The sequence below is a fragment of the Halostella limicola genome (genome assembly GCF_003675875.1).
GTDB lineage: Archaea > Halobacteriota > Halobacteria > Halobacteriales > Natronoarchaeaceae > Halostella > Halostella limicola.
Genome location: NZ_RCDI01000001.1, coordinates 563,913 through 1,376,473, shown reverse-complemented (window position 1 = coordinate 1,376,473; position 812,561 = coordinate 563,913). Strand labels below are relative to the sequence as shown.

Below are 812,561 nucleotides of genomic sequence, written 5' to 3'. Positions count from 1 at the left end.
GCCAAGGCAACGAGGCGTTCAGCCCGCGAGCACTAACAGACCAACGCCACACACTCATCGCACTGTACCCACAGAACGGGTCCAGGCGTCAACTGGATTGCACGTACACCACGGCTTCATGCCACCGGCAGTGGTCTGATCGTGGTTCGATTCCGCGAGTCGGCGTTAAGGCGGCCATCGCGGTAGGGAAACACCCGTACCCATCCCGAACACGGACGTTAAGCCTGCCAGCGTTCCGGCGAGTACTGGAGTGGGCGACCCTCTGGGAAATCCGGTTCGCCGCCTGCCATTCATACTTGTACCCTCAGTAGCCACGCGTAGCTGCTGGGGGTGTCACTATTTACGCACAGCACCAGCGAGAGCGACGAGTGCCAACAGCGTCCCGGACTCAGAACCCGATCGGGGCGGTAGGCCGCTACTGGAGAGACTTCCGAGGTCTCCCACTTTCTCCTCAATCGTCTTGCTGCAGACTGGAACCGGGGTCGTCGACCACGTCGAGGTGCTCTCGGATCCAGTCGACGGCGTCGTCCACATCGTCGGGGTCGGTGCCCGAGACTTTCAGGCGCCCTGGCGTCTCCCCTTTCCCTGGATAGCTGCCGACGGCGACGTCGAACCGTTCGTCGACGCCGTCGATGACGTCGCCGAGCGCGCCCTCCGGCGTCGGCGTCCACACCACCTCGGAGACGGCGTCGCCGACGAACTCCTCGGCGACCAGACCGAACATGGCTCGCATCTCGTCCGGGAACCCCGGAAAGACGTAGACGTTCTCGACGACGCAGCCGGGAACCCACCCGGCGTTCGTCGAGAGCGAGCGGGCGTCCGCCGGGAGCGACGCCGCGGCGTCGACGTCGAGGTCGAGATCGTACTCATCGGTCATCTCGGGGTTCTCTTCTCGGAATCGGCGGGCCTTCTCGACGAGTCGCTCGCGTTCGTCCTCGTAGACGACCATCTCGCGGCCGACGGCGTCGGCGACGGCCTCCATCGTCACGTCGTCCGGTGTGCCGCCGAGTCCGCCCGTGACGAGGACGGCGTCGAACGCCGACCGCCAGTCCGCGACGTACTCCGCGATGAGCGCGCGGTCGTCCGGCACGGTGAGAATTCGCCGAACTCGGCTTCCGCGGTCAGCGATCTCCGCGGCCAGCCACGAGGCGTTGGTGTTCGTCGTGTCGCCCGCGAGGATCTCGTCGCCGACGGTGAGGATCGCGACGTCCATGCACCCCGATCGGTCCAGCGCGGTCGTACCTCTTTCGGCGTCCGATGAGCGGCGCACATCGGGACCTTGCACTCGGGAGTCGTCCATCTACTGCGTCCGTGCTCCGCAGCCTCGTGGCCCGAAGTCCTCGTTGGAGCCTGGCGGATGCACCGTCGATCGGTGACGTTGTCGGCTGCGACGAGCGCGACGAAACGCCGTCCGCAACCACTAAACGCCGCTCACACCAATGACGCGATAATGGTTGACTGGACGGAGAAGTACCGCCCCTCGACGCTCTCCGAGGTCCGCGGGAACGACAAGGCCCGCGACAAGCTGAAACAGTGGGCCGAGACGTGGGACGAGCACCGCGAGGCGGCTATCGTCCACGGGAGCCCGGGCGTCGGCAAGACCTCCGCCGCGCACGCCCTCGCGAACGACATGGGCTGGCCGGTGATGGAACTCAACGCAAGCGACTCGCGCACCGGCGACGTCGTGAACCGGATCGCCGGAGAAGCTGCGAAGTCGGGGACGCTGACTGCGGGCGAGGCCGGTCGGCGGCTCCTGATCCTCGACGAGGCCGACAACTTCCACGGCAACGCCGACTACGGCGGGTCCCGCGCCGTGACGAGCGTGGTCAAGGAGGCCGACCAGCCGATAGTGCTCGTCGCGAACGAGTTCTACGACATGAGCGACGGTCTCCGGAACGCCTGCAGGGAGATCGAGTTCCGCGACGTCTCCTCGCGCTCCATCGTCCCAGTCCTCCGGGACATCTGCCGGCAGGAGGGCGTCGAGTACGAGGACGCGGCGCTCGAGGCCATCGCCGACGACACCAGCGGCGACCTCCGGTCGGCGATCAACGACCTGCAGGCGCTCGCCGAGGAGACCGAGCGCCTCACCGAGGACGACGTGATAACCGGCACGCGCGACGAGACCGAGGGCATCTTCGACTATCTCGACGACGTGATCAAGAACCTCGACGCGGAAGAGGCGCTGTACGCGTCCTACGACGTCGACGAGACGCCGGACGACATGATCAACTGGATCGAGGACAACATGCCGAAGGACTACCACGGCGAGGAACTCGCCGACGCCTACGGCTTCCTCGCGAACGCGGACCGCTGGCTCGGCCGCGTCCGCGCCACGCAGAACTACTCCTACTGGCGCTACGCCGGGGACAACATGACCGCCGGGGTCGCCGCCGCGCGCAAGGAGCCGAAAGGCGGGTGGACCCGCTACGGGCCGCCGAGCTACTGGTCGAAGCTCGGCCGCACCAGCGGCACGCGGAAGCAGCGCGACCGGATCGCCCGCGAGATCGCCGAGCGGTCGGGGACGAGCATCGGCACGGCGCGCCGGGAGATCCTCCCGTTCCTCTCGACGATGACCCACCACTGCAAGAACCGAGAGCTGACTGTCGCGATGGCCGCCGCCTACGACTTGGACGAGAGCGACGTCTCCTTCATCACGGGCAGCGGCGAGACGACGAACAAGGTGCAGGGGGTCGTCGAGGACGCCCAGGAACGCCGCGACGAGGCTATCGAGGACAACGCTGGCGGCGCGTTCGAAGGGGCCGTTCGCGACGCCGACGACGACGCCGCGACGCCCGAGGCCGAAGGGACGGACGAAAGCGTCGAGTCAGACGTCGAATCGGCGGACGCCGACGACGCCGCGGACGACGACGGCCAGTCGGGCCTCGACGACTTCATGTGACCGGCGGCGCGAGCGGTTTCTCGTCACGACCGCGCGTGACCGGCGAAGGTTTATCCCGGAAAGGGCGGCCAGTGTCGCCGTGATCTGAGTTTCGCCGCGAAGCGATCAGCGATAGCGCGGCCGCCCGCTTCGCGCCGACGTTCGGGCCGCCAGTTCGCCACTTCGACCCGCCTTAATCGCCGAGGGAACCCGCTGGGAGTATCGTGGACGGCAGGTGCGTTCGGAGCCCCGCGACGGCGTCCTTCGGCTCGTCAAGCTCTAGCGGCGGCACCGTGTGTACGGGAACGCCGGTCATTCGCTCCAGTTCGTCGGGGTTCGTCCGCTCGGCGACGCTCGCTCCTTCGTACTGGTTCAGAACGATAGCGCGAACGTCGACGCCGCGGCGCTCTAGCGCGCTCGTGGATAGCGCCGTGTGGTTGAGCGTTCCCAGCCCGGAACGCGCGACGAGGATCGCCGCGCAGTCGAGATCGGCGACGAGGTCGATCACCTCGCGCTCGCCGGCTAGCGGCACGCGAAGCCCGCCGATCCCCTCGACGATCCCGACTTCGGTTCCGTCCAGCGCACGCTCGCACCCGTCGCGGATCGACTCGTACGGGAGGTCGACGCCCTCGCGCTCGGCGGCCACCCGCGGCGCGAGCGGCGGTTCGAGCCGTTCGAGACAGGTCGCCGCCCCGTCGTCGCCGCAGGCCGCGGCGACGTAGGCGGCGTCGTCGTCCGGTGGATAGCCGGTCTGGGCGGGTTTGACCGCGCGGGCGCCGCACTCCACGTCACGGAGCCAGCCCGTCAGTCCCGCGGTCACGACGGTCTTCCCGACTCCCGTGTCGGTGCCGACGACGGCGAGTCTCACAGCAGACCGACCTCCCGTCCCGCCTCGCGGAACGCGTCGAGACACGCCTCGACGTCCGCCCCGGAGTGGGTCGCCATCGGGGCGACGCGGATCCGGCTCGTTCCCTCGGGGACGGTCGGCGGTCGGATTGCCGGCGCGACGATCCCCCGTTCCCTGACCGCGTCGGCGAGATCGAGCGCGTCGGCCCGGTCGCCGACCATCACGGGAAGGACCTGCGTCTCGCCCCACACGTCGTAGCCGGCGTCCTCCAGGCCGTCGCGGAGGCGCTCCACGGTCGCCCAGAGGGCGTCGCGGCGGTCGCTCTCGCGGGCAATTCGGAGCGCCTCGCGGGCGGCCGCCGCGGCTGGCGGTGCGAGGCCCGTCGAGAAGACGAACGAGCGGGCTGCGTTCGAGAGGTACTCGACGAGCGCCTCGTCGCCGGCGACGTACCCTCCTTGACTGGCGAGGGCTTTCGACAGCGTCCCTATCTGGACGTGGACGCGGTCGTCCAGTCCCTCACGCTGGACGATCCCGCCGCCGTCGTACAGGCCGGTCGCGTGGGCCTCGTCGACCATGATCCACGCGCCGTGCTCGTGGGCGACGTCGCAGAGGTCGCCCAGCGGTGCGACCGTGCCGTCCATGCTGAACACGGTGTCGGTGACGACCAGCCAAGACTCGTCGGCGGTGGCGGACTCCTCGGTTCGCCGCATCATCTCGCGCCCGAGCGCGTCCGCGTCGCAGTGGTCGTACACCGCCACGTCGGCGTCGGCGAGGCGACAGGCGTCGACGATGCTCGCGTGGTTGAGTTCGTCGGAGAACACCACGTCCGGGTCCAGCGCCGCGATCGTCCCGACGTTTGCGGCGTATCCGGAGGAGAACGCGAGCGCGCGCTCCGTCCCCTTGGCGTCGGCGAGCGCGCGCTCCAGTTCGCGGTGCACGCCGGTGTCGCCGGTGACGAGCCTGCTCGCGCCGGCCCCCGTCCCGACCTCGCGAGCGGCCCGCGCCGCGGCGTCCTGAACGCGCTCGTCGGTCGTCAGCCCGAGGTAGTTGTTCGCTGCGAACACCCGCAGGTCGTCGCCGTCGAACGCCGGTGGCTCGGCTTTCGGATCGGCTGCCATTCGCGAGCGCTCGGCGACGCGGTCGACGGGCTGGAGGTCCCTGCGAAGGCCGCGCCGCTCGCGCTCCGCGAGGCGGCCGGCGAGGTCGAACCCGCGCTCGTCGCGGAGGTCGGCGTCGGACATCAGAACCCGGGCATCAGGTCGGCCGGGCCGAACACGCCGTACTCGCCGGCGCGGTTCCGCCGGACGCCGGCCTTCAGGTAGCCCAGGGCGGGGCCGTTGACGTTCGCGGCCATGCTGGTGTCGTCGTCCAGCTGGAACGTGTTCGTCCCGCGCTCGCCGTCGAAGGTGCGGCCAGTGACGCGGACAGTCGTCGTCGTCGGCTTCTCGTCGGAGCGAACGTCGAGGATCCCGCCGACGGTGACGTCCTCGGCGTCGCAGATCCCGGCGCGTTCGAGCAGGACGTCGTCGGCGTGTTCCATGTCCTCGAACTCGATGACGCCGTCGTGCTCGTCGACGATCGCCTCGATCTCCTCGTCGGAGAGGTTCCGGGCGGTCTCGACGTCGTAGCCGTCGAGGTGGGCGATGTCCTCGCGGACGGTGCCGCGGTTGTCCTCGTAGCCGGACTTGAGGCCGACGCCCCACCATATCTCTACCTCCTCGACCTCGACGAACGACTGGGAAGCGAGCGCCGCCGCACCTGTGAGGAAGCCCGGCGTCGCGCCGGCGCCGCAGACGAAGGTGATACCGCTGTCCTCGAACGCGTCGGCCCGTTCGTCGAGCATCCCGATGACGCGGGAGCGCTTGAGCACGTCCACGAGGACGCCCTCGTAGCCCGCGTCCGCGAAGCGGTCGGCGACCCGCGGGATGAAGTCGTGTTCGAGGTTCGGAAGGGCGATCAGGACGGCGTCGATGGCGTCGCTCTCCGCGATCACGTCGTCGATGGGCGTCTCCGTGGGTTCGCCCTGCGCCGAGGCGACGACGCCGGCGTTCTCGCCGGTCTGCTTGACGCCGGCGGACGCGTCCGTCGCGGTCGCACCGCCGTCCGTCGCCACGTCGTCTTCCGGGCCGCTCGCGATGTTACCCTCCGTCGCGTCGAGCAGTTCGCCGACGTCCAGGCCGTCGTGGTCGACCGCGATGCCGTTGCGGTCGCAGGCCGCGACGGGGACGAGCGCGTCCTTGTCCGCCGAGACTTCGAGCGTTCGTCTGCCGATGCCACCGGTGCCGAGTACCGCGAAGTTGATGTCGTCCATAGCTAATCCTGCGTCGCGTTGCTGGTCGCCGACCCGGCGGCCGTCTCGGTCGCCGCGTCGTCGTCGGTCGCTCGCTCCTTGACCCGCTCGGGGTCGAAGTCGTTCGCGTCGGTGTTCGGTTCCATGCCGGCGCGCTCCATCACCTCGATGTCGTCGGCGGGCGACTGACCCGCCGTCGTGAGGTAGTCTCCGGTGAGGATGCCGTCGGCGCCGGCCTCGAACGGCAGGTGCTGCTCGTCCGGCGCGAGGTTGACCTCGCGGCCGCCCGTCAGGCGCACGCGCGCCTCCGGGTGGAGCAGGCGGTACACCGCGACCGTCTCGATTATCTCCTCGGTGGTGATGTCCGCGGCCGGGGAGCCGTCGGGCACCGCGGCGCTCTCGCCGTCCCTGTCGTCTCCCATCGGCGTCCCCGCGACCGGATTGAGGACGTTCACGGGGAGCGAGGAGACGCCGATGTCCTGGAGCGCTATCGCCGCGTCCACGCGGTCGGTCGGCGTCTCGCCCATCCCGAGGATGACGCCGGCACAGAGGTCCATCCCCGCCTCCTTGGCGACTTCGAGCGTCTCCACGCGGTCCTCGAAGTCGTGAGTGCCCACGACCTCGGGGAAGTACCGCGGCGACGTCTCGATGTTGTGATTGTAGTGGTTGATCCCCTCGTCGGCGAGAATTTCGGCCTCCTCTTCGGTGAGGATGCCGAGGCTCGCGTCGACCTCGACGGCGGTCTCGTCGCGGACGAGGCGGATAGCCTCCAGTACCTCCTGCCACTCGTCGGGGCGGTGCTCCTTCGAGACGCCCTTCTCGGCGACGACGATGCCGAACCGCTGGGCCCCGTCGCGCTCGGCGCGTTTCGCGGCTTCCAGAACCTTCTCCGGGCCGAGGAAGCCGTAGGTGTCGATGCTCGTGTCGAAGTGGACCGACTGCGCGCAGAACCCGCAGTCCTCCGCGCAGTCGCCCGCCTTCGCGTTCACGATCGAACAGGCGTCGACGGTGTCGTCCCCGAACTGCGACCGCACGTAGTCGGCCGCCGGCGCGAGGTCCTCGACCGGTTGGGCGATCAGCGCCAGCCCGTCCCGCCGGTCGAGCCGTTCGCCCGCGAGGACGCGCTCGACCGCGTCGTCGACCGTCCGATTACCCGTTTCGTAAACCACGCTCTAGCGGTCGGTTGACGACAACAAAATAGTTGGGGTGCTCTCGGGGCTCGGCGATCGCAGTCGAGAAAACCGCCCTAGAAACGCCTCACGGCGGGTGGTACGTGAGAAACGTCGAGACGGAAACAGCGAAAGCTACTGCTGTCGCCCTTCGACGCCGCCGACGCCGGGGATGGAGACGCGCCGCTCGACGGCGCCCATCACCTTCGCGGCCGAGACGACCAGCGCGAGGTAGAGCAGGCCGGCGAGCGTGAACACGGCGGTGTACTTGAAGTTGTTCGACGCTATCGCCTGAGCCTCGTTGAACAGTTCGGGCACCGTGATGAACGCGGCCAGCGACGAGTACTTGATGAGGTAGACGAGTTCGTTCGTCCAGCCCGGGATCGCGTAGCGGAGCCCCTGCGGCAGCACGACGTGGCGGATGCCTTCGACCTTCGACATGCCGACCGAGCGGGCCGCGGTCAGCTGGCGCTCGTCGACGCTGATCAGCGCCGACCGGATGTACTCGGCCTGGTAGGCCGCGCTGTTGATCGTGAAGCCGACGATCGCCACCCAGACCGCCTCCTGCGGGACGATCCCCTCGCCGACGCCGGGCAGGTCGCCGATGAACCCTGTGAGGCCGATGCCGTAGTAGAGGACGAACAGCTGGACGAGCAGCGGCGTCCCGCGGATGAGCTCGGTGAACGCGAGCGAGGCGTACGCCGACGCCCGCCCGTACACCCGGGCGACGCTGAGCGGCACGGCGATGAAGAAGCCGAGGACGATGCTCACGACCGTCAGCACGACCGTGAGGTAGACGCCGCCGGCCATCTGCGGGAGGAATTCGACCGCGAGCGCGACCGATTCGGGGAGCCCCGCGGGGTCGACGAACGGCTCGCCCTCCGTGGCGCCGGCGTCGATCCAGCCCCAGTCGTTCAGCCAGCGGACGACGAGCCAGCCCCAGAACAGGACGCCCGCCGCGACGGTGAGCGCCCGTCCGGGCGACAGCGAGCGGAGCCGCGACCGCCGCGACCGGGACACCGTCTCGGTCTCGCTCATTGGTGGGGACCGCCGCGGATGCGGCGGAGGAACTCCTTCGTCCGCGCCTGCTCCGGCCGGTCGAACAGCTGTTCGGGCGGCCCGCGCTCAGCGATGGTCCCGTCGTCGAGGAACGTCATCGTCGTCGCCGCCTCGCGGGCGAAGCCCATCTCGTGGGTGACGACGAGCATCGTCATGCCGCCCTCGGCCAGGTCGCGCATCACCTCGGTCACCTCGCCGATGAGCTCCGGGTCGAGCGCGCTCGTCGGCTCGTCGAACAGCATCAGCTTGGGGTCCATGGCGAGCGCGCGGGCGATGCCGACGCGCTGTTTCTGGCCGCCCGACAGTTCGGCGGGGTAGGAGTCGGCCTGGTCCGCGAGGCCGACCTGGTCGAGGTGGCCCATCGCCTTCTCGCGGGCCTCCTCCTTGCCCATGCCGCGGACGCGGCGGAGGCCGAGCGTGACGTTGCCGAGCGCCGTCTTGTGCGCGAAGAGGTTGAAGTCCTGGAACACCATCCCGACCTCGCGCCGGAGCGCGTCGACGTCGGTGTCGGCGTCGGTGATCCGGTCGCCGTCGAGGTAGATCGCGCCGTCGTCGATCTCGGTGAGGCGGTTCACGCAGCGCAGCAGCGTCGACTTCCCGCTCCCGCTCGGGCCGACGATCACCTCGACGTCGCCGGCGTCCATCTCGAAGGAGACACCCTTCAGCACCTCCTCGTGACCGTAGCTCTTGTACACCGAATCGAAGCGAAGCAGTGGTTGCGTCATGTTGATTCCTCCGTGGGGATGCCGTAGTACGTCCCGAGGTAGTCGAGCCCGCGATTCGTCGCGAACGTCAGCGCGAAGTAGATAGCGCTGGCGAACAGGAACACCTCCATCACGGCGGTCGTCTCCTGGATGAACAGCTCGCGACTCAGCGTCAGCAGCTCCGCGACGCCGATGGCGTAGGCGATGGAGGTGTCCTTGAGGACGATCGTCATCTCGTTCTGGAAGCCGGGGATCGAACGGCGCAGCGCCTGCGGGACGATGACCGACCGGATGGCCTCGACCTTGGACATGCCGATCGAGCGGGCCGCCTCCATCTGGCCCTCGCTCACGCTCTGGATCGCGCCGCGGAAGATCTGTGACTGGTACGCCGCGCTGCGGAGGCCGAGGCCGACGACGGCCGTCTCGAAGGCCCCGCCGAAGCGGAACACGAAGAAGCCGAAGAAGAAGATGACCAGGATCGGCGTCCCGCGGAGCACGACGCCGACTTTCTCGACGACCGTGCGCGAAACCCGCCCGCCGTACGCCTCGATGGCGCCGGCCGGGAACCCGACGAGGAAGCCGAGCAGGACGCTCGCGACCGTCAGAAAGATCGTCGTGACGGTCCCTTCCAGCAGGTAGTCGGCGTTCTCGAGGACGTACCCCCAGTCGCCGCTCTGGAGCACCGCGAGCCCGGCCGACGGGTCGGCGGAAGCCGGGATCATCGAGTTACTCGGAGGCGAACCACTTGTTCGTCAGTTCCTCGTAGGTGCCGTCGTCGCGAACGGTCTGCAGTCCCTCGTTGAGGGCGCTCTGCACGTCGCTCGCGCCGTCCTGCACGCCGAAGCCGTACTCCTCGTCCGTCTCGTGGACGAACGAGACCTCCACGTCGCGGTTCGAGGCGAACGTGTTGGCCACGGGGTCGTCGAGGACGACGGCGTCGATGTTGCCGTTCTCCAGGTCCTCGACGGCGAAGACGTAGTTGTCGTAGGCGTTGTAGTCCGACTCCTCGTAGGTGCCGTCCTCGATGCGGCTCTGCACGACGCCCTCGCCGGTCGTCCCCTTCTGCGCGCCGATCGGGCGGCCCGCGAGGTCCTCCAGCGACGACGGCTGGAAGTCGCTGCCGGCCTGGACGAGGACGGCCTGGTTCGCGCTGTAGTAGGGGTCGCTGAAGTCGATGTTCTCGTCGCGGTCCTCGGTGATCGTCATCGCGGCGGCGACGACGTCGACGCGGTCGTTGACGAGCGCGGGGATCAGCGAGTCGAACTCGAACTCCTCCCACTCGCCCAGCTCGTAGTCGGTCTCCGCGACGACGGCCTCGAGCAGGTCGACGTCGAAGCCGACGAGTTCGCCGTCCTCCTTCATCTCGAACGGCGCGAACCCGGGCGCGGTCGCGGGGGTGATCGTGTTGTCGTCGCCCTCCTCGTCGCCGCCACCGCCGGTGATCGAGTCGAGGCAGCCGGCGAGGCTCAGTCCTGCAACGGTCCCTGCGGACGTCTTGAGATACGTGCGACGGTCCATACCACCTGTCAAGCCGCGACGCGTATATAAAATCAGCTTTCTCTCGCTCTCGGACGCCCCGACCGGGGCGCTCACAGGACGGACGCCCCCTCGATCTGGGCAAGTGGAGTATTATTCTCGGTCGATCGGCGAAAATTCAATTCGTCGGACTCAGTCGCCGCCTGCGGCGCGGCCGCCCGGCGGGTCCGCGCGGTCGAGCCGCGAGTTCAACCGGAACGCGACTGCGGCCGCGCCGAGGACGAACAGATCGAGCACCAGCACGACCGCGTCCGTATCGGGGATCGGCCAGACGCGACTGAGCAGCAACTGGACGGCGAGCGCGAGGGCGGCGCCGGCGACGACGGCGCGGACGCGACGGAGCGGTCCCGCGATGTCGCTCTCGGTGAACCAGAGCGCCGCGGCGACCAGCGCGGCCAGTGCGGCGAGACTCGCCGCGTAGTATGCGATCGTCGCCGGGAGAGAGGCGACGACGACGCCGGGAGTGAGGACGCCGGCGAGCAGGAGCAGGGGGATTGCCCCGCCGAGCGCGGTTCGGGCGCGGGAGCGGTTCGACCCGTCGGCGAGAGCGTGGACTGCGAGCCCGGTCGCCAGCGCAAACGCGGCGAGGGGGACGGCAGTGCGGGCGACCGACTCGCCGTCGAGCGCCCCCGCCGCGGCGGCGACGACGAGCGCGAGGGCGACCGGCGGGACGGCGGCGACGACCGCCAACCGACCGGCGTCCGCGGCGTCGCTCCCGTCGAGCGACCAGACCGCGACCGCCGTCACCGGCAGGAAGATCAGCAAGGCGGTGGTGAAATGCGCCGCGAGGATCAGCAGTTCGTACCGCGTGACGGTGAGCGCGCCGAGGACGATCTGGCTGGGGAGGATGAGCGTCGCCGCCGCCGTCGCATAGCGCACCCGCCGCGACCGGCCGCCGCGCCAGGCCGAGACCGCCAGGCCGAGGATGGCGAATCCGGAGATCATCGCCACGAGGCGGTGGAACCACTCGACGAAGCTGCCCCAGTTCGCGGGGAACAGGCCGAACACGGCGCCGTCACAGACCGGCCACCGTGCCTCGCAGGTGAGGCCGAACCCGGCGGTCGCCGTGTAGATCCCGATCAGGATCAGCAGGTACGTCAGGACGGCCGTGGTGACGGCGAGCCACCGGAACCGCTTCTCGCCGTCGGGGAGTGCGGAAGGCATGCTCTCCTCGGAACTCGGGCGTTCGAAAACTTAGGTCGCCCGGTTTCGGCGGGGCGGGCGACCGCCGAGGTCGGCCCCGTCCGGTGCCTTCAAGAGCGGGTGCGGACTGGTTCCGAGCATGCGAGAGGACCGACTCGACGCCTATCTGGCGGAGAACGACCTCGAATCCGTCTGGTTCGCCCGGCCGAACAGCTTCGCGTGGCTCACCGGGGGCGACAACGTCGTCGACCGGTCGGGCGACGTCGGCGTCGCCGCGGCGGGGTACGACGGCGACGGCGTCACGGTCGTCACGAACAACATCGAGGGACAGCGCCTCGCCGACGAGGAACTCGACGGCAGCGTTGACGTCGTCGAGACGGACTGGTACGCCGACTCGCTCGCGGACGGCGTGAAGGCGCACGCGCCGGAACCGGCCGCCGCGGACTTCGACGTGCCCGGTTTCGAGACGGTCGACGCCTCGCCGCTCCGTCACCCGCTCACCGACGAGGACGTGAAGAACTACCGCAGACTCGGCCAGAAGGCGGCCGCCGCAGTAGAGGCGGTGTGCAAGGAGATCGAACCGGGCGACACCGAGCACGAGGTCGCCTCGGCCCTTCGGGTCGCGCTGTCGGCGCGCGACATCGAAGCGCCGGTGATCCTCGTCGGCGGCGCGGAGCGCGCCCAGCGGTACCGCCACTACACGCCGAAGAAGGAGGAACTGGGCGACTACGCGCTGGTGTCGGTCACCGCGGAGAGCGGCGGCTTGTACGCCAGCCTCACCCGGACGGTCGCCTTCGACCCGCCGGAGTGGCTGGCGGATCGCCACGAGGCGGCGATGCGGGTCGAGGCGACGGCGCTGGCCGCGACGCGGGAGGCGGCCGCGAACGGCGACGACGCCGGGACGGTGTTCGAGGCGGTCCAGGACGCCTACGCCGCGGTCGGCCACGAGGGCGAGTGGGAGCACCACCACCAGGGCGGCGCCGCGGGGTTCGCCGGACGCGAGTGGATCGCGACGCCGGACCACGACGGGACGGTCTCGACGCCGATGGGCTACGCCTGGAACCCGACCGTGCAGGGCGCGAAGAGCGAGGACACGGTGCTCGTCACGGACGACGGGTTCGAGGTGCTCACTCGGTCCGGGCGGTGGCCCACCGAGACGGTCGACGCCGTCGACCACGACGCCGAGATCGATCGCCACCTGTTCCTCGACCGGTCGAGCGCGGACGACTGACCGGCGTTCGGTACACAATGCAGTACGCCGCGACGGTGCGGCCGGTTACGACGGGTCGCCCGCCGCTTTTCTCCGCCCGAAAGCATATGCAAGGAGGGGACGAACGCCTCCCGTGAACCGACGCGCGTTCGCCGGTGCGCTCGCGACGGGGCTGACCGCCGGCTGTCTCGATCGCCGTGACCCCTCGTCCGGGGGCGACGCTCCTGACGACGCGACCACCGCCACGTCCGGGGATCTGTGGATCCGCGGTGTCTACCCGCGGGAAGTCGAACGCACGTTCTTCGACTACGAGTACGTCGAACTCGAGAACGCCGGTGACGAACCCCTCGACGTTTCGGGATACGTCGTGGAGTACGACGATCGCCGCACGTACGCCGTCGACGACCTCACGCTCGAACCGGGCGCGCTGTTGGTGGTGTCCAGTCGGAGCGGCGACGGAACGGTGCTGGAACAGTCGCCGCCCGTCTACCACCGCTTCGCGGGGTTCGGGTCCGGCGCCGAGACGTCCGCGCTCGGCGAGCGCGGGACCCTCGTCGTCAGGAACTCGCTGGGCGAGGCCGCCGCCGAGCGGCGGTACGAGGACTACGGGGAGGACGACCCGCCCGACGGGGACGCCGCGTGATGATCGTCTTTCGACGTCCGTCGAACAGTCGTTTCGTCAAAGTTTATAACGCCCGATGGTGACGTTCTCCACCTATGGGACTGGATGAGGACTCACTGGAGTACCATCGAGAGGAGCCGCCGGGGAAGATAGAGATATCGACGACGAAGCCGACGAACACGCAGCGGGACCTGAGTCTCGCGTACTCGCCGGGAGTGGCCGCCCCCTGCCGTGCGATCCGCGACGACCCGACCGAGGCGTACTCCTACACCGCGAAGGGGAACCTCGTCGGCGTCATCTCGAACGGGTCCGCGGTGCTGGGACTGGGCGACATCGGCGCGCAGGCGTCGAAACCCGTCATGGAGGGGAAGGGCGTGCTGTTCAAGCGCTTCGCCGACATCGACGTCTTCGACATCGAACTCGACGAGGACGACCCGGAGGCCATCATCGAGTCCGTGAACGCGATGGAGCCGACGTTCGGGGGGATCAACCTCGAGGACATCAAGGCGCCGGAGTGTTTCACCATCGAGGAGCGCCTCCGCGAGGTGCTCGACATCCCGGTGTTCCACGACGACCAGCACGGCACCGCGATCATCAGCGGGGCCGCCCTCCTGAACGCCGCCGAGATCGCCGGTAAGGACGTCTCTGATCTCGATATCGTCTTCTCCGGCGCCGGCGCGAGCGCCATCGCCACCGCCCGCTTCTACGTCTCGCTGGGCGCTCGGAAGGAGAACATCACCATGTGCGACTCCTCGGGGATCATCACCGAGGACCGCGCGCGTCACGGCGACGTCAACGAGTACAAGCAGCAGTTCGCCCGCGACGTGCCGGAGGGGGATCTGGCGGACGCGATGGAGGGCGCGGACGTGTTCGTCGGGCTCTCGATCGGCGACATCGTCTCTCAGGAGATGGTGCAGTCGATGGCCGACGACCCGATCATCTTCGCGATGGCGAATCCCGACCCCGAGATCGGCTACGTGGAGGCCAAGGACGCCCGCGACGACACGGTGATCATGGCGACCGGCCGCTCGGACTACCCGAACCAGGTCAACAACGTCCTCGGGTTCCCCTTCATCTTCCGCGGCGCGCTCGACGTGCGCGCCACCGAGATCAACGAGGACATGAAGGTCGCCGCCGCCGAGGCCCTCGCCGACCTCGCCAAGCAAGACGTCCCCGACGCCGTCGTGAAGGCCTACGGCGACCAGCCGCTGCAGTTCGGCCCCGACTACATCATCCCCAAGCCGCTCGACCCCCGCGTCCTCTTCGAGGTCGCGCCGGCCGTCGCGCAGGCCGCGATGGACTCCGGCGCGGCCCGCGCCGAGCTCGACACCGAGGAGTACGTCGAGACGCTGGAGGCCCGCCTCGGGAAGTCCCGCGAGATGATGCGCGTCGTCCTGAACAAGGCCCGGGCGGACCCCAAGCGCGTCGCGCTCGCCGAGGGTGACGACGAGAAGATGATCCGCGCCGCCTACCAGATCGAGGAGCAGGGGATCGCCCAGCCGATCCTCATCGGCAACGAGGACAGCATCCGGACCACTACCCGCCGCCTCGGACTGGACTTCGACCCGACCGTCGCCGACCCGCGCGAGGGCGACTACGGGCACTACTCCGACCGGCTCTACGAGATCCGCCAGCGCAAGGGCATCACCGAGAACGAGGCCCGCGAGCTCATCCGCGGCGACACCAACTACTTCGGGAGCGTGATGGTCGAGCAGGGCGACGCGGACGCCCTCCTGACCGGCCTCACCCACCACTATCCCTCGGCGCTCCGCCCGCCACTGCAGGTCATCGGCACCGCAGAGGACGCCGACTACGCGGCCGGCGTCTACATGCTCACGTTCAAGAACCGCGTCGTCTTCTGCGCGGACGCCACCGTCAACCAGAACCCCGACGAGGACGTGCTGGAGGAGGTGACCCGCCACACGGCGGAGCTCGCCCGTCGGTTCAACGTCGAACCGCGCGCGGCCATGCTGTCGTACTCCAACTTCGGGAGCGTCGACAACGAGGGCACGCGCAAACCCCGCGAGGCCGCCCGCCGGCTCCGCGAGAACCCCGCGGTCGACTTCCCCGTCGACGGCGAGATGCAGGCCGACACCGCCGTCGTCGAGGACATCCTCCAGGGGACCTACGAGTTCTCCGACCTCGACGACCCCGCGAACGTCCTCGTCTTCCCGAACCTCGAAGCGGGCAACATCGGCTACAAGCTCCTCCAGCGCCTCGGCGGCGCGGAGGCCATCGGCCCGATGCTGGTCGGCATGGACGAACCGGTCCACGTCCTCCAGCGCGGCGACGAGGTGAAAGACATCGTCAACCTCGCGGGCGTGGCGGTCGTGGACGCGCAGCAGGAGGAGTAATTCGAGCGGGTGAACGAGTAGTGACCTCGCGAACTACTCCGACTGAGGAGTGACCCGCTCGCGGCGGGAAGGAGCGGGTATGGGCCCCGGTTCGCGGTTGTCGTGGGCGGGCGCGACGGAGTCGTGAGCGTGACCGATCGACGTCCCTTCCCAGCCGTTTAGATCCCCTGTACCGTCTCGATGATGCCCACCGATTCGAGCGTCATCCAGACCAGGAAGACGCCGTACAGCCCGAGGAAGCCGTAGGCTTCCGGGTCGGTGAGTTCGAGGCTCGTGCGGGTGAAGACGATGAACACGAGCGTCGCGAACGCGAGAAAGCCCATCGTCGGGATGGCGGCGAGGAAGTTGATCGTCGCCGTCCCCGAGAGGAGGACGCCGATGGGAATGGCGACGAGGAGGTTGAACGTGTTGCTCCCGAGGACGTTCGTGAGGCTGGTAACGCTCTCGCCGGTTTTGGCGGCGCGGACGCTGACGAACGCGTCTGGCAGGCTCGTCGCGGCGGCGATGACGGTCAGTCCCCAGAGGAAACTCGGCGTGCCGAACGCCTCGCCGAACGTCAGGGCGGCGCGGACGATGCCCTCGACGCCGACGGCGATGAGGACGAGCGCCCCCGCGAGCGTCCCCCACTCCCGAAGGAGGTTCACGTCCACGTCCTCGGCGACGTGCTCGCTGGCGTCCTGCTGGTGGAGGAAGACGTAGACGCCGTACGTGGCGAGGGGAATGAACGCGAGCGTCGGCGTCAGGATCGCGGCCCGGTTCGTCCCGCCGGGGACGTACGTCGCGCCGAGCGCGAACATGATGAACAGGACGAGGACGCTGATGACGTAGAACTGCGCGTCCTTGAGGACGACGTCGCGGGTCGTCTCCAGCTGTTCGCTGGCGAGCGCGGACGCCGCCGGGATGACGAGGAGGTTGAAGATGGCGCTCCCGACGATGGCCCCGACGCCGAGGGAGAACTCGCCGTGGACGAGCGTACTGATGACGACGGAGCTGAGTTCGGGGAAGCTCGACCCGACCGCGACCACGATGGCGCCGTGGACGGCGACGGGGAGCCCGTAGTGCTTGCTGAGCCGTTCGGCGGACCGTTCGAGGAACTCGCTGCCCTTCCAGATGACGCCGGTCGCGACGACCGCCAGTCCGAGCGCGACGAGGAGACCGTTCATCGGGTAGCGTTTGACGGCACCCGGTAAAAGGCGTGTTCCTCCGGTGTTTTGGCTGCCCACTCTACTGCACCGCCAAGCGGGGACGGATACTCGCGTCCTCGGCGTCGGCCACCTCGAAGACGCAGTTCTCGCACTTCGCGCATCCGCCCTCGGCGAGGGGGTCGACGCTCCGGCCTCGCTTCGTTCCCGGTTGCACGTGCCCGCAGTCGACGCACCGGCCCAGTTCGATCATACCCGTCCTACGCGAGACCCCAAATAAAGGGTAACGTGAGCGCTACCGGGGTCATCGGCCGTTCACTACGATCGGGAAAACACGGGACGAGCGCCCGTCCTATCTGGTAACAACGCGGGTGATTCCCCGTCGCAACCCGGCCAGTCAACATACCCCTCTGGGGCAGTTAGACGGGGTACTTCATGCCTACGGAGGAACAAGCGGTGAAACTACTGGAGGAGTTGGGGATCACGGAGTACGAAGCTCGCTGTTTCGTCGCGCTGTCGAGGGTCCCCAAGGCGACCGCGAAGGAGGTCAGCGAGCTCTCCGACGTGCCACGGTCGCGGGTGTACGACGCCGTCGACCGCCTTCACCGGCGGGGACTGGTCGACGTACAGCAGTCCGAGCCCCGCGAGTACCGGTCGATATCGAAGGAGAGCGCCATCGAGATCCTCCGTGACGACTACGAATCGACGCTCGACGCGGTCGACGAAGCGCTGAGCGACCTCCGCAAATCGGAGGAGCTAGAGGACACCGGCGCGTGGGCCATCGCGGACCAGGACCACGTGTCGAACCGCATCGCGACGCTGGTCGAAGACGCGGAGTCCGAGATCTACGTGCTCGTCGCCGACGACCGGATGATCGACGGAAAACTCTGCGAGCTCCTCTCCGTCGCCGCCGACCACGACCTGACCGTCCTGGTGGAGGTTTCGTCGGAAGACGCGAGGGCGGCCATCGCGGACGAGGCCCCCGCGGCGACCGTGGCGGTGACGGACCTGGCGAAGGACCCCGCGAAGACGGAGGAGAAGTGGTTGGGGCGGATGCTGATGGTCGACCGGCGGTCAGTGTTACTGAGCGCCGTCACCGAAAGCGCGCTCCCCGGCCAACTGGAGGAGACCGCGATCTGGGCGAGCGGCCACGACCACGGGCTGGTCGTCGGGATCAACCACCTCCTGGGCGCGCGCATCGACGACCCGGACGTCTTCGATAGCGGGCAGTAACGGGCCGGAACGTGGTCGGCGGACGGAAAGTTTCTCGGTGTCCTACGTGTTATCGGTCGAACGGATCAGAGATGGGGGACGAACCCGGGGTGGGTGGGCTACCCGAAACGTTCGGCAAGTGCACCGAGTGCGGGACGATCTATCCCGTCCAGAAGAGCGAGAACGGCGAACTGCGGCCCGTCGGGACCGACGGAACCTGCAGCTGCGGGAACGACGAGTTCGTATCTCCCGACTGAGCGGCGCTCGACCGTTTCCGGTCCCAGTGTCGCGCTTCGCGGGCGCGGCAGCCGAGGGCTCTCCGGGACTGTGTGACGATCTGAGAGAAAGCAGTCCTTATCAGCGGCGGCGTCGTCTCTCGAATAACACGAGAGAGTTGCACAGTGCGTCTCTCGCTTCGGAGGAGCCCACCCATGACGGTCGACCGCCTGCTGGCGATCGCGGGCGCATCACAGACTCCACGCTCGTGTCGCTCCCATGCCTAATCATAACCGACACCGACGGACGGACGAACCGATCGACGTGCTCCTCGTCGAAGACAACCCCGGTGACGTCCGGCTCACGCGCGAGGCGTTCGCGGCGACGGACGCCGAGACGACGATCCGCGCGGTCGACGACGGGGACGACGCCGTCGAGCGCCTGGCGCGGCGAAGCGCGAGCGAGTCGGCGTCGCTCCCCGACCTCGCGCTCGTGGACCTGAACCTCCCCGGGAGGGACGGGTGCGGGGTGCTCGAAGCGATCAGGGACGACCCCGACCTCAGACGCCTCCCCGTGGTGATGCTGACGAGCTCCGAGGACAGGGAGGACATCGCCCAGTGCTACGACGCCAACGCGAACGCCTACCTGTCGAAACCGACGGACCCGGCCGAGTTCGTCGCCCTCGCCGAGGCGGTCGAGGACTTCTGGTTCGACCGGGTGCACTTCCCGCCGGTGTCGAGGTAGCGACCGCGGCGCCGCTGGAGCCCTCTCGGCGTGGTCCTGAAAAAGCGACCGCGGAGCGGCGCCGTTCAGTCGGACGCGCCGTTCGCGTGACGGTCGGCCCGCGACGGCGGCGGGAACCGCTGGTCCGCGGCGGCGGGCTGTGGCGCCTCCGGCAGGACGCAGCGCTCCGCGTCGCGGTTGACGTGCGCGTAGTGGTCGGGCGAGTTCGCGAGCGGATGCGCCGGGTTCTGCTCGCTCCGGATGCGGGCGGCCCGCGCCTCGTCGAAGCCCGAGAGCCGGGCACGGATGCCGCGCCAGTGGCTCGTGCTCGCGTCCGGGACGGTGTACGGTCGCGGCGGCTCGTTGTTCGGGTGGCGGGCGGCGAGCACCGCGGCGTTGACGTTCTCGGCGAGGTCGTCGTGGTCCAGCAGCAGGCCCACGCGGGCGTCCGGCGGCGCGCGGGCCGCCAGAACGTCGAGGCCGAGGTGGAGCGCGCGGTACTCGGCGACGTTGTTGTCCGGTGAGCTGTCCGGAACGGAGAGCCGCGTCACTTTCGTCCCGTCGCGAGTCTCGATGACGACGCCGAGTCCGCCCGGACCAGAGGCTCGGAAGGAGCCGTCGGTCGCGACGTAGAAGTCCCGATGGTGGGTCTCGGGCGGATGGGCGATGTGCGGCGTCGGTGACTCGTCGAAGAGATCCCGCAACGCGGGCCGGCCATGAACGGCCATACTCCAGTTCCGAGGCTCACGGACTTAAAGACACTGGTGGATTGTTACCGTTTCTCACAATAGCGGTCGACACCGCGGCCGCGTCCGGCGAATCCACCATCATTTATATAAAACAGAGGCGCAATGTGTTTCCCATGTCACGTGATACCAGATCATCGGTCGGGCGGCGGGATTTCCTGAAGGCCGCGGGCGGCGCGGCCGCGACGGCGTCGGTCGCCGGGTGTCTCGGCGGCGACGACGGCAGCGAGGGCGAAGAGCAGCCCGACGAGTTCGAGGTGTCGATCACGCAGGGACAGATGCCGTCCGGCCTCGACCCGCACGACCACCGGGAGACCCCGACCGACGTGGTGATGCTGCACGCCTACGAGGGCGTGTTGAGTCGGAACGCCGACGGTCAGGTCATCGAGAAGCTCGCTACGGAGTACGAGCGCGTCGAGGATGGCCAGGTCCGCTTTTCCATCCGCGAGGACGTCCAGTTCCACAACGGCGACGACCTCACGCCGGAAGACGTCGCGTACAGTATCAACCGCATCGTTCAGGAGGACGTCGGCTTCGCGAGCCCGCAGCGCGACCAGCTCGCGGGCGTCACGGGCGCGGAGGCGGCCGACGGCGAGCGCGCGGTCGTCGTGACGTCCGACGGCCTCAACCCGGTCGTCTTCCAGGAGTTCGCGACGTACTGCGACGTGATGCAGCAGTCGTGGGTCGAGGACCGCTCGAAGGACGAGATCGGCAAGCAGATGAACGGCACCGGCCCGTTCGTCCTCGACGACTACACCGAGGACGAGGAGGTCGTCATGAGCCGCAACGAGGACTACTGGCGAGACCCCGCCGAGGTCTCGCAGCTGACGTTCACGGCAGCTGAGGAGGCCAGCACCCGGGTGAACCAGCTCCTCAACGAGGAGACGGACATCGTCGTCAACGTGCCGCCGCAGGAGGTGAACCGGGTAGAGGACTCGGACGCGGCCCGGATCGCCGCCGCGCCGAGCACCCGCATCATCTACAACGCGATGCGCTACGACGTGGAGCCGTTCTCCAGCCAGCAGTTCCGGCAGGCGATGAACTACGCCATCGATCTCGAAAGCATCGTCAGCAACGTGCTCGGCGGCTTCGGCGAGCAGACCGGTCAGCCGACGCTCGAGGGGTTCGTCGGCCACAACCCGGACGTCGAACCGTACCCCTACGACCCCGAGGAGGCCGAGCGGCTCGTCGAGGAGAGCGGCCACGCGGGCGCGGAGATCGAGCTTCACACCCCGGTCGGACGCTACCTCAAGGACCTGGAGATCGCGCAGGCCGTCGCCGGCTACATCGACGAACTGAGCAACGTCTCGGCCTCGGTGAACCAGCGCGACTTCGGCGCGCTGGTCGACGAACTGCTGACCGGCAACATCGAGGACAAGCCGCCGTGGTACCTGATCGGCTGGGGCGAAGCGACGTTCGACGGCGGCCTCGTCATCACCGCCCTGCTCACCACCGACGGCGCGCTCTCCAGCTACAGCGACGAGGAGATAGACGAGATGATGGAACAGGCGGGGTCGCAGGCCGCCGAGGAGCGCGAGCAGACGATACAGGAGGTCAACGGCATGCTCCACGAGCGCGCCCCCTGGATCTACCTGAACCGCCAGTACAGCGTCTACGGGGCCAGCGAGCGGATCGACTGGAGCGCCCGCAGCGACGAACGCATTGACGCCTACGCGATCTCCCAGCAGTGACTGAATGTCCCTCTCACGGTTCCTCCTGAAGCGCGCCCTGCAGGGGCTGTTCGTCATCTGGGGCGTCGTGACGGTGGTCTTCGGTCTGCGGTTCATCTCGCCCGGCGACCCCGCGAACGTGCTGTTGCCCCCCGACGTTAGCGAGAGTACTCGCCAGCAGGTGGTCGCCGAACTCGGCCTCGACCAGCCGCTGTACGTGCAGTACCTCGACTACATCGCCGGCCTGCTCGTCGGCGACATGGGGACGTCGCTGGTGACGAAGACGGAGGCGAGCGGGCGTATCATCGGGAAGCTCCCGGCGACGCTCGAACTCGCGGTGGCCGCGACGATCGTCGCCGTCGTCATCGCCATCCCGCTCGGCGTCCTCAGCGCGACGCGGCGGCACGAACCCGCCGACTACGGCGCGACGGTGTTCTCGCTGGCGGGGATCAGCACGCCGAACTTCTGGCTCGGCATCATGCTGATCATCGTCTTTGCGGTCCAGCTGAACCTCTTCCCGACGAGCCGACGGCCCGTCGGGATCGACGACGGGGTCGCGCACCTCGTCGCCTTCCAGTTCGGGCTGGCGTGGAACGATCTCTCGACGTGGCTCTGGCACGTCACGCTCCCCGCCATCACGCTCGGGACGTACTTCACCGCGCTCATCACGCGGCTCACCCGCAGCGGAATGCTCGAAGAGCTGGGACAGGGGTACGTCCGCGCCGCGCGGGCGAAGGGTCTGCCGGAGACGCTGGTCCGGTACAAACACGCCCTCCGGAACACCCTGATCCCGATCATCACCGTCGTCGGCCTCCAGCTCGGCACGCTCATCGGCGGCGCCGTCATCACCGAGGCGGTGTTCAACTGGCCCGGCCTGGGGACGCTCATCATCAACAGCATCCAGGCACGGGACTGGCCGGTGGTACAGGGCTCCATCATCGTCATCGGCGTCGGTTTCGTGGTCCTCAACATCCTCGTCGACGCCCTCTACGCCTACGTGAACCCGCAGGTGACCTATGATTGACCGCATACGTCGACTCCTCGGAAGCGTGCTCGAACGGGTGGTCTCGCCGCGAACCCTCAGGAACCTCAGGCGCGAACTTCGCCAGTCCGCGCTGGCGAAGGTCGGCATCGCGGTCGTGCTGTTCATGATCGTGATGGCGACGTTCGCGCCGCTTTTCGCGCCCCACGACCCGACCCAACAGAACCTCGACGAGTCGCAGAACCCGCCGCTCGGGTTCAGCACGGAGAAGACAGAGGAGGTGACGGTCAAGGAGAACGGCAGCGTCGTCATCGAGAACGGGACGCCCAAGACCGAGGAGCGGACGGTGTACGAGAACGCCTCGCTCGCCCACCCGCTCGGCACCGACGCGAACGGCCGGGACATCCTCTCGCGGGTGATCTACGGGGCTCGCACGTCGATGCTCGTCGGCGTCCTCGGAACGCTGCTCGCGGCCGTGGTCGGCGTCACGGTCGGCCTGACGGCCGGCTACTACGGCGGGCGGGTGGACGACGCCCTGATGCGCGGGGCCGACATCATGCTCGCGTTCCCGTCGCTCGTCCTCGCCATCGCCCTCGTCGGCGTGTGGGGCACCGCCGCGAAGCGGATCCCCGACCCGATCGTCAGTTCCGGGCTCTCCGAGGCGGTACGACCGCTCGTTGGCTGGGAGACGGGGATGCCCGAGAACGTCGTGATACCGGGGACGGTCGTCATCGTCGTCGCGCTGGTGAACTGGGTGTGGTTCGCCCGGGTCGCCCGCGGCGAGGCGCTGTCGCTCAGACAGGAGGAGTACGTCAAGGCGGCGCGCGCGCTGGGCGCGAGCGACCGCTACATCATCGGCAGGCACGTCCTGCCGAACGCCATCACCCCGATCATCGTCCTCGGGACGATCCAGGTGGCGGCGATCATCCTGCTCGAGAGCGCGCTTTCGTTCCTCGGGTTCTCCGGCACGTCGCTGTCCTGGGGCTTCGACATCGCGCTGGGGCGGCAGTACCAGTCCACGTCGTGGTGGATCGCGGCGATGCCCGGCCTCGCCATCGTCTTCACCGTCGTCGGCCTGAACCTGCTCGGCGACTGGCTGCGCGACGCATTAGACCCCGACATCGGCGGGGAGGGAGGTGTCTGACGTGGCGGAGCCGATACTCAAGGTCCGCGACCTCTCGACGCGGTTCTTCACGGAGTCGGGGCAGGTCAACGCCGTCGAGTCCGTCAGCTTCGACGTCGGCGAGAGCGAGGTGTTCGGCGTCGTCGGGGAGAGCGGCTCCGGCAAGAGCGTCACCGCGCTCTCCGTCGTCGACCTCGTGGAGTCGCCGGGCGAGGTGACCAGCGGCGAGATCTGGTACCGCAACGCGGACCTCGCGGCGAGCGTCGCCGACGACCACCCGGCGGCCGTCGACGGCGACTACGTCGACGTCCGCCGGCTGCCCGCGCGGGTGCGTCGGTCCCTCCGGGGGCCGTCGTTCAGCATGATCTTCCAGGACCCGATGAGCAGCCTCAACCCCTCGCTCACGGTCGGTGAACAGATCGCCGAGGCCGTCGAGGTCCAGCGCCGGGCGTCGGCCGACCCCCGTTCGACCCGGTCGCGCAGCCAGGGCTTCGGCCTCGGCGACCTGCTGGTCGGGACGATCTTCGACTCCCGGGATTTCGTCACCGGCGAGAGCCGCGAGCGCGCGGTCGAACTGCTCGACCAGGTCGGCATCCCCGACCCGGAGGAGCGCGCCGACGAGTACCCCCACCAGTTCTCCGGCGGGATGCTCCAGCGCGCGATGGTCGCGCAGGCGCTGGCCGGCGAGCCCGACGTGCTCATCGCGGACGAGCCGACGACGGCGTTGGACGTGACGATCCAGGCCCAGATCCTCGACCTCCTGCGCGACCTGCAGGACGAGGTCGGGATGAGCGTGCTGATGATCACCCACAACCTCGGCGTCATCGCGCGGATGTGCGACCGCGTCGGCGTGATGTACGCCGGCGAGATCGTCGAGCGCGGCACCCTGAAGGACGTGTTCGACCGGTCCGTCCACCCGTACACGGAGGGGCTGCTCGGGAGCGTCCCCGACCTGGACGACCCCGCCCCGCGGCTGAACCCGATCGAGGGCAACGTCCCCGACCTGTACGCCTCGGAGATGGGCGACCGGTGCTACTTCGCCGACCGCTGTCCGAAGGCGATGGAGTCGTGTCTCGACCACCCGCCGGAGCTGCCCGCGGACGGCGAGGACGGCCACCTCGCGCGGTGCGTGCTCGCCGAGCGGCCGTACGACCCGAGCGAAGCGTTAGCCGACGACTACTTCGCGGAGGTAACCGATGACTGAGCGACTCGTCTCCGTCGACGGCCTGGAGAAGTACTACTACGAGCAGGACACGCTGGTCGACCGCCTGCTCGGCAACGACCCGGTGAGCGTCAAGGCCGTCGACGGCGTCTCCTTCGACATCGAGCGCGGGGAGACGCTCGGCCTCGTCGGCGAGTCCGGCTGCGGCAAGTCGACGACCGGCGAGACGCTGCTGCGCCTGCGGGAGGCGACCGGCGGGAGCGTCACCTTCGACGGCGAGGCGGTGTTCGAGATGGACGACGAGGCGCTGACGGAGTTCCGCAAGCGCGCCCAGATCGTCTTCCAGGACCCGTTCTCGTCGCTCGACCCGCGGATGACCGCCGGCGACATCGTCACGGAGCCGCTCCGGATCCACGACGTCGGGACGAAGGCGGAGCGCGCGGAACGGGCGGGCGAGCTGCTCGAACGCGTCGGGCTCTCCGCCGGGCAGCGCGACCGCTACCCGAGCGAGTTCTCCGGCGGGCAGCGCCAGCGGATCGGGATCGCGCGGGCGCTGGCGCTGGAGCCGGAGTTCGTCGTGCTCGACGAGCCGGTCTCGGCGCTCGACGTCTCCGTGCAGGCCCAGATCCTCAACCTGCTCGAGGAGCTTCAGGAGGAACTGGACCTGACCTACCTGTTCATCGCGCACGACCTCTCCGTCGTCCGGCACATCTGCGACCGCGTCGCCGTCATGTACCTCGGTAGAGTCGCCGAGGTGGGGCCGACCGACGAGATATTCGAGGCCCCCGAACACCCCTACACGCGGGCGCTCCTGGAGAGCGTCCCGCGGGCGTCGACCGACGAACAGGGCCGGACCGTCGAGACGCTGAAGGGCGACGTCCCCTCGCCGCGGGATCCGCCGAGCGGCTGTCGGTTCCGGACGCGCTGTTCCGAGGTCATCCCGCCGGCGGACCTCGATATCGCGCAGGAGGACTACCGCGCGATCATGACCGTCCGCGAACGGATCCAGGCCGACGAGGTGCCGGTCGAGAGCGTCCGAGAGGACCTCGGCGAGGCGGCGGACCCGAGCGCGGTCGCCGAGGCCGTCAGCGACCGCGAACTCGACCGCTCGCTCCCCGCGCCGCACGACGAGCAGGTTCGGGAGGCGTTCGAACTGCTCGCGGCGGGGAACCGCGAGGACGCCGCCGGACTGCTGCGCTCACACTACGAGAGCGTCTGCGAGCGGGTCGTGCCGGTGCTGCAGGAGCGCCCGCACGCGACGGCCTGCCACCTCTACGACCAACCGAGCGAACCGCGGGAGGAACTGGTCGAGCGCTCCGGCGAAAAGCGGGCTCGATCCGGCGACGACTGACGCGGGGCCGCCGACCACCGCGCCGTTTCGGCCGGACTGAACTCGCCCGCCGGCCGCCGGCAATCGTGTTGCGAATCGAAACATTGAGCCCGGTGGGAGCGAATGGAGCACTGTGAGCCGCTACCGGAACCTGTCGCTGTTCGTCCTGCTCGCCGCGATGTGGGGGACGGCGTTCATGGCGATCAAGGCCGGGCTGGAGTACTTCCCGCCCGTCCTGTTCGCCGCCGTCCGCTACGACGTCGCCGGCGTGTTGATGCTCGGCTACGCCGCGTACGTCGTCGACGACCCGTTCCCGCGGGGGCGCGGCCAGTGGGCGCTCGTCGCCGTCGGGTCGGCGCTGCTCATCGCCGCCTACCACGCGTTCCTCTTCGTCGGCGAACTGAACACCACGAGCGCCGCCGCGGCCGTCATCGTCTCGCTCTCGCCCGTGCTGACGACCGGGTTCGCGCGGCTGCTCCTGCCGAGCGAGCGGATGACGGCGGCGGGCATCGCCGGCCTCTTTCTCGGGCTGCTCGGCGTCGCCGTCCTCGCGCAGCCGGACCCGTCGGACCTGCTCGCCGACGACGTGGTAGCGAAGCTCCTCGTGTTCGCCGCGGCGGCCTCGTTCGCGCTGGGGAGCGTCCTCACCCGGCGCATCGACGCCGAGATGCCGATAGAGACGATGGAGGCGTGGTCGATGATCGGCGGCGCGCTCCTGATGCACGGCGTGAGCGCGCTACTGCCGAACGAGTCGATCGCGGACGTGGCGTGGACTCCGGAGGCGATCGCGGCGCTCGCGTACCTCTCCGTCGTGGCGAGCGCGCTGGGTTTCCTGATCTACTTCGACCTGCTGGAGCGGCTCGGCCCGATCGAGATCAACCTGGTGTCGTACGTCGCGCCGGTGTTCGCTGCGGTGTCGGGGTGGGTATTCCTCGACGAAGTCATCGGCGCGCCGACGGTCGTCGGCTTCCTCGTCATCTTCGCCGGGTTCGTCCTCATCAAGCGCCGAGCGCTGCTGGAGGAGTTCGACTGGCTCCGGCGCTCGACGGCGGAGTGAGTGTCGCGCTCGGGGTGCGTCCGCCGGTGAGGATCCGGCGGGACCCCTGTGGGGGTGATTGTCGGACGTTACTCGCTGTTGTGCGGATGACCGACGAGCAGCGCCACGAGGTTCAGCGCGAGGAGGCCGAGGAAGGTGAGCGTCTCGGTCGGGCCGGTCAGCCCCCTGAACAGGAGGGGGACGTGGAGGAACGGGAGGGCGACCGCCATCCAGAAGCTCACCATCCGGACCGGCGGCGCGAGGGCGTCGACGCCGACCCGGCGGTCGCTCTCCCCGGCCTCGGTGGCGGCTTGCTCGTTGTGCAGCGGTGAGGGACCTGACATTGTGGGCGCCTAGTCACGCGTACGTCAGACACCCACATATAACCGCGCGAGTGTTCAATTTATTTCACTACTTTTTACGGTAATTACCAGGTTCCTACTACGTTTCATCACCGGACTAGAGGACCGTAGACGGTTCAGAACCGCACATGAGCTAGCAATTAGCGATCGGCGTCACGCCGACGTCTCGTTCCCGTTGGTAACTGTTATCGGTTCGTCGAGAGTACCGTCCGCGGTGACTGTCGCCTGCCGGTAGTCGCCGGGCTCCGCGTCCGCCGGGATGGCCGCCTCGAACGTCACCGTCGTCGACTCGTCCGGGTCCAGCGCGACGCGTCGCTCGTCGAGGACGGTCCCGTCGAAGCGGTACTCGACGGTCCCGTCGCCGGGTTCGTTCCCGTCGTTGGTGACCGTGACGGTCGCGGTGACGTTCTCGCCGGCCTCGGCCGCCGTCGGGGCCTCGAACGACGAGAGCGAGTACGCCGGGCCGCGGACCGTGACGATCTCGCTCGCTGTGCCGAACGTCTCCGTCGCCGAGTCCTCGCGGGCTCCGCGGACGATGACGCGGCCGGGCTCCGTGAACGTCGCGGCGACCGTCCCGTTCGCGTCGGTCCGGTACTCGGTGCCGTTCACGGTCACCGTCCCGTCGACGCTCGCTCCCGTGTCCGTCCGCGTCAGGACGAACTGAACCGCCTCGCCTTCCGGCACCGTGGTGCGGTTCGCCGACAGCGAAAGCGAGACCGGCCGACGCGAGACCGACAGCGTGCGCTCCGCGGGCCGGAACGTGACTGCCGGCGTGTCGGCCGCAGTGGCCGTTAGCGGGAGGTCGCCGACCGCGTCCGCGGTCACGTTGACCCGACCGTCCTCGTCGGTCCGGTACTGCTCGCCGTCGACGGTGACGGTCGCGTCGGCCGGGCCGCCGGTATCGTCCCGCGTGACGCGCACGGGGACGGGTTCGTGCGCGACCGGGTCGGACGATTCGACGGCGACCGAGAGCGTCGCGGTCCGGCGCGTCACCGACACCGTGACGCTGCTGCCGTTGAACCGCCGCGACGGGGTGTCCGCCTTGTGTGCGGCGGCGGTGAACTCGCCCGCCCGGTCGAGGGTGACGACGGCGACGCCGCTCTCGTTCGTGGCGTGGCGACTCCCGGCGACCGACACCGTGGCGGGGACGCCCTCCTCGCCGTCGGTCACGGCGAAGCGGACCGCGTCGCCGGCCGTGACGTTCGTCGCGTTCGCCCGCAGGGTCAGATCCGTCACGTACCGCTCGACGACGACGGTTCGACGCGCGTCGACGAACTGGGTGCCGTTCGCCGAGGCGGTCGCCGAGACGACGTGCTCGCCGCCGTCGAACCTGACGACGACCGTCCCGTTCTCGTCGGTGACGTGGGTCCGCCCGCCGACGCGGACGGACGCGTTCGGTACCGGGGTGCCGTCGACCCGCGTGACGGTCATCGCGACCGCGTCGCCGGGCCGGACGGACGACTGATTGACGGCGACGCGGAGCTCGACCACGTCGGTCGACGGGCCCTCGTCGCCGAGGTCGAGGATGGGGAACGTCGGCTCGTTGCTCTCGTTGCCCGCGAGCGCCCCCGTACCGCCGAACCCGGCCACCATGGCGACGAGCGTCGCGAGGACGATGGCGAACAGGAGGAGCACGGTCGGGTCGCGGAGCGCGCTGTAGGCGTCCTCCCCGCCCGCGAGCACGTCCTCCTCCGGATCGTCGGGTGGTGGTCCGTTCACGGCGGTAGTTACGGTCCGCGTATGTGTCAGGAGGTTAAAACGGTTGTCCTCGGCGCGGACGAAAACGGCGGGAGAACGGAGTCGCGGCGGGGGCTACTGGAAGCCGATGCGGCCGCCCGTGCGGTCGCGGTCCGGCTTCGCGGTGCCGCCCTTGAACTCGTCTTCCATGCGCTCGTAGTAGTCGAGGATGTCCTCGGTGATCGTCGGCCGGACGTTCTCGATTGCCTTGCGGAAGTGGCGCATCTCGACGTCCTCGGCCTCGTCGTCCTCGCGGAGCGCCTCGATGGCGGCCTCGCGGGCGATACTCTCCAGGTCGCTCCCGACGTAGCCGTCGGTGATCTCGGCGATCTCCCGGAGCGACACGTCGGCGGCGAGCGGCGTGTCCTGGGTGTGGATGTCCAGGATCCGCTCGCGGCCCTCGGTGTCGGGCTGGCCGATCATCACCATGCGGTCGAACCGCCCGGAACGGATCAGCGCGGGGTCGATCATGTCCGGCCGGTTGGTCGCGCCGATGACCATGACGTCCTCCATGTCCTCCAGCCCGTCGAGTTCGGTCAGGAGCTGGTTGACGACGCGCTCGCTGACGTTGCTGCCCATGTCGCCGCCGCGGCTGGGGGCGAGGCTGTCGAGCTCGTCGAAGAAGATCACCGTCGGCGACACCTGCCGGGCCTTCCGGAAGGTCTGGCGGATCGCCTTCTCGGACTCGCCGACCCACTTCGACAGCAGCTGCGGGCCGCGGACGCTGATGAAGTTGGCGTTGGTCTCGTTGGCGACGGCTTTCGCCATCAGCGTCTTCCCGGTGCCGGGCGGGCCGTACAGCAGGACGCCGCTCGGCGGGTCGATGCCGAGGCGGTCGAACTTCTCGGGCGAGGAGAGCGGCCACTCGACGCTCTCCTGGACCTGCTCTTTCGCGGTTTCGAGGCCCCCGACGTCGTCCCACGAGATCTTCGGGAGCTCGACGAGCACCTCCCGCATCGCCGACGGTTCGACCTCGTTGAGCGCCCCGCGGAAGTCCTGGCGTTTGACGATCATCCGGTCGATGAGGCTCGGCGGGATGTCCTCCTCGTCCAAGTCGATCTCGGGGAGGTACCGCCGCAGCGCCTTCATCGCGGCCTCCTTCGTCAGTGACTCGATGTCCGCGCCGACGAAGCCGTGGGTCTCGTCGGCGAGGTGGCCGAGGTTGACGTCGTCCGACAGCGGCATGCCGCGGGTGTGGATCTGGAGGATCTCCTCGCGGCCCATCTCGTCGGGGACGCCGATCTCGATCTCGCGGTCGAAGCGGCCGGGACGGCGGAGCGCGGGGTCGACGGAGTCGACCCGGTTCGTCGCGGCGATGACGATGACCTGACCCCGGGATTCGAGGCCGTCCATCATCGTCAGCAGCTGCGCGACGACGCGTCGTTCCACCTCGCCGGTCACGTCCTCGCGCTTGGGCGCGATGGAGTCGAGCTCGTCGATGAAGATGATGGAGGGCGCCTCCTCGGTCGCGTCCTCGAAGATCTCCCGGAGCTGCTGTTCGGACTCCCCGTAGTACTTGGAGATGATCTCGGGGCCGGCGATGGAGAAGAAACTCGCAGAGGTCTCGTTGGCCACGGCCTTGGCGAGCAGGGTCTTCCCCGTGCCGGGCGGGCCGTGCAGGAGCACGCCTTGCGGCGGCTCGATCCCCAGTTTCTTGAAGATCTGCGGGTGTTTCATCGGGAGCTCGACCATCTCCCGGACCCGCTGGATCTCCGACTGTAGTCCCCCGATGTCCTCGTAGGTGATCCCGCCGCCGGTCTTCTCGAAGCCCGAGATGGGCTCCTCGCGGAGCTCGACGTCCGTGTCCTCGGTGATGAGGACGACGCCCTCGGGCTCGGTCTCGACGGCGATAAGCGGGATCGCCTGCCCCGGCGAGCGCATGAACGGGTGGTTCGTGCTCGACATGACGGGCACGATGTCGCGCTCGACGACCGGGCGCTTCAGGATCTGCCGTTTCACCATGCCGGCGGCGTCGCTGCCGAACTGGACGCTCGCCTCCTCGGGCGGCGCGAGCACCAGCGAGTCGGCCTTCGTCGCCTCCGCCTTCCGGATGGTGACGCGCTCGCCGATACCGACGTCGGCGTTCTGACGCGTGAACCCGTCGATTCGGACGGTGTCGGTGTTCCAGTCCTGCCGGTCGGCGCGCCACACCTTCGCGGCGGTGGTGTCTGCCCCCTCTATCTCGATGATGTCACCCGGGCTCAACTTCAGATGGAGGAGCGTGTCCGGGTCGAGGCGTGCGATACCGCGCCCCGAATCGTTCGGGTACGCCTTTGCGACCTCAAGTTGGACTTCATTCATGATTTCACACTAGCTGGGATGGTTGGAAGTCGAACGCCGGTGCCGATATGTCTTTTGTTATGGGGGGTCATCCCCCGATCGCGCTCGCGTCTAGTGTCACGTGTTACCATTCGTTGGTCAGCGCGGCAGGCACATAGGCGTAACGCCCGCGGACCCGAACCTTAACCCCGCGCCGCTGCCGAGTTGGGAACATGCGAACACTCGCGTTCGACGGACGGACGGGTGCGAGCGGCGACATGGTGCTCGGCGCGCTCGTCGCCGCCGGGGCCGACCCCGCCGTCCTCGCTCCCGTCGAGGACGCCCTCGGCGTCGAATACGCCGTCGACGAGGCGACGAAGAGCGGTATCGCGGCGACGAACGTTCGGGTGCTGGCGTCCGGCGCGGACGACTCCGATCAGGCAACGGGCGACCATCACTCCCACGATTCGGATCGCGGCGACGACGGGTCGGCCGACCGCGGCGACGGCGGTCACGAGCACTCGCACAGCCACGACCACGATCACGACCACACCCACGACGCTGCTCATTCGCACGGCCACACCCACGATGACCACTCGCACGACCACGCCCCGATCGCCGAGGGGCGAGGCCCCCTCCGGACGTACCCGGAGGTCGTCGAGATAGTCGAGGGGATGGGTCTGCCCGAGGACGTCGTCGCGGACGCGACCGCCGTCTTCGAGGTCCTCGGCGAGGCGGAGGCGGCGGTCCACGGCACCGACCTCTCGGAGACGCACTTCCACGAGGTGGGCGCGGACGACGCGATCGCGGACGTGGTCGGCGCGGCGCTGCTGCTCGACGACCTCGGCGTCGACCGGGTCGTCACGACGCCCGTGCGGACCGGCGGCGGGACCGTCGAGATGAGTCACGGGGTCTACCCGGTGCCCGCGCCGGCGGTCGTCGAGATCGTCGAGCGCGCCGACTGGGCGGTGCGCGGCGGCCCCGTCGAACGGGAACTGCTCACGCCGACCGGCGCGGCGATCCTCGCGCACTTCGCGGAGGGCGGGGCGGAGCTCCCGGCCCTCGACGTGACTGCGTCGGGGTACGGCGCGGGCGGCTACGACCTCGACGACCGCCCGAACGTCCTGCGGGCGATGGTCGGCGAAGAGCACGAGAGCGGCGACGCGGCGAGCGCCGAGACCGCCGACGGCGGCCGGCTCGTCCGCGACGACGTGGCCGTGCTTGAGACGAACGTCGACGACGTGGCCCCCGAGGTGCTCGGGAGCCTGCAGGAGACGCTCTCCGAGGCAGGCGCGCGGGACGTGACGATCGTCCCGACGACGATGAAGAAGTCCCGGCCGGGCCACCTCGTGAAGGTGATCGCGAAGCCCGAGGACGCCGAGGCCGTCGCGCGCCGCCTCGCCGAGGAGACGGGGACCCTCGGGGTCCGCGAGGGCGGCGCGACCCACCGCTGGATCGCCGAGCGCGCCTTCGAGACGGCGACGCTCTCGGTGGACGGGCGCGAGTACGAGGTCGCCGTGAAAGTCGCCAGCAACGACGAGGGCGAGGTGTACGACGTGAGCGCGGAGTACGACGACGCCCTCGCGGTAGCCGGCGAGACGGAGCTCCCGGTCCGCGAGGTGCTGCGGCGGGCGGAGAGCGCCGTGAAAGAATAGCGGCGGGTCGGTCGAGCGGCCGGGGGGACGTCGTTACTCGGGCTCCGGTTCGTTGTTCGTCGTCGGGTCAGCCCGGCCGACGCCCGGCGGGCCGCCGCCGGGCTGTTCGGCGAGGAACGAGAACTGGCCGGTCCCGTCGGGCGCCTCGCCCTGCGTCCACGGCTTCTCGGGGTCCTCGTGCGGGTCCCGCGCCGTCGACATGAAGGAGTAGTTGAACTCCTGGTTCTCCTTCTCCTGCGGGAAGCTCGCCGGGATCGGCAGGTGGTCGTCGAACGTGTTCAGTACCTCCAGCCACTGGTTCTGGTGCATCGTGTCGCGGGCGATGAGGTACGCGAGCATGTCCTTCATCCCCTCGTCGTTCGTGTACTCGTACAGCCGGGTGGCCAGCAGGCGGCCCGTCGACTCGGCCATCACGTTGGCGTACATGTCGGCCGCGAGGTTGCCCGACGCGACGACCCAGCTACCGCTAAACGGGACGCCGTTGCTGTCGACGGGCATCGCGGACAGCCCCGAGGACAGGAACTGGCGCGGGTTCTGCCCCGTCATCGCCGCGGCGACGGCGGCGTCCTCCTTCGCCTCCTCGCGGAGTTCCTGGGGCGCGCCGCGCAGGTTCTTCGTCACCGCCGTCGCCAGCATCTCGATGTGACCTAGCTCCTCCGCGGCCGTCTCCATCAGCATGTGGCGGTAGTCGCTGTGCTCCTCCGGCAGCGCCCACGCCTGGAACATGTACTGCATCGCGACGCGCATCTCCCCCTCGACGCCGCCGATGGCCTGCTGGAGCAGTTTCGCGAAGTGCGGGTCCGGTTCCTCGACCTCTACCTCGAATTGCAGTTCGTCGTCTTGAAAGAACACCGTATGACCTCCGAACGCTATGGCCACGAGCAGGCAGATAAATTCCACGAGAAGAAAATGGAATGTTACGGGCCGGTGTCGGGATATTTCCCGGTGAAAGCCGAAAACAACCCGCTAAGTACTTCCAACAAAGCGGTCCGTAGCTTTATCGCGACGACGGTGGGGAGACGCCCGCGGAGGGGGAAATACGCCATCGGAAGGCGGGATGGAGAACCGTCCCCGGGACGCTGGCACCCGTCGTCGTGGACCCCGTCGGTTGATCACCCGCTCCGGTGCTCGTCCAGCGCCTCGTCGATCGTCAACTCGCCGCTGGCGACGCGCCGGGCGAGGTCCTCGTCGATGGCGCGGTTCTCGCCCGACTGCTCGCGCGAGCGGTCCTTGATCACCTTCAGCTCGCCCTCGGTCGGCTCGATCTCGCGCTCGTCGACAACGTCGCCCTCGATGCGGGCGATGTTGACCGCCGCCAGCACGTCGCCCATCCCGCGCGCGCCGGTGCCGAGGTACGGCGTCGTCCCGGTCTCGTCGACGAGCTCGACCCGCACCTCGTCCAGTTCGTTGACGATCGTGGCTCCCTGCAGGCGCGCGCCGTCGCCGACCCGGACGACCGGATCGGGCGCGTCGGCCACCTCCTCGCGGATCACGTCGACCGCGTCGTCCAGCGGCACGTGGAACGCGGCGATGACGGTCTCGCCGGCCATGACGGCGATCCCGGGGCGGGTTCCGGGGTCGACGCCGACGACGGTGCGCCCGCCCTCGCCGCGGACGGCGGCCAGCGCCGACTCGACGGCGCGCCGGGGGCTGTCCGGCTCCGCACGGACGACGACCACGTCCTCGGGGAGCGAGTCGTCGGCGGCGTTCCCGCCGGCCTCGGTGATGAGCACCGTCGTCTCCTCCGGTATCGGGTCCTCGGGTTCGACCGTCGTGAACGTCACGCCGCGGTCGCGGAGCTCGTTCACCACGCCGTGGTACAGTTCGAAGTCGGACGTCGCGACGACTATCACTAACCCGGACGTTCGCCGGCGGCGGAGTTAAACCCTTCCGCGGACCGGGGGCTTTTTGCCCGGAACGCGTCTACCTCGCGGCGTGAACCACGACTCGCCGATACCGACCGGCTGCGGGCCCGTCGACGACCTGCTGGACGGCGGGTTCGAACGCGGCACCGTCACGCAGGTGTACGGCCAGCCGGCGGCCGGCAAGACGAACCTCGCGCTCTCGGCCGCGGTGGAGGCGGCCGCAGACGGCGGCCTCGCGGTGTTCATCGACACCGAGGGGCTGTCGCTCGACCGGTTCGAACAGCTCGCGCAGGCGCGCGCCGACGGCGGGGCCGTCGAGGACGTCACGTCGAACATCGTCGTCGAGTCCGCGTACGACTTCGACGAACAGGCCGAGGCGGTGCGGGACGCCGGCGAGTTCGCCGAGGAGGCGGACCTGATCGTCCTCGACAGCGCGACAGGATTCTACCGACTGGAGCGGACCGGCGAGGGCGACGCCGGCGAGGCGCTGCGGGACGTCGCCAGACAGGTGACGCACCTGCTGTCGCTGGCCCGGCGCCACGACCTCGCCGTCGTCGTGACGAACCAGGTGTTCACCGACCCCGACAGCGACCGCACGCGCCCGCTCGGCGGCCACACACTGGAGCACTGGACCGGGACGGTCCTGCGCGTCGACCGCTTCCGGGGCGGGAACCGCCGGGCGACGCTGGAGAAACACCGGTCGAAGGGCGCCGGCGAGACTGCGACGTTCCGCATCACCGACACCGGACTCGAAGCGGCCGACGAGCCGTAGCCCTCACAGCGGCTCGCGGTCGAGCTATGCCTCGCAGCGAGAAAGCGATCCGATAACGGAGGAGTCCGGGCGCCGAGCCTCTACAGTTCGCCCAGCTTCCGGAGCAGCTGCCCGCGGTACTCCTCGTCGCTCTGCATCCCCTTCTGTTCGAGGACGTTCCGTTCGAGCTTGTCGAGCGCGACGTGGAACGCCTGCTTCGAGCCGTACCCCTCGCCGCTGCCCATCATCTGGCCGCGGTTCGTCCGCATCCGGATCTGACAGAGGATGAGCGGCGTGCCCCGCAGCTTCTCCTGGTGCTCCTGGAAGCGGACGTGGGCGTGGCGCACGTGCATCTTGCTGTACTTGCCGGACACCTGCTCGATGCTCTCGCGGATGTCCTGCCGGGAGATGGTGTCGAGGAGCTCGATGTTGGTGATCTGGACGTCCATGTGCTCCTCCTCGGTGTAGGTCAGCGCCCGGAGCACGTCGGTCCGGGTGAGGACGCCGCCCACGACGCGGTCGTCGTTCTCGGGGGTGACCACCAGCCCGGAGTAGTCGTTGTCGAGCATCTCCTCGACGGCGTCGCGGACGCTCTCGTCGACGGAGGTCGTCGCGACGGGGCTGGACATCACGTCGTAGGCGGGGATGTCGAGCATCCGGTCCAAGTCGCCGGCGCGGTCGCCCTTGCCCGTGATGCGCTGTTCGTTCCGGGTGACGAAGTCGATGATGTCGTGGGTGGTGACGACCCCGGAGAGCATCCCGTCGTCGTCGACCACCGGGAGCCGGGAGATGGCGTTCTCGCGCATGAGGTTGATCGCCTTCCCGACGCCGTCGTTCTCGGTGATCGTGATGACGTTCTCGGTGTAGATCTGCCCCACGTCGAGCGCGTCGAGGTTCTCGAGGACGGCCTGCAGGATGGCGTCCTCCGTGATGATGCCCCACAGCTCGCCGCCCTCGAAGACGGGTGCGACCTTGGTGCCGCCCTCGACGAGCACCCGGGCGGTCTCCCGGATGTCCTCGGTCCGGTCGACCTTCGGCGCGGGCGCGTTCCGGCTCGGTTTCACCAGGGCGGCGACTTTCGTGTCGTCCTCGACGTGGGACTGGAGGAGCTGCCGTTCGCCGACGACCCCTTCGTACTCGCCCTCGCGAGTGACGATGATCCCTTTGGGGTTTTCCTCCTCGAACAGCGACCGAACCTTCCCGAGTCTGGTATCGGCGTCGACTTCGACGTACTCGCGGGTCGCGATGTCAGCAATATCCATCGTACTCACACGGTAATCTTCGCCGGCGACGGCCTTCAAACTTCGTCCCTTGCGATTTGGTGGCACACCGAGGTTTAGGGGGTGGCGGCCCTACCGACGACCGTGGTCCCCGACATCGGCGTCTTCGGGCCGTACACGTACCTCGTGACGGAGGTCGTCTTCGGGAGCGTCGCGCTCGCGCTGCTGGTGCGCGCGAACGCCCTCCGCCGCGCCGGCAAAACGATCGCGGCGCTGTACCCCATCGCGTACGTCTGGGACTGGTACACTCTCCACGTCGGGGTCTTCGCCATCGAACTCCGGACAGGCGTCGACTTCCTCGGGATCCCGATCGAGGAACACGTCTTCATGGTCGTCGTACCGGCGCTGATAATCGGGATGCACGAGACCATCCACGGGTCGGACTTCGCCGAAAACTGACGGATGATTCCCGTCACAACGACCACGTGACAGCGGTCGGACGTACGAGAAAGATTTAAGACGCAGGCACGTAGGGAGCCGTATGGCTCTACACTTCAGCTGCCGGGCGTCGGGGGGACGGGGTGAGTCCGGCGATGGGTGAACGGGGCAGCGACGTGGAACTCACGCCGGAGCTGACGTTCGAGTTGCTCTCCGATCGCCGCCGCAGATACGCGCTCGCGTATCTGAGCAGGCGGAACCAGCCGGTATCGATGGAGGAACTGGCGAGACACATCGCCGCCTGGGAGGGGAACGTCTCGGTCAGCGAGGTCGACGACCGGACGGTCGAGCGCATCAAGATGACGCTGTATCACAACCACATCCCGAAACTCAGCGCCGCCGGCCTCCTCGAACGCGGGGAGCGAAACGGCGGGCAGGTCCTCGAACCCACGGACAAGGTGAACCAGGTCGAGGCGGAGTTACAGATGGGGCTCGAAGACGGGCCGAAGAAACACTACACCACGTAATCTCTGACGTAGCGGCGCGAACGCGACCGCAAGGGGAAGGGGGCGGCGAGGCATTACTCCCACTCTTCGAGGCACTCCTCCGAGCAGAACGCGTAGAGGCGGAACTCGCCGTCCTCGCCGTGCGTCGCCCTGACCGGGTGCCACTCGCTGCCGTCTATCTCTGCCCCGCAGTTCGCGCAGGCGTCCGCCGAACTGTCAGGTATCACGCTGAACGCCTCCGTCTCACGTTCGGGTCTCCGTCGCGGACGCCGACCCGTCCTCGTGGACGGTGACCGAGCAGTGCCCCAACGTGAACGCGAGCTCGGGGGTAGTCGACGCGCGCAGGCGGTCGTCGCTGAACAGTCTATCGAGCGCGTCGGGATCGACGACGTCGGCGAGGCGACAGTCGAGGTCGATGGGGTCGACGCCCCGCGCCTCCGCGACCGCCATGACCACGGCCGTGCTCGGCGCGTCCGACGTCTTCCGAACGGGGCTCCCGGTGTCTCGTTCCATACCTTTCCTTGGCCCCCCGCGCCGATAGGGAGTATAGCTAGCCTCGTACCCATCGCGGACAGGGATGGCTATGAATCTAGGCCTCCCCTTCGAACAGCAGGGTAAAGAGCTTCCGCTGGGCGGCGCGGAGGTGGTTGTTGAACGTCGGCTGGGAGACGCCGAGCGACTCCGCGATCTCGCCGCCGGTCCGGTCCCGCGGCGTCTCGAAGAAGCCGCTCAGGTACGCCGTTCTGAGCACTTCTTCCTGCCGGGCCGTGAGCCGGTCGCTCACCTCGGCGAGGAAACTGTCCCGCGTCTGGACCGGGCGTTCACGCTCTCGACGACCGACGAGCTCGACGTCCTGATACCGGGACTGCATCATCTCGGCGAACCCGCGAACGTCCGCGTCCTCCGAGAGGTCGACCACGAGGCGGACCTCGTCGCCGTCCGCCGTGATCTCTCTCGGGACGGCCCCGTGGTCGATCAGGGTTCGCACGAGGCTCCGGTCCGTGAGCGCCATCTCGTAGAGGTAACGGTCCCCGCGCTCGGCGACGAGCCTGAGGTCATCGATCTCCGGTGTTGGGTCGACGTGCTCGGCCACCGCCTCGGGGTCCATACCGGAGACGGTGAAAAACAACCGTCCGTGCCCCTCGTCGGGGACGACCCCCTCGAACTCGAAGCGGCCGCCGCCCTCGGAGACGGCCCGCGCGAGCACCAGATCCGGGTCGCGGAGCCGGAACTCCAGTTCGACGACGGAGTCGCTGACCAGCGCCTTCTTGCTCTCGACGGCGTTGATGGCGTGAGCGATCGTATCCCCGAGTTCGGTCAGCACCGCTTGCTCCATCTCGTCGAAGACGCCCGTGTCGTCCGCGCACACGCTCAGGACGCCGTACAGCGACCCGGCGTACTCAAGCGGGATGCTGATCGCGGAGCGGAACTCGCGGGAGAGCGCCTCCTGTCGCCAGGGCTCGAACGGCGGATCGGTGAGCAGGCTTGGCTCCGCCTGCGTCTCCCGCGTTCGCATCGCACGCACTGCCGGTGACTGTTCGGCGTCCGGGCCCGCCGCCACGTGGTCGACCCCGTCGAGGTACCCCTGGTCCGCGCCGGCCCACTGGCGCGGCCGCACCTCGTTCGTCGCCCCCGAGGTGGCGCCGATCCAGGCGAAACAGTACGGGCTCGCGTCGGCGAGTTCCGCGCAGACCGCCTCCTCGATCTCGGCCCGCGTCGTCGCGCCGACGAGCGCCCGGTCGATGCTGCGGATGACCTCGTTGATGCGGTTGAGCCGTTCGAGGGCCTCGTTTTTCTCTTCGAGGGACTGCTCGTGTTCCCGCACCTCGCGCTCGCGCTCCGTGCGGTCGAGCGCGGCAGTCACCGTCGACGCGAGGACCTCCGCCACGTCGACGGTCGACTCGCCGAGGCCGTCCGCCGCGGTCGATCCCACCGCGAGCACGCCGTGGCGACCCAGCGGCACGACGCAGCCGTTCGACGGGGACCCCTCGAACGCCGCATCGTCCGGCTCGCCCCACCGCTTCGTCTCACTCTCGACGAACGCCTTCCACTCGATCCGGCGGCCGTTGTCGATCACTATCCCACCTTCGGTCGCGTCAGCCGCTTCGGGCGTCTGCGCGACCGGTTTCAGGTCTCCGGCGTCGGCGTCGTACAGCGCGACGCTGATCACGGGACAGTCGAGTATCGACCGGGCGGCCGTCACCGCGAGGTCGCTTATCTCGTCGGCCGTCTCCGCTTCGAGCAGGTCCCGGGAGAGGTCGTTGAGCTCGGTCAACTGCTCCTCGCGGCGCTTTCGCTCCGTCATGTCCCGCGTCACCTTCGTGAACCCCTGAAGGTCGCCGTCGTCGTACAGTGCCGTGATCGTGACGAACCCCCAGAACCGGGTTCCGTCCTTCCGGACGCGCCACCCCTCGTGAGTGGTCCGGCCCTCCCTCGCCGCCTCGGCGAGATTGTGCTCGGGAACGCCGTCGTCCACGGCTTCCTCGGTGTAAAACGTCGAGAAGTGCTCACCGACGATCTCCTCCTCCTCGTACCCCTTGATCTGCTCCGCCCCGGCGTTCCAGCTCCGCACGTTGCCCTCGGGGTCGAGCATGAAGATCGCGTAGTCCTGGACGTCCTCGACCATGCGCCGGAACCGCTCTTTTTCCATCTCGAGTTCCCGCCGCGTCCGAACGGCCTCGGTGACGTCCTCGAAGTACACCGACAGGCCGGTTTCGGAGGGGTAGGCGTGGATCCGGAACCAGGCGTCGAGCGGTTCGTAGAACGACTCGAACCGCACCGGCTCCTGACACTCCATCGCTTCCCGGTACTTCTCCCCGATCTCGGTGTCGCGGATATCGGGGAACTCGTCCCACACCGTCTCCCCGATGACCTCGTCGGCGTCGCGGTCGAGCAGCGCCTCCGCCCTGTCGTTCAGGTAGGTGAACTGCCATCCCCGGTCCAGGGAGTAGAACGCGTCCGTTATCCGGCCGAGCGCCTCATCGAGTTCCGACTGCAGGTGCTTCCGGTCAGTGACGTCCCGGACCATACAGACGAGGCCGCCGTCGGTCGTGTGGGCGAGGGTGTGGTCCTCGACGAACTCCTCGTCGTCGCTCCGGACGCCGACCGTCTCCCCGCGCCACCTCCCTGCCTCGTCCACCTGCGGCAGGATCTCCTCCTCGACTCGCTCGACGTCTTCCTCCCTGTACAGCATCGACCAGTGTTCTCCGACCATCTCCTCGCGGTCGTAGCCGTAGATATCCGCGTACGCCTCGTTGACGTAGACGAACTCGCCGTCGGCGTCGAGCAGACCGATCCCCTGGTCCGACGATTCGAGCGCCCGGTACACGTGCTCGGCGTTTCGGGGGAGGTTCTCGGGGACGGACGGCGCGACGTGTTTCGACACCTCCGCGCCGAGGGCGGCGTAGCCGCTGTCGCCGTCGCGTCGAACGAGCGTCGTCGCCCGCCGGTCGTACAGTTCGCGCACCGTCGACCCGGGGGGATCGTCCGCGAACAGCACGAACGGGAGCGTCGGCAGCGCCTCGCGGAGCCGGTCGAGCACCGCCATCGCGTCCACGTCGGGGGGATCGTGCGCGCTGACGACGCAGTCGACGTCTCCCTCGGCGACGCGTGCCTCGACGGCCGCACCGTCCGCGGCTGTCTCGATGGTGGCGTCGGGGAGTTCGTCGGCGAGAGCGTCGGCAGCGTCGTCTCCGGGCCCCAGACTCACGTAAAGAACACGGGGGGTATCACTCATGGTTTGAAATGGGGGAGCGGTTCTCCGAGGGTTAGTGCTACGGCGTTAAGAAGTTCAGTGACGGCGAGCCTGACCTTTGAAAAAACCGAAAGAAAGGTCGGCGGCTCGGACGCCGTATATATAGCTTTTGCAGGGTTGTAGCGGCTGTAACGGTCGGGGGCGCTTTATTACCCGCCGTCGAGAGGTTGGGATTACGATGACCGACTCCACAGCGACCGACGCTTCCGTGGCGCGGCGGACGCTTCTCGCCGCGGCCAGCGCCGCCCTCCTCGGCGGGCTCTCGGGCTGTATCGCGATCGCGACCGACAGGAACGCGGAAGAGACCGTCACGGAGACGGTCGACCCGGCGGGAGCAGACGGCCTGACCCTCGCGACTGAGGTGAGCGACGCGACCGTTCGCGGCGAGGACCGGTCGGACGTCCGGGTCGAGGCGGTCAAGCGGGCCGGCGGCGAGGACGGTCTCGACCAGCTCGAACTCGCCGTCGAGCGCAGCGGGGGGACCGTCGACGTGTCCGCGACGCGGTCGGACGACGACAACTGGATCCGGCTGGGGCCGGGGCCGACGATGGACGTCGAAGTCGTCGTTCCCGAGGGGCTTCCGGTCACGCGGGCGACGGCGAACACCGGCGACCTGCGGATCCGCGGCGTCGACGGACCGACGACCGTCGAGACGAACACCGGGGACGTCGACGCGGCCGACGTCCGCGGCGACCTGACCGCCGAAACCGACACCGGCGATCAGGAGATAGACGGGGTCGACGGGACGGTGTCGACCCGGGCCGACACCGGGGACGTCACTGTCCGTCAGTCGACCGCCGTCGACAGAGTGCGGACCGACACGGGCGACGTCGACGCGGAGATACCGTCGCTGTCCGGGGACGCCGAGGTCGAGACGGACACCGGGGACGTCTCGCTGGCGCTCTCGCGAGAACTCGACGCGGCCGTCACCGTGTCGACGAACACGGGCGATATCACGGCCGACGGGTTCGACGACCCCGACACGGAGACCGAGACCACGTTCGTCGCGGACCTCGGCGACGGCACGCACGCGCTCCGGGTCACCACCGACACCGGCGACGTGCGCCTCTCCGTGACGGAGTGACCGCCGGCCGACGGCCGCCGTCTGTCTCGGGAGCGTGTTCGACCGCGGGCCGTGCCCTACCTCTATGCCCGTTGCACCCGTAGTCGTAAGACATGGGAAGAAACGTCAAACTCAACGAGCTGGAAGCCGTCCTGAACGAACTCGACTACCCGGCGTCGCGGGAGGCCGTCGCCGAGGAGTGCGACGACGTGACGCTGGTCCTCGCGGACGGCGAGGAGAACCTCGGCGACCTCGTCGCAGGGTCCGGCGACGAGACGTTCGAGTCGATGGACGACCTGGAGACCGAGGTGATGAACCTCCTGCCCCGGCACGCGGTGGGCGAGCCGTACCAGTCCGAGGGCGACGGGTAACTGCGGTAGTCGATCGCTCCCCCCGTCAACGGGTCTGCCGCTCGACGCCCGCGACAGCCCGGCTACCCCGCCGAGAGAGCCTCGTCGAGTCGCTCTTCGAGGTCGGCGAGGTCGTCCCGTAGCTCCGCACCCTCGTCGAGTTCGTCGATGCGGTCGACCAGTCCGCGGAGCCGCGAGAACTTCTCGCTCTCGTCGACGCCCGTCTTCTGGACGTACACCTGCTCGTCGGTGTCGTACACCTCGTCCTCGGTCAGGTCCGTGACCGCCACCACGACGTCCAGCTTGTCGGGGTCGACGCCCATCACCCACTCGTGCGGGATGTCGTGCTCGTCGAGCGCGTCGAGCACCGTCTCGTCGTCCTTCGGCCGGCTCCGCTCGCGCGTCGTCCGCCGGACCGTCCCGAACCGACCGCGTAGCTCCTGGTCCGGGCCCAGGCGGTCGAGCAGTGGCTCGCCGACCGAACTCCTGACGCGGTCCGCGCCGCGCTGGACGTCCGACAGCACGACGTACAGATCGGTCAGCGCCTCGGTGTCCAGCGACGCCGGGTCCTCGGCGTCCAGCCGTTCCAGCAGGTCCGCGAGCAACACGGCGTCGTCGTGGACGCGCTCCGGTGGCGTCCGCGCCTCCTCCGGCGGCACGAGGTGCGGACTCTCCCCGTCGTCGCCCTCGTCGGGCGTCCGCGAGAGGGTCTCGCCGTCCGAGACGACCGCGGGGGCGAGACTCAGGACGGCGGCGTACGGTTCGACGCCGGCCGGCAGGTCCTCCAGCGGAATCGGTCCGTCGTCGAGGCGGTCCGCGAGCACCTCGAACTGCCGCCGGTTGAGCCGGCGCTCCTCGCCGCCGTCGTGAAACCGGACGACGACGCGGTCGTCGAACGTCGTCTCGATCCCGAACGGCCGCTCCGAGACGGGCGTCACCAGTTGCGCTTCCGGGTCGAGCCGCTCGCACTCGTCGCGCACGCTGTGCCAGATGTCGCTCATGGCTCACACTACGCCGCGCAACCGGAAAAGCGCCGGCCGGACCGTCAGAACGGCGCGTCGACGCCGGCGTCGTCGGCGTCCGACGCGTCGGCGTCGGTCTCCACCTCGTCCGGGTCGACGTTCAGCGTCTCCGCGAGCTCGCCGCGCTCGTCGAGCTCCGCGAGGATGTCGCTCCCGCCGACGAACTCGCCCTCGACGAAGGTCTGGGGCGTGGTCTCCCAGCCGCTGTGGGCCTCCAGCGCCTCGCGGAACGCCTCGAGGTTCTGGAGCGTGTCGACGACCTCGTAGTCGTCGCGGTACTTGTCGATCAGCCCGAGCGCGCGCTCGGAGTAACCGCACTGGGGCATCAGCTCCGTCCCCTTCATGAACAGGACGACCTCGTTCTCCTCGATGGCCGCGTCCACGCGGTCGCACACCTCGTCCGCGTCGATCTCCGGCTCGTTCGGGTCGAAAGGCATTACGGGTACGTTCTGCGCCTGTGGTGATAGGGCTTGTGACGGTATATCGGGTACGACTCCGACTACGGGGATAATTAATGAGTCGTCGGAGCGAACGGACCAGTATGACCGATCCGAATCAGGGGGAACCGGAGGGCCTGCACCGGTGGCGGCGAAGGCTCGTCTACGCCGGCAGATGGGCGTTCGACGTGTTCCGCGGCCACGCTCGGGGTCGGCATCTCGACGACCGGCGGGAGTGAGGGTAGAACGCAGGTCTGACGGAGGAACCTATTGGGCAGATCGAACCCCGTCGTTACGCTACGCTCCCTGATTCATCGTTCGACGTCTCGAATACACCTGGCGCTGGCAGAGCAGCGTCGGAAGAATGTAGTGGGTTTGGGCAGATTTGAACTGCCGGCCTCCTCCATGTCAAGGAGGTGTCATAACCAGACTAGACCACAAACCCCGTCTGGTGCTTGCCTGCACTAACCGGTAGCCGGGGGATATAATTGAAGGTTTCGAATTCCGACGCCGTATGGGAATCGGCGACGACCGCGCCGGCGACAGCCTTAAGTTGATGTACAGATTTGTACACTACAACACGAAGTAATCCATCGGTGCCCCATCATGCAGGAACACATCGAACGCGTCAGTGACGGCGCGGACCTGACCCAGTCGGAAGCGCGCGAGGCGGCGACGGCCGTCTTCGAGGAAGCGACGGAAGCGCAGATCGGCGCGCTCCTGGCGGCGCTGCGGGCCAAGGGCGAGACGGAGACGGAGATCGCGGGCTTCGCCGAAGGGATGCGCAACGCGGCGCGGACGATCGATCCGGACCGGACGCCGCTGGTCGACACCTGCGGCACGGGCGGCGACGACTACGACACGATCAACGTGTCGACGACGAGCGCCATCGTCGCCAGCGGCGCGGGCGTGCCGGTCGCCAAGCACGGTAACTACTCCGTGTCCTCGTCCTCCGGGAGCGCGGACGTGCTCGAAGAGGTCGGCGTGAACGTCGAGGCCGAACCGCCGGCCGTCGAGGAGGCCATCGAGGACGACGGCATCGGCTTCATGCTCGCGACCGTGTTCCACCCCGCGATGAAGGCCGTCATCGGCCCGCGGAAGGAGCTCGGGATGCGGACGATCTTCAACGTGCTCGGGCCGCTGACGAACCCGGCCGGCGCTGACGCGCAGATCGTCGGCGTGTACGACCCGGACCTCGTGCCGGTGCTCGCCCGCGCACTGGCGCGGATGGACGTCGAGCGCGCGCTGGTCGTCCACGGCTCCGGCATGGACGAGATCGGGATCCACGGCGAGACGACGGTCGCCGAGGTATTCGGCGACGAGGTCGAGGAGTACACTCTGACGCCGGCGGACCTCGGCCTCGAACAGTACGACGTCGAGGCGGTCGCGGGCGGTACCCCCGCCGAGAACGCCGAGGACATGAAGGGGATCGTCGAGGGCGACGTGACGGGCGCGAAGCGCGACATCATCCTCGCGAACGCCGGCGCGGCCATCTACGTCGCGGGCGAGGCCGAGAGCCTGGAAGCGGGCGTCGACGCCGCCCGCGAGGCGATCGACTCCGGCGAGGCCGCGAGGAAGCTCGCCGACCTCCAGTCGGCCGTGGCGAGATGACGCGGGCGAAGATCTGCGGGATCACCCGCGAGGCGGACCTCCGCGCGGCCGTCGACGCCGGCGCGGACGCCGTCGGGTTCATCTGCGACGTGCCGGTCGACACGCCCCGCGAGGTGTCGCCCGAGCGCGCGGCCGAACTGGCCGCCGCGGTCCCGCCGTTCGTGACGAGCGTGCTGGTGACGATGCCGGAGAGCGCCGCGGCCGGCGCGGACCTCGTCGAGCGCGTCGGCCCCGACGCGGTGCAGGAGCACGGCGACCTCTCCCCCGCCGCGGTTGGCGACCTCCGCGCGGCCGTCGACGCCGACGTGATCAAGTCTGTCGACGCCGCGGAACCGGAGCGCGCCGCCGAGTACGACGGCGTCGCGGACGCCCTGCTGGTCGACTCCGTCGACGCGGCGGGCGGCGGCGGCACCGGCGAGACCCACGACTGGGAGCGCACCCGCGAGGCGACGGCCGATCTGGAAGCGCCCTTGATCCTCGCCGGCGGCCTCACGCCCGACAACGTGACCGAGGCCGTCCGCACGGTCGACCCGTTCGCGGTCGACGTTGCGAGCGGGGTTGAGCGCTCGCCGAGCGAGCGCGATGCTCGTCGGGGAGCGGAGCGAACCGACGGCGTCGAAGCGGAGGGCGGCGTGAAGGACCACGAGGCCGTCCGCGCGTTCGTCCGGAACGCGACGATCGCGGGGGACGCGGACCGCGAGGGGGTCGAGGCGTGAACGTCGACCGCGAGACGTTCGTCGAGCGCGCGGACGCCGACGGGCCGGTCGTGATCCGCGCGGCCGCGGCCCTCGACGTCGACGTGTCGCCGCTCGCCGCCTACGCCGCGCTGACGGGCCGGACGACCGACGCCGACGCGTCGGACTACTCCTTCCTGCTCGAAAGCGCGGAGAAGACCGCCTCCAGCGACCCGGACGGCGCGTTCCGGCCGACTTCGGCCAACCCGGACCGGCACGCGCGCTACTCGTTCGTCGGGTACGACCCGGTCGCCGTCGCGACGGTCGGCCCCGACGAGACGACCGTCGACGTGCTGACCGAGGAGCGCTACGGCGACCTGATCGCGACGAACGGCGGCGACACCGTCGACGAGCTCCGGGCGGTGCTGCCCGACGCGGAACTGCGCGGCTTCCCGGAGCACGACCGCCAGCACCTGGAGGGCGGCCTCGTCGGCTTCCTCGGCTACGACGCCGTCTACGACATGTGGCTCGACGAGGTGGGGCTGGAGCGCCCGCCCTCCAGGTTCCCGGACGCGCAGTTCGTGCTGAACACCCGGACGCTCGTCTTCGACGACGTGGCGGGGACGCTCGAACTCGTCTGCACGCCGGTGCTCCGCCCGGAGGACGACGCCGGCGCCGTCTACGACGACCTCGTCGCCGAGGTCGAACGCGTCGAGGCGCTCCTCGCAGCGGCGGACGGCCCTGACCCCGGCGGTTTCCGCAAGGTCGCCGAGACCGCCGGCCCGCAGGAGGAGTACGAGGAGAGCGTCCGGAAGGCGAAAGAGCACGTCCTCGACGGCGACATCTACCAGGGCGTCATCTCTCGCAAGCGGGAGCTGTACGGCGATGTCGACCCGCTGGGACTGTACGAGGCGCTCCGGGAGGTGAACCCGTCGCCGTACATGTACCTGCTCGGCTACGACGACCTGCACGTCGTCGGCGCGAGCCCCGAGACGCTCGTCTCCGTCCGCGGTGAGGAGGTGATGGCGAACCCCATCGCGGGCACCTGCGACCGCGGTGCGAGCCCCGTTGAGGACCGCCGCCTCGCGGGCGAGATGCTCGCTGACGAGAAGGAACGCGCCGAGCACACGATGCTCGTCGACCTCGCGCGCAACGACGTGCGGCGGGTCAGTGAGTCCGGGAGCGTCCGCGTCGACGAGTTCATGAACGTGCTGAAGTACAGCCACGTCCAGCACATCGAGAGCACCGTTACGGGGACGCTCGCCGCGGACTGTGATGCCTTCGACGCGACGCGGGCGGCGTTCCCCGCCGGGACGCTCTCTGGCGCGCCAAAGATCCGCGCCATGGAGATCATCGACTACCTCGAACGCGAGCCCCGCGGCCTCTACGGCGGCGGCGTCGGCTACTACTCGTGGAACGGCGACATGGACTCGGCCATCGTCATCCGGACGGCGACCGTCGAGCGCGACGCGGCGCTGCCCGACGGCGACGGGAGCGCCGACCGCGTCACGGTGCAGGCGGGCGCGGGGATCGTCGCCGACAGCGACCCGACCGCCGAGTACGAGGAGACGGAGAAGAAGATGGACGGCGTCCTCGTCGCGCTGGACCGGATCGCGGCGGGCGACGGGGCGGTCGCGGCCGACGGCGAAGCCGGCGACGCGGAGACCCCGTCGGACGGCGGTGAGACGGCGACTGAACTGGGGGGCGAGCGATGAGCGACCCCACGGTACTTTTCGTCGACAACTTCGACTCGTTCACGTACAACCTCGTCGAGTACGTCAGCGAGCACGCCGACACCGAGGTGCTGCGAAACACCGCCTCCCTCGACGCGGTGCGCGCGGCCGACCCGGACGCGATCGTCGTCAGTCCGGGGCCGGGCCACCCGGCGAACGAGCGCGACGTGGGCGTCACGAACGACGTCCTCCGGGAGGTCAGCCCCGAGGTGCCGACGCTGGGCGTCTGCCTCGGGTTCGAGGCGGCCGTCCACGTCTACGGCGGCGCGGTCGGGCGCGCGCCGGAGCCGATCCACGGGAAGGCGTACCCGATCGAGCACGACGGCGAGGGCGTCTTCGCCGGGCTCGACCAAGGCTTTCGCGCCGGACGCTACCACTCGCTCATCGCCACGGACGTGCCGAACTGCTTCGAGGTGACGGCGGTGACCGACCACGACGGGACGGAGATCGCGATGGGGGTCCGCCACCGCGAGCACCCCATCGAGGGCGTGCTGTTCCACCCGGAGAGCGTGCTCACGGCCGTGGGACACGACGTCATCGAGAACTTCCTCACCGGGCTGTGAGCGCCCGCGGCCGAGCGCCCACTGGCGGTGGGTCTCCGCGGCTCGTCCTTCCGCCGCGGCGTTCAGAACGGGACCAGGCTGACCGCGTAGAGCGCGGCGACGACGACGCCCGCGATCAGCAGCAGCTTCCAGGCAATGCTCAGGACGATGCGCCCGACGAGCACGATGACGGCGAGGGCGACGATCGCGACGAGGAGCTTGCCGAGCGGCGAGTTCGCGACGCCGGGGAGCTGGAGCAGGGCGGCCGGTAACTGCGCGTACATGTCCGGATCACCTCACTGACTGACCATAAGTTTGCTGTCCGATCACCTCGCCCGCGGCCGCGGACTGACGGTTCCGTTCGGATCGTGTCAGCTGTCGAACGGGCCACGGTGATTAACACCCGCCGGCCCGTACGTGACCGCGGATGGGACGACTCGATCACCCGCGACGCGACGCCGCGAGCGCGACCACTCTCACCGGCCCGAGCCGCCGGAACTCCGTGACGGCGCGCCGATCCTGTTGTTTCACTTCCACTTCGATGACTAGCCATCTTTATTATACGTCCGCACACAGTAGTGGGCGTACCGAACGCCGACTTCGCGCGGGACGCGGAGACCGGCAACACCGACCGCGATCAACCACGCAGATACATCTGCGACCGAAACCTGTTGAAAAAACTGAAAGCCAAACTGTTAATTAGCAGGCTTCAGTACCCAATCTTCGCTACGAATGAACTGCCACACGACGCACGCCGACGACCGAACCGCCCGACGGCCGACAGGGGGTGCCGCGCATGAGTAACGCGGACCTCACGGCCGACGAGATCACCCTCCCGATCAAGCGCACCGAGGGCGACACCCTGCAGGAGCGCCTGACGGGTAACGCCTACCACAACATCCTCCCCGCGCGCTACCTCCGCAAGGACGCCGACGGCGAACTCATCGAGGAGCAGGAGGACCTCTTCGAGCGCGTCGGCAAGAACATCGCGCTCGCCGAGGCCGTCTACGAGGCCGAGAAGCGCGGCGAGGAGGTCACCGTGACGCCCGACCAGCTCAAGCCCGACCACCCCCGCCGCGACGAGCTCGCCGAGGAAGTGTTCGGGAAGGGCACCACCGTCGACGACGTTCGTGGGAGCGAAGCTCCCACGAGCCAATCAGAAGCTGACGCTTCTGATGACGACGCCGAGACGACCCTCTCGATCTACAACGTCAACAAGTTCTCCTACGAGACGGTCGTCCCCGAACTCCCCGACGGGGTCCGCGAGCACGTCGAGGAGACCGCCGAGGAGTTCCAGGACATGATGGAGAACCTGGACTTCATGCCGAACTCGCCCACCCTGATGAACGCGGGCGACGAGCTCCAGCAGCTCTCCGCCTGCTTCGTCGACTCCCCCGAGGACGACATCGACGACATCCACCAGACCGCCAAGGAGGCCGCCCAGGTGTTCCAGTCCGGCGGCGGCATGGGCTACGCGTTCTGGCGGCTGCGCCCCTACGGCGACGCCGTCGGTTCCACCGGCGGCATCGCGTCCGGCCCCATCACCTTCATGCGGACCTACGACCAGATGTGCGAGACCATCGCACAGGGCGGCGCCCGCCGCGGCGCCCAGATGGGCGTGATGCGGATCTCTCACCCGGACGTCATCCAGTTCATCCACGCCAAGAACAAGGACGTCTCGCTGGCCCACTCCCTCCGGCTCAACGACCCCGACGACTACACCCACAACTCCTTCAAGGAGGCCTTGGAGGAGGCCCGCGACCTCATCACCGAGGACGGCAAGGTCCCCAAGCACCTCCGCAACGCCGCCGAGGGCCACCTCTCGAACTTCAACATCTCCGTGGGCGTCACCGACGACTTCATGGAGGCGCTGGAGAACGGCGAGGAGTTCACCTTCACGAACCCCCGCACCGGCGAACCGCACGTCGCCACCGAGGAGACGAAGGAGCTGTACGAGATGTTCGACCTCGGCGAGTACGTCGAGGTCGGCGAGGAGCTGTCCGTCCCCGCGGAGGTCGTCTGGGAGGACATCGTCGAGGGCGCCCACGAGAACGGCGAGCCCGGCGTCATCTACCTCGAACGCGTCAACAAGGAGCACTCCTTCGACGTCGAGGAACACCCCGACCACCGCATCCTCGCGACGAACCCCTGCGGCGAGCAGCCGCTGGAGGAGTACGAGGCGTGTAACCTCGGCCACATCAACCTCTCGACGCTCGCGGACCTCGACGCGCCGGACTGGCGCGTCTGGTACGACGAGCACGCCGACGAGTACGACTCGCTGGAGGCGTCCGTCGACGACTTCCTCGACGAGGCGCTCGACGTCGAAGAGCTCGACCGCCGTATCGAGAAGGGGACGCGCTTCCTCGAGAACGTCGTCACGATGTCCGACTTCCCGGTCGACAAGATCGAGCAGAAGGTCCGGGAGATGCGCAAGATCGGCCTCGGCGTGATGGGGCTCGCGCAGCTGTACATCCAGCTCGGCATCGAGTACGGCAGCGAGGAGGGCAACGAGGTCGCCCGGCAGGTCATGCGCCACATCAACCACGGTTCGAAGCGGGCCTCCCACGAGCTCGCGGAGGAGCGCGGCTCCTTCGACGAGTGGGACAAATCGAAGTACGCGAACCCCACGGAGTACCGCGAGTGGTTCGAGAAGCAGACCGGTCTCGACGCGGACGACTGGGAGGACGGCTACCCAATCCGCAACCACAACACGACGACCATCGCCCCGACCGGCACCACGTCGATGGTCGGCAACACCACCGGCGGCTGCGAGCCCATCTACAACGTCGCCTACTACAAGAACGTCTCCGACGACGTGCAGGGCGACGAGATGCTCGTCGAGTTCGACGACTACTTCCTCCGCGTGCTGGAGGAGAACGACCTCGACGTCGAGGCCGTCAAGCGGGAGGCCCAGGAGCAGATGGCGAACAACGAGTTCGACGGCGTCGAGGGGCTAGACACTGTCCCGGACCCGATCGGCGAGCTGTTCGTCGTCACCGGCGACCTCTCCGGCAAGGACCACGCCGCCGTGCAGTGCGCCTGTCAGGAGGGCGTCGACTCCGCCATCTCGAAGACGTGCAACTTCCCGAACGACGCCACGCACGAGGAGATGGACGAGGTGTACCGCTACATCTACGAGAACGGCGGGAAGGGCGTCACGGTCTACCGCGACGGCACCCGCTCGAAGCAGGTCCTGACCACGCGGGCCGAGAACAAGGACTTCGCCGACGAGGGCGAGGCCGCGGAGGCGCTCGTCGAGCAGATCAACGAGGTCTTCGGCGGCGTCGAGGCGTTCCTCGACAACGAGGACGTCCGCGCCGCGCTGGACGAGGAGGTCGACGAGATCCTCTCCGGCGCGGACGGCACCGGCGACGCCTACGCCAAGGAGCGCCCGCGCCCCGATGTGCTCCACGGCGTCACCCAGCGCATCGACACGGGCTACGGCAAGCTGTACGTCAACATCAACGAGGACGAGAACGGCGAGCCGTTCGAGCTGTTCGCCAACATCGGCAACTCCGGCGGCTTCACCGCCTCCTTCACCGAGGCGCTCGCGAAGATCATCAGCTTCGCCCTGCGCTCGGGCGTCGACCCGTACGAGATCGCGGACGACCTGCAGGGCATCCGCAGCCCGAAGGTCGCCTGGGACAAGGGCGAGCAGATCCAGTCCATCCCGGACGCGATCGGCACCGGTCTGCGGCGCTACCTCGACGGCGAGATCGAGAAGGCCTACCCGCAGCAGAAGAACCTCACGGAGATCGACGAGACCGAGGGTACCGCCGAACCCGAGACCGACGGCGGCGCACAGGTCGAGTCCAGTGCGGAGACCGACGCCGGCCCGCAGGCGGACGCGGGCAGCACCGACCAGCAGGACATCATCGACGCCGGCGAGAGCCCCGAGTGTCCGGACTGCGGGTCGATGAGTCTCTACTACTCCGAAGGCTGCAAGACCTGCGAATCCTGCGGCTGGAGCGAGTGCTGAGGTAACGCGGTTCGGTCGCGGTTTCGTCTTTCTCTCTTTCTGCGTCGTCGACAGCCGCCGGTAGCGCCCGTCGGACCGGTCTCGGGGCCCGTCGGTCAGAACGCTTAGCAGGGAGCGCTCCGAACCCGAACGTGATGGACGAGGACGACGCGGCTACGGGCGACGGGGGCAAGGACAGCGCCGGTGGCGACGGCGGTCGGCCGTGCCCGATGTGCGAGGCGCCGATGTATCGCCGGCACTGCAAGTACGTCTGCCCGCAACACGGCGTGGTGATGGACTGCAGCGACAATTTCTGGGTCTGAGGCGTTCGATACGGGGTACTCGTGCGGTACCGCGCGGCCGGGACACGAGCACGCAAGGTTGGTACGTCCGCCCCGCCACCACCCGCTATGAGTGACGCCTGTACCTACTGCGGAAGTGACGTGTCCGACCACGATCCGGTGTTCGTCGAGGAGGAGGTCGACGGCGATCGAGAGGAGGCCGGGCGGTTCTGCAACTACGCCTGCCTGTCGGCGCACATCGAGGAGGCGGGCCTGACAACCGGTGCGTGCTGTCGGATCGACCTCGCCGAGTGAATCACGCGGCCGCGGTCGAGCTGCCGAAGTACTGATAGGCGGGACCGGCGAGCAGCAGCGCCGCCGCGGCGACGCAGGCGATCACCAGCGGGAGGCCGACCTCGCCAAGCCCCTCCGCGGCGACGCGCTCCGCGGAACTCCCGACGACGACGGCGGCGATAGTCCACGGGAGTTCGCCGAGCACCGTGCCGAGCGCGAACGCCGGCAGCGAGACGCCGCTCGCGGCCGCCGTGCAGGTGACGGCGTCCGCCGGGATCGGCAGCAGGCGGGCCGCCGTGACGCCGCGGACGTGGCCGGTCGACCCGAAGAAGCGGTCGCCGGCGTCGCCGAGGTGGCCCCAGAAGCGGCCGTCCCCCGCGAGCCAGCGCACGCCGAGAAACGGCGGCATGGAGGTCACCACCGCGCCGGTGAGCGCGACGGGGACGCCGGCGGCGACGCCGTAGCCGTAGCCAGCGAGGATGGCGACCGCGGTCGTCGGCCACGCGAGGAACGGCCGGACGAGATAGATCGCGAGGAGGGCGACGCCGAACAGGAGCGGGTCCGCGGCCGCCGACGCCGCGGCGGACAGGGCGGCCTCCGGCGATGCGAGGAGGCTCGCAGCGGCGACGGCGCCGAGCGCGGCGCCGCCGGCGGCAGTTCGGCGGTCGATCTGCATCGAACGCAGGTCGTCGGGTGCGCCTTGAAACCTTTGTGGTCGCCGGGCGCGCCGCCGCGCAACGTTTAATCCGGTCGGCGAGCGACTGTCGGGCGATGGACGAGACGGTCGAGCTCGGCGTCGAACTCCTGCGGAACCTGGAGCACGAGGAGCTGTCGGTCGCCGACGCGGTCGACCGCATCGAGACGATCACGACGAACCCGACGCTCACCAGGACGATCCTCGACGAGGCCGAGAAGCGGGGCGTCGTCGAGCGCGAGGACGGCATCATCCGCCCCTCCGGGGGCGCGTTCGTCCGGTTCGAGAGCCAGGTCGTCCAGAAGGAGGGCGAGTTCACCTGCGAGCGCTGCGGCGCGGGCCTCTCGACGGGTCACTTCATCAAGTTCGAGTCCGGCGAGGTCGGCCCGTTCGGCAGCTCCTGCATCCGGAAGGTGACCGGGAGAGAGTGAGACGACCCGCGGTCAGCGACCGCGGCTGAGTTCGTCGATCAGCTGCTCGATGGTCTGGCGCTGCTGCTCCAGGAGTTCGTTCTGCTCCTCGACGACCTCGCGGAGCTCGGCCAGTTCGTCGGCGACGTCGTCGGACGCGCCCGCGTCGCTCGACGTGGCCGGTTCGAAGCCCGCCTCGTCGAACCCGTCTTCGGAGTCGTCCCCCTCTTCGCCGCCCGACTCGACGGTGCCGACGCGGGCCCCCTCCGCCGCGTCTTCGGGGTCGTCCGCGGCGGCGTCGCTGTCGTCCGCCGCGGCCTCCGCCTCCTCGGTCGACGGCGGGTCGGCGTCGAGCGGGTCCACGCCCTCGCCGAAGCCCATCTCGGCGTCCTCCTCGGCGTCCTCCTCCGGCTCGTCGCCTCTGAGGGCGTCCGCCAGTTCTGCCTCGCTGGCGACGTCGTAGTACGAGCACAGCGCCTGCGTGAGCCGCTGGCGGAGTTCGCCGATCTGCTCGTTCGGCGCCTTGATCCGCTGAGGTCGCCCGTTCACTTCGAGGACGATCTGCGTCGCGACGCTGCCCTCCTCGAAGTCGAGTCCGGTCACGTCCGCGAAGCGGTACTCCTCGTACTCCTCGTCCCACACCGCCTCGCCGACGTGCTTGACCAGCCGGTCGCTCGTGATCACGATGGTGAGCTCGCTGAACCGGTAGGTCTGGTTCACCGACTCGCCGGGCTCGGTGACGCCGCTGGCGTTCAACACGCCGGCAAGCACCGGGTGCAGCGCCGTGTCCGCCTGCTTCGAGGGGAGGGTGAACTCGCGTTCCCCATCAATCGCGTAGTCGAGCGTGATCTTCGTCTTTCGCCGCCCTTCGGAGACGGTGAGTCGCTCCGCGTCGTGGGGGTACTCTTCGACCGTTTCGTCGCTGAGGAGCCCGTCCGCTCGGTAGATAAGCGTCCGCGTCGGGGTGACGAACAGCTCGTCCTCGCCGCCTATCGAGACCCGGGCGGCGACGTTCTCGTCGCCGAGGGAAGACTCCACGATACCGGGAACGTCCATGCTCACACTGAGCGCCGGACGTGTCTTAAATCCGAGGGCCGTATCCCCGGCTCCCGTCGGTCGATATGAGAAGTTTAAAGACTATCAGCCGACTACCGGAGAGTGAGCCCGGGTGGCTTAGCTGGACATAGCGCCGCACTCATAGGGTTCTGAGATTCGGTGCGGTATCGCCTTGGAAGCTCTCCGTGTCCCTGAGGCCCGCCGAGCCTCGAACCTGGGACATGCGGAGATCGAGGGTTCGGAGCCCTCCCCGGGCACTTTTCGAACTGCCGCGAATCACGTCTGAGCGGCGGCGTCGCGGCTACGTGAGGCGGAATCGCTCACTCCACTTCCACTTCCCACTCCCCGTTCGTGACGACGCGGATCCAGCCGGTCCCGTCGATCTCGACCGACTCCTCGCCCTCGAACGACCGCATCTCGCTGAACACGCTCGTGCTGTTGCCATCCGGGTCCAGCACCGCGACGTTGAACACGCCGTTGCTGGCGTAGCTCCCGGCGAACGTCGTCTCCCCGGAGAACTCGACGGGGCCCTCGTAGTCGGGCGACTCCCCGGAGAAGGACAGCGGCGGTTGGTCGGCGTCGCTGCCCGACTGCCGGGGCTGGCTGATCTCGACGCTCCAGTCGCCGACGGCGGTGACCGCCAGCGCGTACGTCCCCTGGTCGACGCCGTACGGGATCCGGCCCCGCCACTGGCCCATCTCGTTCGCGACGAACTCGACCGTGTTGCCGCTCGACTGGTCGACGAGTTCGACCTGAAACCCGCCGTCGCCGGCGTGTTCCATGTCGAAGGCGGCGATGCCGCCCTCCAGTTCGAAGGTGTCGGTCGTGGTCTCCCCGCTCCCGTCGAACAGGATCGGGTCCGACCCGCCCTCGCTCGTCGTCGATCCCGCGTTCCCGTCTGTTCCCGTCGTCGCGTCGCCCGGTCCGGCGTTGTCGCCGTCGCTGGAGCAGCCGGCGAGCGCCAGCGCCACGACCCCGAGATACGTTCGGCGTTTCACGTCCCGCCATTCAACGATACCCGTGGTAAGTAACGGGGGTCGCGTCAGACAGCCGTCTGGCGTTCTTTTCACTTCCCGCTCCCCGGTAGCGTAGGCGGCTCCCCGGCGTCGCTCCGGCGGGACTGTGGAGACCGACGAGAGGACTAGCGTGTGCGCGGCAGTACCACAACGAGGGCCCGCCGGGCGACACCGACCGCGCAGGGAGCGAGCGTCGACGGCCCCGTCGGGGCGCCCGGTCGAGGGTTTTTGCCCTCCGGACAGTTATCTAAACTATCCGATTGATTTATCCGGCGTGGCGTTGCCGGGGTGTGCATGTTTAACGTGTTACTCGCGGTGCTCGGCGCGGCGACGCTGACGGCGCTGTACCTCTGCGTGGCGTACGGAGTCGTCGCCGCGGTCTGGATCGTCGGCTCGCACGTCGGGGCGACCGCGGACCCGGCGGCGATGACCGAGATCGCGCTGGTCGGGGCCGCGGCCCTGTTCCCGGTCTCCGCAGGGCTCTGTCTCTACTGGTTCTCGCCCGGGACGGTACGCGACGAGACTGTGGCGGTGCTCCGGGAGCGCTACTCGCGACGGGCGGAACGCAGAAGCGACGAAGCACCGACGGCGAAGACGGAGCGGCGAGACGCTGACTCGCCCGCGACGGAGACTGGACCCGACGGTACGAGCCCGACGGGGACGGCGTCGGAAGCGACCGACAGTGACGACCGACCGGTCCCGGCGTCCGGGTCGCCGGCGGACGAGCGGGACGACGGCGATGGCGAAGCCGAAACGGACGGCCGGACGCTCGTCGAGAACGCGTCCCGGTGACTGCCCCGGCGGCCACCGTTACGCGACGCTCGGGCCGGCAGCGGGCCGACGCATGCGGTCGCCGCCGATGCGGGTAGCGCCGGCGAGGAGTCGTCGCGGTCCACTCACCCGGTAACGTAGACGCGGTCGTCCGGCCACACGTCGACCCACCAGCTGGCGTTGCACTCCGCGCAGGTGTAGTGCTCGCGCTTGACGACGGTCTGTCCGTTCTCGAACGTCTCCCGCTCCTCGCCCCGCCGGGAGGCGTTCTCGTTCCCGCACTCGGGACACTCCTGTTCGGCCTCGGCGTCACGCGTCGGTCGTCCGAGCTCCATGCACGTGAATGCGACGTTGAGCAAGTTAATCTCCACTGTCAGTCGCTCGGAATGCGTCGCGACGGCCCCCTCGGCGTCGCGTTGTCCGGGTCTCGCTTCGCTTTTGTCCCGCGGCCGACTACCGCCGCCCATGTCCGGAGTTCGCGACTGCGAGGCGCACGGCTTCTTCGCCGGCGGCGAGTGCCCGGTCTGCGGCGACGGCGGGCGCCGAGTGCTCTCGGACCGCCGCCGCACTCGGCTCTCGAAGTTCCTCTCCGGCGCGCTGCGGCACTTCCCGTCGGACGCCGGACTGTCCCTCGACGACGCCGGGTGGACCCCGTACGCGGATCTGGTCGACGCGGTGACCGGGAAGTACGACTGGGCGGACGAGAAGTCGGTCGCGGGCGTCGTCGCGACGGACCCGAAGGGCCGCTTCGAGCGCGACGGGGACCGCGTCAGGGCGGCCTACGGGCACTCGGTCGACGTCTCGCTGGAGCCGACGGACGCGCCGGTCCCGGACGAACTCTACCACGGTACCGCCCCGGAGAACGTCGAGAGCATCCTCGCCGAGGGTCTCAAACCGATGAGGTGGCAGAAGGTGCACCTCTCCGCGTCGACGGCGGGCGCACGGTCGGTCGGCGAGCGCCACGCCCCGGATCCGGTCGTCCTGCGGGTCGACGCGGCGGCGATGCTGGCCGACGGGCGGCGTGTCACGAAGCGGGGGCGGGACACGTACACGACCGACTGCGTTCCCGCCGAGTACCTGACGGCGACCGACGGGTGATCAGAACTCGCCGAGTTCCTCGGCGGTGTCGAGGTACGACGACACCGACTCGACGCCCTCCGCGTCGACCACGCGGTTGTCGCCGGCGTCGTACTCGATCAGGCCGGTCGCGTCGAGTTTCGGGAGGTGCTTGTGGTGGAGCGCGATGCGCAACTCCCGCCGCGGGGGAGCGCCGGCTCGGTCGCCCACTGCGTCGGCGATGGACTCGAGCCCCTCCGGGGGATCGGCCTCGTGCAGATATCTGAGTATCTGCCGCCGCCGCCGGTCCGCGAGTACGGAGAAGACGTCGTCGCTCGGCGCGCGTGCGGAATCGGCGGAGGAGTCCTGCGGGGACCGCGTGTTGCTCTTGACCATGTGACTCGCTTCGAGAGACAGGGGAAAAAGCGTCGAGCCAAATCATTTAGGCAGTCGACCGGGTTCGCCGGCGGTCCGTCGCACCTAAAGAACCAAACCCCGGGAGCCACTATCCGGACGCGATGAGCGGAGACGAGGAGCGTCAGTGGGCGTACGCCGAGGGGCTGGACGACGACCGGATCCTCGACGTGTTCGAGGGGGCCGCGCCGCTGCCGACCGCGGCGATCGCCGAGCGCGCCGGCGTGACCGAGCAGACAGCGGCGGCGAAACTGGTCGAACTCGCTGACGAGTGGCGCGTCCGCCGGAAGCGTCCCGGCGAGGGCCCGTCCGTCTGGTACCGTCCGACGTCCGCGTTCGGTGACGAACCGGAGCCGACAGAACGCTCCGTCGACGACGCTATCGACGCGCTCGACGTGCCGGGGACCAGCGGCATGATGCGGGACTGGCGACGCGACGCCGTCCGCGCCGCGTTCGACTTCTTGGCCGAGGAAGGGACGGTCGAGGAGCCCGCGTTCCGCGAGGAGGTGTACCCGGCGCAGACGGCCAGCTACGACGACCCCGACGCGTGGTGGGCGATGGTCAGGCCTCGCCTGCGGACGCTGCCCGGGGTCGACGCGCCGACCTGGCGGTCCGAGACGACCTGGCAATTCGACGAGGACGCGGTGAGCGCGGTAGACGAGACGTGAGAGAGATCGCGGAGAAGCGAGCGGCTCAGTAGATCAGTTCGTCGTCGTTCTCGACCATGTACAGCGTCCGCGCGCAGATGTTGACGGCGTGGTCGCCGACGCGTTCGAGGTCGCGGATCGTGAGCAGGAGCCGCGAGACGTCCTGGAGCAGTTCCTCGACGTCCTCCTCGTCGGTCGTCTCCAGTTCCCGCTCGATCAGGTCGCGGACGACGGTCTCGCTCGCGCGTTCACAGAGCGCGTCGAGGTCGTCGTCGCTCGCGGCGATCTCGCGGCACTGCTCGGTGTCCTCGCGGGCGTAGGCGTCCATCGCCTCCTCGATCATGTCGAGGGTGACGGTGCCGATCTCCTGTACGTCGACCTCGGGGAACACGTCCTGATTGGCCTGCAGGGTGTACTCGCCGATGTTGGTCGCGAGGTCGCCGACGCGCTCGAGGTCAGTGATGATCTTGAACGTCGCCGCGATGAACCGCAGGTCGCTGGCGACGGGCTGCTGGAGCGCGAGGAGGTCGATGCAGTCCTGTTCGAGGCCGAGGTACATCCGGTTTATCTCGTCGTCGCCGTCGATGACCTCCCACGCCATGTCCTCGTCTTTCCGTTCCAGGGAGTCAAGCGCCATCCGGAGGCGCTCGAGGACGACCTCGCTCATGTAGAGCACGTCCTCCTCGAGCTCCGTCAGCTTGTCCTGGTAGTTCTGTCGCGCCATACGATCTATCCGAACTTCCCGGTGATGTAATCTTCGACGCGCTCGTGCTCCGGGTTCTCGAAGATCTTGTTCGTGTCGTCGAACTCGACGAGCTCGCCGCCGGTGAGGAAGACGGCCGTCTTGTCGGAGATGCGGGCCGCCTGCTGCATGTTGTGGGTGACGATGACGACCGTGTAGTCCTCGGCGAGCTCCTCGATGAGGTCCTCGATCTGCGAGGTGGCGACGGGGTCGAGCGCCGACGCGGGCTCGTCCATCAGCAGGACCTCCGGGTCGGGAGCGATGGCGCGGGCGATACAGAGCCGCTGCTGCTGCCCGCCCGAGAGGTCGAGCGCCGACTCGTCGAGGCGGTCTTTCACCTCGTCCCACAGCGCCGCCCGCTTGAGCGCGCGCTCGACGCGCTCGTCGAGGTTCTCCGTGTCGTCCTGGATGCGGAGGCCGTAGGCGACGTTGTCGTAGATGCTCTTCGGGAACGGGTTCGGGGCCTGAAACACCATCCCGATTCGACGCCGCAGGACGACCGGATCGACGTCGTCGTCGTAGACGTTCTTGCCCTCGAAAAGCAGGTCGCCCTCGATCCGAGCCGCGTCGACGAGGTCGTTCATCCGGTTGATACACCGCAGGAACGTCGATTTACCACAGCCCGACGGGCCGATGATCGCGGTGACTTTCTTCGCCGGGATCCCGATGTCGATGCTCTGGAGCGCCTGCTCGTCGCCGTAGAAGACGTCGAGATCGCGCGCCTCGATGACCGTTCGTGTCTCGTGCTGTACGCCCGTCGCCTCGTCGTGACCGGCCGCCTCGGACCCGGGACTCGGTGCGATGAGAGACTCGTCGTCCGTATCTGGGTCGGGGTCGGCACTGGTCATTTCTTCTCGTGACATGGTTATTGCCGCCGCTGATATTTGTTCCGAATGAGTATCGCGCTCGCGTTCATCGCGAGGAGTACTACCAGCAGGGTGACGACGCCGGCCGCCATCACGCCGTACTGGAACGCCTCGGACGGGTACTCGACCCACGAGTAGATCTGCATCGGCATGGCGCTAAACTTGTCGAAGAACCCGTTCGGCGGACTGAACACAGTCGTCGCGACGCCGACCATGATGAGAGGCGCGGTCTCACCGATCGCCCTGCCGAGCGCCAGGATCGTGCCGGTGAGAATGCCGGGGAGCGCCTCCGGGAGAACGACGCGCCTGACGGTCTGCCAACGCGTCGCACCCATCCCGTAGGACGCCTGACGCATGGAGTCCGGCACGCCGCGGATCGCCTCCTGCGCCGAGATGATGACGATCGGGAGGATGAGCAACCCGACGGTGAACCCGCCGACCACGACCGTCCCGCTCCCCATCCCGATATACCGTACGAACACTGCGAGCCCGAGTAGCCCGTATACGACGGACGGAACGCCGGCGAGATTCCCGATGTTCACCTCGATGAGCTTGGTGAACCTGTTGTCCGGGGCGTACTCCTCAAGGTAGATCGCCGCACCGACCCCGACGGGGAACGCCGACAGGGCGATCACGACGAGCATCATGATCGACCCGATCAACGCGGGGTAGATTCCCGCCCGTTCGGGGAAGCGCGAGTGAGCGCTAGTGAGGAAGTCGAGGTCGATCCAGGGTGCCTCCGGTTCGAAGAGGGCGAGGGCGTCGGACACCACATACGCCAGCAGCGCCATCACCATGAGGATGCCGAACAGGGTCGCCCCGAGACAGGCGTACTCGAACGCTTTACCCTTCACTTCGCCCGTCGTCGTCCCGGTGCCGAACCAGTCGCGGTCGTCGGTACCCGTCGCCATCAGGCGGTCACCTCCGTTCGACCGCGTCGTTCGATCATCGGTACTCCTCCCGGTAGCGCGCGGCCACCCAGTTGCTTATCAGGTTCATGACGAAGGTTATCGCGAACAGCGTCAGTCCGATCGCGAACAGTGCCTGGTACGACGTCGATCCGCTGGGGACGTCGCTCAGGCCGAGCTGGATCATCGCCGCAGTCATCGTCTGGATCGATTCGAACATCACGGTGTCGACGTTCCCGGGCGTCACCAGACGGGGCGTCATCCCAGCGGCGACCGTGACGATCATGGTCTCGCCGATCGCCCGCGAGATGGCGAGGATGAACGACGAGAAGATGCCCGAGATCGCCGCCGGGACCACGATGCCGGTCGACACCTCGAACTTAGTCGCGCCCATGCCGTAACCGGCCTGTCGAAGCGAATCGGGAACGGAACTCATCGCGTCCTCGCTGATGGAGGAGACCATCGGCACGATCATGATCCCGACGACGATAGAGGCGCTCAGCGCGTTAAACGTCGACAGGGGCAGGAACGCGTCGAGCGCGGGCGTGATGTACACCAGCGCGAAGTAGCCGTAAACCACCGTCGGGATACCGGCCAAGACCTCGAGGGCGGGTTTGATTATCGACCGAACGCGGGTCGTGGCGTACTCGCTCAGGTATATCGCCGCCGCCACGCCGATCGGGAGGGCAACGGCCGCCGAGAGGACCGTCACGAGCAGGGTGTCCGTGATCAGCGGGAGGACGCCGTAGCTGTACGGTCTGATCTCCGGGCTCCAGTTCGTCCCGGTGTAGAACGCCACCGGAGACACGTCCGCGAAGAACTCGAGCGCGTCGAACAGCAACGTGGCGACGATCCCGAACGTGACGATGACGGACAGCGCCGCGCAGGCGAAAAACAGGACCCGGACGGCCGTCTCCTTGGCCGTCCGGACCTGCTCACCGCCCGTGAGATCGACGTTACTTGGATCTCCACTCATTGAAGGGTTCCTCTGGTCGTAGGCAGATAAATAATCCTTTCTCGCTCTACGAGGAGACGTCCTCGATGTTCGACTCTAGCTTGTCGAGGCTCTCGTCCCGCTGTTCCTCGCTGGACGGCACGTAGCCGATGTCGCTCACCAGCTCGCTGGACGACTGTTCGAGGTAGAACCGTAGGAACTCGCTGACGGGCTCCCGTTCGAGTGCGTTCTTGGCGGCGTAGATGAACAGCGGCCGAGCCATCGGGTAGGTGCCGTCCTTGGCGTTCTCCAGGCTCGGCTCTGCGCAGCCGGAGCCGTCGTCGATCTGCAGTGCCTTGACGCGGTCCTGGTTCTCGGCGTAGTAGGAGAAGCCGAAGTAACCCATCGCGTACTCGTCGCCCTCGACCCCCTGAACGATGCGATTGTCGTTTTCGGTAGCCTCGTAGTCGCTCCGGTGACGCCCGGACTCGCCGTTGACGTACTCGCTGAACCAGTCGAACGTCCCGGAAGTGGAGGCGGCACCGTACAGCTGAATCTCCTCGTCGGGCCAGTCGTCGCGCACGTCGCTCCACCGCTGTGCGCCGTCGGGTTGCCAGATCTGGTTGAGCTCGTCGACCGTGATGCAATCGACCCAGTCGGCCTGCGGGTTCACGACGACGGTCACCGCGTCCTTGGCGATCTGAAACTCCAGCGGCTCCACGCCGTTCTCGGAACACGTCTGTTGTTCGTCCTCCGTAATCGGCCGCGAAGCACCGTTGATGACGCTGTCGCCCGGACAGAACTGCTTGCTGAAACCGCCGCCCGTGCCGGTCTTGTTCAGCGAGATGTCGACGCCCGAGTGCTCACGCTGGAACTCCTCGGCCATCGCCGCTGACACGGGGTGAACCGTACTCGACCCGGAAATCGTGAGCGACCCGGAAAGGCCGTCGCCTCCGCCGCCACCGCCACAGCCAGCGAGAGCGGTAGCGGTCGCTGCGCCAGAAGCGGCCATAAACTTCCGTCGCGATATGCTCGACGACTCCCCAGTAGTGTCTGACATCGATCGAAACGAGGGGCCAGACGTAATAAGTAGCCTGCTATGATAGCTATATAGATGTATATACTCAGATTTTGACGGCGATACGATCTCGATCGGACTCCGATCACAGCGGAGCGATAGCCGGAAAATCTGCCCTGGAGCCTGCAACAGAGCGATAGCGAGGATAGACTGTTGAGGGAGAGAACCGTTATCCGGTCAGTTGTCGCGCGCAATCCCTGTCGATCCGCTCCGACCTCCGGCAGAGTATATAGATATAGGTGGATTTATTTTCCAACAGTCGGAACTGACCATATGGAGACCCGCAAGGTCCAGGTCACCGGCGGATCGACGTACACCGTTTCTCTCCCGAAGTCGTGGGCGACCGACAACGGCGTCAGCGCCGGGAGCGAGGTCGAGTTCTACCCCGAGGACGACTCCCTGCTGTTGACCCCCCGAAGCGACAGCGAGCGCACCGAGGGCACGCTCGACGTCGCCGACCTGAAGGGCGAACAGCTGACCCGCGCGGTGATGACGATGTACGTCAGCGGGTTCGACATCATCGCGCTCGAGGCCGGGCGCATCTCGACGGACCAGCGCCGCGCCATCCGCGAGGCAGTGCAGGGCCTCGTCGGCGTCGAGGTGCTCGAGGAGACGAGCGAGCGTGTCGTCCTGCAGGACCTGCTCGACTCCTCGGAGCTGTCGATCGAGAACGCCGTGACGCGCATGCGGCTCATCTCGCGGTCGATGCTCGAGGACGCCGTCGCGGCGCTGGTCCAGAACGACGACGACCTCGCGCGCGACGTGATCGAGCGCGACGACGACGTGGACCGGCTCTGGTTCGTCGTCTCGCGGATCTTCCGTGCGACGCTTCGCTCGCCCCGCGCCGCCAAGGAGCTCGGACTCCCCCGCGAGGTGTGTTTCGACTACCACTCGAGCGCCCGGCAGCTGGAGCGGATCGCCGACCACGCCGCGAAGATCGCCCACCTCAGCCTCGACCTGGACGAGGTCCCGGACGACGTGGCCGACGCCCTCCGGTCCGCCCACGACGACTCCTCGGCCGTGATCGACAAGGCGATGGACGCGCTGTTCATGGACGATCCCGACGGGGCGACCGAACTCGCGAACGAGGCCCGCGAGTCGATCCTCGCCATCGACGAGCACACCGGCGACCTCCGGGAACTCCTGCGCGACCTCAACCCCGCGGAGGCGCAACTGCTCGGCCTCGTCGTCGACTCGCTGTCCCGGAGCGCCGACTACGGCGGCAACATCGCGGAGACCGCGCTTCAGAAAGCCGCGCCACGTCCCTGAAAGCCCTCGAAATCGCTTGGCAGCGATTTCGTCGCCCTTTCAATGTCCGCCGCCAGAATCGCTTCGCGATTCTCGCTAAGGTCCGCTAGTCTGCGCGAGTCGCCGTGAGGCCTTCGGCCTCACGAGCCTTCACTCGCTTCGCTCGTGAAGACGCCGGCGGTCGCCGGCGCACGCTTTGAGTGCCTGCCCTTCCCCGTCCGCTGGCGACGCTCGCTTCGCTCGCGTACGCCAGCGCGGCCGGGTGGTCGGGGGAACACACTCAGTAACCGACCCGTGACCGACAGCTACCGCTCGAAACCGCTGTGACCGAAAGGAGAAAGCGCGATTACTCGTCGTCGACGAGGACGGCGTTGACCTGTCCGGTCTGGCCGGGGCGGGAGGTGACGCGGGCGCGCCCCTCGGAGGTCTCGATGATGGCGCCCTTCGTGACGATGTTCCGGCGCACGTAGTTCGGGTTGCTCGGGTTCTCGACGACGTCCTCGATCTCGGCCTCGACGGTCTCGCCGTCGGCGGCGACCTGCGCGACGTTCGTCGCGAGCGCGCGGGTCTTGGTCGTGTTGCCGCGGGCCTTGGTCGTCTTCAGGTTCGGTTCGCCGACCTGGGTCTCGGTCGGGTGGCGACCGAGCTGGTGCTTCTTGCGGTCGGAGTTGGGTCGGAGTCGGCCGCCCGTACGCTTGCGAGTGGAGCGTCCCTGGTCTGTCATACCCGATACGAGACTCAGCAGCTACTTGAATCGCACGACTTCCCCGTCGGCGAACCGGTAGTTTTACCCCGGCCGTGGCGGGTGCTGATAGCGATGAGCCTTCGGACGGCAGTCGCCGCGCCCTTCCGCCAGCGGGGAACGGACCGGATCGGCGAGAACGAGTTCGTGGTCGCGCTGTCGCTGGACCGTGACTGGTTCTCCCCCGACCAGGCGAAGCGACTGATCGACGTAGCGACGGGACAGGGGCTGCTCGAACGGGACGACGGGGACATCGTCGCGACGTTCGACGCCGACGGCGTGGACGTCCCCGAGGAGTTCGTCCCCGACGAGTCCATCCTCCGGGAGCGCTCGACGTTCGAGCGAGTGCTCGACCGGGTCGTCGCCGACGGCGCGGAGAAACAGGAGGCCGTCGCGGACATCAACCGCCTCCAGGGCGAACTGGGCGTGACGGTCGAGGCGGCGGCTGTCGTGTACGCCCGCCGCCGCGGCCTCGACGTGGACGGGGCGGCGGAGTCCGCGCGAGAGGGGCTTGGCGATTAACGGTCGAACGGGTCGTCGAGGTACTCCTTCGGGATCGCGTTGCGGACGGTCACGAGCGGGTCGACCACTTGGCTGATCTCCAGCCCGCCGACGAGACTGGAGAAGAGGTGCGCGTCGGTGGGATCGAACCCGTGTTCGGCTTCGAGAAGCGCCATCGCGTCCAGGTTGGCCGTCTCGCAGGCTTCCTCCAGCGTCTCGGCGCTGGCGAGCACCGTCCACACCTCCGGCGTCTCGACGACCGGCCGGTCGATCGACGCCGCCGGGTCGTCTATCACGTCGACGGTCACGTCGATCTCGGTGGCGATCTCGGCGCCCGTCCCGCACATCTCGCCGTCAGCCATCGCGGCCTTGCAGTCGCCCATGGCGAGCATGCCGCCATCCTGAAACACCGGGAAGTACGCGACGTTGCCGTCCGTGATCGCCGTGGTGTCGAGGTTCCCGCCGTGGTCGTGCGGGACGAGCGTCGAGTACGACTCCGCGGCCGGCGCGACGCCGATGGTGCCGATCACCGGCTCGATCGGCACCTCGATCCCGTCGAACGTCACCGCGCCGTCCTCGACCGGGGTGATGCGGGTCCGCGGCGTCTCGATCTCCTCGCGGTCGTGCAGGAGGCCGAAGCCCTCGATGGTGATCACCCGGCCGCGGTCCTCGGCGACGCGGACGTCCCCGATCTCGACCCGGAGCACGTCGCCCGGTTCGGCCCCGTCGACGGCGATCGGTCCGGTCGCCGCGTTGACCTCGTCGGGCACCGCCTCGACCACGTCGTCCTCAGTCTGGACTGCGCCTTCGAGGCTGTCCCTCGTCTCGACGGTCAGCCGTTCCCCCGGCGTGGCCTCGTACACGGCGTCGAGGTCGGGCGCGAACTCGTAGACGACGCCGTCCTCGTGCGAAACTGCCGTGCGCGTCATCCCGCGCCGATGTTCGGGGAGAGGGATAATAAAGCCCGGAGCGGCGGCGAAACCGTCGGCACCGCGGTCGCGGTCCGCCGGTATCCGATCGACTGATGTGGCGCGACCGTCGAGAGACGACCATGGTCGAAGACAGCGTCGCTGACGGCCGCCGTATCGCCGAACTGCTCGCCTCGGAGGTGGACGGCCGCGTCGACGGCGTCCTCGACCGGCTGGCCGTCGTCAACCCGGACCGGTCGGTCGAGGGGACGCCAGACGGCGAGCGCGCGTACGACGTCGAGCGGGCGATCGAGGGCACCTGGGAGGACGCCCGCACCCGCCACGCGCCCGACGAGACGCGGGGCGAACTGCTCGCGGAGGTGTACGTCCACGAGGACCGCGCGCGGATCGAGTTCCGCGAGGAGCAGGACGCGGCCGCGGCGGCGGCCGGCGAGCGCGACCTGCGCGTGCGGCCGAAAGCGGTCGATCCGCCGAAGACGCTGGTGTTCGTCGAGAGCGGGGCCGAGGTGAAACGCGCCGTAGACGTGGTCGAAGCCGTCGTCGAGGCCCTCGACTAGTCCAGATCCGCGATCACGAGCGGCAGGCAGGTGACGAGTTCGGCGCGGTCGACGTGGGCGTCCGCGGTCGGGTCCGGGTCGGGCCCATCCGGGGAGACAACCTGCACGACCCGCAGGCCGGCCGCGTCGGCTCCGCGGACGTCGGCCTCCACCTCGTCGCCGACGTACACCGCCTCGTCAGCCTCGACGTCGAGCGCGTCGAGGGCTGCCTCAAAGGCGCGGCCGTCGGGCTTGCCCGCGTCGAGGTCGCCGGTGACGACCACGGCGTCGAACAGGTCCTCCCACCCCAGGGTGCGGAGCTTGTCCCGCTGGGCGCGGACCGGCCCGTTGGTCAGCAGCCCCACGCGGTATCGCTTCCGTAGCTCCCGAACGAGATCGGCCGCGCCGTCGATCGGCCGGATCGCGTCGGCGATCGCGCGCCGGTACGCGCCGGCGAGTTCAGTCGGGTCGGCGTCCGCCTCGCGCTCTGCGAGAAGGTCCGCGAAGATCGGTTCGCGGGTCTCGCCCGTCAGGTTCTCCCTGTGCGCGCCGAGGTACGCCTCGCGATCGATGTCGACTGCGCCGACCGACGCCGTCGCCTCGTTCAGCAGCGTCTGGCGGTCCCGGTCGGGCACCGCCAGCGTGTAGTCGAGATCGAAAACGACGGCCGTGAGTCCCATGTGTCGGTCCGTACGGTCGCCGGCGGTTTCAGTGTACCCTCCCGAAGCGGCTATTATTACCGGTATATGAGCTCTCCGGTAGTTCTCACAGACTGAGAAGAATCGAGCGATTAACACGGGATAACCCGCTCGCGAGGGCACGAAACGGTTGCGAGGAGGGCTTCCGTAGAATACTGTTCTGATGATAGTAATTTCACCCGCATAATCAATACGCCCGGAAAAAACTAAGTACTACTTCGCTGTAATCCCCAGTAGGGAACGGGGGATCCATGAACGGAACTGAGAGCGCCGAGCTACTGATGCGCGAACCGGTGTACGGCACGCACAACAGACAGCAGTCCGTGGTGGCGCGACTGCAGGAACTGGACGAGAGCGGCCACATCGCCGACTTCGACGTGGAGATCTGGGGGAAGCGGCTGAACCTCGAAACGGACGACTGGAGCCATCAGGCGACCGCTACGGCGCGGGAGAAGTACCGGGAGTTCACGGAGTGGGCCGACGAGCACGGCTACAGCCTCGAACCGGCGTTCACCAAGCGGACCATGCGGATCGAGCCCGGCGCGGAGCCGAAGGAGGTCGTCGACCTCCCCATCATGTGTCTCGCCGTGTACGACGACGACCTCCGGACGGTCCTCCCCTGCGCCGACGGGGACGAGATCTACACGGTGGGGGACGGGCTGGACGCGCTCGAAGACCCCGACGCGACGGTCCCGGGATTTGAGAAGCGGAAGATAGGAACCTTGTAGTGCGGCGCCGCGGAAGCGGCGATATGCGCTTTTTCGACCGGCTGGCCGACCGCATCGACGCCGTCGACAGCGTCGTGAGCGTCGGCCTCGACCCGGACCCGGACCGCATCCCCGACCACCTGCGGGACCGCGACCTGCCGCGGTGGGCGTTCAACCGCCGGATCATCGACGCCACGCACGAGCACGCCGCCGCCTTCAAGCCCAACGCGGCGTTCTACGAGGACCCCGACGGCTGGGCCGCCCTGGAGGAGACCATCGCGTACGCCCACGGGAAGGACGTCCCGGTCCTGCTCGACGCCAAGCGCGCCGACATCGGCAACACGGCGCGCCAGTACGCGAAGCTACTGAATCCGGACGCCGACGGGCCGACGGCCGACGCCATCACGGCCAACCCGTACATGGGCCGGGACTCGCTGGAGCCGTTCCTCTCGAAGGCCGACCGCGGCGTCTTCGTCCTCTGTCGCACCTCGAACTCGGGCGGCGGGGACCTGCAGGACCTCGAACTCGCCTCGGGCGAGGCCGTCTACGAGCGCGTCGCCGCGCTCGCCGACCTCTGGAACGAGAACGGCAACGTCGGCCTCGTCGTCGGCGCGACGACGACCGACGAACTCGAGAGCGTCCGCGAGCAGGTGCCCGACCTGCCCTTCCTCGTCCCCGGCGTCGGCGCGCAGGGCGGCGACGCGGAGGCCGCCGTCGAGTACGGCCTCGCCGACGGGGTCGGCCTCGTCAACTCCTCGCGGGGGATCATCTTCGCGGGAGAAGAGAGCGAGGCGCGACACGCCTCGGGCAGTCGAGCGGGGAACCCGCGAGACGCGGGCGAGGGGTTCGACCGCGCTGCCGGGCAGGCGGCGAAGCGACTGAAGAAGCGGCTGAACCGGCACCGCTGAGCGGCGGCGGTCCGCGCAACGCCTGTTTCAAACCCTCCACGCGGTGAAGGTTTTTGTCGCGTGGTAGCGAACCCCACTCCCATGCCCGAGGACTACGGCTACAACCGGCAGGTCGAGGTGTACACCAGACGGCACGCGGCGGGCGAGACGCCGGAGTACCCGGTCGCGTACGAAGACCTGAAGGCGGCCGCGGAGGCGGAGCTGACCGACGAGGCGTACGCGTACGTCGCCGGCGGCGCGGGCGGCGAGGAGACCAAGCGGGAGAACCGCCGCGCCATCGAGCGGTGGCGGATCCGGCCGCGGATGCTGCGGGACCTGACCGAGCGGTCGCTGGAGACCGAGGTCCTCGGCACCGAGTTCCCCGCGCCGGTGATGCTCGCGCCCGTCGGCGTGCAGTCGATCGTCCACGACGAGGGCGAACTCGCCACGGCGGCGGCCGCCCGCGAGACGGGCGTCCCGTTCGCGCACAGCACGGCCGCCTCCGAGCCGATGGAGCGCGTCGCCGACGAACTCGGCGGGACGCCCGGCTGGTTCCAGCTGTACTGGAGCGCGGACGAGGACCTGACCGCCAGCCTCCTCGAACGGGCCGAGGCCGCGGGCTACGAGGCGGTGGTCGTGACGCTCGACACGCCGCTTCTGGGCTGGCGCGAGCGCGACGTCGACCTGGGCTACCTCCCGTTCATGGAGGGCGAGGGGATCGCGAACTACCTCGAAGACCCCGTCTTCTGGGAGATGCTCGACGCGGACCCCGAGGAGAACCCCGACGCCGCGGTGACGCAGTTCCTCGACCTGTTCTCCGACGCGAGCCACACGTGGGCGGACCTCGAAGACCTCACGGCGTCGACGGACCTGCCGGTGGTCGTGAAGGGCGTCCTCCACCCCGACGACGCCGCCCTCGCGCTGGAGCACGGCGCGGACGGGGTCGTCGTCTCGAACCACGGCGGCCGGCAGGTCGACGGGTCGGTCGCCGCGGCGGACGCCCTCCCGGAGGTAGTCGACAGGGTGGGCGAGAACGTTCCGGTGCTGTTCGACAGCGGGATCCGCCGCGGCGGCGACGCCGTCCGCGCACTGGCGCTGGGCGCCGACGCGGTGCTGCTCGGCCGCCCCTACGTCTACGGTCTCGCCCTCGGCGGGCAAGAGGGGGTGAAGGCAGTCGTCGAGAACTTCCTCGCCGATCTGGACCTGACGGTCGCGCTCGCAGGCGCGACCGACGTGACCGAGATCGACCGGTCCGTACTGCAGGAGCGCCCCGGTCGCTAGAAGGTCCGCCCGCCGCCGGTCTCCTCCACTTCCGACGCGCAGTCGGCGCAGACTGCCGCCGACTCCTCGAAGTGCTGGCGACAGACCATGTTCCCGCAGCGGTCACACTGCACCTGTGCCTCCCGCGACTGGCAGATCTGGCAGAGCCCGCTGATGCTCATACCGCTCGTACCACGGGGAAACACTTGTACCTATAGTAGAAACCGAAACCATTCGCACCCTAGACGGCCCCGGCCGTTCGAGCGTGTCATCGCGTTTAATTTCTGCTACGTGGCGGGACGCTTACCTGATTCCGGTCCGAACGTGTACACGTGCCACGGGCGACGCTCCTCGTCGGACTGTCGGCGGTGTTCGCCGGGTTAGCCGCCGTGCTCGGTATCCTGACGCTGGTGCAGCGGAACCCCTTCGTCCTGATACTCGCCGCGCCCTTCGCCTTCCTCGCGTACGTGTTCTGGTACCAGGGAACCGGCAAACTCGCCGAGCAGGCGCGACGGCGGACCGGTCCCGAGTACGCCAGGTCCCGGGACGCGGGGTTCGGCGCTGGCGCTCGGCGCGCGGCCGAGGAGAGTCGCCGCCGCCGCGAGGCCCGCCAGCGCTACGAGGCCCGCGAGAGCCGCCGGCGCGCCCGCCGCGGTCGGCGGCGGGGCGGCGCCGCCCCGCAACCGAACTCGGGACCGAGCGAGCGCGAGGCCTACGAGATACTCGGCGTCGACCCCGGCGCGAGCGAGGAGCGCGTGCGCCGGGCCTACCGCGAGAAGGTGAAAGAGACCCACCCGGACGCGGAGGGCGGCGACGAGGAGCGGTTCAAGCGCGTCGCGGCCGCCTACGATCGGCTGACGGACGCGGACGAGTCCCGGACCGCACAGAACCGGTGACCGCGGCGACGCCGCGGGGACGGGACCGGGATGCAGTGTGTTAGTACGTGACGCGAAGGTTTTTGTCTACCGTCCCCCAACCCGGGCGTATGAGCCCTGACCGGGCCGTTCTGGAGCGGGCCCTGGACCGCGGCGAGCGGGAAGGCGGCAGCGTGGAGTTCAAGGAGCGTCTCACCAAGGACCTGCACCTCTCCGAGGGGCGCCGCGAGAGCCTCGCGGCCCAGCTTCGCCACCGCGTGCTCTCCGGCGACGGCGAGGCGACGTACGTCGTCGGCGTCACCGACGACGGTGGCCTCGCCGGCGTCGCGCCCGACGACTTCTCCGAGTCGATGGACGTGCTAAGCCTCCTGGCCGAGGAGGCCGGCGCGCACATCGAGGACGTCCAGACGTGGGGCGTCGACGCCGTCGACGGCGCGGCCGACGAGGGCATCGTCGGCGTCGCCACGGTCCGCGAGGGCGCGATGCTCGACACGGACGACGAGCACGTCGTCGTCGGCACCGCGGGCCACGTCGACCACGGGAAGAGCACCCTGGTCGGCAGCCTCGTCACCGGCCAGGCCGACGACGGCGAGGGCGGCACACGCGGCTACCTCGACGTCCAGCCCCACGAGGTCGAGCGCGGGCTCTCCGCCGACCTCTCCTACGGCGTCTACGGCTTCGACGGCGACGGCCCGGTCCGCATGGACAACCCGCACCGGAAGTCCGACCGCGCGCGCGTGGTCGAGGAATCGGAGCGCCTCGTCTCGTTCGTCGACACCGTCGGCCACGAGCCGTGGCTCCGCACGACGATCCGCGGGCTCGTCGGGCAGAAGCTCGACTACGGCCTGCTCACCGTCGCGGCCGACGACGGCCCGACGAAGACGACCCGCGAGCACCTCGGCGTCTTACTCGCGACGGAGCTGCCGACCATCGTCGCCATCACGAAGGCCGACGTCGTCTCGGACGAGCGCCTCGCCGAGGTCGAGCGCGAGGTCGAGCGGATGCTCCGCGACGTCGACCGGGTGCCGCTGCGCGTGAACAGACACGGCGTCGACGCGGCCGTCGAGGAGATCGGCGACACCGTCGTCCCCGTCCTCGCCACGAGCGCCGTCACGAAGGAGGGGCTCGACCAGTTGGACGAACTGTTCGAGCGCCTCCCCAAGACCGCCGGCACGGACGGCGACTTCCGGATGTACATCGACCGCACGTACGCCGTCACCGGGGTCGGCGCGGTCGCCTCGGGGACCATCATGTCCGGCGAGGTCGAGGCGGGCGACGAACTCCTGCTCGGCCCGATGCCGGACGGCGCGTTCCGCGAGGTGGAGGTCCGCTCCATCGAGATGCACTACCACCGCGTGGACAAGGCGAAGGCCGGCCGCATCGTCGGCATCGCGCTGAAGGGCGTCCGCGAGGCCGACATCGAGCGCGGCATGGTGTTGCTCCCGCGCGAAGCCGACCCCGACCCCGTCCGCGAGTTCGAGGCCGAGGTGATGGTGCTCAACCATCCGACCCGCATCGGCGACGGCTACGAGCCCGTCGTCCACCTCGAGACGGTCAGCGAGGCCGCCGCGTTCTACCCCGAGGGCGGCCAGTTGCTCCCCGGCGACAGCGGCCACGCCACGGTCCGGTTCAAGTTCCGCCCGTACCTCGTCGAGGAGGGCCAGCGGTTCGTCTTCCGCGAGGGGCGCTCGAAGGGCGTCGGCACGGTGACGGACGTCGACCCCTAAGCGAACGCCGCCCGCACCAGCGCCGCCTCCGCTTTCTGCAGGTGCTCCGCCGCCGTCGAGGGCGCGCAGTCCAGGCGCTCGGCTACGTCGCGCTGGCTTCCGGTTCGGGGCACCTCGTAGTACCCCTCGTCTATCGCCGCCTCCACGGCCGCCCGCTGGCGCTCCGTCAGCCCGGTCGCGGCGACGCGGGGCATCGCGCCCAGTCCCGTTATCTCCTCGACCGTGACCGTCACGGGATCGGGGACGGAGTCGATGCCGGCCTGTAGCTCCTCGCTCGGCCCGACCATCGAGAACGTCACCGACCCGTCCGGGCGGTACTCGACCGGCGGCACCGAGACGACGCTCCGCCGGGCCGCCACGTCCCACAGCTTCCGAACGGCGGGAGTCGTGTCGTCCCTGACGTAGGCGTAGAACGACCGGTCGCCGGCGCACTCGATCTCGTGGGCCAGCACCTCGGGGATCGACCGCAGCGCCGCCTCGAACCGGTCGGGGTCGCCCTCGACGTAGTGCAGGATGCCCAGTTCCTCGTCGGTGAAGTTCCACTGTATCGCCGTCGCGTACTCGACGTACGGCGCGTTCGCCAGCACCCCGTACACCGGGTGGATCTCCCCTTCGCGGCCGCCGGCGCTGATCCGCACCCGGACGCGTTTCATGCGGAGGACCCGCACGCCCGCTGACTTAAACGCACCGAGCAGCTCCGGCAGCACGCCCTCGGTCAGGCGGGCCGTACCGGCGCGTATGGTGCGAACGCTACTGACCGGCGCGACCGGCAGGCTCGGCGCGGCACTGCGGCCGCGACTCGCGGACGCGGGCCACGACGTGCGCGCGGCGAGCCGGTCGCCGCCCGCCGAGGACGAGGCGGAGTGGGTGGAACTGGACCTGGCAGCGGGAACCGGGGTCGAGGCGGCCGTCGAAGGCGTCGACGTCGTGGTCCACGCGGCCACGGCCCCGCAGGGGGACAGCGAGGCGGTCGACGTGCGCGGGACCGAGCGGCTCCTCTCGGCCGCCGCGGACGCCGGCGTCGGGAACGTCCTGTACGTCTCGATCGTCGGCGTCGACGAGATCCCGTTCTCGTACTACGAGCACAAGCTGGCGGCCGAGCGGGCCGTCGAGTCGGCGGACGTGCCGACGACGATCCTGCGGGCGACGCAGTTTCACGGCTTCGTCGACGACCTGCTGGGGAGCCTGTCGCGACTGCCGGTCTGGCCGCTGCCGACCCGCTTCCGGGTGCAGCCGATCGACGTCGGCGAGGTCGCGGACGCAGTCGTCGAGCGCGCGACCCCGACAGCGGGCGGTCGGGCGTCGCTCGTCGGCGGTCCCGAGGTACTGACCCTCCGCGAGATCGCGGCGGCCTACCGGGACGCGAGGGGACTGCGGCGCCCGATCGTCCGCCTGCCGGTCCCCGGGCGGGTCGCGGGCGGGTTCCGCGCCGGCCACGCCACCTGCCCGGATCGGACCGTCGGGACCGTGACGTGGGAGCGGTGGCTCGCCGAACGGTACGGCGACGCCGACGCGACGAGTCGCCCGTCCGCGTCGCCGACGTAGAGATCCGTTTTTCTCGCCGCCGCCCGTACCGTCGCGCATGCGACGGATCGGGGCTCGGCTCCTGATGGTCCTCGTCGGCCTCGGCCTGCTGGGCATCCACCTGCTGGTCGGACTCGCCGCGGTTGAGGCGTTCGCCCTCCTGTTCGCGGGGCGGCCGGACCCCGCGGTGCTCGTCGCCGGGACGGTGGGGGCCGGGCTGGTCCTCGGCTACCTCAGCTACCGCGCCGGCGCGAAGCGGCTGGTGGCGGGGCTGGACGCGGTGGAGCTGCCGCGGTCGCGCGCGCCGTGGCTCTACCGCCGTCTCGACGGCCTCTGCGAGGAGATGCGCGTCGTCCGCCCGCGGATCTACGTCGCCGCGCTCCCGGCCCCGAACGCGCTCGCCGTCGGCGCGGGCGAGGGCATCGTGATCCTCGACCGCGAACTGTTCCGGATCCTCGACGGCGACGAGATGGAGGCGATCCTCGCGCACGAACTCGCCCACCTGGAGACGCGGGACGCGCTGATCCAGACGCTCGGCACCAGCCTCGTCCAGACGGTGAGCGGGCTGCTCTTCTTCCTCCTGTTCCCGGTCGGCCTGATCGCCGCCGGGGTCCGCCGCGCCGGCGCGTGGATCGCCGGCCGCCGCCCGGAACCGTTCAGCCACCACCTGCTGCGGGTGCACTACCGGGTCGGGCAGGTCGTCGTCGCGCTCCTGTTCGCGGTGACGCTGGCCCTGCGCGCCCACTCGCGACGCCGCGAGTTCGCGGCCGACGACCGCGCCGTCGAGGTGACGGGCGACCCCCTCGCGCTGGCCCGGGCGCTGGCGCGTATCCAGCGCGCCTCCCGACCGCGCCGCGGCCCGCTCTCCTCGCTGTACATCTACGGGCAGGAGGAGGACGACGCGCTGACCCGCCTGCTCGCCACGCACCCGCCGATGGAGGAGCGCATCGAGCGGATGGTCGAGCGCGCGGACGACGCGGCGACGCGGATCCCGATCCGGTGAGATCGTCCCGGCGGGAACGGGGCGGTCGACCGCCGCCGGACCTACGCACTCGGGAATGCGAGATATCACAAATCTATATACGAATAATTACTCGTCCGTACACTATATCTATCGATACCGGAATATTCATGTCGAGAGCAGAGGGATATCCGAACATGAACCCGGAGCCGGAGACGGTCGACGGCCGGCCGGTAGCAACGGGCGACGTGATGGCGGCGATAGACGAGATCGACGGCCGCCCGCACCTCGTCGTCGCCGACGTCGATCGGGACGGCGCCTGGGTCGCGATGGCGGAGACCGACGCCGCCGCGCTAGCTGACTGGCGATAGGAACGCTGACGTGCCCGGTTCCGGCGCGTCCGTCCCGAGGTGGACGCCGCCGGGGCTACTCCAGCCACGGCGGGGTGACAAGGTCGTGCAGCGAGTCGAGGCGGTAGTCGGGAACGGGATCCGGCTCCGAGCCGTCCGAGAGCCACGCCGAGCGGACGCCCGCGGCGTGGGCGCCCGGGACGTCGGTCGTCAGCGAGTTGCCGACGTGCACCGCCCGCTCCGGCGTCGCGTCCAGCAGGTCGAGCGCGTGGTGAAAGGGGTCGGGCTCCGGCTTCCGCGGCGTGTCGTAGCCCGCGTGAACGACCTCGTCGAACGCGTCCCGGAACGGCAGCTGCGACAACTTCTCCGACTGCATCTCCGGCGCACCGTTCGTGAGCACCGCGAGGCGGTGGTCCGCCGCGAGCGCCTCGACCGCCTCGCCCGCGCCCGGCAGCGGGCGGACGTTCGCGTGGTCGCGCTCGGCGGCGTAGGCGTCCGCCAGCGCGCGGCCAGCCTCGGGGTCGCGGCCGCGTTCCTCGGCGATGGCGGCGAAACACTCCCGCCGGAGGTCGACCATCGAGTCGGTCTGCTCCATGAACTCGTCGTAGCGGGCGTAGTACTCGCTCGCCTCGAAGAAGGGCTCCACGCCGACGTCGTCGAACGCGGCGTCGAGCAACTCCTCGACGCCCCGACGGTACTCACAGAGGGTGTCGTCCAGGTCGAACAGGACGGCGTCGACGGCGGTCATCGCGCGGAACGTGGGAGCGAGACGACAAAAAACGGCCGGACTCAGGCGGCGACGTACCCGGCGTCGGTCCGCTCGGCGAGGCCCAGCAGGACCGCCCACTCGAGGAGCCGTGCGACGCGCCCCTCCCACTCGTCCTCCCACGTCTCGGGGTTGCGGTGGCGCTCCCACTGCGGCACGTCGGGCCGGAACTGCTCGAACGCCTCGGCGGCGGTGAGCGGGTGGTCCGAGAGCAGCGACGCGACCTCCGCGGCGCCGAAGACGCCTTCGCGGAACGCCGCGGCGAGCCCCTCGCGGTCGATATCTCGGTCGGTCCGGGCGTACCCCGCGTCGGTCTCCTCGGCGAGCCCCAGCGCCCGGAGGAAGGTGAGCCACGTGCGGGCCGCCTCGCGGTCGGGGACGTCGGTCCGGCGCTGGAGGCGGGCGCAGCAGTCGTCCTCGGACCCCGGCACCAGCGGGACGGCGCGCTGCGCGTCCGCGACGAAGTCGAGCGAGTCGGGCGCCGGAGGGACCTCCTTGAATCTCACGAGCCGGTCACCCGATCACAGGTCGAAGCTGTCGGCCAGCAGTTCCTCGTTTCGCTCGCCGAGGACGTGCGTGTCGCCGCCGACGACATCGATGGTCACCTGCGCCGGCGCGAACACCGTCTCGGGGACGTCGTAGAACTCCCAGTCGTGGTCCTCGAAGATCTCGGCGAACGGCGTGCCGTACTCGTCGGTCGCGGTCGAAGGGACCTCGTCGAAGCGGTCGAACTCCTCCTCGACGACGAGGTGGACCTGCCCGCCGTAGGCCAGCGCGTCGTTCGTCCGGCCGATGGCGGCCTCCTCGCCGTCGGCGACCGGCGGCAGCGGCGCGCTCCCGCTGGCGGTGACGACGTCCATCGGGTCGTAGCCCAGTTCCGAGAGGCGGAAGACGGCGAGTTCGGCGGCGCGGGCGGCCATCGTGACGCTCCCGACGACGCTGGCCGTGGGGAAGGCCGCGAGGAAGACGCCGTTCGGCTCGACCTCGGCGAGGTCGGCGACGTGCTCGACGACGGCCTCGTCGGGGTACTCGTCGGTCTCGACGGCCAGCACCGCGAACTCGAAGGCGTCGTGGTAGCCGATCCGGCGGTACTCGTCCTCCTCGGCGACCAGCGCGCGGGCGGGGCCGCTCCCCAGTCCCTCGAAGTCGTCGACGCTGACCTCCCAGCCGGCCTTCTGGGAGCCGAGCAGGGCGAGACCCGGATGGTCGGTCGACAGTTCGACGTGGGGGAGCGGCGCGCCGGCCAGCTCGTCCATCCGCGTCTGGACCGTCGCCAGCCCCGCGGTCTGGATCTCGCCGAGCAGCAGCCCGGCCTCGATGCCGCCGGAGACGTCGATGCCGAAGTCGAGCACCGTCGCCTCGTTGTCCAGTTCGTACGCCCCGATGCCGAGCTCCTCGGCGAAGTCGATGGCCTCGTCGACGAGCTCGATGGCCATCCGGTTGAGACTCTCCATGTCCCCGAGAACGACCGCGCGCAACAAGGGCTTACTGTTACCGTTCCGAGAGAGCCGACGAACGCCGCGGGTTTATGCCGCACACACACCAAGCGCCACTCGATGGACGAGTACGACGGGGGACTGGCTGACCGGATCGGCGACTGGGACGAGACGCGCAGTCTCGCGGTCGTCTTCGGTCTCGCCTCCGTCCCCTGGACGTACGTCTTCGTTGCCGGCCTGGAGATCCCGCTGTGGCCGTCCTTCATCGCGTCGGCGACGTTCTACGCGGCCGGCGGCGGCGTCGACGGCCTCGTCCGCGGGTACGCGAGCAATCTCGCGGGGATCCTCTACGCCGTCGCGACGCTCGCGATAGTGGCCGCGGTCGGCGGCGGACCCCTCGCGCTGAGCCTCGCTGTCGGCGCGTTCATGTTCCTCGCCAGCCTGCACGAGTACGTGTCGGTGCTCTCGTTCACGCCGGGCGGCTTCTTCGGGTACGCGACGATGTTCAGCGTCAGCGCCGCCGGCGCGTCCGTCGGCGGCGTCGGCGGGCTCCCCGGCGAGGCCCTCGCCGCCGTCCTCTCGATGCTTCTCGGGGCGTTCATCGGTCTCGGGACGGAGCGCCTGAGCGGCGCGCTAGCGTAACGGACGCGAACGGGACCGCAGGCCCGGATTCTTGTCGCTGGAGGCGGTAAGCCTAGGTATGAAGCTAGCGTTCGTCTGTGTCGGCAACGCGGGGCGGAGTCAGATGGCGGCCGCGCTGGCCGAGCGCGAGCGGGACCGCCGCGGACTGAACGCGGCGGTCATCTCCGGCGGCGTCGACCCCGCCGACAGCGTCCACGACGAGGTCGTCGACGCGCTCAGGGAGGAAGGGATCGACATCGGCGACCGGGCCCCGCGACGGATCGCCCCGGACGATATCGCCGACGCCGACTACGTCGTGACGATGGGGTGTTCCGTCGACCAGTTCGCGCCGGACGGCTGGACCGGCGAGAGCCGGGTGTGGGACCTCGGCGCGGGCGGGACGGACGAGCAACTCGCGGAGATACGGGAACGCGTCGCGGCGCTGTTCGACGAGATAGAGGCCGAGCGGCGCTCGGAGGAGTGATCAGGTCCCGTCGCCGCGGGCCTCACGGCCAAGTTCGTCCTCGACGGCCTCGACCTTCTCGGCGGCGGAGCGCTCCTTCGACCGCTTGTCGTCGATCTTGAGGAACGTGCTGACGCGGTCGCCGTCGACCGCCTCATGGGCGGCCTGGGCGGCGGCGAACACCTCGCTCGCCTCCTCCGCCTCGATGACCGTGCCCATCGGGTTCGTCTCGTAGGACACGTCGAACCCCTCCAGCGCCTCGACGGCCTTCGCCACCTCGCTCGCCATGCTGTCCTCGATGACCGGTGCGACCGACAGCAGCGCGACAGTCGTCATGGGCGGACGGTCGGGCGCGAGCGGCAAATCCGTTGCCGTCGCGGCGCGCGGGGCCACGCCGCGGCGGTCGGCAGTCGAGCAGGCCCCGCCGTTAACCGTCCCGCCGTGGAACGTCGCCCATGCCGACCGTACTCATCACCGGGTGTTCCTCCGGCATCGGCCGCGCGACCGCCCGCGCGTTCGACGCGAACGGCTGGGACGTCTACGCGACCGCGCCGGACCCCGCGAACATGACGGAACTGGCCGACGAGGGGATCGAGATCGCCGCGCTGGACGTCACGGACGACCGGTCCGTCGAGACCGCCGTCGACGACGTTCTGGAGCAGGCGGGCCACGTCGACGTCCTCGTCAACAACGCCGGCTACGGTCAGATCGGCCCCGTCGAGGAGCTGCCGACCGACCAGCTGATCGAGCAGTTCCAGGTGAACACGTTCGGCCCTCACCGCGTCACGCGGGCCGTCCTCCCGTCGATGCGCGAGCGCGGCGACGGGACGATAATCAACCTCTCCAGCATCTACGGGCGGACGACGATGCTCGGACAGGGCGCGTACTGCGGGTCGAAGTTCGCGCTCGAAGCCCTCTCGGACACGCTCCGCGGCGAACTGGCGAATACGGGCGTCGACGTGGTGCTGGTCGAACCCGGCCCCGTCGAGACGAACTTCGGAAACGTCGCGCTGGCGCAGAAAGGGGAGCTTGAGCGCACGGGCGCGTACGAGTGGTTCTACAACATGTACGACAGCCGGAAGGCGATCGACAAGATGCCGGGGTACGTCCAGCCCGAGGACGTAGCCGAGGTCATCCTGCGCGCGGCGTCGGCCGCGGAGCCCGACGCGCGGTACCTCGTCGGTCCGCCGGCCAAGCCCGTTCCGCTGCTGAAACTGGTACCGGACAAACTGCGCGACCGGGCGCTGGGGTTCATCCAGCGGGTATTCTGACCGGCCGCGGGATCTCGGTCCGGCTCTCCCTGCTGCTGGCGTTCAACAGGAATGCGCTGGCGGGGATTTGAACTCGATGGCGAACGCTCACTGGCGCTCGCGTTCGCATAGTTCAAACCTCCGGACGATTGTGCTGCCCACGACTGACGAGCGACACGCACAGCGGTCGCTGGCTGAGTAGCGTTCGGCAGAAATGCGCTGGCGGGGATTTGAACCCCGGTTGTGACCATGGCAAGGTCACGTGATACCACTACACTACCAGCGCCCTTCACTCGAAATCACGAGACGGGGATATATAAATGTAGCCAACTCGACCGAGGATCACTGGACGACGGAGGTGTCGAGGTGCACCCCGCCCCGGAGGTAGTCGACGCCGATGGCGGCGAGCACGAGGCCCCCCGCGGCAGCGATGAGGCCGACGAACACCGTCGATTCGTCGCCTCGCACCATCGAGACGCCGTTGAGGAACATGCCGAGCGCGAGCAGCAGGTCGCCGACGCCGGCGAACCGGTACCACGGGGCCGCCGCGGAGGCCAGGGGGAGGTACTCGCGGACGCCGGCGACGACGAACGCCGCGCCGGCGAGGCCGAAACAGAGGAGGGCGGCGACGGTCCAGCCGACGTGCTGGGGGACCCCGACGAGCGAGAACAGGGCGACCTGTGACACGAGGATTGCCGCGCCGAAGACCGCGAGCCAGTAGCGACGCACGCCGGATATTTCGCGATGTATGGTTATTAAAATATCGGCAGTAGGTGAGAATGATCCGGTGTTCGAGGTCGACCGCCGCTCCGATCGCAACAGGGTTAGTCGGCCCGCGCCCTGACGCAGAGGATCTGGGGTCGCTCCGCGGGCGACCACCGCTCGGGCGCGTGATCGAGGTACTCCTCGCGCGGGCGCGGTTCGGCCACCTCGTCGAGGCGGAAGCCGGCGCCGACGAGCGCGTTCAGGATCTCGCCGACCGGCCGGTGGTGCGACGTGACCGTTGCGTCGTCCCACCCGACCTCCACCGCAGCGGCGTCGTAGTAGGTCTCGACCGCATCGTACTCCTCGTAGTACTGCATCGGGTGGACGACCGCGAACACGAGCGCGCCGCCGTCAGACAGCACTCGCCGGAACTCCTCGAACACGGGACGCAACTCCGCGACGTGGTCGAGCACGAGGTGACTGAGGACGACGTCGAAGGCGCCGCCGTCGAAGGCGAGCGGTTCCGTCAGGTCGGCCCGTCGGAACGCCGCCGCGGCCGCGTCGTCGAACCGGCTGCGAGCCCGGTCGACGGCGGCCTCGCTGGCGTCGACGCCGACGACTGTCGCGCCCCGGTCCAGGAGCCACTCGACGTGGTCGCCGACGCCGCACCCCGCGTCAAGCACCCGCCGGTCGGCCAGTTCGGGGAGCATCGCCTTCGTGGCCGGCCACGAGTAGTGGCGCTGGAGCGGGTTGTCGTGCCACGGGCTCTCCCACCCGTCGCCGTCGCGCTCGGCCAGCGCGTCGTACCCTCGCGCAGTCTCGCCGCGGGCGTCGTCGGGGTCGGTCATCTGACCAGCGGCGGTACGCGGAATCGGGTGATATAGTTTCTGCGCGCGGTCGTCCGGAGACGGGCAACGCGCACAGCGGTCGCTGGCTGAGTAGCGTTCGGCAGAAATGCGCTGGCGGGGATTTGAACGCGAAAAGTCGGTCGCCTCGCTGCGCTCGGCGTTGCGACTTTCCTGCTCAAATCAACGTTCCTGCTCAAATCAACGGGCGATTTTGCTGCTCACGGGAAGCGAGCACACGCTACGCGGTGCTCGCTAGAATTGTTCGGAGCAGAAATGCGCTGGCGGGGATTTGAACCCCGGTTGTGACCATGGCAAGGTCACGTGATACCACTACACTACCAGCGCCCGTTGCAATCACATCTAACCGCTGGATGTCGTATAAGGCTTCCGAAGTAGGACATCTTCGTGAGGGCGGGCCACGGTATCCGAACGCATACGAAAACCGTCGTGATTCCCCGCTGAGACGCGTGTGAAGACTACTCAGGCACGGGACTGATCCGCTATTCTTTTAAGACCCCGACGGATAACATCGGCACAGTCTAGTGGCGAGGCGTCGAAGCGTCACGGCATGACTGTCAGCGTACTCGTGCCGTCGTCCCTCGTCCGGGAAGCCGAAGACAAACGCGAGGCAACTCGCAAGGTCGGCTACGTCGCCCGCGCGGCGACGGTGTTCCGGGCGGACCGCCTGACCGTCTTCCGCGACCGGGAAGGCGAGCGCAGGTGGGGCGGCGGGTTCGTCGAAACCGTACTGCGGTACGCCGCAACGCCGCCGTACCTCCGAAAGGAGGCGTGGGGCAAGCGGGACGAACTGGAGTACGCGGGCGTGCTGCCGCCGCTCCGCGCCGCGTCACAGACCGGCTCCGAATCGAACGGTTCGGGGTCGTTAAGACAGGGAATCGTGACCGAGGTCGGACCTGAAGGGCGCGTTCGGGTCAATTGCGGCTTGCAACACCCGATCTCCCTCGTCGTCCCTCCGAAAATGGAGGTCGACGAGGGGGAGCGCGTGACCATCAGGATCTCTTCGCGAGAGCCGGTCCGTGCGAAGATCGTCGATCGCCCCCTCCCGGGGCTGACGGTCGACCGCGCGGACCTGTCGGCAGCGCTCGGCCGTGAGGACGCTGGCATCCGAATCGCAACGTCGCGCCACGGTGAACCGCTCACCGTGTCGAGGCTCGGACGGCTGGCCGGACGGATCGAGGGCGACGGAATGACCGTCGCCTTCGGTTCGCCCGAGAGAGGGCTGCCGGAGATGATCGAGGGCCTGACCGTCGAGGACGTCAGGGCCTCCCGGACTCCCGACGAGGGAGCCGTTGAGACCGAACCGGCGGACGAGGCGGACGCCTCGCCCGCAGTCGAACCAGGCGCACCCGGCCGGTTCGACCTCTGGCTCAACGCGATTCCGAATCAGGGCAGCGAGGTCGTGCGAACGGAAGAAGCCATGTTCGCCGCCCTCGGCTGCCTCACACTCACAGAGTGAGACAACAATGCCACAACCAAGCAGACCACGCAAAGGCTCGCTGGGGTTCGGTCCGCGGAAGCGCGCGGAGAGTGAAGTTCCGCGCTTCAATTCGTGGCCGGACGACGACGGACAGCCTGCGCTTCAGGGTTTCGCCGGCTACAAGGCAGGCATGACCCACGTGGTGATGATCAACGACGAGTCAGACTCCCCCCGCGAAGGGATGGAGGAGACCGTCCCCGTCACCATCGTGGAGACGCCGCCCATGCGCGCCGTCGCCCTGCGAGCGTACGAAGATACAGCTTACGGAAAGAAGCCCCTCACGGAGGTCTGGACCGACGAGTTCCACGGTGAACTCGACCGCGTCCTCGACGTCCCCGAGGAGCACGACGCCGACGCCGCCGAGGACGAGCTCCGCGAGGCGCTCGACGCCGGCGACGTCGCCGACGTCCGGGTCATCACGCACACCGTGCCGGACGGCGTGCCGAGCGTCCCGAAGAAGAAGCCCGACGTGATGGAGACGCGAGTCGGCGGCGGGTCCGTACAGGACCGCGTCGACTTCGCGCTCGATCTCGTCGCCGACGGCGGCGAACACGAGATGAACGACGTGTTCCGCGCCGGCGAGTACGCCGACGTCAGCGGCGTCACGAAGGGCAAGGGCACCCAGGGCCCGGTTAAGCGCTGGGGCGTCCAGAAGCGGAAGGGCAAGCACGCCCGGCAGGGATGGCGGCGCCGGATCGGGAACCTCGGTCCGTGGAACCCCTCCCGCGTGCGCTCGACGGTCCCCCAGCAGGGGCAGACCGGTTACCACCAGCGCACGGAACTGAACAAGCGCCTCGTCGACATCGGCGAGGGCGACGACGCGTCCGTCGACGGCGGCTTCGTCAACTACGGCGAGGTCGACGGCCCGTACGCGCTCGTGAAGGGATCGGTCCCCGGCCCGGAACAGCGCCTCGTGCGTTTCCGACCGGCCGTCCGACCGAACGACCAGCCGCGCCTCGACCCCGAGGTGCGCTACGTCTCCACCGCATCGAACCAGGGATAAACAATGCAAGCAACCATTCGCGACCTGGACGGCGAGGACGACGGCACGCTCGACCTCCCCGAGGTCTTCGAGTCGGCCTACCGACCGGACCTCATCAAGCGCGCCGTGCTCGCCGCCCAGGCAAACCGGAAACAGGACTACGGCGCCGATGAGTACGCCGGCATGCGAACGCCCGCGGAATCGTTCGGTAGCGGCCGCGGTATGGCCCACGTGCCGCGCGAGAACGGGCAGGCGCGACGCGTGCCCCAGGCCGTCAGCGGCCGCCCGGCGCACCCGCCGAAGTCCGAGAAGGACCGCTCGCTGAACATCAACGACAAGGAACGGAAGCAGGCCGTCCGCAGCGCCCTCGCGGCGACGGCGGACCCCGAACTCGTCGCCGAGCGCGGCCACGAGTTCGACGAGGACCTCGACCTGCCGCTCGTCGTGGGCGACGCCTTCGAGGACCTGGTCAAGACCCAGGCGGTCGTCGACACCCTCGAATCGCTCGGCGTCCACGAGGACGTCGTGCGGGCCGACGAGGGCCGCTCCGTCCGCGCCGGCCAGGGCAAGACCCGCGGCCGGAAGTACCAGCAGCCGAAGTCGATCCTCTTCGTCACGTCGAGCGAGGCCGGCCCGTCGAAGGCCGCGCGCAACCTCGCCGGCGCGGACGTCGCGACGGCGGCCGAGGTCAACGCGGAGGACCTCGCCCCCGGCGCCGAGGCCGGTCGGCTGACGGTCTTCACCGAGAGCGCTATCGAGGAGGTGGCCGAGCGATGAGCCGAGACGTCATCGTTCACCCGCTCGTCACCGAGAAGGCGATGAACCAGATGGACTTCGACAACAAGCTCCAGTTCATCGTCGACCTCGACGCCGCCAAGCCGGAGATCAAGGAGGCCATTCAGGACCAGTTCGACATCGAGGTCGAGAAGGTCAACACGCAGGTCACCATGAAGGGCACGAAGAAAGCGACCGTCCGCCTCGCCGAGGAGGACGACGCCCAGGAAGTCGCTTCGCGCATCGGGGTGTTCTAACCATGGGACGCAGAATTCAAGGACAGCGACGCGGTCGCGGCGGCCCGACGTTCCGGGCCCCCTCGCACCGCTACAAGGCGGACCTGACGCACAAGAAAGCCGAAGACGAAGACGTGGTCGCCGGGACGGTCGTCGACATCGAGCACGACCCCGCCCGGAGCGCCCCCGTCGCCGCGGTCGAGTTCGAGGACGGCGACCGCCGCCTCATCCTCGTGCCCGAGGGCGTCGGCGTCGGCGAGGAGATCCAGGTCGGCGTCTCGGCCGAGATCAAGCCGGGCAACACGCTCCCGCTCGCGGAGATCCCCGAAGGGGTCCCCGTGAGCAACGTCGAGCGCCAGCCCGGTGACGGCGGCAAGTTCGCCCGCGCCAGCGGGACGAGCGCGGACCTCATCACGCACGACGTCGACGCGGCGGTCGTGCAGCTGCCGAGCGGCGAGGTCAAGCGCCTCGACCCCGAGTGCCGGGCGACCATCGGCGTCGTGGCCGGGGGCGGCCGCACCGAGAAGCCCCACGTCAAGGCCGGGAACAAGTACCACAAGATGAAGGCCCGCGGCACGAAGTGGCCGAACGTTCGCGGCGTGGCCATGAACGCCGTCGACCACCCCTTCGGTGGCGGCGGTCGACAGCACCCGGGCAAACCGAAGAGCATCTCCCGCAACGCCCCGCCGGGCCGCAAGGTGGGCGACATCGCGTCCCGACGCACGGGGCGCGGAGGTGACAACTAATGAGCGACTCCGAGTACCGAACCGGCCGTGAAGGTGAGTTCACCTACCGCGGTCACACGCTAGACGAGCTGCAGGACATGAGCCTGGAGGACGTCGCGGAACTGCTGCCCGCTCGACAGCGGCGAACCATCGAACGCGGCCTCTCCGTCCAGCAGGAGAAGCTCCGAGAGGAGGCCCGCGACAAGGGCGAGGAGGAGACGGCCAACGACCCCATCCGCACGCACCTGCGCGACATGCCGGTGCTGCCGGAGTTCGTCGGCCTGACCTTCGCCGTCCACAACGGTCAGGGCTTCGAGCGCGTGCAGGTCGAGCCCGAGATGATCGGCCACTACCTCGGCGAGTTCCAGCTCACGCGGACCTCCGTCGAGCACGGACAGGCCGGTATCGGCGCGACGCGCTCCTCGAAGTTCGTGCCGCTGAAGTGATACAACCATGGGAATCAACTACAGCGTCGACGCGGACCCGGACGAGACGGCGAAAGCCATGCTCCGGGAGCGTCACATGAGCCACAAGCACAGCAAGGCGATCGCCCGAGAGATCAAGGGCAAGACCGCCGCGGAGGCCGAGGAGTACCTCCAGGCGGTCGTCGACGGCGACCGCTCGGTCCCGTTCAAGTCCCACAACTCCGGTGTCGGCCACCGATCGGACATCGACGGCTGGGACGCGGGTCGCTACCCCGAGAAGGCCAGCGAGGCCTTCATCGACCTGCTCACCAACGCCGTCAACAACGCCGACAGCCAGGGCTTCGACGGCGAGTCGATGGTCATCGACCACGTCGCCGCCCACAAGGTCGGCGAGTCCCAGGGCCGCAAGCCCCGGGCGATGGGTCGCGCCTCGGCGTGGAACACGCCGGAAGTAGACGTCGAACTGATCCTGAAAGAGGAGGACGAGGAATAATGGCTGACGAACACCAGTTCATCGAAGACGGCCTGCAGCGTTCCCAGATCGACGAGTTCTTCGAAGACGAGCTCGGTCGCGCCGGCTACGGCGGGATGGACGTCGCGAAGACGCCGATGGGAACCCAGATCGTCCTCAAGGCCGAGAAGCCCGGGATGGTCATCGGTAAGGGCGGCGAGAACATCCGGAAGATCACGACGGCGCTCGAGGAGCGGTTCGACCTCGACGACCCCCAGATCGACGTTCAGGAGGTCGACGAGCCCGACCTGAACGCCCGGATCGTCGCCGACCGTCTGGCGAACGCCCTCGAACGCGGCTGGTACTTCCGGAAGGCCGGTCACACCACCCTCGAACGCATCATGGACGCCGGCGCGCTGGGCGCCGAGATCGTCCTCTCGGGGAAGGTCACCGGCGCCCGCTCGCGCGTCGAGAAGTTCAACGACGGCTACATCAAGCACAACGGCGAGCCCGCCGAGGAGATCGTCGACCACGGCCAGGGCGTCGCCGTCATGAAGCTCGGAACCATCGGCGTGGACGTCAAGATCATCCCGCCGGAGGCCCAGCTCCCCGACGACTTCCGCATCGAGGAGGACGCCGACATCGAGGACCTCGTCCCCGAGGACGTCGACGCCGACGAGGGCGTCGAGGCGCTCCTCGACGAGCCCGATGAGGGCGACGTCGAGGCGGACGCCGCCGAACCCGCGGCCGACGCGGACGAGGACGTCGCCGAGCCCGGCGAGGACGTCGTCGAAGAGGAGGTCGTCGAGGAGGCGGCCGCCGACTTCGAGGAGGAAGACGTCGAGGTCCCCGGCGGCGAGGACGAAGACATCGCCGAGGAGCTCGAAGAGCTCGACGAGGAAGTCGAGCAGGAAGCGGACGAGCTGATGGACGAGATGGAAGGCGAAGACGAGGCCGACGACGGCGACGAAGACGAGGGAGGTGACGCCTGATGGCGATCCTCTACGCCGAGGAGATCCGCGACATGACCCCCGCCGAGCGCGAGTCCGAACTCGAGGAGCTCAAGACCGAGCTGCTCAACGCGAAGGCCGTGCAGGCGGCGGGCGGCGCGCCGGAAGACCCCGGCCGCATCAGCGAACTCCGAAAGACGATCGCGCGGATCAAGACGATCCAGCGCGAGGAAGGCGACCTGAACGAAGACGAGGAATAATGGCACTGACACCCGAGACGCTCCCGCGTCACGAACTCAACGGCCTCCGCGTGGAGGTCGTGGACGCCCCGAACCCCGACCTCGTCGGGATAGCGGGGCGCATCGTCGTCGAGACGATGCAGACGTTCCACGTGGAAGACCGCGTGGACGGGGAGTCTCGGGTGCGGCAGGTGCCGAAACGGGGCTCGACGTTCGAGTTCGTGCTCACAGATGAAGCCGCCGCGTCCGCAAGGACCGCGGGGACTGCGTCGGAACCGGAGGGTGCCAGCGGGCATCCCGATGGTGCCAGCGGGCACCCCGGCGACGACGTGGCCCACGTTACGGTGGATGGAGCACGACTGCTCTCACGACCCGCCCTGCGAACAGAAGACACTGGAGATTCAATATGGCGTTAGGACTGAACGTACCGGAACCGGAGGAATCCTGCTCCGACGAGAACTGTCCGTTCCACGGAACCCTTTCCGTGCGCGGGCAGGTTCTCGAAGGAGAGGTGGCCTCCACCGACATGGACAAGACCGTGATCGTCGAGCGAGAGTACGACGTCACAGTGCCGAAGTACGACCGTTACATGAAGCGACGGTCGCGCGTTCCCGCCCACGCACCCGAGTGCATGGGGCTGGAAGTCGGCGACACGGTCCGTATCGCAGAGACACGACCGCTCTCGAAGACGAAGAGCCACGTCGTCGTCGAACAGATAGACAGCGAAGTCGCGGCCGCCGGCGCCGCCTCCGAACAGGGAGGTGACGACTGATGGAAGCGCTGAAGGCTGACGTGACCCAGGGCCTGGAGAAGGGCTCGCTCCTGACGTGCGCCGACAACACCGGCGCGCGGCAGGTGAAGATCACGTCCGTCGCGGGCTACTCGGGGACGAAGAACCGTCACCCGAAAGCCGGCGTCGGCGACAAGGTCACGATCTCCGTCACCAAGGGGACGCCCGAGATGCGTCGCCAGGTGCTGGAGGCCGTGATCGTCCGCCAGCGACAGACCATCCGTCGCCCCGACGGCACGCGCGTGAAGTTCGAGGACAACGCGGCCGTCATCATCGACGAGAACGAGGAACCCCGCGGGACCGAGATCAAGGGTCCCGTCGCTCGGGAAGTCGCAGAGCGGTTCGGAAGCATCGCGAGCACCGCGACGATGATAGTATGACACGACAACCACGCAAACAGCGAAACCAGACCGCGGAAGCACCGCTCCACGAGCGGCACAAGCAGGTCCGCGCGACGCTGTCGCCGGACCTCCGCGACGAGTACGACACCCGTCGCGTTCGCGTCAACGAGGGCGACGTCGTCGAGGTCATGCGCGGCGACTTCGCCGGCGAGGAAGGCGACGTCGTCAACGTCGACCTCAAGGACGCCGTCGTTCACGTCGAGGACGTCACGACCGAGACCGCCGACGGCGAGGAAGTGCCGCGGCCGCTCGACGCGAGCAACCTCCGCGTGACGGACCTCAACCTCGAAGACGACCGCCGCGAGGCACGTCTGGAAGGTGATGACGAATGACGAAACACCAGAAACGACTCTCAGTACCCAAGTCCTGGCCCGTCGAGCGGAAGACGGACACGTTCACGACGGCGGCCGGCGCGGGTCCCCACGGCGAGGACGGCGTGCCGCTCGTCATCCTCCTGCGGGACGTGCTCGGCTACGTCGACTCGAAGAAGGAAGCGCGCTACGCCCTCAACCAGGACGCGGTCCTGGTCAACGGCGACGCCGTCTCCGACGAGAGCATCCCGATCGGGATGTTCGACATCCTGGCGTTCACCGAGCGCGAGGAGTACTACCGCGTCTTCCCCGACGAGGGCGGTCGGCTCTCGCTGACCCCCATCGACGAGGACGCCGCGAACAGCAAGCTGGGCAAGATCGAGGACAAGCGCCAGATCCCCGGCGGCGAGACGCAGCTGAACCTCCACAGCGGTCAGAACCTGACCGTCGAGGACGGGAGCGACTACAGCGGCGGCGACTCGGTCGTCGTCGCCAACGAGGGCGGCGAGGTCGTCGCCCACTTCCCGTACGAGGAGGGCGCGCTCGTCACGGCCGTTCGCGGCCAGCACGCCGGCGAGATCGGCGAGATCGAGGAGATCCAGGTCACGCCCGGCAGCGGGTCGAACAACGTCGTCGTCGACACCGACGACGGTTCCTTCGAGACGATCGAGGAGTACGTCGTGGTCATCGACGAGAACTTCACCGGAGGTGACGACGAATGAGCGAGGCAGACGACGCCGAGTTCCACGAGATGCGTCGCCCGACCATCGAGAAGGTCGTCGTCCACATGGGCGTCGGCGAGGGCGGTCGCGAACTCGCCCAGGCCGAGGAGATCCTGGAGGACGTCGCGGGCCAGGAGAGCGTTCGCACGCAGGCGAAGGCGACCAACCCGGACTTCGGCATCCGCCAGGGCGACCCGATCGGCGCGAAGGTCACCCTCCGCGGCGACGAGGCCGACGAGTTCCTGTCGACCGCGCTCCCGCTCGCCGACGTGTCGGCGTCGCAGTTCGACGACACGGGCAACTTCAGCTTCGGCGTCGAGGAACACACGGAGTTCCCGGGCCAGGAGTACGACCCGAACGTCGGGATCTACGGGCTGGACGTCACCGTCAACCTGGTGCGTCCGGGCTACCGCGTCTCCAAGCGGGACAAGGCCACCCGGTCCATCCCGTCGAGTCACCGTCTCGACGCCGACGACGCCGTCGCGTTCGTCGAGTCGGAGTACAACGTAGAGGTAAACAATGAGTGAAAGCGAGAACGGAGCCGAAGCCACGGGCGAGCAGGCCAGCAAGCGCACCGAGCAGATGGAGCAGTGCCAGCGCTGCGGGCGCAAGCAGGGCCTCGTCGGGAAGTACGACATCTGGCTGTGTCGACAGTGCTTCCGAGAGGTCGCCCGGAGCATGGGCTTCAAGAAGTACCGATAACAATGACAGGTAACGACCCATTCAGCAACGCGCTCGCGGGGCTTAACAACGCCGAGAGCGTCGGACACCTGGACTACACGGTAGAGCCCGCCTCGAACGAGATCGGCAGCGTACTCGAAGTCCTGTACGACCGAGGGTACATCGACGGCTTCGAGTTCGTCGACGACGGAAAAGCCGGGAAGTTCGAGGTCGAACTGAAAGGAGCGATCAACGACTGTGGACCGGTCAAGCCCCGATACTCCGCGGGCGCCGGTGAGTTCGAGAAGTGGGAGAAGCGATTCCTCCCCGCCCGCGACTACGGGGCGCTCATCGTCACGACCAGCCACGGCGTCATGAGCCACTACGAGGCCCGCGAACAGGGCATCGGTGGCCAGGTCATCGCATACGTGTACTAACAATGCCGCGAACAGAACTACAGATCCCGGACGAGGTAAGCGCCGAGGTCGACCACCTCGACCTGACCGTCGAGGGGCCCGAGGGGAGCGTCACGCGACGCCTCTGGTACCCTGACGTGTCGGTCTCGGTCGACGACGGCGTCGTCGTCGTCGAGAGCGAGGAGGAGGACGCGAAGACCATGTCGACGCTCGGCACCTTCGAGAGCCACGTCGAGAACATGTTCCACGGCGTCGCCGAGGGCTGGGAGTACAAGATGGAAGTCTTCTACTCCCACTTCCCGATGCAGGTGAGCGTCGAGGGCAACGAGGTCGTCATCGAGAACTTCCTCGGCGAGAAGGCCCCTCGGCGCACGCCGATCCACGGCGACACCGAGGTCGAGGTCGACGACGAGGAGCTCGTGCTTCGTGGCCCCGACAAGGAGGCCGTCGGCCAGACCGCCGCGGACATCGAACAGACCACGCGCGTCACGGACAAGGACACCCGCGTCTTCCAGGACGGCGTGTACATCACCGAGAAGCCGACAGGAGGTGCCTGATAGATGGCAGACGACGAACTAGAAGAACTCGAAGACATCAGCGGCGTCGGCGCGAGCAAGGCCGACGCGCTCCGCGAGGCCGGTTTCGAATCGGTCGAGGACGTCAAGGGCGCGAGCCAGGACGAACTCGCCCAGGCCGACGGCGTCGGCAACGCGCTGGCGGCCCGTATCAAGGCCGACGTCGGCGACCTCGAGGTCGCCGAGGAGACCGAAGCGGAGATCGAAGACGAGACCGTGGAAGAGGACGCCGAGGCGGAGGACGTGGAGACGGAGCTCCGCCCGCGCGGCCTCTCCGAGAAGACGCCCGAGCTCTCCGAGAAGGAGGAGCGCCTCCTCGACGAGCGCCGGCGCGTCGGCAAGCCGAAGTTCAATCGGCAGGACCACCACAAGAAAAAGCGCGTGTCGACCTCTTGGCGGCGCCCCCGCGGACAGCTGTCGAAGCAGCGCAAGGGCGTCAAGGGCAAGGGCGACACCGTGGAGGCCGGCTTCCGGACGCCGATCGAGGTGCGCGGCAAGCACCCGAGCGGCTTCGAGGAGGTCCGCGTCCACAACGTCGACGACCTCGAGGGCGTCGACGGCGACCGCGAGGCGGTCCGCATCGCCTCGAAGGTCGGCGCTCGCAAGCGCGAGCGCATCGAGGAACAGGCGGAAGACCAGGACATCCGCGTGCTCAACCCGACGTACGTGGAAGTCGAGGTGACCGACGATGAGTGACCTGTCCGCACAGAAGCGACTCGCGGCCGACGTACTGGACGTCGGGAAGAACCGCGTCTGGTTCGACCCCGAGGCCCAGGGCGACATCGCGGAGGCGATCACCCGCGAGGACATCCGCGAGCTCGTCGACGACGGCACGATTCAGGCGAAGGAAGCGCAGGGCAACTCCCGGGGTCGCGCCCGCGAGCGCCAGCAGAAGCGCTCGTACGGCCACCAGACCGGACCCGGCTCCCGCAAGGGGAAAGCCGGCGCCCGGCAGGACCCCAAGGACGACTGGCAGGAACGGATTCGAGCACAGCGCGCCAAGCTGAAGGAACTCCGCGCCGAGGGCGAGATCACGTCCTCGCAGTACCGGGACCTCTACAACAAGTCCCGCGGCGGCGAGTTCCGCGACGTTCAGCGCCTGTTGAACTACATCGACGAACACTACGGTGAGCAATAATGGCGACAGGACCACGATACAAGGTGCCGATGCGGCGCCGCCGCGAGGTCCGGACCGATTACCATCAGAGGTTGCGCCTGCTGAAATCCGGGAAACCCCGGCTTGTCGCTCGCAAGAGCAACAAGCACACTACGGCGCAGCTGGTGTCCCCCGGCCCCGACGGTGACGAAACGATCGCGAGCGCGCACTCCAGCGACCTGGAGGATCACGGCTGGGAAGCCCCCACGGGCAACCTCCCCGCCGCGTACCTGACCGGCTTCCTCGCCGGCAAGCGCGCGCTCGACGCCGGTCTCGAGGAGGCGGTCCTCGACATCGGTCTGAACACGGCGACACCCGGCAACAAGGTGTTCGCCGTCCAGGAAGGTGCGATAGACGCTGGCCTCGACATCCCCCACAACGAGGACGTGCTGGCCGAGTGGCCGCGCAACCGCGGCGAGCACATCGCCGAGTACGCGGAGCAGCTCGACGAGCCCCTCTACAGCGGGGACTTCGACGCCACCGAACTGCCCGAGCACTTCGACGAAGTGCGCGAAACCCTGCAAGAGCTATGAGCAGCAACGACTACAACGACGGGTGGGAGCCCGTCACCCGGCTCGGCAAGCAAGTACAGGAGGGCGAGATCACGACGATGGAAGAGGCCCTCAACTCCGGTCTCCCGCTGAAGGAGCCGGAGGTCACCGACCAGCTCCTCCCGGGGCTCGAAGACGAAGTGCTGGACATCAACATGGTCCAGCGGATGACCGACTCCGGGCGACGCGTGAAGTTCCGCTGCGTCGTCGCCATCGGCAACCGCGACGGCTTCGTCGGCTACGCCGAGGGGCGCGACGACCAGGTCGGCGCGGCCATTCAGAAGGCCATCGGCATCGCCAAGCTGAACATCATCAACGTCTCCCGCGGCTGCGGGTCCTGGGAGTGCGGCTGCGGCCGACCCCACACGGTCGCGCTGCGCTCCACGGGCAAGGCCGGCAGCGTCGAGGTCGAGCTCCGACCCGCCCCACGCGGTCTCGGCCTCGCGGGCGGCGAGACGGTCCGTAACGTGCTCGAGCTGGCCGGCATCGAGGACGCCTGGACGCGCAGCTCCGGGAACACTCGCACCACGGTCAACTTCGCGAAGGCGACGTTCAACGCGCTCCGCAACACGGCGGAGGCGCGCGTCCCCCAGCACGCGTTCGAACAGCGAGAGGTGATCGAATGATGAAGGCTATCGTGCAACTCCGCGGCGAAGTCGACATGAGCGGCGACACGCAGGACACGCTCGAGATGCTCAACATCCACTCGGTGAACCACTGCGCGCTGGTTCCCGAGACCCCCGCGTACGAGGGGATGATCACGAAGGTCAACGACTACGTCGCCCACGGCGAGCCGAGCCAGGAGGTCGTCGAGACGCTCCTGCGCAAGCGCGCCGAGCCGCTCGAGGGCGACGCCGACGTCGACGACGAGTGGGTCTCGGAGAACACCGAGTACGACGACATCGAGTCGCTGGCGACGGCCCTGATCGACGAGGAGACGAAGCTCCGCGACGAGGGCCTCGCGCCGGCGCTGCGCCTGCACGCCCCGCGGAAGGGCCACGAGGGTATCAAGCACCCGACGAAGGAAGGCGGCCAACTCGGGAAACACACGACCGAGGAGATCGACGATCTCCTCACCGCGATGCGATAACAATGACCAGCAAGAAACGACGTCAGCGCGGGTCTCGCACCCACAGCGGCGGTAGCCACAAGAACCGCCGCGGCGCCGGCCACCGCGGCGGGCGCGGGCGCGCGGGACGCGACAAACACGAGTTCCACAACTACGAACCGCTCGGCAAACACGGCTTCAAGCGCCCTCAGTCGGTCCAGGAGGAGATCCTGGAGATCGACGTCCAGAAGCTCGACGAGGACGCCGTCGTCTACGCCGCCGACGGTCTCGCCGAAGAGACCGGCGACGGCTACGAACTCGACGCGCGAGAGATCGTGGAGGACGGGTACGAGGCCGACGCCGTGAAGGTGCTCGGCAACGGACAGGTCCGGAACCAGCTCACCGTCGTCGCCGACGCGTTCTCCGCGAGCGCTCGCGCGCTCATCGAGGAGGCCGGCGGCGAGGCAGTGCTCAGCGACCGGGCGGAAGAAGCCGAACCAGAAGACGTATCCCAAGGCGACGAAGACGAGGAGTAAGACATGGGATGGAAGGAGGCTGCCGAACCGGTCCTGACGCGTATGCCCTCGGTCGAGCGACCGGAAGGGCACGTGCCGTTCAAGCGTAAACTCGGCTGGACTGCCGGCGTCCTGGTGCTGTACTTTTTCCTGACGAACGTGCAGCTCTGGGGCCTGGCCACCGGCGGCGGTGGCGACATCTACCAGCAGTTCCGCTCGATCCTCGCCGGATCGCAGGGGTCGGTCCTGCAGGTCGGTATCGGTCCGATCGTCACGGCGAGCATCGTCCTGCAGTTGCTCGGCGGCGCGAACTTGCTCGGGTTGGACACGAACGACCCGCGCGATCAGGTCCTCTATCAGGGCCTCCAAAAGCTGCTCGTCGTCGTGATGACGGTGCTGACGGCCGCGCCGATGGTGTTCGCCGGCAACTTCCTGCCCGCGGGCACGATCAACGTCGGCGGGAGCACGCTCGGACCGGGGGGGACCCAGTGGGTCATCTTCGGTCAGATCGTGGTCGGCGGCATCCTCATCCTGTTCATGGACGAGATCATCTCGAAGTGGGGCGTCGGGAGCGGTATCGGCCTGTTCATCATCGCCGGCGTGAGCCAGCGACTGATCGGCGGGCTGCTCGGCTCGGAGGGGCTGCTCATGCAGTGGTACAACATCGCGGTCGGCAACATCGGCATCGGGCCGATCGCCGGCCCCGGTCTGTACGCGCTGGTGCTCGGTCCCGGCCAGATCCTCGCGCTCATCACGACGCTGCTCATCTTCGGCATCGTCGTGTACGCCGAGAGCGTCCGGGTCGAGATCCCCCTCAGCCACGCCCGCGTGAAGGGCGCCCGGGGTCGCTTCCCCGTCAAGCTCATCTACGCGAGCGTCCTGCCGATGATCCTCGTCCGCGCGCTGCAGGCGAACCTGCAGTTCCTCGGGCGGATCCTGAACTCCACGATGAGCCTTCCGGGGTGGCTCGGCACCTACTCCGACGGACGGCCGGTCGGCGGCCTGTTCTACTACATGGCGCCGATCCAGCGGCCGGAAGACTGGATGTGGTGGTCGGGGACGGTCACCCAGGAGACGTGGCAGGTACTCATCCGCATCGGCGTCGACCTGACGTTCATGATCGTCGGCGGCGCGATCTTCGCCATCTTCTGGGTCGAGACGACCGACATGGGCCCGGAGTCCACGGCGAAGCAGATCCAGAACTCCGGGATGCAGATCCCCGGCTTCCGACAGAACGTCGGCGTCATCGAGAAGGTGATGGAGCGGTACATCCCGCAGGTCACCGTCATCGGCGGCGCCCTCGTCGGCCTGCTGGCGGTCATGGCGAACATGCTCGGCACCATCGGCGGCGTCTCCGGTACCGGGCTGCTGCTGACGGTCTCTATCACGTACAAGCTGTACGAGGAGATCGCCGAGGAGCAGCTCATGGAGATGCACCCGATGATGCGCCAGATGTTCGGCTAACGCGGCTTTCTCCCTTCTTTCGGACGCGTCGACCCGTGAGCGGCGGCGCTCGCCGTCCGGTAGTTCACTGCCGAAAGCGATCTGTGTCCCACGTCGCGACCGTACCGCACGAGCGCGGGAGCACCCCATCCCGGGGGACCGGACGAGACGACAGAGCCGTAACTCCGCGCGGCGACACCGCTTCAATCCGGGCGGCTCGGTGACGGTGTACTCGGCGGAGGAGGCGACGCCGGACGCGACGGACGTCTTCGGCCACGCCAAGGCCAGGAGTGAGCGGTACAGAGAGCAGTGAGCGATCAACCGCAGGCGCCGTGAGACCGCCCGCTCGAAACTTCGCCTCGGTCAGGAGTCGGCGACGCTCCGCTCGAACGCCTGTATCGCCTCGTCGCTCCCCGCGACGAATATCTCGTCGCCCGACTCGACGGTGACGCGTTCGTCGGTGTGGACGGTGCCACCGCGCGAGACGCCGACCACGGTCCATCCCCGGTCGGGGGCCCGCCGCAGGTCCCCTAGCGTCTCGCCGGCGAATGGCTCGGCGTCGGCCCTGACGAGCCGGATCTGGTTGGTGGGGTCCATGACCCGCTCGCCGTGGACCTCCCCGGCGACCAGCCGGGCGCTCACTCGCTGGACAGAGAGGACGTAGTCCGCGCCCGCCCGGAACGCCGCCGACGCCTTCTCCGCGTCGGTGACTCGCGCGAGGATCTCCAGGTCGTCGGAGAGGGAGCGGGCCATCGCCACGGTCATCAGCGCGGTCGCGTCGTCGTCGACGGTGACGACCAGTGCGGACGCCTCGTCGATACCAGCCTCGTAGAGCGTGTCCGGTTCGGTGACGTCGCCGACGATGTCGGGGCCGTTCTCATCCGACTGGTCCACGGTCGTCGCCGAAGCCGTCTCCGGTAGCGCGTCGAGGGCCGCGGCACCCCCCTCGCCGAAGCCGGCGACGACGATCCGCGAGTGCACCGCGGCCCTCGACAACCGCACGTTCGACAATTCGCCGGACAGCTCGTCCAGCTCGCCCTCGGGGCCGGCGACGACCAGCACTGCGTTGGGCGTGAGCCGGTCCTCGGGAGAGGGCGGCATCCGTAACTCGCCGTCGAACCATCCGGCGACGAGCGTCAGGTTCGGATGCTTCGCGATCGGAGACTCCCGGATGGTGACGCCGTGTAATGGGCTGTCCCGCCGGACGAGAACCTCGCGGATGCCGACCCCTCTTTCGGCATCTGAATCGGCGACCGTGATGGGCGTCGTCGCCTTCCCCGCCAGCCGCCGCCCGATGAGCGCGTGCGGGGCGACGCTCCGGTCGACGCCGACCTCCCTGAGCGCCGCCTTGCGCCGCCCCGAGGCCGTGAAGCTGATCACCCGGAGGTTCTCGTTGGCCTCGAGCGCCGTCAGCACGACACTCGCGGTGCTGTCGCCGGCGTCCGTGATCAGGGTCTCCGCTCGTCCGATGGTGGCGCGCTCGAGGTCCTCCCGATCCTCCGGATCGCCGTTAATCGCCTGGTAGCCATCGTCGGAGAGGCGCTTCGCCTCCTCCTCGTCGGACTCGATGAGAACGTAGTCGACATCCAACTCCTCGAGTTCGTCGAGCAACACGCCGGTGTCGCGCCGGTACTCGGCGACGACGACGTGGTCGTTCTTGGTCGTGAGCCGGTCGTCCAGGTTCAGCGGCGTCCGCTCGAACAGCGGGATGACGAGCACTCGCAACGTGACGAACCCGATGATGACGCCGGTCAATTGCATCGACACCATGAGCAGGTTCATCACGGGCCTGTCCCACGGCGAGTCCGCGCCGTACCCCGTCGTCGTCATCGTCTCGACGGTCGTCTGGAACGAGCGGAAGATGGACTGCGGACGACCCTCCAGTACGCGCATCCCCCAGTTGTAGACGAACGCGTACAGGAGGATCACCGAGACGACGCCGACCGCGTAGATGACCAACAGCCGCTGGCGTTGCGTGAGGTCGCTCGGGTGTAATCCCTCCAGGTCCCGAAGTTCGCGCATCGATGTTCTCTATATCCCTGCCAGCTGATTAAAAGGCGGGTCAGGGCTGAGTCGCGGAGTCGGAGTAGTCAGCGGTTTCTCCCCGCTACGGAGACGCCACCGCCTGCCCGGACAGCGAGAAGATGCCCGCGGCGATCATCGTCCCCAAGCCGAGCGCGAAGGCGACCCAGAACCCGAGTGTCCGGGTGTGTTCTACCATACGCCCCCTTCGACGCGGCCATGGTAAAGCGCCAGTGAGCGCTGCGTGACCTGTCTCAGGGGTAATTAGAGCCAGCTAACGTTCCCGACAGTGATGACCGGAACGCCCGTCCTCGGTTGCCGGCTCAGGAGCGGTCCGCGGGGAGCGTGAACGAGAACGTGGCCCCCTCGCCCGGTTCCGAGTCGACCCAGATGTCGCCGCCGTGGCGCTCGACGATGCGCTGACAGAGCGCGAGCCCGATCCCCGTCCCCTCGTACTCGTCGCGGCCGTGGAGGCGGTCGAAGACGTCGAATATCTGGCTCTGGTCGTCGGGGTCGATGCCGATGCCCTCGTCGCGAACCGAGATCACCCACTCCTGGCCCCGCCGGTCGGCGGCGACGTGGACTCGCGGCGGCGCGTCGCCGCTGTAGGTGAGCGCGTTCTCGAGCAGGTTCTGCAGGACCTGCCGGAGCTGGTTACCGTCGCCTTCCACGCGCGGCAGTTCGTCGGCCGCGATATCGGCGTCGCTCTCTTCGATCTGGATCTGGAGGTCGGTGAGCACGTCGTCGAGGACGGCGTCCAGGTCGACCGGTTCGAAGGGGTCGCCTTGCGTTTCGACCCGCGAGTACTCGAGCAGTCCGTCGATCATGTCGCGCATCCGGTCGGCGCCGTCGACCGCGAACTCCAGGAACTCCTCGCCGTCCTCGTCGAGGGCGTCGCCGAACCGGCGCTCGAGCAGCCGGAGGTAGCTCGTGACCATCCGCAGCGGCTCCTGCAGGTCGTGAGAGGCCGCGTAGGCGAACTGTTCGAGGCGCTCGTTCGACTCCTCGAGGGCCCGCTGTCGCTGCTTGCGCTCCAGTTCGTACTTGACCCACTCGCCCATGAGCTCGTGGAACGCCCGTTCGGCGTCCGAGAACCCCCGGTCGCGCGGCTCCGTCGACACGGAGAAGAAGGTCCGGTCGGCGTCGTTCTCCAACTCGATCCGCTTGCCCAGATACGTTTCGACGCCGAACTCCTCGTACGCGATGGAGTTTCCGTAGCCGTGGTCGAGGGGGTTCGTTACGTCGGCGGCCCCGCCGTCGTCGACGGCCAGCTGACAGTAGGTCTCCGAGAGCGGCACCTCCGCGCCGGGCACGAGGTGGTCGTGGTCGCCGCTCACGGCCTCGACCTCGAACGAGTCGGTCGCGGGGTCGATGCGAGCCAGCCCGCCGAGTTCGAGGTCGAGCCGCTCGCACCCGAGGTCGAACAGGTCCTGCAGCTTCTCGTCGAACGAGCGGTCCGGGTCGGCCATGACCTCACACAGCGTCCGCTGGAAGTACTCCCGCTGCTTGCGTTCGAGTTCGTAGCTGACCCACTGGCCCATCAGTTCGAGGAACGTCCGCTCGGTCTCCGAGAAATCCCGGTCGCACGGCTCCGTGCTTCCGAACCAGAGCGTGCCGTACGGCGCGGCGCCGTTGGTGATCCGCGTTCCGAAGTAGCTCGCCAGCTCGAACTCCTGGTATATCTGGTCCTCGACCCAGTCGGTGCCGCGGACGTCGGCCACGCAGACCGGGTCCTCCGCCTCGACGGTCCGCCGGCAGTACCGACCGTCGCCAGGGTCGGACCACAGTATCTCGTCGTCGTCGACGCCGAGCCCCACGCCCTGTTCCAGCCGGAACGGTCCGTCCCACGAGGGCAGGTGGTTCATCCCGCCCATCTCGAGGCCGAACCAGTCGCGACCGAGCTCCAGCAGCCGCTCGAGCTTCTCGTCGAACGAGCGGTCCGGGTCGGACGTGATCTGGTAGCTCTCCCGGAGGAACCGCTCGCGCCGCCGGTTCTCGAGTTCGTACTTCACCCACTGGCCCATCAGCCGCTCGAACGCGCGCTCGTCCTCGGAGAACGCCTCGTCGCGCGGTTGCTCGGAGACGAAGAAGAACGTCCGATCGGCGCCGCCCTCGACCTCGAGGTAGGTGCCGAGATACGCCGCGACGTCCAGTTCGTCGTACACGTAGATGTCGCCGTGCCCGGCCTCGACGGGATCGTTCACGCTCCCGACGCCGCCGCGGTCGACGGCCTCCCGGCAGTACGTCTCCGACAGCGGCAGTTCGAGCCCGGGTTCGAAGTGCTCGTGGTCCCCGCTGACGTACTCGACTTCCAACCGGTCCGCGTCGGGGTCGACCGTGGCCATCGCGCCCAGTTCGAGGCCGAACTGCTCGCAGCCGAGGTCGAACAGCGCCGCCAACTTCTCCTCGAATCCGAGCTCCGGGTCGGACGTGATCTGGTAGCTCTCCCGGAGCGCCGCCTCGCGGTGACGGCGTTCGAGCTCGTACTCCACCCACTGGCCCATCAGTTCGAGGAACGTCCGTTCTGCGTCGGTGTAAGGGACTTCGCGCGGCGTCTCGGACCCGAAACACAGCGTCCCGTACTCGTCGCCGACGTGGACGGTCGTCGCGAAGTAGGCGTCGAGACCGAACCGCTCGTAGGCGGAATCGTCCGTCCAGCCCGCTTCGGCCGCGTCCGTCACGAAGACGGAACCGGGCGACGCGAGCAGCTCCTCGCAGTGCGTGCCGGTGATCGAGTCCGCGACGCCCGCCGCGATCCGGTCGTGGTCGCCGACCGCCTCGACGATCTCGAACCGGTCGTCGTCGGTGCGCGCGAAGTACCCGACCTCCATGCCGAACCGCTCGCTCCCGAGTTCGAGGAGGCGTTCGACCTTCCGCTCGAACCCCGTCCCCGGGTCGGCGATCGCCTCGTACAGTTCCCGGTGGTAGCGCTCGTGCGTTTCGAGGGCCGTCGTCGCCGCGGTCCGGTCGACCAGCGTCTCGAGTTTGCGCTCGTTTTCGCGGGCCGGGCGGTCGGGACCGAAGTACTCCTCGGGCGGCGTGTAGTAGACGTTCGGGCAGACGATGCCGTCGTAGACGAGGTAGGGGTGAGTCTCGATGACGTCGTCGACGACCTCGGGCGGGAGTTCGGACCGGTCGTACTGACAGAGCGCCGTCGCCGCCTCGCCGTCGAGGAGGTCGTTGACGTGCGCTTCGCACGCCGCGAACGCTTCCTGCGCGTCGCGGTCGCCGACGAGCCACGTCTCCTCGGCGGTCACGCGGAACCCGTCGTACTCGGCGACCCCCTCCTCCACCGCGGAGCGGAGGAAGTCGCGGGCGTCGTCGAGGTCGAACTCGCCGCCCCGCAGGTACGACTCCTCGGCAGTGTACAGCAGGAGCTGGTCCGAGTCGATCGCCTGCTCGACGTCGACCCCGCCCTCCCGCAGGGCCGCGATCACGTCTTCCGGCGAGTTGTCGTCGACGATGTACAGGCACCGCTCGCCGCGCTCGATCCCCTCCCGGACGAACGGAACGACCGCCGCGAACTGCTCCGCCCGGTCCTCGTAGACGAGCCCCAGATGCTCGCCCGCGTCGGTCGGTCCGTGCGGATCGTGGACCCCGGAACTCCACGACAGGGAGTCGCCCGTACTCACGAGGCCGTGCAACGTGCGCTCGTCGGCGTGGTCGAGTATGTGATCGCTCATTGTGGCGCCCTTCGAACCCCGGAACTCGGAAGCCCTCTCTACCACCCGCATCCACAGGGGTGCTTGTCAATATCCGGGTTCTGATCGTCGGATGGGAGGCGGTCGTCGCGGAAAAGGGCGTCGTCCGCCGTCGCCGCGGAGGCCGCGTGTCGTCCGCCGCACCAAGTGTGATCCGCCCCGGAACCGGGCACGCCTAATCATTTAGGAACGTCAGCTACGGGGGCGTACCGCTAACGACCCAACGCCGTCAGCGGTCCCGAACGAGAGGCACCCCGAAAACGGAAGGGGAGGCGTGGCGACTGGCGGCGTACCGGGCATTTTCGTCGGTTTTCGGGACGAACGCTCCGCGCGGGTCACGCGACGGCGCGGGGCCGTCGTCCGCCGGCGGTCACTCCTCGTCCGACGAGCGCCGCCAGTCCGCGTCGTCGGCCTTCCCCGGCCAGGTGACCGACCCCATGAAGGGGACGCCGATCCGCTGGGCCGCCCGCGAGATCATGTGCGCCCCGGTCGGCACCGTCAGGAAGAGGAAGACGATGCCGACGAGCGACGGCAGTCCGGCGCCGCCGGGACCGAAAGAGAGGAAGCCGGCGAGGAAGATGGCCGCGGTGCCGAGCGTCGTCGGCTTGCTCGTCGCGTGCATCCGGTTGTACACGTTCGGCAGGCGGAGCAGGCCGATCGTTCCGACCGTCAGGAAGAATATCCCGACGGCGATCAGGGCGACGACGAGCGCGGAGCGTAGCGTAACCATGGTCATTCCCTCGGTTCGATGATGTCGCCTTCGGTGACGTACTTCGCGACGGTGACCGTCGAGAGGAACCCGATGATCGCGAGCACGAGGCTGACGGTCACGAACAGGCCGCGGCCGGTCCGGAGCGCGAACAGCACCGCGATGGCGACGACGTTCGTCGCGATGGCGTCGAGCGCGACGACGCGGTCGGGGACGGTCGGCCCGAAGATCACCCGGTAGCTACAGAGGACACACAGCGCGCTCACGAGGATCAGGCCGGCGTCCGCGGCGCGGACCACGAGTTCGGACTCAGCGGCCATCGGCGTCACCTCCGTCGGACCCGTCGCGCTGCTCGGTCGCTTCCGCGCGCTCCGCGCGCTCGCCCCGTTCCAGGGGGTCCGGAGGGTTCTGGTAGCCCGCCGGATAGACGGCGATGTCGGGGGCCGGGTCGTCCGGCGAGCGCTCCTCGTCGAAGATGACGAGGGCGTAGTCCTCCCACGCGCGGATCGGCTCCACGATCGCCTCGGGGTCCCGGCCGTCGATCACGTGGACGTAGAGGGCGTTCGCCTCGGGGTCGTGGTCCAGCGTGATCGTCCCCGGGGTGATCGTGATGCTGTTCGCGATGGTCGTCACGCCGACGTCCGTCTCGACGCGAAGGGGGACGAGGATCACCTCCGGGTCGATCTGTGTCCCCGGCGCGAGCACGCGGTAGGCGACGTCCACGTTCGCGACGACGATTTCGCGGAGGAAGACGGCACCGAACGCCGCCGCCGCCGGGATCGACCGCAGGCTGCCGCCGAGGTCGATCTCGGCGGCGTACAGGCGGCGAAAGACGAAGGCGACGGGCATCCCGACGACCAGCCCCAGCAGGAACTGGCCGAGCACCGCGTCCGGGGCGAACTCGACCCCGCGGACGAACACCCACAGCGCCGCGAACGCCGCCCCGACGACCGGCCAGCGCCGCGTCACTCCTCGACACCTCCGACCGGGTCGACGACCTCGACGTACCCTTCGCGGTCGATCGCGGCCCCGGCGGCGGCGTCCGCGAACTCGAACACCGGGTCGAAGCCGATACCGAGGACGACGATCGCCGTCGCGACGGCGACGAGGATCGCCACCTGCGCCGGGTCGACGACGGCGTCCTCGACCAGTGGCGTGCGGGCACCCCAGAAGCACCGCGTCCAGGTCCGCGACGTGTAGAGGATGGTGAGCACCGCGCCGAAAAGCAGCGCGACCACCACCCCGACGGCCCCGACCGACCCGCCCGCGGCGGCGCGGCGGACCGCGGCGTCGAACACGAGGAACTTGCCGAAGAAGCCGGTCAGCGGCGGGATGCCGACGAGCGACAGGCTCCCCACGAAGAACGTCGCGCCGAGCACCGGCGAGCGGCCGGCGAGGCCGCCCACGTCCGCGAGGCGGCCCGTCCCGGTGGCGCTGCGCACGGCGCCGGTGACGAGGAAGAGCAGCCCCTTCGCGAGCGCGTGGTGGAGCGCGTACACCAGCGCTGCGGCGACGGCGAACCGGCGGAGCGGTTCGGTGTCGGCCAGGGCGGCGACGCCGACGGGGACGACGATGAACCCCACCTGCCCGATGCTGGAGTAGGCGAACGTCTCCTCGAAGGTGTCGCGGACGACCGCGCCGAGGCCGCCGACGAGGATGCTCGCACAGCCCGTGACGAGCAGTATCGGGCCGAGCAGGGCGAGCGGGGAGTCGCCGGTGACGCCGAGCGCGTCGACCTCCACCGACAGCCCGCCGAAGACGGTGAAGTACAGGCGGACGACGGCGTACACGCCCACCTTCTTGGTCACGCCGGCGAGCATCGCGACGACGGGCAGGGGCGCGGCGCGGTACGCGCCGGGCACCCAGAACTGGAACGGCACCAGCCCCGCCTTCAGCGCGAACGCGGCGAACAGCAGCATCGACAGCCCGAGCACGGGTTCGACGTCGATGCCGTACGCCGCCGGGGTGGCCAGCCGCCGGGCCATGTCGGCCATGTTGAGGGTGCCGGTGACCGCGTAGAGGCCGCCGATGCCCAGCAGCAGGAGCGTACCTCCGACGACGTTCAACACGAGGTAGCGAAGCGCCGCCGCGGTGTGTTGCTCGCCGCCGTAGAACGCGACGAACACGTAACTCGCCATCAGCATCACCTCGAACCAGACGAAGAGGCTGAAGAGGTCGCCGGTGAGGAAGGAGCCGGCGACGCCGAGCAGCAGGCAGTGAAACAGCGGATGGTAGAACACGGCCTGGTTGTCGGGGTCGACGTAGACCGCCGAGAACGCGATCGACGGGAGACCGACGGCGGCCGCGAGGACGAGCATGAACGCCGAGAGCTCGTCCGCGACGAGCGTTATCCCGAACGGCGCCTCGACGCCGCCGACCTGGTAGGCCGCCGGTCCCGCCCCGAGGACGACCCGCCAGACGAGCGCGCCGACGGCGCCGGCGTACGCGACGCCGCCCGCGACGCTCACCGCGCGCTGGAGGCGTCGGAACCGCCGCGTCGAAAGCGTCAGGACGACGCTCGCCATCGCCGCGAGCATCGGGCCGATCACGATCTGTTCCGTCATCGCCATTGGTGGACGTCCATCGTCTCGTTCTCCTGATACGCGCGGTACGTCAGCGCGAGCGCGAGCGCCGTGGTGCCGAAGCTGATGACGATCGCCGTCAGGACGAGCGCCTGCACCAGCGGGTCGGCCGTCTCCGGAACGTGGTCGCCGTGGGTCGCGAGGACGGGGACGGTGTCGGAGGTCCCCTGCTCGATGCCGCCCATCGTGATGAGGTAGACGTTCGCCCCCTGAGTGAGCACGGCGACCCCGAGGACGACCTTCACGAGGTCCCGGCGGTGAAGCAGGAAGGTGCCGATCGCGAACAGCCCGCCGACGACGGCCGCAAGTAGGACGCTCACGCGCGGCCACCTCCGGCGGTCCCGTCGGTCGCTACGGCGGGCGCTCGCGGACCGGAGGCGGCCGGGCCGACCAGCGTACCCCGATGCGGGGTCGCCCCGCGGCGGACGCTCCGGGTCACTCCGCTCCCACCACCGTGAGGATCGTCAGTAGCCCGCCGACGACGACCAGATAGACGCCGACGTCGAAGACGAGCGCAGTCGCCAGCTCTATCTCGTGATAGACCGGCACGTCGTGGACGATGGCGTACGTCTGTGACAGGAACTGCTCGCCGAACGCCAGCGCGACGAACCCGCTCCCGACGGCGACCGCCAGACCGACCACGAACGCGCGCTCGTAGGCGGTCACCGTCCGGTGGTCGAAGACGCCCGTGCCCGGGTCGACGTCCTGCCCGAGGACGCCGACCTCCAGGTAGTCCAGCCCGTGGGCGACGTAGATCAGGGCGAACGCCGCCGTCGTGAGGACGCCGCCGATGAACCCGCCGCCCGGGAGGTTGTGGCCCTGCAACAGCAGCGAGATCGCCAGGACGAGCACGATCGGCACGACGATCCGCGCCGTCGTCTTCATGATCGTCGTCGTCACTGCGTCTCACCCCTGTTGCGCATGGTTATCAGGACGATCACGGAGATGGCCGCGACGGAGATCACGACGATCTCCCCGAGCGTGTCGAACCCGCGGAAGTCCACGAGGATGACGTTGACGACGTTCGTCCCGCCGCCCTGCGGCACCGCCTCGGTCGCGTAGTAGCGCGCGACGGCGGTCGGCTCGGCCGTCGCCTCGCGGCCGGCCAGAAGCACCGTCAGGAAGACGGTCGCGCCGACGAACAGCGAGACGGCGGCGTCGCGTGCGAGGACCCGACGCGGCGTGTCGCCGTAGAACGCCGGCAGCTGCTCGATGACGAGCAGGAAGATAAGCAACACGAGCGTCTCGACGACCAGCTGCGTCAGCGCCAGGTCGGGCGCGCTCGCGAGGATGTAGAAGATGGCGACCATGAAGCCCAGGATCGACACTGTGAGCACCTCCGCGACGTGCGAGGGGGCGATCATCACCGCGACGGCGGCGACGCCGGCGACGGCGAGGACGAGCGCCATCGCCGCCGGCACCGACCGCGTGGCCGGCGGGAGCGCCGTCACCGACGCGGCGTAGCCGACCAGCGCGAGCGCGGCGGCGGCCGTGATGCTCCCGGCGACGTACGTCCGGAGCGACCCGTCGTGGACCGCCGGGCCGGCCCGGGCGCTCGCCGCCTCCGCGCCGACCAGCAGCCGGTCGTACCACCAGTTCGCCCGCAGGGCGTCGCGGTCGGTCGCCGCGCCGACCCCGGCGCGCAAGCGGCCGCCGACGCCGTAGGCGGCGACCCCGCCCGCGATCGATATGGCCGACATGACGACCGGCGGCGTGACGTGGTCCGGCAGGCCGACGTGCATCTCGGGCTCGCCGACCGCGGTGGCGTCGACCGCCGCCTGAACGATGCCGTCGACGGCGACGCCGGGCGCGACGCTGACGACCGCCGTGACGACCGCGAGCGCGGCCGGCGGAGCGACGAGCAGCGACGGGGCGCGGTGGACCGGATCGGCGTCGGCCGCCCGGTCGCCGACGAACATCGAGAGGAACCGCAGCGAGTACACGACCGTGAACACGCTGGCGAGGACGGCCGCCGCGGGGTAGAGCCACGCCAGGCCGCCGGCGTGGTGGGCCCACTCGTAGGCCGACTCGAACAGCAGCTCCTTCGAGTAAAACCCCGAGAACGGCGGGATGCCCGCCATGCTCAGCGCGGTGACGCCGGCGATCGCCGCGGTGACCGGCAGGTCGCGCCACAGCCCGCCCAGGCTGTCGATGTGTCTGGTCCCCGCCTCGTGGGCGACGATGCCGGCGACGAGGAACAGCGCCGCCTTGAACGCCGCGTGGTTCAGGAGATGAAACGACCCGGCCTCCGCGCCGTAGGCGTTCTCGAACCCGAAGGCGGCGACCATCAGTCCGAGGTGGCTCGCCGTCGAGTACGCGAGCAGTTGCTTCGAGTCCGTCGCCGCGACGGCCAGCGCCGCGCCGACGGTCATCGTGAGCAGGCCCACCGTGGCGAACAGGTAGGTCCACTCGGGCGAGAGCAGCAGTGGCCGGAGCCGACCGACGAAGTAGACGCCGACCTTCACCATCGTCGCGGAGTGGAGGAAGGCGGAGACGGGCGTCGGCGCGACCATCGCGTTCGGCAGCCAGAAGTGCAGCGGCACCTGCGCGGACTTCGCGCCGGCGGCGACGCCGAGTAGCGCCAGCGCCGGCACGAACAGCCCCCGCTCCCGGAGCGCCGCCTCCATCGCGTCCGGGTTCGCGAGCATCGCCGACAGGTCGAACGTCCGCGCGCCGAGGGCCGGTTCGGCGGCGACCGCGAGCACGAGCAGGCCCGCGAGCAGGCAGAGGCCGCCGCCGACGGTGACGACCATCGCCATCCGCGCGGAGTACCGCGACGCCTCGGCGTCGGTGTGGTGGCCGATGAGGACGAAGGAGGCGACGCTCGTCAGCTCCCAGAACAGGAAGACGAGGATCAGGTCCGCGGCGAACGCGACGCCGAGGATCGACCCCATGAACGCCAGCAGCGTCGCGTAGTACCGCGCGAGGTGCTCGTCGCCGTGCATGTACTCGCGGGAGTACGCGAAGATGAGGACGCCGATGCCGCTGGCCAGCAGGCCGAACAGCAGCGCCCACCCGTCGACGTAGAACCGCGCCGCCACGTCGAGCGACGGCACCCACGGGAACGAGACGGCGCCGCGCTCGCCGACCTGCGTCAGCAGGAGGCTGAACGACGCCAGCGCGACGGCTGCCCCGGCGTACCCCGTCCGCTCACCGATCAGACGGTGCAGAAGCGGGGTCGCGGCCGCGGCGACGAAAGGTAGCGCTATAGCGACGGTGATCACCGATAGAGCCGGAGCCATCCAACAGGGCAACTATCTACCAGACGCGCCTTAGGCGTTGCCCAATTAGCCCGCAGTAACACCGCCTGAAACCGACATTTCGAGGGGCCGAGAAGCGGCTGACGCCACAGGCGGGCGGGAGCGATGGAGGCGATAGGGGCGCCGCCGGCTCGGTCCCTACGGGTCCGTCGACGGACTCCGGCCGCCGCGGCGGGGACGATGGATATTAGGCGCCGCGGGTCAGTCTCCCGATAGATGGTCGACCCAGTGCTGAAGTGGGCGGGCGGCAAGCGTCAACTGCTCTCCGAGATCACCGCCCGCTTCCCCACCGAGTACGACCGCTACCACGAGCCCTTCTTCGGCGGCGGGGCGGTGTACTTCCACCTGGAGCCGGACGGCGGGTCGATAAACGACCTCAACGAGCGCCTCGTCACCTTCTACGAGGTCGTCAGGGACGCGCCGGAGGCGCTCGTCGAGGAGAACCGGACCCACGAACACGACGACGATTACTACTACGACGCCCGCGACGAGTTCAACGAGCTCCGCCGAGTCGACGAGAAGACCGATGAGCAGGCGATACGGGAGGCGAGCCTCCTGCTGTACCTGAACCGGACGTGCTTCAACGGCCTCTACCGGGAGAACTCAAGCGGCGAGTTCAACGTCCCGGTCGGCCGGTACGCGAACCCGGACTGGATACAGGCCGAGCGGATCCGTGCGGCCAGCGACGCCCTCCGAGGCGCGACGATCCACAACGAGGACTTCGGCTACGTCGTCGACGAGGCCGCCGCCGGCGACCTCGTCTACTTCGACCCGCCGTACCAGCCGGTGTCCACGACAGCCAACTTCAACGACTACCACGCGGAGGGGTTCGACAGGGACGACCAGCGCCGCCTGCGGGACGTGGCGGCCGAACTCGACGAGATGGGCGTCTCGGTCGTGCTCTCGAACTCGCCGCCGGTGGCGGAGCTGTACGAGGGGCTGGAGTCGTTCTCCGTGGAGATCGTCGACGCGACGCGCGCGATCAACAGCGACGGCGACGGCCGCGGCGAGGTGGCGGAGGTGCTGATCACGAACGTTCCCGAGGGGGAGCGCCAGCGGACGACGCTCTCGGAGTTCTAGAAGTCGCTCAGGTCGCTGCGAACGTACTCGAAGGTCTGGGAGGGGCCGCTCCCGGCGGCCCGGATCTCGGGGAGTTCGGACAACCAGCGCCCGATCGAGAGCGCGCGACGGGCCGTCGTCGACTCGGCGAGTTCGGTCTCTCGGGCGAGCGTCGCCGTGATCTCCTCGCGCCGCAGCGTTCCCGCCTCGCGCAGTCGGTCGTAGACCCGCCTGACGATCTCCACGTCGCGAACGGCGTCGTGGAGCAACTGCCGCGCGGCGTCGTCGTCGCCGCGGTCGAGGTGGGTCAGGTAGGCCTCGCCGTTCCGGGTGAGCCCCCAGCGCCGGACCTCCCGACCGTCGACCTCGACGCGCTGCTCCTTGTGGGCGAACCCGAGGAGCCACGCCGCCATCCCGTAGTAGTCCGCCTGCCGCGGGTCGAAGGAGTCTCCGCGCTCGGCCTGGACGTACTCCGCGACGTCCGGCTTGCGGTCGCGCCCGGCGTCGATCGCCCGGAGTACCAGCCGGAGCGTGTCGAAGTCGTCCGCCTGCGGCACCTCCAGCGAGGGGACGGCGTCCGTCCGCTCCGGCCCGTCGAACACCGCCCAGAAGTCCTCGTCGGGCTCGTACGTCCCGTCGGCCGTCCGCTCTACGCCGACCTCGCCCTCGACCATGATCTCGGCGAGGCGCTCGCCGTCGATCAGGCGGATGTCGTCGCGTTGCGCGCTCTCTTTGGCGCCGCTCGTGAACGACGAGGTCGCGATGAACGTGCCGACGTGGTAGTTCTGGTCGGCGAGCGCCCCCTTGAAACTCCGCACGCTCCGAGCGCCGACGGTATTGCCGGGCGAGTACTGCTTGACCTGGATCCCGAGGCGGGCGTGAAACAGGTCGCGGTCGACGACCGCGTGGACGTCGATGCCGCCGTCGCCCCGAAACGGCGTCAGTTCCAGGTCCCGGGTCCGCTCCGCGCGCTCGACGAGCATCTTGCAGAGGATCTCGAACTGCTCGTGGTCCACGGCCAGCGCGCGATCGAGCACGTACTGTCGCGCGGTCGACGCGTTCATTCGCCCTGACGGAGGGGCCGACGGGAGAAATACCTCACGCTCGATATGTCTCCCGAGAGTAAGTCCCGCCGACACGTATCCCGGAGTAAGTACCGCCGAATCGGGGTGTGAGGCGGCGCGCCGACAGCCGATATCCGCCGCGGCGCTTCCGGTCGAGCGCTCCGAAAAAAGTAATCGTAATGGCCCACGCCCGCGGCGACGGGCGGCTACAGCAACAGCGTGACGATCGCCAGGATGATGAAGATCACGATGAAGATCCTCGCGATCTCCATGCTGACGCCGGCTACGCCCCGTGCGCCTACCACCGCGGCGATGATCGCCAGGACGAAAAACACGATCGCCCACTGCAAGAACTCGCCGGTGAACTGCAACGGGGCCAGCAACACGTCGCTCATCGGCCCTCCCCTCCCGTAGCGCCTGTATTCGTGAGCATACACCAGCGTTTCCACGCTTAGGGCCTTTGTAATAGCCGCCTTAGTCGAAGAAACGCCGAATTAGGTTGCTGCACTGTCTCTAACTATTAACCGTTCCCGATCTGCGGTGCCGACGCCGGCTGCCGGTGACCGCCGTCAGCCGAGCGGCCGCGACCGGAGCGACCGGCCGTACGCTTTCTCAGAAAGACTGAACAGGCGACGCCCCGGCATCGAGCACGAGCGACTCGTCAGTCAGGCGTCACACGTCGACGACCCAGGCGCGGTACTCCTCCGTGCGGTCGTACACCTCGACGAACGCTCGGTCGACGAACTGCGCGACGCGGTTGGCGTCGCCGCGGCCGACGACGCGGACGTTCGTCCCCTCGGCCTCGTCGGGGCGGGTCACCTCGTCGATGGTGAACGACGGGAACTCGCCGAGCAGGTCCTTCAGGCGGTCCATCTCCTCGTCCGTGCAGTCCATGTTGAGCGTGTCCTGACTGATCTGGATCCACGGCGCGAGCTCGTCGGTGTCGACGTCTGCCTCGATAGTGAGGAAGGCGCTGTCTCGCTCGCGGTGGGCGGTGATGGCGTCGACGAACAGCTTCCGCCGCTCGGTCGGCGTGTCGGCGTCGAAACGGGTCATGCGCGGAGGTACGCGGGCGGGGGAGGAAAAACGTCCCCTTGCGCGGCGCCGTCTCGGACGTCCGAGCCCACTCGACCGCCGGCCGGGCGCGCGCCGGATCCTTCAAGCATTTACCGCGCCGCGCTGAAGCGGACGGTATGAGCGCACCCAACGTTCTGATCCTGGGCGCACCGGGCGCCGGCAAGGGCACGCAGAGCAGCAACATCGCCGACGAGTTCGGCGTGGAGCACGTCACGACGGGCGACGCCCTGCGCGCGAACAAGGACATGGACATCGGGCACATGGACACCGAGTACGACACGCCGCGGGCGTACATGGACGCGGGCGAGCTCGTGCCCGACGAGGTCGTCAACGAGATCGTCAAGACCGCCCTGCAGGAGGCCGACGGCTACGTGCTGGACGGCTACCCGCGGAACCTCTCGCAGGCCGAGTACCTCGACGGGATCACGGATCTCGACGTCGTGCTATATCTCGACGTCGACAAGGACGAACTCGTCGACCGGCTCACGGGCCGGCGCGTCTGCGACGAGTGCGGCGCGAACTACCACGTCGAGTTCAACCCGCCGGAGGAGGAAGGCGTCTGCGACGAGTGCGGCGGCGAGCTGATCCAGCGCGACGACGACACCGAGGAGACCGTCCGCGAGCGCATCAACGTGTACGAGGAGAACACGGAGCCGGTCATCGAGCACTACGACGAGGAGGGCGAACTCGCCCGCATCGACGGCGAGCAGACGCCCGACGAGGTGTGGGACGACGTCCGCGAGACGATCGAGTCCGAGGCGTAACCGAACGGGCGGCCTTTCTCCGAGCGTTCCGCGCGGCGACACTGGCGAGGCCGAGCGCAGTGAGGGTACTCGGAGACGCTCGCCGGCGCGCCCGGTCAGGCGTCGGCGACGCCGCGGATCCACGCAGCGACGTCCGCGACGACGTAGCCCGCCACGTTCCCGCCGAAGTAGAGGCGGTCCATCGTCGCCGGCGTCGGGCCGTCCTGGAAGTAGTGGTCGACGCCCTCGTAGAACTCGGTCCGGCTGCCGTCCGGCAGGTCGGCCGCCCGCCACTCCTCGAACTGGCCGCGGAGGAACTCGTAGAGCCCCTCCTGAACCTCCTCGTCGACCCCGCCGGTCTTCGCGACGAACGTCGGCGCGTCGAGGTCGCTCGCGGTCCCCCGCGGATCGCAGTCGCGGTGACTCCGGTGCCACACGCCGGGCTGGCCCATGAGGGTCTCGTCGTCGTCGAAATCGCCCTCCGCGATGCGTCGAAACGTCTCGCGCGCGGCCTCGAGTTCCTCCCGCTGGTCGTCGCTGAGGTCGCCGTCGACCTCCATGCCGTACCGCATGAACGAGAGGTCGTCCGGGTCGACGACAGGTTCGGCGGGGCCGTCGAGTATCACGACGCCCGCGACGCCGCCGTACCGGTCGGCGATCCGGGGCGCGCACATCCCGCCCTGGCTGTGTCCCGCGACGAACACGCTACCGGCGTCCACGTCCGCGGCGTCGGCGAGTTCCGAGGTCGCGGCCACCGCGTCGTCCGTGACGACGGCGTCGAGCGTGTAGTTCTCGTCGGCCACCTCGTGGTCGTTGAGACGCTTCTCGTAACGGAGCGAGGCGATGCCCTCGCTGGCCAGCCCCCACGCCACGTCCTTGAGGATCTTCGACGCTCCCGCGCTGCCGTCCGGGTCGTGGATCCCGTGACCGTGAACCAGCGCGACGCCCGGGAACGGGCCGTCGCCGTCGGGCACCGCGAGCACCCCGTCGAGGGTCACGTCGCCGGCGTCTATCGTCACGTCGCGCTCGCCGAACGCGTCGCGGTCGACGTAGTCGGGGACCTCGTACGCGGGATCGAAGGCTAGGTCCGCGACGCCGTCGTCGTCGACCTCGACGGCGGCGACTTCGCTGCCGTCCGCGAAGACGAGTTCGACCGCCGCTTCACCGTTCTCGACGGCGACGTCCCCGACCGCCTCGAAGTCGCCGTACTGACCGTACAGCCCCCACCAGTACCGTTCGAGGGCGTCCGCCGTTTCGAGGGGGCCGTCGCGGAACTCGTCGGGGAAGGACTCGACGATGCGCTCGCGCCCGCTCTCGTCGGCGAGTTCGGCCGCGTCCGCGAACGCTCCGCCGCCGAACGCCGCGGCGAACTCGCATGCCGTCGCTTCGACCGCATCGTCGTCGGGAACCATGGATACGGCTCGTGGTACCGAACGCGCCGCCAAATAACTTGATGTGCGTGACAGATCGAACGGGTCGCTCCGACCGCCCCGACCGCGCCCCGAGCGGAGACGGGGGGCGTTCTGACGGACGCGAGGTAAAAGGTTGATTACAGGGCGTCTCCTACACGCGGACAATGGCACGGACAGCGGAGAAAGTAGAGTCCCTCATCGAGGAGGACGTGACGATGGCCGACGCCATCGCGGCGGTGCGCCGCGAGACGAAGGCCAACGGCGGCGAGGTAGAGTGGGGCGACGTCCGCGACGACCTGACCAGCGGGCAGTGGGGCCGCCTCATCGAGACGGGGATCCTCGTCAGCGGGGACGAGGGGTTCAAGCTCTCCGACCCGGCGGCCGTCGACGCGGTGCTCGACGAGGACGAGTCGGTGACGGCCACGACGACCGCCGCGTCGAGCGACGCCGACGCCGGCACCGACGACGACGATTCCAGCTGGTCGCAGTACGACAAGCTGGCCGGCGTCGCGGCGCTCGGCCTGATGGTCGGCTACTACTACACGCCGGTCCGGAACGCGGTCGGCGGCACCATCGACCTCCTGCTCTCGCCGCTCTCGACGACGATGCCGTTCTACACGGTGATCCTCTCGATCGCGATGATCACGGGCCTGTACTCGACGCTCCTCCAGTCGAACCTGATGGACATGGACAAGATGTCCGAGTACCAGGAGCAGATGCAGGCGATCCAGGAGAAACAGAAGCGCGCGAAGGAGCGCGGCGACGACGAGGCCCTGGAGAAGATCCGCGAGGAGCAGATGGAGGCGATGGGCGACCAGATGGGCATGTTCAAAGAGCAGTTCCGCCCGATGGTGTGGATCTTCCTGCTCACCATCCCCTTCTTCCTCTGGATGTACTGGAAGATCGGCACCGGCGACGTCGGCGGGGCGACGATCGTCATGCCGATGGTCGGCGAGGTCTCCTGGAGCGAGGGGGTCGTCGGCCCGATGCAGGCGTGGATCGTCTGGTACTTCCTCTGCTCGATGGGCTTCACCCAGCTCATCCGGAAGTCGCTGAACCTCCAGACCACGCCCTCGACGTAAGGCGAGTTCAAAATCCCTTTTACTACCCCGCGCGGAGGTAGGGTATGTTACTAACCGTCTCCGGCCCGCCCGGGAGCGGAAAGAGTACGAACGCGGCCCGTCTCGCCGACGAGTTCGGACTCGAGCACGTCTCCGGCGGCGACATCTTCCGGTCGCTGGCCGACGAGCGCGGCCTCTCGCTCGCGGAGTTCAACGAGCGCGCGGAGGAGGACGACCAGATAGACCGCGACCTCGACCGCCGCCTGCGCGAGATAGCGGTCGAACGCGACGGCGTGGTGCTCGAATCCCGACTCGCCGGGTGGCTGGCCGGCGACGAGGCCGACCTGCGGTTCTGGCTCGACGCGCCCGTCGACGTCCGCGCGGAGCGCATCGCCGACCGCGAGGACAAGCCCGTCGAGCAGGCCCGGGAGGAGACCGAGACGCGCGAGGCGAGCGAGGCCCAGCGCTACCGGGAGTACTACGACATCGACATCTCGGACCTCTCCATCTACGACGTCTCCCTGAACACGGCGCGCTGGGGCGAGGACCCCGCGTTCCGGATCCTCGCCGACGCCGTCGAGACGTACGACCCGAGCGACGACGAGGGCAAGTACCCCGTTACCGACGTTCGGTACGAGTTCTGATGTCCCTTCGCGCCCCGCCCGAGGAGCGGTCGGCCGCCGACCTCCTCTCGTTCGGCGTCGTCAACCTCGACAAGCCGGCGGGTCCCTCGGCGCACCAGGTGTCGGCGTGGGTCCGGGACATGGTCGCCGACCGCGTCGGCGAGGACGCCGTCGACAAGGCGGCCCACGCCGGGACGCTCGACCCGAAGGTGACCGGCTGTCTCCCGACGATGCTGGGGGACGCGACCCGCCTCGCGCAGGTGTTTCTCGAAGGGGCGAAGGAGTACGTCGCCGTCCTCGAACTCCACGACTCGGTGCCGAGCGATATCGAGGCCGTCGCGGGCGAGTTCGAGGGGCCGCTCTACCAGAAGCCGCCGCGAAAGAGCGCCGTCGCACGGAACCTCCGCGTGCGCGAGGTGTACGACCTCGACGTGCTGGAGGCGACCGAGCGACAGGCGCTGCTGCGCATCCGCTGCGAGAGCGGGACGTACGTCCGGAAGCTCTGTCACGACCTCGGCCTCGCGCTGGGGACGGGCGCGCACATGGGTCACCTCCGCCGGACGGCGACGGACCCGTTCGACGACCGGAACCTAGCGACGCTGCACGACCTAGAGGACGCGCTGGCGTTTCTCGAAGACGGCGACGAGGACCTCCTCCGCGAGGTCGTCGCCCCCGCCGAGCGGGCGCTCGACCACCTGCCGCGGGTCACCGTCGCGCCGAGCGCGGCCGAGCAGATAGCGAACGGCGCGCAGGTCTACGCGCCGGGCGTCGTCGAGGCGGACGACGCCGCCCGCGAGGAGGGGGGGCTGGTCGCCTGCTACGCGCCGAACGGGAGCGCGGTCTGTCTGGGGCGGACCGCGGGGCCGTTCGACGCCGACGCGGGAGTCGCCGTCGAGTTAGAGCGCGTGCTGGTGTAGGGGAGCGCCCGCAGAACGCGCCGACACGGTGCGCCGGTACCGCGCTAATCGCCGGCGCTCGCCTGCCCGTGGGGGAGCGACAGCACGGTCGCGGTGCCGGTGACGACAGGGCCGTCCTCCGTGGCTGCGGTCGTCTCGACGCGCAACTGGTCCTCCTCGTCCGTCTCGGCCACGGTGACGGTCGCCTCCACCGTCTGTCCGGGGCGGACCGGCCGCTCGAACGAGAGGTCCTGGTCGACGTAGACGATGTCGCCGGGGAGGTCCGCGAGCGCGCTGGAGATGGCGCCGGCGGACAGCATCCCGTGGGCGACCTGGCCGTCGAAGACCGAGTCGGCGGCGTAGCCCGGATCGAGGTGGAGCGGGTTGTCGTCGCCCGTGACCGACGCGAACGCGTCGATCCGTCGCTGGGTCACCGATAACTCTGCCGTCGCCGTGTCGCCGGGGTCCGCAACTGGCATGCACTGTGGTAGGCACAGTCGTCCGGTCAATCCCGGGGTTGATATGCAAACTCTCGTTTTGATTACCGCTCCCGCACACGCTCTAGTATGCCGATTGCTACCAATGGCGGCGTCGACCTGTACTACGAGGTCGACGGCCCGACGGACGCCGAGACCGTGGTGCTGGTGGAGGGCCTCGGCTACGGCCGGTGGATGTGGCAGTGGCAGCGAGAGGCGCTGTCAAAGTGCTACGAGACGGTCGTCTGGGACAACCGCGGGACGGGCGACTCCGACGCGCCCGCGGGGCCGTACACGATCGCCGAGATGGCGAGCGATCTAGAGGCCGTGCTCGACGACCACGGGGCGGAGCGCGCGCACGTCGTCGGCGCGAGCATGGGCGGGATGATCGCCCAGCGCTACGCGCTGGACTACGACCGCGCGGCGTCGCTCTCCCTGCTCTGTACGAGTCCCGGCGGCGAGGACGCCGTCGAGGCGTCGCCCGAGGTGCAACAGCGCATGGTCGCGGAGCCCGAGGGGTACGACGAGCGGGAGGTCATCCGCCACCGGATGGCGCCGGCGATGACCGACGAGTTCCGCGAGGCCAACGACGACCTGATCGAGCGCATCGTCGACTGGCGCATCGAGGGCGACGCGAGCGAGGCCGGCCGCGAGGCGCAACTGGCCGCCGTGGGCGCGTTCGACGTCTCCGACCGACTCGGCGATATCGACGTCCCGACGCTCGTCGCCCACGGGACGGCGGACCGGATACTCCCGGTCGAGAACGCGGAGTTGCTGGCTGAGGGGCTGCCGGACGCGCGAGTCGAACTGTTCGACGGCGCCCCGCACCTCTTTTTCATCGAGCGGGCCGACGCCGTCAACGGAACGCTGCTCGACTTCCTGGGGAGCCGATCATGATCCACGACCACGGCGAGCGCCCGTACGACTGGGTCGGCGACTGGAGCGGCCGCCGGGCGACGCTCTCCCCCGATGCGGTCGGCCTCCGGGACGCCACGACCGGCGAGGAGTACACCTACGAAACGCTCGACGCGCGCGCGAACCGGACCGCCCGGCTGCTCGACGACCGCGGGGTCGGCGAGGGCGACCGGGTCGCCGTCGTCTCGCGGAACCGCGTCGAACTCGTCGACCTCTTTTTCGCCGGCGGGAAGACCGGTGCGGTGCTCGCGCCGCTGTCGCACCGCCTCGCGCCGCCGGAGCTGGGGGAGCTGCTCGAAACGGTGGACCCGAGCCTGCTCGTCGTCGAGGAGCCGTTCGTCGGCGACGTGGCCGAGGCGCTGGGCGAGGAGGTGAGTTGTCCGCGGATCCTCCTGCCGGCGGACGACTGGAGCGACCGAGACGGCGAGGCCGACGCCGGAGACTCCCCCGACGGTCCGTTCGCCGACGCGCCGACCTACGCCGACGCGCTCCCGGAGGACGGCGCGCCGGTCGACGGCGCGGAACTGTCGCTCGACGACCCGGCGATGCTGCTTCACACCGGCGGGTCGACGGGGACGCCGAAGGAGACGGTCCTCACGCACGGGGCCCTCTGCTGGAACTCCTTCAACACGATCACCGCGTGGGGGCTGCGCCCCGAAGACGTGACCCCGATGGTGTTCCCCATGTTCCACACGGGCGGGTGGAACGTGCTGACGGTGCCGCTGTTTCACCTCGGCGCGACCGTCGTCATCGGCCGCGAGGTCGACCCGGGGCGCGTGCTCGACACGATCGAGTCCGAGGGCGCGACGGTGTTCGTCGGCGTCCCCGCGGTCCTGCGGTCGATGGCGACCCACGACGACTGGGACGACACGGACCTCTCGTCGCTCCGGTTCGTCAAGAGCGGCGGCGGTCCCTGTCGCGACGCGACGATCCGCGCGTGGCGGGAGCGCGGGGTGGACCTCTCGCAGGGGTACGGCCTCACCGAGTGCGGCCCGAACAACTTCGCGATGCCCGACGACTGGGACGAGGCGAAGACCGACAGCATCGGCAAGCCCGTGATGCACACCGACGTGCGGATCGTCGACGAGGGGGGAGATCCCGTCTCCGAGGGCGAGATCGGCGAACTCCAGTTGGCTGGGCCGCACGCGGCCGAGCGCTACTGGCGCGACGAGGGCGAGACGCGGGCGACGTTCGGCGAGGGCTGGGTCGCCACCGGCGACCTCGCGCGGGTCGACGGCGATGGGTACTACCGCATCGAAGGGCGGAAGAAGAACATGTTCACGAGCGGCGGGGAGAACGTCTACCCGCCGGAGGTCGAGGACGCCCTCGCGGACCATCCCGACATCGAGGAGGTGATCGTGGTCGGCGTCCCGGACGAGCGGTGGGGGACCGTGGGGAAAGCGGTCGTGCAGAGCGCGGCCTCCGAGGCCGCGGAAGGCGACAGCGGGGACGACGAGTCGCTGACGGTCGACGACCTCCGCGAGTTCCTCGACGGTCGCCTCGCGGGGTTCAAGCACCCGCGCCACGTCGCGTTCGTCGACGAGATGCCCACGAGCGGCCCGTCGAAGATCGACCGGTCCGCGATCGAGCGGCGCTTCGGCGAGTCGGACGGCGCCTGACCGGGGGCGCCGCGTTCAGATGTCAACCTCACCACTTTTGCACTCCTAGTTCCTCGTCTCTAGCATGCCAGACGCACACGTCGTCGGCGTCGGAATGACGCCGTTCGGCGTCCACGAAGCGACGCTCCCCGACCTGTTCGCCGACGCGGCGCTCCCGGCGATGGACGACGCCGGGGCGGGCCCGGACGAGATAGACGCCTTCTACTTCGGCAACGCGATGGGCGGCCAGATAGAGGGCGAGAGCCACCTCGCGCCGACGCTCGCCTCCCACGTCGGCGTCGCTGGAGTCCCCTGCCAGCGGTACGAGGACGCCTGCGCGACCTCCTCGAACGCGTTCAAACACGCCGTCCGCGCGGTGGAGGCGGGCCAGCACGACGTGGTGCTGGTCGGCGGCGTCGAGCGGTGCTCTCCCGAGACGGGCAAGGGGACCGGCGCGATGACCCGCATCTTCGCCAGCGCGGCCCACGGCGCGTACGAGCGCCCGACCGGCCTCACCTTCCCCGGCGTGTTCGCCCTGCTGACGAAGCGGCACATGCACGAGCACGGGACGACGTCGGAGCAACTGGCCGAGGTGGCCGTGAAGAACCACCACCACGGCAGCCTGAACCCGCGGGCGCACTTCGGCAAGGAGACGACCGTCGAGGAGGTGCTGGACGGCCCCCTCGTCGCGGACCCGTTCCGCCTGCACGACTGCTGTCCGTTCTCCGACGGGGCCGCCGCCGTCGTCGTCGCCAGCCCGGACGCCGCGGAGCGGTTGGGCGGCGACCCGGTCCGCGTCGCCGGCGTCGGCCACGCGACGGACGTGGTCCCCATCGCGGACAAGGCCCACCCCTCCGTGACGCAGGCCGCGCGGGACGCCGCGAGCGAGGCGTACGCGGCCGCCGATGTCACCGCGGACGACGTCGACTTCGCGGAGATCCACGATTGCTTCACCGGCGCGGAGGTGCTCGCGACGGAGGCGCTCGGCCTCGTCGAGGACGGCCAGGGCGGGACGGCCGCCGCCGAAGGGCGCACCGCTCTGGGCGGCGACGTCCCCGTCAACCCCAGCGGCGGGCTGAAGGCGAAGGGCCACCCCATCGGCGCGACGGGGGTCGCGCAGGTGGTCGAACTGACCGAGCAGCTCCGCGGCGAGGCCGGGGAGCGACAGGTCGAGGCCGCGGACGTCGGCGTCGCCCACAACCTCGGCGGCGACGCGGCGACGACGGTCGTCAGCGTGCTGGAGCGCCCCGAGTCGGACGGCACGCGCGGCGGCGCGCGAGGTGGTGAAGCGTGAGCGAGTTCGCCGACTACCTGACCGACGGCCGGCTCACGACCGCCGGCTGGCAGGACGCGCTCGGCGACGGCCGCCTGCTGGGACAGGAGTGCGCGGACTGCGGCCACGTCACGGCCGCGCCGAAGGCGGCCTGCGCGCGGTGCGGGTCGCGCGCGCTCGAAACGGTGGAACTGCCCGAGGAGGGAACGGTGTACTCGGCGACGCGCATCGAGGTCGCGCCCGAGGGGTTCGACGCGCCGTACCGCGTCGGGATCGTGACGCTCGGCGACGGCCGCGTGATGGCCCGCCTGGAGGGCGACGCCGACATCGGCGAGGCGGTGTCGTTCCGCGGCGCGTCGTCCACGCCCGAGGGGCCGGCGCCGCTGTTCGGCTGAGCGGGACGGCGGACGGGGGGCTATCGGCCGCGCCCCCGCTCGGCGCTCGCGAGATAGCGCGTAGCCCTCTACGGCCGTTACGGCCGTCGAGGGGCGGGGTTTGTATATTAACATTGGTGACTTTGCAGGAACGGCGCGACTGATTGATATACAATGACACACCCGACCCGACGGTCGTTACTCAAGAGCGCTGGTGCGATCGGTCTCGCCGGCGTCGCCGGCTGCCTCTCCGAGGAGGGGGGCGGCGGCGAGGGCGGCGCGCTCCGCATCGGCGTGATGCAGCCGCTGACCGGCGACGTGGAGTACTACGGGAAGCAGAGCCTCTGGGGGTTCCTCTCGGGGCTCGCCTACAAGCACGACGCCGACCCGCTCGACGCCGACTCCGCCGGCGAGGAGACGGTCGAGGGCGACCAGTACGACTACGAGCTCCTCATCGAGGACACGCAGTTCGACGCCGACCAGGCGCAGTCGATCGCTACCGACCTCGTGGAGGAGCGCGACGTCGACGTGCTGTTCGGCACGGCGAACTCCGGGGCCGCCCGCCGCGTGATCGAGTCCGTCGTCGCCAACACCGACACCCCCTTCGTCGCGGGACCGGCGGCCGCGTCCGACATCACCTCCGATAGCCAGTACTGCAGCGAACGCGTGTTCCGCGCGAACGAGCACACGGCGATGGACGCCCGCAGCGGCGGCCGGTACGTCGCGCAGGAGACCGACGTCGAGAGCGTGTACATCATGGCCGCCGACTACAGCTTCGGCCGCGCCGTGGCGGCGAACTACCGCTCCGTCCTCGAGAGCGAGGGCATCGAGATCGCGGGCGAGCAGTTCGTCCCGCGGGGCTACTCGGAGTTCGACGGCCTCTACGAGAACGCCGTCGAGGCGGGCGCAGACGCCGTCATCGGTGGGTTCACCGTCGTGACGCTCCCGGCGTTCCTCTCGACCGGGCTCTCCGGCGATTACGGCCTCCGGATGTTCGGCGGGTTCGCGACGATGATCTCGAACAACGCCATCGGCGGCGTCGCCCAGCGCGTCTTCGGCGAGGGCTACACGGCCGAGGACCTCCGAAACGCGAAGCTCGGCCCGTTCACGACGCGATACCACTGGAACCAGTACGACAACGAGATCAACGACGCCTTCGTCGACATGTACACCGAGGCGTACGGCACAGTCCCCGACCTCTTCACATCGGGGACGTTCACCGCAGGGTCGGCGCTGGTCCAGGCCGTCGAGGACGCCGGCTCGACCGACGCCGACGACGTCGTCGACGCGCTCACCGGGATGACCGTCGACGACACGCCGAAGGGCGAGGCCGGCTACACCTTCCAGGAGTACAACAACCAGGCCCGCTCCGAGATGACCATCGCGAACCCGGTGCCGACGACCGACGAGTGGGCCGACTCGTGGGACGCGGGCGTGATGCCGAGCGAGCCGGTCGCCCGAGTCGCCGGCAGCGACGCCACGATCCCGCAGGGCGCGAGCGGGATGAACTGCGACCTCTCAGGATGATCCGCACGACGGGACTCACGAAACGGTTCGGCGGCCTGACGGCGGTCGACGACGTGGACTTCGAGCTCGGCGAGAACCAGCTCTGCTCGCTCATCGGCCCGAACGGCGCCGGGAAGACGACGTTTTTCAACCTGCTCACCGGCACACTCGCGCCGAGCGAGGGGAGCGTCGAGTACCGCCCGCGCGAGGGCGACTGGGTCGACGTGACGGACGACGGCCCGCACGAGACGGCGCTCCGGGGGATCCACCGGTCCTACCAGATCACGAACGTCTTCCCGACGGCGACGGCGCTGGAGAACGTCCGCGTTGCCGCGCAGGCCCACGGCGGCGACGACGCCTGGAAGCTGTGGCGCAACGTCTCGGCGTTCCCGGAGTACGAGCGCGAGGCGCGCTCGATCCTCGACCGGGTCGGCCTCGGCGACGAGGCCGACACGCCGGCCGAGACGCTCTCGCACGGGCAGAAGCGACACCTCGAAGTCGCCATCGCGCTCGCGGGCGACCCGAACGTCCTCCTGCTCGACGAGCCGACGGCCGGCGTCTCCAGCGACGCCATCGACCGGCTCGTCGAACTCATCCGCGACGTGGCCGAGGACCACGCCGTGTTGCTCGTCGAGCACAACATGGACATCGTGATGGACGTCAGCGACCGGGTCGCCGTCCTCCACCAGGGTGAGCTCATCGCCGACGGGAAGCCCCAGGCGGTGCAGGAGAACCCGGACGTGCAGAAGGCGTACCTCGGCGGGTACGAGCCCGGCGAGGAGACGAACGCGGGCGGCGACGCCAGGGAGGGAGGTGAGGCCGCGTGAGCGGCGATCCCCCCGCGCTCGAGCTCGACGGCGTCCACAGCTACTACGGCGAGAGCCACGTCCTCCGCGGCGTCGACCTGACCGTCGAGAAGGGGGAGAACGTCGCGCTCGTGGGGCGAAACGGCGTCGGCAAGACGACGACGCTCCGCTCCATCCTCGGGCTGACGCCGCCCCGCGAGGGGACCGTCCGCCTCCACGGCGAGGACGTCACCGGCGTCGAGACCCACGAGATCGCCCGGCGAGGCGTCGGGTGGGTGCCCGAGGAGCGCCGGATGTTCAGCCACCTCTCCGTCGACGAGAACCTGCGCGTCGCCACGCCGCCGGGGTCCGACGTCTCGGCGAGGGTCGAGGAGGCGCTCGACGCCTTCCCGGCGCTGCGGGACCACCGCGACCGGGACGCCGGCGACCTCAGCGGCGGGCAACAGCAGATGGTCGCCATCGCCCGCGCGCTGGTCGGGGACAACGACCTGCTGCTGGTCGACGAGCCCAGCGAGGGGCTCGCGCCGCTCATCGTCGAGGAGGTGGTCGACGCGCTCGGGACGCTCGCCGACGACGTGACGCTGCTGCTCGTCGAGCAGAACTTCCCGATGGCGATGGACCTGACCGACCGCTTCTACCTGCTCGACCACGGCGAGGTCGTCGAGAGCGGCGACTCCGGAACCGTTTCCCAGGACGACGAGACGATACGGAGGTACCTCAGCGCATGACCGACCCCGTCGTCCTCTCCGCCGTCGACGTGCTCGTCGACCTGCTCCAGCCCGGGACGCTGGCGCGCATCCTCCTCGACGCGCTGTCGAAGTCCGCGCTGTACGTGGTCATCGCCAGCGGCCTCTCGCTCATCTTCGGCCTGATGGGCGTGCTGAACTTCGCGCACGGGTCGCTCACGATGATCGGCGCGTACCTCGGGGGCGCGGTGATGGTCGCGCTGGTGTCGTCCGGCACCAGCGGCCCGGTGCGGTTCCTGCTTTTCTTCCTCGCCATCGCCGCCGCATTCGGCCTCCTCACCCTGCTCGGCGGCGCGATCGAGGTGGCGCTGATCCGACCGATCTACGACCGCGAGCCGCTGTTCCAGATACTGCTGACCTTCGGCGTCGTGCTCGTGCTCGACGAGCTCGCCCGAATCGCCGTCGAACTGTACGGTCTCCAGCCCCAGAGCGAGTGGCAGGCGGCGATGGGGACCGCGCCCGGCTTCCTCTCGAACTGGTACTCCGTCGCAGGCGTCTCCACGCGCGGGCTGTACCTGTTCGAGGTGCTCGTCGGCGCGCTCGTCGTCGTCGCCATCTGGGCGTTCCTCACCAAGACGCGGTACGGCCTCTACATCCGGGCCGGGAGCGAGGACCCCGAGATGACCCGCGCGCTCGGCATCGACGTGCGGAAGGCGTTCACCGTCGTCTTCGGCGTCGGCGCGGGCCTCGCTGGACTGGCCGGCGTCGTGCTGATGTGGGATCCGCGCTTCGGCGCGAGCGTCCCGCTCGGCGTCGAGACGCTGCTCGTCGCGTTCGTCGTCGTGATCATCGGCGGTCTCGGCTCCTTCCGCGGGACGGTCGTCGCGGCCGGGGTCGTCGGCCTCACCGACGCGCTGATGACCTGGCTGTTCCAGAACCACGTCGACTTCCCCGGCCTGCCGGAGATGGCGATGTTCCTCGTGCTCGTCGGCGTCCTGATCGTCAGGCCGCAGGGCCTCTTCGGCGTCGCGGAGGTGGGTGGCCATTAGCGACCCTACCGAACCGGCCGACCGGTCGGACGCGTCGAACGCGCCGGACACGACGGAGGCGGCCGAAGCGACGGAGGAGCGAGACCCCGCAAACCCGACCGACGCCGCCGTGACCGACGCGGCGGACGAACCGGAAACCGAGTCGGGGGCCGGCTACGTCCGACGGCTGCTCGGCGAGCAGTCGGTCCACGTCGCGGTGATGCTCGCCTTCGCGCTCTACCCGATCGTCTACGCGATCCTGATCCGGACGCCGCTTGGCGCGGAGTTCGACGTGTTCCTGCCCCGGATCCACACGATGGTCGCGGTGCTGTACATCGGCCTGTTCGCTATGAGCTTCGACTTCATCAGCGGCTACACGGGCTATCTCTCCTTCGGCCACTCGCTGTTCTACGGGGTCGGCGCGTATCTCGTCGTCCTGACGGCGACGGGGAAGGTGCCGATGCTCGGGACGGAAACGCCGTTCATGGCCCTGCTGCTGATCGCGGGGGTGCTCGCGGTCGTCATCGCCGTCCTCGTCGGCCTCGTCTCCTTCCGGCTCACCGGCGTCTACTTCGCGATGATCACCCTCGGGTTCGCGGAGGTTGCCCACGTGTTCATCCGGAACTGGGACCGCGTCGGCAGCAACCCGCGCGACGGCGCGACGATCGCCGGCGGCGACGGGTTCGCTCTCGGCGTCCCCGGCGTCGACGCGCTTCAGGTCGAGATCGGCCGCATCGTCGGCACCAGCCTGGGCGAGGTGTTCGGCCTCGGCCTCGGGATCGAGGTCGACGAGGTGTGGGTGTCGTTCTACGCCATCGGCGCGGTCGTCGCCGTCTGTTACTTCCTGATGCAGCGGATCGTCCACTCGCCGTTCGGGCGCGTGATGATCGCCATCCGGGAGAACGAGGAGCGGGCCCGCGCGGTCGGCTACGACGTCTACCGGTTCAAGCTGGCCGCCTTCGCCGTCAGCGGCTTCTTCGCCGCGATCGCGGGCGGCCTGTTCGCCGGCTACAGCCGCTCGGTCGCGCCGGGGAACACGTTCGACCTGTTCCACACGGCCGAGGCGCTGCTGGCCGCGATCATCGGCGGGTTCGGCACGCTCGCCGGCCCGCTGTACGGCTACCTCTTCACGGCCTCGGTCGAGGGCGTCCTCTCGACGGAGCACCACGGCGTCGCCCGGTACCTGCGCCGCGGGCTGTCCGACGCGATGCTGTCGTCCGGCGCGGGCGGCGTCACCGTCGGCGACGTCATCGACGTCCTCGTCGACGGCCGGGCCGACCTGTATCTGGGCATCGTGTTCATCCTGTTCGTCCTCTACGTCCCGCGCGGGATCCTCGGCACGCTCCGCGACCGCCTCGGCGGCACCGTCGCCGACCGGCTCCCCGACCGTCTGCGGACGACGCTCAGGGGGCTGAAGCGGTGACGGTCTCGCTCACCGGCTACGGTCGGTACGTGCCGGACGAACGCCTCACCGGGCGGGAGATCGCCGCCCGCAGCGGCGTTCCGGAGGCGGTCGTCGTCGAGAAGATGGGCGTCCGCGAGAAGCGGGTGTGCCCGCCCGACGGCGACCTCCCCTCCGACATGTGCGTCGCGGCCGCGGAAGAGGCGATCGCCGACGCGGGGATCGATCCGGCCGACCTCGACCTCGTGCTGTACCACGGGAGCGAGTTCAAGGACTACGTGGTGTGGAGCCTCGCCGCCGACGTCGCCGAGCGGATCGGCGCGGACGGGGCCTACGCCACCGAGAGCTACACACTCTGTGCCGGCGCGCCGATAGCGATCCGGCAGGTCCGCGCCCAGCTGCTCGCCGGCGACGTCGACAGCGCCCTGCTGGTCGCCGCCAGCCGCGAGGAGGACCTCGTGGACTACGCGAACGAGGACTCCTCGTTCATGTTCAACTTCGGCAGCGGCGCGTCCGCGACGGTCCTCGAAAACGGCGGGGGTGACCGCGCCCGCGCGTCCGTCCGCGAGAGCGCAGCCATCACGGACGGCTCGTTCTCCCGCGACGTGGTGATGCCCGCCGGCGGCACGCGAAACCCGCCGAGCGAGGAGACCGTACGCGCCGGCGCGCACTCCCTCGACGTTCCCGACCCCGACGGGATGAAAGAGCGCCTCGCGCCCGTCTCCCTGCCCAACTTCCTCGACGTGACCGACCGCGCGCTGGAGCGGTCCGGGCTGGTCCGGGACGACGTCGACTTCGCCGCGCTCACGCACGTGAAACGGTCGTTCCACGACCGCTTCTTCGACGAGATGGGCCTCGACCCCCAGTCTGACGGCTACTACCTCGACGACTACGGCCACGTCCAGAGCGTCGACCAGGTGCTCGCGCTCGACGAGGGGCTCGCCCGCGGCCGCGTCGAGCCCGGCGACGTCGTCTGCTTCGTCGGCGCTGGCACCGGCTACACGTGGGCCGCGACCGTCCTCCAGTGGCGAGGTTGAAACGAAGCGCTTATTTATAGCACTGCCCTCTTCCCGAGTGCGGGACCGTGGGGTAGTGGTATCCTCTGCGCATGGGGTGCGTTGGACCCGTGTTCGAATCACGGCGGTCCCATCATTTTGGCGTCGCTACTCCGTTAGCGATAGTTATAGGTGGCAACTGAGGCAAGCAACCCCTGTCCAAAAATGGAAGCGGTAATCTCCTTCTGGATGCTTAAGGGAGGAAAAAGGCTTGGAGAAACTCCGATGTTACGGAAGTGCTCTGGAATAGATAGCTGTCGCTCTCTATCGCTCCTCTCACGAGTCACCCTTAGTACGTAGTGAGCGCTCTACAAAAAGAAAAAACGGAAAGAGCTGCGTTAGTTCGGGTTCTCGAAGGTGGCGAGCGTCGAGGACGTTTCGCCACTTTCCGACTGCCAGATGATGCGGACTTCGCCGCCAGTGTCTACAGTCGTTTCGATGTAACTGCCTGCCTGAGTCGTGCTATCCGGCGCATTCTGCCATGCAGTCGTGTTACCGTCAGTGATATCACCAGACAGGGAGAGACGATCCGTAGAGATGGAATCGCCGCTCTCCTGTGAGATCTTCACATCATACTCGGTACTGCCAGCAATTTGAGTGCCGTTCCAGTCTGCGTCGAACTTCGTCTGCGGTGTCTTCTCCTGCGACCCGCCAAGGTCCAGCACGAAGGCGCCGATGACTGCGGCCAGAATGAACGTAATGGCGACCATCAGGATGACCCCGATAACCGGCGACACCGCGTCGTCGTCCGTGAAGAGATTCTTCAGATCCATTCTGAATTAGTTCGGGTTCTCGAACTCGGCGATCGTCGAGGAAGTTTCGCCACTCTCAGACTCCCAGACAACGCGGACCGTACCACCAGACTCCACAGCAGTGCCTACGTACGAACCCGCCTGAGTCTGTCCGTCAGAAATCTGGTTCCATCCAGTCCCTTGATTGGATTTGTTACCGACGAAGTTGATCCGGTTGACTTCGATCGAGTCTCCACTTTCCTGCGTGATTGTGACGTTGTTGCCAGTAGAACTCTGATTCCAGTCAGCGTCGAAACTCGTCTGCGGCGTCTTTTCTTGTGAGCCGCCGAGGTCGAGGACGAACGCCCCGATGACGGCAGCCAGAATGACCGTAATCGCGACCATCAGGATAGCCCCGATAACCGGCGACACGGCGTCGTCGTCTGTGAATAGGTTTTTGATGTTCATGATTTTCGTTTTCCCGCTCCGACCGCGGACGGCTCCGGCCCGGGTAACGGACCGTGTTGTTGCGCGTGGGGGAACGAGGTCCGCCCCGGCGCGGTGCCGTCCTGTGGCGGCGCGTTAAGCGCTTCAAAACACCGAGTAAGTATAAATGTAGTCATTCTTTCAAATAGTCGAACACTTTCAGCACCGCGTTGAAGCCGTTCAAGCACCTATTGAAACCACTCATCGAGGCCTCTAAACCCATTATTACCAATAGTTATAGATATACTACCACCGGGTTGACTAATTCATGATAATTATATCAATCCGTTCACAAAGATGAAATTAGAAACTCGCTTCCGAACCATATCGTTAGCGTCACGATGGAGGACGAACCGATCCGGGATCGGCGGGTTCGAAATCGTACCCTACCGCGCGCTCTCGACCGCGTCGACCATCGCCTCGGCGTTCTCGGTGATGGTCTCGAAGTCGCCGCGTTCGACGGCGTCGTCGTCCACGAGCGAGCTGCCCGCGCCGACGCACTCCGCGCCGGCCTCAATGAAGTCGCCGGCGTTGTCGGGGCCGACGCCGCCGGTCGGCATGATCGGGATCTGGCCGAGGGGGCCCTTGATGCTGGAGAGGTAGCCCGGACCGAGGCTGGAGGCGGGGAACAGCTTGACCATGTCCGCGCCGGCCTGGTACGCCTCGACGGCCTCGGTCGGGGTGGCGACGCCGGGGGCGACCGGCACGCCGTAGCGGTTGCAGACCTCGACGACGTCCTCGTGGAACGAGGGCGAGACGACGAACTCCGCGCCGGCGAGGATGGCCGCGCGGGCCGTCTCGGCGTCGAGCACCGTGCCGACGCCAACGACCACGTCGTCGTTTTCGAGGGCGGCGACGACTTCCTCGACCAGGTTCATCACGCCCTGCGTGTCCGCGGTCAGCTCGATGGCGGTGACGCCGCCGTCCTGCAGCGCGCGGGCGATGTCGACGACCGCGTCCGCGTTCGCGCCGCGCATGACCGCGACGACGCCGCTGTCCACCAACTGCTCGATGGTCTCCTGTTTCTCCATGCGGGCAGGTCCCGTCGCCGCGGTCTTGTAACTACCCTTCTCGGCCGACGCGGCCGACAGGATTATGACGAATTACCGGGAGATACGCGCAACGGTGGCGCACGAACTCGACGACCTGTTCGCCGGCGAGCCGGCGCCGGACGCCGTGCTGGTGACGGCCCCGAGCCGGTCCGACCTCCGCGGGTTCCCCGAGCGGACGGTCTCGGCGCTCGCCGGGGCGGACGACGGCTGCGTCGTCCTCACGACGGACGGGCCGGCGACCGACGCCGCGTCGGGGCTCGTCCGGTCGACGGCGATGGACGCCGAGCGCGTCGGCGCGGTCGACTGCACGCGCGGCGGGGCGTCGAACGCGAGCCCGGAGCGGCTGGCGTGGCGCGTCTCCGGGCCGACGAACTTCTCGCGGGCGGGGACCGCGGTCGACGAGTGCCTCGACCTGCTGGCCGACCGCGGCGCGGTCAGGTCGCACCTGCTGTTCGACACGCTCTCGACACCGCTGCTACTGGTCGACTCAGACGCCGTCGCGCGCTTCGCTCACTACCTTGCCGGCCTCGCCGCGGAGCGCGGCGGGACGAGCGTCCTGCCGGCGTTCACGAACCGGACGAACGGCCGCGACCTGGAGCGGCTGAAACACGTCGCCGACGCGCACGTCCGGGTCCGCCGGCGCGACGGGCGGCAGGAGGTCCGCTGCGTCGGCCTGCCGGGCGTGCCCCGGGAGTGGGTCGCGCTCGCCGGCTCGGAGGCGTCAGAGGCGTTCGGGATCAGCGTTCGCTGATCGGCGAAAAGAGAAGAAACGCTTCCGGGGCCTAGTCCCGGCGGACGCCCGGGTTGCTCACCGCGCCGTTCGCGGCCGAGCCCATCGAGAGGCTGTACTTCGCGAGGACGCCGGTGTCGTACGGGAGGTCCGGCTCGTCGCGCTCGTCGAGGCGCGCCTCGATCTCCTCGTCGGAGAGGTCGACGGCGAGGGTCCGGTCGGGGATGTCGATCGTGACGTAGTCGCCGTCCTCCAGTGCGCCGATGGGGCCGCCCGAGAACGACTCGGGGGCGACGTGTCCGATGGAGCGGCCGCGGGTCGCGCCGGAGAAGCGTCCGTCGGTGATCAGCGCCACGTCGTCGGCGTGGTCCTGGCCGGCGACCGCGGCCGTGACGCCGAGCATCTCGCGCATGCCGGGACCGCCCTGCGGCCCCTCGTTGCGGATGACGATGACATCGCCCTCGTCGACGTGCCCCTCTTGGACGTACTTCATCGCCGCCTCCTCGTTTTCGAACACCTGTGCGGGCCCCTCGTGGTGGAAACCGTCGTCGGCGGTGATCTTCAGGACGCTCCCGTCCGGCGCGAGGTTGCCGGTGAGGATCTTGATCGCCCCCTCCTCGTGGATGGGGTCGTCGACGGGGTAGAGGAAGTCAGCGTCGATCTCGCCGCGCGGCGGGATCGCGCCCTCGTCCTCCAGGCGCTCGATCTCCTCGGCGAGGGTGTTGCCCGTCACGGTGAGGGCGTCACCGTGGATCAGGTCGGCGTCGAGCAGGCGGCGGAGGACGACGGGGATGCCGCCGACCTCGTGGAGGTCGTTCATCACGCGTTCGCCGCCGGGCTGGAGGTCGGCGATCTTCGGCGTGCGCCGGGATATCTCGTCGAACTCCTCGATGTCTAGGTCGATGCCGGCCTCCGCGGCGAGCGCGAGCAGGTGGAGCACGGCGTTCGTGGACCCACCGACGGCCACCTGGAGCGCGATGGCGTTCTCGAAGGACTCCTTGGTGAGGAAGTCGGAGGGCTTGCGGTCGTTCTCGATGGCGTCGAGCGCGAGTTCGCCGGCCTCGCGGGCGACCTCGTAGCGGTCCTCGGACTCGGCCGGCGGACTGGCGCTGCCCAGCGGCGCGAAGCCGAGCGTCTCGGAGATGCTGGCCATCGTGTTCGCGGTGAACATCCCGCCGCAGGCGCCCGCGCCGGGGCAGGCGTTGCGTTCGAGGTCGTCGAGTTCGTCCTCGGCCATGTCGCCCTCGGCGACCGCGCCGACGCCCTCGAAGACGTTCTGGATGGTGACTTCCCGCCCGTCGTGCTCGCCCGGCATGATCGACCCGCCGTAGAGGAACACGGAGGGCAGGTCCGTCCGGATGGCCGCCATCATCATCCCGGGCAGGTTCTTGTCGCAGCCCGCGACCGTCACGAGACCGTCCATCCGCTCGCCGAACGCGACGAGCTCGACGGAGTCGGCGATGACCTCCCGGGAGATGAGCGACGCCTTCATCCCCTCGGTCCCCATGGAGATGGCGTCCGAGATCGTGATCGTGCCGAACTCGATGGGCATGCCGCCCGTGTCGTCGATCCCGTCGTAGGCCGACTGCGCGACGTCGTCGAGGTGGACGTTACACGGCGTGATGTCGGCCGCGGGGTTGGCGACGCCGACCATCGGCGAGGTCAGGTCCTCGTCGTCGTAGCCCATCGCGCGGAACATGGCGCGGTGGGGGGCCCGCTCCGTCCCCTCCGTGACTTCGCTGCTGCGCAGGTTCTCGTCTTTCTCCCTGCGCCGCTCTTGCTGACTCATACCCGGTGATCGCGTTGGTACGTCTTAAGGTACCTGCTCCCGCACAAGTTTGCTGCCGTCCGAACGTGTGCGCCGGAACGTTTCTTGTCGCCCCACCGGGGGACACTAGAGACCCACAGGTCGGCCGCGATCGATAATTCACATCACATTTCCCTTCATACAACTGACAATATTTTTCAGCGGGGGACTCCTAGCGGCGTCGAACACTCGATCGCAGTTCCATGACGAACTCTCACCCACTCACGCGAGACGGTCGGAACGCCCGGCTCGGGCGCGCCATCGAGCGCCGACTCGTACGGTACTTCGGTACGTACGCCGGGCCGCTGCTGGTCGCCTATCTCCTCGTCTGTGTCCCGGTCGTCCCGGCGGTGACGCCGGTGACTGCGGCGTACCTCCGAACGGTCGAGGGCGCTTTCGCCGTCGGTCTCGTCCCTGTCGTCTGGAACCTCGCGGCGCTGTACCTCTTCGTGGTCGCCGACGCTCTCAAGCGCGGTTCGTCCTCGCTCCAGAGGGCGGAGTCGGTCCGGTAGACCCGTCGGGTTGCCAGTGTCGAAACCGAAAACCCCCTCGGCGCCGTAGCGTCGCCAATGGCGACGGTCGAGACGGCGGCGCGACTTCACTTCGGCTTCCAGAACCTCTCGCTCGCCCACGAGCGACTGTACGGGAGCCTCGGCGTCGCGCTGGCCGAGCCGCGACTAGCGGTCGAGGCGACGCCGGCGGCGGAGGTGACGGCCGACGACGAGGCCGCCCGCGAGTACGCCCGTCGGGCGTCGGAGGTGCTCGGCGTCCCCGGCGCGACGGTGTCGGTCCGGGAGCGACTCCCCCGCCACGTCGGCCTCGGGAGCGGCACGCAACTCGCGTTGGCGGTGTACGCCGCCGTCGCGCGCGCCCACGACGCCGACTTCGACGTCCGGGAGGCCGCGCCCGCGCTGGGTCGCGGCGGCCGGAGCGGCGTCGGCATCGCCGGGTTCGAGCGCGGCGGGTTCGTCGTCGACGCGGGGCACCCGACGGGGCGGTTCACGACCGACCGCCCGGCGGACGGCGAGTGGGACGTGCCGGCGGTGGTGTCGCGCCACGAACTCCCCGACGACTGGCGGTTCGTGCTGGCCATCCCCGACGCGGACCCGGGACGGAGCGGCGAGGAGGAGGAGTCGAGCATGCGGTCGGTGATAGAGCGCGCCGACCCCGGAATCGCCGACCAGATAAGCGGCGTCGTCTCGCGCCGCCTGCTCCCGGCCGCCGCCGAGGGGCGACGCTCCGCGTTCGGCGACGCCGTCGCGGAGATCGGACGCCTCAACGGGGCCTGGTACGCCGACGCCCAGGGCGGCGTGTTTCGACCGCCCGTCGGGACCATCGTCGAGGAACTGACCGACTGTTCCGCCGTCGCGGGCGCCGGGCAGTCCTCGTGGGGGCCGACGGTGTACGGCGTCACCGACGCAGACGGGGCCGGCGCCGCGCGCGAGGCGGCCCGCGACGCGCTGGGCGCCGCCGGCGTCGACGGCGACGTGTTCGTCTCGCGCGTCCGCAACGAGGGCGCGTCCGTCCGCGAGCGTCGGTGAGCGGGCCGCTCGACCGCGCTCCCCCGCGGCGATCCGCCGTAACACGTAAGCGAATCCGACACCACGTCGGGCTATGAAACGCATTCCGTTCGGGATCTCCCGACTGGACTCGATGATCGACGGCGGCGCGCCGCCGGGGAGCGTCGTCCTCCTCGCGGGCGACATCGGGGCGGGCGGGCGGGAGTTCATGTACACCAGCGCGGCGATGAACGGCCTCGTCGAGGCCGACCCGGAGCTGTTCGACCTCTACTACGGCTCGCTCCACGAGAACTCCGTCGTCCCCGAGGAGATCCACTACCTCTCTTTCACCAGCGACGAACCGGCGCTCGTCGACGAGATGGCGTTCACGATGGACGACGACATCGTCGAGGCGGCCGCGGCGCCCGTCGAGTTCGCGGACCTCTCGCCGGAGTACTTCCAGCTCTCGCCCGTGCCGACCGACTGGTACGCGAAGGAGCCCCAGGACATCACCTCGCTCGGCGAGCGCCACGAGCGGCGGAACGTCCTCGACGCGATGGGCGATTACCTCAGCGAGAATGCCTCCGGCAACCTCGTGCTCGTCGACTCCCTCACCGACCTCGTCAGCGCGGCCAGCGAGCAGATGGACTGGTCCGACATCACTCTCCTGATGAAGGGCCTCAAGAAAGCCTCCCAGGAATGGGGCGGCCTCATCCTGCTCCACGTTAACGTCGAGGCGCTGACAGCCACCCAGCTCGGCCGCCTCAGCGACGCGACCGACGGGACGATCCGCTTCAAGTGGGAGAGCGGGGGGAGCGAGCGCGACCGGGCGATGATCGTTCAGCAGTTTCGCGGCGTCCTCTCCCGACTAGAGGAGGAGAACATCGTCCAGTTCGAGACCGAGATCGAAGACGACGGGTTCAACATCAGCAACGTGAGGAAGATCCGGTGAGCGATTATCAGAATTGCAATAACCCTTAAGAGTGTCCCTCACGAAAGCCGGACGAATGGCGAGTGAAGAGTCGGGGGAGCTCTCGGTCACGGTACCCCCCGAGGTCCGCGAGTGGCTCGACAACCAGGCCGCCGGCGGGGGGGCCGACCGGGAGACTGTGCTCCGACGGCTCGTCGAGTCCCACTACGCCGTCGAACGGATGGAGAACGGCGACCGGGCCCACGTGGCGGAGCACGTCGACCCCGACGGCGTTCCCGCCGCCGTCGAGGAGCGCCTCGACGAGATAGACGACGAGTTCATGGACCTCATCGAAGACGTCCGCGAGCGGGTCATCCAGGTCAAGCGCGAGGCCGACGCGAAGGCTCCCGCCGACCACGGGCACCCGGACCTCGCCTCCCGAGTCGACGGCGCGGCCGCGACGGCCGACCGTCTGGCCGACGAGGTCGACAGGCTGAAGGACCGCGTCGACGAGGTCGACCGACGGGTCGAGGCGGGCTTCGAGAACTACGAGGACGTCCTGGAGTACCTCACCGACGCCACCGACGACCTGCAGGAGCGGACGGACCTGCTCGCGCGGGCCGTCGTCGACGTCCGCCGAGAGGTGCGTCGACTGGCCGGCGAGGCGGCGACGCGCTCGGAGGCGGACTCCCTGAAACGGGCCGCCAACCGCTCCGGCGTTCGGACGGCGAGCTGCGGGGACTGCGACGCCGAGGTCGACGTCGCGCTCCTGACCGCGCCGAAGTGTCCGCACTGCGCGAGCACGTTCAACGACGTGGAGCCGAAGCGGGGGATCTTCGGGTCCGCGACGCTCGCGACCGGCGACCCCCCGGCGCTGGAGGGGCGGGTCGAAACCGACCTGGACTCGTCGCTCGACGACCTCGTGACCGGCGGCGACGACCGCGGCGAGCCCGACGGCACGGGGAGCCACGGCGTGGACGGAGGTGACGGCCGGTGAGCGCCGCAACGCGCGACGAACAGGTCGACGACGGGGGCGAGCGATGACGAGCGACTCCGACGAGCCGCTGTCGGACCTGGCCGCCGCGGTCGGCGACGAGGGCGACGGCGCGGAGAGGGACACGGACGAGGCCGACGACTCGGACGATTACGCCGCGGACGATTCGGTCGGGAGCGACCCGGTCCCGGACGCGCTGGCTCGGGACCCGGACGCCCCGCTCGGCGACCTCGCGGCCCGCGTCGAGGACCGCCGACGCGAGCGCGACGCGGGCGGCGAGTACGACGACCTGTTTACCGAGCACCGGACCGACGAGCTCGACCGGGAGACGCTCTGGGAGCAGGTCACCGCGGACGAACCCACCGAGACCGCCGCCGAGGACGAGCGGGACGTCCGCGAGATATCGAAGCGGACGTACTGCCAGGGCTGCGAGTACTTCTCCGACCCGCCGGACGTCAGCTGCGGCCACGAGGGGACCGAGATCCTCGAAGCGACCGACCTCGAACACTTCCGGGTCGTCAACTGTCCCGTCGTCAAGGAGGACGAGCGGCTGGGCAAGGCCAGCCCCGGCCGCGCCGACGGGGAGTAGCCGCCGGCGACGCCCGAGCGGTCCGCTTTTGCCACCCGAGCGAGTACGCCGAGGCATGCAGTTCTGCGACGACTGCGGTTCCATGATGAAGTCCCGGGACGGCGAGATGGTCTGTTCCAGCTGCGGCGCGACCGTCGAGCGTGACGAGGACCGCGCCGCCCAGTTCGTCTCGACGGAGCGCCAGACCGAAGACGACGTGATCGAGACCGAGGAGGGGGCCAACTTCGAGGGGAAACCGACCGCGGACGACGTGGTCTGCGACGAGTGCGGCCACACGAAGGCCTGGTACACCATCAAGCAGACCGGGTCCGCGGACGAGCCGCCGACGCGGTTCTTCAAGTGTCAGGAGTGCGGGAACCGGTGGCGGGAATACAACTAATCGTCCCGCCCGTCGCCCCCGCCGGGGAGTCGACGAACGGCCTTCTCCCACCTGTCCCGGGCCGCCTGCCCGGGGTCAGCGAACGGGTCGTACGTGATGTCCTCAGTCGTACCGAGATGGTCTCCCCCGTCGCCGTCGGTCGTCGACCGCCACAGGCCGACCGCCGTCGCGGTCACGAGTACCGCGAACAGGGCGGCTAACAGGACGCTGGCGGGACTGTCGAGCGGACCCGCCACGAAGAGCAGAGCCAGCAGAAGCCCGGCCAGCTGGAACGCGTAGAGCAGGAGTCTGAGCCAACTGCCCGAGAGATCGACGTTCCGGCCCATCTTTCCACAGTATAACCGGACCGCAGACAAGTAACTTTCCCGAGCGTGATCGCCTAAATCGCCGCGGCAGGGTGATCGCGCCGTTCCAACGGTCCTGCTCCGGCGCTACCTGACTGACTCCGAACCCGCGAGTTCTCACTCTCTCCACGCGGTTGCGCGCCGGCATGTTTTGCTGGCCGCCCTCACAGACCCGTTGAGAGACGGTTCGCCAGCCGGTTCAGGGTGTTCCGGTGGCTCCGGCACCGCGGGGACGGCGGTTCGGAGGACTCGGGATCCGGTGATCCTGCTATCGACGAACTATCACTAATTTCGGTTCACGAGGGTAGTATTCGCCACTATTCGGTGCGTTTTAGCCCCCGGGAAGACATGACCGAGACATGCAATTGCACAACAGGGAGGTCAGGCAGGACGTCCGGGAGCTCGGGGCGCTCCTCGGCGACGTTCTGGCCGACCAGGCCTCTCACTCCGCGTTCGAGACGGTAGAGACGCTCCGCACGTCCGCTATCGACTACAGGGACGGCGAACTCGACTCCCGCGGCGCCCTGCACGACGAACTCGACACGCTCACGCCCGAACTGGAGAGCGTCGTCGCCCGCGCGTTCACCACCTACTTCGAGCTCATCAACCTCGCGGAGGAGCGCGAGCGGGTCCGGGCCATCCGCCAGGGCTCACAGGACGGCGACCTGGAGGACAGCCTGGAGACGGCCGCCGCCGAACTCGCCGACGAGGACGTCGACACCGTCGAGCGGGTGCTCGACGACGTCCTCATCGAGCCGACGTTCACCGCTCACCCGACGGAGGCCCGGCGGAAGACGGTGAAGTCGAAGCTCCGCCAGATCTCGAACCACCTCGAAACCCTCGACGAGCGCCTGCTCACCGACAAGGAGCGGGGGCAGGTCGAGCGCGACGTCGACGCCGAGGTGACGAGCCTCTGGCAGACCCCGCAGGTGCGCAAGCGCCGCCCGAACCCCGAGGACGAGGCGCGTAACGTCCAGTGGTACCTGGAGAACACCCTGTTCGACATCGTCGGCGAGGTGTACGACGAACTGGAGGACGCCTTCGACGACGAGTTCGACGGGGACGTCGACATCCCGAAGCTGTTCGAGTTCCGCTCGTGGGCCGGGAGCGACCGCGACGGGAACCCGTACGTCACGCCCGAGGTGACGGAGAACACGCTCGAGCGCCAGCGCGCGGTCGTCCTCGACCGCTACCGCGAGCAGCTGAAGGAGCTCTCGGGCGTCCTCAGCCAGGACGGGAGCCGCATCCAGGTCGGCGAGCGCTTCGAGAAGTCGCTCGCGGCCGACCGCGAGCGGCTCCCCGGCATCGCCGAGGAGGGCGAAGAGCGCTACCCCGGCGAGCCCTACCGCCAGAAGCTGAAGCTGATGCGCGAGCGCCTCGAACGCGTCGGCGACGTCCGTCCCGGCGGCTACGAGGACGTCTCCGAGCTGCAGGACGACCTCGCCGTGCTGGCCCAGAGCCTGCGCGAGAACGGCGCCGACAGCGTCGCCGAGGCCCACGTCGACCCGCTCCGGCGGCGCGTCGACACGTTCGGGTTCAACCTCGCGAGCCTCGACCTGCGCGACCACCAGGAGAACCACACCGAGACGGTCGCCGAGGCGCTCGCCCGCGAGGGGATCGACTACGCCGACATGGACGAGGACGAGCGCGTCGACGTGCTCACCGAGTGCATCTTGCAGGACGAGCGCGTCGTCGACGTGAGCGACACGCGCGACGTCTCCGACACCGCGGCGCGCGTCCTCGACCGGTTCGAGTCGCTCTCGGAGTGGCACGAGGAGTACGGCGTTCAGGCCATCGACACGTACGCCATCTCGATGACCGACGAGCCGAGCCACGTGCTCGAAGTGCTGTTCCTCGCGGACCAGGCCGACGTGATCGAGTTGCCGGGGCACTGCGGCCTCGACATCGTCCCGCTGCTTGAGACCGAGCGCGCGCTTTCCGGCGCGCGGCGCATCATGGGCACGCTGTTCGAGAACGAGGCGTACGCGCAGGCGCTGGAGGCCCGCGGCAACACTCAGGAGATCATGCTGGGCTACTCCGACTCGAACAAGGAGAACGGCTTCCTCGCCGCCAACTGGTCGCTGTACAAGAACCAGCGCCGCCTCGCGGAGATCTGCGACGACTTCGACGTGACGATGCGGCTGTTCCACGGCCGGGGTGGCTCCATCTCCCGCGGCGGCGGGCCGATGAACGACGCGCTGCTGGCGCTGCCGAACGAGACCGTCACCGGCCAGGTGAAGTTCACCGAGCAGGGCGAGGCGATCGCCGAGAAGTACGCCAACCCGCGCGTCGCCGAGCGCAACATGGAGCAGATGCTCAACGCTCAGATCCGGTCGCGCTACCGGTCGCTGAAAAACCCCGTCGAGGACGTCGAGGACGAGTGGATCGAGGCGATGGAGACGATGGCCGACGCCGCCCGCGACGAGTACCGCGACCTGCTTGAGACCGACGGGTTCGTCCAGTACTTCGAGCAGGCGACGCCGATCACCGTCATCGAGGACCTGAACCTCGGCTCCCGGCCCGCCTCGCGATCCGGCGAGCGCAACGTCGAGGACCTGCGGGCGATCCCGTGGGTGTTCTCGTGGACGCAGTCCCGCTGTATCCTGCCCGGCTGGTACGCGCTCGCGACCGGCATCCGGGCGTACCTCGACGACGGCGGCGACGTGGAGACGCTCCAGACGATGTACGAGGAGTGGCCGTTCTTCCGGACGCGGATCGACAACGCCGCGATGGCGCTGGGCCGCACGGACATGGAGATCGCCGCCGAGTACGCCGGTCTGGCGACGGCGGACCTCCGCGAGCAGTTCTTCCCGCGGGTCAGCGAGGAGTACGAGGAGGCGGTCGACCTCGTCACCGAGATCGCCGGCCGAGACCACGCCATCGACCGCGACTGGCTCCGGGAGAGCCTCAGCCGTCGCAACCCCTACGTCGACCCGCTGAACCTGCTCCAGACGCACCTGCTCGGCCAGACCCACCGGACCGAGGAGGAGGAGCGTACCCTCCGGCTGACTGTGAAAGGGATCGCCGCGGGGATGAAGAACACGGGATAAACGGGTTTTTGGCCGCCGTCGGCCCCCCGAACCGTCCCGCCGCCGCGGCGGTAACTCAAACGCCGGTTTGTGCCTTCTCAAGACCTTTACGCAGTACTGCCGTGAGTCCGCGTATGAGACGACGACGCCTGCTCGGGGCGCTCACCGCCGGGGTCGGCGCCTTCGGCGGCTGCCTCGACCGCGCCCGGTCTGACCCCGGAACGGCGACCGACGACGAGACGAGCACCGACGGGACGACCGACGACGACGGGGCGTACGCGGGGGTGACGGTCGAGCGCGCCGAGGCAACGCCGGAGTACGTCGCGTCGAACTCCCCGGACTCCATCGGCACCTACGGCGAGCGCGACGAGCAGTACGTGATAGCGTCCGTGACCGCTGACGGGACGCCCGCGCCGCCGCGGGCGGCGTTCAGGCTCCGGATCGGCGATCGATCGATCCCGCCGACGACGGAGGTCGGCGGGATGGGAGAACGACTCTGGGACTACGGCGACCCGTACGACAGCGAGAACGGCGAGGGCTGGGTCGCGTTCGAGGTAGCGAAACCGCTCGACGCAGAGGGCGCGAGGCTCACCTGGCCCGGCGGCGGGCACGAACTCGACGAGGGCGCCGTCGAGCGCCTGTCGCGGCCCCCGACGACTTTCGAGGTGCGCGGCTTCGACGCTCCCGAGTCGATGGCGCTCGACGAGACGGTGACCGCCGAGTTGACCGTGGCGAACGTCGGCGACGCCGACGGGACGTTCGTCGCCGCTGTCAACCGGACCGGGCCGTCCATCGCGTACACGCCCGAGGCGAGGATCTCGCTGGACGTTCCCGCCGGCGAGACGACGACGTGGGTGTACGAGAGCGGCCCCGACGACCGGTACGCCGACCCGAGCGACGGGAGCGAGGGCCTTCAGATGATCGTCCGCCTGCGGTGGCGGGACGGGTCGCTGTCGCGGGAGATCGCCGTCGAGACCGAGTAGCCTTTCCCCCCGCGGCCCCCACTGCGCCGTGTGAGCGCAGACGACCGGACCCCCGACGGCGGCGCGGACGAGCAGCGCCGCGTCGAGGTGTACCCCGGCAGGGAAGCCGTGGTCGACTTCGACCTCGATCTCACCTTCGAGTGCGTCGACGACTGCACGTGGTGCTGCCAGCACGGTGTCCTCCTGTACGACAAGGACTTCCTCGAACTCGCCGAGCGCGAGAGCGTCAATCAGGCGACCACGCAGTTCCGCGGCGAGGACTTCGTCCGCCGCGAGGAGAAAGACCGCGAGGAGCACGTCGCCGACGACGGCGCGGCCTGCTACTTCCTCCGCGACGACGGCCTCTGTGCCCTCCACGACGAGCACGACTGGAAGCCGGCGCGCTGCTCCGTCTTCCCGCTCGCCGTCACCGTCGAGGACGGCGAGATCCACGTCGACGTGCGCGACTCCGCGCACGAGCACTGCGAGGGCCTGAACGTGAGCGAGCGCCGCGTCGTCGACGAGCTCGACGCCTTCCTCCCGGAGTACCTCTGGGAGCTCGACGACCCCTCGTCCGACCGGGAGCTGTGATTTTTCCGCGTTCGAGGCGTAGCGATCCCGCTATGTCCGGACGCGACATTCCGCGAGCGCACGAGAAAGACAGCGCGTGGACCCTGGAGAACCGGCAGGTCAGCGGCGTCGAGTTCTTAGGGACCAAAGACGACGGGACGCCCGCGTACTACGACAGGAACGAGCACGCGACGTTCGAGGGCGAGGTGGACCACGACAACCAGCGGGTGCGGCCGACCAACGAGCGGCCGCTGGACGCCGAGCAGAAGCTCGGCGAGGCGCTGGAGGAGTTCGGCGACGCGACCGGGTGGGAGTCGCTCTCGGACTTCGCGCGGAAGCACCTCGAAGGCGACGAGGAGTAGCGGTTCTCAGCCCAGCGCCACCCACGCCGCGAAGACGACGGCGCCGCCGAGCGCCGTGCTACCGACAGCGTGCAGGCGGAGGCGGTCGAGCAGGTGGTGCGCGTCGTCGCTGACCTGTGCCACCTCGTACACCTCACCGCCGAGTTCGCACTCCGGCAGGAAGTCGAGCGCGACGTGGAGGAACACGCCGGCGGCGAAGCCGAAGACGGCGGCGTTGAGCGTCTGGTCTGCCGGTAGCTGCACGAGCGCGGACGGGATGGCGGTCAGACCGACGCCCGCCGCCGGGAGCAGGAGGACGGAGACGGGCCGGTCGTCACTCGCGAGGCGGCGCGCGGCGGCGTAGCCGGCCGGCCCCTTGTGCGAGACGATCGCGAGGCCGAGCAGCGGCCCGAGTTCCGGCATGTTTCCGTAGATGATGCCGATGATCGCGCCGGCGGACAGCGCGTGCGCCGACAGCTCCAGCGCCGTGTGGTCGAACCCGAGGTCGGCGTGGGTGAAGCGGTGGCCGACCGTGTGCGCGCCGAAGCCGGTGAGGACGCCGGCGGCGACGCCGAACCCGCCGATCTTCGGGTCGAGGCCGAACGCCTGCGGCAGGAGGAAGACGGCCGCGCTGGTCACCATCGCGCCGCTGGCGAGCCCGTAGCCCCAGACGAGCGTCAGCGCGCGCTCCCGGCCGGCGCTGCGCGCGCCGAGCGGAGCCGCGCCGGCCATGGCGGCGAACGCCACCCACGAGATACCGATCAGCTTCCACATCTCCGGGTTCCGCTCGGCCGTGACCGCCGCGAGCGCCGTCAGCGCGCACAGCACAGCGACCGCGGTGAGCCCGACGCCGGAGCTGTCGCGGAGAACGTTAATAATTCTCCCGTTCGAATTAATACCCATTCGACAGAAACGCGGCGCGCGTCAATAATAAATCCACGGTTATCGCGTCGCCGAGCGCCACGCGCGGAGGTCAAGTACCGAGCCGTCGAGCGTCTCGGGGTCCGCCTCCGTCGCGGCCCAGCGAAACATCGGCGCGACCTCCGCTGGGTCCCGGCCGCCGTCGCCCGAGAGGCGGGTCGCCACGACGCCGGGGTCGACGCAGCCGACCGGAACGTCGAGGTCGGCCGCGAACCCCCGCGCGACCGCCTCCGCGCCGGCCTTCGAGACGGCGTACGACCCCGTTCCGGGCTTCGCCTCGCGAGCGACCGACCCGGTGGGCACGAGCACTCGCGCGTCCTCGGCGAGGTGGGGGATCGCCTCGCGCACCGTCGCGAACACGCCGCGGGCGTTCGTGCGGAGGTGGTCGTCGAACGCCGCGTACGACTCGCCGGAGAGCGGCGTCTCTCCCGGTTCACCGTGGTAGACGCCCGCGTTCGCGACGACGAAGTCCACGCCGGCGTCGCCGAAGCGGGCAGCGGTCTCCAGCAGTCGCTCCACGTCGAACTCGTCGCGCACGTCGGTCCTGACCCCCGACGCTGAGCCGCCCGCCGCCTCGATCTCGTCGACCGTCTCGTCCACCTCGTCGGCGTCGCGCGCGCCGATCACCACGTCCGCGCCGGCGTCGGCGAACTCCCGCGCGACTGCGCGCCCGATGCCGCGGGTCGCTCCCGTCACCACGGCGGTGTCTCCGTCCATACCCCCGCTAGGAGCGATGCGAGCGTAAAGGTCCGGGACGCCAGCACTTAGTATCACTCCTCCATAGGGTCACCCATGCAACCGCTCGCGGGCGAGTCCGCGGTCGTGGTCGGAAGCGGGTTCGGTGGCCTGTCGACGGCCTGTTACCTGGCCGACGCCGGGGCCGACGTCACCGTCCTGGAGAAAAACGACCAGATCGGCGGCCGCGCCAGCCGCCTGGAGGTCGATGGGTTCACCTTCGACATGGGGCCGTCGTGGTACCTCATGCCCGACGTGTTCGAGCGCTTCTTCGGTCACTTCGACCGGTCTCCCGGCGACTACTACGACCTGGAGCGGCTCGACCCCCACTACCGGATCTTCTTCAAGGACGGCGACCGGGTGGATATCCCCGCGGACAAGGAGGAGTCGAAGCGCATCTTCGAGTCCTACGAGGAGGGCGCGGGCGAGGCGCTGGAGGCGTACCTGGACGAGGCGGAGTACACCTACGACGTGGGGATGGAGCACTTCGTCTACGAGGACCGGAGCCGCTTCCGGGATTTCGTCGACCCCTCGCTCGCGACGCACGCCGACGGCCTCTCGCTGCTGGGGACGATGCAGGACCACGTCGAGCGGTACTTCGACCACCCGAAGCTCCAACAGATCATGCAGTACACGCTCGTCTTCCTCGGCGGGTCGCCGACGAACACCCCGGCGCTGTACAACCTGATGAGCCACGTCGACTTCAACCTCGGCGTCTGGTATCCCGACGGCGGCATCGGGAGCGTCGTCGACGGCATCGTGGAGATGGGCGAGGAACTCGGCGTCGACTTCCGCACCGGTCGGCCGGTCACCGAGATCAAGGGGCGGCGCGGCGGCTTCCTCGTCGAGACCGAGTCCGAGAAGCACCTCGCCGACGTCGTCGTCAGCAACGCCGACTACGCTCACACCGAGCAGGAGCTCCTGCCGCCGGAGAAGCGCGGCTACGACGCCGACTACTGGGAGTCGCGGACGTACGCCCCCTCGGCGTTCCTCCTCTATCTCGGCGTCGAGGGCGACGTCCCCGAGCTGGCCCACCACACGCTCGTCCTGCCGACGGACTGGCACGGCCACTTCGACCAGGTGTTCGAGGACCCCGCGTGGCCCGACGACCCCGCGTACTACGTCTGCGTCCCGTCGAAGACCGACGACGGCGTCGCGCCGGAGGGCCACAGCGCGCTGTTCGTGCTCGTGCCGATCGCGCCGGGGCTGGAGGACACCCCCGAGATCCGCGAGGAGTACCGCGACGTGGTGTTGGACGACGTGGCCGAGCACACCGGCGCGGAGCTTCGGGACCGCATCGTCGTCGAGGAGCGGTTCTCCGTCGCGGACTTCGCCGAGCGCTACAACAGCGTCGAGGGGTCCGCGCTCGGGATGGCCCACACCCTCTCCCAGACGGCCGCGTTCCGGCCGTCGCACCGCTCGAAGGAGGTCGACGGCCTCTACTTCACGGGGTCGTACACGACGCCCGGCATCGGCGTCCCGATGTGCATCATCAGCGGTGACGTGACGGCAGAGATGGTCGTCGACGACGCCGAGTGATGAGCCGGGGCCGCCTCCGCTACCTGCTGAAGCTCTCGCGCCCGCGCTTCTGGCTGTACCTCGCCGGCCCGGTTCTGGTCGGGGTCGCCTTCGGCGCGCGCTACCCGGCGGACCTGCTCGCGCCGGCGGGGGTCGCTCTGTTCGCGTACTTCCTCGTGCCCGCGAACGTGTTCCTCTACGGGGTGAACGACGTGTTCGACGCCGACGTCGACGCTGAGAACCCGAAGAAGGAGGGGCGGGAGGTGCGCTACGGCGGCGAGGGGTTCGTCGTCGCCGCCGTCGTCGTCTCGGGGGCGCTCATCGCCGTCCCCGCCGCGGTCGCACCGTCGAAAGCGCTCCCGTGGCTCGCCGCGTTCCTCCTGCTCGCGACGGAGTACAGCGCACCGCCGCTGCGGTTCAAGACGACCCCGTTCCTCGACTCGCTGTCCAACGGCCTCTACGTCCTGCCGGGCGCGGCCGCCTACGCCGCCGTCGCGGGCGAACAGCCCGCCGCGCTCGCCGTGGCCGGCGGGTGGCTCTGGTCGATGGCGATGCACACCTTCTCCGCCATCCCCGACATCGAACCGGACCGTCGGGCCGGCATCCGGACCACGGCGACCGTTCTGGGCGAGCGCGGGGCGTACGCGTACTGCGCGGCCTGCTGGACGCTCGCCGCGCTCGCGTTCGCCGCGCTGGACTGGCGGGCTGGCGCGTTGCTCGGCGCGTATCCGGTCGTCTGCGCCGCCGTCGCGCTCTCTGAGGTGGCGGTCGACCGGGCGTACTGGTACTTCCCCGCGATAAACGCCGTCGTCGGCGCGGCCCTGACGATGGGCGGCCTGTGGAGGTTCGCCAATGGATAGGGACGCCCTCCAGCGCCGGCTCGACGACCTCGTTCGGGAGAACCGCTTCACCATCGCCGTCGTCTTCCCGGCCGTCGGCGCGGCCCTGCTGCTGGCGAGCGCCGAGAGGCTCGTCCCGCCGCCGCTCGCGTTCGAACCGACGCTGATCCTGTTCGGGACGCTCGTCATGCGCCTGCCGCTCATCGTCGGCGTCGGCCCCCTCCTCGACCGCCGCGCGGTCGCGGCCATCCTCGCGCTGGCCGCTTACTCCTACGGCATCGAGTTCGTCGGCGTCCGCACGGGGTGGCCCTACGGCGAGTTCGAGTACGGGATCGACCTCGGCCCGATGCTGTTCGGCGAGGTACCGGTCGGCCTGCCCGTCTTCTTCCTGCCGCTGGTGATGAACAGCTACCTGCTCGTCGCGCTCCTTTTCGGCCCCGCAGCGCGGCGACGCCTCGTCCGCCTGCCGGCGACGCTCGCGACGGTGCTCGCGGTCGACCTCGTGCTGGATCCGGGCGCGGTCGCGCTCGGCTTCTGGTCGTACGGCGCGGGCGGCGCGTACTACGGCGTCCCGGCGTCGAACTACGCGGGGTGGGTGCTCTCGGGTGCGGTGGCGGTCGTCGCGCTGGATCTCGCCTTCGACCGGACCGCGCTGCTCGCGCGTCTCCAGTCCTGCGAGTTCGCGCTCGACGACCTGGTGAGCTTCGTCGTCCTCTGGGGTGGCGTGAACGCCGTCTACGGGAACTGGGTGCCGGTGCTGATCGCGGTCGGCCTGTTCGGCGGCCTGCTCAGCACCGACGAGTTCGACTTCGACGTGGTCCGGGCGCCGGGCAGGTGGCCGGGACGGTGACCGCGTCGGTCACGGCACGGGCAGCGGGTCCGGCGGTTCCGTGTCGTAGCGTTCAACTGCGGCGTCCGGCAGCGCGCTGACGCGGCGGAACACGGTGACGGGGTCGCGGTTCCACTGCCAGTGCCACCGCGTGCGCGCTGCCAGCCACACCTTCCGGGCGGTGCCGAGGCTCGGCTCCGCGGAGAGCACGTCGTAGTCCAGTTTCCGGATGAGCCGGTGGTGGTCCGCGTACAGCACGGCCGCCAGGAGCACGGCGAACTGGCAGTCCTCGGGGAGGTACTGGATCCCGGCGACCCCCTGGCGGTAGAGCCGTTCCGTGCGGTCGAGCTCCGCCCGCATCGCGTCGGCGAACGCGGGCGAGAACTCCAAGTTCTCGACCTGCTCGACGGTCGCCCCGTGACGGTCGAGCGTCGATTTCGGCAGGTAGATACGGTCGCGGTCGACGACGTCCTCGCGCACGTCCCGGAGGAAGTTCGTCATCTGGAACGCCTCCCCGAGCGCGACGGCGTGGGGGTGTGCGACCTCGGCGTCTTCCGTGCCCATGATCGACGTCATCATCGCGCCGACGGCGGCCGCGGACCCGCGCATGTACCCGCGGAGCTCATCGAACGTCTCGTAGCGGCTCTTGTCGATGTCGGTCTTCATCGCCTCGATGAAGGCGTTGATCTCGCCGTCCTGCACGCCGCGTTCCTCCCGCACGTCCTGAAACGCCGCCATCACGTCGGAGTCGGTCTCGGCGCGGCCGAGCGCCTCCTCGCGGAGTTCCTCCAGCCGCGCGGCCTGCTCCTCGGGGGGCACGCCCTCGGCGTCGTCGACGACCTCGTCCGCGATGCGGAAGAAGGCGTACAGCACGTACGTCGGATGCCGCACACGCTCGGGGAGTACCCGCGTCGCGAAGTGGAAGGTCTTCCCGGTCCGGCGCTGTATCGCCTTGCTCTTCGCCACGCGGCGGTCCCTAGCCATGGGTCGATGGTCGAGTCGCGGCGCGTCTTGCGTGAGGACACTGTCGACCGTGCATGTAATCCTCCTTCGCTAGGGATTCATCTACCATAATAATACCCCCGACGGCCACCGGTGCCGGCAACGCTTTGCCGCTCCGGCGGTCACCCTCCCGCATGCAGTATCTCGTCGGGACCGATTCGGTCCACACGAGCGCAGCAGCGTGTGATTATTTGGAGCCGCGACTGGCCGACAGAGACGAGGTGGTCGCGGTCGCGGTCGTCGAGTCGGGCGACGACGCGGAGCGACGCGACCGGCAGGAGGCGCTGAACGTCTTCCGGGTGCGATTGCCCGCCGCGGCCCCCGAAACGGCGTTGCGAGACGGCGACGCGGCCGCGGAACTGCTCGCCGCGGCCGACGAGCGCGACGCCGACGAACTCGTGGTCGGCCCGCACCGGGGCGACCCGGACCTCGACGGCGCGCCCGGCGGAACGCTCGTCGACCTGCTCGCGGACGCGACGCGGCCCGTCGCCGTCGTGCCGCTCGCCTCAAGTAGTAACTGAACGCGACGACACACTCGACCGGCCCGGTACCGGTCGATGTGTGATCTAGTGGTTCTCGGTCTCGCGGTTGGACGGTCGCTCGCGCCGGCGGCTACCGTGGCCGTGACGGCTGCCGAACTGGTGGTCGCGGTCGCTCACGCCGCGCTCGCCGCCGTGGCGCTGCTCGCCGCTCCCTTCGGTTCGCTCGTTCGCCGAGTCGCTGCCGAAGTGGCCGCCGAGGACGCCGGCGAGGTCGCTCTCGTGTTCGCTCCCGCGCTGGCTCCCCCGGACGTTCTCGCTGCTGCGGCGGCTCTGCCGGCGGTTGCCGTGCTGGCGGTTCGACTGCATCCCCCCGCGCTCGGTCGCGCCGGTGTCGGTCGAGCGGTTCTCCGTCCCGCGGTCCGTCTGCGCGGTGTCGCGGCGCGCGTAGTGGCCGCTCCGGTCGGTGTCGTCCGACCCGTGGAGCGCGCCCGAACCGCCGCGGCGCTCGCCCTGCCGCGAGCCGCGTTGGGACGCCGAACCGCCCCGGTTCTCCGACTGCTGTGAGCCGTGCTGCTCGCCGTAGTCCTCCTGATGCGTGAACGGGGAGCCCTCGCTGACGAACGCGTCGCCCTGTTGGGCGCGGTCGCTACCGGACTCGTCGAACCGGTGCGAGTGGCTCGTCGTGCCGCGGTCGAGGGTGTCCTCGGTCACGTCCCCCTGTCGACCGGTCTCGGGGATGTCGCCGCTCCGGCGCGTCGCGTCGTACTCGTCCGGCGTCTCGCCGCCGTGACCCTGCTGTCGGGCCGTGCGGCGCGCGCCCTCGCCGCCCATCGGCCCGACGTCGCCGAAGTCCGGGCGATCGGTTCGCCCCTCCTCGTCCGTGCCGGAGTGCTGGCGGGTCGTCCGCTGGTCGCCCTCGTCGGATCCGAGGCCGGGCGTTCCGCTCGTTTCCGTATGCCGCGGCGTGTCGCGGCTCCGGCGGGCGTACTCGCCGACCTCGTTGCTGCCGGTGCGGGCGGTGTCGCCGATGTCTCCCGTGCGTTGGGGTTCTCCGCTTCGGGTCCCCGTGCCGCGGCTCTCGCCGCCGCTCCGGCCGCTCTGTCCGGGTGTCCGGTCCGAGAGTTCGCGCGACCGGCGGCCGTACCGCCTGCTTCGACCGCCCTGCTGGCCCGACCGGTCGCTCTGGTCGCGGCCGCCGGCCTGTCGGTGCTGACCGCCCTCCTGCCGGTTCATGTCGCTCTCCGTCCATCCCTCGTGCGTGCCTTCGCCGGGATGGTGGCGGGCCTGCCCGCCGTGCAGGAGGTTGCCCATGTTGCCGTGCTCCTCGGTGACGGCGTCGCCCTCGAACTGTTCGTCCGGTCCGTACGTGCGTCGCTCTAGGAACTCCTGTTCTCTCATAACTCCCCACCCGGGTGTGACTCCGCCCGCGAGCGTAATAGGCGTAGGGCAACGCCTCGGGAGGGATACTGGTCGGGCGAGTTATCCGCGGTGACTTACTGGTCGAGCGGCTTATCTGCGGCCGCTTACTCGTCCAGCAGGTTGTCCGCGAGCAGCGGGACGAACGTGCCGATGTCCGACACCATGCCGATGGCCTGCGCGCTGCCGCGGTCGAGCAGCTGGGTGACCGTCGAGGGGTTGATGTCGACGCAGACGACCCGTGTCGTCGAGGGGAGGCAGTTGCCGACCGCGACCGAGTGCAGCAGGGTCGCGAGCATCAGCACCATGTCGGCGTCGCGGGCCTGCTCGCGGATGGCGTTCTGCGCCTCGACGGCGTCGGTGATGGTGTCCGGAAGCGGCCCGTCGTCGCGGATAGACCCGGCGAGGACGTAGGGGGCGTCGTTCTCGACGCACTCGTACATGATCCCCTCCGTGATGACGCCGTCCTCGACGGCCGGTTCGATGCCGCCCGCACGGATCACCTCGCTGATGGTGTAGATGTGGTGCTTGTGGCCCTTCCGGGGGTGCTCCATCGTCTCCACGTCCATCCCGAGCGAGGTGCCGTAGAGGCCGCGCTCGATGTCGTGGACGGCGAAGCCGTTGCCGGCGCTGATGGCGTCGACGTAGCCCTCGCGGACCAGTCGGGCGAGGTCGTCGGCCGCGCCGGAGTGGATGACCGCCGGGCCGCAGACCGCGAGCACGTTCCCGCCCTCCTTCTTCGTCTCCTCGACGGCGTCGGCGACCTTCGCGATGAGCGACTCCGACGGGCGCTCGCTGGAGACGCCGCCCTGCATGAAGCCGAACGCGCCGCCCTCGTCGCCGCGCGGGCGCTCCGGCGGTTCCACGCGGATGCCCGCCTCGCCGGTGACGACCATGTCGCCCTCCTCGATGGCGTTGAGCACCTTGGTGTAGGCGCGCGGGCCCTCCTCGCCGCGCGCTCCCGGTTCCTCGTCGTCACCGCTCCCGTTCTCCGGGGCGCTTTGCGCCCCGCGTTCCACCACGACGGCGCAGTCCATCTCGATGTTGTCCACCTCGACCCACTCCCCGTCGATACGGACTTTCGTCGGGTGGTTGGTCGTCGAGTAGAAGCCGGTCGGCACGACCTGGTCCGCGGGGGCCGGTTCGAGGTCGGCGTCGGACGGGTCGAGCAGCGTCGCGCCGTTCTGGTGCAGTTCGTGCAGGATGCCCTGCAGCTCGTGTTCCGTCTCCGCCGAGACGGCGAGGCGCGCGTACGACTCGGCGTGCTTGTGCCGGCCGATGTCGAACTGCTCGACCTCGAAGGAGCCGCCCATGTCCATGATGAGGCCGAAACAGCGGCCCATCATCCCGGAGTCGATGATGTGGCCCTCGAGCTCGACCGTGCGGGTCGCAGTCATGGGGGAGCAATGGCGAGACGCCGACAAGAGCGTTGTGAAGGCGGCCCGTCTTGGCGAGCGGGGAGACGGCCGTCCCCGCGGCGCGGATCGCCGAGCTATGGGAGAGGTTTAAGTAAACAGCAAATAACACCGCGAATATGAATAGAACTGTAGCCGTCGTCGCGCTGCTCGTCGCGAGCGCCGTCGGCGCCGCGACCCCGGTCGCCGGCGCCGCGGGACCGGCGGCCCCCGCGTCGACCGCCGACGCGACGGCCGACCTCGTGACGCTGGAGATAGCGGTCACGGACGACGAGGGCGACCCCGTCGGGAACGCGCGAGTGAACGTCACCTACGACGCGGGCGAGAACCGGACCACGACCTTCTCGAACGGTCGCGCTCTGGTGGACGTGCCGCGGAACGCGTCCCCCACCGTGCGCGTGACCCACGACGACTACGTTCGGAACTTCCCCGTCCGAGTCGGCGAGATGACCGAGAGCGAGACGGTCGACGTGACCGTGTACCCCCGGGCGACCGCCGTCGTCGACGTGAGCGACGACACCGGCGCGGTCGAGGGCACGCGGGTCTCGCTGAAGAAAGAGGGCGACGCCCGCACCGTGGACCGCGGCCGGACGAACGCCGAGGGGACCTACGAGAGCGTCGCCGTCGAGGCCGGCGAGTACACCGCGACGGTCGAGCGCGAGGGGTACCTGGAGCGGACGATCGAGTTCGAGGCGGACGGTACGACCGTCAAGTCGGTCACGATCGAGAGCGCCCGGGCGAACGTCGACTTCGTCGTGCAGGACGCGTTCTTCGACGACCCGCGGCCGGTCGGCGACGCCCGGATCTCGGTGCGCAACGACGGCGAAGAGGTCGCGGCGGCCCGGACCGACGGGCGGAACGGCGAGGCGGCGACCCGCCTCGGCGTCAACACGGAGTACACCGTCGTCGTCGACCACCCCGATTACGAGAGCATCGAGCGCGAACTCTCTATCGACGAGCAGGACGCGGTCGCGGTCACGTACAACGTGACGCGGACGCCGACGCTCTCGGTCGACGCGGGTCAGGAGCGCGTCGTCGTCGGCGAGACGGTTCGCGTCGAGGTGACCGACGAGTACAACCAGACCGTCGAGGGCGCGACCGTCCTGCGCGACGGCGAGGAGGTCGGGCAGACCGACGCCAACGGCGTGCTGAACGTCCCCATCACCGAGGCCGGCGAGTTCGAGATCACCGCGGAGACGGACGACCTCGCCTCCGACCCGGTGGCCGTCCGCGGCGTGGAGGAGGGCGGCGACGAGACGCCGGCGACGACCGCGGCGACGAACGACACCGAGTCTGACGAGAGCGACGGCGGCGGCCTCCCCGGGTTCACCGCCGGCGCGGCCGTGGTCGCGCTGGCCGGGGCGCTCGTCGCGCTCCGCCGCCGAGGTTAATCGACGACGCGTTCTCCCGTTTTCAGCCCGCTCGACAGCGCCGCGTGCAGGCGGGCCTCGCCCGCGACCCAGTCGCCCGCGAGGTAGAGGTCGTGGTCCCGCGCGGCCGCGACGGCGTCCGCGGCGACGCCCGCGTCCGGGAGCGCGCGCCGCCACCGCGCGACGTCCGTCCAGTCCGGGGACCGTAGCCGGTCCTCGTCGAGGAGCGCGGCCGCGTGCCGCGCCGCGTCGGCGGCGATCGCGTCGTCGTCATCGCCGAACCGGTCGGCGGACCAGTCGGGCGCCATCTGGGCGATCAGGAGGGACTCGCCGTCGGGGACGTGTCCGGGCTTGCACTCCTCGCGGGCGAGCCACCCGACCGCGTGCTCGCGATCGGTGTTTACCAGCGCGTAGTACGGGCGCTCGACCGGGGCGGGGTAATGGAGCGCGACCGAGAGGATGGAGCGGTACGGCACCGCCGCGGCGGCCTCGCGGATCCGCTCGCGGTCGGGATGGTCCCACTCGGCGTCGGCGAGCAGGGCGGCCGTTTCGGGCGCTGGCGGCGTCAGCACGACGTCGTCGAACGCCGCTGAACCGTCGTCGCTCACCCCGGGAGCGCCGCGCATCGCCGTCTCGACGACCCACTCGTCGCTGGCCCGCCGGAGCCGTTCCACCGGCGTCCCCGTCTCGACGGCGGCGTCGGCGGCGTCCCGGAGACGAGTCGCGAGCGTCGCGATACCGCCCTCGTAGGTCCACTTGCGCTCGTCCTCGTCGCGGCCGGGCGACACCGCGCCGTCCGCGTCGAACGTCCAGACCGGGCCCTCGACCTCGACGAGTCCCGACGAGAGCGGGCCGGTGACCAGATCGGTCACGCGGTCGTCGCCGTCCTTCAGGTAGTTCGCGCCGGTGTCGTACGTGTACCCGTCGGTCCGGCGCGTGGCCGAGCGCCCGCCCACTCGGTCCGCGCGCTCGAACAGCGTGACGGTCGCGTCCCGGTCCCGAAGAGCGTAGGCGGCACCCAGTCCGGCGACGCCGGCCCCGACGATGGCGATCGACTGCATGGGTCTCACCTTAGGACCGCCGGCGGAAATGCCTGTAGGGAGATCCCCTAGCTCTCCTCGATGTGGACGACCAGAACGGGGCGCTCGGAGTTGTCGACGACCTTCTCGGTGACGCTGCCCATGTTGACGATCTGGTCGCGACTCGAACGGCCGTGGGTGCCGATCGCGATCAGGTCGATGTCGTGTTCCTCGGCGTAGTCGAGCAGTTCGCGGTGCGGGACGCCCTCCCGGAGTTCCGTCACCACGTCGAGCCCGTCACCGCCGAGCCGGTCGACCACGGTGTCGATGGCGTCCTCGCCGTCCGACTGGAGACCGTCGAGCACCTCGTCCTGCTCGTCCTTGCCCGCCGCGAGGTACACCCGCCGGTCGACGACGTGGACCACGTGGAGGGTCGCGTCGTGGTTGCCCGCGATCTCGCGGGCGTGCTCGAGCGCCGTCACCGTCCCCTCGCTCCCGTCCGTCGGCATCAGTACGTCGTCGTACATAGTGGGACGTTCTCGTCCCTCGCACTTGAAACGACACGCCGCGGTGGAACGGCGGCGTTCGACGATGAAAAGGAGGGAGCGATCGGCGCAACGGGAAATAAGGCGGTCTTACCGGAGGAGTGTTGACACCGTAGCCGCCCTACCCTCGGAAACGACACATTAAAGAGCGACAGCCACTCTGATGGGAACAGTAAGGCAGCATTTCGATGGACGTCCTCCAGCTACTCGGTGCCGCGCTCGCCCTCTTCGTGACGCTCGGCGTCGGCACTGTCGCCCACGAGTACGCCCACGCCGCCGTGCTCTCGCTCGCCGGCATCCCCTACGACACGGAGTGGCTACCGGACAGCGACGGGAGCGACTACCTCCGGGCCGGCGCGTTCGGCACCTGGGCCTCCGTGACGCCGCGGGACCTCCCCGCGGACACCTCCCCCTGGCTGCTCCGGGTCTCGGCGCTGATGCCGCTCACGCTCGCGACGCCGTTCGTCCTCGTCGCCGCCGGCGTCCTCCCGGACCCCGCCACTCTCGGGAACCCCTACCTCGTCACCGCGGCCGTCGCCTGGTTCGCGTGCGCGCTCCCCTCCCCGCAGGACTTCTCGCTGGTCTGGTACGCCGAGCGAGCGATCGCCGAGGCCTGATCGCCGCCGCGAGCCGCCGCTCTCCGCACCGCCCCAGCCGCCGCACTCGTTGGTCGATTCGGACATGGACGGGTCGACGACGCTAGGCCAGAGTGTATACGCCGGTCAGGAGCCGTCCGGCGTCATGCCGGCGTAGTCGTCGCGCGAGCGGTGGCGGCGCATCCGCGCCCGCAGGTCGTCGGCGACGGCGGGGGCGCTCAGGTCGCCCGGGTCGCGGTCCGCGCACTCCTCGGCCGACAGCGGGAACCGCCGGAGGTCGTGGTGCACGGCGATGCCCGCCCGCGCGCCGTCGCCGACGGCGACCGGCGTCTGGTTCTGCCCGTGGGTCACGTCGCCGACCGCGTAGACGCCGTCGACGCTGGTCTCGAAGTCCTCGTCCACCGCGACGGAGCCGTCGTCGTTGAGCTCGCAGCCCAGGTCCTCGGCGAGCGCAGCGTTGTACTCCCGGCCGTAGACGGCGAACCCGCCGACGTACTCGCGCTCGGTGCCGTCGGCGAACTCCAGCCCGCCGATCCACGCCTCCGTGCTCTCGCTCTCTGCGAACGCCGAGTTGACGGACCGTGAGAGCACCTCGACCGGGTGGGTCTCGACCTGCGTCGCCGTGTCGTCGCCCCACGTCGGTCGCTCCCCGTTCAGTATCAGGTCCACCTCCCCGGTGAAGTTGAGCAGCGTCATCGCCACGTGGGCTGCCTCCTCGTCGTGCCCGAGGACGAACACCGGGGCGTCCGCGAGCGTGTAGGCGTCGCAGTGCAGGCAGTAGTGCAGGCCGTGCCCGGTGAACCGCTGGAGGTCGGGGACCCGCGGGGCGTTGTCGGAGAAGCCGGTCGCCAGCACGACCCGCTCGGCGAGCAGGTCCGCGTGGGTCGCCTCGATCCGAAAGCGGTCGTCGTCCGCGCGCCCGAGGGCGGTGACCGAGTCCTCGTAGTAGTCCGTCCCGTACTCCTCCAGCTGGGCGGCGGCGACCGCGGCCAGTTCGGCGCCGGACGTCTCCTCCGAGACGCCGATAAGGTTGTGGACGGAGTCGACGAGCTCGTGGCGGCCGCCCTCCCTGGTGATGAGCGCCGTCCGGTGCCCCAGTCGGGTGGCGTACAGGGCGGCGGTCAGCCCGGCCGGTCCCCCGCCGATCACGGCTACCTCGTAGGCCGGCTGTCGGTCCATGGGCGGCGTACGATCCCGACGCAGTTGACTGGCGGGGTCCGGCGTTTAACTGCGTCGCCGTGGTAGTTCGCTCGGCACATGCTGTTCAAAGACATCATCGGAACGGCGACCGGAAACGAACGGGCGGGCGAAGGGGCGGCGAGCGGGTCGCAGGGGATGATCCCCGGCCGGATCGGCGAGCAGCTCCGGTCCGGGCGCCTCGCCATGAGCACGGGGGTGCTGTGGATCGTCCGCGGCCTCCGCTCGAAGCGGGGCCGCAAGCGCCGGCTCGCGATGGGCTCGCTCGCCCTCGTCGTCGGCCTCCTCCAGCGCCGGTCCCGACGCGGCGCGAGCGACATCGAGTTCCCCGCGGACGCGGGGAAAGAGACCGTCGACCCGTCGACGGACGTCTCGGAGAGCGTCAGCGAGACGGGCATGACCGAGGTCGAGTTCGGCGAGCAGGACACCGAGGAACCGCCCGAGGACATGCAGACAGACATGGAGGCGAGCGACGAACTGACCGACGAGGAGGCGACGGCCGGGGAGTCGGCGACCGACGCGGACGCCGACGAGCACGAGACGGACATCGGCGAGGCGCCCGAGGGCGAGGAGTCGGGCATCGACCTCGGCGGGGACGAGTCCGACGAGACGAGCGCGGACGAAGACGAGGAGGAGTAGCCCCGGGCGGGAGCGTCCGACCGGCGCGACGAACCGCCTCGCGCGGCCCGGCTGTCACCGACTGACAGGGCGCGCTCGTTTTGGTAACCCTTTCGTGCGGCGACCGACCAGAGGAGTCAATGACCTACAAGATCGGCCTGGTGGGGAAGCCATCGGTCGGCAAGTCGAGCTTCTTCAACGCGGCGACGATGAACGACGTACCGGAGGGCGCGTACCCGTTCACGACCATCGACCCGAGCGTCGGCGAGGCGTACGTCCGCGTCGACTGCGCGGCTCCGGAGTTCGGCGAGACCTGTACACCCGAGACTGGCTACTGCGAGGACGGCACGCGGTTCGTCCCGGTCAAGCTCGTCGACGTGGCCGGACTGATCCCCGGCGCACACGAGGGCAACGGGCTCGGCAACCAGTTCCTCACGGATCTGAACGAGGCGGACGTGCTGGTCCACGTCGTCGACTTCTCCGGGAAGACGGACCTCGAAGGCGAGCCGACGGAGGACCACGACCCGCGGGAGGACGTCGACTTCCTGGAGAACGAACTCGACATGTGGTACCTCGACGTGCTGGAGAAGGGCATCGAGCGCTACCGCTCGGGCTACGACGGCGAGGACTCGGACGTCGAGGTCGACCTCGCGGAGCAGATGAGCGCGTTCGGGACGAACAAAGACGAGATCAAGCGGACGATCCTCTGGCTAAACATGCCGCTTGACCCGGACGAGTGGGACGAGGACGACCGCGCGGCGCTGGCTCGCGAGATCCGCAAGCGCACGAAGCCGATGGTGATCGCCGCGAACAAGATGGACACGCCCGAGGCGCAGGCCAACTACGAGGAGATAGCGAACGACCCCGAGTACGACCACCTGACGTTCGTGCCGACGAGCGCCCACGCCGAGAAGGCGCTGAAGACGGCGTCGGAGCAGGGCGCCGTCGACTACCGGCCGGGCGACGACGAGTTCGAGGTCGTCGGCGACCTCGGCGACGAACAGGCGGCGGGACTGGAGCAGATCCGCGAGTACGTCGCCGCGTTTGGCGGCACGGGGGTCCAGCGGACCCTCGAAACCGCGCTGTTCGACGAGCTGGGCGGCGTCGCCGTGTTCCCCGGGTCGTCGAACGGCGTCGTCACCGACGACGGGACGGTGCTGCGCGACTGCTTCATCCTCCCGGAGGGGTCGACCGCGGAGGACTTCGCCTACCACCTGCACTCGGACATCGGGGACGGCTTCCTGCACGCCATCGACTGTCGGTCCGAGCGCCAGATCGGCGCGGACCAAGAACTAGAGAACCGCGACGTCGTCGAAATCGTGTCGACCAACCAGTGAAAACTCGACTTACTGCGCGGGGTTGTTGCCGCGCTCGTGCAGGTACACCATCTGCCACAGCGCCTGGTCCATGTCGCTGTCCTGGGCGGCCTCTTCGAGTTTCTCGTACAGGTGTTCGGACACCGTGATTTCGGGCATCAAGCGTTGATCCGACCGCGACGGGTAAAAGTGTACTGTAATTCGAAATCGAGTTAATACTGCTGTCGGGCGGTTTCCCGCCGTGGCCGAAACCACCTACCGGCGATCGGAGGCGAGACTGAACGTCGCCGCGGCCTCGGGGTCGTCCGCGACGAGTTCGCGCGCCCGGTGCGGCGGGACGAAGGCGTCCCGGCCTGCGTGTGGCATCGCGTAGATCGACTGGGCGCTGCCGCCCCGGAAGTCGGCGCGAGCGAGGGTCCGGCCGCCGTCGAGCAGCGACCGGGGGAGGCCGTACCAGACGGTCGCCCCGTCGCCCCGGGCGACGGCTTCGGCGGCGGCGCCCGCGTCGCGGTCGCCGAGCGCCGCGCCCTCGATCGACCCCGCCTCCGGCCCGACAGCCCAGAGGTCGAACCGGTCGAGCACGGCGTAATCCGCGTCGGTCGCCGAGGGGAGCGCGGCGCGGGCCTCGCGGTGTTCGAGGCCGCCGAGCGCGACGTCTGACAGCGCCGATCCGACGGCGACCGGGACGGTCACCGTCCGCTCCTCGCCGGGCGAGAGTTCCACGTCCGGCGCGGCGTCGGCGAGGCCGAAGCGGTCGAGCGGCGACGCGGCCGCGAGCGACGCCGCTTCCCGCTCCGTCACGTACGCGCCGGGGTCGAACGGGCGGACGGCGATGTTCCGGAGCGTCGTCTCGCCCTCCGACGCAATCCGGAGTTCGAGGTCGCCGTCGAGGAACCGCTCCCGGTCGAGCGCGTGGAAGATCGACGCGCTGGCGCCGCCGTCGTAGGGGTAGTCCCCGTCGAGGTAGCCGCCGAAGTCGCCGACGTACTCCCAGTCGCCCTCCGCGGTCTGGAGCCAGAGCCGGTGGTCGTGAAAGCCCACGTCGTCGGTGCGGAGCCAGAGGTCGAAGCGGTCCCCGGGCCCGTAGCCCGGTCGCGTCCCCAGTGTGCCGCGCCAGGCGAACAGGTAGCGGTCACGGGCGATTGTGTAGGTGGCGACCTCCCCGCGCTCGGCGAACTTGTCGGGATCGGCGACGTTCGGGACGAACGGGTCGAAGCCGACCTCGGTCTTCTTGTAATTGTTCCGGGAGTACCAGCCGATCCCCCTCGCGTCGGCGTCCATCGCGGTTCGGAGGTCCAGCCGCATCGCCGTCTTGCTCGGCGTGTGGTTCGGGTTGATCGTGTGGGCCTGGCCCATGTAGAACACGTCCCTCCCGTCCACCCCCTCGCGGGCGTTCCCGATCAGGCTCCGGACGGCGTCGTTCGCGGCCGTCGGTCCGACGTCTTTCTCGTACCACCCGCGGTAGAAGTCGACCATCGCGAAGTCGGGTGTCGCTCCGCGCTCGCGGAGAGCGGTCGTCAGTCGCTCGTAGGTCTCCGGGCTCTTCGAGTCAACGAGGTACGGGAAGTGGACGAAGATTCCCACGTCGATCCCATCGGAGACGTCCTTGATCACGCGACGCTGGGCCGCGAACACCGCCGGACCGTGCTCCAGCAGGTTGTCGACGGACTCGGCGGTCCACTTACCGCCCTCGGCCCAGCGGCCGGAGACGGGCGCCTCCTGCCAGAGGACGATCCGGCCGTCGCCGAAGCGGTCGTGGTACAGTTCGACGATCCGATCGAGTCGATTCAAATGTTGCTCTCTCTCCTCAGCGTCGTTCACGAACTCCTTCGACGTCACCGCTTTCATGATCCCGACGTTCAACCAGACATCCACCCCCCGCTCAGCGGCCGCGTCTGCGTCGTCGAGGAAGTCGTCAACGAGAGCCGGGTTGTCCAGGTTCGTCACGACCAGCACGACGGCGAGATCGTGGCGAGCGGCGAAGGCGAGGACGTTGTCGCGAAGGTTTCTCACGTTCCGTAGTGGCCCGCTGAGCCAGACGAAATCGGTCCGATCCGCTTCGGCGTCGCCCCGTCGTGATCTCCCTTCGTCGACGCCGAGACTGGTCGCCCCGGCCGCAGCAAACACCGTTCCGCCGACCACGCTGCTCCCGGCCCGGAGCCAGTCCCGCCGTGAGACGCCGCGGCGCGCGTCCTCAGGCATCGTCGCCGTCCGCCGTCGGTTCCGGGAACGCCTCGCGGTAGAACTGCTCGACGGACCTGGTGTACTCCGCGGGCCGGTGGAGGTTGGCGGTGTGGCCGGCGTCGGCGACGACCTCGACCCTGGTGTCCGGCGCGGCCGCCGCGTGCTCGTCCTCGCTGCGGCGGGAGAGGAGGTCCTTCTCCCCGTTGAGGACGAGCGCCGGGCCGGGGTAGGCGCTGAATTCCGCGCGGAAGTCCCGCCCGGCGAGGTCGCGGCCGGCCTCGCCGAACCGCTCGAAGTAGAACCCGTCGTCGATGATCGCGCGCTTCTCCTCGGGAGAGATGTGGAGCTGACGGATCAGCCGCTTCCACAGGCCCGCGTACGCCTTCCGGACGAGCTTGCTCTCGGCGGCCGCGCGGGAGACGGCGCTGACGACCCGCGTGACGACGCCGAGCAGTCCCGTCGGGTTCGCGCTGCTGCCCGAGATGATCAGCGCGTCGACCTTGTCCGGGTACCGGCCGGCGTAGCTCGTCGCGAGGTAACCGCCAAGCGACAGGCCGACGACGACCGCTTCGCCGTCCGCCTCGCGCTCGACGACCCGGTCGAGCAGGTCGACGGCGCGCTCGAACTGGAACGTCTCGTCCGCGCGCGCCCCGTGACCCGGTAGGTCGAAGCTGATCAGTCGCAGGTCGTCCGGGAGCCTGTTCACCTGCGGGAGCCACATCGACCCGGTCAGGGTCACCCCGTGAACGAACACGATCGGCCGGCCGTCCGGGTCACCCGACACCGTCACGCCGCGTAGCTCCTCGTGGGACGAGTCCATGGAACGTTCCTACGACGAACCCGCGCTTAGTAGTCGGGGGCGCTGCGAACGGGCGAACGCTTAATGTAGCGGGACGATGACGAGTAAGATGATAGTGTTATGGTAACACTCACCACGAGTACGGTGATCACGGGGCTGTTCCTCGTCGCCGTGATCGCCGCGACGGTCGTCAGTTCGCGGCGCGCGGCCTCGGACGGGGGACGCCGCTCTCGGGCGGAGACGGCGGCCGGGAGGAGCGAGCACTACGTCCCTGGCGAGCACCTCGTCGCCGCCCTCCGCGGCGAGCTGGCGGCGTGGATCGCCGGCTTCCTCCTGCTGGCTGTCGGGTTCGGCGGCGCGACGGTGCTGGCGCTGGGGGACCCGACCCTGCTCGGCGGCATGACGGCGCTGTTCGTCGCGCTGCTGGTGCTGTACCTGCTCGCCGGGGTGTACCTCCTCGGACGGCAGCGCGGCCACTCGACGGCGCTGGCCGTCGCGGAGAGCGCCACTGCCTTCGGCGTCGCGCTGATCGTCGGCGTCCTCTTCCGGCTCGTCACCGGCTGATGACGGGGCGCGCAGACGGCCGTCGGGCGCGACGGCCGCAGGGACGATGAGCGGGGCGACCGCGCCGCGCCTGGAGCGCGCGGTCGCCCGCCGGGACGTGCGCCTGCTCGCGCTCGCCGCGGTCGCGGAGGTCCTGCTCGTCGCCGTCCACTTCACTGTGCGACCGGGCGAGCCGACGACCCTGCGCTACGTGCTGTACCCGTTCGTCTGGATCAACGTCTCCGTCTGGGCAGTGGCGAAGACGACTCCCGACCCCGCTGGCCCCCGGCGCGAAGCGGTCGCCCTCGTCCTCGCCGTGGCGTACGCCGCGACGCTCGCGACTCTCGGCGGCCTCGTCGGCCTGACCGGCGGCGCGGAGGGGCCGCTCGGGCTCCGGTTCGCCCTGCGCTCGCCGGGGTGGGGCCCCGTCGTCGCCTACGTCTCGCCGGCGTTCTACGTCACGTTCGTCCCGTACCTGGTAGTGGGGTACCTGTCGCTGTCGTACCTGCTGTACGCAGCCGCGGTCGACGCGCTCGCCGCCACGCCGCTGGGGGCGCTCGGTCTCGTCGCCTGCGCCGGGTGCAGCGTCCCGATACTGACGACGCTTGCCGGGAGCCTCGCGGGCGCGGCCGGGGTCGCCGCGGCGTACGCGCACTCGCTCGACCTCGCGACGGCCGCGTTCGTCGCGACCGTCGCGCTGCTGTACTACCGGCCGTGGACGCGGCGGTGAGGTCGCGGGCGGCGGCCCCGCCGCCCCCTTCGCTCAGACGATCGAGTACGCCGAGGCCGAGGTGAGCACGACCGCGACGAACAGGGCGGCGAGCATCATGTACGTTATCGACCTCGGCTCGTCGACCAGGTGCTGGTAGTACCCGGCGACGAGGACGGCCTTCACGGCCGACAGCACCATGATCAGGCCGAAGCCCGTCCAGTACGTCAGCCCGGCGAACTCCACCAGCACCTGCACGGTCGCCAGGACGAACAGCGCCACGTAGATTATCGCGTACAGTTTGACCTTGCTCATTGTTGCTCACCTACAGGATGTAGAACAGCGGGAACAGGAACAGCCAGACGATGTCCACGAAGTGCCAGTACAGCCCGAAGTACTCCACGGGGCGGCTCCCCTCCTCGCCGAGGTACGCGCCCCTCGCGGCCCGCGCGATCATGAACAGCGCGATGAGCAGGCCGATGATCACGTGGGCGGCGTGCAGGCCGGTCGTGAGGAAGAACGTCGACGCCTCGACGCCGCTCCCGACGGTGACGCCCTCGTGGAACAGCGCCTGCCACTCGATGGCCTTGTTGTACAGGAAGCCGACCCCGAACAGCACGGTGATCCCGAGGCTGCCGACCAGTCCCCGCGTGCTCCCGCGCTCCGCGGCGACCAGCGCCAGGACCACGGTGAAGCTGCTCGTCAGGAGCAGGTAGGTGTTGATCAGTCCCGGGATGGGGTCGTGGGGGACGACGTGCCAGGAGGTCCAGCCGTAGGCGACGCGGATGAACGCGTACGACCCGATCAGCGCGCCGAAAAGCACCACGTCGGACGCGAGGAAGATCCACATCCCGAGCTTCCCGTTCTCCACGCCCTCGAACGGCCACCGCTCCGCGACCGCCATCTCCGGGACGTGGAACGACTCCAGCCCCATCGAGACGAACGAGACCGTCCCGAGACCGAGGCCGATCACCGTGAGCGCGGGGTAGGCCACCCCGCCGCCTCTCACCCCGGAGAGACCGAGGAACGTGACGAACGCCGCGAAGCCGATGGCGAGCGGCCACGGGCTCGCGTGGTCGGCGTGCTCCTCGTGCTCGTCGCTCTCCGGGAGTTCGGCGTCGGTCGCAGCTACGGTGTCGGGCGTCGCGGTCACGCCGCCGTCGGTGCGCTCGTCGCCGGTCAGCGCGTCGCCGGGGACCGACTCCTCGCCGGGCGCGGTGCCGCCGTCGGCCTTGCTGGCGCCGGGACCGAGCGCCGACTCCGGACCGCCCTCGACGAGGCCGCCCGACTCCCCCGCGTTCAGGAACTTCAGGCTGCCGTCGGCGTACGACGGGAGGCCGGGGAAGTTCTCGAACGGTGGGGGCGACGGGACGGTCCACTCGGCCGAGGAGGCGTACTCCCAGGGGTTGCCGTCGACCTCCTCGCCCCTGAACAGGCTGACGAAGAGGTTGTAGAACATGACGAGAAAGCCCGCGCCGAGGACGAAGCCGCCGATCGACGCGAGCTGGTGCCACGCGACGAAGCTCTGGCTGTACTCGAACACGCGCCGCGGCGTCTCCCAGGCGACGAACATCGGGAAGTACAGCAGGTTGAAGCCGACGAAGTACAGCGCGAAGTGGACCTTCCCGAGGAACTCGTCGTACATCTTCCCGGTCATCTTCGGGTACCAGTAGTAGAGGCCGCCGAACAGCGCCGTCGCGCCGCCGACCATCACGTAGTGGAAGTGCGCGACGACCCAGTAGGTGCCGCGGAACTCGTAGTCGAGCACGACCGCGCCGAGGAACACGCCGGTGATGCCGCCGATGATGAACAGCACGAGCGCGCCGAACGAGAACAGGAACGGCGTCGTGTACCGGATCTTCCCTTTCACCATCGTGTAGATCAGCGCGAACACCATCAGGTCGAACGGCAGCGAGATGCCGATCGTCGTCGCCATGAACAGCGTCTTGATGGGCAGGTTGATCGACGTGAGGAACATGTGGTGCATCCAGACGAAGAAGCTCTGGAGCGCCACCAGCACCATCGCCGCGATGAACCACTTCCGGCCGACGATCCGCCGGCCGCAGAACGTCTGGAAGCACTCGGCCATCACGCCCAGCGCCGGGAAGAAGACGATGTACACCTCGGGGTGGCCGAAGAACCAGAACAGGTGCGCCCACAGCAGGGACCCGCCCTCGGTCGCCTGGAAGTACACCGTGCCGACGATGCGGTCGGCCGAGAGGATGATGAGGGCGGCCAGAAGCGCCGCGAACGCGAACAGCATCATCCACACCGTCAGCAGGATCGTCCACGTGAAAAGCGGGAGCTTCAGCGTCTTCAGTCCCTCCGCCCGCATGCGGTGCATCGTCGTGAGGAAGTTCACCGACGACACGGTCACCGAGGCGACGAACAGCATCAGGGCGAGGACGGCGGTCGTCCCCCCGACCGTCGGCGTGTACGCCGGCATATTCAGCGGCGCGTACATCGTCCACCCGCCGGAGAACGTCCCGCCGAGGAAGAAGGAGGCCCCGAACAGCAGGCCCGAGAAGAGGTACAGCCAGTACGACAGCGCGTTCAGTCGGGGGAAAGCGAGGTCCTCCGCCCCGATCTGGAGCGGGACGACGTAGTTGGCGAAGCCGAACGCGAACGGCGAGATGAAGAAAAAGACCATGATGAGGCCGTGGGCCGTCACCGCCTCGTTGTACGCGCCGGGCGCGATGATGGTCTGCGTGGCCGAGAGCAGTTCGACCCGCATGAGCAGGGCGAGGGTGCCGCCGAACACGAGGAAGAACAGCGAGGTGACGATGTACAGGATGCCGACGTCCTTGTGGTTCGTCGTGATGAGCCATCGCTTCACCGAACTCTGGGGGGGCAGTCCGTCGTGGCCGTTGCCGGCGTGAGCGTCCTCCGTCATGCTTCGATGGGGAACGTCGTTAGCTCGAAGGGGGTCGGTCCAGGCGCGGCCACCGCCGCGCCGTCGTCGATCGCGGTCGACTCGTTCGTCGCCGAGTCGTCCGTCTCGTTCGAGGCGGACTCGTCCGACTCCTCGCCGTCGGCGCTCGCGTTCGCGTACCACCGGTCGAAGGAGGACTGGTCCATCACGACGCCGTCGGCGACCATGTAGGAGTGGCCCTCGCCGCAGAGCTCGTAGCAGCGGACCTCGAACTCGCCGGTCTCCTCGGCGACGAACCACGTCCGCGTCGTCTGGCCGGGGATGGCGTCGGTCTTGACCCGCTGGTCGGGTATGCCGAGGGTGTGGAACACGTCGTCGGAGGTCACTATCAACCGTATCGGACGGTCCGCCGGCACCCGGAGCGTGGAGTTAGTGTGGCCGTTCGGGTACTCGAACCGCCAGCCGAACTGGTAGCCCGTCACCTCCACCTCCAGCGGTTCCTGGGCCTCCGCCTCCGGCGGGCCGTCCTCGACGTACTGGAGCGTGCCGTACGTCCAGCCGATGAGCGAGACGACGATGAAGGCGCTGATGCCGAACGAGACGAACAGCTTCTTCCCGCTCCCCCCGCCCCCCGGGAGTTCACCCAGTCGCGGCCGGTCGACGTCGGCGGAGACGTCGCCGTTGCCGTCCCGATACCGGTAGGCGTTGTACACCATGTATCCCACGACGACGACGCCGACGACCGTCCCGAGGGCGAGAAAGACCAGAAAGATCTCCCGGAACACCTCCAGCGTCGTCCGGACGCCGCCGCCCGTGTGCATTATGTGGTCGGTGCTAACTTCCAACAAGGCTCCCCGCGGACGGGGGACTATCCCCATCGTTCGGGACATTCTTTATTTCTCTATAACACCTGTCCACTTATCTATTGCGGGCCGGGTACGGAGACGCCGGCCGACGCGATTGCCCGCATGTGGTGGGCGAACAGTTACCCCGCCGGCCGTGGTACGGCGGACGATGGACCGCCGCACGGACCTCAGGGAGCGCATCGCCGACCGCGACGGGATGGAGCCGGCGTCGCGAGCGGAGGTCGTCCGGTACTGGCTGGAGAACGAACTCGACCCGAACGAACCGGACCTCGACCCTGCCGCCGTGGACGACGAGGAGCGACTCGTCGCGGAGCTGGTCGACCGTAAGCCGATCGCGGCCCGGGCGTTTCGACCGCAGCGGCTGGAGTGGTTCGGCCTCGACCTGTCGGCGGCCGAACTCGCCGACCTGCGCGTCGTCGAGGGGCCGGAGGACGACGAGTGGCGGCGGGTCGTCAACGACGGCATGCTGGTCACCGCGGCGTACCGGCTGTTCGAGGACGACCCGGAGCGCGTCGACCGGGAGACGGCCCACGACCTAGCGGAGGTCGCCGACATCGCGGACGACATCGGCGACGACGGACCGCCGGAGGACCTGATACTCGTGCAGGACCGCCCCGGCGAACTCCCGTGGGTCGCCGACGGGAACCACACCGCCGCGGCGCAGCTGCTCGCCGCGCTCCGCGGCGAGGCGTACCCGGGACAGAGGGCGTATCTGGGCGTTCGCCCGGTGCGGACGGAGCCGTGACCCGCGTCGTCTGCTACGGCGGGAAAGGCGGCGTCGGCAAGACGACCTGCGCCGCGGCGACCGCACTCGTCCTCGCCGACCGGGGGGAGCGCGCCCTCGTCGTCTCGACGGACCCGGCGCACTCGCTGGGCGACTCGCTCGGCGTCGCGGTCGGCGACGAGGTGCGGGAACTCCGCGACGTGACGCCGGGCCTCCACGCCGTCGAGGTCGGCCCCGAGCGCGGGCAGGCCGCCTACCGCCGAGTGGTCGAGGCGCTGGCGGACGAGTTCCGCTCGGCGGGGCTGCGGATGGACGAGGAGGACATGGAGGCGCTGTTCGGCGCGGGCGTGCTCCCCGGCGGCGACGAGGCGGCCGCGCTCGACCTGCTCGCGGAGTACGCGGCGGAGGGGCCCGGCGACAGAGCCGAGGACGGAGAGGCGTCCGGCGACGCGCCCGCGTTCGACGCGGTCGTTCTGGACACCGCTCCCACGGGCCACACGCTCCGCCTGCTCGACTTGCCGGACGTGCTCGACGCCTCGCTCGCCGCCGCCGGAAAGCTCCGGGGGCAGGTGAGCCGGATGGTCGACTCCGCGCGGAGCGTGGTGTTCGGCCCCGCCGCGTTCTTCGGCGGCGACGACGGGGACGACATCGACGACGTGCGGGCGCGCTTCGAACGCGCCGGGACGGTGCTCAGAGACCCCGACCGGACCGAGTTCCGCCCGGTGCTGGTGCCGGAGGCGATGGCCATCGCGGAGACGGAGCGGCTGGTCGAGACGCTCCGCGAGGACGGCGTGCCGGTCGGCCGGCTCGTCGTCAACCGCGTGCTCCGGGACACCGGATGCGACTGCTCGCGGTGCCGGTCGCTGGAGGAGCGCCACACCGAGCGGCTCGCGGAGATCCGCGAGCGGTTCCCGGGCCGCGAGGTCGTCGAGCTGCCGGAACTGGAGGGGGAAGCGGGCGGGCCGGAGACGCTCCGACGCCTCGGCGATCGGCTGGCGTAGCCGCACGACCGGGCAGGTCGGCGGCTCTCCGCGGGGCCCTCGTGCGCGGCGGGGCGACGCTTTTCCCTCGCCGCGGGGTATCGCTCCCATGACGCCTGCACTGCCGGCCGTCGACCGGTCCCGCGCCGGGTGGTGGTTCCTCACGCTCGTGCTCGCGGCGGCGTTCGCGTTCGTCCTCCACGAGCTCGTCGGGACGTTCGTCCTCGGCCTGTTCGTCTACTACGGGATGCGGCCGCTGGACCGCCGGTTCAGGGGGCACCTGTCACGCGGGGCGTCCGCGGGCCTGACGCTCGTCGCGATCGCCGTTCCCGTGCTGGTGCTGGTCGGCTCGGTCATCGTCGTGGCGATCCAGGAACTCGGGCCGAGCGGGGTCGACGCGGTGGCGAGCGCGCTGGAGTCGTACGTCGGGATCGACCCCACGCGGAACCCCGTGGACGAACTGAAGACGCTGGCCGCGGACGCCGACACCGACTCGGCGATAGGGATCGCTACGACCGGCGCCGGAGCGCTGGCCTTTCTCGCGGACGGCCTCCTCCACGTCGTCATCGCGCTCGCCATCGCCTTCTACCTCCTCCGGGACGACGACAGCATCCGGTCGTGGTTCTGTGACAACGTCGCCGACGAGGGGGACGCGCTGTTCGCGTACCTCACCGCCGTCGACAGCGACCTCGCGACGATCTACTTCGGGAACGTCGTGCTTCTCGGCCTCGTCGCCGCGATGGCGACGGTCGTCTACCACGGGTACAACCTCGTCGCGCCGTCGGCGGTCGCGATCCCTGCGCCGACCGCGCTGGCGATGCTGACCGGCTTCGCCAGCCTGGTCCCCCTCGTGGTCGGGAAAGTCGTGTACGTGCCGCTGACGGCAGCTCTGGCGGCGATGGCGGTGCGGACGGACCCGGCGCTGCTCGTCTTCCCTGTCGTGCTGTTCGCGGTCTGTCTGGCCGTCCTCGACCTGCTGCCCATGACGTACCTGCTGCCCCGGATCGCCGGCCGCAAGACCCACGTCGGCCTCGTGCTCCTGGCGTACGTGCTCGGCCCGGTACTGTTCGGGTGGTACGGGCTCTTCTTCGGCCCGCTGGTGCTGGTTCTCGGCATCCAGCTCCTGCGTATCGGGTTCACCGAACTGATCCACGGCGACGCCGTCACGCCGCGGGTGAACGCCGGTGAGTCCATCGGCGCGGACCCCGAGACGGAGGAGTGACAGGCTCCCGGAGCGGCGAGCGCCGCCGGAGAGGCAGGCCTCGGGTACGGGTGTTCGGTAGCGAGTGCGGCGGAAACCCGGAGAACGAAGACCTCACCACCGACAGAACTTCACGGATGGCCGTCGTACTGTTCAGTATGGGATACACGTGGAAATACTACGATCTCGTCCTGATCGGCGTCGGGCTGAGCATGCTGCTCGGGGGAACCATCGGGCTCCTCACCTCGCTGTCGGTCCGCATCGCGGTCAGCGTCGCGGGGCTCGTCGCCATCCTCATCATGGCCCACGGGATGTTCGTCAACGGTCCCGTCGACGAGCCCGAGGACCTCACGGAGGAGGTCGAGTCGCTGAACTGACCCGGCTTCGACTACTCCGAGACGACTTCGTTCCGGAGCGTCCCGATCCCCTCGTACCGGATCTCGACCTCTTCTCCCGGTTCGACGAGGCCCGGATTCGCCGGGCTACCGAACGCGACCACGTCGCCCGGCCGGAACGTGTACCGCTCCGAGAGGAAGGCGATCGTCTCCCGCGGCGGGAACAGCATCAGTTCGGTGTTCGCCTCCTGTCGTAACTCGCCGCCCACGTGCGTCGTCACGTCGAGGTTCTCCGGGTCGACGTCGGTCTCGATCCACGGCCCGAGCGGTCCCGACCCGTCGAACGCCTTCCGGGCGGTGCGGCCGGGCTGGTCGAGCGCGTCGAGGTCGTTCATGATGGTGTACCCGCGGACGACGTCGTCTACCTCGTCGGGCGCGAGGTCCGCGCACGTCTCGTCGATGACCGCGGCCAGCTCGCCGGCGTAGGTCAGTTCGTCCGTCCACTCGGGGTACTCGACGGGCTCGCCCGGCGGGTGAACGGACGCGGGCGGCTTGATGAACCAGTCCGGCTGCTCGGGGCGCTCGTAGTCCATCTGGTCGAGCGTCTCGGCGTAGTTCCGGCCGACGCAGTACATCGCCGACGGGACGCAGGGCGGGAGCAGGTCGGCGCCGTCTGGTCCGCCGACGGCGTACTCCTCGCCGTCCGCGCGAACCACGCCGTCCTCGTACTCGCCGGTCACCGCGCCGTCGTCGGTTCGAACGCGTGCGAGTCGCATGACGCCGAGTTCGGGCGAGCGACGGCAATGGTTTTCGGTCGCGGAAGGCGACGCGGGACCCCGTCAGTTTTGGTCGGTCGGTCCTACGGTCAGACCATGAGCGAGATCGACGCCGACGAACTGCTCCCGAGCGAGCGGATGCGCACCGGCGCGGCCGAGGGCGACGTGACGCAGTACTGTCGGCTGTAACTACGCGAACGTCATCGCCGCTCGGAGCGGCGATATCGTTCAGGGGGTTACAGCCGACAGTAAGGTCCATCGCGGCCACCAGTACGCCGACGAGGGCGACGAGTTCACCGTCGACGGCGAGTCGTTCGAGGTGGTCGCGGTGACCGAGCGGACGCTCGGCGACCTGACCGACGCGGACGCGCGGAAGGAGGGCTTCGACGACCTGGAGGAGTACCGCCGGATGCTGAACCACGCCCACGAGCACTTCGAGTGGCACGACGACAGCGAGGTCGTGCTCCACCGGTTCGAGAAGCGGTAAACTCCCGCCGGCACGGGACGGGGGACGGCTCCCGTCTCCGCGGCGCTCGGTGCGTATTGCCCGCGAACCCACCTTTTTGGTCCTCGTTCACCACCGTACTGGCAGCATGCCACGCGACCTCTTCGACCGGGCTCCCGACGACACGGTGCGTGTTCTCGACGCCGGCGGGAACGTCGTCGCACCGGATCTGGTCCCGGACCTCGACGACGAGACGCTGGCGTCGATGCTCCGGGACATGCGCTTCTGCCGGCGCTTCGACGACCGCATGACCAGCCTCCAGCGGCAGGGACGGATGGGCACCTACTCCTCGCTAGCCGGGCAGGAGGGGTCGCAGATCGGCTCGACGTACGCGCTCGCCGACGAGGACACGATCTTCTACCAGTACCGCGAGCACGGGGCCGTCGCCGCCCGCGAGATGCCCTGGGAGTACCTGATCTACTGGATGGGCCACGAGCGCGGCAACTCGGCCATCGCCGAGGCGAACGTCTTCCCGCTCAACATCACCATCGGCGACCACGTCCCCCACGCCGTCGGCTGGTCCTGGGCGTCGAAGCTGAACGGCGACGAGCGCGCCAGCCTGGTCCACTTCGGCGACGGCGCGACCAGCGAGGGCGACTTCCACGAGGGCATGAACTTCGCCGGCGTGTTCGACACGCCGACGGTGTTTTTCTGCAACAACAACCAGTGGGCCATCTCGGTCCCGCGCGAGAAGCAGACCGCGAGCGAGACGCTGGCGCAGAAGGCCCACGCCTACGGCTTCGAGGGGGTTCAGGTCGACGGGATGGACCCGCTGGCGACGTTCGTCGCGACGAAGGCGGCCCGCGAGAAGGCCGTCGCCCCCGACGACGAGCCGCGGCCGACGATGATCGAGGCCGTTCAGTACCGCTTCGGCGCGCACACAACGGCGGACGACCCCTCCGTCTACCGCGAGGACGAGGAAGTCGAGCGCTGGAAACAGCGGGATCCGCTCGACCGCTTCGAGGCGTTTCTCCGGGACCGGGGGATCGTCGACGACGACCGCGTCGCCGCGATGGACGAGGCGATCGACGCGACGCTATCGGAACTGATCGAGGAAGCGGAGGCGTTCGAGGGGAACCCGGCGGAGATGTTCGAACACGTCTACGCGGAGCCGACCGACGGCCTGCGGGAGCAGCGGGCGTATCTGGCGGACCTCCGCGAGCGCCACGGCGACGACGCGCTGCTGGAAGACGAGTGAGCGACGACGCGCTGCTGGAAGACGAGTGAGCGACGACGCGCTGCTGGAAGACGAGTGAGCGACGACGCGCTGCTGGAAGACGAGTGAGCGACGACGCGGCGGCCGCGTCGTGGTAAACGATATCACATCTCTCCGATGACTTAAATGAGTGGAGGCCCTATACGTAGTAGTGACTGAAGAATCCCAGCGAAAGAACCTTCGCATGCCCGACGACGACGAGCTGTTCGCCGTCGTCACCGAACACAACGGCGGTAACCACGTCCGCGTCCGCTGCGAGGACGGCAAGAACCGGATGGGCCGGATCCCCGGCCGCATGAAGTACCGGACCTGGATCAACGAGGACGACGTCGTGCTCGTGGAGCCGTGGGACTGGCAGGACGAGAAGGCCAACATCGAGTGGCGCTACTCGGGCCAGGACGCCGACCAGCTTCGCCGCGAAGGCCACATCGACTAACTCGTAGCTTTTCCTCGACGCTTCGACGTGCAGCGGTCCGCACGGTCGTCTGACGGCACGCGTAGCCTGCGTCTTCAGCGGTCACTGACGGGCAAAGTTTTATATAGAACCACAAACAACGTCGAAATGGACACCGAGGTGAACAGCCATGGCTCTGCGTCGCAATCCCGCCAGCAACTGGCTGCGAAGCGCGAACGTACCGAGCCGACTGTTCGAGACGACCGAGAGCGACTACGAGCTGTACGAGGAGGACGACGAGTTCGTCCTCACCGTCGAGCTGCCGGGCTTCGACCCCGCCGACATCGACGTGTCGTGGAACGAGGGCGTGCTGAACGTCGCCGCCGAACACGAGGACGAGAAGCGCGACCGGCAACGGACCTACCACCGCCGGTTCCGGTTCCCGAAGGACGTCGACGACGAGGCCATCGCCGCCGAGTACACGAACGGCATCCTCGAGGTCCGCCTCCCGGTCGCGACCGGGATCACGCGCGGGAAGACGATCGAAGTCGAGGGGTGACCCGGCGGCGACGGTGCACCGGCTCCCGACCGCTCCGTTCCTGCATCAGAACCATGCGGCTCACGGTCAAACCGCTGAAGAACAGGGATCCGGGCAGCGGCATGGCGGTGATCGACCGCGAGGCGCTGAAGGACCTCGGCCTGTCGAGCGGCAGCTTCGTCACCCTGCAGGGTCGCGACGGGCGGAGCGCGGTCGCGCGCGTCTGGCCGAGCGACGCCGAGGACGCCGGCCGCGGCGTCGTCAGGATAGACGGCCAGCTCCGGCGGGCCGCGGACGCCGGCATCGACGAGCCGGTCGAGGTCGAACCGACCGAGGTCGAACCGGCCGACCGGCTCACGGTGGCGCTTCCCGGCAACCTCCGGATCTCCGGCGACCTCGGCTCGCACCTCCGCGAGGAGCTCCGCGACCAGGCCGTGACCGCGGGCCAGACCGTCGCGGTCCCGGTCGGCTTCGGCCTGTTCGCCGACCGGTCGGGGCGGCGCGTCCCCCTGCGGGTCGTCGACACCGACCCCCGCGGCACGGTCGTCGTCCGCGAGGACACCGAGATCGAGGTCGCCGACCGGAGCGCCGAGGAGGTCCCCGTCGGGGGCGGCGACGCGTCGCCCGACGCGGGCGAGGTCGCCTACGACCCGGCAGGCGTAACCTACGAGGACGTCGGCGGCCTCGACGACGAGCTCGACCAGGTCCGCGAGATGATCGAGCTGCCGATGCGCCACCCCGAGCTGTTCCAGCAGCTCGGCATCGAGCCGCCGAAGGGCGTCCTCCTGCACGGCCCGCCCGGCACCGGCAAGACGCTGATCGCGAAGGCCGTCGCCAACGAGATCGACGCCCACTTCCGGACGATCAGCGGGCCGGAGATCATGTCGAAGTACTACGGCGAGAGCGAGGAGCAGCTCCGCGAGGTGTTCGAGGAGGCCGAGGAGAACGCCCCCGCGATCGTGTTCATCGACGAGCTCGACTCCATCGCCGGCGAGCGCGGGGAGGCCGGCGGCGACGTTGAGCAGCGCGTCGTCGCCCAGCTGCTCAGCCTGATGGACGGGCTCGAGGAGCGCGGCGAGGTGACGGTGATCGCGGCGACGAACCGCGTCGACGCCGTCGACCCCGCGCTCCGCCGCCCCGGCCGCTTCGACCGCGAGATCGAGATCGGCGTCCCGGACCGCGACGGCCGCGAGGAGATCCTCCGGATCCACACGCGCGGCATGCCGCTCGAAGACGTCGATCTCGGTCAGTACGCCGAGAACACCCACGGCTTCGTCGGCGCGGACCTAGAGAACCTCGTGAAGGAGGCCGCGATGCGCGCTCTCCGGCGGGTACGGCCCGAACTCGACCTCGAAGCGGACCGGATCGACGCCGAGGTGCTCGACTCCATCGCCGTCTCGGACGAGGACTTCCGCGAGGCGCTGAAGGGGATCGAGCCCTCGGCGCTGCGCGAGGTGTTCGTCGAGGTGCCCGACGTCGCCTGGGACGACGTGGGCGGCCTGGAGGAGGCGAAAGAGCGCCTCCGCGAGACCGTCCAGTGGCCGCTGGAGCACGCGAGCGCCTACGAGCACGCGGGCCTCGAACCGGCGAAGGGCGTCCTGCTGTACGGCCCGCCGGGCACCGGCAAGACCCTGCTGGCGAAGGCCGTCGCCAGCCAGTCCGAGAGCAACTTCATCTCCGTCAAGGGGTCCGAGCTGTTCGACAAGTACGTCGGCGAGAGCGAGAAGGGCGTCCGCGAGGTGTTCAGCAAGGCCCGCGAGAACTCCCCGTCGGTCGTCTTCTTCGACGAGATCGACGCGGTCGCCGCCGAGCGCGGGAGCGGCGTCGGCGACAGCGACGTCGGCGAGCGCGTCGTCTCGCAGCTGCTGACCGAGCTCGACGGCCTCGAGGAGCTGGAGAACGTGGTCGTCATCGCGACGACCAACCGCCCGGACCTCATCGACGACGCCCTGCTCCGGCCCGGTCGCCTCGACCGCCACGTCGAGGTCGACCTCCCGGACGAGGACGCCCGCCGCGAGATCTTCGGGATCCACACCGAGGACAAGCCGCTGGCCGACGACGTCGACCTCGACGGCCTCGCCGCCCGGACCGAGGGCTACACGGGGGCCGACGTCGAGGCCGTCTGCCGCGAGGCGGCGACGATCGCCGTCCGGGAGTACGTCCGCGCGACCGCCGAGAAGGCGGACGCCGCGGTCGAGGACATCGAACTGACCGTCGAACACTTCGATCGGGCGCTCGACGAGGTCGAGCCCCGCTCGGCCGAGGACGGCGGCGCGCCCGGCGAGTTCGACGCCGGCGCCGTGGCCGACGCGGACTGACCCTCACCGCAGCCGGCCGAGCGTCCGCTCGACGAACGAGCGTCCGGTGTCTCGCTTCGCGATGACGATCGGCGGGGCGGCGCGCCCGCCGACGGTCTCCGCGACCGAGCCGACGACTCGGTCCCGGACGACCCCCTCGGGTGTCGCCCCGAGCGCGACCAGGTCGTGCTCCGCCGCCAGCGAGACGATCGCGTTCGCCGGGTCGGTCGTCTCGCGGACGCTCGCTTCGACCTCGTCGACCGACAGCCGATCGCTCGCGCGCTCGACGTGCTCCCGGGCGGTTCGGAAGTCGGCTTCCGGGGCGCCACTACCGGCGTAGGAGACGACGGTGACAGCCGCGTCGTTCGCGACTGCGACCGCGTCGACTACGTCCGCCGCGAGGTCGACGTGCGGGCCGCCGTCGGTCGGCAGGAGGACCCGGTCGATCCCGTCGGCGGTCGTCCCGACGCGCTCGACGAACACGTCGCAGGGCGCGCGCCGGATGACCGGGTCGACCGTCGTCCCGAGGACGATGTCGACCGGCCGCGGGCGGTCCTGCCACCCGATCAGCAGGGCGTCCGCGTCGGCCTCCTCGACCGTCAAGAGGATGGCGTCGGCCACGTCGCTGCCGACCACGACGCTCCGCCGGACCGGGACCGACGACTCGTCGGCGGCGGCCACCGCCCGATCGGCGACCGCCCCCTGCCCGTCGGCGTACTCCCGCTTGATGTCCTCCTCCGCGAACAGCAGGAACGGCGACGTGGCGGGCTTGTGGATCACGCTCACGACGCGGATCTCCCCGTCGTTGCTCCCGGCGACGTCGACCGCGGTACGCATCAACTGCTCGACGTTGTCGGGGTTAGACACCGCGACGACGAGCGTGTACCCCGCCGATCCGGCGTCGTCCCGGACGACGGTGCGAGCGTTCTCCATCGTGTGGTAGTCGATCACATAGAAAAATAAAGGTGGGCGCCGCGGTCGCCCGGAGCCTTACGTGCTCTCCTCGTCGTCGTCGATGATCTCGTCGACGACCTCCTCGTCGACGTTCATCTCGCCCGGCTCGGCGGGTTCCTCGTCGACCTCTTCTTCGGCTCGGCCCGCTATCACCTCGTCGGAGGGCCCCTCGCCCGAGAGGTAGTTGGCGATCGGTTCCGCGCCGGCCGTACCGTCTCCATCACCACCGTGCATCCGCTCGACGATCGCGGCCCCCGACTCGGGTTCGCCCGTCGACTCGCCCGTGTCCGTCGGCAGCGCGTCGCTCGCCTTCTCGCGCAGTTCGTCGGGCACGACCTCCCCGGAGCCGGCACGACGCGACGCGACGTACGCCAGGGCCAGAACGCCGAGTCCGAGCGCCGCCTTCCGCAACCCCTTCCGCGGCGACGGCGTCGGGTCTTCCCGCTCGACGGTCACGTCGAGCGTCGTTTCCGTTTCCTCGCTCTCCCCCCGTAACGACGATAGTAAACGAGCCACGGGTACCGTTCGCCGCGCGCGGGTAAGCGTCTTCGGGGAGCGTTCGGACGGGTGAGAGGACGGAAACCCGTCCCTGCAGGGGATCAGTCGGACGACGATTCGGGCTGGGAGTCGGGCAGGGTGAACGAGAACGTGGCCCCGTCACCGGGGTGGGAATCGACCCAGATGTCGCCGCCGTGGCGCTCGACGATCCGCTTGCAGAGCGCGAGCCCGATCCCCGTCCCCTCGTACTCGTCGCGGGCGTGCAGGCGCTGGAACACCTCGAAGATCCGGTCCGCGTCGTCGGGGTCGATACCGATCCCGTCGTCGCTGACCGAGATCACCCACCGCCCGCCGGTCCGCTCGGCCGAGACGCTCACCCGCGGCGGGCCGTCGCCGCTGTACTCGATCGCGTTCGAGAGCAGGTTCTGGAACAGCTGGTGCAGTTGGCTCTCGTCGCCCCGGACGCGCGGCAGTTCGTCGGCCTCGATCTCGGCGCCGCTCTCCGCGATCTGTAGCTGCAGGTCCGCCCGCACGTCCTCGAGGACGGCGTCGAGTTCGACCGGCTCGAACGGATTGCCGCGGGTCTCGATCCGCGAGTACTCGAGCAGGCCCTCGATCATGGCCTGCATCCGGTTCGCGCCGTCGACGGCGAAGTCGAGGAACTCCCGAGCGTCGTCGTCGAGGTCCTCCCCGTACCGGTTCTCGATAAGCTGCAGGTAACTGGACACCATCCGGAGGGGCTCCTGCAGGTCGTGGGAGGCGGCGTATGCGAACTGCTCCAGCCGTTCGTTCGACTGCTGAAGCCGCTCGACCGTCCCCTCCAGTTCGTCCTCGTACTGCTTCCGTTCGAGTTCGTAGCTGACCCACTGGCCCATCAGGCGGTGGAACGTCCGTTCCGCCTCCGAGAACGCCTCGTCTCGCGGCTCGTTCGAGACGAACCAGAACGTCCGGTCGACGTCGCCGTCGACTTCGAGGTACGTCCCGAGGTACGTGCGGACGCCGAACCGGTCGTAGCAGAGTTGCCCCTCGTACTCCTCCGGATCGGGGTCGGCGACGCCGGCCGTCTGGCCGTCCTCCGTCACCAGCCGACAGTAGGTTTCCGAGAACGGGTACCGGTCGCCGGGGACGAGGTACTCGTGGTCCCCGTTCGTCGCCTCCACCTCGAAGAGGTCGGTGTCCGGATCGACGCGGGCGATCCCGCCCAGGTCCGTCCCGAACCGCTCGCACCCCAGATCGAGCATCGCCTGCAGCTTCTCGTCGAACGACCGGTCGGGATCGGCCGCGACGTCGTACAACCGGCGCTGGAATCGCTCGTGCTCCTTTCGCTCGCTGATGTCCCGGACGATGGCGAGCATGGCCGACCGGTCGTCGTAGTCGAGCCGCGACGCCGACATATCGACCGGGATCCGCCGGCCGTCGCTGCGGAGGCAGGTCAGTTCGTCCGTCCATCCGGACCCCTCCTCGTAGACCTCTTCCACGAACTCCTGAAAGCGGTCCATCTCGTCGGGGTGGAAGTCCGAGGGTCCCTTCGACAGGACCTCTTCCCGCGAGTGGCCGAGCATCTCGCAGCCCGCCGGATTCGCGTCGATCATCTCGTCGGCGTAGGGGTCGTTGATGAAGATACCGTCGAGGCTGTTCTCGAAGATCCCCTCGAAGCGATCTTTCGACCGCTGGAGCGCCGCCTCGCGCTGCTCGCGTTCGAGTTCGTAGCTGACCCACTGGCCCATCAGGTCGAGGAAGGCGTACTCGGCGTCTGCGAACTCGACCTCGCGCGAGGTCCCGGCGGAGAAACACACCGACCCGAAGACGCCGTCGCCGTCCGTCACGCGCGAACCGAGGTAGCAGCCGAGGCCGTGCTCACGATAGAGCGGGTCGTCGTCCCAGCCGGCGGCCGCGACGTCCTCGACGCCGACCGGCTCTTCCACCGTGATCGTCTGCTTGCAGTACTGGCCGGGACACGCCGACAGCGTCGCGACGCCCTCCTCCAGGTCCGTCCCCCGCGTCCTGACCACCCGGAACTCGTCGCCCTCCAGCTTCAGGAAAAACCCCATGTCGAGGTCGAACCGGTCGCACCCCAGATCAAGCAGGCGGTCCATCTTCTCGTCGAACGAGAGGTCGCCGTCGGCAGTGATTTCGTACAGTTCGCGGAGATACTGCCGGTGTTCCCGGAGCCCCGTCTTCGCCTCGGTGTGCGCCTGCAGCGTCTGTACCATCCGTTCGACCTCGCGCTCCGGGTCCTCGGGGGCGAAGAACTCCTCGGGCGGCGTGTAGTAGAAGTTCCGCGAGACGGTGCCGCCGCTGACGACGTGGGGGTGGGTCTCGACGACGTCTCGGACGACCGACGCCGGGAACCGCTCGCGGTCGTACTGGCACATGACGACGTAGTCCTCGCCCTCGTAGAGGTCGTTGAGCACGGCTTCGTACTCAACCAGACACTCGAAGTCGGTGCCGTCGAGCGCCCACGTCATCTCGGCGGCCGCCCTGACCCCTTCGTAGCCCTCGTCGCTTTTCGCCTCGTCGAGGGCGTCTTCCCAGAACGTGAGCATCGCGTCCCGGTCGAACTCCCCGGTCCTGCGGTACGTCTCCGACGGCGTGAGGACGGTGAGCGCGCCGGACTCCACGGCGGCGTCGGCGTCGACACCGCGGTCCCGCATCGCCGCGAGCACCGCTTCCCGGGAGCGCTGGTCGGCAACGTAGAGACACCGCTCGCCCCGCTCTAACCCCTCTCGGAGGAACGGAACGACGGCGTCGAACTGCTCGTCGCGAGTCTCGTAGAGCAGGGCGAGATGGTCGTTGGAGTGGTCGTGGTCGTCGCCCGGTTCGATCGGGCCGCGGAACTCCGGACTCTCCCGCAGTGCCGAGAGTTCCCCCCCGGGAGCCGGCGCCCCCCGCCGGCCGTTCGGGTCGACTTGCTGGTTCATTAGGTCTGGGTACTTTCGGGAAACGTTTAACTCTGGCCGCTGGCGTGCGGAGGTCGGTACGGCGCCTCGAACTGCGGCCGACCGCTCGGCGCTCGATCCAGCCGTTCCGATACCCATCCGACGACTGCGAGCGGTTCCCACGCCGTGTACGTCCCGGAGAGGGCGGGACCAGTGAACACCACCCATCGAGCCGCCGGAGACGCGGACGCGGTACCCTCGGACATCCGCGGCGTATTCGGCAACCCCCCGTTGAGACGCGATGACGTGTCCGCGGTCGGGAAATACCCGACGACCGCCGATGAGGGCTAAGGGGGAGTCCGACGAGACTTTACGTGTACGCGGGAGTCCCTATACGTGAATTCTAACGAGGTTCGCCGACAGTGGGCGGAACGCTCCGGTGAGTACTCGCCGGAGTACTACGCCTACTACGGCCCGGACGAGCGGAGCGAGTCGGTTCGCAGCCTCCTCGATCGCTTCCTCGACCGGGACGCGCGCGTCCTGGAACTCGGCTGCAGTTCGGGCCGACACCTCTCGCACCTCTACGAGGGCGGCTTCGAAAACCTCGCGGGGATCGAGGTCAACGCCGACGCGTTCGACGTGATGGCGGACGCCTACCCCGACCTCTACGGGGACGGGACGTTCTACGTCGACGCGATCGAGGACGTCGTCCGCGACTTCGACGACGGGCAGTTCGACGCCGTCTACTCCGTGGAGACGCTCCAGCACCTCCACCCCGACGTCGAGTGGGTGTTCGAGGAACTGGTCCGGATCGCGGACGACCTCGTCGTCACCGTCGAGAACGAGGGCGACGGCGACCCGAACGCGACGGACCCCGAGGTGAACTACGTCAGGGAGGACGTCCCCCTCTACTACCGCGACTGGAACCGCGTCTTCACCGACCTCGGCCTCGTCGAGGTCGCCGCCGAGTCGGGGGACCGGGACACCGTCCGGGCGTTTCGTCCGGCGTAACACCGAGCCGAGTGCCCGGCCCGGAGCCACGGCGTTTCGCGCCCGGTGGAGCTTTTTCAGCGTGCCGCGCGAACTATCCCCCATGACCGACTTCCGCGGCGCGTGGACGGAAGGCGAGGTCGAGGCGTTCCTTCAGGAGGTGACGATCCCGATCCGGATCGCTGCCCACCGGCCGGACGAGTCGCTCTGGATGGTCGCGCTGTGGTACCGCTACCGCGACGGAGCGTTCGAGTGCGCGACGGGCGCGACCGCGGACGTCGTCCGGTACCTCCGCAACGATTCGGGAGTCGCCTTCGAGGTCTCCACGAACGACGTTCCCTACCGCGGGGTCAGGGGGAACGGCACCGCCGCGCTCTCGCCCGACGAGGGCAAGGCGGTCCTGCGGGACCTCGTCGAGCGCTACCTCGGCGGGACCGACTCCGAACTCGGCGAGTGGCTGCTCGGCGACGACCGGGAGGAGGTCCGCATCCGAATCGAGCCACGGGAAGTCTACAGCTGGGACTACTCCGAGCGGATGGGCGAGACCGGAGACGGATGAAGTAGCGCAACGGCGTCACGGGGACGATGCGTTACCCCCGCGTTTTCTCCGCTGCGAACGACGAGAACGCAAGTGCCGGCCACCGGCCGTTAAGTCCGTTCGCAGTGAACTGCCTTCGTAATGGGTACTTCCCCAGCTAGCCGAGGCGACGACCGCGAGATGGTGGCCGCCGAGCGGGAGGGATCGGCCGACCTCCGAGTGGACGTCGGCGTGCTCGTGGCGCACGCTCCAGGGAGCGATCCGGACGAACTCCGTTCGTTCGCTTCGAGGGCGGCCGAGGACGCGGTCGACGAACTGGCGTCCGCGACGGACGTCAGCTGGCGGTTCTACCTCGACGGCCCCGCGCGGCTCGCCGACCACGACCGTCGCCGCCCCTCGGAGTTCCTCGACCGCGCCACTCACCGGATGGTCGAGGGGCCGTACGACCTGGTTCTCGTCGTCACGGACGTCCCGCTCGTCACGAGCGGGGAGCGGTTCGTCCCCGGCCTCGCGTCGCCGCTCTCCCGCATCGCCGTCGTCTCGACCCGGGACCTCAGGAGCGCACCCCGCGGCGAGCCACGACGCGCGCTCGACCAGGAGGCCGTCCGGTGGAACGCGGCGACGCTGCTGATTCACCTCGTCGGCCACGTGCTGGGCGCTCGCCACCGCGACGCCGACGGCGGCGTCATGGAGCCGTTTCGGTTCGATCCGGAGCGGCGGTCAGTCCCCCCGGTCGACGCGGACGTCGAGCGCCACCTCCGCCGGATCGCCGGGGAGATCCCGGCGGACGAAGCCCGGCCGCAAGGCTCGCTGTCGCGGTTCGCCTTCCACCTCCGCAGTGCCGGGCGAAGCCCCGGGCAGGTTCTGCAGGCGCTCGCCAACAGCCGAGCGCCGCTGTTGCCGCTCTCCCTGCCGAAGCTGTCGACGGCGGCGCTGACCCCGACGCTCGTCATCGTCTTCAGCGCCGAGTCCTGGGACGTCGGGTTCCACATGGCGAACGTGACGGCGGCGCTGTTCGCGGTCGTCAGCGTCGTCGCGGCCGCGCTCTACCTTCTGTTCGTCCAGAACCTCTCTTTCCCCCGAAAGCGCCACCGTGTCGTCACCGAGCACACGGCGCTGGTCAACGTGACCGTCTTTCTCGTCCTCCTGCTGGCGATGGCCGGCCTGTTCGCGCTCGTCTGGGGGATCATCCTCGTCATCGAACTCGTCGTCTTCCCCGCGAACCTGATGTCGAACTGGCCGAGCCTGGAGGACCCGACGGTGGGGTTCGTCGACCTCGTCAGAACCGGCGCGTTCATCAGTACGATCGGCGTGCTCTCCGGCGCGCTGGCGGGGGGACTGGAGAGCCGGCTCATCGTCAGTCACCTCGCGCTGTTCCCCGATCAACCGTAGCCCCGGCTCGGAACGATCACTCGCGCTCGGCGTCCCGCTCTCTCCGGTTCGCCGCGGCTGGGAGCGCTCGTCGAGTGAGAAGGCAGGGAAGCCGGTCGCCGTCGCCCGCCTACTGCGGCGTGATCGTCACCTCGATCGCGTCGCTCGGATCGGGGTAGCTGTAGCCGTCGCCGACCTTGTCCGTCGGGCGGAGTTCGCGGACGACGCCGTCCTCGTCGGGTCCCTTGTCCGGATTTCCGAACTCCAGTCCCTGTCGTGGGGCCTGGTTGGGGCTATCGCTACTTGGGTCCTCGTTCGGTTCGGTCCCGGCGTCCCAGAGGATGACGTCGTCGGTGACGGAGCCGTCGACCGGGGCATCGCCGTCGAACAGCCCGATGCCGCCGGGGCCGGGAGCGAAGAACGCGTCGTTCGAGGGGACGAACATCGTCGCGAACGCCAGTTTCCGTCCGGGTTCGGCCTCGATATCGAGCTCGAAGGCTCCCCCCGGCGCGATCGGCGGCGCGCCGGGAACCTCTCCTAACGGGTCGTTCGGATCCGCCACGGTGTCCGCGGGCGTCCACGCCCCCGCGTGGGCGACGTTCGAACACTGTCCGAGTTCCGCGACGAGCGAGTCGTTCTCCGGCGTTCCGCCTGGCCTGCCGGCCTCGGCGATGGCTTCGAGTCCGGGGCTGGCGGCCTTGTTCCGTCCGAGAATCGGGTTCTGGCCCCTGTAGATGGCGTAGGCACCCGGCGTGATCCAGACCGCTCCGCCGGTCGAGAGCGGCGGGTCCGGCGCCGTGGGGTACTCGTCCAGCGACGCCACGTTCTCGACGCGGACGGTGAACCGGGTCGTCTCCCCGCCGCGTCCGGAGGTCGCCGCACCGATACCGGGAACGGCACTCAAAGCGCCGACCGTAGCTATTCCACTGAGCGCTCGCCGCCGCGAAATGTCGAGTCGAGAGCTGTCGTCTGACATTGTCGGTATGTCGGCCTCTCTGGCTCTCTCTGCGGAGGCCAGAGACGCCGCCTTTATCTGCGGACGAACCGGGGGAGAAAATTTTTCAAACTCCGTTCGGAGTCGCTTCGTCTCCGTTCAAATTTCCTCTCGAAACGGGCTACATTCGCTCCATGGCGGGTTCGCCCGCACGTGACCGGGACGGCCCAGTTCGTCGCGTCCGACCGACGCGCGAGAGTGGGGGCGTCTGCCCTTTCCCCGACGAGAGCAAGGCGTTCTTGCGCGACCTCGTCGAGCGCTCCTCGGCGGGACCGACCCGAACTCGCAGAGACGCTGCTCGCCGACGACCGAGAGGAGGTCCGTATCCGCACAGTCGCGGACGGTCCACGGCTGTGACTGCTCGGACCGGATCGGAAAGAAACAGAGTGATAATCGCGGCGAGCCCTCAGTCGCCGGCGACCTGCTGCTCGTCGAACTGCTCGCCGGCCTGCGACAGCTCGTCGAGCGCCGCCTCCTCCTCGCGGAGCGTCTCCTCCAGCACGTCGGCGGCCTCGTCGTAGCCGAGCTTGCCGGCGAGCGACGTGACGTTGCCGTACGCGGCGATCTCGTAGTGCTCGGTCTTCTGTCCGGCGGAGATGTTGTACCGGTCGAGGACCGTGCCGTCGTTCTCCCGCGCGAACTGCTCGTGTTCGTCGATCAGCGAGTCGACGACCTGTTCCTGCCGCTCCTGCGGCTCCTCGCCGATCTGGTCGAACACCTGCTCCAGCCGGTCGACGTGCTCTTCCGTCTCCTCGCGGTGCTCTGCGAAGCCCTCGCTTACCGTCTCGTCCTCCGTCTGCTCGGCGAGGGTGTCGAGCGCGTCGACCAGCTGCTGTTCGGTGTAGTACAGTTCTTGCAGGCCCTGAACGAGTAGCTCCTCGGTCGAGTCAGTAGTCATGGTGCGTCCTTCGGTAGCGCAGCCACTTGCATAAACGGCAGCGTGAGAGTACTTATGAAAAATGCCCGAGGGCGTTGCGATTTAACGCGTCAACAGCGGCGGAAACGGTTCTTAAAGGTCGTCGCTCGCGTCGGCGAGGACGCATCGCGAAAGTTCGGCCTCGGCACTCATAGGGCTCGTCGTCGCCGGGTGCCAGCCGGCTCGGGACGGTCCCCTCGTCATCGGCCGGGCGGACGTACGCCGGTGCGCGTAAAGACGGTTCCGTTCAGTTTCGGGAGCCCGGCATCGACTGGTTCTCGTCGTCGAACGCGTTCGGGAGCCGGGACTCGGAGAAGGGCGAGAACGTCGCCGGCGCGTCGGCGCTGGCGGCACGCTCGCGGGTCGTCCGCGAGGACTCGGACTGCGGCGTCGGTTCGGCGTCGATACTGGCGTCGGATCGGGGTCGGGTGGTCTGGGTGTGCATTGAGCGGAAGCGGCGGAGCGGGACGGTCGAGAGGCTGGTCGTCGGACGGGAGAATCAGGCGCGTACGGGTACGACCAGTTTCATCGTCTATCTCTCCGTTCGTGCCATTCCTTAATAATCGTTCGTGTTCGAACAGCGCTTGCCGAGCGGGGCGGTCGCGACCAGAGGAGGACGGCCGAAGCGCCTCGGCGCAAGACCTAACAGGGGTTCCGTGGGAGAACCGATCGATGGACGACGGGGACCCACAGGTGAGCTTCGTCGTGCCGGCGCGGGAGGAAGCGGCGTACCTGCCGTCGACGCTGTCGAGCATTCGCGATCAGGCGACCGACCGGGACTACGAGGCGGTCGTCGTGGTCGGCGGGCGGCGCGACGGGACGGCGGAGATCGCCCGGGACTACGGCGCGCGAGTGTACCGGCAGGCGGGGCGGGGCATCGGCGACGCGCGCCACATCGGGGCCGAGCACGCCCGCGGCGAGTGGCTAGCGTTCGTCGACGCCGACACCGCGCTCGACCCGTCCTACCTCGAAACGATGCTCGCTCACGTCGGGCACGAGGGGCTCGACGCCGCCTCGTCGCGCTGTCGGATGACCGGGCCGCGGCGGGCGAAGCTGGTGGAGTGGACGATAAACCACGTCTTCCCGCGGCTGGAGTGGCCGGTCCTGCCCGGCTTCAACTTCTTCGTCGACGCCGAGACGTACCGCGCGGCGGGCGGGTTCCCGAACGTGCCGAACGAGGACACCGCGTTCAGCCGTCGGCTCGGCCGGTCCGTCGAAACGGGCTACTGCCCCGCGGTGCTGGTCGAGAGCTCCGGCCGGCGGGTCGCGGCCGCGGGGCTGACCGGCACGCTGTATCACTACCTCCGGCTCGACTGGGGGCGGGTGCGAGCGAACTACTGAGAAGGGTCCGACCCGCTACACCGCGTCGAGGTGCTGCTCGACCAGTTTCACGTTCCGCTTGTTCGCCTTCCACCCCGCGTCGAACAGCGTCCCGATCACCGGAACGGAGCCGAAGACGGTGTCGACTGCGATGTTGAGGACCATCTTCGCGACGGTCGACATCGGCACGCCGAGGTTGGCCGCTTCGAGGACGATGTACATCGAGATCACCGACATCACGGAGTCGCCGGCGACCGGCAGGATGCCGACGATGGGGTCGATGCCCACCCGGAAGTCCGTTCCCGGGACGCGGATCGCGTCGTCGAGGAGCGTGCCCACCATCCGCATCCGCTTCAACGCCGACTCCTGGTCGCCGATGATCGCCTCGCCGGTCGAACCGTCGCCGAACGACGGCGGGTCCACGTCGAGTTCGTCCTGTGCCATACCCGCCGTACGCCGCCGAGCGGGATAGGTGCCCGCATGAGCGAGGCGAGGGGTTCCGGCGCGAAACAGGTCGCGCGGGGGACTACTCCGTCGTGCGGATCGTCTACTCGCCGATCCGCTCGCGGGCGGCGGCGACGACCAGCGGGAGCGTGATCGTCGCGTCGGCGTAGACGCTGGCGTTGCGGCCCGCCTTCTCGATCTTCCCCCACGAGCGCGCCTCGTCGAGAGTCGCGCCGGAGAGCCCGCCGGTGTTCGGCGGGTCCATCGTCAGCTGGACCGCGTAGTCGTACGCGCTCGGCGCGACGAGCATCGTCTGGAGGACGAAGTTCTTCGGGACGCCGCCGCCGACGACCATCGCGCCGGCCTTCTCGGCCTCGAACGCGAGGTCCGTCAGCGGCGTCATGTCCGCGAGCGCGTCGAGCGAGAAGTCGTTCGTCTGGGAGTACATCCACGCCTGCAGGCCGAGCACGGAGTCCTGTATCGCCGGGCAGTAGATCGGCACGTCGTGCTCGTACGCGGCGGCGGCGATGCCGGGACCCTCGCCGACGTCCTCGGCGTCGTTGACCGCGGCGTTGGCGCGGCCGAGTTCGGCGGTGAGTTCCTGAATACTCACGGTCCCCTCGCACTCGGGGAACACGCGCGAGCGCAGGTGGTCCTCGAACAGCGCGAAGTGCTCCTGCGGGAGGTAGACGTTGTAGATGCGGTCGACCCCCTCGTCGCGGAGCTGCTCGTCGTGGTCGCGCAGCGATGCGTCGGGGTCCGGGTCGTGTTCCTGCCCGTGGTGGTGCTTGCCGCCGATGGCCTCGATGGCGTCGTGGGTGAGGTTCGCGCCGGTCGTCACCAGCGCGTCGACGTGGCCGTCCCGGATCAGGTCGGCGACGATGCGGCGCATCCCCGTCGGCACCATCGCGCCGGCGAGGCCGAAGAAGTTGGTCACGTCGTCGTCGCCGATCATCTCGGCGTACACGTCGACGGCCTCGTGGAGGTCCGTCGCGCCGATACCGGCGTGGCCGTACTCCGCGACGAGTTCGTCGACGGTCATCCCCGCGCGGACCTCCGCGTGGGCCACCGGGTCGTGGGAGAACGTCTCTCGCTCCGGCTCGCCGTCCGCCGGACCGCTGTCGTCGGTCATGGTTCGGGCTGCGCGGGCCAGCGATTTGAACGCCGCGATCGCCGCTCGCGCTCGCCCGAAACGTCGCTGCCGGTTTACACTATAGCCCCGGCTGTTATGCCCGCTGCCGTCTAATCGATCGGTGGATGCCTGACGATCAGTACGACGACGACGGCGGGACGATCGTTAGCGACGAGTTCGATCCGGCGACCACCGACGCCAGCACGGCGGTGGTACTCGCGGTCGCGGCCGCGGCGAACGTCGAGCCGCAGGACCTGGATCCGCTCTACGAGGTCGTCGATCCCGACGCGCTCAACCACCTCTTCGACGACCCCGACTGCGTCCCGATGGCGCTCTCGTTCGAGTATCAGGGGTACGTCGTCTCCGTACGGGGGAGCTTCGAGGTCGTGGTCACCGACGAAGCGGGCGCTGACGGGCCGACCGCCTAAAGCCCAGTCGGGCGATCGACGTACGCGGTTTCCAATCCCCACTCCTCGGCGACGTCCCGGAGCGCCCGGACGCCGAACGTCTCCGTCGCGTAGTGGCCGGCGAGGGCGACCGTGATCCCGGCCTCCCGGGCCTGATGGTACGCCTTCTGCTTGCCCTCGCCGGTCACCAGCGCGTCGACGCCCTTCGACTCGGCCTCGTCGATCCAGTCGGTCCCGCTGCCCGTGACGACCGCCACGTCCTCGATCGTCTTCGGGCCGAAGTCGAGCACCTGCACGTCGCGCCCACCGGTGTCGAGCGCGTCGCCCAGCCGCTCGCGCAGCGTCTCTGCGGTGAAGCTCTCGGACGCCCGTCCGCGGAGGCCGATGTACTCCGGCCCGACGGCGCCGAAGCGCTCGCGGTCGGTCAGGTCGAGCAGGTCCGCGACGCCGGCCGCGTTGCCGAGTTCCACGTGGCCGTCAAGCGGCAGGTGGACGGCGTACAGCGCGAGGTCCTCCTCGATCAGCGGCGCGATCCGGTCGTACTTGCGGCCGGTGACGCGGTCGAACCCGCCCCAGGAGACGCCGTGATGCGTTACGAGCACGTCGCCGCCGGCGTCGATCGCTTCCTCGATCGTCTCGACGGCGGCGTCGACGGCGAAGACGGCGCGCTCGACGGTCGCTTCCTCGGGGCCGACCTGGAGGCCGTTCGCCGCGGCGTCCACGTCGGCGTAGTCGTCGACGCGCAGTCGCTCGTCGAACCGGTCGCGGAACTCGCTCAGGTCCATACCGTCCCTACCCGGAGCGCGGCCGTAGGCGTTGCGCTCTCCCGCGGCGGGCGCGCCGCACTCCCTGCGCGACAGCCTTACTCCGCGCGCTTCAGGTAGCCCCGCTCCTCTTCGAGCAGGCCGCGGTCGACGGCCGTCTCGATGACGGCGTCGAAGTCCTCGGGCGGGATCTCGTAGGCGTTCATCGCGACGGTCGCGATCTCGTCGCGCTCGACCGGGAACTCGCGGTTCTGGAGCAGTCGCACGACGCGGTTGTACGTGGCCTGTGGCGGGCCGTCCTCGCCGATCTCGCCGGTCGAATCGCTCGCCGATTCGTCGGACTCGCCCGCGTCCGTCGGCGAACCGGCGGCGCTCCCCTCGTCAGTCGGCGCGGATCCGTCCGCGCCGGCCGCCGAACCGGCATCGTCGCCGGCCGGGCCGCTCCCCCGGTCGGACGGGCCGGTGACGACGATGCCGTCGTCCCCGTCGCCGGACGCGTCGTCGGCCGAATCGGTCCGCGAAGTACCCATCTCCAGCAGGCTCTCGGCGGCGCTCTCGTCGATCGCCGGGCTGTCGTCGCCGGGGCCGTCTCGTCCGCCATCGGCGCTCTCGTCGCCGGCCGAGCCGTCTCCGGCTCCGCGGCCCCCGCCGGCGCTCGCCTCGTCCAGCGTCCGCTGGCGGTCGTCGACGGCCGCGACGATGTGGTCCGTGACGGTGGACAGTTTCCGGTGGCAGGCAGGACAGAGGACGACGGTCTGCTGGTCGCCCGGCGCGGGGCCGAGCGCGTCCGGGACGACCGGGTACTCCGAGAGCGGTTGCTCGATGGCGGTGCCGCAGAAGTAACACGACGACAGGGTCATGCTACGAAGCCTCTCCGCGACGGGGTAAAAATCCCTCCCTACGACCGCCCGTCGCGGCGCGAGCGGGCGTGCTCGAAGACGAACTCGCGGAGGAGCTTGCCGGCCAGCGCCGCGGCCTGCCCGTCGTCGCGGTCGTTGACCTCGACCGCGTCGAAGCCGTCCGCATGGGGCGCGACGGCGCGAACGATGTCGCGCATCTCGCGGGGGTGCAGGCCGAACGGCTCCATCGTCCCCGTGCCGGGCGCGTACCCGGGGTCGGCGGCGTCCACGTCGACGCTCAGGTAGACCGACTCCTCGTCGAAATCCGGCGACCAGTCGGCCGCGTCCTCCGGCGGGACGACGGTCACGTCGCCCTCGGCGGCGCGCTCCCACTCCGCCTCGCTCCCGGTGCGCGCGCCGACGACGACGGCCTCGTCCGCCACGTCGAGCGCGTGGCGAGTGGCGGTCGCGTGGCTCAGTTCGTTGCCGTCGTAGTCCTCGCGCAGGTCGAGGTGGGCGTCGAGGACGACGACCGCGTCCGGGTCGACGGCGCGGACACCGGCGACGGAGACGGTGTGCTCGCCGCCGACGAGGAGGGGGACGGCGTCGTCCCACACGACGTCGGTGACGACGCCTTCGAGGTACTCCAGGTACTCGGCGGCGTCGTCCCACGCGCGGACGTCGCCGTGGTCGTGTACCGAGAGTTCCGAGAAACGGAGGTCGGTTCGACGGTCGAAGTCGTCGTACGTTTCGGCGAAGCGACGCACGCGGTCCGGGCCGAACCGTGCGCCCGGCTGGAACGTCGTCGAGACGTCGAGCGGGGCGCCGACGACCACGTACGACGCCTCGTCGCGGTCGGCGGCGGCCCCGGGAAGCATTATATGATCTTCCGCTGCTCTTCCATCTCCAGGTACTCGATGTCGTCGTCGGGCGAGAGGTCGGCGTCCTCCGGCGTGGAGATCGTGATCGTCTCGTACGTTTCCAGGTCCATCACCTGCGCGACCGTCGGGGACTCGACGCTGACGACCTGGCCCTGCTTTCGCTCGATGATCGGGACCCACACCTTCGCGTCGACGGGCTGGGAGAGCGAGCGCTTCTTCCCGTCGAAGACGCCCTCGGCCTCGATGCGGGCCTTGGCGCTGCCGTGCTTGCCCGGCTTCGCCGTGCTGTAGGAGTTGATCTGGCACGGCGCGTCGTCGATCATCACGTAGTTGCCTTCCTGAAGGTCGCGGACTTCCTTCTGCTGTTTCGCCATAGGGCGGCTTAATCAACGTAAGAGTATAAACGATTTGGAAGCGCATAGCGCCGAGCTACGGGGGTTAGCGTCCTTTTGACGGGGGAACTCGCTCGTGAGGAGCCGATCCACGCTTCGGAATGCCGAACGCGCGCGGTCGGTCCCGTCTCGTCGCGATTACCGGAACGAGTCCCGGGTTTACGCCTCCGTAGCAAAGCCGCGGAAATTCTCGTATTATGAGAGTAATTGCCAATAGAACGATGTGTATCGTTGCCTCGCCAGCGTCCGTTTCCACGGTCAAAAGTAACGCTTCTCCGCCCGTGTGATCCACAGAGGGCGCCGCCTGTCGAACCGGAAACCATTTTTAATGCATACGTATCCTTTCGAATACGATGGTATTCGGACATTCGATATCTAATGCAAGCGACACGATAAAACGGTTCGTGGGTTTCGGCGACGACGACGGGGACGACGCGAACGACGTCGCCCTCCCGACCGTCGCTGACCGGACCGGGTTCGAGGGGAACCTCGATGGCTCCGAGGTGATCGGTCGGAGTCCGATGTCGTACGTCGCGGCGAGCGAGTCCATCACGGAGTTCATGGGGAAACAGACCAAACACAAGCTCGCGAACTACGGCATCGAGGAGCTAGAGCCGGACGAGTGGTACCCGCTCAAGGCCCCGCTCGCGATGCTGTTCGACATGCGGGACGACTACGGCGAGAGCAGCATGCAGAACATGGGGCGACACATCCCCGAACACGTCGAGTTCCCGCCGGGCATCGAGGGCGCCGAAGAGGCCCTGCAGTCGGTCGACCAGGCGTACCAGCACAACCACCGCGGCATGGACATCGGCTCCTACGAGTTCCGGAAGACGGGGGATTGCGAGGGGGAGATGGTCTGTGAGAACCCGTATCCGTGCGAGTTCGACCAGGGACTGCTCCGAGGCGTCGCCGAGAACTTCACGGACAGTTTCGTGAACGTGGAGGAAGTCGGCGATCAGTGCCGGGCGGAGGGCGGACGGCACTGCACGTTCCGCATCGAGTGGACCTGAGCCCGCCGGCTATCGGTCGTCCCGTTCGAACGCCGAACCGCGGTGCGTCCCTCCCGAATCAGTAGGGGTACTCTCGCGGTTCGCGCTGGACGGAGATCCACTTCAGCGTCGTCAGGGTGTCCAGGATCTGCTCGTCGTTGTACCGCCCGACCCCGGAGGCGCCGACCCCGCCGAACGGGACGTGCGGCTCGTCGTTCAGCGGCTGGTCGTTGATGTGGACCATGCCCGTCTCCAGAGCGTCGGCCACGTCCCGCGCTCGTCCGACGTCCGACGAGTGAACGGATCCGGAGAGGCCGTACTCCGTGTCGTTGGCGATCTCGACGGCCTCCTCGTCGCTCTCGAAGGGGATGACCGGCGCGACGGGACCGAAGTGTTCGTTACACGCCGTCGGCATGTCGTTGGTCACGCCGGACAGCACCGTCGGTTCGACGAACAGGCCGTCGTGGTCGCCGCCGGCCTCGACGGTCGCGCCCTGTTCGACCGACTCCTCGATGAAGCCGACGATCTTGTCGCGCTGAGACTCGTTTATGACCGGGCCGACGATCACGCCCTCCTCGCGCGGGTCCCCGATCGGGAGCTGCTCGGCGCGGTCGGCCAGCGCCGCGACGTAGTCGTCGTACAGCGACTCGTGGACGAGGTGGCGGTTGATGGAGATGCACTCCTGCCCCTGATGGGTGAACGACCCGAACGCGCCGGCGTCGACCGCCCGCTCTAAGTCGGCGTCGGAGAGGACGACGTGCGCGTTGTTCCCGCCGAGTTCGAGCGCCGGGTCCGTGTACTGGCCGATCGCGCGCTGCCCGACGCCGCGGCCGACCTCGGACGAGCCGGTGAACGACATCACCGACGGGACCGGGTGCCCCGAGAAGTGGTCGCCGATCTCGTGGCCGTAGCCCGGGACGACGTTCAGCACGCCGTCCGGGAGGCCGGCCTCCTCGAACAGCGCCGCGAGCGCGAGTCCGCCCGTTATCGGCGTGTTCTCGTCGGGCTTGAGCACCACGCTGTTGCCGAGCGCGATGGCGGGCGCGACGACCCGACTGGTGAGATACAGCGGGAAGTTCCACGGCGTGATGACGCCGACGACGCCGGCCGGCTCCCGGACGACGATGTGCTCCTTGCCCGGCGTCACGGACTCCTGGTGGCGACCGGTCCTGCGCATGGCCAGGCCGCCGCCGACCTCCGTCGTGTTCCGAGCGAGTTCGGTCTCGAACCCGGCCTTCAGCCCGACGCCGCCGCACTCGACGGCGAACAGCGTCGCGAGGTCGTCGGCGTACTCGTCCATCAGGTCCGCGACTCGCGTCACGACGGCGGCGCGCTCCTGCGGCGGGCGGTCGGCCCAGTCCTCCTGCGCCGCGGCCGCGACCGCGTAGGCGTCGTCGACGTCGTCCTCCGTGGCCGAGGGGACCGTCGTCAGCGTCGCACGCGTCGCGGGATTCTCGACCTCGATCGCGTCCCGGTCGCCCGCGGGTTCCCACTCGCCGTCGACGTACAGCGCGTTCCACCCGTCCTCGGGCGCGATGTCCAGGTCGTCCACGTCCGGCTCCTCGACGGAATCGTTGTCTACCTCTGTCATGTAACGTATATTTTGCGTTACCGTCGCTTCTTACGGTTTTCGTTTCACGGTCCGCCGCCAGAAAATGCCCCGACGGCGCTCTCCCGATCGTCAGCGGCGGACCCCGCTCGTCCGCCGCCGGCCCGCGACGCGTGGCGGCTTTCGCGCGCCGCTCGACGACTACGCGCGCCGCTCGACGACGCGGCCCACCCGTTCCAGCCCCTCGTCGAGTTCGTCGGCCGGGAGTCCGAAGCCGATCCGGAAGCGGTCCGGGTGGCCGAACAGGTCGCCGGGCGCGAGCACGACGCTCTCCTCCTCGACGACGGCGGTGCAGAACTCGCGGGCGTCGTCGAACCCGTCCGGCACCGTCACGAACCCGTTCACGCCGACCGGGTCGTACCAGTCGAGTTCGTGCTCGTGGAGGAACGCCCGCACCCGCTCGTGGTTGCGCCGGGCGTGCTCGCGGTTCTCCCGGAGAATTTCGTCCTCCTGGTCTCCCAGGGCCTGCTTCGCGACGTGCTGGCCGAAGATGGAGGGCGAGATAGTGGTGTAGTCCTTCCAGTTCCAGGCGGTCTCGACCAGTTCCTCGGGGAGGACGGCCCACCCGAAGCGCAGGCCCGCGAGGCCGTGGGACTTCGTCGCGCTCGCGGTGCTGATCCCCCGCCGCCCCATGCTTGCGACCGGCGAGAGCGGCTCCTCGGCGAGCAGCCGGTACACCTCGTCGCAGAGCAGGTAGGCGTCCGCGTCCTCGGCGAGGTCGTACAGCGCGCGGATCGTCTCCTCGGGGTGGTAGCGCCCCGTCGGGTTGTTCGGGTTGTTGACGACGACGACCTCCGTCTCGGGGCGGACCGCGTCGGCCACCGCGTCGACGTCGAGCTCCCAGTCCGGCGGCGACAGCGGGACCTCGGTCACGTCGGCGACGGCGTCGGGGACGGCGGTGAGCGCCTGGTACGTCGGCGTCACGACGACGGCGTGGTCGCCCTCGTCGAGCAGTGAGAGGAAGGTGAGGAAGTTCGCCTCCTGCGCGCCGCAGGTGAAAAGCACCTCGTCGGCCGACCGGTCGTACCGCCGTGCGATCCGCGCGCGGAACTCGGGGTCGCCGTTGGTGGGGATGACGTAGCCCAGTTCGCCGGGGTCGGTGTCGAACCGGTCGGCGTCGAGGCTCCGGATACCGCTCTCGGCGAGCATGATATCCGCCTCGTGCTCGTGCTTCGCGAACCAGCGCTCCAGACCGAACTCGGCGATGTCCATGGGACGGAGTACGACGGGCGCGACAAAACCGGCGGGGATCTCAGTCGCTCTCGCGGCGCCGACGCTCCTTCAGGTTCTGTCGGGTGAACTGCGGCTTCGCGCGGATCCCCTTGCGCTCGCGGAGCGACCGGTACAGCAGGACCGCGACGCCGAACGAGAACGCGGCGGCGACCGCGGTCGACCTGACCGTGGCGAACGAGTAAAGCACTGCCGTCGAGAGCACGCCGGCGGTCAGCAGGAGGCCGTAGACGATCCGCTTGGCCAGCGTGTCGAACACGTCGTTCGGGTCCTCGATCTCCGCCCGCATGTGGAAGTTCTCGCGCTCGATCCGGTCGAGCGCGCTCTCCAGCTTCGGCGGGGTGCGAACCGTCGCCAGCGCGGACTCCTGTATCTGGTCGCCCGCCTCATCGACGTACTGCCGGATGCTCTCCTCGCGGTAGCCCTGCTCGGTGAGGTAGTCCGTCGCGATGGCGATGAAGTCGAAGTCGGGGTCGAGCGTCACGCAGACGCCCTCGACCACCGTCGCGACGCGCAGCACCAGCGCGAGGTTCTTCGGCAGGCGGAACGGGAAGTCGTAGATCGAGTCCTCGATCTGGCCGACGATCTGCTGGACGCGGTACTGCTCGATGTCCTCGCCGCGGACGTCCTGAATGGCGAGTTCCATCACCTCGCCCATCACCTGCCGGTCGGCCTCCGGCGAGAGCGTCCCCATCTCGATGAGGGCGTCGAGGATGGCGTCGGTGTCCTGGTTGGCGACGGCGACGTAGAAGTCGACGATCTTGTCCTGGATGAAGTCGTCGACGCGGCCGCTCATCCCGAAGTCGTAGAAGATGATGCTGCCCTCGTCGGTGACCGCGAGGTTGCCCGGATGGGGGTCGGCGTGGAAGATCCCGTCCTCGATGATCATCTGGAGGTAGGCCCGCTGGAGGTTCTCCGCGATCCGCGTGCGGTCGAGGTCCTTCGACTTCAGCGCCTCCAGGTCGTTGATCTTCGTCCCGGGGATGTACCGCATCGTCAGCACCCGCGGGCCGGACCGGTCCTCGACGACCGGCGGGATGACCACGGCGTCGTCACCCTCGAAGTTCTCGCTGATCTCGCGGAGCATCTCGGCCTCGCGCTCGTAGTCCATCTCCTCGCGGATGGTCTTCGCGAACTCGTCGGCGAGGTTCTCCAGCGAGAACGCCCGGGACTCGTCGATGAACGTCAGCAGGATCGGCAGCGACCAGCGGATCACGCGCAGGTCGGACTCCACGAGCGGCTCGATGTTCGGGCGGCGGACCTTCACGGCGACCTCGTCGCCGTCGACCTTCGCGGTGTACACCTGTCCGAGGCTGGCCCCGCTGATGGGGTCGGGGTCGAAGTCGTCGAACACCTCGTCGACCGGTCCCAGTTCCGCCTCGATTACCTCCCGTGCGGCCGACCACTCCGCGGGCGGCACCTCGTCTTGCAGCTGCGAGAGCACGTCGATGTACTCCGGCGGCAGGATGTCCGGCCGGGTCGATAGCAGTTGGCCGAGCTTGATGAACGTCGGGCCGAGCGTCAGCAGCGAGTCGAGCAGGCGGTCCGCGCGCCGGCGACGCGTCTCCGCGTCGACCCGACGGCGGCCGCCGACGAGGACGAACCGGCGGCGGTCCCGCGCGTACGCCAGGAGCAACGGGAGGAACTGCCGCGCGACGACGAAAAACCGCCAGTATGCACGGAGGTTGACCAGCGTCACCACCCCGCGCTACGCGCCCTCGGTGACCTCGATAGTCGTCCCCGTAGCCCCCGTTCCGCGCTTGGGGAGGCGGAGTTCGAGCACGCCGCGGTCGACGGTGGCTTCCGCGCCGGCATCGGTCGCGTCCGGCGGGAGCGGGAGCTCCGCGTCGAGAAACAGGGACCGGTCCTCGGTGACGTAGCGGAACTCCGTCGGGAGGTCCTTCTCGCGCCGCGCCTCGATCCGAAGCTGGGTGCCTTCGACGGCGACGTCGACCGTGTCCGCCGTCACCCCCGGGAGGTCGACGACGAGCAGGTAGGCGTCGTCGCTCTCCAGGAGGTCAGCGAACACGGCGTCGGGCAGGTCGCGCAAGGCGTCACGCAGCGCTGACATACGTACGCGTTGGGAGTCCGGGGCGAAAAAGCCCGCGATCGGAGCGCGAGTCCGCGTCCCGCGGTCACAGCGCGATCCCGGCGTACGTGACGGCCACCGCGCAGACGGCCGCCGCGGCCAAGCGGTAGAGCGCCGGCGTCGCCAGCCGCCGCACCGCCTCGCGCTCGCTCCCGTCGGTGATCCGGAAGAAGGGCGCGCCCTCCCCTCTGACGACGGCGTTGACGGTGCCGCCCGCGTCCGACCAGCGCCGGAACTCGGTGACGCCGTAGACGTGGACGGTTTCACCGGGATCGAGCCGCCGCTCGACGTACTTGCGGTCGTTGCCGGTGGCGATCGAGAGCGGTCCGAGGTCCCACGACCCCTCTTCGGAGTCCACCTCCGGCGTCTCACCGATCCAGCGGCGGATCCGCTCCGGCGGTCGGTCGCCGGCGTCGACGCGGACCACGTCGTCCTCGTCCAGCGCCAGCGACGCGCCCGTTGGCTCGACCAGCAGGCGGCCGGTGTCGTCGGCGAGGACGAACGGCCGCCGCGCGCCGCCGGAGTAGATCGAGTCCCAGTGGCTCGACTTCCCGTACGAGGTGTACTCCTCCACCTCGTACCGGCAGGCGACGCACTCCGTGCCGGTAAACGGCGAGACGAGCGTCACCTCGTGGGGTTCGACGGTCCCTTCCACCTCGACGACGCCGCTCGCGTTGGCCGCCGACGCGACGTCGACGGGCTCGTTTCGGTACACTCGGTACGCGCGGCGGCCGTGCCGGACGCCGTCCGCGAGGAAGGCACTCCGACGAGCCCGACGAGAGCGGTCAGTACGACGGGAACAGAGAGACCGTAAGGCATGCCTTCCGCTCGTTCACGTCGCGAAATAAACGTTCCGTCGGAGCGCCGCGAGGAGTAACAACCACCTACCGCGCGGAAACGGAATTTGTCGTTGGATAACAAAGCCGCCCCGCTCCTATTGACGATCCGATGAACCGACGCTCGGCAGTCGCGCTCGCCGGGGCGCTCGCGGTCGCCGTCTGTGCGGTCGCCGCGACCGGAGCGCTCGTCGCGGCGGACGGGGCCCAGCACGAACCGACACCGGCGACCGACCGCGAGGTCGAACGCCAGGAGGAAAACGAGACGAGCGAGACGGACGACGGGAACGGAACTGACGGCCCGCCGCTCTCGCCGCACGCGACGGTCGGCGGCGGCCCCTCGACGGGCGAGTCGGTCGCCGGCGGCGACCTGAACGGCGACGGCACCGCCGACGTGGTCGTCGGCATCCCGTTCGACGACGACGCCGGCAACAACGCCGGGGCCGCCGCGGTGTTCTTCGGCCCGGTCGACCCAGGTGAGACCGACGTTTCGGCGGCGAACGTCACGGTCCGGGGGACTGCCGGCGGCGAGTGGACGGGGTACGACACGGCGGTCGCGGACGTGAACGGCGACGGCTACGGCGACCTGATCGTGAGCGCGCCGCTGCGCGACAACGGGTACGTGTACGTCTTCCACGGCGGCCCGTCGATGTCGGAGACGCTCCGTCCCTCCGACGCCGACGCGGTGATCGCCGGCGGCGACGACGACGAGCAGTTCGGCATCGCCGTCGCGCCGGTCCCGCAGGAGGGAGCGGACGGCCTGCTCGTCGGCGACCCGCGCGCCGACGGCGAGGGCGGCGAGGACGCCGGCGCGGCCTACTACTTCTCACCCGACTCGCTCTCCGGCGACGCGACCAGTGCCGACGCCGACCTCCGACTCGGCGGCGAGGCCGCGGGCGACCGCGCGGGCTGGGACGTCGCGGCCGGCGACCTCACCGGGAACGGAACGCCGGACCTGGTCGTCGGCGCGCGAGACGCCGGAGGGTCGGGAGCCGGCGCGGCCTACGTCGCTCCGGCGATCGCCGCGGGCGAGCGGTCGCTCGCCGACGCCGAAGCGGTGATCCGGGGCGCCGAGGGCGGCAACTCGGCGGGCCACACCGTCGGCGTCTACCGCGGGAACGACAGCGCCGGCGTGATTGTCGGCGCACCGACCGCGGACGAAAACGGCAGCAGTTCCGGCGCCGTGTACGTCGTCCCGCCCGAGAACGCGTCGCTCGCCGACGCTGAGCCGGTCTACGCCGGCACGGCCGGCGACCGCGCGGGCTGGGACGCGACCGCCGGCGACGTGACCTGCGACGGCCGGGCGGACCTGCTCGTCGGGAGCCCGTACGCCGACGACAAGGCCGGCACGGCAGTGATGGTACCCGCCGACGGGAGTGACCCGGTCGAGATCCTCGCCGGCGAGGACCCGGGCGACTACGCCGGCTACCGCGTCGCGCTGACCGTCGACGCGACCGGCGACGGGAACCGCGACGCGCTGGTCGGCGCGCCGGACGAGAACGTGACCAACACCACGGCGAGCGCGACCCTGCTGGAGAGCGGCTGCGCGGCGACGGCCGACGCGGTCGAGGAGAACGCGTCCGACGGCGGCACGGACACCGAGACCGAAAGCGACGGGACCGAGACGGACGCGACCGACGAGACCGCGGCGGCCGAAGCGCCGAGTGAGGGCGACCCGCTGAGCACCCTCGCCCCCGTCGGCGTCGTCGTCGGTGCTGCCGCGGTTGCGCTCGGCGTCGTCGCGCTGTGGCGGCGCGACTGAGCGTCGGGGGGTCGCTCTGATCGCCGCCTCCGACCGGTCTTCTCGACGCTCGAAACGCTCCCGCTACGACTCCGACCCTTCCTCGGACATCTCCGGATCCGCCTCCCGGCTCTTTCGCAACTGCTTCACGAGGTTCAGATGCATGAGGTGGAGGTGCATCCCGATGCCGTACAGCAACAGCCCCATCCCGACGAATATCATCGGAAGGAGGACGGCGTCGACCGCGCTCGAAACCGACCCGAGGTTGTCGGGCAATCGTCCGACGACCGCGAGGAGGAACGCCGCTACGATCACGCCCAGTCCCGCTTTGACGAACCGAGAGAAGCGGCCAACCTGCTGTATCCTGCTCTCGATATCGTCGGTGCTCGGGGAATCACCGTCGGCCATGGGCGAACAACGTCGTCCGGACACTTACGTAGTGGCTCCGCGGCGAGCGGAGAGCGGGTTTTCGCGAGAGGTGTCCCTGTTTTGCTCCGCCGCGCTCGGCGTCGTCGTGCCGTGACGGCGCGACTGAGTCGCTATCGGGGACGGCCGGTTCGATGCTCCACCCTCACGTCCGGTTCCCGACCGGACGGCCGCCGCTATCCCGTTCGCGGATCGCCTCGTCGCGAGAAGATCACTGACGGTCGTCGAATGGAGCGTCTTCGGAGGACTCGTCGACGGGACCGTCGTCGTCGGTCCTCAGTTCGTTGACCGATTCGCGGAGCGGTCGGTCCGACACCCACAGCGTCAGCCGATAGACGCCGTACCCGAACCCGACGAGCAGGATCAGGTCGATGATGTACAGCTCGAGGAACTCGAGCAGCGTGATCTCGTTGAGCGCGATCTCCCCGGTGAGGATGAAGAATTCGAGCGTGATGATGACGAACAGCGCGGGCGCGAAAAGCACCAGCAGCCCGACGAGCAACACGGTGATACGGTTCCACGAGTCAGACGAGACCATACTCGGTGTAACGCGCCGGAGGCAGATAGTATTGGGCAACGGCCTCCCGTTTCGACGGTCCCCGATCGCGTACACCCCGGCCGCACGAACCGACCGCTCGATCGGCGTCCACCCACGTCTCGGTCGATCCCCGACGCGGCCGCCGGTGCACCGGCGGAGTCAGAGTCGTCCCTTTTTGCTACGCCGGTCCGAAGGTGGGCCCATGAGCGACGAAACTCTCAGCGAGGCCGGGTTCAAGGACCGGACCCGCGTCGACGCGGCGCGCGAGACGCTCCGCGAGGCCGTCGCGGGCGTCGACCGCACCGAACGAGTCCCGCTGACGGCGGCCGACGGGCGCGTCGTCGCCGAGACCGTCACGGCGGAGCGGCCGGTGCCGCATTACCGCCGGGCGGCGATGGACGGCTACGCCGTCCGCGCGGCGGACACGTTCGGCGCGAGCGACCGGTCGCCCGAGATACTCCGCGAGGGAGACGAGCCCGGGCCGGAGCGGGCCGTCCGCGTCCACACCGGGAGCGAACTCCCGGAGGGCGCGGACGCCGTGGTGATGGTCGAAGACGTCGAGGCGGTCGGCGGCGACCTGGAGGTGTTCGACGCCGTCGCCGAGGGCGAGAACGTCGCCCCGGTCGGCGAGGACGTCGAGGCGGGGATGACGCTGTACGAGCCGGGGCACCGCCTGCGGCCGTCGGACCTGGGGATGCTGAAGTCCGTCGGCGTCGACGAGATCGAGGTGTACGACCGGCCGAGCGTCGGCGTGATCCCCACGGGCGAGGAACTCGTCCAGCGCGACCCCGCTCCCGGCGAGGTGATCGAGACGAACGGGCTGACCGTCTCCCGGTACGTCGAGCGCTGGGGTGGCCGCGCCGAGTACCGAAACGTCGTCACCGACGACCGCGAGGCGCTCCGGGCGGCGGTCCAGCGCGACCTGACGAAGGACCTCGTCGTCACGACCGGCGGCTCCTCCGTCGGCGAGCGCGACCTGATACCGGAGGTGATCGACGACATCGGGGAGGTGCTGGTTCACGGCGTGGCGTTGAAGCCGGGCCATCCCGTCGCGCTCGGCGTCGTCGAGGAGACGCCCGTCCTCATGCTCCCGGGCTACCCCGTCGCCTGCATCGTCAACGCCGTGCAGTTCCTCCGGCCCGCGATGAAGTGGACCGAGAACGCGCCGGTCCCGGCGCACCCGACGACCGAGGCCCGCCTCGACCGGAAGATCGCGAGCGAACCCGGCACACGCACGTTCGCCCGGGTGAAACTCGAAACCCGGGACGGCGAGCGCGTCGCCGTCCCGACGCGGGCGAGCGGGTCGGGTGTCCTGTCGAGCGTCGCGCAGGCCGACGGCTGGGTGGAGGTCCCCGACGACCGTGAGGGAATCGCCGAGGGCGAGACCGTCGCCGTGCAGGACTGGGAGTGGTCGGCGTGACTCCCGTCGGACGCTTCCACGGCGTGCCTGGGCCCGACGACGTCACGCTCACCCCGGAGGGGTTCGCGTGACCGACCGTAAGGAGTTCCGCGACCTCGCGCCGCCGGAGCGCGCCCGCGAGGCGCTCGACTCGCTGGACCTGACGCCCGACCCGGAGACGGTGCCGCTCGAAGACGCGAGCGGTCGCGTCCTCGCGGAACGGATCGACGCCGAACTCGACGTACCAGGCTTCGACCGCGCGTCGCTCGACGGCTACGCCCTGCGGGCGCGGGACACGTTCGGCGCGGACGAGGCCGACCCCGCCCGCCTCGACCTGGTCGGCGCGGTCCACGCCGGCGAGGAGCCCGACGTGGAAGTCGGCGAGGACGAGGCCGTCGAGATCTCGACCGGCGCGGTGATGCCTGCCGGCGCGGACGCAATGGTGATGGTGGAGAAAACCGACGAGGAGGACGGCGAGGTGCTGGTTCGCACCTCCGTCGCGCCGGGCGACAGCGTGATGCTCGCGGGCGCGGACGTGGCGGCAGGGGAGCGCGCGCTCGGTCCCGGAACCCGCCTCACGCCCCGCGAGATCGGACTGCTGTCGGCGCTGGGCGTCGACGAGGTGCCGGTGCGCGGGACGCCCCGCGTCGGCATCATCTCGACGGGCGACGAGCTCGTCCGGCCCGGGGGCGACCTGCACAGCGAGCGCGGCCAGATCTACGACGTGAACTCCTACACCGTCGCCAGCGCCGTGGAAGAGGCCGGCGGCGAGGCCGTCACCTACCCCCACGCCGGCGACGACTACGACGAGATGGAGCGGATCCTGACGACCGCCGCCGAGGAGTGCGACCTCGTTCTCTCCTCGGGGTCGACCAGCGCCAGCGCGGTCGACGTCATCTACCGCGTCATCGAGGAGCGCGGCGAACTCCTGCTCCACGGCGTCGCGGTCAAGCCCGGGAAGCCGATGCTGATCGGGCGGATGGGCGAGGGCGACGACGCGTCCGCCTACGTCGGCCTCCCCGGCTACCCCGTCTCCGCGCTCACCATCTTCCGGACGTTCGTCGCGCCGGCGATCAGGGAGGCCGCGGGGCTGCCCGAACCCCGTACCGCGACGGTGACGGGGCGGATGGCCCGGCGCGAGCGCTACTCGGAGGGCCGCTTGCGGTACATGCCGGTCGGACTCGTGACCGACGGAGACGGCGAGACGCTCGTCTACCCCGTGGACAAGGGCAGCGGCGCGACGACGAGCCTGGTCGAAGCCGACGGCGTCGTCGCGGTCGACCCAGACACGGACTACCTCGCGGAGGGCGAGTCCGTCACGGTCGAACTGTTCTCGCCGGAGGTCCGCCCGCCGTCGCTGTTCGGCGTCGGCGAGGACGACCCGCTGCTCTCGCCCCTGCTCGACCGCCTGCGCGACCCGCGGTACCTGGCGGTCGGGAGCCGGCAAGGGCTACGCCGCCTCCGCGACGGGACGCCGGACGTGGCCGTGACGGCGGGACCGGTCGAGCGCGACGTGGACGCCGAGCCGCTGGGCGAGTGGCGGCGCGAGTGGGGGCTGGTCGTCCCCGAGGGGAACCCCGACGAGGTCGCCGGCCTCGCAGACCTCGTCGACCGCGACCTGCGCTTCGTCAACCGGACGACGGACTCCGGCCTCCGGACGAGCCTGGGGAACGCGGCGGCCGCGCTGGCGGATGAGCGCGGCATCGACCGCCGCGAGGTCGTCGACGCGATCGACGGGTTCGACCTCGCGGTCCGCGCACACGAGAGCCCGGCGCGAAAAGTTCTGAGCGGGCAGGCCGACGCCGGCCTCGGCCTGCGTGCCACCGCGGCGAAGCTCGGTCTCGGGTTCGTCCCCCTCGGCGACCAGCGGGTGCGAGTGCACGCGAACCCCGACCGCGTCGGGAAAGACGGCGTCGCGGAGCTCGCCGCGGCGCTGGAGGACGTCGACGATCTGACGGCCGACTTACCGGGATACGACGCGTAGCGAGGAGAGACGACCGCAGGGTCAGAGGTCGACGAACGAGGCGATCCGGTAGTCGCCGATCGACCTCTGCGCGTTGACGTCCGGGTCGTGCCGGTCGACGTGAATGCCGTCGAGGCCGGCGTTCTCCGCGGCCCCGACGTCGCAGGCGCTGTCGCCGGCGAGCACGCCCTGGTGGCCGTTGTACGCGACGTCGATGTCGCGCATAGCGTGTTCGACCGGGGCGGGGTCGGGCTTCCAGCCCAGATCCTCCGAGCAGCAGACGATCGTCTCGAACCAGTCGCGGATGTCGAGCGTGTCGAACACGACCTCGGCGACCGGTTCGGGGCAGTGGGTGACGATGCCAGCCGGCGCGTCGATCTCGCCGACGCGGTCGGCGTCGTCGTACAGGTACGTCGCCTCCGCCCGCTCGATCGGGTCGTCGACCTCGTCGAACACCTCCCAGAAGTCACGAACCGTCATGTCGGCCGGGAGGAGGTCCCGGCGGATCTCGTCGGTCCCGTGCCAGAGCAGGTACCGCTGCTCGTCGGTGAACGAGAGGCCGAGCCGGTCTTCGACCCCCGTCACCACCTCGCGGCGGTACGCGGACTCGACGTCGACGAGCGTCCCGTCGAGGTCGAAGAGCCAGTAGTCGTACTGTGGGACCATAGGGCAGCTAGATACGGGGGGTGATCGGATAAGTATTCGGCCTCTATGCCCACCTTTCACACACTTCGTTACGTCCGGCGATTATGGACCTCCTACCCGTCGGTATCGCGTACCTCGACGCTGCTGCCGAGGTACTTCGAGACGACCTCCGAGACGCGGTCTGCCTTGAACAGGTCGAGCGAGTTACCGATCTCCGCTTTCAGCGCGTCGAAGTACGCCTCGTCGGTCCGGAGCGCGCTGAACGCCACCGAGTCGACCGGGACGCCGAGCGAGTCCTCGGCCAGGTCGCGGAGGTGTGCCTCGTCGTTGACCTCGCCGCGCCAGAGGTTGTCGCGGAAGAACAGCCATCCGTCCTCGCCGGGCGGGTCCGCCCGCCGGTACAGCGTCGTCTCGAACGTCGCGGGGTCGACGCGCACGCCCTCCTCGGACGGGTCGATCCTGACCCGCACCCGGAAGACGTACTCGGCGTGCATCTCAGGCGTTGGCTTCGGTCTCGACGAGCTCCGCCATCTCGACGTCCTTGTCCGTGATCCCGCCCTCGTCGTGCGTGGTGAAGCGCACCTCGACCTCCTTGTAGCCGATGACGATCTCGGGGTGGTGGAACTCGGCCTCGGCGATCTCGCCGATGAGCTGCGCGAAGTTGACGCCGTGGAGGTACTCGTCGAACTCGTAGGTGCGGACGATCTCGTCGCCCTCGCGGTGCCACTCGTCGGGGATCCGTTCCTCGATCTCGTCGTCCGAAAGCAGATCTGCCATGCGCGAAGCGTCGCAAGCCAGTTAAATAATCATTGTGCCCGATCAGTCGTCGTCGAACGACCCGATCGGGGCGTCGGTCGGCACGTCGTCGGCCAGTTCGCCGGGGAGGTCCCCGGGCGCGGCCTCGGTGACGAAGTCCGGCGGGCCCCCCTCGCCGCCGAACTGGGGGTCGAACAGGCGGAGCGCGGTCTGGATCGTCGTCCAGTCGTCCTCGGCGGCGGCGTCACGCAGGCTCTTGGTCGGCGCGGCGAGCAGCTGGCTGACCAGCGCGTCGGCGAGCGACTCGACGACCTCGCGCTGCTCGTCCGTGATCTCCCCTTCGGCCTCCAGCTTCGACATCGCGGTGGAGAGCTCGCGGGACTTGATCCCCTCGGCGCTCTCGTACATCGCCGCGATGACCTCGTCGGCGCGCTTGCGCTTGTACTGGTCGAGCAGGAGGTCGAACTCCTCGTCTATCATCCCCTCGACGCGCTCGGCCGCCGCCTGGCGCCGCTCGCGGGTCTCGTCGGTCACGGACTCCAGGGCGTCGAGGTCGTAGACCGCGGCGGTCGGCAGGTCCTCGGCGGCCGGTGCGACGTCTCTGGGCTGTGCGAGGTCGACGACGACCGTCGCGCCGGCGCCGTCGAGGTCGGCGGCGTCGAGGAGGTACTCCTCGCTGCCCGTCGCCGTGACGACGACGTCCGCCCGCTCGGCCGCGGACGGGACGGCCGGGAGCGCGACTGCCCGCGCCTCCGTGTCGACTTCCTTGGCGACGTGTTCGGCGTGGGGAACGGTCCGGTTGGCGACGATGAGTCGGTCCGCACCGTGGGCGGCGAGCGACCGGGCCGCGAGCGTCCCCATCTCGCCGGCGCCGACGACGAGCACCGTCGCGTCGGCGAGGTCGGTCTCCCGGTCGGCGAGGCGCGCGGCGGCGGTGCCGAGCGAGACCGCGCCCTCGTTGATGGACGTCTCGGTGCGGACCCGTTCGCCGACGTGGATGGCCTTCGTCACCGCGTCCTCGAGCATGGGGCCGATCCCGCCGACGCCACGGGCGTCCTCGTAGGCGGTCCGCACCTGGCCGAGGATCTGGTCCTCGCCGAGCACGAGCGATTCGAGGCCGGCGGCGACACGGAGGAGGTGCCGCAGGCTCTCCTCGTGGTCCATCTCGGCCGCGGCGTCGTCCGGAACGCCCGCGACGAACTCGTCGAGTGCGGCCCGGCCCGCCGCCGGGTCGTCGCTGACGACGTAGGCCTCGACGCGGTTGCACGTCTGGAGCGCGAACGCCTCTTCGATGCCCTCGCGGGCGAGCAGGCCCGACACGACCGTACGCTGGTCGGGGCCGCTGGCGTCGGCGAGGACGTCGACCGTCGCGGACTCGAACGAGACGCTCACCCCGGAGATAACGCCGGTGCTACCCATCATCGAGCATCACCGGTGTCGAGCGCGTTACTGATCACGTCGCGGGCCACTTGCCGGCCTTTCGAGTCCCCCCTACGTAAACCCTTCCAAACCCGCGGAGACCGTACGACGGCGCGGACGGCCTCGTGGCGGTCGGCGGGCGGAACGCCCTCCTCCTGCAGCTCCTCGCGGAGGTCCGCTGTCAGCAGCGCCATCTCGCCGGCCCCGTCGATCTCCGCCTCGATCGTCTGCCGGAGGTGCTTGCTCAGCGCCGGACTCGTCCCGCCGGTCGCCACGGCGGCGACGACGGGGGGGTCCCTGACCGTCGCGGGGACGACGACGCTGTCGGCGTCGCGGCTCCCGTGGCGGTCGGTGCGGTTGACCAGCGTGCCCGCGTCGCGGGCCGCCCGCTCGACCGCCTCGTTGACCGCCTCGTCGTCGGTCGCCGCGACGACCAGCGCGGGGTCGAACCGCTCGACCCACTCGTCCGCGTCCCCCGGCGCGGGGGCCGCCCGGACCCGCTCGCTGTCGCCGAAGTCGGCGTCGGCGAACTCGGGGCTGACGACGACGACCCGCGCCTCGCGGTCGAACCGCCGCGCCTTCCGCGCGCCGACGCGGCCGCCGCCGAACACGAGGACGGTCGCGCCCGTGAAGTCGTGGAGTAGCGGGATCATGCTGTCACTCCGCGGTGTTGGCGCTCGCTCGTTCCTCGATGCGGATGCCCGTCTTCTTCAGGATGCGCGACGAGAACAGCGTGTCCCAGTCGTCCTCGCCCACGTCCCAGAACTCCGTCATTCGCTCGCGCACCTGCTCGATGCGTCGCTCGCTCTCCGCCTCGCTCCGGCCGTGGGTCATCGCGAAGAAGTTGTACGGCCAGACGCCCTCGTGACGCGGTCGCCGGTAGCAGTGCGTGACGAACGGGAGGGCGGCGATCTCGGGGCCCACCTCGTCGACGACGTCGTCCGGCACGTTCCAGACGGTCATCCCGTTCTCCGTGTACCCCAGCGCGTAGTGGGTCGGGATGACGCCGATCCGCCGGATCTTCCCCTCCGCGTCGAACCGCTTCATGGTCTCCAGCACCCAGTCGACGTCCGCGTCCAGCGCGTCCGCTACGTCCCGGTACGGCGTCGCCGAGACCGGGAGGCCGTCCTGAATCTCGACCACGAGGTCCCGCTCGGCCGGCGTCAGCGTCTCCGACTCGGTGGGCGTCACGTCGGGGCCGAGGTCCGAGAGGTCGACGTCGCCCTCGGGGATCGGCCCGTCGACGTAGAACTTCGCCTCGACGCGGAACTCCCGCCGCTTCGGGAGGTTGTAGGTCTCCTGTCCGGTCTCGTCCTCGATCTCGGCGAGCACCTCCTCGACGCGGTCCTCGTCGGCCACGCTCACGACGAACCACATGTTCAGGTGCGGGTGCTCGCGCTCGTAGTTGTGGGCCACCTCGCGGTGGGCGTTGACGGTCTCCGCGACCTCGTCGAACCGGTCCTCGGGGGCGTGCATCGCGACCAGGGTCGCCGACCCGCCGATCTCCTGCGCGTTGATCAGCGGCCCGAACCGCGTCAGCACGCCGTCGTCGTCCAGTCGTCGGACCCGATCCAGCAGTTCGTCGGCGCCGACGTCGACCCCTCGCTCCCGCAGCGCCGCGGCCGCCGGTTCGAAGGGATCTCGGACGACCGGGAACCCGCCCTGGAACGCGTTGACGATGGCGCGGTCCCGCTCGTCGAGGTCGAGGTCCGTCTCGCTCATAGTCGGAACTGAGGACCGGGCGCGTATAAGCGATGCGAGGCGCGGCGGCCACGCGCATCGACCTCGACTGCGCGGAGCGTTCGGGCATCGAACCGGATCAGCCGTCTGGCGCGTGGATCACCCCGTAGTAGCCGCCGACCACCTCGACGGTCCGCTTGAAGATCCCGACGATGATCGGGCCGAGGAACAGCCCCATCGCCCCCAGAAGGTACGTCCCCCCGAGGACGCCGACGAAGACGGTCGCCGAGTGCATCTCCGACTCGCGGTCGATGAGCATCGCCCGCAGGTAGTCGTCCGTGATCGCGACGGACGTGAGGCCCCAGACCGTGACGAACGCGGCCGACAGCGGCTGGCCGCTCCAGACGAGGAAGACGACCGCACCGCCGAGCACCGGAGCGACGCCGACGACCGGAATCAGTGCGAGCACCATCATCGCCGCCGTGAGCAGCGTCGCCTCGGGGACGCCGGTGAGAAACAGGCTGACGCCGGCGACCGCCCCTTGAACGATCGCGACGAGGACGTGTCCCTTGAGCACGGCCCACGTCATCGACCGCACCGATTCGAACAGCTCGTCGCGTATCGGGGCCTCCAGCGGCGTCATCCGCCGCACCCAGGCGACGAGCACGTGGCCGTCCTTGAGCAGGTAGTACAGCACGAACGTCAGCAGCAGGAAGCCGAGGAACGCGTGGAGGCCGGCGCTCAGGACGTCCGTCGCCTGGTCGCTGGCGCGGCTCGTCAGCCGCTCTGACGCGCGCTCCCCGAGCGACCGGACGGGGAGGGTGATCCCGGTGGTTCGGCGGACGGTCCGCTGCAACTGGTCGGCGAGCTCGGACCGAGAGAGCCCTTCGAGCAGCACGCTCCCCCGCGTCACCGCGGCGGCCGCTCCGACCGTCAGGGGGACGACGACGAGGAGCGTGACGAGGAGCGCGAGCAGCCCGGCGGAGAGGCGCGGCCCGACCCGGACTTCGAGGCGACGGTGGACGGGGTAGAGGACGAACGCGAGCAGTCCCGTCGCGAGGAGCCACGAGAGGAACGGCCGGACGAGGAGCCAGAGGACCGCCGTCAGTGCGGCGACGAGTACCCACGCGAACGCCGTTCGAGCATCCATCGTCCGTACCGTCCACGGAGCGATGGAAGTCGTTTGGGGGCGCCGACGGCCGCTCCTTCAGCGGCGAACCGCGCCGTTCAGTCCCCGCGGACGCCCGTCACGTCGAAGCCCTCCTCGCGGATATCGTCGAGGATGGCCTCGTGGTCGGCGCTCGCCTCGTAGTAGAAGACGACGTCGTAGGTCCCCTCGCGGAGCAGCTGCTGGCACTCCCAGACGAACTCGTCGCCGTCGAGGGTGAGCCCCTGGTGCTGGTTCGACGCGAACTCGGGGTCGTCCGTCCCGGAGTAGACGTACGTGTCCTCGTCGGTCGCGTGCTCGGCGATGATCTCGCCGACGTCGATGGTCGCCTGCGTCATCGCGATGTCGTCCTGGGACTCGATGTCCGTGTGAACGACCGCGCCGTTGAGCTCTATCTCGCCGGGTTCGAGCAACTGCTTCGTCCGCTGGTAGAGGTCGTCGTCGAGGGTTTCGCTCATTGGCAGGACCAACGTGTCGCGTCCCTTTATTGTACTCGCTTCGTCGCCGGCCGCGACCCGCGGAGTCGTCGCTGGTCGGTGTGAAAAAACGGAGAAACGGTGCACGGGCGGACTGCAGAGGGGTTGCCCCCAGAGATGCGCGTCACCGCACAGCCTGACAGCGCCCGGATGCGAGTGGGCTTACATACACCGACTGAACTCCCATGTAGGGCGTTCAGCCGAGTATTCCCGGTTTACAGACGCTCGAGGTTCGTCGCGCGCGGGCCCTTGTCGGCCTGCTCGATGTCGAACTCGACTTCCTGACCTTCCTCCAGGTCAGGACCGCCGACGTCCTCCATGTGGAAGAACACGTCTTCCTCGGAGTCGTCGCTGTCAATGAAACCGTAACCGCCCGTGTCGTTGAAGAAGTCAACCGTACCTTTCGCCATTGCAACTCTCCAGAAACGCCCCACCCATATAAGAGATGCGACTCGCCCCCGTCAGAGCGACTGGTTCGGAGTGTGAATCCAACACACAAAAGACACATATCCGTTCCCGATGTTGCCATAGACGAGAATGCTGTCTAGCCTCCGCGAGCGTGCCCGGGCCGCGTACGAGCGACTCCTCGAACGCGAGATATCGGGGACCCCGAGTCACGTCGCCGTCATTCAGGACGGCAACCGCCGGTACGCCCGCGAGCGCGGCGCGGAGAAACACGACGGCCACCGCGAAGGCGCCCAGACGACCGAACAGGTACTCAACTGGTGTCGAGACCTGGAGATCGACGAACTGACGCTGTACGCCTTCTCCACGGAGAACTTCAACCGCCCGCCGGAGGAGCGCGAGAACCTGTTCGACCTCCTGGAGGAGAAACTGTACGAGTTCGCCGACGCGGACCGCGTCCACGACGGCGAGGTGTGCATCCGCGCGCTGGGCGACGTCGACCGCCTGCCCGAGCGCGTCCGGGAGGCCGTGGACTACGCCGAGGACCGCACCCGGGGCTACGACCAGTTCGTCCTGAACATCGCGCTGGCGTACGGCGGCCGCGCCGAACTGCTCTCGGCCGCCCGCAGCGTCGCCCGCGACGTGGACGACGGCGACCTGGATCCCGGGGACATCGACGTGGGGACCGTCGAGGAGCGCCTCTACGACCGTCCCGTGCGCGACGTGGACCTGATCATCCGGACCGGCGGCGACGAGCGCACGAGCAACTTCCTCCCGTGGCACGCCAACGGTAACGAGGCGGCCGTCTTCTTCTGTGCCCCCTACTGGCCGGAGTTCTCCCGCGTGGACTTCCTGCGGGGGATCCGTACGTACGAACACCGCGAGCGCTCGTGGCGGCGCACCCGCGCCCGCCGCGGCCTCGCGCTGCTGCGCGCGCTCGGCGGCGTCGAGCTCGACGAGGCGAAGGCGGTCGTCCGCCGGTTCCGCGACTCGCTGCCCAGCGGCGAGCGCTCGACCGTCGACGAGGTCGCCCCCGAAGACCTGCCACCTGCCGACGAGGAGCCGCAGCCGGCGGACTGAGTCCTCTCGGCGTCACTACGCTCCGCTCGTGACGAGATCTGGACTAGCGCCCAAATCGCCTGTTCCGCCGGCCGTACTCCCGGAGTGCCCGCAGGTAGTCGCGCTTCCGGAAGTCCCGCCAGTTCACGTCGGTGAAGTACAGTTCGGAGTAGACCGACTGCCAGATCATGAAGTCGGAGAGGCGTTCCGCGCCGGTCTTGATGACCAGATCCGGCTCCTCGGGGAAGACGAGTCGCTCCTCGATGTCGTCGGCGTCGATAGCGTCGGGGTCCAGGTCGCCGTCCCGGACCTCCGCGGCGAGGTTGCGGACGGCGGCGGTGAACTCGTGTTTGCCGCCGAGCCCGATGTTCACCCGGATCGGCGCGTCGGCCGGGAGGTCGTCGGCGGGGGTGCGGACGGCGACCGGCCGCGGCGCGTCGAGGTCGTCGAACTCCCGCTTCAGCGTCGGCACGGCCGCCTCGTCGAGGACGCTGACCGAGACCGTGACGCGCTCGGCCCCGTACTCGAACGCCCAGTCGAACGCGTCGCGGAGCGTGTCGTACGCGCCCTGCTCCAGCAGGTCCCGTTCGGTGATGACGACGGCGACGTGGTCCGGTCGCTGGTCGTCCTCGTATCGCAATCGAGCGGCGAGATACCGGTCGTAGAGGCCCACGCGAACCCGTTATCCGCGGCGTCGCCTAAAGGTCACGGGTTCTCGCCGCCGGCCGTTGGCTTCGGGAAGGTTAAGTGACCTACCTACAAACGGACGCGATAGCGTGACATCGACTGTGCGGCGGGCGGGGGCGTTCGCGGGCGTCGGCAGCCTCGCGCTGGCCGCCCCCCTCCTCGGGCGGGCGGCCGCCCTCCCGTTCGTCGTCGTCGCGGGCGTCGCCGCGTTCGTCGCCGACGACGGGCCGGTGTTCGAACTGTTCGCCCGGCCGGGCGACTGGGAAGAGGGGCGGCTGTACAGCCTTATCGGCTTCGCCCTCGCCGCCACCGGACTGGGACTGCTGACGGCCGTCGAGGCGGTGCCCACCCTCGCTTTCGTCGGCGGCGTGCTGGCGCTGGCCTACGGCAACTTCGGGGCGCAACTGGCCCGCCGTCGGTGGCCGGACCCCATCGTCGGCGCCGCGGGCTTCACCGTCGGCGGCACAGTCGGCGGGGCGGCCGGCATCCTCGGCGCCGCGGCGCTGGCCGGCGACGCGACGCCGCCGCTCCCGCTCGTCGTCTTCCTCTCGGTCAGCGGCGCACTCCTCGGCGCCTTGCTCCGGTCCGTGCTGTTCGAGCGCGACGACCCGCTGGTGCTGCTCTCGGTCGGCCTCCTGCTCTGGTTCCTCTGGGAGCTCACCGACCCGGTGACGGCGGCGGAGATCGGCGTCGCCCTCGCGGTGACGCTGGCGGTCGGCTACGCATCGTACGCCCTCGACACGGCCTCCGTGTCGGGGATGCTCTCGGGCGTGTTCCTCGGCCTGCTCACCATCGTGCTCGGCGGCATCGGCTGGTTCGCCGTGATCATCGCATTCTTCGGCATCGGCGGCCTCTCGACGAAGTTCCGCTACGAGGAGAAGGAGGACCGCGGCGTCGCGGAGGAGAACGAGGGGGCCCGCGGGAGCGCCAACGTCTTCAGCAACGCGGCGGTGGCGCTCGCCGCCGTCCTCGCCTACGCCGCCGCACCGATGGGGCTCCCCGCGGGCGACGGCGTCCGCGTCTCCGGGGCGCTGTTCCTGTACGCCTTCGCGGGGTCGATCTCGACGGCGATGAGCGACACCCTCTCCAGCGAGATCGGCGGCGTGTTCGACCGCCCGCGCCTCATCACGACGCTCCAGCCGGTCGAGCCCGGCACGGACGGCGGCGTCACCTGGCAGGGCGAGATCGCCGGCGTCACGGGCGCGGCGATCATCGCGCTCATCGCCGTCGCCCTGTTCGACACGGTCGGGTCGACGGGCGGCGGCGTCATCCTCGCCGCCGGCGTCGCCGGGATGACCGTCGACAGCCTGCTCGGCGCGACCGTCGAGGGCGGCCGCCTCGGCAACCAGAGCGTGAACTTCCTCGCGACGCTCTCCGGTGCCGTCGTCGGCGCGCTCCTCGCGCTCGCTGTCGGTCTCCCCGTCCTCGCGTGATCCGAGCCGCTACTCCCGCCGACCTGCCCGCACTCCGCGCCCTGCAGTCCCTCCTGCCCGAGACCGCCCCGGAGCTCCTGCTGGCGAGCATCGACGGGCCGGGGATCGTGCTGGTGTCTGTCGGCGACGAGTCCGTCGGCCCTCTGGACGACGCCCATGGCCTCCCGGTCGGGTACGTCCTCGCGACTGTCGGACCGGAGACGGCCCACATCGCCGAACTGGTCGTCGCGCCGGCGCGTCGGCGTGAGGGGCGCGGTCGCCGGCTGCTGGCAGCGGCGCTCGCGCGACTGCGGGCGACGGACGCGACGCGGGTCGAACTGGCCGTCAACCCGGACAACGACACGGCTCGGCGGCTGTACGAGTCGTTCGGCTTCGAGGAGATGCGGCGGGAGGCGGAGTACTACGAGAGCGGCCCGGCCGTGCTGCTGTCCCGGCCGCTCTGACCGGTCGGTGCGCCCTACTGGAGCGTGATGTCGTCCGCCGCGTGGACGCGCACGCTCGTGGGGCGCTTCGTGAACGCGCCGAGGTCGGCGGCGACGACGCGCTCGACGCCGTTGTCGGCCGCGACGTCCGCGAGGCGCTGCGCCGCGGTCCCGTCGAGGACGACGGCGGCCGGCGCGGGGTCGGCGTCGTCGACGGCGTCGACGGCCTCGTCGGCCGGCGCTTCGGACAGCACGTCCCCCTCGGCGTCGAGCAGGCGGGCGACGCCGCGTTCCCCGTCGATCACGTCCGAGACGTGCTCGCGGAGCGCCGACGGCACGGCCTCTGCGTCGTCTTCATCAGCGGAGGCGGGGTCCTCCTGGGTAGTTCCGGCGTCCGGCGACGAGGCGACCGCTTCGGCGGCCTCGGCCGCGCCGCGTCGGAGCGGTTCGGACCCGTCGGCTTCGACCGCCTCCGCGCCGGCAGCCCCGGGCGCGTCCGGCGACTCGGGCGTCGCGGGCGATGCGGGCTCTGTCTCCGCGTCGGCCGGCGGCGAGGGCGACTGGCTCCCGTCCGTGGCGACGGCTTCGCCCGCGTCCGACTCGTCGGCGTCCCCCGGGTCGGTCCGGTCGGCGACCGACTCGTACGGCGTCTTCTCGCGCAGCACCGCGAACACCTCCTCGCGGGAGAGGTCCTCGACGGACTTGCCGTCCGGCGCGAACGCGACGTAGTCGACCTGCCCGACCTGCGCGAGCTCGCGGAGGATGAGGTGGCCCCCGCGGTCGCCGTCGAGGAAGGCCGTCACCGTCCGGTCGCGGGTGAGGTCCGCGACGACGTCGGGGACGTTCGTCCCGTCGACGGCGACGGCGTTTTTCACGCCGTACTCCAGCAGCGTGAGCACGTCCGCCCGGCCCTCGACGACGACGACGGCGTCGCTGTCGGCGACGCGCGGCCCGGCTGGCTGGCCCCCGTACTCGGTGATGTCGGCGACGCGAACGCTCTGGCGCACCTCGTCGAGGATCTCCTCGCTGGTCATCGCGCCCTCGTCGAACGCGTCGTGCAGGAGCTCCTGCGCGCGCTCGACGACCTGGCGGCGCTTCGCCGCGCGGACGTCCTCGATGTCTCTGACCTCGAGCTGGGCCCGGCAGGGGCCGATGCGGTCGAGGGTCTCCAGAGCGGCCGCGAGGGTCGCCGTCGCCACCTTGTCGATGCTGGTGGCGATGGTGACCGACCCCACGGACTGGCCGCCGTTGCTCTCTATCTCGACTTCGATGCGCCCGACCTTCGAGGACTGCTGTAGGTCCCGCAGGTCGAGCTCGTCGCCGAGGAGTCCCTCCGTCTGGCCGTAGATAGCACCCACGACGTCACTCCGCTCTACCACCCCGTCGGCGGAGATGTCGGCGTGAATGAGGTATTTTGATGTATCCTCCATTGGTGATCTGCCCGGATATCGGGCTGGATTGTGATGCCATGAGCATCCATGGACTGTACATAAATCGCGGGCGATCCCTCAAATACCTGTCGTCGGTGAAATGAAGTCGAAAACCGGACGTCAGCGGGGTCGCGAGCGGGCGGCTCCGACCTGTCGCCGTCCGGGGCTATCCGGGGGATGGGACGGCCTCGACGGCTGGGGTCGTTCCGGGACGCCGGGCTACCTGAGCGCGTCGAGCGCGGCGGCGCCGTGGGGGAGCGAGGTCAGCGGGTTCGACGGCTCGTCGTGCTCGTAAATGATCCACTCCGCGCCCACCTCGCGCGCCGCGTCGGCACAGGCCGCTGCGTCGAGGTCGCCCTCGCCGAGTTCGACCGGCCGGGCCGCGTCGGCGTCTACGTCCTTCAGGTGGACGAGCGGCACGTCGCCGAGACGCCGGAGCAGCGCGGCGGGGTCCTCGCCCGCGGCGAGCGCCCAGCCCGTGTCGAGTTCGACGGAGACGGTGTCGCCGACCGACTCGACCAGGAGTTCGAACCCGGTCGTCCCGCCGAGGTCGGTGAACTCGTGGTCGTGGTTGTGGTACGCGAGCCGGAAGCCCCGGTCCGCAACCGCGTCGCCGACGGCCGTGAGGCGGTCGGCCGCCGCCTCGACGGCGGCCCGCGACTCGAAGTTCGACTCGTCGAGGACGGGGACCACGACGGTGTCGCAGTCCGCGTCTTCGCAGGCGTCGAGGACGCGCCCGCGCCGGTCCTCCAGTTCCTCGATCCCGACGTGGGCCGCCGCCGCGTCGAGGCCGGTCTCGTCCAGCGCGTCGACCGCCGCGGCGTCGGGCGCGCCGGCGAACTCGACGCCGTCGAACGTCGTCTCCGCGACCCGGGAGAGCAGGTCGCTCGGCGTCTCGTCGACGTCCCGGAGCGTGTACAGCTGGATGGCCGTGTCCATGGGCGGAGCGTCGACTCCGACGCGCAAATAACCACGCGCCCGGATCGGGCGGGCCGACGCCGGACGGACGCGACGGGGCGGGTGGGCGCTTCGCCCGTCACTCTCGGGACGCCGCCGTGGCGAGGTCCGCCGCGAGCGCCGCCGCCTCGGCGGCGGTCTCGCCGAGGACGTAGGTGATCGGCTCGACGCCGAACGCGCCGCGGTGGTAGATCACCGGCGGCACCGCGCCGCGCTCGGCGAAGTGCTCGCGGAGACGTTCCCCGCGGTCCTCGTAGTCGGCGTCGAACTCGAGGGGCTCGATCCCGGCCTCGCGGGCGGCCGAGAGCAGGGCGTCCGAGGTGGCGAGGTTCAGCGCCCCGCCGACCGCGGGATCGACTGCTCGCGCGGCGAGGATCGCCTCGGCGACGTGCTGGGAAGCCCCGAACTCGGGGTTCGCGGGGACGTTGAGCCCGCCCCGCATGGCGTGGATCCGGCCGGGGACCGCCGCGACGTCCGTCTCGTCGACGGCGTCGGGCAGCGCGGTGCCGACGTTCGTCCCGACGTTCGGCACGTGTTCGACGACGGCCGGTTCGGCCTGCAGCGTGCGGGTCGCCTCCCGGACGGTCGAGAGCACCTCTCGTTCGGCGAGCACGGCCTCGTCCGGGCCGCGGACGCAGAGGTCACAGCCCAGGCCGCGCAGCGCCGGCATCGCCTCCTCGTGGGCCTCGCAGATGGGGCCGCGGTCCTCGAACTCCCGGACCAGCTCCAGCAGTTCGGCGAGCGCCTCGTACTGGTCCATCTCCCCCGTCGCGAGGCCGTCGGCGATCGCGGCCGTCGTCTCGCGCATCCGCGGGTGGTCGGCGAAGCGGTCGTTCACCGGCGCCTCGCCGCCGACGTACTTGCTAACGGCGGCCTGGGTCACGCCGAGGTAGTCCGCGATCTCCTGCTGGGTGAGGTCGTGGTCGTCGAGTTCGGCCGCGAGCATCGCCCGCGCGGTCGGCAGGAACTGCTCGACGACGATCTCGCTCGGTAGCCGCAGCGACATGGCCGGGCCTTCGGACGGGCGCGGGATAAACCCGCCTGCCGGCCGCGGAGCGGTGGAGGACCGAAACCGCGGGGACCGAATCGCGTCGGAGGCGACGGCTCTCAGTCGTCGTCAGCGCTCGGATAGTCCCGCGAGAGGTCGACGCCCTCGATCTCGTCCGGGACGCCCCCGGCGTCGTGGTGCCCGACCGGCGGGCGGTTCACCTCGGCGGCCGGTGATTCGGCCACGTCGGTGTCGTCCTCGATCGTCTCCATCTCCCCGTCGGCGTCGCGCGCGTCTTGGTCGATCCGCATCGAGCAGAACTCGACGCCGCACATCGAGCAGAAGCGGGCCTCCTTGTAGTTGTCGCCGGGGAGCGTCTGGTCGTGGTACTCGCGGGCGCGTTCGGGGTCCAGCGACAGCTCGAACTGCTCGGTCCAGTCGAACTCGTAGCGAGCCTCCGAGAGCGCGTCGTCCCAGTCGCGAGCGCCCTCGCGGCCGTTCGCCACGTCCGCGGCGTGGGCCGCGATGCGGTAGGCGGCGAGGCCGTCGCGCACGTCCTCTTCCTCGGGGAGACCGAGGTGCTCCTTGGGCGTGACGTAGCAGAGCATGGCCGCGCCGGCGCGGGCCGCCTCGGTCGCGCCGATGGCGCTGGTGATGTGGTCGTACCCCGGTGCGACGTCGGTGACGAGCGGTCCGAGGACGTAAAACGGCGCGCCGTCGCAGACGTCCTGCTGCCGCTCGACGTTGTCCGCGACCTCGTCGAGCGGGACGTGGCCCGGCCCCTCGACCATCACCTGCACGTCGTGGTCCCACGCGGTCCGGGTGAGTTCGCCCAGCGTGTCGAGTTCGGCGAACTGCGCCTCGTCGCTCGCGTCGGCGAGACAGCCCGGGCGGAGGCCGTCGCCGAGGCTGAACGTCACGTCGTGCTCGGCGAATATCTCGCAGATCGCCTCGAACTTCGCGTACAGCGGGTTCTGCATCCCGTTTTCCTCCATCCACTGCGCGAGGATCGACCCGCCCCGGGAGACGATGCCGGTCTTCCGGCCGTCGGTCAGCGGCAGGTGCTCCATCAGCACGCCCGCGTGGACCGTCATGTAGTCGACGCCCTGCTCCGCCTGCTTCTCGATGACGTCGAGCAGGAGTTCGTGCGTGATGTCCGCGATGTCGTCGACCCGCTTGACGGCCTCGTAGATCGGCACCGTGCCGACCGGCACCGGCGACGCGGTGACGTTCGTCTCCCGGATCCGGTCGAGGTCGCCCCCGGTCGAGAGGTCCATCACCGTGTCCGCGCCGTGGTGGACGGCGGTGTGCAGCTTCCGCAGTTCGCCCTCGATATCGCTCGTCGTCTCGCTGTTGCCGATGTTCGCGTTGACCTTCGTCGCGAACTCGCGGCCGATGACCATCGGGTCGAGGCTCTCGTGATTGCGGTTCGCGGGGATCACCGCCTGCCCCTCCGCGACCTGCTCGCGGACGAACTCGGGGTCGACTCGCTCTCGCTCGGCGACGCGCTCCATCGCCGGCGTCACGTCTCCGGCTCGCGCTCTGCTGATCTGCGTCATCGATAACTAGGTTATACTACTTGGTTATAAAACCCGGGGCGCCAACCCCGGACGAGTTGAAGACGATTGTTCTTCATAACCCAGGTCCGAACAGTAACGATTTTCCGTCGCGGGTTCCGAACGAACGATAACCATGGTATCGAGAACCGAGTCGATCGCCTGGGCAATCGCGTTCGCGCTCCTCGCGGTGCTCGCCGTCCCCTGGTTCCTCTGGCGGGACGCGACCGTCTGGGCCGGCCTGCCGGTGTGGGTGTGGTGGCACGTCGGGTGGCTGGCGCTGTCGGCCGTCGTCTTCGCCGCCTTCGCCGACCGCGCGTGGGGCGTCTGGGTGGGTGAGAGCGCGTGAGCGCCGCGACGCAGCTCGCGATCATCGGCGCGTACCTCCTGCTGGCGCTCGGAGTCGGGCTGGTCGCCTACCGGCTGACTGACCGCTCGGCCGAGGACTACTACCTCGCGAGCCGGACGCTCGGCACGGTCGTCCTGCTTTTCACGACGTTCGCCACCCTGCTGTCGGCGTTCACCTTCTTCGCCGGGCCGAACATCGCCTTCGCGAACGGCCCCGAGTGGATTCTGGTGATGGGGCTGATGGACGGCGTCCTGTTCGGGATCCTCTGGTACGTGCTCGGGTACAAGCAGTGGCTGATCGGCCGCGAACAGGGCTACGTGACGCTGGGCGAGATGCTCGGCGACCGGTTCGGATCGACGGCGCTGCGCGGCCTCGTCGCGGGCGTCAGCCTGTTCTGGCTGTTCCCGTACGTGATGCTCCAGCAGGTCGGCGCGGGCACCGCGCTGGAGGCGCTGACCGACGGGACGGTGTCGTACGCGATGGGCGCGGGCCTCATCACCGCCTTCATGATCGCCTACGTCGTCCTCGCGGGGATGCGCGGCATCGCCTGGACCGACACGCTCCAGGGCGCGTTCATGCTCGTCATGGTGTGGGCCGCGACCCTGTGGGTGCTGTCCTCGGTCGGCGGCCTCGGCGCGGCGACGGGGGCGCTCGCCGAGAACCGCCCCGAGTTCCTCGCGCTCGGCGGCGGGGTCTACTCGCCGCAGTGGATGCTCTCGCAGGCTATCGGCATCGCCTTCGGGGTGACCATGTTCCCGCAGGTGAACCAGCGCTTCTTCGTCGCGCGCTCCGAGACCGTCCTCAAGCGCTCGTTCGCGCTGTGGCCCGTGCTGGTGATCCTGCTTTTCGTCCCCGCGTTCATGCTCGGCGCGTGGGCGGCCGGCCTCGGCGTCGCGATGCCCGAGAGCGGCAACATCCTCCCCGCGCTGCTCAACGAGTACACCCCCGGCTGGTTCGCCGCGCTGGTGATCGCTGGCGCCATGGCCGCCATGATGAGCTCCTCGGACTCGATGCTGCTGTCCGGCTCCTCCTACTTCACCCGCGACATCTACCGGCCGTACGTCGAGCAGGACGCCAGCGAGCGCAAGGAGGACCTGGTCGCCCGGGTCGGCGTCGTCGCCTTCGCCGTCGCGACGTTCCTCGTCAGCCTCACCCGGCCGGCGACGCTGTTCCAGATCGGCGACGCCGCGTTCGGCGGGTTCGCCCAGCTCGCGCTCCCGGTCGCCGTCGCGCTGTACTGGCGCCGGACCACCCGGACGGGGATCACGGTCGGCATCGTCGCGAGCCAGCTGTTCTACGCGGCGCACGTGTTCGTCGGGGCGTTCCCCGCGGACTACGGGGGGTGGACCCCGAGCGTCGTCGGGATGCTGGTCGGCCTGGTGCTGACCGTCGCAGCCTCGGCGGCCACCTCCGCGGCGGCCGAGGAGGACGCGAGCGTCTACTTCGACGGCCTGCGCGCGGACTGACGCGTCGGGGGCAGCCGACTCGAGCCGTCAGGGGCCGAGGTAGCCCCACGCCCCCAGGCGGTCGCCGTCGCCGTCTATCCACCGCTCGCCGATGTCGTCGCGGTAGTAGCAGTTCGGCAGGAGCACGTCGTCGACCCGGTCGTACGCCTGCTCCCGCGCCGCCCGCATGGTCTCGCCCTTCCCGGTGACGACCAGCGGCATCCCGGACTCGCCCGCGGCGCGCCACTGCCCGTCGGGAACCGTCCCGTCCGCTGCCGCGGTCGCGCCGTCGACGGGCACCCGCTTCGCGTCCTCGATGTGGACGCCCTCGGGCGGGTCGCCCGCGTCGCCCGGTCCGTCCACCGCGTCGAAGACGATGGCGGCGTTGCGCGAACTCTCGTCGTAGGTCTCCTCGTCGTCGAAGGGAAACGGCGGGAGCACGACGCGGACGGCGATCTGGTAGCCGTTGTGAACCGCTAGCTCCGGGTCGTTCCCGTGCGCCAGGTCGTAGAAGAACTGTCCGGTGTCGGACTCGAACGACTCCTCCTGCAGCGTGATGGTGGGGTAGCCGAACCGGGGCGTGAACTCCAGCGGATACACCCCCGACTCGTCGACGATGCAGTTGACGTCGATGCTCCCGACGTACCCCTCCGCGGCGAGCCAGCTCTCTAACTGGCCGAGCGTCCGCGAGAACAGCTCGTTGCGGCCCGCCCAGAACATCGAGGTTCCCATCTCGCCGGTCGACGGTCCCACGTTACCCGGGAAGAGCTTCTTGTGTTCGAAGTTGAAGTTGATCGGCTCGACGAACTCGTCGCCGTCGAAGAAGCCGCAGACCGCGATCTCGACGCCCTCGACGCGTCGCTGTAGCTGGAACCCCTTCATCCGGTGGCCCCAGGCCTTCTCATAGGCCCGGAGGACCTCGACCACGTCGCTCCCGTCGTCCTCGCGTCCCACGTACAGCAGGCGCTTGACGTTCTGGACCTCGCCAAGCGGCTTCACGACGTACGGCGCGGGGTTCGCCTCGACGAACGCGACCGCCTCGTCGAAGTCGGTGAACTCCCGGTGCGGGATCGTGGGCACGCCGTTCTCCTCCAGCACCTCCATCGCGTAGCCGCGGTCCTCCTCCAGACGGTCGGTGTTCGGGGTGCCGCCGACGACCGCGTGGCCCTCCTCGCGGAGCTCCTCGGCGATCGCGCCGGACCCGACGCCGTCCCCGACCCAGATGTCGTCGAAGATGACGACGTCGGCCCAGTCGACCTCCGCGCGCCAGTCGTCGGTCTTCGGGACGAACCCGTCGGCGATGTCCTGGTCCGTCTCGGACTCGACGTAGTACTTCACGTCGTGTCCCTCCCGGTGCAGCTGCCACGCGAGGTCGCCGGCGAGGGCGGCGTCGAGCGAGCAGACGAGAAATCTCATAACTCCAGTACGTTCCGCGGCAGCCGTGATAAGGATGCACCCCGCGAACCCCTGCGACCACCTTTACGTGCTCCCTCCACAAAGCGATCTCACAGCCGGAACGGGGGTGAGACAGGCATGACAGAGTACACCGTCGAGGTTCCCGACGGCCGGGAGCGGGGGATCCGCGTCGAGTGCGACGAGCACGGCGAATGGGAGGAGTTCCAGCCGGGGTACCGCACGGTCCCGTTCTACTGCGAGGGCTGCGGGATCGAGATCGAGGTCGACGTCTCGAACGCCGACGACTGGAAGGACAGATCGCGTATAAGTTGCTTCGGAACAGTCCCTCCATTCTCTCGGTTTTCCCGTATCCAAGACCCGTCAATTCCGGCGTCTCAAGCAAGGGGTGAACTCCGTTTGATCTGCACACCACTGATAGGCCAGTAGCTTCCGTCTCCTCGATGAAGCGAAACTCAGGATAGATAAGGATGAAAGACTGACACTCAGTATAGAACTATACCGTTTTAGCTAACGTCGATTGAATTTGATCGACGGGCGTGTCACAGGTCAAGCAAGTGTTTTTGTCTGTATCGATATAGACCGTTGTGCAATCCGGACAGTAGAACAACGATGATCGTGACTCATCTCGCGGTGGCGTCTCTGTGTCATTTCCCGTGTCCTCTTGGTCAGTAGTACTCCGGAACCTCCTCTCAACCGAGCCTATCCACTTGGCAATGAAGTTCATAGTCGCTATCAGTGGTTAGTCGCTTGCCATCGTCTGGAGGTGCGCTTTGACCTCATCAGTCCGGTCAGCAAGCATCACTGTCTGTTCAGTCTCGTCGTATCTAATGAGTCCCGCCTGGGCCATCTTTGGGAGATGGTTGTGTACCAGAGAAACCTCAATCGCAGTCCTGTCATCGCCGGAGCGGTTGGGAACAGGTTGTTGGGTCTCCCACACCACGAGTTCCGTCGTTAACTCCTCGATCTGAACCGGTGTTTCAGCGGTCTGCAAAGCGTGAAGTAGGAATCGCCGGCGTTGATGAGACAGCACGTCAAAGAGTTCGTCTTGTCGGTTGCCGCCCGTGTCAAACTCCGTCGGTTCCATTTCTGAGGGCTTGGTCATACCTATATGGAAGGCCGTGAGCGGGATAAGCATTGTTTTGCTAATATATTATACTTTATGTATTCCGCAGTCTCAGTCGCTCTACTTCAGGTTCCCACACAGGGCAGTGTTGATTATCTCAAAATACATCCGTGAAATTGTGTTTTCCACAATCGTCGAGCGGTCAAACGGTGTGCGTTCACTCGTTGTCGTCAGTATCGTCCTGGTTGTCGTACGGATCAGTAAAGAAGAAATGATTGAATGGTTGCACCCGGCGCTGGCGAAGGATTTCAGAACTCTCGATCAAGAGGCCAGAGTCGTGTAGAGCGTCGGTAATGCGGGAAGTATCGCCTGTGTCGGTCCCGACTGCCTCGACGTAGAGGTTCCGATTGCCAGTTAATGTTTCCCGAACGTCCACCACACCACGAATGTCAAGTATCTGTTCGACCATCTCTGACCGTTCCGACGGCGGTGCTGAGCAGACGAACAGGATCTGAAGCGGGAGGTGCGCCTTCTCATAGTCGATTTTCGGGTGATAGCCTTCGATAATCCCATTGGCTTCGAGTTCTTCAATTCGATTCCGAACAGTGCTGGCAGACGTATCAACCTTGTCAGCGATCTCTTTGGCGGTCCGATTCCGCGCATCGAGCTGGAGTTCGTGCAGGATACCCCGGTCCACGTTGTCCAGTTCAACCATATAAGTTCGACGGGAGCCAGACTAATAGATTCCAGTGTGAACCTGATTCTTCAGTAGCACCTTCCAGATGACGAACTTTTTGGGGTCTCCCTGCCCTCGATGAACTGGATTGTTCGAGGTTATCGCTTGTTTCTGAGAGCTTCCATCTACCCAGCACTCTGAGATTGTAGTACCCCGCGTGATGCGCTGAAAATGCTCTCGAAAATAGGGAATTTCGGAGAGCGGGTGACTAAATGTGCGCTCGCGGACGCTGTCGAGTGTTCCAACTACCAGTCCTCCGAACTGGATCAATTCATCGAGGCGGCAAACTAACCCGTTCCTTTGTCTTTGCGCCTCCTCGATGTGTTGTTCCGCTTCTTTCAGAAGACTGACTATCGTACCCATTAGAGAGGATTCCGAAACTCGGACTCACTTCGTATAGGAGAATTTCTCTTAATTCCTTCGTCATTTCCCGCAATCCTGAGGGGAACCACTAAGGCCCCTTCGGGCATCGATTCTTACGAAGCCCTATACGTAGCGGAGGGAGCACATTGGCGATGTGCAATTGAGTGGTCGGGATTGGCGATGTGCAATTGAGTGGTCGGGATTGGCGATGTGCAATTGAGTGGTCGGGATTGGCGATGTGCAATTGAGTGGTCGGGATGCTGGTGCTTTATATAAGCGCCAACCCCACGTCCCACGTATGCAGACGCACATCGTCCCGGTCGGGTTCGACTACGACCGGCTGATCGCGCCGCTCGTGCGCGACCAGTTGGACGTCGACCGCGTCATCCTGCTGGAGGGGGCCATCGGGAGCCAGGCGAACGTGGAGTACTCCCAGAACCTCTCGGAGAAGCTGGAGAAGGACTTCCGGAACCTGCTGGGCGCGAGCACGGAGCGCGTCGTCGTCGCGGACGTGTACGACTACGACAGCGCGTTCAAGCAGGCGTACGACCTGATCAACGCGGAGCTCGACGGCGGCAACGAGGTGTGGGTCAACATCAGCGCGATGCCCCGCACGGTGAGCTTCGCGTTCGCGACGGCCGCCCACTCGATCATGGTCGAGCGCGAGGGCGACCGCGACCAGATCCACACCTACTACACGGCGCCGGAGAAGTACCTGGAGACCGAACTCGCCGAGGAGCTCCGGGCGCAGATGGACCTGCTCGAGGACCTCCGCGAGGACGGGGTGGACGACGAGCGCGTGGACGACCGCCTCGACAGCGCCCGCGACCTGCTCGCGGAGTTCGACGAGCGCGGGACGACCATCGGTGCGAAGGAGATCGGGGGCGACCACATCGTCGAGCTCCCCGTTGCCTCGTTCTCGAACGTCAAGCCGTTCGAGGAGCTCATCCTCTACAAGCTCGGCGAGCGCGGCGAGTTCGAGTCCGTCTCGGAGCTGGCGGAGTCGCTGGCCGCGGAGCTCAACGAGGAGTACACCGACAGCTTCCGGTCGAAGGTCATCTACAACGTCGACCGGCTGGGGCCGGGCGGAAAGGGGTACATCGAGCAGGAGTCCCACGGGAAGTCCTACCGGACGCGGCTCTCGCGCATCGGCGAGCTGTGGGTGCGGGCGCACTCCGACGAGTCCGACGACCCGCAGTGACCGGACCGCCCGCGCCGGGGTCGAGCGAACCCGTCAGGCGAGGCGTTCGCTGACCCGCTCGCGGAGGACGAACAGGCACGGCAGTACGGTGACGCAGGCGACGAAGGCGTAGACGATGGAGATCCCCGTCACGGTGCCGAAGCGCCGGAGCGGCGGCGCGAGCGCGAGCGTCAGCACGCCGAACCCGGCGGCGGTCGTGGCCGCGCTCCCGAGCAGCGCGCCTCCCGTCCCCGTCGTCGCGGCCGTCAGCGCCGTCCGGAGGTCGTCCGACCGCTCTCGCTCGTCGACGAACCGCTCGCCGAGGTGGATGCTGTAGTCGACCCCGAGCCCGATGGCGAGGCTGGTGATGACGGCCGTCTCGCTGTTGAACGGGATCCCGACGACGGACATCGTCCCGAGGAGCCACGCGAGCGCGACCACGACCGGCGCGAGGGTGACGACCCCCAGTTCGGGAGCGCCGTGTCGCCGGGCATACAGGGCCGTCAGGAGGACCCCGATGACGACGAGCGTCACCGCGAACGCCTGCACGAGCGTCTCGAGGAGCGCGTCCTGCAGGACGGCGGTGATCACCGGCCCGCCGGTCGCCACGGCAGTCACCGGCGCGTCGGCCTCGACCCGGTCGGCCACCGCGCGCACGTCCCCGGCGACGGTCTGGGCCGAGGCGTCGGCGCGCACGCCGACCGTGAGCCGCGCCGAGGCGTACTCCCCGTCGCCGGTGCGAGCGAGGACCGCGGCAGCGCGGTCGGGCGCGGCGTCGTACGTCAGGTCGTAGACGGCGGCGACGTCCTCGTCGGGTAGCCCGTCGCCGTCCGCGTCCCGGGCGTCGACGGCGGCCGCGACCGTCTCGTTCTCCGCCGCCACCTCGCGGACGAGCGTGTGCGGCCCGTCGATCGCGGCGGTCCCGTCGCCCCGGACGACGACGGTCCCGCCGCGGTCGGGGTCCCGCGTCGCCGCGTCGAGCGCCCGGAGCGTCGCCGGGTCGGTCACGTTCCCCCTGAGCAGCACCTGCGCCTCCCCGTTCCCGCCGCGCTGGCGGAAGTTGTCGCCGAGGAACGCGGCGTTCTCCCGGACCGCGAAGTCGCCCGCCGCCAGCGGGCCGGGCAGGGACTTGGCCCAGTCGGGGGCGTCCTCCGGCAGGAAGTCCGCGCGGTTGAACTCCGTTTCGATGCCGGTCGCGCCGTAGGCCCCGGCGGACGCCAGCAGGAGGGCAACGACGACGACCGCGACCGGCGCCCGGTCGTCGCGAAGCGTCGCGTTCACCGAGTCGTTCGCGCGCATCGATCGCTGCAGGCGCAGGCTCTCCAGCAGCGACTCCCGGGAGAGGACGTTCCCGTCGCGGACGACCACCTGCGCCACGACGGCGTCGTCGGCGGGGTAGTCCCGCTCGATCTCGTCGAGCGCCGCCTGCTCCGCGGATTCGGTCTCGAACTGGCCGATGCCGCCGTCTTCCGACTCGCCCACGACCGCGCCGGCCGCGACCGCGCAGGTGAGCACGAGGACGGCGACGGCGACGAGGCGGTACCGGGCCGCGAGAAACCGCGCGTAGCGGTCCGCGAGTCCGTCCGGCACGCTCATCGCACCTCGCGGCGAGCGCCGGTGCATCTGCGGCCGTTCGCTGCCGTCGCCGAAGCGAGCGGCGATCCCGCAGCGGTGGGGGAGGCCCGAGTCGTCATGGTGGGGTGGTGCGGACCCGGGATTGATATAGGTTCGCCGGTAATGGAGTATCGTATAATCGAATCCCGATTATGAACACGGACACCGACCGGGAGCGCGGGCTGCTGACCGAGGCGGACCGCGAGTTCCTGCTGGGCGAAGTCGAGATGGAACACGAACAGTCGAAGCGAAACGCCGCGGCCCGGATCCGGCGCCGGATCGAGAACGGGATCCTTGATTTCGACCTGCTGGTCCACTACCTCGACGGACGGGACCGGCGGCAGGTGTTCGACGCCGTCGCGGAGGACGAGGCGTTCCTCGACGGTCTCGCCGCGATGGTGTCGTTCGCCTACATCGGCCTGAAAGAGCAGGGCGTCGACTTCGAGCGCGTCCTCGAACCCGCGGTTCGGGGGGCCGAGACGGCATACGCGGTCGAGCAGCTCTCGTCGAACGTCGAGGTCGACGTGACCTTCGAGGTCGAGACCGACGTGAACTCGTCGTTGTCCGGGATCGAGGAGCGCATCGCTGACGGGACGCCCGTCAGCCCGGGGGAGCTGTTCTCGCTCGTCATGGAGCGCGAGACGGACCTCGTCGATCGCGACAGGATCACGCTCCGGGTCGACGGCGGACCCGCGACGGAGAACGAACACGTCGACCGCCTCGCCGACTACCTCGACGCCGCGGTCCGGTACCCGAACGACTCGCTCGCCGTGCTTCACTGGGACGGCGAGTGACCGGCGCGGGCGCGTAGCCTTAACTCGCCTCGCGTGGAACCGGGTCGCATGGACACGCAACGGGTAGTGAGCGTCATCGCGGCCGGGGTGGTAGCGACCGGCGTCATCTCGGGGACGCTGATCATGCTGGAGGTCCAGATGCGCTACGCGATGCACCTCTTCGACGCCGTCGCGCGCTTCGTCGGCCTCCCCGGCCAGCGGTTCCTCGGGTTCGTCATCTACTCGTTCGCCGGCGTGGTCGTGTGGCCCCTCGCCTTCCTCGCGCTCCGGCCGTACCTGCCGCGCGGCCCGGACCCGGCCGCGCAGGGGGCCGTGTTCGCCACCGCGCTGTGGGTGGTGTTCGTGATCACCGGCAGCGGCGGCCTCGACGGGCCGATCCTCGTCGTGTATCTCGTCTTCACGCTGCTCGCCCACTGGGCGTACGGGTTCACGCTGGGGGCGGTCTACGGCTACCTCACGGGGGAGACGCCGACCGCGCGGGGCGAACCCGCGGCGTGGTAGCGGCCTGAGTCCGCGGGGCGGCCGCCGCTCCCGACTGAACCGTCCGACGCCGCGAGATGATCCGCCAGCCGACGGGTGCCCCGCCCGTATTTCCGGATGCGCGTGGATGGGACGGACGTCATTTGGGGGTGGTAGTCAATGGGCCGCATACCGGGGATCGTCCTGCTGGGGGGAGCACTGCTCGCGCTCGCAACCGTCGCGCTGTGGCGCGGCCGTCCGAAGCGACCGCGACGCGACGGCGGGTACGTCACCGGCCTCGACGTCGGGACGGAGAAACCGGCCAACTTCGTCGTCCGGTGGCTGACGACGGTCGACCACCGCGACATCGGCGTGCTCTACCTCCTGCTCGGCACCGTCGCCGCGCTGTGGGGCGGCGTCGACGGGATGATGATCCGGACGGAGCTGCTGACGCCGACGACGACCGTCTGGGACGTCGAGACGTACAACGCGCTGTTCACGACCCACGGCCTGACGATGCTGCTCTTCTTCGTCACCCCGGTCTTCACCGGGATCGCGAACTACTTCCTCCCGATCCTCATCGGGGCCGACGACATGGCGTTCCCCCGGATCAACGCCATCGCGTTCTGGCTGCTGCCCCCGTCGCTCGCGCTCGTCCGCGGCGGCCTCATCACGGAGGTGCTGGGGAAGGGCCTGGAGTTCGTCGGCGTCTCCGTCCCCATACTGCTGGACATGCGCCCGGTCGAGATGGGGTGGACGATGTACACGCCCATGACCGCGGAGATGGCGAACCCCCAGATCGACGTGACCCTGCTCGGCCTCCACCTCTCCGGCATCGCGACGACCATCGCGGCGATCAACGTCATCGTCACGGTGTTTTGCGAGCGCGACGAGGACGTCGGCTGGGCGAACCTCGACATCTTCTCGTGGGGGATGCTCACCACGAGCGCGATCGTCCTGTTCGCCTTCCCGGTGCTCGGGAGTGCGCTCGTCATGCTGCTGCTCGACCGCAACTTCGGGACGTCCTTCTTCGCGGTCGAGGGCGGCGGGCCGGAGCTGTGGCAGCACCTGTTCTGGTTCTTCGGCCACCCCGAGGTGTACATCCTCGTCCTGCCGGCGTTCAGCCTCATCAGCTACGTGCTGCCGAAGCTGGTGGGGCGGCACCTGTTCGGCTTCCGCTTCGTCGTCTACTCGACGCTGGCCATCGGCGTGCTGTCGTTCGGCGTCTGGGCCCACCACATGTTCGTGCTGGGGATGCACCCCCAGCTGCGCGCCGCGTTCATGGTCACGTCGCTCTCCATCGCCGTGCCCAGCGCCGTGAAGACGTTCAACTGGATCGCCACGATGTGGTACGGGCGGCTCCGCCTCTCCGCGCCGTTCCTGTTCTGCGCGGCGGGGGTGGGCATCTTCGCCATCGGCGGCGTCACCGGCGTCTTCACCGCCGTGATACCGTACGACATGCGCGTGCACGACACGCTGTACGTGGTCGGTCACTTCCACCTCATCATCATGGCGATCATCCCGTTCTCGATGTTCGCGGCGAGTTACTTCTGGTTCCCCCTGCTGACGGGCCGGCTGTACGACCGCCGCCTCGCGAGGGCCCAGGCGCTCACCATGATCCCCGGCGTCCTCCTCACGTTCCTGCCGATGCTGGTGATGGGCAACGACGGCATGCCGCGGCGCTACGCGGAGTACCCCGAGATCTACCACCCACACCAGATCGTCGCCTCGATAGGGGCCCTGCTCATCGGCGTCAGCGTCGTCCTCTGGCTGATCAACATGATACAGTCGTACCGGATCGGCATCCCGGTCCGCGACGCCGACGTGTGGGACCTAAAGGAGACGAACCAGTTCTCCCGCGAGTGGCGGTGGTTCGAGCGACGACTGGCGAAACAGGGCGGAGCGGCGGTCGGCGAGGCGCCGGAACCGGAGGCGGAAACGCGGCAGGCGGAAGCGATGGTCGAGGACTGGGACGAGGACGACGAGAGCGACCAGTCGGGGGGTGACGCGAGCGACGCTGGTGACGACCACGCGGACGACGATCACGACGCGGGCGACGACCACGCGGACGACCCCGCCAACCGCGGCGGGGCCGACGAAGGGCAGGGCGAGTGACTTTGCGGCCGGCCGACGGTCGAGGTTCTGACGGTGGGCCGACGGCGGACCGCCGCCCGCCGGTCCGCCCGCGTCGACAGGACAAAAAGGTTAAATCCGAACGAGGGGATTCATACGATAATGCGCCGGAGGAACCCGGACGGGCGGCCCGAGCGCGCCGTCGCCGTACCGGTACGTGTAGGGGCCCCCTAGCCCCACCATCTCCCATTCTCGTCCGGTCGCAACGGCCCCGAACCAACCAGACAATAGAACGTCGCAAACTGATAACATGAGCGCAGAAACGGAACAACGAGACGACGGCCCCGACGGCGAGTACGACGCCGAGACGGTCGAGGAAAAGTGGCAGCAGCACTGGGTGGAGAACAAGACGTACGCGTACGAAGGCGACCCCGGTGTTGACCCGAACACGGTGTACAGCATCGACACGCCCCCGCCGACCGTCTCCGGGAGCCTCCACATGGGCCACATGTACGCCCACACGCTGCAGGACTTCGCCGCCCGCTTCCACCGGATGGCCGACGAGGAGGTGCTGTTCCCGTTCGGCTACGACGACAACGGCATCGCGTCCGAGCGCCTCACCGAGCAGGAACTCGGTATCCGCCACCAGGACTTCTCCCGGCGGGAGTTCCAGGAGAAGTGCCGCGAGGTCTGTCGCGAGTACGAGGCCGAGTTCACGGAAAAGATGCAGGGGCTGGGGATGTCGATCGACTGGGACCGGACCTACAAGACCATCAGTCCCGAGGTCCAGCGGATCTCCCAGCTTTCGTTCCTCGATCTGTACGAGCAGGGCCGCGAGTACCGCAAGAAGGCGCCCGCGATCTGGTGTCCCGAGTGCGAGACGGCAATCTCGCAGGTCGAACAGGAGGACGCCGAGCGCCACACCCACTTCAACGACGTGCGGTTCGACCTGACTGAACCGACAGAGAGCGGTCGGGACTCCTTCGTCATCGGCACCACGCGTCCCGAACTGCTCCCGGCCTGCGTCGCCGTCTTCGTCCACCCCGAGGACGACGAGAACGAGGAGCTGATCGGGAAGGAGGCCGAGGTGCCGCTGTTCGGCCACACCGTCCCGATCATCGAGGACGACCGCGTCGACCTGGAGACGGGGACCGGCGTCGTCATGTGCTGTACCTTCGGCGACCAGAACGACATCGAGTGGTACCAGGCCCACGACCTGCCGCTGCGGGTCGCCATCGACGAGTCCGCGACGATGACCGACCTCGCCGGCGACTACGAGGGCATGAGCACGAAGGAGGCCCGCGAGGCCATCGCCGAGGACTTGGACGAGGCGGGCCACCTCGTCGACCGCGAGGAACACACCCACGCCGTCCAGGTCCACGAGCGCTGCGAGACCGACGTTGAGTTCCGCGTCTCCGAGCAGTGGTACATCGAGGTGCTCGACCACAAAGAGGAGTACCTCGAAGCCGGGCAGCAGATGGACTGGTTCCCCGAGAAGATGTTCACGCGGTACGAACACTGGATCGAGGGGCTGGAGTGGGACTGGCTCATCTCCCGCCAACGCGACTCCGGCATCCCGTTCCCGGTGTGGTACTGCGCGGACTGCGGTCAGGAGGTCATGGCCGACCGGGAGGACCTCCCGGTCGACCCGCTCGCCGACGACCCGCCGGCCGACGCCTGCCCCGAGTGCGGGCACGACGAGTTCGAACCGGAGGACGACGTCCTCGACACGTGGGCGACCTCGTCGCTGACGCCGCTCATCAACGCCGGCTGGGAGCCCGAGAACCTCGGCGACGGCGAACTCGCCGAGGGCGATCTCGACAACCCCGAACTCTACCCGTTCGACCTGCGCCCGCAGGGCCACGACATCATCAGCTTCTGGCTGTTCCACACCGTCGTCAAGTGCTACGAGCACACCGGCGAGGTACCGTTCGACGGCGTCCTCATCAACGGCCACGTGCTCGACGAGAACCGCGAGAAGATGTCCTCCTCGAAGGGCAACGTCGTCGACCCTGACGACGTCGTCGGCGAGTACCCCGTCGACGCCATCCGCTACTGGGCCGCCTCGTCGGCTGTCGGCGACGACTTCCCGTACCTGGAGAAGGACATCGTCGCCGGCGAGAAGCTGCTTCGCAAGCTCTGGAACGCCTCGAAGCTCGTCGACCAGCTGACGCCCGCCGAGGTCGAGGAGCCGGACGAACTCGACCCGATCGACGAGTGGCTGCTGGCCGAACTCGACGCCGTCGTCGCGGAGACGACCGAGCAGTTCCGCGAGCACGAGTACGCCAAGGCCCGGGACAACCTCCGGACGTTCTTCTGGAACACGTTCTGCGACGACTACCTGGAGATCGCGAAGAACCGCGACACCGACTCGACGGCGTTCGCGCTGCGGACGGCCCACCGGACGTTCTGCAAGCTGTTCGCGCCGCTTCTGCCCCACGTCACCGAGGAGCTGTGGCGGTCGATGCACGGCGACGACAGCGTCCACACGACTGACTGGCCCGAGCCGCGCGGCTACGAGGCCGACCTCGCGGCCGGCGAGACGGCGATGGAGGTCGTTTCGGCGCTCCGCAAGTACAAGACCGAGCACCAGCTCGCGCTCAACGCCGAACTCGACGCGGTCGAGGTGTACGGCGACGTCGCCGGCATGGCCGACGCCATCGCCGAGGTGATGCACGTCGACGCGCTGGAGGCGTACGACGAGGACCCCGAGACCACCACCGAGATCACGAGCGTCGACCTCGACTACTCGACGGTCGGCCCGCAGTACGGCGAGAAGGTCGGCGACATCGACGCCGCCATCGAGAGCGGCGACTTCGAGATCGAGGGCGGCACCCTGCACGTCGCGGGCGAGGAACTCGGCGAGGACCTGTTCGAGGTCGAACGCGAGCGCACCTACTCCGGCGAGGGCGAGATGATCGAGACGGAGTCGGCGATCGTCGTCGTACGGAACTAGTCGGCTCACCGGGCGTTCCCGGTGTGTCTGCGGTTCAGCAGTGACGTACTGTCGGCGGTGCCGACGCACTCAGTGAACTATCGGCGTGAACTCGATGGCGTCGGCCGTCAGATCGACGCGGAGTCCCCGGTTGTCGTCCGTCTCCCCGCCCCACTCGAACGACGCCTCGGTGCCCTCGGTCTCGACGAGTATCTCGTACGCCGTCCCGTCGTTCAGAACGTCCGCGTACGCCCGGTAGTCGCCGTCCTCGCCGTCCGGTTCGAGCGTCGCGCGGTCCTCGAACGCGAGGGCGTCGGTCCCGACGTCCCGAGCCGAGACGGAGAACGTCGTCCGCTCGGGTGTCTCGTTGGTCACCGTGATATCGTCGATACTCCGATCAGGTGTCGTCGTCCCGTCGTCCGCCGCCGTTCCGAGGCAACCGGGTGGGACGAGCGCCGCGGCGACGGAAGCGAGCGCCTCGCGTCGGTTCATCACGCGAAACCGTCGGCCGCCGGGAGCATAAGTCAGGGGTTGGCTGAAGCAGTCGTTTCACCCTCTTCGAGCCGCCGCTCCAGCTTCTTCACCCGCGTCGCGAGCGCCAGAAACGTCGCCAGCAGCGTCAGCACGACCGCGCCGGCGGCGGCGTACTCGTGGGCGGGGCTGGTGTGGACGACGCCGCTCGACGTTATCTCCTCGGCGGGGATGAGCGTGTGATGCGGCGTGCCGACGACGGGGACGAAGTAGTCGACCACGTCGTTGAGCGCGTACCAGCCGAGGGCGACGGCGACGGCCCGCACCGGGAAGTCGGCGAAGCGGTAGAGGACGAACGCCTGGACGACCATCGCGAGGTGACTCCAGAACAGGAAGTTGTACATCGCCCAGTGGAGGTATGAGAAGTCGGCCTTGAACACCAGCAGCGTGTACGGCGTCCAGAAGCCGAGCTTGAGGCAGCCGAAGAAGGCGAGCGCGGTGAGCCACTCCTGCGGGCGGCCGAGCTTCCAGGCGGCGAACGCGCCGGCGATGAACAGCGTCGCGACGGGGCTGTCGGGCACCAGCGGCCACAGGATGACGGGCTCGATGGCGAACTGGCCGGTGATCAGCGGGTCCGACGGCGGGAGGGGGTGAAAGCCGTAGTACCAGAAGCCGAAGGCGGTCCCGAGGAGGTTGATAGCGACGATGAGCCACGCGAACCGCAGGCCGACGTCCTCCAGTTTCCGGGGGAGCGGCGCGACGTACCACGGGAGCGACGGGCACTCGGGGAGCGAACGCATCGACTCCGACCACGGAGACGGGGCGCAAAACCCTAGCGGTTTCGTCCGGTCGCGGAAAGGACACCTGTAAGTGCCGGCGGTTCGAAGGGGCGAGCATGGCGGAAGAGACCGATCTGGAGGAGCTCAAACGCGGCACGGAACTCGTCAAGCGGGGGTTCGCCCGCATGCAGAAAGGCGGCGTCATCATGGACGTCGTGAACCGCGAGCAGGCCCGCATCGCCGAGGATGCCGGCGCGGTCGCCGTGATGGCGCTCGAGGCCGTCCCGGCCGACATCCGCAAGCGCGGCGGCGTCGCTCGGATGCCCGACCCCGTCGACGTGGAAGCGATCATCGACGAGGTGTCGATCCCGGTGATGGGCAAGTCCCGCATCGGCCACACGAAGGAGGCGCAGATCCTGGAGTCGATCGGTGTCGACATGATCGACGAGAGCGAGGTGCTGACGCCCGCGGACGACCGCTACCACATCGACAAGCGGGACTTCACCTCGCCGTTCGTCTGCGGCGCGCGCAACCTCGGCGAGGCGCTCCGGCGCATCTCCGAGGGCGCGGCGATGATCCGCACCAAAGGCGAGGCCGGGACCGGCGACGTGAACCAGGCCGTCCACCACCAGCGCAACATCAAGGGTTCCATCCGGAAGCTGCAGGGGATGACCCACGAGGAGCGCGAGAAGTGGGCCCGCGAGCACGAGGCCCCGGCCGAACTCGTCCACGAGACGGCGGAGCAGGGCCGCCTGCCGGTCGTCAACTTCGCCGCGGGCGGCATCGCGACCCCCGCGGACGCGGCGCTGATGATTCACCACGGCTGCGACGGCATCTTCGTCGGCAGCGGCATCTTCGGCGCGGAGGACCCCGAGGCGATGGGCGAGGCAATCGTGCAGGCGACGAACAACTGGGACGACCCCGACGCGCTCGCCGAGATCAGCAAGGACATCGGCAGCGGCATGCGCGGGGACGCCAACGCCGACCTCCCCGAGGAAGAGAAACTGCAGGACCGCGGCGTCTGAACCGGATTCCCGTTCTTCTCCCGTTTTTGACGGAGCGCGAGCGTCAGTACCGCCTCACCGCCACGAGCGCCAGCACCGCGAGGTACGCCCCGACGCCGCCGAGCGCCGCCCACAGCGTCCACCCCGGCCCGTAGAGACCGAGAGCGACGGCCAGGGCGACGCCGGCGACGGTCGCGCTCCGCCGGACGACGGGCCGCTCCCAGAGCGCCCTGACGCGCTCTCGGCGAGTGAGGAGCGCGCACTCGACCGCCAGCGCGCCGACTGCCCCGGCGGTCGCCGCGCCGGGCGAGAACGGAACGCCGCGCCAGCGGAGGAGGGCGGCCGCCGCCGCGCCGACGGCGAGGGCGCTCGCGGCGTCCGCGGCGCCCTCCCGGGTCACTCGAACAGCCCCTCGATCACGAGTCCGGCGCCGAGCAGCCACGCGCCGGCGAGCGTACACAGCGCGGCGGCGCGGAAGACGAGTTCGAGCCCCGAGAAGGCCCCCTCCGCGGAGAGCAGCGCCGCCGCTCGCGCCGGAGCCGCGGGACCGGCGCCGAACAGGGCGACGGCCGCCGCCAGCGCGACGGGGAGCGCGAGCGCGCAGACCGCCGCGCCGGCGACCGCTGCGCGGCGACCGACGAGGCGGAGCGAGTCGCCGCCGAGGGAGGTCTCGCCGTAGTCGGGTCTCCGACCGGCCATACCGTGGTAGTTATTCGCAAACACGGATAAAACCACGGAACCGAACGGGTTCGGTCGGGGGGCCAGCGGGAGCGCCGTCGAACGGCGTCAGTCGTACAGCTCGGCGCCGTCGGCGATGCGGGTCTGGTAGGCGCGGCTCTCGATCCCGGCGTCGTCGAAGGCGTCGAGCATCGCGCTCGCGACCTCGCGCCGGCGGCGCTCGTAGCAGGCGGCGATGACGCCGGGGCCCGCGCCGCTGACGGTGACGCCCGTGGCTCCGGCCTCCAGAGCCGCCTCGCGGACGGCGTCGTAGCCGTCGATGAGCTCCGCGCGGGCCGGCGTGACGACGTTGTCCTCCATTCCCACGCCGACCAGGTCCGGGTCGTCGCGGGTCATCCCGACGGTGAGCGAGGCGGCGCGGCCGACGGTGTCGACCACGTCTTCCACGGCGGCGGACTCGGGGACGACGCGGCGGGCGTCGCGGGTCGAGACGACGATGTCGGGGAGGCAGACGACGAGGGGGATGTCGGCGTCGACGTGGGTGACGCCGTCCCCGCGGGCGATCGTGAACCCGCCGAGCAGGGCGGGGGCGACGTTGTCCTCGTGGGCCTCGCCGGAGACGAGCGCCTCGCCCTCCGCCGCGACCGGGACGAGTTCCTCCCGGGAGAGGCCGCGGTCGTAGAGTTCGTTCAGCGCGAGCGCCGCGCCCGCGGCGCTGGCGGCGGAGGAGCCGAGGCCGGACGCCGGACGGACCCCTTTGTCGATCTTGATGCGGGCGGGGGCGTCGAGCGCCTCTGCGACGGCGCCGGCGGTGTTTTTCTCCGGGTCCTCCGGGATGTAGTGGCTGCCGGCGCCCGTGACTTCGATCGTCGTCTCCGCGGCGCGCTCGACGCGCACCACGTCGGCCGGGCGGTCGAGCGCCGCCCCGAACACGTCGAACCCGCTCCCGAGGTTCGCACTCGTCGCGGGAGCGCGGACTGTAAGCATGCAGGCCAGTTACCTTACTGAACGCAAAAAGGTAGCGGAGAGCACCGCTCGTTCGTGACCCGTTCAGCCGTCCCAGAGGTCGGAGGGGGTCACCGCGTTCACGTCGGCCGCGTCGAGGTGCTCGACGATCCGCTCGAACCCCTCGGTCGAGACGTACTTGTCGTCGTCGACGCCGACGGTGTGACACCGGACGACGGTGAGTAGGTTGTACCGCTCCGCGAGGTCGATCATCGCCGCCGTCCGCTCCGGGTCGTCGCCGGTGACGCGACCGACCACCAGCGGCTCGGTGACGCGGGCGCCGGCCGGACTGCCGCCGCCGGCGAAGCCGAGGTAGTGGTACCGCGCGGCCGCCGAGACGGCGTCCGCGTCGTACTTGCCGAACGGCCAGACGAGAAAGCGCGCGCCGTCCTCGAACCCCTCGTCGACGAGCCACCGCTTCGACTCGCGGAACGCCGTCCGCCCCTCCCCGGGCGATAGCTGGCGGAAGCTCCGGTCGAGCTGCGGGTGGCTCGCCATGTCCCACCCCGCGTCGCGAAGCTCCCGCATCTCGTCTACGGACATCGTCGCGTCGTAGTCGACGGCCCGGTGTATCACGCCGACGGTGCCGGGTATCCCGTATCGGTCCATGACCGGGAAGGCGGTCTCGTACTGCGTGCGGTGGTTGTCGTCGAACGTCAGCATCACCGCGCCGCGGTCCGGTTTCGGCGTCGTGCGGACGGCGTCGACCAGTAGCCGGCCCTCATCGCCCTCTCCGACCGGCAGCTGGATCCGGAGTTCGCGCACGTCGGACAGGTCGGGGTCGCCCCGCACCGCTGACGGCCCCAGGTCGACCCGCATCCAGCCCGCCCGCCAGACGCCCTTCGAGAGGACGATCTGGTTCTCCCGGTCCGGGGCGAGCAGCTGGACGACCACGCTCTCGGACTCCGGGGCCTCCAGCCGGACGGCGAGCGACAGGTCCCGGTCCGACAGGTCGAGCGGCGAGTCGAACTTCCGGTAGATCCAGGCCCGGCCGTCGTCGGGCGCGGCGGTCAGCCGCGCGGACTGCGACCCGGCGTATGCGCTCCCTTCGGCGGCGTCGAGACGGCCGGCGTACGTCTCCCAGACGGAGAGGTCCTCGAACCCGTCGAGGAGCTCGCCGCGGCAGCCGAACCGCCGCCGTGCGTCGAACTCGACCGCGAGGGGGTCGTCGCCGTCGAACGCCGCGTCACCGCAGCGGTCCGCCGGCGCCGATCCCGTCGCTGCGGTGCCTGTCGTCCCGGACGACTCCGCGTTCGACCTGAAACATCCCGCGACGCCGGCCATACTCGCGGCGCTCAACCCCAGGAACCTGCGGCGCGAACCGTTCACCATCGGCTGCTGCTTCGCCGATATCGGCCATAGTAATACGACGGCTAGTCCGGCGTTTCACCCGGTTGCGTCGGTTGTCGCCCATCAAAAGACCCATTCCACCCCCCGAACTACGAACGGGCATGATCGGTATCGTCGGCGGCGGGATCGCGGGGCTAGCGGCGGCTTACCGCCTCCAGCAGCGGGGCCGCGAGGTGCGGGTGTTCGAGGCGGGGGACGCCGTCGGCGGCCTCGCGGCGACCTACGAGACGGCAGGCGATCCCCTCGAAGTCTTCTACCACCACCTCTCGAAGTCCGAGGAGACTATCGTCGATCTGGCCGAGGAACTGGGGATCGGCGACCGCGTCGAGTGGCGCGTCGGCGAGAACGCCTACTACGTCGACGGGGTGGTCCACCCTCTCGACAAGCCCTGGGAGATCGCCGCGTTCCCCCACCTCTCGGTGTACGACACGTTCCGCCTCACGATGCTGACCATGGAGATCGACGTCCGCGGTGGCGTCCCCGAGTTCGACGCTTACGGCGACATCACCGACTACGAGGACGTGCCGATCCGGGACTTCCTGATCGACCACACCACCGAGAACGTGTACGAGACGTTCTGGGAGCCGCTTCTGGACGCAAAGTTCGGCTCCCGCAAGGAGGACGTCAGCGCCGCCTGGTTACTGGGCCGGATCAAGTTCCGCGGCGAGCGCGACCTGCTGCGCGGCGAGATACTGGGGTACGTCGACGGAGGGTTCGGCGTCTTCCTCGACGCCTTGGTCGACGCGGTCGGCCGCGAGAACGTCGTCACGAACGCCCGCGTGACCGACCTCGGGTTCGAAGGCGGGGCGGTCGACTCGCTCACCGTGGAGACCGCAGACGGCGTAGAGACCCACGCGGTCGACGGCGCGGTCGTCGCGGCGATGCCGAACGTGCTGGAGGAACTGGCGGGCTACGAGTGCGCCATCGACTTCCAGGGGACGGTCTGCTCGGTCGTCTCGATGGACGAACCGCTGACCGGTACCTACTGGCTCAACGTCGCCGACGACGCCCCCTTCGGCGCGCTCATCGAGCACACCAACTTCGTCCCGCCCGAGCGCTACGGCGGCGAACACCTGCTCTACGTCGCCCGGTACGTGCAGGACCCCGCGGAGGACGTCTGGCAGATGGACGACGACGCGGTCGAGGAGACGTGGCTCGACGGCATCGAGGACCTCTTCCCCGACTTCGACCGCGACTCGGTGAACTGGATCGAGACCGCCCGGAACCCCCGTACCGCGCCGGTGTACGAGCGGGGCTACCTGGAGAAGGTGATCCCCTACGACCTCGGCGACGAAGTCGCGGAGGGACTGTACTACGCGGGGATGGCCAGCAGGGCGCAGTACCCCGAGCGCAGCCTCAACGGCGGTATCGTCGCCGGGTTCGAGGTCGCGGACCGGATCGCTGAGACGGGGACGCGGGCGACGCCGACGCCCGAGCGCTGAACCGGGTCCCGCCGCTGGACGAGGGACCGCGTCGTTCCGCGACGCCGAGTATTTTCACGGAGTGCGTCGGAGGTACGGGTACGCAGGTGACCCCAGTGCCCGAAGACGACCACCGACGCGACCGGAACCCCGTCACCCCGCGGACGGCCGCCGAACGAGGAGCGTTCGCCGCCGCCGCGCACTACGCGCGCGTTCACGCCCTCGCGACGCCGCCCGAAGCGGCCTATCGCGACGCGCTGCCGGCCGCCCGCCGCGAGATATGTCACCGGCTCGTGCGCGGGCTGATACGGGGCTCGCCCGCGGGACTGTGCGAGGCGCGGATCGTCGCCGTGGACGCGCCGCGCGTCCCCGACGACCCCTCACCGCTGACGGCTCTCTCCGCCGAGGCGCTGCGGGACGCCGCTGAACCGCTCCCGGCGACAGTGGACCGCCTCGCGCTGCTCCCCTTCCCGGCCGGCGAGAGCGTCGTCGTCGCGGGCGTCGCCGCGGTCCACGGCTACGACCGGTATCGGTTCGCCGGGCCGGCGCGGCGGTGGTCGCCCGCGGACGGCGCGGAGACGGTCGCTCACCCGGTCGACCTCGTCCCGCTCGTCGAGCGGGCCGGCGCGTTCGCGGACGCCGCGCAGGCCGACCGGATCCGCGGCGAACTCGAAGAGAGCGTCGCGAACCTCGCGCTGGCGCGTCTCGCGCAGCGCGTCCACGCCGACGCGGTCGAGGACGCTGAAGGCTCGCCGCTCGACGCGGTGGCCGAAGGCGTCCCCGCCGCCGCGCCGGCCGTCGCGTTCGAGCGCGTCACGACGGGCGGGCACCCGTTCCACCCCGGCGGCAAGATCCGGCGGGGGATGACGGCGACCGACGCGCTGTCGTACGCGCCCGAGTTCGCGGACCGGATCTCGCTCCGCTTCGTCGCCGTCGACCGGGCGTGCGCGCTAGAGACCAGCGCCGCGGAGGCGGACCGGTTCACCGAGCGCGTCCTCGCCGCGTTCGACGGGCTTCGCGGCGCGGTCGAGCGCGCCGTACCGGCCGGCCGCGACGCCGACGAGTACGCCGTGGTGCCGGTTCACCCGTGGCAGTACCACCACGAGATCCCCGACCGGTACGCCGACCAGCGCCGCGACGGGCGGGTAGCGCTCGTCGACGACTACTCGCACCCGGCGTCGCCGCAGCTGAACCTCCGGACGGTCGTCCCGCACGACACCGACCGGCTGGCGGCCGACGCGCCGCCGCGGCTCAAGCTCGCTATCGGCGTCCAGACGACGAACGTCGAGCGGACGCTGTCGCCCCACGCGGTGACGAACGGGCCACAGGTGACCGACCTGTTGTCGGCCGTGACGGACCGGGAGTCGTTCGAGACCCTCGGCTTCCTCGCCGAACCCGCCGCGACCTGCTACTACCCGCCCGGCGGCACGCACGTCGAGGGGGAGCCGTTCGACGAGGCGCGGCACCTCTCGGGGCTGTACCGGCGGCCGCCGGAGGCCCATCCGCTGGTGCCCGACGGCGCGCTCCCCGTGGTCGCGTCGAGCCTGATCGCGGACGACCCGGCCACCGGCCACCCCGTGGTCGCGGACCTGATAGACGAGTACGCGGGCGCGACGGGAACGACGAGGGCGGGCGACGCCGCCGTCGACTTCGTCCGCGAGTACGCCGGCGTCGTCGTCCCCGAGCAACTGCGTCTGCTCTCGGCGTACGGCGTCGCGCTGGAGAGCCACCTCCAGAACAGCGTCGTGGCGTTCGACGGCGCGCGCCCCGTCGCGACGCTGGTGCGGGACTTCGGCGGCATCCGCGTCCACGGCGGCCGGCTGGCAGAGCGGGGCCTCTCGATGGACCCCTATCCGGAGTCGGATCTCGACGCCGACGGCGAGGGGGACATCCACCGGAAGCTGTACTACGCGCTGTTCCAGAACCACCTCGCAGAACTCGTGGCGGCGGTGGCGGCCGAGCGCTCGGTCGACGAGGCAGACTGCTGGGCGGCGGTCCGCTCGGCGTGCGACGCCGCGTTCGACCGGCTGCTGGCGGATCCAGTCGTCCCGGCCGAGCGGGTCCGGCGCGACCGGGCGGCGCTGTACGCGGACCCGGCGACGCACAAGGCGCTCACGGCGATGCGACTCCGGGGCAAGCGCCACGAGTACGTCACGAGCGACGTGTCGAACCCGCTCGCAGAGGAGTAGGGGTTAGGCTTCGCCCTCGCGCTCGCTGCCCTCGTCGACCCCGGGTGCGTCGGAGACATCGACGTCCGCGGGCTCGTCCTGCCCGCCGACGACGAGGTTGCCCTCCTCGTCCTCCACGTACACGTCGTCGGCGAATCCGCCCTCGGCGTGGGGGTGTTCGGGGTCGTCGAGTTTCTCGGGCGTCGACGGCGCGTCCGGGACGCCGCCCGGCGGGCGGAACTCGCCGAGGGGGTCGTCGATGGTGATCCCGTGCCGGTCGAAGAAGTCGGCGTAGCGCTCGTAGTGGGTCTCCAGTTCGTCGCCCGGGAACTCCATCATCTCGGTCCAGCCGCGGTTGTAGAAGTCGAAGTTGGCCTGGATGTGGGTGATCTCCCGGGCCTGCGCCTCCGTGAAGCCGGCCTCGAGCGCGGCGACGTAGGCGTCGAAGGTGGCGTCGAAGAAGGCGTCGAGGTGGTCCTTTCGCTCCGCCTTGCGGGCCTCGTCGGCCTTGTCGAGGAAGATGCTCGTGTGGAGGTCGACGAGCTTGCTCCGCACCACGTTCCCGACGACCGGCGTGGTGAGGGACTTCTTCGCGGCCCAGTGGCGAACGTTCTGGCGGATCTTCATGGAGCGACCTAGGGACGGGAACCTAATCAAGCCGACGACGTTCGAGATAGCAATCCACTTCAACCCCCGTTCCGAAGACACCGAACATGACCCAGTCGTACGTAATCATCGGTGACGGGATCGCGGGGAGTTCCGCGGCCGAGACGCTTCGGGAGGAGGACCCCGAGGCCGACATCACCGTCATCACCGATGAAGGAGAAGCCCTGTACAATCGCATTCTCATCAAGGAGTTCGCGAAGGGGAAACTGCCCGAAGCCCCCATCTCCATCCACGAGGAAGACTGGTACGCCGAGCGCGACATCGACCTCGCGCTGAACACGCACGTCACGGAGATCGACCCCGACGCCCACGAGATCCACACCCACGAGGGCGACATCCACGAGTACGACAAACTGCTCGTCGCCACGGGCGGCACGCCGACGCAGCTCCCGGTCGAGAACAGCGACGCCGAGGGGATCCACCACTTCTGGACGTTCCAGGACGCCCGCAAGATCGCCGAGCACGCGGAGGAGGCCGAGACGGGCGCCGTCGTCGGCGCGGGCCTGCTCGGCATCGACCTCGCGGCGATCTGCGGCGCGCAGGACGTCGACGCCAACTACTTCATGCGCGGCAACCGCTGGTGGCGCTACGCGCTCTCGGAGGAGGGCGCCGAGATCATCCACGAGGGCCTGCGCGAGAAGGGCGTCACGCCCGTCTTCGAGTCCGGCGTCGACCGCTTCGTCACGGACGACGACGGCCGCGTCACCGCGACGGTCACCCCCGACGGCGAGGAGCACGACAGCGACTTCGTCGGCGTCGCCATCGGTCTCGACTTCAACACGGAGGTGCTGCGGGGCACCGGCGTCGAGACCGACGACGGCGTCGTCGTCGACGAGTACATGCAGACGAACGTCGACGACATCTACGCGGCCGGCGACCTGACGCGGTTCTATGACACCATCCTCAACGAGCACGGCCAGAACGGCTCGTGGGGCAGCGCGAAGGAGCAAGGGCAGGTCGCAGCGCAGAACATGGTCGCCGACGGCGAGGAGGAAGCGTTCCGCTGGGTCTCCTCGTACTCGATCACCCACTTCGACTTCCCCTTCCTCTCGTTCGGCCACCCGACCCTCGGCGACGAACACGTCGAGCGCAAGTACAGCGACACGGAGTGGCGCCGCCTCGCGCTCAAGGACGGCAAGATCATCGGCGGCGTCCTCATCGGCGACCTCGCGCCCCAGAGCGCTTACAAGCAGCTCGTCCGCGAGGAGCGCGACGTCGGCGACCAGACTGACGTCCTCCTGGAGAAGGAAGTCGACCTCGACAAGCTCGACGCCCCCGCGAAGGAGCAGTAAGCGACCGTCACCGACGTAGCGACGCCGTTTTCTCCGTTCGACGGGTCCTCCGTTTCCGAAATTCTCCGCCACACGAAGACTTATGCCGTACTGTGCCAAGCGTTTGCACGGAACATGTCCGGAAGCACGACGAGCGACGCTCCAGCGGGGGCGCTGCGACTGCGGCGAACGGAATCTGTACCGGCGGACGCCCGCGTCCGCCACGTCGACGAGCTGTCCGAGCGAGCGCAGCAGCGGCTGTACGGCCTGCTGGACGACGGCGAGACCGGCGTCCCGCTGGACGACCGGACCGCGAACGAGTTCACTGACGGCGAGGTCGTCGTGTTCACCGGCTACTACGAGGTCGACCGCAACTAGTTCTCCGCCTCGAACAGTTCGTCGCACACCTTGCGCTGTGCGGCGCGGAGGTGGTTGTTGAACGTTGGCTGGGAGATGTCCATGGACGCCGCGACCTCGCTCCCCGTCCGGAGTCGAGGCTTCTCGAAGTACCCGCTACAGTACGCGGTCTGCAACGTCTCCAGTTGCCGATCCGTGAGGTCCTCGGTCAGTTCGGCGCGGAACCGGCCGAGCGTTCGCTGTGGCCGCTCCCGGGTGTGTTTGGCGACCAGTTCGGACGACGGGAACTTCGACGCGAACATCTCGACGAACTCGCGCGTTTCGGCGGCGGCGGCGAGGTCGACCCGGACGCTCGCGGCGTCGTCGTCCAGCCGAACGTCGCCGATCCTGCCGCCGTGGTCGAGCACGGTCGCGGTGACGCTCTCGTCGGACAGGGCGACCTCGAACCGGCAGACCGTCTCCCCGTCGACCTCACGTTCGGAGAGCAGCTCTAGCCCCGTGATCGGTAGCTCGGAGGCGAACGCCTCCACGTCGGCGGCCGCGGCACCCCGGGTGCAGAAGAACATGCGGAGGCCGCCGTCAGCACGCAGGACGACGTTCTCGTAGGTGAACTCGCAGTCGGTCTCCCGGACGACCCGGACGATGGGGAACTCCTCCTCGGCGATCTCGAACGTCAGCTCCGTCACCTCGTCGTTGACCAGCGCCTTCTTGCTCTCGACGGCGTTGACCGCGTACGCGACGGTGTCTGAAAGCTCCGACAGGACCGCGCGTTCGAGATCGTCGAAGACGCCCGACTCGGAGGCGTAGACCGTGAGGACGCCGAAGCGGCTGTCCTCGTGGCCGAGCGGCAGGGCGATGGCGGCGTGGTACCCGCGACTGAGCGCCGCCTGTCGCCAGGGGTCGAACGGCGGGTCGTCGAGCAGGCGGTTGACGACTACGGTCTCTCGGGACTCGACAGCGGCCGCGGTCGGGGACCGGTCGTCCCCGTCCCCGCCGGTCGTGACGTCGACCTCGTCCAGAAACCCCTTCTCGGTGCCCGCCCACTCGTTCGGGCGGACCTCGCCGCTCGCGCGGTCGTGGTCGCCGATCCAGGCGAGGTCGTACGGGCCGACGTCCGCGAGGTGCCGGCAGACGACCTCGGCTATCTCCGCCCGGCTCGACGCGCTGACGAGCGCCTGCTGGATGTCGCGGATGGTGTCGTTGATCCGGCGGAGCCGCTCCAGCGACTCCTTCTGCTCGGCGAGCGTCGATTCCCGGTCGTGCAGCTGCCGCTCGCGCTCGGCGCGACAGACCGCCGCGCTCGTGTTTGCGGCGACGGTCTGTGCGAACTCCAGTTCGGCCGATCGGAACCCGTTCGGCTCGGTCGTCCCGGTGACGACGACGCCCTGGCTCCCGATCGGATGGGCGACGACGTCCGTGATCGCGCCCCCTTCGCCTGTCGGGGCCGTCTCGCGGAGGGACTCGTTCTCGACGAAGGCGCGCCAGCCGATCCCGTCGCCCGCAGCGAAGGGCGCGACGCCGTCGAGCGCCTCGGCGGCGTCGGTGCGCCCCGCCGGTCGCAGGGAGCCGTCCTGCTCGTCCCAGAGGGCGGCCGCCGTGATCGGCATCTGCAGACCGTCAGCGGCATCGACGACGCAGTCGGTCACTTCGGTCGCCGACTCGGCCGCCATCAGGTCGCGGCTCGCGTCGTTGAGCGTCGCGAGGCGGCGCTCGCGCCGCTCGCGTTCGAGTTCGTACTTCACCCACTGGCCCAGTAGCCGCTGGTACGTGAGTTCCTCCTCCGTGAACGGCGCGTCGCGGCGCTCGGAGGAGACGAAGAAGAACGTCCGGTCGTCCCCGCCGTCGACCTCGACGTGCGTCCCGAGGTACGACTGCAGGCCGAACTCCCGGTAGACGGTGACGTCCTCGTACCCCTCCGGGTCCGCCACCCCGGTCGCCCGCCCGCTCTCTATCGGGGCAGTGCAGTACGTCTCGGAGAGCGGGAGTTCGAAGCCCGGTTCGAAGTGCTCGTGGTCGCCGCTGACGTGCTCTATCTCGAAGGCGTCCGCGTCGGGATCGACGCGCGCCATCCCGCCGAATTCGAGGCCGAACCGCTCGCAGCCGAGGTCGAAGAGCTGCTGCAACTTCTCCTCGAACCCCATGTCCGGGCTCGCGGTTATCTCGTTTTGCTCGCGGAGATAGCGCTCGCGCTCCTCGCGGTCGAGTTCGTAGCTCAACCACTGCCCCATCAGTTCGAGGAACGTGTACTCCGCGTCGGTGAACGGCTCGTTCCGGCGGGAGCGGTCCGCGAAGCAGAGCGTCCCGTACGTCTCCGCGCCGGCGGTGACGGTCGTGCCGACGTAGGAGTCGAGCCCGTAGATCCCGTACGCGGGGTCGTCCTCCCACCCCTCTGCGGGGGCGTCGGTGACGCCCATCGGCTCGGCCGAGTCGATCAACTGCCGACAGTACGTCTCCGAGAGCGGGGCTGTGTCGCCGGGCTGGATCCGCTCGTGGTCGCCGACCGCGTCGATCACCCGGAACGCGTCGCCGTCCACGTGCGCGAGGAAGCCGATGCCCAGGTCGAACCGCTCCCGGCCGAGTTCGAGGAGGCGTGCGAGCTTGCCCTCGAAGTCGAGGTCCGGATCCGACGTCGTCTCGTACAGTTCGCGGAAGTCCCGCTCCCGCTGTTGGAGCGCCGTTCGGGCCTCGGTTCGGTCGACCAGCGTCCCCATCATCCGGTCGATCTCGTTGTCCGGCGCGTCGGGGCCGAAGAACTCCTCGGGCGGCGTGTAGTAGAAGTTGTGGCAGGCGGTGCCGTCGTAGATGAGATGCGGGTGCGTCTCGATGACGTCCCGGAGGACGTCCGGCGGCGTCAGGTCGCGGTCGTACTGGCACAGCGCGATGCAGTCCTCGCCGCGGAAGAGGTCGTTCACCCGGGACTCGTACGCCATGAACTTCTCCGTGTCCGTCGTCTCGTCGAGGATCCAGCCCGTGTCGGCGACCACGCGGAGCGCGTTGTACCCCGCGGTGGCGTCGTCGATCGCCCCGTCGTAGAAGTCGATCATCTCGTCGGGGTCGAACTCGCCGTTCCGGAGGTAGGTTTCCCCGACGCCGTGAAACGACAGCGCGCCCGAATCGACCGCGTCGTCGACGTCGACGCCGGCGTCACGCAGCGCCGCTTTCACCACGGGCTCGGGGGTCTCGTCGACGACGAACAGACACCGCTCGCCGTCTTCGAGCCCCTGTCGAACGAACGGGACGACGGCCTCGAACTGCTCCTCGCGGCTCTCGTAGATCATCGCGAAGTGGTCGTTGCAGTGGTCGCCGTCGAGACACTCGACGGAGCCGTGGAACTCGTCGCTCGCGTCGAGCGCTTCGAGACCGCTGTCCAGGTTCAGTACGTCGGATCGGTCGGTGGGTATCGTACGTTGACTCATTTAGGGGGTAAGGGGAGTGTCGACGAGTGATCGCGGGAGCGGGGCGTCGCAGCGGGCGACCGCCCCTCCCTGCGAACGGGGACGCCCGGCGGCCGGCCTGCGCGGGGGAGTCGCGGACCGGACTTTCGATAGTCGCAACGTTCTGTAGGCGATACGGCATCCGACAGCGTAACGGCACGCTGTAGATCTCTGAGTGAGGGTACGAAGGCACTAATGGGTAATAAGCAGGAGGGCAGTTCTACGGTTCCGTTACCTGTATCGACGGTCAGGTCACGCAGGCGAGACGACGGCGGCCGGCCGGCCGGTCCGGTATCGGCCCGACGGGACGGCACTGCCGGAGACCGAAGCGGTTTTGCACGCCCCGCGACGACGCTCACGTATGGATGGCGGCGGAGACGGCGAGATGACCCTCGCGTTCGAACTCGCGGCACTGCAGGAACTGGCGAGTCCGTCGGCCGTGTTCGACGGCGCGCGCCGGTGGAGCAAATACGTCGGCGTCGTCTCGGACAAGCCGACCTACGTCGTGACGAACTTCACGCGGAAGGAACGGATCAGACAGGACTTCTTCTCCGGCCCGCGCGGCAAGGCCGAGAGCTTGGAGAGCGTGAAAGAGCAGTTCGACACCGACCGGCACGTGTTCATCGGCACGACCGACGAGGACGAGGAACTCGCCGCGGAGGTCGGCTGGGAGTTCCTCACGATAGCGGAGGCCGCGGAGGCCGCCGAGTGGGACCTCGGCGACGCGGAGGACGAGGACGAGGACGACGAGTACGAGCGCGACGACTGGCCCTGAGATGAACGTCGCCGAGGCGCTCCGGACCGGGTACGAACGGACGGCCTCGCGCACGGGCCTCGCGCTCGTCGGCGTCGCCTTTCTCGTGCAGGTCGCGAGCGCCGCCGCGTTGCAGAGCCAGCCCCCGGAGGCGCTGGCGCTGATCCGGGAGCAGTACCCCGAACTCGCGCCCGATCCGGGCGGGCCGCTCTCGCTCCCGCTGTCAGCCGCCGGCGCGACGGCCCTGTCGCTCGCCGCCACCGTGGCGACGGCCGCCGTGTTCGTCGTCGCGTTCCGGGCACTCTCGGACGACGGCGTCCCGTCGCCGGGTACGGTCACCCGGAACGTCGGCCGCGCGACCCTGCACGGCTTCGTCGGCTACCTCCTCCTGCTCGCGCTGGTGGGGGTCGGGCTGGCGCTGTTCGTCGTGCCGGGCGTGTTCGCCCTCGTGACGTTCGCCTTCTTCGTCGGGTTCGTCGCCTTGGAGGACGAGGGGGTCGTGGGCGCGTACCGCCGGTCATGGGCGCTCACGAGCGGCCGGCGGCTCGGCGTCGCGCTCCTGCTCGGGGCGTTGCTCCTGGTCGTCGTGCTCTTCACGGTCGTCGCCGGCCTGCCGCTCTCGCTCGTGTTCGAGGTGAGCGAGACGCTCGCGTACCTCGGCAACGTCGCCGTCAGCGCCCTGACATTCGTCTACGCGGCCGCCGTCCTCGCCGTCGGGTTCGAGCAGCTCCGGAACGGGGACGAGCGCGACGACGAGTTCGCCGACATCGACGACGAACTGCTTCCCTGACGCCTCCCCCTGTCCGTTTTTCACTCCGGGGGTCGTTCCATCGGTCATGGCACCGAAAACGGAGGTCGACGTCGAGGTAGAGGTGGAGGTCGACAGCGACGAACTGGAGATCGAAGTCGGCGAGACGACAGAGGCCGAGGCCGAACTGGAGGCCGACGGGCTGGAGATCGAGGTCGAAGTCGAAGTGGAACGCGGAGGCGAACCGGACGAGAGCGGGGCGGACGAGTCGGACGGTGAAGAGGAAGCGACGGAGGGATCCGACGGGGACGAGCCCGGAGGCGACGCAGACGAGGACTACGAGGACCCCGAGGCCGAGGGGTTCGGCGAGTGACCGAGTCGGGGCGCTTTTACCCCTGAACGCCCAACCGGCGGGCATGGCAGAACCGCGCGTGCCGGGCGAATCGGGGGGCGAGCTGACGCTTCCCTGCGAGGAGACGATCCGCGTCGCCGACCTCGACATGGGGTTGCGGGAGCTCGACTGCGCGTGCGGGGAGACCCACGCCGTCGTGATGGACATCCACCCCCCGTCGCGCTTCTTCCCCGAGTTCCTCGTGGACGTCCTCCGACAGACGATAGAGACCGAGGACGACCTCGGCGAGTTCGGGACGACCCACCTCATGGGCATCGTCATGGAGGAGTTCCCCGAGGCCGTCGTCAGCGAGGACGTCTCGGAGAACGGCAGCGTCGGCTACTCGCTAGTGTGGGTCACCGACTTCGACTCCCGCCGCCTGCACGAGGTCGCCGTCGAACTCGTCGTCGAGCTGATGGAACACGCGATCAGTCACGCCGAGAACGACGCGGCGATGACGGAGTTCGAGGAGCAGATGCTCGACTTCGACGTCGCGGAGTTCGTCGAACAGTACCGCGCGCGCCGGGATTTCGACGACGAACACGACACCCCGGCGTAGCCGCGTCCGGGTCCTGTCAGACGGCTGTCTGACCATCTTTTATTATAATTGCCGTGTTACTCTCTCCCATGCACTCGTACCGGGGGGAGCGAGAACACATCCGCGAGGTGCTCGCGGAGGTCGATCCGGAGGAACCGCTGACGGCGAGCGAGATCCGAGACGTCCTCGCCGAACACGGCGTCGACGTCGACAGTTCCCACCGCGTCGCGACCGTGCTCGGGCGCTGGGCCGAGGACGGCGGCGTCGACGTGATCCGCGAGCGGCCCTACCGGTACCGCTTCCGGGACGAGACCTGACGACGGCGCTCGGCACGACGGCGGCGAACGACCGGACGAGGCCCGATCCGGCCGCGACTGACACCGTGCTAACCTTTATTATGTGACTATGTCGACTTATTGGCATGCAATACTGTCCCGAGTGCGGAACCCGGGTGCAACCCGACGTGACGTACTGCCACGGGTGTGGGGAGGACCTCCGGGAGTACCGCGATTGGGCGGCGTCGGCGGCCGTCGATACTGACGACGCCGCGGACGCGGGAACGGACGCCGGAGCGAACGAACCGTCCGAGCGGCCCTCTGACGACGCCGACCCGGACGATGACAGCACAGCCGATCCGCGACCGACCGATCCGGCGAGTTCGCCGGGCGCGGCGTCGGATTCGACCCCGAGCGGCAGCCGGGAGTACGGCACCGGCCGCCGCGCCGGGGGGCGGAGCGGCGAGGCGTCCACCGCGTCGCAGCCGGCGTGGGGCGACGAGGACTCGCCGGCGCCCGACGAGCGCCCCCAGGGAGGACCCGAAGAGCGCAGCCCCGCGGCCTCCCACGAGCCCGCCCCGGCGGCACCGGACAGGCCGGTCGTCGACAGCGGGCCCTCGCTTTCCGACCGAGTGACTGCGCTCCCGCTGAAGCGAAGCGCCGCGGTCGGCGCGGGGCTGGCGGTCGTCTCCTACGTCGCGACCTACATCGCCTTCCTGGTCGACGCGCTGGTGGTCCACGGCGGCGACCACTCGCTCGGTCCGACGAACCTACTCCCGCTGACCGACGTGGCGCAGGGCAGCGCCCAGCAGATGTGGGAGCTCGTCGGCTGGCTGTTCTACGCCGGTCACAACGTCCCGATCGAGCGGCCCACGGCCGGGGGCGGCGAGGTCGTGGCGGTACTCGGTGAGGAGTACTGGACGCAGTTCACCGTCCCCCCGCTCGTGACCTCCGAACTGTACACGCTCGTCCCGTTCGCCGTCATCGTCGCCGGCGGCGCGCTGTACGCCCGTTCCCACGGGGACGCGACCCTCGACGGGGGCCGGAACGACTTCGCGCTGCTCGGCGCGAGCGTGCTCGTCGGCTACGCCGCCGTCGGCGCCGTCGGGACGAGCCTCTTCGCCGTCGCGGAGGGCGGCGCGTCGACCGGGCCGCCGCTCGTCGACGCCGTTCTCTGGACCAGCCTCTTCGCGGGCGTCGCCGGCGCGGTCGGCGGCGTCGTCGCCCGGCGGTTCGGCGAGGATGCGGCGCCGAGCGGTGCGGTAGCGGGCGACGAGGCGACAGGCGACCGGGCGGCAGGCGACGCCCCGACCGACGAAGCGGATGGCGTGGTCGACGATTCGCCCGCCGACGTGGAGGGTACCGACGTGGCGGCAGTCGGGACCGACGACGGCGCGGCCGGCGACGAAACCGAAGGCGAGCTCGCGAGCGCCGCCGGGACGCCGGACGCGTCGCCGGACGACCGACCGTAGCGTCGGCCGAACGGCGGCACCGGCCGACGACCGCGATTTCTCCCGAGCTGTCCGCGCTACGTCGAGGGCGGAGCCTATGTCGGGCCCGCTATACGAAATTCGAAATTCTGTTTCGCTACTCGTAATCTATCGTGGGGCTTATTACGATGTACGAACTTCGGTGTGATAGAATGAGCGACGGAGAGACAGAAGACAGAACTATCCTTCTCATCGGCAGCGGACCGATCCAGATCGGACAGGCCGCGGAGTTCGACTATTCCGGCGCGCAGGCGTGTCGCGCGCTCCAGGAGGAGGGCGCGCGAGTCGTCCTCGTGAACTCCAATCCGGCGACCATCATGACGGACCCCGAGATGGCCGACGAGGTGTACATCGAACCCATCACGACCGAGGCCATCGCCGAGATCATCCGGAAGGAGCAGCCGGACGGCGTCATCGCCGGCCTCGGCGGCCAGACCGGCCTGAACGTCACGGCCGAGCTCGCCGAGGAAGGCGTCCTCGACGAGCACGACGTCGAGATCATGGGGACGCCGCTCGACACCATCTACGCGACGGAGGACCGCGACCTCTTCCGCCAGCGGATGCACGAGCTCGGCGAGCCGGTCCCCAAGTCGACGTCCGTCTCGCTGGAGGACGGCGAGTCAGTCGCCGAGCTCTCGGCGGCAGACCTTCAGGAACGCGTCGACGAGGCGGTCGACGAGGTCGGCGGTCTCCCCGTCATCGCCCGCACCACGTACACGCTGGGCGGCTCCGGATCGGGCGTCGTCCACGACATCGACGAGCTCTACGAGCGCGTCCGTCACGGGCTCCGGCTCTCCCGGGACGACACGGTCCTCATCACCGAGTCCATCGAGGGCTGGGTCGAACTGGAGTACGAGGTGATGCGGGACGCCGACGACTCCTGTATCATCATCTGCAACATGGAGAACATCGATCCGATGGGCATCCACACCGGGGAGTCCACGGTCGTCACGCCCTCGCAGGTCATCCCCGACGAGGGCCATCAGGAGATGCGCGACGTCGCGCTGAAGGTCATCCGCGACCTCGAGATCCACGGCGGCTGTAACATCCAGTTCGCGTGGCGCGACGACGGCACCCCCGGCGGCGAGTACCGCGTCGTCGAAGTGAACCCGCGCGTCTCCCGCTCGTCCGCGCTCGCCTCGAAGGCGACGGGCTACCCCATCGCCCGCGTGACCGCGAAGGTCGCGCTCGGCAAGCGCCTCCACGAGATCGACAACGAGATCACCGGCGAGACGACCGCCGCCTTCGAGCCCGCGATCGACTACATCGTCACCAAGGTCCCGCGCTGGCCCATCGACAAGTTCGACGACGTCGACTTCGAGCTCACGACGGCGATGAAGTCGACGGGCGAGGCGATGGCCATCGGCCGCACCTTCGAGGAGTCGCTGCTCAAGGCGCTGCGCTCCTCCGAGTACGAGCCCGACGTCGACTGGGACGCGGTCGACGACGAGACGCTGGAGGCGCAGTACCTCGAACGGCCGTCACCGGACCGCCCGTACGCCGTCTTCGAGGCGTTCGAGCGCGGCTACTCCGTCGACGAGGTCGTCGACCTGACGGGCATCTACGAGTGGTACGTCGAGCGGTTCAAGAACGTCGCCGACGCCGCCGTCGCGGCGCAGGACGGCGAGTTCGGCGAGGCCACCGAGCTCGGCTTCACGAACGGGCAGGTCGCCGCCGGCATCGACTCCAGCGAGGCCTCCCAGCTGCCGAAGGCCGACGGCGGGCAGGTCGACGCCGTCGAGTCCGCCGCGCCCGACCGCTCGTTCAAGCAGGTCGACACCTGCGCCGGCGAGTTCGAGGCGTCGACGCCGTACTACTACTCCGCCCGCGAGCCCGCCGCAAGCGGCGTCTCGACCGGCTACGACGAGCTGCAGGTCGACACCGACGCCGAGAGCGTCGTCGTGGTCGGCGGCGGTCCCATCCGCATCGGGCAGGGCGTCGAGTTCGACTACTGCTCGGTCCACGCCGTCCGCGCGCTCCGTGAGCAGGGGATCGACGCCCACGTCGTCAACAACAACCCGGAGACCGTCTCCACGGACTACGACACCTCCGACGGCCTGTTCTTCGAGCCCATCACCGCCGAGGAGGTGGCGGACGTCGTCGAGGCGACCGGCGCCGACGGCGTGATGGTACAGTTCGGCGGGCAGACGTCCGTCGACATCGGCGAACCGCTCGCCGACGAGCTCGAGCGCCGCGACCTCGACTGCGAGGTCATGGGCACGAGCGTCGAGGCGATGGACCTCGCGGAGGACCGCGACCGGTTCAACCGCTTGATGGACGACCTCGGCATCGCCCAGCCCGAGGGCGGCTCCGCGACCAGCGAGGAAGAGGCGCTCGAACTCGCCCACGACATCGGCTACCCCGTGCTCGTCCGCCCGTCGTACGTCCTCGGCGGTCGGGCGATGCAGGTCGTCTACGACGACGAGGAACTGGAGGAGTACATCGAGGAGGCCGTCCGCGTCAGCCCGGACAAGCCCATCCTCGTCGACGACTTCCTCGCGGGCGCCATCGAACTCGACGTCGACGCCGTCGCGGACGGCGAGGACGTCGTCATCGGCGGCGTGATGGAGCACATCGAGAGCGCGGGCGTCCACTCGGGCGACTCCGCCTGCATGATCCCGCCGCGCTCGCTCGACGACGAGACGATGGCGCGCGTCCGCGAGGTCACCGAGGACATCGCGGCCGCGCTCGACACCGTCGGCCTGCTGAACGTCCAGCTCGCCGTGCGCGACGGTGAGGTGTACGTCCTCGAAGCCAACCCGCGCTCCTCGCGCACCGTCCCGTTCGTCTCGAAGGCGACCGGCGTCCCCATCGCCAAGCTCGCCGCGAAGGTGATGTCCGGGGCCACGCTCGACGAGCTCGACGCCGCCGAGCAGATCCCGGACAAGACCAGCGTGAAGGAGGTCGTCCTGCCGTTCGACCGCCTGCCGGGGAGCGACCCCCGTCTCGGCCCGGAGATGAAGTCCACGGGCGAGGTCATGGGGACTGCCGACTCCTTCGGCAAGGCCTACGACAAAGCCCAGGACTCCACCGGCAAGCCCATCCCGCGCGAGGGCACCGCCGTGGTCGACCTCTCGGCCGACGAGTTCCCCGACCCGGACACCGAGGCCGGCGAGGAACTGGTCGAGGGCTACACGGAGCACTTCGAACTCTCGGAGGCCGTCGACCTCGTCGAGGCCGCCAAGCGCGGCGAGATCGACGTCATCGTCTCGCGCAAGCGCGAACTGCTCGAGGTGGCCGTCGAGGAGGAGATAACCTACTTCTCGACGGAGGCGAGCGCCCGCGCCGCGCTGGAGGCGCTCGACGCCGCGGACGACCCGCTCGACGTCGCCTCGGTCGACTCGCGCCCGAAGCAGCGGCGCCAGTGGGGACAGTGAGGCGCTAGCTCCGGTTCTCCTACTCTCCGCTTCGCTCCACTTCTCGTCTCGGTTCTTCGCTTCCCGTCTCTCATCACGCTTTTTTACCCCCCGCGAGAGCCGTTCGTATGGACGGTCTGACACGCAGGCGGCTGGTCCGGGCCGTCGCCGACGGGACGGTGTACGCCGACGTGGGGCGGGTCAACGGCGGCGTCCTCTACGCCTTCGATCCGGCCTGGGCGACGTGGAGTGGGAGTGCGAAACGGACGCGTCGAACGCCGCCCTCGCGGTGGCCGACGGTACCGTCTACGCGTCGGTCGGGTACGGAACGCTCGCCGCGTTTCGGTGACGCGGCGAGCGCGGCGCGGCGATCGGGTCGCCGGCAAAACGAGAATCGCGGGCGGGAATTTACGCCTTCGAGCGCTCGACCGGCCCCCAGATGACGTACTCGTTGCACCCGGGGCAGCGAAGCGGCGGCATCTCGTGGACGACCCCGCCGAGTTGCTTGTTGTCGACGACGATCCCGCAGTTCCCACACTGTTTTGCCATACCAGAGGGGACGGGCGCGTCGGGCTTAATCCGCCCATATCGTTCCGTTTCGTTCCGACCGTTTCACGGTCGTACGGCCCGAAAACGGACCGTACGGTCGCGAACGGTTCCGGAAGCGCGGACGGCGCGGAAAGCGGTCGGTGTGGCGGCTGGAAGGGCCGAGTCGCCGACAGGAGCTGCCGGGGAGGCGGCTACGTCGCGGGGATCGGCCGGAGAAAACGGTCCGAAACGGTCGAAACGGCGGGTCGGCGCGTCAGTCGTCGGCGACCGCGGGTTCGACTCGCTGCTCGGTCATCCCGAGCACGTCGTCGAAGAAGTCGAGCGAGTCGTTCGGGCCGGGATTGGCCTCGGGGTGGTACTGGCGGGTGAGGACGTCGAGTTCGTCGCTGTCGAGGCCCTCGGGCGTGTCGTCGTTGACGTTCACCTGTGTCACTTCGAGGACGTCGCCGGGGTCGCCGACCGTGTAGCCGTGGTTCTGGGTCGTCATGACCACGCGGTTGGTCTCTAGGTCGCGGACCGGCTGGTTGACGCCGCGGTGGCCGAAGTCCATCTTCTCGGTGGTGCCGCCGAGCGAGCGGGCGACGACCTGCTGGCCGAGGCAGATGCCGGCGATGGGCACCTCGCCGACGTAGGTGTCGACCAGCTCCTCGGCCGCCTCGAAGTTCGCGGGGTCGCCGGGGCCGTTCGAGATGAACAGGAGGTCGGGGTCGACGGCCTCGACGTCGGCCTCGGTGGCGTCGTAGGGGAGCACGTGGACGTCCGCGCCGCGGGCGACCAGCGAGTCGACGATCGAACCCTTCGCGCCGCAGTCGACTAGCGCGACGTCCGCGTCGGCGTACGCGCCGCCGTCGTCGCCCTCGTGGACGACGGCCTCGTCGACGCTTACCTGCGCGCCGATGTCGGTGTGTTCGCTCATGCCCTTGCAGGCCTCCAGTTCGGCGAGCGCGTCCTCCTCGGTGACGTCCTCGCCGACGGCGATGCCGCACTGCATCGCGCCGCCCTCGCGGATGTCGGTCACGAGGTCGCGCGTGTCGATGTGGTCGACGGCCGGGACGCCCTCGTCGGTGAGCCACTCGGCGACGTCCTCGGTGAGCTCGCGGGCGACGACCGCACGGGGGTGGACGCGGTCGGACTCGAATCGCTCCTCGCGCACGCCGTAGTTCCCGATCAGGGGGTACGAGAAGGTGAGCACCTGCTCCTCGTAAGAGGGGTCGGTGAGGCTCTCCTCGTAGCCGGTGTACGCTGTCGTGAAAACCAGTTCGCCGTGTGTCGTCCCCGGAGAACGGCCGCGTGCTTCGACCACGCGTCCGCCCTCGAGCGCTACGTAGGCGTCCATCGTTACGAGATACGTATAGCATCCGCGTGCATAAACCTTGCTTTCGAAGCGATGTTACGAATTTCGTAATTATCAAGTACGGGGGAGGGGTAGGTACGGATCTCAATGGACAGTCTGGACCAGGAGATACTGAACATCCTCCGACGCGACGCGCGAACGCCGTACACGGAGATCGCGGAGCGGGTCGGCACGTCGGAGGGTACCGTGCGAAACCGCGTCGAGCGGATGACCGAGGACGGGATCATCGAGCGGTTCACGGTCTCGACCCGGAAGGGCAACGTCAAGGCGATGATCGAGATCAGCGTCGCCGTCGACGTGGACACGACCGCCGTCTCCGAGCGGATGGCCGAGTGGGAGGAGGTGGACTTCGCGTGGCAGGTGAGCGGGGAGGAGGACATCGTGCTCGTCGTCGACGCCGCCGACACGCAGGGGGTGAACGAACTGATCACGCAGGCCCGCGAGATCGACGAGGTCGTGGGCACGAAGACGCGGCTGATACTGAACGAGAAGCTGGGTTAGGGTTCGTTCTCCCGCTCCCCGGGCGGCGTCCCCACGCCGGGGGTGATCCAGTCGGGCTTGTCGAGGTAGCCCTTCCACTCGTGGATCCGCCGGTAGGCCGGGCGAAGGAGGCCGTTGGGGAAGCCGTACCCGACCTGCGCCTCGATCCGTCCGTCCCGGATGGCCTCGACGACGCTCTCCGGCGTGAGTTCGTCCGCGTCGACGGTCGTGAACGCCCGACCCACCTCGAAGGGGTAGTGCGCGTCGCTCCCGCCGGTCATCGGCAGGTCGTGACCCCGCGCGAGGTGCTCGACCCAGGGCCGGGTGCGCGGGTGCTTGCCGTTTATCTCGATGGCGTCGAAGGCGGCGTCGACGTCCCGGACGGTGCTGTTGCGGTACGGATGCGCGATGATCGCCGCGCAGTCGCGCGCGTGGGCCATCTCGACCGTCTCCTCGGGCGTGAGCGTCTCCGGTTTCGTCTCCGCCGGCGGGTCCGGGCCGACGACCAGCACGTGGCCCCGGGTCGTCGTCACCTCGATCCCGGGGATCACGACGAAGTCGTCCGGCGCGTCGAACGCCCGGTAGTAGTCGTGATTGGTCGTCGCGAGGCCGTGGAGCCCGCGCCGTTTCGCGGTCCACGCCAGCATCCTGAACCCGAGCGGGTCGAACGCTTCGCCGAGGCGCGGCCGCCCGTGGAAGAACCGCGTGTGGGAGTGAAGGTCGATCGCGAACACGATAGCCGTACCACGGCCCGATCCTTATAGGCGGGTCCCGGGGCACCCGTCAATCTTTCACGCTCCGACCCGTGGTTCGTTCAGGGGATCCCAGTGAGTGACACGCCAGCGGGCGACCGGGAGGACGAAGCGCGCGTTCTCGTGTTGAACCCGAACAGCGGGAGCGCCGACCACGGCCCGGAGGTCAGAAACAGGGCCGCCGACCACGGGTTCGACGTGCGGGTGTCGGAGGAGCCCGGCGACGCCGTCGACCTCGCCGCCGAGGCGGCCAAGGGGGGCGCGGACGTCGTCGCAGCGGCCGGCGGCGACGGCACGCTGAACGAGGTGGTCTGCGGCATCGACCGCGCCGACGCCTTCGAGGACGTGACGTTCTGCCCCGTCCCCTGCGGGACGGGGAACAACTTCGCGAGCAACGTCGGCGTCGGGAGTATCGCCGCGGCGTTCGACGCGGTCGAGACGGGCGAGGAGCGCGCGATAGACCTCGGGCGGGCGAACGACGAGCCGTTTATCAACTCCTGCGTGGGCGGGCTCACCGCCGACGCGAGCGCGAGTACGTCGGCGGACCTGAAAGAGCGTATCGGCGTCGCGGCTTACGCGGTGAGCACGCTCCGGACGATGGCGGAGTTCGACGGCGTCCCGATCCACGTCGAGACGAGCGACGACATCGCCGACCCCTGGAGCGGGGAGGCGCTGATCGTCATGATCGGTAACTGCCGCCGGCCTCCCGACGAGAGCGGCCGGACGCAGGCGAACGTGGAGGACGGGCTGTTCGAGGTGACGATCCTCGAGGAGGAGCCGGCGATCGACCTCGTGGAAGACGCCATCGAGCAGCGGCTGTTCGGGAGCGAGGCCGTCGACGTCGTGACGCGGCGGACGCCGGAACTGCGGATCACCACCGATGCCGACGACCCGGTCAACTACAGCCTCGACGGCGAGATGATCTCCGCGGAATCGCTCCACGCGGCGACTGAGCACCGCCGGCTGAAACTCAGGGTCGGCGACGCCTACGCGCCGGATCCGGACTGATCCGAAGACTGTTTGACCTCCCCGGACGATTCCCCAGTCATGAGTACCGACGAGGGGACTGCCGACGAGGGGGTCCACGAGAACGCGATGCAGGACGTCATCGCGGTCGACGCGGACGACGAGGAACAGGGGCTGGTCAACCGGCTGGACGCGCACACGGGCGACGGGATCCGCCACCGCGCGTTCACCGCGCTCATCTTCGACGAGGACGGCCGCATCCTCCTGGCCCAGCGCAGCCCCGACAAGCGTCTGTGGGACACCCACTGGGACGGCACCGTGGCTTCCCACCCGGTCGAGGGCCAGACCCAGAAGGAGGCGACCCGCCAGCGCCTCGAAGAGGAACTCGGCATCTCGCCGGACCAGTACGACGACCTGCGCCTCACCGACCGCTTCGAGTACAAGCGCTACTACGAGAACGCCGGCGTCGAACACGAGGTCTGCGCCGTGCTCCAGCTCACCCTCACCGACACTACCCTCGACCCGAACGAGGAGGAGGTCGCCGGCCTGATGTGGGTGCCCTACGAGCGGCTCCACCGCAACCCGCAGTGGTACCGGCAGCTTCGGCTCTGTCCCTGGTTCGAGATCGCGATGCGTCGCGACGTGGAGTGACGAACCGCGGCCGGTCGAGCCCCCTCTCCTACCGAGGCGGAGCCCGATCGCCTGCCGCAAACTGCTGTTAACGCGCGAACAGTCCGAAATCGGGCCGAAACGGAGCGGAACGACCCCCGATTAACGCTGGGGTTGATATCGGGGCAAGCCGTACCGACGGTCTGGCAATGAGCACCACGACGGCTTCGGACGCGGAAGCGCTCGAACTGACTCGGACGGAGCAGTGGGTCCTCCACGACGTCATGCTTCGGGAGCTCGAAGCGGCGGAGGAGAGCGACCGGTCCCCGCCGTGGTGGGCCCTCGCCGTCCTCGAACAGGTCGAAAGCGACGCGCTGTCGCTGACCTGCTTCGAGGCCTGGCGCGTCAAGCGCGCGGTCCAGTCCTACGTCGAGCGGGCGCCCGACCGGGACCGGTCGCCGGCACGGACCCTTCTCGGCCGGATCGAGGCGGCCTACCGGTCGCCGCCCGCGGCGGTACAGTAGTGAGATAGCGTATCGGGTCATTCACCCAGTATTACTGCCCCGGATCGGCCGATTCGCGATAGCCGAGTCGCGTTGCATCCCTTCTCGACAGGTCCGATAACGGAGACCCGGCGTCGCCGTGGCGCCGAGGATCGGTAACGGCGCATTACGGGGGTTTGAGGCGTGTATGTCGCCGTATCCGGGCCTTTCCGACGCCACGAGAACGACAGAAGTGCCGCGGAGCGGCGACCGGTCAGAACGCCGTCAGGGTTACGCGCGCGTTTCAATCAAAAACGTTCTTCGGCGTTTATCTGCCGCGTCGTGGTTCACAAGTCCGTATGAAACTGCAGACAACAAAGATCAGCGCCGTTTTAGTTGCGCTCCTGATGGTGACAGCCGGCGGCATCGCGACCGTCGCCGCGAGCGCCCAACAGGAGCAGGCCGAGCCGAGTGTATCGATCGACGACCAGAACACCAACGGAGAGCAGGTCCGCGTCTCCTCGGTGACGCCGCCCGAGAACGGCGGATTCATCGCTCTCCACGAGGGATCCGAGGAGGGCCCGGTGATTGGAACATCCGAGTACATCGCCGAACAGGACCGGAACGTCAGGATTCAGCTCGAACGGCAGATCAGTAGCGACACCACTGTCGTCGCCGTGCTCCACGAGGACACCGACGGCAACCAGGAACTCAACGCCAGCATCGACCGTCGCTACCAGACCGAGGACGGCGATATCGTCTCTGACGAGGCCGACCTGACCGTCCGCGGCGGCGCGGCCGAAGATGACGACGCCACCGCTGACAACGAGACCGAGGAAGTCGAGAACGAGACGGAAGAGGAACTCGAAGAGGTAGAGAACGAAACCGAAGAGATAGAGAACGAAACTGAAGAGGAGCCCGAGGAAGTCGAGAACGAGACGGAAGAACCCGAAGAGGTTGAGAACGAGACCGAGGAAGAAGGAGCCGAAGACGAGGACGAAGTCGAAGCCGAGGAGGGCTTCGATGTGAGTAACCTCCAGGCCGTCGACACCGCGCCCGTCAACGACACGGTCACGGTGACGGCCGACGTGGAAGCGCCCGACGACCGCGAGGCCGGGGCCGTCGAACTCCGCGTCGAGGGTGACGTGGTCGAGCGCCGGCACGTCTCCTTCGAGGACGACGACGAGCGGACGGTCGAGTTCAACGTCAACACGACCGGACTCGCGCCCGGCACCTACGTCCACGGGGTCTTCACCGAGGACGACGGCGAGGTCGCGCAGATAACGCTCACCGAACAGAACGCCTCGTTCAACGTGTCGAACCTCTCCGCGCCCGCGGACGCGCCGGTCGGGGAGAACGTGACCGTCAACGCGACGATCACGAACGACGGCGAGGCGAACGACACGCAGAACGTCACCGCGCGCCTGAACGGCTCCGTCGCCGCGCAGGAGAACGTCACGCTGGACGCGGGCGAGGAGACGACCGTCTCGCTCAACGTCAGCGCCGACGAGGAGGGGACGTACTACCTGGGCGTGCTCACCCGCGACTTCGGTGAGGTCCAGCAGCTCAACGTGAGCGAGGACGTCGAGGAGAACGTCACGGACAACGAGACGGCGGCACCGACCGCGAACGTCAGCTTCGAGAACCAGACGTCGAACGGGTCGACGGTCGTCGTCGACTCTGTGAACAGCAGTAACGGAACGTTCGTCGCTATTCACGACGCAACCCTGCTCGAAGGGAACGTCATCGGTAGCGTCATCGGTGTCTCCGAGTACCTCGAACAGGGCGAGCACGAGAACGTCAGCGTCGAGCTGTACAACGTCTCCGGTGCGAACTTCACCGAGTCGGAACTGACCGAGAACCAGACGCTGATCGCGATGCCGCACCTCGACACCAACGAGAACGGGACGTACGACTTCGTCGCCAGTGAAGGCGCCGAGGACGGCCCGTACGTCAACGAGACCGGCGCACCCGTCGTCGACGACGGCTTCGTGACGATCGAGGCGGCCGAGGAGAACGTCACGGACAACGAGACGGCGGCACCGACCGCGAACGTCAGCTTCGAGAACCAGACGTCGAACGGGTCGACCGTCGTCGTCGACTCCGTGAACAGCAGTAACGGAACGTTCGTCGCTATTCACGACGCAACCCTGCTCGAAGGGAACGTCATCGGTAGCGTCATCGGCGTCTCCGAGTACCTCGAACAGGGCGAACACGAGAACGTCAGCGTCGAACTGTTCAACGTCTCCGGTGCGGACTTCGCCGAGTCGGAACTGACCGAGAACCAGACGCTGATCGCGATGCCGCACCTCGACACCAACGAGAACGGGACGTACGACTTCGTCGCCACTGAGGGCGCGGAGGACGGCCCGTATGTCAACGAGACCGGCGCGCCCGTCCTCGACGACGGCTTCGTGACGATCGAGGCGGCCGAGGAGAACGTCACGAACGTGACGGAGAACGAGACCAACGTTACGGACAACGAAACGAACGTCACTGACAACGAGACCAACGTCACGGACGGCGTCACTGACAACGAAACGAACGTTACAGACAACGAGACCAACGTCACGGACGGCGTCACTGACAACGAGACCAACGTTACGGACAACGAAACGAACGTCACCGATAACGAGACGAACGTCACTGACAACGAGACCAACGTTACGGACAACGAAACGAACGTCACCGATAACGAGACGAACGTCACTGACAACGAGACCGCGGTAAACGCCACGGCGTCCGTCGAGTTCAACGACCAGACGACGAGCGGGGAGATCGTGGGCGTCGCGTCCGCGAACCTCTCCGAGGGCGGATTCGTGGTGATTCACGACGCGACGCTCCTCGACGGCGAGGTGCTCGGTAGCGTCATCGGCGTCTCCGAGTACCTCGAACCCGGCGAGCACGACAGCGTGTCGGTACCGCTGTACGACGTCCCCGGACTGGAGGCCAACCAGACGTCGCTAGAGGAGGACCAGACGCTCGTCGCGATGCCGCACTTCGACACGAACGACAACGAGACCTACGACTTCCTCACGACCGACGGTGAGGAGGACGGCGCGTACGTCATGAACGGCACGCCCGTCATCGACGACGCCAGCGTGACGGTCCAGTCGTTCGACGCCAACGACACGACCGAGACGACCGACTCGAACGAGACGAACGAGTCGGACGGGACGGTCCTCACCTAACGACCTTCCTCGTCGCTTTTTTCGCCGGCAACGGCCGCCCAGACAGCGGTGCCGCCGAGCAGGAACGCCGGCAGCAGCGGGAACACGAGCAGCGCCACGCGCCACGGCAACACCGGCGGGCGGACCAGGACGATCGCCGGGACGATCAGAAACGAGACGACGATGACCCCGACCAGCGTCCAGCCTCGCCAGTCGAACCCGTCGTCGGGCTCCGCGTCGTTCGCGGTGCCGGTCTCGACGCCGGCCTCGGGGTCGTGAACGTAGCCGCTCGCGTCGTCAGAGCTCACTGTCGGGCCTTACGACTACTTTGCCAAAGCCCTCACGGTTCTCCAGCATCTCGTGGGCGCGGGCGGTCCCGCTCATGGGGAGGACCTCGCGGATCCGCGGTTCGAAGGTGCCGTCCCAGACGAGTTCGAGCACGTCGTCGCACTCGCCGGGCGTCGCCATCGTCGACCCGATCACGTTCAGCTGGTTCCAGAAGATCCGGTTGATGTCGGTCTCGGGGTTCGGTCCCGTCGTCGCCCCGCAGGTGAGCAGGCGGCCGTCCTTCGCGAGCGAGGCCAGCGAATCGGACCACGTCGCCGCGCCGACGTGGTCGACCACCACGTCGACGCCGCGCTTGCCGGTCAGGTCCCGGATCTCGCTGGCGAAGTCCTTCGCCTCGTAGTCGATCACGTGGTCGGCTCCGCACTCGCGGGCGTACTCCAGTTTCTCGTCGCTGCTACCGGTGGCGTACACCGTCGCGCCGGCGTAGTCCGCGATCTGGACGGCGGCGTGGCCGACGCCGCCGCTCGCGCCGAGGACGAGCACGTCCTCGCCGGGCGAGACGTCGCCGCGGGAGATCAGCATCCGCCAGGCGGTCTGGAACACGAGCGGCGCGGCCGCGGCCGTCTCCCAGCCGACGCCCTCGGGAACGGAGACGAGGTTCTGCTCGGGGACGGCGGCGTACTCGCTGTGGACGCCGCGGGTGTGCTCGCCGATGATGCTGAACCGGACGCACAGCGCCACGTCACCGTCGCGGCAGTATTCGCACTCGCCGCAGTAGGTGCCGGCGAGGACGGCGACGCGGTCGCCCGGTTCGAAGCGGGAGACGTCGTCGCCCACCTCCTCGACCACGCCCGCGGCGTCGCTGCCCGGAACGTGGGGCATCTCCACGTCGATGGTGGGGAGGCCGCGGCGCGTCCACACGTCAAGGTGGTTCAGCGCCCCCGCCTTCACGTCGACCAGCACCTCGTCCGCGGCCGGGTCGGGGTCCGGGAAGTCGCCGTACTCGATGACGTCGGTGTCGCCGTGGTCGGTGAACTTGACCGCTTGCATGCGCGTTCCCTGTACGACGGCGGGCAAAAAGTCGACGAAAGACCACACGGAATTCCGGGAGACACTTTTGTGGCCGCCCCCTGAACTGACGGGTATGGTCGATTTCCAGTCACGCGACACGCGGCGGGGGTTGGAGGACGACGACGAGGACGACGGCGAGACGGAATCGACGGACGACGCGGCGTCCGCGGCCGAAAGCGAGGAGGACGACCGGTCGGCGCGGCCCGCCGACGAGAACGCGGGAGAGCCGACCGGGGACTCGGGCGAACACGCTGGCGATTCGGGGGGCAGCGAACGCGCGGGGAGCGACCACCAGAGCGCCGGTAGCGGTCACGGCGGCCACGACCACGACGAGCACGGCGGCCACTCTCACGAGCACGACCGCCACCACGCCCACGACCTCGACGCCCTCGGCGTGGCCGTCGTCACCGTCTCGTCGTCGCGGACGCTCTCGGACGACCCCGCCGGCGACACCATCACGGCGGTGATGGAGGAGGGCGACGACGAGGTGGTGACGCGGGAGCTGATCCCCGACGAGTACGACCGGATCGAGGGGACGATCGACAACCTCGTCAAACGCGACGACGTGGATCTGGTGATCACGACTGGCGGGACGGGCGTCACGCCGGACGACGTGACCATCGAGGCGGCGAAGCGCCTGTTCGACAAGGAGCTCCCCGGGTTCGGCGAGCTGTTCCGCCTGCTCTCCTACGACGAGATCGGGACGAAGGTCGTCGCGACGCGCGCGACCGCCGGCGTCATCGGGGGCGTGCCGGTGTTCTGTCTCCCCGGGAGCGAGAACGCCGCCCGCCTCGGCACCGAAGCGATCGTCTCCGAGCAGGCGGCACACATCGCGGGCTTGGCCCAGCGGGACGAGTAACGCGACTACCCCGGCATGGGGCACAGACTCGCCGTCAGGACGGCGACCTCGTCACCGTCGTTGCGCGCGCCGTGGGCGACGCCGCGCTCGTGGAGGACGACGCCCGGCGCGCTGATCCGCTCTTCCTCGCCGTTCTGCAGGACGGTCACCGTCCCTTCGACGACGTGAAAGACGTTCGTCGAGTCGCCGTGTTCGTGCGGTTCCAGTTCCGCGCCGGGGCCGAGCGCGAAGGCTTTCACCAGAACGTCGTCGCTCACGACGACCTCCGCGTCGACCACCTCCCCGTCGTCGGGGTCTAACTCGGGGTACCTATCGAGTGCCATGCGACGACGTACCGTCGCCGCGGAGATATATCTGGTCGTCGCTGCGGCAAGTGGCTATCGGGCAACACACGGTACCATGCGACAACCAACATACAGAAAATTATATGCGGACGGAACCGTTTCGGCCGCGAAACTGTCGGGTATAAACTATCTCGAACGGAGACCGAGATAGATAGGATGAATAACATAACTGGGCGGATGGATGGTGAAACGGCGTAAAACGACTTAATTCGCGCTAGCGGCTTCCCGGCTTTACTATCCCCTGTCGATATGTCCCGAGTGCAGCATGTTCGACACGACACCTACCCGACGCACGATGCTGAAGGCGATCGGAGGAACCGCCGCGGCCACGGCAGTGCCGGCGGCCGCGCAGGCGAGCGACGAGGGCTGGACGGTCGTCGAGACGCCGACCGCGAACACGCTCCACGGCGTGAACGCGACGGCGACCGTCCACCACGCCGTCGGCGAGGGCGGGATCGTCCTCGAACGCGGGAGCGAGGGCTGGCGGAAGGTCCTCGACGGCGGTCCGACCGGCAACGGCAACGACCTGTACGGGTCCGACGCCACGGACGACGAGAAGCGCCTCTGGTTCGTCGGCGCCAGCGGCGCGATCGGCGAGTACGACGTGGAGACGGGGAACCTGGAGGACCACTCTGCGCCGAACGACAACACGAACAACTACAACGACGTAGCCGCAGAGGGACCCGCGGGCGACGCGAACGTCTACGTCGCCGGCGACTCCGGGAAGATCTACTACAGCTTCGAGAACGGCGCGACCGGCACGTGGAACTACGTGACGCCCGGGAGCGGTGCCGCCATCCAAGCAATCGACTTCCGCGACGTCCGGACGGGCCACGCGGTCGACACGAACGGCCGCGTGTTCGAAACGACCGACGGCGAGACGTGGGAGCCGATCGGCCTGCAGGACGCCAACGTCAACTTCTACGGCGTTGTCTCGCGAAGCGTGACAGCCCATCAGACGGAGTCTGATGACGTCGACTCCGACACCCGCGACGACGTCTGGGTGTCGGGCGGCGGCGGCATGGTCTTCCACTACGACGGCTCGCAGTGGACCTCGTCGGACACGGGCGACGCCACGCTGCAGGACGTCGAGGTCGACGGCGACGGCGGCTTCACCGTCGGCGGCGGCGGCAAGCTCTACGAGTACGACGGCGAGCGCTGGACGGCGGTCGACACGCCGACCGGCGCCAACCTGAAGGCGGTGCTTCAGGCCTCGCCCGACGTCGCGGTCGGCGCCGACGGGACGGTCCTGGAGCACTGACGCCCGCCGTCTCCCCGCACCGCGTCCTGCGGTGCTCGCGATAGCTCCCGGCCCTCCGCCCGCGGTCCCCGCGTCGCTCCCGCACCTCCGCCGGCTCCCGGCAACGCTTCCGGTCGTCAGAGGCACCCGTCGCCGGGGGCCGTCACGTTCGACGTTCTTTTTCGGAGACGCAATGCGGCGCGCTCGCACGGATATACGTCGCGGCAGTAAAAAACGTGGACGGTGCGGCGTCGTCAGCGGCGCCGTCAGCAGCGAGGTTCGACTCGGATTACTCGCCGCAGGGTTCGCTCGATATCGTCACCGGTTCGGAGAGGTTCAACTGCGTCCGTTCGAGGTCGCTCCCGGTCCCCGACAGCGCGGTCCAGTTCTCGACCGTGCCGTTGTAGTACTCGCCGTACAGGCTCGCTTCCTCGTTGAACGCCGGGTCGATCGTGATGTTGAAGTCGTCACCGAGACCCGAGTAGACGCCGCCGTCGGTCCGGCGGTCGTCCCAGGTCCAGTTGATCCGGTCGTACGACTCCTCGTGAGTCCAGTTGTCGTACATGTTCGAGCCGTTGTACAGGTCGTCCTTGACGGTCCAGTTCCCGTCATCAGGGAGGCCGGTGACGTTGAACGTGACGGACCCGCTCCCGGACGTGCTCTCGTTGGCCCCGTGGACGATCACCAGGCTCAGCGTCCCCCGGGCGTCCTCGTAGAGGAAGAGCGTGCTCGTGTTCGGTCGCAGTATCTCGCTCGTCCCCTCCGAACTGTAGGACGCCCCGGTCGTGTTCACGTACGGGTTGTCCTCGAACGGGGCCTGGTAGTCGTAGAGTTCCTTCGCGGACTCGTCGCCCGTGTACGGCGTCACCGCGTAGCAGTCGTCGCCCTGTCGCACGGTGTAGGAGTCGTCCTGTGCGTCGTCGTCCTGCGCGGCGACTGGGCCGCCCAGCATCGGCAGGGCGACGGCGAGGACGACGATGACGGTGAGAAATCGCTTCGCGGTCGATCGGTCGAGAGACGGTGCGGTCGGTGATGGTCCGGATCGCATACGCCTCCGCCTCTGTCGCACCCGAGTATTGTAATGACCGGCGTAGCGGCCGCGAAAAGCACTGCAACAGACGGCGGTCCGACGCAAGTGTGGGTTACCGAACGGGTCGGCCGGCCGAGACCGCGACCCGCATCGATCCCTGAGGGTCGCCGTCCGGCGGTTACGCGCTCCCGCTCAGTTCCTCGGCGACAGCGTCCGGACCGAGCAGGTCGGGGTCGACCGCGAGGTCGACCTGCGCGCTGGCGAACTCGGGGAGCGAGTCCCGCGAGTAGATGACCACGCGGAGGTCGTCGTTCAGGTCCTTCGCGATCGGGACCGCCGTCGCCTGCCCGACGTCGGTGAGGACGAACAGGTCTGCGCCGACGATGCCCGACTCTTCGAGGGCGGGGCGCGTGGCGATGTCCTCGACCACCGTGACCTCGTTGCCCTCGCCCTCCAGGCGCTCCGCCAGTCCGTCGTCGTCGTGACCCGCGAACACTACCTTCATCACTCGTACTCTATGGTGGCCGGAGGCTTGTGTGTCACGTCGTAGACGACGCGCGCGACGTTCTCGTGGGCGCCGGTGATGCGGGACTGGATCCGCTGGAGCGTCTCCCAGTCGATCTCCTGAGCACGGGCGGTCATCCCGTCGCGGGACTCGACCGAGCGGACGGAGACGACCCAGCCGTGGACGCGGTTGTCGCCCTTGACGCCGGTCGCCTTGCCGATTACGGCGGCGAGCGCCTGCCACGGCTCGTACTCCTCCAGTTCCTCCTCGACGACGTGGTTGGCCTCGCGCGCGACCTCCAGCTTCTCCTCGGTGACCTCTCCGATGATGCGAACGGCCAGCCCGGGACCCGGGAACGGCATCCGCTCGGCGACGAGCTCGTCGAGGTCGAGTTCGCGGGCGACCTCGCGGACCTCGTCCTTGTAAAGGTCGCGCATCGGCTCGACGATGCCGTCGAAGTCGACCACGTCGGGCAGGCCGCCGACGTTGTGGTGGGACTTGATCGTCCCCTCGCTCTCGATCCGGTCGGGGTAGATCGTCCCCTGCACGAGGTAGTCGGCGTCCTCCTCCTTCGCGACCGTCTCGAACTCCCGGATGAACTGCTCGCCGATGATGTGGCGCTTCTCCTCGGGGTCGGTGGTGCCGCCGAGCGCGTCGAGGAAGCGGTCTTTGGCGTCGACGATCCGGAGCGAGTCCATGTAGTCGAACGTCTCCCGGATCTGGTCCGTCTCGCCTTTCCGCATCAGGCCGGTGTCGACGTAGACGGGCGTCAGCTGGTCGCCGATGGCCTCGTAGGCCAGCGCGGCGGCCGTCGAGGAGTCGACGCCGCCAGACAGCGCGATGACGGCGTTGGCGTCGCCCACGGCCTCGCTGATCTCCTCGATCTTCTCGTCGATGAAGGAGTCGACGTCGACCATCAGGCCTCCACCTCCGTTCCCTCGGCGGCCGCGCCGTCGATCCCGGTCCGCTCCATCACCGCTTCGAGCAGGCCGACGAAGGGCGGCGATGCCCGGTCGGGACGGGACCGGAACTCGGGGTGGAACTGCGTCCCGAGGAAGTACGGGTGGTCCTCGTGTTCGAGGATCTCCATGCGGTTGCCCGCGCGCCCGGAGAACGCGATGTCGGTGTCGGCGAAGTCCTCGAAGTAGTTCGGGTTCACCTCGTAGCGGTGGCGGTGGCGCTCGGTGCAGGCCGTCGACCCGTACACCTCCTCCGCGAGGGTGCCGGGCGTGATGTCCGTCTGGTGCGCGCCGAGGCGCATCGTGCCACCCATGTCCGAGACCTCGTACTGCTCGGGCAGGATGTCGATGACGGGGTTGTTCGTGTCGGGGTCCATCTCCGCGCTGTGGGCGTCCTCGTAGCCCAGCACGTTGCGCGCGACTTCGACGACGGCCATCTGGAAGCCCAGACAGAGCCCGAGGAAGGGGACGTCGTTCTCGCGGGCGTACCGGATCGCGCTGATCTTCCCCTCGGTGCCGCGGGAGCCGAACCCGCCGGGGACGACGATGCCGTCCGCGGACTCCAGGCGGCGGCGGTGTTCGCCGCCGTCGGTCTCGTCGACCATCTCGTCGGAGTCGACCCAGTGGATGTTCACGTTGACGCCCTTCGCGAGGCCGGCGTGTTTCAGCGCCTCGTTGACGGACATGTACGCGTCCTCCAGGTCGTACTTGCCGACGAGCGCGATGTCGACCTCGCCCTCGCGCTCGCGGGTGACGACCTCGCGCCAGCGGTTGTCGCGGTCGGCCTTCGGCAGCGCCTCGTCCGCGAGGCCGAGCTCCTGCATGACGTACTCGTCGAGGCCCTCCTCCTCGACCATCAGCGGCACGTGGTAGATGTCCTCGACGTCGGGGTTAGAGAAGACGGCGTCGGTCGGGACGTCGCAGAACAGCGCGATCTTTTCCTTGGTGTGCGGTTCGAGCTTGTCGTCGGCGCGCCCGACGAGAATGTCCGGCTGGAGGCCGATAGAGCGGAGCTCCTTGACGCTGTGTTGCGTGGGCTTGGTCTTCTGCTCGCCGTTTTTCGAGTAGGGGACGAGGGTGACGTGAGTGAAGAGGATGTCGTCGTCCTCCTCCTCGTGGGCGAACTGGCGGAGCGCTTCGAGGTAGGGCATCCCCTCGATGTCGCCGACGGTGCCGCCGACTTCGATGAGACAGACGTCGGTGCCCTCGGCGGCCTCGCGGATGCGCCGCTTGATGTCGGTCGTGACGTGCGGGATGATCTGGACCGTCTTCCCGAGGTAGTCGCCCGCGCGCTCCTTCTCGATGACGTGCTGGTAGGTCTTGCCCGTCGTGATGTTGTGGTCGAAGGTCATGTCCTCGTCGAGGAACCGCTCGTAGTTCCCCAGGTCGAGGTCGACCTCGCCCCCGTCTTTCAGCACGTACACCTCGCCGTGCTGGTACGGGTTCATCGTCCCGGCGTCGACGTTGAGGTACGGGTCGATCTTCACCGCCGTCACGTCGAACCCGGCGTTCTTCAGGAGTCGGCCGGTGCTCGCGGCGGTGATCCCCTTGCCGAGCCCGGACATGACACCTCCCGTGACGAAGATGAACTTGTTCCCCAGGGTGGGGTCGTATTCGGATTCAGGATCGGTCGGCATACCGATTCTCCGCAATCCCGAGTCAAAACGATTTCGGAGAGCGCCCCGTGTGCAGAACGATTGCACGGCGCGGCGAGCGGTCTACGGCGAGCGGTCGAAGAAGTCCGCGACGCGTTCGCCGATCCGGTCGTGCTTCCCGAGGAAGAAGTGGTCCGCGGAGAGTTCGACCACCTCGTCGCCGCGCTCGCGCGCCGCCGCGGCGACCGGCGTCGCGTCGACCGTCCCGTCGCGCTCGCCGTAGATGACCTGCGCCGGGCAGCCGAGGTCGGTCAGCGCCGCGGCGGCGTCCAGGTCGTCGGCCAGTTTCGGGGCGGGCGCGAGCACGGAGACGCCGACGACCTCGCGGTCGACCGTCGCGCCCGCGAGCAGCGCCATCGCCCCGCCGAAGCTGTAGCCGAAGAGACCGACCCGATCGTAGCGCTCGGCGGCCCAGCGGACGGCGTTGCGCGCGTCCTCGCGCTCGCCGTACCCCTCGTCCCAGTCGCCGTAGTCGAAGCGGAGGCAGTCCGTCCCGCGGTCCGCGAGCGCGTCGCTCACGGAGACGAGCCGGTCGTCGCCGCGGTGCCCGCGGTGCTGGGGGTGGGGCGGGCAGGCGACGACGCAGGTCGCCGCGTCGCCCGCGCCGTCGGCCCCGTCGAGCGTGCCGCGCACGTCGCGTCCGCCCGGCAGTAGTACGTCGTTCGGAGACATGTTCGTCACTAGGTGGAGTCAGGATTTTAAGTCGCGGGTCGCATAAATAATGGTATGGGAATACTCTCGCGGGCCTCTTACGTCATTCGCTCGAAGGTCAACGCCTTGCTCAACCGGGCCGAAGACCCAACGGAGACGTTGGACTATTCCTACGAGCAGATGCGCGACGAGCTACAGGACGTGAAACGTGGGATCGCCGATCTCACCACCCAGAAGAAGCGCCTGGAGATGCAGAAGCGCCGGCTCGAGGAGAACGTCGACAAGCACAACGAACAGGCGCGGGAGGCCGTCCGGCAGGACCGCGACGACCTCGCGCGGCGCGCGCTGGAGAAGAAGAAGGCGAAGATGACTCAGATCGAGGAGCTGGAGGCCCAGATCGCCGACCTCCAGAACACGCAGGACAACCTCGTCGAGAAGAAAGAGACGCTCCAGCAGCGCATCGAGGAGTTCCGCACCCGGAAAGAGACGATCAAGGCCCGCCACGAGGCCGCCGAGGCGAGCGCTCGCGTCTCCGAGGCGATGACCGGGGCCGGCGACGAGATGGAGGACGTCGGCCGCGCCATCGAGCGCGCGGAGGAGCGCACCGACGACATGGAGGCGCGCGCCGCCGCCATGGACGAGCTCCAGGAGACCGGCGTGTTCGAGGACGCCATGTCCGACAAGGACCAGCTCGACCGCGAGCTGGAGGAGGTCCGCTCGAAGGGCGAGGTCGACGCCGAGCTTGACACGCTGAAATCGGAGATGGGCAAGGAGACCGCGGCCGAAGAGGAGGCGGAGCCGCCGGGCGAGGAGGAAGTCGAGTTCGAGAGCGACACCGGCGAGGAGGTCGACGTGAACGTCGACGAGTCCGAGGTCGAGGAGGAGCTAGAGGACATCAAAAGCGAGGAGACGTAGCTCAGTCGCCGCCCGAGCGCTCCGACTCCCGGAGGATGAACGGGCCGACCGACAGCGTCCGCTTCGCGATGGTCGCGATCCTGAGAATGTACGAGATGAGCACGAGAAACGGGAGGACGGACGCCGTGACGCCGAGACAGACGATCAGGAGGACGTTGTCCAGCCCGAGCGTCGCCCCGGGGAACGACGGCGCGTCCAGAAACAGGAGCGCGGCGATGGCCGCGCCGAGCGCCGGGAGCGACGTGTAGATCATCGCCCGCGAGAGGTCGACCAGCTCCCACCGGAAGTACAGCGTCTTGATGTGCTCTCTCGCGGGACCGAAGAACGTCAGCACCCGCACGAGTTCGTCGAACGCCTCGCGCCGCTCGGCGGAGTGCCCGTCGCCGTAGTCGTCGCGGAGCTGCCGCGCCCTGTATATCTTCCAGCTGTAGTTGTAGTTCAGCGCCGCCTGGATCACGTCGTAGGACCCGAACTCGGCGTCCTCTAACTGGTCGGAGACCGTCCGGGCGTGGTCGATGAGCCCCTCGGTGTACTCCTCGACGTCGTCGCGCAGCGCCCGGTCGTCCGCGCCGGCGACGCTGTCTCGGAGGTCGGCGGCACGGTCGGCCGACGTCTCGACGAGCGCCTGGAGAAAGGCGGCGGGTTCCGTCGGGCTCACTTCGCCGAACATGTCCTCCGTGTCCGCGCGGAACTCCATCGAGTTCGACATCCGCGCCCGCTGGTCGCCGAGCGGGCCGAGCTCCGCCGAGAGAACGAGCTGGTTGATCGTGACGACGAGCGTCACGCCGGTGATGATCGACGTGATGAGCGCCTGGAAGACGGTTTCGGTCGGGTCGCTGCCCCGCATCGTCGACCGCAGCGGCGTGGCGTCGAGCGTGCCGAGGACGACGAGCGTGGCGAACAGCACGACCGCGAGCGCCGCAACGATCACCCAGCGGTTCGCGCCGAGGAGGAGCCAGAGACGGAGGCGGCTGTCGATGCCGCGCCCTCGCATCGTGTCCTCCGGACTGCCCTCGTCTGCCATGGCCGACGGTACGACGACCAGACGGAAAAGTCGCGGCGGGACGACGGCAGTCGTCGGTCGGACCCGACGGTTATCACCGCACCCGTTGACCGCTCGGTCATGGGAGACCAGCGCTACGAGTACCGCGTCCACGACGTGTCGATCTACCCGACCGAACTCGACAGCAGGCGGTTCGAGGACGTGCTCAACGAGGCGGCGGCCGACGGCTGGGAACTGGACGAGACGATCACCCTCGGCGAGTCGACGATCCTGTTCGTCTTCCGGCGGGAGACCTAGGCCTTTCCGCGCGTCCGTCGTAGCGCGGAGGATGGACGACAGCGACCTCTCGCCGCCGGCGGACACGATGCGTGAGCGCTCCGACGAGAGCCGGGTGCAGTTCTGGTTTCTGATCACCGGAAACCGGTGGGCCCTCGTCGCGCTGATCCTCCTCGGAACCTTTCTCCTCCTCGTCGGTCTGGCGGTCATCGGGACGAGTTCGATGGAGAGGTTCATCGGGACGAACGCGATCGGGTCGCTGTTCAGTTCGACGATCATCGCCGTCGTCACGGCGGTCGCATTCGTGTTGACGGTCTCGCAGATCGTCCTCTCGCAGGAGCTCGGCACCATCGGGGACGTGCGAGAACGGATGGACGAGCAGCTGACCTTCCGCCGCGACCTGGAGGACCTCTCGTCGGTGGGCGTGAGTCCGGCGGAGCCGGGACTCTTCCTCGTGGCGGTGATCGAGACGGTCAGCGACCGCGCAAGAGCGGTAGCCGACGCCGCCGAGCGGGACGGCGCGGGCGACGCCGTCTCGACGTACGTCACGGAGGTGGTCGACCACGGCGAGAAGGTCATCGGCGACCTAGAGGGAGCCGAGTTCGGCTCCTTCGAGGTCCTCCTGCCGGTGTTGAACTACAACTACGCCTGGAAGATGGACGCCGCCCAGCGCCTCCGGACGGCGAACCGCGACGCGTTCTCCGTCGAGACGGAGCGGGCGTTCGACGAGCTGCTCGACGGGCTGCAGTTGCTCGGCCCGGCGCGGGAGTACGTCAAGTCGAAGTACCTCCAGTGGGAGTTCGTCAACCTCTCGCAGGTGATGCTGTACAGCGCGATGCCGGCGCTGGCGCTGTCGGCGTACATGCTTCTTATCTTCGACCCCACGGAAGTCGCCGGGACGACGCTCCACATCGAGAACAGCTACCTCGCCGTCGCGCTGGCGTTCACGCTGGCGCTGTTTCCGATCGCCGTCCTGCTCGCGTTCCTGCTCCGGATGCTGACGCTGACGAAGCGGACGCTCTCTGTCGGACCGTTCGTCCTGCGGGAGACGCGGCGGTCGTCCGGCGACGACCGGGAGCAGACTTCGTCCGCCGGCGAGGAGTAGCGCGGCCGAAGGGGGACGATCCCGGGACCGCTCCGCCGACGACGGCACGCTTTTCACCGGCCGGCGGAATCCTCCGCTATGCGACTGCTGTTCGTCCACGCGGACCGCGCGGCGTTCGAGGCCACCACGACCGCCGACGAGGCGAGCGCGGAGCGGGACGTTCCCCTCTCCGGCGAGCTGGACGACTGCGTCGCCGCGTTCGTCGCCGTCGAGGCTGAGGACGGGGGCGCGCCCGACGCGGCGGCCGACGGCGCGGTGGACGAGGTCCGGGCCGCCGCCGACCGCCTCAACGCCGACCGGGTCGCGCTCTACCCGAGCCCGGTCCTGAGCGACGACGCGGCGGACGCGGAGACGACGGCGTCGGTGCTCGAACGCGTCGAGGCGGCCCTCGCCGACCGCGAGGTGCTCCGCGCGCCGGCCGGGTGGCACCTGGCGTTCGACGTCTCCTGCAAGGGTCATCCGCTGTCGGCGTTCGCCCGGCGCGTGCACCCGGCACGCGAGAGCGGCTCGCGGCCGCCGAGCGACTGGACGCTCCTGACCGTCGACGGCGAACGCCGGGACCCGGAGGCAGCGAACCCGGACCTCGACGAGGGGCTCCGGGCCGTCGTCGAGCGGGAGGCGGCGAGCGACGAAGAGGTGGACCGCGGGGACGCCGGCGGCGACGGTCGACGGTGGCGCGCCGCCGCGGACCGCCTCGCCGACTGGGGACTCGCGTCCTCCGACGGCCCGACCGACGACCCGCGCTGGACGCCGCGGGGGACGGTGGTCAGGGACTGCTTGCGGGCGCTCGTCGACGACCTCGCCGCCGACGTCGGCGCAGCGCCCGTCGAGACGCCGCACCTCGTCGACCCCGGCGTTCGGGACGTTCGCGTCCGGGAGGGAGTCGGAGGCGGGGACCGGTACCGGGCCGAGGCGGGCGACCGGCGGCGGCGCCTCCGCGCCACGGCCTGCGCCGTCCACTGCTCGCTCCTGCGCGAGGCGATCGCGGACGCCGACGACCTGCCCGTCAGCCTCTACGAGCGCGACGGACAGACGTTCCGGCGGGCGACCGGTGGCGGGCCTGACGAGGCGACCCTACCGGAGATTCGCACCGCCGTCGCCGACGGGCCGGCCGCACTGGAGGCCTTCGAGCGCCACGCGATGCTGGTCCGGGACGGGACGGCGGCCCTCGGTCTGGACTGCGAGTACGTCCTCCGGGCGACGCGGGCGTTCCGCGACGCGAACGCGGCGTGGATCGAAACGATCCCCGAAGCGCTCGGCGCGCCCTTGCTCCTCGAAGTCCTCCCCGACCCCCGGGGAGACTGGGTCGCGAAGCTCGACGCCGTGGCGACCGCGGGCGACGGACCGACCGTCACCCTCGGGACGGTCGCGCTCGACGACGAGACCGCCGAGCGCTTCGGCGTGACCTACGCGGACGGCGACGGGGAACGCTCGCCGGCGCTCGTCCACTGCTCGCCGGTGGGGAGCCTGACGGAGTCGATCGGGGCCCTGCTGGCCGCCGCTGACGACCGCGACCCGCCCCGACTGCCGACCTGGATCGCGCCGACGCAGGTCCGGCTGATCCCGGTCGGCGAGGACCACGTCGACCGCTGTTCGGCGGTCGCGGAGCGCCTCCGCGACGCGGGCGTCCGCGCCGACGTGGACGACCGGGCGGCGACCGTCGGGGAGCGCATCGCCCGTGCCGACGCCGACCGCGCGCCGTACCGGGCGGTCGTCGGCGACCGTGAACTGGCGCGGGAGAGCCTGCCGGTCGCGGAGCGCGCGACCGGGCGCGAATCGGCGATGACGGTCGGCGAACTCGAAGCGGCGGTCCGCGAGGCGGTCGACGGCTTCCCGGCGCCGCGGCCACGGACGCCGACGCTGTTCGGGGACGGACCGAAAATCCCCGGCAGTTAGGGTATATACTCCTGCACGTCTGGTATTCGACGTATGAGCATCATCGCCGACATCACCGTGCCGCCGGAGGAGTTCGTGCTGGCGCACGCGCTGGCCGCGGTTCCGGACGCTACGGTGGAGATAGAACGGGTCGCCGCGACGAGCGAGGAGCGCGTGACCCCGTACTTCTGGGTGGCGTGCGACGACCTCGACGCGTTCGACGAGGCGCTTCGAGAGGACGACACGGCGGGGAACGTCCGCGTGCTGGAGACGAGCGAGCGCGAGCGCCTCTACCGCGTGGACTGGCACGCGCCGGAAGACGGCGTGCTGTTCGCGCTCCGCGGGTCGCTCGGGACGGTCCTGAACGCCGAGGCGAACGGCGGCTGGCACGTGCGGATGCTGTTTCCGGACGAGGACGCGCTCTCGACGTTCAACGAGCACTGCGAGGAGTCGCACCTCTCCTTCGACGTCGACCGGCTCTTCTACCCGGACGACCCCTCAGAGTACGAAGAGGACCCCGTGACCGAGGACCAGCGAGAGGCGCTGGTCGCCGCGCTGGAGGCGGGCTACTTCGACGTACCGCGCGCGGTGACGCTCGCGGACGTGGCCGACGATCTCGGCATCTCGTCGAACGCGCTGTCCTCCCGGCTTCGGCGGGGCCACGCGAACCTCGTCCGGTACTCGCTCGCGGATGGGCCGGAGGGATCAGTTAAAGGAGCGTGAATACTCACAGACAGGGCCTACCAACGTGACTGTCCAATACGGCCGTGGACGACACGATGGACCGAACGACACCTCGTAGACGACGGCTCGACGGTCGACGGACGACGGGTCGTCGACGACCGCCCGACCGACGCACGGAAGTACGATGACCGAAGCACCGTTTTCGTCACGCAGTTCGGACGGCCGGACGTGGACGCGGGACCCGGCGGACCACCCGACTCCGACCGACGCCGTCCTCTCGGCGCTCGCCGACGCGGCCGCTCGCGAGAAGATCGACCTCCCGCCGCTGTACGACAGCGTCGACCCCGAGGCCCTCGACGCGGTCGTCGGCGGACCGGGGTCGGCGGCCGTGCAGTTCGAGCACGTCGGCTTTCTGGTGACCGCCTCCGGCGACGAGGTCGTCGTCCAGCGAGCGGACGGCGACCGGTGACCGGGGGAGTGACTTACGTTCGCCGCGCGCCCGTCCCGGGCCGGTCGACCGCGCCGAGGTCGATGTCGCCGCCCGACATCGGGACGCCCTCGTACGGGTCGTCGCCGAGGAGGAGCGACCCGTCGAGGTCGGCGTAGTCGAGCAGGGGGGCGAGATGCGCGCCCGCCGCGATGGAGGCGTCGCTCTCGACCATGCAGCCGAGCATCACTTCCAGCCCCTCGGCACGCGCCGCGTGGATCATGCGTTTCGCCTCCAGCAGGCCGCCGCACTTCATCAGCTTGATCGTCACGATGTCGGTGCGGTCGGCGACCCGCGGCACGTCCGCGAGGGTCACGCAGGACTCGTCGGCCGCGACCGGGAGCGCCGAGCGCTCGTAGACGAACCGCAGCCCCTCCGGGTTCTCCGCCGGAACGGGCTGTTCGACGAACTCCACGCCGTACTCCGCGAGCGTCTCGCTCATCCGCACGGCCTGCTTCGGCGTCCACGCCTCGTTGGCGTCGACGCGGACCCGGGCGTCCGGCGCGGCGGAGCGCACGGCGTCGACGATCTCCTCGTCGCGGCCGGTGCCGAGTTTGACCTTCAGCACGTCGTGGCCCGCCGCGACCGCGTCTTCGGTCTTCTCGCGCATCCGGTCGGTGTCGTCGAGACCGATGGTGAACGACGTTTTCACGGACTCCGCCGGGTCGAGCCCCCAGTACCGGTACAGCGGCAGGTCCGCGCGCTTCGCGACGAGGTCGTGGAGCGCGACGCTCACCGCGCAGCGGGCAGCGGGGTTGTCGCGCACGGTCTCGCGCATCCGGCGCTCGATCCGTTCGAGCTGGTGGGGGTCGCCGACCGCCTCGACCGCGGCGAGCAGGTCCGGCAGCACCGCCTCGACGGTGGCCGCGGTCTCGCCGTAGTGGGCAGAGGGCGCGGCGCCGCCGACGCCGACCCGACCCTCTCCGTCCTCGATCCGGACGACGACGTTCTCCGAGACGGTCTGGGTCCCGCGAGAGATGGTGAACGGCGTCTCCAGCGGGAGCTCCAGACGCTCGAACGACGCCGAGAGCGTCACAGTATCGCCTCCAGCACCGCGTCCTCGTCGAACCGGATCACGTCGGACGCCGGGAGGCCGAGCGCGTCGGCGTACGCGTCGACCGCCTCGGCGGCGGCCGCGTCGTCGTCGACCGTCATCGTGTTCAGCGCGCCGGCGACGACCTCGCTCTCGTGGACGGTTCCGGCGAGCGACTCGTAGAGGTCGACGTACGCGGGGAGGTCGGGCAGAGCGAACGACTCGTAACCGTGGATGGCCTCGCGGCCGGCGACGTGACACAGCACCATCTTGTCGGGCATCGAGCCGTGGAGGATGCCGCAGGTGACGGCAGAGTACGCGGGGTGGACGATGCTCCCCTGCCCCTCGACGAACAGGTAGTCGTGGTCGTCGCCCTTCTCGACTATCATCTCCTCGACCGCGCCGGCCGTGAAGTCGCTGATGACGCGGTCGATGGGGTTCCCCCACCCCTCGATCATGATGCCGGTCTGGCCCGTCGGGATCACGGCGGCGTCGTGGCCCCTCTCCCGCGCGGCCTGCGCCAGCTCCATCGTCGCCGTCATCTTGCCGACCGAGCAGTCGGTGCCGACGGTGAGGATCACCTCCGCGTCGACGTCGCGGGCGACGCCGTCGGCCACGCTCAGGTCCGCCGGCGGCTTGCGGACGTCCTGAAGTTCACAGCCGTTCTCGTCCGCCAGGCGGGCGAACTCCTCGTCCTCCGCGAGGAAGTAGTGGAGCCCGGAGACCACGTCGCAGCCGCGTTCGAGCGCCGCTCGAACGTCCGGCCGCCAGGACTCCTCGAACTCGCCGCCGATGGGCGCGATGCCGATCAACAGGGCGTCGACCTCGCCGACGTCGTCCATCGAGGCGACGACCGGCGCGTCCTGCACGTCCGGGACGTGGTCCGACACCCGCGTGCCGGCGGCGTCGCGGTCGAGCACCGCGGCCACGTCGTAGTCGCCGTACCGCAGGACGCCGAGCGCCGTCTTGGCGCGGTCGGGGAACTTCTCGTGCGCGAGAATGGCGATTCGCATAGGGTATCGTTGTGGACAGGAGGATATATACTAGTTGCGAGTCGGTGGCGACCCCGCCGACACGAGGCGGAAGCGCGCCGATCGCCTCTCGCGGCCGTCACCGGCGGAACCCGACGTTCAGACGGGTCAGTTCGACTCAGCTTCGCTCCTCGCGTCGCGGGCGGTGCTCGCGAGGATCAACCGGGCGGCCTCGTCGGGGGCGTCCCAGTGAGGGTAGTGACCGCACCCCTCGAACCAGTGCAGCCGGGCGTTAGGGAACCGGTTCGCGGCTCGCTTCGCCTGCCTGGGCAGCGTCACCCGGTCCTCGCGACCCCACCCGATCACGATGGGGCCGGGAGCGGAGTCAGTGCCCGGCTGGCCGGGGCCGAAGGCCAGCCGACGCAGCAGTTCGTCGAAGGACGGCGAGTCCGCGAACGTCCGCATCTCTTCGAGCGCGACGTCGGCGGGGAGGTCCCACGGGCGGGCCGACAGCTGAGCCAGGAGCAGGGTGCGACCCGCGGCGCTGTTCATGAGCCGCCCCATCACGGGCTGGAGCAGGCGAACGAGCCGGATCGAGGGGGCGAGCGTCGCGTAGAAGAAGTACCGCTCCCACCCCTCCCAGAACCCGCCGGGGTCGAGCGCGACGGTGGCGCCGACCTCGCCCCGCCGCGCGAGTTCGAGCACGAGTCGGCCGCCCATCGAGTTCCCGACCACGTCGACCCCTTCGAGGTCCTGCGCCGTCAGGAACGACGCGACGGCATCGGCGAGCGTGTCGATAGAGGCTTCGCCGGGTAACGGCGCCGTCTCGCCGTGGCCAGGGAGGTCGACCGCGATCACCTCGCGTTCGGCGGCCAGTTCGTCGAGCACGGGTCCCCACGTCCGCCAGCTCCCGCCCAGTCCGTGAACGAGAAGCAACGGTCTTCCCGATCCCCGCCGTACGTGATTCATCTCCATACGGTACGGAGGAGTCCTACCCGTGTAGGGTTTCTCCCCCGCTACCTGACCGTTCTCGGCCGAGCGCCGCCCGAACGACTGAAAGAAGCGAAAAGCCGGTTGCAGTCGGTGGTTCGCGCTGCGCTACGTGCGCGACGGGACAGTCACGATCCCGGCCGAGACGGTCGGTGTGGTAGCGTCCGCGGCGCGACGGGGTCATCCCCTACGCGGGCGACCGACTCAGCGGCGGTCGGGAAACCACTTCTCCGACGGAACGACGAACTCCTCGTTCCCGCACTTCGCGCATCCCTCCCCGGAGAGGAGGGCGACGGCGGCCCCCGCTTCGCCCGGCTGCTCGTTTCCACACGCCGTACAGGTTCCCAATACGATAGTCATACCGGTCGTAGGCGTTCGGCGGGTAAGAACCGTCGAGTTTTTCATGGAAATCAGGTGCTTTGATTAACCGAGTGACAGCGCGATCGCTGCGGGATCGAGCCGTTTCAGAGCCGGTACAGCGCCGTCGTCCAGACGTCGTAGAACGCCTCGTCCAGCGCGTCCTCGGGGTCGCCGGTGGCGTCGACCGCGGCGGTCGCGGTCGCGTCGGCGTCGAGTTCGTCGATCACGCGCCGGTCGCCGGCGAGGATCAGCCGGTCGGCGTCGCGGTCTGCGAGCGCCGCCCGGCAGCGGTCGAGGTGGTCGGCGATCTGCTCGTCGCGCAGGCGCTCGAAGCGGGCCTGCGAGAAGCCGCCCTTCGAGTGCTTGCTCTTCACGTCGCTCTCGAACGTCGTCGTCGCGACTCGCTCCCGGCCGTCGTACTCGCCGAGCGCGAACAGGTCGGCCCGGACCAGCGCGAGCGCGAACTCGCCGGTCGGTAGGAACCACTCCCGGTCGAGGCGGAACCCGTCGCCCCACGTGGCGAACGGTTCGGGGGCGACGGGCGGGTCGAGCGCGACGGAGACGAGGCCGGCGTCGTCGGCGCAGACGACGCAGGGGGCGGCGCGGTCGACCAGCGCCGCGCGGTCGCCGACGGCCTCGCGGACCGCGTCGGGCACCTCGTCGTCGACCGCCGCGGTCAGCGCGCCCTCCTGGTCGGTGGCGACGCTGTCGAGCCGCGAGAGCACCTCCGCGAGGCGGTCGCCCCGCACCTTGTCGACGCCGCTGAAGTCGAGGCCGTCGCCGTCCGCGTCGCCGCCCGCCCGCTCGACCCGGTCCTCGAGTTCGGCGATCCGGTCCTCGAGTCGGTTGACCCGCTCCTCGGCGTCCTGGCGGGCGCTGGCAGCGTCGGCGCGGCGCTCGGACTCCGCCTCCAGCTGGCGCTCCAGACTCTCTTTCTCGGCCTCTAGCTCGTCGATGCGGTCTTTCAGCGCCGCTCGGCCCAGCAACTCGTCGAGCATCGGTAGAGTGGCCGCGGCGCGGCCACTTTTAGGTTCCGACGGCGGCGTCAGGTGCCCGCCGCGGGATCGAAGCCGACGCCGCCGGAGAGGCGGAGCAACTGCGTGGCCCGGTCCGCCTTCGCGAGCAGCACCTCGCGGAGCGTCGGCGGACTTCGGAGCCCGTCGTCGAGCAGATCCTCGGGGACGGCGAGCGTGTCGGAGGGAACGCCCTCCTCCCCGTGTACCGGGAAGTGCCGGTTGTCGAGTTTCATCACGAGCGGCGCGTCGAGGCGCTCGACGCCTTCGCCGCTCGCGTACAGTTGCTCGTTGACGCGCTCGTGCTGTTCGCGCTGCATGAGCGCGCGGTCCCCGTCGAACGGCTCCACGTAGAGCCGTCCGAAGTAGTAGCCGCTGGAGAACTCCTCGAACATGCTATGCAAGAACATGACAGGGTACGGACGCTGATAAGGCTTCGCCACAGCGCTTATCACGCAGTGCAAACAGTCTCGACGCCCGTACCGACCGGACGCGGCCGGACGGGCCGCGGCGGTGACGCACACCCCCGTGACTCAACGGCCGGCAACCGCGGTTCGGGGCCGGACGAGCCGCGATCGAGCCGATCTGCGAGGACGGCGAGAGAACGGTTATTAAACGCTAAAACGACATCTCGGGCCGCCTCTCTCCCGGTTTGAACGGAGCGAACGAAGGTCCGGGTTTTTAACCCCCGACACGTTAGAAAACCGGTAATGACCGATTCACGGGTCCCGGCGGCGGCCGTCCTCTGTGCCGTCGCCCTGCTCGCCGTCGCGGTGCCGATAGTCGGCGCTGCGACGGGCGGGGCGACGGACGGGGCGGATCGAGCCCCGACGAACTCCACGAACGACAGTTCCATGGGGGCGGAGATCTCCGCGTTCATGCAGTCGTCCGCGTCCGAAGCCGACGGCGCGGTCGAGGACGGCATGTTCGAGGCCGAGTACGACGAGCGGGCCGAGGACGACCGCGCGGCGCTGGTCGAGGACAGGACGGGCGACCTGCAGGGGGACCTCGCGGAGCTGCGCGAGCGAAAGCGCGAACTGCAGGAGAACAGAGACGAGATGAGCCGGGTCGAGTACCAGGCGAGGATGAGCCGGCTCGTCAGCGACATCCGCTCGCTGGAGCGGTCCGTCGACCGGACCGAACCGCTCGCCGAGAGGGCGGGCGTGAACGCGACGGCGCTCCGGTCCATCCGGAACAACGCGTCCGAGCTCTCCGGCCAGGAGGTCGCCGCGATCGCGAGAGGGATGTCGGTCGTCCCCGACGAGCGGCCCGACCGCGGCCCGGACGGCGACCGCGGGAACGGCGAGGCGAACGGGCGCGAGGGCGGCCCGGAGGACAAGCCTGGGAACGGGCCCGACGACGCGAACGCGAACGCCAACGACCAGCGAAACGAGAACCGCAGCGACGACGGCGACGACGATGACGACGGTGACGAAGACGGCGGTAACGGCGGCGGAAACGGTGGCGGCAACGGCGGCGGGCCCGACAACGGCAGACTGATCGCCTGAGCAGACACCCTTTTTACCGCTCGCGGCGAACTATCGGCTGAATGGATTCTGCCGCACTGCTCGACCTCCTGGGCAACGAGAACCGCAGGCGAATCCTGCGGTTGCTCTCGCGGAAACCCTGTTACGTGACCGAGATCAGCGAGTACCTCGGCGTGAGCCCCAAGGCCGTCATCGAGCACCTGCGGAAGCTAGAAGAGGCCGGACTGGTCGAGAGCCACACGGACGACCAGCGCCGGAAGTACTTCCACATCGCCCGGAACGTCCGCCTGGAGGTGAACGTCTCGCCGTACGGCTTCGGGGCGAAAAGCGCCTACCCGACGAGCAAGAGCCTCGACATCACCACGTGTCGCTACCTCTCGGTCGACGTCGAGTCGCGCTCGGACGACGAGGTGTCGAACGGGGACGCCGACGACCCGGAGGCGCTCGCGGCGGAGCTCGCGGAGCTGGAGGACCTGGAGAACGAGCTCTCGCTCGCCCAGCGTTGGGTTCAGGGCCGGATGACCGACCTGCTCGACCGCATCGCCGAGGCGACCGACGAGGACGTCGACAGCCGCCTCTCGGCGGACGTCCTGCGGTGTCTCGCGGACGGCCCCCGCGAGGTCGGCGACCTCGCCGACGCCGTCGACGCGCCGCCGGAACTGGTCGAGGAGACGCTGGCCGCGATGTCGGAGGACGGGCTGGTCCGGCGGGTCGACGACGGGTGGACGCTCGGCTGAGAGGCGACGGGTCGGTCGGCTATATCTCCCGGGTGAGACCGTCGCGGAGGTCGCGGCCGAAGTAGACCCCCGCTAGCGCGGCGACGCCCCCGATGACGGCGCTCACCACGACGAGCGGAAGGCCCACGCCGGTCAGCGTCAGGACGGCGTTGCGGAGCAGGGAGCCGACGCCGCCGACGGCGACGCCGGCGAGTCCGACCTCCGCGTACCGGCGCTCCTCGCTGACCAGGCCCAGGGCGAAGGCGACGACGAACAGGCCGAGCGGGCGGCCGAACACCGGGACCGTGGACCCGCCGACGAGCGCGACGGCGAGCAGGACCGCCGAGAGGAGGAAGAACCGCGGCGAGAACCACCGTCGGACGCCCCCGGTTTCGTCCCCTCGTTCCGCCACGGTCTCCAGCCCACCGTCGACCGAGTCGCGCTCGACGCCGTCGAGCGGCTCGTCGACGCCGCGCTCCTCGCCCGATCTGGTGAGCTGGTCGGTGCGTTCGCTCATGCGACGGGGTACGGGGCCGACCGGGAAGGATTTTTCCCTCGGATCACACCGGTAAGAGAAGGTAGAGCGCGGGGGTGACGGCGGCGAGGGCGAGGCCGTAGACGCCGGCGGCGATCGCCGCGTCGCGCCGGACGCCGCCGGCGCGCTCCTCGTACCGGGGCAGTCTCCCGGGGCCGACGCGGGGCAGGAGCGCGCCCGTGAAGACGGCGATCAGGACGGCGGCGACGGCTGCGCTCGCGGCGATGCGGGCGAGCGACACCCAGCCGAACAGGAGCGCCTCGGTCGTCCGGACGCCCTCGACGGCGACCAGCAGGAGTTCGCACGCGACGGCGGCGAGGATGCCGGCGAGGTAGTGCGCGCTGTGGCTGGCGGCGGGGACGACGTTCGGCGGGGCGTCCGGCCAGGCGGCCGCGACGGCGACCCGCGGCGCGACGTCCCCCTCGGGGAGCAGGCTCATTACCATCCGCGCCACCGCGGCCGCGGCGAAGCCGGCCAGCACGGCGACGGCGACCCGCGTCGGCACCGGCCGTAGCTCCGCGCCCGCGGCGTGAGCGACCGCGTCGACGTTCATGGGCGATCGGCCGGCCCCCCGCCGCATAAACGCACCGAGACCGGTTCGAGGGCGGTCGTCGACCGCGTCGTCGGGGCCGCCGGCGATAACGCAACGCTTGAAGTGACGCGGGCCGAACGCCCGGTAAGATGAACGCAGGCGACCGGGTCCGCGTCGAGCGCGCGGACCAGACTCACGAGGGCGTGTTGCTCCCGTCGACGACGCAGGACCACCTCGTCGTCAAGCTCGACGGCGGGTACAACGTCGGGATCGACCGCGAGGGCGCCGAGGTCGACGTGCTGGAGTCAGACGTGTACGAGATCGAGGAGGGCGGCGGCGAGGAGTCTTCCGAGGTCGAGTTCGACGAGGACCTCCCCACGATCTCGCTTATCAGCACCGGCGGCACCATCGCGTCGACCGTCGACTACCGGACCGGCGCGGTGACCGCGCAGTTCGACGCCGAGGACGTGCTCCGGGCCGTGCCGGACCTCGCGGGGCTGGCGAACTACCGCGGCCGGGTCGTCGCCAACATCCTCTCGGAGAACATGACGCCGGACGTCTGGCGCGACCTCGCCGAGGCCGTCCACGAGGAGATCGAGGCGGGCGCGGACGGCGTCGTCGTCATGCACGGCACCGACACGATGCAGTTCACCGCGTCGGCGCTCTCGTTCATGCTCGACACGCCGGTGCCGATCGTGTTCACGGGGAGCCAGCGCTCGGCCGACCGGCCCTCCTCGGACAACGTGATGAACGCCGTCTGCGCCGTCGAGGCCGCGAAGGCCGACGCGGCGGAGGTCATGGTCTGCATGCACGAGAGCGAGAGCGACGACGCCTGCGCGCTCCACCGCGGCACCCGGGTGCGGAAGAACCACACCTCCCGGCGCGACGCCTTCGAGACGGTCGGCGCGGAGCCGCTCGGCCGGGTCGACTACGAGACGCGGGGGGTCTCGTTCCGCCGGGACTACCGGGAGCGCGGCGAGGCCGACCTCTCGCTGGCCCCGGAGCTCGACCCCGACGTGGAGCTGCTGAAGTTCACGCCCGGGATGGACCCGGCGTACTTAGACGTCGCGGAGGGCAAGTCTGGCCTGGTGATCGAGGGCACCGGCCTCGGCCACGTCCACACCGACCTCGTCCCGCGGATCGAGGAACTGGTCGAGGACGGGACGACGGTCGTCATGACCAGCCAGTGCCTCGAAGGGCGGGTCTGCGACCGCGTCTACGACACCGGGCGCGACCTGCTTGAGGCGGGCGTCGTCGAGGCCGGCGACACCCTCCCCGGCACGGCGAAGGTGAAGCTGATGTGGGCGCTCGAGAACGCCGCGGACCCCGAGACGGCGATGGCGGAGCCGCTTTCCGGCGAACTCACCGAACGGTCGGTGCCATGGGAGTGAGCGGGCTGACGATCAGACCGGCGCGGAGCGGCGACTACGACGACGTCGTCGCGTTCACGAGCGACACCTGGGCGGACCGTGAGGGGAGCGACTACATCCCCCGCATCTACCACGACTGGATCGAGGGCCCCGACGGCGGCGACCGGCGGCGGACGCTGGTCGCCGAGGACGACGAGGCCGTCGTCGGCATCGCGCAGGCCGTCCTGCTGTCCGACCACGAGGCGTGGTGTCAGGGGATGCGCGTCGCCCCGTCCCACCGCGGCGAGGGCGTGAGTACGCGGATAACGCACGCCCTGTTCGACTGGGCGCGGGACCGCGGCGCCGCCGTCGCGCGGAACATGGTGTTCTCGTGGAACGTCGCCGGCCTCGGCCAGTCCCGCGCGACCGGGTTCGCCCCCGCGACGGAGTTCCGGTGGGCCCGTCCCGAACCGGACCCCGACGCCGAGCCCGGCGCGGCGATCAGCGAGGACCCGGACGACGCCTGGGCCTACTGGGCACGGAGCGACGCGCGCGACCGCCTGCGCGGCCTGACGCTCTCGTTCGAGGAGACGTGGGCGATGCGGGAGCTGACCCGGGAGGACCTGCGTCACGCCGCCGACGAGACGGCCGTTTTCGCCGTGCGGGACGACGGCACGCGCGGGACGGCCTACCGCGTCCGCGACTACGAGCGGGAGAACGAGGACGGCGAGGTCGAGCACCACGTCGAGTACGGCGTCGGCGCGTGGGAGGACCTCGCCGCCTGTCGCGACCTGCTGGCCGCGGTCCGCCGGGACGCCGGCGAACTGGGTGCCGACGACGTCCGCGTCCTGATACCGGAGACGGTCCGGCACGTCAGCGACGTGGCGGCGGCCCGGACGCCGGTCTCCGACGAGCCGGACTTCGTCATGGCGGCTGACCTGACCGCCGAGCGCCGCTGACGGCCGCTTTCCGGTTGCCGAACGCTTTTCCGCGACGTTTTCGACAGCCACGGTATGGCAGACGACGCTCGGCAGCCGACTGACCGGCGCGAGAGACGGCCGCGTACCGACCGACCCGGAGGGGTGAGCGCGGCGTGACGACCGACCGGTTCTCGATGGACGGGTCGGTCGCCGTCGTCACCGGCGGCGGCAGAGGCATCGGCCGCGCCATCGCCGAGGGGTTCGCCGAGGCGGGCGCGGACGTGGTTCCGACCTCGCGCACCCGCGAGGACGTCGAGGCGGCCTGCGAGGCGGTCCGGGAGCGCGGGAGCGAGGCGCTCGCCGTCACGACCGACGTGACCGACGAGGGCGACGTGAAGGCGCTGATCGACGAGACGGTCGCCGAGTTCGGCGGCGTCGACGTCGTCGTCAACAACGCCGGGGTGAACCCCGACGGCGCGCTCGGCCCGCCGGAGGCCGTCGAGCCGGAGGGGTACGAGTTCACGCTCGACGTGAACCTCGGCGGCGCGTTCCGCTGCGCCGCGGCGGCCGCGGAGGCCCTGCACGAGCGCGGCGGCGGGTGCGTCGTCAACGTCGCCAGCGTCGGCGGCCTCGTCGGCCTGCCGCGCCAGCACCCCTACGTCGCGTCGAAGCACGGCCTCGTCGGGATGACCAAGAGCATGGCCCTCGACTGGGCCCCCGACGTCCGCGTCAACGCGCTCGCGCCGGGCTACGTGAAGACCGAACTCACCGAGGAACTGCAGGCCGACGACGCCCTGCGCGAGTCCATCCTCGACCGGACGCCGCTCGACCGCTTCGCCGACCCCGAGGAGCTGGCGGGTCCGGCAGTTTTCCTGGCGAGCGACGCCGCGAGCTATGTCACCGGCGAGTGCCTCGCCGCCGACGGCGGGTGGACGTCGCGGTAGGACCTCCCGCCGAGATCGACTAACATTGTTAGATAGCACGACGACAGTTAGCCCGTTTATCGCTGTTTACCGTTCTCGTTCACAGGGATTCGGGAGCAACCTTTTACATCGGTAACGACAGGTGCGAACATGGAGTACGACGACCCCGAGCGCGGCCGCGAGGTCGCGGAGCGAGCGCGCGAGTTCGTCGAGGCGGAAGCGATCCCGGTCGAGCGGGAACTGCTGGGGAACGGCCCCGTCGACGGCGCGACGGTCGCCGACCTGCGGGAGAGAGCCCGCGAGTACGACGTGTACGGTCCGCAGATCCCCGAGGAGTACGGCGGCCTCGGCCTCGATTTCCGGGCGATGCTGCCGGTGTTCGAGGAGGCCGGGAGGAGCCTCCTCGGCGCGGTGGCGATGCGCTGTGCCGCGCCCGACGAGGGCAACATGCACACGCTGGAGATGGTCGCCACCGAGGAGCAGAAGGAGCGCTGGCTCCGCCCGCTCGCCGAGGGCGAGATCCGGTCGGGCTTCTCGATGACCGAACCGATGCAGGGGAGCGGCTCCGACCCGAAGATGATCCGGACGACCGCGGAGAAAGACGGCGACGAGTGGGTCATCAACGGGCACAAGTGGTGGACGACGCAGGGGAGCGAGGCCGACCTGCTGATCGTGATGGCCCGCACCGACGAGGACGCCCACCCGTACGCGGGCTCTTCGATGTTCCTGGTCCCCTCCGACACGGAGGGCGTCGATATCGTCCGAGACGTCGCCCACCTCGGCGGCGAGGTGACGGGGGCGAGCCACGCCGAGATACGGTACCGGGACGTCCGGGTGCCCGAGGAGAACCTGCTCGGCGCGGAGAACGCCGGGTTCGAGATCGCCCAGCGCCGCCTCGGTCCCGCCCGCCTCACGCACTGCATGCGCTTCCTCGGGATGGCCGACCGGGCGCTCGACATCGCCACGGCGTACGCGAGCGAGCGCGAGGCGTTCGGCGAGCCGCTGTCGGAGAAGCAGGCGCTGCGCTTCGAGGTCGCGGACCACCGCACCCGACTGCACGCCGCGCGGACGATGGTCCGCCACGCCGCCGGCCGGATCCGCGACGGGCGGGAGGCTCGCATCCCCGTCGCGATGTGCAAGACGTTCGCCGCCAACGCCGCACAGGAGGCCGTCGACGCCGCCGTCCAGTGCTGCGGCGGCAACGGCATCGGGAAGGACCTCCCGCTCGCCGACTTCTACGAGAACGTCCGGCAGTTCCGGGTCATCGACGGCGCCGACGAGGTCCACCGCCGGACCATCGCCCGCGACGCGTTCGAGGACCCGCCGACGGGGGAACTGGAGGCAGTCACCCGCTACGACGGCTGAGACGGGGCCGCACTCACTCGAACTTGCCGCTGAACTCCTCGAACAGTTCGGGGTCGGTACCGAACTTCAGCACGTTCGTCACGACGGAGTTCCGGAGGTTGCTGATCAGCTCCCCGTGCTCCTTGTAGAAGTCGTGGATCCACTTCGACTCCTGCTCGCGGGTCTCGAACATCATGATGGTCTTCCACTGGTACTCGCCGTCGGCGAGGAAGTAGAGGAAGGTGTGCTTGTCGTCGCGGATGTCCTCGAGCGCCGCCCGCCAGTTGTCCTCGAAGCTGCCGGGGTCGAACTGGAACTCGAACAGCGAGAAGATGAGGTGCTCCTCGTTGGGGACGACGGCCTCCCGGAACACCTCCTGCTCGCGCATCGTCCGGATCGACTCGCTGACGGTGACGTGCGAGACGTCGATGTCGTGCTCCTCGGCGAGGATGTCCCGGAGCTCCCGCGAGGAGCGTTGCGGGTCCTTGGCCAGTTCGTGGAGGATGATGGCGTCGCGCGCTTTCAGGCCCATCTCCTCCAGCGGCTTCGTCTCGGTCATCGGTCAGGAATCGTGGGGCGACCGCCTTTGCAGTTCGGGTCCCGGCGCGGTCCGCCCGGTCACCCGCCGGAGACCGGCGGGAACAGCGCGAGCTCGTCGCCCGCTTCGAGGCCCTCGTCGAGCCCGTCGCCCTCGACGAGCACGTTCGTCCCGTTGCGCAGGACGTTGATGTGGTCGCGCAGGTCGCCGTCGTCGGTCAGCACGCGCTCTTCGAGCGCGGGGTGCTCGTCGAGGAGGGCGTCGAGCGCCTCCCCGACGGTCGCGGCGTCGCCGGCGACGGGGACGCGCTTCTGTCCCGCCCGCTCGGCGAGGTCGGCGAACAATTTCCACTCCATGCACGTCGGTGGCTCGCCCGTCAGGAAGTAACTTCCGCCTCCGGCGAGCCGGCCGCGCCCTCGAACTCGCGGAGGGCGTTCGGGCGGGCGACGGCGTAGACGGTGTCGCCGGGCGCGAGCGCGCGGTCCGGCTCCGGGACGGTCTCGGTGACCCCGTCCGCGGTCGTCACCGCCGCGACGGTCACCGACAGCGACCCGACGGTCCGACCGACCGCGTCGCTCCCCGCCTCGACGACGACCGCGGCCATCGTCTCGTCGGCGGCCCGGAGCAGCGACGCGAACTCGCGGTCGGCCGAGGCCTCGGCGGGCAGGGTGACGAGTCGGTAGGCGTCGTCCGGGTCGAGCGTCGCCGCGTCGGCCTCGTCGACGGCCAGCGTCGCCACGTCCGAGACGGCGGCGCGCAGTTCCGCCGTCGTCACGCGCTCGGGGGTCGGGCCGTCGCGGAACACCTGCACCCGGTCGCCGGGCGAGGCGCTGAACGCCGGGTCCGCGCGGACGGCGACCGCCGCGGAGCCGGGCGGCAGCGTCGGGCCGATCCCGGCCGCCCGGCTCCCGACCGCGACGTAGTCGACCGCGCCGTCGGCCGCGACGGAGAGGTCGACGTGACCGACGCCGTAGTCGTCCTTCAGCCGTGTGCGGATGCGGCGCTCCAGTTCGGCGACGGTGATCCGGCGGGGGAACAGGAAGACGGTGCCGGCGAGGTCCCGCTTCGTCTCCTCCGGGACCGGGTCGTAGCCGTCGATGTCGTCGATCTCCTCGGGGAGTTCGACGCGGATCACGCGCCCGGCGGCCCTGACGAGCTGGCTCACCTCGGCGTCGATGTTGCGCGCGCCGGTGACCGACAGCGAGTCGGCGGCGAGGCGGTCGCCGCCGCGCCGGCCGAGGTCGGAGGCGACGCCGCCGGCGACGAACGCGGCGACGGTGAACGCGGCGACCGACGGGTCGAGCAGGTCGGAGTTCCCCACGATCGCCTCCTGGAGCGCCGCGTCGGTGTTCAGCCACGCCGCGATGACTGAGAGGCCGACGAGGACGGCGAGCCCCTCCGGAACGGTCTCGTGGCCGTACCAGCGGTACGCGAAGGCCGTCAGCGCCGTGATGCTCCCGGCGATGACGGCGAAGACGAGGATGCCGGTGACCGCCGCGGCGAGCGATTCGAGCGCCAGGACGGCCATCAGCGAACCACCTCCCTGAACCGCTCGACGGCGTCGGGCTTCCCGGCGACGAACACCTCGTCGCCCGGCGCCAGCGGGGCCGACCCGGCGGGGGAGAACGCCCAACCGCCGTCGGCGTCGCCCGACTCGTTCCGGTTGACCGCGAGGACGGCGACGCCGTGGTCCGCCCGGAACGTCGCCGGGTCGAGTCGCGACCCCCCGGAGGCGCCCGCGTCGCCGATCGTCAGCCGCTCGATCCGCTTGCCGTTCCGCCGGAAGAGGGAGACGAGTTCGTACTCCCGCCGAGTGCCGCGGGAGAGGACGACGACGCGCCCCCGAGACGCCCCGAGCAGGGTCCCGGCCCGCTCGCTGGGGACGGCGACGGTGATCCGTCCCTCGCCGCCGGTGGTCGTCGGCGCGGCCGTCGGAACCGGTATCCCCGCGGGTTCTTCCTCGCCACCGTCCGTCGCCACCGCCGGAGCCGGCGGGTCGGCGTCGGGGTCCGACTTCGCGCTGAGCACCGTCCCCGACACCGCTCCGCCGTCCGTGAGGACGCGGACCTTCTCGCCGCGGGCGACGCCCGTCGGGACGAGCGCGCTCACGGAGACGGCGCGGTGGCCCTTCGGTACCCGGCGGGAGAGCCCGCCCGAGGGGGGCGCGGCGCTGATCGTCGCCCGGCCGTGCGAGTCGATGGTCGCCGTCGCGTCCGCGAGGTCGTACTCGGAGCGCAGGCGGTCTGCCAGCCGCCGTTCGAGTTCCTCGATGGGGACGTCGGCGGGGAACTTCCATGAGCCGGCCCCGATCGCGGACCGGACGTCGGCCGGAAGCGGCGGGTATCCCTCCATGTCGCCGACCTGTCCGGCGGGGACGATCGTCACCTGCCCGATGCCGCCGACGAAGTCGACGACGTCCATCGAGAGCGTCCGACGGCGGAGCGACCGCAGCGAGAAGCGCTTCGGGAGGCTCGCGCCGAGCTTGTCGCCCTGGCTGTGGGCGTACAGGGCGAGCATCATCACGACCGTGACGGCGACGAGCAGGCGCGGCGACTGCTTTATCGTCGGGTCGATGAGGCCGAGGAGCCCGCCGTTGACGCCCGCGACGGCGACGGCGAGGACGACGACCCCCAGTCCGGGGAGCGTGACGCCGGTGAAGTACTTGAAGATGAAGCCGAGGCCGCCCGAGATGAGGGCGGGGAATATCCCCGTCAGCAGGCCGAGGTAGATGCCGAGGAGGATCTCGACTGGCAGCGAAGGCATGCAACGAGCATGGGAGGGGTCCGGTAAATGGCTACCGACCGGACACCGACGGGCTTTATTGGCGGCGCTGGCCACTGAGAGGTATGGTCGAGGGCCGGAGGTGGATCGGTCGCCGGAACCCGGTAGGCGCGCAGACCTCCGTGCTGCTGGTGATGGCGGTCGCTCTGGTGTCGGTTGTGACGGGAATCGCCAACATCGGGACGACCACGGTGTTCGGCCCGCTGGGGGAACACGTCCCGGCGGAGATCCAGCAGCTCGCCGGGTTCACTGGCGCGCTCACCGGGTTTCTCATGCTCGCCAGTGCGCTCGGACTGCGTCGAGGCCTCCGGGCCGCCTGGTACACGACGGTCGTGTTGCTCCCGGTGACGGCCGGACAGGGGCTCGTGCAGTCGAGCCAGCTGTCGTTCCCGCTAGTGGTGCTCTCCACGATCGCGCTCCCGGTCGTCCTCGTGAACTACCGTCGCTTCGACCGCGAGGTGACGCTGACGACCTCGCAGCTCGCCTCGGCGATCGCGCTCTCGGGCGTGCTGGTGTACGGCACCGTCGGGACGTACGCGCTCCGCGAGGGGTTCTCCGGCGTCTCCACCGTCCTCGACGCGTTCTACTACACCATCGTCACCGCGAGCACGGTCGGGTACGGCGACGTGACGGCGACCACCCAGACGGCGAAGCTGTTCTCCATCTCCGTCGTCACCATCGGGACGGCCAGTTTCGCCATCGCACTCGGCGCGCTGCTCGGACCGGCGATCGAAGCACGACTCACGAAGGCACTCGGTAAAATGACCGAATCACAGCTCGAACTCCTCGAAAACCACGTCCTCGTTCTGGGGTACGGCGAACTGACCGAACCGCTGCTGTCGGAACTCGACGACAGCGTCGTCGAGTACGTCGTCATCGCGCCGCGGTCCGAACGAACGCAGGCGCTCCGGGACCGGGGCGTTCACGTCATCAACGAGGACCCGAGCGACGAGGAGTCGCTCGAACGCGCGCAACTGGCCGACGCCCGCGCGGTCATCGCGGCGACAAACAGCGACGGTGACGACGCGCTGAGCGTCCTCACGGCCCGGCAGCTCCGCCCGAACGTCCGCATCGTCGCGGCCGCCACGGACCGCGAGAACGTCGAGAAGCTCCGCCGCGCCGGCGCGGACACGGTGATCAGCCCGGCGACCATCGGGAGTCACCTGCTCGCGCAGTCCGCGCTCGGCGAGGGGGACACCGAGGCGATCGCGAACCGGCTTCTGGAAGAAGAGTAGCGATCCGCTCGGCCGCGTTCAGGCGGGGAGCGGCGGCAGCCGCGCCTGTTCGAACCAGAACTCCTCGACCGCTTCGACCAGTTCGACGAACTCGCCGAGGCTGTCCGGCTTCGTGAGGTGGGCGTTCGCGCGGAGGTCGTAGCTCTGCGCGATGTCCTCATCGGCCGCCGAACTCGTCAGCACGAGGACCGGCAGCCGGGCGAAGTCGGGGTCGTCTCTGATCTCGTCGAGCACGTCGAACCCGTGTACCCGCGGCAGATTCAGGTCGAGCAGGACGAGATCGGGGGCGGTGATCGAGTCGTCGTCGCGGCACTCGGTGAAGAAATCGAGCGCCTCGTCGCCGTCCGAGACCGCGCGTATCGACGTTTCGACGTCCGCCATCCCGAACGCCTCGCGCGTGAGTCTGACGTCGCCGGGGTTGTCTTCGACGAGAAGGATGTGGAGCATGAGAGCAGGTGGTAGTTATAACGTCGTTAACGTCTAAGGGGCATAAGGTGACCTACTAAACACTTTGGTAGTTCCTGGTCGCTCCTCGCGCCGTCGACCGGAGCGGGACGGGACCGCTCACCCGAGGTGGACGACGGCGACCGCGGCGTCGACCTCGTCGATCCGTTCGAACGTCGGCGGCGAGATGAACCGCGACGCGGCGGTGCGGTCCGTGCTGGCCCCGATGATCGTCAGGTCGTACGTCGAAGCCGTCGTCGCGAGGAAGGACTCGATCGAGTCGCGGACGACTCGCGTCTCGAACGGCCCGTCGAACGCCTCGACGACGTCGGCGAGCATCGCCTCGGCGCGGCGGCGCTCGTGCTCGTCGTCGATGCAGGTCGCCACGGCGATCCGGCCGTTCGGCCCGGCGAGGCGACAGGCGAACTCCACCTTCGCGTGGGCCCGCTCGCCCGCGCTGCGGATCGGGACGAGGACCCGCCGCCAGCGGCGCTCGCCCGCGGGGACGCGCGCCGCGACCACGTCGAGGTCGCTCCCGAACAGCGACCGGACGTACGACGAGAGGTGACCGTGGCGCTGTTCGTACGGCGTGGCGACGAGGTCGCAGTTCTCCTCGCGGGCCGTCCGGAGCGTCGCCTTCGCGGGGGCGTCCGACGAAGCGACGACGACCTGGCAGGGCACCCCGACCTTCGTCTGGAGGTTCGCAGCGCACGATTCGAGGCGGTGGGCGAGGGCGTCGGCCGCCCCCTCGACCGCGTCCTCGCCGCCCGACGCGTCCGCCGCATCACCGTCGGCGTCCGGAGGGACGGTCGCGAACAGGACTACCTTGCCGGCGTCGTGGGCCGCGGCGAGGCGCGCGCCGAGGTACGCCGTCGCCGTCGCTCGGTCGCCCCGCATCGGCACGAGGACGTGGTCGTCACCCTTCGTCGACCGGTAGAGGTACCGGGCCCGGTTCTCGTAGAACTCCCGCCGCCAGACGAGAAAGACGAGGGCGACGATGGACGTCGACGTGAAGACGCTCACGACGTACGCGAACGGTGAGGCGTCGATGAGCAACACGAGGAGGCCGCAGGCGTAGGCGGACGGCTCCTCGACGTCGAGCGCCCAGGTGAGAGCACCGGTGAGGAAGACGGCGAGCGCGGCCGCCGGGGCGCTCACCTCGAATCGACCGACCGGTTCGGCGAGAAACAGCGACCCGAGTTCGATCGCCAGCCACCCGCTCGCCGCGCCGAGGGTCAGCCCGGCGACGAACCGCCGCGGCGACGAGTACCGCCCCTCGGGATCGGAAAACAGCGTGTACGTCCCGGACGCGAGCGGCGGGAACAGCAGGAAGGAGAGCTGCGGGACGGCGTTCGAGATCACGGTCACCAGCACGACGAGCAGGGGGACGGCCAGCAGTGCACTGGCGTGGACCAAGTGGTCCGTGTGTTCGATCCACCGGTGGAAGTCGCGGATCTCCCTGCGCTCGACCCGGCGGAGCCGCCGCGCGGCGTCGCGGTACCGGGTCCGGAGCGCGTCGAACATACCGGAGCGTCGTCGCGAGGACGGTTAAAATCGCCCGGTCCCAGGGGCGGTCAGAGGTCCTCGTACTTCTCGTCGAAGACGTCTATCGTCGCCTTCAGCACCCCGAGCACGACCGGGCCGAAGAAGATGCCCATCGCGCCCAAAACGTAGACGCCGCCGATGATGCCGAAGAGGATCACCGCGGGGTTGAGGTTTGCCCGCCGGTCGACGACCACCGGACGGAGGTAGTCGTCGGTGACGCCGACGACGATGGTGCCGTAGATAGTCAGGCCGACCGCGGCGGCGGTGTCGCCCTGCCCAAGGAGGTACAGCGCCGCCGGCCCCCAGACGAGCGGCGCGCCGACGATCGGCAACAGCGCGAGCACCATCATCACGACGGTCCAGAACAGGGCGTTCGGGATGCCGGTGACGAAGAGGCCGATCCCGGCGATGCCGCCCTGGATGGCCGCGACGAACACGTGCCCGGCGATGACGGCCCACATGACGTTGTCGAACTCGTCGAACAGTTCCGTCACCACGTCGTCCGGGAGCGGGATCACGTCCCGGAGCCAGTCGACGAACGCGTCGCCGTCCTTCAGGAAGTAGTACAGCAGGAACGCGGTGATTCCGAGCCCGATCAGGACGTGCGTCACCAGGTCGAAGATGCCGAGCGCCTCGTCGAATGCCGTCGAGCCGAGTTCCTGCGGCGCGTTGCCGAACATCGACTTGAGGTCCGGCCGAACGCCCAGCGCGTTCTCAAGCGTGTCCTCGACGAGCGCCACCGTCACTTCCCCGTCGCGGATGGCGGCGTAGAGGGTCTGCGCCTGGTCGAAGACCGACCGGAAGACGAGAAACAGCGGCAGGAGGACGAGCAGCGAGGTGAGCGTGACGAGGACGAACGCGCTGTAGCCGGGACCGATCCGCGGCGCGAGCCGCTTCTGGACGGGGTACAGGACATAGACGAGGAGGATCGCGAGAAGCAGGAACTGGAGGAACGGCATCGCCAGCATCGCCGCGATACCGCCGAGCGCGAGGACGAGGGCGATCAGAAAGCCGCGGCTCGTGTCCATACCGATCGGTGGCCACGGCGAGCGGCAAAAGCGGAGGGTCGCGAGCGGACCGTCGCCGGCCTACAGCTCCGTCGTCGCGTCGAGCGCGATCTCGATGGCGCGGTCGACGTTGTTCTTCGCCTTCTCCGGGAGCTCGTCCTCGTCGGTCTCGCCTTTCTGCGTGCCCTCGACGAGGTTCCCGTCGACGGTGCAGATGGCGCCGGCGCGCATGCCCTTGCGGCGGGCGAGGGTGAACAGGGCGGCGGCCTCCATCTCGACGGCGAGGATGCCGGCGGCCTCCCAGTTCTCGACGTACTCGTCGGTCTCGGCGTAGAAGGCGTCGTCGGTGGCGATCGGGCCGACGTGGACCTCCTCGTCGTTCGCCTCCGCGCTGTCGACCAGCGACGTCAGCACGTCGTAGTCCGGCACCGCGGGGAGCGTCGGGCTCTCGTACCGGCGGCTCGTTCCCTCGTCCTTCGCGGCCCCGGTCGCGACGACCATGTCGCCGATCTCGATGCCGCGCTGGAGCGCGCCCGTGGTGCCGACGCGGATCAGCGTCTCGACGCCGACCGCGTCGAGTTCCTCCGCCGCGATGGTGGCGGAGGGGCTGCCGATGCCGGTCGAACAGACGGTCAGCTCGCGGCCCTCGTACTCGGCGTTGACGATCTTGTACTCCCGGTTCTCCGCCACGACCTCGTGGTCGTCGCAGTGACCGGCGATCCGGTCGACGCGGCCCGGGTCGCCCGGGACGAGCGCGACGTCTGTCAGATCGCCCGGTTCCACAAGGAGATGGGGCTGTTTCGCCATACTCTCCCGTTCGCGGGACGCCGAGAAAAAGCGTGCGCTTCTCGCCGGGGTCACGCTGTCGGCCGTAACTGTTTCAGCTATTTCGCGGGGACGTCACCGCGAAATGCTTCGATGACTTACGCCCGACAGTATCAGCCGCGGACGACGACCTCGCCGTGTCCGCGGACGACGACGGTGCGCTCCTCGACGTCGAACTCCACCTTGGTCGTCTCGGCGTGTGACCCCCACTCGGCGAACATGGCGTCGAGCGCGTCGGGGTCGACGTAGTCGTACAGTTGCGGCGTCGTCTCGTGCGGGAACTCGGCCCGCACCGCCGCGAGGGCGCGCGCGACCGCCACGCTCGGCGGTTCGCCCGCGGGGACGTCGTACCTGTACTCCGAGCCCGTCGCCGCTCGGTCGAACACTGTGCCTCCGTCGACTGGTTCCGTCTGTTCGCCGCTCATGTGTATCTCCCACCCGTCTGACCGGATTTCGCGCTTTCAGCTGACACGTTCACGAATAAATAACTTTGTCAGACAAGTATAAGGTCAGGTATATTTTCGTCCCGGCCTCACCCGGCGACGGCGAACAGGAGCAGGTTGTGCGCGCCGGGGCCGAGCCCGACGGCGGCGACGAACGCCAGCAGCAGGCGGGCCTGTCGCGGGCTCTCGCGGACGTACTCCTCGAACAGCCAGACGACCAGCAGCGCGAGCGCGACCTTCACGAGCACGAACAGCCAGCCGACGCCGACGGTGTCGGCGACGGGCAGTCGGGCAGCGAGGTCGAGGACCACCCGCGACGCCGGCGTCCGCTCGGCCGCGCCGAGCACGTCGACGCCGATGGCCGTAGAGACGCCGTCGAGGGAGTGAGCGAAGACGACGAGCGCGCCGCTCATGCCGGTGACGGCCGCCGCGTCGGTGATCGTGAGACCGAGGACGAGCCAGGCCAGCGCCGCGACCACGCCGGCGAGGACGGCGCCGATGACGGGCCAGAACAGCTCGACCGAGCCGTCCTGCGTCCCGAGGTACAGGGAGAACATGGCGAACGTGACGGCGACGCCGGTGCCGATTGTCCCTAGCTGCCGGGCGACCGAGGCGTTCCGGCGCATCGCGGTCAGGAAGACGGCAACGATCCAGACGAGTCCGGCGACGATGGCCGTCGTGAGGTACACCGCGCCGGTGCTGAACAGCGGTTCCAGCACCGGCGGGAACGCCTCCTGCTGGTAGAGCACGTGCAGAACTGATCCGGCGACCATCCACGGCGCGAACGCGAGGACGGTCACGTCGGTGACGGCGGGAGAGAGCGCCCACAGGAGCGCGACGACGGCGGCGAACCCGATCCCCAACCCCACGAGATACGGCAACGGCGGCAGAACGAAACCTTCTGGCAGTACCATGTGGGCGGAACAGCGCCGGAACCACCGAAAAGGTTCCGGTAACTGAAACGCTCAGACGGAGTGCACGTCCGTCGGCTCGCTCCGAACGCCGGAGACTTATCTACCGGGCGGGCGAGACTGCCGACATGGACAGCGAGACGCTCGCAGGACGCATCGACCACACCGTACTGGGTCCGGAAACGACGCCCGCCGACGTCCGGCGGGTCCTCGACGAGGCGGACGAATACGGGATGAACGCCTGCATCCCGCCGTGCTACGTCGATCTGGCCGACGACCACGCGCCCGACGTGACCCTCGCCACCGTCGTCGGGTTCCCGCACGGACAGCACGCGCCCGGCGTCAAGCGCGAGGAGGCCGTCGCCGCGTGGGACGCGGGCGCGGACGAACTCGACGTCGTGTTGAACGTCGGTCGCCTGAAGGCCGGCGAGGACGACGCGGTCCGCGACGAGCTGGCGGAGGTCGTCGCCGCCGTGCCGATCACGGTGAAGGTGATCGTCGAGGCGACGCTGCTCGACGAGGCCGAACTCCGGCGGGCCTGCGAGGCCGCCGTCGACGCGGACGCCGACTTCGTGAAGACCTCGACCGGGTTCGCAGACGGCGGCGCGCGCGTCGCGGACGTCCGGATCATGAGCGAGTACCTCCCGGTCAAGGCGAGCGGCGGGGTCGGGAGCTACGAGGAAGCGATCGAGATGTTCGAGGCCGGCGCCGAGCGGATCGGCGCGTCGAGCGGCGTCGCGATCGTCGAAGGGTCGAAAAACGAGTAGTCCGTCGTCAGGCGGCGCGGCGCCGGGCGACCAGCGCGAATCCGGCGAGCGCGATCAGCGCGACGACCGGACCGAAGCCGGGCAGCGACGAGTCAGAGGTCTCGTCCTCGCCGTCGCCGCCGTCGTCGGTGCCGAGGTAGTTACGCGCGTCCTCGGTGTTCATCTCCGGGAACTCCGTCTCCGACTCGTTCCAGTCGTCGGCCGTGTGAACCTCGGTGTCGTCGTCGACCGTCGAGAGCGCCCGCACGTCGGACTCGTCGGCGTCGGACCCGACGGCGTCGCGGAGCCGGACGTACGTGACGGTCTCGCCGTTTTCGGTCTCGCCGACGACGCTGGCGACGCCGAGGTCGCCGTACTCGTCGGACACCACGTCGCGGAACGCCGAGGCGTTGTCGAAGCTCGCGCCCGCCTCGACGGTCACCGCGCCGTCACCGACGGCGACGTCCATCTTCGCTCGCTCGAACCCGGAGCGCTGCAGGGACCGGAGGAACTCCCGGGCTTGCTCGTTGCTGCCGGACTGGCGGTCGGCCGTCCCGGGCTCCTGCAGCATGCCCTCGATGGCGTTCTCGACCAGGCCTTCCTGGCTGAACGACGCCGAGACGGTGGCGGTCAGTTCGCCGTCCCGCGTCTCGGCGTGGGACTCGAACGAGGAGTCGCCCGGCCACTCGACGTCGCGGGACTCGAGTTCGTCCACGTAGTCGCTCCAGTTCTCGGTCCGGTACTCGGCGTCGAACTCCACCGTCGCGGTGTCGGCCGACGGCGAGGAGACCGACCCCTCCCACTCGACCGTCCGGCGGAGGTCCGCCGCCTGCTGGGCCTCGAACTGGCTGCGGGCCCGTTCGAGGTCCGACTCGGTGGCGTTCACGTCGGCGGCCTCGGCGAGGTCGAACGTCGCGAGCACGGCCTCGTCGTAGTTGTCGATCTGGACGGACCAGCGCGCGCTCACCTCCTGCGACCGCGCCTCGACCGAGCCGGAGAGCTCGGTCAGTTCGACCGACTGGATGCGGTCGGCGAGGTCGCGGGCCTCGCTCTCGGAGAGGTCCAGGTCCCGGGACTCGGAGAGCAAGGTCGCCATCTGCTCGGAGACGGCCTCGTCGACGCCGGTGAATCGCACCGTGTACTCGATGTCGACGCGGTTCGTCTCGTCGTCGAACGAGTACGAGTCGACCGTGACCGAGACCTCGCCGTCGAGGTCGCTCGCGACCGACTCGAACTGGGATTCGAGCGTCCGCGTCGCGTTCTCGCGGCTGGACCACGCGTCGGCGCCGTAGGGGCCGACGGTGTAGTTCTGGGCCCCCGAGAGGACGTACGCGTCGCCCGTCTCGGAGAGGGTGAACTCGTGAGCCATCGCGGACTCCGCGGGCGACTGCGCCTCGGAGACCGACGCGGTGGTCGACCCGTCCGCCGAGAACGAGGTGCCGGTGACGGTCACCCTCCCCTCGGTCGAGACGGATTCGAGCGAGGAGGTCCCCTGCGCGGCCGCGTTCGACTCGTCGACGAAGGTGCCGTCGAGCGTCATCGAGGCGGCGGACTCCTGGCGCGTCCGGGTCGCGGACGCGTCGAAGCTCAGGTCCTCGATTGAATCGGGCTTCGCCATCGAGAACGCGCCGTCGCCGGTCATCGACTCCGGCCCGAGTTCGAGCGAGGCGTTCCCGGTGAAGTTGTTTCCGGGCGGCTCCTCCATCGTGTCGTTGAGGAACGCGTGGAACAGCCCCTCGGAGAGGTCCGCGCCGAAGCGGCCGTTCATCGAGGCGTCGCCCTCGTCGCTCCGATAGACGAGGACCACGTCGCCGTCGTCTTCGACGTACGCTTCGTCCGCGGGTTCGACCGAATCGTCGTCTTGCGCACCGCTCTGGGCTACGCCGGGGGACTGTCCCGTCGCGGCCGCGCCGACCGGGGCCGTCACGAGGAGGACCACCAGGCCGACGGCGATAGCCGCGCGGCTATATGTCACCATAGTATTCTTACTTGTAATTTTATCAATTATAACTCCACCGACTTCGTTTCCCCGATGACAGCGTGTAACAACGCCCGAGAGCGGCCTGAATCGGCGGTTTCTGACCGCACGTGGCGTCGCTCACGCAACGGCGGGTAGAGGGCAACGTGGCTGACGGCTCGCCTGGCGGGCACGTAAGCGTCGGTGCCCCGAATCCGTCGTGCTTTTGACCGCCGGGCCGCAAGCAGGGACAAGCGAATGGCCCGGTATCACATCGAGACGTACGGCTGTACGTCGAACCGCGGGGAGAGCCGGCAGATAGAGCGGAAGCTCCGCGACGCGGGCCACAAACCGGTCGAGGGACCCGAAGAGGCGGACGTCGCCATCATGAACACCTGCACCGTCGTCGAGAAGACCGAGCGGAACATGCTCAGGCGGGCGCAGGAGCTGGAGGAAGAGACGGCCGACCTCATCGTCACGGGCTGTATGGCGCTCGCGCAGGGCGAGGAGTTCGACGAGGCGGGCGTCGACGCGCAGGTGCTGCACTGGGACGACGTCCCCACGGCGATCCGGAACGGGGAGTGCCCGACGCCCGAGAGCGGGACCGACCCCGTGTTAGACGGCGTCGTCGGCATCCTCCCCATCGCCCGCGGCTGCATGAGCGACTGCTCGTACTGCATCACGAAGAAGGCGACCGGCAAGATCGACTCGCCGCCGGTCGAGGAGAACGTCGAGAAGGCCCGCGCGCTGGTCCACGCCGGCGCGAAGGAGATCCGCATCACCGGCCAGGACACCGGCGTCTACGGCTGGGACGAGGGCGAGCGCAAGCTCCACGTCCTGCTCGACCGCATCTGCGACATCGAGGGCGACTTCCGCGTGCGCGTCGGGATGGCGAACCCGAAGGGCATCCACGGCATCCGCGAGGAGCTCGCGGAAGTGTTCGCCGAGAACGAGAAGCTGTACAACTTCATCCACGCGCCGGTCCAGTCCGGGTCGAACGACGTGCTCGGGGACATGCGACGCCAGCACCAGGTGTCGGAGTTCGTCGAGGTCGTCGAGACGTTCGACGACTACCTCGACCACTGGACGCTGTCGACGGACTTCATCGTCGGCTTCCCCAGCGAGACCGACCGCGACCACGAGCAGAGCATGGCCCTGTTCCGCGAGGTCCGCCCGGAGAAGGTCAACGTCACCCGCTTCTCGAAGCGGCCGGGCACCGACGCGGCGGACATGAAGGGTCTCGGCGGCCAGACGAAGAAGGACCGCTCGAAGGAGATGTCCGAACTCAAACGCGAGATCGTCGCCGAAGCGTACGACGAACTCGTCGGCACCACCCGCGAGGTGCTGGTCGTCGAGGAGGGCACCGGCGACTCCGTGAAGTGCCGCGACGGCGCGTACCGGCAGATCATCGTTCAGGACGCCACCGAGAGCGACTTCGAGGTCGGCGACTTCATCGAGGTCGAAGTCACGGGCCACAACACGGTGTACGCGCTCGCCGACCCGGTTTAGCGCTCCGTCTCGCCCGGGGGGACGCCCCCGCCGCCGACGTCGATCCCGCCCGATAGCTCGTGCTCCGACGGCGGGCTGAGCTGCGCGTCGTGGTCGTCGAGCCGTTCGATCACCCGCTTGGCGAGGTCCGACCGGATGCGCACGAAGTCCGAACGCGCGGGGTCGGCGATCCACGCGCCGACCGAGAGCACGGCGCCGTTGTCGGCGAACTCGGTGAGCCGGACGGCCGGGGCGGGCCTGTCGAGGACCTCCGGGTGCTCCTCGGCGGTTTCGACGAGCAGCGCGGAGACGGCGTCGAGGTCGTCGTCGTAGCTCACCTCCACCGGCAGCCGGATCCGCAGGCGGTCGTTGAGGACGGGGTTCGTCACCGCCGTCGTCGTGAGCTCGCCGTTCGGGACGGTGATGACCTCGTTGTCGAACGTTCGGACGCGGGTCGCCCGGAAGGAGATGTCGTCGATCACGCCCTCCTGATCGTTCCACCGGATCCAGTCGCCGATGTTGAACTTGGGGTCGGTGACGATGAACACGCCGCTGACGAAGTTGCCGATGACGTCCTGAGCCGCGAAGCCGAGCGCGACGGTGAGGCCGGCGGCGAACACCGCGGAGCCGCCGAGCACGCGCCCGAACCCGGCGACCGTCGCCGCCAGCATCACGGCGGCCACCAGGACGCCCGCCCGAGCTACCCGCACCAGCGCCGCGGCGTAGGTCGGATCGGCGTTCCTGGCGTCTAACAGCCCGGAGAGCGCGGGAACGAACACGTACCGGCCGAGCGCGTATATCGCGAGGAACCACGCCGCGAACTCCGCGACCCCGAGGAGCAGTTCGCCGTAGCGCCGCCAGAACCGGTCGAGCAACCGTATCTGGAAGAGGACGGGGCGGACAGCGTGGTACATCCGAACGGTGTACGACGCGACGACAGTCAAACGCTTGGGGTCCCGGGACGCGCTACGCCGCCGGGCGTCGTCCGCCGCTCACTCGCGGCCGCCGTCGATCCGCCGGAGCAGTTCGTCCGCTGCCTCGTCCTCCTTCCACTCGCCGAGTTCCTTCGGGTCGACGTGGACGAACACGTCGTCGACCTCCGGCATCTCGCGGATCGACTGCATGACGGCGGTCTCGATGGCGTGGGCCTCCCGGAGCGTCCGGTCGCCCTCCACCTCGATGTGGAGGCTGACGTCGATCTCCGGGCCGACGTAGTGGGCGATCACGTCGTGGACGCCCTGGACGTCCGGGTGGTCGAGCGCCCTGCGGACGATCTCCGCCCGGAGGTCGTCCGGCGGGGCCGCGCCGACGAGGTAGTTGACGTTGTCCCGCACGATCTCGACGCCGGTGTACAGGATGCCGAAGGAGACGACGACGGCCGCGGCGGGGTCGAGAATGGGGTAGCCGGCCTGCGCGCCGGCGACCCCGACCAGCGCCGCGACGGCGGTGAGGATGTCGTTGCGGTTGTCGAGCGCCGCCGCCCTCACCGCCGGCGAGTTGTTCTCGTCGGCGACCCGCAGGCAGTAGCGGTAGAGCCCGAACTTCGTCGCGGCCGCGCCGGCGAGGACCGCGCCGGCGATCCAGCCGCGGGTGACGACGACGCTGCCGGAGAGGACGTCGACGACGGCGTTGTAGAGGACGATCCCGCCGACGGCGAAGACGGCGACGGCGATGAACAGGGAGACGAACGGTTCGATCCGCTCGTGGCCGTGCGGGTGTTCGAAGTCCGGCGGCTGCGTGGTGAGATAGAGGCCGGCGAGCACGACGAGGCTGTACGTCGAGTCGGCGAGGCTGTTGACGGCTTCGGACCCGACGGCGAGGCTCCCGGTCCAGTACCAGACGGCCCCTTTCAGGAGCGCGAGGGCCAGGTTCGCCGAGAGGACGACGATCCCGACCTTGCGAAGCGCCGCGCGCCGGTCCATCGGCGGCACCTACGGGACACCGCACTAAGGGCGTACCGACTCCTACTCGACGCGGACCGCCCCCTCGTCGGGGACGGTCGCGCCCTCCTGCGCGGCGAAGGCCGCGTGCAGCCGTTCGTAGGTGTCGTCGAGGGCCTCCACGATCACCTTGGTGTCGCTCAGGACGGGCATGAAGTTGGTGTCGCCCTCCCACCGCGGGACCACGTGGGTGTGGAGGTGGTCGTCGACGGAGCCCCCCGCGCCGTCCCCGAGGTTCAGGCCCGCGTTGAAGCCGTCCGGACCGAACGCTTCCTCCAGCGCATCGAAGGTACGCTGCTTCAGTCGGGCGTGATCGAGCAGGGCCTCGTCAGGGAGGTCGGCGTACGACCCGGTGTGGCGGTGCGGGATGACCATGACGTGACCCGGGTTGTACGGGTAGTTGTTCAGGAGGACGTAGGCGCGTTCGCTGCGAGCGACGAGGTTGTACGCCGCGTCGTCGCGGTCCGGGAGTTCGCAGAAGACGCAGTCCTCGAACTCTCCGTCGCCCTCGCGCTCGACCCACTCGATACGCCACGGCGCGAACACCTGATCCATGCGGTGTGCTGGGAGTGCCGCGCAGTTAGGTTTTCACCTCCGGTGCGAACGGGAGCCGTCGCCGATTGCTGTCATACGGTCAACTAGTATAGTAGTTTTAACGCGCCAAAACCGTTTTTGAACTTTCTAACGCCCTCTTAGGCCGTATTTCTAGAGCAACGTGGAGCGCTGCGGAATAAACCCTCCAGAAACCGGAATAAACGGTTCAAACGGCGGAGAACGAACGAGGGTTTTTATGTTTGGATCGGCTTTCAGGAGTAATTACGATGGCAACGACCGACGACTCATTCGACGGAATGACGGAACACTGCGACGCGTGCGACAGCGACACCCTTCACGAGGTGTCCGTTCAGATCCGAACCGAGAGCCTCAAAGAAGAGAACGCTCAGTTCTCCCGGGAACCCTACCGCGTCGCGGAGTGTCAGCGCTGCGGCGAGCGCCACAGCCAGCGCATGAACAACGCCTGATCCGTGCTACTTGCTATCACGCTTACTCGGTGGTAACCTCGCACCCATCGTCGGTAACGATGATCGTATGCTCTTTCTGACTCACTAGGGCGCCTTCGTCTTCCTGCAGGACCGGGTAGCCGTGGACGATGTTCTGCGATTTCAGTCGCCGCAGCGACATCTCGGCGCGCGGCGAGTCGATCCACCGCGTCGCGAACGGGAGCGTCCGGAACTCCTCGGTGATCTGTTCGAGGGCCTGGCGGGCCTGCCGGTTCCGTACCGTCCCCTCGCGTTCGAGCGCGAAGATCTCCTCGTCGGCCCCCTCCGTCACCTTCCCGGAGCCGTCCGTGGCGAACGGTTCGATAGCGACGACGTCGCCGGCCTCCAGCGTCGTGCCCTGCGAGACCTCGCGGTTCGGGATGTTCGGCGCGGTGTGTTGCTCCCAGTGACCGAGTCCGTGTCCGGTGAGGTTGACGACGGGGTTGAAGCCGTACCCGTCGATCACTTCCTCGATCGCGGCGCCGATCTCCCCGGTGCTCACGCCGTCCTCGACGACCTCCAGTGCGGCGTCGAGCGCCTCGGCGCTGGCCGCGGCGAGGTCGTCGTTGCCGGAGAGATCGACGGTGATCGCCGTGTCCGCCAGCCAGCCGTCGACGTGGACGCCGATGTCGAGGTTGATCATCTCCTCGCCGAACGTCTCGTCGTCGTCGATGCTCGGGGTCGCGTGGGCCGCCTCGTGGTCGATGCTGATGTTGACGGGGAAGGCGGGTTCGCCGCCGAGTTCGCGGATCCGCTCCTCGGCGAACTCGGCGACCTCCAGGTGGCTGACGCCGACGTCCACCCGGTCCGCGGTCTCCTCCCGGACCTGCGCGAGGATCTCGCCCGCTTCGCGGTGTTTCTCGTACTTCTCGTCGTCGAGGTCCACGTCGCTCTCTGCCATGTCTCCCCGTAGACCGGACCGGCAAAAAGAGGTTGCGTCTCGCCGGTTCCGAAGGCTCTCGACGCCACTTCCCCCGGCCGCTGCGCGCGAGTCGGTGCGTCCCGCCAGCGCGGCTCTCGTCGCGGCGTTCCCGCCGGTCCGCACGGTGCGCAGAACCCTCAGACATTCTCCGGAGAGAACTATGTACTTCGATACCGAGTACCACGATTTCGCCGCGTTCGACCGTCCGCGTCGCGGATATCGGCCGAAGCCGCGCGAACGGCGCCGTCCCCGCGTGCACAAAGGTCGACATACTGTACTTTCCACACTCTCCCGACGGTTTCAGGATCGCCGTATAACGGTTCAAAACCGGTTAAGAAGCGTTATAGAACGGAAACAAAGCGGAACGGCCGGACTCGTTTATTGGACCTGTAGTCGAAGTTGGCGAAGCCAGAGTATGAAAAAGCAAGCACTGTTGGCTGTGGTTCTCGCAGCCATGGTGTCGCTCTCCGGCGTACCAGTGGGAGCGACAGGAGGAACGGCGACGACAGGAGTGGACGACACAACAGAGGACGGCAAGGTCGTCCTCCAGAACGTGACCGTCGAGGAGCTCGAGCTCCAGAACGTGACGGTCCACAACGCGACTATCGAGAACCTGACCGTCGAGGAGCTGCGCACGGAGGACCGCGTGTTCACGAACGCGCAGTTCGAGAACGTGACGTTCGACCGGCTCGCGCTGGAGGACGTCACGTTCGAGCAGGTCAGCGGTGACGAAGAATCCCTGACGGAGGTCTTCGGTGACGACGTCCAGACGGCCGGCGCGTCGAACGACACGGCCGCGGACAACGAAACCACGGAGAACGAGACCACCGAAGGGCTGACCGACAACGAGACCGACTCCGACCTCGGCGCCGAGGACAACGAGTCCGAGATGGGCATGGCGGACAATGAGTCCGACATGAACGCGACCAACGAGTCGGCCCTGCAGGACAACGAGACCGAGGACAACGAGACCGGCGTCCAGGAAGAGGACAACGAGACCGACGCCGGCATGAACGAGACGAACGAGACGGACATGGCGGACAACGAGTCCGACATGAACGCGACGAACGAAACCGACATGGCGGACAACGAGTCCGACCTGAACGAGACCAACGAGACCGAGACTGGTCTCAACGAGACCAACGAAACCGACGCTGGCGCGCAGGACGGCCAGCAGATAGTCGTTCAGGACCTCACGATCGAACAGCTCACGGTCGAGACGTTGACGATCGAGGAGCTGTCGGTCCAGAACGACGAGAGCGGGCTCTTCACCTTCGCGGAAGAGGGTGAGGAGAACGCGACGAACGCGACGAACGCGACGAACGAATCTGAGATGGCGGACAACGAGTCCGACATGAACGAGACGAACGAGACGGACATGGCGGACAACGAGTCCGACATGAACGCGACGAACGAGACTGAGATGGCGGACAACGAGTCCGACCTGAACGAGACCAACGAGTCCGAGATGGGCAACGACTCCGAGATGGCGGACAACGAGTCCGACCTGAACGAGACCAACGAGTCGGCCCTGCAGGACAACGAGACCGAGGACAACGAGACCGGCGCACAGACTGACACCGCCGGCCAGCAGTCCGACGCTCGCGTCATCGGCGAACTCGTCATCGAGGAGATGTCGATCGAGAACATGACGATCGAGTCGATGACGGTCGAGACGGTCTCGCTGACCGAAGCCGAAGAGGAGACTACGGACAACGAGACCACGGACACCGAGTTCGAGGTCAACGACACCGAAGTCGAGGCGACCGGTAACGAGACGGCCGACAACGCGACGAACGAGACGGACATGGCGGACAACGAGTCCGACATGAACGAGACGAACGAGACGGACATGGTGGACAACGAGTCCGACCTGAACGAGACCAACGAGTCCGAGATGGGCAACGACTCCGAGATGGCGGACAACGAGTCCGACCTGAACGAGACCAACGAGTCGGCCCTGCAGGACAACGAGACCGAGGACAACGAGACCGGCGTCCAGGAAGAGGACAACGAGACCGACGCCGGCATGAACGAGACGAACGAGACCGACATGGCGGACAACGAGTCCGACATGAACGCGACGAACGAGACGGAGATGGCGGATAACGAATCCGACCTGAACGAGACCAACGAGACCGACACCGGTCTCAACGAGACCAACGAAACCGACGACGGGATGCAGATGCAGGAGCCCGACGTCGAACAGGTGACCATCGAGAACATGACGGTCGGCAACGCCACGGTCGCGCAGGCGACCGCGGGCGAGCAGACCCTGCGGCTCGGCGACGACTGGGACAGCCTCATCATCGAGGAGGCCGACCTGCCCGAGAACGCGAACGTCGGGGACAGCTACAACGTGACCGTCACGGTCCACAACCCGACGGACGAGCGGATCTCCGAGTTCGTCCGGTACGAGCTCGGCGGTAGCAACTACGAGTCCGAGCGCGTCGGCGTCGCCGCCGGGAACACCACGAACGTCACCATCGAGGTCGACGGACTGGCGTTCCCGACCGGCGAAACCTCGCAGTCGGTGAACGCAAGCAACCACGCGATCACGTCGACGCTCACCGTGGCCGACACCGGGGAGGAACAGCAGGAGCGGCCGAACCAGCCCGTCGAATCGGAAGAGCCGGCTGACAACGAGTCCGAGATGGCGGACAACGAGTCCGACATGAACGCGACGAACGAAACCGACATGGCGGACAACGAGTCCGACCTGAACGAGACCAACGAGTCCGAGATGGTGGACAACGAGTCCGCGAACGAGTCGGACGCCGCGGTCGTCGCGTAACGTAGCCGACCGACCTTTTTTATCGACGCGTGGTCGCGGTCTGCATCGCGTCGCTGTTGAACGCCGAGCCGACGCTCCCGTCGCGACCGAGGACGATGACGCCCGCGTCGGACCCTGTGAGCTCACCGAAGGACTCGATCGCGCGGTCGGCCGCAGTCGCGGCGTCGGCCCCGCGTTCCAGATGCTGGACCGCCCGCCGCGAGAGCGTCACCCGGGCGATGTCCTCGCCGGCGCCCGTCGCCGACGCGCCGCCCGCGGGGGCGCAGTAGAACCCGCTCCCGATCTGGGGCACGTCGCCGACCCGGCCGGCGAGCGCCTGCCACCGCCCGCCGGTCGAGGTGGCGGCGGCGAGGCGGTCGCCGTCCCGCGCGACGGCGCCGACCGTGTCGTGGTCCGTCTCGTCGGGCCGGCCGTCGGGGTCCGAGCGGCCGAATCGGTCCGTCAGCCACGCCAGGTGGTCGGCGGGACCGCCCGACGGCGGGTCCGCGTCGGCCCAGCGCTCGCGCGTCCGCTCGGTCCAGAGGTCGCGGTCGGTCTCGACGCCGTAGTCGGCGGCGAGGCGGACCGCGTGCTCGCCGCTGACGAAGACGTGCGGCGTCTCTTCCAGGACGACCCGGGCCGCGTCGAGGGCGTGCTCGACGCCCGGCATCGACGACACCGCCCCGGCCTCGCGGTCGCTCGTCATCAGTCCGGCGTCGGTACGGACGACGCCGTCGGACTGCACCGCGCCGCCGACGCCGGCGTTGAACCGCGGGTTCGACTCCAGCACTCGGACCGCCGCCGTTACCGCGTCGAGCGGCGTCGACGCGTCGGCGCCGGCGGTGGCTGCGTCGTCGAGAACGGACTGGCGCGCGTCGGGGTCGTCCGGCGCGCCGCCGGCACCCCCGTGAACGATGACCTGCATGGACCGGACTGCCGGTGCCTGCTCCTTATAGTGATCGGGGTCGCTCCACGGCCCCCGGGATCCGAAATCCTCTTCGGCGTTCCCGTCGCCCGGATACGCATGCCGATGTACTCGCGGTCGCCGCCAACGGATCCGCAGGTTATCGACCGCTGGGACGGCGGCGTCGGCTGGATCGCCCATCCGGAAGAGGGCGGGCGTCGGGCGAGTCACGCCGTCCGCGGGAACGACGGCGTCTGGCTGTTCGACCCGATCGACGCGCCGGGCGTCGACGACCTGATCGCCGACCTCGGCGACGTGGCCGGCGTCGCCGTGCTGTCCAGTTACCACGCTCGCGACGCGGGCGCGTTCGCGCGCCGGCACGACGTTTCCGTGCGGGTTCCGGGGTGGGTGAACCGGGTCGACGACCGGATCGACGCGCCGATAACCCGCATCGAGGGGAGCGTGGCCGGCTTCGAACTGCGCGAGCTCCGGCCGCTCCGGGCGTGGCGTGAGGCGGTCGCGTACCGCGAGGCGGACGGGACGCTGTACGTTCCCGACTTCCTCACCACCCTGCCGACGTTCACGGTCGACGGCGAGCGCATCGCGATGAACGTCCTCAACAGGCTCGCGCCGCCGCGCGGGACGTTCGAGGGGCTCTCTCCCGACCGGATCCTGTTCGGTCACGGCGGGGGCGTGTTCGAGGACGCGACCGCGGCGCTGTCGGCCTCGCTCGCGAACGCCCGGCGGCGGTTCCCGCGCGCGCTTCTCGCGAACGGCGTCGCGGGACTCCGGGCGATGGTCGGCGCGATCGGATGAGGGGACGGTCCGAACCGGCGCTCGCCGCGGATGGTGCCACAGGGAACGTCCGGCCCAGTCGGTGGGCCGCCGCGTCCCTCGCGGCCGGCGAACCGCCGGACCGCGACCGCCTCCGCGATATTTGCACCGGGGGCGAGAAATGGCAGCCCTTTTGTCGGCGTCACTGTACCGTATAGACGACCATGAGCTACGACAAGATCGAGGTCCCGGACTCGGGACAGAAGATCGAAGTCGAGGACGAAGAGAACGACGAGATCTCCGTCCCCGACGAGCCTATCATCCCGATCATCCACGGCGACGGTATCGGGAAGGACGTCGGCCCCGCCGCGCAGCGGGTGCTGAACGCCGCGGCGAAGGCGACGGGCCGCGAGATCAGCTGGATGCGCGTCTACGCCGGCGAGAGCGCCCGCGAGCGCTACGGCGAGGACGTCAACCTGCCCGACGAGACGGTCGAAGCGATCAAGGAGCACCGCGTCGCCATCAAGGGTCCGCTCACGACGCCCGTCGGCGCGGGCTTCCGCTCGCTCAACGTCGCGCTGCGCCAGACGCTCGACCTGTTCGCCAACGTCCGACCGACCTACTACCTCGACGGCGTCCCGTCCCCGATGAAGGCACCCGAGGAGATGAACATGGTGACCTTCCGGGAGAACACCGAGGACGTCTACGCCGGCATCGAGTGGGAGCAGGGCACCGACGAGGTCCAGCAGGTCCGCGAGTTCGTCGAGGAGGAGATGGGCTTCGACGAGACCATGCACGATGGCCCCATCGGCCTCGGCCTTAAGCCGATCTCAGAGAAGGGCAGCAAGCGCCTCGTCCGCCGCGCCATCGACTACGCGCTGGAGCACGACCGCGACAAGGTCACGCTCGTCCACAAGGGTAACATCATGAAGTTCACCGAGGGCCAGTTCGGCACCTGGGGCATGGAGGTCGCCGACGAGGAGTACCCCGACGACGAAGTCTTCGCCGCGCCCGACTCCCTCTGGGAGGAGCAGGACGAGGTCGACATCCCGGAGGACGCCGTCATGGTCGAGGAGCGCCTCGCCGACGCGATGCTCCAGTGGATGCAGCTACGCACCGACGAGTTCGACGTGCTCGCGATGCCGAACCTCAACGGCGACTACCTCTCCGACGCCGCGGGCGCCCAGATCGGCGGCCTCGGCATCGCGCCGGGCGGGAACTTCGGCAAGGCCCGCATGCTCGCGGAACCGGTCCACGGCTCCGCGCCGAAGCGCGCCGGCCAGAACATGGCCAACCCGACCGCGCTCATCCTCTCCGGTCGCCTGATGTTCGACTACCTCGGCTGGGACGAGGCCGCGGACCTCGTGCGCGACGCCGTCGAGGAGACCATCTCCTCCGGCAAGGTCACCTACGACCTGGAGCGCCAGCTCGACGACGCCGAGAAGCTCGGCACCAGCGAGTACGCCGACGAGATCATCAACAACATCGAAAAGCTGTCATAGACAGCTTTTCGTGCGCCCGGAAATCTTCGATTTCCGGGAACATCGAGAAACTCCGAACTTCTTTCTCGCGTGCGCCGTCGCGGCGACGAACCGACGGACTGTACTCCTCCGCAACCCTCTCTATTCCGGAGTCACTACGCCACCGCAATGAGCCACGCGGACGCCCACGACCTCGACGTGCGGGTAGTGCGGACCGACGAGCAGTACGACGACGCGCTCGACGTGCGATACGCCGTGTTCGTCGACGAGCAGGACGTGCCCGAGGACCTCGAAGTCGACGAGCACGAGGACGAGTCGGTCCACTTCGTCGCGTACCGAGACGGTGACCCGGTCGGGGCCGCGCGACTGCGGGAGAAAGACGACACCACCGCCAAGGTCGAGCGAGTGGCGGTCCTGCGAGAGTACCGCGGCGAGGGGTACGGCCGGGCGATCATGCGCGAGGTGGAGGCCGTCGCCGCGGCGCGGGGGTACGACCGCGTCGCGCTGCACGCACAGACCCACGCGGCGCCCTTTTACGACCGCCTCGACTACGAGCGCGTCGGCGAGGAGTTCGAGGAGGCAGGCATCCCGCACGTGACGATGGAGAAGGCGCTGGAGAGCGAGGGCGGGCCGGCCGGCGAGTGACGGCTCAGACCGTCGGCGGCCCGCCGAACGCGAACTCGAAGCGCGCGCCCCCGTCGGACCCCTCCGCGACCGTCGCGGTCCAGCCGTGGGCCTCGGCGATCGCGTCGACGACCGCGAGACCGACGCCGAGGCGGTCGTCGACCGTGCTGACCCCCCAGTCGAACACCGCATCGCGCTCGCGTTCGGGGATGCCCACGCCGTCGTCCGCGACGCGGAAGCCGTCCTCGGTCGGTTCGATCCGAACGGTCAGGGACTCGCCCGTACCGGCTCCGTCGGCGATCCCGTGCTCCGCGGCGTTCGCGTAGAGGGTCTCGAACAGCGTCGCGACCCGGCTCACGACGCCCGAAACTGTCGGGAGGGCCTCGTCGACGCGCACGTCGACCGGCCGGTCCGCCACGGCCGCCGCGGAGCACTCGGCGATGGCTGTCAGGTCGACCGGTTCCGGCTCCGTCACGACGGACCCGTTCCGCGCGAGAGCGGGCACGCCGTCGGTCAGGTCGGCGATCCGGTCTATCGCGTAGTCGATCTGGTCGAGGCTGTCGTGGTCCGTCCGTTCGCGGACCATTCCCAGATGCCCCTGCGCCAGTCCGATCGGATTGCGGAAGTCGTGGCTGACGACGCTCGCCACGCGTTCGAGGAGGTCGGCCTCCCGTCGGAGGGCCGCCCGCGTCCGGCGGGCGTCGACGATTGTCCGCACGCGCTCGCGGAGGAGCGAGCGGTCGCCAGTATCTCCCCCCGCGGGGAGGAAGTCGCCGCCCGCGGCGAGGACGCGCTCGACCGTCTCGTCCGCGATGTCCGCCGCGTAGACGAGGATGGGTCCGTCGTACCCCGCGTCGCGGATCCGTTCGAGGAGGGCAGCGGCGTCGAGGGCCGGCGGGTCGTGGCCGGTCACGACGCAGTCCGCGGCGTCGAGCGCGTCCAGCGCGCTTTCGGCGTCCGATCGGGTCGTCACCGACCAACCCGCGGCGGAGAGGTCGTCAGTCGGCGCGCCGCCCGGGGCGACGCAGACGACGTGTCCGTTCGACCGGGCGAAGGCAGGGAGAGCGGTCATCGGAGTCGTGTATCGAACGTAGACAGGTATAGTGAACTGATATATCTGTCGCCGATCGGGGTACGCGGCGGGGACGGTCAGTCCTGCCAATCGGGGTTCTCCCGCGGCGGGCTGAAGACGTCGACGCCGCGCACCGGTTCGTCGCCGCGGTTCTCTGCGGCGTGGGTCTCGCCGCCGGGGATGGCGTAGGAGTCGTCCGCCCCGACCTCGACCTCCTCGCCGTCGTCGAGCACGAAGGTGAGCGTCCCCTCGACGATGTAGCCGGTCTGCTCGTGCGGGTGGCTGTGGGCAGGCACCGTGGCGCCGGGTTCGATCTCGAAGTGCTGGACGTTCATCTCGTCCGCGCCGGCGAGCAGCGACAGGTGGACGCCGTCGACGGCCTCGGTCGAGTCGCGATCTGACACGGCAACGCGTTCCATGCCCCGGCGTACGGCGGACCTCCACCTAAGCGTTCGCCCCGGGGAACGGCCGCTGCCCCGCGTGCGCCGAGACGGAGCGTTCAACACCGGCCGGCCCCAACGCTCGCGCATGTACGCCGTGGTCGGGTGTAGCGACTGTAGCGCCCTCTGGATCGTCGAGGGGCGGCCGGACACGTCGCAGTGTCCGCGCTGCGGGACGCGCCGGCAGTTCTCGAAGCTCCGCGAGTTCGTCAGCACCGAGGACGAGGATCACGCCCGCGAGGTGCGCGCCTCGATGCTGGCGAACCGACAGGGCGAGGGCGAGACGTTCGCGGAGATGGACTCGTTCGCCGAACTCGGCGGGGAGGCCGAGGACGCCGGGATGGACGACGAGGAGTACCTCGACAGGGCCGGCGTCGACCCGGACGCGGTGGCGGGCGCCGCGGAACGCGCGGAGTCCGGCCGGAGCGGTGGCAGTCAGAGCCGCAAGGAGACGGTCCTGTCGGCGCTCCGGACGCTCGACCGCCCGACCGAGGACGAGGTCGTCGCGTACGCCGAGGACCGAGGGGTGCCGGCCGACTACGTCCGCGACGCGCTGACGAAACTTGTCCGCCGAGGCGAGGCAACCGAGTCGCGCGGTCGGTACCGGCTTCTCTGACCGCGTCCGTACGGGCAGCGGCTGGTGACGCGCGGTAGCATTTGACAACCCTGTAATATAAATCGGATCGAGTTGAAAATTAAATCAATGGAACAGTTGATCGACCACGTCCGCGGGGCGTCCCGTGCCATCGCGTCGATGACGGCCGGCGTTCCCGCTGATCAGGTCTTGCTCGCGGCGGTACTGGCCGTCGGCGGCGTCGCGGGGCGGATCACCGTCGGTCGCGACGGCCTGCCGCGCCCGGAACGAGTCGACCGGTGGCCGCTCGCGGCCGCCGGCGGTGCGTCCGTCGTCGTCGGGAGCCTGCTAGTCGTCGCGGAGACGTTCTCGGCGGTCGGCAGCGAAACGGGGCTGCTCGGGGCCGTGCTGGTTCTCGTCGGCTTCGGTGCGGTAGGTGCCAGGATCGCGGTCGAGGAAGAGCGCCCCCGCCGCGGCACCGGCTACGCTCTCGTCGGCGTCGGCTTCGCCGGGGTGTTCGTCGACGTCGCTCCGTCCGTCGCCCTCTCGGTGGCCGCCGTCGGCGGCCTCCTCTACTTCACTGACGACTCTACGGTCGAGTCGTGACGCCGACCGGCTACTGAGCGGCGCACGCGTCGGCGGTGCCCCGTTGTCCGGCGGAGCGCTCTCGTCGCGGCGGCACCGGACAGTCGCTCATATCAGTCCGAGCGTCTTCAGGAGGCCGACGAGCATCGCGATCACGGAAACCAGCAGCTTGGCGACCGTGAGCCAGCGTTTCGCGCGCGTCACCGGCCGAGTCCCGTCGGTGCGAGCCTCGTCGCTGTGGGTGCAGTCGCGTGTCATAGGTGGCGACGCCCGCCGGTGCTCCCCGGTCGGGCGTCACTCGAAACGTGGGCCAGATCGAGAATAAGCGCCAGCCAGCCCCCCGCGGCGAAAGTGAAAGTGGACCGTGAACGACGGCTGCCGTAACGCGACGGCCCTACGGCGGGTAATGCGTCCGAACCGGGGAGCGAACCGCGGCCGCTCGCAGGTGAAAGTGGTCCGTCCGGACAGGGGTTCGGGGGACCATCCCCCGAAGTCGGCGGTCGCTACCGGCCCAGGTCCTCGTGCGCGCCGGAGAGGTGCCGCGAGGCCAGCGCCGCGAGCAGGGAGAGCTCGCCCGCGAGTGCGCCCGCCGCGATGATCTCCGCGAGCGCGTCGGCGTTCGCCCCGGCGGGGTCGCCGCTGCCGCGGAGGCCGAGCACGTCCAGCGCCTCGGACTGCGTCGGCAGCTTCGTGCCGCCGCCGACCGTGCCGACTTCGAGGCTCGCGATGCTGACGGAGGCGTACAGCCCCTCCTCGCGCACGTCGACGGTGGTGATCGCGTTCGACCCCTCGACGACCTGCGCGGCGTCCTGCCCGGTCGCGAGGAACGCGGCGGCGACGGTGTTCGCGGCGTGGGCGTTGAAGCCGAGGCTCCCGGCTTTCGCGCTGCCGACGAGGTTCTTGCGAGTGTTCGCCTCCTCGATGGCTTCGGGCGTGGTGTGCAGGCGGTCTGCCACCGTCTCGTGGGGGATCAGCACGTCGGCCGTGACGGTGCGCCCCCGCCCCTCGACGGCGTTGATCGCGGCGGGCTTCTTGTCCGAGCAGAGGTTGCCCGACAGCGCGACGAGGTCCGCGGGGGTCTCGGCCTCGACGACCTCGGCCGCCTCGCGCGTCGCGATGGTGGCCATGTTCATCCCCATCGCGTCCTTCGTGTCGTAGACGAACCGAAGGTAGACGGAGTCGCCGACGACGTAGGGGTCGACGGCCTCCAGTTCGCCGTGGCTCGTCGTCGACTCCGCGGCCTCGCGCAGGGCGTCGACGTTGTCGCCGACCCACTCGACGACCTCGCTCGCCTCGGCGACGCCGTCGACGCGGAAGACGGGCGCGCGAGTCATCCCGGACTTGGTGACGCGAGCCGTCGCGCCGCCGGCGTCGGCGATGACCGAGAGCCCGCGGTTGACGCTCGCCACGAGCGCGCCCTCGGTCGTCGCCAGCGGGAGGTAGTACTCGCCCTCGGCCGCGCCCCCGTCTACGGGGACGGGTCCGGCGACGCCCATCGGGATCTGGGCCGCCCCGACCATGTTCTCGATGGCGGATTCGGCGTCGGCCGCGTCGAACGCGTAGTCGCCTACGGCGTCCAGGTCGACGCCCGTCTCGGCGGCGACGATCTCGCGGCGCGCGGCGGCGGCCGTCTCGGGGTCGGCGTGCTCGTCGAGTTCGTGCAGGCGGAGGTCGCCCTCGCGAACGCGGTCGGCGAGGTCCGCAGCGTCGGTCATACCTCGACGGTCGGACGGGGTGCCCCTAACAGTTGCTACTCGGCACCGGGATCCAAACGGTTTTGCTCCCGCCCCGCGCCCTGCCTCGTATGACGGAGGCCGCGGACCTGATACTCACGAACGCGGAGGTACACACGCTGACGGACCCGGACCGCACCGCGGGGGCGGTCGCGGTCCGCGACGGCGAGATCGTCAGAGTCGACAGCGAGTACGAGGTCGCGTTCCTGGAGGGCGTCGGAACGACCGTCGTCGACCTCGACGGCGCGGTCGTGCTCCCCGGCTTCGTCGACGCCCACACGCACATGGAGCAGGTCGGGAAGTACCGGCTCCACGCGGACCTCGCGGGGGCTGAGAGCAAGGACGAGGCGATCGACCGGCTGGTCGCCAGCGCGCGCGACGACGCGGTCGCCTCCGACTCGGCCGGCGGCGACTGGGTCCTCGGGTTCGGCTACGACGAGAGCGACTGGCCCGAGGGCGACTACCTGACGCGCGGGGAGCTAGACGCCGTCAGCGAGGAGCGCCCGGTCGCGGCCGTGCGCGTCGACATGCACACGGCGTCGCTGAACTCCGCGGCGCTCGAGCGACTGGCGGACGACCTGCCCGAGGACGACGTGGAGACGGCGGACGGCCGGCCGACCGGCGTGATCGTCGAGGACGCCGTCGAGGTCGCCCGCGACGACTTCGCCGCCGGCCCCGAGGAGACGCGGGAGCTGATCGCCGCGGCGCGGGACCGCGCGCACGAACTCGGCGTCACCGGCGTCCACGACATGGTGCGGGACTCCCACGCCCCGCGGGCGTACCGCGAACTGGCGCTCGACGGCGACCTGAACCTCCGCGTTCGGATCAACTACTGGAGCGACCACCTCGACGCGGTGCGTGAGACGGGGCTGCGGTCGAACCACGGGAGCGACGTGGTCCGGGTCGGCGGGATCAAGTCGTTCTCCGACGGGAGCGTCGGCGGCCGCACGGCGAAACTGTTCGAGCCGTACGAGGACGGCGACGGCACCGGCAAGTGGGTCGTCGACCCTGAGGAGCTTCGCGCCCTCGTCGACGACGTGGACGACGCCGACCTGCAGGCGACGGTCCACGCCATCGGCGACGAGGCGATAGAGGAGACGCTGTCGGCGCTGGAGGAGACCGAGGACCCCGCGGCCGCCCGCCACCGCATCGAGCACGTCGAACTCGCGACCGACGAGCAGATAGAGCGCATCGCCGAGGCGGGTATCGTCGCCTCGATGCAGCCGAACTTCCACCGCTGGGCTGACGAGGACGGCCTCTACGACCGCCGCCTCGGCCGCGAGCGCCGGAACCGCTCTAACCGCCTGAGTCGCTTCGTCGAAGCGGGCGCACGCCTCGCGTTCGGGAGCGACGTGATGCCGTTCGGCCCGCTGGAGGGGGTCCACCACGCCGTCAACGCGCCGACCGAGGCCCAGCGCGTCTCCGTGACCGAGGCGCTCCGGGCCTACACCAGCGGCGCGGCCTACGCCGGCTTCGACGAGGACCGTCTGGGTACCATCGAAGTCGGAACGGCCGCGGATTTCACGGTCCTCGACCGGTCGCCGTGGGAGAACGAGGAGGGGATTCGCGACATCGGGGTCGTCGCCACGGTCGTGGACGGGGAGTTCGTCTACGACGACCGGTAGCCTCTCCCGATCGGGTCGCGCACGTCGCCGCACGTCGTGAGCGCCCGCTCCGTTTTCGTCGTTCTGACCCAGTTCCGTATCGCGACGGCCGAGGCCCGTTTTCGATCCTTGTAAACAATTCACTCACCTCAAAGGGCTTTTTTGGCTACTTCCCGGCAGTCGTTCCGGCGTTCTTCGTTCTAGTAGCCACCAACAGGGGCTATTGAACACAAAATCTTTTCAACAGCGATTCCGAAGACGATGAATACACAAGGTGGTACTTCGTGCCAGAAATGGAAACCGCAGACATCGAAACGGACCTCAGCCTCTTCAAATACGACAACCTCGAACAGTTGCCCCCCGAATACCGGGAACTTGACGAGGACGAGCGAACGGAGCGGATCGAGGCGGCGCTGTCGACGCTCGGCGACGACGCAGTGATACTGGGCCACAACTACCAGCGAAAGGAGATCGTCGAACACGCCGACTTCGTCGGCGACTCCTACCAGCTGTCGGTCGAGGCGGCCGAGGCCGACGCGGACTACGTGATCTTCGGCGGCGTGACGTTCATGGCCGAGAGCGCGGACATCATCACCGACGACGACCAGACGGTGATCCTCCCGTCGATGGAGGCGTCGTGCCCGATGGCCGGCATGGCCGAGGCGCTCCAGGTCGACGCGGCGTGGGCGGAGATCACCGCGGCGGCCCCCGACGACGACATCGTTCCGATCACGTACATGAACTCCTACGCCGACCTGAAGGCCTTCTGCGCCGAGCAGGGCGGCGCGGTCTGCACGTCGTCGAACGCCGCGGACGTGTTCGAGTGGGCGCTGGAGAACGGCGACACGGTCCTCTTCTTGCCGGACAAGCACCTCGGGGAGAACACCGCGTACGAACTCGGCCTGGAGGACAGGACCGCCGAGTGGGACCCGTGGGACCCCGAAGGGAAGGACGCGGCCGAGGTCGCCGAGAGCGACGTCGTCCTCTGGGACGGCTACTGCCAGGTCCACGAGCGGTTCCGCGTCGAGCACGTCGAACAGGTGCGCGAGGACTACGACGACGCGAACGTTATCGTTCACCCCGAGTGCCGTCGCGAGGTCGTCGAGGCCGCCGACGTGGCGGGGAGCACGGCGACGATCTGCGAGACGGTCGCGGACGCTGACCCCGGCGAGACGTGGGCGATCGGCACGGAGATCCACCTGACGAACCACCTCCAGCGGTGGCACCCCGAGGTGAACGTGGTACCCCTCTGCGGCGAGGCCTGCATGGACTGCAACGCGATGCGCCAGATCGACCCGAACTATCTGGCGTGGGTGCTGGAGGAACTGGTCGCCGGCCGCGAGCGCAACGTCATCGAGGTCGCGCCGGCCGAGAAGGAACTGGCCGAACTGGCCATGGACCGGATGCTCGACATCGCATGACGGGGCGCACCACCGCCGACGTGCTCGTCGTCGGCAGCGGCATCGCCGGCTGTAGCGCCGCGCTGGCCGCCGCGCGGGAGGGCGCGGACGTGCTCCTCGTCACGAAGGCCGAGCGCCCGGAGGACGCGAGCACCGACTGGGCGCAGGGCGGCATCGCGACTACCCGGGGCGACCCCGAATCGCTCCGCGAGGACGTCGTCGCGGCCAGCGCCGGCACGGCCGACCCCGAGGCCGTCGACGTGCTTGTCCAGAACGCGCCCGCCGCCGTCTCGGACGTGCTCGTCGAGACGCTGGAGATCGACTTCGACCGGTCCGGCGCCGGCTACGACTTCGCCCGCGAGGCGGGCCACTCGGCGGAGCGCATCCTCCACGTGGACGCGAGCACCGGCCGGCACCTGCTCCGGCCGTTCCTGAACTACCTCGACGACCACGAGCGGGTGCGGATCCGCGACGACACCGCCGCGCTCGACCTGATCACCCACGAAGGGCGGGTCCACGGCGCGCTGCTCGACGCCGCACCGACCGGCGAACCCGTCTTCGCGGGCGCGACGGTCCTCGCCACCGGCGGCATCGGGGCCTGCTACCGACGCTCGACGAACCCGTCGGGCGCGACCGGCGACGGGATCGCGATGGCAGCGCTCGCCGGTGCCGACGTGGCCGACATGGAGTACGTGCAGTTCCACCCGACCGCGTACGCCGGAAGCGAGACGGACGGGGCTGGACGCACCGGCGAGCGAGACGACACCTTCCTGATCAGCGAGGCCGTCCGCGGCGAGGGCGCGCTGCTGCGAAACGGCGACGGCGAGCGATTCATGCCCGGCTACCACGAGGACGCCGAACTCGCGCCGCGGGACGTGGTCGCCCGCGCCGTCGACGCCGAGCGCGAAGACACCGGCGAGGTGTACCTCGACGTCTCCCCCATCGACTTCGCCGAGGAGTTCCCGGACCTCGCCGGGAAGTGCGAGGAGCGCGGGGTCGACTGGTCCGAGGGCATCCCCGTCGCCCCCTGCGAGCACTTCCTCTGCGGCGGCGTCGACGTGGACGACCGCGGGCGGACCGGCCTCGACCGCCTGTTCGCCGTCGGCGAGTGCGCGCGCACGGGCGTCCACGGCGCCAATCGGCTCGCCAGCACCAGCTTGCTGGAGGGCCTCGTCTGGGGCCTGCGCGCCGGCGAGGCAGCGGTCGGCAACGAGGTCGTCGAGACGGAGCCGCCGGAGCTGCTCGACAGCGACCCCGACCTCCCGCCGCGGTTCGCCGCGGAGAAGTTCACCCGACTCCGCCGCGTGATGGAGGAGGAGGTCGGCATCCGGCGCACCCCGGAGGGACTGCGGCGCGCGACCGCCGTCCTCCGGCGGCTGAAGGGCGAGGTGGACGCCTACGTCCGCACCCGTACCGCGCGGGACCTGTACGAACTGCGCAACGCCAGCGTCACCGCCCTGCTCGTCGCGCGCGCCGCCGCGGAGAACGAGGAGTCGGTCGGCTGCCACTACCTCGAGCCCGCCGACCGGACCGCGCCCGCGGGGGACTGACCGTGCCGGTCACCGACCTGCAGGTCGAGCGCTGGCTCCGCGAGGACCTGGGTCACCACGACGTGACCAACGACGTGCCCGGCGAGACGAGCGGCCGCCTCGTGGCGAAGGAAGCCGGCGTCGCGGCCGGCCTCGACGCGGCCGAGGCCGTGTTCGAATACCTCGGCGTCGACGCCGCGGCGCGCGTCGGCGCGGGCGATCGCGTCGAACCGGGCGAGACGGTGCTGACCTGCGAGGGCGACGCGCAGTCGGTCCTCCGGGGGGAACGGGTCGCCGTCAACGTCGCGGGCCACGCCTCGGGCGTCGCGACGAAGACGCGTGCGGCGGTCGACGCGGCCCGAGAGGTGAACGATTCGGTCGCTGTCGCCGGCACCCGCAAGACGACGCCGGGGCTCCGCGGCGTCGAGAAGCGGGCGGTCGCGGCGGGCGGCGGCGACACCCATCGTCTCGACCTCTCGCACATGGTCATGGTCAAGGAGAACCACGCTGCGGAGCTGGGGCTGGAGGAAGCGATCGCGCGCTTCCGCGAGGAGGCCTCCTTCGCGACGAAGGTCGAGGCCGAGGTGGAGGACCCGGCCGACGCGGCGCGGGCCGCCGCGGCGGGGGCGGACGTCGTGCTGCTCGACAACATGACGCCCGAGGAGACGGCGACGGCGGTCGACCGCCTCCGCGAGGCCGACGCCGACGCGCTCGCGGAGGCCTCGGGGGGTATCGCCGTCGGCGATGTGCCCGCGTACGCGCGGACGGGCGTGGACGTAATATCGATGGGAGCGCTCACCCACTCCGCGCCGTCGCTCGACTACTCCTTCCGGACCGGGTAGTTCAGGGCGTCCGGTCGAGCCGCGTCGCCAGCATCACCTCGTCGACGTACACGCCGTCGACTCGGTAGTGGTCCTCGCGGACCGCCTCCGTCTCCCAGCCGAGCGAGCGCAGGAACTCGACGCCCGCGTCGTTGGTCGCCGGGAGGCTGGCGTACACCTTTTCCAGCCCGTTCGACGCGGCCCACTCCAGCGCGCGCTGCAGCAGGTGACTCCCCATGCCGTGGCGGCGGTACCCCTCCAGCACCCCGAGGGTGAGCTCGGCCGTGTGGGCGAGCTTCGCGACCTCCGGCGTCTCGACGTGGGCCCACCCGACCACCTCGTCGCCGACCGTCCCGACAAAGAACATCCGCGTCTCGACGGTGTTGTGCCGGAGCAGGACGTCCTCGTAGTCCAGTTGCTCCGCGACGGTTTCGGCCACGATGTCCGTTTTCGCCCCGGAGACTTCCCGGATCGCTCCGACGAGGCCCGTCAGGTCGTCCTCGCGGGCGGGCCGTATCTCGTAGGTAACCCCCGCCTCCCGGTGTTCCTCCGTCTCGCACGGGACGCGGGCGACTCGCAGCTTCCCGTTCGCGTTCTCCAGATACCCGTCGCGTTTCAGCACGGTGACGTGGTGGTTGAAGCCCTCCGGGTCGACCCCCGCGGCCGCCGCGACCGCGGAGGGGTCCGCCTCGCCGTGGCGCTCCACGTGGGCGTAGATGCGCTTGCGAGCGTCGGCGTCGAACTCCGGGCGTTCGAACGTCCACATGGTCGCACGGTTCGGACCGAGAGCGTATAGTGATGGTCCCGACGCCGCCGGCGTTTCTCGGTTCGGAAATAGTTAAGTTTAGAGAGTGAAGAAGAGAAAACATGGGCTCGGAAGCGGACAACGGACAGACGCAACTGATCGCGAAGGCGTTCGGCGTGACCGGTGGGGTGCCGTTCGCCGCCGTCGCGTACGTCCTGTTCGAGAGTTACCTCCTCGCCGGCGTGCTCCTCGTGACGGAGGGGATCGGTTCGTACTACCTCCTCACGTACGTATTCGCCCAGAACGAGGAAGTGGACGGACACGGCTCCCCCGGCGGGATCCACGAGGGCGCCCTCGGGTTCGGTCTCTCGATAGGGTCGGTCTCGATGCTCGCGGGGGCGTTCGCCGACGTCGGTGTCCCGGACGCCATCGCCGGCGGCCTGCTCGTCGCGACCGTCGCGTACGTCGTGCTCTCGTTCGCCCTCCCGCCAGTGAAAGAGGATCGCGCCGCCCTGTAATCACTCCAGCAGGTTCTCGCCGGTCATCGCCGCGGGCCGTTCGACGCCGATCAGCGACAGCACCGTCGGCGCGATGTCCGCGAGCGTGCCGCCCTCGCGGACGCGCCGTCCGCCGTCGGTCCCCTCGGGGTCGAGGTAGACCAGCGGGACGGCGTTGTAGGTGTGCGCGGTGTGAGGATCCGCTTCCGTCCCCATGTCGTCCGCGTTGCCGTGGTCCGCGGTGATCAGGACGTGCGCCCCGCGCTTCCGGAGGTGGTCGACGAGGCGGCCGAGCTGCTCGTCGACGGCCTCGACGGCGGTTATCGCCGCCCGGTAGTTGCCGGTGTGACCGACCATGTCCGGGTTGGCGTAGTTCAGGACGAGCAGGTCGGGGTCGTCGGCGTCGATCAGGCGGATCGCGTTGTCGGTGACGCCCTCCGCGCTCATCTCCGGCTGCATGTCGTAGGTGGCGACCGGCGGCGACTCGACGATCTCGCGGACCTCCCCGTCGAACTCCACCTCTCGCCCCCCGTTCAGGAAGTAGGTGACGTGTGGGTACTTCTCGGACTCGGCGATGCGGAGCTGCGTGCGGCCGTGGTCGGCCAGCACCTCGCCCAGCGTGTCCTCGGGCTGGTGCGGCGGGTAGGCGACCGGCAGGTCGAACGTCTTATCGTACTGGGTCATCGTCACCACCTCGACGTCCGGCGGCGACGTGTCGAACTCCCAGACGGGGTCGATGTCGGCCAGCATCCGAGTCAACTGGCGGGCGCGGTCCGAGCGGTAGTTGAAGAAGACGACCGCGTCGCCGTCTTCGAGGGCGGGCCGACCTCGCACCAGCGTCGGCTCCACGAACTCGTCGGTGTCGCCGCGGTCGTAGGACTCCTCGACGGCGGCGATGGAGGAGGCGGACTCGTGGTCGGCCTCGCGGTTCACGATGGCGTCGTACGCGCGCTTCGTCCGGTTCCAGTTCTGGTCGCGGTCCATCGCGTAGTAGCGGCCCGTGACGGTGGCGACGTGGCCGGTGCCGTGCTCCTCGATGACCTCCTCCAGTTCGCGGAGGTAGCCCGCGCCCGCCGTCGGGGACGTGTCGCGCCCGTCCATGAACGCGTGCGTGACCGCCTCGACCCCGCGCTCGGCGGCCATCTCGACGAGCGCGAACAGGTGCTCGTAGTCGGAGTGGACGCCGCCGTCGCTCACGAGCCCCATGAAGTGGACCCGGCCGTCGTGCTCCTCGGCGTACGTCGACGCCGACTGGAGCGCGTCGTTCGTGTGGAAGGTGCCCTCCTCGATGGAGTCAGTGATGCGGGTGTACTCCTGCTTGACCACCCGTCCCGCGCCGATGTTCAGGTGGCCGACCTCGCTGTTGCCCATCTGTCCGTCCGGGAGGCCGACCCGACGTCCCGTGACGTTCAGCGTGCCGTACGCGCCGGACTCGGCGTAGCGATCGAAGTTCGGCGTGTCCGCCGCCTTGACGGCGTCGCGCCGGTCGTGCTCGCCGAGTCCCCACCCGTCGAGGATGATGATTGCGGCGTCCATGCGCGACACATCGCGGGCGCGAGTGAACTACCCTTCGCTTGTCGGCGACAGCGGAAAGCGGAGTTCGGCCGTCTCATCCGGGGTCAATTCGTCGCCGCGGGCGACGGTCGATTCGCCGCCGCGGCGCGACACTCGAGTGTGCGGGACGTGGCACGCCAGCACATTCGTTTGCGGCGTTTGCGAGGGGACGGATCGGCCCGCGTACCTGTCCCCACTGTTTTCATTTTCGCCGACCGCGACCGCAACTATCGATGAATTTAAGATAGATAAGTCTCAGAAACGGATATGGCTATCAACAGACGGCAGTTCGTCAGTGGTCTCGGCGCAGCAGGGCTCGCCGGCTTCGCCGGTTGTACCGGAAACGGGGGCGGCGGCGGTGGAGGTGACGAGGCGGCCGCCAACATCGGCATGGTGTACGCCACGGGCGGTCTCGGCGACGGGTCGTTCAACGACCAGGCCCAGACCGGCATCCAGCAGGCCGAAGAGGAACTCGACATCTCCTACGACGAGGTCCAGCCGGAGGAGGTGTCCGACTTCAGCAACCTCCAGCAGCAGTTCGCCCAGTCGACGAACCCCGATTACGACCTCGTCTCCTGCATCGGCTTCCTGCAGGCCGACGCGCTCTCTGAGACCGCGGCGGAGTACCCCGAGCAGAGCTTCCAGATCGTCGACAGCGTCGTCGACGCCGACAACGTCGCCTCGTACGTCTTCGCGGAACACGAGGGGTCGTTCCTCGTCGGGCAGATGGCCGGCCTGCTCACCGGCATGGAGTTCGAAGCGGGTGCGGGGGCGACCCGTCCCGACTCCACGAACGTCGGCTTCGTCGGCGGCGTCGAGTCCGACCTCATCCAGAAGTTCGAGGCCGGGTTCATCGCGGGGGCGAAACACGCGAGCGAGGACGTCGACGTGCAGACCTCGTACGTCGGGGACTTCAACGACCCCTCCGGCGGCAAGGAGGCGGCGCTCTCGATGTACAACTCCGGCGCCGATATCGTCTACCATGCGGCGGGGAACACGGGGACGGGCGTCTTCGACGCCGCGCAGGAGCAGGGCCGCTTCGCGATCGGCGTCGACCGCGACCAGTCGGTGACGGCCGAGTCCTACGCCGACGTCATCCTCGCGAGCATGGTCAAACGCGTCGACACTGCCGTGTACAACGCCGTCGAGGAGACCGTCAACGACGAGTTCGAGGGCGGCCGGACTGTGCCGCTCGGGCTCGAAGAAGAGGGCGTCGCGTGCGTCTACGGGCAGGACCTGGAATCCCAGATCCCGCAGGACGTCAAGGACGCCGTCGCGTCGACCCGCGAGGAGATCATCGCTGGCGACATCGACGTCCCCGACAGCCCTCAGTGAGACAGATCCCATCGAGTCGGTCGATCTGAAACCGTACTATTAAGAATCCCCCGAGAAAACCGGGTGGCATGACAGGTGCCGTCCACCTCGACGGGATCACCAAACGATTCCCAGGGGTCGTCGCCAACGACGACGTCGACCTCCGCGTCGAACGCGGCACCGTTCACGCCCTACTCGGCGAGAACGGAGCCGGCAAGACGACGTTGATGAACGTCCTCTACGGCCTGTACCAGCCCGAAGAGGGGAACGTGATCGTCAACGGAGAGAAACGCAACTTCGACTCCCCGAGAGACGCTATCGACGCCGGCGTCGGCATGATTCACCAGCACTTCATGCTAGTCGACCCCATGACCGTCGCCGAGAACATCACGCTCGGCAACGAACCGCGCAAGTGGCTCGGCATGACCGTCGACGACGAGCGCGCCCGTCGGGAGGTCGTCGAGCTCTCCGAGCGGTACGGCTTCGACGTCGATCCGGACGCCCTCATCGAGGACCTCTCGGTCGGCGCCCAGCAGCGAGTCGAGATCCTCAAGGCGCTGTACCGCGGAGCCGACGTGCTCATCCTCGACGAGCCGACCGCCGTCCTCACGCCCCAGGAGGTCGAGGACCTGTTCTCGGTGTTCGAGGAGCTCACCGACCAGGGCAAGACGATCATCTTCATCACGCACAAGCTCGGCGAGGCGATGAACTCGGCCGACGACGTGACCGTCCTCCGCGACGGGGAGAAGGTCGGTACGGTCCCGACCGAGGAGGTCACTCGGAACGACCTGGCGGAGATGATGGTCGGCCGCGAGGTGCTGATGGACGTCGACCGCCCCGACGCGACGCCCGGCGACACCGTCCTCGCCTGCGAGGACGTGGTCATGGAGGACGAGCGCGGCGTCCGGGCCGTCGACGGTATCTCGCTCCAGGTCCGCGAAGGCGAGGTGTTCGGCATCGCCGGCGTCGACGGGAACGGCCAGTCCGAACTCGTCGAGGCGATCACCGGCCTCGACTTCGCCGACGAGGGCCGCGTGGTCTTCGACGGCGAGGACGTCACCGAGGACCGCCGCCGGGAGCGCACCGAGGCGGGCATGGCGTACATCCCGGAGGACCGTCAGGAGCGCGGACTGGTGATGGACTTCGACCTGGTGAGCAACGGCCTGCTCGGGAGCCAGCACGCCGAACCGTACGCGAACCGCGGGCGCATCGACTGGAAGCACACCCGCGACCACGCCGAGACCATCGTCGACGAGTACGACGTCCGTCCGCCGGACGCCGACGCGAAGGCGCAATCGCTGTCCGGCGGCAACCAGCAGAAGTTCGTCGTCGGCCGCGAGCTCGCCCGCGACCCGCGGCTCGTCGTGGCCTCCCACCCGACCCGCGGCGTCGACATCGGGTCGACGGAGTTCATCCACGACCGGATCAACGACCTCCGAGCCGAGGGGAAGGCGATCCTGCTCGTCTCCTCGAAGCTCGACGAAGTGCAGTCGCTGTCCGACCGGCTCGGCGTCATCTACGAGGGACAGCTGATGGACGTCGTCGACCCCGACGCGGTGACCGAGGAGCAACTCGGCCTGCTGATGGCCGGGCAGCGTCCCGACATCGAGGTTGGCGGGCTGGAGGTGACGGGATGAGCGACGGGGGCTGGATCGACCGCATCCGCCAGGGGCTCGTGGACCTGTCGCGGGCGTCGGCCGGCGAGCGCCTGTTCATCGCCGGCGCCGCCCTCCTGCTGTCGATCCTCGTCGGCACCCTCATCATCGTCGTCTCCGGGTTCATCGCGACCTGCCGGACCCCGGTGATGACGCTCGGGGGGCAGACGCTGTGTTACGACCCGGTGCTCGTGTTCGACCGGCTGTTCCTCGGCGCGCTCGGCGACCCGCTCAGCGGCGGCTGGTCGCCGCTGAACCCGCAGTTCGCGGTCACGCTGCGGGAGACGACGGTGCTCATCTTCACCGGGCTGTCGGTCGCGCTCGCGTTCCGCGCCGGCATCTTCAACATCGGGACGCAGGGCCAGCTCGTCGTCGGCGCGCTGGCGTCCGCGCTCGCCGTGCTGTGGGTCGCCCCCTTCCTCTCGGGCGCGCTCGGCACGCTCGTGCTCATCCCGTTCGGGCTGTTCGTCGGCGCGCTCGGCGGCGGCCTCTACGGCGCGATCCCGGGCGCGCTCAAGGCGTACGCCGACGCCAACGAGGTGATCACGACGATCATGCTCAACTTCGTCGCCTCCCTCGTCGCGCTGTATCTCGTCAACGCCCACTTCGGCGACCCGAACAGCCAGGCGAACCAGACGGTAACGCTGCCGGACTACGCGACGTTCCCCACGGTCCTGTTCGACCCGCGGCTCGACTTCTCGCTTATCGCGTTGCTCGTCGCGTTCGCGTTCGTCGGCGGCATCTACTACATGCTCGAGCATACGTCGTTCGGCTACGACATCCGCACGTCCGGACTCCAGCCCGAGGCAGCCGAGTACGGCGGCGTCGACTCGGCCCGAACCGTCGTCGCGTCCCTGACGCTCTCGGGCGCGCTGGGCGGGATCGGCGGGGCGGTCTACGTGCTGATGGTGCTCGGGAACTTCCAGACGGGCGTCCCCTCGTACGGCTTCGACGGGATCACCGTCTCTATCCTCGCGGGAAACCACCCCGTCGGCGCGGTGTTCGCCGCCTTCCTGTTCGGCGTGCTGAAGTCGGGGTCCAGCGTCGTCGACTTCGCGACGGACGTCCCGCCGCAGCTCATCGGCGTCCTCAGGGGACTGATCATCCTCTTCGTCGCGATGCCCGAGTTCTTCAGGATCATCGGCCGGCGGATCTCGGCGCCCGGAGAGGGCGACCGCCCCGCCGCCGCAGGGGGTGCCGACGATGACTGAGGAGATGGGCGGGCTCTCCGAACGGTTCGGCAACCCCTCGGGGCGCATCGTCGTGGCGGCCGTCGCCGTGCTCGCGCTGCTCGGACTCGCGGCCGCCGCGCTGGTCGCGCCCGAGTCGGGAGCGGCGACCCTGTTCGGGATCATCGCTTCGAAGTCCGCGCTGTCGAGCACGCTCCGCCTCGCGGCCCCCATCGTCTTCGCGGCGCTCGGGGGCATCTTCGCCGAGAAGTCCGGCGTGATCAACATCGGGCTGGAGGGGCTGCTCATCATCTCGGCGTTCGCCGCCGTCTACGGCACCGACGTGACCGGCTCCCTCTGGGCCGGGTTCCTCGTCGGGGTCGTCGCGTCGACGCTGCTCGCGGCCGTCTTCGCCGTGGTCTGCATCGAGTTCCGCGCGGACCAGATCATCGCCGGGCTGGCCGTGTGGCTCATCGCGCTGGGGCTCGCGCCGTTCGCCTCGCAGGTCATCTACAACGGGCCGAACACCTCGAGCGTCCAGTCGTTCAACACCATCACGGTGCCGGTGCTCGCCGACGTGCCGTTCCTCGGCGCGCTGTTCGACGCGACGCCGGCCGTCTACCTGATGTTCCTCGCGGTGGCGCTCTCCTGGTACACCCTCAACCGCACCTCGTTCGGTCGGTGGGTGCGCGCGGCCGGCGAGAACCCGAAGGCGCTCGACACCGCGGGCGTGAGCGTCTCCCGCGTCCGCTACTCGGCCGTCCTCCTCTCGGGCGTGCTCTCGGGGATGGGCGGCGCGTCGCTGGCGTTCAACATCGGCCAGTTCACCGGTAACGGGCCGACGATGGTCAACGGGAAGGGGTTCATCGCCATCGTCGCGTACCTGTTCGGGAACTACAACCCCATCGGGGCGATGCTGTCGACGATGCTGTTCGCCGGCCTGGACGCGATCCAGATCCGCCTCCAGACCGTCGGCACGTTCGCGGTGCCGGACTCGCTGATCCGGACCATCCCGTTCGTGACTGTCATCCTCGTGCTGGCGCTGGTCGGCAAGACCCGCATCCCCGAGGCCGCCGGCGACCACTACGAGTCCGGCGAGGACTGACCGCCGGGCCGCCGACACCGCCGACCGCTGGCTTTTTCGCGGTCGGCGCGAACAGGGTTGACGAATGACACTCGACCCGGTGCACTTCGACGGCATCGCGGAACTCGCCCGCAAGATCAGCGAGGACGTCGACGACGACGACCACCGGGACCTCGCGACCGACGTCTGGGAGAACTACCTCGACCCGCTGGTCGACGACGGCCGGCGGGTGATAGAGCCCGTGGGCGACCTGCGGCGGCGCTGCGTCGACGTGGAGGCCGCGGCGCTGCAGGACCCGCCGTTTCCCACCACGCACGGCCTCGACTCCGGGACGATCAACCCGACCACGTTCAAGAACGGCCTCGTGCTGGACGTCGCGCAGGCCGCGATGAGCGGGTGTCCCTCGGACCTCGAACTGCACCGCTCGCGCAGCCTCGTAGCGACGGTCCACGCCAGCGACGTCACCGTCCGGTTGCCCGAGGACTGGGTACGCTACGACGAGGGGTACAGCCGCCGGCGCGTCCTGCAGGCCCCCCGGGTGAGCCGGTTCACGGAGGGCGTCGTCCACGCGCTGGCGCTGTACCTCGCGGAGAGCAGCCACGCACTGGAACACGCCGACGCGGTGTCTGACCTGCTCGTGCTGGACGGGCCACTGTATCCGAAGGAGCTGCTGAACTGGCAGGACCGCGACGCGGAGCTCCGGGAGCTGACCCACGACGCGAAGCCCCGCGCCATCGTCGAGAACTACGTCCGCCTCGTCGAGCGGTTCGTCGACGAGGGGACGCCGCTTATCGGCTTCGTGAAGAACCCCTCGGCGAAGCTGATCACCAGGGTCGTGAGCGAGAAGGGCGTTCCCGCGCCGTGGGTCGACGACACCGCGCTGTTCACTCGCCTGCTGGAACGCGAGCGCGACGGGGGCGACCGGCGCACCGACCAGCTGACGTTCACGAACTGGTTCGTTTCGCGGGGCGGTTCCGACCGGACGCTCGCCGCGGACGGCGACGCGCTCGGCATCGACCGCGAGATGGACCCGGGGGCGTACGAGGTGACGTTCTTCGTCGTCTACGACCCGCGGGAGGACGTGCTGTACAAGGTCGAGGCCCCGTACGCGTTCGCCGGCGACGACGAGACCCGGGAGCGCCTCGAACGGCAGGTCCTCGCGGAGATCGCCGCGGAGCGGGGCCCGCCTGCCGCCGTCCACAAGGCCGACGCGCTGGCCCGGATCAGCCGGGAGGAGAAGCGGTCGCTCCGCCGGACGTTCGAGCGTCGGCTCGACTCCGAGGAGCTGCGGACGTACGACGACGTCCGCTGGGAGGACGAGTAGGTGTTGTTTCGATCGGAGAAACAGCCCGTAAACCCCGTCGGGACTCACGATAGACGTTAAAAGGGGTATCGCGTAGGGAAGGTATGGTCGTAATGGGAGAATGCGTCAACTGCGGGCACTGCCAACCGGGCGTACGCGACGGCGACGCGGTCGAACCCCTCGCCGAGAGCGGCTGCTGCAAGTGCGGTAGCCGCGCCTTCGACGTCGCGGAAGACGAACAGGAGCGAGTGCGCCCGTCGGCGCACCGGATCCTCGCCTGATCCCGTTTTCTCGTGTCTGGGGACGAGCCCCGTAGAGTCGTCGCCGAGTGCGAGCGCTGCGGCGCGGCCTACGCCGGGAGGGAGTGGCCGGACGGAACGGTCCGGGTGATCGGCCGGAACGGCTGTCGGTGCGGAGCGTCGTCGTTCGTCGCGAGGGACGTCGGTGACGGCGCGCGCGAGCCGACGGCCGAGTGACGGTCGGACGAGGCCGACGTACTTGGTCGACAACGTGCCTAGGTGAGGATATGGGCAACGTGGAGGAGGCGACGGCGGCGCTGCAGGAGCTGGGCCTGACTGAGTACGAGGCGCGGTGTTTCGTCGCCCTCGCGCGGATGACGACGGGGACCGCGAAGGAGATCAGCCAGGTCGCGGAGGTGCCGCGGTCCCGGGTGTACGACACCGTCGAACGACTGGACGAGCGAGGCCTCGTCGACGTCCAGCACTCCGAACCCCGCGAGTACAAGGCCGTCCCGACCGAGGTGGCGTTCCGACGCCTCCAGGAGGACTACGACTCCCGGATCGAGGCGGCGGAGAACGCGCTCAAACAAGTCGAGGAGCCCGATTCCGACGACGACGAGGGGATGTGGGCCATCGCGCAGGCCGACCACGTCACCGACCGGGTCGTCGCGCTCCTCGGCGACGCCGAGTCCGCGGTGCATCACCTCGTCGCCGCGGAGTCGGTGATCGACGACCGGATCCTCGACGAACTGGCGGCGGCCGCCGACCGGGGCGCGGCGGTCGTCGTCGAGGTCCCCGACGAGGGGCTTCGGGAGCGGTTCGAGGACGCCGTGCCCGACGCGACCGTCGTGGTCTCGGAGGGGCTCCGGGAGACTGAGGACGTGTACGGCGAGTGGCCCGCGCAGTTGCTCATGGTGGACCGCCAGTCGGTCGTCGCGGCGGGCGTCGAGGAGAGCGGCCTGCCCGACGTGACGCGGGAACTCGCGGTGTGGACGTACGGGAACGACCACGGCTTCGCCGTGTGGACGCGCGAACTGCTCGCCGACCGGCTACCTGACAGCGTCTTCGAGGAGTGAGACCGACCGCCGACGCTACACTTCGGCGCCGGGCTCTTCCTTCTGGACCTCTATCTCGACGTCCTCGCCGTCGACGCCGATGCGGGCGAACTGCGTGCGGACGTGGTCTTTCGCCGCCTCCAGGGCCTGCTCGCGGGTGTCGAACCCGCGAGGCATCGGCGACTCGAAGGCGATCCGCAGCTCGCGGCCGCCGACCTCCTGCGTGGTGCCGCCGCTTTCGACCTCGTAGAACTCGTCGCAGACCCAGACGTACGGGGCGTCCTCGTCGGGCGCGCCCTTGAACGACGGGGCACGCTCCCCCCGCTCGTACACGGTGCCGGTCAGCTCGGTGCCGCCGGCGCTGCCGCGAACTAGTAACATAACCCGCAGTAAGGTCGGAGAGGGAATAAGGCCACGGGTGCTGCGACGGACGTGAGAAAGGTTTTAACAGAGGGTTCGCATGTCGGTCGTATGGCCGACCTGGGAGATTACACCGAGTACGACCCCGACGACGACGCCGAGGAGTCGTCCTCCGGCGGCGTGACGGGGAACGGGGCGTCCGCGGACGGCGACGCGGGCGCGAGCGCGGATGGCGACGCGAGCGCGTTCGAGGAGGTCGACGCGACCGTCGCCGGCGAGGACCGGGGCATCGGGACGGTCGCCGTCTCCGAGGGGCTCTGCATCGGCGAGGAGGAGGACGAGACCACCCTGCGGGCGTACGTCACGGCGGAGAACCGCCCGAACGTCCGCATCGGGAAGTACCTGCTCGTGCCCTACCCCGACGAGGGCGGGCGCGGGGCCTCCGCCGGCGAGAAACTGTTCTGCCGCATCACCGCGCTGGAGTACGTCCAGGAGTACGCGAGCGACGACGCCACCGAGATCCACGCCCGGCGCGCGATGCGCAAGGACGGGATCGACGAGGCCGACTACAAGTTCCTCGCGTCGCTGGAGCCCGTCGCGATCCTGTACGAAGACGGCGGCGAACTGAAACGGCGGATGACCGACCGCGTGCCGAAACCCGAGACGCCCGTCCGCGAGGCGACGGACGCCTCCGAGATCAAGACGGGGCTGAAGATGCCGGACGACGGCGTCTTCCTCGGGCACCTCTCGGTCGGCGGCGAGAAGGTCCGGACCGCCGCGGAGCCGCCGACGATCGACTACCGCCTGAAGGACGACTACGAGGACGGCGACCCCCTCGTCTTCCGGCACACGCTGGTCGCCGGCGGGACGGGGTCCGGGAAGACCCACGCCTCGAAGAACGTCCTCCGGCAGTTCCTCGACTCGGACCGCACCTACGACATGGACGACGGCCGGCAGGCCCGCGCCGCGGTCGTGCAGTTCGACCCGCAGGACGAGTACGCGCAGATGCACGACGACAACCCCGACGTCACCGCCGAGGACCGGCGGCGCTACGAGCGCGAGGGGATCGCCCACGGCGGGCACGACGACACGAAGGCCCTCGTCCCGGTCGTGGACGGGACGAGCTACGGCGCGGACCACCACCGCGCCGAACAGGTGGAGTTCACGATCCCGTTCTCGATGGTGCGGTCGAACCGCTGGCTCATCGCCGGCGGCCGCCTGAACGACAACCAGTTCAACGCCCTGGACGTGCTGGTCGACCGCTTCTTCCGGCAGTACGGCAACGAGGGGACGTACGACCAGTTTCTCTCCTACCTCGACGACCCCGCGCTGCGCGAGGAACTGCACGAGGCGGGCACGGTACACGAAGCGACGTTCGACGCCGTCAAGCGTCGCGTCCGCGGGTTCGGCGACGTGTTCGACGGGGACGCCCGCCCCATCACGGACCTGGTCTCGGAGCTCGTCCGCCCCGGCGGCCTCACCGTCGTCCCGACCTACCACGTCAACGATACGCGGGCGACGGAGGTCATCGTCCTCGCCGTCTCCAGCCTGCTCATCGACCAGAAACTGTCGAACGCACCGACGTACGACCGCATCAAGGAGACGCCGCTGGTCGTCGGCATGGACGAGGCCCACAACTTCCTCACCGACGCCGAGAGCGTGCAGGCGCGCAAGGTGATCGGCAAGTTCACCGACGCGGCTAAGCAGGGCCGCAAGGAGCGCCTCGGCCTCTTTCTCATCACGCAGGACCCGCAGGACATCGCCGACCCAGTGTTCAAGCAGATCAACTCCACCGTCGTCCTCAACCTCGGCGACGAGGACGCCATCTCCTCGGTGAACATCCCCTCGAACCTGGAGGGGAAGGTGCCGTACATGGAGAAGGGCCAGATGGTCGTCTACTCGCCGGACAACTCCGAACCCGTCGAACTCATCGGCCTCTCGAAGTGCCTCACGAAGCACGGCCGAGAGTAACCGTTTACTGACTGGTCCCCCTACGGCCACATATGACAAAAGACGTACTCGTGGCCTACGACGGGTCGCCCCAGTCCGAGAGCGCGCTGGAGTACGCGCTCGCGGAGCACGCCGACGCGAACCTGACGGTCCTGACCGCCATCGACCCGGGCGAGGCGGGCTACGGCGCGCGGGCGGCTACGCCGAGTTACCCCGAGGAGTGGTACGAACGGGCCCGCGAGACTGCCGAGGAGACGCTCGCGGAGGCCGAGGAGCACGCGGAGCGCGAGGGGGTGTCGGTGGAGACGGCGGTCGAGGTCGGCGGCCCCGCGAACGCCATCGTCGAGTACGCCGAAGAGCACGACGTCGACCTCATCGTCACGGGGAGCCACGGGCGCTCGGGCATGACCCGCATCCTGCTCGGCAGCGTCGCCGAGACGGTGGTCCGCCGGTCCCCCGTGCCGGTGACCGTGGTGCGCTAACCCTCCGCTGCCGCGACGAGGAGCCCGGCTACTTCCGCTTTTTCGGCTTCCAGCTCATGTCCAGCGAGACCTTCTCGCGGTTGCTCCGTAGCAGCGACGACCGCTCGGTCACCTCGACTTCCACGCTGACCGAGTCCGACGGCCGAAGGGTCACGTTCCGGTTCTCTATCCTGACGGTCACGCCCTCCTCGCCGGCGAGTTGCCGTCCGAGGTCCTGCAGGTACTCTCCGAGCTGCTCGCGGCTCATCGACGTCTTGGTGCCGGTCTTCTGGGCCATGCACCGGAGTAGGGCGAACGTCGGAATAAGAATGAGGCGGTTACGAGGGGTAACTGACCTGTACGGCGGGTGAACGGTTTCCGATCTCCGCGGACGAGAACGCGTCGAGAGGCCGCGAACCGAGCGTCGCGCGACTCGGAGAAGAGCAGGCCCGTGGACGACCAGTGCACCTGCGAGCGTTCGAAAATCGCGAAGCGATTTCCGAACGACAGCGCAAAAGGTCGTTTCAGAAGATATTCGCCTGCCGGTAGACGCTCAGGCCCTCGTTGGTGATCTCGTAGGGCTTGGTCTCGCGGGAGTGGTTCGCGTCGCGGATCTTCTGTATCTCGACGGCGAGGCGGGTCTCCCGGAAGTCCGAGGGGCGGACGTACTGGAGGATGAACACGGCGTCGGTGAGGTACTCGACGATGCCGTGGCGGGAGGCGTACGGGCTGTCCTCGCTGGCCTCGCTGGTCAGCATCGTCGTGACGCCGGCCCGCTTCAGGCTCTTGGTGAAGTCGTAGATCTCGTTGCGGCGCGTCGCGCGGTCGTCGTACATCATCTCGAGCAGGGAGACGGAGTCGAGCACGAGGCGGCTCGCGCCGAACTCGTCGACGAGCCGCGGGAGCTCGCTCCGGATCGAGGTGAGGCTGTTGGCCATCTCGACGGGGTCGATGTCCACGACTGCGAGGCGGCCCTCGTCGACGTACTCGTCGAAGGCGTACCCCTTCTCGGTGGCGCTGTTGACGACGCGGTGCTTGCTCTCCTCGAGCGTGATGTACACCGCGCGCTCGCCCCGTTCGAGCGCGTGGTTGAGAAACTGCAGGCCGAACGTCGTCTTCCCCGTCCCGGCGCTGCCGATGGTGACCATCAGGGAGCGCTCCGGGACGCCGCCCTGGATCATGTCGTCCAACCCCTCGATGCCGAGTTCGATGCGGGGGAGGTCGGACTCGAACTCCTCGTCGTCGAAGTCGCCGCCGCCGAAGCCGCCGCCCATGCCGAAGTCGTCGCCGTCGAAGCCGCCCCCGAGATCGTCGCCCCCGAAACCGTCGTTCATTCCGAAGCCGGTACCGGCCGCGGGATCGTCGTCGACGTCGAGCGCGTCGCCGAAGCCCTCCGCGTCACCGACGCCGGCCGCCCCGGACCCCGACAGCGCGGAGGCGAAGTCCTCCTCGAACAGCGAGTCGTCGTCCGCTCGCTCCGGGTCGTCCTCGGTCGTCGGGCCGTCTCCGATCGCCGACCCGTCTCGGTTCGGGCCGTCGTCGACTGTCGTCCCGTCGGCTGCCTCGACGCCGTCGTTCGCCGCTTCGTCCGGGAGGTCGGCGGAGGCGTCGTCGTCCGCTCCGTCCTCGCTCTGGAGAGCGCGCTCGAACCAGTCCTCCGTCCCCTCGCTCACGCCGACCACCCCGGTACGCCGTCGGGACGGCGGGCGGTTCCGCCGGTAGCGGCGGCGCGCGTTCGGATCGTGCGGAGCGTGCTCGGTTCCATGGTGCTTCTGGTGACGCTTCCCTGACGGGTCGCGCGCGTGATACGGTCACTACGCTGCTGGGAATAAATAACCCTGTTGCCCAGCGGGGAGTTTTTCACCCAGCGCCGGCAACCCGGTGGCATGGACGTCGGGATCGTCGCACAGAAGGGGAACGAGCGCGCCGCGGGACTCGCCGACGAGATCCGGAGGACGCTCCGGGCGGAGGGCGTCGACGTCCTCGTCGACGAAGCGACCGCGGCGCACCTCCCCGTCGACGGCGTGTCGGTCGATCGGATGCGGGAGCGCGACCTCGTGGTGAGCATCGGGGGCGACGGGACCTTCCTGTACGCGGCCCGCGGCGCCGGGTCGACGCCGATAATGGGCGTCAACCTCGGCGAGGTCGGGTTCCTGAACGCCGTGTCGCCGGCGGAGGCCGTGGACGCCGTCACCGACGCGGTCGACCGCCTGCGCGAGACGGGGGAGGTCAGGTACCGCGAGGTCCCCCGGTTACGGGCCGAAGGGGAGGACTGGTCGCTCGAACCCGCGATCAACGAGGTAGTCGTTCAGGGCGAGCAGCGGGGGCCGGGCAGCGGGGCCGAGATCGCCGTCGAGGTCGACGGCGCGACGTACACGGAGGGCCACGCCGACGGCGTCATCGTCGCGACCCAGACCGGGAGCACGGCGTACAACCTGAGCGAGGACGGGCCGCTTGTCCGCCCCGACCTCGACGCGCTGGTGATCACGGAGATGTGCGCCGCCGACGGGATGCCCCCGCTGGTCGCGAGCGAGGACTGCGAGGTGACGGTGCGGGTCGCCGACGCGCCCGCCGGCTACGCCATCAGCGACGGCCGGACCCAGCGGCGGCTCGACCCGCCCGAGACCGTCCGGATCACGACGGCCGGCCGCCCGGTGCGGCTCGCCGGCCCGACGGTCGACTTCTTCGAGGCGCTGGAGAAACTCGACTGACGGCCGCTGCGTCGGCGGATCGGCAGGACTCCCGGTTTCGAAAGGCCTAATCGGTCGCTTTCCCTAGGCCCGCCTAATGAGTGAGCAACTGCCGGACGTACAGGCGTCCCGGCCCGACGTGACCGTCGGCCTGAGTCAGGTGGGCGTCACCGGCGTCGAGAAACTCGTGAAGATCGCGCGGAACGGCAAGCGACCGATCGTCCTGATGGCCGAGTTCGAAGTGTTCGTCGACCTCCCCAGCTGGCGGAAGGGCGCGGACATGTCCCGCAACATGGAGGTCATCGACGAGATCCTCGAGGACGCGGTGAGCGAGGAGACCTACCGCGTCGAGGACGTCTGCGGCGACGCCGCGGAGCGGCTGCTCGAGAAACACGACTACACCACCAAGGCGGAGGTGTCGATGGAGGCGGAGTACGTCGTCAAGGACGAGACGCCCGAGAGCCACAAGCCCACGCAGGGCACCGTCGACATCATCGCCAGCGCGACGGCCACCGAGGACGGCACCCGCGAGGAGATCGGGACCCGGGTCACCGGCATGACGGTCTGTCCCTGCTCCCAGCGCATGATGAGCGAGCGCGCCCGCCGGAAGCTTGAAGACCTCGGCGTCGAGGAGGGCGAGGTCAAGGAGTTCCTGCAGGAGGTCCCGCAGGCCGGCCACGCCCAGCGCGGCCACGCCACCCTCACCGTCGAGAGCGAGGGCGCGCCGGAGGTCGACCTCAACGACCTCATCGAGGTCGCCCGCGACTCCATGTCCGCCAGGATCTACAACCTCGCGAAGCGACCGGACGAGGACCACATGACCTACGAGGCCCACGCGAACGCGAAGTTCGTCGAGGACTGCGTCCGCGACATGGCCGAGGGCGTCGTCGCGGAGTTTCCCGACCTCCCCGACGAGGCCGTCGTCACCATGAAGCAGTCCAACGACGAGTCGATCCATCAGCACAACGCCCACGCCGAGCGCCAGGTCGACGTGGGAACGATCCGGCGCGAACTGGAAGCGGCGGGCGAAATCGACCGGTAACGCCGTTCTTCCTTCCTCTCTGCGGACGGCGATTCGTAGCGACACACCGCTATCGTTTTCGTTCAGACCGGATCGGTCACCGCAGCGGCTATCGACGTGAACACCGAACCGATTTGGGATCGCGAGGTTCCCTGACCGGTACAGTCGGCCACGCTGGCGTCTCGTTGCCAGCACCGTGACGCGTAGCGTGACGAGCCTCGCGGCGTAGCCGCGAGACGCACGGGGAAGGGCAGGCGCTCGAAACGTGCAGTCGCAACCGCGACGGTTCGCGCAAACCGGCGGCCTGGAACAAGCGCCTTTGGCGCTCGTTGGCGTCTTCGCGAACGAAGTGAGCGAAGGCCCGGGAGAGCGAAGCTCTCCCGGTGGACATAAAAAGGGCGACGCGAGCGCTGCCAAGCGCTCGCGAGGGCTTTTTAGATCGACAGCGGCTCCGCTTCCTCCCACCGCGGCTGGAACTGCTCCTGTATGTTGGTCGCGAACTCGGGGTCTTTCAGGTCGATCATCGCGAACGCCTCGCCCGTGTCGAGGGGGTTCGGCACCTGGATGCACACCTCGACGTCGTCGAGGAGGTAAAAGGAGGAGCTGATGCGCTCGGTTGTCCGGACCTCGTAGTCCGGGTGGTCGGACATGTCGTGTCGGTAGCGATGCCCGACCTCCTTCGGGAGCGAGTCGACCAGCTTCGGGGTCATCAGGAGGTCGATCTCGACGCCGCGGTCGAGCGCCGCCTCGATCTGCTCGTTTATCTGGATGCCGACCTCGCTGATGTCGAACTGCGGGGACTTGTGGGAGGCGGCCATCCGGATGCGGCGGTCGGCCGAGGAGAGCCGCTCGATCAGGAGGTCGGTCGTCTCCTCCTCGCCGACGGCGGCGGTCCAGAACTGCTCCTCCACCGGCTCGGCCGCGTCGAGTTCGTCGCTGAGCTCGTCGACGATGCTCTCGTACTGCTCGGCTTTCTCCTCTAGTTCCCGCTTTTTGTCCTCCAGTAAGCGATCGAGCGCCGTCGAGGGCTCGACGGCGACGTACTTCTTCGGCCGGCTCGCGGTCTGGCTCCGGACGAGGTTGTACTGCTCGATGCTGTTCAGCACGTCGTAGATGCGGCCCATCGGGACGTCGCTGGCCCGGGACAACTCTTTAGCGGTTGTCGGGCCCGTGTTGAGCAGCGCGCGGTACGCCCGCGCTTCGTACTCCGACAGCCCGAGGTCCCTCAGACTCGCCATACGTACTCGTCTCAGACTGGAGGACCAAAAACGCACCGAACGTTTGTCCGTGGTTTACAACTCAACTGACGTGGTCGGCGACCAGTTCGCCGAGTTCCTCGGGCGTCGCGGCGGGTTCGGAGAGGTCGTCGTCCGTCACGACGTAGGCGTGGCCCGGTTCGTACTCGTCGCCTCCGGCCGCCGGGAGGACCACCTTCTCGTGGTCGGCCATGCGGAGCGCGGCCCGGTGGAGGTCCGACCCGGCCTCGTCGGCGACAGCGATGGTGAGCGCGCCGCGCTGGAGGCGCGAGGCGACGGCGGCGTAGTGGGCGACGCGCGGTCCGAACCGGTCGCTCGCGCCGGCGAACGCCTCGACGGCGTCGCGGGCGGCGGCGTAGTAGCGGTCCTCGCCGGTGAGTTCGTGCAGCGTCAGGAGCGCGTCGGCGAACTCGACGTTCGCGTCCAGCGGACGGAGCGGACGGTCGAGCAGCGCGGGGCCGCTGGCCGGACCGTCGGTGAACGACCCTTCGGACCGCAACTCGTCGAGGACGTACTCGGCGAGGCGCTCGGCGAGCGGCAGCGTGTCCGCGCCGAGCACCTGGTGGGCCGTCGACAGCGCCGCAACGACGCGGGCGTGGTCCGCGAGGAGGCCGCGCTCGCCCGTCTCCTCGCCGTCGCGGTAGTGGACGACGCGGTCGCCGTCGATCAGGTTCTCGCGGAGGTACTCCAGCGTTCGCTCGGCGTACTGCCGGGCGCGCTCGTCGTCCGTGTAGGCGTGGAAGGTGAGCAGGGCGTCGACGGCCACGGCGTTCCAGTCGGCGAAGACCGTGTCGTCGACGGCCGGTTCGTCCGCGTCGTCGCGCTCGGTCGGGTCCAGCGTGTAGTAGTCGGCGCTCTCGCCGGCGGACTGGCTGCCGGCGAACGCCTCGCCGGTCCACAGCGTCGTCGTCAGGAACTCCAGGGTCCGCTCGGCCGGCTCGCGGTACTCGTCCTTCCCGGTGTAGAGGTAGCCGTTGGCGAACGCACGCACGAGGGCGGCGTTCGCGTCGAGCACCTTCTCGTACTGGATCCCGCTCCAGTCGCTCTCGGTGGCGTACCGGAAGAACCCGCCCGCGTAGTCGTCGAGCAGGTTCGCGCTGATGGCGTTGAGCGAGCGCAGCGCCTGCTCGCGCTCGCGTTTCAGCGCGAACTCGACTGTGCGGGGCATCGGGAACTTCGCGTCCGTCCCCCACCCGCCGGCCGTCTCGTCGTAGGCGGCGCGGAGCTGGCCGACCATCCGCCCCTCGATGTCCTCGGAGAGGTCGCCCGCGGGCGTGTCGTTGCCCTGCACCGAGCGCGGGATGCTCCCGGCAGCCGTCCCCTTCGCGTCCCACATCTGCCGGACGCTGTCGATGACCTGCCGCATCCCGTCGGGGCCGAGATAGCCCGCGCCCGTCAGGACCTCGCCCTCCGGCGTCAGAAACACCGTCGACGGGAACCCGCCCATGTTGTACCGCTCGCCGACCCGCGGGTGGCGGTCGACGTCGACGCGTACCGGGACGAACCCGTCGTTGACGTTGGCCGCGATCCGGGGCTCGGAGTACGTCGCCTCGTCCATCTCGTGACAGTGCGTACACCAGGTCGCCGAGAGCGAGAGCAGCACCGGCTTGCCCGCGCGGTCCGCGGCCGCGAAGGCGTCCGGTCCCCACTCGCGCCACTCGACCCGCGTGTCCGCAGCGCTGTCGTCCATACCTCGGGGTTGGGTCGCCGCGGCGTAAGGGCTTCGCACTCGCGGATATCGTCTGGGACCTCTCGCTGGATCGCCGCGCCCCGCCCGCCGTCTGGATAAAGGGTTTTGGGGCCAGCACTGGAAGGGAGAGTATGATCTGGTGGCTGCTGGCCCTGCTGCTCATCCCGCTGGCCGACGCGATATTCCTCGTGTACGTCGCGGTTGAGCTACTGGGCGGCCTCGAAACCGTGCTTCTCGTCGTGCTCACCGCGCTGGTCGGGATGCTCCTCGTCCGCGCGGAGGGCCGGCGGACGATGCGCAAGCTCCGGCGCACCCTCGCGAAGGGCGAGGTGCCGACGAACGAACTGCTCGACGGCGGCCTGCTCATCGCGGCCGGCGCGTTCCTGCTCACGCCGGGGCTCGTCACGGACGCCATCGGCTTCCTGCTCGCGCTCCCGCCGACGCGCGCGCTCGTCCGCGGCGCGCTCCGGCGCTGGGTCGTCCGCCCGTACGTCGAGAAGAAGACCGGCGGCTTCGCCACCGGTAACGTGTACACGTTCGGCTTCCCGAACCCCGACGAGGGCGACGGTGACGACACCTACGACCTCGGCGACGACGCCTACGACGTGGAGTTCGACGACGACGATGCACCCCGATAACACACCGACGGCGGCGCGGTGAGCGGCGCTGCGAGAAGGAAACGCTTAAACGTACCAACCGACAATCACTGAATGCGCTCGCCGGGCCAATAGCTCAATCAGGTTGAGCGCTCGGCTGATAACCGGGAGGTTCGCGGTTCAAATCCGCGTTGGCCCATACTCAAATCGGTCGCTTCTTGACCGATCAGAATTCAAGGCTTCGAGCCTTCAGGCTGGAATTTTCGCGGGATGCGGAAAATCGCGAGCGACCCGTTTCTGAGCAACTCGGGAGGAAACCTGACGCACCCCACCGTAGTCCCGCGTTTATCGTAGCCCAGCGGGGGTGGTCGGCGTGATGAGCGCCGTCGCGACCACGGATAGGTCAACCTGCAATCACTGCGGCGCGCACGTCTCGGATCAGTTCCTGCGGGTGTACGGCGACAGCGACGACCGCGCCCATCGCTGTAGCGAGTGCGATACCTGGGTCCGCCTGACCGAAGGGAGCGCAGCTGGCCTCGACGTGCCGACGCCGGACCCGGAAACGTCCCCCGGCCGTCACGGGAGTGATCCGGCGTGACGTTCGTCCGCGCTTCCGCGCTGTACGATGTCGACGAGCGCGAGCGTCTCGCATGGGACTGGGACCGTCCCGAGGAGGGCCGCGCATGAACGACCAAGCGCGGCTCACCGAGTTCGGGACCGGGTCCGACATCGACCTGTCGAAGCTCACTGAAGCCCAACGGCGCGCTTACGTCGCCGTTCGCCTGAACGGCGTCGGCGTCCGCGAGCACGCGCGTCAGACCGACCGCGAACCCGGCACTGTCGGCAACCTGCTCCGGCGCGCAGAGAAGCGCCTCGACGAGGAGGGATCAGCGTGAGCCTGTCGTGGTGGTCCGTGACGACGCTCGGGAACTACGAGGTCCTGATAGCGATAGCGCTTGCGTACGGGCTCGTCATCCGCCAGTTCGACGTGACGCCACTGGCACTAGTCGTCGGAGCAATCGCACTCACGACGTGGCTGAAAGCGACGCTTGCCGTTCCGAGACCGCCTGGGTCGGCGGTCACCGGGTACGCGATGCCGAGCGGGCACGCGCTCGTCTCGACCGTCTGCTATGGAACGCTGGCGGTCATCGAGGACCGAGGACTCGGCCCACGGACGCTGGTCGTCGGCTGTCTCGTCGCGGCGATCGCGGTGTCTCGCGTCGTCATCGGCGTCCACTACGTCGTGGATGTCGTGGTCGGAGTGACGATCGGTGTCGTCCTGATCGCCGCTGGCGTCGCTGCTCAACGACGGTTGACCGCGGCCGACGTTCTGCCCATGGCCCACAACGCGGAGGGATCGCCGTGAGCCGCGTCGTCGACGCCGTCGAGTGCGACCGATGCGGTACCTCCACCGGGACGCGTCGGTACGGAGCACGTCGCCTCTGTGGCGAGTGCGTCGACGAAGAGCGAACCGCGCGGGAGGGTCCGCTGTGAGTCAGGTCGCGACCGCGCCCCCCGAGTGCGAGGGCAACCTCGTCTACGTCCGCCACGGGCTTCCCCGTACTGGGCCGTCGGGTCGCTGTGTCTGAGTAGCTTCGACGGCTACAGCGGCGAGATAGAGCTCAAGGTCGACGGCGAGGAGTGGACGGTGAACCTCAAGTACCAGAAGGGCGGTATCGCGCCGCGGCCGACCGACGACGTGGGCGGCGATCGCCTCTACGAGTACCGTATCGGCGCGTACGGCGACGGCGAGCGGAAGGCGAACTTCCTGATACAGCCGCGCTTCCCGAACATGCGCCACTACGAGAGCGGCGAGGAGATCAGCAACCCCTTCGACAACGCTGACCCCGATGAAGCGGTCAACGTCTCGTTTGGTGGGAGCAACCTCGAACCTGAGGAGTACCGTGACCTGCTCCCCGAGTTCGTTCAGGCGCTCGCTCGCGAAGCCGGCGAGTTCATGAACCCCGACTACTTCGCCGGGCAGCCGCACGAGTTCAGCAACATCACGACCTACGAGCGGTACGTCCGTGTCACCCGCAACATGGGCAAGAAGATGGTGCGCCGGACCGGTGTCATGCATCGTCTTCTGACGCTCTGCGCGACCGAGCGTGGCAGCAAGTTCGAGTACCGCGTGGACAACGAGAAGATCGTCGGAAAGAACCACCGGGCAATTATTCCGAAGGCCGACGCGAAGCGGCTCATCGGCGAGCACAACCTCGGGAAGCAGCTGAAGCACTACCACCCGAGGCACGTCCGCGACAACGACGAGAAGGAAGACGGTGAACCACCCGACGTACCACATCGAGTCGAGCGCGACCGAGACTGCGGGGACGAGCGCCGCGAGCACGTTCAGGATGACCGCCAAGAGCATGACGACCGTCTCGGCGTCCGTGTAGTCCTCGGGCGTGTTCTCGTTGGTGAGCCAGCCGAGGACGAGTACCCCCATCGAGACGATGAAGACGAACGTAATCTCGGTGCCGTGGGCGCTGTACAGCGCATCCGCGAGGGAGAGGTTCAGCGGTTCAGAGAACTTGAGGGAACCGACCGCGCCGATCGAAAACGAGGCGAGTACGAAGATGGGCGCGAGTACGGAGTCTGTAAGGTCAATACCGTCTTCCCGCCGGATGCCGGCGGGAACGTACTTCTGTGGGATTGTGAGTGCCATACTGTGCGGAGACCGGCTATCCCCCCGCCCGTTAAACTCCGTATTTTGGTACTACTATGATCACGACGTGTCCCTGCGGCAGAAGAATTAAGAGGGATAGGATAGCCGCCCGTGATGGTGATGTTCAGGAAACTCTGCAACCGTGAAGGAACGCCAACAGTCTCGCTCGACAATGACGACCTTCGCCTCGACGGCATCTTCGCGGACAACGGCGACGTGCCGGCGAATCAGGAGATGCACGTTCAGCGCGTGGGCGAGGGCGCGTATCTCGTCCGTGCCGTCGATGATGGATCGGTCCCAGACGTTTCGGTCAGCGTTGACGACGACGAGGAGCTGGCACTATGACCAGGGCCGTGCAACCGGGTCTTCGAGATGGACCCCGTGGGGTCGCTCGCAAATGTATCGGCGAACCTCGATGTATGCACCTTTGCGCCGTGGGCTGTGAGCGCAGGTGCATCAATCCGAACTGGTGTGCCCCCACGACCGCGGCGATCACGTCGCTCCCCCGGCCCCTATTCATAAAGCACCGGCCGCTCGTTCACGCGCGAACGACGCGAATCATCCCCCCGGGCATCAGTTCCTACTTAATATGACTCGACGAACGAGCCTGAAGATCACCGGCGAACGGCAACGCCGTCTCGACCACGTCCGGGAGATCGTCGCGAGCGGTCCCGACGATGACCCGCCCATGTCCGACGTTCTCGATGCGGCTTTGGAGCACTTGATACAGAGCGAGGAGAACTTCCAAGCAGCACGCGACGAGTTGGACCCCGTGACAATTCAGCGGTTCAACACCGACGTTGTCGGGTTGCAGTATCGGACGCGGGTGGAGAGTCGCTGGCGGTAGTTCTGACTACTGATGGAGATAATCCGACTCAGGAAACCATTAGCGTAGACAACGCAATGTTGATACTGTTTAAGGCGATATACCACGATGCGGAGGTTTCCTCCGTAGCGAACCAGGGGTAATACGGAGCATCACGACTCTGGGCGAGCGTTCACTCGCCACCTGCCCGCACCGCTTCTACGGTTGATGCGAAGTGATAGCGAGACGGTTTTTCCATGTACTTCGGAATCACCGTTACCCATTTGAAGGCGCCACATAAGTCCGCAGTTCTCGGTTGGTATGTAAGTCGCCTTTGAGAGAAGGATGTATTTAGGCCGCACTGTGCGCTGCCGGACCTTGGCGGATACGACTGTCGCGTCGGCGAAGAGCTAGTACTCGCTGAGGTTGAGCTCGCGATATCGACGAGTCTGCAGCAGAGATAACTGTGCTGACGACCGACAACGTGGTCGAGTGGCAGGAACCAGCAGAATCAACCACCCTTGGTGACGGTGAGCACACACGACCGTACCTCGGTGTGGCCTGTTTGAGGAACGTAGTTCCCGTCAAGATCACACTCCCTTCCTCACCTAGCTTCATTTTGGACTTTCTGGTAACCATGCTGTAGACAGCACGTAAATAGGTACTCGTCTATGACTGTAATTCACGTATGTCATGGGGGTTACTGACAAGCTCGGGCGGGAGGGCTTGATTACGGCTGACTGTCCTTGGGGGGGCTATCGCCATCGCAGTGATATCTGCGCTCTTCACCAGTGGTGTCGCCGCACTCGTGATGCTGGCGTTCAGACGGTCGACGAGGGCAGTTCTTCTCGTCGCCGCCGCAACGTTCTGGCATTTGCTAGACAGGCCGCACTCGCGTGCGGACAGTATGCGACTCCTGTACAGGTGGTGGTAAAATGACGACTGTCGTCTTAGGGTGGGATGCCCTTGACTATGAACTGGCCGAGCAATTTGGTACCAAGGAAAAGTTTGGTAAATACAATAAGTGTATAGACACATTTGACAATGACGTAATCGGGAAACCGCATACGGCCGAACTCTGGCCGTCGATCATAACTGGCGTTGGTCCCGAGACTCACGGCATCTATGCAACGAGTGAGGGATCAGCAGACTGGGAGAATCCGGTAGTTCAGACCGCTGCAAACGCCGCAGAGCACATTATCCCAGACCGCCTCAGAACATCGATCGGCGCTCTCCTGCGTGCTCATGGTGCGGAGATGAGATATCCTGGGCCTGACTATTATGACGAAGAGGGTGTTGACACTGTCTTCGACGGACGGAGATCACTTCCAATAGCAATTCCGAATTATCGTGTTGACACAGATCACCGGTTCGGTGTGTTGACTGACAGAGGTGCTCAATTCGCAGAGTACGTGGATTTCGACACTAGTGGTGAGGCCGGAAAGTGGCACGAACCGGGAATACCGGATCATGAGTTCGCAGAACTCGTCACTGGCAAAGCGGTGGAGAAACTTGGTATTGTCCGTGAGGCGGTCCAGCGTGACTATGACCTTGTATTCGTTTGGCTAGCCTATCTTGATACTGTTGGTCACCTTGACCCCGTCATGAGGGAACACGGTTATCAAAAACGAGCATATAGGCAGGCCGCCTCATGGACGGAAGAGGTCCGCTCCTTACTCCAACCAGAGGATACGCTAGTCTGCGTTTCTGATCATGGACTTCGCAAGGGCTACCATACTCATGATGCATATCTCGGCGCATCAGAAGAAGAAGCTATTGAAGACGTGGAAACTGTCCTAGACGTACGTAACGGCGTTGAGCGTGTTACTAACCGATCTAATACTGATTCCTCACCCCAGATCCGACCGGCTTACCAACAGGATCCGGACAGGAATCATCGGGATCCCGAAAGTGTCCGCGAACAACTATCTGAATTAGGGTATATTTGAGGAAGGGAGCCTGCGACAGTCGAGAATGTAGTCTTCAGACCACAGTGCGTGCCTGACAACCTCGGGGAGTACGAGCGTCGCGACGGCCAAGGAAACGTCCTAGGCGAGGTTGAGTTCACGATCACGACGGATCGTCAACAAAGCTAGCTGGCAATGACGACCGTCGACCCGATAAATCGGATGGAACCAAACACACCGCAACGCTGATCCTCGTCAGACAGTTATGACTCGTGTTGAAGTTACTGGGAATAGGTACCTCTGTAGCGAATGGGAGGCAATACAGACATCATGACTCCCGGTGAGCGCTCACTCGACACCAGCCCGCACCGCTTCGACAAAAAACAGGGTTATCCCGCAGTTGCGGGGTGGTTAATTAACTTCGTACTCGATAAGCGAAGACGAAGTATCTCCACTTTCGGAGGTCCAGACCACGCGGATAGAGTCTCCGCTCTGGAGTGTCTGATCTGCCTCGCCGTTACCAGTCGAGTCGTAGGCATAGATGGTCTGGCTGGCACCAGCTGTGATCTCGCCGCTACCGCTCCAGATTGCGGTTGTGTTCTCACTCTGGTTCATTGCAGCATTCCCATTGACACTTAGGTCAATAAGGGATTCCTCTAATGTATCCCCACTCTCATGGGCTACTTGAACCGTTTCTGTGCCGTTATTTCCCGTCCCATCTCCTAGATGATCGTTCGGGAGGGTGTCATTGCCCTGATCGATATTGAAGCTCACTTGGGGTGCTGCTTCCTGACTGCCACCGAGGTCGAGAACGAATGCCCCGATCACGGCAGCGAGAATGACGGTGATGGCGACCATAAGGATGACACCAATCACTGGGGAGACCGCGTCATCGTCGGTGAACAGGCTTTTAATATCCATTATTACTGGAGAGTGTACGTGGAGAGCGTTGACGAGGTCTCTCCGCTTTCCGATGTCCATACGACGCGGACCTCATCGCCACTACTGAGTCCTGTCACAACTACGTAGTCACCGGCACCAACTTCAGAACCGGAATATTTAGTTGCCCAATCGCCATCAGAATTGAATGACCCACCGTCAAAGTTCGTAGACAGCCGGTCAGCACCAATCGATTCACCAGATTCCAAGGTAACCGTCACGGCATCGGTGCTATTTTGATCCCAGTCGAAGCTGGCCTGGGGAGTTTTTTCCTGTGATCCGCCGAGATCGAGGACGAACGCCCCGATCACGGCCGCGAGAATAACGGTGATGGCGACCATAAGGATGACGCCAATCACCGGCGAAACTGCGTCGTCGTCGGTGAACAGATTTTTGATGTTCATGATTGTCTTGTTCCCGCACCCACGACAACGGTTAAGGTTCGACAAATCGAACCTATTTATCGACGCGTGGAGGGGGTGTACTTCCTCGCGCCGTTCCGTTTTCGTTGGTGCGTTAAGACGACGATAACACCGGGCCGGTATAAATGTAGTTGTTTATTCATTCTCACAGACACGAGATACCAAGTCTTGTAACCCTTCAACGAGCCATTGAAAACGCTAATCAGGCCTTCAAACTGCTTAATCACCGTTACACCTATATGAGCACAAAGCCAAGATTGGCAAAATGCCGACAATTATATCCTCCAAAGAGTTTGTTGAAACTTACTCTCCTAACACAGATGTCGGTCCCTGGGAACTCCTCCAACAGTACTACCAAGCGACGAAGGCCTCGGCAGAACTTCGCGGCGGCAACGGCGGCCGGGCGGGCTCGCAACGCGTCGCTACGGATCTCGATCTCCCGCGAGCACGGCTCCGGGCGTGGATCGATGACGGAGGGAAACCGGATCCACAGCGTGGCCTCGAACGAGCGCACGCACGTGGTTGGATAGAGATCGACACTGGATCGTCGACGTTCGAGGGATTGAACCGTCTCGTCGCGCAGGTGTTCTCCGGTGGGTCAATTCTGGCCGATACCTACCGACCGTACTTCGCGGTCGACTCAGACGACGCCCTCGACCGGGTCGTCGCGGCGTGCGGACTCGTGGGCGTCGAATACGATATCTGCCACGCAGACGAAATCGGCCGGTCGACCGAAATTCGCGTCACGACGGACGGTGCGATCCTTGGTCGTGTCCTTACAGTCCTTGGTGCGCCGCTCGGAGAGAAAGCTACACGCGACGATCTCTCACTCCCGAACTACCTCGACAATGTTGGCCAGCACCTCCGTCTCGACTTTGCTCGGACGTACGTTTTGAACCGTGGTGCCATCCACGATGACAAAGCAACAGTTACCATTTCTGAGGATCGGCCGCAGGAATACCGGGACCAAGTCGCTGCCTTTCTCGAAAAAACTCTTGGTGAGACCGTCACAAGCGGGGACGCGACGATTACGCTCTCAGCAGATGCTGCCCGAGTACTCCAGTAAGTTCTATGCTATTCTTCGGGTCCCATCTCTTCTGCGGAGAGGTTACCTGCCAGATAGGCACTACCTCAGTCGGTGATTCCCGTCACGCGCACCGATCACGACGGCGACTTCATCCGGTACACCGTTCCCGTCTCCGGCGCTAACCGCGACGTGAGGAGATAGAGTCCGCCGTCGGGGTCAGTGGCGAAAGAGAGGACGTATTTCTCGAAGGGTTCGCCGTCGACGGTCGGACGGAGTTCGCGCATCGTCCAGGGGGGGTCGTCGTCCGGCGACGCGGCGAACAGCCGCGCGGCGCGCCCGTCGCCGACGAAGTCGGCGAACACGTACTCGCCGCGGAGGTCGGGAACCGCGTCGCCGTCGTAGACGTGGCCGCCGATGACGGCCTGTCCGAACGGCTCGCCGTCGCGGCGGTGGGGATAGACGGCGACGGGATCGACGAGGGGGTCGCCGTCGGGGGTCGCGGACGGGCAGGCGGGCCAGTTGTTCCGGGAGAGAGGGAGCTTCGCGAGCGCGTAGGCGGCGTAGCGGTTCGAGAGACAGCGCTTGCCCTCGCGGACGTTCCAGCCGTAGTTGCCGCCGCGGCGGACGAGGTTTATTTCCTCGAAGCGGTTCGACCCGACGTCGCCGACGAACAGTCGGCCGTCGGGGCCGAATGACATTCGGTAGGGGTTCCGGAAGCCCCACGCCCACTGTTCGTCGCGGCCGTCCTCGCCGACGAGGGGGTTGTCGTCCGGGACGCCGTAGGGGGACTCGCCGCTGTCGACGTCGATGCGGAGGATGCTCCCGAACAGGTTCTCGGTCACGTCCTGCCCGTTCCCGCCGCGGTTCATGAGGTACCAGTCGTCGACGTGTCCGGGCCCGGCGTCGAGGTCGCCGGAGCTCCCGTCGCCGACGGCGACGTAGAGGTAGCCGTCGGGGCCGAAGGTGATCGAACCCGCGTTGTGGTTCGGGCCGGGTTCGGGCAGGGAGAGGAGGACGCGTTCGGAGGTGGGGTCGACGCGGCGGCGGTCGTCGGTCGCAGTGAACTCGGAGAGGACGAACGCGTGGGAGAACCGGTCGAACGACGCCGACGTCAGCGGGGCGCTGTAGCGAGCGTAACACTTCCCGTTGTCCGCGAAGTCGGGGTGGAGCTCGAAGCCGAGAAAGCCCATCTCCCAGTTCTCCGGCCCCGCCATCGAGTCGGAGACGTCGAGGAACGGCTCCTCCTGATAGCCGTCCCCGTCGTGGCGGTGGACGACGCCGGACTTCTCCGCGATCAGCCGCACCGACGGATCGCCCCGGGGGAACGCCATCGCGACCGGCTGTTCGAGCCCGGTGGCGACGGGTTCGAGTCCGACCGGCGGACCGTCGACGACGGGGCTGGTCTCGCCGTCGCTCATCTCCCACCGTGGACTCTGGAGTCGCATCCCGACAGCCGTTCCCGCAACCGTGGCCAGACCGCCGCGCAGGAACCTCCGCCTCTTCATATGGTATTTGATATGAGACGGGTAGTATAAAATTAATCTGCGCCTACGGCCCGTTCGAACCGCTCGAACACAGTGGTTCGGGGTCGCCGCTCGGTCACCGAACCAGCGTGGGCAGTCCCGGAACGTTGTTTCCGAGTCCGTGTGTCACCCAGCAGTGCTCGGCCATCGCGTGACATACCCAGGCCTCGCTCCGGTTCTGATCCCCTACTCCCGGAGTAGAAGTAACCCTGAAGCGGAACCGTCACCACCGGTAGATGTGGGGTTATTGGCGTTCCTCGAGCGTAAGCGGTACCTGACGGGCGTCGGCGCGTGCCGACCGGCGGCGCGTCGCGACCCTTCTGACGGTCCATCGGACGGCCCGCGTCCGGGAGTAAGCCGGGATTGACCCGGGGCTGTCGCTCGATCGGTCGGACACTTGGCCATCCGAGCTCCGGACCGCGTGTAAAACGGTCCCTTATCTCCGTGAACTACTGGCCGTATTTATGATTATCGAAGAAGAAAACTGTACCGGACGCACGTGTCACACGCTCCAAGTGCGTCCCACCCCTTTGAAACCGAGAGATTCACCCGACTGGGCGATCAACGTTCGACCATGAGACGGATACAGCGTGGAGGGGGTGCGTGACCGTGGTTTCGGGAAAAGTCGCGTTCGCCGCCGTTCTGGCCGCCGGCGTCCTCATCCCGGGGATGGCGAAGTACTTCCTGACCAGCGCGGGGTACGCGACGCTCGGGTCCGTGACGTGGGCGCTGGGGTTCGGCACGATGGTGTTCGTCGTCTGGTACGTCTGGTTTCGTCCCCTCGATATCACGGGGCCGGTCCAGTCGGAATAACAAGTTTAAAGGCCGAATCGGCGGCAGTATCCGATAGGGATGACCGAGATACCGCTGCAGGCGCTCGACAATTTCCTGCTCGATTACCACATCGGGCACGCCGTGTTTCTCCTGTTCGTGCTGTCGATCCTCGGCTCGCTGCCGCTGAAATCGCAGAAAGTGCTGTCGCTGAACGTACTCGTCTTCGGCCTCATCTTCCTGGTGACCCCGAGCAGCCAGGCGCCGATCCAGTTTCGCTACTTCGGCATCGTGTTGCTCATCATCGGCCCGGTCCTGTACGCGACCGCCCGCCGATAGTTCCGCCCGTTGCTTCGGGCGGGTCTCTCCGCCCGCTCTCTCCCCAGCTTCGCGCGCCGAGGCGCGCCCGTCGACAGCAGTTTCGCATCGGTCGCCGGCGCGGTAGTGATTCCTCTCGTCCGTAATGATTTTGCCGCCAGCAACGCAAGGTGGATGTAGTATGAGCGGTAGCCCCGACGACGACGAACTAGACGAGCTTCGACGCAAGAAGATGGAACAGCTCAAGGAACAGCAACAGCAGGGCGGCAACGAGGAGGCCCGGCAGCGCCAGCAGCAACAGGCCGACGCCCAGAAGCAGGCGATCCTCCGCCAGCACCTGACAGACGGCGCGCGCAAGCGCCTGAACTCCGTGAAGATGAGCAAGCCCGACTTCGGCGAGCAGGTCGAGCGCCAGGTCGTCGCGCTCGCCCAGAGCGGCCGGATTCAGGGGAAGGTCGACGAGGAGAAGATGAAGGAGCTCCTGAAGGAGCTCAAGCCCGACTCGAACAGTTTCAACATCAAGCGCCGCTGAGATGGAGCTCGGGCTGCTCTACAGCGGGGGCAAGGACTCGACGCTCGCCGCGCTCCTTTTAGAGGAGTTCTACGACGTGACGCTCGTCACCGGCCACTTCGGCGTGACCGACGAGTGGACCCACGCCGAGGAGACCGCGGCGACGGTCGGCTTCCCGTTCGAGCGCCTCGACCTCGACCGCGAGGTCGCCGTCGAGGCCGTCGACCGGATGTACGAGGACGGCTACCCCCGCAACGGCATCCAGCGCGTCCACGACCACGCCCTGGAACGGCTCGCCGGGCGCGAGTTCGACGCCGTCGCCGACGGCACGCGGCGGGACGACCGCGTCCCGACCGTCTCCCGGGCCGAGGCACAGAGCCTCGAGGACCGCCACGGCGTCGACTACATCGCGCCGCTATCGGGCTTCGGTCGCGGCGCGGTCGACAGGCTCGTCGACGCGACCCTCGAACTCGACGTTGGCCCCAGCGAGCAGATCCGGCGCGCGGACTACGAGGGCGAACTCCGGGGGCTGCTCGCCGAGCGCCACGGCGACGAGGCCGTCGCCGAGGTGTTCCCGGACCACGACCAGACGCGGGTCACGGGGATCCGGAAGTGACCGGCCGCGGCGGCGCGGCCGCCCGCAGATAACAGGTTTCAAGCGCGCCCCCGCGCTACCGGGAGACATGTACGAGCGACTCAAGGGGTTCAGGGACTTCTACCCCGGCGAGATGAGCGCCCGGCGGGCCACCGTCGACGCGCTGGAGGACACCGCCCGCCGCTACGGCTTCCGGGAGATCGGGACGCCGGCGCTCGAATCGACGCAGATGTACGTCGACAAGAGCGGCGAGGGCATCGTCGAGGAGCTGTACTCCTTCGAGGACCAGGGCGGCCGCGACGTGGCGATGACGCCGGAGCTGACGCCGACCGTCGCGCGGATGGTCGTCGCCAAGCAACAGGAGCTGTCGAAGCCGATCAAGTGGTTCTCGACGCGGCCGTTCTGGCGCTACGAGGAGCCCCAGCAGGGCCGGTTCCGGGAGTTCTACCAGACGAACGTCGACATCTTCGGCTCCAGCGACCCCGCCGCCGACGCCGAGATCCTCGCGTGGGCGGCCGACGCGATGACGGACCTCGGCCTCACCCGTGAGCACTTCGAGTTCCGCGTCTCCCATCGCGACATCCTCGGCGGCCTGCTGGAGTCGTTCGACGCCGACGTCGACACGCAGGAAGCCATCCGCGCCGTCGACAAGAGCGACAAGATCGAGGAGGCGGAGTACCACGCCTTGCTCTCCGACGCCGGCCTCTCCTACGACCAGGCGGAGCGCTTCGACGACCTGCTCCGCGTCGGCGCCGAGGAGCTCGACGAACTCGTCGAGTTCGCCGACACCGACCGCGTCGAGGCGGCCGTGACGAACCTCCAGAACGTGCTCGACGCCGCCGAGGACTTCGGCGTCCGCGAGTACTGCACGCTGTCGCTGGAAACGGCGCGCGGCCTCGATTACTACACCGGCGTCGTCTTCGAGTGCTTCGACTCCACCGGCGAGGTCTCCCGCTCCATCTTCGGCGGCGGCCGCTACGACGACCTCATCGAGAGCTTCGGCGGCCAGCCCACCCCCGCGGTCGGCGTCGCCCCCGGCCACGCGACGCTGCCGCTGCTCTGCCAGCGCGCCGGCGTCTGGCCCGACGAGGAGCTCTCGACCGACTACTACGTCCTGCAGGTCGGCGACACCCGCCCCGTCGCCGCCCGCGTCGCCCGCGACCTGCGCGAGCGCGGCCACGTCGTCGAGAGCGACGTCGCCGGCCGGAGCTTCGGCGCGCAACTGGACTACGCCGACTCCATCAACGCCGAGACGGTCGTCATCGTCGGCGAACAGGACCTCGAGAACGACGAGCTGACGATCAAGGACATGGCGAGCGGCGACCAGACGCAGGTGCCGGTCGACGAGTTCCCCGGCGACCACGATCGGCCGACGTACGACGATATCGCCTAGTACGGCGTCACCCGGACGCCGTCCACGCGTCGAAACTCAGAGACGTTTCTCGTAACGACCGCGTCGTCTCGTTCCAGCGCCGTCGCGGCGATCATGGCGTCGACGACCCCGATCCGCTGCCCGTCCGCTTCGAGCCGACGCTGTATCCGGGCGGCCCGCAGCGCCTCGTCTCGGTCGAACGGAACGACGTCGACGTCCACCAGCACGTCGTCGAAGGCCTCGCGAGCGGACTCGTCGCGCAGACCGGTCCCGACCTCCGTGGCGGTGAGCGGGGAGATCCCGAGCGGTTTCCCATCGGCGACCAGTTCCTCCAGTTTCGCGACGGCGGCTTCGTCGCTCGCCATCAGGTCGATCAGAAACGACGAGTCGAGGATCACGCGCCGGGGTCCATTTCGTCGTCGAGTCGGCTCCGGAACGCCGCCGCGTCGCGCACTCGGTCGGCCTCGCCTTCGTTCAGCGTACCCACGAGGCCGAACAGCGGATGCCGGTTCCCCTCCCCTCGGGTGGCCGTTCGATGACGTCTGAGAAGCTCTCATCGTCTCGCTTCTCCCGTTTCAGCGCCCGATAGACGTCCTCGCGGACGCTAATGGCCTTGCTACCCATATCTGTGTAGTTCGATCTGTGCATCCATAGTTGTTGCATCGCGTACGGGTCCTCCCTCGTCCGACGCGGGTAGTTATTTGTCGCACGCGCCGGTAGCGCCGAACATGACCGCTTCCGAGGCCGCCGACAGCGTCCTCGACCCCGGCGTGATGTCCATGCTAGTACTTGGCGCGGGGCTCGTTTCCGTCTTCCTCGATTTCCCGTACACGGGGATGATCTTCGCGCTGGGATTCGCCGTTCTCGTGCCGCTGAGCGCGATGATCGGCCGTAGCGGGAAAGACCCCGAAAGGAGCGCCGCCGACGCCGATCCGGCCACCGAAAACGACGCGGTCGACGAGTCGGCCGCCCTCGAAACCCTCCGCGAGCGCTACGCCCGCGGCGAGATAGACGAGATGGAGTACGAGCGCCGGCTGGAGGACCTGCTGGCGACCGAGAGCGTCGGCGAGGCGCGCGAGTACGTCGACCGGCGCGGCGGAGACGAAACGCGGCGACGACCGTCCGAGCACGGCCGAGAACCGGAGCGCGAACGGCGCTGATGGACGCCTACCGGATCGCCTACGACGGCCGCCCGTACCACGGGTTCCAGCGTCAGCCGGACGTGCCGACCGTCGAGGACGCGGTCTTCGACGCCTTGCGTGACCTCGGCGTCTCCGACGGCGCGCCGCCGGGGTACGCCGCCGCCGGGCGGACCGACGCGGGCGTCTCCGCCGTCGCCCAGACAGTCGCGTTCGACGCGCCGGAGTGGCTCTCGCCCGCCGCGTTCAACGGGGAACTCCCCGCGAGCGTCCGAGCGTGGGCGCGGGCCGACGCGCCCGACGGGTTCCACGCGACCCACCACGCGACTGCCCGGGAGTACGTCTACCACCTGTACGCGCCGGACGCCGACGCGGGGCGGGCGCGGACCGCACTGGACCGGCTCCGGGGCGAGCACGATTTCCACAACCTGACGCCGGACGACGAGGGGACGGTCCGGGACCTCGACGCCTCGCTCGTGGTCGACGGCGACTACCTCGTCCTGACGTTCCGCGCCGGCGGGTTCGCCCGACAACTCGTCCGGCGGCTCGTCTCGCTGGCCCGCGCCGTCGCGACTGGCGAGGCGGCGATGGAGAAGATAGAGCGCGTTCTCGCGCCCGAACCGCTCCCCGGCCACGAGGGGATCCCGCCCGCGCCGGCGTATCCGCTCGTGCTCGTCGACGCGGAGTACCCGGACCTGACGTTCGCGGTCGACGAGGACGCCGCCGAGAGCGCACAGGCGGTGTTCGGCGGAAAGCGGGTGGAGTGGCGAACACGGGCGCGGGTGGCCGGGGAGATGGCGGACCGGCTCTAGCCCCACTCGTCGGGCCATACGCCGGCCGCTCGCATCCCGGACTCGTACGCCCGCTCGCGGAACGCCTCGCGCAGCGTCGCCGGGTCGACGCGGGGCGGGGCGTCGTCGGCCGCGACGAGTTCGCGTATCAGCAGGGCGGCGAGCATCGCGTGAGATCGGAGGTTCCGGCGGTCGACCTTGTCGCGGGTGTCGGCGCGGGTGTGAGTCCACCCGCGGCCGCGCTCGCCGCTCTCGCTGTGCAACTGCAGCGCCGGCACGCCGTCGCGCAGGAAGGGCCAGTGGTCGCTGAACGGGTGCGGGTCCGGCTTCTCGACGACGGGATGACCGGTCTCGTCGGCGACGCGGTCGACGAGGTCGTTCATCGCGTCCGAAGCGTGCGTGAACGCCCGCAGGTCCCGAAAGCGGCCCGCGCCGTCGACGTTGACGACCGCGCGGACGGCGTCGAGGTCAAGCACGTCCGCGAGCGCCTCGCTCCCCAGCAGACCGAGTTCCTCGCAACCCACGCCGGCGACGCGCACGCGGCAGTCGAGGTCGAGTTCGGCGAGGACCCGCGCCGCGCCGACCAGCACCGCGACGCCACAGGCGTTGTCGAGCGCGCCCTCGCCGACGTCGTGGGCGTCGTAGTGCGCGAGGGCGACGACCTCCTCGTCCGCGCCGTCCGGACCGAGGACCCCGTGGACGTTCCGGCTCTCACCGGGGTCCGTCCCCGCGTCGACGCCGACGCTGACGGTCGCGCCGCGCTCGGCGTACTCCCGGAGCCACGCGCCGTCCTCCTTCGAGACGCCGACGCCCGGGATCTCGCCGGCGGCGTCGAACCGGAGCGCGCCGGTCGGCGGCAGTTGCCCCTCGACGTGGTTGGCGAAGACGAACGCCGCCGCGCCGGCGTCGACCGCGTGGCCGTACTTCTCCATCCGGTGGAGGAACCGTCGGTCCGGCGGCGTGTCCGTGCTCGCGACGACGACGTTCCCGTCGACGTCCGCGGCGTCTATCTCCTCCGGCGTCCCGTAGCCCGCGTCCACGATGTCGGCCGTCACCTCGCCGCCGGGCGAGTACGGGAGTGCGACCGCCTCGAAGGCGCGCTCGACCGGGGCAGTCACCGAGAACGACGCCGCGCCGCGTGTCCAGCGCGTCATCGAGAACGACTGTCGAGTCACGTCGCGGACGCCGGCGTCGGCGAGCGCCTCCGCCACGATATCGGCGGCGCGGCGCTCGCCCTCGTGCCCGCCGAGTCGGTCGGGGAGTTCGGCGAGGCGGGAGAGCGTTCGCCACGGGGCGTCGTCGCGCCATGCGCGGCCGAGCGCGCGGTCGAGGTCCGTCATGGCGTGCGATCCGACGGCCGTCGTGATAAGAATCATGAACGACAAGTCTTACCTCGGGACTCCACCTAGGGAGGCCCATGAGTTCGGTACCCGAACGCTCGGAGATAGAGACCGAGTACAAGTGGGACCTGGAGAGCGTCTACGCGACCGACGACGAGTGGGAGGCCGCCTACGAGGACGTCGCCGAGCGCGTCGACGATCTGTCTGCCTACGAGGGCCGCGTCGCCGACGACGGCGAGACCCTCCTCGAAGTGCTGGAACTGCGGGACGCGATCATGCGTGACGTGTCGAAGGTGTACGCCTACGCCCGCATGCGCCGCGACGAGGACACCCGCGACCAGGAGTACCAGGCGCTCACCGCCCGGGCGCAGTCGCTGCACTCCGACGCCGCCAGCGCGGCGAGCTTCATCGAACCGGAGATCCAGTCCCTGTCGCGCGAGGAACTCGACGCGATGGTCGAGTCGACCGACGGGCTCGAAGGCTACGACCACTACCTCGGCGACGTGCTCCGGATGAAAGAGCACACCCGCTCCGCGGAGGTCGAGGAGCTGCTGGCCGAGCTCGGCGAGGTGACCCACGGCACCGGCGAGGTGTACAACATGCTGACGAACGCGGACATGGAGTTCCCCGCCGTGGAGGACCCGGAGGGTGAGGCCGTCGAGATCACCCTCAGCAACTTCACGAAGCTCCAGAAGAACCCGAACCGGGAGTTCCGGCGGGAGGTGTACGAGCAGTTCTTCGACGAGTGGGCCGAGGTGCGAAACGCCGTCGGGTCGGCGTACAAAAACAGCGTGAAGGCCGACGTGAAGGAGGCCCGCGCCCGCAACTACGACACCGCGCGGCAGGCGGCGCTCGACGGCCCGAACATCCCCGTCGAGGTGTACGACAACCTCGTCGAGACCGCCCGCGAGAACCTCGACACGCTCCACCGCCACGCCGACCTCAAGCGCGAGGCGCTCGGCGTCGACGAGCTCCGGATGTGGGACCTCTACATGCCCATGACCGAGTCCGAGAGCCCCGACGTCGGGTACGGGGAGGCGAAAGAGCACATCGTCGAGGCAGTCGGCGCGCTCGGCGAGGACTACCAGTCCCGCGTCGCGGAGGGCCTGGAGTCGCGCTGGGTCGACGTGTACGAGAACCAGGGGAAGCAGGCCGGCGCGTACTCCGGCGGCACGTACGACACCCAGCCGTTCATCCTGATGAACTACCAGGACGACATCTCCTCGATGTACACGCTGGCCCACGAGCTCGGCCACTCGCTGCACTCCCAGTACACGAGCGAGGAGCAGCCCTACGTCTACAGCGACTACGAGATCTTCGTGGCCGAGGTCGCGAGCACGGTCAACGAGGCGCTGCTCACCCACCACCTCCTCGACACCGTCGAGGACCCGCAGTTCCGCCGGCACGTCCTCAACGAGTACCTCGAACGCTTCCGGTCGACGCTGTACCGCCAGACCATGTTCGCCGACTTCGAGCACCGCGTCCACGAGCTCGAAGAGGCCGGCGAGGCGCTCACCCCCGACCGCCTCGACGAGCTGTACCGCGAGCTCAAGGCGGAGTTCTACGAGCCCGCGGTCGTCGACGACCGCATCGCTCGCGAGTGGATGCGCATCCCGCACTTCTACCGGGCGTACTACGTGTTCCAGTACTCGACCGGCATCAGCGCCGCCGTCGCAATCGCGCAGGGTATTCTGGAGGAGGGCGAACCCGCCGCGCAGCGCTACATCGAGTTCCTGCAGCGCGGCTCCCGGGAGTACCCGCTCGACCTGCTCCGCCACGCCGGCGTCGACATGAGCTCGCCCGAGCCGATCCAGCGCGCACTCGACGAGTACGACGAGCACCTCGACGAGATGGCGTCGCTGATCTGACGCCAGTGGCGTCATCGATCTGACTCCAGTATCGACCGCGACCCAAAGGCACATTTACCGAGCGTTTCTTAATCGTTTGTAACTGATGTCACGCAGCCCCTCGCTCCCCGACAGACCCCGCCTCGACCTCGATCCCGAGATGTCCGACGAGGAGCGCGTCGAAGCGCTTCGCGAGCACTTCGCGGAGATCCTCGAAGTGCACGACGAACTGACCGAGCAGCTCGACACCGCGGACGCGCGCCGGCAGGAGCTCCGCGCGGACGTCGACAAGCTCGAGCGCGAGAACGAGAAGCTCAAGACCTCCTCGCTGTACGTCGCGACCGTCGAGGAGGTCTCGGACGACGAGATCGTCGTCAAGCAACACGGCAACAACCAAGAAGTCCTCACCGAGGTCTCCCCGCGGCTGCAGGACGAGCTGGAGGCCGGCGACCGCGTCGCCGTCAACGACTCTTTCAGCGTCCAGACGATCCTCGACAACGAGACCGACGCCCGCGCCCAGGCGATGGAGATAGACGAGAGCCCCGAGGTCCGCTACGAGGACATCGGCGGCATCGACGAGCAGGTCCGCGAGGTCCGCGAGGCCGTCGAGGAGCCGCTCGTCCGCCCCGAGCAGTTCGCTGAGGCCGGCATTGAGCCGCCCAGCGGCGTGCTCCTGCACGGCCCGCCCGGCACGGGGAAGACGATGCTGGCGAAGGCCGTCGCCAACGAGACCGACGCCACCTTCATCAAGATGGCCGGCTCCGAACTCGTCCGGAAGTTCATCGGCGAGGGCTCCCGACTCGTCCGCGACCTGTTCGAGCTCGCCTCCGAGCGCCAGCCCTCCATCATCTTCATCGACGAGATCGACGCGATCGCGGCGAAGCGCACCGAGAGCAAGACCTCGGGCGACGCCGAGGTCCAGCGCACCATGATGCAGTTGCTCTCGGAGATGGACGGCTTCGAGGACCGCGGGAACATCCGCATCATCGCGGCGACGAACCGCTTCGACATGCTCGACCGCGCCATCCTCCGCCCCGGCCGCTTCGACCGCCTCATCGAGGTGCCCGAGCCGGACCACGACGGCCGCGTCAAGATCCTCGAGATCCACACCCGCGACATGAACGTCGCCGACACGGTCGACTTCGACGCCCTCGCGGACAGCACCGAGGGCTACAGCGGCGCCGAGATCGAGTCGCTCACCACCGAGGCCGGGATGTTCGCCATCCGCGACGAGCGCACCGAGGTCCGCATGGAGGACTTCGAGAACGCCCTCGAGAAGATGGAGGACGACGACGCCGCCGGCGACACCGTCGCGTCCGGCGGCTACCCCGACTACGCCTACTAAGACGAACTTTTGCGCTGCGGCGTGACGAGCGGTCCGCCGTGGGCGGACACGCTCGCAGTCCTCGGCAAAAGCTCGACCAAAATCACAGCGTCACCGCCTCGGTCGCTTCGCTCCCTCGACGGTTCCTTGGACCGCTCACTCCCGTTGGTCGCTCGCGGTGAAACGGCGGCTTCGCCGCCGTATGCCTTCCGCCGTAAACCGGTCATAGAACTCGCCACCTAGTGGAGAACACTCCCGTCAGCCGTCGATGCACGCATCGATCCGCTCTGCGGTCTGGTCGGCCGCCTGCTTCCAGTCGTCCGGCCAGTCGCCGCCGCGCTTCGGAGGCGTGAGGGCGAAGTCGACCGGGTGGTAAGAGAGTCGGTCGATCGTTTCGGACGCCGTTCGACCCACGAACTCTGCGTTCTTCCGCTTCGATGAGACACCGTCACCTTTGAGGTCGTAGTAAGCAGTGAAGACCTGTGCGACGGTAACTCGGCTCCGGACGATTCGATCGGTGCTCAGGTGGCGGAACAACTTCGCGGTGTTGTCGGCCGGGTCGGCACGACGCCACTCTAGTTCGACGATGATGATGTGGTCGTCGCTCGCCCCGGCAACGTCGACGGGCGTACCGGCGATCCGGTGTTCTGTCTGCCAGCTAAACGTCGGCAGCGATTCCGCGAGCCGATCGCGGAGGCGGGCTTGCACCGTCGACGCGAACTCGCCCATGTCCGCCGATTACCTGCGACCCTTCTGAATCTTCGGATCGCGGACAGGAGTACGGCAGTCGATATCGCGGTCTTCCGCTCTATCGAACCGCAACGCCTTACGCGGGCGAGCGTCACCTCCGAGTATGAACACGATTCGCGTCGTTTGGGGGACGGCGACGGGACCCACGGAGATGGCGTCGTACGACGCCGCGCTCGCGGCGGCGAACGTGCACAACTACAACCTCGTCCCCGTCTCGTCGGTCATCCCCGCAGACGCCGAGGTGGAGGCGGTCGGCACCGCGCCGGACCTGGGCCCCGCGGGCGAGCGCCTGACGGTCGTCGAGGCGCGGGCGACGGTGGCCGGTCCGGGTCGCGCCAGCGCGGGGCTGGCCTGGTCCGAGTCGGAGGAAGGTCCGGGCCTGTTCTACGAGGCCGCGGGCGAGACGGGCACCGAGGACGTCCGGGACCGCGTGCTGCAGGGGCTCTCGACGGGGCAGGAACTGCGCGACTGGACGTTCGGGGAGGCCAAGCACGAGGTGGCCACGGAGCCGGCGGAGCCCGGGATGTACACGTCGGCCGTCGTGCTGGCGGTGTACGGCGACAGCGACTCGCTGTTCTGACCGCCGCCCGTTTCGGACGCGGCCGCCGAGACAGCGCGGCGACGGCGTTCGGCGGCTCACGACCGGTGAGACACACGTTACCCCGGCCGATCCCTTTTTACGAGGGAGGGACGTAAGGCAGATAGCACGATTCTCATGAACGGAAACACGCCGTACGCCGGAAACCCCGGTATTACGCAGGCCGGCAAGCGCGCCACGGCTGATCTCCCTGAACTCACTCAGGACCAGAAGCGGGCGCTCCGTCAGGACGTCTCCCGGATCGCGGCCCGCACCCGCGAGTACCTCCCCAGCGAGTACGTCGTCGACTCCGAGATCTCCCACGGCGCCGGCGGTCCGCAGGTGACCGTCGCCGTCCGCCCCCCGGTCGGCCACCCCGTCTCCGCCGGCTTCACGCCGGACGAGGACGACCTCGACGGCGAGGACCTCATCGCCGCCGAGGACCGCAACGAAGTCGCCCGCGGCCTCGCCGCCAGCGCCGCCCTGCAGGTCAAACAGGCCATGCAGGAGGGCGTCACGCCGACCGCGCGGTAAATTGGGATCCTTTTTTTAAGGCAGCGACGCTGTCTCAGCGGCTGCACGGGCGAAATCACCGTCGACGGCCGGAAGCGCGGTGAGGAGGGGACGCGACGAACCGCGCGACCCGGGGAAGGGCAGGCACTCTGCAAGCAATGTATCCGCGAGCGACCGTAGGGAGCGAGCGGTCCAAGGAACCCTCGAAGGAGCGAAGCGACTGAGGGGGTGACGTGGCCCGAGACGGCGCAGCCGTCTCGGCATCACGAAAGGCGCTTCGCGCCTTTCGAACGACCGTGATTTTGGTCGAGCTTTTGCCGAGCCTCGGGAAACCGCCGCGAAGCGGCGGGTTTCCCGTCGCACAGCGCAAAAGGTCGTCGCGTTACTTCCCCCAGAACGGGTCCCGCTTCCGCTGCTTGTCGAGGTACTGCTGGAGCGCCTCGAACTCGTCGGCCGGGATGTCGTCGGAGAGCTCCTGTTCGAGTATCTTCGCGTGCTTCTCGGGGAGTTCCGTCCAGAGCTCGTCGCCCTCCTCGATCTGGCGGCCGACGGTGGGGCCGTCGATGGCGACGGAGACGCGGTCGCCGCGGCGGGCCTCGTCGACGTCCTCGCCCTGCTCCTGGATCCCCTTGATCTGGCCGACGCGGTCGGGTTCGTTGCCCTCGAAGAGGACGACCCGGGAGTTGTTCTTGACGGTGCCGGCGAGCACCTCGACGCCGACGACCGCGGGGTCGTTCTGGCGGAAGGTGTGGTCCGGGAGGATGCGGAAGCGGGCGGGGCGGGTGATGTTCTCGAGGACCGTCTCCTGCTGGGCCTTCTCGATCTCCTCGACGTACTCCTCGTACTCCTCGATGAGCTGGTAGATCACGTCGCTCTCGAAGACGTTCACGTCGTCGAGGTCGGCCTGGTCCTCGGCGTCGTCCAGCACGTCGACGTTGAACCCGAGGATCGTCTGGTGCTTGTCGTCCTCCGCGGTGCTGGCGACGCTGACGTCCCGCGGCGCGACGTCGCCGACCTCGGCCCGCATGATCGGGACTTCGGCCTCCTCGAGGGCGTTGGCCATCGCTTCGAGGCTGCCGAGCGTGTCGGCCTTGATGACGACGCCCTCCTCGCCGGTGGAGACGGCGATGTCGGAGAGCTCCTCCTCGACCTCGGCGACGACCTCTTCGACGGGGCTGTCGCGGACGACCCGGACCGGCGCGCCGGCCATCGCCTCGTCGAGTTCGGGCGCGGCGATCTTCACGCCGGACGCGGCGGAGATCGAGTCGACCGTGTCGAAGCGGCTCTCCGTCCGAATCTCGGCGAGCGGGCGCGGCTTGAGCAGGGCGCGGACCTCCGTGACGATGGGGTCGTTCTCGCCGCCGACGACGATGGTGTCGTCCTCGGCGACGGTGCCGTCGTAGAGGACGACGTCGACGGTCGTGCCGAAGCCCTTCTCCTCTTTCACTTCGAGGACGGTGCCGACGCCGGGCCCCTCGACGTCGATCTCCATCGCCTCCTTCATGTAGCGCTGGGAGAGGCCCATCATGACGGTCAGCAGGTCGGGGACGCCCTCGCCGGTCATGGCGGAGACGGGGACGACGCCGACGTTGTTCTGGAAGTTCTGGACCCGCCAGTACATGTCCGCGGAGAAGCCCTCGTCGGAGAGGTTGCCGATGATCTCGTAGAGGGACTCGTCGAGGTCGGAGCGCACCCGGTCGCTCTGCTGGTCGTACGTCTGCTGGATCGGGGCGTCCTCGTTGGCGTTCCACCCGGGGACGGTGTCGATCTTGTTCGCGGCGACGATGAAGGGCGTCTCGGAGCGCTTGAGGATGTCGAGTGCCTCCAGCGTCTGGGGCTGGAAGCCGTCGTTGACGTCGACGACGAGGATGGCGATGTCGGCGAGCGCGCCGCCGCGGGAGCGAAGCGTCGTGAAGGAGTGGTGCCCCGGCGTGTCGATGAACAGGAGCCCGGGGAGGTCGAAGTCGTCGGGATCGACGAGGTCGCCGGCGATCTCCGAGATGACGTCGAGCGGGACGGCCGTCGCGCCGATGTGCTGGGTGATCGCCCCGGACTCGCCCTCGATGACGGCGGAGCCGCGGATCTTGTCGAGCAGACTGGTCTTGCCGTGGTCGACGTGGCCCAGGACGGCGACGATGGGGGTACGAAGGGATTCTGACGGGTCGCGTGTATCGGTATCAGACATAGCTAACCACCGGAGAAGGTTCTTGTGTAGGAGTACTCTGCGCGGCATTTAATTGTATCGTCATCCCGCCGTTCGGCTAGATATCGCGGATCCCGTCGACGGGAGGGGCGAAGGCGAACCGTGATCGGATCGTTCGTTACAGTTATTCTCCAGGAGGAACTAACGTCGCACATGGCCTGGGACGTCCTCGGCCGTCTACTGGCCCGCCTCCGAGAGTGGTACGCCGTCGAGGAGTCCGAGGAGCGCATCGAGGGGTCCGGCGACGTATACCTCGATCCGGCGTACAACGGCCGGTACGAGGCCGAGCGAGAACTGAAACGGCTCTCGAACGCGGACGAGGAGGACGAGCGTAGCGCGAAACGGGCTCTCGCCGGCCGCGTCGGCCGCTTGCTTCGCGCCGGCGACCGGGACGAGAGTTCACCCACTGCGCCCGGTTGACCGCGACGGGGCCCGTGGCGTTTATATTTCATTAGTCGGAAAGGGACTGTATGTCCGGCATACTGGCAGAGAACCTCTCGGGGAAGGACGTCATGGGGTCCGACGGCACCGAACTCGGGATGCTGTACAACATCACGATGGACCTCCGAACGGGCGAGCTCAACGACATGATCGTCGAGCCCACCGAGGAGACGCCGAAGCGTAGCATCGACTTCGAAACCGACACCGGCGGCCGGTTCCGCGTTCCGGTATCGCGCGTCCAGGCTGTGAAAGACTACATCGTCGTCCAGCGGTAAATGTACGTTCTCGATTCGTCCGCTTTCATCAACGAGTACCACACCGACGAGCAGACGGCCACGATTCCGATGGTCCGGGAGGAACTCGAGGATGAGAGCGCCTACCGGTACGACGCGATGGAGGGGTCGGGGATGCACATTCACATCCCGGGCGACCAGACGACGGAGAAGGTCCGCCGCGCGGCGAAAGAGCTCGGCGACCTGGAGGAACTCTCCGACACCGACGTTCGCCTCATCGCCGCGACGTTCGAACTCGACGGGACGCTCGTCACGGACGACTACGCGATGCAGAACGTGGCGGAGCGGCTGAACGTCGACGTGGACGTCATCGCGCAGGACGGCATCGCCGAGGAACGCTCCTGGCTGTTCCAGTGTCAGGGCTGCGGGCGCGAGTTCGACGACAACAAGGACCGCTGTCCGATCTGCGGGAGCGCGCTCTCTCGAAAGAACCCGTCGAACGCCTAGGAACGCCGTTCGGCCTCGGTCTGTTCCAGCCCCCGCTGGATGAGCTGGCGCAGTACCTCCTCCTCCGTGAGTCCGTACTCGCGGGCGAGCGCCCGCACGCGCTCGCCGATGTCGTCCTCGCAGACGAGGGAGTACTGTCTGGCCATAGACGTATTATATATAGGATGTGAAATAAAACCCTGTCAGACGGCCGTCAGACGAGCGCCGGGGCCGCGCCGGTTATCTCGACGTACAGGGTGGCGAACTGGATCGCGTTCAGCGCCCCGTGAATGAACGCGGGCACCAGGATGTTGTCCGACATGGCGTAGAACGCACCGAGCACGATAGACAGCGTGAAGATCGTCGCGAGGCTGCCGAGCGTCTCGACCATCGAACCCCCGCCGTACGCGGAGAAATGTACGATAGAGAACACGAAACTCGCGACGACGATGGCGCTCGGCCGCGAGAAGACGTCGTACAGGGACTTCTGGACGATGTTGCGAAAGAGCAGTTCCTCGCCCGGACCGATGACGAGGAAGGACGCCGGGATCAGCAGCAGCAGTATCTCGGGGTTGCCCTGCCGCGCCTGCTCGACGGTCGAGTGACTCGACGAGGGGACGCCGAGGTACTGGAAGAGGAGGCTCAGGCCGATGAGGCCGCCGAAGATGACGAAAACGCCGGCGACCGCCAGGCCGGCGTCTCGGAGCGACGGCGTCCGGACGTCGATGAAGTCGAGGTCGCGGTCGGAGAGCCGGAGGTACGCGAGCGCCGTCGCGGCCGTCCCGAGGCCGAGCCCGAACGCGCCGACGAGCTGCTGGCGCATGGGCGTCAGCTCCGGCCAGACAGTGGCCAGGAGCAACACCGCGACGAGCAGCGACGCGACGTTCAACACGAGGTAGCCGAAGAGGCCGACGCCCGTGCTGACGACCGTCGTCCGTACCATCTTGGCGAGGCGACTGTCGGGGATGGCCTGCCAATCAGCGAGCGCGGCGAGGACGCCGCCGACGCCGCCGACGAGCGTGCCGACCGCGCCGATCCCCAGCGACGAGAGGCCGAACGGGAGGGGGTTCCCCGACGACCCCGCGACGAGTGCGTAGCCGCCGAGGCCGACGACCGCGACGCCGGCGACCGCGGCCAGCGGCGCGGCGAGTCGCCTGTCGAGCAGGTCGTACCGGCGGCCGAAGAAGGCCGCGAGCATGACGCCCGCCACCGCGACGCCCGCCGCGGCGACCGTCAGGTCGTCGAGGACGTCGTTCGTCAGCAGGAGGACCGCCGCGACCAGCGCGACGCCGGCGAGGGAGGCTCCCGCGTCGGGGGCGATAGACCGGTCGGAGGGGGACGCGTACGTTCCGGCGACTGCCGTGTCGTCCATGCGGTCCCCTACGGGCCCCGGACAGTAAACTCTGTTACTCGACGACGAGCCGCTCCTTCTCGGCGACGGCCTCGGCTTCCTCGAACTCGCCGCCGCCGAGCAGGCCGCGGGCCGCGCGCTTGCCCCACTCGACGGCCGGCTGGACGAACGTGTCGACGCCGTACAGTTCGCCCGCCAGCACGCAGGCGGCCTCCATCCCGTACAGCAGTTCGCCGAGGCCGCGCTCGTCGACCCGGTCGATCTCGACCCGGACCGACGGCCGGCCGGCGGCCGCGAGGCTCGCCTCCGTCGCCTCGAACTCCGCGTCGAGCAGTTCGCCCAGCGTCGAGCCGCCGAGGTAGGACAGCCCCTCGAGGTCCGTCTCCGGGATCGCGCGGTCGGCGCGCTCGCGCGGGCGGACCATCGTCACCATCTTGTCGCGGGGGCCGGCGCGGTACAGCTGTAGCTGAGAGTGCTGGTCGGTCGCGCCGAGCGCCCGGGCGGGGGTCTGGCCGAGGCCGTCCTTCCCGAGGCTCTCGGCCCACAGCTGGGCGAACCACTCGGCGTAGGTCTCCAGCGACTCCGCGTACGGCATCATCGCGTTGACCGACGCGCCGCGCTGGTCGAGCGCGTACGCGGCGGCGCCGTAGGCGTACGCGGGCGACTCGAACAGCGACCTGGACAGGCGGTCGGCCTCGTCGCGAGCGCCGGCGAGGACGGCGTCGAGGTCGTGGCCCTGGACGGCCGCGCAGGCGAGCCCCACGGTCGAGAGGACCGAGAACCGGCCGGGGACGCCGTCGGGGACGGCAAGCGCCGGCAGGTCGTGCTTCTCCGAGAGCCGGCGGAGCGGCCCCTCCTCACCGGTCGTGACGAACGTGCGTTCGGTCCAGTCGACGCCCGCCGACTCCATGGCGTCGCGGACGACGAGGAAGTTCGACAGCGTCTCCGCGGTCGTGCCGGACCGAGAGACGGCGTTGACGACGACGTTCGAGAGGTCGAGCGAGTCGAGCAGCGCCGCGACGCGTTCGGGGTCGACGTTGTCGAGGAAGTGGGCGTCCACGTCCGAGTCGAGCGCGTCGGCGAGCGTCGCCGCGCCCAGCGCGCTCCCGCCGATGCCGACGGTCAGCACGGCGTCGGGGTCGTCGAACCGGTCGACCGCCGCCCGGATGGCGTCGGGGTCGGCCGTCTCCGGCAGGTTCAGCGACGCGTAGCCGTGTTCGCCGTCCGCGCGGCCCGCCTCGATCCGCTCGTGCGCCGCCGCGACGTCCCCGTCGAGGCGTTCGAGCGCCTCTCGGGAGACGCCGGGCGACGCGACCGTCGAAAGCGCGTTGCCGAGGTCGACGTGCATGGTGTGACCCGCGGCGCGGCGCTATAAGTTAGTACCGCGTTCGCCCCGGCATCGCCGACGTACCGGGTCGCTTATTCCGGTACCGTCCGAAGCGCCGACGATGGCCGACACCGACGACGAGCGGACGTACCGCGGCCTCCCCGGGGCGTTTCCCTACGCGTTCCGGACGAGCGACTCGTGGGCCTTCCGCGGCTACGCCGTCCTCAGCGCGCTGCTGACCGTGCTCGTCACGCTCCTGCTCGGATCGGCGCTGGTGGTCCTCATCGGCGACACCGTCGGGACGGCCGGCGGGTCGCTCACCCTCTCGCGGTCGTTTTACGTCCTCGTCGGACTGCTCGTCGTGGTGCCCGTCGTCGCGCCGGTGCTGCTCGTCGCCCGCCGCCACCGCCGCGCGGGGAGCGACGCGCGCTACGACCGCCGCCTCGCGCTCGCCGGGTTCGGCTTCGTCCTCGCGCTGTACGTCGGCCTCGTGATCACGGTGCCGCCGGCGCAGCAGACGGCCGCGTCGGGGCCGCTCGCGCCCGTCGTCGACGCGCTGTACGCGCTGCCGCCGCTAGTCGGCTTGCTCCCGCCGATACTGGCCGCGCTCGTCATCGCGCTGATGCATCGACGGTCGCGGTGAGCCGGGGGGCCGGTGTACACGCTCGGGCCTCACTCGCCGGGCTCGTCCCCACGGTAGCGCGGGTGCGAGTCGCCGACGAGCCGCTTGAACGCCAGCAGGACGGCGGCGTGGAACGCGACGAGGACGACGACGCTCGCGACGATGATAGCGACCTGCAGCGGCGCGGAGAGCAGGCCGAGCGAGACGATGAGCGTCGTCGCGCAGGCCGGCGGGTGGATCGCGTCCGTCGCGATCATCGCCCAGCTCGTCAGCACGATAGAGAGCGTCGCGCCCGCCGCCAGCCGGAGTCCCTCGGGCGAGGCGGCCGCCGGGTCGGCGGTGATCGAGACGCCGGCGGCCACCGCGGTCCACGCCAGCAGGCCGGCGGCGGCTCCGATGCAGTGGCTCCCGACGATGCGGAACATCTCCCGCCGCTTGACCCGCCGCTCGAACGCGAGGACGAACGCCGACGGGCCGAGGCTCGGGAAGATAAAGGGCTGGCCGGTCAGCCACGCGATCGCTCCGAGAACGGTGAACAGCAGTCCGGCGTACAGGCTCGTTCCGACCCGTCGGCGCATGTCCGGGGCGTCGTCGCTCGGCCCTCAAAGGCCTCCTGATCGATCGGCTCGGGCGGGTGACGCCGCTCTCCCTCCCCCGTTTTTACCCGACGGGCGGTGGTGAAGGCGATATGGCGACCGTGGTCGAGTTCACTGTCGAGTCGGACGTGTTCCCGCTGGGGAGCATCTTCTCGGACTTGGAGGCGGGCGTGACGGTCGAACTGGAGCGGGTCGTTCCGCGCGACGACGAGTCGGCGGTCGTCCCGTACTTCTGGGTGCGAGGGGTCGTCGTCGACGAGATCCTGCCACACTTCGCGGAGCATCCGGGCGTCCGCGACATCGAAGTCGTCGACGAGTTCGAGACGCAGTACCTCATGCGGTGCGAGTGGGTACCCGAGTACGCGGGTATCCTCGCGGGGCTCACCGAAGCGGACGTGACGCTGCTCACCGCCGAGGGGACCGAAGAGGAGTGGCGGTTCGAGGTTCGCGGCGTCAGCCAGGACGCGGTCTCCGACTTTCAGCGGTACACGCTCGAACACGAGATCCCGATAACGGTCACGGCGATCCACTCGCTCACGCCGCTGGAAACGACGGGACCGTTGACCGACGCTCAGCGGGACGCCCTGCTGACGGCGCTCCACTGCGGGTACTACGACTCGCCCCGCGCGGCGACGATGTCCGAGGTCGCCGACGCGCTCGGGATCTCTCAGCAGGCGCTCTCGTCGCGGCTTCGGCGCGGGACGCGCAACCTGATCGAGAACTCGGAGCTCGGTGCGGAGGAGTAGCCGCTCGTTCGGGACAGTCGCCGCTTTCCTTATAAATGAGTTGTTATTACAGCAGTGTGGGGTTTGCGCCAGGAAGGCCAATCAGAGGTATGGAAATTGTGTTGGGCCACTGTACTGCGTGCGGGAATCAGCAACCGGGAGAGAAGGACGACGTTCGCGTAACACCCCTCGCCGAGAACGGGTGTGCGAAGTGCGAGAACGAGGAGTTCGTCTACGCGGAGGGATGAAGGGTCAGCAACCGAAGGGCAACAGAGAGGACCCCGGGTCGGGCGGCGAGCCGCAGACGTTCGGTCAGTGCACGGAGTGCGGGACTATCTACCCCGTACAGACCGTTCGAAACGGGGAACTACGCCCGGTCGGAACGGACGGGACCTGTTCCTGCGGGAACGACGAGTTCGCGTCTCCCACCGAGGAGTAGTTCCGCCGAACGCGCCGCGGTTTTCCCTCCGAGTTCGTTTTCGCGACCAACCATCGATACGGACGTCGCCCCGACGAGCGGACCCACTGGTCCCCGCATCGTCCACCCGCGGCCGAACGCCGTCGACGGCGACCGACACGGGCAAAAACCCGGCGCGGCTATCCCCGAGCATGTCGGAGAAAACGGGAACGTTCCTCGTCACCCACGCGGACGAGGAGTCGGCCGTGATGCGGGACGTCGAGGACAGCCAGGTCCACACGCTGTCGTCGAACCCGGGCGTCGAAGAGGACGACGTGGTCACGGCGACCATCGCGCCGGACCCGCCACTCGAGGTGACGTGGCAGGTGATCGAAGTAGAGGAGCGCCGCGCGATCGAACTCGTCGACAGCGACCTCTCGCCGACCCGGCAGGCCGTCGAGATCGCCGAGGAACAGGAGGTCGGCGACCTCGCGCGCGAGGAGCGCGCCGGTACCGGGGAGGTCCACGTGCTCAAGGTGCCCGAAGGGACCGCCGACGAGGCGGCACAGGACGTGCTGGAGGACGAGGCGACGCTCGCCCGCGCCGCGCGGCTGGACGCCGTCCGCGTCGAGGTCCGCAGCGCCGACGACGTGGTGAACGTCCGTTACCTGCCGGATTAGGCGTCGGGGGTCCCTCGACCCGCAGCGACGGGTACCCCGTAGACTAGCAACCCGCCGCCGAGGACGACGCCGCTGACCCATCTGCCGGAGCTACCCCCGCTCATCGTACTGATACCGAGGACCCCGAGTCCGACGAGCGCCCAGAACAGCCCGGTCCAGCGGGCGTTCAGGTCGGCGAACGAGGGCGAAAGCCGCGGCGCGAGGAGGGAGGCAACTCCGAGCACCACCACCGCGACGCTCGCTGCGACCCCGGCCGGGATGTTCGCCATCCGCGACGAGCGCACCGAGGTTCGCATTATCGACCGCGTCTCCGGAGTAGACGAACGCGAGCATCGCTGCGAGACCGAGGAAGACGTACGTGAGTCCGTTCAGCGTCCCTCCGAAGGCCGTATCGTCGCTCCCGGTCATCGCTGGCTGTGGCGGGTATTGGTGGTACTGATGCCCCGGTGCGATCGGTGCGGTTATCTACCTTATTCTTGCGCTTGAAATTTTCGATGCCCGCAGGAGGAGGTGATCGATCGGTTTCACCGCCGAGAGGGACGGTCGTCAGGCCGTCGGGCCGTCGGCGCTTTGCACCTGCCACCCGCCCTGCAGGTCGCAGGCCTCGCGGACGGCGAACTCGAACTCGGTGTCGTCGTCGATCCGGTCGCCGCCCGCGACCGACTCGACGCGGAGCGGCACGTCGAGCGTGTTGCCACAGCACCCGACGCCGACGAACTCCTCCCACACGTCGCCCTCGGCGGCCTCGTCGCGGGTCCGCCGGAGGAACGCGCGAAACGAGGGTTTCTCCACCTGGAAGCGCCCCCAGTCGCTCAGGTCGGCCGGGTACGAGACGACGACCGCGTCGGCTGTCTCTCGGCTCATGCGGGGGAGTAGCCGCTCGCGACACATAGGTACTCGGCCGCGCGGACCGCCGCGGACGGGGTCGCGTGGGAACGCCTCCCACCATCCCTGCGGGCGGTTATCGATATAAGAAGGCTTATTCGGCGCCGTTACGCAATCGCGGCCATGGTAGAGTTCGAAGTACCGGAAATCGACTACACCCAGTACACGAACCGCCAGCTCGTTGCCGTTCCCCTGGCCGTGCTGGCGGTCGCGCTGGCGATTCTTCTCGGGTGGTATCTCTTTACCGGCGCGCCCGTCGACCTCGGCATCGAGTTCACGGGCGGGTCGGAGCTCACGGTCCAGACCGACGACTCGCAGTCGGAGATCCGTACCGCGTTCGACGCGGAGCCGACGTCGGTGCGGGCGATCCAGGGCGAGGAGAACACCTACATCGTCGAGTTCCAGTCGTCCGACATCGGGGAATTGGAGACCCAGGCCGAGGACGCCGGGTACGACGTGCGGTCGAGCTCCACGACGAGTCCGAGCTTCGGCGACCAAGCACAGACCGAGGCGCTGTACGGCGTCGCCATCGCCTTCGCCGGCATGAGCGTCCTCGCGTTCGTCTTCTTCCGGACGTTCGTCCCGAGCGTCGCCATCGTCGCCTCCGCGTTCAGCGACATCGTGATCCCGCTCGCGCTGATGAACGTCGTCGGGATCGAGCTCTCGCTCGGGACCGTCGCCGCCCTCCTGATGCTCATCGGTTACAGCGTCGACTCCGACATCCTGCTGAACAACCACATCCTGCGGCGCTCCGGCGAGTTCTACGAGAGCACGCACCGCGCGATGCGGACCGGCGTGACGATGACGCTCACCTCCATCGCGGCGATGGCGGTGATGGCGATCACCGCGACGCTGTTCGGCATCGACCTGCTCAGGGACATCGGGGTCGTCCTCGTGTTCGGCCTCGTCGCCGACCTGATGAACACGTACATGCTCAATCTCAGCCTGCTTCGCTGGTACAAGTTCGAGGGGGTGGCCCGATGAGCGCGCTCGGGGCCATCCGGGAGAACTGGCGCGTATCGATCCTCGTCGTCCTGCTGACGCTCAGCGCGGTCGCGCTGTTCGTCCCCGGCGCGGTCGTCGGTCAGGACGACGGCAACCGGTCGGTCGACAACGAGGGGCCGACCAACCTCCAGTACGGCATCGACCTCGCCGGCGGCGCGCGGATCCGCGCGCCGGTCGTCGGTATGACGGCCGAGGAGGCGCAGTTCGACGACGGCAACCGGGTCGAGCGGCAGGTGGCCAACGAGCTCGGCCTCGACCTGATCGACGTCCGGGCGAGCCGGCAGTCCGGGACGGTCGAGGTGTTCAACCGCAGCGTCTCCGAGAGCGAGTTCGAGAGCGCCCTCGCCGCGGCGAACGTCTCCCACGGCGAGATCCGCGACGGCGTCACCGACCAGACGCGGCGGGACATCGTCGAGACGCTCGACCGCAAGATCGGCGAGTCCGGCCTCGCCGGTGGGACGGTGACGCAGTCGACGACCGCCTCCGGCGAGCGCTACATCGTCGTCACGGCGCCGAACCGCGACCGCGAGGAGCTGCGGACCCTGATCCAGGACCGCGGTGACGTGCGCATCGACGCTACCTACCCGAGCTCGAACGGCTCGCAGGGGTACGCCCAGGAGACGGTGCTGCGCGGCGAGGACATCGACGTCGGGAGCACCGTCCAGCAGGACCAGCGCACCGGCGAGTACTACGTCTCCGTGACGGTCGAGAACAGGCAGGCCGCGGAGGAGTTCTCCAGTAACCTCACCGCGGCCGGGTTCGCCGAGAACCCGAGCAGTTGCGCCTACGACCTCGACAGCGAGAACAACACCGACCCCGGCTACTGCCTGCTGACGATCGTCGACGACGACATCGTGTACGCCGCCGGCGTCCGAAACAACCTCGCGCAGAGCTTCCAGAACGGCGATTTCAACGAGGACCCGTCGTTCCGGATGACCGCGCGCAGCGAGGAGGAGGCGAGCAACCTGCGGCTGAACCTCCAGGCGGGTCGCCTCGCGGCGCCGCTCAACTACACCGCCGCGCAGACCTCGTACATCGAGCCCGCGTTCGCCGAGCAGTTCAAGATCAACTCGATGATCACCGGCATCATCGCGGTCATCGCCGTCAGCCTCACCGTCTACTTCCGGTACGGCAACGCCCGCATCGCCGCACCGATGGTCGTCACCGCGCTGTCCGAGGTGGTCATCCTCCTCGGGTTCGCGGCGGCGATACAGTACCCGCTCGACCTGTCGGTGATCGCCGGGTTCATCGCCGTCATCGGCACCGGGGTCGACGACCTGATCATCATCGCCGACGGGGTGATGGCCGAGGGTGACGTGGAGTCCGGCCGCATCTTCCAGAACCGCTTCCGCAAGGCGTTCTGGGTCATCGGGGCGGCCGCCGCGACGACCATCGTCGCGATGAGCCCGCTCGCCGTGCTCAGCCTCGGCGACCTCCAGGGCTTCGCCATCGTCACCATCCTCGGCGTGCTGGTCGGGGTGCTCGTCACGCGCCCCGCCTACGGTGACATCCTCCGGGCGCTGGTGACGCGCCGCTAGAAGTCGCCCAGCCCGGACTGCTCGGCGGCCGCGAGGACGTCCTCGCAGGTCGCCCACGTCTCCCTTGCGAACGGCGGTACCTCCCCGCGCTCGTCGACCCACTCTTTCAGAAACGTCCGCGTCGTCGGATCGCTCGGATAGCCGCTGCCGACCGCGCCGAACTCCTCGGCGTAGCGGGCCATCTGGGCGTCGCGCTCCACCTTCGCGACGACGCTCGCCGCGCCGACGATAGCGTGGGTCTCGTCCGCCCCGTGCTCGGCGCGGAGGTCGACGTCCGCGTCGACCCGGTCGGCGACCCGGCGGGCGAACCGCGCCTCGCTCGTGTCGCCGGCGTCGACCACGCCGCGCATGCCGTCGGCGACGACGGCCGAGAGCGCCTCCGCCTGCGCGGCGACGGTGAGCGCGTTCATGTCCGTCTCGGGCGCGTCGATGCGCTCGGGCGGGATCTCGGCGACGCCGACGGCGACGCGGTCGTCCTCGCGGAGCCGCTCGGCCAGCGTTTCGCGGCGTTCGGGGGAGAGCCGCTTCGAGTCGTCGACGTCCTCGGGGAGCGCGGCCGGGTCCTCCACCGCTACCGCCGCCGCGAACATCGACCCGAACACCGGTCCCTTCCCCGCCTCGTCGGCGCCGAACGCGTCGCTCATGGGGGCGTCGTTACCCGGCGGGGAGAAAACCCTTTGCGGTCGCTCGGCGCGACGGAAAAAACGAGCGAGTGGACTCAGTCGTTCGCCGGCGGCACCACGGGGTCGACCTCTTCGAGGTCGTCGTCCTCTTCCTCGTCGGCCTCCGTTTCAGGCTCGTACGCGGGTTCGCGCTCGGTCAGGTAGTCGCTCTCGTAGTGGTGACACATCGGGAATCCCCTCCGTACTATGGTACGGATTAGCACGCAAAAAGGTTCGGGGGACGGGGACCGCGAACCGCGGCGTCCGTCGCCTACTCCCGCAGGTACTCGGGCGCGTCGAACGGCTCCTCCTCGCCCTGCACGTCGACGACGTCGAGCGCCGTCACCTCGGCGTCGACGCCGAGCAGACCGGCGAGGCTGGGCTCCGTCCGCCCGCCGTCGCCGCTGACGAGTTCCTTGACGTAGAGGCCGCCCTCGCCGTGGAGTTCGAGCGTCGCGTGCGTGTCGTCGTCCAGCGTCCCCTCGATCTCGTACACCTGCCGGGTGCGGGTCATGCTCGCTCGCCGGTGGTCGACGCGCTCGGGCGTGTACTGCTCGACGGTCGTCCCGTCCAGTTCCTCCAGCGCGGCCGAGAGGTCCTCGACTGCGACGGGCTCGCCGAACGCGACGTCCATCCGGTAGGTCTTGCTGGCGTCGAGTTCCTTCACGCGCTCGACCATCTCGTGGGTCGCCAGCGCGAGGTCGGTCACCTCGACCGTCCCTTCCGCGGCCTCGTTGATGCGGGCCTCCAGCTCGTCGGTGTCCGGCGACCGGAAATGTGGCGCTTTCACCTCGACGACGAACGGGCGGCCGCGTTCGAGCATCCGCGCGTCCACGTCCTCGCGGCCGGCGCCGTGGAACACCGCCTCGCGGCCCTCCATCGCCTCACGGACGTGGGGGGCGACGAGCTCCTCGACGCTCTCGTCGTAGAGGTAGCCGCTCCCGCCGCAGTAGTCGCAGGGCTCCTCGCCGTCGTCGCCGAGCTGCTTGCCGCTGCCGCCGCACTCCCGGCAGGGCCACTCGGTCTGGGGGATGTCCCGCTCCAGCTTCCGATAGCGCCCGTAGACGAACGCCGGGTTCACCTGCACCTCCACGTCCCCCTCGCGTTCGAGGTTGAGCAGCGCGAGCACGTCCGGGCGGTCGAAGTCGACCTCGGTGTCCGTGAGCCGGCCGACGCGCTTGCCGACCTCGCGGTTGAACTCGGACTTGAACGACTCGCCGGCGTCCTCGGGCAGGCCGGCCTCCTCGCGGAGCAGCGCCTCGTTCTCCTCGATCAGCGGCGGCGTGCGCGTGCCGACCTGATACGTCCCGAAGCGGACGCCCTCGACGGCCTCGGCGACCTGCTCGGCCCACTCGTCGAACTCGCCGGAGCGGCCCTCGCAGACCCAGCACTCGTCGGGCGACGGCGACTCGTACGGCTCGTCGTCCTCGAGGGCGGCGCTCACCCGGAGCGCCTTCCCCCGTTCCGCGTTCGTCAGTCCGAAACTCCGGTCGGCGAAGCAGCGGCCGAGACAGGAGTCACAGACCGGCCCCGCGTCGATGACGGCGCGGGCGTCCTCGATGACGGTCATACCCGGACAGAGACGCGGGGCGGGTAATTGCCTTGCCATTCCGACGGACGTATTGGAGCGGCGGCGCAGGCTCCGGTATGCGCCAGTTCGTCATCATCGGCCACGACGCGCCGACGACGCCAGACTTCTCGCTCGACGACATCGCCGGCGGCGCCGGCCGCCTCGACGTGCTCTGTCGCTGCGTCAACTCCGCGTTCTTCCTCTCGCACGACGTCCGCGAGGACGTCCGCGCCCACCTCGTGCTCGCCGACGAGTTCACCGTCACGTTCGAGGGGAGCGAGATCCGACGGCTCAACCCCGACGAGCGCTCCACCGCGGCGCTCGTCCGCAACGCCCTCGACGAGCGCGAGGAGGCCATCGGCCACATGCCCGTCGAGACCAGCCCCGGCGTGTCGCTCACCCGCCGCGGCGTCGAACCCGTCATCAAGGACGTGGCGAGCGAGAGCACCGTCGTGCAGCTCCACGAAGACGGCGACCCCGTCGTGGACGTCGACCCACCCGAGGACCCCGCGTTCGTCCTCTCGGACCACCACGACTTCGCTGACGCGGAGGCCGACCTGCTGGCCGAGGCCGCGGACCGCCGCGTCCGCCTCGGCCCGGAGCGCCTCCACGCCGACCACGCGATCACCGTGGCGCACAACTACCTCGACACGGACGGGTTCGAGCGGTACTGATCCGCAGGGGGCGACCGTTCCGCAACCGTTAAAAACGACCCCACCCTTGTTCTCAGTGCGGGCCGGTGGGGTAGCTTGGTATCCTTCGGCCTTCGGGTGGCCGTAACCGCGATTCGAATTCGCGCCGGCCCACTTTTCCCGCATCGCAATGACGAGGAGCGGAGCGACGAGTCTGCGATGCGTGGTAAATCGCGGCAAGCGAATTCGAAGTAGGCCAGAGGTAGCCCGCACAGCGAGCGAAGCGACCGAGCAGGACCCTCTGGACGTGATTCGACATTCGCGCCGGCCCACTTCTCCCGCATTTTGCCCGCTGAGCGGAGCAACTCGCCGGTATCGCGACCGGCGAGCGTCGCCCCGGTCGGTCCCGACAGGAATTTGTACCACCCGGCTGATCGTCATCTCGAATGAGTTCCGGACGCGTCGCTGACGGGCGCACCGCGGGTGAGACCGATGGCTGACTCCGGGTCGGCGGCCGCCGGGCAGACGGCGGCCGACCACCCGACGCTGGTCGTCGTCTGCGGCCCGCCGGGCGTCGGGAAGACGACCGTCTCCGAGTCGATCGTCGACCGCCTCGACGCCGTCCTCGTCCGGACCGACGTCGTCCGCCGGGACGTCGCTCCAGATCCCGAGTACACGGAGGCGGAGCGGAAGCGCGTGTACGACGAACTGTTCTCCCGGGGCCGCGCCGCGATCCGCCGCGGCGACGACGTCGTGTTCGACGGCACGTTCCAGTACCGGCAGATGCGCGAGCGCGCACGAGACCTGGCCGACGACCTCGGCGCGGAGTTCCGGTCGGTGAAGGTCGAGTGCGAGGAGTCGGTGGTCCGCGAGCGCATCGAGGCGCGGGAGGGCGGCGAGAGCGACGCCGACTTCGAGGTGCACAGGCAGATCCGCGAACAGTTCGACCCGCTCGCGATGGACCACGTGACCGTCGACAACTCGGAGACGGAACTGCGAACGCGGCGGCAGATCGACCGGCACTTCTGAGGCGACGGCAGCGGGCCGGTCGTCACGCGGTGCCGGAACGCGCCGTCGAACACGCTGCCGGAAGACCTATCCCTCGGCGGTAATTTGTCGCGGTATGATACGCACGCAGGGCGGAGCGGCGCGCTCGGGTCGCCCGCCCGGTCGCTTCGCGCGTTCCACGACGGATCGGCTCGCCCGCGTCCCGCCGAAGCGTTCCGCGGGCGCTCTGGAGGACCGGTAACGATGGCAGACCCCGATGCCGCCCGCTTCTCCCGGCGGGACCTGCTGAAACTCGCCGGCGGCGCGGGCGTCGTCGGCGCGGGCGGGTTCGCCGGCGCGCGGTTCCTCGACGGCGGGGAGGACGCGCCGACGGAGGGCGTCGACGACGAGCGGGCCCGCGAACTCGCCGAGCGGTTCGCGCCGACGTTGTACTTCGACGAAGCGGAGCCGTGGTTCCCGACCGACCCGCGCCCGTATGTCAGCGACGACGGCGACCGGACGGTCGTCGACGGGTTCGACGCGCTCGATGGCTACACGCGCAGGTTCGAGTCCGACGGGGCTCCGCCAGCCCCGACGGCGTTCTACAGCGCCGTCCGGTACGAGGAGTCGCCGCTCGCGGTCGTGCAGTTCTGGTTCTACTCCGTCTTCGACCAGTTCACGACGAACTTCCACTGGCACGACTGGGAGGTGGTCCACGTGTTCGTCGACGTCGAGGCGGACGAGCCGGTGCTTTTCGTCGCCAGCGCCCACTCCCGGAACGTCCCGAACAACGAGTTCCTTGACCCGGAGCCGGACGCTATCCCGCGCGTCCTGCCCGAACTCGGGTCGCACTCCAGCGGCCTCTCGGTCAACGCCAACCGCGACAGCTTCCAGCGGTTCTCGCTCGACGGCACGTTCCCGGACGTGACGAACCGCGCGCTGGAGGGCGTCGAGGCGGTCGGCGAGTGGCCGCTCGCGTACGGTCTGCCGCGGGACGAGGGGTCGCGGCTCCCCTTCGTCGTCCCCGAACTCGACGGGGCACCGCTCTACGAGCACGAGCGCCTCCCGTCGGTCGACCGGTCCGATCTGATCCCGAGCGACCTGACGGTGCGGTCCTACGGCGACCTCGCGTCGCCGCCGGACGACCTGCCGCGGCGCGAGACCGGCGTCGTCTTCGGGTCCGAGCGCGAGTCGACCGCCGACGTGACCTACGCCCTCGAACCCGCCGCCGACCTGGAGCACGTCGACGCGTTCGAGGGGCCGCAGCTCTCCTTCGAGTTCGACGTGCCGGAGTTCGCGGAGGACCGCATCGCCGGGCACATCACCGCGACGGGCGTGCCCTGGGAGCAGCCCCGCTACGAGAACCCGGCCGCGGACATCTCCGACCCGTCCCACCGGTCGGCGCTCGCCGAGCGCTACGACGCCGTCGCGCCCCCGGACTCGGTGGGGCGAGTCGTCGCGGCCGTCTCCAGGCTCGCCGAGAGCGCCGACGCGCCCGACGGCGAGGGGCTGATCACGACCGACCTCGGTGTCGAGTCGGTCGTCCTGCTGGAGAGCGAGCCGACGGCGGTCCCGACGTTCGGCGGCGTCGCGGTCGCGCAAGACGTCCCCCCCGGCGAGCACCGCCTGACGGTCAACGGCGCGGGGGTCGCACCCCACAGCGAGCGAGTCTCGGTGAGCGGCGACGCCGCGCCGACCGTGGCGGGCGTCGACGGCGAGATACCGCTCGCGCCCCGCGAGGACGCGGTGAAGCTCCGGGTCGATCCCGACGGGACCGACGACGACCTCGAAGCGCTCGCCGTCGAGGACGACTTCGCAGGGCGGCTCTACGACGCGCCGCTCTCCGATCCCGACGCCGTCTACGTCCACCGCGGCGGCGCGTACACGACGGAAGTACGCGACGCCGACGGCGAGGTGGGCGCGTTCCGCGTCAATCCCGACCCGGACGGGGACGGCGGAGACGGGAACGAGGGGGCCGTCGCGACCGTCGACCGCCCGCGGACGGGGAAGGCTTCGCTCGCGGAATACCTCGCGTCGGTGGCGACGGAGACGGCCGCGCGGGTCAGGGCGGAGGCGGACGGTGACGGCGGAGACGACGACGGCGACGGCGGGGACGGGAGCAACGTCCGCGGACTGGCGCGGGCGCTCGAAGCGGTCGGGGACGCCGCGGCGCGCGCCGCCGAGCGGGCGGACGCGGGCGACGAAAACGGCGCGGACGACCGCCTCGAAGCGGTCCGTGACCGCCTCGACCGGGCGGCGGAGCGGCTGTCGGACGCGGCCGACGACGTTCCGGACCCGGTCGCGAACGCCGTCGACCGCCGAGTCGCGCAGGCCCGACGGCGGAACGAGCAGGCGATGGACGCTGGGAAGCTCTGAGCCGGCGGGACTGCGCGCCGGCGACAGGGGATCGATGCGGCCGTTCTTTCCGGTTGCGCGCCGCCGCTTCGACGCCCTTTAGCCCGCGAAGCGGCGACAGATCGGTAGATGCCACGCGCGATCGAGACGCGGGACTTAGTGAAGGAGTACGGCGACCTCCGGGCGCTCGACGGCCTCGACATCACGGTCGAGGACGGCGAGTTCTTCGGCCTGCTCGGGCCGAACGGCGCCGGGAAGACGACGTTCATCGAGACGCTGGTCGGTCTGGTCCGCAAGACCTCCGGCGAGGCGCGCGTGTTCGGCCACGACGTGGTCGACGACTACCGGCAGGCGAGAGACGCCATCGGCCTCGCGCCGCAGGAGTACAACGTCGACCGGTTCTTCCCGATCCGGGAAGTGTTGCAACACAAGGCCGGCTACCACGGCATCCCCGAGGAGGAGGCCGAGCGCCGCGCCGACGAGGTGCTGAAGAAGGTCGGTATCTACGACAAGCGCGACGAGCGCTTCGACTGGCTCTCCGGCGGCATGAAGCGCCGCCTCCTGCTGGCCCGGGCGCTTGTCACCGACCCCGACCTGCTCATCCTCGACGAACCGACCGCGGGCGTCGACGTGCAGCTCCGCCACGACCTCTGGGAGATCGTCCAAGAGCTCAACGAGGAGGGTACCACCGTCCTGCTCACGACGCACTACATCGAGGAGGCCGAGCGCCTCTGCGACCGCGTCGCGATCATCAACGAGGGGCGGAAGCTTGAGGTCGCGAGCCCCGACGACCTGATGGGGCGCGGGACCGACACCATCTACGTCCGACTGCAGGAGATGCCGACCGCGCCGCCCGCGTTAGACCACGTGGAGCGCGTCGAGAGCGTCGCGTTCGAGGAGGGCCGCCTCGCCGTGAAGGCGAAGCAGGGCGGTCGCGCCGCCCCGCAGGTGCTGAACGAACTGGAGGCCCGCGGCCACGAGATCGTCGATCTCGAGATCACCCGTACCTCGCTCGAAGAGGTGTTCGTGGAACTGACGAACGACGACGGCCGACGCGACGGCGACGCGGGAGGTGCCGAAGCGTGACCCGCCTCCTGTCGGTGAGCACGCGGGCGCTCGTGAAGCGGGAGATACTGCGGTACGTCCGCCGCCCCTCGAACACCTTCCTCCCGCCGCTTATCACCAACGTGCTGTACTTCTCGGTGTTCGGCGTCATCCTCGGCGACCGGATCGACAAGATCCAGGGGTTCGACTACATCGTGTTCATCCTGCCCGGACTCATCGTGCTGGGCGCGATCTCGAACGCGTTCGAGAACGCCTCGTTCTCGATCTTCCACGGGCGGTGGAACGAGTACATCCACGAGACGCTCACCTCGCCGATGTCGTACACGGAGATGGTGCTCGCGTACATCGGGGCGAGCGCGCTCCGCGGGCTCGTCGTCGGCGTCATCATCGCGCTCGTCGGCTGGGCGTTCGAACCGGTCGGCGTCGCGAAGCCGTTCTACCTCGTCGCCTTCCTCGTCGTCATCTCCGTGCTGTTCGCCAGCCTCGGCGTCGTGGGGGGCCTCTGGGCCGAGGACTTCGACTACCTCACCGTCATGAATCAGTTCATCGTCCGGCCGCTCGTGTTCTTCGGCGGCGTGTTCTACTCGCTGGATATCCTGCCGCCGATCTACCGGACGCTGTCGCTACTGAACCCGATGGTGTACATGGTCAACGGCGTCCGCTACGGCTTCCTCGCGTACTCGGACATCGACCACAACGTCGCGCTGGCCGTGCTCTCGGCGCTGACGCTGGCCGTGGTGCTGGTCGACGTGGCGCTGTTCAAAAGAGGCTACGGGCTCACCGACTAGCGGCCGGACTTGTGTTCGGTCAGCTTCGAGTGGCAGGTGGCGCACCTGTACTGGAACAGCCGGGACGACTCGTCCTGCAGGCGCATGAGGGACCCGCAGTTCGAGCATCTCGGGAGCATACTGGAACTCTTTCCTCGACCAATATAATTATTATTGGTGTTTCACTGGTAGGAGTTGTCACACTACGCGAAATCACCGGCGTGACGGCTGAACCGCCCGAACCGACCGGGGCGAACCGGGCGACGCCTCGTCCCGACGCCGGTCCGGCGCGCTTTTGCGGGCCGTCGCCGTACCGCCGAGCATGCCCGACGACGCCGTAGACCCCGCTGCGAACGACCCGACCGCGAGCGACGGCCTCGCGTGGCAGACACTGGACTCCCGCGTCGCCTACACCTGTCCCGGCTTCGACGTCGTGCAGGAGGACGTGCGCCTCCCGGACGGCACCGAGACAGACTTCGACTACCTCTCCGAGGGCGAGAGCGTCGTCGTCCTCCCGTTCACCCCCGAGGGCGACGTCGTCGTCATCGAGGAGTGGCGACAGGCGGTCGACCGCGTCAACCGCGCGCTCCCCGCCGGCGGTCTGGAACAGAACGACGACGACCTGCCCGCGGCCGTCCGCCGCGAACTGACCGAGGAGACGGGGTACGAGGCCGACGCCGTCGAGCACCTCGTTACCGTCGAACCGGCGAACGGCTTCTCCGACGCCGTCTTCCACTACTTCGTCGCCCGCGACTGCACGGCGACCGGCGAGCAGGACCTCGACGACAACGAGACCATCCGGGTCGACACGACGCCGTTCGACTCGCTGCTGGCGGCCGTCCGCGAGAACGAGATCCGCGACGGCCGGACCGCGCTCGGCGTCATGTACTACGCGCTGTTCGAGTGAACGGCTCTAACGCCGCTCCGAGCGGTGCGCCCGTACAGAACGGAATCCTTACCCACGCGCCCGGGCTACGACGAGTCAATGCGCGACCACTTCGAACTCCGCGACGCGGACGTCGCGGGCCGCATCGGGGAGCTGACCGTCCCCCGGGCGGGGGTGACCGTCGAGACGCCGGCGCTGCTGCCGGTGATAAACCCCAACCTGGAGACGATCAGCCCGTCGCGGCTCGCCGACGAGTTCGGCGCGGAGATCCTCATCACCAACTCCTACATCATCCACGGCAACGAGTCGCTGCGCGAGCGGGCGCTGTCGGAGGGCCTCCACGAACTGCTCGACTTCGACGGCGCGATCATGACGGACTCGGGGTCGTTCCAGCTGTCGGTGTACGGCGAGATCGACGTGACGCCGCCCGAGATCCTGGAGTTCCAGCGCGACATCGGCTCGGACATCGGGACGCCGGTGGACATCCCGACGCCGCCCGACGCGTCGCGCGAGACCGCCGAGATCGACCTGGAGACGACCGAGGAGCGCATCGCCGAGGCCGAGACGATCGACACGGGCGACATGCTCGTCACCGCGCCGGTGCAGGGGTCGACGTACCCCGACCTGCGCGAGGAGGCGGCCCGAACGGCCGACGCCTCGTCGCTCGACGTGTTCCCGGTCGGCGCGGTCGTACCGATGATGAACGACTACCGGTTCGACGACATGGTCGACGTGGTCGCCGCCGCGAAGCGCGGCCTCTCGGCGGACGCGCCGGTCCACCTGTTCGGCGCGGGCCACCCCATGATGTTCGCGCTCGCCGCCGCGCTGGGCTGTGACCTGTTCGACTCCGCCGCGTACGCGCTGTACGCGCGCGACGACCGCTACCTCACCGTGCGCGGCACCCAGCAGTTGGACGACCTCGACTACTTCCCCTGCAACTGCCCGGTGTGCTCGGAGCACACCCCCGACGAGGTCCGGGCGCTGGGCCGCGACGCCCGCGAGGAGGAACTCGCCGCGCACAACCTCCACGTCACGTTCGCCGAGATCCGGCGGATCAAGCAGGCGATCCGGACAGGGAACCTGCTGGAACTCGTCGAGACCCGCGCCCGCGGCCACCCGGCGATGCTCGACGGCTACCGCGCGCTGCTCGACCACGCCGAGCAACTGGAGCGCGAGGACCCCACCTCCAAGGGCACGTTCTTCTACGTCTCCTCGGAGAGCGCGCGCCGGCCGGAGGTGCTGCGCCACCGCGAGCGCCTCGACCGGATCGACGCGCCGGCGGGCGACCTGCTGCTCACGGAGGGCGCGGACGTCACCGGCTACGACGAGACGTGGCGGCTCGTCCCGCCGTTCGGCCCCGTGCCGCCCGCACTCGCCCAGACGTACCCGCTGACCGCGGAGACGCCGAGCAGGGCCGACGACGAGGCCCGCCGCGCCGCCGCCGAGGCCGTGGCGCGGTTCGCCGAACTGAACCCCGAGACGGCGGTCACCGTCGCCCACTACGACTGGCCGGACCACGTCGTCCGCCGGTTGCCCGACGGCGTCGAGCGGATCGACCTGGCCGAGCGCCAGTAGGTCGCCGGATCGCGGCCGGCGAGCGCGTCGAACGGAGCTACGTTTCGGCCCGCATCCGCTCGTGGGCTCGCTGGAGGAACGAGTCCGGCAGCTCCTCCACGTCGCCGACCTGTACCCGCCAGAGGTTAGCGTAGAGGCCGTCCGCGGCCAGTAGCTCCTCGTGGCTGCCGCGCTCGACTATCTCGCCGTCGTCGAACACGAGGATGGTGTCGGCGTCCCGCACCGTCGAGAGGCGGTGGGCGATGGCGAACGTCGTCCGGTCGGCGGTGAGGTCGCCGAGGCGCTCCTGGATGACCGCCTCCGTCTCGTTGTCGACGTGGCTGGTCGCCTCGTCGAGGACGAGTATCTCGGGGTCCTTGAGGAGCGCGCGGGCCAGCGCGACCCGCTGCTTCTGGCCGCCGGAGAGCTTCACGCCGCGCTCGCCGACCTCCGTGTCGTAGCCGTCGTCGAGGTCGACGACGAACTCGTGCGCGCCGGCGCTCTTCGCGGCGGCGACGACCTCCCCGTGGGTCGCGTCGAGGCCGTAGGCGACGTTCTCCGCGACGGTACCCGTAAAGAGGTACGGCTCCTGCGAGACGTAGCCGACGCGCTCGCGCAGGCTGTCGAGGGTCACCTCCCGCACGTCCTGCCCGTCGACCCGCACGGCGCCCTCGTCCGCGTCGTACAGGCGCGGGAGGAGCTTCATCGTCGTCGACTTGCCCGCGCCGGTGGGGCCGACGAGGCCGACGAACGACCCCGGCTCGGCCTCGAAGGAGACGTCGTCGAGCGCCGACTCCTCGTTCCCCTCGTAGCTGAACGTGACGCCGTCGTACTCGACGCGGCCCTCTCGCACGGAGAGGTCGTCGGCGTCCGGACGCGTTCGCACGTCGCTCTCGCCCTCCAGCAGCGTGACCACCCGCGCCGCCGCGGCGCGGGCGTTCTGGTAGCCGTCGAGGACGCCGGCGAACTGGTACATCGGGAACTGGAACCGGTTGCTGTACAGCAGGAACGTGACGAGCGTCCCGACCGACAGCGACGCCGTGAAGAAAAGTGGCGGGCCGAACAGCACCCAGTAGCCGCCGACGAGGAAGGTGACGGCGTACCCCACCGAGGTCAGCCCGGAGATGGCCCCGATCAGCCCGACGCGTTCGAGGAAGGCGCTCCAGGCGATGTCGCGGTAGCCCGCCGACGAGCCACGGACGCGCTCGCGCTCCTCGTCCTCGGTGCTGTAGGACTTGATCGTCTGGATGCCGCCGACGTTGTTCTCCAGCCGGCCGTTCAGCTTGCCGACGCGGGACCGTTTCTCCTCGTACTTCGGCGAGACGCGGCGCTCGAACAGCCGCGTGACGCCGAAGAGGACGGGGAGGACGACGAGCGCGACGGCGGCGAGCTGGTAGTGGATCCACAGCATGAACAGGGCGATCCCGGTGGTCATCACCAGCACGCGGATGCCCATCGAGACGATCTGGGTGAAGAAGTTCTCCAGCTTGTTCACGTCGTTGTTCAGCACGCTCATCACCTCCCCGGTCTGCACGTCGTCGTAGAACGAGAGATCGCGCTCCTGGGCCGCCTCGTAAGCGTCGACGCGCACCTCGTGTTGCATGTGCTGGGCGAAGTTGCCCCAGAGGAAGTCCGCCGCAGTGCCGAAAAGCAGCGCCGCGCCGGACAGCGCGACGATGAGGACGAGGGTGAACCAGAACTGGCCGGTTCGCTCTGCGGGGATCCACGCGTCCGGCAGGAACCGGATGGAGTACGGCTGCGCCCCCGTGAACAGCGCGTCGATGGCGACGCCGAGGACGTACGGCATCACCTGCGACACCGCCACGGTCAGCACCGTCAGGCAGATCCCGGCGGCGAGGTGGACGCGGTAGCCGTCGCCGTATCGCCTGACGAGGGCGAGGAGGGCGCGACGGCCGTCCCGCTCCGTGTCGAGTTGATCCATGAGTCAAGGCCAGCCGGCGGTTCAAAAAACCTTGTGAGGGTGTGGTAATTAGTAGCACACGAACCCCCGACCCTCGGGCACTTGCGTCGTCGCGCCGGCGACGCCGTAACGACACCCTCATTCCGGCGGGACCACTCTCGACGCGTATGACCGACTACTTCGAGGTCCACGAGCGCGACGGGGCCGCGCGAGTGGCGGAACTCCGCCTCTCGGATCCGGTGACGACACCGGCCCTGGTCGACAGCGCGGATCCACGATCCGCGGACGCGAGGGCGGACCGCGACGAGACGAGCGCCCGCGTCCACCGGATCGTCCGGGACGCCGGGAGCCTCTGGCCCGAGGAGCGCGAACTCCCCGAGGGTGACGAGTCGACGCTGACCGTCCTCCCGCACCGCGCGTTCCCCTCCGGCACCGCCGACGAGGTGCAGGAGTCGTTCGCCGTCGACTACCCCGCGGTCGACTACCCGAACGCCGTCGTCGTCACGACGGACACCGCCGAGGACTTCGGGGCCGACGCCTACGTCGTCTCCGGCACGCCCGGGTTCGTCGGCCACGGAGCGGCGTTCCGGGAGGCGATCGTGGACCTGCGCGAGGCGATCCCCGCCGACAGCGCGCTTTACCTGCCGGGCGTCGCCACGCCGGCGAACGTCGCGACGCTCGTCTACGCGGGCGTCGACCTCGTCGACCCGGACAAGGCGTACGTCAAGGGGACGCAGGGCAAGTACCTCACCAGCGACGGCGAGGCGTTCCTGGAGGACCTCACCGAACTCCCCTGCGCCTGTCCGGCGTGCCAGCAGTCCGTCGAGTCGTTCGACCGCGGCGACTGCGCCGAGCACAACGTCAACGCGCTGGCGGCGGAACTCGCCAGAGTCCGCGAGCGGATCCGTTCGGGCCGCCTGCGGGACTACGTCGAGGGGCAGGCCCGCCACGAGCAGTGGCTCACCGCCGCGTTCCGCGAGTTCGACCAGCAGTGGGAGTACGCCGAGGAGCGCGCACCGGTCTACCGCACCAGCGAGATCACCGCCGCGACGGAGGACACCCTCCGGCGCGTCGAGATCCAGCGGTTCGCCGACCGCGTCACCTCGCGGTACCGCAACCGCTTCGACAACCCGTTGGTGCTGGTCCCGTGCTCGGCGACGAAGCCCTACAGCGAGTCCCAGAGTCACGGCCAGTTCCACGACGCCGTCCAGTTCCGCGCGCACACGGTGTCGATGACCTCGCCCATCGGCGTCGTACCCCAGGAGCTCGAACTCACCTACCCCGCCCAGCACTACGACTCCGTGGTGACCGGGCGGTGGTCGGAGGACGAGAAGGGGTTCGTCGCGAGCGTCCTCCGGCGCTACCTCGAACGCAACGAGTACCCCCGCGTCGTCGCGCACGTGCCGGACGAGGGCTACCGCGACGTCTGCGAGCGCGTCGAGGAGTCGCTCGGCCTCGACTTCGAGTACACCGTCGAGGACCACCCGACGACGACCGAGTCGCTCGCCAACCTCTCCTCGACGCTGTCGGGCGAGCTGAAGTTCCCGAAGCGCGAGCGCGAGCACAACACCGTCCGCGCCATCGCGGACTACCAGTTCGGCGACGGCGCCGGCGACGACCTCTTCGGCGACATCTCGACGCAGAGCCGCTACCCGAAGCTCCGCGTCCACGACGCCGACGGCGAGCAGCTCGCGGCGATGGTGCCGCAGTACGGCGTGCTCGCGTTCACCCTCGCCGGCGCGCGCCGCTGGGTCGAGAGCGACGCGGCGACGAAGCGCGTCGAGATAGACGGCTTCGTCCCGCACGGGAGCGTCCTCGCGCCGGGCGTCGTCGACGCCGACGACGACGTGCGCGTCGGCGACGAGGTGGTCGTCGAGGGGCCGTCGGCGTTCGCGGTCGGCCGGGCGCAGATGACCGGCCCGGAGATGGCTGAGAGCGCTCGCGGCATCGCCTGCTCGGTCCGCCACGTCGAAGAGAAGTGAGTTACTGGACGATGTGGGCGAGCCGCCCCGCCTCGTAGCGACAGACGCCGTCGAGGACGTCGGCGAGGCAGACGTGCCCGTCGAGGCCCACGTCGTCGAGCGCCGCGTTGATCCGTTCCATGCACTCGAACAGCCCGCGGAGCGCGCGCTCCCGCGTCGGCGCGCCGCCGACCTCGATGCCGTAGGTCTGCTCGTCGGCGGACTGCTCCGCGCGGAGACACCAGACCCCGTCCGGCGTCCGCTCCGCGGACACGACGTAGCGCTCGCCGGCGTGTCGCGCGAATCCGATCCCATCTCCACCGGGCCGCGCGCTCCAGCCGCAGGGGAGGTCGGGCTGGTCGGCGGCGGAGTAGACCGCTTCGACGGTCGCGCGGTCCCGCCGCGCCATCGCCCGCCGCCACCGGTCGGAGCCGGGGTCGGCGTCGTCCGGGCGTTCCCGTAGCCGGTCGATCGACTCGTCTTCGAGCGGTTTCACGACGCTACGAGTTACACAGATATAGTACATAAACCGGTGATACCGTTGCGGCCAGTTTCGCCGGTTCGTGGCGAACCGTCCGACGGAATCGGGTGATGTCCGTCGCGACGAGGCGTGAGTCTTGCTAACGCGCACAACGGCGTTGTATTCCTCGTTCAATCGGAGCCGGTAGTTGTAAGATGCAGTTACTCTCTCTGCATGAGGGAAATTTCCGATTACGACGCGCCGACGCGGGTGCTATCGCGGTCGACGGAACCATCCGGGGTCCGCGATCCCCGGCGAGTGGGTTTTTGGGTCGTCGGCACGCAGGAACCCGCATGGACGAGGTGTCACTCGCGGTACCGAAGCCGATCGTCGACTCGCTTCCCGATGACGGACAGAGCGCCGCACAGGACATGCAACGAGCGGTGGAAGGGTGGGAACGACGGATCAACCGCGCGATCGAGGCAGCCGAGGACGACCGCGAGGCGGCGGGGTACGTCGCCGACGCCGTCGAGCGGTTCGAAACCCGCGCCGAGACGTTCGACGAGTTCGTGCCGGAGCTGCGCGCGTGGGGGCAGTCGCCCATCTACGCCATCGCCTGGCGGAACCTGTACGCGGACCTGATAGAGCAGCTCTACGAGCGCGACGACATCGCTGACGAGCTCGACCGCGAGCGGAACGCGCGGCTCGTCGAAGACGGCATCCGACTCTCCGACGGCTGAGCGCGGTCGGTCGTCGGCCGACGATACCCGACCGGCGGAGGTTTAAGCCGCTCGCATCCCATTGCGGTGACATGGAGATCGAGTTGCGGACGTTCGCCACCTTCCGGGAGGCCGTCGGCCAGAAGGAGACGACCCGGGAGTACGACGGCGAGGCGGTGACCGTCGGCGAGGTGCTCGCCTCCCTCGAGGACGAGTACGAGGGCCTCGAGGGCCAGTTGCTGGAGGACGACGAGTTGCGACCGCAGTTGAGCGTGCTGAAAAACGGCCGCGAGGTGATCCACATGGAGGGGCCGGACACCGTCCTGTCGGACGGCGACTCGCTGTCGGTGTTCCCGCCGGTCGCCGGCGGGAGCGAGTCGTGGGAGTCGCGCACCCGCTCGTTCCGGGGCATCTCGGTCCGGCTCGCCCGCCGGTACCTGGAGAACCTCGGCGGCGAAGCGATCACCGACACCGCCGTCGAGGGGTCGGACTGGCGCGCCGCCCTCTCGGACGAGAAAGTGAACATCGGGCCGTCGCTCTCCCTGACGGAGGTCACGGTGGAGTTCGAGGGCGACCCCGAGACCCTGGACTCGCTCGTCGACCGGTTCGCGCAGAAGGCGATCCGGGCCGGGGGATGACCGGACAGGTCGCCACCGCGCCGCGGCGAGAGCGGGACCGATCGCCCGAGAGCGCGCCGGTCGGTCGGCCGGAAGGGCCGATCGCTGGCCGCGTCGGGGACGAGCCGTGACCGGGGACGCCATCGAGGGCCAGATACTCCTCGTCGCGGGCGCGAAAGCCAGCGTGGCCGCCGAGCGCCTGCCGGCGCTCGTCGAGCAGGTGGCGGCCGAACTGTCGCTCGCGGAGTACCGCGAGCGATTCGAGTGCGTCCACGAGGACGACGACCGCGCGGTGTTTCTCGCCGACCCCGACCACTGGGAGCGTCTCGGCGAGGACCTCGACCTCGTCGACAGGGAGCGCGACGCCGTCAGGCGCGCCCACGAGGAGCAGGTCCGGCGGATAGCGCGCCGGGAGGACCGGGAGTCGGAGTTCGAGAGCGCCCTGGAGATCCGCGACCCGGTCGTCGTCGGGAAGTGATCGGACAGGTTCGGTACAGGTGTAGTAAACGATGGCAAACCCTTAGTGTGCGCCTCGGATAGGGGCGCGTGATGAACGGATCGCCGGTAGCCGTCGCCTGCCTGCACGCCGGGACGCTCTCCGCGGAACAGGCGGCGGCGTACGATTGGTGTCGCGACGCGGCCGCCCGCGCGGACCGGGTCTCGCTCGGCGACCTGCGCCGCGGCGACGCCGACCTCGCCGGGTACGACGCGCTCTGGTGGCACGCCGACGGCGAGATCGCGGACGAGCGGAGCGTCGAGGAGGTCGCCCCAACGGTCAGGTCGTTCGTGGCCGACGGCGGCGGCCTCTTTCTCAGTCTCCGGGCGCTCTCCGCGATAGCGACGCTCGGCTTCGACGACGTCGCGCCTGACGCGGCCGGCCGCGAGGAGATCACCCGCGACGACGGCTTCCTCTGGGCGGCGCGCCACGCCGACCACCCCGCGGTGACCGACGAGCGCCTCCGTATCACGACGCTCCCCACTGGCATCACCCACTCGTACGCCCGGTACGAGGAGGTCGTCCCGTCGCAAGGGGACCTCCTCGCGTCGATGACCCGCGGCCCCGACGACTCCCCCTACGAGATGACGACGTTCGCGTGGCGCCACGGCGAGGGAACGGTCGTCGGCGCCGGCGCGGGACTCGCGTTCGACGCCAGCGACGCCTACGTCGCCGAGCGGACGCAGGTGGCGGGCGGCCTGCTCGAATCGGTCGCGACCGAGGCGTGGTCGGCGACCGGCCGACCGAAAAGCGCCGACGAACTGTCGTCGGTCCGCGCCTCGCTCGACGGGATCGACCGGCACCGACCGCAGTACCACCTGAGCCCGCCGGCGAACTGGCTCAACGACCCGAACGGGGTCATCCAGCACGACGGCCGCTACCACGTCTTCTACCAGTACAACCCCGTCGGCCCGTTCCACCACGCGATCCACTGGGGCCACGCCGTCAGCGACGACCTGATCCACTGGGAGGACGAACCCGTCGCGCTCACACCGTCGCCCGACGGCCCGGACCGCGACGGCTGCTGGTCGGGCTGCGCCGTGGTCGACACCGACGGAACGCCGACGGCGCTGTACACCGGCGGCCGCGGCGAGTGGCAGTTACCCTGTCTCGCGCGGGCCGGCAACGGCGACCTCCGCACGTGGGTCAAGGACCCCGATAACCCGGTCGTCGAGGAGCCGCCGACGGACCCGGCGATCCTGAGCACGGAGCACTGGGCGGCCGAGTTCCGCGACCACTGCGTCTGGCGCGACGGCGACACCTGGTACCAGCTCGTCGGCGCGGGCCTGCAGGACGGCGGCGGCGCGGCGCTGCTGTACGAGGGCGAGACCCTCGACGAGTGGGAGTACGTCGGCCCCATCCTGTCGTCGTCGGACGCCGCCGACGGGACGGTCTGGGAGTGCCCCGAACTGCTCGACTTCGGCGACCGACAGCTGCTCCACGTCTCGAACTACGAGGACGTGGTGTACTTCGTCGGCCAGTACGAGGACGGCGAGTTCGCCCCCGAGCGCGAGGGCCTGCTCGACTACGGCGACTACTACGCGCCGCAGTCGACCCGCGCTGACGACGGCCGGGTCCTCACCTGGGGCTGGGTGCAGGAGGCCCGCGACCCGGCCGCGCAGTGGGACGCCGGGTGGTCCGGCGCGATGTCGCTCCCGCGCGTCCTCGACGTGGACGACGAGGGCCGCCTCGTCCAGCGCCCGCCCGCCGAACTCCGCGACCTCCGCGAGGAGCGCCTCCGGAGCGGGTCGGTCGCGGTCGAACCGGGCGAGCGCGAACCGCTCGGCATCGACGGCGACGCCCTGGAGATCGACCTCGCCGTCGACCTCGGCGACGCGGCGGCGTTCGACCTCACCGTCCTCGGCTCGCCGGACGGCGAGGAAGAGACGACGATACGCGTCACCGACGCCGGCGAGGTGGCCGTCGACCGCTCGTCGTCCAGCCTCCACCCCGGCGCGGACGCGTCGACGCAGACGATGCCGCTCGACGGGGGCGGGCCGGTCGACCTCCGCGTCTTCGTCGACGGCTCCGTGATCGAGGTGTTCGCGAACGACCGGCGCTGCCTGACGAGCCGCGGCTACCCGGTGCGCCCCGACAGCGAGGCGGTGTCGATCGCCGCCGAGGGCGGCACCGCGACCGTCGAGTCGCTCGACGTGTGGCGGGTCGGGTCGGCGTGGCCGGGGGCCGACGAGCGCGAGGAGCGGTCCGTTCGGCGGTAGTTCGTCAGTCCTCGGTCCGCTTCTCGACGCTCAGCGCGAGGGCCGCCGGGTCGGACGCGTCGAGCGAGTACGCGAGGGTGAACGTCGGCCCGCCGGACATCCCCTCGGAGAGGACGAGCCCCGTTGTCGCCTCGTACGTCGACGCCGGGTAGCAGGCGTCGGCCCCGTCGTAGTAGATCCGGTGGCGGCGCGCGTACGTCTCCCCCGGGCCGACGGTGACGTCGAAGCCGAGGTTCTCCACGACGACGCCGACGTAGTCGTCGCCCTTGGCCCGCGGGAACCGCCAGCAGCCGTCGCGACGCTCGTCCGGGAGCGACCCGCCGCGGACGGAGACGTGGTCGGGAGCGGTCGGGAAGAAGATCACGCGGCCATCGCTCTCGCCGTCGCCGTAGAGCGGCCCGAGGTACTCCATCGGGAGCCCGCCCTCGCCGGTCGGCGTCACCGGCACGGGCCGGTCGCTCCGGTTCGTCAGTTCGAGTTCCGCGACCGGCGGCGAATCGGCCGATGCCTGCGAGACGACAGAGGCGCTCGCGCCGATCGCGGACGGGGCCGGCTCCGCCGTCGTTTCGGCGGCGGTCGTCGCGGTACTCGTCTGTTCGGTCGCGGGGCCGGTCGTTTCCGTCCCGCCGTCGGTGCCGGTACAACCTGCGAGAAGGGCGGCGGCCGCGGCGCTCGTCCGGAGGAAGCGTCGTCGGTCGCGGGGGGACATGGCCGAGCGTGCGGCGGCCCGCGGTAAGTGTTTTCTCGTTAGAACGGTCAGGGGAACGGCGCGAACCGGTCTTACCGTCCGCTCGGATTCCGCCGACCGTACCGCCCGGTCGCGACCCGTTCGTCGCCGAACCGGCGGAGCGGCGGCAGGTCCTCGGCCTCGGTCGGCACGTGGCCGTGGTCGAGCGTCCCGCGGATCCACGTCCGGTCGCCGTCGACGCCGAGGCGCGCGGTGGGCGCGAGCGTCCCGCCGAACTTCCCTAACTGCTCCTCCTCCGGGAGGTGCCCCACGTCGTCCAGCGAGAGGTCGCCGAGGTCGTAGTAGTTGAAGAAGCTCTGGACGAGCACCTCGTCGCGGTGGGGAAACGCCATCCAGGAGTACGTCTGGAACGCCGCGTTCGCGGGGTTCGTCAGGACGAGGCCGGTGTCGTTCAGGGGTCGGTAGTCGCCGCGCAGTGAGTCGGCGACGAAACCGTAGAGACCGTCGAACCCGTCGATCCCGGGCGCGAACGTGTGGTCGTGGCTGGAGAAGAAGAGGTAGTACCGCCCGTCGCGGACGACGACGTGCGGGCGCTCGAGTTCCTGATTGACGCAGACGGCGTCGAGCAGCGGCGGCCGGAGCTCCCAGTCGGTCGGGTCGCCGGTCGGCGACGTCGCGATCCCGATGCTGCCGTTGAACTCCTGGAGCGCCGGGTCGCCGTCGCAGGCGTCGCTCCCCTCGGGAACCGGCGTGTTCGCCTCGAAGAGGAGATGCGTCCGGCCGGTCGCCGGGTCCTCGAAGAACCACGGGTCGCGGAACGTGTAGATCATTCCCCGGGACTGGTCCTCGCGCTCGTAGCGGTTGCCGTCGGGTTCGAGGATCACCTCGTGTTCCCAGTCACCCTCGATGCGGAGGCCGTCGCCGGTCTTGACGCGGCCGCCGGCGGCCACGGCGATGCGCTGCTCGTAGGTGAGGGCCTCGGCGTCAGCGTGGCCGGCGGCGGTGTAGTAGACGTACACCGCGCCGTCGTCGTCAAGCAGCGCGGAGCCGGCCCACTGGCGCTGGCCGAACGCGGCGTCGGCGTCGAACACGGGACCCCCGTCCCGCCACTGCTTCCCGTCTCGGGAGTAGAAGTACCGGATCGTCGCCAGGTCGTGGCGCTTGCCCGGCAGTACGTCGGCCGGCGCGGTCAGCGAGAGGATGACGCGGTAGCCGTCGACGGTTGCGATGCTCCCGTCGCGGTCGCGGAGGATCCACGTGTCCCAGACGTGCACGTCGTCGGAGAGCGGGTCCGTCTCGGGCGGGTAGACGACCGGCGCGACGACGTCGTCGGAGCGCGCGACCTCGCGGGCCTGCCCCCGGGTCCACGCTGCGGTGCGGCCGCCGCCGTCCGGCGCGGCGTCGTAGAGAGACATGGCTAGAACAAGCGCCCGGTCCGTGGATAAATCCCGCTATTCGGAGAACCCCGCCACGGACCCGCGCCGAGCGTCCCCGGCGTCCGCCTCGTCGAGCGACCGCGAGAGGTGCTCGACCTCGTCCCGGAGCTCCGCGATGCGCGCTTCGAGGCGCCGGAACTCCTCGCTTGCTTCGAGTTCGGCCGCCGTCTTCTCGACGGCGAGGACGTTCCGGCGGACGAGCTTCGCCGAGAGCTCGCGCTGGAGGTCGTCGTGGGTGCGCCGGGCGTAGAACTCCTCGACCATCCTCAGCAGGTCCGCCCGCGTCACGGGCTTGCAGAGGTAGTCGTCGACCGGCACGTCGACGATGTCGAAGTCGGGGTCGACGGCGGTCACCATCGCCACGTAGGCGTTGTAGTTCCGCCCGCGGATGCGGCTGAGCACCTCGTCGCCGGGGGTGTTCGGCAGCTTCCGGTCGAGCAGGACCACGTCCACCTCCGGGCCCATCATCGCCAGGGCCTCGTCCCCGCCGTACGCCGTCCGGACGTCGTACTCGTCCGACAGGTAGGACGCGTAGAGCTCCGCGAGGTTCACCTCGTCTTCGACGACGAGGACTGTGGCCCTTTCAGTCATCGATCCGATATTGTCGATACTGTGGTAAGAAAACTTCGGCCGAGTGGCGACGACGAACTCGGGGACGGCGGAAGGAAACTCCATGATCGATCCGAACTGTTTCCGCGCTGCGGTTGGCCCGCGAGGTGCTCACCGCCGGACCGGCGGTCCGACGAGCCTGCGCTCGCGCAGACACCGCTCAGTCATCGGACTATCCCAGTGAAACCGCTGCACTTCGGGGCCTACCGGCCCACTCAGTGCCGGTCAGTCGTCGCTTTCACGACCGATGACTGCAGGTCGCCCACGAGGGGCTCCCCGATCAGTCATCGGACGGAGCCGCCGCTCCGCCGCCACTCACGCCGGTGCCGGGGCCGATCTCGATGCCGAGTGCTTCGAGTTTCTCGTCGGGGACGACGCCGTCCTCCCAGTCGCGGACGTCGTAGTACTCCGCTTTCATCTCGTCGAGTTCGCAGTACTCGCCCTCGCTCGCGCCCTGCCCGCGGACGCCGTCTTCGAGGAAGCGGTCGGGCAGGGTGTCGTCGTCGCCGTCGAAGCCGACGAGGTTGTTGTAGTACCGCTCCAGGTTGTAGATCCGCTCGCCCGCTTCGAGCAGATCGTCTTCGGAGTAATCGAGACCGGTCATCCCGTTGTACTGGAGCACGTACTCCTCGATGCCCTCCGCGAAGGCGTTGAACTTGCAGATGTCGAACGAGTCGGAGATGGCGTGCATGTCCTGGAACGTGGCGGTGAGCTCCCCCTTGCCCTCCCACTCGTAGGGGTCGACCTTCTCGGGGATGCCGAGGATCTCCGCGGCCGGCGTGTACCCGCGCAGGTGGCAGGCCCCGCGGTTCGAGGTGGCGTAGCCGATGCCCATCCCCTTCATGCAGCGGGGGTCGTACGCGGCGATCGCCTGCCCCTTCACGTCGAGGCGGCAGTCGTGCGCGTCGATCTCCTCGGCCATGCGCCGCTGGCCCTCCGCGAGCAGGTCCGCGAGGTCGCCCTCGCGGTGGGCGACGCGCTCGATCATCTCGATCATCGTCTCCTCGTCGCCCCACTCCAGGCCCTCGCCGAGGTCGTCGAGGTAGCCCTTCTCGGTGGCCTCCATCGCCATCGCCATGATGTTGCCCATCTCGATGGTGTCGACGCCGTAGTCGTTACACCGGTCGATCATCACGGCGACCTTGTCGCGGTCGTCGCTCATCGAGTTGGGCCCGAGCGCCCACGCGGACTCGTACTCGTAGGACTCCATCCGGACGTTCATCTCCTCGCCCTTGTGGTGGACGTCGACCTCGACCTCCTTCTTGCACGCGACCGGACAGGAGTGACAGGTCGGCTCGTCGACGAGGATGTTCTCCCGGACGTTCTCGCCCGAGACGTTCTCCGAGTCGATGTTCGGCTCGCTCGGCGACTCCTCGGCCTCGGAGGCGGTCGAGGTGTACCGGCCGTTCTGGGTCGGCAGCCCGTCCATCTCCTCGGTGACGTTCATCAGCACGTTCGTCCCGAACTGCGAGAGGCCGCCCTCGTTCGGCGCGGTGACGTCGGACTCCTGGATGGCCTGCATCGCCTGCTTGTGGCCCTCCATGAACGTCTCCTTGTCCTCCGGCTTCGGCATGTCGGTGCCGGACTTGACGACGACCGCCTTGAGGTTCTTCGAGCCCATGACCGCGCCGGTGCCGCCGCGGCCCGAGGCGCGGTCGTCCTCGTTGATGATGCAGCCGAACCGCACTTGGTTCTCGCCGCCCTGCCCGATCGCCATGGCCGAGAGGTTCTTGCCGTACGCGCCGTCGACCTCGCCCTCCAGTTCGTCCAGCGTGTCGTGGACGCCCTGGCCCCACACGTGCGAGGCGTCACGCAGTTCGACCTCGCCGTCCTCGACGACGGCGTAGACGGGGTCGTCGGCCTGGCCCTCGAACAGGAGGCCGTCGAAGCCCGCCCACTTGAGGCGCGCGCCCGACCATCCGCCGTGGTGCGAGTCCGTCACCGTTCCCGTCAGCGGCGACTTCGTGCAGACGGCGATGCGGCCGCTCATCGTCGTCTGCGTCCCCGTCAGCGGGCCGTTCATGAACGCCAGCAGGTTGTCCGGACCTAACGGATCGACGTCCGGCCCCTGCTCGAAGACGTACTTCACGCCCAGTCCGCGCGCCCCGATGTACTTCTTCGCGTCCTCCTCGTCGATGCCTTCGTACCGCACGTCTCCCTCGGACAGGTCGACCCTCGCGACCCTGTCCTGAAACCCTCCGATGTCGGTCATTGTTAATTACGTTCGTTACATATGCTCTCCAATGTGTTAGCCGTTAGCATAGCGGCGTAACCGTCGGCGGTTACGTTCGCGCACTTATGGGCCGGTCGGGTTCCGGGACCCCGCCGTCGCACCGCGCCGAACCGGTCAGTTTTTTCGGCGACCGGTTCCGGGATCGAACGTGCACCGACGCTGGCTCCCCGCGCTCGCCGTCGCGGTCGCCCTCCTCGTCGCGTCGGCGGTCCCGCCCGGCCCCGCGGGCGGCGCGGCCGGCCCGCTCCCGCTCGACAAACTCCTCCACGGCGCGGGCTACGCCGCGCTGGCCGGAACGCTGGTCGTCGGGCTGACCGCGCACCGGCGGTCCACCAAGTGGGCCGCCGGGCTCTCGGTCTGCGGCGCGACGTCGTACGGACTCGCGATAGAACTGCTACAGGCGGGCATCCCCTACCGAGCGTTCTCCCTGGCCGACGCCGGCGCGAACGCGCTGGGCGCGGTCCTCGGCGCCGCCGTCGTCGTCGGATATCGTCGGAGGATGGGGCGATAGGCGGGACTCGCCAGACAGCTGTGACTTCGCTGCCGGTATCACGCCTCGGAGTCGCTCTCCGGGGCGGGGTCGCTCCAGACGAACTCGTCCGCGGCCCCCGCCGCGGACGCGTCCGCATCGTCGCCCTCCTCCGCGACGAAGACGTCGTTCGTCTCGAAGACGTCTGCTGATTCGCGTGCCGCCACGTCGTCAGTCCCGTTCCCCTCGACGCTCGCTCGGTCCCCGGCCGAACGAGTTGTAGTCTCCGGGATGCCGGTTCGCGGCGCGTCCCGGTCGCGGCCGCCGCTTCCCCCGGAAGCGGCTTCCGCGCGGTCCGGCGCCAGCGGATCGGCGTCGTCGGTCGTGCCGCCGGCAGGTCTCTCGGTCGGGTCCTCGGCCGCCGCCGGACCGTCGGGAGCGTAGACGTACGCCACGTTCCCGTCGATCACCACGTATCGCTCCGTCCGGCGGTCGGAGACGACGCGGCGGTCGGCGTCGATGGCGACGTCGACCAGGTCCGCGAGCGAGGCGATCGCGACGCGCCGGTCGGCGACGTCGTCCGGTACCTCGCCGTGAGAGACCCACTCGGCGAACCGGTCCCGCTCCAGTCGGCGCTCGACCGCTCGCGGGTCGACGCCGCGCCGCCGGACGACGCCAGCGTGACCGGCACCGAGCAGGAAGCCGAGCGCCAGCGGGGCCGACCAGAGGGACCACGACGCGACAGTGACGCCGAACAGCGCCGTCGTCCGGTCCTCGTCGGCCCGGGTGACGACCTCGCGGTCGTGGTACGTGTCGCTCGTACCGAGGCCGTCGCCGAGCGAGTAGGAGCGGTCGCCGACGCTGAGTCCCGCGCTGCTTCGCAGTTCCCCGCTGCGGCTCCCCGTCTCGTAGGCGGCGCGGTGGACCACGACGGCGCTGACGGTCGTCCGCGACCCCGTCTCCCCGCGTATCGCCTCGATCCGGTCGCGCACGTCGGCCACGTTCACCGTCGCCGACACCGTCGCGGGGTCGTCGCCCGCGACGCCCTCGGCGTGCCCGATAGGAACCGGCTCCTCCCAGTACGTCTCGCCGCCGCGCTTCGCGCGGTAGGTCAGCACGAGGTCCTGGGTGACGTTCGCCGACCGACCGTCGGAGACGCTCGTCTCGGCGGTGACGGTGAGGTTCGGCGCGGCCGCGGTCAGGTACGCCGGGCTGTCGCGGACGACCTCCCCGCGCTCGTACAGTTCGCTCTCGCCGGTGACCGTCGCCGAGTCCGACCCGTCCGCGGTGACCCTGACGGTGTCGGTCGCCATCCGGCTTGTCTCCGTCGGCGGCGAGGCGACGCCGACCGCCGTGACGCCCGCCGCGACGAGGCCGAGCACCGCCAGCGCGAGCACGACGCTCCTGCCGTGAGTGGCGACCAGCCGCTCGTACCGGAGCCGTCCGGCTGCGATCCAGCTCATAGCGTGATGTCGCAGTCCGTGGTGGACGCGCCGTCGTCGATGGTCGAGTGCCTGTCCGTCGCGACGGCGCGAACGCCGTCCCCCGTGGCGTTGGCGTGGAAGTACACGTCGTCGCCGTCGTAGGCGCTTTCGTTGTCCGTCTCCAGCCCGACCGTCCGCGAAATCCCGGTCCCGAGCGAGAAGCTGGTCTGGTTCCCCTCGCGGCCGTTCCCCAGCGTCAGGTTACCGTACTTCTCGGAGTCCTCGCGGAGCGCCACGGTGACCGTCACCGACCGGTCGAACCGGTTGGTGACGTTGACGAGCTTGCAGGTCTCCCCCGTCTTCAGCGCGGAGTGGTTGCTCAAGCCGAGGATCGCGTTCCCGTCGTCGGCGACGGCGATTCCCGATCCTCGTCCCACCGATCCGGTGTCGAACGACGCCGACGGCGGCATCGCCGTCAGCAGGAGCAGGCTCGTCACCGCGACGACGACCACCGACAGCCAGGGTCGCCCCGAACGCCGACGGGAGCGGGTGCGTCGGCGCATCTCACTTCCCCCGAAGCGGTCCGCGCCAGCGGCCCGACCGCAGCGGTTCTCGCCCGTCTATCGTCAGCAGGTACAGCGCGGCGACCGGCAGGTGCCCGACGCCGACCGTCAGTACCGCGGCGACCAGTGGGTGAACCGCGTGCGCCGCGCGGACGATCCCCGCCGGGAGGACCCTCGGGTACTGGTACACCCGAACGGTCGCGGCGTCCGCGCCGGAGCCGTCCCTCGCGAGCGTCAGCGTGACCTCGCCGGTCGTCGCCCCGCTTTCGTCGGCGTTCGCGGACCCCTTCTCGCCGGTCGTTTCTCCGCCGTCGGTCGTCGCCTCCCCGCCGTCCGCGGGCTTCGCTTCCCCGTCGCCCGCCGACGACCTGTCTACGATCCGGACGCCGGACGCCGCTATCGCCCGGTACGAGTACGGCGACGATGCCATCGATAACGTCACGTTCGCGCTGTCGTTCTCGAAGATTACCGTCTCCGGCGTCGCTCCGTCGGCGGAATCGCTGACCGGGAAACGCACCGTGCCGCCGGTCAGCAGGACGCCGACGACGCCGACGATGACGCTCGCGGCGATCAGCCCGCGGAACAGCGTCCGCGCGCTGAGCACGTCCCGCGACCGGGACGAGGACGAACCGACGAGGGCGGCGACCAACAGGGCGCCGGCCCCCGCGAGGACCGTCGCGTGCTTCGACGCGAACCGCACCGCGTCCCCGACGTGGGGCACCGTCACCGGCCCGCCGCCGAGCGTCAGGACGGTCCCCTCGACGTCCGACTGCCGAACGGGCGGATGACCGGCGGCCTGGTCCGTGATCGGGTTGTTGTCCCCCTTCGTGACGTACCCCGACTCCGTCTCCGCGACGACGCGGTGCGTGACGTACTCCTCGCGGTGGTCGGACCAGAAAGTGACGACGTCTCCCGGGCCGGCGTCGTCCGCTGGGACGACGACGAACCCGTCACCGGTCGATATCGTCGGCTCCATGCTGTCGGAGTAGACGTAGGCCGCCCCGAGCGGCGTCGCCGCTGAGAGCGCCACGAACCCGACCAGCACGACCGCGCCGACGTAACGGTACATCAGTCTGAAACGAGGTGGGACGTGGTTACGTCGCCGTGATCGTCAGGTCGCCGGAGAGCGATTCAGCGCTCGTCGTCCCCGTCGAATTGACTTCCATCACGACGTAGGCCGTCTCCGTGCTACCCAGATCGAACGACCCGGAGCCACTGTCGGAGGCAGTCGCGAGCTTCGAGCCCGTGCTGTTGTACGCCGTGAACGTCACGCTCGAGTCAGTAGCCGGCGACCCGGAGAAAGCGTACGAGAGCGTGTAGGTGTGAGTGGCATCGTCGTTGTTGGTAACGTTGAACGCGTAGGTGGTAGTCGCGCTCGAGTGGTCACCGATCGTGTAGTTAGCGTTCCCGTTGATGCCGTCGGCGTTGCTGCTCACGTTCGAGAAGTCGATCGAGAGCTGGTTGTTCGAGTCGTACTGAACGACGCCGCTGTTCGTTCCGCCGCCCGGCGCGAGGCCGGTGGCGGCCGCGTCGTCGCCGACAACTTGGACCGTGGCCGCACGGTCGACGCTACCGCTGGTGAACGCGGCCGAACCCATTGCGACCGACGCGATCAATACTGTGCCGATTACCAAGACAGCTTTGCGCTGCATATATCTGGAGAACTGATATGTAGGGTTATACCTTCCCGCCATTATATTAGGGACGTCTGAAATATTCCCTAACATATTTGGCTCCCTGGTACATTTCGGTGGCAAGCATCGATGAATATCTCTCTATGACATCAGATATCCGAGTACTCTGCGTAGACGATAACGAGCGGATCACGTCGCTCGTCGCCGACCACTTCGAACACACCCAGCCGGACATCGAGGTGGTCGCCGAGGCGGCGCCCGCCGACGCCCTCGACAGACTGGACGCCGGCGAGCGCGTCGACTGCGTCGTGAGCGACTACCGGATGCCGGCGATGGACGGGCTGGAGTTCCTCGACGCCGTCCGCGAGCGCCGGGCCGACGTCCCGTTCGTCCTCTTCACCGGCGAGGGGAGCGAGAGCGTCGCGGCGGCGGCCATCCGCGCGGGCGCGACGGACTACATCAGGAAATCGACCGGCACCGGCCAGTACGAACTGCTCGCCAACCGCATCAGGAACGCGGTCGACGGGCGGCGGCGGCAGCGCTCCTACGAGGTGCTGTTCGACGCCGTCGACGACCCGGTGTTCGTCGTCGACGACGAGGGCGACGTGGTCGACGCTAACCCCGCCGCCTGCACCCTGTGGGGCTGTTCGGCGGAGTCGGACGACGATCTGACGCTCGACGCGCTGGCGGCGACGGTGCCCGACGACGGCGGGACGCCCGTGGCGGAGTGGCTCCGGTCGCGGGAGACGCTCCCCGACGACGTCGTCGACTGGCGCTGCGAGCGGGCGGACGGCGATCCGGTCTGGATAGAGGTGAACCTCAGGCGCATCCACCTCGGCGGCCGACCGCGGGTGTACGTCACCGCACGCGACGTGACGGGGCGCCGCCGCCGCGAGCGGGCGCGGGACGCCCTCCTGAGCACGACCCGGGAGCTGATGACGATGACGGCGAAGGAGTCCGTCCTCTCGACCGCCGTCGAAACGGCGAGCGACCTGCTCGGCGCGACGGTCAATCGGGCGTACCTCCTGGAGGAAACCGGGGGTGCGAGCCGACCCGCCGCGGCGACCGACGACGCGAGGGCGGCGCTGAGCGACGCCGCCCTGACCGTCGACGTCGCCGTCGAGGACCTCATCTTCCCGCGGTCGTCCGACCGGCGGTACGACCTCAGCGAGGGCGACGACGCGCCCGAGGGCCTGTCGGCCGACCTCCGCGTGCCGCTCGGCGAGCACGGCGTCCTCTACGCCGGCGCGACGGACGGGGAGGGGTTCGACCGGTACGACCGCGACCTCGCGCAGATACTCGCCGCCCACGTCGGCGGCGCGCTCGACCGGGCCGACCGGGACCGGCTGCTCCGGGACCGCGAGCGCCAGCTCGCCGACCAGCGCGACGAGCTGGAGGCGCTGAACAACATGAACGAGGTGATCCGGGACGTCAACCAAGCGCTCGTCCACGTCTCGACGCGGGAGGAGATCGAGCGGCTCGTCTGCGAGCAGTTCGGCGCCGCCGACCAGTACCAGTTCGCGTGGCTCGGCCGCTACGACCTCGAAGACGGGACCGTCGCGCCGCGGTTCCGGGCGGGCGTGGGCGACGGCTACGTGACCGACTCGCCGATAGCCGTCGCCGAGGACCCCGTCCTCGTCGAGACCGTCGAGGAACGCGACGTGACGGTGGTGCCCGACGTCGCCAGGAGCGACCTCCCGGCCGAGCGGATCGACATGGCGCGGGCGCGGGGCTACCGCTCGGTCGCCGCCGTGCCCGTCACGTACCAGAACATCCTCTACGACGTGCTCGTCGTCTACGCGGGGTCCCGCGAGGCGTTCGGGCCGAGGGAGCGGGACATGCTCGCGGAGCTCGGCGAGACGATCGGTTACGCGATCAACACCGCGCAGCGCCGCTCCGCGCGGATCGACATGGGCGCGGTTGAACTGACGTTCACCCTGCGGGACTCGTCGTCGCTGCTCGTCGCCCTCTCGGAGGCGGTCGGCTGCGGGGTCGAACTCGTCGGGCGCTCCCTCCGGTCGGACGGCCGGCTCCACCTGTTCGTCCGCGCGGACGACGCCGAGGAGGGAGCCGTCGCCGCGTGGGCGGCGGGCGTGTCGACGGTGGACCGCGTCCGCGACCTCGGCGACGGCGACGACCGGGTGTACGAGGTGGCGATCCGGGAGTCCCCGCTGGTCGAGTACGTCGCCGACCACGGCGCGACGCTGTCGACCGCGCGGGCCGAGGACGGGCGGGGACGGGTCGTCGTCGAGGTGCGCGAGAGCGCCGACGTCCGCCGGCTCGTCGAGCGGTTCGAGAGCGGGTTCGACGGCGCGCAACTCGTCTCCCGGAGCGACGTGACGGACCGCGGGGACGGGGACGGCGACCCGTGGTCGGCCCTGACCGCGCGCCTGACTGACAGGCAGCGCGAGGTGCTGCAGGTCGCGTACCACAGCGGCTTCTTCGAGTGGCCCCGGTCGCAGAACGGCGAGGAGGTCGCGGACGTGCTCGGCATCACCCAGCCCACCTTCCACCAGCACCTGCGGGTCGGCCAGCGGGAACTGCTCGCCGGCGTCTTCGAACGCCGGCGGCCGTGAACGAAGTCGCTTTACCGTTCGGACCGCTACGGACCGCCAATGAGCAAGCCGAGCCCCGAAGTGTACGAGCAGGGCAAGGGGATGGACGCCCACAACAAGGTGATGCGGGACATCCGCTCCGAGAAGGACGCGTCCTACGACCCCCACGAGCCCACGCGGGTGTGGATCGACGAGGACAACACGCCCGACGGGGTCTACCAGAGCCTCACCATCATCCTCAACACCGGCGGGTGTCGCTGGGCGCGGGCCGGCGGCTGCACGATGTGCGGTTACGTCGCGGAGTCCGTCGAGGGCGGGAGCGTCGCCCACGACGCGCTGATGGACCAGATCGACGCCTGTCTGGAGCACGAGGCCGAGAACGCGGACGAGAAGTCCGGCCTCATCAAGATCTACACGAGCGGCTCCTTCCTCGACGAGCGCGAGGTCGGCGCGGAGTCCCGGCAGGCGATCGCCGAGGCGTTCGCCGACCGCGACCGCATCGTCGTCGAGAGCCTGCCCGACTTCGTCGACCGCGAGAAGCTCGCCGACTTCACCGAGGTGGGCCTCGAAACCGACGTGGCGGTCGGCCTCGAAACCGGCACCGACCGCGTGCGCCACGACTGCGTCAACAAGTACTTCGACTTCGACGAGTTCGTCGCGGCCAGCGAGGAGGCCGACGCCGCCGGGGCCGGCATCAAGGCGTACCTGCTGATGAAACCGCCCTTCCTCAGCGAGGCCGAGGCCGTCGAGGACATGAAGCGGTCGGTCCGCAAGTGCGCCGAGTACGCCCACACCGTCTCGATGAACCCGTGTAACGTCCAGCGCTACACGATGGTCGACGAGCTGTTCTTCCGGGACGGCTACCGCCCGCCGTGGCTCTGGAGCGTCGCCGAGGTGCTCGAAGACACGGCCGACGCCGACGCCATCGTCGTCTCGGACCCGGTGGGCCACGGGAGCGACCGCGGCCCGCACAACTGCGGCGAGTGCGACGACCGCGTCCAGAAGGCGATCAAGGACTTCGACCTGCGCCAGGACCCCACCGTGTTCGAGCAGGTCTCCTGCGAGTGCGAGCGCACCTGGGAGGCGGTCATCGAGCGCGAGAAGAGCTACAGCATGCCGCTGACCCGGTAGTCTAACCGATCGGCGGCCCTCCAGTCCCGCGATTTCTACGATCCGCGATCGCCGCGACCGACGACCCAGCGAGCGTCGGCGCTAGGTGTCCGACTCGACCTCCGTCTCGCCGGCGCGGGTCCCCCGTCGGGCCCGCGGCACGCGGATGGTGACGACGCTCCCGCGGGGCTCGTTGTCGGCGAAGGTGAGCGCGCCGCCGGACTGCTCGACGACCCAGTTGACCAGCCAGAGGCCCAGCCCGCTGGCGTGGCGCAGTTGCGTTATCTCGCGGTCCTCGAAGAGGAGCTCCCGCTCCATCTGCGGGATCCCCGGGCCCTCGTCCCGGACCTCGACCGCGACCGCGTCGTCCTCGTGCCGGACCTCGACCCGGACCGTCGGGTCCGTCCGGTCGTTGTGGAGGACGGCGTTCTCGACGACGTGGTAGATCGCCGTTTCGAGGAGGCTGTCGGCGCTGGCGAGCGCGCGGTCGGGGACCGAGCACTCGACGGTCGCGAACGGGTACTCCTCGCGGACGCGCTCGGCGACGGCGGCGGCCTCGGACGCGACGTCCGTCGGCCCCGCCGCGCGCTCGCCGTCGCCGAGCGTCCGCTCGACCGCCCGGGTCTTCTCGGCGAGTTCGATGAGCTCCGTCGCGCGGTCCTCGATGGCGTCCACCGCGGGGCTCAGGTCGGGCGAAACGTCCCGGGAGAGCGTCTCCGCGTACCCCCTGATGATGTTCATCCCGTTGCGCAGGTCGTGGCGGAGGACGCGGTTCAGCACTTCCACGCGCTTGCGTCGCTGCTTGCGCTCCGTGATGTCGGTGTAGACGACGTAGCGTTCGGGGTGGCGCTCGCCGAGGCGGACCGGGACCACCGTCGCGAGGAACTCGCGGATCCCGTCGGTCGTCCGGCGCTCGACCTCGCGCTCGAGCGTCTCGCCGGCGGCCGCGCGCCTGCTGAGGGCCCTCGCCTCGGACCGCTCCTCCGGCGGGACGAGGTAGTCGTAGACGGACTCGCCGACGACGGCGTCCGCGTCGTACCCGAACACGCGCTCGAACGCCGGGTTCACGTCGGTGAACACCGGGTCGCCGTCCTCGCCGTCGCGGACGCTCACCACGGGGTCGGGGACGTTCTCGAACAGCGCGGCGAAGCGGTCGCGCTCCTCCCGGAGGTCGGACTCGAAGCGGACCCGTTCGAGCGCGTTCGCCACGTGGGACATGAGCAGCTCCGCCAGCTCCGCGTCGCTCTCGTCGAACGCACCGACGGTCGTCGACACCGCCTGGAACACGCCGACGTCGCCGATGGGAACGGAGAGCACTCCCCGGTAGTCGTCGGAGACCGGGTCAGCGATATCGCTCTCCCTTGCGTCGTCGATGCGGTGCGTCTCGCCGCTGCGGTGCGTCGCGGTGACGAGGTTGTCGCCGAGTTCCCGTCGCGTCTCGACCTCGTCCGGGAGCGGCCCCGACGAGAGGGCGACGATGACGGACTCGTCGCCCTCGATCCGCTGCGCCGCACAGATGTCGAAGTTGAGCACCTGCTGGGCGGCCTCGACCGCCTGGTCGTATATCTCCGCCTCGGTCTCGCAGGCGTCGAGGTCCGAGGCGACCTCGTGGAGGTTGCGCACCTTCCGCTTCTGTCGGCGCAGGGCGTCCTCCATCTCCTTGCGCTCGCTGACGTCCCGCACGGTCCCGACGGTCCCCTCGAACCCGGCGTCGGCGGGGAGCAGGGACATGTTCACCTCGCAGGGGATCCGGTCGCCGTCCCTCGTCGTCAGGGAGATATCGTAGGTCTGTACCGGATCGCTCCCGTCGTCGAGGAGGTCGGCGACGAGGCGGCGGCCGGCCTCGACGTCCTCGTCGTCCAGCAGCACGGAGACGTGCTCGCCGAGCAGCTCCTCGCGGTCGTACCCGGTGATGGTGAGCATCGTGTCGTTGACGGCGGTGTAGCGCCCGTCCGCGTCCAGCGCGTAGACGCCGTCGCCGACCGCCTCGACGATGGTGTCCCGGCGTTCGAGCTCCCGACGGCGCTCGGCGCTGTCGAGCGCCGCCGCCGTCGTCGTCGCGACGACGTTCGCGAGGTGGACGTCAGTGTCGTCGAACCCGCTGGTCTCGCGCGAGCCGAGCACGAGCACGCCGTGGTCGCCGAGCGGGAAGTACGAGACGCTCCCGATACCGTCGGGAAAGGCGTCGCCGTAGACCGTCTCGTCCACCGGCACCGCGTCGTACACGGCGTGCTCGTCCGCGGCGAACGCCTCCCACATGATGCCGTCACCGGGGCCCACCGACGGGAGGTCGCCGAGCAGTTCGACCGCGGCGTCGGTCGCGGCGGCGGATTCGAGGCGGCCGGTCTCCGCGTCGTACAGCCGCACGCCCGCGAGCGGCTGGCCGAGCAGGTCGAAGGCGGCGTCGACGACCGTCTCGGCGACGCCGTCTTTCGTCTCCGCCCGCATCATCTCCCGCGTCGTCTCCTGTAGCGACTCCAGCGCCTCGGTGCGTCGCACCTGCTCCGAGACGTCCCGGACGAACGAGAGGACGCCGACCACCTCGCCCGCGTCGGAGACCAGCGGGGCGCTGTTCCACTCACAGACGACCGTCTCGCCGTCCTTCCGGACGTTCTCGTTGACGATCCGCCGCCCGCCCTCGCCCGCGACCAGGTCCTCCCACACCGCGTCGACCGCCTCGCGCTCGGCGGCCGGGAGGATGAGTTCCGTCGGAGCGCGACCGAGCGCTTCCGCGCGTTCGTACCCGAACAGCTCCTCCGCCGCGGGGTTCCACGCGGCGACGCGGAAGTCGAGGTCCCACTCGACGATGGGGAGCGGCGACTGCTCGACGAGCATGGAGAGGCCGGCGGCGGTGCTGGCGGCGCGCTCCGCCGAGGGCTCGTCGGACCGCTCTTCCCCGCCGTCGAGCAGCGCCGTTACGCGCTCGACGAGCGTGGCGACGCCGTCCGCCTTCGGCACGTAGCCGTCGGCGCCGGCGGCGACCGCGCGCCCGGCGAGCGATTCGTCTCCGGCGTCGGTGTAGGCGACGAACGCGCCCGCCGCGGCGTCGATTAGCGACAGGCCATCGCCGTCCGGGAGGGCCGTCTCGGCGACGACGCAGTCGAACGACGCCTCATCGAGTGCCGCGCGCGCCGCAGACAGGTCGCCGACCGACTCGACGCTCGCGCCCGCGTCGGAGAGCGCGTCGCGGACGCGCGACCTGACGGCGCTCGCCGGGTCGACGTGGAGGACAGTTTTCCTTTTCGACATGTATATTTCCGTTACTGTTCCGTCTCATCCGAGCAACGCGGCGGACGAACTTGAATGTTCCACCGACAGTATTTAAAATGATACAGTTAGTCGGCGCGCTCGAACCCGCGGAGGATCCCCTGGCCGTCGGTCGGCCCGACGTCGGGAAGCGTCGCGCGCTCGGGATGAGGCATCAGCACGGCGACCGTTTCGTCCTCGCCGAGGACGCCCGCCACGTCGTGCTTCGAGCCGTTGGGGTTCGCCTCGGCGGTGCGCTCGCCGTCCTCGTCGCAGTACCGGAAGAGGACGCGCTCCTCGTCCTCCAGTTCGGCGAGGCGGTCGTCGTCGACCTCGTAGCGGCCCTCGCCGTGGGCGATGGGGACCTCGATCACCTCGCCCTCCTCGTACGCCGCCGTCCACGGCGTGTCCGCGCGCTCGACCCGGAGGTGGACGCGCTCGCACTGGAAGCGCGCGCTCTCGTTCGTGGTGAACGCCCCCTCCGTGAGACCGGACTCGCAGCCGATCTGCGCGCCGTTGCAGACGCCGAGCACGGGGACGCCGTCCGCGGCGGCCTCGCGCACCTCCTCCATGATCGGGGAGCGGGCGGCCATCGCGCCGGCGCGCAGGTAGTCGCCGTAGGAGAAGCCGCCGGGGAGCAATACGCCTGTCGTCTCCGCCGGGAGGCCGTCCTCGTGCCAGACGATCTCGGCGTCGATGTCGAGGTGTGAGAGCGCGCGTTCGGCGTCGCGGTCGCAGTTCGAACCGCCGAAGCGGACGATTGCGACGGTCACAGCGACCACCTCGTGTGGGAGCAGAGCGTCGTAATCGTTGTGGCAACGGTCATCGGTATCTATCGCTCGTCGACGCTCACGTCGTAGTCGTGGATGGTCGGGTTCGCGAGTAGGCGCTCGGCCATCTCGTCGACGCGGTCGGCCGCCGCCTCGGGCGATTCGGCGTCCAGATCGATCTCGAAGCGGTCCGCGGAGCGCAGGTCCTCCAGTTCGAAACCGAGGCGTTCGAGCGAGCGCTGGGTCGTCTCTGCCTCGGGGTCTAACACGCCGCGCTTGAGTCGCACCGTGACGGTGGCGGTGTAGGCGGTCATCACCTGAACAGGCGCGTTCGTGTTCAAAAACTCTTGTGACTCGTCTTCGGTATACACGTTCGTGCCTACCCAACGTTCGCGCCGAAAAGAAGGCTTTTCCCGACGCGTGGCTGAGAGGTTGCCGATGACGCCGCTCCAATCGAACAGGAGGTGGAGGCGATGACGACCGACCTGACCGAGATCACGGTGATCGGAGGAGACGACACCGGACTCATCGCGCGAGTGACGTCGCTCCTGTTCGAGCGCGGAATCAACATCGAGGACCTGGACCAGGCCGTCCGCGACGGCCTGTTCCGCATGACGATGTCGGTGGACACCTCCGACATGGTCTGTACCGACGCGACGCTCCGCCGCGACCTCCACGACCTCGGCGACGACCTCGGGGTCGACGTGCAGGTCCGGTTCCCGAGCGACCGCGACACCCAGCAGATCGCCGTCCTCGTCACGAAGGAGTCCCACTGCCTTGAGGCGCTGTTCGAGGCGTGGGCCAACGACGACCTCGGCGCGGACATCAGCGTCGTGATCGGCAACCACGACGACCTGCAGCCGCTGGCCGAGCAGTACGGCGTCCCGTTCCACGATATCGGCGACGAGAAGGGACAGCCCGACGAGGACGAACTGCTCGACCTGCTTGCGGAGTACGACACCGACCTCATCGTCCTCGCGCGGTATATGCGCATCCTCAGCCCGAACGTCGTGTTCCGCTACGAGGACCGCATCATCAACATCCACCCGAGCCTCCTGCCGGCCTTCCCCGGCGCGAAGGCCTACCGGCAGGCGCTCGAGGAGGGCGTCCGCATCGCGGGCGTCACCGCTCACTACGTGACGACGGACCTCGACCAGGGCCCGATCATCACCCAACGCGCGTTCGACGTGCCCGACGACGCCACGGTGGAGGACCTCCGGAACCGGGGCCAGCCCCTCGAAGCCGACGCCCTGCTCGAAGCGGTCAAGCTCCACCTCGGCAACGACGTCAGCGTCCACCGCGGCCGCACGACGCTGCGGGACGACGCCGACGACTACCAGCTCGGCCTCACCCGCGAGGCGACCGAGGCCAACCCCGACCGGCCGCTCGACGGCATCGGGAAGGCGGTTGCCGACGGGGAGTCGGTCGAGGAATCGGCTGACGACTGATCGGTCGAGGGGCTCATCCCGAGACCGCGGTCGCAGCCAACGAGGCCGACGATTGACTGGCACGGCGGGGGCGGAGACCCCGACGCGCCCGTCGACCGACCGCCCGCTTTTTCGCCGGTTCAGTACCTACAGCGACCGGCACGCCCGGGGAAGAATTAACCCGCCGGCCGGTGCACCGGGCGTATGGGTGACGACACGTTCTCCCCGGGGTTAGACGGCATCGCGGTGGCGGAGACGCGGCTCAGCGACATCGACGGCGAGACCGGCGAGCTCGTCATCGGCGGCTACCCGGTCGAGGAGCTCGCGACGAACGCGACGTTCGAGGAGAGCTTCTACCTGCTGTTGCACGACCGACTGCCGACCGCCGACGAGCTGGACGAGTTCCGCGCCGACCTCGCGGGGCGGCGGGAGATCGGCGACGAGGTGCGGGCGGTCCTCCGGCGGGCCGCCGCCGACGGGAAGCCCGCGATGGACGCCCTCCGGATGGGCGCGGCGGCGGCGACCCTCGGCACCGACGACGGTGACCCGGAAGCGGACGCCAGACGGGTCGTCGCCGCGTTCCCGACCATCGTGGCGATGTACTGGCGGTACCGGCAGGACGAGGAGCCGGTCGCGCCCGACCCGGACCTCGGCCACGCGGGGAACTACCTCCGCATGTTGACCGGCGAGGAGCCCTCGGCTGCCGCCGAGCGCGGGTTGGAGACGTACCTGAACGCCGTCATCGACCACGGCCTCAACGCCTCGACGTTCACCGCGCGGGTCGTGGTGTCGACGGAGTCGGACGTGGTCTCCGCGGCGACCGCCGCGGTCGGCGCGCTCAAGGGGCCGCTCCACGGCGGCGCGCCCGGGCCGGTGTTCGACATGCTCCGGGACGTCCACGAGTCGGGCGACCCCGAGGGGTACGTTCGCGAGAAACTCGATGCCGGCGAGCGCCTGATGGGCTTCGGCCACCGGGTCTACCGGGTCCGCGACCCCCGCGCGGCGGTGCTGTCGACCGCCGCGGAACGGTTCTACGAGGAGCGCGGGGACGCCGACTTCTTCGAGACCGTCCGGGAGTTCGAGGACGTGGCCGTCGACGCGCTCGCGGAGCACAAACCCGACCGCAGGCTGGAGACGAACGTGGAGTTCTACACCGCCGCCCTGCTCCACGGCGTCGGCGTTCCGCGGGACCTGTTCACGGCGACGTTCGGCGTGGCGCGCGCCGGCGGGTGGACGGCGCACTGCCTCGAGCAGCTCGACGACAACCGGCTCGTTCGGCCCGCCTCGCGCTACGACGGCGCGACCGGGCGGACGTGGACGCCGGTCGAGAACAGGTGAGAGAGGGCCGTCAGGCGCGCCACTCGTCGAGGCAGTCGTCGCCGCAGAAGTGCCGGTGCTCGACGGTGCCGTCCTCGACCGACGTACGGACGCGGTGGTCCGAGTCCGCCACGACGGGGTCGCCGCACTGTTCGCACTCCGGCGCGTCCTCCTCGCTCACGTCCTCGCCGAGATCCGACGTCGGGTCGACCATTTGCACGGACCGAGGCGAGCGGCGGCCTTAAATCGACCTCTTCCCGCAGGTGTCCGGGAACCGGCCCGGCCGTCAGAGCCGCCAGACCTCGCCGATCGCGGAGTCGAGCGGCGGCGCGTCGAACAGCTCGCGGCCGACGTAGGCGTTCGCGCCGGCGGCGTAGAGGTCCCGGGCGATCTGGACCACGTCGTCGTCGAGGGGTTCGGGCGCGGCGTCGCACAGCGACTTCCAGTCCGCGACGTCCTCGCGTTTGGCCGCCTCCTTCGCCGCCTGCACCGCCTCGACCCACTCGGGCTGGGTGCGCTTGTGGTACTGCCGGAGCACCTCCTTCGAGATCTGGGTGTCCTCGTAGCTGAAGCGGTTCTCGTCGAACGTCCCGACCACGTCGGCGACGCGGATCTCGCCCCGGTAGTACAGGCACTCGATCTTGCCGTCCTCGTGGCGCAGGTCGGCCTCGGCGGCGCGCTCGGTGACGAGGCGGTTCACCTCGCGGGCGACGGCTTCGAGGTCGTCGATCGACGCCGCGCCGGCGATGTCGTCGGCCTCCTCGCGGGAGAGGTAGCGGTCGCCCTTCTCGTACTTCGTGGAGAACTCGGTGATCGGCTCGTCGAGGTCGACGGCCTCGTCGGGCCACTCCGCGAAGTCGAGGCCGTGGTCCGACGGGTCGGTCCGGCGGCGGAGGCTGGACCCGACCGGCACGCGGTTGCGGAAGACGATCTCCAGGGGGATCAGGTAGTTCTCGCCCGCCTCGTCGTGGTAGGCGTCGTAGTCGTACTCCCGTCCCTCGTGGGGGAGGTCGGGGACCTGCGTCAGGTCGATCGCCATCTCGCGGGGCGGTTCGTCCGCGTCGTCGAGCGGGACGGGGTCGCCGCCGTCCCGCGGCACGACGCCGCGGTAGTGGGTCGGGACGCCTTCGGACTCCAGTAGCTCGAAGTTGTACGCCCCCATCGAGCAGAGGCTCGCGCCCTTGTCGGGGATCTCGTCGGGCATCTTCCCCCAGTCGAACACGGAGTAGTCGTCCGTGAACACGAACGAGCCCGCGCCGAGGTCGCTCTCGGTCGCCGCCTCGTCGATGCGGAACTCCTTGACGCTCGTCACGCGAGCCACCCCCGGCGGATCCCGAGGCTCCGGAGCAGTTCTACCGAGGCGCGAGTCACGCGCCGACCACCACGGTCATACGTGCAACTGGCGGGGGCGCGGATTAAGAAGGTTTCAGTTACGCCGCCGAGAGCCGCCGCTCGATCGCCGTCCGTTTCGGGTCGAAGTGGCCGATCTACCTCTCGAGTAGAAAAAATTAAGTCCCGATGATGTGCGTTAAACTATAGAAATGTATACCTACATATCAGTTCGCCGCGACGGCTCGTCCGGCGATGGTCGCCTGTGGTAGATCTGATCGGCGTGGCGTCGGCGCTCGCCTCGTTCCTGACGCTCCCGCTCACGCTGGGGGCCGTCGTCGCGATCCCGTTCGGCGGATACTGGCTCCTGCAGTCGTACCCCCGGCCGATGGCGGCCGCGGTCGGCGCGGTCGGCGGACTGGCGATCGCGCTCCCGGTCGCGCACCCGGCCGCGCTGGCCGGCGGGGCCGCCGTCGGCGCCGTCGCGGGCGTCGCCGCCGCCGGGCTGCACCGGCGCGGGGCGGACGTGGTGACCGGCGCCGCCGCCGGGCTAGTGCTCGGCCGCCTCGCCGGCACCGCCCCGTCCGCCTACGCCGTCATGGCCGCGCTGGCGGTCGCGGTCGCCGCCGTCGTGTGGAAGTTCCGGCGTCCGGGGCTGGTCGTGTCGACGGCCGTCGTCGGGAGCGTCCTGCCGGTGTACGCCTACGCCGCGGTGCTTTCCGCCACGTTCGACCCGACGCTCGCCGCCGTGCCGATCTTTTCGGTGGGTCTGATGGGGGTGTTCGCGCAACCGCTCGTGGTCGAGTACAGCGACACGGTCGCGCCGATGATCCCCCAGCGACTGCGGTCGCTGTTCGGGTTCACGGAGTCCGCGGCGGTCGACGACGCCGTCTGCCCCGACTGCGAGCGCGACGTCGACCCGTCCGCCGACGCCTGTCCGCACTGCTCGGCGTCGCTGGTGGGGATCGCCGGCCCGGCCGAGCCGGCGTCCGCGCCCGGCGAACGGGCGACCGCCGCTGGCGCTCCGGCGGGCGCCACTCCAGACCCCGCGACCGCGCCCGGCGAGTCGGCCGCCGCATCGAGCGAGGCGGCGGCCCGCCGCGGGTCGGTGCCGGACGGCGCCGTCGCGGTCGACATCGCCTGCCAGCACTGCGGCGAGCGCCCGATCGAGGAGCTGGCGAAGGGGTACCGCGTCACCGGGTTCCTGCTCGCGTACCGGATCACGACGGTGCAGTCGGTCGGGTGTCACGGCTGTAACCGCCGGAAACTGTGGGGAATGGCGGGGAAGAACCTCCTCACCGGCTGGTGGAGCATCACCGCCATCGTCATCACGCCGTTCGCGACGCTGTACGACGTCGGGCGGTCGCTGGTCAACCGTGGCCCGACGAGCGCGCTGGCCGAGTCGCTGAACGACTCCGGCATGGACTACGAGTTCCTGCGCGACGCGGACGCGTTCGACCCCTCCCGCCACACCGAGGCGGAGTTCCACCTGCGCGCGCTGATCCGCCTCGGCTGTGCGACGATGCTCACCGACGGGCAGGCGACGAAGGCGGAGGCGACGGCGATGCGCGACGCCGCCGTCGAACTCTACCCCGACTACCCGACCGACGAGATAGAGCGGCGGATCCGCGACGGCGCCGAGTCCGTGACCAACGCGGTCCAGGTCGCGCGCGGCCTGAGCGACATGCTCACCCCGGCGGGCAAGGAGCAGGCGCTCCAGTTCGCCGCCGTCGTCGCCGCCGCGGACGACGACGTGGATCCGGAGGAGATGGAGCTGCTGGGGCGGATCGCCGACGCGATGGGGATGTCCGACGCCGACGTGGAGCGCGCGCTCACCGGCGACGCGCTGTGACCGGCGCCGTCTGGCGCGGACCGCCGAGGCGGGATCGCCTATCCCCAGCGTTATAGCGCTGGCCCGCGCTCTACGAGACAATGGCCGACAGGTTCGAGACCAGCGAGGGGGTGCCGGACGACTACGAGTTCCGGCACCGCCCCGAGACCGACCAGTCGTTCGAGAACGCGCTGGCGAAAGCCCGCGACGGCGACCGCCTGACCGTCGCCGACGGCGTCGAGTTGCTGACCACCGGCACCGACGTCGACGGGATCGACCCCGACCGGAAGGAGCGCGTGCTCGAAGCGGCGGACCGCCGGCGAGCGGCGGTCGTGGGCGAGGAGGTGACGTTCGTCGCGAACCTGAACAACAACGTGACGACGGCGTGCAACACCGGCTGCCTGTTCTGCAACTTCAAGGACACCGCCGAGAACTTCGAGGCCGACAGCGACGAGGCCCACCCGGGCTTCACGAAGACGCCGGCGGAGTCCCGTGAAATCATCCGCGACGCCGTCGAGATGGGGATCTACGAGGTCACCTCCGTCTCCGGCCTCCATCCGGCGTTCGTGCTGGACGAGGAGCACCAAGAGATCCTGGCGGCGAGCGACCGCGGCGACCTGAACTACAAGCCGCCGGAGCGGTACGACACGGACCCCGGTACCTACTGCGAGCAGATGGACGCGATGGCCGTCGACGGCGTCCACCTCCACTCGATGACGCCCGAAGAGGCGTATCACGCCCGCCGCGGCACCGACTGGTCCTACGAGGAGGTGTACAGTCGCCTGAAAGACGCCGGGCTCGACAGCGTCCCCGGCACGGCCGCCGAGATCCTCGTCGACGAGGTGCGCGACGTCATCTGTCCCGGCAAGATCGGCACCGACGAATGGTTGGAAGCGATGGAGGCGGCCGCGAACGTCGGTCTCGACACGACCGCGACGATCATGTACGGCCACGTCGAGAACGAGATGCACCGCGTCATGCACCTCAAACGGGTGCGCGACCTGCAGGACCGCACCGACAACGTCACCGAGTTCGTGCCGCTGTCGTTCATCCACGAGACCACGCCGCTGTACGAGTACGGCATGGTCGACGGCGGCGCGAGCGACGCCGAGGACGAACTGATGATCGCCGTCTCGCGGCTGTTCCTCGACAACGTCGACCACGTTCAGTCTTCGTGGGTGAAGTTCGGCGACGCGAAGGGCCTGAAACTGCTCAACTGCGGCGCGGACGACTTCATGGGCACCATCCTCTCCGAGGAGATCACGAAACGCGCCGGCGGCGACTACGGCGAGTACCGCTCGTTCGACGAGTACGTCGACATGATCACCGCCATCGGGCGCACCCCCGTCGAGCGCTCGACCGACTACCGGCAGCGCCGCGTCATCGACCCCGATGACCGCCCGCACGGGCCGGAGTTAGGGCCGAAGGCCGACGGAACGCCGATGCTGGAGAGGGAAACGCGCGTTGCGGACGACTAGAACAGTTGGTAGATTTTGTTAGACGTTCTGCGGCACTTGACTGTGTCAGTAACCGTTCCTTCGTCGAAACATTCTAACGTCACGTGAACACGTAGCGGAACTGTACTGCATCAAAAAATCTCCTGCCGAAGAACGCCCGTTTACGTTGCTTAGAGATTGGCAGCGTCGCTACCTGCTGCGACGAGGTTTCCAGCACTACCGAGGACGCCGACTGCAACTTGGACGACGCTGTCGTTAAGGACGTTTTCGACGTTGACAACCTGTACGTCCGAAACGTCAATGTCTAAGTTGTTAGCGATATTCTCAACGTTGACGTTGACGTCTCCGCCGATGACGGTGACGTCGACCTCGCTTACGTTGACGTTCTGCAAGGCGTTGATATTGCTTATATTCACCAGACCACTGCTGATCTGGACGTTCAGGTTCCTGATGTTCTCCTGGGCAGCAGCACTACCCATCGATCCGAGTCCCGCTGCTGCTACACCAGTGGCTGCCGCTCCTTTCACGAACGTCCGCCGGTCTAGGTTCCGCTCGTCTGCTGAGTTGTTGTCTGTCATTGCGATTTCTCCGTCAGCCACTCTAACCCCGACTCACAAAGTCGAGGACTATCGTTTCGATTATTACCTATGGAACGGTTAGCAGCCCAATAATCCAATCATTCCTCCACATCAGCTAAAGATATAAACTAGCCACTTAATACAGCATGCGTAACTCCGAAACCCTACCTATCACACTTAAAGTTTAGTCGGAACTGGTACTACACAGCGTATGAACAAGCTCGCGCAGACAGGCGAAAACGCGTGGGAACTCCCGCGACACGCCCGAATCGTCGTGTACGGCGAGCGAGAGCGGGGATTACTCACTATTTACGACTGCGCGGCGGCGCAGAAACCGCCGACTGCGCAACTGCTAGGCCGTCTTAATCGGGTAAGCGCCGATTGCGAGCGCGAGGCGACGCCGACTGGCGAGCGCGTGACGCTCCGAGAACCGGCCGTGCTGGAGAGAACGGGCGAGGACTGCTGGAACGTCAAGCGCGAGAGTGAAGCGGACAGCTGAACCGAACCTGTCGTCGGCAGCGGCTCGTCAGCGGGGCTGGCTGCCAGCGATCGTCGGTGCTACCGCCGATGGCGACGCGCGGTGAAGTGGTGGGAAGGCCCCGCAGACCGTAGACGGAGTCGTCTGGGCTTCCGAAGCTTCCTCTATAGCATCGAACTACCGAAAAATAGGCGCGAGAGCCGCTGTAGGCACCCCCGACGGTTTGAGGATGGCGGTTGTCAAGCGGGTATGGCGGATGCACAAGGCGATCAATGCGATTATCGGCTCGAGATCGGGCTGATCGACGACGATTTCTCCAGCGATCCCTGCAGTCGTCCAACCTGGGAGGATCACGACCGCTGCGTCTGGCACGCCAAGGTCGACGGGAAGACGAAGGAGACGATCGAGGAGGTTCAGGAGGGGTCGGCGGTGGATGTCGACGGGGCGTATCTCCGAGAAGCAGCGCTCGGCGGGGTCGACTGGTTCGCCAACTCGTCTATCATCGGCGCCGACCTGACCGGCGCCGACCTGCGCGGGGCCGACTTCTCCGGGGCGGACATGATGCTCACGAACCTGACGAACGTGAGCGCGATAAACACGGACTTCTCGGAGGCCAATCTCGAGGGGGCCATCTTCACCAACGCCGACCTCCGCCGGGCGACGCTCCAGAAGGCGCTCCTCAACGATGCGGTCCTCACCGACGTCCACATCGGGGGATCGACGGATCTCGGGGCGGTTTCCCCCTACGATCAAGAATCCGTCGAGCCGAAATTGAGCGACGTCCATCGGTTAGAGGCCGCGGCCTGGGCGTATCGACAGCTCGAACAGCTGTATCAGGACAACGCGCTCCCGAGGTTGGCCCAGCGGAGCTACAACCAGGAGAAAGACGCCCGCCGTCGGCTGGCGTGGCACCAGGGCGACTACGCGGAGGCGATCAAGTGGTCGGCCTCGAAGTGGGCGATGAAGTACGGGAGCAGCCCGTACCGGATCTTAGTGGTGTCGCTCATCGTGATCACCGCGTCCGCGCTGCTGTACCCCCTCACCGGCGGCATTCGAGAAGTCGGGAACGGCGGGTCGATAACGTACTCGATCGAGAATCCGCAGGAGGCGCCCGCCTGGTGGATCGCCAGGGTCATGTTCAAGAGCTTCTACTTCAGCGTGGTGACGTTCGCCACGCTCGGCTACGGCGACATCCAGCCTATCGGCTTCCTGGCGCGCATGCTGGCCGGCGTCGAGACTATCCTCGGGACGCTCCTGGCTGCGCTTCTGGTGTTCGTGCTCGCCCGGATCGTGACGTGGTGAACGGACCGCGACGGTGGGTCGGCCGACGACCTATCGCTCGCGGACCGTCATCGGCACGTCGCCTTTCGGCTGGAGCGTGACCGGCGCCGACAGGTCGAGGTCGTCGTAGCGGCGCTCGAACGTGAAGTCGGCACACAGCGTGGCGAGCACGAGCTGGGCCTCGGTCATCGCGAACTGCTGGCCGATGCAGCGGCGCTTGCCGCCGCCGAACGGGAAGTACGCGAACTCCGGTCGGTCCCGGTCGTCCAGCCAGCGCTCCGGCCGGAACTCGTCGGGGGCGTCCCAGAAGCGCTCGTCGCGGTGGAGCACGGAGGTCGGGAGGACGACGAGCGCGCCTTCCGGCACGCGGTACCCGCCGAACGTGACGTCCTCGACCGGCTCGCGCCGGATCTCGTGGGCGGTCGGGTAGAGGCGCATCGCCTCCCTGACGACGGCCTCGACGTACTCGAACGCGAAGACGTCGGCTATCTCGGGGCGGCCGTCGACGACGTCGTCGACCTCTTCGCGGAGACGGGCGGCGGCGGAGGGGTTTCGCGTCAGCAGGTCCAGGGTGAAGGTGAGGGTGACCGCCGTCGTCTCGTGGCCGGCGAAGAGGAAGGTGAATATCTCGTCGCGGATCTGCTCGTCGTCCATCTCGGCGTCGGCGTCCAGCAGCATCGACAGGAGGTCGTCGCGGTCGGCGTCGCTCGCGCGGCGCTCCGCGACGATGTCGTAGATCACCGACTCGATGTGCTCGCGGGCGCGCTCGGCGCGCCGGAGCATCGGGACGGGGAGCCAGTCCGGAGCGAGGAAAGTGACGGGCTGGTTGCGCGGTTGGAGCGGTTCGCGGAGCGTCTCCGCGGCGTCGAAGACGCCGCGTTCCGCCAGATCGAGATCGGAGCCGAACATCGCCTCGACCAGGATCTCCATGGTCAGACGCATCATCTCCGGCTTCATCGCGCGGACGTCGCCGTCGCGCCACGCGGTCGTCCGGGCGGCCGACCGGTCGACCATGATGTCGGCGTAGCGCTTGATGTGGTCCATGTAGAACGCCGGCTGGATGGCCTCGCGCTGGCGCTCCCAGAGATCGCCCTCGCTGGTGACCAGTCCATCCCCGAGGCTCTCCCGGAGCTGCTCGTTGCTCCCCTCGTGCTTCGGGAAGCGGTCGCCCTCGGTCACGAGCACACGCTCGACGTCGTCAGGATGGGTGAGCATGTACGCGTCCGTGCCCATGATCTCGTAGTTGACGACCCGGCCGTAGTCGGCGCACCGCTCCTTGAACTCGATGGGGCCGCGGATCCACTGGTGGGTGTTGCCGAGCAGGGGGAGCCCTCGCGGACCGGGCGGGTCGCGGACCGCGGCCGGTCGGTCGCCCCGCGTCGGGCGGGACTCCCGCGGTCGTTCGGCGGCCGTGTTCTCTGGGGGCATGCGGGTGAACCTACGGCCGGTCGCTCGGTAAGGGTGGTGCGCGGGATGCGAGGCGGGTTTAAGTACCGCCGAACCAGTTCCCCGTAGATATTTGACACCGAGCGGGGAACCTCCGGGTATGCGCTACGTCACGGTTCGGATCACGCCGACCGAGGGGACGGCGTTCCACCCGCTCGGGCAGGCGCTCGCCGACGAACCGTCGGTCACGCGGGAGGCGATCCACCGCAACGAACTGCTGGACGACGGCACGGCGGTCCTCCTGGCGGAGGCCCGCGGCGACCGCGACCGCTACGAGGAGATACTGGAGCAGGCCCGCTCCGTCGTCGACTTCGCGGTCACCGGCGCGGACGGGTGGTGGTACTCCTACACCCAGTACGAGCCGACGGACCTCACTCGCCGGATGCTGGAACAGCGCCGCGAGTCGGAGCTGATGATGGAGATGCCGTACGACGTCGCGGAGGACGGCTCGCTGGAGATCACGTTCGTCGGCGACGAGGGGGCCTTCGCCGGCGCGATACCGATGGACAGCGACGCCTACGAGATCGAGGTGCTGGAGACCGGGGACCACGCGCCGCAGGTCGACGACCTGTTCGGCACCCTCACTGCCCGGCAGCGCGAGATACTCGACGCCGCGGTGCGGCTCGGCTACTACGAGAACCCCCGCGAGGCGACCCACGAGGACGTCGCCGACGCCGTCGACGCCTCCCCGAGCACCGTCGGCGAGCACCTGCGGAAGGTGGAGTCGAGCGTGTTCTCGCAGTTCGTCCGGACGGGGGCGACGGACGACCGCCGGCCGACGCCGTAGGGGACCGACGGCCGTCGCGACGGGTCAGACGAGGAGGCCGACGAGGACCGCGGTCAGGACCAGGTTCGCGAACGACAGGATCAGCATCCCCTTCCAGCCGACGCCGATCAGCTGGTCGATCCGCAGGCGCGGCATCGCCGAACGGGCCCACTGCGTGAACAGGAAGACGGCCCACATCTTCGCGAGGAACCAGACGATCCCCGGCAGCACCGGGCCGGCCGGGCCGCCGAGAAACAGCGTCGCGATCAGCGCGCCGCCGAGGAAGATGTGGAGGAACTCCCCGAGGTACAGCAGGACGAAGTACACCGATGAGTACTCCGTCTGGAACCCGGCGACGATCTCCGTCGGCGCCTCCGGCGTGTCGAAGGGGTTGCGCCCCACCTCCGCGAGGTTCGCCGTGACGAACAGCGCGAACGCGAACGGGTTGACGAACCCGTACCACGACGGTATCGACAGGCCGGCGACGGAGACGAGCGTCCCCTGCTGGGCCGCGACGATCTCGCTCGTTCGCATCGTCCCCGCGAGCAGGACGACCGACGCGGCGGTGACGACCAGCGGGATCTCGTAGGCGATGTTCTGCGCGACCGCCCGCAGGCCGCCGAGCAGGGAGAACTTGTTGTTCGACGCGTACCCCGCCATCGTCATCCCGAGCGTCGCCAGCGACGCGACGGCGAACGCGAAGACGATCCCGGTCGCCGGGTCCGCGACCTGGATCCCGCTGCCCATCGGGATCACGGCGAAGCCGAACAGCGCGGAGAACGTCACGAGCAGCGGCGCGAGGTCGTATGCGGGTCGGTCGACGCGCTCCGGGACGATCAGCTCCTTCGACAGCAGGCGCACGACGTCGGCGACGATGATCAGGAGGCCGAGCGGCCCCATCCGGTTCGGTCCCTTCTTGTCCCAGAATCCCGCCATCACCCTGCGCTTGGCCCACGGGCCGGCGACGGCGGCGTTCGTCAGCAGGACGACGGCGACGACGGCCGCGGCGAGGATCCCGCCGACGAGCGATCCGACCGGTCCCGGATCGGCGCCGAACCCGAGCGCCCGGGCGAAGGTTTCCGAGAGCGTGAGCGACTGTAGCTGCATCGTCCGAGGGTTCGCGCGCCCGGACGGTAGCTCCGTTGCGGCGTATGCGCGGTTAATTTAAGTTCGGGCGCTCAGTCGGCGGCCAGCGACGTGCCGGCGAGGACCGACCGGTAGCGCTCGCCGGCGGGGCCGTCGGCGGCGAGCGCCGCCCGGATCCGGTCGGAGAGCCACTCGCCCGGCGCGGGGTCGCCGTCGAAGCCGGCGGTCCGGAGGTCGGCGGGGAGGTACCGCTCGTAGACGGGCAGGCGCTCGCGGAGCGGGACGCCGGCGTGGTCGGCGACGGCCTCCAGTTCGCGCAGCGCCGGCCACTCGTAGTCGGGGTTGATATGGTCGTCGGTGACGGGCGAGACGCCGCCGAGGTCGTCGATGCCGCAGTCGACCACCTCGCGGGCGGGCGCGAGGTTCGGCGGCACCTGGATGGACACCTCCTCCGGCAGGCAGTGCCGCGCCATCGCCACGGCGCGCCGGAGCGTCTCGACGCCCGGCGTGTCGCCGCGCCACCGCTCGTTCTGGGCGACCGGCTGGACGATTATCTCCTGAACGTGGCCGTAGCGCTCGTGCAGCTCCCGGATGGCGAGCAGGCTCTCGGCGCGGTCGGTCCAGTCCTCGCCGACGCCGAGGAGGATGCCCGTCGTGAACGGGACGCCGAGTTCGCCCGCGTTGCGGATGGTGTTCAGCCGCTGCCCGGGGTTTTTCGCCCGCGGGCCGCCGTGGGCCTGCACCTCGGCGGTCGTCTCGAGCATCACGCCCATGCTCGCGTTCACCTTGGCGACGGTCGCCATCTCGTCGTAGGTCTGGTCGCCGGGGTTGGCGTGCGGGAGCAGGCCCTCCTCAAGCGCTATCTCGCAGACCTCGCGGAGGTACTCGTGGATGGAGTCGTGGCCCCACTCGTCGAGCTGCGCGTGGATCGCCTCGTACCGGTCGTCGGGGTCGTCGCCGAACGTGAAAAGCGCCTCCGTGCAGCCGGCGTCGGCCCCCTGCCGCAGCGTCTCGCGGACCTCGTCGGCGCTCATCAGCGTCGCCTCCCCCGGCGGGTCGAAGTAGGTGCAGTACGTGCAGGTGTACCGGCAGGCGGTCGTCAGCGGGACGAACACGTTCCGACAGAAGGAGAGCTCGTCCGCGGGCGAGACGTCGGCCGGGGACACGGACAGCAGCTCCTCGACGGCGGCGTCGGCTATCGAGATATCGATGTCGTAGTCGTCGGCCCCGGGTATCATCGTTCCCCAGTGCTCCCCCCAGCATCAAAAGAGTACCACCCGCGGCAGATCCGGACGGTCCCTCACCGCGTCACGGTCACCCGTCCGCCGCCGGCGTCGAGTTCGAACCCCGCGTCGACCAGCCAGTCGCGCGCGGGGCCGTCGCCGTGGAGGAGCACCTCCGCGAGGTCGTCGCGCTCGTCCACGTCGGTCGCGAGGCGGTGGGAGTCCACGACCGCCACGCTCGCACCCGCCTCGCGGGCGATCTCGCGGTGGTCGCGGTAGGAGACGCCGTGGTAGTCCACGCGGAAGCCCTCGTGGCGGACGACCAGCGCGTTCGTCCCGCCGCCGCGACCCGGTGCGATCACCACGTCGCCGTCCGCGCCGTAGAGCCGTTCCAGGGCCGCCGCGGAGGCGATGCCGAGGTCGGCCATCGCGACGGCGACCGGGCAGTCGGCGTCCGCGAGGACGGCGTTGACCGCGGTCGAGAGCGACCGGTCGTCGACGGTCACCGGTGCGTCGACCGCGACGGGCGCCGTCGCGAGCACCGTCGGCTCGCCGCCGGCGGCCCGCACCGTCGCCAGCACGTCGTCGAGCAGCGCGCGGGCGAACGCCGACCGCTCGTCGGGCGTTAGCGTGTCGCTCAACCGTGTCTTCGGGGAGTCGGCCGCGAACGGGACGACGGTGCGCATGGCTCGGTGTTTCGCGAGAGAGGAGAAAAAACGGTCGTCAGGCCAGCTTGTCGTAGTCGTCCTGCTGGCGCTGGTAGAGGACGTACCCGCCGCCGCCGAGCACGAGCAGGGCGACGAGGGCGACGCCCCCGTAGAGGAGCAGCTCCTGGGTCTGGGCGTTCGACTGGGACTGCTCGGCCGCGTTCTGCGCGGACTCGGCGTTCTCGATGGCCTTCTCGAACTCGCCGGCCTCGTAGAAGCCGACGGCGTTGTCGAGGTCGTCCTCGGCGTCGGAGACGTCCGCGCCGTTGCTGCGGGCGTCGTCGATGTCGGCCTCGGCGGCCTCGATGGCGTTGCGGGCCTCGCGGGTGTCCTCGGTGTAGTGGTGGGTCTCCCAGCTGTCGATGCTGGTGGTCCCGCCGCCGTCGCGGACCTCGGTGAACTCCGTCAGGAGGAACGTCTCCGCGGGAGCGTACGTGAGGTTCGCGATCTCCGGGACGGTGCCCGTGACGGTCACTTCGATCCGGGCGACGTCGTTGTCCGCGCTGACCGGGTGCTCGAACGAACTGCCGCCGTAGCTCTGGGTCTGATCGACCTGGTCGCCGGCGTTGTCGAACGCCGTCACCGACCAGGAGGCGTTCGTCAGGTTCGTGTCGCCCCGCAGCGTGTACTGCCGGGGTGTGTCGCCGTCGTAGAGGTCGGTGAGCGTGTACGTCACCGTCACCTCTTCGCCCACCTGGGCCTCGTCGGGGGCGTCGTCCGTCTGCACCGTGGCGAGCGCGGAGGCGGCGGGGACCGCTGCGAGCAGGACCGTCAGAGCGACGAGTAGCGTCGCGAGCTTAGAATAGCGGTTCGAGTTCATCTTCGTCATCTTCGACTAGGCTCTCTAAGTTGTCTTCGCTTTCCTCTCGGATCTCCTCGATGTTGTCCTGTGCCTCGATGGCGACCTGCTGGAGTTCCTTGATGCGCGGAACGTCGTTCACGCCGGAGAGCAGGATGACGCTGGCGACGTAGTTGGAACTGGGAACTGGGTAGTCGCCGCCCCGGACCTCCATCGAACCGGTCTGTTCTTCGAGCCACTTCCGCCCGCGCTCTATCCCTTTGCGGTTGAGGTGCTGGGGCGGACCGGACATCACGAGGAGGGCGCGCTCGGTGCCCTCGATCTCGCAGGGGAGGGTGAGCCGGCCGAGCGCGGCCTTGCGGACCAGGCTGGTGATTCGGTTGGTCGTGTGCGCGGTATCGATCCCCTCGTCTTCGCCCCCGGTGAATCGGGAGAGGAGACCGCCGCCGTCGTTGTCGTTCTCGACCTCCTCGCGGGCGTAGCCGACGGTGGAGACGCCGCCGCCCGAGAGGGTGTTGATGATCTCGCTGGAGTCGACGACGCTCTCGGCGACCTCGTCGCCCTGCCCGACCTCGCCGGCGCCGAAGAGGATGCCGAAGCGCTTGACGATCTCGTCGTTGATCTCCGCGTACCCGCCCTCGACGGACTCGCCGGACTGTCGCCAGGCGTCGTTGTCGAAGACGAGGAGATTGTCGACCTCGCGGACGAACGTCTGGAACGACCGCGCGGCGTTGAGGGTGTAGATGCCACCCTCGTCGCTGCCGGGGAGGACCCCGAGACCGTAGACGGGTTCCGTGTAGATCCGCTTCAGATGCTTCGCGAGCACGGGGGCCCCGCCGCTGCCGGTCCCGCCGCCCATCCCCGCGATGATGAGAAACGCGTCCACCTCGTGGACGGGGATGCTGTCTATCGCGCCCTGTACTTCGTCGATATCCTCTTCGGCCACCTCGGCGCCGAGCTCGTTGTCGGCACCGACGCCGTGACCCTTGACGCGGGACTGACCGATGAGCACGCGGTTCTCCTGCGGCACGCGCTCGAGGCCCATCAGGTCGGCCTTCGCCGTGTTGACCGCGACGGCCGAGCGGACGATTCCGCTCCCCGTCCGGTCGTCGTACTCCAGGAATTTATCGACGATTTTTCCACCGGCCTGTCCGAATCCGATCATCGCTAGTTTCATGCTTTGTGTCCGGGGCTCCGTTGCAGTGAACCAGAGCGATGACGATTATAAGTTTTGTGATGGTGTAACTTCGTAGCACGCCCAGAGATCCTCTCTAAATCGCAAGGCAGCGCCGATCCGTAGGGAGACATTACCGTATCTGATAATATTTTCACGCGTTACTACTAAAGCATTTTAAGTTTCGTACGACCGCCTTACCGGCCGATATCGAGGTACTCGGACAGCGTCGTCAGGTCGTCCGGCGACCGGCCGAAGGCGTCGATGTCGTTGTCGGCTGTCGTGTTGTCGAACTTCAGCGACCGGTACTGGTCAGCGCCCATGGGGAACCCGGGGATCGACCCGGCGACCTTGAGGCCGACCCCCGCGAGCGCCATCGGGACGGGGAGGATCGTCACGGACTGCCCCTCGGCGCGGCGGGCCAGTTTGGCGACCTGCGCGAGCGTGAGCACCTCCGGACCGCCGATCTCGTAGGTCTCGCCGACGTGGTCGTCGTCCTCCACGCAGTCCGCGAGCATCGGGACGAGGTCGCCGACCCAGATCGGCTGGAACCGGGTCTTGCCACCGCCGGGCAGCGGCGCGAGATACGGCGGCGTGAGCTTCTTGGTGAAGGAGACGAACTCGCCGCCCTCGCCGAACACGACCGACGGCCGGACGAGCGTCCAGTCCAGGTCGGAGTCGCGGACGACCTCCTCGGCGCGCCCCTTGGTGCGGATGTAGGCCGTCGACCCGCCGGGGTCGGCCCCGAGCGCGCTCATCTGAACGACGCGGGGGACGTCGTGTTCCTCGGCCGCTCGCACGACGTTTTCGGTCCCGCCGAGGTGGACGTCCTCGTGGGTCGCGCCGCCGCGGGGCTTGAAAAGCGGGGACAGCGCGACGAGGTTGACGACGGCGTCCTGCCCGTCGAACGACGCCTCCACGGAGTCGTAGACGGTGACGTCGCCCCTCGCCCGCTCGACCGACGACGGGAGGGTCGCCTCGTCCGGGTCCCGGGCGAGCGCGGTCACGTCGTGTCCGCGCTCGTCCAGTTCCCGGCAGAGTTTCTCGCCGATGAACCCCGTGCCGCCGGTGACAAGAATCCTCATGACGGTGGCTAGTTACGGAACGGTCCTAAAAGTACCGGGGAGGGCCGCACGCGCCCGAAGCCGGACGACTGATATGTGAGCGCCGGGAACCCCCGGCCATGCTCGTAACGCTGGAGGGGTTAGACGGGAGCGGCAAGACCACGGTGTGGGAAGCCCTCCACGACGCGTACCCGGACGCGACGTTCACGCGCGAACCGACCGAGACGTGGTACGGCGACGCCGTCGATCGGTCCGTCGAGGACGACGACGCGGACCCGCTCGCCGAACTGTTCCTCTACACCGCCGACCACGCCGCCCACCTCGCCGACACCGTCCGCCCCGCGCTCGCGGCGGGCGATCTCGTCGTCTCCGACCGCTACTCCGACTCGCGGTACGCCTACCAGGGGGCCACGCTGGAGGGCGAGATAAAGCGGCCGATGGAGTACGTCCGCGGCGTCCACAAGCCGTTCACCGTCGAACCGGACCTGACGATCTACCTCGATCTCGACCCCCAGACCGCCGCGGAGCGAAGCGGCGGGACGAACAAGTTCGAGCGCACCGAGTACCTCTCGCGGGTGCGTGAGAACTACGAGACGCTGATCGAACTCGAACCCCAGCGCTTCGTCCGGATCGACGCGACGCGCTCGCCCGAGCACGTCGTAGACGCCGCGGAGTCGGCCGTCGCCGACGCGCTCGACGCTCGGCGGTGAGGGACGCGCCGGGACCCCCGGCGTCCGCCCGCGGCCCGGCTCTGGACCCCTACCGGCGGTCCCGCTGCGTGTCGGGCAGGTCGACCTCCTCCGGTGAGGGGAGCCAGAACAGGTCGATCGAGTAGCCGAGCGTCAGCGGGAGGAGGACGACGACGAACAGCACGGTGCTTCTGTCCCCGAGGTCGCCGCCGAGGCCGAGCACGCCCGAGAGGACCAGCGTCGAGACGATAAGGACCAGCGGCGTCGCGACGAGGGCGAAGACCGCCGCCCCCCACTGCGTCTTCATCCGGACCCGGAAGTACCGCGCCGCCACGGTGGCGACGAGCGTGTGGACCGCGACGATGACGAGGAAGCCGACGAGCGAGGCGACCGACACCATACCCTCACGTGGGGGGCGAACCGCCTTTGGCGTATCGGAACGGCTTTGGCGCGGGCCGTCGAGTCGCCGCCCATGCACCGAGTGATCGGCGAACGGGACCTCGACGAGACGCCGTTCTCGGCGGAGACGGCGCGGGCCCTGTACCGCGACATGGTGCGCGCGCGGCGCTTCGACGAGCGGGCGCTCGCCCTCCAGCGGCGCGGGTGGATGAGCGGCTACCCGCCGTACGAGGGCCAGGAGGCCTCGCAGGTCGGGGCCGCTCGCGTCCTGCGGGAGCGCGACTGGCTCTTCCCGACGTATCGGTCCAACGGGATGCAGATCGCCCGCGGGGTGCCGATGAGCGACGTGCTGCTGTTCCGGCGCGGCCACGCGGAGTACCACTCCGACCACGACGTCCCCGTCTTCCCGCAGGCGGTGCCGATCGCCACCCAGATTCCTCACGCCGTGGGCGCGGGGATGGCGGCCGACTACCGCGGCGACGACTGCGCCGTCCTCTGTTACCTCGGCGACGGCGCGACCAGCGAGGGCGACTTCCACGAGGGCATGAACTTCGCCGGCGTGTTCGAGACGCCGACGGTCTTCCTCTGTGAGAACAACAACTGGGCGATCAGCCTCCCGCGGCGGAAACAGACCGCGAGCGACACCATCGCCCAGAAGGCGGAGGCGTACGGCTTCGACGGCGTGCAGGTCGACGGCAACGACCCCCTCGCGGTGTACCAGACCGTCGGCGCGGCGCTCGAACGCGTCCGCGACGGCGACCCCGTGCTCGTCGAGAGCATGACGTACCGGCGGGGCGCGCACACGACGAGCGACGATCCGAGCCGGTACCGCGACGTCGAGGAGGACCTGCCCGAGTGGCGCACCCGGGACCCGATCGAGCGCTACGAGGAGTACCTCCGCGAGCAGGGAGCCATCGACGAAGCGTTCGTCGCCGAGGTGGAAGACGACGCGGAGGCGGAGCTAGACCGGGCGATCGAGACCGCGGAGGCGGTCGAAGACGCCGACCCCGCCGACGTGTTCGACCACGTGTACGCGGACCTCCCGGACGGGCTCCGGGCGCAGAAGGAAGCGACCCTGCGGCGACACGGCGCGGGGGCGGACGCAGAAGGGGCGGGGGATTAGCCCATCGAGATGTAGGTCTTCGTGTCGGCGACGCCGTCCAACCCCTGAATCTCGGACGACGCCGTGTGGAGGACCTCGTACACCTCCTCGGCGTCGACCTCCGTGATGATGTCGTAGTCGCCGGCGACGATGTGGGCCTCGTGGATCCGGCCCAACTCGCGGATGGCGGCGAGGAGGTCCTCGGACTTCCCGGCGGCGGTCTTCACCATGATGAACGCGTGAACCATGTCGGTGTGTGGTACTCTTTGTCACGACAAAAACCTTTGGTCGGCGTCGGGGCCGGGGCAAACTTATTGAAGGGGCCTCGCGTACCTCCCAGTATGCGGTTCGTTATCATTGGAGCCGGACGGGTCGGTCTGCGAACAGGTCGCGTGTTGCGCGAGGAGGGCCACGAGGTGACGCTCATCGAGCGGGACGCGACGAAGGCGAAACGCGCCCGCAACGAGGACCACGAGGTGATCGAGGGCGACGGGTCCCGCGAGGCGATCCTCGAACAGGCGGACATCGAGTCGGCGGACGCGCTCGGCGCGCTCACCGGCGACCTCAACGTCAACTTCGCGGCCTGCATGATCGGCAAGCACTACGGCTGCCGGACGGTGCTTCGCATCGACGAGGACTACCGCGAGGAGATCTACCGCAAGTACGCCGAGGAGGTCGACGAGATCGTCTACCCCGAGCGCCTCGGCGCGATCGGCGCGAAGAACGCACTGCTCGGCGGCGACATCCGCGCCATCGCGGACATCGCCCAGAACCTCCAGGTGGTCGAACTCACCGTCACCGAGCAGGCGCCGACACGGGGGTACACGATCAGCGAACTCCAGCTCCCGGCCGACGCGACGGTCCTCGCGTTCGGCAAGGAAGACGAACCGCTCCAGATCCCGAGCCCCGACGAGTCACTGGAGGCGGGCGACCGCCTCGTCGTCCTCGCGGACTTCGACGTGCTGAGCGACGTCCGCCAGATCCTCGTCGGCGAGTCGGGCCGCGCCGCTGCCGGAGGTGTCTGAGATGGTCACAGCGTACATCATGGTCAAAGCGAACACGGGCGAGGCGGACCGTCTGCAAGACGACATCGAGAGCATCGAGGGTGTCCAATCGGCCCACATCGTCGCCGGGGACGTGGACCTGATCGCCAAGGTTAGCGTCGACTCCCCCGCCGAGGTGAAGGGGATCGCCGCGACGGAGATCCAGGCGACGGAGGGGGTCGAGGACACCCAGACCTACATCGCGATGGACTGAGGCCTTCTTTTCCCGCTACAGCGGCGTTCCGCCGCGTCCGCCGGTCGAGTCGTCGTCCTCGGCGGCGCGCTCGCCGCGCTGGCGGGCGGCCTGCCGGAGCTGTGCTACCGGGTCGCCGTAGTCGTAGCCGGGGATTATCCCCTGGACGTAGGTCCCCTCGACGAAGTCGATCAGGGCCTTCGCGTCGTCGACGCCCTGTTCGGCGTCCCACGCGGTGAAGGTCAGTTCGACGCGGACCTCGTCGCCGTCGCGTCCGACGTCGACCGGCTCGGTCGTCGTGGTCTGGGCGACGTCGAACGCGTCCTCCAGGCGGAGTTCCAGCGTCTCGTACCAGCCGTCCTCGACGACGTCGGCGACGTCCTCGCTCTCGACGGCGGCCGAGAGCGTCGGCATCGAGACGGAGACGACGAACTCGCCGTCGCGCGGCCCCTCGGCGGGATCGACGTCGACGACCGCGTCGAACGGGGTCGTCGTGCAGGCGAAGTCGTCCTCGCGCGGTTCGAACGCGCCGTGGGCCGCGAGCGCGTCGCGCGCCGCGTCGGTGTCCTCGTCAGTCATCGCCCGCGAGTACGCGCTCGCGCCGGAAGTTCCTACTGCTTCGCTAGCGCCGCCGCGTAGTGACTCGACTCCTCGTCGCCGTAGCGCACCTCCTCGACGGTCCACCCGGTGCCGGCCGCCGCCTCGCGCAGTCTGTCGGGCGAGAACAGCCGGAACAGCAGAACGGCGCCCGTCTCGTCCCCGTACTCGAACCACATCGCGCGGTGTGCGAGGCCGGGCGTCGGGTCGTCGCGAAAGCCCAGCAGTTCCCGTGCAGCCGGTCGATCGGGGTCGTAGCAGTCGACGACGGCGGTGGCGTCCGGCGTCGTCACGTGCGCCAGGTCCCCGAGGAACTCGCGGAGCCCCCGCATCGACCCCGCAAGCCCCAGTTGCGTGCCGTACGCGAGCGCCGACCGAAACCGGTCGCGGTCGAACGACTCGCAGAGAGCGAACATATCGCCGCGCCGGGCGTCCTCGACGCCGCGGCGCTCCATCGTCTCGACGAGATGGTCGCTCACCTCGATCGCCACCGTCTCGAACCGCTCCTGGAAGAACAGCGCGTCGCGGCCCGCCCCCGCGCCCATATCCAGCAGCGGGCCGTCGAGCCGGTCGGCTACCCACGCGTGGTCCGCGCGGTCCGGGTCGAACGCTCCGAAGTAGAACTCCTCGATCGGGTGCCCTCGCCGCTCCTCGCCGTCGCACTGAACCAGCGGTTCCGTCCGGTCGCCGCGCTCGTGGTCGCGGACCGCACGGCCGAATGGGTCGGACATACAGGTTGCGTAACACACCGCATTCGTCATAAGTCTGTGACGACTCTGCGTACCAATCGCACGGATCCCGAACGCGCGGCGTCGACCGCCTCGGACACACGGTTACGTGGCGAGCGAGACGCTAACGCGGCGGCTACGGCGGTAGTCGGCGCCGAGAGAAGTGCGAGGGATGCGATTCGAACGCATGAACCCCTACGGGAGCGGGTCTTAAGCCCGCCGCCTTTGGCCTAGCTCAGCCACCCTCGCGCAGTCGTACTCTTCCCGTCTGCAGTGAAGTTGTTTACGGTCCGGGCGTGCGATCCGCGCTCCGGCGCGGCGTTTGAGTCTAACGTATGTGCAAGAATGTTCACCGATGGATCGTATTTCGGAAGTAATTACCACCTAATCGACGTAATCCTAATCTAAAATCGTTATACTTTTAGATGGTTGCATCATACGAGAAGGCATCCCTGGGTGGGGTTTAACACATGACAGAACGAGATATTACGGGACTTAGCCGACGACGGTACCTCGAAGCCCTCGGTGCCGCAGGGGTAATCGGTCTCGCCGGTTGTTCCGGCGACGGCGGCGCCGGCGGTGGCGGCGGTGGCGGCAACGGCAATCAGCTGACGATGGCGCAGGTAAAATCGCCTATCGAGTTCGACCCGATCGTCCTCAACGACGTCCCCTCCGATCAGGTCACGAGCCAAGTGGTACAGGGGCTGTACACGTACAATCAGGAGGGGACGGACATCAAACCGGAGATCGCGGCCGGCGAGCCGCAGCAGAACGACGACGGGACGCAGTGGACGGTCGAGATCGACGAAAACGCGACGTTCCAGAACGGCGACTCGGTCACCGCCGAGGACGTGAAGTACTCCTTCGAAGCGCCCGTCAAGGAGGAGACGGAGAACGCGGCCGAGCTGAACATGATCGAGAACGTCGAGGTCGTCGATGAGCGGACGGCCCGGTTCAACCTCAAGTACCCGTTCGGCCCGTTCAAGCAGGTGCTCACGTGGTACGTCGTGCCGAAGAGCGTCCGCGAGGAGGACCCGGAGGCGTTCAACCAGAACCCGGTCGGGTCCGGCCCGTTCGAGTTCGACGACTGGCAGGAGGGCGACTTCGCGCGGATCACGCGCTGGGGCGACTTCTGGGGCGACCCGCAACCGAACCTCGAACAGGTGGAGTTCGTCCCCGTCGAGGAGCCGACGACGCGCGTGACGAGCATCACCACCGGCGAGAACGACGTCATCGAGGAGATACCGCCGAAGCTCTGGGATCAGGTCGAAGGCGAGGACAACGTCTCCATCGAGGAGACGAACGCGATGGGGTACTTCTACCTCGCGTTCAACTGTAAGGAGGGGCCCACGACGGATCCCGAGGTCCGCGAGGCGATCGACTACACCTTCTCGATGGACCAGGCGGTGGAGAACTTCGTTGAGCCGACCGGAGTGCGTCAGTACAGTCCCCTCCCCCAGCGCGTCGCGGAGAACTGGAACATGCCGCTGGAGGAGTGGCAGAACATCCCGAACGACAAGGACATCGACCAGGCCAAGGAGCTACTCGACGGGAACGACAACGTCCCCGACGACTGGACCGCGCGCATCATCGTCCCGCCGGACGACAAGCGCGAACAGCTCGGCATCACGGTCGCCAACGGCATCGAGGAGGCCGGCTATAGCGCCAACGTCCAGCGGCTGGACTGGGGGGCGTTCCTCGACCAGTACGTGAGCGGCGACCCCGACGACTACAACATGTACACGCTCGGGTGGTCGGCGGCGATCGACCCCGACGACTACACGTACTACTTCTTCGCCGAGGAGTCCCACGGCGTCACGGACGGGACGTACTACAACGAGATCAGCGACCAGATCGTCGAGGCCCGACGTACCACCGACCGGGAGACGCGCCAGCAGCTGTATCAGGAGGCGATAACCACGATGCTGCAGGACCGGGCGCACCTCCCGTCGTACAACCTGAAGAACAGCTTCGGCGTCAGGGAGTACGTCAACGACTTCGCAGCGCATCCGATCAACAGTTTCAGTCTGGTCAGTGACTGGAACAACGTCTCCATCGATCAGTGACGCCGACCCCCTTCCGTTTCGGGCACGAGCGGAGGTGACTCTCCCGTGGGAATGCTAAGCTACACGATCCGGCGACTACTGCAGGCCATCCCGGTGATGCTCGGCATCGTCACCATCACCTTCCTGCTGACCAACGCGATCCCGGGTGACCCAGTGAGTATCATGCTCGGCCCGTCGCCGAGCGCGGAGCAGGCCGCTGCGGTCCGGGCGAAGTACGGACTCGACAGGCCGCTGTACATCAGATACCTCAACTACGTCGCGGACGTGCTCCAGGGCGACCTCGGTCGGAGCCTCTACTACAACGTCCCGGTCACCGAGAAGATCGCGGAGCGGATACCGGTGACGCTGCTGTTGCTCGTATCGAGTTTCACGTTCGCGCTCGCGACGGCGATCCCGCTCGGCGTCATCTCGGCGAAGCGGCGCAACCAGCCGACCGACCACGTCTCGCGGGTCGTTGCCCTGATCGGCGTCAGCACGCCGTCGTTCTGGATCGGCCTGCTGCTGATCATCGTCTTCTCGTTCCACCTGAACCTGCTCCCGGCGACGAACCTGGTCATGCCGTGGGCCGACCCGGCGAGCGTCGCGGGGGCGAGCAGTCAGTGGGACGTGCTGGTGACCGCGGGCGAGCACCTGCTCATGCCGACGATCACGCTGGGGACGCTGCAGATGGCGGCGGTGACGCGCATCGAGCGATCGGCCATGCTTGAGGTGCTGAACGAGGAGTACGTCAAACTCGCCCGCGCCTACGGCGTCGGCGAGACGACGATCCTGCGGAAGCACGCGTTCCGCAACGCACAGCTTCCGGTTATCACGGTCGTCGGCCTCCAGTTGACGTCCGCGCTCGGCGGTGCGGTGCTGACGGAGACGGTGTTCAGTATCAACGGGATGGGGCGACTGATCATCACGGCGATCAACAACCAGGACTACGAACTCGTGATGGGCACGACCCTGTTCTTCGGGTTCACCTTCGTGATCGGCGTGATCCTGACTGACCTGTCCTACGCCTACATCGACCCGAGAGTTACCTACGGAGAACGAGAGTAACATGGCAACGAGTGACACGCAATCGGACGAAATGCTCTCCTCGGGGCGCGGCGAGGGCGGCGTCGAGGAAGAAGAGATCGAGTCGCGCGTCGGCATCAGCTACACGCTCTTCCAGATCCGGCGCGACCCGACGGCGCTCGCGGGGCTGGCGATCATCTCGCTGATGACCGTCATCGCGGTGTTCGCGTACGTCGACGCCGTCGTCTTCAACTACCTCGCGGAGTACTCGTTTTTCGCCAATCTCGGGGTCGAACAGTACTGGTTCGCGAGGACCTACTGGATGCATCCGGAGAACGACCCGTCGAACGTGCAGGCCTTGCTCCCGCCGGCGTGGATGGAGAACACGTTCGGGACGGGGACGTGGGAGCACCCGCTCGGCACCGACCACCGCGGCCGGGACATCCTCGTGCGCCTGTTCTACGGCACCCGGATCGCGATCCAGGTCGGGTTCATCTCGACCGTGATCGGCATGGTCGGCGGGACGCTCGTCGGGGCCGTCGCGGGCTACTACGGCGGGTGGATCGACGACGCGCTGATGCGCGGCGTCGAGACGCTGTACGCCATCCCGTTTCTCGTCCTCGTCATCGCGTTCATGGCCGCGTTCGGCCGCGACCTGACGTACGCGATGGTCGGCGTCGGGATCACGACGATCCCGGTGTTCTCGCGGCTCATCCGGTCGCGCGTCGTCAGCGTCCGCGAGGAGGACTACATCGAGGCGGCCCGCGCCGCGGGCGTCCGCGACCGGAACATCATCCTCCGGCACGTCATCCCGAACAGCTTCGCACCGGTGCTCGTCCAGGCGACCCTGCAGATCGGCGTGAGCATCCTCATCGTCGCTGGGCTCTCGTTCCTGGGCTACGGCGTCCAACCGCCCAAACCGTCGTGGGGGCAGATGCTCTCGAACTCGCGGGGGTACATGCTGCCGAACCCCTGGTTCAGCGTGTGGCCGGGGATCGCGATCCTGATCACCGTCGTCGGGTTCAACCTGCTCGGCGACGGCCTGCGAGACGCGCTCGACCCGAGGGTGAACAACTGATGAGCGCCGACGAACCACTGCTGGAGGTGCGCGACCTGAAGACGCAGTTCTTCACGGCGGAGGGGACCGTCCGCGCCGTCGACGGCGTCTCCTTCACCGTCGAGGAGGGCGAGATCGTCGGCATCGTCGGCGAGTCCGGCGCCGGCAAAAGCGTCGCGGCGAGTTCGATCCTCCGCCTCGTCGAGGAGCCCGGCGAGATCGTCGGCGGCGAGGTCAGGTTCAAAGGCGAGACGCTCGTCGGCTTCGAGGAGGGTCCGGAGGGCGAGCTCCGGGAGCGCGACGAGATGCTCTCGAACCAGGAGATGCGTCGGCGGATCCGGGGCCGGGAGATAGCGATCATCTTCCAGGACCCGATGGAGAGCCTGAACCCGGTGTTCACCGTCGGCGGCCAGCTGCGCGAGTTCATCGAGATCAACCGCGAACTCGGCGAGAAGGAGGCGAAGCGGGAAGCGATCGACATGCTCCGGGAGGTGGGCATTCCCGAACCGAAGGCCCGGTACGACGAGTACCCGCACCAGTTCTCCGGCGGGATGCGCCAGCGCGTGCTCATCGCGATGGCGCTCGCCTGCGAGCCGAGCCTCATCATCGCGGACGAGCCGACGACCGCGCTCGACGTCACCGTCGAGGGGCAGATCCTCGACCTCGTCGAGGACCTGCAGGCGAAGTACGGGACGAGCTTCATCTGGGTCACTCACGACATGGGCGTGGTCGCGGAGATCTGCGACCGCGTCAACGTGATGTACCTCGGGGAGGTGATAGAGCAGGCCGACGTCGACGACCTGTTCTACGACACGAAACACCCCTACACGAACGCGCTGCTGGACTCGATCCCGCGGCCGGACGAGACGGTCGAGGAGCTGAACCCGATCGAGGGGGTGATGCCGGAGGCGATCAACCCGCCGAGCGGGTGTCGGTTCCACCCGCGCTGTCCCGACGCGCGCGAGGTGTGCGTCGAGGTCCACCCCGACAACCGCGTCGTCGCCGGCGAGGAGGGAACCCCGCACCGCGCCGCCTGTCTCAAGCACGAGGAGACGTTCAGGGCGGGGTACTGGGGGAGCGAACCGCTCGGCGACCGTGAGCCGGCGGAGCGCGACCCCGAACTGACGACCGACGGGGGTGGCGGCGATGAGTGACGCGCTGGACCCCGACGGTCGGGGGGCGCCGGACCTCGGGACGACGATGCCCGAGGGGGAGGAAGAGGTCGACTTCGGCGAGACGCTCCTGCGGGTCGACGGCCTCACCAAGTACTTCACCAGCGAGAGCGGGTTCCTGGAGGGGCTCACCGTCGACACCGACGGCGGCTTCCCGCTCAGGTACGACCGCGACCAGGTGCGGGCCGTCGAGGACGTGACCTTCGAGATCGAGAAGGGCGAGACGCTGGGGCTGGTCGGCGAGTCCGGCTGCGGCAAGTCCACGCTCGCGCGGACCATCCTCCGCCTGCTGAAGCCGACCGACGGCGACGTGTACTTCAAGGGCCGCAACCTCGCGGAGATGGGCGGCGATGACCTGCGCTCGCAGCGCCGGCACATGCAGATGATCTTCCAGGACCCGCAGTCCTCGCTGGACCCGCGGATGAAGGTCGGCCGCATCGTCGAGGAGCCGATGAAGGCCCACGACCTGTACGGCGACGAGGGGGAGCGCGAGGCCCGCGCCAAGGAGCTCCTGGAGAAGGTCGGCCTCGACCCCCAGCACTACAACCGCTACCCGCACGCCTTCTCGGGCGGACAGCGCCAGCGCGTGAACCTCGCCCGGGCGCTGTCGGTCAACCCGGACCTGATCGTCTGCGACGAGCCGGTCTCCGCGCTCGACGTGTCGATCCAGGCCCAGGTGCTGAACACGATGAACGAACTGCAGGACGAGTTCGGGCTGACGTACCTGTTCATCGCTCACGACCTCTCGGTCATCAGGCACATCAGCGACCGCGTCGCCGTGATGTACCTCGGCCAGCTCGTCGAGCTCGCGGAGAAGCGGGAGCTGTTCGAGAACCCGCAGCACCCGTACACCCGGGCGCTGCTCTCGTCGATCCCCGTGCCGGACCCGCGAGAGCGGGGGACGCGCGGCGTTCTTGAGGGCGACGTGCCCAGTCCCATCGAGCCGCCGAGCGGCTGCCGGTTCCGGACGCGCTGTCCCGAACTGATCTCGCCGCCGGACTACGACCTCTCGTCCGCGGAGTGGGACAACGTCCGGGCGTTCGTGCGGGCGGTCGACCGGCGGACGTTCGAGGCGACGAGCGCCACCGAGATCCGCGAGCGGTTCTTCGCCGACGCCGATCCGCGCGGCCAGGCGGGCGACGTCGTCGACGAAGCGATCGGCCTCGTCGGGGAGGGAGAGTGGGAGGAGGCCGCCGACATGCTCCGGGAGTGGTTCGCCGAGGAGAGCATCTGCGCCCGCGAGCAGCCCGCCTACGAGGTCCCGCCGGAGCACGGCGACGGCAGGCACTTCGCCGCGTGTCACCTCCACCAGGAGGACCTGGACGGAGTCCACTGACCGCGCGGTCGCGGCGCCGCTCGTGCTCCGGCGGGGACGCCACCGCGATCCGCGGTCCCTGACCTACTCGATCCGTATCGTCGTCGCGTCGGACGGCCGGTCCCCGTCGAGCGCGAGAAACGCCGCGATCTCGTACGTGCCCGGATCCGCCGGAACCCAGCGCGTCCGGTCGTCGACGCGCTTGAACCGACCGTCCCAGGTCCGGGTGATCTCCTTTCGCTCGCGCGGCGAGAACGAGATCGACCCGCCGTCGGTGCTGCGCTTCCGCGGTTCGTCGCTGGCCTCCAGTTCGCCGTCGACCGTCCATCCCCAGAGGCGCTTGCCCGGCGTATCGACCGTCACCGGGACCGGTAGTCGGTTCTTGAACGCGATCGCCATCTCCACCGAGTCGCCGGCCTCGTAGCGGTCGGCGTCGGTCCGCACTTCGACGGCGACCGCGCGGCGGGCCAGCCACTGGGGGACGAACGACCCCAGCAACCGGCGCAGGTGGTCGCGGGTGTCGTCGAGCCCGTGGCGGTCCCCCCGCTCGCTCGCCGGCATGTCACCAGTCGACGGAGAGCGTGCCGTCGCCGTGCGGATCGGGCGCGATCTCCTCGTCGGTCCGGCGGTCGACCACGTGGATGCAGCCGTCGCCTTTCTTCGCCGGGCAGACCTCCGCGGCCCGGACGTTCTCGTCCAGGTCGCCCTCGTCGAAGAAGTACGACTTCGGCTTCGCCATCCCGCTCGCGAGGTCCATCTCCCAGTTGTCGGCGACCTCGGCACACTTGCCCGCGCCGAAGCACTTGTTCGCCTCGAAGATGATCTTGTACGGCTTCTCCTCGACGGGCGGCGCGTCGCTCTCGCCGACGTCGCTCGCCGCGAGAACCTCGTCCGGATCGCTCATTACCGTGATACTGGGGGCGAACGGTCTTTCGGCTTACGGTTCCCCGCCCCAACGTTCACCACGGTCCCGGTCGAACGCCCGCACGTGACCGCCGGAACGCTCCACGACACGTACGTCGCCGCGCTCCAGCACGACCTCGCGGACCTCCCGGACGGGGCGACGCTGGTGGGGGTCGTCCGCCGGCCGACGCGCTGGTTCTCGCCCGCGGTGGACGAGAACCGACCGGCGCTCGCCCCGCCAGCGTCGCTGCTCGACGAGTTCGGCGACCGGCGGGACGAACTGGAAGCCGAGGGAACGTCGGAGACCGAGGCTCACGACGCCGCCTGGGACGACGTCGAGTTCGCAGCCCGGTACCGTGCCCACCTCGACTCGTCGCCGGACGCACGCGACGCGGTCGACGACCTGCTGGCGCGCCTCCGCGACGGCGAGGACCTGGCGCTCGTCTGCTACGAGAACACCGACGAGAAGCGCTGTCACCGAACGATCCTCCGCGACCACCTCGAAGAGCGCCGCGACGGGTGACCGCCAGCGCCCGATCCGTGCGCCGTTCGATAGCAACTCCAGCGTTCTGAGCCGCGTGAAGTAATAACTCTTAATAGGAATTCGAGGGTGGATTATTACATGACCGTCGTCAGCGTCTCGATGCCGGAGGAACTGCTGGAGCGGCTTGACCGCTTCGCCGAGGAACACGGCTACACGGGCCGGAGCGAAGTGATCCGAGAGGCGAGCCGGAACCTGCTCGGCGAGTTCGAGGACCGGCGCCTCGAGGACCGCGAACTGATGGGCGTCGTCACCGTCCTGTTCGACTACGAGACCACCAGCGTCGAGGAGAAGATGATGCACCTCCGCCACGAGCACGAGGACGTCGTCGCCTCGAACTTCCACAGTCACGTCGGCGGCCACCACTGCATGGAGCTGTTCGTACTGGAGGGGACCCTGGAGGAGATCTCCGCGTTCGTCGGCCGGATCCGGGCGACGAAGGACACGCTCAACATCGACTACTCGGTCATCCCGATGGACGACTTCGCGGCCATCGCGGACGGCGAGTAACGCGGCCGTTTCTCAGTTCGGGGTCGCGCCGCGAGCGAACCGCTCGTTCGACGGTCTTACTCGTCGTCGTGAACCGTCACGGACTCCAGCACCACGTCCTTCTTGGGCTGGTCGTTCGGGCCGGTCTCGACGTTGCCGATCTCCTCGACGACGTCCATGCCGTCGACGACCTCGCCGAAGACGGCGTGGCGGTCGTCGAGGTGGGGCTGGGGACCCAGGGTGATGAAGAACTGCGAACCGTTGGTGTCCGGGCCGGAGTTGGCCATCGAGAGGATGCCGGCGTCGTCGTGGCGCAGGTCGTCGTGGAACTCGTCCTCGAACTCGTAGCCGGGGCCGCCGCGGCCGGTACCGGTCGGGTCGCCGCCCTGGATCATGAAGTCCTCGATGACGCGGTGGAACGGGACGTCGTTGTACAGCGCGTCGCCGCGCGTCTCGCCGGTCTCCGGGTCCTCCCAGGTGACGGTGTCGGGCGCGGGCTCGGCGTCGGCCGCGGGGTCGTGCTCCGCCAGGTTGACGAAGTTCTCGACGGTGCGCGGGGCGCGGTCCTCGAACAGTCGTACTTCGACGTCGCCTTCGCTGGTGTGCAGTGTCGCGGTCAGGTCACTCATACAGTTGAGTGGGGCGGCCCGCCTGAAAACCCTACTGGAGACGCCGCGACGAGCGAGTCGAACCCTCGGGGGGGAACGCGTTCGGGAACATCGACAGGGATAACTATCACCATTGGTGGACGTTACGCCATGACAGGTACGGAGGGATCGACGTGACGGCTGTGGATCGACTGCGACAGGTGAGCGAGGTCGCGAACAAGTACTTCGTCGTCTGGGTACTGCTGTTCGCGGGCGTGGCGCTGTACGCGCCGGAGCCGTTCCTGCCGGTGCTCGACTACGTCGCCCCGCTGCTGGGGATCATCATGCTCGGGATGGGGCTGACGCTCCAGCCCGCGGACTTCCGGCGGCTGGTCGAGCGCCCGCGGGACGTGGCGATCGGCGCGGTTGCGCAGTGGCTGATCATGCCCGCCGCGGCGTACGGGCTGGTGCAGGTGCTCTCGCTCCCGCCGGAGATCGGTATCGGTCTCATCCTCGTCGGCGCCGCGCCCGGCGGGACGGCGTCGAACGTGATGACGTTCCTCGGCAAGGGCGACGTGGCGCTCTCGGTGGCGATCACGACGGTGACGACGCTCGCCGCGCCGGTCGTGATGCCTGCGTGGACGCTGGCGCTCATCGGCGAGAGCCTGGAAGTGACGTTCCTGGAGATGTTCACCACTATCGTCCAGATCGTCCTGATCCCGGTGCTGCTCGGCTTCGCGATCCGGTACTACCTCGACCGGCGAGCGCCGAGGGCCGCCGAGGTCGGCGTCGACGTGTTCCCCGCGGTGAGCGTGGTCGCCATCGTCGCCATCGTCGCCGGCGTCGTCGGGGCGAACGTCGACAACATCCTGACGGCCGGCGCGGCCGTCCTCGCGGCCGTCGTCGCGCACAACGCGGTCGGCCTCGCCGGGGGGTACGGCGTCGGCACCGCGGCGGGGATGGCCGAGGACCGCGTTCGGGCCTGCACGTTCGAGGTGGGCCTCCAGAACAGCGGACTCGCGGTGGCGCTCGCGACCGCCTTCTTCAGCGCCGAGGCGGCGCTCATCCCGGCGCTTTTCAGCGTCTGGCACAACGTCACCGGCCCCGCGCTGGCGAGTCTCTTCTCGTGGCGGGACGAGCGGGCTGCGGTCGGGCCGGACGCCGCGACGGCGGACGACTGAACCGCTCTTCCGCCCGGTCGCGGAGGCAGCGACTTCCGAGGCTTCTTTCGTTCATCCGGGTTTACCAAGAACTATCCCGGGGATCGTCGTGGGGACGACCATGTCACTCGTTAGTACACCTGACGGTCGGTTCGAGGACCTGCCCGACTTCCCGTACGAGCCGGAGTACGTCGACGTCGGCGGGCCGGAGATGGCGTACGTCGACGTCGAGGGCGACGGCGACGAGACGTTCCTCTGCCTGCACGGGGAGCCGTCGTGGTCGTTCCTCTACCGGAAGATGATCCCGCGGCTCTCCGACCGCGGGCGGGTCGTCGCGCCGGACATGATCGGGTTCGGGCGCTCCGACAAGTACGACGACCCCGAGGAGTACACGTACGGGATGCTGTACGAGACGACCGAGCGGTTCGTCGAGGAGCTTGACCTGGAGGACGTCACGCTGGTCTGTCAGGACTGGGGCGGCCTGCTCGGCCTCCCGGTCGCCGCCAACAACCCCGAGCGGTTCGCGCGGCTGGTACCGATGAACACCGGGATGCCCGACGGGACGACGACGATGCCCGACGTCTGGCACGAGTTCAAGGAGATGACCGCGAACGCGCCGGAACTCGACGTGGCCAAGATAATCGCCGACGGCTGCACGTCCGACCTCGACGAGGACGTGCTCCACGCCTACCGGGCGCCGTTCCCCGACGAGGACCACAGAGCCGGGGCGCGGATCCTGCCGAGTCGCGTGCCGATAGAGGCCGACATGCCGGGCGCGGACGTGATCGGCGACGCCCGGGCGACGTTCGCCGACTGGGAGAAGCCCGTGTTCGTCCTCTTCTCCGACTCGGACCCGATCACGCGGTCGGCCCGCGGGGACCTCATGTCCGTCTTCCCGACCGCGGACGAGCAGCCCGACACGTGGATCGAGGGCGGCGGTCACTTCCTGCAGGAGGACCGCGGCGAGGCGGTCGCCGACGAGATCGTCGACTTCGTCGACCGAACCTGAGGCCCTCGGCGTTTTCCGCCCCGAGGTTTCGGGGATCCCCACGTACAAGGCGTCGCGGGCCGAGTGTCCGACCATGCACAGTGCCGAGCGCGTGACGCTCGCGCGCCTCCCCTCCGGCGTCGAGGTGGCGACGACCGTCCACACCTACGGCGACCGGAACGGCCCAACCGTGTACCTGCAAGCGGCCCAGCACGGCCGGGAAGTGAACGGGACCGAAGTCCTCCGGCGCGTTCACGACCGGCTCGTCGGCGCCGACCTGTCCGGCCGCGTCGTCGCCGTCCCGGTGGCGAACCCGCTCACCTTCGACCGCGTTTCGTACACGACCCCGGAGGAACTCGACAGCGTCCATTCGAACATGAACCGGGTGTGGCCCGGCGCCCCCGACGGGACGCTCCACGAGCGCATGGCCGCGGCGCTCTGGGAGTACGCCGGCGACGCCGATGCCGCCGTCGACCTCCACACCGGCAGTCCCGACATGCAGACCCACGTCGTCTTCATGGACGGCGACGGGGACGCCCGCGCGCTGGCCGAGACGTTCGACGCCGACCTCCTGCTGGCCGAACCCGCGGGCGAGGACGCCGGCGACGAGTGGAACCGGCGGAACTTCGCCGGCAAGTTTCGCGTCGCCGCCGCCGAGGCGGGGATTCCGACGGTCACGCCCGAACTTGCGCACAACAAACAGATCGTCGAGCCCGCGGTCGAGACCGGCGTCGAGGGCGTGCTGAACGTCCTCCATCACCTCGATATCCTCCCCGGTGCTCCCGAACCGACTGGCGACCGGACCGTCGCGCGCAACCACCTCGGCCGGGTCGACGCGGCCGACTCGGGGCTCTTTCGGCCGCATCCCGACCGCCGCATCGGCGAGCGCGTGACCGCCGGGACGCCGCTCGGCACGCTGTACGACCCGGGGACGTACGCGGTGCTGCAGGAGGCCACCGCCGACTACGACGGGATCCTCTACGCGCTCACCCGCGAGGCGACGGTCGTCGGCGGCGACAAGCTGGCGAACGTCGCGATCCCGAAGTGACCGCGACGCGGGGCCTCGCGACCGGCCGCCGTCGACGGTTTCGGCCGAACAGGTCATATCCCTTGACTTCTAACCGACCGTATGAACGGTCCCCCGTCGCTGGAGGAGGCCGCGCTCGACGCTCTCCCGTCGCAGGTCGCCGTCCTCGAGTCGGACGGCACGATCGCCTACACGAACCGCGCCTGGGACGAGTTCGCCGCCGAGAACGACGCCGCGACCGTCGACTTCGTCGGGGAGAACTACCTGGCGGTCTGTGACGCCGACGCGGACGTCTGCGAGGCGAGCGACGGCATCAGGGCGGTGCTCGCGGGCGACCGGGAGTCGTTCGAGTACGAGTACCCCTGTCACACGCCGGACGAGCCGCGCTGGTTCACGATGCGGGCGGTCCGGTTCGTCCGCGGCGACGCGGCGCACGCGCTGGTCATGCACGTCGACATCACGGAGCGAAAGATCGCCGAGATGGAAGTCAACGACCGCAACGACCGCCTGAAGACGGTCGCGAGCGTCCTCTCGCACGACCTCAGGAACCCGCTGACGGTCGCGATGGGCGAACTCGACCTGCTCGAACGCGAGACCGACGCCGACCCCGCCCGCACCGGCGCCGTTCGGCACGCGCTCGACCGGATCGGCTCCATCGTGGAGGACTCGCTCGTGTTCCTCCGCCGGGACGAGGCGGACCCGCGACCGGTCGACCTCCGTCACGCGACGGAGGAAGCGTGGGCGTCGGTCGACGCCGGCGAGGCGACGCTCGCGGTGGCGGAGACGCCGGCGATCCGCGCGGACCCGACGCTGCTCGGCCACGTGCTGGAGAACCTGCTCGGCAACGCCGTGAAGCACGGCGGCGACGCCGCCGCGGTGCGCGTCGGCCCGATAGACGGTGAATCCGGCGACGCCGCGGGGTTCTTCGTCGCCGACGACGGCCCGGGCGTGCCCGATGCGGACAGGGATCGGGTCTTCGAGTACGGCTACACGACCGGCGGCACCGGCCTCGGCCTCGCGATCGTCGAGCGTACCGCCGAGATGCACGGCTGGTCGGTGGACGTCGCTGAGGGCGAGGCGGGCGGGGCCCGCTTCGAGATCACGGGCGTCGAAACGGTCGGCTGAGGCTCAGAAGGCTCGCAGGTCGTCGAGCACCGCCTCGGCGCTCCCGTCGTCGATCGCCTCGCGGGCCAGTTCGAGCCCCTCGTCCAGCGAGTCGGCGTCGTCACGGGCGTAGATGCGGAAGGCGGCGTTGACCGCGACGGCGTCGGCGAAGTTGTCGTCGCGCCCGCCGGCGACGACCGACTCGGTGATCGCAGCGGAGTCGGCGGCCACGTCGTCGACTTCGAGGTCAGCCTCCTCGAACTCCATGCCGTACTCGGGCGTCTCTATCTCGTAGTCGTCGAAGTCGCCGTCTCGCCATTCGGCCACTTTCGTGTACCCCGGCCGGATGTCGTCGTACCCCTCCATGCCCTGGAACATGATGACGCGGTCGGGGCTCTCCGTCTCCATCTCGGCGAACGTGTCGGTCACCTTCTTCGCGAACGCGAGGTGGTAGAAGCTCCCGAGGTGGACGTCGGCGTTCGCGGGGTTCGCGAGCGTCTCGATGGTGTTGACGAACGTGCGAACGCCCATCATGTCGCGGCGGTCCTCCAGGTCGTCGACGCCTGGGTTGAACTCGGGCTGGTAGTAGAAGCCGAAGCCAGTCTCGTCGACCATGTCGGCGCTCTCGGCGGGGGCGAGTTCGGTGCGGACGCCGAGTTCGTCGAGGACGTGCTTGTAGGCGTCCTGCTTCTGGGTCGGCACGCGGTCCCCGGAGTGGGCGACGACGGGCGTCCCCGCGCCGGCGGCGACGACCCCGGCCGCGACGCCGAGGATCGCCGTGTCGCCCTTGCCGTCGTAGTTCGCGCCGCAGTCGACGGGGTCGGCGTCGGGTTCGGCGCGCCGGACGGACTCCTCGACCATCACGTCGGTGTAGGCCGCCAGCTCCTCGCCGTTGTTGCGCTTCCAGCGGTTCGCCAGCCAGAACGCGCCGAGCGTCGTCGGGTCGGGCTCGTCGCCGAGGATCCGGGTGAACGCCTCGCGGGCCTGCTCGCGGGTCATGTCCTCCGCGGACTTGGGCCCGGAGCCGACTACCTCGGTCATCAGCCGCTTCAGGGGCCAGTCGCCGTACTGCGGGGTCGCTTCGGCCATGCGCGTGGGTTGGGACGCTCGCCGCAAAAGCGTCCCGTTTCCGGCGGCCGTCAGAGGCGCTTCGCGTACCGGTACAGCGACGTGTCCCCGGCCGGATGGGGCCAGCTGCCGACCGCCGCGTACCCCGCGTCCTCGTACAGCGCCCGCGCCGCCGTCAGGTCCTCGTGCGTTTCGAGGACGGCCCGCTCGAACCCCTCCGCCGCCGCCCGCGCTTCGAGGCGGTCGAGCAATCGCCGCGCGTGGCCGTTCCGCCGGTGGTCGGGATCGACGCGCATCCGGCGGATCTCGACGGTCTCGTCGTCCGTCCCGCGGTAGCCGCCGGTCGCGACCACCTCGCCGTCGACGGTGCCGACGAGGAACGCGGCGTCGGCGGGCTCCAGGTAGTGCTCCGCGATCGCCCGCAGGTCGTCGTCCGCGGGCGCGTCCTCGACGCACGGGATCGGCGACGCGCGGAGCGCCCGCTCGTGGACGGCCCAGACGGCCTCGGCGTCGGCCGGTTCGTACTCCCTGACGCGGAGGGTGGACATCGTTCGCCGCTCAGATCTCGCGCTCGACGCGCGGCCAGTCGGGTTCGACGCCGACGAGCTCCGCGCTCTCCGTCCACAGGGCCCGCCGGAGGCGCTCGTCGTGAGCGTCCGCGGATGGCTCCGCCGGCTCCGTCCCGTCGAAGTACTGGCCGGTCACGCCGGCGACGTCCTCCGAGCAGGTCAGGTAAGTGAGTGCCTCCGCGCCGTCCTCGACGGTGCTGCCGACGGGGAGTATCGAGAGCAGACGCATCGCGGCGCGGACGTAGAACGCGCTGTCCCGGTAGAGGCTGCTGGAGGGGATGAACCCCGGATGGAACGCCGTCGCGGTGACCTCCGTCCCGTGGAGCCGGTCGGCGAGCTCGTAGACGAACAGGACGTTCATCAGCTTCGTGCGGGCGTAGCCGTCGAACCCCTCGTAGTCGCCCCGCAGGTCGAGGTCGTCGGGGTCGAGCGACGCCCCCTCGTGGACCCCCGAGGACGTGACGACGACGCGGGCGGGCTCGCCGTCGAGCAGCAGCGGGAGCAGTTCGTGCGTCAGCAGGTAGGGCGCGAGGTGGTTGACCGCGACCGTGACCGGGATCCCGTCCGCGGTCCTGCTCCGGCTGCTCCGGGCCAGGCCGGCGTTGTTCACCAGCGCGTCGAGGTCGTCGACGCGGTCTCGCACCGTCGCGGCGAGGTCCCGCACCGCCGCCTGCTCGGCGAGGTCGTAGCGGAGGAACTCGGCGTCGACTCCCTTCCGCCGGAGGCGCTCGGTCGTCGCCTCCCCCCGCTCCGCGTCGCGACCGACGAGCAGGAGGGTCGCGCCGAGTTCGCCGAGTTTTCGCGCCGCCGCGCGGCCGATACCCCGCGTCCCGCCCGTCAGCAGTATCGTCCTCTCGGAGCAGTCGGGGAAAACCATGTACTGTGCATTGGTGCCGCGGAACAAAGTATCCACGGACCTGCCGCCGGCGAGAGTCCGGACCCGAAAAAGGTACGGTCGTCCCGTCCCGAGAACGACCAATGAGCCTCCAGGCGGGCGAGTGGCGCGAGCGGATCGACGACTGCGACGCCAAACTCGTGGACGGATTCCAGAGCGGGTTCCCCGTCGAGCGCCGCCCCTTCGAGGCGGTCGGCGACGCGGTCGGCACCGACGAGGCGGACGCGCTCGCGCGGGTCGAACGCCTCGCCGACGAGGGGATCTTCCGCCGGTTCGGCCCCGTCCTGAACCCGCCCGTGATCGGCAGTTCGACGCTCGCGGCCGTGCAGGCCCCCGCAGACCGCTTCGACGAGGTGGCCGAGGTGATAAACGGCTACCGGCAGGTGAACCACAACTACCGGCGCGACCACGAGTGGAACATGTGGTTCGTCGTCACCGCGGGGTCGCTCGAACGCCGCGACGAGATCCTCGCCGAGATCGAGGACCGCACCGGCTGCGAGGTGCTGAACCTCCCGATGCTCACCGACTACTACATCGATCTCGAGTTCCCCGTGGTGAACTCCGACCGGTTCGCCAGGGAGAGCGGCGAGGAGCCGCGCTCCTCGGGACCCGCGAGCGGAGCGACTCCGCGAGCGCTGCGGGAAACCGACGTCGACGCAACCCGCATCAGCGAGAACGCGGCGGGCGACCTCTCGGCGTTCGAGGCCGACCTCCTGCTGGAGATCCAGGACGGCTTCCCGCTGACCGCGACGCCGTACGCCGACGTGGCCGACGCCGTGGGCGCCGACGTCGACGACGTCCTCGACGCCATCGAGCGCCTGCGCGCAGACGGCTGCATCAAGCGGATCGGCTGCGTCGTCAACCACGTCGTCACCGGGTTCGACAGCAACTGCATGGTGGTGTGGGACGTGCCCGACGAGGACCTCGACGACCGCGGCACCGCCGTCGGCGGCCTGCCGTACGTCACGCTCTGTTACCACCGGCCGCGCCGCGAGGAGCAGGGGTGGCCCTACAGCGTGTTCACGATGATCCACGGCCGCGACCCCGACGCAGTCGACGAGAAGATAGACGAACTCGCGACCGAACACCTCCCCTACGACCACGAACGCCTCTACTCGACGGAGACGCTGAAACAGACCGGGGCGCGCTACGAGGACCTGGTGTAGGCGGCGCGGCCGCCGACCGCTTGCGCCGGCCGACGCGCGGAAGCCGCGGCGGGCAGAAACCGCCTGTCAGCCCGGCTATCTCTCCGCGGAGCCGGAACACATCTTTAATGAACGCCGTGTGGTCGCTGTGAACGGTGAACAGGTAGTGAGCCAGATTCATCTCTCACCGGCGGCGGCGAACCGACCGATCGAACGGCGGCGGGCCGGGCGGAGTCCCGACCGCGAGCGAGCGGGGACGGACCGATGAGGGCGCTCACCTGGCACGGGACGGAGGACGTGCGCGTCGACGAGGTCCCCGACCCCGAGATCGTGAACCCGCACGACGCGATCATCGAGATCACCGCCACCGCCATCTGCGGCTCCGACCTCCACCTGTACGACGGGTACGTGCCGACGATGCGGGAGGGCGACGTGCTGGGCCACGAGCCGATGGGGGAGGTGGTCGAGACGGGCAGCGCCGTCGAGACGCTGGAGGCGGGCGACCGCGTGGTCGTCCCGTTCACGATCAGCTGCGGGTCGTGCTGGTTCTGCGAGGAGGAGCTGTACTCCCTCTGTGACAACTCGAACCCGAACGCGGAGGTCGCCCGGAAGATGATGGGGCAGTCGCCGGCCGGGCTGTTCGGCTACTCGCACATGATGGGCGGCTACGCCGGGGGACAGGCGGAGTACCTGCGGGTGCCCTACGCCGACGTGGGACCGATCAAGGTCGACTCCGACCTGCCGGACGAGCAGGTGCTGTTCCTCTCGGACATCTTCCCGACGGGGTACATGGCCGCCGAGAACGCCGAGATCGAGGAAGACGACACGGTCGCGGTCTGGGGGTGCGGCCCCGTCGGGCAGTTCGCGATCCAGAGCGCCTGGATGCTCGGTGCGGGGCGCGTGATCGCCATCGACCGCGTCCAGGAACGCCTCCAGATGGCGCGGGAGCATGGGGAGGCGGAGACGATCGACTTCGAGGAGGCGGACGTCTACGACCGACTGATGGCGATGACGGGCGGCCGCGGGCCGGACCGGTGCATCGACGCGGTCGGGACGGAGGCCCACGGCACGGGCGTGATGGGGAAGATGGACAAGGCGAAACAGCAGGCGAAACTGGAGGCCGACCGGCCGGAAGTGCTCCGGCAGGCGATCAAGTGCTGCCGGAAGGGCGGGACGCTGTCGGTTCCCGGCGTCTACCTCGGCCACGCCGACAACGTCCCCGTCGGCCCGCTGATGAACAAGGCGCTGACGGTGAAGACGGGACAGACCCACGTCCAGCGCTACCTCGACCCGCTGCTCGAGAAGATCGAGGACGGCGAGATCGACCCCTCCTTCGTCATCACCCATCAGGAGCCGCTGGAGAAGGGGCCCGAGATGTACGAGACCTTCCGCGACAAGGAGGACGGCTGCATCAAGGTGGTGCTGACGCCCTGAGCGCGAGCGTCGTCGCGGACGAGCCGCTGTGATGGACGAGAAACGGCGGAAAAGGACCCACGGCAGATCTCGGCCGGACCGCCCGCGGCGGGCGGTGGCCTACACCTCGAACTCGATGGCGGCGCCCTGACCGAAGCCGACGCAGAGCGTCGCGAGGCCGCGGCCGCCGCCGCGCTCCTGCAGTTCGTGGATCAGCGTCACCGGCAGGCGCGCGCCGCTTGCGCCCAGCGGGTGCCCGATGGCGATGGCGCCGCCGTTGACGTTGAACTTGTCGTCCGGGACGCCAAGCTGGCGCTGGCTGTAGACGGTCTGGCTGGCGAACGCCTCGTTCAGCTCGACGAGGTCGTAGTCGTCGATGTCGCGGCCGGTCCGTTCGAGCAGCCCCTCAGTCGCGGGGACGGGGCCGACGCCCATGATCCGGGGGTCGACGCCGACGACGTTGTTCGAGCCGACCTCGGCCATGATCTCCAGGTCGTGCTCCTCGGCGAACGCCTTGCTCGTGACGAGCGTCGCGGCCGCGCCGTCGCTGATCTGCGAGGCGTTGCCGGGCGTGACCGAGCCGTCGCTTTTGAACACGGTCGGGAGCTCGGCGAGCTTCTCCTTCGTGGTGCCGGGGCGCAGACCCTCGTCCTCGGTGACGGTGCTGTCCTCGGTCTCGATCGGGACGATCTGGTCGTCGAAGCGGCCCTCGTCGGTCGCCTCGCAGGCGCGCTGCTGGCTCCGGGCCGCGTACTCGTCCTGCTCCTCGCGGGAGACGTCGAAGCGGTCGGCGACCTCCTCAGCGGTCATCCCCATCTGGAGCTCGCCGACGTTGTACTCCTCGGCCATCCGCGGGTGGATGTACCCGTGGCTCTCGCCCATCTCGACGCGGGACATCGACTCGACGCCGCCCGCGATGATGGCGTCGCGCTGGCCGGCGCGGATGGCGTCGGACGCGGAGATGATCGACTGCATCGAGGACGCGCACCAGCGGTTGATCGTCGTGCCGGGGACGTCCTCGCCCAGGTCCGACAGGAGCGCGATGACCCGCGCCAGGTTGTTGTCCTGCTCCTCGCGCTGCTGCGCGCAGCCCCACATCAGGTCGTCGATGTCCTCGCCGGAGAGGCCGGTCTCGGCGAGGATCTCGTTGATGAGCGGGATCGACAGGTCCTCGCTGCGGACGTCAGCGAAGACGCCGTCCTCCTTGCCCTGCGGCGTCCGGTACGCCTTCACGATGACGGGGGTGGTGTCTGTTGCCATGCCCGTACAGTCGACCTTCATGAACTTAAATCACGTTAGAACGGCGAGCCCCCGGGCGAGGAGTTTACGGCGCATCGAACGCGTCGACCGTTTATTTCCGGGCGACCGAAACCCACAAGCCATTTAGCCGCTACGGGTCTGGAGACGACCATGACCACCGGCAGGTCCCCGGTTCCCGACGCCCTCTCCGGCCGCCGCGGGACGGCGCTTGCGGTCGTCGCGGTCACGTCGTTCGGCTTCCTCGCGCGGCTCTACGACCTCGGGTCGCGGGTGGCCCACCAGGACGAGGCCCGCGTTGCCTACTGGACGCTCCGGTACCTCGAAACCGGCCTCCACGAGTACCGCCCCATCGTCCACGGGCCGTTCCTCCCCCTGGTCAACAGCAAGGTGTTCGCACTGCTCGGGCCGAACGACTTCACGATGCGGCTGGTCGTCGCCGCGATCGGCGCCTGTCTCCCACTGTCGGCGTGGCTGTTCCGCGACCGCCTGCGCGACAGCGAGGTCGTCGCGCTAGCCGTCGTGCTCGCGTGCAACCCGATCCTGCTGTACTACTCGCGGTTCTACCGGACGGACGTCCTGCTCGCGGCGTTCACGTTCTTCGCGCTCGGGCTGTTCGTCCGCTGGTACGACACGCGGAAGGACCGGTACCTGTTCGCCGCGACGGCGTCGTACGCGCTCTCGTTCACGACGAAGGAGAACGCGCTGGTGTACGCGCTCTGTTTCCTCGGGGCCGCCGCCCTGCTGCTCGACCACCGGCTGTTCCTCGCCCGCGTCCGCGGTCAGAACCCCTACGCTGAACTGCGCCGCTACGCCAGCGGCGCGCTCACCTTCGACCCCGTGCGGAGCCTCTCGCGGGACGCGCGAGCCAGCCTGCTCACCGACCTCCCGGACGCCGTCCGTGCCCGGAAGCGGGCGATCCTCCTCTCGGTCGCCGTCGTACTGGAGTTCTTCGCGATCGTCGTCTTCTTCTACGCGCCGCGGAAGGGCGGCTACCCCGGCTACGGCGACACGGAGGGGATGGGGCTGTACTGGTCGCTGGAGGAACTGGCCGCCGGTCGGCCCGGCATGTTCGTCGCCGTCGTCGAGGAGGCGCTCGTCGGGAGCTGGACGAAGTTCGTCCACCAGTGGGGGTCCGGCCACGGCCACGAGTTCCTCTACTACTGGAACGACTACGTCGACACGATGGAGACCGGCGCGGTCGCCCTCGTCGCGCTCGCCGTCGTCGGCTTCGTCGCCGACCGGTACTCCTCGGAGGGGCCGCGGGACCTCGTCGCGCTGGGCGGCTACATCGGCGCGGTGAGCGTCTTCGGCTATCCGATCATCACCGACATCCCGTCGCCGTGGGCGACCGTCCACGCCGTGGTACCGCTCGCGCTCCCCGCCGCCGTCGGCCTCGCGATGATCGGGCGCTGGGGCGTCGACGCGTACGAGGACGGCGACGTGGTCGGCGTCTCGGCCGCCGTCATCCTCGTCCTGCTGCTGGTCGCGCAGGTCGGCGGCGCCGCGATGGACACCTCCTACCGCGACCCCGCCGGCACCGACAACGAACTGGTCCAGTACGCGCAGTCGTCCTCGGACATGAAGCCGACGCTCGAGACGGTGTACGCCGTCGCCCGCGAGAACGAGGGCGTCGACGTGATGTACTACGGCGACGAGTTCGCCTCGCCGAACGAGTCGAACGCGGACCAGCCGCCGGCGCATCCGGGCGGCTGGTTCGAGCGCCTCCCGCTCGCGTGGTACTTCGAGGCCGAGCAGCACCGCCTGCAGGGGAGCGACGCCGAACTGGTCGTGAACAGCACCACGGACGCGAGCGAGTTCGACGACGACCCGCCGCCGGTGGTCATCTCGGAGCGGAGCGACGCCGCCGCGTACGAGTCGAAGCTGGACGGCTACCGCGCCCACCAGCACGAACGCTACCTGCACGACAGCGCGTTCGTCGTCTTCGTCGACGAGGACTACCTCGACGACTGAGGCGGCCGGCGACGCTCGCACGGCCGACAACGCTCGCACTGCCGGCGACCGAGCCCGAGCGGGGGCCGGCGGTCGTGCAGAGCGACCCCGCCGGCCGCGCTCGCCCGCTTCGACGGCCTTAAGATTCCCCCGCACCAACTCTTCGGGGAATGAACGACGGGGCGCTTGACGTCGTCGAGTTCCTGTTGACGACTCGGGTGTACGACGACGAACGCGATCTGGACGAGAACGACCTGCCGCCGCGGTATCGCAAGGTGTTCTGGACCGGCGGAGACGAGGACGGTCCGGGAGGCATCGAGCGGCCGCTGTCGGTCACGAACAGCAACGCCCGCGCGGCGACCGGCATCGAGCGGCCGTGGGAGGCCATCTCCGACCTGATGTTCACCGAGCGTGACGAGTTCTCGGGCTCCATCTCGCTCGCGCAGCCGGACATGGCGGAGGAGTGGTTCCTCGAACGCGCCGACGAGAACCGGATCGCCCGGAACCCGACGCTGGCCTACGCCTTCGAGGACGAGGCCGACGTCGACTACGAGCGCGCCCGCGACGCGAACCGGCCGATCCAGGCCGACCGGGTGTGGATCGACAGCCTGCTCTCGGAGTACTTCGACGACGAGGAGGAGCAGGAGATGCTCGAACTCGTCGACATCCGCGCGCCCGAGGAGATCGAGATGACCCTCGACGAGCTGGTGCTCACCGAGGACCAGGAGGGCGAGATCAACAAGATCGTCAAAGCGATCGAGCACCGCGAGTACCTCGCGCAGATCGGGCTGCGCGAGATCGGGAAGCTGCTGTTCGTCGGCCCGCCGGGCACCGGCAAGACCTCGACGGCGCGGGCGCTGGCCCACAACCTCGACCTCCCCTTCGTCGAGGTGAAGCTGTCGATGATCACCAGCCAGTACCTCGGCGAGACGGCGAAGAACGTCGAGAAGGTGTTCGAGGTGGCGAAGCGGCTCTCCCCCTGCATCCTCTTCATGGACGAGTTCGACTTCGTCGCGAAGACCCGCGCCTCCGACGAGCACGCGGCCATCAAGCGCGCTGTCAACACCCTGCTCAAGAGCATCGACGACATCAGCCTCATCCAGGACGACGTGCTCCTCATCGGCGCGACGAACCACCCCGACCAGCTCGACGCGGCGGCGTGGCGGCGCTTCGACGAGATCGTCAACTTCCCCAAGCCCGACCGCGGGATGCGGGCGGACATCCTCCGGGTGATCACCCGGGCGATGGACATCGAGGAGTTCGACCCCGACGGGATCGCGGAGCTGACGGAGGGGCTGACCGGCAGCGACCTCCGGATGGTGCTACGCGAGGCGGTGCTGGACGCGCTGACCGAGGAGCGCACGACGCTCACCCAGCAGGACCTCGAAGACGCCGTCACCGACTTCGAGGAGCGCGACACCCTCAAGAACATGGACATGATCGAGGGCGACCACGACGCGCTGGTCGCCGGCGGCGACATCGGCGGCTCGGGCGGCGGCGGACACGACCACTCGCACGACCACTGACCGCCGCGGGCCGGCGCGGGCTGCGGCGAACTTCGTCGACGCGCCGCCTCGCCGGAACCGCGGCCTTTAGCACGCCGGCGCTCGCAGTTCGAACCGAATGGAGGTCACCCTGCTGGGCACCGGCGACACGACGGGGACGCCGACGCCGGGTTGCGACTGCGACACCTGCCGGCGCGCGCGGGAACTCGGCGTCGAACGCACCCGGTTTTCCGTCCACGTCCGCAACGAGCGGACGGGCGAGTCGCTGCTGATCGACGCCAGTCCCGACTTCCGCCACCAGTTTCTGACACAGGAGGTCGACCTGCCGGACGCCGTCGTCGTCACCCACGTGCACTTCGACCACCTAGACGGCCTCGGGAACGCGTACCGCCTGCTCGACGAGGCGCCGGTGTACGCCGCCGACGAGACCGACCCTCAGACCGGCGAGAGCGTCGCGGAGACGGTCTCGCGGCGGTACGACTACCTCGACGCCGTGTCCGTCGAACCGACCGCGCCACTCTCGACGGTCCGGACCTGCGGCCTCGACGTGACGCTCGTCCCGGTCGACCACCCGCCGCTTCTGTGTTACGGCGTCGTCGTCGCCGACCCGGAGACGGGCGCGAAGCTCTCGCTCTCGGGCGACACGAGCTACGCCGTCCCGGAGGCGTCGCGGGAGCGCCTCGCCGACCCGGACCTCCTGTTCGCCGACGCCATCGTCCCGGCGAGCCTCTGCGAGCACCACCCGATCGGCGGCCGCCACGAGGGTCCTGACGGCGTTCCCCGGACGTTCGGGACGAAGCACATGACCCGCGAGGGGGCGCTGGCGCTCGCCGACGACCTCGGCGCGGACCGGACGCGGCTGGTCCACGTCGCCCACTTCTACCCAGCCGACGAGGCGTTCGCGGACCCGCTCGCGGTCGACGGGGAGGTGTTCCGACTGTGACTGGCCTCGGCGACGCCTCGCGGCTGGTGTCGCTGGTCGCCGTCGTCGGGGCCGGCTACCTCGCGGGGGCGCTGCTCGCGGGCGACGAGGTCGACTGGCTCGGCCTCGCCGCCGTCGTCGCCGGAACGGCCGTGGTGCTGGCGCTCCTCCGGCGGTTCCGGGCGGAGTTCGCCGCCGAAGAGGACGGAGAGGAGTAGCCGGCCCGCGGTCGCCGCGCCCGGAACCCCTTTCCGAACCGATAGGATGAAGGCGGGTCGTCGGCGAGAACGGGTATGAGATCGCTCGATACGTCGACCGCGAAGCGGCTCTTCGCCGTCGCGCTCGTCGCGCTGCTCGTCGCGTCCGCCGGCTGCGCCCAGCTCCCCGGGATGGGCGGCGACGGCGGCGACGCCGGATCGGCGGACGTCGACCCGTACACCGAATCCGGCGACGACCTCGACGGGGAGACCGTCGCGTCGGACCACGTGGACGCGATAGACGCCGCGGGGTCGTACACGTTCGACGTGGCCTTCGAGGCCGCGGACGGCGAATCGTCGCTGTCGATAGACGCCCACCTCGAGGCGGACATGGAGAGCGGCGACGCGTACTCCGTTCAGGAGTCGAACATCTTCGGCAACCAGACCACCTACAAGTACACGAGCGGGAACACCTCCTACGAGAAGACCGTCCGCGGCGGCGACGAGGAGAACGCGGAGTACGCCTCCTCCGAGCAGGGGAGTGTCCAGCCCGTGAACACGACGCCCTCGTTCCAGGCCTCCCTCGTCGACGGGGTCGAGTGGAGCCAGGAGGGCACCGAGAAACTCGACGGCGTCGGCGTGACCCGCTACGAGTCGACCGGCGTCGCGAACGTCACCGCCCTCGTCGGTGCGGGCACGGACGCCGAGAACGTCACGAACGTCTCCGCGACGATGCTGGTCGACGCCGACGGTGTCGTCCGCCAGTACGACCTGACCTACACCGTCGAGGAGGGGGACTCTGACACCACCGTCACCTACGAGGTCGAGACGTCGAACGTCGGCTCGACCGAGGTCGAGGAGCCCGATTGGCTGAGCGAGGCCGAGTCGTAACCCGACCCGCAGCGAACGTTCTTCGAACCGTACTTCTCCCGGAATCCGATGCCGATCAGTCCGTGAACCGGTCGAGGCCGGCCTGACGCCGGGCGGCGCCGTCGGGGTCGGCGACCCACGGCGTGCGCGCGGCCCGCTCTCTCTCGCGGTCGAACGCCGGCGGGTCGGCGGCGACGCGGCCGTCGCAGTCGCCGCCGCACTCGCTCCCGGGGTCGACCACGCGCCCTTTCCACGCGCAGTAGGGCAGGCCGTCCCCGCCGTCGACGGCGGTCGCGGCAGCGCGCTCGCAGGCGGGCAGCTCGCGGGGGCGCCAGCCCTTGCCGTAGGCGCGCTCGGCGAGACGGCGGCGGTAGCGCGCCTTCTCGTCGGCGTCTATCGGTCGCACCTCCGTGCGTCCGGGTCGTTCTTCGATGAGTTCGATCCCCGTCTCGTCGGTCGGGAGCGGGGCTGGCTCGCGGATCACCTCGACCCCCTCGTCTGGGTCGAACCGCCAGACGCCGACCTCGTCGGGGATGCGGTTGAGGTGGGCGCGGGTGACGTGGCTCTCGGTGGCGAGCACCACCTCGTCGACCAGCGCGAGGCTCACGTCCTTGCGGAGTTGCGTGTAGAGGTCGCCGGGCGCGCCGAGGTCGGGCTTGTTCTCGATAGCGCGTATCCCCCCGAACCAGTCGGGGTAACGGGCCACCTGTCGGACGTAGTCGCGACCGCCGCGGCGCTCGCGCTCGAAGAAGCCGAGGTCGACGGCGCGGTCGACGGCGCCCCGGGCGCGGTCCGGGTGACAGTCGAAGGCGTCCTTCCAGTACCGGAAGCGGCCGGGGCCGACGTTGCTCTCGACGGCTGGTGCCGGGATACGCTCCGGGGTGATCCGGGTCCGGTCCTCGAACTCGGGGCCGGGGGCGACGGCGACGACGTCGAGCACGCGGTTCGCGGGCGCGGCGACGCCGCCGCCGAGCTGTCGGGCGACGAGCGTCTCGTCGTCCTCCAGATGGGCACACAGGGCCAGTTCGAACCCGTACTCTCGCACGGGAGAAGGGAGGGGCGCGGGCGAAAAAAGGCTCGCGGTCAGTCGACGGCGACGACGCCGGTCATGCCCGACCCCTCGTGCGGGACGCAGAAGTACTCGTACTCGCCGGCCGCGTCGAGCGTCGTCTCGTACGTCTCTCCGGGGTCGACGATGCCGCCCTCGACGTCGTCTCGGGCGGCCGCTTCCGAGCCGAAACCGCCGCTCGCGAAGTAGTCGGCGCCGTCGGGTATCCGCCGCTCGTAGGCCGTGACGGTGTGACCGACGCCGCTCTCGTTCGTCCACGTGACCGTTCCGCCGGACGCGACCGTCGGGGACTCGGGGTCGAACGCGAACGCGTCGGTCGTGCGGACCGTCGCATCGTCGCCGGCTCTCGAACAGCCGGCGACGCCGGCTGCGACGGTCGCCCCGGCGGCCGCGAGGAACGCCCGACGGGACGCCATCAGAGCATCACCAGCAGGTCGGTCGCGTACATCACGACGAGGCCGCCGAGGAAGGCGAGCGCGTTCGTCGGGCTCCCGACGCGGCCCCCGCGGTCGCGGACCATGCCGGCGATCTCCCAGACGACCTGCGCGATGGCGCCGACGCCGACCGCGAGGAAGAACGCGCCGAGCGTCGGCGAGTACGCGAACCCGCCGATCCAGCCGCCGAGGATCACCGGCGCGCCGGCGATCGCGCCGATCGCGACGAAGTGACGGAGCGGGGGTCGGTCGTCGCCGGCGACCGGCGCGACCACCGCCGGCCCCTCGGTGACGTTGTGGATCATGAAGCCGACGACGAGGAACGCGCCGAGCGACGCCCGGCCGAGCGCGAACGCGCTGCCGATCGCGAGCCCCTCCGCGAGGTTGTGGAGGCCGATGCCGACGGCGACCGCGTACGCGACGGCGAGAGCGCTCCGCCCGCCTTCGTCGGTCCGCGCGGTGACCGACTGGACGACGAGCATCGCGCCGAGGACGCCGAGGACGACCAGCAACTGCCCCTCGTAGGCGCCGGGGACGCTTTCGGCGACCTCGAACGCCTCGAAGCCCGCGTCGAAGCCGAGGAAGGCGAGGACGCCGGCGGAGAAGGCGAGCACCGCGTGGAGACGGCGGTCGCTCATGCTCCGCATGAACGGGAACCAGAGCATGCCGAGGGCGACGGGGATCACCCCGACGAACAGGCCGACGACCGCGAGCGTCCCGAGCGTCCCGGCCGTCATCCCCGGCGTCGGCTGGGGCGCGACGACGTCGTGGTGGACCGTCGTCCCGTCGGCGAGCACGATCGCCACCTCCAGGTCCCACCCCGGCTGCCAGTGGTACGGGATGCGGATCTCCGCGCTCTGGCCCGGGGAGAGCGTGCGCACCTCCTCGCCCCCGCTCGTCACCGCGTGCTGCCAGTACGCCTCGTCGACGAGCACCTGCGAGACGGTCACCGAGTCGGGACCGTTGTTCACGACGTGCAACACGACGCTCCCGTCGTCCGGGAGGGTGGCGTGGCTTACCGACACGTCGGGGAGCGGCTCCCCGGACTGGACGCCTCCGAGCGGCGGCGCGACGAGGAACCACGCGACCACGAGCGCGAGCAGCACCAGCGGGACCGCCGCGGCGACCCACCGGGGGAGTCCGAGCGGGACGCCGACGGAGTCGGCGCGGTCGGCGGCGGTCCCGCCGTCCGCAGAGAGGTCGTCGCCCGCCATTCAGACCACCTCGAAGAAGCTCATCCAGCCCAGTTCGGCGAACTCGGACTGGTGGGCGTGGAACATGTACAGCCCCGGCTCGTGGTCGCCGTAGTCCAGGTCGATCACGCCCCGCTGCGCCTGACACTGCATGACCGTGTCGACGGTGCCGTGCGTCGGTTCCAGCGTCGTCCCGTGGTCGTAGTAGTCGAAGAACTGCGAGTGGGTGTGAAAGGAGTTGATGGGGTCGAACTCCGTCGCGTTGATCAGGTACACCCGCTGGCGCCCCTCGCCGTCGATCTGGATGGGGCGTTTCGTCTCGCCCTCCTCCCACTCACCGTTCCCGTCGGTCGACCCGACGCCGTACGCGAACGCACGGGTGTTGGCGGCGTACACCTCGTTCTCGCCGTCGAAGTTCGTGTCGAACCCGTTCATCACCATCACGAGTTCGTCGTAGCGGTCGTTCTCGGGGTACTCGTGGTTGCGCGTCTTCGCCCGATCGACGAGTTCGGCCGCGTACTCGTCGGAGACGGGGTGGTGTCCGGAGACGTACTCCCGCGGGTTCTCGCGGACGCGGTCGGGGTCGGGGTCGACGACGATCGCACCGTACAACCCCCGGTGGAGGTGCTCCTTCAGCGGCAGGGAGTGGCAGTGGTAGAAGTGGACGCCCGCCGGCTGGGCCTCCCACTCGTAGGTGAACGCCTCGTCGGTGTCGAGCACGCCCGGACCGGTCTGCGGCGTGCCGTCCATCCCCGGGTCGACGTTTTTCACGTGCGGGTGGATCGTGTGCGCGTGCCGGCTCCGGTTCCGGAACGTGACGCGGATCAGGTCGCCCTCGACGACGCGAAGCGTGGGGCCCGGGACCTGCCCGTCGAACGACCAGGCCTCGAACTCGACGCCCGGCGCTATCTCGATCGTCGTGTCCACCGCGGTGAGCGTAAAGTGCCGGACGGTCCGCCCGTTTTCCTCGTACACGCCCTCGTTCACCCCGTCCCGCCCCTCGTGGCCGGTGTTGAACGTCCGGAGGTACTCGTGCGGGTCGAAGGACCGGTCGTCGTACTCCCCTTTCGCCCCGAAGTTCCCGTGTCCATCCTCGTCGTGGCCGCCGCCTGCGGCACCCGGCCCGGAGAGACCGAGCGCGGCGCTCCCGGCGACCCCGAGGCCGCCGAGAACCGTTCGCCGGCTCACACCGTCCCCGGCGATCGCCGCGGTCAGCCGGTCCTCTAGCGCCGACGTGAGCCTCGCCGCATCGCCGTAGTCGACGTCAGTCACATCCGCTCGCCTCCGCCGCCGTCGGTTACCGCTCCGGAGCTACTGCTGCCCGTCAGCGTGCGGATCGATACCATACATGAATTAGACGAGTCTAAACTATATATTCACTAGCCCTAACTAGAGATTGCCGGTTTCTCGAAATTCCCGGGAGCAGCGTTCGGTGCGCCGGAACCGAGTTGGCGACTCAGCTCGCGGCGACGGCGGATAGAGAGAAGACGAAACAGCGGGTCGGGTCGTCAGGGGTCAAGAAAAGGGCGGGATCAGCCGTCGAGGCGAACGAGCGCGGCGGTAACGGCGCGGACGACGAGGAACGGGAGCGCCCACGCGGTGCCGAACGCGAGCGCCACGGCGGCGACCAGCGCGAAGGCGTACGCCCCCTCGAAGCTGGTGAGGAACGCGACGGCTCCGGTGACGACGAGCGCGGCGAAGGCGGCGGCGAGCAGGCCGGCGACGGTGCGCTTGGCTGCGCGGACCAGGTCGGCGAGGCTCCCGGTCGGTGCGGGCGTTCGAACGGTGCTGCTGCGGTCGCGACGTGCGGCAGTGGGTTTCGCGGTCATCTCCCTTCTCACTTGGACAGAGGACCGCCACCCTCAAAAGTGTAATCTGAAAAACATTTCTGTAGGCCGCCTTACTGAAATTCGTTTCAGCCGCTCAGGCGGTCGACCGCGCTCCCTCGCCCTCGACGGGCGTGCGCTCGACGCCGACGACGACGAGGTCCGCGTCGACGGTGAGCGAGAGGGTCTCGTCGTCGACGGGGATCTCAAGCCGGATCCGCCACGGGTCGTCGTCGAGGACGACGGTGTGTTCGTCGTCGGTGCACCAGTCGAGCGTCCAGAACGGCACCTGATTCAGGTCGATCCCGTGGTCGCGGTAGTACGACACGATCTCGGCGTGGTCGAGCAGGACCTGCCCGACGGACGTGGTGAGCTGGTGGCGACAGCGCCGGCACTCGTGGCGGACCGCCACGTCGAGGTCGAACTTCGCGGGGTCGCGGACGATGTTCGTCTCGACGGTGCCGGAGCACTCCGGACAGACCCCGTCGGCCATCAGGCAGTGGAGGTGGCGCACGCGCTGGTTGAACGCGGCCATCACCTCGTCGGTGGTGCGGTCGTCGAGGCCGCCCGGCGGGAACGGGTAGTCCGCGTGGATCCGCCCGCAGTCCGCGCAGTCGACGACGATGCGCTCGTCGTCGTAGCTCGCCTGCAGGCCCTCGCCGCAGTCGGCGCAGTCGCCCTCGACGGGGAACGGCTCGATCCGGGGGTGCTCGTTGATCGACCCGGCCTGCACCGCGTGGATGACCGCCCACCCGGCGTGGCGGAAGCCGTAGCCGTCGTCGGTCTTCCGGACGAACTGCCCGCGGAGCTTGTCGAGGTGGTAGTTGAACTGCGCGCTGTCGCGCATGCCGACCGCCTTCCGCAGGTCCGAGAAGCTCACCGGCCGCTCGTCGGCCTTCCAGAGGGCTTCGAGGATGGACAGGCGCGTCTCGTTGCCGATCACGGAGAACGCCTCCGCCGGCGTCATGCAGTCCTCGCAGTGCTGGAGGTCGGGTTCGCCGGCTTCGCTCGCTTCGCTCATACGTGCGCCATCGGTTGCTACCCCCTAAAGCGTTAGCTCAATTACAGTTATGTAGGATGCGTTACATTTGCCGCGTTTTCGACGCGCAGCGACGCAGATCGCACAGAACTGTGTCGGTGGTCAGCGATCCGCCCCGCCCTCCGCCTCGCGGTGCGTGGTAGCGCCCGACGGGGGAGCGAGACGCGCAGAGAACAGTAGGTTTATCAGTCGTTCGGGGCGAAACTGTACCAAGATTACTTTCAGGAGGTTTCATGCCAGGAACACACCAGCAACCGGAGGTGAACATCGGACTCGTCGGCCACGTCGACCACGGCAAAACGACGCTGGTCCAGGCGCTCAGCGGGGAGTGGACGGACCAGCACAGCGAGGAGATGAAGCGGGGGATCTCGATCCGCCTCGGCTACGCGGACGCGACGTTCCGCCGCTGTCCCGAGGGCGACGAGCCCGAAGCGTTCACCGTCGAGGAGACGTGCTCGGAACACGGCGTCGACACGGAGGTGCTTCGCACCGTCTCGTTCGTCGACGCGCCGGGCCACGAGACGCTGATGGCGACGATGCTGTCGGGCGCCGCGATCATGGACGGCGCGGTGCTCGTCGTGAGCGCGAGCGAACCCGTTCCACAGCCGCAGACCGCGGAGCATCTGAGCGCGCTCGACATCATCGGCATCGACAACATCGTCATCGCGCAGAACAAGGTCGACCTGGTCGACGCCGACCAGGCCCGCGAGAACTACGAGCAGATCCAGGAGTTCGTCGAGGGCACCGTCGCCGAGGGGGCGCCAATCGTCCCGATCAGCGCCCAGCAGGAGGTCAACGTCGACCTCCTCATCGACGCCATCGAGCGCGAGATCCCGACGCCCGAGCGCGACCCCGAGCAGGACGCTCGGATGCACGTCGCGCGCAGCTTCGACATCAACCGACCGGGGACGACCTGGAACGATCTCTCGGGCGGCGTTCTCGGCGGTAGCCTCGTGCAGGGCCGTCTCGAGAACGACGAGGAGATCGAGATCCGTCCCGGCCGCGAGGTCGAGGAGGGCGGCCAGTCCGAGTACCGGCCGATCACGACGACGATCCGCTCGCTCCAGGCGGGCGGCGAGTCGGCCGACGAGGTGTTCCCCGGCGGCCTGCTCGGCGTCGGCACCGGGCTCGACCCCAGCCTGACGAAAGGCGACGCGCTGGCCGGCCAGATGGCCGGTCCGCCCGGAACGCTCCCACCGACCTGGGAGTCGTTCACGATGGACGTCGACCTGCTCGACCGCGTCGTGGGCGAGATGGAGGGCGGCGAGGTCGACGACATCAGCACCGGCGAACCGCTGATGATGACCATCGGCACGGCGACCACCGTCGGGTCGGTGACCAGCGCCCGCGGCGACGAGGCGGAGGTCGCGCTCAAGCGGCCCGTCTGCGCCCCCGAGGGCGCGAAGATCGCGATCAACCGCCGCATCGGCGCTCGCTGGCGGCTCATCGGCGTCGGCACGCTCACGGGGTAGATGACGACCGTCGCCCTGGACACGAACGCGCTCATGATGCCCGTCGAACTCGACGTGCGGCTGTTCGACGAACTCGACCGGCTGTTGACCGGTTACGAACCGGTCGCGCCGCAGGCGGTCGCCGAGGAGCTGCGGAAGCTCTCGGACACCGGCGGCGAGGAGGGCATCGCCGCGAGCGTCGGCCACGACCTGGCGACGGACCGCTGTCTCCTCCTCCACACGGAAGAATCGTACGCCGACGACGCCATCGTCGAACTCGCCCGCGAGGGCACCGTCGACTACGTCGTCACGAACGACAAGCCCCTGAAGGACCGCGTGCTCGACGCGGGCGTCCCAGTAATTGGTTTAAGGGGCAAGAACAAACTTGCAGTCACTCAACCATAATCCATGTACAAACGGGTCAGGCTCAAGGACACCGTCGAGGTGCCTCCGAAGGAGCTCGCAGACGTCACGCCACAGCTAGTGAAACGCCTCCTCCAGGACAAGCTGGAGGGCCGGATGGACGAGGACGTTGGCAGCGTCGTCAGCGTCGTCAACGTCCACGACATCGGGGAGGGAACGGTCCTCCCGAACCGACCGGGAGTCTACTACGAGGCGGAGTTCGACGCCGTCACGTACGACCCCCAGATGCAGGAGGTCGTCGACGGCAACGTCGTCGAGGTCGTGGAGTTCGGCGCGTTCGTCGGGATCGGTCCCGTCGACGGCCTGCTCCACGTCTCGCAGATCTCCGATGAGTACCTCGCGTTCGACGCGGAGAACCAGCAGCTCGCCTCGAACGAGTCGAACCGCACGCTCGGCGTCGAGGACGCCGTCCGGGCGCGCATCGTCACCAAGAGCATCGACGAGCGCAACCCCCGGGACAGCAAGATCGGGCTGACCGCGAAGCAGGTCGGCCTCGGCAAGCACGGGTGGCTCGAAGAGGAGCGCCAGAAGCGCCAGGCCGCGACGGGTGAGTGAGCATGGCGGAAGACCGCCTCGTCTGCCGCGAGTGCCACCGCGTCGTCGAACCCAACGTCGAGACCTGCCCCTCGTGCGGGTCGAGCAGCCTCACCGAGGACTGGGCCGGCTACGTGTACATCGCACACCCCGAGACCAGCCAGATCGCCACCGAGATGGAAGTCGACGAGGAGGGCGCGTACGCCCTGAAGGTCCGCTAGCGTGACGACCGACGAGCCGGCGTCGGACGCCGACCCCCTCCTGGCGCTGCCGGAGGACCTCCGCGGTGCGTTCAAAGACCCGTTCGGCCCCGTCGAGACCGACCCGGAGCGCGTCCTCGCGGACGTGACCGGACCGCTGGTCGCCGTCGGGGACATCGTCACCTACCACTTCGAACGCGTCGGCCGCACCCCGGACGTCGCCGTCGTCGACGGCCGCACGAAGCGCGAGGCCGTCGACAGCGAGGTCAGCGAGACGATCGAGAGCGAGGAGGTAGATCGGGCGGCGGTCGACACCGTCACCGTCGAGAACCCCGCCGCCACGCTCACGGCGGACCTGCTCACGGCGCTTCGCGACGCGATCGCCAGCGATCGCCCCACGACCATCGTCGTCGACGGCGAGGAGGACCTCGCCACGCTGCCCGCCGTTGTCGCCGCGCCTGACGGTGCGAGCGTCGTCTACGGCCAGCCCGACGAGGGGATGGTCCACGTGGTCGTCGACGAGGACGCTCGCGCGCAGTTCCGCGAACTGCTGCTGCGAATGGACGGCGACGGCGAGCGCGCGCTGGAACTGCTGGCGTAGCGGTTCGTGTCCATCACCGCGGAGCGGTTGTCAACTGCACGGAACACCCGCGAACGAAGTGAGCGGTTCGCGCGGCCGAACGGAGCGAGGCCCCGAGTTTTTCGGGGCGAGCTTTTCGGGGCGAGAGATTCGCTCGCTCCGCGCGCGACCCCGAGCGCGAAAAAGGTCGTTCGAAATCCTTTTACCCGTTTCGAGGAGAAGTAAGAGGTAACTGATCACACCATGGACGTCGATATCATCGAAGAAGACGAGAACCCGATGTTGCACCGCACCGACGTGACGTTCGAACTCGTCCACGACGAAGCCACGCCCTCTCGGCTCTCCGTCCGCGACAGTCTCGCAGCGAAGCTCAACAAGGACGCCGAGGAGGTCGTCGTCCGCAACCTCGACACGAAGTTCGGGATGCGCAAGACCGTCGGCGAGGCGAAGGTCTACGAGTCCGCCGACCACGCCCGCGACGTCGAGCAGGACCACATGCTCGAGCGCAACAAGATCGTCGCCGACGAAGAGACGGCGGAGGAGGCCTGAGATGGCGCGACACGAGCTCTACGAGGACGACGGCACGACCGAGCGCGAGATGTGCCCCCGCTGCGGCGACACGTTCCTCGCGGACCACGGCGACCGCTACCACTGCGGCCAGTGCGGCTACACCGAGTGGGAGTAAGGCGGATGCCCCGCGGGGACGCGAGACTCGTCGCGGAACCGCGGCCGGTTACCCGGGGTAAACCGTGAGCGGCGACCTCCGCGTCCTCGGCATCGAGGGCACCGCGTGGGCCGCGAGCGCCGCGGTGTACGACGCCGAGACCGATACCACGTTTATCGAGACGGACCCCTACCAGCCCCAGAGCGGCGGCATCGACCCGAGCGAGGCCGCCGAGCACATGTCGAAGGCCATTCCCGAGGTGGTCGAGACCGCGCTCGACCACGCGGACGGCCCCATCGACGCGGTCGCCTTCTCGCGCGGGCCCGGCCTCGGACCGTGCCTGCGTACCGTCGGCACGGCCGCCCGCGCGCTGGCGCAGTCGCTCGACGTGCCGCTGGTGGGCGTCAACCACATGGTCGCCCACCTGGAGATCGGTCGCCACCGGTCGGGGTTCGACTCGCCGGTGTGTCTGAACGCCAGCGGCGCGAACGCCCACGTGCTCGGGTTCCACGACGGCCGGTACCGCGTGCTCGGCGAGACGATGGACACCGGCGTCGGCAACGCCATCGACAAGTTCACCCGCCACCTCGGCTGGTCACACCCCGGCGGGCCGAAGGTCGAGGAGCGCGCGAAGGGCGGCGACCTGATCGACCTGCCGTACGTCGTGAAGGGGATGGACTTCTCCTTCTCGGGGATCATGAGCGCCGCGAAGCAGGCGGTCGACGGTCGGGAATCGCATGGCGATTCCCGAGCACATCAGAACTCGAAGAGTTCTGAGAACGACGGCGAGGCCGTCGAGGACGTCTGTTTCTCCCTGCAGGAGAACGTCTTCGCGATGCTCACCGAGGTCGCCGAGCGCGCGCTGTCGCTCACTGGGAGCGACGAACTCGTCCTCGGCGGCGGCGTCGGGCAGAACGACCGCCTCCGGGAGATGCTCGCCGCGATGTGCGAGCAGCGCGGCGCCGAGTTCTACGCGCCCGAACCGCGCTTTCTCCGCGACAACGCCGGGATGATCGCGGTGCTCGGCGCGACGATGTACGAGGCGGGCGACACGATCGCGGTCGAAGAGTCCCGGGTCCGCCCGGACTTCCGGCCGGACCAGGTCCCCGTGACCTGGCGCGCCGGCGAGAGCGTCCGCCGACAGCCGCCGGAGGGCCGCGAGCGGCAGGGAGCCGAGGCGGTCGTCGAGGTCGGCGACGACCGGGTGACGAAGCGCCGCGTGCCGAAGGCGTACCGCCATCCCGACCTGGACGACCGGCTCCGCCGGGACCGCACCGTGCTCGAAGCGCGCCTCACGAGCGCCACGCGGCGGCAGGGCGTCCCCACGCCGGTCGTTCGGGACGTCGACGTTCGGGAGGGGACGCTCGTCCTCCAGACCGTCGGCGACGCCGACCTGCAGGCGGCGCTCTCCGTGGACCGCGTTCGGGACGTCGGCCGCCACCTCGCGGCGATCCACGAGGCAGGGTTCGTCCACGGCGACCCGACCACCCGCAACGTCCGCGTCGACGGCGAGCGCACGTACCTCATCGACTTCGGCCTGGGCTACTACACCGACGACGCCGAGGACTTCGCGATGGACCTGCACGTCTTCGAGCAGAGCGTCGACGGGACGGCCGACGACCCCGCCCCGCTCCGGGCGGCGTTCGAGGCGGCGTACGCCGAGCGCGGCGACGACGCGGTCCTCGACCAGTTGCGCGCGGTCGAGGGGCGCGGCCGGTACCAGTAGCGGGGGGATCGGCCCCCGATTCGCGCCGCCGCCCCCGCATCCCCGCCGCGGTTCACCAGTACGTTCTTGTTCGCGCCCGTCGTAACGTCTCGTATGGCCGACAAGCCGAAGTCAGGCGAACTTCTCGGCGTACCGTACAACTTCGAGCGCCCCAGCATGAGCCGCCTCCTCTCGGCGTACTGGCAGCCCGACGACGGGATGCTGGTCGAGAAGCCGTTCGGTATCGGGTACACCCTCAACCTCGCCAGCTGGCGCTCCTGGGTCGTCCTCGCCGTCGCCGGCGCCCTGCTGTGGAACGAGCAGAGCAGCGACGAGCGCGACGCCGAGGACGAGCCGGTCGAAGTCATCGTGGACTGAAGACGACCTTTTGCGCTGCGGCGTGACGAGCGGTCCGCCGGAGTCGGACACGCTCGCAGTCCTCGGCAAAAGCTCGATCAAAACCACTCCTCCTTCACTTCGCTGCGCTCCGTTCAGTCGTCGCTCCGCTCGTGCCTGACGGCGCTCGCGGGTGCAGAGCTTGACGATAGCCTGCCCTCCCCGGGTCGCGCGGCGCTCGGCGCGCGGCCTCGCGCCGCGCTCCCGGCCGCCGCGAGTCGGACAGCGTAACTCGGGACCGACGCCTATTTTCCCGCGGGGGCCGCGCTGTCGGGTATGATCCGCTTCGTCACCGGCAACGAGGGGAAGGTCGCGGAGGCCCGCGAGTACCTCGACGATCGCGTCCAGCAGGTCGACTACGACTACACCGAGATACAGGGCGACCTGGCGGAAATCGCGCGGTACGGCGCGCGCGAGACGTTCGATGCGACCGAGGACGACGAGCCGGTGCTGGTCGACGACACCGGGCTGTTCGTCGAGGCGCTCGACGGGTTCCCGGGGGCGTACTCCGCGTTCGTCGAGGACACCCTCGGCATCGAGCGCGTCTGGCGGCTGGCCGAGGCCGAGGAGAACCGCAAGGCCGCGTTCCGGACCGTGCTCGTGTACTACGACGGGGAGACGGCCGAGACGTTCGAGGGGAGCGTCCGCGGGCGGATCGTCGCCCCACGCGGCGAGGGCGGGTTCGGCTACGACCCCGTCTTCGAACACGACGGGAAGACGTTCGCGGAGATGAGCACCGCGGAGAAAAACGCCATCTCGCACCGCGGGCGGGCGCTAGCGAAGTTCGCGGATTGGCTCGCGGGGGAGTGAGACCGTTCGGTTAGCGGGACGGTGAGTCCGACCGACCAGTAGCTTTTTCTCTCAGGTCGAGTACACCCGGCATGGATAAACTCCGGCGCTCCCTCCACGAGGCCCCCATCGTCGAGAAGGAGGGCGGCTACGAGTACCTGGTGCATCCGATCAGCAACTGCGTCCCGATGCTCGAACCCGGGCTCCTCCGGGAGGTCGTCAACGGGATCATCCGGAAGGCGGACCTGGAGGACGTGGACAAGATCGTCACGCCGGCGGCGATGGGCATCCACATCAGCACCGCCGTCTCGCTGACGACGGACATCCCGCTCGTGGTCATCCGCAAGCGCCAGTACGGCCTCGAGGGCGAGGTCGCGCTGTTCCAGGAGACCGGCTACAGCGAGAGCGAGATGTACATCAACGACGTCGACCAGGGCGACCGCGTGCTGCTGCTCGACGACATGCTGTCGACCGGCGGGACGCTCCGGGCGATCACCGAGGCGCTCGACGAGATCGGGGCCGAGGTCGTCGACGTCGTCGCCGTCATGAAGAAGGTCGGCGGGGAGAACGCGCTCGCGGGCAGCGGCCACGAGGCGAAGACGCTCATCAACGTCAGGGTCGAGGACGGCGAGGTCGTCGTGGTCGACGAGAACGGCGACGGCGAGGAGCGGTCCGCGACGGCGCCCGGGGCTTAGGCTCGCGGGTCCCGGTCCGGCCCGGGGTACTCGCCGTCCCGCGTCGCCTCGTAGAGGCTCGCGGCGTCGAAGATTTTCGCGAACGCGTCCGGCGTGCGGACCGAGAGCCCCTGATACGGCTGTAGCGAGAGCCCCGTCTTCGCGGAGCGCAGAGTCTCGTCGAACGAGAGGAGATGCGCCGCTCCCGATCGGTACGCGCTGGCGAGTCCCGGGTGGTCGTCCGGCGGGTGGTCGACGGCGACGCGCTCCGCCTCGATCCGGTCGCGCCAGTCCGCCGCCAGGTCCGAGCCGGCCAGTTCCACGACGACGGCCTCGGCGTCGTCGAGCAGTCGGTCGCTCGCCGCGAGGTCGACCCACGAGTGCCGGCGCACGTGGTCCAGCGCCTCGCGGGCAGCGCCGCCGACGAGGAGGTCCGCGGCGAGCACGTCCGCGTCCGCGACGACGCGGGTCGGGTCGGGGTCAGTCATCGCGGCGCTCCCGGAGCGTCTCTCGGACGGTCTCGACGTCGACGTCCGTCTCGTCCGCGCGGTCGAAGAGGTCGGCCCACGTCTCGGTCATACGCGACGCGAGGGGCCGGCGAGGCAAAAGCGGGTCGAAGCTACCGAAGGTACCGGTACGCGAGCGCGCCGCCGACGAACGCGACGCCGACGTTGACGAGGAGGCCGGCGACGCCCACGGCGGCGGTCAGGAGCAGGTCCTCTGTCTCCGCCGCGGCCCGGCCGAGCTGCCAGGCGACGACGACGAGCAGCACGCCCAGCAGCGCAGTCGGGAACGCCATCACGAGGCCGCCGCCGGCGACGAGCGCGACGGCGACGTAGAGGGCGCCGAGGACGAGGTTCGCGCCGCCGGTGCGCGCGCCGAAGGCGTACTTGCCGGCGAGACCGCCGGAGCCGTGACACATCGGGATGCCGCCGAGCGGCACGGACGCGAGCGTCATCGCGCCCATGCTGAGCGAGAGGTCGTCCGGGGACACGTCGCGGTCGAACAGGTCGTCACAGAGCAGGGCGGTCGCGACGGCAGCGTTGCCGACGGTCATCGCGAGCTGCGCCACGGTCCCCTCGATCGCGGCCGGTGAGAGCGCCGGCGCGCCGCTCTCGAACGACACGAGGGCGGGGAGGGCGATCGACGGGACGCCCGCCTCGGCGACGGCCAGGCCGGCGCCGACCGCCAGCACGGCCAGGGCGCTCGCCCGCCGGCGGCCCGTGACCGCCACCGCGAGCGCGACGCCCGCTCCGACGCCCGCGAGCGGGAGGCTCGCGAGCCCGAGCGAGAGACCGGTCTCCAGCAACAGGAGCGCCACCGCGAACTGGACGCCGCGGATCACCGGCTGCCCGACGACCGCCGCGATCCGGTCGAGCGCGCCGGCGGCGCCGAGCGCGAGGAGCGCGACGCCCGCGAGCAGGCCCGCGGCGGCGAGTTCCCCGGCCGTGAGCGCGCCGGCGATCGCCAGGCCGGCGAGCGCCTTCATCGGCTCGACCGACAGCGGCAGGCCGTACGCGAGCCCCCAGACGACCTGAAAGGCGCCGAAGAGGACGAGGACGTGCGGAAGCGACACCTGCGTGGTCGCGCCCAGCGCGACGACGATGGGGAGGACCGTAACCGAATCCCCTAGCGCACCGGTCACTTCCCCCGCCGAGAACGACACCCGGTCGCGGACGGACCGCTCGGTGGTCGTCGCCATCGGACCAGTACACGGCGCGGAGTCACATTACCGTTTGGAGAAACTGAGATCGGCTCCGCGAACCCGTTCGGGTAACCCGTTACGGTTACTCCCGGTGGTCTCGCTCAGGTGCGCTCCTCGACGGTCCGAGCGACCGCCTCCCGGTCGTCCCCGTCGAGCGGTCGGAACGGACGCCGGGGACGGCCGGCCGGCTGGCCGCGCTCCCGCACGGCGGCCTTGACGGCCGGGATCCCGCGCTCGCCGAGGACGCTGTCGAGTTCGACCAGGTCGCGGTTTATCTCGCGGGCCGCCTCGTCGTCGCCATCGCGGTGCCGGCGGTAGATCTCGCTCGCGCGCTCCGGGGCGGCGTTGGCCACCGCCAGCACGCCGCCCGCCGCGCCCGCGTCGAGCCCCGGAGCGTAGACGCTCCCGTTGCCGACCAGCACGTCGAAGTCGTCCGGTACGCGGTCGAGCGTCCGCTGGAGGCGCGCGAGGTCGCCGCTGGAGTCCTTGATCCCAGCGACGTTGTCGTGGTCGGCGACGGCGCCGACGGTCTCGGGGTCGAGCGCCACGTCGGTGTACGGCGGGACGCTGTAGAGGTACACCGGCAGGGGGCTCTCGTCGGCCACGTCGCGGTAGTACTCCGCGAGGGCGTCCTGCCCGTAGTCGAAGTAGTGCGGGGTGACGACGAGGGCGGCGTCAGCCCCCGCCTCGGCCGCCCGTTCCGTGGCGTCGAGCGTGTCGGCGAGGCTCTCCTTGCCGGTGCCGGCGAGGACCGGGCCGTCCGCCGCCTCGGCGACGGCGGCGATCACCCGCTCGCGCTCGTCGTCGTCGAGCAGCGGCGCTTCGCTCGTCGAGCCGCAGGGGACGAGGAAGTCGATGCCCCGATCCTCGACCCACGCGGTCAGGCTCCGGAGCGCGTCCTCGTCGACGCTCCCCTCTTCGGTAAACGGTGTCACCAGTGGTACGCCGGTTCCGTCCATGGTCCGGCGAACGCGCGCGACCGGCATAGGCGTGGGTGAAGCGGAAAGCGAATCCGCCCGGTCACGCGTGCGTCTGACGGGTGTTTAAGTCGCCGGAGTGAACAGGATTCGGTGGGCGCGTCGCAACGGCCTCAGTTCCATCCTCCCGACCGCGCGCCCGGCACACCGCTCTCTCCCACCCGCAGCTTTTCGCGGGAAGCCGCCGATCTCAGGCCGGGAGCACCGACTGCCGCACGTCCTCGACGGTGTCCGTCTGGACGATGACGGCGATGCGGTCGTTCGCCTCGATCCGCGTCCCCGGCAGGGGGATCGTCAGCGACTCGTGCTCGCGTCCGTGTGCGTAGATCCGCGCGGTCGAGGGGAGGTCCACGTCGTTGACCCGGTCGCCGATGAGCGGCGACCCCTCGCGGAGGGTGAACACGCTGAGCTGGAGCTTCTCGGTGAGGTCGGAGACGACGTTGAAGTCCCCGCCCAGCAGCGCCGTCTTCGCGCCGGCGGCCCCGAGGCGTTCGGGGTAGATGATCTCGTCGACGTCGTCCGCGTACTTGTCGTAGATCTCCTCGCGGTAGTCCTCGTCGATGCGCATGACGGTCCGGCAGCCGTGGTGTTTGGCCACCATGCAGGCCGCGAAGTTCGCGTTGAGATCGCCCGTCAGGCCGCCGAGCGCGTCGACCGTCTTCAGGCCGGTCTGGTCGAGGACGTCCTCCTCGGAGGCGTCGCCCTCGATCGTCTCGAAGCCCTCGCTTCGCGCGCGGTCCGCTTTCTCGGGATCGTTGTCGACGACGACGACCTCGTGGCCTTCCTCGCGGAGGATGCGGGCGGTCCGGATGCCGACGCGGCCGTACCCGACGATGACGAACTTCATGCGGAGGCATACGAAACGGGGGATGAAAATAGTGTCTCCCGTTACCGGGTCGCGCATTCCCAGAGGCCGGTCCCGTTCTCGCGGGCGCGGTCCTCCGCCGCCGCGTACCGATCTCGGTCCGCGAACGTCGTGTCGTAGAGGCGCGCGTACCCCTCCTCGACGAGGCGCTCGTTGAACCGGCCGCCGTCGTAGTCCACGTACGCGAGCAGGCGGCCGTATCCGCCGCGACGGTCCGATTCGGGGTCTATCACCAGCGTCACCGACTCGCCGCCGAGTTCCGCCCGCGCGAACTCGCCGGCCCGGTGGCCCCAGTCGCGCAGGCACTCCCGGCCCGCCTCCGTGTCGGGGACGCCCTCGAACTCGCCGAGGTCGTTCTCGGCGTGGACCTCCGGCGTGTCGACGCCGAGGAGCCGCACCGTCTCGCGCGTCCCGTTCGGGTACTCGACCTCGACCGTGTCGCCGTCGACGACCCGGACGACGGTGACCTCGGTCCGCTCGGTGGTCCGCGGGCCGTCGTCGGAGACGACGCCGGCACACCCCGCGAGCGCGAGGATCAGCACGACGGCGAGGAGAACTCGGCGCACGGGCGACACCTGCGCCTGCGGTCACTTGATTCTGTAGGCTTCGGCGCGGCAGGTCGACCGGACACGTCCCGGCGGTGGCCGTTCCCCGCGTCCGGGCTCTGCCCGACTCCGCGCGCCACCCTGCATCCGACCCGTTCCGCCGCCGCGACGGTCGGTCGCTCGCCCGGTGACCGTTCATCCGGATTGAACGGTTCGAATTCGGATTAAATCGGAGTGAATCGGGGTTCAAACCGCCGAAATCCGGGGCCACGCTCTCGACGGTTCAAGTGGGTGTACCCCCCCAGTGGCGAGTGCAACATGCGCTTCAGCAAACTCGCGGCGCTCGGGTTCGCGGCGCTGCTGCTGACCACCGGGGTCGCGGCGGCCGCGCCCGGGAACGCCCCCGTCGACGCACAGGCATCCAACGACACCGCGGCAGACGCCGCAGGCAACGACTCCGCGGTGCAGGGGCCGCCCGCAGACGCGGGGAACGCGGACGACCGCGGACCGTCCGTCTCGCTCCCTGATCAGGTCCCCGACCACGTGAGCGAGATCCACGACGCGATCAACGGGTTCCTCGACGGGACCGTCGACAGCCTCGGCGACGCGGTGAGCGACCTGACGCCGAGCGACGAGGACGCCGACGAATCGGACGAAGAGACCGGCAACGCGACCGACGCTACGACCGAGTCCGACGGCGAGAGCGCGCAGTAAGGGACGAAATCCTCGCTTCGGCCCTCCCGCAGCTATCAGGCGATCGATTCGGTCCGCTTTTTTCGCCGTTCACGTCCCGTCGTCCCTTACTGCATCACCCGCCCGGGGGTACAGTTCCGCGATCTCGCCCGCCGAGGGGGCGCTCACGATCGTCACGGCGTCGTCTACGCGCTCGACGTAGTACGCGTCGGCGAAGGGCCCGTCCTCGACGACCCAGTGCCTGCCCTCGCTCGTCGCGCCGTGGTACCTGAGCAGCCGCTCGTACCCCTCGACGAACGTTCGGGCGCTGGCCTCGTCGTCCCACCGTATCCGCCAGACGTACCCGGTGTCGTCGCCGTTCTCGTAGGCGTACAGCAGGTCGTTCCCCCAGCCGTTCGAGTACTCAAGGTCGTAGTCGAGCGAGACGTTGTCCCCCGAGCGCTGGACGAACGCCGAGGGCTCGACCAGCGACCCGTTCCGGTCGTCGTACAGCGTGTACGCGAACATCGTCGCGAGGCCGCGCTCGCCGAGGGTCGCCGATTCGCCGCCGCCGCTCCGGCCCACCCGCCGCCACTCCGCGGCGCTCCGGTCGGGGAGGTCGAGCGGGCGCGGCCCCTCGACGTGGCGACCGTGGATGACCTGCTCCGTGCTCACCGGCGGGGTCTCGTACTGCGCGGTGACGCCGTCCCAGCCCTCGCGCTCACGCACCGATTCGACGTAGGACTGCCCCTCGGCGTACGGGAAGTACTCCAGCAGGTACAGCCCCATGTGGACGTCCGGCGGCGTCGCGTTCGTCGCCGCTCCCGCGTCGTCGTCGCGGGGTCGCAGGCAGTCCCACTCCGCCTCGCAGCGCCGGTCGTACCGGTCGTCGACGAGGTTCGCGTCGCCCTCGACGAGCGAGAGCACGGCCGCGACGGTGTCGTCGGTCGCCGCGAGCGGCGCCCGTATCTCGACGTCGTTCCCGTACCGGAACTGGTAGGCGTGGTACAGCTCCTGAGCCAGCGTTATCTCGTCGACCCGGGGCGTCTCGGCGTCGGAGACGAGCACGATCCGGTCCTCACGGACGTCATAGTAGCCGAGCACCGCCGACTCGGCGTTCCGCTGCGAGAGGTCCGCGGCGTCGGCCCCGTCGCCGACGAGAAACAGCGCCCGGTGTTTCACGTTCTCGAACGTGCGATCGGCGTCTTCCGGGGCGCTCCCGGGCGCGTTTCGCCGGTACTCCGCCCTGGAGACGACCGTGACGTTCACGTCCTCCTCGAACTCGATGTCGCGGACGACCTCGACGCGGGCCATCGACCGGGCGACGACGGCGTCGAGTTCGCTCTCGTTCAGCCCGTCATCGGGGTCGACCGAGAGCGAGGCGTTGTGCCAGTAGCCGTTCTCCCACCCCTGCACGTCCGGCTGCCCGTCCGAGCCGTTCGACACGTCGTCCGGCGGGGCGGCGGACCCCGTCGGGGCCGCGCAGCCGGCGAGGAGGACCAGACCGATCAGGGCGAGGAGGCGAAGCGAACGCATCGACGCGTGGTTAGGTCGCCGCGGAGAAAAATCACCGGGGCGGCGACAGGTCCCCGCGTCACCACTCGCGCTCGGTTCCCGAGCCCTCGTCGGACCCGGACTGGTCGGCTCCGTCGCTCCCGGCCGCGTCCGGCTCGTCGGAGACGGCGTTCCCGTCGGAGTCGATCTCGCGGATCGCGATCTCCGCCGCGTCCGGCAGTCCGCTCGACGACCGCCGCCGGCGCAGGCCGAGCGCCACGAGCGCGGCGCCGGTGATTACCTGCCCCGCTCCGCTCCCGCCGCGACGCCGCGCTCGGACGGCCCAGGCGAACAGCACTCCCCCAGCGATCAGCGGGACGGCCCCGGCCCGTGCGCGTCGCAGAGCGGACTTCAGCAGGGTCTCGTCGGCCGCGTCGAACGTCGCGCGCTGTTCGTCGTCCGGTTCGCCCGTCATTCTCTTGCGTGGCGTAGACATCTCTTTCTGCTCCCGTTCCCGTGCGTCGGTACGCGCTCGATCCGGTTGTACCTAGCCGTCCGCCGGGCGGCTCAGCCCGCGGCCGGCGGTACCCGATCCCTGACCCGCGGCGATCCAACTTTCATAGCCCTCTCCCTCTTACGGAGGGTATGGGCGACGATCGGCTGGACCGTGCGCTCGACACCGTGGTGACGGTCATCAAAGTGGCCTACGAGAAGGACGTCAGGTACCCCGCGGCGGCGATGGCGTACTACGCGTTCGTCTCGTTCGTCCCGGTGCTGTTGCTCGTGTTCGCGGTGGTCGGCGACCAGGTTCTCTCGGAGGTCGAAACCGCGATGCCGCAGTTCCTCACTATCGAGGCCCGCCGGCTGGTCTACGAGGCGACGACCACCGCATCCGGGCAGGCCGGCGGGTCGGTGCTCGCCGCGGGCGTTATCGCGTGGAGCGGGGCGAACGTCGCCACCGACTTCCAGACCGTCGTCGAGCGCGTCGAGGCGTCCGGCGAGAAGTCGCTCCGGGAGCAGCTACGCGACTCCGCCGTCGTCCTCGCGTCGCTCGGACTGGCCATCCTCGCGATACTGCTCACGAGCCTCCTCTTTACCCTGCCGCCCGAGGGCTCGTTCGCCGGGCTGGTCATCCTCTTTATCGCGCTCACGGTCGCCTTCCTCCCGCTGTACTACGTCCCCTCGACCGTGCTCCCCTCTCCCGAGGCGGCGCTCCCCGGCGCGATAACCGCCGCGTTCGGGTGGACGGTCATCCACACCGCCATCCTCTTCTACGCCGCGAACGCCGCCCAGTACGCGATCTACGGCGTTCTGAGCGGCATCATCATCATCCTCACGAGCCTCTACATCGCCGCGTCCATCCTCATGACCGGCGTCATCGTGAACGCGACGGTGGCCGACCGCGCCGACACCCGAGAGGTGTCGGACGTGCGGGAGATGTAGCGACCGGTCGCTCGCTGACGGTGTTCACGCCGCTGGTGGATCCGTATCGCTCGCCGAGCTGCGGAAATGACACTCTTCGAGTACTGTTCGCGAGAAGAGCCTAGGCCGGGATTTGAACCCGGGCTCTCGTCCTTACCAAGGACGCGCTTTACCGCTAAGCTACCCAGGCGCGTCGGGGTTTCGCCTTCGCGTCTTCTGATTGACGGTAACTCTCTTTAGGCGTTTCGATTCGCTACGGTCACCGGTCGGAGGCGGACTGAGTGACGCCGTCGGTGCCGCCGCCCTTCGTGGCGGTGGCGCCGATGCCCAGATCGCCGGGGGAGTCGGGGAGCACCGCGTCGGCCGGCGCGAACGGTCCGTCCTCGTCGACGAGCCCCGCCGCGGTGTCAAGCATCGCGGAGGAGGGGGCGACGCCGACGGCCGTCGTCCCGGTGATGACCGCGAGTTCGAGGACGTTGCGTTCGAGGGTGGCGTCGAGGGCGGCCGCGTCGGCGTCGGGGGCGCGGCGGCTGGTCTGGTCGCGGCCGAACGCCCGGACGGTCTCGACCGCCTTCTCGGCGGCGTCGGTCCGGGCGAGCAGGTAGAAGCCCCGGGAGACGAGCACGTCAGCCGCGAGGACGCCGAGGTTCGGTTCGGTGTGGTCGTCGAGGTCGACCCAGGGCTCGTCGTGGGCGAGGGTCCGGGTGAGGCGGAGCCCGTCGTAGATGAGCTGGACGCCGGCCGCGCGGTCGGCGACGCTGTCCAGGTCGACGCTCTCGTCGGCGGCCCGCGCCGAGAGCAGCGCGAGGGCCCCGGGCGCCATCGAGGCGTCCGCGATGAGGTCGTCGATGACGTCGCGGAGTCGATCGGGTTCGACGTCCCGCACCGCCTCGCGGGCGGCGCGCCGGCACGTGGCGGCCTCTTCCATTAGCGGCGACTAGCGGTGGGAGGGGCAAAGACCTTTGGAAACGCGCCCCCACCCCTCGACATGATCGAATCGACGGACGAGGGGCGGGTCCGGACGGTGACGCTCGCGCGACCCGACCGGAAGAACGCCCTCACACCGGCCGGGCTCGACGACCTCGCCGCGGCGGTCGCGGGGGCCGACGCGCCGGTCGTCTACCTCCGCGGAGCCGGCGACGCCTTCTGTGCCGGCGCCGACCTCGACGTGGTCGACGAGATGGTCCGCGAGGCCGCCGAGACGCTCGCGAGGCGCGGGCAGGAGACGGCGACCGCCATCGCAGAGGCCGACAGCGTCGTCGTCGCCGGCGTCGACGGCGCGGCCCGCGGCGGCGGCGTCGAACTGGCGCTCGCCTGCGACGTGCGAGCTGCGACCCCCGCAGCGACGTTCGGCGAACCGGGCGTCACCTTCGGCCTGTTCGGCGCGTGGGGCGGCACGGTCCGCCTCCCGCGGGTCGTCGGCGAGGGGGAGGCGATGGACTTCGCGCTGTCGGGCCGGGTGATCGACGCCGACGAGGCACGCCGGATCGGCCTCGTCTCGCGGGTGGTCGCGGACCCGCGGGAGGTCGCCGAGGAGATAGCGGCGAACGACGAAGCCGCCCTGTCAGTCCTCAAGGAGCGCCTGCGCGACGACGCCGACCGGGCGATCCGCGAGGAGCGGGAGGTCGCGGCGTTCGCGGACCTCGCGGCCGACCGCCGGAGTCGCAAGGATTAGATACGCGGTGGCCCCGATGCGTAACCATGGAACAGTGCGACCACTGCGGGCAGTCGTTCGACGAGGAGGAGGCGTACCTCCGCCACCTCCGGGAGGAGCACGCGGGCGACCTGTCCCGGATCGAACAGCGCCGGGTCGACGGCCTCGACGACGGGTCCGAGGGCGTCCCCACGGCCGCCGTCTACGGCGCGACGATCGTCGGGATACTGCTCGCCGCGGCGGTCGCGTACGTCTTCTTCGTGGGCGGCGGGAGCGGCGCGGACGGCGACGTCAAGGTCGAGCCCCACTCGTCCGGGAGCGTCCACTACCACGGGACGATGAACGTGACCATCGACGGGCAGACGCTCGACTTCAGCAGGGACCGGTACCAGATGCAAGACCGGCAGTTCTTCCACTACGAGGCCGGCGACGGGAGCCAGTGGCACGTCCACGGGCAGGACGTCACGCTGGAGTACGCGCTCCACACGCTCGACATCCAGGTGACCGAGGACTCCGTGACGTTCGAGGGCACCACCTACAGCGACGACGACGAGGGGACGACGGTCACCATCGAAGTGAACGGCGAACCGGTGAATCCGCGCGACTACGTCCTGCAGGAGGGCGACGAGGTCCGCGTGATCGTCACGACGGAGTAGGCGACCACCGCTCGGTAGCGTCGACGATCACGGCACCTCGGGCGCGGGCGGCATCGACCGCTTGTGCGCGCTCCGCTCGTACAGGCTCCGTACGCGCTCGACGGTCTCCCCGTCGACGTCCAGCGTCCGCCGGGTCGCCGCCGCCGACAGCGGCCCCTCGACGTGCAGCGCGAGCACGGCGTCTAACGTGTCGTAGTCGACGCCCATCTCGTCCTCGTCGGTCTGGTCCGCCCACAGCTCCGCGGTGGCGGGTTTCGTGACGATCCCCTCGGGGACGCCGACCGCGCTCGCCAGCTGGCGCACCTGCTGCTTGTAGAGGTTGCCGATGGGGTGGCAGTCGACCGCGCCGTCGCCGTACTTCGTGAAGTAGCCCGTCAGCGCCTCGCTCTTGTTCCCCGTCCCCAGCACCACCCGGTTCTCGTGGTTGGCGACGAGGTAGTTCAGCACTCCCCTGACCCGCGCACGGCTGTTGCCGACAGCCGTCGCGTCGCCCTCCGCGTCGGGGTAGGCGTCGAGCAGGGTGTCGACGATGGGGTCGATCTCGATCACGTCGTACTCGATGTCCAGGTCCTCCGCCACCCGCTCGGCGTCGCTCATGTTGTCCTCGCTGCTGACCGTCGCCGGAAGAACGAGCCCGTACAGCGACTCCCTCCCCAGCGCCTCGACGGCGAGGGTGGCCGTGAGCGAACTGTCGACGCCGCCCGACAGCCCGAGCACCGCGCCGTCCGCGCCCGCCGCGTCGACCGTGTCCGCGATAAACGAGGTGATGTTCTCGCGACGCGCCTCCAGTTCCGACTCCGAGAAGCGGAGATCGATCATCGGTCACTCGTTGGGAGCGAGGTGACTAATAGCCACTCGTCGGGCGCGAGAACTGAACGAACGACCACTCGCGGGAGCGTGAGACCGAAGCGCTACGTTGAAGTGCGACGATAGGGAAGGGGGAAGTGAGCGCCGGTGTGGAGACGGACGGCGTCCGTCGATGCACGGCGTGAGTGAGCAGAGCGAACGAGCGCCGGTGGTCTAGTGGTAGGACATGAGCTTCCCAAGCTCATAGCCCGGGTTCAATTCCCGGCCGGCGCATCGTCCTGCGAGGTGTCCGATTTCGCCTGGAGCGGTACATTTAGTCCACTCGTCAGGGTTTCCGCAAGATATTACGTTTCCAGGGACTTGATGATCCCCTCGATCATATCCCAGTTTTCCTCCACTCGCTGTGTGAGGAGATAAACGGCGCCGTAGTCGTGGCCACTATCTTTCACAATGTTGTTTTCCTGAAGCACATCAAGATGGTGCTTGACTGTTTTATAATCCAGATTCACCTCTTCTGCGATCTGGTTGGTATTCCGTGGCTGTTGGTCGAGGACCTGAAGAATTTTCGTACGAGTCTCTCCACCCCGAGTTCCAATCAACAGGTACCAGATCGCCATTTGGTTGAAATCAGAATTATCGTCGGAGATGCCCTGCGAAATAGGACTTCTGGACATCACGTCTGCCCCATCGTTAGATCAGATACCACGAGCGAGTTGTTGAAGCCTCTCTCCTCTAATTTTGGAAGGAGAAGATGGGCTGTCTGTAAAAGACGTTCCTCCCTGTCGGTGTCGGCGTCCAGATTCCTACCAGAGACTCTTGGGACGTCTTCTGGATCGGGTTCCAGCAGATGTACTGACAACCGACGCCGTTGCGAATTAGCAAGTACATCAGATCCCACGTCAATGTTCAGCATGGTACAGTTTAGCGAGAGAGACGGTAAACCTACCACGCCAAAAAGGGATGGTCAGTGTGAGGATATGAGTAAACGAAAGCGCATCAGTCGTATGGTGTCGTCAGAGAGAATAGAACCACGCGAATCCGAGCGGTAGCGAGGATTCGCAACGGGTTCGATTCCCAGCCGACGCACTTTCTGCCGAGAACTGACGATCAGCCCCGCAGCTACCCGTTGCCCGCGTTCGATCTCACCCCTCGAAGCACCGCTCGACAGCACCGTTCTCGACGATCTCCACGAGTTCCGCCGTCGCCGCCTCGTCGAACCGCAGGGGCCGCCGCCACCAGGGGCCTTTGCCGGAGTCCGCCGAGAGGCCCGTCACGACGCGGTTCGCGTCGGCGCCCGCCGAGCGCGACGACAGCGGGATCGCCCGGTCGAGCAGGCGCGACTCGTCGGGGTCGCCGGACAGCAGCACCGCGGCGTCGACCGTCTCGCGCTTGACGTGAGCGTTGTTGGCGAACCGTTCGCGCTCGGCGGGATCGAGCACCGCGTAGTCGGTGACGGGGTTGCGGTCGAGACGGAAGACGCCGATGACGTACGCGCCCCACTCCGGGGCCATCCACGCCGGCGGGTCGCCGGCGGTCGACAGCGTCGCGTAGAAGTAGACGTAGTCGCCGGCCGCGAGCTCCGAGAGCGGGCCGGCCTTGACGGCGTGCTCGTCGCCGTACGTGTAGGCGTCGCAGTGGGGGTACTCGGCGAACTCCGGGTCGAGGTGGACGGGCGCGTCGACCGCGTCGGCGGGGACGTCCGTCTCCAGGTCGAGGTCGGCGTACGTCGGCGGCGCGACGGCGGTGGGCTCGCGCTCCGGGATGGGCACGTACTCGAAGCTACCGTCGGGGTAGACCGGCGCGCGGACCCCCGGGAGCGTCGTGTTCGCGCCGACGTTGATGGCGACGCTTCTGGGCATGCCGGCAGCTACGCGCCGGGGCGTGAAAAGGCGAGCGTCACACGCCGAGGCGCTCGACGCAGTTGTGACAGAAGGTGTACGCGCTCTCGGAGTCGTTCACCGTCCCGCAGTGAGGGCAGCGTCGCCCGTCTTCGTCGTCGTCGTGCGCCCGTCGGACGAACTCGCGGCGCTCGGAGTTGCGGTCCGCGTTGTCGGCCGCGAGGGGGTTCCCAGACGGGTAGTCGCCGCCGTTCTCCCCCGAGAGCGAGGGGTGCGTGGAACTCTCACCGTCCTCTCCCCGGAGGTAGTAGTAGTAGATAGCGAGATGGAGCAGGGCGAACGAGACGACGTAGACGAGAGCCCATTGCGGGATGTCCACACGTGACACTATGTGCTGAATCCACTTGTGCTTTCGCAGGGGGACCGTCAGAGTTAGGCGGCCCCCTGCCATCTCGCCTGACATGGATCGACGGACGCGCGTGGTCGCGCTTTCGGCGGTCGTGCTCGTCCTCGCGGGCCTGTTCGGACTGCAGGCCGCCCTCGCGGACACGGACGGCGACCCGAGCGCGACCGTCACGTCCCCCGGCGAGCAGTATCCGGGGAACACGCTCATCAGCACGCAGAGCTACGGCGACGACTACGACGGGAAGGTGATGGAGGTGACGCCCGAGGGCGAGCGCCTCTGGACCTACGACCCGCCGAACTCCCGCGTGTTCGACTCGGAGATGCTCGACAACGGAAACCTCCTCGTCTCGGTCGCCACCAAGGTGCCGCCCGAGGACTGCCCCGAGGAGCAACTCCGCGTCGACGACGACGAGTGCGTGCACAACCGCGTGATCGAGATCGACGGCGACACGCTCGACGACGGCGAGAAGGAGGTCGTCTGGAACCACTCGTGGTACGACGAGTTCGTCAGCCACCACGAGGTCCACGACGCCGACCGACTGGAGAGCGGCGAGACGGCGATAATCGACATGGGCGAGGACCGCGCGTTCACCGTCGCGCGCAACGGGACGATAACCTGGCAGTGGAACGCCACGGAACATCTGGGCGAGGGCTCCGAGTTCCGGGAGGAGTACGGCGGCCCCGAACGGGAGGGGCCGGAGAGCGACTGGACCCACATGAACGACATCGATCGGCTGGACGACGGCAACTTCCAGCTCTCGATCCGCAACTTCGACGCCGTGATCGAAGTGGACCCCGAGACGAACGAGGTCGTCGGCGTGGTCGGCGAGCCGGGGGACCACGAGACGCTGTACGAGCAGCACAACCCGCGCCGGCTGGAGGAGTGGGGCACGGTGCTGGTCGCCGACAGCGAGAACGACCGCGTCGTCGAGTACCGCGTCGACAACGAGTCGAAGGTGTGGGAGTACGGCGGGAGCGACCTGCTTCACTGGCCCCGCGACGCCGACCGCCTGCCCAACGGGAACACGCTGATCGTCGACACGTTCAACAACCGCGTGATCGAGGTCAACAGCGCCGGCCAGGTCGTCTGGGAGTACGGCGGCCTCGCGATGCCGTACGCCGCCGACCGCCTCTCGGTTCCCGAAGAGGACGGCGCGACCGTGCCGGGATGGCACCTCCAGAGCCGGTCGGCGAATCAGTCGACGGGTCAGGAAGCCGCGACGCAAATGGAAGCGTGGGCGCGGTTCGTCCTCCCGAACTGGATCGAACTCCCACATCTGCTGACGCTGGCGACGGGCGCGCTGGCGTCGCTCGCGATCGTCGTGGACTTCGCCGTGCTCGGCGTCCGGACGGGGATCAGGCGGTTCAAAGAGTAGCCGTCGGCCGGCGGCGGATCACAGCGATTCGCCGAGGGCCCGCGCTTTTTCGCCTTCCATCTCCTTCTCGCGTTGCTTCTCGCGCTCGGACCGGTCGTCGTCCCGGTCCTGCGGGTACTCGTCGCTGCGGTCCGGCGACCCGTTCCGACGCATCGCCCAACCAACGGTGACGGCGGCAACAGCGAACGCCGCGAGACCGGAGGACAGATACGCGTTTCCGCCGACGACGATCGCTGCGAGACCGAGAAGCACACACCCCGACGCTACTTTCCCGTACCCGTTGAGATCGGAGGGCCGAAACCTGATCACGGCCTGTGATAGGCGGCTCCCGGGTATAATACTTCCTCCCAATAAGCGGAATCTACTGCTCGTTCGGCGGCGAGAGATCCCGTTCGAACTCGTCGAAGACCTCCAGGTCGTCGTCGAGTTCGTACTCGATGCGGCGCTCCTCCTGGCGGTTCTCGTTGGCCTGCTCTATCGGCGTGGCGACATCCTCCCACCCCGGTTTGATCTTCACGCTCTTGGCGGGCATCCCGACCGCGATGTGGTGGGCGGGCACGTCGTGCTGGACGACGCCGCGCGCACCGACGATGGCGTTTCGCCCGACCTTGTTGCCGGCCCGGACCATCGAGTCGTACGTGACGCGGGCGTCGTCCTCGATGATCGTGTGGTAGTTCTTCACCGCGGTCTGGTCGACGACGTCGTGGTCGTGGCTGTACACGTGCGCGCCGTCGCTGATGGAGACGCGGTCGCCGATGGTGAGGCGCCCGCGGTCGTCGAGGTGGACGTCGTCGTGGACGACGACGTTGTCGCCGATCTCGATGTTGTGGCCGTAGGTGAACGTGATCCCCTTGAAGAACCGGCAGCCGTCGCCGCACTCGTCGAAGAGGTGGTCGGCAAGCATCCGCCGGAAGCGGAGCGCGAACTCGATGTTGTCCGCCATCGGCGTCGCGTCGAACTGTCGCCAGAGCCACTGGAGGTGCTTCGATCGCTCGAACTTCTCCTCGTCCTTCTCGGCGTAGTACTCCGATTCGAGCGTCGCGTTACAGGGGTCGTACCCCTGCAGCCGTACGCGCTCGGCGTTCGAGACCGGCTTCCCCGACTGCCAGCGCTCGTGCGCCTCCCGGTCCCCGTAGAGGTCGGCCAGCACGTCCTGCACGACCGAACAGGTGTCCTCGTCGCTCGACAGGCGGTCGTCGACCTCCTCGATGAACGCCGTGACCCCCTCGTCGGCCTCCGCGGGGAGCGAGACGCGTCGCTTCGTCATTGACGACACGTTTCGCGTGCGGCGTTCATATGGATTCGGTTGTGTGTATCCCCCGCCAGAGGGCGGCTCTCTGCAGCGATAGTCGATGAAAATATAGATCCGTAACTTAGATATACGAATTCTTTCACTAGAGCGTATGGAATTCACGCGACGCTCCGCGCTCGGCGCGGCGGGGATCGCACTCGCCGGCACCGCCGGCTGCACCGAAACCGTCCTCGGCGTCATCAGCGGTGAGTCGTTCGACACGGTGACCATCAGTATCGACTCGACCGGCACCTGGACCGGCACCGCCGAGTTCGACGACGGAACCACGACGAACACGGTCCCGAGGTTCAACGGGATACAGGACGCCGAACTCGTCATCCCGGACGACCTGCAGAGCGGCGACGAGGTCGACTCCGTCGAACCGCCGATCTCGGTCAGCGTCTCGCCGAGGGACGACGGGACCACCGAGGAGACCCCGCTGACGGTGACCGTCGAGGGCGACGGCGAGGAGCTCGGCTCCGCAACCGCGACGAGCCCGGACGAAACCGCGACCGTCGAATACGATCCCTGAGACGGCCAATTCAGCCGCCGATCCGGGGTGACACGCATCGCTGCGACCGCGTCGCCGCTTCCGGTACCGGAGTCGCTCATCGACAGCAGGCAGTATAAGTAGATCCTACACCAAGACCCGCGCATGCAACACCGCGAACTCGGGGACTCGGGCGTCGAGGTCAGCGAAGTCGGCTTCGGCGCGTGGGTCGTCGGCACGGACTGGTGGGGCGACCGATCCGAGGAGCAGGCCGTCGAGATGCTCCAGCACGCCGTCGACCGCGGGATCACGTTCTTCGACACGGGCGACGTGTACGGCCACGGCGACAGCGAGGAGCTCGTCGGCCGCGCCCTCGCGGAGCACCGCGACGAGGTGACGGTGAGCACGAAGGTCGGATACGACTTCTACAACAACCCGCAGGCCGGCCACGGCGAACTTCCGAAGCGGATGGACGGCGAGTGGATCCACACCGCCGTCGAGCGCAGCCTCGACCGCCTCGACATGGACTACGTCGACGTGCTTATGCTCCACAACGCCAACGTCGACGAGGTGGACGAGGACGTGCTCGAAGCGCTCGACGAGCTCCGCGAGGCCGGCACCGTCGACGCCATCGGGTGGGCGCTCGGCCCCTCGATCGGCTGGCTCGCCGAGGGCGACCGCGCTATCGAGGAGGAGTTCGACGCCGTGCAGGTCGTGTTCAACGTCCTCGAACAGATGCCGGGCCAGCACTTCCTCGACACCATCGAGGAACTCGACGCCGACACCAGCCTGATCCCGCGCGTCCCGCACTCCTCCGGCCTGCTGAACGAGCAGGTCACCCCCGACACCGAACTCGGCGAGGGCGACCACCGCGCCTACCGCCCCGACGAGTGGTACGAGACGGGATGGGAGAAAGTCGACGCGCTCCGCTTCCTGGAGCGGGACGGCGAGCGCACCATGGGACAGGCGGCCATCCAGTGGCTCCTCGGCCATGACGCCGTCGCCTCCGTCACGCCCACCTTCCGCACCGCCGAAGACGTCGACGAGTGGGCGGCCGCCCCCGACACGCCGGCCCTCAGCGACGAGGAGATGGCCCGCGTCGCCGACCTTCACGAGGACAACTTCGGCGTCGACCGCGACGACGGCATGGACAGCCTCCGGTCGTCGGTCGACGGCGAGGACATCGAGTCGGCGGGGATAGAGAAGGTGAGCGCGGGAGATTAACCGGACGAGCGTTTCATCGTGAGTCCGTGATCTCGCGCGCTTTTTTGCCGGGGATTGATCGGCCGAGCGTCTCGTCGCGAGGCCGCGATCCGCGGCACTTCTGTGCGGGAGATTGATCGGCCGAGCGCCTCGTCGCGAACCCCCTCGTTTCCGATCGAAACCCCTCGACTGAGCCGTGACCGACCGGACTATTTTCACTTCCGCCCCGCGCTTCGCGGCGGGCCAACGGTTAACCCCACTGTCGTGGTACGTCGGAGCATGGCCGAGGACACCGTCAGGGTCACGGCGACGCTGGAGATCGACGTCGACGAGGACGAACTGGAACTGTCCGGCGAGGGCGGCGACGCCGCGACGGCCGAACTGTCGGCCCCGGGCGTCGAGGGGCTCCTGCGGGCGGTCACCGACGTGGTGGAAGCCGAGCGCGGCGACGCCGAACTCGACGCCCGAGACGATGCCGAGAGCGACGAGGCCCCGCCGAGCAGGCCGGGCGAGCCGCCGACGGAGATAGACGAGGCGGTCGAGACCGCCGACATGGCCGAGCACGTCGAGCCCGCGGAGACGGGCGAGTCGGTCAGCGAGGCGGAGATCGCGGAGGCGCTCCCGGACGACCCGCTGGGCGACGAGCAGCCGACCTTCGAGGACTCGAAGGCGCGCTTCCAGCTGTTCCGCGACAGGGCGGGCGACTGGCGCTGGCGGCTCCGCCACGACAACGGCAACATCATCGCCGACAGCGGCGAGGGCTACTCCTCGAAGCAGAAGGCCGAGCAGGGCCTCCAGAGCGTGAAGGCGAACGCGCCCGGCGCGGCGGTCGAACTCGACCCCGGCAAGGAGTAGGACCTGGAGCGCGGCGTGAAGCCGTGCGCCGAGCGCCGCGCAACCCGGGGAAGGGCAGGCTATCGTCAAGCGATGCACCCGCGAGCGAGTGGGCAAAGCGAACGAGCGAGCGGTCCGAGGAGCGACCGCCGCAGCGCCTCGGCGCTGCGACGGGAGTAGCGAGGCGGCAAAGCCGCCTCGGACCGTGCAAGCGGGCCGGCGGCCCGCGGGCAGACGACGCAGCGATTTTGGTCGAGCTTTTGCCGAGTTTCGCGAGCGTGTCCGCCTACGGCGGACCGCTCGTCACCGTGCAGCGTAGAAGGTCGCGTTACGCGAGGAACACGTGCCGCGGTCGGTCCGCGAGGACGTCGCGACCCCAGTCGACGGTGTCGGCGAAGGCGTCGCTGCGGAAGAAGTCCATGCAGTCCTCCTTCGAGTCCCAGCGGCTGGCGATGAACATGTCGTTCTCGTCCTCGCGGTTCGCGTAGAGATGCGTCGCGCGGTGGCCGTCCATGTCCGCGAGCACGTCGCCGACGGCGCCGAACTTCTCGACGAAGTCGTCGCGGTGTTCGGGCTTGACGGTGTAGAACATCCCCATCGTGCCGAACCCGGAGGTGCCATCGTCGCCTGCCTGTCGGACGATCCCGGGCAGGTCCGAGAGGAAGTCGCTGGCGGTGTCGGCGGCGTCGGCGGTGTCCCAGATGGAGACGACGGCCGCCTCAGCGCCGTCGGCGGCGTAGACGGCGGTCTTGACGTGGGTGTCGTAGCGGTCGAAGCCGTCCCGGAGGTCCTCGACCTCGCCGTGCAGGTCGTCGGGGTCGGCCTCGGTGTACAGCACCAGCGCGTACACGTCCTCGCCGCGGGGCTGGCCGGCGTAGATGTCGAGGTCGTCCAGTTCGTCGCGGATGGCGTCGGCGCCGTCGTCCGCGCCGCCGGACTGGGTCGTCGTCGCCCCGTCGCCGTCGAGCGGCCCCGCCGTGGTCTCGGTGACGCCCGGCAGGTCCTCGAGGAAGCCCCGGGCGGTGTCGGCGGCGCTCTCGGTCTCCCAGACGGAGACGACCGCGGTGCCGTCCCCGTCCTCGCGGACCTCGGTCAGGACGTGCGTGTCGTAGTGCTCGAAGTTGCCGCGGAGGCCGTCGACCTCCTCGCGGACCGTCTCGGCGTCGGCGTCCGAGCGGAGCACGAGACCGTGCGATCCCTCGGGCGCGTCGGCGTCGACGCCGAGCGCGTCGAGTTCGTCGCGGAGCTTCGACCCGGCGTCGCTCGCCGCCGACTCGTCGGCGCCGTCGTCCGTCGGCACTTTCTCGCCGGCGAGGAAGGCGTCGAGGTCCGCCGGCGGGAACCGCCGGCCGAAGTAGAACTGGCCGAACTCCGCGAACTTCGACGAGGAGGGGTCGAAGCGCATCTCGTACAGCAGGTCCTTGATGTCCGTCGGGTCGTCGGCGAACAGCGTGACGCCCCACTCCCAGTCGTCGAAGCCGACGCTGCCGGTGATGATCTGGTTCACCTTGCCGGCGTAGTCACGGCCGATGTCGCCGTGGTCGGCCATGTGCTCGGCGCGCTCGTCGAACGGCAGGTCGTACCAGTTGTACTCGGGGTCCCGGCGCTTGCTCATCGGGTAGAAGCTGACGTAGCCGTCCTCGGGAAGCCCCGGGTGGATGCGCGCCCGGATGTACTGCGCGAGACCGGAATCGTCGTCGACCTCCCCCTCGAAGTAGTCGCGGGCACGCTCGGTGTAGCCCGACGCCTCGGTGACCGAGACGTAGGAGCTCGACTGCTCGGTGAACCCGGCGAAGGCCGTCCCCTCGAACTCGCGTTCGAGCGCGTCGAGGTCGCTCATGGTCGGGCGCAGGTGGACGAACATGAGGTCGGCCTTGTGGCCGACGACGCTGAAGACGGCGGAGTCGCCGCGGTCCGCGTCGACGCCCTCGACGGCTTCGAGGTACTCGACGCCCTCCTCCAGGGCGCGCTCTCGCTCGCGGTCCGGGGCGGCACGCCAGGCGTCCCAGTCGATCGTCCGGAGGTCGTGGAGCACGTACCAGCCCTCTTCCGTCGGCGGGGGATCCCGTCGGTCCATGCGCGCTCGTTCGGACGGCCGGAGTAAGGACCTTACCGTTTCGCCGCGCCGCCGGGACCGATCGCGGGGACGTGTCGCGGCGCGAGAAGTAACAACGTTGATACCGGAGCCGTCGCAACCGTTGTCCGATGCCCTCCACGCCGCTCTTCATCGATCCGACGACCGGCGAGCTCGACTTCGACCGACTGGCGTACGAGGCGATACCGATCGCGAAGCTGATCGCGCTCGCCGGCGGGGTGGCGCTCGTCCCCCTCGGGATCGCCGCCCTGCTCGGGCGCTCGGTGTTCGCCGGGCTGTTCGCGGTCGCCGGGCAGTTCGTGCTGGCGGTGGGAAGCGCCCTCGTGCTCCTGTACGTCGTCCGTCGTGCGATCCAGCTCTCCGAGGACGGCAGGGGCGACGCCGCCGAGGCCGACGCGGACGCGTGACCGCTCCCGATCGCGACGGAGCGGGCGACCGAAACCCTTTCACGGTCACCACCGGAAGTCCCCGCCAATGCGGAAGAGCGGCCCGCCGAAAGGCCTGATCTCGTATCTCGTGCTCGAACTGCTGGACGAGAAGCCCCGGTACGGCTACGAGATCCTGAAGGAGATAGAGGAGATAAGCGGCGGCCACTGGGAGCCGTCGTACGGCTCCGTCTACCCCATCCTCTACAAGTTCGAGGAGAAGGGGTGGGCGGAGCGGATCGAACGCGAGGACGAACCGGACCGGAAGTACTTCGAGCTCACCGAGAGCGGTCGCGAGGAGCTGGCCGAGAAACGGGAGGAGAGCGCGGACAAGGCCAAGGACTTCGCGGACGTGATCCTCGGCTTCTACCACGTGTACGTCGGCTTCGCCACCGACGAGCGCTTCGACGTGCCGTCGCGGGCAGAGAGCTGGCGGTTCGACGAGGAGTTCAGCGCCTGGATCGTCGAGCAGATGGTCCGCCACCACGAGCACTACTTCGACGAGTTCGAGCGCATCGGGGAGACGCCCGAGGAGTTCAACTCGCGCCACGGCCTCGACGAGGAGTAGCGGGGCCGCGCGACGGCGGCGCACCGGGAGAGACCCGCTCTTACTACCCCGAGACGAGCTGCGGCCCGAACACCAGCAGGAGGAACGCGACGAACATCGTCAGGCCCACCGTCGTCGTCACGGTTCTGGTGAGCTCGTGCGTCGAGGAGATCGGAAGCCGCGAGACGACGGCCTCGGTCCCGGTTCTGAGGATGCGCCCGCCGTCGAGCGGGAACGCCGGGATGCAGTTGAAAAAGCCCAGCTGGACGTTGATCCAGCCGGTCCAGAACAGCACGTTCGCCAGCGTGAACACGCCGCCGCCGAGGACCGACAGCGGCCCCTGCACGACGAAGAAGTTCGTGATGTTGGGCGTGAACCCGGCGAACGGGAACGGGAAGCTCGGGAGCGCCAGCGACCCCAGCGGCAGGAACAGCGTGACGACGATCTTCCCGAAGAACGACCCGACGGGGCCGCCGAAGTTCGGGCCGTCGCCCTCACCGCCCAGGAGCGCGAGGTACTGCTGGGACGGGTACGTCCGGATCCCGAAGTCGCTGACCGAGGTGCCGGTCATCCCCTGCGCCTGGCGGGTGACCCCGATGAACCCGATATCCTCGGTCGGGTGCTCGCCGAGGGTGAAGTTGTACGTCTCGCGGCTCCCGTTCCGGTAGGCGACCATCGACACCTCGTCGCCGGGCGACGTGTCGTCGGCCCAGTCGTGGAGGTCCGACAGCGAGGCGATCCGCTGGTCGTTCATCCGGACGATCACGACGCCGTCGCCGGCCGACGCGTCGGTCCCGCTGAGCGGCCCGTCCTCGGCGACGTGGACGTACGCGCCGGCGGGGAACGTCGTCTCCCGGACCGAGTCGGAGCCGTTCGCCTGCACGGTCAGGCGCACGACCTCGCGCTCGGCGACGGCGTCCTCGAAGGCCCGCTCGGTGTACACCTCCGTCCCGTTGACCGCGCGGACCGTCTCGCCGCGCTGCAGGTCCGCCGGCCCGTCCGGCGTGACCGCGGTCACGAGCAGGGAGCGCTCGACGGTGCGGGTCTCCTCGCCGTTAATCTCGACGCTCACCTCGCGGTCGGAGGCGTTTTCGAGCACCGCGTCGAGGTCGCCGTTCGACTCGACCGGCTGACCGTCGACGGCGGTGATGCGGTCGCCGTTATCGATCTCCGCGGCGTCGGCCGGCGACCCCGGGAGGCTCGCGCCGACGGCCGCGCCCGACGCCACGCCGATTGAGCCGATGACGGGGCCGAAAAGCAGCGCGAACGCGAGTATCGTGACCGCGAAGTTGTTGGTGACGCCCGCCGCGAACATCCGGGTCCGGGCGCCGCGGTCGGCCTCGCGCTGGCTCTCCTCGTCGGGTTCGACGAACGCGCCGACCGGGATGATCGTGAAGAAGGCCAGCCCCATCGAGTCGATGTCGATGTCCTCGACGCGACAGAGCAGGCCGTGCCCGCCCTCGTGGACGACGAGGCCGACAAGCAGGCCGGCGACGATCTCCGGCGCGGCCGACAGCGGGAGGAAGTCGTTGACGCCGGGGATCACCAGGACGTTGCGGGGCTGGTTGACCGCCGTCGCCTCCGTCTGCTGGAGCGCGGCGAACGCGCCGAAAAGCAGGAACAGGAACGATCCGACCATCAGGACGACGGCGGTGCCGATGCCGAAGTTCGCCCACGCCCGCCAGAAGCGCTTCGGGGCGGAAAGGCGGTCCAGGAACGCCCGACCGCGCTTCGTGTGGAGGGTCATGATTGGGCCCTGCGTCCCGACGTACTCCGGGAGCCATCCCTGACGGCGAAGCAGCAGGACCGCGAACCAGTAGGCGATAATGCCGGCGAGCACCCACGTCAGCGTACTCATTGGTGCACCCTCGGGGCGGGCCGGTCAAATGGGTTTGGTTCCGTCCGTCGTCACCCCTCGCGCCGGAGCCGTTCCAGCACGAAGGTCCGGTCGAGCTTCGCGAGGAAGGGACCGAGCTTCGGGCCCTGTTCCTCGTCGAAGAACAGCCGGTAGCCGACCGAGAAGAAGTCCCCGACCGGGATGTCGTGGCGCTTCGCCGTCTCGTAGATCTCCCCCTGGATCGCCTCGGGGTCGTCCTCGCCCTCCACGAAGTTCGCGAGCTCGTCGAGCGCGGCCGCGGTGTCCTCGTCGAGGTCCACGTCGGGGATCGCCTGCCGCTTCAGCTCGTAGTTGAACTCGTTGTCCGTGCGCCGCGCCCAGTTGCGGGCGCGCTCGACGCGGGCGAGGGCGTCCTCCACGGCCCACCCCGGCGCGTCGTCCGGGATGTGGCCCTCTCGTCGGGCGATCTCCTCGCGCAGGTCCTCGTCGTCGGTCATGCCGAGGACGGCCGCGAAGGTGTACGGCAGGCGGATCCGGTCCTCGCGGATCTCGCCGACGGCGATGGGGTACGCGCGCTCCGCGAGCTCCCGCTCGCGCTCGTCGGCGTCCCCCTCGCCGAAGTACGTCGCCTCGAAGGCGTCGAACTCGTCGACCAGCTGGTCGAGGCGCTCGACGTCGAAGTCCCGGGCCTTGCTCGGGTCCTTCGTGAAGAAGTACCGGAGCACCTCCGGTTCGAGCAGCTCCAGCACGTCGGAGACGAGGATCACGTTCCCCTCAGAGGAGGAGAACGGCTCACCGTTCAGAGTGAACCACTCGTACACCATCGGCACCGGCGGCTCGAACTCGAAGACGTTGCGGGCGACGTCCTCGCCGCTCGGCCACGAGCCCTCGGCGTGGTCCTTGCCGAACGGCTCGAAGTCGACGCCGAGCACCTGCCACTGGGCGGGCCACTCGAAGCGCCACGGGAGCTTCCCCTCCCGGAACGATGCGGTGCCCTCGTGGCCGCAGCCCTCGATGGACCGGTCGCCGGCCTCCATGTCGGTGCACTCGTACTCGACAGTGCCGGACTCCACGTCGACCGCGGTCACCGTCTCGGTGATCTTCCCGCAGTTCTCGCAGACGGGGTTGAACGGGACGTAGTCCTCGCCGACCTTGTCCTGGTACGGCGCGAGCACCTCGCGGGCGGCGTCGCGGTGCTCCAGGACGTGCCGGACGGCGTCGTCGAAGTCGCCGGCCGCGTACATCTCGGTGTTCGAGACGACGTCGAGGGGCACGCCGAGCAGCTCCGCGCTCTCCGCGATGAGCGTCGAGAAGTGGTCGCCGTAGGAGTCACAGCAGCCGAAGGGGTCCGGGATGTCCGTGTACGGCTTGCCGAGGTTGCGCCCGAGCGCGCCCGCGTCGACGTCGCCCAGATCGACGAGGTTCCCGTCGAGGTCGGCGAGGGTCCGCGGGAGCTTCCGGAGCGGGTCGCGGTCGTCGGTGGTGAACACCTGTCGGACCTCGTGGCCGCGGTCCCGGAGCACCTCGGCGACGACGTAGCCGCGCATGATCTCGTTGACGTTGCCGAGGTGCGGGACGCCGGAGGGGGAGATGCCGCCCTTGATCACGACCGGCTCGTCCGGCTCTCGGGCCTCGACCGCGTCCGCAACCTCGTCGGCCCAGAAGGCGTGGCGCTGGTCGCCGTCCTGCAGGGTGTACGGGTCTCGCTCGTCGGTCATCCCTCTGCCCAGTAGGTCGGTTCGTCGCCCGCGCTCTCGGGCACGACGTCCGTCCCGTCGTGGTCGCCGTGCCGGACGGCGTCGGCGATCCGCTGCGGGTCGGTCCCGTCGAGGACGATGGTGCGCACGCCGGAGCGCTCGATGATCTTCGCGGCGAGCAGGTCGACCGGCGCGGAGCTGCCCGCGGTCATGTCCAGATCGGCGATCACGTCGACGAGTTCGCCGGCCGAGAGCCGGTCGAACCGCTGCGCGTCGGCGTCCTCGTTGGGGTCGGCGTTGAACACGCCGGGGACGCTCGTGGCGTAGACGAGCAGGTCGGCGTTGACGTACTCCGCGAGCGCCGCGCTGACGGCGTCGGTCGTCTGCGCCGGCGTGACGCCGCCCATGACGCAGACGTCACCGCGGCGCATCGCCTCGCCCGCCTGCTCGTAGTCCTCCGCGGGGGCGGGGACGGCGTTCTCGCCGAGCGCCGCGATGAGCAGGCGCGCGTTCAGACGCGTCACGTCGATGCCGATCTGGTCGAGTTCGATCTCGTTCGCGCCGAGGTCCCGCGCCGTCCCGATGTACTCGCGCGCGACGCCGCCGCCGCCGACGACCGCGCCGACCGAACAACCCTCGTCGGCGAGCGCCTCGATGACGGCGGCGTGCTCGCTGACCCGCTCGGACCCGAGGTCGGGCGCGAGCACGCTCCCGCCGATAGAAACGACCACTTTCATGCTACCGCCGAGTAACCCGGTCGCGCTCTTAAGGGTTGCCAACTCCCCGGCACTGTCGCCGCGTTTCGCCGCCGGATCGCGCTCGCTCCGAACCCGCCGGAGGGTAAAGCCGACGTTGAACGGCCGGTCCGGGGACCTTGGCTCGTCATAACAATACCGCTCTCGTGCGGTGGTTCCGACGACCGACATGAACCGACCGAGGATCTTCGCGTGCGCCTGCGTGCTGTTTCTGGTCGCGACCGTCGCCGCTTCGGCCGGAGCGGTCGCCGCGGACGGGAGCGCGACCGGCGACCCCGTCGACGTCCGGTTACAGGACGACGACGCCGACGACGACGACAACGGCACCGACGGAGACGACGGGCCAGATCAGGATGAAGAGACCGACCAAGACGACGAGGAGGAAACCGAGGATGACGACGACGAGCAGGAGGAGAACGAGTCCGACGACGGTATCCTCGGAGAGGCGGAAACGGGAGCCGAGACGACCGAGAGCGACGGGGACGAGGGGGCAGATCAGGAGGCAGAGTCCGGCGAAGACGACGATCAGGACTCGATAGTCATCGACGAAAGCGATGAAGACGACAACGGGACCAACGAGACGACGACTACGGCGAACGACACCGAATCGTCCGACGACGAGCAGGTCGTCATTACCGGCGGGAGCGAAGGAGACGACGAGGGAGACCTCCAGACGGAGCAAGAAGCGGAAACGGACGGGAACGAGGATTCGATCGTCCTACAGGACAACGAGAGCGACGGAGGGGATTCGAACAGCACCAACGCGACCGTGAATGAAACCGGGAACGGAACTGAACAGATCATCGTCACGGGCGACGGGAACGAGCAGAGCGACACCGGGTCCGATGCCGATCGTCGAGAGACCCAGGGCGGACAGGAAACGACGTCCGCGGCCGGCACAGATACGGAGATCGGGGACGAAACCGACACCGAGACGCGAACCGACGACGGGACGACCGCCGCGAGCGCGTCCGAAACGGCGACCAACGCGACGGACGGCGACGGGAGCGCGACGGTCGGCGTCACCGAGGTGACGGCGAACCGGACCAACGTCACGAGCGGCGACCCGGTCGCGATCCGAGCGACGGTCGTGAACGATGACGACAGTACGAACGACGTCTCGGTCACCCTCCGCCTGTTCGGGGAGCGGGTGGCGACCGAGGACGTGACCCTCGACCCCGGCGAGCGTCGGACCGTCGAGTTCGTGCGGTCGATAGAGGCGTCCGGGATCTACGACGCCACGGTCAACGGCCAGACCGTCACGATCCGCGTGGAGGACGATGGGAGCGAGTCCGGCGATGAGCAGACGAGCGGGGGCGAACTCGATGGCTTCGGCGCGGCTCCGGCCCTCGCTGCGGTCGCAGCCTCGCTCGCTCTCGCCGCGCGGCGGCGGTAACGAGGGCGAAGGCTACAAGCCCCGCGCGCACCCACGACCCGGTATGAAGGTACTCGGCGTCGTCGGACCCTCCGACAGCGGGAAGACCACGCTGGTCGAGCGGCTGACGGAGCGGCTGGCGAGCGACGCGACGGTCGCGACGGTCAAGCACCTCACCCACGAGCCCGACGTGGACGCGGAGGGGAAGGACACGGCGCGCCACCGCGCCGCCGGCGCGGCGAGCACGTACGGGATCACGGACGAGGGCGACTGGTTCGCCACGGGCGACGCGCGGTCGCTCGGCGAGACGCTCGACGAGCTTGCGCCCGACCACGACTACGCCGTCGTCGAGGGGTTCAGCCGCGCCGACCTCCCGCAGGTCGTCCTCGGCGGCCGGGAGCACCGCGGGCCGACGCTGGCGACCGGCGACACTGCGGGCGACGTGGACCTCGACGAGGTCGTGGAGGCGCTCCGGGACGTCGACCCGCACGTGACCCTGTCGTCGCTCGTCGCGAGGGCGAAGCGCTCGCCGGATGCCGAGAAGGCCGGCGCCGTCGCGACGTTCACCGGGCGGGTGCGCGCGAAGGACCACGACGACGACGAGCCGACCGAGCTACTGGAGTTCGAGAAGTACGAGGGCGTCGCGGAGGACCGTCTCGACGCGCTGCGTGCCGAACTGGAGGAGCGCGAGGGAGTGTACGAGGTGCTGCTGCACCACCGGACCGGCGTGATCGAGTACGGCGAGGACATCGTCTTCGTCGTCGTGCTCGCGGGCCACCGAAAGGAGGCGTTCCGCACCGTCGAGGACGGCATCGACCGGCTCAAGGAGGAGGTCCCGATCTTCAAGAAGGAAGTGACGGTCGAGGACGAGTTCTGGGTTCACGAGCGCTGATCGGCACTCCTATTGGAATCCTAATTATATCTATATTATGTATTGTTCCGGGGGAGTGTACAGCGTTAGATCGCTCTATAAAACGTCTGGCGCGTTTTGAAGGAGCCGTGAAACGTTCGTCCCGGGGAGTGAAACGTGGTAAAAACCGCCGCATCGGGCTAAAAGTGCTCAAAAAAGGCCGAAGCATCCTTCCTTTATAACATATCCCCGGTGTTACGGAAGAGCGAGGCGACAACAGATGAGCGCAACTACGCAGCCCTCCAACGACGACCGCTCGACCGAAAGCAAAGAGGACCGTCTCAAGCGATTCCTCCGGCGGAAAGCCAAGGACGGCGAGCTGTACTTCAAGAGCAAGTTCATCGCGGACGAGGTCGGGCTCTCCCCCAAGGAGATCGGGGCCCTCATGGTGAAGCTGAGCGACTCCGCGACCGACCTCGAGGTCGAGAAGTGGTCGTACACGAGCGCGACGACGTGGCGCGTCGAACCGGCGTAATCCCCGCTTACGCCCGCCCGCACGGTCCCGCCGTCAGTGGGTTTATGGCGCTACGCGCCGTATAACCGCCAATGGCGGAGATCGACGACCCGGAACCCGGTCCCCCCGTCGATTCGTTTGCTGCTTCCTTTCGGGTCTACGAAGTCCGTACCGACGGCGAGCGCGTGCTGTACTTCGGCGATCCACTGGTCCCCCCGGACACGCTGTTAGAGCGCGTCTGGCCCCAGTTTCGCGACGACGGCTACGAGGTGCAACTGGCCCAGCAGACCGGCGAGTACGTCCTCGTGGCCGAACCCGTCTCCGAGGGCATCGACGGGATCCCCTGGACCAACGTCGTCCTCGCGTTCGCCACCGTCTGCTCGACGCTGTTCGTCGGGACGATGTGGTACGGGCTCGACCCGATGGCCGACCCGTGGACGATCCTGCACGCCTGGCCGTTCACGGCCGCCGTGATGGGCGTCCTCGGCGTTCACGAACTCGGCCACTACGTCATGAGCCGCTACCACGGCGTCGACGCCTCGCTCCCGTACTTCCTGCCGCTCCCGAACCTCATCGGGACGATGGGCGCGGTGATCAAGATACGCGGCCAGATGCCGGACCGGAAGGCGCTGTTCGACATCGGCGCGGCGGGGCCGCTCGCGGGGCTGGTGGCGACCGTCGTCGTGACGACCGTCGGCCTCTACCTCGACCCCGTGAGCGTCCCGGAGGGGGCGCTCCCGTTCGAACTGGGCTATCCGCCCATGCTGCAGTTGCTCGCAGCGCTCACCGGGCAGCCGCTGTCGTTCCCGGCCGGGCAGTCGATAAACCCCGTCGTCGTCGGCGGGTGGGTCGGGATGTTCGTCACGTTCCTGAACCTGCTCCCCGTCGGACAGCTAGACGGCGGCCACATCGTCCGCGCGATCGCCGGCGAGCGCCAGGAGACCGTCGCCGCGCTCGTGCCCGCCGTGCTGTTCGGCATGGCCGGCTACCTCCACTACGTCCAGAACGTCGACGGGAACGCCACCTTCCTGTGGGTGTTCTGGGGGCTGTTCTCGTCGGCCATCGCCTTCGCCGGGCCGGCCAAGCCCGTGCGGGACGAGTCGCTCGACGCCCGTCGGACGGCGCTTGGCGTGCTCACCTTCGTGCTCGGCGCGCTCTGTTTCACCCCGGTCCCGATCGTCTTCCCCTAGTCGCCGTGGGTGAACCCGCGGTCGGGCATCGGGTCGCCGTCCAGCGTCACGCTCTCGTCGGTGACGGTGCCGACCGGGGTGACCGGGACGTGCGCGGCGTCCCGAACCGCGTCCAGTTTCTCGTCCGGGACGGTGAACACCAGTTCGAAGTCCTCACCGAAGAAGAGTCCGAGTTCGCGGCGCTCCTCGCCGTCCGCCGCGACGTCGTCGACCGCGCCGTCGATCGGGACCGCCGCTCCCTCGACTGCGAACCCGCAGTCGCTCGCCTCCGCGAGCTGGTGAACCGAGCGGGCGAGGCCGTCGCTGGAGTCCATCATCGCCGTCGCGTGCGGCGCTGCGGCGCGGCCGGCGGCGACGCGCGGTTCGAACCGGAACAGCTCGTTCGCCCGCTCTCTGTCGCCGCGCCGGAACAGCCGCAGCGCCGCGCCGCTCCGCCCGAGCGTGCCGGTGACGCAGAGCCGGTCGCCCGGCCGCGCGCCGCTCCGGCGGACCGGGTCGGTCGTCTCGCCGAGCGCGGTCGTGGCGACGGTGAACTCGTCGTGCTCGTCCAGGTCGCCGCCGACGTACTCGGCACCGACCGCCTCGCAGACGTCCGACGCGCCGTCGACGAACGCCTCCAGTTCCTCCCGGTCGAACGCCGGAGCCGCGTAGGCGGCGACGGCTGCCGCTGCGTCCGCGCCCATCGCCGCGACGTCCGACAGCGACGCGCCGACGGACCGCCAGCCGGCGGTGTACCGCGTCGTCCCGTCGGGGAAGTCCGTCCGCTCGTGGAGCATGTCCGTCGTCAGCACGCGGTCGCCGACGACGGCCGCGTCGTCGCCGGCCCCCTCGACGGAGCCGCCGAGCAGCGTCAGCGCCGTCCGTTCGTCCATACCTCCTTCATTCCGGTGACGGCCGAAAAACCGTCCGGTGTGCGCGCGGGGGAGACGGCCGGCGCTCCGGCCGAGTCGGTGGCTTCAACTCCCTCACCGTCGCAGTGGTGTGCATGGTCGACGGGAGCACCCGAGCGAAGGTCGTCGGTTTTCTGGGCGCGCTCGCCATCCTGGCGGGCCTGTTCTGGGTCGCCGGCGTGGAGGACATCCTCGCCGCCCTGGGGCGCGCCCGGCCGGATATCGTCGCGCTCGTCGTCGTCGCGGCGCTCGGGTGGCTCCTCGCGTGGGGGCTCGCGCTCCGGACCGTTCTCGGGGGCCTCGGCATCCCGCTGTCGGTCCCCCGGTCGTTTCTCGTCTGGACGGGCGCGATGTTCTCGAACAACGTGACGCCGTTCGGGCAGGCCGGCGGCGAGCCGTTCACCGCGCTGCTGATCTCGCGGGCGACCGACAGCGAGTACGAGACGTCGCTGGCGGCCATTGCGAGCGTCGACGCGCTGAACTTCGTTCCCTCCATCGGGTTCGCCCTGCTCGGGGTCGCCTACATGGCGACGGAGGTGACGTTCAGCGCCCGCCTGGAGTACGCCGCGGCCTCCGTCGGCGCGCTCGCGGTCGCCCTGCCGGTCGTCGCGTACCTCGGCTGGGAGCACCGCTACCGCGTCGAGCGCGGGGCCGTCCGCGTCGTGACGCCGTTCGTCCGGTGGATAACGAAGCTGATCCCGCGGAAGTCGCCGCCGACCGCAGCGGACCTGGAGCGTCGCATCGAGGGCTTCTTCGGCACCATCGAGCGCGTCGGGTCCGACCGCCGGACGCTCGCGTTCGCGCTCGGATTCTCGGCGCTCGGGTGGTTCGCCCAGATGTGCGCGCTGTGGCTCTCGCTGTACGCGCTCGGCTTCACAGTGTCGTTCGGGGCGGTGATGGTAGCCGTCCCTCTGGGGAGCGTCGCCGGCGTCACCCCCCTGCCCGGCGGCCTCGGCGGCGTGGAGGCGGTGCTCGCCGCCCTCCTCGTTCCGACGACCGGTATCGGCCTGTCGACGGCCAGCGCCGCCGTCGTCATCCACCGCGCGTCGACGTACTGGCTCTCGACGGTCCTCGGCGCGGGCGCGGCGTCGGCGTTCGGCGCGATGGGCGCGCGATAATACGATGGTCTTAAATGCGGCGCGGGGGAAAGCACGTCCATGACAACGCTGTACGACGTGCCGGCGGACGCGCTCATCGAGGCGCTCGCCGACGAGCTCGAGGATCGAGTCGAGGAACCCGAGTGGGGTCAGTTCGCCAAGACCGGCGTGAGCCGCGAACTCCCGCCCGAGCAGGAGGACTTCTACGCGACCCGCGCCGCGAGCCTCCTGCGCAAGGTGGCGACCGACGGCCCGGTCGGCATCGAGCGCCTCGCGACCGAGTACGGCGGCTCGAAGTCCGGTTCGAACCGCTACCAGGTCTCCCCCGCAAAGCGCACCGACGGGAGCCGCAACGTCATCCGCACCATCCTGCAGGACCTCGAGGAGGAGGACCTCGTCGAGACCGCGGACGGCGAGGGCCGCCGCATCACCGCCGAGGGCCGCAGCCTGCTCGACGACACCGCCGGCGAAGTGCTCGAGGGCCTCGACCGCCCCGAGCTCGAACGGTACGCGTAACCCGACGGTACTTTCATATTATCGGTCGCTGAAACTATCCCCATGAGCGACGGCCCCGCGATTCACGCCGAGTCCCTCTCCAAGCGCTTCGACGACACCCTCGCCGTCGACGACCTCTCCCTGTCGATCGAGCCGGGAACGGTCTACGGCTTCCTCGGTCCGAACGGCGCCGGGAAGACGACGACGATGCGCATCCTGACGACGCTGACGCGTCCCACGTCGGGGACCGCCCGCGTCGCCGGCCACGACGTCCGCGACCGCGACGCCGTCACGCCGCACATCGGCTACCTGCCGGAGGAGCCGCCGCTGTACGACGAGCTCACCGGCCGCGAGCAACTGGAGTACGTCGCGGGCCTCCGCGACATCCCCGGCGACGAGGCCCGCCGGCGGATCGACGCCCTGCTGGAGCGATTCGACCTGACCGACGACGCGGACAAGCGCATCAGCGCCTACTCGAAGGGGATGCGGCAGAAGGCCGGCGTCATTCAGGCGGTCCTCCACCGGCCGGACGTGGCGTTTCTCGACGAGCCGACCAGCGGGCTCGACCCGCGGGCCGCCCGCACCATGCGGGACACGATCGCCGACCTCGCCGAGCGCGAGATGACCGTCTTCCTCTCGACGCACATCCTCCCGGTGGTCGACGAGCTCGCGGACACCGTCGGCGTGCTCCACGAGGGGCGCCTCGTCGCCGAGGGCGCGCCCGAGGACCTCAAACGGAAGGCCGAGACCGGCGAGAGCCGGAGTCTGGAGGACGCCTTTCTCGAAGTGACCGACGACGAGGCGATGGCCGAGCCGCGCTCCTGAGCGGCCGCGGCGACGGGACCGTCAGGCGGCGGAGATGGCGTCAGTCGTGCGGATGGCAGCGCGCGAGCGCCTCGTGGACGGCGTCCTTCCGGCCGAGGAAGGTGATGTGGTCGCCGTGCTGGAGCGTGAAGTCGGCGTCCGGGACGTGGTTGTCCCCGCCCCGGCCGACGAGCGCGATGAGGACGCCGTTGGGAAGCTCCCCGTCGAGTTCCTCGATCGTCGTGCCGACGAGGTCCTCGGCGGTCACCTCGATCTCCTGGACGTCGCCGGTCCGACCCAGTTCCGTCATCCAGTTCGACAGCGCGGGCCGCTCGATGACGTTGTCCATGGCCCACGCCGTCGCCATCGAGGCGGAGATGGTGCGCACGCCCAGGTCCTCGAAGGCGTCGACGTTGTCCGGGTTGTTCGCGCGAGCGATCACGGTTTCGACGTCGAACTTCGAGCTCGCGAGCTGTGCGACGAGCAGGTTGGCGTCGTCGTCCCCGGTGGCGGCGGCGACGATCTTGGCGTTGTCGGCGCCCGCCGAGCGCAGCACCTCGGTGTCGGTGCCGTCGCCCTTGTGGACGGTGAAGCCGTCGTTGCGGGCGCGTTCGACGATCGATTCGTCGTTCTCGATGAGGACGACGTTCTCTCCGCGGTCTTCGAGGCGTTCGGCGAGCGATCGGCCCACCTTTCCGCCTCCGACGATGAGTACACGCATTGGAATCACGTCTAAGTATTCGGCTATCTGTCGGGCGAGGCCCGCCTCGAACACGACGGTCGTGAGGATGACGAGGAACACGGTGCCGACGAGGATGCCCGCCTGCTCCGCGTTGCCCTGGCTCTGCAACTGGATCGCAAACAGCGTGGCGACCGAGGCCGGGATGATGCCCCGCGGCCCGACGAAGCTGACGAACAGCTTCTCGCCGCGCGTGAACCGGTCGCCCGTCGTCGAGAGGAACACGAGAAACGGGCGCAGGACGAGCGCGACGAAGAGGACGACGACGACGCCGCCGACGCCGAGCGCGATGAGGTCGTCGAACCGCAGCAGCGCCGCGAGGGCGATGAAGACGAACGAGAGGACGATGAGCGTCACGTCGCCCTTGAACTCCTCGATGTCGTCCTCGTACGGGATGTCGACGTTGCCGAGGACGAGGCCCGCGGTGGCGACCGCGGCAACGCCGGCCTCGGCCAGCAAGTAGTCGGCGGCGCCGTAGGCGACGACCGCGCCCGCCAGCGTGAGCAGGCGGGCGTTGCGCGGCGCGTTCCCCGGCGAGAGGTCGACGTAGCGGAGCACGTACCAGATCACCGCCGCGACGATGATGCCGACGAGGAGGCCGATGCCGAGCCGCGACGCGAACTCGGGCGCCGCGGAGGACGGGTTGGCGTGGCCCGGGCGCATCGTCTCGAAGATGACGACCGCGGCGATGGCCGCGGTGACGTCGTTGACGATCCCCTCGGTCTCCATCGCGGCGGCGACCCGGTCCCGGACGGGGACGACGTTCAGGATCGGCGTGATCACCGTCGGCCCAGTGGCGACGAGCAGGGCGCCGACCAGCAGCGCGGTCCCCCACGTCGCCCCCGAGATGGCGAACTTCACCGCCGCCGCGGTGCCGAGGAAGGCGATCACGGCCCCGATCGTGACGAGGCGGAACGCCGCGGAGGGGGCCTCCTTCAGCTTCTCGACCTTGAGGTGAAACGCGCCCTCGAAGACGATGATGGCGACGGCGAGCCCGACGATAGTCGAGAGCGCGCCGCCGAACAGACCGCTGGTGACGAGGCCGAGCACCTCCGGGCCGAGCACGATCCCGCCGGTGATGAGAAAGAGGACGCTCGGCACCCTGTATCGGTCGGCGAGTATCTGGGCGATGACGCCGACGGCGACGATGACGGCCACCGTCGGAAGGAGGACGCTGCTGCTCACGGCTGTCCCCTCCCTCCGCGAAGACGATGATCCGACCGAAGCCCGACAGTCGTGCGCTGGGTACCCGCCATCAAGAGGGTCAACGGAACCGTCGTTGAAAACCGCTTCCTTCCTGTTCGCGCTACTCCGCGGGCTCTGGGGTCGGATCCGCGGCCGCGTCGTCGCCGTAGATGTCCGCGACCTCGTCGTCGTACCGGTCGAGGATGTTCCGGCGCTTCTTCTTCATCGACGGCGTGAGCAGGTCGTTCTCCTCGGTGAACTCCTCGGTGACCAGTCGGAACTCCTTGATCTGCTCGTGGGGTTCGAACCGCTCGTTGACCGCCCCGACCTCGCGCTCGATGACCTCGCGGACGCGCTCGTGGTCGCACATCGCCTGGGGGTCCGACGGGACGTCGACGCCCTCGGCCTCCGCGGCGGCCCGGAGCGTCTCGAAGTCGGGGACGACGAGCGCGCCGATGAACTTCCGGCCGTCGCCGAGCACCATCACCTGCTGGATCACGTCGCTGGCGGCGAACGCGTCCTCGATGGGGGCCGGCGCGACGTTTTTCCCCGTCGACAGCACGAGGATCTGCTTCGCTCGCTCCCGGAAGACGAGGTAGTCGTCCGGTCGCTTCTGGACGATGTCGCCCGTCCGGAACCACCGGCCGTCCTCGTCCTCGTAGAACGCTTCCTCGGTTTCTTCGGGCTTGTTCCAGTATCCCTCCGTCACGTTCGGCCCCTTCACGAGCAGTTCGCCGACGTCGCCGAGCGTGTCGTCGAACTGCCCCTCCGGGACGATCGACTTGTCGATCTTCACGTCGACGCCGGGAAGCGTCGGGCCGATGGTGCCGATCTTCGGCTCCTCGGACGGGTTCGAGGAGACGACCGGGGCGGCCTCCGTGAGTCCGTACCCCTCGTAGATGGGCAGCCCCATGCCGTGATACAGCGTACAGAGTTCCTCCGACAGCGTGCCGCCGCCGCTGGAGAGGTACTCCACGTTGCCGCCCAGCGCCTCCTTGACGTCGCTGAACACGAGCTTGTCCGCCAGCCACATCTTCGTGCGCAGGCCGTAGCCCGGTTTGTCCGCCCGGTAGTACGCCCGGCTCACGTCGGTCGCCCACTCGAACACCCGCTTCTTGAAATCCGACTCGCTTGCCTCCTCCCGGATCGCGTCGTAGATCTTCTCGTACACCCGCGGCACGCTCGTCGCGGAGGTCGGTTTGATGGTCTGGAAGTCCTCCTTGAGGGTGTCGGGGCTCTCCGCGTACGCGACGCAGGCGCCGCCGGCGAACTGGAGGAAGTGACCGGTCGTCCGCTCGAAGATGTGCGCCAGCGGCAGGTACGACACCGTCTGGGTCTCCTCGTCGATGACGGCCGTGTCGGACCCCTTGTCCGGGCGCGGGCCGTAGCGCTTGCGCAGCTGGTTGACGTTCGCCCGGACGTTGCGGTGGGTGAGCTTCACGCCCTTCGGCTGGCCCGTCGTCCCGCTCGTGTACACCAGACTCGCCAGGTCCTCGACGTCCCGGTCGTCGATCCACGACTCGTACTCCGCCTCGTCGAAGCGCTTCGCCCCCTGCTCGTACACGTCGGCGAGCGTGTACACGCCCTCCATCTCGGCGTGCTCGTCGTCGATCTCGTCAAGTACGATGATGAACCGCAGGTCGAGGAACTCCGAGACGGAGAGGACGCGCTCCAGCAGCGTCTGGTTCTCGACGACGACGCCGGTCGCGCCCGGGTCGTCGAGCAGGTACCGTACCTGCTCGGGGGACGAGCTCTTGTACACCGTCGTCACGACGCCCCCGGCCGCGAGCAGGGCGAAGTCGCACTGCGCCCACTCCATCCGCGTGTTCGCGAACAGGCCGACGCGGTCGCCGTCCCGCACGCCGAGCGCGCGGAACCCGGCCGCGAGGTTCCGGACGATCCCCCGCATCTCGTCGTAGGTGAGCGACGCGTACTCGCCGTCCGGCGCCGGGTCGACCGCGGTCCCGACCAGCGACCGGTCGTAGATGCCGCCCTTGTACCGCTGCGCCGGTCGCGACTCGTGTCTCGCCGCCGCGTCCTCGAACATCCGCGGCAGCGTCGTCATCTCGATCACCGCGTCGTCGTACGCCCGTTCAGCATCCCGCCATGACATGTTGTCGCATAAGAATATACCATAATTTATAAATCATATTTAGGTTTCTCGACATGAACCCGCGGGAGCGGGCGCGGACGGGGTCAGTCCGCGTATATCGCCTCGACCTCGTCGCCGAACCGGTCGAGGATGTTCCGGCGCTTCTTCTTCATCGTCGGCGTGAGCAGGCCGTTTTCCTCGGTGAACTCCTCCGGAACGAGCCGGAACTGCTTGATCCGCTCGTGGGGTTCGAACCGCTCGTTGACCCGGTCGACCTCCGCCTGCACGAACTCGCGGACGCGGTCGTCCCGGCAGAGCGCGGCGCGGTCGTCGGGCAGGTCGACCCCCTCCTCGTCGGCCCACTGTCGCACCGTCTCGACGTTCGGCACGAGGAGGGCGCTGACGAACTTCTCGCCGTCGCCCATCACCATGCACTGCTCGACGACCTGGCTCGACGCGAAGGCGTCTTCGATGGGCGCGGGTGCGACGTTCTTCCCCGTCGACAGCACGAGCAGTTGCTTGGCGCGCTCCTTGAACACGATGTACTCGTCGTCGCGGTACTCGACCACGTCGCCGGTGCGGAACCAGCGGCCGTCATCGCCGCCGGCGTCTCCGCCCGCCTCGCCGTCGGCCGCCGCGGCGGACTCGCCGTCCGCGAACGCCGCCTCGGTCTCCTCGGGCCTGTTCCAGTACCCCTCGGTGACGTTCGGCCCGCGAACGAGCAGTTCGCCGACCCGCCCGTCGGCCTCGTCGAACTGCCCCTCCGGGACGACCGACTCGTCGATCCGGACCTCGACGCCGTGGACCGGTGGCCCGATGGTACCGACCTTCGGCTCGTCCGGCGGGTTGACGGCCAGCACGGGGGAGGTCTCGGTGAGGCCGTACCCCTCGTAGATGGGCAGCCCCATGCCGTGGTACAGGGCACAGAGGTCCGGCGAGAGGCTCCCGCCGCCGCTGATGAGGAACTCGACGTTGCCCCCCAGCGCGTCCTTCACCTTGCCGAAGACGAGCTTGTCCGCGAGGGCCTTCTTCGCCCGGAGGGCGATGCCGGGGGAATCGGCCCGCTGGTACTCGCGGCCGACCTCCGTGGCCCACTCGAAGATCCGCTGTTTCGCGTCGGACTCGCTGGCCTGCTCGCGGATGGCGTCGTAGATCTTCTCGTACACCCGCGGCACGCTCGTCGCGGCGGTCGGCCCGACGGCCTGGAAGTCCTCCTGCAGCGTGTCGGGGCTCTCCGCGTACGCGATGCAGGCCCCGCTGGCGAACTGCAGGAAGTGGCCGGCCGTGCGCTCGAACACGTGCGCGAGCGGTAGGAACGACACCGTCTTCGTCTCCTCGTCGATGGCCGGCCCGCCCTTACGGTCGGGGCGCGGCGCGTAGCGCCTGCGGATCTGGTTGACGTTCGACCGGAAGTTGCGGTGTGTGAGCTTCACGCCCTTCGGCTGGCCCGTCGTCCCGGAGGTGTAGATCAGGCTCGCGAGGTCGTCGACGTCGCGCTCGTCGAGCCACGACTCGTACTCGTCCGGGTCGAACGCCGTCGCGCCGCGCTCGTGGACCTCCGCGAGGCCGTACACGTCCTCCCGGTCGCTGTCCACGTCGTCCATCGTCACGACGAACTCCAGGTCGAGGTCGTCCTCGACGGCGAGCACCCTGTCGAGTTGCTCCTCCCCCTCCACGACGACGGCGGTCGCGTCAGGGTCGTCGAGCAGGTACCGCACCTGCGACTCGGAGGAGCCCTTGTACACCGTCGTCACGGCCGCGCCGGCCGCGAGCAGGGCGAAGTCGCACTGCGCCCACTCCATCCGCGTGTCGGCGTAGAGGCCGACGCGGTCGCCGGCGGCGACGCCGAGGTCGCGAAAGCCCGCGGCCAGATTGCGCACGATCTCGCGGACGTCGGCGTACGACAGCGCGCGGAACTCGCCGTCCGGCGCGGCCTGCACGACCGTCCCGGCGAGCGACCGGTCGTACACGCCGCCCTTGTACTGCTGGGCGGGACGGTGCTCGTTGCGCGCCGCCGCGTCCTCGAACATCCGCGGCAGCGTCGTCATCTCGATGACTTCGTCAGTGTAGTTCGCTTCGGCCTCCCGCCAGGTCATGTCGTGTGATTCGCCCCCACGGCGTTATAAAAGATAATGAACTACCGGCCCGTGGTTCGCGGGTTTAGTCGCGGCCGGCGCGCGACCGCGCCCGACGAGTCCTCGTTCCGGACGGCGAGTGCTCGCCTCGCGTATCAATCAGCGAAGTGGCCCTTGGCGCAAACGGTTTCCGCCGAGCCGTCGGGAGAGGGGGTGTATCGCGCGCACGAACGCGACTCCGAGAGAGAACACATGGCGACTCACCGCAGTACGACGCGACCAGCATCGACACGCGCGACCGATTCCGACGACGAGGACGACGAACGGGAGAACGACGAGGGCGGACCGATCCGGACGGCCGTCGAAGTGCCGGACCAGACCTACGGCGTACGGACGACCGCCGTCCGAGTCGACCGGGCGACCTACGAGGAGGACTTCGTGGTCGTGGTACACGACGCCGAGATGAACGTCGTCGGGGCGAGCGACCGGGTACCGGGCGGCGAGACGTTCGCGGGGGCGGTCGAACTCGACGACCCGATCGACGCGTCCCAGAACGTGACCGTGATGATCCACCGCGCCACCGACGAGGGATTCGGGGAGTTCGTCACCGTCGAGAACGTCGTCCTGCTGGACGACGCGACCGTGGAACTCGACGACTCCGGCCGCTCCGGGGAGGGGAACGATGACGGGCGACGACTACCGCGTCGGCCGACGGGAGGTCCTCGAAGTGGCCGGCGGCGCGCTCGCGACGACCGCCGTCGGGGGGACGGCGACCGGTAACCGAGGAGCGGCAGCGGGCGATAGCGAGGCGAACCGCGGGGGTTCCGACGGCTCGATCACGTTCGCGCAGTTCAACGTCCTCGAACTGACCGCGGAGAAGGCGCAGAGCGAGGACAGCGAGCAGCTGCAGGCCGCCGCAGAGGTCGTCCAGTCCGCGCCGGAACCCGACGTGTTGCTGATCAACGAACTGGACAACAACTTCCAGTCGGGGCGGCAGACGGAGGTTCACAACGCCGCGGCGTTCCTGGAGAACTACCTGAACGTGCCCCAGCGCGACGATCTGGAGGGCGTGGACTTCGACCACTTCTACGCGCCGGACAGCAACACCGGCGTCCCGAGCGGCGTCGACGTGACGAAGGACGGCCACGTCCTCGAACCCGGGAGCAGGGACTACGGCAACGACGCCTTCGGCTTCGGCGAGTACCCGGGGCAGTACGCGATGGCCATCTACAGCAAGCACCCGATCGACGCCGGCCGGATCCGCACGCTTCGGGAGTTCCGCTGGGGGGACATGCCCGAGAACAGGGCGCCCACGGAGGACAAGTACGACTCCGGCGTCTACCTCACCGACGCGGAGCTGGAGCGGTTCCGGCTGTCCTCGAAGACCCACGCCGACGTGCCGATCTGGATCGACGGCGAACTCGTCCACGCGGTCATCGCGCACCCGACGCCGCCGGCGTTCGACGGGGACGAGAACCTCAACGGGCGGCGCAACTACGCGGAGGTACGGCTCGTCGGCGACTACGTCCGCGGCGCGGAGTACGTGTACGACGACCGCGGGAACGAGGGCGGCCTCACCGAGGACGAGCCGTTCGTCGTGATGGGCGACATGAACGCCGAACCCGGCGGCGAGGACAACTACGACACCGCGGGCGAGAACCTGATCGAGAACCCGCGAATCCAGTCTGACCCGCTCCCCGAGAGCGAGGGGGCCGCCGAGGTGGTCGGCAACCCCAACGCCACGGCGGAGTTCGAGAAACAGGCCGACTACGTGCTCCCATCGACGGAGTTCGAGATCGTCGACTCCGCCGCCGTCTGGCCCGCCGAGGGCGAACCGCTCCGCCCGGTCGTCGAGACCGCGTCCGACCACCGGATGGTGTGGGTCGAGGCCGAGTTCGCGTCGGACTGACCCCGCGCCGTCCGCTTATTCGCGCCGGTCGAGGTAGCGGAGCACGCCGCGGACGTTCATCGCCGTCTCGCCGCGGGCCTTCCGCTCGCCCCAGACGTCCTCCATCTCGTTCTCCGCGACGAAGTGGTCGATCACCGCGTCGTCGTCCCCGAGTTCGTCGCGCACGCGCTCGACGGCGCGCACCCAGTCGGTCAGCACGTCCGTGTACTCCGCGAGCACGCCGTCGGCCGCCTTCGGGCCGAAATGAGGGAACAGCAGCGTCTCCCGGTCCATGTCGACGAGCATCTCGGCGTCCGCGAGCGCCCCCTCCAGGTCGAACTGCGGCGGCGGCGTCGTCTCCTTGATCCGGTCTATCGACGGCACCCAGATCCCCGCCGCGTCGGCGGTGAAGACGGCGTCGTTCGCCGGGTCCTCGAAGACGACCTGGTGGGGGGCGTGGCCCGGCGCGTGGTGGGCGATCAGCTCGTGGTCGCCGAGGTCGATCGCGTCGCCGTCGGTGAGTTCAGTCACCCGCTCCGCCGGGACGGGTTCGGGCTCCGCGTAGAACTCGATCTGGTCGCCGACCGCGCCCTTGGTCCCCTCCCACAGCCGCGAGGGGTCGATCAGGTGGCGCGCGCCGGACTCGTGGACGTACACCTCGGCGTTCGGGCACGCCTCGGCGAGGTAGCCCGCGCCGCCGGCGTGGTCGAGGTGGACGTGGGTCACCGCGATCGCTTCCAGGTCCTCGGGGGCGACCCCTGCCTCGTCCAGGGCGTCGAGGACGTACTCATAGTTCGTACCGATCCCCGTGTCGACGATAGCGGGCCGTTCCGCGTCGAGGACGTACACCGCACCGTACTCTCCCGTGTCGTACATCCCCGTGTCGACGTAGTACAGGTCGGTACAGTCGCCCGCCGTCACCGTCCAAACGTCTCCCGGTTCCATGTGCCATAGCCCGCCCCGGCGCGAGAAAAAACCTCGTGCCCCGGCGACGCTCGGAGTCAGTCTCGCCGGCACCGGAGGCCGAGCCCCCCGAGCAGCCCGGCGGCGGCCGCGAGGAGGCCGAAGCCGGGCTGGCCGCCGCCGTCGCTGTCGCCGCCGCCGTCTTCGGTGGTGATCGTCGTCGTGGTCGGCGCGGCGGTCGTCGTCTCAGTGGCGGTCGTCTCGGTAGCCGTCTCGGTCGTCGTCTCCTCGGTCGTCTCGGTCGTCGTCTCCGCCTCGCCGAACGCGATGTCCCCGTCCATCGTGCTCGGGTGGAGGCCGCAGCGGTACCCCGACAGGTCCGCCGTCGCGGTGAACGTCACCGAGCGCGTCTCCCCTTCCTCGCCCACCGTCTCGGTCTCCGCGACCCGCTCGCCGCCATCCGTTCGGACGAGGAAGTTGTGGCTGACGCCGTCGACGTTCTCCCAGACGACCTCGTACTCCTCGCCCTCGGTCAGCCGGAGCGTCGGGTTCCGCTCCCCGGCGATCGACTCCGGCGCGACGCCCTCCCAGCCGTTCACGTGGCTCTCGAGGCGGAACGTCTCCTGCTGGGTCGACGCGGTGGCGGCGTCGGCGTCGGTCCCGCTGGTCGCGCTCGCCGCGCCGGCGATCGTCGGTATCGCGACTGCGGCGGCGGAGGCGGCGAGGAACCGACGGCGCGTGGCGGGAGAGCGGTCGGACATACCCGCCCTTGGTCGTGTCGGGACATAAACAACGGGGCGGTCGTGCACGGCGCGCGATCGACCCCCACAGTTCCGATACGGTTTTGCCGCGGCATCCAGAACGGGCGGACAGGAATGCTCGACCGGACCTACCTGCGCGAGAACCCCGACGAGGTGCGGGACGCCGTCGCGAAGAAGGGCGTCGACGGCGTCGACGTCGACGAGATCCTCGCGCTCGACGAGGAGTGGCGCGACCTGAAAGCCCGCGGCGACGACCTGCGACACGAGCGCAACGAGGTCTCCTCGACCATCGGCCAGTTGAAACAGGAGGGGAACGAGGAGGAGGCCCAGGAGGCCATCGAGCGCTCGCAGGAGCTCAAAGCCGAACTCGAAGAGGTCGAGGAGCGGGCCGACGAGCTGGAGGCGGAGCTCGAACGCGAACTGCTCCGCCTGCCGAACGTCCCCCACGAGAGCGTCCCCGTCGGCGAGGACGAGAGCGACAACGTCGAGCGCTACCGCGAGGGGTTCGACGACCTGCGGGACCTCCCGGACGACGTGGTCCCCCACTACGACCTCGGCGAGGAGATGGACGTCCTCGACTTCGAGCGCGGCGCGAAGGTCAGCGGCGGCGGCTACCAGTTCGTCAAGGGCGACGGCGCGCGGCTGGAACACGCGCTGATCCAGTTCATGCTCGACGTCCACCGCGAGCAGGAGTACGTCGACGTGCTGCCGCCGATCCCGGTCAACAGCGCGTCGATGGAGGGCACCGGCCAACTGCCGAAGTTCGCCGAGGACGCCTACCGCGTCGGCGCGCGCCAGGAGGACGACTACGACGAGGACGACCTCTGGCTGCTACCGACCGCGGAGGTGCCCGTCACCAACATGTACCGCGACGAGATCCTGCTGGACGACGACCTCCCGGTCAAGCACCAGGCGTTCTCGCCGAACTTCCGGCGCGAGGCCGGCGAGCACGGCACCGAGACGCGGGGCTACGTCCGCGTCCACCAGTTCCACAAGGTGGAACTCGTCAACTTCGTCCGCCCGGAGGAGAGCTACGACCGACTCGAAGGGCTACTCGACGAGGCCGAGGAGGTGCTGCGGCGCCTCGAACTCCCCTACCGCGTGCTGGACATGTGCACCGGCGACATGGGCTTCACGCAGGCCAAGAAGTACGACATCGAGGTGTGGGCGCCCGGCGACGACATGGAGGACGGCCCCGAGGAGGGCGGGCGCTGGCTCGAGGTCTCCAGCGTCTCGAACTTCGAGGACTTCCAGGCCCGCCGCGCCGGCCTGCGCTACCGGCCGGAGCGCCACGAGAGCGCGGAGTACCTCCACACGCTGAACGGGTCGGGCGTCGCCGTCCCGCGCGTGATGGTCGCCATCCTGGAGTACTACCAGAACGAGGACGGCACCGTCACCGTCCCCGAGGCGCTCCGCCCGTACATGGGCGGCCAGGAGGTCATCGAGGGCCACGACCCCGTCGGCGAGAGCGCCCTCGGCGCGGGCGAGCGCGAGTAGGAGCCGACCCGCGTCCCTCTTCGCGATCTCCGTTCCGGACGGTCGAACCACCCCACGTGAACGGTGTGAATCCGACTAAACCGGGCGAAAGCGGGCCGAATCCGAGGCCACTATCTGACCGATTCAAGACACTTCCCGCCTACTGTCGAGACACGATGAACAGACAGATCGGCTTCGCGCTGTTCGGTGCAGCGGTACTGCTCGTCGGACTGGCCGGAACCGCCGCGGCGCAGCCGGGCGACGGTCCGCCGGACGACCTGCCGAGCCCGGTCCCCGACTTCGTGACGGACCTGCTCGGCGCTATCGGCGACTTCCTCGGCGGCGCGGTCGACGTCCTCGGCGACGTGCTGCGGACGATCACCCCCGGCGGCGGTGGCGGCGCGGCCGCCGGCGGACCGGGCGAATAGGCCGCTCAGAGAACCCCGTTTCCGGACTCACTGCGTGAACGTCTCTAGCCGCTCGATTCTCCCGTCCACGGTCAGTTCATGCACGTCGACGAACGGGAACAGCATGTCGCCGTCCGCGTCGAGCAGGCGACCCCGGACGGCCACCTCTTCGCGCTCGTCCCCGACGAACACGGCGTCGAGTTCGTGGGTCGTGTCGGTCATGGGGCGATCGTCGCGCATGAACGCGACGAACGCCTCGCGCCCCTCGAAGGCCCGGTCCGGGCGGCGCTGGACGAACTCGGGGACCAGTAGCTCGTCGAACTCGTCGTACGCGCCCTCGTCGAGCGCCGCGTAGTACGCGCGCACCGTCGCCTCGGGGTCGCTCATGCGCCACGGTGGGAGGGCCTGCGCCGAAAAGGCGTCGGTCAACCGCCGGCCAGCGCGTACAGGTCGGGAACGCCGTCGCCTTCGGCCTCGGACAGCGCCGCCGCGGCGTCGTCGCGGTACTCGTCGCCCCACTCCGGCAGGTCCCGGTCGTAGTGGTCGGCGGACTTGGCGTACCACTGCGCGGCGCGGCGGTACCGCTCGGCGACGGTTCGCGCCGACTCGGCGGTATCGGCGACCGCCGGGGATCCGAACCGCCCCGCGGCGTCGAAGGCCCGCACCGACGACCGGAAGTAGCCGAGGGCCTCCTCGAACCCGCCGGCCGCGGTCGACCAGTCCCCGGCCTCGTAGGCGGTCCGCGCCGTCTCGAACTCGGAGCGCCCGTACCGGAAGTGGTCGCGGGCGGTCCGGTAGCGCTCGACGGCCGTCCCGTCGTCCTGCACGGCCTCGACGGCGTCGCGGATCGCCTCCAGGTCCGGGAGTTCGACCGGGGAATCGGCGACCCAGGAGTACTGCACCGTCAGGGACGCGTCGAGGACGAACACCGAGCGACGGGGCCGGCGGGGATGGCCCCGGAACTCCTCGTGGAGGACGCCGTACTGCTCCGCGACGTCGCCGACGCTGTCGGAGAGAAGCGGATAGCCGAGGCCGTACTCCTCCGCGAACGCGCGGTGGCTGTACACGCTGTCGCCGGAGATGCCGAGCAGCGTCACCTGGCGGTCGAGCGCGATCAGGTCGAAATCCCGGAGCGCGCACAGTTCGTCGGTGCAGGTCGGACTGAAGTCGGCCGGGTAGAACACGAGGACGACGATCGACTCGCCCGCGTAGTCCTCCAGCGCGAACTCGCCGACCTCGCCGTCCGCTACGCCAGGTAACTGAAACGGCGGGGCATCCGCTCCGGCGTCGAGCATGCCCGCCACGTTCGCCTCGGATTCCTTAACTCTTCTGCAGGGTCCCCACCGGCTACGGGACGCAACCGACCGCTCCGAGGTCGTTCACTGACTCGGCCGCATCTCGAAGCTCTCGCGTTCCACCAGTTCGTGCGACCCGCACTCCGGGCACTCCCGCGGGTCCCCGTCGAACGTCGTCCCACACTCCGCGCACTCCAGTTCGACGCCTTTCTCCGTGTCCGGTACGAGCATGTTCTTGAGTTTGGCTACGATACCCATGGACGACGATTCGACCCGCACGCTGAAGCACGTTAGCATACCTCGTATCTGTGAGAGGAGGGCTCACGGCGCCGCACCCCGTTTCTCGGGGACGCGATGATCGGTCCGCCGAGCGCGTTTCAGAGCGCCAGTATTTATCGGGCGGGATTCGGATAGGGATAACGTATGCTCGATCTGAAATCGAAGGCGCTCCTGCTGGCGACCCTGTTCGTCGTGAACTTCCTGTCGTTTCTCTTCGGCGGGCTGCTCGGCGTCGTGGTCCTCCTCCCGTCGATAGGGTTCGCGCTCCACGTGCTTCGTCGGTAACGCGCCGGCCGCTCGTCCCCGCGATGCCCACCGGCGCGGTCCGAGCGCTTTTTGCGGGCCCCGCGCCTACCCCGACGCGTGGAGCTACACGTCCTGTACGAGGGGGACGACGACCCCGACAAGTGCACCGCCCGGAAGCTGGAGCGGTTCGACCTCGCCGACCTCCACCGCAGCACGGGCGAGACGCCGTACGGCGTCGTCCTGAACCCGCACGCGGAGCGGGCGCTCTCGCCCGCGGACGCCGACGCGAACAGGCTCGTCGCGCTCGACTGCTCGTGGGAGACGGCCGGCGAGGCGATGTTCGACCTGCCGGGCGAGCACCGGGCGCTGCCCTTCCTCGTCGCCGCCAACCCCGTCAATTACGGGCGGCCGTTCCGCCTGACGACCGTCGAGGCGCTCGCCGCCGCGCTGGTCATCCTCGACGAGCGCGAGCACGCCGAGCGAATCCTCGCGAAGTTCACGTGGGGCGAGACGTTCCTCGACCTCAACGAGGAGCCGCTCGCCCGGTACGCCGACTGCGAGGATTCGAGCGACGTCGTCGCCGTACAGGACGACTATCTGGTCGAAGAGTGACGCAGCCACTCGGAAACGCTTTTACCCGCCGGTGAGCAACGGGCGGGTATGGCTTCATTCGACGCAGCCGAGGGACGCATCCTCGACAAGATGATCTGTATGCGCTGTAACGCCCGCAACCCCAAGCGCGCCGACAACTGCCGGAAGTGCGGCTACGGCAACCTCCGCCCCAAGGCAAAGGAGACCCGCAGCGCCTGATCGGTCTCGGCCGCTCTTCTCACCGACGCCCGCCGGACAGCCCCGCTACTCGTCGGGGTACTTCGGCTCCCGCTTCTCCGCCCGCGAGAGCGCCGTCTCGATCACGTCGCGGACGTCCCCACGGAACTCGTCGCCGTGGCCCGCGTATATCTCCTCCACGCCGTCCGGCAGACGGTCGAGGATCCGCTCGATGCTCTCGATGAGCTCCTCTCGGGACTGGCCGGGGGAGTCGGTCCGGCCGAAGCTGCCGTAGTCGAACGCGCCGTCGTCGTGGACGACGACGTCGCCGCTGTAGATGGTCGACTCGCTGATCAGCGAGACGTGGTCGTCCGCGTGGCCGGGCGTGTAGACCACGTCGAACGCCTCCTCGCCGATCGTCACCTCGTCGCCGTCTGCGAGCTCCTCGGTGCGGTGCGGGTGGTCGGCGTACGCGTACACCTCGGGATCGAACGCGTCGACGACGGCGTCCAGTTCCGAGACGTGGTCGCCGTGCTGGTGGGTGAGCACCACCGCGTCCAGTTCGTCGGTCTCCTCGCGGATCCGGTCGACGACGCCCGGCATCGCCCCCGCGTCGACGAGCGTCGGCCGGCCCTCCGGCGCGAGGTAGGCGTTGCAGGTGAACGTGTCGGCGTCCGCGGTGACGTTGACGACTCGCATGCGCGTCAGTGGGGCGCACAGGCGCAAAACAGTGGGGGAACCGGAGCCGCGATGATCGGAACGCCGCGCGGACCGGAATTGGATGACCGTTTCCTGCGGCGTAAATTACTGCAGATATTAATATTTCTCGGGGATAACCGCCGCAGAAGTTTTTAGCCTCAAGTTACTATCGTCGACTGTATGGGCTTCGGGAGCTACGACGAGTCCGAACAGGACAACCAGGAACTCGGAGACATCGAGGACGACGACGGCGTAACGACCGAGGAGAACGAGCACGACGGCGACGTGGAGTACGAGATCGGCGCGTCGAACGACGAACTGATCAACCGCCTCCAAGACATCAAAGAGGACGACGCGAGCTGATGAAACCCGGGACGCGGGCGCTCGGGATCGCCGAGTCGTTCCGTTCGGAGACGAGCACGCTCGCCGGAGCCGTCACCCGCGCGTCCCGCGTCGTCGACGGGTTCGCCTTTTCTACCTGCACGGTCGGCGGCGACGACGCCACCGACGCGATAGTCGAGTTGTACGAGCGGCTGGACCGCGAGGACGTCCGCTACGTGATGGTCGCCGGCGTCGCGCCGGCGTGGTACAACCTCGTCGACCTGCGCGCCGTCCGCGACGCGGTCGACCGACCGGTCGTCGCGGTCACGTTCGAGGAGAGTTCGGGCCTCGAAGCCTCGCTCCGCGAGGAGTTCGACGGCGAGGCCCTGCAGTGGCGACTGGACGCCTACGACGCCTTGCCGCCGCGTCACCCGGTCGACGCCGGCGACGACACCGTGTTCGTCCGGTCGGTCGGCATCGACGACGACGAGGCCGACGAGGTCGTCCGGGCGTTCACGCCCGAGGGCGGCCGGCCGGAGCCGGTCCGCGTGGCGCGGCTGGCCGCGCGGGCCTGTGACGAAACCCGAAGAGAGTAGTACGGCCGGCGGCACTGAGAGCGTATGAGTACGGACGATGACTTCGCCGTCGTCGACTGCGAGCGCTGTCCGGCGCTCTGTGAGTCCCGCAGCAGGATCGTCAACGGGGCCGGGCCGGCCGACGCGGACGTGCAGTTCGTCGGCGAGGCCCCCGGCGCGACCGAGGACGAGCGCGGCGAGCCGTTCGTCGGCCGGAGCGGGGACGTGCTCGACGACGCCCTGCTCGCGGCCGGGATGGACCGCGAGACGGTGCGGATCAGCAACTGCGTGCGCTGTCGCCCGCCGGACAACCGCGACCCGACGACGGAGGAACTGGCGAACTGCCGGGAGTACCTGGAGCGCGAGATCGCGGCGGTCGACGCCGAGGTCATCGTCACGCTCGGTAAGGTGCCCAGCGAACACCTGCTCGGCCGCGACGTCGCCGTGACGAAGGAGGCGGGCGACGTGGTCGACGTCCGCATCGGCGGCGAACCGCGGCGCGTCCTCATCTGCGTGCACCCCGCTGCGACGCTGTACGACCGGAGTCAGGAGGACACCTTCGAGGCGACGCTGGAGCGGGCCGCCGACCTCGCCGGCGTCGAGTCCGGCGGGAGCGGGCAGTCGCGGCTCGGTGAGTTCTAAGAAAGCCCTCGCGCACCGCCGGCGCGGCGCGCTGCGCCCTTTCAATGTCCGCCGCAACGCGCTCGCTGGCCTCACGGGCTCCGCCCGTTCGGCATCCGAGGCGACTCCGTCGCCTCGCAACGCTCGCGCCGGTCAGCGGACGGGGGTCTGTGCGGTCGGCACTGCTCCGCACCAGTCGACGAGCGCAAGCGCAGGATTAACTCGGTACGGTCGTTAGGCTTCGACGAGATGGACGAGGCGACACTGCGGTACGACGCGGTGCTGTTCGACAACGACGGCGTGATCGTCGAGCGGACCAGCGACGGCGTGATGGAACCCGCCGTCTGCGGGGCCTTCCGGGAGCTGGGCGTCGACGACCCCGATCCGCACCACGTCGACTACCTGATCCGCGGGCCGATGGACGAGATTGAGGACGTCTGCGAGTCGTACGGCCTCGACCCCGAGCGGCTCTGGGACGAGCGCGAGGCGCGCGCCGCCGCGGGGCAGGCGGAGTCGATCCGGAACGGCGGGAAGCCGCTGTACGACGACGTCGCCGCCGTCGCCGACCTGCCGCTCTCGCTCGGCATCGTGAGCAACAACCAGTCCGAAACGATCGACTTCGTCGTCGACTTCTACGACCTCGACTGGCTCGACTTCGCGAGCGGGCGCGAGATGAGCCTCGAAGGCGTCCACCGCAAGAAGCCCGAGCCGTACTACCTGAACCGCGCGCTGGACGAACTCGGCGTCGGCTCGGCGCTGTACGTCGGCGACAGCGCGGTCGACGTGGCCGCCGCGGACGCCGCGGGGATCGACTCGGCGTTTATCCGCCGCCCGCACCGCGCGGACTACGACCTGCCCCACGAACCCACCTACGAGATCGATAGCCTCGACGAGATTCCCGGTCTGGTTCGCGGTGCGACGGTTCCCGAGTAGTAAGGGACTTGACCGCCCCGTTCCTACGGTTTCGCATGAGTCAACAGACCGCGGCGACCGAGGGCGACGGGGCATCGGCCTCGGTCGTCGTCGTCGACTACGGACTGGGGAACCTCCGCAGCGTCACGCGCGGCCTCGAACGCGCGGGCGCATCGGTCACGGTGACCGACGACGTATCGACGTTCCCCGACGCGGACGGCATCGTACTGCCGGGCGTCGGCGCGTTCCGCGAGGGGATGGAGAACGCCGGCCCGTACCGCGACGCGCTGCTCGACGCCGCCGAGCGCGGCCAGCCGGTCTTCGGCATCTGCCTCGGCATGCAGATGCTCCTCACCAGCAGCGAGGAGGCCGAGCGCGCCGGACAGGGCGACGTGCAGGGCCTCGACCTGATCCCCGGCCGCAACGTCCGCTTCGCGCAGGGCCAGAAAGTGCCCCACATGGGCTGGAACGAACTGACCGTCGAGCGCGACCACCCGTTAGTCGACGGCGTCAACGGGGAGTACGCCTACTTCGTCCACTCCTACTACGCCGAACCGGACGACGACGACGCCGTGGTCACCACGACCGACTACGAGACGTCGTTCCCCAGCATCGTCTCGAACGAGGCCGGCAACGTCTTCGGCACGCAGTTCCACCCCGAGAAGAGCGGGGAGACCGGACTTCAGATCCTGCGCAACTTCGTCGAGATCTGCTCGGAGTGATGCCGCCCGGCGCCGCACGCGTCGTTATTCATCCGGATTCGGTGATACTCGCCGAGCCGTAAGAGCCATTACATGTAGCTTTGAACAGGTTGATATGACGATAGAAAACGAACGGCGACGCCGGATCCTCCAAGCCGGCGCGGCCGCGTTCGTTAGTGGACTCGCGGGCTGTTCGAGCTACCTCGAAGACGACGGAGGAGCGCTGTCGTCCGGGAACGGCACGACGGGAACCGAGACGATCGAGCGAGAGGAGATCGAACTGCCGGTCGAGGGGGAGGCCGAGTGGATCGGCTACGGCGAGACCGCGAGCAGCCGGGTCACGGAGTCAGCCCCGAGTGACCCCGCGTACGACGGCCGCTACGAGCCGTGGACGTTCACCGGTCGCGAGGGCGACGTCGTCACCGTGACGATGGAGTCGGACCCGGGCGACCCGTACCTCTATCTGCTGGACGAGGACGGGACCGTCCTCGAAGAGAACGACGACGGCGGTTCCAGCGAACTCGATGCCCAGATCGCGGGGTACGAACTCCCCGAGGACGGCACGTACGTCGTGCTGGCCGCGAGCTACGGCGACGAGGTGGACTTCCCCTACGAACTCGGCGTCCGCGAGGGCGTCGAGGGCGAGAAGATCGACCTCCGATCGATCGAGGTCGGGGAGACGGCGACGGGGAAAGTCGACGTCGAGGACCCCGACCAGTTCGAGGACTACGAGGGGTTCCACGAGCCCGTCTCGTTCGAAGTGGCGTCCGACCAGGCGGTCACCATCGAGATGTCGTCCGACGAGGCGGACCCCGTCTTCGGGGTCGCGGACTCGACCGGGGCCGTCGTCGCCTCCGACGACGACGGCGGTGACGGCCTCGACTCGCGGCTCGTGGCGTTCCCCGCCTCCGCCGACGAGGAGTACACCATCGTCGCGACCAGCTACGGCGGCTCGGTCGGCTTCGAGTACGAACTCAGCGTCCAAGAGGCGGACGCGTCCGACGGTCGCGACCTCCGGTCTATCGAGATCGGCGAGACCGCCACCGGCGAGATCGACCACGGCGACCCGGAGAGCGACCGGTTCAACGGGTACTTCGAGCCGGTGTCGCTCCGGGCCGACGGCGGCGAGACCGTCTCCATCGAGATGACCGCCGCGGACGGCGACACCTACCTCTACCTCCTCGACCCCGCCGGCAGCGTCATCGCTCAGGACGACGACGGCGCGGGCTCGCTGAACTCGCGGATCGAGTACGCCGAACTCTCCGACGCCGGCGAGTACACCGTGGTCGCCGGCGGGTTCCAGACGAACGGGTTCTTCGAGTACGAGCTCAGCGTCCAGGAGGCGCAGGTGGACGGGAGAACCGACCTCCGGTCGATCGAGATCGGCGAAACCGCTACCGGCGAGATAGACCCCGCGGATCCGGAGAGCGACCGGTTCAACGGGTACTTCGAGCCGGTGTCGCTCCGAGCCGACGGCGGCGAGACCGTCTCCATCGAGATGACCGCCGCGGACGGCGACACCTACCTCTACCTCCTCGACCCCGCCGGCAGCGTCATCGCTCAGGACGACGACGGCGGTAGCGGACTCAATTCGCGGATCGAGTACGCCGAACTCGCCGACGCCGGGGAGTACACCGTCATCGCCGGCGGGTTCCGGTCGGACGGCTTCTTCGAGTACGAGCTCAGCGTCCAGGAGGCGCAGGGGAGCGGGGGCGGAGGAGCCGACCTCCGGTCTATCCGGATCGGCGAGACCGCGAGCGGCGAGATCGACCGCGACGACCCGCGGAGCGACCGGTTCAACGGGTACTTCGAGCCGGTGTCGCTCCGGGCCGACGGTGGCGAGACCGTCACCATCGAGATGAACTCCGCGGACGGCGACACCTACCTCTATCTCCTCGGTCCCGACGGCAACGTCATCGCCGAGAACGACGACTACGGGGGCTCGCTGAACTCGCAGATAAGCGGGGTCACCCTCGACGACGGCGGGGAGTACTTCATCATCGCCGGCGGGTTCCGGACGAACGGCTTCTTCGAGTACGAACTCTCCGTCGCGGAGCAGTAAAGGACTGCGGGGCCTTTCACACGCGTCGCGGGTCCGAGCCGACGGACCGAGCAGGTTCTACGGGAATCTTCGGGGCTTGACTCCGAGGCGGTTCACAGGAACTCCCGCACTTCCGAGTACCACATGTCGTGGTGGTCGACGGCGTCGATGCGCTCGGCGATGGCGACGGCGAGGGAGTGCCAGCACAGCTCCGTGGGATCGTCGGGGTCGAGGTTGTACTCGCTGTCCTTGCAGGTGCAGCCGCCGTCCTCGACGACGTACTCCTCGCGGTGGCCGACGACGACCGTGAAGTCGCGGTACTCCTTCACTCGCCCCTCCGAGACGGCCTCGATGGCCTGCACCCCGCGGTCGCCGTGAACCGAGGTGATGCGGTTGACCGCGCCGGGGGTGAGCTCGCCCGCGTCCTCCAGCGCGGCCTGCCACTCCTCGACCCGAGTCACGACGGCCCACCCCATCTCGCGGTCCGCCCGGCGGAGATCCCGTTCACTGCCCGGCACTATACAGGCCCCCGACAAAACAGGTTCGGTGTCGCGGAACCGCGGGCGAAACCCCCGTCGAACCGGGCCGTCCGATCCGCATGGCTTACGGCGTCGGGACGGCGAGGTCGAGGCATGCACGTCCGGGAAGGCGGGGTCGAGATAGAAGTCCCCGAGCAGGAGAGCGAGGGCATCGACGACGCGGTGTTTTTCAACCCCGTCCAGGAGCTGAACCGCGACATGACCGTCGCCGTCCTGCGGGCGTTCGCGGAGCGGGAGCCCCGCGCCGAGCGGTACCTCGACGCGATGGCCGCAAGCGGCATCCGGGGCGTCCGCGCGGCGGCGGAGGGGTGGGACGTCACGCTCTGTGACGTCGACGAGGTCGCCGTGGCGCTCTGCGAGCGGAACCTCGCCGCGAACGACCTGGAGGGAGAGGTCGTTCAGCAGGGTGCGAACGCGCTCATGCACGACGACGTGTTCGACGTGGTCGACGTCGACCCGTTCGGGACGCCGATGCCGTTCGTCGACGCCGCCTTCGCCAACACCCGGGACATGGTCTGCGTGACGGCGACCGACACCGCGCCGCTCTGTGGCGCGCACTTCGACAGCGGCGTGCGGAAGTACAGCGCGGTGCCGCGCAACACCGACTACCACGCCGAGATGGGGATGCGGATCCTCGTCGGGGCGCTCGCCCGCACGGCGGCGCGGTACGACACCGGCGTCGTCCCCGTGCTCTCGCACGCGACGAACCACTACGCCCGGACCTACCTCGAACTGGAGCACCGCGCGACCGACGCGAACGAGGCGATCGACGAACTCGGCCACGTCTACCACTGCGAGGAGTGCCTCTACCGCGAGACCGAGCGCGGCCTCATCGCGGACCCGCTCGACGACTGCCCGAACTGCGGGAGCGAGCGCGTCACGACCGCCGGGCCGCTCTGGCTCGGCCCCCTCCGCGAGCGCGAGTTCGTCGCGAACGTCCGGGACGCGGTCACCCACGAGATGGGCACCGCCGGGAAGGTCCGCGACCTGCTCGAAACGCTCGAAGCCGAACTGGACGAGCCGACCCACTACGACCAGCACCGCCTCTGCAAGGAGTGGACCCGCCCAGCGGCGGCGATGGACGCCTTCCTCGGCCGCCTCCGTGACGCCGGGTACGAGGCGTCGCGCGCGCACTACGGCGGGACGACGTTCAAGACCGACGCCGACGTCGAGGCGATCCGTCGGGCGACCGAACACGAGTAGGGATTAGTGCGCCCGAGTTGAAGCGTCGGTCGTGCGCCGGAAACTGCAGCGCGCGGTCGGGTTCGCCGGGAGCGTCGTCGCCGTCGTCCGGGAGCGACAGGTCACCTTTCTGGCGGCCGGCATCGCCTACTACGCGTTCGTCTCGCTCGTGCCGCTGCTCCTGCTGGCGCTCGTCGTCGGGTCCGTCGTCGGCAGCGAGGGGCTCGCCGAGCGGATCGTCGACGCCACCGCGGGCGAGATACTCACCCCGACCGGCGAGGAGCTCGTCCGCGACGCCCTGACCGGCCAGACCGGGCGCGGCGGCGCGACTGTCGTCGGCGTGGCGACGCTGCTGTGGAGCGGTCTCAAGGTGTTCCGCGGCCTCGACTACGCCTTCTCGTCCGTGTACGGGACCGCCGGCAGCACGTCGCTCCTCGACGACCTCCGGGACGGGGTCGTCGTCCTGTTCGCGGTCGGCGTCGGCGCCGTCGCGGTCGCGGTGATCAACGCCGCGGTCGGCAGCGTCTTCGGACAACTGGCCGGCACGGTCGCGTCGCTCACGTCGCTGCTCACCCTCACGGCCGTGTTCTTCCCGCTGTACTACGTGTTCCCGAACGTCCCGTCCGATCTCCGGGCGGCGATGCCCGGAACCGTGTTCGCGGCGTTCGGCTGGACCACGCTGGGAGCGGGATTCCGGCTGTACGCGGCCAACGCCGACGCGTACGCGGCCTACGGCGTCCTCGGGGGCGTCCTCCTGCTCGTCACCTGGCTCTACTTCGGCGCCGTCGTCCTGATGCTCGGTGCGGTGGTTAACGCGATCAGGGCCGGTTACGCCGGGCCTAGGGACCGGCAAGTACAACATCCCGGCCGTGGACAGTTACGAGCAACCCGATCGATGACCGACGAGGACGAGCCGGCCGCCGTCGCGGGCGCCGGTACGGCGGACGAGGAGTTGACTGCCGACGACTTCGAAGCCGAGGAGTCGTCCCACGAGGACCTCGAAGCGGAGATCGAGCGACTCCGGGAAGAGATCGAGTCGTTCGAGGACGAGGTCGAGGAGCGGACGGTCCACCGCGACGACATCGAATCCGACCTCAAGCGGTACGTCCGCAAGCGTGTCCGCAGGGGCCACGCCCGCGGCTGGGGACCGTACCTCGTGTTGCTGTACGGCACCGCGATGACCATCGGGGCCTTCTACCTCCTCCAGGGAGTGTGGGCGATCCTCGCGATGCTCGTCGTCTGGCTGTCGACGCTCGGACTGTACACCCTGATGGTGCTCGTCGGCGCGGGGCTCTCACTGCTCGAAGCGCCCGGCCGCGTCCGCGACGCCATCGGCTCTTGGCGTTCATGAGTCGGAGCGTCGGCGTCGTCGAAGCGCTCCGGGAACTCCTCCCGGCGCCGGTGGCGGCGGCGTTCGCTCTCGTGACGCAACTCGGCGACGTCTGGCTGTACGCCGTCGTCCTGACGTTTCTCTACTGGTACGGGAACCGCGAGGACACCGTCCGCATCGTCGGCGTCGGCATCGGCGCCATCGGCGTGACCCTCGCGCTGAAACAGGGGTTCGCGCTCCCCAGGCCGGACGTCGGCCCGCCCCCGGCACCGGCGTTCCTGCCGGCCGTTCTCGATCCGGTGTACGCGGAGATGACCCACGCCGACGGGTACGGCTTTCCGAGCGGGCACGCGGTCGGCAGCACCGCCATCTGGGGAGCGATCGCGCTCTGGACCGACGTGGGCACTCGTCGCCAGCGGTTCCTCGTGGCCGCGACGCTCGTGGGCCTCATCTCGCTGTCCCGACTCGCCCTCGGCGTCCACTTCCTCGTCGACGTGGTCGCCGGCGTCGCGGTCGGTGCCACGTACCTCTGGGTCACGGCGGTCGCCACCTCGCGCGCGGGAGACGGGGGCGTGATCGCGCTGGAGATCGGCACGGCCCTGACGGGAACGGTCGCTCTCATCAACGGCACGGAGGACTCCCTCGCCGCGTTCGGGGCGGCCGCCGGCGCGCTCGTCGCCTGGTACGCGGTAGACGTTCCCCTGGAACCGTGGCCGCGGACGCACGTGGGTGCGGGCTACGCGGTCGCGACGATCGTCGCCCTGGGGGCGGTCGGTCTCGTCTGGACCGTCTTCCCGCTGTCCGGGCTGACGATCTTCGTGGTCGCGGCGTTCACTGTCGGCGGGGTCATCGCCGCGCCGGCTGCCGTGCGACGCGCGAAGAAACGGAAAACGAGAACGAGAACGCCTTAGAACTTCTCGAGATACTTCTCTTCTTCCCAGCTGCTGACGTGCGTGCGGTAGTCGGCGAAGTCGGCGCGCTTGGCCTCGACGAACTTCTCGGTGACGTGCTCGCCGAGCGCCTCCGTGACGACCTCGTCTTCCTCCAGCGCGTCGACGGCCTGACCGAGGTTCGGCGGGAGCGTCTCGATGCCGTACTCCTCGCGCTTCTCGTCGTCGAACTCGTAGATGTCCTCGCGGACGGGGTCGCCGGGATCGACCTCGTTCTCGATCCCCTCGAGACCGGCCTTGATGACGGCGGCGAGGCCGAGGTAGGGGTTACACGACGGGTCGGGGCTGCGGATCTCGAAGCGGGCGCTCTGGCCGGCCGCGTCGGGGACGCGGATGAGCGCCGAGCGGTTGACGTCGGACCACGCGATGTACACCGGCGCCTCGTAGCCGGGCACGAGGCGCTTGTAGGAGTTCACGGTCGGGTTCGTGACGGCCGTGAACGCCTTGGCGTGTTCGAGGACGCCGCCCATGAAGTGCTTGGCCGTCTCGGAGAGGTTGAACTCGTCGTCGTCGTCGGCGAAGGCGTTGCCGTCCTCGTCGAACAGCGAGATGTGGCTGTGCATGCCCGAACCGTTGATTTCGCCGATCGGCTTGGGCATGAACGTCGCGTGGAGGTCGTGCTGCTCGGCGACGGCGCGGACGACCGCGCGGAACGTCGCGATGTTGTCGGCCGTCGTCAGCGCGTCGTCGTACTTGAAGTTGATCTCGTGCTGTCCCTCGGCGACCTCGTGGTGGCTGGCCTCGATGTCGAAACCCATCTCCTCGAGCGTGAAGATGATCTCGCGGCGCACGTCGCTCGCGAGGTCCTTCGGCGCGAGGTCGAAGTAGCCGCCGTTGTCGTGGGGCGTCGTCGTCGCCTTCCCGTCCTCGTCTTTCTCGAACAGGAAGAACTCGGGCTCGGGACCGATCGAGACCTCGTAGCCCATCTGGTCGGCCTCTTCGAGGACCCTCTTGAGCACCTGACGCGGGCCGCCCTCGAACGGCGTGCCGTCCGTGTTGACGACGTCGCAGATGAGGCGGGCGCTCGCGACGTCGCCGTTCGAACGCCACGGCAGGATGGCGAACGTCGACGGGTCGGGTTCGAGGCGCATGTCCGACTCCTGGATACGGACGAAGCCCTCGATGGAGGAGCCGTCGAAGTAGATGCCCTCCTTGAACGCCTTCTCGACCTGCGTCGCGGGCATGGAGACGTTCTTCACCGATCCCGTGATGTCGGTGAACTGCAGGCGCACGAACTTGACGTTCTCCTCCTCGATCTGTTCCAATACCGCTTCCTCCTCCTCAGAGAGGCCCTCGGCCTTCTCCGCTAGATTTCCGGTTGTCATCTTTCTCGTCACCGGATCCAAATATCCCTACTACTAAAGTCCTATCCCTCTGCGCAATTCTTCCCTTCTCGCCACGAAATTGTATATTCGTTAAATTCTAATGCCTGGGGGCGCATCGGTGATACAATGACGTACGAAAATCTCGACGCAGAACTAGTGAATGCACTTCTGAACGACGGCCGCGCCTCCCTCCGGAGCCTCGGCGAGGAGCTCGACGTCTCGGTCACGACCGTCTCGAACCACCTCTCCGACCTCGAGGAGGAGGGGGTCATCGACGGTTACACCCCCGTCGTCGACTACGGCGCGCTCGGCTACGACGTGACCGCGATCATCCAGCTCAAGGTCGAGGGCAACGCCCTCCCCGACATCACCGACCGCCTGGAGGGCCACAAGCAGATGATCAGCGTCTACGAGGTGACGGGCAACTACGACATCATCGCCATCGGCAAGTTCCAGGACACCGACGGGATGAACCAGCAGATCAAGACCCTCCTCACGGACCCCGACATCAACGAGAGCAACACCTCCGTCGTGCTCGACGCCGCCAGCGAGAACGAGCAGTTCGAACTGGACATCGAAGACTGAGCGGTCGGTCGCGCGCGGACGCAGTGTCTCGCCCGTAGCACGCGGCGGGCGAACGCGCCTCGATCGCTTTTGCAGCCGCCACTGGCGCTCGCGGAGACGGGGTCACGGCCGACGGCCGAACGGCCGCGCCGCCGAAAGCGGCGGCTATCGAACGTCGCGAGCGGCGAAAAAACGGAACGCGAATCGATCGGTGAGCGAGCGAACGGGACAGCGGTCAGACGGTGATGTAGTCGGTTCGAACCGAGCTTACATCATGCCGCCCATGCCGCCGCCCATGCCGCCCATGCCGCCGGCACCGCCGGGGCCGCCTTCGTCGTCGCCCTTGTCGGTCGACAGGTCGCCGGCGGAGATGATGTCGTCGATCTTGAGGACCAGATTCGCGGCCTCGGTGGCGCTGGAGAGCGCCTGCTCCTTGGCGTGGGCCGGCTCGACGACGCCGGCGTCGAAGGTGTCCTCGACGCTGGAGGAGAACACGTTCAGGCCGGCGCGGACGTCGCCGTCCTCGTGGGCGGCGCGCAGGTCGACCAGCGTGTCGATGGAGTCGAGGCCGGCGTTCTCGGCGAGCACGCGCGGGACGAGCTCCAGCGAGTCGGCGAAGGCCTCGACGGCCAGCTGCTCGCGGCCCTCGACGCCGTCCGCGAAGTCGCGGAGGCGGCGAGCGGTCTCGACCTCGATGGCGCCGCCGCCGGAGACGATGCGGCCGTCGGAGACGGTCTGGGCGACGACGTCGAGCGCGTCGTTGACGCCGCGCTCCAGCTCGTCGACCACGTGGTCGGTGGAGCCGCGCAGGATGAGCGTCACGCCGTGGCTGTCGTCGCCGGTGACGTAGAACAGCTCGTCCTCCTCGTCGCGGGTGACGTCGCCGCGGCCGAGGTCGTCGGCGGAGACGCTGGAGAGGTCGGAGACGATGTCGGCGCCGACGACCTCACGCAGGAACTCGATGTCGGACTTCTTGGCGCGGCGGACGGCGAGGATGCCCTCCTTCGCGAGGTAGTGCTGGGCGAGGTCGTCGATGCCCTTCTGGCAGAAGACGACGTCGGCGCCGGAGTCGACGATCCGCTGGACCTTCTGCTTGATCTGGTCTTCCTCCTGGTCGAGGAACTGCTGGAGCTGGTCGGGGTCGGTGACGGAGACCTCGGTGTCGACGTTCGTCTCGTCGACCTCGATGGCCTGGTCGAGCAGGAGGATGTCCGCGTCCTCGACGCTCTCGGGCATGTCGTCGTGGACGGGGTCCTTGCTAACGGTCGCGCCGTTGAGCAGCTCGGACTCGCCGGCGGAGCGGCCGGTCTGGGTCTCGATGTTGAGGAACTCGAGGTCGACCGTGTCCTCGACGGTGACGGCGGAGACGGCGTCGACGATGAGGCGGGAGAGGTGCTCCTTGTTGAGCTCGGCGCCCTTGCCGGTCATCGATGTCTCGGCGACGGAGCGGAGGAGCTCCTCGTCGTCGGTGTCGACGTCCTCGGCGATGTCGTCGACCTCCTTGCGTGCCTGCTCGCTCGCGAGGTGGAAGCCCTTGATGATCGCCGTCGGGTGGATGTCCTGCTCGAGGAGGTCCTCGGCGTTCTTGAGGAGTTCGCCCGCGATCGCGACGGCTGTGGTCGTGCCGTCGCCGGCCTCGTCCTCCTGGGTCTCGGCGACCTCGATGATCATCTCGGCCGTCGGGTTGTCGATGTCCATCTCCTTGAGGATGGTGACGCCGTCGTTCGTGATGGTGACGTCGCCCATCGAGTCGACGAGCATCTTGTCCATCCCTTTCGGGCCGAGAGTGGACTTGACGGCTTCGGAGACCGCTCGCGCCGCAGAAATGTTGTAGTTCTGCGCGTCCTGATCCTTGACGCGCTGTGACTCCTCGCTCATTACGATCATCGGCTGTCCCTGCTGCATTCGCTGGCTCATAGTCAACTGAGAGTTTGATTGTGATTCTATATAAATCTTTCCGAAGTGCCCGAACGCCTCGACGGCTCCCTCACGAGATCTACTGCCGGAAATCGCCGTAAGGGTCGGCCGTTCGGAGGTATAATTGTCAAGTGTTAACGTAGCATCTCCCGGGGCGTGACGCCGGTTCGCGAGCGTTTATAAGTAGGTGCCCGCTCAGTCGAGCGGTTCGGCGACCGCCGGGGCGTCGTTCGACGGGTCGTTGACCGCGGTCGAGACGGGGTAAGCGCGCATCTCGTCGGCCGGGAACGGGTCGAGCAGGTCCGCCGCGGCGTCCGGGTCGGCGTCGAGCCAGGCCCCCCGGTCGTCCTCGTCGAGGATGACGGCCATCCGGTGGTGGAGGTCGGCCACGAGGTCGTTCGGTTCCGTCGTGACGACCGCGAACGTCTCCAGCCGCCGGGTCTCCGGCGTCGCGTCGCCGCCGTCGCCGAAGGCGTCCAGCCCGACCTGTTCCACCTCCGCCTCCCAGGTCGCCCAGAGGCCCGCCATCGCGAACGGCCGGTCGTCCTCGAACGCGACCCGGTAGGGCTGCTTGCCGTCGCCCTCGTCGACCCACTCATAAAACCCGTCGGCGGGGACGAGACAGCGCCCCGCCCGGGGACCGTCAGCGTCGGCGTAGCTCTGCCGGAAGGCGTCCCGGAAGCTCGGTTTCTCGGCGACCGTCTCGGCGCGGGCGTTGATCAGGTCGTTACCGATCCCGTCGTCGTCCGCCCAGTGCGGGACCAGCCCCCACCGCAGGAACTCGATGCGGTCGGACGCCGCGTCGCGGACCACCGGTAGCTCCTCGCCGGGCGCCATGTTGTACCGGGGACCGAACTCGCGCTCGGGCGCGGCGTCGAGCAGGTCGACGACGTCTTCACGCGGCGCGAACAGGCTGTAGCGGCCACACATGGTTCTCGGTACGGGAGGTCGGACCAAAACACCGGCGGAATCGGCGTCTGGCAGATTCCGGCCGCAGAGGCCTCGTACGCTGCGGTAGGTGGCACCTTCTCAGGTAAGTAGTCCGTTATTCGCCGTGTACTGAAGGGGCATCCCGTCGAAGTCGCTCGTGGGTGACGGGCCAGGTCACCTGGTGGACATGAACGACAACTGCGAAGCCGTCGTCTGCGAAAGCGGGTGGTTCGAGATCCGCGATCCGGTCCGGGTAGGGCAGTGGATCGCGGTCGAGAATCCGGTCGAGGTTCGGCGTTAGCAGGGGGAGTGGGGTCCTACCGTCTTCGCGCACGCGCCGTCTGTACCATGGATCCTCGACCGGTCCGCCCGTCCGCGGGCGCGTCTGTCCGACCAGGTCGGTCGTTGCCGCCGCCGGTCGCCGCTTCATTTCTTCGCGGACTACGCGGGAGTCGACGCTCCTCGTCGTGGTCGACGTAGAAACGCCAGGACTGGGATTTGAACCCAGAATCCCGAAAGGGAACACGCTTTCCAGGCGTGCGCCTTACCGTTCGGCCATCCTGGCTCACTCTGATGTAGCGGGGTGGTTCGTTTAAACCCTTTTGTTCCGTCTCGCCAGCCAGCCCTCCCCGAGATAGGACAGGACAGTCGCCCCCGCGGTGACGGCCACGGCCACCCCGACGACGGCCGCTCCGGAGACGCCGTCACCGCCGGCGAGGAGGTACCCCTGATAGAGCACGAGAAACGCCAGCCCTCCGACGACGCCCCAGAGGACGCTGGCCTTGACGCGCTTCCGGTCGGATCGGTCGTCCGGCATCGCGCTGCGGCCGTCGGTCACTCCGAGCTGGCGACGGCTTCGATCTCGACGCCGACGCCTTTCGGGAGCGCGGCCACCTCGACGGCGCTTCTCGCGGGCGGGTTGTCGAGGAAGTACTCCTGATAGGCCTCGTTCATCTCGTCGAAGTCGTCGATGTCGTCGAGATACACCGTGACCTTCAGCACGTCCTCCGGAGTGAGCCCCGCCTCGTCCAGGATCGCGGAGACGTTCTCCAGCGACTGCCGCGTCTGGACGGTGATCGACTCGTCGTCGAGCAGGTCGCCGTCGGCGGTCATGGGGATCTGACCGGCGGTGAACACGAGCGATCCGTCCGTCGTCGCCTGACTGTACGCACCTACCGCGGCCGGTGCGTCCGGCGTGTCGATGACGCGCTTCATGGCGGAACTGTCGGCCGGCGGGGTCTTAAATTGTCAGTAGGCGTCCCCGGCGTCCACCGGCCCGGCGAACGCCGAGTAGAGGACGGCGAAGTACCCGATCACGAGCGGGATCAGCACCGCGGCGGCCGCCGTCATCAGGTTCAGGGCCGTCGTCGACACCGCGGCGTCGGCCACCGACAGGCCGGTCGCCGGGTCCATCGCGGGGTACAGCAGGACGGCGACAAGCGCGACGAACGCGTACGTGAGCCCGCCGGCCGCGCCGAGCGCGAGGCGGTACCGGCCGCGTCGCATCGCGATTCCGTAGCCGCCCGCGAGCGCCACCGAGAGCGCGACCAGCGCGGCCGGCACCGGCGCGACCAGTGCCTCCCCGACGGCCGGCGCCGTCAGCGCGAGCGCCGCGAGCGACAGCACGACGAGCGCGAGGTACGCCGCGACCGCCGGGACGCCGTAGGCCGTCGTCGCCGCCTGGAGGCCGCCGCGGGTCTTGACGCCGAGGAACGCCGCCCCCGAGAGGACGGTGAGCGCGACGACGCCGAGGCCGACGACCGGGCCGGCGAGCGTGAGGCTCCCCTCGGCCCCGGCTAGCCACGCCGCCGCGAAGGCGCCGAGCAGGAACGGCGACGCGACGCTCCCCGCGGCGAAGGCGGCGCCCCAGACCCGCTGCCACCGGTCGTCGTGGCGCTGTTCGTACATCTCCGGCGCCAGCCCGCGCGCGCCGAGCGCCGCGAGGAGCGCGAACAGTAGCAGGTAGTGGCGGCTGAAAAGCGCCGCGTACGCCGCCGGGAACGCCGCGAACAGCGCCCCGCCGAAGACGACGAGCCACACCTCGTTGCCGTCCCAGAACGGGCCGATAGCCGCGACCAGGCGCTCGCGCTCCTCGTCGTCGCTCCGGGTGGCAAACAGCGCGCCGACGCCGAAGTCGAACCCGTCGAGAAAGAGGAAGGTCCCGAGGAAGGCGAAGACGACGCCGAACCAGAGTTCGGGCAGCGCCAGCCCCAGCACGGGGTCCTCGGAGACGAGGTCAATCATCGGTCGTCACCTCCTCGGGCGCCGTGGGGGCGTCGACGGCCGGCGCGTCGACCACGTCGGCCGCGTCCGGCGGCCCCCGCCGCAACAGGTGGAGCACCACGCCGCCGTAGAGGGCGAGCAACAGCGCGTAGCCGCCGGTGAACCCCGCCAGCGTCAGGGCCGCCTCGGTCCCGGTGAGCCCGGGCGAGACGCCGTCGCTCGTCCGCATCACCCCCTGGATCACCCACGGTTGCCGGCCGACCTCAGTCACTATCCACCCGAGTTCGACCGCGACGACGCCCAGCGGCGACGACCACGTGAGCGCCCGGTGCAGGCGGTCGCTCTCGAACAGCCGCCCCTGGTACCAGCGATACCCGCCCCACAGCGCGAGGGCGACGAACCAGACCCCGAGCGCCACCATCAGCCGGAACGACCAGAACACGTAGGCGACGGGGGGCGATCCGTCGAACTCGTTCAACCCCTGAACGACGGCGGAGGGGTCCCCGCCGCTCGCCAGTGCGGACGCGAGACTGGGGACGCTTACCGTGAACAGGTTCTCCGCCCGCGGGTCGGCGAACGCGTCGAGGCTGGTCGGCACGGCGATCAGGTGGAGTTCCGCGTGCGATTCGGTCTCGTACTGCGCCTCCATCGCGGCGAACTTCTGGGGCTGGGTGTCCGCGACGTGGCGGGCGTAGCTGTCGCCGTGGAGCACCTGAAACGGGGCGGTGAGGAGGAGGACGACCATCGCCGCCTTCAGCGTCGTCCGCCAGAACCGGTCGCCGTCGCCCGTCCGGACCCGATACGCGGCGACGCCCGCCAGAAACAGCGCGACCGAGAGCACGGCCGCGCTCTGCATGTGGACGAACATCCACGGGAACCGCGGGTTCGCGTACGCCGCAACCGGGTCGACGAGCGTGACGACCGGCTGGCCGCTCTCGCGGACGATCTCGAACCCGCGGGGGGTCTGCATCCAGGAGTTGGCGATCAGGATCCACACCGCCGAGAGCCACGTGCCGAGACCGACGAAGACGCTCGACAGGAAGTAGAGCCGGTCCGACACCCGGTCGCGGCCGAAGACGAACACGCCGAGAAACGTCGCTTCGAGGAAGAACGCCATCATCCCCTCGACGGCGAGCGGGCCGCCGAACAGCTCGCCGGCGGCGGCCGAGAACGCCGCGAAGTTCGTCCCGAACTCGAACTCGAGGACGAGGCCGGTGACGGTGCCGACGGCGAAGGAGACGGCGAAAACCTTCGTCCAGAACGACCGGAGACGCGGGTAGACGGGGTCGTCGGTGCGCACCTCCTTCCACGTGAAGTAGACGAGGAAGGGGGCCAACCCCATGCTCATCACCGGGAACACGATGTGGACGACGGTCGTGAGGGCGAACTGGAGTCGGCTGGCGAGGACAGGGTCTATCATGGCTGGCGGGCGACTCGACGCTTGAATGCCGCGGCGAATAAGTTCGGATCGGGTTCTCGGTACGCGGGAGTCGGGGAAAGAAATAGGGCGATAGAGAACCGAAATTATGGGTCAGGCGAGCACGTCCACCTCGTAGCCGTTCTCCCGCAGTCCCGCGATGAGCCGCGCTACGTGGTCGTCACCGCGGGTCTCCAGGTCGAGTTCGACCTCCGTGGCGTTCATGGCGATGTCCCGCGAGGTGCGGTCGTGGCGGATCGCGTAGATGTTCGCCTGCTCCTCGGCGACGATGTCGAGCAGGTTGTCGAGCGCCCCGGGGCGGTCCTTGAGGACGGTCCGGATCTTCAGGTAGCGGCCCGTCTCGACTAGCCCGCGCATGATCACGGTCGTGAGCGTGTTGAGGTCGATGTTCCCGCCGGAGAGCAGCGGGACGACCGTCTCGTCCTCGCCGAAGTCGAACGACTCGGTGAGCAGGGCCGCGAGCGTGATCGCGCCCGCGCCCTCGACCAGCGTCTTGCTCCGCTCCAGCAGGTAGACGAGCGCGACGGCGACGTCGGAGTCCGAGACCGTCACAACTTCGTCGACGCGGTCCTCGATGACGTCGAACGTCTTTTCGCCGACCCGGCGGGTGGCGATCCCGTCGGCGATCGTGTCGACCGAGTCGAGTTCGTGGATCTCGCCCTTGTCGAGCGACGGCGCGACGCTCGACGCCCCCTCGGCCTGCACCCCGATCACGCGCGCGTCGGACTTCTGCTCCGTGACGGCCGTCGCGATGCCGCTTATCAGCCCGCCCCCGCCGATGGGGACGACGACGGTGTCGACCTCCGGCAGGTCGTCAATGATCTCCAGGCCGATGGTCCCCTGACCGGCCATCACCTTCTCGTCGTCGAAGGCGTGGACGTAGGTCCGCTCCTCGGCGCGTTCGATCTCCTTCGCGCGTTCGGCCGCCTCGTTGTAGTCCGCGCCGTGGAGCACCACTTCGGCGCCGTAACTCCGGGTCGCGTCGACCTTCGAGATGGGCGCGTGCTGGGGCATGACGATCTTCGAGTCAACGCCGACCCGGGACGCCGCGAGCGCGACCCCCTGCGCGTGGTTGCCGGCGCTCGCGGTGACGACGCCCGCGTCCTGCTCTTCCTCCGTGAGCGTCATGATCCGGTTCGTCGCGCCCCGGATCTTGAACGACCCCGTCCGCTGGAAGTTCTCTAGCTTCAGGTACACGTCTGCGCCGGTCATCTTCGAGAAGGTGTGCGAGTATTCGAGCGGTGTGTGGCGCGCCGTGACGCCGACCCGCTCGCGCGCCTCGCGGACGTCTCCGAGTTCGAGCATGCGAGCAAATACTTGCGCCGATCGTTAATCATTTAGGATACGCGGCGCGGAACGATCCGCTTCACGTCGGAGGCCGGCTGAGAGCACCGTCGCTCGGGCGTTCGAGAGAGGGTACGGGGAGTACCCAAAAGGGAAGGGGAGTGCACGGTGCGTGTGGCGTGCGTCCTATGGAGGAAGCCCCGTGAATATAAACGCCCGGTGTACGCAGTGAAAGTAAAACCGCGGTACGGCGAGGCGATGAAATTAACGTCGTGCGGTCGTCAGACGGGAGGCGGACGCCCGTCATTCGCGACGGAGTACCACGGCGTCGGTCGCCCGAACGTACCGCCGCACGCGCTCCGCGAACGGGCCGGAACCGAGCCATTCGACCGCGGCGCCCACCCCGAGTCGCTCCGGATCGCCGACGTACGTCGCCACCGGTTCGCCGTCCGGTCCCGGCAGGGAGACGCGAACGTACAGGCCGCGGTCGACCCCCTCGTAGGCGTCGAGGGCGTCCACGTCGTCGGTCCGCAGTATCCGGCCGTCGAGCGATCCCTCCGGCGCGGGCGCGAGCGTGGGATATTCGCCGTCGACGCGTTCGAATCCCTCGACTCGGGCGGGGCCGCGGAACTCGTAGTCGTCGAGCAGGTCGCTCGCCCGCGTTTCGTCCGTCAGCGTTCCGTAGACGAACACGTCCATACCCGGCGTTCGACGGCCGTCGCCGTCGGCGTTGCGCTTCGGGCGCTGTCGCTTCGACCCGGAGTTTCGCCAAAAACGGGCCCCGGAACGACGCGGTCGCGGCGAGGCGACGTCCCCCGACGCCGCCTCGGCGCAGCACTCCGGAGCCGCCGCGGCGTCCCCCGACGCCGCGTCAGCGTACCGTGCGAGGGTCGACGAACGACCCTTCGGCAGCCGTGATCCACGTCGACATCCGTTGCAGCCGGGACGCCCCCCTCGGGTACAGGGTGCACTCGTCCGGTTCACCGTCGTGTTCGACGGTGACGGCGTGGAGCACCTGCCCGGGCGAAACGACGTCGAGCGCAGTCGAGTTCGTGGTCATGGCTGTCGTGCACGTCCGGAGGCCGTTCCCCCGTATCCCCGTTCGGGGACAGACACCTCAGGGACTTGGTTATAAGCCGGCTAGACGACCGCGGCCGATCACGGTCCGACAGCGGTTCGGACCCTGATTCGACCCGTCGCCCGTGGGCTGTGTTATGCTCCTCTTACCGCCGATTTCCGGCATCTCAGGAGGTGTCGAGCGCTTGTGAAAAACGGGCTAGAAGTACAGTAAAGGGACATTTCCGACGCCGATCGGGACGGGAGAAGGGTGTGCGACGCCGCCCCACGGCGAGCGCGCGTTACCGCTCGTCGACGGGGACGAACTCCTCGCTCTCGGAGCCGACGTAGCGGGCGCGGGGGCGGATGAGGCGATTGTCGTCGTACTGCTCGAGGACGTGCGCGATCCAGCCGCCGACCCGGCTCATCGCGAAGATGGGCGTGTACACGTCGATGGGGATGCCCATCTGGTAGTACGTCGACGCGGAGTAGAAGTCGACGTTTGGCGCGATGCCTTTCTCCTCGGCCATGTACTCCTCGACGGCGACGCTCATCTCGTACCACTTCGTGTCGCCGGCGGCCTCGCCGAGCTCCTCGCTCTTCTCGCCGAGGATCTTCGCGCGCGGGTCTTTCACGTTGTAGACGCGGTGGCCGAAGCCGGGGACGCGGCGGCCCTCGTCGAGTGCGTCCTTCACCCAGCGGACGGGGTCCTTGTCGCTGTCGTCGACCTCCTTCAGCATCCGCATGACGTTCTGGTTCGCGCCGCCGTGGAGGCCGCCCGACAGCGTGCCGATCGCCGAGGTGACGGCGCTGTGGAGGTCGGCGAGCGTGCTGGAGGTGACCATGGAGGCGAACGTCGACGCGTTCAGCCCGTGGTCGGCGTGGAGGACCAGCGCCATGTCGAACGTCTCGGCGAGCACCTCGTCCGGCTCCTCTCCGTTCAGCATGTACAGGAAGTTTGCGGCGTGGCTCAGGTCGTCGCGGGGTTCGACGACGTCCTGTCCGTTGCGGAGGCGGTTGTACGCGGCGAGGATCGTCGGGATCTTTGCCGTGATCCGGCGGCCCTTCCGGAGGTTCGCCTCCCGGTCGTCGGGTTCGTGCTCGGAGTCGTCGGGGTCCGTGGCGGACAGCATCGAGACCGCCGTCCGCAGGGCGGCCATCGGGTCTTCGTCCTGAGCCGCGAGCTCCCGGACGGTGTCCATCACGCCGTCGTCGACGTCGCGCTCGGCCGCCATCTTCTCGGTGAACTCGTCGAGTTCGCCGCGGTCCGGGAGGTGGCCGTGCCAGAGGAGATACACCACTTCCTCGTAGCTGGCGTCCCGGGCGAGGTCCTCGATCGCGTACCCGCGGTAGATCAGACGGCCCTCGTCGCCGTCGATGAAGCTCAGCCCTGACTCCGCGACAAGCACACCCTCGAGCCCTTTCTTCAGCTCGTCAGACATAGCGTGTAAGTTCACTACCACTCGGGAAAAGTATTATCGTTTCCTCCGTTAACGATCGATCAGGTTCACGATCGATCACGTCTGTTATCGGAACGCCGCGTTCGACGGGAAGCCTCCGGCTCGCCCTGGGGTGATCGGTGGTCGCACCCGGGACCGCGTCGTCACGCGTCGAGTTCGTCGGCCAGTTCCTCGAAGGAGTCGATCGTCAGGTCCGGTTCGACTTCGTACGGCCCCCAGACGGTGTCCTGTCGGTTGACCCAGACTCCCTGCATCCCCGCGCGGAGCGCGCCGGGGACGTCCCACCACCCCGCGGCGACGAACAGGACGTTCCCGGTCGGGACGCCGATCCGATCCGCGGCGTGCTCGTAGATCTCCGGGACGGGCTTGAACCGCTCTATCTCGTCGGCGCTGACGTACCCCTCGATCAGGTCTCCGATGTCGACCGTCTCGATCATAGAGTCGAGCATCTCGGGGTTCCCGTTCGAGAGGACGTAGCAGTCGTAGCCGGCGTCGACGAGGCGCTCCATCCCGGGTCGCACGTCGTCGAAGACGTCCAGGTCGTGGTACGCTTCGAGGATCGCCTCGCGCTCGTCCTCCGACACTTCGGCGTCGACGCTGTGGAGCGCGTACCGCAGGGCGTGGCGGTTCATCTCGTAGAACGTGTCGTACTCGCCGATCGCGGTGCCGACGAACGCGTACTCCAGCGAGCGGGTCCGCCAGCGCTCGGCGACCCGGTCCGGGTCGTCGACGTGCTCGGCAAGTTCTCCCGTCACCGACCCAGGGTCGACGAGCGTCCCGTAGGAGTCGAAGGCGATCGCCTCGACCGCATCGCGGTTCAGAGCCATACCGCGAGTTGCGGTAGCAAGGCACAAATCCGTTGGTCCCGCGGCGCGACGTGCCGCGGTCGGGACAGCCGCCGCCCGCGGCGGGCCGCGACGGACCGCGAGCCGGGCGCGTTCCCGGTCGCCCGGAGCGGGCAACGTTTTTCTCGGGAGGGATGCAAGTCCGGGACATGGATGCGTCCGGCACGGTCGAGTACGAGCCCGCGAGCGTCAAGGAGCTGCTCGCGGAGATGAAAGACACCGCGGAGCTGCTCATCGACCTCTCGTACTCGGCGGTCCTGCTGGGGAGCGACGAGGTCGCGGAGGAGGTGCTCGTCCTCGAGGAGCGGATGGACGTGCTCCAGCTCCGGGCGCGGATGAGCCTGCTGATGGCCTCGCGGAGCACGGACGACGCAGAACAGCTGGCCCCTGTCCTCGGCGTCGTCGGCGCGGCTGAGAAGATAAGCGACGCCGCGGGCGACATCGCCAAGATCGTGCTGGAGGAGATCGGCCTCCCGGACGCGATGCGCGCGGCGCTGCCCGACGCCGTCGAGACGCTGGTCCGGGCGACCGTCCACGAGGACAGCGAGTACGCCGGCCGGACGCTCGGCGGGATCAACCTGGAGACCGAGACGGGCGTCCGCGTGATCGCGATCCGGCGCGGCGGGGACTGGCTCCTGAACCCCGACCGGGAGACGACGGTCCGGGGCGGCGACGTCGTCCTCCTTCGCGGCCCCGACGACGGCATTCACACCGTCTACGCGACGGCCACGCGAGAGGCGTACTCGCCGCCGGAGACCGAGGGCGCGGGCATCGAGGACCTCGACCGCGCCGTCGACTCCATCGTCCTCATGAAGAACATGAGCGAGCTCGCCGTCGACCTGGCGTACGGGTCGGTGCTGTTCGACAGCGAGGACGTCGCGGCGGAGGTCGCCGAGCTGGAGGCGGAGGTCGACGCCCTCCAGTCCCGCTTCGAGGCGTGGACCCTGCGGGCGGCCTGCCGGGTCGACGACCCCGTCTCCCTGCGGGGGCTCGTCCGGTTCGGGGCGAGCACGGAGGAGATCAGCGACGCCGCCCTTGAGATCTCGGAGGGCGTCCTCCGCGGCATCGGCGGCCACCCGGTCGTCGCCGAGGCGGTGCTCGAGAGCGACGAGGTGATCGTCCGGTACACGGTCGAACCCGGCAGCGACCTCGACGGCGTCACCCTCGGCGAGCGCGAGGTCAAAACCGAGATCGGGACCCGGATCATCGGCGTCCGGCGGCCGACCGACGGCGAGGCGGAGGACGACTGGGTCATCTCGCCCGGTCCAGACACCCGGCTCCGGGGCGGGGACGTGATCCTGGCGAAGGGCACCCGCAGCGGGGCGGAGCGGCTGGAAGCGCTGGTGAGTTAGCGCCGCCGCGGCGCACCCGCCGACTACCGGTCGGCGTCCGCGTCGCCGCGGACGCGCCGCACCGCCGAGACGAGCGTCAGGACCGTGACGAGCAGCATCGCGGTCGTGACCGCCACGACGAACGCGAGCAGGAGGAAAAGCAGCGGCGAGCGCCCGCGCGCCGGCACGCCGGGGAGCACGGCCGGCGCGACGACGAAGAAGCCGTAGACGGCGACCGCGAACAGCGCGCCGACGGCGGCGCTGACTTTCGCGTGCCGGCCCGCGTTCAGCGTCTGCAGGAACTGCACCATCGGCGGCCGGTCGGGGGCGTCGTCGGTCACGGTCGGAACTGCGTGTTCGAGCGCCAAATCGGCGTCGTTCCGGCCGAGCGAAAGCCGAACCCCTAAGGCGTCCCACACCTACCTTCCGTCAATGACGACGCTGGGAACAGCGAGCGCGGGCCCCGGAGAGGCGGACACGGGGCGACTTCGCGTCGGCGAAACCCGCGACGGCAGTCCGGCCGAACTGCCCGTCGCGGTGGTGAACGGGGCCGATCCGGGGAAGACGCTGTACATGCAGGCGGCGAGCGACGGCGACGAACTCAACGGCGTCGGCGTGATCCAGCGGACCGTCCCGCGGCTCGACCCCGTCGAGATCGCCGGCGAGATCCTGATCGTCGGGATCGTCAACTACCACGCGTTCCAGGTGGCCGAGCACCGCAACCCGATCGACGACACGAAGATGAACCGGGCCTACCCGGGCGACGAGAACGGGACGTCGAGCGAGCGCATCGCCGCCGCGACGTTCGAGGCCGCGACGCGGGCCGACCTCGTGCTCGACCTCCACCAGGGGTCGACGAGCCGGATGCTGAACGAGACGCGGGTCCGCTGTGGTACCCGCCACCGGCTGCACAAGGAGTGTCTCGAACTGGCGAAGGCCTTCGGCTGCGGCTACGTTCTCGACCAGAAGGGCCCGGACGGTCAGCTCGCCCGGGCCGCGCCCGACGAGGGGATCCCCACCGTCGACCCCGAGCTCGGCGGCTCCGTCGGCTGGGACGAGGAGAGCATCCGGACCGGCGTCGAGGGCGTGTTCAACGTGCTTAGACACTACGGCTTCCTCGACGGCTCCGCGGCGCTCGAACCCCAGACCCGCGCGGGCGGCTTCGACCAGTTCGGCTCGCCCGTCGGCGGTCTGGTCCGCTTCGAGCGCGACCTCGGCGAGCGGGTGACCCGCGGCGACACCCTCTTTACCGTCACCGACGCGTTCGGCCAGGAGAAAGCCGAGGTGACCGCCGACGGCCGCGGGATCTTCTGGCGCTCGCGCCGGCTCCCGCAGGTCGCGACCGGCGAGTACGTCTGCTCGGTCGCCACCGACGTCGACGAGTACTGACGCCCGCGACACCGACTTCCTACCATGCCCACCGACCTCCACTGCCGCGCTTGCGGCAACGAGTACGACGCCGGACCGGACGAGCCGTGGCGCTGTGACTGCGGCCACGCGCTCGACTTCGCAACCGAACCCCGCCCCGACGGCAGCCCGCCGCCGTTCGCCAAGCTCGACACGCGGCGGGGGCTCTGGACGTTCTTCGAGTTCCTGCCAGTGAGCCAGCGGGTGACGCTGGGCGAGGGGTTCACGCCGCTGGTCGACGCGCCCGACTGGGACGCCCAGTTCAAGCTGGAGTACGTGTTCCCGACGGGGAGCTTCAAGGACCGCGGCGCGACGACGACGCTCTCCCGCGCCGCGGAGCTCGGCGTCGACACCGTGATCGAGGACTCCTCCGGCAACGCCGGGGCCGCCATCGCGACCTACGCGGCGCGGGCCGGCCTCGACGCCGAGATCTACGTCCCGGACGACATCAAGCAGTCCAAGCTCGTCGCCATCCAGCGCGCCGGCGCGCGCCCCGTCCGCGTCGAGGGCGGTCGCGAGGCCGTCACCGCGGCCTGTCACGAGGCGGTCGAAGCGGGCGAGGGCTGGTACGCCAGCCACGCCTGGAACCCCGCGTTCTACGCCGGGACGATGACGTTCGCCTTCGAGGTGGCCGCCCAGCGCCAGTGGTCCGTCCCCGACGCCGTCGTGCTGCCGCTCGGCCACGGGACCCTCTTTCTCGGCGCGTACCGCGGCTTCAAGGCGCTCCGGGAGGCGGGGGTCACCGAAGAGATGCCCCGCCTGCTCGGCGCCCAGGGCACCGGCTACGCGCCCTTCGCCGCGGCGCTGCAGGAGAACCGCCCGGAGGAGGAAGCGCCCGGCGCGCACCTCACCGCGGCGCTCGACCGCGAGGAGGAGCCGGCGGCGGCCAACGAGATCGTCGACGGCATCCACATCCGCGACCCCGCCCGAAAGGACCAGGTGTTCGACGCGATCGAGGCGACAGACGGCGACGTCGTGGCGCTCGACGGGGACGCCGTCGAGGGGACGCTCGACCGCCTCCACCGCGCCGGCTTCTACGTCGAGCCGACGAGCGCCGTCGCGCCCGCCGCGCTGCAGGAGTACCGCCGCGAGGGCGTCGTGACCGAGGACGACGACGTCGTGGTGCCGCTGACCGGGAGCGGCATGAAGACGATCTGAGCCGGACAGAAGCGCCCCCGTCCATTCTCGCGGACCGGTCCGTTGCCCCGAGCGCTCGCGAGCGCCGGCACCGCTACAGGGTGCAGTGAACGGACGCGGAGCGAAAGCGGTCGTCGCGGAAAAGGGAACGGTCGTTAGCGGGTGAGCGCCTCGGCCATCCGCTGCGGGAACCCGAGCACGAGTTCCTTGAGGCTCATCGCGCTCTCGTCGGCCCGCAGGTAGGCGCGGATGCGCTGGCTGAACAGCTCGATGGTCAGGATGAGGGTCATGATGACGAAGATGGTCGCCATCATGTTGGTGAAGTTGAACAGCCCCTGCTGGACCTTGAGCACCTGCCCGAGGCCGCCGCCGCCGATGACGCCGAGGGTGACGGCGATCCGGACGTTGATCTCGAAGATGTACAGCGTCCACGCGATGAACGAGGTGTGGACCTGACTCAGCATGCCGAACGTGATGATCTGGCGGCGGTCGCCGCCGGTGGTCCGCATCGCCTCGATCGGACCGTCCTCGATCTCCTCCAGTTCGTCCGTGAACAGCCGACCCAGGTTGCCGATCGTGTCGGTCGCGATCGCGAGCGTCGCCGTCGTGGGGCCGAGCCCGCCGAGCGGGACGTAGATGAGCGCCCACACGATGGCGGGGATGGCGCGGATCGAGCTCATGACCCCGCGGAACAGGAAGTTGAACGGGAACGGCGTCACGCGACCGCTACCGAGCACGCCGAACAGCAGGGCCAGCGGGAAGCCGATGACCGTGCCGGCGAAGCCCATCGCGAGCGTGATGTGAGCCTCACCGAACAGGTTCCGGGCCTCGACGAACTGCCAGTACCGACCCACGTCGAGAAACGGGAGCGCGCCGAAGTACGTCGTCACCGGGAAGAAGTCCTGCAGAGCCTCGAGGAAGTTCGGGAAGTACTTCTGGAGCTCCGCCATGTCGAACTCGACGGCCGAGAGCGAGAAGTCGAAGACGAGCAGGACGCCGACGATCAGGACGAGGTATCCGACCGCGCGGACCCGCCGGGAGCGCTTGATGGCGTCGAACCGGGACTGGATCCGTCCCTCGGTGTCGGTGCTCATCCGGACACCTCCGCGGCGGGGTCGTCGTCCTGCCGCGCGAACATCCCCTCGGTGTCGATGTCGCCGTAGATCTGGTCGACCACGTCCAGCGAGAAGTCCTCGCGGTAGCCGTCGAACACGACCTCGCCGTTCCGGAGGCCGATGAAGCGCTCGCCGAACTTCCGGGCGAGGTTCACCTGGTGGAGGCTGACCAGCGCGGTCAGGTCCCGCTCGTCCGCGGCCTGTCTGAGATAGCCCATCACGCGCTGGCTACTGGCGGGGTCGAGGCTTGCGACCGGTTCGTCCGCGAGCAGCGTGTCCGGCTGCTGGACGAGCGCGCGGGCGACGCCGACGCGCTGTTGCTGGCCGCCGCTCATCTGCCCGGCGCGCTGCTGGGCCTCGTCGAGCATGCCGACCGTCTCCAGCGCCCGGAGCGCCTCCAGCTTGTCGTCGTGGTCGTTCAACTGAAAGATGCTCCGCAGGTAGCCCGTGCGGCTCAACGCGCCGGTGAGGGCGTTCGAGTACGCGCTCAGCTGTCCGATGATGTTGTGCTGCTGGAAGATCATCGCGATGTCGTCCCGCGGGTCGGCGACCACCTTGCCGTCGACGGACACCGTCCCGTCCGACGGCGTCGTCAGACCGTTCATACAGCGAAGCAGCGTCGACTTGCCCGACCCCGACACGCCGAGAACGATGACGAACTCGCCCTCGGGGATCTCGAACGAGACGTCGTCAAGCGCCGTCACGTCGGCGTAGTGTTTCGTCAGGCCGTCGACTTTGATGTGACTCATTCTGTCAGGCGGTTACGAGAGATCGCTGAATTCGAGGCCGAGTTCGTCCATGACCTGTTGGATCGGTTCGTAGTCGTCGAGCGAACCCTCCTCGATACCGGTGAACCAGAGCGACTCGCCCTCGTAGTCGTCGCCGTGTTCGAGGTCCTCGGGCTCGGCGTTCAGGATCGCCTCCTCGACGTCCTGGCGGATGTCGGCGTCCCAGGCGCTCCGAGACATCAGCGGGGCGCGCGGGAGCGGGTCAGAGACGGCCAGCAGCTGGAGTTCGGGGTCCTCGGTGCCGGCGCTCTCGTACTCCGCGGAGATGTCGGCGAAGTCGTCGGACATCTCGTCGAACTGCTCCTGCGGGACGTGCGCGGCCGTAGAGAACGCGCCGGTCGCCGCCGCGGCGACGTCGTCGCGCTCCATCATCTGGTCGCGAGCGGTCGTGTGGTCGCTGTTCTCGACGTTGAAGTCGGCCGCGTCGCCGTCGGGGGCGTTGCCGATGTCGAGGCCCGCGTTCTTCAGCATGACCAGCGGCACCAGGCTCCCGCTCACCGAGAGGATGTCGGACATCGACACCGTCTCGCCCTCGAGGTCGCCGATTTCGTCGACGCCGCTGTCGGGCGTCGTGGTGATGAGCGAGAAGTACCGCGACGCGCCGTACGCGACGCGGACCCCGATCACGTCGCCGACGTCGGATCCCGCGATGGCGGCCGAGGGCGACGTGTCGGCGATGTCCGCCTGGTCGTTGCGGATCGCCTGCAGCGTCGCCGTGTAGCTGTCGGCCCGCGTCGCGTCGATGGTCGCGTCCGTCTCCGACTCGATGTGGTCGAACAGCGGCTGGTACTGTTTCTTGATTTCGACGTCAGACTCGGCCGGGTTCAGCACGAACCGAACGGTGTTGTCCGAGTCGCCGCCGTCGTCGCCGTTACCGAACAGGCAACCGGTCAATCCGACGGTCCCCGCAGCGCCCGCCGCCTGCAGGAACCGACGACGTGTCCGCGAAGTATTGTATTCAGGCATACACAACGGTAAAGCGAAACGGGGTAGTTAAACCTAATTATAATAATCGACTACTGAGGTATGTTTCCATATATACTTCTTATATATCTATATAGTCAGCTCCGCCGCTCTTCCGCGTCCCGCGCCGCCGCCAGCACTTCGTCGTGGATCAGGTCGTTCGAGACGACCAGTCCCTTGCTGTCGTGTCGCCAGCTGTCGCCCTCGACGTCGGTCGCCGCGCCGCCCGCCTGTCGGACGAGGTGGACGCCGGCGACGGTGTCCCACGGGTTGCCGTAGATGTTCGAGAACAGCCCGTCCAGCGCGCCCGCCGCGACGTAGCCGAGCGACAGCTGCGCCGAGCCGTAGCGCCGGAGGTCGGCGAACCGCTCGACGACCCCCTCCGCGGCGGCGGCGTACTCGTCGCGGCGGTCGAAGTCCCACCACAGCGTCGGCGCGACGGTGCTGACGGCGGGGTCGTCGCGATCGCTGACCGACACCGGGTCGCCGTTGCGCCGCGTCGTCCCGTCGACGGCGACGAACTCCTCGTCGGTCGGCGGCGCGACCGTCGCGGCCGCGACCGGCTCACCGTCGACGACCGCGGCGACGCTCGTACACCAGAACGGGATTCCCCGAACGAAATTGTTCGTCCCGTCGATCGGGTCGACGACGAAGGCCGGCCCCTCGTCGGGCACCGTCGTCGGTGCGCCCTCCTCCTCGCCGACGATCGTGACGTCCGGGTAGTCCGCCCGGATCGTCTCGATGACGCGCTCCTGCGCCTCTCGGTCGGCTCGCGTCACCACGTCCGTGTCGCCGTCTTTCGTCTCCACGGCGACGCCCGTTCGGAAGTAGTCGGCGGCGACGTCTGCACCCTCGCGCGCGGCGCGGACGACGACGTCTCCTCGGTCGCTCTCGGTCATGCCGGAGTGCGCTCGCGCGGATCGGATATGTACATCGGTTTTTTGTCACCGCTCCGGATGCGTCGGCGCGTCGAACCCACCTCGTACCAACGGTTTCGCGACCACCTTTTTCCGCGTCGGGTTCGCTCGCTCTGCTCGAAAAACGTGGGCGAAAAAGCCGGAGACTCGGTCGGCCCTCCCTCGTCTCCGGTGAAACACCGTACTCACCGCTCCGGATACGTCGGCGCGTCGAACCCACCTCGTACCAACGGCTTGGCGATGTGGCGCCGAGCGCAGGGCGGCACCTCGTACCACCCGATTTCGAGGTCGCGCTCCACCCGCCGCTCGACCTTGCCGTCGGCCGCCGTCTCGCAGTCCCGGCACCGATAGCCCTGGTTCCGGCCGGCGCTCTCCATCGACCGCCCGCAGTCGGGGCAGTCCGGCGTGACCAGTTCCGTCTCGTTCAGGTCGCGGACGGCGAACTTCTCCAGTTTGAGCGTGCCGTCGGCGACCTCGCCGCAGGCGGTGATCCGGTCGCCGGCGCGGAGCGCGCGGACGCGGTCGCGGAACCGTTTTGTGGGTTCGAAGGCGGCGCAGTCGAGGGCGGCGTCGCCGTCTTCGAGCGTCAGGAAGACGTGGCCGCCCTCGCGGGTCTCCGGGGGGGACGCGACCGTCCCGTCGACGCGGTAGGACCGGCCGTCGCGCACGTCGGCGAGGGCGGCGTCGCGGAGGTGGGCGTCGGTCCCCTGATTCGCGCGAAAAAGGGCCGCCGATTCGACCGGTTCGCTCTCGATGCTCTCGGCGACTTCGCGGACCGTCTCGGGGTCGTCCCCGCGGATCCCGTGGAGGATCGGGCCGGGCGTGCGCGGGACGCAGACGGCCTGACCCTCGGCGCGGTCGACGGTGTCCCACGCGTCGGGGTAGGCCTCGTCCGCGGCCGCGAACACGGAATCGTAGTCGACGTCGCGGGGGGTCCCTCGGGCGTCCGGGTAGCGATAGGAGATGTACTCGTAGGTCCACTCGGGGACGGCGCGCCACGCGCCGACGGCGGCGAGCGCGCCGACGGTGCCGCGGGCGTTCTTCCACCCGGCGCGGCGGTAACCCTGGGCGTCCGAGAGCGCCGTCGCGTCCTCGATATCGTGGTGGTCCCGCATCGCCTCGCGGGCGAAAGCGGCGACCGCGTCCGGCACCGCGTCGGGGTCGCCGGGCGCGACGACGAGGCCGGGGTTGGTGTTCTCGTCCGCCGTCTCGGCCGCGCCGTCGAGTTCGTCGCGGGCGATCTCGAAGGCCTCGCCGGGGTCGACGTCGGCGTGGATCGCGAGCGCCGCGTTCCCGCGAGTCTTGTGCTGGACGGCGGGGTTGAGGCGGACGAGGAGCAGGCGCTCGACGTCGCCGCCCGCCGCCCGGATCCGCTCGGCGACGGTGTGGGCGACGTAAGTCGTGCACTGCCCGCGCTCGCGCGAGTCCGTGTCGTCGATCCCGATGACTGCCATCGCCCACCGGTAGGCGCCGGGGGAGTGTAACAGCTTTCGGGACCCCCGCGAGTATAAGAAACTACCGCCACGATTCGGACCAAACCGCAAGAGGGAGCGGGAGTACGGCCGACGCAACGCCTATATGCGATGAGTGACTTACCTTAGGGTATGTCCCGGTCCGCTCTAGTCGGCAACGTCACCGCTATGCTCGAAGACGCCGGCTTCACGGTGAGCGACCGGTGCGCGATCCGACCGAAGAGCTTCGACGTGGCGGCGCGCCGGGGGCAGGATCTGGTGCTGCTGAAGATCCTCGCGAACATCGACGCCTTCGACGGCGCGACGGGCGCGGAGATGCGCCGCCTCGGCACGTACCTCAACGCCACGCCGATGGTTGTCGGGCTCCGGACGCGCGACGAGGACCTCAAGCCCGACGTCGTCTACTTCCGGCACGGCGTCCCCGTCCTCAGCCCCGACACCGCGATGAACCTGTTCGTCGAGGAGGTGCCGCCGCTCATCTACGCCGCGCCGGGCGGCCTGTACGTCAACATCGACAGCGACGTGCTGGCCGACGAGCGCGAAGAGCGCGGCTGGAGCCTCGGACAGCTCGCTTCCGAGCTGGGCGTCTCCCGCCGCACCGTCTCGAAGTACGAGGACGGCATGAACGCCTCCGTCGAGGTGGCGATGGAGCTCGAGGACATGTTCGACGCGCCGCTTACCAGCCCGGTCGACGTGCTCGAAGACGGCGCGGAGGAGGTCCGCGACGCCGACCCCACGCCCGACGACCCCGAGGCCGACCCGGACGACGAGCGCATCGTCGCCGTCATGACCCGCGCCGGGTTCGACGTCCACCCGACGCTACGCGCACCGTTCAAGGCCGTCAGCGAGGACGACGACGACAGCGGCGAGGGGACGGTCCTGACGGGCCACTCCGAGTTCACCCGCACCGCGGAGAAGCGCGCCCGCATCATGGGCTCGCTCGGCCGCGTCACCCGCACCCGGTCGGTGTACTTCGTCGACAGCGCCAAGCGCGACTCCGTCGAGGGCACCGCCATCATCGAGCGCGACGAGGTCGAGGAGATCCGCGACGCCGACACGCTCCGCGACCTCATCCGCGAGCGCTCCGACGGCGAACCGGCCTGACGGGCGGGGCTGCCGTGCGTCGGCCGGACGAAGCTTTTGTGACACCGCGACGAAGTCTAGTCGATGGACCGACCCGAAGTGCTGGTCGCCGTCGGCGATCCCGAACACGTCGAGCAGCTGGTCCGGACCGCGAGCGACCTCGCCCGGGTCGTCGGCGGCGGCGTCCGGATCGTCAGCGTCGTCGTCAAGTCCCACGACTCCCCGTTCGGCGTCTTCTCCGACGAGACGATCGCCGACCGGTACTCCGGGGACAGGCGTGCGTTCCTCGACCGGGCGTCCGACGTCGTCCCGGACGACGTCCCGGTGGAAGCGGAGATCCTGGTCGCCCGCTCGGTCGACCGCGGCCTCCTGCGCGCGGTCGCCGAGACCGGACCGGCGGCCCTCCTGATCGGCTGGCGCGCCCGCGACCGACAGCGGTCCGGCGTCGTCCTCGGCACGAGCGTCGACGCGGTCCTGCGCCGGGCGACCTGCGACGTGTACGTCGAGCGCATCGGACAGCTCGCGAACGGCGTCGAGGCCGTCTTGCTACCCGTGGCGGGCGGCCCGCACGTTCGCCCGGCGGCGGTCATCGCCGGGGCCGTCGCCGCGGCTAACGACGCCACGGTGACGGTGCTTTCGGTGGCGGGGCCGGACGAAGACCACGAATCCGCCGCCGAACGGGTCGCCGAGGGCCGCGCGGCGATCGAGGCCGCGCCCGGCCCGGCCGTCGAGACGAGGACGGTCGTCCGCGAGGCGGCGGACGTCGAGGACGCCCTCGTCGACGCCGCCGCGGCCCACGACGTCGTCGCCTTCGGCGCGACGAGACGCGGCGCGTTCCGGGCGCGCCTGGTCGGGTCCGTGCCGCGGCGGGTCGCCGAACGGACGAACCAGACCGTGCTGCTCGCCCGCGCCGCGGAGGAGGCGGGCGGTCCGCTGCGGTCGCTGGTCGACAGGGTCCGGAGTTGGCGATGACCGTCACGTTCTGGGCGCTCGTCGGGCTCGCGACGCTCGCGGGGCTGTTCATGGCGTGGTCGCTGGGCGCGAACAGCAACTCGCCGCCGTTCGCGCCCGCGGTCGGGGCGAACGCCGTCCCGACCATGCGCGCCGCCTTTCTCATCGGCGTGTTCGCCGCGCTCGGCGCGCTCACGCAGGGCGGGAGCATCTCGGAGACGGTGGGGTCGAGCCTGGTCCGCGGCGCCACGCTCACGCCTATGGCCGCGACGGCGGGCCTGCTCACCGCAGCGGCCTTCATGACGCTCGGCGTCTACTCCGGCTACCCCATCCCGGCGGCGTTCGCGACCTCCGGGGCCGTCGTCGGCGTCGGCCTCTCGCTCGGCGGCGCGCCCGCGTGGGACACGTACCGCCGGCTCGGGACGTTCTGGCTCGCCGTCCCGTTCATGTCCGGCGGCATCGCCTACCTGACGGCGAAGCTGCTCCGGCGCGACGACGTGCCGGACGCGGTCGGCGTCCCGCTGCTCGCGGGGGTGGTCGCCGGCATCGTCGCGAACGTGTCGCTGGGGGTCGTCCCCTCCCCGACCGCGCAGGGCACCCTCGCGGGGTTTTTCTCCCGGCTGCTCGGCGAACCGGCCGTCGGCGGCGTCGCAGTCGTGGAGGTCGGCACGACGGTCGCCTTCGCGGCGCTCGGGTTCGCCCTCGTCCGCCGGCGGATGCTCGCGTCGGTCGACGCGGGGATCCGCACGTTCCTGATCGCGCTCGGGAGCGTCGTCGCCTTCTCCAGCGGCGGCAGTCAGGTCGGGCTCGCCACCGGGCCGCTGGAGAACCTCGTGCGGGTCGAACTCGGCCTCCCCGGGATCGCGCTGCTCGCGTTCGGTGCGACCGGCATCCTCGCCGGCGCGTGGATGGGCGCGCCGCGGCTGCTGCAGGCGACCTCCCGCGAGTACGCCCAGCTGGGACTGCGCCGCTCCCTCGCCGCGCTCGTCCCCGGCTTCATCATCGCGCAACTGGCGATCTCGCTTGGCATCCCGATCTCCTTCAACAACATCATCATCTCGGGCGTGATCGGCGGCGGGCTCGCGGGCGGTTCCGCCGGCGTCTCCCGGTCGAAGATCGGCTGGACGGTCGCGTTCTGGCTGATCACGCTCGTCGCGTCGACCGCGGTCGGATTCGGTCTCTACCGGCTGTTCGCCGCCGTCCTGGGCACGTCGTGACTACCGGACGACCGTCACCGTCACCGGGGCCTCGCCGACGACGGCCGTCGCGACCGTCCCCAGCAGCCGCCGCGCGACGGGGCGGCGCTCGCCGCCGTGGCTCCCCATGACGATCTGGTCGACGTCGTGGGACTCGGCGTACTCCACGACGACCGTCTCGGGGTCGCCCGTCTCGACGACCGTTTCGACCGTCCGCCCCGCCGCCTCCGCGCGGTCCCGGGCGCGCTCGACCAGCCGCTCGGCGCGCTCGCGTGCCGCCTCGCGGCGCTCCTCGTCCGGCTCTAGCACGCCGCCCTCGCTCATCGGCGCGTCCAGTGGGGTGACGACGTTCAGAACGGTGATCCGGCAGTCGTGGACCGCCAGCGCGTGGGCCAGCGCGTCGTCGGCCAGCGACGAGCCGTCCAGCGGGACGAGTACGTGCGAAGGCTCCATACGGACTGTTCGTCGGCGACCGACATGTATCCGGCCCCGCCGCGGGGCCGGACACCGTGACACGCCGCGACGGGGTTTTCCTGGCCTCGGCGCACTGAGACGTTCGCTTCCGGAGAGCGCCGTGCGCGGCTACCGGCGTCCTGACTGAGCGACGAGACCGCAAAACGAGAACCGCCTCAGGCCGCGCCGTCGCCGTACGTCTCTTCGAGGTACTCGACGATGTCGTCGCTCTCGGGCATCCCCTCGACGCCGTTCTCCTCGTCGACCAGTACGGGGACGCCGGTCTGGCCGCTGACCTCTTCGACCTCGGTGCGCTCGCTGTGGGAGCTCGGGACCATGTGGGACTCGTAGTCCAGGCCGAGCTCCTCCAGCTTGCTCACGACTTTCGCGCAGTACGGACAGCCTTCGAGCTCGTACAGTTCGAGGTTCGTCATACCCCTTCGTAGGGGACCCGTACAAAAAAGGGGAGCGATGGTGTGTGCCGCGAGCGCAGTACCGAGGCGACGAGGGCGGACGAGCGGCCTACAGCTGCCCCGTGAGGATGCCGCTCGTCCGGACGAAGAAGTAGACGACGAACGCGCCCGCGAGCGCCCACTGGCCGAGGGAGACGTCGCGCGCCTCGCCCGTCGCGGCCTTGACGACCGGGTAGCTGATGATGCCGGCGGCGATGCCGTACGCGATGGAGAACGTCAGCGGCATGATGATGATCGTCATCCCGGCGGGGACGGCGTGAGTAACGTCGTCCCACTGAATGTCCGTCACGTTGCCGAGCATGATGATCGCGACGACCACCAGTGCGATGTGGGAGGCGTACTGCGGGATGGCGGCCACGAAGGGGACGATGGCCAGCGACGCCAGAAAGAGCAGGCCGACGACCAGAGCGGTCATTCCGGTCCGACCGCCCTCCTCGATGCCGGTCGCTGACTCGATGTACGTCGTCACGGTCGAGGTGCCGAGGATGCCCCCGGCCGTCGTCCCGATGGCGTCCGCCATCAGCGGCCGGTCGATGTCCGGCAGGTTGCCGTCTTCGTCGAGGAAGTCGCCTGCCTGACCGACGCCGACGAGCGTCCCCGCGGTGTCGAAGAAGTCGACGAAGAAGAACGTGAATACGACCAGGGCGAAGGTGAACGCCTCGACGTTCTGGAAGCCCTGGAGGAACGCGCCGAAAAGCGGCGTGATGTCGTACTGGGCGCTCTGGAGTTCGGCGGGCGCGAGCACGCCCTCGCTCACGACGCCGCCGAAGGTCAGCGCCCAGCCGGCGGCCGTGGTGAGGAGGATGCCGAGGATGATCGACCCCCGGATGCCGTTGGCGTACAGCGCAAGCGTCACGAAGAGGCCGAGGACGGACAGCACCGCGACGGGGTCGGACGCGAGATCGCCGAGGGTGACGAGGGTCGCCGGGTCCGCGACGACGACCTGCATCGCCTCGAGCCCGATGAACGCGAGGAAGAGGCCGATACCGGTTCCGACCGAGAACTTCACCGGTTCGGGGAACAGCCGTATCACGTACTTGCGGGCGCCGATCGCGGTGAGGGCGATGAACAGCACGCCTTCCGTGACGACCGCCGCGAGGGCCGTCTGCCAGGGGACGCCCATCGCGCCGACGACCGTGAACGCGAAGAAGGCGTTCAGGCCGAGGCCTGGCGCCTGCGCGAACGGCCGGTTGGCGTAGAACGCCATGACGAAGATAGCCGTCGCGGAGGCGAGTATCGTGACGACCGCCAGCATCTGCTCGACCTCGCCGGGGGAGTACCCCTGAAGCGCGATCCCGTCCGGGAACCCGTCGTCCCCGGGCTGGTCCGTCATGATCGCGGGGTTGACGACGATGATGTACGACATCGTGAGAAACGTCGTGAGCCCCGCCAGTATCTCGGTCCGCAGGTCCGTGTCGTGCGACTCGAACTCGAAGTAGTCCGCTAGGCTTTCACGGAGTCCCATAATGCACGAGTGTGTGCCCTCGCTGACACGACTTAAGTATTACTACGGGTTGCTCGTTCCACGTTCGTGCGATCTACCGGCTATTTCGACCGCTACCGCCGTGCCGCGCAGAGGTTTAAATAGCGAGAGGGCGGAAAGAGAGACGAATGCACGTGGGGGACCTCCCCCTGGCTCCCGAGTTCGTCGAACACTACCGGGAGCGGGGGATCGACGAGCTGTATCCGCCGCAGGCCGCCGCCGTGGAGGCGGGCGTCGCCGACGACGGGTCCGTCGTCGCCGCGGTGCCGACCGCCAGCGGGAAGACGTTCGTCGCGCAACTCGCGATGCTGACCAGCGGGGGGACCTCGCTGTTTATCGTCCCGCTGCGGGCGCTCGCGACGGAGAAGTACGAGGCGTTCCGCGACCTGCCGGGCGTGAGCGTCGGCATCGCCACCGGTGACTTCGACTCGCGCGACGAGGAACTCGACGAGCACGACGTCGTCGTCGCCACCAGCGAGAAGGTGGACTCGGCGATCCGCAACGGGGCCGAGTGGGTCGAGAACGTCGGCTGCGCCGTCGTCGACGAGATACACCTGCTCGACTCGCCTGACCGCGGGCCGACGCTCGAGGTGACGCTCGCGAAACTCCGCCGCCTCACGCCCGACCTCCAGGTCGTCGGCCTCTCGGCCACCGTCGCCAACGCCGACGAGGTGGCCGACTGGCTGGACGCCGAACTCGTCACCTCGGACTGGCGGCCGGTCGACCTGCGGACCGGCGTGTACGCGGGCGGGGCGATCACCTTCGAGGACGGGGACGCCCGGCCCGTGCCGACCGAGGGCGACGCGCCGACGGTCGCGCTGGTCCGCGACGCCGTCGCGGAGGGCGGGCAGTGCCTGGTGTTCGTCAACTCCCGGCGGGCGACCCAGGACCTCGCGCGGGACCTGGCCGACGAGGAACTACCCGTCTCCGCCGCCGAGGCCGACCGCGCCGCGGCCGCCGAGGAGATACGGACCAGCGCGACGACCGGCACCGGCACCGCCCTGGCCGACTGCGCCGAGCGCGGCGTGGCCTTCCACCACGCCGGTCTGCGCTCGGAGCACCGGACGGCGGTGGAGAGCGCCTTCCGCGACCGCGACCTGTCGGTCATCGTCGCGACGCCGACGCTCGCGGCGGGGGTGAACGTCCCCGCCCGCCGGGTGGTCGTGCGCGACCACCACCGCTACACGGACGACGGGGTGCAGTCGCTCCCCGTGCTGGAGGTCCACCAGATGTTCGGCCGCGCGGGGCGTCCCCACCTCGACCCGTACGGCGAGGCGGTGCTCGTCGGGGACGAGGACGACGCCGCCGACCTCCGCGAGCGGTACATCGGCGCGGAGCCGGAGGCGATCAGCTCGAAGCTCGCCCGCGAGGACGCGCTCCGCACGCACGTGCTCGCGACCGTCGCCAGCGGCTTCGCGGACTCCCGCGAGGACCTGATCGACGTGTTCGAGTCGACGTTTCTCGCCCACATGGACCCCGACGCGGACCTGGCGAGCGTCACGGACGACGCCGTCGCCTACCTCGACGACGCGGGCATGATCGACGACGGCGACGACCTCGCGGCGACGGATCTCGGCGAACTCGTCTCGCAGGTGTACGTCGACCCGCTGACCGGCGCGGACGTGCTCGCCGCCATCGAGCGCGCGACCGAGATGGACCGGGTCACGTCGCTCACCGTCCTCGAACTCGTCTGCGACACGCCGGACATGCGCGGCTCCTACGTCCGCAACAGCGAGGCCGGCCGCCTCACGCAGTTCGCGATGGACCGCGAGGCGGAACTCACCAAGCCCGTTGCGGACTTCGACGGCGACTTCCAGGCGTGGCTCGGGTCGCTCAAGACCGCCCGGATGCTCGACGACTGGGTCCACGGCGAGGACGCCGAGGTGCTGTCCGAGCGCTACGGCGTCGGGCCGGGCGACATCCGCCGCACGGCCGAGCGCGCGGAGTGGCTACTGAACGCGACGGAGTCGCTCGCCGAGCGCGTCGAGGACGACGGCGACGTGACGGCGACGATACGGGAGACGAGACAGGAGCTCGGCCGCAGGCAGCCCTAGAAGCGGGTCAGCGCGCCGACCGGCGCGTCGGTCCGCTCGCTGGCGCGGGCCACGCCCTCGTCGCCGACGGCGATGAGCGCGAACACGCCCCCGATCTCCGCGTCGGCGCGGTCGGCGATGTCGAGCAGAAGCTCCTGGGTCTCGCCCGAGCGGATGAGGTCGTCCACGACCAGCACCGTCTCGCCGCTCTCGATGGCCGAAGCGGGCAGGTAGTAGGTGAGTTCGATGCCCGACTGGAGTCGCTGGCGCGACTCGATGAACTCCTCGACGGCCGTCTCCTTGGACTTCTTGGCGTACGCCGAGCGCGCGCCGAAGTAACTCGCCATCGCCGCGGCGAGCGTGATGCCGTCCGTCGCCGCGGTCAGCACCACGTCCGGCCGCTCGAACTCGAACGCGCCGGCGGCGACGGGGGCGATGAGGTCCAGCAGCGGCTGGTCGAACACGATGTCGGAGTTGTCGACGTACCCCTCCTCGTCGACGCGGACGCGCTCCTCGAGTTCGCGGGCCAGCGCGTCGCGGCCCACGCCGTCGACCACCTCGCGGGCGCGCTCCGCGCTCGGGAGGACGTGCCCGTTCACGTAGCGGTTGAGGTCGCCCGCGGGGAGCCCGGTCAGCTCCGCCAGTTCGTCGTACGTCCGCGTCTCCTTCAGCATCCGCAGCACCGACACGGCCTGCAACTGGAGGGCGGCTTTCTCTGCGCGGTTCATGTCGGATATGCACGATTCCGCAACAATGAGTATTCCGGTATACGGTACGCGAGAAATACCCACAGACGTGTGTCTACCACGGCGCGAGCAACTTGCCGCGAGACGGGACGGTACCGCCGTCCGCGGATCAGGGGTGACGGGGGCGGATCAGTCGTCGAGGAAGTCCGGGTCGGCCCGGCGCTCGTCGACCTCCGCGCGGAGGTGATCGCGGAACGCGTCGATCTCGACGTCGTACTCCTGGCGCTCCTTGCGGTCGCGCACGGCGATGTTGCCATCCGCCTCCTCGTCGTCCCCGACGATGATCTGGTAGGGGACGCGGTCGTCGTGGGCCGCGCGGATCTTCCGTTCGAGCGTGGAGTCGCGGTCGTCGACCTCGACGCGGAACTCGTCGAACTCGTCGGCGACCTCGCGGGCGTACTCCATGTTGGCGTCGCTGATCGGCAGGACACGGACCTGCTCGGGGGCGAGCCAGAACGGGAACTTGCCCTCGAAGTGCTCGATGAGCACCATGAAGAACCGCTCGTAGCTCCCGTACAGCGCGCGGTGGATCATCACCGGGCGGTGCTCCTCGTTGTCCTCGCCGACGTACGAGAGGTCGAACCGCTGGGGCATGTTGAAGTCGAGCTGGACGGTGGGGCCGTCCCAGGTCCGGCCGATGGCGTCCTCGAAGCCGAAGTCGATCTTCGGGCCGTAGAACGCGCCGTCGCCCTCCTCGATCTCGTACTCCATCTCGCGCTCCTCGAGGACGGCCTCGAGCTGGGACTCCGCTTTCTCCCAGATCTCGTCGCTCCCCACGCTCTTCTCGGGGCGGGTGGCGAGGCTCACCTCGTACTCGAGGTCGAACGTCGACAGCACCTCGTCGATCATGTCCATGATCTGCTCGACCTCGCTCTGGATCCCCTCGGGGCGGACGAACAGGTGGCCGTCGTCGATGGTGAACGCCCAGACGCGGGAGAGCCCGGAGAGCTCGCCGCGCTGCTCCTTGCGGTACACCTTCCCGTTCTCGGCGTAGCGGATCGGCATGTCGCGGTAGGACCACGAGCTGTCGTCGAAGATGGTGGCGTGGCCCGGGCAGTTCATCGGCTTGAGGCCGTACTCGTCGTCGCCCACGTCGAAGATGAACATGTCGTCCTGGTAGTTCTCGTAGTGGCCGCTCTCCTGCCACAGGTCGGTCTTGAACACGTGGGGCGTCTCGACGTACTCGTACCCGGCGTCGAGGTTGAGCGACTCGACGAACGACTCCAGCTCGCGCAGGATGGTCTTGCCCGGCGGGTGATACAGCGGGAGGCCCGGCCCGGTGACGTCCTGGATGGAGAAGAGGTTCATCTCCGAGCCGATCTTCCGGTGGTCGCGGCGCTCGGCCTCGCGCTTGCGTTCGAGGAACTCCTCGAGGTCGCTCTCGTCCTCGAAGGCCGTGCCGTAGATGCGGGTCTGCATCGGGTTCTCCTCGTCGCCGCGCCAGTAGGCGGCGGCGATCTCGAGCAGTTCGACCGCGCCGACCTCGCCGGTGGACTCGACGTGCGGGCCGGCACAGAGGTCCTCCCACTCGCCCTGCTTGTAGAAGGTGACCGTCTCGCCGTTCTCGGCGAACTCCTCTAGGAGTTCCAGCTTGTACTCCTGGTCGGCGAGTCGCTCGCGGGCCTCCTCGATCGAGACCTCCTCGCGCTCGATCTCGTAGTCCTCGGCGACGATCTCCTCCATCTCGGCCTCGATGCGGTCGAGGTCGTCCTCGTCGACGTCGAGGTCGTCGAAGTCGTAGTAGAAGCCCTCGTCGGTCGGCGGGCCGATGGCTAGCTGCACGTCGTCGTAGAGGCGCTCGACGGCCTGCGCCAGACAGTGCGCGGCGGAGTGGCGCAGGACTTCGAGGTAGTCGTCGGAGCCCTCCGTGACGATCTCTATCTCCGCGCCGTCCTCGTAGATCGGTTCCTCCTTGGCGACGAGTTCGCCGTCGACGCGGCCGGCGACGGTGTCGCGGCCGAGGCCCGGGCCGATCTCGTAGGCCACGTCCTCGACGCTCGCGCCCCTGTCGACGGAGAGTTCGGAACCGTCCGGTAGTACGACTGCGATCTGGTCTCGGTCTGAGTCTGCTTCCTGTGACATTGGTTACACCCCTGGCTGGTCGGTGGTTGCCAGCGAGAGAATCGACAGGTGTCTGTAGTTAGAAGCGGGCGAACGCCCGGCCTGTAAAGTGGACACCTGCCATCGTGCTCCCACCTTCGCGTGGGGAGTGAAAAAGCGTTGCGATGCTGTGTGGGCGTCTCACGGTCGCCGGACTCGCCCCGCCTCTCCCGCAGCCGCGGTTAGTCGCGCTCGGCCAGCAGCTCCTCGGCGGTGACGAGCGCCTCCAGTTCGACGCCGTGGTCGGCGAGGTTCTCCGCGCCGCCCTCCTGCCGGTCGACGACGACCAGCACGCGGTTGACCGTCGCGCCCGCGTCGCGCAGCGCCTCGACGGCATCGACGGCGCTCTGGCCCGTCGTGGCGATGTCCTCGATGACGACGACCTCCTCGCCCTCGTCGAGGCGGCCCTCGATGAGGTTCGCCGTTCCGTACTCCTTCTGTTGCTTGCGGGCGATGACGTAGGGACTGCCGGCCTTCACCGCAGTCACCGCTACGAGCGGCACGCCGCCGAGCGCGACGCCGCCGAGTTTCGCGTCGCCGACCCGCTCGGCGAACGCCGCCGCGATCAGGTCGAGACACCGGGGGTCCGTCTCGAAGAGGTACTTGTCCACGTAGTAGTCGCTCGTACCGCCGTGTGAGAGCTCGAACTCGCCGAACTTCACGGCGTCCGCGTCCCGCAGCGCCTGGATGAGGTCCTCGTCGGCCATACGCGGAAACGCGCGTCGGCGGGGCTTAAGCGCCGTGGAACGGAGCGAGCCAGAGGTACAGAAACGAGCGGCCGGGAGCGGGGCGCGAGCCATCGCGGCGGGCGTCGCGCGACTCGCCGGAAGACGCTTTGCGTCTTCCGAATCCGCACTCACTTCGTTCGTGCGGACGGGGAAGGGCAGGCGGTCTCTGAGAGCATCCGAGAGCGAAGCGAGCGGTTCCCCGGGCACGACCGGCGGGAGTGCCCGGACTTTGTGGCCGAGCTTTTTGCCGCGAGTGGTTCGCCCGCTTCGCGGGCGAACCCGAGCGGGAAAAAGGTCGTCGTCAGTCGTCGTCGTTCACCGCGCCCTCGATCACGTCGATGGGGATGCCGCGGTCCTCGCGGTCGGAGTCGCCGAAGCCCGCGGAGAGGATCCGGGTCAGCGCGTCCTCGACGCGCTCGTCGGTCTCGGTGATGTTCTCGGGGTCGACCTCGATGACGAACCCGGTGGTGATGTTCGGCGACGTCGGCAGGAAGATGATCTCGCGGCCGTCCTCGGTCACGCGGCCGGTCTTGAACGCCGTCATGCGCATGCCCGGCACGGGTTCGAGCTTCACCGGCGTCTGCAGTTCCTCGGTGCCGCCGAGGGCGGTCTCGGCGGCCATCTTCGACGCGTTGTACACCACGCGCAGCCCCGGCACGCGGTTGGCGAGGTCGTCGACCGCGGCCTCGAAGAAGCCGCCGACGGCCGTACGCATGAGGTAGCCGACCGCGAACACGAGGACGACGAACACGGAGAGGGTGACGATCACCCGGATGAGTTCGGCGGTGCGGGCGCCCTCGATACCGAAGCTCCTCAGCAGTTCCGCGCTGACGATCCCCTGCGGCGTGACGGAGGCGACGAGACCGTAGATCCAGGTGATAACGTACGCGCTGATCAGCACCGGGACGAGAACGACGAGCCCGCTCGCGAAGTCACGCTTCCAGGAGGCCATGTATCTCACCATTGAGATAGAGGGCTGATTAGCCCTTTCGTTTCACCCGGTGAGGATCGCACGGAGGGCGAACAGCACGTTCTCCTTGCGCTCCATCACCCGGCGGTAGAAGTAGGAGAGCCACTTCTCGCCGTAGGGGACGTACTGCCACACCTCGTACTCCTCGGCGAGTTCGAACTGCGCGTCCTCGCGCACGCCCATCAGCATCTGTATCTCGAAGTCCGTGCCGAACTCCTCGTGGAGGTCGCGGGCGTAGTCGATCATCTCGGGGTCGTGACTCCCGACCGCCACCCCGCTGTCGTAGTGCTCGAAGGCGTACGCGAGCAGTTCGCGGTACGCGTCGTTCACCCGCGTCTTGTCCGTGTACGCGACCTCGGCCGGCTCGTCGTAGGCGCCCTTGACGAGGCGGATCTTCCCCGGAACGTCCGCGAGGCGCTCCACGTCGTCGCGGGTCCGCTTCAGGTTCGCCTGCAGGCAGACGCCGACACAGCCCGGCTGCTCGCGGGCGAACTCCTCGTACGCGTCGAGCGTCGCGTCCGTCGTCGTGTGGTCCTCCATGTCGACCCAGACGAAGCAGTCGTGCTCGCCGGCCCGTTCGACGATCGCTTGCAGGTTGTCGCGAAAGGTCTCCTCGCCGACGTCGAGGCCGATCTGGGAGGGCTTGACCGAGATGCAGACGTCCCCGTCCGCCTCGGCGACGTCGTCGAGCAGCGCCAGGTAGGCGTCGCGGTCCGCCGCGGCCGGCCCCGGAGCGTCGTAGTGCTCGCCCAGCAGGTTCAGGATCGTGCCCACGTTCCGGTCGTCCAGTCGCCGCGCGTGGTCGAGCGCCGCCGCCGGCGTCTCGCCCGCGACGAACTTGCTCGCGATCGGCGGGATCATATCCGGGCGTTCGGCGGGGGGGCTTTTAATCCATTACAAATCGCGCCGTCGGGGACGACCGCCCGACGGAAGTGAGCGAGGGCGACCGCCCAGCGTCGCCGACGAAACCACGGACGATTAAGACCCGGGGAGTTCTGTCGGCGCGTATGGAGATAGTCGACGCCATCGTCCTCGCGTTCTGGGTCATGTTGCCCGCTTACGTGCCGAACAACGCCGCCGTGCTGGCCGGCGGCGGCCGCCCCATCGACGGCGGCCGGACCTGGGGCGGCCGGCGGGTCCTCGGCGACGGCAAGACCTGGCGCGGGACCGCCGTCGGGACGCTCGTCGGTGCCGCGCTCGCGCTCGTCCTCTCGGCGGTCGCCGGCGACGTCGGGAGCGCCATCGGGGTCGACCTCCCCGCGTTCCCGCCCTTGGCCGTCCTCACCCTGCCGCTCGGCGCGATGCTCGGCGACATCGGCGCGTCGTTCCTCAAGCGCCGCACCGGCCGCGAGCGCGGCGCGGCGTTCCCCGGCCTCGACCAGCTGGACTTCGCTGTCGGCGCGCTCGTCCTGACCTTCCTCGGCGCGCCCGGCTGGGCGATGGACACGTTCACGCTCCCCGTGCTCGCCGTCATCTTCGTCCTCACGCCCCTGCTGCACGTGTCGACCAACGTCGGCGCGTACTGGCTGGGACTGAAGAACGAGCCCTGGTAACGACCTTGCTCCTCCTCGGGTCGCCGAAGGCGACCACCGCAGCGTCCTCGGCGCTGCGACGAGAGTAGCGAGGCGGCAAAGGCGCCTCGGACCGTGCAAGCGGGCCGGCGGCCCGCGGGCAGACGACGCAGTGATTTTGGTCGAGCTTTTGCCGAGCCTCGCGAACGTGCCGGCCCGCGGCCGGCCGTTCGCGTCGCGTGGTTCGAGACGGCTTCGCCGTCTCGTCACTGAGCCGAGCGAAGCTCGGCGAGGTCCAAAAGAGCGCACAGCGCTCTTTTGAAGATCGCGGAAATCGCTTTGCGATTTCCGAACGACAGCGCAAAGGTCGTTAGACGAACGTGAACCAGTCCTCGTACCCCTCGGTGGGGCCCTCGACGATGTCGAAGAAGCGCTGCTGGATCTCCTCGGTCACCGGGCCGCGGGTGCCGGAGCCGATCTCGACGTTGCCGACCTGCCGGATGGGGGTGACCTCCGCGGCGGTGCCGGTGAAGAACAGCTCGTCGGCGGTGTGGAGCTCGCCGCGGGAGATGGTGGCGTCGTCGTGGACGGTGTAGCCGAGGTCCTCTGCGACCTCGATGACGCTCTCGCGGGTGATGCCGTCGAGGATGCTCTGGGAGAGGCCGGGCGTGTACAGCTCGCCGTCGCGGACGAGAAAGAGGTTCTCGCCGGGGCCCTCGGCGACCTGTCCCTCCTTGTTCAGGACGATGGCCTCGGTGTAGCCGTTGCGGCGGGCCTCCTCGCCGGCGAGCATGCTGTTGACGTACAGCCCCGTCGTCTTCGCGTTCGTGGGGATCTGGCTGGAGGCGTGCTTGCGCCACGAGGAGACCATCACCTCGACGCCCTCTTCCAGCGCCTCCTCGCCGAGGTAGGTGCCCCACGGCCAGCAGGCGATTGCGACGCGGGTCGGGCAGTCCTTCGGGCTGACGCCGAGGCTGTTGTAGCCGTAGAAGGCCAGCGGGCGGATGTAGCAGGACTGGAGGTCCTGCCGGCGGATGAGCTCCAGCGTCGCCTCGGTGAGCTCCTCCCGCGAGAAGTCGATGTCCATGTCGTACGGCTTCGCCGAGTTGTAGAAGCGGTCGAGGTGCTCCTCCCAGCGGAAGACGGCGGGGCCCTGCTCGGTGTCGTAACAGCGGACTCCCTCGAAGATGCCGGTGCCGTAGTGCAGGCCGTGGGTCAGGACGTGGATCTGGGCGTCGTCCCAGTCGACGAACTCGCCGTCCATCCAGATCGTGTCCACGTCCATGTCCTCGAAGCTCATACGGGGGGAAATGGCACCCACCCTAATGAGTGTTCACGGTTTTCGATACTGGACGTTTCGACCGAGCGCAGCGGCGAGAGCTACCCCAGGCGCTCGACGAGGGCCGACCCCTCGACGTAGGGGAAGCCGTTCCGGCGGGCGTACTCGCGGGCGTCGGCAGGCGAGAGCGCCTGCCCGGTCTCGTCGTCCAGCATCTCGCAGACGACGACGGCGGGCGGCCGGTCCGTCGCGGCGGCGAGCGCGAGGCCGAGTTCGGTGTGGCCCTTGCGTTCGTCGAGGAGGCGCGGCGCGGCCTTCAGCAGGTGGACGTGGCCGGGCGAGCGGAACGTCTCGGCGAAGTCGTCGGCGTCGAGTCGGTCGGCGCCGTCGGCGGCGGAGGCGAGTTCGGAGATGGTGAGCGCCCGGTCCTGGTCCGTGATGCCGGTGTAGGTGTCGCGGTGGTTGACCGTCAGCGAGAACGACGAGCGCTCGTCGTACGCCAGGTCGTGGTCGGTCCCCGCGGGGTGTTCGATCGTCTCGGCGGCGAAGGGGAGGTCGAACGCCTCCGCGACCTCGTGGGAGAGGGCGACGCAGACGAGCCCCCCGGCGTCGTTGCGCATGCGCGCGACGTCCTCCGGCGTCACGACGCCCGCGGGGTAGACGAGGTCAGTCTCCCCCTCACGGTCGGCGAAGTCGTGGACGAGCACGGGGCGGCCGGCGCGGAACGCCTCCACGGCGTCCGCCACGTCGTCGGCGGTCTGTCGGGTCATCTCAGGCCCCCTCGACGCGAACGGTGACGTGGTCGCCGTCCGCCAGCCCGAGCGCCTCCCGGAGCTTCTCCGGGGCGATGATCTCGAGTTGGTCCTCGTCGTGGTGGGTCCGCTCGGGGGCGACGATGTGGCACTCGTCGTACGTCTCGTCCTCGGCGGTCTCGACCGACGCGGGGTAGCAGACGGCCGGGCCGTAGGTGCGCTCCTCGTCCTCCCAGCCGTCGATCGGCACCGGGTCGAGCGACGCCATCGCCGAGCGCCGGCGGACGCTCGCGTCGGTGAGGTCGACGTTCAGGGTCCCCGCGAACGGCTCGTACTCCAGGCGCTCGACGAACTGCTCCATGTACCCCGGCAGGGAGATGTAGTGCCGGCCCTCGCCCATCCCGCCGGTGACCGTGCCGTCGAGTTCGACGCCGCTGTCGGTCTCGAAGATGCGTCGGTAGTCCTCGTACTCGCCGCGGAGGGCGCGCTCGCCCGCGTCGGTGATCGCGATCCACTGCCCGTCGGAGACGGTGTCTCGCTCGACGAACCCCTCGTCCTCCAGTCGCTGGAGCCGCCGCGACGCCGTCTGGTTCGAGGCATCGAGCCGGTCCGCGAGCCCGGAACAGGTGGTCTTCACCTCGCCGTCGAGGCCGCCGTCGAGCGCGAGGAACTTCAGCACCGCGAGTTCGTCGTGACCCACCGCGAGCGACGCTGCGTCTGTCATAGTCGACACTAGCCGAGCGGCCGCCATAAGCGTACCGAATATGGAACGCGTTCCAGAATTGGAACGTAAAGAAACGGAACGAGAGTTGTCTCTCGGTAGGGACGCGGCGCCCCTAAACGCATCGGTTCAAGCGGCCGGGAGAGATGCCCCGCGGCCCATCACGGCGCGTCGCGGAGCACGTTCGGAGCGTCTCGGCACCGGGGGGCGGGCCTCGCTCAGTCCTGTCCCGTCTCTATCTCGACGCCCTCGAAGGTCACCTCGACGGGTTCGGCGTAGCGGTCGCCGTTCTCCTCGTCGTGGCGCATGAACTCGGGCGGGTCGACCTCGACGGAGATGTCGTACTCGCCGTCGCCCGGAACCTCGACGTTCGTCCCGTAGTGGTGAAGCCCTGGGTGCCAGATGAACGGTACCTCGAACGGGCCGACGTCATCGCCCTCCTCCGGCGAGAGCGTCGCCCGCACCGTCAGTTCCGGAACGAACCGGCCGTCGGCGGCGTCCGTCACCGCGACTTCGAGGTGGCAGTTCTCCTCGTCCGGTTCCGTCCACTCCAGGTCGCCGTCCCCCGTGGGCGCGTACATCCCCTCTGCTTCCTCCTGCGCGAACCCGACGACGTAGTCGTCGACGGTCGTCAGGTCGCCGGTCTCCGCCACCTCGTCGATCATGTAGTCCAGCGACCGGGTGTACGCCTCGCCCTCCTGTTTCGCGAGCTCTAACTGCCGTTCGTCGACCTCGTCGCTGGTGGTCTTCTCGCTCATGGCTCGGCCGCAGTACGACGGACGGCGGCAAAACGGTCCGGACCTGTCATACGGATTGCTGTAAGTCGTCTCCAGAGCAACCGCGACTCGTTCGGCGGTTGCTCCGGTAAATCGTTACAGCAGTCCGTATCAGTCGCCGACGACCGGGTCGCGCTCCCAGAACTCGCTTCCCTTCTTGAGCTTCGGCACCCAGGTGTCCTTCTCGCGGGCGACGAGGGCGACGCGGGACTCGGGGACGCCCCGGATCTCGTCGTGTTCGGGTAAGTGTTCTGCGACGTCCCCGGCGAACGCCATCACCTCCTCGTGGTCGGGCATCGAGTCGCGGTCCAGCCGGCCCTGCGAGTGCCCGACGTGCATGTACGCCTTCAGCTCGACGAAGTCCGGGTCGGCCCGCTGGTAGAACCCGGCGTACCAGTCCGGGTCCCGCATGTTCTCGCCTTTCACGAGCGTCGTCCGCAGGACGGTCCGGGTGTCGTCCTTGTCCGCGAGGACGTCCATCGTGTCGACGAGGTCCTCCCAGGCGCCGTCGTCGACGGGCTTGACGACCTCGTCGAACGTGTGGCGCTCGGGCGCGTCGACGCTGACGTACAGCTGCGTCGGGTCACAGCGCTCCAGCATCTCCGGGTTCGTCCCGTTGCTGACGAGGAAGGTGGTGATGTCGCGCTCGCGGAACTCCTCGATGAGCTCCGGCAGGTACGGGTACAGCGTCGGCTCGCCGTCGAGACTGATGGCGACGTGGCGCGGCTCCATCGCCTGCTCGAACACCTCGTCGGGCACCTCGTCGTTGCCGCCGAACCCCGAGAGCAGCTTCTTCTGGAGTTCGACGCTGGCGTCCGCGACGGCCGCGGGGTCGTCCCACTCCACGTCGCCCAGCTCGTACGCGTGGCCGGCGTGGTCGCGCCAGCAGAAGACGCAGCGCTCGTTGCACTTCACGACCGGCGTCATCTGGATGCAGCGGTGGGACTCGATGCCGTAGAAGATGTACTTGTAGCACTTCCCGTCTCCCCGCATCGCGTTCGCCGTCCACCCGCAGGTCTGGGCCGCAGTGTGGTTCTCGCTGTGGTAGTTCGGGGACCCGACCTGGGCCGGCCCGTCCTCGCTGTCGCTCATACTCGTCCGTTCGGAGCGAGCGGCATAAGCCGTGCGGACGGGCGTTCGGTAACGCGTGTCTCTCCGCCGCGGAAGCGACGAGTACAAATGCGCCGGGGCGAGAGCTTCGACGATGGTAGACCTCGCCGTCGGCCTCGCCCTGCTGGGCCTCAATCTCGGGCTCATGCTGCTGGCGACGCTCAACTTCGGACGCAGCTACGAACCGCCCCGCGACTGACCTCCCCCGCAACTACGAACCGCCCCGCGGCGAGCCTTCTCCCACCGGGCCCGACCTCGATGCGCCGCCCATGATCGACGGCCGTTCCTCCACCTCCCCGGCGGTCACGCCGGCCTGAGACGGACGCGCAGACACTCCTCGACGTCCGGGTCGGCGAAGCGGTACCGCGCCGGGCGGCGGTCGACGGCGAACATCACCGGCTCGACCACGAGCCGGTCCCCGCCCGACAGCGTGGCGCGACAGACCGGGCCGCGGCTGGTCACGGACAGGTACGGCGGAGCCGGCACCGGCGCGCCCCGGATCGACTCGTCGATCGCCGCGGCGGCGGTGTCGAGCGTCGCGAGCAGGTCCTCGACGAGTCCCCGCTCCCGGAGTTCCCCTTCGAGCGGAGCCGCGACTGCACTCGGATCTCGTACCGTCTCGCCGGGCCACGCCGCCGCGACGGTTCGAGCGGCGTCGACCGTCGCGGCCAGCGTCTCCCGGTGGGCGTCGACGATCGCCCGCCGCGTGACGGCGTCTCTCGGTGGCACGTTCGTCACGGTGCGGTCCGTAGTGATAAAGACGCGGCTCGCGGGTCGGCAGGTTGCTAATACACGTCGGCACAGTACGTAAGGCGATCGCGGCCCGATTTCGACGCGAGATGCTCGGCGCGCTGTACGGCCTCGCGCTGGCTGTCGCGTACCTCGTCGCCCTCGCGGCCAGCGTCCGCGTCCTCGTCGGCATCGTCCGCGACGGCCGCGAGCGCCTCCGGAAGCGACGGGCCGGCGAGCTGGACCGCTACACCGAAGACGAGGAGTACGGTCCCGCGCCGCCGGAAGACGACGACGCGGACTCGCAGGGCCTCCAGAGAGTGTTCTGTCGGTCCTGCGGGGCCGAAAACGGAGCGGAGTTCGCGTTCTGCCGGCGCTGCGCCGAACAGCTATGAGAAGCGATCGCGGCCGCTCGCCGGTCGGTAGTTCCAGAAAAACGGTAGTCTACGAGCGCGAGCGTCGAATTACTGCCGGACGACGTTGGTCGCGCGCGGGCCCTTGGGGGCCTGTTCGATGTCGAACTCGATGTCAGTGCCTTCGGTGAGGTCCTCGCCGCCAACGTCCTCCATGTGGAAGAAAACGTCGTCGTCCGCGTCCTCGGTGTCGATGAAGCCGTAACCGCCAGTGTCGTTGAAGAAATCAACAGTTCCTTGCGCCATTACGAATAACACGAGGGGCGCTCCACGTATAACCCTTCTGAGAGAAACGTTACCACGAGGGTCGACCCCCCGACGCGGCCGGCGACGCCGCGTCGGGCCAACCCGTCACCCCTATACTCCCGGCCCGTAAACGGGGGCGTATGTTCCTAGCCGTCCGCGAGGAGGTCGAGGACGCGGTGGAGGCGGCACTCTCCGCGCTCGACCTCCCGACCGACGACCTCGGCATCGAGGAGCCGCCGGAAGACGTCGACGCCGTGCTCGCTTCGAGCGTCGCCTTCCGGCTGGCCGGCGAGGTCGGCGCGCCGCCGCCCGAGGTGGCCGTCGACGTCGCCGAGCAGGTAGACGCCGGCGAGTACGAGTACGTCGCCGACGCAGTCCCGCAGGGGCCGTACGTCAACTTCCTCCCGAGCGACCGCTACTTCGCCGACACGCTCGACGAGGCCCAGAACGCCGACTACGGCCGCCTGGAGCCGAAAGACACCTCGGTCGTCGTCGAGCACACGAGCGCCAACCCGACGGGGCCGGTCCACGTCGGCCGCGCGCGCAACCCCATCGTCGGCGACGCCGTCGCCAACTCCCTCGACTACGCGGGCTACGACGTCTCTCGCCACTACTACGTCAACGACGCGGGCCGGCAGATGGCCGTGTTCACGTGGGCGTACGAGACGTTCGACGAGGCAGACCTCGATGCGGCGCCCGAGCGCGACCGCATCGAGTACGACCTCGTGCGCTACTACCGCAAGGGCAACGCGTTCCTGGAAGCGGGCGACGCCGACGAGGTCGAGGAGGCCGAGGCCGAGATCGAGTCGATCATGCAGGGCCTCGAGGCGGGCGACGAGGAGACCTACGAGCGCGTCAGCGAGGTCGTCGACCAGGTGCTCGGCGGCATGCGCGAGTGCCTCGAACGCCTCCCCGCGGAGTTCGACGAGTTCGTCAAGGAGACGAAGTTCATGTTCGACGGCTCGACCGACGACCTGGTCGACCGCCTGCAGGACTTAGACGAGGCCGTCTACGAGGAGGACGCCTGGCAGCTCGACCTAGAGGACCACGGCATCGACAAGAACCTCGTGTTCCTGCGCTCGGACGGCACCAGCCTCTACCCTACGCGCGACCTGGCCCACCACGAGTGGAAGTTCGACAACTACGACCGGGCCGTCACCGTCCTCGGCGAGGACCACAAGCTCCAGGCCGAGCAGCTCCGGACGACGCTCGAACTGCTCGGGAACGACACCGACCAGCTCCGGCAGGTGCTCTACTCATACGTGAACCTGCCCGAGGGGAAGATGAGCACCCGCGAGGGCACCGGCGTCGACCTCGACGACCTCCTCGACGAGGCCGTCGCACGCGCACGCGACGAAGTAGAGAAACGCCTCGACGACCGCATCCGCGACGACGACCTCACCGACGAGGACGTCGACCGGATCGCCCGGCAGGTCGGCATCGGCGCGGTGCGTTACGACATCGTCTCGAAGCAGCCGACCAAGGCGATCACCTTCGAGTGGGACCGCGCGCTCGACTTCGAGGCCCAGTCCGCGCCCTACGTCCAGTACGTCCACGCGCGGTGCTGCGGGATCATAGACGAGGCGCGTAGCGCCTCGGAGGCGTCGAGCGGGCAGGGCCCGCGAGACAGCGAGGCTGCCGGCCGCCCGAGCCTCGACGACCTGAACGCCGACCTGCTCGACACGGAGTACGAGCGCGACCTGCTCCGGACGGTCGCGCGCTTCCCCGCCGTGGTCGAGGAGGCGGCGGAGGACCTCGAACCGCACGTCGTCGCCACCTACACCCGGACGCTCGCCGAGCGGTTCAACGCCTTCTACCGCGAGTGCCCGGTGCTGGCCGACGACGTCGACGACGAACTGCGGGACGCGCGGCTCGCGCTGGTGCTCGCAGCGAGACACGCGGTCGGCAACGCGCTCGACGTGCTGGGCGTCGAAGCGCCGGAGTCGATGTAGCTAGAAGACGCTCCCGCCGACGAAGGTTATCGCCGCGACCATCGAGCCGAGCACGAGCAGCACGAACAGTAGTATCCAGCCGATCGGAACGGAGTTGTCGGAGTCAGCCATACCACCGGGTTGGCGAAACTCCCTGTTGAAGGTTCCCGTTTCAGCCGAGGAGGCGACCGAAGAACCCGCCGTCGTCGTCCTCGTCGTCCTCTTCCTCCTCGTCGCCGACGCCGGTCGGCGTCGACTCCCGGTCGCTGAACGGGATCGCGTCCTCGTCGATGTCCTCGTCCTCCTCGGCCGCTTCCGCCTCGGAGATGGTGACGCCGTCGGCGTCGTCCTCGCCGTCGTCCGGTTCCTCCGCGTCCGGGATGGTGACGCCCTCCTCGCTCGCCGACGCGTCGGCGGTCGCGCTTTCCGGAGCATCGGCGGGGTCAGCAGTCGGGGACGCAGCAGAGTCCGTCTCCACATCTGAGTCAGTCTCTGCGTCCGAGTCGCTCTCCGCGTTCGGGACCGTCTCCGAATCGGCGTCGGTCGTCGCTCCCGTCGGATCAGCTTCGACCGTTGCGTCGTCCTGCGTCTCGGCCGTCGCGCCGCTTTCAGTGCTCGACGCGGCGTCGGTCTCGTCATCCGCCGCACTGTGGCCTGTCTCGTCCGCGTCGGTCGCGGCGTCGGCGGTCCCCGTCGCCTCGTCACTCGTCTCGTTTCCCTCGTCGCCCTCTACGCCGGAGATGGCGGTCGAGACGCCGTCGTCGCCGGCGGCCGAGTCCGCCGGTTCGGCCGCCGCGTCGCTTTCGGCGCTCGACGCGGCGTCGGTTCCCGCCTCGGATGCCGCCTCGTCCTCGTCGGCGCCGACGAGTCGCTCCGCGATGCGTCGGTAGGCGGCCGCCGCCGGGCTGTCGGGGGCGTCGACGACGACCGGCGTGCCGGAGTAGACCGAGTCCCGGACCGCGTCGTCCTCCGGAACGGTGCCGAGCAGGGGGACGCCGACCCGTTCCGCGATGCCCTCGAAGTCGAAGTTCCGGTCGTCGCGGACGCGGGTGATGACGAGGCCCGCGACGCGCCCCTCGGCGCGCGCGGTCAGGTTAGCCGTCTTCGACGCGTCCTGCACGGAGGCGGGCTCGGGCGTCGTCACGAGCACGACCTCGTCCGCCAGGCCGAGCGGAAGCACCGACTCGTGGCTGACGCCCGCGCCCACGTCCAGCAGGACGTAGTCGAACTCCTCGCGGAGCCGCGCGACGACGTCTCGCAGCCCGGTGGCGTCGACGTCGGCGTAGCTCTCCAGGTCTGCGCCGCTGGGGACCGCGGCGATGCCGTCCGCGAGCTCGTACGTCGCCTCCTCGACGGACGCCTCCCCGGCGAGCACCTCGTGGAGCGTCGTCGCGTCGGGCGAGAGGCTGACGAGGCCTGCGAGGTTCGCCATGCCCAGGTCCGCGTCGACGACGGCGACGGTGTTACCGGCCCCCGCGAGCGCCGTGCCGATGTTCACCGTGGTCGTCGTCTTGCCGACGCCCCCCTTCCCGCTCGCGATAGCGTAAACCGTCTCGTGAGACATATTGGTCAATATCCCGATTGTGTAGCGGGAGCTTTATAAATCGTAAGCTCCGGGGCCGCGACCGGCGGAAATATCAACTTTCTACGAGGTGTTTTGAAGGAGAACACTGACGAGAGCCCGCGACGGCCGTTCCGCCGGACGCTCGACCTATCGCCCCCGGGAAGACAAAGGATACTTAGCCACTCCGGGCCGTAAAACGGACAATGAGCCAGCAGGAGAGCGAGCAGTCCGACCGGAAGAAATACGAGTTCCGGAAGGTCATCGAGGACCTGAAGGAGTACGAGGGGTCGGGGACGCAGCTCGTCACGATCTACATCCCGGACGACAAGCAGATCAGCTCCGTCGTCCAGCACGTCACGCAGGAACACAGCGAGGCGAGCAACATCAAGTCCAAGCAGACCCGGACGAACGTCCAGGACGCCCTCTCCTCGATCAAGTCGCGGCTCCGCTACTTCGACACCTACCCGCCCGAGAACGGCGTCGTCATCTTCTCCGGCGCGGTCGACGCCGGCGGCGGCCAGACCGACATGATCACGAAGGTGTTAGAGAGCCCGCCGATGGAGATCGAGTCGTTCCGCTACCACTGCGACTCGGAGTTCCTCACCGAGCCCCTGGAGGAGATGCTCGCGGACAAGGGGCTGTACGGCCTGATCGTCCTCGACCGGCGCGAGGCCAACGTCGGGTGGCTCCGCGGCAAGCGCGTCGAACCCGTCAAGTCCGCCTCGTCGCTCGTCCCCGGCAAGCAGCGCAAAGGTGGCCAGTCCGCACAGCGGTTCGCCCGCCTGCGCCTCGAGGCGATCGACAACTTCTACCAGGAGGTCGCCGGCATGGCCAACGACCTGTTCGTCGAGAAGCGCCACGAGTTAGACGGTATCCTCGTCGGCGGCCCCTCGCCGACCAAAGACGAGTTCCTCGACGGCGACTACCTCCACCACGAGCTGCAGGACTCCGTGCTCGGCAAGTTCGACGTCTCCTACACCGACGAGTCCGGCCTCTACGACCTCGTCGACGCCGCGGAGGACGCGCTGGCCGACGCCGAGGTGATGAAGGACAAGAACCTGATGCAGGACTTCTTCAAGGAGCTCCACGCCGGCGACGAGGCCACCTACGGCTTCGATCAGACCCGGCGCAACCTCATCATGGGCTCCGTCGAGACGCTCCTCATCAGCGAGGACCTCCGGAAGGACGTGGTCACCTACGAGTGCCCCAACGGCCACGAGGAGCGGGAGGTGCTCGACCGCCGCAAGAACACGCCCGACCACACCTGCAGCGAGTGCGGGGAGACCGTCGGCGCCGACGAGGGCGATCGCGAGGACGCCATCGACCACCTCATCGCCATCGCCGAACAGCGCGGCACGGAGACCAAGTTCATCTCCACCGACTTCGAGAAGGGCGAGCAGCTGTACGACGCCTTCGGCGGCGTCGCCGGCCTGCTTCGTTACTCCACCGGCGTCTAAGGTTACTCCACCGGCGTCTAAGACGCTACTCTCCTGCGCGCGCGACCTTGAGAAGCGTCCGTCTCGCCGTCCGCTCAGTCGCCTCGTCAGTCATTGCGGGCGGTCCGACGATGCGACGACGGACACCGGTTGTCGACGACTACCGTCCGGTCGCGTCCGGGAGCGCCGCGGATACTTACGCGGCGTCCCGTGGCGAATCTCACTCGACGGCCTCGTGGTTTTATGGTCGCACGTGATAGATGGCGAAGCCACGGAATGACAGCGACGGACCCAGAGAAGGACGTCGTCGACGTGCTGGCGCGCCGGATCGAGGTGCTCGACTACCTCGCCGACTCGGCCGCAGGGAAAGAGCGGCTGGTGGCGGACCTCTCCGTCTCGCGGTCGACCGTGAACCGGGCGCTCCGCGAACTCGAGGGACTGGGTTTCCTCACGCGCGTCGACGGGGAGTACACGGCGTCGACGACCGGCCGGCTCGTCGCTCGGCAGTACCGCGAGTTCGTCGCCGGACTGGAGGACAGCTGCGACGCTCAGGCCGTCCTGGCGGGCGTCGACCCGTCCGCCGAGATGAGCCCGGCGATGGTGCGGGGCGCGACCGTCTACCTGGCGGAGCCGCCGACCCCGTTTCGCCCCATCCAGCGGATCACGGAACTGGCGACCGACGCCGATGAGTTTCTGGGGCTCTCCGCGTCGGTCGCCGTCCCGGAGTCGATCGACGACATCGCCGACGCGGTGCTACGGGGGGACCTCCGGGCCGAGTTCGTCGTCGCGGACCGGGTCGCGCAGCACCTCCGGGCGAACCGCGCGGACGCGATCGAAGCGGCGAACCGCCGGGAGACGCTGTCGGTGTACGTCGCCGACGACCTCCCGTACGGCCTCGGGATCGCGTACGGCGACGGCGACGCGCACGCGTTCGTCGTCACGTACGGCGAGGACGGCGACCTCCGCGGCGCCGTTGTGAACGACTCGCCCGAGGCCGTCGAGTGGGCCGAGGGCGTCTACCGGCGCTACCGCGCGACTGCGACCGAGTTACCGCCCCCCGCGGACTGACCGCGGCGGCCACCAGTTCTAACACCCTCCCGGATGTACAGGGCGACACATGGGCCGTGACGCCGTCTCCGACCTCGTTCGGACGCTGTGCAACCGTCACGAGTTTCTCGTGGCGCTCCGCGTCGCCCCCCGGGAGAAGCGGGCCCTCGTCGAGACGCTCGGCGTCTCCCGCTCCACCGTCGACCGGGCGCTCCGGGAGCTGGCGGACGAGGGGCTGGTGGCGCGGACCGATCGGGGCTACCGGTTGACGTCGACCGGCCGGCTCGCCGCGTCGCTCACCGACGCGATGCTGGCGGCGGCGGGCGACCTCCGCGCGGTCGCGGAGCCGCTCCGCGCGGTGTCGTCGGACGCGCCGCTCGACCTCCGGCTCGTCGGGGGAGCGACGGCCGCCGAGGCGTCCGAGCGCGTCCGGAGCCGCCCGCTGTCGGAGGTACGGGACCTGTTCGATGCGGCCTCGCGCGTCTACGTCCTCGCTCCGGTCATCAGCCAGCCGCGGAGCTTCGACCGCCTGTGCGAGGCGGTCCTCAAGGCCGGCACGGACGTGGAGATGGTCCTCGAAGCGTCGCTCGCCGAGCAGCTGTTTCCCCCGAACGCCGACCGGATCGCGACCATGGTCGACGAGGGGTTCACGCCGCTGGTGACGACGGGCGTCCCCTTCGGGCTCGTCCTCGGGGAGACCGACGACGGATGGGAAACCCACGTCGTAACGTACGGCGACGACGGCGAGCTTCAGGGCGTCGTCAGCAACGACACGCCGGCGGCGGCCGCGTGGGCGTGGGAGACGTACCAGCGGTACCGCGCCGACGCCGCGGACGTGAGCGACGCGGTCCGGAGCGAGCGACAGGGGCGGCCGGTCGCCTCAGAGTAACTGTTCTAGCTGGTGTCGCCGGCGGTCGAGGTCGACGGCCGGCGAGAGGTCCGGGTCGGCGGCGAGCCGATCGACGACCAGTAGCGGGTCCGCGCCGGCCGCCTCGACGCGCCCGACGAGGCGCTCGATCGCGTCGCGGTTGACGGCCAGCGACGAGAGCAGGCCGACGAGCAGTGCGGTCGGCACCGCGGCGGGGCCGGACGGGAAGGCGCCGCTCACGTCGTCGAACGCCGGGTCGTCGGCCGGTTCAGCGGCGGGGAGGACGGCGAGGCAGTCGGTGCAGATCGCGGCGGCCGGCCCGTCCCCCGGCGCGCACTCGCGGAGGTCGGGCGATACGGAGAACGCGACGGTCGGCGCTCCGCAGTCCGGACAGTCCATACGGGGTAGTCGCGACGAACGGTAAAAAGGGTGCGGCGGTCAGTCGTCGGCCGGGAGGCGCTCGTCCTCGCGCTCGGCGGCCTCGGCCGCGCGCTCCTCGTCCTCCTCTTCCTCCTTCTTGGCCTTGATCTTCTTCATGCGGAAGATCTCCTCGCGCTCCTGCTCCTCCAGTTTCTGCTCGATGTACTCCTGGTTCGTGCGGAGTTCGGGCAGGAGCGTGAACTCCAGGGCGTTGACGCGGCGCTTGGTCTTCTCGATCTCGTCGAGCATCTTCTTCATCGCCGTCTCGACCTCGGCCGCGAGGATGATGGAGTCGAGAAGTTCCTCGTAGGCCTCGGCCGCCTCGTCGATGCGGGCGCTGGTGCCGACGACGCCGTAGCCGCGCTCGTCGAGGCTCTTTTTCACCTTGCTCGACTCGATCTGCGGGACGACGACGCCCATGATGTTGTGCGACTCCGTCGTGATCTCGGGGTGCTCTTTCAGCGCGGCGGCGGCCCCGCGGACCGCGACGTCGCCCTCCATGGCGCGGGCCATGTTGATCTTCTTCTGGGCGTCCTCGTAGTTGGCCTCGACGTTTCCGCGGACGTCCTGCGCCTGGTCGAGGATGTCCATGAACTCCATGATGAGGCCGTCCCGCTTCTTCTCCAGCGTGTCGTGCCCCCGCTCGGAGAGCTCGATGCGTTCCTCGATGCGCATCAGCTCCTTCCGAGTGGGTTTGACGTCCTTGGCCATCTTGGTTAGCCGTTGCGGCCCCTGACGGATAACTGTTTACAGTCTCGGCGATTCGGGGCGCGTTCGACCGGCGACACGGGCGGTCACCCGGCCGGCCGCCACACCCCCTCCGCGCGGTCCATCAGCGCCACGACGACGACGTGGGGAAGGGTCAGCACCGAGACGAACGCGAGGTAGAGCGCCGTCAGTTCGAGCGGCGACTCCGGCGAGGCCGGAACGGCGACGGCGAACCCCCCGAGCAACGCGATCGAGAGGGCGGTGAGCGGCGCGGGCTCGCGGGCGAACCGCCGGAGCGCGTCGCTCGGACGCCCGGCCCGGAGCGCCCCGGCGGCGCGGTCGTCGATCTCGGACGCCGCGCCCGAGGCGCACTCGTCGTCCGTGAACAGGACGAACGGGACGCCCGGAGCGATCCGGCGGACGCCCCGGTACAGGTCCACGCAGTCGTGGTCGGGCAGTCGGCACTCGCTGACCACGCAGTCGACGCCGGCGGCCCGGATCCCGCCGAGTCCGTCCGCCGCCGTCGCCGCCGAACGCACTTCCACCCCAGCGACCCCCAACTTCGACCGCGCGCGACGCCGCGCCTCCCCGTCCGGGTCGACGTAGAGGACTCTCACCCCTCTCGATCGGACATATCGGCGGCTTAGGATTCGATTCACCTAAACGCGGGGTGCGGTAGCGAGTGTCACATCTGTAAGTGGCCGTACCGCTCTCGAATCGGCGTCCGAAAGAAGGCGAGCCGTCGAAAGCGGTTACTCGGCCTCGACCTGCGCGGTCTCGGCGGTCTCGTCCTCGCGATAGTGCTCCTCGATGAGCTCCTCGTCGACGCGGTTGAGCTCCGTCTTCGGGAGCGTCGACAGCAGGTCCCAACCGAGCTCCAGCGTCTCGTCGATGTCGCGGTTGGTGTCGTACCCCTGCTGGACGAACTCCTCCTCGAAGCGGTCTGCGAAGTCGAGGTACTTGTTGTCGCGCTCGGAGAGCGCCTCGCGACCGACGATGTTCACGAGGTCGCGCAGGTCCTCACCCTCGGCGTAGGCGGCGTACATCTGGTCGGAGACGTCGCCGTGGTCGCCGCGGGTCAGGCCCTCGCCGATACCGTCGTCCATCAGGCGCGAGAGGCTCGGCAGGACGTTGACCGGGGGCTTGATGCCCTGGCTGTTGAGGTCGCGGTCCATCATGATCTGCCCCTCGGTGATGTACCCCGTCAGGTCCGGGATCGGGTGCGTGTCGTCGTCGCCGGGCATCGTCAGGATGGGGATCTGCGTGACCGACCCGTCGCGACCCTTGATGCGGCCGGCGCGCTCGTACAGCTGGGCGAGGTCCGTGTACATGTACCCGGGGTAGCCACGGCGGCCCGGGACCTCCTCGCGCGCCGCGCCGATCTCGCGCAGCGCCTCGCAGTAGTTGGTCATGTCCGTGAGGATGACCAGCACGTGGTACCCCTTGTCGAACGCGAGGTACTCGGCGGTGGTCAGGGCAAGCCGCGGCGTGACCGTCCGCTCGACGGCGGGGTCGTCCGCGAGATTCATGAAGACGACCGAGCGCTCCAGCGCGCCCGTCCGCTCGAAGTCGTCCATGAACTCGTTTGCCTCCTCGGCGGTGATACCCATCGCGCCGAAGATCACCGCGAACTCGGAGTCCTCGTCGTCCTCGCCGGCGTCCTCGGGAACGGTCGCCTGACGGGCGATCTGGAGGGCGAGCTCGTTGTGCGGCAGGCCGGACGCCGAGAAGATCGGCAGCTTCTGGCCGCGCACGAGCGTGTTCATGCCGTCGATGGCCGAGACGCCCGTCTGGATGAACTCCTCGGGGTACTCGCGGGCGTACGGGTTGATCGCCGCGCCGACGATGTCGCGGCGCTCGTCAGGGACGATCTCCGGCCCGCCGTCGATCGGGTTGCCGGACCCGTCGAGCACGCGCCCGAGCAGGTCCTCCGTGACGGGCATCTTCATCGTCTCGCCAAGGAAGCGCACCGAGGCGTTGCGGTCGATGCCCGAGGTGCCCTCGAACACCTGGATCGAGACGAGGCCGTCGCTCGACTCCAGTACCTGTCCGCGCTTGGTCTCGCCCTGCGGCGTCTCTATCTCGACGATTTCGTCGTAACCGATCGGTTCGTCGACCTCGGCGAACACCAGCGGACCGCTGATCTCCGTGATCGTCTGATACTCTTTCATTGTTAGTACTTCTCCCGGAGCTGCTCTTTCATGTCGGCCTCGAGTTCGGCGATGAACTCCTCGGCCTCGTCGTCCGGCGTCGTGCCGATGCGGTTCAGGCGCGGTGCCGCGTCGATGTCCTGGATCTCGTCGACCGGGACGCCGGCCTCCAGCGCCTCGAACGCCTCGTCGTTGAACGTCTTGATCGCCTGCACGATCTGGTAGGTCTTCTCCGGCGGGCAGAACGTGTCGACGTCGTGCAGGGCGTTCTGCTGGAGGAACGCCTCGCGCAGGTAGCGCGCGACCTCCAGGGTCAGCTGCTGGTCGTCGGGCAGGGCGTCCTTACCGACGAGCTGGACGATCTCCTGGAGCTCGGCCTCCTCGTCGAGCACGTCGACGGCCCACTGGCGCACGTCCGGCCAGTCCTCCTCGACGTTCTCCTTCCACCAGGGGTCGAGCTGGTCCTTGTACAGCGAGTACGACTCGTTCCAGTTGATCGCCGGGAAGTGCCGGCGCTCGGCCAGGTCGGCGTCGAGCGCCCAGAACGTCTTCACGATGCGCAGCGTGTTCTGGGTGACCGGCTCGGAGAAGTCGCCGCCCGGCGGCGAGACGGCCCCGACGACGGAGACGGAGCCCTCGCTCCCGTTGATGTTCTCGAAGTAGCCGGCGCGCTCGTAGAACTCGCTGAGGCGCGCGGCGAGGTACGCGGGGTACCCCTCCTCGCCGGGCATCTCCTCCAGCCGCGAGGAGATCTCGCGCATGGCCTCGGCCCACCGCGAGGTGGAGTCGGCCATCAGCGCGACGTCGTAGCCCATGTCGCGATAGAACTCCGCGATGGTGATCCCGGTGTAGATGCAGGACTCGCGGGCCGCGACGGGCATGTTCGACGTGTTGGCGATGAGGCAGGTTCGGGCCATCAGCGGGTTCCCGGTCTGGGGGTCCGGCAGCTCCGGGAAGTCTTCGATGACCTCGGTCATCTCGTTGCCGCGCTCGCCGCAGCCGATGTAGACGACGATGTCCGCGTCGGACCACTTGGCGAGTTGCTGCTGGGTGACGGTCTTCCCGGACCCGAACGGGCCGGGGATCGCCGCGGTGCCGCCCTTTGCGAGCGGGAACAGGCCGTCCTGAATGCGCTGGCCCGTGACGAGCGGCTCCGTCGGCGACTTCTTGTCCTCGGCCGGGCGCGCCTCGCGCACCGGCCACTCCTGGTGCATCTGGATCTCCTCGCCGTTGTCCAGTTCGACGACCGTCTCCTCGACGGTGAAGTTGCCGGACTCGACGGAGACCACTTCGCCGCCCTCGTAGTCGGGCGGCACCATCACCTTGTGGTCGATGGTGACGGTCTCGGGGACGGTGCCGACGATGTCGTTCGGGCCGACCTCGTCGCCCTCCTCGACCTCGGGCTCGAACTCCCAGGTCTTCTCCATGTCGATGCCGGGCGCGTCGACGCCGCGGTCGAGGAACGCGCCCATCTTGTTCTCCAGGACGTCGAGGGGGCGCTGGACGCCGTCGTAGATGGAGTCCAGCATCCCCGGGCCGAGGTCTACGGAGAGCGGCTCGCCCGTGTTCTGGACGGGCTCGCCGGGACCGACGCCCGAGGTCTCCTCGTACACCTGAATGGTCGTGACGTTCCCTTCGATCTCGATGACCTCGCCCATCAGCCCTTCCGTGCCGACGTACACCACGTCGTTCATCCGGGCGTCGAGGTCCGTGGCGGTCACGACGGGACCGCTCACGCTTTCGATGACGCCATCTTCGCTGACGTCTGCGTCTGTTGCTTGGCTCATAGTTGCGTTAGTCTTCCTCCATCAGGTCGATACCGATCGCGCGCTTGATCTTGTCGCGCAGCCCGCCGCTTCCGGCCCCGCCGCCCAGCGTCACGACGGTGGGCTCGACGCTCGTCTCGACGTCCTCGCGGACGCCCCGCGAGAGGTGCTGCAGGTCGTCGGCGTGCATGACGACGATGCCGACGTTCTCGTCGGTCAGGACGCGCTCGACGGCCTCGTCGAGCGCCTCCTCCTTCCGATCGCTTGGCACGTTCTCGAACTCGCGGACGCCGGCCAGCCGGAAGCCGGTCGTGAACTCGGGACTGCCGACGACGGCGATTTCCTGGCTCATACGATCACCAGCTCCTCGTTGACTTCCTCCTCCGTGAGACCCGCCTCCTTGCCGCGTGCGACGGCGCGCACGTTCTCGACCTCGCGCTCCTTGGCGAGCACGTAGGCGAGCACCGGGCAGATGGAGTTCGGGAACCGGTTCGAGAGCCCCCGGGAGTACTCCAGCAACGCACGATCTAGGGCGTGCTCGAACCCGATGAGGCTGTCGACTTCCTCGATCTCGTCGAGCGCGTCGGAGAGCTCCTCCTCGTACTTGCTGTCGCGGATCTGCGAGACCAGCTGGTCGCGGCTCCCGACGAGCCGCGAGAGCTCGTTCGCGGTGAACAGCTGGCCGCCCTCGATGTAGTACTCTGAGGGATCCATGTCCGCGCCGCTGCGGGCGAGCCGGAGCCCGTTCCGGACGTTCCGGAAGTCGATCTCCGCCTGCAGGAACTCGACGTACATCCGGGTCGGCTCGTCTGCGCCGCTGATGTCGCCGAGCAGGTTCTCGTAGAACGCCCGGTCGACCACGTTCTCCAGCGGCACCAGCACGCCGGACTCCTCGTACTCCTCGAACGCTTCGACCAGCCCGTCGCCGAAGATCGTCCCGTCGAGCAGTTCGACGGCGTCCTCGATCGTCCCGGCGTTGGCCAGGCGTTCGAGGAACCGGTCGTCGAACTCGCCGGCGCGGATGTAGTCCGTCTCGATCTCCTCGGCGCTGGCTCCGGAGTAGAGGCCGCGGAACGACGTCTTCACGTTCCAGGCGTCGAACTTCCGGAGGTAGCTCGCGATCCGGTCGTACATCTCGCCGCCGGACCAGCGAAGCAGGTCGTCGAAGTGCTTCGCCATGTTGCGGTTCAGCGCGTACTCGATGAGGTCGACGCCGCTGTGGCGGGAGCCGAGCGCGTTGATCTCCGACTCGTACTCGGTCTCCTCCATGAACCGAGCGATCTCGCTCGGCCCCATCCGGACCAGCTTCCGGTAGTCCTCGTCGCTGAACAGCTTCGCGCGCCGGGCCCGGACCCGAGCGTTGACGTACTCGGGGTTCGTGCCGGTCGCGCTCACGCTGACCACCCCGCGGAGGACGGGCGTCGGGCGATGCGAGTGACGGTGGCGTGGGTCATTGCTCCTCGAAGAGGCGGGCGCTGATTTCCTTCAGGTTGTCCTCCCACACGTCCGCCAGCACGGAGTCGAACGTGTTGTTGACCCGGACCCTGCTCTGGTCGCTCTCGACGACGACGCCGCCGAGGCAGTCGACCTCGCCGGCGTACTCGTAGCCGTCGTAGTCTTCGATGATCCCGGTCACCAGCGCCTCGTCGTCCTCGCGGGCGTACACCAGTACGTCGTCGCCCTCGTCGAACTCGACGGACGCGGCGTCGAGCAGGGCCCGCGTGAGTTCCTCGCGCTGGTCGCCGCCGAGGTCGGCGAGCTCGGCCTCGACCGACTCGCGGACCTCCTGCAGGAGGCCCCGACGAGCCTCGAGGCGCTGCTGCTTGGCCTCGAGTTTCGCGCTGGAGAGCTTCTGCTCGCGCTCCTGCTCGATCTCGGCCTCGACCTGCTCCTCGGCCTCGGCGAGCGTCTCCTCGGCGTCTTCCTCCGCCTCGGAGACGATCTCCGCAGCGCGCTCTTCACCCTGGGCGCGAATTTCGTCCGCACGCGCGCGGGCTTCGTCTCGGATGTCCTCAACGACTGTTTCCAAACTCATTGTGAGAAAATGGGGCTGCGGTTTAGACGAAGAGCGCGACCAGCGCGAAGATCACCAGCGTCTCCGGCAGGACCGTCATGACGATCCCGATACCGGTGGAGATGGAGTCTTCGGCGAGTGCGCCGACGGCCGCGGCGCCGATACCGCGCTCCGCGTACCCCGCACCGATGGCGGCCAGGCCGATACCGATCGCCGCGGCACCGTCGGACGTAATGCCGGGCTGGGCGTTGCCCTGGAGTCCACCTTCCTGCAGGACGATGTTACTGAGTTGTTCCGCTGCAAGTGCGACGTCGAGGGAGTTCTCAATCATGTTTGCGTATACCTCGTAGTTGCGACCGAACAAGCGCTACTTCACCCGCCAGTGTTCATAAAACTTCCCAAACGAAACCGCCGCGTTCGGCCGTCTAGACCGTTCTCCGGTAGGTTCTACGGGCATTATAGTTTCGGTTTCTATCGCCCCGTGGGACGTAAGCACGAACCACTCGAACGGCGGGTAAAGCCGCGTGAACGCCGGAAATCGTCGTCAGCGAGCCGGTGGCTGTCGGCGGAGACGACGAAGCGAAAAAGCGGAAACGACGAAACGAAAACGGAAGCGAGATCCGGGGCCGAGGTCAGTCCTCGGCGGTGTGTTCGCGGTCGTAGCCGAACGGCTCGAACACGCGGCCGCCGCCCTCGTAGAACTTGTCGAAGAACTCGACGTACTCGAGACGGACCCCCTGCAGGCCGGCGCTGGTGATGCCGAGCAGCAGGACGATGATGTGGCCGACCACGAAGATGAGCACGCCGGCGAGCACCGATGCCACGCCGCCGTGGAGCAGGCCGCCGAACATGATCTCGGTGACCTCGTGGCCGTGATACATCGCGCCCTCTTCCGGCATGTGGCCGGTGGCGAAGTGCCAGGACTGGTCGCCCTCCTCGCCGGTGACGTACACGCCGAAGAACAGGAGGTTGACGACGAACGCCATCCCTGCCTTCGCGAGGATCACCGCGGCGATCCGGAGGTAGGAGAGCACGTCGCCGAGGACGCTGAAGCTCTCCAGGAAGCCGACGAGCGTCCCGATAGCGACCCCGAAGTGCTGGATCTCGCCGTAGACCATCGTCAGGAAGCCGATCGCGGCGAGGGGCAGCCCGACGTAGAGGCCGATCTCGGCGGGCAGCCCGGTGAACCCGAGGTCGTACGCGGCGTGGTCGCCGCCGAGCACCTCGAAGAGGAAGTCGGGCTTGGGACCGCTCGCGTGTCGGCTGAAGATCCAGATCCAGACGCCGACCATCAGCGTCGCCCACGAACCGTTCTCGAGGTAGGCGTCGACGAAGCCGTGGTCGAGGTCGTTGACGAACCCGAACGCGTACCCCACGGTCAGGTGGAGCAGGCCGAGCAGGACGCTGACGATCAGCCAGGTCTGGCCGTACGCGGAGTAGTGCGGCTGGAGGCCCTTGTGCATCGGCGGCGAGCCGCCGAAGAGGACCTCACCGAGCACGTGCAGTCCGAATATCTCGCCGTAGAGGATACCGAACAGCGCCGTGAATCCGCCGATCCACATACCGATAGCGCCGAGGCTGCGGAAGACGTCCTCCTCGAAGCGGCTGTACAGCAGGTAGCCCGCGCCGAGATAGAGGAGCCCGTAGCCGAGGTCCCCGATCATGTACCCGAAGAACGCCGGGAACGTGAGAAAGAGGACGAACGTCGGGTCGAGTTCCGTGTACTTCGGCCGGTTGATCATCGTGAGGAGGAACTCGAACGGCTTCACCGCCCCCTCGTTGCTCTGAATGACCGGCGGTTCGTCGTCGACGGTGACGGCTGTCCCGCCGTCGGTGACGGCCTCCGCGCCGTCGCCCGGGGCCGCGCCGCCGGACTCGGACACTTCCTCGGAGTGCGTCGGGTGGCCCTCGTGGTAGTCGGCGCGCTCGAGCTCGTCGACCTCGACGCGGTCGCCGACGGCCTGTTCGAGCGCGGCCTCGAGGTCGGGGAACCGCTCGGTCGGGACCCAGCCCTCGGCGATGAAGCTGTTCTCGGTCGTCGCGAACTGGAGCGGCGCCTCGCGCTTCTGCACGTCGATGGTGAGCTTCTCCTCGGCGGCCAGCAGGAAGCCGGCGGCGTCGAGGCGGAGCTTCTCGAGGTCGCCCTCGACGGAGTCACGCCGGGACTCCAGCTGCTGGCGCTCGTGGCGGAGCTCCTCGACGTACTCCTCGGGACTGCCCTCCGCGTCGGGGACCTCGATGCGGGCGAAGTCGACCCCGACGAGCGCGTCTTCGAGGGCGTCCTCGCCGGCGTCGGCCGTCGGATAGACGAAGGCGGCGACGGTCCGGTCGCCGGAGAACGTCTCGTACTCGTCGACCTCGTCGGACGCAGCGAGCGCGGCGGCGATCTCGTCCTCGTCGCCCTCGCCGACCGCGACCTGAAGGGTGTCGTAGCCCGAGAGCAGGTCGAGATCGATGCCCAGATCGGCGAACGGTTCGATCGAGTCGATCTCCTCCTCGACCGAGCGGAGGTCGTCGTCGATCTCGTCGAGGCGGTCGTCCAGTTCGTTCGCCTCCTGGCGGACCTCCTCGAGTTCGGACTCGATCGCCTCGTCGGTGACGATGCGGCTCGGGCCGGCGTCGTCCTCGTCGACGTCGAGGATGCTCTCCAGCGAGCGCACCGTGACGAGCTTCTCGGAGGCCTCCTCGGCGCCCTCGATCGGGTCGCCGTTCTCGAAGCCCTCCCACGACCCGTCGTAATCGCTGAGATGGAGGAGATGGAGGTCGTGGGCCGCCTCGATGACGTCGTCCATGACGGCCTTCGAGCCCGTCACGGACACTTTGCTCATCTGCTCAGGTCTGAGCATGCACCGCCTCCTTGAACGTGTCGACGACGTACTCTATCACCTCTTCCTCCCTGAACTCGGCGCGTTCGACGAGCTCCTCGCGCTCTTCGGCCCTCGCCTCGAGGATCTCCTCGCGCTCGGCGTCGATCTCCTCGCGGGCTTCTTCGAGTCGCTGTTCGCGTAGCTCGCGCGCCTCGGCCGCTGCTTCTTGGCGGATCTCCTCTGCTTCCTCGCGCGCCTCGGCGATGCGCTCCTCGCGCTCGTCCTCGGCCAGCGCGACGATTTCGTCCGCCTCCTGTTCGACGTCTTTGATCTGTTCGAGAACCTCTGGCCTCGGCATACTGTTAGCAGGCGTGGTTTGCAGAAGCGTCTATAAGGTAGTTGCGAAAGGATTCGACGGCGCTGGCGCGCTACGTGCCAAACAGCAGGGTTATTTGGGGGGCGTCCGAACTCCCGACCGATGGGTATCCTCGAGAACAAGGCCCGCGCACGGCTGTTCTACAAGTACCTCTCGAAGGTGTACGACCAGATCAACCCGTTCATCTGGAACGAAGCGATGCGCACGGAGGCGCTCGGGATGCTCGACATCGACGCCGACGACCGCGTCCTCGACGTGGGCTGTGGCACCGGGTTCGCCACGGAGGGGCTGCTCGACCACGTCGACGAGGTCCACGGGCTGGACCAGAGCGTCCACCAGATGCAGAAGGCGTGGGCGAAGTTCGGGAAGAACGACGGCCCGGTGCGGTTCTACCGCGGCGACGCGGAGCGGTTGCCGTTCAAAACCGACAGCTTCGACGTCGTCTGGTCCTCGGGCTCGATCGAGTACTGGCCCCACCCCGTCCGCGCGCTCCGGGAGATCCGCCGGATCACGAAGCCCGGCGGGCAGGTACTCATCGTCGGGCCGAACTATCCCGAAAGCGGGATCATGCAGCGCCTCGCCGACAGCATCATGCTGTTTTACGACGCCGAGGAGGCTGACCGAATGTTCATCGAGGCGGGCTACGAGGAGATCGAACACCGGCTGATGGGTCCCGCCTACAACCCCGAGGTAGCCATCACGACCGTCGCCCGCGTCCCGGAGTAGCGACACGGTCCGCTCCCGATAGCGTCGCTGTTCTCCCCCGATCACTTCTCGCACCGCGATCCACACCGCCGTCACGGGATCGCCGACCGCCGGCGGCTGGCCGGCAGCGTCGTCCACCTTCAGTTCCGCGCCGTCGTCTCAGCCGAGGCGACGCGCCCGCCGTCGACCGAGACGACGACGCGAACGCGATCGCCCGGTTCGATCCCGGGGTCGTTCGTCCCCGCGACCCGGAAGCTCGCCGTTTCGCCCGCCCGCCACTCGGGATCGGCCGCGAGGTTGAACGGCCCGGTCGGTCCGGGGTCGAACCCCGAAGCGGAGAAGAAGGGCACGGGCGGCTGCCTGTCGAGCGGCTCGCCCGCGACGGTGACGCGGAGGGCGAGGTCGCGGACGTCGAGGACGTCGCCGCCGCGGTGGGTGAGCGCGATGCGGTCGTCGCCGGGGTCGGCGTCGACCGCCACGGCTGCCGTCGGCGTCGGATCGGTCGGCGCAGTCGCGGCGGTCAGGGCGACGGCGCTCCCGAGGACGACGGTGCAGACGAGCATGAGAACGATGCCGACGACCGGCGAGAGGGCGCGGACGCGAGTTAACACGCCGCCGGTTCAGTGCGGCTTCCCTGAAAAACACCGGGGCGGTCCTACGGACGGACGGTCGTGTTCACCGTCTCGCCGCCGGTGGAGACGGAGACGAGGTAGTGCGACCGCGGCTCCAGCGTCCACACCGTTCCGTCGTCCCCGGTGCGACCGATCGCGTCGTCGTTGATCGACACGCTCGCGGCGACCGGCTGGCCCGCGCCGTCGGTGATCTGGATCTTGACCGGGCCGTTGTGGGGCGTCTGGTTGATCGTCACGTTGATCTCGTCGCCGGTCGTCCTGATCGTGTTCGAGTGGGGCAGCCGGTTCAACTGGAGGGTTTGGACCTCCCGGAAGACCGAGCGAGTGTTGCCGTCGATGTACGTCGTGAGCTCGCCCTGGTCGTGCGGGACGGTCACTCGCCAGCGGCCGTCGTAGATGCCGGCGAGTCGCACCTCGCCCCGCTTGTTGTCGGACGCCCAGCCGTAGAGGTCCTCGACGTAGCCGAGGACGGAGGCCGCGTCGCCGTCGAACGAGTCCGTCGCGTTGTCGTTTCGGTTGTCGTAGCGCACGGCCTCGCGGTAGTAGTTCTCGTCGCCGAGCGTCTCGACGACGACGCCGTCCCGCGAAGCGTCGACGTACGCGACGGCGGCCCCGTCGCCGCCGCTGAACGACTCCCGGAGCTCGCTCCGAACGGGCGTCTGGAGCATCTCCAGTTCGACCGATATCGCCTGCCGCCGGTCCGACGCCGAGTAGCCGGCGATCGAGGACGACACGCGCCGGTGTTCGCTGACCGCGTTATCGAGCAGCTCGGAGCGGGCGTCGATGCTCGCGAGCGTGCGCAGCAGCCGCGTCTCGGTGATGTTCCCGTCGGCAAACGACCGGACGGCCTCCCGTTCGGTCCGCTTGAGCGCGGCGGTGCGCGCCGCGATGTCGTCGAGGGCGTCGTCGGCAACCGCGGCGCGCGCCTGCGTCGAACTGACCGCGGACAGTCGCGTCTCGAACGTCCGGATCCGGAAGTTCGTTCGCATGCGCTCGTCCGCCGTCGACAGCGTCTCGGCGAGGTTGTGGGAGGGCGCCGCCCGACTCGTGACGACGTCGCCGGAGACGGTCAGTCGCGACGTCGTGTTCGATTCGTCCGCCTGGGGGGACGCGGCCGCCGCAGGCGCCACGTCAGTACCGGCGGGGTCAGCCGCGTCGGCCCCTGCGGGGTCGGCCGCGTTGGCGGGAACCGCGAGCCCCTGAACGGGGGCCGCGAGGAGAACCACCAGGGCAATAACCGTGAGTCGCTTCATCGGGAGTGCGTACAGGTTACTGATACAAAAACCGGTCGGCGCGGCGGGGCCGACCGGGGGAGCGCGTAAGGCGAGGCCAAACGCGAAAACGAACGCATGAGCGGCCCGAAAACCGTTCAAAGCCGCGTCTGACGTTTTATCGGCCGATAGAAAACATTTTGCCCACTGAGTGTCGAGGGAAGACGTATGCGGTCACGCGCCGCCGTCTCGCTCGCCCTCCTCGTCTTCCTTGTTCTCGCCCCCGTCGGCGCGGCCTCCGCCGCGGCGACTGTCGGCGGGACGCCCCCCGCAGCGGCCGCTGTCGGTGATAGTAGCCCTCTGAATCCGACCGCCGACCCGGTTCTCACCGACGCAGTTCAGAACGCGGATCCCGGCGTGGTGATGCGGGTCAACGTCACCGCCGATGGCGACGCCCGCTGGACGATCGAGTTCCGCGAGCACCTCGACAGCGAGAACGAGACGCGGGCGTTCCGGGAGTACCGGGACGCCATCGTGAACGGGGAGGACCGTCCCCCGATCACCGCGAGGGAGTTCAGCCGGTACGTCAACGACTCCGACGCGATGACGGACCGGGAGATGGCGCTCGAGGACGTCGAGTACGGCGGTCGGATAGAGAACGACACGGGCGTCATCACCGTCAGCTTCACCTGGACGAACTTCGCCAAAGTCGAGGACGGCGGCGACAGGATCGTCGTCGGCGACGCGTTCAACGGGACCGGCGGGACGTGGCTCCCCTCCCTCGACGCCGGCCAGCGGCTGGTCATCAACGCCCCCGACGGTTACCTCCCGTACACCGCGCCGCGGGGCCACGAGAACGGCACCATCCGGTGGGACGGGCCGTACGACTTCGCCGACAACGAGATCACCATCGGCTACAGCGCCCAGAACGGCGGGACCGGCCCGTCGATCGACCCCGACGATCCGCTTCCGATGGCGCTGCTCGGCGTCGGTATCGCCGCGCTCGTCGTCGCCGTCGGCACCGGCGGCTACCTGCTCGCGCGGCGCCAGACGGAGGTCGGAGGGGACGCGCCGGTCAGGTCGCACCCGGAGACGACGACCACCGACCACATCGAGGAGCCGACGGCCGCGGCGGCAACAGAGACGGTGGACGAGAACGACGAGGAAGACGATGCGGCCGAGTCACCGGACGAGGACGACGAGATCGACGAGACGCTCCTCTCCGACGAGGAGCGGGTCACCCGCCTGCTCGAGGCAAACGGCGGGCGGATGAAGCAGGCCAACATCGTCAAGGAGACGGGGTGGTCGAACGCGAAGGTGTCGCAGCTGCTGTCCTCGATGGACGAGGACGACCAGATCGACAAGCTTCGGATCGGTCGCGAGAACCTCATCACGCTGCCCGACACCGACATCGGCGACGACGAGTGACCGACTCGCCGCCCGAGGGCGCGGAAATCCTTCTTGCGTGCCACCACGTTTCAAAAACGTTTATCTCAGATCCGGTGGAACCTGAACAACGATGAAAGTTCTCGTAACGGTCAAGGAGGTCGCCGAAGTCGAGGACGACTTCGAAATAGAGGGAACGGAGATCGGATCGCAGTACCTCAACTACGACCTCAACGAGTGGGACGACTACGCCGTCGAGGAGGGCGTACAGATCAGCGAGAACGTGGACGACGTCGAGGTGGTGGCGGTCACCATCGGTCCGGAGCGCAGCGAGGAGACCATCCGGATGGCGCTGGCGAAAGGCGCCGACCGCGCCGTCCGCGTGTGGGACGAGGCGCTCGAGGACATCGACCTGCTCGACGTCGGCGCGAAGGTACGTCTGCTCGAAGCGGTTGTCGAGGAGGAGGACCCGGACCTCGTGCTGTCGGGCGTCCAGGCCGGCGACGACGCGTTCGGCGCGACCGGCGTGGCGCTCGCCGACGCCATCGGCTTCGAGTGGGCGGCCGTCGTCAACCACCTCGACCTCGACGTCGACGAGGGCGTCGCCCACGTCCACCGCGAACTGGAGGGCGGCGTCGACGAGGTGACCGACGTGGAGACCCCCGCGGTGCTGACCATCCAGACCGGTATCAACGAGCCCCGCTACGCGAGCCTGCGCGGCATCCGGCAGGCCCAGAGCAAGGAGATCGCCCCGAAGGACCTCTCCGACCTCGGCCTCTCCGCCGAGGACGTCGAGAGCGAACTACGCCTGACGGACATGTACGAACCGGAGACCGAGAGCGACGCCACGTACTTCGAGGGCAGCCCCGAGGAAGAGGCCGGACAGCTGGCTGACATGCTCCGCGAGAAGGGGGTGGCAGAATGACGGACGTGCTCGCCGTCGCGGAACACCGCCGCGGCGACCTGCGCGACGTGAGCTTCGAGGTCATCACCGCCGGTCGGGAACTGGCCGACGGTGCCGGCGGCGACCTTCACCTCGCCGTGATCGGCGGCGACGTCGACGGCTTCGCCGAGCGGCTGAACCGCGAGGGCGTCGACGTCATCCACACGGTCGACGAGGGCGAGGAGTTTAACCACGACGTGTACGCACAGGCGCTGACCCAACTGTACGACGAGGTCGACGCCGGCTATCTCCTGACGCCTAACAGCGTCAACGGCCTCGACTACGCGCCCGCGGTGGCCAACGGCCTCGACCTCCCGATCGTCACCGACGTCGTCGAACTGGACGCGTCCGGCGACGGCCTCGTCGCCACCCGCGAGATGTACGGCTCGAAGGTTGAGACGACGAACGAACTCGACGCCGACCGCGCCGTCGTCACCATCCGCGGGGCAGAGTGGCCCCCCGCCGAGGAGAGCGGCGACGCCGAGGTCTCGGCGTTCGACGCCGACATCGACGAGTCCGCCGTGCGCTCGACGGTCACCGGCTTCGAGGAGGCCGGCGGCGGCGACGTCGACATCAGCGATGCGGACGTCCTCGTCAGCGTCGGCCGCGGCATCGAGGAGGAGGAGAACCTCGATCTGGTCCGCGACCTTGCCGACGCGCTCGACGCGACGCTGTCTGCGTCCCGCCCCATCGTCGACAACGACTGGCTCCCGAAGAACCGGCAGGTCGGCCAGTCCGGGAAGGTCGTCACGCCCGACGTGTACATCGCGATCGGCATCTCCGGCGCGGTCCAGCACGTCGCCGGGATGAAGGGCAGCGACACCATCGTCGCCATCAACACTGACCCGAACGCGCCGATCTTCGACCTTGCGGACTACGGCATCGTCGACGACCTGTTCGACGTGGTGCCGGCGCTGATCGAGGAGTTCGAATAGACCCGCGAGGGAGCGGTAGCGACCGAGCGGCCTTTTCGCCCACGTTTTTCGAGGAGGGTTCCCGCAGCGAGCGGCCTTTTCGCCCCATTTCTCCCCGAGCGTTTTGTCGACGCCGTGCGAACGACTAGCGTGGCTCGCGACGAGCGCCTCGAACCGCCCGCGCCGGACGCGGTAGCGGCGGCCGCGGCGACGGCGCTCGACCGGACGGTGACGAGCGCGACACACGTCCACGAGGGGGTCAACGCCGTCTACCGGGTCGACTGCGCGGACGGAAGTCGCGCGGCCCTGAAGACGCCGCTGCTTCCGTCCGACGACATCTTTCTCGCCGAACCGGAGTTGCTTGCGCGTGTCGGCCGCGAGACGACGGTCCCCGTCCCGACGGTGCTCGCGACCGTCGAGAGCAACGCGGGGGCGCTGGCGGGGCCGTACTTCCTGACACGGTATCGAGAGGGGCGCGCCGCCGAGGGGGTGCTGGCGCTGTCGGCCGCGGAGCGAACGCGTCTCGTCCACAGGGCCGGGCGACACCTCGCCGCGATCCACCGGGTCCGCGTCGCCGACCGATTCGGCGACCTGCGCGCCGTCGACGGCGGCTTGACGACCGACCCCGGGTGCGACTCGTGGGCGGTACGGTTCGACGACATGGCGGCCGAGGCCGCCGACGGCCTCCGCGGCGATGCGCGCATCGCGGACCCGGACCCGCGGTTCGCCGACCTCGCGCCCGCGGTCCGCGAGGCGCTAATGAGCGGCGACGTCGATCGAGCGGTCGACCCCGCGGTCCTGCACAACGACTACCGGCCGGCGAACCTGGTGCTCGCTCCCGAGGGCGACGACCCGCCGCTGGTGCGGGCGGTGCTCGACTTCGGCGGCTGCTCGACCGGGGACGGACTCCTCGATCTGGCCCACGCCGAGGACGCGCTGGTGGACATGCCGCTCGGCGGGACCGCCGCCGCGGCGCCGCTCCGTGACGCCCTCCGGTCCGCGTACGTCGGGGCGCGCGGCCTCGACTCCGGGGTCGCGTTCGGCGACCGGTACCGACGGTACCGCCTCTACGCCCGCGCCTGGCGGCTGGGGCTGTTCGAGTACTGGGCCGAGTTCGCGCGGGAGGACGACCGCGACGCCGTGGCTCGGCGATGGCGGGCGTTCGTCCGCGAACTCCTCGGAGAACAGAACGGTTGAGCGTTCCCGCCGGTACGCCGGCGTCCACTGCGGGCGATCGCGGCGCTTGCCGACGAATTTCCCGTTCTCCGCGACGTTTGCGTCGGGTTAACCGCGGACCAGCGACGTTACCGTGTTACAAGGTCGATACGTTTCGCTGGAACAGCGGAAACGACCGACCCGGTTAATCCCGCTTCCCGTGGTCGGGATGATCCGTCATGGCACGACACACCGACGACCAGCACGAGCGTCAGCACCGGCGCGGCGGACAGGGGGAGTTCCACGCGGATCAGGGACATCAGGGACAGCAAGGTGGTCGCGAGCAGGGACAGCGGGGCGGCCGACGACAGCGAGGACAGCAAGGACAACAACAGGACCAGATCCGGGGCGAGCATCACGGCGGGTTCCAGCAGCACGAGGGACAGCAACACGGAGGCCACCGGCAGGGCGGCCAGCAGCAAGGGGGCCGAACGCAGCAGACCGGCGGCCACTCCGGCGGACAGCACCAGCAGCGCGGCGGTCGCCAGTCCGGCGGCCGGCAGTCGCAGGGGCAGCAGGGCCGCCAGCAGCACGGCGGCGGCCGACAGGGGCATCAACAAGGCGGCCGACAGGGGCGTCAGCAAGGCGGCGGCCAACAGCGCAGCCACCAGCAGGGCGGCGGCCAACAACAGCAGGGTGGCAACCGGCGACGCGGCGGACAGCAAAGCCAGCGAGGACAGCAAGGTCAGCAGGGACAACGAGGCCAACAGGGTCAGCACCGCGGCATCGGCGGTCACGGGGGCCACCACGGCGACCATAGCCAGCAGGGACGGCAAGGCGGCCGACAGGGCGGTCAGAGCCAGCAGGGCCAGCGAGGAGACCGCCAGCGCGGACAGAGCCAACGCGGCGGCGGCCAGCAGTTCGGCAGCCAGCAGTCACCGCGGCGCGCCGGTCGCCAGCGAGGCGGCCAACAGGGCGGTGGACAGCACCAGCAGCGAGGCGGACACCAGTCCGGCGGTCGGCAGTCGCAGGGACAGCAGGGCCGCCAGCAGCACGGCGGCGGTAGGCGTCAAGGAGGTAGTCAGCAGCGCGGCGAACAACAGAGCCACCAGCGAAGCAGCCAGCACTACCAGCAGGGCGGTCGGCAGGGCCAGCAGCCGCACCACAATGAAGGCTGGGAAGGAGAGGGGCAACAGGGTCAGCAGAGCGGCGGCAACCAGCGGAGTCGGGATCACGGAGGTAGCCAACAGGGCGGTCACAGGAGCGAGCGGCGACGAGGCGGAAGCGGCGGCCAGCACCAGGGCTACTAACGCGGGGCAGCGCACCGGCCGGCCGGAATCGCGTCCGGCGGCGCGGCGGCGACCGGCCCGCGTCGCCCGATACACGTACCGATCCGTTACTTTTCAGTATTTCTTCGATAGTTTTACCCCGATATAGCTCGTCTCCTGTATCAATTATATCATGGCTACCGCGGTAGACGCGGAAGCGGCGTTACGGGGTCGGGCGGGGCGTCGGAGAATCACGGACGAACCCGATGGGCGAGCCTCGGCAACAGCGGCTTCCGACGCGGTTTCGGCGGACGCCGCCGCGGCCCGGGCAACGACCGAAGGGACGGTGAGAGTCGCCGAACGAGTGAAACGGTGCATCGAACGGTCACGGTCCGGGCGAGGAAGCGGTCTGTTGAGCCGGCGGAAACGCCGGTCGGTCCGGGATGAGAGACACGGGAACACGAGCGACGTCCGCGACGATGACCCCGAGTGCGGATCGACGTGCTATTCCACCCTCCGCGACGTAGGTGAGACGAATGAGTAACGTTGGGGGGACCGAGGTCGAACCGGTGGACATCCTGTTAGTCGAGGACAACCCCGGCGACGTCCGTCTCACGAAGGAAGCGTTCGAGGAAGAGCAGATCAAAAACGCGGTCCACGTGGTGAACGACGGCACCGAAGCGCTCGATTTCCTCTACCAGCGCGGGCAGTACGAGGATGCCCCGCGACCGGACATCGTGCTGCTGGACCTCAACCTCCCGCGCAAGAACGGCGACGAGGTGCTCGAAACGGTGAAAGGCGACCCCGATCTCAGGGATATCCCCATAATCGTGCTGACCAGTTCGAAGGCCGAAGAGGACATCGTCAGGTCGTACCGGCTCCACGCGAACGCCTACCTCCGCAAGCCGATCGACCCCGACGAGTTCATCGAGAAGATCCGCTCGTTCGAGCGGTTCTGGCTCTCCGTCGTTCACCTCCCCGGAGGCGATAACGAATGACCGACGAAAGCGACTTCACGGCGTTACTGATCGAGGACAACCCCGGCGACGCGAGGCTGATCCGGGAGATGCTCCGCGACGCGGAGGAACTCCCCCGCCGCGTCGACCCCGACTCCACGGCCGACCAGATCCCCAGGCTCCACCACGAGAAGCGGCTGTCTGACGGGCTCTCGTACTTCGAGGAACACCGCGTCGACGTGGTGCTGCTGGACCTCAACCTGCCCGACAGCTCGGGGCTGGAGACGGTGTCGGCGACGGTGGAGGCGGCCCCGGAGACGCCGATCGTCGTCCTCACCGGCTTCGACGACCGACAGGCCGGGGTGCAGGCGATCGAGGAGGGCGCACAGGACTACCTGGTGAAAGACGAGGTGACGAGTTCGTCGCTCGTCCGGTCGCTGCACTACGCGATCGAGCGCAAGTCGAAGGAGATAGAGCGCAAGCGCCACCGCGAGGAACTGGAGGCGCTCCACCGGCTGAACCGGATCAGCCAGGACGTCACCCACATCGTCATCAACGCCTCGTCCAGGGAGAGCCTCGAACGGCGCGTCTGCGAGCGGCTCGTCGACTCCGAGGACTACGTGTTCGCCTGGATCGGCCGCGTCGCGCAGGGGAGCAACCGCGTCGTGGCCGAGACCGAGGCCGGCGTCAACGAGGGGTACCTCGACGCGGTCGAGATATCCGTCGACGACAGCGAGACGGGACAGGGCCCGACCGCGACCGCGATCGAGTCCGACCGACTGCAGGCGGTGCAGGACATCGCCGCCGATCCGGAGTTCGAACCGTGGCGCGAGGCTGCGCTGGAGCGGGGCTACCGTTCCTCGCTCGCGGTCCCGATCGTCCACGACGACCTCCGGTACGGCGTCCTGAACGTGTACGCGTCGACGCCAGAGGCGTTCTCCGAGCCGCAGCGGGAGACGTTCGCCCGCCTCGGCGACATCGTCGGCCACGCCATCAGCGCCATCGAACGCAAGAACGCGCTGGTGAGCGATGCCGTCCTCGAACTGGAGTTCCGCCTCAACGGCGTGGCTCGCCCGATCGTCGAACGGACGGCGGACGAGAGCTGTGCGGTGCGCATCGACCGGTTCATCCGGACCGACGACGAGGCCCACCTCCTGTACGGGAGCGTTCGGGGGCTGGCCGCCGAGGAGTTCGAGGACGTCGTCGCGGAGGTCGACGTGATAGACCGCGGCCGCGTCGTCGAGGAGGGACCGGAGGAGCGGGCGTTCGAGGCGGTCACGGCGGAACCGGTCCCCCTGATAGAGACGGTCGTGACCCACAGCGGCCGCGTGCAGTCGGCGACCATAGACGACGGCGAGTTCCGCCTCGTGGTCGAGTTGCCGCGGGGACGGGACACGCGCAAGCTCGTGACCGAGGTCCAGGAGTCGTGTCCGAGCGCCGAGTTCGTCGCCCAGCGGACGGCGGAGCACGAGGAGGGGCAGTTCCTCGGACAGCAGTCGCCAATCGAGAGCCGGCTGACGGAGAAACAGCAGACCGCGCTCGAGACGGCGTTCCGGGCGGGCTACTTCGAGTGGCCCCGCACGAGCACCGGCGAGGAGATATCGGAGCGCCTGGGGATCGCCCCCGCGACGTTCGGTCAACACCTCCGGACGGCCGAGCGGAAGGTGTTCGAGGCGCTGTTCGAGGACTAGAGCGCGTCGGCGTCCGCCGGCGACGCGGCGTCGAACTCGCGGATGGCCGCGTCCAGGTTCTCGTCGGGTCGAGCGCCGAACAGCGGTTCGTCCGCGGTGCGACACGCCCCGTCGACGCCGAGGCGGTCGCAGACGCGGTCGGCGGTCGCCTCGGCCATGAGCCGATGGGTGGTGAGCTTCCCGCCGACGACGGTCGTGAAGCCCGTAACGCCGTCGCGCTCGGCGTGGTCGAGGACGAAAAAGCCCCGCGAGATGCCGCGTCCGCCGGGGCGTTCGTCCTCGTCCGGACCGTACAGCGGGCGGACGCTCCAGTACGTCCGGGTCACCGCGGCGTCGGCGACCGGCGGGAGCATCCGGGCGCACTCCTCGATACAGCGCTCCACCTCCCAGCGCTCCTCGTCGAACTCGTCGGGGTCGTCCACGTCGACGCTCGTCGTGCCGAGGACGGCCTCGCCCTCGTGCGGGACCACGATGTCGCCGTCCGCCGGCGGGCGACAGCGGTTCAGCACCGCCGGGAGGCCCGGATAGTCGACGGCGACCATCGCGCCCTTCGCCGGGCGCATCTCCACGTCGATCGCGGCCGTGTCCGCGATCTCCCCGGCCCACGCGCCGGCGGCGTTGACGACGTGATCCGCGCGGACCGCCTCGACGCCGTCGCCCGTCTCGACGCGCGCGCCGACGACGGCGTCGTCCTCGACCAGCAGCCCCCGTACCGGCGCGTTCGGCCGGATCGTCGCGCCGTGCTCGCGGGCGCTCGCCGCCGTGGCCGCGACGAGTCGGGATGGGTAGATCACGCCGTCCGGGACCTCCATGACACGCTCCGCGTCGTCGGCCAGGTCCGGGACTGATTCCCGGGCCTCCTCGGGCGTGAGCACCTCGGCGGGGACGTTCAGGTCGCGGCAGGCGGCGAGCTTCTCGTCGAAGTACTCGGGGTCGTCGTCCGCCAGTTGCACGAAGTAACCGCAGTCGCCGCCGATGCAGTGCCCGGCGACGTCGCGGAGGATGCGGTTCTCCTGGATGCACTCGCTGGCCCCGCTCGGGTCGTTCTCCGCGTAGCGCGCGCCGCTGTGGAGGAGGCCGTGGGACCGGCCGGTGGTCCCGCTCCCGAGGCCGCCGCGGTCGACCAGCGTCACGTCGACGCCGCGCATCGCGAGGTCGCGCGCGGTCCCGACGCCGGTGCCCCCGCCGCCGATCACGAGCACGTGTGGACTGTCCATAGCCGCCCTAAGGACGCCAGCGGCAAAGGAGTGGCCACGGCGCTACGACGCCCGGTCCAGCAGGCGGAACACGCCCCAGAACGATCCGAGACCGAGGACGTACGCGAGGAGGAATCCGGCGTCGACGACGGCGTCGTCCGGGGAGAGGACCCGCGCGGTCGCGAGTCCGCTGACCAGAATCAGGATCGGGGCTCCGAGCAGCAGGAACGTCCGTTGATAGCGCTTCATCGTAGTCTGCCGGTGACGGTTCCAAACCGGCGAGCGGACTTAGAAACTCGGTCCGCTCCGCGCAGAGCCGCTCGGGACCGCCCGCGAGACGCGGATGCGTCGGCAACACGCGATTCCGTCACGTACTTGCGGGACCGGTCCTAAGCCGGCACTAATGGAGTTTCTGGAGCGCCGACAGTCGCTCGTCGAAGACCGCCTCACCGCCGTCGTCGACGGCGTCGAGCCGGCGGAGCTGGAGGACGAGGTGCGCCACGTCGCGCTGTCGGGGGGCAAGCGCGTCCGGCCGATGGTCACCCTGCTCTCCTGCGAGGCCGCCGGCGGCGAGGCCGAGGACGCCGTCGACTTCGGCGTCGGCGTCGAGCTCGTCCACAACGCGTCGCTGGTCGTCGACGACATCATCGACCGCTCCGAGGTGCGCCGGAACGTCGACAGCGCCTGGGCGAAGTACGGCTACGGGCCCGCGATCGTCTCCAGCGACGGGCTGCTCGGGGAGGCGTTCGCCCTCTTCTCGCCCAGCCCGCAGGCGATGCAGGTGGTCGCCGAGGCGATGGTCGAACTCGGCGAGGGGGAGGCGACGGAGCTCGTCGCCAAGCCCGACTCGGAGGAGGCGTACATGGAGCTCGCCCGCCGGAAGACGGGCGCGCTGTTCCGGGCGGCCGCGGAACTCGGCGCGGTCGCCGCCGGGGCCGACGCGTTCACCGTCGAGGCGTTCGGCGAGTACGCCGAGCGCGTCGGCGTCGCCTTCCAGATCCGCGACGACGTGCTGGACGCGACGGCCGACCCCGAGGACCTGGGCAAGCCGACCGGCCACGACGCCGAGATGGACCGCCCCTCCGTCGTGCAGGTGACCGACCTCACGCCGGAGCAGGCCAACGAGCGGGCGCGCGACGAGGCCGACCGCGCGCTCGCCGCGCTCGACCGGGTCGACACCGAGGACACGCAGGCGAAGGAGTACCTCCGGGACCTGGCGAAGTTCGTCGTCGTGCGGGAGCGTTAGACCGCCTCGCTCCCGTCGCGGTCCGCGTCGCGGGGGTACCGCGATTCCGCGACGGCGAACGCCAGCGTGCTGACAAGCCCCAGCAGCGTCCCGCCGGTCAGCGCCATCGCGAGGTAGGACAGGTCGGCGAGATCGAGGAAGTAGGCGCTGACGCCGTGGAGCACGACCGCGATCGAGAGGACGTAGAAGGGGGCGTTCAGGTACCGCCACTGCAGGCGGTCCGCGAGGTACTCGTCGGTGATCTGGCCGAGGCTCGTGGTGACGCCGGCCGCGGCGAACCACTGGACGGCGCCGTGGACGAGCGCCGCGACGATCTCCAGCGCGCCGAGCGCCCCCGCCGCGTCCGCCTGCATCGCCTCCAGCTGGTTCAGGCCGCTGACCCCGCCGATGACGAGCAGCGCGGCGGCGACGAGGTAGGTGATGATCGTCACCCGACCCGCGTAGAGGCTGTTTCGCGCCCGACCGACGACCGAGTCGACGGTCTCCATCAGCCCCAGGCCGCGCGAGAGGAGATAGAGGCCGAGCATCGCCGAGATGATGCCGAACACCGCGCCGCCGGGGAGTTCGAGGAAGCTGGCGATGACCGCGAGCGGGTAGATGAGCAGGAGGATACCCAGCGGCACGAGCACCGTCCCGCGCGTCTCCGGGTCGTTCAGCACCTGCTTCATCGTGTAGTACACCGACTCCAGGTCCTGGGCCTGCCGGACGACGACCCGCCGGACGCCGTCGATGGTGACCCGCGATCGGATGACGGGGACGACGCTCTCGTCCTGCGCGCCGTCGGTGACGACGAGAGCGGTGACGCCCTCGCCGGTGCTGAGGCTGGCGAGCACCTCGTCGACCTCTTCGCCGACCTCGCGGTTCGCGCTCACGTCGCCGCCGTCGTTGCCGGTCACCGCGGCGACGGTCACCTGCTCGTCGTCGATCTCCTTGGCGATGTGCAACCCCTGGAACAGCACGTTGACGTCGCTGTCCTCGGGGTCCACGGTCGCGAGCGCGACGGCCGCCTCCTCGACGGCGTCCCGGCCGACGACCGGCGTGTCGACGGCCGTCTTGCGCCCGAGGTCGTCGTCGAGGTCGACACAGAGCACCAGCAGCATCGAGTGAGGGTAGGAGTGGGCGGTATAACACTTTTCTGGAGAGTCGGGCGCGACCGCCGGCGCTCGCCCGCGGCGTCGTCCCCGCCGTCCCGGTTCCGCCCTCCACTGGTACGACGTCGCACGGACCGGCGGCCGCGATTCGCACGCTTTTTGCCGCCTGAGCGGGTAGGGGAGGTAACGAATGATCTCGAAGGGCTGCGAGCAGTGCGCCAAAGGCGGCAAGATGGTCATGTTCGTCTACGGGTACTGCGACCAGCGCGACTGCTTTTACTGCCCGCTCGGCGAGAACCGCAAGAACGTCACGGACGTGTACGCCAACGAGCGGAAGGTCGAGTCCGACGAGGACGTCATCCAGGAGGCAAAGCGCATGGACGCGCTGGGCACCTCCATCACCGGCGGCGAACCGCAGGAGGCGATGGACCGCACCTGCCACTACCTCTCGCTGCTGAAAGAGGAGTTCGGCGAGGACCACCACACCCACCTCTACACGGGCATCACCGGCGGCCGCGAGAACATGCGCCGCCTCTCGGAGGCCGGGCTCGACGAGATCCGGTTCCACCCGCCGCTGGAGCTCTGGGGCGACATGCACGGCACCGAGTGGGAGGAGATCCTCTACATCGCCCGCGAGGAAGGCCTGACGCCCGCGTTCGAGATCCCGGGCATCCGCGCCGAGGAGGAGTTCCTGGAGTTCCTCGACGAGGGCGCGGCCGACTTCTGCAACGTCAACGAGTTCGAGATGTCCGACGGGAACTACCGGCGGATGCAGGAGAAGGGGTACGAACTGCAGGACGGCCACATGAGCGCCGTCGACGGCTCGAAGGAGATCTTAGACGCGATGGGCGACCATGAGCGCGTCTACTTCTGCACCAGCGTCTTCAAGGACGCCGCCCAGCACCGCAACCGCATGAAGCGGATGGCCCGCAACATCCGCCGGGAGTTCGACGAGGTGACCGACGACGGCACCATCGTCTACGGCAAGACCTGGGAGACCGAGGAACGCCTGGAGAAGCTGGGCGTCCCCGAGGAGTTCTACTCCGTCAAGTCCGACCACGTGGAACTCGCCTGGTGGCTCCTCGAGGAGATGGTTGAGGAGGGCGACGTGGAGGAGGGCGAGATCGTCGAGCAGTACCCGACCGTCGACGGGACCGTGGTCGAGCGGACGCCGCTGGCGTAGACCGCGGGCGAAACGAGCGACTCGTCTTGAAGTGACTGGCCGTCGTAGCGCGCACATGGCCACCGACGACCCCACGATAGGCGACGTCACGTTCGACGAACTGGAGAGCGTCGACCAGTACGAGGCGACGTTCACGGGCGCGCTCGACGGCGACGAGGTCACGCTGACGTACACCCTCGAAAGCGCCGTCGCGCCGGAGGAGGACGAGGCCGTCTACGTGCCCGGCGACGCGGAGCTCGACCAGGTGCTGATCCAGGCGGACTCGTACGAGTTCGAGACCGACGACCGGGAGACGGTCCGGTTCAGCGGCACGGACGACGACGGCGACGACCTGTTCCTGACGTACGTGTTCGCGGAGGCCGAGGACGCCGACGAGAACCAGGTCGGTCTGGACGTGGACGCCTGAACGGGGAGACGCCCGGCGGCCGCGATGCCGCGACCGGACGCTCCCTATCGTTTTATTTCACACCGGACAGTCGGTTACGCTATATGGCGATACGTCACATCTCCCGGCGGAGGCGGCGATGAAGTTCGAGTTCGACAGCTCGAAAGTGCTGTACGCGGTCGGGGTGCTGTTCGGCATCGGCGCGCTCATCTACTTCGCCCGCGATCTGGTCTTCGACCTCTCGCTGACGGTGAAGGCCGCGTTGCTCCCCGTCCTGTTCGTCGGGCTGTTCGTCGCCGCGAGCGCGGTTCGGCGGGCCGGTCTGGACGCGGTGCTGTACGTGCTGTCAGCCGCGACGTACGTCGCGTTCGTCGGCTACGTCGTCTCCCGGTTCGACGTCGGCGACACCGGGATCTTCCTCGCGCTGGCGGCGTCGTCGGTCCTGTTCGTCGGCCTCGGCTACCTCCACCGGGAGCGCGGCCTCCGGGTCGAGGCGGGCACCGCGAAGCGGGTCGCCCTCGTCCTGCTCGTGGTGGCGGCCGTCTTCGTCACCGCCGACCTGCTGGTCGGGGGCGTGGCGTACGGGTTCACGGCGGCCGAGAGCGCGAACGCCGGCGACTACGAAGTCAGGGTCGGGACGGTCACGGCCGAGAACGAGTTCGTCTTCCGGGAGTCGGCGGACTTCCCGCGGGCAACGGCCTGCGTCTACGCGCCCGACCGGCGGGACCGGCCGGTCGACTACCGACGGAGCGCCGAGGAGTGGTCGGTGCCCGACAGCGTCGGGGCCGGGGAGACGGTGACCGCCGAGGCGTGGATCTGGCTGGAGACCGAGGAGCGGGCGGCGGTCGACAACGGCACGATACCCGTCGAGCGGGCCGAGTCGTGTCCGGAATCGACCGACGAGCCCCGGATCGTCGTCGTGGTCGAGGACGAGTGAGAGTCAGCCGGAGAGCAGGACGTACTCGGCGAGACACGCCACGATGGCCGCCGACACGACCGCCCCGGCGCGGCGCTCGGCCCGGCGGCCCGGCACGCGCGAGGTGTAGTACGCGCCGCCGAGCAGCAGCACCGCGGAGGCGACGAGGCCGTAGAGAAAGACGTTCGCGCCGGCGGCCGCGCCGAGGCCGAAGACGCCGACCGCGGCGAGGGCGGAGCCGGCGAGCGCCGGCAGCGCCGGCAGCGATCGCAGGCGGCCGCCGTGACCCGCGTTGTAGATTGCCGGCGGCAGGGCGAGGAAGACGGCGACGGCGAGCGCCAGCGCGGGGCCGGCGGGCGCGCCGAGGAGGCCGACCGCCGCGGCGGCGACGAGCGCGGTCCCGAGCAGGGGATCTGGGGGCAGGAGCCACGTCGGGTCGTCCATCCGGAGGACGGCGAACGCGGCGAAGGGGTACAGGATGACGAGCGCGATCGCGACCGTCATCAGCAGGCTCTCGGCCTCGGCGAGAAAGCCCGGTTCGAGCGCGACGACGGCCGCGACGAAGCTCCCGGCGAGGACGAGGCCGACCAGCAGCCCGAGTTCGGGGACGCGACGGGTCATCGTCTGCGGGTTGGCGCGGGCGGGAAAAAGCGTTGCGACGGGCGCTCCGACAAGCGCAAGCGTTTAATCGCCCGGCAGAATAGCGTGTGGCATGGCGGACTGTCCACTCGCCGACGACTGCCCCAGTTTCTCCGAGCGGATCGAGGGAATGGGGTGTCAGCACTACGGCGACCGCGGCGGCAAGGAGTGGTGCAACCACTACAGCCAGCCGATAGACGACCTGAAGACCCAGCCGGTGAAGCCCCAGGAGGAACTCGTCGTGGACGTCACGGACATCCACGAGAGCGGCGCGGGCGTCGGCCGCACCGAGGACGGCTTCATCGTCCTCGTCGACGGCGTGCTCCCGGAGTCCCGCGCGAAGGTGAAGATCACCAACGTCCACTCCAACCACGCCCGCGCCGAGGAGGTCGAGCGTCTCCCGATGGACGCGGACGAGGAGGAGACCGAGGAGGAGACCGGCGACGACGCCGCGACGGCCGACGCCGATGCTGACGAGGAGGACGACGGCGGGCGACGCGGGCCCGACCGCGAGCGCCTCGGCAGCCGCGACAACTTCTGGGGATCCTGACCGGCCGTTCGGGCCGCGCTCGGGGATGGACAGTCCCGACAGTTTTTCGCGTTCGGGTTCGTATCGGCGAGCGATGAGCGACCGCGACGACGCGCCGGTGACCGAGGAGGACGTCGAGGAGCTACTCGACCGGGTCGGCTTCGACCCGGAGGAGGGAGTGCTGACGCGGCGGCAGGCGGAGGTGCTCGCCCTGCGTCAGCGGGGTGTCCCTCAGTCCACCATCGCGGAGATGCTCGGCACCTCGCGGGCGAACGTCTCGAGCGTCGAGGCCAGCGCCCGGACGAACGTCGAGAAGGCCCGCGAGACGGTGGCGTTCGCGGAGGCGCTGAAGGCCCCGGTTCAGGTCGAGGTCGACCCCGGCACGGACCTGTACGACGTCCCCCAGATGGTGTACGACGCCTGCGACGAGGCCGGCGTGAAGGTGGACCACACCGCGCCGGACCTGATGAAGGTGATAAGCGACGAGGCGGGCGACGCGATCAGCGGGCGCGACGTTGGCGAGGCCCTGCTCGTCGGCGTCACCGCCGAGGGGAGCGTCCGCGTTCGGCGGCCGTAGCGAGCGTCGGCGTCACCGGGGGAGCGTCTCGTTCGGCCGCCGCGCCGGACTGCCGGTGCCCTGAACGATTAGTGAGCGGCCCGCGTTGACACGCGCATGGACCTCGGAATCGACGGCAACGCGGCGCTGGTAACGGCGAGTTCGAGCGGACTGGGCCTCGCGAGCGCGAAAGCGCTCGCCCGCGAGGGAGCGAACGTGACTATCTGCGGGCGGAGCGAGGACCGCCTCGAAGCGGCCCGCGAGGAGGTCGAGGAAATCGCGGACGGCGACGTACGCGCCCAGCAGGCGGACATCACCGACCGGTCGGACGTCGAGTCGCTGGTCGAGGAGACCGTCGACGCGTTCGGCGGCCTCGACCACGTCGTCACGTCCGCGGGCGGCGTCCCGAGCGGGGCGTTCGAGGACATGACCGAGCAGGACTGGTACGCCGCCTACGACATGCTGGTGATGAGCCACACGTGGACGCTGCGGGAGGCGTACCCGCACCTCCGGGAGAGCGACGCTGGCACTATCGTCTCGATCACGTCGACGAGCGTCCGCGAGGCGATCGACGGCCTGATCCTCTCGAACTCGGTCCGGCGGGCGGTCATCGGCACCGTCAAGACCGTCTCGCGGGAGTTCGCCCCGGACGTGCGAGCCAACGCCGTCCTGCCGGGGGCACACGAGACGCCCCGCATCGAGAGCCTCATCGAGCAGGCGCTCGACCGCGGCGAGTACGACAGCTACGACGAGGGGCTGGACGACTGGGCGTCGGACATCCCGCTCGACCGCATCGGCGACCCGATGGAGCTGGGCGACGCCGTCGCGTTCCTCTCGAGCGATCGCGCGAGCTTCGTCAACGGCGTGGCGATGCCGGTCGACGGCGGACGCCTGCGCTCCTGAAAAGCCCGCCCGCGGGTTCTCGACGGCGACAGAACGCGGCTACCAGGTCTCGATCCGGCCCTCGCGCACGTCCTCGGCGCAGCCCTCGCAGTCGGGGTGGCCCCCCTCGTAACAGGCGGGCCGACCCCGGTCGTCGATGGTGGCCGTCCGCTTCTCGGCGTAGCGCCGACAGACGATCTTCGCGCGCCCGGCGTCGTCCGTCGGCAAGCCGTACTGGATGCGGGCCGAGCGGTACGCGCGCTTCGCCTCACCGAACTGCTTGCCGGCCTTGCGAGCGGTCGACCTGATGAGTCGCGAGATGCGGTCGCCGCTCACGCCGGACCACCTCGAAGCATACCCCGATAGTCGCCCGCGAGGACCATATGTCTCCCGCCGGACCGGCGGTCGGCCGACGCTATCAGTCCCCGGCAGACCGCCAGCACAGGGCCGCTCTCCACTTCCGCCGCGCTCTGCGAGGGTTTTTATGCCAAGCCGACCAAGCCGAGACTGTCTCCCGACGAAAACAAGGTGGAGACACGAGGCAACCAATGACGCTACGCGAACACGCGGAAGACGTGCACGAACAGTTCTCGGACCATTTAGATATCGACGTCGACGACGTCGAGGACCGCCTCTCGACGCTGGTCGACGAGTACAAAGTCCCCGTCGAGGAGGCGCGCCGGAGCGTCACGAACCACTACCTCGACGAGGCCGACATGGACCGCGACGCCCTCGGCAGCGGCGGCGAGAACGCGGAGGTCGGCCTCGGCGAGATCGAGACGGACGAGCAGTGGCTCGATGTCACGGCCAAGGTCGTCGACCTCTGGGACCCCCGGAGCGACGCGGTCGGGCAGGTCGGGCTCCTCGGCGACCCGACGGGCACGATCAAGTTCACCAAGTGGGCCAAGTCAGACCTCCCGGAACTGGAAGAAGGCCAGGTGTACCGCCTGGGCAACGTCGTCACCGACGAGTACGAGGGCCAGTACTCGGTGAAGCTCAACCGGACGACGACCGTCGAGGAGCTCGACGAGGACATCGAGGTCGGCGACGACACGAGCGAGGTCGAGGGCGCGCTGGTCGACATCCAGAGCGGCAGCGGCCTCATCAAGCGCTGCCCCGAGGAGGACTGCACGCGCGTCCTCCAGAACGGCCGGTGCCAGGAGCACGGCGAGGGCGAGGGCGAGTTCGACCTCCGCATCAAGGGCGTCCTCGACGACGGGAACGACGCCCACGAGGTCATCTTCGACAAGGACGCCACCGAGGACCTCACCGGCATGAGCCTCGAAGAGGCCAAGGACATGGCGATGGACGCGCTGGACACCACCGTCGTCGCGGACGAGATGGCCGAGGACACGCTCGGCCGCTACTACCGCGTCGAGGGGCCGGTGTTCGGCCGCTACGTCCTGGTCGACGAGATGGAAGAGCTGGACGGGCCGGTCGATTACGAGGACGTGCTGATCAAAGCGAGGTCGATCTGACATGAGCGACGCACCCACCCGCGAGGTCGCCCGACGCGCCTTCGCGAGCGAGTTCAACGACGCAGGCTACACGTTCAAGGAGTCCGACGACGAGCGCGCGCCCAACTACGCGCTGCTCCCGACGGGCGAGCGCGCCAACCGCGTGTTCGTGGTCGGGACCGTCACCGAGAAGGAGGACGTCGGCGAGGACAGCGAGTACTGGCGCGGCCGCGTGGTCGACCCCACGGGGACGTTCTTCATGTACGCCGGCCAGTACCAGCCCGACGCCGCGAGCGTACTGCGGGATCTGGAACCCCCCGAATACGTCGCCGTCGTCGGTAAGCCCCGGACGTACGAGACGGACGACGGGTCGATCAACGTCTCCGTCCGCCCCGAGTCGATCTCGATCGTCGACGCCGCCACGCGCGACCGCTGGGTCGTCGAGACGGCCGAGCGCACGCTCGACCGCATCGAGCGGTTCCAGGGCGGCGACGAGGGCGAGGACGCCGGAAGCGTCTACGAGTACGTCGGCATGGCGCGCGAGCAGTACGACCTGCCCGTGGAGAACTACCGCCGCGACGTCGTCACCGCTCTCGAGAGCCTCGACGAGGAGACCGAGGGCAGCGACGACGCGTCCGTCGAAGCGGAGTAGACGCCGCCCGCCGTTTTTCGCGGTCGCATCGCGCTTCGAGCGCCGAGACGGATGTCCGCGATCGGACGCTACATCCAATGGTTGGACACCGAATAATTTAAACTATCTAACGTGATTGTGAAACGCACAGCAGATGGCCGAATCGAAACTCTGCGAGTGTCCTCGCTGCGGCCGGCTGGTAAACCGCGACGTGAACCGCCGCTGTCCGGAGTGCCGGACGTCGCTGACGGACTCGACCGAAGTGATCGAGCAGTGACCCGGAGAGGCTCGCGATGAAGTGCGAGCGCTGCGGCACGGACACGTCGGTGAAGCGCTACGAGGTCGACGGCTTCGCGGGATACCTCTGCGACGAGTGCCGGTCAGAGTGGCAGCAGTTGACGGACGACTGATAGGGACTGTCGTAACTGTTTACCGATATTCGCCGACCCCGCGTCGGCGAAATACAGAACTGAGGTACACAGTCCCTACGAGCGCGACGTCAGTTCGTCACGACGAGTTTTCCGACCGACTCGCGGTCTTGCATCGCGGCGAACGCCTCGCCGGTCGCGTCGAGCGGGTACGTCTCGTCGATCGTGGGGTCGAGGTCGCCCTCAGCGACGAGGTCCACGAGCCGCTCCAGGTCCGCCTGGGTCCCCATCGTAGATCCGATGACGCGCTTGTGGCCGAGAAAGAGGTCGGGGATGTCGATCTCCGAGCGGCCGCCGGCGGTGCGGCCGCAGACGACCATGCGGCCGCCACGGCGGAGCAGGTCAAGTCCGAGTTCCGTGTAGGGGCCGCCGAGGTGGTTGATAGCGGCGTCGGGCGTTCCGACGTCCGCGACCGCCTCGCGGAGTTCGTCCGGGTCCGTTCCCTGCACTACGTGGTCGGCGCCGAGGTCGGCGATGCGGTCGAGTTTCTCCGACGACGACGACGTGCCGACCGTGCGGGCGCCGAGCACGTCGGCGAGCTGGACGGTCGCGACGCCGACGCCGCCCGTCGCGCCGGGGACGAACACGAGGTCGCCCGGTTCGACCGCCGCCCGCTGGAGCATGTGGTAGGCGGTCAGGTACGCCGTCGGCAGCGCGGCGGCGGCCGTCGCGTCCACGCCCTCGGGCAGCTGGATCAGGCGGTCGGCGTCGACGAGCGCCGACTCCGCGAGGCCGCCGTGGTACAGCGAGAACTCCTCGCAGAGGTTCTCGGGGCCCTCTCGGCAGAACCGGCAGACGCCGCACGTCTCGTTCGGACAGAGGACGACCCTGTCGCCCGGGTCGACGCCGGACGGTCCCGTCCCCCGACCGACGGCCTCGACCGTTCCTGCCACGTCGAGGCCGCTGACGAAGGGGAGGTCCTCGGCGTCGACCATCGCCGAGTCGCCCTCCAGTATCCAGAGGTCGTGGCGGTTGATCGAGCAGGCCTCGACGTCGACGAGCGCCTGGCCCTCGCCCGGTTCTGGCGTCGGTTCCTCGACGATCGACACGCCGTCGGGGCCTGTCAGATCGGTGAACGCGGCGGTGCGCATGGGGAGACGAACGGTCGCCGGCGGTAAAGGCGCGGGGGACGGCGAACCGTCGCCGCGCGCCGACGCGCTCTCACATCCGGTCGATCACCTCGTCGGCGAACCGCTCCAGGGCGCGCTCGCGGTCGTCGTTCTCGACGGAGACGATCACGTGGTCGACCCCGAGGTCGTCGAGGCGGCGGAAGTACTCGCGGAGCCACTCGGCGCCGGCGCGGTAGCCGAGGTGGAGGGGTTCGGGGTCGGCGTCCGGGTCGTCCGCGAACGCGACGCGGACCGCCATCGCGTACGGCTTGTCGCCGGCGACGCCGCGCCAGTCGTCGAGGTAGCTCTCCAGCGTGTCCTCGGGGAGGTGGTAGAACAGCCAGCCGTCGCCGCGGTCGCCGATCCACTCGATCGACTGCCGGGCGTGCCCGGTGGGAAGCAGCGGGAGCGTCTCAGTGGTGGGGTCCGGGACGACGGAGAGGTCGCCGTCGAGCGTCCCCCAGCGCGTCTCGGTCTCGGGGAACTCCTCGCGCCAGACGGTCCGGAGGACCTCGACGCTGTCGCGAAACAGCGCGCCGCGTTCGTCTTTCTCGACGTCGAACGCGGCGAACTCGGGGTCGCGGTCGCCCGAGGCGACCCCCAGGACGAGGCGGCCGTCGGAGAGGCGGTCGACCGACGCCGCGGCCTTGGCGACGTGGAGCGGGTGCCGGAGCGTGAGCACGACGCTCGCGGTGCCGAGCGCGATGTCGTCGGTGCGCTCGGCGGCGAGCGTGAGCCACGGCCACGGGTCGAACGTCTGGCCCGCGTCGCCGAACTTCGGCCAGTACGTCGGGACGTCCCGCGCCCAGAGGGCGTCGAAGCCGAGCGACTCCGCGCGCTCGGCGAGGCGCATCTCTTCGTCGACCGGCGGCGTCGAGCGGTTCGCGCCGGTGAGCGGGAATCCGGCCCCGAACGAGAGGTCGTCAGCGCCGAACAGTCGCCGGTACCCGGCGTTCTCGTGGCCCGTCATCGCCTCGGAGAAGGGACCCGACGCGTATTACGGTGGCGTCGGCGGAAGGGCGGAGCGTCGTTCCGCGGGCGGGGAGCGGGCGCCGCCGCGGGCGGCGAACGGAGAACGCGCGCCGTGACCGGCGGCCTCACGCGTCGAGAAACGCGTCGAGATACCGCGCGACGAGGTCGGCGTGCTCGTCGAGCGCGACCGCGTCCGTCTCCTGGTCGTAGGTGACGACGTTCGCCTCGTCGAGTTTCGGCACGTGGGAGTGGTACAGCGACATGTACACGTTCTTCACGTCCTCGGCCGGGATCTCGCCGATCGGCGCGCCCCGCTCGCGCACCGCGACCTCGTCCGCGAGGTCGGCGAGCGGGAGGGCGTCGTGTTCGAGCAGGCATCTGAGAGCGTGCCGGCGGCGCTCGTCGGCTATCAGAGGGATCATGCGGTCGGGAGAGGGAGGGTCCGACTCCGCCATCTATCGCGACTCCATTGCTTCGCTACTATCGACAAGTCGGATTTCAGCGTTGCGATCTGAACTACCGACGGGGACCGACCCGTCGAGACGAAACCCCCGGCGTCGCCGCGGCCGGCCGTCAGGTCGCCCGCGAAACCTGTAGCCTGACGACGACAGCCGTTTATGCGCCTCGCCGCGGTCGTAGCGGTATGGCGAGGATACTGAACAGCCACACGGAGACGGTCCACAAGTACCGCGGGGACGACCACCGGAACCGGACGGAGTGCGGCGCGCTCAGGCACGTCGCCGAGGAGCACGTCCGGCGCGTCGACGGCGATCGGGGCGACGCGGTCGCCGAGGCGTCACGGTGCGGGCGCTGCTTCGACGGTCAGGGCGGGTACTGAGCGTGCGGCGGGGGCGCGACTGTTTTTCCGGCTCGCGACGGCCCGAGGAGCCGCCGTGCCGGCGGCTCACTCCACGAGGTCGCCGAGCGCGACGTCGAGCGTCCCCGACGCGACAACGGCGTCGACGAGTTCCACGTCCTCGTGGACCGGCCGGTCCCCGGACAGCGGCGTCACGACCTCGCGGACCGCCTCGTAGACGCGGGCGGTGCCGTCGCCGTGCGAGAGGTCGCCGTCCCCGTCGGCGTCGACCTCGTCGGGATCGACGCCGGGCGTCGCCGCCCGGACCGCTTCTGGCGTGACGAACTCGGCGGCCTGCGCGCCGCAGAGCAGTTCCGTCGCGACGACCCGGGTCGCGTTCTCGACGGCCCGGCGCGCGTCGAGCGCCGACTGGCCGCTCATGCTGACGTGGTCCTCCTGCCCGCCGCTGACGGGCGTGTTGTCCGTCGACGGGCGGCCGATGGCGCGGTTCTCGTTCAGCAGCGCCGCCGCGGTGTACTGGGCGATCATGTAGCCCGACTGGAGGCCACTGTCGGGCGCGAGAAACGGCGGGAGGTGCGGCTCCTGCAGGTTCGGGTTGAGCATCCGGTCGACGCGGCGCTCGGAGATGGCCGCCAGTTCCGTGACGGCGCTCGTTAGGTAGTCCAGCCGGAGCGCGAGCGGTTCGCCGTGGAAGTTGCCGCCCGACAGCACCGCGGCGCGGTCGGTGCCGCTGGCCCGGTCGTCGACCGCGTGCGGCGGGAAGACCAGGGGGTTGTCCGTCGCGCTGTTCAGTTCCGTCTCGACGGCCTCGCGGAGGTGAGTCGCCGCGTCGCGGACCGCGCCGTGGACCTGCGGGAGACAGCGGATCGAGTAGGCGTCCTGCACCCGGTCGCAGTTGCGGTGGGACTCGACGATCTCCGAGCCCTCGGTGAGGCGCTTGACGTTGCGCGCGCTGACCCGCTGGCCGCGGTGGGGCCGCACGGCCTGGATGGCGTCGTCGCAGGCGGCGGTTGTCGCCAGCGTCACCTCCGTCGTGAGCGCGCCGGCGGCGTCGGCCGCGCGGACCGCCCGCTCGGCGTCGACGACGGCGAGGGCGGCGAGGCCCACGGTGAGTTGCGTCCCGTTGATGAGCGCCAGCCCCTCCTTGGCCCGCAGGGTCAGCGGGTCGAGGTCCGCCGTCGCGAGCGCGGCGTCGCCGGCGAGGCGGTCGGTCGAGCCGCCGTCGTCTCGCGGGCGCTGCCCGCTCGATCCGTCCGTCGAGCGGGACTCGACGCGCGCTTCCCCCTCCCCGATCAGCACCAGCGCCATGTGCGCGAGCGGGGCGAGGTCGCCGCTCGCGCCGAGGCTGCCCCGCGACTTGACGACCGGGTGGATCCCCTCGTTCAGCATCGTCAGGAGGTGGTCGACGACGACCTCGCGGATGCCGGAGTACCCCTTGACGAGGGCGTTGATCCGGGTGAGCATCATCGCGCGCACCTCCTCGCGGTCGAGTTCGCGGCCCGCGCCCGCGGCGTGGCTGCGGACGAGGTTCGTCTGTAGCTGCTCGACATCCTCCGGGGGGATGCGCTGGTCGACTAGCTCGCCGAAGCCGGTGTTGATACCGTAGACGGTCTCGCCGCTGTCGAGCACGTCCTCGACGCGCTCGCGGGACTGCCGGACCGCCTCGCGGGCCTCGTCCGCGATCGCGACGGTCGCGCCGTCGCGGGCGACCGCCGCCACGTCCTCGGGCGTCAGCGACTCGCCGTCGAGGACGACCTCACTCACGGACGACCACCCCCTCCTTCAGGACGGCGCCGACGGGCGACCCGTCGAACCGGTAGGGGACGTGGACGTGCGACGGGGCGTCGAGGACGACCAGGTCGCCCGGCGCGCCCTCGCGCAGGGTGCCCGTGCCGTCGTTCCGGGAGAGCGCCAGCGCGGCGGCGTGCGTGACCCCGACCAGCGCCTCGGCCGGCGTCATCCCCATCTCGACGCAGCCGAGCGTCGCCGCGAACGCCTGGCTCCGCGAGAAGCAGTTCGGGTTGAAGTCGGTGGCGAGCGCGACGGGCGACCCGGCCTCGCGGAAGGGCGCGGGGTCGGCGTAGTCCGCGCCGAGGCCGAACGCGGTCCCCGGGAGGAGGACCGGCACGACGCCGCTTTCCGCGAGGGCGCGGGCGTCCTCCTCGGTCGCGTGGAGCAGGTGGTCCGCGCTCGCCGCGTCCACGTCCGCCGCCAGTTGCGCGCCGCCGAGGCGGACGAACTCCTCGGCGTGGACCTTCGGCGTCAGGCCGGTGTCCGCGCCCGCGTCGAGCACTCGGCGGGACTGCTCGACCGAGAAGACGTCCTCCTCGCAGAAGACGTCGCAGAACTCGGCGACCCCCTGCTCCGCGACGGCGGGGATCTGCTCGTCGACGACCGCGTCGACGTAGTCGTCCGCGTCGCGGTCCTCGGGGACGGCGTGGGCGCCCATGAACGTCGGAACGACGTCGACGGGGTGTCGCTCGTCGGCCCGCTCGATCGCCTCCAGCAGGCGCAGTTCCGTCTCGCGGTCGAGGCCGTACCCCGACTTCACCTCGACCGTCGTCGTACCGTGGTCGAGCATGGCGTCGAGGTGGCCGACGAGGTTCGCCAGCAGCGTCTCGTCGCTCGCCTCGCGCGTCGCGCGGACGGTGCGGAGGATGCCGCCGCCCTCCGCGAGGATCTCCTGATACGTCCTCCCGCGGAGCTTCGCGGCGAACTCGTCGGAGCGGTCGCCCGCGAAGACGGCGTGGGTGTGCGGGTCGACGAACCCCGGGACGACGGCCTGCCCCGCGGCGTCGATCGCACGTTCGGCGTTCTCGGGCGGGTACTCCCGCGTCACCTCCTCGGTGTCGCCGACGCGGACGACGTGCCCGTCGGCGATGGCGACGGCGGCGTTCTCACGAACGTCGAGAGTGAGAGCACGAGCCGACGCCGTCGGCTCGGCGACCTCGCGGGTCTCCAGCGTGCCGTCGGTCCCGCTCTCGCTCGGCCCGACCACCACCTCGCGGGCGTCGTACACCACCGCGTCGATCTCGCTCGCAGTCATGCGTCCACCCCCGCGGCGGCGAGGAAGTGGGCGACGGCGCGGCTGCCGGCGGCCGCCGTCCGCGATTCTATGTCGAGCGGCGGCGCGCACTCGACCACCTCGAAGCCGGCGACGCGGTCGTCCGCGGCGACGAGCCGGAGCGCGCGGAACAGTTCGCGGGTGGTCAGCCCGCCCGGCGTCGGCGCGCTGACCCCCGGGGCGGCCGTCGCGTCGAGCACGTCCAGGTCGACGCTGACGTACAGGGTTTCGACCCCGCGGAGCGCGTCCAGCGCGCGGTCGACCGCCTGCACGACATCGTCGCCGACCTCCTCGGCGGTGACGACCTCGCCCCCCTGCTCGCGGACGTAGTCTGCGTACGCCGTCGAGGTCTCGAAGTGGCGCGCGCCGACGCAGGCGTAGCCGTCGAGGCCGGCCCGGAACAGCTGGCGGTAGGGCGTCCCGCTCGACGCGCCGTCCTCGTCGCTCCGGCAGTCGAGGTGGGCGTCGAAGTTGACGGCCCCGACCGATCCGTCCTCCACGAGCGGGAGAGCGTTCGGGTACGAGAGCGAGTTGTCCCCACCGAGGAAGACGGGGAGCGCGTCGGCGGCGTGGACCGCCCGCGTCACGCCTCGGACTGTGTACTGCGCGCCGTTCACGTCGACGTCGTCCGGGACGACGACGTCGCCGAGGTCGGCGACGCTCCCGACGGGGCCGGCGTCGAAGTGGTGGGTCTTCACGCCGGCGAGTTCGTCCCGGAGGGCGGCCGGCCCCTCGCGCGCGCCCTTCCGTCCGATGACCGCGCCGTCGTACGGTTCGCCGAGCAGGACGGCGTCGTAGCCGTCGAGGGCAGTCGCTATCTCGTCCGCGTCGGTGGGGTCGTCCACCCGCACGGCGTCGACCGCGTCGCCGAACTGCGCGTCGTTCGGGTCGTCGGAGGGGCCGACCCAGTCGTCGGGGGCGGCGAGGTCGGTCATCGCCGGTCCCGCTCCCGGCCGCCGGCGTCGGCGGCGCCGTCGCCGCGGTCGGCCATCGGCACGTCGACGCCGGACTCGCGGGCCTCCGCGGTCGCCTCCTCGTACCCCGCGTCGGCGTGGCGGATCACGCCCATCCCGGGGTCCGTCGTGAACACGCGGCGGGCCTTCTCGGCGGCGAGGTCCGTGCCGTCCAGCACGACGTGGTTGTTGGCGTGGAGCGCGTTGCCGATGCCGACGCCGCCGCCGTCGTGGACCGAGACGATGTCCGCGCCCGCCGCGCAGTTCAGCAGGGCGTTGAGGATCGGCCAGTCGGCGACGGCGTCGCTCCCGTCCTTCATCGCCTCCGTCTCGCGGTTGGGGCTGGCGACGCTCCCCGCGTCAAGGTGGTCGCGCGTGACGACGACCGGCGCGGAGATCTCGCCCTCCCGGACGAGGTCGTTGATGCGCAGCGCGAAGCGGGCGCGCTCGGTGAGGCGGTCGCCGTCGCGCTCGTCGGCGTCTTCGGCCTGATACCCCAGCCAGCACACCCTCGCCGGGAGGCCCTGGAACTCCACCTGCTCCTGCGCGAGGTCGATCCAGCGGTGGAGCGACTCCTTCTCCGGGAACAGGTCCTTGACGGCCTCGTCGGTGCGGTGGATGTCCTCGGGGTCGCCCGACAGCGCCATCCAGCGGAACGGGCCGCGCCCGCGGCAGAACTGCGGGCGGATGTACGCCGGGACGAAGCCGGGGTAGTCGAACGCGTCGTCGCGTCCCCGGTGCTCTTTCACCTGCCCGCGGATGTTGTTGCCGTACTCGAACGCCGTCGCGCCGCGTTCCTGCAGTTCGAGGACGGCGTCGACGTGGCGCTCCATCGTGTCCACCGACTCCGCGACGTACGTCTCGGGGTCGTCCTCGCGGAGTTCGTCCGCCTCCGCGACGGAGTAGCCGCTCGGGTAGTACCCCTCCAGTTCGTCGTGGGCGCTGGTCTGGTCGGTGACGACATCCGGGACGAAGTCGCGCTCCAGCATCGCCTCCAGCATGTCGGCCGCGTTGACGTGGACGCCGACGCTGTAGGGTTCGCCGGCCTCGGCGGCCTCGCGGGCGCGGTCGAGCGCGTCGTCGAGGTCGTCGGCCTTCTCCATGCAGTAGCCCGTCTCGATGCGGCGGTCGATGCGGGCCTCGTCGACCTCGGCCGCGACGCAGACGCCCCCGTTCATCGTCACCGCGAGCGGCTGCGCGCCGCCCATCCCGCCGAGGCCGCCGGTGGCGACGATACGCCCCGCGAGGTCGCCGTCGTACTCCCGGCGCGCGAGTTCGGCGAGCGTCTCGTACGTGCCCTGAATGATCCCCTGCGTGCCGATGTACGCCCACGACCCCGCGGTCATCTGGCCGTACATGATCAGCCCCTTCGCCTCCAGTTCGTGGAAGTGCTCCCAGTTGTCCCACTTCCCGACGAGGTTCGAGTTGGCGATGAGCACGCGCGGGGCCATCTCGTGGGTCCGGAACTTGCCGACGGGCTTGCCGCTCTGGACGAGCAGCGTCTCCTCGTCGCCGAGGTTCCGGAGTTCGTCGAGGATGGCGTCGTACGCGTCCCAGCTCCGGGCCGCGCGGCCGGTCCCGCCGTAGACGACGAGCTCCTCCGGCTTCTCCGCCACCTCGGGGTCGAGGTTGTTGTTGAGGACGCGGAGCGCGGCCTCCTGCCGCCAGCCCTCGCACTCGACGTCGCTCCCCGTCGGCGCACCCTGGTACTCCCGCCACTGTTCGCTCGGTTCACCCAGTCGGTCCGAACGCTCTCGTTGCTCGGCCATACCTCGTGATAGGACCTCCCACGGCGAAAGCACAGGATCGCCGCATGGAGCTGGATTTATAAGGGTGCGCGGGGTAGTCGCCGACCATGTACGAGGCGACGATGCGCGTCGGGGACTCCGATCAGCCCGTCCCGACGGCCGGCCGCGACGTCCGGGTCGACCTGTGGTGCAACGACCACTGCGACCTGGTCCGCGCGGTCGGGAGCGACGCCGACGTCGTCCTCGAAGAGATCGCGGACGGCGTCGGGATCGCGGACCGGATCGACCAGGGGGACGAGCGGGTCGCGATCACCGAGGACTGCCTCGCGGCCGAGCGGACGGACAACGTGGAGCGCTACGTCGCCGAGCACGGCTGCCTGCTGCTGCCGCCGCTGCAGTACGTCGACGACGACCGCGTCTGTCGCGTGCTGGCGCTCGATTCGACCGCGCTGCGCGACGTGTACCGCGACCTGATCGCGGACGACCACGACGTGACGGTAGTGTCGAAGCGGGACGTGACGACCGTGACGGGGGACCGGCCGCTGCTCGACCCCGGCGGCCTCGTCCCGGACCTGACCGGCCGGCAGCGCGAGGTCGTCCTGACGGCGATCGAGAACGGCTACTACGAGATCCCGCGGGAGGTCTCGACCGAGGCGATCGCCGAGGAGGTCGGCATCGGCCGGCGGACCGCCGAGAACCACCTCCGGCGGGCCGAGCAGAAGCTCGTGACGGCGTTGCGGTCGTACCTCTGAACCGAGCGGGCGGTCGCGACGCCCTCAGAGCAGTCCGAGCGCCGCGACGAGGTGCGTCATCGCCGCGATCAGCGGCACCAGGATCGCGGTCCGCATGGCGAACAGCAGGACGAGGTCCCGAAACCGGATCGGGACGTCGCTGAACATGTCCATCATCATCGGCCCCACCGCGGAGAAGAAGATGAGCTGGGAGATGGAGAGGACGGCGACGAAAAAGCGCGCCGCGGGCTCCGCCTCGACGACCAGCAGCGCGGGGATGAACATCTCGGTGATGCCGATGATCATGGCGGGCGCGACGAGCTCCGGGTTCGGGAGGCCGAGCGCCGCGACGACCGGCACTAGTGGTCGCGCGAGATAATCGAACGTCGGGGTGTACTCGGCGACGAGCACCGCGGCGAGGCCGACCGTCAAGATGGTGCCGAGGATGAGCACCGCGAGCTTCAGCCCGTCGACGAACCCCCGGACGCAGGCGTCCGCGATCGACCCGGCCTCGTCGGCCTTCCGCACGGCCTCGCTCAGGGCGAACCGACCGTAGTCGCCGGGCGAGCCGGTGAACGGTGTCTCGGGATTGGGCTCGGCGACGTACGCCTCGGGCACCCGCGAGAGCGGCGGTACCCGGACGAGGATCGCCGCACAGACCGCGATGCAGACGAGGTACGCGAGGAAGATGACCGGGAACAGCCGGAGCAGGCCGACTGTCGCGGCGACGACGCCGACGAACCCGATGCTGACCGTCGCGAAGCACGTGCAGATGACGTAGACGTCCCGCATGCTGTACTCGCCGCGATCGAAGACGTTCCGCGTGACGTAGAGGCCGACGCTGTAGGAGCCGACCCACGAGGCGACGCTGTCGAGCGCGGCGCGGCCGGGCACGTGAAACAGCGGACGCATGACCGGGCGGGCCATCGTCCCGACGAACTCCAGGCCGCCGAGTTCGACGAAGAGGTTGATGAATATCGCGCCGACGGGGACGATCACAGCGACGCTGAGGATGAGCGTTCCCCACACCAGGCCGCCGACCGCGGGCGCGTGGAGCCACGCGGGGCCGACCTCGAAGAACATGACCGGCGCCAGCACCGCGCCGGCGACGCGCAGCGCCCAGAAGGCGGTCGTCGTCTCCCAGTAGGGGAGGTCGAAGCGGTCCGCGACGGCGTCACTCGCGTCGAGGACGCCCCGGTCGACCAGTTCGCTCATCGTCGTCAGTAGCCCGCCGGTGACGATGAGCGCGAGCGCGAACAGGCCCGCGGCCGTCGGGAACGTCTCCGTGATCGCCGAGACGACGATGTCGAACGGGACCGTCACCGACCCGTCCCAGGGCACCGGAACGAGGAAGAACACGAAGCCGATCAGGAAGGCGACGACGAACTTCGCGATCGGTTTCGGTCGGAGGTCGACGAGGTCGACCTCGTCTATCGTCCGCGCCGCTTCGGGGGCCGACGGCCGGTACGTGCGCTGTTCCTCGCGGTCCCAGATGCCTTCGTCGAACATGTCCTTTCGTGTGCGCCTCGTTCCCACAGGTTGTGGCGCGCCATACGGCAGGGGTTTTATGACGGCACCCCGTTCGGGAGCGCTGTCCGGACTGTCGAACCGCCGGTCCGACGCCGACCGTCACTCCCAGCAGCGGAGGCTCGCGGGCGCGTCGTGTACGGATTGGAACGTCATCGCGGGGTCGAGCGCAAGGTATCGCAGCTGCCAGCCTCCCGGAGTTCGACCAGCGTCGACAGAAAGTCGTCGCCGAGAAAAGGACAGCCAATTCTTCGAGGTCGAGCCTTCGGCGATCACCTATCGCGGATCACAATCCGATACGCTTCCGAATTTGCGGTCCGATGAGGCGCGTGACCGAGATCGGAAGCCGTCGCCAGACGTCCTGGGCGAACTCGTACTTGTCGTCTTCGGGGTCAGGAAGCTCGGCTACATCGCCCGGGAAGTAGTGGAGGTCGTCGTACCACTCCTTCGACCCGCCGAAGCTCTTCTTGAACATGTAGACGCCCGACCCCTCTCGAGTGCGACCGAACTCGTACGTGTCGTAGCCGTTCTCGGCGGCCCACTCCAGCGACTTCCACAGGAGCAAGCTTCCGCCGTTCAGATCGCGGTGTTCGTAGTCCGTGATGACGCCCCACTGGTACACCGTCGACCCGAGAGCGAGGTCTATCATGCCGTTGATCAGCGACCCGTCGCGCGTTATCATGCTGAGTCGGAGGTTCCCCTCGTCGTACAACCGATCCCACAGGATCCGGAAGAAGTCGAACGAGTGAGGCGGACTTCCGTGCCCCCGCATCGATTCCAGATAGAGCCGATAATACTCCTCGAGGTCCGCGATGGAGTCGCCGGTCCGAAACTGCAGCGACGAGTCGCCGTCGGCTTGCTCTATCTGGCGCAGCCGGCTGTCTTTCACGTCTTTCCAGACCGCGTCCGGCCCTCGGTCCGTCGAGACCTGAAAGGTGACGTAACTGTTCTCCTTCGAGAAGCCGTCCGTCCCCGCGACGTCCGACCCACGCAGGGTCGCGTGGTCGACGCCGAGAGTATCCGCCACGTCTCTCGTTCGCTCTAGCAAGAGGCGTCTCGCCGCCTCTCGATCGCCGTCGCCGAGCGTGATCGACCCCCGCTCCGCGAACGCGGGCGACAGAAGCTGCGATCCGAACAGCCTGCTGTCCACGTGGTACAGCGGGAGCGCTCCAGCGATGCTGCCCGAGTCCCGGTCGCGAACGACGAGGTTCCAGCGGTCGTGACCGTACGACGCTACCGCGTCGCTCCATCCCCAGAGAGCGTACGCGGGACCGTCGTTTCGCTCGAGGAAGGAGTCCCACTCGTCGCGGTCCGTGCACTCCTCGACGACGTACCGGGGTTCGGAGCGAGCTGTCTCAACCATACTACGTAAAGTTCGTTCTCCGCGTTGGGCCGAAACAGCGGTATTTCGTGCCGCGCAGGCCTGTCTCAGCTAGAGGCCACGAATCACTTTGTTAGATACCGAGTATCGGTCTCCGTTCGTCAGATACCGCTGATTACTGTCTCTTGCATCATTCCTTTTCTCTGAAAGCCCTCCAGAAGTGATGCGCGTTCGCCGAACTGAGGATCGGATACCGCCCGCGGCGAGTATCGGCGATAGATAGCAACGAGGGAGGCGGAAAACGGGGCCCTACGAGCCGAGCGGCGGTCGCCGCGGATTCGACCGTCTCGAAGCCGGTGTCAGGCCGACACAGTGCCGGTTTTCGAGCGTTCCTCTCCGCGAGAGTCGACGACGGAAACGACTACGTCGTAGGTCCCTCCGGCACCTTTCTTGATACTGAAGTCGTTCGATCCGCTCGCACTGGCCCCGCTGACGGAGATGGTCTCCGAGTCCACCCGTCGGGACCCGTCGTAGACGGAGACGACGACCGCGTCGAGGTTTCCGTCCTCGTCCGAGACGGACCAGAACGCCGTCACCTCCGCGTGAGGATTCGGGGGACTCGACTCGCTGACCGAGACGCCGTCGACGGAGGGAGCCGCATTGGTCGTCTCGTTCCCGCCGCTACTACCGTACCCGCCGAGGCCGTAACCCTCGGTTCCGAATCCGGACTCGGCGGCCGCGGCCGTCCCACTGGCCGCGCCAGCCACCGCCGCGGGAACCGCCGCGCCTCCCGCAAGTTTCAGATACGTCCGTCGGTTGAGAGCGGAGTCTTTGCATCGCTGTTCGTTTCCGTTACAATTCATGTCTTTTTCTGGTGATGTCACTATTCTTTGGTAAGAAGCTATTAACGTGTTAAGTGTTCTAATTACATACGTATTATATACTATTCTATACTTACCATATGCATATGTATTTTCGTCTCACGAGGAAGAAGGAACCTCGTCTAGCATGATTCAGGGGCATTTCGACGGCGTTCCCCATGAAGAAGAAATAAGTATATCCTATCTTATAGGTCGTGTCCGCTTTCTGTGGCGGGAGATCGGATCGTCGGGCCGCTTTCGAGTCGGAGCCACGTCGACGTACCAAATGCTGTACCGGAATTCGAACTGATTAACCAGTCACCGTTCGGGAAAAATACCCCGCGTAGCATCGGAATCCGTCCAGCGGCGCTGGAATATTCGTTCTAAGAGAACAATAACAAATGCCGTTACCGCCGAACACCGATCCGGCGGTAGGGCGTTTTCGAGCTGTCGCCGGGACACTCAGAGGAGACAATGGACGTCGTACGAGACATCATTCGCGGCTTCAAAGCCGAGATCGGGGGGCGGATACTCTATTTCGCCGCCACTGGAGCGGTTCTGATATTCCTCGCGCGCTTTCTCTCTCCTCGGACGTACGGCGTCGTCTTCCTCGGGTTCTCCTTGTTATCGGTCGGACAACTGTTCGGAGACCTGGCGATACCGGCGTCCGCGGCCAAGTACATCGCGGAATACGACCAACTCGACCGGGAGCGCGTCGGCTACATCGTCGCCCTCTCGTTTACGGCCGTCGTCGGTACGTCGATACTGGTCGGAGCCGTCCTGGTCGCGTTTCACGAGCAGATCGCGGGGCTCTTCGACGAACCGGCGCTCGGCGCCGTCCTTCTCACGGGAAGCGCGATGATCCTCTGTAGGACGCTGTACAAGTACTTCCGGAAAATCCTTCAGGGGTTCAAACGTCTCGGATCCAGCGCTTCTGTTTACGGTATCGAAGGTGTCGCCCGGCTCGCGTTCGTCGTGGCGTTCGTTCTCCTCGGGTTCGGCGCCGTCGGCGCGATCGGCGGATACACGCTGGGATACGTGAGTGCCGCGGCCGTCGGAGCGGTCGCGTTCTATCGTCACATCTACCCGGACGTGACGATACGACTGGGCGGAGACCCCGAAATTCGCGCCCGCGTCCTGAAGTACGCGATACCGTTGTTAGGTACGCGCAGTGCGAAGGTGGCGGACAATCGCGTCGACACTGCGCTCGTGGGGTTTTTCCTCACCCCGACGGCGGTCGGCTTTTACACCCTGAGCAAGCAGGCTGTGCACCTCCTGCAGGCACCGGCGTCGGCGCTCGGCTTCTCGGCCGGTCCCTGGTTCGGCGACCAGAAGGCGGCGGGCAACGTCGACCGGATCGGCGAGATATACACTTCGTCGCTCGCGTATATGTTGCTGCTGTACATCCCGATCACGGCCGGTCTGGCTCTCCTCGCTCGACATGCACTCCAGATCGTCTTCGGTGAAGCCTACGTCCCTGCGACCGCGCTCCTCCAGATATTCTCCGCGTTGGCGATCTTACAGGCCGTCGAAGAGGTTTCCGAAAACGCTCTCGACTACCTCGGTCGGGCGCGGGAGCGTTCGATCGGGAAAGGCGCCACGGCGTTCGTCAATCTCGGAGTCATCGTCGTTCTCGTTCCGATCGTCGGGGTCGTCGGCGCCGCGGTCGCGAAGGTCGCGACGCACGCCGTCTACGTTCTCACGCTGTTGTACCTCATGTACGAGGAGGTGAACTTCAGCGTTCGCGAAGTCGGGCGGAAAGTCGGCCTGATCCTGGCCGTGACGGGGGTGATGAGCGCCGTCGTTCGCTTCGCGAGTAGATTCATTTCCGGCGTGTTGACGCTAGCTGCCGTCATCGCTCTCGGAGGGGCGGTCTGGGTCGCCCTGTCCGTGTCCCTGGGACTGCTGGACGGGGAGACGATCACGTCACTCCGGTAGTGCCTGTGGTCGACGAATCGGAGCGTACCGGAAGCCGACTGGCGCCATCAGTCGCCCCCTCCGGACCGCTTTCCGACGTCCGGTTCGCTGACCGCACGGTCGAACTGTGGTAAGCCGACGCGGTGCCCGAGTCGTACACTCGGTTCGTCAAGGCGAGGTCCGACCAGACGCGGGCATCACCCTCGACGTACCCCAGTTCCGCGAGATAACCGGCGTCGTACCGGTAACTGTCCGTTATCCACACCTGCAGCGGCCGCCGCTGCAGCTCCGCATCGCGGACGAGAACGAGATCGCGATCGGAACCGAAGTACAGTCTGTCCCTGTCTTCGTTCACGCCCAGTATTTGAGCCTTGGCCGCGTATCTCGAAGCGTTGTAGTACCGCGTCCCGACGTAGTCTGACGACACGTTCCCGGCGCTGACGTCCGCTACCGTTCGCATGCTCTGCTCCTCGGCTTCCGAGACGTAGTTCGTGTAGAACTGCCGTTCGACTACGGGGTTGTCCGACGCGACGAAGTCGTTGGAAACGGTGGTGAACGAGAACAGGACGAACACGACGAGCGCCACGACTTTCGCGGTTTCGCCCGTGATACGGGGGGAGTTCGCACGGCGAAACAACGAGACGATCCCGTACGCGGCCGTCATCGCGATAAACGGGAAAGAGTACTGCGCGAACCGGAGCACGTTGAACGACTCGGCGAGTTTTCCGACGAGGAGGTGCGGCCCCGGGAACGAGACGCCCACCAGGACCAGCGTCGAACAGAGGGTCGCCTTCGTGAGCCCGGAGACGCGGTCGCTCGACAGCCCGGTCAGGGTTCCGACGAAGACGAACACCAGAAGCGTGCTGTAGTGGAGGTAGTTGGCGAGCTCCCGGAAGGGGTTCTCGACGACCCCCGAGTTGATCTGACCGGGCGAACTCTCCTGGAACGCGATCGAAACCACGTGCTCGAGGAGGTAGTCGGCGAAGAAGAGCCAGTAGGCTGCCTGCACCAGCACGATCAGCGCGAGGAGGAGGTGCGACGTTCCGATCGTCCGAGTCGCGACACCGTCGCCGGCAAACGGAGCGACGACTCGCCTGAAGAAGTACTCGACGGCGAGAATAAAGAACACGAAAGGCAACGAGACGGTGTGATACGCCGCGATGGCGAGAGAGAACAGGGCGAAGAGAGCGACCGACCGACCGTCGTCCCGAACCCAGTTGAGGAGCACGAGGACGAAGAGAAACGCAGCGACGCTTCTCGGGATAGCGTACATGCCGTTGTGGATCACCGTCGCGTCCAGACACGTGAGGAGCCCCGCCAGCAGCGCGACCCGGTGGGATTCGAAGAGCCGCGTCGCCACCAGAAACACGCCGATAGGAACGAACACGTACAGTACGCCGCTTATCACGAACAGCGTCGTTCTCGGCGCCCATTGCCCGCCGAACAGGAGATGTTCCATCGCGCCCAACACGTGCCACAGTGGGAACGCCTGATAGAACCCCGAAAAGCCGGACGTGAACGTGCCATTCTCGAGGATCAGGCGAACGTACTGGACGTGGCCGAAGATGTCCGTTCGGCCGATGAAATAGTTGTACTTCAGCGTCACGCCCCAGACCAGGTTGAGGTGCAAGAGCGATATCTGTACCAGAAGAGGCCACGAACGGTCCCGCTGTGGCGAGAAACGGAGGATCTGCGCGAGCAGAACGAACGCGATCCCAGCGACGACGGCGTAGTAACTGTACGGACGGACGTCGTTGGAGACCAACAACGCGATCGAGACGGTCTGGAGGAGGAAGTATCCCGTCAGCAGTAGCCTCTTGGTGTACTGGTTCCCCGCCGAGGTGTCTGTCTCGACGTCGGAAGCGTACAGGTAGAGAAGGGGCGCGAGAATACTCGGAAAAGCGACGTAGCTTGCGAGGATCGCGAGGCTCGTGAATCCGAGGGCGTACGGACCGGCAACGCCTGCAAGTCCTATCAGCGGGAGCAGAACGGCGAGAGCCCTTGCTACCGTCCGGAAGTCGGCATTCCGTTCACGTAGGTCTGGAAGGCGGATGAGTTCCATCTTCGTCTCTGCGTCGCAGCGGGTCGGTACGGCTTCGCCTGCGACGGGTCTGGAGCGTACCACGAGAGACTGGCGTATAAATCGGCTGGACCGTTTTTTCGGCGTTGCAGCGTTTCAGGCGGAGGAGTTTCCTAGTCCGCGACTACCACCGGAGACGATACCCGGGCCTGCCGACGCTGTCGCAAAAAAGGAGGGATCTACAGAAGCGGATCCTGAGCCAGCGTGAAGTCGGAGAAGTAAGCGGCGTTGTCCTTCGGGGAGGTCCAGCTCCCACCGTACGTGTAGGTGAACCAGTACATCTCGATCTTGATGTCGTTGTAACCCTCGTTCCGGAAACTGAGGTCGCGCTTGTCGAACACCTGCTGACCGTCGACCCAGGCCTCGAGGACGCCGTCGTTCTGTCCGGGCGTGTTCATCTTTATGTGCTGGTCGATCTGGTACCATCGACCGCGCTCGAAGGTCGTGTCCCAGGCCCACCGATCGCCGTAGCTGCCGCTCATATCGGCGTGGTAGACGTAGTACTCGGGAAGGATCGGAACGGAGGTCGAGCTATCGGAGGTGTTGGCGGGCCGGAACGCGCCGCGAGCGCTCCACCCGTTAGTCCCGTCGGAGGGGTTGCCTGCTTGGGCGTCGTCGCCGTACGCGCCCGCGGGACCGGGGAGTTTGCCGCCCCCTTCTATCGCTGCGAAGTCGCTGGGGAAGTAGAGGTAGTAGCGGGCGTAGAGTTCCTCCGGTTCCGGATAGCCCGCGTCGCCGAACGCGTAGCGGAGAATCGACCCCCAGTGGTTCCCCTCGTCGGTAGCGATTTCCAGAGCGGTCCGGTCCAGAGCGGTTCCCTGGTGCGTCTGGGAGGTGATCGATCGGTTTCCGTCGTTCCAGCCGTCCACGTTCGTGAACGTGTCGGTGTAGGCGGTGGTGTCGAACGAGATGCTGTCGTACGTTCGGATAGTGCTGTCACCGCCGCTGTCGGAGGACGTGGACGCGAACTGGAGGGCTTTCGGGCCGTCGGCCGTCTGTACCTTGACGTCGTCCGCGTCGGCGCGGTACCAGACCTGCCCGACGACGGGGTCGGAGGGATCAGACGTCTTTCTCGGCAGTCGGAACGGAACTTCGGTCCACTCGGTGCCGTTGCCGACGTAAACCGCGCCGGTGTCAGTGGCGAAGAACTTAGCGCCATTCTTCGGGGCGTAGTTGTTTAGCTGGCTCTCGACGTCGCGCACTTCGACGTCCCTGTCGAGGCGCTCGAAGTTCTCGTTTACGGGGACGTTCCAGTCTGTCGAACCTTTTTCAGGGGTGTTGTAGGAGTGGTTCTCGGTCATAGCTTGCTTCTTTCGTGACGACGGAGAAACGGTCGCTTACTCCCCCGTCGACAACCACTCTCAACGCACCACCAGTGATTTAAGAATATTTTGGTTTTGCGCCAAAGTATTACAGTAGTATTATCTATTCTGGACTGAAGTTTGTAGTGTCTGGTAACTACTTGGTAGTAATGTGGGGAAATATAAACCCTCGTGGATCAGATAGCTATCCGTTTCCGAACGAGGGATGCGAGTAATGGTCAGTTACCGTCGGTCACGTTCACCCAGAGGTGCGTCGACCGATACGCGTTCTCCGCGGTCGCGTGAGACGGGGGATCGCCGCGGTAAAGCAGGAACTGCAGACGAAGTCGTTCGCCGCTCATCGTGGGCGTCACCGGGATACGGTCGACGCTCCGTTCATCCGTCCTGACCGTGACAGTGAACGTGTTCAGTCGCGTCTGGTTCGTTACGCTGACGGAGTCGGCCCGAATATCCACTCGCTGTAGCAGTACCACGATCGTGTACTCCGCGTCTTCGCGCTCGTTGTTGGCGATCGCGACAGCCAGCGGTTCGCTCTCGCCCCGTCGGAACTCCGTCGGGTAGTTATCCGCCGCGAGTTCGCCCGATTCGTTCTCGGCGAGGAGGTAGAACTCCGTGTACGACTCTCGGTCGTTCGCCGTCGTCGTCGCGTAGACGCCAGTGCCAACGGCCAGAAGGATAGAGAGCACGAGGACGGCGTTCACCGCCGCGCTCGTGCGACTGCTCGGGCCTCGGAGGCCGTCGCCTATCGCGGCGTACAACGCGGCGAACGGGACTCTGAAACGGACCTCGGGGGGAAGGGAGGTTCGCCGATGAGCCGCGATCGTCGTTCCGACGAGGATGACTGCCGCGACGGAAACAGTAACAGGGAGCAACCGGAGGCCGACGCCGGCAAGTATTAGCCCCGTCCCGAGAAGCGGCACGACCACCGCGCTCAGGGCGACCGAAACGGTCACGCGTTCGATCCCGGTCAGACGTCCGGCGGCCGCCCGTTTCGAGAAGGTCTGTTCACCGGGACGGTCCGTCCGGGACCGTTCCGGAAACAGGGCGGCGGTCAGCACGTAGCCGGGAAGGAAAAGCGAAAACGGAAGGGCGAATGCGGGCGCGAGGAGAGTCGAACGGGTCCGGGGTATCAGGACGACCGCACAGGTGACGGCGGCGAAGAAAACAGCGATCCCGAGATCCGCGGGGGGATCTCGGACCGCGTTCGAGCCCGATGGCGATCTATCGCCCATGATCCGGACGATATACTACCCGAGCCGTCAAAAACGAACGGGGGAGGAACGCCTCGTCCGGAAAAGGGCTGACCCCTGATCGTTGAAAATCCGGGGATATAACGTTGGTATTCTTACGTTCCAATACCTTCTACACCGTCGCGGTCGTACTCGAAGACGTGCCGACACTCCGTCGACTGCAGGTCGTACGCTACCAGTTAGCCTGGATGGTCAGCGTCATCGCGCTTCTAGTTCTGTTTGACGCGATGTCGGTCCCGCTGTTTCTCACTGCGGCGTTCGTCGGCTTGATCGTCCTCGTGGAGATGGCATCCCCCCGATACGCACGGCCCCGGTGGACGGCTGGACTGCGGCGGTTCGTCCAATTCGGCTTCGTCGTGTTCGGGCTCTACGTCGCGTTCCGACTGGCGTTGATGGTCCCAGCAGGCGCCGTCTAACGCTCAGAAATCCGTTTTTCCTCGTTCCAGGTGCAGGTGACGACGTACTCCTCCTCGTCGACGGTCGCCACGTCGCCCGTCACTGGGACGCCGAGCCCCGTCGCCAATCCGACCGCAAGGAAGGAAGAGACGGGATGATCGAACCGATCCGCCGGACCGTACGCGCAGTCCGTCATCGAGACCCTCAGGCGACCATCCTCCACTTCCGCCGACGCGTCGTCGACGAGTTCGAACTGATTGACGAGCCCGTCGGTCAACTGTTCAGCCAGAGGGGCGGGGCGCTCGGCGAGACCACCGCTCACAGAGCGCCTGTATTCGCGATAGAGTTGTCCACCCGACGGCCGTACGGAAATTCCTTCGGCCCGCCCGTCGTCAGAGTCGACGAAGAGCGCGGCCAACTCTCCGTCGTCGGGAATCACGTAGTCGGACCGAGACGGAACGAACAGGCGGACGGAAGCGTTCTCCCGGTCGTTCGCCGCGGTCGGGACGTACACTCTCTCGTCGCGAAGTTCGAGTTCCGCGACGAGTTCCTCACCGGTCGCCGCGAAGGCCGCATAGAGTGACTCACCTGCCGTCGGATGGACGAACCGGGTCGGCGTGAGATATCGGAGCAGGACCGCACCAAAGAGGCCCACCCCCGCCAGCGCGAACAGGACCGTCCGAGCGTCAGGTAGCGTCAGTGCCCCCAGTAGCGCGGCAGTTCCTAACCCGGCGAGTACGACTATCGCGCGACGGTGGGACGGACCCTCGCCGTGCCCGTCGCCGGATCGCTGATAGCCTTCGACGGGTCGGTCGCTTCGCGCCGTTTCGCCGGATACCTCGGGCGCGTCGCCGCGGTCGTTGTGGCTCTCGGTGTTCCGTTCGACGTCGCTCACCGTAACCCCCCACGAGCCGACGTCGCGCTCTGGCGCTGCCGTGGTTTCTTCATAGTTGAACGATCATGGTCAGGAAGTTCAAGCTAGTGTGCCCGGTATCGAAGGCCGCTGTCCGTATCGCAACTCGTCGAACCCGGATCGGTCGCTCCGCAGCACGCGGCGGCTGGCGAGCGGCGGTTCGCGAGACGGGGCCACCGGCGATCGGTCGCCGCGTCTGAAACGAGGACCCGCTGTATCAGCGCGTGATCCGTCACCGAACGCCGGGAGGCCGCAGTCATCCACCGAGGCCGTCGCTACCGACGGCGTACTGAAACAGATCGTAGTAGAGGATGTTGTCCTGCGGCGACTCCTTGGAGCCCCCCCAGTACGACCCGGGTCCGAGCCGGTCGAACCCGAGCTCTGCGGTGGTCCGCCACCGGAGGTCGCTACGGGCGTTCTGGAGAGTTCCGTTCAACCACGTTCGAACGACCCCGTCGTAGTTAGCGGCCCCATCGGTCACGGAGTTCAGTTTGACGTACGTGTCTATCTGGTTCCACGTACCGATAGCGGCCCGGTCCGGCCACCGCCAGAGGCTCCCGAACCGGTCGGGCTGGTCGAGGTGGTAGACGTAGGTGCCGACCGACACTCTACCGTCGGTAACGGGCCCGCGAGTGTAGATCCGGACGCTCCACCCGTCGTCGCCCGACGGACGGGTCCCCCCCTGTCCGGCCGCGCCGGCGCTCAGATTACAGCCGGCCCAGTAGACCTTACACGTGTCGTTAACCGTAGGTTGTGCCCAGTCCTCGTCCAACTTCACGTAGATGCGGCTGTACACCTCATCTGGCTGCTCCGCGTCGAGCCCGAGCGACGAACGGTCCAGGAAATACGTGAAGTTGTTCTCGCCTCTGTGGCTGCCTTCCCCGATCACGTGCGTATCTACTTTCCCGGTGCCTGGCTCCCCGGTCGTCCCGGCGCAGGTTCGCTCTCCCACCGTCTCATTGGACTCGTTGCCCGACGGCTTACCGGAGCCGGCGTTCGATGAACCTAAGAGTGACGCGGTCCCGATCCCGCCGGCGGCAGCGGCGGTGTACCCCAAGAGTTCGCGACGCGAGACGTTCTCTACCAATACTCTCCCTCCGATAAAGCAGGCGCTCTACGGATTAAAGCCTTGTTCCAACAGCGCTGTGAGACTACACGCCCCCAGCGAAACCCCCGAGCCGAGCGGACGGTCACGACGGACTCCCTGCGGTACGCTCCCGGCGACGGATGCGGTCTGCAACCTCGCCGAGTTTCCGGAATCGGTAGCCGCGCTCTCGTAGCAGGCCCACGAACTGCTCGAAGAGCTGCCTCGACCCGTCGAGATTGTGTCCGAAGAGAAACCGCCGGATCCCTTCGAGCTGATCGTGAGCCGAAGTGTGGAAGTAATCGTGGAGGTGGGAGTTGAAGACGAGCGGGTCGGGGAGGTTGGAGCGTCTCAGCAACCCCAGATACGGTCTGTGAAGCAGCCGTAAATAGCTCTGTTCGAACGGTATCCGAAGCATGGGGTGGACAGAGATGGGCAGTTCTAAGAGCTCAGGTGACGCGGCGGGGAAGTACGGGTCGGTCGGTTCGCCGAGGTTGTTGTACACGCCGGGCCTGTAAGACGGACAGACACTGCTGTCGAACTCGAAGCCCGCTTCGGAGAGGGCGGCGAGATCGCCGTCGTCGATGATGAACCGCGGTGCACGGTAGCCGCGCGGTTTCTGACCGAGGACGGACTCGAAGGCGCGGACGCCGTCGCGGATCTCCCTTTCGATGTCCACCTCGCCGTGCATGTTGTGACGGTGAGAGTGGAGGTGAAACTCCGCGTCGAGCCCGGCATCGAGACGGCGCACGACGTCCGGGCGATCCTCGAGGATCTCGCCGACGACGAAGATCGTCACCGGGAGATCGAGGGATCGAACCATCTCGATGTACTCGTCGACGTACTCGAACACGAGGTACTGTAGGTCGTCGGACTCGAAGTTCCAGTTGTTCTCCAGGTCGAGAGTTATGCAAGCAGTTCGCCCATCCGCTCGCATATCGAACGTTCGAGGAGTCATGAAGGCACTTTCTGCCGCGGTCGTTCGGTCATCGTTCGCACCTGTTCGAGGATGACGTCGGTCGTATCGCGCTTGTCGGCGATCAGGCGCCGCCAGCGTTCCCCCCAATCGGCCTCGTAGCTTCCGTCGAGTATCGCTTTGGCCTTCGCTATCCCGCGTTTCTGTCTGTCCTCGCCGGAGAAGTTGAATATCAGGCCGTAGTCCCGGGCGATCTCGTTCGTGTACCCGACTTCGAGCGTCGAAACGTACACCGCCGGGGTTCCCAGCATGGCGCTTTCGGTGGCCATCGTCGCGCTCTCACCGACGTACAGGTCCGCGTAGTACATCAGATCGTGGATTCGGTGAGGATCGATGGAGAGACGGTACGATTCCAGGTCGGCGGGGAGTGGCGTTTCGGACGTGACGACGACGGTGACGCCCTCGGCTTCCAGGTCCTCGATCACCGCCTTCAGTCCGTCGAAGCCGCCGGCGTTGATGTCGTGCGCCGCGTTCCACCCGACAGTGCGGAGGATGACGAACGGCTCGTCCTCGCCGATGCCGGCCTCGTCGAGTACCGACGGGTCCGGTTTGAACCTGTCCGGATGGAGGTACGCGAGTTCCTGGTACCCGTCGTACCGGACCTGCTTGCGACCGATGTCCTTCCAGAAGCACGTCGAGGTACAGATCCGCGTGGCGAACGGGAAGACGAGACTGTTCTGAAGCGTGGCGTGTTCGGCGTCCATGAACACCAGACTGTCGATACCGAGGAGACGGGAGACCGGTGCGGTTGCCGCTCCGACCTCGGCCACCATGAGGTCGGGTCGTATCCGACGTGCTTCCCTGAACAGGTTGTATCCGAACTTGGACCAGCTCGCGAACAGTTCGGCCTTTGAGGCGTGGTCGCCCGCGAGTACCTTGTGGGGAATCCCGTATTTCTCCAGAAGCGTCGACGTCATCTCCTTTTCGTGAACGAACACGTGAACGCGATATCCTCGGTCGGAGAGCTCCCCGATCGCGTTCCGAAAGAGATGCACGTCGTGTGGATGCGTTATCGTAAAGAAGATCGTAGGGGGGTCTCCGTCCGTCATCGTTCCCACCCCGTTCCGTCCGACTCAAGCCCCGGCCGCGTCTTCGTCGCGTCGACCGCGATCGGGATCGCTGCCCTGTCGAGAACGGCCGCGACGACGAACGCGGCGAGGGAGATAACCAGACCGCCCGCCGTGGTGCGCCGGGAAATGCGTTTGCGGTCACCGGTCGCCGCCGACAGCAGTCCCCCGAGAACGGTGACAGAACCGACCGTCGCGCCGACAGCGTAGCAGACGGGAACGAGAGAGGGATTTCGCTCGCTGTACTTCCTCGACAAACGCCGGACGAAAGAGACCAGTAGCAACAACGAGACGCGACGGATGTATTGAAGGTAGTCTATGCTGCTCTCTTCGTCGCCGTACGTTACGGGCATCGGGACGTCCGCGACCCGTACGTTCGCCGCGTTAAGCTGCGCCATAAGCTGGTTCATGTAGCCGTAGTACTCCCAGATCCCATCGACGTCTACTTGCTTCAGTGCGTCGCGGGAGACCGCTGTGAACCCGTTCTGCGGGTCTGATAGCTGCCAGTACCCGCTCGCAACGCGAGTCAAGCCGGTCAGCAGGACGTTACCGAACAGGCGGAACGCGGGCATCTCTCTGACGAGGTCGCGCCCGGCGAAGCGGTTACCTTTCGCGTACTCGGCCTGTCCGGTAACGACGGGGTCGAGAATCCTCGGCAGCCGGCCGCTGTCCATCTGCCCGTCGCCGTCTATGGTAGCGATCACGTCGACGCCGTCCTCGAGGGCCGCGAGGTATCCCGTCTTCACGGCTCCACCCGCCCCTCGGTTCTCGCTGTGACGGAGCCGCGTCACGTTTCCGATCGTCTCGGAGTCCGAGATCCGGTCGGCGACCGAGCGCACTCGTCTCTCCGTGGCTGCGCTCGCGGCCGGGACCGCGGTTCCTCCGACTTCTCGCGCTTCCATCGCTTCCCCCATCGCCGCCCACGTTTCGTCCGTTGACGCGTCGTCTACCAGATAGACGGCGTCGACGAACTCCGGAAGGTCGCGGACGACGCCGCCGACGAATGCCTCCTCGTTGTACGCCGGTACGACGACCCCGATAGTGCTGTTACGGTACATCTCAGAGCCTCCGGTACGTGAACCCGTCCGCCGTCGCCGTCTCCGGGTCGAACGCGTTACCGACGTCGACGAAGACGGGGTCGTCGTTCATCCGGTCGGCGACGGATTCCAAGTCGAGCTCACGGAACTCGTCGTGCGGGGCGAGGAGGACGACGGCGTCCACGCCGTCGAAGTCCAACCTCCACATGACGTCGAAGTCGTACGACTCCGGAACGCTGGTGGCGTCGTGGAACGGGTCGAATCCGCTGACCTCGAGGTCGAGTTGTTCGAACTCGCGCGCCAGTTCGGGAACGCCCGAGTTTCTCACGTCTCGGGCGTTCGGCTTGTACCCGAATCCGAGCAGCAGAACTCGGGACCCCGCTACGCTCTCGGGGAGCGACCCCTCCGTTCGGATATCGCCGACGCTCTCGACCGGCCCGCCCACGATCCGTCCCGGCGCTTTCGCGGTGCACAGCGCGTCGACGGTTCTCGAACGGACGTGTTTCACCATCTGCTGATTGGTCGCGCGGGCGGTCCGGAGAGCCTGCGGGTCGAAACCGGACTCCTCGAACGCGTACCGCAGGTAGTGCGGGTCGACGGGGATACAGTGACCGCCGACGATACCCGGTCTGTAGTCCTGGAAGTTCCACTTCGTCCGCGCGGCCGTGAGAACCGCGTGGGGATCGAGGTCGAAATCGAGGTGGCGACACCCCATCGTGAACTCGTTGACGAGGCCGATGTTGACGTCGCGCTGTGCGTTTTCGAGGCACTTCGACGCCTCCGCCGTCTCGATGCTCTCGGCGCGATGGACCCCGGCGTCGACGATGCTGTCGTACAGTTCCGCTAGATCGTCGAGCGTACCGTCGTCCTCGGCGCTGACGACCTTGGTTACTTCCGAGAAGCTCTTTCCTCCTCCCGGAACGATCCGTTCCGGCGAGTATCCCACGCTGAACGACGCGCCTCCTTGCGCCGCCGTTCCCCGTTCGACCGCCGGTCGGAGCACCTCTCGAGTCGCACCCGGGTACAGCGTCGACTCGAACACCACGACCGTCCCGTCCGAAATGTGTCGACCGACAGTCTCGCACGCCGCTTCGAGACCGCTCAGATCCGGCGTATCCGACTCGTCGAGCGGCGTCGGGAGGGAAAGGTGGACGTAGTCGCACTCCTCGAGGGACTCCGGTGAGTTCGTGAACGAAATGTCGCTTTCGGCGATTGCGGAATCGTCGAACTCCCCCATCGAGTCGTTGCCCCGTCCCAAGGCGTCGACTTTCTCTTCGTCGATGTCGTATCCGGCCGTCTCGTACCCCGCTCGATCGAGGTGAATCGCCAGCGTCAACCCAACGTATCCTAGGCCGACCACGCAGCTATGAACGTTCAAACTATCTGGCATGGTTAGTTATTTTCAACTTGTAATATTTGGAATTAAAAACTAGTACGCGATTTAGGTTAACGGAATGGCAATTATTGTATCCATTCATTTCCTCAGCTGTGGCAGAACGGAGGTCTCAGACAGGGATATACAGCACGTCTGTTCCAGATCGAAACAGTACTTCACGAATAGTTACCCTGTCTACATTTCGATTAATAGCAATTTCTTTGATGCGAACTTGCCGGTAGTAGCGGAGTAGTACCGGGAGTACATCTATCCGCCAGAGCGCCAAATTACCGGTCGTCTTGCAGCAGAACCTGAGGAGGGCACCGGGGCCGCGGACCGTGCCTCGATTCAGTTACAGACGCGTCCCGGGAGATGGCGAATGATCCGAGGCCGGTGGACCATTCACGCCTCATTATTGAAGATCCTCACGGCGATAATTTGCACAGTGGATCCCCGCAAAGTACGCGACCCTCAAAATACGGGCCTTAATCGGTGTCGGTCCGAGTAATACGGTTACGCACGGGGAAACGGCCCTATAACTATCCCCCCTCTGGTTCGGGGACCTGTCGTTCCGTTTCAGGCGGAGATCGCTTCAGGAACACAGTCGGTCTACGGGCTCGCCCGCGCGGCAGCGCCGCGAGAACGCGTTTCTTTGTTCGCGGTACGACCGGAACGAGTCCCCAGCGCTATGCCGTCAGAGCCGTTGTCACTCTCTATGTGGCCGCCCGGTCATCTCGCCGTCGGATACCTCGCCTATGCCCTCTCTCGGCAGTACCGGGAGGGACGGTCCCCCGAGCCAGCGGCAACAGTCGCTCTGGCTGTTGGGACCCAATTACCCGATCTCGTGGACAAGCCGCTATCGTGGACGCTCGCCGTCCTCCCGACCGGACGGACGCTGGCCCATTCGGTAGTGACCGCGGCCGCCGTAACGGTAATCGTCGGCCGATATGCCCGCGCCGTCGACAGGGCCGAACTCGGAAACGCATTCGCCATCGGTTACGGATCCCATCTACTGGCCGACCTCTACGCCGCCGTCGCCGCCGGCGACGCCGAGACGAACTTGTTTCTGTTCTGGCCGATCGTCTCTCAGGAGGAGTACGCGACCCGGCCGAGTTTCCACGCGTACGCGGAACTCGTCGGTTGGACCGGCGTCGTCGCCCTCGCTTACGTGGCCGCGTTCGCTGTTGCGGTCGCCGCACTGTCGTACCGTACGGAGGCGTCCGTCCGGTCGGTCACCGCCTTCGTCGTCGCGGCCGTTGCGACGACCGCTGGGATCGTTCTCTGGAGCGGGGTGGGGTCGCCCTGGGCCGTTCTCGAGCCGGTCCTCGTCATGATCGCAGCCGCTTCGTGGGTTCGGGACGGCGCGCCCGGCCTCCCCCGCATCCGTCGCAAGGATCACGGCCGCGAATAAGGAGATGCGGGGCCCGACCGAAGGAACTGATCCCACCCGTACGGGATCACAGTCTGCTCTGTCCGCTCCGCCGGATTTCGCTCCGTCGCTCCGAGCTTTGCTGCCCCGTGCGGCGGTCTAGTCGGACTCCTGAAGTAGGTTCCGAGCCACCAGACTCGCGCCGCTGAAAAAGGGGCCGGGATCGTCGAGGCGCGTGTAGTCGAAATACGGGTCCTCGTAGAGCGAGGAGAGTATCGCCAGGCCGGTCGCGGCGACCGGGGGACGTTCCACGTGCGGCGAGCCGTCCCCGAACAGGCTGAGAAAGTGCTGCAGCTCGCCGTACAGCGAGTGCGTCCCCGCATCGAGTTCGTACGCCGGATCGATCGCTGCCGCTCGTCCCGCCGCAGCGAGCCAGTAGTAGAGCGGAAAGTCGGCGCCCGCGTGGACCGCGGCCGAGAGCGACTGCCACGTTCGAGGGTTGATCTCCGTGAGCACGAACTCGCCCGTGTTCGCGTCTCGCATGTACTCGATGCAAGCGAGGCCGTGCCAGTCGAGGTGGTCGAGAAGTCGCTCGGCCGTCGTCTGGAGATCTCGGTCGAACACGGATTTCCGATAGACGCCTCCGCCTCCGACGTACGAGTCACCCCTGACCTGTCGGTGCTGGAAGGTCGCTAGCGGTTCGCCGCGGTCGTACAGCGCGGCGAACACGAACTCGTCGTCGGTCGGGACGAACTCCTGAACGATCGGAACGTGACGCATCTCCTCGCAGATTCCCTCCACGTCCGGTCTCTCTCCCGGGTCGAGGTGCGTGACCGCTTTGACCGTCTCCACCTGTCCCCGGGGGACGCCCTCGGCGTTCTCCTCGGTGAGGAGGTTGTATCGCGACTTGATTATCGAACGACGGGACCAGTCGTCTACCTCGGTGAGCAGTCGCGTCTCTGGGACTGGGACCCCCGCCTCCTCTGCAGCCTCCGCCAGTCGCAACCGATCGTTGGCGGTTCGGAGCGTCTGAAACGGGGGGACGACGAGCGAGACGCGTCCTTCGAAAGCGTCCAGATACTTCGAGAGCACGTGCACACAGTCTTCTCGGGTCGGAACGATCGTCTTCACCTCACGCCGGGCGGCGATTTCGAGGAGAGCGTCCTTGAACGCGTGCAGATCCTCCCTCGGAGACGGGATGAGTTGCGTTTCGTCGCAGTACCGCGACGCGCAGACCGGCGACTTGGCGTCCGTGCAGGCGAAGATCGTCGTTATCCCCCGCTCTTTGAGCGATCGAACGCACGGGTAGTCTCTGCCGGGACCGCCGCCGACCAGGACTGCCGCTCCGTCTTCTCCAACGCCTTCCTTCCGTTCGTTTACCATTATAATCCTAGATTCACGCAGCCGGCAGTGATCGAGAGTCTGTCTACTGGTAAACTACCACGGGTGAATACGCTTGTGGGTGTAACCAGGGTGTCGAGGGCTCGTCCTGTCGATTTATGCGGTATTCCGGAACGCCGAAGCGGCGTCGGGGCGAGCCGCGTGTTCGGAAGCGAGTTCGCAACGATAGTCACTCCCCATCCCTAGCCCGCCGGCGGAGGCGCGCGGGCATGTCGTGTGCGGGCTGGAGGGTCATCGCGGGGTCGAGCGCCAGGTCCCGCAGCGGCTCGACGCGGTACCGCTGGCCGACCGTGGCGAGCGCGATGACCGCCTCAAGGAGCGCGAACCGCTGTGCGAGGCAGGCGCGCGGGCCAGCGCCGAACGGGACGAACGAACACCCCTTGTCGGCGGGCGAGGCGTCGCGCCACCGCGCCGGCCGCCAGTCGTCCGGGGCGTCCCAGAACCGCTCGTCGCGGTGCAGCCGCCAGATCGAGACGTGCGTCCGCATTCCCTCCGGGAGCCGGTAGCCGCCGAGGTCCACGGGGCGCGTCGTGACCCGGGGGAGCATGAACACCGGCGGGTACCGGCGCAGCGTCTCGTGGACGATCCGCTCCGTGGTCGTGAGCTTCCCCACGTCCGACAGCGTCGGCGCGTCGCCGCCGAGGACGCCGTCCAGTTCGGCGTGGAACCGTTCGCGCACCTCGTCGTGAGTGCCGAGCAGGTACAGCGCGTACGAGAGGAGCAGCGCCGTCGTCTCGTAGCCGGCGAACGTCAGCCCGGTGACCTGGTCGACGATCTCCCGGTCGCTGAGGTCGGCCCCGCCGCCCCCGCGCAGTTCGACCAGCGTCGACAGGAGGTCGTCGCCGAGGTCGCCCCGCTTGCGCTCGGCCAGCAGCGCCTCGCCCTCCGCCCGCAGGGTCTCGACGGCCTCGTGGAACCGGCGGTGCGCCGGCGTGGGCACCCAGTTCGGGAGCGCGAAGGAGGTCGGCTCGAACCAGAGGTTGAGGTCGCCCGCCGCCCGGCGGAGGGTCTCGTCGCCCTCGGGGTCGAGCTCCCGGCCGAACACCGCCCCGAAGAAGTTCGCGAGCGCGACTCGGTCCATCTCCCGGCGCACCGATATCCGGTCGCCGTCGGCCCAGCGGTCCACTCGTCGCCGCGTGATCCGAACCACGTCGTCGACGTACGACCGGATCCGCCCCGGGTAGAAGAACTCCTCGAGGGCGTCGCGCTGGCGACGCCACTGCTCCCCCTCCGTCGAGCCGACGCTCTCCCCGAACGCGACCCCGAAGTCGTCGGTCTTCGCGAACGCCTCCGGCTCCTCTATCAGGGCGCGTTCGACGTGGTCCGGGTGGGAGAGCAGGCAGTACTCTCCGACCCCGAGCGTCCGTATCCGCACGACGTCGCCGTACTCCTCGGCGACCGCGTCGTGCAGGCCGAGCTGGTCGCGGATCAGCTCGACGGTCTGTCCCAGAACGGGGAGGCCGTCCGCGGCCGGGGGTGGGGTCGTCGACACGGCCGACGCTACGCCGCGAACCGGTGAAGAACCTGTTCGTGGTGTCGCCGCCGACGGCGGGGGCGGCGCCGGAACGGTCAGCCGATCGCCCGAATACAGCTAGTGATCGGTTCGGTTACATACAGGCTGTATTCGCGCAAGCAAGAGGGGGTCCCGTCGACTCCAGAGGAGTATGGCCGTCACCGAAACGAACGCGACGCAGCTCCCCCGGACCGACAGCGACGAACTGTGCTACCGCATCGTCTCCGCGGTCGCCGAACGCCGCGGCGTCGACGCGGACGAGATCGAGGACCGCCTGTTCGACGTCGTCGACGTCGACGCCCTCGACCGGTTACTCGGCGGGCCCGCCTCCGACGCCGAACTGGAAGTGTCGTTCACTCTGGCGGGCGTCGAGGTCCTCGTGACCGCCGACCGCACGGTGCTCGTGACCGGCGTCGTGGAGTGAATCGCCGGCGTTGTGGCGTCTCTCCTCCCCGCGCACCCTCGACGGGCACTCTCCTTGCCTCCGTCTGACAAATGGTTAAGTGGCTGTAGGGACGATTCGTGGGCAAGATGGGGAACAAGAACAAGACCATCTCGTTTCGCGTCAACGAGGACGCGTTCGAGACGCTTCGGGACATCGCGGAGGAGCGAGACCTCTCGCTGTCTGCCGTCTTCCGGGACTACGTGGACACGCTCGTCGCGCACGACGGTCAGGTGCGGGTCGTACCCGAGCACGAACTCGACGAGGGCGACGAGGACACGTCGTCGTTCCCGCCGAAGGTCGAGGTGCCGAAGAGCTTCGTCCGCGAGCACGAGCGCCTCGAACTGGAGGCCGAACACCTCCGGGAGCAACTGGAGGAGCACAAGCGATACGTGACGGAGCTCCGCCAGCGCCTCGACGAGCAGAGCGACGACGAGGACGTGATCCACCTGGAGGAACTGGACGACGAGGACGGGGACGAGGAGGAGCGGCCGTACCGGTACACATAGCGCGGCGTCCGGGACCGATCCGATCTCGCTTTTTCGCCCTCGCCGGGAGCACCGCGAATCCCGTCTCCGGTCGATGCCGAAGCCGGTTTCCGTCCCCCTGCCGAAGCCCGCCCCATGTGGCCCTGGGGACACCTCGCCGTCGGGTACCTACTGTTCGCCGCGACGTCGCGTCGGCGGCGAGCGCGCCCGCCCGACGGCGCGGAGACGATACTGATCGCCCTCGGCACCCAGTTCCCCGACCTGATCGACAAGCCGCTGGCCTGGAGCGTCGGCGTCCTCCCGAACGGGCGCTCGCTCGCGCACTCCGTCTTCGTCGCGGCGCTCGTCGTCGCGCTCGTCCTGTGGCTCGCCCGACGCGCCGGCGCGCCGACGCTCGGCGGCGCGTTCGGCCTTGGCTACGCCTCGCACCTCGCGGCGGACGCCCTGCCGGCGCTTCTGTACGGCGTTCCGTCGGATCTCGCCTTCCTCGCGTGGCCGGTCCTGCCGCCGGTGGAGTACGACACCACCCAGAGCTTCGTCGCGCACTTCGCCGGCATCGAGCCCACGCCGTTCTTCCTCGCACAGGTCGGCCTCACGGCGGCGGCGCTGGTCGTCTGGCTCCGCGACGGCGCGCCGGGGCCGGGCCTCGTGCTCGACCGGGTCGGTGTCGGGCGAGCGGGCGAGGCGGACCGGTGACTCACTCGCTCAGTTCGAAGCCGTCGAGGTCCCGCTCGCCGGCGCGGTGGCGTTCGAGGTAGTACACGACCCCGGGCTGGTGGGCGGCCCCGACGATCAGGTGGACGGGCCGGGTGCCCTCGGCGTGGTACACCGCGTAGTCCGCCATGCGCTCGTTTCGCGCGTGGGTCACGAGCTCGAGCTGGCGGTCGTGGCGCCGCAGCCACTCCCGCTCCAGCGGTTGCGGCAGGAAGCGCTTCGCGTAGTAGCGCTGGAGGTCGACGAGACGTTCGGGGTTCTCCGCCGCCCGCCGCGTCTTGCGGAACGACTCGAAGTCCTCCCCGGTCGCGAGGTCCTCGTGAGTGGTGAGAAAGCCGGAGGCGACGTCGCCGAGCGCCGCGCCGAACCGTTCGCCGTAGACGTCGCTCCCGGACTCGATGAGCGTGAAGGCCGCCTCCCGGAACTCCTCGGCGAGCGAGTCGACGTCCTCCAGCAGGCCCTCGAACTCCGAGACGGCGAAGCCCTCCGCGGGGGCGTCGACGTCGGCGTCGCGGCAGCGGTTCATCGCCCACCGGTAGTCGTCCATCGCGTACACGCCGGGGACGTCGTCGAAGTACATCCGCCGGACGCCCTGCTCGCAGTACACCGTTGCGCCCCCGTCGAGCAGGCGCGAGACGTGCTCGCGGAGGTACCGCTCCTCGGCCGGCGTGTCAGCGTGCGTGATCCCGTGGACGCAGATGGCGTGTCCGTCGACGGTCACGCAGTCGCCGGGGAGGCCGTCGCGCCGGGGGACGCTGGCCAGTTCCTTCTCCCGGAGGTCGTACCAGTCCCGCTTCGCCGCGAAGTAGGCGTCGTGCTCCGAGTCGGCGTCGAACCGGCGCGTCAGGTCGGCCAGATCGGTCGCGGCGCGGATATCGGCGAGTCGCGTGCGCTCCGCCGGAGTCAGTATCGCGTCCCGGCCGTCGCTCGAACCGGATGGCATTCGTCTCCCACTAGGGCCGAACGGGTAATAAGCCGTCGCCGGACGCTCGCTCACGCGAACTCGGTCGCAACCTCGACGCCGACCGCGTCGAACTCGCTCATCGCCGCCAGCCGGTCGGGGACGTCGGAGAGCGCGACGGTGGCCGACACCAGCGCCTCGGGGTCGACCCGACCGCTCGCGATCAGCCGGAAGAGGTCGTCGTAGCGGGCGGGCGGCATCCCGCGGGAGCCGCGGACCGCGATCCCCTTCTGGACCACCTCGTCCATCGGGAGCGGAATCTCGCCGCGGTCGTCGTCCCCCGTGAGGCCGACCTGGACGTGGGTGCCGCCGCTCGCCAGCGAGCCGACCGCCGCCCGGCACGTCTCCGTGCTGCCGAGCGCGTCCATCGACACGTCGGCGCCGCCGACGAGGTCCCGGACCCGCGCCGGCACGTCCGCCGCGTCGGCCGCGTTCACCGTCTCCGCGGCGCCCACCTCCGCCGCCATCGCGAGGGGTTCGTCGCGGACGTCGACCGCGACGACGGTCGCGCCGAGGGCCGACGCCACCTGCACCGCGGAGAGGCCGACGCCCCCGCAGCCGACGACGACCGTGCGGTCCCCGCCGCCGACGTCCGCGACGGCGTCTAACGCCTCGAACGCGGTGACGAACCGACAGCCGAGGCTGGCCGCGGCGACGGAGGACACGCCGTCGGGAAGCGGGACGGCGTTGACGTCCGCCCGCGGGACCGGGAAGCGCTCGGCGAACGCGCCCGGCGCGTCCGGGCCGAACCCGAGCGCGGTGGCCCCCTCGCAGTAGTTCGTCCGGCCGCGGCGACAGGCCGGACACGTCCCGTCGGCGAGGTTGAAGGGGACGACGACCCGGTCCCCGACGTCGACCGTCTCCACGTCCGCCCCGACCTCGACGACGGTGCCCACCGGCTCGTGGCCCAGTATCTGCCCGGTCGGGACGCGGTCGTCGACCCAGTCGCCGTGACCCTGCCAGGCGTGCCAGTCGCTCCGACAGATCCCGCAGGCCTCCGTCTCGACGACGGCGCCGTCCGGGTCGACGGTCGGATCGGGGACGTCCCGCACCGACAGCGGTTCGCCGTGCTCTTCGAGGACGACAGCGCGCATGGCCGATCAGTCGGCGCGCCGGTAGAAAGTGCCTTGGGCTCGGCGCGTCACGCCCGCCGGGCCAGTCGGTCGACGTTCGCGGAGGTCGCGCGGGTCAGTGGCCGCTCGCCGCCAGTCAGCCGCCGGCCGACTCCTCGTCGTCCAACGCCCGCTCTATCTCCGACTCGTCGAGCAGGTCGACGAGAGTCACCTCCTCGCGCCGGTAGGACCGCAGTTCCTCGTCGGTCAGGAGCTCCGCTAGCTCTCCCTCACCGAGGTTCGCTTCGAGCGCGTCGTCGACGTCTTCGGGGTCGTAGCCGGGAACGGGCATGCGTGCCATTTCGTGGCACACGGAGTTATACCCACTCCCGATGCCCGCGCGGACCCGGCGTCTACTCGAAACGTCCCCGATGAACGATCTCGTCGAGCGGCTTGCGCCCGCTCGGCTCCTCGCGCTCCCGGAGTTCCTCGGGGAGCGTCTCCGGCGGCGCGCGCTCGCCGACGGCGACCATGGCCTCGACCGCGAACTCCTCGGGCACGCCCAGCACCGCGGCCGCGCGCTCGTAGTCGAACCCGGCCATGGCGTGGACGGCGAGGCCGCGGCGGGCGCCTTCGAGCGCCAGGTTCTCCCAGGCCGCGCCGGTGTCGAACGAGTGCACGGGGGCCGGTTCGCCGTTGTGGTCGAACGTGGTCTTCGACGTGATGACGGCGAGCACGGCGGCGTCAGCGGCCCACGCCCGGTTCGCGTCGTTCAGCAGACCGAGGAAGTCGTCCCACTCCTCGTCGTCACGGGCGGCGTAGACGAAGCGCCAGTGCTGGTTGTTGAACGCCGACGGGGCCCACCGGGCGGCCTCGAACAGCGGGAGGTACTCCGCCTCGTCGAGCGGCTCCCCGGTCATCGCCCGCGGCGACCAGCGGTTGACGAACAGCGGGTCGACGTCGTGGTCGGGGTCGCGGTAGCCAGTTACCTCGTCGCGGATCTCGCGTCGCCTCGTGACTTCTTGCATCGTCGCCCTCTAGCCGCCGCGTATATTTATTCCCTATGTGAAATGAATGCAACCACGTTACACCGATGTCCACGTCACGTCATCCGTTTATAGTGTTCGAGAATACAGTATTCAAACTGACACGATAGCGCCCGGGCGGCCGCGTGGCCGACCGCGGCTACTCCTCGCTCTCGTACGGTTCCCCGACCGCGGCGGGCATCCTCGTCGAGCCCCAGAACGTGAGCACGACGACGACGGCAACGTAGGGGAACAGGTTGACGAGCCGGTTCGGCAGGTCGATGCCGGCGGTCTGGAACTGGATCTGCAGCATGTCCAGCCCGCCGAACAGGAGCGCCGCGGCGGCCGCGCCGAGCGGGTTGTAGTTGCCGAACAGGTAGGCGACGATGCCGATCCACCCTCGGCCGTTGACCATCGTGTCGCCGGTGCCGGTGAACGACCCGGCGTGCGCGAGCAGCACCGCGCCGCCGAGCCCCGCCATCGCGCCCGAGAAGATCACCGCCGCGTACCGGACGCGAGCGACGTTCACGCCGGCGGTGTCGAGCGCCTCGGGGTTCTCGCCGGCCGCCTGTATCCAGTAGCCGTACCTGGTGCGGTAGAGCACCACCCAGGCGGCGACCGCCAGAACGGCCGTGAGCAGCACCAGCGGCGACGCGTCGAAGAGTATCCGACCGACCACCGGGACCTCCGAGAGGACCGGGACGGTCAGGTCGTTCACGCTCGCGATACTCGGGCTGTTCCTGCTCCCCCAGAGGATGACCGCCGTGAACGGGCCGAAGCCGAGGCCGATGAACCAGACGGCCAGCCCGGCGACGATCTGGTCCGCCTCGTACCGGATCGTCAGCACGGCGAAGACGACCGTGTACGCGACGCTGATGAGTACCGCTGCGAGGATGGCGAGCCAGAGGTCCGCCTGGCTGGGTGACCCGCCGCCGAGGAGCCACGTCACGGCCGCCGCGTTGGCAGCCCCGAAGATCATGAAGCCCTCCAGGCCGATGTTGAACACCCCGCTCTTCTCGGCGTACAGCCCGCCGATAGCGGCGAGCGCGATGGGCGTCGCCGCCTGGAGTGCCCGCTCGACGAAACCGACCGTGACGATGACTGCGACTGGTAGGTCCAGCGCGACCGCGGCCGCCGCGACGAGGACGACCAGGGCGGCGGCGCTCCCGACGCGAACGCGGTTCTCGGCCGCGTAGTCGGCGACGCTCACCGGTCGTCACCCCCGAAGCCGGCCCGCGGCGCGACCATTCGGAACAGCTCCGGCGCCGCGACGAACAGGACGACGAGGCCGACAATCCCGTCGATGAGCTGGACCGGGACGTCGCTGTTGATCCCGATGTGCGTCCCGGCAGAGTCGAGCGCGCCGAACAGCAGCCCCGCGGGGACGACCCCGAGCGGGTTGTTCGCCGCGAGCAGGCTCACGGCGATGGCGTCGAACCCGTACGTCCCGACGCCGCTCGGGTCGCTGTAGTACCCCTGGACCATGACGGCGAAGACGGCCCCCGCGATCCCTGCGATCATCCCTGAGAAGGTCATCGTCGCGACGATCGTCCGCGCGGCGTCGACGCCCGAGTACGTCGCGGCGCGCTCCTGGTGGCCGCTCGTCACCATGTCGTAGCCGACGTGCGTACGGGTCATGACGACGGAGACGACCGCGACGACCGCGAGCGCGACGGCGAGGCCGACGACCGAGAAGTCGGGCGAGTCGAACGCGATCGCCGGGAGCTCGACGTACTCCGGGATCCGCTCCGTGTTGGGGGCTCGGTTCCCCTCGCCGCGCAGCGGGCCCTCGACGAGGTAGCCGACGACGCCGACGGCGATGAAGTTCAGCATGATGGTGGTGATGATCTCGTTCGCGCCGGCGTAGGCCTTCAGTACGCCGGGGAGCGCCGCGTACGCGCCGCCGGCGAGGGCAGCCGCGACCGTCCCGAGGACCAGCAGGGCGACCCCGCCGGCGGTCCCCGTCGGCAGCGCCGGGGCGAGCCGGAGGATCGCGACGACGCAGACGACTCCGCCGACGACGAACTGCCCCTGCACGCCGATGTTGAACACGCCGGCGCGGAACGCGACCGCCACGGCGACCCCCGTGAGGATGAACAGCGTGGCGAACTTCAACGTCCGCGCGAGGGCGTTCTCGTCGCCGAACGCTCCCTCGAACACGTTGCCGAGGAACAACAGCGGGTCGTACCCCGCCGCCGCCACGACGGCGAGCCCGACGAGCAGCGCGAGCGCCGTCGACGCCGTCGCGACGACGACCCGCTGGAGCACCGACGCGTCAAGCATCCGGTCCGCCGCGCGGTCGACGGCGGCGCGGGCCCGGCCGGGGTCGGCGTCGCTCAAGGCGACGCACCCCTGTTCCCGTCCGTCGCGCGCTCGGCCACCTCGTCCTCCGGTTCGTCGCCGTCGCGCCCGCGGCCCGCCATCAGCAGGCCGAGTTCCTCGTCGGTCACCCGCTCGGGGTCCACCGTGTCGACGAACTCGCCCTCGTACATGACCGCGACCCTGTCGCTGAGCTTCCGTATCTCCTCCAGCTTCGACGAGACGAACAGGATCGCAAGCCCCTCGTCGCGGAGCGCCAGCAGTCGATCGTGGATGAACTCGATCGACCCGATGTCGACCCCGCGGGTCGGGTGCGACGCGATCATCACGTCCGGGTCATGCTCTATCTCCCGGCCGACGACAAACTTCTGCTGGTTCCCGCCGGAGAGCGATCCGGCCCTCGCGCGGGGGTTCGGGGGCTGCACGTCGTACTCCCGGACGATGTCCTCGGCGTGATCGCGGACGGCCGCCCAGTCGACGAAGTGCCGGTTCACGTACGGCTCGACGGTCTGGTTGCCGAGCAGCGCGTTCCGCACGAGGTCGTAGTCCTGCACCAGCCCCTCCGCCTGACGGTCCTCGGGGACGTAGGCGATCCCCTCCTCGATGCGCCGGCGTCGGCTCGCGCCGGTGACGTCCTCGCCGCGGAGCCGGACGGTGCCCTCAGCGACGGGTCGGAGCCCGGTTATCGCCTCGACGAGCTCGGTCTGGCCGTTCCCCTGGACGCCCGCGATCCCGAGGATCTCGCCCTCGCGGACGGTGCAGTCGACGCCGCGGACCCGCTCGACGCCGCGGTCGCCCCGGACGCGGAGGCCCTCCGCGTCGAGCACGGGGTCCCCCGGCGCCGTCTCGCGCGGTTGGCGGTCGAACAGCACCTCCCGCCCGACCATCATCCGCGCCAGTTCCCGCTCGGTGGTGTCCGCGGCGTCCACCGTGCCGACGACTTCCCCGTCCCGGAGCACGGTGACGCGGTCGGCCGCCGTCAGCGCCTCGTCGAGCTTGTGGGTGATGAAGACGAGCGAGCGGCCGGCCGCCGTCAGCTCCTCCATCACGTCGAACAGCCCCTCTACCTCCTGCGGCGTGAGGACCGCGGTCGGTTCGTCGAGGACGAGGACCTCCGCCCCGCGGTAGAGGCTCTTGACGATCTCGACGCGCTGTCGGACCCCGAGGTCGAGGTCGTGGACGCGCGCGTCGAGGTATCGGCCGACGTCGAAGTCGTAGCGCGAGCTGATCGCCGCGACGTCCTCCCGCGCGGCCGCCTCGTCGACCAGCCCGTTCTCGGTCGGCTCGTGGCCGAGGATGACGTTCTGGAGGACGGTCATCGGCTCCACGAGCTGGAAGTGCTGATGGATCATCCCGATCCCCGCGTCCATCGCGTCCCGGGGGGAGTCGAACGTCCGCGGTTCGCCGTCGACGTAGATCGTCCCCGCGTCCTGGTCGTACAGGCCGTAGAGGACGCTCATCAGCGTCGTCTTGCCGGAGCCGTTCTCGCCGAGCAGGGCGTGGACGGACCCTTTCTCCAGCGCGAAGTCGACCCCGTCGTTCGCCACGACGTCGCCGAACCGCTTGGTGATCCCCTCCAGTCGAACGGCGGGCGGTGCGTCACTCGCGTCCATGGTGTAGTAGTGGTGGCATGAGTGCGGAGAGACGGAGAGAGTCGTCAGTCACAGCCGGCGGCGGTACAGGGGACCTCGATGTCGCCGTTCGCGATGCCCTGCTTCGCGTCCTCCAGGTTCTGGTTCACGGCGTCCGGGAGCTGCCCCTCGAACGCCTGGCCGATGACGCAGTCGACCGCCTCATCCTCCAGTCCGAGCGTGTTCGCGCCGGCGACGCTGTCGAACTCGCCCTCGGCGACCGCCGTCGCCACCTCGCGGGTCCCCTCGTTGATGTACTTGACCGCGGAGCCGAGGATGACGTCTTGGAAGTCCGGGAGCGTCTGCGACTGGTCGGCGTCGACGCCGATGGCGAACCGGTTCTGGTCCTGCGCGGCCTCGAATACGCCCCGCCCGGCGGCGGCCGCGGCGTGGTAGACGATGTCCGCGCCGTCGTCGTACTGCGAGCTGGCGATGTCGGCAGCCGTGTCCGTGTCGGTGTAGTCGCCGATGTAGCCGACGTTGACGTCAACGTCGCCGTTCACCCACTCCGCGCCGGCGACGTACGACCGCTCGAACGCGTTGATGAGCGACTCGTCGACGCCGCCGACGAACCCGATCTGGGCGCTCCCCGGGTCGGTCTCGCTCCCCTCGTGTGAGAGCTCCTCCGTCGTCATCGTGCCGGCGAGGACGCCCGCGAGGTACGACATCTCGTGGTTCGCCCAGGTGTAGCCGGCGACGTTCGGCTCGTCGACGTGGTCGTTGATGAGCATCCAGTTCTGGTCGGGGTAGTCAGCGGCGTTCTGGGTCAGCGCCTCGGTGTGGTTGTACGACACCAGCACGATGAGGTCGTAGTCGCCGCTCTGGGCTAGCTCGGACTGGGTCGACTGGTACTGCGCCTGCTCGGTCTCCTCGACCTGATTGATCTCGAGGTCGTACTCCTCGGCTGCGGACTGCAGCCCTTCGAGCGCGAGGTCGTTGAACGCGTTGTCGTCGAAGCCGGCGGGGCTCGACACGATGGCGACGTTCGTCGCGCCGTCGCCGGAACCGTCGTCGTCGCCGTCACCACCGGTACACCCGGCGAGCGCCGTGCCGCCGACAATGGCCGCGCCGGACGCGAGTACCGTCCGCCGGTCGATCGTCGCGGGGGACCCGTCGCTCGCCTCGGAGGTGTCGCAGTCCGAATTACTATTGGGAGACATACTCAATCAATAGTTACTTACTCTACAGTAAAAAGCTATCTGCGGATCGGCCCCGCCGGCGTCCCTTACCGGCGACGCTCGTCGGCCCACAGCGCCGCCGCGAGCGCCGTGGCGCCGGCGAGCGACCCCGCGAGCAGCCAGAACGCGGGGATGAAGCCGACGGTCTCGGAGAGGATCCCCACGACGGCGGGCGACACCGCTCCTGCGCCCATCAGGAGCGTGCGGACGACGCCGAGGCTCCCGCCGGCGATGGCGTCCGGGACGAGCGACATGAGGTACGCCCCCCGGACCGGGCGGAAGCCGTGGCTCCCGAGGCCGGTCGCGACCGCGGCGGCGCCGAGCAAGAGTGGGTCACCGGTCGGCGTCAGCAGGATCAGCGCGATCAGCGCCGCCGTCGACAGGCCGAGCGTGGCCCCCACGACGGGGACTTCGCCCAGCCGGTCGCTCGCCTCGCCGGTCGCGAGCTGGACGAGGCTGGCGGCGAAGAGGGCGCTGTAGATGAGGCTCGCCGTCGTGGCCGACAGCCCGGCCGCCTGCGCGAGGTACGTCGGGAGGAATGCGACCAGCCCGTTGTACGCGAACGAGAACAGGACGGTCGCGACCACGAACGCCGTGAACCGCCACTCCCGGAACAGCGCGACGTACTGTCGCAGGCCGCCGCGCTCCCCGCTCGCGGACGCGTCGGTGCCGCCGGAGAGCCGCCGCGGGACGCGGACGGCGAACCCGGCGGCCAGCGCGACGCCGGCGACGCCCCCCGCGAGAAACAGCGTCCGCCACCCCGCGCCGAACACCCCCGGGGCGCCGAGAAAGAGGGCGACCGCCGCGGGCGCGACGACGCCGCCGAACGCCCCGAACGTGTCCATCACGCCGAGGGCCCGCCCCGTCCGGTCGGCGTACGCGCGGGCGAGGAGCCGGACCGCGACCGTCTTGTGGACGCCGGTCCCCGCCCCTACGAGCAGCATCGCCCCGACGAGCACGGCGAAGGGAGCGTCGACGACGAGCACGAGCGCCCCCGCGGCCGCCACCAGCGCGCCGGCGGTGATCACCGTCACCGATCCCACGCGGTCGGCGAGCAGCCCGGACGGGAACTGCACCGCCGCGTACACGAGCATCAGCCCGGAGTAAGCCGTGCCGAGGATGGCGTAGGACGCGCCGTAGGTCGCCGCCAACGGATCGAACAGCGGCGGGAACGCGTACCGCAGGAACTTCGCGAGAAACCAGATGAGCGCGGTCAGCGCCAGCGCGTCGAACCGGCCGAGTCGGCGGACCGTTGCCGTTACGCTCCCTGGAGTCACTGTGTCCCACGTAGCGCGGCCGAGCGAAAAAAGCGAATCGAAGCGGCAGCGCGCCACGCGGCGACCTCCGTCGCTCGCCGCGACCGGCAGAGGTAAGGGGAATCCGGCATCACCCGCACGGACGAATGGCGGAGGAACCCCCGGCGAGGGGCGACGGCGCGGGACCGACGGCGGACGAAGGGACCGCGACGACCGGTAGCGACGACGCCGCGACGACCGCGGCCGACGCCGTGACCGCGGGAGACGACCCCGCTGGAACCCCGAGCAGCGCGGCGACCCCGTCGACCCGCGACGAACTCCTCGAGCGCGCCGCGGCGTACGCCGAGACCGTCCCCCTCGACGTCGACCTTGACCGCGTCTCGTGGGAGATCTCGGAGCGCGCGAAGCGCCGCGCCGGCGTCTGCCGCTTCGACGCCGAGAGCGGGTCGGTCACCGTCCGGCTCACCTGGGCGGCCTACGAGGCGTACGGCTGGCCGGAGTTCACCGACGTGATCCGGCACGAACTGGTCCACGCCTGGGAGTTCCAGCGCTTCGGGGAGTCGGCCCACGGCGAGCGGTTCCGGGAGAAAGCGGCCGCGGTCGACGCGTCCCGGCACTGCCGATCGTTCGCCGACCCGCGGCTGGTGCTGCGGTGTACGGACCCCGACTGCGACTGGACCGCCGACCGCCACCGGGCGTCGAAGACGGTGACGGAACCCGGCGCTCGGCGGTGCGGGAGCTGCGGGGCGCGGTACGTCGTGGAGCACGTCGAAACCGGCGAGCGGTGGAAGACGAACGAGGGCTACGAGTCCGCGCGGGCGCGCATCGGGACGGAGTGGTGAGGCGGGCGGTTCGCCGACCTTTTGACGGGGAAGGTTCGTAGTTTCGGTTCGAAATGCCAGCGACGGGTATCGGTCCGACCGGCGACGCCGAACCGAGGGGTGATCGCTGATGGCCGGGTCCCCGCTTCGCCGCCTGGTCGCCGCCCTCCGCCGCCGCGCCGGGACCGTGTTCAAGAGCCGCGACGAGTTCGATCTCACCTCTGGCGACATCGCGAAGCCACTGTTTTACCTCTCGCTGCCAATCGTCGTCACGAACCTGCTCCAGACGGCGTACAACCTCGTCGACACGATCTGGCTGGGCCGGTACAGCACCGACGCGCTGGCGGCGATCAGCTTCGCCTTCCCCGTCGTCTTCTTCCTCATCTCGCTCGGCCTCGGCATCTCGATCGCCGGAAGCATCCTCGTCGCCCAGAACACGGGCGCCGGCGAGGAGGCGCAGGCCGAGTTCGCGGCGTCGCAGACGGTGACGTTCGCGATCATCGCGTCCGTGGTCCTCGGGGCGTTCGGCTACGTCGCGGTCGAGGACATCCTCCGACTGCTTGGCGCCTCCGCCGACGTCCTGCCCGGCGCGACCGCCTATCTGGAGATCGTCTCGCTCGGGATGGTGTTCATGTTCGCCTTCTTCGTGTTCATGTCGCTGATGCGGGGCTACGGCGACACCATCACCCCGATGCTCGTGATGTTCGTCACCGTCGTCGTCAACCTCGCGCTCGACCCGCTGCTCATCTTCGGCGTCGGGCCGTTCCCGCGCATGGGGATCGAGGGGGCCGCGTACGCGACGATCTTCTCGCGGGCGCTGGCGACCGCCGTCGGCCTGACGATCATGTTCCGCGGGAACCGCGGCGTCGAGATCCACCTGTCGCAGATGGCGCCCGATCCGGGCTACCTGCGGAAGCTGCTGCGGGTCGGGGTGCCGGCGTCGGTCGAGGGCACCGGCAACGCCGTCGCCGTCAACCTGATGCTGCTCATCGTCGGCGCGTTCCCGACCGCGGTCGTCGCCGCCTACGGCGTCGGGGTGCGGATCTTCTCGGTCATCTTCCTACCCGCCATCGCCGTCGGCCGCGGCGTCGAGACGATGGCCGGCCAGAACATCGGCGCGGGGGAGGAGGACCGCGCCGCGACCGCCTCGCACTTCGCCGCCCGCTCGATGTTCCTCGTGCTCGCGGCCGTCGGCGTCCTCGTCTGGCTCGGCGCGGCCCCGGTCGTCTCGGTGTTCTCGGACGACCCCGCCGTGGTCGAGACCGGGCGCCTCTTCCTGCGATACGTCGCGCCGACGTTCGGCTTCACCGGGGTGTTCCACGCGTACAAGGGGGCGTTCCGCGGGGCCGGGCGGACGCTCACCGCGGCGCTCGTCTCGATCCTCATGCTCGGGGGCATCCGGCTGTCGGTCGCCTGGTTCGCCTCCCGACCGTTCGGGCCCGAGGGCATCTGGCTGGCGTTCGCGGTGTCGAACATCGCCGGCGCGCTCATCGCGTTCGGGTGGTACCGGCGCGGGGCGTGGCGCGACGCCGACCTCACCGAAAGCGGGGCAGGCGTCGACGCCGCGGGGGGCGACTCGGCGGACGCCGTCGACGCTGCCGAGGACCCCGAGGCGCAGGACTAGGCGGCTCGCTCGGGGCGGCGCGTAACCGCCCGATCGAGATCCTAGGCGATCTTTTTCTGCGATCCGTCCGTACGGGACCCCGATGGGGACGTTCGACGCGTTCGGTAAACGGCGGGTGAGCGATCCCGAACTGGCGGTGTTCGTCTCGGGCGTCGCGAGCATGGGACTGGAGATCCTCGCCGGGCGGATGGTCGCGCCCCAGTTCGGGAGCAGCATCTACACCTGGGGGAGCGTCATCGGCGTGTTCCTCGCCGCCCTGAGCCTCGGCTACTACCGGGGCGGTCGGCGCGCCGCGGAACGGGCGACCGGGCGGCAACTGACGTGGCTGTTGCTCGCGACGGCGGCGTACGTTGCCGGGCTGATCCTCGCCGGGGAGATCCTCCTTGCCCAGCTGTCGACGTTCCCGCTGCCCCCGCGGTTCGCGTCGCTGCCGGCGATCACCGTCCTGTTCGGGCCGCCGACGTACCTGCTTGGCTTCATCAGCCCCTACGCGGCGGAGCTGTCGGACCGGGAGGGCATCGGCGAGGCGTCGGGCCGCGTGTACGCCCTCGGGACCGTCGGGAGCATCGTCGGGGCGTTCGGCACGACGTTCGTCCTCATCCCGTCGCTGAGCGTCGACCAGATCTCGCTCGTCTTCGGCCTCGTCTTAGTCCTCACCGCCGCGCGGATCGCGCTGTCGTCGCCCGCCCGGAAGCCGGCGTTCGCCGTCGTCGCCGTGACGCTCCTGCTCGCGGGCGCCATCCTCGCACCCTCGCTCGGCTACTCCGTGAGAGGCGAGATCGTCTACGAGACGCAGACGCCGTATCAGGAGCTCCGGGTCGTCGACCGGGGCGACACCCGCACGCTGTACCTCGACGGCACGCCCCACAGCGCGATGGACAAGGACGACCCGACCCGGCACGTCTTCGAGTACACCCGGTACTTCCATCTCCCCTTTCTCCTGACCGACGACCCCGACGAGATCGACCGGGTGCTGTTCATCGGCGGCGGGGGGTTCACCGGCCCGAAGCGCTTCGTCGAGGAGTACGACGTGACCGTCGACGTCGCGGAGATAGACCCCGCGGTGATCGACGCGGCCGAGCGCTACTTCGGCGTGGTGGAGGGAGAGCAGCTGAACGTCCACAACGTCGGCGGCCGGCAGTTCCTGCGGGAGACGAACCGGACGTACGACCTGATCGTCCTCGACGCGTACAAGCGGGACAAGGTGCCGTTCCAGCTGACCACCGTCGAGTTCATGCGCCTGACGCGCGAGCGCCTCGCCGACGACGGCGTCCTCTTCGCGAACCTGATCTCCGCGCCGACGGGGCCGGCCTCGCAGTTCTACCGCGCCGAGTACCGGACGATGGCGGAAGCGTACCCGCAGGTGTACAGCTTCCCGACCGCGGGCTCCGGGGTCATCCAGAACGTCGAACTCGTCGCCACGAAAAACGGCGAGCGCGTCTCGCAGTCGGAGCTCCGCGAGCGTAACCGCGAGCGAGATATCGGTATCAACCTGAGCGACGCGGTCGACGACTACGCGGCCCCGCCCGACACCGGCGACGTGCCCGTGCTCCGCGACGACGACGCGCCGGTCGACGCCCTCCTCGAACCGATGGCTGGCCAGCGGTACGTCGTCGAGGAGGCGGACCCGGCGGACGGCGACGGCCCTGCGGAACCGAACGCCTCGGCGAACCGGACCGGGCGTCCGGGGGAGACGGCGGCTGACGCTCCGGCGTAGCCGTCCCCGTCGCTCACTTCCACGGGTTCGACACGAGGTCCTCCTGCACGTCGGCGCCCACCTCCAGCCGGCAGTCCTCGGTCGGCGTCGCGACGCAGGTCAGCACGTAGCCGTCCGCCCGGTGGCGCTCCTTCAACCCCCGCGGTGGCCTGCAGTGGTCGACCGACCCCTCGCGGAGCAGCGCGGTGCAGGTGGCGCACGCGCCGGTCCGGCAGCCGAAGGGGAGGGCGACGCCGGCGGCCTCGCAGGCGTCGAGGATGAGGGTGCCTTCGTCCACTCGCACCGTCTCCCGCCGCCCGTCGCGCCACTCCAGGACGACCTCGTGTCCGTCCCCGTCGGTCGTCACTGCCAGACGTCGCTCGTGCAGTCGCCGTCGGGCCACCGGATCTCGTGGGCGCGGGCCGGCCCCGCGGGCATGTCGCCGAAGTCCACGAGGAAGTCCTCATCGAGCGTCATCGTCCCGCGGCGGGGGTTCACGTCGGCTTTCAGCATCACCGACCCGCGCTCTTTCTCCTCGGGGAAGAACTGGTTGTCCCACGAGGAGAACAGCGACGTCGTCCAGTAGAGGCGCTCGCCGTCGAGCGATAGCTGGAGCATCTGCGGCCCGGCGACGATGTCGCGTCCCTGCACTTCCCGGATATCGCCGAAGTAGCCGCCGATCGAGACCGAGTCGGCCTTTCGGGGGTTCGACGGGTCTGAGACGTCGTACATCCACACCTGGCCGTGGAGCCAGTTCGACCCGAACAGGTACCGGTCGTCCATCGAGATCAGGATGTCTGTCGGCAGCGCGGGGACGGGCATGTCCCAGTCCTCGTGCTCGCGGTCGTCGAACTCGATGACCGGATCGGCGTGGTACTGCCCGTCCGCCTCGTGGAAGTGGATGACGTTCGACGACAGCGCCGCGCCGACGTACCCGTGCGTACTCTCGGGCGTGTGCAGGAAGCGCGCTTCCAGCGGGATCAGGCCCTCCTCGCCGAGGTCGATCGTCTGCTCGACCTCGCCGTCCTCCCAGTCCCAGAAGTGGAGGCGCTGGCCGTACTTGCCGTCCTCGACGTCCTCCAGGTCGAACCCGGGGTAGTAGGTCTTCGGCGCGGCCCACTCCGTCGACAACATCACGTTCTGGCGCGGCTGGTACCAGAAGTCGTAGTTCATCTCGATCTCGCCCGGCGGCTCCCACCGCCCCTCGACCTCGAAGTCGTCGTTCAGTTCGAGGAACCCGCCCGGCAGGTCGCCGTCGGCGTCGCCGAGCATGCTGATGAGGATCTCGCCGTCCGGGATGCAGTGGACCGTGTGCGGGGCCGAGAGGTCGTGCTCGAACACCTCGTCGGGCTCGATCACAGTCTCGAACTCGGGGTCGCGGCGGTCCTCGGTGTCGACGACGTGGATCCGCGACGAGCACTGGCCGGGGATCACCAGGTGCCGGCGCTCCAGCCCGTCCATGTGACAGGACGACGAGCAGGCGTTCCACCCGAAGTGGTGGAGTTCGTCGCCGCGGTTCGGCATCTCCAGACGGTCGACGACCTCCGCGTACGTGTCGGAGTCCGGGTCGAGGTCGACGACCGCGAGGAAGTCCGGCGCGTCGACGTCCGTTCCGACGTACAGCCCCATCACGTAGGCCGTCGTCTCCCGCTCGGACTCCTCGATGGCCGCCTGCGGGGTCGCGTATCCCGGCCCCTCGACGCCGTGGTCGTGAGCGTGCGCGTCCGAATCGTGTGGCTGGTCATCATCACTCATGATCGACAGTGTACGTCTCCGAACGGTAAATACCGAGGGTGGTCTGGACGGCGCTCGGCGCGGATCGGGTCTTCGCCGCGGTGCTTCCGACCCGAGGGGGCGCTTCGGGCCGCGCTACCCCCTTTCCTGGGTCAGCAGGGCGACGTGCAACTCGCCGCGGAGGTACCGCTCGCCGAGTTCCGTCATCCGGTACTTCCCTCGCTCCATCCGCTCCACGAGCCCGTGTTCCTCCAGCGCGGTTAGCCGGCGGTTCACCGCTTCCCGGCTGCGGTCGATGTTGAACGCGATGATCGCGGGCGTGAGGACGAGCTCGGAGGAGTGAAACAGCTCCAGGATCGCGTCGTCCATCGGCGTCATCCAGTCGGCCGGCCGCCGGATCCGCGCCGGTTCGTCCAGCAGCAGTCGGGCCCACTCCTCCGTCCTAAGGTCGTTGCTGACGGGGTTGTAGAGCCCAAAGACGACCAGCAGCGCTCCGAGCCCGTGGACCCAGTGGACGAGGGCGGGGGCCGCCACCTCGACGACCGGGCCGCCGACGACGAACACGACGAGGCCGGCGACGGTGACGAGCAGGAACGGCCGGTACCCCGCCGCCGAGGACTCGAGGTAGAGGAAGTAGACGAGCCCAGCCCCGACGACGAGGCCGACGAGGAGGTTGTACGACTGGAACGGGGTCAGTTCGGCCATCGTCACTCGCCCCGCAGGCGGTCCCGCTGTAGTCGGCGGTGGCTGCGAACGGCCAGCAGGACGAAGGCGGCGATGACCGTGTTGACGACGCTGCGAAGCACTTGCAGGAGGAGCGTCTCGGACCCGGCCGCGAGCAGGACGACGTGGTATATCGTCGTCGCGGACATGATCAACGACACCAAGGCGATCACCGTCCCGAACGGCGACTCGCGGAAGATCTCCCAGGAGAGCACGGCGAGTATCCCCGCACCCGTCCCCGCGACGATCGCGAACGAGACGCCGAGCGCGCGGATCAGGGTTTCGGTCACGCGGTACCGTACGACGGGAACCGCCTTAACCTCCGGTTTCGCCGCGTTCTCGGGACCAGAGCGACGGACAGGCGCGCGTCGCGGCCCGCAGCACTGTTCGCTTCGGCCACCGGTTTCGCGGCCCGGCCCCCGCGATAAGGCGAGACAAACATCCGCCGACCGCGTTACGGTCGGGTTGTACCGCCGCCTTGCCCGCCTCACTAGTTATCGTCCGGCGCTGGCCGGCGAATAACAAAACCCGTCCATCCCCTCCGATCGCCCGCAATGGCGCTCACTCAGATCGACCACGTCAGTCAGAACGACGAGATGCAGCAGTGTATCGACAACTGCCTGGAGGCGGCCCAGGCCTGCGAATGGTGTGCCGACGAGTGCGCGGGCGAGGGCGAGGAGATGGCGGAGTGTCTCCGCCTGTGTCGCGACGTCGCCGACCTGACGACGCTCCACGCGCGCTTCATGGCCCGGAACTCCGACTACAGTTCCGACCTCGCGGAGACCTGCGCCGACGCCTGTGAGGCCTGCGCCGACGAGTGCGAACAGCATGACGCCGAGCACTGTCAGGTCTGCGCGGAGGTCCTCCGGGACTGCGCCGAGACCTGCCGCGAGATGGCGGCCTGACGGTCAGGCCTCAGACGGCGCGGCGCCCTCGCCGGCCTCGAACTCCGTCGCCCGCCGCTCGTAGGCGTCGAGTTGCCCATGGGCCCACTCGCGGACCGCGGCGTCGTCCGTCTCGACGATCGCTTTCGGGTCGTCGCCGTCGACGGCGAGCAACTGGACCGTCTCGTCGATGACGGCGACCCCGAACGGGAAGGAGTCGGGGTAGACGTACATCTCGTATCGGTCCGTCCGGGACAGTTTCTCGAACAAGTCCGCGTACGCGGCGTCCGTGCGGTGAGTTTCCGCCACGTCGGGTTCCACGAGCAGTTCCATCCGCGCGTCGCCGTGAACGACCCGGTCGTGAACGACCTCGAAGGCGTGTAGTCCCGTCACCGGGAGCGACGCCCGGACCGACGAGGCCTCCTTGAGTCGCGCGACGTGCTCGTTGATCATCGACCACGGATCGCCCGCGTCGGCGGTGTGCAAATCGGCGTCGCGGAGGTGCTGGAGGCCCAGGTCGAACTCCGAGCGCGGGACCCACTGCAGGAACTCGGTGAACCGGGCGGCCGCCGCCACCTGTTCGAGCGCGTCCTCGGCGGCGCCCGTCACGAACTCGCCGACCGGCGTCAGGCGGTACCCGTCGGCCCCGTACTCGATCAGTTCGAGGAGCTCCAGCTCCCGGACGGCGCGGTTGACCGTCGACCGCGAGACCGACACCTCCGATTCGAGCGTCCGCTTGTCCTTCGGCCCGTCGGCGAACCGCCGCAGCAGTTCGCGGCGGTCGACGACCGTTTTGAGGATCTCGACCGGATCGTCCTCTCCTCCCATTGACTCTGGGGCTACGTGCGCTCGCCCGGCACAAGTACTGTTCGGCCGGTTTCAGTCGTGGAACGGTCGAAATCATGTCCGGCGTTCGGGACCCGCGCCTACCGCCCGGGAAAAACCCGCCCAGCAGTTCCGGAGTCACGCGGACGGCGTTCCGCTGCGTCGTTCGGGTCGAGGTGACTTCCCGTGACGAACACCCCTACGACCGCGATCGACGACCGCGAGATCGACCCAGAGGTCGCCGAACGGTTCCGCGTCGCGTTCGGCTTCGACGAGGCTCCCGAGACGTTCGGCGAGTTCGCCGACGCGACGGCCGACAGCCTCGCGGAGGTGAACGGCGCGCTCGGCGTCGACCACCTCTGTCTCGCCGAGACGTCCCGCCACGAGGCTCGCGTCGGCGACGAGACCTACCACTTCGCCTGCGTCCTCGACGCCCTGTTGCTCCCGTTCGTCCTCGAGGGCGACGCGACGACGGTCGACGTGCGCTCCGAGAGCCCCGCCTCCGACGCCGTCGTCGCGATGACGGTCTCGCGGGAGGGCGTCTCGGCGGACCCCGAGAGCGCCGTCGTCTCGTTCGGCATCGAGGCCGACCCGTCGCCGCCGGCGGACCGGGCCGACGCGTTCGAGTACGGCTACCGGGCGTTCTGTCCCTACGTCAACGCGTTCCCCGACGAGGCGGCGTACGAGGAGTGGGCCGCCGCGACGCCGGACGCGGCGACGACGCCGCTCCGCGCCGCCAAGGCGTTCGCCCTCGCGAAAGCGCTCGCCCAGCGGCTCTCGGACGGCTGACTTCGGGGACGCCGGACCGGAGCGCCGCAGTCCGACGGCGGACGGGGTCTCCTCCCGTCGCTGTCCGTCACTGCCCGAGGTAGTTCGACAGCAGGTTCCGCTCGGCCCGCTGCAGGTGCTCGGCCACCGTCGACCCGTCCAGATCCAGTTCGCCCGCGATCTCCGCGGTCGACACCTCGCGGGGGACCTCATAGTACCCCATCTCGTAGGCGGTCCGAACCACCTCGCGCTGCCGGTCGGTCAGCGCGTCCAGCGAGTCCCGGCGGCCGTCGTACGCCGCTATCTTCCGCAGGTCCGGCGAGAGGCCGGCCCGCTCGTACTCGTCGACGATGCCGCTGATCGCCGCCTGCGGTCCGACGAAGGACATCGTGGCCCCGTTGTCGGTCAGCGTCGGCTCGCAGCAGCCGACGAGGTCATCCGCGTGGTCGGCGGCCGCGTCCCCGATCCCCGGCGCAGTGAAGGCGATCAGGTACAGGTGCGAGCCGTCGGACTCCGCGAGTCGCTCCCACCGGTCGACGTAGTCGAGCGACGCGAAGCGCTTCTCGTCGAGTCGCGCGGCCACTTCCACCTGTACGATCGCGCCGTCGCCGTAACACGCGAACTCCTCGAAGTCCTCTATCCCGGCCGAGCGACAGATCGACACCAGCTCCTCGAGGCCGACGGCGGCGAGTTCCGATTCGTCGAGGCTGACGAGGGCTTCCCGCATGATCTCCGTAGTATTCGTTCGGTGCCCGATAAAACGTTGTTCCCGGGAGGCTGAACGATACTTCCCAGTCTTTCCGGTCCGAACCGTCGCCGCGAAGGCCGAGAGAGCGAACGCGGGAGCGACGACCAGCGGCCACGGATAAACCCACCCAGCATCGCCGGAGAACCGGCTTTGCGGCGGGAGGGCGTATCCTCGCTCGATGACCGCCACCCGAAAGCGCGACCCAGTGAAGCGTTTCGCCGCCGCACCGTCTCGGCGACCAGGCGGCCGAAGAGCCTCTGACGGGCATCCGGTCAGGGAGGGGAGAGCGTGAGCGCCGCCGCCGTCGCCCGCAAGGACTTCCTCGACGTCCGGCGGGCGAAGATCGTCTGGTTCGTCGTCGGGGTGTACGTCCTGCTGACCGCGCTGTTTTTCGTGCAGGTTCGGCTTGCCGACGCCGGCGGCCCCGACGGCCCCCCGGCGGTCCTCCGCGCGCTCTGGAACGTCGCGTTCGTCGGTGCGGTGTTCGTGCCCGCCGTCGCGCTCGTCTCCGCCTACCTCGCCGTCGCCGGCGAGCGCGAGTCCGGGAGCATCAAGTTCCTGCTGTCGACCCCGATCACCCGGCGCGACGTGGTCGTCGGCAAGTACGTCTCGCGGGCCGCCGTCGTCGCCGCGTCGCTGGCGCTCGCGTTCGCCGTGGCGGCCGCGCTCTCGGCGGTCTGGTTCGGGTCGCTCAGGACCGGCACGTTCGCGGGCATCGCCGCCCTGACGACGGTGTACGCGCTCGCCTACGTCGCCGTGGCGATCGGCATCTCCGCGTCGACGGCGTCGCGGGCGCAGGCGATGGCCGCCGCGCTCGGCTTCTACTTCTCGACGAACGTGATGACGCTGGTCGACGGCATGTCCGCGCTCGCCGCCCTGCGGTACGCCCTCAATGAACTGCTCGGACTCGGCGTGGGCGAGGACGCGACCCGGTTCCTCGGCGTGCTCACCAACCCGACGCAGGCGTACCTCGTCGCCGTTCAGCTCGCCTTCCCCGCCGGGTTCATGGACCTCCCGGCGGCCGACGGAGTCGCCTGGTACGCCCGCCCGGAGGTCGCCGTCGTCGTCCTGCTCGCCTGGCTCGTCGCGCCGATCCTGTTCGGGCTTCGGCGGTTCGAACGGGCCGACATCGGGTGAGCGGCCGGAGAAAACGCACACCGGGAGCTACGGCGTAATTCTTCGAAGGAACGAGGTCCAGGTGCGAGAATTGAACCCGCGTCTCAGCCTCCACAAGGCTGAAGGATAGTCCACTACCCCAACCCGGACACATGTCCACGTAACGGATGAGGAATTAAAATACGTTACGACTCCGGGCGGGCAGTGCCACGACGGGACGTACCGCACCGGCGATCCCCGCCTCACTCAGACGGCGGTCTCGGCTCGGCCGCCGCCTCGCGGAGGAAGGACTGGACCTCCGGGACGACGCGGTCGGGCGCCTCGACGGGACCGATGTGGCTGACGCCGTCGAATTCGACGAGGCGGCTGTCGGGGAGCGCCTCGCGGACGGCGCGGACGCTGTCCCGGAGGTGGGAGGGACCCTCGGAACCGGTCAGCAGGAGCGCCGGCGCGTCGACGTCCAGTTCGTCGGGGAGGCGGTACTCCTCGACGGCGCGGTTCATGTACAGGGCCTTCTCCACGCGCTCGACGCAGTCGGGCCAGGCCGGCCACTCCGCCAGCCACGCGTCGAGGTCGTCCATCTCGCCGCCGTGGATCACCTCGCCGAGGTGGAGCTTCATCGCCTCGCGGCGCTCGCCCTCGTCGAGTCGCGCCCGCATCCGGTCCGCGAGGTCCGCCCGCTCGCGGTACTCGCCGACGATGACCGCCGGTTCGTAGGCGACGACCGCCTCGACGGGGGCGTCGCGGGCGGCCTCGATCGCCTGCAGGCCGCCGAAGGAGTGCCCGAACAGGACCGGGTCGCCGTCGACCGCCTCGACGACCGCGTGGACATCGTCGACCTCGCGGTCGAGGCCGTAGGCGGCGGGATCGTCGGGGTGGTCGCTGTTCCCGCGGCCCCGTCTGTCGGGGACGACGACCGTGTAGTCGTCGGCGAACCGGGGGACGACGGGGTCCCAGTAGCTGCTCGACGACCCGCCGTGGAGGAGGACCAGCGGCGGGCCGTCGCCACGTCGTTCGTACGCGATGCGCGTGCCGTCGGCGGACGCTACCGTCTGCATTGGTGGAACCGTATCTGAGGTGCCGGGTCGGATAGCTCGTTCTCTAACGCGTGAGGGCCTTTAAGTGACCCACCGGAATCGCGTCCTCGACCAGCGCCGCGGACCCGCGGCGGAGGCGCTCCGAGAGCGACGGCGGCGAGATGCCGAGTTCCTCCGCGACCTCCGACAGCGACGCCCCGCGGGGCACCTCGAAGTAGCCCATTTCGTGGGCGGTGCGCAGCGCCTCGCGCTGGCGGTCGGTGAGGTCGGGACCGGTCGTCGCGGCGGGCGTCGCGTCGGCGTCGTCCGTGGCGAGGCGGTGGAGTGAGAACGAGGCGTTCTCGCGCCAGAACGCGCAGTACTCGTCGAAGGCGTCCCGGTCCGCGAACCGGCGCTTCTGGACCCAGCCGTCGGCGACGACGCGGATGTAGTCGACGACGGACTCGTTGGCTGCGAGAGTCTTCAGTCGGGCCAGGTCGTCGACGGCGTCGCCGAACTGCTCGGTCATGGTGAACGCGGGGGTGACCGCGTACCGGCGGATGTCCCCGGTCCGGCCGACAACTGAGTACTCGCTGACGAAGGCGCTCTCGTCGAAGGCCCGCTCCACCGCCTCGAACTCGGCGGCGGCGCGAACGGCGAACGGCGGCGGCCCGCCCTGGTTCGGCTGTCCCACGTCGACGCGCAGGGCCGCGTCCGGGACGGCCGCCGCGACGTCGACGAGCGGGAGGTGCCGACAGCCCACCTTGTATTCCGCTACGAGGGACATACGAATTACTTCGCAAGGGCCGATAAGTACGCGTCGGTCGCCGGCGCAGCGCCCGTCGCCGCGGGCGGAGGCTCAGCCGCGGCGGAACCTCGCGGAGATAAATCCGACAGTTTTCTTATCGTACGAATTAGAATTTAGATCGATGTCCCCGCGAACGCCCCTCCTCCGCCCGGGCAGGTACTTCGACGAACGCGGCGTCAGCCTCGCCCGCGGGCTGGCCGTCGTGGCGCTGGTGACGGCCGCGATGGTCGCCGGCGTGTACGGGATGGGGTTGATATTCACCGAGCGCATCGACGGCGCCGTCACGGTCGACAACCCCGAGCGACCGCCGGACGCGTTCTGCGAGGGATCGGCCGGGAGCGAGCAGCTGGCGAGCAGTTGCGACGAGCCAAAAGAGGTCAAACGGGACATCGACGAGTTCCTCTGGAAGGCGGTGGGCAAGTCGGCGAGCGGTCTGGTGCTCGGCCTCCCCATCGTCTGGCTGTTCGTCGGCGGCCTCCTGCACGCCGGGTCGTGGCTGGCCGGCGGCGAGGGGTCGGCGAGGAACTCCTGGGCCGTGGCGGCCTGGGGGCTCGCACCGGGCGTCGCGGGGTTCGCCGTGGGGCTGGTCGTGCTCGCGCTCACGTTCGACCCGGTGACGGTGTCGTCGTCGGCGGAACCGGCGGCGCTCCGGCGGGAGGTCATCGACTCCCTCGGCGCGCTGGAGGTGGCCGGAACCGTCACGGGCGTCGCGACGACGCTGTGGGGCGCGGTGATCTGGCGGGTCGGCCTGCAGGAGGGCCGGAACGTCGGCGGGACCGCCGCGTCGGCGGTGGCCGGCGCCGCGGCGCTGCTCGTGTGGCTGTTCGGCGCGGCCTGAGCCGACGAACGTCTTGGCGAATATTGATTAGACGGACTATCATTGCTAACTAGTGCCACATGCACTACACGCGCGAGGAGTCGCGTTCGCGACTCAGGGAGACGGCGGACAAGGGGGAACCGATCATCGGGGCCGGCGCGGGGACGGGGATGTCGGCGAAGTTCGCGGAGCGCGGCGGCGTCGACCTCCTGATCATCTACAACTCGGGGCGGTACCGGATGAACGGCCGCGGGTCGCTCGCCGGCCTCATGCCGTACGGCGACGCGAACGAGATCGTCCTCGACATGGGCCGGCAGGTGCTCCCCGTCGTCGAGGAGACGCCCGTGCTGGCCGGCGTCAACGGGACCGACCCGTTCCGGGAGATGGACGTCTTCGTCGAGGATCTCAAGCGGCGGGGGTTCTCGGGCGTGCAGAACTTCCCGACCGTGGGGCTGATCGACGAGGGCAGCCAGTTCCGGCGGAACCTAGAGGAGACGGGGATGGGCTACGACAAGGAGGTCGAGATGATCAGCGAGGCCGCCGATCAGGGGATGCTCACCTGCCCGTACGTCTTCTCCGAGGATCAGGCCCGCGAGATGGCCGCGGCCGGGGCCGACCTGATCGTCTCGCACATGGGGCTGACGACCTCCGGCGACATCGGCGCGGAGACGGCACTTGACCTCGACGAGGCGGCCGAGTGCGTCCAGGCACACCACGACGCCGCCAAGGACGTGAACGAGGACGTGATGGTGATCTGCCACGGCGGCCCGATCGCCTGGCCCGACGACGCCGAGTACGTGCTGAACGAGACCGAGGGCGTGGTCGGCTTCTTCGGCGCGTCGAGCATCGAGCGCCTGCCGACGGAGGAGGCCATCGAGAACCAGACGCGCGAGTTCAAGGGGATCGAGTTCTGATGGCGGTCGTCATCGTCGGCACGCTCGACACGAAGGCGGAGGAGATCGGCTTCGCCCGCGACGTGATCGAAGCACAGGGGATCGACGTACACGTTGTCGATACGGGCGTCATGGGCGACCCCGGGTTCGAACCGGACACGAGCGCCGAGACGGTCGCGGAGGCGGGCGGCGGAGATCTGGACGACCTGCGCGAGCGCGCCGACCGCGGCGCGGCGATGGACGTCATGGGTCGCGGCGCGGCCGAGATCGTCAGCCAGCTCCACGACGAGGGAGACCTCGACGGCGTCCTCGGCCTCGGCGGCTCCGGGAACACGTCGATCGCGACGGCCGCGATGCGGGCGCTCCCGGTCGGCGTGCCGAAGGTGATGGCGTCGACCATGGCGTCGGGCGACGTGGAGCCGTACGTCGGGTCGACGGACGTGACGATGATGTACTCCGTCGCCGACATCGAGGGGCTGAACCAGCTCTCCCGGCGCATCATTGCGAACGCGGCGCTGGCGACGGTCGGGATGGTCGCGAACGAGGCCGACGTCGAGGTCGAGGACCGGCCGACCATCGCCGTCACGATGTTCGGGGTCACGACGCCCTGCGTCCAGACTGCGCGGGAGTACCTCGAAGACCAGGGGTACGAGACGATCGTCTTCCACGCGACCGGCTCCGGCGGTCGGGCGATGGAGGATCTGGTCCGGCAGGGGATCGTCGACGGCGTCCTCGACGTGACGACGACCGAGTGGGCCGACGAGCACGTCGGCGGCGTCCTCAACGCCGGACCGGACCGCCTCGACGCGCCTGGGGAGGCGGGGATCCCCCACGTCATCTCGGTGGGCGCGCTCGACATGGTGAACTTCGGCCCGCCGGACACCGTCCCCGAGGAGTTCGATGGCCGGCAGTTCCACGAGCACAACCCGCAGGTGACGCTGATGCGGACGACGCCCGAGGAGACGGCGGCGATCGGCGAGATCATCGCCGAGAAGCTGAACGCGGCGTCGGGACCCGTCGCCGTCTACCTGCCGCTGCGGGGCGTCTCCCAGATCAGCGTCGAGGGCGAGGACTTCCACGACCCCGAGGCCGACGCGGCGCTGTTCGACGCGCTCAGGGAGCATCTGAACGACGACGTCGAGCTCGTCGAGATGGAGACCGACGTCAACGACGAGGCGTTCGCGCTGTCGATGGCGCGGAAGATGGACGAGTACGTGGGCGGTGGGAGCTGAGAGGTCGCCGGAACCGGTCGGCAGACTCCTCGGGGGACTGCGATACCCCGCCTACGGGGCGCGCTCGCCCGCCCCGGCCAGTTCGGCGTCCAGTTCGTCGATGGAGACTGTCGGGACGGACGCCGCGCCGCCGGACAACTTCAGTCCCGTTCCCGTCACGACGACGACCACGTCGTCGCCCGACGAGAGTTCGCCACCCTCGGCGAGGCGTCTCGCGCCGGCCAGCGCGACCGCGGACGCGGACTCCGCGCTCAGGCCCGCCTCGGTCGCCAGCGCGCGCTGGGCCGCGCGGATCGCGTCGTCGTCCACGGCGAGCGCGCCACCGCCGGTGTCGCGGGCCGCGCGGAGCGCCCGGGTGCCGCTCGGCGGGTCGGCGTTGGCGATGGAGTAGGCGATCGTGTCGCCGCCCTCGACGGGCGTCACCGCGTCGTCCCCGGCCGCGAACGCCTCGGCGATCGGCGCGCAGGCCGCCGCCTGGACGAGGTACAGCGGGGGGATGTCGTCGATGGTCCCGGCCGCCCGGAGTTCGCGCAGCGCCTTCCACGCGCCGCTGGCGTGGCCGCCGCTGCTGACCGGCAGCACGACGGCGTCGGGAACGTCGGGCGCGAACGCCTCGCAGATCTCGACGGCGGTCGTCTTCTGGCCCTCGACGCGCAGCGGGGCGTCGGAGTTGAGGAAGGCGACGCCGCGCTCGGGGCCGAGTTCGAGCGAGCGCCGGTAGAGGCGGCCGTAGTCGCCCTCGACGCGAAGGAGCGTCGGGTCGTACTGCGCGATGATCCCCAGTCGCTCCTCGGGGATGTCCGCGGGGACGAGCACGGTGCAGGGGACGCCAGCCGCGGCCGCGAACGCGGCGGTGCTCATGGCCATGTTGCCGTGTGAGACGGTGCCGACGGCGTCGACGTCGCCGACGGCGCCCTCGCGGACGGCGGCGAGGCCGAGCGCGCTCCCGCGGTCCTTGAAGCTCCCCGTCGGCTGCTGGCCCTCGACTTTGACGTGGGTGCGGACGCCGGCGAACGCGTCGAGTTCCGGCGCGCCGAAAAGCGGCGTGTCGCCCGCCGCGGTCGCGAGGCCGTCGAGGGGGTCGGGGACGACCGGCAGGAGCGACTCGTAGCGCCACAGCCCCGGCGCGTCGGCGACGTCGTCCCAGTCGAAGGAGCCGGGGTCGGTAGCGAGCCACAGCGGTTCGCCGCAGTCACAGCGGGCGACGGGCTCGGCGGTTCGCCTGCCGCAGTCGTAACAGACGCGTTCGAGAGACATCCGGTCGGTCGTACCTCTCCGCGCACGGAGATGGGTCCTGCGGTCGCCGCCGGCGACCGCTCAGCCCTCCAGCAAGTCGACGATCCACTCGGCGGGCCGAACCTGACTGACGAAGTCGTCGGGGAGCGCCGCCCACGAGAGGTCGTCCTCGCCGGGCGTCGCCGGCGTGTCGAACCCCGGGTCCTCGGCCGGCGGGCCGCCGCGATTCCCCCGCGGCGGCGGGCCGTGCGCGTAGACGCCCTCCGGATTCGGATACGTCCAGACGTGCAGCATGCAGGGCGTCCGGCAGGGCAGTTGCAGGGACCACTCGCCGAACTTCGCCTCGTGGAACTGCTCGTAGTACCACCACGCGAACCGCCCCGGCCGCCCTGCGTGGTAGTGCCACGGCGCGCACGCCCGCCCATCCTCCGTCTCGTACACGGCCGGTGGGCTGTCGAGCGGGTCGCCGCCCTCGGTCCCGACGAACATGACGCCGATCGGTCGCCACCACTTGTTGTCGACGAGGACGGACTCGGGGCGCTCCGGGTCGAGCACCGAGTCGTCGCCGATGAACTCCGGGTTCAGCCAGTGGGAGTAGCCCCCCTCGTCGCCGTCGCGCGCCAGGTCGAAGTAGGGGACGAATCCCTCGTCGATCAGCGTTCCCACGTCCGGGTAGTCGTTCGTCAGCGCGTCGTCCACGTCCTCCCTGATCGCCGCGGTTTCCGGGTGGTCGTCCGCGCAGCCCTCCGTCTCGGCGGCCTCGCAGTGGCGCATCGACGGCGCCTTCGTCGCGTCAGGACAGCGGTCGTCTCGGCCGGGTACGTTCCGGTCGGTCGCGTTCCGTCCGTCTGCCCCGGGGCCGACCTGCGGGGCGAGCGCGGAGAACCCGACCGCGCCCGACGACGCCCGCAACACGGCGCGGCGGGAGACACCTGATCGATCCCTTGTCATGACACCCTTTGACACACCTCGGCCGGGGTGATAACCGTTTTCGTACGGTAGCGTACCTGTCCGTCCGAAATATCCGGAGAAGCCCGTTCCGGAACGGAAGCGACGCCGGCCCCGTCAGATCGCCGTCAGTATCCGCGCGGACGGATCGACGGCCGTCCGGGACGCTTTTGCCGCCGTCGCCCCTACGGACGCCCAACTGTGGCCATCACGGACAAGATCTACGTCAAGAACCACCGGCAGCTCAGCTCCCAGCTCGACACGAACATCCCCAAGGGCGCGTTCAAGGGGGCGACGCTGGACGTGCTGTTCACTGGCGACGGGCTGGAGAAGCTGAACGAGTCGACGCGGGACAAGGTGCTCGACTTCGCCGAGGACTTCCTCGACTGCGACTGCGACAACAACCCCTACTGCGGCCACCCCGAGGAGAAGTTCATCCGGTACCTGCTCGAACTGCGCGCGCAGGGGCTCGGCCCCGGAGCCATCGTCGACGTGATGGGCGACGACTACATGCTGTACGCCTACGAGGGCGACGTCCTCTCGTTTCTCGACAGCGGCGTGCGAACGCTGGAGGCCGCCGAACAGCTGGCCCAGGTCGACGGGAACGAGGAGATGCGTCGCCGGATCCGCGAGGAGAAGGAGACGCTGTCGGGCTGAGGTCGCCGGAAAACCGCGTCGGGCCGCGGTGGTTCCGCTCCTGCCGGACGCTTCGGGCTCTCGATGTCGATCTACTCCTCTCCGCCCTCCGGGAACTCGACCAGTATCTCCTTGCTATCGTCTCTGAGCTCCTGCCACGAGACCTCGCCGTGCCGGTCGATGTACTTCGGGTCGAGGTGCGGATCGTCGTACACGAGCGCGGCGGTCAGCTCCGGCGGTCGGGCTCCCTCGCCTGCCTCGCCGAAGTCCGGCGTCGGGTCGCCGACGACGACGCGCGTGACCATCCCGAAGATCTCGTGCGGGGCACACAGCAGGTCGTAGACGCCGGGCTCGTCGAACCGGTACAGCCAGAACGCCTCCGCGCCGAGCACGGGCGACGACAGCGGCGGGACGTCCTCCGGGACGCGGCGCTGGCGGCCGAGCCGCGGGTGGTACGCGGTCACGGTGTGGTCCGGCGTCGCGAGGTTGAACCGGACGACGTCGCCGGGCTCGACGGCGAGCCCGGTCGGCTCGAAGAAGAACTCCGGCAGGAAGCGGTCCTCGCGGAGCTCCGTGACCAGGTCCACCTCGTGGTCCGCCCGGAGCGACTTCGCGAGGTCTGCGTCCGGGTCCAGTCCGGAGTAACCGAGCACCGGGTGGATGCACTCCGACTGCGCGCAGTCGCTTCGCGACCCGTCGTCGTGATCGTCGTCATGGTGACCGTCGTCACCGTGCTCGTCGTCGTCTCCCCCGGCCGCGGCGACCCCGCCGACGGCCGATAGCGCCGTTCCCGCGCCGATCGCTTTCAGGACCGACCGGCGTTGTGTGTTATTGTCTACCATGGTCAACGTAGATCGTCGTACTCAGACCACTTTACGTCGATCGCTGGCTCGCCGGCCGGGGAGCGAACGCGACTATTTGTGCGTTTCGACGGTGCGGTCGCGACGGTCGGCGACGGAATCGAGTGCGAGAGTCGGGTCGTAACGGCCCGGAGCGATCAGTTCAGGTCAGCCCGCTCGAAGCGCCAGTAGCCGACCGCGACGGGGACGGCGAACCAGGCCAGCAGCACGACCACGCTGAACCACTCGGTGAGGTAGACGGGGAGCTCACCGCCGACGCGCTCGGTGAGCAGGAGACCGTTCTCCGCCGTCGCGCCCGCCGGGACGTCCTCGATCATCCGCGGCCAGCCGATCATCGGCGAGAGGTACCGCCCCGTGACCAGCGACAGCGCCTCGCGGTAGGCGGTCATGGGGTCGAGCCGCTGCAGCAGGAAGTACCACTTCGGCGCGGCGTAGCCGGCGAGGCCGCCCTCGACCACGTAGTGGACGCCGGCGACGATCGGGTGGTACAGCAGCGCGAAGAACACGTAGCTCCCGATCGCGGCCCCCATCGCCGTCGCCCGGCTACCGGTCGACGACGAGATGCCGAGGGCGATGCCAGTGAAGGCGAGCGTGAGGAGGACCGTCAGACCGAGGAAGGCCAGATACGTCGGCACGGAGACCGACCCGACCGTCCAGAGCAACAGCGCGAGCAGCGCGCCACAGACGACCAGCGTCGCGGCGAGCATCGCAGTCGCCCGGCTCAGGACCTTCCCGAACACGACATCGCGCCGGTCGTGTGAGAGGCCGAAGAGGATCCGGAGGCTCCCCGACTGCCGCTCGGCCGTGATGGCCATGTAACCGACCACGAGCGCCGTCACCGGTAACAGGAGCTGGGCGCCCAACGAGTTGAACAGCATGTACATCGCGGTACCGTCGGCGGTGGAGAGGTCCTCCGCGCTGGCGGCGAGGCCGATGATCCCCATCAGCAGCAGGAAGACGCCGATGATCGACCAGAGCAGCCACGACCGGATGACGTCCTCGAAGTCCTTGCGCGCGACGAGCCGCCAGCTCATCGGCGATCACCCCCGCCGGTGGCGACCCGGTCGGCGTCGGTCCCGCTATCAGTCGGGGACGCCCCTACCCGTCCGTTCCCCTCGGCGGTCGCGGTCACGGGCGTTTCCGGTCCCGTCCCGGTGTACGCAGCGAAGAGGTCCTCCAGCGTCGCCTCCTCGCTGCGGAAGTCCCGGACCGTCGCGCCGGCCTCGACGAGCCGGTGGATCACTTGCGCCTTCGCCGCGTCGTCCGCGAGTACGGCGCGGAGTCGACCGTCGGTGCGGTCGGTCTCCACGACGCCCTCGATACCCTCTATGTCGACCGGGGGCGCGCCGTCGACGTCGACGACGAGCCGCGTGCCGACCCCCGCGCTCTCCCGGAGGCCCTCGATGGTGTCTATCGCCACGAGCCGTCCCTCGTTGAGGATCCCGACGCGGTCGCAGACCGCCGACACTTGGCCGAGGATGTGGGAGGAGAAAAACACGGTCGTCCCGCCGGCGGCCTCCTCGCGGACGAGCGCCTGCATCTCCCGGATACCGTGGGGGTCGAGGCCGGTCGAGGGTTCGTCGAGGATCAGCAGGTCGGGGTCGCCGGCGAGCGCCATCCCCATTGCGAGGCGCTGGGCCATCCCCTTGGAGTACTCGCCGACCTTCCGCTCGGCGTCGGCCGGGTCCAGCCCGACTCGGTCGAGCAGTTCGTCGGGCGTCTCCTCGCCCCCTTTCGACTCGATCGCGAACTCCAGGTGGCGATACCCCGTCGACCGCCCCCAGAGGTCGAAGCCGTCGGGGAGGATGCCGATCCGGTCGCGCACCGCGTCGGCCTCCGCGTTGGCGTCGTAGCCGAGCACCGTCGCGCTCCCCGAGGTCGGTCGGATGAAGTCGAGCAGGAGGTCGATCGTCGTCGTCTTGCCCGCGCCGTTCGGGCCGAGGAAGCCGAACACCTCGCCTGCGCGGACTGACAGGCTCACGTCGTCGAGCGCCGTCACGTCCCCGTACCGTTTCGTCAGGTTCTCCGTTCGGATCGCGATATCGTTCGAGTTCGTTTCGGACATCGTATCACCCGGTCGCCGCGTCTCGCCGCCGCCCGCGGCGGTCGAAACGGCGTGACCGACTCGTTTCCCGATCGGGGGTCGGCGGAGAATAAAAGGAGAAAGCAGTTTCAGCCGTAATACGGCCGGCCGTAATTCGGCGACGTCCGGCGATCACTGCCGACGCTTGGTATCTTATCACACGGATTTTTTGTGTTCGCGGTCCAACGACTCGGCGCTTGGGATGTCGAGCGACACCACGGCCGGGGACCCGCCCGCCCAGAAGGCGACCGACGAGCAGCTCGTCGAGGCGGTCGAGCGCGTCGCGCGGACGCTCGACGCGCCGGCGGTCCCGACGTCGCAGGTGGCCGCGGAGTTGCCGATAAAGCGCCAGACCGTCAAGCGCCGCCTCGACGACCTCGCGACCGAGGGCCGGGTCGCCTCGCTCTCGACGGGGCAGGGGCGGATCTGGTGGGTATCCGACGACGGCGGGGGACACGTCGACCCCGCAGCGCTCGACCAGTCGGTCGACCTCGACGCCCTCGATCCACACGACATACCGCCGGATGTCGCCCGCGAGATCGCCGCGGAGCGGGTGACGGGGTTCGACCCGCCAGAGACGTTCTGGGAGCGGCTGTACGACTGGAGCGAGGGCCGCGCGGACGACGTCGTGACGCTTCTCGCGCTCGCGCTGGTCGTCCTCCTCCTCCCGTCGCCCGGCCTGTTCGAGGCGCAGCTCCTCGCGCTCGGCTTCGGCATGGGGCTCGTGGAGTTCCTCGGCGTCCTCGTCCTGTTCGTGGCCGCCCTGCTGGGCGTTGTCGCGGGCGGCGCTCGAACTGTCGGGATCTTGGGCCAGTGGGCGGCAGAACAGGGCTACGTCGACGCGGAGCCGTTCGACGAGAGCGAGTGATGCTTCGTACCCTCCCGACACGTCGCTCCGCACCGGATACAGCGCTATCGCGATCCGGGGCCGCGATCGGACGTACTGGTATAGTTTCAGCTAGCTAATTATTTTTATCACTCACTTCGTTGTGGAGGTGCGTGGGTGCCGCGGCACCCGAGGCGACGCGCGGTCGGGAAACGGGGTGGCTCCGGGGGAAGGGGCCCCTTCTCGCGCGCCGGTCGCCGTTCGGAGATTCCTTCCTCGCCGCGGACGGGACCCGCGAGCGCGTTCGACGCCGCCGTCTCGGGAGCGGCGTCTCACCGTCGCCGGGGGTCGTCCGAGTCCCCGAGAAACACCCGGTAGGCGAGATAGCCGACCACGACGGCGAACAGCAGCAGGCCGACCGTCTCGACGAACCGCGTCGCCGCCCAGAACAGCCGGGTGACGACGCGGACCGCGACGATGCCGCCGAAGAGCAGCACCGCGACGACCGCGCCGCCCAGCAGTGCGCGTGCTCGGTCCATCGGTACTCGCCCGGACGCGGCGCACGCACCTGACGGTTGCGCCGGGGCCGACAGGCTGGATCAGAGTGCCTCTCGTCGGTGGCGATCGGGCCTACTAGTGAGCTGGTTTTTATATAATGTCATATATATTTTCGACGGGTTCGGCGACTGCCGCGCTCCGAGAGTTTAACCGTCTCGGGAATTTTTATATACTCGATAATGGTGCGCCCCACTCGGCAGCGTGAACGAGAGGACCAGACGGAACAGGACGCGGACGAACGGGAGGACGTCCATACCTGTCCGGAGTGCGAATCGGCGTCGCTCATCACGAGCGGGGACGGAAACGAACGTAGTTGCGAGGAGTGCGGGCTGATAGTCGAGGAACAGAACATCGACCGCGGCCCCGAGTGGCGGGCGTTCAACCACCAGGAACGGCAGAGCAAGTCCCGCGTCGGCGCGCCGACGACCCAGACGATGCACGACAAGGGGCTGACGACCACCATCGACTGGAAGAACAAGGACGCGTACGGGCGCTCGCTGTCCTCGGACAAGCGCAACCAGATGAACCGCCTGCGCAAGTGGCAGGAGCGCATCCGCACCAAGGACGCCGGCGAGCGGAACCTCCAGTTCGCGCTCTCGGAGACCGACCGGATGGCCTCCGCGCTGGGCGTTCCGCGCTCGGTCCGCGAGGTCGCGTCGGTCATCTACCGCCGCGCGCTCGACGAGGACCTCATCCGCGGGCGCTCCATCGAGGGCGTCGCCACCGCGACGCTGTACGCCGCCTGTCGGATGGAGGGGATCCCGCGGTCGCTGGAGGAGGTCGCCGCGGTGTCCCGCGTCGAGCGCAAGGAGATCGGCCGCACCTACCGCTACGTCTCGCAGGAGCTCGGGCTGGAGATGGAGCCGGTCGACCCGAAGCAGTACATCCCGCGGTTCTGCTCCGAACTCGACCTCTCCGAGGAGGTCCAGTCGAAGGCCAACGAGATCATCGACACGACGACCGAGATGGGGCTACTGTCCGGGAAGTCGCCGACGGGCTTCGCGGCCGCGGCCATCTACGCCGGGTCGCTGCTCTGCAACGAGAAGCAGACCCAGCGCGAGGTCGCCGACGTCGCGCAGGTGACGGAGGTCACCATCCGGAACCGGTATCAGGAGCAGATCGAAGCGATGGGCATCCACGAATAGCGGCGGGCGAGGCGCCGGGTCGATATCGAACCCGAACCGGACTCGGGCACGCTGGTCCGTGCAGAGACGCAGCCGACACCGCACCGATCGCCGGCGGCCGTTCAGGACGTATCCGAACTCCGCCAGTCGCTCGGAACGTACTGCTCGAAGGCCGGATCCGTGGACGACGCAACGGGCCGGAACGCTCGCCGGTCAGCGACGCGAAATTCTCGGATGCGCGTTTGGCCCGGACCGGTGACGTAGCCGACGAACGACATGGCTAGCTGATAGGCCACGTCGTGCCGGGCGGGGTTCACCGGGATGACGGCGTACTCGTTTCGAAGCAGTGCCGGCGGGTCGTCGATGCCGGGGGCGACGTGGGCGGCCAGTGCGTCGCCGGCGACGTTGAGAAACGTCCCCCGGTCGGTCAACGTGTACGCCTCCGTCTGGCTGGCCATGACGAGTGTGTTTCCCATTCCCTGGCCGGACTCGGTGTACCACGCCCCCTGTGGGTCGATCCCCGCCTCGTTCCAGATCTGCCGCTCGCGGAGGTGCGTTCCCGAGCGGTCCCCTCGCGACAGGAACGTCGCCTCGGAGTCCGCGATGGCCTCGAACGCCGCGACCGGTCCTTTCCCGTCGACGCCGGCGGGATCGTCAGGCGGGCCGACCACCTGAAAGTCGTTCATCATGACGGACCGACGATTGACGCCGTACCCCTCTCGGAGAAAGGTGTCTTCCAGCGGGCGAGCGTGAACGAGCACGGCGTCACAGTCCCCGTTCCTCGCGGTCTGCAGCGCCCCTCCGGTTCCGCGGACGACTGTGTCGATGTTTGCTCCGAACTGCTGTTGGAAGGCTGGCGTTAGTTCGTCGAGAAGCCCGCTATCGTGCGTCGTCGTCGCCGTGGCGAGCGTCAGCGTTTCTCCGGCTACTTCGGACTCAGCGGGGGACGAAGCGTCGTCGGCACACCCCGCTAACGAAAGTGCACCACCAACGCCCAAGATCTGCACGTATCGCCGACGGTTCATACAGCGGTTAACGGAACCCCTTCACAAATCCTCTGTGGGTAACGTAATCGGGTTGCGTTTACCGAGGAAGACGGGCGTTGGGTATCGATCGTCGCGGAGTCGTGCGGTGGCGTCGCCGTCGGCCCCGACCGACGGCTGTAACGCCGCCGTCCTACGCCACTTGCCTCAGGTGCCACCAGCCGTACCGGAGGCGACAGATCGGGCACTTCCGGACGCCGGGCTGTCCCCAACACCCCTTCGTGTGACATCCACCTCGCCGTGAACGACGAGGTATCCCCGCGCTGGGGGTATCGCTTACCGACCCACGGAGGCAACTTGCGGGTTCGTATGCTCCTCGTTGGGAACTGAGCCTGGTGACTCTGACCAGTTATGGTTGTCCCACTTGAGGCATACAGGCCGTGCCATCGGCCGTGTTACCGTCGTCTGCCGTCTCAGGAACGTCTCTGACGCCACGAGATCGGCGTGTCCATCAAAGCCACATAGACACGTCAGCGTGTCGCGGTGGCGCGTCGTGTCTTCTGTCGAACCACAGTTCGGGCACTCCTGGCTCGTCCACGCCTCCGAGCGAACCTCGACCGAGATGCCGTACTCCTCGGCGGTACACGCCAGTCGGTTCACGAACGCTCGGAACGCCCAGAAGTTGTGCATCTTCGCGTTCGTCTCCACCGACCAGTGGGTGTCGAGTACGTCCGTTAACGCTCCGACGTACACCGTTGCTACGCCCTCATCGTAGAGGCGTTCGATGAGGTCACGGGCGAGTGCATCTTGGGCGTGGTCACGTCGCTTGGTACGGCGGTCGTACAGCCGTTGGATACGGTGACTGCTGTATCGACCGTCCTCCAAGAGTGATTGGAGACGGGCGATTTCTCGCGTTGTCTCGCGGAACCTGTCGAACAGGTTGCGTCCTACGTACAGGTATTGTTGGCCGGTTGTGGTTGTGCAGGCGACGAGGTTGTTCGCACCAATATCCAGAGCGGCTTCTTCCGAAGCCAGTGGTTGTGCCAGCCGAGAATCATCAACGGTGACTGGCTGAAAGGCCCTGAACGATTGTGCGTGCTCGTCGTAGAACAACTCTAACCGACCCTGTTTCTCGTACTCCTTCCAGTTGGGATCGCCTCGAACTTCGAGCCGGAGGCGTTCGCGGTATCCCAACCCATACTCGTCTTTCAGGTCTTGGCCAACGAGGATTTCGAGGCGGGAGTATTCGCCCCATTCGACAGAGTACGAGGTGTTTCGGATATACGTGCGGAGTTCGCGCCCATCGTCTGCGTTCCCCCAGAACCCGGGTTTCCCGTTGGCCTCACCCTTCTTTTTGAGACTGAAGAACGACTTCCACGCTTCGCGGTTCTTCCGTTCGATTTGCTGAACTGTGGACGCGCCGAGAACACCGCCGTAGCGACCACGAAACTCGCTGATTTCCCATACGTCTCCGTCTGGGTCTGCGTAGTTCTCGCGGCGCTCGTAGTTGATCTCGTTCCAGAGAGCGGCAGAAGCGTCCAACAGGCGTCGAAGCAACTCCTCGTCCTCGTCGGACTGAGGTACCACCTCGAACATGTTGGCTCGCTTCATCGACTACTGGTTGCATCGGAACACACATAAAGATGTATTTTATGTGTTACTACATGGTCGAAGTTCGCATCGAATTTGACGACGACGAACAGTACGAACGGTTGAAGGAACTGAAGAAACACCGTGGGTTGACGTGGAAGGGATTGCTCCTCGAGGGCGAGAAGAAAGTCAGAGAGGATACCCCGGAGTAAGCATCGAAACGAGGTCTGTGACGTAGTGTGTCGGATTCATACCTGCCCTGAAGGACGAGACTCTCTCCTTGATTCAGGCCAGTGCCACCTCCTGAGCGCGCGGTCCGGAGTTAGCGACGTTTCTTCTGGCGGGGCAACCGCGGTCGGCTACGGTCCCGGCTCTGTGGACGCCCGGTCGGCGTCCACGCTCTCGGAGATGGTCTCCGCGAGCGTCGCGAGCGAGTCGCCGGACGAGCCCTTCCGCAACGCCGCATCGACGGGCAGGTCGCGGTCCGTCGGCGGATCCCCCGACCGGAGGATCACCGGCAGGTCCGCGTGGCGTCGGCTCGCCGATTCGACGAAAAGTTCGCCGTCGTCCGTTCGCAGTCCGTCGCTGACGAGACAGTCGACTCTCTCGCTCCGAAGCGCCGCCTGCGCCGACTCGACCGACGGCGCCGTCATCGGGGAGACGCTCGGAACCCGTTCGAAGTAGTCCTCGTACAGCGACAGCGTCGCGTGGTCGTCGTCGACGAAGAGGACCGTCCCCGACTCCCCGGCGGTCGTATCAGTCATCTGGTACAGCGTGAGAGCTGACGGGTTTAATCCTGTCGGCCGCCGCTACTCCCCGACGACCGTTTCGCCGCTGTCCGTGAGCGCGATCGTCCCGTCGTTCTCGTCGTACTCGACGAGCCCGCACGCGCGGAGCCGAGGGAGGTGATTCCGGCGGAGGTTCTCCCGCACCCGCTCGCGCTGGTCGGCCGCGACGGCCTCCGGCTCAGTCTTCCGGTCCCACGCGGCGATCTGCTCGGCGGCGTCGTCGACTGTGGCCGGCGACGCGACGGCGAGATACCGCAGGACGTCCCGCCGTCGGTCGTCCGCGATCCGTACCGAGTCGACGACCGCGTCGGTTCCCTGACGTTCCGGCCGTCCGTTCCCCCTCGCGGACCTGCGTCCGTCCGTCGGCCTGCCCGGTTGTTGGTGCCCCATTGTCTCAGTAGTTATAGGCCGTGTGGGTGAGTAAGGGTCGCCCCTTACTCTTTTGGTACCTCGCGCCGCAGCGAGGGGCTTACAGAGGTACGGAGAGACGGCCCGTCACCGGAGTTCGACTCGAGCGATGTCCCGTGTTCCGCAGTGCGGACAGGTGGCGTCGTCCCGCGACACGGTGGTGCCGCAGCGCCGACACTCGCAGTGGACCGGGGCTTGGCGGATCGCCGTGAGCGCGGTCGCGACCCGGTCCAGAACGGCGTCGATCACGGCCGTCACCGCAGTCACGAAACGGGCCCTTCGACCCGTCCGCCGCGGTCGAACGCCAGTTCGATCGACTCCGTCGCGGGCGGTTTCCCGCGGAACTTCGGCACCGCGAGGCGGGTTTCGAGTTCGCCGTCGCGGCGCTCCGTCGCGACCGAGAGGACGCCGTCCGCCACGTACTCGGTCACGTCGCGCTGCGGCGGCACGCTGCGCCCGTCGAGACAGTGGAGGACGGCGACCCCGCCGGTTTCGGTCAGGTGCCCCCGCAGCGCGTTCAGGAAATCGGCGAGTCGTCCCTCATTGGCGCGCTCCAGGGCGTTCGCCGGGTCGATCACGACCGTCGCGGGCTCTGTCGTCTGCTGTACCAGCTGGTACGCGTGGTCGAGCGGCCGCTCGGCGTCGAGATCGTGGACCGCACACCGGTCCGCGTCGACGCCGTCCCGCGCCAGCGCGTCGCGGACCGCGGCCGCCGACCGGGTCGCCGTCAGGTACAGCGTCCGGCGGGCCGACGCCAGTTCGTACAGCAACCGGTCCGCGCGGCTCGCCGGCTTTGCCGTGACCGCGACGACGGAGCCCGCGGGCACGCCGCCGCGCAGCGTCCGGTCGAGCGCGTCGACGCCCGTCGAGAGCTGCTCAGACATGGCTTCTCACCCTCCGCGCGACGCGAGTTCCCAGGAGGACGACCGCCAGTAGCAGCAGGAGCGCGTGCCCGACGGCGGAGTTCGCCGACATCGGCAGCGCGTCGTCCCCGGTTGCGCCGTCGCCGCCGGCAGCGCGCGACGCGTTCTCCCCGTCGTCCGACGCTGCCGCCGTGGCCGTCGTCTCGCGGGTCGTCATGGTCGTCACCGAGTCGTCGTCATTCGACCCCGACGCGCCGTCGCCATCGCCGCTCTCCGTCGTGTCTGGATCGTCCCCCGTCGCGTTCGCAGCGTCGCCGCCGGGTTCGTCACCGTCGTCCGCCACGGGCTGTTGGACGGCGCCGCCTCCAACCGCCTGACCCGACTCGTCGGAGCCGCTCTCGCCGGCCGAGGTGTCGTCCCCCGTCTGGTCGCCGGTCGTCTCGTCGTCCGTCGACTCCCGGGCGTCGGTCTCGTTCGTCCCGTCGGCAGAATCGGTCTCGTTCGTCCCGTCGTCCGTAGTATTCGTCTCGCTCGTCTCGTTGTCGTCGACAGTTTCGTCGTCGGTCGTCCCGTCTGCGGTGTCGTTCTCGTCGTCAGTCCCGTCGCCCGTGGCGTCGTTCTCCCCGTCGGAGCCGGCCTCGCCGGTCGATTCGTCTTCAGTACCGGTTTCGTTCGTACTGCCGGCGTCGCCGTCGTCGCTCTGTCCGTCCTCTGTGGTCTCGTTTCCGCCGGTCCTCCCGCAGACCGTCAGTTCGGCTCGTTGCTCGAAGCGGTTCGCCGCCGACGGTCCGTCGCTCCCGCCGGGGTTCTCCTCGGTCACGTACGCGGCGACGTCCCATCCCGGCGGACAGTCGCTGTCGGACTCGTCGACGAACCGCCGGACGGACTGCCCGAACGGTTCGGAGGTCGTCGTCTCGCTCTCCGCGGCGGCCGGACGCTCGGCCCGGTTCGTCCCGTTATCACGTGCGTCTTCAGCGTTCGCGTCTCGGTTCCCCCGATCACCCTCGTTGCCGCGCTCGCCGGCGTTTCCGGCGTCGCGGTCGCCTCGATCGCTCTCGTTCCCGTTCTCGTTCCCCCGCGCGTCGGCGTTCTCGCCGTTCGAGTCCCCGGGCTCGACCGCCGACCCCGTCGCGACGACGCTGACGGTCGACAGCAGCATCCCGGTCAGGAGCGCGCCGACGGCCGCGACGACGATCGCGCGGCGTAGCGTACTGTGCGCTTGTTCTGTCATTCTGTTCACATAGAGATTTCCGACGATACAGCAAGTATAAGTGGAATATAGTTCATCCGCGTAGGAGCCTCGTACGAATATGTGAACAGAATGAACTGATCGCCCCCGGATCACTGGTTAATTCGGTGACGTGTTTCGGGTAAACGGCTCCTGAAAGACCCGTAGTGAGCGTCTTATACCCGTTATACGGCGACTTCGGCGGGGTAGTCCGGGGATCGAGGGCCCGCGCGTTCGGAGCGCTTCGACCGCCCGGTTATCGCGCCCGGACACCGACAGCGACCCGCAGCGCGGCCGCGGCGAGGCCGGCGACGACCGTCGGGAGGCGGTCGCTGCTGAGGTACAGGCCGCCCGCGGGCGGGTGGTACTGGGTGAGCGGCCAGAGGACGGGGTAGGCGTAGCCGCTGGCGTTCAGAAGCAGCAGGTCGAGCGCGAGGTGGGTCGCCGCGCCGGCCGCCAGCAGCGCGAGGGCGACGCGGCGGTGGTCCGAACCGACCGCGAGCGCGCCGAGGCAGACGACGACCGCCAACCCGCCGAAAGCGTGCAGCGGAAACCACGAGAAGGGGATCCCGAGCAGTCCCGCGACGACGTCGCTCGAGAGGAGGATGCGGACCTTGACACGTAGCGAGCGGAAGCCCCCCCCCCTTCAGGGGTGGGTGTAAGCCACAGCATGGCTCGGCAATCCACGCGCTACGACCCGTCTGGATGTTCTACCGCTTCCAACCCTGCTTTGATAATCTCCCGATAGGCTTCTTCGAGGCTCACGTCCTGCTGTTCAGCGTAGTCTTTCACGCGCCCGTTCAGCGTGTGCGAGATGTCGATGTTCGGTCGCATTGTCTGTGTCCAAAAGACATTTAGACGTAGAGTTACAAATGTCTGTTGTCGTGAGGCGAACCAACACGTTCGCGGTGAGCCCGCTCTCAGAGCAGGACGAGCAACTGCTCCGCGAGTTGTCGGACGCCTCCGCCAGCCTGTGGAACGAACTCACCTACGAACGTCGCCAGAACTTCTTCGATGGCGAGTCAGTGTGGGATACCGTCGACTACCGCAAGCAGTACGTTGGCGTCCTCGGCTCCGCCACCGCCCAACAGGTCATTCGCAAGAACAGCGAGGCATGGCGGTCGTTCTTCGCTACCCGAGAAGACGGCGAGGACACCGCCCCACCCGGCTACTGGGGCAACGAGGACGAAGGGCGGGAGTTGCGAACGTACATCCGCAACGACCAGTACACGCTCGAAACCGGCGAGCGAAGCCGACTCGAAATCCCTGTCGGTCAAGACCTCAAAGACGAGTACGGCCTTGGATACCACGACCGACTGCGCCTCGAAGTTGCTGGCGACCCGAAGTGGGAGGGCGAACAGAGCCGGTTGGAACTGTACTACGACGAGGTGGACGATACGTTCAGGGCCATTCAACCCGTCACCGTGCCTGATTCTCGACGGGATTCACCAGTAGCCGACGAATCGGCTGCTCTGGACGTGGGTGTGAACAACCTCGTTGCCTGTACCACCACGACCGGTCAGCAGTACCGCTACGAGGGCCGCGACCTGTTCGCCCGCTTCCGTGAAACTACCGAGGAAATGGCCCGCTTGCAGTCCAAACTCCGCAAGGGCCGGTACAGCAGTCGCCGGATTCAACGCCTGTACCGCAAGCGGACACGAAGACGCAACCACGCGCAGGACGCTCTCGTCCGCGACTTGCTGGAACGACTGTATGGAGAGGATGTTGCCACGGTGTACGTGGGTGATCTCACCGACGTGCTGTCGGCACACTGGTCGCCAGAGGTGAACGAGAAAACGCATCAGTTCTGGGCGTATCGATCGTTCATCGACCGGCTTGTAACGACTGCCGAGGAGTACGGCATCACGGTTGAAGTCGAGTCAGAAGCATACACGACGGCGGAGTGTCCAGAGTGTGGCGAACACGACGATACAGAGCGGGACGGCGACGTGTTCTACTGCCCATGTGGCTACGAAGGACACGCCGACCTTGATGCTTCGCGGACGTTCCTCGAACGACAGGCTGGCGAACACGCAGTTGGGTCGATGGCACGGCCCGTGCGCCTCAAGTGGGACGACCACAACTGGTCGGAGATACCACACTCTCCCGAGAGGGCAAGTCCCAACGAGGAGCGCACAAACCAGAGTACCGGCGACGGGAAACTTGCCTCCGTGGGGACAGTATAGCCAACATCCCTACCGGAGGAATCCCACCCCTTCAGGGGTGGGAGGATGTCAAGAAGTCCGGCGAGAGCGCGCCGAGCATCGCGAGCGTGACGTGGGCCGGCCCGAGGCGGTCGTCGTACGCCGCCGCCAGCGTGCCGACGCAGTACCCGACGAGGACGTGCGCGAGCACGTCAGGCATCGCGATCACCGTCCGGGCCGCGGCGCTCCCCGCGCGGGACCACCGCCAGTTGCTCGCGGTCGAACCGCCACTGTCGAGCGATCCGGGCGAACACCCACAGGCCCCCGAGGAAGGAGACGACGTACATATACTGCATCTCCCAGGGCTCGCTGACGACGACGCCCTCGACGGCGAGCGTGCGCTCGCCGCGGAGCGTCCCGAAGGCAGTGACGCTGTCGCCCCGCTCGACCGTTCGGTCGAGGGACTGGAGCGCGACGTCCATCGACTCGTCGCCGTAGGGAACGCGGACGACGACGGGGTCCGTTCCGACCACGGTGCCGCCGAGCTTCACCCGTTCGCCGACGTACTCCCCCGGGGCGGGACCGACCTCGTCCTCGTCGGGGAAGTCGTTCACCGAGGGATCGGGCGCGACGGTGCCGCCCCAGACGAGCAGGCCGGCGAGCGCGGCGAGGAGGGCGGCGACCGCGGCGACGCGGCGACGGCGTCCGGACGAGTCTGCGTCGGGCATCGCGGCAGGGTTGCACGGCCGGTCTGGTAGTCCTTTCGCGACCGGCCCGTCCCCTTTCAGTCCCCGGCCTCGACCGACGCGCCGAGCGCGAAGTCCCCGCGGAAGCGCGCGACGATACCGACGGTCGCGGCCGCGGCGAGCAGCGCGACCCCTCCGATCAGCGCGAACGTCGTCCGGTACCCGGCCGACTCGATCAGCGCGCCGAAAAGCGGCGGCGCGACAGTGTTGCCGACCATGATCCCGATCGTGATGACGGCGAAGTTGCGCCCGATGTCGGCCCGGGTCGACAGCACGTCCGCGAGCTTGTCGCGGGCCGGCGTCCCTAGACTGCCGAGACTGCCGGCGAGCACCGCCATCCCGACCGCGGCCAGCGGCGGGAGCACCATCGCGGCCAGCGCCAGCGCGGCGAGCCCAGCAAGCACGTAGGCGCTCGCCAGCACCGGCCCCGGACGGACCCGGTCGGCGAGCGACCCGCCGACGAGGATCAGCGCCGCGCCGGCGACGAACATCGCCGTCAGCGTGAGGCTCGCCGTCCCCGACGCGACGCCGTAGCCGTCCTCCAGGAGGACCGCGACGAACGAGGTGACCCCCCAGAACGCCGTCGAGGCGATCATCGCGACGACGCCGAGCGCCAGGATCGAGGGGGCGCGGCCGAGCGCGCGGACCTCGGCCACTGTCCGTCCGAGTCGGGTGGTAGCGGCGTCACGGTCGTCGTCCTCCCCCGGGTTCGGCCGCGTCACGTCGTCGCTCACGCTGCGCGCGAGGACGGAGACGGCCGCGACGCCGTACAGCGCGCCGACGGCGGCGATCAGTCCGAAGGCGTGACGCCAGGTCGCCCCGGGCAGGGCGGTGATGCCGACGATCACGACCGGCGGCGCGGCGAACCCCAGATTGCCGGCGAACCCGTGGACGCTGTACGCGCGGCCGCGGGAGTCCTCGTCGGTTGCGTCCGACAGCAGCGGGAAGTGCGCCGGGTGATGACCGGCGATCCCGGCCCCGAGGACCGCCTGTCCCGCGAGCAGCCACTCGAACGTCGGCGCGACGGCGAGGACCCCCGCCCCGACCGCTCCCAGACCGAGACACAGCCCCAGCGTCAGCGTCCGGTCGTAGTTGTCCGAGAGGTAGCCGTAGGGCAGCTGCAGCGCCGTGTTGACGAAGGCCTGCACGCCCATCGCGACCCCCAGGGCGGCCAGCCCCACGTCGAACTCCGCGGCGAGCGTCGCGAGGATCGGTGGGAACAGGACCAGATAGAGGTGGTTGACGACGTGCGAACCGCTCACGAGCGCGACGACGATGGCGGTCTCGCGGGACGCGCTCCCTGACCCGACGGGTGTCCACATTCACTCGTTCGTAGTCGGGCCCGCACCTAATGTCTGAGTGAACCGAACGGTGTTGCCGACCGATCCGGCGCGGCCGTGCGACACCCGTCCCGAACGTGTCCGAAACCGTACGATACGTTAACGTGTGACGACCCCGAAAGTTGCGGACGCGCGGCATCGACCGAGCGGCGCGACCGAGCGAACTCAGACACCAACCATGGCCGACGACTACACGCCGATCACGACCGCGTTCGAGCTCCAGCGAACGACGATCGAACAGAGCCGCGAGGCGTTCGAGCAGATGGTCGAGTTCCAGCGGCAGTTCAGCGAGGCGGTCGTCTCCGGCGCGGCGGCGACCGGCGAGATCCAGTCGCGGGGGATCGAGACGAGCCGCCGGGCGCTGCACACCTACCTCGACGCCGTCGAGGCGACGCTCCCGGGGGCCGACGACGCCGTCGAGCAGATGCGCGAGACGATCGACGAGCAGTTCGACCGGCTCGAAGAACAACAGGAGGAGGCGCTCTCGTCCATCGAGGAGGGACTCGACGACGTCGAGGAAGTCCCGGCGGAGTACCTCGACGCGATGGACGACCAGCTCGACGTCCTGATCGACGCACACCAGCAAGTCGAGGAGCGGACGGTCGACGCGCTCGACCAGATGGAGACGCAGGTCGAGCAGCTACAGGAGACGGGACAGGAGCAGGCAAAGCGCCAGGCCGAGGCGCTGCAGGACCACATCGACGAGCTCCAGGACCAGATGCAGCCGACCGGCGCGGAGGACTGAGCTGCCGCCCTCAGAGGACGTCCTCGTAGAGGGCGAGGTAGTCGGCGAGATGCCGCGGCAGGAGGAACCCCTCGCGGACGGTCTTCCGGCCGCGTCGTCCGAACCGCCGCCGACGGTCCGTATCGGAGAGCAGGCGTTCGAGTCGGTCGGCGACGGCCGCCGTGTCGCGGGGACCGACGAGGTAACCGTTCTCGCCGTCCTTGATCTGTAACGGGATGCCGCCCACGCCCGTGCCGACGACCGGCGTCTCTTTCCAGAGCGCCTCGGAGACGACGAGGCCGAACCCCTCCCGCAGCGACTTCTGCACTACGACGTCGGACTCGCGCTGCAGGAGATTGATCGTCTCGTCAGGCTCGTTCGTCAGGAGGTGGACGTCGGGGTCGTCCGCCGTCTCCTCGGCGACACGGTCGTATATCGCCGGTCCCTCGGGGTCGTCATCGGCCATCCCGCCAGCGAGTACCAGATGGGCGTCCGGGAACGACGACCTCACCTCGCGGAACGCCTCGACGACGCCGAGCTGGTCCTTCCAGGGGTCGAAGCGGGACACCTGCGTCACTACCGGCGCCTCGGCGTCGAAGGGGATCGAGGACAGGCGATCGCGCTCTGCCGCCGCTTCGCTGTCGTCGAGTGGTCGATTCTTCGGGGTCAGGGGATCGATCGACGGGTGGATAACCGTCGTCGGAACGTCGAGCCCGCGACCGTAGTCGATCTGGCTCACCACCGCACGGTCGACTCGGTCCACGTAGTCGGTGACGAACGAGAGGTGCGCCGGCGACGCCGCCGTGAGGTCGATGTGACAGCGCCAGACGAACCGCGTGTCGGGAAATTGGCGCGCGAGCGAGTCGACCATTCCCAGAGCCTGCGGGTCGTGGAGGACGACGAGGTCGTACTCGTCCGCCACCAGTCCCGCGTTTCGCTCGGTGACCGCGCGAAACGTCGCCCGCATGTCCTTGGTGATCGCCGCGTCCTGACCCTGCAGGCCGTTGTGCAGGGCCTTCGTCACCTCGAAGAACGCGTCGTCGGCGTCCATGACGGCCCATTCGGTGTCGATGCCGAGGTCGTTCGATAGCGGGACGAGCGAGCGAAGCAGTTCGGCGACGCCGCCGCCGGACGCCGTCGAGTTGACGTGTAGGATTCGCGCGTCCTCGAGGTTGTCGGCGAGCGCGTGGAGCCGATCTCGCCGCTCGGAACTCAGCACGTCCGCGTAGTCCGAAAGCGACCGAGTCGCCTCCGCCGCGGCAACGGGTCGCTCGAGCGAGCGACCTGTATCGTCGAGGTCGGGATCGGGGTCCTGGTTCTCTGCCATGAGTGAGACTCCGCCGGCGGGCCGCGTCCGCCAACGACCGCGCCGACGGACGCACTTCTCTGTCGTCACTGTTTGTTATACACTAACATATCTAGTGCGCCGGACGGTCAGTCGACGTTACCGATCGCGGAGCGGTCTATACACTGACCGTAACACCCGATAAGGGAGACAGGTCTCTAACTGGTAGGCGGGCGGTGTCCGCGAGCGCAGACCGCGGCAGCCGGTTCGCTCAGTCCGTCGGCGCGACCGACCGCTCCGGCGTGACGGTCTCCTCGACCTGCGTCCAGACCAGCACGACGCCGACCGCGGCCAGCGCCGCGCCGAACGCGAACGGGACGACGAAGCCGAGTTCGACGAGAAAGCCCGACGCGAGCGGGCCGAACGCCACGCCGAAGCCGAACGCCATCGTCAGGACCGACAGGGTCGACCCGGACTTCCCGGCGGGCGCGATGTCGCCGGCCAGCGCGAGCGCGGGGGCGAACACCAGCGCCCCGGCGATCCCCTGGGCGAACCTGGCGGCGACCATCAGCCACGGGTCGAAGATGATCCCCTGCACGAACGTCGTCGGCACGAGCAGAACCATCCCGATCAGGATGAAGTTCTTCCGGCCGTAGACGTCCGTCGCTCGCCCGATCGGCGTCTGTAGCAGTATCTGCGAGAGGATGAACGCCGCGAACTGGAACCCGAACATCGTCGGCCCCTGGTCGAGGCGCGCGTTGATGATGTCGCCCAGCGTGGCGAACAGCGCGATCCCGACGGCCATGAAAAACGAGACGACACCGAGGGTGAACACGGGGTCGAGGACCCCCGGGCCGGACCGGTCGACGATCGCGACCGCGTCCAGCGCGTTCTCCTTCGCGTCCGCCACGTCGTCCGGGTCGCGGATCAGGGTCGCGACGAGGACGAAACTGATAGTCGCCGTCAGCGTCGCGAAGTAAAATGCCGCGTCGAACCCGCTGAACGCGACCGCGACCCCGCCGAGCGAGAACGCGTACGGGCCGGCCGACACGACCGCGCCGGCCGCGATCGGTCCCGCGCCGAACCCGAGCAGGCGGAAGGTGTTGTACGTCCCCATGTTGCCGCCGCGGTTCGCGTCGGACGCGAGGTCGTTCACCAGGGCGACGGTCGTCGGGATGATCAGCGCGCCGGCGACGCCCTGCAGCGTCCGCAGGCCGAGGAGGTGCCAGTACGCCGTCGCGAACGAGTAGGCGAAGCTGGCGACCCCGATCAGGACGAGGCCGACGAGAACGAAGATCTTCCGGCGACCGGTCCGGTCCGAGAGACGCCCCGTGAACGGCTGGAGCGGGCTGTTGACGAACCCGAACAGCGAGAGGACGATCCCCGTGATGGCGACCTCCGTGAGCCCGAAGGTGTCGCCCTGCACCACTTCGCTCCCGATGAACAGCGGGAGCACGACGATGAGAAAGGAGTTCCCGATAGACTCCGTCATGCGGGCGATAGCGAGGGCGAGAACCTGACGGTCGATACCGAGACGGTCGGCTACGCCCATCGGGTCACCGGCATCGTCTGCGCCATACGGAAACGTCCGTTTCGCCGGTGAAGATTGTTGGGGGGAACAGGATCGGGGTGTACCGGACGACGCGATCCCGTCTCGGAACCAGCGCCTGCTCCGCGTGCGCAGACAGCACTTACCGGTTACCGACGATCGCCGCCGGCGTGAACAGCGAAACGTCGTCCCGTTCGCCCGCGACCGACCGGAGCCCCTCCGAGAACCCGGAGCGGCAGAAACAGCAGTAGTGATACTCCGGATCGCCGCCGTTCGGGGGTGTCCACTCGATCACTCCCGCGCTGCGTTCGAGGTCGGCCAAGTCTCCTTCCGTCATCTCCCTGGTCGTGTACGTGCACTCACCGGCGACGATCGTTCCGTCGCTCGCGAGGCCGACGACGTCGAGTTCGTGGTGGTCGTGCCACCAGTACCCGATCCCACGGTACGTCTTCGGGATCAGCGACGGGAGTGCGTTCTGACAGACGAGCTCGAACATCGACCCCATGTACTCCTGGAACGTCGGTTCGACCAACTGTTCGTAGGCGTCGTCACCGAGTTGTGTGAGCTCGCTCTGCTGACCGTACACGTACCTGAACCAGAAACGAAACAGCGGCTCCTTCAGTCGATACCGGCTTTTCCGCGTGGCGTTCGGGTTGGCAGTCACGGGGATATCTCGTTCGACCAATCGAAGGCGACGGAGCTTCGAGAGGTACGACCCGAGAGAGTTCGAGTCGACGCCGGCGAAGTCGGCGATCTCGTTTGCCTCACGCTTTCCCGTCGCGATCGCTCGGAGAATGGTGTAGTACGTCTGGGGTTGCCGGATCCCGAACTCAGTGCGCAGCAGGAACTCCGGTTCGTTATGGAGGACGCCGTGTTCCGAGAGCACGTGTGTCTGAATGTTCGCGGGGAGCGACTCAGAGGGCGTAAGCGCCCGAAGGTAGTACGGCGTCCCGCCGAAGACGCCCCACGTCCGGATGACCGCCTCGGGGTCGTCGTCCGGATAGAACGCGGCGGCGTCCGATAGTTCGAGTGGCGGCAGATCGATCGTTCCGGTCCGACGGCCGTAGAGCGGGCTCCCCCCGCTGAGGACTTTCTCCTCCATGATGCTGATGGACGACCCGACGAGAACCAGCGTCGACGCCGTTTCTGCGAGATGCATGTCCCAGACGCGCTGGATCTTGGAGGGCAAGGCGTCGTTCGATTCGATAAGGTAGGGGACCTCGTCCAGAATGACGATCGCGTCCTCTCGGCCGATCGCCCGGAGAAGGGCCTCCCAGTCGCGCTTGATATCTTCGACCACGGGAAACGTCTCGATGGCCGTTTCGACGAAATCCTCCAGCTGTACGTCCGGCGTTTCCTCAGTCGCCTGCCAGTAGACGGCGTCCTCTCGGCCCTCGATCGCTTCGCGGACGAGCGCACTCTTTCCCAGCCGTCGCCGACCGTAGACGACCAGCAGGTCGGCGTCGTCGCCCTCGAAGCGTGACTCCAACAACTCGAGTTCGTCCTCGCGGTCGACGAAGCGGGGACTGACCATAGGGACACTTCGTGACCCGTGACGATAATTGTGGCAATTATCTAAATCACGATTTTACTAATCGCGATTTTACTAATCGTGTATCGAGAGCGTGGACCAGCGACCAAACGAGCCGACAGCTTCCCGGCACCGTCTCGCTCGTTTCACAATCAGAATCACGGCACAAGAGCGGGTCGTGAAGGATATCGCCCCCTGTTCGGCCCTCAAACGGGGGTCACGATCAGACTGAGAGCCGCTAATACATCTCCTTTCACAGGGGATATCGGAGCTAGGAACACCACTCTTGGCGCACGCTCAGACGGTACACGACCGACATCGGCACATAGAGGCACTGTAGTGGTCGTTTAACTCTCGCGCGCGCCGCATCCATCGCGTCGAAAGAGCCCCACAGATCTTCACAATCGGTCGCCGTCACGCGATTCCCGGATTCGGATCCGTACGCGAAGACCGATGCCGTCGTCGGCTATCGACCCGTCAGCGGCCCTCGCGTCGGCGTTCGCCGATTCCGCGTCTTCGTCGCCGTCGCCGCGCCCCCGTCTGTTTCCTAGTTCGGATCCGGAGAGCGGTTCTGTACCGTTCCTTGCGGCCCACGAGACCGATTGTGAAACATCGGTGACGCCCGCACGTCGGTCGAGACCTCCAGAGGGCGATGCTGACGCTCGTAGACCGATCGTGAAACGCCGAACCTCGCCACGACCGGCCGGAACAGTTCGCCACCGGCTAGTTAGTCGCGCGTTACTGACCGTACTTCGACGGGGCCAGTGCCTCGATGGTCCGCTCGGCCATGGCCGCGTCGGCGTTGTTCGGGATGGTCACCATCGGCCGGGTGACGCAGTCGACGTCGGCGACGGCTCGGAACTGCTCGCGGGCCTGTTCGGGCGTCCCGGCGACGCCGAGGGCGGCGACCATCTCGTCGGTGACGTTCTCGGCGGCGGCCGCGCGGTCGCCATCGCGCCAGGCCTCGGCGACGGCCGACGCGCCGTCCGGGAACCGCTGGCCGACCGCCCGCTCGTAGCCGCGGCCGTTGCCGACGTAGTAAGCGACGTGCTTGCGGATGGCGTCTCTGGCTTCGTCCGGGTCGTCGCTGACGGCGGCGGGGACGTACGGCGCGACATCGACGTCAGCGTCGCGGCCGGCCGCTTCCGCCTGGTCGACGATGTACTCGTAGGCGTCGTCGAGGTCCGGGAACGGGACGTTGTGCGGGATCCAGCCGTCGCACAGCCGGGCGACGACGCGCCGGTTCGCCTCCCCGAGCGCGGCGTGATAGACGGGGACCTCGCGGTCGAGCGACGGGAAGTCCTGCACGTCGAACACCTCGCCCTCGTACTCGACGCGGCCGTCCGCCGCGAGGAACAGCTTCGTGAGTTCGATGGTCTCGTGCGCCCGGCGGACGGGGTTGGGGTCGTCCCACTCTGCCCCGTGGAGGTCCTCGACGGCCTTCCGCGTCGACGTACCGACGCCGAGGCGGAACCGGCCGTCGGAGACGCGGTCGAGCGTCGCGGCGGTCATCGCCAGCACGGCGGGTGACCGCGAGAAGACGTTCAGGATCGCCGTGCCGACCGCGATGTCGTCGGTGTTGGCCGCGATGTCGGTGAGCTGGACGACCGCGCTCGTACCCCACAGTTCGCCGAGCCAGAGGCCGTCGTACCCGAGGTCCTCGGCGCGGACGGCGAGGTCGGTCAGCCCGTCGTGCGTCTGCGGGAGCAGGAGGTCGGTGGGCATGGGCGTACGCACGGCGCAAGGGGTGAAAAACGGGATCGGGGGGGTGGCGATCAGCGGTGCTGCCGATCCGAACCAACCTACCGCGATGGGCTGTCGACCGTTGTTCGCGTAAAAGCGTCGGCTTGGTGGCGTTAGCCGAGATATTCGAGGTCTCCGAACCGCTCCCGGTTCATCGTAGTGACGATGAAGCGTTTCACTGTATCCACCAGCTCTTCCTCCGTCTCGTACGTTGCGACACGAAGATCCCATCGCGTTCGTGCCGACCGGATCATCTCGCTGGTCACGTTCGCTTCGTGAACGAAGATTATCCTGTCTCCGTGTGTCTCAGCGACGTTCTCCAAAACACTCCCCGCTTCTTCTCCGACGCCGAAGTTGTGTCCGAGAAACGGGACAACAAAGACGGTTGCGTTTGCGCAACGGGCGTATTCAATCAAACGAATTGCTCCATACAAAGCTTAAACCGACTAGAACCAAGGTTATCGCAAGTGCGTTCTTCACTGAATTACGCGAGAAACACAACGTCGATGACGCTGTGTTTCTCGTCGATGGTGATAAGGCGCTGAACTATGCCTGTCAACGACATGGCCTCGGTTTCAGATACGAACGACATGGAAATCGGAACAGTGTCGAACGTGTCTTTCGTGAGATAAAACGTAGAACATCCTCTTTCTCAAACTGCTTTAGCAACGCTTACGCAGAAACTGCTGACCAGTGGCTCAGATCGTTTGCCTTCGCATGGAATCAGCTTATCTGAACACGATGTTTTCAGTGTACCTTGGCTTGACAAAGACTAAGCGATTCGGACGGGTAGTTCGAAATACGATGGGGACGAAAAACACGCGAGTCGCCGACGAAGTACCGGACGATCCGGACGATCTCCTTCCGGAGACGAGCGTGCTCTCCCTCGATGAGTACCTCGATATGCAGGCGGCGATCGGTAATCGAACGCGGTTCGAGATCGTCTACCGGCTCGCTCACGGGGACGAACTAACGCCGACGGAACTCAACGAGGCGATGGACGTCGACGATAGCACGCTCCACTACCACCTCAACGAGCTCCAAGACGTGGGACTCGTCGAGAAGCGCGTTCGGACGGAACGGAACAGCGATGGACTGTACACATACTACAGATCGACGATACTCGGCGACGTCATCCTCGAACACGGGGTCGAAGAACTCCTCCGTCGCGAATGGGACTTCAGCGAAGCCTATGACGGTAGCGGGAGCGCTTAAGCCCTAGACGCGCCCGGCAGAACCCCTCGAACGGCTCGGCGACCTCGTCGCTATCGGTGGTGCCGATTGGTCGATCTGGGGACAGAGCGTCTTCACGTTCGACAAACCGGTCAGATCGGAAAGGAAGCGTTAGCCTCGGCTGCCTTACCCGCGTTCGTTCACGGTCAGGTTGTCGAACCAGGTCTCGTGGGGGATGCCGCCCGTGGTCCCGACGCCGACCGTTCCCGCGCCGATGGCGTCCGAGTGGGCGTGTTCGAGCTGGTCGGTCCCCTCGAGCGACAGGGTGATCGTGTCGCCCCGGATCCGCAGGGCCAGCGTGTGCACCTCGCCCGGCTCGACGGTCACCGACCCCTTCTCGACGGTCTCCCACTCGAGCGTCGACCCCTCGTCGTAGAAGATGTTGACCCCGTTGCCCTGCACGCCGACGCGGCCGAACCACCGGTCGTTCCCGTCGCCGACGACGAGGTACGCGTTCTTCTTGTAGTTGGAGACCTCGGTGACGAAGTCGACCCGGACGTCGCGGTCCCCGCCCCACGAGTACTCGTTCGGATCCAGCACGGCGAACGCCTTCCCCTCCCCTCTGCTCGCGTGCAGGCTGTTCCCGTCGATCTTCTCCTCGACGTTCCAGTCGTCCCGGCTGCCCGCGATCACCACGTACTCGTCGAACGATCCCTCCGAGAAGTCCTCTCGGAGCCCCGCCGAGTCGTCGCCGGCGCCCTCGAGCGCGACCTCGACCCGCGTCGGGTCGGTGACGGCGAGTTCGCGCGTGTACGTCTCGTCGGCGAACCGGTCGCTGTCCGCCGGCGGCCGGACTTCGACGCGGACGTCGCCGCGGAGCTCCATCCCGGTCGTCTCGCTCCCGTCCCAGACGAAACGTCCGTCGGCGTTCGTCGGGTACGGCGTGATGCCGGCGTCGGCCTCATCGTTGTAGTGTTCGACGGCGACCCTCGCGTTCCCCACGGGCTGGCCGCTCTGGTCGACCACGTCGATCTCGACGGGGTACGCCTCGGGGAGTTCGACCGAGCCGATATCTCTGGACTGCGTCGGCTGCAACTGCGTCACCGCGAACAGGTCGGGCGTCCCGTCCCTCGGCCCGACCGGTCCCTGCGGCTCGAACGTGTCGTTGTCCGTGTCGGCGTCGTTCAGCTGGTAGTACTGAACGTCGTGACGCCAGTCGGTCGGGGCGGTGTAGGAGAAGCTCCCGTCCTCGCGGGTGGTGACCATCGTGAGCAGCGACTGGTCCTCGACGGTGAAGACGGCGAGCGTGTTCGCCGCCGCGGGAGCGCCGCCCGGTTCGAGGATCGTCCCGGAGATCTCGACGGCGTCGGGCGTCGACTCGGGCTGCTCGACGCGCCCGCTCGGCCCGCGACCGCGGACGACGCGCGCCACGCCGCTGCCGCTTCCCACGCCGCTGATCGTGTCGAACTCCCAGTTCGCCTGGCAGACGAACAGCGACGAGCGGTCCTCCGACTCGTACTGGAACTCCACCGGCACGCGAAACACGACGCTGGCCTCGTCGAGATCGACCACGACGTTGTCCGACTGCCAGCCGAGCATGGCCGTGTCGTGCGTGTTCGGGTTCCGCGTCTCCGGCGGCATCGGTTCGGTCAGTTCGGCCGAGTTCTCCCACGGATCGCCGAAGCCGGTCGTGAGGGAGTCGACGATGTTGAGCGCGGCGCCGACGCCCGGTATCACCCCGATCGCCCGCTTCAGTTCGTCCTCGATCTCGTCGAGGCTCTCGGCGTCCGCGCTCGACAGCTCCGCGTACGTGTTCGACGACAGCTTGCGGCTCGCCTCGTAGGCCGGGATGCCGGTCCGGAGCGGATGCCAGGCAACGGCCGGACCCGGCGATTCCGCCGGCGACTGCGTCTCCGTTCCCTTCACGGTCACACCTCCCGCGACGTCGATGTCGTCCTGCGACCCGTAATCGACGAGCACGGCGTCCTCCGGGAACGTCAGGGAGAACATCCCCGACGACAGGTCGTACCGCTCGGAGTGGATCTCGTGGGGGTCCCTGCCGGTCCGACCGCCGACCGCGTTCGTCACCTCGATCGAGAAGATCTGCTGGGTCAGACCGTGGATCCCCAGCGGGAGTTGCTGGGTGTCGCTGTACGGGTTGCCGACGTGGCGCCAGACAGTGACGACGCCGAGCGACGTGTCGCCGTCCGTGAGCTGCGTCGGATAGACCAGCAGCTCCTTGTCGATCGGTATCCGGCCGCTCAGCGCGGTCTCCAGAACCGACGAACCGTAGACCTGCGTCGTGAACCAGTCGTTGCGGACCTCCGTTCCGGCGGTTTCCCTGACGACTTCCTTCCGGGCGATCACCAGCGGCTCCTGGTCAGCCGAGAAGGCGTCGAACGAGAGGGTGTACTCGCCGTTCGCGTCTGTTTCGGCTTCGGCGACTTTGGACCGAGCGGCGGCGTCGAACAGTTCGACCCGGGCGTTCCCGACGGGCGTCGCGTGGGCGTCCACTATTTGCCCCGTCACGGAGACGGACTGCGCGGCCGACCGCCGTCCCCACCGCCCGCGAACGTCCTTCGCGACGACCGCTCCGGCCGCGGAACGGTTCAGGATCTCTCGCCGCGTGTACTGCTTTCCCATGTTACCAAATACCACATCACGACGTAAAGGTTGGCGGAATGAAAGGAGAAACGATATCAAAGTTCACCGGTACGAGCGTCGAACGCACCGTTTCCAGGCGGTATCGACGCCGGTGCGGGCCGGACTACAGTCGGGCGAGCGGGCGAGACCTACGCGCGCTCGACGCCGGTGATCTCGAATCGCGCGCCGCCGGCGTCGCTTTCGGCGACGCGTATCGACCAGTCGTGGGCCTCGCAGATCTCCCGCACTATCGCCAGCCCGACCCCGATCCCCGCCTTGGCCGACGAGTAACCGCGTTCGAACACGCGGTCGCGCTCCCCCTCGGGGACGCCCGGGCCGTCGTCCGCGACGTAGAAGCCGTCGTCGAGCGCGCCGACGCAGACGGTGACGCCGTCGCCGCCGTGCTCCACCGCGTTCCGAAAGAGGTTCTCGAACACGTGGCGCACCCTGTCCGGGTCGCCGCGGACCGCGAGGTCGTCGTCGACGACGAGCGTCGCCTCGGCCGTCGCCACGTGGTCCCAGCAGTCGTCGGCGAGGTCGGTGAGGGAACAGTGCTCCGGCTCGTCGACCGTTCGGCCCTGCTGCGCCAGCTCCAGCGTGTTCTCGATGATCGGCTCCATGCGGGCGAGCGCGTCGGCGACGTCGTCGAGGTGGTCGCTGTCGCACTCCAGTCGCGCCAGTTCGAGCCGGCCGTTGGCGACGCTCAGCGGGTTGCGGAGGTCGTGGGAGACGACGTCGGCGAACCGCTCCAGCCGGTCGTTCTGGCGCTCGAGCGCCGTCGTGCGGTCCCGCAGTAGCGACTCCCGCTCGACCCGCTGCAGGGCCGTAGCGAGCGTCGACGCCAGGATGTCGACGAGCTTCGCGTCCGTCTCGGTGTACGCCGCGGGCTCCCGCCAGGAGACGATGAACACGCCGCGGTCGTCGATCGGGTAGACGATCGCGCTCCCCGCCGGCGTCCGTCCCTGTAGTTCGGTCCGCTCGGCGGTGTCGGGGAGGTACGTCGGCTCGCCGCCGTCGAACGCCTCCCACACGAGGGACGCGACGGGGTCGTCCGCCGTTTGGTCGTAGGTCGGCGCCGCCTCGAACGTCTCGGGAACGGTGTCGGTCACCGCGGTCGGTTCGAGGCGTTGCCCGTCGTCCGATACCCGGTGGAAGCCGGAGAGTTCGGCGGCGAGGATCTCCCGGGCGGCGTCGACGGCGACCGACGCCGTCTCGTTGACCGCGGCAGTGCCCATCAGCGACCGAGTCTGCTCCTGAAGGGCTTCGAGCTTCCGGGCCTGCGCGGCGCGGTCGAGCGCGCTCGCGACGTTCTCCGCCAGGATCTTCGCCAGCGTCTCGTCCGCGGCGTCGAAGGCGTCGGGGGTCGTCGCGGAGAGGATGAACACGCCGTGGTCGCCGAGCGGGAGGTGCATCTCGCTGCGGACCGGGGTGTCCTCGTTGTGGCGCTCGTCGACCGATCGGACGTCGCCGTGGACGAGCGCCCGGCCGTCGCGGTAGGCGGACCACGCGATGCTGTCCTCGCCGAGCGTCGGCGGGTCGCCGAGCAGGTCGCTACTCGGTCCCGAGACGACGGCCGGCGCGAGGCCGCCGGCGTCCGCGTCGTGGAAGTGGACGCCGTTCATCGGAATGTCGAGGATGTCGTTCGCGGCCTCGCTCGCGACCGTCGCGACCTCGTCCGGCGCGTCGGCGGCCATCAGGTCCCGCGTCGCCGCGTGGAGGGACTCGAGTTTCCGCTCGTGCCCGGTCTCGACCCCCCCGTGGAGGTGCCGTTGCCGCGATCGGGTCCGCGCCTCGTCGACGGCCGCGCGGACGCGCTCCGCCAGGCGTTCGTACGGGTTGTCGCCGCGGTCCCGTTGCAGGTACTCGGTAACCCCCGCCGCGACGGCGTCTGCGGCGACGTCCTCGGACCCGTCGGTCGCGAACAGGACGAACGGCAGGTCGGGGCGCTCGTCGCGGACCGCCGCCAGCAACGCCACCCCGTCCGGAGCCGGCGGCCGGTGATCCCCGACGACACAGTCGATCGGTCCCTCGTCGAGCCGGTCGAGCCCGTCGCTCGCGCCGGCGGCGGTGACGACGGCGATCCGGTCGTCCGCTCGTTCGAGCCGCCGCGCGGTCGCTTCGGGGTCCTCCTCGACGAGTAGCACGCGGAGACGCCCCGGCGCCAGCGGCGAGAAGTGACGCTCGTCCGGTCCAGCCATACGTTAGGTATCAGTCTCCGTATCATGAGGGTTCGGGTCAGTTTCAGCGGCGGAGAACGGGAGAAAAGGATAGATTATTAACACGATGGCGACGTCCGGGAGTCGGCGGCGGCGAAACGACGCCCTCGTGGCGCCGAGATGACGTGAGAGGGAAGCGCAACTACCGGCTCGGGACGACGTTCGCGGACGAGTTAGCGTCCTGACGCTTTAGTCGCCTTCGTAGACGGGCGTCGACGTTCGCGTCGGGACGCCGAGACTGTCGGAGGTAGGACGGCCATACCGCCCGTTCTCAGGAATTTGGGGCTGGAGAGGAGGCTCGCTAACGGCGTGCCGTTTCGACGGATTTCCTCTGAATACGGGCGGCCGTCGCCCGACGTACCAGCGGAACGGCACTCGGCGACGCTAACTACATCTTCCGTAATTTACGAATTATCCCTGTGAATCGCCGTTTTTCGACGGTTTTACCGACCAATGGCCTTATCCCCTCCCCGTTCCCCTGAACGGGTAATGCATCCCGAAGCTATCGAACAGTGTGCGTACTGTCAGTCGAGCACCCCCGTCACGTACTACGAGATCGGCACGGCCGAGGAGTCGGAGATCTCCGCGCGCGTCCCCATCTGCGACGAGTGTTTCACGCCGACCGGACGGTAACGTCGACTCTCTGTTTTCGTCCGTCCCGGTTGCGATGATGGAAGTCCGTCCTTTGACCTCGTCGCTCGGCGGCGAGGTGCCCGGACTCTCCTCCGACTACGGCCGCGGGCGTTCGCGTTGTCCGCCCGAGAACTGCGTCCGCAGCCACCGCAGCGTGTGCGCCAGCCCCGCCGTGTTCTCGGCCGGTTCGAGGACCTTCGCCCGCTCGTCGAACGCGACCGCGTCGACGGCGGTCAGCTTCCCCATGTGCGCCTGATAGAGGCCCGTGTAGACGGCCTTGCGCTGCTTGCCCGTGACGGCGTCCCGGTCGACGTCGTACTGGCGGGCCGCGACCCGCTCGGCGACCGCCGACAGGGACAGCGGCTCGTCGCTCGCGTCGACGATGTCGATCGTGTGGCGTCGTCGCTTGTTGCTGAGGCAGTCGAGCGCGTCCTCCAGCGAGAGGTCCATCGTCGCGGACGCCGGCGGCCGTTCCATTAGTGGGGTGGTCCGACTCCGACTACTTATTATTGATATTAAATATCTGTCAGAATAGGTCGGTAGGCAGCCGGCTTGTCGGTCGAACCCAAGTACGCTGCCAAACGAAGTTAGCAGAAAAACGGGTCAGACGCCGCGTGCGTCCTGGGTGCCCGTCAGTCGGTCCGTTCCCTGCCCAGTCCTCCCTACTGGCGGCCGCGCGCGTCGCTCACTCGCGGGTCGCGCGTCGCGGTGCCCCGCCGATCCGGTCGAGGTACTCGTCGAGGTCCAGGGCGAACTCGCGGTCCGTGGGGAGGTCGATCCAGCGGTACTCGAACTCGCTGCCGGCCTCGGCGCCGTCGCCGGTGACCTCGTGCGTCCAGCGGTCCCGGGGGTCGTCGACGGTCACGCGGTAGAAGTGGCGCACGTAGCGCTTCGAGGGGCGGCGAGGCCAGACGTCGGTCGCGAGGTGGCTGACGTCGTCGAGCGCGCGGAGCCCGCTCTCCTCGGCGACCTCGCGCCGGAGCGCCTCGCGCGGCGACTCGCCGGGTTCGACGGTGCCTTTCGGCACCTGGAGGCGGTCCTCGTCGGGGCCCTCGAACACGAGGAGCTCGCGGTCGCCGCGCGTGACGTACGCGCAGGCCTTCCGGACGTACGTGACCTCCCTGTCGGGCATCGTTCCCCCACGTACGTTCTCTGAGGATAAAAATATGGAACACGCTACCACTCTCGCATGACGGGCGGGGAGCGCGCCGCTCGACCGGGGTCGTTGGCCGGAAACGATATATCCGTCCACCGATGAGAACCAGTCGCCACCGTCCCGCGCGACCGGCCTGTACCTGAGGCTCCAGATCATCGCTGGTTGCGGGACCGGTGGCGCTCTTACCGGAGAGCGGCGGGGCTCTCGCGGCGTTCGCTGAACGTTTTCGAACCGCGGCGTCGGGTATATCCAATCCGTGGTAGAGTATCTTTCGCACGGCTACCCAACCATTTTGGTGATAGCTATATCCCCAACTCTCCGGTATAGACGAGTACCCGGCTACAACCGGGCTGCAGAGGCACCCGATGCTCTCCGCAGGGGAGAGGAGACCATCATCGCGGACGTTTTCGTTTTACTCGGGAATCCTGAACGGCGGCGGCGCGGCGCGGGGGTGGCAGCGAAGCGTCGCGCTCAGTCGTCCTTCCGATACAGCGGTGACCGGACCCCGAGGTTCAGCGATCGAACGAGCCACCAGCTCTCGAGCCCTGCCCACGCCACGCTCACGGCGATAGTGACCACTACGGGCCCGAGTTCCGCGGGACCGATCCACGTCGGACTCACGTAGATGATGGCGTTGACGACGCGCGAGGGCAACAGGCCGCGCACGACGCTGACGGCCGGGCCGAGGCCGCCGAAGTCGTAGTCCTGTCCCCCGGCACTGTCTCGGCCCCGGGAGTCGAGATCGAGCGCTCGCGCGCTCTCACCGCCACTGCTCTCAGACCCCGTTTCGAGGCGTTCCGCATCGTAGGGGTGTGAGAGTTCGACCTGCCAGACGATCTCGCCCTCGGGGTTGACCTCGATCAGGCGCTTGCCGTTCGTGTCGGTGATGAGGGTGTTACCGTTGGGGAGGCGGTCGGCGTCGCGGGGCCACTGCATGCGCTCGTCGGACCACTCCCACGTGCGCGTCCACTCGCCGTCCTCGCGCTGGAACTCCGCTACGCGGCCGTTCTCGGAGTCCGCGACGACGACCGCGGGGCCGCCGCGCTCCTCGGGGATGTAGTCCGGGTTGTGCTGCTCGTGCTGGATCGACTCGTTTCCGTCCGCGCCGAGCGTCCAGGACTCGTTCAGCCCTGTCTCGGGGTCGATGAACGCGATCTGATCCTGGTTGCGGAGGCTCACCATCACGCGCCCGTCCTCCAGCAACTCGACGTCGTTGAGATGCGTCCAGTCGCCGGGGTAGTGACCGCCGTCCTCGACCGCGTACTCGCTCTGTGCGCTCCACGCCCAGTCGGTTGTCCCGTGTTCTGTGTCCAGCAGGGACACCCGGTCGTCCGCCATGTCCGCGACGAGGACGTGCGTCTCGTTGACGCGGACGTGGTCGTGCCACTCGCCGGCGATCTCCCGGTGGTCGTAGCGGGTGACGATGCGCGTCGTCTCACCCGTGGTGAGGTTCAGGCGTTCGACGACGTTTCGGGTGCACGGCGGGTCCCGACACCGGTCGCTTTCCGTGGCCAGGGTATCGGCGGCGACGTACTCGACGGTCATCGACTCGTTCTCGACGGGGTCGACGTCGAAGTACTTCGTGTGCGAGTTGTTGTAGTACGCGATGCTCCCGTCTGGCGCGTACGCGATGATGGTGCCGTATCTGGCGGATTCGGTGACGACGGTGTGGTTCTCCGTCGGCGGCGCTTCGGGAACGTCGTCCTTGGTCGCCGTCGTCGAACCGGTGATCGCTGCGAACCCGAGCGTCGTAACACAGAGCGCAATGACGACGGCGAAGCCGATGCGGAGGCGGTGCTTCGTCATGTGCCGTTGTAGCGGCTGTGCCGCGTCCGAAACGGCGAAGTTCATCCCTGATCCCTCCGTTCAGCGGGTAGCTGTGGTCGGTTTCTCGGGGGTCGTCGGGGTCGTTCCGAACCGCGGCTTCGTCGGCGCTGCGCTACTCACTCCGTCTGTACTCTCCGTAGAGTTCGGTCTCCGCTCAGGAGGCAGTATCGCGGAGCATCGAGTGCTGTCGTTTGTGGCCGTTCTTCTACACCGTCCCTAATAGAACTAGTCGGGGTGGCCGGTCGACCTGAAAGCAGACTTTACCCTGATCGGGCGAAAACACTCACGTGAGACAGGGTATCCGTGGTGACCACAGCACGCCGGAAACGGCAAACGACCGATCGAGCCCGGAGACGGACCGGTCCAGGTGCAGCGCATGACTAGCCCTGCAGCGGATCTCCTGCGAGACACGAAACTTATCGCGGTGAGCGTTCTGGCCCTGCTAGGTGGCGGAGCACTGTTCGTACTGTCGGTCGCGGCGTCTCCGAGGTTGGCGTTCGCCGCGACCGTGCTCCTCGGACTGGTCGCGCTGGCGGTGCTAATTTCGGCGAGATAACGTCCGGATAGTTATTTATCCCGCCGTATCGACTTACCGGTATGGCTCGACTCGGGTCCCAGTCGGCGCTCACGTACGTCGGCGTCGTCGCCGCGGTCATCGGCGCAATAGGGTTCGTCGCCTTCGGCTGGCGGTTCGGCGGCGATAGCGGCACCGTTCCCACGGCTGTCGGGGTCGCCTTCGCGGCCGTTGCCATCGTCTGGACGCTCTATCGGCGCTCCTGACGGTCGGCGGTCCCGCGTCCGCACGAGCCGGTCGTTCGTGCGGCCGGCCGCGTCCGCGGGCACGGCGGAAACGCTTAGTCCGCTACCTGCCAACGCTCTCGGTGATGACCCAGCGCTTCCTCGTCATGGGCGACCACCACGGCGACATGGTGTCGCTGCGGCGCGTCCTCGCGGACACCGAGGGCGAGACGTTCGACTACGCCGTGCACGTCGGCGACTTCACGAACGCGGTCCGAAAGGACAGGCAAGTCGCCGCCGAGCAGCTCCGCGAGGTCGAGCCCCTCCTCGAAGCGATCGCCGACCGGACCCGCCACGGCCTCGTGTGGGTGTACGGCAACCGCGACTACTTCGGCGACCTGCCGTACGACCTCGACGTCGGCACACGGATCCCCGACGACGGCTGCGTCACCGTCGGCGGCCAGCGGTTCACGAACTCACCGGCCGCCGTCGAGTCCGACGTGATCCTCGTCACCCACATGGAGACGTGGTCGCTGCTCGACCACTTCGAGGGCCGCGCGCACTTCTGCGGGAACACCCACATCGGCCGGTACAGGAACCGTCGCCTCAACTCGGCGTTCCTACAGTACACCTACCGGGAGACGGGCGAGCAGACGTACGGCGGCTACTTCGTCGTCGAGGTCGGGGCGACGCCGCGGTTCGACGTCGAGGTGCGGCCCGTCGGCGCGCTCGAACGGAAACACTGCGAGGTCCACGCGGAGCGGGGCGTCCAGTTCCGCCCGCCGGAGCGGGACTGCATGTACTGCGCCGACGAGCGTCGGCTGCTGCGGGAGATGGCCGCCTCGGCGTTCTACGGGCTGACGAACGGGACCGAGCGGGACGCCGTCGCTGCGGACGACCTCGTCGACTACGCCGTGGGCCTGTGGGACGACCCGCCGAGCGGGTTCGAGAGCGACTTCCGCGACTACCTGGCTGCGGTGTCCGAGGACCGGTACGCGCCGCTCGCGCGGACCGACCGCGGCCGACTCCGCGTGGCCGACGAGAGCTACGCGTACTGACCGGCGTGGATCTGTAAGAGAGAATAGAGCGCCTCAGTGTCTGCTCTTTCACTGCTACCGAGTTTGCTAACGAAACATTTTCTCTGCTTCGCTCGTCTAGTTTAGGACTTCTCAAGGAGCGAGCGCGCTCGTTGAACGTAACTGTTGGCACCCCAGCTTCGGGTGGTGCTGATCTCATCGAGCAACATCCGTGCGTCGTCGGGTGTCAATCGTCCGGTTCGAACGAACACCGAAAGAAGTGTTGGAGTCGTTACGAGTCGCGTGTCAGCCAACGAGGCATGGATCAGTCCGAGCCGGTTGAACTCGTCGCAAAGCAACAGCGATGCATCGATCTCATTTGCGAGTGTCACGGCAGCGTTCTCGCCGTCGTCAAGTGGGAAGTCAGCGTTGAGCGTTACTGATCGTGTTGTGATCTCGGTCGAACGGTCAAGAACTGTGGTTGCAGCGTGGCCATGCTCATCATCATACGAAGCAAGCTCCCCAAGTTCGTCGACGACCTCTTGTGGCACCAGAACGTCATAAGCGGACAGACACTGTGATAGCGGATCAGGGTCAGTGTCCTTCACACTCCCTAAACTCACTAACGAAGAGGTATCTGCAACTAACTCCGACATCTATCGGTTGGCCACGTCGTCGACGAAGTCTTCGTCCAGTTGCTGTTTCAATACGCGAAGGTTCGCCGCTTCTTCTGCCCCGACGAGTGCTTTGAGTTGCTCGTGAGAGATCTCGCCGTCGTAGTACGCAGCGGCGATTTCTTGGGTCAGTGCATCATCGTGAGTGGCCTCTTGAAGGTACTCCCGAAGTGCTGTCACGAGGACATCCGTCCGGTCCTCCCCGAGGACTGTTGCCAGAGCGTCGGCCCGGTTGATGAGCCTATTCGGAGCACGAAATTGGACCCTCTTTTTATCCGTACTCATCATGTGTCCATTGTGAGCCAACCCACTTAGCGGTTTCTGTGTGTACACTGTGAGTCCATCTATCAGCCAGACAGCTTACCACTGCAGTGTAGAAGACACATAACTGGCTGAAAAGACCATGCAACAGATCACGGCATGGGACAAAACGTACAAGCCCCGTTCTGTGGTACTGGACCGCATGGCTCGGTGCCCTCACTGCGAGGAAGACGTGACCGACTGGGCGGAACGGATCGAGAAAGCGCCGGCGGCCAACACGCCGAAGGTGTGGACCTGTCCCGAGTGCGACGCCGTGCTCGGCGTCTCGGACTGGGGAACCGAGGAGTAGTCGGCCGCGGTCGCTCGCGGAACGCGGGATCTCGGCTGGGTCTGATCGGCTACGCGTCGCTCGGCCGGCCCCGACCACGTCCTCGATCGGCACGACGGCTATTAGGTCGGAGACCCTATCGCCAGCATGGACATCGGCCTCACGGTGGGGGACTCGATCGAGCGGCTGGAAGCGACCGCGGAGGGTTTCGACTTCGTCGAGCTCTCAATCGGGGAGTCGGCGTTCGCCATCGCGGACGCGGACGACGACCGCCTGCGCGAGGCGCTCGCGGCCGTCGACGCCGACCTGTGCGTCCACCTCCCGTTCGAGCAGGTCGTCTCGACGCCGGTGTCGCAGCTCAACGAGGCGATCGTGGCGTACCTGTCGGAGCTGCTCGACTGGGCCGGCGCGGTCGGCGCCCGGAAGGCGGTCCTCCACGGGACAATGCGGGACCCCCACGACACCGACCAGCGGCCGGTCTTCGCGGAACAGCTGTCGGCGATCGCCGACGCCGGCGACGACGCCGGCGTCGAGGTCGTGGTCGAGAACGTCGGTCACCAGGCCCGGGGGCTGCCGCTCTCGGTCCTCGGCGACCTCGCCGCGGAGACGGACACCGCCGTCTGCTTCGACATCGGCCACGCGTACATGGAAGACGGCGACGATGGGGTCGAACGGTTTCTCGATGACCACGGCGAACGGGTCTCGCACCTCCACGTCCACGACGTCCGGCGCCGCGGCGACACGCACCTCCCCGTCGGGGCGGGAGAAGTCGACTACGACCTCGTGGCCGACTCGCTGCCCGCCTTCGACGGCACGGTCGCCGTCGAGGTGTTCACCGACGACGGCGCGTTGCTACGCGACTCCGCCGAGCGGGTGGCCGATCACCTCGACGGTGCGTGAGGGGACTCTGAGAGTCGTGTCTCGTCAATAACGACTCACGGCTCCGAAAGGACGCCAAGCGCGGCGAGCGATCGCACGTGCTCGGCCGCGCGAGCCTCGCGGGCCGACTCGTCCGACTCGTCGACCTCCAGATCGAGATGCTTCATGAGACGGAGCCGAGCATCGACCCGGTAGAGGGTCGGGATCTCGGGGACGTCGACCTCGGGGGCATATCCGGACCGAAAGCGTACACGGAGATCCGCTCGATCGGCAGCGCCGAGTCGAGGCCAGTCAGTCAACAGCGCCTCGGCGTGGGCGATCTCGTAGGCGGCCGGCGCCGCGGCCGCGCCGGCCCAGTCGAGGACCGCTCGCGTACGGAACGGCTCGTCGGGGTCGAACACCAGGTTCGCGGGCCGATAATCCATGTGGACGAGGACGGGGTCGACCGATGCGGAACGGCGGTGCTCGTCGACGGCCGACGCCACGTAGTCCTGGAGTGTCGCCTCGTAGCGGTCGAACCGTCCGCCGAGAGCCTCGATCTTGGCGGTCATCGCCCGTTCCAACAGCGACGGCCAGTCCTCGTAGGACCCCCTGACCGCGACGCCGTCGTCGCCCGGAACGAGCGGGCCGACCGTCTCGAACGAGTCGACCTCGTGGAGCGCGGCGAGATGTCGCCCGCCGTCCTCGCAGAGACGCGCGAGGACGTCCGACGAGAGATCTGTCGGTCGGTCCGGGACCGTCCGTCCGGCCACCCGTTCGAACAGACAGCAAGGGTGTTCGAGGACGTCGTCGCTCACTGCGAGTACCGCGGGCACCGGAACCCCGGTCCGGTCGCGGACGAACCGCAGGATCGCGGGTTCGGCCCGCACGCGGTCGGGCGACGCCGTTCCCACCTTCAAGATCGCCTCCCGATCCGCGAACGTCACCGCGTACACCGCGTTCTTCCCGGCCTCGACGGTGGCGAGGTCCCGGACGGTCGTGCCCGGCCGAAGGTCGGCGAGCGCTGCCCGGACGGCAGTTTCAGAGGGGCGGGTCACGGTTTCCACGTGCGACGGCGAGCCATTCTTTTCTTCCGGTGTGCCGGCTTCGAACTCCCGGGATGCCCACGGAACCTTCACTTGCGAAAGGCCGAGGCATCTCCCTGCCCGGAGATGACCCATAAGATTTATTACTAGTAATGTTGCCGACTGATCTACCGTCGGTGCGGTGAGCGCTCCGGGGCTTTGCAGCTGACCGCCCTGACGGTACCCGCGCTCGGAACGGACAGAGGCTCCCCACGGATCCAGTCCGTCGCGAACCCCCGTCGGGATGACCGGGGGTTCGTGACACCTCCATTTTTGCGTGAGAGCGTCGATACGGCGAAATCTTTGCGGCGAACACGAGACTTAATACCAGCGTCGTGGCCTCTCTCCCCGTATCGTCACTGCCACACCCATCTGTGCATGTCATGTCATCCCATCCGGCAGTGAGGATACGCCGCCGAACAGCGGACTGGATCACGCAGTCGGTGAGCCGCAGTCCGTCGATCCGATGCCAGCGACGCTCGCCCCTGGTCCACGAGCCAGGGGCCACCCAACACTCCTCTCGCACACTGCAAAAGACACGCCTCAGAACTGAACGAGGATGTCCGCATTACCTGTTTCGAATATTGAGGCTTGCAGAGGTTGTCCGATCAGTAGCGATGGGCACAACTGTGAGAAGCGCACGGGTATGCGGTGCCCATCCGTGGACTTGGTTTCAGGCAATGAAAAAGTCGAGCGAAACGGATTGGTGCCACTTTTGACCATCTGAATCCGCTGCACCGACGGTAGTTATAACGTGTTTCCTGCGGACAAATTAGTATGGCGACTAGTGGCGGTACCAGGCAGGAGACCGTCCTCGCGGACCTCGAACTCACCCGGGGACTCACCATCCAGATGACCGCACTTAGCACGCTCGGGTTCGTCGTCGCGGCGGCCGCTCTCAGCGGTCTGTATCAGGTGGTGACTGGCCACGCGGCATTGTTTCAGTTCGGCCCCGCCGGCGTCGACTGATGGACGGACACACTGAACGTTCTCGTCATCGTGGTACTGGGGACCGGGTTCGTCGTTCCCCACGAGTGGTTACACGGGCTCGCCATCCGATACTACGGCGGCGAGGCGTCCTACGGGGTCGGCGTTGCGCACTTCATCTTGCCATACGCTTACGCCACGACGGACCACGAGTTCTCGCGTAACCAGTTTATCGTCGTCCTGCTGACGCCGCTCGTCGTGATGACCGCCGTCGGCGTGCCGGCGATGCTCGCCTTCGAGTGGGGCTGGCTGATCGTCCCGCTGGCCGCCAATGCCGCGGGTGCGGTCGCCGACCTTTGGATGACGCTGACGCCGTTGGGCTTTCCTGCTGACGTGCGACTCGAAGACCATCCGGACGGCGTCCGGATACTCGGCCGCGAAGGTGACCGGCCGTGCGCCCTGTCAGTAACTGCCGTCGTCTGGGACGCGTTCGCAGGGGCAGCCGTCGCGACGTTCGCAGTGTTGCTCCTCCTAGCAGTTGGCGGCCCGCTCGCCCTGTCGGTCCTCGGCGTCGAGTCGATCACGATCGGGACGCCGGGGACCCTGACCTACCTGTTCTCGTTTGTGTCTACACCGACCGAGATCCCTCTGGGCGTCGGTCCTGGGGTGCTCGTCATCGGCGCGGTCGGCGGGCTGGCGTATGCGTTCGTCTGTAGCTATCAGGGCGGACGAGGCCGAACTGGTGAACGGCCAACGACGCCGGGTAACGGCCGCTGAGTCACTTCTGTGCCGTGAGAAGGCACTGAGCAACCGGCGCGTCTCCTGCGATAGCTCTGATCACTGACGGCCGATCAACACATCGACTTACTTGCCTTGTATACCGCATCAAGAGAGGAACAGGACGATTTGTACGTTATCGAAATCTCTAAACGGGAGATCTCGGTTGGCGATATTCGCCCTGGTGATCTGCCGCATTGCCGTCCTTTCGAAACTGTGCATTGATACGTCTCCGCGAGGAAGTCCTGGGCATCGACGCGGAGACACAACCGGAACAGGCTCAAGATAACGGAGCGCCAATTAATGAAGGCGAACAGCTGACGGTCGATATCGAAGCCCTTGGCGATCAGGACGACGGTAGCGCCCGCATCGAACACGGTTACGTGATCATCGTCCCGAAGGCAGAGCAGGGAGAACGGGTGACGATCGAGATCACGAATGTCTGCGACACCATCGTGTTTGCGGACGTGGTTGAACGACACGCTGAGTACAAGCAGCACCCCTAGTGAAAGAGATATGATACGAGTACGAACACGGTATCGGCTCTATCGATCGCTCCGAGCGGCACATCGGAGTCGACGGCAAGCGATAGAGATCGCTTTGGTACATCCCACGCCAGACATCGCCACAGCACTCGTGGAGGAGTTAGTTGCTATGCAGCAAACGCGCCAGTCTCTTGAGACCGATTGAGCTACCCTCCCCTAAAGGGTGAGTTTTCACCTATATTTCGTGGTACTGGAGTCGATACACTTCTTTTACCGATACCGAGGGAATACCTTCAGCCACGCAGTGCGTGTCCATCATCGTCTCTAGTTCGTAGCGGCACCTGTTCGCGGGCTGCCAGCCAGTACCGATAAGCGAACGTCGTGGCGAGATAGATACCAGCAGCACAGACCCAGAAGGCGATGAGTGCGGTCCCCGACCAGTTCGTCCAGTCCACTACGAGCGGCCATGTGTTCCCGAAGCCGTGCAGCAACGCCACGAAATAGACGTTATGTGTCAATTCGTAGAAAGCCCCGAACAGCACGGCCGTTACAGTGGGGGCGAGTGCCGCGGCGAGGATTCCGTCGAGCGACTGCCCATCGACCACGGCGGCAGGTGTGTGAAGAACACCGAACACGAGGCTCGTCACACCGATCCCGAGAGCGATGTGTCGGCGTGTGCTATCGCCGAGCAGTGCGATGATTTTCGACTGAAAGTATCCGCGGAACGCGATCTCCTCGACGAGGCCGATGACGAGGAAATTGAGAAGTATAAGTAGTAACGATGTCGCGGGGAGTGATGCGTATCGCTGGAACGTGGGGTCCGATTCGGGCAACGACCACAGCAACTGCAGAGCCCACTGATTGTCAGTAACCACGGCCAGACCAACGCCAAGGAGGTTCATCGCTATCCAGAACCCACCAAAGACGATGAGAGCAGCGAGGAGATGTTGGCGAGAGAGACCCAGTTCAGCGAACCGCACCGTATCACTCCGCAGGAGGACTGCGACGAATCCGAGGATGACTGCGAATTTGCTGATTTCGGTTGCCAGCTTGATCCATGCTGACTGATCGGCGACGGCGGCAGTGAGCGGCACCCAGATCGCGGTCACGACTGCGAACGCGACGGCGAATCCGAGGACCGTTCGCCGGCCACCACGAAACACGATCTGATTCTCGGTCATGGGATCACCTGTCATCTACCCACGGCTAAAGCCGTGGGCTTGAGCGTGGGACTCCCCTTCTACCGACCCGCTGTCGTAGGCGGTGTAATCGCCGTTCAGGGTCAACGACCCGCTCTTAAGGGCGAGATGACCGTCGCCCAACCCCGAGGGACGTTTGCCCTCGGGTAAAGAGAGAAGTCGCTTCCCGATGTTCTTGGAAGCGTTGTAGTCGCCGTCTACCTCGTATCCGCATTCGTTGCACTCGAACCATCTATCCGAATTGCGGTTCGTGCTGGATTGGTGTCCACACTTCGAGCAGGTCTGCGAGGAGAATGCGGGATTTACATCTTCGACGCGAATCCCGTACTCGGTGGCTTTCCACCGAATCATCTCCTGCAATTCACGGAATGCCCACTGGTGCATCTGGCGTTTCAGTTGGTCGTCATAGGCATCCATTCGCTCGCGGATATGAGTCAAGTCTTCAACGGCGATGTGCGAGCAGTCGTACTGGCGGGCTTCTTCCACGATGCGTCGAGAAATAGTGTGCAGGCGGTCCAAGACGAAGCGGTTTTCTCGCCCCGACAGTCGCGCTAATGCCTGCTTCGCGGAGCGAGTGCCTTTGTCTTGGAGGCTCCGACGCACGCGGAAGTAGTGGTTTTGGCCCCACAACAGTTCACCACCGTCGTAGAACGACCCCGTGCTGGTCACGGCGACGTTCTTCAAATTTAAGTCAACACCGAGAACACGGTCGCCCTCGCGTTCCTCGACCTCTTTCTGGATGACGATATGGAGATAGAAGTCGTCTTCCTGTTCGTCGTAGTGGAGCGTCCCCATCCGTTTCTCGTAGTCGTCGTCATCGAGGTAATCAGCCTGACATTTGCCAATGTCGAAGCCGACCTCAACGCGAGAATCGACGGTCGAGAGGGTTGCACTCCTGTCGTTGATGGTCAGGGTGCGTTTGTCGTAGACGACGGTCGGCTGGTCGAACGTCGGGACTGGACGACTATTACCGTTCTTCCAGTCAGTGACCGTGGACTTCATCATTTCGACTGCCTTCGAGTAGGCGCGAACACAGAGGTTCGCAGGCAGGTCAGTCACGTCACGAAGGTGGTGGTAGACCTTATCGTGGATGTTGGTCTTTGCCGTAATGAGGTAGCCGTTGTCGTTGCGACCGTTCTCGATGCTGTAGTTGACGGCGGTGTTGAACTGCTCGATGGTCTGGTGGAGGTGGTCCCGTCGCTCGTCGGGTACGTCGAGTTTGACCCGAACGGTACGTTGAACCTCCATGACACACTCACATTGAGGGTGACTGTTTATATTAGCAGTGATTATTTCGGGAGTCGGTCCTGCGGGTATCGGTGGTCTGTGGCACAGAGTTTACGCGCTTCCTCCCACCCCTGAAGCGGTGGGCTTCCGCGCTGTACTGCGGTGATCAACGAACCTCCGAAGTCGTGCGAGTTCTCGTCGGTATCGCCGATTCGTTGGCGTCGGGATCGTGTCCGGTAGGAACGACCAGAACCGGCTCGTGTCGAACCGGGCGAGGATCGCTTGTGACGCTTCGGCCACTACGGGATTGTCCGTAACGTCCACACCGAATAGCGTCCGACCGAGCACGTCCATCGTCATCTCCGTCATAGCGTCGTTCACATCGACGATTGCCCCGTCGCGCCACTGCGCGACTGTTTCCGCTGCCGTAGCGCGCATCTCGGGGACGTACGTGGTTAACCGGTCTCGATAGAACGCCGGTTGGACGTGCGACCGCTGGTTTTGCCACTGGTCGCCTTCCGTCAGGAACAACCCTTCTCCCATGGCGTCGTTGAGGTTTCGGGTGATGACCTCGCCTTTCTCGAAGGCGTCGGGGTCGTCGAGGAGGATCTGCTGGATCGCGGTCGGGTGAGCGACCATGCAAGCGTCCGTCCCGAACACCTGATAGCTCGCTATCCGGCCGTACTCGTCGCGCAGTCGCTCATAGAACTGGGAGATGTCGCGACTCAGATCGCCGTGTTGCCGACGACCGGCAATCCGCTTGGACCGGGCGGGTAGCTCGTTTCAGCGCTCATGCGCAGTAATTTGCGTTGCTGGGACTACGGTGTTCTGTCGGACAGGTCCACCTTTTTTATGTTAGTGCGCTATCCTATTGCGTGATACGGTATCTCCAGTTGCGGCTCGAATTCCCGCCCGAAACACGGCATCCCATGCAGCAGTTCCTCGCGGAGCAGGGGTCAATTCGGCGAGCGTATCTCCGGCACTGGAACTACTCGAATCCGGAGTACGTCGCCTCCCTCTTTCACATCGTCGGTGACGTCGAGGACGGTCGCGACGAGTACCTCGCGGCACTCGAGGCCGTCAGTACGATCTGCGAGTACGATATGACGCCCGTCGACGACCGGAGTTTCTACGTCTACGTGCGGGAAGCCGCCAACGAACACGCGCACCGCTTCCGGGAACTCCTCGCAACCACGGATCTGCTCGTCGTACCGCCGATCGAGTACGGTACCGACGGAGAGATGGTCTTCGAGATCGCCGGCGAGTCCGAGAGCCTTCGGACCGTCGTGGCCGAGCTCCCTGATCACCTCTCAGTGACGGTCAACCGGCTCGGAGAGTACGACGCGTACCGAGAGTCGATCGCAACGGCTTTGACAGTCCGACAGGAGGAGGTGTTGACGGTCGCACGGGATCAGGGCTATTACGAGATCCCTCGCCAGACCAGCGTTCGAGAGATCGCGGACGCAGTCGGGTGTTCGAAGAGTACCGCTGCGAACCACCTCCGCAAGGCAGAGGCTCGATTAGTCGCTCTCTATGAAGACCGTTCGATAGCGGATAGGATCGACTCCGTGTAGAGAAGGGGGAGAACCGCGGCTCAGGCGGAAACGGTGTCCGCGTGAGAGTCCGCAGAGAGGTACTGCTGTTCCCATTCCCGGCGGTTCTGAATCTCGCGTCGACCACGCTGCGTTAACCGGTACTCATTCGTTCGCCGGTCCTTTGCGCGCTTGCTCACTAATCCCTGATCGACCAGTGTGTCGAGGTTCGGGTACAACCGGCCGTGGTGTACCTCTTTCTCGTAATACGCTTCCATCGCGTCTTTGATCGCGAGACCGTGCGGCTCATCGAGTCCGGCAGTCGTGTACAGCAGATCGCGCTGGAATCCTGTCAGGTCGTGCATTAGACGTTACATCAGTATTAGTACCCATCTATACTTAATAACTAGACCAAAATACCACAAATACGACGACAACAACCGGATCGGAAGCCATCTACAAGTGAGAATATAAGACTCCAAATGAGATCAGTCCCACCGCGAAATGTAACGGGCTCTGCTGGTACTTACTCCTCCGGCTGTGCGGTCGTAACCTCGTCCGCCCCGCATTCCGGGCACTGTCCCTCGTGGGCGTTAAACCGCGCGCCGCACTCTCGACACTGATAGCGTGCGTTCTCCGCAGCCGTTTCCTTCGCGGTCTGCCTGAACTGTTCGACCTGTCGCCCGACGCGTTCGAAAAGTCCCATCGTTCTCTCAGACGACGTGGCACAGGGGGATAAGTGTTCAGCAGATCTCGAACCGTTCCACAGTAGCAGAGACACGTGCTGTCTCGACCATAGAGTCATCCGCGGACGAGTATCGTGACCGTTCCCGGGGCCCATCGCAGCACCAGGGTGAACGAAGCCTGCAGCGCCACCGAGCCCCGTCCACGGGCGCAGAATAGTCACATAGATTCGAAATGGAAAACTCGGTCTCAATGTAGTATCGGTTTCTCCGTGAACGCCGTGACTAGGGTATCGAGGGTGTTCCGCAGGTGATAGTGGAACATAGTTTCGGCGATATCCATCGACGCCGCGATATCGCCGGCGGTACTCTGACGGGGCCACTCGAAATAGCCGGCGTAGTAAGCACGAGTGAGAGCTTCCCGCTGACGGTCGGTCAGGCGCTCCTCGATCGACTGACGCAACTCGACCGCTTTCCGGATGGGACGGTCGAACTCACGCTGGGCTATCAATGTCGATTTCGGATACTCAGTCTGCAGTCGGTTGGCTAACTGTCGAATATTCGTCATCTGAGGCGTTTCAATGCAGAACCGACCCTGCCCCTTCTCCACGGACCCCGAGGTGAGTATAGCCCCGAACTCCTGGAGCGCCGACCCGTTCATGATGCATTCCAGTAGGCCTGAATCGTCCTCGTCGGCAATAATCCGGACTTCAGCCACGTCTGTATCATCCGTTGCCGCATCACGGACGGCCCCCGGCGAGACACCATCAACAGCGAGATACACGCTCCAGTTCCCAGTCGCCGATTCGACATACCCAGTGATAGCGAGTTCGCACTCGAACTGCTCGGAGAGTCGGACGAACACTAGCTCGGGATCAGTGATAGTGAACTCGAGTTCGACGATCGTATCGGTGAACAGGAGCTTGCGGTGTTCGATCGCGTTGATGGCGAATCCGATCGCCTCTCCCAGCGTTTCGAGCCCCTCTTGCTCGCGATAGCTGAACGCAAACGGACGGGCAGCATACACGGCCAGAATACCGTACGTCGTATCGCTATGTACCAGCGGGACGGCAGCGGCTGATCCGACGCCGCGATCCAGCGCTTGCTCTCGCCACGGCACGAATGACGGATCGGAGCGGATGTCTTGGCTGACCTGTACGTTCCCTGTCCGGAGTGCTCGACCGCCCGGTCCCTGACCTGTCTCTGCCTCCGCCGTCGTGGCCGTTATCGTCTCTACGTAGTCGTCATCGTTCGGGTCCAACGCCGCGAGTTCGGCGTCCGTGTAGCCGGTCATCTCACAAAGTTTCGCGTTCCAGTGGCGGAGTTCGCCGTCCTCGTCGAGGATGAAAACGACATCGTCGATTTCGTCAAACGCGTGTTCGACCAGCAGATCGCGATGTTCGACGTCGTCCCCGGTCCGGACACCCCGGCCGGTCTCACGACAGACACACAGATACTGTCTGTCGTCTAACTGGGAAAGGGACAGTTCATGCGGGAACGTACTGCCGTCGCGTCGACGCCACGCCATCGGCCGTTTCCGCGTATCGCGGCGAGGATGCTTTCCTCGAGATATTCCTGTTCGTCTTTGGCGCTCCGGCTGGACCACGGTTTCCCCACGAGATCGTCTGGATGCGGGAACCCGTATAGCTCGGCGTACGGGTGGTTGACTGTGACGTGTGATCGCCGTCGATGACGGCCACCCAATCCGTTGACGCAGCGGTCACTTGGTCCACGTTCCAAGTGATTTCGGTTGCGCTCCCCAGGCATGGTATTCGGTAGTATGGCCATTAACGTTCTGATCACTAAAACAAGCAGTTCTATAGTGAGATACTCCCAGAGAGCGCAGTCCCAGACGGTCGAAAGTAGCAGCAAACAGCGAAATAGTCTCGACAAGAGGACGAGACGCACAGATCCAGACAGCGACTAGAGATAGGTCTAGGGATGGTTTTCCTCGGACTGCAACGATCGGATGATCGGATCTCCATCGAAGCGGCAGATCGGTAACGCCGTTAGATGGGAGATAATCGAGGTTCAGAATGACTGTAGAACCGAATAAAAACACCCGTGAACGTATCGAGAATGCACTGAGAGCCTTCGAAAACAGTGATGCGGCGGCAGCAGCGAGCACGTACGCCGAGAATGGCGTTTTCATCGACCCCCATTATCCTGCTTCCGAATATCAGGGTCGCGAAGCGATCAGAGAGGCGTTCGAATGGGCGCTCACGAATATCGTTGAACAGCCTGGGTTTTCGGTACGGAATTCCATCGGTGCGGGGGACACGTACGCTATCGAGGTCGACACTCACCACGTTGCGAAGGACGGATCGAAACGCGAGTTCCCACAAGTGTTCGTCGTGGAAGGAGACGAAACGGGGATCACGCGCTGGCGGACATATCTCCCCTTTCCTCCGGATGAGTGACACGGAGTCGAACTCATCCTGAATTCCGTCTCCTTCCCGGTCCCTGCGTACCAGTGAAATTGGCACTAACGTCTCTCTGTAGGGCGTGTTTGTGACGTAACGTGGATCCATCACGACCAACCGTTCCTGTCGAACGTCCTGTTCCGGAGAGCACTGAGATAAATCTCACTAATAGTTGATAAGTACCCATGCTGTCATACTAGAACTATCGCTAGCCGCCAGTTACGTTCGGGGGTGTTCTTGAGAAAGAAGTCGGCATCGAACTGAGTGAATCTCGACACGCTGTAAGAAACCAATGACCGACTGCAACGAAACCACACACGTATTCGAGAACATGGCGAGGCCCAGGGACGTAGCAGCTGTCGTCGTTCTTGTTGTCGTGGCGCTGTTCACCGATATTGCAAGCATAGTCCCTTGGCGGAAAGAACGGTATAGCGACCGTAAGCGGGAGAGATCAGACGGACGCGACGAGTCTATCGGGGATTCCGCTGGGGAACGGTCGGAGAAAACGCGGGGGCCCCTTCATGAGTAACCGCTCGTCCGCTCTTGACCGACGGACGCTTTTGAAAGGCGTCGCGCTCGGCATCTCCTCGGTTCCGATTTCGGGAGAGACCACCGCCAAGACCGGAGACAGTGCGTCGTTGCAGGAGACGAACGGCGAGTTCTCCCCGCCACCGGCGCGCAACGCCAGTCAGGTGGGCGCTGGAGTGTTCAGCCACAGCGGCGAGTTGATCGTGACGGCGACGGATCTGACGGTACCGGGGCGCGGGGGCGTCTCCCCGACGTTCGGTCGCCGCTATCGAAGTTCCGTCACCGACTCTCGCGGCGACTTCGGTCGCGGGTTCACGTGGACGTATTCGCGGCAGTTGTCCGAGGCCGATGGACAGGTCGTCTACGACAACGGGTTCGGTGAGCGGTATCTCTTCGATCCCGACGACGAGGGACGGTTCACCAACGACCTGCTGTACGCAGTGCTCGTTCCGAGTGGTGACGGACGGGAGGAGTGGGAGTTCCGCGGTCCGAACGGACGCGTCGAACGGTTCGAACCGCCGTCCGACGGGGGCCGACTACTGGCTATCGAGGACCGTAACGGCAACAGCATCGACTTCGAGTACGGCGATGGCGGAGTGGTCGTTACCGACCCGCGAGGTCGGGAGACGACGGTAGCCTACGACGACGGTCGCATCGCCGCGATCGAGGATCACGCCGGCCGGACGGTCGAGTACGAGTACGACGCCGACGACCGACTCCGGACGGTTAGCCTCGCGAACGGCGGCACTAAGGAGTACGCTTGGACCGACGCAGGGCGCCTCGCTGCTGTGACGGCCCCCGGGAGATCGACCCCGTATCTCGAGAACGAGTACGACGACAGGGGTCGGGTCGTGAGCCAGCGTCACGGCGCCGGTGAGATATCGATCGCCTACGAGGAGGTCGGGACTGACGAGGCGGACTTCCCGCTGTATCGGACGCACGTCGCCCAGAAAGGGGTCGACGAACCGAACCTCCATCTCGACCACGACGGCGGGGGCCACGTCGTCCGTCGGGCGTTCGACGAGCCGGTTGAAACCGCCAGCACGGACGGCGACGGGACCGTCCGAACGATGGAGGACCGCGACCTCCCCATCGACGAGATCGAAGCGGGGACTGCTCGCATCGTGACGCGGACCGAGTACAACGACCGCGGCGAGTGGATCGGTCGGGAGTACCCCGGCGGCGGCGTGGTGGAGCGAGTCTTCGACGCGGACGCGGCCGACGCCCGCGATCGCGGTAACCCTCTCGAATACCGCCACGTTCCTGATCCGGACCGGCCCACAGACCACGGCGAGCGGACCATCACCGCGACGTACGGGCCGTTCCAGCGCCGACGGAGCCTCACCGACGCTCGCGGGAACACTACCAGGTTCGAGTACGACGACAGCGGGAACCTCGTTCGGAAGATCCACCCCGAAGTGGAGGTCCCCGATCTCCGCGATCCCGGGGCGACTCGAACCGAGCAGTACACCGAAGAGTGGACGTACAACGAGTTCGGCCAGCCGGTCGAGTATCGCGACCAGGAGGACAACCGGACTCGGTACGAGTACTACCCTGAAGAAGGACCGTACGCGCTTGACGGGGCGACGCTCGCACCGGAGAACGGCGGCCCCCTGGCGCGAGTCAGTACCGAACGGGGGATCGCACCGGACGTCGGGGGTCCGCGGACGTCAGCCGTGCAGGGTGAGGACTACACCGAGGCGTACGAGTATGACGCCCTCGAGCGAGTGACGACCTTCCGCGACGGCAAAGGGAACGAAGCGGCCCACGAGTACGACGCTCACGGAAATCCCGTCGAGACGGTCGACAGGGCTGGCGTCAGGACCGAACGGGAGTTCAACCCCGCGGACGCGCTCGTCATGGAGGAAAAGTCGTTCTCCCGGTACGCGGAAGGAGAGGCCGACGGAACCGTCGAGGAACGGGAGACGCGGGTCAGGGAGGTATGGGGATACAACCTCCTGAACAACGTGGTGGCGTTCGGGAAGATAGGTATCGACGCCGACGGGGACACGACCGACCCGATCGTGACCCGCCTCGAGCGCGACGCCAACGAGAACGTGATCCGACGGACCTACCCCGACGACGTCACCGACGCGTACACCTACAGCCGTCGGGGCAAGCGCGTCGAGACGCGGGCCGCGGTCGGGACGGACAGCGAGGGCGTTCACCGGTTCCGGTTCCGGCGTGACGGTCAGGAACGCACGCGGATCGACGCCGAGGGGTACCGGCTCACGAAGGAGTACGACGGGTTCGGACGGCTGTCGTCGGTCACGAACCCCGACGGCGTGACCAAGCGTCGCGTGTACGACCCCGCGAACAACCTCCGGGCGTCGTTCCTGTTAACCCCGGACGAGAACGCGACCGCCGGTCTGAACGACGGCGTCGTAGCTGACGGCGGCGAGGTCGCGACGCCCACGCAGTCCGGCACGGTCGCGATGAACGCTCAGTTCAACGACTACGACTCGATGAACCGCTGTTCGGGCGGGCGAACCGTCGGGATCGGGTGCGGGGCGGTCGACCCGACCGTCGGGGGCAACCCGACCGGCGGCATCGGTACCGAGCGGCCGTCGGGCTGCGGCGGCGACCCGGGGCCGGACGGAACTGTCCCCGGGGTGACTCCCGGCAGTCCTCCCGGCGGAGACGGACCCGGGGAGCCGAGCGTCTACAGCGGCCGCGAGAGCGGCATCAGCGGCGTCGAGGCCGAGACGAACGTCGTCGTCGAGCGCGACGGGACGGGGGCTCACCGCCGCGTGTTCAACGAGAACGGGGACGGCGAAGTGACGCTGTTCGCCCGCGACGGTGCCGGGAACGTCGTGGGCGCCAGAGACGAGGCCGGCAACACGACACTGATCCAGCGGGACGGCAACGGGAACCCCACGGCTGTCCAGCGCCAGGGACAGGAGAGCGACGTGGAGGGAGCGTCGCTGCGGCCCGCGACGAAGCGGCCGGTAAACCCCGCGTTCCGCCGGGAGCCGTCCGTGGAATCGGTCGAGTCGGCGTCGGAGCAGACGGCTGACGACGACGGCCGTCCGGTCCCGAACGGCGGGACGCTCTACGAGACGCTGGCCGTCGACGGTCGGCGGGGAGCGCCGCGACAGGAAAACGATCAGCCGCTGTTCATCCGCACCGAGATCGTCCGCGACGAGCGAGACCGGCCGGTCGCTACCTTCCGGAACGACAAGTTCCTCGGCGAAGTCGAGTACGACGCGTTCGACCGCGTTCGGCAGGTCGAGGACATCGAAGGAGACCGCGTCCGGGCGTTGTTCGACGGAGTCGGTCGGCAGACCGGCGGCGCTGCCTTCGAAGCGGAGCGAGAGCGGTGGCTCACCACGAGTCTCGAACTCGACCCCATGGGGCGTGTGACGGCCGCGACCGACCCCGAGGGACGGACGATCGAGCTCAGACGAGATGACGGTGGGCGGGTCGTCGAGCGGACCAACCCCGACGGCACCGCGGTGAGCCGTACCTACACCGACAACGGGCAGGTGCGCAGTCTGAACGATCCGAAGGGGATCGCCCTCGAACAGCGCTACGACGAGACCAACCGACTGCGCGAACGCGCTGTCGAATCGCGAAACGGGAGCCGAACCGAACGGTACAACTACGACAACAAGGGCCGGCTCACCTCCGCGACGGACGAGGCGACCGGCGTCGAGATAACGCGCGGGTTCGACGAACACGACTACCTCGTCTACGAGACCCAGACGATCGGGGACCGGTCTCGGACGGTCCGATACCGTCGGACGACCGACGGGCAGGTGTCCGAACTCACCTTCCCGGACGGGTCGACCGTCGAGTACGAGTACGACGGCGACGGCGACCTGACGCGGGTCGCCCACGGCGACGGCGCGGAGGTCGCGCGGTTCGACCTCGACTCCAGCCGGATCCACGACGTCACGTTCGGCGACGGCGTCGTGCGGGCGAGCTACGAGTACGACAACAGCGCCTGTAGCGACGGCTGTCTCGTCGGCAAACGGTTCGAGAACGCGGACGGCGACGTCGTCGGGGGGTTCCGCGTGCGCAAGAACAACGACGGGACCGTCGGCGCGGTCGAGGAACCGTTCTACAGCCGCGAGGACGCCGCGTTCGGGACGGACATCGAGCGCGACTCGCTGAAGCGCCCGACGACGCTGACGACCGGGACGGACCTCGACGCCGACGCAGGGGAGCGGGAGTTCGACACCCGACTCGACTACGCGTTCGACGACTCCGGGCGGATGGCGGCGAAAACCGTCAGTGGCATCGAGGGTGGCCTCGCCGGTTACGAGGCGGAGTTCGACGAGAACGGCAACTACCTCGCGTTCGGCGGGCTCTCGTACGGGCTCGACGCCAACGGCAACCGGGAACTGGAGACCGGCGGGCTCGACGTCTCGGACCTGCGCTCGACGTGGGACCTGGACGCGAGTCGGGAGCTAGAGCCCGTTCCGCTCCCGGAGATCCCGGAGTGTCACCTGCCCTGTGACCGGGTGGAGTACATCCTCGCGTACGACAACACCGTGCTCGGCGTGCGGTGCTTCGACGACGAGGGCGAGCTGCTCCGGGTGATCCACTACGTCTACGGTCCGCTTCATCGCGTGTGGGGCAAAACGGTCACCTGCTGTACGGGCGACGAACCCGACCGGTACCACCGGTACGTCCACGCCGGGGGACAACTGGTGCAGGAAGAGGTGTACGAGGGCGACTTCGACCCGCTCCCCGAGGGCGGGCCGTGCGACGTCGAACCGGAGGACGGTAGCCGCGGCATTCCGCAGCCGCCCGAATCGCTGCCGGACGATCCGATCGAGGTGACGCGCAACGTCTACGCCGGTCGGCTGGTCGAGACCGACGTCGAACGCGACGGCGAGCGTGAACGGAACTTCGTCACCGACGACGCCGCCGGACGCAACGCCACGGTCGTCGGCGAGGACGGCGACGTGCGCGAAGCGATCCGGTTCGACGCGCAGGGAAAGGCATACGCGACGGTTGTCGACGGTAACCCGGTGGAGACGGTCGAACGGTTCGCGCCCGGCCTGGGCGTACTGAACACGACCGACGCCGGCGGCCGCGACCTCTTCGACCGCGCCACCGGCGAGCGGATGAGCGGCGGGGAGATATTCGATCAAGTTACCGGTGGGAAACAGAACGGCGGCGGTGTCGGTGGATCTGGAAGCGACGGGAAACGCGGTGAGTCTGGTGGGAAAGGTGGCGGGTCGAAGTGTGGGAACGACATTACCGGTGGTGCAGGAAAGGCGATGTTTGGGTCAGACGACGCGGGATCCATAGTTCAAGGGGCCATAACTGTGGGCGGATCGGTAGCTGCTGGTGCTGCAATTGGAGGTACCGGAGGTCTAGCGCTTGCTGCAGGTGGAGCCATCACTGGTGGAGCGATCATTATCGGTGAAGTTGTTGAGGAGGCCGGTCGTTCCCCAGATGACGACGACGGAGACGGTGGCGATAGCGGCGACGGTGGCGACGGCGGTGATGGCGGCAGTTGCTCTGCCGGAAGTCCGGGCGGGACAGGCACTATGGCGTCCGACGGCGGCGACGAAGGTGGTAACGATCCCGGTGCCGGGGGAGGCGGTGGTGAAGGTGGCAACGAGGGCGGCGATGACAACGGTGGCGGTGAAGGTGGCGGCGAGGGCGGCGGTGAAGGTGGTGGCGAAGGTGGCGGTGACGAAGGAGGTGGCTCGTCGGGCGGTGGCGACGGCGGCGAGGGAGGTGATGGCGGTGACGGCGGTGACGGCGGTGACGGTGGGGGCGACGATGACGGTGAAGGCGAAGGAAGCGGCGGCGGTGACGAAGGAGGCGGCGAATGCGGCGCCGGCAGTAGCGCAGCCTCCGCGATGGGTCCGACCCGGGGCGGCGGCACTCCTCGCGGTGGTACCGGCGGTCCCGGAAACGGCGGAATCGGGGGATTCGGTGGAAACGTCGACGACGGAATCGGCATCAGCATCGGTGGAGGCGGTCAGTGCGGGAGCTCCTATCCGGCCGGTGGCGGACGCGGGAACGCCGGTCCGCGCGGTGGTGGTAGCGGTGGCGGTAACGGGGGATTCGGCGATGGCTGTAACGACGGAGAGGGTGGCGGCGGAGGCGGTAGGGGTGGGTTGGGTGGTAGCCCTCTCGGCGGTTTCGGCCTCTACGCCGGCGGCGATAGCTCCGGTGGAGGCGGGGGCGGTGGCGATAGCTCTGGTGGCGGTGGTGGTGTCGGTGGTGACGACGGTTCCGCCGGCGGCGGTGGCGGCGGGACCGGCGGCGACGGAGGCGGCAACGGCGGCAGCAACTGCGGCTTCGGCCGCGGCGGTCCCGACGAACGCTTCGGCGGGGTCGGTACCGGCCCCGGCGGAACCTTCCCCGGGTCGAACAGCGGCGGGGGCTGTGGCTCCGGCGGGAGCAACGGTCTCGGCAACGACTTCGGCGACCAGACCTGTCGTAGGATGGTCCCCAAACGCGGCTCGAACTGCGGCGGTGGGGCGGGCGGGGCCGGTGGGTCGGATACGGCCGGTAGTGGCTCCTCTTGCAACTGCGTCTCGCAGAGCGCCTCGACGAAGATGATGCCCCAACGCGGCCGCGGCGGTTCTGGCGGCACGATCGAGACCTGCTCCAGCGGTGGCGGCGGGAGTGGCGTCGGCGGCGGTGCGGGAGGCTCGTCTTGCGGCGGCGGCGGCGGTTCCGGTGGTTCCGGTTCCGTCGGCCCGGATCCGAGGGTGTTCTGAGCGACGACACCCTCCACTCGGTTAGAGAGTTCGGCGGCGCCGCTACTCCTCTACTTTACGTTTCCCTTCGTTTGGGAGGATCGTTCTCTGCGGCGTCGGCCTCTGCACGCCGCTTTTGCGACGACGGTCGAGCGATAGTCACAGTGTAGAGGCTACCGAGAACCGTCTCTCGCTCGTCGGTAGCGAGCCCGGTACCCGCGATCATCGGATCCAGCGACCGGGTGAGATCGGAGAACAGCAGCCGTGCCACCGGGTTCAGGACGCGCCGGGGGTGCGACGGCGTCTGCCCCGCGGGCACGAACTTGTCGAAGATCGATACGCAGCCGTCCGGGGCGAGCACGCGCGCCGTCTCGGCGACGACCGCGGCCGGATCGGGCACCACGGAGAGGACGAGATGGAGGAGCACGGCGTCGAACGCGTCGTCCGCGAACGGGAGCGCCCCCGCGTCGCCGACCTGTACGTTCACCGCGTGGTCGAGTTCGGCGGCTCGCTCCGCGGTGCGGCGGACCATCGCCGGCGCGACGTCGAGAGCGATTATCTCCGCGTCAGCGGGCAGGTACGGCAGGTCGGCGCCGGTCCCGCATCCGAGGACGAGGACCCGGTCACCGGGCTGCAGTTCGAGCCGCTCGATGGCGCGGCGGCGGCCCCGCTCGAAGGGTTTCGCCGCCCAGTCGTAGATAGGGGCGTAGGCGTCCCACCGGGTCCGTTGCCAGTTTTCGATTATCGTCATCTGGCTCGTCGCCCCCCGTTTCTACCTCTGTAGAGCGCGGTCCCGAGGACCGCGACCCAGGCGTAGTCGGCGGCCAGCAGGCCGATCGTCGCCAGGCTCGTCGGGCTCCGTACGGGAGCGACGGTCAGCAGTGCGGTCGCCGCGGCGGCGACGGTCGCCGCCCCGACGGCGATCCCCGCGTAGTCGATCGTCCTGTGGGTCGCCGGGAGTCGGCGCAGTCCCCAGCCAGTCGCCGCGACGCCGCCCCCGACCAGGATGCCGTACATGAGCATGTGGCCGGTCCCGAACGGGTGCAGTAGCGGCTCCAGTAGTTCACTGTGTGCGCCTCGCTGGTGCGCGACGACGTCCACGTACACCCACGTCGTCCACTGGAGCGCGTGCAGGACGCCCAGTCCGAACGCGCCGGTCGCGACGGCACTCGCGACGCCCGTTTCGAGACCGGAGAAGCGACGAACGACCGCTATCGATCCGACGGCCAGGACGACCGTGGCGACCGTCCAGAGGGCGTGGCTCACCAGCCACGGGACTGGGGTGGACGCGCCCGGCTCGCCGCTCTGGGTCAGGACGGCGCTCCCGAGGAAGAACGTCGCTGCGGCGACGACGAACGGAGTTCCGTCGGCGGCGATCTCGGCGAGGTCGCGTGTCCGTTCGTGCTCTCGTTCAGTCGTTGCGGGTTCGCTTGCCACGTTGTCTCACCGTGGATGAACATAGGAGAGAGAACCATATGGGTATGACTGCGCACTGACTGGGTGGTTTGAAGTCAGTACCGTCTGTCCGGCGATCGTCGCGGTCGCCGTCATCGTCGCGCAGTCAAATCGATTCTTCGGGCGGGATGAACGTCCCGATCGACACTGTGTACAGTGACACCGTGGCTATCCGCAACAGGGAGGCGACTAACACCGCAAGCGGGAAGAGGATTATCCCAGTCGCGACCGTCGCGACGAGTGGCAGATACGCAGGGTCGATCGCAGGCGGCAAATCCGAGACGGCAGTGTACGTCTGCGAGAGGAAGTACGTCACGAGCACCGCCGGGACCCCGGAGTAGATCAGGTGCCGAGAGAGCATGGCGAGTTCCTGCTGGAGCACGAGCGTCTTGTAGAACTGCCGCATCGTCGCGACAGCTTTCAACAGCTCGAACACGTCGTCGAGCGCCTCGACGGCCGCGTCGGGAAGGTCGTCGCCGTATCTGCTCTTGAACTTCCGCGTCGTGTCGAGATGGTCGGCGTAGTCCGTCCCGAGCGTGATGAGTAACACCTTTGACGCATCGTCGAGGTCGTCAGCCGCCCCGAGGTGGTCGGCGTAGTCGGCGACCGCCGACACGTACTCGCCGGCGTCGTCCCCGGAGTGGAGGGCAACGGCCGCACGCTCAACTTCCTGCTGGAAGTCCCGGACACGGCGCTGTAGGGTCTCGGCGAGAAGGGTGATGAACGCGCTGGGGTCGTTGGGGCTCACGTCGACGTCCGCGACGTCCTCGACGGTACGCCGGTAGTCGAGGGTGCCTTCCAGTTGATCAGAGAGGTTCCCTGCTGAGCCGAACAGCCGCGAGAGGATGAGCTGGTTGATCGAGAGGACGACCGTGAGCAGCGTCAGCAGGCCCGAGAGGAGCCCGCTCGCGAGCACCGTCGAGAGATTGCTTCCGGGACCGACGTACACCAAGTCGAACTCGATCATCAGTGCCGCCAGTCCCGTGACGAGAAGTGCCAGTACAGTGGCGACGCTAAGGCGGTTCCCGGTGATGAAGAGCCAGCGAATCACGGGATTCTCGACGTCGTCGGTCCACGACTGGCTCATCGAGGACTCACCGTCACGCTCATGCTACTTCTCGAAGCGGGTTAAGCGGCGGGGGCAGTATCAGGACATACGACTGTCTACTTCCGGGAGACGCTCCTGTGGCTCGCAGTGGCCAGTGTTCTCGTCCCTCTGCGGCGCCATCTGCGTCGCGGTCGGCCGAAAGATCACCCCTTCTAGACGAACGAAGACGCTTATGGTGGCCGCCCACGCTTAGCTGTCGAGAGTCCCCTGCGGCCATGAAGGGCCGAAAATCCGGGGTGGAAAGACTGAGAGCGGACAGAGCGCGATGCAGCAACAGCCGGGAAGTTCTCAGGATGCAGATGGATGAATGACGTCTGCGCTCCATAGGCGTTCGCCGTCGGGCGGTGTGGGACGCCTATGGATCCAGTCGTGATGCGGAGGGATCGTGGGGCACGCTCAAGTCGGCCTGTCAGAGAACGCGGCGACGCGACGACGACCGGCGTCCTCACGTCCGCGTCGTCTCACGGCCACCGCAGCGGTGGCGACAGACAATGCCGGTTCAGTCTAGAAACAGCGGATCCTTCGGGGCACTGCGGCGGGTATGGACGACAGCACTGGCCGATACTGGGCCGTTCGGGGGTCCACTCTACGTGATGCCGACTCTCGTGAACTATGCCGCTCGATTGGACATGGCCACCCGGTCGATCCTTCAGGACAGCAGTTAGAGACGAACCTGTCCACAGATCGATCACCGTATGTCGTCCTGTACGCTTGCGCTCTCAACCTCGATAAGGTAAGTCTATAACGGTAATAAGTTACAAATTACAAATCTATACTGACGTGAGTACATGGCTGCAATGGTTCAACAAAACCGACGCACGTTCCTGAAGGTGACCGGTGCAGTGTTAGGCGGTGTCGCAACTGGGACCACGGTAACAGCGGCAACGCGAGGCGATCGGTTTCTCGTTAAGACTCGCAACAACGCCGATCTCAGCGCCGTGGAGGTGGTTCACGAGCTCCCGGGCGTCGATTTCGCCGTCGTTCGCGGGGACGAGACCGACGTACAAGCGGCCCGCGGCGTACGAGAGTACGCCCCAGACATCGAGGTCCGACTCGACGACCCCGACGTGAATGATGCAGCGCCGACGATAGGCGAAGCAACGGTCGAGGACGAACCCAAATATCCCCTTCAGTGGGACAAGCAGGCGCTTGACGTCCCGACCGTTCATGAGACGACGAAAGGGGAAGGGACACGTGTGGCGATCATCGACACCGGCGTCGCGGCCGGCCATCCAGACCTCGTCGTGAACGAGGACCTGTCTCGGAACTTCACCGGCGACGGACTCGGCTCGGCGAACGCGGCCGGCGGCTATCACGGGACGCACGTCGGCGGGATCGTCGGCGCTCAGGATAACGAGGCAGGCGTCATCGGTACGGCACCGGCGACGGACCTCGTCGACTGTCGCGTGTTCTCGCCGAGCTCGTTGGCGTCGTTCGGCGATATCCTCGCTGCCATCCTGTACAGCGCGGCGATCGGCGCCGATGCGGCGAATCTCAGTCTCGGGGCCTATCCCATCCCGCGACAAGGAAACGGCCAGTTCTACGGGCAGGCCCTCAACAGCACAATGACGTACGCGAACAAGGAAGGGACCCTGCTCGTGATCGCCGCCGGGAACGCCTCGGCGGATCTTCAGCACGACAAGAACTTCATCAGCCTCCCGAACGAGGGGGCGCAAGGGCTGTCGGTCGCCGCGACCGGCCCCATCGGGTTCGGGTGGGACTCCACTGAGGTAGGCGACGAGGCAGCACCACCTTGGAGCCCCGCGATCTACACCAACTACGGCACGAACGACATCGACCTCGGGGCGCCCGGTGGCGACATCGCGCCGACAGTGCTCGAGGCGTTGGGGAACGATGAGGATCTCAGCGTTCCGTGGTACCGTGATCTCGTGTTCAATACGATCGCAGAGTCGGTGTACAAGCGAGATAACGACGGCAACGTGACCGAGATTGAGGACACTAAGTACTCCTACAGCTGGGTCGCTGGCACGTCGATGGCTGCCCCGCAAGTCGCAGGCGCCGCGGCGCTCGTCAAGAGCGCGAATCCGGACTACAACGCCAACCAGGTCGAGGCCGCGCTCGAACGTGCTGCGGATGTCCCCGAGGACTACGACAAGACGTATTACGGAAGCGGGTTCCTGAACCTCACCGACGCGCTCTGAGCGGTGTCTGTTGGTACTGGTCAGGGGCTCTTCTTTTTAGGGCACATCGGCAGGACTCATTTACCGGCGGTATTCGGCGATAGGGTCTCCGTTGTCGGCGTCATCCCACCGGTGAACGAACGGGCTTTCCCCGCGTACCGCTGTCATCGTTAGCGGGATCGAGCGGCTGTCTCGATGAGGTCCACTGCCGTGTCTCGGAGATCTGCGGTCATGTGGAGGCCATGGTCATCGACACGACGCACGATCGCCTTCGCATCCGCCTCGGACAATCCCTCCTCGACCGCTCTGACGATCACCCCGATCGTGCCGGTCACAGTGGCCCCAAGCCCGCGGGCGACAGTTCGCACCCGACGATCATCCGAGACCACGGCCACCGGCTCGTCAGCAGCAGTGTGTGCTACCACCGCTGCGATCACGCGAACGTCACCATTCACGGTGGACTCCTCGAGGATGGCTTGGGCACGTTTGTCATCGGCCGCGGGCGTCTGCATCGTCGTCTCGACTGTTGGGCGATCGCACAGTCGGTCACAGTTCGTCCGGGCCGGTTCAGTCGTGATTTCTTCTCGTACGACTGGGAGGACGACGAGCGTTCCATCGAACGACAGCAGAAGATCGAGTTCGCCGATCGCACCGAGGGCGATGAGGGTCGTTGCGTCAACGTAAATAGCAGTCATAGCTCGCGTGCGCTGTCGGCGTCAGCAGCGATATCGTCGGTCGAGAGCTGCGACGTCAGGTTTCTGTCGTGCGCGATTTCGAGCCATTCAGCAACGCTCACTCCGGCGATCCTGGCAGCCTGATTCGTCGAGATGTCTCCGGTCTGATACCGCTCGACTGCGAGCCGAATTCGGATGTCAGTAAGGCCTTCTCGAAGGGCCTTCCGAATGACCGTACTTTTGTCCTCGTCGAGTAGCGTCGCGACTTCGTCGAGGGCCTCCTCGTCCTCGTCGGGGATCCGGGCGCTGATCGAGGGCATCGTATACAGAGTAATACATTGTGTTACAAAAACGTTCCGTGCGAGATCCCGTTGACGGGTTACTGGGGGCCTTGACCTCCTCGACGTAAAGGACGAGGCTGCTGCTAGATGTGGAACGTCGGCTACGACTGTCGTGATCCTCGTTTTTGCAAACGATCCTCTAAGCGGAGAGACTCTCGCTGTTTCCTCCCCGTGAATGGGAAGATCGCACCTCTCTCGTCGCTCCCTCGGGGGTGTGTACGAAGTGGTTCGGCCGCTACTCCCTTCGATGCCGACTCGGGATCGCGACAGAGGTGTTCGTTCCGCACCAACTCGTCGCGTTTCTCACGCTCGTTTTCGTCCCGTCGTTCGCGTCTAGCGGTACCCGTTCCCGAGGTCCTCTGTCGTCTGTGGGCTCCATCGGCACGATGGGGCGAGTAGGTGTGTCTGAAGGTCTGCTACAGAAGAACGCTTGTCCGAAGTCGGCCATACACACTCGTAGTTCCGCTGGAAACGCGGTATACAACCCCATGAACAAGTACAACGACCTTCTGCGACGACACCGCGCCCGACGACAGCATCCTCGCCGACTAGGGCGCGCTCGATCCCCTTACAGGTTGAACAGGCGCAATGCCACGGCCTTCAGGCTGTGGATACGCGCCGTCATAAACGGCTTCGAGTGCCTCGCTGGCCGCATCGTGTCTGGCCGCTCCGTATCGTGGTCGGCAGACAACACGCCCGTATCGACGAGCACCGTCATCCGTAGAGGATGTCGTCGATATCCGCTTCGTCGGTCTCGACGCCTGAACTGATGCGGCCACGTCGCATCGCGTCTTTCTCCCGGTCAGAGAGCGGCACGGTCGCGTCTCGGAAGGAGTCGATGACGTCCGCTCGTGACTCGTACGCGTCGTCGATCAGCCGCGTCAGGAGGTCCTGTTGGGTGACCGACTCACCCGTCCGAAAGCGAATCTCCGCCTGGAGTTCTTCGAGTCGCGCCTTCGCGCCCTCGTCGACCTTCACTGCAGTCGCCATACGTGCAGTTGTATCCGAGACGTAGTAAACAAGGCTAGTAGTGGAGGGAACGAGCGCCGGTGACGAGGAGACGTCACACGGCGGCCGCAGACGTCACGGAGCCACCACAGCATCCAGCACGGCCGCCCGCCGGGGACTTACCTTATACCACAGTACACGGCGGCTCGTCGGCGGACACGAACCTGTGGTAATCCTATCCCGCGGCAGCGCGCCATGGCCCGGCGTGGACAGTAATTATCTTGGAATGAGTTACGTCGGTTCGAGGTCTGGTGACTGAGACACACGATTTCGCCTTGGGGAGTCTCTCTGTCCGTTGCTTTGCCAGCGATCGCCAGGGAGCAAATATCATTTCAGTACTAATTTAATACCAATTTTTAGATAACATTTATTATGAATGTAGGTGGTTGCAATTATTGAAGGACAATAGCTTTATCCGGGTTTCGTCAGTAGTGCAGTCTATGTTGTCGTGGAGTGAGTTATTGCTCTTTTATGGAGCAAACGTGGTGGTGTGGCTCGGAATCGCGCTCCTGTACGTGTATCTCTTCCATGAATCCGACGAGGAACTGCTCGGCGAGTATCGCTCCGAGGAGTCAACGAGGTGAGACCGTCCATGGCGTCTACAGTTATTTACGTCGAGTTCGCGGTGTACCTGCTTGCACTCCTCCTCATCGGAGCGTATGGCGGTCGACTCACGGAGACAGTGTCCGATTACCTCCTGGGAGGCCGAAAACTCAACTTGTTCACAGGCGCGCTTAGTGAACAGGCCAGCCTCTGGAGTGGCTGGCTCGTCGTCGGGTTCCCCGCGATCGTCTACGCGAACGGCGTTTCGTCGCTCTGGTGGATGGTCTGGCAGATCCCGCTCGGAATCGTGACTTGGGGGTTGCTCGCCAAACGTATCGGACGGTATTCACGCGTTCTCGACTCACTCACGATCCCCGGGTTCCTCTCGACCCGGTTCAGTGATGACCATCACGCGATTCGCCTCCTCAGTACACTCATCATCGCAGTGTTCATGGCAGGGTACGTTGCCGGCCAACTCCTCGCCGCGACGAGTGCGATCTCGGTGGGATTCGACTTACCCAGGCAGTGGTCCTTCCTGATCGCACTCAGCGTCGTCATCATCTACACTGTCATGGGCGGGTTCACCGCGTCCTCGTACACGGACGTCATCCAGGCGCTCTTGATGACCGCGTTCGCGATCATCACGCCCATCGCCGTGCTGATCGCCGTCGGTGGACCGACCGACCTGATGACGCAGTTCAATGCAGCGGCGAGCAGTACGATGACGTCTTTCACGGGGGAGCGCAGCCCCTACGAGTTCCTGATTTTCTCGACAATCGCCGTGATCGCGCTCGGAGGGCTCGGCCAACCACACGGGGTCGTTCGCTATATGGGGATGAAACGACCCTCACACGCTGGGTTCGCGATGGTGGTCGCGATCGTGTTCATGCTCATCGCACTCGTCGGCATCCCCATCATCTCGATGGGTGCTGTAGTGATGCTTCCTGACCTCAGCAATCCCGATCTCGTCGCGCCCATGATGATTCTGGAGACGCTCCCGACCTGGATCGCTGGCTTCCTGCTCGCGGGGGCGGCCGCCGCCATCATGAGCACCGCCGACTCACAGTTGCTGGTCGCGGGGAGTGCGTTCGGCGAAGACATCTACGATGGGCTCATCGATCCAAACGCCAGTGACCGGCGGGTCCTGCTCGCGAACCGGATCGCGGTTCTCACCATCGGCCTGATCGCTGCTGTGTGGGCGTGGACCACACCTGGGTCCGTGCATTCGACGATCGTCTTCGCGTGGGCGGGGCTCGGGGCCGGGATCGGCCCCGCACTCCTCCTTTCCGTCTACTGGGAGCGAACAACCGGGCCGGGAGTCATCGCAGGCATGATAACCGGTGTCGTCACGACCGTCATCTGGAATCAGTTCTCCGGGGGGCCGGGGATGCTCTTCGAGGTCTACGAACTCCTCCCTGCCTTCACGCTCGCGCTGTTGGCAATCGTCATCGTCAGCCGTCTCACTGGCCCGCCGAAGCGCGGTGCGGAGACGATTCGCCGCGAACTCGACGAGATCGCCAAACCGCTGCAGGAGGAGATCGATCTCATGCGGGAAACCGGCGCCACGGAGACGAGCGAGGAACACGATATCGTCGCGGCGACTGACGAAGACATCGCGACGACCTACCTGCAAAAACACGACCTCGACGAGCTCTCCACCGCGGACTAACCACCGAGTGCCACTTCGTCACACTAGTTGGTCGACGTGGATTCGGGGCGCGGTGTGTGGCGTTCAGTGAGTTGATCGGGCCTGATGTTTTCAGCAGTCAGTTCGCGTGTGATAGAGTCGACGACGGTGACAGTATCCGGACCAGTGGGAACGACCCAGAAGAGTTTGAACGCCTGCTGGGTTCGTGTGGGTTCGATGCTGGGTGTGGTGAACGATTTATACCAGCGGTTGATGCGACGTCGAACGAACGTGTGTGCGGTCTCTCGGGCGTCGGCCGCCCGGACCCGCGGGTTGAGGAGAGAGGTCGGGGTCAGGTAGCGCGTATCGAGGTCGGGGTAGACATCGTTTTTCCTACAGACTCCGGTGAGCGCGTCGACCGTTACCGACAGCGAGACCTCGCGATTGCTGAGGAACTTCCGTTCGATCTCGACGTCGAACGCAAGGAGATGTTTCGGAAACCCGAGCACGCGAACCTCACTCGGGGAGGCTCCGAAGTCGTGATTTGTGAGCGCCGCTTCGAGTGGGGCTGGTGGCTGGATTACCGTGGTCGCTCGCTGTGACGAGTCAGACATTGTCGCCCGGTTTTCCGTGTCCGTCTGGCGAGTCCTCGAAGCGGTCATAGGAGAAGTAGTCCGCGTCGACGAAGGGCGTCGCGTCGTCCCGGATGAGATCAGTCATAATACGGCCGACCGCCGGTGCCTGTTTGAAACCGTGTCCGGAGAACCCACAGGCGAAATAGCACCCTTCGGGACCGACCTGGTCGAGGATGAAGTCGTGATCCGGGGTCGTGGAGTACACACCACAGTATCGCCCGCAGATTCCCGCGTCCCTGAGTTCGGGAATCATCTCCCCGAGTTCCTCGGTGAGCTCGAGGATAGTGTCTTCGTCCGGTGAGTTATCGTACGTATCGGGGTCGACTTCGTCATCCGTGTGATGGGTCGCGACGAGGATACCGTCGCCGAAGTCGGGTCGGATGTACCACTCGCCGCCCGGGAGCGCCGTCGTCGGGACGAGCGATGGATAGTCGTCTTTGTACTCCGCGGGCGGCTCTAAGAGGATCACTTGTTCGCGAGTGACCGTGATGGGAATGTCGACGCCGACGGCGTCTCCGAGGCGCGGCGTCCACGGCCCTGCCGCGACGACGACCGTCTCACACTGAATGCGTCCCGCGTCCGTCTCGACGCCCGTAATGGCGTCGTCTTCGTGGTGAATATCGGTGACACCGGTGTCCGTGATGACCGTCGCACCGTTGCGACGCGCCGCTCGACTGAATCCGTTTGCCGCATCGGCGCCGTCCGAGAACCCGGCTTCGTCATCGGAGATCCCGAAGTCGAACTGGCTGACGCCCTCGATCATCGGGTATTGTTCGGGGAGCTCGTCGCTCTCGTACTGGGTGACGGGGATGTCGAGGTCCGAGAGCACGTCGTATCCAGCTTGCGCGTACGCCCCACCCGGCGTGTCCTCGTTCGCGAGTCGGACGAGCGGATTGGACTGATATGCGATGGCTTCGTCCGTGTGTTCGGTGAACTGCTGGTAAAACTGGTGGCTCCACCACGCCATCTCGCTATATATCTCCTGATCGCCGTAGTGATGCCGGAGGATCGCAGACGAATCACCGGTTGATCCCGCTCCGATCTTGTTCTTCTCGAGCAGCACAACGTCTAATGCGGTCTCTTGAGAGAGGAAGTAAGCCGTGCTCGTTCCCATGATCCCGCCGCCGATAATAACGACGTCAGACGTCGTCGGCAACTCGCCCTCGGACATACTCCGATCAACTCCGTGCGCGTATTTCAGGATTCCCCTCGGGTTCTGACTGTGACCGACGAGGGGGCAAGTCAGTGCCACAAGCGCACATACCTGCTGTACCGACGAGTGACAAGCTTTCAGTACCCAATGCTGTGAACGAGCTACTCCAACTCCGTCGGCGCGTACACCCCCGAAACCCCTGTCCCCGCTGTGAGCAAGTAGGACGACCGCTTCGACGACACCGCGCCCGACGACAGCGTCATCGCCGACTAGGGCGCGCTCGATCCCCCCTACTGAGCAGGATCGTGCCCGCGACGCCCATGAACGCGAGCTCGCGACCAGGTTGAACAGCAGCCACGACGGCTACCCGCCGACAACTGTCTCGATCGACGGTCCACCGTGGTCGGGGAAGACGCTCACAACTCGATGTCGCCAAACCCCATCACACGTTCTCTGGAGCGATCCGTCGAACGACACCATCGAAGTCGTCGTCGAAACTCAAGATCCCGTCGAGATCGTGTCGGTCGATCAGGGCAACACTCGTCGCATCCGTGAAACTCAGTGCTTGGTCGTCGTATCGTTCGAACACCGAAATCGCGTCGTTGAAGACCGCAGTCGAGACGTGGAGTAGCTCATAGACATGCGGATACGGGTCGTGACCGCGGAGTCGGTCGCTCAACTGTTTGGCTGCATCGTGGGAACCCGCCCGCGTCCGGGTCAACGTGATGGCCTCGTCGAACACGTAATCGCTCACATACGGGTGGCCAAACTCACCGTCGTAGACGGCGTCGAGTGCCTCGCTGGCCGCATGGTGTCTGGATGCGTCCGTATCGTGATCGGCATACAACACGCCCGTATCGACGAGCACCGTCATCCGTAGAGGACGTCGTCGATATCCGCTTCGTCGGTTTCGACGCCTGAACTGATGCGGCCACGTCGCATCGCGTCTTTCTCCCCGTCAGAGAGCGGCACGGTCGAATCCCGGAAGGAGTCGATGACGTCCGCTCGTGACTCGTACGCGTCGTCGATCAGCCGCGTCAGGAGGTCCTGTTGGGTGACCGTCTCGCCCGTCCGAAGGCGAATTTCCGCCTGGAGTTCTTCGAGTCGCGCCTTCGCGTCTTCGTCGACCTTCACTGCAGTCGCCATACGCATAGTTGCATCCGAAACGTAGTAAACATTGTTACTGAGTAGACGCCGGTAACGCCGTTTTCTCAAGGCACGGAGACGCTGCCTCCGTGTTCGATGTCTCCCGGCGTTCGGCATCCCTCTCTATCGGCACGCCACGACGCAACTAGATACCTTCGATCGCCGTCTCCGAAGCGCTACTGTCGACGCATTGTAGCGGACTGAAGAGCACTGAGAAGTGAACCGAATCGTGAATCACGTCGGCTCACGATACGAGCGCCGGTAGGGTCGGTCCAGGCGTTCGACATACTGGACCCGCGGAACACACGTCGATCGGTGACAGGCCCACTGAACGTCTCGGAGGATAGGGTCGGCGTTCTACAGCGGCGCGATGTCGTACGACTCGGCGAACGACGCCGACCCCTCGCCGAACCCGAGCGCGTTGCCGAACCGCCAGTCCGCGACGACGGTGAACTCTACTCCCTCTCCCCCCGTCAGCTCGTACGGCACCGAGAAGTAGACGGACGCCTCCTCCCACCGGACGTTCCCCGAGTTCCACGCTCCCTCGACGCTGTCGCGCTGGTTCGGGTCGATCCTGTCCGGGGACTCGCCGAGCGACCCCGTCCGCTCGAACGGGTCGCCGAACACCCACTCCAGCGTGTCGGCCGCCCCCGCGAACGTCGACAGCCCGGGGACGGTGCTGACGACCTGACTCACCGCCTCCTCGCCCGTCTTCGTCTCACCGGTCGTCGACAGCATCCTATACACGCCGTAGTGGGCGGCCGCCGCGTGAAACGGGAGGCCGGTGTTCTCGGGGTGGTACGGAGAGAGGTCGCCGGCGTCTGCCGTCTGCACGGCCAGAACGGTCGACGCGTCGAGCCCGCTGCCGCCGATGGAGACGCTGTCCGACGGGCCGTAGTCGATCCCGACGCCGTCCTCGGGGACGATACAGGTGAAGATACCGCTCGACAGGTCGTAGGCGTCGTTGAGGTTCGTGACATCGCCGCCGCGGCTCGTGTTCGTCACCTCGACGTTCAGGACCCCCTGCTCCGCCGACCCCACGTCGACCCACCGCCACACCGTGACTTCACCGAGCGGGAAGCCGTCGGCCGTCTGCACCACCGTCGGCGTTCGGAGGAGTTCCTGACCGAGCGTGAAGCCTGCCTCGGACGACGTGTCGAAGAAACTGCCGGCGTTCATCCGCACCGAGTCGAACCACAAGTCGCCGTGCACCAGGATCACGACGGTGTCGTACTCGCCCGTGTAGGCGTCGCGCTCGTCGGCCGACCAGTCGAACGCGTACTCGCCGTTCTCGTCCGTCGACGCCGTCCCGAGGAGTTGCTGGTCGGCGTAGCCGAATACGCGGACCGTCGCGCCGCTCACCGGCTCGTCGCGCGCGTTGACGACAGTGCCCGTTACGGCGTCCGCGTCGCCGGTCGATCCCGAGACGACGGTGAAGGCCTCGCTCCGGGTAGCGCGGTCGAGGCGCGTTTCGAGCTGGTTCGGGTCGGTTTCTCGCCACACTGCCGTTCCGGCGTCGTACGACCCCGTCGGCGCGCCCTCTTCGACCTGCCACTCGACCGTGGTGGTCGCCGTCTCGCCCTGCGCCACGCGCAGGGGGTGGCCGGTCGAACCGTCGTTGTTGTACGCGGTCCCGTTCTCGTCGATCACCCCGAAGCCGACGAAGAACTCGTAGTCGCAGTCGCCGGTATTCTCCACGGTCACCTGTGCCGATACCGTATCGCCAGCCCGGTACTCACCGCCTTGCACCTCGAACGCGGTGACCCGGGCGTCGACCGCGCAGTCGGATCCCGACCCGGAGCCCGATCCGCTCACGTCCCACACCCTGATCGACTCGTACTGTCGTCTGCCGGGGCCGCCACAGCCCCAGCACGTCCCGCCGCTCAGGACGACCGATACGTTGCCGATCGGGTCGTCGCGCGGTTCGGTGACCGTGAAGTGCTCGTCGTTTCGGTACACGTCGATGCGGTCGGCCTCGAGGTCAGGCACGAGCCGGTAGGTGTACCACGTCTCGTTGTCGCGGGTCGTCCCGACGTCGACCGTCCCCTCGGAGTTCCACACGCGGAAGCTGTCGCCACCGCCGGCGTGGGCGCTGTCCTGGACGCCCAGGACCACGTTACCGAGACCGTCCTGGGCGCCACCCTCGACGAGCATCGCCCCGACCCCGGCCGAGGTGTCGCGAGCGTAGGCTTCGACCTCGACGGCGAGGGGCCACTCCAGCAGTCCGCTCTCTCCATCGAACGTCTCGTTGGCGTAGGCGTAGTTATCGCCGGTGCTCCCGGCGGACGACGTCGGCGTGTAGTGGACGCGGCCGTCGCTCTCTTCCCAGAACTCCGGGTGGCCGCGGTCGGTCCACGCGAAGTCCCCGTCCTCGAAGTCGTCCGCGAAGACGACCGCGTCGTCGGACTGCCGACGCGCTCGGCGCGATCCCAGACCCTCTCGGCTGACGACGGGACTCGCCGCGAGACCGACGCCGACGGCTCCGAGGACGGCGCGTCGATTCACCTCTACAGGCGCACCCTCGGTAGTGTCGTTACGCGCCATGAACGCTGTCCTACGACCGATCGCATCTTGGACATTCTTACGCCGTGGCTACCGAAGATTTGTTCCATAGCTACGGTGTTGTCGACGAGAAACTGTGAATCGACGACCGAGTAGTGAAGCGATGACTGCTCGGCGTGGCCCGTACTCGATCGCCGAGCGCGGTCGGCAAAAAGGTCCGGGTGATCGCTCTCGTCGACTACTGCAGTCAGGAGCACAACTCGTGGTCCGCGGCGAGATGGACGACGATACCGACGAGCAGGCCGCCGGCCGCGGCCGCAACGAGTACGTCACGCTGACGTGACGCTGTGCCGAAGACGCGAACGTCGAAGGCGTAGAGGGCGGCGACGCTACCGCCGATAAGGAGCGCTCATACCCGGAGTCGTGGAGGGGGCCGCGATGCGACAGCAGTACCCGCTGGAGAAGGGCCGGGACGACCTTCGCCCCGACAACAGCGACGAGAACGACACTGACGGCGAGGACGTACGTCGGTGCAAGCGGGACACCGACCGATCGCCCGATCCGGTGGGCTGTCTCAAGCGCGGTATCGGCGAACGCGACGGCACTCACCGCGACGCCGCCGACGATCGCGAGTTGGGGGAGACGGACGAGCCGTCGCTGCGACGCTGTCGACCGACCCGAACTACCGCGAGCCCGTCGAAGCCCTCCTCGAGTCGGATCGCTGCGGGCTGTTTGTGGCCAACCGGCCGGTCCTGTTCTACCTGAGGCTGACCGACGACACCGTTCAGATCGGCGTCGACAACGACGAGGTTCCCGAGTGTCTCGCCGAGACGACCGGTTCGGATGTTCGGGATGGGCCGAACGGACGTATGCATAGTTCCGGACCGACGCGGAACAGCTCGCCGCTCAGTGGACGAGCTCGGTGACGGTTTGAGAGCGTGTTTGTGCGCCTGAAGTGTCGGTCCGGCGATATCCACCCTGCTTACGTCCCGCCCGATGACGGCCGACTCCTCCCGCTGTAGCCGCCGAGAATGCCTGCGAATTACTCATCGTGAACGTGCCGTCGTCCCCGTTCTTGCGGCTCATCCGCTGCAGTGATACAGGACGAACGGCTGTGCCGCCCGTCTGTACGCTCGTTCATGCTGCTCCGAGGCCCTCGCCACGGCGGGTGGACGTATTCTTCAACGGCGTAGCGTCAGGCACTGCCAACGGGGACGAAGCCGTGGCTGGCTACCTCGTCCGGTGATCCCCGCTCGACGTGACTACGACGGCCGGACGACGTCGTTGCAGTCAGGACACTCGGCGTAGCATCTCGCCTGGTCGTCGACTTCGTACTCGACCAGTTGGAACGACGGAGGAATCTGGGACTGGCATCGCGGACATCGACCGAGTGGGGTTGGCCTGCTCATCGTGTGCTTCCGGTTGAAAGGGGATCAGTTCTCTGGAGCGCCTCTCAGAGGGTGCAGTACCCTCGATCCTTGCTACTACGGAGACCCGCATAAATGCCCGTAAAGCGAAGTGGAAGTAATCAGAGCCGGACGTCGGTGTTTCTCAGCCGTTACCTGTGGCGGGGTGGGGACAGTGATCGGTGCTGTGATGGGACGGTGGCCAAGCGGTATGGGTTCCACCTACGACTACTGAACTGTTCCCAATCAGGTTTCACAGAATGGATTGCCAACTATTCACTCGATCAGCTTTGGCCAGAGGACAGTGAACGCTTTCTTCACGGGAATCTCGTCTACTCCCCGAGACTGCTCGAACGTTGTTAGCCCCTTATACGACTATCTGCCTGTCACTAGTACGCAGATCGGGATTCTAAGCGAACACAACGTCCTTTTTGTCGACACCGCGCCCGTTAATAGCGTGTTTGCGGGCAAAGGCACGACTAATTAGCGCACGACGCGGAGGAAGCGCTTTCGTGACGATACTAACCGGTGTCCAGAATGAAAGTACCTGCCGACGACCAATCGGTCTACGGTCCCCGGAGGAGCAGGAGTACGAAAATATGTTCCCAACGCGCTATCGGTCGTCGCACACCTGCGAGGGTACGACAACGCCGAGTACCTCTGCGAATACCGTATGTTGGATTGGACACCTCGATAGTGTTTCCTCTCAAGTCCAATCCGGCTTCCGATCACGCCAACACGCACCCACCTAGACGGGGTCAACAAGCGGATCGAGACGGGGATAACGGACTGCTGGGGCAGTCCCGGGACGCTCACGGATGATAATGGCTCGATCGCCCGTTGTGGATGGTGAATTTCAAGCCATGATATTCTCGAAGTAGTCGATAGAGAGACTATCGCTAGACCGGTCACAATTTTGTATAAGTATTTCTATGCAATATTTATAAAATTTATCTAAATATTTATTGGTTATATCTTTAGACCCGAATTCCATCCCTGTTCCGGAGGTGATATGGCTTCACCTCAATCGTGTAAAAGCAGTAACTATTATATACCTTGTTCGTTACTCGAACAGAGATTCAGTGAGTGAATTTACTAAAAACCTCGTAGAATCTGAATTGCTGATTATCAGTTATGAAAACAGCGAAGCGTTAACAAGCATCGTACTAATGGAACCACAGATCACGAGTTTAGCAACAAAACAATGGGGCGCTATCCAAGAGGGGTGAGGAATGCCGGCGTGAAATGCATTTCGTGCAATGCACCCGCCGCCGCAACGATCGACGGGCAGTATGTGTGCGTTGAGTGTGGCAACACGCCAGTGCAGGGGTCCAGTACAGGGAATACTCTGCCATTTACGCAGGTGATTCATTCCGACCAACATAGAGAAGAATCCGACATGGATCCATAGAATGACGTTCGCAAACTCACTTCGAAAGGTTGCGGATGTCGTCGAAGCAGTGGAGTCCATCGAGGGCGAAGATATCGGAGTCGCCATCGACGAGGGAGAAGTACTGACGGACTCGACGATGGCTGTTGGCCTCGACATCCAGATCCCATTAGCAGTCGAGGATAGAGAAGACATTCAGATACGAACCCAGGATGCCCACGTGTCCGGTGAGGGTATAGATCTTCAACTCGCTATTGAGACGGAGACTGAAGGCTGTGCAGACAGTACAACCGGATCAGACTCTGATACCGGCACTAAAGACGATCCCATTGTGGAGGCAGAATCGGACTATAAGGAAAACGGGAAAGATCGAGACGCTGTTGGTGAGGAAGAAAGCCCAAACGCGAGCGGGACAGTTGCCGAGGATACAGATGACCACAGCAACGGACGGGATCTCCCGCCCTACCGGGACCCCGATACACTGGAAGATGTGTACGACGAGTGTGACACATTTACGGAGATGAGAGATGCACTTGACGTCGAGGTCACCCCACAAACGGTGCGGAAGTACATGATTGAACACGACATCCACGAACCCTCACCCACACAGTCATCGCAACTCGCCGCGGTGTCATCATCGGAAATCAATACTGCCAACGAGGATTCCAGTAGGAAAGAACAGACCGCTGACTCCGAGGAGAGGGATGAGGGAGATACCACCGAAGAGCCAATCGCGGATGAGGGAGACTCCGGCGCGGAACAGAAGTCAAGCCCCGACGGAATGACAGAGGCTGATCAATTTGACGAAGAGGATCTCGATCTTCCGGGCTCAGTAACCATCGAGGAGATCAAAGAAGCAGTCCGGACAAGCAGAACACTGTACGAGATTCAAAACAAACTGGGTGTCAGTCGGGACCGTGCACGGGGTCTGCTTGAAGAGTTAGACCTGCTCGAATTTGTCCATGGTCGGATATCATCTGTATCCGAGAAGAACCCATCGGCGGAGGAGATCAACGAGCGCATTCGAACTGCATCGCTGCAGGAGCGTGCGAAGTGAATTGGCCAGATCCTGTTCTCGTTTTTCATATCGGAGCAAAATATATCAGAACCTTCGTTGATACCAAAGACAGCTAACAGCATGAGTTCCAAAGAGACTACATCCGTTGATTTGCCTGACCGCATCGTTTCCCGTGTCGAAGATCGCCTTTCACGGACTGAATTCGAGACGCCAGCAGACTACATCACGTATGTGATGGAAGAGGTGCTTTACCGCGTCGAGAAGGAAACCGAAGACGAGGACTTCGAACCGGTCGACGAAGAAGAAGTGAAAGACCGGCTCCAATCGTTGGGATACTTAAATGAGTGAGCTCATCAGAGATACGGGTAGGGATGGATGCACTCACCCATGTCTTTTTGCCGTTGACGATCGCGTATGCAGTGTGTGATGACGTATTCGAACGGCCGCAGTACCTCGCGCTTGGAGGCTTCGGCTTACTGGCGGACAGTGACAAGCTGCTTGGACAGCCTGGGCTCCTTCACTCACTAACAGTACTCGTTCCGATCAGCCTCGGGCTACTATTGATAGAGCGCAAGTGGCGTGGAGAGATGATCCTCAGTGGTCTCACAGTCGCGTTCATCATGAGTCATCTGGTGTTAGATTTCATCGATGGGGGACCAGTACCGCTCTTCTATCCATTTAGTAGGGCCGGAATCGGACTGACATATCCAGTACAAGTGTCGTTCGGAGAGGGAATTCTGGGGGTTGCGTTTCAAGGGCCCTTTGTCGCCCTAACGGGAGCAGAGCCGCGTCCCGGATTCAACTCCTACGGCTTCCTGAACTCGTTCGGCATCGCGTCGCTACTGGCGTTTCTGACTGTATACTTCGGTGACACCGGCCGGTCGGACAGCCAGTCTTGATCCACGATCCACCGAGGGAGGCATTAAGGCAGAAAGAATAGCGGAACCAGGGCATCTGGCTACCGTGTCTCCCCCACTAAAATCTTTGTTAGCAATATTTCCGCAGCATACTGAAGAAAAACGATGAGAATATGGTTTGAATACCGACAATAATTGCGGTGAAGGCGAGCATGTTCGCAATGACGAACGGAAGTGAACCTGTTTCGAGCCAACGGACAAGCATGTATGCAACGTAGGCGCTTCCGCCGGCGATGAGTGCAGTCCCCATGGTGACACCGTGTTCGAGACGAACGTTATCCGTAATCCAAGTTGTGATAGGGTCACGTGGTTTCCGAATCGTGTCCGTCACAGTGCTGAAAAGGGCTAAGTTCCCCATCTGATACCCTGCGATAGTCAAGAGGCTACCCGCGATTACCGTATGTGTACCGAACGTAATACCAACTAGTTGGCTATCGAATACGGACGCAATCATCGTGGCCACGCCGAGAAGGCACAAGCCGAGTGCTGGTATCGAAAACAAGTAGCCCGGCGCGTTCATGAGCATGAAGCGAACGTGACGCCAGCCATCCTGAAAACTGTCTAGCGTCTCCTCCCCTTTGCGTTCGTGATAGACGATGGGCACTTCCTCAATCGATAGTCCCTTTGATCCCGCCTCCATAACCATTTCGCTCGCGAACTCCATCCCATCTGTCTTCAGGTCCATCATATCGAGCGCTTCCTGAGTGAAGAGACGGAAACCGCTGTGAGCGTCGCTGATGCCGACGCCGTAGAACGTATTTAAGAACCTCGTCAGCAGTGGATTTCCGATATATTGATGTAGTGTGGGCATCGCTCCCGGCTTGATCTCGCCGTTGAGTCGACTCCCCATGACGATGTCAGCCTCGCTCTCCACTAACTTCCGGAGGAGACGTGGGATCTCCGCAAAATCGTACGTCGTATCGGCATCACCCATTGCGATATATCGACCCCGGGCATGCTCGAATGCGTAGCGATATGCGTACCCATACCCTGGTTGATCAGGAGTGATCACGATCGCCCCCAGTTCGTGAGCGATCTCCGGCGTCCGATCGGTCGAACTATCGCTGACGATGACTTCTGCAGTGACACCTAACTCCTGCACGGCCGCTTCGATCTGGTGTATACACTCCCGGATACCGTCTTCTTCGTTGAGCGTCGGCATCACGATAGACAGCGTCGGGGTTACGTCTGACTCGGCCGAGAGGAACGGCGTTTCGGCGTGCCTCGTGGACTCCCGACCGAGTGGTTCCACATCTGGACCCTGCGCTTCTCGGTCTGTACTGTCACTCGACATACTCTCCTCGCTGCCGATGGTAGCCTGTCGTCCGTCCCCGGTGATGGTCACATCCAAGTAAGACTCTCCAGTATGCCCCCCGTCTGTCTTGAGATTCTTTCATCTATCTCCCCCGAAATTGCTTTCGAAGTACTGGTTAAAGGACATTCCCGATTAAGATAACAGATATCGGATACTGATTTTACATACATCATGAATATGTCATTGATTGTTGGAAATGCTTAATATACTCCAGTAACATCTTAGTTGAGGTCCATGAACTCTAGCCGAGTTCTGCTTGCAACCCAGTAGAGGTGTCGAAACCTCATCTTCTTGTTTTCCCTCATAGATAGGTTGAAACAGGGAACGACCACGTGTCCAACACCACAGATCCGTGTCTGATCTTCAAACCAATCGAGAAGATCGGTGGATTAGAACGCTATGTCGCCGAGCTTGCCGACACGATCGACGCGCCGATTTACACACCGGTTCAGACGGTTGAACTTCCTAACACCAGCTCCGGCCGTGCCCCAGACGTCATCGAGTTTCGGCGGAACGACTGGATGCGAGCGGTTCTCGACCGGGCCCCCATCGGGGCGATCGTCAATAGCCTCGAGTACGAGGACTTTGCAGTCCCCGACAAACACGACACAGTCATCACTGTCAGCGAGGCGGCGAAAGCCGTGATTCAGCAGCCCCATCAGCGCCGGGTGCACCTCTTGAACATGCCTCCGCGGTGGCTGTTCGACCTCGGCCCAGGGCGGTACAACGACGCGCCAGCGCTGGTCGGATGGCTGAAGCGGTGGTACCAATCACGTGTCCGCGTCCACGACGTCAGTACGGTCTCCCGCATCGAGGAGTTCGTCGTGCCCTCCGAGACGATCGGCGAGCGGCTGAGGTCCTACTACAGCCGAACTGCTGACCACGTGATCTACCCGCCGGTCGATACCGACCGGTATTACTGCGAGGCGAACGGCGGTTATCTGCTCTACGTGGGACGACTTGCGCCCGCCAAACGCGTCGTCGAACTCGTGACGGCGCTCTCGGGGACCGAGTATCGGTTGCAGGTGGCCGGGACCGGACCGCAGGAGGCAGCCGTACGGGAGGCGGCCGGCCCGAATGTCGACGTTCTCGGCTACGTCTCCGAAGACGAGAAGCGAGACCTGCTCGCTAACTGTGACGCGCTCGTGTTCAACAGTGACCGAGAAGCGTTTGGGATCGTCCCCGTCGAAGCGCTCGCCAGCGGGAAACCCGTCGTCGGCATCGCCGAGGGGTTCACGAAACAGCAGATCCAGGACGGCGACAACGGCGTGCTGTTCGAGCGCGGGGCAGAAAACCTCCGAGAAGCTGTCGAGCGGATGTACGACCGAGAGTGGAACGCGAACCATATTCAAGAGAGCGCACAGCGGTACGACGTCGAACGGTTCCGCGAGGCGTGGCGAGAGGTCTGCAGCGCGAAGTGATTATTCGGGACAGGACATCACGGTTTGACGATAATCCTCATCGTAGTCGACGGAGCGATTTGGGACGTATCCCGCGGCCGAGATGTGCTGGTAGATAGTTTCGGCCATCACCTGATAGCCGTCCGCGATGAAGTGGGCGTTCGCTACCTCCTGTCCGTATATCTGTTCCCCATTCTCGATTTCCCGTTCGAGTCGTGGCTTCAAGTCGAGATAGGCGAGGTTCGAGTTATTCGATGCAGCGTTCTGTATCATCTGTCGTTGATCCTGATAATAGGGAATTCCCTGGTCCGTCGGATAATGAGCGGGATTGTCGGGTGTGACTTCACCGCGTGCGGGTATGCCGACCACGAGAACGTCAGCATCGTGGCTGCTCGCTTCGGTACTCATCTCATCGAGGAGGGCACGGGTCAACTGCAGCTGGGAGCGTCGTTCTTCGCCGGTTGGTGGTGACGGCGTGTCGTCTGCTCCACCACCGAAGAGACCTGCCTTGGCTGCGACCGTTCGCATGCGCCGGTAGGACCAGTCATAGGCCATGCTGTGGTCCCTGAGTGTCCCGTGGACCGCACCGATGACGCCGTAATCACGAAAGCCTGCGGTATCCGATGGGACCTGGTCGACTGGCTCGTGCGTCTGGACGAGACTGCCGTTCCGAAGCTCGAATCGCGGACGCCGCGGCCCCTGCGGCCATCCGTTGCCGGCGTTGTTGTTCGCGTCGTTGCCGTAGTAGTATGCGAGTATCACGAGGTCGTGGTCGTATTGTTCGGAGACGTTCCGGTAGACGAGTAACTCTTGATCGGTCCCGTAGCCGCCGGCCGCATACGTTTGGAACGAGGTGTTCGGGAGCCAGCGGTCAAGGAGATGCGTGTACTGGCCACCTTCCGTGACGCCGGCGCCTTCGGTGAACGAGTCGCCCACGACGATGACATGTCGGTCCCCGGAATCATACGTGTCCCGGAACCCTTCGCTGTTGGTCGTATAGAGATAGCGAGCGTCCTCACCGTCGGGCTTCTTCCAGTGGCGGAGATAGGTCGCATTTGGCGAGAGCGTCCATCCATACTCGGGGTGGAACTGGTGGAGATCATCTGGTCCGGAGCAGTGAATATCCTCGGAGGAAACGCTACGATCGTACGGGACCACACCGGCTCGAAGCCCCGCTTCGAGCCCGGCAAACGCGACGGTGATACTCATGAATATCAAAGCAAGGTTCAACAGCCGGTCTCTGTTCTGTTCGCTTACATCGAAGAGGCCGTCAGAGTCGTCGTCGGTCATCTTGCTACATCCGCCCCGTGATGGTCGTCGGCCTCCGGACCGTCAGTGAGGAGGAGATCGGCGTCGGGGAGACAGAGTGCGTCCATCTCCGTCCCGGTGAAACAGTCAACGGCGTCCGCCGGCGTGCAGACGATCGGTTCGCCCCGCCGGTTCAACGACGTGTTCAGCACTACCGGGACGCCGGTTCGCTCTCGGAAGGCATCGATCGCGTCGTAGTAGGTGGGGTTGTCCGACCGCGCGATGGTCTGAATCCGCGAGGTGCCGTCCACGTGCGTCACAGCCGGGATCACGTCGCGTTTCTCATCGTGCACGTCGAACACCTGCAGCATGTACGGTGATTCCCGTGGCGCGTCAAAGTACTCGTTTGTGTGGTCCGCCAGGACCGTCGGCGCGAACGGGCGAAAGCCCTCGCGGAACTTGATCTTGCGGTTGACGACGTCCTGCATGTCCCCGTCCCGCGGGTCGGCGAGGATACTACGGTTACCGAGCGCGCGCGGTCCCCACTCCATCCGTCCTTGGTAAATGCCGACGACCTGTCCGTCTGCGAGTCTGTCGGCCGTCGCAGCGTGAAGAGCGTCTGTAGCCTCGAACCGTTCGGTACTGACAGTGTCTCCTGCGTCGTCGACCGCTGTCTCGACCGCCGCTCGGTCGAACGACGGGCCGAGATACGTCCCGTTCATTCGGGCGGTCGAGTCTGAGGGAACGGAACGGTCCTCGCCGAGCGCTTGGTGATAGATGCTCGCGGCCACGCCGTATGCCCCACCGTCGTCGCCCGCGGCCGGTTGGATAAACGTGTCCTCAAATGGTCCCTCGGTGAGGATGCGTCCGTTCGCGACGCTATTGAGCGCAACGCCGCCGGCCATACAAAGGTAGTCCATGTCGGTTTGCTCGTGAATCGTCTCAGCGAGGCGTTCGATCACCTCCTCCAGAACCGTCTGGACGCTCGCTGCGACGTCGAAGTGTTCATCTTCGAGATCATCATCGGGTTTCCGTCGCGGCATCCCGAACAGGTCCGTGAAGGCACCATCGGTCATCCGGGGCTTCCGGAGATAGCTGAAATGGTCCATGTTCAGCCGGAAGCTACCGTCTGGCTTCACGTCGATAAGTTCGTCACGGATCTCGTCCGCGTAGGCGGGGTCGCCGTACGAGGCAAGCCCCATTACCTTGTACTCGCCGTTGTTCACCTCAAAGCCGAGGAAATCGGTAAACGCCGAGTAGAGCAGTCCCAGCGAATGAGGGAAATCGATCGTCTCGCGGATCTCCACCTCCTTGTCGCGGCCGACGCCCCACGTCGTCGTGTTCCACTCACCTACGCCGTCGACGGTCAGCACTGCGGCCTCTTCGAACGGACTCGCGTAAAAGGTGCTAGCTGCGTGTGACTGGTGATGCCGGCCGAACAGGACTTCGCCGTCGTAATCGAGACGGTCCTTGATGTCGCTGCGCATCCAGAGACGCTTTCGCATCCACAGTGGGATGCCCTCGAGATACGACCGTAGCCCGCGGGGCGCGATAGCGGTGAACGTCTCGACGATGCGATCGAACTTCTCGATGGGCTTCTCGTAGAAGCCGACGTAGTCCACGTCGCCAATGTCGATGTCCGCCTCCTGTAAGCAGTACTCGACTGCCTGGTCAGGAAACGAGGAGTCGTGTTTCTCGCGGCTGAACCGCTCTTCGGCCGCGGCCGCGACGACGTCTTCGTCTTCGAGCAGACAGGCCGCCGCGTCGTGGTAGTAACAGGAGATCCCGAGGACGTACATCAGTATTGCTTGCGGAACTCGTCTAGCTCTCGGTTCGTCGCCACCGTCTCGGACCAGTACGACTCCGCTTCCGGGTCGAGATCGCGATCGAGAGGGTCGAACCGAACGAGCCGCAGTACGATCGAGTAGGGAACGAAGCCGATGACGAACGCGAGAAGCGCAACCACTCGCGCTATGAGCCAGCTCACGGCTCTCACAACGGCCATCCACGCTGCGACGACCGCCTGAATACCGCCTCGAACTGCCCCGAAGGAATCCCCTGGAGTCTCTCCCTCAGGGTCGCTTTCGGTTCCAGCCTGCCTCTCTCGTTCTTGGTCCGGGTGTACTCCCGCCATCGTTAGAAGAACGGGTAGACTAACGGCCCAAGACCGGACGTCTCCCCCGCGACGATAAGCGCACCGAACAGGGCGAGCATCACGATGAGCGGTCCGAGCCAGTACTTTTTCCGCTCTCGCAGGAACCCGAACACCTCACGTACCGTCGATACTTTTTTCATGGAAGCCCCTCCTCGCTAAACGACCACGGTTGACGGGCAGATACGGTATTCATATGTCTGAACTGCATCGATAGACCACTTATTGGTGTGTTTTTTAGTAATAAATAAGATAATATTACATCGTCTTTCCGGCACGCTCGTCGCCCAAGGCAATCGAGGAGTACAACGAACGGGAACGACGATAGACACCTCGGCCAAACAACGCAGCTATCAACGACCCGAGATACACTGGTGGGAGTCCGGGAGCGTGGTACAGTGCCCGAGCGAAATCGGCAATAGCGGCCGGTGACCAGATACGGTCGTTCAGTCGGAACTGTCCAGAGACTAAGTATGTTTCCGCGAGAGCACGCCGCCAAGCGTCGGGATACTCGGCGTAGAGGTTGGCGTAGGACGACAGTATCTCGTGCCGGCCCTCGATAGCGTCCCACGACGTCCCCACAGAATTCGATGAGCGTCCGCGAACGAGCAATACCTCGTCGACGTAGTCGAAGTCGGTCTGCCGGGCAAGTTCGATCTTCAGTCCGATATCGTCGGCACCATGACGGTTTGGGAACGGGAGGAGCGCTTCGAGCACGGATCGTTCCACCAACATCGTCCCCATCATCGCCGGTGAGGTCGAGAACTGGAGAGCGTCTTCGAGAACATCGCCACGGACCGTTGGGTCGGGATGAACTGTTGGTCCGTCTTCCCATCGAAGTCCGCAGTAAGCGACCCCCACGTCCGAATTCGATCGGAGTCGCGGCACCTGTGCTTCGAGTTTGCCGGGCAGGAGTCGGTCATCGTCGTCGAGGAGTTGGACGTATCGCCCTGTGGATCGCTCTATCCCGATCTCCCGGGCTGCGTACGGACCGCGGTTCTCTTCCAGCGGCACGTACGTCACGCGGTCGTCGTCTGCCACGACTGGTGCGGCGTGGGCTTCTCCGGAGTCGTCGACGACGACTATCTCTATGGGATCGTACCGCTGTGCGAAAACGCTCTCTACGGCCGCGTCGAGTTCGTCATTACGGTAGTACGTCGGGATCACAACCGAGACCGTTTCGTCGGAGTTACTGGCCACTGGAGTCGCCTCCATCGATCTGTACCGGAGTTTCGGATTCGGAGCGACGATAGGCGAGAATGCCGTCTTTCACCGCCCCGAGATATCCGGTATCAACGCTAATTGCAGTGTACACGGACACTGCGGAAACGAACAACAGTAAGTTGAGAAGACCCATATTCGGATGGCTCAGAATGAAGTAGGTCAGATTGGCCATATTCCCGTAGTTCGGTTCGCCCGACCGTTCATCGTTCAATCCGTCGATCGAGCGCTTATGTACCGCGACCATGCGGGGGTTGTAGATAAGTTGGTGGCCGTTGGCGGAAAGGCGGGTACAAAAGTCCAGCTCCTCGCAGGCTGAAGAGCCTGTACTCCCGTACCATTCATCGAATCGAGTCGATTCGAACACTTCCGCCCGAAAGGACATATTACAGCCCTGTAACGTGTCTACGAAGCGGATGGTTGAGGTCATGAACACGTGTGGTGCCCAGAGGATACCGATGGGGCTCACCTCCCCTACTTTATCGTGAAGAAACGCCATCCGGATCCCCTGCAGGAGACGGTACCTGAACGATTCGACGTTGGCCTTGTTGATTCCATCTGGGCTGTAGTTGAGGACGTATCCGCCGACGCCGGCGGCTTCGGGGAATCGTTCGTACGTCCGTCGGAGCTCTTGCGTCCAGTTCGACGGGAGAATCACGTCATCGTCCACGAACGCGACCACGTCACCGGTGGCCGCTTCTATCCCTGCGTTGCGAGCCGCTGGGAGTCCTGTTCCTTTTCCCGAGACGAGTTCAACCGACTCTAGGTCCTCGTTTGAGAGTCGCTGTTGGGTGGTATCCACGTCTCCATCGTCCACGACGATAACCTCCTCTGGCGGATCAAACTGGGAAGAGAGCGAACGGAGGCACTCGACTAAATCGTCCTGACGGTCGTACGTCGTGATGACGACGCTGAGATTCACGACTGTTCACCCCGAATTGCGGAAACGCCGTCGGCGAGAACGTCGAGTTCCCGTTCGTGACTGAGTCGACGACGAATCGCCTGTCGGCAGGCCGCTGCGAGCGACTCCGGCTTGTCTATCGGGTCTCGCTCGTCGGGATCGTGGCGCAAATCGTACAGCCGATCGTCCTGAACTGTTTTCTCGTCAGGATCCGTCCGACAAACGTACTTCCAGTCAGGGCCACGGAGGCAGAACTGTTCGGCATCGAACGTCTTCGAGAGAACTGTGCCGGGTTGGTTCACCGTTGAAAGCTGTTCAGCGCCGGTTGCAAGGTGCTGTAGTAGTTCTGGAAGTTGGGTTAGCGACACCGGCGTCGTTGTTCGCCCCGTGAGCCCGTTTCCGTGGACGATGAGCGGGACGTGGAGGTTCTCCTCGTAGAGCTGTGCATCATGACCGTAGGTGCCGTGTTCGCCGAACGCCTCGCCGTGGTCGGAGTGAACGACGACTATGGGATCCGTATCTCCCAGATCCTCCAGAAGCGACGAAAGGAAATCGTCGACCGACGCGATCGTCGCGTCGTAGAGGTCGACGAGCGTCTCCTGGTCTAGCGATGAGTGGTTTTCGTCCGCGCGCCACTTCTTCTCCATCCACAGCCGCCAGTTGTGATAGTACATCTCGAGGTGGCTGACATCCGTCTCGGCCCGATGTTCCGAATCGGCGAGGTAAGGGGTGTGCGTGTCGAGCAGGAACACCCACAGGAAGTACGGATCATCGACGTCTTCCACCCACTCGATAATGCGGTCGTAGTACTCGGTCCACTGCTTCGAAGCGCGATCGCCGCGGAGAAGCGTAATTACGTGCTTGATTTCGGAAAGGACAGGAAGATGCGCCGCCTTCCGCATCAGCGGGCCCTCGCCGTCCCCCATGAAGTCTTCGTAGTGGTCGAAGCCTCGGGCGAACCCCGTATGAGCACCAGTGTACGGATTCGTCGTGAACGCCCCCGTGGCGTACCCCTGCTCGGCGAACCATTCTGGGATGGTCGGCGCGTTCATGTTCATCCGGATGTTCCGGGTCCGTGCATCGATCGCATCTTCGTCGCCATCACTGGACTCGACGTTCGGTGAGAAGCTCGTCATGTGACGCCCCGTGAAGATGGCCGGCATCGATTCGTACGTGCTCGGTCCCGGTGCGAAGGCCTGCTCGAAGACGAATCCCTCTTCGGCCATCCGATCGAGGGTCGGCGACGTCTCTCGGTCGTACCCCCAGTAGCCGCAGTGGTCCGCACGGAGACTGTCCACGGTCACCAACACTACGTTTCGCTGGTCTCTCTCATCGTCACTCATAGTAATTCCTCCCCAATATCGCCCGCAGCGGCAGCGATCCGCTCCCGCTCCCGGAACGACTCCCTCCACTGATCGGTGAGCCGCCGTGGCGTCTCTTTGAAGCTCTCGTCAGTCACGGGATTGGTTTCTCCGGTTCCGTCCGCGAGCGCGTAGAGTTCGTCCTCGCGGCCGCCGTTGCGGATGTACTTCCACCGTCGGTCGCGCGCGGCGATGCGGTTTCCGTCGAGCGTGCGCGCAACCGCCGGGGAACCGTCAGGTATCGGCGTCGACTCTTCGACTGCGAACGTCCAGAGCAGGTCCGGTATCTCACGGAGTGAGACGGGCGCTTTCACGGTTCCCGTCGGACCGCCGTCAACGACGAACGGGACGTGTACGTTCTCCTCGTACAGGCGGGCGTGGTGGCCGTAGGTGCCGTGTTCGCCGAACGCCTCACCGTGGTCGCCGTGGACAACGATGAGCGGGTCGGTCTCGCCGAAGTCCGATCGGAGTCGAGCAAGGAAATCATCGGCGTATCGGATCGTATCGTCGTACGCTCGCACGAGCCGCTCGTGGGTCGTTTCCGAGAACGGCGGTTCGTGGTTCTGTCGCCACAACCGATAGTTGGCCTGGTACATCGCGGCGCGTGACTGCGTGCGATACTCCGACGGGACCAAGTAGGGGTCGTGCGTGTCCATCAGCAACACCCAGAGGAAGTACGGTCCCTCGACGTCCGCGACCCAGTCGCGGAGTTCGTCGTAGAACGCTTCCCAGGGCTTGAACACCTCCTCGCGTTGCACCCAGTTGAGGAGAATTCGGACTGGGAGGACGGCGGCGAGCGACGTCCCCTCAAGGGCCCCCTCGAGTATTCCTTGGTAGAGTCGCTCCCGCGATCCGCCCATGAAGTCCTCGTAGCGGTCGAACCCGGCGTCGAACCCGAAGTACCGTGACGTGTACGGGTTCGGCGAGAAGCCCGCGGTCGCGTAACCAGCGGACGAAAACCGTTCGGCGAGGGTCTCGCGGGTCTCCATGTGGCGGCGAATGGTCTCTCGCCGCTCGGTCAGCAACGACGAGTCCCCCGTCTCGGCCGGCGGCGTGGGGTACTCGCCCGTGAACGATACCGGCATCGACTCCGGTGTGCTCGGACCAGGACTAACCGCATTCGTGAACACCACCCCCTCCTCGGCCATCCGGTCGAGCGTTGGTGACGTCTCCCGGTCGTACCCCCAGTAACCGCAGTGGTCCGCCCGGAGGCTGTCTAGAGTGACGAGTATCGTGTTTCTCATCTTGCCACCTCCGCGTAGACCTCCACCATGCGGTCGGTCACCCGGTCCCACGAGAGTTCGCGTGCGCGGGCGTCGATCGCCGACTGCATCGCGGCTCGTTCGTCCGCGTCCTCGATAAGCCGCGAGAGGTGCTCCGCGAGCGTCGCCGTGTCACCCGGTGGCGTCAACAGTCCGTGGGTCCCATGGTCGATCTGCTGGGCGATACCGTCGATATCGCTTCCGACTACGGGGAGACCGGCCGCCATCGCCTCCGTGACGGCGATACTCGATCCCTCCTCGTAGGACGGAAGCACGAACAGGTCCGCCAGATCGTAGAACGCCAAGAGTTCCTCCTCAGAGACGAACCCAGTGAGCGTCACTTGGTCTTCGATCCCGGCCGCGGCGATAGCGTCACGGACCGTCTCCGTGTAGTCGGGTTCTAGGTCGGTCCGTCCGACGACGACGAACTGCACGCCGTCGTGATCATCGACGATCTCCGACGCTGCTTCGACGAGTTCATGAACGCCCTTCCGCGGCGTGACAGTGCCGACGAACAAGACGACAGGATCACCATCGATCGCGTACTCCTCGCACGTTCGCGCTCGAACCTCAGGATCAACATCTGAGAACCGCTGCACGTCGACGCCGTTCGGGACGAGCACCAACCGATCCTCGGCGACGCCGCGCTCGGCGAACGCTCGCCGTATCTTCGGGTTCAGCGCGACCGTTCGCCCGACCCGTTTCGCGAGATAGACGTCCGGTGAAAACGTCGGTTCTTCAACGCGGCTCTCGGTTTCCCCCAAGTGTGCCGTATACACCATCCCCTCCCGCATTCCGGGCGAAAGCGTCGCGACGACGTTGGCTGCGAAGGGGAGATGGACGTGGATGACATCCGGCTCGAGGTGATGCAGAAGCCGTATCGCTTGAAGAGCGAAGTTCGTCCGATCCCCCAAGAGGCGAGTAGCTCCAATCGGCGACCCAACCATCTCGTAGGGGATGTCCGTCCACGGCTCGTCGGAGCCGGTCGAGAGGTTGAGTCGGTGGAACGTTACCCCCTCGTGTTCGGCCGTCACTGGCAGGTCCTCCCACTGTCGTTCGACGACAGTCACTTCGTGTCCGCGGTCGGTGGTTCGCGACGCGAGACTCCATACGACGTCCGGTACGGAACCGCGCCCCTCGTGGACCTTCTCGTGGCCGTCGTAGAGGTGGACGACGTGAAGGCTCACCTCGAATCACTCCCTCTGTGAGCCGCGGAGATCGAGCGTTCGTCGTACTCAATGACTTCGTACATAGTGTCGAAGATACGATACCCATCTGCAGCGGTGACCGGCGGTTCGTCGCCGGTCCGCACTGCCTGGAGATAGCGGTCGAACAGGTCGGCGAATCCGAAGTAAAGATCGTCGGCGAGCAGTCGAATTCCAGATCGCGCGATGCCGAGGAGGATCTGCATCACAGCTGAAAGCGATGTCTGCAACACCTCGACCGACGAGTGGAACCGCTCTCTGCCGAACGCATACAGGATATCTCGGAAGACGTCCACGATGAGCACTTGCTCGGTACCGATCACGAACAGGTACCACTCGGAGAGTGGGGCGTTGAAATGCATCGTGAGCTGCCCCCGTCGGTCGTCTTCTCCGTCGAAGGTCGCAGAAAGTGATTTGAGTCGTTCGTCGGCCGTCTGGGACTCGACGTGCGTCGGCGTAAGCGAGCCGATGAACTCCTCCATGAGATACAGCAGGTGCGGCGACTCGTCGAAAAAGAGGTCGTAGGGGAGGTCCGCGTACCACGATGGGAGACCGCGAGCGGGCGAACTGAGCTGGAATCCCTTGACGTACTGCACCTCTCCGACGGATCCATTCTGAACCCTCGTTTTCGCCTTTTTGACCGAATCGGCGAAAAGGAAGTTGTGGACGATGCCTAACCGAGCGTTGTACCGCTCGGCCGCTTCGAGCATGGCCTCGGCGTCCGACTTCTCCACTGCGAACGGTTTCTCACAGAGGACGTGAGTGTCCGACCGTAACGCTGCGACCGTGAGATCGCGGTGGACGAAGGGCGGCGTGGCGATAGTGGTGACGTCGACATCGTCGAGGAATCGATCGAAGTCCGCGTACTCGTACGGAACGTCGAATCGGGAGGCGGCTCGTTCGGCGTTCGGCAGCTTATGGTCGTACACCGCTCGGAGCTGTGCTTGGTCGCTGTTTTTGATCGCCGGGATGTGACGCTCCGTGGCGATCGCTCCGCAGCCCGCAACGCCGACGGAGAACTTATCCATGGTTTAGCACCTCTCTGTAGGTTCGTTCGATATCTTCCGCGCGGTGCTCCCAACTGTGTCGGCGTTCCACGTATGAACGAGCGGCTTCGGCTATCTGTTCTACCCCGTCGGGATTGTGGAAGAGATGATTGACGGTGGACGCGATGGAGTCTGGATTCTGAACTTGGACGAAATGCCCTGTCTGGTCCTCCGTGAGGACTTCCTTCGCGCCGGCGACCGGCGTGACGACCGGAACCGAGTACGTCGCCATGGATTCGAGCAACGTCAGGGGCAACCCTTCCGAGTACGACGGACGGCAGAAAACATCGGCGTCCTCGTACATCCGGAGGATATCGTCAACGAAGCCGTGGATCGTCACGGAGTCGGAGACGGAGAGTGAGTCCACGAGTCGCTCTAAGTCTGGTTTGAGTGTGCCATCCCCGACGACGTGGACGTGGGCGTCGGGGTGTTCGTCCACGATATTCGGTACCGCCCGAACGAGGTCCTGCGGACCGTTGTTACGGACCAATCGTCCGACGTAGAGAAGCGTCTTATCGAACTCTGACCGCGGAACGTCGAAGCGAGACAGATCGACGGAGTTGGGTACCGTCTTCGCTTGGCCTGACCCCAAGGAGCAGGCAAGATCGGTAACTGCGTCACTGACACCGAGTACTGCATCGCTTTGGCGGGCGAGTTGTCTGGCGAACAGAGACTGGAAGACGTTCGCTGCGATCCCTCCTGCACCGTCGATGTGTTCCAGTTCCCCCAGATGCATCGTCGTCACGAGCGAGTACTCGTGGGGGAATTTGTATAGTAATCCGAGGTAAGAGGTGTAGAAGAACCTGTTGTGAACGTGAACGATATCCGGGCTGAACCGGGAGATTACACGCCTAAAGTCTCGTACGGCAGGAATCGATACGGCGCTTTGGAGACCGATAAGATCGGTCAGATCGACCTTGGAGGATCCGAACACCGCGATATCGGGGTGGCCAGATAACTCGATTGAGTCATCCGAGGAATAAAGAGTGAACACTCCGACTTCGTGGCCTCGGTCGTTCAACCGCCGTGCGAGTTCTTCAACGACCTGTTCGACCCCTCCGTCACTCGGAGGGAGGTAGTCAGTGCATAGCAAGACGCGTACGCTCTCTCGGTCCTTTTCCCGGCCACCCTCAATCGTGGATTTTTGGAGAGCTGGTGGGCTGCTCATTGCCTGATTCGGCGATGATACCCCGTCCGGCATTACTCTATGGTCTTTTCTTAATCTCAGTGCATGTAGACAAGGCCTTCCTCAGATGATTCTCCATGATATGAGTGGCCGAACTGGGTGACAGATACCTTTGATCGCAATAGCTATTTATACTGCTATCTAACATACCATCTCCCTGCTACACGTGTAATCTTAGTAACAAACCCACTATATCAAGTTATTCTATCGTTAAGAATGAAATTCGGTAGTATCAAAATCACCTGATTAACATATAACACGTACTGTATACAACATTTAAATATCATGTCTATCCCTTATGTTTCTCTGCCATAGTACGGGAAAGAGAAACAATATCAGAGGACACTATTTCCACTAGTAGAAGAGAAATCGCAGAGTACTCTTCATAGATAGCACAAAGGGGTTAGTATGAATACATGACTCTAGCATGGTCTAGACATCCGGAATCCAGATCATCGAAATCTATCTCTCAGAGAGATCCCGGCGGTGGGATTGAGAGTTCGCCCCCGGATTTCTGGCACCGAGAATTGTTTGATCAGGAATTTCTTCTAAGCTCTCTATGGCTCTAACCCGATATTATATATTACTTATATTCTCAATTCAATAACCAGCGGAACGCTACTTTTATAAAAATTCATTCATAAGGCCGTGAACTATCGTAGAGCTATAAGAGTGCTCAGGGGGAACCGATTTTCACTATGATGGGGGTGAGTGAAGCATTACAACAACTGGCTGCAGTGTGTGCTGGAATCGAAAAATCAAGTTCGGAGACGGACTTCACCACAGCGACGCTACTGGAGAACGTGGACGAAGATACCGAGACGGGGGCTGTTTCAATGGAGATGGACGTCGAAATACCGTTTCTAGAAAATTCAGACATAGATACTGAAAAAGCGGTTTCCATTGAAGACGCCCGAGTGAAAGATAATGGGGCGTTGCGCATTCAATTCCAGGCCAGAGCTTTTCCGGAGAATGGAGAGAAAGATACAATATCCCGGAGCAAGTCACCATCGGGAGTTGATCACGGGTCGAACAACGATATAGGACATGAAGAAGGGCAGCAAAAACAGGAGGCTCAAAATCCGGATCAATCTCCTACTGAGGCCGTGTCGCAAGCAAGACGTCACTCCGAACCTCCGGACACTGACGACCTCCCTCCCTATCGTGATCCCGATCGGCTACAGGAGGTCTACGAATTATACTCGTCATTTGCTGAGATGACAGACGCGCTTGATGTTGATGTGACTCCACAGACAGTCCGTCGATACATGATAAAATATGATATTCACGAGCCCTCGTCTAACACTGCTTCAAGTTCTATTAACGCCTTGCTCAATGCTGACCCTGATTCGATTCCCGTAGGCAATACGGACCAAGGGCCGGACGCCGAGAACGAGTCCGATGAGGAGTCTATCTCGGAAGTCTCCTCTACGAATGAGAGCGCTTCTGATTGAAAATCCAGGAGAGACCGTAGTGTAGAACCACTGATGGCATTTTTGTTATTATAATATTGCCAAACTTAACCCTGTAGGAAACCGGAGCTCCTCTTGGTGGTTCGCTCCTCATACCCGCAATTGTCTAATTATAGTGTTAATCGGACGAATCTTTATGGCTGGTGAATAGTGAGTTGCGCTAGCAAAGTCCGTGCCCTCACTGTCGAATAAGAGATAAAGCCAGAAGTAGGAATGAAAGGAAAACTCTCCTCCATTATCCTCAATTGTTGTCGCTGGGCCGCTAAGCGTAGTTGTGGATTTGATAGGAGGATAGTCCAATTTCCTCGGTTATACACATCAGACGATAAGTATGGCAGGTGAGCACGACGAATTGGGGTTTTTCGAGAAGACAGGAGACATCCTCGATCACGCAGTCATCACTGTTAGACAACTGTTGACCGACGATGACCTGCTTCATCACGGTAGCCTCTTAGCCGGGGCAACGGTCCTCAGTGGTGGCCTCAACTACGCGTTTCAGATCTTCATGGGACGGGCGCTCGGCCCGGGACAGTATGGCGTGTTTGGCGCGTTGTTCTCTTTGTTCTATCTTGTGAGCGTACTCGGGTCCGGTATCCGGTTCAGTGCCAGTCGGTTCACTGCGGAACTCAAGGAAGACGGTGAAGGCGTTTCGACCTTGCATCACGGGTTGGTTTTTCGATCATTCCTTGTCGGATGCGGTATCGCTGTACTGCTATCGTTCGCAAGTCCTGTGATCAGTGAGTTCCTGCAACTCTCGTCCGTTTGGCCAGTGATCACGGTCGCCGGTATGATCCCGTTCGCGTTCGGGGTCACAGCTAACATGGGCTCGTTCGAGGGGTTACAACGCTTTGCACCCCTCGGAGCGTACAACGTTCTCCGAGCCGGCACCAAACTATTCGCTGGTGCAGGACTCGTACTCCTTGGCTACGGTATCTACGGAGCGCTGGGAGCAGTAGTCATCGCTGCTGCGACCGTGTTCACGTTAACCACGCTTCACATCCGAAGGCAGTTTCCAGCCGACCAGGGCCACCTATCCCAGCTCCACCAGTTCGACTACGGCGAGGTCTATCGGTTTGTACCTCCTGCAGTTTTGGCAGGGTTTTGTATCACTGTACCGGCAAACGCAGACGTCCTTCTGGTCAGGCACTTCTTCCCGGGTGAACAAGCTGGCCTCTACACCGCCGCGTCCGTCCTCGGAAAGGTTCTCGTTTTCTTTCCAACCGGGATTAGCACCGCACTGTTCCCGAAGGTCACCAGCGATTACTCGAGCGGTAACGGCGAAGAAATGTACGGGTTGCTCCGCCGCGCGCTCCTCTACACCGCTGTTACCGCTGGTTCAGGCGCTCTGGTATTCTGGATTGTGCCGACGATAGTGCTCGAGTTGCTTTTCGGCGCGACGTATGCGGCCGCCGCGCCGTTGGTCCGCTGGTACGGGGTCGCAATCTTCGCCTTCGTCCTCGCGGTCGTCGTTCTCAACTTCCAACTCGCTCGGGACCGAATGCGGTTCGTCTACGTGTTCGCCGCGACCACGGTGATCGAGATCGGATTGATGTGGGCCGCCCACGGGTCGATGGTCCGGATTATCCAGGTGATCCTGATCGTAAACGCCGGCCTGTTCGCGTACGGCATCTCGGAGGTGAGACGATGAGTAATCGTGAACATCGGTCATCACAAAGGACCTCACCGGCGTCGCCACAACTCCACTCATCGGATGACCGTTTCACCTCCGTCCCAGGAGTCGGTAGAGCAAACGAGCTATCGGACGAGCCGAACACTGTCCAGCAGCCGCCCTTTCTGAGCGTAGTACTCCCGGCCTACAACGAAGCGCGTTCGATCAAGTCGACCCTTTCCACCGTCGACACGTTCGCCGCTAAGGTCTGTGAGGACTACGAGATCATCGTCATTGACGACGGTAGCGACGATGCTACGCGCGAGGCCGTCTATGAGGTGATGGACGATGTCCCGTCCGTTCGGATCGTCCGAAACGACGAGAACCACGGAAAGGGACACGCAGTGCGTGATGGCTGTCTGACGGCGACGGGCCGGTACGTCTTGTTCATGGATGCGGACGGCGACCTCATGCCGAAACGAACAGCGGCCTTCGTTGAGCGGGCAGAGGTGACAGGAGCGGACGTCGTAATCGGATCGAAGCGTCATCCGGAGTCGGACGTATCGTATCCGCTCAAGCGTCGCGTTCTCAGCACCGGATACTCGGCACTGATTCGGGCGCTGTTCGGGCTTCATGTAACAGATACTCAGGTCGGGATGAAACTGCTCACGAGAGAGGCGGTCGATGATGTGATGCCGTTGTTGCGCGAAGAACGCTATGCCTTCGATGTGGAACTCTTGGCGCTGCTGCATCGGCGCGGGTACACGATAGCCGAGGCGCCCGTCTCGCTCGATTTCGATGGCGACTCGAGTATCGACTGGAGTGAGGTCTGCCGGATCGGATTAGACACGCTGGCCGTATTCTGCCGATTGAAACGACGACAGTTCTCTGAGAAACTCGACCATGGAATCAGCTACGTTCAAAGACGGGTACCCACGTATCGAGAGGGACATCGATGAGGGTACTCGTCATGAACTGGCGCGATATTGAGAATCCAAACGCTGGAGGGGCGGAAATATTCACCCACGAACTGTTAAAACGCCTCGCGGAACGCGGACACGAACCGACGCTGTTCACGTCGGCGTTCGACGGCTGTGACCGTGAGGAAGTCATGGACGGCGTCAATGTTGTCCGGTCGGGTGGCAGGCTCACTGTTTATCGGAAGGCGAAAAAGTACTATCGCCGGCGTTTCCGCGGCGAGTTCGACGTGGTCGTCGACGAGATCAACACCCGCCCGTTCATGACCCCGAAGTACGTCGACGAGCCAGTTGTGGCGCTGATCCACCAACTCGCTCGTGAGATCTGGTTCTACGAGACGTCGTTTCCCGTTGACCGACTCGGTTACCACTGGCTCGAAGACCGATGGCTGCGGCGCTACACCGACGTGCCGACGTTGACGGTCTCGGAATCGACGAAGCAAGACCTGGTGAACATCCACTTCGAGGACGTGACCGTCGTCCCGCAGGGGCTCAGCTTCGAGCCGGTTGACGAACTGCCTGAGAAGGCGGACGTGCCGACGTTCTCGTTCGTCGGACGGATGAACTCGGCGAAGCGGCCGGACCACGCGGTCAAGGCGTTCGAGTACATTAAACGTCGATTCTCCGATGCGAAGTTGCACATGGTCGGCGACGGAGAGTTGCTTGATGACCTCCGGCAGGAGGCCGATGAGGGCGTGACTATCCACGGATACGCCCCAGAAGCGGAGAAACTAGAGATGATGAAACGGAGTCATGCATTGCTCGTTCCGAGCGTTCGTGAAGGATGGGGGCTGGTAGTCACGGAGGCGGCCGCGATGGGGACGCCCGCCGTCGGGTACGACGTGCCAGGACTCCGCGATTCGATCGTGGACGGCAGGACCGGACTCCTGTCGGCATCCGACCCGGGATCACTCGCCGCGTCGGCGATATCCCTATTCGACGATTACGACACCTACGCTAAGAACGCCCTCGAAAACGCCCGGGAGTACGATTGGGAGGCGACCACCGACAAAGTAGAGCACCAGCTGAGGGAGGTAGTACGGTGAACGACGAGTCGCTCGTCTCGATCGTGATCCCGACGTACAATGCCGCCGACCACCTCGACCGCTGTCTCAGATCGATTGAGACCCAGACGTACGACCGTGTCGAGACAATCGTCGTTGACGCGTACAGCGACGACGACACGGCGGACATTGCGAAGGAACACGATGCGACGGTGGTCCGATCCGACGCTGAGTTAAGCGAAGCTCGAAACGTCGGTATCGACCGTGCGTCGGGGACGTTCCTCCTTTCGGTAGACGCCGACATGGAGTTAGAGAGAGACGTCGTCGAGCAATGCATCGAAACATACGTGGCCGAAGACGGAGTGGGCGGTATCGTCGTTCCGGAACGGAGTATGGGAGATTCCTACTGGGCTCGAGTCCGCGATTTCGAGCGGAGCTTCTACAAGAGTACTGCCGTCGAGTCAGCACGGTTCTTCCCGATGGACGCAGTGCGTCACGTCGGTGGCTACGACGAAAACGTGACCTTCTTCGAGGATAGCACGCTTCCACAACGGATTGAACGAGAGACCGGACTGGATACGACGTACCGCGTCGACGATGCCGCGATACTCCATCATGAGGACGGGGTTCGCCTACCAGACTGGCTCGGGAAGAAGTATCGCTACGGGAAGACGGCACACCATTATGTTCGCAAGTACGACGATCGGGCCGGCGAACAGGTGAATCCGCTCTCCCGGTACGCAACGTTTCTCGCTGAGCATCGCTTCTACAGGAACCCGCGTCTCGCTATTGGCGTACTCGGATTGAAGACACTGGAGTACGCTGCCGCCGGAACGGGTATGCTAGTAGCGAACGCCGTAAATGACGGACAGGAGTGAAGAGGAATGAGGGAAGACCAGGCTACGGTCGGAATTATCGCCTTCGGTCCAGTAGCGAGTCGGTCGACGGGCTATCACGTCCGTACACACCATATCGCAGAACAATTGGGAGAAATATGTAAGGACGTGTTCGTGTTTGAACTCCAAGAACCGAGCGAACGCGATCAGGTTTCGGAAAACTACACGACGGTAGCACTTAATACCGATACTGGCCAAAAAGACGAGGGAGCAGGTTTTCTAGAGGAGTATCTTACCTTCGACGTCTTCGAAGCCATCACGTTCCAGCTTGAATCGATCGCCGCCCTCTGGAAGATACGATCGAAGCTAGCAGAGTGTGATATCGTACTCGTCGGGGGCGCTCTGATCCCTGCCGGGATCATCGTCTCGAAACTGGCCGGCGTAACGACCGTCCTCGATACACACTGTATCAACAAGCGCTTGGCCGACGGATTCAGAGATCGAAACTTCATTGCGTATCTTCTCCGTCGCGTTTTATGGGATGTTCTGGAACGCTTCGGAACGAAAGCAAGCGATGCAGTCATCGCTGTCTCCAACCAGGAAGCGCAATTCGTCGTCAACGACTACGGTGTGAACTCTTCGAACGTCCACGTGATTCCCAACGTGGTGGAACTGCCCGATCTGGAGACCGATACAGGCAAACTCAGGTCTCTCAGAGATCGTCTCGACCTAGAGGGAAAACGTGTCGCCACGTTCGTCGGGGCGCTGGGATCGGTACAAAATCGTGACGCCGTTCAGTTTCTCGTTGAGGAGCTCGCCCCGTGCGCAAGCGCTGCAAACCATGAGATCGTTTTCTTGGTGATCGGAGAAGGCGGTACCGAGTGGAACGAAACGCCCGATAACGTGATATTCACGGGGTATGTAGACGACCTCGGTCCGTATATGGAACTGAGTGACGTGAGTATTGCCCCGCTTCGAGTCGGTGCGGGAACGAAGACGAAGGTTCTCGAATACATGGTGTACGACAATCCGGTCCTCACGACGGAGAAAGGAGCTGAAAGCCTTCCTATCGATAGTTTATCAGGAGTAGAGGTGGTCACTCAGGAAACGTTTACAGAACAGCTGCCAGACTTTGAGGAGTTGTTCGACGACTACGAGAACGGCAATCGAGCGTTCATCGCGCAACGCTATACGCCTCAGTCGATCGAAGACGACCTGCGTGAGCTTCTCAAAATCTGTGGTGGGACTTCGAAGCTTCCGTAGAACAAAATGTCAGATTACGGTAATTCGTACTGGACGTGGCAACGAGAGGAGCAGGGGTACTCGTTCGAATCGATGAAAGATGCGAACCAGACGTTCATTGAGTACATCAAAAAACATTCGCAGTTCGAATCTCCCCGTGTATTAGATTGCGGTTGTGGGTTCGGTTACCTACAGCGACTGTTTGAACAGGAGGGATGGGCAACGGTCGGCGTGGATATTTCCAGCGTGGCGATCCGTGCTGCGAACGAATCGACCAAGGGAGACGTAGCAAGGATGGACGTAGACGGGTCGCTCGGAATCCGAGACGAATCGTTCGATATCGTCTCCATGTTCGATATCATCGAGCATGTTGAGAGTCCATATCGGACGCTGCAGGAGTTATATCGTGTTCTTCGTCCGAACGGGGTGGTGGCTATCCACTGCCCGAACGCGAATGCAATCGGGCGATTCCTGAATAGGACTACTTGGTTCGGGGATAAAGACGAAACTCATAAGTACATGTTCACCCCGTACTCGCTGAGATTTCTCACAGAGCGTACGGGGTTCGAAGTCGTGGGCTGTGCTACTCCGTTTCGTCCGCTACCGGACTGGCTTTCTCTGTGCCGTTCCGGACTCGGAGGTGCGATTATACTGATCGCGCGGAAACCAGGTAATGGCTGAACCGACGGTGATCAAAAGTCACTATACTATAGGCCGGCGTTGCTTTCGATCCTGTTAACTGTGGTGGAGTGACCGAAGTCGGGCTCTGGTGTATTTTTTGTATTGAATTCTGTGTATCTCAGATACACTTATTTCCCCTATCATCGTATCCCAACGGAACCTCATGAGGGATACGGTCGAGAGGCTAAACTATTCGGATCTCAGGGACTCTACCGAGGAGAAACTGAACTATTCGAACCTCAAGGCATACGGGATCATAGCCGGTGTTTCGTATCTCGTAACTGTCCTCATATTCAAGGATTTCCTGTTCTCATCGGGCGTAGTCAACTCCGGCGATCTGGTATGGCCCTACTTTCGCTCCCAGAGCCATGAGTACACTACGACACTACACCAGCTCCCAAATCACATTCCGCATTTCGCATTCCTGTGGTCACTTCCGGGCTCTCCGGCACTCCTGCAACGGATACTCTTCCTGACCGTGTATACCCTTATCGGGACTATCGGGGGGATCGTGGTGTACTGGTTCGTCAAAAACGAGGTGGATCAGACTACCGCTCTCCGGCTAGGGGTGATGGGTGGTCTCCTTTACCTGTTGAATCCGATAAACGTGTTCCAAGCAAGCCAGATATTTCTCTTGATGGGGTATGCCGTCTTTCCGCTGGTGATTTACACGATTTACTCGGCTTACGAGTCTTCGCAACAGGACCCACTGAAATACGGGATTCTGTTAGGAATGGCCGTAACGGCCACCTCGGGAGACCCGAGGTGGCCAGTTTGGAGTTTCCTCTCTATCGGAGTTCTCTTCGGAGTACTCTCACTCGTTGGAGATCGTTCGAACGAACAGTTACTTCATTCGCTGAAGGTCATCGGTGTAGCTGGTGTTTCTTTCCTAGCTCTCAGTGCGTTCTGGCTCGTGCCTCTCTTCCATCCTGATGGCTGGACCGCAGTGAACCCCCTAACGAAACAAAACCCTCCCACGAGGCATCTAATTGACATGTTGAATGGCGACTCCACGTGGGTAAACGCGTTGAGATTTCACGCCGATTGGTGGCCACCACTTCGAGAGGGGTTTACACCAAACACGATGCCGTGGCGAAGACTGTGGTTCGCGAGCGGACTAGTTCTTCCTATCGTCGCCCTGGGTTCGTTATTCCATCATCGGAAACGCGCGCTCCCTGTCGCCGTTCTTTACGTGATTCTGATCTTCGTTGCGACGGCTCCAACCTCCTCGCTTGAAGTCGTTCGAGAAATGTACGATTTCTTCGTCTTCAACGCCCCCTTCGGTACGGCATTCCGAACTGCTTTCAAGTGGCTTCTGCCAGCGAGTTTCCCGCTGGTGTTATTGGCATCAATGGCCGTGGGGGGACTGGTTTCGTCCAGTCGTCGCTATTCGAAGGTAATCGGATTCGCCCTGATTGGACTCTTAGTCGTGTCCGCGGCCACCAACTCCTGGCTACTTTTCACTACGGACATGAGGGATGGAGTTCGATCGGGGTTTACTACTCGTCCACTCCCAGAAGATGAGCACCAGACGTACCGAGATATCCAAAACAACCTCGGAGAACACGCCGTGTTCGCCATACCTCGGGAACCACAATACGGCCTACCGATGAGGACGGTCGGAAGGGATTCATTTAGAGATAGCTTGGCTATCGCTACTGATGGCAACGATACTACTACCCGAAATGCGATTTTACGCCAGATATCGGTGCGATATTTGATCGACTATGGCGGTCAACGTCAAAGAGAAGTGACCAGAATACGGAATGCACGACGAACTGCCTATATTCCAGATGTCGTTATTTCGGGAGATCTGGCCGATAGCTTCCCTATTCAACGGTCTGTCGGACTCGAGAACACAAGTATCGTCACGGGCCAGCGGGCTTCTACTGTGGAGTATCAGATCGTCTCCTCAGTGAGAGACGGGGCATTCGACGGGGGAGACGTCATTCACCCATCGGAATACACGTATAACGCAGATCCGAACTCTGGATGGGCGCGGACGACTCTCTCGTCTCGATATGTCGTGAACAACCTGAACACAGATCAGTTGGCGAGACTACAATCCGGCCAGAGTATGGTCGTTACAACGGCGAACGGCTCAATGGACATCCCGTTCCGCGTCGACGAGAATGGAAGTTACAAACTGCTCGCTAGGTATTTTGAGGGGCGAGAAGGTGGTGCAGTTCGAGTACTCGTGGATGGCCAGTCGGTGACTCTGGACACAGAAGACCGACTGAATCGGTTCGTGGAGAACGAAGTGGGGACGTTCGAACTCGAGGAAGGTCGCCACACGTTGACGCTCGAGAACGTGAACGGAGAGAACGCGATTCCCGCGTTCTCAGTACTGAGCGAGGAGCGATACGAAGAGGTACACAGAACGCGGGAGCGAACACTGGCGAACAAGACGTTGATCCACTTGCTCGAAGCCAATTCGGATCTCTATATTGATTCTCCTCGAAATGAGCAAGGAAGTAATGCCACCAACGGCACGCTCGTCGAAATGAGGAACGGTAGTCGAGCGTATACTACGATAGAAACCCAGGTGGACGGTTCCTATCGACCCGCCATACGCGGTGCCGGTAACTTCACCGTCCGGGTCGATAATCGCACGTACAGGGTCGAAAGCGACGACCTGCGACTCACACATCTCGAGTCAGTCGATCTCTCTGTCGGTCAGCACAACATCAGTGTTATCTCGCACGGACGTAGCTCTCTCGATACCGTTTGGCTTTACATGTCTCAGGAGAACGAGACGCTGTCCGAAACCCTCTCCCATGAGGAAACGAATGCGCAGGTCGAATCCTTCGAACGGGGTAGTTCGACGAAATACAGAGTTCAGGTCAATGCGAGCGAGCCATACACGCTCTCATTCGCCGAAGATTACGGCCCCCTCTGGATCGCCGAAGTACGGTCCTCAAATGGGACAGAACGATACGGCCCTGTTCCGCTTTTCTCGGCGGTCAACGGTTTCCACATCAACGAAACGGGAGAACATACAGTGATCATTCGATATCGGCCGCAACGGTGGTTTTACCAGGGGATTATTATCTCAGCTATTGCATTGGTTACATGTATAGGGTATCTTGTCTACAACCGAAGAGAAGATCAGAGATGACGGGAAATATAATACAAATTGCTATATTATTTATTATTAATAAGTAATGTGTGAATAAATAATAATTATATTTAGGGCTTTCACCTCAGGTAATTTTTGTAACACATAATTAACTTATACCCCTTTCCTTTTATAGCATTCGACCACACAATGTAGGAATTGACGGAGGAAGAGAAGTGTCAAATTCACTCGTCTCGGTTGTGATTCCGACTTACTACCGGAATGATCGGCTAAGGGAGGCAATAAAGAGCGCACAATCACAGACGTATAATCCAGTAGAAATCATTGTTGTTGATGGTTCGGAAGAGGAGCGTAATGCTGAATCTGTCGCCAAAGAGATGGGTGTCGAATACATCTGTCCAAAAGAGGACCGTGGGGCTCACGCTGCACGGAGTCTTGGAGCGAAAAAGGCGAAAGGGGAGTATGTGAACTTCCTTGATGACGATGATCGCCTTGTTCCGGTGAAGATTGAGAAGCAAGTACCCGTTGCGGAGGAAAGTAACGAAGTCGGGGTGGTTTATTCTGGAATCCAGTGGGAAAACGATCATCCTGTTTTACCAGATCCGGACGTGAGTGGGGACGTCCTGAAATATGCCTTAATGTTCCAAATGACGCCCAGTAGTCCGTCGACGATGTTGATCGATGCAGACGTGTTGGAAGACATTCTTCCGTTCGAAAACCTCCACGGTGCAGACGATATGGGTATGAAAATTGAATTAGCGAAACGGTCTTATTTTGAATTCGTAGACGATCCCCTCGTACGAAAGGGCCACTCAGAAGAGTCGCTCGGTGGGTCGGAGGAAAACATCGACGGACGGCTAAAACTCTTGGAGCAATACGCACAACTGTACAAACAATTCCCAGATTCGGTTCGGCGTACGGCACTTGCACATACTTATCTGCTTGACGCCGAGTTGACCCTAAATAATCAGGTTATGTCACTTCATGCGATACAACGAGCGATGCAAGCTTGCTACGTGGTTCCCGGATGGCCTCTCTCCTTCGTTGGGTTCCTATTCGCGTCCCTGTTTGGCCGGCCTGGGCGAGACCTTGGAAAGGTAGTTTATTCACAGTTAGTGTTAGGGGACAAGCACAGAGGGAAGCTCACCTAATTCAGGATCTCCTTGAATAGCGGGTTGGATTTTAACGTCCATAGAAATATTACGACAGTCGCCGGTATTCCATCAATAGGAATCAAATATGAATAACCGAAATATCATTGTCATCTGTCTTGACACTGTCCGGAAGGACTATTTTGATGAGCACGCCGACCGGCTAGTTTCGAAATCAGACATCATATTTTCCCAGTGTCGGGCCCCCAGTTCTTGGACTGTCCCTAGTCATGCAAGTTTCTTTACTGGCCAGCTTCCCCATGAACATGGCTGCCACGCATACGATACTTCATTTCAGAATCTCTCTACAGAAGATACCTTTCTTTCCTCTCTTAAACACCGTACTATTGGTGTAAGTGCCAATCCGTATTTTAGTTCTTCATTCGGTGCAGCCTCTCTTTTTGACGAGTTTGTAGATATTGCGCCAAGCGTCGTCTTTTCAGAAGGAATATACCTAAAGGATTTTAGTTCTGATAAACAAGGATACTCAGCTTATGCAGATTATGTTTTCCAAGCCCTTGATCATGAACACTCATGGAAGAGCTTGGCCAACGGGGTTAGCCACTTTTTGAGCCAAGCAAAGCCTGACTGGATCCCTCGTCGAAGTGATGATGGTGGACGGGCCGTCAAACGCGCAGCTGTCCAGTCGATAGATAGCTCCGAAGAGCCATACTTCCTTTTTCTCAATTTCATGGACGCTCATGCACCGTTTTCCTCCACTCTTCTCTATGACCGAGCCTACAGAACTGTCCCGTGGGGATGGTCATCCCAAGATATCGATTTCTGGGGCGTGAATACTGGTGACGTGGACACGTATAAGGAGGATATCAACCACTACCGGCAGCTATACAGCGCATCAATTGCGTACCTTGATCGGTTGGTCACTAACCTTGTCGACATGCTGACCGAGAAATCTTCTCGAGAAACCACCGTGGTTATCACTGCAGATCACGGTGAGAACCTCGTTTATCCCGAGGATGACAACCTCATTGAACACAAAGGGAGTCTTTCCGAAGGACTTCTCCATGTCCCTCTTACCATTATTAATCCACCAAGTTCATTTGACCCACCACAGAATGAGCTTTTTTCGCTTTTAGATCTCGGCCCTCTTGTTAGTCAGTTATTGGGAATTAAAAAGGAGTTTAAATATATAGAGTACATTCCGAGTGAACTCATAGGACTCGGGAGTACCGACCCCCATATATCAAATTCAGAATTTGTATACTTTGATCGATCTATTCGTTGCTGCTATAAGGAAAAATATAAATACATATGGGATTCACAAGGGAACCGGTACTTGGATCTGATTGATCCGACGCGGCCAAACTGGCGCCATAGGGATGCCCTCAACGTTGAAATCCCAGAGTGGGCCAAAGAACCCTTTGTTGATGGCATTGAATTACATGAAGTCGACTCTAGACAAGCTGACCATAGAGAAATGACAAAGGAAATGACTGATAGACTTCAAAACCTCGGATACCTCTGAAATCACTAAAGTGGTGGAAGGTGTCAATTTTCTTTATTACTGTTATTACAATGCTATTTTCGTAAAGCTGGTTCTAAAGCAGTCATTATAGTAATATGATAGGCGGGGAACGGGATTGGGAAAATGATTGAGTTATTTCTGGATGGAATAGGTGCATCTGTGCCGATTGATAAAGTAGGTAAAGAAGGATAATATTGAGCGGTGGATATGGCGGTTAGATAGCTTCAAGTCGTTTGATACCCCACGACAGTCTCAGAATTTTCGTCAAATACACATTGCTAACGTAGTTCTCCTTCAAGCTTATCTGCTAACCGTAAGGCAAGTGCTGCGATAGTGAGCGTTGGCTGCAAGGCGCCAGACGTCACGAAGACGCTACTCGAAGCGATATATAGGTTTTCTATCTCGTGAGTTCGGCAGTCAGGATCCACGACACCCGCTTCAGGATCTTCGCTCATCCGCGTCGTACCCATATGGTGGCCGATACCCTTCCAGTTCCGATATCGAGTTCGGGATAACACGTCAGCGTCGAGCGCGTCGAGGATATCGTCCATTACCTCGAATGCCCGGTCCATCGTCTCCTTCGCGAACGACGATGGAGTCCACGAGACGTTCGGCACGGGGTTACCGTGGTCGTCCGTTCGAGAGCTGTCGAGGGTGATCTGATTTTCCCGCCTGGGAATCCCCTCGACGGCCGCACTAAGACCAATGTGATTCCCGTATGCCGATTGAATCGTGTCAAGGAGGTCGTCTCCCCATTCATCGCCAACGAAAGCGGCCTCACCAACGTCGCTCCATTTGTCAGCGTCAAAGGGATCACCGAACGCTGATTGAAGAGAGTAAAGGATGTTCTGCTGGGTGAGCGCGACGTCCGAGGGCCGGGGACCGCGGATGTTCTTGAACTCGATCTTAAAACTACCCGGGGGCGGGCTTGCGTCTTCGTCGTAGTCGTAGAACTGATGGGTCGAACTCGTGCCGAAGCCGATGAGGTGCTGGCGCGTCGGTTTGTCGATGCGGGCTGTGACGCCGCAGGTCGGGCGTTCCATGAAATACTTGCCGACGAGTCCGCTGGAGTTCGCCAGGCCGTCTGGATACTCGTCCGAGCGCGATAGCAAGAGGAGTCGCGGAATCTCGACCCCGCCGGCGGCGAGGACGAACGTCTCGGCGGATTGGATGTATGTCTCACCGGTGGGTGTCGCATAGACCGCCCGTTCGATCCGTTCACCCGTAGCATCGTGTTTGAGTCGCTGGACGGCCGCACGGTCGATCACCGTCGCACCAGCGGCCTCGGCCTTCGCAATGTGGTGATCTGCGCTATATTTCGCCCCGGACGGGCAGACGGGCGAGCAAGTTCCATAGCCTTGGCAGGCACTGCGTCCGTCGTAGGACTCTGAGTTGATCGCGAACAGCGTCCGGTGCATCGTGATATCGAGGGACTCGCAGGCCTCGGCAAACAGCGAGTCTGCGTAGCTCGGTGCGAAGGCATCCATCGGAGGGGGGTTTTCTCGGGGTGGGGAAAATGGATTGTCGGCCGGACCTGCGACGCCTAGGGCCCGCTCTGCCTCTGCGTAGTACGGTTGAAGATCGTCGTAGGAAATCGGCCAATCAGTGGCGAGCCCATACCGCGACCCCATCTCGAAATCCTTCTCGTGAAAGCGACTGAGTCGGGCGCCCCACGCGAGTGAGGAGCCACCGATGCCCTTCACTCGACGCGTGTTTAGCGGATAGACGACCTCGCCCGAGTTCGTGTATCGGTCACGGTCCCCTCCCATCTCCCAGACGTCGGTGGGCGGATGAGCCGGTCTGAGGGCTTTCTCCATCCGTTCGAGTCGCTCGTCGAAGTCGAACCGCGGGCCGGCCTCCAGGACGACGACATCGATCCCGGCCGTCGCGAGTCGGTGAGCGAGTAATGCCCCTGCGGGACCGGCGCCGACAATACAGACGTCGGGGTCAGAAACGGGTGTTCGATCCACGTCGTCCGGACCGGTCACGCGTCGGGCCCTCGCTGGTAAGCGTCCGTTCCGCCCGGGTAGCCGTCCGGGTTCTCGTACCCGACGAGGCGGCCCCCCACGGGCGTCGTGTAGAGCGCATACAGCAGGTCGTTGACGACATAGTACCGGACCTGTTCCGGGATCGTCCCATCGGGGACGGGATACGCCGTGGCGACGCCCATCGCGCGGAGCAGGCCGTCCACATTCGATTCGGAGAGGGCTGTCACTGATTGTCCGTGGCGGCGCTGGCTCGCCGACTCAATTTCAGTGAGTGCGTCGACGACTCCTTGACGGTAGGACTCGCGGTCGGTGATACGGCCGAGGACGTACGTCTCGACGAACTCCTGCGTCGCGTCTACTGCAGAGGGATAGAGCACTGCCGCGACGGCCTGGAGTCGATCGACGTGGACATCCTCGATGGAGGCATCGGCAGGTTGGTTAAGGAGATCTGCCCCGCCTCCGACTACAGCCGTTGCCCCTGTTCCTCCGAAGAGGGCGATGAGCGCATCCCGGCGGGTCAATTCCATCGCTCCGGATATCATGACGGACCTACAAAACCTTATGGCGTTTTGAACAAGTCACGAGCGACGAACCGACCCCACGGCAAGGGTGAGGAGGGTAAATCCAAGGAGCCCAAGGAGGAACTGCGCGTTACGCCCGGCAGGTCCAACGAGGTCGACGATAGTTAGCGCGGTCCACCCGAACCGGTTCGCGAGGATCTGCGGATATTCGAGCTGGAGGGGCTGGAACGCAACGCTCAGGAGCGTTCCGAATACCCCCCACAGGGCAGGCACCACTGCGACCGTGATCGCCCATCGCTTGGGAAATACCGGTTCGGAACTCGGGCTGGCTGTCCGAACGAGCGAGCCAATTCCGGACAAATACCGGACGATCGGTAACGCGGCGAGTCCGACAGCGACTCCTCCGACTGTGCCGCCGAGTGAGTTAAGGAACACGGTGGCGAATGGTGCCCGGACGAGAAGATCCGCTCCCCACGCCTCGACGGTCGAAGCGGTGAGGACGGCAGGCGTGGCGGCCACAACAAACTGTACGAAGTCCCAACGTCCGCGCTCGAGCGGTATGTGATTGTCGAGCGTATTCCAGTATGCAACGGCCACGAATACGAGGAGGAACGCGGCTGCGTAGCCGAAGGCGCTGTGAAGACCGAAGGTGCCAGTGAGGAGATCAGTGAAGACGTATCCGAGACCGGCGCCGATCGCCACCGTCGGGCCGAACACGACCCCCAGTGCCAGTACAAATCCCGTTGAAGCATCGAGCGGAATGCCCACAGTGAGCGCTGCACGGTTGATGAGAAGTGTCCCGACGAGATACATCGTGGTGGAGATAGCCACGAGTCGGAGTCGTTGCGACTGACGCCAATGGTCGACTGTGCTCCGGACGGTCTGAGTGTCCAGTCCCATGAGTTACTCCAAGTAGCCGAGATTGCGGAGTTGGTCACGCGCGACCGCTTCTCTGTCCTCGCTACTCTCGCGTGTTTGTGGGACCGGAACTTCGCTGTCGGGTAGCGTTATCGGCTCAGAGTCCGCTGTCAGTAGTTCCGTTTGGACCTCCCCGTCGAAGGTGGATAGGATTGGTTCCCCCAGTGCGTGCAAGAGCGTCGGAACGACGTCGACGATGGACATCCCGTCGACGTCACTTTCCTCAAACAAGGGCCCCTCAGCGGCGATGAGCCCGCGGTATCGATGGTCGTAGTGAGCGTGTCCAGGTTTCGGAATAACTGGGTCTCCCGTCGGAGAGAACGCGCGTAACGGCAGGTACCCTGATGCGGGTCGCGCGATGAGATCGGGCAGCCGGTGGTCAGGATCGGGGTCGGCGTACACCTCCTCGGGCGTGTGGACTGACGTGAACACCTGATTTCCGTCTTCGTCAGTTAGTGACGTGAGTTGGTCGCGCAACTCACGGCGAAGCGCGTCGACATCGTCGACGGTCGGATGATCGAATCGGTCGTCGTTAATATAGAGACAGCCGTATCGGAGCTGCCATGCACGCGAGGCCGCGAAGTCCACGTCCGGATTGAAATCCACGACGTCCTCGAGTGGGTCACCTCCCGTGGTGTTCGCCACGCGAATATATGCAGTCCGCAGTACATCGAACAGCGCGTCGTACCGCTTTGCGACTTGCTTCGCGGCGCCCGTAACGAGCTGTTGGACTGGCGACTGACCGTCGGCTTTCGCGAGATAGTCCTCCCGTTCGAGCCAGGTTTGTAGATGGACGGCCTTCGGTTTACGCTCGAAACCGTGATCGCTGAGCAGGAGAATATTCTCTGCGTTCGTGCGATCGGCGAGGTCGGCTGCGTACTCGTCGCACAGTCCGATGATCGACTGATACCACCGTGTGCGTGACTCCTCGTTCGGAGCGAACTGTAGGAAGTGGCCGACCCAGTCTGGCGTCGAAAAGAGGACGAATCCCATGCGCGGGTCCTCGCGGTCGAACGCCTCTACAGCGAACGCGTGACGTGCACGAGTGACGGATCGCAGATGCTCGATATATGACTCCGGATTAGACTTCAGACTTTCGTCATCGTGGACGACGTAATCGTCGAAGGCCCTTAGTGATTGGAGTCTGACAGGAACGGCGTCCGACGGGTCAGCAGAGAGGATCGAAGAAACGAGTTTTGTCTCACCGGCTGGTTCTCGTTCGACTGATGCTGGGAGATTGACGAACACCGCATCGTCGAGCAGATCGTAAACCGCAGGATCCGTCGTGTTGCAGGATACGGAACTGATCGAGTAATCAGAAGACTGCTGCAGCATCGTCGAGATGCCGTGACTACCCGGATCTAAGCCAGTAGCGAAGGAGGTCCATGCGGGGAGTGTCGTCGGCGTGTCCACGCTCCGAAGGTCGCCCGAAACGCCCGCCGACCGTACGTGATCGAAAAATGGCGTCTCGACGTCGAATTCGGAGAGCATATTGTCCGAAAGTCCGTCGAGGCCGACAACGAGTAATTCCATGTACTGGCAACCTGGAGGGGAGTATTTTGTGCTGTGTTTTATACCTATCTTCAAATATAACGCGATAAATGATCGTGGCTGGTTGGCCGCCTCTCGGCGTCCCTTCCGATCATCTCTCTACTCGACAGAGTCGCTAAAAGGATTGAGCGACTAACGGCGATACAAATAAGTTTGCTTTTATTCGCTCTAACAATCAGAATAGCACCATTAAAACCGAGGATATAAATAACAGATCCCAAGCCCTATGTGTATTCCAACACTCATCATTTTCCCTGTCATAGAAGATCTCGAAAAGCGGTTAGCACCACGACACAAACGGTTTAGGGAAAGACAGGGATCAATACGTATGGGATTGACGGCCGCCGGCACGGAAATCGTCACAGGAACGGGGACAGGAGGCCTGTCCGCCGTGGCAACAGAGGGAATTGCTGTCGGCGGTATGTTCGTCACAATAGCTCTCGTCTATCTGCTAACGTACCTTGATCTGATAGATGCGATAGATGGTGAATACGATCGGCTTCGACGGGTGCTATCGACTATCATCGTACTCTTCGGACTGGTGTTCGTCGGCATTATCTTCCTCGAGCTCAACGCGATCTCGTAAATTTGCGTTCAGAACGCGAACGGGCCGAACAAGAATACGTTCAACGCGCCGTGAACCAACGCGACGACCAGCAGATTCTCCGACCGATAATAGAGATAACCGAACAACATACCGGCAGCGACGCCGAACCCGACCTCAGCGAGGATACCGTGAGAGCCGTGCATCACGCCAAAGATGAGCCCCGAAAGTGCGATAGCCGGGACTGGCCCGACACGCTCGGTGAGCGTCTCTTGTAAGACGCCTCGGAAGAGGAACTCCTCCCCGAACCCGACGAACCCGACCATCACAACGACGAGTATGAAAAAGTCAAAACTAGCCCAAGAGGTAACGAGTGCGTCTGGCCGAAGAATGAAGAACTCGATAGATGCGAGGACACCGCCGAAGACGATGGCCAGCGGCGCCTCTGTGAGGAGTTCGTAGACTTCCTGACCTCCTGGGAGTTCCACCTCCGGTTGCTCGCTTGCAACTACATAGGTCGCTCCGAGAAGCCCGCCGTAAATCAGGGTCAACCACGCGAGTGTACTCTCGACGAGGATCGGCATCCCGAAGTTCAGCAGGCGAAAAAGTGGAACGAGCAGGAAGGCATGAAACACGGTGGCCTCGCGAGTCGTCACGAGCGGGGCAAGCGAGCATCCAACTAGTACGAGCAGGTGGACGAGGAGTGCCGACTGGATGTAGCGGAAGTAGAGGAGTGTTTCAGCGGTCAGGACCGCGGCAGTCGGTAGAGCAACAGTGAGGGCGAGTCGCGATCGACTGGAGACGGTCGCCGGAAAACGGGTTCGAGTGTGTTGAATGGAATCGGTAATGTCCATGGTTAGAGCTTAGGGCAGTCATCACATCTCAGTTTGCTCCGCTTTCTCGATAATAGGATTGCGGCTCCTCCGTTATATCATTCACCGATTAATATGCACTCACAGCAGTGGCCTAGCAGGTCACCGACACATTGATTCAAGGTAGGCATCGTCACTCGTATCTATTCCCAGATTGGCCCCAACGCTCAGTGGCCGCGACGACGAGAAGTAAGACGCCGAGAGTGACGGCTGCTGTCCGACGTGATCCACGTCCCTGGACAGCACCATCAAGCGCCGCGTGAAACCAGAAGAGATTGCCAAAAACGGTGTGTTTGAGTCCCCAGAGCAACCCCCAATGTCCCGGGACCACGTAATGGAGGTCTGGCAGCAGCGCCCAGAGTCCGCCGGAGACGCTGAGCGTCATACGATACTGTGTCTTGGGGGCTACCACGTGGACCAGGAGAAGCGTCAGCGTGATCCCTAGCGCGAAGTGCGTTACTGCGAGCGCCATTCGGTCGATGGGTTGCTACGATTCGGTAAAGCCATTGTGGCGTGAGATTCTCTCGTGAATAACCACGTAGGCTACTAGATGTTCCGCGATTGATCAGTTGACTGTGGTCAATAACTAAAGGTCCGCGACCGACAGCCACGACTATGCTCTAATGGGGTATCTATACATGAAGTATCTCACCAATTCGTCTGGGAGATGCTCTCTGTTACTGACTTGGGTGCCGTAGCAATCTTCAATTTAAGGCTTGACCCGTATTTTCTTTCATAGACCATAGACTCTTGTGAAGTGTATAACCGGTGTCGTTAAGACAGAACGTGGCGTGCCATGACGAAAAAGGAGTGGGGACCAAATGAGATGCGGGACACAGCCGACCGGCGTAGACCATACTTCATATAATGGACGCAACAGTGACAATTAGCCTCGAGATCGAACTTGCGTGGGGCCTCGCCCATATTCAGGATGCAGATCCGCAGGACCGACACAGCAAGGGGCGCCGTCGAGAGACCGAGACGCTGGAACGACTGCTCGGTCTCTGTGACGACCTCGGTCTGCCGGTGAGTTTCGATGTAGTGGGACACCTCCTGCTTGATTCCTGTGCTGGAACCCACGACGGTCCCTATCCGCCGGGATGGTTTGACGCCGATCCGGGAACTGACTCGAGTACCGACCCACTCTACTACGCGCCGGATCTCGTTGAGCGAGTCCGTAAAGCCGAGATCGACCACGAGGTGTGTACGCACACGTTTTCGCACGCACGCTGCGACGAGGTGAGCGAGGCGGTGATCGATCAGGAACTTGAGCACGTGATCGATCTGCACGACGAGCGTGACCTACCGTCTGTTCAGTCGTTCGTCCCTCCGGTCCACGCACCGCCGCCCCGGGACGTGCTTGTCGACCACGGAATCCGAACGGTGCGCAGTCCGGTCGAATACCGGCCGCCGATCGCGGCTCCGAGTCATCCCGAGAATGCCCTAGCTCGCATGATGCAGCGCATTGGGCGTCTACATCCTGTCGAGATGGTCTCCCGTACCCCATCCGTCTATTCGCCAGCAGAGGTGGACGGGGTCGTCGAGACGTATACGTCGTGGCACGCATCACTGTCTGCACCGTACCTCCAGAACGGGACCGCATCACCGCATCTTCTCTACCGCACGCTTCCACGGTCAGTGCGGCAACGTCATCACCGCCGGTACCTCCTTGAGGGGTTGCAAAGCGTGGCTTCGAATGATGGATGTATTCACTACTGGAGCCACCTGTTCAACCTCTCGAACGATGTGCAGTGGCCACCAATACGGTCGTTCCTCGAGGCGCTGGCCAGCTATCGCGATCGTGATGCGGTTCAAATAAAAACGATGGCCGAACTGGGGGAATGCATCGCATGAGCGATGGAACACTCAACCGGGTACTGACCGCTATCGTCCTCGTCGTGTTCGTAGCCTCGCTACTGGCCACCGGGTACATTGCGGTGAACCCTCCGCAGTCGACCGACCCGTACACGGAGTTCTATCTCCTCGGATCGGAAGGGAACGCCAGTGACTATCCGACGCAGCTCGAACCCGGCGAATCAGGAACGGTAACGGTCGGCGTCACTAACTACGAAGGAGAGACAACAGATTACCAGATCCGGATCGTCGATACGAACGCGTCGGGCGACGGCGTACTTGCGACGAGATCACCGACCATCACCGCGGGGGAGACGTGGGAGACGAACGTGACGTTCAGCATCGACGAACCAGGTCGTCACCGGGTCCGGTTCCTGCTGTACAAAAGCGAAATATCGGACGAACCGGACCTCACGACGCGGCTCTGGGTCAACGTGACGTCCGAAGAATCGACCACAGTGAGGGTGGAAGACCAAGATAAGAATTCGACGAATATGGTGCGACCGTGAGCCGAAACGTCGTACTCGTCACCGTGGATAGCCTCCGGGCGGACCACTGCGGTTTCCTCGCAGATGAGGGACCGGGCGGTGAACACGACTTGACTCCGATGCTCGACTCCCTCGCCGAGGAGTCGCTGGTGTTCGAGCGGGCGTTTGCGCCAGGACCGCGCACCCCCTCCTCAATGCCGGCGATATTCACGGGGGAGTTCTACCGACCCACTGATCAAGGTGTCTACTCGAATTGGGAGGAGAAGTCGACCAGATGGCAAGCCCGTAGGCGGCGCATCGCGAGCCATCTCGGCAGATTCAGAAGCGTTGCCGAGCGGATGCAAGATCGGGGCTACGAGACTGCGGGCGTGACGGCCAACCCCTGGACGACCGAAGACACCAACTTCGACGAGGGGTTCGACGAGTTCCACGCCGTCGAAGGGGCCGATGCATCGGAGAGACCGTGGTACTCCTCACTGACTGATAAGATCGGCGATACTATGGGCATTGACTGGGGAGACGTCCTGCTCACGTGGACCGATTTCTACGATACGGTTCAAGCTGCCCGCGATTCGCTCGCTGAACCATACTTTTTGTGGGTATTCCTGATGGATCCCCACCAACCATACATTGCCCCTCGTCGGTATCGGAAGGAAACTACCGTGCTAGGGATGCTCTACGGAAACGGCCGCTACAATTACGCCCACGGGTATACCGAGGAGCTACCGTCGCATCTCGACCGTCAACTCCGTCGGGCCTATCGTGACACCGTCCGATCGGTCGACGGTTTCATTGAGCAGTATCGAGAGGACTTCGCCGCGGACGATCCCGTAACGGTATTTCACGCCGACCACGGAGAAGCATTTCAGGAACATGGGACGTTCGGTCATCGGCCGCAACTCTACCGCGAAAATGTTCACGTCCCCCTGCTTGTGCATGGGTCCAATTCAGTGGATCAAGTCAAGGAACCAGTTTCGCTCCGATGCGTGCCCGACCTCTTGACCGCCATCGCCACCGGTGAACTCATTAAACCAGAGGCATTCACGCGCAAGTTTGTCCTCTCAAAGACAGAAGAAAGCGAGCGCGTCGGTGTCCGAGGGTCGTCGTGGGCGTACCAAACAGACACGGAGGAGTGGGAATACATCTACGCTGGCGGCCAAGAGGAACTTTATAAAGTGACAAAAGATCCCGACGAGCAGGCCAACGTAGCCATCGAGTATCCAAAAGTGAGAAATTCTTTTCTAAATATTGTCCGTCACCGCCAATCTGAGCAGGTCCGATTAAGCAAGATTATAGCTGATTCATCTCGGGAGAAATTATAATGTTTTATTCTCTCCCCTCACGGAAAACTATTTATCCAGAAGGTACAGAAATGACTAGAGAAGTCAGGATATCCACAGTTCGTTGAATATTTCTTAGAAGAATGGGAAACAACTCTGATAACCCCAAAAGCGAGAGTTCTCAATTAGCGACGATAGCAAGTGGAGCAGGTTTCGTCTTCGGCGGCCGGCTTGCGAAACTAGGACTTGGATTTAGTCTGCAGGTAATCATGGCGCGTCTACTCGGAGCAGATGCATATGGCGGTGTTGTACTCGCGACAATGACAATGGCTGTAGGGGTGCTGATCGCCAGACTCGGTATGAAGTCCGGTGTAATGCGGAAACTTCCATACCACGAAGATGATCCGGCGACGGCTAGGGGTATAGTGAAAGCGAGTGTCCAGATTGCAATAGTGTCAAGTTTCGTCATGGGGTCAATCTTGATGGTCACCGCACCAATAATCTCTACTCGGTTGTTCAATAACCCGAGTATTACCCCACTGATTCGGATTGCAGCTGTCGGTATTCCATTTTCAGTATTTATGACAATCGGTGTGTCAACTGCGCGAGCGCTGCGCGACGCAAAAACCCATGTCCTCGTCAACCAACTACTGAGTACCGGGCTCAAGGTCGTATTAATAGGCGTCTTGCTACTTGCGGGGTGGGGTGCAGCCGGTGCAGTGATGGGGAATGTGCTGGCAATGGCTGTGAGCGCCCTCGCGGCTCTTTATCTCAGCTACCGGGCTTTGCCGTTCTCGGTCCGAGGACCGACGATACCAATGCGGTTCGAACTTTTGACCTTTAGTTTTCCCCTCCTCCTTGCGTCGAGTGCAGATTACCTTCTTGCACAGACAGACACGTTTCTCGTCGGTATGTTCATGGCTGCTGGTGATGTCGGCGCTTACAACGTAGCTTACCGGTTACATAGCCTCGGGATGATATTCTTTTACCCTGTGACATTCCTCCTTCCGCCAGTCCTGACGCGATTGATGAAGCACGATCAGGTGCAGTCAGCTGATCGAACCTACAAAGTTGTAACGAAGTGGATGACACTCCTGACACTTCCATTATTCCTCCTCGTCTTTCTTTTTCCTGAAGTGGTAATCAAATCAGCGTTCGGTAATGAATACGCAACTGGGGCTACGGCGCTTCAGATCCTCATCATTCCAGTAATGGTAACGACGATCCTTGGTGCAAACGGTTCTGCTCTTGTCGCATTCGGCCACAACCACGTAAACTTATACGGTAATGGTACTGTTGCACTACTGAATATTGGATTGAATGTGCTGTTCATTCCTAAATTTGGGCTCATTGGTGCTGCGACAGCGACCGCGATCTCGTTCGTTACTCGTGACCTATTTTACACCGCCCTACTGTATTACTGGTATGATATCCAGCCATTCTCGCGAGCACTCCTACAACCGCTAATAGGTGTGGCGCTGTTAGTGGCAATTGGGTATGCTGTTTTTGTCCGGTTTTTCACGTCATCATTCCTTACAGTGGCTTGTATCGGGCTGGTATTCCTCACTGTGTATGGGCCGTTAGTTATCAGACTTGGGGCGATCAAACCAATTGATATTGAAGTAATTAACCGATTTGAAGACTCAACAGGAGTTCAGTTAGCCAGTGCTCGAAGGGTTGTGAAGTATTTTAATACACGAAGATCATAGTAAAATATCCCGAAGAAGGCTTTCAAACGCCTTTCGGAAGGCCGCCTTGCGTGACTCGGGATCAAAACATGCCCCTCGTTCGCGGGCACGCTGGGATAACTCATGCCGACGATTAACATCAGAGTCGAAATAATCAATGATACCCTCGGCGAGAGCGGATGCGTTGGAGTCAACAACGAGATCACCGTCAATAGCGCGAATTTCGGAGCGAGTTCCAGTGGTAAGAGTGACAATTGCTGGGACTCCAGCTCTTAAAGCTTCAAGTGTACTTACAGGGAAGGCATCACCACGTGAAGGTTGGATAAACAGAGATGCATCGTTAAAAATATTTGTAATATCATCAACATATCCCTCAACGGTTACACCTGGTGTTTCTTCATATTCTATTGGATGATCTCCTGGGCCGACAATTTTTAATTCTGCTTTAGAATTACTTTCACGTACCTTTGTCCATCCTTTTACAAGTTGTTCTATCCCTTTATAATTCATTGACCGCCCTATCGTAACGGCCTTGGTGGAAGAAATTTCAGGGCTAACTTTAGCCAATCTACTATATTTTTTATATTCTATATACGGGTGTGCGATACGAATGGGTGTTTTGGATCCAACAAAGAGACGAGTATAATCTGCTATGAAATCTGAGACTGCTATTACCCCATCTATAGTATCCTCTATTAATTGTTTGGCAGCAAAATTACCATATCTTTCTATGAGATCATTAAATATGGAATTCCTCATTGTTCTTTCACTAGCATTTGTTAATCCAAACATCCCACGATCAGCCCCTAAATATATAAAAATTGAATCATCAATTAGGTTCCGGGCAGCAGCGGCAATGAGCGGTGATGAACCTTCGATCATATAGATATCACTTTCTGGCCAATACCTGCCAGCCATAGCATCACCAAATGGAGTATTTTTCATGGGACCGTTGTATGTTGATCGGAAATCAACAATGTTTGCATCAATTGAATTTGCAAATCCTAAGTGTACGTCATGGGAAAACGATGATAGAAAGGTAACATCTAGTGTCGACGCAATTGGGGAAGAACTATTAGTAGCAAAACTCTCTTCACTGCTGCAGAGATCATCATTCCTCTGGAATGGTTCTTTCTTCATGAAGGTAGACTTCTATATGCAGTATAAATAATCTTACTTTATAACCATGATCTTCGTTCATTTCGAAACTTCTACTGCCTCCTTTAATGCCTCAGATTGGGCTCTTTTTTCTACGCGTAATTTCTCTTGGTCAATTTCGTTGTAACCGCTAGATATATTTTCACCAAGTACTTTGTCAAATAATCCAGCTCTAGGAGTTTCATACGAAAAGTAGGCGCAGTTTCCATATACAAGTGATGGGACACAGGCGTGAACACGATCAGAAACTGTCTTTTCCGCATTTGAGTATATGGTCAGATAATCTTTTATACTATCAGATATGAATAGGTTCTCATCTTCAAAATATCCCTCAGATAACCACGATTTGGCAACTGACTTGATAGAATGTCGAATATCTGAAGACAAATCTATAGGACGATCGTCTGGTCTAATAATTCTTTTCGCAAATCCTTGAAAAGGCGTACCAAAGGGAGCATGGTGAGGCCTCACGATAAGGCCATTATATTCTATCGGAGGTTCCTCTACTTTATCGAAAGTGGAAGCCATAAATGTCTTCTCAATATTTGGGGGTTGATACCACTCATCAATATAAAATGCACAGTCAATACCGTCATAAGCATAAATGACATCGTCATTATAGCATTCATAAGCTTTTTTGTCACGAGTTAATAAGGCGGTGATCTTGAATCTCTTAAACCGCTTTCGGACAAATTCCTGCATTTCTTTCGTGTAAATACCACCGCCTCCTCCAACAATTATTATAGGTATATCACGATTAGTCAGAGATTGCAAAACCTTATCATATTTTCGCAGAGCGTGACTGGTTAATACACAGCCAGGGAGAATTGCTAGATCGGCCTTGAAAAGCTCGGATAGATTAAGGGCCTTATTCTGTTCCTGATAGTCTTTCTCTCTACAATCAATATCTAAAACCTCCCTCGCTATATTGGATACCGTCCCCGTAGCTTTTTCATCCGCAGCAAAATTTCCATATGCACTAATTTCGATTACTTCGGAGTCTGGTAGAGTACTCTGAATCAGTGCCCTTGCTCCTTTATCTATAAACCCATTCCCTATGTTTGTTATCCATGTTTTCAATAATAGTATTCTCATCTCTTATTCCTCCTTTTTCTTGATGATCTGATGCAATTTCGCTTCTAAAGGGCAGACTGAACGCATAAACCAAGGATTCGGATTCAATGATAATTAAACTCTCCCTCAATACATTTGGTCATTGAAATAATTGTAGGAAATGAAATATGAGTAGAAATTTTACTCACTAACATTCTTCCCCCTTGGAATCAAAAGCTATTGTCAATGTTAAAACCAAATATACTATTCATCGTCTGGGATGCGGCTCGTCTGGACGTAGCTTGTTCAGCCGCTCCGAATCTTCGAAAACTCGCTAAAGAGAATCTTTGGTTCGAAAATGCGATAGCCCCTGCGGGGACTTCGTTACCATCTCATGTTTCAATGGTAACTGGGGTGCTCCCCCATTGCCATGGGACATTTAAACAGACTCACAAGATCTCTTCGATGCCGCTACTAACCGATCTGGGCGATGCCGGGTACACTCGGTATGGCGTCTCCGCTAACGGTTTCGCCTCAGCAAAGTATGGATTCGACCACGGATTCGACGCGTTTTATAACACGCAAGGTGTGACCGTCTATCCTGATGGTCTAGACGTCCACGGATATGCTGGGACAGTGCGTGAGGAGGGGAATGATGAATTACAAGCAAATGATATCGGATATTTAAGACTTCTCCGAACCGTTGTGAAACATGAGCGACCAGTAAAGAGTGCAATCAACGTTGCCGCGGCCGGCCTCTCACAGTTGGTCGGACAATATTCCATTTTTTCGCGGATTCCCCACCGCCGGTTTAGCCGGTACAATGAGTTCATGTACGACCCGAAGAAAAACACGAAGTGGTTGACACGACTCTTTGAGAAGACGGAAGACGAAAATGAGCCTTTCTTTTTGTTCACAAACTACATGGACCCCCACCATCCGTATGCGCCGCCTGAACGGTTTCAACAAGAATTCAGTGGACGCACATTTAGATATAAGGAACTTGATCAAATAGCAGAGGATACACATCCTTTTGAGTTCATAGACCGTTATGGGCCAAGAATATCACCACCTGAAGAAACCTTAGATACGGTTCGAACACTCTATACAGGCGAGGTCCGAACTGCTGACGAACATCTGGGCAGACTATTGAAATCTTTAGAACGACACAATCTGCGCGATGAAACCGTTATTGTTGTAACTGCCGATCATGGAGAAAATCTCGGCGAAGTTAACGAAATGGGTGAGCGACGGATGGGACACGTCTGTTCGGCGAGTGATGCCCACCTTCGTGTCCCGCTGGTTATTGCCCATCCCGAACTCGAAGGACGCCGCGTGGAAACGCCCGTTTCGACGAAGGATTTGAAGAGACTATTCACGGATGCTATCAACCAGCTGCTAGAGACAGATGGACGTAATATTGGACCGCTGAAACCATCAGACGGGATCGTCGCGAGTGAAGTTCCCGCGACCGGGACCGACATCCTTGAACAACGATATCCTGATCTCCAAGAACTCCTCCGTCGACATCTATCTGTCGTATACACCCAAGAGTGGAAAGTTGTTCTCGGATCAAACGAAAGTGAGTGGGCGTGGAGAGAAGGGGAAGAGCAACCTATCGAGGAGGCACCAGATCGACTCGTCAACAGATGTTATGAACACCTCGATAGGCTTGAACAAATCGATCGCACCGAACAGGAACTGTCCAAGGCCGACGTCTCGCATCTAGAGGCGTTGGGATATATTTGAACGGAACGATGAGTGAACCTATATTAAATTTGAAACAGACGAATGGCAACGGGTGGCGGTCAATACGAATACGATTAGACGGACTACTAGCTGTCGGTGCGGCCTTACTCGTTGTGACGATTCTCTTTGAGCGAGTCGGCGTTGAGTTGCCGATTATTCGACCCGTACTCGTCTTGGCTGTCTTCTTGTTCGGTCCAGGAGCACTCACGCTATCATTGCTTGGCGTTCGACCACGGCCTCAAACAGCGTGGTTAGTGTATGCTCTCGGAGTCGGTGCCGTCCTTCTGATGGCCGTTGGTCTCCTCGCTGGCGTGCTTCCGTTCATCGGACGTGAACGGCCGCTGGCCATCGGTCCACTGTTAGTGGGGATGCTCACGCTTCTTGGTGTACTTACGATAGGTGTTCGCTATCATGAGGCACCGAAGTCAATTGATCTGACAATTCCGGCTTCTCTGGATACGCTCCCCATTCAGCCGATGATTCTTTTGCTCGTACCGCTCTGGAGCATCCTTAGCGTCAAGTTGCTCAACGTCACTGGAAGGAACGTGCCCCTGATACTCGTCCTCGGCGGTCTCGCAGTCCTTGCTATCGCAATTTCGCTCTCGTATTTCGACGATCGGTATCTCACACTTGCGGTCTGGTCTATGGCACTGGCGCTCCTCTATCATAAGAGTCTCTGGGAGGGATTCGTCTACGGCGGGCACGCGTCAGTCGTCACATTCTACGAGACTGAGGCGTACGCTCTGAGTGCTGAAAACCTCCTTCCGAACGCAGTACTAATGCCGGCTCTTGCACGGTTGGCAGGAATCGAAATTCTGACTCAAATGAAGGTGATTATGCCGTTCCTCGTCGCGTTCATTCCGGCAGGTATCTACACTGCGTCTCGTCGCTACACGTCAACACGGACGGCTTTCCTTGGCGCGGTGTTGTTCATTTTTGCCCATCCATTCTACTATCAATATCCTTCGACGCCGCGAGCGTCAATGCCCGTCTTCTTCTTCGTACTAATCGGACTTGCGATGAGCGAGTCAGAGTTCTCCGTGTTCCAGCGCCGCGGACTGGCATTTCCGTTTGCGTACGGTCTAATCGTCTCACATTACGGGACCTCTTACTACGTAATGTTTGCCATCGTTGGCGCATTCGTACTCCTCATCAGCAATGATGTCATCAGTGTCGGAATTCACCGACTCCACCAAGTAGAAAGGAGAATCACAGATGGAGGACAACCCGCCGATGGAGCTGAAGAGTCTAATCACGCGGATAGTACGTTTGAGAGATGGGGCGGTATTTTGACACCACAGTTCGTCATGGCTTACGTGGTAGCCGTCCTCGGATGGTACCTCTATACGGGAGACGGAACGAAGTTTGAATTACTGAAACAGCGTCTTGTTAAGATCTATAGCGACCTAATCGGAGAAACATCTGGACATGGGTCGACGATGACACGGATGACTGTGGACTACGGTGCGGAGTCGATCGTTCTCTCAAAGTACCTCTACGTGCTAATAGGCTTCCTCACGGGGGCCGGACTAACAGTGGTTTATGCCCGTCACGTCTTCGACTTTGAAGACACTGAATTTGATAAGGGATATCTGGCACTTGGAACTCTCGTCTTCGTCCTTTTCGGTGGGACGGTCATCTTCTCGGGCCAGTGGGGCGGCGGCCGTCCGATGATGGTAGTTCTCGCTTTTGACGCAGTATTCGTCGTTGTGGCTGTCGTCACGATGGGGAAACTCCTCCGGAGCAGTATTTTGCGAGTTACTGAGCAGGTGGGTTGGCATCCATCGGTAGTGAGCGATTTGGAAGCAGTGAGTCGGCGGCAATGCACAGCACTCGCCGTCCTCCTAGCTGTTTTCCTTCTTGTCAATAGCGGCGTGATGGCTGCAGTGGTCCTCGGAGGATACGCACCAAGTACCGTTCCCCTTGCCGGTGATACGACGAAGGAGGACTACCCATCCCATCGAGTTGGCACGTTCGTGGAGACCGATATACAGGCTCATGCATGGACGGCTGACCACATGGATCGGCAGCTACAGATGTATAGCGATAGGGTTGTCTACCAGCAAGCGACGGACTGGTATAATGGAGAGACAGCTGCCCGGTCGACCCGAGGACCATATCGATTCAAGCCGAAGTATGATCTCGAGAATGTCGCCGATTCGTCGTCGGACCCGGGATACATCCTCCTCGGTGGTCACAACGTAGTCTCCGGTATCGTCTGGGAAACACACCTTGAGCAGCGTCCGTTAGCTGACTACGAACTGGAGACCGAGCAGCGGAATAAAGTCTACACCAGCGGACAAGCGACGTTGTACCACTCAAACGAAAGCCACGAAAACGATACAGAGACAATCTAAAACCGCGTAATAAACTCCAAGAGAGCGGCCACGGCAACGAAGACAGAACACAACTTGAGAATATCGGTTCCCGTCTGCCAGGACATGCCGAAGGGCATCGGTGTGGTTATGAGTGGGGGTAGTAACACCAGCACCATGACGATAGTGGCGACCCAAAGACCGGTAGTGACAGAAGTAGCGAATCCCTTCCACACCCTATTTAATACCATTGTTGATGGCCCTCGGAATTAATACGATACCATTGTATAATAGTCTAACCCCTATTCATTCCACCAATAGACAGCGAAAAAATTCAGATGCCGTTAAATGAAACAGGCGTGTGAGAACCTTGTCCTGTCTGGACTTATTCTCTTCCCAATCTCAAAATACCATGATAGGCGATCGTCGAACCACAACAAAACATGCATTGATAATGCTTCACACAGATATTGGAAGATAATGATATCCGTGGATTGGCATCGTCGTGCGTTCCGGACGTTCCGACAGCTACCAGAACCGCTTCAACGAGTGATCCGTACCGTGTACGAGGATTACATGGAGGGTAGCGGAATCGCCCCGAACTACAGACAGGGGTTTGTCCGTAAGTTCTTTGATAGTGAGACGGAGTTTGAAGCATATGTCGAGGAATTCAAAGAATCGAACGTGATGGGTCGTATCGAGACCTCTCGCGTTAAACACCGTCGGCGAACGGGACACGGACGATTCGCGGCGATCAACCAGTTCACCCATCCTCGGTTGTACGCATTCGTCCGAAAATTCAAACCGAATACGATAGTTGAAACGGGAGTCTGTAACGGCGTCTCGACATACATCCTCCTTCAGGCCCTGGAAGAGAACGGGCACGGCAACCTCTATTCCGTCGATTATCCGGATCCTGATCGTATCCCGGAGGGAGAGGAACCCGGCTGGATCATTCCTGACGATCTCCGATACCGATGGTCACTCACGAAAGGAAAGTCCCAAGAGAAGCTTCCAAGTGTTGTTTCCGACTTGGACGACGTCGATCTCTTTCTCCACGATACGATGGCGAGCATATTTGACGAAGAACTCAACATCGTGTGGTCGAACCTCGCTCCCAACGCCACAGTCATAGCTGATGATGTTCACAAAAGCGATACATTTGAGAGAATTGTTAACGGACGAAATGTCACTCATGGTTACGTTGCGCCAAATGTCGGCTACCTAATCAAACAGGGATGAAAATACTCCATTGGGCTACTTGGAGATGGGATTTCTGAGAGTCTCCCTGAAGCAGAATAAAGACTTGTATAGGATACGGCGTGGTCAGTAGACGGGATTATTGAGTTCGAGTTCGTCGAATTCTACATCCACGGCCGTCCCACAGCCACGGAAGTCGGGGTTGTTAACGACAACCTGCTTCGAATTGAATCCCTTGAGACCGTAATCGACGTCCGAGAAGATTATCTCTGAAAGTGTCCCGTACTGATTGGCGCGCCCAGAGTTGAATAGAACTCCTGCGTCCGAATTTGAGATCGTGAGTCCATTTACATTCGGAATGTGGGTCTCACAAGAGATACCGGCCTCAGTGTTGGAGAAATGGCAGTTACTAATCCGAGCTGGAACCATCCCGTTGAGCCGATACCCGTACCGAACGTTCGAGATAGAGGTATTAGAGATGTTAGCATGGTTGTACTGACACCAGACACCATCTGCATTCCCATTTTTCCCCTCGATAGTGTATCCGTCCATGTCCGCGTGGCCGTGTTCGTGCTTCCAGATAGCTGTGGAATCTTCCGTATTGGTGAGTGGAGCATTCCCCGCGTAGTAGTCACTTTCGCTCCCGATGAAACGGGGCTCCGTTTCCTCGATCCTCGCTTGTGACCAGCCGCCCGAGACGAACTTGACCCCATGCGTGAACGTTTCCATAGTCGGGGCCGGGCCGACAGCTTCGAGGTCAAAGATCCCGGTGGTGTAAACGGTCGGGTCCGGGGGGTAGGCCGTGTGCAGTGTAACGGCGTTGCAGTGGAAGTCCGTTGCACCTCCTTCATACCGTCCACCGAGGTCGCGAACGCCACGGCACCCGTTGAGGAAGAGGCCGTATCCGTCGAAGTTTCTTGTTTCGACGTTTTCGAGCCGGAGGTTGTCCGACCGCGAGAAGAGCGTCGCGTCGTATGCGCCGAAGTAGCCTGACTTGTAATACTTCTTTTCCGATGCGTCGATGATGATGTTCCGCAGCCCGACATTGTGGCCCCAGTACGTTAGTTCCTCGTCGGTCGGGTCACGGTTCGCGAGTTCCATCGGCGGCGTCCGATAGTTCGCAACGACGGGATAGTGATCGTGGGGATGATCGCCGTTGTGTCGGAACGTCGCCTCGCTCCCGAGATTCTCGGTCGACAGGACAGTGGCTTGGGCCTCAGGATGATTCCGGTGATTGAAATGGCGGTTTGTCTCAACGCCTTCCAGCGTCACACCGGCTTTCAGCCAGATCGTCGTCTCCGGCTTATACACTTTTGCACCCAGTTTGACGATACCGCCGCGAGATCCGTCACCGTTTGGCTCAGCGAGCTCGTCGATAGCCGGTTGGATCTCGTCTGCCGTCTCCGCGTATCGAATACCGTCGACGTCGGAGGTGGTGATCTGATCTGCCTGTAGGCTTTGGGTCGTCGCCTCAACCGACATGGATTCGCGGACCTCTCCTTGAGCTGCTGCCGAACCACTCTGTAACCCCAGACCGAGAACGCTTCCACCGAGCATCCCTAACACGCCGCGACGAGCCATCGACGTCGAAGAATCGTTCTCCAGATCCTCGATATCAATGTCTTGTTTTTCGAACCACGTTTGGATCCGGTCGTCGACGACAGCTTCCAGTTCTTCGAATCCGTCTTGGTCCTCATCTTCAAACGTTTCTGGCTTTTCCGATTTCTGCTTCTTTGTCATCTATCCGACTATCATAGGATACATACATATAATCTTTCTGGTATCGCGCTAAATCGTCTTGTTAGTCCCTAGAAACGTATTTTAGGCCCTGTGCTGGTGTTATATAATCTAGCCAATTTTGGTTTACATACTCGAAGATGTTATAATATGCACATATACTATATAGGTACTTTTGTATACCTGATAACTAACTGAATATACTACAAAGCTTATTGGCTATTCATCTGAGCTAAGGGATCCCAATTATATAGGAAGTAAATATCGTCGTCATCTGGCTGAACCCTTCAGTAACCAAATATGGTCATGGAAGTGGCTGAGATCGTGAGCCTATGGTAAGAATTGAGCCGATCTTAACCTCCACCCTCGTTCACGCAGTCGCCTCCAGTTTGTTTATCATTCGGGAAGACACAAACCTCGATGGTGATATTGCTTATCCCATATCGTTTCCCGTTGTTGTCGTTAATTGGCGCACATACCTCTAGTTTGCTATATTTCTGATTTACTTGATCCACATCTCCGCAGTTAAATTCTGCAAACTCTGGTCCTCCCTTAACGACGGCACCGTTGAGATACAGGCCGTCGTCGGCACATTTGCAGGCGCCATTGTCATCAATGATTTCCAACTCGACACACGTCACCTCATTTCCCTTGAACTCAGTTGGCTTAGCTAATACCTCTACAATTTTGTCATTCTGACACTCGGGGTCATCGGCGATGCGAAGATCACCATCTAACGTCAGCTCAAACGTGGAAGTTTCCCCCTCTTCCAGACTTTCAATTTCATCCGAATCTAACTTCCCGAGCGTCACACCTTCACACGGGCAGTTGGCAGCTGCGGTACCCGGACCGGCTGCTAACCCAACGGCTCCCGCTGCCCCCACACCTGTCGCTCTCAGTATTGTTCTTCGTGATAGCGTGCCCTCCCCCTCTTGGTTCTTGTTACTTTCTACCATGCCTTACAGTTTAAGAACTCAACAAAAGAGCGTTTCCAAATAAACAATAGAAAATATATAAAGTTTATTAAATTATGTAGCAGTCGCCTCCCATACGGAGTACAATCCGGAATTATCTTGGAGGGATGTTTTCACCTACCGGAAATACTCCTGGTGGGTGTTATGAATCGACGATTCGACGATCGCCGCCAGTTCCGCTTCCACGTCCTCCTCAAGATCCTCGTGCAAGACCTCCAGTAATGCGTAATGACCGTCACTGATCTCAAGGGTCACTTCCTTTACCATGGGACTGTCGCCTCCTGAATGATGCCGTCGCTATCTTTCCCCTTGATGACGAACTGACCGTTTGACTCGTCCATCAGCAGCGTCACCTCCTGGTTCACGTAGTCCTCGTCGGCGAGTTGCTCAACGCCCTGCCAGACTAACTGCCGTGGCCCCGGGTTCGACGCGGTCGAGGTACCAATACGCGCCACCTGTGCGGTCCCGACTTCGACTGCGGTGCCAATAGCGACCGCCCCATCCGCGTCGGGTTTGATCATCGTTTCTTCGTCTCCCTCAGTGCCGATCTCCCGCTGGTCGCCGATCGCGATCGAGTAATCACCGGACGCGGAGGCCTCATTGCCGATGTTGACGACGTTCGTTCCTGGCGTCCCGTACTCACCGGCGCCAGGCCCGACTGCGGTGCCACGTACGTTCGCCGCCGCACGGGAGCCGACGGCAACCCGAATTCCGGGCCACTTCTCGTCTTGCCCGGGAGCATTCTCGTTGACGTGGGAGCCGATCGCAACAGAGTTCCGGTTCGCTCCGACTGCATTGAGGCCGAGCGTCACTGACTCCTCCTTGTTCGAAACACCGGAACCAACGGTCACGGCTGCGCGCTCTCCAGCGTTGTCGTACCCGACGACGACTTCCTCGTTGCCGTTTGATTCGTTCCCCTGGCCGATGATCGTTGACCCGACGTTCCCGGACGCGTCGATCCCCTCGCCGATGACGACGCCGTCAGGCGGCCCAGTACTGTTCGGGCCGACGACCGTTGCCGAATCGACTCCCGACGCTCCGTCGCCAAGTATGACCGGGTCACTGTTCTCTTGGAGTGTTACCTGAGATCCCGCTGACGTGCCGGACTCCGTTTGGCGTCCACTCGCATCACTACACCCGGCGAGCCCCGCTGCTGCGCCAGCGATCGTGAGGAACTGTCGACGATTCGGCGGAGATACCATATCTCCACCACCGTGCCAATAGTGAAATACGCTGGCCGCTACACATGGAATCGTGGTTCTGAACGGCCAGGCAAAGCGGTCTCAAACGAACCTCGTAGTGGATTGAACGGATATCTTTATGTAGAACAGCTCTGGGTGACAGGAGAACCCTGTCTCAATGAGTAGGCGTTATCAGGAATGTTGTGAACTGGTTCACGAAAGGTGCATGGGCAGGTGACCCCCGCCAGCGGCCGCGCTCACACAGTGAGTTCGAGCGAGTGGATGTACTACCCACCAGTACGCGACCCCACTACGTGGCAACCAGCAGAGACAACGACGACCGCTGGACGTCGCCACTCCATCAGACAGCGACGATTCCCACGCTCTCTCCTCGTCGTTCCTCCTACCTCCCGTGGTGAACTGGTTCATACCCTTCGTCGCCGCGTGAACGTGTTCACAGTCGACGAGCAGTACCTTCCGTTTCACGTTGGACCCAGTCGGGTTTTCCGTGGCCTCCCAGACGCGGACGCCGTCGACGTCGGCCGAAATCTCTGCCAGCAGGTCGTAAGCGTAGCGCCGGGAGACGCCGGTGTACCTCATGATCTCGGAGGGAGAGACGACGAGCTTGGCAGAGCCGTTGCGCTTGTTCTGCGCGAACGCCAGAATCGCGCCGTACTTCTCGGCCTTGGTCGACGCGGCGGTCCCCGCCTCGCAGAGTGTTTCGAGCTTCGTCTCCACCGCCTGCAAGCACTTCTCGCGGTCGGCACAGCGTCGGCGGAACGTTCGCCCCGCCTCAGACAAGTCGTCAAGACTGTCGACCTCGGTCGCGACGAGGGTACGAACCGTACCTTTCAGTAGCGGAATGTCGCGGTTCGTCGCCGTCGACAGTTGCTCCTCCAGATCGTGGACGGCTGCCTCGACGGCGTCGAGGCGGCGTTCGAGGTCTGCGTCATCAGTCACGGTGGCGTCCCCTCCGCCACCGGACTCGTAGCAACCGGGTCAACCTTGAGCAGGGAGAACCGGTGGGTCTGCCGGCGCACCTCGGACACGGTGCCGAGCGCGGCGGCCGCCAGCGTCTCGCTCGTCCCGAGGGTGGGCGCCGCGATGCCGTCCGGTCCACAATCCCCACAGTAACAGCGCGCAACGTCCTGCTCAGTATCGGCGCGACCCCGTGGGATGTCCCACGGATAGATGCTCCCATGGGACGCTCTCGTCATGCTTGATCCACTATTCGTATTCTCGGTCTGGATCGTCATACGCGAAACACGTAAGTGCCGACTAGCCACCGGCGCGAACGACGCCGGACTCAATGCTGGGCAGCTCAACTGTGATCAAGCGCTCGGCGCGGACCTGAAACTGGAGGTCGAGGCTATCGTCGACACCACGGCTTCTCGCTTTTCGATAGTCCGCCAGAACGAGGGAGCTGAACGCGGATACCTCCGTAGCGGCCGCTATGCCGCCATAAATAGGTTTCCAATTATACCACCTCACAGAGTAATAACCGACAGCGATCGCGCTGGCCACGTCGCAAGGAAACGCTACTGCAAATTGGTGTGTGAAGAAATAACAAAGGTGAGCGACGGAGACGGCTGGGCTGTCGGCACGTCCGACCAGGCCAGAGATCGAGCGTCCGTGAACGACCCCGGACCGCCGACGGAGACTGCCAATGGCAGAGGAACAAAGTCCCGTCTCAGGGAGTGGCCGATCATTGCACCAACCGGTTACGACAGGAACCACCGAACAGCCACGTGCGGAGTACGCAAAACTCGTCGAACGCGAGCAATGGGAACAACTTCAGACGCTCGCCACCGAACTCGGAGAATTGCGCGTTCTCCACGTCAACTCGACGGCGTCCGGCGGCGGCGTCGCAGAGATGCTCCATTCGCTGGTCCCACTGTCGAACAGCCTCGATGTCGACACGGACTGGGTCGTCATGGACGCCGACGACAGGTTTTTCGAGGTGACGAAAGCGCTCCACAATGGTCTGCAGGGCCAAGAGGTCACGCTCACCGATGAGATGCGGGCGACATATCGGGCGGTAACCGACCGAAACGCGGGGATGGTCACAGGCGAGTACGATATCGTCGTCCTCCACGACCCGCAGACTCTCGGGATGATACCTCGGCTCACGGATCGCTTCCCGAACACACGATTCATCTGGCGGTGTCACATCGATCTCACGGCGGCATCCCAGTCGCCGCTCTCGTTTATCGTCGACTACGCGCGCGAGGTCGATCAAACAGTGTTCAGTCACTCTAATTACAGGCCGGGTATCGACGTCCCGTCGACGATCATCTATCCGTCGATCGATCCCCTCTCCGAGAAGAACCGACCCCAGGACCAAGCGGAACGAGCGGCAACACGCAACCGATTGGACTCGATACCGTTCGATACCGGCGCACCGGTAGTGACGCAGGTGTCGCGGTTCGATCCGTGGAAAGACCCACTCGGTGTCGTCCAGGCGTTTCAGGAAGCGCAAGCGATGGTTCCAGACGCACACTTAGTACTCGCAGGCGGCATGGCCGACGATGACCCGGAAGGCCCCGAGGTGTACGACCGCGTTGCGGACGCGACAGCGGACGATCCCCGGATCCATCTGCTGACGAACGAACCGGACACGACCATCAACTTCCTCCAGCGGGAATCAGACGTCGTCGTGCAGAAGTCGCTCCGTGAAGGGTTCGGTCTCGTCGTCGCCGAAGCACTCTGGAAGCAGACGCCGGTCATTGGGTCGAACGTCGGCGGTATCCCCGTACAGATCGACGACGGCGCGAACGGCTATCTCGTCGACCCAGACGATACGTCGGCGGTGAGCGATCGCCTCGAACGGTTACTTGCCGACGAGGAGCATCGCAACCGACTGGGCCAGCGCGGGCGGGAAACCGTTCGCGAACGGTTTCTCCTGACACGGCATCTCGTCGACTACTTCGAGCTCTACGACGGTATTCTGTGAAGATTTGCCCGCTATCTCGCCTCGCGACGCTACGATTGCCTACTGCGCCACGATCTCCATTCCAAGGCGCTTTTGGCAGGTCAAGGGAGAGGAGGAGGTCAATAAACCAAGCCCATCGCCCCCTGGTCGCTGTCGCCACCGTTCGAGCACAGTAGGGAATAGAAATCCATTACTCTCTCTGCCGAATCACCTGCTGAGGATGAAAAATTGCTGGCCTAACAACGAAAACAAACTGAGCGAGGAGAGATCGGCGCTTTTCGGGGCCGTAGTAGGACTTACTCGGACTGCGGCTGTTCAATTCTCGCAGCGAGACGAAGTAACTCGTTGAGGAGACCGGAAGGGAATCGATAGCGCACGGTATTGGTCCGTCGGTCGTACTCCACGAGAGCGGTGTCCTGCAGTTTCGGAAGGTCTCGATGTTGGTGTTTACCGCGAAGATCCAGCGGTGCTTCCTCTTTCTCGTGTCCCAACCCATAGAACGAAAGCGACGCTCCCGGCAACGACAGCTGGCCACCGATCAGTACTGAGATACAGGTTTCCGGTCGGCGGGTAATACCCTGTGAGCGGCCAGAAGATGGGATAGGCGTACCCACTGGAAGTGAGAAGGAGCAAGTCAAGCACATGGTGACTAATAGCGCCGAGGGCTAGCAGTCCAAAGCCTATACGTCGCTGGTCAGGACCGATCAGTAGCGCCCCGAGCACGACAACGAGGACCGTACCGGCGAGAGTGTGCAACGGAAACCACGCGAACGGTACACCAGAGAGTGTTTCGACGGTCGTGGCGGGAACAAGATCCTGCATTTTGACGAGATCCGGCACGAGTGCACCGAGCATGACGAGCGTCACGTGGGCTGGACGGAGTCGGTCGTCGAAGATGGTTAGGATCGTGCCGAGACTGTAGCCCACGAGGGCGTGCGTGAGGAGCTCAGCCATCGCTTTCACCGTCCGAGAAGCAGTCCGTGCAGGGAACGACCGATAGTGTCTCCGGGTCGACGCACCACTGTGTTGCGACGCGAGCGAGTACCCAGAGAATCCCGAACAGTGAGGCGCCGTACAGATACCAGTACTCCCACACTTCATGGTTGGCGACCCGGTCACGATCGACGACTCGGTCGACAGCGAGCGTGCGGTCGTCGCGCAACGTCCCGACGACGATTACCTCGTCGCCTGCAACGTGGTCCGCGTCAGTACCGCGGAGCGTGACGTCGAGTGAGGTATCGGCACCTGTGGTGCGAACCACGAGTGGCTCCGTAGCGATGACCGTCCCGTAGAGGGTCACGCGTTCGCCGACATATGCATCAGGCGTCGGAACGACAGCCTCGTTCCCGGGATTATCAAACGACGGCGGGACGAGCGACACGCTTCCACCCCAGACGAACAGGCCGGCAAGAGCGACGATGAAGAAACAAGCTGTGACGCCACGAGTACGCTGTCGGGAGTCAGGCATCACCGGTGAGTCGTATGACTGAGGAGGTCATTCTTTCCATCCACGACTCTCTGTAGGGGGTCGCGTTCCCACCAGTCTGAGTGGGCACTGTGTGGTGCGGTTAGAGGCTGTTTCAGTTGCTATACTGGGATTCAAGACGCCGCGTGACTGCGCGGCCGTCGGGGACACCGACGTGACAGCGGTCGTTAACAGGGAGACTGCTCAGTGACGGAGCAGTCTCACGCTTGTCAAATCTATTCGACGTTTGGAACGGTCTTCGGTAGGACCCTCGCCGCCAATAGAGCCACAAGAAGAGTCCGATGACGAGCAGACTCAGTTTACCACCGCGGGCGACGAACAGTAGCCCTCCTCAATTGTGTTGTTTGGTTGCAGCAGTACGACAGATGCGGATCGCGCTGGCGTCTAGGATGAGACCTACCGCTCTGTATTTTGGGCAGAATTTTCGCGGAAAGTATGTTTCGCCCTCACGGACGAAAGACCTAACCACGAACGCGCCCTCGCAAATGTTGCCTCAATGGCTCCGACCTGTGACCACTGTCGTGGCGATACGACCCGCGTCTTCCGGTTCGATACGCCCGGGGGGACCGAATGGCGGTGTTCCCGTTGCCATCCCGAGATCGAGGGTCTTGACTACCTCTGAGATCACCAGCGCTTCCAGAACTGGTACCGGGCGCGGTCCGGACCCAACTATTTCGCATTCGACATCTTTGGTGGCCAGCTGGTCTCCGGCGGCTTGGTATCCATGAGGATTATCTGCAAATAAGGGTGCGGTATCGATGGGTGGCCCCTCAGGACGGTTACGATGCGACGGCTCTGCCGCGTATTCTCGGATCGAGAGAGCACTTCCTCTACTGAACCAATCGGTTGGTCAACCGAGTATCGGAGACCAAGTGTTGTCGGTCGACACTGAAGGAGGAATCAGCCATCTTCACTGATCCCACGCCAGCCCTCAGTAGCTCCACTGCTTGACGGCGTTCGGCGGGTTGCAGCAATTACGCCCAGAGCGGTCGGACAGCCTTGTTTAGTTATAAATTAGCCCGATCTAGAGTATAAATAACATTTGTAATGGAATATGGATGTTGTATTGGGAGTTGAAAACAATGGGCAATGAAACGACCGAATCAGCCGGTCCGTCACAGGCGCGACGTCCGTTCCTGAAGGCGCTCGGGACAGGTGTCGTCACGGGATTCACTGCCGGACCGGTTGCAGCAGACTCAGGAAAGGAGAACGGAGACGACAAGCGGAAGACGTTCGTCGCCTCGTGTTCCGGCGACGAGGAAGTACCGCCCGTCGATACGGAGGCCACCGGCACAGGAACGTTCAAACTACGAAAGGGCGGGTCGGAGCTGCAGTACAAACTGACCGTCGCCAACATCACGGACGCCGTTGCGGCGCACATCCACTACGAGGTCGCTGGCGAGAACGGCCCGGTCATCGTCGGCCTCTACGGTGGCTCGACTACCGGACGGACACAGGGCGTCCTCGCCGAAGGAACGATCACCGACGACGACCTGACCGGTCCGTTCAGTGGCCGGACGGTTGCGGATCTGGTCGATGCCATCCGCGCGGGCAATACGTACGTCAACGTCCACACCGAGGCCCACCCCGCGGGTGAGATCCGCGGCCAGATCGGCGAGCAGGCGACGGACGCCCGAACCGTTCCTGATGAACAGAAAGACGGACAGGTGACGCTCATTCACGACACGCATTTCCACGGCCGTTTCGAGAACTCCTTCGAGGAACAGCAGAACATCGCCAACTACTTCGGGTTGATGAACCGCCTCGACGCCGAGAACGTCGGCTCGATGAAAGTCGGCAACGGCGACGACCTCGCCTCGTCGGTCCTTTCATCGTTCTTCGAGGGGGAGCACATGACCGACGCATTCAACGCGGGCGGGTTGCGCTACGACACGTACGGTAACCACGACTTCGACCTCGGGCCAGATATCACCCGCGACCGGGTCGCCGACAGCGAGTTCACCTGGCTCAGCGCGAATCTTCTCGACGAGCGCACCGGCGACGTGTTCGCGAAAGATCAGGGTGCACGGCGGTACATCCTCGATCAGGTCGGCGACCTTCTGGTCGGCGTGACCGGCGTCATCAACGAGGAGGCGCCCGATATCACCAACCTCGGCGAGAACGCGACCGTTCAGGACGTCAAGCCAGCGCTCCGCGAGGTCGTCCCGCAGATGCGTGCGGACGGCGCCGACGTCGTCGTCGTCCTCTCGCATCTGTCGAGTCCAGTCATGGAGGACGTTCTGGCTGACCTCGACGACGTCGCTATCGACGCCGTCGTCGGCGACCACGCTGCGCAGGTCTTCGAGGAACCGAAGGTCATCAACGGGACCGTCTTTTCGGCCGTCGGGGATCAGTTCGAGTTCGTCGGCGAACTCACACTCGACGTCGAGGCGGGCGAGGTGTCGGACCACGACTTCACGCTCCACGATCTCACCGCAGCGGTCGAGGACGGGCTTGAGCCCGACCCGGCCGTCGCAGAGATCAAAGAAGAATACGAGTCTCGTCTCGAAGACCTCGACGAGGTCATCGGTACGACGGAAGTGCCGTTAGACACGCGTGAGGCAGTGGTTCGGACTGAGGAAGCCAATACGGGGAACTACATCGCGGACAAGATGCGCGAGTTCGCTGACGCCGACGCGGCCCTCATGAACGGTGGCGGCATCCGGACGGACACGCGCTACTTCCCCGACGCCAGCCCCGAATCGCCAGCCGACGTCTCGAAGCTTCTGGTGTTCAACGTTCTCCCGTTCGGGAACACGGTGGTCAAATTACGCGTGACGGGAGCGGCCATCCGGGCGGCGCTCGAGAACGGCGTCAGCCGTGTCGAAGACCTCGCCGGCAGGTTCCCGCAGGTCGGCGGACTGTCGTACACGTGGGATCCGGACGCGGACGCCGGAAACCGCATCGTCGACGTGACCATCGGCGGCGAGTCGCTGGACGACAGCGCGACCTACACGCTGGCGACGAACAACTTCGTCGCGGGCGGCGGCGACGGATACGAAATGCTCACAGACGCCGAACGGCTCATCGACGAGAACGGCGGGCCGCTGCTCGCGCAGCTGATCGTCGACAGCATTGCCGCGGAGTCCCCGATCGCACCGGCCGTGGAGGGTCGCATCACGGAACTCGACAGCGATACGTCCGGTGCCGCATCGTTGCGGCTCCCGACTCAGTAGGCTCCTTTTTCTTCTCGGGTCTCTTCCATCTGTGTTCGATGGCATGGACAGACGTCTGACTCTCTTTACTCCCGAATTCAGTTGTTGTGGTGGATTCCGCTGGCTACCGCGGGGAGGATACCGTCGTAGACACCCAACTCCCTGCTCATCAGCCGTCGTATCCTCCGTGCCTGAGCAGTACTTAGTTGATGTTATCACGGAGAGACAGATCTCGGGTATCGCCTAGTGGAGCCTGACTCAGCCAAGTTTCTGAGCGAAAAAGGAGACGTGGACCGACTAGCGTCAGCGCTGACGGCCGTGGTTAGGCACGGAGTCGGCCCCGTCGAAGGCTGGCGCGGCCCGTTTGCCGCGGTCCTCGTGGAGGAACACGAGGCCGCCCCCGATGTCGCTCGCGATGACGAACCCGCGAGCGCGGACGGCGGTCCAGAACGACGAGCCATCGGGGTCGTACTCGTAGGTCTGTTCTGGACTCGACGGGTCCGTGATGTCGTAGACTCGAGCGCCGGCGTCGTACCACGACGTGTAGAGACGGTTCGACGTCACGTCGAAGTTGTGCGACGTGTCCGGGAAGATACCCGGATTCCGGTCTTCGGCCTCGATCTCGGCGATCTGGTGCGGGTCGTCGAAGTCGGTGACATCGAAGACCGTGATGCCGCCGGACTCGCCGGCGTACGTCTCCGCGCCGATGTAGACGTGGTCGCCATCAGGTGACGGCTGGACGTAGTGGGCGTTCCCCGGGGAGCTGAAGACTCGAGCCCAAGGGTCACCGTCCATGCCCATGACGGCGTTCTCGGTCTGGCCGAACCAGCAGACCTCAACGGGGTCTGTGGGGTCGCTCACGTCAAGAATGCGACAACCGGCGTCCCAGTACGCGAGGTAGGCGTAGTCGCCTTGTGCGTAGACGTCGTGGACGAAGTTCGTCACCGAATCGAGTTCGGGATGGACGTCTTCGAGGACCCACCGCGAGAGTTCCGTCGGATTCGCGGGGTCGCTCACGTCCACGATGATGAGTGCGCTCTCGTCGAACGGGGCTTCCTTACAGATGTAGAGGACGTCGTCGACGAGGTGGGCGTTGTGAACGCCGTCGGGAAGCACCTGGAACGTGCTCAGGTACTCCGGGTCGGTGGGGTCGCTTACGTCGTAGAGGTGCGTGCCGATCTGGGCGTCCGGATCGACGTCTGGGTCGTCACCTGGACCGTGGTCGTGTTCCGCTCCCTGCGTGCTGACCGCGAGCAGGTCGTCCTCAACTTTCACGTCGGCGATGCCCGTGCCGGGGGCGTGCCAGGTCCCGACGAGTTCCGGCCGGTTCGGGTTTCGCCAGTCCACGACCGCGAAGCCGTCGCCGGTCGCGACGTAGGCCCACGTCTTCTCGGTGACGACTTCCTGGGCGCCGTCGACGGCCACTTCGCTGAAAAGGCGGAGCGTGGCGTCCCTGTCGCTGTTCCCCTTTCCGGGGTCGCGGGCTGTTGTGATGCCCGAGAGTCCGGTCGCTGCGAGTAGTCCGGTGGTCTTCAGTGCCGTTCGTCGAGTGAACCGTGGTGTGTCGTCCATGATCTGTGTGGCTGAAAGAAGGTGGGTGGCGAGCGATACGGTCCGCCGACGTTACCGCATCCCGGGCGAGTCGGGACGGCCAGTCCCCTCGAAACCGGGCGAGTCTCGTTTGCCGCGGTCCTCGTGGAGGAACACCAGTCCGCCGCCGATGTCGCTCCCGACGGTGAAGCTCCGGGCGGCCTCAGCACCCCAGAACGACGTATCGTCGGTGTGGTAGCTCGCGACGGTGTCGGGAGCAGTGGGATCGGTCACGTCGTGGACGGTCAGGCCGCCGTTGTACCACGACGCATGCAGGCGGTTGGCCGTGACGTCGAAGTTGTGCGACGTGCGGAACGCGTCGACGTCCGGTGGCCTGATCTCTGCGAGTTCCTGCGGGTCGTCGTAGTCCGAGACGTCGAAGATCCTAATGCCGCCGTAGTCATCGTCCGCGGGGTCGTCCTTGACGACCCCGGGGAACGTCTCCGCGCCGACGTAGACGAGGTCGCCGTCGGGCGACGGCTGGACGTAGTGTGCGTTCCCGGGAGGGGTGAGGTAGCGCTCTAAGTCGAATCCCGGCCCGTCAGCGTCCGGCGCGTCTCCGAACTGCGTTACGAGCTGCGGGTCGGTCGGGTCGCTTACGTCAGCGACGACGACACCCGCGTCCCAGAATGCCTGATACAGCAGGTCGTCCTGGACGTAGATGTCGTGACACGGACTGACGCCGCCCATGGCGAACTCGGGGAAGTCGTCCTTGAGGCGGTACTCGCCGACGATTTCCGGGTCCGTGGGGTCGCGTACGTCGACGATGGTGGTCCGCGCTTCGCTAAAGGCGGCCTCGCCGGACTCGTTGACCGTGAGGTAGGCGTAGCCGTCGGCGAGGAAGTTGTTGTGGATGTGGTGGCCGACGTCCACGAAGCCGATCTCGGTCGGGTCGGTCGGGTCGCTCACGTCGACAAGCGTGATACCCGGGCTGCCGTTGCTCGCGAGGCTGGCGAGGTCACCCTCGACTTTGGCGTCGAGGATGCCGCCCGCAGGATCGTCGGCCGTCATCGACCCGACGACTTCGGGTCGGTTCGGGTTTCGCCAGTCCACGACGGCGAGACCGTTCCCGGTCGCCACGTACGCATGATTCTTCTGTATGGAGACCTCCAGCGAACCGTCGACGGCCACCTCGCTGAAGAGGCGGAGCGTGTCGTCCTTTTCGCGGCCGTTACCGTTCCCGGGGGGACTGGCGCTTCCGACGCCAGCGATGCCGGTGAGGCCGAGCGCACCGGTCGCCTTCAGGAAGTCGCGTCTGCGTGGCCGGCGCATGGTCACCGCCCTCCGTTTCCACCGTTGCCACCGTTTCCGGCGGACGGCGTGACCTTGAACACGTAGACGCCGGTGGCCATGTCGGAGACGACGGTGAGGTCGCGTTGTTTGTTGTAGTTCGCGCCCCACGCCATCGGCGCCTCGCCGATCCAACTCGGACTATTCGCTTGGTCGGCCTGGTCGTCGGTCGCGTAGCGGTCGGTGAACGTGGGATCGGTCGGGTCACTGATGTCCCAGACGACCATCCCTTCGTGGTACGCCCCGTCGACGAGCAGGGAGTTGTTCCCTTTCGAGATGATATCGTGATTGTGTGTCGTCCAGTCGTACAATTCCGGAAGTTCGTCCATCACCTGCGCGTTCGGTGACGGCGTGTACCCGATGGGCTTGGGGTCCGCAACGGAGCCGTCACCCCAGCCGATATCGAAGATGTGCTTGCCGCCGGGCTTCCCGAATCCGATCTCGTCGCCGACGACCGCGATATCCCGGTCGGGGTCGTAGTTGGCGTAGTGGCAGTTCTGGAAGCCTTCCTCGCCGAGCGGGACGTCCTCGTAGGAGGGGAGCCCCTCGTAGCTGAAACGCCCGGCCTCTTCCGGGTTCGCGGGGTCGCTCACGTCCATGATGACGTAGCCGTCGAAGCCGCCGCCGATGAACGCGAGGTGGGCGAGATCGTTCTCAGGATCGACGACGACGTCGTGGAGGTCGGCTTCGGGGCCGAACGTCCCGACGAACGAGGTGTCGGTGGGGTCGCTCACGTCGAAGACACCCATTCCGTGGTGTTCAGTGGTGTAGACGTACGGCTCGGTGGGATGCGGGAAGAGGTTGTGCGTCTCCCCCGCGTCGAGCGACCCCAGGATGGTCGGATCCTCGGGTGACCCCTCGGCGTAGCCGTAGTCGATGATCTCGACACCGTCGAGCTCTGCACCGTCATTGTTCGCTTCCTGCGTCCGGTAGTAGAGGCCGTCCCGACGGCCGAACTTCACGTCTGCGTTGCGAACGTTCTCAGACGAGGGGACGCGGTGGGCCTCCCTGGGGTCGGTCGGGTTACTGATGTCGACGAGGAAGCTACCCCCTGTCCCGTAGAAGCTCCCCGTGAGGGCGTACTGTCCATCGTCGCGTACGTCGCCCTCGGTGTACCCCCCGGGCGGGTCCGAGAGCAGGGAGTGGCCGAGGTTCCTGATCCGTCCTTTCGGTGGTGTTTCGCGTGCGGCTGCCGTTCCGATGCTACCGATCGCGGCCGTGCTGCCAAGTGCTTTGAGCAGCGTGCGTCGTGTGGGCTTCATTGGACGATCCGTCTTCGCATTCGTTGATGTGTATCATAGTAAATCGGTAGTTAGAGACATGAATGGCAGCGATGAAGTAGTAGTGTTTGCCATCAGCGCCTGCTACTATAGATACTATATTTTATATGTTAATCATAGGGGTGGGACCCGGAAAATCACAGGATAGAATTGTACTAAGATAATCCTGAAAGATTCCGAAGTATCTAATTACCTGTCATGACGGTGGATAATAGAGTCCGGGAAAGAGCCTATTTTCCGCGGTTCCTTTGGATTACTCGGATCTACTTCTGGAGAACAGAATGAATTGGAAGAAGAGAGGTACGTATTTCTGTGAGAGAGCTACTGTCTACTGTGATTTGAGATTATCAGTGTTCAGCCGCTACAGAGAGAGGTCACAGGATCACTGCTCTGACGTACCGGGCCATGGAACATTCATCGGTAGAGACTATGGCGTGGTTGCTATCGGCGTTGTCGCGCTCGTCCGCCTCCCTCCCACGCGGGGTGTCGTACATCCAATTGGCTCGTCAGCGGCGTTCTTCGATGAGATATTCGTTCCCCACTGCCGCAGACCGGATACACGATGGGAACGAACGCTCCCTCAGTCGTCAGTATCCGGATCGTTCTGATGTCTCTTGGACTTCTCACCGTTTCTCTCCGCACTGCCCGACACCACCTCGAAGGGCCGCATCATCTTGTGGTCCTCGTGTTCGAGGATGTGACAGTGCCAGGGGTACTGCCCGGTGAAGTCGCCGAATTTGGCCGCGATGCGAACCGTCTCGTCGGGATTGACGCGGACGACGTCTTTCCCCACGCGCTCGTTCGGGGCGGGCGCCTCGGTGCCGTCCGGGCCGCGGCCGATCACGCTGAACTCGACCAGGTGGAGGTGGATCGGATGCGTGTGGTGGGTCTCGTTCTGGAGCTCCCAGACCTCTGTCGTTCCGAGCTGGGGTTTGATCTGTGTCTCCTCGGTGAACCGTCGGCCGTTGAGCAGATGTGTCGAGAGCCCATGGTCGTCCATCGTCATACTCATGGTCATCTGCCGGGTCTCCGTCGCACTCCGCTCGTCGGGGCCACCCGACGACGGGAGGGTCAGGTCCGACGGGTGCGTGCTGGTGTCTCGGCCACTGCTCGACTCGGCCACCTGGATCTGCATGAGTTCGTCGAGGTCGGCGCCTTCGGTGTGGCCCTCGAACGGGAACTCGGCGTCGTTGGTGACGGTGAACGTCTCGCCCGCGTGGTCGGAAAAGTCGACGATGACGTCCCCGCGTTCGAACGGGGAGAGCAACAGGGAGTCGAGGTCGCCGTCCGGGCCGATCGGGACGACTCGCTCGAGGAAGCCGTGGCCGGCAGCGACCTGATACAGCGTGGGGACGGCCGTGCCGGCGTCGTTGTCGAGGCGCATGTTGTACGTCCGTCCGTTCGACGTGTTCACGAACCGAAGTCGGTAGCGGCGGGGCTCCACTTCCAGATACGGCCAGACGGCCCCGTTGATGACGGCCGTATCACCGGCGACGTTCGCTTCGAACGAGTCCGGATAGTGCAACGACCCGTCCTCGTTGAACGACCGGTCGTGGAGCATGAGTGGGATATCGTACTCGCCGCTGGGCAGGTCCAGGCGGTCCTCGGCGCGACTTCGGATGAAATAGAAGCCGACCAGCCCGGCGTAGAGGTTGAGACGACTGATGCCCAGGGCGTGGTCGTGATACGACGACGTCAGCCTGGACTGGCGGTTCGGGATGTCGTGGACGTGCGTGGCGAATCGCGGGCCCGTCACCCCGTCCGGCGACGTCCACATCTCGGCCTGACCGTCGTTTTCGGGGTCGACGTTGAGCCCGTGGAAATGCGTCACCGTCCGGACCTCCGGCACGGGCCCGTCGAACTCGGGGTAGTCGTCGGGGGTCGTGCCAGCGATGCGCTCGTCGACGCTCAGGAGATGCTCCGAGGGGAGCGCACCGTTGCCGAACTGCACCTTGATACGTTCGTTCCGGCGTGCGCGGATGATCGGCCCGGGGTATTGGCCGTCGTATCCCCAGAGCGTGGTTTCCGGCAGATCGGGGTGGAGTTGTGCCGTGAACTCCGTGAGAGGGATCTCGTGATAGTCGGCGCCCTGTCGTCGGCCGTCGGGCGCTCGCACGTCCGGGATCGGCAGGGGTTGGACGTATTTGTCCAGTTCGGGGGACGTGCGCGCGACCGCACTCCCTGTTCCGAGCCGAAGGCCACCTGCGATGCCGAGGGCCGCACCGGCCCCTTTCAGCACCGCGCGGCGGTTGTAGTTGTGCGTCATCTTCGAGACACGTCAGTAGTGTCAGTATTAAGAATCAACCACTTATCCCTATTCGGCTGAATTTACGCTGTTTATACGGAATATTTATGAGACTCATATTTCCAT

At 67.5% G+C, this 812,561-nt stretch carries 834 protein-coding genes, 12 tRNA genes, 1 rRNA gene and 9 pseudogenes; 416 read left to right on the top strand and 440 right to left on the bottom strand.

Annotated features, from left to right (window positions below):
* The first annotated feature begins 166 nt into the window (after positions 1–166).
* Positions 167–288 (top strand): 5S ribosomal RNA (gene rrf / locus D8670_RS08035).
* A 163-nt stretch (positions 289–451) separates the two neighbouring features.
* On the opposite strand, the gene D8670_RS08030 is transcribed toward rrf, so the two are convergent.
* Positions 452–1,213, bottom strand: coding sequence for a competence/damage-inducible protein A (locus D8670_RS08030; protein ID WP_121817528.1), 762 nt, complete (start codon positions 1,211–1,213; stop codon positions 452–454).
* Positions 1,214–1,450: 237 nt separating this feature from the next.
* On the opposite strand from D8670_RS08030, the gene D8670_RS08025 reads away from it, so the two are divergent.
* On the top strand, positions 1,451–2,899 hold the full coding sequence (locus tag D8670_RS08025) for a replication factor C large subunit (RefSeq protein ID WP_121817527.1): 1,449 nt from the start codon (positions 1,451–1,453) through the stop codon (positions 2,897–2,899).
* Positions 2,900–3,071: 172 nt separating this feature from the next.
* Here the strand turns inward: D8670_RS08025 and bioD are convergent, their stop codons facing one another.
* The 9 genes from bioD to D8670_RS21480 form a co-directional block, all read right to left on the bottom strand.
* Positions 3,072–3,746 (bottom strand): dethiobiotin synthase, encoded by a 675-nt coding sequence (gene bioD / locus D8670_RS08020; protein ID WP_205596906.1) that lies wholly within the window; start codon positions 3,744–3,746, stop codon positions 3,072–3,074.
* Positions 3,743–4,966 carry an aminotransferase class I/II-fold pyridoxal phosphate-dependent enzyme gene (locus D8670_RS08015; protein WP_121817525.1) on the bottom strand — a complete coding sequence of 408 codons (1,224 nt, stop codon included), beginning with the start codon at positions 4,964–4,966 and terminating at the stop codon, positions 3,743–3,745. The genes bioD and D8670_RS08015 overlap by 4 nt, the downstream gene beginning before the upstream one ends.
* Positions 4,966–6,036 carry a (S)-8-amino-7-oxononanoate synthase BioU gene (locus D8670_RS08010; protein ID WP_121817524.1) on the bottom strand — a complete coding sequence of 357 codons (1,071 nt, stop codon included), beginning with the start codon at positions 6,034–6,036 and terminating at the stop codon, positions 4,966–4,968. Before D8670_RS08010 ends, D8670_RS08015 begins: the two co-directional genes overlap by 1 nt.
* Before the next feature lie 2 nt (positions 6,037–6,038).
* Complete coding sequence (gene bioB / locus D8670_RS08005) at positions 6,039–7,184, bottom strand: biotin synthase BioB (protein WP_121817523.1); 1,146 nt, start codon at positions 7,182–7,184, stop codon at positions 6,039–6,041.
* 135 nt (positions 7,185–7,319) lie between these two features.
* Entirely contained in the window at positions 7,320–8,222 is a 903-nt protein-coding gene (locus D8670_RS08000; RefSeq protein ID WP_121817522.1) for an amino acid ABC transporter permease, read from the bottom strand.
* Positions 8,219–8,968, bottom strand: a complete 750-nt coding sequence (locus tag D8670_RS07995) for an amino acid ABC transporter ATP-binding protein (protein WP_121817521.1) — start codon at positions 8,966–8,968, stop codon at positions 8,219–8,221. The genes D8670_RS08000 and D8670_RS07995 overlap by 4 nt, the downstream gene beginning before the upstream one ends.
* Complete coding sequence (locus D8670_RS07990) at positions 8,965–9,669, bottom strand: amino acid ABC transporter permease (protein WP_121817520.1); 705 nt, start codon at positions 9,667–9,669, stop codon at positions 8,965–8,967. Before D8670_RS07990 ends, D8670_RS07995 begins: the two co-directional genes overlap by 4 nt.
* Before the next feature lie 4 nt (positions 9,670–9,673).
* On the bottom strand, positions 9,674–10,465 hold the full coding sequence (locus tag D8670_RS07985) for a transporter substrate-binding domain-containing protein (RefSeq protein WP_121817519.1): 792 nt from the start codon (positions 10,463–10,465) through the stop codon (positions 9,674–9,676).
* 150 nt (positions 10,466–10,615) lie between these two features.
* Positions 10,616–11,647, bottom strand: coding sequence for a COX15/CtaA family protein (locus D8670_RS21480; RefSeq protein ID WP_193569275.1), 1,032 nt, complete (start codon positions 11,645–11,647; stop codon positions 10,616–10,618).
* Between the two features lie 118 nt (positions 11,648–11,765).
* On the opposite strand from D8670_RS21480, the gene D8670_RS07975 reads away from it, so the two are divergent.
* The 3 genes from D8670_RS07975 to D8670_RS07965 all read left to right on the top strand — a co-directional run bounded on the left by D8670_RS07975 (position 11,766) and on the right by D8670_RS07965 (position 15,812).
* Positions 11,766–12,857 carry a M24 family metallopeptidase gene (locus D8670_RS07975; protein ID WP_121817518.1) on the top strand — a complete coding sequence of 364 codons (1,092 nt, stop codon included), beginning with the start codon at positions 11,766–11,768 and terminating at the stop codon, positions 12,855–12,857.
* Between the two features lie 112 nt (positions 12,858–12,969).
* Positions 12,970–13,479 (top strand): lamin tail domain-containing protein, encoded by a 510-nt coding sequence (locus D8670_RS07970; RefSeq protein ID WP_162994227.1) that lies wholly within the window; start codon positions 12,970–12,972, stop codon positions 13,477–13,479.
* A 74-nt stretch (positions 13,480–13,553) separates the two neighbouring features.
* A complete protein-coding gene (locus tag D8670_RS07965; RefSeq protein WP_121817516.1) occupies positions 13,554–15,812 on the top strand; it encodes an NADP-dependent malic enzyme in 2,259 nt (752 codons plus the stop codon).
* A 158-nt stretch (positions 15,813–15,970) separates the two neighbouring features.
* On the opposite strand, the gene D8670_RS07960 is transcribed toward D8670_RS07965, so the two are convergent.
* Both D8670_RS07960 and D8670_RS20840 read right to left on the bottom strand, forming a co-directional pair.
* Positions 15,971–16,975, bottom strand: coding sequence for a sodium:calcium antiporter (locus tag D8670_RS07960; RefSeq protein ID WP_121817515.1), 1,005 nt, complete (start codon positions 16,973–16,975; stop codon positions 15,971–15,973).
* Between the two features lie 61 nt (positions 16,976–17,036).
* Positions 17,037–17,207, bottom strand: coding sequence for a hypothetical protein (locus tag D8670_RS20840; protein ID WP_162994226.1), 171 nt, complete (start codon positions 17,205–17,207; stop codon positions 17,037–17,039).
* 182 nt (positions 17,208–17,389) lie between these two features.
* On the opposite strand from D8670_RS20840, the gene D8670_RS07955 reads away from it, so the two are divergent.
* From D8670_RS07955 to D8670_RS07950, 3 genes are all read left to right on the top strand, one after another.
* Entirely contained in the window at positions 17,390–18,187 is a 798-nt protein-coding gene (locus D8670_RS07955; protein ID WP_121817514.1) for a TrmB family transcriptional regulator, read from the top strand.
* A gap of 71 nt (positions 18,188–18,258) precedes the next feature.
* A complete protein-coding gene (locus tag D8670_RS20835) occupies positions 18,259–18,423 on the top strand; it encodes a hypothetical protein (RefSeq protein WP_162994225.1) in 165 nt (54 codons plus the stop codon).
* Positions 18,424–18,661: 238 nt separating this feature from the next.
* Positions 18,662–19,126, top strand: coding sequence for a response regulator (locus D8670_RS07950; protein WP_121817513.1), 465 nt, complete (start codon positions 18,662–18,664; stop codon positions 19,124–19,126).
* 65 nt (positions 19,127–19,191) lie between these two features.
* Here D8670_RS07950 and D8670_RS07945 read toward each other — a convergent pair whose 3' ends face one another.
* Complete coding sequence (locus D8670_RS07945; protein ID WP_121817512.1) at positions 19,192–19,833, bottom strand: ribonuclease H family protein; 642 nt, start codon at positions 19,831–19,833, stop codon at positions 19,192–19,194.
* Between the two features lie 134 nt (positions 19,834–19,967).
* Between D8670_RS07945 and D8670_RS07940 the strand changes: the two genes are divergently transcribed.
* The 6 genes from D8670_RS07940 (at position 19,968) to D8670_RS07915 (ending at position 27,175) form a co-directional block, all read left to right on the top strand.
* Positions 19,968–21,542: an ABC transporter substrate-binding protein gene (locus D8670_RS07940; RefSeq protein WP_121817511.1), complete on the top strand. Its 1,575-nt coding sequence runs from the start codon at positions 19,968–19,970 to the stop codon at positions 21,540–21,542.
* Between the two features lie 4 nt (positions 21,543–21,546).
* Entirely contained in the window at positions 21,547–22,545 is a 999-nt protein-coding gene (locus D8670_RS07935; RefSeq protein WP_121817510.1) for an ABC transporter permease, read from the top strand.
* Positions 22,546–22,582: 37 nt separating this feature from the next.
* Positions 22,583–23,647 (top strand): ABC transporter permease, encoded by a 1,065-nt coding sequence (locus D8670_RS07930; protein WP_121817605.1) that lies wholly within the window; start codon positions 22,583–22,585, stop codon positions 23,645–23,647.
* Between the two features lies 1 nt (position 23,648).
* Complete coding sequence (locus D8670_RS07925; protein ID WP_121817509.1) at positions 23,649–24,830, top strand: ABC transporter ATP-binding protein; 1,182 nt, start codon at positions 23,649–23,651, stop codon at positions 24,828–24,830.
* The gene (locus tag D8670_RS07920) at positions 24,823–26,139 is read left to right on the top strand and encodes an ABC transporter ATP-binding protein (RefSeq protein WP_121817508.1); all 1,317 of its coding nucleotides are present in this window, start codon (positions 24,823–24,825) and stop codon (positions 26,137–26,139) included. The genes D8670_RS07925 and D8670_RS07920 overlap by 8 nt, the downstream gene beginning before the upstream one ends.
* 112 nt (positions 26,140–26,251) lie before the next feature.
* Positions 26,252–27,175, top strand: coding sequence for a DMT family transporter (locus D8670_RS07915; RefSeq protein WP_121817507.1), 924 nt, complete (start codon positions 26,252–26,254; stop codon positions 27,173–27,175).
* A gap of 68 nt (positions 27,176–27,243) precedes the next feature.
* Here the strand turns inward: D8670_RS07915 and D8670_RS07910 are convergent, their stop codons facing one another.
* From D8670_RS07910 to D8670_RS07900, 3 genes are all read right to left on the bottom strand, one after another.
* The gene (locus D8670_RS07910; RefSeq protein ID WP_121817506.1) at positions 27,244–27,498 is read right to left on the bottom strand and encodes a DUF8028 family protein; all 255 of its coding nucleotides are present in this window, start codon (positions 27,496–27,498) and stop codon (positions 27,244–27,246) included.
* Positions 27,499–27,669: 171 nt separating this feature from the next.
* Positions 27,670–29,235, bottom strand: a complete 1,566-nt coding sequence (locus D8670_RS07905; protein WP_121817505.1) for a CARDB domain-containing protein — start codon at positions 29,233–29,235, stop codon at positions 27,670–27,672.
* Positions 29,236–29,328: 93 nt separating this feature from the next.
* Positions 29,329–31,554: a CDC48 family AAA ATPase gene (locus tag D8670_RS07900; protein WP_121817504.1), complete on the bottom strand. Its 2,226-nt coding sequence runs from the start codon at positions 31,552–31,554 to the stop codon at positions 29,329–29,331.
* Positions 31,555–31,745: 191 nt separating this feature from the next.
* Between D8670_RS07900 and larC the strand changes: the two genes are divergently transcribed.
* Positions 31,746–33,167: a nickel pincer cofactor biosynthesis protein LarC gene (gene larC / locus D8670_RS07895; RefSeq protein ID WP_121817503.1), complete on the top strand. Its 1,422-nt coding sequence runs from the start codon at positions 31,746–31,748 to the stop codon at positions 33,165–33,167.
* A gap of 33 nt (positions 33,168–33,200) precedes the next feature.
* Here larC and D8670_RS07890 read toward each other — a convergent pair whose 3' ends face one another.
* Positions 33,201–34,019: a manganese catalase family protein gene (locus tag D8670_RS07890; protein ID WP_121817604.1), complete on the bottom strand. Its 819-nt coding sequence runs from the start codon at positions 34,017–34,019 to the stop codon at positions 33,201–33,203.
* A gap of 260 nt (positions 34,020–34,279) precedes the next feature.
* Positions 34,280–35,020, bottom strand: a complete 741-nt coding sequence (locus D8670_RS07885; protein WP_121817502.1) for a hypothetical protein — start codon at positions 35,018–35,020, stop codon at positions 34,280–34,282.
* An 82-nt stretch (positions 35,021–35,102) separates the two neighbouring features.
* Between D8670_RS07885 and radB the strand changes: the two genes are divergently transcribed.
* Positions 35,103–35,804: a DNA repair and recombination protein RadB gene (radB, locus tag D8670_RS07880; RefSeq protein ID WP_205596905.1), complete on the top strand. Its 702-nt coding sequence runs from the start codon at positions 35,103–35,105 to the stop codon at positions 35,802–35,804.
* Positions 35,805–35,884: 80 nt separating this feature from the next.
* On the opposite strand, the gene D8670_RS07875 is transcribed toward radB, so the two are convergent.
* Positions 35,885–37,045: a CBS domain-containing protein gene (locus tag D8670_RS07875; RefSeq protein ID WP_121817500.1), complete on the bottom strand. Its 1,161-nt coding sequence runs from the start codon at positions 37,043–37,045 to the stop codon at positions 35,885–35,887.
* A 102-nt stretch (positions 37,046–37,147) separates the two neighbouring features.
* Between D8670_RS07875 and D8670_RS07870 the strand changes: the two genes are divergently transcribed.
* Positions 37,148–37,462: a lycopene cyclase domain-containing protein gene (locus D8670_RS07870; protein ID WP_121817603.1), complete on the top strand. Its 315-nt coding sequence runs from the start codon at positions 37,148–37,150 to the stop codon at positions 37,460–37,462.
* Positions 37,463–37,596: 134 nt separating this feature from the next.
* Positions 37,597–37,968 (top strand): DUF7344 domain-containing protein, encoded by a 372-nt coding sequence (locus D8670_RS07865; RefSeq protein ID WP_162994224.1) that lies wholly within the window; start codon positions 37,597–37,599, stop codon positions 37,966–37,968.
* A gap of 53 nt (positions 37,969–38,021) precedes the next feature.
* Here D8670_RS07865 and D8670_RS20830 read toward each other — a convergent pair whose 3' ends face one another.
* The 3 genes from D8670_RS20830 to D8670_RS07855 form a co-directional block, all read right to left on the bottom strand.
* Complete coding sequence (locus D8670_RS20830; protein ID WP_162994114.1) at positions 38,022–38,174, bottom strand: DUF7576 family protein; 153 nt, start codon at positions 38,172–38,174, stop codon at positions 38,022–38,024.
* Between the two features lie 16 nt (positions 38,175–38,190).
* The gene (locus D8670_RS07860; RefSeq protein ID WP_121817498.1) at positions 38,191–38,460 is read right to left on the bottom strand and encodes a HalOD1 output domain-containing protein; all 270 of its coding nucleotides are present in this window, start codon (positions 38,458–38,460) and stop codon (positions 38,191–38,193) included.
* A gap of 76 nt (positions 38,461–38,536) precedes the next feature.
* A complete protein-coding gene (locus D8670_RS07855; RefSeq protein ID WP_162994223.1) occupies positions 38,537–41,656 on the bottom strand; it encodes a bacterio-opsin activator domain-containing protein in 3,120 nt (1,039 codons plus the stop codon).
* A 223-nt stretch (positions 41,657–41,879) separates the two neighbouring features.
* Here D8670_RS07855 and D8670_RS07850 point away from each other — a divergent pair, with 223 nt between their 5' ends.
* Together D8670_RS07850 and D8670_RS07845 are read left to right on the top strand one after the other, a co-directional pair.
* The gene (locus D8670_RS07850) at positions 41,880–42,785 is read left to right on the top strand and encodes a DUF4097 family beta strand repeat-containing protein (RefSeq protein ID WP_121817496.1); all 906 of its coding nucleotides are present in this window, start codon (positions 41,880–41,882) and stop codon (positions 42,783–42,785) included.
* A gap of 92 nt (positions 42,786–42,877) precedes the next feature.
* Positions 42,878–43,135, top strand: coding sequence for a DUF5789 family protein (locus D8670_RS07845; protein ID WP_121817495.1), 258 nt, complete (start codon positions 42,878–42,880; stop codon positions 43,133–43,135).
* Positions 43,136–43,197: 62 nt separating this feature from the next.
* Here the strand turns inward: D8670_RS07845 and D8670_RS07840 are convergent, their stop codons facing one another.
* Both D8670_RS07840 and D8670_RS07835 read right to left on the bottom strand, forming a co-directional pair.
* The gene (locus D8670_RS07840; RefSeq protein ID WP_121817494.1) at positions 43,198–44,115 is read right to left on the bottom strand and encodes a DUF7983 family protein; all 918 of its coding nucleotides are present in this window, start codon (positions 44,113–44,115) and stop codon (positions 43,198–43,200) included.
* A 122-nt stretch (positions 44,116–44,237) separates the two neighbouring features.
* Positions 44,238–44,573: pseudogene (locus tag D8670_RS07835) on the bottom strand (glutaredoxin family protein); the annotation flags it as partial.
* Positions 44,574–44,677: 104 nt separating this feature from the next.
* Between D8670_RS07835 and D8670_RS21640 the strand changes: the two are divergent.
* Positions 44,678–44,812 (top strand): hypothetical protein, encoded by a 135-nt coding sequence (locus D8670_RS21640; protein ID WP_255458973.1) that lies wholly within the window; start codon positions 44,678–44,680, stop codon positions 44,810–44,812.
* A 131-nt stretch (positions 44,813–44,943) separates the two neighbouring features.
* On the opposite strand, the gene D8670_RS07830 is transcribed toward D8670_RS21640, so the two are convergent.
* Positions 44,944–45,018, bottom strand: a tRNA-Val gene (locus tag D8670_RS07830).
* A gap of 161 nt (positions 45,019–45,179) precedes the next feature.
* Here D8670_RS07830 and trpD point away from each other — a divergent pair.
* From trpD to trpG, 4 genes are read left to right on the top strand one after another with little or no spacing between them, the layout of a single operon-like run.
* Positions 45,180–46,184, top strand: a complete 1,005-nt coding sequence (trpD, locus tag D8670_RS07825) for an anthranilate phosphoribosyltransferase (protein WP_121817492.1) — start codon at positions 45,180–45,182, stop codon at positions 46,182–46,184.
* Positions 46,181–46,900 (top strand): phosphoribosylanthranilate isomerase, encoded by a 720-nt coding sequence (locus tag D8670_RS07820; protein WP_121817491.1) that lies wholly within the window; start codon positions 46,181–46,183, stop codon positions 46,898–46,900. The genes trpD and D8670_RS07820 overlap by 4 nt, the downstream gene beginning before the upstream one ends.
* The gene (gene trpE / locus D8670_RS07815) at positions 46,897–48,573 is read left to right on the top strand and encodes an anthranilate synthase component I (protein WP_121817490.1); all 1,677 of its coding nucleotides are present in this window, start codon (positions 46,897–46,899) and stop codon (positions 48,571–48,573) included. Before D8670_RS07820 ends, trpE begins: the two co-directional genes overlap by 4 nt.
* Positions 48,570–49,154, top strand: coding sequence for an anthranilate synthase component II (gene trpG, locus D8670_RS07810; RefSeq protein WP_121817489.1), 585 nt, complete (start codon positions 48,570–48,572; stop codon positions 49,152–49,154). Before trpE ends, trpG begins: the two co-directional genes overlap by 4 nt.
* A 62-nt stretch (positions 49,155–49,216) precedes the next feature.
* On the opposite strand, the gene D8670_RS07805 is transcribed toward trpG, so the two are convergent.
* Positions 49,217–49,417, bottom strand: a complete 201-nt coding sequence (locus D8670_RS07805) for a DUF8029 family protein (RefSeq protein WP_121817488.1) — start codon at positions 49,415–49,417, stop codon at positions 49,217–49,219.
* Positions 49,418–49,929: 512 nt separating this feature from the next.
* Here D8670_RS07805 and D8670_RS07800 point away from each other — a divergent pair.
* The 3 genes from D8670_RS07800 to D8670_RS07795 all read left to right on the top strand — a co-directional run bounded on the left by D8670_RS07800 (position 49,930) and on the right by D8670_RS07795 (position 53,687).
* Positions 49,930–53,112, top strand: coding sequence for an adenosylcobalamin-dependent ribonucleoside-diphosphate reductase (locus D8670_RS07800; RefSeq protein ID WP_121817487.1), 3,183 nt, complete (start codon positions 49,930–49,932; stop codon positions 53,110–53,112).
* Between the two features lie 134 nt (positions 53,113–53,246).
* Positions 53,247–53,414 (top strand): HVO_2523 family zinc finger protein, encoded by a 168-nt coding sequence (locus D8670_RS21815; RefSeq protein ID WP_162994222.1) that lies wholly within the window; start codon positions 53,247–53,249, stop codon positions 53,412–53,414.
* A gap of 87 nt (positions 53,415–53,501) precedes the next feature.
* Positions 53,502–53,687, top strand: coding sequence for a hypothetical protein (locus D8670_RS07795; protein ID WP_121817486.1), 186 nt, complete (start codon positions 53,502–53,504; stop codon positions 53,685–53,687).
* A gap of 1 nt (position 53,688) precedes the next feature.
* Here the strand turns inward: D8670_RS07795 and D8670_RS07790 are convergent, their stop codons facing one another.
* Entirely contained in the window at positions 53,689–54,342 is a 654-nt protein-coding gene (locus D8670_RS07790; RefSeq protein WP_121817485.1) for a TVP38/TMEM64 family protein, read from the bottom strand.
* A 95-nt stretch (positions 54,343–54,437) separates the two neighbouring features.
* Here D8670_RS07790 and D8670_RS07785 point away from each other — a divergent pair, with 95 nt between their 5' ends.
* Entirely contained in the window at positions 54,438–54,791 is a 354-nt protein-coding gene (locus D8670_RS07785) for a DUF5830 family protein (protein WP_121817484.1), read from the top strand.
* A 12-nt stretch (positions 54,792–54,803) separates the two neighbouring features.
* Here the strand turns inward: D8670_RS07785 and D8670_RS07780 are convergent, their stop codons facing one another.
* Entirely contained in the window at positions 54,804–55,826 is a 1,023-nt protein-coding gene (locus D8670_RS07780; protein WP_121817483.1) for a DUF7115 domain-containing protein, read from the bottom strand.
* Positions 55,827–55,932: 106 nt separating this feature from the next.
* Here D8670_RS07780 and D8670_RS20820 point away from each other — a divergent pair.
* Positions 55,933–56,083, top strand: a tRNA-Met gene (locus D8670_RS20820).
* A 63-nt stretch (positions 56,084–56,146) separates the two neighbouring features.
* On the opposite strand, the gene D8670_RS07775 is transcribed toward D8670_RS20820, so the two are convergent.
* A complete protein-coding gene (locus tag D8670_RS07775) occupies positions 56,147–56,824 on the bottom strand; it encodes a hypothetical protein (protein ID WP_121817482.1) in 678 nt (225 codons plus the stop codon).
* 312 nt (positions 56,825–57,136) lie between these two features.
* On the opposite strand from D8670_RS07775, the gene D8670_RS07770 reads away from it, so the two are divergent.
* Positions 57,137–57,634, top strand: a complete 498-nt coding sequence (locus D8670_RS07770; protein WP_121817481.1) for a hypothetical protein — start codon at positions 57,137–57,139, stop codon at positions 57,632–57,634.
* A 104-nt stretch (positions 57,635–57,738) separates the two neighbouring features.
* On the opposite strand, the gene D8670_RS07765 is transcribed toward D8670_RS07770, so the two are convergent.
* A complete protein-coding gene (locus D8670_RS07765) occupies positions 57,739–57,948 on the bottom strand; it encodes a hypothetical protein (protein ID WP_121817480.1) in 210 nt (69 codons plus the stop codon).
* A 130-nt stretch (positions 57,949–58,078) separates the two neighbouring features.
* Between D8670_RS07765 and D8670_RS07760 the strand changes: the two genes are divergently transcribed.
* A complete protein-coding gene (locus tag D8670_RS07760) occupies positions 58,079–58,711 on the top strand; it encodes an RNA 2'-phosphotransferase (protein ID WP_121817479.1) in 633 nt (210 codons plus the stop codon).
* On the opposite strand, the gene D8670_RS07755 is transcribed toward D8670_RS07760, so the two are convergent.
* Positions 58,712–59,065, bottom strand: coding sequence for a DUF7344 domain-containing protein (locus D8670_RS07755; protein ID WP_121817478.1), 354 nt, complete (start codon positions 59,063–59,065; stop codon positions 58,712–58,714).
* Between the two features lie 122 nt (positions 59,066–59,187).
* Here D8670_RS07755 and D8670_RS07750 point away from each other — a divergent pair, with 122 nt between their 5' ends.
* Positions 59,188–59,751: a helix-turn-helix domain-containing protein gene (locus tag D8670_RS07750; RefSeq protein WP_121817477.1), complete on the top strand. Its 564-nt coding sequence runs from the start codon at positions 59,188–59,190 to the stop codon at positions 59,749–59,751.
* Positions 59,752–59,776: 25 nt separating this feature from the next.
* Here the strand turns inward: D8670_RS07750 and phoU are convergent, their stop codons facing one another.
* Genes phoU through D8670_RS07725 form a run of 5 tightly spaced genes read right to left on the bottom strand, consistent with a single transcriptional unit; the run spans position 59,777 to position 64,240 of the window.
* Positions 59,777–60,454 carry a phosphate signaling complex protein PhoU gene (gene phoU, locus D8670_RS07745; RefSeq protein ID WP_121817476.1) on the bottom strand — a complete coding sequence of 226 codons (678 nt, stop codon included), beginning with the start codon at positions 60,452–60,454 and terminating at the stop codon, positions 59,777–59,779.
* Positions 60,455–60,459: 5 nt separating this feature from the next.
* The gene (pstB, locus tag D8670_RS07740) at positions 60,460–61,335 is read right to left on the bottom strand and encodes a phosphate ABC transporter ATP-binding protein PstB (protein ID WP_121817475.1); all 876 of its coding nucleotides are present in this window, start codon (positions 61,333–61,335) and stop codon (positions 60,460–60,462) included.
* Positions 61,336–61,337: 2 nt separating this feature from the next.
* Complete coding sequence (gene pstA / locus D8670_RS07735) at positions 61,338–62,249, bottom strand: phosphate ABC transporter permease PstA (RefSeq protein WP_121817474.1); 912 nt, start codon at positions 62,247–62,249, stop codon at positions 61,338–61,340.
* Positions 62,250–62,283: 34 nt separating this feature from the next.
* Positions 62,284–63,222 (bottom strand): phosphate ABC transporter permease subunit PstC, encoded by a 939-nt coding sequence (gene pstC, locus D8670_RS07730; RefSeq protein WP_121817473.1) that lies wholly within the window; start codon positions 63,220–63,222, stop codon positions 62,284–62,286.
* Between the two features lie 46 nt (positions 63,223–63,268).
* Positions 63,269–64,240 carry a PstS family phosphate ABC transporter substrate-binding protein gene (locus D8670_RS07725; RefSeq protein ID WP_121817472.1) on the bottom strand — a complete coding sequence of 324 codons (972 nt, stop codon included), beginning with the start codon at positions 64,238–64,240 and terminating at the stop codon, positions 63,269–63,271.
* A 291-nt stretch (positions 64,241–64,531) separates the two neighbouring features.
* Here D8670_RS07725 and D8670_RS07720 point away from each other — a divergent pair, with 291 nt between their 5' ends.
* A complete protein-coding gene (locus D8670_RS07720; protein ID WP_121817471.1) occupies positions 64,532–65,527 on the top strand; it encodes a phosphate uptake regulator PhoU in 996 nt (331 codons plus the stop codon).
* Between the two features lie 325 nt (positions 65,528–65,852).
* Here the strand turns inward: D8670_RS07720 and D8670_RS07715 are convergent, their stop codons facing one another.
* Complete coding sequence (locus tag D8670_RS07715; protein WP_121817470.1) at positions 65,853–66,230, bottom strand: 30S ribosomal protein S8e; 378 nt, start codon at positions 66,228–66,230, stop codon at positions 65,853–65,855.
* 93 nt (positions 66,231–66,323) lie between these two features.
* Between D8670_RS07715 and D8670_RS07710 the strand changes: the two genes are divergently transcribed.
* Entirely contained in the window at positions 66,324–66,770 is a 447-nt protein-coding gene (locus D8670_RS07710; protein WP_121817469.1) for a DUF2240 family protein, read from the top strand.
* Here the strand turns inward: D8670_RS07710 and D8670_RS07705 are convergent.
* A complete protein-coding gene (locus tag D8670_RS07705) occupies positions 66,767–67,678 on the bottom strand; it encodes an acetamidase/formamidase family protein (RefSeq protein ID WP_121817468.1) in 912 nt (303 codons plus the stop codon). The two genes, D8670_RS07710 and D8670_RS07705, sit on opposite strands and share 4 nt — an antisense overlap.
* A 122-nt stretch (positions 67,679–67,800) precedes the next feature.
* On the opposite strand from D8670_RS07705, the gene D8670_RS07700 reads away from it, so the two are divergent.
* Complete coding sequence (locus D8670_RS07700; protein ID WP_121817602.1) at positions 67,801–68,235, top strand: DUF7993 family protein; 435 nt, start codon at positions 67,801–67,803, stop codon at positions 68,233–68,235.
* On the opposite strand, the gene D8670_RS07695 is transcribed toward D8670_RS07700, so the two are convergent.
* Positions 68,232–68,894, bottom strand: coding sequence for an HAD family hydrolase (locus D8670_RS07695; protein ID WP_121817467.1), 663 nt, complete (start codon positions 68,892–68,894; stop codon positions 68,232–68,234). The genes D8670_RS07700 and D8670_RS07695 overlap by 4 nt on opposite strands.
* A 269-nt stretch (positions 68,895–69,163) precedes the next feature.
* Here D8670_RS07695 and D8670_RS07690 point away from each other — a divergent pair, with 269 nt between their 5' ends.
* The 3 genes from D8670_RS07690 (at position 69,164) to D8670_RS07680 (ending at position 71,787) form a co-directional block, all read left to right on the top strand.
* A complete protein-coding gene (locus D8670_RS07690; protein ID WP_121817466.1) occupies positions 69,164–69,640 on the top strand; it encodes an HTH domain-containing protein in 477 nt (158 codons plus the stop codon).
* A 23-nt stretch (positions 69,641–69,663) separates the two neighbouring features.
* Positions 69,664–70,527, top strand: coding sequence for an orotidine-5'-phosphate decarboxylase (pyrF, locus tag D8670_RS07685; RefSeq protein WP_121817601.1), 864 nt, complete (start codon positions 69,664–69,666; stop codon positions 70,525–70,527).
* An 81-nt stretch (positions 70,528–70,608) separates the two neighbouring features.
* Complete coding sequence (locus D8670_RS07680; protein ID WP_121817465.1) at positions 70,609–71,787, top strand: alpha-hydroxy-acid oxidizing protein; 1,179 nt, start codon at positions 70,609–70,611, stop codon at positions 71,785–71,787.
* On the opposite strand, the gene D8670_RS07675 is transcribed toward D8670_RS07680, so the two are convergent.
* On the bottom strand, positions 71,784–71,948 hold the full coding sequence (locus D8670_RS07675; RefSeq protein ID WP_121817464.1) for a hypothetical protein: 165 nt from the start codon (positions 71,946–71,948) through the stop codon (positions 71,784–71,786). The genes D8670_RS07680 and D8670_RS07675 overlap by 4 nt on opposite strands.
* Before the next feature lie 150 nt (positions 71,949–72,098).
* On the opposite strand from D8670_RS07675, the gene D8670_RS07670 reads away from it, so the two are divergent.
* Together D8670_RS07670 and D8670_RS07665 are read left to right on the top strand one after the other, a co-directional pair.
* A complete protein-coding gene (locus D8670_RS07670; protein WP_121817463.1) occupies positions 72,099–72,662 on the top strand; it encodes a J domain-containing protein in 564 nt (187 codons plus the stop codon).
* Positions 72,663–72,751: 89 nt separating this feature from the next.
* Positions 72,752–74,368, top strand: coding sequence for a GTPBP1 family GTP-binding protein (locus D8670_RS07665; protein ID WP_121817462.1), 1,617 nt, complete (start codon positions 72,752–72,754; stop codon positions 74,366–74,368).
* Here D8670_RS07665 and D8670_RS07660 read toward each other — a convergent pair.
* The gene (locus D8670_RS07660; RefSeq protein WP_121817461.1) at positions 74,365–75,021 is read right to left on the bottom strand and encodes a helix-turn-helix domain-containing protein; all 657 of its coding nucleotides are present in this window, start codon (positions 75,019–75,021) and stop codon (positions 74,365–74,367) included. The genes D8670_RS07665 and D8670_RS07660 overlap by 4 nt on opposite strands.
* An 85-nt stretch (positions 75,022–75,106) precedes the next feature.
* Between D8670_RS07660 and D8670_RS07655 the strand changes: the two genes are divergently transcribed.
* The 3 genes from D8670_RS07655 to D8670_RS20815 all read left to right on the top strand — a co-directional run bounded on the left by D8670_RS07655 (position 75,107) and on the right by D8670_RS20815 (position 77,224).
* Entirely contained in the window at positions 75,107–75,913 is an 807-nt protein-coding gene (locus D8670_RS07655) for an SDR family oxidoreductase (RefSeq protein ID WP_121817460.1), read from the top strand.
* Between the two features lie 37 nt (positions 75,914–75,950).
* Positions 75,951–76,895: a M48 family metallopeptidase gene (locus D8670_RS07650; protein ID WP_205254047.1), complete on the top strand. Its 945-nt coding sequence runs from the start codon at positions 75,951–75,953 to the stop codon at positions 76,893–76,895.
* Positions 76,896–77,050: 155 nt separating this feature from the next.
* Complete coding sequence (locus tag D8670_RS20815; RefSeq protein WP_162994221.1) at positions 77,051–77,224, top strand: DUF7556 family protein; 174 nt, start codon at positions 77,051–77,053, stop codon at positions 77,222–77,224.
* Between the two features lie 55 nt (positions 77,225–77,279).
* Here D8670_RS20815 and D8670_RS07645 read toward each other — a convergent pair whose 3' ends face one another.
* The 3 genes from D8670_RS07645 to mch are packed head-to-tail and all read right to left on the bottom strand — an operon-like array spanning position 77,280 to position 79,423.
* Positions 77,280–77,951: an HAD family hydrolase gene (locus D8670_RS07645; RefSeq protein ID WP_121817459.1), complete on the bottom strand. Its 672-nt coding sequence runs from the start codon at positions 77,949–77,951 to the stop codon at positions 77,280–77,282.
* 41 nt (positions 77,952–77,992) lie between these two features.
* A complete protein-coding gene (locus tag D8670_RS07640; protein ID WP_121817458.1) occupies positions 77,993–78,475 on the bottom strand; it encodes a double winged helix-containing putative transcriptional regulator in 483 nt (160 codons plus the stop codon).
* A gap of 15 nt (positions 78,476–78,490) precedes the next feature.
* A complete protein-coding gene (gene mch / locus D8670_RS07635; RefSeq protein WP_121817457.1) occupies positions 78,491–79,423 on the bottom strand; it encodes a methenyltetrahydromethanopterin cyclohydrolase in 933 nt (310 codons plus the stop codon).
* 102 nt (positions 79,424–79,525) lie between these two features.
* On the opposite strand from mch, the gene D8670_RS07630 reads away from it, so the two are divergent.
* Both D8670_RS07630 and D8670_RS07625 read left to right on the top strand, forming a co-directional pair.
* On the top strand, positions 79,526–80,047 hold the full coding sequence (locus tag D8670_RS07630; RefSeq protein WP_121817456.1) for a DUF1097 domain-containing protein: 522 nt from the start codon (positions 79,526–79,528) through the stop codon (positions 80,045–80,047).
* A gap of 58 nt (positions 80,048–80,105) precedes the next feature.
* Entirely contained in the window at positions 80,106–80,510 is a 405-nt protein-coding gene (locus D8670_RS07625; RefSeq protein WP_121817455.1) for an arsenate-mycothiol transferase ArsC, read from the top strand.
* Here the strand turns inward: D8670_RS07625 and D8670_RS07620 are convergent, their stop codons facing one another.
* The gene (locus D8670_RS07620; protein ID WP_121817454.1) at positions 80,511–80,825 is read right to left on the bottom strand and encodes an MTH1187 family thiamine-binding protein; all 315 of its coding nucleotides are present in this window, start codon (positions 80,823–80,825) and stop codon (positions 80,511–80,513) included.
* Between the two features lie 119 nt (positions 80,826–80,944).
* Between D8670_RS07620 and D8670_RS07615 the strand changes: the two genes are divergently transcribed.
* Positions 80,945–81,760, top strand: a complete 816-nt coding sequence (locus D8670_RS07615) for an SDR family oxidoreductase (RefSeq protein ID WP_121817453.1) — start codon at positions 80,945–80,947, stop codon at positions 81,758–81,760.
* Between the two features lie 194 nt (positions 81,761–81,954).
* On the opposite strand, the gene D8670_RS07610 is transcribed toward D8670_RS07615, so the two are convergent.
* The 4 genes from D8670_RS07610 to D8670_RS07595 all read right to left on the bottom strand — a co-directional run bounded on the left by D8670_RS07610 (position 81,955) and on the right by D8670_RS07595 (position 83,637).
* Positions 81,955–82,025: transfer RNA gene (locus D8670_RS07610), tRNA-Gly, on the bottom strand.
* Between the two features lie 56 nt (positions 82,026–82,081).
* On the bottom strand, positions 82,082–82,468 hold the full coding sequence (locus D8670_RS20810) for a DUF7994 family protein (RefSeq protein WP_162994220.1): 387 nt from the start codon (positions 82,466–82,468) through the stop codon (positions 82,082–82,084).
* Between the two features lie 95 nt (positions 82,469–82,563).
* A complete protein-coding gene (locus D8670_RS07600; RefSeq protein WP_121817452.1) occupies positions 82,564–83,292 on the bottom strand; it encodes a class I SAM-dependent methyltransferase in 729 nt (242 codons plus the stop codon).
* A gap of 274 nt (positions 83,293–83,566) precedes the next feature.
* A tRNA-Gly gene (locus tag D8670_RS07595) sits at positions 83,567–83,637 on the bottom strand.
* A gap of 223 nt (positions 83,638–83,860) precedes the next feature.
* On the opposite strand from D8670_RS07595, the gene D8670_RS07590 reads away from it, so the two are divergent.
* Genes D8670_RS07590 through secY form a run of 25 tightly spaced genes read left to right on the top strand, consistent with a single transcriptional unit; the run spans position 83,861 to position 98,181 of the window.
* The gene (locus tag D8670_RS07590) at positions 83,861–84,769 is read left to right on the top strand and encodes a putative RNA uridine N3 methyltransferase (RefSeq protein WP_121817451.1); all 909 of its coding nucleotides are present in this window, start codon (positions 83,861–83,863) and stop codon (positions 84,767–84,769) included.
* A gap of 7 nt (positions 84,770–84,776) precedes the next feature.
* On the top strand, positions 84,777–85,793 hold the full coding sequence (locus D8670_RS07585) for a 50S ribosomal protein L3 (protein WP_121817450.1): 1,017 nt from the start codon (positions 84,777–84,779) through the stop codon (positions 85,791–85,793).
* A 3-nt stretch (positions 85,794–85,796) separates the two neighbouring features.
* A complete protein-coding gene (rpl4p, locus tag D8670_RS07580; RefSeq protein ID WP_121817449.1) occupies positions 85,797–86,549 on the top strand; it encodes a 50S ribosomal protein L4 in 753 nt (250 codons plus the stop codon).
* Positions 86,546–86,803 carry a 50S ribosomal protein L23 gene (locus D8670_RS07575; RefSeq protein WP_121817448.1) on the top strand — a complete coding sequence of 86 codons (258 nt, stop codon included), beginning with the start codon at positions 86,546–86,548 and terminating at the stop codon, positions 86,801–86,803. The genes rpl4p and D8670_RS07575 overlap by 4 nt, the downstream gene beginning before the upstream one ends.
* 2 nt (positions 86,804–86,805) lie before the next feature.
* Entirely contained in the window at positions 86,806–87,528 is a 723-nt protein-coding gene (locus D8670_RS07570) for a 50S ribosomal protein L2 (protein ID WP_121817447.1), read from the top strand.
* A complete protein-coding gene (locus D8670_RS07565; protein WP_121817446.1) occupies positions 87,528–87,953 on the top strand; it encodes a 30S ribosomal protein S19 in 426 nt (141 codons plus the stop codon). Before D8670_RS07570 ends, D8670_RS07565 begins: the two co-directional genes overlap by 1 nt.
* A 7-nt stretch (positions 87,954–87,960) precedes the next feature.
* Positions 87,961–88,425 (top strand): 50S ribosomal protein L22, encoded by a 465-nt coding sequence (locus D8670_RS07560; protein WP_121817445.1) that lies wholly within the window; start codon positions 87,961–87,963, stop codon positions 88,423–88,425.
* Complete coding sequence (locus D8670_RS07555; protein ID WP_121817444.1) at positions 88,425–89,375, top strand: 30S ribosomal protein S3; 951 nt, start codon at positions 88,425–88,427, stop codon at positions 89,373–89,375. The genes D8670_RS07560 and D8670_RS07555 overlap by 1 nt, the downstream gene beginning before the upstream one ends.
* Complete coding sequence (gene rpmC, locus D8670_RS07550; protein WP_121817443.1) at positions 89,375–89,593, top strand: 50S ribosomal protein L29; 219 nt, start codon at positions 89,375–89,377, stop codon at positions 89,591–89,593. Before D8670_RS07555 ends, rpmC begins: the two co-directional genes overlap by 1 nt.
* Positions 89,593–89,988 carry a ribonuclease P protein component 1 gene (locus D8670_RS07545; RefSeq protein WP_121817442.1) on the top strand — a complete coding sequence of 132 codons (396 nt, stop codon included), beginning with the start codon at positions 89,593–89,595 and terminating at the stop codon, positions 89,986–89,988. Before rpmC ends, D8670_RS07545 begins: the two co-directional genes overlap by 1 nt.
* A complete protein-coding gene (locus D8670_RS07540) occupies positions 89,979–90,344 on the top strand; it encodes a 30S ribosomal protein S17 (protein WP_121817441.1) in 366 nt (121 codons plus the stop codon). Before D8670_RS07545 ends, D8670_RS07540 begins: the two co-directional genes overlap by 10 nt.
* Positions 90,344–90,742 (top strand): 50S ribosomal protein L14, encoded by a 399-nt coding sequence (locus D8670_RS07535; RefSeq protein WP_121817440.1) that lies wholly within the window; start codon positions 90,344–90,346, stop codon positions 90,740–90,742. Before D8670_RS07540 ends, D8670_RS07535 begins: the two co-directional genes overlap by 1 nt.
* Positions 90,739–91,095 (top strand): 50S ribosomal protein L24, encoded by a 357-nt coding sequence (gene rplX, locus D8670_RS07530; protein ID WP_121817439.1) that lies wholly within the window; start codon positions 90,739–90,741, stop codon positions 91,093–91,095. Before D8670_RS07535 ends, rplX begins: the two co-directional genes overlap by 4 nt.
* Positions 91,092–91,796: a 30S ribosomal protein S4e gene (locus D8670_RS07525; protein ID WP_121817438.1), complete on the top strand. Its 705-nt coding sequence runs from the start codon at positions 91,092–91,094 to the stop codon at positions 91,794–91,796. Before rplX ends, D8670_RS07525 begins: the two co-directional genes overlap by 4 nt.
* Positions 91,793–92,323, top strand: coding sequence for a 50S ribosomal protein L5 (locus D8670_RS07520; RefSeq protein WP_121817437.1), 531 nt, complete (start codon positions 91,793–91,795; stop codon positions 92,321–92,323). The genes D8670_RS07525 and D8670_RS07520 overlap by 4 nt, the downstream gene beginning before the upstream one ends.
* The gene (locus D8670_RS07515) at positions 92,316–92,498 is read left to right on the top strand and encodes a 30S ribosomal protein S14 (RefSeq protein ID WP_121817436.1); all 183 of its coding nucleotides are present in this window, start codon (positions 92,316–92,318) and stop codon (positions 92,496–92,498) included. The genes D8670_RS07520 and D8670_RS07515 overlap by 8 nt, the downstream gene beginning before the upstream one ends.
* Before the next feature lie 2 nt (positions 92,499–92,500).
* Complete coding sequence (locus D8670_RS07510; RefSeq protein WP_121817435.1) at positions 92,501–92,893, top strand: 30S ribosomal protein S8; 393 nt, start codon at positions 92,501–92,503, stop codon at positions 92,891–92,893.
* A gap of 2 nt (positions 92,894–92,895) precedes the next feature.
* Positions 92,896–93,429: a 50S ribosomal protein L6 gene (locus tag D8670_RS07505; protein WP_121817434.1), complete on the top strand. Its 534-nt coding sequence runs from the start codon at positions 92,896–92,898 to the stop codon at positions 93,427–93,429.
* 3 nt (positions 93,430–93,432) lie between these two features.
* On the top strand, positions 93,433–94,143 hold the full coding sequence (locus D8670_RS07500; RefSeq protein WP_121817433.1) for a 50S ribosomal protein L32e: 711 nt from the start codon (positions 93,433–93,435) through the stop codon (positions 94,141–94,143).
* Entirely contained in the window at positions 94,136–94,585 is a 450-nt protein-coding gene (locus D8670_RS07495) for a 50S ribosomal protein L19e (RefSeq protein WP_121817432.1), read from the top strand. The genes D8670_RS07500 and D8670_RS07495 overlap by 8 nt, the downstream gene beginning before the upstream one ends.
* Complete coding sequence (locus tag D8670_RS07490) at positions 94,585–95,136, top strand: 50S ribosomal protein L18 (protein ID WP_121817431.1); 552 nt, start codon at positions 94,585–94,587, stop codon at positions 95,134–95,136. Before D8670_RS07495 ends, D8670_RS07490 begins: the two co-directional genes overlap by 1 nt.
* Positions 95,133–95,780 (top strand): 30S ribosomal protein S5, encoded by a 648-nt coding sequence (locus D8670_RS07485; RefSeq protein WP_121817430.1) that lies wholly within the window; start codon positions 95,133–95,135, stop codon positions 95,778–95,780. Before D8670_RS07490 ends, D8670_RS07485 begins: the two co-directional genes overlap by 4 nt.
* Positions 95,780–96,244: a 50S ribosomal protein L30 gene (gene rpmD / locus D8670_RS07480; RefSeq protein ID WP_121817429.1), complete on the top strand. Its 465-nt coding sequence runs from the start codon at positions 95,780–95,782 to the stop codon at positions 96,242–96,244. Before D8670_RS07485 ends, rpmD begins: the two co-directional genes overlap by 1 nt.
* 2 nt (positions 96,245–96,246) lie before the next feature.
* The gene (locus D8670_RS07475) at positions 96,247–96,738 is read left to right on the top strand and encodes an uL15m family ribosomal protein (protein WP_121817428.1); all 492 of its coding nucleotides are present in this window, start codon (positions 96,247–96,249) and stop codon (positions 96,736–96,738) included.
* 3 nt (positions 96,739–96,741) lie between these two features.
* Positions 96,742–98,181: a preprotein translocase subunit SecY gene (gene secY, locus D8670_RS07470; RefSeq protein ID WP_121817427.1), complete on the top strand. Its 1,440-nt coding sequence runs from the start codon at positions 96,742–96,744 to the stop codon at positions 98,179–98,181.
* A gap of 342 nt (positions 98,182–98,523) precedes the next feature.
* Here secY and D8670_RS07465 read toward each other — a convergent pair whose 3' ends face one another.
* The 9 genes from D8670_RS07465 to mbhE form a co-directional block, all read right to left on the bottom strand.
* Positions 98,524–100,182: a potassium channel family protein gene (locus D8670_RS07465; protein WP_121817426.1), complete on the bottom strand. Its 1,659-nt coding sequence runs from the start codon at positions 100,180–100,182 to the stop codon at positions 98,524–98,526.
* A gap of 323 nt (positions 100,183–100,505) precedes the next feature.
* Positions 100,506–103,865 carry an MEDS domain-containing protein gene (locus D8670_RS07460; protein WP_121817425.1) on the bottom strand — a complete coding sequence of 1,120 codons (3,360 nt, stop codon included), beginning with the start codon at positions 103,863–103,865 and terminating at the stop codon, positions 100,506–100,508.
* 388 nt (positions 103,866–104,253) lie between these two features.
* Positions 104,254–104,613, bottom strand: a complete 360-nt coding sequence (gene mnhG, locus D8670_RS07455; RefSeq protein ID WP_121817599.1) for a monovalent cation/H(+) antiporter subunit G — start codon at positions 104,611–104,613, stop codon at positions 104,254–104,256.
* Between the two features lie 2 nt (positions 104,614–104,615).
* Positions 104,616–104,912, bottom strand: a complete 297-nt coding sequence (locus D8670_RS07450) for an MrpF/PhaF family protein (RefSeq protein WP_121817598.1) — start codon at positions 104,910–104,912, stop codon at positions 104,616–104,618.
* A complete protein-coding gene (locus tag D8670_RS07445) occupies positions 104,902–105,561 on the bottom strand; it encodes a Na+/H+ antiporter subunit E (protein WP_121817424.1) in 660 nt (219 codons plus the stop codon). Before D8670_RS07445 ends, D8670_RS07450 begins: the two co-directional genes overlap by 11 nt.
* Positions 105,558–107,156 (bottom strand): complex I subunit 5 family protein, encoded by a 1,599-nt coding sequence (locus D8670_RS07440; RefSeq protein ID WP_121817597.1) that lies wholly within the window; start codon positions 107,154–107,156, stop codon positions 105,558–105,560. Before D8670_RS07440 ends, D8670_RS07445 begins: the two co-directional genes overlap by 4 nt.
* Positions 107,153–107,494 carry a sodium:proton antiporter gene (locus D8670_RS07435; RefSeq protein ID WP_121817423.1) on the bottom strand — a complete coding sequence of 114 codons (342 nt, stop codon included), beginning with the start codon at positions 107,492–107,494 and terminating at the stop codon, positions 107,153–107,155. Before D8670_RS07435 ends, D8670_RS07440 begins: the two co-directional genes overlap by 4 nt.
* 115 nt (positions 107,495–107,609) lie before the next feature.
* Entirely contained in the window at positions 107,610–108,074 is a 465-nt protein-coding gene (locus D8670_RS07430; RefSeq protein WP_121817422.1) for an MnhB domain-containing protein, read from the bottom strand.
* Entirely contained in the window at positions 108,071–110,416 is a 2,346-nt protein-coding gene (mbhE, locus tag D8670_RS07425; RefSeq protein WP_121817421.1) for a hydrogen gas-evolving membrane-bound hydrogenase subunit E, read from the bottom strand. The genes D8670_RS07430 and mbhE overlap by 4 nt, the downstream gene beginning before the upstream one ends.
* A gap of 234 nt (positions 110,417–110,650) precedes the next feature.
* Here mbhE and D8670_RS07420 point away from each other — a divergent pair, with 234 nt between their 5' ends.
* Positions 110,651–111,514, top strand: a complete 864-nt coding sequence (locus tag D8670_RS07420) for a DNA adenine methylase (protein ID WP_121817420.1) — start codon at positions 110,651–110,653, stop codon at positions 111,512–111,514.
* Here D8670_RS07420 and D8670_RS07415 read toward each other — a convergent pair.
* The 3 genes from D8670_RS07415 to D8670_RS07405 all read right to left on the bottom strand — a co-directional run bounded on the left by D8670_RS07415 (position 111,511) and on the right by D8670_RS07405 (position 113,613).
* Positions 111,511–112,557 carry a restriction endonuclease gene (locus D8670_RS07415; RefSeq protein ID WP_121817419.1) on the bottom strand — a complete coding sequence of 349 codons (1,047 nt, stop codon included), beginning with the start codon at positions 112,555–112,557 and terminating at the stop codon, positions 111,511–111,513. The genes D8670_RS07420 and D8670_RS07415 overlap by 4 nt on opposite strands.
* Before the next feature lie 206 nt (positions 112,558–112,763).
* Entirely contained in the window at positions 112,764–112,952 is a 189-nt protein-coding gene (locus D8670_RS07410) for a DUF1328 domain-containing protein (RefSeq protein WP_121817418.1), read from the bottom strand.
* Positions 112,953–113,229: 277 nt separating this feature from the next.
* The gene (locus D8670_RS07405; RefSeq protein ID WP_121817417.1) at positions 113,230–113,613 is read right to left on the bottom strand and encodes a DUF7975 family protein; all 384 of its coding nucleotides are present in this window, start codon (positions 113,611–113,613) and stop codon (positions 113,230–113,232) included.
* 137 nt (positions 113,614–113,750) lie between these two features.
* Here D8670_RS07405 and D8670_RS07400 point away from each other — a divergent pair, with 137 nt between their 5' ends.
* The gene (locus tag D8670_RS07400; RefSeq protein WP_121817416.1) at positions 113,751–114,398 is read left to right on the top strand and encodes an adenylate kinase; all 648 of its coding nucleotides are present in this window, start codon (positions 113,751–113,753) and stop codon (positions 114,396–114,398) included.
* A 95-nt stretch (positions 114,399–114,493) separates the two neighbouring features.
* Here the strand turns inward: D8670_RS07400 and D8670_RS07395 are convergent, their stop codons facing one another.
* Positions 114,494–115,789 (bottom strand): alpha/beta hydrolase family protein, encoded by a 1,296-nt coding sequence (locus D8670_RS07395; protein WP_121817415.1) that lies wholly within the window; start codon positions 115,787–115,789, stop codon positions 114,494–114,496.
* Positions 115,790–115,953: 164 nt separating this feature from the next.
* On the opposite strand from D8670_RS07395, the gene D8670_RS07390 reads away from it, so the two are divergent.
* The 3 genes from D8670_RS07390 to D8670_RS07380 are packed head-to-tail and all read left to right on the top strand — an operon-like array spanning position 115,954 to position 118,390.
* A complete protein-coding gene (locus D8670_RS07390) occupies positions 115,954–116,871 on the top strand; it encodes a DUF106 domain-containing protein (protein ID WP_121817414.1) in 918 nt (305 codons plus the stop codon).
* Between the two features lie 44 nt (positions 116,872–116,915).
* A complete protein-coding gene (gene cmk / locus D8670_RS07385; RefSeq protein WP_121817413.1) occupies positions 116,916–117,494 on the top strand; it encodes a (d)CMP kinase in 579 nt (192 codons plus the stop codon).
* Positions 117,494–118,390 carry an RNA-guided pseudouridylation complex pseudouridine synthase subunit Cbf5 gene (locus D8670_RS07380; protein WP_121817412.1) on the top strand — a complete coding sequence of 299 codons (897 nt, stop codon included), beginning with the start codon at positions 117,494–117,496 and terminating at the stop codon, positions 118,388–118,390. The genes cmk and D8670_RS07380 overlap by 1 nt, the downstream gene beginning before the upstream one ends.
* 44 nt (positions 118,391–118,434) lie before the next feature.
* On the opposite strand, the gene D8670_RS07375 is transcribed toward D8670_RS07380, so the two are convergent.
* On the bottom strand, positions 118,435–118,848 hold the full coding sequence (locus D8670_RS07375; RefSeq protein ID WP_121817411.1) for a MaoC family dehydratase: 414 nt from the start codon (positions 118,846–118,848) through the stop codon (positions 118,435–118,437).
* An 87-nt stretch (positions 118,849–118,935) separates the two neighbouring features.
* Here D8670_RS07375 and D8670_RS07370 point away from each other — a divergent pair, with 87 nt between their 5' ends.
* The 11 genes from D8670_RS07370 (at position 118,936) to D8670_RS07320 (ending at position 129,582) form a co-directional block, all read left to right on the top strand.
* Positions 118,936–119,742: an alpha/beta fold hydrolase gene (locus tag D8670_RS07370; RefSeq protein ID WP_121817410.1), complete on the top strand. Its 807-nt coding sequence runs from the start codon at positions 118,936–118,938 to the stop codon at positions 119,740–119,742.
* A complete protein-coding gene (locus D8670_RS07365) occupies positions 119,739–121,379 on the top strand; it encodes an AMP-binding protein (RefSeq protein WP_121817409.1) in 1,641 nt (546 codons plus the stop codon). The genes D8670_RS07370 and D8670_RS07365 overlap by 4 nt, the downstream gene beginning before the upstream one ends.
* Before the next feature lie 64 nt (positions 121,380–121,443).
* Positions 121,444–122,652 (top strand): thiolase domain-containing protein, encoded by a 1,209-nt coding sequence (locus tag D8670_RS07360; RefSeq protein ID WP_121817408.1) that lies wholly within the window; start codon positions 121,444–121,446, stop codon positions 122,650–122,652.
* Positions 122,649–123,026, top strand: a complete 378-nt coding sequence (locus tag D8670_RS07355; protein ID WP_233752206.1) for a Zn-ribbon domain-containing OB-fold protein — start codon at positions 122,649–122,651, stop codon at positions 123,024–123,026. The genes D8670_RS07360 and D8670_RS07355 overlap by 4 nt, the downstream gene beginning before the upstream one ends.
* Before the next feature lie 153 nt (positions 123,027–123,179).
* The gene (locus tag D8670_RS07350) at positions 123,180–124,532 is read left to right on the top strand and encodes an ABC transporter substrate-binding protein (protein WP_121817407.1); all 1,353 of its coding nucleotides are present in this window, start codon (positions 123,180–123,182) and stop codon (positions 124,530–124,532) included.
* The gene (locus D8670_RS07345; protein ID WP_121817406.1) at positions 124,529–125,338 is read left to right on the top strand and encodes an ABC transporter ATP-binding protein; all 810 of its coding nucleotides are present in this window, start codon (positions 124,529–124,531) and stop codon (positions 125,336–125,338) included. The genes D8670_RS07350 and D8670_RS07345 overlap by 4 nt, the downstream gene beginning before the upstream one ends.
* Positions 125,335–126,045: an ABC transporter ATP-binding protein gene (locus D8670_RS07340; protein ID WP_121817405.1), complete on the top strand. Its 711-nt coding sequence runs from the start codon at positions 125,335–125,337 to the stop codon at positions 126,043–126,045. The genes D8670_RS07345 and D8670_RS07340 overlap by 4 nt, the downstream gene beginning before the upstream one ends.
* Entirely contained in the window at positions 126,042–127,052 is a 1,011-nt protein-coding gene (locus D8670_RS07335) for a branched-chain amino acid ABC transporter permease (RefSeq protein ID WP_121817404.1), read from the top strand. The genes D8670_RS07340 and D8670_RS07335 overlap by 4 nt, the downstream gene beginning before the upstream one ends.
* Positions 127,042–128,454, top strand: a complete 1,413-nt coding sequence (locus D8670_RS07330; protein ID WP_375137269.1) for a branched-chain amino acid ABC transporter permease — start codon at positions 127,042–127,044, stop codon at positions 128,452–128,454. Before D8670_RS07335 ends, D8670_RS07330 begins: the two co-directional genes overlap by 11 nt.
* Positions 128,451–129,470 (top strand): 3-oxoacyl-ACP synthase, encoded by a 1,020-nt coding sequence (locus tag D8670_RS07325; RefSeq protein ID WP_121817403.1) that lies wholly within the window; start codon positions 128,451–128,453, stop codon positions 129,468–129,470. The genes D8670_RS07330 and D8670_RS07325 overlap by 4 nt, the downstream gene beginning before the upstream one ends.
* A gap of 41 nt (positions 129,471–129,511) precedes the next feature.
* A tRNA-Pro gene (locus tag D8670_RS07320) sits at positions 129,512–129,582 on the top strand.
* A 244-nt stretch (positions 129,583–129,826) separates the two neighbouring features.
* On the opposite strand, the gene D8670_RS07315 is transcribed toward D8670_RS07320, so the two are convergent.
* The 3 genes from D8670_RS07315 to D8670_RS07305 all read right to left on the bottom strand — a co-directional run bounded on the left by D8670_RS07315 (position 129,827) and on the right by D8670_RS07305 (position 131,736).
* Positions 129,827–130,261 (bottom strand): type IV pilin domain-containing protein, encoded by a 435-nt coding sequence (locus D8670_RS07315; protein ID WP_121817402.1) that lies wholly within the window; start codon positions 130,259–130,261, stop codon positions 129,827–129,829.
* Positions 130,262–130,267: 6 nt separating this feature from the next.
* Positions 130,268–130,687 (bottom strand): type IV pilin domain-containing protein, encoded by a 420-nt coding sequence (locus D8670_RS07310; protein ID WP_121817401.1) that lies wholly within the window; start codon positions 130,685–130,687, stop codon positions 130,268–130,270.
* A gap of 404 nt (positions 130,688–131,091) precedes the next feature.
* On the bottom strand, positions 131,092–131,736 hold the full coding sequence (locus D8670_RS07305) for a bifunctional 4-hydroxy-2-oxoglutarate aldolase/2-dehydro-3-deoxy-phosphogluconate aldolase (RefSeq protein ID WP_121817400.1): 645 nt from the start codon (positions 131,734–131,736) through the stop codon (positions 131,092–131,094).
* Between the two features lie 94 nt (positions 131,737–131,830).
* On the opposite strand from D8670_RS07305, the gene D8670_RS20805 reads away from it, so the two are divergent.
* Entirely contained in the window at positions 131,831–132,508 is a 678-nt protein-coding gene (locus D8670_RS20805) for a DUF7504 family protein (protein WP_162994219.1), read from the top strand.
* 31 nt (positions 132,509–132,539) lie between these two features.
* On the opposite strand, the gene ilvD is transcribed toward D8670_RS20805, so the two are convergent.
* Entirely contained in the window at positions 132,540–134,276 is a 1,737-nt protein-coding gene (gene ilvD / locus D8670_RS07295) for a dihydroxy-acid dehydratase (protein ID WP_121817399.1), read from the bottom strand.
* Between the two features lie 221 nt (positions 134,277–134,497).
* Here ilvD and D8670_RS07290 point away from each other — a divergent pair, with 221 nt between their 5' ends.
* The 6 genes from D8670_RS07290 to D8670_RS07265 all read left to right on the top strand — a co-directional run bounded on the left by D8670_RS07290 (position 134,498) and on the right by D8670_RS07265 (position 138,665).
* Positions 134,498–134,806: a hypothetical protein gene (locus tag D8670_RS07290; protein ID WP_121817398.1), complete on the top strand. Its 309-nt coding sequence runs from the start codon at positions 134,498–134,500 to the stop codon at positions 134,804–134,806.
* 57 nt (positions 134,807–134,863) lie between these two features.
* Positions 134,864–135,835 (top strand): beta-ribofuranosylaminobenzene 5'-phosphate synthase family protein, encoded by a 972-nt coding sequence (locus D8670_RS07285; RefSeq protein ID WP_121817397.1) that lies wholly within the window; start codon positions 134,864–134,866, stop codon positions 135,833–135,835.
* Positions 135,836–135,908: 73 nt separating this feature from the next.
* The gene (locus D8670_RS07280; RefSeq protein WP_121817396.1) at positions 135,909–136,745 is read left to right on the top strand and encodes an RAD55 family ATPase; all 837 of its coding nucleotides are present in this window, start codon (positions 135,909–135,911) and stop codon (positions 136,743–136,745) included.
* 55 nt (positions 136,746–136,800) lie between these two features.
* Positions 136,801–137,700: a hypothetical protein gene (locus D8670_RS07275; protein WP_193569273.1), complete on the top strand. Its 900-nt coding sequence runs from the start codon at positions 136,801–136,803 to the stop codon at positions 137,698–137,700.
* Positions 137,701–137,743: 43 nt separating this feature from the next.
* Positions 137,744–138,286: a DUF8135 domain-containing protein gene (locus D8670_RS07270; protein WP_121817395.1), complete on the top strand. Its 543-nt coding sequence runs from the start codon at positions 137,744–137,746 to the stop codon at positions 138,284–138,286.
* Positions 138,287–138,341: 55 nt separating this feature from the next.
* Entirely contained in the window at positions 138,342–138,665 is a 324-nt protein-coding gene (locus D8670_RS07265; RefSeq protein WP_121817394.1) for a transcription factor S, read from the top strand.
* On the opposite strand, the gene D8670_RS07260 is transcribed toward D8670_RS07265, so the two are convergent.
* Positions 138,662–138,991, bottom strand: a complete 330-nt coding sequence (locus D8670_RS07260) for a DUF8000 family membrane protein (protein WP_121817393.1) — start codon at positions 138,989–138,991, stop codon at positions 138,662–138,664. The two genes, D8670_RS07265 and D8670_RS07260, sit on opposite strands and share 4 nt — an antisense overlap.
* Before the next feature lie 377 nt (positions 138,992–139,368).
* Between D8670_RS07260 and ppc the strand changes: the two genes are divergently transcribed.
* From ppc to D8670_RS07240, 4 genes are all read left to right on the top strand, one after another.
* Entirely contained in the window at positions 139,369–142,059 is a 2,691-nt protein-coding gene (gene ppc / locus D8670_RS07255; protein ID WP_121817392.1) for a phosphoenolpyruvate carboxylase, read from the top strand.
* A gap of 113 nt (positions 142,060–142,172) precedes the next feature.
* The gene (locus tag D8670_RS07250; protein ID WP_121817391.1) at positions 142,173–143,021 is read left to right on the top strand and encodes a hypothetical protein; all 849 of its coding nucleotides are present in this window, start codon (positions 142,173–142,175) and stop codon (positions 143,019–143,021) included.
* A gap of 30 nt (positions 143,022–143,051) precedes the next feature.
* A complete protein-coding gene (locus tag D8670_RS07245; protein WP_121817390.1) occupies positions 143,052–143,591 on the top strand; it encodes a YkgJ family cysteine cluster protein in 540 nt (179 codons plus the stop codon).
* 32 nt (positions 143,592–143,623) lie between these two features.
* Entirely contained in the window at positions 143,624–143,932 is a 309-nt protein-coding gene (locus D8670_RS07240; protein ID WP_121817389.1) for a hypothetical protein, read from the top strand.
* A gap of 6 nt (positions 143,933–143,938) precedes the next feature.
* Here D8670_RS07240 and D8670_RS07235 read toward each other — a convergent pair whose 3' ends face one another.
* Both D8670_RS07235 and D8670_RS07230 read right to left on the bottom strand, forming a co-directional pair.
* Positions 143,939–144,814 (bottom strand): ZIP family metal transporter, encoded by an 876-nt coding sequence (locus D8670_RS07235; RefSeq protein ID WP_121817388.1) that lies wholly within the window; start codon positions 144,812–144,814, stop codon positions 143,939–143,941.
* Positions 144,815–144,853: 39 nt separating this feature from the next.
* On the bottom strand, positions 144,854–145,549 hold the full coding sequence (locus D8670_RS07230; RefSeq protein ID WP_121817387.1) for an SDR family NAD(P)-dependent oxidoreductase: 696 nt from the start codon (positions 145,547–145,549) through the stop codon (positions 144,854–144,856).
* 75 nt (positions 145,550–145,624) lie between these two features.
* Here D8670_RS07230 and D8670_RS07225 point away from each other — a divergent pair, with 75 nt between their 5' ends.
* From D8670_RS07225 to cruF, 3 genes are read left to right on the top strand one after another with little or no spacing between them, the layout of a single operon-like run.
* On the top strand, positions 145,625–147,106 hold the full coding sequence (locus D8670_RS07225; RefSeq protein ID WP_121817386.1) for a phytoene desaturase family protein: 1,482 nt from the start codon (positions 145,625–145,627) through the stop codon (positions 147,104–147,106).
* Complete coding sequence (locus D8670_RS07220) at positions 147,106–147,945, top strand: prenyltransferase (RefSeq protein ID WP_121817385.1); 840 nt, start codon at positions 147,106–147,108, stop codon at positions 147,943–147,945. Before D8670_RS07225 ends, D8670_RS07220 begins: the two co-directional genes overlap by 1 nt.
* Complete coding sequence (gene cruF, locus D8670_RS07215; RefSeq protein WP_121817384.1) at positions 147,938–148,774, top strand: bisanhydrobacterioruberin hydratase; 837 nt, start codon at positions 147,938–147,940, stop codon at positions 148,772–148,774. The genes D8670_RS07220 and cruF overlap by 8 nt, the downstream gene beginning before the upstream one ends.
* A 9-nt stretch (positions 148,775–148,783) precedes the next feature.
* Here the strand turns inward: cruF and D8670_RS07210 are convergent, their stop codons facing one another.
* The gene (locus D8670_RS07210; protein ID WP_121817383.1) at positions 148,784–149,737 is read right to left on the bottom strand and encodes a phytoene/squalene synthase family protein; all 954 of its coding nucleotides are present in this window, start codon (positions 149,735–149,737) and stop codon (positions 148,784–148,786) included.
* Positions 149,738–149,889: 152 nt separating this feature from the next.
* Between D8670_RS07210 and D8670_RS07205 the strand changes: the two genes are divergently transcribed.
* Positions 149,890–150,276 carry a universal stress protein gene (locus D8670_RS07205; protein WP_121817382.1) on the top strand — a complete coding sequence of 129 codons (387 nt, stop codon included), beginning with the start codon at positions 149,890–149,892 and terminating at the stop codon, positions 150,274–150,276.
* A gap of 45 nt (positions 150,277–150,321) precedes the next feature.
* On the opposite strand, the gene D8670_RS07200 is transcribed toward D8670_RS07205, so the two are convergent.
* Both D8670_RS07200 and D8670_RS07195 read right to left on the bottom strand, forming a co-directional pair.
* The gene (locus D8670_RS07200) at positions 150,322–151,635 is read right to left on the bottom strand and encodes a hypothetical protein (RefSeq protein ID WP_121817381.1); all 1,314 of its coding nucleotides are present in this window, start codon (positions 151,633–151,635) and stop codon (positions 150,322–150,324) included.
* Positions 151,636–151,760: 125 nt separating this feature from the next.
* Positions 151,761–153,050 (bottom strand): ornithine cyclodeaminase family domain, encoded by a 1,290-nt coding sequence (locus tag D8670_RS07195; protein ID WP_121817380.1) that lies wholly within the window; start codon positions 153,048–153,050, stop codon positions 151,761–151,763.
* A gap of 137 nt (positions 153,051–153,187) precedes the next feature.
* On the opposite strand from D8670_RS07195, the gene D8670_RS07190 reads away from it, so the two are divergent.
* The gene (locus D8670_RS07190) at positions 153,188–154,459 is read left to right on the top strand and encodes a carboxypeptidase regulatory-like domain-containing protein (RefSeq protein WP_121817379.1); all 1,272 of its coding nucleotides are present in this window, start codon (positions 153,188–153,190) and stop codon (positions 154,457–154,459) included.
* Here the strand turns inward: D8670_RS07190 and D8670_RS07185 are convergent.
* Positions 154,456–155,499: an NAD(P)/FAD-dependent oxidoreductase gene (locus D8670_RS07185; protein WP_121817378.1), complete on the bottom strand. Its 1,044-nt coding sequence runs from the start codon at positions 155,497–155,499 to the stop codon at positions 154,456–154,458. The genes D8670_RS07190 and D8670_RS07185 overlap by 4 nt on opposite strands.
* A gap of 47 nt (positions 155,500–155,546) precedes the next feature.
* Complete coding sequence (locus D8670_RS07180; RefSeq protein WP_121817377.1) at positions 155,547–155,984, bottom strand: universal stress protein; 438 nt, start codon at positions 155,982–155,984, stop codon at positions 155,547–155,549.
* A 206-nt stretch (positions 155,985–156,190) separates the two neighbouring features.
* On the opposite strand from D8670_RS07180, the gene D8670_RS07175 reads away from it, so the two are divergent.
* A complete protein-coding gene (locus tag D8670_RS07175; RefSeq protein WP_121817376.1) occupies positions 156,191–156,619 on the top strand; it encodes a hypothetical protein in 429 nt (142 codons plus the stop codon).
* Positions 156,620–156,724: 105 nt separating this feature from the next.
* On the opposite strand, the gene D8670_RS07170 is transcribed toward D8670_RS07175, so the two are convergent.
* Positions 156,725–157,777, bottom strand: coding sequence for an NAD(P)/FAD-dependent oxidoreductase (locus D8670_RS07170; RefSeq protein ID WP_121817375.1), 1,053 nt, complete (start codon positions 157,775–157,777; stop codon positions 156,725–156,727).
* A gap of 78 nt (positions 157,778–157,855) precedes the next feature.
* On the opposite strand from D8670_RS07170, the gene D8670_RS07165 reads away from it, so the two are divergent.
* Positions 157,856–158,434 (top strand): hypothetical protein, encoded by a 579-nt coding sequence (locus D8670_RS07165; protein WP_121817374.1) that lies wholly within the window; start codon positions 157,856–157,858, stop codon positions 158,432–158,434.
* Positions 158,435–158,553: 119 nt separating this feature from the next.
* Positions 158,554–159,750 (top strand): redox-regulated ATPase YchF, encoded by a 1,197-nt coding sequence (locus D8670_RS07160; protein WP_121817373.1) that lies wholly within the window; start codon positions 158,554–158,556, stop codon positions 159,748–159,750.
* A gap of 9 nt (positions 159,751–159,759) precedes the next feature.
* Here the strand turns inward: D8670_RS07160 and D8670_RS07155 are convergent, their stop codons facing one another.
* The 3 genes from D8670_RS07155 to D8670_RS07145 form a co-directional block, all read right to left on the bottom strand.
* On the bottom strand, positions 159,760–159,888 hold the full coding sequence (locus tag D8670_RS07155) for a phosphohydrolase (protein WP_121817372.1): 129 nt from the start codon (positions 159,886–159,888) through the stop codon (positions 159,760–159,762).
* A 96-nt stretch (positions 159,889–159,984) separates the two neighbouring features.
* The gene (locus D8670_RS07150; RefSeq protein ID WP_121817371.1) at positions 159,985–161,931 is read right to left on the bottom strand and encodes a hypothetical protein; all 1,947 of its coding nucleotides are present in this window, start codon (positions 161,929–161,931) and stop codon (positions 159,985–159,987) included.
* Positions 161,924–162,733: an alpha/beta fold hydrolase gene (locus tag D8670_RS07145; RefSeq protein ID WP_121817370.1), complete on the bottom strand. Its 810-nt coding sequence runs from the start codon at positions 162,731–162,733 to the stop codon at positions 161,924–161,926. Before D8670_RS07145 ends, D8670_RS07150 begins: the two co-directional genes overlap by 8 nt.
* Before the next feature lie 99 nt (positions 162,734–162,832).
* Here D8670_RS07145 and D8670_RS07140 point away from each other — a divergent pair, with 99 nt between their 5' ends.
* Both D8670_RS07140 and D8670_RS07135 read left to right on the top strand, forming a co-directional pair.
* Positions 162,833–163,276: a hypothetical protein gene (locus tag D8670_RS07140; protein ID WP_121817369.1), complete on the top strand. Its 444-nt coding sequence runs from the start codon at positions 162,833–162,835 to the stop codon at positions 163,274–163,276.
* 46 nt (positions 163,277–163,322) lie between these two features.
* Complete coding sequence (locus tag D8670_RS07135; RefSeq protein ID WP_205254046.1) at positions 163,323–163,985, top strand: DUF7546 family protein; 663 nt, start codon at positions 163,323–163,325, stop codon at positions 163,983–163,985.
* A 33-nt stretch (positions 163,986–164,018) separates the two neighbouring features.
* Here D8670_RS07135 and D8670_RS07130 read toward each other — a convergent pair whose 3' ends face one another.
* Genes D8670_RS07130 through coxB form a run of 3 tightly spaced genes read right to left on the bottom strand, consistent with a single transcriptional unit; the run spans position 164,019 to position 167,657 of the window.
* The gene (locus D8670_RS07130) at positions 164,019–164,279 is read right to left on the bottom strand and encodes a cytochrome C oxidase subunit IV family protein (RefSeq protein WP_121817368.1); all 261 of its coding nucleotides are present in this window, start codon (positions 164,277–164,279) and stop codon (positions 164,019–164,021) included.
* 10 nt (positions 164,280–164,289) lie between these two features.
* Entirely contained in the window at positions 164,290–166,857 is a 2,568-nt protein-coding gene (locus D8670_RS07125) for a cbb3-type cytochrome c oxidase subunit I (RefSeq protein ID WP_121817367.1), read from the bottom strand.
* A complete protein-coding gene (coxB, locus tag D8670_RS07120) occupies positions 166,854–167,657 on the bottom strand; it encodes a cytochrome c oxidase subunit II (RefSeq protein WP_121817366.1) in 804 nt (267 codons plus the stop codon). The genes D8670_RS07125 and coxB overlap by 4 nt, the downstream gene beginning before the upstream one ends.
* A 193-nt stretch (positions 167,658–167,850) precedes the next feature.
* Here coxB and D8670_RS07115 point away from each other — a divergent pair, with 193 nt between their 5' ends.
* The 4 genes from D8670_RS07115 to D8670_RS07100 all read left to right on the top strand — a co-directional run bounded on the left by D8670_RS07115 (position 167,851) and on the right by D8670_RS07100 (position 170,984).
* Positions 167,851–168,447: a hypothetical protein gene (locus D8670_RS07115; RefSeq protein ID WP_121817365.1), complete on the top strand. Its 597-nt coding sequence runs from the start codon at positions 167,851–167,853 to the stop codon at positions 168,445–168,447.
* Positions 168,444–169,427, top strand: a complete 984-nt coding sequence (locus tag D8670_RS07110; RefSeq protein WP_121817364.1) for an ArsA family ATPase — start codon at positions 168,444–168,446, stop codon at positions 169,425–169,427. Before D8670_RS07115 ends, D8670_RS07110 begins: the two co-directional genes overlap by 4 nt.
* Positions 169,428–169,515: 88 nt before the next feature.
* Positions 169,516–170,628: an AI-2E family transporter gene (locus D8670_RS07105; protein WP_121817363.1), complete on the top strand. Its 1,113-nt coding sequence runs from the start codon at positions 169,516–169,518 to the stop codon at positions 170,626–170,628.
* Positions 170,629–170,765: 137 nt separating this feature from the next.
* On the top strand, positions 170,766–170,984 hold the full coding sequence (locus tag D8670_RS07100; RefSeq protein WP_121817593.1) for a DUF8015 family protein: 219 nt from the start codon (positions 170,766–170,768) through the stop codon (positions 170,982–170,984).
* A gap of 11 nt (positions 170,985–170,995) precedes the next feature.
* On the opposite strand, the gene D8670_RS07095 is transcribed toward D8670_RS07100, so the two are convergent.
* On the bottom strand, positions 170,996–171,718 hold the full coding sequence (locus D8670_RS07095) for a fumarylacetoacetate hydrolase family protein (RefSeq protein WP_121817362.1): 723 nt from the start codon (positions 171,716–171,718) through the stop codon (positions 170,996–170,998).
* Between the two features lie 96 nt (positions 171,719–171,814).
* Between D8670_RS07095 and D8670_RS21810 the strand changes: the two are divergent.
* From D8670_RS21810 to D8670_RS07070, 5 genes and pseudogenes are all read left to right on the top strand, one after another.
* Positions 171,815–172,205 (top strand): annotated as a pseudogene (locus D8670_RS21810) (ASCH domain-containing protein).
* A 106-nt stretch (positions 172,206–172,311) separates the two neighbouring features.
* Entirely contained in the window at positions 172,312–173,421 is a 1,110-nt protein-coding gene (pdhA, locus tag D8670_RS07085) for a pyruvate dehydrogenase (acetyl-transferring) E1 component subunit alpha (protein ID WP_121817361.1), read from the top strand.
* 169 nt (positions 173,422–173,590) lie between these two features.
* Positions 173,591–173,875, top strand: a complete 285-nt coding sequence (locus D8670_RS07080; RefSeq protein ID WP_121817360.1) for a translation initiation factor eIF-1A — start codon at positions 173,591–173,593, stop codon at positions 173,873–173,875.
* A gap of 148 nt (positions 173,876–174,023) precedes the next feature.
* Positions 174,024–174,392, top strand: a complete 369-nt coding sequence (locus tag D8670_RS07075) for an Hsp20/alpha crystallin family protein (RefSeq protein WP_121817359.1) — start codon at positions 174,024–174,026, stop codon at positions 174,390–174,392.
* A gap of 53 nt (positions 174,393–174,445) precedes the next feature.
* Positions 174,446–176,689: a CDC48 family AAA ATPase gene (locus tag D8670_RS07070; protein ID WP_121817358.1), complete on the top strand. Its 2,244-nt coding sequence runs from the start codon at positions 174,446–174,448 to the stop codon at positions 176,687–176,689.
* A gap of 3 nt (positions 176,690–176,692) precedes the next feature.
* Here the strand turns inward: D8670_RS07070 and D8670_RS07065 are convergent, their stop codons facing one another.
* The 3 genes from D8670_RS07065 to D8670_RS20800 form a co-directional block, all read right to left on the bottom strand.
* Positions 176,693–177,601, bottom strand: coding sequence for a universal stress protein (locus D8670_RS07065; RefSeq protein WP_121817592.1), 909 nt, complete (start codon positions 177,599–177,601; stop codon positions 176,693–176,695).
* 57 nt (positions 177,602–177,658) lie between these two features.
* On the bottom strand, positions 177,659–178,138 hold the full coding sequence (locus D8670_RS07060) for a hypothetical protein (protein WP_162994218.1): 480 nt from the start codon (positions 178,136–178,138) through the stop codon (positions 177,659–177,661).
* A gap of 83 nt (positions 178,139–178,221) precedes the next feature.
* Complete coding sequence (locus D8670_RS20800) at positions 178,222–181,041, bottom strand: MEDS domain-containing protein (RefSeq protein ID WP_205254045.1); 2,820 nt, start codon at positions 181,039–181,041, stop codon at positions 178,222–178,224.
* Positions 181,042–181,395: 354 nt separating this feature from the next.
* On the opposite strand from D8670_RS20800, the gene D8670_RS07050 reads away from it, so the two are divergent.
* The 3 genes from D8670_RS07050 (at position 181,396) to D8670_RS07040 (ending at position 183,919) form a co-directional block, all read left to right on the top strand.
* Positions 181,396–182,010: a class I SAM-dependent methyltransferase gene (locus tag D8670_RS07050; protein ID WP_121817356.1), complete on the top strand. Its 615-nt coding sequence runs from the start codon at positions 181,396–181,398 to the stop codon at positions 182,008–182,010.
* An 82-nt stretch (positions 182,011–182,092) separates the two neighbouring features.
* Positions 182,093–182,548: a pyridoxamine 5'-phosphate oxidase family protein gene (locus tag D8670_RS07045; protein WP_121817355.1), complete on the top strand. Its 456-nt coding sequence runs from the start codon at positions 182,093–182,095 to the stop codon at positions 182,546–182,548.
* A gap of 120 nt (positions 182,549–182,668) precedes the next feature.
* Positions 182,669–183,919 carry a zinc metalloprotease gene (locus D8670_RS07040; RefSeq protein WP_121817354.1) on the top strand — a complete coding sequence of 417 codons (1,251 nt, stop codon included), beginning with the start codon at positions 182,669–182,671 and terminating at the stop codon, positions 183,917–183,919.
* Positions 183,920–184,028: 109 nt separating this feature from the next.
* Here D8670_RS07040 and D8670_RS07035 read toward each other — a convergent pair whose 3' ends face one another.
* From D8670_RS07035 to D8670_RS07025, 3 genes are all read right to left on the bottom strand, one after another.
* The gene (locus tag D8670_RS07035) at positions 184,029–184,802 is read right to left on the bottom strand and encodes a spondin domain-containing protein (RefSeq protein WP_121817353.1); all 774 of its coding nucleotides are present in this window, start codon (positions 184,800–184,802) and stop codon (positions 184,029–184,031) included.
* 496 nt (positions 184,803–185,298) lie between these two features.
* Positions 185,299–185,790 (bottom strand): YciE/YciF ferroxidase family protein, encoded by a 492-nt coding sequence (locus D8670_RS07030; protein WP_121817352.1) that lies wholly within the window; start codon positions 185,788–185,790, stop codon positions 185,299–185,301.
* Positions 185,791–186,055: 265 nt separating this feature from the next.
* Positions 186,056–186,253 (bottom strand): hypothetical protein, encoded by a 198-nt coding sequence (locus D8670_RS07025; protein ID WP_121817351.1) that lies wholly within the window; start codon positions 186,251–186,253, stop codon positions 186,056–186,058.
* A gap of 227 nt (positions 186,254–186,480) precedes the next feature.
* Between D8670_RS07025 and D8670_RS07020 the strand changes: the two genes are divergently transcribed.
* The gene (locus tag D8670_RS07020) at positions 186,481–187,149 is read left to right on the top strand and encodes a glycosyltransferase family 2 protein (protein WP_121817350.1); all 669 of its coding nucleotides are present in this window, start codon (positions 186,481–186,483) and stop codon (positions 187,147–187,149) included.
* Positions 187,150–187,164: 15 nt separating this feature from the next.
* Here the strand turns inward: D8670_RS07020 and D8670_RS07015 are convergent, their stop codons facing one another.
* Positions 187,165–187,572, bottom strand: a complete 408-nt coding sequence (locus D8670_RS07015; RefSeq protein ID WP_121817349.1) for a DUF4112 domain-containing protein — start codon at positions 187,570–187,572, stop codon at positions 187,165–187,167.
* 103 nt (positions 187,573–187,675) lie between these two features.
* Complete coding sequence (locus D8670_RS07010) at positions 187,676–188,704, bottom strand: deoxyhypusine synthase (RefSeq protein WP_121817348.1); 1,029 nt, start codon at positions 188,702–188,704, stop codon at positions 187,676–187,678.
* A gap of 125 nt (positions 188,705–188,829) precedes the next feature.
* Between D8670_RS07010 and D8670_RS07005 the strand changes: the two genes are divergently transcribed.
* Complete coding sequence (locus D8670_RS07005; protein WP_162994217.1) at positions 188,830–189,132, top strand: HalOD1 output domain-containing protein; 303 nt, start codon at positions 188,830–188,832, stop codon at positions 189,130–189,132.
* On the opposite strand, the gene D8670_RS07000 is transcribed toward D8670_RS07005, so the two are convergent.
* The 4 genes from D8670_RS07000 to D8670_RS06985 all read right to left on the bottom strand — a co-directional run bounded on the left by D8670_RS07000 (position 189,129) and on the right by D8670_RS06985 (position 191,969).
* The gene (locus D8670_RS07000; RefSeq protein ID WP_121817347.1) at positions 189,129–189,896 is read right to left on the bottom strand and encodes a Nif3-like dinuclear metal center hexameric protein; all 768 of its coding nucleotides are present in this window, start codon (positions 189,894–189,896) and stop codon (positions 189,129–189,131) included. The genes D8670_RS07005 and D8670_RS07000 overlap by 4 nt on opposite strands.
* Before the next feature lie 77 nt (positions 189,897–189,973).
* On the bottom strand, positions 189,974–190,735 hold the full coding sequence (locus D8670_RS06995) for a hypothetical protein (RefSeq protein WP_121817346.1): 762 nt from the start codon (positions 190,733–190,735) through the stop codon (positions 189,974–189,976).
* Positions 190,736–190,773: 38 nt separating this feature from the next.
* Positions 190,774–191,592 (bottom strand): arginase family protein, encoded by an 819-nt coding sequence (locus D8670_RS06990; protein ID WP_121817345.1) that lies wholly within the window; start codon positions 191,590–191,592, stop codon positions 190,774–190,776.
* Positions 191,592–191,969 carry a translation initiation factor IF-5A gene (locus D8670_RS06985; RefSeq protein ID WP_121817344.1) on the bottom strand — a complete coding sequence of 126 codons (378 nt, stop codon included), beginning with the start codon at positions 191,967–191,969 and terminating at the stop codon, positions 191,592–191,594. Before D8670_RS06985 ends, D8670_RS06990 begins: the two co-directional genes overlap by 1 nt.
* A gap of 371 nt (positions 191,970–192,340) precedes the next feature.
* Here D8670_RS06985 and D8670_RS06980 point away from each other — a divergent pair, with 371 nt between their 5' ends.
* Positions 192,341–193,000, top strand: coding sequence for a 4-vinyl reductase (locus D8670_RS06980; RefSeq protein WP_121817343.1), 660 nt, complete (start codon positions 192,341–192,343; stop codon positions 192,998–193,000).
* Positions 193,001–193,058: 58 nt separating this feature from the next.
* Here the strand turns inward: D8670_RS06980 and D8670_RS06975 are convergent, their stop codons facing one another.
* The 5 genes from D8670_RS06975 to D8670_RS06955 form a co-directional block, all read right to left on the bottom strand.
* Positions 193,059–194,570 carry an aldehyde dehydrogenase family protein gene (locus D8670_RS06975; RefSeq protein ID WP_121817342.1) on the bottom strand — a complete coding sequence of 504 codons (1,512 nt, stop codon included), beginning with the start codon at positions 194,568–194,570 and terminating at the stop codon, positions 193,059–193,061.
* A 159-nt stretch (positions 194,571–194,729) separates the two neighbouring features.
* Positions 194,730–195,800, bottom strand: a complete 1,071-nt coding sequence (locus D8670_RS06970; RefSeq protein WP_121817341.1) for an aminotransferase class I/II-fold pyridoxal phosphate-dependent enzyme — start codon at positions 195,798–195,800, stop codon at positions 194,730–194,732.
* Positions 195,801–195,840: 40 nt separating this feature from the next.
* On the bottom strand, positions 195,841–197,520 hold the full coding sequence (locus tag D8670_RS06965; protein ID WP_121817340.1) for an ABC1 kinase family protein: 1,680 nt from the start codon (positions 197,518–197,520) through the stop codon (positions 195,841–195,843).
* A gap of 6 nt (positions 197,521–197,526) precedes the next feature.
* The gene (locus tag D8670_RS06960) at positions 197,527–197,889 is read right to left on the bottom strand and encodes an Hsp20/alpha crystallin family protein (RefSeq protein WP_121817339.1); all 363 of its coding nucleotides are present in this window, start codon (positions 197,887–197,889) and stop codon (positions 197,527–197,529) included.
* Between the two features lie 64 nt (positions 197,890–197,953).
* Positions 197,954–198,622, bottom strand: a complete 669-nt coding sequence (locus D8670_RS06955) for a GIDE domain-containing protein (protein ID WP_121817338.1) — start codon at positions 198,620–198,622, stop codon at positions 197,954–197,956.
* A gap of 233 nt (positions 198,623–198,855) precedes the next feature.
* On the opposite strand from D8670_RS06955, the gene D8670_RS06950 reads away from it, so the two are divergent.
* The gene (locus D8670_RS06950; RefSeq protein ID WP_121817337.1) at positions 198,856–200,505 is read left to right on the top strand and encodes an FG-GAP repeat protein; all 1,650 of its coding nucleotides are present in this window, start codon (positions 198,856–198,858) and stop codon (positions 200,503–200,505) included.
* Between the two features lie 63 nt (positions 200,506–200,568).
* Here the strand turns inward: D8670_RS06950 and D8670_RS06945 are convergent, their stop codons facing one another.
* A complete protein-coding gene (locus D8670_RS06945; protein WP_121817336.1) occupies positions 200,569–200,892 on the bottom strand; it encodes a hypothetical protein in 324 nt (107 codons plus the stop codon).
* 229 nt (positions 200,893–201,121) lie between these two features.
* Entirely contained in the window at positions 201,122–201,448 is a 327-nt protein-coding gene (locus D8670_RS06940) for a hypothetical protein (RefSeq protein ID WP_121817335.1), read from the bottom strand.
* A gap of 202 nt (positions 201,449–201,650) precedes the next feature.
* Here D8670_RS06940 and D8670_RS06935 point away from each other — a divergent pair, with 202 nt between their 5' ends.
* Positions 201,651–202,868, top strand: a complete 1,218-nt coding sequence (locus tag D8670_RS06935) for a molybdopterin molybdotransferase MoeA (protein WP_121817334.1) — start codon at positions 201,651–201,653, stop codon at positions 202,866–202,868.
* A 67-nt stretch (positions 202,869–202,935) separates the two neighbouring features.
* Positions 202,936–204,831 carry a molybdopterin biosynthesis protein gene (locus D8670_RS06930; protein WP_121817333.1) on the top strand — a complete coding sequence of 632 codons (1,896 nt, stop codon included), beginning with the start codon at positions 202,936–202,938 and terminating at the stop codon, positions 204,829–204,831.
* A 21-nt stretch (positions 204,832–204,852) separates the two neighbouring features.
* Here the strand turns inward: D8670_RS06930 and D8670_RS06925 are convergent, their stop codons facing one another.
* From D8670_RS06925 to D8670_RS06885, 9 genes are all read right to left on the bottom strand, one after another.
* Positions 204,853–205,476, bottom strand: coding sequence for an HAD family hydrolase (locus tag D8670_RS06925; protein WP_121817332.1), 624 nt, complete (start codon positions 205,474–205,476; stop codon positions 204,853–204,855).
* A 92-nt stretch (positions 205,477–205,568) separates the two neighbouring features.
* Positions 205,569–205,949, bottom strand: a complete 381-nt coding sequence (lwrS, locus tag D8670_RS06920; RefSeq protein WP_121817331.1) for an LWR-salt protein — start codon at positions 205,947–205,949, stop codon at positions 205,569–205,571.
* A 1-nt stretch (position 205,950) separates the two neighbouring features.
* On the bottom strand, positions 205,951–206,232 hold the full coding sequence (locus D8670_RS06915; protein ID WP_121817330.1) for a 4a-hydroxytetrahydrobiopterin dehydratase: 282 nt from the start codon (positions 206,230–206,232) through the stop codon (positions 205,951–205,953).
* A 42-nt stretch (positions 206,233–206,274) separates the two neighbouring features.
* Positions 206,275–207,633 carry a glutamyl-tRNA reductase gene (hemA, locus tag D8670_RS06910; protein WP_205254043.1) on the bottom strand — a complete coding sequence of 453 codons (1,359 nt, stop codon included), beginning with the start codon at positions 207,631–207,633 and terminating at the stop codon, positions 206,275–206,277.
* Positions 207,630–208,283, bottom strand: coding sequence for a precorrin-2 dehydrogenase/sirohydrochlorin ferrochelatase family protein (locus D8670_RS06905; RefSeq protein WP_121817328.1), 654 nt, complete (start codon positions 208,281–208,283; stop codon positions 207,630–207,632). The genes hemA and D8670_RS06905 overlap by 4 nt, the downstream gene beginning before the upstream one ends.
* Positions 208,284–208,287: 4 nt before the next feature.
* Complete coding sequence (gene ahbB / locus D8670_RS06900) at positions 208,288–209,352, bottom strand: siroheme decarboxylase subunit beta (protein ID WP_121817327.1); 1,065 nt, start codon at positions 209,350–209,352, stop codon at positions 208,288–208,290.
* A 97-nt stretch (positions 209,353–209,449) separates the two neighbouring features.
* Positions 209,450–210,460, bottom strand: a complete 1,011-nt coding sequence (locus D8670_RS06895) for an AI-2E family transporter (RefSeq protein WP_121817326.1) — start codon at positions 210,458–210,460, stop codon at positions 209,450–209,452.
* 77 nt (positions 210,461–210,537) lie between these two features.
* Positions 210,538–210,936: a DUF5778 family protein gene (locus tag D8670_RS06890; protein WP_121817325.1), complete on the bottom strand. Its 399-nt coding sequence runs from the start codon at positions 210,934–210,936 to the stop codon at positions 210,538–210,540.
* A gap of 233 nt (positions 210,937–211,169) precedes the next feature.
* Positions 211,170–211,364 (bottom strand): cold-shock protein, encoded by a 195-nt coding sequence (locus tag D8670_RS06885; RefSeq protein ID WP_121817324.1) that lies wholly within the window; start codon positions 211,362–211,364, stop codon positions 211,170–211,172.
* Positions 211,365–211,491: 127 nt separating this feature from the next.
* Between D8670_RS06885 and uppS the strand changes: the two genes are divergently transcribed.
* Positions 211,492–212,439, top strand: coding sequence for a polyprenyl diphosphate synthase (uppS, locus tag D8670_RS06880; protein WP_121817323.1), 948 nt, complete (start codon positions 211,492–211,494; stop codon positions 212,437–212,439).
* Between the two features lie 43 nt (positions 212,440–212,482).
* Here uppS and D8670_RS06875 read toward each other — a convergent pair whose 3' ends face one another.
* A complete protein-coding gene (locus tag D8670_RS06875) occupies positions 212,483–213,091 on the bottom strand; it encodes an undecaprenyl diphosphate synthase family protein (RefSeq protein ID WP_121817322.1) in 609 nt (202 codons plus the stop codon).
* 103 nt (positions 213,092–213,194) lie between these two features.
* Here D8670_RS06875 and D8670_RS06870 point away from each other — a divergent pair, with 103 nt between their 5' ends.
* Together D8670_RS06870 and D8670_RS06865 are read left to right on the top strand one after the other, a co-directional pair.
* Positions 213,195–214,538 carry a DUF92 domain-containing protein gene (locus tag D8670_RS06870; RefSeq protein WP_121817321.1) on the top strand — a complete coding sequence of 448 codons (1,344 nt, stop codon included), beginning with the start codon at positions 213,195–213,197 and terminating at the stop codon, positions 214,536–214,538.
* Positions 214,535–214,981 (top strand): GNAT family N-acetyltransferase, encoded by a 447-nt coding sequence (locus D8670_RS06865; RefSeq protein ID WP_121817320.1) that lies wholly within the window; start codon positions 214,535–214,537, stop codon positions 214,979–214,981. Before D8670_RS06870 ends, D8670_RS06865 begins: the two co-directional genes overlap by 4 nt.
* Positions 214,982–214,995: 14 nt before the next feature.
* Here D8670_RS06865 and dnaG read toward each other — a convergent pair whose 3' ends face one another.
* The 4 genes from dnaG to thiC form a co-directional block, all read right to left on the bottom strand.
* The gene (gene dnaG / locus D8670_RS06860) at positions 214,996–216,390 is read right to left on the bottom strand and encodes a DNA primase DnaG (protein WP_121817319.1); all 1,395 of its coding nucleotides are present in this window, start codon (positions 216,388–216,390) and stop codon (positions 214,996–214,998) included.
* Positions 216,391–216,609: 219 nt separating this feature from the next.
* Complete coding sequence (locus tag D8670_RS06855) at positions 216,610–217,329, bottom strand: sugar phosphate isomerase/epimerase family protein (RefSeq protein WP_121817318.1); 720 nt, start codon at positions 217,327–217,329, stop codon at positions 216,610–216,612.
* Positions 217,330–217,426: 97 nt separating this feature from the next.
* A complete protein-coding gene (locus D8670_RS06850; protein WP_121817317.1) occupies positions 217,427–218,353 on the bottom strand; it encodes a thiamine-phosphate synthase family protein in 927 nt (308 codons plus the stop codon).
* Positions 218,354–218,454: 101 nt separating this feature from the next.
* The gene (gene thiC / locus D8670_RS06845) at positions 218,455–219,894 is read right to left on the bottom strand and encodes a phosphomethylpyrimidine synthase ThiC (RefSeq protein ID WP_121817316.1); all 1,440 of its coding nucleotides are present in this window, start codon (positions 219,892–219,894) and stop codon (positions 218,455–218,457) included.
* Positions 219,895–220,027: 133 nt separating this feature from the next.
* Between thiC and D8670_RS06840 the strand changes: the two genes are divergently transcribed.
* Both D8670_RS06840 and D8670_RS06835 read left to right on the top strand, forming a co-directional pair.
* On the top strand, positions 220,028–220,240 hold the full coding sequence (locus D8670_RS06840) for a DUF3311 domain-containing protein (RefSeq protein WP_121817315.1): 213 nt from the start codon (positions 220,028–220,030) through the stop codon (positions 220,238–220,240).
* Positions 220,237–221,706 (top strand): sodium:solute symporter family protein, encoded by a 1,470-nt coding sequence (locus D8670_RS06835; protein ID WP_121817314.1) that lies wholly within the window; start codon positions 220,237–220,239, stop codon positions 221,704–221,706. The genes D8670_RS06840 and D8670_RS06835 overlap by 4 nt, the downstream gene beginning before the upstream one ends.
* Positions 221,707–221,733: 27 nt before the next feature.
* Here D8670_RS06835 and D8670_RS06830 read toward each other — a convergent pair whose 3' ends face one another.
* Complete coding sequence (locus D8670_RS06830) at positions 221,734–223,101, bottom strand: phosphoribosylamine--glycine ligase (RefSeq protein WP_121817313.1); 1,368 nt, start codon at positions 223,099–223,101, stop codon at positions 221,734–221,736.
* A 117-nt stretch (positions 223,102–223,218) separates the two neighbouring features.
* On the opposite strand from D8670_RS06830, the gene D8670_RS06825 reads away from it, so the two are divergent.
* The gene (locus D8670_RS06825) at positions 223,219–223,527 is read left to right on the top strand and encodes a hypothetical protein (protein ID WP_121817312.1); all 309 of its coding nucleotides are present in this window, start codon (positions 223,219–223,221) and stop codon (positions 223,525–223,527) included.
* 313 nt (positions 223,528–223,840) lie between these two features.
* Here the strand turns inward: D8670_RS06825 and D8670_RS06820 are convergent, their stop codons facing one another.
* Together D8670_RS06820 and D8670_RS06815 are read right to left on the bottom strand one after the other, a co-directional pair.
* Entirely contained in the window at positions 223,841–224,203 is a 363-nt protein-coding gene (locus D8670_RS06820) for a DUF7344 domain-containing protein (protein ID WP_162994216.1), read from the bottom strand.
* A 178-nt stretch (positions 224,204–224,381) separates the two neighbouring features.
* Positions 224,382–224,879 (bottom strand): Lrp/AsnC family transcriptional regulator, encoded by a 498-nt coding sequence (locus tag D8670_RS06815; RefSeq protein ID WP_121817310.1) that lies wholly within the window; start codon positions 224,877–224,879, stop codon positions 224,382–224,384.
* A 682-nt stretch (positions 224,880–225,561) separates the two neighbouring features.
* Here D8670_RS06815 and D8670_RS06810 point away from each other — a divergent pair.
* Positions 225,562–226,464 carry an HFX_2341 family transcriptional regulator gene (locus D8670_RS06810; protein WP_121817309.1) on the top strand — a complete coding sequence of 301 codons (903 nt, stop codon included), beginning with the start codon at positions 225,562–225,564 and terminating at the stop codon, positions 226,462–226,464.
* A 33-nt stretch (positions 226,465–226,497) separates the two neighbouring features.
* On the opposite strand, the pseudogene D8670_RS06805 reads toward D8670_RS06810, so the two are convergent.
* Positions 226,498–227,700, bottom strand: a pseudogene (locus D8670_RS06805) (MMPL family transporter); the annotation flags it as partial.
* A gap of 509 nt (positions 227,701–228,209) precedes the next feature.
* Here D8670_RS06805 and D8670_RS06800 point away from each other — a divergent pair.
* The 4 genes from D8670_RS06800 (at position 228,210) to D8670_RS06785 (ending at position 234,339) form a co-directional block, all read left to right on the top strand.
* Complete coding sequence (locus tag D8670_RS06800) at positions 228,210–228,851, top strand: DUF8102 family protein (RefSeq protein WP_121817307.1); 642 nt, start codon at positions 228,210–228,212, stop codon at positions 228,849–228,851.
* Between the two features lie 48 nt (positions 228,852–228,899).
* Positions 228,900–229,352: a DUF6789 family protein gene (locus D8670_RS06795; RefSeq protein ID WP_121817306.1), complete on the top strand. Its 453-nt coding sequence runs from the start codon at positions 228,900–228,902 to the stop codon at positions 229,350–229,352.
* A 138-nt stretch (positions 229,353–229,490) separates the two neighbouring features.
* Positions 229,491–231,425 carry a cytochrome c oxidase subunit I gene (locus tag D8670_RS06790; RefSeq protein WP_121817305.1) on the top strand — a complete coding sequence of 645 codons (1,935 nt, stop codon included), beginning with the start codon at positions 229,491–229,493 and terminating at the stop codon, positions 231,423–231,425.
* A 268-nt stretch (positions 231,426–231,693) separates the two neighbouring features.
* Positions 231,694–234,339, top strand: coding sequence for a valine--tRNA ligase (locus tag D8670_RS06785; protein ID WP_121817304.1), 2,646 nt, complete (start codon positions 231,694–231,696; stop codon positions 234,337–234,339).
* Between the two features lie 69 nt (positions 234,340–234,408).
* On the opposite strand, the gene D8670_RS06780 is transcribed toward D8670_RS06785, so the two are convergent.
* Both D8670_RS06780 and D8670_RS06775 read right to left on the bottom strand, forming a co-directional pair.
* Complete coding sequence (locus D8670_RS06780; RefSeq protein ID WP_121817303.1) at positions 234,409–234,810, bottom strand: hypothetical protein; 402 nt, start codon at positions 234,808–234,810, stop codon at positions 234,409–234,411.
* A gap of 32 nt (positions 234,811–234,842) precedes the next feature.
* Positions 234,843–235,589, bottom strand: a complete 747-nt coding sequence (locus D8670_RS06775) for a DUF1405 domain-containing protein (protein WP_121817302.1) — start codon at positions 235,587–235,589, stop codon at positions 234,843–234,845.
* Between the two features lie 95 nt (positions 235,590–235,684).
* On the opposite strand from D8670_RS06775, the gene pdxS reads away from it, so the two are divergent.
* Complete coding sequence (pdxS, locus tag D8670_RS06770; RefSeq protein ID WP_121817301.1) at positions 235,685–236,593, top strand: pyridoxal 5'-phosphate synthase lyase subunit PdxS; 909 nt, start codon at positions 235,685–235,687, stop codon at positions 236,591–236,593.
* Positions 236,594–236,636: 43 nt separating this feature from the next.
* Here pdxS and D8670_RS06765 read toward each other — a convergent pair whose 3' ends face one another.
* The 4 genes from D8670_RS06765 to D8670_RS06750 form a co-directional block, all read right to left on the bottom strand.
* Positions 236,637–236,972: a hypothetical protein gene (locus D8670_RS06765; protein ID WP_121817300.1), complete on the bottom strand. Its 336-nt coding sequence runs from the start codon at positions 236,970–236,972 to the stop codon at positions 236,637–236,639.
* Positions 236,969–237,271, bottom strand: coding sequence for a hypothetical protein (locus D8670_RS06760; RefSeq protein ID WP_121817299.1), 303 nt, complete (start codon positions 237,269–237,271; stop codon positions 236,969–236,971). The genes D8670_RS06765 and D8670_RS06760 overlap by 4 nt, the downstream gene beginning before the upstream one ends.
* Positions 237,272–237,358: 87 nt before the next feature.
* The gene (locus D8670_RS06755; RefSeq protein ID WP_121817298.1) at positions 237,359–238,237 is read right to left on the bottom strand and encodes a homoserine kinase; all 879 of its coding nucleotides are present in this window, start codon (positions 238,235–238,237) and stop codon (positions 237,359–237,361) included.
* 63 nt (positions 238,238–238,300) lie between these two features.
* On the bottom strand, positions 238,301–239,539 hold the full coding sequence (locus D8670_RS06750) for a polysaccharide deacetylase family protein (RefSeq protein WP_162994215.1): 1,239 nt from the start codon (positions 239,537–239,539) through the stop codon (positions 238,301–238,303).
* Positions 239,540–239,706: 167 nt separating this feature from the next.
* On the opposite strand from D8670_RS06750, the gene D8670_RS06745 reads away from it, so the two are divergent.
* Positions 239,707–241,047 carry an NAD(P)/FAD-dependent oxidoreductase gene (locus D8670_RS06745; RefSeq protein ID WP_121817296.1) on the top strand — a complete coding sequence of 447 codons (1,341 nt, stop codon included), beginning with the start codon at positions 239,707–239,709 and terminating at the stop codon, positions 241,045–241,047.
* A gap of 86 nt (positions 241,048–241,133) precedes the next feature.
* A complete protein-coding gene (locus D8670_RS06740; RefSeq protein WP_205254042.1) occupies positions 241,134–243,215 on the top strand; it encodes an IucA/IucC family protein in 2,082 nt (693 codons plus the stop codon).
* Positions 243,216–243,218: 3 nt separating this feature from the next.
* Here the strand turns inward: D8670_RS06740 and D8670_RS06735 are convergent, their stop codons facing one another.
* Positions 243,219–243,821, bottom strand: coding sequence for a DUF6149 family protein (locus tag D8670_RS06735; protein WP_121817295.1), 603 nt, complete (start codon positions 243,819–243,821; stop codon positions 243,219–243,221).
* 86 nt (positions 243,822–243,907) lie between these two features.
* Between D8670_RS06735 and D8670_RS06730 the strand changes: the two genes are divergently transcribed.
* Both D8670_RS06730 and D8670_RS06725 read left to right on the top strand, forming a co-directional pair.
* A complete protein-coding gene (locus D8670_RS06730; protein ID WP_121817294.1) occupies positions 243,908–245,152 on the top strand; it encodes an NAD(P)/FAD-dependent oxidoreductase in 1,245 nt (414 codons plus the stop codon).
* Positions 245,153–245,266: 114 nt separating this feature from the next.
* Complete coding sequence (locus D8670_RS06725; protein WP_121817293.1) at positions 245,267–245,509, top strand: DUF7979 domain-containing protein; 243 nt, start codon at positions 245,267–245,269, stop codon at positions 245,507–245,509.
* Here the strand turns inward: D8670_RS06725 and D8670_RS06720 are convergent.
* On the bottom strand, positions 245,506–248,904 hold the full coding sequence (locus tag D8670_RS06720; RefSeq protein WP_121817292.1) for an MEDS domain-containing protein: 3,399 nt from the start codon (positions 248,902–248,904) through the stop codon (positions 245,506–245,508). The genes D8670_RS06725 and D8670_RS06720 overlap by 4 nt on opposite strands.
* A 379-nt stretch (positions 248,905–249,283) precedes the next feature.
* On the opposite strand from D8670_RS06720, the gene D8670_RS06715 reads away from it, so the two are divergent.
* The 8 genes from D8670_RS06715 (at position 249,284) to D8670_RS06680 (ending at position 256,823) form a co-directional block, all read left to right on the top strand.
* Positions 249,284–249,697, top strand: coding sequence for a DUF7124 domain-containing protein (locus tag D8670_RS06715; protein ID WP_121817291.1), 414 nt, complete (start codon positions 249,284–249,286; stop codon positions 249,695–249,697).
* A 1-nt stretch (position 249,698) separates the two neighbouring features.
* On the top strand, positions 249,699–250,466 hold the full coding sequence (locus D8670_RS06710) for a DUF7847 domain-containing protein (protein WP_121817290.1): 768 nt from the start codon (positions 249,699–249,701) through the stop codon (positions 250,464–250,466).
* Positions 250,467–250,512: 46 nt separating this feature from the next.
* Positions 250,513–250,797 (top strand): hypothetical protein, encoded by a 285-nt coding sequence (locus D8670_RS06705; RefSeq protein WP_121817289.1) that lies wholly within the window; start codon positions 250,513–250,515, stop codon positions 250,795–250,797.
* 43 nt (positions 250,798–250,840) lie between these two features.
* On the top strand, positions 250,841–251,374 hold the full coding sequence (locus D8670_RS06700) for a DUF5815 family protein (protein WP_121817288.1): 534 nt from the start codon (positions 250,841–250,843) through the stop codon (positions 251,372–251,374).
* A 68-nt stretch (positions 251,375–251,442) separates the two neighbouring features.
* On the top strand, positions 251,443–251,670 hold the full coding sequence (locus tag D8670_RS06695) for a hypothetical protein (RefSeq protein ID WP_121817287.1): 228 nt from the start codon (positions 251,443–251,445) through the stop codon (positions 251,668–251,670).
* A gap of 104 nt (positions 251,671–251,774) precedes the next feature.
* The gene (locus D8670_RS06690) at positions 251,775–253,100 is read left to right on the top strand and encodes a zinc ribbon domain-containing protein (RefSeq protein WP_121817286.1); all 1,326 of its coding nucleotides are present in this window, start codon (positions 251,775–251,777) and stop codon (positions 253,098–253,100) included.
* A gap of 170 nt (positions 253,101–253,270) precedes the next feature.
* Complete coding sequence (carB, locus tag D8670_RS06685; RefSeq protein ID WP_205254041.1) at positions 253,271–256,495, top strand: carbamoyl-phosphate synthase large subunit; 3,225 nt, start codon at positions 253,271–253,273, stop codon at positions 256,493–256,495.
* Between the two features lie 223 nt (positions 256,496–256,718).
* The gene (locus D8670_RS06680; RefSeq protein WP_162994214.1) at positions 256,719–256,823 is read left to right on the top strand and encodes a PQQ-binding-like beta-propeller repeat protein; all 105 of its coding nucleotides are present in this window, start codon (positions 256,719–256,721) and stop codon (positions 256,821–256,823) included.
* A gap of 59 nt (positions 256,824–256,882) precedes the next feature.
* Here D8670_RS06680 and D8670_RS20795 read toward each other — a convergent pair whose 3' ends face one another.
* The gene (locus tag D8670_RS20795; RefSeq protein ID WP_162994213.1) at positions 256,883–257,023 is read right to left on the bottom strand and encodes a hypothetical protein; all 141 of its coding nucleotides are present in this window, start codon (positions 257,021–257,023) and stop codon (positions 256,883–256,885) included.
* Between the two features lie 253 nt (positions 257,024–257,276).
* On the bottom strand, positions 257,277–258,359 hold the full coding sequence (gene carA / locus D8670_RS06675; RefSeq protein ID WP_121817283.1) for a glutamine-hydrolyzing carbamoyl-phosphate synthase small subunit: 1,083 nt from the start codon (positions 258,357–258,359) through the stop codon (positions 257,277–257,279).
* A gap of 105 nt (positions 258,360–258,464) precedes the next feature.
* On the opposite strand from carA, the gene D8670_RS06670 reads away from it, so the two are divergent.
* Positions 258,465–258,878, top strand: coding sequence for an Lrp/AsnC family transcriptional regulator (locus D8670_RS06670; protein WP_121817282.1), 414 nt, complete (start codon positions 258,465–258,467; stop codon positions 258,876–258,878).
* On the opposite strand, the gene D8670_RS06665 is transcribed toward D8670_RS06670, so the two are convergent.
* Positions 258,875–259,591: a CehA/McbA family metallohydrolase gene (locus D8670_RS06665; RefSeq protein WP_121817281.1), complete on the bottom strand. Its 717-nt coding sequence runs from the start codon at positions 259,589–259,591 to the stop codon at positions 258,875–258,877. The genes D8670_RS06670 and D8670_RS06665 overlap by 4 nt on opposite strands.
* A gap of 93 nt (positions 259,592–259,684) precedes the next feature.
* Between D8670_RS06665 and D8670_RS06660 the strand changes: the two genes are divergently transcribed.
* The 4 genes from D8670_RS06660 to D8670_RS06645 all read left to right on the top strand — a co-directional run bounded on the left by D8670_RS06660 (position 259,685) and on the right by D8670_RS06645 (position 264,857).
* Positions 259,685–260,617: a diacylglycerol/lipid kinase family protein gene (locus D8670_RS06660; RefSeq protein WP_121817280.1), complete on the top strand. Its 933-nt coding sequence runs from the start codon at positions 259,685–259,687 to the stop codon at positions 260,615–260,617.
* A gap of 39 nt (positions 260,618–260,656) precedes the next feature.
* Positions 260,657–261,226, top strand: a complete 570-nt coding sequence (locus D8670_RS06655) for an NUDIX hydrolase (protein WP_121817279.1) — start codon at positions 260,657–260,659, stop codon at positions 261,224–261,226.
* A 167-nt stretch (positions 261,227–261,393) separates the two neighbouring features.
* Positions 261,394–261,708 (top strand): DUF7853 family protein, encoded by a 315-nt coding sequence (locus D8670_RS06650; protein ID WP_121817278.1) that lies wholly within the window; start codon positions 261,394–261,396, stop codon positions 261,706–261,708.
* Positions 261,709–262,025: 317 nt separating this feature from the next.
* Positions 262,026–264,857, top strand: a complete 2,832-nt coding sequence (locus tag D8670_RS06645) for a DUF7282 domain-containing protein (protein ID WP_162994212.1) — start codon at positions 262,026–262,028, stop codon at positions 264,855–264,857.
* Here the strand turns inward: D8670_RS06645 and D8670_RS06640 are convergent.
* The gene (locus tag D8670_RS06640; protein ID WP_121817276.1) at positions 264,854–265,144 is read right to left on the bottom strand and encodes a DUF7977 family protein; all 291 of its coding nucleotides are present in this window, start codon (positions 265,142–265,144) and stop codon (positions 264,854–264,856) included. The genes D8670_RS06645 and D8670_RS06640 overlap by 4 nt on opposite strands.
* Positions 265,134–266,174, bottom strand: a complete 1,041-nt coding sequence (locus D8670_RS06635; RefSeq protein ID WP_121817275.1) for a zinc-binding dehydrogenase — start codon at positions 266,172–266,174, stop codon at positions 265,134–265,136. The genes D8670_RS06640 and D8670_RS06635 overlap by 11 nt, the downstream gene beginning before the upstream one ends.
* 94 nt (positions 266,175–266,268) lie before the next feature.
* Here D8670_RS06635 and D8670_RS21725 point away from each other — a divergent pair, with 94 nt between their 5' ends.
* On the top strand, positions 266,269–267,054 hold the full coding sequence (locus D8670_RS21725) for a MogA/MoaB family molybdenum cofactor biosynthesis protein (RefSeq protein ID WP_162994211.1): 786 nt from the start codon (positions 266,269–266,271) through the stop codon (positions 267,052–267,054).
* A 5-nt stretch (positions 267,055–267,059) separates the two neighbouring features.
* Here D8670_RS21725 and D8670_RS06625 read toward each other — a convergent pair whose 3' ends face one another.
* The gene (locus D8670_RS06625; RefSeq protein WP_121817274.1) at positions 267,060–267,377 is read right to left on the bottom strand and encodes a cupin domain-containing protein; all 318 of its coding nucleotides are present in this window, start codon (positions 267,375–267,377) and stop codon (positions 267,060–267,062) included.
* 286 nt (positions 267,378–267,663) lie between these two features.
* On the opposite strand from D8670_RS06625, the gene D8670_RS06620 reads away from it, so the two are divergent.
* Positions 267,664–268,659 carry a WD40/YVTN/BNR-like repeat-containing protein gene (locus tag D8670_RS06620; RefSeq protein ID WP_121817273.1) on the top strand — a complete coding sequence of 332 codons (996 nt, stop codon included), beginning with the start codon at positions 267,664–267,666 and terminating at the stop codon, positions 268,657–268,659.
* Positions 268,660–268,927: 268 nt separating this feature from the next.
* Here D8670_RS06620 and D8670_RS06615 read toward each other — a convergent pair whose 3' ends face one another.
* The 5 genes from D8670_RS06615 to D8670_RS06595 form a co-directional block, all read right to left on the bottom strand.
* Entirely contained in the window at positions 268,928–269,686 is a 759-nt protein-coding gene (locus tag D8670_RS06615; protein WP_121817272.1) for a hypothetical protein, read from the bottom strand.
* Positions 269,687–269,846: 160 nt separating this feature from the next.
* Positions 269,847–270,173 (bottom strand): DUF7126 family protein, encoded by a 327-nt coding sequence (locus D8670_RS06610; protein WP_121817271.1) that lies wholly within the window; start codon positions 270,171–270,173, stop codon positions 269,847–269,849.
* Positions 270,173–271,090 carry a glutamine-hydrolyzing GMP synthase gene (gene guaA, locus D8670_RS06605; RefSeq protein ID WP_121817270.1) on the bottom strand — a complete coding sequence of 306 codons (918 nt, stop codon included), beginning with the start codon at positions 271,088–271,090 and terminating at the stop codon, positions 270,173–270,175. Before guaA ends, D8670_RS06610 begins: the two co-directional genes overlap by 1 nt.
* Positions 271,090–272,769, bottom strand: coding sequence for a CTP synthase (locus D8670_RS06600; protein ID WP_121817269.1), 1,680 nt, complete (start codon positions 272,767–272,769; stop codon positions 271,090–271,092). Before D8670_RS06600 ends, guaA begins: the two co-directional genes overlap by 1 nt.
* 81 nt (positions 272,770–272,850) lie before the next feature.
* Positions 272,851–273,459, bottom strand: coding sequence for a dienelactone hydrolase family protein (locus D8670_RS06595; RefSeq protein WP_121817268.1), 609 nt, complete (start codon positions 273,457–273,459; stop codon positions 272,851–272,853).
* A gap of 54 nt (positions 273,460–273,513) precedes the next feature.
* Between D8670_RS06595 and D8670_RS06590 the strand changes: the two genes are divergently transcribed.
* Complete coding sequence (locus D8670_RS06590) at positions 273,514–274,353, top strand: PspA/IM30 family protein (RefSeq protein ID WP_121817267.1); 840 nt, start codon at positions 273,514–273,516, stop codon at positions 274,351–274,353.
* A gap of 1 nt (position 274,354) precedes the next feature.
* Here the strand turns inward: D8670_RS06590 and D8670_RS06585 are convergent, their stop codons facing one another.
* On the bottom strand, positions 274,355–275,377 hold the full coding sequence (locus D8670_RS06585; RefSeq protein ID WP_121817266.1) for a DUF7972 family membrane protein: 1,023 nt from the start codon (positions 275,375–275,377) through the stop codon (positions 274,355–274,357).
* A 99-nt stretch (positions 275,378–275,476) separates the two neighbouring features.
* Between D8670_RS06585 and D8670_RS20785 the strand changes: the two genes are divergently transcribed.
* The 5 genes from D8670_RS20785 to D8670_RS06565 all read left to right on the top strand — a co-directional run bounded on the left by D8670_RS20785 (position 275,477) and on the right by D8670_RS06565 (position 279,765).
* The gene (locus D8670_RS20785) at positions 275,477–275,653 is read left to right on the top strand and encodes a DUF4177 domain-containing protein (RefSeq protein ID WP_162994210.1); all 177 of its coding nucleotides are present in this window, start codon (positions 275,477–275,479) and stop codon (positions 275,651–275,653) included.
* 31 nt (positions 275,654–275,684) lie between these two features.
* Positions 275,685–276,737, top strand: coding sequence for a DUF7972 family membrane protein (locus D8670_RS06580; RefSeq protein ID WP_121817265.1), 1,053 nt, complete (start codon positions 275,685–275,687; stop codon positions 276,735–276,737).
* A gap of 78 nt (positions 276,738–276,815) precedes the next feature.
* Positions 276,816–278,633, top strand: a complete 1,818-nt coding sequence (locus D8670_RS06575; protein ID WP_121817264.1) for a threonyl-tRNA synthetase editing domain-containing protein — start codon at positions 276,816–276,818, stop codon at positions 278,631–278,633.
* Positions 278,634–278,666: 33 nt separating this feature from the next.
* Positions 278,667–279,335, top strand: coding sequence for a helix-turn-helix domain-containing protein (locus tag D8670_RS06570; RefSeq protein WP_121817263.1), 669 nt, complete (start codon positions 278,667–278,669; stop codon positions 279,333–279,335).
* Positions 279,336–279,480: 145 nt separating this feature from the next.
* A complete protein-coding gene (locus D8670_RS06565) occupies positions 279,481–279,765 on the top strand; it encodes a HalOD1 output domain-containing protein (RefSeq protein WP_121817262.1) in 285 nt (94 codons plus the stop codon).
* A 13-nt stretch (positions 279,766–279,778) separates the two neighbouring features.
* Here D8670_RS06565 and D8670_RS06560 read toward each other — a convergent pair whose 3' ends face one another.
* The 6 genes from D8670_RS06560 to D8670_RS06540 form a co-directional block, all read right to left on the bottom strand.
* A complete protein-coding gene (locus tag D8670_RS06560; RefSeq protein WP_121817261.1) occupies positions 279,779–280,819 on the bottom strand; it encodes a dipeptide epimerase in 1,041 nt (346 codons plus the stop codon).
* Positions 280,816–281,829 (bottom strand): N-acetyltransferase DgcN family protein, encoded by a 1,014-nt coding sequence (locus D8670_RS06555; RefSeq protein ID WP_121817260.1) that lies wholly within the window; start codon positions 281,827–281,829, stop codon positions 280,816–280,818. The genes D8670_RS06560 and D8670_RS06555 overlap by 4 nt, the downstream gene beginning before the upstream one ends.
* 126 nt (positions 281,830–281,955) lie before the next feature.
* The gene (locus tag D8670_RS06550) at positions 281,956–282,762 is read right to left on the bottom strand and encodes an alpha/beta fold hydrolase (protein ID WP_121817259.1); all 807 of its coding nucleotides are present in this window, start codon (positions 282,760–282,762) and stop codon (positions 281,956–281,958) included.
* Positions 282,763–282,981: 219 nt separating this feature from the next.
* The gene (locus D8670_RS20780; RefSeq protein WP_162994209.1) at positions 282,982–283,137 is read right to left on the bottom strand and encodes a hypothetical protein; all 156 of its coding nucleotides are present in this window, start codon (positions 283,135–283,137) and stop codon (positions 282,982–282,984) included.
* A gap of 104 nt (positions 283,138–283,241) precedes the next feature.
* On the bottom strand, positions 283,242–284,135 hold the full coding sequence (locus D8670_RS06545; RefSeq protein WP_121817258.1) for a Vms1/Ankzf1 family peptidyl-tRNA hydrolase: 894 nt from the start codon (positions 284,133–284,135) through the stop codon (positions 283,242–283,244).
* A 47-nt stretch (positions 284,136–284,182) separates the two neighbouring features.
* Positions 284,183–284,545: a DUF5802 family protein gene (locus tag D8670_RS06540; RefSeq protein ID WP_121817257.1), complete on the bottom strand. Its 363-nt coding sequence runs from the start codon at positions 284,543–284,545 to the stop codon at positions 284,183–284,185.
* A 315-nt stretch (positions 284,546–284,860) separates the two neighbouring features.
* On the opposite strand from D8670_RS06540, the gene D8670_RS06535 reads away from it, so the two are divergent.
* Positions 284,861–285,658, top strand: coding sequence for a hypothetical protein (locus D8670_RS06535; protein ID WP_121817256.1), 798 nt, complete (start codon positions 284,861–284,863; stop codon positions 285,656–285,658).
* A 41-nt stretch (positions 285,659–285,699) separates the two neighbouring features.
* Complete coding sequence (locus D8670_RS06530; RefSeq protein WP_121817255.1) at positions 285,700–286,374, top strand: metalloregulator ArsR/SmtB family transcription factor; 675 nt, start codon at positions 285,700–285,702, stop codon at positions 286,372–286,374.
* Positions 286,375–286,393: 19 nt separating this feature from the next.
* On the opposite strand, the gene D8670_RS06525 is transcribed toward D8670_RS06530, so the two are convergent.
* Both D8670_RS06525 and D8670_RS06520 read right to left on the bottom strand, forming a co-directional pair.
* Positions 286,394–286,870, bottom strand: coding sequence for a DUF456 domain-containing protein (locus tag D8670_RS06525; RefSeq protein WP_121817254.1), 477 nt, complete (start codon positions 286,868–286,870; stop codon positions 286,394–286,396).
* A 43-nt stretch (positions 286,871–286,913) separates the two neighbouring features.
* Positions 286,914–287,441, bottom strand: a complete 528-nt coding sequence (locus D8670_RS06520; RefSeq protein WP_121817253.1) for a hypothetical protein — start codon at positions 287,439–287,441, stop codon at positions 286,914–286,916.
* Between the two features lie 128 nt (positions 287,442–287,569).
* Here D8670_RS06520 and gatD point away from each other — a divergent pair, with 128 nt between their 5' ends.
* The 4 genes from gatD (at position 287,570) to D8670_RS06500 (ending at position 291,977) form a co-directional block, all read left to right on the top strand.
* Positions 287,570–288,811 carry a Glu-tRNA(Gln) amidotransferase subunit GatD gene (gene gatD, locus D8670_RS06515; protein WP_121817252.1) on the top strand — a complete coding sequence of 414 codons (1,242 nt, stop codon included), beginning with the start codon at positions 287,570–287,572 and terminating at the stop codon, positions 288,809–288,811.
* Positions 288,802–289,728: a GNAT family N-acetyltransferase gene (locus tag D8670_RS06510; RefSeq protein WP_121817251.1), complete on the top strand. Its 927-nt coding sequence runs from the start codon at positions 288,802–288,804 to the stop codon at positions 289,726–289,728. Before gatD ends, D8670_RS06510 begins: the two co-directional genes overlap by 10 nt.
* 155 nt (positions 289,729–289,883) lie before the next feature.
* Entirely contained in the window at positions 289,884–290,633 is a 750-nt protein-coding gene (locus D8670_RS06505; RefSeq protein WP_121817588.1) for an SDR family NAD(P)-dependent oxidoreductase, read from the top strand.
* 129 nt (positions 290,634–290,762) lie between these two features.
* Complete coding sequence (locus D8670_RS06500; protein WP_121817250.1) at positions 290,763–291,977, top strand: acyl-CoA dehydrogenase family protein; 1,215 nt, start codon at positions 290,763–290,765, stop codon at positions 291,975–291,977.
* A gap of 13 nt (positions 291,978–291,990) precedes the next feature.
* Here the strand turns inward: D8670_RS06500 and D8670_RS06495 are convergent, their stop codons facing one another.
* Genes D8670_RS06495 through D8670_RS06480 form a run of 4 tightly spaced genes read right to left on the bottom strand, consistent with a single transcriptional unit; the run spans position 291,991 to position 295,257 of the window.
* Positions 291,991–292,515 (bottom strand): MarR family transcriptional regulator, encoded by a 525-nt coding sequence (locus D8670_RS06495; protein ID WP_121817249.1) that lies wholly within the window; start codon positions 292,513–292,515, stop codon positions 291,991–291,993.
* Between the two features lie 59 nt (positions 292,516–292,574).
* Entirely contained in the window at positions 292,575–292,850 is a 276-nt protein-coding gene (locus tag D8670_RS06490; RefSeq protein WP_121817248.1) for a ubiquitin-like small modifier protein 1, read from the bottom strand.
* A 20-nt stretch (positions 292,851–292,870) separates the two neighbouring features.
* Positions 292,871–294,022 (bottom strand): cation:proton antiporter regulatory subunit, encoded by a 1,152-nt coding sequence (locus tag D8670_RS06485; RefSeq protein WP_121817247.1) that lies wholly within the window; start codon positions 294,020–294,022, stop codon positions 292,871–292,873.
* Positions 294,022–295,257 (bottom strand): TrkA C-terminal domain-containing protein, encoded by a 1,236-nt coding sequence (locus tag D8670_RS06480; protein WP_121817246.1) that lies wholly within the window; start codon positions 295,255–295,257, stop codon positions 294,022–294,024. Before D8670_RS06480 ends, D8670_RS06485 begins: the two co-directional genes overlap by 1 nt.
* An 83-nt stretch (positions 295,258–295,340) precedes the next feature.
* Here D8670_RS06480 and D8670_RS06475 point away from each other — a divergent pair, with 83 nt between their 5' ends.
* Complete coding sequence (locus tag D8670_RS06475; RefSeq protein WP_121817245.1) at positions 295,341–296,510, top strand: NAD-binding protein; 1,170 nt, start codon at positions 295,341–295,343, stop codon at positions 296,508–296,510.
* A gap of 18 nt (positions 296,511–296,528) precedes the next feature.
* On the opposite strand, the gene D8670_RS06470 is transcribed toward D8670_RS06475, so the two are convergent.
* The 6 genes from D8670_RS06470 to D8670_RS06445 all read right to left on the bottom strand — a co-directional run bounded on the left by D8670_RS06470 (position 296,529) and on the right by D8670_RS06445 (position 301,688).
* Positions 296,529–296,957, bottom strand: coding sequence for a response regulator (locus D8670_RS06470; protein ID WP_121817244.1), 429 nt, complete (start codon positions 296,955–296,957; stop codon positions 296,529–296,531).
* Between the two features lie 117 nt (positions 296,958–297,074).
* Positions 297,075–298,478, bottom strand: a complete 1,404-nt coding sequence (locus tag D8670_RS06465) for a universal stress protein (protein ID WP_121817243.1) — start codon at positions 298,476–298,478, stop codon at positions 297,075–297,077.
* Between the two features lie 50 nt (positions 298,479–298,528).
* A complete protein-coding gene (locus tag D8670_RS06460) occupies positions 298,529–299,527 on the bottom strand; it encodes an AI-2E family transporter (RefSeq protein ID WP_121817242.1) in 999 nt (332 codons plus the stop codon).
* Between the two features lie 60 nt (positions 299,528–299,587).
* On the bottom strand, positions 299,588–300,313 hold the full coding sequence (locus tag D8670_RS06455) for a guanosine phosphorylase (protein WP_121817241.1): 726 nt from the start codon (positions 300,311–300,313) through the stop codon (positions 299,588–299,590).
* A 131-nt stretch (positions 300,314–300,444) separates the two neighbouring features.
* Positions 300,445–300,756 carry a HalOD1 output domain-containing protein gene (locus D8670_RS06450; protein ID WP_162994208.1) on the bottom strand — a complete coding sequence of 104 codons (312 nt, stop codon included), beginning with the start codon at positions 300,754–300,756 and terminating at the stop codon, positions 300,445–300,447.
* Between the two features lie 107 nt (positions 300,757–300,863).
* Positions 300,864–301,688, bottom strand: coding sequence for a DUF63 family protein (locus D8670_RS06445; protein WP_121817240.1), 825 nt, complete (start codon positions 301,686–301,688; stop codon positions 300,864–300,866).
* 125 nt (positions 301,689–301,813) lie between these two features.
* Here D8670_RS06445 and deoC point away from each other — a divergent pair, with 125 nt between their 5' ends.
* Positions 301,814–302,452, top strand: coding sequence for a deoxyribose-phosphate aldolase (gene deoC, locus D8670_RS06440; RefSeq protein WP_121817239.1), 639 nt, complete (start codon positions 301,814–301,816; stop codon positions 302,450–302,452).
* 7 nt (positions 302,453–302,459) lie between these two features.
* On the opposite strand, the gene D8670_RS06435 is transcribed toward deoC, so the two are convergent.
* Positions 302,460–304,409, bottom strand: a complete 1,950-nt coding sequence (locus D8670_RS06435; protein ID WP_121817238.1) for a PGF-CTERM sorting domain-containing protein — start codon at positions 304,407–304,409, stop codon at positions 302,460–302,462.
* A 237-nt stretch (positions 304,410–304,646) separates the two neighbouring features.
* On the opposite strand from D8670_RS06435, the gene D8670_RS06430 reads away from it, so the two are divergent.
* On the top strand, positions 304,647–305,897 hold the full coding sequence (locus D8670_RS06430) for a tRNA (N(6)-L-threonylcarbamoyladenosine(37)-C(2))-methylthiotransferase (protein WP_121817237.1): 1,251 nt from the start codon (positions 304,647–304,649) through the stop codon (positions 305,895–305,897).
* Here D8670_RS06430 and D8670_RS06425 read toward each other — a convergent pair.
* From D8670_RS06425 to D8670_RS06415, 3 genes are all read right to left on the bottom strand, one after another.
* Positions 305,894–306,790, bottom strand: a complete 897-nt coding sequence (locus D8670_RS06425) for a mechanosensitive ion channel family protein (RefSeq protein ID WP_121817236.1) — start codon at positions 306,788–306,790, stop codon at positions 305,894–305,896. The two genes, D8670_RS06430 and D8670_RS06425, sit on opposite strands and share 4 nt — an antisense overlap.
* Positions 306,791–306,868: 78 nt before the next feature.
* Positions 306,869–307,798 carry a cation diffusion facilitator family transporter gene (locus tag D8670_RS06420; protein ID WP_121817235.1) on the bottom strand — a complete coding sequence of 310 codons (930 nt, stop codon included), beginning with the start codon at positions 307,796–307,798 and terminating at the stop codon, positions 306,869–306,871.
* A gap of 42 nt (positions 307,799–307,840) precedes the next feature.
* Positions 307,841–308,371, bottom strand: coding sequence for an HIT family protein (locus tag D8670_RS06415; RefSeq protein WP_121817234.1), 531 nt, complete (start codon positions 308,369–308,371; stop codon positions 307,841–307,843).
* Between the two features lie 266 nt (positions 308,372–308,637).
* On the opposite strand from D8670_RS06415, the gene D8670_RS06410 reads away from it, so the two are divergent.
* Positions 308,638–308,838 (top strand): DUF7835 family putative zinc beta-ribbon protein, encoded by a 201-nt coding sequence (locus D8670_RS06410; RefSeq protein ID WP_121817233.1) that lies wholly within the window; start codon positions 308,638–308,640, stop codon positions 308,836–308,838.
* Between the two features lie 22 nt (positions 308,839–308,860).
* On the opposite strand, the gene map is transcribed toward D8670_RS06410, so the two are convergent.
* Positions 308,861–309,757 (bottom strand): type II methionyl aminopeptidase, encoded by an 897-nt coding sequence (map, locus tag D8670_RS06405; RefSeq protein WP_121817232.1) that lies wholly within the window; start codon positions 309,755–309,757, stop codon positions 308,861–308,863.
* A gap of 532 nt (positions 309,758–310,289) precedes the next feature.
* Between map and D8670_RS06400 the strand changes: the two genes are divergently transcribed.
* A complete protein-coding gene (locus tag D8670_RS06400) occupies positions 310,290–312,572 on the top strand; it encodes a midas domain-containing protein (RefSeq protein ID WP_121817231.1) in 2,283 nt (760 codons plus the stop codon).
* Between the two features lie 19 nt (positions 312,573–312,591).
* Here D8670_RS06400 and D8670_RS06395 read toward each other — a convergent pair whose 3' ends face one another.
* Complete coding sequence (locus D8670_RS06395) at positions 312,592–313,476, bottom strand: isoaspartyl peptidase/L-asparaginase (protein WP_121817230.1); 885 nt, start codon at positions 313,474–313,476, stop codon at positions 312,592–312,594.
* 99 nt (positions 313,477–313,575) lie between these two features.
* Between D8670_RS06395 and D8670_RS06390 the strand changes: the two genes are divergently transcribed.
* The 3 genes from D8670_RS06390 (at position 313,576) to D8670_RS06380 (ending at position 316,355) form a co-directional block, all read left to right on the top strand.
* Positions 313,576–314,271, top strand: coding sequence for a hypothetical protein (locus D8670_RS06390; protein ID WP_121817229.1), 696 nt, complete (start codon positions 313,576–313,578; stop codon positions 314,269–314,271).
* A gap of 182 nt (positions 314,272–314,453) precedes the next feature.
* On the top strand, positions 314,454–315,731 hold the full coding sequence (gene icd / locus D8670_RS06385) for an isocitrate dehydrogenase (NADP(+)) (RefSeq protein ID WP_121817228.1): 1,278 nt from the start codon (positions 314,454–314,456) through the stop codon (positions 315,729–315,731).
* A 147-nt stretch (positions 315,732–315,878) separates the two neighbouring features.
* Entirely contained in the window at positions 315,879–316,355 is a 477-nt protein-coding gene (locus D8670_RS06380) for a GNAT family N-acetyltransferase (RefSeq protein ID WP_121817227.1), read from the top strand.
* A gap of 4 nt (positions 316,356–316,359) precedes the next feature.
* On the opposite strand, the gene D8670_RS06375 is transcribed toward D8670_RS06380, so the two are convergent.
* Together D8670_RS06375 and D8670_RS06370 are read right to left on the bottom strand one after the other, a co-directional pair.
* A complete protein-coding gene (locus D8670_RS06375; protein ID WP_121817226.1) occupies positions 316,360–317,406 on the bottom strand; it encodes a sensor histidine kinase in 1,047 nt (348 codons plus the stop codon).
* 77 nt (positions 317,407–317,483) lie between these two features.
* Positions 317,484–317,825, bottom strand: coding sequence for a cupin domain-containing protein (locus D8670_RS06370; RefSeq protein WP_121817225.1), 342 nt, complete (start codon positions 317,823–317,825; stop codon positions 317,484–317,486).
* A 109-nt stretch (positions 317,826–317,934) separates the two neighbouring features.
* On the opposite strand from D8670_RS06370, the gene D8670_RS06365 reads away from it, so the two are divergent.
* Positions 317,935–318,462, top strand: coding sequence for a DUF5817 domain-containing protein (locus D8670_RS06365; protein ID WP_121817224.1), 528 nt, complete (start codon positions 317,935–317,937; stop codon positions 318,460–318,462).
* An 87-nt stretch (positions 318,463–318,549) separates the two neighbouring features.
* Entirely contained in the window at positions 318,550–319,026 is a 477-nt protein-coding gene (locus D8670_RS06360) for a QVPTGV class sortase B protein-sorting domain-containing protein (RefSeq protein WP_121817223.1), read from the top strand.
* A gap of 87 nt (positions 319,027–319,113) precedes the next feature.
* Here the strand turns inward: D8670_RS06360 and D8670_RS20775 are convergent, their stop codons facing one another.
* Together D8670_RS20775 and hmgA are read right to left on the bottom strand one after the other, a co-directional pair.
* Complete coding sequence (locus D8670_RS20775; protein WP_162994207.1) at positions 319,114–319,263, bottom strand: hypothetical protein; 150 nt, start codon at positions 319,261–319,263, stop codon at positions 319,114–319,116.
* Positions 319,264–319,508: 245 nt separating this feature from the next.
* Entirely contained in the window at positions 319,509–320,720 is a 1,212-nt protein-coding gene (gene hmgA / locus D8670_RS06355; protein ID WP_121817222.1) for a hydroxymethylglutaryl-CoA reductase (NADPH), read from the bottom strand.
* An 89-nt stretch (positions 320,721–320,809) separates the two neighbouring features.
* On the opposite strand from hmgA, the gene D8670_RS06350 reads away from it, so the two are divergent.
* The 4 genes from D8670_RS06350 (at position 320,810) to nadC (ending at position 326,113) form a co-directional block, all read left to right on the top strand.
* A complete protein-coding gene (locus tag D8670_RS06350) occupies positions 320,810–322,363 on the top strand; it encodes an amidohydrolase (RefSeq protein WP_121817221.1) in 1,554 nt (517 codons plus the stop codon).
* A 272-nt stretch (positions 322,364–322,635) separates the two neighbouring features.
* A complete protein-coding gene (gene nadA, locus D8670_RS06345) occupies positions 322,636–323,763 on the top strand; it encodes a quinolinate synthase NadA (RefSeq protein WP_193569270.1) in 1,128 nt (375 codons plus the stop codon).
* Positions 323,760–325,292 (top strand): L-aspartate oxidase, encoded by a 1,533-nt coding sequence (locus D8670_RS06340; protein ID WP_121817219.1) that lies wholly within the window; start codon positions 323,760–323,762, stop codon positions 325,290–325,292. Before nadA ends, D8670_RS06340 begins: the two co-directional genes overlap by 4 nt.
* 2 nt (positions 325,293–325,294) lie before the next feature.
* A complete protein-coding gene (gene nadC / locus D8670_RS06335; protein ID WP_121817218.1) occupies positions 325,295–326,113 on the top strand; it encodes a carboxylating nicotinate-nucleotide diphosphorylase in 819 nt (272 codons plus the stop codon).
* Position 326,114: 1 nt separating this feature from the next.
* Here the strand turns inward: nadC and D8670_RS06330 are convergent, their stop codons facing one another.
* Complete coding sequence (locus tag D8670_RS06330; RefSeq protein ID WP_121817217.1) at positions 326,115–326,858, bottom strand: GNAT family N-acetyltransferase; 744 nt, start codon at positions 326,856–326,858, stop codon at positions 326,115–326,117.
* Positions 326,859–326,959: 101 nt separating this feature from the next.
* Between D8670_RS06330 and D8670_RS06325 the strand changes: the two genes are divergently transcribed.
* Entirely contained in the window at positions 326,960–327,355 is a 396-nt protein-coding gene (locus D8670_RS06325) for a hypothetical protein (protein ID WP_121817216.1), read from the top strand.
* On the opposite strand, the gene gpmI is transcribed toward D8670_RS06325, so the two are convergent.
* Positions 327,356–328,870: a 2,3-bisphosphoglycerate-independent phosphoglycerate mutase gene (gene gpmI, locus D8670_RS06320; RefSeq protein ID WP_121817215.1), complete on the bottom strand. Its 1,515-nt coding sequence runs from the start codon at positions 328,868–328,870 to the stop codon at positions 327,356–327,358.
* A gap of 285 nt (positions 328,871–329,155) precedes the next feature.
* Here gpmI and D8670_RS06315 point away from each other — a divergent pair, with 285 nt between their 5' ends.
* The 8 genes from D8670_RS06315 (at position 329,156) to D8670_RS06285 (ending at position 336,728) form a co-directional block, all read left to right on the top strand.
* Positions 329,156–330,223, top strand: a complete 1,068-nt coding sequence (locus D8670_RS06315) for a BMP family lipoprotein (RefSeq protein WP_162994206.1) — start codon at positions 329,156–329,158, stop codon at positions 330,221–330,223.
* Between the two features lie 68 nt (positions 330,224–330,291).
* Positions 330,292–331,839, top strand: coding sequence for an ABC transporter ATP-binding protein (locus D8670_RS06310; protein WP_121817214.1), 1,548 nt, complete (start codon positions 330,292–330,294; stop codon positions 331,837–331,839).
* Positions 331,836–333,068 (top strand): ABC transporter permease, encoded by a 1,233-nt coding sequence (locus tag D8670_RS06305; protein WP_121817213.1) that lies wholly within the window; start codon positions 331,836–331,838, stop codon positions 333,066–333,068. The genes D8670_RS06310 and D8670_RS06305 overlap by 4 nt, the downstream gene beginning before the upstream one ends.
* Positions 333,061–334,131, top strand: coding sequence for an ABC transporter permease (locus D8670_RS06300; RefSeq protein ID WP_233752202.1), 1,071 nt, complete (start codon positions 333,061–333,063; stop codon positions 334,129–334,131). Before D8670_RS06305 ends, D8670_RS06300 begins: the two co-directional genes overlap by 8 nt.
* Positions 334,132–334,195: 64 nt before the next feature.
* Complete coding sequence (locus D8670_RS06295; RefSeq protein WP_121817212.1) at positions 334,196–335,434, top strand: DNA double-strand break repair nuclease NurA; 1,239 nt, start codon at positions 334,196–334,198, stop codon at positions 335,432–335,434.
* A gap of 92 nt (positions 335,435–335,526) precedes the next feature.
* The gene (locus D8670_RS20770; protein WP_162994205.1) at positions 335,527–335,694 is read left to right on the top strand and encodes a hypothetical protein; all 168 of its coding nucleotides are present in this window, start codon (positions 335,527–335,529) and stop codon (positions 335,692–335,694) included.
* A 12-nt stretch (positions 335,695–335,706) separates the two neighbouring features.
* Entirely contained in the window at positions 335,707–335,889 is a 183-nt protein-coding gene (locus tag D8670_RS06290) for a hypothetical protein (protein WP_121817211.1), read from the top strand.
* Between the two features lie 50 nt (positions 335,890–335,939).
* Positions 335,940–336,728 carry a TrmB family transcriptional regulator gene (locus D8670_RS06285; RefSeq protein WP_121817210.1) on the top strand — a complete coding sequence of 263 codons (789 nt, stop codon included), beginning with the start codon at positions 335,940–335,942 and terminating at the stop codon, positions 336,726–336,728.
* 15 nt (positions 336,729–336,743) lie between these two features.
* Here D8670_RS06285 and D8670_RS06280 read toward each other — a convergent pair whose 3' ends face one another.
* The gene (locus tag D8670_RS06280) at positions 336,744–337,088 is read right to left on the bottom strand and encodes a DUF7113 family protein (protein WP_121817209.1); all 345 of its coding nucleotides are present in this window, start codon (positions 337,086–337,088) and stop codon (positions 336,744–336,746) included.
* A 90-nt stretch (positions 337,089–337,178) separates the two neighbouring features.
* Here D8670_RS06280 and D8670_RS06275 point away from each other — a divergent pair, with 90 nt between their 5' ends.
* Positions 337,179–339,038 carry an ATP-binding protein gene (locus D8670_RS06275; protein WP_121817208.1) on the top strand — a complete coding sequence of 620 codons (1,860 nt, stop codon included), beginning with the start codon at positions 337,179–337,181 and terminating at the stop codon, positions 339,036–339,038.
* A gap of 32 nt (positions 339,039–339,070) precedes the next feature.
* Positions 339,071–339,499, top strand: a complete 429-nt coding sequence (locus D8670_RS06270) for a universal stress protein (RefSeq protein ID WP_121817207.1) — start codon at positions 339,071–339,073, stop codon at positions 339,497–339,499.
* A gap of 28 nt (positions 339,500–339,527) precedes the next feature.
* Here D8670_RS06270 and D8670_RS06265 read toward each other — a convergent pair whose 3' ends face one another.
* Both D8670_RS06265 and D8670_RS06260 read right to left on the bottom strand, forming a co-directional pair.
* The gene (locus D8670_RS06265) at positions 339,528–339,776 is read right to left on the bottom strand and encodes an amphi-Trp domain-containing protein (RefSeq protein WP_121817206.1); all 249 of its coding nucleotides are present in this window, start codon (positions 339,774–339,776) and stop codon (positions 339,528–339,530) included.
* A gap of 226 nt (positions 339,777–340,002) precedes the next feature.
* On the bottom strand, positions 340,003–341,160 hold the full coding sequence (locus D8670_RS06260) for a KaiC domain-containing protein (protein ID WP_205596904.1): 1,158 nt from the start codon (positions 341,158–341,160) through the stop codon (positions 340,003–340,005).
* Positions 341,161–341,364: 204 nt separating this feature from the next.
* Here D8670_RS06260 and D8670_RS06255 point away from each other — a divergent pair, with 204 nt between their 5' ends.
* Both D8670_RS06255 and mptA read left to right on the top strand, forming a co-directional pair.
* Positions 341,365–342,189 (top strand): NAD(+)/NADH kinase, encoded by an 825-nt coding sequence (locus D8670_RS06255; protein ID WP_121817205.1) that lies wholly within the window; start codon positions 341,365–341,367, stop codon positions 342,187–342,189.
* A 76-nt stretch (positions 342,190–342,265) separates the two neighbouring features.
* Positions 342,266–343,210 (top strand): GTP cyclohydrolase MptA, encoded by a 945-nt coding sequence (gene mptA, locus D8670_RS06250; RefSeq protein ID WP_121817204.1) that lies wholly within the window; start codon positions 342,266–342,268, stop codon positions 343,208–343,210.
* Between the two features lie 413 nt (positions 343,211–343,623).
* Here mptA and D8670_RS06245 read toward each other — a convergent pair whose 3' ends face one another.
* Positions 343,624–344,427, bottom strand: coding sequence for a TrmB family transcriptional regulator (locus tag D8670_RS06245; RefSeq protein ID WP_121817203.1), 804 nt, complete (start codon positions 344,425–344,427; stop codon positions 343,624–343,626).
* Positions 344,428–344,488: 61 nt separating this feature from the next.
* Positions 344,489–346,135 carry a DUF255 domain-containing protein gene (locus D8670_RS06240; protein WP_121817202.1) on the bottom strand — a complete coding sequence of 549 codons (1,647 nt, stop codon included), beginning with the start codon at positions 346,133–346,135 and terminating at the stop codon, positions 344,489–344,491.
* A 131-nt stretch (positions 346,136–346,266) separates the two neighbouring features.
* Between D8670_RS06240 and D8670_RS06235 the strand changes: the two genes are divergently transcribed.
* From D8670_RS06235 to D8670_RS21920, 7 genes and pseudogenes are all read left to right on the top strand, one after another.
* Positions 346,267–346,773, top strand: coding sequence for an FxsA family protein (locus tag D8670_RS06235; protein ID WP_121817201.1), 507 nt, complete (start codon positions 346,267–346,269; stop codon positions 346,771–346,773).
* A gap of 83 nt (positions 346,774–346,856) precedes the next feature.
* A tRNA-Ile gene (locus D8670_RS06230) sits at positions 346,857–346,930 on the top strand.
* Positions 346,931–347,107: 177 nt separating this feature from the next.
* Positions 347,108–347,329, top strand: coding sequence for a DUF7563 family protein (locus D8670_RS21805; RefSeq protein ID WP_375137268.1), 222 nt, complete (start codon positions 347,108–347,110; stop codon positions 347,327–347,329).
* 85 nt (positions 347,330–347,414) lie between these two features.
* Positions 347,415–347,627 (top strand): sigma factor-like helix-turn-helix DNA-binding protein, encoded by a 213-nt coding sequence (locus tag D8670_RS06220; protein ID WP_121817199.1) that lies wholly within the window; start codon positions 347,415–347,417, stop codon positions 347,625–347,627.
* On the top strand, positions 347,624–348,097 hold the full coding sequence (locus tag D8670_RS06215) for a phosphatase PAP2 family protein (RefSeq protein WP_162994204.1): 474 nt from the start codon (positions 347,624–347,626) through the stop codon (positions 348,095–348,097). The genes D8670_RS06220 and D8670_RS06215 overlap by 4 nt, the downstream gene beginning before the upstream one ends.
* Positions 348,094–348,225 carry a hypothetical protein gene (locus tag D8670_RS21635; protein ID WP_255458959.1) on the top strand — a complete coding sequence of 44 codons (132 nt, stop codon included), beginning with the start codon at positions 348,094–348,096 and terminating at the stop codon, positions 348,223–348,225. The genes D8670_RS06215 and D8670_RS21635 overlap by 4 nt, the downstream gene beginning before the upstream one ends.
* Positions 348,176–349,000: pseudogene (locus D8670_RS21920) on the top strand (DUF7845 domain-containing protein); the annotation flags it as partial. The gene D8670_RS21635 and the pseudogene D8670_RS21920, both read left to right, overlap by 50 nt.
* Here the strand turns inward: D8670_RS21920 and D8670_RS21800 are convergent.
* Positions 349,001–349,396: pseudogene (locus D8670_RS21800) on the bottom strand (hypothetical protein); the annotation flags it as partial.
* A gap of 120 nt (positions 349,397–349,516) precedes the next feature.
* Between D8670_RS21800 and D8670_RS06205 the strand changes: the two are divergent.
* The 3 genes from D8670_RS06205 (at position 349,517) to D8670_RS06195 (ending at position 352,150) form a co-directional block, all read left to right on the top strand.
* Positions 349,517–349,741, top strand: coding sequence for a DUF8053 family protein (locus tag D8670_RS06205; RefSeq protein ID WP_205254039.1), 225 nt, complete (start codon positions 349,517–349,519; stop codon positions 349,739–349,741).
* 244 nt (positions 349,742–349,985) lie between these two features.
* A complete protein-coding gene (locus D8670_RS06200) occupies positions 349,986–350,243 on the top strand; it encodes a DUF7386 family protein (protein WP_121817197.1) in 258 nt (85 codons plus the stop codon).
* 893 nt (positions 350,244–351,136) lie between these two features.
* A complete protein-coding gene (locus D8670_RS06195; RefSeq protein ID WP_121817196.1) occupies positions 351,137–352,150 on the top strand; it encodes an alkaline phosphatase family protein in 1,014 nt (337 codons plus the stop codon).
* A gap of 369 nt (positions 352,151–352,519) precedes the next feature.
* Here the strand turns inward: D8670_RS06195 and D8670_RS06190 are convergent, their stop codons facing one another.
* Both D8670_RS06190 and D8670_RS06185 read right to left on the bottom strand, forming a co-directional pair.
* Entirely contained in the window at positions 352,520–353,029 is a 510-nt protein-coding gene (locus D8670_RS06190) for a type IV pilin domain-containing protein (RefSeq protein ID WP_121817195.1), read from the bottom strand.
* Between the two features lie 2 nt (positions 353,030–353,031).
* On the bottom strand, positions 353,032–353,451 hold the full coding sequence (locus D8670_RS06185; RefSeq protein WP_121817194.1) for a type IV pilin domain-containing protein: 420 nt from the start codon (positions 353,449–353,451) through the stop codon (positions 353,032–353,034).
* Between the two features lie 283 nt (positions 353,452–353,734).
* Between D8670_RS06185 and D8670_RS06180 the strand changes: the two genes are divergently transcribed.
* Complete coding sequence (locus D8670_RS06180) at positions 353,735–354,535, top strand: hypothetical protein (RefSeq protein ID WP_121817193.1); 801 nt, start codon at positions 353,735–353,737, stop codon at positions 354,533–354,535.
* Between the two features lie 95 nt (positions 354,536–354,630).
* Here D8670_RS06180 and D8670_RS06175 read toward each other — a convergent pair whose 3' ends face one another.
* Positions 354,631–356,001, bottom strand: coding sequence for a PQQ-dependent sugar dehydrogenase (locus D8670_RS06175; RefSeq protein WP_121817192.1), 1,371 nt, complete (start codon positions 355,999–356,001; stop codon positions 354,631–354,633).
* A gap of 627 nt (positions 356,002–356,628) precedes the next feature.
* Between D8670_RS06175 and D8670_RS06170 the strand changes: the two genes are divergently transcribed.
* From D8670_RS06170 to hisS, 5 genes are all read left to right on the top strand, one after another.
* Positions 356,629–356,832 (top strand): DUF7996 family protein, encoded by a 204-nt coding sequence (locus D8670_RS06170; RefSeq protein ID WP_121817582.1) that lies wholly within the window; start codon positions 356,629–356,631, stop codon positions 356,830–356,832.
* A gap of 39 nt (positions 356,833–356,871) precedes the next feature.
* Complete coding sequence (locus tag D8670_RS06165; protein ID WP_121817191.1) at positions 356,872–357,129, top strand: DUF8006 family protein; 258 nt, start codon at positions 356,872–356,874, stop codon at positions 357,127–357,129.
* Between the two features lie 160 nt (positions 357,130–357,289).
* Positions 357,290–357,640, top strand: coding sequence for a DNA-binding protein (locus tag D8670_RS06160; protein WP_121817190.1), 351 nt, complete (start codon positions 357,290–357,292; stop codon positions 357,638–357,640).
* Between the two features lies 1 nt (position 357,641).
* On the top strand, positions 357,642–358,235 hold the full coding sequence (locus tag D8670_RS06155; RefSeq protein ID WP_121817189.1) for a DUF7411 family protein: 594 nt from the start codon (positions 357,642–357,644) through the stop codon (positions 358,233–358,235).
* A gap of 67 nt (positions 358,236–358,302) precedes the next feature.
* On the top strand, positions 358,303–359,607 hold the full coding sequence (hisS, locus tag D8670_RS06150) for a histidine--tRNA ligase (RefSeq protein ID WP_121817188.1): 1,305 nt from the start codon (positions 358,303–358,305) through the stop codon (positions 359,605–359,607).
* Here hisS and D8670_RS06145 read toward each other — a convergent pair.
* Both D8670_RS06145 and D8670_RS06140 read right to left on the bottom strand, forming a co-directional pair.
* Entirely contained in the window at positions 359,604–359,984 is a 381-nt protein-coding gene (locus D8670_RS06145; RefSeq protein WP_205254038.1) for a PIN domain-containing protein, read from the bottom strand. The genes hisS and D8670_RS06145 overlap by 4 nt on opposite strands.
* Before the next feature lie 76 nt (positions 359,985–360,060).
* Positions 360,061–360,210, bottom strand: a complete 150-nt coding sequence (locus D8670_RS06140) for an antitoxin VapB family protein (RefSeq protein ID WP_162994203.1) — start codon at positions 360,208–360,210, stop codon at positions 360,061–360,063.
* A 104-nt stretch (positions 360,211–360,314) separates the two neighbouring features.
* Here D8670_RS06140 and D8670_RS06135 point away from each other — a divergent pair, with 104 nt between their 5' ends.
* Together D8670_RS06135 and truA are read left to right on the top strand one after the other, a co-directional pair.
* Positions 360,315–360,746 (top strand): SHOCT domain-containing protein, encoded by a 432-nt coding sequence (locus D8670_RS06135; RefSeq protein WP_121817186.1) that lies wholly within the window; start codon positions 360,315–360,317, stop codon positions 360,744–360,746.
* Positions 360,746–361,537, top strand: a complete 792-nt coding sequence (gene truA / locus D8670_RS06130) for a tRNA pseudouridine(38-40) synthase TruA (RefSeq protein ID WP_121817185.1) — start codon at positions 360,746–360,748, stop codon at positions 361,535–361,537. Before D8670_RS06135 ends, truA begins: the two co-directional genes overlap by 1 nt.
* Here truA and D8670_RS06125 read toward each other — a convergent pair.
* Positions 361,534–362,856: a M28 family metallopeptidase gene (locus D8670_RS06125; RefSeq protein ID WP_121817184.1), complete on the bottom strand. Its 1,323-nt coding sequence runs from the start codon at positions 362,854–362,856 to the stop codon at positions 361,534–361,536. The two genes, truA and D8670_RS06125, sit on opposite strands and share 4 nt — an antisense overlap.
* 77 nt (positions 362,857–362,933) lie before the next feature.
* Between D8670_RS06125 and pepF the strand changes: the two genes are divergently transcribed.
* Both pepF and pan2 read left to right on the top strand, forming a co-directional pair.
* Positions 362,934–364,724: an oligoendopeptidase F gene (gene pepF, locus D8670_RS06120; RefSeq protein ID WP_121817183.1), complete on the top strand. Its 1,791-nt coding sequence runs from the start codon at positions 362,934–362,936 to the stop codon at positions 364,722–364,724.
* Between the two features lie 85 nt (positions 364,725–364,809).
* Positions 364,810–366,048, top strand: a complete 1,239-nt coding sequence (gene pan2, locus D8670_RS06115) for a proteasome-activating nucleotidase Pan2 (protein WP_121817182.1) — start codon at positions 364,810–364,812, stop codon at positions 366,046–366,048.
* Positions 366,049–366,285: 237 nt separating this feature from the next.
* Here pan2 and D8670_RS06110 read toward each other — a convergent pair whose 3' ends face one another.
* Positions 366,286–366,756, bottom strand: a complete 471-nt coding sequence (locus tag D8670_RS06110) for a hypothetical protein (RefSeq protein ID WP_121817181.1) — start codon at positions 366,754–366,756, stop codon at positions 366,286–366,288.
* 124 nt (positions 366,757–366,880) lie between these two features.
* Here D8670_RS06110 and D8670_RS06105 point away from each other — a divergent pair, with 124 nt between their 5' ends.
* Both D8670_RS06105 and D8670_RS06100 read left to right on the top strand, forming a co-directional pair.
* Positions 366,881–367,357 carry a pyruvoyl-dependent arginine decarboxylase gene (locus D8670_RS06105; protein ID WP_121817180.1) on the top strand — a complete coding sequence of 159 codons (477 nt, stop codon included), beginning with the start codon at positions 366,881–366,883 and terminating at the stop codon, positions 367,355–367,357.
* Positions 367,358–367,492: 135 nt separating this feature from the next.
* Positions 367,493–367,888, top strand: a complete 396-nt coding sequence (locus D8670_RS06100; protein WP_121817179.1) for a DUF5811 family protein — start codon at positions 367,493–367,495, stop codon at positions 367,886–367,888.
* A gap of 361 nt (positions 367,889–368,249) precedes the next feature.
* On the opposite strand, the gene infB is transcribed toward D8670_RS06100, so the two are convergent.
* The gene (infB, locus tag D8670_RS06095; protein WP_121817178.1) at positions 368,250–370,052 is read right to left on the bottom strand and encodes a translation initiation factor IF-2; all 1,803 of its coding nucleotides are present in this window, start codon (positions 370,050–370,052) and stop codon (positions 368,250–368,252) included.
* A 171-nt stretch (positions 370,053–370,223) separates the two neighbouring features.
* Here infB and D8670_RS06090 point away from each other — a divergent pair, with 171 nt between their 5' ends.
* The 3 genes from D8670_RS06090 to D8670_RS06080 are packed head-to-tail and all read left to right on the top strand — an operon-like array spanning position 370,224 to position 371,251.
* A complete protein-coding gene (locus D8670_RS06090) occupies positions 370,224–370,490 on the top strand; it encodes a hypothetical protein (RefSeq protein WP_121817177.1) in 267 nt (88 codons plus the stop codon).
* Positions 370,491–370,540: 50 nt separating this feature from the next.
* Positions 370,541–370,786, top strand: a complete 246-nt coding sequence (locus tag D8670_RS06085) for a PRC-barrel domain-containing protein (RefSeq protein ID WP_121817176.1) — start codon at positions 370,541–370,543, stop codon at positions 370,784–370,786.
* On the top strand, positions 370,787–371,251 hold the full coding sequence (locus D8670_RS06080; protein ID WP_121817175.1) for an NOB1 family endonuclease: 465 nt from the start codon (positions 370,787–370,789) through the stop codon (positions 371,249–371,251).
* Here D8670_RS06080 and D8670_RS06075 read toward each other — a convergent pair.
* From D8670_RS06075 to D8670_RS06065, 3 genes are read right to left on the bottom strand one after another with little or no spacing between them, the layout of a single operon-like run.
* Positions 371,248–371,397 carry a CopG family transcriptional regulator gene (locus tag D8670_RS06075; RefSeq protein WP_121817174.1) on the bottom strand — a complete coding sequence of 50 codons (150 nt, stop codon included), beginning with the start codon at positions 371,395–371,397 and terminating at the stop codon, positions 371,248–371,250. The genes D8670_RS06080 and D8670_RS06075 overlap by 4 nt on opposite strands.
* A 47-nt stretch (positions 371,398–371,444) precedes the next feature.
* Positions 371,445–372,602: a CPBP family intramembrane glutamic endopeptidase gene (locus tag D8670_RS06070; RefSeq protein WP_121817173.1), complete on the bottom strand. Its 1,158-nt coding sequence runs from the start codon at positions 372,600–372,602 to the stop codon at positions 371,445–371,447.
* Positions 372,603–372,636: 34 nt separating this feature from the next.
* Positions 372,637–373,929, bottom strand: coding sequence for a glucose-6-phosphate isomerase (locus D8670_RS06065; RefSeq protein ID WP_121817172.1), 1,293 nt, complete (start codon positions 373,927–373,929; stop codon positions 372,637–372,639).
* 100 nt (positions 373,930–374,029) lie between these two features.
* Between D8670_RS06065 and D8670_RS06060 the strand changes: the two genes are divergently transcribed.
* Positions 374,030–374,551 carry a DUF8056 family protein gene (locus D8670_RS06060; RefSeq protein WP_121817171.1) on the top strand — a complete coding sequence of 174 codons (522 nt, stop codon included), beginning with the start codon at positions 374,030–374,032 and terminating at the stop codon, positions 374,549–374,551.
* A gap of 29 nt (positions 374,552–374,580) precedes the next feature.
* Here the strand turns inward: D8670_RS06060 and D8670_RS06055 are convergent, their stop codons facing one another.
* Positions 374,581–375,108 carry an HPP family protein gene (locus D8670_RS06055; RefSeq protein ID WP_121817170.1) on the bottom strand — a complete coding sequence of 176 codons (528 nt, stop codon included), beginning with the start codon at positions 375,106–375,108 and terminating at the stop codon, positions 374,581–374,583.
* Between the two features lie 110 nt (positions 375,109–375,218).
* On the opposite strand from D8670_RS06055, the gene D8670_RS06050 reads away from it, so the two are divergent.
* From D8670_RS06050 to D8670_RS06040, 3 genes are all read left to right on the top strand, one after another.
* Entirely contained in the window at positions 375,219–375,872 is a 654-nt protein-coding gene (locus D8670_RS06050; protein WP_121817169.1) for a helix-turn-helix domain-containing protein, read from the top strand.
* Between the two features lie 223 nt (positions 375,873–376,095).
* Positions 376,096–376,290: a hypothetical protein gene (locus D8670_RS06045; protein WP_121817168.1), complete on the top strand. Its 195-nt coding sequence runs from the start codon at positions 376,096–376,098 to the stop codon at positions 376,288–376,290.
* Positions 376,291–376,460: 170 nt separating this feature from the next.
* On the top strand, positions 376,461–376,928 hold the full coding sequence (locus D8670_RS06040; protein WP_121817167.1) for a DUF5812 family protein: 468 nt from the start codon (positions 376,461–376,463) through the stop codon (positions 376,926–376,928).
* On the opposite strand, the gene D8670_RS06035 is transcribed toward D8670_RS06040, so the two are convergent.
* Both D8670_RS06035 and D8670_RS06030 read right to left on the bottom strand, forming a co-directional pair.
* Positions 376,925–377,224 carry a hypothetical protein gene (locus D8670_RS06035; RefSeq protein ID WP_162994202.1) on the bottom strand — a complete coding sequence of 100 codons (300 nt, stop codon included), beginning with the start codon at positions 377,222–377,224 and terminating at the stop codon, positions 376,925–376,927. The two genes, D8670_RS06040 and D8670_RS06035, sit on opposite strands and share 4 nt — an antisense overlap.
* Positions 377,225–377,474: 250 nt before the next feature.
* Positions 377,475–377,819: a DUF7968 family protein gene (locus D8670_RS06030; protein WP_121817165.1), complete on the bottom strand. Its 345-nt coding sequence runs from the start codon at positions 377,817–377,819 to the stop codon at positions 377,475–377,477.
* A gap of 117 nt (positions 377,820–377,936) precedes the next feature.
* On the opposite strand from D8670_RS06030, the gene secF reads away from it, so the two are divergent.
* Both secF and D8670_RS06020 read left to right on the top strand, forming a co-directional pair.
* Positions 377,937–378,797: a protein translocase subunit SecF gene (gene secF, locus D8670_RS06025; protein ID WP_121817164.1), complete on the top strand. Its 861-nt coding sequence runs from the start codon at positions 377,937–377,939 to the stop codon at positions 378,795–378,797.
* Positions 378,794–380,356, top strand: coding sequence for a preprotein translocase subunit SecD (locus D8670_RS06020; protein WP_121817163.1), 1,563 nt, complete (start codon positions 378,794–378,796; stop codon positions 380,354–380,356). The genes secF and D8670_RS06020 overlap by 4 nt, the downstream gene beginning before the upstream one ends.
* On the opposite strand, the gene rnhB is transcribed toward D8670_RS06020, so the two are convergent.
* The 3 genes from rnhB to D8670_RS06010 form a co-directional block, all read right to left on the bottom strand.
* Positions 380,353–381,000: a ribonuclease HII gene (gene rnhB / locus D8670_RS06015; RefSeq protein WP_121817162.1), complete on the bottom strand. Its 648-nt coding sequence runs from the start codon at positions 380,998–381,000 to the stop codon at positions 380,353–380,355. The genes D8670_RS06020 and rnhB overlap by 4 nt on opposite strands.
* A 74-nt stretch (positions 381,001–381,074) precedes the next feature.
* Positions 381,075–381,206, bottom strand: a complete 132-nt coding sequence (locus D8670_RS21630) for a hypothetical protein (protein WP_255458957.1) — start codon at positions 381,204–381,206, stop codon at positions 381,075–381,077.
* Positions 381,207–381,289: 83 nt separating this feature from the next.
* The gene (locus D8670_RS06010) at positions 381,290–382,588 is read right to left on the bottom strand and encodes a tRNA pseudouridine(54/55) synthase Pus10 (protein WP_121817161.1); all 1,299 of its coding nucleotides are present in this window, start codon (positions 382,586–382,588) and stop codon (positions 381,290–381,292) included.
* Positions 382,589–382,665: 77 nt separating this feature from the next.
* Here D8670_RS06010 and trmY point away from each other — a divergent pair, with 77 nt between their 5' ends.
* The 6 genes from trmY (at position 382,666) to D8670_RS05980 (ending at position 388,415) form a co-directional block, all read left to right on the top strand.
* Positions 382,666–383,262 carry a tRNA (pseudouridine(54)-N(1))-methyltransferase TrmY gene (gene trmY / locus D8670_RS06005; protein ID WP_121817160.1) on the top strand — a complete coding sequence of 199 codons (597 nt, stop codon included), beginning with the start codon at positions 382,666–382,668 and terminating at the stop codon, positions 383,260–383,262.
* 59 nt (positions 383,263–383,321) lie between these two features.
* Positions 383,322–383,394: transfer RNA gene (locus D8670_RS06000), tRNA-Pro, on the top strand.
* Between the two features lie 318 nt (positions 383,395–383,712).
* Entirely contained in the window at positions 383,713–384,249 is a 537-nt protein-coding gene (locus D8670_RS05995) for a P-loop nucleotide/nucleoside kinase family protein (RefSeq protein ID WP_121817159.1), read from the top strand.
* Positions 384,250–384,471: 222 nt separating this feature from the next.
* Positions 384,472–386,583 carry a hypothetical protein gene (locus D8670_RS05990; RefSeq protein ID WP_121817158.1) on the top strand — a complete coding sequence of 704 codons (2,112 nt, stop codon included), beginning with the start codon at positions 384,472–384,474 and terminating at the stop codon, positions 386,581–386,583.
* A gap of 108 nt (positions 386,584–386,691) precedes the next feature.
* Complete coding sequence (locus tag D8670_RS05985; protein WP_121817157.1) at positions 386,692–387,648, top strand: ABC transporter ATP-binding protein; 957 nt, start codon at positions 386,692–386,694, stop codon at positions 387,646–387,648.
* The gene (locus D8670_RS05980) at positions 387,645–388,415 is read left to right on the top strand and encodes an ABC transporter permease (protein ID WP_121817156.1); all 771 of its coding nucleotides are present in this window, start codon (positions 387,645–387,647) and stop codon (positions 388,413–388,415) included. Before D8670_RS05985 ends, D8670_RS05980 begins: the two co-directional genes overlap by 4 nt.
* Here the strand turns inward: D8670_RS05980 and D8670_RS21625 are convergent.
* The gene (locus tag D8670_RS21625) at positions 388,412–388,534 is read right to left on the bottom strand and encodes a hypothetical protein (protein WP_255458955.1); all 123 of its coding nucleotides are present in this window, start codon (positions 388,532–388,534) and stop codon (positions 388,412–388,414) included. The two genes, D8670_RS05980 and D8670_RS21625, sit on opposite strands and share 4 nt — an antisense overlap.
* A gap of 182 nt (positions 388,535–388,716) precedes the next feature.
* Between D8670_RS21625 and D8670_RS05975 the strand changes: the two genes are divergently transcribed.
* On the top strand, positions 388,717–389,301 hold the full coding sequence (locus D8670_RS05975) for an NUDIX hydrolase (RefSeq protein WP_121817155.1): 585 nt from the start codon (positions 388,717–388,719) through the stop codon (positions 389,299–389,301).
* Positions 389,302–389,379: 78 nt separating this feature from the next.
* Positions 389,380–390,855, top strand: coding sequence for a tRNA guanosine(15) transglycosylase TgtA (gene tgtA, locus D8670_RS05970; protein ID WP_121817154.1), 1,476 nt, complete (start codon positions 389,380–389,382; stop codon positions 390,853–390,855).
* A 37-nt stretch (positions 390,856–390,892) separates the two neighbouring features.
* On the opposite strand, the gene D8670_RS05965 is transcribed toward tgtA, so the two are convergent.
* Positions 390,893–392,776 (bottom strand): ABC transporter ATP-binding protein, encoded by a 1,884-nt coding sequence (locus D8670_RS05965; RefSeq protein WP_121817153.1) that lies wholly within the window; start codon positions 392,774–392,776, stop codon positions 390,893–390,895.
* 146 nt (positions 392,777–392,922) lie between these two features.
* Between D8670_RS05965 and arcS the strand changes: the two genes are divergently transcribed.
* Positions 392,923–394,737: an archaeosine synthase subunit alpha gene (arcS, locus tag D8670_RS05960; RefSeq protein WP_121817152.1), complete on the top strand. Its 1,815-nt coding sequence runs from the start codon at positions 392,923–392,925 to the stop codon at positions 394,735–394,737.
* 1 nt (position 394,738) lies between these two features.
* Here arcS and D8670_RS05955 read toward each other — a convergent pair whose 3' ends face one another.
* Entirely contained in the window at positions 394,739–395,212 is a 474-nt protein-coding gene (locus D8670_RS05955) for a hypothetical protein (protein WP_121817151.1), read from the bottom strand.
* 317 nt (positions 395,213–395,529) lie between these two features.
* On the opposite strand from D8670_RS05955, the gene D8670_RS05950 reads away from it, so the two are divergent.
* The 5 genes and pseudogenes from D8670_RS05950 to D8670_RS05935 all read left to right on the top strand — a co-directional run bounded on the left by D8670_RS05950 (position 395,530) and on the right by D8670_RS05935 (position 399,227).
* Positions 395,530–395,916 carry a DUF7971 family protein gene (locus tag D8670_RS05950; protein ID WP_121817150.1) on the top strand — a complete coding sequence of 129 codons (387 nt, stop codon included), beginning with the start codon at positions 395,530–395,532 and terminating at the stop codon, positions 395,914–395,916.
* A 71-nt stretch (positions 395,917–395,987) separates the two neighbouring features.
* A pseudogene (locus D8670_RS21795) lies at positions 395,988–396,266 on the top strand (ubiquitin-like small modifier protein 1); the annotation flags it as partial.
* On the top strand, positions 396,243–396,533 hold the full coding sequence (locus D8670_RS21790; RefSeq protein WP_121817580.1) for a MoaD-like domain-containing protein: 291 nt from the start codon (positions 396,243–396,245) through the stop codon (positions 396,531–396,533). The pseudogene D8670_RS21795 and the gene D8670_RS21790, both read left to right, overlap by 24 nt.
* Before the next feature lie 106 nt (positions 396,534–396,639).
* Positions 396,640–396,990, top strand: a complete 351-nt coding sequence (locus tag D8670_RS05940; protein ID WP_121817149.1) for a DUF8048 family protein — start codon at positions 396,640–396,642, stop codon at positions 396,988–396,990.
* Between the two features lie 71 nt (positions 396,991–397,061).
* Positions 397,062–399,227 (top strand): GH32 C-terminal domain-containing protein, encoded by a 2,166-nt coding sequence (locus D8670_RS05935; RefSeq protein WP_121817148.1) that lies wholly within the window; start codon positions 397,062–397,064, stop codon positions 399,225–399,227.
* A 4-nt stretch (positions 399,228–399,231) separates the two neighbouring features.
* Here the strand turns inward: D8670_RS05935 and D8670_RS05930 are convergent, their stop codons facing one another.
* The 4 genes from D8670_RS05930 to D8670_RS05915 all read right to left on the bottom strand — a co-directional run bounded on the left by D8670_RS05930 (position 399,232) and on the right by D8670_RS05915 (position 404,172).
* The gene (locus D8670_RS05930) at positions 399,232–399,936 is read right to left on the bottom strand and encodes a hypothetical protein (RefSeq protein WP_121817147.1); all 705 of its coding nucleotides are present in this window, start codon (positions 399,934–399,936) and stop codon (positions 399,232–399,234) included.
* A 71-nt stretch (positions 399,937–400,007) separates the two neighbouring features.
* Positions 400,008–401,330: a glycoside hydrolase family 68 protein gene (locus tag D8670_RS05925; RefSeq protein WP_121817146.1), complete on the bottom strand. Its 1,323-nt coding sequence runs from the start codon at positions 401,328–401,330 to the stop codon at positions 400,008–400,010.
* A gap of 36 nt (positions 401,331–401,366) precedes the next feature.
* Positions 401,367–401,942, bottom strand: a complete 576-nt coding sequence (locus D8670_RS05920; protein ID WP_121817579.1) for a response regulator transcription factor — start codon at positions 401,940–401,942, stop codon at positions 401,367–401,369.
* Positions 401,943–402,240: 298 nt separating this feature from the next.
* Positions 402,241–404,172 carry an aldehyde ferredoxin oxidoreductase family protein gene (locus tag D8670_RS05915; RefSeq protein WP_121817145.1) on the bottom strand — a complete coding sequence of 644 codons (1,932 nt, stop codon included), beginning with the start codon at positions 404,170–404,172 and terminating at the stop codon, positions 402,241–402,243.
* A 169-nt stretch (positions 404,173–404,341) separates the two neighbouring features.
* On the opposite strand from D8670_RS05915, the gene D8670_RS05910 reads away from it, so the two are divergent.
* On the top strand, positions 404,342–404,704 hold the full coding sequence (locus D8670_RS05910) for a VanZ family protein (protein WP_121817144.1): 363 nt from the start codon (positions 404,342–404,344) through the stop codon (positions 404,702–404,704).
* A gap of 38 nt (positions 404,705–404,742) precedes the next feature.
* Here D8670_RS05910 and D8670_RS05905 read toward each other — a convergent pair whose 3' ends face one another.
* Genes D8670_RS05905 through D8670_RS05890 form a run of 4 tightly spaced genes read right to left on the bottom strand, consistent with a single transcriptional unit; the run spans position 404,743 to position 408,301 of the window.
* Entirely contained in the window at positions 404,743–406,125 is a 1,383-nt protein-coding gene (locus tag D8670_RS05905; RefSeq protein ID WP_121817143.1) for a DUF5305 family protein, read from the bottom strand.
* On the bottom strand, positions 406,122–406,649 hold the full coding sequence (locus tag D8670_RS05900; RefSeq protein ID WP_162994201.1) for a hypothetical protein: 528 nt from the start codon (positions 406,647–406,649) through the stop codon (positions 406,122–406,124). Before D8670_RS05900 ends, D8670_RS05905 begins: the two co-directional genes overlap by 4 nt.
* A gap of 1 nt (position 406,650) precedes the next feature.
* The gene (locus D8670_RS05895; RefSeq protein WP_121817141.1) at positions 406,651–407,718 is read right to left on the bottom strand and encodes a signal peptidase I; all 1,068 of its coding nucleotides are present in this window, start codon (positions 407,716–407,718) and stop codon (positions 406,651–406,653) included.
* Between the two features lie 25 nt (positions 407,719–407,743).
* Complete coding sequence (locus D8670_RS05890) at positions 407,744–408,301, bottom strand: hypothetical protein (protein ID WP_162994200.1); 558 nt, start codon at positions 408,299–408,301, stop codon at positions 407,744–407,746.
* A gap of 125 nt (positions 408,302–408,426) precedes the next feature.
* On the opposite strand from D8670_RS05890, the gene D8670_RS05885 reads away from it, so the two are divergent.
* On the top strand, positions 408,427–410,859 hold the full coding sequence (locus D8670_RS05885; RefSeq protein WP_121817139.1) for a bacterio-opsin activator domain-containing protein: 2,433 nt from the start codon (positions 408,427–408,429) through the stop codon (positions 410,857–410,859).
* 39 nt (positions 410,860–410,898) lie between these two features.
* Positions 410,899–411,969: an archaeosine biosynthesis radical SAM protein RaSEA gene (locus tag D8670_RS05880; protein ID WP_121817138.1), complete on the top strand. Its 1,071-nt coding sequence runs from the start codon at positions 410,899–410,901 to the stop codon at positions 411,967–411,969.
* A gap of 81 nt (positions 411,970–412,050) precedes the next feature.
* Here D8670_RS05880 and D8670_RS05875 read toward each other — a convergent pair whose 3' ends face one another.
* The 3 genes from D8670_RS05875 to purS form a co-directional block, all read right to left on the bottom strand.
* Positions 412,051–415,197: a PAS domain S-box protein gene (locus D8670_RS05875; RefSeq protein WP_121817137.1), complete on the bottom strand. Its 3,147-nt coding sequence runs from the start codon at positions 415,195–415,197 to the stop codon at positions 412,051–412,053.
* A gap of 86 nt (positions 415,198–415,283) precedes the next feature.
* Positions 415,284–415,967 carry a phosphoribosylformylglycinamidine synthase I gene (gene purQ / locus D8670_RS05870; RefSeq protein ID WP_121817136.1) on the bottom strand — a complete coding sequence of 228 codons (684 nt, stop codon included), beginning with the start codon at positions 415,965–415,967 and terminating at the stop codon, positions 415,284–415,286.
* A 59-nt stretch (positions 415,968–416,026) separates the two neighbouring features.
* Entirely contained in the window at positions 416,027–416,278 is a 252-nt protein-coding gene (purS, locus tag D8670_RS05865; RefSeq protein ID WP_121817135.1) for a phosphoribosylformylglycinamidine synthase subunit PurS, read from the bottom strand.
* Positions 416,279–416,437: 159 nt separating this feature from the next.
* Here purS and D8670_RS05860 point away from each other — a divergent pair, with 159 nt between their 5' ends.
* Both D8670_RS05860 and D8670_RS05855 read left to right on the top strand, forming a co-directional pair.
* Entirely contained in the window at positions 416,438–417,412 is a 975-nt protein-coding gene (locus tag D8670_RS05860) for a formyltetrahydrofolate deformylase (RefSeq protein WP_121817578.1), read from the top strand.
* A gap of 183 nt (positions 417,413–417,595) precedes the next feature.
* The gene (locus tag D8670_RS05855) at positions 417,596–418,729 is read left to right on the top strand and encodes a citrate synthase/methylcitrate synthase (protein ID WP_121817134.1); all 1,134 of its coding nucleotides are present in this window, start codon (positions 417,596–417,598) and stop codon (positions 418,727–418,729) included.
* 10 nt (positions 418,730–418,739) lie between these two features.
* Here the strand turns inward: D8670_RS05855 and D8670_RS05850 are convergent, their stop codons facing one another.
* Positions 418,740–418,922 (bottom strand): DUF7576 family protein, encoded by a 183-nt coding sequence (locus tag D8670_RS05850; protein WP_121817133.1) that lies wholly within the window; start codon positions 418,920–418,922, stop codon positions 418,740–418,742.
* A 72-nt stretch (positions 418,923–418,994) separates the two neighbouring features.
* Positions 418,995–420,020, bottom strand: a complete 1,026-nt coding sequence (locus tag D8670_RS05845; protein ID WP_121817577.1) for a phosphoribosylaminoimidazolesuccinocarboxamide synthase — start codon at positions 420,018–420,020, stop codon at positions 418,995–418,997.
* A 282-nt stretch (positions 420,021–420,302) separates the two neighbouring features.
* On the opposite strand from D8670_RS05845, the gene D8670_RS05840 reads away from it, so the two are divergent.
* Both D8670_RS05840 and cofH read left to right on the top strand, forming a co-directional pair.
* Positions 420,303–421,889: a TerB family tellurite resistance protein gene (locus D8670_RS05840; protein WP_121817132.1), complete on the top strand. Its 1,587-nt coding sequence runs from the start codon at positions 420,303–420,305 to the stop codon at positions 421,887–421,889.
* A gap of 80 nt (positions 421,890–421,969) precedes the next feature.
* The gene (cofH, locus tag D8670_RS05835; protein WP_121817131.1) at positions 421,970–423,346 is read left to right on the top strand and encodes a 7,8-didemethyl-8-hydroxy-5-deazariboflavin synthase subunit CofH; all 1,377 of its coding nucleotides are present in this window, start codon (positions 421,970–421,972) and stop codon (positions 423,344–423,346) included.
* A 149-nt stretch (positions 423,347–423,495) separates the two neighbouring features.
* Here the strand turns inward: cofH and D8670_RS05830 are convergent, their stop codons facing one another.
* Positions 423,496–423,903 carry a twin-arginine translocation signal domain-containing protein gene (locus D8670_RS05830; RefSeq protein ID WP_121817130.1) on the bottom strand — a complete coding sequence of 136 codons (408 nt, stop codon included), beginning with the start codon at positions 423,901–423,903 and terminating at the stop codon, positions 423,496–423,498.
* Between the two features lie 211 nt (positions 423,904–424,114).
* Between D8670_RS05830 and D8670_RS05825 the strand changes: the two genes are divergently transcribed.
* Positions 424,115–424,402 carry a hypothetical protein gene (locus D8670_RS05825; protein WP_121817129.1) on the top strand — a complete coding sequence of 96 codons (288 nt, stop codon included), beginning with the start codon at positions 424,115–424,117 and terminating at the stop codon, positions 424,400–424,402.
* A 228-nt stretch (positions 424,403–424,630) separates the two neighbouring features.
* Positions 424,631–425,683 (top strand): pentapeptide repeat-containing protein, encoded by a 1,053-nt coding sequence (locus D8670_RS05820; protein ID WP_121817128.1) that lies wholly within the window; start codon positions 424,631–424,633, stop codon positions 425,681–425,683.
* A gap of 30 nt (positions 425,684–425,713) precedes the next feature.
* Here D8670_RS05820 and D8670_RS05815 read toward each other — a convergent pair whose 3' ends face one another.
* Complete coding sequence (locus D8670_RS05815) at positions 425,714–427,090, bottom strand: cytochrome P450 (protein ID WP_121817127.1); 1,377 nt, start codon at positions 427,088–427,090, stop codon at positions 425,714–425,716.
* 118 nt (positions 427,091–427,208) lie between these two features.
* On the opposite strand from D8670_RS05815, the gene D8670_RS05810 reads away from it, so the two are divergent.
* On the top strand, positions 427,209–427,895 hold the full coding sequence (locus D8670_RS05810) for a helix-turn-helix domain-containing protein (protein ID WP_121817126.1): 687 nt from the start codon (positions 427,209–427,211) through the stop codon (positions 427,893–427,895).
* Positions 427,896–427,919: 24 nt separating this feature from the next.
* On the opposite strand, the gene D8670_RS05805 is transcribed toward D8670_RS05810, so the two are convergent.
* The 6 genes from D8670_RS05805 to D8670_RS05780 all read right to left on the bottom strand — a co-directional run bounded on the left by D8670_RS05805 (position 427,920) and on the right by D8670_RS05780 (position 433,948).
* Entirely contained in the window at positions 427,920–428,981 is a 1,062-nt protein-coding gene (locus D8670_RS05805; RefSeq protein WP_121817125.1) for a complex I subunit 1/NuoH family protein, read from the bottom strand.
* 71 nt (positions 428,982–429,052) lie between these two features.
* Positions 429,053–430,198 carry a 7,8-didemethyl-8-hydroxy-5-deazariboflavin synthase subunit CofG gene (cofG, locus tag D8670_RS05800; protein ID WP_121817124.1) on the bottom strand — a complete coding sequence of 382 codons (1,146 nt, stop codon included), beginning with the start codon at positions 430,196–430,198 and terminating at the stop codon, positions 429,053–429,055.
* A 62-nt stretch (positions 430,199–430,260) separates the two neighbouring features.
* The gene (gene cofC, locus D8670_RS05795; RefSeq protein WP_121817123.1) at positions 430,261–430,869 is read right to left on the bottom strand and encodes a 2-phospho-L-lactate guanylyltransferase; all 609 of its coding nucleotides are present in this window, start codon (positions 430,867–430,869) and stop codon (positions 430,261–430,263) included.
* A gap of 37 nt (positions 430,870–430,906) precedes the next feature.
* Positions 430,907–431,710 carry a hypothetical protein gene (locus D8670_RS05790; RefSeq protein ID WP_121817122.1) on the bottom strand — a complete coding sequence of 268 codons (804 nt, stop codon included), beginning with the start codon at positions 431,708–431,710 and terminating at the stop codon, positions 430,907–430,909.
* On the bottom strand, positions 431,688–432,866 hold the full coding sequence (locus D8670_RS05785) for a tubulin/FtsZ family protein (RefSeq protein WP_121817121.1): 1,179 nt from the start codon (positions 432,864–432,866) through the stop codon (positions 431,688–431,690). Before D8670_RS05785 ends, D8670_RS05790 begins: the two co-directional genes overlap by 23 nt.
* A 194-nt stretch (positions 432,867–433,060) precedes the next feature.
* On the bottom strand, positions 433,061–433,948 hold the full coding sequence (locus D8670_RS05780; protein ID WP_121817120.1) for a complex I NDUFA9 subunit family protein: 888 nt from the start codon (positions 433,946–433,948) through the stop codon (positions 433,061–433,063).
* 98 nt (positions 433,949–434,046) lie between these two features.
* Here D8670_RS05780 and tmk point away from each other — a divergent pair, with 98 nt between their 5' ends.
* The gene (tmk, locus tag D8670_RS05775; protein WP_121817119.1) at positions 434,047–434,637 is read left to right on the top strand and encodes a dTMP kinase; all 591 of its coding nucleotides are present in this window, start codon (positions 434,047–434,049) and stop codon (positions 434,635–434,637) included.
* A 49-nt stretch (positions 434,638–434,686) separates the two neighbouring features.
* On the opposite strand, the gene D8670_RS05770 is transcribed toward tmk, so the two are convergent.
* The gene (locus D8670_RS05770) at positions 434,687–435,016 is read right to left on the bottom strand and encodes a DUF7991 family protein (RefSeq protein ID WP_121817118.1); all 330 of its coding nucleotides are present in this window, start codon (positions 435,014–435,016) and stop codon (positions 434,687–434,689) included.
* 72 nt (positions 435,017–435,088) lie between these two features.
* Between D8670_RS05770 and pdhA (D8670_RS05765) the strand changes: the two genes are divergently transcribed.
* Positions 435,089–436,138, top strand: coding sequence for a pyruvate dehydrogenase (acetyl-transferring) E1 component subunit alpha (gene pdhA, locus D8670_RS05765; protein WP_121817117.1), 1,050 nt, complete (start codon positions 435,089–435,091; stop codon positions 436,136–436,138).
* On the opposite strand, the gene D8670_RS05760 is transcribed toward pdhA (D8670_RS05765), so the two are convergent.
* Positions 436,135–436,365, bottom strand: coding sequence for an Lrp/AsnC ligand binding domain-containing protein (locus D8670_RS05760; RefSeq protein ID WP_121817116.1), 231 nt, complete (start codon positions 436,363–436,365; stop codon positions 436,135–436,137). The two genes, pdhA (D8670_RS05765) and D8670_RS05760, sit on opposite strands and share 4 nt — an antisense overlap.
* Positions 436,366–436,458: 93 nt before the next feature.
* Here D8670_RS05760 and D8670_RS05755 point away from each other — a divergent pair, with 93 nt between their 5' ends.
* Together D8670_RS05755 and D8670_RS05750 are read left to right on the top strand one after the other, a co-directional pair.
* On the top strand, positions 436,459–437,142 hold the full coding sequence (locus D8670_RS05755; RefSeq protein ID WP_121817115.1) for a potassium channel family protein: 684 nt from the start codon (positions 436,459–436,461) through the stop codon (positions 437,140–437,142).
* A gap of 1 nt (position 437,143) precedes the next feature.
* Positions 437,144–437,374: an Lrp/AsnC family transcriptional regulator gene (locus tag D8670_RS05750; protein ID WP_121817114.1), complete on the top strand. Its 231-nt coding sequence runs from the start codon at positions 437,144–437,146 to the stop codon at positions 437,372–437,374.
* 15 nt (positions 437,375–437,389) lie between these two features.
* Here D8670_RS05750 and D8670_RS05745 read toward each other — a convergent pair whose 3' ends face one another.
* From D8670_RS05745 to D8670_RS05735, 3 genes are all read right to left on the bottom strand, one after another.
* Positions 437,390–437,932 carry a DUF5813 family protein gene (locus D8670_RS05745; protein ID WP_121817113.1) on the bottom strand — a complete coding sequence of 181 codons (543 nt, stop codon included), beginning with the start codon at positions 437,930–437,932 and terminating at the stop codon, positions 437,390–437,392.
* Positions 437,933–437,964: 32 nt separating this feature from the next.
* Positions 437,965–438,681 (bottom strand): class I SAM-dependent methyltransferase, encoded by a 717-nt coding sequence (locus D8670_RS05740; protein ID WP_121817112.1) that lies wholly within the window; start codon positions 438,679–438,681, stop codon positions 437,965–437,967.
* A 161-nt stretch (positions 438,682–438,842) separates the two neighbouring features.
* A tRNA-Leu gene (locus D8670_RS05735) sits at positions 438,843–438,927 on the bottom strand.
* Positions 438,928–439,148: 221 nt separating this feature from the next.
* On the opposite strand from D8670_RS05735, the gene D8670_RS05730 reads away from it, so the two are divergent.
* The 5 genes from D8670_RS05730 to D8670_RS21715 are packed head-to-tail and all read left to right on the top strand — an operon-like array spanning position 439,149 to position 445,311.
* Entirely contained in the window at positions 439,149–440,744 is a 1,596-nt protein-coding gene (locus D8670_RS05730; protein WP_121817111.1) for an ABC transporter substrate-binding protein, read from the top strand.
* Positions 440,745–440,789: 45 nt separating this feature from the next.
* Positions 440,790–441,788, top strand: a complete 999-nt coding sequence (locus D8670_RS05725; protein ID WP_121817110.1) for an ABC transporter permease — start codon at positions 440,790–440,792, stop codon at positions 441,786–441,788.
* A 1-nt stretch (position 441,789) separates the two neighbouring features.
* A complete protein-coding gene (locus tag D8670_RS05720) occupies positions 441,790–442,824 on the top strand; it encodes an ABC transporter permease (RefSeq protein ID WP_121817109.1) in 1,035 nt (344 codons plus the stop codon).
* Positions 442,824–443,957 (top strand): ABC transporter ATP-binding protein, encoded by a 1,134-nt coding sequence (locus tag D8670_RS05715; protein WP_121817108.1) that lies wholly within the window; start codon positions 442,824–442,826, stop codon positions 443,955–443,957. The genes D8670_RS05720 and D8670_RS05715 overlap by 1 nt, the downstream gene beginning before the upstream one ends.
* Positions 443,950–445,311: an ABC transporter ATP-binding protein gene (locus D8670_RS21715; protein ID WP_310732502.1), complete on the top strand. Its 1,362-nt coding sequence runs from the start codon at positions 443,950–443,952 to the stop codon at positions 445,309–445,311. Before D8670_RS05715 ends, D8670_RS21715 begins: the two co-directional genes overlap by 8 nt.
* Positions 445,312–445,374: 63 nt before the next feature.
* On the opposite strand, the gene D8670_RS05705 is transcribed toward D8670_RS21715, so the two are convergent.
* Together D8670_RS05705 and D8670_RS05700 are read right to left on the bottom strand one after the other, a co-directional pair.
* A complete protein-coding gene (locus D8670_RS05705; RefSeq protein ID WP_121817107.1) occupies positions 445,375–445,851 on the bottom strand; it encodes a DUF7974 family protein in 477 nt (158 codons plus the stop codon).
* Between the two features lies 1 nt (position 445,852).
* Complete coding sequence (locus D8670_RS05700) at positions 445,853–446,194, bottom strand: ferredoxin (RefSeq protein WP_121817106.1); 342 nt, start codon at positions 446,192–446,194, stop codon at positions 445,853–445,855.
* Between the two features lie 84 nt (positions 446,195–446,278).
* Here D8670_RS05700 and D8670_RS05695 point away from each other — a divergent pair, with 84 nt between their 5' ends.
* Together D8670_RS05695 and D8670_RS05690 are read left to right on the top strand one after the other, a co-directional pair.
* Positions 446,279–446,716 (top strand): DUF488 domain-containing protein, encoded by a 438-nt coding sequence (locus D8670_RS05695; RefSeq protein WP_121817105.1) that lies wholly within the window; start codon positions 446,279–446,281, stop codon positions 446,714–446,716.
* A gap of 99 nt (positions 446,717–446,815) precedes the next feature.
* On the top strand, positions 446,816–447,244 hold the full coding sequence (locus tag D8670_RS05690) for a CopG family ribbon-helix-helix protein (RefSeq protein WP_121817104.1): 429 nt from the start codon (positions 446,816–446,818) through the stop codon (positions 447,242–447,244).
* A 56-nt stretch (positions 447,245–447,300) separates the two neighbouring features.
* Here D8670_RS05690 and D8670_RS05685 read toward each other — a convergent pair whose 3' ends face one another.
* Positions 447,301–447,852 (bottom strand): peptidylprolyl isomerase, encoded by a 552-nt coding sequence (locus tag D8670_RS05685; RefSeq protein WP_121817103.1) that lies wholly within the window; start codon positions 447,850–447,852, stop codon positions 447,301–447,303.
* A gap of 152 nt (positions 447,853–448,004) precedes the next feature.
* On the opposite strand from D8670_RS05685, the gene D8670_RS05680 reads away from it, so the two are divergent.
* From D8670_RS05680 to D8670_RS05665, 4 genes are all read left to right on the top strand, one after another.
* Positions 448,005–448,991 (top strand): bile acid:sodium symporter family protein, encoded by a 987-nt coding sequence (locus D8670_RS05680; RefSeq protein WP_205596903.1) that lies wholly within the window; start codon positions 448,005–448,007, stop codon positions 448,989–448,991.
* A 100-nt stretch (positions 448,992–449,091) separates the two neighbouring features.
* Positions 449,092–449,979, top strand: a complete 888-nt coding sequence (locus tag D8670_RS05675) for a haloalkane dehalogenase (protein ID WP_121817574.1) — start codon at positions 449,092–449,094, stop codon at positions 449,977–449,979.
* 73 nt (positions 449,980–450,052) lie between these two features.
* Positions 450,053–451,006: a succinylglutamate desuccinylase/aspartoacylase family protein gene (locus D8670_RS05670; protein ID WP_121817102.1), complete on the top strand. Its 954-nt coding sequence runs from the start codon at positions 450,053–450,055 to the stop codon at positions 451,004–451,006.
* Between the two features lie 81 nt (positions 451,007–451,087).
* Positions 451,088–452,110, top strand: coding sequence for a sensor histidine kinase (locus D8670_RS05665; RefSeq protein ID WP_121817101.1), 1,023 nt, complete (start codon positions 451,088–451,090; stop codon positions 452,108–452,110).
* A 3-nt stretch (positions 452,111–452,113) separates the two neighbouring features.
* Here the strand turns inward: D8670_RS05665 and D8670_RS05660 are convergent, their stop codons facing one another.
* Genes D8670_RS05660 through D8670_RS05650 form a run of 3 tightly spaced genes read right to left on the bottom strand, consistent with a single transcriptional unit; the run spans position 452,114 to position 454,603 of the window.
* A complete protein-coding gene (locus tag D8670_RS05660; RefSeq protein ID WP_121817100.1) occupies positions 452,114–453,178 on the bottom strand; it encodes an anthranilate phosphoribosyltransferase in 1,065 nt (354 codons plus the stop codon).
* Positions 453,179–453,228: 50 nt separating this feature from the next.
* A complete protein-coding gene (locus D8670_RS05655) occupies positions 453,229–453,705 on the bottom strand; it encodes a GNAT family N-acetyltransferase (protein ID WP_121817099.1) in 477 nt (158 codons plus the stop codon).
* A gap of 10 nt (positions 453,706–453,715) precedes the next feature.
* Positions 453,716–454,603, bottom strand: a complete 888-nt coding sequence (locus D8670_RS05650; protein WP_121817098.1) for an SDR family NAD(P)-dependent oxidoreductase — start codon at positions 454,601–454,603, stop codon at positions 453,716–453,718.
* Positions 454,604–454,704: 101 nt separating this feature from the next.
* Between D8670_RS05650 and ahbB (D8670_RS05645) the strand changes: the two genes are divergently transcribed.
* On the top strand, positions 454,705–455,787 hold the full coding sequence (gene ahbB / locus D8670_RS05645) for a siroheme decarboxylase subunit beta (RefSeq protein ID WP_121817097.1): 1,083 nt from the start codon (positions 454,705–454,707) through the stop codon (positions 455,785–455,787).
* A 243-nt stretch (positions 455,788–456,030) separates the two neighbouring features.
* On the top strand, positions 456,031–457,200 hold the full coding sequence (locus tag D8670_RS05640; protein ID WP_121817096.1) for a zinc-dependent alcohol dehydrogenase: 1,170 nt from the start codon (positions 456,031–456,033) through the stop codon (positions 457,198–457,200).
* A 99-nt stretch (positions 457,201–457,299) separates the two neighbouring features.
* On the opposite strand, the gene D8670_RS05635 is transcribed toward D8670_RS05640, so the two are convergent.
* Positions 457,300–458,439: a thiolase family protein gene (locus D8670_RS05635; RefSeq protein ID WP_121817095.1), complete on the bottom strand. Its 1,140-nt coding sequence runs from the start codon at positions 458,437–458,439 to the stop codon at positions 457,300–457,302.
* Positions 458,440–458,589: 150 nt separating this feature from the next.
* Here D8670_RS05635 and D8670_RS05630 point away from each other — a divergent pair, with 150 nt between their 5' ends.
* The 5 genes from D8670_RS05630 (at position 458,590) to D8670_RS05610 (ending at position 463,904) form a co-directional block, all read left to right on the top strand.
* Entirely contained in the window at positions 458,590–460,410 is a 1,821-nt protein-coding gene (locus tag D8670_RS05630) for a flippase activity-associated protein Agl23 (RefSeq protein WP_121817094.1), read from the top strand.
* A gap of 149 nt (positions 460,411–460,559) precedes the next feature.
* A complete protein-coding gene (locus tag D8670_RS05625) occupies positions 460,560–461,915 on the top strand; it encodes an ATP-binding protein (protein ID WP_121817093.1) in 1,356 nt (451 codons plus the stop codon).
* A 97-nt stretch (positions 461,916–462,012) separates the two neighbouring features.
* The gene (locus D8670_RS05620) at positions 462,013–462,837 is read left to right on the top strand and encodes an MBL fold metallo-hydrolase (RefSeq protein ID WP_121817092.1); all 825 of its coding nucleotides are present in this window, start codon (positions 462,013–462,015) and stop codon (positions 462,835–462,837) included.
* Positions 462,834–463,034: a hypothetical protein gene (locus D8670_RS05615; RefSeq protein ID WP_121817091.1), complete on the top strand. Its 201-nt coding sequence runs from the start codon at positions 462,834–462,836 to the stop codon at positions 463,032–463,034. The genes D8670_RS05620 and D8670_RS05615 overlap by 4 nt, the downstream gene beginning before the upstream one ends.
* A gap of 75 nt (positions 463,035–463,109) precedes the next feature.
* The gene (locus D8670_RS05610; protein ID WP_121817090.1) at positions 463,110–463,904 is read left to right on the top strand and encodes a DUF7537 family lipoprotein; all 795 of its coding nucleotides are present in this window, start codon (positions 463,110–463,112) and stop codon (positions 463,902–463,904) included.
* A gap of 55 nt (positions 463,905–463,959) precedes the next feature.
* Here the strand turns inward: D8670_RS05610 and D8670_RS05605 are convergent, their stop codons facing one another.
* The 6 genes from D8670_RS05605 to D8670_RS05580 form a co-directional block, all read right to left on the bottom strand.
* The gene (locus tag D8670_RS05605; protein ID WP_121817089.1) at positions 463,960–464,928 is read right to left on the bottom strand and encodes a DUF5787 family protein; all 969 of its coding nucleotides are present in this window, start codon (positions 464,926–464,928) and stop codon (positions 463,960–463,962) included.
* A gap of 38 nt (positions 464,929–464,966) precedes the next feature.
* Complete coding sequence (locus D8670_RS05600; RefSeq protein ID WP_121817088.1) at positions 464,967–465,368, bottom strand: cupredoxin domain-containing protein; 402 nt, start codon at positions 465,366–465,368, stop codon at positions 464,967–464,969.
* A complete protein-coding gene (locus D8670_RS05595) occupies positions 465,368–466,600 on the bottom strand; it encodes a ZIP family metal transporter (protein WP_121817087.1) in 1,233 nt (410 codons plus the stop codon). Before D8670_RS05595 ends, D8670_RS05600 begins: the two co-directional genes overlap by 1 nt.
* Complete coding sequence (locus D8670_RS05590; RefSeq protein WP_121817086.1) at positions 466,601–467,851, bottom strand: multicopper oxidase domain-containing protein; 1,251 nt, start codon at positions 467,849–467,851, stop codon at positions 466,601–466,603. It lies immediately after the preceding gene.
* A 260-nt stretch (positions 467,852–468,111) separates the two neighbouring features.
* Positions 468,112–468,408, bottom strand: a complete 297-nt coding sequence (locus D8670_RS05585; RefSeq protein WP_121817085.1) for a hypothetical protein — start codon at positions 468,406–468,408, stop codon at positions 468,112–468,114.
* A 94-nt stretch (positions 468,409–468,502) separates the two neighbouring features.
* Entirely contained in the window at positions 468,503–469,426 is a 924-nt protein-coding gene (locus D8670_RS05580) for a winged helix-turn-helix domain-containing protein (protein WP_121817084.1), read from the bottom strand.
* Between the two features lie 251 nt (positions 469,427–469,677).
* On the opposite strand from D8670_RS05580, the gene D8670_RS05575 reads away from it, so the two are divergent.
* The 11 genes from D8670_RS05575 to hpt all read left to right on the top strand — a co-directional run bounded on the left by D8670_RS05575 (position 469,678) and on the right by hpt (position 476,881).
* Positions 469,678–470,916: a translation initiation factor IF-2 subunit gamma gene (locus D8670_RS05575; RefSeq protein ID WP_121817083.1), complete on the top strand. Its 1,239-nt coding sequence runs from the start codon at positions 469,678–469,680 to the stop codon at positions 470,914–470,916.
* Positions 470,917–471,300 (top strand): PIN domain-containing protein, encoded by a 384-nt coding sequence (locus D8670_RS05570; protein WP_121817082.1) that lies wholly within the window; start codon positions 470,917–470,919, stop codon positions 471,298–471,300.
* 3 nt (positions 471,301–471,303) lie between these two features.
* Positions 471,304–471,873 carry a DNA-directed RNA polymerase gene (locus D8670_RS05565; protein WP_121817081.1) on the top strand — a complete coding sequence of 190 codons (570 nt, stop codon included), beginning with the start codon at positions 471,304–471,306 and terminating at the stop codon, positions 471,871–471,873.
* Positions 471,874–471,875: 2 nt separating this feature from the next.
* Positions 471,876–472,073 carry a transcription elongation factor subunit Spt4 gene (gene spt4 / locus D8670_RS05560; RefSeq protein ID WP_121817080.1) on the top strand — a complete coding sequence of 66 codons (198 nt, stop codon included), beginning with the start codon at positions 471,876–471,878 and terminating at the stop codon, positions 472,071–472,073.
* A gap of 1 nt (position 472,074) precedes the next feature.
* Positions 472,075–472,653, top strand: a complete 579-nt coding sequence (locus D8670_RS05555; RefSeq protein WP_121817079.1) for a GTP-dependent dephospho-CoA kinase family protein — start codon at positions 472,075–472,077, stop codon at positions 472,651–472,653.
* Positions 472,654–472,875: 222 nt separating this feature from the next.
* On the top strand, positions 472,876–473,181 hold the full coding sequence (locus D8670_RS05550; RefSeq protein WP_121817078.1) for a 30S ribosomal protein S24e: 306 nt from the start codon (positions 472,876–472,878) through the stop codon (positions 473,179–473,181).
* Position 473,182: 1 nt separating this feature from the next.
* Positions 473,183–473,317 carry a 30S ribosomal protein S27ae gene (locus D8670_RS05545; protein WP_121817077.1) on the top strand — a complete coding sequence of 45 codons (135 nt, stop codon included), beginning with the start codon at positions 473,183–473,185 and terminating at the stop codon, positions 473,315–473,317.
* A 64-nt stretch (positions 473,318–473,381) separates the two neighbouring features.
* The gene (locus D8670_RS05540; RefSeq protein ID WP_121817076.1) at positions 473,382–475,022 is read left to right on the top strand and encodes a bifunctional N(6)-L-threonylcarbamoyladenine synthase/serine/threonine protein kinase; all 1,641 of its coding nucleotides are present in this window, start codon (positions 473,382–473,384) and stop codon (positions 475,020–475,022) included.
* Positions 475,023–475,115: 93 nt separating this feature from the next.
* Entirely contained in the window at positions 475,116–475,379 is a 264-nt protein-coding gene (locus tag D8670_RS05535; protein ID WP_121817075.1) for a DUF5808 domain-containing protein, read from the top strand.
* Positions 475,380–475,673: 294 nt separating this feature from the next.
* Entirely contained in the window at positions 475,674–476,207 is a 534-nt protein-coding gene (locus D8670_RS05530; protein ID WP_121817074.1) for an XTP/dITP diphosphatase, read from the top strand.
* Between the two features lie 71 nt (positions 476,208–476,278).
* Positions 476,279–476,881, top strand: a complete 603-nt coding sequence (hpt, locus tag D8670_RS05525) for a hypoxanthine/guanine phosphoribosyltransferase (protein ID WP_121817073.1) — start codon at positions 476,279–476,281, stop codon at positions 476,879–476,881.
* On the opposite strand, the gene D8670_RS05520 is transcribed toward hpt, so the two are convergent.
* The 5 genes from D8670_RS05520 to D8670_RS05500 all read right to left on the bottom strand — a co-directional run bounded on the left by D8670_RS05520 (position 476,878) and on the right by D8670_RS05500 (position 480,973).
* On the bottom strand, positions 476,878–477,348 hold the full coding sequence (locus tag D8670_RS05520; RefSeq protein WP_121817072.1) for a DUF7384 family protein: 471 nt from the start codon (positions 477,346–477,348) through the stop codon (positions 476,878–476,880). The genes hpt and D8670_RS05520 overlap by 4 nt on opposite strands.
* A gap of 131 nt (positions 477,349–477,479) precedes the next feature.
* On the bottom strand, positions 477,480–478,562 hold the full coding sequence (locus D8670_RS05515; protein WP_121817071.1) for a putative sulfate/molybdate transporter: 1,083 nt from the start codon (positions 478,560–478,562) through the stop codon (positions 477,480–477,482).
* 104 nt (positions 478,563–478,666) lie between these two features.
* A complete protein-coding gene (locus tag D8670_RS05510) occupies positions 478,667–479,524 on the bottom strand; it encodes a dihydrodipicolinate synthase family protein (protein WP_121817573.1) in 858 nt (285 codons plus the stop codon).
* 208 nt (positions 479,525–479,732) lie between these two features.
* Positions 479,733–480,389, bottom strand: coding sequence for a potassium channel family protein (locus D8670_RS05505; RefSeq protein ID WP_121817070.1), 657 nt, complete (start codon positions 480,387–480,389; stop codon positions 479,733–479,735).
* A 41-nt stretch (positions 480,390–480,430) separates the two neighbouring features.
* Positions 480,431–480,973: a thermonuclease family protein gene (locus D8670_RS05500; protein ID WP_121817069.1), complete on the bottom strand. Its 543-nt coding sequence runs from the start codon at positions 480,971–480,973 to the stop codon at positions 480,431–480,433.
* 297 nt (positions 480,974–481,270) lie between these two features.
* On the opposite strand from D8670_RS05500, the gene D8670_RS05495 reads away from it, so the two are divergent.
* Positions 481,271–481,666 carry a hypothetical protein gene (locus tag D8670_RS05495; protein WP_121817068.1) on the top strand — a complete coding sequence of 132 codons (396 nt, stop codon included), beginning with the start codon at positions 481,271–481,273 and terminating at the stop codon, positions 481,664–481,666.
* Between the two features lie 69 nt (positions 481,667–481,735).
* Here D8670_RS05495 and D8670_RS05490 read toward each other — a convergent pair whose 3' ends face one another.
* Positions 481,736–483,160, bottom strand: a complete 1,425-nt coding sequence (locus tag D8670_RS05490; protein WP_121817067.1) for an Hvo_1808 family surface protein — start codon at positions 483,158–483,160, stop codon at positions 481,736–481,738.
* 58 nt (positions 483,161–483,218) lie between these two features.
* Complete coding sequence (locus tag D8670_RS05485; RefSeq protein WP_121817066.1) at positions 483,219–483,593, bottom strand: hypothetical protein; 375 nt, start codon at positions 483,591–483,593, stop codon at positions 483,219–483,221.
* A 170-nt stretch (positions 483,594–483,763) separates the two neighbouring features.
* Here D8670_RS05485 and D8670_RS05480 point away from each other — a divergent pair, with 170 nt between their 5' ends.
* On the top strand, positions 483,764–484,561 hold the full coding sequence (locus D8670_RS05480; RefSeq protein WP_121817065.1) for a YihY/virulence factor BrkB family protein: 798 nt from the start codon (positions 483,764–483,766) through the stop codon (positions 484,559–484,561).
* Positions 484,562–484,658: 97 nt separating this feature from the next.
* On the opposite strand, the gene D8670_RS05475 is transcribed toward D8670_RS05480, so the two are convergent.
* A tRNA-Thr gene (locus D8670_RS05475) sits at positions 484,659–484,730 on the bottom strand.
* Between the two features lie 69 nt (positions 484,731–484,799).
* Positions 484,800–485,468 carry a DUF7114 family protein gene (locus D8670_RS05470; RefSeq protein ID WP_121817064.1) on the bottom strand — a complete coding sequence of 223 codons (669 nt, stop codon included), beginning with the start codon at positions 485,466–485,468 and terminating at the stop codon, positions 484,800–484,802.
* 60 nt (positions 485,469–485,528) lie between these two features.
* Between D8670_RS05470 and D8670_RS05465 the strand changes: the two genes are divergently transcribed.
* Both D8670_RS05465 and D8670_RS05460 read left to right on the top strand, forming a co-directional pair.
* Positions 485,529–486,215, top strand: a complete 687-nt coding sequence (locus D8670_RS05465) for an enoyl-CoA hydratase/isomerase family protein (protein ID WP_121817063.1) — start codon at positions 485,529–485,531, stop codon at positions 486,213–486,215.
* Between the two features lie 26 nt (positions 486,216–486,241).
* On the top strand, positions 486,242–486,850 hold the full coding sequence (locus tag D8670_RS05460; protein ID WP_121817062.1) for a C2H2-type zinc finger protein: 609 nt from the start codon (positions 486,242–486,244) through the stop codon (positions 486,848–486,850).
* A gap of 27 nt (positions 486,851–486,877) precedes the next feature.
* Here the strand turns inward: D8670_RS05460 and D8670_RS05455 are convergent, their stop codons facing one another.
* Positions 486,878–487,669, bottom strand: a complete 792-nt coding sequence (locus D8670_RS05455; protein WP_121817061.1) for an NAD+ synthase — start codon at positions 487,667–487,669, stop codon at positions 486,878–486,880.
* A 190-nt stretch (positions 487,670–487,859) separates the two neighbouring features.
* Here D8670_RS05455 and D8670_RS05450 point away from each other — a divergent pair.
* Positions 487,860–487,930, top strand: a tRNA-Gly gene (locus D8670_RS05450).
* A 71-nt stretch (positions 487,931–488,001) separates the two neighbouring features.
* Here D8670_RS05450 and D8670_RS05445 read toward each other — a convergent pair.
* From D8670_RS05445 to D8670_RS05435, 3 genes are all read right to left on the bottom strand, one after another.
* Positions 488,002–488,331, bottom strand: coding sequence for an ArsR/SmtB family transcription factor (locus D8670_RS05445; protein ID WP_375137267.1), 330 nt, complete (start codon positions 488,329–488,331; stop codon positions 488,002–488,004).
* A 468-nt stretch (positions 488,332–488,799) separates the two neighbouring features.
* Positions 488,800–489,516, bottom strand: coding sequence for an Nmad3 family putative nucleotide modification protein (locus D8670_RS05440; protein ID WP_121817060.1), 717 nt, complete (start codon positions 489,514–489,516; stop codon positions 488,800–488,802).
* 37 nt (positions 489,517–489,553) lie between these two features.
* On the bottom strand, positions 489,554–489,874 hold the full coding sequence (locus D8670_RS05435; RefSeq protein ID WP_121817059.1) for a DUF7577 domain-containing protein: 321 nt from the start codon (positions 489,872–489,874) through the stop codon (positions 489,554–489,556).
* A gap of 82 nt (positions 489,875–489,956) precedes the next feature.
* Between D8670_RS05435 and D8670_RS05430 the strand changes: the two genes are divergently transcribed.
* The gene (locus D8670_RS05430; RefSeq protein WP_121817058.1) at positions 489,957–491,276 is read left to right on the top strand and encodes an aryl-sulfate sulfotransferase; all 1,320 of its coding nucleotides are present in this window, start codon (positions 489,957–489,959) and stop codon (positions 491,274–491,276) included.
* Positions 491,277–491,294: 18 nt separating this feature from the next.
* On the opposite strand, the gene D8670_RS05425 is transcribed toward D8670_RS05430, so the two are convergent.
* Positions 491,295–491,528, bottom strand: a complete 234-nt coding sequence (locus tag D8670_RS05425) for a hypothetical protein (protein ID WP_121817057.1) — start codon at positions 491,526–491,528, stop codon at positions 491,295–491,297.
* A gap of 109 nt (positions 491,529–491,637) precedes the next feature.
* The gene (locus D8670_RS05420; RefSeq protein ID WP_121817056.1) at positions 491,638–492,543 is read right to left on the bottom strand and encodes an acyltransferase; all 906 of its coding nucleotides are present in this window, start codon (positions 492,541–492,543) and stop codon (positions 491,638–491,640) included.
* A 136-nt stretch (positions 492,544–492,679) separates the two neighbouring features.
* Here D8670_RS05420 and D8670_RS05415 point away from each other — a divergent pair, with 136 nt between their 5' ends.
* The 3 genes from D8670_RS05415 (at position 492,680) to D8670_RS05405 (ending at position 495,115) form a co-directional block, all read left to right on the top strand.
* Positions 492,680–493,099, top strand: a complete 420-nt coding sequence (locus tag D8670_RS05415) for a hypothetical protein (RefSeq protein WP_121817055.1) — start codon at positions 492,680–492,682, stop codon at positions 493,097–493,099.
* A gap of 123 nt (positions 493,100–493,222) precedes the next feature.
* On the top strand, positions 493,223–494,281 hold the full coding sequence (locus D8670_RS05410) for an aldo/keto reductase (RefSeq protein WP_121817054.1): 1,059 nt from the start codon (positions 493,223–493,225) through the stop codon (positions 494,279–494,281).
* A gap of 258 nt (positions 494,282–494,539) precedes the next feature.
* Positions 494,540–495,115, top strand: a complete 576-nt coding sequence (locus tag D8670_RS05405; RefSeq protein WP_121817053.1) for an HVO_2922 family protein — start codon at positions 494,540–494,542, stop codon at positions 495,113–495,115.
* 307 nt (positions 495,116–495,422) lie between these two features.
* Here the strand turns inward: D8670_RS05405 and D8670_RS05400 are convergent, their stop codons facing one another.
* Complete coding sequence (locus D8670_RS05400) at positions 495,423–497,171, bottom strand: heme-binding protein (RefSeq protein ID WP_121817052.1); 1,749 nt, start codon at positions 497,169–497,171, stop codon at positions 495,423–495,425.
* A 128-nt stretch (positions 497,172–497,299) separates the two neighbouring features.
* Between D8670_RS05400 and D8670_RS05395 the strand changes: the two genes are divergently transcribed.
* Positions 497,300–497,596 (top strand): hypothetical protein, encoded by a 297-nt coding sequence (locus tag D8670_RS05395; protein WP_121817051.1) that lies wholly within the window; start codon positions 497,300–497,302, stop codon positions 497,594–497,596.
* Positions 497,597–497,663: 67 nt separating this feature from the next.
* On the top strand, positions 497,664–498,182 hold the full coding sequence (locus tag D8670_RS05390) for a PadR family transcriptional regulator (protein WP_121817050.1): 519 nt from the start codon (positions 497,664–497,666) through the stop codon (positions 498,180–498,182).
* 43 nt (positions 498,183–498,225) lie between these two features.
* Here the strand turns inward: D8670_RS05390 and D8670_RS05385 are convergent, their stop codons facing one another.
* Genes D8670_RS05385 through pyrH form a run of 3 tightly spaced genes read right to left on the bottom strand, consistent with a single transcriptional unit; the run spans position 498,226 to position 502,432 of the window.
* Positions 498,226–500,019, bottom strand: coding sequence for a site-2 protease family protein (locus tag D8670_RS05385; RefSeq protein ID WP_121817049.1), 1,794 nt, complete (start codon positions 500,017–500,019; stop codon positions 498,226–498,228).
* 50 nt (positions 500,020–500,069) lie between these two features.
* On the bottom strand, positions 500,070–501,716 hold the full coding sequence (gene lysS, locus D8670_RS05380) for a lysine--tRNA ligase (RefSeq protein WP_121817048.1): 1,647 nt from the start codon (positions 501,714–501,716) through the stop codon (positions 500,070–500,072).
* The gene (gene pyrH, locus D8670_RS05375) at positions 501,713–502,432 is read right to left on the bottom strand and encodes a UMP kinase (RefSeq protein ID WP_121817047.1); all 720 of its coding nucleotides are present in this window, start codon (positions 502,430–502,432) and stop codon (positions 501,713–501,715) included. The genes lysS and pyrH overlap by 4 nt, the downstream gene beginning before the upstream one ends.
* Before the next feature lie 187 nt (positions 502,433–502,619).
* On the opposite strand from pyrH, the gene D8670_RS05370 reads away from it, so the two are divergent.
* The 4 genes from D8670_RS05370 to D8670_RS05355 all read left to right on the top strand — a co-directional run bounded on the left by D8670_RS05370 (position 502,620) and on the right by D8670_RS05355 (position 506,379).
* Positions 502,620–503,846 (top strand): hypothetical protein, encoded by a 1,227-nt coding sequence (locus D8670_RS05370; RefSeq protein ID WP_162994199.1) that lies wholly within the window; start codon positions 502,620–502,622, stop codon positions 503,844–503,846.
* Between the two features lie 43 nt (positions 503,847–503,889).
* Positions 503,890–504,717, top strand: a complete 828-nt coding sequence (locus D8670_RS05365) for a molybdopterin synthase (protein ID WP_121817045.1) — start codon at positions 503,890–503,892, stop codon at positions 504,715–504,717.
* Between the two features lie 238 nt (positions 504,718–504,955).
* A complete protein-coding gene (locus D8670_RS05360) occupies positions 504,956–505,210 on the top strand; it encodes a DUF7123 family protein (protein ID WP_121817044.1) in 255 nt (84 codons plus the stop codon).
* 71 nt (positions 505,211–505,281) lie between these two features.
* Positions 505,282–506,379: a site-2 protease family protein gene (locus D8670_RS05355; protein WP_121817043.1), complete on the top strand. Its 1,098-nt coding sequence runs from the start codon at positions 505,282–505,284 to the stop codon at positions 506,377–506,379.
* Here D8670_RS05355 and thiL read toward each other — a convergent pair.
* Complete coding sequence (gene thiL / locus D8670_RS05350) at positions 506,376–507,251, bottom strand: thiamine-phosphate kinase (protein ID WP_121817042.1); 876 nt, start codon at positions 507,249–507,251, stop codon at positions 506,376–506,378. The genes D8670_RS05355 and thiL overlap by 4 nt on opposite strands.
* 113 nt (positions 507,252–507,364) lie before the next feature.
* Here thiL and D8670_RS05345 point away from each other — a divergent pair, with 113 nt between their 5' ends.
* From D8670_RS05345 to D8670_RS05335, 3 genes are read left to right on the top strand one after another with little or no spacing between them, the layout of a single operon-like run.
* Positions 507,365–508,387, top strand: coding sequence for a flippase-like domain-containing protein (locus D8670_RS05345; protein ID WP_121817041.1), 1,023 nt, complete (start codon positions 507,365–507,367; stop codon positions 508,385–508,387).
* Between the two features lie 39 nt (positions 508,388–508,426).
* Positions 508,427–508,882: a 30S ribosomal protein S19e gene (locus D8670_RS05340; protein WP_121817040.1), complete on the top strand. Its 456-nt coding sequence runs from the start codon at positions 508,427–508,429 to the stop codon at positions 508,880–508,882.
* A 42-nt stretch (positions 508,883–508,924) separates the two neighbouring features.
* Positions 508,925–509,686 carry an ABC transporter ATP-binding protein gene (locus D8670_RS05335; protein ID WP_193569268.1) on the top strand — a complete coding sequence of 254 codons (762 nt, stop codon included), beginning with the start codon at positions 508,925–508,927 and terminating at the stop codon, positions 509,684–509,686.
* A 40-nt stretch (positions 509,687–509,726) separates the two neighbouring features.
* Here D8670_RS05335 and D8670_RS05330 read toward each other — a convergent pair whose 3' ends face one another.
* The 3 genes from D8670_RS05330 to D8670_RS05320 form a co-directional block, all read right to left on the bottom strand.
* On the bottom strand, positions 509,727–511,589 hold the full coding sequence (locus tag D8670_RS05330) for a cation:proton antiporter domain-containing protein (RefSeq protein ID WP_121817038.1): 1,863 nt from the start codon (positions 511,587–511,589) through the stop codon (positions 509,727–509,729).
* Positions 511,590–511,710: 121 nt separating this feature from the next.
* Complete coding sequence (locus D8670_RS05325; protein WP_121817037.1) at positions 511,711–513,702, bottom strand: AMP-dependent synthetase/ligase; 1,992 nt, start codon at positions 513,700–513,702, stop codon at positions 511,711–511,713.
* A gap of 83 nt (positions 513,703–513,785) precedes the next feature.
* Entirely contained in the window at positions 513,786–515,777 is a 1,992-nt protein-coding gene (locus tag D8670_RS05320) for an AMP-dependent synthetase/ligase (RefSeq protein WP_121817036.1), read from the bottom strand.
* Between the two features lie 231 nt (positions 515,778–516,008).
* Here D8670_RS05320 and D8670_RS05315 point away from each other — a divergent pair, with 231 nt between their 5' ends.
* Together D8670_RS05315 and D8670_RS05310 are read left to right on the top strand one after the other, a co-directional pair.
* A complete protein-coding gene (locus D8670_RS05315; RefSeq protein WP_162994198.1) occupies positions 516,009–516,536 on the top strand; it encodes a DUF7282 domain-containing protein in 528 nt (175 codons plus the stop codon).
* The gene (locus D8670_RS05310) at positions 516,439–517,665 is read left to right on the top strand and encodes an endonuclease/exonuclease/phosphatase family protein (protein WP_121817034.1); all 1,227 of its coding nucleotides are present in this window, start codon (positions 516,439–516,441) and stop codon (positions 517,663–517,665) included. The genes D8670_RS05315 and D8670_RS05310 overlap by 98 nt, the downstream gene beginning before the upstream one ends.
* A gap of 15 nt (positions 517,666–517,680) precedes the next feature.
* Here the strand turns inward: D8670_RS05310 and D8670_RS05305 are convergent, their stop codons facing one another.
* Both D8670_RS05305 and D8670_RS05300 read right to left on the bottom strand, forming a co-directional pair.
* Positions 517,681–518,589, bottom strand: a complete 909-nt coding sequence (locus tag D8670_RS05305; RefSeq protein ID WP_121817033.1) for an MBL fold metallo-hydrolase — start codon at positions 518,587–518,589, stop codon at positions 517,681–517,683.
* Positions 518,590–518,645: 56 nt separating this feature from the next.
* Complete coding sequence (locus D8670_RS05300; RefSeq protein ID WP_121817032.1) at positions 518,646–519,308, bottom strand: cupredoxin domain-containing protein; 663 nt, start codon at positions 519,306–519,308, stop codon at positions 518,646–518,648.
* Between the two features lie 114 nt (positions 519,309–519,422).
* Between D8670_RS05300 and serS the strand changes: the two genes are divergently transcribed.
* Complete coding sequence (serS, locus tag D8670_RS05295) at positions 519,423–520,805, top strand: serine--tRNA ligase (protein WP_121817031.1); 1,383 nt, start codon at positions 519,423–519,425, stop codon at positions 520,803–520,805.
* A gap of 155 nt (positions 520,806–520,960) precedes the next feature.
* Positions 520,961–521,212, top strand: coding sequence for a hypothetical protein (locus D8670_RS05290; protein ID WP_121817030.1), 252 nt, complete (start codon positions 520,961–520,963; stop codon positions 521,210–521,212).
* Positions 521,213–521,239: 27 nt separating this feature from the next.
* Here the strand turns inward: D8670_RS05290 and D8670_RS05285 are convergent, their stop codons facing one another.
* The 3 genes from D8670_RS05285 to D8670_RS20765 all read right to left on the bottom strand — a co-directional run bounded on the left by D8670_RS05285 (position 521,240) and on the right by D8670_RS20765 (position 522,744).
* Positions 521,240–521,578 (bottom strand): nuclear transport factor 2 family protein, encoded by a 339-nt coding sequence (locus D8670_RS05285; protein ID WP_121817029.1) that lies wholly within the window; start codon positions 521,576–521,578, stop codon positions 521,240–521,242.
* A 38-nt stretch (positions 521,579–521,616) separates the two neighbouring features.
* Positions 521,617–522,486: a redoxin domain-containing protein gene (locus tag D8670_RS05280; protein ID WP_121817028.1), complete on the bottom strand. Its 870-nt coding sequence runs from the start codon at positions 522,484–522,486 to the stop codon at positions 521,617–521,619.
* An 84-nt stretch (positions 522,487–522,570) separates the two neighbouring features.
* The gene (locus D8670_RS20765) at positions 522,571–522,744 is read right to left on the bottom strand and encodes a hypothetical protein (protein ID WP_162994197.1); all 174 of its coding nucleotides are present in this window, start codon (positions 522,742–522,744) and stop codon (positions 522,571–522,573) included.
* A 165-nt stretch (positions 522,745–522,909) separates the two neighbouring features.
* Here D8670_RS20765 and D8670_RS20760 point away from each other — a divergent pair, with 165 nt between their 5' ends.
* The 3 genes from D8670_RS20760 to D8670_RS05270 all read left to right on the top strand — a co-directional run bounded on the left by D8670_RS20760 (position 522,910) and on the right by D8670_RS05270 (position 523,821).
* The gene (locus D8670_RS20760) at positions 522,910–523,050 is read left to right on the top strand and encodes a hypothetical protein (protein ID WP_162994196.1); all 141 of its coding nucleotides are present in this window, start codon (positions 522,910–522,912) and stop codon (positions 523,048–523,050) included.
* Positions 523,051–523,128: 78 nt separating this feature from the next.
* Positions 523,129–523,623, top strand: coding sequence for a DUF367 family protein (locus D8670_RS05275; RefSeq protein ID WP_121817027.1), 495 nt, complete (start codon positions 523,129–523,131; stop codon positions 523,621–523,623).
* A gap of 48 nt (positions 523,624–523,671) precedes the next feature.
* Positions 523,672–523,821 (top strand): 50S ribosomal protein L40e, encoded by a 150-nt coding sequence (locus D8670_RS05270; RefSeq protein WP_121817026.1) that lies wholly within the window; start codon positions 523,672–523,674, stop codon positions 523,819–523,821.
* Between the two features lie 45 nt (positions 523,822–523,866).
* Here the strand turns inward: D8670_RS05270 and D8670_RS05265 are convergent, their stop codons facing one another.
* Positions 523,867–524,478, bottom strand: coding sequence for an MBL fold metallo-hydrolase (locus D8670_RS05265; protein ID WP_121817025.1), 612 nt, complete (start codon positions 524,476–524,478; stop codon positions 523,867–523,869).
* 180 nt (positions 524,479–524,658) lie between these two features.
* Here D8670_RS05265 and D8670_RS05260 point away from each other — a divergent pair, with 180 nt between their 5' ends.
* The 6 genes from D8670_RS05260 to D8670_RS05235 all read left to right on the top strand — a co-directional run bounded on the left by D8670_RS05260 (position 524,659) and on the right by D8670_RS05235 (position 529,670).
* Positions 524,659–524,841 (top strand): DUF5786 family protein, encoded by a 183-nt coding sequence (locus D8670_RS05260; protein WP_121817024.1) that lies wholly within the window; start codon positions 524,659–524,661, stop codon positions 524,839–524,841.
* Complete coding sequence (locus tag D8670_RS05255; protein ID WP_121817023.1) at positions 524,841–525,395, top strand: endonuclease dU; 555 nt, start codon at positions 524,841–524,843, stop codon at positions 525,393–525,395. The genes D8670_RS05260 and D8670_RS05255 overlap by 1 nt, the downstream gene beginning before the upstream one ends.
* Before the next feature lie 24 nt (positions 525,396–525,419).
* The gene (locus D8670_RS05250; RefSeq protein ID WP_121817022.1) at positions 525,420–526,016 is read left to right on the top strand and encodes a uracil-DNA glycosylase; all 597 of its coding nucleotides are present in this window, start codon (positions 525,420–525,422) and stop codon (positions 526,014–526,016) included.
* A gap of 228 nt (positions 526,017–526,244) precedes the next feature.
* On the top strand, positions 526,245–526,928 hold the full coding sequence (locus D8670_RS05245; protein WP_121817021.1) for an HAD family hydrolase: 684 nt from the start codon (positions 526,245–526,247) through the stop codon (positions 526,926–526,928).
* Positions 526,929–526,963: 35 nt separating this feature from the next.
* Positions 526,964–527,629: an imidazole glycerol phosphate synthase subunit HisH gene (hisH, locus tag D8670_RS05240; protein ID WP_121817020.1), complete on the top strand. Its 666-nt coding sequence runs from the start codon at positions 526,964–526,966 to the stop codon at positions 527,627–527,629.
* Positions 527,630–527,723: 94 nt separating this feature from the next.
* Complete coding sequence (locus D8670_RS05235) at positions 527,724–529,670, top strand: PPC domain-containing protein (RefSeq protein ID WP_121817019.1); 1,947 nt, start codon at positions 527,724–527,726, stop codon at positions 529,668–529,670.
* A gap of 92 nt (positions 529,671–529,762) precedes the next feature.
* Here the strand turns inward: D8670_RS05235 and D8670_RS05230 are convergent, their stop codons facing one another.
* Positions 529,763–530,125 carry a hypothetical protein gene (locus tag D8670_RS05230; RefSeq protein ID WP_121817018.1) on the bottom strand — a complete coding sequence of 121 codons (363 nt, stop codon included), beginning with the start codon at positions 530,123–530,125 and terminating at the stop codon, positions 529,763–529,765.
* Positions 530,126–530,281: 156 nt separating this feature from the next.
* Here D8670_RS05230 and D8670_RS05225 point away from each other — a divergent pair, with 156 nt between their 5' ends.
* From D8670_RS05225 to D8670_RS05215, 3 genes are read left to right on the top strand one after another with little or no spacing between them, the layout of a single operon-like run.
* Positions 530,282–531,391 carry a tRNA (guanine(26)-N(2))-dimethyltransferase gene (locus tag D8670_RS05225; RefSeq protein WP_121817017.1) on the top strand — a complete coding sequence of 370 codons (1,110 nt, stop codon included), beginning with the start codon at positions 530,282–530,284 and terminating at the stop codon, positions 531,389–531,391.
* 31 nt (positions 531,392–531,422) lie between these two features.
* Complete coding sequence (locus D8670_RS05220; protein WP_233752201.1) at positions 531,423–532,721, top strand: YihY/virulence factor BrkB family protein; 1,299 nt, start codon at positions 531,423–531,425, stop codon at positions 532,719–532,721.
* Complete coding sequence (locus tag D8670_RS05215) at positions 532,718–533,611, top strand: phosphatase PAP2 family protein (protein WP_121817016.1); 894 nt, start codon at positions 532,718–532,720, stop codon at positions 533,609–533,611. The genes D8670_RS05220 and D8670_RS05215 overlap by 4 nt, the downstream gene beginning before the upstream one ends.
* Here D8670_RS05215 and glnA read toward each other — a convergent pair.
* Positions 533,608–534,975, bottom strand: coding sequence for a type I glutamate--ammonia ligase (gene glnA, locus D8670_RS05210; RefSeq protein ID WP_121817015.1), 1,368 nt, complete (start codon positions 534,973–534,975; stop codon positions 533,608–533,610). The genes D8670_RS05215 and glnA overlap by 4 nt on opposite strands.
* A gap of 126 nt (positions 534,976–535,101) precedes the next feature.
* Here glnA and lrp point away from each other — a divergent pair, with 126 nt between their 5' ends.
* Positions 535,102–535,560 carry an HTH-type transcriptional regulator Lrp gene (lrp, locus tag D8670_RS05205; RefSeq protein WP_121817014.1) on the top strand — a complete coding sequence of 153 codons (459 nt, stop codon included), beginning with the start codon at positions 535,102–535,104 and terminating at the stop codon, positions 535,558–535,560.
* Between the two features lie 246 nt (positions 535,561–535,806).
* Here the strand turns inward: lrp and thsB are convergent, their stop codons facing one another.
* The 12 genes from thsB to D8670_RS05145 form a co-directional block, all read right to left on the bottom strand.
* The gene (gene thsB, locus D8670_RS05200) at positions 535,807–537,444 is read right to left on the bottom strand and encodes a thermosome subunit beta (protein ID WP_121817570.1); all 1,638 of its coding nucleotides are present in this window, start codon (positions 537,442–537,444) and stop codon (positions 535,807–535,809) included.
* A 207-nt stretch (positions 537,445–537,651) separates the two neighbouring features.
* The gene (locus tag D8670_RS05195) at positions 537,652–538,386 is read right to left on the bottom strand and encodes an SOS response-associated peptidase (protein WP_121817013.1); all 735 of its coding nucleotides are present in this window, start codon (positions 538,384–538,386) and stop codon (positions 537,652–537,654) included.
* A 483-nt stretch (positions 538,387–538,869) separates the two neighbouring features.
* Positions 538,870–538,951 (bottom strand) — tRNA-Ser (locus D8670_RS05190).
* Between the two features lie 27 nt (positions 538,952–538,978).
* Positions 538,979–539,203 carry a DUF7981 family protein gene (locus D8670_RS05185; RefSeq protein ID WP_121817569.1) on the bottom strand — a complete coding sequence of 75 codons (225 nt, stop codon included), beginning with the start codon at positions 539,201–539,203 and terminating at the stop codon, positions 538,979–538,981.
* Positions 539,204–539,220: 17 nt separating this feature from the next.
* Positions 539,221–539,601 carry a Rid family detoxifying hydrolase gene (locus D8670_RS05180; RefSeq protein ID WP_121817012.1) on the bottom strand — a complete coding sequence of 127 codons (381 nt, stop codon included), beginning with the start codon at positions 539,599–539,601 and terminating at the stop codon, positions 539,221–539,223.
* Positions 539,602–539,634: 33 nt separating this feature from the next.
* Positions 539,635–540,630, bottom strand: coding sequence for a cytochrome d ubiquinol oxidase subunit II (locus D8670_RS05175; RefSeq protein ID WP_121817011.1), 996 nt, complete (start codon positions 540,628–540,630; stop codon positions 539,635–539,637).
* Positions 540,623–542,029, bottom strand: a complete 1,407-nt coding sequence (locus D8670_RS05170) for a cytochrome ubiquinol oxidase subunit I (RefSeq protein ID WP_121817010.1) — start codon at positions 542,027–542,029, stop codon at positions 540,623–540,625. The genes D8670_RS05175 and D8670_RS05170 overlap by 8 nt, the downstream gene beginning before the upstream one ends.
* Positions 542,030–542,140: 111 nt before the next feature.
* Entirely contained in the window at positions 542,141–543,352 is a 1,212-nt protein-coding gene (ilvA, locus tag D8670_RS05165) for a threonine ammonia-lyase (protein ID WP_121817009.1), read from the bottom strand.
* Between the two features lie 282 nt (positions 543,353–543,634).
* On the bottom strand, positions 543,635–544,030 hold the full coding sequence (locus D8670_RS05160; RefSeq protein WP_121817008.1) for a gamma-glutamylcyclotransferase family protein: 396 nt from the start codon (positions 544,028–544,030) through the stop codon (positions 543,635–543,637).
* Between the two features lie 172 nt (positions 544,031–544,202).
* Positions 544,203–544,391, bottom strand: coding sequence for a DUF7511 domain-containing protein (locus D8670_RS05155; RefSeq protein WP_121817007.1), 189 nt, complete (start codon positions 544,389–544,391; stop codon positions 544,203–544,205).
* 298 nt (positions 544,392–544,689) lie between these two features.
* The gene (citZ, locus tag D8670_RS05150) at positions 544,690–545,829 is read right to left on the bottom strand and encodes a citrate synthase (RefSeq protein WP_121817006.1); all 1,140 of its coding nucleotides are present in this window, start codon (positions 545,827–545,829) and stop codon (positions 544,690–544,692) included.
* A 161-nt stretch (positions 545,830–545,990) separates the two neighbouring features.
* Positions 545,991–546,674: a haloacid dehalogenase type II gene (locus D8670_RS05145; protein WP_121817005.1), complete on the bottom strand. Its 684-nt coding sequence runs from the start codon at positions 546,672–546,674 to the stop codon at positions 545,991–545,993.
* 167 nt (positions 546,675–546,841) lie between these two features.
* Between D8670_RS05145 and D8670_RS05140 the strand changes: the two genes are divergently transcribed.
* On the top strand, positions 546,842–548,044 hold the full coding sequence (locus tag D8670_RS05140; protein WP_121817004.1) for a potassium channel family protein: 1,203 nt from the start codon (positions 546,842–546,844) through the stop codon (positions 548,042–548,044).
* A 23-nt stretch (positions 548,045–548,067) separates the two neighbouring features.
* Here D8670_RS05140 and D8670_RS05135 read toward each other — a convergent pair whose 3' ends face one another.
* Positions 548,068–548,364 (bottom strand): DUF7536 family protein, encoded by a 297-nt coding sequence (locus tag D8670_RS05135; RefSeq protein WP_162994195.1) that lies wholly within the window; start codon positions 548,362–548,364, stop codon positions 548,068–548,070.
* Between the two features lie 91 nt (positions 548,365–548,455).
* Between D8670_RS05135 and D8670_RS05130 the strand changes: the two genes are divergently transcribed.
* Both D8670_RS05130 and D8670_RS05125 read left to right on the top strand, forming a co-directional pair.
* Entirely contained in the window at positions 548,456–549,412 is a 957-nt protein-coding gene (locus D8670_RS05130; protein ID WP_121817003.1) for a succinylglutamate desuccinylase/aspartoacylase family protein, read from the top strand.
* A 24-nt stretch (positions 549,413–549,436) separates the two neighbouring features.
* Positions 549,437–550,588: a pyridoxal-phosphate dependent enzyme gene (locus tag D8670_RS05125; protein WP_121817002.1), complete on the top strand. Its 1,152-nt coding sequence runs from the start codon at positions 549,437–549,439 to the stop codon at positions 550,586–550,588.
* A 134-nt stretch (positions 550,589–550,722) separates the two neighbouring features.
* On the opposite strand, the gene phnE is transcribed toward D8670_RS05125, so the two are convergent.
* The 5 genes from phnE to D8670_RS05100 form a co-directional block, all read right to left on the bottom strand.
* Positions 550,723–551,661 (bottom strand): phosphonate ABC transporter, permease protein PhnE, encoded by a 939-nt coding sequence (gene phnE / locus D8670_RS05120; protein ID WP_121817001.1) that lies wholly within the window; start codon positions 551,659–551,661, stop codon positions 550,723–550,725.
* A complete protein-coding gene (gene phnC, locus D8670_RS05115) occupies positions 551,658–552,431 on the bottom strand; it encodes a phosphonate ABC transporter ATP-binding protein (protein ID WP_121817000.1) in 774 nt (257 codons plus the stop codon). The genes phnE and phnC overlap by 4 nt, the downstream gene beginning before the upstream one ends.
* Before the next feature lie 12 nt (positions 552,432–552,443).
* Positions 552,444–553,436: a PhnD/SsuA/transferrin family substrate-binding protein gene (locus tag D8670_RS05110; RefSeq protein WP_121816999.1), complete on the bottom strand. Its 993-nt coding sequence runs from the start codon at positions 553,434–553,436 to the stop codon at positions 552,444–552,446.
* A gap of 95 nt (positions 553,437–553,531) precedes the next feature.
* Positions 553,532–554,332 carry an inositol monophosphatase family protein gene (locus D8670_RS05105; protein ID WP_121816998.1) on the bottom strand — a complete coding sequence of 267 codons (801 nt, stop codon included), beginning with the start codon at positions 554,330–554,332 and terminating at the stop codon, positions 553,532–553,534.
* A gap of 203 nt (positions 554,333–554,535) precedes the next feature.
* Positions 554,536–555,804: a tRNA(Ile)(2)-agmatinylcytidine synthase gene (locus D8670_RS05100; RefSeq protein ID WP_121816997.1), complete on the bottom strand. Its 1,269-nt coding sequence runs from the start codon at positions 555,802–555,804 to the stop codon at positions 554,536–554,538.
* A gap of 150 nt (positions 555,805–555,954) precedes the next feature.
* On the opposite strand from D8670_RS05100, the gene D8670_RS05095 reads away from it, so the two are divergent.
* The 3 genes from D8670_RS05095 to D8670_RS05085 all read left to right on the top strand — a co-directional run bounded on the left by D8670_RS05095 (position 555,955) and on the right by D8670_RS05085 (position 559,073).
* Positions 555,955–556,926 (top strand): transcriptional regulator, encoded by a 972-nt coding sequence (locus tag D8670_RS05095; RefSeq protein ID WP_121816996.1) that lies wholly within the window; start codon positions 555,955–555,957, stop codon positions 556,924–556,926.
* Between the two features lie 63 nt (positions 556,927–556,989).
* Positions 556,990–557,877, top strand: a complete 888-nt coding sequence (locus D8670_RS05090; protein ID WP_121816995.1) for a universal stress protein — start codon at positions 556,990–556,992, stop codon at positions 557,875–557,877.
* Positions 557,874–559,073, top strand: coding sequence for an inorganic phosphate transporter (locus tag D8670_RS05085; RefSeq protein WP_121816994.1), 1,200 nt, complete (start codon positions 557,874–557,876; stop codon positions 559,071–559,073). The genes D8670_RS05090 and D8670_RS05085 overlap by 4 nt, the downstream gene beginning before the upstream one ends.
* On the opposite strand, the gene D8670_RS05080 is transcribed toward D8670_RS05085, so the two are convergent.
* The 3 genes from D8670_RS05080 to D8670_RS05070 all read right to left on the bottom strand — a co-directional run bounded on the left by D8670_RS05080 (position 559,074) and on the right by D8670_RS05070 (position 561,443).
* The gene (locus D8670_RS05080) at positions 559,074–559,505 is read right to left on the bottom strand and encodes a universal stress protein (RefSeq protein ID WP_121816993.1); all 432 of its coding nucleotides are present in this window, start codon (positions 559,503–559,505) and stop codon (positions 559,074–559,076) included.
* Between the two features lie 176 nt (positions 559,506–559,681).
* Positions 559,682–559,939: a glutathione S-transferase N-terminal domain-containing protein gene (locus D8670_RS05075; protein WP_121816992.1), complete on the bottom strand. Its 258-nt coding sequence runs from the start codon at positions 559,937–559,939 to the stop codon at positions 559,682–559,684.
* A gap of 88 nt (positions 559,940–560,027) precedes the next feature.
* Positions 560,028–561,443, bottom strand: coding sequence for an NCS2 family permease (locus D8670_RS05070; protein ID WP_121816991.1), 1,416 nt, complete (start codon positions 561,441–561,443; stop codon positions 560,028–560,030).
* Positions 561,444–561,589: 146 nt separating this feature from the next.
* Here D8670_RS05070 and D8670_RS05065 point away from each other — a divergent pair, with 146 nt between their 5' ends.
* Positions 561,590–563,515 (top strand): DEAD/DEAH box helicase, encoded by a 1,926-nt coding sequence (locus D8670_RS05065; protein WP_121816990.1) that lies wholly within the window; start codon positions 561,590–561,592, stop codon positions 563,513–563,515.
* Here D8670_RS05065 and D8670_RS05060 read toward each other — a convergent pair.
* The 5 genes from D8670_RS05060 to D8670_RS05040 all read right to left on the bottom strand — a co-directional run bounded on the left by D8670_RS05060 (position 563,512) and on the right by D8670_RS05040 (position 568,899).
* Positions 563,512–564,222 (bottom strand): phosphoribosyltransferase family protein, encoded by a 711-nt coding sequence (locus tag D8670_RS05060; RefSeq protein WP_121816989.1) that lies wholly within the window; start codon positions 564,220–564,222, stop codon positions 563,512–563,514. The genes D8670_RS05065 and D8670_RS05060 overlap by 4 nt on opposite strands.
* A gap of 147 nt (positions 564,223–564,369) precedes the next feature.
* Positions 564,370–566,322 (bottom strand): threonine--tRNA ligase, encoded by a 1,953-nt coding sequence (gene thrS / locus D8670_RS05055; protein ID WP_121816988.1) that lies wholly within the window; start codon positions 566,320–566,322, stop codon positions 564,370–564,372.
* A 200-nt stretch (positions 566,323–566,522) separates the two neighbouring features.
* A complete protein-coding gene (gene pyrE, locus D8670_RS05050; protein WP_121816987.1) occupies positions 566,523–567,047 on the bottom strand; it encodes an orotate phosphoribosyltransferase in 525 nt (174 codons plus the stop codon).
* Positions 567,048–567,369: 322 nt separating this feature from the next.
* Entirely contained in the window at positions 567,370–568,020 is a 651-nt protein-coding gene (locus D8670_RS05045; RefSeq protein ID WP_121816986.1) for a DUF502 domain-containing protein, read from the bottom strand.
* Between the two features lie 42 nt (positions 568,021–568,062).
* On the bottom strand, positions 568,063–568,899 hold the full coding sequence (locus tag D8670_RS05040; RefSeq protein WP_121816985.1) for a proline dehydrogenase family protein: 837 nt from the start codon (positions 568,897–568,899) through the stop codon (positions 568,063–568,065).
* A gap of 146 nt (positions 568,900–569,045) precedes the next feature.
* On the opposite strand from D8670_RS05040, the gene D8670_RS05035 reads away from it, so the two are divergent.
* A complete protein-coding gene (locus tag D8670_RS05035) occupies positions 569,046–569,591 on the top strand; it encodes a CDP-2,3-bis-(O-geranylgeranyl)-sn-glycerol synthase (protein WP_121816984.1) in 546 nt (181 codons plus the stop codon).
* A gap of 328 nt (positions 569,592–569,919) precedes the next feature.
* Here D8670_RS05035 and D8670_RS05030 read toward each other — a convergent pair whose 3' ends face one another.
* The 6 genes from D8670_RS05030 to D8670_RS05005 form a co-directional block, all read right to left on the bottom strand.
* A complete protein-coding gene (locus D8670_RS05030) occupies positions 569,920–570,849 on the bottom strand; it encodes a branched-chain amino acid transaminase (protein ID WP_121816983.1) in 930 nt (309 codons plus the stop codon).
* Positions 570,850–570,929: 80 nt separating this feature from the next.
* Positions 570,930–571,598 (bottom strand): 3,4-dihydroxy-2-butanone-4-phosphate synthase, encoded by a 669-nt coding sequence (ribB, locus tag D8670_RS05025; protein ID WP_121816982.1) that lies wholly within the window; start codon positions 571,596–571,598, stop codon positions 570,930–570,932.
* A gap of 1 nt (position 571,599) precedes the next feature.
* The gene (locus tag D8670_RS05020) at positions 571,600–572,304 is read right to left on the bottom strand and encodes a DUF120 domain-containing protein (RefSeq protein WP_121816981.1); all 705 of its coding nucleotides are present in this window, start codon (positions 572,302–572,304) and stop codon (positions 571,600–571,602) included.
* A gap of 215 nt (positions 572,305–572,519) precedes the next feature.
* Positions 572,520–573,059: an iron transporter gene (locus D8670_RS05015; RefSeq protein ID WP_121816980.1), complete on the bottom strand. Its 540-nt coding sequence runs from the start codon at positions 573,057–573,059 to the stop codon at positions 572,520–572,522.
* Positions 573,060–573,188: 129 nt separating this feature from the next.
* Positions 573,189–574,169: a 4-demethylwyosine synthase TYW1 gene (gene twy1 / locus D8670_RS05010; protein ID WP_121816979.1), complete on the bottom strand. Its 981-nt coding sequence runs from the start codon at positions 574,167–574,169 to the stop codon at positions 573,189–573,191.
* A 321-nt stretch (positions 574,170–574,490) separates the two neighbouring features.
* Positions 574,491–574,916 carry a DUF7988 family protein gene (locus D8670_RS05005; protein WP_162994194.1) on the bottom strand — a complete coding sequence of 142 codons (426 nt, stop codon included), beginning with the start codon at positions 574,914–574,916 and terminating at the stop codon, positions 574,491–574,493.
* 110 nt (positions 574,917–575,026) lie between these two features.
* Between D8670_RS05005 and D8670_RS05000 the strand changes: the two genes are divergently transcribed.
* Positions 575,027–575,311: a DUF7577 domain-containing protein gene (locus D8670_RS05000; RefSeq protein WP_121816977.1), complete on the top strand. Its 285-nt coding sequence runs from the start codon at positions 575,027–575,029 to the stop codon at positions 575,309–575,311.
* Between the two features lie 69 nt (positions 575,312–575,380).
* Here D8670_RS05000 and D8670_RS04995 read toward each other — a convergent pair whose 3' ends face one another.
* The gene (locus tag D8670_RS04995) at positions 575,381–575,575 is read right to left on the bottom strand and encodes a cold-shock protein (RefSeq protein WP_121816976.1); all 195 of its coding nucleotides are present in this window, start codon (positions 575,573–575,575) and stop codon (positions 575,381–575,383) included.
* Between the two features lie 140 nt (positions 575,576–575,715).
* On the opposite strand from D8670_RS04995, the gene argS reads away from it, so the two are divergent.
* Complete coding sequence (gene argS, locus D8670_RS04990; protein WP_121816975.1) at positions 575,716–577,527, top strand: arginine--tRNA ligase; 1,812 nt, start codon at positions 575,716–575,718, stop codon at positions 577,525–577,527.
* 697 nt (positions 577,528–578,224) lie between these two features.
* Here the strand turns inward: argS and D8670_RS21785 are convergent.
* Positions 578,225–579,070: pseudogene (locus tag D8670_RS21785) on the bottom strand (MinD/ParA family ATP-binding protein); the annotation flags it as partial.
* Between the two features lie 203 nt (positions 579,071–579,273).
* Between D8670_RS21785 and prf1 the strand changes: the two are divergent.
* From prf1 to D8670_RS04970, 3 genes are all read left to right on the top strand, one after another.
* Entirely contained in the window at positions 579,274–580,527 is a 1,254-nt protein-coding gene (gene prf1 / locus D8670_RS04980) for a peptide chain release factor aRF-1 (RefSeq protein ID WP_121816974.1), read from the top strand.
* 255 nt (positions 580,528–580,782) lie between these two features.
* A complete protein-coding gene (locus D8670_RS04975; RefSeq protein ID WP_162994193.1) occupies positions 580,783–581,574 on the top strand; it encodes a helix-turn-helix transcriptional regulator in 792 nt (263 codons plus the stop codon).
* A gap of 49 nt (positions 581,575–581,623) precedes the next feature.
* Positions 581,624–582,442 carry a helix-turn-helix transcriptional regulator gene (locus D8670_RS04970; protein ID WP_121816972.1) on the top strand — a complete coding sequence of 273 codons (819 nt, stop codon included), beginning with the start codon at positions 581,624–581,626 and terminating at the stop codon, positions 582,440–582,442.
* On the opposite strand, the gene D8670_RS04965 is transcribed toward D8670_RS04970, so the two are convergent.
* The 11 genes from D8670_RS04965 to ahaH all read right to left on the bottom strand — a co-directional run bounded on the left by D8670_RS04965 (position 582,434) and on the right by ahaH (position 592,644).
* Positions 582,434–582,820 (bottom strand): DUF6276 family protein, encoded by a 387-nt coding sequence (locus D8670_RS04965; RefSeq protein WP_121816971.1) that lies wholly within the window; start codon positions 582,818–582,820, stop codon positions 582,434–582,436. The two genes, D8670_RS04970 and D8670_RS04965, sit on opposite strands and share 9 nt — an antisense overlap.
* A 39-nt stretch (positions 582,821–582,859) precedes the next feature.
* Positions 582,860–583,552, bottom strand: a complete 693-nt coding sequence (locus D8670_RS04960) for a V-type ATP synthase subunit D (RefSeq protein ID WP_121816970.1) — start codon at positions 583,550–583,552, stop codon at positions 582,860–582,862.
* A gap of 83 nt (positions 583,553–583,635) precedes the next feature.
* Positions 583,636–584,166, bottom strand: a complete 531-nt coding sequence (locus D8670_RS04955; RefSeq protein ID WP_233752200.1) for a Brp/Blh family beta-carotene 15,15'-dioxygenase — start codon at positions 584,164–584,166, stop codon at positions 583,636–583,638.
* Positions 584,167–584,301: 135 nt separating this feature from the next.
* Positions 584,302–585,720 carry an ATP synthase subunit B gene (locus tag D8670_RS04950; RefSeq protein WP_121816968.1) on the bottom strand — a complete coding sequence of 473 codons (1,419 nt, stop codon included), beginning with the start codon at positions 585,718–585,720 and terminating at the stop codon, positions 584,302–584,304.
* Positions 585,721–585,722: 2 nt separating this feature from the next.
* Positions 585,723–587,486: an ATP synthase subunit A gene (locus D8670_RS04945; RefSeq protein ID WP_121816967.1), complete on the bottom strand. Its 1,764-nt coding sequence runs from the start codon at positions 587,484–587,486 to the stop codon at positions 585,723–585,725.
* A 7-nt stretch (positions 587,487–587,493) separates the two neighbouring features.
* A complete protein-coding gene (locus tag D8670_RS04940) occupies positions 587,494–587,817 on the bottom strand; it encodes a V-type ATP synthase subunit F (RefSeq protein WP_121816966.1) in 324 nt (107 codons plus the stop codon).
* Complete coding sequence (locus D8670_RS04935) at positions 587,814–588,860, bottom strand: V-type ATP synthase subunit C (RefSeq protein ID WP_121817567.1); 1,047 nt, start codon at positions 588,858–588,860, stop codon at positions 587,814–587,816. The genes D8670_RS04940 and D8670_RS04935 overlap by 4 nt, the downstream gene beginning before the upstream one ends.
* A 55-nt stretch (positions 588,861–588,915) precedes the next feature.
* The gene (locus D8670_RS04930) at positions 588,916–589,500 is read right to left on the bottom strand and encodes a V-type ATP synthase subunit E (protein WP_121816965.1); all 585 of its coding nucleotides are present in this window, start codon (positions 589,498–589,500) and stop codon (positions 588,916–588,918) included.
* Positions 589,501–589,522: 22 nt separating this feature from the next.
* Complete coding sequence (locus D8670_RS04925; protein WP_121817566.1) at positions 589,523–589,810, bottom strand: hypothetical protein; 288 nt, start codon at positions 589,808–589,810, stop codon at positions 589,523–589,525.
* Positions 589,811–590,111: 301 nt separating this feature from the next.
* Positions 590,112–592,325, bottom strand: coding sequence for a V-type ATP synthase subunit I (locus D8670_RS04920; protein WP_121816964.1), 2,214 nt, complete (start codon positions 592,323–592,325; stop codon positions 590,112–590,114).
* Positions 592,312–592,644: an ATP synthase archaeal subunit H gene (gene ahaH / locus D8670_RS04915; RefSeq protein ID WP_121816963.1), complete on the bottom strand. Its 333-nt coding sequence runs from the start codon at positions 592,642–592,644 to the stop codon at positions 592,312–592,314. The genes D8670_RS04920 and ahaH overlap by 14 nt, the downstream gene beginning before the upstream one ends.
* Before the next feature lie 120 nt (positions 592,645–592,764).
* Between ahaH and D8670_RS04910 the strand changes: the two genes are divergently transcribed.
* A complete protein-coding gene (locus tag D8670_RS04910; protein WP_121816962.1) occupies positions 592,765–593,388 on the top strand; it encodes a methyltransferase domain-containing protein in 624 nt (207 codons plus the stop codon).
* Positions 593,389–593,507: 119 nt separating this feature from the next.
* Here the strand turns inward: D8670_RS04910 and D8670_RS04905 are convergent, their stop codons facing one another.
* On the bottom strand, positions 593,508–593,978 hold the full coding sequence (locus tag D8670_RS04905; RefSeq protein ID WP_233752199.1) for a type IV pilin domain-containing protein: 471 nt from the start codon (positions 593,976–593,978) through the stop codon (positions 593,508–593,510).
* A 44-nt stretch (positions 593,979–594,022) separates the two neighbouring features.
* Positions 594,023–595,252 carry a DUF7096 domain-containing protein gene (locus D8670_RS04900; RefSeq protein WP_121816961.1) on the bottom strand — a complete coding sequence of 410 codons (1,230 nt, stop codon included), beginning with the start codon at positions 595,250–595,252 and terminating at the stop codon, positions 594,023–594,025.
* A 186-nt stretch (positions 595,253–595,438) separates the two neighbouring features.
* Between D8670_RS04900 and D8670_RS04895 the strand changes: the two genes are divergently transcribed.
* From D8670_RS04895 to D8670_RS04880, 4 genes are all read left to right on the top strand, one after another.
* Complete coding sequence (locus D8670_RS04895; RefSeq protein ID WP_121816960.1) at positions 595,439–596,638, top strand: helix-turn-helix transcriptional regulator; 1,200 nt, start codon at positions 595,439–595,441, stop codon at positions 596,636–596,638.
* Between the two features lie 91 nt (positions 596,639–596,729).
* Positions 596,730–597,521, top strand: a complete 792-nt coding sequence (locus tag D8670_RS04890; RefSeq protein ID WP_121816959.1) for an electron transfer flavoprotein subunit beta/FixA family protein — start codon at positions 596,730–596,732, stop codon at positions 597,519–597,521.
* A complete protein-coding gene (locus tag D8670_RS04885) occupies positions 597,518–598,474 on the top strand; it encodes an electron transfer flavoprotein subunit alpha/FixB family protein (protein WP_121816958.1) in 957 nt (318 codons plus the stop codon). The genes D8670_RS04890 and D8670_RS04885 overlap by 4 nt, the downstream gene beginning before the upstream one ends.
* 129 nt (positions 598,475–598,603) lie before the next feature.
* Positions 598,604–599,650 (top strand): phosphotransferase family protein, encoded by a 1,047-nt coding sequence (locus tag D8670_RS04880; RefSeq protein ID WP_162994192.1) that lies wholly within the window; start codon positions 598,604–598,606, stop codon positions 599,648–599,650.
* 107 nt (positions 599,651–599,757) lie between these two features.
* On the opposite strand, the gene D8670_RS04875 is transcribed toward D8670_RS04880, so the two are convergent.
* Both D8670_RS04875 and D8670_RS04870 read right to left on the bottom strand, forming a co-directional pair.
* Entirely contained in the window at positions 599,758–600,510 is a 753-nt protein-coding gene (locus tag D8670_RS04875; RefSeq protein WP_121816956.1) for a hypothetical protein, read from the bottom strand.
* 33 nt (positions 600,511–600,543) lie between these two features.
* The gene (locus tag D8670_RS04870) at positions 600,544–600,993 is read right to left on the bottom strand and encodes a hypothetical protein (RefSeq protein WP_162994191.1); all 450 of its coding nucleotides are present in this window, start codon (positions 600,991–600,993) and stop codon (positions 600,544–600,546) included.
* A 419-nt stretch (positions 600,994–601,412) separates the two neighbouring features.
* On the opposite strand from D8670_RS04870, the gene D8670_RS04865 reads away from it, so the two are divergent.
* On the top strand, positions 601,413–601,874 hold the full coding sequence (locus D8670_RS04865; RefSeq protein WP_121816954.1) for a response regulator: 462 nt from the start codon (positions 601,413–601,415) through the stop codon (positions 601,872–601,874).
* Complete coding sequence (locus tag D8670_RS04860; protein ID WP_121816953.1) at positions 601,871–603,523, top strand: bacterio-opsin activator domain-containing protein; 1,653 nt, start codon at positions 601,871–601,873, stop codon at positions 603,521–603,523. Before D8670_RS04865 ends, D8670_RS04860 begins: the two co-directional genes overlap by 4 nt.
* Here D8670_RS04860 and D8670_RS04855 read toward each other — a convergent pair.
* Both D8670_RS04855 and D8670_RS04850 read right to left on the bottom strand, forming a co-directional pair.
* Positions 603,520–604,740: an FAD-dependent oxidoreductase gene (locus tag D8670_RS04855; RefSeq protein WP_121816952.1), complete on the bottom strand. Its 1,221-nt coding sequence runs from the start codon at positions 604,738–604,740 to the stop codon at positions 603,520–603,522. The two genes, D8670_RS04860 and D8670_RS04855, sit on opposite strands and share 4 nt — an antisense overlap.
* Before the next feature lie 42 nt (positions 604,741–604,782).
* A complete protein-coding gene (locus D8670_RS04850) occupies positions 604,783–604,968 on the bottom strand; it encodes a hypothetical protein (protein ID WP_121816951.1) in 186 nt (61 codons plus the stop codon).
* A 154-nt stretch (positions 604,969–605,122) separates the two neighbouring features.
* On the opposite strand from D8670_RS04850, the gene D8670_RS04845 reads away from it, so the two are divergent.
* Positions 605,123–605,965, top strand: coding sequence for a polyprenyl synthetase family protein (locus D8670_RS04845; RefSeq protein WP_121816950.1), 843 nt, complete (start codon positions 605,123–605,125; stop codon positions 605,963–605,965).
* Here D8670_RS04845 and D8670_RS04840 read toward each other — a convergent pair.
* The gene (locus D8670_RS04840) at positions 605,962–607,065 is read right to left on the bottom strand and encodes a DUF373 family protein (protein ID WP_121816949.1); all 1,104 of its coding nucleotides are present in this window, start codon (positions 607,063–607,065) and stop codon (positions 605,962–605,964) included. The genes D8670_RS04845 and D8670_RS04840 overlap by 4 nt on opposite strands.
* Before the next feature lie 181 nt (positions 607,066–607,246).
* On the opposite strand from D8670_RS04840, the gene D8670_RS04835 reads away from it, so the two are divergent.
* The 3 genes from D8670_RS04835 (at position 607,247) to D8670_RS04825 (ending at position 609,561) form a co-directional block, all read left to right on the top strand.
* Entirely contained in the window at positions 607,247–608,239 is a 993-nt protein-coding gene (locus D8670_RS04835) for a radical SAM protein (RefSeq protein ID WP_121816948.1), read from the top strand.
* Between the two features lie 55 nt (positions 608,240–608,294).
* Entirely contained in the window at positions 608,295–608,645 is a 351-nt protein-coding gene (locus D8670_RS04830) for a hypothetical protein (RefSeq protein WP_121816947.1), read from the top strand.
* A gap of 118 nt (positions 608,646–608,763) precedes the next feature.
* Positions 608,764–609,561, top strand: a complete 798-nt coding sequence (locus tag D8670_RS04825; protein ID WP_121816946.1) for a DUF1109 domain-containing protein — start codon at positions 608,764–608,766, stop codon at positions 609,559–609,561.
* Between the two features lie 3 nt (positions 609,562–609,564).
* Here D8670_RS04825 and D8670_RS04820 read toward each other — a convergent pair whose 3' ends face one another.
* Complete coding sequence (locus D8670_RS04820; protein ID WP_121816945.1) at positions 609,565–610,161, bottom strand: hypothetical protein; 597 nt, start codon at positions 610,159–610,161, stop codon at positions 609,565–609,567.
* Positions 610,162–610,252: 91 nt separating this feature from the next.
* On the opposite strand from D8670_RS04820, the gene D8670_RS04815 reads away from it, so the two are divergent.
* The 3 genes from D8670_RS04815 (at position 610,253) to D8670_RS04805 (ending at position 612,167) form a co-directional block, all read left to right on the top strand.
* Complete coding sequence (locus D8670_RS04815; protein WP_121816944.1) at positions 610,253–610,729, top strand: TRAM domain-containing protein; 477 nt, start codon at positions 610,253–610,255, stop codon at positions 610,727–610,729.
* Positions 610,730–610,802: 73 nt separating this feature from the next.
* Positions 610,803–611,285 (top strand): Tfx family DNA-binding protein, encoded by a 483-nt coding sequence (locus D8670_RS04810; protein ID WP_121816943.1) that lies wholly within the window; start codon positions 610,803–610,805, stop codon positions 611,283–611,285.
* Between the two features lie 96 nt (positions 611,286–611,381).
* Positions 611,382–612,167: an SDR family oxidoreductase gene (locus D8670_RS04805; RefSeq protein ID WP_121816942.1), complete on the top strand. Its 786-nt coding sequence runs from the start codon at positions 611,382–611,384 to the stop codon at positions 612,165–612,167.
* Between the two features lie 39 nt (positions 612,168–612,206).
* On the opposite strand, the gene D8670_RS04800 is transcribed toward D8670_RS04805, so the two are convergent.
* Positions 612,207–612,482: a DUF7091 family protein gene (locus D8670_RS04800; protein ID WP_121816941.1), complete on the bottom strand. Its 276-nt coding sequence runs from the start codon at positions 612,480–612,482 to the stop codon at positions 612,207–612,209.
* A 212-nt stretch (positions 612,483–612,694) separates the two neighbouring features.
* Here D8670_RS04800 and D8670_RS04795 point away from each other — a divergent pair, with 212 nt between their 5' ends.
* The 3 genes from D8670_RS04795 to D8670_RS21465 all read left to right on the top strand — a co-directional run bounded on the left by D8670_RS04795 (position 612,695) and on the right by D8670_RS21465 (position 614,511).
* Positions 612,695–613,624: a replication factor A gene (locus D8670_RS04795; RefSeq protein WP_121816940.1), complete on the top strand. Its 930-nt coding sequence runs from the start codon at positions 612,695–612,697 to the stop codon at positions 613,622–613,624.
* 1 nt (position 613,625) lies between these two features.
* The gene (locus tag D8670_RS04790) at positions 613,626–614,255 is read left to right on the top strand and encodes an RPA family protein (RefSeq protein ID WP_121816939.1); all 630 of its coding nucleotides are present in this window, start codon (positions 613,626–613,628) and stop codon (positions 614,253–614,255) included.
* Between the two features lie 133 nt (positions 614,256–614,388).
* Entirely contained in the window at positions 614,389–614,511 is a 123-nt protein-coding gene (locus D8670_RS21465; protein ID WP_233752198.1) for a 60S ribosomal export protein NMD3, read from the top strand.
* A 222-nt stretch (positions 614,512–614,733) separates the two neighbouring features.
* On the opposite strand, the gene D8670_RS04785 is transcribed toward D8670_RS21465, so the two are convergent.
* From D8670_RS04785 to D8670_RS04775, 3 genes are all read right to left on the bottom strand, one after another.
* Entirely contained in the window at positions 614,734–615,753 is a 1,020-nt protein-coding gene (locus tag D8670_RS04785) for an alcohol dehydrogenase catalytic domain-containing protein (RefSeq protein ID WP_121816938.1), read from the bottom strand.
* Between the two features lie 70 nt (positions 615,754–615,823).
* The gene (locus tag D8670_RS04780) at positions 615,824–616,741 is read right to left on the bottom strand and encodes a TIGR03571 family LLM class oxidoreductase (protein ID WP_121816937.1); all 918 of its coding nucleotides are present in this window, start codon (positions 616,739–616,741) and stop codon (positions 615,824–615,826) included.
* Positions 616,742–616,868: 127 nt separating this feature from the next.
* Entirely contained in the window at positions 616,869–617,198 is a 330-nt protein-coding gene (locus D8670_RS04775) for a DUF7344 domain-containing protein (protein WP_121816936.1), read from the bottom strand.
* Between the two features lie 188 nt (positions 617,199–617,386).
* On the opposite strand from D8670_RS04775, the gene D8670_RS04770 reads away from it, so the two are divergent.
* Complete coding sequence (locus D8670_RS04770; RefSeq protein WP_121816935.1) at positions 617,387–617,581, top strand: hypothetical protein; 195 nt, start codon at positions 617,387–617,389, stop codon at positions 617,579–617,581.
* A 66-nt stretch (positions 617,582–617,647) separates the two neighbouring features.
* Here D8670_RS04770 and hutH read toward each other — a convergent pair whose 3' ends face one another.
* From hutH to hutU, 4 genes are read right to left on the bottom strand one after another with little or no spacing between them, the layout of a single operon-like run.
* Positions 617,648–619,324 (bottom strand): histidine ammonia-lyase, encoded by a 1,677-nt coding sequence (gene hutH / locus D8670_RS04765; RefSeq protein ID WP_121816934.1) that lies wholly within the window; start codon positions 619,322–619,324, stop codon positions 617,648–617,650.
* Positions 619,317–620,606, bottom strand: coding sequence for an imidazolonepropionase (gene hutI, locus D8670_RS04760; RefSeq protein WP_121816933.1), 1,290 nt, complete (start codon positions 620,604–620,606; stop codon positions 619,317–619,319). Before hutI ends, hutH begins: the two co-directional genes overlap by 8 nt.
* Positions 620,603–621,559 (bottom strand): formimidoylglutamase, encoded by a 957-nt coding sequence (gene hutG / locus D8670_RS04755; protein WP_121816932.1) that lies wholly within the window; start codon positions 621,557–621,559, stop codon positions 620,603–620,605. The genes hutI and hutG overlap by 4 nt, the downstream gene beginning before the upstream one ends.
* Complete coding sequence (gene hutU / locus D8670_RS04750) at positions 621,556–623,346, bottom strand: urocanate hydratase (RefSeq protein ID WP_121816931.1); 1,791 nt, start codon at positions 623,344–623,346, stop codon at positions 621,556–621,558. The genes hutG and hutU overlap by 4 nt, the downstream gene beginning before the upstream one ends.
* An 86-nt stretch (positions 623,347–623,432) precedes the next feature.
* On the opposite strand from hutU, the gene D8670_RS04745 reads away from it, so the two are divergent.
* On the top strand, positions 623,433–624,077 hold the full coding sequence (locus D8670_RS04745) for a helix-turn-helix domain-containing protein (protein WP_121816930.1): 645 nt from the start codon (positions 623,433–623,435) through the stop codon (positions 624,075–624,077).
* A gap of 24 nt (positions 624,078–624,101) precedes the next feature.
* Here D8670_RS04745 and D8670_RS04740 read toward each other — a convergent pair whose 3' ends face one another.
* The 3 genes from D8670_RS04740 to D8670_RS04730 form a co-directional block, all read right to left on the bottom strand.
* Positions 624,102–625,565: a YjiH family protein gene (locus D8670_RS04740; RefSeq protein WP_121816929.1), complete on the bottom strand. Its 1,464-nt coding sequence runs from the start codon at positions 625,563–625,565 to the stop codon at positions 624,102–624,104.
* Positions 625,566–625,869: 304 nt separating this feature from the next.
* Positions 625,870–626,946 carry a GNAT family N-acetyltransferase gene (locus D8670_RS04735; protein WP_121816928.1) on the bottom strand — a complete coding sequence of 359 codons (1,077 nt, stop codon included), beginning with the start codon at positions 626,944–626,946 and terminating at the stop codon, positions 625,870–625,872.
* 317 nt (positions 626,947–627,263) lie between these two features.
* Positions 627,264–627,671 carry a hypothetical protein gene (locus D8670_RS04730; protein WP_121816927.1) on the bottom strand — a complete coding sequence of 136 codons (408 nt, stop codon included), beginning with the start codon at positions 627,669–627,671 and terminating at the stop codon, positions 627,264–627,266.
* 567 nt (positions 627,672–628,238) lie between these two features.
* On the opposite strand from D8670_RS04730, the gene D8670_RS04725 reads away from it, so the two are divergent.
* Positions 628,239–629,702: a lipopolysaccharide biosynthesis protein gene (locus D8670_RS04725; RefSeq protein ID WP_121816926.1), complete on the top strand. Its 1,464-nt coding sequence runs from the start codon at positions 628,239–628,241 to the stop codon at positions 629,700–629,702.
* Here the strand turns inward: D8670_RS04725 and D8670_RS04720 are convergent.
* From D8670_RS04720 to D8670_RS04710, 3 genes are all read right to left on the bottom strand, one after another.
* Positions 629,686–631,743 (bottom strand): hypothetical protein, encoded by a 2,058-nt coding sequence (locus tag D8670_RS04720; RefSeq protein ID WP_121816925.1) that lies wholly within the window; start codon positions 631,741–631,743, stop codon positions 629,686–629,688. The genes D8670_RS04725 and D8670_RS04720 overlap by 17 nt on opposite strands.
* Positions 631,744–631,940: 197 nt before the next feature.
* The gene (locus D8670_RS04715) at positions 631,941–633,062 is read right to left on the bottom strand and encodes a polysaccharide lyase (protein ID WP_121816924.1); all 1,122 of its coding nucleotides are present in this window, start codon (positions 633,060–633,062) and stop codon (positions 631,941–631,943) included.
* Positions 633,063–633,301: 239 nt separating this feature from the next.
* A complete protein-coding gene (locus D8670_RS04710; RefSeq protein ID WP_121816923.1) occupies positions 633,302–634,315 on the bottom strand; it encodes a DUF1616 domain-containing protein in 1,014 nt (337 codons plus the stop codon).
* A gap of 206 nt (positions 634,316–634,521) precedes the next feature.
* On the opposite strand from D8670_RS04710, the gene D8670_RS04705 reads away from it, so the two are divergent.
* Positions 634,522–634,749, top strand: coding sequence for a DUF8044 family membrane protein (locus tag D8670_RS04705; RefSeq protein WP_162994190.1), 228 nt, complete (start codon positions 634,522–634,524; stop codon positions 634,747–634,749).
* On the opposite strand, the gene D8670_RS04700 is transcribed toward D8670_RS04705, so the two are convergent.
* The 6 genes from D8670_RS04700 to D8670_RS04675 all read right to left on the bottom strand — a co-directional run bounded on the left by D8670_RS04700 (position 634,746) and on the right by D8670_RS04675 (position 641,196).
* Positions 634,746–635,624 (bottom strand): DUF7982 domain-containing protein, encoded by an 879-nt coding sequence (locus tag D8670_RS04700; protein WP_121816921.1) that lies wholly within the window; start codon positions 635,622–635,624, stop codon positions 634,746–634,748. The two genes, D8670_RS04705 and D8670_RS04700, sit on opposite strands and share 4 nt — an antisense overlap.
* 274 nt (positions 635,625–635,898) lie before the next feature.
* Positions 635,899–636,729, bottom strand: coding sequence for a polysaccharide lyase family protein (locus D8670_RS04695; RefSeq protein WP_121816920.1), 831 nt, complete (start codon positions 636,727–636,729; stop codon positions 635,899–635,901).
* Between the two features lie 103 nt (positions 636,730–636,832).
* Positions 636,833–637,684, bottom strand: coding sequence for a polysaccharide deacetylase family protein (locus tag D8670_RS04690; RefSeq protein WP_233752197.1), 852 nt, complete (start codon positions 637,682–637,684; stop codon positions 636,833–636,835).
* Entirely contained in the window at positions 637,681–638,751 is a 1,071-nt protein-coding gene (locus D8670_RS04685; RefSeq protein ID WP_121816918.1) for a DUF354 domain-containing protein, read from the bottom strand. The genes D8670_RS04690 and D8670_RS04685 overlap by 4 nt, the downstream gene beginning before the upstream one ends.
* Positions 638,748–639,827: a glycosyltransferase family 2 protein gene (locus D8670_RS04680; RefSeq protein ID WP_121816917.1), complete on the bottom strand. Its 1,080-nt coding sequence runs from the start codon at positions 639,825–639,827 to the stop codon at positions 638,748–638,750. Before D8670_RS04680 ends, D8670_RS04685 begins: the two co-directional genes overlap by 4 nt.
* Position 639,828: 1 nt before the next feature.
* Positions 639,829–641,196: a nucleotide sugar dehydrogenase gene (locus D8670_RS04675; RefSeq protein ID WP_121816916.1), complete on the bottom strand. Its 1,368-nt coding sequence runs from the start codon at positions 641,194–641,196 to the stop codon at positions 639,829–639,831.
* A gap of 700 nt (positions 641,197–641,896) precedes the next feature.
* Here D8670_RS04675 and D8670_RS04670 point away from each other — a divergent pair.
* The gene (locus D8670_RS04670) at positions 641,897–642,592 is read left to right on the top strand and encodes a metal-dependent hydrolase (protein ID WP_121816915.1); all 696 of its coding nucleotides are present in this window, start codon (positions 641,897–641,899) and stop codon (positions 642,590–642,592) included.
* Positions 642,593–642,709: 117 nt separating this feature from the next.
* Here D8670_RS04670 and D8670_RS04665 read toward each other — a convergent pair whose 3' ends face one another.
* A complete protein-coding gene (locus tag D8670_RS04665; RefSeq protein WP_205254036.1) occupies positions 642,710–643,933 on the bottom strand; it encodes a carboxylate--amine ligase in 1,224 nt (407 codons plus the stop codon).
* Positions 643,934–644,120: 187 nt separating this feature from the next.
* Positions 644,121–645,443, bottom strand: coding sequence for a cytochrome P450 (locus D8670_RS04660; RefSeq protein ID WP_162994188.1), 1,323 nt, complete (start codon positions 645,441–645,443; stop codon positions 644,121–644,123).
* Between the two features lie 172 nt (positions 645,444–645,615).
* Between D8670_RS04660 and D8670_RS04655 the strand changes: the two genes are divergently transcribed.
* From D8670_RS04655 to D8670_RS04645, 3 genes are all read left to right on the top strand, one after another.
* The gene (locus tag D8670_RS04655) at positions 645,616–645,888 is read left to right on the top strand and encodes a HalOD1 output domain-containing protein (protein ID WP_121816913.1); all 273 of its coding nucleotides are present in this window, start codon (positions 645,616–645,618) and stop codon (positions 645,886–645,888) included.
* Between the two features lie 107 nt (positions 645,889–645,995).
* Positions 645,996–646,415: a DUF8146 domain-containing protein gene (locus tag D8670_RS04650; RefSeq protein ID WP_121816912.1), complete on the top strand. Its 420-nt coding sequence runs from the start codon at positions 645,996–645,998 to the stop codon at positions 646,413–646,415.
* A 114-nt stretch (positions 646,416–646,529) separates the two neighbouring features.
* The gene (locus D8670_RS04645) at positions 646,530–647,090 is read left to right on the top strand and encodes a metal-dependent hydrolase (protein WP_121816911.1); all 561 of its coding nucleotides are present in this window, start codon (positions 646,530–646,532) and stop codon (positions 647,088–647,090) included.
* Position 647,091: 1 nt separating this feature from the next.
* On the opposite strand, the gene D8670_RS04640 is transcribed toward D8670_RS04645, so the two are convergent.
* The 9 genes from D8670_RS04640 to D8670_RS04600 form a co-directional block, all read right to left on the bottom strand.
* A complete protein-coding gene (locus D8670_RS04640) occupies positions 647,092–648,051 on the bottom strand; it encodes a hypothetical protein (RefSeq protein WP_121816910.1) in 960 nt (319 codons plus the stop codon).
* 50 nt (positions 648,052–648,101) lie between these two features.
* The gene (locus tag D8670_RS04635) at positions 648,102–649,163 is read right to left on the bottom strand and encodes a zinc-binding dehydrogenase (RefSeq protein WP_121816909.1); all 1,062 of its coding nucleotides are present in this window, start codon (positions 649,161–649,163) and stop codon (positions 648,102–648,104) included.
* A 115-nt stretch (positions 649,164–649,278) separates the two neighbouring features.
* Positions 649,279–649,473, bottom strand: coding sequence for a DUF8027 family protein (locus tag D8670_RS04630; RefSeq protein ID WP_121816908.1), 195 nt, complete (start codon positions 649,471–649,473; stop codon positions 649,279–649,281).
* 61 nt (positions 649,474–649,534) lie between these two features.
* Positions 649,535–650,149 (bottom strand): nitroreductase family protein, encoded by a 615-nt coding sequence (locus D8670_RS04625; RefSeq protein ID WP_121816907.1) that lies wholly within the window; start codon positions 650,147–650,149, stop codon positions 649,535–649,537.
* A 157-nt stretch (positions 650,150–650,306) separates the two neighbouring features.
* Positions 650,307–651,356 (bottom strand): ABC transporter permease, encoded by a 1,050-nt coding sequence (locus D8670_RS04620; RefSeq protein ID WP_121816906.1) that lies wholly within the window; start codon positions 651,354–651,356, stop codon positions 650,307–650,309.
* Positions 651,353–652,429: an ABC transporter permease gene (locus tag D8670_RS04615; RefSeq protein ID WP_121817564.1), complete on the bottom strand. Its 1,077-nt coding sequence runs from the start codon at positions 652,427–652,429 to the stop codon at positions 651,353–651,355. Before D8670_RS04615 ends, D8670_RS04620 begins: the two co-directional genes overlap by 4 nt.
* Before the next feature lie 53 nt (positions 652,430–652,482).
* Positions 652,483–654,078: an ABC transporter ATP-binding protein gene (locus D8670_RS04610; protein WP_121816905.1), complete on the bottom strand. Its 1,596-nt coding sequence runs from the start codon at positions 654,076–654,078 to the stop codon at positions 652,483–652,485.
* Positions 654,079–654,122: 44 nt separating this feature from the next.
* Positions 654,123–655,262, bottom strand: coding sequence for a BMP family lipoprotein (locus tag D8670_RS04605; RefSeq protein ID WP_375137266.1), 1,140 nt, complete (start codon positions 655,260–655,262; stop codon positions 654,123–654,125).
* 59 nt (positions 655,263–655,321) lie between these two features.
* Complete coding sequence (locus tag D8670_RS04600; protein WP_121816903.1) at positions 655,322–656,551, bottom strand: MFS transporter; 1,230 nt, start codon at positions 656,549–656,551, stop codon at positions 655,322–655,324.
* A 125-nt stretch (positions 656,552–656,676) separates the two neighbouring features.
* Here D8670_RS04600 and D8670_RS04595 point away from each other — a divergent pair, with 125 nt between their 5' ends.
* The 3 genes from D8670_RS04595 to D8670_RS04585 all read left to right on the top strand — a co-directional run bounded on the left by D8670_RS04595 (position 656,677) and on the right by D8670_RS04585 (position 660,692).
* The gene (locus tag D8670_RS04595) at positions 656,677–657,372 is read left to right on the top strand and encodes a SprT family zinc-dependent metalloprotease (RefSeq protein ID WP_121816902.1); all 696 of its coding nucleotides are present in this window, start codon (positions 656,677–656,679) and stop codon (positions 657,370–657,372) included.
* Positions 657,373–657,481: 109 nt separating this feature from the next.
* A complete protein-coding gene (locus D8670_RS04590) occupies positions 657,482–658,975 on the top strand; it encodes an MATE family efflux transporter (RefSeq protein WP_121816901.1) in 1,494 nt (497 codons plus the stop codon).
* A gap of 82 nt (positions 658,976–659,057) precedes the next feature.
* A complete protein-coding gene (locus D8670_RS04585) occupies positions 659,058–660,692 on the top strand; it encodes a spermidine synthase (RefSeq protein ID WP_121816900.1) in 1,635 nt (544 codons plus the stop codon).
* A gap of 13 nt (positions 660,693–660,705) precedes the next feature.
* On the opposite strand, the gene D8670_RS04580 is transcribed toward D8670_RS04585, so the two are convergent.
* The 4 genes from D8670_RS04580 to D8670_RS04565 all read right to left on the bottom strand — a co-directional run bounded on the left by D8670_RS04580 (position 660,706) and on the right by D8670_RS04565 (position 663,418).
* On the bottom strand, positions 660,706–661,038 hold the full coding sequence (locus tag D8670_RS04580) for a 2Fe-2S iron-sulfur cluster-binding protein (RefSeq protein WP_121816899.1): 333 nt from the start codon (positions 661,036–661,038) through the stop codon (positions 660,706–660,708).
* Positions 661,035–662,426 (bottom strand): selenium-binding protein SBP56-related protein, encoded by a 1,392-nt coding sequence (locus D8670_RS04575; RefSeq protein WP_121816898.1) that lies wholly within the window; start codon positions 662,424–662,426, stop codon positions 661,035–661,037. Before D8670_RS04575 ends, D8670_RS04580 begins: the two co-directional genes overlap by 4 nt.
* A 114-nt stretch (positions 662,427–662,540) precedes the next feature.
* The gene (locus D8670_RS21460; RefSeq protein ID WP_121816897.1) at positions 662,541–663,110 is read right to left on the bottom strand and encodes a winged-helix domain-containing protein; all 570 of its coding nucleotides are present in this window, start codon (positions 663,108–663,110) and stop codon (positions 662,541–662,543) included.
* A 2-nt stretch (positions 663,111–663,112) separates the two neighbouring features.
* Complete coding sequence (locus tag D8670_RS04565; protein ID WP_121816896.1) at positions 663,113–663,418, bottom strand: hypothetical protein; 306 nt, start codon at positions 663,416–663,418, stop codon at positions 663,113–663,115.
* Positions 663,419–663,682: 264 nt separating this feature from the next.
* On the opposite strand from D8670_RS04565, the gene D8670_RS04560 reads away from it, so the two are divergent.
* Positions 663,683–664,033 carry a four-helix bundle copper-binding protein gene (locus D8670_RS04560; RefSeq protein WP_121816895.1) on the top strand — a complete coding sequence of 117 codons (351 nt, stop codon included), beginning with the start codon at positions 663,683–663,685 and terminating at the stop codon, positions 664,031–664,033.
* 3 nt (positions 664,034–664,036) lie between these two features.
* Here D8670_RS04560 and D8670_RS04555 read toward each other — a convergent pair whose 3' ends face one another.
* Positions 664,037–664,840 (bottom strand): helix-turn-helix transcriptional regulator, encoded by an 804-nt coding sequence (locus D8670_RS04555; RefSeq protein WP_121816894.1) that lies wholly within the window; start codon positions 664,838–664,840, stop codon positions 664,037–664,039.
* A 183-nt stretch (positions 664,841–665,023) separates the two neighbouring features.
* Here D8670_RS04555 and merB point away from each other — a divergent pair, with 183 nt between their 5' ends.
* A complete protein-coding gene (gene merB / locus D8670_RS04550; protein ID WP_121816893.1) occupies positions 665,024–665,626 on the top strand; it encodes an organomercurial lyase in 603 nt (200 codons plus the stop codon).
* Between the two features lie 67 nt (positions 665,627–665,693).
* Here merB and D8670_RS04545 read toward each other — a convergent pair whose 3' ends face one another.
* Positions 665,694–666,332 (bottom strand): helix-turn-helix domain-containing protein, encoded by a 639-nt coding sequence (locus D8670_RS04545; protein WP_121816892.1) that lies wholly within the window; start codon positions 666,330–666,332, stop codon positions 665,694–665,696.
* A 309-nt stretch (positions 666,333–666,641) separates the two neighbouring features.
* Between D8670_RS04545 and D8670_RS04540 the strand changes: the two genes are divergently transcribed.
* Entirely contained in the window at positions 666,642–667,490 is an 849-nt protein-coding gene (locus D8670_RS04540) for an ABC transporter permease subunit (protein WP_121816891.1), read from the top strand.
* A 55-nt stretch (positions 667,491–667,545) separates the two neighbouring features.
* On the opposite strand, the gene D8670_RS04535 is transcribed toward D8670_RS04540, so the two are convergent.
* The 3 genes from D8670_RS04535 to D8670_RS04525 all read right to left on the bottom strand — a co-directional run bounded on the left by D8670_RS04535 (position 667,546) and on the right by D8670_RS04525 (position 669,272).
* Positions 667,546–667,618, bottom strand: a tRNA-His gene (locus D8670_RS04535).
* A 93-nt stretch (positions 667,619–667,711) separates the two neighbouring features.
* Positions 667,712–668,527 (bottom strand): alpha/beta fold hydrolase, encoded by an 816-nt coding sequence (locus D8670_RS04530; RefSeq protein ID WP_121816890.1) that lies wholly within the window; start codon positions 668,525–668,527, stop codon positions 667,712–667,714.
* Positions 668,528–668,570: 43 nt separating this feature from the next.
* On the bottom strand, positions 668,571–669,272 hold the full coding sequence (locus D8670_RS04525) for a helix-turn-helix domain-containing protein (RefSeq protein ID WP_121816889.1): 702 nt from the start codon (positions 669,270–669,272) through the stop codon (positions 668,571–668,573).
* 142 nt (positions 669,273–669,414) lie between these two features.
* Between D8670_RS04525 and D8670_RS04520 the strand changes: the two genes are divergently transcribed.
* The 3 genes from D8670_RS04520 to D8670_RS04510 are packed head-to-tail and all read left to right on the top strand — an operon-like array spanning position 669,415 to position 672,235.
* Entirely contained in the window at positions 669,415–670,131 is a 717-nt protein-coding gene (locus tag D8670_RS04520; RefSeq protein ID WP_121816888.1) for a Yip1 family protein, read from the top strand.
* Positions 670,132–670,190: 59 nt separating this feature from the next.
* Positions 670,191–671,024, top strand: coding sequence for a phosphoenolpyruvate hydrolase family protein (locus D8670_RS04515; protein WP_121816887.1), 834 nt, complete (start codon positions 670,191–670,193; stop codon positions 671,022–671,024).
* Positions 671,024–672,235 carry a Tm-1-like ATP-binding domain-containing protein gene (locus D8670_RS04510; protein ID WP_121816886.1) on the top strand — a complete coding sequence of 404 codons (1,212 nt, stop codon included), beginning with the start codon at positions 671,024–671,026 and terminating at the stop codon, positions 672,233–672,235. The genes D8670_RS04515 and D8670_RS04510 overlap by 1 nt, the downstream gene beginning before the upstream one ends.
* 51 nt (positions 672,236–672,286) lie before the next feature.
* Here the strand turns inward: D8670_RS04510 and D8670_RS04505 are convergent, their stop codons facing one another.
* On the bottom strand, positions 672,287–673,492 hold the full coding sequence (locus D8670_RS04505; protein ID WP_121816885.1) for a threonine synthase: 1,206 nt from the start codon (positions 673,490–673,492) through the stop codon (positions 672,287–672,289).
* Positions 673,493–673,552: 60 nt separating this feature from the next.
* Entirely contained in the window at positions 673,553–674,422 is an 870-nt protein-coding gene (locus tag D8670_RS04500; RefSeq protein ID WP_121816884.1) for a hypothetical protein, read from the bottom strand.
* Positions 674,423–674,620: 198 nt separating this feature from the next.
* Here D8670_RS04500 and D8670_RS04495 point away from each other — a divergent pair, with 198 nt between their 5' ends.
* The gene (locus D8670_RS04495) at positions 674,621–675,076 is read left to right on the top strand and encodes a DUF5814 domain-containing protein (RefSeq protein WP_121816883.1); all 456 of its coding nucleotides are present in this window, start codon (positions 674,621–674,623) and stop codon (positions 675,074–675,076) included.
* A 71-nt stretch (positions 675,077–675,147) separates the two neighbouring features.
* On the opposite strand, the gene D8670_RS04490 is transcribed toward D8670_RS04495, so the two are convergent.
* The 3 genes from D8670_RS04490 to D8670_RS04480 all read right to left on the bottom strand — a co-directional run bounded on the left by D8670_RS04490 (position 675,148) and on the right by D8670_RS04480 (position 677,980).
* Positions 675,148–675,897, bottom strand: a complete 750-nt coding sequence (locus D8670_RS04490; protein ID WP_121816882.1) for a cupredoxin domain-containing protein — start codon at positions 675,895–675,897, stop codon at positions 675,148–675,150.
* Between the two features lie 155 nt (positions 675,898–676,052).
* A complete protein-coding gene (locus tag D8670_RS04485; RefSeq protein ID WP_121816881.1) occupies positions 676,053–676,949 on the bottom strand; it encodes an ABC transporter permease in 897 nt (298 codons plus the stop codon).
* A complete protein-coding gene (locus D8670_RS04480; protein ID WP_121816880.1) occupies positions 676,946–677,980 on the bottom strand; it encodes an ABC transporter ATP-binding protein in 1,035 nt (344 codons plus the stop codon). The genes D8670_RS04485 and D8670_RS04480 overlap by 4 nt, the downstream gene beginning before the upstream one ends.
* Before the next feature lie 220 nt (positions 677,981–678,200).
* Between D8670_RS04480 and D8670_RS04475 the strand changes: the two genes are divergently transcribed.
* Positions 678,201–678,866: a hypothetical protein gene (locus D8670_RS04475; protein WP_121816879.1), complete on the top strand. Its 666-nt coding sequence runs from the start codon at positions 678,201–678,203 to the stop codon at positions 678,864–678,866.
* Positions 678,867–679,156: 290 nt separating this feature from the next.
* Here the strand turns inward: D8670_RS04475 and D8670_RS04470 are convergent, their stop codons facing one another.
* Positions 679,157–679,363, bottom strand: coding sequence for a hypothetical protein (locus D8670_RS04470; RefSeq protein ID WP_121816878.1), 207 nt, complete (start codon positions 679,361–679,363; stop codon positions 679,157–679,159).
* A 198-nt stretch (positions 679,364–679,561) separates the two neighbouring features.
* On the opposite strand from D8670_RS04470, the gene D8670_RS04465 reads away from it, so the two are divergent.
* Positions 679,562–680,527, top strand: coding sequence for a transcription initiation factor IIB (locus D8670_RS04465; RefSeq protein ID WP_121816877.1), 966 nt, complete (start codon positions 679,562–679,564; stop codon positions 680,525–680,527).
* A gap of 101 nt (positions 680,528–680,628) precedes the next feature.
* Here D8670_RS04465 and D8670_RS04460 read toward each other — a convergent pair whose 3' ends face one another.
* Positions 680,629–681,531 (bottom strand): ABC transporter substrate-binding protein, encoded by a 903-nt coding sequence (locus tag D8670_RS04460; protein ID WP_121816876.1) that lies wholly within the window; start codon positions 681,529–681,531, stop codon positions 680,629–680,631.
* A gap of 294 nt (positions 681,532–681,825) precedes the next feature.
* The gene (locus tag D8670_RS04455; RefSeq protein ID WP_121816875.1) at positions 681,826–683,100 is read right to left on the bottom strand and encodes an RNA-guided endonuclease InsQ/TnpB family protein; all 1,275 of its coding nucleotides are present in this window, start codon (positions 683,098–683,100) and stop codon (positions 681,826–681,828) included.
* 53 nt (positions 683,101–683,153) lie between these two features.
* On the opposite strand from D8670_RS04455, the gene D8670_RS20755 reads away from it, so the two are divergent.
* Entirely contained in the window at positions 683,154–683,291 is a 138-nt protein-coding gene (locus D8670_RS20755) for a hypothetical protein (protein ID WP_013440500.1), read from the top strand.
* A gap of 147 nt (positions 683,292–683,438) precedes the next feature.
* Here D8670_RS20755 and D8670_RS04450 read toward each other — a convergent pair whose 3' ends face one another.
* From D8670_RS04450 to D8670_RS20745, 7 genes are all read right to left on the bottom strand, one after another.
* Positions 683,439–683,843 (bottom strand): DNA-binding transcriptional response regulator, encoded by a 405-nt coding sequence (locus D8670_RS04450; protein ID WP_121816874.1) that lies wholly within the window; start codon positions 683,841–683,843, stop codon positions 683,439–683,441.
* A 45-nt stretch (positions 683,844–683,888) separates the two neighbouring features.
* Complete coding sequence (locus D8670_RS04445) at positions 683,889–684,257, bottom strand: DUF7344 domain-containing protein (RefSeq protein ID WP_121816873.1); 369 nt, start codon at positions 684,255–684,257, stop codon at positions 683,889–683,891.
* Between the two features lie 105 nt (positions 684,258–684,362).
* Complete coding sequence (locus D8670_RS20750; RefSeq protein ID WP_193569340.1) at positions 684,363–684,542, bottom strand: zinc-ribbon domain-containing protein; 180 nt, start codon at positions 684,540–684,542, stop codon at positions 684,363–684,365.
* Positions 684,539–685,159 carry an RAD55 family ATPase gene (locus D8670_RS04440; protein WP_121816872.1) on the bottom strand — a complete coding sequence of 207 codons (621 nt, stop codon included), beginning with the start codon at positions 685,157–685,159 and terminating at the stop codon, positions 684,539–684,541. The genes D8670_RS20750 and D8670_RS04440 overlap by 4 nt, the downstream gene beginning before the upstream one ends.
* Positions 685,152–686,369: a hypothetical protein gene (locus D8670_RS04435; protein ID WP_121816871.1), complete on the bottom strand. Its 1,218-nt coding sequence runs from the start codon at positions 686,367–686,369 to the stop codon at positions 685,152–685,154. The genes D8670_RS04440 and D8670_RS04435 overlap by 8 nt, the downstream gene beginning before the upstream one ends.
* Before the next feature lie 253 nt (positions 686,370–686,622).
* Entirely contained in the window at positions 686,623–686,895 is a 273-nt protein-coding gene (locus D8670_RS04430; protein ID WP_121816870.1) for a hypothetical protein, read from the bottom strand.
* A 161-nt stretch (positions 686,896–687,056) separates the two neighbouring features.
* Positions 687,057–687,200 (bottom strand): hypothetical protein, encoded by a 144-nt coding sequence (locus D8670_RS20745; protein WP_162994113.1) that lies wholly within the window; start codon positions 687,198–687,200, stop codon positions 687,057–687,059.
* A gap of 38 nt (positions 687,201–687,238) precedes the next feature.
* Here D8670_RS20745 and D8670_RS04425 point away from each other — a divergent pair, with 38 nt between their 5' ends.
* On the top strand, positions 687,239–688,552 hold the full coding sequence (locus tag D8670_RS04425; protein WP_193569265.1) for an RNA-guided endonuclease InsQ/TnpB family protein: 1,314 nt from the start codon (positions 687,239–687,241) through the stop codon (positions 688,550–688,552).
* A gap of 31 nt (positions 688,553–688,583) precedes the next feature.
* On the opposite strand, the gene D8670_RS20740 is transcribed toward D8670_RS04425, so the two are convergent.
* From D8670_RS20740 to D8670_RS04415, 3 genes are read right to left on the bottom strand one after another with little or no spacing between them, the layout of a single operon-like run.
* Positions 688,584–688,730, bottom strand: a complete 147-nt coding sequence (locus D8670_RS20740; RefSeq protein ID WP_162994187.1) for a hypothetical protein — start codon at positions 688,728–688,730, stop codon at positions 688,584–688,586.
* Positions 688,723–689,238: an OB-like fold-containing membrane protein gene (locus D8670_RS04420; protein WP_121816869.1), complete on the bottom strand. Its 516-nt coding sequence runs from the start codon at positions 689,236–689,238 to the stop codon at positions 688,723–688,725. Before D8670_RS04420 ends, D8670_RS20740 begins: the two co-directional genes overlap by 8 nt.
* A 56-nt stretch (positions 689,239–689,294) precedes the next feature.
* Positions 689,295–690,578 (bottom strand): MFS transporter, encoded by a 1,284-nt coding sequence (locus D8670_RS04415; RefSeq protein ID WP_121816868.1) that lies wholly within the window; start codon positions 690,576–690,578, stop codon positions 689,295–689,297.
* A gap of 196 nt (positions 690,579–690,774) precedes the next feature.
* Between D8670_RS04415 and D8670_RS04410 the strand changes: the two genes are divergently transcribed.
* Entirely contained in the window at positions 690,775–691,341 is a 567-nt protein-coding gene (locus tag D8670_RS04410; RefSeq protein WP_121816867.1) for a hypothetical protein, read from the top strand.
* A gap of 10 nt (positions 691,342–691,351) precedes the next feature.
* On the opposite strand, the gene D8670_RS04405 is transcribed toward D8670_RS04410, so the two are convergent.
* The 5 genes and pseudogenes from D8670_RS04405 to D8670_RS04385 all read right to left on the bottom strand — a co-directional run.
* A complete protein-coding gene (locus D8670_RS04405) occupies positions 691,352–692,647 on the bottom strand; it encodes a glycosyltransferase (protein ID WP_121816866.1) in 1,296 nt (431 codons plus the stop codon).
* Positions 692,648–692,876: 229 nt separating this feature from the next.
* Positions 692,877–694,157 carry an MFS transporter gene (locus tag D8670_RS04400; protein WP_121816865.1) on the bottom strand — a complete coding sequence of 427 codons (1,281 nt, stop codon included), beginning with the start codon at positions 694,155–694,157 and terminating at the stop codon, positions 692,877–692,879.
* Between the two features lie 139 nt (positions 694,158–694,296).
* Entirely contained in the window at positions 694,297–695,688 is a 1,392-nt protein-coding gene (locus D8670_RS04395; protein WP_121816864.1) for an ATP-binding protein, read from the bottom strand.
* A gap of 735 nt (positions 695,689–696,423) precedes the next feature.
* The gene (locus D8670_RS04390; protein ID WP_121816863.1) at positions 696,424–697,410 is read right to left on the bottom strand and encodes an LLM class flavin-dependent oxidoreductase; all 987 of its coding nucleotides are present in this window, start codon (positions 697,408–697,410) and stop codon (positions 696,424–696,426) included.
* A gap of 131 nt (positions 697,411–697,541) precedes the next feature.
* Positions 697,542–697,841 (bottom strand): annotated as a pseudogene (locus tag D8670_RS04385) (DUF7509 family protein); the annotation flags it as partial.
* Between D8670_RS04385 and D8670_RS04380 the strand changes: the two are divergent.
* Positions 697,838–698,164: pseudogene (locus D8670_RS04380) on the top strand (IS6 family transposase); the annotation flags it as partial. The pseudogenes D8670_RS04385 and D8670_RS04380 overlap by 4 nt on opposite strands.
* 68 nt (positions 698,165–698,232) lie before the next feature.
* Positions 698,233–698,643 (top strand): ArsR/SmtB family transcription factor, encoded by a 411-nt coding sequence (locus tag D8670_RS04375; protein WP_121816862.1) that lies wholly within the window; start codon positions 698,233–698,235, stop codon positions 698,641–698,643.
* A gap of 144 nt (positions 698,644–698,787) precedes the next feature.
* On the opposite strand, the gene D8670_RS04370 is transcribed toward D8670_RS04375, so the two are convergent.
* Positions 698,788–701,244, bottom strand: coding sequence for a carboxypeptidase-like regulatory domain-containing protein (locus tag D8670_RS04370; protein ID WP_121816861.1), 2,457 nt, complete (start codon positions 701,242–701,244; stop codon positions 698,788–698,790).
* A 149-nt stretch (positions 701,245–701,393) separates the two neighbouring features.
* Positions 701,394–703,442, bottom strand: coding sequence for a hybrid sensor histidine kinase/response regulator (locus D8670_RS04365; protein WP_121816860.1), 2,049 nt, complete (start codon positions 703,440–703,442; stop codon positions 701,394–701,396).
* 507 nt (positions 703,443–703,949) lie between these two features.
* Between D8670_RS04365 and D8670_RS20735 the strand changes: the two genes are divergently transcribed.
* Complete coding sequence (locus D8670_RS20735) at positions 703,950–704,093, top strand: hypothetical protein (RefSeq protein ID WP_162994186.1); 144 nt, start codon at positions 703,950–703,952, stop codon at positions 704,091–704,093.
* Between the two features lie 96 nt (positions 704,094–704,189).
* Here the strand turns inward: D8670_RS20735 and D8670_RS04360 are convergent, their stop codons facing one another.
* The 3 genes from D8670_RS04360 to D8670_RS04350 all read right to left on the bottom strand — a co-directional run bounded on the left by D8670_RS04360 (position 704,190) and on the right by D8670_RS04350 (position 707,055).
* Entirely contained in the window at positions 704,190–704,570 is a 381-nt protein-coding gene (locus D8670_RS04360; RefSeq protein WP_121816859.1) for a DUF7344 domain-containing protein, read from the bottom strand.
* 208 nt (positions 704,571–704,778) lie between these two features.
* Positions 704,779–705,225 carry an NUDIX hydrolase gene (locus D8670_RS04355; RefSeq protein ID WP_121816858.1) on the bottom strand — a complete coding sequence of 149 codons (447 nt, stop codon included), beginning with the start codon at positions 705,223–705,225 and terminating at the stop codon, positions 704,779–704,781.
* A gap of 495 nt (positions 705,226–705,720) precedes the next feature.
* Positions 705,721–707,055 (bottom strand): arylsulfotransferase family protein, encoded by a 1,335-nt coding sequence (locus D8670_RS04350; protein WP_233752194.1) that lies wholly within the window; start codon positions 707,053–707,055, stop codon positions 705,721–705,723.
* Between the two features lie 618 nt (positions 707,056–707,673).
* Here D8670_RS04350 and D8670_RS04340 point away from each other — a divergent pair.
* Both D8670_RS04340 and D8670_RS04335 read left to right on the top strand, forming a co-directional pair.
* On the top strand, positions 707,674–707,856 hold the full coding sequence (locus D8670_RS04340; RefSeq protein WP_121816855.1) for a hypothetical protein: 183 nt from the start codon (positions 707,674–707,676) through the stop codon (positions 707,854–707,856).
* A 104-nt stretch (positions 707,857–707,960) separates the two neighbouring features.
* Positions 707,961–708,872, top strand: a complete 912-nt coding sequence (locus tag D8670_RS04335; protein WP_121816854.1) for a metallophosphoesterase — start codon at positions 707,961–707,963, stop codon at positions 708,870–708,872.
* A 101-nt stretch (positions 708,873–708,973) separates the two neighbouring features.
* Here the strand turns inward: D8670_RS04335 and D8670_RS04330 are convergent, their stop codons facing one another.
* On the bottom strand, positions 708,974–709,486 hold the full coding sequence (locus tag D8670_RS04330) for a PIN domain-containing protein (protein WP_121816853.1): 513 nt from the start codon (positions 709,484–709,486) through the stop codon (positions 708,974–708,976).
* The gene (locus tag D8670_RS04325; RefSeq protein WP_121817562.1) at positions 709,487–709,789 is read right to left on the bottom strand and encodes a hypothetical protein; all 303 of its coding nucleotides are present in this window, start codon (positions 709,787–709,789) and stop codon (positions 709,487–709,489) included.
* 178 nt (positions 709,790–709,967) lie between these two features.
* Between D8670_RS04325 and D8670_RS04320 the strand changes: the two genes are divergently transcribed.
* Positions 709,968–710,114 carry a hypothetical protein gene (locus D8670_RS04320; protein WP_233752192.1) on the top strand — a complete coding sequence of 49 codons (147 nt, stop codon included), beginning with the start codon at positions 709,968–709,970 and terminating at the stop codon, positions 710,112–710,114.
* A gap of 126 nt (positions 710,115–710,240) precedes the next feature.
* Positions 710,241–710,993 carry a sugar phosphate isomerase/epimerase family protein gene (locus D8670_RS04315; RefSeq protein WP_121816851.1) on the top strand — a complete coding sequence of 251 codons (753 nt, stop codon included), beginning with the start codon at positions 710,241–710,243 and terminating at the stop codon, positions 710,991–710,993.
* Between the two features lie 35 nt (positions 710,994–711,028).
* On the opposite strand, the gene D8670_RS04310 is transcribed toward D8670_RS04315, so the two are convergent.
* Complete coding sequence (locus D8670_RS04310; RefSeq protein ID WP_162994185.1) at positions 711,029–712,018, bottom strand: phosphotransferase family protein; 990 nt, start codon at positions 712,016–712,018, stop codon at positions 711,029–711,031.
* A 795-nt stretch (positions 712,019–712,813) separates the two neighbouring features.
* Between D8670_RS04310 and D8670_RS04305 the strand changes: the two genes are divergently transcribed.
* From D8670_RS04305 to D8670_RS04295, 3 genes are all read left to right on the top strand, one after another.
* Positions 712,814–713,005: a hypothetical protein gene (locus D8670_RS04305; protein WP_121816849.1), complete on the top strand. Its 192-nt coding sequence runs from the start codon at positions 712,814–712,816 to the stop codon at positions 713,003–713,005.
* A gap of 30 nt (positions 713,006–713,035) precedes the next feature.
* Complete coding sequence (locus D8670_RS04300) at positions 713,036–713,740, top strand: DUF3267 domain-containing protein (RefSeq protein ID WP_162994184.1); 705 nt, start codon at positions 713,036–713,038, stop codon at positions 713,738–713,740.
* Positions 713,741–713,961: 221 nt separating this feature from the next.
* On the top strand, positions 713,962–714,246 hold the full coding sequence (locus D8670_RS04295) for a TRAM domain-containing protein (protein ID WP_233752191.1): 285 nt from the start codon (positions 713,962–713,964) through the stop codon (positions 714,244–714,246).
* A gap of 272 nt (positions 714,247–714,518) precedes the next feature.
* Here the strand turns inward: D8670_RS04295 and D8670_RS04290 are convergent, their stop codons facing one another.
* The 3 genes from D8670_RS04290 to D8670_RS04280 all read right to left on the bottom strand — a co-directional run bounded on the left by D8670_RS04290 (position 714,519) and on the right by D8670_RS04280 (position 717,326).
* Positions 714,519–715,406, bottom strand: coding sequence for a CPBP family intramembrane glutamic endopeptidase (locus D8670_RS04290; protein ID WP_162994183.1), 888 nt, complete (start codon positions 715,404–715,406; stop codon positions 714,519–714,521).
* A gap of 15 nt (positions 715,407–715,421) precedes the next feature.
* Positions 715,422–716,672, bottom strand: coding sequence for an RNA-guided endonuclease InsQ/TnpB family protein (locus tag D8670_RS20730; protein WP_162994182.1), 1,251 nt, complete (start codon positions 716,670–716,672; stop codon positions 715,422–715,424).
* 90 nt (positions 716,673–716,762) lie between these two features.
* On the bottom strand, positions 716,763–717,326 hold the full coding sequence (locus D8670_RS04280) for a cytochrome P450 (protein WP_233752210.1): 564 nt from the start codon (positions 717,324–717,326) through the stop codon (positions 716,763–716,765).
* A gap of 254 nt (positions 717,327–717,580) precedes the next feature.
* Between D8670_RS04280 and D8670_RS04275 the strand changes: the two genes are divergently transcribed.
* The gene (locus tag D8670_RS04275; protein WP_193569264.1) at positions 717,581–718,225 is read left to right on the top strand and encodes a helix-turn-helix domain-containing protein; all 645 of its coding nucleotides are present in this window, start codon (positions 717,581–717,583) and stop codon (positions 718,223–718,225) included.
* A gap of 20 nt (positions 718,226–718,245) precedes the next feature.
* On the opposite strand, the gene D8670_RS04270 is transcribed toward D8670_RS04275, so the two are convergent.
* From D8670_RS04270 to D8670_RS04260, 3 genes are all read right to left on the bottom strand, one after another.
* Positions 718,246–718,548, bottom strand: coding sequence for a PadR family transcriptional regulator (locus D8670_RS04270; protein ID WP_121816845.1), 303 nt, complete (start codon positions 718,546–718,548; stop codon positions 718,246–718,248).
* Positions 718,549–718,709: 161 nt separating this feature from the next.
* A complete protein-coding gene (locus tag D8670_RS04265; protein ID WP_121816844.1) occupies positions 718,710–718,889 on the bottom strand; it encodes a hypothetical protein in 180 nt (59 codons plus the stop codon).
* Positions 718,890–719,116: 227 nt separating this feature from the next.
* Entirely contained in the window at positions 719,117–720,211 is a 1,095-nt protein-coding gene (locus tag D8670_RS04260) for a bacterio-opsin activator domain-containing protein (protein ID WP_375137271.1), read from the bottom strand.
* Here D8670_RS04260 and D8670_RS21280 point away from each other — a divergent pair.
* From D8670_RS21280 to D8670_RS21620, 3 genes are all read left to right on the top strand, one after another.
* A complete protein-coding gene (locus D8670_RS21280; protein WP_205596900.1) occupies positions 720,182–720,337 on the top strand; it encodes a hypothetical protein in 156 nt (51 codons plus the stop codon). The two genes, D8670_RS04260 and D8670_RS21280, sit on opposite strands and share 30 nt — an antisense overlap.
* A 565-nt stretch (positions 720,338–720,902) precedes the next feature.
* Entirely contained in the window at positions 720,903–721,286 is a 384-nt protein-coding gene (locus D8670_RS04255; RefSeq protein WP_121816843.1) for a nuclear transport factor 2 family protein, read from the top strand.
* 524 nt (positions 721,287–721,810) lie between these two features.
* Positions 721,811–728,509 (top strand): DUF6531 domain-containing protein, encoded by a 6,699-nt coding sequence (locus D8670_RS21620; RefSeq protein WP_162994181.1) that lies wholly within the window; start codon positions 721,811–721,813, stop codon positions 728,507–728,509.
* A 55-nt stretch (positions 728,510–728,564) separates the two neighbouring features.
* Here the strand turns inward: D8670_RS21620 and D8670_RS04225 are convergent, their stop codons facing one another.
* The 3 genes from D8670_RS04225 to D8670_RS04215 all read right to left on the bottom strand — a co-directional run bounded on the left by D8670_RS04225 (position 728,565) and on the right by D8670_RS04215 (position 731,030).
* Positions 728,565–729,239 (bottom strand): class I SAM-dependent methyltransferase, encoded by a 675-nt coding sequence (locus tag D8670_RS04225; RefSeq protein ID WP_121816842.1) that lies wholly within the window; start codon positions 729,237–729,239, stop codon positions 728,565–728,567.
* On the bottom strand, positions 729,236–729,925 hold the full coding sequence (locus D8670_RS04220; protein WP_121816841.1) for a hypothetical protein: 690 nt from the start codon (positions 729,923–729,925) through the stop codon (positions 729,236–729,238). Before D8670_RS04220 ends, D8670_RS04225 begins: the two co-directional genes overlap by 4 nt.
* A gap of 124 nt (positions 729,926–730,049) precedes the next feature.
* A complete protein-coding gene (locus D8670_RS04215) occupies positions 730,050–731,030 on the bottom strand; it encodes a DUF7972 family membrane protein (RefSeq protein WP_121816840.1) in 981 nt (326 codons plus the stop codon).
* Between the two features lie 818 nt (positions 731,031–731,848).
* On the opposite strand from D8670_RS04215, the gene D8670_RS04210 reads away from it, so the two are divergent.
* A complete protein-coding gene (locus D8670_RS04210) occupies positions 731,849–733,213 on the top strand; it encodes a S8 family serine peptidase (RefSeq protein WP_121816839.1) in 1,365 nt (454 codons plus the stop codon).
* A 149-nt stretch (positions 733,214–733,362) separates the two neighbouring features.
* Here D8670_RS04210 and D8670_RS04205 read toward each other — a convergent pair whose 3' ends face one another.
* The 3 genes from D8670_RS04205 to D8670_RS04195 all read right to left on the bottom strand — a co-directional run bounded on the left by D8670_RS04205 (position 733,363) and on the right by D8670_RS04195 (position 735,197).
* Positions 733,363–733,887, bottom strand: a complete 525-nt coding sequence (locus tag D8670_RS04205; RefSeq protein WP_121816838.1) for a PIN domain-containing protein — start codon at positions 733,885–733,887, stop codon at positions 733,363–733,365.
* Positions 733,884–734,186, bottom strand: coding sequence for a UPF0175 family protein (locus D8670_RS04200; RefSeq protein ID WP_121816837.1), 303 nt, complete (start codon positions 734,184–734,186; stop codon positions 733,884–733,886). The genes D8670_RS04205 and D8670_RS04200 overlap by 4 nt, the downstream gene beginning before the upstream one ends.
* A 735-nt stretch (positions 734,187–734,921) precedes the next feature.
* A complete protein-coding gene (locus D8670_RS04195) occupies positions 734,922–735,197 on the bottom strand; it encodes a hypothetical protein (protein WP_121816836.1) in 276 nt (91 codons plus the stop codon).
* 458 nt (positions 735,198–735,655) lie between these two features.
* Between D8670_RS04195 and D8670_RS20720 the strand changes: the two genes are divergently transcribed.
* Both D8670_RS20720 and D8670_RS04190 read left to right on the top strand, forming a co-directional pair.
* Positions 735,656–735,799 carry a hypothetical protein gene (locus D8670_RS20720; RefSeq protein ID WP_162994180.1) on the top strand — a complete coding sequence of 48 codons (144 nt, stop codon included), beginning with the start codon at positions 735,656–735,658 and terminating at the stop codon, positions 735,797–735,799.
* A gap of 8 nt (positions 735,800–735,807) precedes the next feature.
* On the top strand, positions 735,808–737,427 hold the full coding sequence (locus D8670_RS04190; protein ID WP_121816835.1) for a sodium/proline symporter: 1,620 nt from the start codon (positions 735,808–735,810) through the stop codon (positions 737,425–737,427).
* A 23-nt stretch (positions 737,428–737,450) separates the two neighbouring features.
* On the opposite strand, the gene D8670_RS04185 is transcribed toward D8670_RS04190, so the two are convergent.
* The 5 genes from D8670_RS04185 to D8670_RS04165 all read right to left on the bottom strand — a co-directional run bounded on the left by D8670_RS04185 (position 737,451) and on the right by D8670_RS04165 (position 742,863).
* Positions 737,451–737,999 carry a hypothetical protein gene (locus D8670_RS04185; protein ID WP_162994179.1) on the bottom strand — a complete coding sequence of 183 codons (549 nt, stop codon included), beginning with the start codon at positions 737,997–737,999 and terminating at the stop codon, positions 737,451–737,453.
* On the bottom strand, positions 737,992–739,191 hold the full coding sequence (locus tag D8670_RS04180; protein WP_121816833.1) for an NAD(P)/FAD-dependent oxidoreductase: 1,200 nt from the start codon (positions 739,189–739,191) through the stop codon (positions 737,992–737,994). Before D8670_RS04180 ends, D8670_RS04185 begins: the two co-directional genes overlap by 8 nt.
* Before the next feature lie 424 nt (positions 739,192–739,615).
* Positions 739,616–740,047, bottom strand: coding sequence for a type II toxin-antitoxin system VapC family toxin (locus D8670_RS04175; RefSeq protein WP_121816832.1), 432 nt, complete (start codon positions 740,045–740,047; stop codon positions 739,616–739,618).
* The gene (locus D8670_RS04170; protein ID WP_121816831.1) at positions 740,044–740,319 is read right to left on the bottom strand and encodes a hypothetical protein; all 276 of its coding nucleotides are present in this window, start codon (positions 740,317–740,319) and stop codon (positions 740,044–740,046) included. The genes D8670_RS04175 and D8670_RS04170 overlap by 4 nt, the downstream gene beginning before the upstream one ends.
* A 357-nt stretch (positions 740,320–740,676) precedes the next feature.
* The gene (locus D8670_RS04165; RefSeq protein ID WP_162994178.1) at positions 740,677–742,863 is read right to left on the bottom strand and encodes a COG1361 family protein; all 2,187 of its coding nucleotides are present in this window, start codon (positions 742,861–742,863) and stop codon (positions 740,677–740,679) included.
* A gap of 121 nt (positions 742,864–742,984) precedes the next feature.
* Between D8670_RS04165 and D8670_RS20715 the strand changes: the two genes are divergently transcribed.
* Together D8670_RS20715 and D8670_RS04160 are read left to right on the top strand one after the other, a co-directional pair.
* On the top strand, positions 742,985–743,164 hold the full coding sequence (locus tag D8670_RS20715; RefSeq protein ID WP_162994177.1) for a hypothetical protein: 180 nt from the start codon (positions 742,985–742,987) through the stop codon (positions 743,162–743,164).
* A gap of 95 nt (positions 743,165–743,259) precedes the next feature.
* On the top strand, positions 743,260–743,586 hold the full coding sequence (locus D8670_RS04160) for a hypothetical protein (protein ID WP_162994176.1): 327 nt from the start codon (positions 743,260–743,262) through the stop codon (positions 743,584–743,586).
* Positions 743,587–744,083: 497 nt separating this feature from the next.
* On the opposite strand, the gene D8670_RS21915 is transcribed toward D8670_RS04160, so the two are convergent.
* Positions 744,084–744,230 (bottom strand): DUF7837 family putative zinc-binding protein, encoded by a 147-nt coding sequence (locus D8670_RS21915; protein WP_449272249.1) that lies wholly within the window; start codon positions 744,228–744,230, stop codon positions 744,084–744,086.
* A gap of 1,409 nt (positions 744,231–745,639) precedes the next feature.
* On the opposite strand from D8670_RS21915, the gene D8670_RS04150 reads away from it, so the two are divergent.
* The 3 genes from D8670_RS04150 (at position 745,640) to D8670_RS04140 (ending at position 747,534) form a co-directional block, all read left to right on the top strand.
* A complete protein-coding gene (locus D8670_RS04150; protein WP_121816827.1) occupies positions 745,640–746,674 on the top strand; it encodes a DUF8073 domain-containing protein in 1,035 nt (344 codons plus the stop codon).
* Between the two features lie 81 nt (positions 746,675–746,755).
* A complete protein-coding gene (locus tag D8670_RS04145) occupies positions 746,756–746,983 on the top strand; it encodes a hypothetical protein (protein WP_121816826.1) in 228 nt (75 codons plus the stop codon).
* Between the two features lie 23 nt (positions 746,984–747,006).
* Positions 747,007–747,534, top strand: a complete 528-nt coding sequence (locus D8670_RS04140; protein WP_121816825.1) for a metal-dependent hydrolase — start codon at positions 747,007–747,009, stop codon at positions 747,532–747,534.
* An 88-nt stretch (positions 747,535–747,622) separates the two neighbouring features.
* Here the strand turns inward: D8670_RS04140 and D8670_RS04135 are convergent, their stop codons facing one another.
* Positions 747,623–748,846, bottom strand: coding sequence for a glycosyltransferase family 2 protein (locus tag D8670_RS04135; RefSeq protein WP_121817559.1), 1,224 nt, complete (start codon positions 748,844–748,846; stop codon positions 747,623–747,625).
* A 353-nt stretch (positions 748,847–749,199) separates the two neighbouring features.
* On the opposite strand from D8670_RS04135, the gene D8670_RS04130 reads away from it, so the two are divergent.
* Positions 749,200–750,288, top strand: a complete 1,089-nt coding sequence (locus tag D8670_RS04130) for a glycosyltransferase (RefSeq protein ID WP_162994175.1) — start codon at positions 749,200–749,202, stop codon at positions 750,286–750,288.
* Here the strand turns inward: D8670_RS04130 and D8670_RS04125 are convergent, their stop codons facing one another.
* From D8670_RS04125 to D8670_RS04085, 11 genes are all read right to left on the bottom strand, one after another.
* Positions 750,289–751,557, bottom strand: coding sequence for an SGNH/GDSL hydrolase family protein (locus D8670_RS04125; protein WP_121816823.1), 1,269 nt, complete (start codon positions 751,555–751,557; stop codon positions 750,289–750,291).
* Positions 751,554–753,314 carry a carbamoyltransferase family protein gene (locus D8670_RS04120; protein ID WP_121816822.1) on the bottom strand — a complete coding sequence of 587 codons (1,761 nt, stop codon included), beginning with the start codon at positions 753,312–753,314 and terminating at the stop codon, positions 751,554–751,556. The genes D8670_RS04125 and D8670_RS04120 overlap by 4 nt, the downstream gene beginning before the upstream one ends.
* Positions 753,314–753,649 carry a hypothetical protein gene (locus D8670_RS20710; RefSeq protein ID WP_162994174.1) on the bottom strand — a complete coding sequence of 112 codons (336 nt, stop codon included), beginning with the start codon at positions 753,647–753,649 and terminating at the stop codon, positions 753,314–753,316. The genes D8670_RS04120 and D8670_RS20710 overlap by 1 nt, the downstream gene beginning before the upstream one ends.
* Before the next feature lie 2 nt (positions 753,650–753,651).
* Positions 753,652–753,810, bottom strand: coding sequence for a DUF5989 family protein (locus D8670_RS20705; protein WP_162994173.1), 159 nt, complete (start codon positions 753,808–753,810; stop codon positions 753,652–753,654).
* A 115-nt stretch (positions 753,811–753,925) separates the two neighbouring features.
* Positions 753,926–754,867, bottom strand: coding sequence for a glycosyltransferase family 2 protein (locus D8670_RS04115; RefSeq protein WP_233752189.1), 942 nt, complete (start codon positions 754,865–754,867; stop codon positions 753,926–753,928).
* Positions 754,857–755,810 carry a glycosyltransferase family 2 protein gene (locus D8670_RS04110; RefSeq protein ID WP_121816820.1) on the bottom strand — a complete coding sequence of 318 codons (954 nt, stop codon included), beginning with the start codon at positions 755,808–755,810 and terminating at the stop codon, positions 754,857–754,859. The genes D8670_RS04115 and D8670_RS04110 overlap by 11 nt, the downstream gene beginning before the upstream one ends.
* The gene (locus tag D8670_RS04105; protein ID WP_121816819.1) at positions 755,807–757,132 is read right to left on the bottom strand and encodes a sulfatase; all 1,326 of its coding nucleotides are present in this window, start codon (positions 757,130–757,132) and stop codon (positions 755,807–755,809) included. Before D8670_RS04105 ends, D8670_RS04110 begins: the two co-directional genes overlap by 4 nt.
* On the bottom strand, positions 757,129–758,394 hold the full coding sequence (locus D8670_RS04100; RefSeq protein WP_121816818.1) for a sulfatase: 1,266 nt from the start codon (positions 758,392–758,394) through the stop codon (positions 757,129–757,131). Before D8670_RS04100 ends, D8670_RS04105 begins: the two co-directional genes overlap by 4 nt.
* Complete coding sequence (locus tag D8670_RS04095; protein ID WP_121816817.1) at positions 758,391–759,599, bottom strand: glycosyltransferase family 4 protein; 1,209 nt, start codon at positions 759,597–759,599, stop codon at positions 758,391–758,393. The genes D8670_RS04100 and D8670_RS04095 overlap by 4 nt, the downstream gene beginning before the upstream one ends.
* Positions 759,596–760,645, bottom strand: a complete 1,050-nt coding sequence (locus tag D8670_RS04090; protein WP_121816816.1) for a Gfo/Idh/MocA family protein — start codon at positions 760,643–760,645, stop codon at positions 759,596–759,598. Before D8670_RS04090 ends, D8670_RS04095 begins: the two co-directional genes overlap by 4 nt.
* Entirely contained in the window at positions 760,638–761,831 is a 1,194-nt protein-coding gene (locus tag D8670_RS04085) for a glycosyltransferase family 4 protein (RefSeq protein WP_162994172.1), read from the bottom strand. Before D8670_RS04085 ends, D8670_RS04090 begins: the two co-directional genes overlap by 8 nt.
* A gap of 716 nt (positions 761,832–762,547) precedes the next feature.
* Here D8670_RS04085 and D8670_RS20700 point away from each other — a divergent pair.
* The 10 genes from D8670_RS20700 (at position 762,548) to D8670_RS04040 (ending at position 775,386) form a co-directional block, all read left to right on the top strand.
* Entirely contained in the window at positions 762,548–763,303 is a 756-nt protein-coding gene (locus D8670_RS20700) for a DUF8073 domain-containing protein (protein ID WP_162994171.1), read from the top strand.
* A 349-nt stretch (positions 763,304–763,652) separates the two neighbouring features.
* Positions 763,653–764,969, top strand: coding sequence for a lipopolysaccharide biosynthesis protein (locus D8670_RS04080; RefSeq protein WP_121816814.1), 1,317 nt, complete (start codon positions 763,653–763,655; stop codon positions 764,967–764,969).
* Positions 764,966–765,889, top strand: coding sequence for a glycosyltransferase (locus D8670_RS04075; RefSeq protein WP_121816813.1), 924 nt, complete (start codon positions 764,966–764,968; stop codon positions 765,887–765,889). Before D8670_RS04080 ends, D8670_RS04075 begins: the two co-directional genes overlap by 4 nt.
* A complete protein-coding gene (locus D8670_RS04070; protein ID WP_121816812.1) occupies positions 765,886–766,953 on the top strand; it encodes a glycosyltransferase family 4 protein in 1,068 nt (355 codons plus the stop codon). Before D8670_RS04075 ends, D8670_RS04070 begins: the two co-directional genes overlap by 4 nt.
* Positions 766,950–767,789 (top strand): glycosyltransferase family 2 protein, encoded by an 840-nt coding sequence (locus tag D8670_RS04065; RefSeq protein ID WP_162994170.1) that lies wholly within the window; start codon positions 766,950–766,952, stop codon positions 767,787–767,789. The genes D8670_RS04070 and D8670_RS04065 overlap by 4 nt, the downstream gene beginning before the upstream one ends.
* A gap of 6 nt (positions 767,790–767,795) precedes the next feature.
* On the top strand, positions 767,796–769,010 hold the full coding sequence (locus D8670_RS04060; protein WP_121816810.1) for a glycosyltransferase: 1,215 nt from the start codon (positions 767,796–767,798) through the stop codon (positions 769,008–769,010).
* 6 nt (positions 769,011–769,016) lie between these two features.
* Complete coding sequence (locus D8670_RS04055) at positions 769,017–769,670, top strand: class I SAM-dependent methyltransferase (RefSeq protein WP_121816809.1); 654 nt, start codon at positions 769,017–769,019, stop codon at positions 769,668–769,670.
* Positions 769,671–769,833: 163 nt separating this feature from the next.
* Positions 769,834–772,788, top strand: a complete 2,955-nt coding sequence (locus D8670_RS20695) for a hypothetical protein (RefSeq protein ID WP_162994168.1) — start codon at positions 769,834–769,836, stop codon at positions 772,786–772,788.
* A 176-nt stretch (positions 772,789–772,964) separates the two neighbouring features.
* Positions 772,965–773,900, top strand: coding sequence for a glycosyltransferase family 2 protein (locus D8670_RS04045; RefSeq protein WP_162994167.1), 936 nt, complete (start codon positions 772,965–772,967; stop codon positions 773,898–773,900).
* An 88-nt stretch (positions 773,901–773,988) separates the two neighbouring features.
* A complete protein-coding gene (locus D8670_RS04040; protein WP_121816806.1) occupies positions 773,989–775,386 on the top strand; it encodes a sulfatase-like hydrolase/transferase in 1,398 nt (465 codons plus the stop codon).
* Between the two features lie 278 nt (positions 775,387–775,664).
* Here the strand turns inward: D8670_RS04040 and D8670_RS04035 are convergent, their stop codons facing one another.
* From D8670_RS04035 to D8670_RS04020, 4 genes are read right to left on the bottom strand one after another with little or no spacing between them, the layout of a single operon-like run.
* Positions 775,665–777,374, bottom strand: coding sequence for a GMC family oxidoreductase (locus D8670_RS04035; RefSeq protein ID WP_121816805.1), 1,710 nt, complete (start codon positions 777,372–777,374; stop codon positions 775,665–775,667).
* The gene (locus D8670_RS04030) at positions 777,371–777,901 is read right to left on the bottom strand and encodes a gluconate 2-dehydrogenase subunit 3 family protein (RefSeq protein WP_121816804.1); all 531 of its coding nucleotides are present in this window, start codon (positions 777,899–777,901) and stop codon (positions 777,371–777,373) included. The genes D8670_RS04035 and D8670_RS04030 overlap by 4 nt, the downstream gene beginning before the upstream one ends.
* Before the next feature lie 51 nt (positions 777,902–777,952).
* Entirely contained in the window at positions 777,953–778,795 is an 843-nt protein-coding gene (locus tag D8670_RS04025) for a hypothetical protein (protein ID WP_121816803.1), read from the bottom strand.
* A 3-nt stretch (positions 778,796–778,798) separates the two neighbouring features.
* Entirely contained in the window at positions 778,799–780,346 is a 1,548-nt protein-coding gene (locus tag D8670_RS04020) for an alkaline phosphatase family protein (protein ID WP_121816802.1), read from the bottom strand.
* Between the two features lie 346 nt (positions 780,347–780,692).
* Here D8670_RS04020 and D8670_RS04015 point away from each other — a divergent pair, with 346 nt between their 5' ends.
* On the top strand, positions 780,693–780,950 hold the full coding sequence (locus D8670_RS04015; RefSeq protein WP_121816801.1) for a hypothetical protein: 258 nt from the start codon (positions 780,693–780,695) through the stop codon (positions 780,948–780,950).
* Positions 780,951–780,958: 8 nt separating this feature from the next.
* Here D8670_RS04015 and D8670_RS04010 read toward each other — a convergent pair whose 3' ends face one another.
* Together D8670_RS04010 and D8670_RS04005 are read right to left on the bottom strand one after the other, a co-directional pair.
* On the bottom strand, positions 780,959–781,762 hold the full coding sequence (locus D8670_RS04010) for a CPBP family intramembrane glutamic endopeptidase (RefSeq protein WP_121816800.1): 804 nt from the start codon (positions 781,760–781,762) through the stop codon (positions 780,959–780,961).
* A gap of 151 nt (positions 781,763–781,913) precedes the next feature.
* Positions 781,914–782,252, bottom strand: coding sequence for a hypothetical protein (locus D8670_RS04005; protein WP_121816799.1), 339 nt, complete (start codon positions 782,250–782,252; stop codon positions 781,914–781,916).
* A gap of 395 nt (positions 782,253–782,647) precedes the next feature.
* Between D8670_RS04005 and D8670_RS20690 the strand changes: the two genes are divergently transcribed.
* From D8670_RS20690 to D8670_RS03985, 4 genes are all read left to right on the top strand, one after another.
* A complete protein-coding gene (locus D8670_RS20690; protein ID WP_162994166.1) occupies positions 782,648–783,634 on the top strand; it encodes a polysaccharide deacetylase family protein in 987 nt (328 codons plus the stop codon).
* Positions 783,622–784,143, top strand: a complete 522-nt coding sequence (locus D8670_RS03995) for a DUF1616 domain-containing protein (protein WP_121816797.1) — start codon at positions 783,622–783,624, stop codon at positions 784,141–784,143. The genes D8670_RS20690 and D8670_RS03995 overlap by 13 nt, the downstream gene beginning before the upstream one ends.
* A complete protein-coding gene (locus D8670_RS03990) occupies positions 784,140–785,444 on the top strand; it encodes a sulfatase (RefSeq protein WP_121816796.1) in 1,305 nt (434 codons plus the stop codon). The genes D8670_RS03995 and D8670_RS03990 overlap by 4 nt, the downstream gene beginning before the upstream one ends.
* A gap of 101 nt (positions 785,445–785,545) precedes the next feature.
* Positions 785,546–787,111 (top strand): flippase, encoded by a 1,566-nt coding sequence (locus D8670_RS03985; protein WP_121816795.1) that lies wholly within the window; start codon positions 785,546–785,548, stop codon positions 787,109–787,111.
* Here D8670_RS03985 and D8670_RS03980 read toward each other — a convergent pair.
* Positions 787,106–788,230, bottom strand: a complete 1,125-nt coding sequence (locus D8670_RS03980; protein WP_121816794.1) for a glycosyltransferase family 4 protein — start codon at positions 788,228–788,230, stop codon at positions 787,106–787,108. The two genes, D8670_RS03985 and D8670_RS03980, sit on opposite strands and share 6 nt — an antisense overlap.
* Before the next feature lie 57 nt (positions 788,231–788,287).
* On the bottom strand, positions 788,288–789,343 hold the full coding sequence (locus D8670_RS03975; protein ID WP_121816793.1) for a polysaccharide pyruvyl transferase family protein: 1,056 nt from the start codon (positions 789,341–789,343) through the stop codon (positions 788,288–788,290).
* Between the two features lie 204 nt (positions 789,344–789,547).
* Here D8670_RS03975 and D8670_RS03970 point away from each other — a divergent pair, with 204 nt between their 5' ends.
* The 3 genes from D8670_RS03970 to D8670_RS03955 all read left to right on the top strand — a co-directional run bounded on the left by D8670_RS03970 (position 789,548) and on the right by D8670_RS03955 (position 794,607).
* Positions 789,548–791,050 carry a sulfatase-like hydrolase/transferase gene (locus tag D8670_RS03970; RefSeq protein ID WP_121816792.1) on the top strand — a complete coding sequence of 501 codons (1,503 nt, stop codon included), beginning with the start codon at positions 789,548–789,550 and terminating at the stop codon, positions 791,048–791,050.
* A 287-nt stretch (positions 791,051–791,337) separates the two neighbouring features.
* Positions 791,338–793,407, top strand: coding sequence for a DUF2206 domain-containing protein (locus tag D8670_RS03965; protein ID WP_162994165.1), 2,070 nt, complete (start codon positions 791,338–791,340; stop codon positions 793,405–793,407).
* A gap of 519 nt (positions 793,408–793,926) precedes the next feature.
* Positions 793,927–794,607 carry a class I SAM-dependent methyltransferase gene (locus tag D8670_RS03955; RefSeq protein WP_162994164.1) on the top strand — a complete coding sequence of 227 codons (681 nt, stop codon included), beginning with the start codon at positions 793,927–793,929 and terminating at the stop codon, positions 794,605–794,607.
* An 84-nt stretch (positions 794,608–794,691) separates the two neighbouring features.
* Here D8670_RS03955 and D8670_RS03950 read toward each other — a convergent pair whose 3' ends face one another.
* The 6 genes from D8670_RS03950 to D8670_RS03935 all read right to left on the bottom strand — a co-directional run bounded on the left by D8670_RS03950 (position 794,692) and on the right by D8670_RS03935 (position 799,674).
* Positions 794,692–796,305: a hypothetical protein gene (locus tag D8670_RS03950; protein ID WP_121816788.1), complete on the bottom strand. Its 1,614-nt coding sequence runs from the start codon at positions 796,303–796,305 to the stop codon at positions 794,692–794,694.
* 350 nt (positions 796,306–796,655) lie between these two features.
* Positions 796,656–797,258: a hypothetical protein gene (locus D8670_RS20685; protein ID WP_162994163.1), complete on the bottom strand. Its 603-nt coding sequence runs from the start codon at positions 797,256–797,258 to the stop codon at positions 796,656–796,658.
* Between the two features lie 135 nt (positions 797,259–797,393).
* A complete protein-coding gene (locus tag D8670_RS20680; RefSeq protein ID WP_162994162.1) occupies positions 797,394–797,543 on the bottom strand; it encodes a hypothetical protein in 150 nt (49 codons plus the stop codon).
* The gene (locus D8670_RS03945; protein WP_121816787.1) at positions 797,537–798,478 is read right to left on the bottom strand and encodes a hypothetical protein; all 942 of its coding nucleotides are present in this window, start codon (positions 798,476–798,478) and stop codon (positions 797,537–797,539) included. The genes D8670_RS20680 and D8670_RS03945 overlap by 7 nt, the downstream gene beginning before the upstream one ends.
* A 192-nt stretch (positions 798,479–798,670) precedes the next feature.
* Positions 798,671–799,417: a hypothetical protein gene (locus D8670_RS03940; protein WP_121816786.1), complete on the bottom strand. Its 747-nt coding sequence runs from the start codon at positions 799,415–799,417 to the stop codon at positions 798,671–798,673.
* Positions 799,414–799,674: a DUF8112 family protein gene (locus D8670_RS03935; RefSeq protein WP_162994161.1), complete on the bottom strand. Its 261-nt coding sequence runs from the start codon at positions 799,672–799,674 to the stop codon at positions 799,414–799,416. Before D8670_RS03935 ends, D8670_RS03940 begins: the two co-directional genes overlap by 4 nt.
* Positions 799,675–800,165: 491 nt before the next feature.
* Between D8670_RS03935 and D8670_RS03925 the strand changes: the two genes are divergently transcribed.
* Positions 800,166–801,410, top strand: a complete 1,245-nt coding sequence (locus tag D8670_RS03925) for a glycosyltransferase (RefSeq protein WP_205254034.1) — start codon at positions 800,166–800,168, stop codon at positions 801,408–801,410.
* A gap of 426 nt (positions 801,411–801,836) precedes the next feature.
* Here D8670_RS03925 and D8670_RS03920 read toward each other — a convergent pair whose 3' ends face one another.
* The gene (locus D8670_RS03920) at positions 801,837–802,343 is read right to left on the bottom strand and encodes a metal-dependent hydrolase (RefSeq protein ID WP_121816782.1); all 507 of its coding nucleotides are present in this window, start codon (positions 802,341–802,343) and stop codon (positions 801,837–801,839) included.
* A complete protein-coding gene (locus tag D8670_RS20675; RefSeq protein ID WP_162994160.1) occupies positions 802,336–802,857 on the bottom strand; it encodes an OB-like fold-containing membrane protein in 522 nt (173 codons plus the stop codon). The genes D8670_RS03920 and D8670_RS20675 overlap by 8 nt, the downstream gene beginning before the upstream one ends.
* A 1,100-nt stretch (positions 802,858–803,957) precedes the next feature.
* Here D8670_RS20675 and D8670_RS03915 point away from each other — a divergent pair.
* On the top strand, positions 803,958–806,051 hold the full coding sequence (locus D8670_RS03915; protein ID WP_162994159.1) for a 5'-nucleotidase C-terminal domain-containing protein: 2,094 nt from the start codon (positions 803,958–803,960) through the stop codon (positions 806,049–806,051).
* A 282-nt stretch (positions 806,052–806,333) separates the two neighbouring features.
* On the opposite strand, the gene D8670_RS03910 is transcribed toward D8670_RS03915, so the two are convergent.
* From D8670_RS03910 to D8670_RS03895, 4 genes are all read right to left on the bottom strand, one after another.
* On the bottom strand, positions 806,334–807,602 hold the full coding sequence (locus tag D8670_RS03910; RefSeq protein WP_121816780.1) for an LVIVD repeat-containing protein: 1,269 nt from the start codon (positions 807,600–807,602) through the stop codon (positions 806,334–806,336).
* A 51-nt stretch (positions 807,603–807,653) separates the two neighbouring features.
* The gene (locus tag D8670_RS03905; RefSeq protein WP_121816779.1) at positions 807,654–808,892 is read right to left on the bottom strand and encodes an LVIVD repeat-containing protein; all 1,239 of its coding nucleotides are present in this window, start codon (positions 808,890–808,892) and stop codon (positions 807,654–807,656) included.
* Positions 808,893–808,894: 2 nt separating this feature from the next.
* Positions 808,895–810,172: an LVIVD repeat-containing protein gene (locus tag D8670_RS03900; RefSeq protein ID WP_121816778.1), complete on the bottom strand. Its 1,278-nt coding sequence runs from the start codon at positions 810,170–810,172 to the stop codon at positions 808,895–808,897.
* 598 nt (positions 810,173–810,770) lie between these two features.
* Positions 810,771–812,456 (bottom strand): multicopper oxidase family protein, encoded by a 1,686-nt coding sequence (locus D8670_RS03895; RefSeq protein ID WP_205254033.1) that lies wholly within the window; start codon positions 812,454–812,456, stop codon positions 810,771–810,773.
* Positions 812,457–812,561: the final 105 nt, after the last annotated feature.

Coding starts and splice junctions, on each gene's coding strand:
- D8670_RS08030 (WP_121817528.1), bottom strand. CDS start 1,213: ATGGACGTCGCGATCCTCACCGTCGGCGACGAGATCCTCGCGGGCGAC.
- D8670_RS08025 (WP_121817527.1), top strand. CDS start 1,451: ATGGTTGACTGGACGGAGAAGTACCGCCCCTCGACGCTCTCCGAGGTC.
- D8670_RS08015 (WP_121817525.1), bottom strand. CDS start 4,966: ATGTCCGACGCCGACCTCCGCGACGAGCGCGGGTTCGACCTCGCCGGC.
- D8670_RS08010 (WP_121817524.1), bottom strand. CDS start 6,036: ATGGACGACATCAACTTCGCGGTACTCGGCACCGGTGGCATCGGCAGA.
- D8670_RS08000 (WP_121817522.1), bottom strand. CDS start 8,222: ATGAGCGAGACCGAGACGGTGTCCCGGTCGCGGCGGTCGCGGCTCCGC.
- D8670_RS07995 (WP_121817521.1), bottom strand. CDS start 8,968: ATGACGCAACCACTGCTTCGCTTCGATTCGGTGTACAAGAGCTACGGT.
- D8670_RS07990 (WP_121817520.1), bottom strand. CDS start 9,669: ATGATCCCGGCTTCCGCCGACCCGTCGGCCGGGCTCGCGGTGCTCCAG.
- D8670_RS07985 (WP_121817519.1), bottom strand. CDS start 10,465: ATGGACCGTCGCACGTATCTCAAGACGTCCGCAGGGACCGTTGCAGGA.
- D8670_RS21480 (WP_193569275.1), bottom strand. CDS start 11,647: ATGCCTTCCGCACTCCCCGACGGCGAGAAGCGGTTCCGGTGGCTCGCC.
- D8670_RS07975 (WP_121817518.1), top strand. CDS start 11,766: ATGCGAGAGGACCGACTCGACGCCTATCTGGCGGAGAACGACCTCGAA.
- D8670_RS07965 (WP_121817516.1), top strand. CDS start 13,554: ATGGGACTGGATGAGGACTCACTGGAGTACCATCGAGAGGAGCCGCCG.
- D8670_RS07960 (WP_121817515.1), bottom strand. CDS start 16,975: ATGAACGGTCTCCTCGTCGCGCTCGGACTGGCGGTCGTCGCGACCGGC.
- D8670_RS20840 (WP_162994226.1), bottom strand. CDS start 17,207: ATGATCGAACTGGGCCGGTGCGTCGACTGCGGGCACGTGCAACCGGGA.
- D8670_RS07955 (WP_121817514.1), top strand. CDS start 17,390: ATGCCTACGGAGGAACAAGCGGTGAAACTACTGGAGGAGTTGGGGATC.
- D8670_RS20835 (WP_162994225.1), top strand. CDS start 18,259: ATGGGGGACGAACCCGGGGTGGGTGGGCTACCCGAAACGTTCGGCAAG.
- D8670_RS07950 (WP_121817513.1), top strand. CDS start 18,662: ATGCCTAATCATAACCGACACCGACGGACGGACGAACCGATCGACGTG.
- D8670_RS07945 (WP_121817512.1), bottom strand. CDS start 19,833: ATGGCCGTTCATGGCCGGCCCGCGTTGCGGGATCTCTTCGACGAGTCA.
- D8670_RS07940 (WP_121817511.1), top strand. CDS start 19,968: ATGTCACGTGATACCAGATCATCGGTCGGGCGGCGGGATTTCCTGAAG.
- D8670_RS07935 (WP_121817510.1), top strand. CDS start 21,547: ATGTCCCTCTCACGGTTCCTCCTGAAGCGCGCCCTGCAGGGGCTGTTC.
- D8670_RS07920 (WP_121817508.1), top strand. CDS start 24,823: ATGACTGAGCGACTCGTCTCCGTCGACGGCCTGGAGAAGTACTACTAC.
- D8670_RS07910 (WP_121817506.1), bottom strand. CDS start 27,498: ATGTCAGGTCCCTCACCGCTGCACAACGAGCAAGCCGCCACCGAGGCC.
- D8670_RS07900 (WP_121817504.1), bottom strand. CDS start 31,554: ATGAATGAAGTCCAACTTGAGGTCGCAAAGGCGTACCCGAACGATTCG.
- larC (WP_121817503.1), top strand. CDS start 31,746: ATGCGAACACTCGCGTTCGACGGACGGACGGGTGCGAGCGGCGACATG.
- D8670_RS07875 (WP_121817500.1), bottom strand. CDS start 37,045: ATGGATATTGCTGACATCGCGACCCGCGAGTACGTCGAAGTCGACGCC.
- D8670_RS07865 (WP_162994224.1), top strand. CDS start 37,597: ATGGGTGAACGGGGCAGCGACGTGGAACTCACGCCGGAGCTGACGTTC.
- D8670_RS07860 (WP_121817498.1), bottom strand. CDS start 38,460: ATGGAACGAGACACCGGGAGCCCCGTTCGGAAGACGTCGGACGCGCCG.
- D8670_RS07850 (WP_121817496.1), top strand. CDS start 41,880: ATGACCGACTCCACAGCGACCGACGCTTCCGTGGCGCGGCGGACGCTT.
- D8670_RS07845 (WP_121817495.1), top strand. CDS start 42,878: ATGGGAAGAAACGTCAAACTCAACGAGCTGGAAGCCGTCCTGAACGAA.
- D8670_RS07840 (WP_121817494.1), bottom strand. CDS start 44,115: ATGAGCGACATCTGGCACAGCGTGCGCGACGAGTGCGAGCGGCTCGAC.
- D8670_RS21640 (WP_255458973.1), top strand. CDS start 44,678: ATGACCGATCCGAATCAGGGGGAACCGGAGGGCCTGCACCGGTGGCGG.
- trpD (WP_121817492.1), top strand. CDS start 45,180: ATGCAGGAACACATCGAACGCGTCAGTGACGGCGCGGACCTGACCCAG.
- D8670_RS07820 (WP_121817491.1), top strand. CDS start 46,181: ATGACGCGGGCGAAGATCTGCGGGATCACCCGCGAGGCGGACCTCCGC.
- trpG (WP_121817489.1), top strand. CDS start 48,570: ATGAGCGACCCCACGGTACTTTTCGTCGACAACTTCGACTCGTTCACG.
- D8670_RS07805 (WP_121817488.1), bottom strand. CDS start 49,417: ATGTACGCGCAGTTACCGGCCGCCCTGCTCCAGCTCCCCGGCGTCGCG.
- D8670_RS07800 (WP_121817487.1), top strand. CDS start 49,930: ATGAGTAACGCGGACCTCACGGCCGACGAGATCACCCTCCCGATCAAG.
- D8670_RS21815 (WP_162994222.1), top strand. CDS start 53,247: ATGGACGAGGACGACGCGGCTACGGGCGACGGGGGCAAGGACAGCGCC.
- D8670_RS07795 (WP_121817486.1), top strand. CDS start 53,502: ATGAGTGACGCCTGTACCTACTGCGGAAGTGACGTGTCCGACCACGAT.
- D8670_RS07790 (WP_121817485.1), bottom strand. CDS start 54,342: ATGCAGATCGACCGCCGAACTGCCGCCGGCGGCGCCGCGCTCGGCGCC.
- D8670_RS07785 (WP_121817484.1), top strand. CDS start 54,438: ATGGACGAGACGGTCGAGCTCGGCGTCGAACTCCTGCGGAACCTGGAG.
- D8670_RS07780 (WP_121817483.1), bottom strand. CDS start 55,826: ATGGACGTTCCCGGTATCGTGGAGTCTTCCCTCGGCGACGAGAACGTC.
- D8670_RS07770 (WP_121817481.1), top strand. CDS start 57,137: ATGTTTAACGTGTTACTCGCGGTGCTCGGCGCGGCGACGCTGACGGCG.
- D8670_RS07765 (WP_121817480.1), bottom strand. CDS start 57,948: ATGGAGCTCGGACGACCGACGCGTGACGCCGAGGCCGAACAGGAGTGT.
- D8670_RS07760 (WP_121817479.1), top strand. CDS start 58,079: ATGTCCGGAGTTCGCGACTGCGAGGCGCACGGCTTCTTCGCCGGCGGC.
- D8670_RS07755 (WP_121817478.1), bottom strand. CDS start 59,065: ATGGTCAAGAGCAACACGCGGTCCCCGCAGGACTCCTCCGCCGATTCC.
- D8670_RS07750 (WP_121817477.1), top strand. CDS start 59,188: ATGAGCGGAGACGAGGAGCGTCAGTGGGCGTACGCCGAGGGGCTGGAC.
- phoU (WP_121817476.1), bottom strand. CDS start 60,454: ATGGCGCGACAGAACTACCAGGACAAGCTGACGGAGCTCGAGGAGGAC.
- pstB (WP_121817475.1), bottom strand. CDS start 61,335: ATGTCACGAGAAGAAATGACCAGTGCCGACCCCGACCCAGATACGGAC.
- pstA (WP_121817474.1), bottom strand. CDS start 62,249: ATGGCGACGGGTACCGACGACCGCGACTGGTTCGGCACCGGGACGACG.
- pstC (WP_121817473.1), bottom strand. CDS start 63,222: ATGAGTGGAGATCCAAGTAACGTCGATCTCACGGGCGGTGAGCAGGTC.
- D8670_RS07725 (WP_121817472.1), bottom strand. CDS start 64,240: ATGTCAGACACTACTGGGGAGTCGTCGAGCATATCGCGACGGAAGTTT.
- D8670_RS07720 (WP_121817471.1), top strand. CDS start 64,532: ATGGAGACCCGCAAGGTCCAGGTCACCGGCGGATCGACGTACACCGTT.
- D8670_RS07715 (WP_121817470.1), bottom strand. CDS start 66,230: ATGACAGACCAGGGACGCTCCACTCGCAAGCGTACGGGCGGCCGACTC.
- D8670_RS07710 (WP_121817469.1), top strand. CDS start 66,324: ATGAGCCTTCGGACGGCAGTCGCCGCGCCCTTCCGCCAGCGGGGAACG.
- D8670_RS07705 (WP_121817468.1), bottom strand. CDS start 67,678: ATGACGCGCACGGCAGTTTCGCACGAGGACGGCGTCGTCTACGAGTTC.
- D8670_RS07700 (WP_121817602.1), top strand. CDS start 67,801: ATGGTCGAAGACAGCGTCGCTGACGGCCGCCGTATCGCCGAACTGCTC.
- D8670_RS07695 (WP_121817467.1), bottom strand. CDS start 68,894: ATGGGACTCACGGCCGTCGTTTTCGATCTCGACTACACGCTGGCGGTG.
- D8670_RS07690 (WP_121817466.1), top strand. CDS start 69,164: ATGAACGGAACTGAGAGCGCCGAGCTACTGATGCGCGAACCGGTGTAC.
- pyrF (WP_121817601.1), top strand. CDS start 69,664: ATGCGCTTTTTCGACCGGCTGGCCGACCGCATCGACGCCGTCGACAGC.
- D8670_RS07680 (WP_121817465.1), top strand. CDS start 70,609: ATGCCCGAGGACTACGGCTACAACCGGCAGGTCGAGGTGTACACCAGA.
- D8670_RS07675 (WP_121817464.1), bottom strand. CDS start 71,948: ATGAGCATCAGCGGGCTCTGCCAGATCTGCCAGTCGCGGGAGGCACAG.
- D8670_RS07665 (WP_121817462.1), top strand. CDS start 72,752: ATGAGCCCTGACCGGGCCGTTCTGGAGCGGGCCCTGGACCGCGGCGAG.
- D8670_RS07660 (WP_121817461.1), bottom strand. CDS start 75,021: ATGAAACGCGTCCGGGTGCGGATCAGCGCCGGCGGCCGCGAAGGGGAG.
- D8670_RS07655 (WP_121817460.1), top strand. CDS start 75,107: ATGGTGCGAACGCTACTGACCGGCGCGACCGGCAGGCTCGGCGCGGCA.
- D8670_RS07650 (WP_205254047.1), top strand. CDS start 75,951: ATGCGACGGATCGGGGCTCGGCTCCTGATGGTCCTCGTCGGCCTCGGC.
- D8670_RS20815 (WP_162994221.1), top strand. CDS start 77,051: ATGAACCCGGAGCCGGAGACGGTCGACGGCCGGCCGGTAGCAACGGGC.
- D8670_RS07645 (WP_121817459.1), bottom strand. CDS start 77,951: ATGACCGCCGTCGACGCCGTCCTGTTCGACCTGGACGACACCCTCTGT.
- mch (WP_121817457.1), bottom strand. CDS start 79,423: ATGGAGAGTCTCAACCGGATGGCCATCGAGCTCGTCGACGAGGCCATC.
- D8670_RS07630 (WP_121817456.1), top strand. CDS start 79,526: ATGGACGAGTACGACGGGGGACTGGCTGACCGGATCGGCGACTGGGAC.
- D8670_RS07625 (WP_121817455.1), top strand. CDS start 80,106: ATGAAGCTAGCGTTCGTCTGTGTCGGCAACGCGGGGCGGAGTCAGATG.
- D8670_RS07620 (WP_121817454.1), bottom strand. CDS start 80,825: ATGACGACTGTCGCGCTGCTGTCGGTCGCACCGGTCATCGAGGACAGC.
- D8670_RS07615 (WP_121817453.1), top strand. CDS start 80,945: ATGCCGACCGTACTCATCACCGGGTGTTCCTCCGGCATCGGCCGCGCG.
- D8670_RS07600 (WP_121817452.1), bottom strand. CDS start 83,292: ATGACCGACCCCGACGACGCCCGCGGCGAGACTGCGCGAGGGTACGAC.
- D8670_RS07590 (WP_121817451.1), top strand. CDS start 83,861: ATGACTGTCAGCGTACTCGTGCCGTCGTCCCTCGTCCGGGAAGCCGAA.
- D8670_RS07585 (WP_121817450.1), top strand. CDS start 84,777: ATGCCACAACCAAGCAGACCACGCAAAGGCTCGCTGGGGTTCGGTCCG.
- rpl4p (WP_121817449.1), top strand. CDS start 85,797: ATGCAAGCAACCATTCGCGACCTGGACGGCGAGGACGACGGCACGCTC.
- D8670_RS07575 (WP_121817448.1), top strand. CDS start 86,546: ATGAGCCGAGACGTCATCGTTCACCCGCTCGTCACCGAGAAGGCGATG.
- D8670_RS07570 (WP_121817447.1), top strand. CDS start 86,806: ATGGGACGCAGAATTCAAGGACAGCGACGCGGTCGCGGCGGCCCGACG.
- D8670_RS07565 (WP_121817446.1), top strand. CDS start 87,528: ATGAGCGACTCCGAGTACCGAACCGGCCGTGAAGGTGAGTTCACCTAC.
- D8670_RS07560 (WP_121817445.1), top strand. CDS start 87,961: ATGGGAATCAACTACAGCGTCGACGCGGACCCGGACGAGACGGCGAAA.
- D8670_RS07555 (WP_121817444.1), top strand. CDS start 88,425: ATGGCTGACGAACACCAGTTCATCGAAGACGGCCTGCAGCGTTCCCAG.
- rpmC (WP_121817443.1), top strand. CDS start 89,375: ATGGCGATCCTCTACGCCGAGGAGATCCGCGACATGACCCCCGCCGAG.
- D8670_RS07545 (WP_121817442.1), top strand. CDS start 89,593: ATGGCACTGACACCCGAGACGCTCCCGCGTCACGAACTCAACGGCCTC.
- D8670_RS07540 (WP_121817441.1), top strand. CDS start 89,979: ATGGCGTTAGGACTGAACGTACCGGAACCGGAGGAATCCTGCTCCGAC.
- D8670_RS07535 (WP_121817440.1), top strand. CDS start 90,344: ATGGAAGCGCTGAAGGCTGACGTGACCCAGGGCCTGGAGAAGGGCTCG.
- rplX (WP_121817439.1), top strand. CDS start 90,739: ATGACACGACAACCACGCAAACAGCGAAACCAGACCGCGGAAGCACCG.
- D8670_RS07525 (WP_121817438.1), top strand. CDS start 91,092: ATGACGAAACACCAGAAACGACTCTCAGTACCCAAGTCCTGGCCCGTC.
- D8670_RS07520 (WP_121817437.1), top strand. CDS start 91,793: ATGAGCGAGGCAGACGACGCCGAGTTCCACGAGATGCGTCGCCCGACC.
- D8670_RS07515 (WP_121817436.1), top strand. CDS start 92,316: ATGAGTGAAAGCGAGAACGGAGCCGAAGCCACGGGCGAGCAGGCCAGC.
- D8670_RS07510 (WP_121817435.1), top strand. CDS start 92,501: ATGACAGGTAACGACCCATTCAGCAACGCGCTCGCGGGGCTTAACAAC.
- D8670_RS07505 (WP_121817434.1), top strand. CDS start 92,896: ATGCCGCGAACAGAACTACAGATCCCGGACGAGGTAAGCGCCGAGGTC.
- D8670_RS07500 (WP_121817433.1), top strand. CDS start 93,433: ATGGCAGACGACGAACTAGAAGAACTCGAAGACATCAGCGGCGTCGGC.
- D8670_RS07495 (WP_121817432.1), top strand. CDS start 94,136: ATGAGTGACCTGTCCGCACAGAAGCGACTCGCGGCCGACGTACTGGAC.
- D8670_RS07490 (WP_121817431.1), top strand. CDS start 94,585: ATGGCGACAGGACCACGATACAAGGTGCCGATGCGGCGCCGCCGCGAG.
- D8670_RS07485 (WP_121817430.1), top strand. CDS start 95,133: ATGAGCAGCAACGACTACAACGACGGGTGGGAGCCCGTCACCCGGCTC.
- rpmD (WP_121817429.1), top strand. CDS start 95,780: ATGAAGGCTATCGTGCAACTCCGCGGCGAAGTCGACATGAGCGGCGAC.
- D8670_RS07475 (WP_121817428.1), top strand. CDS start 96,247: ATGACCAGCAAGAAACGACGTCAGCGCGGGTCTCGCACCCACAGCGGC.
- secY (WP_121817427.1), top strand. CDS start 96,742: ATGGGATGGAAGGAGGCTGCCGAACCGGTCCTGACGCGTATGCCCTCG.
- D8670_RS07465 (WP_121817426.1), bottom strand. CDS start 100,182: ATGCGCGAACTTCGGGACCTGGAGGGATTACACCCGAGCGACCTCACG.
- D8670_RS07460 (WP_121817425.1), bottom strand. CDS start 103,865: ATGAGCGATCACATACTCGACCACGCCGACGAGCGCACGTTGCACGGC.
- mnhG (WP_121817599.1), bottom strand. CDS start 104,613: ATGGTTACGCTACGCTCCGCGCTCGTCGTCGCCCTGATCGCCGTCGGG.
- D8670_RS07450 (WP_121817598.1), bottom strand. CDS start 104,912: ATGGCCGCTGAGTCCGAACTCGTGGTCCGCGCCGCGGACGCCGGCCTG.
- D8670_RS07440 (WP_121817597.1), bottom strand. CDS start 107,156: ATGACGGAACAGATCGTGATCGGCCCGATGCTCGCGGCGATGGCGAGC.
- mbhE (WP_121817421.1), bottom strand. CDS start 110,416: ATGGCTCCGGCTCTATCGGTGATCACCGTCGCTATAGCGCTACCTTTC.
- D8670_RS07420 (WP_121817420.1), top strand. CDS start 110,651: ATGGTCGACCCAGTGCTGAAGTGGGCGGGCGGCAAGCGTCAACTGCTC.
- D8670_RS07415 (WP_121817419.1), bottom strand. CDS start 112,557: ATGAACGCGTCGACCGCGCGACAGTACGTGCTCGATCGCGCGCTGGCC.
- D8670_RS07410 (WP_121817418.1), bottom strand. CDS start 112,952: ATGAGCGACGTGTTGCTGGCCCCGTTGCAGTTCACCGGCGAGTTCTTG.
- D8670_RS07405 (WP_121817417.1), bottom strand. CDS start 113,613: ATGACCCGTTTCGACGCCGACACGCCGACCGAGCGGCGGAAGCTGTTC.
- D8670_RS07400 (WP_121817416.1), top strand. CDS start 113,751: ATGAGCGCACCCAACGTTCTGATCCTGGGCGCACCGGGCGCCGGCAAG.
- D8670_RS07395 (WP_121817415.1), bottom strand. CDS start 115,789: ATGGTTCCCGACGACGATGCGGTCGAAGCGACGGCATGCGAGTTCGCC.
- D8670_RS07390 (WP_121817414.1), top strand. CDS start 115,954: ATGGCACGGACAGCGGAGAAAGTAGAGTCCCTCATCGAGGAGGACGTG.
- cmk (WP_121817413.1), top strand. CDS start 116,916: ATGTTACTAACCGTCTCCGGCCCGCCCGGGAGCGGAAAGAGTACGAAC.
- D8670_RS07380 (WP_121817412.1), top strand. CDS start 117,494: ATGTCCCTTCGCGCCCCGCCCGAGGAGCGGTCGGCCGCCGACCTCCTC.
- D8670_RS07375 (WP_121817411.1), bottom strand. CDS start 118,848: ATGCCAGTTGCGGACCCCGGCGACACGGCGACGGCAGAGTTATCGGTG.
- D8670_RS07370 (WP_121817410.1), top strand. CDS start 118,936: ATGCCGATTGCTACCAATGGCGGCGTCGACCTGTACTACGAGGTCGAC.
- D8670_RS07365 (WP_121817409.1), top strand. CDS start 119,739: ATGATCCACGACCACGGCGAGCGCCCGTACGACTGGGTCGGCGACTGG.
- D8670_RS07360 (WP_121817408.1), top strand. CDS start 121,444: ATGCCAGACGCACACGTCGTCGGCGTCGGAATGACGCCGTTCGGCGTC.
- D8670_RS07350 (WP_121817407.1), top strand. CDS start 123,180: ATGACACACCCGACCCGACGGTCGTTACTCAAGAGCGCTGGTGCGATC.
- D8670_RS07345 (WP_121817406.1), top strand. CDS start 124,529: ATGATCCGCACGACGGGACTCACGAAACGGTTCGGCGGCCTGACGGCG.
- D8670_RS07335 (WP_121817404.1), top strand. CDS start 126,042: ATGACCGACCCCGTCGTCCTCTCCGCCGTCGACGTGCTCGTCGACCTG.
- D8670_RS07315 (WP_121817402.1), bottom strand. CDS start 130,261: ATGGATCTGAAGAATCTCTTCACGGACGACGACGCGGTGTCGCCGGTT.
- D8670_RS07310 (WP_121817401.1), bottom strand. CDS start 130,687: ATGAACATCAAAAACCTATTCACAGACGACGACGCCGTGTCGCCGGTT.
- D8670_RS07305 (WP_121817400.1), bottom strand. CDS start 131,736: ATGGAGAAACAGGAGACCATCGAGCAGTTGGTGGACAGCGGCGTCGTC.
- ilvD (WP_121817399.1), bottom strand. CDS start 134,276: ATGAGTCAGCAAGAGCGGCGCAGGGAGAAAGACGAGAACCTGCGCAGC.
- D8670_RS07290 (WP_121817398.1), top strand. CDS start 134,498: ATGACGAACTCTCACCCACTCACGCGAGACGGTCGGAACGCCCGGCTC.
- D8670_RS07285 (WP_121817397.1), top strand. CDS start 134,864: ATGGCGACGGTCGAGACGGCGGCGCGACTTCACTTCGGCTTCCAGAAC.
- D8670_RS07280 (WP_121817396.1), top strand. CDS start 135,909: ATGAAACGCATTCCGTTCGGGATCTCCCGACTGGACTCGATGATCGAC.
- D8670_RS07275 (WP_193569273.1), top strand. CDS start 136,801: ATGGCGAGTGAAGAGTCGGGGGAGCTCTCGGTCACGGTACCCCCCGAG.
- D8670_RS07270 (WP_121817395.1), top strand. CDS start 137,744: ATGACGAGCGACTCCGACGAGCCGCTGTCGGACCTGGCCGCCGCGGTC.
- D8670_RS07265 (WP_121817394.1), top strand. CDS start 138,342: ATGCAGTTCTGCGACGACTGCGGTTCCATGATGAAGTCCCGGGACGGC.
- D8670_RS07260 (WP_121817393.1), bottom strand. CDS start 138,991: ATGGGCCGGAACGTCGATCTCTCGGGCAGTTGGCTCAGACTCCTGCTC.
- ppc (WP_121817392.1), top strand. CDS start 139,369: ATGCAATTGCACAACAGGGAGGTCAGGCAGGACGTCCGGGAGCTCGGG.
- D8670_RS07250 (WP_121817391.1), top strand. CDS start 142,173: ATGAGACGACGACGCCTGCTCGGGGCGCTCACCGCCGGGGTCGGCGCC.
- D8670_RS07240 (WP_121817389.1), top strand. CDS start 143,624: ATGTCCGGACGCGACATTCCGCGAGCGCACGAGAAAGACAGCGCGTGG.
- D8670_RS07235 (WP_121817388.1), bottom strand. CDS start 144,814: ATGGGTATTAATTCGAACGGGAGAATTATTAACGTTCTCCGCGACAGC.
- D8670_RS07230 (WP_121817387.1), bottom strand. CDS start 145,549: ATGGACGGAGACACCGCCGTGGTGACGGGAGCGACCCGCGGCATCGGG.
- D8670_RS07225 (WP_121817386.1), top strand. CDS start 145,625: ATGCAACCGCTCGCGGGCGAGTCCGCGGTCGTGGTCGGAAGCGGGTTC.
- D8670_RS07220 (WP_121817385.1), top strand. CDS start 147,106: ATGAGCCGGGGCCGCCTCCGCTACCTGCTGAAGCTCTCGCGCCCGCGC.
- cruF (WP_121817384.1), top strand. CDS start 147,938: ATGGATAGGGACGCCCTCCAGCGCCGGCTCGACGACCTCGTTCGGGAG.
- D8670_RS07210 (WP_121817383.1), bottom strand. CDS start 149,737: ATGGCTAGGGACCGCCGCGTGGCGAAGAGCAAGGCGATACAGCGCCGG.
- D8670_RS07205 (WP_121817382.1), top strand. CDS start 149,890: ATGCAGTATCTCGTCGGGACCGATTCGGTCCACACGAGCGCAGCAGCG.
- D8670_RS07200 (WP_121817381.1), bottom strand. CDS start 151,635: ATGAGAGAACAGGAGTTCCTAGAGCGACGCACGTACGGACCGGACGAA.
- D8670_RS07195 (WP_121817380.1), bottom strand. CDS start 153,050: ATGACTGCGACCCGCACGGTCGAGCTCGAGGGCCACATCATCGACTCC.
- D8670_RS07190 (WP_121817379.1), top strand. CDS start 153,188: ATGAATAGAACTGTAGCCGTCGTCGCGCTGCTCGTCGCGAGCGCCGTC.
- D8670_RS07185 (WP_121817378.1), bottom strand. CDS start 155,499: ATGCAGTCGATCGCCATCGTCGGGGCCGGCGTCGCCGGACTGGGTGCC.
- D8670_RS07180 (WP_121817377.1), bottom strand. CDS start 155,984: ATGTACGACGACGTACTGATGCCGACGGACGGGAGCGAGGGGACGGTG.
- D8670_RS07175 (WP_121817376.1), top strand. CDS start 156,191: ATGGACGTCCTCCAGCTACTCGGTGCCGCGCTCGCCCTCTTCGTGACG.
- D8670_RS07170 (WP_121817375.1), bottom strand. CDS start 157,777: ATGGACCGACAGCCGGCCTACGAGGTAGCCGTGATCGGCGGGGGACCG.
- D8670_RS07165 (WP_121817374.1), top strand. CDS start 157,856: ATGCTGTTCAAAGACATCATCGGAACGGCGACCGGAAACGAACGGGCG.
- D8670_RS07160 (WP_121817373.1), top strand. CDS start 158,554: ATGACCTACAAGATCGGCCTGGTGGGGAAGCCATCGGTCGGCAAGTCG.
- D8670_RS07155 (WP_121817372.1), bottom strand. CDS start 159,888: ATGCCCGAAATCACGGTGTCCGAACACCTGTACGAGAAACTCGAAGAG.
- D8670_RS07150 (WP_121817371.1), bottom strand. CDS start 161,931: ATGCCTGAGGACGCGCGCCGCGGCGTCTCACGGCGGGACTGGCTCCGG.
- D8670_RS07145 (WP_121817370.1), bottom strand. CDS start 162,733: ATGGACTCGTCCCACGAGGAGCTACGCGGCGTGACGGTGTCGGGTGAC.
- D8670_RS07140 (WP_121817369.1), top strand. CDS start 162,833: ATGGTAACACTCACCACGAGTACGGTGATCACGGGGCTGTTCCTCGTC.
- D8670_RS07135 (WP_205254046.1), top strand. CDS start 163,323: ATGAGCGGGGCGACCGCGCCGCGCCTGGAGCGCGCGGTCGCCCGCCGG.
- D8670_RS07130 (WP_121817368.1), bottom strand. CDS start 164,279: ATGAGCAAGGTCAAACTGTACGCGATAATCTACGTGGCGCTGTTCGTC.
- D8670_RS07125 (WP_121817367.1), bottom strand. CDS start 166,857: ATGACGGAGGACGCTCACGCCGGCAACGGCCACGACGGACTGCCCCCC.
- coxB (WP_121817366.1), bottom strand. CDS start 167,657: ATGCACACGGGCGGCGGCGTCCGGACGACGCTGGAGGTGTTCCGGGAG.
- D8670_RS07115 (WP_121817365.1), top strand. CDS start 167,851: ATGGACCGCCGCACGGACCTCAGGGAGCGCATCGCCGACCGCGACGGG.
- D8670_RS07105 (WP_121817363.1), top strand. CDS start 169,516: ATGACGCCTGCACTGCCGGCCGTCGACCGGTCCCGCGCCGGGTGGTGG.
- D8670_RS07100 (WP_121817593.1), top strand. CDS start 170,766: ATGGGATACACGTGGAAATACTACGATCTCGTCCTGATCGGCGTCGGG.
- D8670_RS07095 (WP_121817362.1), bottom strand. CDS start 171,718: ATGCGACTCGCACGCGTTCGAACCGACGACGGCGCGGTGACCGGCGAG.
- pdhA (WP_121817361.1), top strand. CDS start 172,312: ATGCCACGCGACCTCTTCGACCGGGCTCCCGACGACACGGTGCGTGTT.
- D8670_RS07075 (WP_121817359.1), top strand. CDS start 174,024: ATGGCTCTGCGTCGCAATCCCGCCAGCAACTGGCTGCGAAGCGCGAAC.
- D8670_RS07070 (WP_121817358.1), top strand. CDS start 174,446: ATGCGGCTCACGGTCAAACCGCTGAAGAACAGGGATCCGGGCAGCGGC.
- D8670_RS07065 (WP_121817592.1), bottom strand. CDS start 177,601: ATGGAGAACGCTCGCACCGTCGTCCGGGACGACGCCGGATCGGCGGGG.
- D8670_RS20800 (WP_205254045.1), bottom strand. CDS start 181,041: ATGAACCAGCAAGTCGACCCGAACGGCCGGCGGGGGGCGCCGGCTCCC.
- D8670_RS07045 (WP_121817355.1), top strand. CDS start 182,093: ATGACCGACTTCCGCGGCGCGTGGACGGAAGGCGAGGTCGAGGCGTTC.
- D8670_RS07040 (WP_121817354.1), top strand. CDS start 182,669: ATGGGTACTTCCCCAGCTAGCCGAGGCGACGACCGCGAGATGGTGGCC.
- D8670_RS07030 (WP_121817352.1), bottom strand. CDS start 185,790: ATGACTACTGACTCGACCGAGGAGCTACTCGTTCAGGGCCTGCAAGAA.
- D8670_RS07025 (WP_121817351.1), bottom strand. CDS start 186,253: ATGCACACCCAGACCACCCGACCCCGATCCGACGCCAGTATCGACGCC.
- D8670_RS07020 (WP_121817350.1), top strand. CDS start 186,481: ATGGACGACGGGGACCCACAGGTGAGCTTCGTCGTGCCGGCGCGGGAG.
- D8670_RS07015 (WP_121817349.1), bottom strand. CDS start 187,572: ATGGCACAGGACGAACTCGACGTGGACCCGCCGTCGTTCGGCGACGGT.
- D8670_RS07010 (WP_121817348.1), bottom strand. CDS start 188,704: ATGACCGACGACAGCGGTCCGGCGGACGGCGAGCCGGAGCGAGAGACG.
- D8670_RS07005 (WP_162994217.1), top strand. CDS start 188,830: ATGCCTGACGATCAGTACGACGACGACGGCGGGACGATCGTTAGCGAC.
- D8670_RS07000 (WP_121817347.1), bottom strand. CDS start 189,896: ATGGACCTGAGCGAGTTCCGCGACCGGTTCGACGAGCGACTGCGCGTC.
- D8670_RS06995 (WP_121817346.1), bottom strand. CDS start 190,735: ATGACCCTGTCGTCGTGTTACTTCTGCGGCACCGCCATCGAGCAACCG.
- D8670_RS06990 (WP_121817345.1), bottom strand. CDS start 191,592: ATGCTTCCCGGGGCCGCCGCCGACCGCGACGAGGCGTCGTACGTGGTC.
- D8670_RS06985 (WP_121817344.1), bottom strand. CDS start 191,969: ATGGCGAAACAGCAGAAGGAAGTCCGCGACCTTCAGGAAGGCAACTAC.
- D8670_RS06980 (WP_121817343.1), top strand. CDS start 192,341: ATGGTATTCGGACATTCGATATCTAATGCAAGCGACACGATAAAACGG.
- D8670_RS06975 (WP_121817342.1), bottom strand. CDS start 194,570: ATGACAGAGGTAGACAACGATTCCGTCGAGGAGCCGGACGTGGACGAC.
- D8670_RS06970 (WP_121817341.1), bottom strand. CDS start 195,800: ATGGACATCGCCGAGTTCGGTCTGGAGCGCTGGTTCGCGAAGCACGAG.
- D8670_RS06960 (WP_121817339.1), bottom strand. CDS start 197,889: ATGTCAGCGCTGCGTGACGCCTTGCGCGACCTGCCCGACGCCGTGTTC.
- D8670_RS06950 (WP_121817337.1), top strand. CDS start 198,856: ATGAACCGACGCTCGGCAGTCGCGCTCGCCGGGGCGCTCGCGGTCGCC.
- D8670_RS06945 (WP_121817336.1), bottom strand. CDS start 200,892: ATGGCCGACGGTGATTCCCCGAGCACCGACGATATCGAGAGCAGGATA.
- D8670_RS06940 (WP_121817335.1), bottom strand. CDS start 201,448: ATGGTCTCGTCTGACTCGTGGAACCGTATCACCGTGTTGCTCGTCGGG.
- D8670_RS06935 (WP_121817334.1), top strand. CDS start 201,651: ATGAGCGACGAAACTCTCAGCGAGGCCGGGTTCAAGGACCGGACCCGC.
- D8670_RS06925 (WP_121817332.1), bottom strand. CDS start 205,476: ATGGTCCCACAGTACGACTACTGGCTCTTCGACCTCGACGGGACGCTC.
- lwrS (WP_121817331.1), bottom strand. CDS start 205,949: ATGCACGCCGAGTACGTCTTCCGGGTGCGGGTCAGGATCGACCCGTCC.
- D8670_RS06915 (WP_121817330.1), bottom strand. CDS start 206,232: ATGGCAGATCTGCTTTCGGACGACGAGATCGAGGAACGGATCCCCGAC.
- hemA (WP_205254043.1), bottom strand. CDS start 207,633: ATGATGGGTAGCACCGGCGTTATCTCCGGGGTGAGCGTCTCGTTCGAG.
- D8670_RS06905 (WP_121817328.1), bottom strand. CDS start 208,283: ATGATCCCGCTACTCCACGACTTCACGGGCGCGACCGTCCTCGTGTTC.
- ahbB (WP_121817327.1), bottom strand. CDS start 209,352: ATGAGCGAGACGGACCTCGACCTCGACGAGCGGGACCGCGCCATCGTC.
- D8670_RS06895 (WP_121817326.1), bottom strand. CDS start 210,460: ATGGATGCTCGAACGGCGTTCGCGTGGGTACTCGTCGCCGCACTGACG.
- D8670_RS06890 (WP_121817325.1), bottom strand. CDS start 210,936: ATGAGCGAAACCCTCGACGACGACCTCTACCAGCGGACGAAGCAGTTG.
- D8670_RS06885 (WP_121817324.1), bottom strand. CDS start 211,364: ATGGCGAAAGGTACGGTTGACTTCTTCAACGACACGGGCGGTTACGGT.
- uppS (WP_121817323.1), top strand. CDS start 211,492: ATGCTGTCTAGCCTCCGCGAGCGTGCCCGGGCCGCGTACGAGCGACTC.
- dnaG (WP_121817319.1), bottom strand. CDS start 216,390: ATGGAGGATACATCAAAATACCTCATTCACGCCGACATCTCCGCCGAC.
- D8670_RS06855 (WP_121817318.1), bottom strand. CDS start 217,329: ATGGACACGGCCATCCAGCTGTACACGCTCCGGGACGTCGACGAGACG.
- D8670_RS06850 (WP_121817317.1), bottom strand. CDS start 218,353: ATGTCGCTGCGGCTACCGAGCGAGATCGTCGTCGAGCAGTTCCTGCCG.
- thiC (WP_121817316.1), bottom strand. CDS start 219,894: ATGACGCAGATCAGCAGAGCGCGAGCCGGAGACGTGACGCCGGCGATG.
- D8670_RS06840 (WP_121817315.1), top strand. CDS start 220,028: ATGGTATCGAGAACCGAGTCGATCGCCTGGGCAATCGCGTTCGCGCTC.
- D8670_RS06830 (WP_121817313.1), bottom strand. CDS start 223,101: ATGAGATTTCTCGTCTGCTCGCTCGACGCCGCCCTCGCCGGCGACCTC.
- D8670_RS06825 (WP_121817312.1), top strand. CDS start 223,219: ATGACAGAGTACACCGTCGAGGTTCCCGACGGCCGGGAGCGGGGGATC.
- D8670_RS06820 (WP_162994216.1), bottom strand. CDS start 224,203: ATGACCAAGCCCTCAGAAATGGAACCGACGGAGTTTGACACGGGCGGC.
- D8670_RS06815 (WP_121817310.1), bottom strand. CDS start 224,879: ATGGTTGAACTGGACAACGTGGACCGGGGTATCCTGCACGAACTCCAG.
- D8670_RS06810 (WP_121817309.1), top strand. CDS start 225,562: ATGCAGACGCACATCGTCCCGGTCGGGTTCGACTACGACCGGCTGATC.
- D8670_RS06800 (WP_121817307.1), top strand. CDS start 228,210: ATGAACACGGACACCGACCGGGAGCGCGGGCTGCTGACCGAGGCGGAC.
- D8670_RS06795 (WP_121817306.1), top strand. CDS start 228,900: ATGGACACGCAACGGGTAGTGAGCGTCATCGCGGCCGGGGTGGTAGCG.
- D8670_RS06790 (WP_121817305.1), top strand. CDS start 229,491: ATGGGCCGCATACCGGGGATCGTCCTGCTGGGGGGAGCACTGCTCGCG.
- D8670_RS06785 (WP_121817304.1), top strand. CDS start 231,694: ATGAGCGCAGAAACGGAACAACGAGACGACGGCCCCGACGGCGAGTAC.
- D8670_RS06780 (WP_121817303.1), bottom strand. CDS start 234,810: ATGAACCGACGCGAGGCGCTCGCTTCCGTCGCCGCGGCGCTCGTCCCA.
- D8670_RS06775 (WP_121817302.1), bottom strand. CDS start 235,589: ATGCGTTCGCTCCCCGAGTGCCCGTCGCTCCCGTGGTACGTCGCGCCG.
- pdxS (WP_121817301.1), top strand. CDS start 235,685: ATGGCGGAAGAGACCGATCTGGAGGAGCTCAAACGCGGCACGGAACTC.
- D8670_RS06760 (WP_121817299.1), bottom strand. CDS start 237,271: ATGGCCGGTCGGAGACCCGACTACGGCGAGACCTCCCTCGGCGGCGAC.
- D8670_RS06755 (WP_121817298.1), bottom strand. CDS start 238,237: ATGCTTACAGTCCGCGCTCCCGCGACGAGTGCGAACCTCGGGAGCGGG.
- D8670_RS06750 (WP_162994215.1), bottom strand. CDS start 239,539: ATGGCCGGCGTCGCGGGATGTTTCAGGTCGAACGCGGAGTCGTCCGGG.
- D8670_RS06745 (WP_121817296.1), top strand. CDS start 239,707: ATGATCGGTATCGTCGGCGGCGGGATCGCGGGGCTAGCGGCGGCTTAC.
- D8670_RS06735 (WP_121817295.1), bottom strand. CDS start 243,821: ATGAAGATCCGCCAGAACGTTCGCCACTGGGCCGCGAAGAAGTCCCTC.
- D8670_RS06730 (WP_121817294.1), top strand. CDS start 243,908: ATGACCCAGTCGTACGTAATCATCGGTGACGGGATCGCGGGGAGTTCC.
- D8670_RS06725 (WP_121817293.1), top strand. CDS start 245,267: ATGTCCGGAAGCACGACGAGCGACGCTCCAGCGGGGGCGCTGCGACTG.
- D8670_RS06720 (WP_121817292.1), bottom strand. CDS start 248,904: ATGAGTCAACGTACGATACCCACCGACCGATCCGACGTACTGAACCTG.
- D8670_RS06715 (WP_121817291.1), top strand. CDS start 249,284: ATGGATGGCGGCGGAGACGGCGAGATGACCCTCGCGTTCGAACTCGCG.
- D8670_RS06710 (WP_121817290.1), top strand. CDS start 249,699: ATGAACGTCGCCGAGGCGCTCCGGACCGGGTACGAACGGACGGCCTCG.
- D8670_RS06705 (WP_121817289.1), top strand. CDS start 250,513: ATGGCACCGAAAACGGAGGTCGACGTCGAGGTAGAGGTGGAGGTCGAC.
- D8670_RS06700 (WP_121817288.1), top strand. CDS start 250,841: ATGGCAGAACCGCGCGTGCCGGGCGAATCGGGGGGCGAGCTGACGCTT.
- D8670_RS06695 (WP_121817287.1), top strand. CDS start 251,443: ATGCACTCGTACCGGGGGGAGCGAGAACACATCCGCGAGGTGCTCGCG.
- D8670_RS06690 (WP_121817286.1), top strand. CDS start 251,775: ATGCAATACTGTCCCGAGTGCGGAACCCGGGTGCAACCCGACGTGACG.
- carB (WP_205254041.1), top strand. CDS start 253,271: ATGAGCGACGGAGAGACAGAAGACAGAACTATCCTTCTCATCGGCAGC.
- D8670_RS20795 (WP_162994213.1), bottom strand. CDS start 257,023: ATGGCAAAACAGTGTGGGAACTGCGGGATCGTCGTCGACAACAAGCAA.
- carA (WP_121817283.1), bottom strand. CDS start 258,359: ATGGACGCCTACGTAGCGCTCGAGGGCGGACGCGTGGTCGAAGCACGC.
- D8670_RS06670 (WP_121817282.1), top strand. CDS start 258,465: ATGGACAGTCTGGACCAGGAGATACTGAACATCCTCCGACGCGACGCG.
- D8670_RS06655 (WP_121817279.1), top strand. CDS start 260,657: ATGAGTACCGACGAGGGGACTGCCGACGAGGGGGTCCACGAGAACGCG.
- D8670_RS06650 (WP_121817278.1), top strand. CDS start 261,394: ATGAGCACCACGACGGCTTCGGACGCGGAAGCGCTCGAACTGACTCGG.
- D8670_RS06645 (WP_162994212.1), top strand. CDS start 262,026: ATGAAACTGCAGACAACAAAGATCAGCGCCGTTTTAGTTGCGCTCCTG.
- D8670_RS06635 (WP_121817275.1), bottom strand. CDS start 266,174: ATGCAAGCGGTCAAGTTCACCGACCACGGCGACACCGACGTCATCGAG.
- D8670_RS21725 (WP_162994211.1), top strand. CDS start 266,269: ATGGTCGATTTCCAGTCACGCGACACGCGGCGGGGGTTGGAGGACGAC.
- D8670_RS06625 (WP_121817274.1), bottom strand. CDS start 267,377: ATGGCACTCGATAGGTACCCCGAGTTAGACCCCGACGACGGGGAGGTG.
- D8670_RS06620 (WP_121817273.1), top strand. CDS start 267,664: ATGTTCGACACGACACCTACCCGACGCACGATGCTGAAGGCGATCGGA.
- D8670_RS06615 (WP_121817272.1), bottom strand. CDS start 269,686: ATGCGATCCGGACCATCACCGACCGCACCGTCTCTCGACCGATCGACC.
- D8670_RS06610 (WP_121817271.1), bottom strand. CDS start 270,173: ATGAAGGTAGTGTTCGCGGGTCACGACGACGACGGACTGGCGGAGCGC.
- guaA (WP_121817270.1), bottom strand. CDS start 271,090: ATGGTCGACGTCGACTCCTTCATCGACGAGAAGATCGAGGAGATCAGC.
- D8670_RS06600 (WP_121817269.1), bottom strand. CDS start 272,769: ATGCCGACCGATCCTGAATCCGAATACGACCCCACCCTGGGGAACAAG.
- D8670_RS06595 (WP_121817268.1), bottom strand. CDS start 273,459: ATGTCTCCGAACGACGTACTACTGCCGGGCGGACGCGACGTGCGCGGC.
- D8670_RS06590 (WP_121817267.1), top strand. CDS start 273,514: ATGGGAATACTCTCGCGGGCCTCTTACGTCATTCGCTCGAAGGTCAAC.
- D8670_RS06585 (WP_121817266.1), bottom strand. CDS start 275,377: ATGGCAGACGAGGGCAGTCCGGAGGACACGATGCGAGGGCGCGGCATC.
- D8670_RS20785 (WP_162994210.1), top strand. CDS start 275,477: ATGGGAGACCAGCGCTACGAGTACCGCGTCCACGACGTGTCGATCTAC.
- D8670_RS06580 (WP_121817265.1), top strand. CDS start 275,685: ATGGACGACAGCGACCTCTCGCCGCCGGCGGACACGATGCGTGAGCGC.
- D8670_RS06575 (WP_121817264.1), top strand. CDS start 276,816: ATGCGACTGCTGTTCGTCCACGCGGACCGCGCGGCGTTCGAGGCCACC.
- D8670_RS06570 (WP_121817263.1), top strand. CDS start 278,667: ATGAGCATCATCGCCGACATCACCGTGCCGCCGGAGGAGTTCGTGCTG.
- D8670_RS06565 (WP_121817262.1), top strand. CDS start 279,481: ATGACCGAAGCACCGTTTTCGTCACGCAGTTCGGACGGCCGGACGTGG.
- D8670_RS06555 (WP_121817260.1), bottom strand. CDS start 281,829: ATGCGAATCGCCATTCTCGCGCACGAGAAGTTCCCCGACCGCGCCAAG.
- D8670_RS06550 (WP_121817259.1), bottom strand. CDS start 282,762: ATGGAGATGAATCACGTACGGCGGGGATCGGGAAGACCGTTGCTTCTC.
- D8670_RS20780 (WP_162994209.1), bottom strand. CDS start 283,137: ATGACTATCGTATTGGGAACCTGTACGGCGTGTGGAAACGAGCAGCCG.
- D8670_RS06545 (WP_121817258.1), bottom strand. CDS start 284,135: ATGCTCGACGAGTTGCTGGGCCGAGCGGCGCTGAAAGACCGCATCGAC.
- D8670_RS06540 (WP_121817257.1), bottom strand. CDS start 284,545: ATGTTCGAGGAGTTCTCCAGCGGCTACTACTTCGGACGGCTCTACGTG.
- D8670_RS06535 (WP_121817256.1), top strand. CDS start 284,861: ATGACCGATTCACGGGTCCCGGCGGCGGCCGTCCTCTGTGCCGTCGCC.
- D8670_RS06530 (WP_121817255.1), top strand. CDS start 285,700: ATGGATTCTGCCGCACTGCTCGACCTCCTGGGCAACGAGAACCGCAGG.
- D8670_RS06525 (WP_121817254.1), bottom strand. CDS start 286,870: ATGAGCGAACGCACCGACCAGCTCACCAGATCGGGCGAGGAGCGCGGC.
- D8670_RS06520 (WP_121817253.1), bottom strand. CDS start 287,441: ATGAACGTCGACGCGGTCGCTCACGCCGCGGGCGCGGAGCTACGGCCG.
- gatD (WP_121817252.1), top strand. CDS start 287,570: ATGAACGCAGGCGACCGGGTCCGCGTCGAGCGCGCGGACCAGACTCAC.
- D8670_RS06510 (WP_121817251.1), top strand. CDS start 288,802: ATGGGAGTGAGCGGGCTGACGATCAGACCGGCGCGGAGCGGCGACTAC.
- D8670_RS06505 (WP_121817588.1), top strand. CDS start 289,884: ATGGACGGGTCGGTCGCCGTCGTCACCGGCGGCGGCAGAGGCATCGGC.
- D8670_RS06500 (WP_121817250.1), top strand. CDS start 290,763: ATGGAGTACGACGACCCCGAGCGCGGCCGCGAGGTCGCGGAGCGAGCG.
- D8670_RS06495 (WP_121817249.1), bottom strand. CDS start 292,515: ATGACCGAGACGAAGCCGCTGGAGGAGATGGGCCTGAAAGCGCGCGAC.
- D8670_RS06490 (WP_121817248.1), bottom strand. CDS start 292,850: ATGGAGTGGAAATTGTTCGCCGACCTCGCCGAGCGGGCGGGACAGAAG.
- D8670_RS06485 (WP_121817247.1), bottom strand. CDS start 294,022: ATGGCCGTCCTGGCGCTCGAATCGCTCGCCGCGGCGGTCACCGGCATC.
- D8670_RS06480 (WP_121817246.1), bottom strand. CDS start 295,257: ATGCCTTCGCTGCCAGTCGAGATCCTCCTCGGCATCTACCTCGGCCTG.
- D8670_RS06475 (WP_121817245.1), top strand. CDS start 295,341: ATGGTCGAGGGCCGGAGGTGGATCGGTCGCCGGAACCCGGTAGGCGCG.
- D8670_RS06470 (WP_121817244.1), bottom strand. CDS start 296,957: ATGCTCCACATCCTTCTCGTCGAAGACAACCCCGGCGACGTCAGACTC.
- D8670_RS06465 (WP_121817243.1), bottom strand. CDS start 298,478: ATGTTCGACGCGCTCCGGACCCGGTACCGCGACGCCGCGCGGCGGCTC.
- D8670_RS06460 (WP_121817242.1), bottom strand. CDS start 299,527: ATGGACACGAGCCGCGGCTTTCTGATCGCCCTCGTCCTCGCGCTCGGC.
- D8670_RS06455 (WP_121817241.1), bottom strand. CDS start 300,313: ATGGCGAAACAGCCCCATCTCCTTGTGGAACCGGGCGATCTGACAGAC.
- D8670_RS06450 (WP_162994208.1), bottom strand. CDS start 300,756: ATGAGCGGCGAACAGACGGAACCAGTCGACGGAGGCACAGTGTTCGAC.
- D8670_RS06445 (WP_121817240.1), bottom strand. CDS start 301,688: ATGGTACTGCCAGAAGGTTTCGTTCTGCCGCCGTTGCCGTATCTCGTG.
- deoC (WP_121817239.1), top strand. CDS start 301,814: ATGGACAGCGAGACGCTCGCAGGACGCATCGACCACACCGTACTGGGT.
- D8670_RS06435 (WP_121817238.1), bottom strand. CDS start 304,409: ATGGTGACATATAGCCGCGCGGCTATCGCCGTCGGCCTGGTGGTCCTC.
- D8670_RS06430 (WP_121817237.1), top strand. CDS start 304,647: ATGGCCCGGTATCACATCGAGACGTACGGCTGTACGTCGAACCGCGGG.
- D8670_RS06425 (WP_121817236.1), bottom strand. CDS start 306,790: ATGTACCACGCTGTCCGCCCCGTCCTCTTCCAGATACGGTTGCTCGAC.
- D8670_RS06420 (WP_121817235.1), bottom strand. CDS start 307,798: ATGGACCGGCGCGCGGCGCTTCGCAAGGTCGGGATCGTCGTCCTCTCG.
- D8670_RS06415 (WP_121817234.1), bottom strand. CDS start 308,371: ATGGATCAGGTGTTCGCGCCGTGGCGTATCGAGTGGGTCGAGCGCGAG.
- D8670_RS06410 (WP_121817233.1), top strand. CDS start 308,638: ATGGCAACGACCGACGACTCATTCGACGGAATGACGGAACACTGCGAC.
- map (WP_121817232.1), bottom strand. CDS start 309,757: ATGGCAGAGAGCGACGTGGACCTCGACGACGAGAAGTACGAGAAACAC.
- D8670_RS06395 (WP_121817230.1), bottom strand. CDS start 313,476: ATGCAGGTCATCGTTCACGGGGGTGCCGGCGGCGCGCCGGACGACCCC.
- D8670_RS06390 (WP_121817229.1), top strand. CDS start 313,576: ATGCCGATGTACTCGCGGTCGCCGCCAACGGATCCGCAGGTTATCGAC.
- icd (WP_121817228.1), top strand. CDS start 314,454: ATGAGCTACGACAAGATCGAGGTCCCGGACTCGGGACAGAAGATCGAA.
- D8670_RS06380 (WP_121817227.1), top strand. CDS start 315,879: ATGAGCCACGCGGACGCCCACGACCTCGACGTGCGGGTAGTGCGGACC.
- D8670_RS06375 (WP_121817226.1), bottom strand. CDS start 317,406: ATGACCGCTCTCCCTGCCTTCGCCCGGTCGAACGGACACGTCGTCTGC.
- D8670_RS06370 (WP_121817225.1), bottom strand. CDS start 317,825: ATGGAACGCGTTGCCGTGTCAGATCGCGACTCGACCGAGGCCGTCGAC.
- D8670_RS06365 (WP_121817224.1), top strand. CDS start 317,935: ATGTACGCCGTGGTCGGGTGTAGCGACTGTAGCGCCCTCTGGATCGTC.
- D8670_RS06360 (WP_121817223.1), top strand. CDS start 318,550: ATGGAACAGTTGATCGACCACGTCCGCGGGGCGTCCCGTGCCATCGCG.
- D8670_RS20775 (WP_162994207.1), bottom strand. CDS start 319,263: ATGACACGCGACTGCACCCACAGCGACGAGGCTCGCACCGACGGGACT.
- hmgA (WP_121817222.1), bottom strand. CDS start 320,720: ATGACCGACGCTGCGGACCTCGCCGACCGCGTTCGCGAGGGCGACCTC.
- D8670_RS06350 (WP_121817221.1), top strand. CDS start 320,810: ATGACGGAGGCCGCGGACCTGATACTCACGAACGCGGAGGTACACACG.
- nadA (WP_193569270.1), top strand. CDS start 322,636: ATGGAAACCGCAGACATCGAAACGGACCTCAGCCTCTTCAAATACGAC.
- D8670_RS06340 (WP_121817219.1), top strand. CDS start 323,760: ATGACGGGGCGCACCACCGCCGACGTGCTCGTCGTCGGCAGCGGCATC.
- D8670_RS06330 (WP_121817217.1), bottom strand. CDS start 326,858: ATGTGGACGTTCGAACGCCCGGAGTTCGACGCCGACGCTCGCAAGCGC.
- D8670_RS06325 (WP_121817216.1), top strand. CDS start 326,960: ATGGGCTCGGAAGCGGACAACGGACAGACGCAACTGATCGCGAAGGCG.
- gpmI (WP_121817215.1), bottom strand. CDS start 328,870: ATGGACGCCGCAATCATCATCCTCGACGGGTGGGGACTCGGCGAGCAC.
- D8670_RS06315 (WP_162994206.1), top strand. CDS start 329,156: ATGGCTATCAACAGACGGCAGTTCGTCAGTGGTCTCGGCGCAGCAGGG.
- D8670_RS06310 (WP_121817214.1), top strand. CDS start 330,292: ATGACAGGTGCCGTCCACCTCGACGGGATCACCAAACGATTCCCAGGG.
- D8670_RS06305 (WP_121817213.1), top strand. CDS start 331,836: ATGAGCGACGGGGGCTGGATCGACCGCATCCGCCAGGGGCTCGTGGAC.
- D8670_RS06300 (WP_233752202.1), top strand. CDS start 333,061: ATGACTGAGGAGATGGGCGGGCTCTCCGAACGGTTCGGCAACCCCTCG.
- D8670_RS06295 (WP_121817212.1), top strand. CDS start 334,196: ATGACACTCGACCCGGTGCACTTCGACGGCATCGCGGAACTCGCCCGC.
- D8670_RS20770 (WP_162994205.1), top strand. CDS start 335,527: ATGGGAGAATGCGTCAACTGCGGGCACTGCCAACCGGGCGTACGCGAC.
- D8670_RS06285 (WP_121817210.1), top strand. CDS start 335,940: ATGGGCAACGTGGAGGAGGCGACGGCGGCGCTGCAGGAGCTGGGCCTG.
- D8670_RS06280 (WP_121817209.1), bottom strand. CDS start 337,088: ATGTTACTAGTTCGCGGCAGCGCCGGCGGCACCGAGCTGACCGGCACC.
- D8670_RS06275 (WP_121817208.1), top strand. CDS start 337,179: ATGGCCGACCTGGGAGATTACACCGAGTACGACCCCGACGACGACGCC.
- D8670_RS06270 (WP_121817207.1), top strand. CDS start 339,071: ATGACAAAAGACGTACTCGTGGCCTACGACGGGTCGCCCCAGTCCGAG.
- D8670_RS06265 (WP_121817206.1), bottom strand. CDS start 339,776: ATGGCCCAGAAGACCGGCACCAAGACGTCGATGAGCCGCGAGCAGCTC.
- D8670_RS06255 (WP_121817205.1), top strand. CDS start 341,365: ATGGACGTCGGGATCGTCGCACAGAAGGGGAACGAGCGCGCCGCGGGA.
- mptA (WP_121817204.1), top strand. CDS start 342,266: ATGAGTGAGCAACTGCCGGACGTACAGGCGTCCCGGCCCGACGTGACC.
- D8670_RS06245 (WP_121817203.1), bottom strand. CDS start 344,427: ATGGCGAGTCTGAGGGACCTCGGGCTGTCGGAGTACGAAGCGCGGGCG.
- D8670_RS06240 (WP_121817202.1), bottom strand. CDS start 346,135: ATGGACGACAGCGCTGCGGACACGCGGGTCGAGTGGCGCGAGTGGGGA.
- D8670_RS06235 (WP_121817201.1), top strand. CDS start 346,267: ATGATCTGGTGGCTGCTGGCCCTGCTGCTCATCCCGCTGGCCGACGCG.
- D8670_RS21805 (WP_375137268.1), top strand. CDS start 347,108: ATGAGCGCCGTCGCGACCACGGATAGGTCAACCTGCAATCACTGCGGC.
- D8670_RS06220 (WP_121817199.1), top strand. CDS start 347,415: ATGAACGACCAAGCGCGGCTCACCGAGTTCGGGACCGGGTCCGACATC.
- D8670_RS06205 (WP_205254039.1), top strand. CDS start 349,517: ATGTTCAGGAAACTCTGCAACCGTGAAGGAACGCCAACAGTCTCGCTC.
- D8670_RS06200 (WP_121817197.1), top strand. CDS start 349,986: ATGACTCGACGAACGAGCCTGAAGATCACCGGCGAACGGCAACGCCGT.
- D8670_RS06195 (WP_121817196.1), top strand. CDS start 351,137: ATGACGACTGTCGTCTTAGGGTGGGATGCCCTTGACTATGAACTGGCC.
- D8670_RS06190 (WP_121817195.1), bottom strand. CDS start 353,029: ATGGATATTAAAAGCCTGTTCACCGACGATGACGCGGTCTCCCCAGTG.
- D8670_RS06185 (WP_121817194.1), bottom strand. CDS start 353,451: ATGAACATCAAAAATCTGTTCACCGACGACGACGCAGTTTCGCCGGTG.
- D8670_RS06180 (WP_121817193.1), top strand. CDS start 353,735: ATGCCGACAATTATATCCTCCAAAGAGTTTGTTGAAACTTACTCTCCT.
- D8670_RS06175 (WP_121817192.1), bottom strand. CDS start 356,001: ATGAAGAGGCGGAGGTTCCTGCGCGGCGGTCTGGCCACGGTTGCGGGA.
- D8670_RS06165 (WP_121817191.1), top strand. CDS start 356,872: ATGACCGAGATACCGCTGCAGGCGCTCGACAATTTCCTGCTCGATTAC.
- D8670_RS06160 (WP_121817190.1), top strand. CDS start 357,290: ATGAGCGGTAGCCCCGACGACGACGAACTAGACGAGCTTCGACGCAAG.
- D8670_RS06155 (WP_121817189.1), top strand. CDS start 357,642: ATGGAGCTCGGGCTGCTCTACAGCGGGGGCAAGGACTCGACGCTCGCC.
- hisS (WP_121817188.1), top strand. CDS start 358,303: ATGTACGAGCGACTCAAGGGGTTCAGGGACTTCTACCCCGGCGAGATG.
- D8670_RS06140 (WP_162994203.1), bottom strand. CDS start 360,210: ATGGGTAGCAAGGCCATTAGCGTCCGCGAGGACGTCTATCGGGCGCTG.
- D8670_RS06135 (WP_121817186.1), top strand. CDS start 360,315: ATGACCGCTTCCGAGGCCGCCGACAGCGTCCTCGACCCCGGCGTGATG.
- truA (WP_121817185.1), top strand. CDS start 360,746: ATGGACGCCTACCGGATCGCCTACGACGGCCGCCCGTACCACGGGTTC.
- D8670_RS06125 (WP_121817184.1), bottom strand. CDS start 362,856: ATGACGGACCTCGACCGCGCGCTCGGCCGCGCATGGCGCGACGACGCC.
- pepF (WP_121817183.1), top strand. CDS start 362,934: ATGAGTTCGGTACCCGAACGCTCGGAGATAGAGACCGAGTACAAGTGG.
- pan2 (WP_121817182.1), top strand. CDS start 364,810: ATGTCACGCAGCCCCTCGCTCCCCGACAGACCCCGCCTCGACCTCGAT.
- D8670_RS06110 (WP_121817181.1), bottom strand. CDS start 366,756: ATGGGCGAGTTCGCGTCGACGGTGCAAGCCCGCCTCCGCGATCGGCTC.
- D8670_RS06105 (WP_121817180.1), top strand. CDS start 366,881: ATGAACACGATTCGCGTCGTTTGGGGGACGGCGACGGGACCCACGGAG.
- D8670_RS06100 (WP_121817179.1), top strand. CDS start 367,493: ATGAACGGAAACACGCCGTACGCCGGAAACCCCGGTATTACGCAGGCC.
- infB (WP_121817178.1), bottom strand. CDS start 370,052: ATGTCTGATACCGATACACGCGACCCGTCAGAATCCCTTCGTACCCCC.
- D8670_RS06090 (WP_121817177.1), top strand. CDS start 370,224: ATGGCCTGGGACGTCCTCGGCCGTCTACTGGCCCGCCTCCGAGAGTGG.
- D8670_RS06085 (WP_121817176.1), top strand. CDS start 370,541: ATGTCCGGCATACTGGCAGAGAACCTCTCGGGGAAGGACGTCATGGGG.
- D8670_RS06080 (WP_121817175.1), top strand. CDS start 370,787: ATGTACGTTCTCGATTCGTCCGCTTTCATCAACGAGTACCACACCGAC.
- D8670_RS06075 (WP_121817174.1), bottom strand. CDS start 371,397: ATGGCCAGACAGTACTCCCTCGTCTGCGAGGACGACATCGGCGAGCGC.
- D8670_RS06070 (WP_121817173.1), bottom strand. CDS start 372,602: ATGGACGACACGGCAGTCGCCGGAACGTACGCGTCCCCCTCCGACCGG.
- D8670_RS06065 (WP_121817172.1), bottom strand. CDS start 373,929: ATGCACGTCGACCTCGGCAACGCGCTTTCGACGGTCGCGTCGCCCGGC.
- D8670_RS06060 (WP_121817171.1), top strand. CDS start 374,030: ATGGCCGACACCGACGACGAGCGGACGTACCGCGGCCTCCCCGGGGCG.
- D8670_RS06055 (WP_121817170.1), bottom strand. CDS start 375,108: ATGCGCCGACGGGTCGGAACGAGCCTGTACGCCGGACTGCTGTTCACC.
- D8670_RS06050 (WP_121817169.1), top strand. CDS start 375,219: ATGGCGACCGTGGTCGAGTTCACTGTCGAGTCGGACGTGTTCCCGCTG.
- D8670_RS06045 (WP_121817168.1), top strand. CDS start 376,096: ATGAAGGGTCAGCAACCGAAGGGCAACAGAGAGGACCCCGGGTCGGGC.
- D8670_RS06040 (WP_121817167.1), top strand. CDS start 376,461: ATGTCGGAGAAAACGGGAACGTTCCTCGTCACCCACGCGGACGAGGAG.
- D8670_RS06035 (WP_162994202.1), bottom strand. CDS start 377,224: ATGCGAACCTCGGTGCGCTCGTCGCGGATGGCGAACATCCCGGCCGGG.
- D8670_RS06030 (WP_121817165.1), bottom strand. CDS start 377,819: ATGTGTCGCGAGCGGCTACTCCCCCGCATGAGCCGAGAGACAGCCGAC.
- secF (WP_121817164.1), top strand. CDS start 377,937: ATGGTAGAGTTCGAAGTACCGGAAATCGACTACACCCAGTACACGAAC.
- D8670_RS06020 (WP_121817163.1), top strand. CDS start 378,794: ATGAGCGCGCTCGGGGCCATCCGGGAGAACTGGCGCGTATCGATCCTC.
- rnhB (WP_121817162.1), bottom strand. CDS start 381,000: ATGAGCGACGCGTTCGGCGCCGACGAGGCGGGGAAGGGACCGGTGTTC.
- D8670_RS21630 (WP_255458957.1), bottom strand. CDS start 381,206: ATGTGTCACCACTACGAGAGCGACTACCTGACCGAGCGCGAACCCGCG.
- D8670_RS06010 (WP_121817161.1), bottom strand. CDS start 382,588: ATGACCGTCATCGAGGACGCCCGCGCCGTCATCGACGCGGGGCCGGTC.
- trmY (WP_121817160.1), top strand. CDS start 382,666: ATGCGCCAGTTCGTCATCATCGGCCACGACGCGCCGACGACGCCAGAC.
- D8670_RS05995 (WP_121817159.1), top strand. CDS start 383,713: ATGGCTGACTCCGGGTCGGCGGCCGCCGGGCAGACGGCGGCCGACCAC.
- D8670_RS05990 (WP_121817158.1), top strand. CDS start 384,472: ATGGCAGACCCCGATGCCGCCCGCTTCTCCCGGCGGGACCTGCTGAAA.
- D8670_RS05985 (WP_121817157.1), top strand. CDS start 386,692: ATGCCACGCGCGATCGAGACGCGGGACTTAGTGAAGGAGTACGGCGAC.
- D8670_RS21625 (WP_255458955.1), bottom strand. CDS start 388,534: ATGCTCCCGAGATGCTCGAACTGCGGGTCCCTCATGCGCCTGCAGGAC.
- D8670_RS05975 (WP_121817155.1), top strand. CDS start 388,717: ATGCCCGACGACGCCGTAGACCCCGCTGCGAACGACCCGACCGCGAGC.
- tgtA (WP_121817154.1), top strand. CDS start 389,380: ATGCGCGACCACTTCGAACTCCGCGACGCGGACGTCGCGGGCCGCATC.
- D8670_RS05965 (WP_121817153.1), bottom strand. CDS start 392,776: ATGGATCAACTCGACACGGAGCGGGACGGCCGTCGCGCCCTCCTCGCC.
- arcS (WP_121817152.1), top strand. CDS start 392,923: ATGACCGACTACTTCGAGGTCCACGAGCGCGACGGGGCCGCGCGAGTG.
- D8670_RS05950 (WP_121817150.1), top strand. CDS start 395,530: ATGGACGAGGTGTCACTCGCGGTACCGAAGCCGATCGTCGACTCGCTT.
- D8670_RS05935 (WP_121817148.1), top strand. CDS start 397,062: ATGAACGGATCGCCGGTAGCCGTCGCCTGCCTGCACGCCGGGACGCTC.
- D8670_RS05930 (WP_121817147.1), bottom strand. CDS start 399,936: ATGTCCCCCCGCGACCGACGACGCTTCCTCCGGACGAGCGCCGCGGCC.
- D8670_RS05925 (WP_121817146.1), bottom strand. CDS start 401,330: ATGTCTCTCTACGACGCCGCGCCGGACGGCGGCGGCCGCACCGCAGCG.
- D8670_RS05920 (WP_121817579.1), bottom strand. CDS start 401,942: ATGACTGAAAGGGCCACAGTCCTCGTCGTCGAAGACGAGGTGAACCTC.
- D8670_RS05915 (WP_121817145.1), bottom strand. CDS start 404,172: ATGACCGACATCGGAGGGTTTCAGGACAGGGTCGCGAGGGTCGACCTG.
- D8670_RS05905 (WP_121817143.1), bottom strand. CDS start 406,125: ATGAGCTGGATCGCAGCCGGACGGCTCCGGTACGAGCGGCTGGTCGCC.
- D8670_RS05900 (WP_162994201.1), bottom strand. CDS start 406,649: ATGCGCCGACGCACCCGCTCCCGTCGGCGTTCGGGGCGACCCTGGCTG.
- D8670_RS05895 (WP_121817141.1), bottom strand. CDS start 407,718: ATGTACCGTTACGTCGGCGCGGTCGTGCTGGTCGGGTTCGTGGCGCTC.
- D8670_RS05890 (WP_162994200.1), bottom strand. CDS start 408,301: ATGCAGCGCAAAGCTGTCTTGGTAATCGGCACAGTATTGATCGCGTCG.
- D8670_RS05885 (WP_121817139.1), top strand. CDS start 408,427: ATGACATCAGATATCCGAGTACTCTGCGTAGACGATAACGAGCGGATC.
- D8670_RS05880 (WP_121817138.1), top strand. CDS start 410,899: ATGAGCAAGCCGAGCCCCGAAGTGTACGAGCAGGGCAAGGGGATGGAC.
- D8670_RS05875 (WP_121817137.1), bottom strand. CDS start 415,197: ATGTCGAAAAGGAAAACTGTCCTCCACGTCGACCCGGCGAGCGCCGTC.
- purS (WP_121817135.1), bottom strand. CDS start 416,278: ATGACCGCCTACACCGCCACCGTCACGGTGCGACTCAAGCGCGGCGTG.
- D8670_RS05860 (WP_121817578.1), top strand. CDS start 416,438: ATGACGACCGACCTGACCGAGATCACGGTGATCGGAGGAGACGACACC.
- D8670_RS05855 (WP_121817134.1), top strand. CDS start 417,596: ATGGGTGACGACACGTTCTCCCCGGGGTTAGACGGCATCGCGGTGGCG.
- D8670_RS05850 (WP_121817133.1), bottom strand. CDS start 418,922: ATGGTCGACCCGACGTCGGATCTCGGCGAGGACGTGAGCGAGGAGGAC.
- cofH (WP_121817131.1), top strand. CDS start 421,970: ATGGCCGACAGGTTCGAGACCAGCGAGGGGGTGCCGGACGACTACGAG.
- D8670_RS05830 (WP_121817130.1), bottom strand. CDS start 423,903: ATGACAGACAACAACTCAGCAGACGAGCGGAACCTAGACCGGCGGACG.
- D8670_RS05825 (WP_121817129.1), top strand. CDS start 424,115: ATGAACAAGCTCGCGCAGACAGGCGAAAACGCGTGGGAACTCCCGCGA.
- D8670_RS05820 (WP_121817128.1), top strand. CDS start 424,631: ATGGCGGATGCACAAGGCGATCAATGCGATTATCGGCTCGAGATCGGG.
- D8670_RS05815 (WP_121817127.1), bottom strand. CDS start 427,090: ATGCCCCCAGAGAACACGGCCGCCGAACGACCGCGGGAGTCCCGCCCG.
- D8670_RS05810 (WP_121817126.1), top strand. CDS start 427,209: ATGCGCTACGTCACGGTTCGGATCACGCCGACCGAGGGGACGGCGTTC.
- D8670_RS05805 (WP_121817125.1), bottom strand. CDS start 428,981: ATGCAGCTACAGTCGCTCACGCTCTCGGAAACCTTCGCCCGGGCGCTC.
- cofG (WP_121817124.1), bottom strand. CDS start 430,198: ATGATACCCGGGGCCGACGACTACGACATCGATATCTCGATAGCCGAC.
- cofC (WP_121817123.1), bottom strand. CDS start 430,869: ATGCGCACCGTCGTCCCGTTCGCGGCCGACTCCCCGAAGACACGGTTG.
- D8670_RS05790 (WP_121817122.1), bottom strand. CDS start 431,710: ATGAACTCGAACCGCTATTCTAAGCTCGCGACGCTACTCGTCGCTCTG.
- D8670_RS05785 (WP_121817121.1), bottom strand. CDS start 432,866: ATGAAACTAGCGATGATCGGATTCGGACAGGCCGGTGGAAAAATCGTC.
- D8670_RS05780 (WP_121817120.1), bottom strand. CDS start 433,948: ATGAGGATTCTTGTCACCGGCGGCACGGGGTTCATCGGCGAGAAACTC.
- tmk (WP_121817119.1), top strand. CDS start 434,047: ATGCTCGTAACGCTGGAGGGGTTAGACGGGAGCGGCAAGACCACGGTG.
- D8670_RS05770 (WP_121817118.1), bottom strand. CDS start 435,016: ATGGTGTCGGTCGCCTCGCTCGTCGGCTTCCTCGTCATCGTCGCGGTC.
- pdhA (WP_121817117.1), top strand. CDS start 435,089: ATGCACCGAGTGATCGGCGAACGGGACCTCGACGAGACGCCGTTCTCG.
- D8670_RS05760 (WP_121817116.1), bottom strand. CDS start 436,365: ATGGTTCACGCGTTCATCATGGTGAAGACCGCCGCCGGGAAGTCCGAG.
- D8670_RS05755 (WP_121817115.1), top strand. CDS start 436,459: ATGCGGTTCGTTATCATTGGAGCCGGACGGGTCGGTCTGCGAACAGGT.
- D8670_RS05750 (WP_121817114.1), top strand. CDS start 437,144: ATGGTCACAGCGTACATCATGGTCAAAGCGAACACGGGCGAGGCGGAC.
- D8670_RS05745 (WP_121817113.1), bottom strand. CDS start 437,932: ATGACTGACGAGGACACCGACGCGGCGCGCGACGCGCTCGCGGCCCAC.
- D8670_RS05740 (WP_121817112.1), bottom strand. CDS start 438,681: ATGTCCGACCCATTCGGCCGTGCGGTCCGCGACCACGAGCGCGGCGAC.
- D8670_RS05730 (WP_121817111.1), top strand. CDS start 439,149: ATGACAGAACGAGATATTACGGGACTTAGCCGACGACGGTACCTCGAA.
- D8670_RS05720 (WP_121817109.1), top strand. CDS start 441,790: ATGGCAACGAGTGACACGCAATCGGACGAAATGCTCTCCTCGGGGCGC.
- D8670_RS05715 (WP_121817108.1), top strand. CDS start 442,824: ATGAGCGCCGACGAACCACTGCTGGAGGTGCGCGACCTGAAGACGCAG.
- D8670_RS21715 (WP_310732502.1), top strand. CDS start 443,950: ATGAGTGACGCGCTGGACCCCGACGGTCGGGGGGCGCCGGACCTCGGG.
- D8670_RS05705 (WP_121817107.1), bottom strand. CDS start 445,851: ATGCCGGCGAGCGAGCGGGGGGACCGCCACGGGCTCGACGACACCCGC.
- D8670_RS05700 (WP_121817106.1), bottom strand. CDS start 446,194: ATGAGCGATCCGGACGAGGTTCTCGCGGCGAGCGACGTCGGCGAGAGC.
- D8670_RS05690 (WP_121817104.1), top strand. CDS start 446,816: ATGACCGTCGTCAGCGTCTCGATGCCGGAGGAACTGCTGGAGCGGCTT.
- D8670_RS05685 (WP_121817103.1), bottom strand. CDS start 447,852: ATGAGTGACCTGACCGCGACACTGCACACCAGCGAAGGCGACGTCGAA.
- D8670_RS05675 (WP_121817574.1), top strand. CDS start 449,092: ATGTCACTCGTTAGTACACCTGACGGTCGGTTCGAGGACCTGCCCGAC.
- D8670_RS05670 (WP_121817102.1), top strand. CDS start 450,053: ATGCACAGTGCCGAGCGCGTGACGCTCGCGCGCCTCCCCTCCGGCGTC.
- D8670_RS05665 (WP_121817101.1), top strand. CDS start 451,088: ATGAACGGTCCCCCGTCGCTGGAGGAGGCCGCGCTCGACGCTCTCCCG.
- D8670_RS05660 (WP_121817100.1), bottom strand. CDS start 453,178: ATGGCCGAAGCGACCCCGCAGTACGGCGACTGGCCCCTGAAGCGGCTG.
- D8670_RS05655 (WP_121817099.1), bottom strand. CDS start 453,705: ATGTCCACCCTCCGCGTCAGGGAGTACGAACCGGCCGACGCCGAGGCC.
- D8670_RS05650 (WP_121817098.1), bottom strand. CDS start 454,603: ATGGTTTTCCCCGACTGCTCCGAGAGGACGATACTGCTGACGGGCGGG.
- ahbB (WP_121817097.1), top strand. CDS start 454,705: ATGAGCCTCCAGGCGGGCGAGTGGCGCGAGCGGATCGACGACTGCGAC.
- D8670_RS05640 (WP_121817096.1), top strand. CDS start 456,031: ATGAGGGCGCTCACCTGGCACGGGACGGAGGACGTGCGCGTCGACGAG.
- D8670_RS05635 (WP_121817095.1), bottom strand. CDS start 458,439: ATGGCAACAGACACCACCCCCGTCATCGTGAAGGCGTACCGGACGCCG.
- D8670_RS05630 (WP_121817094.1), top strand. CDS start 458,590: ATGACCACCGGCAGGTCCCCGGTTCCCGACGCCCTCTCCGGCCGCCGC.
- D8670_RS05625 (WP_121817093.1), top strand. CDS start 460,560: ATGAACGACGGGGCGCTTGACGTCGTCGAGTTCCTGTTGACGACTCGG.
- D8670_RS05620 (WP_121817092.1), top strand. CDS start 462,013: ATGGAGGTCACCCTGCTGGGCACCGGCGACACGACGGGGACGCCGACG.
- D8670_RS05610 (WP_121817090.1), top strand. CDS start 463,110: ATGAGATCGCTCGATACGTCGACCGCGAAGCGGCTCTTCGCCGTCGCG.
- D8670_RS05600 (WP_121817088.1), bottom strand. CDS start 465,368: ATGGCGTCCCGTCGGGCGTTCCTCGCGGCCGCCGGGGCGACCGTCGCA.
- D8670_RS05595 (WP_121817087.1), bottom strand. CDS start 466,600: ATGGCGGGCGACGACCTCTCTGCGGACGGCGGGACCGCCGCCGACCGC.
- D8670_RS05585 (WP_121817085.1), bottom strand. CDS start 468,408: ATGACCGCGAAACCCACTGCCGCACGTCGCGACCGCAGCAGCACCGTT.
- D8670_RS05580 (WP_121817084.1), bottom strand. CDS start 469,426: ATGAGCGAAGCGAGCGAAGCCGGCGAACCCGACCTCCAGCACTGCGAG.
- D8670_RS05575 (WP_121817083.1), top strand. CDS start 469,678: ATGCCAGGAACACACCAGCAACCGGAGGTGAACATCGGACTCGTCGGC.
- D8670_RS05570 (WP_121817082.1), top strand. CDS start 470,917: ATGACGACCGTCGCCCTGGACACGAACGCGCTCATGATGCCCGTCGAA.
- D8670_RS05565 (WP_121817081.1), top strand. CDS start 471,304: ATGTACAAACGGGTCAGGCTCAAGGACACCGTCGAGGTGCCTCCGAAG.
- spt4 (WP_121817080.1), top strand. CDS start 471,876: ATGGCGGAAGACCGCCTCGTCTGCCGCGAGTGCCACCGCGTCGTCGAA.
- D8670_RS05550 (WP_121817078.1), top strand. CDS start 472,876: ATGGACGTCGATATCATCGAAGAAGACGAGAACCCGATGTTGCACCGC.
- D8670_RS05545 (WP_121817077.1), top strand. CDS start 473,183: ATGGCGCGACACGAGCTCTACGAGGACGACGGCACGACCGAGCGCGAG.
- D8670_RS05535 (WP_121817075.1), top strand. CDS start 475,116: ATGGCCGACAAGCCGAAGTCAGGCGAACTTCTCGGCGTACCGTACAAC.
- D8670_RS05530 (WP_121817074.1), top strand. CDS start 475,674: ATGATCCGCTTCGTCACCGGCAACGAGGGGAAGGTCGCGGAGGCCCGC.
- hpt (WP_121817073.1), top strand. CDS start 476,279: ATGGATAAACTCCGGCGCTCCCTCCACGAGGCCCCCATCGTCGAGAAG.
- D8670_RS05520 (WP_121817072.1), bottom strand. CDS start 477,348: ATGACTGACCCCGACCCGACCCGCGTCGTCGCGGACGCGGACGTGCTC.
- D8670_RS05515 (WP_121817071.1), bottom strand. CDS start 478,562: ATGGCGACGACCACCGAGCGGTCCGTCCGCGACCGGGTGTCGTTCTCG.
- D8670_RS05510 (WP_121817573.1), bottom strand. CDS start 479,524: ATGGACGGAACCGGCGTACCACTGGTGACACCGTTTACCGAAGAGGGG.
- D8670_RS05505 (WP_121817070.1), bottom strand. CDS start 480,389: ATGAAGTTCGTCATCGTCGGGTACGGCCGCGTCGGCATCCGGACCGCC.
- D8670_RS05495 (WP_121817068.1), top strand. CDS start 481,271: ATGCGCTTCAGCAAACTCGCGGCGCTCGGGTTCGCGGCGCTGCTGCTG.
- D8670_RS05490 (WP_121817067.1), bottom strand. CDS start 483,160: ATGCGTTCGCTTCGCCTCCTCGCCCTGATCGGTCTGGTCCTCCTCGCC.
- D8670_RS05485 (WP_121817066.1), bottom strand. CDS start 483,593: ATGACGGGCGAACCGGACGACGAACAGCGCGCGACGTTCGACGCGGCC.
- D8670_RS05480 (WP_121817065.1), top strand. CDS start 483,764: ATGGGCGACGATCGGCTGGACCGTGCGCTCGACACCGTGGTGACGGTC.
- D8670_RS05470 (WP_121817064.1), bottom strand. CDS start 485,468: ATGGAAGAGGCCGCCACGTGCCGGCGCGCCGCCCGCGAGGCGGTGCGG.
- D8670_RS05465 (WP_121817063.1), top strand. CDS start 485,529: ATGATCGAATCGACGGACGAGGGGCGGGTCCGGACGGTGACGCTCGCG.
- D8670_RS05460 (WP_121817062.1), top strand. CDS start 486,242: ATGGAACAGTGCGACCACTGCGGGCAGTCGTTCGACGAGGAGGAGGCG.
- D8670_RS05455 (WP_121817061.1), bottom strand. CDS start 487,669: ATGATCGATCTCCGCTTCTCGGAGTCGGAACTGGAGGCGCGTCGCGAG.
- D8670_RS05445 (WP_375137267.1), bottom strand. CDS start 488,331: ATGTCCAGAAGTCCTATTTCGCAGGGCATCTCCGACGATAATTCTGAT.
- D8670_RS05440 (WP_121817060.1), bottom strand. CDS start 489,516: ATGCCCAGAAGCGTCGCCATCAACGTCGGCGCGAACACGACGCTCCCG.
- D8670_RS05430 (WP_121817058.1), top strand. CDS start 489,957: ATGGATCGACGGACGCGCGTGGTCGCGCTTTCGGCGGTCGTGCTCGTC.
- D8670_RS05420 (WP_121817056.1), bottom strand. CDS start 492,543: ATGACGAAGCGACGCGTCTCGCTCCCCGCGGAGGCCGACGAGGGGGTC.
- D8670_RS05415 (WP_121817055.1), top strand. CDS start 492,680: ATGGAATTCACGCGACGCTCCGCGCTCGGCGCGGCGGGGATCGCACTC.
- D8670_RS05410 (WP_121817054.1), top strand. CDS start 493,223: ATGCAACACCGCGAACTCGGGGACTCGGGCGTCGAGGTCAGCGAAGTC.
- D8670_RS05405 (WP_121817053.1), top strand. CDS start 494,540: ATGGCCGAGGACACCGTCAGGGTCACGGCGACGCTGGAGATCGACGTC.
- D8670_RS05400 (WP_121817052.1), bottom strand. CDS start 497,171: ATGGACCGACGGGATCCCCCGCCGACGGAAGAGGGCTGGTACGTGCTC.
- D8670_RS05395 (WP_121817051.1), top strand. CDS start 497,300: ATGCCCTCCACGCCGCTCTTCATCGATCCGACGACCGGCGAGCTCGAC.
- D8670_RS05390 (WP_121817050.1), top strand. CDS start 497,664: ATGCGGAAGAGCGGCCCGCCGAAAGGCCTGATCTCGTATCTCGTGCTC.
- D8670_RS05385 (WP_121817049.1), bottom strand. CDS start 500,019: ATGAGTACGCTGACGTGGGTGCTCGCCGGCATTATCGCCTACTGGTTC.
- lysS (WP_121817048.1), bottom strand. CDS start 501,716: ATGACCGACGAGCGAGACCCGTACACCCTGCAGGACGGCGACCAGCGC.
- pyrH (WP_121817047.1), bottom strand. CDS start 502,432: ATGAAAGTGGTCGTTTCTATCGGCGGGAGCGTGCTCGCGCCCGACCTC.
- D8670_RS05370 (WP_162994199.1), top strand. CDS start 502,620: ATGAACCGACCGAGGATCTTCGCGTGCGCCTGCGTGCTGTTTCTGGTC.
- D8670_RS05365 (WP_121817045.1), top strand. CDS start 503,890: ATGAAGGTACTCGGCGTCGTCGGACCCTCCGACAGCGGGAAGACCACG.
- D8670_RS05360 (WP_121817044.1), top strand. CDS start 504,956: ATGAGCGCAACTACGCAGCCCTCCAACGACGACCGCTCGACCGAAAGC.
- D8670_RS05355 (WP_121817043.1), top strand. CDS start 505,282: ATGGCGGAGATCGACGACCCGGAACCCGGTCCCCCCGTCGATTCGTTT.
- thiL (WP_121817042.1), bottom strand. CDS start 507,251: ATGGACGAACGGACGGCGCTGACGCTGCTCGGCGGCTCCGTCGAGGGG.
- D8670_RS05345 (WP_121817041.1), top strand. CDS start 507,365: ATGGTCGACGGGAGCACCCGAGCGAAGGTCGTCGGTTTTCTGGGCGCG.
- D8670_RS05340 (WP_121817040.1), top strand. CDS start 508,427: ATGACAACGCTGTACGACGTGCCGGCGGACGCGCTCATCGAGGCGCTC.
- D8670_RS05335 (WP_193569268.1), top strand. CDS start 508,925: ATGAGCGACGGCCCCGCGATTCACGCCGAGTCCCTCTCCAAGCGCTTC.
- D8670_RS05325 (WP_121817037.1), bottom strand. CDS start 513,702: ATGTCATGGCGGGATGCTGAACGGGCGTACGACGACGCGGTGATCGAG.
- D8670_RS05320 (WP_121817036.1), bottom strand. CDS start 515,777: ATGACCTGGCGGGAGGCCGAAGCGAACTACACTGACGAAGTCATCGAG.
- D8670_RS05315 (WP_162994198.1), top strand. CDS start 516,009: ATGGCGACTCACCGCAGTACGACGCGACCAGCATCGACACGCGCGACC.
- D8670_RS05310 (WP_121817034.1), top strand. CDS start 516,439: ATGACGGGCGACGACTACCGCGTCGGCCGACGGGAGGTCCTCGAAGTG.
- D8670_RS05305 (WP_121817033.1), bottom strand. CDS start 518,589: ATGGAACCGGGAGACGTTTGGACGGTGACGGCGGGCGACTGTACCGAC.
- D8670_RS05300 (WP_121817032.1), bottom strand. CDS start 519,308: ATGTCCGACCGCTCTCCCGCCACGCGCCGTCGGTTCCTCGCCGCCTCC.
- serS (WP_121817031.1), top strand. CDS start 519,423: ATGCTCGACCGGACCTACCTGCGCGAGAACCCCGACGAGGTGCGGGAC.
- D8670_RS05290 (WP_121817030.1), top strand. CDS start 520,961: ATGAACAGACAGATCGGCTTCGCGCTGTTCGGTGCAGCGGTACTGCTC.
- D8670_RS05285 (WP_121817029.1), bottom strand. CDS start 521,578: ATGAGCGACCCCGAGGCGACGGTGCGCGCGTACTACGCGGCGCTCGAC.
- D8670_RS05280 (WP_121817028.1), bottom strand. CDS start 522,486: ATGCTCGACGCCGGAGCGGATGCCCCGCCGTTTCAGTTACCTGGCGTA.
- D8670_RS20765 (WP_162994197.1), bottom strand. CDS start 522,744: ATGGGTATCGTAGCCAAACTCAAGAACATGCTCGTACCGGACACGGAG.
- D8670_RS20760 (WP_162994196.1), top strand. CDS start 522,910: ATGCTCGATCTGAAATCGAAGGCGCTCCTGCTGGCGACCCTGTTCGTC.
- D8670_RS05270 (WP_121817026.1), top strand. CDS start 523,672: ATGGCTTCATTCGACGCAGCCGAGGGACGCATCCTCGACAAGATGATC.
- D8670_RS05265 (WP_121817025.1), bottom strand. CDS start 524,478: ATGCGAGTCGTCAACGTCACCGCGGACGCCGACACGTTCACCTGCAAC.
- D8670_RS05260 (WP_121817024.1), top strand. CDS start 524,659: ATGGGCTTCGGGAGCTACGACGAGTCCGAACAGGACAACCAGGAACTC.
- D8670_RS05255 (WP_121817023.1), top strand. CDS start 524,841: ATGAAACCCGGGACGCGGGCGCTCGGGATCGCCGAGTCGTTCCGTTCG.
- D8670_RS05250 (WP_121817022.1), top strand. CDS start 525,420: ATGAGTACGGACGATGACTTCGCCGTCGTCGACTGCGAGCGCTGTCCG.
- D8670_RS05245 (WP_121817021.1), top strand. CDS start 526,245: ATGGACGAGGCGACACTGCGGTACGACGCGGTGCTGTTCGACAACGAC.
- hisH (WP_121817020.1), top strand. CDS start 526,964: ATGAGTCAACAGACCGCGGCGACCGAGGGCGACGGGGCATCGGCCTCG.
- D8670_RS05235 (WP_121817019.1), top strand. CDS start 527,724: ATGACGATAGAAAACGAACGGCGACGCCGGATCCTCCAAGCCGGCGCG.
- D8670_RS05230 (WP_121817018.1), bottom strand. CDS start 530,125: ATGGGGTGGGCCGTCGTGACTCGGGTCGAGGAGTGGCAGGCCGCGCTG.
- D8670_RS05225 (WP_121817017.1), top strand. CDS start 530,282: ATGCACGTCCGGGAAGGCGGGGTCGAGATAGAAGTCCCCGAGCAGGAG.
- D8670_RS05215 (WP_121817016.1), top strand. CDS start 532,718: ATGAGTCGGAGCGTCGGCGTCGTCGAAGCGCTCCGGGAACTCCTCCCG.
- glnA (WP_121817015.1), bottom strand. CDS start 534,975: ATGACAACCGGAAATCTAGCGGAGAAGGCCGAGGGCCTCTCTGAGGAG.
- lrp (WP_121817014.1), top strand. CDS start 535,102: ATGACGTACGAAAATCTCGACGCAGAACTAGTGAATGCACTTCTGAAC.
- thsB (WP_121817570.1), bottom strand. CDS start 537,444: ATGCAGCAGGGACAGCCGATGATCGTAATGAGCGAGGAGTCACAGCGC.
- D8670_RS05195 (WP_121817013.1), bottom strand. CDS start 538,386: ATGTGTGGCCGCTACAGCCTGTTCGCGCCGCGTGAAGACGTCGTCGAC.
- D8670_RS05185 (WP_121817569.1), bottom strand. CDS start 539,203: ATGCCGGACGACCGATCCGACCGGAAGCGCGTCAAGGCCAGCGTCCTC.
- D8670_RS05180 (WP_121817012.1), bottom strand. CDS start 539,601: ATGAAGCGCGTCATCGACACGCCGGACGCACCGGCCGCGGTAGGTGCG.
- D8670_RS05175 (WP_121817011.1), bottom strand. CDS start 540,630: ATGATTGACCTCGTCTCCGAGGACCCCGTGCTGGGGCTGGCGCTGCCC.
- D8670_RS05170 (WP_121817010.1), bottom strand. CDS start 542,029: ATGATAGACCCTGTCCTCGCCAGCCGACTCCAGTTCGCCCTCACGACC.
- ilvA (WP_121817009.1), bottom strand. CDS start 543,352: ATGCTCGAACTCGGAGACGTCCGCGAGGCGCGCGAGCGGGTCGGCGTC.
- D8670_RS05160 (WP_121817008.1), bottom strand. CDS start 544,030: ATGGACGTGTTCGTCTACGGAACGCTGACGGACGAAACGCGGGCGAGC.
- D8670_RS05155 (WP_121817007.1), bottom strand. CDS start 544,391: ATGACCACGAACTCGACTGCGCTCGACGTCGTTTCGCCCGGGCAGGTG.
- citZ (WP_121817006.1), bottom strand. CDS start 545,829: ATGTCTGACGAGCTGAAGAAAGGGCTCGAGGGTGTGCTTGTCGCGGAG.
- D8670_RS05145 (WP_121817005.1), bottom strand. CDS start 546,674: ATGGCTCTGAACCGCGATGCGGTCGAGGCGATCGCCTTCGACTCCTAC.
- D8670_RS05140 (WP_121817004.1), top strand. CDS start 546,842: ATGGATGCGTCCGGCACGGTCGAGTACGAGCCCGCGAGCGTCAAGGAG.
- D8670_RS05130 (WP_121817003.1), top strand. CDS start 548,456: ATGACGACGCTGGGAACAGCGAGCGCGGGCCCCGGAGAGGCGGACACG.
- D8670_RS05125 (WP_121817002.1), top strand. CDS start 549,437: ATGCCCACCGACCTCCACTGCCGCGCTTGCGGCAACGAGTACGACGCC.
- phnE (WP_121817001.1), bottom strand. CDS start 551,661: ATGAGCACCGACACCGAGGGACGGATCCAGTCCCGGTTCGACGCCATC.
- phnC (WP_121817000.1), bottom strand. CDS start 552,431: ATGAGTCACATCAAAGTCGACGGCCTGACGAAACACTACGCCGACGTG.
- D8670_RS05110 (WP_121816999.1), bottom strand. CDS start 553,436: ATGCCTGAATACAATACTTCGCGGACACGTCGTCGGTTCCTGCAGGCG.
- D8670_RS05105 (WP_121816998.1), bottom strand. CDS start 554,332: ATGACCGAGAGCGACCGAGGAGACGTCGTCGTCCGCGCCGCGCGCGAG.
- D8670_RS05100 (WP_121816997.1), bottom strand. CDS start 555,804: ATGGCAGTCATCGGGATCGACGACACGGACTCGCGCGAGCGCGGGCAG.
- D8670_RS05095 (WP_121816996.1), top strand. CDS start 555,955: ATGTCCCGGTCCGCTCTAGTCGGCAACGTCACCGCTATGCTCGAAGAC.
- D8670_RS05090 (WP_121816995.1), top strand. CDS start 556,990: ATGGACCGACCCGAAGTGCTGGTCGCCGTCGGCGATCCCGAACACGTC.
- D8670_RS05085 (WP_121816994.1), top strand. CDS start 557,874: ATGACCGTCACGTTCTGGGCGCTCGTCGGGCTCGCGACGCTCGCGGGG.
- D8670_RS05080 (WP_121816993.1), bottom strand. CDS start 559,505: ATGGAGCCTTCGCACGTACTCGTCCCGCTGGACGGCTCGTCGCTGGCC.
- D8670_RS05075 (WP_121816992.1), bottom strand. CDS start 559,939: ATGACGAACCTCGAACTGTACGAGCTCGAAGGCTGTCCGTACTGCGCG.
- D8670_RS05070 (WP_121816991.1), bottom strand. CDS start 561,443: ATGGGACTCCGTGAAAGCCTAGCGGACTACTTCGAGTTCGAGTCGCAC.
- D8670_RS05065 (WP_121816990.1), top strand. CDS start 561,590: ATGCACGTGGGGGACCTCCCCCTGGCTCCCGAGTTCGTCGAACACTAC.
- D8670_RS05060 (WP_121816989.1), bottom strand. CDS start 564,222: ATGAACCGCGCAGAGAAAGCCGCCCTCCAGTTGCAGGCCGTGTCGGTG.
- thrS (WP_121816988.1), bottom strand. CDS start 566,322: ATGTCACAGGAAGCAGACTCAGACCGAGACCAGATCGCAGTCGTACTA.
- pyrE (WP_121816987.1), bottom strand. CDS start 567,047: ATGGCCGACGAGGACCTCATCCAGGCGCTGCGGGACGCGGACGCCGTG.
- D8670_RS05045 (WP_121816986.1), bottom strand. CDS start 568,020: ATGGCCTCCTGGAAGCGTGACTTCGCGAGCGGGCTCGTCGTTCTCGTC.
- D8670_RS05040 (WP_121816985.1), bottom strand. CDS start 568,899: ATGATCCCGCCGATCGCGAGCAAGTTCGTCGCGGGCGAGACGCCGGCG.
- D8670_RS05035 (WP_121816984.1), top strand. CDS start 569,046: ATGGAGATAGTCGACGCCATCGTCCTCGCGTTCTGGGTCATGTTGCCC.
- D8670_RS05030 (WP_121816983.1), bottom strand. CDS start 570,849: ATGAGCTTCGAGGACATGGACGTGGACACGATCTGGATGGACGGCGAG.
- ribB (WP_121816982.1), bottom strand. CDS start 571,598: ATGACCCGACAGACCGCCGACGACGTGGCGGACGCCGTGGAGGCGTTC.
- D8670_RS05020 (WP_121816981.1), bottom strand. CDS start 572,304: ATGACAGACGCAGCGTCGCTCGCGGTGGGTCACGACGAACTCGCGGTG.
- D8670_RS05015 (WP_121816980.1), bottom strand. CDS start 573,059: ATGAGCGAGAAGACCACCAGCGACGAGGTCGACGAACGGCAGTTAGAG.
- twy1 (WP_121816979.1), bottom strand. CDS start 574,169: ATGAGCGACAGCGAGGACGGGCCGGCCCAGGTCGGGTCCCCGAACTAC.
- D8670_RS05000 (WP_121816977.1), top strand. CDS start 575,027: ATGCTCGGCGCGCTGTACGGCCTCGCGCTGGCTGTCGCGTACCTCGTC.
- D8670_RS04995 (WP_121816976.1), bottom strand. CDS start 575,575: ATGGCGCAAGGAACTGTTGATTTCTTCAACGACACTGGCGGTTACGGC.
- argS (WP_121816975.1), top strand. CDS start 575,716: ATGTTCCTAGCCGTCCGCGAGGAGGTCGAGGACGCGGTGGAGGCGGCA.
- prf1 (WP_121816974.1), top strand. CDS start 579,274: ATGAGCCAGCAGGAGAGCGAGCAGTCCGACCGGAAGAAATACGAGTTC.
- D8670_RS04975 (WP_162994193.1), top strand. CDS start 580,783: ATGACAGCGACGGACCCAGAGAAGGACGTCGTCGACGTGCTGGCGCGC.
- D8670_RS04970 (WP_121816972.1), top strand. CDS start 581,624: ATGGGCCGTGACGCCGTCTCCGACCTCGTTCGGACGCTGTGCAACCGT.
- D8670_RS04965 (WP_121816971.1), bottom strand. CDS start 582,820: ATGGACTGTCCGGACTGCGGAGCGCCGACCGTCGCGTTCTCCGTATCG.
- D8670_RS04960 (WP_121816970.1), bottom strand. CDS start 583,552: ATGGCCAAGGACGTCAAACCCACTCGGAAGGAGCTGATGCGCATCGAG.
- D8670_RS04950 (WP_121816968.1), bottom strand. CDS start 585,720: ATGAAAGAGTATCAGACGATCACGGAGATCAGCGGTCCGCTGGTGTTC.
- D8670_RS04945 (WP_121816967.1), bottom strand. CDS start 587,486: ATGAGCCAAGCAACAGACGCAGACGTCAGCGAAGATGGCGTCATCGAA.
- D8670_RS04940 (WP_121816966.1), bottom strand. CDS start 587,817: ATGAGCCAGGAAATCGCCGTCGTCGGCAGTCCCGAGTTCACGACCGGC.
- D8670_RS04930 (WP_121816965.1), bottom strand. CDS start 589,500: ATGAGTTTGGAAACAGTCGTTGAGGACATCCGAGACGAAGCCCGCGCG.
- D8670_RS04925 (WP_121817566.1), bottom strand. CDS start 589,810: ATGATTGAGAACTCCCTCGACGTCGCACTTGCAGCGGAACAACTCAGT.
- D8670_RS04920 (WP_121816964.1), bottom strand. CDS start 592,325: ATGCTCAGACCTGAGCAGATGAGCAAAGTGTCCGTGACGGGCTCGAAG.
- ahaH (WP_121816963.1), bottom strand. CDS start 592,644: ATGCCGAGGCCAGAGGTTCTCGAACAGATCAAAGACGTCGAACAGGAG.
- D8670_RS04910 (WP_121816962.1), top strand. CDS start 592,765: ATGGGTATCCTCGAGAACAAGGCCCGCGCACGGCTGTTCTACAAGTAC.
- D8670_RS04900 (WP_121816961.1), bottom strand. CDS start 595,252: ATGAAGCGACTCACGGTTATTGCCCTGGTGGTTCTCCTCGCGGCCCCC.
- D8670_RS04895 (WP_121816960.1), top strand. CDS start 595,439: ATGCGGTCACGCGCCGCCGTCTCGCTCGCCCTCCTCGTCTTCCTTGTT.
- D8670_RS04890 (WP_121816959.1), top strand. CDS start 596,730: ATGAAAGTTCTCGTAACGGTCAAGGAGGTCGCCGAAGTCGAGGACGAC.
- D8670_RS04885 (WP_121816958.1), top strand. CDS start 597,518: ATGACGGACGTGCTCGCCGTCGCGGAACACCGCCGCGGCGACCTGCGC.
- D8670_RS04865 (WP_121816954.1), top strand. CDS start 601,413: ATGAGTAACGTTGGGGGGACCGAGGTCGAACCGGTGGACATCCTGTTA.
- D8670_RS04860 (WP_121816953.1), top strand. CDS start 601,871: ATGACCGACGAAAGCGACTTCACGGCGTTACTGATCGAGGACAACCCC.
- D8670_RS04855 (WP_121816952.1), bottom strand. CDS start 604,740: ATGGACAGTCCACACGTGCTCGTGATCGGCGGCGGGGGCACCGGCGTC.
- D8670_RS04850 (WP_121816951.1), bottom strand. CDS start 604,968: ATGAAGCGCTATCAACGGACGTTCCTGCTGCTCGGAGCCCCGATCCTG.
- D8670_RS04845 (WP_121816950.1), top strand. CDS start 605,123: ATGGAGTTTCTGGAGCGCCGACAGTCGCTCGTCGAAGACCGCCTCACC.
- D8670_RS04840 (WP_121816949.1), bottom strand. CDS start 607,065: ATGCTGCTGGTGCTCTGTGTCGACCTCGACGACGACCTCGGGCGCAAG.
- D8670_RS04835 (WP_121816948.1), top strand. CDS start 607,247: ATGATCTCGAAGGGCTGCGAGCAGTGCGCCAAAGGCGGCAAGATGGTC.
- D8670_RS04830 (WP_121816947.1), top strand. CDS start 608,295: ATGGCCACCGACGACCCCACGATAGGCGACGTCACGTTCGACGAACTG.
- D8670_RS04825 (WP_121816946.1), top strand. CDS start 608,764: ATGAAGTTCGAGTTCGACAGCTCGAAAGTGCTGTACGCGGTCGGGGTG.
- D8670_RS04820 (WP_121816945.1), bottom strand. CDS start 610,161: ATGACCCGTCGCGTCCCCGAACTCGGGCTGCTGGTCGGCCTCGTCCTC.
- D8670_RS04815 (WP_121816944.1), top strand. CDS start 610,253: ATGGCGGACTGTCCACTCGCCGACGACTGCCCCAGTTTCTCCGAGCGG.
- D8670_RS04810 (WP_121816943.1), top strand. CDS start 610,803: ATGAGCGACCGCGACGACGCGCCGGTGACCGAGGAGGACGTCGAGGAG.
- D8670_RS04805 (WP_121816942.1), top strand. CDS start 611,382: ATGGACCTCGGAATCGACGGCAACGCGGCGCTGGTAACGGCGAGTTCG.
- D8670_RS04795 (WP_121816940.1), top strand. CDS start 612,695: ATGACGCTACGCGAACACGCGGAAGACGTGCACGAACAGTTCTCGGAC.
- D8670_RS04790 (WP_121816939.1), top strand. CDS start 613,626: ATGAGCGACGCACCCACCCGCGAGGTCGCCCGACGCGCCTTCGCGAGC.
- D8670_RS21465 (WP_233752198.1), top strand. CDS start 614,389: ATGGCCGAATCGAAACTCTGCGAGTGTCCTCGCTGCGGCCGGCTGGTA.
- D8670_RS04785 (WP_121816938.1), bottom strand. CDS start 615,753: ATGCGCACCGCCGCGTTCACCGATCTGACAGGCCCCGACGGCGTGTCG.
- D8670_RS04780 (WP_121816937.1), bottom strand. CDS start 616,741: ATGACGGGCCACGAGAACGCCGGGTACCGGCGACTGTTCGGCGCTGAC.
- D8670_RS04775 (WP_121816936.1), bottom strand. CDS start 617,198: ATGGCGGAGTCGGACCCTCCCTCTCCCGACCGCATGATCCCTCTGATA.
- D8670_RS04770 (WP_121816935.1), top strand. CDS start 617,387: ATGGCGAGGATACTGAACAGCCACACGGAGACGGTCCACAAGTACCGC.
- hutI (WP_121816933.1), bottom strand. CDS start 620,606: ATGACTGCGAGCGAGATCGACGCGGTGGTGTACGACGCCCGCGAGGTG.
- hutG (WP_121816932.1), bottom strand. CDS start 621,559: ATGACCGACCTCGCCGCCCCCGACGACTGGGTCGGCCCCTCCGACGAC.
- hutU (WP_121816931.1), bottom strand. CDS start 623,346: ATGGCCGAGCAACGAGAGCGTTCGGACCGACTGGGTGAACCGAGCGAA.
- D8670_RS04745 (WP_121816930.1), top strand. CDS start 623,433: ATGTACGAGGCGACGATGCGCGTCGGGGACTCCGATCAGCCCGTCCCG.
- D8670_RS04740 (WP_121816929.1), bottom strand. CDS start 625,565: ATGTTCGACGAAGGCATCTGGGACCGCGAGGAACAGCGCACGTACCGG.
- D8670_RS04735 (WP_121816928.1), bottom strand. CDS start 626,946: ATGGTTGAGACAGCTCGCTCCGAACCCCGGTACGTCGTCGAGGAGTGC.
- D8670_RS04725 (WP_121816926.1), top strand. CDS start 628,239: ATGGACGTCGTACGAGACATCATTCGCGGCTTCAAAGCCGAGATCGGG.
- D8670_RS04720 (WP_121816925.1), bottom strand. CDS start 631,743: ATGGAACTCATCCGCCTTCCAGACCTACGTGAACGGAATGCCGACTTC.
- D8670_RS04715 (WP_121816924.1), bottom strand. CDS start 633,062: ATGACCGAGAACCACTCCTACAACACCCCTGAAAAAGGTTCGACAGAC.
- D8670_RS04710 (WP_121816923.1), bottom strand. CDS start 634,315: ATGGGCGATAGATCGCCATCGGGCTCGAACGCGGTCCGAGATCCCCCC.
- D8670_RS04705 (WP_162994190.1), top strand. CDS start 634,522: ATGGTCAGCGTCATCGCGCTTCTAGTTCTGTTTGACGCGATGTCGGTC.
- D8670_RS04690 (WP_233752197.1), bottom strand. CDS start 637,684: ATGACTCCTCGAACGTTCGATATGCGAGCGGATGGGCGAACTGCTTGC.
- D8670_RS04685 (WP_121816918.1), bottom strand. CDS start 638,751: ATGACGGACGGAGACCCCCCTACGATCTTCTTTACGATAACGCATCCA.
- D8670_RS04680 (WP_121816917.1), bottom strand. CDS start 639,827: ATGTACCGTAACAGCACTATCGGGGTCGTCGTACCGGCGTACAACGAG.
- D8670_RS04675 (WP_121816916.1), bottom strand. CDS start 641,196: ATGCCAGATAGTTTGAACGTTCATAGCTGCGTGGTCGGCCTAGGATAC.
- D8670_RS04670 (WP_121816915.1), top strand. CDS start 641,897: ATGTGGCCGCCCGGTCATCTCGCCGTCGGATACCTCGCCTATGCCCTC.
- D8670_RS04665 (WP_205254036.1), bottom strand. CDS start 643,933: ATGGTAAACGAACGGAAGGAAGGCGTTGGAGAAGACGGAGCGGCAGTC.
- D8670_RS04655 (WP_121816913.1), top strand. CDS start 645,616: ATGGCCGTCACCGAAACGAACGCGACGCAGCTCCCCCGGACCGACAGC.
- D8670_RS04650 (WP_121816912.1), top strand. CDS start 645,996: ATGGGGAACAAGAACAAGACCATCTCGTTTCGCGTCAACGAGGACGCG.
- D8670_RS04645 (WP_121816911.1), top strand. CDS start 646,530: ATGTGGCCCTGGGGACACCTCGCCGTCGGGTACCTACTGTTCGCCGCG.
- D8670_RS04640 (WP_121816910.1), bottom strand. CDS start 648,051: ATGCCATCCGGTTCGAGCGACGGCCGGGACGCGATACTGACTCCGGCG.
- D8670_RS04635 (WP_121816909.1), bottom strand. CDS start 649,163: ATGCGCGCTGTCGTCCTCGAAGAGCACGGCGAACCGCTGTCGGTGCGG.
- D8670_RS04630 (WP_121816908.1), bottom strand. CDS start 649,473: ATGCCCGTTCCCGGCTACGACCCCGAAGACGTCGACGACGCGCTCGAA.
- D8670_RS04625 (WP_121816907.1), bottom strand. CDS start 650,149: ATGCAAGAAGTCACGAGGCGACGCGAGATCCGCGACGAGGTAACTGGC.
- D8670_RS04615 (WP_121817564.1), bottom strand. CDS start 652,429: ATGCTTGACGCGTCGGTGCTCCAGCGGGTCGTCGTCGCGACGGCGTCG.
- D8670_RS04610 (WP_121816905.1), bottom strand. CDS start 654,078: ATGGACGCGAGTGACGCACCGCCCGCCGTTCGACTGGAGGGGATCACC.
- D8670_RS04595 (WP_121816902.1), top strand. CDS start 656,677: ATGGCGGAGGAACCCCCGGCGAGGGGCGACGGCGCGGGACCGACGGCG.
- D8670_RS04590 (WP_121816901.1), top strand. CDS start 657,482: ATGGCCGGGTCCCCGCTTCGCCGCCTGGTCGCCGCCCTCCGCCGCCGC.
- D8670_RS04585 (WP_121816900.1), top strand. CDS start 659,058: ATGGGGACGTTCGACGCGTTCGGTAAACGGCGGGTGAGCGATCCCGAA.
- D8670_RS04575 (WP_121816898.1), bottom strand. CDS start 662,426: ATGAGTGATGATGACCAGCCACACGATTCGGACGCGCACGCTCACGAC.
- D8670_RS21460 (WP_121816897.1), bottom strand. CDS start 663,110: ATGGCCGAACTGACCCCGTTCCAGTCGTACAACCTCCTCGTCGGCCTC.
- D8670_RS04560 (WP_121816895.1), top strand. CDS start 663,683: ATGGCGCTCACTCAGATCGACCACGTCAGTCAGAACGACGAGATGCAG.
- D8670_RS04555 (WP_121816894.1), bottom strand. CDS start 664,840: ATGGGAGGAGAGGACGATCCGGTCGAGATCCTCAAAACGGTCGTCGAC.
- D8670_RS04545 (WP_121816892.1), bottom strand. CDS start 666,332: ATGCGGGAAGCCCTCGTCAGCCTCGACGAATCGGAACTCGCCGCCGTC.
- D8670_RS04530 (WP_121816890.1), bottom strand. CDS start 668,527: ATGCAGACGGTAGCGTCCGCCGACGGCACGCGCATCGCGTACGAACGA.
- D8670_RS04525 (WP_121816889.1), bottom strand. CDS start 669,272: ATGTCCCTCGTAGCGGAATACAAGGTGGGCTGTCGGCACCTCCCGCTC.
- D8670_RS04520 (WP_121816888.1), top strand. CDS start 669,415: ATGTCCCCGCGAACGCCCCTCCTCCGCCCGGGCAGGTACTTCGACGAA.
- D8670_RS04515 (WP_121816887.1), top strand. CDS start 670,191: ATGCACTACACGCGCGAGGAGTCGCGTTCGCGACTCAGGGAGACGGCG.
- D8670_RS04510 (WP_121816886.1), top strand. CDS start 671,024: ATGGCGGTCGTCATCGTCGGCACGCTCGACACGAAGGCGGAGGAGATC.
- D8670_RS04505 (WP_121816885.1), bottom strand. CDS start 673,492: ATGTCTCTCGAACGCGTCTGTTACGACTGCGGCAGGCGAACCGCCGAG.
- D8670_RS04500 (WP_121816884.1), bottom strand. CDS start 674,422: ATGACAAGGGATCGATCAGGTGTCTCCCGCCGCGCCGTGTTGCGGGCG.
- D8670_RS04490 (WP_121816882.1), bottom strand. CDS start 675,897: ATGGTAGACAATAACACACAACGCCGGTCGGTCCTGAAAGCGATCGGC.
- D8670_RS04485 (WP_121816881.1), bottom strand. CDS start 676,949: ATGAGCTGGCGGCTCGTCGCGCGCAAGGACTTCGAGGACGTCATCCGG.
- D8670_RS04480 (WP_121816880.1), bottom strand. CDS start 677,980: ATGTCCGAAACGAACTCGAACGATATCGCGATCCGAACGGAGAACCTG.
- D8670_RS04475 (WP_121816879.1), top strand. CDS start 678,201: ATGTCGAGCGACACCACGGCCGGGGACCCGCCCGCCCAGAAGGCGACC.
- D8670_RS04470 (WP_121816878.1), bottom strand. CDS start 679,363: ATGGACCGAGCACGCGCACTGCTGGGCGGCGCGGTCGTCGCGGTGCTG.
- D8670_RS04465 (WP_121816877.1), top strand. CDS start 679,562: ATGGTGCGCCCCACTCGGCAGCGTGAACGAGAGGACCAGACGGAACAG.
- D8670_RS04460 (WP_121816876.1), bottom strand. CDS start 681,531: ATGAACCGTCGGCGATACGTGCAGATCTTGGGCGTTGGTGGTGCACTT.
- D8670_RS04455 (WP_121816875.1), bottom strand. CDS start 683,100: ATGAAGCGAGCCAACATGTTCGAGGTGGTACCTCAGTCCGACGAGGAC.
- D8670_RS20755 (WP_013440500.1), top strand. CDS start 683,154: ATGGTCGAAGTTCGCATCGAATTTGACGACGACGAACAGTACGAACGG.
- D8670_RS04450 (WP_121816874.1), bottom strand. CDS start 683,843: ATGACTGATACGACCGCCGGGGAGTCGGGGACGGTCCTCTTCGTCGAC.
- D8670_RS04445 (WP_121816873.1), bottom strand. CDS start 684,257: ATGGGGCACCAACAACCGGGCAGGCCGACGGACGGACGCAGGTCCGCG.
- D8670_RS04440 (WP_121816872.1), bottom strand. CDS start 685,159: ATGTCTGAGCAGCTCTCGACGGGCGTCGACGCGCTCGACCGGACGCTG.
- D8670_RS04435 (WP_121816871.1), bottom strand. CDS start 686,369: ATGACAGAACAAGCGCACAGTACGCTACGCCGCGCGATCGTCGTCGCG.
- D8670_RS20745 (WP_162994113.1), bottom strand. CDS start 687,200: ATGCGACCGAACATCGACATCTCGCACACGCTGAACGGGCGCGTGAAA.
- D8670_RS04425 (WP_193569265.1), top strand. CDS start 687,239: ATGTCTGTTGTCGTGAGGCGAACCAACACGTTCGCGGTGAGCCCGCTC.
- D8670_RS20740 (WP_162994187.1), bottom strand. CDS start 688,730: ATGCCTGACGTGCTCGCGCACGTCCTCGTCGGGTACTGCGTCGGCACG.
- D8670_RS04420 (WP_121816869.1), bottom strand. CDS start 689,238: ATGCCCGACGCAGACTCGTCCGGACGCCGTCGCCGCGTCGCCGCGGTC.
- D8670_RS04415 (WP_121816868.1), bottom strand. CDS start 690,578: ATGTGGACACCCGTCGGGTCAGGGAGCGCGTCCCGCGAGACCGCCATC.
- D8670_RS04410 (WP_121816867.1), top strand. CDS start 690,775: ATGGCCGACGACTACACGCCGATCACGACCGCGTTCGAGCTCCAGCGA.
- D8670_RS04405 (WP_121816866.1), bottom strand. CDS start 692,647: ATGGCAGAGAACCAGGACCCCGATCCCGACCTCGACGATACAGGTCGC.
- D8670_RS04400 (WP_121816865.1), bottom strand. CDS start 694,157: ATGGGCGTAGCCGACCGTCTCGGTATCGACCGTCAGGTTCTCGCCCTC.
- D8670_RS04395 (WP_121816864.1), bottom strand. CDS start 695,688: ATGGTCAGTCCCCGCTTCGTCGACCGCGAGGACGAACTCGAGTTGTTG.
- D8670_RS04390 (WP_121816863.1), bottom strand. CDS start 697,410: ATGCCCACCGACCTCCTGCTCCCGCAGACGCACGACGGGCTGACCGAC.
- D8670_RS04375 (WP_121816862.1), top strand. CDS start 698,233: ATGGGGACGAAAAACACGCGAGTCGCCGACGAAGTACCGGACGATCCG.
- D8670_RS04370 (WP_121816861.1), bottom strand. CDS start 701,244: ATGGGAAAGCAGTACACGCGGCGAGAGATCCTGAACCGTTCCGCGGCC.
- D8670_RS04365 (WP_121816860.1), bottom strand. CDS start 703,442: ATGGCTGGACCGGACGAGCGTCACTTCTCGCCGCTGGCGCCGGGGCGT.
- D8670_RS20735 (WP_162994186.1), top strand. CDS start 703,950: ATGCATCCCGAAGCTATCGAACAGTGTGCGTACTGTCAGTCGAGCACC.
- D8670_RS04360 (WP_121816859.1), bottom strand. CDS start 704,570: ATGGAACGGCCGCCGGCGTCCGCGACGATGGACCTCTCGCTGGAGGAC.
- D8670_RS04355 (WP_121816858.1), bottom strand. CDS start 705,225: ATGCCCGACAGGGAGGTCACGTACGTCCGGAAGGCCTGCGCGTACGTC.
- D8670_RS04350 (WP_233752194.1), bottom strand. CDS start 707,055: ATGACGAAGCACCGCCTCCGCATCGGCTTCGCCGTCGTCATTGCGCTC.
- D8670_RS04340 (WP_121816855.1), top strand. CDS start 707,674: ATGGCTCGACTCGGGTCCCAGTCGGCGCTCACGTACGTCGGCGTCGTC.
- D8670_RS04335 (WP_121816854.1), top strand. CDS start 707,961: ATGACCCAGCGCTTCCTCGTCATGGGCGACCACCACGGCGACATGGTG.
- D8670_RS04330 (WP_121816853.1), bottom strand. CDS start 709,486: ATGTCGGAGTTAGTTGCAGATACCTCTTCGTTAGTGAGTTTAGGGAGT.
- D8670_RS04325 (WP_121817562.1), bottom strand. CDS start 709,789: ATGAGTACGGATAAAAAGAGGGTCCAATTTCGTGCTCCGAATAGGCTC.
- D8670_RS04320 (WP_233752192.1), top strand. CDS start 709,968: ATGGCTCGGTGCCCTCACTGCGAGGAAGACGTGACCGACTGGGCGGAA.
- D8670_RS04315 (WP_121816851.1), top strand. CDS start 710,241: ATGGACATCGGCCTCACGGTGGGGGACTCGATCGAGCGGCTGGAAGCG.
- D8670_RS04305 (WP_121816849.1), top strand. CDS start 712,814: ATGGCGACTAGTGGCGGTACCAGGCAGGAGACCGTCCTCGCGGACCTC.
- D8670_RS04290 (WP_162994183.1), bottom strand. CDS start 715,406: ATGACCGAGAATCAGATCGTGTTTCGTGGTGGCCGGCGAACGGTCCTC.
- D8670_RS20730 (WP_162994182.1), bottom strand. CDS start 716,672: ATGGAGGTTCAACGTACCGTTCGGGTCAAACTCGACGTACCCGACGAG.
- D8670_RS04275 (WP_193569264.1), top strand. CDS start 717,581: ATGCAGCAGTTCCTCGCGGAGCAGGGGTCAATTCGGCGAGCGTATCTC.
- D8670_RS04270 (WP_121816845.1), bottom strand. CDS start 718,548: ATGCACGACCTGACAGGATTCCAGCGCGATCTGCTGTACACGACTGCC.
- D8670_RS04265 (WP_121816844.1), bottom strand. CDS start 718,889: ATGGGACTTTTCGAACGCGTCGGGCGACAGGTCGAACAGTTCAGGCAG.
- D8670_RS04255 (WP_121816843.1), top strand. CDS start 720,903: ATGACTGTAGAACCGAATAAAAACACCCGTGAACGTATCGAGAATGCA.
- D8670_RS21620 (WP_162994181.1), top strand. CDS start 721,811: ATGAGTAACCGCTCGTCCGCTCTTGACCGACGGACGCTTTTGAAAGGC.
- D8670_RS04225 (WP_121816842.1), bottom strand. CDS start 729,239: ATGACGATAATCGAAAACTGGCAACGGACCCGGTGGGACGCCTACGCC.
- D8670_RS04215 (WP_121816840.1), bottom strand. CDS start 731,030: ATGAGCCAGTCGTGGACCGACGACGTCGAGAATCCCGTGATTCGCTGG.
- D8670_RS04210 (WP_121816839.1), top strand. CDS start 731,849: ATGGTTCAACAAAACCGACGCACGTTCCTGAAGGTGACCGGTGCAGTG.
- D8670_RS04205 (WP_121816838.1), bottom strand. CDS start 733,887: ATGACTGCTATTTACGTTGACGCAACGACCCTCATCGCCCTCGGTGCG.
- D8670_RS04200 (WP_121816837.1), bottom strand. CDS start 734,186: ATGCCCTCGATCAGCGCCCGGATCCCCGACGAGGACGAGGAGGCCCTC.
- D8670_RS04195 (WP_121816836.1), bottom strand. CDS start 735,197: ATGGCGACTGCAGTGAAGGTCGACGAGGGCGCGAAGGCGCGACTCGAA.
- D8670_RS20720 (WP_162994180.1), top strand. CDS start 735,656: ATGTTGTCGTGGAGTGAGTTATTGCTCTTTTATGGAGCAAACGTGGTG.
- D8670_RS04190 (WP_121816835.1), top strand. CDS start 735,808: ATGGCGTCTACAGTTATTTACGTCGAGTTCGCGGTGTACCTGCTTGCA.
- D8670_RS04185 (WP_162994179.1), bottom strand. CDS start 737,999: ATGTCTGACTCGTCACAGCGAGCGACCACGGTAATCCAGCCACCAGCC.
- D8670_RS04180 (WP_121816833.1), bottom strand. CDS start 739,191: ATGTCCGAGGGCGAGTTGCCGACGACGTCTGACGTCGTTATTATCGGC.
- D8670_RS04175 (WP_121816832.1), bottom strand. CDS start 740,047: ATGACGGTGCTCGTCGATACGGGCGTGTTGTATGCCGATCACGATACG.
- D8670_RS04170 (WP_121816831.1), bottom strand. CDS start 740,319: ATGGCGACTGCAGTGAAGGTCGACGAAGACGCGAAGGCGCGACTCGAA.
- D8670_RS04165 (WP_162994178.1), bottom strand. CDS start 742,863: ATGGCGCGTAACGACACTACCGAGGGTGCGCCTGTAGAGGTGAATCGA.
- D8670_RS20715 (WP_162994177.1), top strand. CDS start 742,985: ATGACTGCTCGGCGTGGCCCGTACTCGATCGCCGAGCGCGGTCGGCAA.
- D8670_RS04160 (WP_162994176.1), top strand. CDS start 743,260: ATGCGACAGCAGTACCCGCTGGAGAAGGGCCGGGACGACCTTCGCCCC.
- D8670_RS21915 (WP_449272249.1), bottom strand. CDS start 744,230: ATGAGCAGGCCAACCCCACTCGGTCGATGTCCGCGATGCCAGTCCCAG.
- D8670_RS04150 (WP_121816827.1), top strand. CDS start 745,640: ATGACGTTCGCAAACTCACTTCGAAAGGTTGCGGATGTCGTCGAAGCA.
- D8670_RS04145 (WP_121816826.1), top strand. CDS start 746,756: ATGAGTTCCAAAGAGACTACATCCGTTGATTTGCCTGACCGCATCGTT.
- D8670_RS04140 (WP_121816825.1), top strand. CDS start 747,007: ATGGATGCACTCACCCATGTCTTTTTGCCGTTGACGATCGCGTATGCA.
- D8670_RS04135 (WP_121817559.1), bottom strand. CDS start 748,846: ATGTCGAGTGACAGTACAGACCGAGAAGCGCAGGGTCCAGATGTGGAA.
- D8670_RS04125 (WP_121816823.1), bottom strand. CDS start 751,557: ATGACCGACGACGACTCTGACGGCCTCTTCGATGTAAGCGAACAGAAC.
- D8670_RS04120 (WP_121816822.1), bottom strand. CDS start 753,314: ATGTACGTCCTCGGGATCTCCTGTTACTACCACGACGCGGCGGCCTGT.
- D8670_RS20710 (WP_162994174.1), bottom strand. CDS start 753,649: ATGGCGGGAGTACACCCGGACCAAGAACGAGAGAGGCAGGCTGGAACC.
- D8670_RS20705 (WP_162994173.1), bottom strand. CDS start 753,810: ATGAAAAAAGTATCGACGGTACGTGAGGTGTTCGGGTTCCTGCGAGAG.
- D8670_RS04105 (WP_121816819.1), bottom strand. CDS start 757,132: ATGAGTGACGATGAGAGAGACCAGCGAAACGTAGTGTTGGTGACCGTG.
- D8670_RS04100 (WP_121816818.1), bottom strand. CDS start 758,394: ATGAGAAACACGATACTCGTCACTCTAGACAGCCTCCGGGCGGACCAC.
- D8670_RS04090 (WP_121816816.1), bottom strand. CDS start 760,645: ATGGATAAGTTCTCCGTCGGCGTTGCGGGCTGCGGAGCGATCGCCACG.
- D8670_RS04085 (WP_162994172.1), bottom strand. CDS start 761,831: ATGAGCAGCCCACCAGCTCTCCAAAAATCCACGATTGAGGGTGGCCGG.
- D8670_RS20700 (WP_162994171.1), top strand. CDS start 762,548: ATGATGGGGGTGAGTGAAGCATTACAACAACTGGCTGCAGTGTGTGCT.
- D8670_RS04080 (WP_121816814.1), top strand. CDS start 763,653: ATGGCAGGTGAGCACGACGAATTGGGGTTTTTCGAGAAGACAGGAGAC.
- D8670_RS04075 (WP_121816813.1), top strand. CDS start 764,966: ATGAGTAATCGTGAACATCGGTCATCACAAAGGACCTCACCGGCGTCG.
- D8670_RS04070 (WP_121816812.1), top strand. CDS start 765,886: ATGAGGGTACTCGTCATGAACTGGCGCGATATTGAGAATCCAAACGCT.
- D8670_RS04060 (WP_121816810.1), top strand. CDS start 767,796: ATGAGGGAAGACCAGGCTACGGTCGGAATTATCGCCTTCGGTCCAGTA.
- D8670_RS04055 (WP_121816809.1), top strand. CDS start 769,017: ATGTCAGATTACGGTAATTCGTACTGGACGTGGCAACGAGAGGAGCAG.
- D8670_RS20695 (WP_162994168.1), top strand. CDS start 769,834: ATGAGGGATACGGTCGAGAGGCTAAACTATTCGGATCTCAGGGACTCT.
- D8670_RS04040 (WP_121816806.1), top strand. CDS start 773,989: ATGAATAACCGAAATATCATTGTCATCTGTCTTGACACTGTCCGGAAG.
- D8670_RS04030 (WP_121816804.1), bottom strand. CDS start 777,901: ATGGAATTGACCCGCCGGGATGCGCTCATCGCCCTCTTCGGAGGAACA.
- D8670_RS04025 (WP_121816803.1), bottom strand. CDS start 778,795: ATGGGACTGGACACTCAGACCGTCCGGAGCACAGTCGACCATTGGCGT.
- D8670_RS04020 (WP_121816802.1), bottom strand. CDS start 780,346: ATGGAATTACTCGTTGTCGGCCTCGACGGACTTTCGGACAATATGCTC.
- D8670_RS04015 (WP_121816801.1), top strand. CDS start 780,693: ATGGGATTGACGGCCGCCGGCACGGAAATCGTCACAGGAACGGGGACA.
- D8670_RS04010 (WP_121816800.1), bottom strand. CDS start 781,762: ATGGACATTACCGATTCCATTCAACACACTCGAACCCGTTTTCCGGCG.
- D8670_RS04005 (WP_121816799.1), bottom strand. CDS start 782,252: ATGGCGCTCGCAGTAACGCACTTCGCGCTAGGGATCACGCTGACGCTT.
- D8670_RS20690 (WP_162994166.1), top strand. CDS start 782,648: ATGGACGCAACAGTGACAATTAGCCTCGAGATCGAACTTGCGTGGGGC.
- D8670_RS03995 (WP_121816797.1), top strand. CDS start 783,622: ATGCATCGCATGAGCGATGGAACACTCAACCGGGTACTGACCGCTATC.
- D8670_RS03985 (WP_121816795.1), top strand. CDS start 785,546: ATGGGAAACAACTCTGATAACCCCAAAAGCGAGAGTTCTCAATTAGCG.
- D8670_RS03980 (WP_121816794.1), bottom strand. CDS start 788,230: ATGAAGAAAGAACCATTCCAGAGGAATGATGATCTCTGCAGCAGTGAA.
- D8670_RS03975 (WP_121816793.1), bottom strand. CDS start 789,343: ATGAGAATACTATTATTGAAAACATGGATAACAAACATAGGGAATGGG.
- D8670_RS03970 (WP_121816792.1), top strand. CDS start 789,548: ATGTTAAAACCAAATATACTATTCATCGTCTGGGATGCGGCTCGTCTG.
- D8670_RS03965 (WP_162994165.1), top strand. CDS start 791,338: ATGGCCGTTGGTCTCCTCGCTGGCGTGCTTCCGTTCATCGGACGTGAA.
- D8670_RS03950 (WP_121816788.1), bottom strand. CDS start 796,305: ATGACAAAGAAGCAGAAATCGGAAAAGCCAGAAACGTTTGAAGATGAG.
- D8670_RS20685 (WP_162994163.1), bottom strand. CDS start 797,258: ATGGTAGAAAGTAACAAGAACCAAGAGGGGGAGGGCACGCTATCACGA.
- D8670_RS20680 (WP_162994162.1), bottom strand. CDS start 797,543: ATGGTAAAGGAAGTGACCCTTGAGATCAGTGACGGTCATTACGCATTA.
- D8670_RS03945 (WP_121816787.1), bottom strand. CDS start 798,478: ATGGTATCTCCGCCGAATCGTCGACAGTTCCTCACGATCGCTGGCGCA.
- D8670_RS03935 (WP_162994161.1), bottom strand. CDS start 799,674: ATGACGAGAGCGTCCCATGGGAGCATCTATCCGTGGGACATCCCACGG.
- D8670_RS03920 (WP_121816782.1), bottom strand. CDS start 802,343: ATGGCTGAGCTCCTCACGCACGCCCTCGTGGGCTACAGTCTCGGCACG.
- D8670_RS20675 (WP_162994160.1), bottom strand. CDS start 802,857: ATGCCTGACTCCCGACAGCGTACTCGTGGCGTCACAGCTTGTTTCTTC.
- D8670_RS03915 (WP_162994159.1), top strand. CDS start 803,958: ATGGGCAATGAAACGACCGAATCAGCCGGTCCGTCACAGGCGCGACGT.
- D8670_RS03910 (WP_121816780.1), bottom strand. CDS start 807,602: ATGGACGACACACCACGGTTCACTCGACGAACGGCACTGAAGACCACC.
- D8670_RS03905 (WP_121816779.1), bottom strand. CDS start 808,892: ATGCGCCGGCCACGCAGACGCGACTTCCTGAAGGCGACCGGTGCGCTC.
- D8670_RS03900 (WP_121816778.1), bottom strand. CDS start 810,172: ATGAAGCCCACACGACGCACGCTGCTCAAAGCACTTGGCAGCACGGCC.
- D8670_RS03895 (WP_205254033.1), bottom strand. CDS start 812,456: ATGACGCACAACTACAACCGCCGCGCGGTGCTGAAAGGGGCCGGTGCG.